The 914124-nt window shown below is 61.7% G+C and carries 834 protein-coding genes, 9 tRNA genes, 63 pseudogenes, 2 CRISPR repeat arrays and 2 riboswitches (1 of these 910 running past the window's edge); of the genes and pseudogenes, 409 read left to right on the forward strand and 497 right to left on the reverse strand.

Going from position 1 to position 914124, the window contains the following annotated elements; translation table 11 throughout:
• Positions 1 to 420: the 3' portion of a MaoC family dehydratase gene (locus tag V5B59_RS00795; RefSeq protein WP_034912642.1), read on the forward strand. 30 nt of this gene lie to the left of the window's left edge; only the last 420 of its 450 coding nucleotides appear in the window; its start codon lies off the left edge, out of view; the stop codon is at positions 418 to 420.
• A 21-nt stretch (positions 421 to 441) separates the two neighbouring features.
• Here the strand turns inward: V5B59_RS00795 and V5B59_RS00800 are convergent, their stop codons facing one another.
• Complete coding sequence (locus tag V5B59_RS00800; protein ID WP_256435954.1) at positions 442 to 576, reverse strand: hypothetical protein; 135 nt, start codon at positions 574 to 576, stop codon at positions 442 to 444.
• A 65-nt stretch (positions 577 to 641) separates the two neighbouring features.
• On the opposite strand from V5B59_RS00800, the gene V5B59_RS00805 reads away from it, so the two are divergent.
• From V5B59_RS00805 to V5B59_RS00825, 5 genes are all read left to right on the forward strand, one after another.
• A complete protein-coding gene (locus V5B59_RS00805) occupies positions 642 to 1646 on the forward strand; it encodes a cytochrome-c peroxidase (RefSeq protein WP_169069587.1) in 1005 nt (334 codons plus the stop codon).
• Positions 1647 to 2342: a DUF599 domain-containing protein gene (locus V5B59_RS00810; protein WP_169069588.1), complete on the forward strand. Its 696-nt coding sequence runs from the start codon at positions 1647 to 1649 to the stop codon at positions 2340 to 2342.
• Between the two features lie 4 nt (positions 2343 to 2346).
• Positions 2347 to 3249, forward strand: a complete 903-nt coding sequence (gene rarD / locus V5B59_RS00815) for an EamA family transporter RarD (RefSeq protein WP_169069589.1) — start codon at positions 2347 to 2349, stop codon at positions 3247 to 3249.
• 86 nt (positions 3250 to 3335) lie between these two features.
• Entirely contained in the window at positions 3336 to 3458 is a 123-nt protein-coding gene (locus V5B59_RS00820; RefSeq protein WP_256435955.1) for a hypothetical protein, read from the forward strand.
• 103 nt (positions 3459 to 3561) lie between these two features.
• Positions 3562 to 4029 carry a phasin family protein gene (locus tag V5B59_RS00825; RefSeq protein WP_169069590.1) on the forward strand — a complete coding sequence of 156 codons (468 nt, stop codon included), beginning with the start codon at positions 3562 to 3564 and terminating at the stop codon, positions 4027 to 4029.
• A gap of 96 nt (positions 4030 to 4125) precedes the next feature.
• Here the strand turns inward: V5B59_RS00825 and V5B59_RS00830 are convergent.
• Positions 4126 to 5024, reverse strand: a pseudogene (locus V5B59_RS00830) (recombination-associated protein RdgC).
• Positions 5025 to 5150: 126 nt separating this feature from the next.
• Between V5B59_RS00830 and V5B59_RS00835 the strand changes: the two are divergent.
• Genes V5B59_RS00835 through moaE form a run of 6 tightly spaced genes read left to right on the forward strand, consistent with a single transcriptional unit; the run spans position 5151 to position 10863 of the window.
• Positions 5151 to 7088: an ATP-dependent DNA helicase gene (locus V5B59_RS00835; protein WP_332351364.1), complete on the forward strand. Its 1938-nt coding sequence runs from the start codon at positions 5151 to 5153 to the stop codon at positions 7086 to 7088.
• A 5-nt stretch (positions 7089 to 7093) separates the two neighbouring features.
• Complete coding sequence (locus tag V5B59_RS00840) at positions 7094 to 8425, forward strand: hypothetical protein (RefSeq protein WP_169069592.1); 1332 nt, start codon at positions 7094 to 7096, stop codon at positions 8423 to 8425.
• On the forward strand, positions 8422 to 8949 hold the full coding sequence (mobB, locus tag V5B59_RS00845; RefSeq protein ID WP_169069593.1) for a molybdopterin-guanine dinucleotide biosynthesis protein B: 528 nt from the start codon (positions 8422 to 8424) through the stop codon (positions 8947 to 8949). Before V5B59_RS00840 ends, mobB begins: the two co-directional genes overlap by 4 nt.
• On the forward strand, positions 8936 to 10141 hold the full coding sequence (locus V5B59_RS00850; protein WP_169069594.1) for a molybdopterin molybdotransferase MoeA: 1206 nt from the start codon (positions 8936 to 8938) through the stop codon (positions 10139 to 10141). The genes mobB and V5B59_RS00850 overlap by 14 nt, the downstream gene beginning before the upstream one ends.
• Before the next feature lie 13 nt (positions 10142 to 10154).
• Positions 10155 to 10409, forward strand: coding sequence for a molybdopterin converting factor subunit 1 (gene moaD / locus V5B59_RS00855; RefSeq protein ID WP_169069595.1), 255 nt, complete (start codon positions 10155 to 10157; stop codon positions 10407 to 10409).
• Between the two features lies 1 nt (position 10410).
• Positions 10411 to 10863: a molybdopterin synthase catalytic subunit MoaE gene (gene moaE, locus V5B59_RS00860; protein ID WP_169069596.1), complete on the forward strand. Its 453-nt coding sequence runs from the start codon at positions 10411 to 10413 to the stop codon at positions 10861 to 10863.
• A gap of 311 nt (positions 10864 to 11174) precedes the next feature.
• On the opposite strand, the gene V5B59_RS00865 is transcribed toward moaE, so the two are convergent.
• From V5B59_RS00865 to V5B59_RS26025, 4 genes are all read right to left on the reverse strand, one after another.
• A complete protein-coding gene (locus tag V5B59_RS00865; protein ID WP_248594700.1) occupies positions 11175 to 11486 on the reverse strand; it encodes a hypothetical protein in 312 nt (103 codons plus the stop codon).
• A gap of 465 nt (positions 11487 to 11951) precedes the next feature.
• Positions 11952 to 12653, reverse strand: a complete 702-nt coding sequence (locus V5B59_RS00870) for a hypothetical protein (protein ID WP_332351368.1) — start codon at positions 12651 to 12653, stop codon at positions 11952 to 11954.
• Complete coding sequence (locus V5B59_RS00875) at positions 12631 to 13128, reverse strand: DNA polymerase III subunit gamma/tau C-terminal domain-containing protein (protein ID WP_332351370.1); 498 nt, start codon at positions 13126 to 13128, stop codon at positions 12631 to 12633. Before V5B59_RS00875 ends, V5B59_RS00870 begins: the two co-directional genes overlap by 23 nt.
• A gap of 128 nt (positions 13129 to 13256) precedes the next feature.
• Positions 13257 to 13421 (reverse strand): hypothetical protein, encoded by a 165-nt coding sequence (locus V5B59_RS26025; RefSeq protein ID WP_408612882.1) that lies wholly within the window; start codon positions 13419 to 13421, stop codon positions 13257 to 13259.
• On the opposite strand from V5B59_RS26025, the gene V5B59_RS26030 reads away from it, so the two are divergent.
• The 4 genes from V5B59_RS26030 to V5B59_RS00895 all read left to right on the forward strand — a co-directional run bounded on the left by V5B59_RS26030 (position 13374) and on the right by V5B59_RS00895 (position 15274).
• On the forward strand, positions 13374 to 13673 hold the full coding sequence (locus V5B59_RS26030) for a transposase zinc-binding domain-containing protein (RefSeq protein WP_408612943.1): 300 nt from the start codon (positions 13374 to 13376) through the stop codon (positions 13671 to 13673). The genes V5B59_RS26025 and V5B59_RS26030 overlap by 48 nt on opposite strands.
• Before the next feature lie 267 nt (positions 13674 to 13940).
• The gene (locus V5B59_RS00885) at positions 13941 to 14252 is read left to right on the forward strand and encodes a hypothetical protein (RefSeq protein ID WP_332351372.1); all 312 of its coding nucleotides are present in this window, start codon (positions 13941 to 13943) and stop codon (positions 14250 to 14252) included.
• A 125-nt stretch (positions 14253 to 14377) separates the two neighbouring features.
• Positions 14378 to 14785 (forward strand): transporter, encoded by a 408-nt coding sequence (locus V5B59_RS00890; protein ID WP_332351374.1) that lies wholly within the window; start codon positions 14378 to 14380, stop codon positions 14783 to 14785.
• A gap of 195 nt (positions 14786 to 14980) precedes the next feature.
• On the forward strand, positions 14981 to 15274 hold the full coding sequence (locus tag V5B59_RS00895; protein ID WP_332351376.1) for a hypothetical protein: 294 nt from the start codon (positions 14981 to 14983) through the stop codon (positions 15272 to 15274).
• A 74-nt stretch (positions 15275 to 15348) separates the two neighbouring features.
• Here the strand turns inward: V5B59_RS00895 and V5B59_RS00900 are convergent, their stop codons facing one another.
• From V5B59_RS00900 to V5B59_RS00930, 7 genes and pseudogenes are all read right to left on the reverse strand, one after another.
• The gene (locus V5B59_RS00900; protein WP_332351378.1) at positions 15349 to 15768 is read right to left on the reverse strand and encodes a hypothetical protein; all 420 of its coding nucleotides are present in this window, start codon (positions 15766 to 15768) and stop codon (positions 15349 to 15351) included.
• Entirely contained in the window at positions 15725 to 16138 is a 414-nt protein-coding gene (locus V5B59_RS00905) for a hypothetical protein (RefSeq protein WP_332351379.1), read from the reverse strand. The genes V5B59_RS00900 and V5B59_RS00905 overlap by 44 nt, the downstream gene beginning before the upstream one ends.
• The gene (locus V5B59_RS00910) at positions 16062 to 17276 is read right to left on the reverse strand and encodes a beta-propeller domain-containing protein (protein ID WP_332351381.1); all 1215 of its coding nucleotides are present in this window, start codon (positions 17274 to 17276) and stop codon (positions 16062 to 16064) included. The genes V5B59_RS00905 and V5B59_RS00910 overlap by 77 nt, the downstream gene beginning before the upstream one ends.
• A gap of 135 nt (positions 17277 to 17411) precedes the next feature.
• Entirely contained in the window at positions 17412 to 18389 is a 978-nt protein-coding gene (locus tag V5B59_RS00915; RefSeq protein ID WP_332351383.1) for a TAXI family TRAP transporter solute-binding subunit, read from the reverse strand.
• A gap of 19 nt (positions 18390 to 18408) precedes the next feature.
• Positions 18409 to 19371: pseudogene (locus V5B59_RS00920) on the reverse strand (cation:dicarboxylate symporter family transporter); the annotation flags it as partial.
• A 10-nt stretch (positions 19372 to 19381) separates the two neighbouring features.
• Entirely contained in the window at positions 19382 to 20917 is a 1536-nt protein-coding gene (locus tag V5B59_RS00925) for a DUF6399 domain-containing protein (RefSeq protein ID WP_332351228.1), read from the reverse strand.
• Positions 20918 to 21112: 195 nt separating this feature from the next.
• Positions 21113 to 21463, reverse strand: a pseudogene (locus tag V5B59_RS00930) (cation:dicarboxylate symporter family transporter); the annotation flags it as partial.
• Between the two features lie 321 nt (positions 21464 to 21784).
• Here V5B59_RS00930 and clpB point away from each other — a divergent pair.
• From clpB to V5B59_RS00945, 3 genes are all read left to right on the forward strand, one after another.
• Positions 21785 to 24364 carry an ATP-dependent chaperone ClpB gene (gene clpB / locus V5B59_RS00935; protein ID WP_169071462.1) on the forward strand — a complete coding sequence of 860 codons (2580 nt, stop codon included), beginning with the start codon at positions 21785 to 21787 and terminating at the stop codon, positions 24362 to 24364.
• A 114-nt stretch (positions 24365 to 24478) separates the two neighbouring features.
• Entirely contained in the window at positions 24479 to 24712 is a 234-nt protein-coding gene (locus tag V5B59_RS00940; RefSeq protein WP_034909171.1) for a DUF3567 family protein, read from the forward strand.
• A 182-nt stretch (positions 24713 to 24894) separates the two neighbouring features.
• Positions 24895 to 25092 (forward strand): DUF3460 family protein, encoded by a 198-nt coding sequence (locus V5B59_RS00945; RefSeq protein ID WP_034909173.1) that lies wholly within the window; start codon positions 24895 to 24897, stop codon positions 25090 to 25092.
• A gap of 122 nt (positions 25093 to 25214) precedes the next feature.
• Here the strand turns inward: V5B59_RS00945 and V5B59_RS00950 are convergent, their stop codons facing one another.
• Positions 25215 to 27905, reverse strand: a complete 2691-nt coding sequence (locus tag V5B59_RS00950) for a bifunctional acetate--CoA ligase family protein/GNAT family N-acetyltransferase (protein ID WP_034909182.1) — start codon at positions 27903 to 27905, stop codon at positions 25215 to 25217.
• Positions 27906 to 28126: 221 nt separating this feature from the next.
• Here V5B59_RS00950 and V5B59_RS00955 point away from each other — a divergent pair, with 221 nt between their 5' ends.
• Both V5B59_RS00955 and V5B59_RS00960 read left to right on the forward strand, forming a co-directional pair.
• Complete coding sequence (locus tag V5B59_RS00955) at positions 28127 to 28549, forward strand: hypothetical protein (RefSeq protein ID WP_034931510.1); 423 nt, start codon at positions 28127 to 28129, stop codon at positions 28547 to 28549.
• Entirely contained in the window at positions 28546 to 29469 is a 924-nt protein-coding gene (locus V5B59_RS00960) for a hypothetical protein (protein ID WP_332351391.1), read from the forward strand. Before V5B59_RS00955 ends, V5B59_RS00960 begins: the two co-directional genes overlap by 4 nt.
• 170 nt (positions 29470 to 29639) lie before the next feature.
• Here V5B59_RS00960 and V5B59_RS00965 read toward each other — a convergent pair whose 3' ends face one another.
• The 3 genes from V5B59_RS00965 to V5B59_RS00975 all read right to left on the reverse strand — a co-directional run bounded on the left by V5B59_RS00965 (position 29640) and on the right by V5B59_RS00975 (position 31871).
• Positions 29640 to 30101, reverse strand: a complete 462-nt coding sequence (locus tag V5B59_RS00965) for an OsmC family protein (protein WP_169071463.1) — start codon at positions 30099 to 30101, stop codon at positions 29640 to 29642.
• Positions 30102 to 30172: 71 nt separating this feature from the next.
• Complete coding sequence (gene mnmH, locus V5B59_RS00970; protein ID WP_034909174.1) at positions 30173 to 31225, reverse strand: tRNA 2-selenouridine(34) synthase MnmH; 1053 nt, start codon at positions 31223 to 31225, stop codon at positions 30173 to 30175.
• Between the two features lie 28 nt (positions 31226 to 31253).
• On the reverse strand, positions 31254 to 31871 hold the full coding sequence (locus V5B59_RS00975; RefSeq protein WP_034909176.1) for an arylesterase: 618 nt from the start codon (positions 31869 to 31871) through the stop codon (positions 31254 to 31256).
• On the opposite strand from V5B59_RS00975, the gene V5B59_RS00980 reads away from it, so the two are divergent.
• The gene (locus tag V5B59_RS00980; protein WP_034909178.1) at positions 31870 to 32556 is read left to right on the forward strand and encodes an ABC transporter ATP-binding protein; all 687 of its coding nucleotides are present in this window, start codon (positions 31870 to 31872) and stop codon (positions 32554 to 32556) included. The two genes, V5B59_RS00975 and V5B59_RS00980, sit on opposite strands and share 2 nt — an antisense overlap.
• Here the strand turns inward: V5B59_RS00980 and hpnE are convergent.
• From hpnE to hpnC, 3 genes are read right to left on the reverse strand one after another with little or no spacing between them, the layout of a single operon-like run.
• Entirely contained in the window at positions 32477 to 33838 is a 1362-nt protein-coding gene (gene hpnE, locus V5B59_RS00985; protein WP_169071464.1) for a hydroxysqualene dehydroxylase HpnE, read from the reverse strand. The genes V5B59_RS00980 and hpnE overlap by 80 nt on opposite strands.
• Entirely contained in the window at positions 33835 to 34668 is an 834-nt protein-coding gene (gene hpnD, locus V5B59_RS00990) for a presqualene diphosphate synthase HpnD (protein WP_169071465.1), read from the reverse strand. Before hpnD ends, hpnE begins: the two co-directional genes overlap by 4 nt.
• Before the next feature lie 43 nt (positions 34669 to 34711).
• Positions 34712 to 35521, reverse strand: a complete 810-nt coding sequence (hpnC, locus tag V5B59_RS00995) for a squalene synthase HpnC (protein ID WP_169071466.1) — start codon at positions 35519 to 35521, stop codon at positions 34712 to 34714.
• 175 nt (positions 35522 to 35696) lie between these two features.
• Between hpnC and V5B59_RS01000 the strand changes: the two genes are divergently transcribed.
• Both V5B59_RS01000 and V5B59_RS01005 read left to right on the forward strand, forming a co-directional pair.
• A tRNA-Leu gene (locus V5B59_RS01000) sits at positions 35697 to 35781 on the forward strand.
• Positions 35782 to 35978: 197 nt separating this feature from the next.
• Positions 35979 to 37193 carry a tyrosine-type recombinase/integrase gene (locus V5B59_RS01005; RefSeq protein WP_169071467.1) on the forward strand — a complete coding sequence of 405 codons (1215 nt, stop codon included), beginning with the start codon at positions 35979 to 35981 and terminating at the stop codon, positions 37191 to 37193.
• A 147-nt stretch (positions 37194 to 37340) separates the two neighbouring features.
• Here V5B59_RS01005 and V5B59_RS01010 read toward each other — a convergent pair whose 3' ends face one another.
• The 6 genes from V5B59_RS01010 to V5B59_RS01035 form a co-directional block, all read right to left on the reverse strand.
• Positions 37341 to 38621 (reverse strand): hypothetical protein, encoded by a 1281-nt coding sequence (locus V5B59_RS01010; RefSeq protein WP_169071468.1) that lies wholly within the window; start codon positions 38619 to 38621, stop codon positions 37341 to 37343.
• Positions 38618 to 41590 (reverse strand): type I restriction enzyme subunit R domain-containing protein, encoded by a 2973-nt coding sequence (locus V5B59_RS01015; RefSeq protein WP_332351397.1) that lies wholly within the window; start codon positions 41588 to 41590, stop codon positions 38618 to 38620. Before V5B59_RS01015 ends, V5B59_RS01010 begins: the two co-directional genes overlap by 4 nt.
• Positions 41548 to 42066: a hypothetical protein gene (locus tag V5B59_RS01020; RefSeq protein ID WP_332351399.1), complete on the reverse strand. Its 519-nt coding sequence runs from the start codon at positions 42064 to 42066 to the stop codon at positions 41548 to 41550. Before V5B59_RS01020 ends, V5B59_RS01015 begins: the two co-directional genes overlap by 43 nt.
• 17 nt (positions 42067 to 42083) lie before the next feature.
• The gene (locus V5B59_RS01025) at positions 42084 to 42452 is read right to left on the reverse strand and encodes a restriction endonuclease subunit S (RefSeq protein ID WP_169071470.1); all 369 of its coding nucleotides are present in this window, start codon (positions 42450 to 42452) and stop codon (positions 42084 to 42086) included.
• A gap of 89 nt (positions 42453 to 42541) precedes the next feature.
• On the reverse strand, positions 42542 to 43465 hold the full coding sequence (locus V5B59_RS01030) for a restriction endonuclease subunit S (RefSeq protein ID WP_332351403.1): 924 nt from the start codon (positions 43463 to 43465) through the stop codon (positions 42542 to 42544).
• Complete coding sequence (locus V5B59_RS01035) at positions 43455 to 45566, reverse strand: HsdM family class I SAM-dependent methyltransferase (protein WP_332351405.1); 2112 nt, start codon at positions 45564 to 45566, stop codon at positions 43455 to 43457. The genes V5B59_RS01030 and V5B59_RS01035 overlap by 11 nt, the downstream gene beginning before the upstream one ends.
• Before the next feature lie 177 nt (positions 45567 to 45743).
• Between V5B59_RS01035 and V5B59_RS01040 the strand changes: the two genes are divergently transcribed.
• The 13 genes from V5B59_RS01040 (at position 45744) to V5B59_RS01100 (ending at position 58124) form a co-directional block, all read left to right on the forward strand.
• Positions 45744 to 46958 (forward strand): hypothetical protein, encoded by a 1215-nt coding sequence (locus V5B59_RS01040; RefSeq protein WP_332351407.1) that lies wholly within the window; start codon positions 45744 to 45746, stop codon positions 46956 to 46958.
• 14 nt (positions 46959 to 46972) lie between these two features.
• Complete coding sequence (locus V5B59_RS01045; protein WP_332351409.1) at positions 46973 to 47779, forward strand: hypothetical protein; 807 nt, start codon at positions 46973 to 46975, stop codon at positions 47777 to 47779.
• A gap of 98 nt (positions 47780 to 47877) precedes the next feature.
• The gene (locus V5B59_RS01050; RefSeq protein WP_332351411.1) at positions 47878 to 48120 is read left to right on the forward strand and encodes a helix-turn-helix transcriptional regulator; all 243 of its coding nucleotides are present in this window, start codon (positions 47878 to 47880) and stop codon (positions 48118 to 48120) included.
• Positions 48121 to 48132: 12 nt separating this feature from the next.
• The gene (locus V5B59_RS01055) at positions 48133 to 50724 is read left to right on the forward strand and encodes a DNA-primase RepB domain-containing protein (protein ID WP_332351413.1); all 2592 of its coding nucleotides are present in this window, start codon (positions 48133 to 48135) and stop codon (positions 50722 to 50724) included.
• Positions 50721 to 51101: a hypothetical protein gene (locus tag V5B59_RS01060; RefSeq protein ID WP_332351415.1), complete on the forward strand. Its 381-nt coding sequence runs from the start codon at positions 50721 to 50723 to the stop codon at positions 51099 to 51101. The genes V5B59_RS01055 and V5B59_RS01060 overlap by 4 nt, the downstream gene beginning before the upstream one ends.
• Positions 51088 to 51210, forward strand: coding sequence for a hypothetical protein (locus V5B59_RS01065; protein WP_332351417.1), 123 nt, complete (start codon positions 51088 to 51090; stop codon positions 51208 to 51210). Before V5B59_RS01060 ends, V5B59_RS01065 begins: the two co-directional genes overlap by 14 nt.
• A gap of 103 nt (positions 51211 to 51313) precedes the next feature.
• Entirely contained in the window at positions 51314 to 52618 is a 1305-nt protein-coding gene (locus tag V5B59_RS01070) for an IS701 family transposase (RefSeq protein ID WP_332351419.1), read from the forward strand.
• Between the two features lie 33 nt (positions 52619 to 52651).
• On the forward strand, positions 52652 to 53332 hold the full coding sequence (locus V5B59_RS01075; protein WP_212761155.1) for a hypothetical protein: 681 nt from the start codon (positions 52652 to 52654) through the stop codon (positions 53330 to 53332).
• Between the two features lie 116 nt (positions 53333 to 53448).
• Positions 53449 to 54093, forward strand: coding sequence for a hypothetical protein (locus V5B59_RS01080; RefSeq protein WP_138679301.1), 645 nt, complete (start codon positions 53449 to 53451; stop codon positions 54091 to 54093).
• 156 nt (positions 54094 to 54249) lie between these two features.
• Positions 54250 to 55464: an ISAzo13 family transposase gene (locus V5B59_RS01085; RefSeq protein WP_332351424.1), complete on the forward strand. Its 1215-nt coding sequence runs from the start codon at positions 54250 to 54252 to the stop codon at positions 55462 to 55464.
• Between the two features lie 377 nt (positions 55465 to 55841).
• Positions 55842 to 56117, forward strand: coding sequence for a DUF1640 domain-containing protein (locus V5B59_RS01090; RefSeq protein ID WP_332351426.1), 276 nt, complete (start codon positions 55842 to 55844; stop codon positions 56115 to 56117).
• A 317-nt stretch (positions 56118 to 56434) separates the two neighbouring features.
• Positions 56435 to 57124 carry a DUF4338 domain-containing protein gene (locus V5B59_RS01095; protein ID WP_332351428.1) on the forward strand — a complete coding sequence of 230 codons (690 nt, stop codon included), beginning with the start codon at positions 56435 to 56437 and terminating at the stop codon, positions 57122 to 57124.
• A 229-nt stretch (positions 57125 to 57353) separates the two neighbouring features.
• On the forward strand, positions 57354 to 58124 hold the full coding sequence (locus V5B59_RS01100; protein ID WP_248594839.1) for a transposase family protein: 771 nt from the start codon (positions 57354 to 57356) through the stop codon (positions 58122 to 58124).
• Positions 58125 to 58422: 298 nt separating this feature from the next.
• On the opposite strand, the pseudogene V5B59_RS01105 reads toward V5B59_RS01100, so the two are convergent.
• The 5 genes and pseudogenes from V5B59_RS01105 to V5B59_RS01125 all read right to left on the reverse strand — a co-directional run.
• Positions 58423 to 58662, reverse strand: a pseudogene (locus tag V5B59_RS01105) (MFS transporter); the annotation flags it as partial.
• A gap of 101 nt (positions 58663 to 58763) precedes the next feature.
• The gene (locus V5B59_RS01110; protein ID WP_169070433.1) at positions 58764 to 59816 is read right to left on the reverse strand and encodes an alpha/beta hydrolase family protein; all 1053 of its coding nucleotides are present in this window, start codon (positions 59814 to 59816) and stop codon (positions 58764 to 58766) included.
• 201 nt (positions 59817 to 60017) lie between these two features.
• Entirely contained in the window at positions 60018 to 61796 is a 1779-nt protein-coding gene (locus V5B59_RS01115) for an ABC transporter ATP-binding protein (protein WP_169070432.1), read from the reverse strand.
• Positions 61797 to 62004: 208 nt separating this feature from the next.
• A complete protein-coding gene (locus tag V5B59_RS01120; protein ID WP_308240109.1) occupies positions 62005 to 62709 on the reverse strand; it encodes an NAD(P)/FAD-dependent oxidoreductase in 705 nt (234 codons plus the stop codon).
• Between the two features lie 30 nt (positions 62710 to 62739).
• Complete coding sequence (locus tag V5B59_RS01125) at positions 62740 to 63018, reverse strand: TIGR02450 family Trp-rich protein (protein WP_169070431.1); 279 nt, start codon at positions 63016 to 63018, stop codon at positions 62740 to 62742.
• 245 nt (positions 63019 to 63263) lie between these two features.
• Here V5B59_RS01125 and V5B59_RS01130 point away from each other — a divergent pair, with 245 nt between their 5' ends.
• From V5B59_RS01130 to V5B59_RS01145, 4 genes are all read left to right on the forward strand, one after another.
• Entirely contained in the window at positions 63264 to 63737 is a 474-nt protein-coding gene (locus V5B59_RS01130; RefSeq protein WP_332351435.1) for a DUF4864 domain-containing protein, read from the forward strand.
• Positions 63738 to 63913: 176 nt separating this feature from the next.
• Positions 63914 to 64150 (forward strand): hypothetical protein, encoded by a 237-nt coding sequence (locus tag V5B59_RS01135; RefSeq protein ID WP_169070429.1) that lies wholly within the window; start codon positions 63914 to 63916, stop codon positions 64148 to 64150.
• 91 nt (positions 64151 to 64241) lie between these two features.
• Positions 64242 to 64628, forward strand: coding sequence for a thiol-disulfide oxidoreductase DCC family protein (locus V5B59_RS01140; RefSeq protein WP_169070428.1), 387 nt, complete (start codon positions 64242 to 64244; stop codon positions 64626 to 64628).
• A gap of 65 nt (positions 64629 to 64693) precedes the next feature.
• On the forward strand, positions 64694 to 65197 hold the full coding sequence (locus V5B59_RS01145; RefSeq protein ID WP_169070427.1) for a CIA30 family protein: 504 nt from the start codon (positions 64694 to 64696) through the stop codon (positions 65195 to 65197).
• A gap of 241 nt (positions 65198 to 65438) precedes the next feature.
• On the opposite strand, the gene V5B59_RS01150 is transcribed toward V5B59_RS01145, so the two are convergent.
• Positions 65439 to 66674 carry an NAD(P)/FAD-dependent oxidoreductase gene (locus V5B59_RS01150; protein ID WP_169070426.1) on the reverse strand — a complete coding sequence of 412 codons (1236 nt, stop codon included), beginning with the start codon at positions 66672 to 66674 and terminating at the stop codon, positions 65439 to 65441.
• A 332-nt stretch (positions 66675 to 67006) separates the two neighbouring features.
• Here V5B59_RS01150 and V5B59_RS26035 point away from each other — a divergent pair, with 332 nt between their 5' ends.
• The gene (locus V5B59_RS26035; protein ID WP_169070425.1) at positions 67007 to 67330 is read left to right on the forward strand and encodes a hypothetical protein; all 324 of its coding nucleotides are present in this window, start codon (positions 67007 to 67009) and stop codon (positions 67328 to 67330) included.
• 33 nt (positions 67331 to 67363) lie between these two features.
• On the opposite strand, the pseudogene V5B59_RS01160 reads toward V5B59_RS26035, so the two are convergent.
• From V5B59_RS01160 to V5B59_RS01170, 3 genes and pseudogenes are all read right to left on the reverse strand, one after another.
• Positions 67364 to 67715: pseudogene (locus tag V5B59_RS01160) on the reverse strand (response regulator); the annotation flags it as partial.
• A gap of 135 nt (positions 67716 to 67850) precedes the next feature.
• Positions 67851 to 68171, reverse strand: coding sequence for a cupredoxin domain-containing protein (locus V5B59_RS01165; RefSeq protein ID WP_248594838.1), 321 nt, complete (start codon positions 68169 to 68171; stop codon positions 67851 to 67853).
• Positions 68172 to 68208: 37 nt separating this feature from the next.
• Positions 68209 to 69120: a metallophosphoesterase family protein gene (locus tag V5B59_RS01170; protein WP_169070423.1), complete on the reverse strand. Its 912-nt coding sequence runs from the start codon at positions 69118 to 69120 to the stop codon at positions 68209 to 68211.
• 192 nt (positions 69121 to 69312) lie between these two features.
• Between V5B59_RS01170 and V5B59_RS01175 the strand changes: the two genes are divergently transcribed.
• Positions 69313 to 69810, forward strand: a complete 498-nt coding sequence (locus V5B59_RS01175; protein WP_169070422.1) for a sigma-70 family RNA polymerase sigma factor — start codon at positions 69313 to 69315, stop codon at positions 69808 to 69810.
• Between the two features lies 1 nt (position 69811).
• Positions 69812 to 70594, forward strand: coding sequence for an anti-sigma factor family protein (locus V5B59_RS01180; RefSeq protein WP_169070421.1), 783 nt, complete (start codon positions 69812 to 69814; stop codon positions 70592 to 70594).
• Positions 70595 to 70629: 35 nt separating this feature from the next.
• Here the strand turns inward: V5B59_RS01180 and V5B59_RS01185 are convergent, their stop codons facing one another.
• On the reverse strand, positions 70630 to 70797 hold the full coding sequence (locus tag V5B59_RS01185; RefSeq protein ID WP_248594846.1) for a DUF3567 family protein: 168 nt from the start codon (positions 70795 to 70797) through the stop codon (positions 70630 to 70632).
• Positions 70798 to 70818: 21 nt separating this feature from the next.
• Here V5B59_RS01185 and V5B59_RS26040 point away from each other — a divergent pair.
• The 3 genes and pseudogenes from V5B59_RS26040 to V5B59_RS01195 form a co-directional block, all read left to right on the forward strand.
• A pseudogene (locus V5B59_RS26040) lies at positions 70819 to 70902 on the forward strand (ISAzo13-like element transposase-related protein); the annotation flags it as partial.
• Position 70903: 1 nt separating this feature from the next.
• Entirely contained in the window at positions 70904 to 71260 is a 357-nt protein-coding gene (locus V5B59_RS01190; protein WP_169070420.1) for a hypothetical protein, read from the forward strand.
• A 50-nt stretch (positions 71261 to 71310) separates the two neighbouring features.
• Positions 71311 to 72051, forward strand: a complete 741-nt coding sequence (locus V5B59_RS01195; RefSeq protein ID WP_169070419.1) for a hypothetical protein — start codon at positions 71311 to 71313, stop codon at positions 72049 to 72051.
• 271 nt (positions 72052 to 72322) lie between these two features.
• Here the strand turns inward: V5B59_RS01195 and V5B59_RS01200 are convergent.
• Positions 72323 to 72544: pseudogene (locus V5B59_RS01200) on the reverse strand (ISAzo13-like element transposase-related protein); the annotation flags it as partial.
• A gap of 65 nt (positions 72545 to 72609) precedes the next feature.
• Here V5B59_RS01200 and V5B59_RS01205 point away from each other — a divergent pair.
• The 7 genes from V5B59_RS01205 (at position 72610) to V5B59_RS01235 (ending at position 79532) form a co-directional block, all read left to right on the forward strand.
• Positions 72610 to 74316 carry a sensor histidine kinase gene (locus V5B59_RS01205; protein ID WP_169070418.1) on the forward strand — a complete coding sequence of 569 codons (1707 nt, stop codon included), beginning with the start codon at positions 72610 to 72612 and terminating at the stop codon, positions 74314 to 74316.
• On the forward strand, positions 74310 to 75026 hold the full coding sequence (btsR, locus tag V5B59_RS01210) for a two-component system response regulator BtsR (protein ID WP_169070417.1): 717 nt from the start codon (positions 74310 to 74312) through the stop codon (positions 75024 to 75026). Before V5B59_RS01205 ends, btsR begins: the two co-directional genes overlap by 7 nt.
• Positions 75027 to 75394: 368 nt before the next feature.
• Positions 75395 to 77458 (forward strand): carbon starvation CstA family protein, encoded by a 2064-nt coding sequence (locus V5B59_RS01215; protein WP_169070416.1) that lies wholly within the window; start codon positions 75395 to 75397, stop codon positions 77456 to 77458.
• A gap of 5 nt (positions 77459 to 77463) precedes the next feature.
• Positions 77464 to 77661, forward strand: coding sequence for a YbdD/YjiX family protein (locus V5B59_RS01220; protein ID WP_034919332.1), 198 nt, complete (start codon positions 77464 to 77466; stop codon positions 77659 to 77661).
• Positions 77662 to 77749: 88 nt separating this feature from the next.
• Positions 77750 to 78820: a CobW family GTP-binding protein gene (locus V5B59_RS01225; protein WP_034919326.1), complete on the forward strand. Its 1071-nt coding sequence runs from the start codon at positions 77750 to 77752 to the stop codon at positions 78818 to 78820.
• Positions 78821 to 78896: 76 nt separating this feature from the next.
• On the forward strand, positions 78897 to 79280 hold the full coding sequence (locus V5B59_RS01230) for a hypothetical protein (protein ID WP_211203384.1): 384 nt from the start codon (positions 78897 to 78899) through the stop codon (positions 79278 to 79280).
• A gap of 12 nt (positions 79281 to 79292) precedes the next feature.
• Positions 79293 to 79532, forward strand: coding sequence for a glycine zipper domain-containing protein (locus tag V5B59_RS01235; RefSeq protein WP_034919321.1), 240 nt, complete (start codon positions 79293 to 79295; stop codon positions 79530 to 79532).
• 61 nt (positions 79533 to 79593) lie between these two features.
• Here the strand turns inward: V5B59_RS01235 and V5B59_RS01240 are convergent, their stop codons facing one another.
• Positions 79594 to 79944, reverse strand: a complete 351-nt coding sequence (locus tag V5B59_RS01240; RefSeq protein WP_034919317.1) for a hypothetical protein — start codon at positions 79942 to 79944, stop codon at positions 79594 to 79596.
• Between the two features lie 224 nt (positions 79945 to 80168).
• Between V5B59_RS01240 and gmk the strand changes: the two genes are divergently transcribed.
• The 11 genes and pseudogenes from gmk (at position 80169) to frdD (ending at position 90486) form a co-directional block, all read left to right on the forward strand.
• On the forward strand, positions 80169 to 80777 hold the full coding sequence (gene gmk / locus V5B59_RS01245; RefSeq protein ID WP_034919314.1) for a guanylate kinase: 609 nt from the start codon (positions 80169 to 80171) through the stop codon (positions 80775 to 80777).
• 20 nt (positions 80778 to 80797) lie between these two features.
• The gene (gene rpoZ / locus V5B59_RS01250; protein WP_034919311.1) at positions 80798 to 81004 is read left to right on the forward strand and encodes a DNA-directed RNA polymerase subunit omega; all 207 of its coding nucleotides are present in this window, start codon (positions 80798 to 80800) and stop codon (positions 81002 to 81004) included.
• A 31-nt stretch (positions 81005 to 81035) separates the two neighbouring features.
• Positions 81036 to 83228 (forward strand): annotated as a pseudogene (locus tag V5B59_RS01255) (RelA/SpoT family protein); the annotation flags it as partial.
• Positions 83120 to 84496: pseudogene (locus V5B59_RS01260) on the forward strand (D-amino acid dehydrogenase); the annotation flags it as partial. The pseudogenes V5B59_RS01255 and V5B59_RS01260, both read left to right, overlap by 109 nt.
• 57 nt (positions 84497 to 84553) lie before the next feature.
• On the forward strand, positions 84554 to 85348 hold the full coding sequence (locus V5B59_RS01265; protein WP_169070413.1) for an enoyl-CoA hydratase/isomerase family protein: 795 nt from the start codon (positions 84554 to 84556) through the stop codon (positions 85346 to 85348).
• 8 nt (positions 85349 to 85356) lie between these two features.
• The gene (locus V5B59_RS01270; protein WP_169070412.1) at positions 85357 to 86145 is read left to right on the forward strand and encodes a TatD family hydrolase; all 789 of its coding nucleotides are present in this window, start codon (positions 85357 to 85359) and stop codon (positions 86143 to 86145) included.
• 143 nt (positions 86146 to 86288) lie between these two features.
• Positions 86289 to 87089: a rhodoquinone biosynthesis methyltransferase RquA gene (gene rquA, locus V5B59_RS01275; RefSeq protein WP_332351453.1), complete on the forward strand. Its 801-nt coding sequence runs from the start codon at positions 86289 to 86291 to the stop codon at positions 87087 to 87089.
• 98 nt (positions 87090 to 87187) lie between these two features.
• Positions 87188 to 88975, forward strand: coding sequence for a fumarate reductase (quinol) flavoprotein subunit (gene frdA / locus V5B59_RS01280; RefSeq protein WP_169070411.1), 1788 nt, complete (start codon positions 87188 to 87190; stop codon positions 88973 to 88975).
• The gene (locus V5B59_RS01285; protein ID WP_169070410.1) at positions 88968 to 89723 is read left to right on the forward strand and encodes a succinate dehydrogenase/fumarate reductase iron-sulfur subunit; all 756 of its coding nucleotides are present in this window, start codon (positions 88968 to 88970) and stop codon (positions 89721 to 89723) included. Before frdA ends, V5B59_RS01285 begins: the two co-directional genes overlap by 8 nt.
• Entirely contained in the window at positions 89720 to 90118 is a 399-nt protein-coding gene (locus tag V5B59_RS01290; RefSeq protein ID WP_034908637.1) for a fumarate reductase, read from the forward strand. Before V5B59_RS01285 ends, V5B59_RS01290 begins: the two co-directional genes overlap by 4 nt.
• Positions 90115 to 90486: a fumarate reductase subunit FrdD gene (gene frdD, locus V5B59_RS01295; RefSeq protein ID WP_034908635.1), complete on the forward strand. Its 372-nt coding sequence runs from the start codon at positions 90115 to 90117 to the stop codon at positions 90484 to 90486. Before V5B59_RS01290 ends, frdD begins: the two co-directional genes overlap by 4 nt.
• 92 nt (positions 90487 to 90578) lie before the next feature.
• Here the strand turns inward: frdD and V5B59_RS01300 are convergent, their stop codons facing one another.
• The 3 genes from V5B59_RS01300 to V5B59_RS01310 form a co-directional block, all read right to left on the reverse strand.
• Complete coding sequence (locus tag V5B59_RS01300) at positions 90579 to 91376, reverse strand: flagellar brake protein (protein ID WP_034908632.1); 798 nt, start codon at positions 91374 to 91376, stop codon at positions 90579 to 90581.
• Positions 91377 to 91458: 82 nt separating this feature from the next.
• Complete coding sequence (locus V5B59_RS01305; RefSeq protein ID WP_332352162.1) at positions 91459 to 91845, reverse strand: EscU/YscU/HrcU family type III secretion system export apparatus switch protein; 387 nt, start codon at positions 91843 to 91845, stop codon at positions 91459 to 91461.
• Positions 91846 to 91888: 43 nt separating this feature from the next.
• Positions 91889 to 91976, forward strand: a riboswitch (cyclic di-GMP riboswitch).
• A gap of 169 nt (positions 91977 to 92145) precedes the next feature.
• Entirely contained in the window at positions 92146 to 92334 is a 189-nt protein-coding gene (locus V5B59_RS01310; protein WP_332351458.1) for a hypothetical protein, read from the reverse strand.
• Between V5B59_RS01310 and V5B59_RS26045 the strand changes: the two are divergent.
• Positions 92263 to 92484: pseudogene (locus V5B59_RS26045) on the forward strand (matrixin family metalloprotease); the annotation flags it as partial. The gene V5B59_RS01310 and the pseudogene V5B59_RS26045 sit on opposite strands and share 72 nt — an antisense overlap.
• Before the next feature lie 102 nt (positions 92485 to 92586).
• Positions 92587 to 95493, forward strand: a complete 2907-nt coding sequence (locus tag V5B59_RS01315) for a M10 family metallopeptidase C-terminal domain-containing protein (RefSeq protein WP_332351460.1) — start codon at positions 92587 to 92589, stop codon at positions 95491 to 95493.
• Between the two features lie 54 nt (positions 95494 to 95547).
• Here V5B59_RS01315 and V5B59_RS01320 read toward each other — a convergent pair whose 3' ends face one another.
• The 3 genes from V5B59_RS01320 to V5B59_RS01330 are packed head-to-tail and all read right to left on the reverse strand — an operon-like array spanning position 95548 to position 99526.
• Positions 95548 to 96918, reverse strand: coding sequence for an HlyD family type I secretion periplasmic adaptor subunit (locus V5B59_RS01320; protein WP_169070407.1), 1371 nt, complete (start codon positions 96916 to 96918; stop codon positions 95548 to 95550).
• Positions 96891 to 99035, reverse strand: coding sequence for a peptidase domain-containing ABC transporter (locus tag V5B59_RS01325; RefSeq protein WP_169070406.1), 2145 nt, complete (start codon positions 99033 to 99035; stop codon positions 96891 to 96893). The genes V5B59_RS01320 and V5B59_RS01325 overlap by 28 nt, the downstream gene beginning before the upstream one ends.
• Positions 99035 to 99526, reverse strand: coding sequence for an ISAs1 family transposase (locus V5B59_RS01330; protein WP_169070405.1), 492 nt, complete (start codon positions 99524 to 99526; stop codon positions 99035 to 99037). Before V5B59_RS01330 ends, V5B59_RS01325 begins: the two co-directional genes overlap by 1 nt.
• A gap of 275 nt (positions 99527 to 99801) precedes the next feature.
• Here V5B59_RS01330 and V5B59_RS01335 point away from each other — a divergent pair, with 275 nt between their 5' ends.
• Together V5B59_RS01335 and V5B59_RS01340 are read left to right on the forward strand one after the other, a co-directional pair.
• Entirely contained in the window at positions 99802 to 100110 is a 309-nt protein-coding gene (locus tag V5B59_RS01335; RefSeq protein ID WP_288129804.1) for a phosphatase domain-containing protein, read from the forward strand.
• A 27-nt stretch (positions 100111 to 100137) separates the two neighbouring features.
• Positions 100138 to 101148: a hypothetical protein gene (locus V5B59_RS01340; RefSeq protein ID WP_169070403.1), complete on the forward strand. Its 1011-nt coding sequence runs from the start codon at positions 100138 to 100140 to the stop codon at positions 101146 to 101148.
• A gap of 136 nt (positions 101149 to 101284) precedes the next feature.
• Here the strand turns inward: V5B59_RS01340 and V5B59_RS01345 are convergent, their stop codons facing one another.
• Positions 101285 to 103336, reverse strand: coding sequence for an efflux transporter outer membrane subunit (locus V5B59_RS01345; RefSeq protein WP_332351466.1), 2052 nt, complete (start codon positions 103334 to 103336; stop codon positions 101285 to 101287).
• Positions 103337 to 103816: 480 nt separating this feature from the next.
• Between V5B59_RS01345 and V5B59_RS01350 the strand changes: the two genes are divergently transcribed.
• Positions 103817 to 105049, forward strand: a complete 1233-nt coding sequence (locus V5B59_RS01350; protein WP_332351468.1) for a class I SAM-dependent methyltransferase — start codon at positions 103817 to 103819, stop codon at positions 105047 to 105049.
• A gap of 157 nt (positions 105050 to 105206) precedes the next feature.
• On the opposite strand, the gene cas7g is transcribed toward V5B59_RS01350, so the two are convergent.
• Complete coding sequence (gene cas7g / locus V5B59_RS01355) at positions 105207 to 106037, reverse strand: type I-G CRISPR-associated RAMP protein Csb1/Cas7g (protein ID WP_169070437.1); 831 nt, start codon at positions 106035 to 106037, stop codon at positions 105207 to 105209.
• Between the two features lie 218 nt (positions 106038 to 106255).
• Here cas7g and V5B59_RS01360 point away from each other — a divergent pair, with 218 nt between their 5' ends.
• From V5B59_RS01360 to V5B59_RS01385, 6 genes are all read left to right on the forward strand, one after another.
• The gene (locus V5B59_RS01360; RefSeq protein WP_034916397.1) at positions 106256 to 106768 is read left to right on the forward strand and encodes a DUF1269 domain-containing protein; all 513 of its coding nucleotides are present in this window, start codon (positions 106256 to 106258) and stop codon (positions 106766 to 106768) included.
• Positions 106769 to 106932: 164 nt separating this feature from the next.
• The gene (locus tag V5B59_RS01365; RefSeq protein WP_169070400.1) at positions 106933 to 108354 is read left to right on the forward strand and encodes a glutamate-cysteine ligase family protein; all 1422 of its coding nucleotides are present in this window, start codon (positions 106933 to 106935) and stop codon (positions 108352 to 108354) included.
• Between the two features lie 7 nt (positions 108355 to 108361).
• Complete coding sequence (locus V5B59_RS01370; protein WP_034918400.1) at positions 108362 to 109411, forward strand: M14 family metallopeptidase; 1050 nt, start codon at positions 108362 to 108364, stop codon at positions 109409 to 109411.
• Between the two features lie 34 nt (positions 109412 to 109445).
• The gene (locus V5B59_RS01375; protein ID WP_034918398.1) at positions 109446 to 110429 is read left to right on the forward strand and encodes a tRNA dihydrouridine synthase; all 984 of its coding nucleotides are present in this window, start codon (positions 109446 to 109448) and stop codon (positions 110427 to 110429) included.
• A gap of 11 nt (positions 110430 to 110440) precedes the next feature.
• Positions 110441 to 111121: a tRNA (guanine(46)-N(7))-methyltransferase TrmB gene (trmB, locus tag V5B59_RS01380; protein ID WP_169070399.1), complete on the forward strand. Its 681-nt coding sequence runs from the start codon at positions 110441 to 110443 to the stop codon at positions 111119 to 111121.
• A 93-nt stretch (positions 111122 to 111214) separates the two neighbouring features.
• Positions 111215 to 111288, forward strand: a tRNA-Gly gene (locus V5B59_RS01385).
• Between the two features lie 85 nt (positions 111289 to 111373).
• Here the strand turns inward: V5B59_RS01385 and V5B59_RS01390 are convergent.
• Both V5B59_RS01390 and V5B59_RS01395 read right to left on the reverse strand, forming a co-directional pair.
• Positions 111374 to 111997, reverse strand: coding sequence for a response regulator transcription factor (locus V5B59_RS01390; RefSeq protein WP_169070398.1), 624 nt, complete (start codon positions 111995 to 111997; stop codon positions 111374 to 111376).
• Positions 111987 to 113570: a sensor histidine kinase gene (locus tag V5B59_RS01395; protein WP_332351472.1), complete on the reverse strand. Its 1584-nt coding sequence runs from the start codon at positions 113568 to 113570 to the stop codon at positions 111987 to 111989. The genes V5B59_RS01390 and V5B59_RS01395 overlap by 11 nt, the downstream gene beginning before the upstream one ends.
• A gap of 268 nt (positions 113571 to 113838) precedes the next feature.
• Between V5B59_RS01395 and V5B59_RS01400 the strand changes: the two genes are divergently transcribed.
• The 7 genes and pseudogenes from V5B59_RS01400 to V5B59_RS01430 form a co-directional block, all read left to right on the forward strand.
• On the forward strand, positions 113839 to 114714 hold the full coding sequence (locus V5B59_RS01400) for a phosphate ABC transporter substrate-binding protein (protein ID WP_169070396.1): 876 nt from the start codon (positions 113839 to 113841) through the stop codon (positions 114712 to 114714).
• A gap of 77 nt (positions 114715 to 114791) precedes the next feature.
• Entirely contained in the window at positions 114792 to 115856 is a 1065-nt protein-coding gene (locus V5B59_RS01405; RefSeq protein ID WP_332351475.1) for a PhoU domain-containing protein, read from the forward strand.
• 1 nt (position 115857) lies between these two features.
• On the forward strand, positions 115858 to 116808 hold the full coding sequence (gene pstC / locus V5B59_RS01410; RefSeq protein WP_169070394.1) for a phosphate ABC transporter permease subunit PstC: 951 nt from the start codon (positions 115858 to 115860) through the stop codon (positions 116806 to 116808).
• Between the two features lie 3 nt (positions 116809 to 116811).
• Positions 116812 to 117702 (forward strand): phosphate ABC transporter permease PstA, encoded by an 891-nt coding sequence (gene pstA / locus V5B59_RS01415; RefSeq protein ID WP_169070393.1) that lies wholly within the window; start codon positions 116812 to 116814, stop codon positions 117700 to 117702.
• Complete coding sequence (locus tag V5B59_RS01420; protein ID WP_211203382.1) at positions 117696 to 118508, forward strand: phosphate ABC transporter ATP-binding protein; 813 nt, start codon at positions 117696 to 117698, stop codon at positions 118506 to 118508. Before pstA ends, V5B59_RS01420 begins: the two co-directional genes overlap by 7 nt.
• Before the next feature lie 83 nt (positions 118509 to 118591).
• On the forward strand, positions 118592 to 119398 hold the full coding sequence (locus tag V5B59_RS01425; protein ID WP_169070392.1) for a phosphate ABC transporter ATP-binding protein: 807 nt from the start codon (positions 118592 to 118594) through the stop codon (positions 119396 to 119398).
• Positions 119399 to 119428: 30 nt separating this feature from the next.
• Positions 119429 to 120025, forward strand: a pseudogene (locus V5B59_RS01430) (DEAD/DEAH box helicase); the annotation flags it as partial.
• A 271-nt stretch (positions 120026 to 120296) separates the two neighbouring features.
• Here V5B59_RS01430 and V5B59_RS01435 read toward each other — a convergent pair.
• From V5B59_RS01435 to V5B59_RS01450, 4 genes and pseudogenes are all read right to left on the reverse strand, one after another.
• Positions 120297 to 120695, reverse strand: coding sequence for a PIN domain-containing protein (locus V5B59_RS01435; protein WP_169070391.1), 399 nt, complete (start codon positions 120693 to 120695; stop codon positions 120297 to 120299).
• A 1-nt stretch (position 120696) separates the two neighbouring features.
• Positions 120697 to 120927, reverse strand: a complete 231-nt coding sequence (locus tag V5B59_RS01440; RefSeq protein ID WP_034909459.1) for a type II toxin-antitoxin system Phd/YefM family antitoxin — start codon at positions 120925 to 120927, stop codon at positions 120697 to 120699.
• A gap of 192 nt (positions 120928 to 121119) precedes the next feature.
• Positions 121120 to 122313, reverse strand: coding sequence for an MFS transporter (locus V5B59_RS01445; RefSeq protein WP_169070390.1), 1194 nt, complete (start codon positions 122311 to 122313; stop codon positions 121120 to 121122).
• 12 nt (positions 122314 to 122325) lie between these two features.
• Positions 122326 to 122836 (reverse strand): annotated as a pseudogene (locus V5B59_RS01450) (CoA-transferase); the annotation flags it as partial.
• A gap of 545 nt (positions 122837 to 123381) precedes the next feature.
• Here V5B59_RS01450 and V5B59_RS01455 point away from each other — a divergent pair.
• Together V5B59_RS01455 and V5B59_RS01460 are read left to right on the forward strand one after the other, a co-directional pair.
• Entirely contained in the window at positions 123382 to 123939 is a 558-nt protein-coding gene (locus V5B59_RS01455; RefSeq protein ID WP_034913244.1) for a hypothetical protein, read from the forward strand.
• Between the two features lie 30 nt (positions 123940 to 123969).
• Positions 123970 to 124218: pseudogene (locus tag V5B59_RS01460) on the forward strand (hypothetical protein); the annotation flags it as partial.
• A gap of 68 nt (positions 124219 to 124286) precedes the next feature.
• Here the strand turns inward: V5B59_RS01460 and V5B59_RS01465 are convergent.
• Positions 124287 to 124844 carry a septal ring lytic transglycosylase RlpA family protein gene (locus V5B59_RS01465; RefSeq protein ID WP_169070389.1) on the reverse strand — a complete coding sequence of 186 codons (558 nt, stop codon included), beginning with the start codon at positions 124842 to 124844 and terminating at the stop codon, positions 124287 to 124289.
• 373 nt (positions 124845 to 125217) lie between these two features.
• Between V5B59_RS01465 and V5B59_RS01470 the strand changes: the two genes are divergently transcribed.
• Positions 125218 to 125946, forward strand: coding sequence for a formylglycine-generating enzyme family protein (locus tag V5B59_RS01470; RefSeq protein WP_169070388.1), 729 nt, complete (start codon positions 125218 to 125220; stop codon positions 125944 to 125946).
• Positions 125947 to 126008: 62 nt separating this feature from the next.
• Here the strand turns inward: V5B59_RS01470 and V5B59_RS01475 are convergent.
• Positions 126009 to 126287, reverse strand: a pseudogene (locus tag V5B59_RS01475) (OsmC family peroxiredoxin); the annotation flags it as partial.
• A 247-nt stretch (positions 126288 to 126534) separates the two neighbouring features.
• Here V5B59_RS01475 and V5B59_RS01480 point away from each other — a divergent pair.
• Positions 126535 to 127326, forward strand: a complete 792-nt coding sequence (locus V5B59_RS01480) for an NAD(P)-dependent oxidoreductase (RefSeq protein ID WP_169070386.1) — start codon at positions 126535 to 126537, stop codon at positions 127324 to 127326.
• Here the strand turns inward: V5B59_RS01480 and V5B59_RS01485 are convergent.
• The gene (locus tag V5B59_RS01485; protein WP_169070385.1) at positions 127299 to 127580 is read right to left on the reverse strand and encodes a hypothetical protein; all 282 of its coding nucleotides are present in this window, start codon (positions 127578 to 127580) and stop codon (positions 127299 to 127301) included. The genes V5B59_RS01480 and V5B59_RS01485 overlap by 28 nt on opposite strands.
• 499 nt (positions 127581 to 128079) lie before the next feature.
• Here V5B59_RS01485 and V5B59_RS26050 point away from each other — a divergent pair.
• Positions 128080 to 128124 (forward strand): annotated as a pseudogene (locus V5B59_RS26050) (hypothetical protein); the annotation flags it as partial.
• A 182-nt stretch (positions 128125 to 128306) separates the two neighbouring features.
• The gene (locus tag V5B59_RS01495; protein WP_169070379.1) at positions 128307 to 128633 is read left to right on the forward strand and encodes a hypothetical protein; all 327 of its coding nucleotides are present in this window, start codon (positions 128307 to 128309) and stop codon (positions 128631 to 128633) included.
• A gap of 193 nt (positions 128634 to 128826) precedes the next feature.
• On the opposite strand, the gene V5B59_RS01500 is transcribed toward V5B59_RS01495, so the two are convergent.
• A complete protein-coding gene (locus tag V5B59_RS01500; protein WP_169070384.1) occupies positions 128827 to 130299 on the reverse strand; it encodes a patatin-like phospholipase family protein in 1473 nt (490 codons plus the stop codon).
• A gap of 146 nt (positions 130300 to 130445) precedes the next feature.
• On the opposite strand from V5B59_RS01500, the gene V5B59_RS01505 reads away from it, so the two are divergent.
• Positions 130446 to 131921: a hypothetical protein gene (locus V5B59_RS01505; RefSeq protein ID WP_248594840.1), complete on the forward strand. Its 1476-nt coding sequence runs from the start codon at positions 130446 to 130448 to the stop codon at positions 131919 to 131921.
• On the opposite strand, the pseudogene V5B59_RS01510 reads toward V5B59_RS01505, so the two are convergent.
• A pseudogene (locus V5B59_RS01510) lies at positions 131832 to 132053 on the reverse strand (ISNCY-like element ISAtsp9 family transposase); the annotation flags it as partial. The gene V5B59_RS01505 and the pseudogene V5B59_RS01510 overlap by 90 nt on opposite strands.
• A 219-nt stretch (positions 132054 to 132272) precedes the next feature.
• On the opposite strand from V5B59_RS01510, the gene V5B59_RS01515 reads away from it, so the two are divergent.
• Entirely contained in the window at positions 132273 to 132869 is a 597-nt protein-coding gene (locus tag V5B59_RS01515) for a hypothetical protein (protein ID WP_169070382.1), read from the forward strand.
• Between the two features lie 87 nt (positions 132870 to 132956).
• Here the strand turns inward: V5B59_RS01515 and V5B59_RS01520 are convergent, their stop codons facing one another.
• From V5B59_RS01520 to V5B59_RS01530, 3 genes are read right to left on the reverse strand one after another with little or no spacing between them, the layout of a single operon-like run.
• A complete protein-coding gene (locus tag V5B59_RS01520) occupies positions 132957 to 133328 on the reverse strand; it encodes a hypothetical protein (RefSeq protein WP_169070381.1) in 372 nt (123 codons plus the stop codon).
• A gap of 17 nt (positions 133329 to 133345) precedes the next feature.
• Complete coding sequence (locus V5B59_RS01525) at positions 133346 to 134140, reverse strand: ISAzo13 family transposase (protein WP_332351487.1); 795 nt, start codon at positions 134138 to 134140, stop codon at positions 133346 to 133348.
• Positions 134073 to 134762, reverse strand: a complete 690-nt coding sequence (locus V5B59_RS01530) for a hypothetical protein (protein ID WP_332351489.1) — start codon at positions 134760 to 134762, stop codon at positions 134073 to 134075. The genes V5B59_RS01525 and V5B59_RS01530 overlap by 68 nt, the downstream gene beginning before the upstream one ends.
• A 518-nt stretch (positions 134763 to 135280) precedes the next feature.
• Between V5B59_RS01530 and V5B59_RS01535 the strand changes: the two are divergent.
• A pseudogene (locus V5B59_RS01535) lies at positions 135281 to 135949 on the forward strand (IS982 family transposase); the annotation flags it as partial.
• Between the two features lie 47 nt (positions 135950 to 135996).
• On the opposite strand, the gene V5B59_RS01540 reads toward V5B59_RS01535, so the two are convergent.
• From V5B59_RS01540 to V5B59_RS01560, 5 genes and pseudogenes are all read right to left on the reverse strand, one after another.
• Complete coding sequence (locus V5B59_RS01540) at positions 135997 to 137847, reverse strand: M6 family metalloprotease domain-containing protein (protein WP_169071881.1); 1851 nt, start codon at positions 137845 to 137847, stop codon at positions 135997 to 135999.
• Between the two features lie 4 nt (positions 137848 to 137851).
• Entirely contained in the window at positions 137852 to 138175 is a 324-nt protein-coding gene (locus tag V5B59_RS01545) for a hypothetical protein (RefSeq protein WP_169071880.1), read from the reverse strand.
• A 386-nt stretch (positions 138176 to 138561) separates the two neighbouring features.
• On the reverse strand, positions 138562 to 138915 hold the full coding sequence (locus V5B59_RS01550) for a tyrosine-type recombinase/integrase (RefSeq protein WP_308240196.1): 354 nt from the start codon (positions 138913 to 138915) through the stop codon (positions 138562 to 138564).
• Positions 138907 to 139017: pseudogene (locus V5B59_RS01555) on the reverse strand (group II intron maturase-specific domain-containing protein); the annotation flags it as partial. The pseudogene V5B59_RS01555 and the gene V5B59_RS01550, both read right to left, overlap by 9 nt.
• Positions 139018 to 139035: 18 nt before the next feature.
• Positions 139036 to 139323, reverse strand: a complete 288-nt coding sequence (locus V5B59_RS01560) for a hypothetical protein (protein WP_169071868.1) — start codon at positions 139321 to 139323, stop codon at positions 139036 to 139038.
• A gap of 484 nt (positions 139324 to 139807) precedes the next feature.
• Between V5B59_RS01560 and V5B59_RS01565 the strand changes: the two genes are divergently transcribed.
• A complete protein-coding gene (locus V5B59_RS01565) occupies positions 139808 to 140218 on the forward strand; it encodes a hypothetical protein (RefSeq protein WP_169071878.1) in 411 nt (136 codons plus the stop codon).
• A gap of 67 nt (positions 140219 to 140285) precedes the next feature.
• On the opposite strand, the gene acuI is transcribed toward V5B59_RS01565, so the two are convergent.
• Positions 140286 to 141269 carry an acrylyl-CoA reductase (NADPH) gene (gene acuI, locus V5B59_RS01570; RefSeq protein ID WP_169071877.1) on the reverse strand — a complete coding sequence of 328 codons (984 nt, stop codon included), beginning with the start codon at positions 141267 to 141269 and terminating at the stop codon, positions 140286 to 140288.
• 346 nt (positions 141270 to 141615) lie between these two features.
• On the opposite strand from acuI, the gene V5B59_RS01575 reads away from it, so the two are divergent.
• Positions 141616 to 142584, forward strand: coding sequence for a ParB/Srx family N-terminal domain-containing protein (locus V5B59_RS01575; RefSeq protein ID WP_169071876.1), 969 nt, complete (start codon positions 141616 to 141618; stop codon positions 142582 to 142584).
• Between the two features lie 105 nt (positions 142585 to 142689).
• Here V5B59_RS01575 and V5B59_RS01580 read toward each other — a convergent pair whose 3' ends face one another.
• Entirely contained in the window at positions 142690 to 142863 is a 174-nt protein-coding gene (locus V5B59_RS01580) for a hypothetical protein (RefSeq protein ID WP_169071875.1), read from the reverse strand.
• Here V5B59_RS01580 and V5B59_RS01585 point away from each other — a divergent pair.
• The 5 genes from V5B59_RS01585 to V5B59_RS01605 all read left to right on the forward strand — a co-directional run bounded on the left by V5B59_RS01585 (position 142862) and on the right by V5B59_RS01605 (position 147496).
• Positions 142862 to 143896, forward strand: coding sequence for a DUF4118 domain-containing protein (locus V5B59_RS01585; protein WP_169071874.1), 1035 nt, complete (start codon positions 142862 to 142864; stop codon positions 143894 to 143896). The genes V5B59_RS01580 and V5B59_RS01585 overlap by 2 nt on opposite strands.
• Positions 143863 to 144375, forward strand: a complete 513-nt coding sequence (locus V5B59_RS01590; RefSeq protein ID WP_169071873.1) for an ATP-binding protein — start codon at positions 143863 to 143865, stop codon at positions 144373 to 144375. The genes V5B59_RS01585 and V5B59_RS01590 overlap by 34 nt, the downstream gene beginning before the upstream one ends.
• On the forward strand, positions 144372 to 145061 hold the full coding sequence (locus tag V5B59_RS01595; protein ID WP_169071872.1) for a response regulator: 690 nt from the start codon (positions 144372 to 144374) through the stop codon (positions 145059 to 145061). Before V5B59_RS01590 ends, V5B59_RS01595 begins: the two co-directional genes overlap by 4 nt.
• A 17-nt stretch (positions 145062 to 145078) precedes the next feature.
• Positions 145079 to 146953: a potassium transporter Kup gene (locus tag V5B59_RS01600; protein ID WP_034919245.1), complete on the forward strand. Its 1875-nt coding sequence runs from the start codon at positions 145079 to 145081 to the stop codon at positions 146951 to 146953.
• Positions 146954 to 147016: 63 nt separating this feature from the next.
• A complete protein-coding gene (locus tag V5B59_RS01605; RefSeq protein WP_034919249.1) occupies positions 147017 to 147496 on the forward strand; it encodes a hypothetical protein in 480 nt (159 codons plus the stop codon).
• Here V5B59_RS01605 and V5B59_RS01610 read toward each other — a convergent pair.
• Complete coding sequence (locus V5B59_RS01610; RefSeq protein WP_169071871.1) at positions 147471 to 148358, reverse strand: NRDE family protein; 888 nt, start codon at positions 148356 to 148358, stop codon at positions 147471 to 147473. The genes V5B59_RS01605 and V5B59_RS01610 overlap by 26 nt on opposite strands.
• 10 nt (positions 148359 to 148368) lie before the next feature.
• Positions 148369 to 149400 carry a YgfZ/GcvT domain-containing protein gene (locus V5B59_RS01615; protein ID WP_169071870.1) on the reverse strand — a complete coding sequence of 344 codons (1032 nt, stop codon included), beginning with the start codon at positions 149398 to 149400 and terminating at the stop codon, positions 148369 to 148371.
• A gap of 180 nt (positions 149401 to 149580) precedes the next feature.
• On the opposite strand from V5B59_RS01615, the gene mltG reads away from it, so the two are divergent.
• From mltG to V5B59_RS01645, 6 genes are read left to right on the forward strand one after another with little or no spacing between them, the layout of a single operon-like run.
• Complete coding sequence (mltG, locus tag V5B59_RS01620) at positions 149581 to 150582, forward strand: endolytic transglycosylase MltG (protein WP_332351497.1); 1002 nt, start codon at positions 149581 to 149583, stop codon at positions 150580 to 150582.
• Entirely contained in the window at positions 150579 to 151214 is a 636-nt protein-coding gene (gene tmk / locus V5B59_RS01625) for a dTMP kinase (protein ID WP_169072073.1), read from the forward strand. The genes mltG and tmk overlap by 4 nt, the downstream gene beginning before the upstream one ends.
• Positions 151211 to 152251 carry a DNA polymerase III subunit delta' gene (holB, locus tag V5B59_RS01630; protein ID WP_288130348.1) on the forward strand — a complete coding sequence of 347 codons (1041 nt, stop codon included), beginning with the start codon at positions 151211 to 151213 and terminating at the stop codon, positions 152249 to 152251. Before tmk ends, holB begins: the two co-directional genes overlap by 4 nt.
• A 7-nt stretch (positions 152252 to 152258) precedes the next feature.
• Complete coding sequence (locus V5B59_RS01635) at positions 152259 to 152639, forward strand: PilZ domain-containing protein (protein WP_034918700.1); 381 nt, start codon at positions 152259 to 152261, stop codon at positions 152637 to 152639.
• Positions 152640 to 152644: 5 nt separating this feature from the next.
• Positions 152645 to 153427, forward strand: coding sequence for a TatD family hydrolase (locus tag V5B59_RS01640; protein ID WP_169072080.1), 783 nt, complete (start codon positions 152645 to 152647; stop codon positions 153425 to 153427).
• Positions 153424 to 154080 carry an ankyrin repeat domain-containing protein gene (locus V5B59_RS01645; RefSeq protein ID WP_169072075.1) on the forward strand — a complete coding sequence of 219 codons (657 nt, stop codon included), beginning with the start codon at positions 153424 to 153426 and terminating at the stop codon, positions 154078 to 154080. Before V5B59_RS01640 ends, V5B59_RS01645 begins: the two co-directional genes overlap by 4 nt.
• On the opposite strand, the gene V5B59_RS01650 is transcribed toward V5B59_RS01645, so the two are convergent.
• The 7 genes from V5B59_RS01650 to V5B59_RS01680 form a co-directional block, all read right to left on the reverse strand.
• Positions 154072 to 155322, reverse strand: a complete 1251-nt coding sequence (locus V5B59_RS01650) for a 3'-5' exonuclease family protein (protein ID WP_332351503.1) — start codon at positions 155320 to 155322, stop codon at positions 154072 to 154074. The two genes, V5B59_RS01645 and V5B59_RS01650, sit on opposite strands and share 9 nt — an antisense overlap.
• Positions 155231 to 155512 carry a 3'-5' exonuclease gene (locus V5B59_RS01655; RefSeq protein ID WP_332351505.1) on the reverse strand — a complete coding sequence of 94 codons (282 nt, stop codon included), beginning with the start codon at positions 155510 to 155512 and terminating at the stop codon, positions 155231 to 155233. The genes V5B59_RS01650 and V5B59_RS01655 overlap by 92 nt, the downstream gene beginning before the upstream one ends.
• Positions 155513 to 155543: 31 nt before the next feature.
• Positions 155544 to 156083 carry an alpha/beta fold hydrolase gene (locus tag V5B59_RS01660; protein ID WP_332351507.1) on the reverse strand — a complete coding sequence of 180 codons (540 nt, stop codon included), beginning with the start codon at positions 156081 to 156083 and terminating at the stop codon, positions 155544 to 155546.
• Positions 156084 to 156174: 91 nt separating this feature from the next.
• Entirely contained in the window at positions 156175 to 156426 is a 252-nt protein-coding gene (locus V5B59_RS01665) for an alpha/beta fold hydrolase (RefSeq protein WP_332351509.1), read from the reverse strand.
• Positions 156427 to 156432: 6 nt separating this feature from the next.
• Positions 156433 to 156867: an RNA polymerase-binding protein DksA gene (gene dksA, locus V5B59_RS01670; RefSeq protein WP_169072078.1), complete on the reverse strand. Its 435-nt coding sequence runs from the start codon at positions 156865 to 156867 to the stop codon at positions 156433 to 156435.
• Between the two features lie 360 nt (positions 156868 to 157227).
• Positions 157228 to 157304 (reverse strand) — tRNA-Val (locus tag V5B59_RS01675).
• A 208-nt stretch (positions 157305 to 157512) separates the two neighbouring features.
• On the reverse strand, positions 157513 to 157782 hold the full coding sequence (locus tag V5B59_RS01680; protein WP_169072079.1) for a hypothetical protein: 270 nt from the start codon (positions 157780 to 157782) through the stop codon (positions 157513 to 157515).
• Between the two features lie 209 nt (positions 157783 to 157991).
• Here V5B59_RS01680 and V5B59_RS01685 point away from each other — a divergent pair, with 209 nt between their 5' ends.
• Positions 157992 to 159527 carry a DUF6399 domain-containing protein gene (locus tag V5B59_RS01685; RefSeq protein WP_332351228.1) on the forward strand — a complete coding sequence of 512 codons (1536 nt, stop codon included), beginning with the start codon at positions 157992 to 157994 and terminating at the stop codon, positions 159525 to 159527.
• On the opposite strand, the gene V5B59_RS01690 is transcribed toward V5B59_RS01685, so the two are convergent.
• Positions 159524 to 160933, reverse strand: coding sequence for a hypothetical protein (locus tag V5B59_RS01690; protein ID WP_169071074.1), 1410 nt, complete (start codon positions 160931 to 160933; stop codon positions 159524 to 159526). The two genes, V5B59_RS01685 and V5B59_RS01690, sit on opposite strands and share 4 nt — an antisense overlap.
• A 364-nt stretch (positions 160934 to 161297) precedes the next feature.
• On the opposite strand from V5B59_RS01690, the gene V5B59_RS01695 reads away from it, so the two are divergent.
• A complete protein-coding gene (locus V5B59_RS01695) occupies positions 161298 to 161726 on the forward strand; it encodes a hypothetical protein (RefSeq protein WP_034909219.1) in 429 nt (142 codons plus the stop codon).
• A gap of 174 nt (positions 161727 to 161900) precedes the next feature.
• Here the strand turns inward: V5B59_RS01695 and V5B59_RS01700 are convergent, their stop codons facing one another.
• From V5B59_RS01700 to V5B59_RS01710, 3 genes are all read right to left on the reverse strand, one after another.
• Positions 161901 to 162143: a Mut7-C RNAse domain-containing protein gene (locus V5B59_RS01700; protein WP_332351514.1), complete on the reverse strand. Its 243-nt coding sequence runs from the start codon at positions 162141 to 162143 to the stop codon at positions 161901 to 161903.
• 1162 nt (positions 162144 to 163305) lie between these two features.
• The gene (locus V5B59_RS01705) at positions 163306 to 164079 is read right to left on the reverse strand and encodes a peptidoglycan-binding protein (protein WP_169071073.1); all 774 of its coding nucleotides are present in this window, start codon (positions 164077 to 164079) and stop codon (positions 163306 to 163308) included.
• A 225-nt stretch (positions 164080 to 164304) separates the two neighbouring features.
• Positions 164305 to 165030, reverse strand: a complete 726-nt coding sequence (locus V5B59_RS01710) for a YebC/PmpR family DNA-binding transcriptional regulator (RefSeq protein ID WP_169071077.1) — start codon at positions 165028 to 165030, stop codon at positions 164305 to 164307.
• Between the two features lie 136 nt (positions 165031 to 165166).
• On the opposite strand from V5B59_RS01710, the gene V5B59_RS01715 reads away from it, so the two are divergent.
• Together V5B59_RS01715 and V5B59_RS01720 are read left to right on the forward strand one after the other, a co-directional pair.
• A complete protein-coding gene (locus tag V5B59_RS01715) occupies positions 165167 to 166681 on the forward strand; it encodes a helicase HerA-like domain-containing protein (RefSeq protein WP_169071072.1) in 1515 nt (504 codons plus the stop codon).
• Between the two features lie 46 nt (positions 166682 to 166727).
• Complete coding sequence (locus tag V5B59_RS01720; protein WP_169071071.1) at positions 166728 to 168161, forward strand: HDOD domain-containing protein; 1434 nt, start codon at positions 166728 to 166730, stop codon at positions 168159 to 168161.
• A gap of 13 nt (positions 168162 to 168174) precedes the next feature.
• Here V5B59_RS01720 and V5B59_RS01725 read toward each other — a convergent pair whose 3' ends face one another.
• From V5B59_RS01725 to V5B59_RS01745, 5 genes are all read right to left on the reverse strand, one after another.
• Positions 168175 to 168681 carry a hypothetical protein gene (locus tag V5B59_RS01725; protein WP_169071070.1) on the reverse strand — a complete coding sequence of 169 codons (507 nt, stop codon included), beginning with the start codon at positions 168679 to 168681 and terminating at the stop codon, positions 168175 to 168177.
• 14 nt (positions 168682 to 168695) lie between these two features.
• Positions 168696 to 169547, reverse strand: coding sequence for a cupin domain-containing protein (locus tag V5B59_RS01730; RefSeq protein ID WP_169071069.1), 852 nt, complete (start codon positions 169545 to 169547; stop codon positions 168696 to 168698).
• Entirely contained in the window at positions 169544 to 170344 is an 801-nt protein-coding gene (locus tag V5B59_RS01735) for an RNA polymerase sigma factor (protein ID WP_288130336.1), read from the reverse strand. The genes V5B59_RS01730 and V5B59_RS01735 overlap by 4 nt, the downstream gene beginning before the upstream one ends.
• Before the next feature lie 137 nt (positions 170345 to 170481).
• Positions 170482 to 172989 (reverse strand): DEAD/DEAH box helicase, encoded by a 2508-nt coding sequence (locus V5B59_RS01740; protein WP_169071068.1) that lies wholly within the window; start codon positions 172987 to 172989, stop codon positions 170482 to 170484.
• Positions 172990 to 173035: 46 nt separating this feature from the next.
• Positions 173036 to 175351, reverse strand: a complete 2316-nt coding sequence (locus tag V5B59_RS01745) for a Tex family protein (protein WP_169071067.1) — start codon at positions 175349 to 175351, stop codon at positions 173036 to 173038.
• Between the two features lie 98 nt (positions 175352 to 175449).
• Here V5B59_RS01745 and V5B59_RS01750 point away from each other — a divergent pair, with 98 nt between their 5' ends.
• The 5 genes and pseudogenes from V5B59_RS01750 to V5B59_RS01770 all read left to right on the forward strand — a co-directional run.
• Positions 175450 to 176052: a FecR family protein gene (locus tag V5B59_RS01750; RefSeq protein WP_332351515.1), complete on the forward strand. Its 603-nt coding sequence runs from the start codon at positions 175450 to 175452 to the stop codon at positions 176050 to 176052.
• Positions 176049 to 176639 (forward strand): OmpA family protein, encoded by a 591-nt coding sequence (locus V5B59_RS01755; RefSeq protein ID WP_169071066.1) that lies wholly within the window; start codon positions 176049 to 176051, stop codon positions 176637 to 176639. The genes V5B59_RS01750 and V5B59_RS01755 overlap by 4 nt, the downstream gene beginning before the upstream one ends.
• A 28-nt stretch (positions 176640 to 176667) precedes the next feature.
• A complete protein-coding gene (locus tag V5B59_RS01760; RefSeq protein WP_169071065.1) occupies positions 176668 to 178659 on the forward strand; it encodes a CHASE2 domain-containing protein in 1992 nt (663 codons plus the stop codon).
• 228 nt (positions 178660 to 178887) lie between these two features.
• A complete protein-coding gene (locus V5B59_RS01765; protein WP_169071064.1) occupies positions 178888 to 179856 on the forward strand; it encodes a chemotaxis protein in 969 nt (322 codons plus the stop codon).
• A 36-nt stretch (positions 179857 to 179892) separates the two neighbouring features.
• Positions 179893 to 180354 (forward strand): annotated as a pseudogene (locus tag V5B59_RS01770) (chemotaxis protein CheW); the annotation flags it as partial.
• A 10-nt stretch (positions 180355 to 180364) separates the two neighbouring features.
• Here the strand turns inward: V5B59_RS01770 and V5B59_RS01775 are convergent.
• Entirely contained in the window at positions 180365 to 181900 is a 1536-nt protein-coding gene (locus V5B59_RS01775) for a DUF6399 domain-containing protein (protein ID WP_332351228.1), read from the reverse strand.
• Positions 181901 to 182101: 201 nt separating this feature from the next.
• On the opposite strand from V5B59_RS01775, the pseudogene V5B59_RS01780 reads away from it, so the two are divergent.
• The 11 genes and pseudogenes from V5B59_RS01780 to motD all read left to right on the forward strand — a co-directional run.
• Positions 182102 to 182584: pseudogene (locus V5B59_RS01780) on the forward strand (response regulator); the annotation flags it as partial.
• A gap of 32 nt (positions 182585 to 182616) precedes the next feature.
• Positions 182617 to 183006 carry a chemotaxis response regulator CheY gene (cheY, locus tag V5B59_RS01785; protein ID WP_034913447.1) on the forward strand — a complete coding sequence of 130 codons (390 nt, stop codon included), beginning with the start codon at positions 182617 to 182619 and terminating at the stop codon, positions 183004 to 183006.
• Between the two features lies 1 nt (position 183007).
• Positions 183008 to 183868 (forward strand): protein phosphatase CheZ, encoded by an 861-nt coding sequence (gene cheZ, locus V5B59_RS01790; protein ID WP_169071062.1) that lies wholly within the window; start codon positions 183008 to 183010, stop codon positions 183866 to 183868.
• 10 nt (positions 183869 to 183878) lie between these two features.
• Positions 183879 to 185789, forward strand: coding sequence for a chemotaxis protein CheA (locus V5B59_RS01795; protein ID WP_332351516.1), 1911 nt, complete (start codon positions 183879 to 183881; stop codon positions 185787 to 185789).
• Between the two features lie 170 nt (positions 185790 to 185959).
• Positions 185960 to 187099, forward strand: a complete 1140-nt coding sequence (gene flhB / locus V5B59_RS01800; protein ID WP_332351517.1) for a flagellar biosynthesis protein FlhB — start codon at positions 185960 to 185962, stop codon at positions 187097 to 187099.
• Complete coding sequence (gene flhA, locus V5B59_RS01805) at positions 187092 to 189179, forward strand: flagellar biosynthesis protein FlhA (protein WP_332351518.1); 2088 nt, start codon at positions 187092 to 187094, stop codon at positions 189177 to 189179. Before flhB ends, flhA begins: the two co-directional genes overlap by 8 nt.
• Positions 189176 to 190561 (forward strand): flagellar biosynthesis protein FlhF, encoded by a 1386-nt coding sequence (gene flhF, locus V5B59_RS01810; protein ID WP_169069425.1) that lies wholly within the window; start codon positions 189176 to 189178, stop codon positions 190559 to 190561. The genes flhA and flhF overlap by 4 nt, the downstream gene beginning before the upstream one ends.
• Complete coding sequence (locus tag V5B59_RS01815; protein WP_034912902.1) at positions 190554 to 191444, forward strand: MinD/ParA family ATP-binding protein; 891 nt, start codon at positions 190554 to 190556, stop codon at positions 191442 to 191444. Before flhF ends, V5B59_RS01815 begins: the two co-directional genes overlap by 8 nt.
• An 18-nt stretch (positions 191445 to 191462) precedes the next feature.
• Positions 191463 to 192209 (forward strand): RNA polymerase sigma factor FliA, encoded by a 747-nt coding sequence (locus V5B59_RS01820; protein ID WP_169069426.1) that lies wholly within the window; start codon positions 191463 to 191465, stop codon positions 192207 to 192209.
• Positions 192202 to 192942, forward strand: a complete 741-nt coding sequence (locus V5B59_RS01825) for a flagellar motor protein (RefSeq protein WP_169069427.1) — start codon at positions 192202 to 192204, stop codon at positions 192940 to 192942. The genes V5B59_RS01820 and V5B59_RS01825 overlap by 8 nt, the downstream gene beginning before the upstream one ends.
• A gap of 72 nt (positions 192943 to 193014) precedes the next feature.
• Positions 193015 to 193791, forward strand: coding sequence for a flagellar motor protein MotD (motD, locus tag V5B59_RS01830; RefSeq protein WP_169069428.1), 777 nt, complete (start codon positions 193015 to 193017; stop codon positions 193789 to 193791).
• A gap of 25 nt (positions 193792 to 193816) precedes the next feature.
• On the opposite strand, the gene V5B59_RS01835 is transcribed toward motD, so the two are convergent.
• Positions 193817 to 194650, reverse strand: a complete 834-nt coding sequence (locus V5B59_RS01835; protein ID WP_169069429.1) for a formylglycine-generating enzyme family protein — start codon at positions 194648 to 194650, stop codon at positions 193817 to 193819.
• A 215-nt stretch (positions 194651 to 194865) separates the two neighbouring features.
• Here V5B59_RS01835 and V5B59_RS01840 point away from each other — a divergent pair, with 215 nt between their 5' ends.
• Complete coding sequence (locus tag V5B59_RS01840) at positions 194866 to 195321, forward strand: FmdB family zinc ribbon protein (RefSeq protein WP_248594680.1); 456 nt, start codon at positions 194866 to 194868, stop codon at positions 195319 to 195321.
• Positions 195322 to 195467: 146 nt separating this feature from the next.
• Positions 195468 to 195905, forward strand: coding sequence for a bacteriohemerythrin (locus tag V5B59_RS01845; RefSeq protein WP_169069430.1), 438 nt, complete (start codon positions 195468 to 195470; stop codon positions 195903 to 195905).
• 81 nt (positions 195906 to 195986) lie between these two features.
• Here the strand turns inward: V5B59_RS01845 and V5B59_RS01850 are convergent, their stop codons facing one another.
• From V5B59_RS01850 to bufB, 11 genes are all read right to left on the reverse strand, one after another.
• Positions 195987 to 197201, reverse strand: a complete 1215-nt coding sequence (locus V5B59_RS01850; protein WP_308240056.1) for an NAD(P)/FAD-dependent oxidoreductase — start codon at positions 197199 to 197201, stop codon at positions 195987 to 195989.
• Positions 197125 to 198216 carry a DoxX family membrane protein gene (locus V5B59_RS01855; protein ID WP_248594681.1) on the reverse strand — a complete coding sequence of 364 codons (1092 nt, stop codon included), beginning with the start codon at positions 198214 to 198216 and terminating at the stop codon, positions 197125 to 197127. Before V5B59_RS01855 ends, V5B59_RS01850 begins: the two co-directional genes overlap by 77 nt.
• Positions 198213 to 199022 carry an MIP/aquaporin family protein gene (locus tag V5B59_RS01860; protein WP_169069431.1) on the reverse strand — a complete coding sequence of 270 codons (810 nt, stop codon included), beginning with the start codon at positions 199020 to 199022 and terminating at the stop codon, positions 198213 to 198215. Before V5B59_RS01860 ends, V5B59_RS01855 begins: the two co-directional genes overlap by 4 nt.
• A gap of 12 nt (positions 199023 to 199034) precedes the next feature.
• On the reverse strand, positions 199035 to 201779 hold the full coding sequence (locus V5B59_RS01865; protein WP_169069432.1) for an MGH1-like glycoside hydrolase domain-containing protein: 2745 nt from the start codon (positions 201777 to 201779) through the stop codon (positions 199035 to 199037).
• A 22-nt stretch (positions 201780 to 201801) separates the two neighbouring features.
• Positions 201802 to 203883: an amylo-alpha-1,6-glucosidase gene (locus V5B59_RS01870; RefSeq protein WP_169069433.1), complete on the reverse strand. Its 2082-nt coding sequence runs from the start codon at positions 203881 to 203883 to the stop codon at positions 201802 to 201804.
• A gap of 1 nt (position 203884) precedes the next feature.
• On the reverse strand, positions 203885 to 205369 hold the full coding sequence (locus V5B59_RS01875) for an FAD-dependent oxidoreductase (protein WP_169069434.1): 1485 nt from the start codon (positions 205367 to 205369) through the stop codon (positions 203885 to 203887).
• 96 nt (positions 205370 to 205465) lie between these two features.
• Complete coding sequence (locus tag V5B59_RS01880) at positions 205466 to 206293, reverse strand: SDR family oxidoreductase (RefSeq protein ID WP_248594682.1); 828 nt, start codon at positions 206291 to 206293, stop codon at positions 205466 to 205468.
• A 36-nt stretch (positions 206294 to 206329) separates the two neighbouring features.
• Positions 206330 to 206824, reverse strand: coding sequence for a DoxX family protein (locus V5B59_RS01885; protein WP_169069436.1), 495 nt, complete (start codon positions 206822 to 206824; stop codon positions 206330 to 206332).
• Positions 206825 to 206896: 72 nt separating this feature from the next.
• Positions 206897 to 207193 (reverse strand): BufA1 family periplasmic bufferin-type metallophore, encoded by a 297-nt coding sequence (locus V5B59_RS01890; protein ID WP_034909565.1) that lies wholly within the window; start codon positions 207191 to 207193, stop codon positions 206897 to 206899.
• A gap of 88 nt (positions 207194 to 207281) precedes the next feature.
• Positions 207282 to 208151 carry an HvfC/BufC N-terminal domain-containing protein gene (locus V5B59_RS01895; protein ID WP_169069437.1) on the reverse strand — a complete coding sequence of 290 codons (870 nt, stop codon included), beginning with the start codon at positions 208149 to 208151 and terminating at the stop codon, positions 207282 to 207284.
• A complete protein-coding gene (gene bufB, locus V5B59_RS01900) occupies positions 208135 to 209040 on the reverse strand; it encodes an MNIO family bufferin maturase (RefSeq protein WP_169069438.1) in 906 nt (301 codons plus the stop codon). Before bufB ends, V5B59_RS01895 begins: the two co-directional genes overlap by 17 nt.
• Before the next feature lie 273 nt (positions 209041 to 209313).
• On the opposite strand from bufB, the gene V5B59_RS01905 reads away from it, so the two are divergent.
• From V5B59_RS01905 to V5B59_RS01915, 3 genes are read left to right on the forward strand one after another with little or no spacing between them, the layout of a single operon-like run.
• Entirely contained in the window at positions 209314 to 210618 is a 1305-nt protein-coding gene (locus V5B59_RS01905) for a PAS domain-containing protein (RefSeq protein WP_169069439.1), read from the forward strand.
• Positions 210593 to 211297 (forward strand): response regulator transcription factor, encoded by a 705-nt coding sequence (locus V5B59_RS01910; RefSeq protein WP_169069440.1) that lies wholly within the window; start codon positions 210593 to 210595, stop codon positions 211295 to 211297. The genes V5B59_RS01905 and V5B59_RS01910 overlap by 26 nt, the downstream gene beginning before the upstream one ends.
• Positions 211298 to 212368 (forward strand): sensor histidine kinase, encoded by a 1071-nt coding sequence (locus V5B59_RS01915; protein ID WP_332351519.1) that lies wholly within the window; start codon positions 211298 to 211300, stop codon positions 212366 to 212368.
• A 16-nt stretch (positions 212369 to 212384) separates the two neighbouring features.
• On the opposite strand, the gene V5B59_RS01920 is transcribed toward V5B59_RS01915, so the two are convergent.
• Both V5B59_RS01920 and V5B59_RS01925 read right to left on the reverse strand, forming a co-directional pair.
• Positions 212385 to 213824, reverse strand: a complete 1440-nt coding sequence (locus V5B59_RS01920; protein ID WP_169069442.1) for a dihydrolipoyl dehydrogenase — start codon at positions 213822 to 213824, stop codon at positions 212385 to 212387.
• Positions 213825 to 213893: 69 nt separating this feature from the next.
• Positions 213894 to 214655, reverse strand: a pseudogene (locus V5B59_RS01925) (2Fe-2S iron-sulfur cluster-binding protein); the annotation flags it as partial.
• 95 nt (positions 214656 to 214750) lie between these two features.
• On the opposite strand from V5B59_RS01925, the gene V5B59_RS01930 reads away from it, so the two are divergent.
• Positions 214751 to 215173 carry a hypothetical protein gene (locus V5B59_RS01930; protein WP_034931510.1) on the forward strand — a complete coding sequence of 141 codons (423 nt, stop codon included), beginning with the start codon at positions 214751 to 214753 and terminating at the stop codon, positions 215171 to 215173.
• Complete coding sequence (locus V5B59_RS01935; RefSeq protein WP_332351391.1) at positions 215170 to 216093, forward strand: hypothetical protein; 924 nt, start codon at positions 215170 to 215172, stop codon at positions 216091 to 216093. The genes V5B59_RS01930 and V5B59_RS01935 overlap by 4 nt, the downstream gene beginning before the upstream one ends.
• On the opposite strand, the gene V5B59_RS01940 is transcribed toward V5B59_RS01935, so the two are convergent.
• Together V5B59_RS01940 and V5B59_RS01945 are read right to left on the reverse strand one after the other, a co-directional pair.
• Complete coding sequence (locus V5B59_RS01940; protein ID WP_308240123.1) at positions 216020 to 217471, reverse strand: pyridoxamine 5'-phosphate oxidase family protein; 1452 nt, start codon at positions 217469 to 217471, stop codon at positions 216020 to 216022. The genes V5B59_RS01935 and V5B59_RS01940 overlap by 74 nt on opposite strands.
• An 11-nt stretch (positions 217472 to 217482) precedes the next feature.
• Positions 217483 to 217614: pseudogene (locus V5B59_RS01945) on the reverse strand (glutathione S-transferase); the annotation flags it as partial.
• A 338-nt stretch (positions 217615 to 217952) separates the two neighbouring features.
• Between V5B59_RS01945 and V5B59_RS01950 the strand changes: the two are divergent.
• The 9 genes from V5B59_RS01950 to V5B59_RS01990 all read left to right on the forward strand — a co-directional run bounded on the left by V5B59_RS01950 (position 217953) and on the right by V5B59_RS01990 (position 227366).
• A complete protein-coding gene (locus V5B59_RS01950) occupies positions 217953 to 218705 on the forward strand; it encodes a methyl-accepting chemotaxis protein (RefSeq protein WP_169070557.1) in 753 nt (250 codons plus the stop codon).
• A 24-nt stretch (positions 218706 to 218729) separates the two neighbouring features.
• Positions 218730 to 220436 (forward strand): phosphate ABC transporter substrate-binding/OmpA family protein, encoded by a 1707-nt coding sequence (locus tag V5B59_RS01955; protein WP_169070558.1) that lies wholly within the window; start codon positions 218730 to 218732, stop codon positions 220434 to 220436.
• 22 nt (positions 220437 to 220458) lie between these two features.
• On the forward strand, positions 220459 to 221256 hold the full coding sequence (locus V5B59_RS01960) for an ABC transporter permease (protein ID WP_169070559.1): 798 nt from the start codon (positions 220459 to 220461) through the stop codon (positions 221254 to 221256).
• The gene (locus V5B59_RS01965; RefSeq protein ID WP_308240124.1) at positions 221253 to 222119 is read left to right on the forward strand and encodes an ABC transporter ATP-binding protein; all 867 of its coding nucleotides are present in this window, start codon (positions 221253 to 221255) and stop codon (positions 222117 to 222119) included. Before V5B59_RS01960 ends, V5B59_RS01965 begins: the two co-directional genes overlap by 4 nt.
• Positions 222120 to 222121: 2 nt before the next feature.
• Complete coding sequence (locus V5B59_RS01970) at positions 222122 to 223003, forward strand: hypothetical protein (RefSeq protein ID WP_169070560.1); 882 nt, start codon at positions 222122 to 222124, stop codon at positions 223001 to 223003.
• 63 nt (positions 223004 to 223066) lie between these two features.
• A complete protein-coding gene (locus V5B59_RS01975; protein WP_169070561.1) occupies positions 223067 to 223777 on the forward strand; it encodes a PspA/IM30 family protein in 711 nt (236 codons plus the stop codon).
• Positions 223778 to 223838: 61 nt separating this feature from the next.
• Positions 223839 to 225719, forward strand: a complete 1881-nt coding sequence (locus V5B59_RS01980; protein ID WP_169070562.1) for an ATP-binding protein — start codon at positions 223839 to 223841, stop codon at positions 225717 to 225719.
• A 10-nt stretch (positions 225720 to 225729) separates the two neighbouring features.
• A complete protein-coding gene (locus V5B59_RS01985; RefSeq protein ID WP_034914042.1) occupies positions 225730 to 226182 on the forward strand; it encodes a TerB family tellurite resistance protein in 453 nt (150 codons plus the stop codon).
• Positions 226183 to 226553: 371 nt separating this feature from the next.
• The gene (locus V5B59_RS01990) at positions 226554 to 227366 is read left to right on the forward strand and encodes a DUF1194 domain-containing protein (RefSeq protein ID WP_169070563.1); all 813 of its coding nucleotides are present in this window, start codon (positions 226554 to 226556) and stop codon (positions 227364 to 227366) included.
• Between the two features lie 76 nt (positions 227367 to 227442).
• Here V5B59_RS01990 and V5B59_RS01995 read toward each other — a convergent pair whose 3' ends face one another.
• The 3 genes from V5B59_RS01995 to V5B59_RS02005 all read right to left on the reverse strand — a co-directional run bounded on the left by V5B59_RS01995 (position 227443) and on the right by V5B59_RS02005 (position 231109).
• Positions 227443 to 228996: an acyl-CoA synthetase gene (locus tag V5B59_RS01995; protein WP_332351520.1), complete on the reverse strand. Its 1554-nt coding sequence runs from the start codon at positions 228994 to 228996 to the stop codon at positions 227443 to 227445.
• 9 nt (positions 228997 to 229005) lie between these two features.
• Complete coding sequence (locus V5B59_RS02000) at positions 229006 to 229950, reverse strand: hypothetical protein (protein WP_248594862.1); 945 nt, start codon at positions 229948 to 229950, stop codon at positions 229006 to 229008.
• 64 nt (positions 229951 to 230014) lie between these two features.
• Entirely contained in the window at positions 230015 to 231109 is a 1095-nt protein-coding gene (locus V5B59_RS02005; protein WP_169070564.1) for an FUSC family protein, read from the reverse strand.
• 266 nt (positions 231110 to 231375) lie between these two features.
• Here V5B59_RS02005 and V5B59_RS02010 point away from each other — a divergent pair, with 266 nt between their 5' ends.
• From V5B59_RS02010 to V5B59_RS02070, 13 genes are all read left to right on the forward strand, one after another.
• Positions 231376 to 232197: a DUF3313 domain-containing protein gene (locus tag V5B59_RS02010; RefSeq protein WP_169070565.1), complete on the forward strand. Its 822-nt coding sequence runs from the start codon at positions 231376 to 231378 to the stop codon at positions 232195 to 232197.
• A 156-nt stretch (positions 232198 to 232353) separates the two neighbouring features.
• The gene (gene gyrA, locus V5B59_RS02015) at positions 232354 to 234993 is read left to right on the forward strand and encodes a DNA gyrase subunit A (protein WP_332351521.1); all 2640 of its coding nucleotides are present in this window, start codon (positions 232354 to 232356) and stop codon (positions 234991 to 234993) included.
• 81 nt (positions 234994 to 235074) lie between these two features.
• On the forward strand, positions 235075 to 236154 hold the full coding sequence (pheA, locus tag V5B59_RS02020; protein WP_034915479.1) for a prephenate dehydratase: 1080 nt from the start codon (positions 235075 to 235077) through the stop codon (positions 236152 to 236154).
• A 23-nt stretch (positions 236155 to 236177) separates the two neighbouring features.
• Positions 236178 to 237266 carry a histidinol-phosphate transaminase gene (hisC, locus tag V5B59_RS02025; protein ID WP_169070566.1) on the forward strand — a complete coding sequence of 363 codons (1089 nt, stop codon included), beginning with the start codon at positions 236178 to 236180 and terminating at the stop codon, positions 237264 to 237266.
• 25 nt (positions 237267 to 237291) lie between these two features.
• A complete protein-coding gene (locus tag V5B59_RS02030) occupies positions 237292 to 238179 on the forward strand; it encodes a prephenate dehydrogenase (RefSeq protein ID WP_169070567.1) in 888 nt (295 codons plus the stop codon).
• 2 nt (positions 238180 to 238181) lie between these two features.
• Complete coding sequence (locus V5B59_RS02035; protein WP_169070575.1) at positions 238182 to 240128, forward strand: bifunctional 3-phosphoshikimate 1-carboxyvinyltransferase/cytidylate kinase; 1947 nt, start codon at positions 238182 to 238184, stop codon at positions 240126 to 240128.
• 190 nt (positions 240129 to 240318) lie between these two features.
• Positions 240319 to 242016 (forward strand): 30S ribosomal protein S1, encoded by a 1698-nt coding sequence (gene rpsA, locus V5B59_RS02040; protein WP_169070568.1) that lies wholly within the window; start codon positions 240319 to 240321, stop codon positions 242014 to 242016.
• A gap of 10 nt (positions 242017 to 242026) precedes the next feature.
• Positions 242027 to 242338 (forward strand): integration host factor subunit beta, encoded by a 312-nt coding sequence (locus V5B59_RS02045; protein WP_034915199.1) that lies wholly within the window; start codon positions 242027 to 242029, stop codon positions 242336 to 242338.
• A 131-nt stretch (positions 242339 to 242469) separates the two neighbouring features.
• Positions 242470 to 243639 (forward strand): lipopolysaccharide assembly protein LapB, encoded by a 1170-nt coding sequence (gene lapB, locus V5B59_RS02050; protein WP_211203401.1) that lies wholly within the window; start codon positions 242470 to 242472, stop codon positions 243637 to 243639.
• Positions 243640 to 243721: 82 nt separating this feature from the next.
• Positions 243722 to 244654 (forward strand): D-glycero-beta-D-manno-heptose-7-phosphate kinase, encoded by a 933-nt coding sequence (rfaE1, locus tag V5B59_RS02055; protein ID WP_169070569.1) that lies wholly within the window; start codon positions 243722 to 243724, stop codon positions 244652 to 244654.
• Positions 244655 to 244663: 9 nt separating this feature from the next.
• Entirely contained in the window at positions 244664 to 245668 is a 1005-nt protein-coding gene (rfaD, locus tag V5B59_RS02060; protein ID WP_034915197.1) for an ADP-glyceromanno-heptose 6-epimerase, read from the forward strand.
• On the forward strand, positions 245661 to 246560 hold the full coding sequence (cysM, locus tag V5B59_RS02065) for a cysteine synthase CysM (RefSeq protein ID WP_034915194.1): 900 nt from the start codon (positions 245661 to 245663) through the stop codon (positions 246558 to 246560). The genes rfaD and cysM overlap by 8 nt, the downstream gene beginning before the upstream one ends.
• 4 nt (positions 246561 to 246564) lie before the next feature.
• Positions 246565 to 247350 carry a 3'-5' exonuclease gene (locus V5B59_RS02070; protein WP_169070570.1) on the forward strand — a complete coding sequence of 262 codons (786 nt, stop codon included), beginning with the start codon at positions 246565 to 246567 and terminating at the stop codon, positions 247348 to 247350.
• 99 nt (positions 247351 to 247449) lie between these two features.
• On the opposite strand, the gene V5B59_RS02075 is transcribed toward V5B59_RS02070, so the two are convergent.
• A complete protein-coding gene (locus tag V5B59_RS02075; RefSeq protein ID WP_169070571.1) occupies positions 247450 to 248436 on the reverse strand; it encodes a DUF3616 domain-containing protein in 987 nt (328 codons plus the stop codon).
• Positions 248437 to 248752: 316 nt separating this feature from the next.
• On the opposite strand from V5B59_RS02075, the gene V5B59_RS02080 reads away from it, so the two are divergent.
• The 5 genes from V5B59_RS02080 (at position 248753) to V5B59_RS02100 (ending at position 261487) form a co-directional block, all read left to right on the forward strand.
• Positions 248753 to 249613: an amino acid ABC transporter substrate-binding protein gene (locus V5B59_RS02080; RefSeq protein WP_034914858.1), complete on the forward strand. Its 861-nt coding sequence runs from the start codon at positions 248753 to 248755 to the stop codon at positions 249611 to 249613.
• Between the two features lie 76 nt (positions 249614 to 249689).
• Positions 249690 to 254249, forward strand: a complete 4560-nt coding sequence (locus V5B59_RS02085; RefSeq protein ID WP_332351522.1) for a beta strand repeat-containing protein — start codon at positions 249690 to 249692, stop codon at positions 254247 to 254249.
• A gap of 70 nt (positions 254250 to 254319) precedes the next feature.
• Positions 254320 to 256629, forward strand: a complete 2310-nt coding sequence (locus V5B59_RS02090; RefSeq protein ID WP_169072127.1) for a CHAT domain-containing protein — start codon at positions 254320 to 254322, stop codon at positions 256627 to 256629.
• 8 nt (positions 256630 to 256637) lie between these two features.
• Positions 256638 to 259775 carry a beta strand repeat-containing protein gene (locus V5B59_RS02095; RefSeq protein ID WP_169072128.1) on the forward strand — a complete coding sequence of 1046 codons (3138 nt, stop codon included), beginning with the start codon at positions 256638 to 256640 and terminating at the stop codon, positions 259773 to 259775.
• Positions 259776 to 259789: 14 nt separating this feature from the next.
• A complete protein-coding gene (locus V5B59_RS02100) occupies positions 259790 to 261487 on the forward strand; it encodes a ShlB/FhaC/HecB family hemolysin secretion/activation protein (RefSeq protein ID WP_169072129.1) in 1698 nt (565 codons plus the stop codon).
• Positions 261488 to 261518: 31 nt separating this feature from the next.
• Here V5B59_RS02100 and V5B59_RS02105 read toward each other — a convergent pair whose 3' ends face one another.
• From V5B59_RS02105 to V5B59_RS02125, 5 genes and pseudogenes are all read right to left on the reverse strand, one after another.
• Positions 261519 to 264317, reverse strand: coding sequence for a tetratricopeptide repeat protein (locus V5B59_RS02105; RefSeq protein WP_332351523.1), 2799 nt, complete (start codon positions 264315 to 264317; stop codon positions 261519 to 261521).
• 189 nt (positions 264318 to 264506) lie between these two features.
• Entirely contained in the window at positions 264507 to 265430 is a 924-nt protein-coding gene (locus tag V5B59_RS02110; protein ID WP_332351391.1) for a hypothetical protein, read from the reverse strand.
• Positions 265427 to 265849, reverse strand: coding sequence for a hypothetical protein (locus V5B59_RS02115; RefSeq protein WP_034931510.1), 423 nt, complete (start codon positions 265847 to 265849; stop codon positions 265427 to 265429). The genes V5B59_RS02110 and V5B59_RS02115 overlap by 4 nt, the downstream gene beginning before the upstream one ends.
• A 54-nt stretch (positions 265850 to 265903) precedes the next feature.
• On the reverse strand, positions 265904 to 266779 hold the full coding sequence (locus V5B59_RS02120) for a hypothetical protein (protein WP_332351524.1): 876 nt from the start codon (positions 266777 to 266779) through the stop codon (positions 265904 to 265906).
• A 315-nt stretch (positions 266780 to 267094) separates the two neighbouring features.
• Positions 267095 to 267343, reverse strand: a pseudogene (locus tag V5B59_RS02125) (ISAzo13-like element transposase-related protein); the annotation flags it as partial.
• A gap of 201 nt (positions 267344 to 267544) precedes the next feature.
• Between V5B59_RS02125 and V5B59_RS02130 the strand changes: the two are divergent.
• On the forward strand, positions 267545 to 269080 hold the full coding sequence (locus V5B59_RS02130; RefSeq protein WP_332351228.1) for a DUF6399 domain-containing protein: 1536 nt from the start codon (positions 267545 to 267547) through the stop codon (positions 269078 to 269080).
• 166 nt (positions 269081 to 269246) lie between these two features.
• On the forward strand, positions 269247 to 270686 hold the full coding sequence (gene tnpC / locus V5B59_RS02135; RefSeq protein WP_332351525.1) for an IS66 family transposase: 1440 nt from the start codon (positions 269247 to 269249) through the stop codon (positions 270684 to 270686).
• A gap of 30 nt (positions 270687 to 270716) precedes the next feature.
• On the opposite strand, the pseudogene V5B59_RS02140 reads toward tnpC (V5B59_RS02135), so the two are convergent.
• The 12 genes and pseudogenes from V5B59_RS02140 to V5B59_RS02195 form a co-directional block, all read right to left on the reverse strand.
• Positions 270717 to 271283 (reverse strand): annotated as a pseudogene (locus V5B59_RS02140) (ISAzo13 family transposase); the annotation flags it as partial.
• 22 nt (positions 271284 to 271305) lie between these two features.
• Positions 271306 to 272259: an ISAzo13 family transposase gene (locus V5B59_RS02145; protein WP_332352159.1), complete on the reverse strand. Its 954-nt coding sequence runs from the start codon at positions 272257 to 272259 to the stop codon at positions 271306 to 271308.
• Positions 272256 to 272477, reverse strand: coding sequence for a hypothetical protein (locus tag V5B59_RS02150; RefSeq protein WP_248594609.1), 222 nt, complete (start codon positions 272475 to 272477; stop codon positions 272256 to 272258). The genes V5B59_RS02145 and V5B59_RS02150 overlap by 4 nt, the downstream gene beginning before the upstream one ends.
• A gap of 127 nt (positions 272478 to 272604) precedes the next feature.
• A pseudogene (locus V5B59_RS26460) lies at positions 272605 to 273018 on the reverse strand (ISAzo13-like element transposase-related protein); the annotation flags it as partial.
• Between the two features lie 439 nt (positions 273019 to 273457).
• Positions 273458 to 273676 (reverse strand): hypothetical protein, encoded by a 219-nt coding sequence (locus tag V5B59_RS02160; RefSeq protein WP_169072067.1) that lies wholly within the window; start codon positions 273674 to 273676, stop codon positions 273458 to 273460.
• A gap of 45 nt (positions 273677 to 273721) precedes the next feature.
• Complete coding sequence (locus V5B59_RS02165) at positions 273722 to 274627, reverse strand: transporter (RefSeq protein WP_248595094.1); 906 nt, start codon at positions 274625 to 274627, stop codon at positions 273722 to 273724.
• Positions 274628 to 274907: 280 nt separating this feature from the next.
• Positions 274908 to 275411: a hypothetical protein gene (locus V5B59_RS02170; protein ID WP_169072066.1), complete on the reverse strand. Its 504-nt coding sequence runs from the start codon at positions 275409 to 275411 to the stop codon at positions 274908 to 274910.
• 12 nt (positions 275412 to 275423) lie between these two features.
• Entirely contained in the window at positions 275424 to 276197 is a 774-nt protein-coding gene (locus tag V5B59_RS02175; protein ID WP_308240204.1) for a DUF2092 domain-containing protein, read from the reverse strand.
• A gap of 111 nt (positions 276198 to 276308) precedes the next feature.
• Positions 276309 to 278288 carry an alkyl/aryl-sulfatase gene (locus V5B59_RS02180; protein ID WP_169072065.1) on the reverse strand — a complete coding sequence of 660 codons (1980 nt, stop codon included), beginning with the start codon at positions 278286 to 278288 and terminating at the stop codon, positions 276309 to 276311.
• 71 nt (positions 278289 to 278359) lie between these two features.
• Positions 278360 to 278923, reverse strand: coding sequence for a YSC84-related protein (locus V5B59_RS02185; RefSeq protein ID WP_332351527.1), 564 nt, complete (start codon positions 278921 to 278923; stop codon positions 278360 to 278362).
• A gap of 85 nt (positions 278924 to 279008) precedes the next feature.
• A complete protein-coding gene (locus V5B59_RS02190) occupies positions 279009 to 279995 on the reverse strand; it encodes an HAD family hydrolase (RefSeq protein WP_332351528.1) in 987 nt (328 codons plus the stop codon).
• A gap of 263 nt (positions 279996 to 280258) precedes the next feature.
• Complete coding sequence (locus tag V5B59_RS02195) at positions 280259 to 281896, reverse strand: arylsulfatase (RefSeq protein ID WP_372703816.1); 1638 nt, start codon at positions 281894 to 281896, stop codon at positions 280259 to 280261.
• A 223-nt stretch (positions 281897 to 282119) separates the two neighbouring features.
• Between V5B59_RS02195 and V5B59_RS02200 the strand changes: the two genes are divergently transcribed.
• On the forward strand, positions 282120 to 283106 hold the full coding sequence (locus tag V5B59_RS02200; protein WP_169072061.1) for a LysR family transcriptional regulator: 987 nt from the start codon (positions 282120 to 282122) through the stop codon (positions 283104 to 283106).
• Positions 283107 to 283139: 33 nt separating this feature from the next.
• On the opposite strand, the gene V5B59_RS02205 is transcribed toward V5B59_RS02200, so the two are convergent.
• The 7 genes from V5B59_RS02205 to V5B59_RS02235 form a co-directional block, all read right to left on the reverse strand.
• Positions 283140 to 284012, reverse strand: a complete 873-nt coding sequence (locus V5B59_RS02205; RefSeq protein WP_169072060.1) for a bile acid:sodium symporter family protein — start codon at positions 284010 to 284012, stop codon at positions 283140 to 283142.
• A 106-nt stretch (positions 284013 to 284118) separates the two neighbouring features.
• Complete coding sequence (locus V5B59_RS02210; protein ID WP_332351529.1) at positions 284119 to 286284, reverse strand: tetratricopeptide repeat protein; 2166 nt, start codon at positions 286282 to 286284, stop codon at positions 284119 to 284121.
• Between the two features lie 442 nt (positions 286285 to 286726).
• Positions 286727 to 287680, reverse strand: coding sequence for an ISAzo13 family transposase (locus V5B59_RS02215; protein ID WP_332352159.1), 954 nt, complete (start codon positions 287678 to 287680; stop codon positions 286727 to 286729).
• A complete protein-coding gene (locus tag V5B59_RS02220) occupies positions 287677 to 287898 on the reverse strand; it encodes a hypothetical protein (protein ID WP_332351530.1) in 222 nt (73 codons plus the stop codon). Before V5B59_RS02220 ends, V5B59_RS02215 begins: the two co-directional genes overlap by 4 nt.
• Positions 287899 to 288490: 592 nt before the next feature.
• Complete coding sequence (locus tag V5B59_RS02225) at positions 288491 to 289684, reverse strand: hypothetical protein (protein WP_169071102.1); 1194 nt, start codon at positions 289682 to 289684, stop codon at positions 288491 to 288493.
• A gap of 51 nt (positions 289685 to 289735) precedes the next feature.
• A complete protein-coding gene (locus tag V5B59_RS02230) occupies positions 289736 to 290347 on the reverse strand; it encodes a hypothetical protein (RefSeq protein ID WP_169071103.1) in 612 nt (203 codons plus the stop codon).
• Between the two features lie 40 nt (positions 290348 to 290387).
• The gene (locus V5B59_RS02235) at positions 290388 to 291326 is read right to left on the reverse strand and encodes a LysR substrate-binding domain-containing protein (protein WP_169071104.1); all 939 of its coding nucleotides are present in this window, start codon (positions 291324 to 291326) and stop codon (positions 290388 to 290390) included.
• Positions 291327 to 291430: 104 nt separating this feature from the next.
• Here V5B59_RS02235 and V5B59_RS02240 point away from each other — a divergent pair, with 104 nt between their 5' ends.
• Positions 291431 to 292132, forward strand: coding sequence for a pirin family protein (locus tag V5B59_RS02240; RefSeq protein ID WP_169071111.1), 702 nt, complete (start codon positions 291431 to 291433; stop codon positions 292130 to 292132).
• A 161-nt stretch (positions 292133 to 292293) separates the two neighbouring features.
• Here the strand turns inward: V5B59_RS02240 and V5B59_RS02245 are convergent, their stop codons facing one another.
• Positions 292294 to 294213: a hypothetical protein gene (locus tag V5B59_RS02245; RefSeq protein ID WP_332351531.1), complete on the reverse strand. Its 1920-nt coding sequence runs from the start codon at positions 294211 to 294213 to the stop codon at positions 292294 to 292296.
• A 66-nt stretch (positions 294214 to 294279) separates the two neighbouring features.
• Between V5B59_RS02245 and V5B59_RS02250 the strand changes: the two genes are divergently transcribed.
• The 4 genes from V5B59_RS02250 (at position 294280) to V5B59_RS02265 (ending at position 298078) form a co-directional block, all read left to right on the forward strand.
• Entirely contained in the window at positions 294280 to 294612 is a 333-nt protein-coding gene (locus V5B59_RS02250) for a hypothetical protein (RefSeq protein WP_332351532.1), read from the forward strand.
• Between the two features lie 110 nt (positions 294613 to 294722).
• A complete protein-coding gene (locus V5B59_RS02255; RefSeq protein ID WP_034911012.1) occupies positions 294723 to 295178 on the forward strand; it encodes a peroxiredoxin in 456 nt (151 codons plus the stop codon).
• A gap of 37 nt (positions 295179 to 295215) precedes the next feature.
• Positions 295216 to 296643, forward strand: a complete 1428-nt coding sequence (locus V5B59_RS02260; RefSeq protein WP_169071105.1) for a PhoH family protein — start codon at positions 295216 to 295218, stop codon at positions 296641 to 296643.
• 112 nt (positions 296644 to 296755) lie between these two features.
• Positions 296756 to 298078 carry a transglutaminase-like domain-containing protein gene (locus V5B59_RS02265; RefSeq protein WP_169071106.1) on the forward strand — a complete coding sequence of 441 codons (1323 nt, stop codon included), beginning with the start codon at positions 296756 to 296758 and terminating at the stop codon, positions 298076 to 298078.
• Between the two features lie 13 nt (positions 298079 to 298091).
• On the opposite strand, the gene dnaB is transcribed toward V5B59_RS02265, so the two are convergent.
• The 5 genes from dnaB to rpsF form a co-directional block, all read right to left on the reverse strand.
• Positions 298092 to 299537 carry a replicative DNA helicase gene (gene dnaB, locus V5B59_RS02270; protein WP_248594958.1) on the reverse strand — a complete coding sequence of 482 codons (1446 nt, stop codon included), beginning with the start codon at positions 299535 to 299537 and terminating at the stop codon, positions 298092 to 298094.
• Positions 299538 to 299673: 136 nt separating this feature from the next.
• Positions 299674 to 300132, reverse strand: coding sequence for a 50S ribosomal protein L9 (rplI, locus tag V5B59_RS02275; RefSeq protein ID WP_169071107.1), 459 nt, complete (start codon positions 300130 to 300132; stop codon positions 299674 to 299676).
• A 15-nt stretch (positions 300133 to 300147) separates the two neighbouring features.
• Entirely contained in the window at positions 300148 to 300423 is a 276-nt protein-coding gene (rpsR, locus tag V5B59_RS02280; RefSeq protein ID WP_034923543.1) for a 30S ribosomal protein S18, read from the reverse strand.
• Entirely contained in the window at positions 300395 to 300742 is a 348-nt protein-coding gene (gene priB, locus V5B59_RS02285) for a primosomal replication protein N (RefSeq protein ID WP_308240154.1), read from the reverse strand. Before priB ends, rpsR begins: the two co-directional genes overlap by 29 nt.
• Positions 300739 to 301122, reverse strand: a complete 384-nt coding sequence (gene rpsF / locus V5B59_RS02290; RefSeq protein ID WP_034908897.1) for a 30S ribosomal protein S6 — start codon at positions 301120 to 301122, stop codon at positions 300739 to 300741. The genes priB and rpsF overlap by 4 nt, the downstream gene beginning before the upstream one ends.
• 181 nt (positions 301123 to 301303) lie before the next feature.
• Between rpsF and V5B59_RS02295 the strand changes: the two genes are divergently transcribed.
• Complete coding sequence (locus tag V5B59_RS02295; protein ID WP_169071109.1) at positions 301304 to 303232, forward strand: GGDEF domain-containing response regulator; 1929 nt, start codon at positions 301304 to 301306, stop codon at positions 303230 to 303232.
• 15 nt (positions 303233 to 303247) lie between these two features.
• Here V5B59_RS02295 and rtcR read toward each other — a convergent pair whose 3' ends face one another.
• Positions 303248 to 304837, reverse strand: coding sequence for an RNA repair transcriptional activator RtcR (gene rtcR, locus V5B59_RS02300; protein ID WP_034908895.1), 1590 nt, complete (start codon positions 304835 to 304837; stop codon positions 303248 to 303250).
• Between the two features lie 329 nt (positions 304838 to 305166).
• Between rtcR and V5B59_RS02305 the strand changes: the two genes are divergently transcribed.
• From V5B59_RS02305 to rtcA, 5 genes are all read left to right on the forward strand, one after another.
• Positions 305167 to 305237 (forward strand) — tRNA-Met (locus V5B59_RS02305).
• Positions 305238 to 305505: 268 nt separating this feature from the next.
• Positions 305506 to 306645: a slipin family protein gene (locus V5B59_RS02310; RefSeq protein WP_169071110.1), complete on the forward strand. Its 1140-nt coding sequence runs from the start codon at positions 305506 to 305508 to the stop codon at positions 306643 to 306645.
• An 83-nt stretch (positions 306646 to 306728) separates the two neighbouring features.
• Positions 306729 to 307130 (forward strand): zinc-ribbon domain containing protein, encoded by a 402-nt coding sequence (locus V5B59_RS02315; protein WP_332351533.1) that lies wholly within the window; start codon positions 306729 to 306731, stop codon positions 307128 to 307130.
• A 12-nt stretch (positions 307131 to 307142) separates the two neighbouring features.
• Positions 307143 to 308360: an RtcB family protein gene (locus V5B59_RS02320; RefSeq protein WP_332351534.1), complete on the forward strand. Its 1218-nt coding sequence runs from the start codon at positions 307143 to 307145 to the stop codon at positions 308358 to 308360.
• 71 nt (positions 308361 to 308431) lie between these two features.
• The gene (gene rtcA, locus V5B59_RS02325; RefSeq protein ID WP_332351535.1) at positions 308432 to 309457 is read left to right on the forward strand and encodes an RNA 3'-terminal phosphate cyclase; all 1026 of its coding nucleotides are present in this window, start codon (positions 308432 to 308434) and stop codon (positions 309455 to 309457) included.
• A gap of 28 nt (positions 309458 to 309485) precedes the next feature.
• Here the strand turns inward: rtcA and V5B59_RS02330 are convergent, their stop codons facing one another.
• Entirely contained in the window at positions 309486 to 310721 is a 1236-nt protein-coding gene (locus V5B59_RS02330; protein WP_332351536.1) for a phospholipase D-like domain-containing protein, read from the reverse strand.
• Between the two features lie 156 nt (positions 310722 to 310877).
• Between V5B59_RS02330 and V5B59_RS02335 the strand changes: the two genes are divergently transcribed.
• On the forward strand, positions 310878 to 311378 hold the full coding sequence (locus V5B59_RS02335) for a YbaK/EbsC family protein (protein WP_332351537.1): 501 nt from the start codon (positions 310878 to 310880) through the stop codon (positions 311376 to 311378).
• Positions 311379 to 311438: 60 nt separating this feature from the next.
• Here the strand turns inward: V5B59_RS02335 and V5B59_RS02340 are convergent, their stop codons facing one another.
• The 4 genes and pseudogenes from V5B59_RS02340 to V5B59_RS02355 form a co-directional block, all read right to left on the reverse strand.
• Entirely contained in the window at positions 311439 to 312041 is a 603-nt protein-coding gene (locus tag V5B59_RS02340; protein ID WP_332351538.1) for a hypothetical protein, read from the reverse strand.
• Positions 312038 to 313132: a PQQ-dependent sugar dehydrogenase gene (locus V5B59_RS02345; RefSeq protein ID WP_034914185.1), complete on the reverse strand. Its 1095-nt coding sequence runs from the start codon at positions 313130 to 313132 to the stop codon at positions 312038 to 312040. The genes V5B59_RS02340 and V5B59_RS02345 overlap by 4 nt, the downstream gene beginning before the upstream one ends.
• Positions 313133 to 313263: 131 nt before the next feature.
• Complete coding sequence (locus V5B59_RS02350) at positions 313264 to 314394, reverse strand: SulP family inorganic anion transporter (protein ID WP_288130165.1); 1131 nt, start codon at positions 314392 to 314394, stop codon at positions 313264 to 313266.
• 121 nt (positions 314395 to 314515) lie between these two features.
• Positions 314516 to 315196, reverse strand: a pseudogene (locus tag V5B59_RS02355) (PPK2 family polyphosphate kinase); the annotation flags it as partial.
• Positions 315197 to 315321: 125 nt separating this feature from the next.
• On the opposite strand from V5B59_RS02355, the pseudogene V5B59_RS26065 reads away from it, so the two are divergent.
• Positions 315322 to 315885: pseudogene (locus tag V5B59_RS26065) on the forward strand (IS701 family transposase); the annotation flags it as partial.
• Here V5B59_RS26065 and V5B59_RS02360 read toward each other — a convergent pair.
• Positions 315869 to 317083: an ISAzo13 family transposase gene (locus V5B59_RS02360; RefSeq protein ID WP_332351424.1), complete on the reverse strand. Its 1215-nt coding sequence runs from the start codon at positions 317081 to 317083 to the stop codon at positions 315869 to 315871. The pseudogene V5B59_RS26065 and the gene V5B59_RS02360 overlap by 17 nt on opposite strands.
• Positions 317084 to 317135: 52 nt before the next feature.
• Between V5B59_RS02360 and V5B59_RS02365 the strand changes: the two are divergent.
• Positions 317136 to 317927: pseudogene (locus V5B59_RS02365) on the forward strand (transposase); the annotation flags it as partial.
• Here the strand turns inward: V5B59_RS02365 and V5B59_RS02370 are convergent.
• Positions 317924 to 318175, reverse strand: a complete 252-nt coding sequence (locus tag V5B59_RS02370) for a hypothetical protein (RefSeq protein WP_248594793.1) — start codon at positions 318173 to 318175, stop codon at positions 317924 to 317926. The pseudogene V5B59_RS02365 and the gene V5B59_RS02370 sit on opposite strands and share 4 nt — an antisense overlap.
• Before the next feature lie 304 nt (positions 318176 to 318479).
• Between V5B59_RS02370 and V5B59_RS02375 the strand changes: the two are divergent.
• Both V5B59_RS02375 and V5B59_RS02380 read left to right on the forward strand, forming a co-directional pair.
• Positions 318480 to 318877: pseudogene (locus V5B59_RS02375) on the forward strand (adenylate/guanylate cyclase domain-containing protein); the annotation flags it as partial.
• Positions 318878 to 319196: 319 nt separating this feature from the next.
• Positions 319197 to 320024: a PEP-CTERM sorting domain-containing protein gene (locus tag V5B59_RS02380; RefSeq protein ID WP_169070100.1), complete on the forward strand. Its 828-nt coding sequence runs from the start codon at positions 319197 to 319199 to the stop codon at positions 320022 to 320024.
• Positions 320025 to 320035: 11 nt separating this feature from the next.
• Here V5B59_RS02380 and V5B59_RS02385 read toward each other — a convergent pair whose 3' ends face one another.
• From V5B59_RS02385 to V5B59_RS02425, 9 genes are all read right to left on the reverse strand, one after another.
• Positions 320036 to 320854 (reverse strand): S1C family serine protease, encoded by an 819-nt coding sequence (locus V5B59_RS02385; protein WP_169070101.1) that lies wholly within the window; start codon positions 320852 to 320854, stop codon positions 320036 to 320038.
• Complete coding sequence (locus V5B59_RS02390; protein WP_169070102.1) at positions 320851 to 321783, reverse strand: transglycosylase SLT domain-containing protein; 933 nt, start codon at positions 321781 to 321783, stop codon at positions 320851 to 320853. The genes V5B59_RS02385 and V5B59_RS02390 overlap by 4 nt, the downstream gene beginning before the upstream one ends.
• Positions 321783 to 322847 (reverse strand): NAD-dependent epimerase/dehydratase family protein, encoded by a 1065-nt coding sequence (locus tag V5B59_RS02395; protein WP_372703578.1) that lies wholly within the window; start codon positions 322845 to 322847, stop codon positions 321783 to 321785. The genes V5B59_RS02390 and V5B59_RS02395 overlap by 1 nt, the downstream gene beginning before the upstream one ends.
• On the reverse strand, positions 322835 to 324115 hold the full coding sequence (locus V5B59_RS02400; RefSeq protein ID WP_169070103.1) for a nucleotide sugar dehydrogenase: 1281 nt from the start codon (positions 324113 to 324115) through the stop codon (positions 322835 to 322837). The genes V5B59_RS02395 and V5B59_RS02400 overlap by 13 nt, the downstream gene beginning before the upstream one ends.
• A 48-nt stretch (positions 324116 to 324163) precedes the next feature.
• Complete coding sequence (gene prsT, locus V5B59_RS02405; RefSeq protein WP_169070104.1) at positions 324164 to 326947, reverse strand: XrtA/PEP-CTERM system TPR-repeat protein PrsT; 2784 nt, start codon at positions 326945 to 326947, stop codon at positions 324164 to 324166.
• A 43-nt stretch (positions 326948 to 326990) separates the two neighbouring features.
• The gene (prsR, locus tag V5B59_RS02410; protein ID WP_034911672.1) at positions 326991 to 328349 is read right to left on the reverse strand and encodes a PEP-CTERM-box response regulator transcription factor; all 1359 of its coding nucleotides are present in this window, start codon (positions 328347 to 328349) and stop codon (positions 326991 to 326993) included.
• Positions 328346 to 330457: an XrtA/PEP-CTERM system histidine kinase PrsK gene (prsK, locus tag V5B59_RS02415; protein ID WP_288130159.1), complete on the reverse strand. Its 2112-nt coding sequence runs from the start codon at positions 330455 to 330457 to the stop codon at positions 328346 to 328348. The genes prsR and prsK overlap by 4 nt, the downstream gene beginning before the upstream one ends.
• A 61-nt stretch (positions 330458 to 330518) precedes the next feature.
• Positions 330519 to 331901, reverse strand: a complete 1383-nt coding sequence (locus V5B59_RS02420; RefSeq protein ID WP_169070105.1) for a TIGR03013 family XrtA/PEP-CTERM system glycosyltransferase — start codon at positions 331899 to 331901, stop codon at positions 330519 to 330521.
• 307 nt (positions 331902 to 332208) lie between these two features.
• Positions 332209 to 334254 carry a hypothetical protein gene (locus tag V5B59_RS02425; RefSeq protein ID WP_169070106.1) on the reverse strand — a complete coding sequence of 682 codons (2046 nt, stop codon included), beginning with the start codon at positions 334252 to 334254 and terminating at the stop codon, positions 332209 to 332211.
• A 424-nt stretch (positions 334255 to 334678) separates the two neighbouring features.
• On the opposite strand from V5B59_RS02425, the gene V5B59_RS02430 reads away from it, so the two are divergent.
• Genes V5B59_RS02430 through V5B59_RS02440 form a run of 3 tightly spaced genes read left to right on the forward strand, consistent with a single transcriptional unit; the run spans position 334679 to position 336189 of the window.
• On the forward strand, positions 334679 to 335125 hold the full coding sequence (locus V5B59_RS02430) for an NfeD family protein (RefSeq protein ID WP_169070107.1): 447 nt from the start codon (positions 334679 to 334681) through the stop codon (positions 335123 to 335125).
• Positions 335122 to 335988 carry an SPFH domain-containing protein gene (locus V5B59_RS02435; RefSeq protein ID WP_169070108.1) on the forward strand — a complete coding sequence of 289 codons (867 nt, stop codon included), beginning with the start codon at positions 335122 to 335124 and terminating at the stop codon, positions 335986 to 335988. Before V5B59_RS02430 ends, V5B59_RS02435 begins: the two co-directional genes overlap by 4 nt.
• Positions 335989 to 336045: 57 nt before the next feature.
• Positions 336046 to 336189: a hypothetical protein gene (locus tag V5B59_RS02440; RefSeq protein WP_169070109.1), complete on the forward strand. Its 144-nt coding sequence runs from the start codon at positions 336046 to 336048 to the stop codon at positions 336187 to 336189.
• A gap of 59 nt (positions 336190 to 336248) precedes the next feature.
• Here V5B59_RS02440 and V5B59_RS02445 read toward each other — a convergent pair whose 3' ends face one another.
• Positions 336249 to 336701, reverse strand: a complete 453-nt coding sequence (locus V5B59_RS02445; RefSeq protein ID WP_169070110.1) for an HIT family protein — start codon at positions 336699 to 336701, stop codon at positions 336249 to 336251.
• Positions 336702 to 336790: 89 nt separating this feature from the next.
• On the opposite strand from V5B59_RS02445, the gene V5B59_RS02450 reads away from it, so the two are divergent.
• Positions 336791 to 337828 (forward strand): patatin-like phospholipase family protein, encoded by a 1038-nt coding sequence (locus V5B59_RS02450; protein WP_332351540.1) that lies wholly within the window; start codon positions 336791 to 336793, stop codon positions 337826 to 337828.
• 8 nt (positions 337829 to 337836) lie between these two features.
• Here V5B59_RS02450 and V5B59_RS02455 read toward each other — a convergent pair whose 3' ends face one another.
• Positions 337837 to 339339: an NAD(P)H-hydrate dehydratase gene (locus V5B59_RS02455; protein WP_169070111.1), complete on the reverse strand. Its 1503-nt coding sequence runs from the start codon at positions 339337 to 339339 to the stop codon at positions 337837 to 337839.
• A 202-nt stretch (positions 339340 to 339541) separates the two neighbouring features.
• On the opposite strand from V5B59_RS02455, the gene V5B59_RS02460 reads away from it, so the two are divergent.
• The 4 genes from V5B59_RS02460 to aceA all read left to right on the forward strand — a co-directional run bounded on the left by V5B59_RS02460 (position 339542) and on the right by aceA (position 347140).
• A complete protein-coding gene (locus tag V5B59_RS02460; RefSeq protein WP_332351541.1) occupies positions 339542 to 340924 on the forward strand; it encodes an erythromycin esterase family protein in 1383 nt (460 codons plus the stop codon).
• A gap of 55 nt (positions 340925 to 340979) precedes the next feature.
• Positions 340980 to 342287, forward strand: a complete 1308-nt coding sequence (locus tag V5B59_RS02465; RefSeq protein WP_308240089.1) for a DEAD/DEAH box helicase — start codon at positions 340980 to 340982, stop codon at positions 342285 to 342287.
• Positions 342190 to 345597 carry a UvrD-helicase domain-containing protein gene (locus V5B59_RS02470; RefSeq protein WP_308240091.1) on the forward strand — a complete coding sequence of 1136 codons (3408 nt, stop codon included), beginning with the start codon at positions 342190 to 342192 and terminating at the stop codon, positions 345595 to 345597. Before V5B59_RS02465 ends, V5B59_RS02470 begins: the two co-directional genes overlap by 98 nt.
• Before the next feature lie 244 nt (positions 345598 to 345841).
• On the forward strand, positions 345842 to 347140 hold the full coding sequence (aceA, locus tag V5B59_RS02475) for an isocitrate lyase (protein ID WP_169070113.1): 1299 nt from the start codon (positions 345842 to 345844) through the stop codon (positions 347138 to 347140).
• Positions 347141 to 347270: 130 nt separating this feature from the next.
• Here the strand turns inward: aceA and V5B59_RS02480 are convergent, their stop codons facing one another.
• Complete coding sequence (locus V5B59_RS02480) at positions 347271 to 347627, reverse strand: Mth938-like domain-containing protein (RefSeq protein ID WP_034908547.1); 357 nt, start codon at positions 347625 to 347627, stop codon at positions 347271 to 347273.
• 310 nt (positions 347628 to 347937) lie between these two features.
• On the opposite strand from V5B59_RS02480, the gene V5B59_RS02485 reads away from it, so the two are divergent.
• A complete protein-coding gene (locus tag V5B59_RS02485; protein WP_248594795.1) occupies positions 347938 to 349068 on the forward strand; it encodes an extracellular catalytic domain type 2 short-chain-length polyhydroxyalkanoate depolymerase in 1131 nt (376 codons plus the stop codon).
• 287 nt (positions 349069 to 349355) lie between these two features.
• Here the strand turns inward: V5B59_RS02485 and V5B59_RS02490 are convergent, their stop codons facing one another.
• From V5B59_RS02490 to V5B59_RS26070, 3 genes and pseudogenes are all read right to left on the reverse strand, one after another.
• Complete coding sequence (locus V5B59_RS02490) at positions 349356 to 349808, reverse strand: CopD family protein (protein WP_169070114.1); 453 nt, start codon at positions 349806 to 349808, stop codon at positions 349356 to 349358.
• Between the two features lie 174 nt (positions 349809 to 349982).
• Positions 349983 to 350201: a hypothetical protein gene (locus V5B59_RS02495; protein ID WP_169070099.1), complete on the reverse strand. Its 219-nt coding sequence runs from the start codon at positions 350199 to 350201 to the stop codon at positions 349983 to 349985.
• 284 nt (positions 350202 to 350485) lie between these two features.
• Positions 350486 to 350671, reverse strand: a pseudogene (locus V5B59_RS26070) (tetratricopeptide repeat protein); the annotation flags it as partial.
• On the opposite strand from V5B59_RS26070, the gene V5B59_RS02500 reads away from it, so the two are divergent.
• Positions 350618 to 350740 (forward strand): hypothetical protein, encoded by a 123-nt coding sequence (locus V5B59_RS02500; protein WP_256435966.1) that lies wholly within the window; start codon positions 350618 to 350620, stop codon positions 350738 to 350740. The pseudogene V5B59_RS26070 and the gene V5B59_RS02500 overlap by 54 nt on opposite strands.
• A gap of 48 nt (positions 350741 to 350788) precedes the next feature.
• Here V5B59_RS02500 and V5B59_RS26075 read toward each other — a convergent pair.
• The 8 genes and pseudogenes from V5B59_RS26075 to V5B59_RS02535 form a co-directional block, all read right to left on the reverse strand.
• Positions 350789 to 350977 (reverse strand): annotated as a pseudogene (locus tag V5B59_RS26075) (hypothetical protein); the annotation flags it as partial.
• Positions 350978 to 351079: 102 nt separating this feature from the next.
• Positions 351080 to 351373, reverse strand: coding sequence for a hypothetical protein (locus V5B59_RS02510; protein ID WP_169070115.1), 294 nt, complete (start codon positions 351371 to 351373; stop codon positions 351080 to 351082).
• Positions 351319 to 351690: a toll/interleukin-1 receptor domain-containing protein gene (locus V5B59_RS26080; protein WP_372703584.1), complete on the reverse strand. Its 372-nt coding sequence runs from the start codon at positions 351688 to 351690 to the stop codon at positions 351319 to 351321. Before V5B59_RS26080 ends, V5B59_RS02510 begins: the two co-directional genes overlap by 55 nt.
• Before the next feature lie 118 nt (positions 351691 to 351808).
• The gene (locus V5B59_RS02515; RefSeq protein WP_169070116.1) at positions 351809 to 352117 is read right to left on the reverse strand and encodes a helix-turn-helix domain-containing protein; all 309 of its coding nucleotides are present in this window, start codon (positions 352115 to 352117) and stop codon (positions 351809 to 351811) included.
• Between the two features lie 16 nt (positions 352118 to 352133).
• Entirely contained in the window at positions 352134 to 352430 is a 297-nt protein-coding gene (locus V5B59_RS02520; RefSeq protein ID WP_169070117.1) for a DNA-binding protein, read from the reverse strand.
• Between the two features lie 165 nt (positions 352431 to 352595).
• On the reverse strand, positions 352596 to 353000 hold the full coding sequence (locus V5B59_RS02525) for a type II toxin-antitoxin system VapC family toxin (protein WP_169070118.1): 405 nt from the start codon (positions 352998 to 353000) through the stop codon (positions 352596 to 352598).
• Positions 352997 to 353281: an AbrB/MazE/SpoVT family DNA-binding domain-containing protein gene (locus tag V5B59_RS02530; protein ID WP_169070119.1), complete on the reverse strand. Its 285-nt coding sequence runs from the start codon at positions 353279 to 353281 to the stop codon at positions 352997 to 352999. Before V5B59_RS02530 ends, V5B59_RS02525 begins: the two co-directional genes overlap by 4 nt.
• 209 nt (positions 353282 to 353490) lie before the next feature.
• Positions 353491 to 354795 carry an IS701 family transposase gene (locus tag V5B59_RS02535; protein ID WP_246149239.1) on the reverse strand — a complete coding sequence of 435 codons (1305 nt, stop codon included), beginning with the start codon at positions 354793 to 354795 and terminating at the stop codon, positions 353491 to 353493.
• Positions 354796 to 355185: 390 nt separating this feature from the next.
• On the opposite strand from V5B59_RS02535, the gene V5B59_RS02540 reads away from it, so the two are divergent.
• The gene (locus tag V5B59_RS02540) at positions 355186 to 355911 is read left to right on the forward strand and encodes an esterase/lipase family protein (protein ID WP_332351542.1); all 726 of its coding nucleotides are present in this window, start codon (positions 355186 to 355188) and stop codon (positions 355909 to 355911) included.
• Between the two features lie 61 nt (positions 355912 to 355972).
• Here V5B59_RS02540 and V5B59_RS02545 read toward each other — a convergent pair.
• Positions 355973 to 356340, reverse strand: a pseudogene (locus tag V5B59_RS02545) (IS110 family transposase); the annotation flags it as partial.
• Between the two features lie 624 nt (positions 356341 to 356964).
• Between V5B59_RS02545 and V5B59_RS02550 the strand changes: the two are divergent.
• Positions 356965 to 357213: an AbrB/MazE/SpoVT family DNA-binding domain-containing protein gene (locus tag V5B59_RS02550; protein WP_332351543.1), complete on the forward strand. Its 249-nt coding sequence runs from the start codon at positions 356965 to 356967 to the stop codon at positions 357211 to 357213.
• Positions 357214 to 357657: a PIN domain-containing protein gene (locus V5B59_RS02555; RefSeq protein WP_332351544.1), complete on the forward strand. Its 444-nt coding sequence runs from the start codon at positions 357214 to 357216 to the stop codon at positions 357655 to 357657.
• A 557-nt stretch (positions 357658 to 358214) separates the two neighbouring features.
• Here the strand turns inward: V5B59_RS02555 and V5B59_RS02560 are convergent.
• Together V5B59_RS02560 and V5B59_RS02565 are read right to left on the reverse strand one after the other, a co-directional pair.
• Positions 358215 to 359138 (reverse strand): hypothetical protein, encoded by a 924-nt coding sequence (locus V5B59_RS02560; protein ID WP_332351391.1) that lies wholly within the window; start codon positions 359136 to 359138, stop codon positions 358215 to 358217.
• Positions 359135 to 359557 carry a hypothetical protein gene (locus V5B59_RS02565; protein ID WP_034931510.1) on the reverse strand — a complete coding sequence of 141 codons (423 nt, stop codon included), beginning with the start codon at positions 359555 to 359557 and terminating at the stop codon, positions 359135 to 359137. Before V5B59_RS02565 ends, V5B59_RS02560 begins: the two co-directional genes overlap by 4 nt.
• Before the next feature lie 165 nt (positions 359558 to 359722).
• On the opposite strand from V5B59_RS02565, the gene ltrA (V5B59_RS02570) reads away from it, so the two are divergent.
• The 3 genes from ltrA (V5B59_RS02570) (at position 359723) to V5B59_RS02580 (ending at position 362585) form a co-directional block, all read left to right on the forward strand.
• A complete protein-coding gene (gene ltrA / locus V5B59_RS02570) occupies positions 359723 to 361060 on the forward strand; it encodes a group II intron reverse transcriptase/maturase (RefSeq protein ID WP_332351545.1) in 1338 nt (445 codons plus the stop codon).
• 350 nt (positions 361061 to 361410) lie between these two features.
• The gene (locus V5B59_RS02575) at positions 361411 to 362238 is read left to right on the forward strand and encodes a PEP-CTERM sorting domain-containing protein (protein ID WP_332351546.1); all 828 of its coding nucleotides are present in this window, start codon (positions 361411 to 361413) and stop codon (positions 362236 to 362238) included.
• 188 nt (positions 362239 to 362426) lie between these two features.
• Positions 362427 to 362585, forward strand: coding sequence for a hypothetical protein (locus tag V5B59_RS02580; protein ID WP_332351547.1), 159 nt, complete (start codon positions 362427 to 362429; stop codon positions 362583 to 362585).
• Positions 362586 to 362684: 99 nt separating this feature from the next.
• A CRISPR array of direct repeats spans positions 362685 to 363749; the repeat unit is 28 nt; unit sequence GGCCTATCCCCGCTGGCGCGGGGGAAAC.
• A gap of 67 nt (positions 363750 to 363816) precedes the next feature.
• Here the strand turns inward: V5B59_RS02580 and cas2e are convergent.
• From cas2e to cas3, 8 genes are all read right to left on the reverse strand, one after another.
• On the reverse strand, positions 363817 to 364113 hold the full coding sequence (cas2e, locus tag V5B59_RS02585) for a type I-E CRISPR-associated endoribonuclease Cas2e (RefSeq protein WP_332351548.1): 297 nt from the start codon (positions 364111 to 364113) through the stop codon (positions 363817 to 363819).
• On the reverse strand, positions 364085 to 364978 hold the full coding sequence (gene cas1e, locus V5B59_RS02590; RefSeq protein WP_169070658.1) for a type I-E CRISPR-associated endonuclease Cas1e: 894 nt from the start codon (positions 364976 to 364978) through the stop codon (positions 364085 to 364087). The genes cas2e and cas1e overlap by 29 nt, the downstream gene beginning before the upstream one ends.
• Positions 364972 to 365709 carry a type I-E CRISPR-associated protein Cas6/Cse3/CasE gene (gene cas6e, locus V5B59_RS02595; RefSeq protein ID WP_169070659.1) on the reverse strand — a complete coding sequence of 246 codons (738 nt, stop codon included), beginning with the start codon at positions 365707 to 365709 and terminating at the stop codon, positions 364972 to 364974. Before cas6e ends, cas1e begins: the two co-directional genes overlap by 7 nt.
• A complete protein-coding gene (cas5e, locus tag V5B59_RS02600; protein WP_169070660.1) occupies positions 365706 to 366419 on the reverse strand; it encodes a type I-E CRISPR-associated protein Cas5/CasD in 714 nt (237 codons plus the stop codon). The genes cas6e and cas5e overlap by 4 nt, the downstream gene beginning before the upstream one ends.
• A 1-nt stretch (position 366420) precedes the next feature.
• Positions 366421 to 367623, reverse strand: coding sequence for a type I-E CRISPR-associated protein Cas7/Cse4/CasC (cas7e, locus tag V5B59_RS02605; RefSeq protein ID WP_332351549.1), 1203 nt, complete (start codon positions 367621 to 367623; stop codon positions 366421 to 366423).
• Between the two features lie 21 nt (positions 367624 to 367644).
• Positions 367645 to 368232 carry a type I-E CRISPR-associated protein Cse2/CasB gene (casB, locus tag V5B59_RS02610; RefSeq protein ID WP_169070661.1) on the reverse strand — a complete coding sequence of 196 codons (588 nt, stop codon included), beginning with the start codon at positions 368230 to 368232 and terminating at the stop codon, positions 367645 to 367647.
• Positions 368229 to 369206, reverse strand: coding sequence for a hypothetical protein (locus V5B59_RS02615; RefSeq protein WP_332351550.1), 978 nt, complete (start codon positions 369204 to 369206; stop codon positions 368229 to 368231). The genes casB and V5B59_RS02615 overlap by 4 nt, the downstream gene beginning before the upstream one ends.
• Before the next feature lie 633 nt (positions 369207 to 369839).
• Positions 369840 to 372464, reverse strand: coding sequence for a CRISPR-associated helicase Cas3' (gene cas3 / locus V5B59_RS02620; protein ID WP_169070663.1), 2625 nt, complete (start codon positions 372462 to 372464; stop codon positions 369840 to 369842).
• Positions 372465 to 372864: 400 nt separating this feature from the next.
• Here cas3 and V5B59_RS02625 point away from each other — a divergent pair, with 400 nt between their 5' ends.
• A complete protein-coding gene (locus tag V5B59_RS02625) occupies positions 372865 to 375108 on the forward strand; it encodes a 6-phosphofructokinase (protein ID WP_332352163.1) in 2244 nt (747 codons plus the stop codon).
• Between the two features lie 93 nt (positions 375109 to 375201).
• Here V5B59_RS02625 and V5B59_RS02630 read toward each other — a convergent pair whose 3' ends face one another.
• On the reverse strand, positions 375202 to 377808 hold the full coding sequence (locus tag V5B59_RS02630) for a bifunctional aconitate hydratase 2/2-methylisocitrate dehydratase (RefSeq protein WP_169070665.1): 2607 nt from the start codon (positions 377806 to 377808) through the stop codon (positions 375202 to 375204).
• A gap of 147 nt (positions 377809 to 377955) precedes the next feature.
• Between V5B59_RS02630 and V5B59_RS02635 the strand changes: the two genes are divergently transcribed.
• The 4 genes from V5B59_RS02635 to ybeY all read left to right on the forward strand — a co-directional run bounded on the left by V5B59_RS02635 (position 377956) and on the right by ybeY (position 381340).
• Positions 377956 to 378312: a hypothetical protein gene (locus V5B59_RS02635; RefSeq protein WP_034913394.1), complete on the forward strand. Its 357-nt coding sequence runs from the start codon at positions 377956 to 377958 to the stop codon at positions 378310 to 378312.
• Positions 378313 to 378460: 148 nt separating this feature from the next.
• A complete protein-coding gene (gene miaB / locus V5B59_RS02640; protein ID WP_332351551.1) occupies positions 378461 to 379828 on the forward strand; it encodes a tRNA (N6-isopentenyl adenosine(37)-C2)-methylthiotransferase MiaB in 1368 nt (455 codons plus the stop codon).
• Entirely contained in the window at positions 379825 to 380874 is a 1050-nt protein-coding gene (locus V5B59_RS02645) for a PhoH family protein (RefSeq protein WP_169070667.1), read from the forward strand. The genes miaB and V5B59_RS02645 overlap by 4 nt, the downstream gene beginning before the upstream one ends.
• The gene (ybeY, locus tag V5B59_RS02650) at positions 380861 to 381340 is read left to right on the forward strand and encodes an rRNA maturation RNase YbeY (protein ID WP_034915056.1); all 480 of its coding nucleotides are present in this window, start codon (positions 380861 to 380863) and stop codon (positions 381338 to 381340) included. Before V5B59_RS02645 ends, ybeY begins: the two co-directional genes overlap by 14 nt.
• On the opposite strand, the gene V5B59_RS02655 is transcribed toward ybeY, so the two are convergent.
• On the reverse strand, positions 381307 to 382158 hold the full coding sequence (locus V5B59_RS02655) for a 23S rRNA (adenine(2030)-N(6))-methyltransferase RlmJ (protein WP_034915053.1): 852 nt from the start codon (positions 382156 to 382158) through the stop codon (positions 381307 to 381309). The two genes, ybeY and V5B59_RS02655, sit on opposite strands and share 34 nt — an antisense overlap.
• A gap of 47 nt (positions 382159 to 382205) precedes the next feature.
• Complete coding sequence (locus V5B59_RS02660) at positions 382206 to 383450, reverse strand: nitronate monooxygenase (protein WP_288132052.1); 1245 nt, start codon at positions 383448 to 383450, stop codon at positions 382206 to 382208.
• A gap of 149 nt (positions 383451 to 383599) precedes the next feature.
• Between V5B59_RS02660 and folE the strand changes: the two genes are divergently transcribed.
• From folE to V5B59_RS02675, 3 genes are all read left to right on the forward strand, one after another.
• A complete protein-coding gene (gene folE / locus V5B59_RS02665) occupies positions 383600 to 384244 on the forward strand; it encodes a GTP cyclohydrolase I FolE (protein WP_169070668.1) in 645 nt (214 codons plus the stop codon).
• A 153-nt stretch (positions 384245 to 384397) separates the two neighbouring features.
• Positions 384398 to 384637 carry a type II toxin-antitoxin system Phd/YefM family antitoxin gene (locus tag V5B59_RS02670; protein ID WP_034912855.1) on the forward strand — a complete coding sequence of 80 codons (240 nt, stop codon included), beginning with the start codon at positions 384398 to 384400 and terminating at the stop codon, positions 384635 to 384637.
• 2 nt (positions 384638 to 384639) lie between these two features.
• The gene (locus V5B59_RS02675) at positions 384640 to 385026 is read left to right on the forward strand and encodes a type II toxin-antitoxin system VapC family toxin (RefSeq protein ID WP_308240133.1); all 387 of its coding nucleotides are present in this window, start codon (positions 384640 to 384642) and stop codon (positions 385024 to 385026) included.
• Positions 385027 to 385082: 56 nt separating this feature from the next.
• Here the strand turns inward: V5B59_RS02675 and V5B59_RS02680 are convergent, their stop codons facing one another.
• The 9 genes from V5B59_RS02680 to hfq all read right to left on the reverse strand — a co-directional run bounded on the left by V5B59_RS02680 (position 385083) and on the right by hfq (position 393275).
• Entirely contained in the window at positions 385083 to 385574 is a 492-nt protein-coding gene (locus tag V5B59_RS02680) for a hypothetical protein (RefSeq protein ID WP_034912850.1), read from the reverse strand.
• Positions 385575 to 385709: 135 nt separating this feature from the next.
• Positions 385710 to 386738, reverse strand: coding sequence for a hypothetical protein (locus tag V5B59_RS02685; protein ID WP_034912848.1), 1029 nt, complete (start codon positions 386736 to 386738; stop codon positions 385710 to 385712).
• A 127-nt stretch (positions 386739 to 386865) separates the two neighbouring features.
• A complete protein-coding gene (locus V5B59_RS02690; RefSeq protein WP_034912846.1) occupies positions 386866 to 388182 on the reverse strand; it encodes an adenylosuccinate synthase in 1317 nt (438 codons plus the stop codon).
• Positions 388175 to 389353 carry an ATP phosphoribosyltransferase regulatory subunit gene (locus V5B59_RS02695; RefSeq protein ID WP_034912844.1) on the reverse strand — a complete coding sequence of 393 codons (1179 nt, stop codon included), beginning with the start codon at positions 389351 to 389353 and terminating at the stop codon, positions 388175 to 388177. The genes V5B59_RS02690 and V5B59_RS02695 overlap by 8 nt, the downstream gene beginning before the upstream one ends.
• A complete protein-coding gene (locus V5B59_RS02700) occupies positions 389350 to 389535 on the reverse strand; it encodes a DUF2065 domain-containing protein (RefSeq protein WP_034926320.1) in 186 nt (61 codons plus the stop codon). Before V5B59_RS02700 ends, V5B59_RS02695 begins: the two co-directional genes overlap by 4 nt.
• Entirely contained in the window at positions 389532 to 390422 is an 891-nt protein-coding gene (gene hflC / locus V5B59_RS02705) for a protease modulator HflC (RefSeq protein WP_169070669.1), read from the reverse strand. Before hflC ends, V5B59_RS02700 begins: the two co-directional genes overlap by 4 nt.
• The gene (gene hflK, locus V5B59_RS02710) at positions 390422 to 391690 is read right to left on the reverse strand and encodes an FtsH protease activity modulator HflK (protein ID WP_332351552.1); all 1269 of its coding nucleotides are present in this window, start codon (positions 391688 to 391690) and stop codon (positions 390422 to 390424) included. Before hflK ends, hflC begins: the two co-directional genes overlap by 1 nt.
• Before the next feature lie 20 nt (positions 391691 to 391710).
• Complete coding sequence (gene hflX, locus V5B59_RS02715; RefSeq protein WP_034912837.1) at positions 391711 to 392919, reverse strand: GTPase HflX; 1209 nt, start codon at positions 392917 to 392919, stop codon at positions 391711 to 391713.
• A gap of 116 nt (positions 392920 to 393035) precedes the next feature.
• Entirely contained in the window at positions 393036 to 393275 is a 240-nt protein-coding gene (gene hfq, locus V5B59_RS02720; protein WP_034912835.1) for an RNA chaperone Hfq, read from the reverse strand.
• 140 nt (positions 393276 to 393415) lie between these two features.
• On the opposite strand from hfq, the gene V5B59_RS02725 reads away from it, so the two are divergent.
• Positions 393416 to 393631 (forward strand): hypothetical protein, encoded by a 216-nt coding sequence (locus V5B59_RS02725; RefSeq protein WP_332351553.1) that lies wholly within the window; start codon positions 393416 to 393418, stop codon positions 393629 to 393631.
• 221 nt (positions 393632 to 393852) lie between these two features.
• Here V5B59_RS02725 and V5B59_RS02730 read toward each other — a convergent pair whose 3' ends face one another.
• Positions 393853 to 394317, reverse strand: a complete 465-nt coding sequence (locus V5B59_RS02730; RefSeq protein ID WP_169070670.1) for a hypothetical protein — start codon at positions 394315 to 394317, stop codon at positions 393853 to 393855.
• A gap of 247 nt (positions 394318 to 394564) precedes the next feature.
• Here V5B59_RS02730 and V5B59_RS02735 point away from each other — a divergent pair, with 247 nt between their 5' ends.
• The 6 genes from V5B59_RS02735 to V5B59_RS02760 all read left to right on the forward strand — a co-directional run bounded on the left by V5B59_RS02735 (position 394565) and on the right by V5B59_RS02760 (position 398762).
• Entirely contained in the window at positions 394565 to 395299 is a 735-nt protein-coding gene (locus tag V5B59_RS02735; RefSeq protein WP_034912829.1) for a c-type cytochrome, read from the forward strand.
• Between the two features lie 96 nt (positions 395300 to 395395).
• Positions 395396 to 396559 (forward strand): cytochrome D1 domain-containing protein, encoded by a 1164-nt coding sequence (locus V5B59_RS02740; RefSeq protein WP_169070671.1) that lies wholly within the window; start codon positions 395396 to 395398, stop codon positions 396557 to 396559.
• Positions 396559 to 397557 carry a siroheme decarboxylase subunit beta gene (gene ahbB, locus V5B59_RS02745; RefSeq protein WP_169070672.1) on the forward strand — a complete coding sequence of 333 codons (999 nt, stop codon included), beginning with the start codon at positions 396559 to 396561 and terminating at the stop codon, positions 397555 to 397557. Before V5B59_RS02740 ends, ahbB (V5B59_RS02745) begins: the two co-directional genes overlap by 1 nt.
• Positions 397550 to 398029 (forward strand): Lrp/AsnC family transcriptional regulator, encoded by a 480-nt coding sequence (locus V5B59_RS02750; protein ID WP_169070680.1) that lies wholly within the window; start codon positions 397550 to 397552, stop codon positions 398027 to 398029. Before ahbB (V5B59_RS02745) ends, V5B59_RS02750 begins: the two co-directional genes overlap by 8 nt.
• Positions 398026 to 398532: a siroheme decarboxylase subunit beta gene (gene ahbB / locus V5B59_RS02755; RefSeq protein WP_169070673.1), complete on the forward strand. Its 507-nt coding sequence runs from the start codon at positions 398026 to 398028 to the stop codon at positions 398530 to 398532. The genes V5B59_RS02750 and ahbB (V5B59_RS02755) overlap by 4 nt, the downstream gene beginning before the upstream one ends.
• Positions 398529 to 398762: a hypothetical protein gene (locus tag V5B59_RS02760; RefSeq protein WP_034911539.1), complete on the forward strand. Its 234-nt coding sequence runs from the start codon at positions 398529 to 398531 to the stop codon at positions 398760 to 398762. The genes ahbB (V5B59_RS02755) and V5B59_RS02760 overlap by 4 nt, the downstream gene beginning before the upstream one ends.
• A gap of 48 nt (positions 398763 to 398810) precedes the next feature.
• On the opposite strand, the gene V5B59_RS02765 is transcribed toward V5B59_RS02760, so the two are convergent.
• The gene (locus V5B59_RS02765; RefSeq protein WP_256435984.1) at positions 398811 to 398942 is read right to left on the reverse strand and encodes a hypothetical protein; all 132 of its coding nucleotides are present in this window, start codon (positions 398940 to 398942) and stop codon (positions 398811 to 398813) included.
• Between the two features lie 117 nt (positions 398943 to 399059).
• Here V5B59_RS02765 and V5B59_RS02770 point away from each other — a divergent pair, with 117 nt between their 5' ends.
• Positions 399060 to 399515, forward strand: coding sequence for a hemerythrin family protein (locus V5B59_RS02770; protein ID WP_332351554.1), 456 nt, complete (start codon positions 399060 to 399062; stop codon positions 399513 to 399515).
• 118 nt (positions 399516 to 399633) lie between these two features.
• Here the strand turns inward: V5B59_RS02770 and V5B59_RS02775 are convergent, their stop codons facing one another.
• The 5 genes from V5B59_RS02775 to V5B59_RS02795 form a co-directional block, all read right to left on the reverse strand.
• Entirely contained in the window at positions 399634 to 400038 is a 405-nt protein-coding gene (locus V5B59_RS02775; RefSeq protein WP_169070674.1) for a PEP-CTERM sorting domain-containing protein, read from the reverse strand.
• Between the two features lie 192 nt (positions 400039 to 400230).
• Positions 400231 to 400869 (reverse strand): YidB family protein, encoded by a 639-nt coding sequence (locus tag V5B59_RS02780; protein WP_169070675.1) that lies wholly within the window; start codon positions 400867 to 400869, stop codon positions 400231 to 400233.
• A gap of 52 nt (positions 400870 to 400921) precedes the next feature.
• Positions 400922 to 401242, reverse strand: coding sequence for a c-type cytochrome (locus V5B59_RS02785; RefSeq protein ID WP_169070676.1), 321 nt, complete (start codon positions 401240 to 401242; stop codon positions 400922 to 400924).
• 18 nt (positions 401243 to 401260) lie between these two features.
• A complete protein-coding gene (locus V5B59_RS02790) occupies positions 401261 to 401605 on the reverse strand; it encodes a DUF1622 domain-containing protein (RefSeq protein ID WP_034911267.1) in 345 nt (114 codons plus the stop codon).
• A gap of 83 nt (positions 401606 to 401688) precedes the next feature.
• A complete protein-coding gene (locus V5B59_RS02795) occupies positions 401689 to 402165 on the reverse strand; it encodes a phosphate ABC transporter ATP-binding protein (protein ID WP_248594894.1) in 477 nt (158 codons plus the stop codon).
• A 260-nt stretch (positions 402166 to 402425) separates the two neighbouring features.
• Here V5B59_RS02795 and V5B59_RS02800 point away from each other — a divergent pair, with 260 nt between their 5' ends.
• From V5B59_RS02800 to V5B59_RS02845, 10 genes are all read left to right on the forward strand, one after another.
• On the forward strand, positions 402426 to 402872 hold the full coding sequence (locus tag V5B59_RS02800; RefSeq protein ID WP_332351555.1) for an Arm DNA-binding domain-containing protein: 447 nt from the start codon (positions 402426 to 402428) through the stop codon (positions 402870 to 402872).
• A complete protein-coding gene (locus V5B59_RS02805; protein WP_332351556.1) occupies positions 402869 to 403771 on the forward strand; it encodes a tyrosine-type recombinase/integrase in 903 nt (300 codons plus the stop codon). Before V5B59_RS02800 ends, V5B59_RS02805 begins: the two co-directional genes overlap by 4 nt.
• Positions 403772 to 404196: 425 nt before the next feature.
• On the forward strand, positions 404197 to 405384 hold the full coding sequence (locus V5B59_RS02810) for an IS4 family transposase (RefSeq protein ID WP_332351557.1): 1188 nt from the start codon (positions 404197 to 404199) through the stop codon (positions 405382 to 405384).
• Positions 405385 to 405505: 121 nt separating this feature from the next.
• Positions 405506 to 405949, forward strand: coding sequence for a helix-turn-helix domain-containing protein (locus V5B59_RS02815; RefSeq protein WP_332351558.1), 444 nt, complete (start codon positions 405506 to 405508; stop codon positions 405947 to 405949).
• Positions 405946 to 406233, forward strand: coding sequence for a HigA family addiction module antitoxin (locus V5B59_RS02820; protein ID WP_332351559.1), 288 nt, complete (start codon positions 405946 to 405948; stop codon positions 406231 to 406233). Before V5B59_RS02815 ends, V5B59_RS02820 begins: the two co-directional genes overlap by 4 nt.
• Positions 406234 to 406379: 146 nt before the next feature.
• Positions 406380 to 407645, forward strand: a complete 1266-nt coding sequence (locus V5B59_RS02825; protein ID WP_332351560.1) for a hypothetical protein — start codon at positions 406380 to 406382, stop codon at positions 407643 to 407645.
• A 110-nt stretch (positions 407646 to 407755) separates the two neighbouring features.
• Positions 407756 to 407983 (forward strand): monooxygenase, encoded by a 228-nt coding sequence (locus V5B59_RS02830; RefSeq protein WP_332351561.1) that lies wholly within the window; start codon positions 407756 to 407758, stop codon positions 407981 to 407983.
• A complete protein-coding gene (locus V5B59_RS02835; protein WP_332351562.1) occupies positions 407980 to 408333 on the forward strand; it encodes a hypothetical protein in 354 nt (117 codons plus the stop codon). The genes V5B59_RS02830 and V5B59_RS02835 overlap by 4 nt, the downstream gene beginning before the upstream one ends.
• Positions 408334 to 408466: 133 nt before the next feature.
• Positions 408467 to 410617: an AAA family ATPase gene (locus tag V5B59_RS02840; RefSeq protein ID WP_332351563.1), complete on the forward strand. Its 2151-nt coding sequence runs from the start codon at positions 408467 to 408469 to the stop codon at positions 410615 to 410617.
• A 406-nt stretch (positions 410618 to 411023) separates the two neighbouring features.
• Complete coding sequence (locus V5B59_RS02845) at positions 411024 to 411401, forward strand: DUF5681 domain-containing protein (protein WP_332351564.1); 378 nt, start codon at positions 411024 to 411026, stop codon at positions 411399 to 411401.
• Here the strand turns inward: V5B59_RS02845 and V5B59_RS02850 are convergent.
• Positions 411355 to 412326: a transposase gene (locus tag V5B59_RS02850; protein ID WP_332351565.1), complete on the reverse strand. Its 972-nt coding sequence runs from the start codon at positions 412324 to 412326 to the stop codon at positions 411355 to 411357. The genes V5B59_RS02845 and V5B59_RS02850 overlap by 47 nt on opposite strands.
• A gap of 529 nt (positions 412327 to 412855) precedes the next feature.
• Between V5B59_RS02850 and V5B59_RS02855 the strand changes: the two genes are divergently transcribed.
• The 8 genes from V5B59_RS02855 to V5B59_RS02900 all read left to right on the forward strand — a co-directional run bounded on the left by V5B59_RS02855 (position 412856) and on the right by V5B59_RS02900 (position 421418).
• Positions 412856 to 413062: a hypothetical protein gene (locus V5B59_RS02855; protein ID WP_332351566.1), complete on the forward strand. Its 207-nt coding sequence runs from the start codon at positions 412856 to 412858 to the stop codon at positions 413060 to 413062.
• Positions 413059 to 413364 carry a hypothetical protein gene (locus V5B59_RS02860; RefSeq protein ID WP_169070270.1) on the forward strand — a complete coding sequence of 102 codons (306 nt, stop codon included), beginning with the start codon at positions 413059 to 413061 and terminating at the stop codon, positions 413362 to 413364. The genes V5B59_RS02855 and V5B59_RS02860 overlap by 4 nt, the downstream gene beginning before the upstream one ends.
• 135 nt (positions 413365 to 413499) lie before the next feature.
• Positions 413500 to 414768, forward strand: a complete 1269-nt coding sequence (locus V5B59_RS02865) for a hypothetical protein (RefSeq protein WP_169070269.1) — start codon at positions 413500 to 413502, stop codon at positions 414766 to 414768.
• Positions 414769 to 414805: 37 nt separating this feature from the next.
• Positions 414806 to 418681, forward strand: coding sequence for a DEAD/DEAH box helicase (locus tag V5B59_RS26085; protein WP_408612883.1), 3876 nt, complete (start codon positions 414806 to 414808; stop codon positions 418679 to 418681).
• Positions 418682 to 418733: 52 nt separating this feature from the next.
• Positions 418734 to 419684: a hypothetical protein gene (locus tag V5B59_RS02885; RefSeq protein ID WP_332351567.1), complete on the forward strand. Its 951-nt coding sequence runs from the start codon at positions 418734 to 418736 to the stop codon at positions 419682 to 419684.
• Positions 419685 to 420322: 638 nt separating this feature from the next.
• Complete coding sequence (locus tag V5B59_RS02890) at positions 420323 to 420757, forward strand: DUF5681 domain-containing protein (RefSeq protein WP_169070266.1); 435 nt, start codon at positions 420323 to 420325, stop codon at positions 420755 to 420757.
• Positions 420754 to 421020 carry a hypothetical protein gene (locus V5B59_RS02895; RefSeq protein WP_169070265.1) on the forward strand — a complete coding sequence of 89 codons (267 nt, stop codon included), beginning with the start codon at positions 420754 to 420756 and terminating at the stop codon, positions 421018 to 421020. The genes V5B59_RS02890 and V5B59_RS02895 overlap by 4 nt, the downstream gene beginning before the upstream one ends.
• The gene (locus V5B59_RS02900) at positions 421017 to 421418 is read left to right on the forward strand and encodes a hypothetical protein (protein WP_169070264.1); all 402 of its coding nucleotides are present in this window, start codon (positions 421017 to 421019) and stop codon (positions 421416 to 421418) included. The genes V5B59_RS02895 and V5B59_RS02900 overlap by 4 nt, the downstream gene beginning before the upstream one ends.
• 69 nt (positions 421419 to 421487) lie before the next feature.
• Here the strand turns inward: V5B59_RS02900 and V5B59_RS02905 are convergent, their stop codons facing one another.
• The 10 genes from V5B59_RS02905 to V5B59_RS02950 all read right to left on the reverse strand — a co-directional run bounded on the left by V5B59_RS02905 (position 421488) and on the right by V5B59_RS02950 (position 431912).
• Positions 421488 to 422498, reverse strand: a complete 1011-nt coding sequence (locus V5B59_RS02905) for a DnaJ domain-containing protein (protein WP_332351568.1) — start codon at positions 422496 to 422498, stop codon at positions 421488 to 421490.
• Between the two features lie 901 nt (positions 422499 to 423399).
• Positions 423400 to 423476 (reverse strand) — tRNA-Met (locus V5B59_RS02910).
• 168 nt (positions 423477 to 423644) lie between these two features.
• Positions 423645 to 424292, reverse strand: a complete 648-nt coding sequence (locus tag V5B59_RS02915) for a Druantia anti-phage system protein DruA (RefSeq protein ID WP_169070261.1) — start codon at positions 424290 to 424292, stop codon at positions 423645 to 423647.
• Between the two features lie 90 nt (positions 424293 to 424382).
• Positions 424383 to 424997, reverse strand: coding sequence for an outer membrane lipoprotein chaperone LolA (lolA, locus tag V5B59_RS02920; protein WP_034909959.1), 615 nt, complete (start codon positions 424995 to 424997; stop codon positions 424383 to 424385).
• Positions 424994 to 427582, reverse strand: a complete 2589-nt coding sequence (locus V5B59_RS02925) for a DNA translocase FtsK (RefSeq protein ID WP_169070260.1) — start codon at positions 427580 to 427582, stop codon at positions 424994 to 424996. The genes lolA and V5B59_RS02925 overlap by 4 nt, the downstream gene beginning before the upstream one ends.
• Positions 427583 to 427605: 23 nt before the next feature.
• Complete coding sequence (locus V5B59_RS02930; protein WP_211203376.1) at positions 427606 to 428316, reverse strand: Crp/Fnr family transcriptional regulator; 711 nt, start codon at positions 428314 to 428316, stop codon at positions 427606 to 427608.
• A gap of 157 nt (positions 428317 to 428473) precedes the next feature.
• A complete protein-coding gene (gene xerD / locus V5B59_RS02935; protein ID WP_034909957.1) occupies positions 428474 to 429388 on the reverse strand; it encodes a site-specific tyrosine recombinase XerD in 915 nt (304 codons plus the stop codon).
• Positions 429375 to 429809 (reverse strand): methylated-DNA--[protein]-cysteine S-methyltransferase, encoded by a 435-nt coding sequence (locus V5B59_RS02940; RefSeq protein ID WP_169070274.1) that lies wholly within the window; start codon positions 429807 to 429809, stop codon positions 429375 to 429377. The genes xerD and V5B59_RS02940 overlap by 14 nt, the downstream gene beginning before the upstream one ends.
• A 73-nt stretch (positions 429810 to 429882) precedes the next feature.
• The gene (locus tag V5B59_RS02945; RefSeq protein ID WP_169070259.1) at positions 429883 to 430455 is read right to left on the reverse strand and encodes a chalcone isomerase family protein; all 573 of its coding nucleotides are present in this window, start codon (positions 430453 to 430455) and stop codon (positions 429883 to 429885) included.
• Between the two features lie 200 nt (positions 430456 to 430655).
• The gene (locus tag V5B59_RS02950) at positions 430656 to 431912 is read right to left on the reverse strand and encodes a glutamate-5-semialdehyde dehydrogenase (RefSeq protein WP_169070258.1); all 1257 of its coding nucleotides are present in this window, start codon (positions 431910 to 431912) and stop codon (positions 430656 to 430658) included.
• Positions 431913 to 432027: 115 nt separating this feature from the next.
• Here V5B59_RS02950 and V5B59_RS02955 point away from each other — a divergent pair, with 115 nt between their 5' ends.
• Entirely contained in the window at positions 432028 to 432273 is a 246-nt protein-coding gene (locus tag V5B59_RS02955; protein ID WP_034914014.1) for a hypothetical protein, read from the forward strand.
• 20 nt (positions 432274 to 432293) lie between these two features.
• Here the strand turns inward: V5B59_RS02955 and holA are convergent, their stop codons facing one another.
• The 6 genes from holA to V5B59_RS02985 form a co-directional block, all read right to left on the reverse strand.
• Positions 432294 to 433298 (reverse strand): DNA polymerase III subunit delta, encoded by a 1005-nt coding sequence (gene holA, locus V5B59_RS02960; protein WP_034914010.1) that lies wholly within the window; start codon positions 433296 to 433298, stop codon positions 432294 to 432296.
• An 11-nt stretch (positions 433299 to 433309) separates the two neighbouring features.
• Positions 433310 to 433822 (reverse strand): LPS assembly lipoprotein LptE, encoded by a 513-nt coding sequence (lptE, locus tag V5B59_RS02965; protein WP_034913999.1) that lies wholly within the window; start codon positions 433820 to 433822, stop codon positions 433310 to 433312.
• 11 nt (positions 433823 to 433833) lie between these two features.
• On the reverse strand, positions 433834 to 436449 hold the full coding sequence (leuS, locus tag V5B59_RS02970) for a leucine--tRNA ligase (protein ID WP_169070257.1): 2616 nt from the start codon (positions 436447 to 436449) through the stop codon (positions 433834 to 433836).
• A gap of 89 nt (positions 436450 to 436538) precedes the next feature.
• Entirely contained in the window at positions 436539 to 437348 is an 810-nt protein-coding gene (locus V5B59_RS02975; RefSeq protein ID WP_034913996.1) for a hypothetical protein, read from the reverse strand.
• Positions 437349 to 437410: 62 nt separating this feature from the next.
• Positions 437411 to 438202: a hypothetical protein gene (locus V5B59_RS02980; protein ID WP_034913993.1), complete on the reverse strand. Its 792-nt coding sequence runs from the start codon at positions 438200 to 438202 to the stop codon at positions 437411 to 437413.
• On the reverse strand, positions 438199 to 438783 hold the full coding sequence (locus V5B59_RS02985) for an RNA polymerase sigma factor (RefSeq protein ID WP_169070256.1): 585 nt from the start codon (positions 438781 to 438783) through the stop codon (positions 438199 to 438201). Before V5B59_RS02985 ends, V5B59_RS02980 begins: the two co-directional genes overlap by 4 nt.
• Before the next feature lie 125 nt (positions 438784 to 438908).
• On the opposite strand from V5B59_RS02985, the gene V5B59_RS02990 reads away from it, so the two are divergent.
• Positions 438909 to 439841 (forward strand): FecR domain-containing protein, encoded by a 933-nt coding sequence (locus V5B59_RS02990; RefSeq protein ID WP_169070255.1) that lies wholly within the window; start codon positions 438909 to 438911, stop codon positions 439839 to 439841.
• 40 nt (positions 439842 to 439881) lie between these two features.
• Here V5B59_RS02990 and V5B59_RS02995 read toward each other — a convergent pair whose 3' ends face one another.
• Positions 439882 to 440229: a hypothetical protein gene (locus V5B59_RS02995; RefSeq protein WP_034912222.1), complete on the reverse strand. Its 348-nt coding sequence runs from the start codon at positions 440227 to 440229 to the stop codon at positions 439882 to 439884.
• A gap of 361 nt (positions 440230 to 440590) precedes the next feature.
• On the opposite strand from V5B59_RS02995, the gene V5B59_RS03000 reads away from it, so the two are divergent.
• Together V5B59_RS03000 and V5B59_RS03005 are read left to right on the forward strand one after the other, a co-directional pair.
• Positions 440591 to 443437, forward strand: a complete 2847-nt coding sequence (locus V5B59_RS03000; RefSeq protein ID WP_169070254.1) for a TOTE conflict system archaeo-eukaryotic primase domain-containing protein — start codon at positions 440591 to 440593, stop codon at positions 443435 to 443437.
• A 91-nt stretch (positions 443438 to 443528) separates the two neighbouring features.
• Positions 443529 to 443972 (forward strand): PilZ domain-containing protein, encoded by a 444-nt coding sequence (locus tag V5B59_RS03005; protein ID WP_034912233.1) that lies wholly within the window; start codon positions 443529 to 443531, stop codon positions 443970 to 443972.
• Positions 443973 to 443992: 20 nt separating this feature from the next.
• Here the strand turns inward: V5B59_RS03005 and V5B59_RS03010 are convergent, their stop codons facing one another.
• Positions 443993 to 444577: a TetR/AcrR family transcriptional regulator gene (locus tag V5B59_RS03010; protein WP_034912238.1), complete on the reverse strand. Its 585-nt coding sequence runs from the start codon at positions 444575 to 444577 to the stop codon at positions 443993 to 443995.
• A 224-nt stretch (positions 444578 to 444801) separates the two neighbouring features.
• Here V5B59_RS03010 and V5B59_RS03015 point away from each other — a divergent pair, with 224 nt between their 5' ends.
• From V5B59_RS03015 to V5B59_RS03045, 7 genes are all read left to right on the forward strand, one after another.
• On the forward strand, positions 444802 to 445551 hold the full coding sequence (locus tag V5B59_RS03015) for an electron transfer flavoprotein subunit beta/FixA family protein (protein WP_169070253.1): 750 nt from the start codon (positions 444802 to 444804) through the stop codon (positions 445549 to 445551).
• Positions 445552 to 445553: 2 nt separating this feature from the next.
• On the forward strand, positions 445554 to 446486 hold the full coding sequence (locus V5B59_RS03020) for an electron transfer flavoprotein subunit alpha/FixB family protein (protein ID WP_169070252.1): 933 nt from the start codon (positions 445554 to 445556) through the stop codon (positions 446484 to 446486).
• A 32-nt stretch (positions 446487 to 446518) separates the two neighbouring features.
• Positions 446519 to 447166: an energy-coupling factor ABC transporter permease gene (locus tag V5B59_RS03025; RefSeq protein WP_034914258.1), complete on the forward strand. Its 648-nt coding sequence runs from the start codon at positions 446519 to 446521 to the stop codon at positions 447164 to 447166.
• 61 nt (positions 447167 to 447227) lie between these two features.
• Positions 447228 to 448556: a hypothetical protein gene (locus tag V5B59_RS03030; RefSeq protein ID WP_169070251.1), complete on the forward strand. Its 1329-nt coding sequence runs from the start codon at positions 447228 to 447230 to the stop codon at positions 448554 to 448556.
• Between the two features lie 12 nt (positions 448557 to 448568).
• Positions 448569 to 450362 carry an acyl-CoA dehydrogenase C-terminal domain-containing protein gene (locus V5B59_RS03035; protein WP_169070250.1) on the forward strand — a complete coding sequence of 598 codons (1794 nt, stop codon included), beginning with the start codon at positions 448569 to 448571 and terminating at the stop codon, positions 450360 to 450362.
• 98 nt (positions 450363 to 450460) lie between these two features.
• Entirely contained in the window at positions 450461 to 450871 is a 411-nt protein-coding gene (locus V5B59_RS03040; protein WP_169070249.1) for an acyl-CoA thioesterase, read from the forward strand.
• Positions 450872 to 450881: 10 nt separating this feature from the next.
• Positions 450882 to 452867, forward strand: a complete 1986-nt coding sequence (locus V5B59_RS03045; protein WP_332351569.1) for an acetoacetate--CoA ligase — start codon at positions 450882 to 450884, stop codon at positions 452865 to 452867.
• Between the two features lie 93 nt (positions 452868 to 452960).
• Here V5B59_RS03045 and V5B59_RS03050 read toward each other — a convergent pair whose 3' ends face one another.
• Positions 452961 to 453188, reverse strand: coding sequence for a hypothetical protein (locus V5B59_RS03050; protein WP_169070247.1), 228 nt, complete (start codon positions 453186 to 453188; stop codon positions 452961 to 452963).
• 73 nt (positions 453189 to 453261) lie between these two features.
• Positions 453262 to 453861: a TetR/AcrR family transcriptional regulator gene (locus V5B59_RS03055; protein WP_169070246.1), complete on the reverse strand. Its 600-nt coding sequence runs from the start codon at positions 453859 to 453861 to the stop codon at positions 453262 to 453264.
• Between the two features lie 41 nt (positions 453862 to 453902).
• Between V5B59_RS03055 and V5B59_RS03060 the strand changes: the two genes are divergently transcribed.
• Both V5B59_RS03060 and V5B59_RS03065 read left to right on the forward strand, forming a co-directional pair.
• The gene (locus V5B59_RS03060; RefSeq protein ID WP_169070245.1) at positions 453903 to 454691 is read left to right on the forward strand and encodes a class II aldolase/adducin family protein; all 789 of its coding nucleotides are present in this window, start codon (positions 453903 to 453905) and stop codon (positions 454689 to 454691) included.
• A gap of 44 nt (positions 454692 to 454735) precedes the next feature.
• Positions 454736 to 455068, forward strand: a complete 333-nt coding sequence (locus V5B59_RS03065; protein WP_332351570.1) for a hypothetical protein — start codon at positions 454736 to 454738, stop codon at positions 455066 to 455068.
• On the opposite strand, the gene V5B59_RS03070 is transcribed toward V5B59_RS03065, so the two are convergent.
• Positions 455065 to 456696 (reverse strand): sensor domain-containing diguanylate cyclase, encoded by a 1632-nt coding sequence (locus V5B59_RS03070; protein ID WP_169070243.1) that lies wholly within the window; start codon positions 456694 to 456696, stop codon positions 455065 to 455067. The genes V5B59_RS03065 and V5B59_RS03070 overlap by 4 nt on opposite strands.
• 40 nt (positions 456697 to 456736) lie before the next feature.
• Positions 456737 to 457633 (reverse strand): transporter substrate-binding domain-containing protein, encoded by an 897-nt coding sequence (locus V5B59_RS03075; protein WP_288132270.1) that lies wholly within the window; start codon positions 457631 to 457633, stop codon positions 456737 to 456739.
• 325 nt (positions 457634 to 457958) lie between these two features.
• Between V5B59_RS03075 and V5B59_RS03080 the strand changes: the two genes are divergently transcribed.
• The gene (locus tag V5B59_RS03080; RefSeq protein ID WP_308240094.1) at positions 457959 to 458321 is read left to right on the forward strand and encodes a hypothetical protein; all 363 of its coding nucleotides are present in this window, start codon (positions 457959 to 457961) and stop codon (positions 458319 to 458321) included.
• Positions 458322 to 458348: 27 nt separating this feature from the next.
• On the opposite strand, the gene V5B59_RS03085 is transcribed toward V5B59_RS03080, so the two are convergent.
• Positions 458349 to 460229 carry an MFS transporter gene (locus tag V5B59_RS03085; protein WP_332351571.1) on the reverse strand — a complete coding sequence of 627 codons (1881 nt, stop codon included), beginning with the start codon at positions 460227 to 460229 and terminating at the stop codon, positions 458349 to 458351.
• Positions 460230 to 460447: 218 nt separating this feature from the next.
• Between V5B59_RS03085 and nifV the strand changes: the two genes are divergently transcribed.
• The 5 genes from nifV to nifM are packed head-to-tail and all read left to right on the forward strand — an operon-like array spanning position 460448 to position 463851.
• The gene (nifV, locus tag V5B59_RS03090; protein ID WP_169070241.1) at positions 460448 to 461692 is read left to right on the forward strand and encodes a homocitrate synthase; all 1245 of its coding nucleotides are present in this window, start codon (positions 460448 to 460450) and stop codon (positions 461690 to 461692) included.
• Positions 461682 to 462209 carry a hypothetical protein gene (locus V5B59_RS03095; protein ID WP_169070240.1) on the forward strand — a complete coding sequence of 176 codons (528 nt, stop codon included), beginning with the start codon at positions 461682 to 461684 and terminating at the stop codon, positions 462207 to 462209. Before nifV ends, V5B59_RS03095 begins: the two co-directional genes overlap by 11 nt.
• Positions 462210 to 462223: 14 nt before the next feature.
• Positions 462224 to 462538 (forward strand): nitrogenase-stabilizing/protective protein NifW, encoded by a 315-nt coding sequence (nifW, locus tag V5B59_RS03100; RefSeq protein WP_169070239.1) that lies wholly within the window; start codon positions 462224 to 462226, stop codon positions 462536 to 462538.
• A 4-nt stretch (positions 462539 to 462542) separates the two neighbouring features.
• Positions 462543 to 463001, forward strand: coding sequence for a nitrogen fixation protein NifZ (locus tag V5B59_RS03105; RefSeq protein WP_169070238.1), 459 nt, complete (start codon positions 462543 to 462545; stop codon positions 462999 to 463001).
• Complete coding sequence (gene nifM, locus V5B59_RS03110) at positions 462994 to 463851, forward strand: nitrogen fixation protein NifM (protein WP_169070237.1); 858 nt, start codon at positions 462994 to 462996, stop codon at positions 463849 to 463851. The genes V5B59_RS03105 and nifM overlap by 8 nt, the downstream gene beginning before the upstream one ends.
• Before the next feature lie 12 nt (positions 463852 to 463863).
• On the opposite strand, the gene V5B59_RS03115 is transcribed toward nifM, so the two are convergent.
• From V5B59_RS03115 to rsxG, 8 genes are read right to left on the reverse strand one after another with little or no spacing between them, the layout of a single operon-like run.
• A complete protein-coding gene (locus V5B59_RS03115; RefSeq protein ID WP_169070236.1) occupies positions 463864 to 464142 on the reverse strand; it encodes an RnfH family protein in 279 nt (92 codons plus the stop codon).
• A 14-nt stretch (positions 464143 to 464156) separates the two neighbouring features.
• The gene (locus V5B59_RS03120; protein ID WP_034918623.1) at positions 464157 to 465233 is read right to left on the reverse strand and encodes an RnfABCDGE type electron transport complex subunit D; all 1077 of its coding nucleotides are present in this window, start codon (positions 465231 to 465233) and stop codon (positions 464157 to 464159) included.
• Complete coding sequence (gene rsxC / locus V5B59_RS03125; protein WP_332351572.1) at positions 465230 to 466723, reverse strand: electron transport complex subunit RsxC; 1494 nt, start codon at positions 466721 to 466723, stop codon at positions 465230 to 465232. The genes V5B59_RS03120 and rsxC overlap by 4 nt, the downstream gene beginning before the upstream one ends.
• An 11-nt stretch (positions 466724 to 466734) precedes the next feature.
• The gene (locus tag V5B59_RS03130; protein WP_211203374.1) at positions 466735 to 467262 is read right to left on the reverse strand and encodes an RnfABCDGE type electron transport complex subunit B; all 528 of its coding nucleotides are present in this window, start codon (positions 467260 to 467262) and stop codon (positions 466735 to 466737) included.
• Between the two features lie 13 nt (positions 467263 to 467275).
• On the reverse strand, positions 467276 to 467857 hold the full coding sequence (rsxA, locus tag V5B59_RS03135) for an electron transport complex subunit RsxA (protein ID WP_169070235.1): 582 nt from the start codon (positions 467855 to 467857) through the stop codon (positions 467276 to 467278).
• Positions 467854 to 468348, reverse strand: coding sequence for a SoxR reducing system RseC family protein (locus V5B59_RS03140; RefSeq protein ID WP_169070234.1), 495 nt, complete (start codon positions 468346 to 468348; stop codon positions 467854 to 467856). Before V5B59_RS03140 ends, rsxA begins: the two co-directional genes overlap by 4 nt.
• Before the next feature lie 20 nt (positions 468349 to 468368).
• Positions 468369 to 469043, reverse strand: coding sequence for an electron transport complex subunit E (locus tag V5B59_RS03145; protein WP_169070233.1), 675 nt, complete (start codon positions 469041 to 469043; stop codon positions 468369 to 468371).
• A 1-nt stretch (position 469044) separates the two neighbouring features.
• Positions 469045 to 469644, reverse strand: a complete 600-nt coding sequence (gene rsxG / locus V5B59_RS03150) for an electron transport complex subunit RsxG (protein ID WP_332351573.1) — start codon at positions 469642 to 469644, stop codon at positions 469045 to 469047.
• A gap of 344 nt (positions 469645 to 469988) precedes the next feature.
• Between rsxG and nifL the strand changes: the two genes are divergently transcribed.
• Entirely contained in the window at positions 469989 to 471548 is a 1560-nt protein-coding gene (gene nifL / locus V5B59_RS03155; RefSeq protein ID WP_169070232.1) for a nitrogen fixation negative regulator NifL, read from the forward strand.
• Positions 471545 to 473119, forward strand: coding sequence for a nif-specific transcriptional activator NifA (gene nifA, locus V5B59_RS03160; RefSeq protein WP_169070231.1), 1575 nt, complete (start codon positions 471545 to 471547; stop codon positions 473117 to 473119). The genes nifL and nifA overlap by 4 nt, the downstream gene beginning before the upstream one ends.
• A gap of 78 nt (positions 473120 to 473197) precedes the next feature.
• Here the strand turns inward: nifA and V5B59_RS03165 are convergent, their stop codons facing one another.
• From V5B59_RS03165 to V5B59_RS03195, 7 genes are all read right to left on the reverse strand, one after another.
• Positions 473198 to 474205, reverse strand: a complete 1008-nt coding sequence (locus tag V5B59_RS03165) for an aldo/keto reductase (RefSeq protein ID WP_332352165.1) — start codon at positions 474203 to 474205, stop codon at positions 473198 to 473200.
• A gap of 61 nt (positions 474206 to 474266) precedes the next feature.
• The gene (locus V5B59_RS03170) at positions 474267 to 474818 is read right to left on the reverse strand and encodes a DUF3617 domain-containing protein (RefSeq protein WP_034910580.1); all 552 of its coding nucleotides are present in this window, start codon (positions 474816 to 474818) and stop codon (positions 474267 to 474269) included.
• Positions 474815 to 480166: a CHAT domain-containing protein gene (locus V5B59_RS03175; RefSeq protein WP_169070230.1), complete on the reverse strand. Its 5352-nt coding sequence runs from the start codon at positions 480164 to 480166 to the stop codon at positions 474815 to 474817. The genes V5B59_RS03170 and V5B59_RS03175 overlap by 4 nt, the downstream gene beginning before the upstream one ends.
• 142 nt (positions 480167 to 480308) lie before the next feature.
• Positions 480309 to 481064 carry a 5,6-dimethylbenzimidazole synthase gene (gene bluB, locus V5B59_RS03180; RefSeq protein WP_169070229.1) on the reverse strand — a complete coding sequence of 252 codons (756 nt, stop codon included), beginning with the start codon at positions 481062 to 481064 and terminating at the stop codon, positions 480309 to 480311.
• Positions 481065 to 481068: 4 nt separating this feature from the next.
• Positions 481069 to 482190, reverse strand: a complete 1122-nt coding sequence (locus V5B59_RS03185; RefSeq protein ID WP_169070228.1) for a TAXI family TRAP transporter solute-binding subunit — start codon at positions 482188 to 482190, stop codon at positions 481069 to 481071.
• A gap of 28 nt (positions 482191 to 482218) precedes the next feature.
• On the reverse strand, positions 482219 to 482632 hold the full coding sequence (locus V5B59_RS03190) for a hypothetical protein (protein WP_169070227.1): 414 nt from the start codon (positions 482630 to 482632) through the stop codon (positions 482219 to 482221).
• 78 nt (positions 482633 to 482710) lie between these two features.
• A complete protein-coding gene (locus tag V5B59_RS03195; RefSeq protein ID WP_169070226.1) occupies positions 482711 to 485716 on the reverse strand; it encodes a tubulin-like doman-containing protein in 3006 nt (1001 codons plus the stop codon).
• 208 nt (positions 485717 to 485924) lie between these two features.
• A riboswitch (cobalamin riboswitch) is annotated at positions 485925 to 486132 on the forward strand.
• 128 nt (positions 486133 to 486260) lie between these two features.
• Here V5B59_RS03195 and V5B59_RS03200 point away from each other — a divergent pair.
• The 18 genes from V5B59_RS03200 (at position 486261) to V5B59_RS03285 (ending at position 506472) form a co-directional block, all read left to right on the forward strand.
• Positions 486261 to 486938, forward strand: a complete 678-nt coding sequence (locus tag V5B59_RS03200) for an energy-coupling factor ABC transporter permease (RefSeq protein WP_169070225.1) — start codon at positions 486261 to 486263, stop codon at positions 486936 to 486938.
• A complete protein-coding gene (locus tag V5B59_RS03205) occupies positions 486935 to 487279 on the forward strand; it encodes an energy-coupling factor ABC transporter substrate-binding protein (protein WP_169070224.1) in 345 nt (114 codons plus the stop codon). The genes V5B59_RS03200 and V5B59_RS03205 overlap by 4 nt, the downstream gene beginning before the upstream one ends.
• Positions 487273 to 488013, forward strand: a complete 741-nt coding sequence (cbiQ, locus tag V5B59_RS03210; RefSeq protein ID WP_332351574.1) for a cobalt ECF transporter T component CbiQ — start codon at positions 487273 to 487275, stop codon at positions 488011 to 488013. Before V5B59_RS03205 ends, cbiQ begins: the two co-directional genes overlap by 7 nt.
• Positions 488010 to 488885 carry an energy-coupling factor ABC transporter ATP-binding protein gene (locus tag V5B59_RS03215; protein WP_169070223.1) on the forward strand — a complete coding sequence of 292 codons (876 nt, stop codon included), beginning with the start codon at positions 488010 to 488012 and terminating at the stop codon, positions 488883 to 488885. The genes cbiQ and V5B59_RS03215 overlap by 4 nt, the downstream gene beginning before the upstream one ends.
• 121 nt (positions 488886 to 489006) lie before the next feature.
• Entirely contained in the window at positions 489007 to 489798 is a 792-nt protein-coding gene (cobM, locus tag V5B59_RS03220) for a precorrin-4 C(11)-methyltransferase (protein ID WP_169070222.1), read from the forward strand.
• Positions 489791 to 490717 (forward strand): sirohydrochlorin chelatase, encoded by a 927-nt coding sequence (locus tag V5B59_RS03225; protein ID WP_169070221.1) that lies wholly within the window; start codon positions 489791 to 489793, stop codon positions 490715 to 490717. Before cobM ends, V5B59_RS03225 begins: the two co-directional genes overlap by 8 nt.
• Positions 490718 to 490736: 19 nt before the next feature.
• Positions 490737 to 491429 (forward strand): precorrin-8X methylmutase, encoded by a 693-nt coding sequence (locus V5B59_RS03230; protein WP_169070220.1) that lies wholly within the window; start codon positions 490737 to 490739, stop codon positions 491427 to 491429.
• Positions 491426 to 492592 carry a cobalt-precorrin-5B (C(1))-methyltransferase gene (locus V5B59_RS03235; protein WP_169070219.1) on the forward strand — a complete coding sequence of 389 codons (1167 nt, stop codon included), beginning with the start codon at positions 491426 to 491428 and terminating at the stop codon, positions 492590 to 492592. The genes V5B59_RS03230 and V5B59_RS03235 overlap by 4 nt, the downstream gene beginning before the upstream one ends.
• The gene (gene cbiE / locus V5B59_RS03240; RefSeq protein ID WP_169070218.1) at positions 492579 to 493871 is read left to right on the forward strand and encodes a precorrin-6y C5,15-methyltransferase (decarboxylating) subunit CbiE; all 1293 of its coding nucleotides are present in this window, start codon (positions 492579 to 492581) and stop codon (positions 493869 to 493871) included. Before V5B59_RS03235 ends, cbiE begins: the two co-directional genes overlap by 14 nt.
• A gap of 200 nt (positions 493872 to 494071) precedes the next feature.
• On the forward strand, positions 494072 to 494887 hold the full coding sequence (gene cobI / locus V5B59_RS03245; protein ID WP_169070217.1) for a precorrin-2 C(20)-methyltransferase: 816 nt from the start codon (positions 494072 to 494074) through the stop codon (positions 494885 to 494887).
• A gap of 3 nt (positions 494888 to 494890) precedes the next feature.
• On the forward strand, positions 494891 to 495634 hold the full coding sequence (locus V5B59_RS03250) for a cobalamin biosynthesis central domain-containing protein (protein ID WP_169070216.1): 744 nt from the start codon (positions 494891 to 494893) through the stop codon (positions 495632 to 495634).
• Between the two features lie 61 nt (positions 495635 to 495695).
• Positions 495696 to 496091, forward strand: coding sequence for a cobalamin biosynthesis protein (locus V5B59_RS03255; protein WP_034918979.1), 396 nt, complete (start codon positions 495696 to 495698; stop codon positions 496089 to 496091).
• Positions 496088 to 497122: a precorrin-3B C(17)-methyltransferase gene (gene cobJ / locus V5B59_RS03260; protein ID WP_169070215.1), complete on the forward strand. Its 1035-nt coding sequence runs from the start codon at positions 496088 to 496090 to the stop codon at positions 497120 to 497122. The genes V5B59_RS03255 and cobJ overlap by 4 nt, the downstream gene beginning before the upstream one ends.
• 268 nt (positions 497123 to 497390) lie before the next feature.
• On the forward strand, positions 497391 to 497951 hold the full coding sequence (locus V5B59_RS03265) for a DUF2760 domain-containing protein (RefSeq protein WP_034918967.1): 561 nt from the start codon (positions 497391 to 497393) through the stop codon (positions 497949 to 497951).
• The gene (locus tag V5B59_RS03270; RefSeq protein ID WP_034918969.1) at positions 497948 to 499795 is read left to right on the forward strand and encodes an Hsp70 family protein; all 1848 of its coding nucleotides are present in this window, start codon (positions 497948 to 497950) and stop codon (positions 499793 to 499795) included. Before V5B59_RS03265 ends, V5B59_RS03270 begins: the two co-directional genes overlap by 4 nt.
• Before the next feature lie 72 nt (positions 499796 to 499867).
• A complete protein-coding gene (locus V5B59_RS03275) occupies positions 499868 to 501250 on the forward strand; it encodes a DUF4921 family protein (RefSeq protein ID WP_248594808.1) in 1383 nt (460 codons plus the stop codon).
• Between the two features lie 225 nt (positions 501251 to 501475).
• Positions 501476 to 502588: a hypothetical protein gene (locus V5B59_RS03280; protein WP_169070180.1), complete on the forward strand. Its 1113-nt coding sequence runs from the start codon at positions 501476 to 501478 to the stop codon at positions 502586 to 502588.
• Positions 502573 to 506472, forward strand: coding sequence for a PAS domain S-box protein (locus V5B59_RS03285; RefSeq protein WP_169070214.1), 3900 nt, complete (start codon positions 502573 to 502575; stop codon positions 506470 to 506472). The genes V5B59_RS03280 and V5B59_RS03285 overlap by 16 nt, the downstream gene beginning before the upstream one ends.
• Before the next feature lie 297 nt (positions 506473 to 506769).
• Here V5B59_RS03285 and V5B59_RS03290 read toward each other — a convergent pair whose 3' ends face one another.
• The 15 genes from V5B59_RS03290 to V5B59_RS03360 all read right to left on the reverse strand — a co-directional run bounded on the left by V5B59_RS03290 (position 506770) and on the right by V5B59_RS03360 (position 528191).
• Positions 506770 to 507294 (reverse strand): hypothetical protein, encoded by a 525-nt coding sequence (locus tag V5B59_RS03290; RefSeq protein WP_169070179.1) that lies wholly within the window; start codon positions 507292 to 507294, stop codon positions 506770 to 506772.
• Positions 507295 to 507318: 24 nt separating this feature from the next.
• Positions 507319 to 509361 carry a protease Lon-related BREX system protein BrxL gene (gene brxL / locus V5B59_RS03295; RefSeq protein ID WP_169070213.1) on the reverse strand — a complete coding sequence of 681 codons (2043 nt, stop codon included), beginning with the start codon at positions 509359 to 509361 and terminating at the stop codon, positions 507319 to 507321.
• Positions 509362 to 509369: 8 nt separating this feature from the next.
• A complete protein-coding gene (pglZ, locus tag V5B59_RS03300) occupies positions 509370 to 511982 on the reverse strand; it encodes a BREX-1 system phosphatase PglZ type A (RefSeq protein WP_332351575.1) in 2613 nt (870 codons plus the stop codon).
• A gap of 96 nt (positions 511983 to 512078) precedes the next feature.
• Complete coding sequence (locus tag V5B59_RS03305; protein WP_332351576.1) at positions 512079 to 513557, reverse strand: helix-turn-helix domain-containing protein; 1479 nt, start codon at positions 513555 to 513557, stop codon at positions 512079 to 512081.
• The gene (locus V5B59_RS03310; protein ID WP_169070210.1) at positions 513550 to 513690 is read right to left on the reverse strand and encodes a hypothetical protein; all 141 of its coding nucleotides are present in this window, start codon (positions 513688 to 513690) and stop codon (positions 513550 to 513552) included. The genes V5B59_RS03305 and V5B59_RS03310 overlap by 8 nt, the downstream gene beginning before the upstream one ends.
• Positions 513687 to 514733, reverse strand: coding sequence for a PDDEXK nuclease domain-containing protein (locus tag V5B59_RS03315; RefSeq protein ID WP_169070209.1), 1047 nt, complete (start codon positions 514731 to 514733; stop codon positions 513687 to 513689). Before V5B59_RS03315 ends, V5B59_RS03310 begins: the two co-directional genes overlap by 4 nt.
• Positions 514726 to 514944, reverse strand: coding sequence for a hypothetical protein (locus tag V5B59_RS03320; protein WP_169070208.1), 219 nt, complete (start codon positions 514942 to 514944; stop codon positions 514726 to 514728). Before V5B59_RS03320 ends, V5B59_RS03315 begins: the two co-directional genes overlap by 8 nt.
• Before the next feature lie 100 nt (positions 514945 to 515044).
• Positions 515045 to 515752: a DUF1016 N-terminal domain-containing protein gene (locus V5B59_RS03325; RefSeq protein WP_248594807.1), complete on the reverse strand. Its 708-nt coding sequence runs from the start codon at positions 515750 to 515752 to the stop codon at positions 515045 to 515047.
• On the reverse strand, positions 515752 to 516498 hold the full coding sequence (locus V5B59_RS03330) for a hypothetical protein (protein ID WP_169070207.1): 747 nt from the start codon (positions 516496 to 516498) through the stop codon (positions 515752 to 515754). Before V5B59_RS03330 ends, V5B59_RS03325 begins: the two co-directional genes overlap by 1 nt.
• The gene (locus tag V5B59_RS03335; RefSeq protein ID WP_332351577.1) at positions 516495 to 517697 is read right to left on the reverse strand and encodes an AAA family ATPase; all 1203 of its coding nucleotides are present in this window, start codon (positions 517695 to 517697) and stop codon (positions 516495 to 516497) included. Before V5B59_RS03335 ends, V5B59_RS03330 begins: the two co-directional genes overlap by 4 nt.
• On the reverse strand, positions 517690 to 521223 hold the full coding sequence (gene pglX / locus V5B59_RS03340; RefSeq protein WP_332351578.1) for a BREX-1 system adenine-specific DNA-methyltransferase PglX: 3534 nt from the start codon (positions 521221 to 521223) through the stop codon (positions 517690 to 517692). The genes V5B59_RS03335 and pglX overlap by 8 nt, the downstream gene beginning before the upstream one ends.
• A 9-nt stretch (positions 521224 to 521232) precedes the next feature.
• Positions 521233 to 524847 (reverse strand): BREX system P-loop protein BrxC, encoded by a 3615-nt coding sequence (gene brxC / locus V5B59_RS03345; protein WP_169070206.1) that lies wholly within the window; start codon positions 524845 to 524847, stop codon positions 521233 to 521235.
• 25 nt (positions 524848 to 524872) lie between these two features.
• Positions 524873 to 525451 carry a DUF1788 domain-containing protein gene (locus V5B59_RS03350; protein ID WP_169070205.1) on the reverse strand — a complete coding sequence of 193 codons (579 nt, stop codon included), beginning with the start codon at positions 525449 to 525451 and terminating at the stop codon, positions 524873 to 524875.
• Complete coding sequence (locus V5B59_RS03355; RefSeq protein WP_169070204.1) at positions 525448 to 526044, reverse strand: DUF1819 family protein; 597 nt, start codon at positions 526042 to 526044, stop codon at positions 525448 to 525450. Before V5B59_RS03355 ends, V5B59_RS03350 begins: the two co-directional genes overlap by 4 nt.
• A 464-nt stretch (positions 526045 to 526508) precedes the next feature.
• Positions 526509 to 528191, reverse strand: a complete 1683-nt coding sequence (locus V5B59_RS03360; protein ID WP_332351579.1) for an AMP-binding protein — start codon at positions 528189 to 528191, stop codon at positions 526509 to 526511.
• Between the two features lie 141 nt (positions 528192 to 528332).
• Here V5B59_RS03360 and mtnA point away from each other — a divergent pair, with 141 nt between their 5' ends.
• From mtnA to V5B59_RS03375, 3 genes are read left to right on the forward strand one after another with little or no spacing between them, the layout of a single operon-like run.
• Positions 528333 to 529457 (forward strand): S-methyl-5-thioribose-1-phosphate isomerase, encoded by a 1125-nt coding sequence (gene mtnA / locus V5B59_RS03365; RefSeq protein WP_169070201.1) that lies wholly within the window; start codon positions 528333 to 528335, stop codon positions 529455 to 529457.
• A gap of 29 nt (positions 529458 to 529486) precedes the next feature.
• Positions 529487 to 530140: a class II aldolase/adducin family protein gene (locus V5B59_RS03370; RefSeq protein ID WP_169070200.1), complete on the forward strand. Its 654-nt coding sequence runs from the start codon at positions 529487 to 529489 to the stop codon at positions 530138 to 530140.
• A gap of 32 nt (positions 530141 to 530172) precedes the next feature.
• A complete protein-coding gene (locus tag V5B59_RS03375; RefSeq protein ID WP_169070199.1) occupies positions 530173 to 531792 on the forward strand; it encodes an NAD(P)/FAD-dependent oxidoreductase in 1620 nt (539 codons plus the stop codon).
• Between the two features lie 78 nt (positions 531793 to 531870).
• Here V5B59_RS03375 and V5B59_RS03380 read toward each other — a convergent pair whose 3' ends face one another.
• From V5B59_RS03380 to V5B59_RS03410, 7 genes are all read right to left on the reverse strand, one after another.
• Complete coding sequence (locus V5B59_RS03380; RefSeq protein ID WP_169070198.1) at positions 531871 to 532428, reverse strand: peroxiredoxin; 558 nt, start codon at positions 532426 to 532428, stop codon at positions 531871 to 531873.
• 4 nt (positions 532429 to 532432) lie between these two features.
• A complete protein-coding gene (locus V5B59_RS03385) occupies positions 532433 to 533089 on the reverse strand; it encodes a hypothetical protein (RefSeq protein ID WP_169070197.1) in 657 nt (218 codons plus the stop codon).
• A gap of 11 nt (positions 533090 to 533100) precedes the next feature.
• Complete coding sequence (locus V5B59_RS03390) at positions 533101 to 533976, reverse strand: DUF2092 domain-containing protein (RefSeq protein WP_169070196.1); 876 nt, start codon at positions 533974 to 533976, stop codon at positions 533101 to 533103.
• A 44-nt stretch (positions 533977 to 534020) separates the two neighbouring features.
• Positions 534021 to 534305: a hypothetical protein gene (locus tag V5B59_RS03395; RefSeq protein ID WP_169070195.1), complete on the reverse strand. Its 285-nt coding sequence runs from the start codon at positions 534303 to 534305 to the stop codon at positions 534021 to 534023.
• Between the two features lie 83 nt (positions 534306 to 534388).
• Positions 534389 to 534838 carry a hypothetical protein gene (locus tag V5B59_RS03400; RefSeq protein ID WP_332351580.1) on the reverse strand — a complete coding sequence of 150 codons (450 nt, stop codon included), beginning with the start codon at positions 534836 to 534838 and terminating at the stop codon, positions 534389 to 534391.
• 46 nt (positions 534839 to 534884) lie between these two features.
• Positions 534885 to 537347 (reverse strand): arylsulfatase, encoded by a 2463-nt coding sequence (locus V5B59_RS03405; RefSeq protein WP_248594810.1) that lies wholly within the window; start codon positions 537345 to 537347, stop codon positions 534885 to 534887.
• Positions 537348 to 537434: 87 nt separating this feature from the next.
• Positions 537435 to 538271 carry a hypothetical protein gene (locus tag V5B59_RS03410; protein WP_332351581.1) on the reverse strand — a complete coding sequence of 279 codons (837 nt, stop codon included), beginning with the start codon at positions 538269 to 538271 and terminating at the stop codon, positions 537435 to 537437.
• 244 nt (positions 538272 to 538515) lie between these two features.
• Between V5B59_RS03410 and V5B59_RS03415 the strand changes: the two genes are divergently transcribed.
• Entirely contained in the window at positions 538516 to 538818 is a 303-nt protein-coding gene (locus V5B59_RS03415; RefSeq protein ID WP_169070192.1) for a hypothetical protein, read from the forward strand.
• 42 nt (positions 538819 to 538860) lie between these two features.
• A complete protein-coding gene (cobA, locus tag V5B59_RS03420) occupies positions 538861 to 539631 on the forward strand; it encodes a uroporphyrinogen-III C-methyltransferase (RefSeq protein WP_169070191.1) in 771 nt (256 codons plus the stop codon).
• An 80-nt stretch (positions 539632 to 539711) separates the two neighbouring features.
• Here the strand turns inward: cobA and V5B59_RS03425 are convergent.
• A tRNA-Leu gene (locus V5B59_RS03425) sits at positions 539712 to 539798 on the reverse strand.
• A gap of 127 nt (positions 539799 to 539925) precedes the next feature.
• Here V5B59_RS03425 and queA point away from each other — a divergent pair.
• The 3 genes from queA to chrA are packed head-to-tail and all read left to right on the forward strand — an operon-like array spanning position 539926 to position 546579.
• A complete protein-coding gene (gene queA / locus V5B59_RS03430) occupies positions 539926 to 540966 on the forward strand; it encodes a tRNA preQ1(34) S-adenosylmethionine ribosyltransferase-isomerase QueA (protein WP_169070190.1) in 1041 nt (346 codons plus the stop codon).
• Between the two features lie 41 nt (positions 540967 to 541007).
• On the forward strand, positions 541008 to 545213 hold the full coding sequence (locus V5B59_RS03435; protein ID WP_248594803.1) for a DEAD/DEAH box helicase: 4206 nt from the start codon (positions 541008 to 541010) through the stop codon (positions 545211 to 545213).
• 1 nt (position 545214) lies between these two features.
• On the forward strand, positions 545215 to 546579 hold the full coding sequence (gene chrA, locus V5B59_RS03440; RefSeq protein ID WP_169070189.1) for a chromate efflux transporter: 1365 nt from the start codon (positions 545215 to 545217) through the stop codon (positions 546577 to 546579).
• A 49-nt stretch (positions 546580 to 546628) separates the two neighbouring features.
• Here the strand turns inward: chrA and V5B59_RS03445 are convergent, their stop codons facing one another.
• The 5 genes from V5B59_RS03445 to V5B59_RS03465 form a co-directional block, all read right to left on the reverse strand.
• On the reverse strand, positions 546629 to 547129 hold the full coding sequence (locus V5B59_RS03445; protein WP_169070188.1) for a GtrA family protein: 501 nt from the start codon (positions 547127 to 547129) through the stop codon (positions 546629 to 546631).
• Positions 547126 to 548367 (reverse strand): glycosyltransferase family 9 protein, encoded by a 1242-nt coding sequence (locus V5B59_RS03450; protein ID WP_169070187.1) that lies wholly within the window; start codon positions 548365 to 548367, stop codon positions 547126 to 547128. The genes V5B59_RS03445 and V5B59_RS03450 overlap by 4 nt, the downstream gene beginning before the upstream one ends.
• Positions 548364 to 550280: a glycosyltransferase family 39 protein gene (locus tag V5B59_RS03455; RefSeq protein WP_169070186.1), complete on the reverse strand. Its 1917-nt coding sequence runs from the start codon at positions 550278 to 550280 to the stop codon at positions 548364 to 548366. Before V5B59_RS03455 ends, V5B59_RS03450 begins: the two co-directional genes overlap by 4 nt.
• Before the next feature lie 391 nt (positions 550281 to 550671).
• Positions 550672 to 550824 (reverse strand): hypothetical protein, encoded by a 153-nt coding sequence (locus V5B59_RS03460; RefSeq protein WP_308240098.1) that lies wholly within the window; start codon positions 550822 to 550824, stop codon positions 550672 to 550674.
• A complete protein-coding gene (locus V5B59_RS03465; protein WP_332352166.1) occupies positions 550781 to 551086 on the reverse strand; it encodes an AAA family ATPase in 306 nt (101 codons plus the stop codon). Before V5B59_RS03465 ends, V5B59_RS03460 begins: the two co-directional genes overlap by 44 nt.
• 334 nt (positions 551087 to 551420) lie before the next feature.
• On the opposite strand from V5B59_RS03465, the gene V5B59_RS03470 reads away from it, so the two are divergent.
• The 4 genes from V5B59_RS03470 (at position 551421) to V5B59_RS03485 (ending at position 558396) form a co-directional block, all read left to right on the forward strand.
• A complete protein-coding gene (locus V5B59_RS03470; RefSeq protein ID WP_169070185.1) occupies positions 551421 to 553055 on the forward strand; it encodes an ABC transporter permease in 1635 nt (544 codons plus the stop codon).
• Between the two features lie 230 nt (positions 553056 to 553285).
• Positions 553286 to 556795 carry an SNF2-related protein gene (locus V5B59_RS03475; RefSeq protein WP_169070184.1) on the forward strand — a complete coding sequence of 1170 codons (3510 nt, stop codon included), beginning with the start codon at positions 553286 to 553288 and terminating at the stop codon, positions 556793 to 556795.
• Positions 556796 to 556845: 50 nt separating this feature from the next.
• Positions 556846 to 557490 carry a 3'-5' exonuclease gene (locus tag V5B59_RS03480; protein ID WP_169070183.1) on the forward strand — a complete coding sequence of 215 codons (645 nt, stop codon included), beginning with the start codon at positions 556846 to 556848 and terminating at the stop codon, positions 557488 to 557490.
• Between the two features lie 117 nt (positions 557491 to 557607).
• Positions 557608 to 558396 (forward strand): DUF2189 domain-containing protein, encoded by a 789-nt coding sequence (locus tag V5B59_RS03485; protein ID WP_169070182.1) that lies wholly within the window; start codon positions 557608 to 557610, stop codon positions 558394 to 558396.
• 388 nt (positions 558397 to 558784) lie between these two features.
• Here V5B59_RS03485 and V5B59_RS03490 read toward each other — a convergent pair whose 3' ends face one another.
• From V5B59_RS03490 to V5B59_RS03520, 7 genes are all read right to left on the reverse strand, one after another.
• On the reverse strand, positions 558785 to 558991 hold the full coding sequence (locus V5B59_RS03490; protein WP_169070181.1) for a hypothetical protein: 207 nt from the start codon (positions 558989 to 558991) through the stop codon (positions 558785 to 558787).
• Positions 558984 to 559289 carry a hypothetical protein gene (locus tag V5B59_RS03495; protein WP_332351582.1) on the reverse strand — a complete coding sequence of 102 codons (306 nt, stop codon included), beginning with the start codon at positions 559287 to 559289 and terminating at the stop codon, positions 558984 to 558986. Before V5B59_RS03495 ends, V5B59_RS03490 begins: the two co-directional genes overlap by 8 nt.
• 1064 nt (positions 559290 to 560353) lie before the next feature.
• Positions 560354 to 560554, reverse strand: a complete 201-nt coding sequence (locus tag V5B59_RS03500; RefSeq protein ID WP_332351583.1) for a hypothetical protein — start codon at positions 560552 to 560554, stop codon at positions 560354 to 560356.
• Positions 560547 to 561035, reverse strand: a complete 489-nt coding sequence (locus V5B59_RS03505; protein ID WP_332351584.1) for a type II toxin-antitoxin system VapC family toxin — start codon at positions 561033 to 561035, stop codon at positions 560547 to 560549. Before V5B59_RS03505 ends, V5B59_RS03500 begins: the two co-directional genes overlap by 8 nt.
• A gap of 127 nt (positions 561036 to 561162) precedes the next feature.
• Positions 561163 to 561432 (reverse strand): type II toxin-antitoxin system MqsA family antitoxin, encoded by a 270-nt coding sequence (locus tag V5B59_RS03510; RefSeq protein ID WP_332352167.1) that lies wholly within the window; start codon positions 561430 to 561432, stop codon positions 561163 to 561165.
• A 1-nt stretch (position 561433) separates the two neighbouring features.
• Positions 561434 to 561715 carry a DUF4258 domain-containing protein gene (locus tag V5B59_RS26090; protein ID WP_408612884.1) on the reverse strand — a complete coding sequence of 94 codons (282 nt, stop codon included), beginning with the start codon at positions 561713 to 561715 and terminating at the stop codon, positions 561434 to 561436.
• 3 nt (positions 561716 to 561718) lie between these two features.
• Positions 561719 to 561850: a hypothetical protein gene (locus V5B59_RS03520; RefSeq protein ID WP_332351585.1), complete on the reverse strand. Its 132-nt coding sequence runs from the start codon at positions 561848 to 561850 to the stop codon at positions 561719 to 561721.
• Positions 561851 to 561910: 60 nt separating this feature from the next.
• Between V5B59_RS03520 and V5B59_RS03525 the strand changes: the two are divergent.
• Positions 561911 to 562821: pseudogene (locus V5B59_RS03525) on the forward strand (tyrosine-type recombinase/integrase).
• Entirely contained in the window at positions 562818 to 563924 is a 1107-nt protein-coding gene (locus V5B59_RS03530) for an IS91 family transposase (protein ID WP_332351586.1), read from the forward strand. Before V5B59_RS03525 ends, V5B59_RS03530 begins: the two are co-directional and overlap by 4 nt.
• A 428-nt stretch (positions 563925 to 564352) precedes the next feature.
• On the opposite strand, the gene V5B59_RS03535 is transcribed toward V5B59_RS03530, so the two are convergent.
• The 6 genes from V5B59_RS03535 to V5B59_RS03560 form a co-directional block, all read right to left on the reverse strand.
• Positions 564353 to 566893 carry a polynucleotide kinase-phosphatase gene (locus V5B59_RS03535; RefSeq protein WP_332351587.1) on the reverse strand — a complete coding sequence of 847 codons (2541 nt, stop codon included), beginning with the start codon at positions 566891 to 566893 and terminating at the stop codon, positions 564353 to 564355.
• Complete coding sequence (locus tag V5B59_RS03540; protein ID WP_332351588.1) at positions 566890 to 568290, reverse strand: 3' terminal RNA ribose 2'-O-methyltransferase Hen1; 1401 nt, start codon at positions 568288 to 568290, stop codon at positions 566890 to 566892. The genes V5B59_RS03535 and V5B59_RS03540 overlap by 4 nt, the downstream gene beginning before the upstream one ends.
• A 119-nt stretch (positions 568291 to 568409) precedes the next feature.
• On the reverse strand, positions 568410 to 568739 hold the full coding sequence (locus V5B59_RS03545) for a CopG family antitoxin (RefSeq protein ID WP_332351589.1): 330 nt from the start codon (positions 568737 to 568739) through the stop codon (positions 568410 to 568412).
• Positions 568726 to 569019 (reverse strand): toxin, encoded by a 294-nt coding sequence (locus tag V5B59_RS03550; protein WP_332351590.1) that lies wholly within the window; start codon positions 569017 to 569019, stop codon positions 568726 to 568728. Before V5B59_RS03550 ends, V5B59_RS03545 begins: the two co-directional genes overlap by 14 nt.
• 121 nt (positions 569020 to 569140) lie before the next feature.
• Positions 569141 to 569380: a hypothetical protein gene (locus V5B59_RS03555; RefSeq protein ID WP_332351591.1), complete on the reverse strand. Its 240-nt coding sequence runs from the start codon at positions 569378 to 569380 to the stop codon at positions 569141 to 569143.
• The gene (locus V5B59_RS03560) at positions 569377 to 569574 is read right to left on the reverse strand and encodes a type II toxin-antitoxin system HicA family toxin (RefSeq protein ID WP_332351592.1); all 198 of its coding nucleotides are present in this window, start codon (positions 569572 to 569574) and stop codon (positions 569377 to 569379) included. Before V5B59_RS03560 ends, V5B59_RS03555 begins: the two co-directional genes overlap by 4 nt.
• Positions 569575 to 569748: 174 nt before the next feature.
• Between V5B59_RS03560 and V5B59_RS03565 the strand changes: the two genes are divergently transcribed.
• A complete protein-coding gene (locus V5B59_RS03565) occupies positions 569749 to 569997 on the forward strand; it encodes a hypothetical protein (protein WP_332351593.1) in 249 nt (82 codons plus the stop codon).
• A gap of 53 nt (positions 569998 to 570050) precedes the next feature.
• Here V5B59_RS03565 and V5B59_RS03570 read toward each other — a convergent pair whose 3' ends face one another.
• The 6 genes from V5B59_RS03570 to V5B59_RS03590 all read right to left on the reverse strand — a co-directional run bounded on the left by V5B59_RS03570 (position 570051) and on the right by V5B59_RS03590 (position 575108).
• Complete coding sequence (locus V5B59_RS03570; RefSeq protein WP_332351557.1) at positions 570051 to 571238, reverse strand: IS4 family transposase; 1188 nt, start codon at positions 571236 to 571238, stop codon at positions 570051 to 570053.
• Between the two features lie 165 nt (positions 571239 to 571403).
• Positions 571404 to 571655 (reverse strand): transposase, encoded by a 252-nt coding sequence (locus V5B59_RS26095; protein WP_408612944.1) that lies wholly within the window; start codon positions 571653 to 571655, stop codon positions 571404 to 571406.
• Positions 571656 to 571833: 178 nt separating this feature from the next.
• Positions 571834 to 572259 (reverse strand): hypothetical protein, encoded by a 426-nt coding sequence (locus tag V5B59_RS03575; RefSeq protein ID WP_332351594.1) that lies wholly within the window; start codon positions 572257 to 572259, stop codon positions 571834 to 571836.
• 728 nt (positions 572260 to 572987) lie between these two features.
• Positions 572988 to 573554, reverse strand: a complete 567-nt coding sequence (locus V5B59_RS03580) for a hypothetical protein (RefSeq protein WP_332351595.1) — start codon at positions 573552 to 573554, stop codon at positions 572988 to 572990.
• Positions 573555 to 573660: 106 nt separating this feature from the next.
• Complete coding sequence (locus V5B59_RS03585) at positions 573661 to 574452, reverse strand: hypothetical protein (RefSeq protein WP_169070978.1); 792 nt, start codon at positions 574450 to 574452, stop codon at positions 573661 to 573663.
• A gap of 95 nt (positions 574453 to 574547) precedes the next feature.
• Positions 574548 to 575108 (reverse strand): hypothetical protein, encoded by a 561-nt coding sequence (locus V5B59_RS03590; protein ID WP_169070977.1) that lies wholly within the window; start codon positions 575106 to 575108, stop codon positions 574548 to 574550.
• Positions 575109 to 575726: 618 nt separating this feature from the next.
• Here V5B59_RS03590 and V5B59_RS03595 point away from each other — a divergent pair.
• Positions 575727 to 576448 (forward strand): annotated as a pseudogene (locus tag V5B59_RS03595) (phage integrase N-terminal SAM-like domain-containing protein); the annotation flags it as partial.
• Between the two features lie 27 nt (positions 576449 to 576475).
• Here the strand turns inward: V5B59_RS03595 and truB are convergent.
• The 13 genes from truB to V5B59_RS03660 form a co-directional block, all read right to left on the reverse strand.
• Positions 576476 to 577369, reverse strand: a complete 894-nt coding sequence (gene truB, locus V5B59_RS03600) for a tRNA pseudouridine(55) synthase TruB (protein ID WP_034913272.1) — start codon at positions 577367 to 577369, stop codon at positions 576476 to 576478.
• A gap of 23 nt (positions 577370 to 577392) precedes the next feature.
• Positions 577393 to 577779: a 30S ribosome-binding factor RbfA gene (rbfA, locus tag V5B59_RS03605; RefSeq protein WP_034913270.1), complete on the reverse strand. Its 387-nt coding sequence runs from the start codon at positions 577777 to 577779 to the stop codon at positions 577393 to 577395.
• Positions 577780 to 580716, reverse strand: a complete 2937-nt coding sequence (gene infB, locus V5B59_RS03610; RefSeq protein ID WP_034913268.1) for a translation initiation factor IF-2 — start codon at positions 580714 to 580716, stop codon at positions 577780 to 577782.
• Positions 580717 to 580737: 21 nt separating this feature from the next.
• Positions 580738 to 582210 carry a transcription termination factor NusA gene (gene nusA / locus V5B59_RS03615; protein ID WP_169070975.1) on the reverse strand — a complete coding sequence of 491 codons (1473 nt, stop codon included), beginning with the start codon at positions 582208 to 582210 and terminating at the stop codon, positions 580738 to 580740.
• A 14-nt stretch (positions 582211 to 582224) separates the two neighbouring features.
• Positions 582225 to 582692, reverse strand: coding sequence for a ribosome maturation factor RimP (rimP, locus tag V5B59_RS03620; RefSeq protein WP_034919962.1), 468 nt, complete (start codon positions 582690 to 582692; stop codon positions 582225 to 582227).
• Positions 582693 to 582819: 127 nt separating this feature from the next.
• On the reverse strand, positions 582820 to 583809 hold the full coding sequence (locus V5B59_RS03625) for a pseudouridine synthase (RefSeq protein WP_169070974.1): 990 nt from the start codon (positions 583807 to 583809) through the stop codon (positions 582820 to 582822).
• Entirely contained in the window at positions 583799 to 584401 is a 603-nt protein-coding gene (gene scpB / locus V5B59_RS03630; RefSeq protein WP_169070973.1) for an SMC-Scp complex subunit ScpB, read from the reverse strand. The genes V5B59_RS03625 and scpB overlap by 11 nt, the downstream gene beginning before the upstream one ends.
• Positions 584379 to 585221, reverse strand: coding sequence for a segregation and condensation protein A (locus V5B59_RS03635; RefSeq protein ID WP_169070972.1), 843 nt, complete (start codon positions 585219 to 585221; stop codon positions 584379 to 584381). Before V5B59_RS03635 ends, scpB begins: the two co-directional genes overlap by 23 nt.
• A 219-nt stretch (positions 585222 to 585440) precedes the next feature.
• A complete protein-coding gene (locus V5B59_RS03640) occupies positions 585441 to 586643 on the reverse strand; it encodes a tryptophan--tRNA ligase (RefSeq protein WP_169070971.1) in 1203 nt (400 codons plus the stop codon).
• A gap of 17 nt (positions 586644 to 586660) precedes the next feature.
• Positions 586661 to 587308 carry a site-2 protease family protein gene (locus V5B59_RS03645; protein ID WP_169070970.1) on the reverse strand — a complete coding sequence of 216 codons (648 nt, stop codon included), beginning with the start codon at positions 587306 to 587308 and terminating at the stop codon, positions 586661 to 586663.
• A gap of 10 nt (positions 587309 to 587318) precedes the next feature.
• Entirely contained in the window at positions 587319 to 587945 is a 627-nt protein-coding gene (locus V5B59_RS03650; RefSeq protein ID WP_169070969.1) for an L-threonylcarbamoyladenylate synthase, read from the reverse strand.
• Positions 587946 to 587961: 16 nt separating this feature from the next.
• A complete protein-coding gene (locus tag V5B59_RS03655; RefSeq protein ID WP_332352168.1) occupies positions 587962 to 588798 on the reverse strand; it encodes a 3',5'-nucleoside bisphosphate phosphatase in 837 nt (278 codons plus the stop codon).
• A 150-nt stretch (positions 588799 to 588948) separates the two neighbouring features.
• Positions 588949 to 590037, reverse strand: a complete 1089-nt coding sequence (locus V5B59_RS03660; RefSeq protein ID WP_332352169.1) for a caspase family protein — start codon at positions 590035 to 590037, stop codon at positions 588949 to 588951.
• Here V5B59_RS03660 and V5B59_RS03665 point away from each other — a divergent pair.
• Positions 589981 to 590103: a hypothetical protein gene (locus V5B59_RS03665; protein WP_332351596.1), complete on the forward strand. Its 123-nt coding sequence runs from the start codon at positions 589981 to 589983 to the stop codon at positions 590101 to 590103. The genes V5B59_RS03660 and V5B59_RS03665 overlap by 57 nt on opposite strands.
• Here the strand turns inward: V5B59_RS03665 and V5B59_RS03670 are convergent.
• The 9 genes from V5B59_RS03670 to ald form a co-directional block, all read right to left on the reverse strand.
• Complete coding sequence (locus tag V5B59_RS03670; protein ID WP_332351228.1) at positions 590100 to 591635, reverse strand: DUF6399 domain-containing protein; 1536 nt, start codon at positions 591633 to 591635, stop codon at positions 590100 to 590102. The genes V5B59_RS03665 and V5B59_RS03670 overlap by 4 nt on opposite strands.
• Before the next feature lie 153 nt (positions 591636 to 591788).
• Positions 591789 to 592349: a caspase family protein gene (locus tag V5B59_RS03675; protein WP_332351597.1), complete on the reverse strand. Its 561-nt coding sequence runs from the start codon at positions 592347 to 592349 to the stop codon at positions 591789 to 591791.
• 216 nt (positions 592350 to 592565) lie between these two features.
• Complete coding sequence (locus V5B59_RS03680; protein ID WP_332351598.1) at positions 592566 to 594206, reverse strand: 3-(methylthio)propionyl-CoA ligase; 1641 nt, start codon at positions 594204 to 594206, stop codon at positions 592566 to 592568.
• Positions 594207 to 594354: 148 nt separating this feature from the next.
• Positions 594355 to 595203 (reverse strand): alpha/beta hydrolase, encoded by an 849-nt coding sequence (locus V5B59_RS03685; protein WP_169070967.1) that lies wholly within the window; start codon positions 595201 to 595203, stop codon positions 594355 to 594357.
• 1 nt (position 595204) lies between these two features.
• A complete protein-coding gene (locus V5B59_RS03690; protein ID WP_034919966.1) occupies positions 595205 to 595492 on the reverse strand; it encodes a putative quinol monooxygenase in 288 nt (95 codons plus the stop codon).
• A gap of 74 nt (positions 595493 to 595566) precedes the next feature.
• Positions 595567 to 596397 (reverse strand): oxygenase MpaB family protein, encoded by an 831-nt coding sequence (locus V5B59_RS03695; protein WP_248594936.1) that lies wholly within the window; start codon positions 596395 to 596397, stop codon positions 595567 to 595569.
• A complete protein-coding gene (locus V5B59_RS03700) occupies positions 596372 to 598180 on the reverse strand; it encodes a potassium channel family protein (protein WP_169070966.1) in 1809 nt (602 codons plus the stop codon). The genes V5B59_RS03695 and V5B59_RS03700 overlap by 26 nt, the downstream gene beginning before the upstream one ends.
• Before the next feature lie 13 nt (positions 598181 to 598193).
• On the reverse strand, positions 598194 to 598577 hold the full coding sequence (locus V5B59_RS03705) for a DUF6394 family protein (protein ID WP_034919202.1): 384 nt from the start codon (positions 598575 to 598577) through the stop codon (positions 598194 to 598196).
• A gap of 110 nt (positions 598578 to 598687) precedes the next feature.
• Positions 598688 to 599806, reverse strand: a complete 1119-nt coding sequence (gene ald / locus V5B59_RS03710; protein WP_169070965.1) for an alanine dehydrogenase — start codon at positions 599804 to 599806, stop codon at positions 598688 to 598690.
• Between the two features lie 324 nt (positions 599807 to 600130).
• Here ald and V5B59_RS03715 point away from each other — a divergent pair, with 324 nt between their 5' ends.
• From V5B59_RS03715 to V5B59_RS03750, 8 genes and pseudogenes are all read left to right on the forward strand, one after another.
• Complete coding sequence (locus V5B59_RS03715; RefSeq protein WP_169070964.1) at positions 600131 to 600781, forward strand: sigma-70 family RNA polymerase sigma factor; 651 nt, start codon at positions 600131 to 600133, stop codon at positions 600779 to 600781.
• Positions 600781 to 600978, forward strand: a complete 198-nt coding sequence (locus V5B59_RS03720; protein ID WP_248594935.1) for a zf-HC2 domain-containing protein — start codon at positions 600781 to 600783, stop codon at positions 600976 to 600978. The genes V5B59_RS03715 and V5B59_RS03720 overlap by 1 nt, the downstream gene beginning before the upstream one ends.
• Before the next feature lie 106 nt (positions 600979 to 601084).
• Positions 601085 to 601228, forward strand: a complete 144-nt coding sequence (locus tag V5B59_RS03725; RefSeq protein ID WP_169070963.1) for a hypothetical protein — start codon at positions 601085 to 601087, stop codon at positions 601226 to 601228.
• Positions 601225 to 602022: a metal ABC transporter ATP-binding protein gene (locus V5B59_RS03730; RefSeq protein WP_211203443.1), complete on the forward strand. Its 798-nt coding sequence runs from the start codon at positions 601225 to 601227 to the stop codon at positions 602020 to 602022. Before V5B59_RS03725 ends, V5B59_RS03730 begins: the two co-directional genes overlap by 4 nt.
• On the forward strand, positions 602019 to 602900 hold the full coding sequence (locus V5B59_RS03735) for a metal ABC transporter permease (RefSeq protein WP_034914801.1): 882 nt from the start codon (positions 602019 to 602021) through the stop codon (positions 602898 to 602900). Before V5B59_RS03730 ends, V5B59_RS03735 begins: the two co-directional genes overlap by 4 nt.
• Before the next feature lie 18 nt (positions 602901 to 602918).
• Positions 602919 to 603863: a metal ABC transporter substrate-binding protein gene (locus V5B59_RS03740; protein ID WP_211203442.1), complete on the forward strand. Its 945-nt coding sequence runs from the start codon at positions 602919 to 602921 to the stop codon at positions 603861 to 603863.
• A gap of 38 nt (positions 603864 to 603901) precedes the next feature.
• Positions 603902 to 604614 (forward strand): annotated as a pseudogene (locus tag V5B59_RS03745) (AzlC family ABC transporter permease).
• The gene (locus V5B59_RS03750; RefSeq protein ID WP_169070962.1) at positions 604611 to 604931 is read left to right on the forward strand and encodes an AzlD domain-containing protein; all 321 of its coding nucleotides are present in this window, start codon (positions 604611 to 604613) and stop codon (positions 604929 to 604931) included. Before V5B59_RS03745 ends, V5B59_RS03750 begins: the two are co-directional and overlap by 4 nt.
• Before the next feature lie 54 nt (positions 604932 to 604985).
• On the opposite strand, the gene V5B59_RS03755 is transcribed toward V5B59_RS03750, so the two are convergent.
• Positions 604986 to 605846 carry a pyruvate, water dikinase regulatory protein gene (locus tag V5B59_RS03755; RefSeq protein ID WP_332351599.1) on the reverse strand — a complete coding sequence of 287 codons (861 nt, stop codon included), beginning with the start codon at positions 605844 to 605846 and terminating at the stop codon, positions 604986 to 604988.
• A gap of 12 nt (positions 605847 to 605858) precedes the next feature.
• Positions 605859 to 606612 (reverse strand): annotated as a pseudogene (locus tag V5B59_RS03760) (SDR family oxidoreductase).
• 237 nt (positions 606613 to 606849) lie between these two features.
• On the opposite strand from V5B59_RS03760, the gene V5B59_RS03765 reads away from it, so the two are divergent.
• The 3 genes from V5B59_RS03765 (at position 606850) to V5B59_RS03775 (ending at position 610572) form a co-directional block, all read left to right on the forward strand.
• Entirely contained in the window at positions 606850 to 607878 is a 1029-nt protein-coding gene (locus V5B59_RS03765) for a PstS family phosphate ABC transporter substrate-binding protein (RefSeq protein WP_169070960.1), read from the forward strand.
• A gap of 134 nt (positions 607879 to 608012) precedes the next feature.
• Positions 608013 to 608351 carry a hypothetical protein gene (locus V5B59_RS03770; protein WP_034909042.1) on the forward strand — a complete coding sequence of 113 codons (339 nt, stop codon included), beginning with the start codon at positions 608013 to 608015 and terminating at the stop codon, positions 608349 to 608351.
• Positions 608352 to 608706: 355 nt separating this feature from the next.
• Positions 608707 to 610572: an AsmA-like C-terminal region-containing protein gene (locus V5B59_RS03775; RefSeq protein ID WP_169070959.1), complete on the forward strand. Its 1866-nt coding sequence runs from the start codon at positions 608707 to 608709 to the stop codon at positions 610570 to 610572.
• A 6-nt stretch (positions 610573 to 610578) separates the two neighbouring features.
• Here V5B59_RS03775 and V5B59_RS03780 read toward each other — a convergent pair whose 3' ends face one another.
• On the reverse strand, positions 610579 to 611781 hold the full coding sequence (locus V5B59_RS03780; protein ID WP_034909044.1) for an aromatic amino acid transaminase: 1203 nt from the start codon (positions 611779 to 611781) through the stop codon (positions 610579 to 610581).
• A gap of 176 nt (positions 611782 to 611957) precedes the next feature.
• Here V5B59_RS03780 and uvrB point away from each other — a divergent pair, with 176 nt between their 5' ends.
• Positions 611958 to 614033, forward strand: coding sequence for an excinuclease ABC subunit UvrB (uvrB, locus tag V5B59_RS03785; RefSeq protein ID WP_169070958.1), 2076 nt, complete (start codon positions 611958 to 611960; stop codon positions 614031 to 614033).
• A 93-nt stretch (positions 614034 to 614126) separates the two neighbouring features.
• Here the strand turns inward: uvrB and ispF are convergent, their stop codons facing one another.
• Together ispF and ispD are read right to left on the reverse strand one after the other, a co-directional pair.
• Positions 614127 to 614609: a 2-C-methyl-D-erythritol 2,4-cyclodiphosphate synthase gene (gene ispF, locus V5B59_RS03790; protein ID WP_169070957.1), complete on the reverse strand. Its 483-nt coding sequence runs from the start codon at positions 614607 to 614609 to the stop codon at positions 614127 to 614129.
• A 115-nt stretch (positions 614610 to 614724) separates the two neighbouring features.
• Positions 614725 to 615423: a 2-C-methyl-D-erythritol 4-phosphate cytidylyltransferase gene (ispD, locus tag V5B59_RS03795; RefSeq protein WP_169070956.1), complete on the reverse strand. Its 699-nt coding sequence runs from the start codon at positions 615421 to 615423 to the stop codon at positions 614725 to 614727.
• A gap of 34 nt (positions 615424 to 615457) precedes the next feature.
• Between ispD and amrB the strand changes: the two genes are divergently transcribed.
• From amrB to V5B59_RS03815, 4 genes are read left to right on the forward strand one after another with little or no spacing between them, the layout of a single operon-like run.
• A complete protein-coding gene (amrB, locus tag V5B59_RS03800; RefSeq protein WP_169070955.1) occupies positions 615458 to 616276 on the forward strand; it encodes an AmmeMemoRadiSam system protein B in 819 nt (272 codons plus the stop codon).
• Entirely contained in the window at positions 616266 to 616814 is a 549-nt protein-coding gene (gene amrA, locus V5B59_RS03805) for an AmmeMemoRadiSam system protein A (protein WP_034909293.1), read from the forward strand. Before amrB ends, amrA begins: the two co-directional genes overlap by 11 nt.
• A complete protein-coding gene (amrS, locus tag V5B59_RS03810) occupies positions 616799 to 617908 on the forward strand; it encodes an AmmeMemoRadiSam system radical SAM enzyme (RefSeq protein ID WP_138678971.1) in 1110 nt (369 codons plus the stop codon). Before amrA ends, amrS begins: the two co-directional genes overlap by 16 nt.
• Positions 617905 to 618567: a hypothetical protein gene (locus tag V5B59_RS03815; RefSeq protein ID WP_138678972.1), complete on the forward strand. Its 663-nt coding sequence runs from the start codon at positions 617905 to 617907 to the stop codon at positions 618565 to 618567. The genes amrS and V5B59_RS03815 overlap by 4 nt, the downstream gene beginning before the upstream one ends.
• A 96-nt stretch (positions 618568 to 618663) precedes the next feature.
• On the opposite strand, the gene V5B59_RS03820 is transcribed toward V5B59_RS03815, so the two are convergent.
• Positions 618664 to 621105: a sensor domain-containing diguanylate cyclase gene (locus tag V5B59_RS03820; RefSeq protein ID WP_169070954.1), complete on the reverse strand. Its 2442-nt coding sequence runs from the start codon at positions 621103 to 621105 to the stop codon at positions 618664 to 618666.
• Positions 621106 to 621264: 159 nt separating this feature from the next.
• Here V5B59_RS03820 and V5B59_RS03825 point away from each other — a divergent pair, with 159 nt between their 5' ends.
• From V5B59_RS03825 to V5B59_RS03865, 9 genes are all read left to right on the forward strand, one after another.
• On the forward strand, positions 621265 to 622233 hold the full coding sequence (locus V5B59_RS03825) for an HlyD family secretion protein (protein WP_169070953.1): 969 nt from the start codon (positions 621265 to 621267) through the stop codon (positions 622231 to 622233).
• Positions 622230 to 623156 carry an ABC transporter ATP-binding protein gene (locus V5B59_RS03830; RefSeq protein WP_169070952.1) on the forward strand — a complete coding sequence of 309 codons (927 nt, stop codon included), beginning with the start codon at positions 622230 to 622232 and terminating at the stop codon, positions 623154 to 623156. Before V5B59_RS03825 ends, V5B59_RS03830 begins: the two co-directional genes overlap by 4 nt.
• A gap of 4 nt (positions 623157 to 623160) precedes the next feature.
• Positions 623161 to 624291, forward strand: coding sequence for an ABC transporter permease (locus V5B59_RS03835; RefSeq protein ID WP_169070951.1), 1131 nt, complete (start codon positions 623161 to 623163; stop codon positions 624289 to 624291).
• A 206-nt stretch (positions 624292 to 624497) separates the two neighbouring features.
• On the forward strand, positions 624498 to 624848 hold the full coding sequence (locus V5B59_RS03840) for a hypothetical protein (protein ID WP_034909286.1): 351 nt from the start codon (positions 624498 to 624500) through the stop codon (positions 624846 to 624848).
• Between the two features lie 204 nt (positions 624849 to 625052).
• Entirely contained in the window at positions 625053 to 626015 is a 963-nt protein-coding gene (locus V5B59_RS03845) for a TolB family protein (RefSeq protein WP_169070950.1), read from the forward strand.
• A gap of 54 nt (positions 626016 to 626069) precedes the next feature.
• On the forward strand, positions 626070 to 627833 hold the full coding sequence (locus V5B59_RS03850; protein WP_169070949.1) for a dockerin type I domain-containing protein: 1764 nt from the start codon (positions 626070 to 626072) through the stop codon (positions 627831 to 627833).
• Positions 627834 to 627918: 85 nt separating this feature from the next.
• Positions 627919 to 628620 (forward strand): PEP-CTERM sorting domain-containing protein, encoded by a 702-nt coding sequence (locus V5B59_RS03855; protein ID WP_248594934.1) that lies wholly within the window; start codon positions 627919 to 627921, stop codon positions 628618 to 628620.
• Positions 628621 to 628779: 159 nt separating this feature from the next.
• The gene (locus V5B59_RS03860; RefSeq protein WP_169070948.1) at positions 628780 to 629055 is read left to right on the forward strand and encodes a GntR family transcriptional regulator; all 276 of its coding nucleotides are present in this window, start codon (positions 628780 to 628782) and stop codon (positions 629053 to 629055) included.
• A gap of 454 nt (positions 629056 to 629509) precedes the next feature.
• The gene (locus V5B59_RS03865; RefSeq protein ID WP_332351600.1) at positions 629510 to 630094 is read left to right on the forward strand and encodes a hypothetical protein; all 585 of its coding nucleotides are present in this window, start codon (positions 629510 to 629512) and stop codon (positions 630092 to 630094) included.
• Positions 630095 to 630096: 2 nt separating this feature from the next.
• Here V5B59_RS03865 and V5B59_RS03870 read toward each other — a convergent pair whose 3' ends face one another.
• Together V5B59_RS03870 and glgX are read right to left on the reverse strand one after the other, a co-directional pair.
• Positions 630097 to 631857, reverse strand: coding sequence for a DUF3459 domain-containing protein (locus tag V5B59_RS03870; RefSeq protein WP_248594937.1), 1761 nt, complete (start codon positions 631855 to 631857; stop codon positions 630097 to 630099).
• A 57-nt stretch (positions 631858 to 631914) separates the two neighbouring features.
• Positions 631915 to 634017: pseudogene (gene glgX, locus V5B59_RS03875) on the reverse strand (glycogen debranching protein GlgX); the annotation flags it as partial.
• Positions 634018 to 634176: 159 nt separating this feature from the next.
• On the opposite strand from glgX, the gene V5B59_RS03880 reads away from it, so the two are divergent.
• Complete coding sequence (locus tag V5B59_RS03880; RefSeq protein ID WP_169070946.1) at positions 634177 to 634398, forward strand: hypothetical protein; 222 nt, start codon at positions 634177 to 634179, stop codon at positions 634396 to 634398.
• Positions 634399 to 634407: 9 nt separating this feature from the next.
• On the forward strand, positions 634408 to 634962 hold the full coding sequence (locus V5B59_RS03885) for a lipocalin family protein (protein ID WP_169070945.1): 555 nt from the start codon (positions 634408 to 634410) through the stop codon (positions 634960 to 634962).
• Between the two features lie 276 nt (positions 634963 to 635238).
• Here the strand turns inward: V5B59_RS03885 and V5B59_RS03890 are convergent, their stop codons facing one another.
• From V5B59_RS03890 to V5B59_RS03925, 8 genes are all read right to left on the reverse strand, one after another.
• Complete coding sequence (locus V5B59_RS03890) at positions 635239 to 636162, reverse strand: hypothetical protein (RefSeq protein ID WP_332351391.1); 924 nt, start codon at positions 636160 to 636162, stop codon at positions 635239 to 635241.
• Positions 636159 to 636581 carry a hypothetical protein gene (locus V5B59_RS03895; RefSeq protein ID WP_034931510.1) on the reverse strand — a complete coding sequence of 141 codons (423 nt, stop codon included), beginning with the start codon at positions 636579 to 636581 and terminating at the stop codon, positions 636159 to 636161. Before V5B59_RS03895 ends, V5B59_RS03890 begins: the two co-directional genes overlap by 4 nt.
• Positions 636582 to 636663: 82 nt before the next feature.
• On the reverse strand, positions 636664 to 637623 hold the full coding sequence (locus V5B59_RS03900) for a tetratricopeptide repeat protein (protein WP_169071231.1): 960 nt from the start codon (positions 637621 to 637623) through the stop codon (positions 636664 to 636666).
• Positions 637620 to 637982, reverse strand: coding sequence for a hypothetical protein (locus tag V5B59_RS03905; protein ID WP_169071230.1), 363 nt, complete (start codon positions 637980 to 637982; stop codon positions 637620 to 637622). Before V5B59_RS03905 ends, V5B59_RS03900 begins: the two co-directional genes overlap by 4 nt.
• A 15-nt stretch (positions 637983 to 637997) precedes the next feature.
• Entirely contained in the window at positions 637998 to 638645 is a 648-nt protein-coding gene (locus V5B59_RS03910; RefSeq protein ID WP_034910309.1) for a zinc ribbon domain-containing protein, read from the reverse strand.
• 151 nt (positions 638646 to 638796) lie between these two features.
• A complete protein-coding gene (fdhD, locus tag V5B59_RS03915; RefSeq protein ID WP_034910307.1) occupies positions 638797 to 639702 on the reverse strand; it encodes a formate dehydrogenase accessory sulfurtransferase FdhD in 906 nt (301 codons plus the stop codon).
• A complete protein-coding gene (gene fdhF / locus V5B59_RS03920) occupies positions 639703 to 642480 on the reverse strand; it encodes a formate dehydrogenase subunit alpha (protein ID WP_169071229.1) in 2778 nt (925 codons plus the stop codon).
• Positions 642473 to 644173, reverse strand: a complete 1701-nt coding sequence (locus tag V5B59_RS03925; RefSeq protein ID WP_169071228.1) for an NAD(P)H-dependent oxidoreductase subunit E — start codon at positions 644171 to 644173, stop codon at positions 642473 to 642475. Before V5B59_RS03925 ends, fdhF begins: the two co-directional genes overlap by 8 nt.
• Positions 644174 to 644360: 187 nt before the next feature.
• Here V5B59_RS03925 and V5B59_RS03930 point away from each other — a divergent pair, with 187 nt between their 5' ends.
• Together V5B59_RS03930 and V5B59_RS03935 are read left to right on the forward strand one after the other, a co-directional pair.
• Positions 644361 to 645521: an ISAs1 family transposase gene (locus V5B59_RS03930; RefSeq protein WP_332351601.1), complete on the forward strand. Its 1161-nt coding sequence runs from the start codon at positions 644361 to 644363 to the stop codon at positions 645519 to 645521.
• Between the two features lie 134 nt (positions 645522 to 645655).
• Positions 645656 to 646258 (forward strand): MarC family protein, encoded by a 603-nt coding sequence (locus tag V5B59_RS03935; protein ID WP_034909841.1) that lies wholly within the window; start codon positions 645656 to 645658, stop codon positions 646256 to 646258.
• 8 nt (positions 646259 to 646266) lie between these two features.
• Here V5B59_RS03935 and V5B59_RS03940 read toward each other — a convergent pair whose 3' ends face one another.
• Genes V5B59_RS03940 through V5B59_RS03960 form a run of 5 tightly spaced genes read right to left on the reverse strand, consistent with a single transcriptional unit; the run spans position 646267 to position 652543 of the window.
• Entirely contained in the window at positions 646267 to 646818 is a 552-nt protein-coding gene (locus V5B59_RS03940) for a hypothetical protein (RefSeq protein ID WP_169071225.1), read from the reverse strand.
• Positions 646815 to 648302, reverse strand: a complete 1488-nt coding sequence (locus tag V5B59_RS03945) for a serine/threonine-protein kinase (RefSeq protein ID WP_169071224.1) — start codon at positions 648300 to 648302, stop codon at positions 646815 to 646817. The genes V5B59_RS03940 and V5B59_RS03945 overlap by 4 nt, the downstream gene beginning before the upstream one ends.
• The gene (locus V5B59_RS03950; protein WP_169071223.1) at positions 648302 to 649135 is read right to left on the reverse strand and encodes a Stp1/IreP family PP2C-type Ser/Thr phosphatase; all 834 of its coding nucleotides are present in this window, start codon (positions 649133 to 649135) and stop codon (positions 648302 to 648304) included. Before V5B59_RS03950 ends, V5B59_RS03945 begins: the two co-directional genes overlap by 1 nt.
• A 7-nt stretch (positions 649136 to 649142) precedes the next feature.
• Positions 649143 to 650396 carry a serine/threonine-protein kinase gene (locus V5B59_RS03955; protein WP_169071222.1) on the reverse strand — a complete coding sequence of 418 codons (1254 nt, stop codon included), beginning with the start codon at positions 650394 to 650396 and terminating at the stop codon, positions 649143 to 649145.
• A gap of 29 nt (positions 650397 to 650425) precedes the next feature.
• The gene (locus V5B59_RS03960) at positions 650426 to 652543 is read right to left on the reverse strand and encodes an FHA domain-containing protein (RefSeq protein WP_169071221.1); all 2118 of its coding nucleotides are present in this window, start codon (positions 652541 to 652543) and stop codon (positions 650426 to 650428) included.
• A gap of 245 nt (positions 652544 to 652788) precedes the next feature.
• Here V5B59_RS03960 and V5B59_RS03965 point away from each other — a divergent pair, with 245 nt between their 5' ends.
• The gene (locus V5B59_RS03965; RefSeq protein ID WP_288128936.1) at positions 652789 to 653271 is read left to right on the forward strand and encodes a hypothetical protein; all 483 of its coding nucleotides are present in this window, start codon (positions 652789 to 652791) and stop codon (positions 653269 to 653271) included.
• Positions 653272 to 653283: 12 nt separating this feature from the next.
• Here the strand turns inward: V5B59_RS03965 and V5B59_RS03970 are convergent, their stop codons facing one another.
• Positions 653284 to 654105, reverse strand: coding sequence for a DUF2062 domain-containing protein (locus tag V5B59_RS03970; RefSeq protein WP_332351602.1), 822 nt, complete (start codon positions 654103 to 654105; stop codon positions 653284 to 653286).
• A complete protein-coding gene (locus V5B59_RS03975; RefSeq protein ID WP_332352170.1) occupies positions 654033 to 654629 on the reverse strand; it encodes a DMT family transporter in 597 nt (198 codons plus the stop codon). The genes V5B59_RS03970 and V5B59_RS03975 overlap by 73 nt, the downstream gene beginning before the upstream one ends.
• 515 nt (positions 654630 to 655144) lie before the next feature.
• Between V5B59_RS03975 and V5B59_RS03980 the strand changes: the two genes are divergently transcribed.
• Entirely contained in the window at positions 655145 to 655795 is a 651-nt protein-coding gene (locus tag V5B59_RS03980) for a GGDEF domain-containing protein (RefSeq protein ID WP_034913429.1), read from the forward strand.
• Between the two features lie 133 nt (positions 655796 to 655928).
• Positions 655929 to 657404: a threonine synthase gene (gene thrC, locus V5B59_RS03985; RefSeq protein WP_169071233.1), complete on the forward strand. Its 1476-nt coding sequence runs from the start codon at positions 655929 to 655931 to the stop codon at positions 657402 to 657404.
• A 41-nt stretch (positions 657405 to 657445) separates the two neighbouring features.
• Here thrC and V5B59_RS03990 read toward each other — a convergent pair whose 3' ends face one another.
• Both V5B59_RS03990 and nadC read right to left on the reverse strand, forming a co-directional pair.
• Entirely contained in the window at positions 657446 to 657583 is a 138-nt protein-coding gene (locus V5B59_RS03990) for a hypothetical protein (protein ID WP_169071219.1), read from the reverse strand.
• 156 nt (positions 657584 to 657739) lie between these two features.
• On the reverse strand, positions 657740 to 658600 hold the full coding sequence (nadC, locus tag V5B59_RS03995) for a carboxylating nicotinate-nucleotide diphosphorylase (protein WP_169071218.1): 861 nt from the start codon (positions 658598 to 658600) through the stop codon (positions 657740 to 657742).
• Positions 658601 to 658659: 59 nt separating this feature from the next.
• Between nadC and V5B59_RS04000 the strand changes: the two genes are divergently transcribed.
• Positions 658660 to 660135, forward strand: coding sequence for an FMN-binding glutamate synthase family protein (locus tag V5B59_RS04000; RefSeq protein WP_332351603.1), 1476 nt, complete (start codon positions 658660 to 658662; stop codon positions 660133 to 660135).
• Between the two features lie 2 nt (positions 660136 to 660137).
• On the opposite strand, the gene recQ is transcribed toward V5B59_RS04000, so the two are convergent.
• Genes recQ through V5B59_RS04025 form a run of 5 tightly spaced genes read right to left on the reverse strand, consistent with a single transcriptional unit; the run spans position 660138 to position 664911 of the window.
• Complete coding sequence (recQ, locus tag V5B59_RS04005) at positions 660138 to 661952, reverse strand: DNA helicase RecQ (RefSeq protein ID WP_169071217.1); 1815 nt, start codon at positions 661950 to 661952, stop codon at positions 660138 to 660140.
• 34 nt (positions 661953 to 661986) lie between these two features.
• Entirely contained in the window at positions 661987 to 662718 is a 732-nt protein-coding gene (locus tag V5B59_RS04010) for a UDP-2,3-diacylglucosamine diphosphatase (RefSeq protein WP_034915291.1), read from the reverse strand.
• Positions 662719 to 662749: 31 nt separating this feature from the next.
• Positions 662750 to 663241 (reverse strand): peptidylprolyl isomerase, encoded by a 492-nt coding sequence (locus tag V5B59_RS04015; protein ID WP_034915295.1) that lies wholly within the window; start codon positions 663239 to 663241, stop codon positions 662750 to 662752.
• On the reverse strand, positions 663238 to 663804 hold the full coding sequence (locus V5B59_RS04020; protein ID WP_169071216.1) for a peptidylprolyl isomerase: 567 nt from the start codon (positions 663802 to 663804) through the stop codon (positions 663238 to 663240). Before V5B59_RS04020 ends, V5B59_RS04015 begins: the two co-directional genes overlap by 4 nt.
• A 30-nt stretch (positions 663805 to 663834) precedes the next feature.
• Positions 663835 to 664911 (reverse strand): L,D-transpeptidase Cds6 family protein, encoded by a 1077-nt coding sequence (locus tag V5B59_RS04025; RefSeq protein ID WP_034915299.1) that lies wholly within the window; start codon positions 664909 to 664911, stop codon positions 663835 to 663837.
• Between the two features lie 142 nt (positions 664912 to 665053).
• Here V5B59_RS04025 and cysS point away from each other — a divergent pair, with 142 nt between their 5' ends.
• Positions 665054 to 666439 (forward strand): cysteine--tRNA ligase, encoded by a 1386-nt coding sequence (gene cysS, locus V5B59_RS04030; RefSeq protein ID WP_288129781.1) that lies wholly within the window; start codon positions 665054 to 665056, stop codon positions 666437 to 666439.
• A gap of 11 nt (positions 666440 to 666450) precedes the next feature.
• Here cysS and V5B59_RS04035 read toward each other — a convergent pair whose 3' ends face one another.
• From V5B59_RS04035 to grpE, 4 genes are all read right to left on the reverse strand, one after another.
• Entirely contained in the window at positions 666451 to 667593 is a 1143-nt protein-coding gene (locus tag V5B59_RS04035; protein WP_169071214.1) for an ABC transporter substrate-binding protein, read from the reverse strand.
• Positions 667594 to 667760: 167 nt separating this feature from the next.
• The gene (gene dnaJ, locus V5B59_RS04040) at positions 667761 to 668882 is read right to left on the reverse strand and encodes a molecular chaperone DnaJ (RefSeq protein WP_034914591.1); all 1122 of its coding nucleotides are present in this window, start codon (positions 668880 to 668882) and stop codon (positions 667761 to 667763) included.
• Positions 668883 to 668948: 66 nt separating this feature from the next.
• Positions 668949 to 670877, reverse strand: coding sequence for a molecular chaperone DnaK (gene dnaK, locus V5B59_RS04045; RefSeq protein WP_288129776.1), 1929 nt, complete (start codon positions 670875 to 670877; stop codon positions 668949 to 668951).
• A gap of 91 nt (positions 670878 to 670968) precedes the next feature.
• Positions 670969 to 671526: a nucleotide exchange factor GrpE gene (grpE, locus tag V5B59_RS04050; RefSeq protein WP_034910138.1), complete on the reverse strand. Its 558-nt coding sequence runs from the start codon at positions 671524 to 671526 to the stop codon at positions 670969 to 670971.
• A 176-nt stretch (positions 671527 to 671702) separates the two neighbouring features.
• On the opposite strand from grpE, the gene V5B59_RS04055 reads away from it, so the two are divergent.
• Entirely contained in the window at positions 671703 to 673052 is a 1350-nt protein-coding gene (locus V5B59_RS04055; RefSeq protein ID WP_169071212.1) for a serine/threonine-protein kinase, read from the forward strand.
• Positions 673053 to 673094: 42 nt separating this feature from the next.
• On the opposite strand, the gene hslU is transcribed toward V5B59_RS04055, so the two are convergent.
• From hslU to V5B59_RS04070, 3 genes are read right to left on the reverse strand one after another with little or no spacing between them, the layout of a single operon-like run.
• The gene (hslU, locus tag V5B59_RS04060) at positions 673095 to 674426 is read right to left on the reverse strand and encodes an ATP-dependent protease ATPase subunit HslU (protein WP_288129774.1); all 1332 of its coding nucleotides are present in this window, start codon (positions 674424 to 674426) and stop codon (positions 673095 to 673097) included.
• 1 nt (position 674427) lies between these two features.
• Complete coding sequence (gene hslV / locus V5B59_RS04065; protein ID WP_034917435.1) at positions 674428 to 674964, reverse strand: ATP-dependent protease subunit HslV; 537 nt, start codon at positions 674962 to 674964, stop codon at positions 674428 to 674430.
• Between the two features lie 21 nt (positions 674965 to 674985).
• A complete protein-coding gene (locus tag V5B59_RS04070; RefSeq protein ID WP_169071211.1) occupies positions 674986 to 676182 on the reverse strand; it encodes an STAS domain-containing protein in 1197 nt (398 codons plus the stop codon).
• Positions 676183 to 676515: 333 nt separating this feature from the next.
• Between V5B59_RS04070 and eno the strand changes: the two genes are divergently transcribed.
• From eno to V5B59_RS04085, 3 genes are all read left to right on the forward strand, one after another.
• A complete protein-coding gene (gene eno, locus V5B59_RS04075; protein ID WP_248594973.1) occupies positions 676516 to 677925 on the forward strand; it encodes a phosphopyruvate hydratase in 1410 nt (469 codons plus the stop codon).
• 328 nt (positions 677926 to 678253) lie between these two features.
• Positions 678254 to 678625: an ArsR/SmtB family transcription factor gene (locus tag V5B59_RS04080; RefSeq protein WP_332351604.1), complete on the forward strand. Its 372-nt coding sequence runs from the start codon at positions 678254 to 678256 to the stop codon at positions 678623 to 678625.
• A gap of 212 nt (positions 678626 to 678837) precedes the next feature.
• The gene (locus V5B59_RS04085; RefSeq protein ID WP_246149239.1) at positions 678838 to 680142 is read left to right on the forward strand and encodes an IS701 family transposase; all 1305 of its coding nucleotides are present in this window, start codon (positions 678838 to 678840) and stop codon (positions 680140 to 680142) included.
• Positions 680143 to 680149: 7 nt separating this feature from the next.
• Here V5B59_RS04085 and V5B59_RS04090 read toward each other — a convergent pair whose 3' ends face one another.
• A complete protein-coding gene (locus tag V5B59_RS04090; RefSeq protein ID WP_288129771.1) occupies positions 680150 to 681556 on the reverse strand; it encodes a serine/threonine protein kinase in 1407 nt (468 codons plus the stop codon).
• Positions 681557 to 681574: 18 nt separating this feature from the next.
• On the reverse strand, positions 681575 to 682447 hold the full coding sequence (locus V5B59_RS04095; RefSeq protein ID WP_332352171.1) for a Tll0287-like domain-containing protein: 873 nt from the start codon (positions 682445 to 682447) through the stop codon (positions 681575 to 681577).
• 382 nt (positions 682448 to 682829) lie between these two features.
• On the opposite strand from V5B59_RS04095, the gene V5B59_RS04100 reads away from it, so the two are divergent.
• On the forward strand, positions 682830 to 683444 hold the full coding sequence (locus tag V5B59_RS04100) for a class I SAM-dependent methyltransferase (RefSeq protein WP_332351605.1): 615 nt from the start codon (positions 682830 to 682832) through the stop codon (positions 683442 to 683444).
• A 61-nt stretch (positions 683445 to 683505) separates the two neighbouring features.
• Here the strand turns inward: V5B59_RS04100 and V5B59_RS04105 are convergent, their stop codons facing one another.
• Both V5B59_RS04105 and V5B59_RS04110 read right to left on the reverse strand, forming a co-directional pair.
• Positions 683506 to 687015: an AAA family ATPase gene (locus V5B59_RS04105; RefSeq protein ID WP_332351606.1), complete on the reverse strand. Its 3510-nt coding sequence runs from the start codon at positions 687013 to 687015 to the stop codon at positions 683506 to 683508.
• Positions 687012 to 688277 carry a metallophosphoesterase family protein gene (locus V5B59_RS04110; protein ID WP_332351607.1) on the reverse strand — a complete coding sequence of 422 codons (1266 nt, stop codon included), beginning with the start codon at positions 688275 to 688277 and terminating at the stop codon, positions 687012 to 687014. The genes V5B59_RS04105 and V5B59_RS04110 overlap by 4 nt, the downstream gene beginning before the upstream one ends.
• A gap of 241 nt (positions 688278 to 688518) precedes the next feature.
• Between V5B59_RS04110 and V5B59_RS04115 the strand changes: the two genes are divergently transcribed.
• The 3 genes from V5B59_RS04115 to V5B59_RS04125 all read left to right on the forward strand — a co-directional run bounded on the left by V5B59_RS04115 (position 688519) and on the right by V5B59_RS04125 (position 692796).
• The gene (locus V5B59_RS04115; protein WP_332351608.1) at positions 688519 to 688941 is read left to right on the forward strand and encodes a hypothetical protein; all 423 of its coding nucleotides are present in this window, start codon (positions 688519 to 688521) and stop codon (positions 688939 to 688941) included.
• Positions 688942 to 689058: 117 nt separating this feature from the next.
• The gene (locus V5B59_RS04120; RefSeq protein WP_332351609.1) at positions 689059 to 691209 is read left to right on the forward strand and encodes a DUF1631 family protein; all 2151 of its coding nucleotides are present in this window, start codon (positions 689059 to 689061) and stop codon (positions 691207 to 691209) included.
• A 108-nt stretch (positions 691210 to 691317) separates the two neighbouring features.
• Positions 691318 to 692796, forward strand: a complete 1479-nt coding sequence (locus tag V5B59_RS04125; protein WP_169071684.1) for a DEAD/DEAH box helicase — start codon at positions 691318 to 691320, stop codon at positions 692794 to 692796.
• On the opposite strand, the gene V5B59_RS04130 is transcribed toward V5B59_RS04125, so the two are convergent.
• The 5 genes from V5B59_RS04130 to V5B59_RS04150 all read right to left on the reverse strand — a co-directional run bounded on the left by V5B59_RS04130 (position 692770) and on the right by V5B59_RS04150 (position 698980).
• Entirely contained in the window at positions 692770 to 693570 is an 801-nt protein-coding gene (locus V5B59_RS04130) for a PP2C family protein-serine/threonine phosphatase (RefSeq protein ID WP_034916601.1), read from the reverse strand. The two genes, V5B59_RS04125 and V5B59_RS04130, sit on opposite strands and share 27 nt — an antisense overlap.
• 160 nt (positions 693571 to 693730) lie before the next feature.
• Positions 693731 to 695101 (reverse strand): acyl-CoA synthetase, encoded by a 1371-nt coding sequence (locus V5B59_RS04135; protein ID WP_169071685.1) that lies wholly within the window; start codon positions 695099 to 695101, stop codon positions 693731 to 693733.
• 30 nt (positions 695102 to 695131) lie between these two features.
• Positions 695132 to 696385, reverse strand: a complete 1254-nt coding sequence (gene glcF / locus V5B59_RS04140) for a glycolate oxidase subunit GlcF (protein ID WP_169071686.1) — start codon at positions 696383 to 696385, stop codon at positions 695132 to 695134.
• Positions 696386 to 696398: 13 nt separating this feature from the next.
• Positions 696399 to 697466, reverse strand: a complete 1068-nt coding sequence (gene glcE, locus V5B59_RS04145) for a glycolate oxidase subunit GlcE (RefSeq protein ID WP_169071687.1) — start codon at positions 697464 to 697466, stop codon at positions 696399 to 696401.
• Entirely contained in the window at positions 697466 to 698980 is a 1515-nt protein-coding gene (locus V5B59_RS04150) for an FAD-linked oxidase C-terminal domain-containing protein (RefSeq protein WP_169071688.1), read from the reverse strand. The genes glcE and V5B59_RS04150 overlap by 1 nt, the downstream gene beginning before the upstream one ends.
• A 177-nt stretch (positions 698981 to 699157) precedes the next feature.
• Between V5B59_RS04150 and V5B59_RS04155 the strand changes: the two genes are divergently transcribed.
• Positions 699158 to 700813 carry a methyl-accepting chemotaxis protein gene (locus V5B59_RS04155; RefSeq protein WP_034919625.1) on the forward strand — a complete coding sequence of 552 codons (1656 nt, stop codon included), beginning with the start codon at positions 699158 to 699160 and terminating at the stop codon, positions 700811 to 700813.
• A 5-nt stretch (positions 700814 to 700818) separates the two neighbouring features.
• Positions 700819 to 701454, forward strand: a complete 636-nt coding sequence (locus tag V5B59_RS04160) for a DUF4824 family protein (protein WP_248595035.1) — start codon at positions 700819 to 700821, stop codon at positions 701452 to 701454.
• 62 nt (positions 701455 to 701516) lie between these two features.
• Here V5B59_RS04160 and V5B59_RS04165 read toward each other — a convergent pair whose 3' ends face one another.
• The 7 genes from V5B59_RS04165 to V5B59_RS04195 all read right to left on the reverse strand — a co-directional run bounded on the left by V5B59_RS04165 (position 701517) and on the right by V5B59_RS04195 (position 707186).
• Positions 701517 to 702725, reverse strand: a complete 1209-nt coding sequence (locus V5B59_RS04165; protein WP_169071690.1) for an MFS transporter — start codon at positions 702723 to 702725, stop codon at positions 701517 to 701519.
• A gap of 46 nt (positions 702726 to 702771) precedes the next feature.
• Complete coding sequence (locus V5B59_RS04170; RefSeq protein ID WP_034919620.1) at positions 702772 to 703023, reverse strand: YdcH family protein; 252 nt, start codon at positions 703021 to 703023, stop codon at positions 702772 to 702774.
• A gap of 79 nt (positions 703024 to 703102) precedes the next feature.
• On the reverse strand, positions 703103 to 704206 hold the full coding sequence (gene aroC, locus V5B59_RS04175; protein ID WP_169071691.1) for a chorismate synthase: 1104 nt from the start codon (positions 704204 to 704206) through the stop codon (positions 703103 to 703105).
• A gap of 236 nt (positions 704207 to 704442) precedes the next feature.
• Entirely contained in the window at positions 704443 to 705552 is a 1110-nt protein-coding gene (locus V5B59_RS04180; protein WP_034910363.1) for a nickel/cobalt efflux protein RcnA, read from the reverse strand.
• 9 nt (positions 705553 to 705561) lie between these two features.
• On the reverse strand, positions 705562 to 705831 hold the full coding sequence (locus tag V5B59_RS04185; protein WP_034910365.1) for a metal-sensing transcriptional repressor: 270 nt from the start codon (positions 705829 to 705831) through the stop codon (positions 705562 to 705564).
• A 149-nt stretch (positions 705832 to 705980) separates the two neighbouring features.
• A complete protein-coding gene (locus V5B59_RS04190; RefSeq protein WP_288130463.1) occupies positions 705981 to 706418 on the reverse strand; it encodes an amine oxidase in 438 nt (145 codons plus the stop codon).
• Between the two features lie 132 nt (positions 706419 to 706550).
• Complete coding sequence (locus V5B59_RS04195) at positions 706551 to 707186, reverse strand: DUF1345 domain-containing protein (RefSeq protein ID WP_332351610.1); 636 nt, start codon at positions 707184 to 707186, stop codon at positions 706551 to 706553.
• A gap of 619 nt (positions 707187 to 707805) precedes the next feature.
• On the opposite strand from V5B59_RS04195, the gene V5B59_RS04200 reads away from it, so the two are divergent.
• Complete coding sequence (locus tag V5B59_RS04200) at positions 707806 to 708777, forward strand: transposase (protein WP_332351565.1); 972 nt, start codon at positions 707806 to 707808, stop codon at positions 708775 to 708777.
• Between the two features lie 78 nt (positions 708778 to 708855).
• Here V5B59_RS04200 and V5B59_RS04205 read toward each other — a convergent pair whose 3' ends face one another.
• Positions 708856 to 709050, reverse strand: coding sequence for a twin transmembrane helix small protein (locus V5B59_RS04205; protein ID WP_169071783.1), 195 nt, complete (start codon positions 709048 to 709050; stop codon positions 708856 to 708858).
• 276 nt (positions 709051 to 709326) lie between these two features.
• Positions 709327 to 711492, reverse strand: coding sequence for a 3'-5' exonuclease (locus V5B59_RS04210; RefSeq protein WP_169071794.1), 2166 nt, complete (start codon positions 711490 to 711492; stop codon positions 709327 to 709329).
• A gap of 272 nt (positions 711493 to 711764) precedes the next feature.
• Here V5B59_RS04210 and V5B59_RS04215 point away from each other — a divergent pair, with 272 nt between their 5' ends.
• From V5B59_RS04215 to V5B59_RS04235, 5 genes are all read left to right on the forward strand, one after another.
• Positions 711765 to 714722: a bifunctional diguanylate cyclase/phosphodiesterase gene (locus V5B59_RS04215; protein ID WP_332351611.1), complete on the forward strand. Its 2958-nt coding sequence runs from the start codon at positions 711765 to 711767 to the stop codon at positions 714720 to 714722.
• A 710-nt stretch (positions 714723 to 715432) separates the two neighbouring features.
• On the forward strand, positions 715433 to 715993 hold the full coding sequence (locus V5B59_RS04220) for a VPLPA-CTERM sorting domain-containing protein (protein ID WP_169071785.1): 561 nt from the start codon (positions 715433 to 715435) through the stop codon (positions 715991 to 715993).
• 458 nt (positions 715994 to 716451) lie between these two features.
• Positions 716452 to 716685 (forward strand): hypothetical protein, encoded by a 234-nt coding sequence (locus V5B59_RS04225; RefSeq protein ID WP_169071786.1) that lies wholly within the window; start codon positions 716452 to 716454, stop codon positions 716683 to 716685.
• A 42-nt stretch (positions 716686 to 716727) separates the two neighbouring features.
• Complete coding sequence (locus V5B59_RS04230) at positions 716728 to 717009, forward strand: hypothetical protein (protein ID WP_332351612.1); 282 nt, start codon at positions 716728 to 716730, stop codon at positions 717007 to 717009.
• Positions 717010 to 717153: 144 nt separating this feature from the next.
• On the forward strand, positions 717154 to 717330 hold the full coding sequence (locus V5B59_RS04235; RefSeq protein ID WP_332351613.1) for a CRISPR-associated ring nuclease: 177 nt from the start codon (positions 717154 to 717156) through the stop codon (positions 717328 to 717330).
• Between the two features lie 70 nt (positions 717331 to 717400).
• Here the strand turns inward: V5B59_RS04235 and V5B59_RS04240 are convergent, their stop codons facing one another.
• On the reverse strand, positions 717401 to 717694 hold the full coding sequence (locus V5B59_RS04240; RefSeq protein ID WP_332351614.1) for a hypothetical protein: 294 nt from the start codon (positions 717692 to 717694) through the stop codon (positions 717401 to 717403).
• Between the two features lie 254 nt (positions 717695 to 717948).
• Between V5B59_RS04240 and V5B59_RS04245 the strand changes: the two genes are divergently transcribed.
• The 14 genes from V5B59_RS04245 (at position 717949) to V5B59_RS26465 (ending at position 735894) form a co-directional block, all read left to right on the forward strand.
• Positions 717949 to 718278, forward strand: coding sequence for a hypothetical protein (locus V5B59_RS04245; RefSeq protein WP_332351615.1), 330 nt, complete (start codon positions 717949 to 717951; stop codon positions 718276 to 718278).
• A gap of 222 nt (positions 718279 to 718500) precedes the next feature.
• Positions 718501 to 719121 (forward strand): hypothetical protein, encoded by a 621-nt coding sequence (locus tag V5B59_RS04250; protein ID WP_408612954.1) that lies wholly within the window; start codon positions 718501 to 718503, stop codon positions 719119 to 719121.
• Between the two features lie 5 nt (positions 719122 to 719126).
• Positions 719127 to 720215, forward strand: a complete 1089-nt coding sequence (locus tag V5B59_RS04255) for an ADP-ribosylglycohydrolase family protein (RefSeq protein ID WP_169071787.1) — start codon at positions 719127 to 719129, stop codon at positions 720213 to 720215.
• 296 nt (positions 720216 to 720511) lie between these two features.
• Positions 720512 to 721663 carry a CRISPR-associated ring nuclease Csm6 gene (gene csm6, locus V5B59_RS04260; RefSeq protein WP_169071788.1) on the forward strand — a complete coding sequence of 384 codons (1152 nt, stop codon included), beginning with the start codon at positions 720512 to 720514 and terminating at the stop codon, positions 721661 to 721663.
• Positions 721664 to 721969: 306 nt separating this feature from the next.
• Positions 721970 to 722929: a hypothetical protein gene (locus V5B59_RS04265; RefSeq protein ID WP_169071789.1), complete on the forward strand. Its 960-nt coding sequence runs from the start codon at positions 721970 to 721972 to the stop codon at positions 722927 to 722929.
• Between the two features lie 2 nt (positions 722930 to 722931).
• Positions 722932 to 725850, forward strand: a complete 2919-nt coding sequence (gene cas10, locus V5B59_RS04270; protein ID WP_169071790.1) for a type III-B CRISPR-associated protein Cas10/Cmr2 — start codon at positions 722932 to 722934, stop codon at positions 725848 to 725850.
• On the forward strand, positions 725847 to 727007 hold the full coding sequence (locus tag V5B59_RS04275; RefSeq protein WP_332351616.1) for a type III-B CRISPR module-associated Cmr3 family protein: 1161 nt from the start codon (positions 725847 to 725849) through the stop codon (positions 727005 to 727007). Before cas10 ends, V5B59_RS04275 begins: the two co-directional genes overlap by 4 nt.
• Before the next feature lie 69 nt (positions 727008 to 727076).
• Positions 727077 to 727994 carry a type III-B CRISPR module RAMP protein Cmr4 gene (gene cmr4, locus V5B59_RS04280; protein WP_034914734.1) on the forward strand — a complete coding sequence of 306 codons (918 nt, stop codon included), beginning with the start codon at positions 727077 to 727079 and terminating at the stop codon, positions 727992 to 727994.
• Complete coding sequence (gene cmr5, locus V5B59_RS04285) at positions 727991 to 728353, forward strand: type III-B CRISPR module-associated protein Cmr5 (protein WP_034914731.1); 363 nt, start codon at positions 727991 to 727993, stop codon at positions 728351 to 728353. Before cmr4 ends, cmr5 begins: the two co-directional genes overlap by 4 nt.
• A complete protein-coding gene (gene cmr6, locus V5B59_RS04290) occupies positions 728350 to 729513 on the forward strand; it encodes a type III-B CRISPR module RAMP protein Cmr6 (protein WP_169071792.1) in 1164 nt (387 codons plus the stop codon). The genes cmr5 and cmr6 overlap by 4 nt, the downstream gene beginning before the upstream one ends.
• A gap of 85 nt (positions 729514 to 729598) precedes the next feature.
• Entirely contained in the window at positions 729599 to 730771 is a 1173-nt protein-coding gene (gene csx2, locus V5B59_RS04295) for a TIGR02221 family CRISPR-associated protein (RefSeq protein ID WP_034914726.1), read from the forward strand.
• 18 nt (positions 730772 to 730789) lie between these two features.
• A complete protein-coding gene (cas6, locus tag V5B59_RS04300; RefSeq protein ID WP_169071793.1) occupies positions 730790 to 731896 on the forward strand; it encodes a CRISPR system precrRNA processing endoribonuclease RAMP protein Cas6 in 1107 nt (368 codons plus the stop codon).
• Between the two features lie 5 nt (positions 731897 to 731901).
• Positions 731902 to 735198: direct repeats of the CRISPR family, unit length 36 nt; unit sequence GTCAGTAACCAGCCCTGAAATCAAAGGGATTGAGAC.
• 106 nt (positions 735199 to 735304) lie between these two features.
• Positions 735305 to 735523, forward strand: a complete 219-nt coding sequence (locus V5B59_RS04305) for a hypothetical protein (protein ID WP_332351617.1) — start codon at positions 735305 to 735307, stop codon at positions 735521 to 735523.
• Positions 735524 to 735561: 38 nt separating this feature from the next.
• The gene (locus tag V5B59_RS26465) at positions 735562 to 735894 is read left to right on the forward strand and encodes a ParE family toxin-like protein (protein ID WP_434735627.1); all 333 of its coding nucleotides are present in this window, start codon (positions 735562 to 735564) and stop codon (positions 735892 to 735894) included.
• Here V5B59_RS26465 and V5B59_RS04310 read toward each other — a convergent pair.
• Together V5B59_RS04310 and V5B59_RS04315 are read right to left on the reverse strand one after the other, a co-directional pair.
• Entirely contained in the window at positions 735869 to 736132 is a 264-nt protein-coding gene (locus V5B59_RS04310; RefSeq protein ID WP_169070939.1) for a Txe/YoeB family addiction module toxin, read from the reverse strand. The genes V5B59_RS26465 and V5B59_RS04310 overlap by 26 nt on opposite strands.
• Positions 736129 to 736371, reverse strand: a complete 243-nt coding sequence (locus V5B59_RS04315; protein WP_034949359.1) for a type II toxin-antitoxin system Phd/YefM family antitoxin — start codon at positions 736369 to 736371, stop codon at positions 736129 to 736131. Before V5B59_RS04315 ends, V5B59_RS04310 begins: the two co-directional genes overlap by 4 nt.
• A gap of 12 nt (positions 736372 to 736383) precedes the next feature.
• Between V5B59_RS04315 and V5B59_RS04320 the strand changes: the two genes are divergently transcribed.
• A complete protein-coding gene (locus V5B59_RS04320; protein WP_169070938.1) occupies positions 736384 to 736725 on the forward strand; it encodes a hypothetical protein in 342 nt (113 codons plus the stop codon).
• A 43-nt stretch (positions 736726 to 736768) separates the two neighbouring features.
• Here V5B59_RS04320 and V5B59_RS04325 read toward each other — a convergent pair whose 3' ends face one another.
• On the reverse strand, positions 736769 to 737776 hold the full coding sequence (locus V5B59_RS04325) for a hypothetical protein (RefSeq protein WP_332351618.1): 1008 nt from the start codon (positions 737774 to 737776) through the stop codon (positions 736769 to 736771).
• A 46-nt stretch (positions 737777 to 737822) separates the two neighbouring features.
• Between V5B59_RS04325 and V5B59_RS04330 the strand changes: the two genes are divergently transcribed.
• The 3 genes and pseudogenes from V5B59_RS04330 (at position 737823) to V5B59_RS04340 (ending at position 739163) form a co-directional block, all read left to right on the forward strand.
• Positions 737823 to 738113, forward strand: a complete 291-nt coding sequence (locus tag V5B59_RS04330) for a CRISPR-associated endonuclease Cas2 (RefSeq protein WP_332351619.1) — start codon at positions 737823 to 737825, stop codon at positions 738111 to 738113.
• Positions 738114 to 738125: 12 nt separating this feature from the next.
• Positions 738126 to 738455, forward strand: a pseudogene (locus V5B59_RS04335) (CRISPR-associated endonuclease Cas1); the annotation flags it as partial.
• A 258-nt stretch (positions 738456 to 738713) separates the two neighbouring features.
• Complete coding sequence (locus tag V5B59_RS04340) at positions 738714 to 739163, forward strand: CRISPR-associated endonuclease Cas1 (protein WP_332352172.1); 450 nt, start codon at positions 738714 to 738716, stop codon at positions 739161 to 739163.
• Positions 739164 to 739188: 25 nt separating this feature from the next.
• Here V5B59_RS04340 and V5B59_RS04345 read toward each other — a convergent pair whose 3' ends face one another.
• Both V5B59_RS04345 and V5B59_RS04350 read right to left on the reverse strand, forming a co-directional pair.
• Positions 739189 to 740094 (reverse strand): S1 family peptidase, encoded by a 906-nt coding sequence (locus V5B59_RS04345; RefSeq protein ID WP_332351620.1) that lies wholly within the window; start codon positions 740092 to 740094, stop codon positions 739189 to 739191.
• Between the two features lie 138 nt (positions 740095 to 740232).
• Positions 740233 to 741063, reverse strand: coding sequence for a caspase family protein (locus V5B59_RS04350; RefSeq protein WP_034912997.1), 831 nt, complete (start codon positions 741061 to 741063; stop codon positions 740233 to 740235).
• A gap of 364 nt (positions 741064 to 741427) precedes the next feature.
• Here V5B59_RS04350 and V5B59_RS04355 point away from each other — a divergent pair, with 364 nt between their 5' ends.
• From V5B59_RS04355 to V5B59_RS04405, 11 genes are all read left to right on the forward strand, one after another.
• Complete coding sequence (locus V5B59_RS04355; RefSeq protein ID WP_308240143.1) at positions 741428 to 742315, forward strand: Vgb family protein; 888 nt, start codon at positions 741428 to 741430, stop codon at positions 742313 to 742315.
• Between the two features lie 9 nt (positions 742316 to 742324).
• Positions 742325 to 743287, forward strand: coding sequence for an endonuclease/exonuclease/phosphatase family protein (locus V5B59_RS04360; RefSeq protein ID WP_169070936.1), 963 nt, complete (start codon positions 742325 to 742327; stop codon positions 743285 to 743287).
• Between the two features lie 109 nt (positions 743288 to 743396).
• Positions 743397 to 746474 carry a sensor domain-containing protein gene (locus V5B59_RS04365; RefSeq protein WP_169070935.1) on the forward strand — a complete coding sequence of 1026 codons (3078 nt, stop codon included), beginning with the start codon at positions 743397 to 743399 and terminating at the stop codon, positions 746472 to 746474.
• Positions 746475 to 746588: 114 nt separating this feature from the next.
• On the forward strand, positions 746589 to 747782 hold the full coding sequence (gene dapC, locus V5B59_RS04370) for a succinyldiaminopimelate transaminase (RefSeq protein ID WP_034912993.1): 1194 nt from the start codon (positions 746589 to 746591) through the stop codon (positions 747780 to 747782).
• A 19-nt stretch (positions 747783 to 747801) separates the two neighbouring features.
• Complete coding sequence (dapD, locus tag V5B59_RS04375; protein ID WP_034912990.1) at positions 747802 to 748623, forward strand: 2,3,4,5-tetrahydropyridine-2,6-dicarboxylate N-succinyltransferase; 822 nt, start codon at positions 747802 to 747804, stop codon at positions 748621 to 748623.
• 37 nt (positions 748624 to 748660) lie between these two features.
• Positions 748661 to 749866 carry a PilT/PilU family type 4a pilus ATPase gene (locus V5B59_RS04380; RefSeq protein WP_169070934.1) on the forward strand — a complete coding sequence of 402 codons (1206 nt, stop codon included), beginning with the start codon at positions 748661 to 748663 and terminating at the stop codon, positions 749864 to 749866.
• Positions 749856 to 751022: a succinyl-diaminopimelate desuccinylase gene (gene dapE / locus V5B59_RS04385; RefSeq protein WP_169070933.1), complete on the forward strand. Its 1167-nt coding sequence runs from the start codon at positions 749856 to 749858 to the stop codon at positions 751020 to 751022. The genes V5B59_RS04380 and dapE overlap by 11 nt, the downstream gene beginning before the upstream one ends.
• Positions 751015 to 751908: a 50S ribosomal protein L3 N(5)-glutamine methyltransferase gene (gene prmB, locus V5B59_RS04390; RefSeq protein ID WP_169070932.1), complete on the forward strand. Its 894-nt coding sequence runs from the start codon at positions 751015 to 751017 to the stop codon at positions 751906 to 751908. The genes dapE and prmB overlap by 8 nt, the downstream gene beginning before the upstream one ends.
• A gap of 35 nt (positions 751909 to 751943) precedes the next feature.
• On the forward strand, positions 751944 to 752573 hold the full coding sequence (locus V5B59_RS04395; RefSeq protein WP_169070931.1) for a GDSL-type esterase/lipase family protein: 630 nt from the start codon (positions 751944 to 751946) through the stop codon (positions 752571 to 752573).
• A 76-nt stretch (positions 752574 to 752649) separates the two neighbouring features.
• On the forward strand, positions 752650 to 755292 hold the full coding sequence (pepN, locus tag V5B59_RS04400) for an aminopeptidase N (RefSeq protein ID WP_169070930.1): 2643 nt from the start codon (positions 752650 to 752652) through the stop codon (positions 755290 to 755292).
• A gap of 146 nt (positions 755293 to 755438) precedes the next feature.
• Positions 755439 to 755515, forward strand: a tRNA-Arg gene (locus V5B59_RS04405).
• A 770-nt stretch (positions 755516 to 756285) separates the two neighbouring features.
• Here V5B59_RS04405 and V5B59_RS04410 read toward each other — a convergent pair.
• From V5B59_RS04410 to V5B59_RS04420, 3 genes and pseudogenes are all read right to left on the reverse strand, one after another.
• Positions 756286 to 756792, reverse strand: coding sequence for an ArdC family protein (locus tag V5B59_RS04410; protein ID WP_169070929.1), 507 nt, complete (start codon positions 756790 to 756792; stop codon positions 756286 to 756288).
• Between the two features lie 210 nt (positions 756793 to 757002).
• Positions 757003 to 759174, reverse strand: a complete 2172-nt coding sequence (glgB, locus tag V5B59_RS04415; protein WP_169070928.1) for a 1,4-alpha-glucan branching protein GlgB — start codon at positions 759172 to 759174, stop codon at positions 757003 to 757005.
• Positions 759175 to 759291: 117 nt separating this feature from the next.
• Positions 759292 to 759810 (reverse strand): annotated as a pseudogene (locus tag V5B59_RS04420) (hypothetical protein); the annotation flags it as partial.
• A 469-nt stretch (positions 759811 to 760279) separates the two neighbouring features.
• On the opposite strand from V5B59_RS04420, the gene V5B59_RS04425 reads away from it, so the two are divergent.
• The 3 genes from V5B59_RS04425 to V5B59_RS04435 are packed head-to-tail and all read left to right on the forward strand — an operon-like array spanning position 760280 to position 761375.
• The gene (locus tag V5B59_RS04425) at positions 760280 to 760762 is read left to right on the forward strand and encodes a helix-turn-helix domain-containing protein (protein ID WP_248594928.1); all 483 of its coding nucleotides are present in this window, start codon (positions 760280 to 760282) and stop codon (positions 760760 to 760762) included.
• Positions 760711 to 760974 carry a FitA-like ribbon-helix-helix domain-containing protein gene (locus V5B59_RS04430; protein ID WP_169070927.1) on the forward strand — a complete coding sequence of 88 codons (264 nt, stop codon included), beginning with the start codon at positions 760711 to 760713 and terminating at the stop codon, positions 760972 to 760974. Before V5B59_RS04425 ends, V5B59_RS04430 begins: the two co-directional genes overlap by 52 nt.
• A gap of 2 nt (positions 760975 to 760976) precedes the next feature.
• On the forward strand, positions 760977 to 761375 hold the full coding sequence (locus V5B59_RS04435) for a type II toxin-antitoxin system VapC family toxin (RefSeq protein WP_169070926.1): 399 nt from the start codon (positions 760977 to 760979) through the stop codon (positions 761373 to 761375).
• On the opposite strand, the gene V5B59_RS04440 is transcribed toward V5B59_RS04435, so the two are convergent.
• The 4 genes from V5B59_RS04440 to V5B59_RS04455 form a co-directional block, all read right to left on the reverse strand.
• Entirely contained in the window at positions 761350 to 761511 is a 162-nt protein-coding gene (locus V5B59_RS04440; RefSeq protein ID WP_169070925.1) for a hypothetical protein, read from the reverse strand. The two genes, V5B59_RS04435 and V5B59_RS04440, sit on opposite strands and share 26 nt — an antisense overlap.
• Positions 761512 to 761905: 394 nt before the next feature.
• Positions 761906 to 762028 (reverse strand): hypothetical protein, encoded by a 123-nt coding sequence (locus tag V5B59_RS04445; RefSeq protein WP_256435995.1) that lies wholly within the window; start codon positions 762026 to 762028, stop codon positions 761906 to 761908.
• Positions 762029 to 762052: 24 nt separating this feature from the next.
• Positions 762053 to 762742: a hypothetical protein gene (locus V5B59_RS04450; protein WP_169070924.1), complete on the reverse strand. Its 690-nt coding sequence runs from the start codon at positions 762740 to 762742 to the stop codon at positions 762053 to 762055.
• Between the two features lie 11 nt (positions 762743 to 762753).
• Entirely contained in the window at positions 762754 to 762981 is a 228-nt protein-coding gene (locus V5B59_RS04455) for a thermonuclease family protein (RefSeq protein WP_211203434.1), read from the reverse strand.
• A 454-nt stretch (positions 762982 to 763435) separates the two neighbouring features.
• Between V5B59_RS04455 and V5B59_RS04460 the strand changes: the two genes are divergently transcribed.
• The 7 genes and pseudogenes from V5B59_RS04460 to V5B59_RS04490 all read left to right on the forward strand — a co-directional run bounded on the left by V5B59_RS04460 (position 763436) and on the right by V5B59_RS04490 (position 768397).
• Positions 763436 to 763708 (forward strand): hypothetical protein, encoded by a 273-nt coding sequence (locus V5B59_RS04460; RefSeq protein WP_332351621.1) that lies wholly within the window; start codon positions 763436 to 763438, stop codon positions 763706 to 763708.
• Between the two features lie 221 nt (positions 763709 to 763929).
• Positions 763930 to 765057 carry a tyrosine-type recombinase/integrase gene (locus V5B59_RS04465; protein ID WP_332351622.1) on the forward strand — a complete coding sequence of 376 codons (1128 nt, stop codon included), beginning with the start codon at positions 763930 to 763932 and terminating at the stop codon, positions 765055 to 765057.
• A 108-nt stretch (positions 765058 to 765165) separates the two neighbouring features.
• Positions 765166 to 765423 carry a DUF4160 domain-containing protein gene (locus tag V5B59_RS04470; RefSeq protein ID WP_034908722.1) on the forward strand — a complete coding sequence of 86 codons (258 nt, stop codon included), beginning with the start codon at positions 765166 to 765168 and terminating at the stop codon, positions 765421 to 765423.
• A gap of 5 nt (positions 765424 to 765428) precedes the next feature.
• A complete protein-coding gene (locus tag V5B59_RS04475; RefSeq protein WP_034908724.1) occupies positions 765429 to 765689 on the forward strand; it encodes a DUF2442 domain-containing protein in 261 nt (86 codons plus the stop codon).
• A gap of 41 nt (positions 765690 to 765730) precedes the next feature.
• Positions 765731 to 765916, forward strand: coding sequence for a type II toxin-antitoxin system MqsA family antitoxin (locus V5B59_RS04480; protein ID WP_169070922.1), 186 nt, complete (start codon positions 765731 to 765733; stop codon positions 765914 to 765916).
• A gap of 198 nt (positions 765917 to 766114) precedes the next feature.
• Positions 766115 to 767420: pseudogene (locus tag V5B59_RS04485) on the forward strand (ISKra4-like element ISTvi1 family transposase).
• 26 nt (positions 767421 to 767446) lie between these two features.
• Positions 767447 to 768397 (forward strand): ATP-binding protein, encoded by a 951-nt coding sequence (locus V5B59_RS04490; RefSeq protein WP_332351623.1) that lies wholly within the window; start codon positions 767447 to 767449, stop codon positions 768395 to 768397.
• A gap of 122 nt (positions 768398 to 768519) precedes the next feature.
• Here V5B59_RS04490 and V5B59_RS04495 read toward each other — a convergent pair whose 3' ends face one another.
• The 4 genes and pseudogenes from V5B59_RS04495 to V5B59_RS04510 all read right to left on the reverse strand — a co-directional run bounded on the left by V5B59_RS04495 (position 768520) and on the right by V5B59_RS04510 (position 770213).
• A complete protein-coding gene (locus tag V5B59_RS04495; protein WP_408612885.1) occupies positions 768520 to 768657 on the reverse strand; it encodes a hypothetical protein in 138 nt (45 codons plus the stop codon).
• Between the two features lie 283 nt (positions 768658 to 768940).
• Positions 768941 to 769239: pseudogene (locus tag V5B59_RS04500) on the reverse strand (UDP-glucose 6-dehydrogenase); the annotation flags it as partial.
• A 159-nt stretch (positions 769240 to 769398) separates the two neighbouring features.
• On the reverse strand, positions 769399 to 769887 hold the full coding sequence (locus tag V5B59_RS04505; protein WP_169070919.1) for a DUF3368 domain-containing protein: 489 nt from the start codon (positions 769885 to 769887) through the stop codon (positions 769399 to 769401).
• A complete protein-coding gene (locus V5B59_RS04510) occupies positions 769869 to 770213 on the reverse strand; it encodes a UPF0175 family protein (RefSeq protein ID WP_169070918.1) in 345 nt (114 codons plus the stop codon). Before V5B59_RS04510 ends, V5B59_RS04505 begins: the two co-directional genes overlap by 19 nt.
• 432 nt (positions 770214 to 770645) lie before the next feature.
• Here V5B59_RS04510 and V5B59_RS04515 point away from each other — a divergent pair, with 432 nt between their 5' ends.
• Positions 770646 to 771509 (forward strand): Rpn family recombination-promoting nuclease/putative transposase, encoded by an 864-nt coding sequence (locus tag V5B59_RS04515; RefSeq protein ID WP_332351624.1) that lies wholly within the window; start codon positions 770646 to 770648, stop codon positions 771507 to 771509.
• A gap of 334 nt (positions 771510 to 771843) precedes the next feature.
• Positions 771844 to 773031, forward strand: a complete 1188-nt coding sequence (locus V5B59_RS04520; RefSeq protein WP_332351625.1) for an ATP-binding protein — start codon at positions 771844 to 771846, stop codon at positions 773029 to 773031.
• Positions 773032 to 773354: 323 nt separating this feature from the next.
• On the opposite strand, the gene V5B59_RS04530 is transcribed toward V5B59_RS04520, so the two are convergent.
• The 3 genes and pseudogenes from V5B59_RS04530 to V5B59_RS26470 all read right to left on the reverse strand — a co-directional run.
• A complete protein-coding gene (locus V5B59_RS04530; RefSeq protein WP_211203433.1) occupies positions 773355 to 773660 on the reverse strand; it encodes a nucleotidyltransferase domain-containing protein in 306 nt (101 codons plus the stop codon).
• Positions 773638 to 774130: pseudogene (locus tag V5B59_RS04535) on the reverse strand (UDP binding domain-containing protein); the annotation flags it as partial. The pseudogene V5B59_RS04535 and the gene V5B59_RS04530, both read right to left, overlap by 23 nt.
• Positions 774131 to 774201: 71 nt before the next feature.
• Positions 774202 to 774327 (reverse strand): annotated as a pseudogene (locus V5B59_RS26470) (hypothetical protein); the annotation flags it as partial.
• Positions 774328 to 774393: 66 nt separating this feature from the next.
• Between V5B59_RS26470 and V5B59_RS04540 the strand changes: the two are divergent.
• The 5 genes from V5B59_RS04540 to V5B59_RS04560 all read left to right on the forward strand — a co-directional run bounded on the left by V5B59_RS04540 (position 774394) and on the right by V5B59_RS04560 (position 776866).
• A complete protein-coding gene (locus tag V5B59_RS04540; protein ID WP_248594932.1) occupies positions 774394 to 774726 on the forward strand; it encodes an Rpn family recombination-promoting nuclease/putative transposase in 333 nt (110 codons plus the stop codon).
• The gene (locus V5B59_RS04545) at positions 774702 to 775394 is read left to right on the forward strand and encodes an Rpn family recombination-promoting nuclease/putative transposase (protein ID WP_308240140.1); all 693 of its coding nucleotides are present in this window, start codon (positions 774702 to 774704) and stop codon (positions 775392 to 775394) included. Before V5B59_RS04540 ends, V5B59_RS04545 begins: the two co-directional genes overlap by 25 nt.
• A gap of 627 nt (positions 775395 to 776021) precedes the next feature.
• Positions 776022 to 776399: a type II toxin-antitoxin system RelE/ParE family toxin gene (locus V5B59_RS04550; RefSeq protein WP_169070913.1), complete on the forward strand. Its 378-nt coding sequence runs from the start codon at positions 776022 to 776024 to the stop codon at positions 776397 to 776399.
• The gene (locus tag V5B59_RS04555) at positions 776380 to 776715 is read left to right on the forward strand and encodes a helix-turn-helix domain-containing protein (RefSeq protein ID WP_169070912.1); all 336 of its coding nucleotides are present in this window, start codon (positions 776380 to 776382) and stop codon (positions 776713 to 776715) included. Before V5B59_RS04550 ends, V5B59_RS04555 begins: the two co-directional genes overlap by 20 nt.
• Positions 776716 to 776728: 13 nt before the next feature.
• Positions 776729 to 776866 carry a hypothetical protein gene (locus V5B59_RS04560; RefSeq protein WP_169070911.1) on the forward strand — a complete coding sequence of 46 codons (138 nt, stop codon included), beginning with the start codon at positions 776729 to 776731 and terminating at the stop codon, positions 776864 to 776866.
• 266 nt (positions 776867 to 777132) lie between these two features.
• Here V5B59_RS04560 and V5B59_RS04565 read toward each other — a convergent pair.
• From V5B59_RS04565 to V5B59_RS26100, 3 pseudogenes are all read right to left on the reverse strand, one after another.
• Positions 777133 to 777535, reverse strand: a pseudogene (locus V5B59_RS04565) (hypothetical protein); the annotation flags it as partial.
• Between the two features lie 164 nt (positions 777536 to 777699).
• Positions 777700 to 778095: pseudogene (locus tag V5B59_RS04570) on the reverse strand (UDP binding domain-containing protein); the annotation flags it as partial.
• 48 nt (positions 778096 to 778143) lie between these two features.
• Positions 778144 to 778281, reverse strand: a pseudogene (locus V5B59_RS26100) (hypothetical protein); the annotation flags it as partial.
• Between the two features lie 30 nt (positions 778282 to 778311).
• On the opposite strand from V5B59_RS26100, the gene V5B59_RS04575 reads away from it, so the two are divergent.
• A complete protein-coding gene (locus V5B59_RS04575; protein ID WP_169070910.1) occupies positions 778312 to 779286 on the forward strand; it encodes an Rpn family recombination-promoting nuclease/putative transposase in 975 nt (324 codons plus the stop codon).
• A 185-nt stretch (positions 779287 to 779471) separates the two neighbouring features.
• Here the strand turns inward: V5B59_RS04575 and V5B59_RS04580 are convergent, their stop codons facing one another.
• The 10 genes from V5B59_RS04580 to V5B59_RS04625 all read right to left on the reverse strand — a co-directional run bounded on the left by V5B59_RS04580 (position 779472) and on the right by V5B59_RS04625 (position 793085).
• On the reverse strand, positions 779472 to 780698 hold the full coding sequence (locus tag V5B59_RS04580) for a glycosyltransferase family 4 protein (RefSeq protein ID WP_169070909.1): 1227 nt from the start codon (positions 780696 to 780698) through the stop codon (positions 779472 to 779474).
• 1 nt (position 780699) lies between these two features.
• The gene (locus V5B59_RS04585; protein ID WP_332351626.1) at positions 780700 to 782166 is read right to left on the reverse strand and encodes a heparinase II/III family protein; all 1467 of its coding nucleotides are present in this window, start codon (positions 782164 to 782166) and stop codon (positions 780700 to 780702) included.
• Between the two features lie 197 nt (positions 782167 to 782363).
• Positions 782364 to 783080, reverse strand: coding sequence for a class I SAM-dependent methyltransferase (locus V5B59_RS04590; RefSeq protein ID WP_169070908.1), 717 nt, complete (start codon positions 783078 to 783080; stop codon positions 782364 to 782366).
• A 9-nt stretch (positions 783081 to 783089) separates the two neighbouring features.
• Positions 783090 to 785219, reverse strand: coding sequence for a bi-domain-containing oxidoreductase (locus V5B59_RS04595; RefSeq protein ID WP_332351627.1), 2130 nt, complete (start codon positions 785217 to 785219; stop codon positions 783090 to 783092).
• A 415-nt stretch (positions 785220 to 785634) separates the two neighbouring features.
• Positions 785635 to 786453, reverse strand: a complete 819-nt coding sequence (locus V5B59_RS04600; RefSeq protein WP_332351628.1) for a DUF2334 domain-containing protein — start codon at positions 786451 to 786453, stop codon at positions 785635 to 785637.
• 120 nt (positions 786454 to 786573) lie between these two features.
• Positions 786574 to 787071, reverse strand: a complete 498-nt coding sequence (locus V5B59_RS04605) for a CatB-related O-acetyltransferase (RefSeq protein WP_332351629.1) — start codon at positions 787069 to 787071, stop codon at positions 786574 to 786576.
• Between the two features lie 109 nt (positions 787072 to 787180).
• Positions 787181 to 788404, reverse strand: a complete 1224-nt coding sequence (locus tag V5B59_RS04610) for a hypothetical protein (protein ID WP_332351630.1) — start codon at positions 788402 to 788404, stop codon at positions 787181 to 787183.
• Positions 788394 to 789695: a lipopolysaccharide biosynthesis protein gene (locus V5B59_RS04615; protein ID WP_332351631.1), complete on the reverse strand. Its 1302-nt coding sequence runs from the start codon at positions 789693 to 789695 to the stop codon at positions 788394 to 788396. The genes V5B59_RS04610 and V5B59_RS04615 overlap by 11 nt, the downstream gene beginning before the upstream one ends.
• Before the next feature lie 362 nt (positions 789696 to 790057).
• Positions 790058 to 791653: an IS66 family transposase gene (tnpC, locus tag V5B59_RS04620; protein ID WP_332351632.1), complete on the reverse strand. Its 1596-nt coding sequence runs from the start codon at positions 791651 to 791653 to the stop codon at positions 790058 to 790060.
• A 127-nt stretch (positions 791654 to 791780) separates the two neighbouring features.
• A complete protein-coding gene (locus V5B59_RS04625; RefSeq protein ID WP_332351633.1) occupies positions 791781 to 793085 on the reverse strand; it encodes a hypothetical protein in 1305 nt (434 codons plus the stop codon).
• A gap of 111 nt (positions 793086 to 793196) precedes the next feature.
• Between V5B59_RS04625 and V5B59_RS04630 the strand changes: the two are divergent.
• Positions 793197 to 793343 (forward strand): annotated as a pseudogene (locus tag V5B59_RS04630) (ISNCY family transposase); the annotation flags it as partial.
• A gap of 142 nt (positions 793344 to 793485) precedes the next feature.
• On the opposite strand, the gene V5B59_RS04635 reads toward V5B59_RS04630, so the two are convergent.
• The 3 genes from V5B59_RS04635 to V5B59_RS04645 all read right to left on the reverse strand — a co-directional run bounded on the left by V5B59_RS04635 (position 793486) and on the right by V5B59_RS04645 (position 797665).
• On the reverse strand, positions 793486 to 794703 hold the full coding sequence (locus V5B59_RS04635; protein ID WP_332351634.1) for a glycosyltransferase family 4 protein: 1218 nt from the start codon (positions 794701 to 794703) through the stop codon (positions 793486 to 793488).
• A gap of 232 nt (positions 794704 to 794935) precedes the next feature.
• Positions 794936 to 796528: an IS66 family transposase gene (gene tnpC / locus V5B59_RS04640; protein ID WP_332351635.1), complete on the reverse strand. Its 1593-nt coding sequence runs from the start codon at positions 796526 to 796528 to the stop codon at positions 794936 to 794938.
• Between the two features lie 150 nt (positions 796529 to 796678).
• Positions 796679 to 797665: an IS5 family transposase gene (locus tag V5B59_RS04645; RefSeq protein WP_169071452.1), complete on the reverse strand. Its 987-nt coding sequence runs from the start codon at positions 797663 to 797665 to the stop codon at positions 796679 to 796681.
• A 280-nt stretch (positions 797666 to 797945) separates the two neighbouring features.
• Here V5B59_RS04645 and V5B59_RS04650 point away from each other — a divergent pair, with 280 nt between their 5' ends.
• Positions 797946 to 799022: an ISAs1 family transposase gene (locus V5B59_RS04650; RefSeq protein ID WP_169071451.1), complete on the forward strand. Its 1077-nt coding sequence runs from the start codon at positions 797946 to 797948 to the stop codon at positions 799020 to 799022.
• 138 nt (positions 799023 to 799160) lie between these two features.
• Here V5B59_RS04650 and V5B59_RS04655 read toward each other — a convergent pair whose 3' ends face one another.
• From V5B59_RS04655 to V5B59_RS04725, 15 genes are all read right to left on the reverse strand, one after another.
• On the reverse strand, positions 799161 to 799847 hold the full coding sequence (locus V5B59_RS04655) for a cytidylyltransferase domain-containing protein (protein ID WP_169071450.1): 687 nt from the start codon (positions 799845 to 799847) through the stop codon (positions 799161 to 799163).
• Positions 799844 to 800899 carry a nucleotidyltransferase family protein gene (locus tag V5B59_RS04660; RefSeq protein WP_169071449.1) on the reverse strand — a complete coding sequence of 352 codons (1056 nt, stop codon included), beginning with the start codon at positions 800897 to 800899 and terminating at the stop codon, positions 799844 to 799846. The genes V5B59_RS04655 and V5B59_RS04660 overlap by 4 nt, the downstream gene beginning before the upstream one ends.
• 14 nt (positions 800900 to 800913) lie before the next feature.
• Complete coding sequence (neuC, locus tag V5B59_RS04665) at positions 800914 to 802077, reverse strand: UDP-N-acetylglucosamine 2-epimerase (protein ID WP_169071448.1); 1164 nt, start codon at positions 802075 to 802077, stop codon at positions 800914 to 800916.
• On the reverse strand, positions 802074 to 803075 hold the full coding sequence (gene neuB, locus V5B59_RS04670; RefSeq protein ID WP_308240175.1) for an N-acetylneuraminate synthase: 1002 nt from the start codon (positions 803073 to 803075) through the stop codon (positions 802074 to 802076). The genes neuC and neuB overlap by 4 nt, the downstream gene beginning before the upstream one ends.
• A 2-nt stretch (positions 803076 to 803077) precedes the next feature.
• Entirely contained in the window at positions 803078 to 803695 is a 618-nt protein-coding gene (locus V5B59_RS04675; RefSeq protein WP_169071446.1) for an acetyltransferase, read from the reverse strand.
• The gene (locus V5B59_RS04680; protein ID WP_372703802.1) at positions 803692 to 804867 is read right to left on the reverse strand and encodes a LegC family aminotransferase; all 1176 of its coding nucleotides are present in this window, start codon (positions 804865 to 804867) and stop codon (positions 803692 to 803694) included. Before V5B59_RS04680 ends, V5B59_RS04675 begins: the two co-directional genes overlap by 4 nt.
• 10 nt (positions 804868 to 804877) lie before the next feature.
• Positions 804878 to 805882: an NAD-dependent 4,6-dehydratase LegB gene (locus V5B59_RS04685; RefSeq protein WP_169071444.1), complete on the reverse strand. Its 1005-nt coding sequence runs from the start codon at positions 805880 to 805882 to the stop codon at positions 804878 to 804880.
• Positions 805883 to 805905: 23 nt separating this feature from the next.
• The gene (locus tag V5B59_RS04690) at positions 805906 to 806049 is read right to left on the reverse strand and encodes a hypothetical protein (protein WP_332351636.1); all 144 of its coding nucleotides are present in this window, start codon (positions 806047 to 806049) and stop codon (positions 805906 to 805908) included.
• A 790-nt stretch (positions 806050 to 806839) separates the two neighbouring features.
• On the reverse strand, positions 806840 to 807442 hold the full coding sequence (locus V5B59_RS04695) for a DUF4351 domain-containing protein (RefSeq protein WP_308240173.1): 603 nt from the start codon (positions 807440 to 807442) through the stop codon (positions 806840 to 806842).
• A gap of 258 nt (positions 807443 to 807700) precedes the next feature.
• Positions 807701 to 808003 (reverse strand): DUF4351 domain-containing protein, encoded by a 303-nt coding sequence (locus V5B59_RS04700; protein WP_332351637.1) that lies wholly within the window; start codon positions 808001 to 808003, stop codon positions 807701 to 807703.
• Positions 808004 to 808138: 135 nt separating this feature from the next.
• Complete coding sequence (locus V5B59_RS04705) at positions 808139 to 808627, reverse strand: DUF3368 domain-containing protein (RefSeq protein ID WP_169071443.1); 489 nt, start codon at positions 808625 to 808627, stop codon at positions 808139 to 808141.
• A complete protein-coding gene (locus V5B59_RS04710) occupies positions 808624 to 808881 on the reverse strand; it encodes a UPF0175 family protein (protein WP_169071442.1) in 258 nt (85 codons plus the stop codon). Before V5B59_RS04710 ends, V5B59_RS04705 begins: the two co-directional genes overlap by 4 nt.
• A 229-nt stretch (positions 808882 to 809110) precedes the next feature.
• Positions 809111 to 809455 carry a type II toxin-antitoxin system VapC family toxin gene (locus tag V5B59_RS04715; RefSeq protein ID WP_169071441.1) on the reverse strand — a complete coding sequence of 115 codons (345 nt, stop codon included), beginning with the start codon at positions 809453 to 809455 and terminating at the stop codon, positions 809111 to 809113.
• The gene (locus tag V5B59_RS04720; protein WP_169071440.1) at positions 809452 to 809628 is read right to left on the reverse strand and encodes a hypothetical protein; all 177 of its coding nucleotides are present in this window, start codon (positions 809626 to 809628) and stop codon (positions 809452 to 809454) included. Before V5B59_RS04720 ends, V5B59_RS04715 begins: the two co-directional genes overlap by 4 nt.
• Positions 809622 to 809849, reverse strand: a complete 228-nt coding sequence (locus V5B59_RS04725; RefSeq protein ID WP_169071439.1) for a hypothetical protein — start codon at positions 809847 to 809849, stop codon at positions 809622 to 809624. The genes V5B59_RS04720 and V5B59_RS04725 overlap by 7 nt, the downstream gene beginning before the upstream one ends.
• A 652-nt stretch (positions 809850 to 810501) precedes the next feature.
• On the opposite strand from V5B59_RS04725, the gene V5B59_RS04735 reads away from it, so the two are divergent.
• Together V5B59_RS04735 and V5B59_RS04740 are read left to right on the forward strand one after the other, a co-directional pair.
• Positions 810502 to 810723: a hypothetical protein gene (locus tag V5B59_RS04735; RefSeq protein ID WP_332351530.1), complete on the forward strand. Its 222-nt coding sequence runs from the start codon at positions 810502 to 810504 to the stop codon at positions 810721 to 810723.
• A 23-nt stretch (positions 810724 to 810746) separates the two neighbouring features.
• Positions 810747 to 811673 carry an ISAzo13 family transposase gene (locus V5B59_RS04740; RefSeq protein ID WP_332352173.1) on the forward strand — a complete coding sequence of 309 codons (927 nt, stop codon included), beginning with the start codon at positions 810747 to 810749 and terminating at the stop codon, positions 811671 to 811673.
• A gap of 10 nt (positions 811674 to 811683) precedes the next feature.
• Here the strand turns inward: V5B59_RS04740 and V5B59_RS04745 are convergent, their stop codons facing one another.
• The 32 genes and pseudogenes from V5B59_RS04745 to V5B59_RS04900 all read right to left on the reverse strand — a co-directional run bounded on the left by V5B59_RS04745 (position 811684) and on the right by V5B59_RS04900 (position 830275).
• The gene (locus V5B59_RS04745; protein ID WP_332351638.1) at positions 811684 to 812109 is read right to left on the reverse strand and encodes a hypothetical protein; all 426 of its coding nucleotides are present in this window, start codon (positions 812107 to 812109) and stop codon (positions 811684 to 811686) included.
• A gap of 73 nt (positions 812110 to 812182) precedes the next feature.
• A complete protein-coding gene (locus V5B59_RS04750; protein ID WP_169071438.1) occupies positions 812183 to 812539 on the reverse strand; it encodes a PIN domain-containing protein in 357 nt (118 codons plus the stop codon).
• Complete coding sequence (locus V5B59_RS04755; protein WP_169071437.1) at positions 812517 to 812741, reverse strand: hypothetical protein; 225 nt, start codon at positions 812739 to 812741, stop codon at positions 812517 to 812519. The genes V5B59_RS04750 and V5B59_RS04755 overlap by 23 nt, the downstream gene beginning before the upstream one ends.
• Before the next feature lie 205 nt (positions 812742 to 812946).
• Positions 812947 to 813385, reverse strand: a pseudogene (locus V5B59_RS04760) (DUF29 domain-containing protein).
• A gap of 1041 nt (positions 813386 to 814426) precedes the next feature.
• Positions 814427 to 814801, reverse strand: a complete 375-nt coding sequence (locus V5B59_RS04765) for a DUF2442 domain-containing protein (RefSeq protein ID WP_248594997.1) — start codon at positions 814799 to 814801, stop codon at positions 814427 to 814429.
• 142 nt (positions 814802 to 814943) lie between these two features.
• Positions 814944 to 815546, reverse strand: coding sequence for a DUF4351 domain-containing protein (locus tag V5B59_RS04770; protein ID WP_332351639.1), 603 nt, complete (start codon positions 815544 to 815546; stop codon positions 814944 to 814946).
• Between the two features lie 155 nt (positions 815547 to 815701).
• Positions 815702 to 815875 (reverse strand): annotated as a pseudogene (locus V5B59_RS04775) (hypothetical protein); the annotation flags it as partial.
• Positions 815876 to 816032: 157 nt separating this feature from the next.
• A complete protein-coding gene (locus V5B59_RS04780) occupies positions 816033 to 816239 on the reverse strand; it encodes a type II toxin-antitoxin system HicB family antitoxin (RefSeq protein WP_169071435.1) in 207 nt (68 codons plus the stop codon).
• A 518-nt stretch (positions 816240 to 816757) separates the two neighbouring features.
• Positions 816758 to 816913, reverse strand: a pseudogene (locus tag V5B59_RS04785) (DUF29 family protein); the annotation flags it as partial.
• A gap of 49 nt (positions 816914 to 816962) precedes the next feature.
• Positions 816963 to 817178 (reverse strand): DUF2283 domain-containing protein, encoded by a 216-nt coding sequence (locus V5B59_RS04790; RefSeq protein ID WP_169071434.1) that lies wholly within the window; start codon positions 817176 to 817178, stop codon positions 816963 to 816965.
• Positions 817175 to 817432 (reverse strand): hypothetical protein, encoded by a 258-nt coding sequence (locus tag V5B59_RS04795; protein WP_408612886.1) that lies wholly within the window; start codon positions 817430 to 817432, stop codon positions 817175 to 817177. The genes V5B59_RS04790 and V5B59_RS04795 overlap by 4 nt, the downstream gene beginning before the upstream one ends.
• A 13-nt stretch (positions 817433 to 817445) precedes the next feature.
• Positions 817446 to 817622: pseudogene (locus tag V5B59_RS04800) on the reverse strand (GDP-mannose 4,6-dehydratase); the annotation flags it as partial.
• A gap of 51 nt (positions 817623 to 817673) precedes the next feature.
• Positions 817674 to 818008: pseudogene (locus V5B59_RS04805) on the reverse strand (helix-turn-helix domain-containing protein).
• Between the two features lie 204 nt (positions 818009 to 818212).
• Positions 818213 to 818422, reverse strand: coding sequence for a PIN domain-containing protein (locus V5B59_RS04810; protein ID WP_248594995.1), 210 nt, complete (start codon positions 818420 to 818422; stop codon positions 818213 to 818215).
• Between the two features lie 177 nt (positions 818423 to 818599).
• A complete protein-coding gene (locus V5B59_RS04815) occupies positions 818600 to 818824 on the reverse strand; it encodes a hypothetical protein (protein ID WP_169071433.1) in 225 nt (74 codons plus the stop codon).
• A gap of 326 nt (positions 818825 to 819150) precedes the next feature.
• A complete protein-coding gene (locus V5B59_RS04820) occupies positions 819151 to 819525 on the reverse strand; it encodes a DUF4351 domain-containing protein (protein ID WP_308240170.1) in 375 nt (124 codons plus the stop codon).
• Complete coding sequence (locus V5B59_RS04825; protein WP_308240169.1) at positions 819525 to 819914, reverse strand: Rpn family recombination-promoting nuclease/putative transposase; 390 nt, start codon at positions 819912 to 819914, stop codon at positions 819525 to 819527. Before V5B59_RS04825 ends, V5B59_RS04820 begins: the two co-directional genes overlap by 1 nt.
• 24 nt (positions 819915 to 819938) lie before the next feature.
• The gene (locus tag V5B59_RS04830) at positions 819939 to 820346 is read right to left on the reverse strand and encodes a hypothetical protein (RefSeq protein ID WP_169071432.1); all 408 of its coding nucleotides are present in this window, start codon (positions 820344 to 820346) and stop codon (positions 819939 to 819941) included.
• A gap of 99 nt (positions 820347 to 820445) precedes the next feature.
• Positions 820446 to 820910 (reverse strand): hypothetical protein, encoded by a 465-nt coding sequence (locus V5B59_RS04835; protein WP_169071431.1) that lies wholly within the window; start codon positions 820908 to 820910, stop codon positions 820446 to 820448.
• Between the two features lie 28 nt (positions 820911 to 820938).
• On the reverse strand, positions 820939 to 821712 hold the full coding sequence (locus V5B59_RS04840; RefSeq protein WP_169071430.1) for a DUF4351 domain-containing protein: 774 nt from the start codon (positions 821710 to 821712) through the stop codon (positions 820939 to 820941).
• Complete coding sequence (gene ltrA / locus V5B59_RS04845) at positions 821709 to 823046, reverse strand: group II intron reverse transcriptase/maturase (RefSeq protein WP_332351545.1); 1338 nt, start codon at positions 823044 to 823046, stop codon at positions 821709 to 821711. The genes V5B59_RS04840 and ltrA (V5B59_RS04845) overlap by 4 nt, the downstream gene beginning before the upstream one ends.
• Before the next feature lie 487 nt (positions 823047 to 823533).
• A pseudogene (locus tag V5B59_RS04850) lies at positions 823534 to 823845 on the reverse strand (Rpn family recombination-promoting nuclease/putative transposase); the annotation flags it as partial.
• A 54-nt stretch (positions 823846 to 823899) separates the two neighbouring features.
• Positions 823900 to 824091 carry a hypothetical protein gene (locus V5B59_RS04855; protein WP_332351640.1) on the reverse strand — a complete coding sequence of 64 codons (192 nt, stop codon included), beginning with the start codon at positions 824089 to 824091 and terminating at the stop codon, positions 823900 to 823902.
• A 104-nt stretch (positions 824092 to 824195) separates the two neighbouring features.
• On the reverse strand, positions 824196 to 824402 hold the full coding sequence (locus V5B59_RS04860; RefSeq protein WP_332351641.1) for a DUF4351 domain-containing protein: 207 nt from the start codon (positions 824400 to 824402) through the stop codon (positions 824196 to 824198).
• Complete coding sequence (locus V5B59_RS04865; RefSeq protein WP_332351642.1) at positions 824403 to 824975, reverse strand: DUF6399 domain-containing protein; 573 nt, start codon at positions 824973 to 824975, stop codon at positions 824403 to 824405.
• Positions 824930 to 825445, reverse strand: a complete 516-nt coding sequence (locus tag V5B59_RS04870; RefSeq protein ID WP_332351643.1) for a hypothetical protein — start codon at positions 825443 to 825445, stop codon at positions 824930 to 824932. Before V5B59_RS04870 ends, V5B59_RS04865 begins: the two co-directional genes overlap by 46 nt.
• 965 nt (positions 825446 to 826410) lie before the next feature.
• A pseudogene (locus V5B59_RS04875) lies at positions 826411 to 826847 on the reverse strand (DUF29 domain-containing protein).
• Between the two features lie 56 nt (positions 826848 to 826903).
• Entirely contained in the window at positions 826904 to 827857 is a 954-nt protein-coding gene (locus tag V5B59_RS04880) for an ISAzo13 family transposase (protein ID WP_332352159.1), read from the reverse strand.
• Entirely contained in the window at positions 827854 to 828075 is a 222-nt protein-coding gene (locus V5B59_RS04885; RefSeq protein WP_248594609.1) for a hypothetical protein, read from the reverse strand. Before V5B59_RS04885 ends, V5B59_RS04880 begins: the two co-directional genes overlap by 4 nt.
• Positions 828076 to 828564: 489 nt before the next feature.
• Positions 828565 to 828879 (reverse strand): hypothetical protein, encoded by a 315-nt coding sequence (locus tag V5B59_RS04890; RefSeq protein WP_332351644.1) that lies wholly within the window; start codon positions 828877 to 828879, stop codon positions 828565 to 828567.
• A gap of 748 nt (positions 828880 to 829627) precedes the next feature.
• On the reverse strand, positions 829628 to 830026 hold the full coding sequence (locus tag V5B59_RS04895; protein WP_288131468.1) for a type II toxin-antitoxin system VapC family toxin: 399 nt from the start codon (positions 830024 to 830026) through the stop codon (positions 829628 to 829630).
• A gap of 3 nt (positions 830027 to 830029) precedes the next feature.
• Positions 830030 to 830275: a FitA-like ribbon-helix-helix domain-containing protein gene (locus V5B59_RS04900; RefSeq protein WP_288131470.1), complete on the reverse strand. Its 246-nt coding sequence runs from the start codon at positions 830273 to 830275 to the stop codon at positions 830030 to 830032.
• 1217 nt (positions 830276 to 831492) lie between these two features.
• Between V5B59_RS04900 and V5B59_RS04905 the strand changes: the two genes are divergently transcribed.
• Positions 831493 to 831858, forward strand: coding sequence for a transposase (locus tag V5B59_RS04905; RefSeq protein WP_332351645.1), 366 nt, complete (start codon positions 831493 to 831495; stop codon positions 831856 to 831858).
• Positions 831859 to 831966: 108 nt separating this feature from the next.
• On the opposite strand, the pseudogene V5B59_RS04910 reads toward V5B59_RS04905, so the two are convergent.
• From V5B59_RS04910 to V5B59_RS26475, 3 pseudogenes are all read right to left on the reverse strand, one after another.
• Positions 831967 to 832797 (reverse strand): annotated as a pseudogene (locus V5B59_RS04910) (IS701 family transposase); the annotation flags it as partial.
• Positions 832798 to 832908: 111 nt separating this feature from the next.
• Positions 832909 to 833194, reverse strand: a pseudogene (locus V5B59_RS04915) (IS701 family transposase); the annotation flags it as partial.
• A 98-nt stretch (positions 833195 to 833292) separates the two neighbouring features.
• Positions 833293 to 833449: pseudogene (locus tag V5B59_RS26475) on the reverse strand (IS701 family transposase); the annotation flags it as partial.
• A gap of 295 nt (positions 833450 to 833744) precedes the next feature.
• Here V5B59_RS26475 and V5B59_RS04920 point away from each other — a divergent pair.
• The gene (locus tag V5B59_RS04920) at positions 833745 to 835421 is read left to right on the forward strand and encodes a DUF6399 domain-containing protein (RefSeq protein ID WP_332352174.1); all 1677 of its coding nucleotides are present in this window, start codon (positions 833745 to 833747) and stop codon (positions 835419 to 835421) included.
• 142 nt (positions 835422 to 835563) lie between these two features.
• Here the strand turns inward: V5B59_RS04920 and V5B59_RS04925 are convergent, their stop codons facing one another.
• The 5 genes from V5B59_RS04925 to V5B59_RS04945 form a co-directional block, all read right to left on the reverse strand.
• Positions 835564 to 836487 (reverse strand): hypothetical protein, encoded by a 924-nt coding sequence (locus V5B59_RS04925; protein ID WP_332351391.1) that lies wholly within the window; start codon positions 836485 to 836487, stop codon positions 835564 to 835566.
• Positions 836484 to 836906, reverse strand: a complete 423-nt coding sequence (locus V5B59_RS04930; protein ID WP_034931510.1) for a hypothetical protein — start codon at positions 836904 to 836906, stop codon at positions 836484 to 836486. The genes V5B59_RS04925 and V5B59_RS04930 overlap by 4 nt, the downstream gene beginning before the upstream one ends.
• A 390-nt stretch (positions 836907 to 837296) precedes the next feature.
• Positions 837297 to 837740: a hypothetical protein gene (locus V5B59_RS04935; protein WP_034918210.1), complete on the reverse strand. Its 444-nt coding sequence runs from the start codon at positions 837738 to 837740 to the stop codon at positions 837297 to 837299.
• A gap of 405 nt (positions 837741 to 838145) precedes the next feature.
• Positions 838146 to 838235 (reverse strand) — tRNA-Ser (locus tag V5B59_RS04940).
• Positions 838236 to 838545: 310 nt separating this feature from the next.
• Entirely contained in the window at positions 838546 to 839691 is a 1146-nt protein-coding gene (locus V5B59_RS04945) for a DDE transposase family protein (RefSeq protein ID WP_332352210.1), read from the reverse strand.
• Here V5B59_RS04945 and V5B59_RS04950 point away from each other — a divergent pair.
• From V5B59_RS04950 to V5B59_RS04995, 11 genes and pseudogenes are all read left to right on the forward strand, one after another.
• Positions 839632 to 840579: pseudogene (locus V5B59_RS04950) on the forward strand (IS630 family transposase); the annotation flags it as partial. The gene V5B59_RS04945 and the pseudogene V5B59_RS04950 overlap by 60 nt on opposite strands.
• Before the next feature lie 372 nt (positions 840580 to 840951).
• Positions 840952 to 842325 carry a toll/interleukin-1 receptor domain-containing protein gene (locus V5B59_RS04955; RefSeq protein WP_332351648.1) on the forward strand — a complete coding sequence of 458 codons (1374 nt, stop codon included), beginning with the start codon at positions 840952 to 840954 and terminating at the stop codon, positions 842323 to 842325.
• A 1-nt stretch (position 842326) separates the two neighbouring features.
• Complete coding sequence (locus V5B59_RS04960) at positions 842327 to 843097, forward strand: hypothetical protein (RefSeq protein WP_169072136.1); 771 nt, start codon at positions 842327 to 842329, stop codon at positions 843095 to 843097.
• Between the two features lie 170 nt (positions 843098 to 843267).
• Positions 843268 to 844194, forward strand: coding sequence for a toll/interleukin-1 receptor domain-containing protein (locus V5B59_RS04965; RefSeq protein ID WP_169072137.1), 927 nt, complete (start codon positions 843268 to 843270; stop codon positions 844192 to 844194).
• A gap of 72 nt (positions 844195 to 844266) precedes the next feature.
• Positions 844267 to 845754, forward strand: a complete 1488-nt coding sequence (locus V5B59_RS04970) for a hypothetical protein (RefSeq protein WP_332351649.1) — start codon at positions 844267 to 844269, stop codon at positions 845752 to 845754.
• Positions 845755 to 845777: 23 nt separating this feature from the next.
• A complete protein-coding gene (locus V5B59_RS04975; RefSeq protein ID WP_332351650.1) occupies positions 845778 to 846695 on the forward strand; it encodes an AAA family ATPase in 918 nt (305 codons plus the stop codon).
• A gap of 42 nt (positions 846696 to 846737) precedes the next feature.
• Entirely contained in the window at positions 846738 to 848042 is a 1305-nt protein-coding gene (locus tag V5B59_RS04980; protein WP_169072139.1) for a hypothetical protein, read from the forward strand.
• A gap of 82 nt (positions 848043 to 848124) precedes the next feature.
• Positions 848125 to 849560, forward strand: a pseudogene (locus V5B59_RS04985) (IS3 family transposase); the annotation flags it as partial.
• Between the two features lie 409 nt (positions 849561 to 849969).
• Positions 849970 to 850849 (forward strand): annotated as a pseudogene (locus tag V5B59_RS04990) (ISAzo13-like element transposase-related protein).
• 318 nt (positions 850850 to 851167) lie between these two features.
• Positions 851168 to 851386, forward strand: a pseudogene (locus tag V5B59_RS26105) (winged helix-turn-helix domain-containing protein); the annotation flags it as partial.
• Positions 851286 to 851978, forward strand: a complete 693-nt coding sequence (locus V5B59_RS04995) for an IS630 family transposase (protein ID WP_256436043.1) — start codon at positions 851286 to 851288, stop codon at positions 851976 to 851978. The pseudogene V5B59_RS26105 and the gene V5B59_RS04995, both read left to right, overlap by 101 nt.
• A 9-nt stretch (positions 851979 to 851987) precedes the next feature.
• On the opposite strand, the gene V5B59_RS05000 is transcribed toward V5B59_RS04995, so the two are convergent.
• From V5B59_RS05000 to V5B59_RS05030, 7 genes are all read right to left on the reverse strand, one after another.
• Entirely contained in the window at positions 851988 to 852302 is a 315-nt protein-coding gene (locus V5B59_RS05000) for a hypothetical protein (RefSeq protein WP_332351651.1), read from the reverse strand.
• A gap of 280 nt (positions 852303 to 852582) precedes the next feature.
• Positions 852583 to 853119 (reverse strand): hypothetical protein, encoded by a 537-nt coding sequence (locus V5B59_RS05005; protein ID WP_332351652.1) that lies wholly within the window; start codon positions 853117 to 853119, stop codon positions 852583 to 852585.
• 200 nt (positions 853120 to 853319) lie between these two features.
• Complete coding sequence (locus V5B59_RS05010; RefSeq protein ID WP_169072102.1) at positions 853320 to 854531, reverse strand: hypothetical protein; 1212 nt, start codon at positions 854529 to 854531, stop codon at positions 853320 to 853322.
• Between the two features lie 386 nt (positions 854532 to 854917).
• Complete coding sequence (gene tnpC, locus V5B59_RS05015) at positions 854918 to 856666, reverse strand: IS66 family transposase (RefSeq protein WP_332351653.1); 1749 nt, start codon at positions 856664 to 856666, stop codon at positions 854918 to 854920.
• A 331-nt stretch (positions 856667 to 856997) separates the two neighbouring features.
• Positions 856998 to 857345 carry an IS66 family insertion sequence element accessory protein TnpB gene (tnpB, locus tag V5B59_RS05020; protein ID WP_332351654.1) on the reverse strand — a complete coding sequence of 116 codons (348 nt, stop codon included), beginning with the start codon at positions 857343 to 857345 and terminating at the stop codon, positions 856998 to 857000.
• Positions 857333 to 857749, reverse strand: a complete 417-nt coding sequence (locus V5B59_RS05025; protein ID WP_332351655.1) for a hypothetical protein — start codon at positions 857747 to 857749, stop codon at positions 857333 to 857335. The genes tnpB and V5B59_RS05025 overlap by 13 nt, the downstream gene beginning before the upstream one ends.
• Before the next feature lie 22 nt (positions 857750 to 857771).
• Positions 857772 to 860348, reverse strand: coding sequence for a DEAD/DEAH box helicase family protein (locus tag V5B59_RS05030; RefSeq protein ID WP_332351656.1), 2577 nt, complete (start codon positions 860346 to 860348; stop codon positions 857772 to 857774).
• 369 nt (positions 860349 to 860717) lie between these two features.
• On the opposite strand from V5B59_RS05030, the gene tnpC (V5B59_RS05035) reads away from it, so the two are divergent.
• A complete protein-coding gene (tnpC, locus tag V5B59_RS05035) occupies positions 860718 to 862157 on the forward strand; it encodes an IS66 family transposase (protein ID WP_169072211.1) in 1440 nt (479 codons plus the stop codon).
• 25 nt (positions 862158 to 862182) lie between these two features.
• Here tnpC (V5B59_RS05035) and V5B59_RS05040 read toward each other — a convergent pair whose 3' ends face one another.
• The 4 genes from V5B59_RS05040 to V5B59_RS05055 form a co-directional block, all read right to left on the reverse strand.
• A complete protein-coding gene (locus V5B59_RS05040; RefSeq protein WP_332333099.1) occupies positions 862183 to 863268 on the reverse strand; it encodes a restriction endonuclease subunit S in 1086 nt (361 codons plus the stop codon).
• On the reverse strand, positions 863252 to 864391 hold the full coding sequence (locus V5B59_RS05045; protein WP_332333098.1) for a PDDEXK nuclease domain-containing protein: 1140 nt from the start codon (positions 864389 to 864391) through the stop codon (positions 863252 to 863254). Before V5B59_RS05045 ends, V5B59_RS05040 begins: the two co-directional genes overlap by 17 nt.
• Complete coding sequence (locus V5B59_RS05050) at positions 864388 to 866316, reverse strand: N-6 DNA methylase (protein ID WP_408612887.1); 1929 nt, start codon at positions 866314 to 866316, stop codon at positions 864388 to 864390. Before V5B59_RS05050 ends, V5B59_RS05045 begins: the two co-directional genes overlap by 4 nt.
• Positions 866317 to 866531: 215 nt before the next feature.
• Positions 866532 to 868925, reverse strand: coding sequence for a phosphoenolpyruvate carboxylase (locus V5B59_RS05055; protein WP_332333096.1), 2394 nt, complete (start codon positions 868923 to 868925; stop codon positions 866532 to 866534).
• 171 nt (positions 868926 to 869096) lie between these two features.
• On the opposite strand from V5B59_RS05055, the gene V5B59_RS05060 reads away from it, so the two are divergent.
• Together V5B59_RS05060 and V5B59_RS05065 are read left to right on the forward strand one after the other, a co-directional pair.
• The gene (locus tag V5B59_RS05060; RefSeq protein ID WP_332333095.1) at positions 869097 to 870647 is read left to right on the forward strand and encodes a wax ester/triacylglycerol synthase family O-acyltransferase; all 1551 of its coding nucleotides are present in this window, start codon (positions 869097 to 869099) and stop codon (positions 870645 to 870647) included.
• Positions 870648 to 870686: 39 nt separating this feature from the next.
• Entirely contained in the window at positions 870687 to 871646 is a 960-nt protein-coding gene (locus V5B59_RS05065; RefSeq protein WP_332333094.1) for an alpha/beta fold hydrolase, read from the forward strand.
• A 228-nt stretch (positions 871647 to 871874) separates the two neighbouring features.
• Here V5B59_RS05065 and V5B59_RS05075 read toward each other — a convergent pair whose 3' ends face one another.
• Both V5B59_RS05075 and V5B59_RS05080 read right to left on the reverse strand, forming a co-directional pair.
• Complete coding sequence (locus V5B59_RS05075) at positions 871875 to 872384, reverse strand: c-type cytochrome (RefSeq protein ID WP_332333093.1); 510 nt, start codon at positions 872382 to 872384, stop codon at positions 871875 to 871877.
• Between the two features lie 111 nt (positions 872385 to 872495).
• Complete coding sequence (locus tag V5B59_RS05080) at positions 872496 to 873710, reverse strand: ISAzo13 family transposase (RefSeq protein ID WP_332351424.1); 1215 nt, start codon at positions 873708 to 873710, stop codon at positions 872496 to 872498.
• Between the two features lie 169 nt (positions 873711 to 873879).
• Here V5B59_RS05080 and V5B59_RS05085 point away from each other — a divergent pair, with 169 nt between their 5' ends.
• Both V5B59_RS05085 and V5B59_RS05090 read left to right on the forward strand, forming a co-directional pair.
• Positions 873880 to 874383 (forward strand): hypothetical protein, encoded by a 504-nt coding sequence (locus tag V5B59_RS05085; protein WP_169069093.1) that lies wholly within the window; start codon positions 873880 to 873882, stop codon positions 874381 to 874383.
• A complete protein-coding gene (locus V5B59_RS05090; RefSeq protein ID WP_308240028.1) occupies positions 874380 to 875738 on the forward strand; it encodes a GAF domain-containing protein in 1359 nt (452 codons plus the stop codon). Before V5B59_RS05085 ends, V5B59_RS05090 begins: the two co-directional genes overlap by 4 nt.
• A gap of 270 nt (positions 875739 to 876008) precedes the next feature.
• Here the strand turns inward: V5B59_RS05090 and V5B59_RS05095 are convergent, their stop codons facing one another.
• The 8 genes from V5B59_RS05095 to V5B59_RS05130 all read right to left on the reverse strand — a co-directional run bounded on the left by V5B59_RS05095 (position 876009) and on the right by V5B59_RS05130 (position 880972).
• A complete protein-coding gene (locus V5B59_RS05095; RefSeq protein WP_332351657.1) occupies positions 876009 to 876389 on the reverse strand; it encodes a hypothetical protein in 381 nt (126 codons plus the stop codon).
• Positions 876340 to 877947: an AsmA family protein gene (locus V5B59_RS05100; protein ID WP_169069095.1), complete on the reverse strand. Its 1608-nt coding sequence runs from the start codon at positions 877945 to 877947 to the stop codon at positions 876340 to 876342. Before V5B59_RS05100 ends, V5B59_RS05095 begins: the two co-directional genes overlap by 50 nt.
• Positions 877948 to 878108: 161 nt before the next feature.
• Entirely contained in the window at positions 878109 to 878369 is a 261-nt protein-coding gene (locus V5B59_RS05105) for a hypothetical protein (RefSeq protein WP_169069096.1), read from the reverse strand.
• A 405-nt stretch (positions 878370 to 878774) separates the two neighbouring features.
• The gene (locus tag V5B59_RS05110; protein WP_308240029.1) at positions 878775 to 879146 is read right to left on the reverse strand and encodes a phospholipase D-like domain-containing protein; all 372 of its coding nucleotides are present in this window, start codon (positions 879144 to 879146) and stop codon (positions 878775 to 878777) included.
• A 154-nt stretch (positions 879147 to 879300) separates the two neighbouring features.
• Entirely contained in the window at positions 879301 to 879588 is a 288-nt protein-coding gene (locus V5B59_RS05115) for a hypothetical protein (protein ID WP_034916902.1), read from the reverse strand.
• A 167-nt stretch (positions 879589 to 879755) separates the two neighbouring features.
• Positions 879756 to 879953: a hypothetical protein gene (locus V5B59_RS05120; RefSeq protein ID WP_034916900.1), complete on the reverse strand. Its 198-nt coding sequence runs from the start codon at positions 879951 to 879953 to the stop codon at positions 879756 to 879758.
• A 129-nt stretch (positions 879954 to 880082) separates the two neighbouring features.
• Positions 880083 to 880298, reverse strand: a complete 216-nt coding sequence (locus tag V5B59_RS05125) for a glycine zipper 2TM domain-containing protein (protein ID WP_034916897.1) — start codon at positions 880296 to 880298, stop codon at positions 880083 to 880085.
• 62 nt (positions 880299 to 880360) lie between these two features.
• Positions 880361 to 880972, reverse strand: coding sequence for a hypothetical protein (locus tag V5B59_RS05130; RefSeq protein ID WP_169069097.1), 612 nt, complete (start codon positions 880970 to 880972; stop codon positions 880361 to 880363).
• Positions 880973 to 881814: 842 nt separating this feature from the next.
• Between V5B59_RS05130 and V5B59_RS05135 the strand changes: the two genes are divergently transcribed.
• A complete protein-coding gene (locus tag V5B59_RS05135) occupies positions 881815 to 882144 on the forward strand; it encodes a hypothetical protein (RefSeq protein WP_169069098.1) in 330 nt (109 codons plus the stop codon).
• A gap of 3 nt (positions 882145 to 882147) precedes the next feature.
• Here the strand turns inward: V5B59_RS05135 and V5B59_RS05140 are convergent, their stop codons facing one another.
• Positions 882148 to 883275 (reverse strand): acyltransferase family protein, encoded by a 1128-nt coding sequence (locus V5B59_RS05140; protein ID WP_332351658.1) that lies wholly within the window; start codon positions 883273 to 883275, stop codon positions 882148 to 882150.
• A gap of 131 nt (positions 883276 to 883406) precedes the next feature.
• Between V5B59_RS05140 and V5B59_RS05145 the strand changes: the two genes are divergently transcribed.
• The gene (locus V5B59_RS05145) at positions 883407 to 884636 is read left to right on the forward strand and encodes a benzoate/H(+) symporter BenE family transporter (protein WP_169069100.1); all 1230 of its coding nucleotides are present in this window, start codon (positions 883407 to 883409) and stop codon (positions 884634 to 884636) included.
• 125 nt (positions 884637 to 884761) lie between these two features.
• Here V5B59_RS05145 and V5B59_RS05150 read toward each other — a convergent pair whose 3' ends face one another.
• A complete protein-coding gene (locus V5B59_RS05150) occupies positions 884762 to 886678 on the reverse strand; it encodes an ATP-binding cassette domain-containing protein (protein ID WP_332351659.1) in 1917 nt (638 codons plus the stop codon).
• A gap of 90 nt (positions 886679 to 886768) precedes the next feature.
• Here V5B59_RS05150 and V5B59_RS05155 point away from each other — a divergent pair.
• A tRNA-Arg gene (locus tag V5B59_RS05155) sits at positions 886769 to 886840 on the forward strand.
• Positions 886841 to 887009: 169 nt separating this feature from the next.
• Here the strand turns inward: V5B59_RS05155 and pyk are convergent.
• The 23 genes and pseudogenes from pyk to V5B59_RS05270 all read right to left on the reverse strand — a co-directional run bounded on the left by pyk (position 887010) and on the right by V5B59_RS05270 (position 910815).
• A complete protein-coding gene (pyk, locus tag V5B59_RS05160) occupies positions 887010 to 888425 on the reverse strand; it encodes a pyruvate kinase (protein WP_169069101.1) in 1416 nt (471 codons plus the stop codon).
• A gap of 663 nt (positions 888426 to 889088) precedes the next feature.
• Positions 889089 to 890216: a tetratricopeptide repeat protein gene (locus tag V5B59_RS05165; RefSeq protein ID WP_169069103.1), complete on the reverse strand. Its 1128-nt coding sequence runs from the start codon at positions 890214 to 890216 to the stop codon at positions 889089 to 889091.
• A 19-nt stretch (positions 890217 to 890235) separates the two neighbouring features.
• A complete protein-coding gene (locus V5B59_RS05170) occupies positions 890236 to 891132 on the reverse strand; it encodes an ExeA family protein (protein WP_332351660.1) in 897 nt (298 codons plus the stop codon).
• Complete coding sequence (locus V5B59_RS05175; protein ID WP_308240030.1) at positions 891095 to 892870, reverse strand: secretin N-terminal domain-containing protein; 1776 nt, start codon at positions 892868 to 892870, stop codon at positions 891095 to 891097. Before V5B59_RS05175 ends, V5B59_RS05170 begins: the two co-directional genes overlap by 38 nt.
• On the reverse strand, positions 892867 to 893232 hold the full coding sequence (locus V5B59_RS05180; RefSeq protein ID WP_169069104.1) for an MSHA biogenesis protein MshK: 366 nt from the start codon (positions 893230 to 893232) through the stop codon (positions 892867 to 892869). Before V5B59_RS05180 ends, V5B59_RS05175 begins: the two co-directional genes overlap by 4 nt.
• Positions 893229 to 893987: a type II secretion system protein GspM gene (gspM, locus tag V5B59_RS05185; RefSeq protein WP_308240031.1), complete on the reverse strand. Its 759-nt coding sequence runs from the start codon at positions 893985 to 893987 to the stop codon at positions 893229 to 893231. The genes V5B59_RS05180 and gspM overlap by 4 nt, the downstream gene beginning before the upstream one ends.
• Complete coding sequence (locus V5B59_RS05190; RefSeq protein ID WP_248594629.1) at positions 893917 to 894543, reverse strand: PilN domain-containing protein; 627 nt, start codon at positions 894541 to 894543, stop codon at positions 893917 to 893919. Before V5B59_RS05190 ends, gspM begins: the two co-directional genes overlap by 71 nt.
• Before the next feature lie 86 nt (positions 894544 to 894629).
• Positions 894630 to 895592, reverse strand: coding sequence for a hypothetical protein (locus V5B59_RS05195; protein ID WP_034909605.1), 963 nt, complete (start codon positions 895590 to 895592; stop codon positions 894630 to 894632).
• Between the two features lie 91 nt (positions 895593 to 895683).
• The gene (locus V5B59_RS05200) at positions 895684 to 896091 is read right to left on the reverse strand and encodes a hypothetical protein (RefSeq protein ID WP_169069106.1); all 408 of its coding nucleotides are present in this window, start codon (positions 896089 to 896091) and stop codon (positions 895684 to 895686) included.
• On the reverse strand, positions 896088 to 896993 hold the full coding sequence (locus V5B59_RS05205) for a prepilin-type N-terminal cleavage/methylation domain-containing protein (RefSeq protein WP_332351661.1): 906 nt from the start codon (positions 896991 to 896993) through the stop codon (positions 896088 to 896090). The genes V5B59_RS05200 and V5B59_RS05205 overlap by 4 nt, the downstream gene beginning before the upstream one ends.
• Positions 896994 to 896995: 2 nt before the next feature.
• Positions 896996 to 897445, reverse strand: a complete 450-nt coding sequence (locus V5B59_RS05210; RefSeq protein WP_169069108.1) for a pilus assembly protein MshD — start codon at positions 897443 to 897445, stop codon at positions 896996 to 896998.
• Between the two features lie 287 nt (positions 897446 to 897732).
• Positions 897733 to 898686 (reverse strand): ISAzo13 family transposase, encoded by a 954-nt coding sequence (locus V5B59_RS05215; protein ID WP_332352159.1) that lies wholly within the window; start codon positions 898684 to 898686, stop codon positions 897733 to 897735.
• Positions 898683 to 898904 carry a hypothetical protein gene (locus V5B59_RS05220; protein ID WP_332351530.1) on the reverse strand — a complete coding sequence of 74 codons (222 nt, stop codon included), beginning with the start codon at positions 898902 to 898904 and terminating at the stop codon, positions 898683 to 898685. The genes V5B59_RS05215 and V5B59_RS05220 overlap by 4 nt, the downstream gene beginning before the upstream one ends.
• A gap of 184 nt (positions 898905 to 899088) precedes the next feature.
• On the reverse strand, positions 899089 to 899511 hold the full coding sequence (locus V5B59_RS05225) for a GspH/FimT family pseudopilin (RefSeq protein ID WP_288130420.1): 423 nt from the start codon (positions 899509 to 899511) through the stop codon (positions 899089 to 899091).
• Positions 899512 to 899540: 29 nt separating this feature from the next.
• Positions 899541 to 903608 carry a DUF6701 domain-containing protein gene (locus V5B59_RS05230; RefSeq protein ID WP_332351662.1) on the reverse strand — a complete coding sequence of 1356 codons (4068 nt, stop codon included), beginning with the start codon at positions 903606 to 903608 and terminating at the stop codon, positions 899541 to 899543.
• Positions 903583 to 904017, reverse strand: a complete 435-nt coding sequence (locus V5B59_RS05235) for a type II secretion system protein (protein WP_332351663.1) — start codon at positions 904015 to 904017, stop codon at positions 903583 to 903585. Before V5B59_RS05235 ends, V5B59_RS05230 begins: the two co-directional genes overlap by 26 nt.
• 22 nt (positions 904018 to 904039) lie before the next feature.
• Positions 904040 to 904519: a prepilin-type N-terminal cleavage/methylation domain-containing protein gene (locus tag V5B59_RS05240; RefSeq protein WP_034909578.1), complete on the reverse strand. Its 480-nt coding sequence runs from the start codon at positions 904517 to 904519 to the stop codon at positions 904040 to 904042.
• A gap of 88 nt (positions 904520 to 904607) precedes the next feature.
• Complete coding sequence (locus V5B59_RS05245; protein ID WP_034914470.1) at positions 904608 to 905144, reverse strand: hypothetical protein; 537 nt, start codon at positions 905142 to 905144, stop codon at positions 904608 to 904610.
• Positions 905141 to 906364 carry a type II secretion system F family protein gene (locus V5B59_RS05250; RefSeq protein ID WP_034914475.1) on the reverse strand — a complete coding sequence of 408 codons (1224 nt, stop codon included), beginning with the start codon at positions 906362 to 906364 and terminating at the stop codon, positions 905141 to 905143. Before V5B59_RS05250 ends, V5B59_RS05245 begins: the two co-directional genes overlap by 4 nt.
• A gap of 158 nt (positions 906365 to 906522) precedes the next feature.
• A pseudogene (locus V5B59_RS05255) lies at positions 906523 to 906699 on the reverse strand (IS701 family transposase); the annotation flags it as partial.
• Between the two features lie 29 nt (positions 906700 to 906728).
• The gene (locus V5B59_RS05260; RefSeq protein ID WP_332351424.1) at positions 906729 to 907943 is read right to left on the reverse strand and encodes an ISAzo13 family transposase; all 1215 of its coding nucleotides are present in this window, start codon (positions 907941 to 907943) and stop codon (positions 906729 to 906731) included.
• Between the two features lie 48 nt (positions 907944 to 907991).
• Positions 907992 to 909128, reverse strand: a pseudogene (locus tag V5B59_RS05265) (IS701 family transposase); the annotation flags it as partial.
• Positions 909129 to 909231: 103 nt separating this feature from the next.
• Positions 909232 to 910815, reverse strand: a complete 1584-nt coding sequence (locus V5B59_RS05270) for a GspE/PulE family protein (RefSeq protein ID WP_332352175.1) — start codon at positions 910813 to 910815, stop codon at positions 909232 to 909234.
• Between the two features lie 163 nt (positions 910816 to 910978).
• On the opposite strand from V5B59_RS05270, the gene modA reads away from it, so the two are divergent.
• The 3 genes from modA to V5B59_RS05285 all read left to right on the forward strand — a co-directional run bounded on the left by modA (position 910979) and on the right by V5B59_RS05285 (position 913797).
• Positions 910979 to 911764, forward strand: coding sequence for a molybdate ABC transporter substrate-binding protein (gene modA / locus V5B59_RS05275; protein WP_034914504.1), 786 nt, complete (start codon positions 910979 to 910981; stop codon positions 911762 to 911764).
• A gap of 198 nt (positions 911765 to 911962) precedes the next feature.
• On the forward strand, positions 911963 to 912637 hold the full coding sequence (gene modB / locus V5B59_RS05280) for a molybdate ABC transporter permease subunit (protein ID WP_169069903.1): 675 nt from the start codon (positions 911963 to 911965) through the stop codon (positions 912635 to 912637).
• Positions 912634 to 913797: a sulfate/molybdate ABC transporter ATP-binding protein gene (locus V5B59_RS05285; protein WP_169069904.1), complete on the forward strand. Its 1164-nt coding sequence runs from the start codon at positions 912634 to 912636 to the stop codon at positions 913795 to 913797. Before modB ends, V5B59_RS05285 begins: the two co-directional genes overlap by 4 nt.
• Positions 913798 to 914124: the final 327 nt, after the last annotated feature.

A 914124-nucleotide genomic window follows, 5' to 3' on the forward strand; every position in this document is an offset into this window, starting at 1 on the left:
GATTTGTCCGTCGGTATGAGCGCAGAAATCGCCAAGACCATTACGGATGCCGACCTCGTTTTGTTTGCCGGGGTATCGACGGACGTCAATGCGGTGCACATGGATGAAGATTTTGCAAAAACCACCATGTTTGGCGGCCGCATCGCACACGGAATGTTGTCCGCGAGCCTGATTTCAGCGGTGCTGGGCAATCGTTTACCCGGGCCTGGCACGATTTACATGAGCCAGTCCTTGCGCTTCCGCGCGCCGGTGCGTCCGGGTGAAACGGTCCATGCCAAGGTGACGGTCAAGGAGGTCATCACCGAGAAGTCGCGTGTGGTCGTCGATACCGTGTGCACCGTGGGTGACAAGGTGGTCATCGATGGCGAAGCGACGCTGATGGCGACCTCCCGCCAGAAGCGAGAAGCAGCCGGCAAGTAGTCCTACACCGCCGCCGCGTGCTCACCTGGTCGTCCAGATGTTGGTGATCGGCGCCACGGCGGCGGTATTTTCAATCGGTGCCAGCCCGAACATTGCCTGCAGGGTGCGCAAGACATGGTAATGGTTGATGGTGGTGCGGTAATTTCCAGTCTTCACTGTCGCTCCTGCCGGGTTTCGGCAGTGTTACCCCATTCGCCGTGACCAACCCAGGAGGAGACAAGATGAAACCGACATTCCTTTACCGGCTTCTCGCCGCAGCCCTCGCCGCCGCGCTGATCGGTTGTGTCGCGCTGCCGCAGGGCGGCGCAGGCTACGTCCGCTCTTCGGCTTTGCCGGCACCTCCCGACCCGGTTGACAATCCGACGACGCCGGAAAAAGCGGCGCTCGGCAAGCAGCTTTTCTTCGATCCGCGTCTCTCGGGCGACGGCAGCATGGCCTGCCAGGGTTGTCACTACCGCTCCCTCGGCTGGACCGACGCGCTGCCGCTGTCGCGCAAGGTCGGTGGCGGCATGAACACGCGCCATACGCCCAGCGTGTACAACACCGGCTACTACACCAGTTGGTATTGGGACGGCCGTGCCAGGACGCTCGAAGCTCAGGTCAATGCCGCCTGGAAGGCACAGATCGGTGCCGATCCGGCCAAAGCCGCTGCGGTGATCGCTGCGGTACCCGGCTACCAGGTTGAGTTCCGGAAAGTCTTCGGCAGCGCGCCGGACGCCGACAATATTGCCAAGGCGCTGGCCGCTTTCCTGCGTACGCTCAATAGCGGCGAGGCTCCCTGGGATCGTCATGCAGCCGGCGACCAGATGGCCGTCTCGGCCGATGCGCTGGCCGGTTACGAACTCTTCGTCGGCAAGGCGGGCTGTGCCACCTGCCACCAGCCGCCGCTCTACAGCGACAGCCAGTTCCATAACATCGGGCTTGAAGCCGGCAAGGCCAATCCCGACCCCGGCCGCTATGGGGTGACCAAGGATCCGCAAGACAGGTCAGCATTCAAGACGCCAACGCTGCGTTCGGTCGGCATTTCCGGTCCGTATTTCCACGACGGCAGCGTCGCCGACCTGGAGCAGGCCGTGCGCTACATGGCATCAGGCGGCAAGACGGATGCCAGCAAGAGTGCGCTGCTGGTTGACCGCAAACTTTCCGATCAGGAGATCCGACAACTCGTCGCTTTCCTGCATACGCTGACCAGCGAGGAACACTTCGAAGCGCCGGCGCTACCCTAAGTGTCTGGTGCACTCCACCATCTGGCGATTGCCGACTGGCTGGTGCTCTTCGTTTTTTTCTCCTGCTGGGCCGGTTACGGCTGGTTTTCCGAGCATAGCCGCTGGGCATCCGGGGGGCTGATCAGCAGCACCCGTGAATTCCGGCTGGAATGGGCTTACCGGATGCTGGCACGCGAGGTGCGGGTCACCGACTCGACACTGATCGGCAATCTGGTGAACAGCGTCACTTTCTACGCCAATACCACCATCTATATCATCGCCGGCCTGGTCGCCGCACTTGGCGCTGCCGACAAGCTGCTGAACTTCACCAGCGACCTGGCCTTGTCCGGTGCGGGCAACCGGGAACTTCTGGAGATCAAGCTGATGCTGGTACTGGCGAGTTTCGTCTACGCCTACTTCAAATTCACCTGGTCGCTGCGGCAGTTCAACCTGCTCTCGATCCTGGTTGGGGCGGCACCGCTGGGCGAGCGCGGGGATGCCGGTATCGAAAGCTATGCGCGCCGCCTGGCTGGTGCCAACAATCTTGCCGGTGACGACTTCAATCGCGGTATCCGTGCCTATTATTTCGGCCTCGCGGCCTCGGGCTGGCTGCTCAGTCCACTGCTGCTCGGCATCCTCGCGGTGCTGATTCTGCTGGTGCTCTACCGGCGCGACTACCGCTCGGCAGCACTCGGCATTCTGCGTCGGCAACGCTGAACCGGTGAATCCCCAGCGTCACCTGGTCGGCATCGCCTGCGGCCTGCTCGCCTATGGCATCTGGGGATTCTTTCCGCTGTTCTTCCGCCAGCTCGCGCATGTTTCGCCGATGGATGTGTTGAGCAACCGCGCCATCTGGGCCTGCGTATTTGTCGGCCTGCTGCTGACACTGCGCAGGCAATGGCACAAGGTCGCTGCGGTCTTCCGGAGCTGGCGGCAGTTGTTGATGCTGACGGTCGCGGCGCTGCTGATCGGCAGCAACTGGCTGGTTTTCCTGTGGGCGGTGGCCAATCGGCAGGTCGTAGCTTCCAGCCTTGGCTACTTTCTGACGCCACTGGTCAACGTCCTGCTCGGCCTGCTCGTGCTCAAGGAGCGACTGAACCGGCTGGAGTGGCTTTCGGTTGCCCTGGCTCTGGCGGCGATGGCCAACGAAATCGTCGCCATCGGTGGTCTGCCGTGGGTTTCGCTGGTCCTTGCCGGCACCTTCGGTACCTATGGCCTGGTGCGCAAGCAACTCCCGGTCGATGCCGTCTCCGGCCTGTGGCTGGAAACCTTGGCGATGTTGCCGGTTTGCGCGCTCTACGCCTTCTGGCAGGCCGGCAACGGTCATGCGGTGTTCACCGGTCACGACCTTTCTACTTCCTGGCTGTTGATCGGTGCCGGCGCGCTCACCGCGCTGCCGCTGCTGGCCTTCGCCGCTGCCGCGCAGCGACTCGACCTGGCAACCGTTGGTATGCTGATGTACATCAATCCGACGCTGCAGTTCGTCACCGCGATCTGGCTTTTCGGCGAACCGATGCGGGCCGCACAGTTGCTCAGTTTCGGGTTGATCTGGCTGGGACTGTTGGTCTTCAGCTGGAGCGCCTGGGGCAAGTACCGGAATCCGGAGCGCATCGATTTCCGTTGACATTCCCCGATCTTGAACTATTCTGGATATTGCGCTGCAACATATTTCCCGTTAAATGAGCGTGCTTCAGATGACGTGGCCGACCTATGCCAGTCGCCGGAGTGCTCAAGGAATATCGTGCAGCTACTTCTGATCAGATCAAGGCGGTGGCACAGATGATCAACATTCTCGCTGGAGGACAGCGACTGCTCGACGTGCCAGCCGAGTAATGTTGAGGAGCAAGGGTCAGCGTCTCGGCAAGAGGTGGATGTCGAATGCCGAACGAACGCTGTTTGGGTAGATTGAATCGTATGTGAAGCGGAGGAACTGAAAATGACAGACCTTTCCAAACTATTGAGCGATTGGAGCAAGGCAATCTCGAGCATGGACGTGACCAAGGGCAGCGAAGAGCTTCTGAACATCATGGCCGGCCTCAAGGTGCCGGGCGTAAACATGGACGCTCTGGTGGCGAGTCAGCGCGATAACCTCGAAGCCCTGAGCGCCTCCAACCGTGCAGCACTTGCAGGGATGAAAGCGGTCGGGGAGTGGCAAGTAAAGATCCTGCAGGAGACGATGCAGGAATTGACCGCAGCGATCAGCGGCTTGACCAAGGGTGGCTCGCCGCAGGAGATCGCGGCAGCGGAGGCCGAGTTGGCCAGGAAAGCTTTCGAGACCGCAGTCGGCGAGATGCGCGAACTTGCGGACATCGTGGGCAAGGCCAATCAGCAGGCCACCGACGCCATCGTCAAGCGAATCCCCGCGAGCCTGAACGAAATCAAGGAGGTGCTGAAGCTTTCGTAGACGATCGGAACGTCCAGGCCCTGGGCGCAGTAGCAGGGCCCTGGTTTTCAATAGGGGAATGCTGCGGTTGTGGGGAGCAGAGGCGGTCGGTTCCGCCTACGCCATTGCCGCCGCTTCTCCACCCAGCGCAGCGACCAGGTCATCGAGCAACTGCGCCACTTCTCCGGTCATCAGGGTGAAATCGATGTCGAAGCGTTCATCCTCGTTCTCGCCCTGGCCGTCCGCCTGTTCCTTGAGGATGTCCAGGAAGGCGAGGCGCTTGATCTGCAACTGGTCGTTGAGCACAAAGGAAATACGGTCGTTCCAGGTCATTGCCAGGCGGGTGACGATCTTGCCGGTGGCGATATGCTGGCGGATCTCTTCGCCTTCGAGCGTGTGATTGACGTAGCGCACGCTGGCCTTGTCGGTCGAGCGCAACTCGAGGTCCTGGTCGAGGGTGAAACCGACGGCGCTTCGCCGCTGGCCACCCAGCCGGTCATCGCCGCCGAGGGCGATTGTATCACTTTGAGCACCTTGGCCGGCAGGGCGTCGAGCGATTTCTGCAGATGTTCGAGAAACTCCTCGGCTTTTGCCGGCGAGGCGGAATCGATGACCAGCCAGCCGTTGATCGGGTCGATCCAGCCATAGGTGCTGCGGCTGCGGATGAAGGCACGCGGCAGCAGTTCGAGAGTCATTTCCTGCTGGATCTCGCGCATCTCGCGACGCCCGATGCGGCGGCCTTCAGCTTCCTCGATCTCCTTGGCCTTGTCGCTGGCGAAGCGTTTGACGATCGAGGCCGGCAGCAGTTTTTCCTCGACCCCGAGGGCGAGCAGCCACTGCTGGTTGACGGAATGGACGAGTGCGCCGCCGTCCCGCGGCGCGACCCAGCCGATGCTGCGCGGATCGGTTGCGTTGCATCCTTGCAGAGTCAGTTTGCCGAGTTGTTCTGCAAGTTGCTCGGCGTCAGCGGCCCAGTTCCTGGGCAGGCGGTAGAGGTGAAGATTTTTGAACCACATGAGCGGACCCGAAAAAATCGGCCATTATAGGCCGGAAAAGCACATTATTTGTTGCCGAGCCGCCTGGCGGGCGGGTCGGCAACACCGGCTTCTGTTAGCATTCGCGCTGCTCTTGACGATCCATCCATGACCGCTCTGCTCTCCGATGTCTTTTCCGCCGCCGGGCCGCTGGCGACCGGTGTCCCCGGTTATCGCCTGCGCCCCCAGCAGCTTGAACTGGCCGAGCGCATCGCTGCCGCGATGGCGGGCAATCAGGTGCTGATTGCCGAGGCCGGGACCGGCACGGGCAAGACCTATGCCTATCTGGTGCCAGCACTGCTTTCGGGGGGCAAGGTGATTGTGTCGACGGGCACCCGCAACCTGCAGGATCAGCTTTTCACACGCGACATCCCGACCATCCGCAAGGCGCTCAAGTCACCGGTCAAGGTGGCACTGCTCAAGGGGCGAGCCAACTACCTGTGTCATTACCACCTTGAACTTTCGCTTTCCGATGGCCGTTTCCTTTCGCGTGACGACGCCGCCTATGCGCAGCGTATCGCGCGCTTTGCCAGGAAGACCCGCAGCGGTGACAAAGCCGAGTGTGCCGGGGTTCCCGAGAATGCGACGGTGTGGGCGATGGTCACTTCCACTCGCGACAACTGCCTCGGTCAGGACTGCCCGAAGCACAAGGAGTGCTTCGTCCTCGCTGCACGCCGCGAAGCGCTGGCCGCCGACCTGGTGGTGGTCAACCATCACCTGTTCTTCGCCGACGTGATGCTCCGCGACGAAGGAACTGCCGAACTGCTTCCCGCCTGCAACACGGTGATCTTTGACGAAGCACACCAATTGCCGGAAGTTGCCAGCCTGTTCTTTGGCGACAGCATCTCGACCGCGCAGCTCCTCGAACTGACCCGCGATACGCAGCTCGAAGGTCTGGCCTCGGCGCGCGACTGCCTGGATCTGCCGAAGTGCTGTGCGCTGCTCGAAAAAGCCGCTCGCGACCTGCGGCTGGCCTTGCCAGTCGAGCCAGCGCGCTACGCGCTGCAGCAACTCGAAGCGCGCGCCGGTTTCGCCGATGGCTTGAGCGGCGTGCTTTGCGAGCTGGAAGTGCTGGCTGCATTGCTGGAGACGCAGGCACAGCGTGCCGAGGGTCTGGAAAGCTGCTGGCGGCGCGCCACCAATTTGCTGGTGCGCCTGCAGGCCTGGCAGAGTGGGGCGAACCCGGATTTCGTTCGCTGGGCAGAGACCTATAGCCACTCACTGCAGCTCAACGCGACGCCGCTGGTGATCGCCGAGATCATGCAGAAGCAGATGAGCGGCCATCCGCGCGCCTGGATCTTCACTTCGGCGACACTTGCCGTGCAGGACAGTTTTTCCCATTACTGTGCCGAGATGGGGCTCGGCGACGCCGATTCGGCGCGTTGGGAGAGTCCCTTCGACTACCCTCGACAGGCGCTGCTCTACGCACCGCGCAACCTGCCTGATCCGAACCGCCCGGAGTATGCCGAGGCGGTCGTCGAGGCCGCGTTTCCGGTACTCCAGGCGAGCGCTGGCCGGGCTTTTTTTCTGTGTACCTCGCTGCGCGCGATGCGCCGAACGCACGAGTTGCTCAGCGAGTGGCTGCAGCGCGACGGACTCGATCTGCCTTTGCTGTTGCAAGGCGAGCGCAGCAAGAACGAATTGCTCGAACGCTTTCGCAGCCTGGGCAATGCCATCCTGATCGGCAGCCAGAGTTTCTGGGAAGGGGTCGATGTGCGCGGCGAAGCGCTGTCGCTGGTGGTCATCGACAAGCTGCCGTTTGCGCCGCCGGACGACCCGGTACTTTCGGCGCGTATCGAGAAACTCCGCAACGAAGGCCGCAATCCTTTCCTGGAGTACCAGTTGCCGCGCGCAGTGATCAACGTCAAACAAGGGGCAGGTCGCCTGATTCGCGATGAAACCGACCGCGGGGTGTTGATGATCTGCGATCCGCGCCTGCTCAGCAAACCCTATGGCAAGCGTGTCTGGCGAAGCCTGCCGCCGATGAAGAGAACTCGCGAGCTCGCTGACGCTCTGGCTTTCTTTGCCCCGGCGGCGGTCGCCTGATCCGCATGACCCCCCCTCTCCAGGCTGCTGCCGATCTCTTGCCGCTGGACTGCGCTGCGGCGGCTGAACTGCTCAATCGCGGCTGCGCCTGCATCTCGGTCGATCATCGATCCTTGCAGCGCGCGCTCGAAAAAGGCAACGGAACGTTCTCGCACGCTGAACTGCTGGCGACGCGACCGCATCTGTTTTCGGACAGCATGGTTTTCGTCAGCACCGAGCATCTCGCGCGTATGGCACGGATCATCGCCTTGCTCGAACGGCTGGTGGCCTTGCCGGCGTATCGCGAACGCGTGCTCGCCTACGCGCCGCCGCTGGCGCGGCATTCGCCCGGTGCCGCCGGCGTTTTCCTGGGGTATGACTTTCACCTCGGCGCAGACGGTCCGCATCTGATCGAAGTCAATACGAACGCCGGCGGCGCGCTGCTCAACGCTCGCTTGTTGCATGCACAGCGTGCGTGCTGCGCAGCGGTGGCGCGGATGATGCCGGCGCCGATGCCGGTCGAGGAAACCTTTCTGGCGATGTTTCGCGAGGAGTGGCGGCTGGCTCGCGGTGATCACGATGCTTCACAGCGGCCGCTGGCGCGCATCGCGATTGTCGATGCGCAGCTCGATGAACAGTATCTGGCGCCCGAATTTGCACTCTTCCGGCAACTCTTCGAGGCGAATGGCATCGCTGCGCTGGTGGCCGACGTGACGGAACTGACCTTCGACGGCGAACGCCTGTGCTGCCGCGGGCAGCCCATCGACCTGGTCTACAACCGGCTGACCGATTTTGCTCTGGCCGAACCGCAGAGTGCGGCGTTGCGTGCAGCGTACTTGAGCGATGCCGTGGTGGTCACGCCGCATCCGCAGGCGCATGCGCTGTTTGCCGACAAGCGCAACCTGCAGGCTTTCGGCGACGACGACTGGCTGGCAACGATCGGCTTGCGCGAGGACGAGCGCAAGTTGCTGGCCGGTAGCATTCCGCGTACTCTGCAGGTGCGCCCTGAGCAGGCCGATGCCTTCTGGGCCGGTCGCAAGCAGTGGTTTTTCAAACCGGCCGCCGGTTACGGCGGCAAGGCGGCCTATCGCGGCGACAAGCTGACCCGGCGCGTATTTGCCGAAATCGCCAGCGGTGGCTATATCGCACAGGCGGTGGTCACCCCTTCCGAGCGGCGTCTGCTGATCGATGGCGTGCCGCACGATTTCAAGCTCGATCTGCGTAACTACGTTTATCGTGGTGCGGTTCAACTGGTGTCGGCGCGACTGTACCGTGGCCAGACGACCAATTTCCGGACCCGTGGCGGCGGCTTTGCGGCGGTTTTCCCGGTACCCTGCCCAAGCGGAAGCAAAGAATGAAACTGTTTGGTATTGCCGGCTACTCCGGCGCCGGCAAGACGACCTTGCTGGAAAAACTGCTGCCGCGAATGACCGGGATCGGGCTGCGCGTCGCTGTGCTCAAGCACGCGCACCACCATTTCGACATCGACCAGCCGGGGAAAGACTCGTTTCGCCACCGCGCGGCAGGGGCTGGCGAAGTGCTGCTGGCCAGCAGTGCGCGCTGGGTATTGATGAGCGAGTTACGCGGCGCTCCCGAGCCGACGCTCGAGGAATATGTCGCACACTTGTCGCCGTGCGACCTGGTTCTCGTCGAGGGTTTCAAGGACGAGGCGATCCCGAAGCTCGAAGTGTATCGGCCCGGCAACGGCAAGCCGCCGCTATGGCCACAGCAGCAGCACATCGTCGCTGTCGCCTCGGATGCCCTGCAATCGCTGACACTGCCGGCGCATCTGGCGCGGCTGGACCTGAACGATCCGGAAGCGATCGTCCGCTTCATCCTCGGCACTCTTCAACTGGGAGGGAAAACGCATGCTGTCCTTTGATGAGGCGCTGGCACGCTTGCTGACCAGTGCCCGGACCGTTTCAGAAGTTCGCTGCCTGCCGACGCTGGCTGCCGCCGGGCGCGTGCTGGCGCGGGCACAGCAGGCGACGGTCGATGCGCCGCTGCTCGACAACTCGGCGATGGACGGCTATGCGCTGGCCATTGCCGATGTGCCACGCTTGCCGAGCCGCCTGCCGGTTTCGCAGCGCATTCCGGCGGGCAGCGTCGGTACACCGCTGCAGCCAGGAACCGCTGCCCGGATCTTCACCGGTGCGCCGATACCGGCCGGGGCCGACGCAGTGGTGATGCAGGAGCTTTGTGAACACGCCGACGATGCGGTGCTGATCAACCATCGGCCGCAAGCGGGCGAACATATTCGCCGCGCCGGGAGCGACATTGCCGCCGGGAGCGAGATTCTCCCTGCCGGGCTGCGCCTGCGACCCCAGGATACCGCCCTGGCGGCGTCGGTGGGAATCGCCGAACTGCCGGTTTTCCGCCGCTTGCGAGTGGCCGTATTGTTTACGGGTGATGAACTGCGCATGCCCGGTGAGCCGCTGCCGCCGGGCGCGATCTACAATGCCAACCGTTTCCTGCTCACCGCCCTGCTGCAGCCATTGGGTTGCGTCGTGCGTGATCTCGGGCAGGTGCCCGACGATCTGCCGGCGACGCGCCAGGCGCTGCGCGCAGCCGCGATCGACAATGACCTGGTGCTCAGTTCGGGCGGCGTTTCCGTCGGCGAAGAGGATCACGTCAAAGCCGCCGTTGCGGCGGAGGGTCGGATCGAGATGTGGAAGATCGCCATCAAGCCCGGCAAACCCCTGGCATTTGGACAGATCGGTTCGCCCGGAAGCGAGGTGGCGTGCATCGGTTTGCCGGGAAACCCGGTTTCCTGCCTGATCACCTTCCTCATGCTGGTGCGGCCTTTTCTATTGAAAATGCAGGGCGTGCATCGAATTACCCCACCGAGCTACCGGCTGCGCGCCGATTTCGACTGGTTGCGACCCGATGCCCGGCGCGAGTTCCTGCGTGCAAGAAGCCATGCCGACGGCGGCGTGGAGATCTTCGCCAACCAGGGAGCGGCAGTCCTGAGTTCGGCGGTATGGGGCGATGGCCTGATCGATAACCCGCCGCAGCAGATGATCCGACGCGGCGACATGGTGCGCTTCCTGCCGTTTTCAGCCTTGCTGAACTGAACCTGGAGGGCGAATGATGCTGAAGATTCTGTACTTCGCGAGCGTCCGCGAGCAACTCGGACAGGGGAGCGAAGAGTTGCCGCTGCCGGCCGGGGTGGTGGATGTCGCCGGTCTGCTCGGGTTTCTCGCGCAACGGGGCGGCGCATGGGAGCACCTGGCGGAGATCAGGAACCTGCGTCAGGCGGTCAATCAGGAAATGGTCGGGCGCGATGCACCGATCGGGGCGGGGGACGAGGTCGCTTTCTTTCCGCCGGTGACCGGCGGTTGAAATGATGGTTCGCGTTCAGGAGGCTGATTTCGACGTCGGCTCAGAGCTGGCGGCGCTACGCCGGGATCGACCACAGATCGGTGCGCTAGTGTCCTTTGTCGGTGTCGTGCGAGCGGCCAGCGACGGCGCCGGGGTCTCGGAGATGACCCTCGAACATTACCCAGGAATGACCGAGAAAGCGCTTGCAGCGATGGTCGGCGAAGCCGGACGCCGCTGGAAGCTCATCGACGCGATCGTCATCCACCGCGTCGGTCGCTTGCTGCCGGGCGACCAGATCGTCCTCGTCGCGGTGGCCGGCGCGCACCGTGGTGAAGCTTTTGCCGCCTGCGAGTTCCTCATCGACTACCTGAAAACGCGTGCGCCATTCTGGAAGCGCGAAGTGACGCCGCAAGGTGCGCGCTGGGTCGCTGCGCGCGCGAGTGACGATCAGGCTGCCGAGCGCTGGCGGGATTAAGCCCGGCATGGTCCTGGAGATCTGCCGGGCTCTGCTCCAGCTTGTGTTCGATGACGCGCCGCCCCCAGGCATCGGGCGCGGCGTCGCGTACTGCACTCGGAATACCCTTGAGCTGTGTGAACTCGAAGACTTCCTTGGCCAGAGGTAGTCGGAACGGATCGAGCGCCACCGCTTCGGGCCTCGCAAGATAGCGATTGCCGTAGCGGAATCGGCCGATCTGCGTGCCATCTGGCAAGGTTTGGACGCGCAGCAACGCCGCCGGCACCGTCTCCAGGGTGCCGGGAAGCTGGAGGTAGACGTAGGCCTTTCGTTCAGAAGTCATAGTCGTCGCTCGCTTTGCGTGGCTTGCCTGCACGTGCGGGACGTCGTGCGGCTTCGAGCGCCTTGCCATGCAGGTCGGCATCGGGATCGGCGACGCCGTCCAGGGTTCGGTCCAACCCCAGGGCCCACAGCACTGTGAAGCACACTCCGACGGCCGTTCCGGGCTTGCCCAATTCCAGCGCGGTCAGCGTGTTGCGGTTGATGCCGGCCTTGTTTGCCAGATAAGCGACGGACCAACTGCGACGGATGCGCGCGATCCGAATGCGCTGGCCGAGCTGGGTCACCTGTTCGGCAACTTGCATCGGAGTCTCAAACTTGCTCATTGGAGTAGGCATTTCTCCATTAAATGCCCATAATATTAGGCGTTGGGCGTTGGCGCCACAAAATATTCGTCGTGTGCTTGGCCACCGGCCTGGGTTCTTCGGGCCAAGCACGGGTCACCGTGGCGCTTGCCTGCGGTAGCGTGCCTGCCCGAACCAGGGCCGCCTGGGTCGGGGGTGCCAAGGGGGAGCGCTTTCGGTCGGCGCGCTGGCGGCGTAGCGTTTCGGGTCGGGCCGATCCGTGGCCGCGTCGGCTTGCCACACGAGCGGGAGGTTATTGCGAGTTCCCCGTCCAACTTTTCATTCCACCGGACGCCGGTGCAGCGGCTTTGGCTCTTCGGCAACGCCTCGTCCCGGCGCCGGTAAATTCAAACGATAGATTCGTTCTCCGGAAGCCCTTAACACCCATCTGTTTATGTGTCATATTTGAGGCTATGCAAATGACACTCAGAGGAAGCGGTCGAAGGGATGGCCATGGGTCGCCGCGGTGGCCGACAAGGCCGCCGCGGCGACCCATGGTGCAAGTGGTCCCTGACCGACATGCCGATGCAACGCCGTGGCTTCGTCGCCGGTGCCTTGGATCACGGCAAAGTTCAACCCGACCAGGGCCACCTGGAGCGCCTGCGTCCAGGTCGCCGCCTTGCGATCCGCCGCGTACTGTTCCAGAAGAAGAAAGCCCGAAACCGGCTCCAGCACCACCAAACCCATCTGCGGAGGGAAGGTCTCCTCCTCACACACCGTGAGATCCCGGTGCGGCATGTCCCGCGCCAGCGCCGCGCGCTGCTCATGTGCGACAGCGACCAGCGCCTCCTCCCGGGCCGCATTTAGGCCCTGGAGGGTGCCGTAGCTGGCCCCGACGAATGCCGACAGCCCGCTCAACTCCAGAAATTGGCACACCACCCGAATTCCGGCACCGCCCTGCAGGGTGATGCTGAAGTGCGCCGCCAACACCAGTGGATGCAGCCACCGCACGCCCTCGGGGGTCTCTACCCACGCCGCCAAGGCCGCCGGGGCTGCGCCGACCGCCACCGGCTGGCACCATTCCTGCAAGGTACTGCGGGCCAGGCCGAGGTCGGCGGCCACCTGCCGTTGCGGCTGTCCCACCGCCAAGCGCGCGTTGGCCGTCTCAAGCTGCTCCGGAGATTTCATCGATTTCGATCGCTAGTTGCAGCGCTTTGCCGAAATGCTCGGCGAGCGACTGCTGCAGTTTGTCCTGCGCTGGTTTGATCAGCAGATGGCGATGCGTTGGTGAAAGACGAAGGACTATCCGTGTTTCCTCCAGATGGCGCAGCTCACAGTGCTGGCCGAGTTCGCGCGTCATGCCGCTGACCTTGAGCGCGGCCAGAATGGCGTGCCAGTCGTCGACCGGTTGAGCTGACGCGACCGACGCCAAAGGTATGGCCGCCGCCTGCGGCGTTGGCTCGACGGTGGCCGGCGGTGGCCGGCGGTGGCCGGCGGTGTTGCGGAAGCGGCGGAACGCTGGCCGGCGGACTGCGCACTGGCCGGTGCCGCGCCTGCCGCTCGCTGCAGTCTTCTTGGCAGCGAGTGCCCTCTCCGTACTGCTGATGACGGCCACGGCATAGCCGCGGCGCTCGAGGGCGCGCGTGCTACCGCCAGAGGGCATTGCGCCAACAGCTATATATGAATACAGTTGTTGCATCTCGAGTGCTCGACCCGAATCCCCATGGCTACCGCCTGCGCGCCCGCTCGCACGGCTGTCTATCGCCGTCGCCGGCCTGAACGCACCGTGCTCTATCGCACCGTGCAGACGTACCTCGCCACCTGGCTCGAATCCCCGGTGACCGTCGGCAGGGCGCTGCGGGTCCGGCGTATGTCGAGCGGGAGTTCCACCGCTATCTCGAATGCGGGATTCTCGCGCATGGCTTTGCCCGCGCTCGATGCGTCCAGTGCGGTCACGATTTTCTCATCGCCTGGTCATGCAAAGGTCGTGGTGTCTGTCCCGCTTGCAACCCCCGGCGAATGGTCGAAACCGCCGCCCCTCTGGCCGACCCTATTTTGCCGCGACTGCCAGTCCGCCAGTGGGTGCTGTCGGTTCCCAAGCGCCTGCGTGATCCCCTCGAACACGATCCGGCGATCGAGACGCTGGCGCTGGGCATTTTCCTGAGTGTCGTGGACTACGCGCACAGGTCACCGCGCGATCGCTCTTGAACGGAGCCCAAGTGCGGCGTATCCTCCGTGATCGCGTACTGCCGTGGCAGCGCGACGGTCACGCCATGCCCAGCGCCATCGATGGGGAATCCGCGTATCATGACTTGCGCGCGTGGAGCGGCCAAGGAACGGGGGGTCTGCTGTCGTGGCCACTCCCGGACCTTCGCGGCTCGTGCTTTCCTCTGCTCATTCGTCGTTAACCTGCGCACATTTTCCGCCGCATCACAGCCAAGAGTGAGACTTCAGATCTGCCGAGTAATCTATCTGGTGGCCACAGTGATACTGCCTGCCGTCGGCGGACAGTCCGTCGCCCACGCGCAGGACATCGAGCCGCGCGCCTATTCCAATGCGCCAGTCGGGGTGAACTTCCTCATCGCCGGCTATGCCTATACGCAAGGCGCCTTGCCATTCGACGCGTCACTGCCGGTCAAAACGCGCAGCTCAAGACGTCCAGCGCTTGTCCTCGCGTATGCGCGGGTGTTCGACCTATGGGGCAAGTCCGGCAAGTTCGACGCCATCGTTCCCTATACCTGGCTCTCCGGAACAGCGGATGTCGCGGGTCAGCGGTCGAGCGGGTAGGGACGGTTTCGCCGATCCGAGGTTCCGATTGTCGGTCAACCTGTTACGGCGCGCCGGCGCTGACGCTGCAGGAGTTCAAGGATTACGAGCAGGACCTGATCGTCGGCGCGAGCCTGCAGGTGTCGATGCCATCGGGCCAGTACGACTCCAGCCGGATTGTCAACATCGGCACGAACCGCTGGTTTTTCAAGCCGGAGGTCGGTATCTCCCAGGCGCTCGGTTCGTGGACGCTCGAGGCCCAGGCCGCGGTGACCTTCTTCACCGACAACAAGGATTTCGTCCGCGGCAATACCCGCTCGCAGGACCCCATCTACTCGCTGCAGGGGCACGCGATTTACGGCTTCCGCTCCGGGCATCTGGGGTTCGCTGGACGTCACTTACTTCGCCGGCGGCCGCACGACGATCAACAGCGTCCGGAGCGACGACCTCCAGCAGAACTGGCGGGTGGGCGGCACGCTGGCATTTCCCGTGGACGTCCGCAACTCCATCAAGATTTACGTCAGCAGTGGCGTATCGTCACGCACCGGCAATGATTACGACCTGATCGGGATTGCCTGGCAGTACCGCTGGGGTGCCGGGTTGTGAGCCGAGCACGCTGGGCAGGGTCGTTCTGGACAGACGGGAGAGACCCTTTATCCATCTCGTTGCCGGCGGCGTGTTCGACAAGATCGCACAGGTTCGACGAATGCCTGGCGAAAGCGCCAGTTGCACTTCGCGCGTACGCTTGGTTGACCGCTACGCACCTGCTGCTTGCCTTCCTTTTGGCGATCCTTGCCGGCGTGAGCTTCGCCCAGGAGGTCGATCCGCTGCGCGCCGTCGCTGACCGGAACGACGACATCGCGGCGCGGATCGAGCAGGCGAAGAAGGCGATCGACGAGCCGGCGAGCACGCTTGCAGACTTGCGCAAGGCAAAGACCGATCTCGAGCAGAAGATGCACTGGGTCGAACGTCGGGCCAGCGTGTACTCCCTCGGGCAGGAGTTCGCGCAGACGCCCCATCTGGGCGAGCCGACCTCGCCTTGATGGAGGCGCATAGACTCTCGTTGGTACCGTTGGATTTCCTATCCTTCGGCAAGCCTGCGCCACGCCACGCTGCGCTACCGCGTCACCTGCAACACCGCTGGCGCGAAGTTCACCCGCCGCGTCTCGACAATCCGCCTGGCGTCCACCTTTCCCTCGACGATCTCGTAGCCCATCAGCGCAAATACCCGGCCGCGCACGAACAGCGGCCGCGAATTGCCGTACCAATCGACGCACGAGGCGCGGCAGCCGTCATTGCGGTCGCTTGCCGAGGGTTGCGCGGTCAGCGTACCGAGTTCGCTCAGCAACAGGGCGTGATTGCGCAGAAAGAGCAGGGCTGCCGACGGCGTGCGCAGTTGGCGTGCGCCGGATTCGTCGCCGCCGACGATCGGCAGGCCAAGCAGGCCGTCGAACTCGCCTTCGGATTTATAGAAGAAGCCATGACTGCGCGTTTCACCCTGCGCGGCGTCCTTGCGCGTGTAGCGGCCGACGGTCACCGGTGGTAGCGGAGTCAGCCGTACGCTGCTCAGATGCAGGTCCCTGCCGTCTGCTGCCGACGACGAGGGCATTGCTGCCGAGTGCCTCGACACGGTCTACCGAGTGTGGCAACGGTAATTCGTAGACCTCACCCTGCGCATAGCGCACCGCGTACACCTGTGATTGCGTCGTCGTCTGCGGCGAGTGCCAGCCGGTACCCGCGCCGTACAGCAGATACGGGCCGATGTAGCGACTCTGCAGCACGTAGCCGCTGGCTCTCGGCAGCCGGCGGTAAGCCTGGGCGGGTGCGCTGTCACGGCCATCGGAAAAGCTGGCGAGCGGGATGCGCAGCAGCGCCAGGTCGCCGGCATTGACTTCGCCTGCCCACATGCCGTCGCCGCGGCCGTTGGCACGCAGCAGCACGTTCAGCACGCCGCCGTCGTCTTCGTGGAAAGAGAACTGGTCGATCGGGCTGCCGGCTGTCTTCAGGGCACTCGGTGCCGATCCGTCGAGCGGGATGCGGAACACCGACGAAGCCGGAGCACCACGCCCGCTCGGCCGTCGTCCAGACGAACACCGAATTCGGCGAGACGTAGAAGACGCGTCCAGGCGGCCCGAGAACGGCGGTGCTCTGGCAATCCATCTCCGGCCTGGCGAGGTCGCAGATCGAGACACTATGCAGGGCGACGCCGGCGAAGGGGTCGAGCGGCTCGTCGCTGCGGTAGATCCGCGTTGCCGGCGCGATACGCCGGAAGTCCGCCGGCAGCGCTCCAGGGCGCCAGCGGCGCATCGCCGGGAAGGCTGCCCAGGGGTCACCCCATGGGCTGAGAACGTGCGGCGAATAGACGATCAGTTTGCTGCCGATCAGCCGGCTCGCATAGTTGCGGGAAGAATAGTAGTCGTTGGAGCGCAGGTGATAGGTCGCCCGATAGGCGAGCTGTCCAGCGCGCGAAATGTCGAAGACGCCGACTTCGGTGCCACCACGCGCGTAACTGTAGCCGATGACGACGATCGTGTTGCCGGAAATCAGCATCTCGTCGTACCAGGCGCCACCTGGATCGACATCGCTGCCGAAAGCGTCGATGGCGGCGACGGGCCGCAGCTCCTGCGCGCCGATGCGGACCGTGAACAGGCGGCCACGGCGCAGAATCACCAGATGGTCGCCGTGCAACTTGACGATGCCACCTTCATCGACACCCGCATGCTGGACGTTGGTGACCGATTCGTTCTTGCCGGCGGCGGCCTCCTTGGCCACAGCCGCGGGTGCGGCGGCGGGTGCGGGGGAAGGTTGAGCGAGCTGGCCCGCGGCGCTGTTCACGGACTTGTCGGCACGCGCGCGTTGCTGCTCGTCGCGACGACGCTGTGCCTCGTCGGCCCAGCGTTTGAAGAGACCGGCAAGTTCCTGCTCGTTGGCGAAGGCGCTGAGGGTCTTGTGCGGCGCAGTCGGATTGGCGGCGGCCGTTGCCGGTGGCAGGCTCAGAGCAGTCAGCGTGACAGCGGTCAGATAGGCGACAAGGGTACGATGCATGACAGTCCTTTCGTTGAGGATACAGAACTGTAAACGGACGACACTCGGCAATGGGGTTACAACTCGGCACGGAATGCAGCGGGAAGGTTGCGAATTCCAGAACGATTGACGAGCGGGGGTTGAGCGGTCACCAGATCAATCCCCCAAGACTACGCCTCTGGTCATGGTGCTACCGTAATAACGCAAGGCTCCGGGATGGAAGGGGAGGAAGGTGTTGCGTGAGAAATTGGCCGGGATCGTCGCCGCCGCCGCGGGATGGGCCATCACAAGCTCCTCATGGTTCTTGAAGACCGCATCGACGATAGCATAAACCAGGCTATCGGGAAGAGACTTGTGAACCACGGCAAAGTTGAACAGGCCGACCGTCTGGTAATCCGCCATCAGCGACGGATAACTTCCCGCTGGAATCGTGGAAGGCGTGAGTTCCGGGATCGCCAGGCGCAAGGCAACGATCTCGTTCTTGCCGAGGCCAATGAAACGCACCAGCTTCTTGGCATCCAATTCGGCCAGGGCGGGGAATGGAGCCCCAGCCGCCGCCGCCAGAATGTCGATTTTCCCCGTCTGCAATTGCGCAGCGAGTTCATCGTAGGAACCGTATACCAGGTTCGCTTCCAGTTTGAGAACAGCCAGGAATTTCGGGATGTAGTCACCCGCTGTACCGCCGTGCGGCCCAACTCCCATACGCTTGCCAGCCATGTCTGTAAGCGAGCGAATCGCCGAGCTCTTCGCCACGGCGAAAGTGAATGGCGAGTCATACATCGGGAATAGCGCCTGCATCGAGCGGAATTGACGACCGTTGGTCCAGGTAGCGCTGCCATTCCAGCCCTCCAGCGCGACCCCCAGGGTGACGAAGCCAATTTGTGGCCAACCGGACTCCATTAGCTGGATGTTCTGGCTGGGGCCTTCGGTCGGTTGTTCGGCAACACTGATACCCAGGACACGCGTCAGAATCTTCGCCAGAGCGGCACCGTAGGCGTGGTAGGTACCGCCCGGCGATGCCGTGGCTATGGACATCGATGCTGGCCAATTGGGCTCGGCGGCCTGCGCCGACCTGGTCAGGAAACAGAGAAATACTGCGGTATACAGCAAGATGCCGATGTGGCGCGCTTTCATGTCCTTGACTCCCTGTTCATTAGCTGTGGTGCAGGCTCGCTTCTGCTTCGAGCTCAGCCTCTACGTCGCGGCTCATCATCCGTGCGAGTTGCTCTTGATCGAGTTCATGTTCCCACTTCGATACCACTACGGTGGCCACGCCATTACCGATGAGATTGGTCAGCGCACGCGCTTCCGACATGAAGCGATCGATGCCGAGTATCAGTGCCAGGCCCGCTACCGGGATGGTTGGCACCGCTGCCAAGGTTGCTGCCAGGGTAATGAATCCGCCCCCGGTAACGGCCGCAGCACCTTTTGAAGTCAGCAGCAGGACGCCGAGTATGGTGAATTCCTGTACCAGGGTGAGCTCGGTGTTGGTCGCCTGGGCAATGAAGATTGCCGCCATGGTCAGATAGATCGCAGTGCCATCGAGGTTGAATGAATAACCTGTCGGAATCACCAGTCCAACCACGCCCTTGGAACAGCCGAGTTTCTCCATTTTGGCCATCATGCGCGGCAAGACGGTTTCGGAAGACGATGTGCCGAGCACGATCAGCAACTCTTCCTTGATGTAGGCAATGAACTTGAAGATGCTGAAGCCACACCAACGGCCGATTGCACCCAGGATGAAAATGATGAACAGCAGACAGGTCAGGTAGAAACTGCCCATCAGCTTGGCCAGCGGTATCAGTGAGGAGAGGCCATACTTGCCGATGGTGAAGGCCATGGCGCCAAAAGCACCGACTGGGGCGAGCTTCATGATGAAGCCGACGACGATGAACAGGGCATGCGCGAGCTGATCGATAAAGACGACGACCGGCTTGCTTTTGGGTCCGGCGGCGGCCAGCGCAAAACCCATCAACACCGAGAACATCAGAACCTGGAGGATGTCTCCCTTGGCGAAGGCATCGACCACGGTATGCGGGATCACATTCAGCAGAAAGTCGACCGTGCTCTGTGACTTGGCACTGGTCGTATAGCTTGCGATGGCCTTGGTGTCGAGGGCTTCCCACTTAAGCCGGGACAATCTCTAACTTCAATGGGTTATGCACAACCCGGTGGCGGGACTTCCTCGGTAAGGGAAGTTCCCCCATCTGGTTGAGCAGCCAATCGAAAAGATCAGGGAAAGAGGTGCTAAACAGACGTTCGGCTGCGATAGTGCCGTCACTACGTCTCACCCCATAGTTGTGGATAACCGTTAGCGCAGCCAGGCGGCATTTCGTCAGACCTCGCCCGTTATGATACAACTGGGACAAGCGGCCATTGCGCCCTTCGACGGCGGAGGAGCTGCGATGGAACTGTCGCACCATCCATTCCCCCCATTCTAGCCAGCGCTGCAACTCACTCTCGGAGAATCCCGAATGGAACGGGTCTGCTTTCCAGGCCTCTAATGCTCGCTGCCAAGCCTCCTGATACCGTTTCCGGTGAACCCTGTTTTGCGTTTTCCGCATTTGGTAGTGCCAATAGAGTACGGGCAACAGCTTGCTCGTCAGCCATTGCCGAGTCGCTTCATCCAGAGACCAGCCCAGCAGGATTTCTTCTACCCAAAGCCACCAAAAGCTGACGTGACTCGATAAGGCGCCGATCTGGGCACGGAACTTCTTCAGGGCGGAACGGGTATCCTGGATCCCTTGTTGCGCCGCCAGAGTTTCCAGGGCCTGTGCTCGCGTTTCCAGTCCTGCCACTACGCTCTCCGCCGTCGTGCGAGTATTCTCCTCCAGGGAGAAGGGATGGATTTCCTCGGCGATTCCCAGCAACTGCTTCTGGTACTCTTGCTGCGCCTGTTCCACTTGCGCGCGGGCTTCCCAGGCACAGGCCTGTTGTGCCGCCAAAGCCGCCTTTTCCTCGGTACTGGCTCCGCGCGACGGCTGATCAAGGGCCTTCTGGGCCAGTTCGCAGCACTGATCCGCCTTGGCTTTTCGACGTCCCAAGGCCGGTGACAACCAGCGACTGAGGCCATATTGCTCGTGGAACGTATCCGCGCCCGAGGTACACTCAAAGCCTGTGACCGCTAATTTGATCAGGGCCTTCGCCCGGTCACTGATGGCGTGGTTGACTTCGATACCCAGTGCTTCCAGGCGCGGGGTCACCTGGGCAAACCAGGTATCGAAACCCCGGTCCTTCTGAATCGACTCCAGCAATAGGTAGCCCGAGGACAAATCCATCAGCACCAAGATCAGAATCTCCCCAAAGAACGTCTCATCCGCGGCCACCACCGCTTGGCGTGTCCGCGTCGGTACCGAGGCTTCACACTGTTGCTGAAACAGGGGCAACAGCGCTTCCATCCGGCTGAGTTGGGTCTGCAAGGCGCTGGGAGACACCCCCACATGGGTATGAAGGCGGATCAATTGGAAGAAATCCGACAAGGCACCCGCCCCCACATGATGTTGCAGCCCGAACGTGTACAGCACAGCAAATACCAGCAATCTCAGCCATGCCTCCCCCTCTTCGGTTTCCCAAAACCCCGATTCAGGATGTCGGTTCCTACGGGCTTGCGCTTGCAGGTGGCGATGAACACTGCTTTTCGGGCGATGAATTAATTCCCCCACTGCACGCAGGCTTCGTTTTCCCTGGTCTGTAAGTGCGGCAAAAATGACGCGGCTGGTTGTCCGTATGGCTTGAGTCGTAGAGTTTTTTTGTCATAAAACTGATGATACAGGAGATGCGGCAACCAGTTCCCATCTCCTCAGCTCCCTTCATCCTCAGACTCTATCGGTAGCATGACTGTCCCGCTTTAAGTGGGAAGCCGTGTCGAGCGTACTGACATCGGCATTCATGCCGACGCCGGGTTGTGTCAGATGCACCACCAACAAGCCGATGGCCAGCGCAAAGGTACTCACCACCTCAAAATACAGCAGGGCCTTGCCGCCTACGCGTCCGACTTTCTTCATGTCTTCCATGCCGGCGATTCCGGTCACCACGGTACAGAAGATGATCGGAGCGATGATCATCTTGATCAGCTTGATGAAGCCGTCTCCCAGAGGTTTCATGGAAGAGCCCGATTCGGGATAGAAATATCCCAACAGAACACCGCAGATGATGGCAATGATGACCTGGAAATAGAGGGACTTGTAGAGCGGTTGCTTATTTGTCATACGATTCTCCTGGTTTATGAATGCAAAAGGTTTTTTGAACCCGATATGTTCCTTTCCTGTCCGGTGGCGATCTCTGCGGCGACGATGTCATGGAGGTTCGGAGGGTGGCGCAGCGTTTGACCCTTGGTGGAGTCCATCCTTCCTTTCCAGCACAATAATGTAGCATGCATGATAAATGTGAAAAGACATTTTCCTAATCTCGCCACCCTGCTGGTCAGACTCGGCACCTTCGCGGGAGCGTTCAAGCTTTGTGGCTCCTTGAATTCACGCTGCCCGTCCCCACTTACTGGCCATGAACATACTTCAGCCGAGGATTTCAGCATGCGTTTGGATAAACTGACCACCAAGTTCCAGCAGGCGCTGGCCGACGCGCAAAGCCTTGCGGTCGGACACGACAACCAGATCATCGAGCCGCAACATCTGCTGCTGGCGCTGTTGCAGCAGGAAGACGGTTCGACTTCGTCCCTGCTGGCCCGCGCCGGGGTCAATGTGCAGGCGCTCAAGGCGGCGCTGGCGCAGGCGATCAGCCGTCTGCCAAAGGTGCAGGGGCATGGTGGTGAGGTGCAGGTCGGTCGCGATCTGACCAATCTGCTGAACCTTACCGACAAGGAAGCCCAGAAACGCGGTGACCAGTTCATCGCCTCGGAGATGTTCCTGCTTGCCCTCTGCGACGACAAGGGCGAGTGCGGTCGCCTGGCGAAACAGCACGGACTGGTCAAGCAGTCGCTGGAACAGGCGGTGGCTTCGGTGCGTGGCGGGCAGGGGGTGGATTCCCAGGAAGCCGAAGGGCAACGCCAGTCACTGAGCAAGTACTGTATCGACCTGACCGATCGCGCCCGCCAGGGCAAGCTCGACCCGGTGATCGGTCGCGATGACGAGATCCGCCGGGCCATCCAGATTCTGCAACGGCGTACCAAGAACAATCCGGTACTGATTGGCGAGCCAGGCGTTGGCAAGACCGCGATCGTCGAAGGGCTTGCGCAGCGTATCGTCAATGGTGAAGTGCCGGAAACGCTCAAGAACAAGAAGGTGCTCAGTCTCGACATGGCGGCACTGCTGGCCGGTGCCAAGTATCGCGGCGAATTCGAGGAGCGACTGAAAGCGGTGCTCAAGGAAATTGCCCAGGAAGAAGGGCGCATCATCGTTTTCATCGACGAGCTGCATACCATGGTCGGCGCCGGCAAGGCGGAAGGCGCGATCGACGCCGGCAACATGCTCAAGCCCGCGCTGGCACGTGGCGAATTGCACTGCGTTGGTGCGACGACACTCGACGAGTACCGCAAATACATCGAAAAGGATGCGGCGCTCGAACGCCGCTTCCAGAAGGTGCTGATCGACGAGCCGACGGTCGAGTCGACGATCGCCATCCTGCGCGGCCTGCGCGAAAAATACGAGCTGCACCATGGCGTCGACATCACCGATCCGGCGCTCGTCGCCGCATCCGAACTGTCGCACCGCTACATTACCGACCGTTTCCTGCCGGACAAGGCGATCGACCTGATCGACGAAGCCGCGGCGCGAATCAAGATGGAGATCGATTCCAAGCCGGAGGTGATGGACAAGCTCGACCGGCGCATGATCCAGCTCAAGATCGAGCGCGAAGCGGTGCGCAAGGAACGCGATGAAGCGTCGAAGAAGCGCATGCACCTGATCGAAGAGGAACTGCTCAAGCTCGAACGCGAGTACAACGACCTCGACGAAATCTGGAAAGCCGAAAAGGCTCAGGTGCAGGGCAGTGCGCACATCAAGGAGGAGATCGACAAGCTCAAGCTCGAACTGGCGCAACTGCAGCGCGACAACAAGTGGGACAAGGTTGCCGAAATCCAGTACGGCAAGCTGCCGCAGCTCGAGGCGCAACTGACGGTCGCCGAGAAATCGGGAGACGGTGGCCAGCACAACAAACTGTTGCGTACCGAAGTCGGCACCGAGGAAATCGCCGAGGTGGTTTCGCGTGCGACGGGAATTCCCGTCTCGAAGATGATGCAGGGCGAACGCGAGAAGCTCCTGAAAATGGAAGAGCGCCTGCACCAGCGCGTCGTCGGGCAGGACGAGGCGGTGCGTCTGGTGGCCAATGCCATCCGCCGCTCGCGTGCCGGCCTTGCGGATCCCAACCGGCCGTACGGATCGTTCCTCTTTCTCGGACCGACCGGGGTCGGCAAGACCGAACTGTGCAAGGCACTGGCCGGCTTCCTCTTCGATTCCGAGGAGCACCTGATCCGCGTCGATATGAGCGAATTCATGGAGAAGCACTCGGTGTCACGATTGATCGGTGCGCCGCCGGGTTACGTCGGCTACGAGGAGGGCGGTTATCTGACCGAAGCCGTCCGGCGCAAACCCTATTCGGTGATTCTCCTCGACGAAGTCGAAAAGGCGCACCAGGATGTCTTCAACGTTCTGCTGCAGGTTCTCGACGACGGCCGCATGACCGACGGGCACGGTCGGACCGTCGACTTCAAGAACACCGTGGTGGTGATGACTTCGAATCTCGGAAGCCAGATGATTCAACAGATGGCGGGTGACGATTACCAGTTGATCAAGCTGGCGGTGATGGGTGAAGTCAAGAGCTATTTCCGGCCCGAGTTCATCAACCGCATTGATGAAGTGGTGGTATTTCATGCGCTCGAAGAGCAGCACATCAAGTCGATCGCCAGGATTCAGCTCGCTTACCTCGAACAGCGCCTGGGGCAACTCGAGCTGAAGCTGGAAGTCGCCGACAGCGCCCTGTCAGAACTGGCGACGGCCGGTTTCGACGCGGTCTATGGTGCCCGCCCATTGAAACGTGCGATCCAGTCGCAACTGGAGGATCCCCTGGCCAAATCGATTCTCGAGGGGCGTTTTGTTGCCGGCGACACGATTCGCGTCGCTTGCGACAGTGGCATCATGCGCTTTGACACGGCTTAGAAGGATGTTGCATGGCACGAAGCTTGCTAATAGTTGTCTGTAGTATGAGCCCGCAAGGCCTGTGCAAGCAATCGGGACATTGCATCGTCTCTGTCCACCTGGAAAGGAGTACACATGAACATCGTCTATAACAGTCAGCAGTACGCAATCGTTGCTTACCCGGTGCAGCAGGGTTTCGAGCTGGTAGACAAAGCGGCCAGCCGCAGCCTTTTCGTTCAGGGTTCGGTGGCCCGGGATTTGCGCAAGGCCATAGACGATATTCCCGACAACGAGCGTGACGAAGAATCGATTGACGCGCTGCTCGACGAGTACTGCGCTGGTGCGGCGCGGCCGATCGTGGTGCACTGAATTGGTGCCAGGATGCGCTCCCGGCCATGCACTGCGATTGACTGACGCCGGGATATCCGGGGCGTCACGAACAAGCCTGAACACCCAAGGGCAGGTCCGGCCGAGCAGGGCTTTGTTTGCGAGCGTATAATTGTCGGCAGAAGCAGCTTGTCAACCAGAACTATTCTTTGGGAGGAGGCCAGATGGCCTTGTACGAATCCGATCACACCAAGTTCATGCGTGAAATGATGGCCCAGCATCCCGAATGGGCCGAGGATCAGCGCCGCGGCCGGGCGATCTGGTGGGACAGGAAGGTCGACCTGAGCGAGCAGAAGTCGCGCCGGGAGGCCAATGAACCGCATCGATCCTATCCCTACGACGTCAATTTCGACCTGCAGTAGCCGCCAGACACAGAAGCGGCCGGACGAATGTCGTCCGGCCGCTTCTTCTCGTTGGCGGGGCCGAAGGCTTTGGCTGCGCCGAGTTTGAGGCGTTGCCTGGTCCCTGGCCCCTGAAAATTTTCCTAGTTGTTCAAGGGCTTGATGACGCGTTTGACGGCCGGGTCGTCGGGGTGCGGGTGGATCGTGAAGCCAAGCCTGGTCATCAGGTTGAACATCTTGGTGTTCATCGACAGCACGTCGCCGACGATGGTACGGTAGCCTTTGACGCGTGCACAGTCGATCAACGCGCTCATCAGCTTGCGGCCGACACCGTGTTTCTGCCAGTCATCGGCAACGGCCAAAGCAAACTCGACGGATTCGCCGTCCGGGTTGGTGACATAGCGGGCGACACCGATCTGCAACTCCTTGCCATCCGCGTCGGGGAGGGTCGCCACCAGAGCCATTTCGCGGTCGTAGTCGATCTGGGTGAAGCGCACCAGCATGGTCTGCGTCAGTTCGCGGATGGTATCCATGAAACGGTAGTACTTGCTTTCGTCGGACAGGCCGATGACGAACTGCTGCTCGCGCTCGGCGTCTTCCGGGCGGATCGGTCGAATCGTCACCGTCCGGCCATCCGGGAGTTCCCATTCCTGGATCAGATGTGCCGGATAGGGGTGAATCGCCATGTGCGCATAGCGGTCGCCCGAGGGTGCGGCATAATCAATGACGATGCGCGCATCGGCAGCGATACCGCCATTCTCATCGACAATCAGCGGATTGAGATCGAGTTCCTGCAGCCAGGGAAGTTCGCAGATCATCTGTGAAACATGCAAAAGCACGTCTTCGAGCGCTTCGAGGTTGACCGCCGGCATGTTGCGAAATTCGCCGAGCAGTTTGGAAGCGCGCGTCGAAGCGATCAGATCCCGCGCCAGGAAGCGGTTGAGCGGTGGCAGGGCAACCGCCCGGTCGCTGAAGACTTCCACTTCGGTACCGCCGGCGCCGAAAGTGATGATCGGACCAAAAATCGGATCACGCGAGACTCCGATCATCAGTTCGCGGCCATTCGGGCGTGCCAGGTACGGTTCGATTGAAACACCGTTGATACGCGCCGTCGGGTGCCGCTTCTTTACCGTTTCGAGAATGTCGTGATAGGCATTGCGAGCCGCCGGGGCGTTGCTGATATTGAGCCGCACGCCGCCCACTTCGCTCTTGTGGATGATGTCCGGCGAATCGATCTTCATGGCGATCGGAAAACCGATCTGTTCGGCCAGCAGCAGCGATTCGGTCGGCGTGTGCGCGACCATGGTCTGTGCGACGGGGATGCGGAAAGCCCGCAGGATGGCCTTCGATTCCATCTCCGAGAGGACCTTGCGCCGCTCGTGCAACACTGCCTCGACCAACATCCTGGCCCCTTCGGTTTCCGGTCGGGAATGCTTCGACAAGGGTGCCGGGGTCTGCAGCAGGAGCTTCTGGTTCCAGTAATAGGTGGAGATATGGTAGTACAGCTCGACCGCCGTTTCCGGCATGCGGAACGAGGGAATACCGGATTCTTCGAGCAACATGCGCGCCTCCAAGACCTGTTCCTCGCCCATCCAGCAGGTGAGAATCGGCTTGGCGGTCAGCAGGTCGACTTCGATCACCGCCTTGGCGACTTCCATCGGCTTCGTCATGGCCTGCGGCGAGAGCATCACCAGAACGCCATCGACGGTGTCATCCTCGGCAACCGCCAGGATGGCTTCGTGATAACGCTTCGGGGTTGCATCCCCTTCGATGTCGATGGGGTTGCGTTGCGACCAGGTGGGCGGCATCTTCGAATTGAGTTTCTGGATGGTACTGGCAGACAATTCGGCGAGCGGAATCTCAAGGTCGCCGGCACGATCTGCGGCCATCGCCCCCGGTCCGCCGCCGTTGGTGATGATTGCCAGGCGCTTACCTTGCGGGCGGAATTTCGAGGCCAGCGCCTTGGCCGCATAGAACAACTGGCCGATGTTCTTGACCCGCACGACACCGGCGCGGCGCACGGCAGCCTCGAAAACGATGTCGGAGCCGCCGGGCATTCCCGAGTGCGTTTCGACTGCCGCCAGCCCGCCGGCGTGACGACCGGCCTTGAGCAGCACGATCGGCTTGATGCGCGCCGCCGAACGCAGCGCGCTCATGAAGCGGCGGGCATCCCGAATGCCTTCGACGTAGAGCAGGATGTAATGAGTGAGGTTGTCGTAGATCAGGTAATCGAGGATCTCGCCAAAATCGACATCGGCGGTGCCGCCCAGCGAGATGACGCTGGAAAATCCGACGCGGTTGCTGGTCGCCCAGTCGAGAACCGCCGAGCAGATCGCTCCCGATTGCGAGACCAGCGCGAGATTGCCGACATTGGCGTAGACATGAGCAAAAGTGGCATTCAGTCCGAGACTCGGGCGAATGATCCCCAGACAATTCGGACCCAGCAGGCGGACTCCGTAACTGCGGGCAATCTCCATCATCTTGCGCTCGAGCGCCGCTCCCGAGTGACCGGTTTCGGCAAAGCCGGAAGTGATCACGATGGCATTCTTGACACCACTGCGACCGCATTGCTCGATGATTTTCGGGACCGTTTGCGGTCTGGTGACGACGACGGCCAATTCGACGCGGGCGCTGATCTCTTCGATCGACTTGTACGCCTGCACCCCCTGGATCGATTCGTGGGCAGTGTTGATCGGGTACAGTCGTCCTTTGTAGCCGGAATCGAGAATGTTCTTGAACAGTACATTGCCGACCGAATTCTCCCGGTCGGAAGCGCCGATGACGGCAACGGACTTGGGTTCAAACAGGGTGGTGAGATAGTGATGTTCTAGCATGAGGATTTTCGCCGCTTGTTCGAGAGGCGCCATACGGGTTGATGTTGCGCTGCAACAATTTTACCACAGATGGCCTGGCAAGTCTCTAGGGAGAAGACCATAGGGTGCGAACGAAAGTGTTGGGCGAGTCCCGCTCTGATAATTGTCAGCGACGTGAGCAAACGTAAGGAAATTAGCGGAGAGTTGCGATAGAGTAGGGAACCCATCCACGGAGAGAAGCCATGCCTAAGATTTCCCACATCGAACCTTGCGATTCCAGAGACTTGGTGGCCCGTTTGGAGGCTAATCCAAAGATACTGGCGAAAGTGCTAGAGATGCTGGAGTTGGTGGAGAACGCCGAAGGGGATCTGCGTCGGGCCGATGAAGCCGAGCGCCGCGTGATAGAAATTCTCCGCGGGACGGGCCAGGAGATTCTGACGGGATGGGCCGAGCAGGTTGCTGAGGCGGTGACAGCCGAGGTGCGGGCCGCTGAGCCGGTCGTGGTACACGCGAAAAAAAAGTTCTCTGGTATACGACATACGGCTCGGTCATGGTGGAGGAGGAATGCTTTCTCCACAAAGAAACAAACCGGCTGCTTCGTCCTTTTTCAGAAGCTGCCGGTGTCCGTTGCCGGAGCCATTCTCTGCCACTGGAGCGCGCCGTGACGGACTTGGGCGCCGACCTTCCCTTTGGACAGGTTGCGGCAAAAATCAAGGAGCACTACGGTGTTGACTTGGCGGTCAGTGCGCCCCGGACGCTCACCGAACGGGTGGCCTGTGAATTAACGGAGGCAGATTGCCTGCCGGTGGCGGGCCCATCGAACACCGCGAAGAGGCTGATTGTGGAGACGGACGGCGGAATGGTGCCCCTTGTCGAGACCGTGGAGGGCGCTGCGGACGCCCGCAAGGGGAAGCGCACGCACTGGCGAGAAGCGAAGGTCTGTATCGCACAGCGGCAGGGCGAGGCCGTTCCCAAGGCCGGCGTGACGATGGAGGGTCCCCGGGAAGCGGGGGCCATCCTGAAGCGGCTGGTCGATGCGCTGGGATTTGGCCCCAAGACCCAGGTTCACTGTGTTGGCGACGGGGCGGCTTGGATAAGCAGCCAAATCGAGGAACTGTTCGGTACTCAGGGGACCTTCCTGGTCGACTTGTTCCACGTCTGCGAATATCTGACCCCAGCCAGCAAGGTCTGCGCGCCGGATTCTGCCCAGGATTGGGTGGCCTCCCAGAAGGCGCGATTCCTGCTGGGACAGGCCCGCGAGGTGGTTGCAGAGATGAAACTGCACCTCGAACCTGCATCGGTCGATGACCCGCAGGCTCCGGTGCGCGTCGCCTGGCGCTATTTCTCCAACCGACTCGACCAGTTGGACTACCCCCGCGCACTTGCGCTGAATCTGCCCGTCGGCTCTGGCGAGGTCGAGAGTTCTCATCGCTACCTCGTGCAGGCCCGCCTCAAGCGCCCAGGGGCTTGGTGGCGTGCGGACATGGCTCAAGCCATGATCAACCTGCGTGTCATGCGACATAACCAGCTGTGGGAAACCTATTGGGAAAAGCGCTGGGCGGAGCCTCTACGCAGAGCGGCTTAAAACCGAGACTCCCCGTCCAACACTTTCGTTCGCACCCAAGACCATAATCCCCTCATATTGCGAAATTTGGCACACTGGGAAGACCGCCGGAGGCAGAAGAGGGCATGGGGCGATCCGGAGCCAGCTCGGGAGGTGCTTGGCCGAAACATTGCCGGCGTGACGGCAGCAACTTAGCGAACCGGCGCTGCCAAATCGCGGTCAGCGAGTACGCTGTCGATGTGGATGTCGGATTGCAGGACACGGTACATCGGGCATTTGTTGGCAATCGCCAGCAGTTTGCCGCGTTGTTCGCCTGTCAGATCGCCGGCGAGAGTGATGGTGCGCGAGATTCGATCGATCTTGCCATGTCCGTCGACCTCGATCCGGTCGTGCATCAGTTCGACGCTGACACCGGTGAGTGGCAAGTGCTTGCGTTCGGCGTACATGCGCAGGGTGATCGAGGTACAGGCGCCGAGGCTGGCAAGCAGGAAATCGAAGGGCGCCGGGCCAGCATCGCTACCGCCCATGGCGACGGGTTCATCGGCAATCAAGCGATGCCTGCCGGCATACACCATTTGCTGGTAGGGTCCCAGCCCATTCTCGCTGACGACGATCGAATGATCGTGCGGCTTACTGTTCTTGTCCTTGGTCATGCGCTCATCTCCAGATCATCGGAAACATGATAAGGGAAGGAAGCTCCGCCCGGACAGTTTCTTTTTGCTGATTATCTGCCGCAAACCCGGCGAGCCAGGGCGTCGATGCCGGCAGGTGTCAGATCGTCGGTGCCGATCCTGAGCGGCGCACGGTATCCGGCGTAGTTCTGCTGCTGCGAGCGCTGGTACAGCGGGTCATAATGCAGTGCCAGCAGCTCGCCGACCAGTTCGCGCCAGCGCCCCTGTTGGATATGTCCTCGCCAGCGCAGCAGCGTCTCCGTGCTCTGCAGATGTCGCAAGGCTTGCAGGCGGGCAGTCAGCCAATCGGGAGCGGTCAGGAAGTAGGCATAATCACGCAACAGGAAATCGACGCGCGCGGCGAAAGACGCTTCGATGTTTACACACTCGCCGGCGCGCATGCTCTCGATCAGTGCGCTAGGGAGCTGTAGCGAACCGATCTTGCGGCTCTCCGCCTCGACATAGACCGGCCGATCCGCAAGCAGGCGCTGCAGCGCGGTGAGCAGGCGGGATTCGAACATCTTTTGCGAGGGCTGCGGGCAGTCCGGCAGGACGCCAAGCACTGAACCCTTGTGACAGGCGAGATCCTCAAGGTCGAGCACCTGTTCTCCGAGTTGCCCGATGGCCTGCAGGATGCGGCTCTTGCCGCTGCCGGTGGCCCCACAGATGACCTTCAGTTGCAGCGCCCGCGGCACTTCCGACAGACTCTCGATGACCAGTCGGCGATAGGTTTTATAGCCGCCTTCGAGTTGCTGCGCATCCCAGCCGATACGCCGCAGGACGTAGGTCATCGAGCCACTGCGCTGGCCGCCACGCCAGCACAGGATCAAGGGTCGCCAGTGCTTCGGGCGGTCGAGAAAGCGGTCGCGCAGATGCCTGGCAATGTTCTCGGAAACATGCGCAGCACCCACCCTCCGAGCTGCGAAAGGGGAGACCTGCTTGTAAAGCGTGCCCACTTCGATGCGCTGCTGGTCATCGAGTACCGGACAGTTGACCGAGCCGGGAATATGGTCCTCGGCAAACTCGGCGGGGGAACGCACGTCGATGATCTCGTCAAAGGCAGAAAAATCGCTGATTCGCTGGAGGCTGACGAGCTCATGTTTCATGCGGAGGAGGACATTCGTTGATGGCCGACTATTTTAGCAGCGGTGCGAGGCCACGCCAGACGTTGTTGAGCAACAGGGGTTGCGCTTCAGCGGTCGGATGCAGATTGTCGGCCTGGAATAGATGGGCTTCCGTTGCCACGCCCTCGAGCAGGAAGTCTACCAGCGCGGTCTTGCGGGCTTTGGCCACTTCATCGAAAGCATGATGAAACTGCAGGGCATAGGTGCCGTAGTTGGGCGGTATGCGCTGGCCGACCAGCAGCACGCGTGCGTTCTTCTTCTGGGCGCTGGCGACGATGGCGCTCAGGTTGTCGCGCAGTTGTGCCACCGGCAGGCCACGCAGGCCATCGTTGGCGCCCAGGGCAATGATCACTACCTGCGGCGAGTGCCTGGCCAGCGCCGCGTCGATGCGGGTCCGGCCACCGCTGGTGGTTTCTCCCGAGATGCTGGCATTGACGACGCTATAATCGAGCTTCCTTTCCTGCAGGCGTTTGGCGAGCAAGGCGGGCCAGGCGGCGTCCTGGCGGATGCCGTAGCCCGCCGACAGCGAATCGCCGAAGACGAGAATGGTTTGTACTGCCTGTGCTGCCGGGGCAAACAGCATCAGTCCGGCGAGCAACAGGCTGCGGTAATTTGGGATACAGGACATGGGTCGAGACGCATCGATGGTCATTGAGGTGAGTGATCTCGCCAAACGTGTGGATAACGGTGGCGAGCCGTTGACCATTCTGCACGAGATTTCGTTCGCCGTCGCCCCTGGCGAGACGGTGGCGATTATCGGGGCCTCGGGTTCCGGGAAATCCACCCTGCTGGGCCTGCTGGCCGGACTCGACCTGCCGAGCAGCGGCTCGGTGTCGCTGGCGGGCGAGGATCTCGGTGGCCTCGACGAAGATGCACGGGCGGTATTGCGCGGCCGCCTGCTGGGTTTCGTCTTTCAGACCTTCCAGTTGCTGCCGTCGCTGAACGCCATCGAAAACGTGATGCTGCCACTCGAACTCGCCGGCACAGCCAATGCCCGCACCGAGGCCGAGTACTGGTTGCAGCGGGTCGGGCTGGCGCACCGCCTGCGGCATTATCCGAAACATCTCTCCGGGGGGGAGCAGCAGCGGGTTGCCCTGGCCCGCGCCTTTGCACCGAAGCCCCGGCTGGTGCTCGCCGACGAGCCGACCGGCAATCTCGACGCCGCCACCGGTCATCAGGTCATCGAGTTGATGTTCGCGATCAATGCCGAAAGCGGCACCACGCTGATCCTCGTCACCCATGACGAAGAAATTGCGGCGCGCTGTTGTCGCCGGCTGCGGATGCACGCCGGGCAACTGGAAGAGATTCGCTGAGCAGGATTTCGCTCGCGGCTGCGACACCGCTGCGGACTGCCGCTTCAAGCGTTGCCGGATATTCGGCGCAGACATAGTCGCCCGCCAGCCAGCAGCCGGCGAGTGCGGTTCTGACGCTGGGCCGGCGCAGATTGGGGCGACAGCAGAAGGTCGCACGTTGCTCACGGATCACCTGATACCAGAGGAACGCTGGTAGCCGGCGATCGAGTGTGGCGGCGAGTTGGCGGTGCAGTGTGGCGGCCAGCGCGGCATTGTCGAGTTCCTCCCAGGCACCATGACCACTGAGAACGAAGGCCAGGACTCCGGCGGTGCCACAAAGCGCGCCGCGATCGAAAACCCACTGTCCGACCTGTGCACGAGCACGATCCTCCAGCCCGAGCATCGGCAAAGGCAGGCGTACCTGCGGTGGATAGCCACAATAGACGGTACCGATCGGCTCGAAAGCGTACTCGGCAAGCAGTTGTGCGCTGGCGATCGTTTCGGCGTGCCGGACAAGCAGCGCTGCCGCGTGTTGCGGGCCGACTGCGACGACGGCGTGGTCGAAGGACTCGCCACGGATGCCGGGGCCGACGTCAATCGCTTCGACGCGGGTCGACACGCGGATTTCCCCGCCACGCGCGCGAATGAAGTTCGCTGCGGCGGTCGGGAACAGCTGGTCGAGGTCGGCCGCCGGCAGCAGCAGATCGGTTGCCGCCCGCCCACTGCCGAGACTGTCGCGCAAGGTATGAACGAAAATCTGCGCCGAGGCCTGCGCCGGTGCGGTATTGAGCGCCGCCAGGCAGAGCGGCTCCCAGAGGTGGCGGCGCAGGCTGCCGCGCTGGTCATGGCGATCGAGCAAGTCCTTCACCGTGCAGTCTTCACCGATCCGGTATGCCGCCCCCTGCAGAAAGCGCATGAAGCGAACGGCGCTGATCTTTTCGCTCAGGCTGGCGCCGCGCGCTGCCAGCAGTCCGGCCGCCAGGTGCCATGGCGAGGGCAGGCGTGGCAGCCGCAGGTGAAAGGGAAGCGGCTGGCTGGCCGGGAAGCTCAGTTCAAGGGGCAGACGCTTGAGCAGCCGATCCGGGTCGGCGCCGACTTCCTGCATCAGGCGCAGTGTCTCGCGATAAGCGCCGACCAGGATGTGCTGCCCGTTGTCGAGCCGCTGTCCTTGCACTTCGACGCTGCGAGCACGGCCACCGAGTTGCTTCGCCGCTTCGAAGACCGTCACCCGGACGCCGGCTTTCGCCAGTTCGACGGCGGCGGACAGACCCGCCCAACCGCCGCCGATGATCGCTGCTCTCATCCACGCACCCAGGTCCGCCAGGCGATCCACAGCTTGCGCAGCGGCGTCAGCGAAGTGCGCTGGGTGAGAACCTGACAGCCATCGCGTTTGATCTCGTCAAGCAGGGTGCGATAGATCGCCGCCATCATCAGACCGGGGCGTTGTGCCCGGCGGTCAGCCCCTGGCAGTTCGTCGAGGGCCAGGACATAATAGCTCTCGGCACGTTCGATCTGGAAGTCCATCAAGCGGCGGAAGTTGTCCGAATGGCGGGCATTGAGGATGTCGGCGGCGGTCACTTCGAAACGCTGCAGATCCTCGATGGGCAGGTAAATGCGGCCCATGCGCGCATCCTCGCCGACGTCGCGGATGATATTGGTGAGCTGAAAAGCGACGCCGAGATCGTGCGCATACTTTTGTGTCTTGCGATCCTGGTAGCCGAAGATTTCTGCGGCGAGCAGACCGACGACTCCTGCGACGCGATAACAATAGAGCGACAGCGCCTTGAAATCGAGGTAGCGCGACTGTTGCAGATCCATCTCCATGCCATCGATGATTTCCTGCAACTGTTCCTCGGGTAGATGGAACTCGGCGCTCGCCGCCTGCAGTGCCTGGGTCACCGGATGCTGCGGCTGGCCGGCGCTGAGGCGGGCCAGTTCCTGTCGCCACCAGGCCAGCTTGGTCGCGGCAAGCTGCGGATCCTGGCATTCATCGACGACGTCGTCGACTTCCCGGCAGAAAGCATACAGCGCCGTGATCGCGCGCCGCTGGTTCTGCGGCAGGAAGAGAAAGCTGTAGTAGAAGCTCGAGCCACTGCGTGCGGCTTTCTGCTGGCAATATTCGTCAGGGGTCATTCGCAATCTCGGGATTTCCACAGGGCCGCCATTCTCCCACGACTTACATGCCCAGCGCGCGTCCGCCGATGCGCAGCCAGTCGCGCGCGCCGAGCATTGGGCGGTTCCGGAAGACGTCGCCGCGGACGCGCTGAATCCTCTCCAGGATGCGTAGCCCCCCCTGTACCGTCAAGCGAATCTCCCAGCCCATGCGGCCTGGCAGTTGCTGGACCAGCGGTGCGCCCTCGCTCATCAGGCGGCGCGTTCGTTCGATCTGAAAATCGAGCAGCGCTGCCCATGCCTCGCTCCAGCGCCCACCAGCGATGTCTGTTTCGGCGATGCCGAAGTATTCAAGGTCGCCAAGTGGCAGATAGATGCGCTGCTTGTTCCAGTCAATGGCGATGTCCTGCCAGAAATTGACCAGTTGCAGGGCGGAGCAGATGCAGTCCGAGCGGTGCAGGTTTGCTTCGCTGTTCCGCCCGACCAGGTGCAGCAGCAGCCGGCCCACCGGATTGGCGGAACGTCGGCAGTAGTCGAGGAGTTCCGGGTAATCCGCATAGCGCTTCTTGACGACATCCTGCGCAAAAGCGTCAAGCAGGTCGCGCAGCAACTGTACGGGCAGATGCCACTCCCTGATGATCGCCGCCAACTCCGCGAAGTCCTGCCTGGCCGGAGGTTCACCGCCCTCGATGCGGTCGAGTTCCTCCCGATACTCGGCGAGCCCCTGCAGGCGTACCGCGTCGCTGGCATCGCCTTCGTCGGCGATGTCGTCGGCGGCGCGCGCGAAACGATAGATCGCCTCGACCGGCCGACGCAGGCGTCGCGGTAGCAGCAGCGATGCAACAGGGAAGTTTTCGTAGTGGTCGACAGGCATCGGGGAGGAGCTTGGCGCAGTCCGGCTTGACCGGAATCGCGGAGAAGCTGACAGTATAGGGTTGTCGCGGTTAGAATATTGGTTTGATGCGTTGAACGGCCGAGCCGGAGGTTGCCGGCGAACGAGTGACCGACTGTGCAGCGCATGCACTCCACTCCTCTTCCGGGTTGGCAGTGCCCAGGTGGCGAAATTGGTAGACGCAGCAGGTTTAGGTCCTGCCGCCGCAAGGTGTGGGGGTTCGATTCCCTTCCTGGGCACCAAGAACAAGTCCAAAGTAGTCCGAAAAAGGCCAGAACTCCAAGCAAAAGCAAGGGTTCTGGCCTTTTTTGTGTCCACGTAACTCCCAACTGATCTATTGCAATCCGGGGGTATCTGGGGGTATTCTTGGGGGTATGCTGGAGGTGTTGATTTGAGGATACCCCCAGAAGCACCAGCCACCTGTTTGAGGATATCTTCGATGCCCCTGACTGACACCACCATCCGTAATGCCAAGCCAACTGAAAAACCGGTCCGCATTTTTGACGGCGGTGGGCTGTATGCTGAAATCAGTCCTGCCGGCGGAAAGCTATGGCGTTTGAAGTACCGCATTGACGGGAAAGAGAAGCTGCTTGCCCTGGGCATGTACCCGGACGTGGGTTTGAAAGACGCCAGGGAGCGCCGCGACGAGGCGCGCAAGCTGCTGGCGAACGGCGTAGACCCTGGCGCACACCGGAAGGCGCAAAAAGCTGCCAAAGCGGAGCGGTCGGCCAACAGCTTCGAGGTTATCTGCCGGGAGTGGCTGGAGCAGCGCAAGGACACGGTGGAGCCATCCCAGCATGTCAAGACGCTGGCGCGGATGGAGAACGATGTTTTCCCTTGGCTGGGGGCGAAGGCGATTGCCGAGATTACCTCTCCCGACGTGCTCGGGGTGCTGCGCCGAATCGACGAGCGCGGTGCGCGCTACACGGCACATCGTGTGCGCAGCGAAATCAGCCGCGCATTCCGTTACGCGATCGCCACAGGCCGCGCTGATCGCGATCCCTGCCCGGACTTGAAAGGCGCGATACCGGCTCCCAAGGCGGAGCACTTCGCGGCAATCACGACGCCGACGGAGGTTGCCGAACTGCTTCGGGCAATAGACGGTTTCCGGGGTACGTTCGTGGTCAAGAGCGCCTTGCTGCTCGCACCGCTGCTGTTCGTTCGCCCCGGCGAACTGCGCAGCGCAGAGTGGTCGGGGTTCGACCTGGACAAGGCCGAGTGGCGCTATCTGGTGACCAAGACCAAGAGCGAGCACCTTGTGCCGCTCGCGTCACAGGCGGTGGCGATCCTCCGCGAATTGCACGAACTGACCGGGAATCGGCGCTACGTTTTTCCCGGCCGCGATCCGCACAAGGCCATGAGCGAGGCAGCGATCAATGCCGCGTTACGGCGGATGGGCTACGACACCAAGACCGAAATTACCGGGCACGGATTTCGCGCGATGGCGCGAACGATCCTGCATGAGGAGTTGCACATCAAGCCCGAAGTCATCGAGCATCAGCTTGCGCATCAGGTTCCTGATGCCCTTGGCACGGCCTACAACCGGACCAAGTTTCTGAAAGAGCGCCAGACCATGATGCAGCAATGGGCGGACTACCTCGGCAAGCTGAAAGTTGGCGCCGAGGTGATTCCGTTGAACGGGCAAGCGGCTTGATCGCTTCCTGCGCTTGGGTTGACAAGCGCAGGCTGGCGAGCGGGGTTTATCGCTGGTCGGCGAAGGGGTGTAGCGGTGCGGGGTGGAAGCGGCGGGACTGACCACGTCGGTGCCGGCGGGACGGCGGTCAGGGGCTTCGGGCCCTGCTCATCCTGTGCCTTTCTTTCCGCCACGCTCGCCCGCGGCCCTGAATTCATCGTACGCCTTGTCCCAATCAATGCTCGGGAATGCAGCTTTGACCGACTCCAGAAAGTCTGGTCGGTTCAGAGTTTCAAAGGTCACATCCTTGAAGCGTTCGTTGAGTTTCATCTCCTGGATGAGGGCTTCGGCACGGGGAAACACGCGATTCAGTTCAAAATCGAGCCATCGTCGGGCGCTGTCTTCTGAAGGTTTCTCACCGAAAATTTGTCCAAGTAAGGCATCCGGCGGCGCTTGAATGACGCGCGGCAGGTAGTAATCGACGATCTGTTTGCGTGATTCGTCGAGGTGCGTCTGTAGTTCTGCCGCAACTGCTTGTTGGTGTTCCTCCAGCTTCGCGCGGAACGCAGCCAGCCGCTCGACCAAGAGGGGCTTTGCGGATTTCAGCACCACCCGTCCGTGATCCTTGGCCAGCGAGGGCGTGAAATTCTTGCGAATATCATTGAGAGCGTCTTCGAGCGGTTTGGACGAAAGTTTGCTGCCCTTTTCGATCAGTTCGAAAGTTGTTCGCAACCGGTTTTCCAGATCCTTGCTACCCCCCAGCTTCTGGATGCTTGGGGGGAGTGCAAGTCGATGGCGCTGAATGGCGGCTCCGGTGAGGCTCAATTCCACATATTGCAGATACGGCTCAAAAACACGAACCTGCCGCGCAAGATCGAAGCGGACCGGCGGTACTTCTTTCAGGGTAGTGGCGACCTTCGAGAACTGAACATCGCTTACTTCCTGCGAACCTACATCCAGAGGCAATGCCTGGATACGTCTTTTCTCTTCGGAAGTCTTGGCTTGCGCGACGGCAATGGCCTTGGCGGCAGGAGAAAGCCGAGCCAGGGCTTCTTCGATCTGTGCGCTCGACATTCGAATGGCGTTGAGCGCAGCACCGCTGGTGGACTCGGGTTCGAGGTACAAGGCTGTCGGCGTAAATATGAAGCCAACATCGTCAGCAATCACCAACGCTGTGCGCAGGCCGGGCGTGCTCCGAACGCTGATGCCGGCATCACGCAGCAGTTTCACCGCGCCAATATCTCCATAGCCCATGCGCATCGCACGCTCGTCGAAGTCGAGGCAAACGGTCAGCATTTCCGCACCAAGACGCGCGGCTGCTTCGGCCATCGCTTGCGCCGGCTTGGCCTGAATTCCCGGGCCAGCGTAGCAGACCGAGTGTTTTGCTGCGCCGATGATCTCCGCCATATCCTGAGAACTCAAGTGACCAAAAAGTGCGCCGGGACTCATGACGGCGTTTCCGACTCGGCAACGGTTGCGGGGTTCAGCGTGATCGATGTCCCGCCCGACACCACCCACTCCTCATAATCCGCCATCACCAACTCAGCCCTTTTCATCAAGGGTGGCAGCAACGCCTTGCGGTCGGGGTGCGCGAATATCTTGAGATTCAGCGCTCCGGCGTCCAACAGTTCCTTGAACTTGGTATAGCGATCTTCCCAGGGGAAATCCGTGCCGTCTTTCGCCATCGCCAGCACCATCTTGCGGTGGATGTCCTTGTTGCGTCGCCTACCTTCACCGTCGATCACCTGAAACAGCGTGATCAGGAACTTCTTCAACTTCTCGATCAACAAAAGCTTTTGCTGCTCGGTCAGTTGCAGGGCTGCCAGCAGTTCGATGGCGTCCAGCGAAGCCATCAGCCCGCCAATGGAATGGGGCAATCCGGTCTCACTCTGGGGTTTTTTCTTCTTCTGCTGCGCCTCAGGCAATTCATCGAGCCCCCAGCCGACGGCATCCTCCACCAGATCGATATCGAACACCGCACCGACGCGGTCGTCCTCGTCACTGAGCTTGGACGCCAGATGCTTGACTACCTGCTCGGCAAAGGTCGCGCGTTTTTCGTCGGCGTGCCTGGCCAACTCCGGCTTCTTGAAATCGAGGATGCCCCACAATCGTTCGCGGCTGCCCAGCCAGGCCGACCCCGCGTGGCGCAGATTGATGGCGCGCGGCTTGTCCTCCTTGGTCAGTTCATCGAGAAAATCGGAGAGGCCCGTCGCACCTTCCTTGTCCTTACCGCCGGCTTGTGCCGCCTTCCAGCTTCGCCAGTGGGCGCTGATTCCCTTGTCGTCGAAAAACAGCTTGAAGGCCTTGTCCATCTTCTCCTTCAGGTTCATCGCATCGAGGTCGGATACCGTAATGCCGCCATATTTGGCGAAGACCTTCGGCAAGTTCTTCGAGACGACGCCCGCGTGCGAAAAGTCGACCAGCAGGCAGTCGTTTTTCCACTTGCGCCAGCGATTCACCCGGCAGGCCGCCTGGAACAGCAGGACGTCATCCATGCCACGATCGATGAACAGGGTGTGCAGCGTCGGTTCGTCGAAGCCGGTAAGCAGCTTGTCCACCACCACCATGAGGGCGTTGTAGACCTTCAAGCCTTGCTTGGCGCCTTCACCCTTACGGCGAAACTCATCGATGATCGCGTCCTGATTCCTGCCGCCGTTGAGGGATGCGCAAGTCGGCTCGCCCTGCTTGTCCGTGTAGAGTAAAAGCACCGGGCAGTGTCTGATCGCCTCGGCGTGCACCACGAAACGCGGGTCCATAGCCAGCGTGTCCAGTTCGGCTCGCAGCAGTTTTTGATACGCGATCGCCGCCTTGATCGAATGCGCGGCGAACATCGCCTTCCCCTCGCCCAGGGCACGGCCGGGCGGGCGGATGGTCATCATCGTTTTGGCCACGAAGACGAGTGCGGCCTGCTTGGCGACAAATGCCTGCCGGTTCGGGTTCTGGTAAATCTCGTCGGAACTGGGCGCGCGCAGTTTGTCGCCATCCTGCAGTTTCTGCACCGATTCCGTGATCTTGTATTGCAGATGATCCTCGAAGCGGAGGACGTTCTGGATTGGGTTCAGAATCACCCGGTCGCGAATCGCCTGGGTCATCGTGTAGGCGAAATACGGTGCCCAGCGGATGTCATCGCCGGCTGCCGCCGGAGATCGCCACTCGCCGAAGCGGGCGAGGATTTCGTCCCGCGGTGTCGCGGTCAGGCCGACGATGAGATTGCGCTTGGCCCCCTCGGGCCGGAGGGTGCCCCACTCGTCGAAGATTTCGATGGTCGCGTCGTGCAGGATGCCGTTCTGGCTGCGGTGCACCTCGTCGATGACGAAGGCCACCCGCTTGGTCGCCAGCAGCTTGGCCAGCGCCGGGTCGGCCTCGGCCAGCTTCCGGATGGACGGGAATTTCTGGATGTTGACCACCACCACGCGCACCCCGCTTTGCAGGCCATCGCGCAAATCCCTGAAGGTCTCCGCTTCGGCGACGATGTTCTGCGTTGCCCGCAGGCGTGCCGCTTGTTGGGCCACGTTCTGGCGCAGTTCGGTGCGGTCGGTCAAGAGAATGCAGAGATCGAACAAGGGTGCTGCCGCCGCGCTGCGCGGGTCCGCCATGTCGGCGAGCGCCTGCGCCAGCCAGACGATGACATTCGTTTTGCCGAGCCCCGCCGCGCCTTGCAGCAAGATGGAATGCGACTCCTGCCCATTGCGGTGCAGCAGGGTCTTGCGGACGATCTCATCGGCCTTCTTCGGGTCCAGTCCGGGCAGGGACAGGGCCAGTGCCGCCCGGATGTCCACCTCGTTGATCTTCGACTTGCTTTCTTTGGCATAGAGTTCATGCACCCGGCGCATGGCCTGGTACAGCATGGCGCGCTGCGCCGGGCGCGGGCGCAGAATCTCGGTCGCGGTGGTGGTACGGCTGGGAATGTTCTGGTTGAAGAAATGAATCTCGCGGTCTACGCCGTCGGCAGGTGCGAAGAACGACGCCAGATGTTCGGCCAGTGCCACGGAGGCCGGTTTCTCGCGCATTTCCGCGGTGCGCATGAACGCTTCCACCACTTTGCCTGGCAGTGCCTCCACGAGTGCCTGCGTATCGTCTGCCTCGATGGCGTCGTCGATCTCCGGCAACAGCCATTCGATCTCCGGCAGCACCATCATCGCACCCATGTCCACGGCGCTGATATGGGTAGCTTTTTCGTACAGGCAAATCGCCTGGCGAATCTCCCAGCGCACCTTTTCGCTCAGGTCGCGGTGGCGAAATCCCGGCCAGCGGCCGCCTTCCGCCGCGTAGCGTTCGCGCGCCTCGCGCAACACGGCAATGCCGGCCTCGACGCAATCGTGGGCGATCTTCTTGCGGCCGTGGCCGGCGGCGGTCTGCCCGGTCTGGGCGGTTTTCAGTTCGGCATAGGCGAGGTACAGGCCATTGACGAAAAACACCAGGTCGGGCCGGCGACGGATGCGCTTGTTGCTGTGGGGAAATTGCCGCTCGAAAGTCGCCTCGGGATCACACGCAGGAAGTTCTTTCTGAACAGATCCGCCGCCCTGGCATCCGCCCCGGCGCGCGGCGCTTCGTTCCACAGCACGAAGGACTGGCCGGCAAACGTCAGGCTCTCGCGCAGCACGAAAGCGGCATTCGCCTTGGCGGCGATCTTGGGCAACAGCGTCTCGGTCAGAAAGGCCTGCAGAAAGGCCGCGTCGGAGTCATAGCCCTTCATCGCCCTGGCGTAGGCGGCGGCGTTGAGCGGGCAGCCGTCGCGCAGGAAGTGGAGCAGATCCCCCGGCACGATCCAGCGCATGGCGTCGATGTCGGCCGGCTTGCCGAGTATCCAGTCCAGGCCGTCCGGCTGCGGCGCAGTCAGGTAGGGAATGAAGACACCGTTCTGAAAGTCGCTTTCCTTGAAGCCATGGGCCATGCGGGGTCCTCTTGTGCTCAGGCCGTCTCGGCCGGTGGGTCGTAGGCGGAAAGGTCGATCTTGCCGGTGACCGCCTCGTGGATGATGGCTTTGCGCTGTTGCTGCAGCAGGTCGTCGAGCTGGTCGATGAGCGCGATTTGTCGGTCGATCTGCGACAGCTTGCGGTCGAGGAAGGCGGCGATTGCGTGCTGTTCGGCGAGCGGCGGTACAGAAATCAGCATTTGCCGCAAGTGCGTTGGGCCGAAATGATGAATTGTCGAGCCTTTCAGGTAGTCCTCAACCTGCCCGAGGAACGCCTTTGAAATCACGAAGAGGCGAAGATAAGCCTTGGTCAATCCAGTCTTGGGCCGCAATATGATCAAACCGGTATATGGAATCGCACCCACCGCGTCAGTGCCTGCTTCGCTAAGGAACGTTCAAAAAACAACCTGCGGAAATTCATTGCTGGACTGGAAAAACGGTGGGATTCCATTGATCAGCTTTCGCAAATTGTTTTTGAAACGTTCCTAACCATGCCAGTACTCGCACTGGCGCTGATGACGATGTCACCCAGTTTCAGCCGGAATTGCCGCCACTGGCGTTCGGCCTTCTCGGGCGCTACGTAATTGCAGCCCTCCATGGTGATCAGGCCGGGCGTGATGTTTCCGATTCTTAGCAATGGAACTCCGGCCTGCATGAAGTCGGTGGCCATGATGCCCGGTCCCTCGCGGAAAAAGACCTGGCTCTTGAACTTCGACAACGACCAATGAACCGGCAGCTTTGGCAAAGCAGGTTGCCCTGTTTGCACGCTTCGGCTTTTGGTCAGCCCGTTAGAAATCACCTCATCAAGTAGCGTCTGGCGCAGATATCGCAGCAATTCCCGTTTCTTGCCGAGAAGTTCACGGCGTTTGTCGATGCGGCTGGTTTGTATGTCGAGCCATGCGGCGATGCGGCGCTGCTCATCTACCTTCGGCAAAGGAACTGGCATACCGGCGAAAATAGGCCAATCCACCCGAGGCATCTTGGTTCCTACGACCGTATCATTGATGGCGTTGATGAAACGGTGGCTCAATAACCAATAGAGCACATATTCCGGATGAACCGAGCGTAAGGCACGGGCCACAAGAAGTTCACTTGTCCCTATCAGATCGGCCGGGGCTAATAGCGCCTTCGCCAGGTATGGTCGGAGTTTGGAGAAACAGATAGTCCCTTGCCGGATTGGCTGAGCGCTCTGATAGCCGGCAATCTCAAGGTCAATCGGTACAGCTTTTCCGGTCCAACCAGTAATGTGCTCCAGGCCCACGTATTGAGTTGCCAAGTTGGTGTGCGCTTTCGCTGCTTGACGCAAAACATCTTTCAATCGATACACGCTCCAATCTTCCGGAAATCTGCCAATAGCATCGAATCCGCTATCTTTCATTTCCCGTCCCATCGTCCCCCTCCACGCACAGATCGGCAGCAATCTCCGCTTCCAGCCGAGCCATTTCCTCTTCAACAGCGGCGATATCCTTCAGGATCTCCTTGCTCGCCCGGATGCCGCTCTGTTTCGGAAACACGCGGTTGAAGTTGATCTCGCAACCCGTCTTCCAGCCGTGCAGGCACCACGGCTCATGCACCCACCGGGCCAGGAAATCCGCGATTAACTGGTTGTTGATCGCCTCGTCCGATGAATAGGGGACGGTCTCGCTGTCCTTCTCCAGCAATCGGTCGAGCGCGATATCCACTCGGGCGCGTTCCTGGCCCTTGGATTTGACGGCCTTGGCCCTGACCGACAGCACGCCCAGGCCCTTATTTTCCGGGCCGACCCAGATGGTGCCGGTTTCGTTCTCACGACCGTAGAACTGGCCGCCGCTCACGTCGACGGTGGTCAGTTCGGCATTGCGCGCCGCTTCGTGGAACAGGGCAATCGCTTCCTTGACCGTCTTGCCGGCAAAAGGGGCGAGGTCGAGCAGTCCCGCATCGACGTTGTAGAGGGCGTCATCGGAGCGAACGACGATCTTCTTGCCCTCGATCTTCTCGGTCTTGCCGATAGCACGGCCCTCTTCATCGTGGCGCCAGAGTTCCAGTTCGACCTTGTTGTAGAGCAGCGCATCGATGGGCAGCTTGCGGCTGATCGGTCCGTCGGCGAAGTCGCGGAAGGCTTGCACGATGCGCGCGCGGTTGACTTCGTCGATTTCGCAGTTCTTCTGGTTGAGGTTCTTCCTGAGCTTGGTAAAGCAGGTTTCAGCGTTGATGAGCAGCACGAAACCCTTGCGGTTGGCCGGCTTGGCGCGATTCAGCACCCACAGGTAGGTATGGATGCCGGTGTTGAAGAATTCGTTCTTCGGTAACTGGATGATGGCTTCGACGATGTCCTGTTCCTGGATCAGCCAACGCCGGGTTTCCGATTCGCCGCCGCCGGCATCGCCGGAAAACAGTGTCGAGCCGGAATGCACGATGGTGGCGACGCCGATCTCGGACAAGTGGAACGCGGCGTGCTGAAGGAACAGCAGTTGCCCATCGGAGGTGGGCGGCATACGTTTTGGGTCGAAGCGGCCGGAGGCATCCATTTCGAGGTGCCTCTTGAAATCCTTCCAGTCCACGCCGTAGGGCGGATTGGCGACGATGGCGTCGAACTTGTCGAGCAGGAAATGATCGTTGGTGAGAGTGTTTCCCCATTCGATGCGTGCGCCCTCCCGGAAGCGCGCCTCGATGGCCGCCAGGGCGTAGAGGGCATCGTTGAGTTCCTGCCCGCGCGTGCGCACGGAAAGTTCGGGGAAGGCGTCGCGCATGGCATCTTCGGTGGCGAACAGGAAGTTGCCGCCACCGCTGGCCATGTCATAGATATCGGCGATGCCGGCGCCACCCTTGCATTCGTGGCGCAGTTCGACAATCAGTGCGGTGGCGAGGTCGATCACGTCGGAAGGCGTGTATTGCTCGCCGGCCGTTTCCGCCGAAATGTCCGCCCACTTGCGCTTGATGTGCTCCTCGATGGTGGTGATTTCGGAGTTGTCGAAGGGCGTGAGGTCTATTGAGGCCCACTTCTGGGCGAAGGGGTACAGTGGGCAGTTGTCGCGGCTGAACAGGTCGGACGCCTTGCCCTGCATGTCGAGGAACTTGGCGTGTCCCTGAGCATAGCCGATGCCCAGCAGCCGCTTGGTGTCGGGGTCGTATTGGTCGAGGTGTGCCAGCAGGCGGTTGAGAAAATTGCCCCCCGGCACCAGGCAGGTTTCGCCCAGGCCTTTGCCGTGGAGCAGCAATTCCGGGTGGTATCCCTTGTTGGCGGCCTTGGCGGAGTATTCCAGCCATTCACGGTGGGCGGCATCCTCGAAGTTGAAAGCGTGCTCGGTCTCTCTCCTGAATTCGTCGATGCGTGACTGCCGAAAACGCCGCAAACGCGATTCGAGCATCATCAGGGCGAAGAACGGCATCATGTAGGCGGGCCAGTCGCTGGCCTTGATGCCGGCGCCGCGCAGGGTGTCGGCGGTCTCCCAGATCTTGTCCGCGCAGGAGAGAAGTCCGGCTCCTATTTTCTGGGTCATGGCGTCTTCTTGATCGGGCCGGGGTCGACTCGGCAGCGCAAGGCGTCGGACTTCCCTCTAGCCATTGATTCCCCCATTTGAAGCACTTGTATTCTCGAAGTGCGGTAATGTACCGTAATGTCCGGCATAATCCAAATGCATGCACTCCGCCACGCCGTAGAGGACACGAGACACCCGATGGCCCGCCATTACTCAACCAAGGACTTCTTCCGGCAAATGCCGAACGCCCTGCTCGCGCGCTACTTCGCGACGCACGGCGTGTTGACCGATTTCGATCTCACTGCGATCAAGGAGACCAGGATCGACGCGCTGTTCGACGCGTGGATGGAGCTACCCGAAGCCGCGCGCGTGCGCCTGGAATCCGATCTGCGCGAGATATGCGACATGGCTTGTCCTGTCGGCACGCAGGCCATTCTCGACGAGGCGGAATTCCACCTCGACGACGACAAGCTGGCCAATTTTCGGGACGGGTTGATGGCGTTGCCTGGCCACCACGAACGGGCGATGACGGTATTTCTCGATCATGCGAACCTCTGGCGTGGAGCGACACGCTTTCACCATGCCGATACGCTGAGCTACTGGCGGAAACGCAAGAACCTGCCGCGAGTGGCCGCCGCCGCCGATCCGGCGAGCCTGCGGTCACTGGAGGCCGCCATTCGATGCTACTACCGCGTGAGCGAGGGGCGAGGCCGGCATTGCCGAGTCGAGCCCTATCGGCGCGGCGACCGCGACTACTTCTTTGCCTTTCCCGAGGACTACGCGCAGCAATCGGTCGAGTGGGAGGGCGACGATTTCTCGGTGCGTCCGCATCATCCGGCGTTCGAGGTGGTGTTCGTCTATCGGCGGAGCGAGGGGACACTCGATCTGTACGTGCCCGGCAACCGGAAGGCGGTGGAGCCATTGCAAGGAATCTTCGCGGAGCACATCCTCAAGTGCGAGGACCTGCCGGCTGACCCTGCCGACACGCGCGTGTATGACCTCGGCGTGCTTCGGCGGAGGGAATTCGCCTTTTCGTGGGCACCGGAGAGCGGCATCGAATCGGTTGCCGTCAGCCGTTTGCGCCTGAGTCTGCACTCGCCGAGGAATGCCAAGCTCATCGTCGAGGCCGACACGAAGCACAGGCCGGACGCGGTCTACGATCTGCTGGAGACGCTCGCACCCGTGTTCCCTGGTCACAGCTATCTGGTGACGCAGGTCGGGATTGCCGCCAGAATCAAGCCGAACACGCACTCTGCCAGCAAGCAGGTTAACTTCACGGTTTCGTTCCCGAATTCCTGCTCGCTCAAGCACGACGAAGTCGGCTTGAAACTGCGCGCGATGCTCTGGGCCTCCGGCATCGAGCCGCGGGAACCGGAAGTGCTGGTCGATGGCGAAGGTCAGACCAAGCCATGAATCCTGGCGACGTCTTGGCGACGCTGCTGGATCGGGTGGCAGCGGCTGGCGGTGGCGCCGCGTATTTCTCGGCGCAGGAACTGGCTGTGTGGCCGGTAAGCACGCTCGCCCGGATGAAGGAGATGGGGCTCTTGGTGCTCTCGACGCCCGCTGCTTCGGTTGTTTGCCCTGGCTGCGAGGAAGAATGTGCGATGCCCGTGGAGATGGCGACGACGGCGGCAGGGACGCTACGTTTTTTCGTGGTGTGCGACAGGCGCGAGGACACCGCCCACGTGCCGGTGCCACGGGTTCAACTGGAGCAGTGGCAGTGCTCACCCCGGCTGTTGGCTGACGGCGTAGCGAAGCTTGTCGGTTTGCGGCGCTCCTTGAGTGACGATGACCCCAGGCGGTTGGACTTGGGTGTGCTCAAGGGCACCCAGGCGTCGGCGCATGTCGTGCTGCACGTCGAAAGCGCGCTGTCCCTGCACCTTGCTGGGCACGTGCTGTCGCTGCCCGACGTGCTGGTTTGGACCGACAAGGGGATGACCGTCGAGCGGCGGGCGCTGGTGCGTTGCGTGGACAACGCGGTGGCCGGGGCGGGCGCCAAGGAATCGGCCGAGAAACGGCGGGAGCGCTTGGGCGCGCGGCGCAAGGAACTGATCGCATCAGGTGTGCACAATTTCAACGAGGTTCTGGCCCAAGAGGAAGGGCTTACCACCACGCGGATCAAGCAGATACTGAAAACGAAACCACAAAAACAACTGGCGGACGCCAAGGATTCGGTCAGCCTGCTCGGCCAACTGCAACTCGCTTCCCCAAGGGAGAAGAAAAGCCAGCGCTGACAAGGTCTTGCACCGCATCTGCGGGATAGCTTGCGGGATAGTACCCTTGCCCGCGCCCACTACGCGTCATGTTCAACAACGCCCCAAGGGGTATCAACATGACGCACACCATCCTGCGCCTTCCCGCTGTTCTCCGTGAGCGTGGCCGCTCGCGCAGTGCGCACTATCTGGACATTCAACAAGGCCTGTTCACGCCACCTGTGCCGATCGGCCACCGTGCAGTGGGCTGGCCGGCTGCGGAAGTCGCCGCACTCAATGCGGCGCGCATCGCCGGCAAGAGTGAAGTCGAGATTCGCGCGCTGGTCACCAAGCTCGAAGCCGCACGCAAAGCGATCTCTTGAGGAGCGGCGGCCATGACTCCCAATGTGCTGACAAATTCCGTAATCGAACCACTTGAAGCCGGCAAAGGCGGCGAAGGCGGTGATTTTCAGGTAAGCAATGCCGATTTTTTGGCGGCGGTGTTTCCTCTTCTGCCGGAAGGCGCGTTCGCGGCGGCGTGCTCAAAGAGCGGCGACCCCGGTCTGGGCGGATGGTCAGCCAGTCGTGCCGATCAGGTGGCCAGCCATCTTTCTGCCGCAAACAACAACTACGTTGCTTGTGCGAGCTTTTACCCTGGCGACGATGGTTCATTCAAAGCGCGCAAGATGCAGTTTGCCGCCTGCCATTTCTTGATGCTCGATGACTTGGGCTCCAAGGTACCGCTGGAGCGGCTGGTCGGTTTTGAATTGTCCTGGCTGATCGAGACCAGCCCTGGCAATCATCAGGGTGGGATCATCCTCGCCGAACCGCTGACCGATGGCGCGGCTGCCGTGCGACTGCTCAACGCGATGATCGACTCGGGGCTGTGCGATGCGGGCGCGACGGGGCCATTGAGTCGCTGGGCGCGGCTGCCGGTGGCGATCAATGGCAAACCCAAATATGTTGGCGAAGCCGGTGCACCCTTTCAATGTCGCCTGCTCGAATGGCGACCGGACGCCCGCTATACGCCACAAGAGATTGTGGAGCGCCTGCAATTGGAACTTGCTCCGGCCGGACGACCGAAGAAAACTGCCAGACCCTCGGCACGCGTTGCCCAGGTAGACAATATCTCGCGCAGCATCGGCAATGACGCCGACGATGTACTGACACCCAGAGCGGCGGAGAACCCTGTGGTCGCGGCACTCAAGGCGCGTGGGTTGTACAAGACGCCACTGGGCTCCGGAAAACACGACATCACTTGTCCGTGGGTTCAGGAGCATAGCGATGAACTGGATACCGGTGCCGCATATTTCGAGCCAGACGAGCTTTACCCGTTAGGTGGGTTCTGTTGCCAGCACTCGCATCGCGAGAAGTTCCACATCCGGCAGTTGCTCGAATTCCTTGGTGTGCACAATGCCGAGGCACGGCACAAGCCGACGATCCGCGTGGTGGCTGGGGACTTGCACCGGGTGGTGGATGCAGCGGAGAAAGAATTGGCAAACCGGGGGCGGCACTTTCAGGCGGGTGGTTTGATTGTGTCGGTCTCGACCGATCCGACCACTGGTGATCCGTCGATTGTTCCAACCAGCGCACTGGCTCTGACGCGGGAACTGTCTGTCGCGGCGACCTGGGAGAAATACGACGGGCGAGCGGAAGGCTGGGTGAACTGCGATCCGCCAGCGCGGCACGCGGCGATTCTTTACGACCTGCAGAACTTTCGGCGTCTACTACCCTTGTCCGGCGTCGTGCGGCAACCTTATTATCGCGAGTCGGATGGCGAACTGATAGCACAGGCCGGTTACGACAAGACCGCGCAGCGCTTCGGCGTGTTCGATGCGAAGCAGTTTGGTATCCCTGACCCGACACCGGACGCGGCACGTGCGGCGCTAGCCTCGCTGGAAGAACTGCTCACCGAGTTCCACTTCGTCGCGGCCTACGATAAAGCGGCTGCACTGTCGGCGATCTTCACCGCCGTGGTGCGTCCATCGCTGCCACACGCGCCAGGGTTTCATGTTCGAGCGCCGGTATTTGGCAGCGGCAAAACCTATCTTTGCGAACTGATCGGTGCCTTCGCCGGGCCGGGCGGCAATGCCAAAGTGAGTTATCCGACCACCTCGGAGGAAGCAACCAAGGTAATTCTGTCTTTGTTACTGACGAGCCCTGCAGTGATTGAGTTCGATGACATGGACACCGACTGGATACCCCACGGCACCATCAAGCGGATGCTGACGGCGGAGCAGATCACCGACCGGATTCTGGGCGTGAGCAAGACGGCGACGGTGAGCACGCGCACCTTGTTTCTGGGTTCGGGCAATAACGTTGGGCCTATTCGCGACCTGTTGCGGCGCGTGCTGACGATCCACATCGATCCGCGTTGTGCAACACCAGCAACGATGACCTACAAGGGCTTTCCGGTCGATAGGGTGCGTCAGCATCGGGGGGTATATGTCGCGGCGGTGCTGACCATCATTCAAGCATGGCGCAAGGCCGGGAAGCCTCGCGCGGCGGCGGACAGCATCGTCACCTACGGAGGAGCGTGGTCGGACTATTGCCGATATCCGTTGATGTGGCTGGGGCAGCCTGACCCGGCCACGGCGCTGCTGAACCAGGTGCGCCACGATCCTGATGGCGAGGCACTCAGCGGTTTGATAACCGAATGGCGTGCCGTATTTGGATCGAGCGCGACGACGGTGCGTAAAGCCGTTGAGTCGGCACTGTCCAACCAGCCCAATCTGCTTGATGCGATACGCGAATTTCCGGTGGAAGAACGCGGCGAGATCAATCGCTCGAAGTTGGGCTGGCTGTTGAAAAAGCATGCGAACCGGATTGTCGGCGGGTTTGAGTTTCAGCAAGCGGAGGCCGATGGGCGCACCGCATGGCGTGTCAGGGCGGTGAAATCACCTCCTTTAACACCTTTACCGCCTTTCACCACGCCGGTTGAGAAATCTGTCACGCCAGCGAAATCAGAAGTCGAGGTGGAGATATGAGCCCCACCGAGATCATCGAACTTGCAACCGAGGAAAGCGTGCTGCTCGCGCTCTCGCCCTCGGGCAGCATCTCGGCAAAGGGTGACCAGTCGGCCATTGACCGCTGGCTTCCCGTAATACGGCAAAGCAAGGCCGCGATCATTGCCGAATTGCAGCTTCAGTGCCGCCGCGCCAAGGTGTTGGCGATGTTGCGCGATAACCTCGGCGCCCGTTACGCCATCGAGGTGGTGAATGCAAGCACCGACCCGGTCATCGTCTCCATCGGTATCCGTAACGTCGCCACCTTCGAGATGAACATTACGCAGGCTCACTACGACGCCTTCGTGTTGCTTGAGTTGATTGAAAAACACACAGGAGATGAGCATGCAAACGCTTGAACACGACTTGCTAGGTTTGACCTGCGTGGTGACCGAAAAAGAAACGTCGGTGGCCAGTTACGAAGCGGTGCGTTACAACGCCATTAATTCTACTTTGCCACATTTCTAAAATGGTTGAAATACAGGCTATTGAGCTACATATCTAATGCTCTACCACATAAGGAGTATGACGATGAAATCGCCAAATTTATTTATTTGGGATCGGGCGTGCGGTGGCCAGCTGCTGCGAGAATCTGACCAGCCATTTTCAGTCGTTCCGGGAGTGTTTCCGCAGTAAAACGCGAAGCACGGCCGAGCAAGCTGAACAGTACTTGCGGGGCCTTTTTCAAAGCCCTCGTGCGAACCTGGAACAGATGAGCGAGACGGTGGCGGAGACCGAGTATTACAGCCTCCACCACATGTTGAGCGATGCTGCATGGGACTTTGAGAATGTGCGTCGGGAGACGGCGCGACAAGCGGACGAGTGGATCGGTGGGCCAGAGACGGGACTGTTGCTCGATGAGTCTGGGGTCCAAAAGAAGGGCGACCATTCAGCGGGCGTGGCCAGGCAGTACAACGGTCGCCTGGGTAAGGTCGAGAACTCGCAGGTTGGAGTGTATGCCGCCTTGGCACGAGGGTCGCAGGCGGCGATCATCGACTTCGAATTGTTCCTTCCAGAGCGTTGGGTTGAAGACGCCAAGCGTTGCCAGGAAGCGGGGATTCCGGAATCGGCACGGGTCTTTCGGACTAAGCCGCAGATGGCTGCCGAGATGGTCAAGCGGGCACGAGCCGCCGGGGTGCGCTTTGGCTTCATCGGTGCCGACGGCCTCTATGGCCACGCGACTTGGCTGCTGTTTGATTGGGACGATGCAGGTGAGGTATTCGCCACCGAGGTGCACAGCGACCAGCAGTTTTACTTTACCGATCCGGGAAAGGCGTGGGTACCGGCCTGGGAAGCCCGCGAATGGGCCGCGCGCCTGAAACGAAAGGAGTGGCACCCGGTGATCCTGCGCGACGGGGAGAAGGGTGAAGTGCGCGCGATGTTTGCCCATACCCGCGTGTGGATCAGTCATCCGAACAGCGCACAGGCCCGCCAATGGCATCTCCTGGCACGCCGCGATGGCAAGGAGGTGAAGTTCATGCTCTCCAACGCGGCGCCCGACACGCCACTTCGCGAGCTGGCACGCATGCAGGCACAGCGCCACTTCATCGAGCGCGCCTTCGAGAATGCGAAAGGTTGCTGTGGGATGGCCGACTACCAGGTACGCAAGTGGCGGGCTTGGTACAACCACATGGCGCTCGTCTGCGTTGCACTACTCTTTCTCGTCAAGGAGCGGCGGCAACACTCACCCTACGCCGAGTTACTGTCCTGTGCCGATGTCGTCGACATGCTCGTGGCGCAGCTCCCGGTGAAGATTCACGGTCGCGAAGACCTCGTGCGAATCATCGCCGAGCGTCATGCACGGCGACAAAGCGCCCGCGACAGCGCCTACCGAAGGCAGCCGCCAGCACCCAAAAATGCCATTAGAATCTGTTAATGTAGAATTAAGCACGGCATTCTCTCAAAGCTGGTGGTACTGGCCCACGAAGACCATACGGAGTTCGCCGACCTACTAGCGGCGCTGATCGATGAGCACCAGCCGGCGGGGATAACCGAGCGGCATCTGGTCGAAGAACTGGCGGCGATTATCTGGCGGAAGCGGCGGGTGTTGATAGCCGAAGGGGCGAATATCAATGAGGGGCTGAAAAGCGTGTTGAACAGCCCGAAGCCAGTGATATCGGCGGCGGCTCCGTTTGAACGTGGTCTGTCAGGCGAGAACACCGACCTGCGCGACCTGTTCGATACCACCCCGGAAGACAATGCCGATAGCCTGAAGAGCGCCGAAATTGATCTTGCTGCGGGGCGGAAGGCGGCGGCGATTTTACGCAAGGGGGGTGCGAATGCCTACGAGAAAGCTCGGCGTGCGCTGATTCCAGATTCCCGTGACTGGTGGGATCAACATGTCGCCGATGAGGAGTACCCGGCCACTGCTGAAGGGCTGGCCAAGTTCATTCGTGATTCACTGGAACCGATCTGCTATCGCATGATGAAGGAAGCCCAATTTACCCCAGCCATCAAGGCGCAAATCCTAGGCGAAGGGCTGCGAGCGCACCTGTTAGAGAAGCTGAACCGCTATGAAACGCATCTGGATCGCAAATTTGAGCGAACGCTGGCCATGCTCCTGAAGCTAAGACAACTCCGTACCGGCTGAAACGGAAGCGTCGTGGAACGTAGCGCAAAGCCATGCGTGGCAAGGCTTTCAGCAAGTTCAGGCAGGAATCGGGTGGCAAAATTTCTTGATGATTTCGGCAGAATCCGGGAGTAGAAATGGGCGGCATCGGCAGCGGGAGACACTGGCACTTCGGCGCGAAGTGCACCACCGAAGATTCGAGGCCGCTCGACATTCGTCGGCTACAGCAGGCCGGTGTCCTGATGTCTGGGCAGTGTTTCTGGTGGCAGTGGACGGTGAATGGTCGTGCCGTGGCCAATATTCAGGGCAGGGTGGCAGCCGATGGCGTTGTTCTCCTCTACCGACACCGCAGCGGTAATGATGAAAATTGGCAGGATGTCGAGCAGCCGGTTCGATTCGATCACACGCCCTGCACCTACGGGGGAGCGAGGCGCTGGTGGGTCTGTCCGTCCTGCGGTAGGCGCGTCGCGGTACTCTACGGACCTGGCAATCTGTTTGCCTGCCGCCAATGCTACCATCTCGTCTATGCAAGCCAGCGGGAAGCAGAGGACGATCGTGCGCGGCGGCAGGCAGAGAAGCTCAGGCGGCGTTTGGGTTGGCCGGCGGGCATTGCCAATCCCGACGGCGGGAAGCCGAAGGGGATGCACTGGCGCACATTCGAGCGGCTGACTGCGGCACACGATGTGTGTGCCGAGGCATCGCTGGCGGGTGTGACGAAATGGCTGGAGTCGATGAAAAGGAGGAAGTGTGGTGGGCGCAATGATGCGGAGGGGAAGGGCTGAATCTGTTTCGCAAAATGGCGGCAGGGTACCAAGGACGGGCACGATGCCTTGAGGGACCTTACCTAACTGGGAAGGCTTGCAAAAGAAGTAGACGTTTGGTTAGTATCTGTCCAGAAATAACTTGTACAACTTATACGAGTAGGCGACGATCTCGTCATGAGTAATGACGAGCTAGTTGAAACGATCCGTAAGAAGTTCGAGCGCGTGTCCACGGTTTTGGATGAGCGGGGGCGTCGTGTGTGGGCGTTGGCGGAAGCCGAGGCGCTCGGTTACGGCGGACAAAGCATCGTCGCTAAAGCCACGGGGCTATCGCGAATGACGCTGTATTCGGAAAAATGCGGTCATGCCCAGGACGACCCGGCGGGTTCTCGTAGACACGTCCGAAAAGCAGGGGGTGGACGCAAGAAGCTGATCGAGCACGAGCCGACATTGCTCTCGGCGCTGGAAAGATTGGTGGAACCGACCACCCGGGGAGACCCTGAGAATCCTTTACGGTGGACCTGTCTGAGTACCCGTCAACTGGCGGCGGCCCTTGAACAACAAGGCCACCGGATTGGTCGTCAGACCGTAGCGGTTTTGCTGGATAAGTTGGGCTATAGCCTTCAGGGAAATCAAAAGACCAAGGAAGGCACCGTCCATCCGGACCGGGATGCTCAATTCCGTTACATTCACGGTCGAGTCGAGGATTTCCAACGACGGGGACAGCCTGTGGTTTCAGTCGATACCAAGAAAAAGGAACTCGTCGGGGACTTCAAAAATGGAGGCCGAGAGTGGCGCCCCAAAGGAAACCCCGAACCGGTTCGCGTTCATGACTTTATCGACAAGACCCTAGGCAAAGTGAATCCCTATGGCGTCTATGATCCAACGGCAAACACCGGTTGGGTTAGCGTTGGGGTCGATCATGACACCGCCGAGTTTGCGGTGGAAACGTTACGACGGTGGTGGGAAAAGATGGGACGAATTCGTTATCCCGGGGCTACCGAACTGTTGGTGACTGCGGATGGTGGTGGCAGCAATGGGGCGAGAGTACGGTTATGGAAGGTCGCTTTACAGCGTCTGGCCGACCAAACCGGCCTATGCATCTCGATCTGCCATTTTCCACCGGGAACTAGCAAATGGAATAAGATCGAACATCGGATGTTCAGCTACATCAGTATGAATTGGCGAGGAAAGCCTCTGGTCAGCCATGAGGTCATCGTCAATTTGATTGCTGCCACCACCACACAAGCAGGCCTAAAAATTGAGGCGGAGATGGATACCAACACCTACGCGAAAGGCATACACGTGACTGATGATGAACTCGATAAAGTTCACATAGAACGCTCCGAGTTTCATGGTGAATGGAACTACACCATCCGGCCATCGGTTTGAACTTGTACAACTTATTTCTGGACAGATACTTAGCGGAATCTACGGTCACCAATCAACAGAGTAAAGATGGAAAGTGCTTGCCAACATGAGCCCTGGCGACGGCCGACGCACGCCTGACTGATGGGCTCTTTCCGGTTAGAATTCGGGCGGACATAGGGCAACATCAATCCCGTGGGGGTAGAATTGGGGGTATTGTGAGATGCATGTGCTGGTAATTTTTTTATAAACAAATTGATAGTATTGTTGTTCGATTCCCTTCCTGGCACCATCAGACAAGGCACGGCAAGTGATTCAGCGGTACGCGTGTAAATCGGCGAGTGATTCACGACTTATCCACAGCGCAGAGGAACAACCACCCACGGCGCACATTTCAAACCATGAGCACGATCACTTTCGACACCCAAGAGCTTGTCCAGGAACTACGGGCTGCCGGCATGCCCGCCGAGCAAGCCGATGCCGTGGTGCGCACCATCGTCAAGTCGCATACCGAGTTGGCGACCAAGCACAACATCGAGCGACTGGAATTGCGAATGGAGAACCGATTTGCCTTGGTGGATGCCAAGTTCGACAAGCTTACCTGGATGCTGGGCATCCTGATCGCGATCGCCTTGGCCAACTTCGCCAAGCAGTTTTTCTGCAGCCCTGACGCATGACCAGCAAAGCCCAGCCGTAGCAAGGCTTGGCGGCGAGAGGTAAAAATAACTTTTGCAAAGGGGGGCTAAACAGGCACGCGGGTTTCTGGCAGGATAAGTGTAGGACAACAGGTCTGAGCTTGAGCCGGAGGATCCGTGATGGAGGTCATGAGTACGAGGAGTTGGGTGCACTGTGGTCGCGAGTTCAGCGCCGCGGAGATTGCTGATCTGTGTGCGACAGTGGCATGGCTGCCGGGATTGCCGCGGCAGGAGTTGGCGGCAACGCTGTGCGAACATCTGGCTTGGTTCACCCTATCGGGAACACCGAAGATCCACGCTTGCCAAGAGTTCCTGGAGCGCTTGCAGACGGCCGGGTTGCTGGTACTGCCGCCCTCGCGCCAGCGGTGGAGGCGATTGACGAAGCACCGATTGACGGTCCGTTGCTGGCGCTCGGCCCGGTGCGCCTGGAGATCGTACGCGAGACGACCGGGGTGGCGCAGTGGGATGCGCTGGTGGCGCGCTGGCACCCGCTGGGTTTCCAGGGGGCGTTCGGTTACCGGCTGCGCTACTTCATCACGGCGGGCGACCGGCGGCTGGGCTGCGTCCTGCTGTCGGGCGCTGCCCGGGCGGTGGCCGTGCGCGACCGCTGGATCGGCTGGACGGCGCCGGCCCGCCGCGAGAACGTGGCGCGGGTGGTGAACAACAGCCGCTTCCTGATCTTTCCGCACGTCCGCGTACCGCATCTGGCCAGCCATGTGCTCGGGCAACTCGCGCGCCGCACACGCGCGGACTGGCTCGATCACTGGGGCTTCGAGCCTTGGTTGCTGGAGACCTTCGTCGATCCGCGTCACCATGCCGGCACCTGCTACCGTGCCGCCGGCTGGCAGTGGCTTGGGGAGACCAGCGGGCGCGGGCTGGCCCGCCCCGGCCAGTCGTATCACAGCACACCCCGCCAGGTGTGGGTCAAACCGCTGACCTCGGATTATTGCGACCGACTGTGCGCCGTGCCGGGGAGCACAAGGTCATGAGCAAACCCTGCCGTCGCCCGGCACGCGCCGCCATCCAGGAGCTGCGCTCAGAGAAGAGGCGGCAGGAGAAAGCACTGAACGCGAAACTGCGCGCGACGGGACAAGTTCCCCACTCCGCCGCTTCTTTGCCCAACCGAGGCTCGGCCTTGGCGACCGTCGACGAGGAACAGGAGGCCCGCGAGGACGCCGTGAGCAAACAGATGCGTCCCTGCGCAAAGAGCTGCCCACCTTGCTCGCCCGACGGGAACCAATTCCCGACCCGAGAGACCCCAGGAAGCGCCGGCACAAGCTGACCTCGCTGCTGCTTTACGGCTTGCTGATGTTCGTCTTTCCGTTCTCCTCCCGGCGCGAGACCCACCGCGAACTATCCCGTCCGCAGTTCATGGCCAACCTCCAACTGCTATTCCCGGAGATCGATACCCTGCCACACGCCGAGACCCTGTTTCGGCTGCTGCGCGACATCGACCTGGAGCACCTCGAACAGGCCCACATCGATCTGGTCAAGCCGATCCGGCTCCTGCTCGACGGACTCTACGCCAACGGGCCGGTGATGCAGCGCTGCCGTGGCTACCACTGGCAGTTCATGATCGTGCTCAAGAACCAGGATTTGTCCACGGTCTGGCAGGAGTTTCGCGCGCTCCACGTCCTGAAGCCGCAAGCCTTGCAGCGCTGCTGGGGACGACGCCAACAACACTTCACCTGCAACGAACTGCGGCTCTTCGATGTGCTGAGCGCGCCGGACGGTACGCTGCTGATCTTCGGCACCGCCCTGCCGCGCCGCGCCAGCGAACTGCCGCCATTCGCTGCCAGTGCCGAGGTCAGCGAACGCCGGGTACTAGCCCGGCCCGAGCCACTGGCCTTTCCGCTCCACACCCTGGTGGTCGACCGCTGGTTCGCCGAGCGCCCATCCCGTGGCGGTCCGGCGCGGAGAGAAGCTCCGGCAAGCACCAGCGTTGCATGGCAGCCCCCCGGGAGTCCAGCCACGCCGACCCCGTCCTGATCCTTTGCGCTCGATCCCCGGCGGGAGGACTGACACAAAATGGCGTCACCGCAACTGGCGCGGCTCGACTTTGAGGACTACGGATACGCTCGGCATTCCCCTGCCTTGCATTCCGCATCCTTACCCGCCCTGCCAGCGCCATGCTGAGCAGACCCGCCGCTACTCCGATATAGCCGACCAGATGGTAGCCGGTGAAGCGCCCATCGGTATCCTGCGCGATCACGAAGCCGGCGAGCGAACTCGCGGCGCCCATGGCCAGCGATTGCACCATCGAGCCGAGAATACCGCCGAACGCCCCGGCCAGCCCGCGCGCCACGAGCAGCGTGGCGTAGCTGGTCGCCAGCCCGCAGGCCAGCGTCGCCAACACAAACAGCGCAAACAGGACGAGCATCAGCCGCTTGCGTTCGAAGCGGTCGACGAAGCCGGCCGCCGGCACGCCGGAGGCACAGAAACTGTAGGAGGCGACCAGCAGGCCGAACTGCCGCGTGTCGATACCCAGCCCCTGCATCAGGAAGGGGTCGAGCGGCATCGTCACCATGAAATCGACGATGTGGCTGAACTGAACGGCGGCCAGCGTGAGCAGGAAACAGCGCTCGCGTTCGGATGAGAGAGTCGGGATCGGTGCCCCTTCAGGTGCGCTCAAGGAGCGGCGCGAGGTTCGGACTCGAAGCGAACGAGCAGATCATCGTAGCGCGCCGAACGCTTAGCGAGCACCCCGCTGGTGCCGCCCAGTACCTCCTCAAAGAAGGCCAGCGTCAGATCAACCGTCGCCGCCTTGACCAAGGGATTCAGGTCGCGCCCGCCCGTGCCGAGGCGGTCGGTGAACATGCTGTGCGAACCGTCGCGAAATGCCACGAGCGCCTTGCGCGCACTGCCGGTCGCCGCGAAAACACGCAGCCGGTCCTCGTAGCCGGAGCGATAGCCGGGAATCCGGATTTCGTCGCCCTTCGCCGTAATGTGCAGCGTCGGGATGCCGACCGGCTGCACGACGGACTCCGGGTCAGGCTCGCCGTGGAAGGGAGGCGCACTGATGATGACGGCACCGACGATTCGGCTGTCGCGGTAACTTTGCATCCCTTGCGGGCGCGCAAACACCGCCCCGGCGGCCAGCAAGGCCGTGTTGGCTCCGTAGGAATGACCGGCAGCGAGAATCCGCCCAGCATCGATCGCGCCGGCAAGCTGCAGATCGGCGAGCACCTCGTCAAGCGCGAAGCGAAGGTCGCGCACGCGGTTGACCGCCTCGGCCTCGCTTGCCGCCGATTGCAGCCGGGACACCATATCCAAAGGGTTTCCACTCCACAGGCGACTATCGCTGCCGGCGTGCTGCACGTGCAGGCTCGCATAGCCACGCGCCGCCCAGTTGGCGCCGAGATAGGAATAGCCCTCGCGCGAACCGCCCATGCCGTGCGAGAAAGCCACCATCGGCAGCGGCCCGTACCGCACCGCCGCGGGCGGCAGGTAGAGTTTGGCGAGCACCTCGCGCTGCCGGTCGCGGTCGAACCACTGGAAATAGCGGATTTCATAGTCGGCCGGCTTTGGAACCAGATCGGCCTCGACCAGCGCCGCCTGGTTGCGTACCGACCAAGACTCGACAAATCCGCCCTCGCGCCCATCCGGCGCCCCCGCGCAGGCGACGAGCAGATTCGCACATGCCGCCAGCACCAGCACGGCGGTCCAATGGATGTGCTTCATCAAAGATCGTCTCCGCGGAGGATTAATTTTTTCCAACTCCCGTCTGATCATCCAGCGCCGAGCAAGTTCAGGTTTCAAAGGAACTTAAACGCGTAGGTTGCGGCGAAGCCGGGCCGGTGCGGACGAATGTCCGCAGGCGATCCGTAGGCGATTCACCTGCCGAAGATGTTTCCGACAGTGCCAAACCTGGAGCAAGACCGATCAGTGCTGAAGTTGACCATAGAGCCGGCTGTAAAGCCCGTCGCCCTTGATCAGCTCATCGTGCATGCCTTCCTCGATGATCTGGCCGCCATCGAACACGTAGGCCCGGTCGGCTTGTTTAACCGCGCTCAGCCGATGGGCGATGATCAGGGTGGTGCGGTTCTTCAGGAACCCGCGTAGCGCCTCATGCAGTCTCGCCTCGGTTTCGGCGTCGAGCGCCGACGTGGCTTCGTCGAGGATCACTACCTGGGGGGTGGACAGCACTACCCGAGCGATCGCGAGGCGCTGGCGCTGGCCCCCGGACAGGCGCACGCCCTGGCGGCCGACGATGGTGTCGAGGCCTTTCGGCAGCTCGCGTACGGTATCGGCCAGTTGCGCCACGTGCAGGGCCTGCCAAAGCTGTTCATCGGTGATTTCGCGGCCCAGGGTCAGGTTCATGCGCACCGTTTCGTTGAACAGCGCGGGATGTTGCAGTACGGTGGCAACATGGCTGCGCACCACGTCCATTCCGATCTCGGTCATCGGCACGCCGTCGAAACTAACCGTGCCGGAGTCCGGTGGATACAGGCCGAGCAGCACCTGGACCAGGGTCGACTTGCCGCCGCCGGAAGCACCCACCAGCGCAACTTTTTCTCCCGGCCGGATTCGCAGGCTGACACCGTTCAACACGGGGGTATCGCCGTAGCTGAAGCGGACGTCTTCCACCTCGACGCCGACCGTATGCTGGCCGGCGAAAGGGTTCTTCCGGTGAGGGTAATGCGGCTCATCCTTCAATTCGAGCAGGCAGTTTATGCGGCTCAAAGCCGCCTTGGCGGCATAGAAGGCGTACTGGATGCCGAGGATTTCCTGCACCGGGCCCATCATGAACCAGAGGTAGCCGAAGACCGCCATCATCTGGCCGATGCTGAGATTGGAGTACACCACCATCAGCATGCTGATGGCGCGGAATACGTCGAAGCCGAACAGAAACACCATGAAGGACAGCCGCCCGGCCGCATCGCTCTGCCAGGAGAAAGCGGCAGCATCAGCGCGAATGCCGCGCGCCCGGTCGATCACCTTGGCAATGTAGTGGCGCTCGCGGTTGATGGCACGGATTTGCTGGATTGCATCCAGGGTTTCGGTCAGCGCCTGCTGGAACAGCTCGAAAGCGCTGTTTTCGCGCTTCTTCAGATCCTTGACACGCTTGCCCAGCACCGTGGTGAAGTAGATGACCGCCGGGTTGAGCAGCAGGATGAACAGAGCCAGCTGCCAGTGCATCCACAGCAGGACGATGGCGGTTCCGACGATGGACAGCAGCGCTACCAGGAATTTGGACACGGAAGCGCCGATCAACGTGTCAATCGCGTCGAGGTCCTTGACGAAATGGGAAGCGACAGCGCCGCTGCCCAGCGTTTCGTACTCGGACATGGCGATGCGGCTCAAACGAAGCAACATCTGCTCGCGCATGCGGAAGACCACGTCCTTGGCGATCAGGGTGAAGCTGCGGCCCTGCCATACGCCCAGGATCAGCGCCGTCAGCCGCAGTGCCAGCGTCAGAGCCAGCACCGCGCTGATATACAGCACCGGCCCCTGCCAGGCGGTGGGGAACTGGCTATTCAGCCAGAACACCAGGCGACCGGGCTGTTGCAGCAGCACTTCGTCCACCAGCAGCGGCATCAGCAGGGGAATCGGCACGCTCGCCACTGCCGCCAAGATGGCGACGATGTGCGCACTAATCAGATCCTTCTTGTGCTTGCGGACGATGCCGAGGATTGAGTGCCAGGTGTATTGCTCGGGCATGATGTGTGGACCGAAAAGGCACTAGAACGCAAAGAGCCTGATCTTTGCAGGGCATCTGCGGCTTTGCCGTGAATGATATCTGGATTATGGCCGCGTCAGTCGCGCGCTTGGCGGCCGACCGCTGCGGCACCGTGGTCGCGGAAATGCACCGCCACTCGTTCTCCCAGTTGCCTGCCACTCAGCCAAGCGCCTTCGACCTTCCCGCCATTCAGCCAGTCGCCACACAGGCCGATCCGGCCGCCGGCTTGCTGTTGTCTCGGGCAATCCAGCGTAGCGGCCCGGCATTCACGAAAGCGGCATCGAAAGGCAACTCGAGCGGCGCGGCGAAGCGCAGCATCAACGCCCAGGCGCCGTGCATGACGACATTGCCGGCGAGCGCCGCCAGACCGGGAGCCGCTTCGCGCAGAAGGGGCGCGGCCTGGGGGGCGGGCAGCGCGAGCAGCGCGGCGTCAAAGCTGCGCTCCAGCCAGCCGCGTTCGGCCGAGAGCAGATGCCAGCCATCCGGGCGGCGCTGCAGTTGCCGGATGCTCGTGTTAACCTCGAGATCCAGCTCGTCGGCGAGGAAGCGGCATGGTGCCGACATGCGCGGCAGGCCGACGAAACGTTCCAATGCGGGGTCGGGGACATGCGCCGACGGGTCACCGAGGACGTGCAGCCTGGGGTGCCAGGATACGGCGACGCCGGCGTGTTGCCAGCGGGCAACTTCGGCGCGAAAGCCAGGATCCCGGGCGGTGAAGTACTGGGCGCCGTGGTCGCACTGCCAGTCGTCGCCGCGTCGGGTGCTCATGCGCCCGGACGGGCCGCGGCTCTTGTCGAAGACGCCCACTTCGAAGCCCGCCGACTGCAGGAGCGTGGCGCAGGAGAGGCCGGCGATGCCGGCGCCAACCACGGCAGCGCGGGGCGGCGAAATCATGTTTGCTTGCTTTGTCACAGCCGACATCGCTCAGCGCCAGCCCTGCAGCCAGCGGCGGCAGTCGGTCAAGTCCCGCCAAGGCAGGGTGAAGCTGCGCCGCGAAATCACGGCCTCGATTTCGACGAGCTCGTTCCGGATGGCGGTCGGCTCGGGGTGCATGACCCGGGTGACGATGAAGTGCTTTTCCCGGTTGCGGGGGACCCGCGCCGTCCACTTGCTCAGCAGCAGCTTCCCTGGGTTGGGACCAGGAGCGGCCGGGCGTCGCTGCGCAGCGGCTCCGGCCGTCACCAGGATTGTCTCGGGCTTCATGGCGGCTTATTTGTCCTGGACAAAATCTAATTTGTATTCTATCATCTTCGCGTTTCGGTGGTAAACAATCCGATATGTGTCCACTACAAAAGCTGACACCCCAAAGGCCGTTGCTGGTGCGGTCAGCAATGGGACGGCCCGAAGATGTGCCGTGCGCCTCTGGCGCGGGCTGAAAGTCCTGGCCCGTCCGCTGCGAGGGTGGCGGCGCGTCCACCCGCCAGAAGCCACGCACGATCTGCAACCCGATGAGTTCCAACCAACGGGTGGGTTGGGTACGACGCGAGCTCGGTGGTCTCGCAGTCCTCGGACTGCTGATGCCGTTGGTTGCCGGTGCGGCCCGCCTGGGTGAGGCGGATGTTCGCGCCGTCCGCCAAGTGGTCGAGTCACGGCTCGGCGCGTTCGCCGCGGGCGACGCCAAGCGTGCCTTCTCCTATGCCTCGCCGTCCATCCGGGCCAGGTTCGGCGACGCGAGCCGCTTCATGGCCATGGTGCAGGGCAGCTACCCAATGGTGGTGCGACCGACCGCCGCTCTTTTCTTCCTGGCGCAAAAGGATCACGGGACCGAAGCGGCCAACGTGACGGTGCGCCAAGCAGTGCAACTGCGTGACCGCAAGGGTCGGCTCTGGAAGGCCACTTACCTGCTCGAGCGGCAGGCGGGCAATGTTTGGCGCATCAACGGCTGCGTGGTTGTGGCCGGCAATGCGAAGTCCTTGACCTGATGCCGTGGCGCAACGGTCCATCGACATGACAGGCGCGGCGGCGCTGCTCTGGTTCAAGCGCGATCTGCGGGTACGCGACCACGCCGTCCTGGCCGTGGCCGTGCCGCGCCGGAGGGCCAGGGCCGGTTGGTCTGATCGAGCTTGAATCGAACCACCCCAACCATCGCGAGGTCACCATGAACCTGTTCAACAAGCTTCCCGGTTTCCAGAGATCGGCGCCGGGTTCGGAGCAGCGCATCTGGCGGCGCCTGCCGGCCATCCTGCTGTGGGGTACGCTGCTACCGCTGCTGTCCGCGGGCGTGAATCGGGCGCTGGCGCCGTTCGTGTCCCTGTCAGGTAGCAACGAAAGCGCACTGCTGTTGTGGGACTACGCGATGTTCGGTGTCTCGCGCTGCACTGGTCGCTGGTGCTGACGGTGGCCCTGGGCTGCTTCATCGTCAGGGTGATGAAGGGGCCGGCTTATGTCGCCGATGCCTACCCTCTGAGTGATGGCGATGTTCCGTCATGCAAGCGATGACCCTCTATTTCGATGGCGCCTGCCCGCTCTGTGCTGCGGAAATCCACCTGCTGGCAGCGCGCAACCGACGCCAGTTGCTGCGCTTTGTCGACCTCAGTAAGCCGAATGCCGAGTTGCCTTGCACCGTGGTGTGCGCGCAAGCGATGGACAACATCCACGCCATCCTCGATGATGGAGGTACCCTGATCGGCGTGCCGGTGTTTGCCGAAGCTTATCGCCGCGCCGATCTGCCGTTGCTGGCCTGGCTGTTTTCGCGCCCCTGCCTGCGCTGGTTACTCGAGCCAGCCTACGCCCTCTTTGCCCGACACCGGGCCCGAGTCTCGGCTTTGGCGGGACCGCCCTTGTTGCGTTTGGCGCAGTGGATTTTCCGTTAGGCAGACAGGCCTGTTCAGCGCCTGCAGAGTCTGACGTCTTCTTGATTTTGCCGATCCCGATTTGAATGACTTCAGTGCTGTTCGATTTTTCCGACCCAAGGTCGGTGGCTTTGTGGAACCCGATCAACGATCGGGTGATGGGTGGGGTATCCCACAGTCAATTACGCAACGACCCAGCGGGGCATGCCCTGTTTTGCGGGCATGTGTCATTCGAGAACAACGGCGGGTTCGCCTCGGTACGCTGCCAGCCCGGTGATTTTGGCAAGAAAGAAGTCATTGCTTATCTCCTGGAAGTTTGCGGCGACGGCAAGCGTTACAAGCTGAATCTGCGCACAGACGAAGGCTTTGACGGCGTCGTTTACCAGGTGGGGTTCATCCCTCCAACTGGTCAGTGGGCGACCTGCCGTCTCGCCAGCGCCGACTTCTTGCCGAGTTGGAGAGGGCGACCGGTACCGGATGCCGCACCGCTCGATACGTCTTGTGTACGACAGATCGGCTTGATGATCGCCGACCGACAGGCGGGGCCATTTGGATTGGCCGTGCGATCGATTGCGACAGAAAGCGCCTGATTCTGCTCGAATTGCCGGGACTTGTCGCCAGGATCGTTCTGTTGGCCGTCCTGCGCCTGGCCATCCATTGCAGCCTGCCACCGGAACGGGTGCTCAAAGCCGGGACGCCGGCCGATATAGGTTGGCAATATCACGATGCCGGCATTGGAAAACCCTTTGTTGGAGATCGATGGCTTGACCCACTGCAAGCAGAGATGCGTATTGCGACAGAGCATCAGGGATAGCGGTAGGCATCGGCCGTCTAAAGCAGCCTGATTCCCCTTAGGTCGGGCAGATTTTTGAAATCGGCCAAAGACAACAGCTGCGGCAAGGCCAGCTTGTGCCAGCTCTGCCACAACCGGCCGACTGCGGCCGGCAACGAGTTGAGCACGCCGTTCGGCGCCATCTGCGACATGAACAGCTGATAAACGCCTTCCTTCGCGCCCGCCAACACCGTGCTGGCGAGCACGCTGCTGCCCGCGACCAGATAGGTCTGCAGGTCGCCGAACGCGATCAGCAGTGGCTTGGGCGCCGGCATGAACGGCTTGAGTGTGCGCCCGGCGAGCAAGTGCGCGACGTTGGCCACGGCGAGCGCACCCATGTCGATGGCGTTGTAGGCCTGCTTGCCGACGGCTTGCGGCAGCTGCGACGCGTCGCCGACGACGAAGGTGTTGTCGAAATATCGACTCTGCAGCGTCTGGTGCACGTCCGCCCAGACCTGTGGTGGCCGCGCCAGGCCCGACTCGCACAATAGCGCTGGCGGTGCCAGACCGGCCGTCCATAGCGTGAGCTCGGAGCGCAGCCGCGTGCCGTCCGTCAGGCGCACGCCTTTTGGAGATACGCTGGCAATCGTCGTGCCGGTGCGGAACTTCACCGCATACGGCTCGCACAGGCGGCGAAGATCGGCATCCAGTGCCGCCGCCAGACCGGGCAGCAGCTGGGCGCTGGCTTCGACCAGCTCGACCGACAGACTGGCATCGTCGCGGTGGCGACGCAGTATCTCGCCCAGTGCCTCGATGCCAGAGATGCCGCCGCCGGCGATGACGATGCGCAGCGGCTTGCCTTGCTGCACGAGCATGTGCAACCTGTGCTCGATCGCCAGGGCGTCGGCGACGCTGCGAAACCGCATGGCGTAGCGGTCGGCGCCCGGGGTGTGATGCGTGTTCCATAGCGCGCCCACCGCCACGATACAGGCATCGAAGCCCAGTTCACAGCCGCCGGCCGTAGCCAAGCGGCACTGCGCCGGCTGCAGTACGGTCACGCGATCCCGCAGGAAGCGGTGTCCCGCCTGCTCGACGATGGCGATGCGGTCCAGACGCAGTCCCTGGGGCGTCTTCACGCCTGACAAGATCTCGTGGATGTTTGGCAACCACTCGAAGTGTTCGCTCGGGTCGATGACCGTCACCACATGGTGGCGTGACAACTTGATCGCGGCCGTCAGGCCGGCGAAATTGCCGCCGACGATGGTGATGCGCTTGCGCTTGCGCTTTTCGGACATTGAGTTCCCTGTTGAGGCATCTGGGTCATGCGCAGTCCGGTTTACCAGGTAACGATCGGACCTGGCCCGCCGTCCGGCAAATCCCCGGGGGGAGACGCCATGGTTGCAGTCCTAAAGGGACAGGAAATTCAGCGATCTCTCGCGAAGTATCGCCGCGCTTTTCTGCCCATGTCAATCGGCAATGTCGTTCAGGAACGTAATCGGCTGCGGCCCGCGGCGGCCAGACGCCTTTTTCGGCCGCACGCTCAGGTCCATCTGATTGACCGCGGCCAGAACAAACCGGGCCAAGTGATGCTCCGGGAGCCACTCTGCTTCACACGGTCGACGCCAGCGTGCGCGTCGAAGGGACCGACCGCCAGGGCCTGGAACGGCTGTTCGCCCGTTACGCCTGGGCGCTGCTGCTCGCGCGGATCTATGAGGTCTTTCCGCTCCTCTGCCCACGCTGTGGTGGCGAGATGCGAATCATCGCCTTCATCACCGACGCCGGGGCCGTTCGCGACATCCTGACCCATCTGGGCGAACCGACATCGCCGCCACGCCTGATGCCCGCCCGTGCGCCCCCGCTATGGGAGAGGCCGGGCGCCACCCTGGCCGAGGACGAACGGCAGCCACAACCGGTGCCGGAGTACGAATTCGACCAGCGCATTACCTGGTAGGTGCCAATGCGCAAAGGTCCAGACTGAAAATTCGGGATGCGCCCGGCGCAGGATCGCCCGCACCCGGGAAACCACCTCGCGGGGGCTTGGCGACGTAGTCGTCAGCGCCGAGTTCCAGCCCGACGATGCGGTCCACCTCGTCGGCACGGGCGGTGAGGAAAATCACCGGCACGTCCGAATGCCGCCGCAGAGCGCGACAGACGTCAAAGCCGCTCATGTCCGGCAGACCGACGTCGAGAACGACCAGATCGTGCTCTCCGGCCGCCAGCCGGGTCAGCGCTTCCGCCCCGAGAATGCAGCAATCACTGGTGAAGCCGTCGGCTCGCAGAACATAGGCCAGGGTGTCGGAAATGGCGGGCTCGTCGTCGACGATGAGGATCTTCATGACCACGATGGTAGTACATTCCGCGGCCGTCGTCGTCGCCCACGGACAGCCAGCCGCGAGCGTGGACGGGAAGCCGACGTTCAGGAAACTTCCCTCTTCTGCCCTCCCGCTCGTGCGCTTGCCCGGCCTTCTTGTTCAATCAAGCACCGTGATCATCCCATTCATTTCCTCATGCCCCGATCCGCAGAACACGTCGCATAGAAATTCGACTTTGCCGACCTTGGCCGGCAGCACGCGCAGGCGCGTGGTCTTGCCCGGCACAATATCGGCGCGCACACCAAGGTCCGGCGCGTTGAATCCCATGAACACGTCTTGCGTGGTGAATTCCAGGATGACCGGCACGCCTTTCTTGAGCTGCACGTCGTGCGGGGTGAATGCAAACTTCCTGGCGGTGATCTTGATCACCTGCTCGTCCATCGCGACGGCTTGCGCGGCGACATAGGCAGCGGTCATCATTGCCGTGGCGCTCGCCACGGCAATGAGCAGTTGTGCTTCACGTTTTGTCAGTAGCATTTGCTTGCGCTTTCTTGACGACCGTGAATTCGCTGAGCGCGGTTTGCCCCGATTGGGTGTCGACGCTGACACCGCGGAAGCCCAGCCCCTTGTACGGCTCCGACGCGTCCCATGCGAGCGGCGCACGTTTGGGCACACTGCCGGCGACGGGCAACGGAAATATCAGCGATTTCGCCGCATGGTGCGCAATATGGCCGGTCATGTGGTGATGTTCCTGATGGATGTGGCCGTAGAACACCGTCAGGTTTTTGTACGGCAGCAACAGGTCGATGGCCCTGGCTCCGTCGCGCGTCGCCCAGTCCCATTGCGGATACAGAGCGAACAGCGGTCGGTGGGCAAATACGACGATGGGCGAATCGGTTTTCTGCTGCCTGAGATCGGCGGCGAGCCACTCGAGTTGCTCGCCACCCATGCTCGCGCCGGCATCGGACACGTTGTCGACGACAATGAAGTGCACGCCCTTGTGATCAAAGGTATAAGTCGTGGCGCCGAAAAATTCCCTGTACGCCGCGCTGTTGTCGAGCGCAGAATCGTGTTCGCCGGGCATGAAGCGAACGGTTTTCACCTTGAGATCGCTGGCGATCTGAGTGAATTCGGAAAGTCGCCGGCGACGTTCCGCCGGATCATCCGTCGTATGCGTGAGATCGCCGGTGAAAATGATGAAATCCGGCTGCCGTTCAAGCGCGTTGACCGTCGTGATCGCCTTCTTCAGCGTGCCCTTCGCGTCTGGATTGGGCGGACCTTCAAAGCCCCAATGGCAGTCCGACAATTGCACAAAGTAGAATTCGTCCTGCCCTGCCGCCAGCGCAAAGCCCGGCAGGCCGGACGCAAACACCACTCCACCGAGTCCCGCAAGTTTGAGAAAATCCCGTCTGTCGATCGCATTGCTCATTGCCGTCTCCTGTTTTTGGTGGATTGAGATACAGTCGCGCTTGCCACCTCCCTATAACCGGCGCGGCAACGGAAATATTCCCGGCCGGCACGGGAATAAAACGTGCACCCAATCGGTAGTATCGGCAGCACATCAATCGCCTTGGACTTGAGCTTGGAACCACAACGGCAGACGCGATTCGAGGAAACCGTGATGGCGCATTTCGACGCGGCCTATAACCTGGCACGCTGGCTCGCGCGCGACGAGCACGACGCCGAAGACGTCGTGCAGGAAGCCTGCCTGCGCGCGTACCGGTTTTTCGGAAGCTTTCACGGCGGCAACGCGCGCGCATGGCTGCTCGCCATCGTGCGCAACACGTATTACACGTGGCTTGAAAAGAATCGGGCGCAAACGCTGAACGTGCAATATAACGAGGACACGGTCGCGGCCGTCGATTACGACATGGCGACCACCGGCGACAGCGTCGAGCGCTTATTGCATGCAGAAGACACGCGGCGGTGCGTGCACCGCGCGCTCGAGCAGATCCCGGCGGAATTCCGTGAGGTGATCGTGTTGCGCGAACTCGAAGACCTGTCGTATCGCGAGATTGCCGAGATCGCTGATATCCCGCTCGGGACCGTGATGTCGCGCCTGTCACGCGCGCGCAAACTGCTGCTGCACGCTTTGCAAGAACTCGACCAGGAATCCTGATATGGACTGCGCGCGAACCCGTAATTACATGCACGGCTATCTCGACCGCGAACTCGACCCGGTCACGGCGTCCGGCATCGAAGCGCATTTGCAATCGTGCGCGGCGTGCGCGCAAGCCTACGCCTTGCAAACCTCATTGCATAAGGCGATCAAGGGACAGGCCACGTACTACACGGCGCCCGAAGCGCTCGCGGCGCGCGTACGCGCAGGATTCAGAACGACCCGTGAATCAGCCGGCAAAACGTACACCCCTCCGCACACCCCTCGCCGACAATGGTTGGCGCTCTTCGCGGCGGTTGCGGCGAGCGTGTTGATAACCTGGACTGCCGTCATTCAACTCGAAACCGGATCGCGGGATGAGCGTATCGGCAGCGAGGTCCTTGCCGGTCACGCGCGCGCGGTGCTGACGAACCATCTGGCGGAAATCGCATCCTCCGATCGGCACACCGTCAAACCCTGGCTGAGTTCGAAGCTCGATTTCTCGCCGCCGGTGACCGATCTGACCACTGCGGGATTCCCTCTCGTCGGCGCGCGTCTCGACTACCTTGACAATCGTCCGGTTGCGGCACTTGTTTACCGCCACCGCCAGCACGTGATCGATCTTTTCATCTGGCCGGACACGCAAGCGTCCGCCGCCGCCATGCAGGCATCGTCGAAGCAGGGATTCAACCTGCTGCACTGGACCCATGCAGGCATGACGTTCTGGGCGATTTCTGACCTGAATCCGGCGGCCATCAGAACTTTCGCCGAGACTTACATGGGCCTGGCAGAGGCGGCAGGCTGAAAACCAGCACTCATCGGGAGCAGAGCAGCCCCAACTCAGTGCAGGACGATCGGGCGTGCTGCACCAGCGCAGTAGGTGTCGAGGAGGGCGTCGATCGATTCTTCGTCGCGTTCATTGTCGGGAATGGCGTCGATGGCCTGGCGCAAGTCCCGTGCGACTGATCCCTGGACATAAAGGCTGCGGCTGGCCGCCTTGTCGACCAGCTCAAAACCCTGTTGTACCGGGTAAGTGACTTGGAAGGGCTCATTGAACCCGTCACAAGAGGAGACCCGGAATCGCCATTGAGATGGACTGCCAGGAGTGTGCGCAATGCTGAAGTTCATGGACGAGCGTCGGCACAGCGGTCGTGAGCATGAAGGCGGGTTTGAGGCCTTCGAGCGGGAGGTACGGCAACGCTTCAGCGAAGCGGAGCGCGAATTTGTTGGGGAAGAACTGGCGCGGTTGGACGTCAGTCTGCCGGAGATTTTCATTAGCGGAGTGCTGCACCGACGGGTCATCAGTGGCTACGGTGAATACCTGACGGCGGCTGGGCCGGTGCGCGTGCTGCGGCACCGCTACCGTGCGGTGGGGACGAACGGGCAGAGCGAATGCCCGCTGGAATGGCGTGCTGGAATAGTGGAAGGTTTCTTCACGCCGCTGGCGGCGCGGATGGGCTATGGGCGGTGACGCATCTGAGCCCGAGCGAGAGTGAAAGCTTGTTTCGCGAATTGGGCGGTATGAATCCCTCCCGCAGCAGCCTGGACCGTTTGCCGAAGGGCGTGAGCGAGAAGTGGGAACTGGGGCGCCGGGAATGGGAACCGGCCCTGCGTGCGCAGGAAGAGGAGGTCGCCGGTGCGGCGGTGCTGGCGGTATCGCTGGATGGCGTGATGGTGCCGATGAAGGACGGACAGCGCGAGGCCAAACGCGAGCAGAGCCGGCAGGAAGGCAAGCAAACCCGTGGTCCAGCGGGCTGTCGCGAGGTAGGTTGCGGGACGGTCAGCCATTACGATGGGCAAGGCGAGCGCCTGCGAACGGTGCGCTATGGTCGCATGCCGGAGTCGAAGAAGCCGACCTTGAAGCGCCAATTGGCAGCGGAAGTGGAAAACGCCTTCCGGCAGCAGCCGAACTTGCGCCTGGTCAAAGTCGCCGATGGGGCGCGCGACCACTGGGAATTCCTAGCCAAGGAACTGCCGCCGGGAATTGAAGTGGTGGATTTCTTTCACGCCGCCGAACATCTGCGGCGCGCCTTCGATTCCATCTACGGCGAGGCTTCCCCCAAGGCCAAAGCGAAGGCCGAGGAATACCGACAACGGATGCTCGATGCCGAGGACGGCGTCGGCAAAGTCATCCGGACCCTGACCTATCACCGCCGACGTAAGCTACGCTCGAGAAAGAACTACAGTACTTTCGGCGCAATCGATCGCGCATGGACTACGCCAGGCTCCGCGCCCAGAACCTACCGATTAGCTCCGGCGTGATCGAAGCCACTTGCAAGACCCTGGTCACCCAGCGCATGAAGCGATCCGGTCAACATTGGACCATCGATGGCGGTCAAGCCATCCTGACCTTTCGCGCCCTGGCTCAGAGTGAGCGCTTCGACGCTGCCTGGAAAATGGTCGCTGCCGAGTATCAGCAGGACATGGTCTTCCCCGAAAACGTGCTGCCTTTCCCGGCTCGGAGAACATCAGTGAAGCCAGACCTAATGCTACCGCGCCACATCTCGACTCTACACCCAGTCTCAACAACTACACCATGAAACTGGTCGCGCTCAATGTCCAGCGAGGCAAGTTCTTCCTCCGAGAGCTTGATTCCCGACGAGTAGGCGTTTTCGTCGAGCGCAGCCCTAATCCGCAAGCCGCTATCGGTGGTCGTGTTGCCGATCCGGTTGACCACAAGCTGCCGGCTCACTAGCGGTCGTTCGTGCCAATTGGCGGTGATGTGGCAGAACATCCGATGCTCGATCTTGTTCCATTAGAACTGTCGTTGTCACGCCAAGGTCGTAGAATCGGTAGCAGTCATTTTCGGACATTCGGACCATGCTCGAGGAAATCAATCACCTGGCGTTGATCGGCGGTCTGATGCAGCAGATGTGCGTCTATCTGGTGATTGCCTATCTGTTGAGCAAGACGCCGCTGTTCGCGCCGCTGATGCAGGTCACCGTGCGCCTGCCCGGCAAACTGGTCTGTTACTTGGTCTTTTCCGGCTTCTGCGTCATGGGCACCTATCTCGGTTTCCAGATCGAAGGCGCCATTGCCAATACCCGCGCCATCGGCGCCGTACTCGGGGGGCTTCTCGGTGGGCCGATCGTCGGACTGGCGGTCGGCCTTACAGGGGGTCTGCACCGCTATTCGCTCGGTGGTTTTACCGACACGGCCTGCGCGGTGTCGACGACTGTCGAAGGCCTGATCGGTGGCGGTCTGCACTTCTACCTGTTGCGCCGCCATCGTGCCGAGCAACTGCTCAACCCGATGATCGCGCTCGGGACGACGCTGTTCGCCGAATGGATGCAGATGCTGATCATCCTGCTGATGGCCAGACCCTTCGATCAGGCCGCCCGGCTGGTCGCGCATATCGCGCTGCCGATGACGCTGACCAACGCCCTCGGCGCGGCCCTCTTCATGCGCCTGATCCTCGACCGCCGGGAGACGCTCGAGAAGTATTCGATCGCCTTCTCGGCGAAAGCGCTGCGTATCGCCGAGCGCTCGGTCGGCGTGCTGATGCAGGGTTTCAACGAGAGCAACTGCAGCCGCATGGCGAAAGTCATTCAGGAAGAAACCGGCGTCGGCGCGGTGGCGATCACCGATTGCGAGAAGCTCCTCGGCTTCGTCGGCGTCGGCGCCGACCATCACCTGCCGGGAACGCCGATTGCCTCGCCACACACCCGGCACGCCATTGAACACAATGACGTCGTCTATGCCGACGGCGCCACCGTTCCCTATTGTTGTTCAGTCAGCAAGGACTGCAAGCTCGGCTCGTGCCTGGTCATCCCGCTGCGCGGCGAAGAGAACCGCGTCTTCGGGACGATCAAGCTCTACGAACCGAAGCGGAAGTTCTTCTCCTCGCTCAATCGCACTCTCGGCGAAGGGATCGCCCGCCTGCTCTCGAACCAGGTCCTGGCCGGCCGGATCGAGGAGCAGAAGCGGCTGCTCGCGCAATCGGAAATCAAGCTCCTGCAGGCGCAGATCAACCCGCACTTCCTGTTCAATGCGCTGAACACGCTGGCGGCGGTCATTCGCCGCGACCCGGAAGCCGCGCGACAGCTCGTGCAGTATCTGTCGACCTTCTTCCGCAAGAGCCTCAAGCGGGTCGGCAAGGAAGCCACGCTCGGCGATGAAATCGAACACGTCGATGCCTACCTGCACATCGAACTGGCGCGCTTCGCCGATCGCCTCGAGGTCGTGTTTTCCATCCCGGACGAGCTGCTGCCACTGCGTCTGCCCGCCTTTTCGCTGCAGCCGATCGTCGAGAACGCGATCAAGTACGGCATTTCGCAGATGCTCGAACCCGGCACCATCAGGGTCAGCGCCGAACGCCAGGCCGACGTGCTGACCATTATGATCGAAGACAGCGCCGGCCTGTATCGACCCCTGCCCGATGGCGACGGACTGGGAATGAACCTCGTCGATCGGCGGATCAAGATTCGCTACGGCGCGGCCTACGGCATCGAGGTGAGCTGCGAACCCGATTGCTGGACGCGCGTCGCCATCCGTTTGCCCATTGAGGAGGAGCTGGCGCCATGCTGACCGCACTGATCATCGATGACGAAGCGCCCTCGCGCGAGGAACTCAAGGCGCTGCTGGCTGCTGCCCCCGACGTCGAGGTCCTGGGCGAATGCGCCAACGCCATCGAGGGGCTGTCGGCGATCCATCGCCTCCGCCCCGACGTGGTTTTCCTCGACATCCAGATGCCGCGCCTCAGCGGTCTCGAAATGGTCGGCATGATCGACGCCTCGGCGCTGCCGCAGATCGTCTTTGTCACCGCCTACGACGAACACGCCCTGAAGGCTTTCGAGGAGCACGCCGCCGACTATCTCCTCAAACCCATCGATCCGCAGCGTCTCGCCCGCACGCTCGACTGGTTGCGCTCGGGAGTACGCCACTCCCCCAGAGCATTTCCGGGATCGACCGAAAAGCTGCGCCAGATTCCCTGTTTCGGCCGCAACCGCATCTTCCTGCTGGCGCTCGACGAAGTGGAATTCATCCACACCGACCTCGCCGGCGTGCAGGTCATCGGCAACCAGCGGCAGGGAACCACCGAACTGAGCCTCAAGATCCTGCAGGAGCGCACGTCGCTGATCCGCTGCCACCGGCAGTTCCTGGTCAACCTCGACCAGATCACCGAAATCGAATTGCTCGACAATGGCGCCGCCGAGATCATCACCCGCAGCGGCAGGCGGGTGCCGGTCAGTCGCCGGCATCTGCGCGAGATGAAGGACCGCCTGCTCATTCCGTGAGCACGCTCGAAACCGTCCGCCTTGCATCGAAGCGTGCCATTGCCCGCCCAACCCCTTGCTGCCAGCCGCGACAGTTCTGGGAACCTGCGCTTCTTCCGGGCAGGAAGAGCAGCGCCATTCACAACGCCCAGAACGCCGCTCAATCCGCGTGCCAACCGCTCGCCAGATAACACGCCGTGCGGCCTTGATCGGAGCTAGATTTCGTGGCGCACCACGTCAGGAGTCGCCATGCCAAGGTTTCACCTCCTGCCAGTGCCTGGTCAATGGGCCATTCTCAGGCTTCGACGACCGGTTTCCCGAGACGGCCACAGCGACTTTGCGAGAAGCCGTGGCAGGCCGCCATGACGCAACTCACTCCTGGAGGAATCGTGAACATCGTTTCCAAACATGCCATCTGGTGGCTCCTGACGGCGGTCGGGGTATTCTCCCTCGGCATCGTGGCGCTATCGCGGGGCGAAACCATCAACGCCTTGTGGATAGTCACCGCCGCGGTCTCCATCTATCTCGTCGCCTACCGCTATTACAGCCTGTTCATCGCCGACAGGGTCATGCAACTCGACCCGACACGGGCGACACCGGCTGTTCGCCACAACGACGGTCTCGACTACGTTCCCACCAACAAGTACATCCTGTTCGGCCATCACTTCGCGGCAATCGCCGGCGCCGGTCCGCTGGTCGGCCCGGTACTGGCGGCGCAGATGGGCTACCTGCCGGGAACGCTGTGGATCATCGTCGGCGTCGTCCTCGCCGGCGCGGTGCAGGATTTCATGGTGCTGTTCGTGTCGACACGCCGTGACGGCCGCTCGCTCGGCGATCTGATCAAGTCCGAACTGGGTTTCGTCCCCGGAATCATTGCCCTGTTCGGTACCTTCATGATCATGGTGATCATCCTCGCAGTACTCGCGCTGATTGTCGTCAAGGCGCTCGCCGAAAGCCCGTGGGGAACCTTCACCGTCGCCGCGACGATCCCGATCGCCATGTTCATGGGCGTCTATAACCGCTTCATCCGTCCCGGACGTGTTGGCGAGATCTCGATCGTCGGTTTCGTGCTGCTGATCGCGGCGATCATCGTCGGCGGGCAGGTGGCGGAGAGCGCCACCTGGGCTCCGCTGTTCACCTTCAACGGCAAACAACTGACCTGGATGCTGATCATCTATGGCTTCGTCGCTTCGGTGTTGCCGGTCTGGCTGCTGCTCGCGCCGCGCGACTACCTGTCGACCTTCCTGAAGATCGGCACCATCGTCGGTCTGGCGCTGTGCATGGTCTATGTCGCACCGAACCTGCGCATGCCGGCCGTCACCCAGTTCGTCGACGGCACCGGTCCAGCGTGGTCGGGAAGCCTGTTCCCGTTCATCTTCATCACCATTGCCTGCGGTGCGGTTTCGGGCTTCCATGCGCTGATCTCGTCGGGAACGACACCGAAACTGCTCGACAACGAGAAGAACGCGCGCATGATCGGATACGGCGGCATGCTGATGGAATCCTTCGTGGCGATCATGGCGATCGTCGCCGCTTCGGTCATCGATCCGGGCGTCTACTTCGCGATGAACAGCCCACCCGCAGTCATCGGCAAGACCGTCGAAGGCGCTGCCCAGGTGATTTCGCAGTGGGGTTTCGTGATCACCCCGGAAGTGCTGGTGCAGACCGCCAGGGACGTTGGCGAGAACAGCATCCTGTCGCGAGCCGGTGGCGCACCGACGCTGGCCGTGGGAATGGCCCAGATCTTCTCGCAGGTCTTCGGCGGGCAGACGATGATGGCCTTCTGGTATCACTTCGCGATCCTCTTCGAGGCGCTGTTCATCCTCACCGCCTGCGACGCCGGGACGCGCGCCGGACGATTCATGCTGCAGGATCTCTTGGGTACCTTCGTGCCGTCCTTCAAACAGACCAACTCCTGGCCGGCCAACCTGACCGCTACCGGCCTTTGCGTCGCCGCCTGGGGCTACATCCTCTACCAGGGGGTGGTCGATCCGCTCGGCGGCATCAACAGCCTGTGGCCGCTGTTCGGCATTTCCAACCAGATGCTGGCCGGTGTGGCGCTGATGCTGTGCACGGTGGTCCTGTTCAAGATGAAGCGGCAGAAGTACGCCTGGGTGACGATCGTTCCGGCGTGCTGGCTATTGGTGTGCACGCTGACCGCCGGTTGGGAGAAAGTCTTCCACGCCAATCCCAAGATCGGTTTCCTGGCACTCGCCGACAAGTTCCAGGCTGCGCTCGACAGGGGGGAGATCCTCGCGCCGGCGAAGAGCGTTGAGCAGATGCAGCAGATCGTCTTCAACAACCACCTCGACGCGGTGCTGGCGACCTTTTTCATCTTCGTCGTGGTCAGCATGCTGTTCTACACGATCATCGCCTGTCTGAAGGCAATGCGTGACCAGAAGGTCACGACGAGCGAAATGCCCTACCAGGCAATGCCGACCGCCAAGGCCTGAACCCCTTGTTCAACGACCTTTCCCGGTTCGGCAAGTATCTCGGGCAGGCAGCCAGATTGATGGTCGGCCTGCCCGATTACGAAACCTATGTCGCCCACATGCGCGCGACGCATCCCGAACTGCCGGTGATGAATGAAACCGACTTCTTCCGCAATCGTCAGGAAGCGCGCTACGGAGCCGGCCGTTCCGGCGGCTGCTGCTGAGCCGCCGGTGCGGCCCGCAGCATTGTTCTGCGAAGACGAGGAGCGCCGGTCGAGGCCCTTCTCTTTCGCTTCTTCTTGTCCAAGGTCCATGAATCAGCCCATCGCCGCAGCACTGCCCGTCACCCTGCTATCCGGTTTTCTCGGTGCCGGCAAGACCACCGTTCTCAATGAATTGCTCAATCGCGCCGACGGCGTGCGCTTTGCCGTCGTCGAAAACGAGTTCGGCGCCGTCAACATCGACAGCCAGCTCATCTCGCGCCAGCGCGGTGCCATCGTCGAGCTGAGCAACGGCTGCGTCTGCTGTACGGTCAACGCCGACCTGGTGCGTGGTCTGCAGGACCTCGCCGCACAACGCGCCGCGGGCGAACTGTCCTTCGACTGGATCCTCATCGAAACGACCGGGCTGGCCGACCCCGGCGCCGTCGCGCAGACCTTCTTTGCCGCGTCCGAACTGCGCGCCGACTTCCTGCTCGACGGCATCGTCGTCGTCGTCGATGCGCTGCACGCCTGGCAACAGCTCGATCAACACCCCGTCGTCCAGCGCCAGGTCGGTTTCGCCGATCGCCTGCTGCTCGCCAAGTGCGACCTCGTCGATCCGCAGGCAATTGCCGATCTGTCGGAGCGCCTGCGCCGCATCAACCCGCGAGCACCGCAGCAGGCGCTGCAGCACGGTCGCGCCACGCCGGGTTCGCTGCTCGGCATTGGCGGCTTTCATCTCGATGCCTCGCTGCTGGCCGACGGCGCCAGCCCTTCCCCTGTCCGTTTCATGCCGCTGCCGACGCAGGCGGTTCCGGCTGCCGTCCGATGGTCTCGCCGCCCGGCCGCGCATGATGACGAAATCTCGTCTTTCCTGCTCGAAGCCGGGGAAGTCGATCTCGAAAGAATCGGCACTTTCGTGCAGTCGCTGATCGACCAACTGGGCGACGATCTGCTGCGCTACAAGGGCATCCTGGCAATCCCTGGCGAGGACCGGAAGCTGATTTTTCAGGGAGTCCAGCGCGTCGCCGGCTTCGATTACGGTGAAGTCTGGGGGAGCAGGGAGATGCGCACGTCGAGAATCGTGCTGATCGGCAAACGCCTGCCGGAAGCGCGGTTACGCGACCTGTTTCTGAACGCTGCCGAGGCGGCTAAAGGCCATCCTGGCAAGGCAGAGCAGTAGCCCACGCAGAAAATTCCACTGCAAATGATCATCGCGGCGTGGTAGCCTGCAAACTCCTTGTCCTGGAGCAGAAGAAATGACGATTGGATCTGGTTTCCGTAAATTTCGCTTTGCCGCGTGCGTGACAATGGCGATGACTTGTGGTGCTGTTGGCGCAGTCGAGGTGCCGCTGGTCGATGGCACGCTCTGGATCAAGTCCTCCGAAGACGTGAAGAAGGCTTACCTAGTCGGCTTGGCCAATATGGTTCAGGTCGAGGCAGCATATAACGCAGACAATCCACTGGTTGTCGAGGGCGGTTTTTCGCCACGTGTCGCCAGAGGGATGAAGGAGCAGACTCTGGGTAGTGTGCTGGAAGCGCTGAACCAATGGTACGCGGCGCACCCCGAGCGCTTGCAGCGCCCGGTGGTCGAGACCATCTGGTTCGAAATGGTGGTGCCCGCACTACCCAAGACCAAGTAAGGGAGAAGCGAGATGGAAAAAACTGCATTGGCTGTGGCACTTGCGGCGGCGCTGGCCGCGACGGGGTGCACCAACATGAGTTCGCGCGAGCAGGGAACGATCAGCGGTGCGGCGATTGGCGCCGCTGCGGGGGCCGGTATTGCGGCAATCTCCGGTGGCAGCGGTTGGACCGGCGCAGCAGTTGGCGGGGTGATTGGCGGAACGGTCGGCAATATCAAGGGCAAACAGCAGCAGGAGCAGCGGGGCTACTGAGCCGGCGTCTGGCCTGCCGCAAAGCTCCGGGCAGCGCACTGCCGAGGAGCCAGGTCTACGCTTACTTGGTGATCGCCATGTTGCGGCCCGAGAACTGGTCAGTCAGACGCAATGCCGCATCACTGAACAGGCCGAGTGGTTTTTCAGTGCAGTAGCGATTCACGTACTGCTCGACCGTGCCGCTGGAGATGACCGATACCTGTTGGCTCTGATTGGCGTAGTTGTGACCGGTGAGAACGCCGCGCACCCAGGCGACATAGAGCGCACGTTGGTCGGCATCGTCCTTCGATGCCGACCAGGTACGGCACGACATGTCGTCAAAACCGACGATCTTGAGCGGCACGGCAGCACCGGCCAGCGATTGCACGGCCAACAGTACCGCGCTGGTCTGCATCCATTTCGATCGGGACATTCGCTTGCTCCTCGCCGGGTGGTCATCGCAAAGCCGTAATTTTCGTCGGTATCGGCGGGCTCGTCCATGCCCATGATCGCCAGGAGCGTGCCCCTGCCGTTCGGTCATTCGGCCACAGCTTCGGCAGCAGCGCCTGCACGCGTGGCAGCGCTGATGCTGGCGTCGCCTGTCGACAGCGCCGGGGGCGCGGGTACAATTGTGACTTGCACACACTGGCCGAAAACATGATTGGAGATCTCTACATTCTCACGGCGCCTTCCGGCGCAGGCAAGACGACGCTGGTGCGGTTGTTGTTGGCGAACGATTCGGACATTCGCGTGTCCATTTCTCACTGCACGCGCGCACCGCGATTGGGTGAGCGAGATGGTGTCGAGTACCATTTCGTTGGTGTGCCGGATTTTCTCGAGAAGGTTCGCAAGGGTGATTTCCTCGAATGGGCGGAGGTACATGGCAACTACTATGGTACATCAAGAAGCGGCATCGAAGCCGCCTTGCTTGCCGGTCAGGACGTGCTCCTCGAGATCGACTGGCAAGGCGCGCAGCAGGTGCGGGAACTGTTCCCGACAGCCATCAGCGTGTTCCTTCTGCCACCGTCACTCGCCGAGCTTGAGCACCGGCTTTGCGCGCGCGCGACGGATACTGCCGAAACGATCGCTCGCCGCGTCGCCGCGGCACGCGAAGAGATGCGGCATATGGTGGAATTCGACTATGTTATTATCAATGACGAGTTGCAGCGTGCGCTGCACGATCTATTGGCAGTGGTTCGCGCGACGCGGCTTCGTTACTCCGCCCAGCGTCAGCGACATTCCATCCTGTTCGCAACAATGCGCTGATTATCCAGGGAGATATTTGCATGGCACGAGTGACCGTAGACGACTGTCTATATCGTATTCCGAACCGCTTTCAGATGACCCTGGCGGCTACTTACCGTGCCCGTCAGATCACTGCCGGCGCTTCACCGCTGGTCGACGCCGGTCGGGACAAGCCGACGGTGATTGCGCTGCGTGAAATCGCTGTCGGCAGGGTCGGCCTGGAAGTTCTCAACCGCGGTCAGGCCTGACCGCAATCCCGCGGTGGCGCAGGACGAGATCATGGATCCCGTGGTTGCAGCCAGCCTGTCCGCTGCATCGCCAGTGGCTGGAAACACTTCTGAGTCGGCACTTCCCGAGGACGATCCGGCATTCCATGTCTTCATCGACAGCCTGAGCTATCTTCCGCCGGAAGAGATCGAGCGCGTACGAGAAGCGTATCTGTTCAGCGAGCACGCGCATCGTGGGCAGAAGCGCTTGTCGGGTGAACCCTACATCACCCATCCGCTGGCGGTGGCGGGCGCCATCGCTGAATGGCAAATGGATGTCGAGGGAGTGGTTGCAGCGCTCTTGCACGACGTGATGGAGGATACGTCGGTTGGCAAGAGCGAAATTGCCGAGCGTTTCGGCAAACCGGTCGCTGATCTCGTCGATGGCCTGTCGAAGCTCGACAAGATCGAGTTTCAGTCTCAAGAAGAGGCGCAGGCGGAGAATTTCCGCAAGATGCTGATGGCCATGGCGCGCGATTTGCGCGTGGTGCTGATCAAGCTCGCCGATCGTCATCACAATCTGCAGACGATGGCGGCGGTACGTGCCGACAAACGCCGCCGCATCGCTCGCGAGACGCTCGAGATTTACGCACCGATTGCCAACCGGCTCGGTCTCAACAAGCTTTTCCGCGAGTTGCAGGATCTCTCTTTCCAGCTCATCTATCCGATGCGCGCACGCGTTCTGGCGCGCGCGCTCAAGGCGGCGCGTGGTAACCGGCGCGAGCTGTTGTCGCGAATTCTCGAAGGGATCACCGGCAAGCTGCGCGAGGCCGGCGTACAGGGGCAGGTTTTCGGTCGCGAGAAGAGCCTGTATTCGATCTATCGCAAGATGCTCGACAAGCATTTGTCATTCTCGCAAGTGCTCGACGTCTACGGTTTCCGCGTGCTGGTACGCGATGTGCCCACCGCCTACCTCGCCCTCGGTGCGCTGCACGGGCTGTTCAAGCCGGTGCCGGGAAAGTTCAAGGACTATATTGCCATTCCCAAGCCCAATGGCTACCAGTCCCTGCACACCACGCTGATTGGTCCGCATGGCACCCCGTTCGAGGTGCAGATTCGCACTGAAGCGATGGAGAACGTGGCGCAGGAAGGTATTGCCTCGCACTGGCTGTACAAGGATAGCGAGGACTTCGGTGCCGATCTGCAGCAGAAAACGACCACCTGGTTTCACTCGCTGCTCGACCTGCAGAGCGCGACCGGAGATACTTCGGAGTTTTTCGAGCACGTCAAGGTCGATCTGTTTCCGCACGAGATCTACGTGTTTACGCCCAAAGGCAAGATCATCGCCTTGCCACGCGGCGCCACGGCGGTTGACCTGGCGTATGCGGTGCACACGGATATCGGGAACCACTGTGTTGCCGCGCAGATCAATTTCAAAATGCTGTCGCTGATGACCGAACTGACCAACGGCGATCGGGTCGAGATCGTCACCGCCGCCGACGCGCATCCGGACGTGGCCTGGCTGACGTCGGTCAAGACCGGCCGGGCGCGCAGCAAGATCCGCCATTACCTGAAGAGCGTCCACCATGACGAGTCGACCGCGCTCGGTGAAAAGATGCTCAATCAGGAGTTGCGGGCGCTGGGCGTGGTCGCCTCAGAGCTGCCGGTTTCCAGTTGGAAGAACGTGCTGCGCGATTCAGGAAACAAACTGATCAAGGAGGTGTACACCGACATCGGTCTGGGTTTTCGCCTCGCCGGTGTCGTCGCTCGCCGCCTGTTGGCGCGCGAGGAAACGCCGCAGCCGGTTGACCGGCCGCCCGCTTCGCTGGTGATTCGCGGCACCGAAGGCATGGCTGTTCAGTTCGCGCCCTGTTGCCAGCCGATTCCCGGTGACCCGATCATCGGCTCGATCTGGAAGGGCAAGGGTCTGGTGATCCACACGCATGATTGCCCCGCCATTCGCAAGGCGCGTAATGCCAAACCGATGAAGTGGATCGATGTCGAGTGGGAACCGGAGCCCGGCAAGCTGTTCAGCGTGCGCCTGCTGATCGTGGTGCAGAATACTCTTGGCGCCCTGGGGCGGATCGCCACCGAGATATCGACTTCCGGCACCAACATCGAGCATGTCAACATGGAAGACAAGCGTCCCGGACTGTATACGACACTGCATTTTACGGTGCAGGTGGCCAGTCGTACTTCTCTGGCGCGCCTGATGCGCAGTCTGCGGCGCATTCCCGAGGTGGTGCGCATCACGCGCGATCAGGGATTGACTGCATGAAGCTTGTCGTTTTGGGTGCCGGTGTCGTCGGAGTCACCAGCGCCTGGTATCTGGCCAAGGCAGGACACCAGGTGACGGTGCTGGATCGTCAGTCCGCTGCCGGGCTGGAAACCAGCTTCGCCAATGGTGGCCAGATTTCGGTTTCACACGCCGAACCGTGGTCGAACCCGCACGCTCCATTGCGTGCCCTGGCCTGGATGCGGCGCGAGGATGCGCCGCTGCTTTTCCGTCTGCGTTGCGATGCCGCTCTGCTTGACTGGAGTCTGCGCTTTCTGTGCGAATGCACGGCGCGGCGAACGCGCGACAATATTCGCCAGATCGTCACTCTTGCCCTCTACAGCCGTCGCCAGTTACAGGCGCTGCGTGCTGAAACCGCACTGGCCTACGATCATCTCGAACGTGGCATCCTGCACATCTATACCGACCGCCGCGAGTTTGCCAGCGCCATCGAAGCCGCTGCGGTGATGCGTGAATTTGGCTGTGAGCGACGCACCGTGAGCGTCGACGAGTGCATCGCCATCGAGCCGGCGCTGGCGTCGGCGAGGCCGCTGCTGGTCGGCGGCGATTATACGGCTGCCGACGAATCCGGCGATGCCCACCGCTTCACGCAGCAGCTTGCTGCCCTGTGTGCGGCACGCGGCGTGGTCTTTCGTTACGGAGTCGCGGTTGACCGGCTGAGTGTGGTGGCTGGTCGGGTGGCCGGAGTGATCGCCGCCGGCGAGTTGCACCAGGCCGATGTCTATGTCGCTGCGCTCGGCAGCTATACGCCCTTGTTGCTGCGTCCCCTCGGCCTGCATCTGCCGGTTTACCCGGCGAAGGGTTATTCGGCCACCGTGCCGCTGTCAGCAGATAGCATCGCACCGAGTGTCAGCATCACCGACGATGGCCACAAGATTGTCTTTTCGCGTCTTGGTCAAAGCCTGCGCATTGCCGGTACGGCTGAATTCAATGGTTACAATACCGACCTCAACGTAGTGCGCTGCCAGGCCCTGACCAAGAGGGCCGGCGAGCTTTTCCCGGCTTTGCGACCGGCCGACGAAGCCCGGTTCTGGTGTGGTCTGCGTCCGGCGACACCGTCCAATGTGCCGCTGATCGGCCGCTCGGCAATTCCCAACCTGTATCTCAACACCGGTCACGGTACGCTCGGCTGGACGATGGCCTGCGGTTCCGGCGCCGCGCTCGCCGATATCGTCAGCGGCCGTTCGCCCGAGCCGGGTTTTCGCTTCCTGCCCGAACCAGGCTTTTGCTTCCATTGAGTCCGCGAACGCGAATCGCACCATACCGCGCCACACATACCGCGCACAGGAGACCCCATGAGTACCGTGATCTACGAGTTCAGCGAGCACGTCGCCACCTTGACCCTTAACCGGCCGGGGTCGCTGAACGCGCTCAATCTGGCGATGATCGACGAGTTGCGCGCGTTGAGCGCGCGCGCCGCTTTCGATCCGGAGGTGCGCGTCGTCATACTGCGCGGCGCTGGCGATCACTTCATGGCTGGTGGTGACCTGAAATGGTTTCGTGACCAGCTCGCCTTGTCGCCGCATGAGCGGCAACGTTGCTTCGAGGAACTGATTGCCGTCGCGCATGCTTCGATCCTCACCCTCAAGGGCATGGGCAAGCCGGCAATCGCTGCCGTGCACGGCGCTGTTGCCGGCTTCGGGATGTCGCTGATGATGGCCTGCGATCTGGTGCTGGCCGCCGATAACGCCTACTTCACGCTGGCTTACAGCAATATCGCCCTGTCCCCGGATGGCGGCGCGACCTGGTCCCTGCCGCGGCAGGTCGGCCTCAAGCAGGCGATGGAGATTGCCCTGCTGGGCGACCGCTTCGACGCCACGCGGGCGAGGGAACTGGGCCTGGTCAACCGTGTCGTGCCCTGGGCGCAATTGTCGGTCGAGGCGGCGATGCTGGCGCAGCGCCTGGCCATGGGGCCGGCTGCGGCGCTGGCACGCACCAAGGCCTTGCTCAACCAGTCGCTGGGTACTGCGCTGGAGGCGCAATTGCAGGCCGAGCAGCGTGCTTTTGCCGCCTGCGGCGCCGATCCCGACTTCAACGAGGGGCTAGCCGCTTTCTTCGAGCGTCGCAAGGCATCCTACGGCCTGGGCTAGTACCATGCATGCTGATTGACACCCATTGCCACCTCGCAGCGGCTGAATTCGCGGCCGACCGGGACGAGCTGCTGGAGGCGGCGCAGCTGTCCGGGGTGGCGGCCATCGTCGTGCCGGCGGTCGACGCGGCGAGCTTTGCCGAGGTGTACGATTGTTGCACGCGTTACGCCGAATGTTCGCCGGCATACGGCATTCACCCGCTTTATGTGCAGCACGCCGGCAAAGACGATCTGAAGACCTTGCGCGAATGGCTGGTGCGAGCTTCTGATGCTCCACAGCGGCCGCTGGCAGTAGGGGAGATCGGCCTCGACTTCTTTGTTGCCGATCGGCAGATCGAGCAGCAGGAGTTCTTTTTCGTCGAACAACTGAAAATCGCCCGTGACATGGAATTGCCGGTTCTCCTGCATGTCCGCCGCGCGGTCGATCAGGTGCTCAAGAATCTGCGCCGGATCAGGGTGACCGGCGGCATCGCACACGCCTTCAATGGCAGTCGTCAACAGGCGGAAGAGTTCCTCCGGCTGGGCTTCAAACTCGGTTTCGGTGGCGCAATGACCTACAGCGGCTCGACGCGCATCCGCCAGTTGGCGGCGGCACTGCCCCTGGACGCGATCGTGCTCGAAACCGATGCACCGGACATGCCTCCGGCCTGGCTGGCCGGTGGCCGCAACACGCCAGCACAGTTGTCGCGGATCAACACAGTGCTGGCGGAGTTGCGCGGCATCGACGCGAGTGAGCTGGCGAAGGCGACAGCGTTGAACGCCATGGCCGTGCTGCCTCGGTTGCGTTCGGCTGACTGATCGGGTAGGGTACGGCCTGAGGGCTTTGGGCTGCGTAATTTCCGCGCAGGTGGGCTGCGGATTCCCGAATCCGCGGAACAGCATGCAGGAACTTATCTGCTAGGGCAGGATCTATGCAGGCACTTCGCCCAGGCTCACCGATCTTGAAAGGCATTTTGCTGAACGCAAATGTTCGCACTCTCTTATATATGAAAAATAACTTCGATGCACCCGTTTCCACCTGCGTGGCGGTCAAGAAGGTTCTGCCTGCCATCCCTCAGTACTTACAAGCCCATTATTGGTGGGCCTATGTGCATCCGCGTGCAGTGCATGTCTTCGAGCGGCAATGGCTGGTCAATCTGATTCTCTGGGGCAATTACAAGCGTCTCTGTAATGCGGTGCTGCATGATTACGGACACCAGCTTCCGGGCCGTACCTTGCAGATCGCCTGTGCCTATGGCGATCTGACGCCGCGACTGGCGGCCTGCGTGGCGCCGGGGGGTTCGCTGGAAATTGCCGACATCCTGCCAATCCAGTTGGAGAACCTCGCTGGCAAGCTGGGCCCGCAGGCGCCGATCAAGCTGCATTGCATGGATTCGGCGGCGCTCGGTTTTGCCGACGCAAGCTTTGACCGGGCCTTGCTGTTCTTCCTGCTGCATGAGCAGCCGCAGGCCGTACGCGAAAGAACGCTGGCCGAAGCGCTGCGGGTCGTCCGCCCCGGCGGTACCCTAACCATCGTAGACTATGCTCCGCCGAGCCGCTTCAACCCGCTGCGCTATTTCTGGAAGCCGGTTCTCGACCGGCTCGAACCCTTTGCCCGTGATCTCTTCAGTGAGGAAGTCACGGCCTGGTTGCCGAAAGATGGGAGCTTCGTTTCACTCGGCAAACAACGCTTCTTTGGTGGCATGTATCAGATGTTGACGCTCAAGGTTGCTGAAACAGGTAAAACATCAGCAAGCCGGTGAGTAGCTGATTCGTTGGTCCTGTCGGAGCGAGCATTTCCGACGGGGCTTTGGGAATGTGGATCGTCGCCGGCGATGCCCGGCGCGAGAAAGGAAAAAGCGTGGAGATATACAAGGCAGACGTGGTGATCGTCGGCGGCGGCGGGGCAGGTCTGCGGGCAGCGATTGCTGTGGCAGAATCTGATCCCGCACTGAGGATTGCGCTGGTTTCAAAGGTCTATCCGATGCGTAGCCACACGGTTTCTGCAGAAGGTGGCTCAGCGGGAGTCAAGCAGGCGACGGACAGCCTCGAGTATCACTTCAACGATACTGTTGGGGGTGGCGACTGGTTGTGCGAACAGGATGTGGTCGAGTACTTCGTGGCGCAATGCACCGAGGAACTGACGCAGCTCGAGCACTGGGGCTGCCCGTGGAGCCGGACCCCGGACGGCCACGTCAACGTGCGCGCGTTTGGTGGCATGAAGATCGAGCGCACCTGGTTTGCCGCCGACAAGACCGGCTTTCACATGCTGCACACCCTCTTCCAGACATCGATCAAGTACCCATCGATCAAGCGCTTCGATGAACATTTCTGCGTTGATCTGGTGGTCGAGGACGGGCGCGTGCAGGGCGTCGTGGCGATCGAGATCGCTTCGGGAGAATTCACTCTGGTCGAATGCAGGTCGGTGATCATCGCCACCGGCGGCGCCGGCCGCGTGTTCCGCGAGAACACCAACGGCGGCGTGGTCACCGGCGATGGCATGGCGCTCGCCTATCGTCACGGCGTGCCCTTGCGCGACATGGAATTCGTCCAGTATCACCCGACCTGCATGCCTGGAACCGGCTTGCTATTCACCGAGGCATGCCGCGGCGAAGGCGGCTTCCTGGTGAACAAGGATGGCTACCGCTACCTTCAGGACTACGGTCTCGGTCCGGCGGAGCCGTCGCCACGGAACAAGGCCATGGAACTCGGACCACGCGACCGTCTCAGCCAGGCTTTCTGGCATGAGCAACAAAAGGGCCGCACCATCGAAGGCAAGCACGGTTCGGTGGTGCATCTGGACCTTCGTCATCTGGGACATGCCAAGCTGCGCGAGCGACTGCCGCAGATCTGCGAACTGGCCGAACAGTTTCTTGGCGTCGATCCGGCACTTGCGCCGATACCGATTCGCCCGGCGGTGCACTACACCATGGGAGGAATCCTCGTCGACGGCCTCTGCGCCGCGCCGCTGCCGGGCCTCTATGCCGCCGGCGAATGTTCGAGCGTCGGTATCCATGGCGCCAATCGTCTGGGATCGAATTCCCTTTCCGAACTTCTCGTCTTCGGCAAGGTGGCGGGCGTCGAAGCCGCTCGCTTCGCCAGATCGGTGGTGCCGGGGAATTCGGCAAGCCTGCTCAAGCAGGCGCAGGCCGTTGAGCAGCGGGTTGTCGGCCTGAAGACGAAGAGCGGTGGGAGCGAACGTATCGCGACGCTGCGCAAGGAAATGGCGCAAACGATGGAGGACGGCTGCGGCATCTATCGCTTGGCCGAGACGATGCAGAAAACCTGTGACAAGCTCGACGAACTCAAGGCGCGTTTCAAGAATGTCAATCTCGAGGACAAGTCGAGCGTCTGGAACACCGAGTGGCTGCTGGCGATCGAGCTCGATTACCAGCTTGACGTCGCCCAGGCGATGGCGTATTCGGCGATCAACCGGCGCGAGTCGCGCGGTGCGCATCAGCGACTCGACGGTTTCGAAGCGCGCGACGATATCAACTTCCTGCAGCACTCGCAGGCACACTATGTCGCTGGTGGCGCGCCGCGCATCGACTACGGTCCTGTCAAGATCACCAAATCGAAACCGGGCACGCGTGCCTACGGTGCCGCAGGCGAGAAAGCCGAGCAGGAAAGGAAGGCATCCAATGTCTGAGAATCAGAAAGTCATCGAAATCGAGGTTCTGCGCTATCACCCGGAAAAGGACAAGGAACCGCACAAGCAGGTCTTCGAAGTCCCCTTCACCGACGACATGTCGGTATTGCAGGGCGTGCAGTACATCAAGGACTACCTCGATGGTTCGCTGAGTTTTCGCTGGTCGTGCCGGATGGCGATCTGCGGCAGCTGCGGCATGATGATCAACGGCGAACCGAGCCTGTCGTGCCAGACCTTCCTGCGCGATTTCTACCCGGCACGGGTGCGCGTCGAAGCCCTGTCGCATTTTCCGATCGAGCGCGATCTGGTGGTCAACATCGAGGGTTTCATCGAGAAACTGGAAAGTATCCAGCCCTACATCATCCCGAAGGAGCCGCGTACGCTGGCGCAGGGTGAATACCTGCAGACGCCCGAGCAACTGAATGCCTACGAGCAGTTCAGTTCGTGCATCAACTGCCTGTTGTGCTACGCTGCCTGTCCGCAGTTCGGTCTCAACTCCAGCTTCATCGGACCGGCAGCGACGGCTCTGCTGCACCGCTACAACGTCGATTCGCGCGACGGCGGCAAGGCGGAGCGCATGGAACTGGTCAACTCGGAAGAGGGCGTTTTCAATTGCACGGCGGTGGGTTATTGCTCCGAGGTGTGTCCGAAGCAGGTCGATCCAGCGAACGCTGTCAACCAGAACAAGACCAACAGTGCTGCGGATTATTTTCTGCGTTTCCTTACTCCGAAGGGAGGTGCCAAGTGAACAAGCGTCGACCCTATGTTCGCTCGATGGACGGCTGGTGGAAGAAGAATCCATTCTTCGTCGAGTACATGATTCACGAGGCGACCGCCCTCTTCGTGGCGGCCTACGCAGGGATTCTGCTGTTCGGCCTGCTGCGGCTGTCGCAGGGTGAGGCTGCCTGGAACGAATGGCTGATGGCGCTGAAAAACCCGTGGTACATCGGCTTCCACCTGCTGGCTCTGGTGGCGATCGGCTACCACACCTACACCTGGTTCAAGATCATGCCGAGGACCATGCCACCGGTGATCGTCGGCGGCCAGCGGCTCTCGGCCTGGGCAATCACCGGGAGCGGCCTCGCCGTCGCGGCGGCGGCGAGCGCTGCCCTGCTTGGTCTGGTATGGGGGATGGCACGATGAAACCTACGACACTGAAACGTTCCAACGCGCCGATCTTCTGGGCGCTGTTCGGCGCCGGCGGCATGTTGTCGGCGCTGCTCGGTCCGATGCTGGTGTTCATTACCGGCATCGCCGTGCCGCTCGGCGTTGTCCTGCCGCCAGATACGATGAGCTACCCGCACATGCTTGCTTTTGCCCAGAATTTTATCGGCAAGGGCTTCATCTTCGCGATCATCGCGCTTTTCCTGTGGCACGCCGCGCACCGGATCTATCACAGCCTGCACGATGTCGGTATTCACGCCGGCACGGGTGCCAAGCTGCTCTGCTACGGGATGGCGATGCTGGGGACGCTACTCGCCGCGTACGCATTGCTGCGGATTGGTTTCTAGTCTTTTCAGGCAAGGGGGCGGTGGCCGCTACGGAAGTTTCTCCGGATGGGGCGGCCCCGCCGCGGCAGCACAGTACGCTGCCGCGCACTTCGCTAGGCCATGCCACTCAGCCGCGCTTTGCGCTCGCGCTCGATGCGGTTGATGTAGCGTTGCAGCATGTTCATCCTTGCACCGGGCAAGGCAATGAACTGGCAGCCGACACGAACGTAGTGGGACCCACCCTTGGTGGTCAAGTCCAGTTTGTTGCGTACGCACAGACTGGCGACCAGCAGACCCTCGTCAGGCAGACTGACCTTGCAGTCGCTCATGACAGCGCCGCGCTGCAGCAGGGCGGCCAGACTTGGCGGTGCCATCAGCCCGATCCCGCCACCACTGATATCCAGCAATGATGCCTCGAGCAGGAAGGTGCTGCCATCGGCACGTTTGATCATGGCGATGCATTTGACCGGCTTGGTGATCGGTGTCGAGAGGCGAAAACACTCACGCCGCTGTAGTCTCAACAGCTTGTCGGGAAGCGCAGCGCTGAAGGCAGGTAGTCCGGCATGCTGCGTCTCCGAGAGTTTGCCGAGGGTGAACTGCACCTTCACCTTGTCGATCGCAGCGGTCAGCAGCAGTTGTTTGGCCAGCAAGGCCTGATGGTTGGTCCCGCTCTCGCGACCGCAGTCGAGAACCAGTGTGTCTGCCGCCATGTCCACCGCCAGCACCGCAGTCAGCAGGAAGGAGCGGTTGTTGTTGAAGTAGGCGCTGACCAGTGCCCTTTTCTGCATCAGAGCGCGTAGGATCGCGGCAATCTCGGCTCTAGAGTACAACAGGTATTGATCGTATTCTTTGGGCTGTTCGATTTCGAATCGGAGCGGTGCCTGTTCTGCTTGTACGTCCGTGTTTTCCATTGTCCTTCCCGGAATCGGCTGGAGCGGGCAGTTTAATGCAAAACCGCAAGCGGGGTAATGGACGACGCGGACGACACCGATCTCATGGCTTCAGAGCTGCTTCAGCTGTGGCCGGGAAGATGGGTGCTGGCGACGCTGCCTGGCCATTTTCGAGCCGGTAGAGCCAGGCCAGCAGTTCGGCTACGGCCAGATAGAGCTGCGGCGGGATGTGCTGGTCGAGATCGACCTGCATCAGCAGCGATACCAGTTCCGCTGATTCATGCACATAAACGCCATGCTCGTGCGCGCGCGCGATGATCTGCTCGGCCACCAAGCCCCGCCCTCTGGCCACCACGCGTGGTGCGGAGTCAGTCTGGCTGTAGGCGAGGGCGACGGCATTTTTCTGCGGGTTGACTGGTGCTTTGGGCATGTTCCTCCCTGTGGTGCCACGAGACCCTTCGCGATCAGGGTTTGTCGTCTTTGCCTCAATAATCGATTGACAAAACGACCGTCACGTGTATTATTCGCTACATCTTATCCAAAGGCAAACGGGGAGAAATCTCCGGACGCAAAGCCGAGGGCCCTAACCTGATCGTCAGGAAGGGTGGCCGGGTTGCATAGATTCAGCGATTTTTGCTGTTCAATTTCTGCTTGCCCTCGACCTTGCTGCCTTCTCTCATGAAGGATTGGTCGCGTGGCACTCGCATCCTGGACACAGCAGCAAATTCTCGCGCAGCTTGATTCCGGTTCTCATTGGTCCGGCAGCACAATCACCTACGCCTTCCCGACCTCATCGAGCGGTCTCTACGGTAGTCAGGAGCAGGCGGGATTTCAGGGACTGAATTCCCTCCAGCAGGCTGCCGCCACACTTGCGCTGCAGACCTGGGATGATCTCATCGTCCCGGATCTGGTCAAGGTCACGTCCGGTTCGTCGAATATCGAATTCGGGACTTCGACCACTGGTGTTGAATACGCGCATGCCTACTTCCCGACGACTGGCAGCGTGTGGTTCAGTCGTGCCTATTCCGACCTGATGAACCCCGAGGTGGGCGCGCATTCGTTTCTGGCCTACGTGCATGAGATCGGCCATGCTTTCGGGCTGGATCACATGGGCAACTACAATGGTGGAGGTTCCTGGACGCCATCGAGCTATCAGGACAGTGGTGTCTATTCGGTGATGTCCTACTTTGGTCCCAATTGGGGTTCGGGTTCGTCCAGTGGGGTGGGCCTGGTGGCCTGGGCCGACTGGGTCGGTGCGGACGGGAAGTTGTATTCGCCGCAGACGCCGATGCTCAATGACATCATGGCCATACAGAGTATGTACGGTGCCGAAACCACGACCCGCACAGATGATACGACCTACGGATTTGGCAGCACCGATTTCGGCACCCTGTCCACAATCTACAATTTCTCGGTCAACCTTCATCCGATCCTGACCATTTACGACTCCGCTGGAACCGATACGCTCAACCTGAGCGGATGGTCCACGCCGAGCCTGATCGATCTCACGCCTGGCGCCTATTCCTCATGCAACAGCATGACCTACAACATCGCCATCGCGTATACCTGCAATATCGAAAATGCGATTGGGGGCACCGGTGCCGACTCGATCACCGGCAATTCCCTGAATAATTATCTCGATGGCGGTCCCGGAACAGACTCTTTGGTTGGAGGGTCGGGCGACGACACGCTGGTGGCAGGTGCGGGCAACGATACACTCGACGGCGGGGCCGGCAATGATACGGTGGTGTTTGCCGGTGCTTTTTCGGAGTATACGTTCTCTTATACCATCAATCAGGGCTTTACCTTCTCGAGTAGCGGCTCCGGTTCGGACTTGATCAAGAATGTCGAGACCTTCGTCTTCTCGAATGTGACCAAGTCGGCCAGCGAGTTGTCGGCAGATGCGTCATCTGACCCTGATCCTGGATCCGTGCAGGTATCGATCGCCGCTGGCGCTGCTTCGATCGCCGAAGGCAATAGCGGATCCACGGCCTACGTTTTCAATGTCAGCCTCAGCAAAGCGAGCGGGACCACGCAAACCGTCGGCTGGACTCTGGACGGATCCGGTGCATCTCCGGCCAACTCTTCCGACTTTACCGGCGCCACTTCCGGTGTCGTCACCTTTCAGCCCGGCGAAACGACGAAGACGGTCCAGGTGCTCATCGTCGGGGACACCGTCGTCGAGTCTGACGAGAATTTTACCCTCAGCCTGGGCAACCCTTCATCAGGGCTGGTACTGGGTACGACAAGCGCTACGGGCACGATCCGCAACGATGACGTCACTGCCGTTCCGGACGACTATCCCATGACGACGAATACGCGCGGAGCGATTACCGTCGGGGGGGCGGCCGTGTCCGGCGTCATCGAGCAGGCGTCCGACGGCGACCTCTTCAAGGTCACCCTGAAGGCCAACAACAGCTATATCTTCAAACTGGCGCGGGTCAGCGGGAGTATCGACCCCTACCTTGAACTGTATTCCTCCAAATTGGCAGTCATTACTCAGAATGATAATGCCGGCCTGTCCACCACCGATTCACAGATCATTTATACGCCGACCGCCAGCGGAAGCTTTTACCTGGCAGCCAAGGACCATGCCCTGTCCACCGGCAGTTACCTGATCAGCGCCGCTCCCTGTTCCGGGTTGACGCTCGAGGGCGATGATACGGTCAATGTCCTTACCGGTACGGCAGGAAATGACTCCTTGTATGGTCTTGGCGGCAACGATACGCTGGAAGCCGGAATGGGCAACGACTTGCTTGACGGTGGTACTGGCACGGACCAGCTCGCCGGCGGAAAGGGCGACGACATTTACCTGGTGGATAACGTCTCCGATGTCGTTACCGAAAGCAGCGCCGCGGACGGCAAGGATCTGGTAAAAGCATCGGTATCCTGGACCCTGGGAGCCAATGTCGAAAAGCTCGAACTGACCGGGACGGCCAATCTCATGGGAACGGGCAATACGCTTGCCAACATCATCACCGGCAACAGTGGTGATAATGTCCTGAATGGTCTGGGCGGGGTCGACAGCCTGAATGGTGGTGAGGGTTCCGACCTTTACCTGTTCGGACTACCTGCCGAGCATTCGTCGGCCGAGATCGCCGATGCCGGCAGCACCGGGGTTGATGAAGTGCGTTTCGCGGCCACCAGTGCCGGTACCCTTAAGCTGTATGCCGGAGACACGGGCATCGAGCGGCTGGTGATTGGTACTGGCAGCGACGCTGTGGCGAACAGTGCGGGTACGATCGCACTCAATGTCGATGCGTCGCCGTTGAGCAACGCCATCACCATGATTGGCAATGCCGGTGCGAACATCCTGACCGGAACGGCCTTCGCTGACCAGATCGATGGCGGCAGCGGCAACGATCTCCTGAACGGCCAGGCCGGTACCGACCTGATGGATGGTGAGGAGGGTTCCGACATCTACCTGATCGGGCTCGCCGCCGCTCATACTGCAGCCGAGATTGCGGATACTGGTAGCTCCGGTATTGACGAAGTGCGTTTCGCAGCCACCACCGCCAGTACCCTGACACTGTTTGCGGGCGATACGGGTATCGAGCGGGTGGTTCTTGGCACGGGTACCGGCGTGGTGGCCTCGAGCACGGGTTCGGCAGCACTCAATGCCGATGCGTCGGCATTGGCCAACGCGATCACCATGATCGGCAATGCCGGTGCCAACGTCCTGACGGGAACGGCATTTGCTGACCGGATCGAAGGCGGAGGAGGCGCCGACCAGCTACTCGCTGGCAACGGCAACGACACGCTGTTCGGAGGCCTGGGTAACGATACCCTTACCAGCGGCGATGGTGAAGATCATTTCGTGCTCAACACGGCACCGAACGCTGCCAACAACCGGGATGTCCTCGTCGATTTCGAGTCAGGAACAGACCATATCCAACTCAGCCTGCTGGTATTCAAGGGACTGGGAAAGACGACCGGCGCTTTGGGTGAAGCGCAGTTCTGGGCGGGTGCCGATGCGGTCAAGGGCCACGATGCAGATGACCGGGTGGTCTATAACACGAGCACGGGCTCCCTGTACTACGATGCCGATGGCAGCGGCAAGGGCGCAGCAGTGGAAATCGCGGTCTTGGGTCTTGCAACTCACCCCACACTTGATCATGGCGACTTTCTTCTGATCTGAATGGGGGTCCGCATGCGCAGGGTTTGCGAAGATGGACTTTTCCGGAACACTCCTTTACGGTTCGCGGACCGACTCATCGAGTGCCTTGATCAGCGGCCATAGCAGATAGGAAATCACCGAGCGCTTGCCCACCGTGATCTCGGCGCTGATGGTCATGCCGGGAAGCAGGCGAGCGTGTTTGGGAAGCCGGTTGAGCTGGGTCGTGGTCAACCGGATACGGCCCAAATAGTAGGCCTCGCTGCCGCCAACAGCGACGTTCTCGCGACGGAAGGCGTCTTCGCTGATCGTGCGCAGTTCTCCATCCAGGGCACCGTGCAACTGGAAGGGATAGGCATCCACCTTCATGTGCACCCGGTCGCCGAGTTTGACATAACCCACATCCGCGGATTCGATCTGGACCTCGGCCTCCAGGCCCTCTCCCAGGGGAACCAGGGTGAACAAGGCTTCGGCGGCCTTGGCGACGGAACCGGCGGAGAGCTTGGCGACCTCCAGCACCACGGCGTCAGAGGGTGCGGTCAGGACCACCAACTGGTGACGTTTGTCCGCCTTCTGCAACTGCTCGTTGACCGAATCCCGCTCACGGGAGAGGGCGAGAAGTTCCTCCATGATTTTTTGTCGCCAGCCGGTCTGGAAGGACAGACGTTCGGCTTCCAGTCCAGTACGTTCCTTCTGGAGTTCCTGTTCCCGACTACGGGCCATTTGGGCGCCTCGCTCCGCTTCGAGCAGGCGATCCTGGGCGTCCAGCAGGCGGGCGCGCACCGCGTATTGCTGGGCTACCAGGGGTTCGAGCATGGCGACCATTTCCCGGAGTACCTGGACGCGGGAATTCATCGCGGTCTGGTCGCGGCGGTTGGTTTCCTGGGACGCCCGGAGGCGGGCAATATTTTCATCCAGTCGTCGCATCTGGGCGAGATAGCTGGCCTGTCGCTCGTCGGCAAGGCGGCCCTGGATCTTCTTGTCATCACTGGCCATGGCGTCGGTGGTAACGGTTTTGCCCGACAGTTCCGCTTCCAGTCTGGCACGTTCATTATCGAGGCTGCCCAGGCGGGTCCTCAACTGGGTTTCATCCGCTTCGGTAAAGGTCGGGTCGAGGGTGGCGAGTTGCTCCCCCTTTTTCACGATCTGCCCGGGCTTGACATTGATCTGCTGGATGATGGCGGTGTCCAGCGGTTGCAGGACGATATTCGGCAGAGGGGTGATCAATCTTCCCCGGGCGGTGATCACCAGGTCGATTTCCGAGAAGGTCGCCAGCAGGAGGAAGGCAAGCAGTGCCAGAGCGAGGAGGTGCAGGGTGAAACTGGCCGAGCGGGGCAGTGGCCGCCTTTCGATTTCGTCCGCATCGGGCAGGAAATCCAGGGCAGGCTGATCAACCGTCTGCCGGGACCACAGCCGGCGAATCAAAGATGGCCTGTCTGTTGGTTCCATAGGTGCTGGTAGGTTTGACAGCGAGAAAGCAGTTGTGTATGCGTACCCCAGTCCGACAAGCGGCCATTCTGCATGACCAGAACCACATCGGCATTGATCAGGGTGGACAATCGGTGGGAAATCATCATCACCGTCCTGCCCACGGCGATCCGGGACAGGTTGCGGATGAAAATGGCCTCGCTCTCCGGGTCGAGAGCACTGGCGGCTTCGTCGAGAATCAGGATGTTGGGCTTGGCCAGCAGGGAACGGGCAATCGAAAGGCGTTGTTTCTGCCCGCCACTCAGATTCGATGCGTTCTCCTCCAGCAGCGTGTCGTATCCTTGCGGCATTCGTTCGATGAATTCATCGGCCCCGGCCGCCTGGGCGGCCGCGACGATTTCCTCGATGCTGGCATCGGGCTTGGTGATGGTGAGATTGTCGCGAATGCTGCCGCGGAAAAGAAAATTCTCCTGCAGGACTACCCCGATCTGGCGGCGGAGATGAGAAAGATCGATCTCCCGGGCATCGATGCCGTCAAAGCGGACGAGGCCTTCCTGCACCGGGTAGAGTCCCTGGATCAGCTTGGTCAGGGTGGTTTTTCCTGAACCACTGCGTCCCACGACACCGACGACGGCGCCCGCCGGGATCGTGAAGCTGGTCCGGTCCAGTGCATTGACGCTGGCGCCAGGGTAGCGGAAGGTCACCTCCTCGAAGGTGATCTGTCCTTTCAGCAGGGGCCGCAGGCCGCCGGCGCCGATCCGTCCTTCCGGAGGCCGGTTCATGATTTCCGCCAGCATGCGCACGGACACGGCCGTCTGCTGATATTCGTTGATCAGGCTCACGATCTGGATCAACGGATTGATCACTCGTCCCGACAGCATCTGAAAGGCGATCAGTACCCCGACGCTCATGGTCTGATCGAAGATGCTCTGGGCACCGATGAAGACGATCACCACCGGCATCAGCTTGCCCAGGAAGTCCGTGGCCAGGTTGCCGGAAATCGCCAGTTTTCCGACTGCGAAATGGGCGTTGATGGCTTCCGCCGATAACTGGTCCCAGGCCTTGCGCTGCACCGGTTCGATGGCCAGGGCCTTGACCGTCCGCATGCCGTGGATGGTCTCCACCAGCAGCGCCTGGCGGACGCCTTCGGCACTGTTGAGCCGGTCCAGACGTTTGCGGAAAGTGGGTAGCAAAATGGTGATGATGAGGGCGATGATGAGAGCGAATCCCAGCACGATCAGCGCCAGCTTGAAGGAGTAGGTGAACAGCAGCGGCAGGAAGATCACCAGGGCCAGAGCATCCATGCCGGCAAACAGCAAACGGCCGGTGAGGAAATGGCGGATGCCTTCCAGTTGCTGCATCTGGCGGGTGACCACCCCGGCGGTGGAGAGCTCGAAAAAGTCGATCGACAGGGAGAGCAGGTGGCCGAAAGCCCGGCGGGTCACATGCATGTCGATCTTGTTGGTCGCCGCCAACAGCAGTATCTGGCGCAGATAGCCGAAGGCCGCATCGAACAGCATGGCAATGATCACCCCGGCGGTGAGCACCATCAGGGTCGATGCATTCTGGTGTACCAGCACCTTGTCGATCACTACCTGGAAGAACAGGGGTGAGGCAAGGGCCAGGACGTTCATCGCCATGCCGGCGATGAACACGTCCCGGAAGGCGGTGCGCTGCTTCAGAATTTCCGGAATGAACCAGCGCAGGCCGAAAGGCTGTTGCGCATCGAAGAGCGAATGAGCCCTTTTGAGCAGGATGACATCGCCGCCCCAGATCGCGCCAAACGCCTCTTCGGAATAAAAGGTGATCGCTACCGCACCAGCACAGGGATCGACGACCGCCACCTGTTTGCTCTCTCCCTCCTGCCGGATCCCGACCACGATCACGCCGGCACCCGTGTTGAGGCGGGCCAGCACGGGGAACACCCCTTGCTGGGCGACGAGTTTGCTCCAGGTCAGCCTGTCCGCCTTCGCCTTCATGCCGATGTCGGCGGCCATCCGCAACACCAGGGGCGCTGCCGGCTCTTCATCCGCCAGGGCGAAATCGTGGATCAGGCGTTCAGGATTGATCCTGATCCCCTGATTCTGGGCGATCGCGGCGAGGCACTGAACAACGCTGTGCGAGAATTTTTCAGTCATTACCAGGAAATTGCTGACGTGAGGCCAGAGGCCAAGGTGTCATTGAATTGTCGATAAGCTTGCATGCTGCCAGAGGCAGCGGCGACTTTACCATTTTCCACCACATAGGCCGTCACCAGGTGCAGAAGCTCATTGCTTCCTTTCTTTCCCGATCCACGCAAGGTCTTCCCATCGAAAGCAGCCACTCCGTCTACAACGCCGACCACCCCCGCGATCCACTGCCGAAACCGCTCCTCGAATCCCTTCGCATCCAGCACCCGAAAGAGATCGCCAAACGGGTCGTGCGACGGGGTGCCTCCCTTCAGAGACCACCCGAATCGTTCCCGCAAGCACTGTTGCCGATCCCGACACCAGTCCGCTACCTCCACCCAATGGTCGGCGCCACACAGGATCGCGCATAAAGCCATCACTACCATCTCCATCAAGACGTACCGCTTCGCCGGACCTCGACGGCTATCCGGCAATCCCGAAAACGTTTCTACCAGAGTCATCCGGCCACCCTCCCAAAAAGAGGAAGTAGACCCCATGGCCATTCCAAAATCAATACTTCGTCATAGAGGATAGGTAGCGAGCATTGTCAGTTGCTTACGACATTTGCGTAGGCGATTGCCCTGCTGTTTGGCCATTTGGTTGGTGATATTGTGTCTATAGTGGGTATCATATAGGCATTCTGCCACTAAACAACCACCGGCTAAAGCCGGTGGGTCTATGTTGCGGACTGAAAGTCCGGATACGCGTCGCCTAAACGACGCGTCCTAGTCAGCGAATCCTTGAGCGCGGCCTTCAGTGGCACCACCTGCCGATCGCGGACCTGAACGCACCGGGTTCCGGGTTCGAGGCGGATTGGCCCGGCGTGGCCTTGCAGTTGCACCGGTTGGTCGCCGATGGCGGCCGCGTCCTGGTCCATTGCCGAGGGGGACTGGGTCGCGCCGGGACGGTGGCGGCCTGCCTGCTGGTGGAACTCGGCGTGGCGCCGCAGGACGCGATCCGGCGAGTGCGTGCGGCTCGGCCCAATGCGATCGAAACTGCGGCGCAGGAGCGCTACATCCTGGGCTATAGGCCGAGACCGGCCTGAGCCGCCACCTGTATCGAGGCACACATCATGGACTGGTTCGAACGCATCACGGGTTTCAGGGAGGACGGCTACGACGAGACGCGCGCGCGGCTGTCGATCGTCAACGGGCGACTGCACTCGCGCAACAGCGCGCGCACCTGCGCCGTCGGGCAGTTGGAGACGCCCAGCTTGGCGGAATTGCGGCTCCGGGCGGCAGGCCTGGTCAGTGGTCAGGGGCCCACTCGCGTTTCGTGCGTAGCGGGCGATGTGCGGCGCATGCACGCCAACCGCGGCAACGCGGGTGCGCTGTTTCAGGTGGCTTCGCAGTTCAATCTGCTGGAGATGGTTTCGGAGAGGGTCACGCCGGAGCAGGGAGTGACGCGCTACGAGCAGGACGCGACCCAGGGGCCCGCCTGCGCCATCGCTGCGGGGGCCGGCACCATCTACCGCAACTACTTTGCACCGGTGGATGGGCAGTTCGGCCAGCGCGTGGATCGGCAGATCGACTGCCTGCACGACATCGGTACCGCTCTGGACAATGTGCAGGATCGGCTCTGGCAGATGCGCAACGGCTACTGCCTCACGAATGATGAGGGCCTTGCCAAGGTCGATGATCTGTTGTCATCGATGGATTCGGCGCAACTCGATGAGCTTCGAGGGCGACTGCGCATTGGCGTGCATTGGGATGTCGAGGTGACGGACGAGGGCGCCGGCCATCGGGTGTCTCAGGTCTATTGTTCAGCACTTCCGGTGAGCTATAACCGAATTCAGAGACCGGCGAACTGGGCGCGCTTTGCAACACTGATCCTCGAGGCAACCTATGAGGCCACGCTTTTGTCGGCGATGCTCAACATGCAGCAGCACGGCAGCCCGGTGGTGTACCTGACGCGTGTGGGAGGCGGCGCCTTCGGCAACAATGCGCGCTGGATCGCTGCGGCAATTCGCAGAGCCCTGTCCTCCATGCAGAATGCAGGAATCGAAGTCCGGATCGTCAGCTATTCAACGCCAGGGCAAGACATGCTGGAACTCGCAGATGAATTTGCAGCTATCACCAAGTAGAAGGCTGCGTCGGCCGGCGGCTGCGCAGGAAGAGCCGTCGCGTCTTGGAGTAAGTTCCGCCAATATAGTTACAAAATAGACGACAATGGCCGTGGTTCTCATACCACACATGAAAGCTGCCTGATCTGTAGCCCATTTAATGGAACGAACTACTAGTACCAGGGCGCCGGGAATGCGCATTGTCCAGAAGCGTGGCGTCCGTCTCCGGGGAGACCACCCGACAGCGTTGCTGATCGGCTTTCAGGGTGAGGCAATATTCTTCGGCCTCCGCCTGACTGTTGAAATTCGCGATGTACAACTGATACCAGGATTGCTGAACGCCGTCACCTTCCTCGATGCGGCCTTTGAGCTGTGGCTGGAGGCTGCGCCCTTCCATGTAAAATGGATAACGATTGTGCAGGTCACGCCAGGTTGCGTCGATCGTCGAGTGATGATAAAGACCGGCCAGTTCCACCTGCCAGAGAGTGTCCGCGCTTGCTTGCGAACCCTCGTACACCGGGATGACCGGCATGGCTTCGGTAGACAGCGGTAGCCGCCGGGTCGAACCGGCAGTGGCTTCGCCGCCGGCCGGTGCACGGCGCTCTGCCTTCAACCCGCCGCCCAGAGCCTGGAACAGGCTGATGTAACCCCGAAAAAATTCCATTCGGATCCTCTGGTAGTCGTCCAGGTAGCGGTGATAACTGCGTTGGGTTTCCAGCAAGCTCAGATAGTCGGTTCCTCCCACCGCGTAGACCCTGATGTTGATATCCCAGGCACGGCGAGCGGCCTTGCTGGCTTCCCATTGGGCGGTCAGGCGCCGTTCCGCCAGGCGAACAGAAGTCAGAGCGCTTTCCACTTCCTTCATGGCCTGGTAGACGGTGCGCGCATAGCTTTCCACCATTTCTTCGCGGACGGCTTGTGAGAACAGCTGCTCGTTCCGCTTCCTGCCACCATCGAAAATACTGACGACCAGGTTGTCCACGACATTCCAGAACAAGGTTTGGGGCTGGAACAGTTGCGACAGGGCAATGCCGCTGTAGCCGATCTGTGCCGACAGGTCCATGGGGGGGAGAATGCGCGCCCGGGCGACGTTCACGTCGGCATTCGCGGCCAGAAGCTGGGCTTCCGCCACGCGCACATCGGGCCGGCGTAGCAGCAGGGCCGAGGGCAGGCCAGGGGCCACACTCGGAATGGTCAGGGAGTCGAGTCCGTCATTGGAGAGCTTGAGTTTGCCGGGGACCGTACCCAGCAGAAACGCCATGGCGCCAATGGCGTCGAGCTTCTGCTGTTCCAGGGTGGGGATGGTTGCGCGTATGGCGAAAATTGCCGCCCGTTGCTGCTCAAGTTCGGAAAGGGTGGCGTCGCCAGCCTTGACCCGCTTCTCGATGGTGGCCAGGGTTGCGCTCAGCACTTCTTCGGTCTCGACTGCGATTCTGAGGCGATCATTGAGGGACAGGAATTCAACGTAGTGGGTAGCGAGGCTGGCCGTCAGATTCCTCTGGACGTTTTCCCGTTCATGGACGGCCCGCCAGAGCTGAAAGTTGGCGGATTCCGCCAGGGCGCTTTGCTCGCCCCAGATGTCCAGCCGCCAGTCCGCCCGGATGCTGGCCTGATAGGTGCGTTGCGAAGTTCTGTTGCTGCTCACATTCGAGACGCCGCCAGCCGGAGCCGTTCCTACCGTAACGCCACCGGGAGACTGTTGCGCAATCACCAAGGGAGCGGAAAGGCCTGGATATTTACCCGCAGCGGCCTGCTCTGCCCTGGCCTTGGCCTGGACGATACGGTTCAGCGCAATCCGGATATCCGGATTGTTGGAGAGCGCACGATCGATCAGACCCTGGAGTTCACGGTTTCCGAAGTCACTCCACCAATCCACCGGAGTTTCGGCAGGGGCTGGTTCCGGTGGGTTCGATGGACTTGCTTCCGCGGGCGGAGCGGCGGTCTGCCCTGAAGTGGACGGGGCCGTCCCGGTACTGGCCGCATCCTGGTACTGAGCGGGCAGGGAAAGATCGGGTATGCGGTAGCTGCCTGGCAGGCTGATGCAGCCAGTCAGTGCCTGTACACAAAGCAGGGTCCACAGCCCATGCCGGCCGGCAAGGTGCGACCTGTTTGAAGCTGCAAGCTTTTGATTCATTCGGTCAAAGCAGTTGGCCTGTCCAAGAGAGCTGCAATCACCGGTTCGCAGCTCCCGCCGCCACCGCCTCAGCATGCGCGTTTGATGCGCCAGGAAAGGGTTGAATTATCGCTTGTATTGTGCAAGTTTGAACGGGATTTTCGGCCTTGATCATCATTCCGGCCACCCACGCTACGCCACCACCTGCATCAGATAGGGCTGCTTGGGCGGGCGAGGTCGTCGGTGCGCCGGTCGTGGGGGCAGCGGCATGCGCTGGCGGATCTGCGTTGAGTGCGAAGTCCGCAAGGACTACGTCCAGGTTTCGGCGATGTAGCCGGATCAGTGTCACCATTGAGGCAAACCTCGATTTTTCAACGATATTCATAAAGGATTGATACAATCCGTTCATCCGATAACCTTCGCGACCAGCTTCGAGAGTCTGATCGATTGACAGAAAGAACGCACGATGATCTGGACCTCAAAATCCCCCATACCAAGGCCGGCCTGGAGCACGCCGACCCGAAGGATCTGATCGGATACTTCCGTTGGGAAGAAACTTAGGGAAGGTCCTGGCGAATGAGCGACCATCGACTCAACGTAGCCAACCGCGGTCAGGTATTTACGCCCGAGCGGATCGTGCGCCTCATGTTGGGATTGCGACAGCAACAAGGTAGAGTGCTTGAACCCTCGGCGGGCGATGGTGCGTTTTCGACGCGCATCGCGAACTGCGTCGCGATTGAGAATGACCCGGCAGTGGCTCCGGAAGGGGCTTTGGTCACAAACTTCTTCGCCTACCCCGAGACGGAGCGATTCTTCACCGTCATCGGCAATCCGCCGTATGTCCGCTATCAGGATATCGAACCGGCGACCAAGGCGCTGCTCAACGCCAAACGCTTCGACGCCCGTAGCAACCTGTACCTGTTCTTTATCGAGAAAGCGGTGCGGCACCTGAAGCCGAGAGGAGAACTGATCTTCATCGTGCCTCGCGACTTCATCAAGCTTACGGCCGCTAGACACTTAAATGCCTGGTTATACGAGCAAGGTACGATCACTCACTGGATCGAAACGGGAGATCAGAAGATATTCCAGGGTGCGGTGCCGAACTGTGCCATATTCCGCTTCGAACTCGGGAATTTCTCACGTACGACGAAATGGCAGGTTCTCGGCGACCAGGATTGGGAAGATCGCAGGTTTACCGAGATGAAAGGCCAGATCGCCTTCCTGGAAGCGGGAATGACTGTCCCCTTGTCGTCGCTGTTCGACGTAAGAGTCGGGGCTGTGTCCGGGGCCGATCCGGTCTTTGCGCATCCCGAGGGCAACGTCGAGTTCGTCTGCTCGAAGACGCGCGATACTGGAGAGACGCGCCGGATGCTCTATAACATCCAGCATCCCAGCCTGTTACCACACAAAGAGCATCTATTGGCGAGACGGGTTCGGGCCTTTGATGAGGGGAACTGGTGGAAATGGGGCCGGGCCTATCACCAATCGTCCGCGCCCAGAATCTACGTAAACAGCAAGACTCGTCGACAGCAGCCTTTTTTTGTTCATGACTGTCCTGCCTACGATGGATCGATCCTTGCTCTGTTTCCGAAGTATCCCGAGATGGATCTCGGCCGGGTAGTGGATCTGTTGAACAGCGCCGTCCCGTGGGAGCACCTCGGCTTTGTCGTGGATGGACGTTTCCTGTTTAGCCAGAGGACCCTAGAAACGGCCATGCTTCCCGCAGTGTTCCGCGAAATGCAGAAGCCGGCACTAATCAAAACCACTGCCGGTGTGACGGGGCCTGCACGTCAGCAGAAGATCGCATAGCTGTGTTACGGTCGGTGTGGGACCGTCCCTCGTGGCTTCCTTGGCTCGGGTCTGGCTTCGGCTCCGCTCAAGCCGAACATTTCCAGGATCCTTCAACGAAGCCCGCTCCGAAGAGCGGGATGAGACATCCTGAACGGGTACATCTGCGATGCCCGGATCACCCTTCAACGAAGCCCGCCCCGAAGAGCGGGATGAGACCAACATTGTCAATAAATTGATGACGAAGTTGCTCCAGGTTGTGGTCGGCCGTGAAGAGTACCGGGCTGGCGAGATCGATGTCGGCGAGCGCCCGCTTCAGGGCCTGCCGCGCATCTGCCACGGTGACTGCCAGGGGCTCGCTGCTGCCCGTTCCACGGATGGCCCAGGCGACGCTGTCGGCAACCAGTTCGCAGTCCCGGCGCAGGTCCAGACCATCCTCGATGACGGCGGCGATCCCGTAGATGCCCATGAGCGCGAGCAGCGTGCGCGCGGCCACGTCTTGGCTTTCATCTCCACCGAAGCGGTAGCGGCGCAGGCGCGACAGGCTCAATGCCCCGGACAGCTTGATCTCTTCGACCAGGACTCCTTTCGGGCTGATCGTCGGTGCGATGTTGCCGTGGTTGATCTCCGAGGGGCGCTCTGCTCCAGGTGGTGCCTTCTCTCCCTCAGGGACCAGTCGGTAAGAGGCGCCCTCGCGGATCACCCGCCCGGCATCCAGCGTAATGCCCAGTGGATCGAGGCGCCCGCCTGCCCGATGGATAGGCGTCGCATGGGTACCGTAGATCTCGACGCTCACTGCCGCCGGCCATTTCCTCTCCTGCCCCTTGTTGCCGTGCAACCCCGTCGAGTCCCAACCGCCGAACAGCAGCACGGCCGGATCGTAGCGCAGCAAGGCCGAGGCATCGGCCGGGCAGGCGGCGATGACCGCCTGCCCAATGGCGGTGTTGCGGAATGACTCACCGTTGAGAGAGGAGTCGCGCAGGATCGCGTCGTATGCCCGATGGGGTATCTGGTCGTTGGTGTCTGTCTCGCGATGTGCGGCTTGAGGGCCACCAAGCCCTGCGCAGCCAGTCGTGTCAAAAGACTAGTACGCCTGCATCAGGGAATCATCGCCTATAATGTCCCGCGAATTTCCCATCTCGTTCCCATTTTTCCATTTCCAGAGAGGGGATGTTCGTGAGTCGCTCACGCAACTTTCACATCAATCAAGCGGAAGGAGAATGCTTCATGAGCAATCTGATAGTGGTCGCCTACGACGATCCATTCCAGGCCGAGGAGGTGCGCACCAGGCTGCGCAAGTTGCAGCAGGACTACCTGATCGATCTCGAGGACGCGGTGGTCGCGGTCAAGGACGACAAGGGCAAGGTGAAGCTGCACCAGATGTTCAACCTCACCGCCAGCGGCGCGCTGAGCGGCGGCTTCTGGGGGACGCTGATCGGCCTGATTTTCATGAATCCCCTGCTCGGTCTGGCGGTCGGCGTCGGGGCGGGTGCAGTCAGCGGGGCGCTGAGCGATGTCGGGATCAACGACGACTTCATGAAGAACCTGGCGGCGACTTTCCGGAATGGCAGCTCGGTGCTCTTCGTGCTGGTACGCAAGGCGACGCCCGACAAGGTTCTCGAAGAGTTGCAGGGGACCGGCGGCAAGGTGATCAAGACTTCGCTCACCCACGAAGAGGAAGCCAAGCTGCAGGCGGTGCTTGACGCTACTACCCAGGCAGCAACCGCCGGCGAGGCCTGAGCCACCCCCGAGGGTCGCCTGAAAACAATCAGTGGCTGTCGTGGATCCCTCCGGCAAGGTGATCATCGTTTCTCCTGTAGTTCGGTTGCCAAGGACCTTAATTGAACGACGCACGTACTCTGCCTGCACACCGAGGGTCGAGGCGCATACTGAGGGAATGGCCGATGGGAAAGGAGATTGGCAACAACGGTTTCACCGCTGACGACTTTGTACGTTTCAGCCAGCGACTGGCGCTGGAGACACGGCACGCCCAGGACGCCTACGCCCGTGGCGATTTCGCCAACACCGGCCTGGTCGCAGGTTTCGAACTCGAAGCCTGGCTGATCGACGAAAACCTGTTCCCGGTGCCGCGCAATGTGTCGTTTCTGGCGCGCATGGCCAGCCCGCTGGTGGTGCCCGAGTTGTCGCGCTTCAACGTCGAACTCAACGGCACCCCGCAGCCTCTGTGCGCTACGGCGCTGTCGCTGCTGGAGAACGAACTCGTCGCTACCTGGCAGCAGTGCCTGCGCGTCGCAGCGCTTGAAGATGCGGCCCTGATCGCCATCGGCACGCTGCCGACCATCCGCGAGGCCGATCTGTCGCTGGCCAGCATGTCGCCATACAGGCGTTACGCGATGCTCAACGAGCAGATTCTACTGCTCCGTGGCGGTCGGCCACTGACGCTCGATATTGCCGGCATCGAAAACCTGTCCACGACGCACGCCGACGTGATGCTCGAAGCGGCGACCACGTCTTTCCAGGTGCATCTGCAGACGCCGGCCAGCGAAGCGGCGCGTACCTATAACGCGTCGCTGATTCTCGCTGCGCCGCTGCTGGCGCTGTCCGCCAATTCGCCGTTCCTGTTCGAGCGCGCACTCTGGCATGAAACGCGCGTGCCGCTCTTCGAGCAGGCCGTCGATTGCTGTGACCCCGGACATCCGCAGCATATGCGGGTGACTTTCGGCTCGGGCTACCTGGGTGCCGACCCGACGGCGTGTTTCGCCGAGAATCTGGCGAATTATGCGGTGCTGCTGCCGGTCGAAATACCGGGGCCGGTCGAGTCGTATGCTCACCTGCGCCTGCACAACGGCACCATCTGGCGCTGGAATCGCCTGCTCATCGGCTTTGACGACAACGAGTTGCCGCACTTGCGCGTTGAACAACGGGTGATGCCCGCCGGGCCCAGCATCATCGACATGATCGCCAATGCGGCCTTCTATTACGGCAGCGTACGCATGCTCGCGAGACAGGATCTTCCGCCCGAATCACAACTGCCTTTCGCCATCGCACAGGACAATTTCTACCGTGCCGCGCGGGACGGTTTCGACGCGCAACTGATGTGGCTCAATGGACGCCGCATGCCTGCCGGCGAGTTGCTGGAACAGGTCTTGCTGCCGCTGGCGCGCGCTGGGCTGGTGCAGCTCGATCTGGCGGCCGCCGACATCAAGCGCTACCTGGAGGTGATTTCCGGCCGCTTGCGCAGCCGCTGCAATGGTGCAGTCTGGCAGCTCGCCCATTACCGGAAACACCATGACTTCTTCCGGCTGACCGCCGATTATCTCGACCACCAGCGCCACCTCATGCCCGTGCATGAGTGGCCGATATGAGTGCTGCATGCTGACTGTCCTCGACACCCTGCCCGAACGTTTTCTTGACACCCCGGCCCGCGAACTGCACCGCATTCTGCCCGGACCGACGCTGATCCACTTGCCCGGACGCCGTCCGACGCCGCTGTTCGTCTCGGTGCTGCTGCATGGCAACGAAGACAGCGGCGTCGTCGCGCTGCAGAGTGTTCTGCGCGCCTACGCCGGACGGCGGCTGCCACGGGCACTGTCGATTCTGATCGGCAATATCAGTGCAGCGCGTGTGGGAATGCGCCGGCTCGACCAGCAACCCGACTACAATCGCGTCTGGCCAGGGGCGATTGCCCACACGGATTCGCCGGAGCACGCGGCGATGAGCGAGGTGCATCGCTTGATGCAGGCACGCGGCCTCTTCGCCAGTATCGATATTCACAACAACACCGGTCTCAATCCGCATTACTGCGTGGTCAATCAGATCGACCAGACGGTCCTGCACCTGGCCTTGCTGTTTTCCCGCACCGTCGTCTGCTTCCGCGGCCTTGCAGGGACACAGACGACGGCGTTTTCGCCACTTTGTCCGGCCCTGACCATCGAATGCGGCAAGCCCGGAATCGCCGCCAACGAGGCGCATGCTGCACGCTTCGTCGAAGCCTGCCTGCATCTCGCGCAGTTCCCGTCCCACGACGTGCACGAGCATGACATCGATCTCTACCATACGGTCGCGACGGTGCGGGTGCCGATTACGGCATCGTTCGGCTTTGGCAAGGCGTTGGCCGACATTGATTTCGATCCCCAGCTCGATCACATGAATTTCCGACAGCTCGATCCCGGTACGGTCTTCGGACGCACGCGCCTGCCTTTGCCGGTCGAGGTGCGTGACGAGGGCGGAAGCGACGTGACGGCGGAGTTCTTCGACTGCCGCGCGGGGATGATCCGTTTGCGGCGCGCGGCCATGCCGGCGATGTTGACGCTGGACGAGCGGGTCGTTCGCCAGGACTGTCTGTGTTACCTGATGGAAAGACTGCCTTTTCCCCGCCGCGAACACGCTGCCCTGGAGTTGTGCGCTAGCGTCATCGACTAGCAACCGGGCCAAGAATCAAGAATACGCATAGCACATGGGAAAACTGCTGCTGGCACCAATGGAGGGTCTGGTCGATGACGTTCTGCGTGACGTACTGACGCGTATGGCGGCCTACGATCTGGCGGTGAGCGAATTCATTCGCGTGTCGGGCAGCCTGCTGCCGATACGGGCCTTCCGCCGCATCTGTCCCGAACTCGCGCATGCCAGCCGCACGCGGGCGGGTACGCCGGTGGCCGTGCAACTGCTTGGCAGTGACCCGGCCTGTCTGGCAGAGAACGCCGCACAACTGGTCGAACTGTCGCCGGCGGGAATCGATCTCAACTTCGGTTGCCCGGCACCAACGGTCAATCGCCACGGGGGCGGCGCTTCCTTGCTCGCCGATCCCGAACGACTATTTCGCATCGCTACTGCGGTCAGGCGAGTGATCCCGCCGGCGATTCCGTTCAGCGCCAAGATGCGGCTCGGTATCCGCGATACGGCGCGGACGCTGGATTGTGCGCGGGCGCTGGCTGCGGGCGGCATCGTGTCGCTGGTGGTGCATGCACGCACCAAGGCCGAAGCGTATCGACCTCCAGCGCACTGGGAATGGGTGGCGCGCATCAGTGAGGTCGTGCAGCAGCCAGTGATCGCCAACGGCGAAGTATGGACCACCGACGACCATTGCCGCTGCTGCAAGGTCAGCGCTAGCCAGGACGTGATGATCGGGCGTGGTGCGGTCGCCGATCCTTTTCTCGCCCAGCGCATTCGTGCGCTGGCGGCCGGCGAGGTGATCGCTAGCGATCGTTCGCGCGACTGGCAGCGACTGCTACCGATGCTGGCTTCTTACTGGCAGCAGGTCTGTGCCAAGGTCTCGGCACGCCAGGCGCCGGGTCGCCTCAAGCTCTGGCTGCGGGCGCTGCGACGGAATTTCGTCGAAGCCGAGGCACTGTTCATCGCGGTTCGGTCGCTGCGCGACGTCGCTGAGGTCACGCGCGAACTGCTGCGACACGGCGTGCCGGTGCTGCCGCCGGTCGTCTAGCGGATCAATCGATGTACGGCAACTCCCGCGTTCCTGCGAGCGCCCAGAACGGCATTCATCCGCATTTGTCGATGCTGCTCGATCGCCATGCCGGCACGCCTTTTCGCAAGCCGTATGCCGACTACAATCGTGTCGCGTTCGTGGCGAGCCTGCAGCGTTTTCAGTACGCGGCACCGGGGACGCCATTGATCCTCGACTCATGCTGTGGGGTAGGGGAGAGCAGCCTGATTCTTGCCAGAGCGTTTCCGGACCATTATGTGATCGGGGTGGACCAGTCGGCAGTACGGCTGGCGCGCGGCCAGCGTGACCAACAGGGCGGTTCCGCCTGGCCATCCAACCTCGATCTGGTGCGTGCCGACGTCGTCGATTACTGGCGCTTGCTGCACACCGCGGGTATTCGGCTCGATCGTCATTACCTGCTTTATCCCAATCCGTGGCCGAAGATTGCCCACCTGAGCCGACGCTGGCATGGCCATCCGGTTTTTCCGGCCCTGCTCGGGCTCGGAGGGATGCTTGAGTGTCGGAGCAACTGGCCGGTCTACCTGGCGGAATTCTGCTTCGCGGTGCAGCAAATGACGCAACGCCCAGCGCTGATCGACCAGTACTTTCCGGATCCACCGATGACCCCCTTCGAACGCAAGTACCTGGCTTCGGGTCATCGCCTGTTCCGTACCATCATCGATCTGGCTTGAGGTCGGCATTTACGGACTGCGGGTCGAAAACCCTGGCTACGAGAGATTCCTCGTTGTGGAGATGAGCACAAGCGTCGTAGAATAGCGCTCCTGGCGGACGTCGTATAATGGTAATACCCTAGCTTCCCAAGCTAGAGCCGAGGGTTCGATTCCCTTCGTCCGCTCCATCTTGACCGCAGGTGATGGGGCCATGCACTCCGGCTGCTGGTGAAGTTTCCTGTCTGTCAACGACCGCCGGGAACGCCCGAAGAATCAGCCTTGGCCGGTGTCGCGGTTTTGCAGACTCAGTCGAACCAGATCGGCGATACTGCTGACTTCCAACTTGGCCAGCAGTCTCGCCTTGTGCACCTCGACGGTACGCGGGCTGATGTCGAGTGCGCGCGCGATTTCGCGGTTGTGCCGGCCGGCTACGACTTGTTCCATCACTTCCTTTTCGCGGGGCGTCAGGTTCGCCAACAAGCGCGCAGCTTCTTTCTGGCGATGGCGGTGCTCCTGCGACGCGCTCTGGCGACTGAAGGCCTCGTCGATCGCCCGCAGGAGCTTGTCGTGGTCGATCGGCTTCTCGAGGAAGTCGACTGCCCGCGCGCGAAACGCCTGCCGCGCCGACTCGACGTCACCGTGGCCGGTCATTACAATCGCCGGCAGCCAGCAGCCGCTCTCCAGGAGGCGCTTCTGCAGAGTCAGTCCATCCATTCCCGGCATGCGAATGTCGATCAGCAGACACCCATACCAGTCGGGGCGGCGGGCGGCAAGGAAGCTCTCGGCGTCGGCAAACAGTGCCACCGAAAAGCCCTGCAGGCCGAGCAGAAGCCCCAGTGCGTCGCGCACCGATTGGTCGTCCTCGATGATGAATACGGTATTCGGGCTAGGTACCATGAACGGCTTTTTCCTCCAGGGGAAGGACCAGTTTGAACACGCCGTGATCGGCTGCTTCGGCCCAAAGACTGCCGCCGTGCGCCTCGATGATCGCCCGGCTGATGGCGAGACCAAGGCCAAGACCGCTTGCCTTTGATGAATGAAACGCTTCGAACAACTGCTCCAGCATATCCTCCGCGACGCCGGAACCACTGTCCTCGATCGTGACACAGACACGGCCGGCGCCTTCCTGACGCGCCGAAATGCGCACCCGACGCTCACTTGGCGGACGCTCGACAGCCGCCTCCAGGGCGTTGGCAAGCAGGTTGCGCAGGACCACTTCGAACTGCAGTCGATCTGCCCAAAGCGCGCAAGGTGAAGCCGGATGGAGCAGCAGTTCGATTTCCTGCTGCTTCGCCTGCGCGGAGAAACGCGCCGCCACCGAGGACAGGATGTCGCGCAGCCAGATGCGCTCGAGTCGCGTCGTGCCGGTACGAAAGAAGTCACGCAGGCGACTGACCACATCGGCCGCACGCTGCGATTCGGCGACGATGCGATCGATCACCTCGCGCAAGCGCTCGCCGCTTTCGCCCTGGGCGAGCAACTGCTGGGACGCCCGGGTGTATGCCAGCAGGGCGGTCAGCGGCTGATGCAGTTCGTGTGACAGCGCGCCGGCCATTTCGCCGGCAGCGGCGAGGCGCAGCGTCTGTTGCAGTTCGGCGGTCAGCCGCTGCTTCTCGTCGACCACGACGCCGATGAAGAAGCCCGACAGGGCAAGGACGACGATGAGGACTTCAAGCTCGAGCAGGGTGAAGGCAGAAAGACCGAGCAGGCGGCCAGCCACGATCACGCCTGCCTGGGTCAGACTGATGGTCAGTACGGCACCTGCCAGCCCTTGCCTGGCGGCTGACCAGGCGATCGGCAGAAACAACACCGGGAAGTACTTGAACTCGGTCATCTCGCCGACGACGAAGGCCAGCGCAAGGATGCCGCCGGTACTCACCAGACTCAGCGATTCCCGGCCCAGCAGCAGCCGGCGCAAGCGGGCTCGAGCGCGCGCTTCGAGCAGCATGGCCAGCAGGGGCATGGAAATCAGGACACCGACGACGTCGCCCAGCCAGTCGTGCAGGAAAACCTCGACTGCTTCTGCTGTTGGCAGGAAGCCGGCCAGGTTCAGAGCGGCAATGAACAGCAGGCTGTTGAGCAGGGTGCCAATGACCGCGATGGTGACCCAGTCGATCAGGCCACGGCGATCGGCAAACATCCCTTTACTGCCCAGGCGCCGTCGCAGAAGCGTCGCCACCATCCAATAACCGGCGCTGAGCTGTACGGCGAGGCCGCAGGCGAGGGGCCAGGGTAGCGGCAAGTCGCGCACCCAGGCATCGGCGGCCAGAATCGCCAGCGCCAGCGGTGGCACGGCTCTGCCGCCGTGGCGCACGAGAAAAAGCAGGCCAAGCGCCGGTGCCGGGCTCCATGGCGTGACATCGAGACCGTGCAGGGGATGGATGTGACTCGCCCAGTCGAGCGCGAGATAGCCGACAAGGAGCAGCAAGGTTTCGCGCCAACCGAGCAGCAGTGTCGCCGATTTCGGCATGTGGGGAGCCGTGCGGGTTGATTGAGGCCCCATTGTGCCCGCGCCGCGGCGGTTTGGGTATGTAAAAATTCCGTAAGGGTTTCCCTTACCACTGCCCCGGATGCCTGCTAATGCGTCAGTCTATGAACGACCCGGTGCTCACCACGCTGGCAGGATCACTTACGTTGCCGCCCTAATTTTCAGCCGCGCAGAAGCCTGCAATGATGGCTGGTCCTGTCATCAGCAGGCAACGATTTCCGTTACCCACTACCACCCGGAGAAACTACAGATGACCTCTCGCTCGATGTTGCGCAAGCTTGCCGTCCTGACTCTCGGCGCGATGGCCGCCGCTGGCGCATCCGCCAGAACCGAGATCCAGAACAAGGGCTCGGACACCCTCGTCAATGCGGCCCAGTCGCTGGCCGAACAGTACGGCAAGGTCAATCCAAAGGTGGCGGTGGCGGTTTCCGGCGGCGGTTCGGGCACCGGCATTGCGGCGATGATCAACGGCACCGTCGACATCGCCAACTCCAGCCGCAAGATGTCGGAGAAAGAAATCAAGGAGGCGCAGGCGAAGGGCCGGCAGCCGGTCGAACACATCATCGGCTATGACGCGCTCGCCATCTTCGTCAACAAGAAATTCCCGGCCGACTCGATCACGGTTACCGATCTGGCCAAGATCTACGGACGCGACGGTGGCGCCAGCAAGTGGAGCGATCTCGGCATCACCATTCCGGGCTGCAAGGGCGAGATCGTCGTCGTCAGCCGACAGAACAACTCCGGTACCTACGCCTATTTCAAGGAGGCCGTGCTCGGTGAAAAGGGCAAGTTCCGTCAGGGCACGCTCGACATGCACGGCTCCAAGGACGTTGCCGACCTCGTCGAGAAGACGCCGTGTGCGATCGGCTACAGCGGCCTGGCGTACGTCACCGACCACATGAAGGCGCTGTGCGTCGCTCCGGCAGCCGGCAAACCCTGCGTCAAGCCGACCGAGCAGACCGCTTTCGACGGCACCTATCCGATCGCCCGGCCGCTGTTCATGTACACCAACGGCGAGCCGACCGGCGAGGTGAAGAAGTACATGGACTGGATCAAGAGCAACACCGGCCAGTGCATCATCGAGAAGGAAGGTTACGCACCGATCAAGAAAGTCACCTGCAAGTAAGTCGTTTGCGGCGGGCGCCGGCACGCCACCGGCACCCCGCCAAGCCCGTGTTCCTGCGCCTGAGGAAGAAGCCAGCGATGAGTCATTACGAAGAACGTCTCGAAAGAGATCTGTCCCGGATCAAGCAACAGGTCGGCCTGCTCGCCGGACTCGTCGAGAAGGCTCTCGACGATGCCGTGCACGCGCTGCTGGCTGACGACGACCGGCTTGCCTACGCCACGGTTCTCGCCGACAACCGGATCAACGCCGTCAGCAACGAACTGGATCGCATGCGCATGGCCTTCATCGGCGTGCACCTGCCGACCGGCAGTCACCTGCGCCTGATGGGCGCCGTCGTCCATGCCAATGTCGCTCTCGAGCGCATCGGCGACTATGCGGTGACGATCTGCCGCGAGGCGGTGCAGGTCCCGCGCCCGCCGCAGGGGCTACTCCAGCGTGAGATCGAGCTGATGGCCGGCGAATCGCGGCAGATGCTGAAGCAGGCCGTCGATGCCTTCCTCGAAGGCAACGCCGACAAGGCAAAGGCGACGATGGTCATCGCCGACCAGGTCGAGCGGACCTTCGACATGGCCTTCGACGACCTGATCGGTGCCGGCGGTCAATCGAGTGTCAAGGATCTGTTCGCTTTCCTGTCGGTTTTCAACGCCCTCGAACGGGTTTCCGATCAGGCCAAGAACATCTGTGAAGACACGGTTTTCGCGGTCACCGGCCAACCCAAGGGGCCAAAGTTCTTCCGTATCCTCTTTGTCGACGAGGACAACAGCCTTCTCGGCCCGATCGCCGAGGCGATTGCGCGCAAGAACTTCCCGGAGGTTGGCGAGTACCACAGTCGCGGCCGGACGGCCGGTGTCACCGATCCCCAGTCGATTGCCTTGCTGCAGGAACTGGGAATCGACCTCGGCAACCACCGGCCGCAAGCGATCCCGGCGCACCATCAGGAGTTCGCTGCCTTCCAGATCATCGTCAGCCTGCAGGGGCCGGTCAAGTCGTACGTCGAGCAGATTCCTTTCCATACCGTGGCGCTCGAGTGGGAAGTCACCCGACCCGGTAGCGTGCCGCCTGATCTGCGCATCCTCAGTCGGGAGATCGCCCTGCAGGTCAGCAATCTGATGACGGTTCTGCGTGGCGAGGAGGCCAACTGAGATGGGCACCACGACGCAGGCGCTGCGCAACCGCGCCACCGACGCCCGCATGGCCGAGGATTTCGACCGCCGTGACCCCGACTGGTACGTCGACAAGCTGCTTGCCGGCATCGTCTTCGTCTGCGGCATCTCGGCCATCCTCTTCGTGCTCGGCATCTTCTTCTTCGTCACCAAGGAAGGAATCGGCTTCGTTTTCGAGAAGATGGACTTCCGCGAGTTCTTCCTCACCCCCTACTGGTCGCCCAGCGACGCCGAGGATCCGGAGTACGGCATCCTCGCGCTGATGGCCGGCACGGCCAGCGTCACCGGCCTGGCGATGCTGGTCGCGGTGCCGTTCTCGCTCGGCGCCGCCATCTTCATCGCCGAGTTTGCCAGCGGCAAGACGCGCGAGGTGCTCAAGGTGCTGGTCGAACTGCTGGCAGCGATCCCGTCGGTGGTCTGGGGCTTCATCGGCCTGGTGATCATGAATCCGCTGCTCATCAAGTGGTTCGACATTCCGGTCGGCCTCTGCGTGCTCAACGCCGGCATCATCCTCGGCCTGATGGCGGCGCCGATCATGACGTCGATCGCCGAGGATGCCCTGAAGGCCGTTCCCGACCGCTATCGCGAGGCCGCCGAAGCGATGGGCGCGACTCGCTGGCAGGTGATCTACAAGGTGGTGCTGCCGGCGGCGAAGAACGGCCTGCTCGGCGGCGTGCTGCTCGGTGTCGGTCGTGGCTTCGGGGAAACGATGGCGGTGCTGATGGCCACCGGCCATGCGGTGAACATTCCGGACAGCATCTTCGACTCGGTGCGTGCGCTCACCGCGACGATCGCCGCCGAACTCGGTGAGGCGGTCGTCGGCGGCGAGCACTACCAGGTGCTGTTCACCATCGGCATCTTCCTCTTTCTCGTCACCTTCATCATCAATCTGAGCGCCGATCTGATCGTGCGCGGCATACGCAAGGGGTAAGCCATGGCCACCGCCAATCCAACGATGTTTCAGGCCAGCGATCTGAACCAGCACAACGAGCGCGTGCAGAGACGCTATCGGCTGCTCTTCGGGCTGATGACCCTGCTCCTCATCACGCCCGTGCTGCTCATCCTCGGCACCCTGGTGGTGAAGGGCGGCGCAGCGATCTCCTGGGAGTTCCTGCTGACTGCGCCGACCGACGGCATGCGTACCGGCGGCCTGTTTCCGGCGCTGCTCGGGACCATCTGGCTGGTGACGGTCGCGCTGCTCCTGTCCGTGCCGATCGGCATCTTCGCGGCGATCTACCTCAGCGAGTACGCCGGTGACAACTGGTTCACCCGGACAATCAACCTGGCGATCATCAATCTCGCCGGCGTTCCGTCGATCGTCCATGCCCTGTTCGGGCTCGGCGCCTTCGTCCTCTTCTTCAAGTTCGGCACCAGTATCCTGGCTGCCAGTCTGACGCTCGCGGTGATGACCATGCCGGTGGTCATCGTCGCCACGCGCGAGTCGCTGCAGGCGGTGCCGCAGGCCTTCCGCGAGGCCTGCTGGAACATGGGGGCGACGCGCTGGCAAACGATCCGCCGCGTGGTCCTGCCGAACTCGATCACCGGCATCCTTACCGGGGTCATTCTCGAGGTCTCGCGAACGGCCGGCGAAACGGCACCGATCATGTTCACCGGCGCCGTCTTCTTTACGCCGTTCCTGCCGCAAAGCGTTTTCGATCAGACGATGGCCCTGTCCCTGCACCTGTTCGTCGCGGCGACGCAGGTGCCGGAGATCGCCGAACAGGTCCCCTTCGGCATCGCGTTGGTGCTGATCGCCCTGGTCCTGACCATGAACAGCGTCTCGATCGCTTTCCGCATGTGGCTCAGGGGGAAAAAGAAATGGTGAGTTCCAGCGCAGCGGCGGTGGCCAGCGACAGCGCGGCACCGGCCGACAACTTCCCGCACAAGCTCGAGATCAGGAACCTGACCATCCGCTATGGCAACGCTGTGGCGCTGCGAGGAGTCAATCTGGCCGTCCGAGAGCACGAGATCTTCGGCATCATCGGTCCGGCCAACGCCGGCAAGACCTCACTGCTCAAGGCGATCAACCGGATGGATGTATTCACCTCGGGGATGAAGGTGGACGGCGAGATCCGTTTCAACGGTCGCGATACGAGTCGATTGAAAAACATCTATGCCCTGCGCAGCCGCATCGGCGTCGTCTTTCCGCTGCCGGTGGGTCTGCCGATGACGGTATACGACAACGTAGCCCTGTCGCCGCGGCTGCGCGGGATCAACAACAAGGCGGACCTGGACGTCATCGTGCAGCGCTGTCTGACCCGCGCGGCCCTCTGGGACGAAGTCAAGGATCGCTTGCAGGCCCTCGGCAGCCTGCTGTCGGGTGGTCAACAACAGCGTCTGACGATCGCCAGAGCGCTGTCGCAGGAACCCGATCTGTTGATGCTCGACGAGTTCTCGATCGCCGTCGATCCGGTCACCACGATGCGCATCGAGGACGTTCTCAAGGAATTGCGACAGGAAGTGACGATTCTCCTGGTCACCAATCTGGTGCAGCAAGCGCGGCGCCTCGCCGATCGAACAGCCTTCTTTCTCAACGGCGAGTGTGTCGAGGTTGGCGTCACCGAAGACCTGTTCACCGGCGAGGTAAAAGACCAGCGCACGCGCGACTACGTCGAGGGAAGATTCGGCTAGCCGGACGGCGCCGGCGGGCAAGCAGCGCACGCGCGCCGATTCCCCGCCGATTCCAGTATTTCCTACCAAGGACACGATGCAAGATGAATACCGACCAGACCGCTGCGCTCCCGCAGCCGACGCACCAGTACGCGATCGACAGCCAGGGACTGAACCTGTGGTACGGAACCTTTCAGGCGCTCTACGACGTCGATCTGCGCATTCGCCAAGGCATGATCACCTCGATGATCGGGCCTTCCGGATGCGGCAAGAGCACCTTCCTGCGCAGCGTCAACCGCATCAACGAGCGCCTCGGCTACGTTCGTATCGAGGGCAGCATCCAGGTCATGGGCGAGAACATTTACGACCCCCAGGTCGAGCTGGTGCAGGTGCGCAAACAGGTGGGGATGGTTTTTCAGCGACCGAATCCGCTACCCATTTCGATCCGTGACAATATCCTCTTCAGTCACCGCTTGCATGCCAAGGGTGGCGGCGACGTACACCAGGGCACTCCGGACGAGATCGTCGAGCAGTCGCTGCGTCAGGTGCTGCTGTGGGACAAGGTGAAGGACCAACTGAAGCGCAAGGCGACCGAACTCTCCCTGGAGGAACAGCAGAAACTCTGCATCGCGCGCCTGCTGCCGGTGAAGCCGAAGATGCTGTTGATGGACGAGCCCTGCTCGGCGCTCGATCCCAAGGGCACCGAAGCGGTCGAGGAACTGCTTTGGGAACTGCGCGGCCAGTATACGATTCTCATCGTCACCCACAACATGGCGCAGGCCAGACGCGCCAGCGAAGAGTGCGTGTTCATGCTGATGGGCAAGGTGGTCGAGCATGCGCGCACCGATGAAATGTTCGTCACCCCGGCGCACAAGGAAACCGCGGACTACATCGAAGGGCGGTACGGATAGACGATCGTGGGACCCGGCGTCTCCTTGATCATCTGTCCGGGACTGCTCGGCTCAGCGCAGGCGTTCAGCCGATTCGCGCGCCGCCTCGCAGAGGACCAGCAGGCCGGTTACGCGCCGCTGCGCAAGCTCGTGCAGCCCTACATTCTGCGGCGTCTGAAGAGCGACCGGCAGATCATCGCTGATCTGCCCGACAAAACCGAACTCAAGGCCTACTGCCCGCTGACCCGGATGCAGGCCGCCCTCTACCAGGAGTCGGTGGCGACGCTGGCGCAGCAGATCGAAACGCTCGACGGCATCCAGCGACGCGGCGTGGTGCTCGCCTTCCTGATGCGCTTCAAGCAGATCTGCAACCACCCCTCGCAATGGCTCGGTGACGGCGCCTACGCACCCGGCGACAGCGGCAAGTTCTCGCGCCTGCGTGAATTGGCCGAAGCCATCGCGGCGCGCCAGGAGAAAGTCCTGGTGTTCACCCAGTTCCAGGAGATGACCGGCCCGCTGGCGGGATTCCTGCAGGAGATCTTTGGCCGACCAGGCCTGGTGCTGCATGGCGGAACACCGGTGAAGGCGCGCCAGTCGCTGGCCGAAGCCTTCCAGCGTGAGTTTGGTCCGCCGTTCTTCCTCCTCTCGCAGTGACTACGAGAACCGCCTGCCGCGCGGACGTACCTATGTGCGCAACGGCTCGGTGGTCGTCTCGCCACGGTTGGCGATCAGAATTTTCTTGAACATCTTCTCCCCGTCGATCAAAGCGGCGAACCAGCATCAAGGCTTCGACATTGTTCTCGAAAGCCAGGTCGGCGACTCCGGATCGGGAGGTATGCGTAGAGACAATTCCTGCGGGGGAATGCCTCCTCATGGATCTCGTGCAGAGGCGTAGGAGCAGACCAGGATTGCTACGCGTTTAAGCCAACCAATTCTCAACCATAAGCCCCGGCACTCTGGAGAACTCGCGCAGGTTGTCCGTGACTAGCACAGCACGTAAAGCCACTGCCTGGGCTGCAATCCAATAATCATTGGCGCCAATGGGCATGCCCTGACGTTCCAGCGTCTCCCGAATGATGCCGTAATGACGGCTGGTTCCGGCGTCCAAGGCGACGAGTTGGAGTCCGTCCACCATGCGGGCGAGGCGTGCGGCGTTTTTCTCTCGATGCAGGCTTTTTTCCACGCCGTGCCCCAGTTCACCCAACACTACGGGCGAGAGTATGAGTTCGGACAGAGGCGTTGTTTCCAGTTTGTTGCGTATCTGTTCCACGCCCTTCATGCCTGCGATAAAAATGTTGGTGTCAAGCAGGTAGCGCATGTCAATCCCAATCCGGAGTCGGCTCCGGGAGCATGTCTGCCGGGGCTTCCAAGTCGACATCCGTATCTTCCCAGCAGGATCGGAAGACATCCGCGGCCATACGCGGGGTGTCTGGCACGATGCGCGCCACGATTTTGCCATGGCGAGTGATGGAGATTTCCTCCCCGGCTTCGACGGCGGCAAGGAGCGCGGAGAATTTTGCTTTGGCTTCGGCGACTTGGACAGTACGCATCATCAACCTTAAATTATGACCAAGTGGTCATAATACCCTTCGATGAGGCGATGTCAATCCTCGTTTGCACGGGATGTCAGAATATTCCCGTGGGCTGCCATTCCCGCCCCAGACCTGCCAGACCCCGCCCCATGCACTCGCGCGCCTGACTCGCCGGGCGCGGCAAGGCGCCAGGAGCAGGCTCGGTCGGCGTCATCCCGGCGCCTTGCCCGCTGCAGGTCGCTCGCGTCGAAGCCAGCACAGCAGCAAGCCCGCCGCCAGGAATGCGCAGGCGCCGGACAGCAAGAACGCGGCCAACGGGGAAGCCGTTTCGTAGAGCCAGCCAAACATCATCGAGGCAGGCAGCAGGAAGGCGCCTGCCGTCAGATTGAACCACCCGAAAGCCGACCCCCGGCGCGCAGCGGGGGCAATGTCTGCCACCAGCGCCTTTTCCACACCCTCGGTCGCCGCCATGAACAGGCCGTAGAACGCAAAGAGCGCGAACAGCAGCACACCGTCGTCGGCGATCAGGCCCAGGCCAACGTAGAAGAAGCCGTAGGCCACGTAGCCGCCCGCCAGCAGGCGCACGCGGCCCACTCGATCGGAGAGGGCGGACAGCGGCGTCGAGAAGATCATCGCCACTGCCGAGACGGCCGCCCAGAGCAGCGGGATCTGTGCCTCGGGAACGCCGAGTTGCCGCGCGCGCAGCAGCAGGAACATGTTGGATGAGTTGCCCAGGGTGAACAGGGCGACAACGACCAGATAGCGCTTGAAGACTGGCGGCATTCCAGCGAGACGCCAATCGAAGGAGCTGTGATCGAGCGGCTCCCGGGTCGGCGGTTCGTGAATCATCAAGGTCAGGGCAAGACACCCGACCGCCGGAATCACCGACCACAAAAAGATGTCCCTAAGCGCTACCTCCGACGCCAGCAGCAGCGCTGCCACCAGTGGACCGACCACCGCCCCCGCGTTGTCCATCGCCCGGTGTACTCCGAAGGCCAGGCCACGGTGTCCGTCGTCGACGCTGGCAGCGAGCAGTGCATCGCGCGGCGAACTGCGCAGACCCTTGCCAACACGATCTGCAAAGCGGATCGCCAGCAGCCACGGCCAACTGCTGACGAAGGCGATCAGCGGCCGTCCGAGGCCTGCCAAGCCGTAGCCGAAAACGATCCATGGCTTGGCGCGGCGGGTGCGATCGACGATCACGCCGGAAAAGAGCTTGAGCAGGCTGGCCGTCGCTTCGGCGACACCCTCGATGATTCCCATGGCGCGCGGTCCGGCCATCAGTACCGATGACAGGTAGAGCGGTACCAGTGGATAGAGCATTTCGCTCGCACCGTCGTTGACCAGGCTGATCAAGCCGATCAGCCAGACCGTGCGCGGTAGTGCACCCAGGGCCTTGAACATCAGTCCGGCTTAGGCGGCGTTGTACTGGGTGGCCAGGGTCTGCATGTGCTGGGCCGGTTCAGCCACGACCACGCAATCGACCAGAATGCCCGGAATCTTGACCTGGCGTGGCGGCAGCCCGCTGTGCTCGGCGATCCGTTCGACCTGGGCTATGACGATGCCGTTGCTGTGCCAGATTCCGGAACAGCTGGCAGATGATTCCCTGGGGCAGGTTGTACGCCTGGATGCGGTTGTCGAGTGCCAGTTTCGCCACCGTCGGCATGCGGCCCCAGTGGCCGGCCACCACCCGGCGCAACAGCCCCTCGTGGCCCAGGTGATTGAGCCCCAGGGTCTTGCCGTCGCCCTGGCCGGCGGCGGCGAACAAGGCCAGGTTCCTTGGGCTGCCGGTGGTGAGGAAGCAGTGCTCGAGTGCCGACAGCAAGGCCTCGGTGAAGCCGGTCTGGACGAAGCCGGTACTGGCCAGGGTATCGCCGTCGCGGATCAGGGCGATCGCTTCGTCGGCGGTAACGATCTTGCTGCGCATGCCTATTTCCTCCCGATCACGTTCATGATTTGATTCCGCGCTGAAGGCCTGAGCGACGGGAGTATCAGCGCGGCGGTACTTGCCGCGTCGCCGCGGTCGCCAAGCCGACCAGTACGATTGCTTGACAGCGTGAGCGTTGCTGCCGATGCCCCGACGCCCACCAACAGCAACATCAGCGCGCCGAGACGGGTCGATGAAGCTCCACCCGCGTGCTCAGGTCTACCTTGCAACAGGATACTCCCAATACCTGGCAGTCGCCCCTTCGGCGCTGTGCACCCGACTTCGAACCGGGCCCCTGGCACGACCGGATTCCCGAACCAGCGTTTGACTCGTCCATCCCCTGTTCGCGGTCGACGCCTGCAAGTGCACGCCAGGACGGACTCAATGCTGGTTGTAACTCTTCTCGGCAAACAGTGACCATGCGGGCAACTCACGCAGCTATCGGCAGTCGCGAGGCTACCTGGCAATCGGATTCGGCCCTACAATCGCGCTACTCGGAAACCTTCCGTCGTCCCCTATCGGCGGCTGACCTGACGGAGAAATCCATGAACATATTGACCCTCGACTGGCCACAAAGCGCCGGCTCACTCCTGTCTCAGGCCCGATCGGCGAGCGCTGGTGATGGCGAATTCCTTCGGCTGATCATGGCGGGAACCTGCCACGTCGATTCCTGGCTGATTGAGAACAGAGTTCTTCCCGCGTTGCGGGAGAAAGGGCTCCACATGCTTGGCTTCTCTTTGCGCATCGCGAATCGGCAGGAGCGTTCGGCCAAGCTGCTACCGCTGCCGGATGGCAGTGCCTTTGCTTGCGCCGCTGACGAATTGTGGTCGGCGCTCGAAGCGCGCGACGCATTGCACGAAATTTCCTACGTTGGGTATCGTTATGCTTCGGGCAATCACTGGCCGGATGAATTCCAGGCGACGCTGCAGTTCGCGGATGGCTTGGCCCGTCTGCTCACGCCGTCCGAGGTAGCAGGAATCTGGCGGGACGCCACCGGAGTACAACCGGCCGGCTATGCGTCAGGCGCTGTCGACCACCTGCAGGCATGGGGTTCCGAGTTGCTCGACAAGGCGTTCAGGGCGCAGGGACGGCTTGGCCTGTAGTTCCTCGTTCACGACTCGTGGGGCTTCTGCTACTTCAACAACATGGCCATCGCCTTGGAAAAACTCAGGAACGAGGGAAAGATCAGGAAAGCCCTTGTCCTCGACATCGACCTGCACTTCAGCGACGGGACGGTCGATATCCTCGACAGCAAGGGCTATTCTGGTGGCGGACGATTGCGACGACCCGCCGGGCTGCTCGGCGGCATCCTGATCCATCCTGGGGTGGTCGCCAATGACCGTGCTGTCTGTCGGTCAGTCCGGCATGACCGTTGGCGGTGATCCGCTTGCGCACCCCCCGATAGTTCACGGCCGCTTAGGCGGGAAACTCAGGACTCATACTCAGATCGTCACTTGGCTCGAACGCTGGAGGGGCGCGCGTCTGTCTTGGTGTCCTGTGCCGCGACGCCGGATTTCACACTGCCGTCCGGCATCGGGACCGAGATTGGGGCGACCTCCACCTTGGCCACGCCTTCGTCTCGCGTGATCCCGATCTTCTGCGCCGTGGACGGCGAGAGATCCACTATCCGCCCATTCACATGCGGCCCACGGTCTTGAATGGTGACGACCGCGCTCTGTCCGGTGTCGATGTTGGTGACCTTGGCGGTGGTGCCGAGCGGTAGCGTCTTGCTTGCCGCGTTGCTACCGTGCGGCCTCATTGCAGTGCCGTCCGCCATCTTTTTACCTGTAGACTTTTTCGAATAGAACGAAGCTTCACCAACTCGCTTATGGCCCGACAGATCAGGGTTGGGCCTGGCTAGCGCCTTGGCATGCCGTGACGACACCGGTTCCTGTGGTGCGGGGCTCCCTACGGCATGAGCATGGGGTGCCAACAAAATCGCGCCGACGCCGACGCTCCAGACGATCACAAACATGGCGGATCTATTGAATCGGGAGAACTTCGGCATGTTGTCAATGCTCCTTGAGGGGGTGATGGTGATTGGGCGCGCCGGACTTGACATCGATTTGCGTCACAGGCCCAGAGTCGCGTCAATCGTCTCGTCGGCAAAGGCGATGTGGTAAGCGGGCGAAGGTGTACCACATCCTCAAAAACGCCTATCTGTCGCGATACGCCAACAGCCGGATCAAACGCCATCTCGCCGGTAGAGGTAGATCGCCGCCCTTTGTTGTGGTTGGTCGAGATCGCCTTGCCTGCAAGTTCAGCATTTACGGTCACAAGGATATGGATTGAATTCGATTCATTCTGTACGGTAGCGCGCAAACAAGAAGATGGACTGCGGGTATGATCGGGCTCACCCATCCCAACGAGTACGCCTGACCATGACTACTTTTCCCGCCCCACCCCGTGCGCTGCCCGACATCGATTGGGTCGAAATCCCCGGCGGCGACTATATCTACCAGGAAGGAAAGAGCCGCTCGCTGCCGACTTTCTATATGGCACGCTACCCGGTTACCAATGTGCGCTACCAGGCCTTCATCGACGCCGGCGGCTATGACGACGAGCGCTGGTGGCAAGGAATCGAGCGCACGCAGCCACAAGAGTCGCGCTGGCCGCAGGCGACACGGCCATGCACCAGCGTCAACTGGTACGAGGCTGTGGCGTTCAGTCGTTGGCTCAGCGAGCAACTCGGCTACACCGTGCGACTGCCGAGCGAAGAGGAATGGGAACGTGCGGCCCGCGGCCGCGATGGGCGTGCCTTTCCCTGGGGCGACGATTACAGCACGGGCTACGCCAACATCAACGAGACCTGGGATAGCCCCGGCGGCCAGAAGCTCGAGCACACCACTGAGGTTGGCGCCTATCCGCAGGGCGCCTCGAAAGAAGGCGTGCTCGACCTGGCCGGCAACGTCTGGGAATGGTGTCTCAACAAGCACGACCACCCGCAGCAGGCCGAGGCCGATACCAGTGGCGACGCCCGCGTCCTGCGAGGGGGATCGTGGTATGGCAACCCCGACGCCGTGCGCAGCGCCGAACGCAACTGGAACGACCCCAGCGAGCGGGTCGATAACGCCGGTTTTCGTCTGGTGTCGTCTGGTCCAATTCGCTGACCCGCGGTTTTCTACCGATCGTCCAGCCATCCGCCGCCAATGAAAAAGGCGGTCAAGCTGACAAAACCTTCGCTCTGTTTGGACAGACGCACACTGGCCGTGGTATCCACGTTGGTAGTCGCCAATCCCGCTTTCTCACAGGCGAACGAAAACGCCATCGTGAAGCAGGCAGCGTGAGCTGCAGCAAGAATTTCCTCGGGGTTGGTGCCGGCTCGGGCATCCTCGAAGCGGCTGGCAAAACCATAGGGGTATTGGTTCAGCGCACCGGTCTCGGTGCTGATCGTGCCCAGGCCCTTCTTGCCCTGGCCTTCCCAATGAACGCTGGCGGTCTTTTCAATCATGTTCTTTCTCCTTTTTACCGGGTTTGGCAGCTGGCTTGCCAAGCAAGTCTAGCGGCGCACGGAAGCACCGTCTGTTTGCTATCGCACCGACAGCACGGGTGAGCCATGCAAACGTGCACACTGCGCAGACGCATGACTCTCGCGAGGGCCCAATACGATCCTACCCCACCGACGTACTCGCTACCGACCGGCGCCAGAGGTCTGCCAGGAACTGGTGACCAGTCCCCTGTAACCTTGAAACGAGGCCATGAAAATATCGACCACCGGAACGTGCTCCGAGTTAGAGGCCATCCTCGAGCGGCAGCGGGCGACGGGCGCCATCGAAAACATCCACATCAACCTTGCTGGACAGCAGGCAAACACGCTCCTGCACGACGGCCATGCCTGGAAGGACTTCGCCCGCCTGACGCTGGCCGGAACCCACCGCGCGGTACGCTCTGCCAGCGCTGGGGCCTCGCCAATACTAGTCCACGCCAGTTTCGCCTTCGTGCATGCCGTCGAGCATGGGGCCAAGCTGCACGAACCGCTGCGATCTTCGGTCGAGGCCATCCTCGAATGCGAAGCGCTGGTCCTGTCGAGTCAGGCACCTGCCTGTGTCGTGCGCCTCGGCTATCTGTACGGCCCGGAGAGCGATGATCTGCGCGCCTATCGCACTGCCTTTAGTCTCTGGCGGCCGTACTGGTCTGGGCCACCCGATGCACCGCAGTATCACCTCCATCAGTTCGATGCCGCCTCTGCGCTGCTCGCCGCAGCCAGACCACGAAACGTCGGAAAAATACTCTACGCTACCGATGGTGTCGCGGCTTCGTTCATGCGGCTGATGGATGCGTTTGCGAATCGCGTCGGGCGGCGAGCCCCACTGCATCTGCCATTGTGGTCGAAGCCGCTGGCCAGAGTGATCATTTGCGAAGAGCACATGCAGCAAGCCGCTCTCCCGATGCCACCTCGAACACCGACGCCGCGCGTGCCGGGATGGAAGCCGAAGTTTCCTGACTACCGGGCAGGGCTCGATCAGGTCATCGAAGCCTGGGGCAATTGAGCCGCCTTACGGCAGAGATGATATGGAGACGCCGAAAATGCAGGCAATGGCAAGCCGCTCTCGACAAGCCGATAGAGCTTTCTCAGACCCCGGTTGAACCAGGAGAGACGACTACGGAGCATTTTCTTTACACTCCAGTGCTCGTCCGAGGTCTGCTCCTGGGCTTTCTTTTCCAGAGGGGTCGGGCACTCCAGTTGATCCTGACGGCCAATGCGGACACACCAGTGCAAAGCCAGGGCCATGATCAGCAGCATCTTGTCCAGGCGATCCGCCTGTTCGAGGTGGGTCTTCTCCCATCCAAAGCCGCGCGATTTGAATCGACAGATCCGTTTGGTCCATCGACAGGAGGACCGTCTGACCGCTACTACTGGCCATCTGCAGAGATTCTCGGGCAAAAGGCTCCAACTCGCGATCACTGCGCAGCTCACCCGTCGACAGGAGGCGTCGTAGCCATTGCTGCCGCATATCCTCACGCGCCAAGTCCAGCGGCAGCATCGCCGCCAATACCGCCGTATTCGCGGCAACTTCTTGAGCACCGTCTTCCGCAACCAGGGCATCATCCCCTCCATCCCTTTCCGGATCTCGTCCGCCAACGTTCGCACTGAACCCATCTCGATCGCCTCCTCAGCGTGTCATTTGCATAGCCTCAAATAGTACATATAAACTGATGGGTGTTAAGCGCCGGCGATAAACGTCCGTCCCAAGCCCGAAACATTGGCCACTACCGGTATGCCCCACAATCGGGCGAGCCTGATGCTCACGCCGCTCGAACGGTTCGAGCGTCTGGCGGCGCTGATTCCGCCGCCGCGCCGACATCGGCATCGGTACCACGGCGTACTGGCAGCCAACGCACCGCTACGCGTACAGGTCACCGCGCTTGCCGGCGTGCCGGACAGTACGCCGCGTGCAGCAGCGACTGATCCACCTGAGCCCATCGCCACAACCGCTTCGCAGATCAACCCGCGCCCAACCCGTCGTCCATGGGGACAGAGGAAGCACCGGGAGAAGAGGAAGCACTCCTGCGTCGCGCCGCCCGCTACGTCTGGGCGCTGCTGCTCGCGCGGATCGATGAGGTCTTGCCGCTCGTCTGCCCACGCTGCGGCGGCGAGATGCGAATCATCGCCTTCCTCACCGACGCCTGCGCCGTGCGCGACATCCTGACCCATCTGGGCGAGCCGACCTCGCCGCCACGCCTGATGCCCGCCCGTGCGCCGCCGCTCTGGGAGAGGCTCGACGCTACCATGGGCGAAGACGACCCGCAGGCTCAACCGGCGCCGGAGTTCCAATTCGACCAGCGTATCGCCTAGTAGGTGCGGGAAGGAAGTAGCCATGCGCAAAGGTCCAGACTGAAGCGAGACGAGCCGTCATCGCCCGTCGTGGGACGACTCGTGCGGGGCGGGATTCGGATGACTTTTTAGAGGATCCCGGGGCCAAATTCGAGATTGACGCTGCTTGATGAAGGCTCATATATTCTCGTCGGTGCCGTTGGATTTCCTAACCTTACTTCGCGGCGGACTCCATCTTCGGCACCGCGGGGCGCGGCGAGTCAGTGACGATCCTCGCCCCGACGTCCTTCAGCAGGCGCTGGAATTCCGGCGAGTCCATGATGATCGTTCCGGCTGCGGCCCGCAGGCGATCGACGGCCTCGTCTGGCAGCACAAAGGACGTCGGTTGCTGATTCAGATAGGCGAGTTCATCCTTGTCCTTCAGTGCCGGGAATGACACGTCGATGGCGTAGATCTCGGCGTTCGGCACGCGCAGCGCGGCGGCGACCACGGGATCCTTGTTGGTGGCCATTGCCGCCGACCCGCCAATCAGGCGCAAGGTCTGCCAGCGCGCAGCCATGTCTCGCAGCAGTTCGACCGCTTCGTACGAGTAGCGGTCGATCGGCACGCCGGCCGACTTCAGCAGGATGTTCACGGTGCCGGGCGGGGCTTCGGATTCGTCCCAGTTGGTCGGCGGCGAAGAGAGTGAGTTGACGATGAAGACGATGATCCGGCGCGCGCGGTCGAGCGGCGTTGGTGCGCCAGCCTCGTGCAGGGCCTGCGAGATCTCCAGCGAGTCGAGCACCGAGCGCATGCCGACGTTGTCGGAGACACCGCCGTCCACGAGGTGCAGGTAGGGCCGGTGGACGCCGTCGCCGTAGGCCTGCATATCCTTCAGCGAGCGGATCGCCCGCGCCGCTGGCCGGGGAGGTTCCGTGGCGTTGGCGAACAGTTGCATCCAGGGGGGCAGCCGCGTATCGCAGGTGCCGCCATAGTTGTTGATCGTCACCGGCGAGAGCACCACCGGCACGGCCGACGACGCGGCAGCGGCACGCGACAGTGGCACGGCATTGAGATCCGAACAGATGACATCGAAAGTGCTCTGGTTGAAAACAAAACGCGCGCCGGTCGAGATGTCGGTGGCCGACGCCAGGATCAGCGGGCCACGGCCGCGATCCAGGTCGCCGAAGGTGGCGCCATCGAAGAGGATCTCGTCGTACAACTGGGCGGCCAGTTCGGAACGACCCCAGCCCAGCGACCACAGGGCCCCCCAGTTGCTCGGGCTGAAGGTACGGGCGATGATTTCGCCCTGCACATCGCGCTTCAGGAAGCGTTGCTCGTAGTCGGAGAACAGCTTGTCGCCGTAAAGGCCGTAGGCCAGCGCGGTGAAGCTGCCACCCGAGACGCCGGTGATGATGTCGACGGCATCGAGCAGGCGCACGGTGTTGCCGTCCGGTCCCGTCACCTCGGTACGCCGAAGGAACTCCAGGACGCCGTACGAAAAGGCAGCAGCGCGTGTGCCGCCGCCCGAGAACGCGAGGACGACCAAGTTTTCCTTGTGCATGCCATGCGCCTGGCGCGTATCGAAGCGGTAACCCGTGCGCGGGTCGGCCTTTGTAATCGGCGGGTTGATCGGGCGGCTGGCACAGCCACCGAGCGCGAGCAACAACACAGCAGCCAGCAGGAGTGGGGTACGAAACAGAGTCATCGGTTCGGGCCAGCGGATAGAGAAAGTCCGATTCTACCCCCTTCCTATTTCGCGACAATCGCCCGCTGAGCTGAACAAACCGATCACCGGTTTGCCGATTGGCCGACCGGCTTGCCTGTGCCAGGATGCGATCCATGTCGAAAACCATGCAAGCCGCTATCCACTCCTTTCTGATTGTCCTCGTCCTGTGGCTTGGTGCGTTGGCGCTCGACCGGGCCGCGGCGCAAACGGGCGGTCGCGGCGCGCCGCCACTGCTGGTGACGGCCGATGTGCTGCAGGCCAAAATCAGCGAGGCCGAAGGCAACCCCGAGCTCGACGCCAAGGGTCGCGCCGGTCTCATTGCCCTCTACCACGACGCCCTGAGCAACCTCAAGAAAATCGACGCCCACACTGCACGCACCGACACTTTCGCGGAAACCATGCGAACGGCGCCCCAGGAGACCGATCTCGTCCGCCAGCGGACCGCCGCCTTGAAGAGTGCGGATCCGCCGTCAGCGAGGCCCGACGACGCTGAACCGACAGGTGTGCAGATCGCCCGTGATCTCAAGCGAGAGGAAGCCGATCTGGCGGCGGTGCAGGCCCTGCGCGCCGACATCGAGCGGCAACTGGCCTATCAGGAAAACCGGCTGACGGCAATTCGCCAGGATCTCGCGACGGCCCAGGAGCAGCAGCGGGCGATTGCTGCCGCACTGCAGAGTGCACCCGCTGCCGACGGGCCGGAGATGCTGACCGAGGCCAGGCGCTGGAGCGCGGAAACCCGCTATGTCGCGCTGAGCACCCTGATTCAGGCGCTTGATCAGGAGCTGCTCAGCCTGCCGATGAAATGGGATCTCCTCGGCGCGACACGCGACGAGAAGACGGTCAAGATCGATCGCATCGGCCAGCGGGTCGGCACCCTGAAGGCGCTGAACAGCGCCTGGCGGGTGGAGCAGGCAAGGAAGGCAGAACGCGCAGCGGAGCGCATGCTGCAGACCGCGGCCGGTCTGGGCCCGACCCTGGCGGCCTTCGCCGAGCAGAATCTCGTACTCGCCAGAGATCTGAATGCGGTCACGCGGCCCCTCGCTACGCTGGAGAAGGAACAGGCGCTGGCGGTGCAGCTGGGCGAACGGATCCGGGCCAATCACCGGCGCGAACAGGCGGCAACGGAAATCAGCGCGCTCAGTGCGGGACTCGGCCCGCTGCTGCTCGCGCACCGGCAGGCGCTGCCGGACCTGAAGGTCTACGAACGCAAGGCGCGCGAACTCGCGCAGCGGATTGCCGAAGTCAACGTACGGCGTCTGCGCTACCTCGACGAGGCGGCGCGTGTCGCCAACGGTCCGGCAGCCGCCGCCGAACTCGCCGCCGGACTTCCGCCCGAACAGACGGATTCCCTGCACGAGACGCTGCAGGCCCTGATCGGGCAGAGGCAGGCTCTGCTGAGCCAGCAACTGGAGACCGAGGCGATGTATCTCGAACGCTTGCGCAAGCTGCGCGCCGCCGAAGGCGAGGTGCTGGAGGCCACGCGTAGCTACGACAGCTTTCTCGAAAAACACCTTAAGGATGTTGTTGTTTTCGTTCTCGATTTTCCATCTGGCACGGCCGGGGGCGACGATCTCTGCGACCTGCTCGTCGTCGATGGGTAGCGAGGTGGCGAAAGCGTTGTGGTAGAGGATCGTGCCGTCTGCGCGGGTGGTGGTGAGTTCGCACCACTGGACCGTCAGCGCCTCGTCCTGATTACGCAAGGGCACGTCGCTGACATAGCGATAGGTGTCTGTGTCAGCGGCGTTCTGAAAGTCATCTAAATTTGGCGGTTTGAAAGTCCTGGGCTTTCTTCGTCGATCTTCTTCGATGGCTTTTATCTGAAGGTCTTTTTGCCTCTTCTTCCTCGCTCTTCGGTCTTCTTCGTTCTTCGCTTTCTTTCCGTCCCTATCCGCTCATAGTGTGCTGTGCAGCGCGCTTTTGCGCCGCATTTTTAGCGGGATGAGAGGGCCGTCATGGTGCGAACAGAAGAGCGCAACTGTCTGTTTTGCCACGCATGCTTCGTCGCCGATGCGAGGAACGCGAGACACCAGAAATACTGTTCGGCGCCGGCGTGCCGGCAGGAGAGCAAGGCCGCCAGTCGGCGGGCCTGGCTGGCCAAAACGGAGAACCTGGACTACTTCCGTGGTGCCGAGAACGTCGCGCGGGTGAAGGCCTGGCGAGCGGCCCATCCGAGGTACTGGCAACGGCCGAAAGGCCAGGGAGTGGCAGCGGCAGTAGATCCGATTGCGTTACAAGATGTCTTCATGGCGCAACCGATTGAAATCACTGAAGATCCTCAAGAGGTACGGCAAGCTGTGTTACCAGATATCTTCCTCGATCAAGCGGCTGTTTTGATTGGCTTTATTGCTCACTTTACCGGCACTACGTTACAGGATGACATTGCCAGGAGTGCCCGCCGGCTGGTAGAACTGGGGAATGACATCTTGGCGGGAAGGAATGGTGATGACCATCAAGCGCGTTCTTTGTCCGGAGCGGATCCGGCAGATTCCGATTCATTTCAGTTGGCTCGACCACCGCCTGGTACGCGAGCGGCACATCGAGCGCTGTGATCCGCCAGCGGCGGCATTGTACCTGTTTCTGGTGACGGTCGCCGATGCCCAGGGGCTGAGGGGTGCAATTGGAAGTGCGACTGTGGATCAGGCCGCCTGTTGTCGTCTGGACTGCCAATAGCTGTCCCACTCCTGGTTGGCACGGCAGACACGCAGCGCCAACATGTGCTTGGCGTTTTTCAGTTTCCACCAAGCGCCAGCCCGTTTGAGACGGTCCTGGATGACGTAACGGTGTGCACTTTCGATTTCACCGGAACCTATTGGCAGCTCGGCCAGGAGCGCGTCTTGATAGTTGAACTGTCCCGGGCGATTGGTGAGATAGCGATGCGCCGCGCGCACCGGAGCGTTGTCATCGGGAACGGTGTCGTCCTCGCCGAATCGGTGCAGTTCGTCGACGACGTCCTGGAGACGGTTCTGTTTCAGCCGATCTTTCTGCGTTTCTAGCCAAGGAACGCCCACGAAATAACTTCCCGGTTTTATGCTGTTGAATTTGGCAGGATGGTGTAATTCCATGGGGGCAGTAGTGCATCGGCGACGATGCGCAGGGATGCCTTGAGATCAAGCGCCGCTTTCCGTCCGGTTTCGTAGACGCGATCGATAATATCGACGGTGACCTGAAGTCCAGTTCGAGTCTGGGTACGCTCGATCAGTTGTTTGACCAGAGGCACGCTTTCAAATACGACGCCTTCGCAAGCGCGCGTGACATGGGGGAAGACGCGGTGCTCAATCGGATTGTGCTTGGAGCAATACGGCGGGAAGTGGGCGATCCGAATTTCCAGCTTGAGCCGATTGGCAAGCGCTTGCAAGTCCTGCTGAAACAACGGCGAGCGTGAGGGGTTGCTGCCACCGCCATCGCACAGAATCAATATCTTATCGGCATTGGGATGATCGTGACGTCCGTGCAAAGACCACCAACGTTCCACGCTGTCACACGCGAACTGCGTGGTGTCATGACTCGTGCCCAGATTGACATGGGCTTTGTTCAAACCGATGTCGTACAAGCCATGCGGTACGACTTTGCCTTCGCTATAGCTGGGAAAGTCATGATCCAGCACGGCCAGGGTCTCTCGGGTGTAAAGCGTGCCGTTCCGGTAAAAATTGCCGAGCATCTCTTTCTTCTTGGTGTCCATGGAGAGTACGGGCTGACCAGCCGCCAGGTACGCGGCCTTGAGCGCTGTGATGTTTTCAAACTGCGGGTTGCGCTCAGGGTGCTGCTTGAACGACGTCTTCTTCTGCGCCTGACGGCGAACAAAGCCATGCTGCTTCAGCAAGCCAAGCCCTCGCCGCCGTGCTGGCGATAGCCCACGCTGTCTTCCCTGCGGCCGTCAGGTAGTCACAGACATGGTAGAAATCGACGAGGAAGTGGCCGTGGAGTCCGAACTGCTCACTCACTTGATCGGCAATCCATGCGGCGCCGTCGCTGACCGCATGGACCTGGGTCTTCCGCCCCAGTCCGGCCTGAACCGCCGTGCGCAATAGCGTCTCTCCGACTTGATCGGGCGGTCCCACGGTGGCGCCGAACACCGGGGTGACCGAGCCAGGCGGATGGACCAGACTCAATCGCGCTTCCTTCCAGCCCACTTGGCGGGTCTTGCGGCGGTCCACTTTCGCGCTCTGGTCGTTCGATTCGGCCATCTCCACAACGGGAATCATGCTCCCGTCGATCTCGGCGATCAGTTGCGCCACCCCGTCTCGTTCCGGGATCTGTGCCGCCGCTTTCGGGCACTCGTCGATCGTCTGAGCATGCTGCAAGACGATCGACCAGCACGTACTGGCGCACACCTCGATACCGTAATGCTCTTTCAGCTTCTGCGGAATGCGCGCCGCGGGCGCGTCCGCCCCAAAATCGACGATCGCTCGCTGCAGCGGCTCCGAGCAGCCCCGGCAGACCACCTCCGCCGAACGCGTGAATGGCCGGATCTCCGGCCCACGGGTCCCTTGCCGGAAGACCTGCTCCGCTACTTCGATCTGGCCGTACCGGGTCTGCCAATAGACGTTTTTTTTCCTTCCGCTGCACGCCCGGTTGTTGCGCCACCTCTTCTTCCTTCCGCTGCGCTTGCCGTCGCGCCCAGCCGTGCAACGCTTCGTTGCCCAGCTGCCGCAATTCCTCCGTCACCCGCCGCTCCGCCTCCGCCGCCTTCTCGACATCGCCGGCCGCGTTCTCGACCACCGCCAACAACGACTCCATCTTCGCCCGCAGCTCGGGATGATCTCGCAACCGATCTTCCAAACTCCGACTCGGCTTGAGTCGCCCCTCCATTTCCGACCATTGTTCTGACATGGGTTTCGCTCCACGTTGAAGTAACCCATGACTATTTACCTCACCTCCGGCCATTTGTCTAGTGCCGAATGCCACCGACCACCACCTCGCACCGGCGCCAGTCGCACTTCCGATTGCACCCATTTGGCCGCGCGGAGTATATCTGAACCAGGTATGCCGATACCTGCGCAGCGAGTTTCCCCGGCTACCGACCTATCAGCGGTGTGTCGAGTTGCTTCCACGCTGCGCGATCGCGCTGGCCGCCCTGTTCGAGGCGCTCACGGGCAAGTGCTCCGGAGTGTCGATTGCGGATTCGACTCCTATCTCCGTCTGCAAGAACTTGCGGATTCCTCGCCACCGGGTGTTCCAGGGCATGGCGGCGCGGGGCAAGAGTTCTACCGGCTGGTTTTTCGGTTTCCAACTCCCTTTGGTCATCAATCACTTGGGCGAACTGCTGGGCGTCAAGCTGACCCCAGGAAATGTCGATGACCGCAAGCCCTTGTGCGACTTTGCCGAGCGGCTCTTTGGCAAGCGGTATGCGGACAAGGGCTATATCGCCCAGTGACTGACCACCTTTCTCAAGGATCTCGGCATCGACTTCGTGACCCAGGTCCGGAAAAACAGGAAGCCCGTCGCCCTCGATCCCTTCGACCAGGCGATGCTACGGCAACGATCCCTCGTGGAAACCGTCATCGACGAACTGAAAAACCTCTGTCAGATCGAGCACACCCGCCATCGCTCGCCCATCCATTTCGCTGTCAATTTGCTGGCTGGCCTCATCGCCTATTGCCTGATGCCCAACAAGCCCAGACTACCGCTTCAGGACTTCCGCCGGCTCTCACCGTCCCCCAAACTTATCCGGCGGATCTACTTGAGTTCGATGTTCCAGCTACGCAGTATGCCGACGTCGGCCCGGGCGCGATCCGATACGTTCAATGTCCACGTTCCCATCATTGGTTGACCCACCATTCCGCTAAGAACACCTGACACTGCCGAGTCGAAGGTCGTAATCAGATTGTCCGCAGAACCACCAAGCTGCGGATGCAATATGACGCTCCGACCTGTAGGCGAGGTAAGGGCGACCCTTAGATCACCGATAAAGGTGTGCTGAATATTCACCCCGACCTTGATTTGGGTAACTGTGCCCGACTGCGCGATGACAATCGCACTCGAAATGCCTGCGGTCTTGTTGTCGGGAATGGTTGCCATCGGATTCTTCTGACCGGACGCCACCGAAACAACCGGCGCAGCGCCCACCTTGAACTTGATCTTTTCAGCCGGCGCAGTAATGTCCGAAATCACGAGTTGAGAATCGCGGCCGTCCCATTCTCGCGAATTGGGCACTGATGTGGCAGACAGCGCGATGCCCCCTATCGCACCGTACAGGTCGTTGCCGTCGCCGGCATTCACATCCAGTTCGAGGTCGCGGCGGCCGTCCGCCTGGAGCAAAGCGCATTGGTAGTGTTTCAAGGCGGTGCCCTGTTGCAATTCGTTCGATCCCATAATGTCGCAATGGTAGACCGCAAGGCCACTGGACGGTAAACCACGGTCAAAACCCATCCTGGTACGATTTTCAACCAAAAAATATTCGTTGGGCTTGGACGTACGGTACTTCATCACGGTATTGTAGTCACCACTGCGTGCCTCGTGGGTAGCGCTGGTAGCCAAATCGATCTCGTTATCGCACCAGCCTGCAAGGTCGCGCAGATAAGCACAAACCGGCGAGGGGCTGCGTCCGCCATCATTATGATTACCCGACCCCATCAGACAATAGCCACCTATGCCTGCGCTCTTCACGCTGTCGCCGTCGCGCTCGCCGTAATCGTACATGTCCGGAAATCGGCACAGCAGGTGGCCATTTTCGTGACAAAATGTGCCGATGGTCAAATCTGCTGGCGTGCGGCCAAGACTGGTCAGCAAATAGAGGTCGGTCCTCACCGTCCCGAAATGCAGATCAATGTGCCAGTTATGCGGCCAGAGCTCGCCACGATACTGGGTCTGACCCGCATAGAGCACGTTCAACGCATCCACGATGCCCTCATTGCGTGAATCGAACTGCGTGATATCCAACCCATCCGCCACGGCAAGCTGAAGCGCCTCCTCAACCAGCAGATTGTTGAAATAGAATTCGCGATTCCTGCTGAGCGTATAGGGGCCCACGACAATGTTGGTGTATTTAAGCTTACCTGACGACATGCGCTCAAAGTACTCTCGGGCCGAGCAAATATTGCCGTTGCGGGTGTAGTTCACCCCGTTCAACATGTCGTCCACGTCAGCACGCGACACGGTGCTCGCGACGTCCTGGAAATTCACCAGAATTGTAAGGCCCTTCACCGCGCCCGATGAAAGTGAGCGGCCCTCTAGCAGCCCCTGGTTTGGACCCAGCGTCCGTACCACTTCCGCCTCACGTTGACCGCCAGACATCGCGGCGCGGCGCAACTTGCGTGCGCTGGCGCGGGCGACAATGGTGTCCTGAGATTCCTGCAGATGCCGCACCAGCCCAGCAGGTACTGTTTCCGATAGCGGTATGCCCGTCGAGCGGAAACTTCCTGTCGATAGGCGCGCGTAACAAAATACGCCGAGCTCATCATCGTAGACGGCAGAGTAGCCGTCCATGTTCTCGTAGCGTGCGTAGTGCTCGTCGCCAAACACTTTGAGGGCGATTTCTGGACCCTTTGACTGACCGAAAGTCAGGACTTCACCGAATATTGCGCTCATTGCATTACTCCTTTTTGGGTGTAGCGCGCCCGTGCCGTTCCATTTGCAGAGTGCGCTCGTGGATTTTTTGCATCCTGACCTCGTCGGACTCCGTCACGTGTCGCTCAATGTCCGCTGGCTCTGGCGATGTTACGCCTACGCCTGTTGACTCAAACTTGCCGTTGACAACCCGTGCATAGCAAAACAAACCCAACATTTCGTCATAGATGACCGAGAACCCCTCAGGGGTTTCATAGGTGCCATAAAGTTCAGTGCCTCGCACGATGAGGTCAACATCCGGTCCATTGGCCTGAGCCAAAGACACCTTTTCGCCGAACATACCTACCATGCGAGAGGCCTCGTAAAGATTTATCTTGTTCGAGTGATCCTGACAAGTATCTAGTTGCGGCGCGCGGTTGCCTTAAAAACTGTAATCTCACTCCAAGTAACAAGTCTAGTCTTACTCAACACATTTGCAATATACTTTGGATGTAGGCAAAAACGAATGAATCGCAAGTCTCTACAAGAGCTCCTATTGTGTAGAGTCGAGATGTGAGCCGTAGGTTCGGCTTGTCTGTTTCCGTCCCTTTCGTCTGACGGTGCCCCAGTAGCCTGGCCATCGCCCCGTTTCCACATCCCGCTCATCGAACCGGACGTGCGGATATGTGGCGTTGCGAGGGCACGGCCATGATTCATCGAAGATCCAGTCCGCTGAGCGCCCCATAAATTTGTTGGTTACAGCGATCGAAGAAACGCCATCAGTGCCGGATCGTTAGCCCAACGTCGTGTTACCTTGGGGTGGTCGGTGACCTCGCATTTCAGAGTGTGGCCGCAACGATTAAGGAATCCGTGTTCTTGCGACAGACGAGCGCCAGCCAAGGCACGCAGCGCTTGGATGCTCTCCTGCCACAGCAGGTACTGGCGCTGCTTGCGTCCTTTGCCAACGATACGGACAGTGCCGGAAGTGAAATCAAGGTCACCGACCGTCCGATGGGCCGCTTCGCTGGCCCGTGCGCCCGTGTTATAGAGAAACAGCAGCAAGGCATGGTCGCGGTCGCCTTGAGATGTGCGCCGAACGTGGGAGTCGATGGCTCGATAGGCCGGACTGACTCGACCCAGGCAAAAATAGTTCGCCCAGCCGATCAGTTTCCGGTTCAGCCGCCCCACGACCACCTCGGCCTCCAGTATGGTCCGGCTGCGGTCGGTTTCCTAAATGATGTTTTCCACCATTCGTTTGACGCTTCTCGGCGAGGGCCGGGTGCCGATGTAGGCGCGCCCAGTTTTTTGGCTGTAGCACCGCTCGAAGGTGTATCCCAGGAAGTCGAACCGCTTTTGCGGTATTTGACACAGAGGTGTCTTGTCGTCGTTTACCGTCAGCTTCAGTTTCTCCATCATTCCGCGCATCGCATCCATGGCATCCTCTGCCCGGCCTTTCGCTTTGGCATGTAACGCGGTCCGCAGTTTCTGAACGCTTATCGGAGTTTGCAGGTTGCCCAATCTCGTGTCCCTTCCCGCTTCTTGCGTTGGTCTTGAACTGAGGCCCCTTTCCTCCATCGGCATTACCCGACTTCATCGGTACCACGGGCCTCTCCGCCACCCCATCTCGCCCAGCCTGTCCCTCGCGGGCGTCCGGTTGGTCTTGCGCTTGACCACGGGATGGGGCTTCCCGTGTTGCGTCTGCCTTCCTCTTCCACACATGCCGTCACCAATACCCCGGCGGAACCACAGACTGCGTTTCGCTCGCATTCGCCTGTGACATCGGCCTTCCCCGTATTCACGCCGGGTCGGCTTCCGCATCACCCTTTTCGAAGCCTGCACGGAGGCAGGATACATGCCGAGAACCGCGCTAATGGCGGGGCACGCTTCCTCATTTCTCTGCCTCGCCTCTGCTCGGTACACCGAATCGATGTCTGGTCACAAATGCTTACAAATCGCCCCAAGGAATCGTCATCGCCTGGCGCTTCCGGGCGTTATTTGATTCATGAAAACGACAACTACCTCCCTCTGCATCGTACTCGGCCTCGCGCTGGGTTGTTCAACTCCTGCTCTGGCCGATCGCGGCGACTATCGCGGCGACTATCGCGGCGATCACCGCGGCTACTACGCGCCGCCACAGCATGATCATCATCGCGGCCATCATTCGCGCGGATACGGCTGGGCTGCGCCGGCTGCCGTACTGGCAATTGCCGGCATCGCTGCCGGAGTCGCGGCCTCCAGCTACTACGCACCGCGCCAGGCGTATGTGGCACCGGCGCAGCCGGTCTATGTCGCACCGCAGCCGGTCTATGTGGAGCCGCCAAGCGCTTTCTGGAACTACTGTGGATCGCTCGGGCAGTATTACCCGAACGTTCGCCACTGTCCCGAAGGCTGGCAGCTGGTTCCGGCACGTTAAACGTCAGCGGTGCATGCGCCGATCCTCTCTGTCCGAGTAAGGGCATGCGGGGTCCTGTCGATGTAGATTATCGGCTGACATCGACGACGACCCGCCCACGTACCTTGCCGTCGAGCAATTCGCTGGCTACGGCGATGGCTTCGGAGAGACCGATTTCACGGGTCATCGCGTCGAGCCGGGCGATCTCGAGATCCTTGCCAAGACGCGCCCAGGCCTCCTTGCGCACCGCCAGCGGCGCCATGACGCTGTCGATGCCGTAGAGGGTGACGCCGCGCAGGATGAAAGGCGCCACCGTTGCCGGAAAGTCCATGCCGCCGGCCAGGCCACAAGCGGCTACCGCACCGCGATAGCGGGTGGTCGCACAGGCATTGGCGAGGGTATGGCTGCCGACGGTGTCGATGACACCGGCCCAGCGTTCCTTGCCGATCGGTTTGCCTGGCGTAGCCAGCTCCTGGCGATCGATGACTGCCGCCGCACCGAGTGCTTTCAGATGCTCGGCTTCGGCGCTGCGGCCAGTCGATGCCAGCACTCGGTAGCCGAGTTTGGCGAGCAGGGCGATGGCCACGCTACCGACTCCACCGTTGGCCCCGGTGACGAGAATTTCACCGTCCTGCGGCTGGATGCCGTGCCTCTCCAGGGCCAGCACGCAGAGCATGGCCGTGTAACCGGCGGTGCCGATGGCCATCGCCTGGCGCGCCGTGAAACTGCTCGGCAGCGCCACCAGCCATTCGCCCTTGACCCGCGCCAGCTCGGCCAGTCCGCCGCAATGCGTCTCGCCGACACCCCAGCCATTGAGGATCACCCGCTCGCCCACCGGCCAGGCCGGGTTGCTGCTTGTCGTAACCGTACCGGCAAAGTCGATTCCCGGCACCATCGGAAAGCGGCGAACGACCGGCGCCTTGCCGGTGATGGCCAGGCCATCCTTGTAGTTGAGCGTACTCCATTCGACATGCACGGTGACGTCGCCTGCCGGCAAGACGGTATCGTCGATCTGCTGGACTTGGGCCTGGTAAGCGGCGTCGTCTTTGGTGATCAGGATTCCCTTGAACATCGTGATTCTCTCCTTTGCTGAGTTGAATTGGGCCAAGCCACGACAAAGTAGCAAATAATTGCCTTCCAGGCAGGGCTTGTCGCAAGAAATCTCAAAAAGCCCACAGATTCCGAGTCGCCCGACTTTCCGGCGAGGCGACGAAGCAGGTGGAAAACGAATCGTTTACCCTGGATTGCCCCCAACAAGGCAACCCTGGTCCCCATTATCCTGCTTTGCTGGCCGTTGGTTGGCACCATTCAGAACGAGATTGACTTCGCCTGCAACGCCACCGATACTGCGTGCGGGCAGTTGCAATGCCTACAGGGATATCTTTTCTTGTACATTGGTTTAACAAAGGAGGGAAGACATGCGCGCAGTCACTATAATGCTTTCGGGATTTCTGGTACTGGGCCTCGCCGGCACCGCCGAGGCCAAGAAAGGCAAGGACGACGGGGGTGCAGCAGTCCCCGAATGCGGCAAGAACACCAAGGTCGCTCGGCTCAATGATGAGGGGATCATCACCCTCAAGGAAAAGAAGAAAAGAGGTTGCATCATCGACGTGAAAGCGCTCCATCCGACGCAGTCGGCGGTGGGAATGGACGCTGTCGAGTGCAAGGCAGCAAAGATATCGAGCAAGGCCAAGGCCGGAAAACTCGACGAGTATCTGCGCGAGGACAATCGCTGGGTTCCAATGGTGCGCGGTCCGGGCGGCATCTTCTACCTGACCGACCACCACCATCTCTCGACCGCCGTCTGGAATGCCGATATCAAGGACAAGGACAAGAAGGTCTATGCCTTCCTTCTCGCCGACTGGTCGAACATGAAGGAAGATGCTTTCTGGCAGCAGATGGTCAAACAGCACGACACCTGGCTGAAGGATCCCGCTGGCCAGGACATCACCCCCGCCCAGCTTCCCAAGAGCATCGGCAGCTTGCAGGATGACCCGCTGCGGACCCTCTCGGCCTGGGTGAGAGGAAGCTGTGGTTACGTCAAGTGCGATCCGCCCGGGGCCGCCAAGGACGAGGACGACCTGAGTTGTGCGGACAAGTTTCCGAATGTGACCTGCGCTGACGCCTACTTCCTCGAGTTCAAGTGGGGCGCCTACCTGGCCGGGGTTCCGGAGGTCAAGGATGCACTGGCGGGAGAGGCTTCCTGCTCGCAGCAAACCCCCCTGAACACCCAATGCCTCGACAATCAGTATGACAAGCTCAACAAGGCCCTGCCTGCGGCGATGCAAGCAGCGGCGGCACCTGCAGCGCAACAGGCGGTAGGCGAAGGCGCTGGCTACAATTCCGTTGTCCAGACCGGTATAGCGCAGCCCAAGCACTGCAAGTAGACGTCAATCGGAGGAGGCAAGCGAAGGGGGACAGAAGCAAAGGGCCAGGGTCACAGGTTTGCGTGCAAAGAACGAACCGACCCTGGCCGTCCGCAGTAACAGCAGTCAAGCTGATTGGTCGCTGCCGGTATCCCTTTCTGGCTTTGCAGCGGCCATGGCAATGATTCTGGTGGTGACGATCACATCGCCACGATGATCAGCAGCCGAAATGTTTACACCATTTTTACGTCCTGTTGACGACACTACAGGCATCTCCCCTTGACTCGGCAGTCCAGCCATGAAAACCCGCTCACCATCGAATTGGCAGCGCGCCCGTTATTTACTGGCTGCGGTGCTCTGCGTTCTGACGACGCTGGCTACAGTTCCGCTGCGCGAGGTGCTCGATCTTGCCAACATCGTGATGATCTTCCTGCTGACGGTGTTCGTCACCGCGGCATGGCTGGGACGCGGCCCGGCGGTAATGGCGGCGTTCCTTGGTGTGGCCTTGTTCGACTTCTTTTTCGTTCCACCACACCTTTCGTTTGCCGTGGCCGACGCACAGTATCTGGTGACCTTCGCCGTCATGCTGGCCGTCGGGCTGATCACTTCCCAACTGGCCGCCCTGCTTTCGGAGCGCACCCAAGAGGCGCAAGCGCGCGAACATGATACGCAAGCGCTCTACGATCTGGCCCGAGACCTTGGCGGCACCCTGACCGTCGACCAGGCCAGAGACATCGCACAGTGCTTTCTCGGTCGCCTCGATCTGGATGTCATCGTGCTGGTTGCCGACAACTCCCGGCCGGGCCTCCTGTTTCAGCAATATGGCGGTCGCCGCCTGAGCGAACTGGAACTGACTTTCGCACGTTCGACCTACGAACACCACACCCTGGTCGAAACCGATGCCCTCGCTGGCCTCGGCGTGGCGATCGTCTTTCTGCCCCTAGTGGCACCGACGCATATTCTCGGTGTCCTGGCACTGGCGCCGCGCAGCGATGACGTCGATAGCCTGCACTCGCAACGGCCCCTGCTGGAAGCGGTGGCATCGCTGCTGGCGATCACCCTCGAGCGTCTGCACTTCGCCGCTGCAGCGCAGCGCGGGGAAGTGCAGGTTGCGGCGGAGCAGTTGCGCACATCGATTCTGTCGTCGCTGTCGCATGACTTGCGCACCCCGTTGACGAGCCTGGTCGGACTCGCCGATACCCTGGCGAAGCCACCCCTGCCCGAAATGCCATCGAGACGGCCACCATCATTCGTGATCAGGCCCGCGCGATGCACCATCTGCTGTCGAATCTTCTTGAAATGGCCCGCCTGCAGGCGGGCAACATCCCCTTGAACAAGGAATGGCAAGCCTTCGAGGAGATTGTCGGGTCGAGCACACGCCTGCTCGCAGGACTTCTCGCCAGTCGTAAGCTTGAAATCGACTTGCCGAAGGATCTGCCGCTGCTGCACTTCGACGCCGTACTACTGGAACGAGTGCTGTGCAATTTGCTTGAAAACGCCGCCAAGTATTCCCCCGAGGGATCGCGTATCCAGTTGGTCGCGCGCACACGCGACAGCTTCCTGGAAGTCGCGGTCGGCAACGACGGCGCCGGCTTTCCCGTGGATCGACTCGACCAGGTCTTCGAGCTGTTTGCCAGGGGCGAGCAGGAGCCGGCGGTTGCCGGCACGGGCCTCGGGCTGGCGATCTGCAAGGCGATCATCATTGCCCATGCTGGCACGATTGTCGCCGAAAACCGTCCCGGCGGAGCTTGGGTGCGTTTCACTCTACCCCTCGGCACGCCGCCCGCCATGGAAGAAGAGGCTACGAGATGAGCGAGACGCAGGCGAGCGTGATCGTCGTCGAGGACGAACCGCAAATTCGCCGATTCGTATGCGAAGCCTTGCGCAGCGAGGGTTGGGCTTCGCTCGAGGCGGCTACGGCAAGACAGGGGCTAGACGAAGCCGCTCGCGGCCAGGCCGATCTGCTGATCCTCGACCTGGGCCTGCCCGACATGAATGGGATTGACTTCATCCGTGATTTGCGAGCCTGGTCACCACTGCCGATTCTCATCCTGTCGGCACGCTCGGCGGAACGTGACAAGATCTCTTCCCTCGATGCCGGTGCCGACGACTATCTTTGCAAACCCTTCGGCGTTGGCGAACTGCTCGCGCGGGCGCGTGCCCTGCTTAGACGCCATTGGCACAGCGGTGAAACCAAACCTCAACATCGCTTCGGCGACGTCGAGGTGGACCTCGCCCGCCACGTTGTCAGCAAGGGCGGCGTCGAGATTCACCTGACGCAGATCGAGTATCGCCTGCTGGCGGTGATGCTCGCCAACAGCGGCAAGGTGATGACCCATCGCCATCTGATGCAGGAAGTCTGGGGGCCGGGACATAGCGAACAGGCGCATTACCTGCGTATCTACGTCGGTCGCTTGCGCCAGAAGCTGGAGATCGACCCAGCGCAACCGCAACACATTCTGACCGAGACCGGTGTCGGCTACCGCTTTCAATCCTGAGAACCGAGGTAAGCATCATGTCTTCAACTACGGCGCAAAGCCGCCTGTCCGCGCTGTCGCTGTCTGCCCTTGGCGTCGTTTATGGCGACATCGGCACCAGCCCGCTGTATGCGCTGAAAGAGGTCTTCGGTGGCGCGCACCATCCCGTGCCGATCACGCCGGACAACGTGCTCGGGATTCTCTCGCTGATCTTCTGGTCGTTGATGATCGTCGTCAGCCTGAAGTATGTAACCTTCATCTCGCGTGCCGACAACAGGGGCGAAGGCGGCATCATGGCCCTGATGGCGCTGGCTTTGCGGCCAGCCGAGCTGGGATCGACGCAGCGCCGGATCATCGTCATTCTCGGCCTGTTCGGAGCTGCTCTGTTCTACGGTGACGGAGTCATCACGCCGGCGATTTCTGTACTCTCGGCGGTCGAGGGCCTGGAGGTGGCGACCCCTGCCTTCACGCCTTACATATTGCCGATCTCGTTGATCATCCTGATCGGACTGTTCGCAGTTCAGCGGCACGGAACCGGCACGGTAGGCAATCTTTTCGGGCCGATCATGGTGCTCTGGTTCTTGACGCTGGGCATACTCGGAATCCTCAGCATCGCCGACAACCCACAGGTGCTGCGTGCGCTGGGTCCATGGCACGCCTTCGCTTTCTTCGAGGACAACCCGATCCTCGGATTCTTTTCCCTGGGCGCTTCCGTGCTGGCACTGACCGGAGCCGAAGCGCTGTATGCGGACATGGGGCATTTCGGGCGCAGGCCGATCCAGCTCGCCTGGTTTGGCCTGGTCCTGCCAGCGCTGCTGCTCAACTACTTCGGCCAGGGCGCGCTGCTGCTGCGCGATCCGGAAGCCATCGCCAACCCCTTTTACCTGCTGGCTCCAGCTTGGCTGCTGTATCCGATGGTCGTGCTGGCCTCGGTAGCGACGGTGATTGCCTCGCAGGCGGTGATCTCCGGCGCTTTCTCGATTACCCAACAGGCCATGCAGCTCGGTTTCTCGCCGCGCATGGAGATCAGCCATACCTCGGACCAGCAGATCGGGCAAATCTACCTGCCGGCAATCAACTGGACGCTGCTGCTAGCCGTGCTTGCACTGGTCATCGGCTTTGGCAGTTCGTCGAATCTGGCCGCGGCGTATGGCATCGCCGTCACCGGCACGATGTTCATCACCAACCTGCTGGCTTTTGTCGTGGCGAGATACCTCTGGGGCTGGTCGTTCTGGCGCGCGTTTCTCGGCGCCTTGCCCTTCGCGTTCATCGATTTGGCCTTTTTCTCGGCCAACTCGGTCAAGATCGCCGATGGCGGCTGGTTCCCCCTGATTTTTGGCCTCGGCGTCTATCTGCTGCTGTCCACCTGGAAGCGCGGCCGCGATCTGCTCAATGAACGCCTGGCTGCAGATGTGATGGAGACCACGGGCTTCATCCACGGTCTTGAAGGAGTGACGCGCGTACCCGGCACGGCGGTGTTTCTCACGCACAATCCAGACAACCTTCCCCACGCCTTGCTGCACAGTCTGAAACATTACAAGGCCTTGCACCAGCGCGTCGTGCTGGTTTCGGTCAACATCCTGGACATCCCCCGTGCGGAGCCAAACCGCAGGCTGGCCGTGGTGCGCCTGCCGGGTGACTTCTGGCAGGTGAGGGTATTCTACGGTTTCATGGAGCAGCCAAACCTGCCAGACGCTCTTGCAGGATGCGCCGATTCCGGGCTCCGTTTCGACCCGATGGACACCTCGTTCTTCCTCGGGCGGGAAACGCTGATTCCACATTTGAAGTCCGACATGTGGTCCTGGCGGGCCAAGATCTTTGTCGCCATGTTCCGCAATGGGGGCAGCGCAGCAAGCTTCTTCGGTCTGCCGGCCAATCGCGTGGTCGAGTTGGGAACACAGGTCGTTCTCTAACGTTTGCGAATTTGCCCGGAGATCGCAGTATGATATCTGCCAACAAGCAGACGGACCGCCTCGATGAGCAGCAGACTGATCACCACCTGGAGCGACTATGACGGCGCCGTGCAGGAAATCCTGGATCGGTCGACCGCGACGCTACAGATTTTCGATGAAGACCTGGCGCCGCTCAGACTCGAAAGTCCTGAGCGAATTGCCGTGCTGCGTGGTTTGCTGGTGGCGCGGGAATCCCATCAGCGATTGACGATCGTCGTGCAGAAGCCGGATTTCGTCAGACAGTACAGCCCGCAGTTGATGCACCTGCTGACCGTTTATGCGCCGTCGCTGACGGTCATCCACTCACCACCCCACCTCGATAAGTTCAAGGATTCCCTGCTGATCGCCGATGGCAGGCACACGCTCATCCGTTTCCATCGCGATCATGCACGCGCCCGACTGATCCTCGATGACGTCCACGAGTGCACTCCCCATACCAAGCGCTTCGAAGAAATCGTCGCCGCCGGCGGCGAGCCACTCAGTCCGACCACGCTTGGACTGTGAGGTCTACCCCTCCCATCTCGCGAGGGATGGGTCGGGGGAGAGGGAGACGGTCATGACTTTCATGATCAAGGGCGCTGGAGAAGTCATGACCGTTAGCGCTGAAGGTTTCGCAGCGTTCGTACACTTCGCCGATTGCGCATGCGTCGGCATCGAAACTGCGCTCGATCAGCGTGGTCTGCCCGTCGCGCTGCCTGGTGAGCAGCGTCGAGGCGCGGGTGCCGTAGTTTTCGGAGCGAACGAAAACCGCCGAGAGGATGCGCTCCCATTCGAGCGGCACGCCGGTTTCGGGCAGGTGGGCATCGGGAACGATTTCCTGATCGGCGAGCAGCGCGAAGAACGGCGCCGGCGCCGGCAGTCCCGACAGGGCTGCGGCAAAGGTCGCCTTGGCGCTGGCCAGCTTCGGCCAGGGGGTGTCGATGAGATGGTTGGATAGGCCGTAGATGCCCGGTTCAAGCCAGTGCGGCTGGCCGTCGCCGCGGTTGCTGAAATAGCCGAGGTGCTGCTCATCGCCGACGAAGAGATTGAAGCCGTTGTAGTCGGCCGCCGCCGCCGCGACCTCTGCCAGGTACGCCGCCGGGCTGGCCTTGCCGATCAGGAAATCGGCCACCAGGGCGCCGCGCGAGCGCGCATCGGGGTCTTGTTTGCCGCCTTCACGGTAGTTCGTCAGGGCGGCGAAACGCCGCGCACGGCTGACGCCCAGCCAGGTGCCACCGGCTTCGAGGTCGCGCCCGGCGAGCACCTGTGGGGCTTCTGGCCAGAATGCGGCGGGCGCTGCTGGGCGGGCGAAGAACTCGTCGCGGTTGGCTGCGACGACCAGCGGATAGTCGGAGTGCACCTGCCAGGCGAGGACAATCAGACACATCGTGGGATGCTCAAGTCGTAGTGACGGGGTGACGCACGGGCTGAAGGTCAAGGTGCGGGCCACCTGCGGCGGAGAGTTCGAGGTCCCCCGCAGCGACGAAATTCTCCTGGACGATGGCCAGGGCATCATACCCATCGAGGGGTGCCGGCGCGGCATTGACGATCATGCCACAAGGATGCTGGGGGTTGGCCGGGGAATAGATGGCATCGCCAGCAGCCATCGGTGTGGCCGCGTGTGCATGATAGAGGTGGCGCTTGACCTTGCCGAGATACTGTGTGCGGGCGACGATTTCCTGACCAGGATAGCAGCCCTTGTGGAAGCTGATCGCCCCGAGCTGCTCGAAATTGGCCATTTGCGGAACGAACTCCTCTTTGGTTCGCTCGCTGATCAGCGGCACGCCGGCCTGAATATCGAGCCATTGCCAGACGGTAGTGCCGACCGGGCGGGCCTGCGACGACAATTCCTGCCATACCGCCAGGGCGGCATCGCGATCGACGAGGATCTCGAAGCGGCTTTCGTCGAGGCGGACGACGGCCCCCGCAGCGAAAACGGCAGTGCTCAAGGGCGTCGCTGGAACCGGCAGCATGGCGGTCTGCAATACCGCTTCAGCTTGCGGACCGGCGAGACCGATCAGTGCGCAAGCGCCGGACAGGTCAATGATGCTCACCTTGCTGCGTAGAATGAACATCTGCAGGCGCTTGTGGATCGCTGGCAACAGGTCGGCAGACAACTGTAACAGGTAGTCGGAGCCGATGCGGAAAAGCAGGAAGCTGGCGAGCATCCGGCCTTTGGCCGAGCACCAGGCCGAATGCTGCGCCGCGTCGCTGTTCAGATGCTTGACGTCGCTGGTCAATTGATTGTGCAGAAAAGTGGCCGCTTCAGGGCCGCTGACCTGGATCACGCCGAGATGACTCAATGGCACGACGATTGTCGTCGCCGCGGCTGCCGCCAGTTCTGCAGCGGCATCGCCGAAATCGGTGACCCAATCCTTCTCGATGCGTGCACCGGAAGTACCCAGAATTTCCTGCCAGATCGAGCTCATTGTTGCCTCATCTTCATCCAGTAGTGAGCGTACAAACCCCTGGCCTGCGGCCCTTGCCCGCATGGACTGCGATCAGAAACGCGGGAGTTCGGTTCAGGGCGGGGTGTTTCGGCTATTATAGAGCCACTCGAAGTCCATTCTCCCTGTTCCAGCCCCGCAGCCTGTCGGTTCGCCGGATTGATGCGCAAACTCCTCAGTCGCCTGTTCGTTTTAATTGCCGTTGTGTGCGCGCTGCTGAGTGCGCTGATCGCCAGCGTGCTGCTGACGCCGATCGGTCTGGAACGTGCGACGGTCGATTTCACGATCACGCCCGGTAGCAGCCTGCGTACCGCGATCCGAGAGATCGCTGCGGCCGGTGTCGAACTCGATCCCTGGGCGCTGGTCCTGCTCGCCAGGCTGCTGGGCGTCGAAGCTTCGATCAAGGCCGGCAGCTACGAAATCGCCCGCGGCGTGACACAACTGCAATTGTTGAGGAAACTGACCCATGGCGACTTCACGCAGGCGGAACTGGCATTCATCGAAGGGTGGACCTTCCGGCAAATGCGCGAGCGCCTCGATGCGCATCCGGACCTTCGCCATGAAACCACGGGTATTCCCGAAGCCGAGATCATGCGCCTGCTGGGCGCACCACAGGTGGCCGCCGAGGGACTCTTCTTTCCCGACACCTATCTTTTTGCCAAACGCAGTAGCGATGTCGAACTGCTGGCGCGTGCCTACCGCGCGATGCAGCGGCATCTGGAGCGCGAATGGTCCGCGCGGGCGGCTGCTCTGCCGTATCGTGATCCCTACCAGGCCTTGATCATGGCTTCGATCGTCGAAAAGGAGACCGGGCGCGAACAGGATCGCTCGCTGGTGGCCGCGGTGTTCGTAAACCGTTTGCGCCAGGGAATGCTCCTGCAGACCGACCCGACCGTGATCTACGGTCTGGGCGAGAATTTCGACGGCAATCTGCGCAAAAGCGACCTGCTTGCCGATACGCCCTACAATACCTACACACGTGCCGGTCTGCCGCCGACACCGATCGCCATGCCCGGCCTGGCTTCCTTGCGGGCCACACTGCATCCGGAGCTCAGCGAGGCGCTGTATTTTGTTGCCCGTGGCGATGGAACGAGCCATTTTTCACATACGCTGCCTGAACACAGGCAGGCGGTGACTCGCTATCAGAAAGGTGGCAAGCCTTGAGTCCAGGGGAGTACAAGTCGCGCGGAAAATTCATCACCTTTGAGGGCATCGACGGTGCCGGCAAGAGCAGTCATATGGCCGACGCAGTAGCCTTTCTTGCTGACCAGGGCCGGACGGTGCTGTCCACCCGTGAACCAGGAGGGACGCCGCTTGGCGAAAAACTCCGGGAACTGCTGCTGCATCAGGCGATGCACCTCGAGACGGAAGCGTTGCTGTTGTTTGCGGCTCGCCGTGAGCACCTCGAACGGGTCATCGAACCGGCCCTCGAACGCGGTGACTGGGTGATCTGCGACCGTTTCAGCGACGCTAGCTACGCCTACCAGAGCGGCGGGCGTGGCCTCGACCGGGTGAAATTCGCGCAGCTCGAACAGTGGGTGCATCCTCATCTGCAACCGGATCTGACACTGCTTTTCGATTTGCCGTCGGCCATCGCTGCTCGGCGCATCGTTGCCCAGGCGCGCGACCTCGACCGTTTCGAAAGGGAGCGTACAGATTTCCATGAGCGCGTGCGCCAGGCGTATCTGGAACGTGCAGCCGCGGCGCCACAGCGCATCCGCGTCATCGATGCGGATCAGGCCCCGGAAGTGATCCGGAAACTGATTCAGGATACGATTGCAAGACACGCCTCATGAACATGATTGAATTGCATTCCACAGTCTGGCAACAATTGTGTGCACGGCGAGCACAGTTGCCGCATGCGTTGCTGATGGCCGGCCCGCGGGGTATCGGAAAATTCGAGCTGGCCAGCGCCTTCGCCGAATCACTGCTCTGTGAAGACCTCGATGCCTCCGGTTTGGCCTGCGGCAAATGCCTGGCCTGCGGTTGGCTTGCGCAAGGCAATCACCCGGATCTGCGTCTGTTGCGGCCGAACGCGCTCGCTGCCGAGGCCGGGGCCGAGGCCGGTGAGGGCGAAGATGCGGGCAAGAAGAAGCCCAGCCAGCAGATCACGATCGATCAGGTACGGGCGCTCGATGACTTTCTGCATGTCGGTACCCACCGCCATGGTGTGCGCGTGGTGTTGCTCAACCCGGCCGAGGCCATGAATCGCTCGACCGCCAATGCTCTTCTGAAATCGCTGGAAGAACCGATCGCCTCTACCCTGTTCATTCTGGTTTGCAGTGAACCGCATCGATTGCTGCCGACCATCCGTAGCCGCTGTCAGGCGATACCCGTGCACAGCCCGGTGCGTGACCTTGCCGGACGATGGTTGCGCGATGCGGGGGTCAGCGATGCCGGAAACTGGCTGGCACTGGCTGGTGGTTCGCCGCTGCTGGCGCTTGAACTCAGCGGCAGCGGCGAGCGCGTGCTGCTCGATTCGCTGCTCGCGCAGGTCTCGCGTGGGCAGGGGCTAGACCCTTTGGCCGCCGCCACCAGCCTCGACAAGCTGGTCAAGGCCGAAAAGCGCCCGGCGCCCTTGAAGCGCGTTATCGACTGGGGGCAGAAGTGGCTGTTCGACCTCGTTTTGGCGAGCGAAGGTCTGCCAGCACGCTATTTCCTGGCGCAGAGACCGCTGCTGCAAGACCTGGCGCAAACCACCGACACCCGCAAGCTCTTGGCATTCCACAGAAAGGCGATACAATACAAGGCCCATTGCGAGCAACCCTTGAACAGCCGCCTCTTTCTCGAAGAGTTTTTTTTGAGTTACGTGCGGCTGTTCCGAACTTCCTGAGAGGGATATGGCAGAAGCAAACACCAGCAAGCCAGTTGCCCCCGCAGCACCGCGCCCGAGCGTATTGTCGCTGAACATCAACTCGAAGTCGGCGTTATACGCAGCGTACATGCCGCTCTTGCGCAACGGTGGAATCTTCATTCCGACCACCCGCAACTATGGCATGGGCGATGAGGTGTTCATGCTGTTGTCGCTGATGGAGGATCCGGCCAAACTGCCGATCGCCGGTACGGTCGTCTGGATTACCCCGGTTGGTGCGCATAACAACAAGGTCCAGGGGATTGGTGTGCACTTTAAGAACGACGAGAGTGGCATGGAGGCACGCAAACGCATCGAGGGACTGCTCGGTGGAGTGATGCAGTCCGGTCGCCCGACGCATACCGTCTGATGGGGATGCTGGTCGATTCGCACTGTCACCTCGACTTCCCGAAGTTGTCTGCCCATATCGAGCAGGTGCTCGAACTGATGCACGACAATGGCGTGGGTTGCGCCGTATGCATCGGCGTCACCCTCGAAGACCTGCCACGGGTGCTGGCGCTCGCCGAGGCCTGGCCAACGATCCTGGCGTCGGTTGGCGTGCATCCCGAGACCACCGGGGTGCGCGAACCGACGCTTGCCGAACTCGTCGAACTGGCTCGCCATCCGCGGATCATCGCCATCGGTGAGACCGGGCTGGATTACTACTGGCACAAGGATGCGCCAGAGTGGCAGCGAGAGCGTTTCCGTACGCACATTCGCGCTGCCCGCACCGCCGGCAAGCCTCTGGTGGTCCATACGCGGGAGGCGGCAGCCGATACCCTGCGAGTGATGCAGGAAGAGGGTGCCGGCGAGGCTGGCGGGGTGATGCACTGCTTCACCGAGACCTGGCAGGTCGCCGAAGCGGCGCTCGATCAGGGGTTTTACATTTCCATGTCCGGCATCGTCACCTTCAAGAATGCGCTCACGGTGCGGGAGGTGGCAGCGCGAGTGCCGCTCGACCGCCTGTTGGTGGAAACCGATTCTCCCTATCTCGCGCCGGTACCCTATCGGGGAAAGACCAACCAGCCTGGCTATGTGAAACACGTTGCCGAAGAGATGGCGAGATTGCGCGGCCTGAGCTACCAGGAGCTGGTCGACGCCACCACCAGCAATTTTTTCCGTCTGTTTCCTGATGCCCGTACGAAAGTTCCTCAATGAAAATGATTGCTTTGCTGTTTGCCTTGCTCGTCCCTGCCTGTGCTATTGCCGGAACTTATGAAGACATGGAGGAGGCGATGATCGCCGGTGACACGCCCTGGGCGATCCAGTTGATCAACCGCGGCATGGATGTCAATTCAGTCGATGCCTCCGGCAACACGCTGCTGATGCAGGCGGTTCAGCGTGGGAACATGGATTTTTTCGACTACCTGCTCAAGCATCGCGCCCGTATCAATACCCGCAACCGCAACGGCGAAACCGCGCTGAGCCTGGCGGCCTACAAGGGCAAGCTGCCGTTCGTGAAACGTCTGGTGGAAGCGGGCGCAGACGTCAACCTGTACGGCTGGCCACCGCTGATCTACGCGTCTTTCAACGGCCACGCTGCGGTGGTCGACTACCTGCTCAAGAAGGGCGCCGAGGTCAATGCAAGGACCGCGAATGGTTCGACGGCGCTGCTGTTTGCCGCACGCTTTGGGCATCTCGAGGTCGTCGAACTGCTGTTGCAGAGCAACGCCGATCCGAATCTTGCCAACGAGCGTGGCGCGACGGCCATCGACTGGGCACTGAAGACCGAGAACACCGACATCGCCGACCTCTTGCGCAAGGCCGGCGGGCGTCCCGGCAATCCGGCGGCCATCGAACGCTCAAAGTGAGAACGCTGGGCAGGGACGAACGCGCAGCTTGCCCGTCTGCAGGACCTTGTGGATGAGCCGGTAGATATCAGGGTCGAAGCGGTTGCAACTCGGGCCGTCAGCCAAGCGCGCCTGCAGGGCTTCTTCGCTATTCAGCGTGCCCAGCAGGCGCCAGCGATCGACCAGATGCAGATCCTCACGCATACCGAACTCGTCACGCTCGATCAACACCACCGGTCCCTGGTACGGCCAGACCTTGACCTTGAACTTGGCCAGCGCGCTCATCAGGCGGGCGCTGTGCAGCATCGCAGTTTCCTTGCCGATGCAGACGCCGCGGCAGTTCTTCTGCCGGAAGGCGGCGCAGGCCTCTCCTGCTGCCGTTTCTTCCAGCCCGAGCTGGCGGTGGCACAGGCGGTGTGCATCGGCGAGCGTGCGCAGGCTGCGCTGCGCCTCGCGACGAGTCGGGTACAAGCCGAACAGATCGTCGGCAAGCGCAAAATCGATGTCTTCTGCAAAAACGAGTTGCGGCCGAAAATCGCCTTGGCCGTATTGCCGTAGTTGCCAAGAACAGAGTCCATTGGCCGCTGCGTGTCTTTGCAAACCGTGGCTCGCGACCGCCGGCCCGATTTCTGGCGCCGAGCGGGCGAGTTCGATCTCGCGCAGGCGCGCGCCGAACTCGCCGGCTGCATCACGCCACCCGATTTTCCTGGTGTCGCGGATCAGTGCGGTGTCGCGCTTGTCCGGCGTGAAGTGTGCCAGAACCTGTTGGCGGAGATTGCTGCTGCGCCTGCTCAGCAGCAGGCGACCATCCTTGCCGTAAAACGCATACGCACCTGCCGCCTCGGGCAGATCGTCGATCAGCGCAGCGTCGATCTGCGGTGGCAACTCGGGGCGACCGACAATCGATGCGACCGCGCCTTGGATGGTTGCAGCGGGCAGTTGCCGATGCCAGCACTGCCACAATTCCCAGAGGACGCGCGCGTCGGCCAGCGCACGGTGACGATCGCCGCTCAGGCTGAGGCCATGGCGCGTCATCAGGGTATCGAGGTTGTGGCGGTGGTGCTCGGGAAACAGCTTGCGTGAGAGCTTGACTGTACACAGGCTGGGTGCCCGAAAATCCACCCCGAGCCGTGCGAACTCGCTTTTCAGGAAGCCGTAGTCGAAGCGCGCATTATGGGCGATGAGCAGGCGACCGCGCAGCCGGTCGAGCAGTGCCGGCGCGAGTTGCCGAAAACGTGGGGGCAGAGCAGAGCATCGCGTCATCGATGCCGGTGAGCCCGGAGATGAAAGGGGAAAGCGGCGTTTCGGGATTGACCAGGACGCTCCATTCCTGTGCGCCGTTCTCATCGACTTCGATCAGGCCGACTTCAATGATCCGGTCGTTCGCGAAATTGGCGCCGCTGGTCTCCAGGTCGACAAAAATCATCGGTTCGGGCGCGAGAACGGCATTCATCGGTCGCTATGCAGGAGCGCCCGCGGGCGGATCAGCGTTCTGCAGCTTGTGCCACGCTGGCGATCGCATCGGCGAACACCTCGGTGAGCGCCAGCGGGAAATCATGTGCCATTCCTTCGATCACCCGCATCTTGGCCCCCGGGATGTGCGCCGCCACATCGTAGCCACAGGCCACCGGAATCAGCGGATCGTCGGCACCGTGCAAGACCAGCGTTGGTGCCTGAATCGTCGCCAGCAGGGCGCGCCGATCACCACTGGCGAGAAAGGCGGCCAGTTGCCGGGTTACCCCACGCGGGTGGAAGCCGCGCACATGCTCCTCGGTGAAGACTTCCCGCAAACGCTGCGGACAACTCGGGTATTCGGGGCTGGCGACGGCCAGCTGGCGTCGGATGGCGTCTTCGATCAGCGTTTCCTTGTCGCGCGTCGGCGGCAGGGGCGCCATCAACGCCTGTGCAGCCTCGCGCGTCGGCGGCGGCAGGTCGGGATGGCTGCTGGTGGACATGATGCTGGTCAGCGACAGCGTGCGCTGCGGATAGAGTGCCGCGACGATCTGCGCGATCGCGCCGCCCATCGACGCACCCACGATATGCGCTTTTTCGATCCCAGCGCATCGAGCAGGCCGACACTGTCCGCCGCCATGTCCTCAAGCGTATAAGGCGCGGTCACGGCGTGCCGGTGCGCAGTGCCCGGCCGACGTCCGGAACGCCGGCCGCGTCGAGTTTGCTTGACAGTCCGCAATCCCGGTTGTCGAAACGGATCACGCGATAGGCACGGGCGACGAGCGCCTCACAGAGTTCGATGTTCCAGCGCCCCAATTGCGCGCCCAGCCCCATGATCAGCAGGATGACCGGCGCCGACTCGGCGCCGAAGGATTCATATTCGATCTGAAGATTGTTGGCAGTGATCTGTGGCATGGCAAATCAACCGAATCGGCGTTTCGCCAGTTCGCGCCGCTCCTGGGCTTCCAGGCAGAGGGCGGCCGTAGGCCGTGCCAGAAGCCGGGGGATGCCGATCGGCTCGCCGGTTTCCTCGCACCAGCCATAGTTGCCTTCATCAATGCGTTTCAGGGCTTCGCGGATTTTCTGGAGCAGTTTTCTTTCGCGGTCGCGAACGCGCAGCTCAAGGGTGTGTTCCTCCTCGGCGCTGGCACGATCGTTCCAGTCGGAGCTCGTTGCACTCTCCTGCAGGTGGCCAGCCGTCTTTTTCACGGCCGAGAGCAAGGTTTGCTCTTCGTCGAGCAGTCGCCGGCGGAAAAAAGCCAGTTGCCCGGCAGACATGTATTGTTCGGGTGACGCGGACAACAGCGTCGCCTCGGTTTCTCCATCAACTCGTCCGGCAGGCTTGTCCATGTTCATCACTCCTTCAGTTTCTGTTTGACCACCGATCGCGGGGAAGGGTTTGAGAACGCTCGTTCGACCTCGAATCACCCATTCGGATTGTGCGGCAGGTGGCGGTCGGTCCACCTTGCTGCTGGCTTCAGCCATTCATGTTAGCGCATCGCGCGTCGATGGCATAGCCTGGAACCGGAAAGCCGGATAGAACCTTTGGTGAGACGGTGGAGGTATTTGTGTAATGGATCAGAAGAACTGCCTGGCTATGAACGCAGGCCAACCGGAATTTGCCGATGGCTTTGGACAGTTTTTCTTGCGACAGCAAGACCGGCTTCCTTCATTCTTGCTGTTCCATCCAGCCAAACCAGTTTACCGTGGTTTAACTGGTAGGCGCGATTGGACTCGAACCAACGACCCCCACCATGTCAAGGTGGTGCTCTAACCAGCTGAGCTACGCGCCTTCATCAAAGCCAACATTGCATATGACCTCAAGGAAGCGCGCATTATACGGGGCTGGAAACTCAAGTCAAGTGACCTTAACACCGATCAGTTTATGGAGACGCCGAAAATGCGGGCAATGGCAAGCCGGTCTCGCCAAGCCGATAGAGCTTTAGTACAAAAAACTGATGGGTGTTAAGCAGGTCGTCCTTTGCCATGGCCATGGCAGTTTCAAGTGTGGTCAACCGCCAGGACTTCGAGTAGCGTCACCATGCCCTGAGCCGCGTGTTCGAGGGCCTGTACATCGTCTGTGTTGACGTCGCCGGGGGCCGAGCGCAGCCGCTGATGGATCTCGACAATCTGTTCGGCATGATGCAGCAGGCTTTCACGGATCGTATTGAGTTGCTGTACCTTGGCGGTGCTGGCCGCGCGCAGAGCCGTGATCGCTTCGTCACGCGCGGCTTCGCTATTGGCACGGTCGAGGTCGCGTTGGGCAATCATCTCGTTGATCGGCTTCCCACTTAAAGCGGGACAGTCATGCTACCGATAGAGTCTGAGGATGAAGGGAGCTGAGGAGATGGGAACTGGTTGCCGCATCTCCTGTATCATCAGTTTTATGACAAAAAAACTCTACGACTCAAGCCATACGGACAACCAGCCGCGTCATTTTTGCCGCACTTACAGACCAGGGAAAACGAAGCCTGCGTGCAGTGGGGGAATTAATTCATCGCCCGAAAAGCAGTGTTCATCGCCACCTGCAAGCGCAAGCCCGTAGGAACCGACATCCTGAATCGGGGTTTTGGGAAACCGAAGAGGGGGAGGCATGGCTGAGATTGCTGGTATTTGCTGTGCTGTACACGTTCGGGCTGCAACATCATGTGGGGGCGGGTGCCTTGTCGGATTTCTTCCAATTGATCCGCCTTCATACCCATGTGGGGGTGTCTCCCAGCGCCTTGCAGACCCAACTCAGCCGGATGGAAGCGCTGTTGCCCCTGTTTCAGCAACAGTGTGAAGCCTCGGTACCGACGCGGACACGCCAAGCGGTGGTGGCCGCGGATGAGACGTTCTTTGGGGAGATTCTGATCTTGGTGCTGATGGATTTGTCCTCGGGCTACCTATTGCTGGAGTCGATTCAGAAGGACCGGGGTTTCGATACCTGGTTTGCCCAGGTGACCCCGCGCCTGGAAGCACTGGGTATCGAAGTCAACCACGCCATCAGTGACCGGGCGAAGGCCCTGATCAAATTAGCGGTCACAGGCTTTGAGTGTACCTCGGGCGCGGATACGTTCCACGAGCAATATGGCCTCAGTCGCTGGTTGTCACCGGCCTTGGGACGTCGAAAAGCCAAGGCGGATCAGTGCTGCGAACTGGCCCAGAAGGCCCTTGATCAGCCGTCGCGCGGAGCCAGTACCGAGGAAAAGGCGGCTTTGGCGGCACAACAGGCCTGTGCCTGGGAAGCCCGCGCGCAAGTGGAACAGGCGCAGCAAGAGTACCAGAAGCAGTTGCTGGGAATCGCCGAGGAAATCCATCCCTTCTCCCTGGAGGAGAATACTCGCACGACGGCGGAGAGCGTAGTGGCAGGACTGGAAACGCGAGCACAGGCCCTGGAAACTCTGGCGGCGCAACAAGGGATCCAGGATACCCGTTCCGCCCTGAAGAAGTTCCGTGCCCAGATCGGCGCCTTATCGAGTCACGTCAGCTTTTGGTGGCTTTGGGTAGAAGAAATCCTGCTGGGCTGGTCTCTGGATGAAGCGACTCGGCAATGGCTGACGAGCAAGCTGTTGCCCGTACTCTATTGGCACTACCAAATGCGGAAAACGCAAAACAGGGTTCACCGGAAACGGTATCAGGAGGCTTGGCAGCGAGCATTAGAGGCCTGGAAAGCAGACCCGTTCCATTCGGGATTCTCCGAGAGTGAGTTGCAGCGCTGGCTAGAATGGGGGGAATGGATGGTGCGACAGTTCCATCGCAGCTCCTCCGCCGTCGAAGGGCGCAATGGCCGCTTGTCCCAGTTGTATCATAACGGGCGAGGTCTGACGAAATGCCGCCTGGCTGCGCTAACGGTTATCCACAACTATGGGGTGAGACGTAGTGACGGCACTATCGCAGCCGAACGTCTGTTTAGCACCTCTTTCCCTGATCTTTTCGATTGGCTGCTCAACCAGATGGGGGAACTTCCCTTACCGAGGAAGTCCCGCCACCGGGTTGTGCATAACCCATTGAAGTTAGAGATTGTCCCGGCTTAAGTGGGAAGCCCGTTGATCGATGTCTTCCAACAGTCGAGGAAGTTGGCACGATGTTCCAGCAGCGCATTCAGTGATTCCGCCATGGCGTTGATCTCGTCCCGCCCGCCGGGCAAGGTTGGGACGCGTGCAGTCGGGGCACCATAGGCGAGGTCGTCGAGCAGACCGGCCATCTGCCTAACCTTGCGAACGATGCGCCTGGTCAGGGTGATCACGAAGACCAGTGCGAGGGCAAGCGCGCCGTACATCGAGAGCATGCCCAGGCGGACGCTGGCCTGCGAGGATTCGGTGATGGCCTCGACGCGGGCGGCCATCATCTGGTTGGCCTGATTCACGTTGGCCGTGATCAGTGGAGCGATCTGCCTGGCGGCAGCGTCCACCTCCCTGGTCAGTGTCACGATGCTGGCGTGCTGTGCTACCAGCTGCAGGAAACCCTGCTGGTAATCGAGCAACAGGCCGGCGAGGAGCGCCTTGTCGGTCTCGGAGAGCGGTGATGCGGCGATCTGGGAGCGGAGCGTCCTGGCGATGTCCACCAACTTCGTCACGTAGGCCTCGTCGCCGCGCAGCAGGAAGTCTTTTTCCTGCCGTCGGAGCTTGTAGACGTTGGTTTCCAGATTGGGGACGTGATGGGCCCTGAGAATCGCCTCGATGCGATGTGCCGCATCCCGGAATGCTCCCATGCCGCCACCGACGTTGCCGGTCTTGAGTGCGTTTTCGGCATAGGGTTCGAAGGTTCTGGCGTAGACGGCCAACTCCGACAGCAGTTTCTGTTTCACCGCTGCCCGCAGTTCGGAGGCGTGGACGAGCTGGCGAAACTCCTGAATCAGCGTCCGAACCCGTTCCCGGTAAGCCGGATCCCTGCGCAAGGCCAGGTCCTTTTCGCTGCGACGGATCTGCAGCAGAACGGTATACAGCGGGTCGACGTAGTATTGCGCGGACAATTCCTGCAGGCGATGGACCTTCTGGCGGAAAGCTCCCTGGATGCCGGAGTTTTCATCCAGCCCGATGCTTCGCCAGGCCTCGGTGACGGCGCGAAAACTCTCCTGATAGGTGGTCAGCAGCCTCTGGAGTTGTTCGGCGGTCTGCCGGGATTGTTGATCCACCGCCGCCAGCGCGGTCACCTTTGTACGCAAGACCTGCAGGTGCTGGTCGACATCGTCGGCGAAATGCTCATGTCGCAGGATCAGAAAGTCTTTTTCTGCATCGCGTGCGGCCGCCATCTCGATCTCGATTTCGAGAGCCAGCGATTTACGGACTTCGAAGACGGTTTGCAGCTGCCGATGGTCAGCAAGCACCGATTGCAGGGTCTGGTGGTAGTGCCAGACGACGCCGATGAACAGCAGGCCGACGACAGCGAAGCCGAGCCCGATCTTCTCGCCGATCCGGAATTTGCTCCAAACCTTTTCCACATCTTGCTCCTGGCGGGTGAGAGCTGTCGTTTCTCTGGGGACGGGTGGGGGCTACACAGGCTCGTTTGCACGGGCGGTTTACCGCCGGCGTCAGCGAGCGGCTAGGCGCCGCGTGGAAAAGTATATCTGATTTGCCATTACTGCTTTATTCCTTTCGAGCGTGGCTTTGGCGCCTTGGTGGAGATTGGCGAGCGGGGATCCAGCGAGCCTGTGGTGCCGTGCTTCTCGCATAGCCGTAGCTCTCGGCAGGATTTCCCGATTGACTATCCGAGCGGAAATCCGGGATACTGGTATCGAGGCCGACGGGGCGTCGGATTTTCTGTCCTTCGTCGCCTGGCCATTTCTTGAACAGTGAGGGATTCGAATGAAGGAGACAATCACGGCCGCCTTGCTCATCCTTGCAGCGGCATCCGCGACGGCCCAGGTCTCGGTTTCGGTCGGAGGTTCGGGTGAGGTCGACGTGAAAACCGGCGGTGCCGGGGGGGTGAGCGTAAACACCGGTAATGGCACCAAGGTCAATACCGGCAAGACTTCCACCAGCACCAAAGGCAACGCCGTGTATGTGAATCCCGGCCAGAGTTCGTCCTCGATCACTCATTCACCAGGCACCACCGTCACGACCCGCAAGGGGGATGACGATGCGAGCGGTATCCGCGTGGTGAATGGCAATGTGACGATCGACGGGGTGAAGGTACCACCCTCGGCGACCCGGTGGACAGGCAAGGACGGTACCCGGTACCTCATCAAACGCTCGGGCAAGGGGAACGTCAGTGTCGAAGAGATGGATGAGTGAAACACCCACGAATCTATCGTTCCTCAGAGGCCGCGCTGCCTTGCCGCATCGCCGTGTCCAGTAACTGCCGCATACGTTGCCAGCGTGATCCTTGCCAGAAGACACGAGCGCAAGGACTGCAGAAGGTGGGTAGTGGTCCAAACGTGGATATGAGCCCCATATAGTATTTTATAATCAATATATTAGGGATTTGTATATCCACTTGAGGAACACCACCCAGAAGGTGAAATGTTGCCGGTTTGCCCGAACGGACGGCGGCAAGCATTCGATTACCTGTATCTTGTCGATCGCCAGCAAAGGCGCGTTGCACTCCAGGCAGAGGGTGAACGGGCTGAATCGCTGAACCAGGTCCAGCCGCTGGCTTTTCCCGCGCGAGACGGTGCTTAGGTGATTTCCGGGAATCAAGATCCCGAACAACTACCGCAGCGGCTTGTTTTTCTGGCCATGAGCCCGGCCTAACACCATGACTCTTGGTACGGCAATTTGCGGAAATCACCTTAAGCGAATCGCCGTGGCCAGGTAAGGCGATTTCCAGGATAAGAAACCCCGGACAAGATATCCTGCCGCACGTATCAGCATTGCTTCTTGGCGCGATGCCAGAAGGCAGAAGACGACGTGCGCATGGCAGGAGCCGTTGGGCTTCGTTCCTCAGCCCAACCTACGTTCGTTGCGTCGTGACGCCGTCGAAGCGCGGATGGTTCGCCCACCACATCCTTCTTCCTGCCACCGTTTCGCCCTTCGCTCGCCAGGGTGGCCTCGCCGCCGTAGGTTGGGCTGAGGAACGAAGCCCTGGAGCAAACTCCTGGGATCGAAGGGCTGCAAAGCCTCTCGTGTACCGCTAACCTCAGTTCGGGATAAGAAAAGTGGGTCAGATTATTTGTAAGCCATTGATTTACCAATGCGGGTTGGACTTACTAACTAAGGAGCCCCAACAGGTGTCGAAGATATCCTCACCGGCTTTCCGTGAGTCGCTGTGCGAAAGCGGTTCCGGCCTGCCGTGCCGAATGGGAGCAGTGCAGGCCGGAGCGGCGGTGTCGTCGCGCGTGCGGCGTACAGCGACCGTTGGTCTGCTCACCACGCGCAAATCCGGGTCGATGTCGCGTCGTTCTCCTAGCACGACTTTTCAGTTGGGCTGCGAACGAAGCGGCCAGGCAAGGGAATATTGCCTTTGCCAATATTGAGGAAACCGTAAGCGAGCCCAGGTTCCACCATATTCAAGGTGTAAGTCGGCTTTCCTTGGGCCGAGATCTGAAAACTGCCGTGCCGTGGCGCGGAACTCGCACTTGAAATGGCCCTCGTCGCTCGCCGAGCAGCGGGCCGACCGCGCTTCTGCGATGTATGCCTGGCAGAGGATGGCGGCAAGGACGCTGTGCACCACAAGCGAACGCGGCCTTGCTCCGGAAAGTCTTGCCGGGATCACCGTCAACAACAGCCTCCCACGACCAAGCCATCCAGGAACGATCCGCCCTGGCGGCACAGGAGACCGCGGAAGTCCAATGCAGGCAGGGGCATGAGGCCACGTTCCCGAATGCCTTTTACGGGTGGTTTGTCGACTGCTTGCGGGTGGCATGACGGTGTTTCAGTCGGTAGAGGCTCTCAGTGTGGCCCAGGTTCGCGCACCCACCACGCCGTCCGTAGTGAGACGGTGCCGTGTCTGGAAATCAAGCACGGCCTCCCTGGTATGATCGCCATAATGGCCGTCCACCCGGAGACGATAGCCGGCATCGATCAACTCGTTCTGCAGATCCACGACGGCATCGTTGCGGTCTCCAGGGCGGAGTGTCTGATTCCTGGCGGTGGGTGTGCTCTCCGCCAGCCAGATCGCTTTGGCCTTGATCAAGTAGCGTTGGCGGTCATCGAAGCCATTGAGGCCGCCATTCACTGCGCGCGTCACGGCGCGAATGTCGTCGCGGTCGGCAAATCGGTTAATATTCCGGCGTCGCCAATACGAGACCGCCGACAACAGTGCCCACGGGAATTTTTCCAGTTCCATCGGCTGCTGCTCGAAATCCGGCGCTTCGGGAACGATCTTGCGGATGTCGTCACGGGCTTCTCGATAGTTCGCCCGTCCGGTGGTCTGGATCAGGCCCCGGCCTCGATACCGGGGACCATCTCCCGGTTGCACATTCCCCAGATCCTTTCTGCCCTCGTAGGCGTTGCCGGAGGCAAACTCACGAGTCGTTCTGAAGTGGGCACTTTCGTGCGCGAGTTGGGCCATGAAATGACAAATCTGGAGCGGGGTCTCGATTCCGCCCTGAACAATGAACTGCTGGTTGTCCACGATTCCTTGCACGATCGAAGAAACCGCAGAGGCTGATAGCTCGAAAATGTCCGATGCAGTGATTTGTTCCATAGTTAATCTCCTAAAAAAACAATGAACAATTAAAATTCAGGCCGATCTCGCCACACTGGCTGTCGCCCACCCTGGCGCTTCATGTAGGCGCAAGCAGCAGAGGGAGGATCGCCTTGATGGACCGCAGATCGAATTTGCAAGGAAACAATTCGCCAGCGCCCAATACTGAACCGCCGGGGTCGCAGGGGCAAGGCTACTATACCATTTCAGACAAGCCGTGCCTGCTCAATCGTTGAGCACCACGCTGGTATAGACTTCCTGAACGTCGTCGAGGCTTTCGAGTGCGTCGATCAGCTTCTGCATGCGCAGCGATTCGTCGCTGCCGAGTTGCGTTTCGTTCTCGGCCTTCATCGTCACGCCAGCGTACTCGGACCGGAAACCGGCAGCTTCGAGCGCTTCCTTGACCGTCATGTAGTCGTTCGGCGCGGTGATCACTTCGACCGAGCCGTCATCGTTGGAGAGCACGTCGTCGGCGCCGGCTTCGATCGCCGCGTCCATCAGCGCGGCTTCGTCGGTGCCGGGGGCAAACAGCAACTGCCCGCAGTGCCTGAACTGGAAGGCAACACAACCGTCGGTGCCGAGGTTGCCGCCGTACTTGTTGAAGGCATGGCGCACGTCGGCAACGGTGCGCGTCTTGTTGTCGGTCAGGCAGTCGACGATCACCGCGGCGCCACCGATGCCGTAGCCTTCATAACGGATTTCGACGTATTCGACGCCTTCGATCTCGCCGGTTCCCTTCTTGATCGCGTTGTCGATCTTGTCCTTGGGCATGTTGACGCCCTTGCCCTTGTCGATGGCCAGACGCAGACGCGGGTTGAACGACGGATCGCCGCCGCCCATTTTGGCGGAGACGGTGATTTCCTTGGCGATCTTGGAAAAGGATGCGCTGCGCTTCTCATCCTGGCGGCCCTTGCGGTGCTGGATGTTGGCCCATTTGGAGTGTCCTGCCATGCTGACCTCTGATGATTGCTGATCGGGTCCGGCTGCTGCCGAGAGCAACAAACCCGACCGCAAATGGTTGATAATCAAGCCCCGCATTTTAGCACTTCCCGCGTTCCCTCCCTGCCACCACTTTCCGGAGTCGATCATGGTTACCCCTCTGCTCATCGCCAGACACGAAGATACCGATCTGTCCCTGCTGCCGGCCCTGGCCAACCGGCATGGCCTGATCACCGGCGCCACCGGCACCGGCAAGACGATCACCCTGCAGTTGCTCGCCGAACGTTTTTCGGCGATTGGCGTGCCGGTGTTCATGGCCGACGTCAAGGGCGATCTCTCCGGTCTGGCCGCTCCCGGCAGCCTGACGCCGAAGCTGCAGGCGCGCCTGGACGCGCTCGGCGTCACCGACTACGCGCCGGCGAAATGCCCGGTCACCTTCTGGGACGTGTTCGGCGCGGATGGACATCCGGTGCGCGCGACGGTCTCGGACATGGGACCGGTACTGCTGTCGCGGCTGCTGAACCTCAACGATACGCAGGCCGGAGTGCTGCAACTGGTATTCCGCATCGCGGACGACAACGGCCTGTTGCTGCTCGATCTCAAGGATCTACGGGCGATGATCCAGTACGTCGGCGAGAACGCCAAGACCTTTACCAGCGAATACGGCAATGTCTCGGCAGCTTCGATCGGCGCCATCCAGCGGGGCTTGCTGAACCTCGGCGAGCAGGGTGGCGAGGTCTTTTTCGGCGAGCCGATGCTCGACATTGCCGACCTGATGCAGACCGACGATGGCCGGGGAGTGGTCAATATCCTGGCCGGTGACAAGCTGATGGCCTCGCCGCGCCTCTATTCGACTTTCCTGCTCTGGTTGCTCTCCGAGCTGTTCGAGCAAATGCCGGAAGTCGGCGACCTCGACAAACCCAAGCTGGTCTTCTTTTTCGACGAGGCACATCTGCTGTTCAATGAAGCGCCCGCGGCACTACTGGAAAAGATCGAGCAGGTGGTGCGCCTGATCCGCTCGAAAGGCGTCGGCATCTATTTCGTCACGCAGAATCCGCTGGACATTCCCGATACCGTTCTCGGTCAGCTCGGCAACCGGGTTCAGCACGCGCTGCGCGCGTTCACGCCGCGAGACCAGAAAGCCGTGAAAGCTGCCGCGCAGACCTTGCGGGCGAATCCGAAGTTCGATGCCGAGACGGCGATCACTGAACTCGGAGTCGGTGAGGCGCTGCTTTCCTTCCTCGACGAGCAGGGCCGGCCAAGCGTCGTCGAGCGTGCCTTCATTCTGCCGCCGACGTCGCGAATCGGCCCGCAGACCGCCGAGGAGCGGCAGGCGGTAATCCGGAGTTCGGCGATCTACGGGCATTACGAAAATGTCGTCGACCGCGAGTCGGCTTACGAGAAGCTCAAGGGAAGCGCCGTCGCCGCGCCGCCGAAAGGCGGCACGCCTGCTGGCGAGGCGCCGCCAGCGGCGGCCGGTGGCGGCTGGCTCGATGGTCTGGGCGACCTCTTCGGCGGTGCCGGGAGTGGCCGGGGACGCGGCGATTCGGTGATCGAGACGGCGGCCAAGAGCGCCGCGCGTGCCATCGGCTCGCAGGTGGGTCGCGAGATCATTCGCGGCGTTCTCGGTTCGATCCTCGGCGGCGGCTCGCGCCGGCGCTGAGTTTTGGCAATTTTGATCCCCTGCTGACGAACGAGCGAGGCTGCAAATGGTACCCGAAGAAATGACCCTGGGCGACGCGTCGCTGATTACCGCAACCTTCCTGTTTACCGACATCGAAGGCTCGACGAGCCTGTGGGAGCGCGAGTCGGTGGCCATGCGCCTTGCCCTGCAGCGCCACAACATGCTGCTATCGTCAGCCATCGAAGGCCACGGCGGCTACGTCTTCAAGACCGTCGGCGACGCTTTCTGTGTCACTTTCGACGATGCTGCCGAAGCGCTCAGGGCTGCCTGCCAGATCCAGACCAGCGTCGCTGCCGAGAAGTGGCCGACGCGTGCCGCGCTGCGGGTGCGCGTCGCACTGCACACCGGCCCGGCGTACCTGAGTCATGGAGACTATTTCGGCACGACGGTGAACCGCGTTGCCCGCCTGCTGGCGGTGACGCACGGCGGGCAGACCCTGTTGACCTCGAAGACCGAAGTGCTGGTGCGCAATTCCCTGCCTGCCAGCAGCAGCCTGCACGATACCGGCATGCTGCGCCTGCGCGACCTGCCGCACCCGATGCATGTCTTCCAGCTCGTTCATCCGGGTCTGTCGGCGAGCCTGCTGGAAACGAGTGACGCTTCGGGTGGCAACAAACTGACGGCGGAACCTCTGGCACGCTTCCGCCCGATCGATATCTACGAGGTGCCGACCTTGCCGACGATCATCATCCAGGCAGTCAAGATGATGCAGAATCCCAATGTCGATGCCCGGGCGGTGGAACGATTGATGATCAACGACCCGGCGATCTCGGCCAAGATCCTGCGGGTCGCCAACTCGGCCTTCTTCGGTTTCTCCCGTCGTGTGGCCACCATTGCCGACGCCGTGCGCGTGCTCGGCTTCATCAATGTGCAGGGAATGCTGATCTCGGTCGGCGCATTCGATGCCTTTCGCACCGAGCGACTGAACCTGGTCGATTTCTGGAAACACTCGATCGCCACTGCCACCGCGGCACGTTTCCTCTCGTCGCGAGTGCACTGCTCGGCCGACGAGGCGTTCATGGCCGGCCTCCTGCACGACATCGGCAAGCTGATCTTCGCCGTGCAGGCCGAATCGGCTTACCGACAGGTGCTCGAACTCAAACGCGGTTCGGCCATGAGCAGTCTCGAAGCCGAGCGCACGCTGTTCGAGTTCACCCATCCCGAGGTTGGCGAAATGGTTGCCGAGCGCTGGGATCTGCCGGCAAAGTACCTCGCCGCCATCGCCCACCATCACGACCCCGCGGCAGCCGGTGACGAGCGCATGTTCTGCGCGCTGATCGGTCTCGCCGACCAGGCGGCGTACGCGTCGCTCGGCAGTCACGCGCCTGCCGAGCATGACGCCGAGCGGACGGCCTTGCTCGACGAAGTCGACCTGGGCCAAGCGCAGTGGGAAGACTGCCTGCTGCATCTGCACCAGGCGCGGGCGACCATCGGGGCATTCGTTGGTGCGATTCAGTGAGATCAGCAGCCGCTCAGCCGGCGGTCACGCCCTCGACGATCGGCGAAATCACTGACCACTCCTCGATCCCGGACAGTTGGCAGCCAAGCTGGCGGGCCATGCCCTGGGCGCCGCTGGCCATCACCGCGAAGTGGCGCCAGGCGAAGACCGGCCGCAACAGGGGTGCCAGGCGACGCATCCAGGGTTTGCTCAGTTCGACGTCCCAGCGGTACGTGAGGCGTACTGCGCCGGGGCTGGCCTCCTCGATGACCCACAGCCCGATGCCGCGCAGGTCACCGCTGGCCGCAGCTTCGAGTTCCCGCCAGGGTTCCGCGCGCCGGGTGGTCATCACGATCCGCAGCAGGTAGCCCAGGCCGCTACGCCAGAGGAAGGCATGCCGCGAACCGATCCCATCCTGGTCGCCGCTCGCGAGGCTGTTGACGCTGGCCAGGTGTGGCCACCAGGCAGGCCAGTCCACGGGGTTGATCAGCAGCTCCCAAAGGCGCTCGCGGGTCGTTTCCAGGCGCCAGCGGCTGATCATCACAAAACGCGGGCTCACCGTCCTGGTGACAGCGGCAGAACCTCGCGGCCACGGACGAAGGCCACCGCGCCCTGGTCGCTGCTCACCTCACCGTGCTCGCTGCCAGCCGGTGCGAGGTGGAACTCGCCGGCCTGGACCAGCACATCGCCGAAGAAGGCGTCACCACTCAGCATGATGCATTCCTCCTCGCCGTCGTGTGCGTGCGCCGGCAGGTGTGCCCCCGCTGCCAGGCGGAAGAAGCGCGAAATGACGTCGCCGTCGCGCCAGAGAATCTTCTGCTCGATGCCTTTGGCAATACCTTGCCAATCGCCTTCACCAGCGAAGACGGTATGGCTCGCCGGACCATCGCCCGGGATCAGGCCTCCGAGCAGCTCACCGAGGACGCTCCTGGTATGCCCGAGTGAAGTGCCACGCAAATAGGCCAGTGCGCCGGTACGGGAGGTAATGCGCGCATGCCGACTGCCCGGTGGTGAAACATGGTAGTCGCCCGCTCCCAGGTTCAGTTCGCCGAGTTGCAGGCCACCGCGCAAGACGATCCCTTCCTCGAGATGATGGTGGCGATGTACCGGCAGCATGGCTCCAGGGGCCAGCTCGATCAGTACCGATGCGCCTCGTGGACCCTCCCAGAGGGTCTTGACGCGGATGCCGGCCTTGAGCGCGCGCCAGTTCCCATCGCCGGCGCGAACGGTGAGCAGCCCGGCGTGCCGGCGAACGCTGTCGCCGATCCGGCACAGCAAGCGGCTGCGCAGGTCGGTACGCTGGCGCACAGGCAGGTCGATCGGCAGCAGCCCCTCGCAGATCAGGCGAGTCAATATGCGGGTATCGCCGTCGTCTTCAGGGGGATTGGCGAATTGTTCGGGATTCATGGCGTCACCATTGGCGAGCGAGGATCATCGGCGCCGAGCAACTGGCGCAGGCGCAGAAGAGCGCGGCGGATATGGGATTTGACCGTGCCCAGAGGAAGACACATCTGGCAGGCGATCTCTTCGTGCGAAAGATCCCGGAAAAACGCCAGCGCGAGCAGTTGCCGGGGCAGGGGATCGAGATCCTGCAGTGCGGCATGCAGGCGGTGCTGTCGCTGTACGGCCAGCAGCAGATCCTGGGGGTCATTGTCTTCCTGCAGGTCCGCAAGACGATCCTCATCCAGGGCTTCGGCCGGGTCTCTGCGGCGCAGGGCGTCGAGCGCACGGCTGCGGGCAATGGTCAGCACCCAGGCCAGGACACTGCCACGGGCCGCATCGAAACGCGGCGCCTGCCGCCAGACCTGCCAGAAGGCATCTTCGGTCACCTCTTCGGCAGTTTGCACCTGGCGGGTGATGCGCAGTGCCAGTCCGTAGACGCGTCCGGCCAGCGCCTCGTACAACTCGGCCAGCGCCTGCTCATCCTGGTGCACGATACCGGCAATGCAGGCCTGCAGACGCGCCTCGTCAGCCAGCACCCGCTGTTCTCGGGCTTGCCCTTCCGCCAGTTCAGCCTGGTCGGTCGTGGGGAGCGTTCGGGCATCGAAATCGTCGGTTTCGTTCATCTCGTGGGCTTCGGTTTCCGCGTCGGACGAATTCTGCCCGATCAGGACCACAAAGCCAAACGCCTTGGCGAGAACTTCAGAGGGCCGTCGGTTGGCAGCATCCGCGGCGCCTCCGCAGGCGGCAGGCTGGCCGGTCACGCCGGGATGCCGATGAAGGGTTGGTGTTGTGGTGACATGTCAATCATACGCACGAAGTCACGCAGCGGATGCAGGCAAGGTTCCGGCCGGCACCGCAAGCCATCGACCGCGACGTGCAAGGGTGCGTCCGCGTATCGCTATTTCCGCCCGCCAAGCAGGCCCAACAGCCCTTCGGCGAGGCGTTGTATCGTTTGTGGGTCGGGCATGGGCAGTTTGAGGTAGCGTTCTCCGGTCGCCGGATCGGTCTGTACCCAGGGTGACGCACGCTCGCCGCTTGACGCCGCAGAGAGCTCGCCGAGCAGTTGCGCGCCGGCGGCCAGCAGCGGCGCCCAGGGATCAGCGGCGCCCGGTGCGGTCGCGGTGGCCGGCGGCGCTGGCTCGCTGGCCGGGCTGCGTTCGCCAGCGGGCGGTGCTGCCGTCGCGTCGGCGGGCGTGGGAGAGAGGTATTCTGCCTCGCCGTCGGCTTCGTTCTCGGCACCTGTCGTGGCTTCGAGCGGCGAGGGGTCCGACTCTTCGACGGTGCTCTCGCTGGCTACTGCGCCGGAGACCTGCTCGACCGTTTCCATGAACTTCGACAGGCGCGTTCCCTGCAGCACGACTTCGCTTTCCCCTCCGTCGAGGACGCCGGCGAACAGGGATTGCTTGAACGCCAGCACCGAAAGCATGCCTTCCTCGATGGTTCCCTTGGCGACGAAGTTGATCACCTGCACGCCGCGCGTCTGGCCGAGCCGGTGTACGCGACCGATGCGCTGTTCAAGCACCGCGGGATTCCACGGCAGATCCATGTTCACCACCACGGCTGCCGCGTGTTGCAGATTGAGGCCGACGCCGCCGGCATCGGTGCTGAGAAACAGGCGGCAGGCGGCGTCGTGGTTGAAGCGCTCCACGAGCGCGCCACGCTTGTCACCGGGAACGCCACCGTGGAACAGGACATGTTCCCAGCTGCGCTGGCGCAGGCGGCGGATGATCAGCTCGTGGGTGCGCAGCCACTGGCTGAAGACGACCACCTTGGCCTGTGGGTCGGCGAAGATGTCGTCGAGCAGGGTCAGCAGTTCGTCGGCCTTGTAGCCGTCATCGGTTTCGTGGTCGATCAGGAAGCTGCTGTTGCACGCCATGCGCATGTTCTGGAGCGAGCAATGCATGCGCAACTGGTCCTTGTCGGAAAGGAAGCCGGTATGCCGCCAGCGCTGCACGATGCGCGCGACGACCTGGCGATTTTCCTCGTGGTGGTCGGCCTGCAGCGGGCTCATCGGCATGAACAGGGTGTTGTCGACGCGCTCGGGCAGTTGTTCGAGTACCTCCGCCTTGCGTCGCCGCAGCATGATCGGCGCCAGCGTCTCGCCGATCCGGTGCAGTTCGCGGTAGCCGATGACGCGTCCGCGTTCGTCGCGTTGCTGGTGTTCGTCGAGCAGCCGCCAGGTCGGTCCAAGCCGGTACTGATCGACAAACTGGACGATCGAGATCAATTCCTCGAGCCGGTTCTCCAGTGGCGTGCCGGTCAGCACGATCGCATAGGGGCTGTCGATGCGCTTCAGCGCGCGCGCGGCGATGGTGTTCCAGTTCTTGATCCGTTGCGCCTCGTCGACGATCACCACGTCCGGAGCCCAGGCCTGAATCAGGTCGAGGTCGCGGCTCAGCGTCTCGTAGTTGGTGATCTTGCAGAATCCGTCCTGCGCATAGCGCGCCTGGCGGACAGCGCGCAGACCGCCGATGATGGTGGCGCAGCGATCGCTGAAACGGGTGATTTCCCGTTCCCACTGATGTTTGAGCGAGGTTGGGCAGACGATCAGTACACGTTCGGCGGCAAAGTGGCGGGCAAAGATTTCGACCGCCGCGATCGCCTGTACCGTCTTGCCGAGGCCCATTTCATCGCCGATCAGGGCACGACCGGCGCGCGCAGCAAAGAGTGCGCCTGCGCGCTGATAGGGATAGAGCTCGACCTTGAGCAGCGTTTTCAGTTCGGGACTGTCGGCGCCGAGCGGATAGGCAGCGGCGAGGGTCTGCCTGCGTACCTCGCCGTCGCGGACTTCGGCGATGTACGACAGCGCGTCATCAGCACAGCGCAGATCGTGGCCGGCGGCGCGAACCTCGTCCACCCAGGCCGGCAGATCGGCAAAGTGCTCGGGTGACAGTTGCCAACCCCTGGCGGTATCGAACAGACGGTCGGCGGTCGGCTGCAGTTCAGCGGGAAAATCGCTACCGAGCCGCAGGCGGACGCGCCGCTGGCCGGCATAGTCGAGGAACAGTTCGCTGAACGATCCGCAAAAACCGCGCTCGAGTGCGCTCTTGCCGCCGCGCCTGGCGCTGATCTGGGCGAGCGTGAATTCGACATGCTTGCAGGTACCCAGATCGTTGGTCGCGAAGTCGGGACAGGAACAATGGTTGTCGCCGGCCTGCGCGCCGCGGATCGCGACCCGGTAGCGGCGACCGCTGTCGGGGTTGAACACCGAGAACTCGGAAAAAACCGGATCATCGCCCAGGTTCTCGAGTTGAAACGGCTGCTCGCGGCCGAATTGACGACGCAGCGCTCTTTGCCAGTCATCGACCGGCAGATCCTGGGGTTTGCGCTGGCGCGAGAGGCGCGGTTCGGCGGCGCTGCGGGGAGAGGTTTTACGGTCGGTGGTGTTTCCGGGTGTTCTGGTCATGGCGGGTGTGCTCGCTGGTGTTTGCGGGGAAAAAGGGTTCCGGAAGTCAGCGCTTGAGGCGGGCGAAGGCGCTGGCCATGGCACCGGTCGGCTCCGGCTGGCTGCGCTGCCGCTCCTGGGCTCTGGCCGAAGCGGGTATCCTGGCCATTTTCGGAGCGTTCGGCAAGTCGTCGGCGAGTCGCATGCTCAGAGCGATGCGCTGGCGTGGCAGGTCGACCTCGAGGACCTTGACCTTGACCACGTCGCCGGCCTTGACGACGCTGCGCGGGTCCTTGACGAAGCGGTCGGCGATCGCCGAGATATGTACCAGTCCGTCCTGATGGACACCGATGTCGACAAAGGCGCCGAAGTTGGCGACGTTGGTAACCACTCCTTCGAGGATCATTCCCGCCTGCAGATCCTTGACGGCCTCGACGCCTGCACGAAAGTTGGCGGTGCGGAACTCGGGACGCGGGTCGCGACCGGGTTTTTCGAGTTCCCTGAGGATGTCGAGGACCGTCGGCAGGCCGAACTTCTGGTCGACGAATTGCTCCGGCAACAGTGCCCTGAGCAGTTGCGAGTCGCCGATGACTTCGCCAATTCCCTTCTTGACGTTGGCGAGGATACGCTCGACGAGCGGGTAGGCTTCCGGGTGCACCGCCGAGCGGTCGAGCGGATTGTCGCTCTCATGGATGCGCAGGAAGCCGGCCGCCAGCTCGAAGGTCTTCTCGCCGAGGCGGGACACTGCCCTGAGCGCCTGCCGGTTGGGAAAGGCACCGTGTTGGTCGCGGTGGGCGACGATGTTCGCCGCCAGCGTCGGGCTGAGTCCGGAGACGCGCATCAACAGCGGTGCCGATGCGGTGTTGACGTCGACACCGACCGCGTTCACACAGTCCTCGACGACCGCATTGAGCGCCTTTGCCAGCCTGGTCTGGCTGACATCATGCTGGTACTGGCCGACACCGATCGACTTGGGATCGATCTTGACCAGTTCAGCGAGCGGATCCTGCAGGCGGCGGGCGATCGACACCGCACCGCGCAGGCTGACGTCGAGTTCCGGGAATTCCCGGGAGGCGTATTCCGAGGCCGAATAGACCGAGGCGCCGGCCTCGGAAACGACGACCTTGGCGAGCTGCAGCTCGGGTTGCTGGCGGATCAGATCGGCGACCAGACGATCGGTTTCGCGCGAGGCGGTGCCGTTGCCGATGCTGATCAGCTTGACCTGATGCTTGCGTGCCAGCACGGCCAGGGTGTGCAGTGTGCCGTTCCAGTCACGGCGAGGTTCGTGCGGGTAGACCGTGGCGGTTTCGAGCAGCTTGCCGGTGGCATCGACGACGGCGACCTTGACGCCACTGCGCAGGCCGGGGTCGAGGCCCAGCGTGGCGTGTTTGCCGGCGGGTGCGGCGAGCAGCAGGTCGTGCAGGTTGGCGGCAAAGACGCGGATCGCTTCGGCCTCGGCGCGCTCGCGCAGGGCCTTCATCAGTTCCAGTTCGAGGTGTAGAGAGGCCTTGATTCGCCAGCTCCAGCGTACCGTCTCGAGCAGCCATTGGTCGGCTGGCCGGCCCTGGTCGACGATGCCGAAGTGTCGCGCGATGCGTCCCTCGCAGGAGTTGGGCGCGCTCTGGTCAAGCTCGCCGTCAAGGACCAGCGACAGTTGCAGCATGCCCTCGTTGCGGCCGCGGAGGAGTGCCAGCGCGCGATGCGAAGGGATCGCCAGGATCGCTTCAGTGTAGGCAAAATAATCCTGGAACTTGGCCGCTTCGTTTTCCTTGCCGGCAAGGACCGTCGACTTCACGAAACCATGCGCCTCGAGATGGCTGCGCAGTTCGCCGAGAAGCCCGGCGTCCTCCGAGAACTGTTCCATGAGAATCTGTCGAGCACCGTCGAGGACACTTCTGACATCGGCAAAACCGGCTTCGGCGTTGAGGTAGTGCGCGGCTTCGGTTTCGGGTGAGCGCATCGGGTTGGCCAGCAGCACTGCGGCGAGCGGCGCGAGGCCGGCCTCGCGGGCGATTTGCGCCTTGCTGCGCCGCTTCGGTTTGTACGGCAGGTAGAGGTCTTCGAGGCCTTGCTTGGTCTCGGCGGTGTAGATTGCGGCGGCCAGTTCGGGCGTCAGTTTGCCTTGTTCCTCGATCGAGGCGAGGATGACACGGCGCCGTTCCTCCATCTCGCGAAGGTAGAGCAGGCGTTCGTCGAGCAGGCGTAACTGGATGTCGTCGAGTCCGCCGGTGACTTCCTTGCGGTAGCGTGCGATGAACGGCACCGTCGCCCCTTCGTCGAGCAGGGCAGCCGTGGCCAGTACCTGCTGGGGGCGGCAGCCGATCTCTGCGGCGATCTTCTCGGCAATTTTGTTGGCTGCGGGGTATTCTATCTGTGGGGGCATCGGCGATGACGAGTGTGTGGAATGACTGGAAAGACCGCGAACTATGCAGAAACGGCAGGCAAAACTCAAGGAAGGAGATTCTTCTGCGACCAGACGAATTGCCGCTGTGCTGTGAATCGGGGTACATTGCCAGCATCAGCCAGCCGCGTTCGGCCGGCCATGCGGCCAGTCACGAATCGAGCGGCGACGAGCAAATCTCTCACCCTGGTGCCAGCCTGCTGCATACCCCGACCACAGAGATGTTTACCATGCGAAACCATGCGCTGCTTTTCCTTTTCCTGATCCAAGCCACGATCGGCGTCGCTGCCGAGACCGGAGTCCCTGCCGGGAAGGTCAAGCGCAGCGAAGGGAATGTGACGGTCGATCGTGCCGGCCAGGTACAGATGCTCAAGGTGGGCGCGCCGGTGTACGTCGGTGACCGGATTCGCACCGCTGCCGATGGAGCGGTGGGTATCACTCTGTCCGACGATACCCTGCTCACCGCTGGACCGCGCAGCACTCTGCTGATCAACGAGTTCCAGTTCAACAGCACGACCCATGAGGGGGGGATGCTGGCGACGCTGCTCAAAGGTACGCTGAGTGTGGTGACCGGCCTGATCGGCAAGCAGGCACCAGAAAACGTGCACTTCAGGACACCGACCGTGCTGCTCGGGATTCGGGGCACCGAGTTCATTGTCGATGCGCGCGCAGAGGACGAATGAGGCCGCTGACCTGCTGGGTGTGGTTGCTCGCACTGAGCCTTGTGGCCTGTGTGCGTCTCAGCGACCGCGTCGTCTTGTTGCCGGGGCCGGATGGCCGTACGGGTGCGCTGTCGGTCACCAGTGCCGGGGGGGCTGTGGTGCTCTCTGAGCCCTACGCCAGCGTCAATGTGGTCGATGGTAAGTTGACCCCGATCCAGACCAACGCAGCCCTGGTAAGCGAAACCTATGGCCGGCTGCTGGCCATGCAACCGGCGCGACCGCGCGTTTATGTCGTGTATTTCGAGTTCGGGCAGAGTCTGCCGACCCCGGAGTCGCGGGCACTGCTGCCACGCATTCTGGCCGAGGTAACTGCCCTGCCAGCCAGCGAAGTGGTGGTCATCGGGCACGCGGATCGGGTGGGTGGCCTCGAGGCCAATGACCAGTTGTCCTTGCAGCGTGCCGGTGTGGTCCGCGATTTGCTGGTTGGCGTGGGGGTGGCGCGTGAGACGATTACCGTCATTGGTCGAGGCAAACGAGAACCGGCAATCGTTACCGCGGACAATATTCCGGAACCGCGCAACCGCCGTGTCGAATTGAAGCTGCGCTGAGTTGGCCTGGACCTTCGAGTTTCGGCTTGTGCCTCTCGATCTGCGGCAGTGGCTTGGCGTCGCGCTGCTCGGCTTTCTGCTTGCATACAGTCTGGGCTACATCGAGATCGATCCACTGCGCCGCTTCGACGCCTTCCTCTACGATTCGCGCGTGCGTTTGTTTGCACGCGGAGAGCTGGACGAGCGCATCGCCATCGTCGATATCGATGAGCGATCGCTGGCCGAACTGGGCCGCTGGCCGTGGAATCGAGCCCGTCTGGCGACCCTGATCGAGCGGATTTTCGAACAATACGGCGCACTGCTGCTGGGCCTGGACGTGATCCTGGCGGAAGCGGACGAGAGTTCCGGGCTGGCTTCTCTGGATGCGCTGGGCCGCGGGCCGCTACGCCAGAATACCGCTTTCCATGCCGCGCTGGAAGCGTTGCGGCCGGGGCTCGATTACGACGGCCGATTGGCGAAGGTTCTACAACGTTATCCGGTCATTTTAGGTTTCCATCTGTCGCGTGCGGATGTTGCGGCCAGGAGCGGCGCTTTGCCGCCGCCGCTACTGCCGGAGATGGCCGAACAGGCCGGGCAGTTTTCGCAGTGGCACGGCTACGGAGGTAACCTGCCGATACTTCAGCAAGCCGCCATGGGGGCCGGATTTCTCGGTGCGCCGGTGGACCTGGACGGGGTGACGCGGCGTGCCTGGTTGTTGGCCGCCTATGACGGGCAGGTGTACGCTGCGTTTTCGCTGGTGATGGCACAGGCGCTGCTGGGTAATCCGGCACTACAACTCCGATTTGCCGATCATGCCCCCTGGCAGTCCGGTTCCGGACCGCTCGAGGCGATCGAACTGCGGACGGCACGTGCGCCGCTACGCATCCCCGTCGCCGAGCAGGCGAGCGTCCTGCTGCCTTTCCGGGGTGGCCAGGGCAGCTTTCGCTATCATTCTGCGGCCGACGTGCTGGCGGGCCGCTTGCCGGCTGACAGTCTGCGCGGCCGCGTCGTACTGCTGGGCACCACTGCGCCGGGCCTGCTCGACCAGCGTGTGACGCCGGTGGGTCAGGCCTTTCCGGGGGTGGAGGCGCATGCCAACCTGCTTGCGGGATTGCTCGATGGTCGCCAGCTGCAATCGCCGGCCTACACGGCGACGCTCGAGGCCGGCTTGCTGGTGATCGTCGGTCTGCTGCTCGGCCTGCCCCGTCTCTCTCCGGCAGGGGCGGTCGTTCTGGCGGTGTGGATGTTGGTGCTGCTGACGATCATCAACCTGGCGGCCTGGACAGGCATGCAGCTGGTATTACCGATGGCGGCGAGCCTGCTCCTGGTGGCGATGCTGCTTGGCCTGCACCTGTTCTTCGGCTATTTTGTGGAACGTCGTGCCAAGCGGCGCCTGGCGGAGCTTTTTGGCCAGTACATTCCGCCCGAACTGGTCGATGAGATGAGCCGTGACCCCGAGCACTACACCATGGCAGGCCGTAGTGCCGAACTGACGGTGCTGTTCGCGGATGTGCGCGGCTTCACGACCCTTGCCGAGAACCTGCCACCGGACGAACTGGCGCAACTGATGAACGACTATCTGTCGGCGATGACCGATGTCATTCGTGCCTATCGGGGTACGCTGGACAAGTATATCGGCGATGCCGTGGTCGCTTTCTGGGGAGCGCCGCTGGCCGATCCACAGCATGCCAGGCATGCCGTCGAGGCCGCTCTCGCGATGCAGGCGGCGCTGTGCGGCGTCAATCAGCATTTTGCCAGCCGCGGCTGGCCAGCGTTGCAGGTGGGCATCGGCATCAACACCGGCACGATGGTGGTGGGCGACATGGGGTCCCGCCACCGGCGTGCCTACACCGTGCTCGGCGATGCGGTGAACCTGGCCTCGCGTATTCAGGGGCTGTCGGCACAGTATGCCGCAGGAGTGATCATCGGCGAGGCAACGCATCAGGCCCTTGGCGATTGGCGTTGCCGACAGCTCGGCTATACCGCGGTACGCGGTCGGTCGGCGCCGGTAGCCATTTATGAGCCGCTGGTCGAGGCGTAGGCGATTGCCTGGCAGGGGCATTGACCCGAATGGTTCATGGCCGGTGGCGAGCCGGGCCAGAATGACCAAATCGCTAAAGTCGTCGCCGTTTGTGCCGTAAAATTTTCAATCCGAGGCTTGATTGATCCGGTTTCGATCTTTTGCAGTGGGTGAGCATGACGTGGCGCCGCTTATTGGATTAAGATGTCCGGGATCAGGCGTGCTGTGCTTTACGCGAGGAAATGAGGAATGTCCGATCTACTGAAAAACATCGATGCCCGCACCAAACTGGCCGGGACCAACAAGCTGGAGATCCTGTTGTTCTCGCTCGGAACCGATGCGCGCACCGGACGATGTGAAACCTTCGGCATCAATGTCTTCAAGGTGCGCGAAGTGATGCGGACGCCGCCGATCACTTCAGCGCCGGACATGCCGTCTTCGGTCGAGGGGATGGTGAGTTTGCGAGGGGCGCTGGTGCCGGTCGTCGATCTTGCCCGTTATGCCCGTATAGATACGGAGACGCAGCGCTCGATCATGATCGTCACCGAATACGCGGGTCATACACAGGGCTTTCTTGTCGAGGGGGTGGATACCATTCTCCGTCTCGACTGGAGCCAGATGCGGGTACCGCCGGCGATGCTCATGGCCGAGATGGGTGGCCTGGTGACGGCGGTCACCGAATTGCCGGATGGTCGTCTGGTGATGATGATGGATGTCGAGAAGGTACTCTCGGAAACGACGAACTACGACGACGACATCGTTTACCGCAACATCAAGCCGATCGACAATGCCACGCTGACGGTATTCTTTGCCGATGATTCGGCGGTGGCACGCAAGCAGATTCAGCGGACTCTCGATGCGATGGGCGTGAAATTCGTCGCCGCGATCAATGGCCGCGAAGCCTGGGACGAACTGGAGAAAATGGCGGATTACGCACAGGCCTCCGGCCAGCAGGTGACCGACCTGATCAGTCTGGTATTGACCGATATCGAGATGCCGGAGATGGACGGTTACATTCTGACCAAGAAGATCAAGTCCGATCCACGCTTCGCTGGCGTGCCGGTGATCATGCATTCCTCCTTGTCCGGAATGTCGAACCAGCAACTGGGCAGATCCGTTGGCGTCGATGAGTATGTGCCAAAATTCGAACCGCAGCGCCTCTCGGAAACTTTGACGCGAAGGCTGCAAGGTACTCTTCCGGTAGCGCAGCCGAGCTGAGACTCTGAGACTGCGCAATCTTTCTGGAGCGATACAATGGATTTGGCGGATAGGAAGAACCTGCTGGAGAGCGTTGACGCACGCACCCGGCTGGCCGGTTCCAACAGGATGGAGATTCTGTTGTTCTCCCTGGGAACGCGCGAGACTTTCGGGATCAACGTTTTCAAGGTGCGCGAAGTCGGGCGGACACCGCACATTACCAAAACGCCGAACATGCCACGCGGGGTCGAAGGCCTGATTTCCCTGCGCGGCAACGTCATCCCGGTGCTGTCGCTGATTTCCTTTCTCGAGTACGAGGGTCAGCCGCACGAGTATGGCAAGACCATGATGGTCGCCGAGTACTCCAAGCGGACCCTGGGTTTCCTGGTCCATGAAGTGGATCGGATCATCCGTGTGGACTGGGAGAAGGTCAAGGCCCCCGAAAGCGTACTTTCCAGCAACCAGGGTCTGATCACGGCGGTGACCGAACTCGATGACGGCAAGCTGGTGTCGATTCTCGGCTTCCCACTTAAGCCGGGACAATCTCTAACTTCAATGGGTTATGCACAACCCGGTGGCGGGACTTCCTCGGTAAGGGAAGTTCCCCCATCTGGTTGAGCAGCCAATCGAAAAGATCAGGGAAAGAGGTGCTAAACAGACGTTCGGCTGCGATAGTGCCGTCACTACGTCTCACCCCATAGTTGTGGATAACCGTTAGCGCAGCCAGGCGGCATTTCGTCAGACCTCGCCCGTTATGATACAACTGGGACAAGCGGCCATTGCGCCCTTCGACGGCGGAGGAGCTGCGATGGAACTGTCGCACCATCCATTCCCCCCATTCTAGCCAGCGCTGCAACTCACTCTCGGAGAATCCCGAATGGAACGGGTCTGCTTTCCAGGCCTCTAATGCTCGCTGCCAAGCCTCCTGATACCGTTTCCGGTGAACCCTGTTTTGCGTTTTCCGCATTTGGTAGTGCCAATAGAGTACGGGCAACAGCTTGCTCGTCAGCCATTGCCGAGTCGCTTCATCCAGAGACCAGCCCAGCAGGATTTCTTCTACCCAAAGCCACCAAAAGCTGACGTGACTCGATAAGGCGCCGATCTGGGCACGGAACTTCTTCAGGGCGGAACGGGTATCCTGGATCCCTTGTTGCGCCGCCAGAGTTTCCAGGGCCTGTGCTCGCGTTTCCAGTCCTGCCACTACGCTCTCCGCCGTCGTGCGAGTATTCTCCTCCAGGGAGAAGGGATGGATTTCCTCGGCGATTCCCAGCAACTGCTTCTGGTACTCTTGCTGCGCCTGTTCCACTTGCGCGCGGGCTTCCCAGGCACAGGCCTGTTGTGCCGCCAAAGCCGCCTTTTCCTCGGTACTGGCTCCGCGCGACGGCTGATCAAGGGCCTTCTGGGCCAGTTCGCAGCACTGATCCGCCTTGGCTTTTCGACGTCCCAAGGCCGGTGACAACCAGCGACTGAGGCCATATTGCTCGTGGAACGTATCCGCGCCCGAGGTACACTCAAAGCCTGTGACCGCTAATTTGATCAGGGCCTTCGCCCGGTCACTGATGGCGTGGTTGACTTCGATACCCAGTGCTTCCAGGCGCGGGGTCACCTGGGCAAACCAGGTATCGAAACCCCGGTCCTTCTGAATCGACTCCAGCAATAGGTAGCCCGAGGACAAATCCATCAGCACCAAGATCAGAATCTCCCCAAAGAACGTCTCATCCGCGGCCACCACCGCTTGGCGTGTCCGCGTCGGTACCGAGGCTTCACACTGTTGCTGAAACAGGGGCAACAGCGCTTCCATCCGGCTGAGTTGGGTCTGCAAGGCGCTGGGAGACACCCCCACATGGGTATGAAGGCGGATCAATTGGAAGAAATCCGACAAGGCACCCGCCCCCACATGATGTTGCAGCCCGAACGTGTACAGCACAGCAAATACCAGCAATCTCAGCCATGCCTCCCCCTCTTCGGTTTCCCAAAACCCCGATTCAGGATGTCGGTTCCTACGGGCTTGCGCTTGCAGGTGGCGATGAACACTGCTTTTCGGGCGATGAATTAATTCCCCCACTGCACGCAGGCTTCGTTTTCCCTGGTCTGTAAGTGCGGCAAAAATGACGCGGCTGGTTGTCCGTATGGCTTGAGTCGTAGAGTTTTTTTGTCATAAAACTGATGATACAGGAGATGCGGCAACCAGTTCCCATCTCCTCAGCTCCCTTCATCCTCAGACTCTATCGGTAGCATGACTGTCCCGCTTTAAGTGGGAAGCCCGATTCTCGACGTCGAGCAGATCCTCGCCAACGCCTTCGGCGAGGCGATCATCGTCGACATCCCGCCAGCGAACGTTGATCAGGACGTCTGCATGTTTTTTGCCGATGATTCGCTGGTCGCCCGACGCAAGATCGTCGAAGTCCTCGACAAGCTCGGCGTCAAGCACAAGCATGCGACCAATGGTGCCGAGGCCTGGGGGCGACTGCAGGGAATTGCTGCGCATGCCACACAAACTGGCCGGAGCGTTCGCGACGAGCTCCGCCTGATTCTGGTCGATGCCGAAATGCCCGAGATGGACGGCTATGTCCTCACCAAGAACATCAAGAGCGACGTCCGTTTCACGGGCATCCCGGTAGTCATGCATTCGTCGTTGTCGTCGCAGGCCAATCATGCGATGGGCAAGGCCGTAGGGGTGGATGCCTACGTCGGCAAGTTCGACGCCGAAATCCTCGCCGATACCCTGCGCCCCTTGCTCGAACGCTGAGCAAACAGAAAGAAGGAATCTGGAGTTACAGAATGGCTGATCCGAAGATGAAGATTCTGGTGGTGGATGATTTCTCGACGATGCGACGCATTGTCAGGAATCTCCTCAAGGAATTGGGTTTCTCGAACGTAGACGAAGCAGAAGACGGTGCGGTGGCATTACAGAGGCTGCAGAATGGCGACTTCGAGTTTGTCGTCACCGACTGGAACATGCCAAACATGGATGGCCTGCAACTCCTCCAGTCGATTCGCAGAGCACCGGCGCTCAAGCATCTGCCGGTACTGATGATCACCGCCGAGGCGAAGAAGGAAAACATCATCGCAGCTGCACAGGCAGGGGCAAGCGGCTACATCGTCAAACCTTTCACCGCAGCCACGCTGGCCGAAAAACTACAGAAAATCTTTGACAAGATGGGTGGCTGAGATGAGCGACGCGGATAGGTCTGGGGACTCCAGGGAACTCGAAGCGCTGTTCGACAGCATTGCTGCGGGAGTGGCAGCGTCCGCAGCACCGGCGCCGCCAGCGTCTCGGGGAGCGTCGTTGATGCAGCAGTTGCGCGAGGGCGACGGGGCAGACGACAGCGACGAGTTGCAGATTCTCTTCGATTCGGTCGTCGCAGCGCAAAGCGTCGCAGCGGGCAGTCCCGAGGCCGCGGGCAGCGTTGAGCAGTGGCAGGGCCAGGACCGGGTGTTTCAGCGCATCGGCCAGATGGCCAGGCAGTTGCACGACACACTCGGGCAACTGGGTTACCACGAACTCATCGAGAATGCCGTCGCCGCCATCCCTGACACCAGAGACCGCCTCAACTATGTCGTCAACCTCACCGAGCAGGCTGCCTGCCGGGTATTGAATGCGACGGATCTGGCCAACCCCCTGCAGGAGGAACTCGAGACCGCTTCGGCCACGCTGGCGACGAAATGGGATGCCCTGTTCGCCAATCGAATGGGCGTCGAGGAATTCAAGCACCTGGCCGAGGAGACGCGTTCTTTCTTCAAGCAGGGCCTGCCTCAGAAAACCGGGGCCACGAAAGCGCAACTGCTCGAGATCATGATGGCGCAGGATTTCCAGGATCTGACCGGCCAGGTGATCAAGAAAATCATCAATGTGGCGCAGGAACTCGAGTCGCAACTGATGGGAGTGCTGATCGAGACCCTGCCCGGCGAGCGGCGCACCGACTCGGTGATGAGCCTGCTCAACGGGCCAGTGATCAATGCCGAAGGATGCAGTGACGTGGTGGCCACACAGCAGCAGGTCGACGATCTGCTCGACAGCCTGGGATTCTAGGAGATTCAGGATGAGTGATTTTGCCGGGATGGAAGACCTCCTGCAGGATTTCCTGCAGGAGGCCGGAGACCTGCTCTCGGATGTCGACAACAAACTCGTCGACCTGGAGCGGAGCCCGGATGATCGCCGTCTGCTCAACGACATTTTCCGTGGGTTTCACACCATCAAGGGCGGTGCAGGTTTTCTCAATGCCACCGAACTGGTCACCCTCTGCCACTTGACCGAAAGCCTGTTCGACAAGCTCAGAAACGCCGAGATGAAGCTGACGGCGAGTTTGATGGATACCATCATGGCAGCGACCCAGAGTGTGCGCCACATGTTTGGCGAGATCGCACAGGGTACGCAACCGCATGCGGCCCCTGGCGAACTCACTGTCGCGCTGCGAGCCATGCTCGAAGGGCGTGGCGCAAGTCAGGATGGCGGGGGAATGGCCACTCCCGTCGCTGTTGCAGACGAAGGTCCGGACTGGCACACCCTGCATGCGGCCGTGAGCGGGCAAAATGTCGCGGTGCCGGCGGTGGCAGCAAGTGGGACACCTGCGATGACGGCGAATGCGGCCGTGGCCGCAGCCGCAGCGGTGGATCTGTCCAAGCTGCAGCCGCATTTTCCACCGGAAGGGCGTCGCAGCACCGACAGGCCTGGCGCTGCGGTGAGCGGCGCCCCTTCCGGTCGCCGTGCCGACGAGAAAGCCGCTGCGCGCGAGGCGACGATTCGGGTCGATACCACGCGCCTGGATCAGGTGCTCAACCTGTCTGGCGAGATTGGTCTGACGAAGAACCGCCTGACCAGTCTGCGCGCCGATATCCTCGCCGGCAGAACCGATTCGGAAACCCTGCAGGCCCTCGATCAGGCGGTCAGCCAGCTTGATCTCCTGGTCTCGGATTTGCAGAACTCGGTAATGAAGACGCGGATGCAGCCGATTGGCCGGCTGTTCCAGAAGTACCCGCGGATTGCCCGCGATCTGGCTCGGCAATTGGGCAAGGACGTCGAGTTGGCGCTGATTGGCGAAGAGACCGAAGTCGATAAGACGATGATCGAGGACCTGGCCGATCCGCTCATTCACCTGATTCGCAATGCCGTTGATCATGGCGTCGAGAGGCCTGAAGAGCGTCTGCTGGCCGGCAAGCCGGCGAAAAGCGTGGTCCGTCTCGAAGCGCGTCAGGAGGGAGATCACATCGTCCTGATCATTGCCGATGACGGGCACGGGATCAGTCCTGAACGGATTCGCGCCAAGGCGGTCGAGAAAAACATCATCAGCGAAGAGGAAGCCAACACGCTCGATGACCGGCAAAGCCTGAACCTGATTTTTCTGCCCGGCTTCTCGACGATGGCGCAGGCATCGGCGGTATCCGGTCGTGGCGTCGGAATGGATGTCGTCAAGACCAACATCCAGAAGCTCAATGGGGCGATCGAGATCCGCTCCGAGCCTGGCAAGGGCTCGGTGTTCATCATTTCGCTGCCGCTTACGCTGGCGATCCTTCCCGTTCTGCTCGTCCTGCTCGGTGAGCAACCCTTTGCGCTGCCGCTATCGATGGTCAGGGAGATCCTGCCGATCGACCACCAGCGGATGCAGGAAGTGGGCGGCAAGGAAACCCTGGTGGTGCGCGGCGAAATCCTGCCGGTGATCGCCCTCTCGCGACTGCTTGGCTGGCCGCAGTTGCAGCAGCCCGAGTACGGGGTTTTGATGCAGACCGCCGAGCGCAGCTTCATTCTGGCGGTGGACAACTTTGCCGGCCGGGATGACGCGGTGATCAAGGCGCTGGACGACTTCCGTCCGCGCGGTGTTGCCGGGGTGACGACGCTCTCGAACGGTCAGATCGTCCTGATTCTGGACATGAAAGAACTGCTCGCCGATCTGGCCACGCATACCGACCGCGACCTGCGGAATACACCGGCGCGGGCTCTGGAGTTTTTCTCCTAGACGCCGAGGAGTTCTTGGGCAAGGGGGCTTACGGCACCCATTCTTTTGCGTCTCTGAGACAACTGTTGTTCCTGTGCAACGATCCGAGAATTGGTCTAAATAAGAGCCCTCACTCATCGCTTTTAACTCTCGTTTTTCTATAATAGCCTGGAGTACATTGGAAGCTCCAAATGGCTGAGGAAAGCGACCTCGAAAAATCCGAACCAGCGTCAGCAAGACGTCTGGAGCAGGCGCGCGAGGAGGGGCAGGTCCCTCGGTCGCGGGAGGTCGGCGCGTTCGTGATCCTGATCGTTGCCGCGACGGCGTTCTGGCTGATGGGTCCCTGGATGATGCAGCGCATGGCGGAAATTTTCCGGCGGGGTCTGCAGCTTGACCCACGCCTGGCACACGAGCCGCCGCTGATGCTGCTTCGCCTGGCAGACCTCTCGCTCGACGCCTTGCTGACTTTTGTCCCCTTGTTCGTGGCGCTGGTCGCTGCGACGCTGCTGTCGCCTTTTTTCCTCGGCAGCTGGAATTTTTCCCTGAAAGCGCTGCAGCCTGATCTGAGCCGTCTCGACCCACTCAAGGGCCTGTCTCGCCTGGTTTCCTGGACCGGGCTGGTGGAACTGATCAAGGCCGTGGCCAAAGCCTCGCTGCTTGGCGGCGTCGCGGTGTGGATTCTGTGGAGTGAGCGTGGCGACCTGCTGGCGATGTTTGCGCAGTCGATTCCGGTCAGCCTGTCGAGTGCCGGCCAATTGCTCACTTTCAGCTTTTTCGCGATCGTTGCGGCGATGTTGCTGATCGTTGTGGTCGATGTGCCATTCCAGATCTGGCAGCACCACGACAAGCTCAAGATGACTCGCGAGGAACTCAGGCAGGAAAGCAAGGAACTCGAGGGCAACCCCGAGGTCAAGGGCCGCATCCGCCAGTTGCAGCGGGAGGCGGCGCGCAAGCGGATGATGGCCGCCGTCCCGGCGGCCGACGTGATCGTCACCAACCCGACCCATTGCGCGGTTGCTCTGGCGTACAAGAGCGGCATGGCCGCACCGAAAGTTTTGGCCAAGGGGCTGGGCGAGATCGCCCTCAAAATCCGCCAGGTCGGCGCCGAAAACGCCGTACCGATCATCGAGGCGGCACCCCTGGCGCGCGCGCTCTACCGCCATGTCGATCTCGATCAGGAGATCCCGGCAACGCTGTACGCGGCGGTCGCCGAGGTGCTGGCCTATATCTATCAGTTGAGCAACTGGCGCCTGAGCGGTGGCCACTATCCGATGCCACCGCTGGCGATCACGGTTCCTGAGGAACTCATCGGGGAGGCTGCAAATGGCTGATGCGAGCCTGGTCATGCGGGATTTCGTCGCTCGTTTTGGCCAGCGGCAAATGACCGGCCCGGTGCTGATTCTGCTGATTCTGGCGATGATGGTCCTGCCGCTGCCGGCATTTGTCCTGGATCTCTTTTTCACGTTCAATATCGCCATTTCAGTGATCGTCATGCTGGTTGCCATGAGCGTGATCAAACCGCTGGATTTCTCCGTTTTCCCCACCGTACTGCTGGTCACGACCTTGTTGCGTCTGTCCCTCAACGTCGCTTCGACGCGTGTCGTTCTGCTCGAAGGCCATACCGGCCCCGGTGCTGCCGGGCAGGTCATCGAAGCCTTCGGACATTTTCTGGTCGGTGGTAATTACGCGGTCGGAATCGTCGTGTTCACGATTCTGGTGGTCATCAATTTCGTGGTGATCACCAAGGGTGCCGGACGCGTCGCGGAAGTGGCCGCACGCTTCACTCTCGATGCCATGCCGGGCAAGCAGATGGCTATCGATGCGGACCTCAATGCCGGACTGATCGCCGAAGACGAGGCACGCAAGCGGCGCGCGACGATCGCCCAGGAGGCGGACTTCTTCGGTTCGATGGACGGTGCCTCGAAGTTTGTTCGTGGTGACGCGATTGCCGGTATCCTGATCATGCTGATCAACGTGATTGGTGGCCTTTTCGTCGGGGTGCTGCAGCACAGCCTGGATATCGGCACCGCCGCCAAGACCTACACCCTGCTGGCCATTGGTGATGGACTGGTGGCCCAGATCCCGGCACTGATCATTTCGATCGCTGCCGGCATGGTGGTGACGCGTGTCGGAGACAACGAGGATGTTTCGCAGCAGTTCGTGTCGCAGCTTTTCAACAATCCGAAGCTGCTGTTTCTCGCTGCAGCAATCATCGGTCTGCTGGGCCTGATTCCCGGGATGCCCAATTTTGTCTTCCTGCTTCTGGCCAGCGCCATTGCCGCCATGGCCTGGCAACTGGAGAAGCGCGAGCACCTCGCCTTACCAGCAGAGACCATCGCTGTCGCACCGGTAGCGACGCGTGAAGCGCAGGAGGCCAGCTGGAGTGATGTCACGCCACTCGACGTTCTCGGGCTGGAAGTCGGCTATCGCCTGATTCCATTGGTCGACAAGTCACAGGACGGCGAGTTGCTGCGCAGGATCCGTGGCATCCGCAAGAAATTCGCCCAGGAAGTGGGATTTCTGGTGTCGCCGGTGCATATCCGCGACAACCTGGAACTGAAACCCAACGCTTACAAAATTCTGCTCAAAGGCGTCGAGATCGGCGAGGGCGAAGCCTTTCCGGGAAACCTGCTGGCGATCAATCCCGGTCGGGTGGCCGCGCAGGTGCCCGGTACGGTGACCAGGGATCCGGCTTTTGGCTTGCCGGCAGTGTGGATTGATCCGGCGCTGCGCGAGCAGGCACAGGCCTACGGTTACACCGTCGTCGATGCCAGCACGGTCACGGCAACGCACCTCAACCACCTGATTCTCGCGCACTCTGCCGAGCTGCTGGGGCGACAGGAGACGCAGGCGCTGCTCGATCACCTGGCGAAGGAAATGCCCAAGCTGGTCGAGGAACTGGTGCCCAAGGCACTGTCGCTCGGCGTGGTGCAGAAAGTATTGCGCAACCTGCTGGAAGAGGGAGTGCCTCTTCGCGATATGCGAACGATCATTGAAACCCTGACCGACATGGCACCGCGCTCCCAGGATTCGGAGGTGCTGACCGCGCAGGTGCGTACGGCGCTAGGCCGTTCGATCGTCCAGGAGCTGTACCCAGGGGGGGCTGAAATGCAGGTGATGTCGCTGGATCCGCAACTCGAACGTCTTCTCATGCAGGCCGTCGGTTCTGGCGGCGATGCTGCCGGCATCGAGCCGGGTCTTGCCGATACCCTGGTGCGTGAGGCTATTGCCGCTGCGCAGCGCCAGGAGGAGGTCGGCTTGCCGACGGTCCTGCTGGTTCCCGGAAACCTTCGCACGCTGTTGTCGCGCTTCCTGCGCCGCAGCATTCCCCAACTGAAGGTCCTGGCGCACGCTGAAGTGCCTGAAAACCGGGTCATCAAGGTGACCTCCATCATTGGACAGAGAGTATGAACGTCAGGAAATTCATTGCCGCAACAGCGCGCGACGCCTTGCGCAAGGTCAAGGAGACCCTCGGACCGGACGCGATCATTCTCTCCAATCGCGGGATTCCCGGAGGCGTCGAGATCATGGCGGTGGCCGCCCGCGACATGGAAATGATCGTGCCGACGCCGGAACGCGACACACCTCGCAGCAAGGAATACACGTCGGCTGCATCGCCCGCTGCATCGCCCGCTGCATCGCCCACTGCGTCGCCCGTACCGACGCCGCTTGCCGCGCGGGAACCGCCGCAGCTGCGCGCCATGCCGCCAGCACCGGGACAGCCGAATGCCCGTCCCAGCCCTCGCCCGTTACCGCCCTTGGCGGCCAGACCCTTGCCGCAGATGGCGGTGCCGCAGTCGCCACCAGCTCGCAGCGATCCGAAGCCGGAGGCGGAGGTGGTGCCGGCAGCCGTGATGGAGGAGATTCGCACGCTGCGACGGATCGTCGAGCAACAATTGGCGGGTTTCGCCTGGGGAGAATCCGCGCGTACGGAGCCGGTCAAGATGGAAATTCTTCGCCAGATGCTTGATGTCGGTTTCTCGCCGCAGGCGGCACGCGACCTGCTTGCCGATCTGCCCCGCGAACTGGAGAGCGGGCCGGCGCTGTCCTGGGTCAAGGGGGCTGCCGAGCGTGGCCTGTTGACCATCAACAGCGAGAGCGACATCGTCGACCAGGGTGGCATCTATGCGCTGGTCGGTCCCACCGGCGTCGGCAAGACCACGACCACTGCCAAGCTGGCTGCGCGCTGTGTGTTGCGACACGGTGCCAGGAAGCTTGCCCTGGTGACGACCGATGGTTACCGGATCGGTGCCCACGAACAGTTGCGAATCTATGGCCGGATTCTGGGCGTCCCGGTGCATCTTGCCAGGGATGCCAAAGACCTGCGTGCCACGCTGCGCGATCTGCAGCATACCCACATGGTACTCATCGACACCATGGGCATGAGCCAGCGCGACCGCATGGTGAGCGAACAGGTAGCCATGTTTGCGGCCAGCAATGTCCAGTCTTTGCTGCTTCTGTCGGCGACCAGCCGCGGCGATACGCTCGATGACGTCGTCCGATCCTACAGCCGGCTGGATCTGGCGGGTAGTATTCTGACCAAGGTGGATGAAGCCGCAAGTCTGGCTTCGTCGCTCGATGTGATCATCCGCAATGGTTTGCGCCTGTACTACGTTTCGAATGGGCAGCGGGTGCCGGAGGATCTGCATCTGCCGAATCGGCAGTACCTGCTGCATCGTGCTTTCAAGGATCTGCCCGAGAGTTCACCGCATCACCTGAGCGGTGTCGAACCCGGCCTGATGATGGCCACTTCCGCGGTCGGTCTGCAATCCGCCGGAGGCCAGCATGGCTGACTTTCGAGGCGATCAGGCGGCAGGCCTGCGGCGCCTCCTGCAGCGTCCGCAGTCGCGTATCGTGACCTTTGCCGCTGGCGGCATGGGAGTGGGCAAGAGCGTTCTGGTGGCCAATCTGGCGGCAGCGCTGGCCGGGCAGGGCAGGGAAGTCCTGGTTGTGGACGAGAATATCGACCACGGCATCGCTGCATCGTATGGCGCTTTTGCAGCGTATGATCTGCAACAGGTCATTGATCGGGAAAGGTCGCTTGCGGAAGTGATCCTTGCGGTGGCGCCGGGGATCCGTGTCCTGCCGGCGGCCAGGGTCGTCAAGCAGCTCGCCAGGCTGAGCGATGCCGAGCAACGCATCCTGCTCGACTGCCTGGGTGAAATCCGACCCGCTGCCGAGGTCGTTCTGGTCGACACCTCGCTTGATCATCCGCTCGGTTTCTCGCCGCTCGCTCTTGCCGCGCACGACACCGTGATCGTCGTGTCGCCGAACAGCAAGTCGATTACCGAGGCCTACGCGCTGATCAAAAAAGTCAGTCTGGGTTACTCGCGCAAGCACTTTCGCATCCTGGTGAACAAGGTACGGGCAGCCGCCGACGCGCAGGCGATCCATGACAATATCGCGCAGGTGACCAGCAGTCGCCGGCTTGCCCGTGTCGATTACGCGGGTTACGTGCCATTCGACGAGCATCTGCGGCAGGCCTCCCGCTTGTGCCAACCGGTTGCCGGCTTGTTTCCGAACTCGCCGGCAGCCAAAGCGTATCAGACCGTGGCCAATGAACTGTTGAACTGGCCAGCAGCCGAAGACGAGTTCGGAGACGGGGGGCTCGAACATTTTGTGCAACAACTGCTACACTTGAGCCACCACATCGATCCGGTCGCTATCTACGCCTGATAGCTCCTCCAATAACGCATGTATAACGCTGCTGGTCAACTCAACAAGGATCAGCTGGTCCAGCGCTTCGCTCCGCTGGTCAAGCGCATCGCCTGTCATCTGATGGCTCGGCTGCCTGCCAGTGTGCAGGTGGAAGATCTGATTCAGAACGGGATGCTCGGCCTGCTGGACGCCATTGGCCGTTTCCAGTCCGGCATGGGAGCTCAGTTCGAAGCCTATGCGGTGCAGCGCGTGCGCGGCGCGATGCTCGACGGGCTGCGCGACAATGACTGGTTGCCACGCAGCCTGCGCCGCAATTATCGGCGCATCGAGGTCGCGATTGCCCGGCTGGAACAGGAGAACGGTCGCTCGCCGACAGAAATGGAACTTGCTGATGCTCTGGGAATGGGTCTTGCCGACTACCAGAAAATGCTGCAGGAAGCCCGAGGGCATCAGCTGATTTACCTGGAGGACATGGTTTCCGAGGGTGGCGAGGAATATCTAGAAAATCATCTGGTGGACGAAGGCGCTGATCCGTCGACGATCCTGGAAAACGAGAATCTCCGTCAGACGCTGGCGCAGGCGATCGAAGGGCTGCCGGAGCGAGAAAAGCTGATGATGGCGCTCTACTATGAGCAGGATCTCAATCTGCGAGAAGTCGGAGAAGTGATGGAAGTCAGCGAGTCACGCGTGTGTCAGTTGCACAGCCAGGCGGTGATGCGCTTGCGCGCCCGTTTGTTCGGTGCCGACGGCAGGAAGCTCGGCAGAGCCGCAAGTCATGGATAGAACCAGTGTGCTCGGTCTGCTGATCGGATTGCTGGCGATCGTTGGCGGCCAGATTCTCGAGGGGGGGCATCTTGGATCGCTATCGCAACCGACAGCCTTGCTGATCGTGGTCGGTGGTACGCTGGGGGCGGTCATGTTGCAGAGTCCCTATGCCACCTTCGTGCGCGGCATTCGCATGGTGAAATGGATGTGGTACCCCCCGCAGGTCAATCATCAGCAGTTGATCCAGCAGGTCTCGAGCTGGAGTCAGGTGTCTAGGCGCGAGGGTCTGCTGGCGCTGGACGCAATCCTCAACGAGCTCAAGGACGAGTTTACTCGCAAGGGCTTGCAGCTTCTGGTGGATGGCGCAGAGCCGGAAAGACTGCGCGAGGTTCTCGAGGTCGAGATCGGTACCTATGAACAGGAGATGAAACTTTCGGCCAGGATATGGGAGGCGGCTGGCGGTTATTCGCCGACCATCGGTATTCTCGGTGCGGTGATGGGATTGATTCAGGTGATGGAGAATCTCTCCGATCCATCGAAGCTCGGTGCCGGCATTGCCGTCGCTTTCGTCGCAACGATCTATGGTGTGGGCCTGGCCAACCTGGTGTATCTGCCGATGGCCAACAAGCTCAAGGGGCACGTCAATCGTCTCATCGTGCAGCGCGAAATGCTCGTCGACGGGCTGGTGGGTATTGCCAATGGCGATAATCCACGCATCATCGAGAGTCGCTTGCGTAGCTATGTCTTCTAATGGTCATGGCGATTTGAGACACCCCGGATCATGAAAGCCATGACCGTTTCCCTCTCTAAGGGTTCATAAGCGATGGCACGGCGAAAACCTCAGGAAGAGCAGGACAATCACGACCGCTGGCTGGTGTCATACGCGGATTTCATCACCCTGCTGTTTGCCTTCTTCGTGGTGATGTACGCGCTATCCTCGGTGAATGAGGGAAAGTATCGCATTCTGAGCAATTCGATGATCAGCGCCTTTCGCAATGTTCCCGTCAACAGCGCTGGACAAACGCCGATGATTCTGCCGCCGTCAGCGCCGGTAGTACCGAAACCGAACCTGGCAAGCAAGGCGCAGGAGGTCGCCAAACAGCAACAGCGCGAGAAAATGCGTAACGTCGCCAAGGAGATTCTGGAAGTGATGGCGCCGCTGATCGAGCAGGGGAAGGTGCGCGTTCTTGAAACCAGCCGCGGCGTGAGCATAGAAATCAACGACAGCATTCTGTTTTCTCCCGGCCAGGCACTGCTGCAACCGCCACTGGTCAAAGCCATGCAGTCGATCGCCGAAGTGCTGGTCGCTGCGGATTTTCCGATCATCATCGAGGGGCATACCGACAATATCCCGATCAAGAACACGCAGTTCCCTTCGAACTGGGAACTTTCCGCCGTGCGCGCGACCACCGTCCTGCGCCTGTTCGCCGATGCCGGCGTCGCGGCGGAGCGCCTGACCGCGATCGGTTATGCCGATACGCGTCCGGTCGAGCCGAATGTACTGGCGGACGGGCGGGCGCGCAATCGCCGGGTGACGATCCAGATCGAATCCGACATTCCCGAAAAAGGCACCGAGATCACGCCGGCTGGCCGCAATTGAAGCGGCTCCAGCGAATTCAGCGAATTCAGCGAATACGCTTGCGCATCCCGACAGGATCCCGGATTTGCCCCAGGGCAATCCGGAAACCACTGCTGAGCGGCCGGTAGGCAGGTTCGATGCGGCTGCGATTGGCAGAACGCGCGTAGCGGGCAGGGTCGCTCCAGGTGCCGCCGCGCAGGACGCGCATCTTGCCGATGATCGGGCCACGCGGGTCGATCTGTGGCTCCTCCGGGTATTCGCCATACCAGTCGGCGCACCATTCCCAGACGTTGCCGTGCATCTCGTACAAGCCCCAGGGATTCGCCGGCAAGGAGGCGACGGTCACGGTGCGTTGCCGATAGAGACCTTTGTCGCCGCCGATGTAGGGGTAATTGCCATGAAAGTTGACCTGCTCGACAGTGATCTGATTGCCGAAAGAGAACGGCGTCGTCGTCGCGGCCCGGCAGGCATATTCCCATTCGGCCTCGCTCGGCAGGCGGGCGTACAGTCCTGGAAAGCGTCGGTTCAACTCGGCGATGAAACCCTGCGCATCATGCCAACTGACGTTTTCGGCCGGATTCTGCGGGTGATCCTGGAAATGGCTCGGGTTCACCGGCCAGACCGCCAGCCAGAAGGCTTGCGTGCAGGCCGTATCGGCGAGCCAGTAGCCGCTGCTCAGCGTCACCTCGTGCGGCAATTCGGAGCAGCCCCGCTCGGCCTCGTCAGCCGGTGCTCCCATCAGGAAGTGCCCCGGTGCAATCCAGCGAAACCGCTGCTGGGCATTACCGACACGCAGTACCACCGAGAGTCCGAAGCGATCTTCAACGACGTTGCTCACCCAGGGTAGCGGGATGGGCCTGGCGGGGATGATCTCTGACATGATGGGCTTTCGTGGCGGTGTGACCGGAAATTGTCTGTCGGGGCTGCCGGGCCGCGTGATGCGGCGGACAGAATCTTCAATCAGATGCTTGCCACGACTGCCGGATCGACGCCGAATGCCACCAAGTGACAAAGGTTTTTCAGTGTACCCGCCGAACGCCCTGCCGGGAAGGCCCGTGCGCGTGCCGGAGTCGAAAACAAGGGAAGTCATCATTTTTGACCTTGTTGGAACATTGGTCAAGCCTCCAGGTCAGCCATCGCAATCGTCGTATTCGTCGTATTCATCGCAAAACCCGTACAATTACGCTGAAGTACCCAAGGTACGAGGTAGGCAATCATGGGCAGGACATGAGTCTGCCGGATGCCGACATATGCGCCAAGGAACTGCAGGATCTGGCCACCAGCATAGATATCAAGAACCATCTCGGGATAATTTGGAGTATCGACATCATGCCCATCTACGAATACGCGTGTACCACCTGCGGTAAGGAGTTCGAGAAGCTGGTACGCCAGTCCTCGCCCGCGCCTGCGTGCCCAAGCTGCCACAGCGTCGACCTGCGCAAGAAATTGTCGGCGTTTTCTGCCATAACCGGATCGGGTGCCAGCGATTTTCCTGGCCCTTGTGGAAGTTGTGGCCACCCTGACGGCCCAGGCGCCTGCCATTTTCAGTGAGATCCAGTGAGAGCTTGTATCTCTCCTCTCCACTCGCGGGAGAGGGGTCGGGGATGAGGGGGAAACGGTCATGACTTTCAGGGGGTGTCTTGCAAAGTCATGACCGTTTGGCAAGCCACTTCACACCCCATTGACAAGGAAGAACCATGACTTTTCTGATGTGGCCGCCGGCACTGGAAATCGGTCACGAACAAATCGACCGCGAGCACCGCGAACTGGTCGCGCTGCTCAATCGTGCCCATGCCGCAAGCGTTGCCGGCGACCAGGCCGAAGCACTCGATGTCCTCGTGGCACTGGAGCGCTATACCGAGATCCATTTCGCCCATGAAGAAGCGCTGATGGACGAAATCGCCTATGAATTCACCGCAATCCACCGTAGCGAGCATCGCCAGTTATTCTTCGACGTCAAGAACATGATCGACGACTCCAGCTTCGGGACTATCGACGTCGCAGCCGTTTCGCAGTTCATGCAGCGCTGGCTGCTGCGGCATATCGCTGGCCCGGATCTCCACCTCGGTGAAGCGCTTGCCCGCGCCAGGCCGGTGAATCTGCTGCCGGCGAACTCGTTGGGAGTTTCCCATTAGGGTACAGCAGCAACTACTGGCGCAGGACGTGCTCGTGCCGTCGCGTAACGCCTCCGGCTGTTGAGCAGCCCGCCGGGCTTCTCAGGCCGCGCCTTGCCGTGGCAACGTGTTCGCCGCGTGCCGCTGCCCGGTCTTCTGGCTGCCAGCGCCGCCGGTAATGAGCCGCGTGCCGCTGCGATACGTGAGATAGGCCCAGAACCAGTCGAGCATGACCGAAATGCGGTTGCGCAAGCCGACCAGGAAACCGAGATGCACCGCGCCCCAGAGCCACCAGGCGAGTCCGCCGTGCAGCTTGACGAAGCCGAAGTCCGCCACCGCCGCCTTGCGCCCGATGGTGGCCAGACTGCCCAGGTGCTGGTACTGGAAAGCGGCTGGCGCCGGGCGGCCCTCGACGTGGGCGCGGATCACCTGGGCGACATAGTCGCCGCCCTGCTTGGCCGCCGGCGCCAGGCCCGGCACCGGCGCGCCGTTCCAGGCGTTGGCGAGCGCCGTGTCGCCGATGGCGAAGACGGTCGGCAGGCCGGGTACCGACAGGTCCGGCCCGACCTTGACGCGGCCGGCCGGGTCGGCGTCCGCGCCCAGCCACTTCGCCGCCGGCGAAGCGACGACACCGGCGGCCCACAAAACGGTGCGCGCAGCGATCGTCCGGCCGTTGACCATCACGCCGCTGTCGTCGATGCTCTCGACGCGGCTGTCGAGTAGAACTTCGACACCGAGCTTCTCCAGAGCCTGCCGGGTGCGTTGCGACAAGGCCTCGGCAAAGGTCGGCAGCAGGCGCGGGCCTGCTTGCACCAGGATCACCCGTGCCGCGGCGGGGTCGAAGCGGCGGAAGTCCTTTTCCATGCCAAACTTCGCCAGCTCGGCGATGGCACCGGCGAGTTCGACACCCGTCGGGCCGCCGCCGACGATGAGGAATGTCAGCAGGCTCGCTTGCTCCACCGGGTCGTCGGTCACTTCGGCCTGTTCGAAGGCCGTGAGCAGCCGCCGCCGGACGTCGGTGGCATCTTCGACGCGCTTCAGTCCGGGGGCATAGGGCGCCCAGTCGTCGCGGCCGAAGTACGAGTGTGCCGCGCCGGTGGCCAGGACCAGGTAATCGTAGGCGATGCGCTGGCCGTCCATCCGCACTTCCTGCCTGACGGGGTCGACGCGGGTCACTTCGCCGAACAGCACGCGAACATTGAAGTGCTCGCGGAACAGGCCGCGCACCGGCGTCGCGATGTCACCGGGCGACAGGCCCGAGGTAGCCACCTGATAGAGCAGGGGCTGGAACAGATGATAGTTGTGGCGGTCGATCACGGTCACCGCCACGCGCGCGCGTCAGCGCCGCAGCACACGCCAGCCCGCCGAAGCCGGCGCCAACGATCACCACGCGCGGCACGTCGTCGAGCGAGAAGGCCGGCTGACCGGCGAGCTGCGGAAAACGCCGGCGCAGCGCGCGCTCGACCAGCGCATCCAGCGACACCGGGCCCGGACCCCACAGAGCCATCAGTGCCAGCGCCATGAACCAATAGGGATAGGCTTCGACGCCCGCTCCCAGCATGCGCACGGCGGAGATGGCCAGCATCAGCAGCAGGGCGGCCGGGCGGGTGGCGCAACCGAGCGCCAACAGTGCGGCGCAAATGAGCGGCAAGGGCGACGAGAAGACGGCTGCAGAAGTGACCGGCAACAGCGCCGCGACGTCCATTGTGCCGCCGTTCGACGCGGCGATGGCAAAGCCAGCGACGGCAGCCAGGACGGCGAGTGCCAGCCACAGCCGGAGGAGCAGGGCGTACAGCGGCGCCAGCCAGCGCGTGGCGTCGGTACACAGGCCGAGCGTCGCAGCGGCAAACGGCACCGCCGTGCGCGCCAGCCCGCGGGCGAGCAGCTGATCGAGCGACAGCGCGCCGGCGCCGCGCACGACGAACCAGAACAGCAGAGCCACCCAGAAAAGGTGCGTGTCGAGCGTCTGGTAGTTGTACTGGATGACCAGCGCCAGCGCCGCCAGCGCGAGCGCGGCCAGGCGCGTCGCCAGCCCTGCCGCGAAGAGGACAGAGCCGAGCAGTTCGATGAGTACGCCGAGCCAGGCCGCGCTCACCGGGTTCAGCCACGACACCGGATACTCGTTGGCTGCCAGATAGAGTGCGTTGTCCCAGTTAGCGGCCTTGAGAACGCCGGAGACGAAGAACACCTGCGCCAGGGTGACGCGGATCAGCAAGTCGACCAGCGGGCCGGCCGACCGTTCGAGAAAACGCAAGGCGACGACCGACAGATTCACGAGACCGGGAAGCCAGGCCAGTCGGTAAGAGAGCTTCGCTGCGTGTGGGTGGGTCATGGCTCTTGATCTCCTGTGGTTTGCGCGCCGTAGCGGCAGCGGAAGATGCAGCGCTGCCCATTTTCGTGGTGCAGCTTGCAGCACAGCACGGCTGCCGCACCCTTGAGGCGCACGTAGACCGCAGCGGCGCCGAGCATACCCAGGAGCGGTGCCGTGAAGTAGATCCAGATCGCCGTCCACTGCTGCGCCGACAGGGCCGAAGCGAAGCTGCGCGCCGGATTCATGCTCATTCCCGACAGCGGTGCCTCGAGCGTGATGTACAGCGCCACCAGCGCGCCGGCGACGAGACCCGTGTAACGATTGGTGCGCGGCGAGTTGCTGACGAACAACACGGTCAACATGAGGCCGAAAGAGATCGCCGCTTCGGCAACGAAGGCGACGGCCGCACCCTGCTCACCGGGTAGCGTCGCGACGAAGTTCACCGCCGGATGCGAAAGCACGGGCGCGTGCAGCAGCAGGGCCGCGACCGCCATCCCGGTGACTCCGCCGACGAACTGAAAGAGGACGTAGAACAGCGCGTCCCAGGGCTCGATCTTGCCGAGCCGGAAGAAGGTCAGTGTCACCGCCGGGTTGAGATGGGCCCCCGAGCGCTTGCCCCACGGCGAATAGATGAGGGTGATCGCAGTGAGTCCCATGGCGATGCCGATCAGGACGCGCCGCAGCGCGGGATCGCCGATGAGCTGCGGCAGCGGCGACGCCGGGTACTCGATCAGCGCCACGACAAGGCACGCCGAGATCATGAACAGCCCGAGACCCGCCGCCTCGATGAGATACTCGGGCCAGTGCTGTCGCAGGGCATGGCGCATGCGTGCTCGCTCCTAGACCTGCGCGGCCGGTTCGGGCTGGCGTGCTTGCTGCTGCTGCCGCCAGAAGGCCGGGATATCGACGCGATACCGGCGCTCGACCAGGTTCGCCACCAGGCCTGTCCAGCCAGTCTGGTGCATCGCGCCCAGACCCTGTCCGCTGTCGCCATGGAAATACTCGTGGAAGAGCAACAGATTCTGCCAATGCGGATCGCTTTGAAACGGCGACCCGGCGGGGAAAGCCGGCAGGCGTCCGTCGGGCGTGCGGCGGAAGATGTTCACCAGCCGCTCCGAGATCAGCCTGGCGGCCTCCTTGAGCGTGATTTGCCCGCCCTCGCAGCACGGCGCCGGCACCAGGAATCTGTCACCGTAGTAGCGGTGAAACTTTTCGATGGCCTGGACGAGCACATAATTCGTCGGCATCCAGATCGGCCCGCGCCAGTTGGAGTTGCCGCCGAAAAGCCCCGAGTTGGACTCGCCCGGCACGTACTCGATGAGCGCCTGCCCGATTCCCGGCAGCGTGCCCAGGTCGCACTGCTCGGCGTGAACGCGCGAGACGCTGCGCACGCCGAAGGGCGACAGGAACTGGCGCTCGTCCAGCACCCGCTGCAAGACCGCCTTCAGTCGCGCCGGTCCGAGCAGCGACAACAGATGTTCTTCGCGGACATTGCTCTGAATCGGGCAGTGGGTCACCTTGTGCCCGTCGAAGGTCCCCCGGTAATGGCCGACCAAAGCGGCGTGGAAGCGCGGCACGTTCTTCAGCAGGCGCTGGTCGATCACCTCGACGGCGAACAGCGGAATCAGCCCGACCCACGAAAAGACGTCGATGTGCCGGCTTTGCCCGTCGGGGCACACGACGAGATCCTTGAAGAACTGGTCCTTCTCGTCCCACAAGGTCAAACCGCTCTGGTTGTAACCGGCGATCGAGTTGGCGATGGCCATGAACTGCTCGTAGCACTGGATCGCCACGTCCTCGTAGTCGTGCATTTCGGCAGCCAGTTCGAGCGCCATCACCGTCATGTTGAGCGCAAACATCGCCATCCAGCCGGTGGAATCGGCCTGTTTCAACGAATAGCCGGCGGGCAGCGGCTGCGAGCGGTCGTATACCGAAATGTTGTCGAGCCCCAGGAAGCCTCCTTCGAAAACATTGTTGCCATCGGCGTCCTTGCGGTTCAGCCACCAGGTATAGTTCATCAGCATCTTGTGGGTGACCCGCGCCAGGAAGTTGAGGTCGGCTTTGCCACGTTGCACGCGCTCGGTGCGGAAGACCTTCAGCGCCGCCATCGCCAGCACCGGCGGGTTCACGTCGCTGAACGCCCACTCGTAGGCCGGGATCTGTCCATTGGGGTGCAGATAGGTCTCCTTGAGCAGCAGTTCGATCTGATCCTTGGCAAAGTCCACGTCCACCAGGGCCAGCGCAGCGCAATGAAACGCCAGGTCCCAGGCGGCAAACCAGGGATACTCCCACTTGTCCGGCATGGAGATGACGTCGGCTGCCTTCATGTGCCGCCAGGTGCGGTTGCGACCGTGCTTGCGGTCTGCCGGTGGCGGCAGTTGGTCGCCATCCTGCCAGCGCGCCACGTCGAAGTGAAAGAACTGCTTCGACCAGATCATGCCGGCCAGCGACTGGCGCAGGATGCGGGCGTCCTCACGGCTGCAGTGCGGTTGCAGGTCCTCGTAGAAGATCGTCGCTTCGGCCGCGCGCTGGACGAAGACCACCTCCTGCTCGTCGAATGGCGCCTGCCGTTCGCCGCGTACCAGCGTCAGTTCGATGCTCACCGTCTCTCCGGCGGCCGCGGTCAGCACGTGCCGCGCGGCGAATCGGGTGCCGCTCCGGGCGGGATTCACTGCCGCCAGCTCGCCGTTGACCACGTAACGATGGAAAGCGTCCTTGACATAGGGCGGCGCATTGGGGTGCTTCCACAGACGTTCGGCGTTGCTTTCGTTTTCGGTGTAGAGCGGTTCAGCCGGTTGCCGTCCATAGAGGAAGTAGGCGCCGAGCGTCTCCTCTTCGGCGCGCACGGCCCACTGCGTGCCACTGGGCGAGGGGGCCGCGGCCAGCAGCGGTTTGCTCACCGCTTTGGGGGCGCCCCATTCGTCCACGCTGGCGCCCCATGACCAGGTGTTGCGGAACCACAGCGTCGGCAAGACGTGCAGCGTCGCTACTTGTGGTCCGCGGTTGCTGGCGATGATGCGGATGTGAATCTCCTCGGGCGCGGCCTTGGCGTAGCGCACCTCCACGTCCCAGTAGCGCTGGTCGTTGAAGACGCCGGTGTCGAGCAGATTGAAGGGTGGATCCTGGCGGCTGCGGCGGCCGTTCTCCGCCACCAGTTGCGCGTAGGGATAGGCGGCCTGTGGGTACTTGTAGAGGTAGCGCAGATAGCTGTGCGACGGTGTGGCGTCGAGGTAGAAGTAGTATTCCTTGACGTCCTCGCCGTGGTTTCCCTGGTTGCCGGTCAGTCCGAAGGCACGTTCCTTGAGAATCGGGTCTGCGCCGTTCCATAACGCAAGGGCGAAGCACAGGCGTTGTTTTTCGTCGCAAATGCCACCCATGCCGTCTTCGTTCCACCGGTAGGCGCGCGCGCGCGCCTGGTCGTGGTCCAGGTATTCCCAGGCGCTACCGCCCTCGCTGTAATCCTCGCGCACCGTTCCCCAGGCGCGCTCGGCCAGGTACGGACCCCACAGGCGCCAGTTCTCGCGTCCTTCGTGCTGAGCCTCCAGGCGTTGCCGCTCGCTATTCAAGATCTCGTTGGCTTTCATCGTCTGCTCCACAAAAAAATGACTATCCAGCTGCTTCCGTCGCTGCACTACCAATCGGCCCGGTGTTTCGCGTCGATGCTTGCGCAGCGCTTTGCCGCTGCGCCCGCGCGAGTCGCCACCAGGCCTCCAGCGCGCAGGCCACCGACCAGGCCTGCGACGGTGCGCCACGCGGTGTATGCGGCGGCGCGCCGTCGAAGATCTCGCTGACCGTGCCCAGACCGGCGTCCAGCAGATGGTCGTGCAGCGCTTCGAGGAGCTGCTGCGCGGCTGGCGCATCGCCGCGAACACGGTACTCCGCCAGGGCGTAGTGCCCCAGTAGCCAGCCCCACACCGGTCCCTGATGATAGGATCCGTCGCGCTCCCAGACGCCGCCACGGTACTGCGGCTGGAAATCGTGATGGGCCGGATCAAGCGAGCGCAGGCCGTATGAGGTGAGCAAGGCGCGGCCGACGCGCCTCACCACGACGGCCTGCGCCGCCGGGCTGAGAGGCGAATGCGGCAGGCTCACGGCAAGGATCTGGTTTGGTCGCAGCGACGCGTCGTCGCCCGCGGGGCCGTCGAGCACGTCGAACAGTCCGCCGTTGCCGGCCATGACGAAGCGCTGGAAACCGGCGCGCGCGGCGTCGGCCAGAGCGCGGTAGGGCGTCGCCGGTTCGTCCAGGCGCTCGGCAAACTCGCTCATCGAGGCCAGCGCGTTGAACCACAAGGCGTTGATCTCGACCGGCTTGCCGATGCGCGGCGTGACCACCCAATCACCGATCTTGGCGTCCATCCAGGTAAGCTGCACGCCCGCTTCGCCGGCGCGCAGGAGACCATCGCCGGCGTCCAGCCCGATGCCGTAGCGCGTGCCGCGAACATGCCAATCGACGATTTCGCGCAGTACCGGAAACACCTCGCGCAGGCCGCTGAGGTCGCCGCTCGCCTCGACATAGGCTCGCCAGGCCTCCAGGTACCAGAGAGCTGCGTCGACGGTGTTGTACTCGGCGCTGTCGCCCACGCCGGGAAAGACATTCGGCAGCATGCCGCGGTCGACGAAGCGGGCAAAGGTGCGCAGGATGCGAGCGGCAGTGTCTGCGCGACCGGTCGCCAGCGCCAGCCCCGGCAGCGCGATCATGGTGTCGCGGCCCCAGTCGCCGAACCAGGGATAGCCGGCGATGACCGACTCGCCGTCGGGCGCGCCCAGCGTCGGGCGGGCGAAGATGAAGCTGTCGGCGGCGACGATCAGTTGATCGACCCAGCCGGGAGCAGCGGCCAACTCGGGAACCTGGTCCCTGGCGCGCTGCAGACAGCTCGCGTCGCGCGCCAGAGCCCGCGCCATGGCTACCTGGAGGTCGCTGGACGCATCGGCGTCGAGGCTGGCGACGACGCCGACCCATTCGCCACCACTCAGATCCAGTGTCGCCTCGCCGACGCAAAGATGGTTGTCGCGGTCGGGCAGGCCGCGCTCGCGCTCCAGCGGCAGGTCGAAGTGCTCGCACCAGTCGTGGCGCGCGGCGATGGACCCACCGGCCGCTTTGAGGTAGAGCGTGAACCAGTTCGGATGGCGAATGCCGAGTTGCCTGTCGTCCGCTTCGATCAACGGCTCGAAGTCCCCCGGCCGGCTGCTGCCGTGGTGATCACGCGCATTGACCAGCAGAGCGACTTGCAGCGTGAGCTTGCGTTGGGCGGTCTTTCCGGACAGCATACGGAAGGCGACGTAAGTGGTGTCCGCCCCATGTTCCATCCACACGCGTTGTTCGATCGACACGTCGCCGACGGCGAAACGCCATACCGGCATGCGGCCCTGCAGGCGGAACGACTCGATATGTACGTATCCCGCCGGCGCGATGGTTCCGTCGCCCCAGCGATTGGTGAACAGCGGCGTGCGCTGTTCGCCGTCGATCAGCGTCGCATCGGCCTTGGCGAATACGAGGTAACGCCCCAGCGGTGGCTGCAGCGGCGCCACCAGCAGCCCGTGATAGCGGCGTGTGAGTGAGCCGGCGACGGTACCGGCGGCGTAAGCGCCGCGGCCGTTGGCCAGCCACCACTCGCGGCGCTCGGCCTGATCCGGTTGGCCGCAGACTTCTCGGCCAAAACGCACGACAGTGGGTAATTGGATGGTCATCTCAGCCTCCGTCGTGCGCCACGGTGAATCCGCCCGCGGCTTTCCTGCCGGCCAGGACGGTGCTGCCAAGATGGCTTGCCAGGCGCAAGCCCCAGGCATAAATGGTGAGCGCCGGGTTGGCCCGGCTGGAGCGCGGCAGCACGCTGCCATCGGCGACGTACAGGTTGCCCATGCCGTGCACCTTGCCGTGCGCATCGACGACGGAAGTCGCCGGATCGTTGCCGGTTACCAGCGTGCCACAGGCATGGGCGGTGCCCTGCAGTGGAATCGCCCTGACCAGCGCGACATAGCCCAGTCCAAGCAACTGGCGTTGCAGCGTACGCACCAGGCGCCGGTGCTCCGCCTGCGCGGCAGGCAAGCGGGCCAGGTCATAGTCGAGCAGGGGACGATCGCTGCCCTGCGCCGTGGCGACGACGCGATTGTCCGGATGCGACCCGTCTTCGGTCTGCAGGAACAGGCCATAGACCCTCTTGGCGATCGGCGCCGCCAGCCAGTCCGGCACGAAGCGGGGCATTTGGCTGCGCACGATCTCCTCGGCCAGATTGCCGCCGAGCGTCTGGACGGTACTGTGCGGCATGTCGTCGTGCAGCAGGAGCAGCGTCTTGCACAACACGTCGGTAACCGGACGGTGTGACAGCGCGAGCATGGCCGTCAGCACGTGCGCCTTGTAATTGCGGCCCACCTGGCGATAACTCGGCAGCACCTGCGCCAGACCCGTACGTTCCAGGTAGGACTGCAGCAGGCGAGGGCTGTGCAGTGTGCCGGCGGCGATCACCACCGCGGCCGCGTAATGGCGACTGCCGTCCTCGCACTCGACCCCGCTCACGCGGGTGACGTCGCCGCCGGTAGCGATGAACCCGGACACCGCTTTGCCGGTGAGTACGGTCAGGTTCGGCTTGTGGCTCACTCGCTGTAGCAGTGACGATTCGGCATCGCACTTCAGCCCGCGCACCGAGGCGAAGGCGTCGAAGTGGCGCGCTTCTTCGGGATGGGAGAGGATGTCCGCCGCCAGGCCAAGGGACATCGGCTGTCGACGCCATTGCGCATCCCGGCGCCGCAGACCGGAGACGATCTGCTGGAAGTTGGCCTCGATCCCGAACTGGCGCACGCCGAGAAGCTGCTCGGCTTCGTCATAGAACGGTGCCAGTTCCTCGTAGGGGAAAGGCCAGGCGAGGCAGGCGTGATCCGCATCGGCGGCAAATTCGTGGGCGGCGAAGCGCAACAGGGCGGCACCGTACCACTTGGTCTTGCCGCCGAGGTTGAAGTGTTCCTCGGGCACGATCGTCGCCCCATGGCGATCGAACCAGGGCTCGTCGCTGAGAAACATGCCGCGCCGCAGAACCTTGTCGGCGTCCAGGGTGCTGCCGTCCCTGGGCAGGGCCATGCCCTTTTCCAGCAGCAGCACGCGCTTGCCCGACTGCGTCAGGTGATAGGCAGCGGCACAGCCGCCGGCACCGGAGCCGATGATGATCACGTCGTAGTCCATGTCACGCCCGCCTTCAATACACAGCCGCCGGCGCAATCACCGCGGTTCTTGCGCCGCGGGTCCGCGCCTGGGTCAGGGTGCACCGTGAGTCCATGTTCACCCTCCTTCCCGGAATTCGGGATACAGGGTCATGCCGCCGTCGACATACAACGTTGCGCCGGTGACGTAGTCGGAGTGATCCGAAGCGAGCCACACGGCAGCCCTGGCGATATCGCGCGTCTCGCCGACCCGGTAGTAGGGGATGAGCTTCAGCAAGGCCGCTTCCGCCTGCGCCGTCGCCCACGCCGAGGTATTGATCGGCGTCTTGATTGCGCCCGGCGAGATGGCGTTGACGCGGATCTTCTGCATCGCCAGTTCCTGCGCCATGGTTTTCATCAGCATCGCGACACCACCCTTGCTCGCCGCATAGTTGGCGTGCCCGGCCCAGGGGATGACGTCATGGACCGACGACAGGCAGATGATCTTGCCCAACGAGCAGGACAATTGCGGCATCAGCCCGCGGCGCAGGAACTCGCGCACCGCTGCACGCGCACACAGGAACTGGCCGGTGAGATTGACGTCGATCACCTTGCGCCATTGGGTCAGGGTCATTTCGTGAAAGGGCGCGTCCTGCTGCAAGCCGGCATTGTTGACCACGATGTCGAGCGAGCCCAGCTCGGCAACGGCCTGCTGGAACATCGCCTGCACCTGCTCTTCGCTGCTGACGTCGGCTTTGATGGCGAAAGCGCGACCGCCGGTAGCGCAGATTTCATCGACCACCCGCTGGGCATTTTCATCGTCGGCGACGTAGTTCACCACCACGGCCGCGCCGGCTTCTGCCAGACCTTTGGCGATCGCTTCACCGATGCCCGAGTTGGCACCCGTCACCATGGCTCGCTGACCGTCGAGCGTCGTTTCCCGGATGTTGGTCTGATGCATCCGCATTTCGCACACTCCGCATGATTCAGTCATCACGTCACCTCAGCAGGCAAGAAATTTGCGGCGGATCAGATGATCCAGGGAGAGCTTGCCCGGACCGTGAAACAAGGTCACCAGCAGCAGCAGGCCCCAATACTGGTGATCCTTGAGGCCGACCTCGGACAGGTCGGGATACGAGATCACGGCGATGATGTTGAACACGAACAGTACCGCGGCAGACGCACGCGCGCCCAGGCCCAGCACCAGCAGCACGGGCATGAACAGTTCGACGCCGGTACCGAGGTAGGCAGCCACTTCTGGCGGCAGGCCGGGGACCGCGTATTCGTTTTCGAACAGCGCGACGGTGGACGACCAGGAAGCGATCTTGCTCAACCCCGACTGGAAGAAGACGCTGCCGATCAGCAGGCGGATGCCGAAGTCAAGGCCTGGCGCCAGCCATTCGGCGGCGCGCAGCGCGAGTTGTGCCCAGCGCACGATACGGCCGGGATGGTCGGCGGGTGCGCTGATGCCGCCGTTTCGATTCGCTACGAGATCCATTTCACTCTCCTTCAGGATGGGTCGGCGCCGCCCTGTCCGTTGCGACCGCATCGGACAGGGCGTATGCCAGTCTTACTTGCCCGCGGCGCCGCCGGGTTTGGCATGCGCGCTGGTGGTGACCGTACCGCCGGCGATCTTGTCGCAGGTTCCCTTGGGCACGTACACCCAGGCCTCCGGGTCACGGTCCACCTTGGCGGTTCCGGCGCACGAACTCTTGCTCGTGCCGCAGTCGTTCTTGCCGGCCTTGACGATGCCGGCGCACTTTTCGTTATCGCCGGCAGCAGCGATGGCCTGGCTACTTGCCGCACTGACGCCGAGAGCCAGCAGACCGGCGATTGCACTACGGATGATTTGCTCTGAGTGGTTCATTGTTGCTTCTCCTTACAGGTTGATACAGGTTGATTGAAGAGATCAGACAGGATGGCATCCCATCTGTGGTCAGTATGCAGAGCGGACTTCACGCCCTGTTCACCGAAAGATCACGTTTCTGTAAACGCGATCGTTGGCTACCTTGCCCGCGACCGGGCGGGGCCACCGACCCGATCGCAGTGCTGGTCGGGACGACGAACCCCGCCAGCGTGCTATCGCTTACCCGCTGCACCAGAAAGGCCGCGAGGTCAAAATTCGCATCGACCGCGCGCGCTGCGTCCAGCGCACCCCGAAGCGGCATGCCCTGCATCAGCGCCGCCAGCAATGCGAACTCGGGGTCGCCGACGGGCTCGATGGCCACCGCATCACCCCGACGGTGGATCAGCAGCCGCACGCCACCCGCGCTGAGGTCGACCGTCACGCTCTCCGCAGCGTCGGGCTGATTGGCCGCCCAGATGCGGTCAACCGGGAAAGGCGATGCCAGGAGCCGGCAGCTCGGGTGTAACTGGAAGTGCAGTGATGGCAGCGCGGCTTCCGCCACCGTCATCAACCGGTCGATCGCCATCGCACTGCCGTCGGCGGCATGAAACGATTCATGCCAGCTCCACTCCAGCCGCGCCACGTCGCCGAGATAGGGCAAGCCGGCCGCCGGGGGAAATTGCTCGAGAAAAGCGGCGAACTCGCCACCAAAACCATGCAGGTTACCCTGGCACGACGGATGGCACGGGATGTAGCGGTCGGCGGCGAAACGGAAGAAGTCCTCTCCCACCAGTCGCTCGATGACCGGATAGACGTCGCGGAGCGCCTCACGATAGTTGTGGACGATGTTGTTGCGGTAGATCGCCAGTCGCGCCGCCGGCGCCATGCCGTTGGCGCAGATGAATCGCTCGGCCGTGACGTCGGTCGTGTCGAACATGCCGCGCACGAAAGCAAGCTCCAGTTCACGCAGCGTGGGCATGTCTTTCTCCACGCATGCGATCGGCGGTAGCCGCCTCCTGCAACAGTACCGCCAGCGGCGGCAGGTCGGTATCCCACTCGATCAGGGTCGGCCGCGCACCGATGATCTCGACCGCCTCAGCGTAGAGCTGCCACACCGGGTCGGCGACACGGGTGCCGTGCGTATCGATGAGGAGGCCGGCGATCCGGTCGAAGCCCGCGAGGTGCATCTCGCCGACCGCTGCCGCCGGCACCGCCTTCAGGTAGCGCCGTGCGTCGAAGCCGTGATTGCAGGCGCTGACGTAAATGTTGTTGATGTCGAGCAGGATGCCGCAGCCGCTGCGAGCGGCGACTTCAGCAATGAAGTCCCACTCGTCGATCGTCGAATGCGAGTACTGCAGATAGCTGGAGACGTTCTCGACCAGGATTGGACGGCCGAGCGCCTCCTGCGCCTGGCGCACGTGCGCGCAGACCACGGCCAGGGCCTCTTCGGTATAGGGCAGCGGCAGCAGGTCATTCACGTGCCTGCCGGCAACGCTGCTCCAGCACAGATGCTCCGACACCAGTCCGGGTTCGATGCGCGCCATCAGGGTCTTCAAGGCCCGCAGATGCTCCTGATCGAGGCTGTCCGTCGTGCCCAGCGACAGCCCGACACCGTGCAGGCTGATTGGATACTCGGCGCGGATGCGCTCCAGGTAGTGCAGCGGCTGGCCGCCGCCACCGAAGTAGTTCTCGCTGTGCACTTCGAGCCAACCGATGGCCGGTAGCGTGGCGAGGATTTCGCGGTAGTGCGGCGCGCGCAGCCCGACCCCACTGCGCGCCGGAATCCCCGTGGCAAGCGGTCGGCTGCGCAGCGCGCCTGGCGCAGTAATGCGGCCATGGCTGACGACAGTTTCGGTTGTAGCAGGCATGTGCATTGTCCTCATCGAGCGGGCTGGGGTGGCAGCCGGAGTGGCCGCCGGGGTAACCCTGTCTCCCTGGTTGTTGTGCATCGTCGAAAGCAGTATGGCGGCTGAAAATCACGGATGTGTCACGCAGCGCTCAAGCTTCGGTCACATCGGCAGGTACCGACCAGCCCCAGCGATGAGAGGCCGGCAACACTCGGCAGAAACTTGAATCCATTGCGCACTTCGCCTATGGTTGAGCCTGTGAAAGCTGCGCGAAGGACGACTGGAGGACGCTTCGTGATCAACTTGCGATGGAAAATCCTGCTGCCACCCGGCCTGTTCGGCGTTCTTGCGGTGGCCTATTTGGCATGGGGCTGGCTACCGGAAGTGATGCTGCCGGGCGGGCGGACGGCTTTGGCGATGGCCGCGTTGGCGACCGCAACGGCACTCCTGGTGGTCAGCGCGATCGCCGTCGATCGACAGGTCATCAAGCCCCTGGCGGGCCTTGCCCTTGACCCTGGCGAAGCTTCCGATTCAGGTGATCTGGTCATTGCCAGTCGTTCTGCGACCGATGAAATCCAGACCGTCAAGCTCACGATCGAAGCGCTCACTGATGCCGCCGCCAGGCAGCGGCGGCATCAGTGCGCGGCCGAGCAGCGGTGCCGGGAGATAGAGGCCGCGCTGCAGTTGAGCGAAGAGCGCTACGCGCTCGCCCTGCGCGGCAGCAGCGACGGCTTGTGGGAATGGAATCTGGCGAGTGGCGAAATGCTGCTTTCGCCGCGCTGGAAGAGCATGCTCGGGTTCGCCGACAGCGACTTGCCCGACTGCCGGGAGCAGTGGCGGGAGCGCATTCATGCGGCCGATCTTGCGACGGTGGAAGCCGCCCTCCAGGCCAACCTCGAGAGCGCCGGCGAGCCCTACGAACAGCAATATCGCATGCTGCATCGGGACGGCAGTACGCGCTGGATACTGTCGCGGGGAACGGTCGTCCGTCATGCCAGTGGCAAGGCTTATCGGATGGTCGGGCTGGATACCGACATTACACGCATCAAGCGCTTTGAAACCATCCTCAACGAGATGGCGGAAGGCACAGCAGGCGCCGCCGGCGATGCCTTCTACCGCACCCTGGTGCAACATTTCGCCTGCGCGCTACAGGTCGCGTGTGCCTTCATCACCGAGTGCGCGGATTACCCGACGAGCCGCCTGCGGACGCTGGCCTTCTGGTCCGAGCACGCCTTTCTCGATGATTTCGAGTATGACCTGCCGGGTACGCCCTGCGAGACCGTTGTCAAGGAAGGGCGCGTCTGCTTCCACCCGCAGAACGTGGGAACGACTTTCCCTGTCGAAGCGGGCTATGAGGGATATCTCGGAATTCCGATCTTCGCCAGCGACGGCAGGGTCATTGGCCACCTCGCTTTTCTCGACACCAGGCCGATGGGTGACGAGATGCTGGTCGAGTCCATCTACCGCGTCTTCGCGGCGCGGGCAGGGGCCGAGATGGAAAGGGAGATGGCTCTCGAAATGCTGCAACAACAGGCGGCGAAGCACTCTGCCGGACAACCGCAAGGGAGCCAACATGGTACGACAGGTTCTGGTAGTTGAGGACGACGAGGACATTGCCCGGCTGATCAAGCTCCAGCTCAGCGAGCTGTCGTGCGCGGTGAAGACCGCCTACGACGGGATTGTCGGCCTCGCCGAAGCGGAGTCGCGGGATTATGACCTGGTGATTCTCGACCGGATGCTCCCCGGCATGGACGGACTGGAGATTTGCCGCCGCATTCGCGGCAAGAGCACCTATACGCCTATTCTGATGCTGACGGCAAAATCCACCGAGCTCGATCGCGTTCTCGGCCTCGAGATGGGCGCCGACGACTACCTCACCAAACCCTTCAGTCTGCTCGAGCTCGCGGCGCGGGTGAAAGCCATTTTTCGCCGCGTGGACCACCTTGCCCGTCCGGCCGAACAGGGCAAGGTACTTGACTCGGGGCCGCTTACCGTCGATGTGGAACGGCGGCAAGTGACTCTGGCCGGCAAGCCGGTCGATCTCACCGCCAAGGAGTTCGACCTGCTGTTGTACTTTGCCGAGCATCCGGGCCGCGTCTACAGCCGTGCCCAACTGCTCGACAAGGTATGGGGCTATAGCCACAGCGGTTACGAGCACACCGTCAATGCGCACATCAACCGCCTGCGCGCGAAAATCGAGCCGAATCCGAACCAGCCGGAGTTCATCCTGACGGTATGGGGTGTGGGCTACAAATTCCGCGACCAGAGCGCCGGCTGAATGTCCATGTTGCGGTCGCTCTACGGCAAGCTGGCGATCGCTCTCATGTTGATCTTCTTTGCCCTCGGCGCCGCTTTCATCGTGGCGACGGAGCAGATGCTCGAGGGCCGCCGCCTGCTCGAGCTGGCCGCCGATCTGGTCATTGGTGCCATCGCCTTCTCCCTGCTCGCCGCCTTGATCGTCTTCAATCTGCTGACTCGGCGCTTGCGTCTGCTGGCCGCCCAGATGGATGCGTTTCGCACCCACGGCCTGAGCCAGCCGATGCGCGGTCTGACTGCCAGGCCGGAAGGCGACGAGATCGATCGCCTGGTCATCGCATTCCAGGAAATGTCGGACCGAATTGCCTCGCAACTGCGGGCACTCGAACGTAACGACGAGCAGCGCCGGGAATTGCTCGCCAACGTGTCGCACGACCTGCGCACGCCGCTCGCGTCGATGCAGGGCTACCTGGAGATCCTGCTCCTGAAGCATGGCGCGCTGTCTCCCGACGAGGCACGCAGCTACCTCGAGATCGCTGCCAAACACAGCGACCGACTGGGCAAACTGGTGCGTGACCTGTTCGAACTCACCAAGCTCGAGGCCCACGAAGTCTGCCCGCAAGCGGAAGCCTTTCCGCTGACCGAGCTGGTGCAGGACGTCTTGCAGAAGTTCCAGCTCACAGCCGAGCAGCGTGGCCTGCGCCTCGAACATCGCTTTGCCAGCGCGGTGCCGGCGGTACGGGCCGATATCGGCATGATCGAGCGCGTCCTGGAAAACATGCTCGAGAACGCCATCCGCCACACGCCCGCCGGCGGCACGGTGCGCATCGAACTGGCCGCCGAGGCGGAGCACGTGCTGGTCAGCATCAGCGACACCGGTCGCGGCATTGCCCCCGAGGATCTGGCGCAGGTCTTCGACCGCTACTACCGCGCCGACCGTGGTGAGTTCGGCAGTGCCGGCCACGCCGGTCTGGGTCTGGCGATCACCAGGAGGATCGTCGAACTGCACGGTGGAAGCATTGCCGTGGACAGCGCCGCCGGGGTTGGCACCACCTTCCGCTTCGGCCTGCCGGCCGTGCCGTGGCACGGCTGAAACCCAGGGTCGCGGTTCACGCGCCCGGACCACAGTCCAGGCAACGCTCGACGGGCGGCGGCCCCATGCGCAAGGCGCGCTGCAGCCCGCGCAGCGCCGTTCGCAGGCCCTCTTCGATGACCGGGTGGTAGAAGGGACTGTCGAGCATCGCCTGCACGCTGTCGCCTCGCTGCACCGACCAGGCCAGCAGATGCCCCAGATGCTCCGCCGCCGGACCGAGCATTTCGGCACCCAGCAGGCGACCGCTACGGCGCTCGGCATAGAGATGCAGGGCACCGCGATTCTTCAGCATGACGCGGCTGCGGCCCTGATCTTCGAACGAGACCCCACCCACCGCGAAGTCCAGCCCCGAGTGCAGCAACTGTGCGTGGCTCTGTCCGGCGAGCATGATCTGTGGATCGGAGAACACCACCGACAACGGGGCGCGCCGCGGACGCACGCGCACGTCGGGGAAGCGGCCGGCATTGTCACCGGCGATGCGGCCTTCGTCGGCCGCCTCGTGGAGGATCTCCCGCTCATGGGTGGCGTCGCCGGCGATGAAGACGTGGCTGTCGGCGATCTGGCCGGTACCGGGATCGAACAAGGGCACACCGCGCGTGTCCAGCGGCAGGCCGCTCTGCTGCAAGCCGAGCGCCTGCAGATTGGGAGGGCGGCCGCTAGCCGCCAGTATCCACTCGTAGCGCTGTTCAGCGGCCGCATCCTCGTCACCGACGCGGACGGCGACCTCGTTGCCGACACGCTGCAGGTGCAGGTCGGACGCGCCCAGGCGCATCGGCAGTTCCTGTGCGAAGACCTTGCGCGTTGCGGACTGCAGGACGGGGTCGGTGAGCGGGCCGACGCGCTCGCTGCGGCCGTAGAGACCCACGCGCACGCCCAATCGATGCAAGGCCTGCGCCAACTCCAGGGCAATCACCCCGGTACCGAGAACGGCGACGGACTGCGGCAGCGATTGCCAGGCAAAGACATCGTCGTTGACGATCAGCCGGTCGCCGGCGGCCTCGCGCCATTCGGCCGGCACGTTCGGGTGCGAGCCGCTGGCAATGACGATGCGCCGCGCCGTTACGCGCGTGTGCTCGCCAACCTGCAGCGTGTGGCCGTCGAGAAAACGGGCGTGACCGCGCAAGCGGTGCTCTGCCGGCCAATGTTCCACCGCCTCGGTGACGAAGCCGACAAAGCGGTCGCGTTCATCGCGAACGCGCTGCATGACGGCGGCGCCATCGATGCGCAGCGAATCGACGACGACACCGAAGGCGTCGGCGTGCCTTGCCGCATGCGCGGCCTCGGCGGCGGCAATCAGCAGCTTGCTGGGCATGCAACCGACGCGCGCGCAGGTCGTCCCGTACGGCCCTCCCTCGATCACCAGGACGCTGCGGGTATGCGCCAGCGCGGCGCGGTAGGCGGACATTCCGGCGGTACCGGCGCCGATGATGGCGACATCAACTTCCAGTGTATTCATGGGCCTTCCCTTTCTCGAGTCCGTCGTTGCCGATGCCCGCTGCTGCCGGGAATCGGTATCATCCACGCGTTACAAGTCGAGCACCAGACCCGCCGCGTTGCCGGCACCTGCCGCCGGCACCGAGCAGCAAATCAGAATCTCGTCCGTTGCCAATGCGACGGCCGGCGGCGACACATAGCTGACCTGGCCTGCCAGTATCCGGGTCTTGCAGGTGCCGCACGAACCGCCCCGGCAACTGAATTCCGGCGTCAGCCCGCGCGCCTCCGCCAGCTCGAGCAGGCTGCCGCCACCCGGTTGCCAGCGTGCCTCCTTGGCTGACCGCGCAAACACGACTGCGACGGACGTTTCGGCTACCGGCAGGGCGGGCTGGTGGTTTTCCATGACCGCTTCCGTCACCCGTCGGCGCAGCGATGAAGGGCCAAACTGCTCGACGTGAATTCGCTCGTCGGCAATCTGCATTGCCCGCAGGCCGTCGTACAGGTCCTGAGCAAACGCCGCCGGGCCGCACAGGTAGAAATCGAAATCGTCGAAGGGCAGGATGGCTTTCAGCAAGGGCAGGTCGATGCGGCCCTGAACATCATAGTCGCTGCCGAGAACGGCCGTGGGTTCGGGCTGACTGAGAATGCGCACCGCCTCGACCGCACCATCGGCACGCTCGACCAGATCCTGCAGTTCGCTGTCGAAGGCGCGCTCGGCCAGGGTGCGCGACGCATGCACGAAGAATGTCCGGCGTACACGGCGGGTACGCACGCCTTCGTACACCACCTCGCGGAGCATGGCGAGCATGGGGGTGATTCCCACCCCGGCGGGTGCGAACGAAAGTGTTGGGCGAGTCCCGCTCTGATAATTGTCAGCGACGTGAGCAAACGTAAGGAAATTAGCGGAGAGTTGCGATAGAGTAGGGAACCCATCCACGGAGAGAAGCCATGCCTAAGATTTCCCACATCGAACCTTGCGATTCCAGAGACTTGGTGGCCCGTTTGGAGGCTAATCCAAAGATACTGGCGAAAGTGCTAGAGATGCTGGAGTTGGTGGAGAACGCCGAAGGGGATCTGCGTCGGGCCGATGAAGCCGAGCGCCGCGTGATAGAAATTCTCCGCGGGACGGGCCAGGAGATTCTGACGGGATGGGCCGAGCAGGTTGCTGAGGCGGTGACAGCCGAGGTGCGGGCCGCTGAGCCGGTCGTGGTACACGCGAAAAAAAAGTTCTCTGGTATACGACATACGGCTCGGTCATGGTGGAGGAGGAATGCTTTCTCCACAAAGAAACAAACCGGCTGCTTCGTCCTTTTTCAGAAGCTGCCGGTGTCCGTTGCCGGAGCCATTCTCTGCCACTGGAGCGCGCCGTGACGGACTTGGGCGCCGACCTTCCCTTTGGACAGGTTGCGGCAAAAATCAAGGAGCACTACGGTGTTGACTTGGCGGTCAGTGCGCCCCGGACGCTCACCGAACGGGTGGCCTGTGAATTAACGGAGGCAGATTGCCTGCCGGTGGCGGGCCCATCGAACACCGCGAAGAGGCTGATTGTGGAGACGGACGGCGGAATGGTGCCCCTTGTCGAGACCGTGGAGGGCGCTGCGGACGCCCGCAAGGGGAAGCGCACGCACTGGCGAGAAGCGAAGGTCTGTATCGCACAGCGGCAGGGCGAGGCCGTTCCCAAGGCCGGCGTGACGATGGAGGGTCCCCGGGAAGCGGGGGCCATCCTGAAGCGGCTGGTCGATGCGCTGGGATTTGGCCCCAAGACCCAGGTTCACTGTGTTGGCGACGGGGCGGCTTGGATAAGCAGCCAAATCGAGGAACTGTTCGGTACTCAGGGGACCTTCCTGGTCGACTTGTTCCACGTCTGCGAATATCTGACCCCAGCCAGCAAGGTCTGCGCGCCGGATTCTGCCCAGGATTGGGTGGCCTCCCAGAAGGCGCGATTCCTGCTGGGACAGGCCCGCGAGGTGGTTGCAGAGATGAAACTGCACCTCGAACCTGCATCGGTCGATGACCCGCAGGCTCCGGTGCGCGTCGCCTGGCGCTATTTCTCCAACCGACTCGACCAGTTGGACTACCCCCGCGCACTTGCGCTGAATCTGCCCGTCGGCTCTGGCGAGGTCGAGAGTTCTCATCGCTACCTCGTGCAGGCCCGCCTCAAGCGCCCAGGGGCTTGGTGGCGTGCGGACATGGCTCAAGCCATGATCAACCTGCGTGTCATGCGACATAACCAGCTGTGGGAAACCTATTGGGAAAAGCGCTGGGCGGAGCCTCTACGCAGAGCGGCTTAAAACCGAGACTCCCCGTCCAACACTTTCGTTCGCACCCCACCCCGGCCGACAGGAGGACGAGCGGGCGGCGTTCGTGCGGGTTCACGACGAAATCGCCCAGCGGCGCACGCGCCTCGATTTCATCCCCGACGGCGGTGTGCTCATGCAGGAACTGCGAAACCCGTCCTTCGCGTTTGACGCTGATGCGGTAGTAGCCATCCGACGGCGCCGCCGACAGGGTGTAGGTGCGAATGAGCGGCGCGCCGCCCGCGGCGACGGCCAGCCGGATGGGCAGGTGTTGCCCGGCCTTGTAGAGCGGCAAGCCGGCGCCGTCGGCGGCTTCGAGATGGAAGGACTTGATGGTCGAGCTTTCCTTGGTGATGCGTGCGATGCGAAAACGCCGCCACTGGTTACGCAGCGTTTGTGCCTGCTGGCGAGCCAGGGCCTCTTCCCACGATCCGGTCATCAAGGAATTGGGCGAGATTTCCTCGAGACGCCAGCGCAGCTTCAGCACGCGGTGGCGGCGCACCACCCTGTCGACCTGCAGACGCCAGAGCCGCTCAGCCCCCTGAAAACTGCTGACTTCGTCACCCGCCAGGAGCAGTTCGGTGCGACCGCTAAGCTGCAACAGATCGCCACTGGCGAAGTCGATGAACAGCAGGCCCGCCCGCGGATTGACCTGCAGATTGCCCAGGGTGTTGAAATGCAGGTTGCCGGCAAAATCGGGGATGGTCAGGACGTCGCCATCGATACGGACGAAGCCGGGCTTGCCACCGCGATGCGAGGCGTCGACCTGGCGTCTGCCTGCATTCCCTTCCGGATCCACATAGCTGGCGACGAAGAAAGTATCGGCGGCCCGGATCAGGGCATTGGCCTCTGCGTCGAGTGTCGACAGGACTTCGGTGCGAGCGCTGAAAGGCTCGGCGGGATCATCGGAAAACGTGAGGTTTCTTGCCTGGATGTATTGCGGGCAGTTGCCGAAGGCATGCTCGACCTGCAGCGTCAGCTGGCGGTCGTCGCGTGCGACTACCCTGCCATTGACGCGATTGCGGCGGCGCGTCTGCAGCTCGATGCCGAGCACGCCGATGCCGTCGCCCGGCCGCAACGCGTCGCCAGCGGGATCCCCCTGGCCGGGCAGGGCGTTGATCTGCAGGTGCCGCGCATCGGGTGACTCGGCCAGGCCGGCGCGCGCCTCGACGAGCGTCGCCCAGGGATCGCCGGCCGTGTCGACAGCGGCGATCACCAGGAACGGTAGCTGCCGGTAGAACGTGCGATGCTGCTCCGGCATGAAGTCGCGGATGACCTGGCGACCAAAGACCTCCATGTGCTCGGCGACGCCGACGCTCTGTTGCAGCTCACGTTCGCCGCGGTGCCAGGGGGACGCTGTTGCCGCGCTCATGCTTGCCAAGTCCCGTTTCCGGTGATCACGTCGACGAGTTGCGTCGGCAAATCGAGCAGTGACAGCATCAGTTGCGCGCGATGAGCATGACCGGACAAGGGGTGACGATAGAGTTTGATGGGGGTAGCGGGTGTAGCCGACATGATGATTCTCCAGAGAGTGAGGGACGAGGCGACGACGCGGGGCAGTTGCCGGGAGGCCAATACGAGCGCCAGTCACGGGTAGACATCGTCGGCGCAAAATCCTCCGAGCGGAATCGTCGTGCGGCGCAAATCACCATTCCAGTTCCTGCAATAATCCGGCAGGCCACGTTCGCCGTGGCCTGACCGCGACCGGACGATATGGCGGTATCTTCGTCGCTATAGCCTTTCGCCAGTTGGTGCATGATCTTGCCGGGTTGTTGCTTGCATTGCCGGCTTTCGTTCGTATAATCCCTGACTCTGCCGGGTCATACGACGTGGCAAGCATTCCGGGAGTTGGCATGAAGGGTTTCTTGAACCTGCTGGCGAAGGCAAAGCTGATCGAACTGTCGGAAGACGAGCGCCAGGCGGCCTCGGCAGAGGAGCCGCTGCAAGGAATTCCAATGGCCGGGACCGAGGCGCTTGCCGAGGCGCCGGAGCCGCCGCTGCACGCGCAAGCTTCCGGAGAGCCGGCAGCAGCGCCAGCCGCGAGTGCGCTGCCTTCGCTTGCGGAGGCCTGCCCGGACCTGGATGGCGATGCCCTGGAAGGGCATGCCTTCGAAGACATTTTCGCGGCGGCAGGGGTTCCTGCCTCGCCGTATCCGGCCGAAAAGCTGCTGCGTCTTCTCGACGGCCTGCGCGCCATGGATGCCGGGACCCGCAAGATGGCGGTGCTGGCGATGGATGCGGCCGACGACAACTGGCAGATCAGTGATTGCCTGAGCGACGCCGATCTCAAGATCACCGCGCTGGAAGACCACAAACGGCAGTTGTCTGCACAGCTGCAGGACCGCGAGCGGCAGTCCACCGAACTCGTCGATCAGATCAGGCAGGTGCTCGATGAGGGGACGGCTGCGATTCGCAAACAGATCGCCGAACTCGAACAGTTGCTGGAACGTGAAGTGACCCGCGCGGCGCAGGAAACGACCAGCGTCGAAGCCGGCCTGCGCGCGGCGCGGGAGTCTGCCGCGCGCGAGACGCGCCGTGTGGACGCCGAGATCGATCGCCTGCGTGAAATACCGATCACTTTCAAGGCGCCCGGCGCCGCTCACTGAACTTCCCAGCAAGGAGAACAACACATGGCTCAACTGACGCCACTGGCCAAGGGACTGATCACCGTCGTCGTTCTTGGCGTTGCCGGTTCGCTGGCCTGGAACTTCGGGCTCAAGGAGCGTTTTGCCGGTGGCGAGGCGGCGCCTGCGAAGCCGACGGCGGCCGCGCCCGCGCCCGCGCCAACGCCCGGAGCAACCACCCCCAAGTCGACGCCGCCAGCCAGGGCAGTGACGGCCGAAGACCGGAATGCGCCGCTCGGCAGCGCTGCCAACCCGCTGAAGGTCAGCCTGGTCAGTTTTCACGGCTATGCCCCGGCACTGGTGGCCAACGGCAACGACCTGAACACCCAGCCGGGTTCGATTTATGCCAAGGAGGGGGTCAATGTACGTTTCGTGATTCAGGACGACATTCCGACGCTGGCCACCATCTTCGAATCCGGCGCCGCACAGTGCGCCTGGCGGACCTCGGATTTCTGGGCGCAGGAACAGCCGAACCTGCGCAACGCCGGCCTCGATGGCAAGGCGGTGATGATCGTTGACAACACCCAGGGCGGCGATGCGGTGATCGCCCGCGATGCGGCAGTGAAAGCGGTCGAGGAACTGGCCGGTCGCTCGGTCGCGCTGCTGCAGTTCACGCCCTCACACGGCATGCTGATCGACGCCATCGACAATTCTTCACTGACCGCACGCAAGAAGGAAAGCATCAAGATGGTATTCATCAACGCCGAGGAAGGAACCGCCGGCGTGCGCGCGGCGCTCGAATCCGGCGCTGTCGACGCGGCCGTGCTGTGGGATCCGGATCTGGCACTCGCTCTGCGCAATGTCAAGGGAGCGCATGTCGTCTATTCGACCCGGACGGCGACCAACCTGATCTTTGACGTGATGGTCTGCGACGCTCGTCTGCTGGCTAGGCCGGAAGGGCAGGCGGTGGTACAGAAGTTCGTTGCCGGCTGGATGGCAGGCGTGCAGGCGGCGCGTGCCAACCCCGACAACGCCGTGGAAGCGCTGGTCAGGACGCAGGAGTTCTTCAAGTTGCTGGCCGACAAGGAAGGTAGACCGTTCGTCAAGAGCCTGTTTTCCAATCTGGTGTGGACCGGCGTCGAGGATAACGCGCGCATTCTCGGGCTGGTCGGCGGCACCAATCATTACGAACGGGTCTACAAGCGCTTCGACGAGATCTATCGCAAGGCCGGTGCGCTGGCCAATCCCAAATCACCGGTGATCGCGCCGCAGGACAGCTTCGACTATCGTTATATCAAGGCCCTGCTCGGGCAGAACCAGGCTGCGGCAGAAGCCGCCGCCAGGCCGCAAACGACATTCACCCAGGCGGCGCAGAAGGAGGCGACGCAGCAGGAGGCGATGGTGACCAAGCCGGTGACCGTTGGTTTCGCCTCGGGGAGCGCCGAGTTGACCAAGCGCGCGCAAAAGACGGTCGATACCGAGATAGTGCCGTTCATCGAGAACAACGGCAAGGCCTACTTCGAGGTCAGCGGCAATTCGGATGCTACCGGTGCCCGCGAGGTCAATCTTCGTCTGTCGGCAGCGCGCGCACGCGCGGTGGTGGACTATCTGGCGACGCAATGGGAGTTCCCGCGCGAGCGTTTCAAGATCGTCGGCAACGGCCCAGACCGGCCGCTGTGCGTCGAAGCCAACGCCGCCAATGAAGGGCTCTCGATCGAGGAATGCCGGGCGCTGAACCGGACGACGCGGGTCGCCGTTTTCGGCGGCCGCTGACCCGCATGCCCTGGCTGAGTGCATGAGCGAATTCTGGAACCCCTACGCGCCACTCGATGGCCGACAGCGGCAATGGCTCGGCGTCGGCTCGGTGCTGGCGCTGTTGCTGGTGTGGAGCCTGCTGACGGTAACTGGACTGGTCAGCTCGACCAAACTGCCGGCACCCTGGGATGTGGTCACGGCGCTGTCGTATCTGAGCTGGCACGACGGCGACAGCATGTTGTTCACCGCGACGCTGTGGTCGGTCGGCCGCTTGCTCGTCGCGGGTGTGCTGGTGATCGCCATCGGCATTCCGATCGGCATCTGCATGGGCGCCGCACCGCGCGTGAACGCTGCCCTGTCGCCCTTGGTCGATCCCTTCCGTTCGGCGCCGGTGGTCGCGCTGCTGCCGATCCTGGTGATGTGGCTGGGCATCGGCGAGACGATGAAGATCGCCTTCCTGTTCATCGGCGCCGTGGTCTATCTGATTCCGATGGTCCGTGACGCGATCCAGGCGGTGCCGCAGAGCTACTGGATCGGCGCCCGCGACCTCGGCGCGACGCCCTGGGAATGCATCCACCGGGCGGTGATTCCGATGGCCATGCCGCGCATCGCCGATGCCGTGATCGTCGCCTTTTCGGTGATGTGGACCTACATCACCGTCGCCGAATACGTCAATGCACGCCAGGGCCTCGGGCAGTTGATCCAGAATGCCCGGCGCTTCAGCGCCTGGGATCAGGTCTTTGCCGGCATCATCGTGATCATTGCGCTGGCGCTGGCAACCTATCAATTCATGGTCTGGCTGAAGCGCCGCCTGTATCCCTGGGAGACGCAGCAGTGAACGTGGCGGCCAAGCCGGCAGGGATCTCCGCAGCGGCAGCCAGACCGCTGTCGGTGGTCGTCAAGGACATCGTCCAGGAATATCCGGCGCCCGGCGGTAGCGTGACGCGAGTCATTGACCAGGTCTCGCTGAGCTTCGATCAACCAGGCATCAGTATGCTGCTCGGACCCTCGGGCTGCGGCAAGAGCACCCTGCTGCACATGCTCGGCGGGGTGCGGCCGATGGGCATCGATACGCCGACGGCGGGCAAGGTTCTGATCGACGGGGTCGAGTGCATCGGCCCGCACGACGATGCGGTGATGGTCTTTCAGCGCTACGCCAATCGGCCGGATCTGACGGTGTTCGACAACGTCGCTTTCCCGTTCCGGCTCAATCTCTGGAAAGCACGGGTACCGGAAGCCGAGTGGCGGCAGCGCGTGGCCGACATCCTCAAGGCGGTCGGACTCGCGGACAAGCTCAAGCTGCGGCCGGCGCAGCTCTCCGGCGGCCAGAACCAGCGCGTTGCGCTGGCGCGCGCACTCGTCCTGCGGCCACGCATCCTGCTGATGGACGAGCCCTTCGGGGCGCTCGACGCGCAGACGCGCGAGGAAATGCAGCAATTGTTGATCGAGTTGTATCAGTCCTGGCCGTGCCTGGTGGTCTTCGTGACGCACGATGTTACCGAGGCTCTGGTGCTCGGCGACCGCGTCATCGTCCTGTCCGCACAACCGGCGCGCGTTGCCGATGATTTCGTGATCAGCGAGGCTCGACCGCGCTCGGCCACCTGGCAGCGCTCGCGCGAGGCGCAGGCGCTCGAGGAGCGCATTCTCACGCAACTGCACCAGGCCAGTCCCGGCAGGGGACAGGTGCGGGTGACGGTGTAACCATGGCCGAGGCGAAACCCTCCTACGTCCGGGAGGTTCTGACCAGTCAGACCAATCTCTACGCCTTCCTTGGTTCGCTGGCGGTCGGAGCATTGCTCTCGATCCCCTTCGGTTTCGCGGTCGGTGCGGTGCCGCTGATCGCTTTTGCCGCCGGCGACATCCTTGCCGCGCTGCACATCCCGTCGTTGCCGACCTTTCGCGAAAAGGTCGATCGGCGCTGGCGGGCGAACGTCCGGCAGGCCTCGCGCGAGCAGTTGATGACCGAGATTCAGAAGCGCTCGGGCAAGCGTGCGCTTTCTGCGCCGACCTTGCGCATCTATCAACGCATGTACGAACGCGTGCAGTCGCTCTATCAGCGTGCCGACAGCGGCCATGGCCGTCTCGCCTGGCGTGATGTCGAGCAACTCGACGAGGTGACGCTCGAATACCTGGCACTGTGGCTGGCGCTCCTGGTCATGGATGACCGCGCCGAATCGGTCAATCTGCGCGAGGTCGAACAGCAGGTGGCGGCGCTCGACAGAGAACTCGCTGCACCCCGTCCCGGCACCGACCTGCGGCAGTTGCAGAAGGCGCGTACCGATTATCTGGCGATCATCGAGCGGCACCACCGCATGCTCAGTCGCCGGCGGGCGCTCGAGGCGGCGATGCTGTCGATGCCTGACCAGCTCGACGAGATTTATCAGACGATCATGACGCTGCCGGTGAGCGAAGACGTCGGCACGCGGCTCGAAGAGGCGATCGGCAAGCTGCGTCTACAGGAAGACATCGAGGCCGACCTCGCGAGCGATCTCGCCGAAAACTTGCCGGGCATGGCGATGCCGACCACGACGGCGGCACGGCAGCGGCGACTGGTCGCGGTGGGCGGCCGCGGCCGCGTCGGTTAATGTGAAAGTCGCGTATGCGACTCACGAATGGCCGGATAACCGGCTCACGAAAGGAAGAAAGCGATGGCTGACATCAATTTTGTCGGACGCCTGTCCAACCTCTGGTCGGGCTTTGTCTCGCTGTGGATCACCGATGTCGAAAAGCGGCATCCCGAAATCGCTTACCAGAATGCCATCGACTCGATGATCGGGAAATACGGCCAGCTGAAGAGCGCCACCGCAGCGATCATGCGCCGGCGTGAGGAGATCTCGGCGCGGCTGGAGAACGAGCGCAACGAACTCGCGGCGATCTCGGCCGACCTCAACGCCGCGCTCGCCACCAGTCAGGACGAACTCGGCATCGTCCTGATCCAGAAAAAGAACGCCCTCGAAGCCAGCATCAAGGTGCTGGAGCAGGAAATGGAACAGGCCCGCACCGACGCACAGGAGGCGAAGGATTCGCTGATTCAGATCAAGGCCGAGATTCAGAAGCTCAAGGATGAGAAGGATCGCATGCTGGCGCAGATGCACAGCGCACAGGCGCGGCTGAAAATTCAGAACCAGCTCGACGGCCTGTCGGTCGATGCCGAAGTGCGGGCGCTCGACAACGTCCGCGAACACATCAGGAACACCGTTGCCGAGGCCAAGATGGGCAGCGAACTGCGCGATTCCGATCTCGACATCAAGCTCGCGCGGCTGCGGCAGAGCAGCGGCGCGATCACCGCCCGCCAGCAGCTCGAGGAAATGAAGCGCGCGCGCAGCGTCCAGACCGATACCACCGGCAAGTCGATGTGATGCGCGATGTGATGCCCACTGCCATGCGCGACAGCAGGCGCCGCCCCGCCCGCTTCCCGGCATGAGCCCCGGCAGCGACGGCCGGCCAGCCCTGCCGGCATGGGCCGAGACGCTGCGCCAGAAATACCTGGCCGGCGAGGCCTCGGTCTTCGTTCTCTACCGCAATGTTTTCGACCGTTATCGGGTCGGCGAACGCTATTACACGCTGTTGCCCTTCCTCAGCGAAGTGCTGCTCAAGGACAACAAGCAGCACATCTACGAACTCAGCATCGATCGCGGCGTACGCGTCATTCAGGGCGGCAGCGCCGAAGAGAAGGCCGAACTCTACCGCCATCTTGAAGGCAAGGGACTCAACGGCATCTTCGAGTCGCTTGAACGGCAGATGCGCGAGCAAGGCTCCAGCGCGCTCCTGATTCCCTATGCTGGAACCCTTTTCCCGGCCGCCGAACTGCATCTGCTCTCGCTCGAGGAGCGTGGTGCCTTCACCGCCCTGCATCGCTGGTCGCTTGACGAACAATTTGCCAATCGCGACAACGTCGTCCTCCTGGTCAGCGAATCCCTGGCCGACTTGAGCCCGGCGCTGCTGACGCATCCGCGTGTGCTGGCGATCGAGCTGCCGATGCCCGATCGTGCCGACCGGCACGCGGCGATCCGGCATTACGCGCCCGGCATGCCGGTAGCCGAGGCCGAGCCGCTCGCCGAGCACACCGCCGGCCTGCGCCTGATTCAACTGGCCAGCATCGTCGCCAGCGAAGCGCCGCTGGGATTGAGCCAGGCGCAGCGGCGGACGCTGATTGCCAGCCTGCTGCAGGGTAGCCCACAGGCTGCCGAGCGCGCCGAGAAACTGGCTGCGATCACTGCCGGCATGACGCCCGCCGAAATCGGCCAGCTCGTCGATCCGACACGCGTGCTGCCCGGGAACGGCGATCCGGCAGGCGAGATGATGGCCGTGGTGCGCCAGCGCAAGCGCGAGTTGATCGAAAAAGAATGCGCCGGACTGATCGAATTCATCGAACCGCGGCATGGCCTGGAGAGCGTCGGCGGCAACGCGCAGATCAAGGGCGAATTGCTCGACATCGCGCGCCTGATCCAGGGCGGCGAGCGCGCGCGCGCGCCGATGGGACTGCTTGCAGTGGGGCCGATGGGTGCCGGCAAGACCTTCGTGATCAAGGCCTTTCTCAAGGAAGCGGGGCTATCCGGGATCGCCCTGAAAAACTTCCGCTCGAAATGGGTCGGATCGACCGAGGCCAATCTCGACCGCGTCCTGGCAACCGTCAAGGCGATGGGACCGATCGCACTGCTCATCGACGAAGGCGACCGCAGTTTCGGCCGGCAGGGTGACGACACCGACGGCGGCACCAGTTCGCGGGTCATTGCCCGTCTCAAGGAATTCATGTCCGATCCCGAGAATCGCGGCCAGGTGCTGTTCATCCTGCTGACCAACCGCCCCGACAAGCTCGATACCGACATCAAGCGCCCCGGCCGCCTCGACCGCAAGATCCCCTTCTTCTACGCCGAGACCGCGGCCGAACGTGCCGCCGTCGTCCGCGCCGTTTTCGAGCGCTACCGGGTGTCCGTCGATTTCCCGGAAGAGCACCTGCTGGCCGCCTGCGAGGGACTCGATGGCTATTCCAATGCCGACCTGGAAGCCCTTGCTCTGCTCGCTGCCGAGTTTGCCGAGCGGGCGAAGCGTGCCGATTCGCCCCTTCCTTTGCCCGCGCGAGCAGGCGCCGCGGCTACCCCGGCCGTCAGCCGGGAAGTTTTCGCGCTTGCCATCGATGACTTCATGCCACCGCAGGAAACGACCATGGTGCGCTACATGGAAATGCTCGCGGTCGCCGAAACCTCACGGCGCTCGCTGCTGCCGCAACGCTTCCGGTCCTTGTCCGCGCGCGAGGTGCAGGAACGGCTCGCCGAGTTGCGGCGTGAGATCCTCTCTTGAAGGAGTTCCTATGTTCCCCCTGCTTGAAAATGTCTCCCTCGATGCCGACCAGAGCATTGCCGCGACCCGCCTGCTGTTGCGCATCGCGCATGTCGATGGCGCCAGGACCACCGAAGAGGTGGCACTGATTCGCTGGTTCCACGATAGCGGCTGCGACGCCAGCGTCGACTGGCCGGCTTTCGATAGCCTGCAAGAGGCCGGGCCGGGTGGTGAATTCTCCTGCACCTTCGGTGCAGCGGCAGAGCGCGACCTGGTAGTCGCTACCTGTCTGATGGTCGCCTATGCCGACGGCGTGCTGACCCCCGAGGAACTGGCGGCAGTACGCGATGTGGCCGAAGAAATCGGTATGCCGTCAACGCGCGTCGATGAACTGCTGGCATTGGTCAAGGACTACATCCTGTCGCAACTGGCCAATCTGCCCGACGCCGGCTCGGTGGCGGTCGTGGCGCGCGAACTCGGCTGAAGTTCTGCGGGGTTCAAAGGAAGGCTCGGCCGACTCACGGCTGCATCCTTGCGTGAGGCGCAGGGCCGGCATGCATGCGACCTCAGGACCTTGCAGGTGGCGGGCGCAGACGCGTCCGAAATGATACGCCGAGAGGTTCCCGGGCCGACGTGTGTCGGTTTTTTTTACATCTGGTTCGCGCCATTGTGGTCAAGAAACCCGATTCATTAGCCAAGCGATTGATATATAAGGTATATAATACACGGGCACGAATTTTGCTTAAGGTATCGATGTCCGGCGCTTGTTTCGGGACATGACCCAGGCGGTACTCGATGTCACTTTGAGTGCCGTAAAGAACGAGTTTTTACATTGAGACCCCAAGGAGAAATCAAGTGAAAATCAAACAGACCATGAAAAAGATGGCAGCCTCCTGTGCTGTAGCCATGTTTGCTTTTGGCGCGCAGACCGCGCAAGCGGTTCCCGTCGATCTTGAGCTTTACCTGGCGCAGGACGTGTCGGGCAGCGTGGATGGCACGGATTTTACGCTGTCGCGCAGCGGTATCGCCAGCGCCTTCCAGAGTGCGGCGGTGATCAGCGCCATCCAGAGCGGGGCAATCGGCAAAATCGCCGTGAAACTGGTGGACTTCTCGAATGCCGTGCACTTGGCGGTCGACTGGACGGTCATTAGCGATCTGGCCAGTGCGACTGCTTTTGCCAACGCGGTTTCGCTTGCCCCACGCGGCGCGGGAGGCGGCAACGACGGGCAGAGCAACCTGATCAATACTGCGCTAGCCGACATCAACGGCAACAATTTCGAGGGAACGCGGCGTACCCTCGACATCGCATCCGAGGGTGCGCAGGACATCGACGGCTGCGCTTTCAACAATGTGGTCTGCCCGACAGTTCAGGCGGCGCGGGACAATTTCCTGACGAACGGCGGGACCACGATTAACGCGATCTGGTTGAACGACCGCGATTTCTTCGGTCTCGACGCGACCGACCTCATCAACGCCTTCCAGTATGGCAGCACGAACGTCATTGGTGGTCCCGGCTCCTTCCAGGCCTTCGCTCAGGACTTCACCGCTTTTGCTCCGGCGATCGAGAAAAAGATTGAGCGCGAGATCAGGGGTTTGCCCGAGCCTGGCATTCTGGCTCTGCTCGGCCTCAGTCTCGGTGCATTCGGATTCGCGCGTCGGCGCGCGTAAGGCAACTGATACTGCCTGACCTCGGGAACCATCACTTTGACAAAGTGGGACAGATGTCCCACTTTGTCTTTGCGACTCACTTCCATGCCAGATCGCGGCGCCGGATCTTGCCGTTGGCAGTGCGCGGCAAGCTGTCGGTGAAGAGGATCTCGCGGGGACATTTGTAGGCCGCCAGATGTTCATGGGCGTAGGCCAGCAGCGGCGCGGCGTCCAGTCCATCGGGCTCGTCGGGGTCGCGCGGCACCACGAAGGCCGCGATCACGCGGATCCCCTCGCGCACCGCCATTTCGGTCACTGCCACTTCCGCCACCGCCGGATGTTTGCTCAGGCAATGCTCCACCTCCAATGGCGACACTCGGTAGCCCATGGCATTCATCATGTCGTCGTTGCGGCCATGATAGATCAGGTAACCGTCCGCGTCGAAATGTGCCAGATCGCCACCGATGAACCACTCGCCCCGGTACACCAGTTCCTCTTCGTCCGCTCGGTTCCAGTAGCCCAGCATCAGGCCTGGATCGCTGCGATGTACCGCCAGCAGCCCGGTCTCTCCCGGCGGCAATGGCTCCTCCCCACCCTCGACCGGCAGTGCCACCACGCAGCGGCCCTGCTGTGGTTTGCCTGAACTGCCCGGCCGTACCGCTACGCTGGGCGACGAAGAGATGTAGGTCGAGCATTCGCTCATCCCCAAAGCTTCGTACAGTTCCTTGCCGGTCGTCGTCCGCCACTGTTCCAGCAAAGCGGTGCCCAGCGCCTCGCCGGCGGTCAGGCCGTGGCGCAAGCGGGAAAGATCGAACGCGCGCAGGTCGTTGTACTTCAGTATCTGCCGATACAGCCCTGGCACCGCGGCGAACAGGGTTGCCCGGAATTTCTCCATGAGCATCGGCCAGACCGTGACATCGCGAGGCCCGTTGTAGAGCACCGCGGTCGCGCCGTTGGCCCAGGGGTCGGTCAGACCGACCCCCAGCGTATAGGTCCAGTTGAACGCACCGGCGTGCAGGATCACATCATCTTGGCGGATGTCATACCAGCCCTGATACATCGGTCGCCGTCCCCAGGCCGAGCGCTGGGCGTGCAACACTCCTTTGGGCTGGCCGGTGGTGCCGGAGGTGTAAATCAGAAAGGCGGGATCGTCGGCAGCGGTATCGGCGTAATCGAGTCCCTCGTGCCGGTTTCGCAACAACGCGATGTCGCTGGAACCCAACACTTGCACGCCCGGCGGAGCCTGGATTGTCAACTCCTCCGACATGGCGACAATCCGGGCGCCGGAATCGGCCAGCAGAAAATCAGCTTCCTCCTCGGTCAGTTGCGCCGAGGACGGCAGCGGTACACAACCGGCGGCGATGGCGCCGAAGAACAGCAGTGCGTAATCGCTGGTATTGCCCATGCGGATCATCAGCCGTGCCCCTGGTTCCAGACCCAGAGCACGCAGCCCCGCCGCCATTTGTCGGACGGCTTTGTCCAGTTGCGCGTAAGTCCAGTGTTCCGCTCGTTCGGCCAGTGCCTTGGCGTCGGACACCACGACCAGTGCCACCTTGTCCGGGGTGGCCCGGGCCGCTGCCGACAGACAGTAGCGCGCCATGTTGAACCGTGCCGGCGGCAACTGGCCAGTGTAATGCCAGCGATCTCTCATCTTTCGTCTTTACTCGTGAGCCTGCGGTGGATTGCCTTTCATCCGGTACACCAGCCCGGTCTTGGTCGTTCCCAGAGACAGCCAGTCGCGACCGGTCGTTTGCAGTGCGATGAAAAACTGACGGCAGCGTTGCATGGCCTTCTCGTGCAGTTCGTCCCGGCGCCTGAACTGGGCCTGGAATGCGAACTCACCGCAGAGTGGCTTGTGCGTGCCGCGCTCGCGCCAGATCGCAATATTGGCGTCGGCGGTAACCCCGTGGCCAAAATCGAAGGTCCCGAGGTCCTGCAGGATCTCTTCGACGATTGCGCCGTTGACCAGCGCCAACTGGTCGGCGCCTGCCAGCTTCAGGGAGTCCAAAGCCGGGAACATCCGCGCCAGGCCGCTCAAGAAAGTGTGCGCACCTTCGGGTTCCTGGCTCAAGGGAAATTGCGCATTGTGTGAGAACAGCAAGCGATACGACCCGACCTGATCTTTCAACGGCAGTGTTTCCGCCTTGAACTTGATCCGATAGTGGCCGGCAATCTGCGGCCGCACGTCCAGGTCAGCCGCCGTCTGCATTTCGGGATGGCGGAATTTGAAGACGATCTCCGGTTCCCCGGCAGGAAAACCATCTTCATAGGTGACGCGCTGCCGCAGGATGAATGCATTGTTGTAAAGACGGAAGTCGGCGGTGTCAAAAAACTCCACCTCTCGCACCTGTGGCTTCAGGGCCACTCCTTTGCTAAAGAAATCAATCCCGAATTCTTTCGCCGTCCGACGGGCGAGTTCGCCGTACTCGAAGAATACTTTTGCTGCGATGAAACGATCGGGTTTCAGGATCAGCTTACACTCGAGATATTGCACCTCATCGAGCGGATGACCGTCCGAGTACTTGCCCTGTTTGATCTGGAGAAACCGCTGGTGACCCATACCATCGTCAGTTTTCGGCAGCGTGCCGTTTTCCTCGTTCGCCATATTGCGTAGTCCCTTATTGTGAAAATGCTGCTCACCCTTCGCTCGAGGGTAACTCGGTGAAGCTTTATGGTACTGCCGCACCGCTTTCTTTGCCGGCAACGCGCACCGGCCAGATTCTCGACATCAGCCAAGTGAAAAACAGGCCGACAATGCAACCGAGGAGGACCTCGATCACGCGCATCACGCCGTCTTCGACGCCGCTCTCCTTGGAATGATGAATCAATCCCGAAGCGATCACCAGCGCAGCAGTGATCGGTGCCTGACGCCACATCGCCGGTACGCGAACGACGTAGGTCGAAAGCAGGACTGTCGCCGCCATGGCCAGCGGCAGTTTCCACTGGCTCGAACTGCTGCCGACGACCAGGAACAGCAAGCCCACGGTACAGCCAAGCAAGGTATTGAAGATCCGGCCGCGGAACGTGGCCATTGCCTCGTGCATGTTCGGATCGCTCACGGCGATCATCGCGCTGATCGCCCAGATCGGATTGGTACCGACACCCAGCCGCAGCAACAGCCAAAGTGTGCCGCTCGCGATGAAGATATGCGTGGCGAAACGCACGCCAACCAGATCGGCTTGCCGTAGACGCTGCACTGCGCTCCGCAGTCGATCGAAGCCCGGCGCGCTCTGCTGGCCATTGTCTCCCGATCGCTGCCCTGCAGAAAACGCCTGGATCGCCTGTCGCATTTTGCGCCGCTCCTCGATGAGTTCGAGTTGGCGATTCTGAAAACTTTGTACGACGGTGAACAGGACGCCGGTGGACCAGGCAAAAGTCATCAAGCCCGCAATGGCGATCATGCCTTCAAGCAAATTCCAGTCGTCAGACAAATCGATACTGCTGCCCAGGGTGGTATATTCCAGGAGCGCGAAATAGAACGACGTGTCAAATCTGGGAATTGCTTCTGTGGCTACGAAGAAAGATGCCCAGACGGCGACCTCGAGCAGATGCACCAGAGTGATCAGCCAGCTGGCAAGGATGACGTTGCCGAGCCCCCAAAGGAAGGAATGCGTGCCATTCGCCCTCTGCTGCAGGGTACGGCTGATATCGAGCGTCAGGATCATGCCAAATCCATGCACGGCCATGGTCGCTGCGACCAGCGCGATCCCCCAGCTCACTTCGGTAAAAGAGGTGATGTATTCGGGAATGGGGGTATCACTCATTTGACGAGAGTTTCCACGAGTTTGATCTACAGGCGCTGTGTCAAGGTAGCGATGGGCGGGCGTACTGTGACATATTGTGAGCAAATGTGGTCTACAAATGAGCATGAGCATAGGTGAATCGGGGTGAGTTTGTCAGTCTCGCAATCAATCGGCACTTTTGTTCACTTTCTCTGGCAGTTCAACCCGGTGAGGAGCGAACCTCTGCAAAAGCACTCGTTGCAGCTTGCGCAGGGTAGAATCGTGGCCTCAATCAAGGAGACGTAACGATGACTGTTGGCAAAAGATTTGCCGCTTCAAGCGACGCGGCCGGCGCACTCCGGCTGGCCCGCAAAACAGCAGGTGGCCTTCTCGGGGTGCTGCTGCTCGCTGGCTGTGCCGACCTGATGGGGCCGAGCTCTGACGTGACGGTCAGCGATCCGCTGCGAATCACGCGCACCGGTTTCCTCACCGACTACAACCGCTTGACGACAGCGCCCGGCGGTGATGGTGCGCTGTGCTGGCGGAATCCGGATCTCGACTTCAAGCGCTACAACAAGGTGATGATCACCCGCATCCTGGTCAGCCTCAAGCCGGATCAGCAGCAGGCGGTCGATCCGACCGATCTCAAGGCGCTGGTCGATTACTTCCACGCCTCACTGGTCAAGACCCTGAAACCGCAGATGCAGGTCGTGGATCAACCAGGACCGGGGGTGATCGTGCTGCGCATCGAGATCTCCAACCTGGTGCCGACGCAGGTCGGCCGCAGCGTGGTGGGCACGGCGATTCCCTACGGCTTCGTCGCCGAGGCCGCTTCGGGTCCGGCGTCGGGCCGGCCGGCGGGTTCGACGCCGTACCTTGGCGAAACCGGCATCGAAATGCAGTTTCTCGACGGTGCCAGCAACGTCGTGCTGGCCGAATGCGCCGATACCCAGATCGGCCGCAAATATGCGGCCGACATCGATGCCGGCGCTGCCGGTGCCACCGACACCTGGATCAAGGGTTACATGAGTTCTTTCCAGAGCTGGGCATACGCGCGCGACGCATTCGACAAGTGGTCACTACAGATTGCCAACCGCTTCGCCGTCTTGCGAGGGAGCAAGGCGCAGTAGCCAGTGGCCTGCGGACATCAGTATCCATCCGACCCTTTCATTCACTCCCGATATCCCCACCTTGCCGGGTCCGGGGGAATCGCGAGCATGCTAGAATAGCGGGCTTAAACAAGACGACGACATTCCTGCCGAAGTCACGTCGCCAGCGGATAGAAGATGGAAGCTTTCGCCAAAGAAACCCTCCCGATCAGCCTCGAAGACGAGATGCGTCGATCGTATCTCGATTATGCGATGAGCGTGATTGTCGGACGCGCGCTGCCGGATGCACGCGATGGCCTCAAGCCGGTGCATCGGCGTGTGCTGTACGCCATGCACGAGTTGTCGAATGACTGGAACAAGCCGTACAAGAAATCGGCGCGGATCGTCGGCGATGTCATCGGTAAGTACCATCCGCATGGCGACACGGCGGTCTACGACACCATCGTGCGCATGGCGCAGGATTTCTCGTTGCGCTACATGCTGGTTGATGGACAGGGCAACTTCGGTTCGGTCGACGGCGACAATGCGGCTGCGATGCGTTACACCGAAGTGCGCATGGCGCGTATCGGGCACGAATTGCTCGCCGACATCGACAAGGAAACCGTCGATTTCGGACCCAACTACGACGGTTCGGAGGAAGAGCCGCTGGTCATGCCGGCGCGCATTCCGAACCTCCTGATCAACGGCTCGTCGGGGATCGCGGTCGGCATGGCGACCAACATTCCGCCACACAACCTCGGTGAAGTGATCGATGCCTGCCTCGCGCTGCTCGGCAACGCCGGGATCGGCGTCGACGAGCTGATCGATCTGCTGCCGGCACCCGACTTTCCGACCGCCGGCATCATCTACGGCCTCGCCGGGGTCCGCGAGGGCTATCGCACCGGGCGCGGGCGCGTCATCATGCGTGGCAAGGTGCACTTCGAGGAGATGGAGAAGGGCAACAATCGTCAGGCGATCATCATCGACGAACTGCCTTACCAGGTGAACAAGCGAACGCTGCTCGAACGGCTCGGCGAGCTGGTCAACGAGAAGAAGATCGACGGCATTTCCGATCTGCGCGACGAGTCCGACAAATCGGGCATGCGTGTGGTGATCGAGCTGAAGCGTGGCGAAGTGGCTGAAGTGGTGCTCAACTGCCTGTACAAGCAGACGCAACTGCAGGATACCTTCGGCATGAACATGGTCGCCCTGGTCGATGGGCAGCCGCGCCTGCTGAACCTCAAACAGATGCTCGAGTGTTTTCTCTGGCACCGGCGCGAGGTGCTGACCCGGCGGACCGTTTTCGAATTGCGCAAGGCGCGCGAGCGGGCGCACATCCAGGAAGGCCTGGCGGTGGCGCTCGACAATGTCGACGAGATCATCGCCCTGATCAAGGCTGCGCCGACGCCGGCCGATGCACGCCGCGGGCTGATGGCCAGGCACTGGACCTCGCCGACGGTCGCCGAGATGCTGCGGCGAGCGGCGATCGATGCGACCCGTCCGGAAGGGCTGGATCGCGAATTCGGCCTGGCGGAGAACGGCTACCTGCTCTCGGAAGCACAGGCACAGGCGATCCTCGAACTGCGCCTGCAGCGCCTGACCGGCCTCGAACGCGACAAGATCGTTGCCGATTACGGCGAACTGCTCGAACGCATTGCCGACCTGATGGACATCCTGGCGCGTCCCGAGCGCATCACCGAGATGATCGTCGACGAATTGACCGGCATCCGCGCCCAGTTCGCAGACAAGCGTCGCTCGCAGATCGTCACCCACACCCAGGATCTCGGGATCGAGGATTTCATCACTCCGGTCGACATGGTGGTGACGCTCTCGCATACCGGTTACATCAAGGCGCAGCCGCTTGCCGACTATCGAGCACAGCGGCGAGGTGGACGGGGAAAGCAGGCAGCAGCGATGAAGGCGGACGATTTCGTCGACCATCTGTTCGTGGCCAATACGCACGATTTCATCCTCTGCTTCACCAACCGCGGGCGTGTCTACTGGCTGAAGGTCTATGAGGTGCCGCAGGGGACGCGCAACAGCCGCGGAAAACCGATCGTCAACCTGTTTCCCTTCGAGGATGGCGAGAAAATCAGTGCCATCCTGCCGGTCAAGGAGTTCGCCGACGATCGCTACATCTTCATGTGCACCGCCAACGGCACGGTCAAGAAGACGCCGCTGTCGGATTTCTCCAACCCGCGCAAGGCCGGCATCATCGCCGTCGCCCTCGACGAGGACGATGTCCTGATCGGCGCCGAGATCACCAATGGTCTGCAGGACGTGGTGCTGGTTTCCGACGTTGGCAAAGCGGTGTGGTTCGACGAGGAAGACGTTCGCCCGATGGGGCGTACGGCGCGCGGCGTGCGCGGAATGCGGCTCGCGGACCAGCAACAGGTGCTGTCGCTGCTGGTTGCCGACAACGATCAGCAAACGGTGCTGGTGGCCACCGAGAATGGTTTTGGCAAACGCACGGCGCTCGCCGATTTCCGCCATTCCGGTCGCGGCACGCAGGGGGTCAAGGCGATTGCCGCCAGCGAACGCAACGGCAAGGTCGTTGCCGCCCGCCTGGTGCGTGACGAAGACGAAATCATGCTGATCACCACCGGTGGCGTGTTGATCCGCACGCGCGTGCGCGAGATTCGCGAACTCGGTCGCGCCACCCAGGGGGTGACGCTGATCGCGCTCGACGCTGGGGAGAAGCTCGCCGGACTGGAAAAAATCGTCGAGAGCGACGAGTACGTTGAAGGGGTCGAAGGGATTGAAGGCGTGGAACAGGTGGCCGAGGGTGAGGACACTGCAGCGGTCGAGCCTCCCGGCACTGCTCTGGATCAGGAATAGCATGTTCGGTATGTTCGAACGCGCACCTTGCCGGATGGACGGGTCACGACGCCACCTGGGGTGCGCCTGGTGAACGACGACCTGCAGAGCGAACTGGCCATCGTCCGCCAGCAGATCGATGGCCTCGACCGGCAACTGCTGGGCTTGTTGAACCAGCGTGCCCGCTACGCGCAGCAGGTGGGAGAGATCAAGGCGCGCCATGGTGAGGCCGGCTTCATTTACCGGCCGGAGCGTGAGGCGCAGGTGCTGCAGCGGATTCAGGAGATCAATTCGGGGCCGCTGTCGAACGAGAGCGTGACCTGGTTTTTCCGGGAAGTGATGTCGGCCTGCCTGTCGCTCGAACAGCCGCTGGGCATTGCCTTTCTGGGACCGCTCGGCACCTTCTCGGAGAGCGCCGCGACCAAGCATTTTGGCCACGCCGCGCGCCTGATGCCGCAGATTTCGATCGACGATGTCTTTCGCGAAGTCGAAGCCTTTCATGCCGACTACGCCGTGGTGCCGATCGAAAACTCGACCGAGGGCGCCATCGGACGCACCCTCGACCTGCTGCTGACGACGCCGCTGAAGGTCTGCGGCGAGGTGGTGCTGCGCATCCACCAGCATCTGCTGTCCAATGAGCGCTCACTTGGCGAAGTGGCCAAGGTCTATTCGCACGCCCAGTCACTGGCGCAATGTCACGAGTGGCTGAATCGCGCGCTGCCGAACGTGCAGCGTATTCCGGTAGGCAGCAACGCGCAGGCCGCGCAACTCGCCGCCGCGGAAGCGGGGACTGCCGCGATAGCCGGCCAGGCGGCTGCCGAGCGTTATCACCTGCCTGAACTCGCGAGCAACATCGAGGACGAACCAAACAACACTACCCGCTTCGTCGTCCTCGGTCGCCACGATGCCGGGCCTTCGGGGCGCGACAAGACTTCGCTGATCATGTCGGCGCAAAACCAGACCGGTGCACTCAGCCAGCTGCTGGCGCCGTTTTCCGATGCCGGTGTTTCGCTGACCCGGCTGGAATCCCGTCCGGCACGTCACACGCTGTGGGCATATGTCTTCTTCGTCGATGTCGAGGGCCATCGCGATGATACAGCGGTGCGCAGCGCACTCGCCGAGCTGGCTCGGCGTGCGCCTTATCTGAAGCTGCTGGGCTCCTACCCGGTCGCTGTCTTCTAGGCTTTTCGACGCGAGGACTGCAGATGGCAGGCTACGAGCAATCATTACCGTACATTCGGGCCATTTCGCCCTACCAGCCAGGCAAGCCGATCACCCAACTGGCGCGCGAGATGGGTCTTGCCGTCGAGCAGATCGTCAAGCTGGCCTCCAACGAGAATCCGCTCGGCATGAGTCCCAAGGCGCGCGTGGCGGTGACCGAGGCGATCGCCGGTCTGGCGCGTTATCCGGATGACTTCGCGTTGAAGCAGGCGCTGGCCGAACGCACCGGCCTGGGGAAGGAGTGCATCGTTCTCGGCAATGGCTCGAATGACGTGCTCGATATCGTTGCGCGGGTTTTTCTTGCGCCGGGGCGCTCGGCAGTCTTCGCGCAGTATGCTTTTGCCGTGTATCCTCTGGCGACGCTGGCGGCCGGTGGCGAGGGCATTGCCATCGCGGCCAGGGATTACGGTCATGATCTCGATGCCATGCGCGCGGCGATCCGGCCCGATACGCGGCTGCTCTGGATCGCCAACCCCAACAATCCAACCGGCACCTTTCTGCCGTATCCGCAGCTTCTGGCGTTTCTGCAGTCACTGCCGGCAGAGGTCGTGGTGGTGCTCGACGAAGCCTACAACGAATACCTGCCCGCCGCCGAGCGGGTCGATACGACCGCCTGGCTGGCGGCCATGCCGAACCTGGTGATCACCCGCACCTTTTCGAAGATCTATGGTCTGGCGGGTCTGCGTATCGGTTATGCGCTCTGCTCGGCCGAGATTGCCGACCTCATGAATCGCGTTCGCCAACCCTTCAACTGCAACAATCTCGCATTGGTCGCAGCGATCGCAGCGCTCGACGACCATGAGTTCGTCGCCAGCAGCTATGCGCTGAACCGTTCGGGAATGGCGCAGATCGTTGGTGGACTGAAGCGCCTGGGCTGTACCCACATTCCCTCGCACGGCAACTTCGTGACTTTCCGGGTGGCGGATGCGCTCCTGGTCAACCAGAAGCTGCTCAGACAGGGGGTCATCGTTCGCCCGATCGCCGGCTACGGGATGCCGGAATGGCTGCGTGTCACGATCGGTACCGAAAACGAAAATACCCGTTTCCTCGCCGCCCTGGAGGTGTCGCTGTGAGCAGTGCCTGCACTGGGATCTGGCGGTGAGCAGCGCGCCGCTGTTCGCCAAGGTCGTCGTCTTCGGCGTCGGCCTGATCGGGGGATCCTTCGCGCTGGCACTCAAGGCTGCCGGACAGGCCGGAGAGATCGTCGGTTTCGGGCGGCGAATCGGCTCGCTGACGCAGGCACTGGAGCTGGGTATCGTGGATCGTGCCGGTTTCAATGTCGGGCAGGAGGTTTCCAATGCCGACCTCGTGCTGATCGCCACGCCGGTCGGCAAGACCGCGGAGATCATGGCTCGCATTGCCCCCTGCCTGGGACGCCAGACGCTGGTCACCGACGCGGGCAGTACCAAGGGAAACGTCATTGCCGCAGCGCGTGTCCATTTTGCTGCCCGGCTCGGGCAATTCGTCCCCGCGCACCCCATCGCCGGCGCAGAAAACAGCGGTGCCCTGGCCGCACGCGCCGACCTCTATTGCCACAAGCAGATAGTCCTGACGCCGCTGCCGGAAAACCGCCCCGAGGACATCGCCCGCGTAGGTTCGGCCTGGGCGTGTTGTGGCGGCCTGGTCAGGGAACTGACGGCGACCGAGCATGATCGGATTTTTGCTGCCGTCAGCCATCTGCCGCACCTCCTGTCCTTTGCCCTGGTGCATGAGCTGACCCGGCGCGACAACCGGGAACTGCTGTTCGGCTTTGCCGCCAGCGGTTTTCGCGACTTCACGCGCATTGCCGCCAGCCACCCGGAAATGTGGCGCGACATCTGTCTGGCCAATCGCAGTGCCTTGCTCGATGAACTCGACCGCTACCAGGCACAGCTCGGCGAGTTGCGTGACGCGCTGCAGCGTGGCGACGGCGCCAGCCTCGAAGCGACCTTCGACATCGCCAGGAACGCTCGTCGCGAGTGGGCAGAAAGCAAGGCGAGCGAGTGAGCATCGACTATCTCGATCTGCCGCAGTTACTCGCGGCGCGCGGTACGGTACGCCTGCCGGGTTCGAAGAGCCTCTCCAACCGCTTGCTGTTGCTGGCGGCGCTGGCGGCAGGCAAGACCGAGCTTTGCGAGCTGCTGCTCTCCGACGATACCACACGCATGCTCGAAGCACTGCAAACCCTCGGCGTTGACGTCGCTCCGGGGGCGGGCAAGGCGCTCTGTATTACGGGTGTGGCGGGGGATTTCCCGGTGCGTGCGGCCGATCTGTTTCTCGGCAACGCCGGCACGGCCTTCCGACCGCTGACCGCAGCCCTGGCACTCGCCGGTGGCAATTACCGCCTGGCCGGCGTGCCACGGATGCACGAACGACCGATTGGCGATCTGGTCGATGCCCTGCGTCAGCTCGGCGCCGAGATCCGCTACCTCGCTGTGGAAGGTTTTCCTCCCCTGGCGATTCACCCGCCAAGGCCCTGCTCGCAGCATGTGGTGCGGGTGCGTGGTGACGTGTCGAGCCAGTTTCTCACCGGTCTGCTGATGGCTTTGCCGTTGCGCGGGATCGAAACGACGGTGGAAGTGGTCGGCGAGCTGATTTCCAGACCCTACATCGACATCACGCTGGCGAGCATGGCGCGCTTTGGCGTCGAGGTCCTGCGCGACGGCTGGCGGCGTTTTACCGTGCCTGCGGGCAGCGCCTATCGTTCGCCGGGAGTCGTTCAGGTCGAAGGGGATGCCTCGTCGGCGTCTTACTTTCTGGCGCTCGGCGCGATCGGCGGGGGGCCGCTGCGTGTCGAAGGGATTGGCCCGGACTCGGTCCAGGGAGATGTCCGCTTTGCCGATGCCCTGTCGGCGATGGGCGCACAGATCACCACCGGCGCCCGCTGGATCGAGGCATCAGCGCCGCCGGCAGGCAGGCTGCAAGGCATCGATCTCGATTGCAATCACATTCCCGACGCGGCAATGACGCTGGCCACCACCGCCCTGTTTGCCGAAGGGCCGACCACCTTGCGCCACATCGCCAGTTGGCGAGTCAAGGAAACCGACCGCATCGCCGCGATGGCGGCCGAACTGCGCAAGCTCGGTGCGGTCGTCGAAGAAGGCGCGGACTACATCCGCATCGATCCGCCAGTCGGCGGTCTGCAGGCAGCGACGATCGATACCTATGACGACCACCGCATGGCCATGTCCTGCTCGCTGGCGGCCCTGGGAACACCACTGCGGATCAATGACCCGGAAACGGTGGCCAAGACCTTTCCGGACTATTTCGCACGCTTCGCCGAAGTCGGCCAGACGGTTCCGGTGATCGCCATCGATGGCACCTCGGCTTCGGGCAAAGGCACCATCGCCGCGCGCGTTGCGCAGGCGCTGGGCTGGCACTACCTCGATTCCGGCGCGCTCTATCGTTTGACCGCCCTGGCCGCACAACGTGCCGGAATGGCCTGGGAAGATGAAGACTGCGTCGCGGCGATTGCTGCCGGTCTTGACGTCGAGTTCGTCGGCAATGCAATCCTCCTGTCTGGTGAGGAAGTTTCCGATGCCATCCGCAGCGAGGAGATTTCTGCCGGCGCTTCGCGAGTGGCGGCTCTGCCTGCCGTGCGCGCCGCCCTGCTGTTCCGGCAGCGGGCTTTTCGTCGACCGCCGGGCCTCGTCGCCGACGGGCGCGACATGGCCTCGGTCGTTTTCCGCGATGCGACGACCAAGGTTTTCCTCACCGCCAGCGTCGAGATGCGCGCCATGCGTCGGCATAAGCAGTTGATCGAAAAAGGAATGGCTGCTAGTATTGCAGACCTCTTGCTGGATCTGCGCGAGCGCGACGAACGGGATAGCCAACGTAGCGTTGCTCCGATGCAGCAGAGTACGGACGCGCATCTGCTCGATACCACGAACCACACCATCGAAACAGCGGTGGCACAGGTGTTGGACTGGGTCAGCAGGGGTCCGAAGAAAGGATGAAACGGCAACCGTCGTTTCCTTTGGTGTCACCAGCTCGACGCGTTGTTCCGTTGGCCCGGCAGGCAGGTACTGTCGCACCGGGTCTGTCGGTGCAGTGTCCTTGCTTCCCGTTGTGGTGCGCTTGCCAAGCCGGAACTGGTGATCGTTTTTAACTCACCCCGCATTTCTGCGGTTAGGTAACTCAACTCATATGTCAGCTAATCCCACCATGCTTGAAAGTTTTGCCGAACTCTTCGAAGAGAGCCTCGGTCGTCAGGAAATGCGTCCCGGAGAGGTCATCACCGCGGAAGTCGTGCGCATCGACCAGAACTTTGTGGTTGTCAATGCCGGTCTCAAGTCCGAGAGCTACATTGATATTGAAGAATTCCTGAGTGACAAGGGCGAACTCGAAGTCAAGGTCGGGGATTTCGTCCAGGTCGCCATCGAGCAGCTCGAAAACGGTTTCGGTGAAACCCGCCTGTCGCGCGACCGTGCCAAACGCGTCGCGGCGTGGAATGCACTCGAACAGGCCCTCAACGACGGCAGCCTGGTAACCGGCACCATCACCGGCAAGGTCAAGGGCGGACTGACGGTAATGACCAACAGCGTTCGCGCCTTCCTGCCGGGTTCGCTGGTGGACATGCGTCCGGTCAAGGACACCACCCCCTACGAAGGCAAAACCTACGAATTCAAGGTCATCAAACTCGACCGCAAGCGCAACAATGTCGTCGTTTCCCGCCGTGCCGTCCTCGAGGCCAGTGTTGGCGAAGAGCGCGATGCACTGCTGGCGGCCCTCAAGGAAGGCAGCATCGTCAAGGGTGTGGTCAAGAACATCACCGATTACGGCGCTTTCGTTGACCTGGGTGGCATCGATGGCCTGCTGCATATCACCGATCTGGCATGGCGCCGGGTTCGCCACCCATCCGAAGTGCTTGCGGTGGGTGACGAAGTGCAGGCCAAGATTCTCAAGTTCGACCAGGAAAAGAACCGGGTTTCACTCGGTCTCAAGCAGTTGGGCGAAGATCCCTGGGTCGGCATCTCGCGCCGCTACCCCCAGACCACCCGGCTTTTCGGCAAGGTCACCAACCTCACCGACTACGGCGCCTTTGTCGAGATCGAGCAGGGAATCGAGGGCCTGGTGCATGTCTCCGAGATGGACTGGACCAACAAGAACGTGCACCCGTCGAAGGTCGTTCAGCTCGGCGATGAAGTCGAAGTGATGATCCTCGAAATCGATGAGGATCGGCGTCGGATTTCCCTGGGGATGAAGCAGTGTGCTGCCAATCCGTGGGATGACTTCTCGATGAACTACAAGAAGGGCGACCGGGTCCGTGGCGCCATCAAGTCGATCACCGACTTTGGCGTCTTCATCGGTCTGCCCGGTGGTATTGACGGTCTGGTGCATCTGTCCGACCTCTCTTGGTCGCTGGCGGGTGAAGAAGCGATCCGCAACTTCAAGAAGGGCGACGAGGTAGACGCCGTGGTGCTGGCCATCGATACCGACAAGGAACGGATTTCGCTGGGTATCAAACAGCTCGATGGCGATCCCTACACCAGCTATATCGCGACTCACGACAAGAACAGCATCGCGCGTGGCGTCGTCAAGTCGGTCGATGCCCGCGGTGCGGTGGTGATTCTCGATGGCGACATCGAAGCCTATCTGCGCGCTTCGGAAGTGTCGCGGGACCGCATCGACGACCTGACCAAGGTGTACAAGGAAGGCGACAAGGTGGAAGCGATGATCATCAACGTGGATCGCAAGACACGTTCGATCAGCCTGTCGATCAAGGCCAGGGAGCAGGCCGAGCAGCAGGAGGCGATGCAGAAGTTTTCGGCTGACAGCAGCGCCAGTTCCGGCACCACGAATCTCGGGGCCTTGCTCAAAGCCAAGCTCAACAACCCGAACTAGGGTTTAGCGAATGACCAAGTCGGATTTGATCGCCCAACTGGCCGAGCGCTTCCCGCAGTTGGTCGCCAAGGATGCGGATCTGTCGGTAAAGATGATTCTCGCTGCGATGGAGGAGGCCCTGGCCCAGGGTGACCGCATCGAGATTCGCGGCTTCGGGAGTTTTTCCCTGAACTACCGGCCGCCGCGAGTGGGGCGAAATCCCAAGTCCGGCGACAAGGTCGAGGTTCCGGAAAAATGGGTTCCGCACTTCAAGGCCGGGAAGGAATTGCGGGAACGCGTCGACGGCGCTCTGGTTGATATAGACGCGGTGGACTCGATCTGAGTGCTCAGGCCGTGGCGGATGACGGGCGGTGACGAGAGTTGCCGCCCGTTTTTTTGTGGGAGGTGGATCAATGCATGCGCTGTCATGGGCTTTGCCGTGTGCGCGTTCGTCATCAAGAACCAGTCGACACCATGATTGAGTTCGAATACTGGCAGCTACTGCTTTTTCCCCTGTTCTTCGGGCTCGGCTGGGCCGCGGCACGCATCGATATCCGGCATCTCGTGCAGGAGTCGCGAACGCTGCCGCGTTCGTATTTCCAGGGACTCAACTTCCTGCTCAACGAACAGCCGGACCGTGCCATCGAGGCCTTTGTCGAGGCTGTCAAGATCGATCCCCAGACCATCGAGCTGCACTTTGCGCTGGGCAGCCTGTTCCGTCGTCGCGGCGAGACCGAACGCGCCATCCGCATGCACCAGAACCTCATCGAACGCGAGGATCTCAAGCAGGATTTGAAACTGCAGGCGCTGGCGGAACTCGGACAGGACTTTCTCAAGGCCGGATTGCTCGATCGCGCCGAAGAAATCTTTGACAAGCTGCGCGATTCGCCACTGGCCGAAGACGCGAAGCGCAACCTGCTCGAGATCTATCAGCTTGAAAAGGACTGGGGGAAAGCGATTGCGATCGCCTCGGAACTGCCCGATTACGCGTCACACAAGGAAATCGCCGAGTATCACTGCGAACTGGCTGCTGCCGAGCTGATTCGCTCGCGCTGTGATCTGGCGGTCGGCCACCTGCAGACGGCGCTGGAGCGCAACCGTAAATGCGTTCGCGCCAGCCTGCTCCAGGGCGACATCCTGCTCCAGCAGGATCAGCCGCTCGCAGCGATCGAATCCTGGCAACGCATCGAACAGCAGGATCCCACGTACCTGGCGCTGGTCGCGCAACGCCTGCTCGACGCTTTTCGCAAGCTCGATCGTCGCGACAAGGGCCTGCAACTGTTGCGCGGTTACCTTGAGCACTACCCTTCGCTGGACCTGCTCGACGTGGTTTTTCAACTGGTACTCGAGGGCGATGGGCCGGATGCGGCGTACAAGCTGGTGCGCGATGAATTGAAGCGTAATCCGACCCTGCTCGGTTTCGACAAGTTGCTGGAGGCGCGACTGCTGATTGCACCACCGGAGAGCCGCCCCGATCTCGATCTGGCCAAAGGGATCGTGCAGGGCTATACACGCCGCCTGGCCCGCTATCGATGCGATAATTGCGGCTTCAAGGCACGTCAGTTCTATTGGCGCTGTCCTGCCTGTGGCGGTTGGGAGACCTATTCGCCGAAGCGCACCGAAGAATTCGACCTCACACCTTAGGAGTTCAATTTGCCAGTCGCCATACGCGATACGGGGTGCATTCGCCTCATGAGCCGATCCCGCCGTTCCGGAAGTGGCCGCGATGCGCGTCCCTGATCTCTCGGCCGCGAGGCTGCTGATTGTCGGCGATGTGATGCTGGATCGCTACTGGTTTGGCGAGGTGACACGCATCTCGCCCGAGGCGCCGGTACCGGTGGTCAAGGTGGACCGCAGCGAAGAGCGCCCTGGTGGGGCCGCCAACGTCGCCCGCAACGTTGCTGCCCTGGGTGCGCAGGTTGCCCTGCTGTCGGTGATTGGCGACGATGAAGCCGGTCGCAGCCTGCAGAGGCTGCTGGCAGCAAGTGGCATCGATGCCAGCCTGCATCTCGACGCCGCGATCAGCACGACAGTCAAGCTGCGCGTGATTGGCCGGCAACAGCAACTGCTGCGCATCGATTTTGAGACTGCGCCCTCGCATGAGGTGTTGCGCGCCAAGCTCGTCGAATTTGCAGCGCGCCTGCCTGCATGCGACGCGGTGATCCTCTCCGATTACGGGAAGGGCGGCCTGACGCACATCGGCGAGATGATCCGATTGGCGCGCGCGGCCGGCAAGAAGGTTCTGGTCGATCCCAAGGGCGACGATTTCTCCAAGTACGCGGGTGCGACCATCGTCACGCCGAACCGCGCCGAGTTGCGCGAGGTGGTTGGTCGCTGGCACGACGACCGCGAGCTGGCGCGTAAGGCCCAGGCACTGCGAAGCGATCTGGAACTCGAAGCCTTGCTGGTGACGCGCAGCGAGGAAGGGATGTCGCTCTTCCATGCTGGCGGGGCGATCTACGAGCAGGCCGTGGCAAGAGAGGTCTTCGATGTTTCCGGTGCCGGCGACACGGTCATCGCCACCCTGGCAGTGATGCTGGCGTGCGGCGCGGCCTGGCCGGAGACCGTACGGGTGGCAAATGTTGCGGCCGGCGTCGTCGTCGGCAAGCTCGGCACCGCCGTGGTCAGTCATCACGAGCTGGCTGCGGCACTCAAGTGAGGTAAATCCATGTACACCATCGTTACCGGCGCAGCCGGCTTCATTGGTTCCAATCTCGTCAAGGGGCTCAACGAACGCGGCGTGCGCAGGATCATCGCCGTCGACAATCTGAGCCGGGCCGACAAGTTCCGCAACCTCGTCGATTGCGACATCGCCGATTACATCGACAAACAGGAATTCCTCGACCGCCTGCTGGCTGGGGACTTCGACGGCGACGTCGATGCCATTCTCCACCAGGGAGCATGTTCCGATACCCTGGAGAGCGACGGCCGCTACATGATGGAGAACAACTACCGTTACTCGCTGAGCCTCCTCGACTGGTGCCTGGACCAGGAAGTGCAACTGCTCTATGCATCGAGCGCGGCGACCTACGGTGGCGGAGGCGTTTTCCGGGAGGAAAGATCGCACGAAGCACCGCTGAATGTTTACGGTTATTCGAAGTTCCTGTTCGATCAGGTGGTCCGGCAGCGCCTTGCCGTCGCCGGTTCATTCAACTCGCAGGTCGTCGGTTTCCGCTATTTCAATGTCTATGGTCCGCGCGAATCGCACAAGGGACGCATGGCTTCGGTTGCCTTCCATCATTTTCAGCAGTTCCGCAGCCAGGGCAAGGTCAAGCTCTTCGAAGGTTGCGATGGCTATGCCGATGGCGAGCAGCGACGCGATTTCGTGCAGGTCGGCGATGTCACGCGCGTCAACCTGTTTTTTCTCGACCATCCGGAGAAGTCGGGAATCTTCAACGTCGGTACCGGCCGCGCACAGCCCTTCAACGATCTGGCGAGGGCCAGCGTCAATGCCTGTCGTGCCTTGTCCGGAGAGGCGGCACTGTCGCTCGCTGAACTGGTGCAACAGGGGCTGATCGAATACATTCCATTTCCGGTGGATCTCCAGGGCAAGTACCAGAGTTTCACCGAAGCCGACCTCAGCAGGCTACGCAAGGCGGGCTATGATGCCCCGTTTGCCAGCGTCGAGGAAGGCGTTGCAGAATACGTTAACTGGCTGAGCGAGCATGCATAAGACCCTTGAAGACTACGTCGGAGAAACACCACTGGTGCGTCTGCAACGTATACCGGGTGTCGCCAACGACACTCGCGGCAATACTCTTCTGGCCAAACTGGAAGGCAATAACCCGGCCGGTTCGGTCAAGGATCGACCGGCGCTGTCGATGATCGCGCGCGCCGAGCAGCGTGCCGACATTCAGCCCGGCGATACCCTGATCGAGGCCACTTCGGGCAATACCGGCATCGCCCTGGCCATGGCGGCGGCGGTGCGCGGCTATCGGATGATTCTGGTGATGCCGGAAAATCAGAGCATCGAACGCCGGCAGACGATGCGTGCCTTTGGTGCCGAACTGGTGCTGGTGCCCAGGGATGGCGGCATGGAACTGGCGCGCGACGTGGCCGAGAGCCTGCGCAACGAAGGACGTGGCATCATCCTCGATCAGTTCGCCAACCCGGACAACCCGTTGGCACATTACGAAGGTACCGGCCCCGAGCTGTGGCGCCAGACGGCCGGGCGAATCACCCATTTCGTGAGCAGCATGGGCACTACCGGGACGATCATGGGGGTGTCACGCTACCTCAAGGAACAGAACCCCGGCATCTGCATCGTCGGCTGCCAGCCCGAGGAGGGTTCGCAGATTCCCGGCATCCGCAAGTGGCCGGAAGCCTATCTGCCGAAGATCTTCGACCGCTCGCGTGTCGATCGCGTCGAATCGGTCGGGCAGAACGAGGCAGAAGAAATGACCCGCCGCCTGGCACGCGAAGAAGGCATTTTCGCCGGCATCTCGTCGGGTGGCGCCCTGGTCGTCGCCCTGCGGGTTGCCAGCGAAGTCGAGAACTCGACGATCGTCAGCATCGTCTGTGATCGCGGGGATCGTTATCTGTCGACCGGGGTCTTTCCCGCTTGAACGCATGAAGCCGGTTCTCGCTTTTGACATCGAGACCATCCCGGACGTCGAGGGCTTGCGCCGCCTGCATGGCCTGGACACGGCGCTTTCCGACGACGAGGTGGCGGAACTTGCCTTTCAGCAGCGCCGCGCTGCCAGCGGCAACGACTTCCTGCCGCTGCACCTGCAACGCGTCGCAGTGATCTCCTGCGCGCTCAGGGTCGGCAAGGATTTTCGCGTGTGGTCGCTGGCTGAACCCGAGCAGGGTGAAGCCGAAATCATTCAACGCTTCTTCGACGGCATCGAAAAATTCACGCCGCAGATCGTGTCCTGGAATGGCGGTGGTTTTGACCTGCCGGTGTTGCACTATCGCGGCCTGATGCACGGGGTGGTCGCGCCGCGCTATTGGGACCTCGGTGACGGCGACTACGCCGACAGCCGCGAATTCAAATGGAACAACTACATCAGCCGCTATCACACACGCCACCTGGACCTGATGGACCTGCTGGCGATGTATCAGCCACGTGCCAGCGTGCCGCTCGACGAACTGGCCAAGCTGATCGGTTTTCCCGGCAAGCTCGGCATGGATGGCAGCAAGGTGTGGGGCGCATGGCAGGCGGGCCGGAGCGCTGAAATCCGCGATTACTGTGAGACCGACGCACTCAACACCTACCTGGTTTGCGTGCGCTTTCGCCTGCTGCGCGGCGAGATTTCGTGTGCCGAATACGAGCAGGAGATTGCCTTGGTGCGAGCCGCACTGGGACAGATTGGCAAACCGCACTGGCAGGAATTCCTGGCTGCCTGGCAGTAGCGCAGCTGGTGTGATGCGATGCGCTAGTGTCGTAGCGGGGCTGCGCCTGCGAAGCCCACCTCCCACACGCCAGGATTCCCTGCGAATCCCCAAGGCTGATCAGTGGGCCGGGTCAGGCAAGGTCAAGGAAAAGCCACGAAATGATTTCTCGCCTGGCTTGGTGTCCTTGCACTGCTTGCCGTCGTCGCTGAGCACATAGATCTCGTTTTTCCCGGCTGCCGCGAAGAGCGCCTCCGGGTGCATGTCAGCGAAGTCGATCTTCTTGACCCGCTGCGGCGAATCGGCAGCCTTGCCCGACCAGATGTAGAGGGCGAAACCCTTGCCGCTTTTCTTGCCGCCAACAGGTCCGGCGACGATCGCGAAGCGGGGGGCGACGAAATCGATGCTGCGAATTCCTCGCTCGCCGAGATCGAGCGCAATCAGATCGCCGAAGACCGGCCTTGCCTTCTGGTCGATCACTGCCGCCGGATTCCTCAGCGGCAGCAGCAGCGCCTTGCCTTCCGACAGCGGATTGCGGAAGCCGATCAGGAGTTGTCCATCCGGGGTCGCGGTGAGGCCTTCGATGTTCAGGCCGCCCGGCATTTCGGGATCGATCGCCTGCTTGCTGGCCGTGCTGAGGACTGCAAACCTCGGATCGGCAGCGATGTCCTCGATGAGCCGGGTGTAGGGCGGCGTGGCCGCGCTGACCGTTGGTGAGGCAGCACTCGCAAGCACGTCGGTGGCAAAGAACTGCCGCCGCTGCGCCTTGATTTCGCCATCCTGGTTGCGGGCATGCGAGGAAATCCAGTAAATCCGGTCGCCGATGCGCGCGGCACCCTCGATGTCCGATTTCGTGGCCTTGGCCCTGGGCAAGCACTCGCCGCTGTTCCTGAGCAGCTCGACGCAAGCCACGGCTTCGGGCTTGCCGCGTTGATAGATGGTCAGGACGTGGCGATCATCGTCAGCGACGACGAAGTGCGTTTCGCCGAGCGCAACGGCAGCGGAAGCATCGCATAGGCCAAGGTAACGCGTCTCTTCTGCCTGAGCCGGGGCAGCCATCAGGAGAGAGTTCAGAAGCAGGGTGGTAATACGCATCGGGTAGTTCATCGTCGGTGATTTCCTTGAGGCACAGAGCCAAAGTATAGCCTTGTTGCGAGGCTCGGGCCGCAGGTAAGCGGGGGCAGGCCGGCGAACCTGGGAAAAACATTTTTCAAATCACCGTCGATCGATCAGAATCATGGCTTCACGGCCCCCTCATTTGGGGTGGCGATCTTCGCCATGACCGTTAATGTGAAAGTCGTGTCCGCGATTCACGAATCCTGCCCTCTCCCGCTTGCGGGAGAGGAGTCGGGGGTGAGGGAAACGGCCATGACTTCCATGATCGTAGGTGACTGGAAAAGTCATGACCGTTGGGAGGAGTTTCATGAAGCTGCATCCTTGGGTTCGGTGGGTGGCAACGGCTCTGGTCCTGGGTCTTGCCGTACCGGCGCAGGCGGCCGGGACACTCGACAAGATCCGGGCGTCAAAGACGATTGCACTCGGTTACCGCGAGAGCTCGGTACCGTTCTCTTACACTGGCGATGACAATCAGCCCTGGGGCTATTCGGTCGACCTGTGCACCAGGGTGGCGGCGGCGATCGTCAAGCAGCTTGACCTCGACGAGCTGCAGCTGCTGTGGGTGCCGGTGACGCCGGAGACGCGTATTGCCAGACTGAAGTCGGGAGCGATCGACCTCGAATGTGGTTCGACCACCACTACGCTAGCGCGCATGGAGGAAGTCGATTTCAGTCTGCTGACCTTCATCGATGGCGGATCTTACCTGTCGCGTCGGGCTGCCGGAATCAAGCGCTTCGAAGACCTGGCCGGCAAGCGGATTGCCGTCGCCGCCGGAACGACCAGCGAGCGGATGATTGCCACGGCACTGCTGGAGTACAAGGTCGCTGCCGAGCTGGTCAAGGTCAGCGATCACCAGCAGGGGATCGCGGCGATGCTGCAGGGAAAGGTCGAGGCCTATGCCTCGGATCGATCGCTGCTGATCGGACTCGCCCTCGATTCAGGCAGCCAGAATGACTGGTCGATCGGTCCCGAGACTTTTTCCTATGAGCCCTATGCCTTGATGATGCGCCGCAATGACGCGGCCTTTCGCCTGGCAGTGAACCGCGAACTCGCTCGCCTCAGTCGCAGCCGCGAGATGTACGCGATCCATGATCGCTGGTTCGGCATGCTCGGCAAACCGGGGCCGCGGCTGGAGAGTCTGTATTTCCTGAATGGTTTGCCGGAGTAGCCTGAAATAGCGTCGTGTTTCATGTTTGTCCCCGTATCGGCAAGATCGGGAACTGGTTGTGAGAATATACCTGCCCATGCCCTGCAAACCTCATTGGCAGTCCGTCGTGGCCTTGCTGGCAGCGGTCTTTTGCGCGTTGCCGGCACGGTCGGCGTCGACCATCGTCCGCGACGGGAGTATCGGGGCAGGTCCGACGCTGGCGCTGACGCCATCGGGGACGGTGACCAGAGGCGCGGTGACCTACCAGAAAATCGCCATTCCCGAAAGTTACGGACAGCGCGCAGGCGGCAATGTCTTCCATAGTTTCTCGAAGTTCGGCGTGGGGAATGGTGATGGTGCGGTGTTCACGATCAATGCCCCTGCCAGCAATGTCATTTCGCGCGTCACTGGCGGGCAGATTTCCGCGATCAATGGCTTGCTGAGCCTCGATCCAGGAGGTTCCGGCAGCGCTCCCAATGTCTTTTTCATCAACCCGGCGGGGGTGACCTTCGGTGTGGGGGCGGTCGTCGATGTGCCGGCGGCCTTGCACGTCAGCACCGCCAATTACCTGAAGTTTCCCGACGGCAATTTCCATGCCGATACCACGACCGCCAGCACCTTTTCCAGCGCCGCTCCGGAAGCTTTTGGTTTCCTCGGGACGACGCGAGCGACGATCACCGTCAATGGTGGAACTACCCTCAGACCGTCGTCGCCGTACCCGGCCAGCGTTACGGGGGGTGACCTCCGGATCGACCATGGAAACCTCGTGACTACCGGTGGCGGAGACCTCCGGGTGGTGGCGGTGGGGCAACCAGCCCAGGAAGTTTCCTTGTCCGGGAAGCTGCGGCCGGCCAATGGCAATCTCGATATCGTCAACGGCGGTACGATCCAGACCTTTGGCACTGGCGGGAGCGACGGCGGAAACATTGCCGTCAGTGCCGGAAATATCCGGGTTGATTCGGGGGACGGCGGATTTACGGGAATAAGAAGTCGAACAGAGAATGGAGCGGGAAAAGGCGGTCATCTCGACGTCGCTGCAACGAATGATATTTTGCTTACCAGCGCCGGGGTAATTGCATCGGATACCGCGACTTCCGGCAAGGCGGGCGGTGTGGAGGTGGCCGCACTTGGCAACATTGCGGTTCGCAACGGCGCGTATATCGATTCCTCCAGCTATTCTGCCGGTGATGCAGGTGCAGTGAAGGTCAGCGCCAGCAGTCTCACCATCGATGGCCCTGGTCCCTGGACCGGCATCAGCAGCGGTGCTTATGGAACGACCGGCAAGGCGGGCAGCGTGGCTGTGGCGGTCACCGGAATGCTGGAGATTCTCAACGGCGGATACCTCTATTCCTCGACCTTCTCTTCCGGCGATGCAGGTTCTCTGACGGTCGGCGCCGGCAGCCTCAGGATCGATGGCGCTGGCATCCGCAGCGGCACTTATGACAAAAGTACAGGTAACGCTGGGCACGTGGAGGTCGCCGCCAGCGGAAATATGGCCCTGGTCAACGGCGGGCTGATCGAGTCGTCCACCTGGTCATCGGGCAATGCCGGAGTGGTGGGTGTCCGTGCGGGAAGCATCACGATCGATGGGCGGGAAGGTGGCTCGACCGGGATTTTCAGTGTCGCCAGAGACGGCAGCACCGGCAAGGCTGGCCGCGTCGAAGTCGCGGCCAGTGGCAATATCGAGATTCTCAATCAAGGACTCATCACTTCCTCCACCGCATCGTCGGGTAATGCCGGTTCGGTGAAGGTCAGCACCGGCAGCCTCACGATCGAGGGGGCCGGCATTGCCAGCGGTGCTTTTGGAACGACCGGCAAGGCGGGCAGCGTCGAGATCCTTGCCCGCGATCATATTGCGATTCACAGCGGAGGAATCATCACTTCCTCTACCACATCGTCGGGAGATGCCGGTTCGGTGAAGGTCATCACCGGCAGCCTCAGCATTGATGGCCTGGGGGCCAACATCAGCAGTGCCGCTTTCGGAACGACCGGCAAGGCGGGCAGCGTGGAGGTCCTTGCCAGCGGAGATATCGGGATTCGCAACGATGGATACATCACTTCCTCTACCTCATCGTCGGGCAAGGCGGGCAGCGTGGAGGTCGCAGCCGCAGGGAAGATCGAGATTCTCAACGGCGGACAGGTCTACTCCTCTACCTACGCTTCTGGTGATGCCGGATCGGTGAAGGTCGGTGCGGGAGAGATTACCATTGACGGCCAGGGCTCGGCGAACAGTACGGGCATCAGCAGTGGTGCTTCCTCCAGCAGCACGGGCAAGGGGGGGAGCGTAAACGTGCTGGCCACTGGAAAGATCGAGCTGCTCAACGCCGGCAGCATCGATTCATCGACCTTGTCCTCGGGGGATGCTGGATTGGTGAGAATCAGCGCCAACAGTCTCACCATCGATGGCCAAGGCTCTGCGGAGACTGGCATCAGCAGCGGCGCTTATGGAACGACAGGCAGGGGGGGCAGCGTCGAGGTGGCCGCCAGCAGGAATATCTCGCTGCTCAACGCCGGTAGAATCGATTCCTCGACCTTGTCTTCGGGGGAGGCAGGTTCGGTGAAAGTCAGCACCGGCAGCCTCACCATCGCTGGCGAGGGGACGCGCATCAGCAGCGGTGCCTACGGGGTGACAGGCAAGGGGGGCAGCGTGGAAGTGCATGCCACTGAAAATCTTTTGCTGCTCAACGCCGGCAGAATCGATTCCTCGACCTTGTCTTCGGGAGATGCAGGTTCGGTGAAAGTCAGCGCCACTAGCCTCACCATTGCTGGTCAAGGGACTCGCATCAGCAGCGGCGCCTACGGAACTGCCGGCAATGGGGGCAGCGTGGAAGTCGCTGCCATTGAAAATATTTTGCTGCTCAACGCCGGCAGAATCGATTCCTCAACCTTGTCTTCGGGGGATGCAGGTTCGGTGAGAGTCAGGGCCGGCAGCCTGATCATCGATGGCCAGGGCTCGACGGCAGGCATTGGCAGTGCTGCGTATGGTTCGACAGGCAAGGGGGGGAGCGTCGATGTGGCAGTTACCGGGAATATCTCGATTCTCAACGGAGGATACATCAATACCTCGACTTTCTCTTCAGGGGATGCAGGTTCAGTGAGGGTCAGCGCCGGCAGCCTCAGCATCGATGGCCAGGGAGCAGGGGCCGGCATTGGCAGCGATCCGTATGGAGCGTCAGGCAATACGGGTAATGCCGGAAGCATTGATGTGGAGGTGGCTGGCAATATTCAGATTCTCAAGGGAGGATACATCGATGCCTCTACCTTCTCTGCTGGTGATGCAGGCTCGGTGAAGGTCAGGGCCGGCAGCCTCAGCATCGATGGTCAAGGTCTGGGGGCCGGAATCACCAGCGGTGCTTATACCGGGAGCACTGGCAGGACGGGCAACGTGGAGGTGCTGGCGACAGGAAATATGGTCATTCTCGACGGGGGTTATATCGATTCTTCCACCACATCTTCTTCTGACGCGGGAGCGGTCAAGGTGTCCGCCCGCAACCTCACGATTGATGGGCACGGGTACAAAACCGGAATTTCCAGTGATGCGGCATTCGGCAGCACCGGCAAGGCGGGCAGCGTCGATGTGCATGCGACCGGAGAGATCGCGATTCTCGGCGGAGGACGCATCGACACATCGACCCGTTCTTCCGGTCAGGCGGGTTCAGTGAAGGTCAGCGCCGCTGGACTCAGCGTTGATGGCCAGGGATTCACCCGGTCCGGAACGGGTGTCTTCAGCAACGCGGAAGTGCTTTCTGCGGGTCAGACCGGCAGCGTGCTGGTCTCTGCCAGCGACCGCATCACGCTCGCCAATGGCGGTGGGCTTTCGGTCCAGAACTTCGCGACGGTCGAGAACCCTGGCGCTCTCATCCCGACCACGCTGACCGTGAGCGCGCCGACTATCCTCCTCAAGGACGCCGAGATCACCGCCTCATCCACCGGCAATGTCGCGGCCAGCCATGTGCAGGTCGATTTCAGCCAACGCCTCTCTCTCGATACCAGCGGCATCACCACCAGCGCCAACCAGGGGAACGGCGGTTCGATCCATATCACCGGCGGCAAGGGCATGATCCTGCTGGACAACGCGCAGATCAGCACCTCCGTCCAGGGGGCTGCGGGCAACGGCGGCGACATCCATCTCCAGGCGCATACGCTGATCATGAACACCGGCTTCATCCAGGCCAATACCGCCGCCAGGAATGCTTCCGGCGGCAATGTGCAGATCGACGTGCAGGCGCTGGTGCCGAGCGGTGACACCCTGTTCATCGGCGGGCAGACACCCTACACCTTCCAGCCGGGGGTCTTCAGCTTCAATGTCATCCAGGCCGCCGCGCCGACCGGAGTGAGCGGGGTGGTCCAGATCAGCACGCCCTTGCTGGATATCTCGGGCGCGCTGACCGGATTCAACGTGCAACTGCTCGACAGCGGCGGACTGGGACACAACCCGTGTCGGATCACCGGCGGGAGTTCGCTGGTACAGAGCGGCCGCGGCGGCTTGGCGCCCTTTGCCCGCGATCTGCTCGGCCCGCTCCGGGGAGTTCATGATCAGGGGGTGCCTGGAAATGTCATGACCGTTGGTGGCCTGCTGCCATCCTTACCCGACGATCCGTCGTACTTCTCCGCATCCTGGCGGTGCGCCAATGACGGGCAGACGCCACGCTCCTGAGCACCGGGCTACCCGTCTATGGCCGGAATGGATCCTCGAATAGAATGAGACATGATACGTGGAGGGGATAATGCGGAAATGGTTCAAGCCCTTATGGCAAGGCGTCAGGTTGTGTTGGCTGCTGATGGTTGCGGCGCTTGCCCTGGCCGGCCAGGCAGTCGATAACGGCGATAGCCTCGTTGCCCAGGGCATCGCACTTCGCGAACAAGGGGATCTGCAGAAATCGATCGACCTCTTGTCTTCCGCCAGCAAGCTGGCCGTATCCCCTGGCGGCCAGGTCCGGGCGCGCGGGGAGTTGGGGATCTCCTTGCTGCAAGCCCATCGCTACGAAGAGTCCGAAGGTCTGCTGCGCGAGGCTTATGCATCATCGACGGGTGTCGAACGCGCCCATTTTGCCGTCTATCTGGGCAACCTGGCGCTCATTCGCAAGCGCAGCGAAGAAGCCAGGGGGTACTATCAGGAGGCGCTCGGCCTCGCGCCAGAAGCGATCGAGATCCAGTTCAGCGTTCGTCTCAACCTGCTCCGGATGGCTCCCGAACCAGAAAAGCTTGCGCAACTATTGCTGCTGTCACAGCAGATCGACCAGGCCGGCGGACCTCCTGGGCCGCTCGCCCGCTTCCACCTCAACCTGGGTGAACAGGCACGACTGCTGGGAATGCCGGGCTTGTCCCTGGCTTATCGGCACCTCGATCGGGCAAGGGAACTCGCCAGGGAGCAGGGCGATCGCTCTCTCGCAGTGGAAGCCCTGGATGCCCTGGCGCAGCTTTATGAAGATCATCACCGGAACCAGGATGCGCTGATCCTGACGCAACAGGCCATCGAACAGGCGCATTCCCTGGCGCCGGGAGCGGCTGCCCGCTTGCTGATCGATCTGGAATGGCGGCAGGCGCGGCTGCTCCAGGCCGGAGGCCGGGAGGCGCCGGCGCTGGCCGCGTACCAGCGCGCCGTCAGCCACCTCGAGTCGGTGCGCCAGGATATCCCCATAGAATATGAAGATGGCCGATCGTCTTTTCAGGCGACGCTCGAACCGATCTATCTGGGCTATACCGATTTGCTGCTGCGGCAGCTCGACAAGCAGCCGGCGGAGGTTCAGGCGGCGCAGTTGCCAAAGGTGCTGAATGCGCTGGAATGGATCCGGCAAGCCGAATTGCAGGATTTCCTGGGAGATCGCTGCGCGGTCGAAGCCGCGCATGGCAGCGATTCGGCACGGGTGCCACCGGGAACGGCGGTGCTCTACCCGGTCATCCTGCCTGATCGCCTGGAATTACTGCTGCAGACGTCGGGCGGCATCCAGCGGCGGAGCACGGCGATTGACGGCGCGACCCTGCGCGCCACGGCACAGACCCTGGCCGACGCCTTGCGCAACGGTCTGGAGGACTATCGGGAACCGGCACGGCAACTGAACGACTGGCTCCTCAAACCCTTTGCCGACGCCTTCGCCGCTCAACACATCGACTCGCTGGTGCTCGTCCCGGAGGGGGCCTTGCGTCTGGTGCCGATGGCCGCGCTGCATGACGGCCAGCAGTTCGTCATCGAGAAATATGCGGTTTCGATGGTCACCGGCATGACCATGACCCATACCGCCGTGCCGGCCGGGCAGATGGCGGCATCCCTGGTGGTCGGCCTCTCCGAACCCGGACCGGTGGTCGACAAGCACAGCCAGTTACTGAGTGAACAGATCCAGCAATCGGACTCGGCCGAAAAGGATCGGAGGGGGAAGGGGAGGGGGCTTGCGCGGACGATTGAACTACGTTCGATGCGCGGGCTCCGCAGTGCGGCGCCGTCGGGCCAGCCGTCGTCCCGGCAGATCGAGGATCTGCGAGCCAGTCTGACCTTGCCGGGGGTCAAGGAAGAAATCGAGGCGCTACGCGGCATCCTGCACGGGAATACCCTGCTGGATGCGCAATTCACCGTCGGCAACCTTCACCAGCAGGCCGAATCCGGCGATTACCAAATCGTCCACATCGCCTCGCACGGCGTCTTCGGCGGCAGTGCCGAAACCAGCTTCATCATGGCCTACGATGACCTGATCAGCATGAACGGGCTGCAGGGCCTGCTCCAGGCCGAGAAGCTCCAGAGCACGCCGATCGAGCTGCTGAGCCTGTCCGCCTGCGAAACCGCCGAAGGCAACGACCGCGCGCCGCTCGGCATCTCCGGCGCCGCCATCAAGGCGCGTGCCCGGAGCGTCCTCGGCACCCTGTGGCCGGTTGCAGACGAGGTAGCAAAAGCGGTCATGAAGAGTTTCTACAGCGGCATCGCCAACGCCCATCTGTCCAAGACCGAGGCCCTGCGCCGGGCACAACTCGAATGGATCCGTCACCCCGATTGGAGTCACCCCTTCTACTGGGCGCCGTTCATCATCATCGGGAACTGGCTGTGAGGAAAACCATGGCCACCCACGGTAATAAACCTCATTGGCCGCTCGTCATAGCACTGCTCGCAGCGGCCTGCTGCGCGTTGCCGGCGCAGGCGGCATCGAACATCGTCCGCGATGGCAGCATCGGGGCCGGCCCGCTGACGGCATTGACGCCTGCGGGGACGGTGACCAGGGGTTCGGTAAGCTACCAGAACATCGCCATTCCCGAGAATTACGGGCAGCGCGCGGGTGGCAATGTCTTCCATAGTTTTTCGAAATTCAGCGTGGGGAGTGGTGACGGCGCGGTGTTCACGATCAATGGCCCCGCCAGCAATGTGATTTCGCGCGTCACCGGCGGGCAGTTGTCGACGATCAGCGGCTTGCTGAAACTCGATCCGGGGAGTACCGGCAGCGCTCCCAATTTCTTTTTCATCAACCCGGCGGGAGTGACCTTCGGCGCCGGGGCGGTCATCGATGTGCCGGCGGCCTTGTACGTCAGCACCGCCAACTATCTGAAGTTTCCCGACGGCAATTTCCATGCCGATACCACGACCGCCAGCACTTTCTCCAGCGCTGCGCCGGAAGCCTTTGGTTTTCTTGGAACGACGCGGGCGAGCATTGCGGTCAATGCGGGCGCCGGAATCCTGGCCAAACCCTTGCAATCGCTGAGCCTGATCGGGGGAGATGTGCAGATCGACCAGGGGCGCATTGGCAGTCAGGGCGGCGACATTCGAATCGTTGCCTTCGGCGGCATTGCCGGAGAAGCCCGCATTGCCGGTGAATTGCCCATCGCCCGAGGCAATCTGGACATCCTCAATGGAGGGTATGTATGGGCACTGAGCGATGACGCGTACCACACCGGCAACATCTCGATCGCCACCGGTACCCTGACTGCAGATGGGGGAAGTGGCGGTGAGCAGACCGGTCTCTACTCTTATACGGAAAGTGCAAGAAATGCCGGCAGCGTCAGGATCAAGGCAAGTGGCGACATCACGCTGAAGAACGACGGGCAGGTTGACACCTCCACCTACGCCGCCGGCGCTGGTGGAGCGGCTTCCGTATCGGCGCGGAACATCACCATCGATGGTACCGGTTCCGGCCTGTTCAGCGATTCCAAACCGGAATCCAGAGGTGACGCCGGCGACATCCGGATTCTCGCCAGCGGCAAGCTCTCGATCAGCAACGCTGCAACAATCAACTCGTCGTCCTGGTCCAGCGGCCTTGCCGGAAACATCATGGTCAGTGCCGGGTCGATCGTCATCGATTCCAAGGGCTCGGGTGAAACGGGGATCCTGAGCAAGGCGGAGTTATCCGGAAACGCCGGCAACATCGACGTGCAGGCGAACGGCAGCCTTTCCGTCAAGGACCACGGGAGCAGTATCAATTCGTCCACCTGGTGGTCGGGCAATGCGGGCACGGTCAAGGTATCGGCCGGATCGATCACCCTCGATGGCCAGGGAAATGGTGTCGCTGCCATCAGTAGCGCCAGTCGTTCACTTTCAAATCCCGCAGGCCGTGCGGGCACCATCGAGGTAACGACTGCTGGCACGCTGGCGGTGCTGAATGGCGGATTGATCGACTCGTCTACCTGGTCGCTGGGCAATGCGGGCACGGTCAAGGTATCGGCCGGTACGCTCGTCATCGACGGAATGCGAGCGCGGACATCGACAGGGATCAGCAGCAACAACTATCCTTTGTCAGGGCTGACCGGAAATGCGGGCAACGCCGGCGACATCGATATCATCGTCGCCGGTTCCCTTTCGGTGCTCAACGCCGGACAGATCGATTCATCCACCTGGTCGACGGGTAATGCCGGCACGGTGAAGGTCTCTGCCGACACGATCACCGTAGATGGCGAAGGCAGCATCCGGAGTACGAGCTCGCAGCAAGTCCTGGCGCCCGTCCCCACAGGTTTGGGTGGCAACGTCCAGGTCAATGCCAGGAACACCCTGACGATCAGTAATGGTGGCGAAATTGATTCCTCGACGTACGGGTCAGGGAATGCGGGCAGCGTCCGTGTTTCCGCTGGCGACATCAGGATTTTCGGGGAAGGGACCTTGTTCGGCATCTTCAGCGCCGCCTATGGAACCCTGGAAAATCTGGCCAGATCCGGCAATGCAGGAAGCCTGGATGTGCAAGCGATGGGAAACCTGGAAATCGCTAACAGCGGGATGATCAGTTCATCCACGCTCACTTCGGGCAGCGCGGGCAAGGTCGCTGTCTCTGCCGCGAACGTAAGAATCGATGGTCAGAATTCCCCTGGCGGGAATTCCGGGATATTCAGCAGAGCGTATTACGGTTCCTCCGGACAAACCGGTCAGATTTTTCTTTCCGCCCGGGACAGTGTCTCACTCACCAGTCACGGCACGGTTTCCATTCAGAACGATGCTTCCGTGGGCAACCCTTCCGTGGTCACGCCTGGCCTCCTGACCGTGAGCGCGCCGACGATCCTCCTCAGGGACGCCGAGATCACCGCCTCATCGACCGGCAATGTCGCGGCGAGCCATGTGCAGGTCGATTTCGGCCAACGCCTCTCTCTCGATACCAGCGGCATCACCACCAGCGCCCACCAGGGCAACGGCGGTTCGATCCAGATCACCGGCGGCAAGGGCATGATCCTGCTGGACAACGCGCAGATCAGCACCTCCGTCCAGGGGGCTGCGGGCAATGGCGGCGACATCCATCTCCAGGCGCATACGCTGATCATGAACACCGGCTTCATCCAGGCCAATACCGCTGCCAGGAATGCTTCCGGCGGCAATGTGCAGGTCGACGTGCAGGCGCTGGTGCCGAGCGGTGACACCCTGTTCATCGGCGGGCAGACACCCTACACCTTCCAGCCGGGGGTGTTCAGCTTCAATGTCATCCAGGCCGCCGCGCCGACCGGAGTGAGCGGGGTGGTCCAGATCAGCACGCCCTTGCTGGATATCTCGGGCGCGCTGACCGGATTCAACGTGCAACTGCTCGACAGCGGCGGACTGGGACACAACCCGTGCCGGATCACCGGCGGGAGTTCGCTGGTACAAACCGGCCGCGGCGGCTTGGCGTCCTCTGCCCGCAACCTGCTCGGCCCGCTCCGGGGAGACACGATGGTCGTTGGCGACATGCTGCTGCCCTCGCCGGGTGATCCGCGGCTGGCCTTCGCCTCACGGGGGTGTGCCCGTTCATGACCAAGCGAAATCCTATGCGCGTCAAGACAATCCCGGTCGCACTGTTCGGGCTGCTGATGGGGCTGCCGTCAGCCGCCTTCGCGGCCGAGGCGATCGACCATCTCAACGTCCAGGAACCGACGCGTCCGGAATACCTTCCGGGCAAACCCGCTGAGGGCTTTCAATTGCCGCCGGTTTCTCCGGAGCCAACGATTCCTGCGCCGGGAGCGGCTGGCGAGTCGGTATGGATCCATAAAATCCTCTTTCGCGGCAATCGCGTCATCCCGACCAGCGAACTCGACGCGGTCGCCGCGGCGTATGCCGGCCGACCGCTCGATGCGGCCGGACTGGAAGACCTGCGGCAGAAATTGAGCCGCCATTACGTCGATCGGGGCTACATCAATTCCGGCGCCCTGCTGGGCAAGGAGGCCATCGACGGCGACACCGTCACTTTCGACATCGTCGAGGGCCGCTTGAGCGAAGTCCGCCTGCATGGCCTGGAGCGCCTGAACGAAAACTATCTCCGCCAGCGGCTCACCAGGAGCAGTGATGGCGCATTGAACGTCGACACCCTGCGTGAACGTTTCCAGTTGCTGCTCGACGATCCGCTGTTCGAACGCCTGAACGCCCGCCTGATCCCCGACACCCGCCTCGGCGAAGCGATTCTGGACGTCGAGGTGCTGCGGGCGCGCCCGTACCAGCTCGCGGCTTTCGCCAACAACTACCGTCCACCTTCGATCGGTTCCAATGCTTATGGCCTCAGCGGCTGGGTGCGAAACCTGACCGGTCAGGGCGACGTGCTCAATGGCAGCGTGCAGGACTCCACGCAGGGTGGCGCCAACGGCCGTTACAGTGTCGGCTGGCAGATGCCCTTGAACCAGACCGGCACCCGGTTTTCTTTTCAGTTCGAACATGAAGACTCGACGGTGATCGAAGACCCCTTGCAGGATCTGGATATCAAGAGCGTCCTCGACACCCGGGATTTCGGTCTCAGTCAGGTCTTTGTCGAAACGCTGCAGCACAAGCTGACCCTGGGGGTCAACCGCGTCGAAAGGAAGAACAGCACGACCCTGTTGGGGCAGCGGTTCTCGTTCATCCCGGGAGAGCCCGACGGGGTCACCCGGGTGTCGGCCTGGCGTTTCTGGCAGGAATACGCCTATCGGTCCGAAAGTCAGGTGCTGGCGCTACGTTCGACATTCACTTTGGCCCGCAACAATGCTCAGGAAATCGCCGGCCTTCCCGCAGGAACGCCGCAACCGGACAGCCACTACAATATCTGGCTTGGCCAGGCGCAATATGCGCGGCGAGTCCTGGAAAATGGCGCTCAGTTGATCCTGATCGGTAATCTTCAGCAGACCCGGGATCGGCTGTTGCCGCTTGACCGGATGTCGATCGGCGGCGTCTATACGGTGCGCGGCTATCGCGAGAACCAGATGATCCGAGACACCGGCAGCATCGTGAATGTCGAATTCGATTATCCGCTGGTGCGCAATCCGGGCAAGGGATTCAACCTGTCGCTGGTCCCGTTCTACGACTACGGCCGCGGCAAGAACCAGAGTGAAGCCGCCGATACGCTGACCTCGATGGGTCTGCTCACCCGCATGCGCTGGGAGGGCGTCAGCCTGGATTTCAGCTTCGCCAAACGCCTGAGCTATCCCAATTTTGTCCGGAGCAACGGCGGCAATCTTCAGGATAAGGGCATCAACTTTCAGCTCAATTACAATTTCTTTTGAAGCGATTTCCGGGAACCAAGAATGACTGTGATCACTGATTTCCCGCTCCCGAGCCGCGCAGGATTTGTTCGATCCTGGCCATGTCCCGATGCTGGAGTCCCTTGGCCCGAAATACCTTGAAATCCGCCAGTACGACTTCGGCGAAGGTCTTGCCTTCGGGCAGCTTGCTGTCCTTGTATTTCGTATAGATGGCCAGTGCCTGCGCAGTGTGCTTGTCGAACAGATAGCCATGCGCAAGATTGATCTGTATCCAGAGCTGCTGCGGGTCGGCTTCCAGGCCGCGACTGGCACTGGCAATGGCCTCCCGTGGCTGCCGGGCAATCAGTTCGGTCCAGGCGAGATTTCCTTCCGCTCTTGCCCAACCTGACCGGTAAGCCACCTGCTTGGGAAATTCGCGGGTCAGGCGTGCGAAGATTTCGGAGGCCTTCAGGATCAGCACCCGCGCCCCGGCCGCATCGCCACCGCTGCCGCCGAGCAGGATACCGAGATTGTTGTAGCTCTCAGCCAGGTAGCTCCGATATTCCGGCACCTCGGGATGCTCCCGGACCAGCCCTTCCTGCAGGTCCAGGGCTTTCTGGTACGCCGCGCGCGCCGCCGTCGCATCGCCGCCTTCGTTGAGCAGGAGGCCAAGGTTGTTGTAGCTCATCGCCAGCTTGTGCTGGTACTCGACTACCTCGGGATGGTCTCGCGCCAGTCGTTCCCGCAGATCCAGGGCTTTCTGATAGGCCACCCGCGCTGCCGCCGCATCGCCGCCTTCACTGAGCAGGACGCCGAGACTGCTGTAGCTCATCGCCAGGTTGTTCTGGTACTCCGGCACGCCGGGATGGTCTCGCGCCAGCCGTTCCTGGAGGTCCAGAGCTTTCTGGTACGCGGCGCGCGCCGCCGCCGCATCGCCGCCGTCGCTGAGCAGAATGCCAAGATTGTGCTCGCTCAGCGCCAGTCTGCTCTGGTACTCCGGCACCTCGGGATGGTTTCGTGCCAGCCGCTCCAGAAGGTCCAGTGCATTCTGGTACGCTACCCGCGCCGCCACCGTATCACCGCTGTCGCTGAGCAGGAGACCGAGGTTGTTGTAGCTCCTTGCCAGATAGCTCTGATGCTCCGGTACCTCGGGATGGCTGCGGGCCAGCACCGCAAAGTCGGCAATGGCCTGGCGATAAGCGGTTTCGGCATGGCGATGGTCGCCCAACAGGTTCCGGATTTTTGCTGTTCGAAAAGTGGCCGCCGCCAGTTCCGCTCGCATCTGTGGATCTTCCGCCCGTTGTCTGGCGAGATCCTGGTAGAAATTCAGCGCTTTTTCCAGGAGCTGCCGGCGCAGGGGCTCCGATCCAGGCTGGTTGAGCAGGGTTGATTCGCTGACCTGGGTAAAGAAGTGGTCCACGGCTTCGCTGGCCCGTTTGAAGTTGGCCTCGGCCTGGGCCTTCTGGAGTTTTGCTTCCTGCCACTGGACGAAACTGAACACTGCGAAGACCATGACGATGGTGAAGACGGTGGCGACCGCCAGGAAACGCAGGCGTTTATGTCGCCGTGCCCGGCGCTTGCTGAGTTCCACCAGTTCGGCCAGTTCGCCGCGCAGGGCCAGGCGGTTTTCGTAGGGGGGGAGGGTGGCCAGCAGATCGGTTTCCAGCAGCCGACCATGCCTCTGGTATTCGAGCAGCCGGTTTTCCAGGGTCTGGCGCAGGTCCACCAGTTCCTGTTCCAGGCCGCTCATCCACTGGCGGATCTGCTGGGCGAGGGCGTCGTGACGCAATTCGTACCAGTGCTGGTCGGGGTCTTCGCGGACCAGCCGGTCCCCGATCAGGCGCTGCAAGGAGTCGGCAAGCTGGGCGTCAGTGAGTTCCGGGCCGAACTGTCTGGCCCGGATGGCGATATTCTGAAGGTTCCCGAACTGGCGGGTACCCTCGGCGGTCACCAGAGCTTTGAGAATCTGGCGGGCAAGCTCGCTGCCTTCTCCATAACTCTGGACACGCTCTTCGAGAAAGCGGCCCAGGATGGTCTGCACCTGGCCCAATTCCCGGTATGCGCCGAGTGTCAGGCGGGGATGTTCCGGGGCCTCAAGCAGCGCTTTTCGATAGAGTGAATCGAACACCACCTGGAAGACCGGCAATTCCACCTCGCTGCCGCCGCCGCTCAGGTCGGCGAGGATGTGCGAAACCAGGCCCTCTTCCAGGGCAACATCGCAGACCTCACAAGGCCCGACAATCGCGGCTGCGGCGTCACTTCTGGCGAGGTGGCGAATCCATAGACGATTGTGGAACAAGTCTGGCCAGTAAGGTTCCAGTTCACTCGCCCGCGCCAGATATTCTTCCCGCAGGCCGATCACCAATCGGCAGTTCCCTTCCTGTTCCAGCCAGCCCTGCACCGCACGCGCGAAAGCCTGGCGAACACTGGCGGGCTGGAACAGGAAGAATTCCTCGAACTGATCGAACACCAGGACCAGGATCTTGCTCTTTTGCTCGACGACCGCGCGCAGCAGTGCGCCGATTTCCCATTCCGGTGCGTTCCCCAACACCCGTTGCAAGGCCCGCCGCACGGCCTCGAAGGGATCCTGCGCGGTGCGCACCGTGACGAACAATGCCTCTTCGGCAGGGATTTCGCTGCGCAGGCCACATTCGATCAGCGAAGTCTTGCCGGTACCCGATTCCCCATAAACCAGCAGCACCCGGCTATGATAGAAACGGGCGTACAAATCGTGGATTTCGTTGTCGCGCCCGAAAAACAGGCTGCGATCCCCCACGCCGTAGGCATCGAGAAACTTGAAGGGGGAACGCTGCTGCTCCGTTGCCGCACCTACCCCAGCAAACAGGGTGTCCAGGCTTTCTTGCTCATCCATCGTGGCTCCTCAGACCAGCGCTGATGGCGCGGCTGTGGTGTCGCCAAACATCTGCAACAGGATGCTCAGTTCCTCCGCCAGATTGGCGGCCCGCTCGGAATCTCCGCCGCGAAAATTTCCGCCATGCTTGCAGGCCGCGTACTCGGCCTGATGGGTGCGAACGAAAGTGTTGGACGGGGAGTCTCGGTTTTAAGCCGCTCTGCGTAGAGGCTCCGCCCAGCGCTTTTCCCAATAGGTTTCCCACAGCTGGTTATGTCGCATGACACGCAGGTTGATCATGGCTTGAGCCATGTCCGCACGCCACCAAGCCCCTGGGCGCTTGAGGCGGGCCTGCACGAGGTAGCGATGAGAACTCTCGACCTCGCCAGAGCCGACGGGCAGATTCAGCGCAAGTGCGCGGGGGTAGTCCAACTGGTCGAGTCGGTTGGAGAAATAGCGCCAGGCGACGCGCACCGGAGCCTGCGGGTCATCGACCGATGCAGGTTCGAGGTGCAGTTTCATCTCTGCAACCACCTCGCGGGCCTGTCCCAGCAGGAATCGCGCCTTCTGGGAGGCCACCCAATCCTGGGCAGAATCCGGCGCGCAGACCTTGCTGGCTGGGGTCAGATATTCGCAGACGTGGAACAAGTCGACCAGGAAGGTCCCCTGAGTACCGAACAGTTCCTCGATTTGGCTGCTTATCCAAGCCGCCCCGTCGCCAACACAGTGAACCTGGGTCTTGGGGCCAAATCCCAGCGCATCGACCAGCCGCTTCAGGATGGCCCCCGCTTCCCGGGGACCCTCCATCGTCACGCCGGCCTTGGGAACGGCCTCGCCCTGCCGCTGTGCGATACAGACCTTCGCTTCTCGCCAGTGCGTGCGCTTCCCCTTGCGGGCGTCCGCAGCGCCCTCCACGGTCTCGACAAGGGGCACCATTCCGCCGTCCGTCTCCACAATCAGCCTCTTCGCGGTGTTCGATGGGCCCGCCACCGGCAGGCAATCTGCCTCCGTTAATTCACAGGCCACCCGTTCGGTGAGCGTCCGGGGCGCACTGACCGCCAAGTCAACACCGTAGTGCTCCTTGATTTTTGCCGCAACCTGTCCAAAGGGAAGGTCGGCGCCCAAGTCCGTCACGGCGCGCTCCAGTGGCAGAGAATGGCTCCGGCAACGGACACCGGCAGCTTCTGAAAAAGGACGAAGCAGCCGGTTTGTTTCTTTGTGGAGAAAGCATTCCTCCTCCACCATGACCGAGCCGTATGTCGTATACCAGAGAACTTTTTTTTCGCGTGTACCACGACCGGCTCAGCGGCCCGCACCTCGGCTGTCACCGCCTCAGCAACCTGCTCGGCCCATCCCGTCAGAATCTCCTGGCCCGTCCCGCGGAGAATTTCTATCACGCGGCGCTCGGCTTCATCGGCCCGACGCAGATCCCCTTCGGCGTTCTCCACCAACTCCAGCATCTCTAGCACTTTCGCCAGTATCTTTGGATTAGCCTCCAAACGGGCCACCAAGTCTCTGGAATCGCAAGGTTCGATGTGGGAAATCTTAGGCATGGCTTCTCTCCGTGGATGGGTTCCCTACTCTATCGCAACTCTCCGCTAATTTCCTTACGTTTGCTCACGTCGCTGACAATTATCAGAGCGGGACTCGCCCAACACTTTCGTTCGCACCCCGGCCTGATCGGGGTTTTTCATCCCGTTGTAGAAGAAAATATCGGGTGCCTTGCCGGCCTTCGCTTCATACACCAGCAGCGGATCCAGGTTGAGATGGCGACCGCTCTCGCGATGGCTGAGGATCACGGCATGGGAATCGAGGGGGAAGGTCTGCTTGTTGCGGTCGCCTTCGAAATCGCCCGAATTGCCGATCAGCTTCATCAGGCGGTGGCGGAAGACAGGCTCGTGCCGGCGGCGTTTCTCGACGTCGATTTCGCTGATGAAGGTCAATTCATAATCCAGCAGAAACTCCAGTGCTTCCAGTACGGTTTCCAGGTGCTCCTGTGCGCGACCGCAGAGATCCTGGAATTCATGGGCGTGCATGACCTTGATCTTGTCGTGGCTGAGTCCGTTGCGCAAGGTGAGCAGTTCGCCGAGCGCCTTCACCGCCCGGCTGTCGGCCGGCGGGGGATCGAAAAAGAAGCGTCCCATTTCAGGGATCAGAACCATTTCCTGCGGTTCTGTCAGCAGCCAGCGCAGACTTTCCCGAGCCAGGTGCAGCCAGGTTCCCCAGGCGATGCGCTCGAAGCGCAGCCGGAAATCGGCGCGCAGCGCGTGCGGCGGAACGTGCCCGGTCGATTCGGCAAAGTCCCGCGCCTGGCACAGGTTCACGACTCCGAGGAAACGCGTGATGGCTTCACCGGTGCTCAACAGATAGCGCAGCCGGTTCGGGCCGGGGTCCAGGCATTCGTCGGTACGCAACCTGACGAACATGGCTGCCACGGGATACGGGAACCCGTTGATGACTTCGCGAGCATAGCGGTCTTTCATCGAAGCACCCTAGCCACAAGACGATGGTCGTGAGAATATAGGTGAGGCGCTGGGTTTCCAGCGTGCTGGCGGTACGGATGGCATCTTCCAGTTGCGAAACGCGGGTGTGCAGGTTCTGGATGGTATCACCAACGCACCAGCGGGTTTCCAGTGCGGCCCGGAAGGCACGCACGTCGTCGGCCCATCGCGAACCAAGGTGATGGTCCTGGGTTTTGTGCAATCCACGGTTGGTTGGATCAGAGTGCGGATAGCCCGAATGTCATGGTAAATACGGCGCGCCAGCCAAGTATCTGTCCAGAAATAAGTTGTACAAGTTCAAACCGATGGCCGGATGGTGTAGTTCCATTCACCATGAAACTCGGAGCGTTCTATGTGAACTTTATCGAGTTCATCATCAGTCACGTGTATGCCTTTCGCGTAGGTGTTGGTATCCATCTCCGCCTCAATTTTTAGGCCTGCTTGTGTGGTGGTGGCAGCAATCAAATTGACGATGACCTCATGGCTGACCAGAGGCTTTCCTCGCCAATTCATACTGATGTAGCTGAACATCCGATGTTCGATCTTAGGGCTTCCCACTTAAAGCGGGACAGTCATGCTACCGATAGAGTCTGAGGATGAAGGGAGCTGAGGAGATGGGAACTGGTTGCCGCATCTCCTGTATCATCAGTTTTATGACAAAAAAACTCTACGACTCAAGCCATACGGACAACCAGCCGCGTCATTTTTGCCGCACTTACAGACCAGGGAAAACGAAGCCTGCGTGCAGTGGGGGAATTAATTCATCGCCCGAAAAGCAGTGTTCATCGCCACCTGCAAGCGCAAGCCCGTAGGAACCGACATCCTGAATCGGGGTTTTGGGAAACCGAAGAGGGGGAGGCATGGCTGAGATTGCTGGTATTTGCTGTGCTGTACACGTTCGGGCTGCAACATCATGTGGGGGCGGGTGCCTTGTCGGATTTCTTCCAATTGATCCGCCTTCATACCCATGTGGGGGTGTCTCCCAGCGCCTTGCAGACCCAACTCAGCCGGATGGAAGCGCTGTTGCCCCTGTTTCAGCAACAGTGTGAAGCCTCGGTACCGACGCGGACACGCCAAGCGGTGGTGGCCGCGGATGAGACGTTCTTTGGGGAGATTCTGATCTTGGTGCTGATGGATTTGTCCTCGGGCTACCTATTGCTGGAGTCGATTCAGAAGGACCGGGGTTTCGATACCTGGTTTGCCCAGGTGACCCCGCGCCTGGAAGCACTGGGTATCGAAGTCAACCACGCCATCAGTGACCGGGCGAAGGCCCTGATCAAATTAGCGGTCACAGGCTTTGAGTGTACCTCGGGCGCGGATACGTTCCACGAGCAATATGGCCTCAGTCGCTGGTTGTCACCGGCCTTGGGACGTCGAAAAGCCAAGGCGGATCAGTGCTGCGAACTGGCCCAGAAGGCCCTTGATCAGCCGTCGCGCGGAGCCAGTACCGAGGAAAAGGCGGCTTTGGCGGCACAACAGGCCTGTGCCTGGGAAGCCCGCGCGCAAGTGGAACAGGCGCAGCAAGAGTACCAGAAGCAGTTGCTGGGAATCGCCGAGGAAATCCATCCCTTCTCCCTGGAGGAGAATACTCGCACGACGGCGGAGAGCGTAGTGGCAGGACTGGAAACGCGAGCACAGGCCCTGGAAACTCTGGCGGCGCAACAAGGGATCCAGGATACCCGTTCCGCCCTGAAGAAGTTCCGTGCCCAGATCGGCGCCTTATCGAGTCACGTCAGCTTTTGGTGGCTTTGGGTAGAAGAAATCCTGCTGGGCTGGTCTCTGGATGAAGCGACTCGGCAATGGCTGACGAGCAAGCTGTTGCCCGTACTCTATTGGCACTACCAAATGCGGAAAACGCAAAACAGGGTTCACCGGAAACGGTATCAGGAGGCTTGGCAGCGAGCATTAGAGGCCTGGAAAGCAGACCCGTTCCATTCGGGATTCTCCGAGAGTGAGTTGCAGCGCTGGCTAGAATGGGGGGAATGGATGGTGCGACAGTTCCATCGCAGCTCCTCCGCCGTCGAAGGGCGCAATGGCCGCTTGTCCCAGTTGTATCATAACGGGCGAGGTCTGACGAAATGCCGCCTGGCTGCGCTAACGGTTATCCACAACTATGGGGTGAGACGTAGTGACGGCACTATCGCAGCCGAACGTCTGTTTAGCACCTCTTTCCCTGATCTTTTCGATTGGCTGCTCAACCAGATGGGGGAACTTCCCTTACCGAGGAAGTCCCGCCACCGGGTTGTGCATAACCCATTGAAGTTAGAGATTGTCCCGGCTTAAGTGGGAAGCCGATCTTAGTAACTACTCAGGAGTCCTCCGCCAAGCGGACAGGCTGAAGCGTGGCGACGCTCAGGTACTGGAATTTTTGCTCAGAGCGAACGTCCAAGCTTTCAAGAGAACCCAGCATTGACCTCGCAATGGATAGGCTTCGTACAGGTGAGTGGGCATGGACGAGATTCCCGACCTTGAACGACTGAGTGTTGCCGAGAAGGATGATCTGATCCGCGAGCTTTGGCCCTTACGTGCGCTGGTGCGGCAGTTGAGGGGAGAAGTGGAGAAGCTGCAGGCGAAGGTGCAGGAACTGGAAGGTCGAGGGGCCAAGAATAGCCACAATTCGAGCAAACCACCGTCCTCGGATGGGCTGGCCAAGCTGCCGGCCAAGCCCCGTTCGCTGCGCAAACCGGGGCAGCACCCGAATGGCGGACAGCCGGGGCATACTGGACACACGCTCCAGAAGGTAGAAAAGCCGGATCGAGTCGTCGTGCATTTGCCCGCGGCCCACTGCCACGCGTGCCAAGGCCCCCTGGGGGAAGCGACGATGGCCGAGAGCCGGCAGGTGTTCGATCTGCCGCCGTTGCGCTTTGAGGTCACCGAGCATCAAGTTTGGGCGGTGACCTGCGCCTGCGGCGAGGTGTGCCGTGGCGAGTTCCCGGAAGGCGTTTCTTCGCCGCTCCAGTACGGGCCGGCGGCGTTGGCGGCAGCGGTGCATCTGACGCAACACCACATGATGCCGGTGCAACGCACGTCGGAGCTGATGGACGATTTCTTCGGACTGCCGATGGCCGAAGCCACGGTACTCGCCGCCTCACAGGAGGCCGGGGTCCGGCTGACGCCGACGGTGAGCACCATCGGCCAGGCCCTTCAAGTCGCCGATGTCGCGCACGCCGATGAGACCGGGCTGCGTGTCGCCGGCTCGCTGCACTGGATGCACGTCCTGGCGACCACGCTGCTGACCTGGGTCGCCTGCCATGCGAAACGCGGCAAGCAGGCGTTCGATGCCCTGGGAATTCTGCCCGGCTTCCTGGGCACCCTCATTCACGATGGCTGGAAGCCTTATCGTGACCTCCTCTGCAAGCACGGTCTGTGCAATGCCCATCACTTGCGCGAGCTGACCTACCTCTTTGAGGATCTCGGGCAAGCCTGGGCCGGCCGCATGATCGATCTCCTGCGGACGGCCTGTCATGAGGTCGGTCAGACCGGCGCGCCGCTGCCGGAATCCCGCCGGGCGTTCTTCCTGTCCCGCTACGCCGACATTCTCAGTGAAGGGGAAGCCCTCAATCCCCGGGCTCCACCCTCGGGCAAACGCGGGCGTCCCCGGCAAAGCAAGGCGACGAACCTCCTCCTGCGCTTGCGCACCTACACCGACGATGTCTGGCGCTTTGCCACGGATCCCGGCGTTCCGTTCACCAACAACCTGGCCGAGCAAGCCGTGCGCATGTCCAAGGTCAAACAGAAAGTCTCCGGCGGCTTCCGGACCAAGAAGGGGGCCGATGCCTACTGCATCATTCACTCGTATCTCGCAACCATGCACAAGCAGGGCGCCAATCTCTTCCACGCCCTGATCCTCACTTTCCAGGGCCAGCCCCCTCAGCCTCGCCTCGCTTGAGCTTCGGCGTGGTCGCCCTGAGTAGTTACCGATCTTATTCCATTTGCTAGTTCCCGGTGGAAAATGGCAGATCGAGATGCATAGGCCGGTTTGGTCGGCCAGACGCTGTAAAGCGACCTTCCATAACCGTACTCTCGCCCCATTGCTGCCACCACCATCCGCAGTCACCAACAGTTCGGTAGCCCCGGGATAACGAATTCGTCCCATCTTTTCCCACCACCGTCGTAACGTTTCCACCGCAAACTCGGCGGTGTCATGATCGACCCCAACGCTAACCCAACCGGTGTTTGCCGTTGGATCATAGACGCCATAGGGATTCACTTTGCCTAGGGTCTTGTCGATAAAGTCATGAACGCGAACCGGTTCGGGGTTTCCTTTGGGGCGCCACTCTCGGCCTCCATTTTTGAAGTCCCCGACGAGTTCCTTTTTCTTGGTATCGACTGAAACCACAGGCTGTCCCCGTCGTTGGAAATCCTCGACTCGACCGTGAATGTAACGGAATTGAGCATCCCGGTCCGGATGGACGGTGCCTTCCTTGGTCTTTTGATTTCCCTGAAGGCTATAGCCCAACTTATCCAGCAAAACCGCTACGGAACGCCCACGAAATAACTTCCCGGTTTTATGCTGTTGAATTTGGCAGGATGGTGTAATTCCATGGGGGCAGTAGTGCATCGGCGACGATGCGCAGGGATGCCTTGAGATCAAGCGCCGCTTTCCGTCCGGTTTCGTAGACGCGATCGATAATATCGACGGTGACCTGAAGTCCAGTTCGAGTCTGGGTACGCTCGATCAGTTGTTTGACCAGAGGCACGCTTTCAAATACGACGCCTTCGCAAGCGCGCGTGACATGGGGGAAGACGCGGTGCTCAATCGGATTGTGCTTGGAGCAATACGGCGGGAAGTGGGCGATCCGAATTTCCAGCTTGAGCCGATTGGCAAGCGCTTGCAAGTCCTGCTGAAACAACGGCGAGCGTGAGGGGTTGCTGCCACCGCCATCGCACAGAATCAATATCTTATCGGCATTGGGATGATCGTGACGTCCGTGCAAAGACCACCAACGTTCCACGCTGTCACACGCGAACTGCGTGGTGTCATGACTCGTGCCCAGATTGACATGGGCTTTGTTCAAACCGATGTCGTACAAGCCATGCGGTACGACTTTGCCTTCGCTATAGCTGGGAAAGTCATGATCCAGCACGGCCAGGGTCTCTCGGGTGTAAAGCGTGCCGTTCCGGTAAAAATTGCCGAGCATCTCTTTCTTCTTGGTGTCCATGGAGAGTACGGGCTGACCAGCCGCCAGGTACGCGGCCTTGAGCGCTGTGATGTTTTCAAACTGCGGGTTGCGCTCAGGGTGCTGCTTGAACGACGTCTTCTTCTGCGCCTGACGGCGAACAAAGCCATGCTGCTTCAGCAACTGGCGAACAATCCGGCAACTGACCGGGGTTCCCGTCGCGCTAATGCGCCGGGCAATCTCCGGCTGGCGCAGATGGGTCCAACGAATGGCGTGCTGCGGACAGCCCGCCGTATGCTCTCGAACGACGTCCAGAAACGTCGTCGATAATTCGGGCGTCAGGTCGAGCTTACGCTTCCGCCCACCGCCTTTTTTCGGAGCTTATCCCCCGTCGCCTCTTCCGCTATGTCCAGGTCGGCCAGTCCTTGTCGGATCGTCTTGCTATCGATCTCAAACAACTGCGCGATGTACTGCTGGCCCCCATGCCCCAACTTGTCAGACTCCACCGCCGCGTACCGGCGACGATCCTTTTCCGATAGTCGCCGATAGAATTCCTTCATGCGCCGCTCTACGTCTTCCCGGTAATAGCCCACGCTGCATTCCCTTTGCTGTTTTCAGAACAACCAAGCAAGCAAGTGGCATGCCCGAGCGCACAGTCAAAACGGGAAGTTATTTCGTAGGCGTTCCTACGGTCTGACGACCAATCCGGTGGCCTTGTTGTTCAAGGGCCGCCGCCAGTTGACGGGTACTCAGACAGGTCCACCGTAAAGGATTCTCAGGGTCTCCCCGGGTGGTCGGTTCCACCAATCTTTCCAGCGCCGAGAGCAATGTCGGCTCGTGCTCGATCAGCTTCTTGCGTCCACCCCCTGCTTTTCGGACGTGTCTACGAGAACCCGCCGGGTCGTCCTGGGCATGACCGCATTTTTCCGAATACAGCGTCATTCGCGATAGCCCCGTGGCTTTAGCGACGATGCTTTGTCCGCCGTAACCGAGCGCCTCGGCTTCCGCCAACGCCCACACACGACGCCCCCGCTCATCCAAAACCGTGGACACGCGCTCGAACTTCTTACGGATCGTTTCAACTAGCTCGTCATTACTCATGACGAGATCGTCGCCTACTCGTATAAGTTGTACAAGTTATTTCTGGACAGATACCAAGTCGACGGTGGGTAAAATGGCTGGATGGCAACTTTCGGCCAGAAGCGGACGGCGGAGATTCTTCTCCAAAGCCGACGCTGACCCTGAACAATCAACCATAACCGGTCAGTCGGCTGGAGGGATGTCAATTTCCGCTCCTGACCGAGCGGTATGCTCCGGAAAGCAGTCAGCAGGTGTAGGATGGTGTCGGTCGGGAACCGGCCAGGAAACGACCTTCATGCCAACCGTGTCGACGGTCGGCTTCTCGGCCAATGCCGCCGTTGGCCTGGGGCGTGGTGTCGGGCAGGAAAGAGTTGGTTAACTGCCGTTCAACCGCAAACGACAACGAACGGCAGCTTTCCTATCGGGCGAACGCGAACTCCCGACCCAGGTTGTGTAAACTTCAGTTGAGCGCTTCGTCCTTCCAAAACTTCGCTCCCGCCACAGCGCCACCAATCTGGAGGCCATTCTTTGTCAGCGTGTAGTACTTCGCGTGAGGAATGGCATTTCCACCGCTTTGCCCACCAATGGTCTTGCCTGCGGCGTCGGCTTCCCAGGAAAGCCCGGATGCAAAAACGTTGCTTTGGCCGAGCGGCGCAAATCCTGACTTCAAACCGGCCAAACTTGGCCGGTTCGCCGCTCCACCACCATGGGGGGGCGTGCACACCTATTTGGGAAACATGAACTGTACCTGCGCCCGAATTTGCCAGTTCGCCCCATCGTCCGGGGTAACCACGTTGTAGTAGGCCGACAGCTGCGCATTCACCGGCAATTTTCCAAGGTGGAATATCTTCCCTACGCCACCGCCCACAGGCACTGTCCACCGTTGGCTGTCCTCCGCCCTCCAGTTAGCCGTGATGATCGGAGCACTGACCACATATAAGCCCCCCGGGAAGTTGTAATTGACGAAGGGCTGGATCATCCCGTTGTTGTACGAGCCGCCCTGCTTGTCGCCGGATAGCGACCAGATGTTGTTGACTAGCGCGCCATAGACCCACGGGCTCCCCTTTTCGAGGTGCAAGACGACGACAGACGGACCGAGGCCCCAGTTCTTGTTGCCGAGTTCGTTGTCGGTGTTGGTAGGAATCTGCGCAACCGGCCCGACCCCCCAGATCCAGCTCCCGGGCTTGGCCGGCGAAACAAAGGCTGTCAGCACGGTGTCGCCGATGCCGTTGGTGCGGTCGTCACCCGGGTAAAGCCCGGGCATCGAGATCACCGGAACGATGGTGCGCGTGATGATGTTCCAGTCGTCATTGACCGAGATCGGGATGACCGGCTGGATGTTGAGGATGTTCTGCGTTTTCTTCTCAGGCCCGAAGTTGAGGTTGGTATTGTTCTGGAACGGAACGCTGATCAGGTTTCCCACCGGGTTCTGGGCTAGTTTGGCCAGTTCCTCGGCGCTCATTTCGGCATGGGCCGGCGCCAGCATGCTGAGGCTAAGCAGGGCGCAGACAACTACTCTGGCGGGGGAGAAGCCGGAAAGCGCAGCGGCCGGTCCATCCGAACAAATATTCATGGTGATTTCCTTGTCAATTGCTGTGACAGATACTTTGAAAGCGCCATTGGCATTCATCGCGGGTTCCTGTTTTGGAAGGCGAATACCGTCTTCCAGTCGTTCTTCATGCCAATAACATTCCAGCCGCGCTGGTTGGCTTCCGCCATGAGCGCGTCGCTGAAGGTGCAACTCTTTGACTGCGGCCCGTAAGCCAACTTGCGCTTGGCGTTTCTTGATTTACGAAATACTCAAAATGGCTGAGGCATTTTATTGCTCACCCCTTTGTCGCGGTCAACCCGGAAAGACAGGCAAAAACAGGATCGTCGGCGGCCCGGCTAGCGCACGCCGCGCCGAAAGCTCAGTATGGCGGATTAATTACGATATACTGACCGCCCTGAGGCTGGTACCAGGTGGTGCCACATTGCTGGTAAATGATTCCACCGTAGTTCACTGGCACGCAGTTGGGTGGTATGGTCCGGACGATAGAACCGACCACGGCGGCGGTTACCGCAACCGTCGCGGTCACTGCTGCTGCCGTCGCCACCGGGTGATAATAACCGTTGTCCCAACCGCCGCAGCATCCGCCATGGCGGTCCACATCGACGTTGACGTTCCGGTTAACGTTGACGTTCCGATTGACGTTGGTAACGCTGGTGCTGCGAACATTGGATGCACGTACATCGCGCCGGCTGTTGTCGATTTGGCGCTCGCCACCATGGGCCATGCCACCAGCGCGGGCACCGGCATGACCGCCACCGCCAAAGCCGCCGCCTCGTGCTTCGGCGATAGGTGTCATGACGAAACTGGAAAGAACAAGCGCCGCCAGCGGTGCAGCAAACAGCTTTTTGTATGATTTGCTCATGTTGGCGCTCCTTTATTTTTGATCAAGCACGCGGAGTTCAACTGCCGTGCTGCCCTTGGGCGGGGTGAATTTGAAAGTCGATGCAGAGAACGTCGGCTTGAGTTGCCACTCGATCAAGGAAATCGACTGCGGGCGTGCCTCATCGGCCCGGTTGGTAATGACCAGTTTTCGCGGCAGCTTCCTGGTACCGACAGAAATCCACACCTGCCAATCGATGTTGCCCTGACGGAAAGCGTAGTGATCGCACAGATCGTCACCGATAAAGTCCTGCCCGGCATTCATCGCCGATTCGATCTTGTCGAGTGGCGCGAGCGGCGTGCCCCAGGAAAATAGGTCGGACAGCGGCACGTCAATCCCATAGCGTTGCTCCAGGCGGTTGACAAGTTCGTCCAGCGTTCCGGAAAAAGTAGTTGTCGAATACGATTTCTGGGCCGGAGCATAGAGCGTCACAGTCGTGCCGTCATACACCAGTTCGCGCTCGTTCCGTGCACTGATCATCCGCGCACGCATTTTGTTTGGCCGGTCGGCGTACAGTACGGCAGAGGCCGAATGCTGCAATTTTTGTCCATCGGCCAGAACCCGCTCCCCGGTGAGTTCAGTGGCAACCTTGAAGCGCTTCAGGGCCTGCAGATCGCTACCCATGTCCTTGAGCGCCTGCATCGCAGCCGGATCGATGGCAACGACTGCGGCCTGGCCAACGCTTACCGGTTGAGCCGTCTGCGCATACAAGACAGACGCGGCCAAAGTAAACGCCATCAGCGCTAAAGCGGGTTTGGTCAGTGTCACTTCATTCTCCTTGTAGGTGGATGGATGGGAAGCATGGCAATCCCATCCGGTGGCCCACATGCCTTGTGATCAACGGCATGTAGCGCATCATGATTTCCTCACGTTGCCCGCTTAGGGAGTAACGATGTTGAACCAGAACTCAAAGTTGTCGAGGTAGGAAAGCAATTCGTCCAGTTTGGCTTCGCTGCCCGAGAGCTTCACGCTACCTGCTGACATTGCGCTCTTGAGTGTGGTTTGCTTGAGTACGATCTGATTGAGCGCTTCCCGAGAAAGCGTAAGGGTTGCATCTGCATCTTTCGCCTGCAAACCCGGCGTATGGTTCAAAACACCATTGACCATTTCAAGAACGTAGCGCTCTTTAACATCGGTGAAATCGAAGTTCAGAACGATCCGCTTGCCATCAGCTTTTGGTCCGTTCAGGCGCATAGCTAGGTAATCGAAGAACAGGTCAAGACTCATTGCCCGCAAGGTGTCGGGGCTAGAGGTATTCGGTGCGGGGAGTTTAGCCACACCTTCGCGTAGCTCTTTGGCACCGGTGAGATAGAAGTTGCGCCACGGCCCACTCTCAGCCTGGTACCCAAGCTGCTCAAGTGCATCTGCCTGAAGCTCCTTCGCTGCCTTGTTGGTGGGGTCGGCAAAAACCGCGTGGTTCACCACCTCCGCAACCCAGCGGTAATCGCCCTTGTCATAGTACGTCTTTGCCATCTTAAGCAACGCGTCTGTACCGCCCATCATTTCCACATAGCGTTTTGAGGATTCGACTGGCGGCAGCACGTGCAAGGTGGCTGGATTGCCGATAAACCAACCCAGGTAAAGAACATACGTAGCCTTTACGTCGTGATTCAACGATCCGTAGTAGCCGCGATTCGAGAAGCGTGTTCCAACAGCCTTAGGCAACTGGATTTGCTCGGCAATCTCGACCATCGTCTCCCCGTGGTTGGCCAGCCGCAGCGTCTGGTCATTGATGTAACGATACATATCACGCTGGAGGCTAATATGCTCGACGAGTGCCTTTTGACCCCATACCGGCCAGTGGTGCATGGAGAAGACGACCTCTGCCTTGTCGCCCCACATTCCCAGAGCTTCGTTCAGATACTTGGACCAAGCTAGCGGGTCGCGGATCTTGGCTCCTCGCAACGAGTATGTGTTGTGCAGTGTGTGGGTCGCATCTTCGGCGGCATTGATGGCCTTCTTCTCCTTGATGTAGAACAGCATCTCGGAGGGGGCTTCGGTGTTTGGTGCGAACAGGAACTCATAGGTCAGCCCGTCGATGACGCGAGTTTCGCCCGTCTTGGAAATGATTTCCGTCGGCGGAATCAGCGTGACGGTACCTGCGGAAGTCGTGGTGCCGAGGCCGGCACCTACCTGACCCGTGGTGCTTGGCGGCAGAAGATTGCCATACATGTAGCTGGCCCGACGACTCATCGCGTTTCCGGCCATCACGTTCTCGGCGACTGCAGCCTCGAGGAAGCCGACCGGCGCATAAACCTTGACCTTGCCCGCTTTGACCGAAGCCTCGTCGATTACACCGCGCACCCCGCCATAGTGGTCAACGTGGCTATGCGTATAGACAACGGCGACGACCGGCTTCTTCGGCCGATGTTGGTAGTAAAGCTCAAGCGCCCGCTTTGCGGTTTCGGTCGAGATCAGCGGATCGAAAATGGTGATGCCCGACTTGCCCTCGACGATCGTCATGTTGGAAAGATCCTGATTGCGGACCTGGTAGATGCCGGGGACCACTTCGAAGAGGCCTGAAATATTGATCAGTTGCGATTGACGCCACAGGCTTGGGTTGACGGTATCGGGAGTGGCCGAGCCTTCCTTGATGAAGTCGTATTGTTTCGGGTTCCAGACAGGATTTCCCTCTGCGCCCTTGAGCATTTCCTGAGGTAACGGCGCAATGAAACCTTTGTGCGCCAACTCGAACGACGTCTTGTCGGAGAAAGGCAATTCGTTGAGAAGTCGAGCATTCGCCACTTTGGTTGAATCAGTAGCACTCTTGGGTTGTTCTTGCGCATTTACCAATGAAATGCTTTGGGCAAGTGTGAGAGACGCGAAGAGCACCGGAAAGAGTCGATGGAATTGATGCATTTTTTTCCCTCAAATATTGATTATGGAATTGGTATTGTTGGTGCTCCGAATATGCGGACTTGCCTGTCGCCTCAGTTCAAGGCGCTGTCCCTCCAAAACTTCGTTCCGGCCACCGCGCCACCAATCTGGAGTCCATTCTTCGTCAGCGTGTAGTACTTTGCGTGAGGAATGGCATTTCCACCGCTTTGCCCACCAATGGTCTTCCCTGCGGCGCCGGCACCAATCCCGCCGCCGCCGCCAAATTCCCAACCTTTGGCGATGAATTCGTGCATCCCTTTGGTTGTCTGGAAGATGATCAGCGTTTCACTCTCCGACGCGCCAACCTGTGCCCCGATATTTGCCTGGGCCATTTCCATAAAGACGTCTTTTTTCGTCGTGCGGTCATGCACTAAACCCTTGCCGCCTGCACCACCGACCAAGAAGCTCAGACCGTAGGTGGTAAAGACAGCGTAGCCAGGGGCTTTGCTGACTTCGCCTTTGATTTTGGGCTCTGCCTTATAGAATTTCTCCAGGCTCGCCTGTGTTACGTTACGGATCTCCGCTTGCTTGCTCGCCTTGTTGTCCTGAGCGATGGCACTGCCAGTCACAAAAGACAATGAAACCGCTGCGACGGTAAATAGATGATGGAGTTTCATGGTTAATCCTTAATTATCAAGTTGGCATGCTCTGGTTTTTCTGCGGCTTCCCGCAGTTGCTGTAAGTCAATCAAAGTGCTCAGGATCAGTTGTCGAAGGCAAACACTTTTTTCCAGTCGTTCTTCATGCTGATGACGGTCCAGCCACGCTGGTTGGCTTCCGCCATGAGCGCATCGCTGAACGTGCCGATCTTCGATTCCGGTCCGTAAGCCCATTCGCGTTTGGCATCGTCGTGGTGCACCAGCATCATCAAGCGTGCGCCACTGCCGGCCTGCGTCCATTCGAGCATCTGCTGGTCGCCGTCGGAGTTGCCGAAGGCGGCAATCGGCCGGCGACCGATATGCGCGTTGATGCCGACGGGCTTGCCCGTCTTGTCGTCGATGAAGTTGATCTCCGGCAGGCGAACGAGCGTCGGCTTGCCGGAACGGACTTCCCATTGGGTCTTGATGCTGCTGCCGACGACCTGTTCGGGCGGAACGCCATAGACTTTTTCGGTCCACGGCCGCATGAATTCGATACCGCCGCCGGAAACGATGAAGGTCTTGAATCCGTTGGCGCGCAGGTAGGTCAGCACTTCTAGCATGGGCTGATAGACCATTTCCGTATAGAGCTTGCCGGTCTTGGGATGCCGGGCCGTCGCAAGCCAGTCCTTAACGGTTTTCTCGAACTCCTCGGTCGTCATGCCGGCGTGCGTGGCCATGACGATTTCCAGGAGCGCTTTTTCGCCGCCAGCCATGACGCCCTTCAGGTCGCCCTTGAGCAACGAGGCAAACGGCTCTTGCGTCTGCCATTCCGGATGCTGCGGCGCTAGCGCCTTGACGCGATCAATCGCGAAAAGCAACTGAAAATAGACCGGCTGTTCGGCCCACAGCGTGCCATCGTTATCGAAGGTGGCGATGCGTTGCGGCGCCGGCACAAAATCCGGCGAACCTGCCTTTGTAACCTTGGTGACGAAGTTGACTATGGATTGCTTGGCCTTGCCATCGTTCCAGGAGGGCAGGGGATCGGCGGCAAAGGCCGAATTCGCGAACAGCACCACTGCGAACAGTGCATTGACGAGCAGATTCCGCATGTCGATTTCCTTCGTGAATCGTAACTACTCAGGTCAAAATGTTATGCAAAAACAATTGGTTAGAAACAGGCGAACAATGGCATAAACTTGCAACCACTTGATTCTAAAGCAATCCCATTCGTCATTATGTTATTTCAATGCTCGCAACGTGTTGATTTTTAACAAGATGCAGTAGCTGAGTAGTTACCGTGAATCATGAAAATGGCGGGGCGCATCTTCAAAGATAGCCTCGCCATCGGGTGATAACTCAATTGGCGGAAACCTCAGTTTCCGCTCGGCAAGCCGATGTGGATGCCGTCCTTCATGAGTTGCTCGCGGATGTATTTGAACTTTTCGTACTTGGACAACTCGACCGGTCCGTCATAACCCTCACTTTGCAGCTTGCGTGGCGGATATTTGACATAAGTCTTCATCAGGTCTTCGATCGCCTTGCTGATGGTGACCAGGGTCCAGGTACGCTCGGTGTAGTTGTTCATGAAGATGTCGTAGCGTTCCTGCGGGTCCTGCCAGAGATCGAACACTTGGGGAACGGTGGCCACATATTTTTGCGCTCCCTTCCATCCCAGGTTGCTGTCGACTGCCAAGCCACCCGTAGGTTGCCCGTTGTCGCCACGCAGGTTGAAGACGGCCTTGTAGTTACCGACCCGTGCTGCGCCCGGTGTGAGTTCGTTCTCGGTGAAGTAGAACCATTCGTTGCGCGGCGACTTGCCGGTGCCGAAGAGTACCGGGCTGAGGTCGTAGCTGTCGAAAATGATCGGGTTGCCTTCACGGTCGTTCTGCGGGAGCTTGACCCCGGCGAGGGCGGCGAACGTGGCCATGTAGTCCAGCCCGCCGACGATCTCGTGATTCACACTCCCCGGCTTGATGTTCGGCCCGACGGCAATCGCGGGCACACGGTTGCCGCCTTCGCGCACCGTTCCCTTGGTGCCACGGAACGGGGTATATCCGGCATCGGGATAAACGTCCTGCCAGGCGCCGTTGTCCGTGGTCCAGAAGATGTAGGTGTTCTTGTCGAGGCCGAGTTGGCGGACCTTTTCGATGACACGGCCGATCCGGGTGTCGTTCTCGACGATGGAATCGGCATACTTGCTCTTTGACATCGACTTGAGCTGGAAGTCCGGGTGCGGCATGTTTGGCTGGTGCACCTTCATGAAATTGACGCTCATGAAGAACGGTTTGCTCGATTTGGCCGCCTTGTCCAGATACTCCACAGCCGCCTTCTCGACATATTCGTCGAAGTACGGAATGCCGACCACGCCCTTGTCCGGGGTGTTGACGTACTGACCGTTGATCTTGAAGTCTTCGGTCACCTTGCCGCCCGCCGTGCCGGACAATGCGCCCTTGGTGACTTGCTGGAACATGGCACGCAACTTCGGATCCATGTCGGGGAACCAGGTCGGGTCAGCGTAGGTGTAAGCATTCAGATGGTAGAGCCCGACATATTTCATTTCGTCGTAGCCCTGCGCCGTGGGCAAGGCGTAATCGGCTTCACCCAAGTGCCACTTGCCGGTGAAGAAGGTTTGGTAGCCCCCTTGCTTGAGCACGGAAGCCAGCGTCCATTCCGCCTTGGGCAGCCCGCCGCCCTGACCCTGGAAGGCCACGGTGGTCATGCCGCTGCGGTTGGGGATGCGTCCGGTCTGCACCGCAGCGCGGCCCGGCGTACAACTCGGCTGCGCATAGAACGAGTAGAAGGTCATCCCTTCCTTGGAGAGCCGATCCAGACTCGGGGTCGGCATGCCGCGCCCTGCACCACCGCCATAGGCCCCGGCGTCTCCATAGCCGAAATCGTCGGACAGAATCAGGATGATGTTGGGTTGCTTGGGCGTCTGGCTGGCTTGCGCCTGTGCCGACGAGATTCCTGCAGCCGCCAGAGCCGAAGATGCCAGCGCGATGCCGAGCATACGGACGATAGGGTGTGAACGATTCATATGTCCCCTCGCAAAATGAAGTAGTCCTACAATATTGAAACCTGCAATGGCCGCCCGGCCAGGCAGGTAACCGTTCCTGATACCGCGAGCGGCTTGCCGGATGCGGGGCGCCTTCAGGAACAGAACAGTAGCATTCTAGGAGGGATGAAAATAAAATGATAATGATGAATTTTCATTTCATGGAAACCTTTTGGTTATGATCACGCCCCGCCGTCTTCTCCATTTACGCACACTGGTCGAGCATGGCAATTTCGGCCGTGCCGCTAGTGCTCTGAGCATCTCGCAACCGGCGCTGAGCAAGAGCATCCAGGCGCTGGAGGGGGAACTGGGCGTGGCGCTCCTCGAACGGAACCGCGGGGCGATCATCCTGACGCCCTTCGGCGAGATTGTGCTGGAACGAAGCAACCAGCTGCTCACCGTGGAAGAGGATATGCGGCGCGAGATCGACCTGCTGGCCGGATGCGGCGGCGGTTCGCTCAAGGTCGCGCTCGGCCCCTATCCGAGCATCATCTCGGGCGGCCTTGCCATTGCCCGCCTGTCCGCCAGGTATCCGAAGCTCCGTGTCACGCTCCATGTCGCCGGGTGGCGCGAGGTCGCTCAGCAGGTGCTCTCCCGCACCGTAGACCTGGGCATTGCAGAAATCGGCGATCTCGCGGATGAAGGGGCGTTGACGACCGAACCGGTCGGCCGGCATCGCGGCTATCTGTTCTGCCGTACCGATCATCCGCTGATGGGGCGCGGGCCGGCATCGTGGGCCCAGGCATTGGCGTTCCCCTGGGTCGGGACACGGATACCGGCGCGCATTGCGAACCATTTCCCGGGACCGGTCGACGCCGCCGGTTCGATCGATCCGGCCAATGGCGACTTCGTGCCGGCGGTCAACCTCGATGTGTCGATGCATGTTCCCGAACTTTTGGCCAGCAGCGACGCGCTGGCCGTGGGGACGTTGAAGATGTTCGATGTCGACCTTCTGGCCGACCGGATCTCGATTCTGCCAATGACTGGCCCGCATTTTCAGGCCAACTACGGCTTCCTGTACCTGAAAAATCGCTCGCTCGCCCCCGCTACGCTGGCCTTCATGAGCGAGATCCGGGCAGTCGAAGCCGAGGTCGTCGTGCCGATGGAAGCGACAATCGCGGAACACTGCGCCCGTTCAGGTCAGCCAGGGTCACCCGGCGGCTGATCGGAAATTGGCCGTCGATGGTCCGGTGACGGCTCAAACGCTGCCGGATGAAGATCTGGCACGCTTGCGGAGCCACAGCGCAAGCGACAACAGCAACGTCAGTTGCGTGGCGAACAGGACGGCGATGAAGGTCACGACGGCCGCCTTTCCCAGAACCGAAGTTGCCGCGAGGGTGGCGACGGCGACGTTGCGTGCCGGGAATCCCCAGAGCAGCCCGTGCCGGTCCTCGGTGGAACAGGCCGGCAGTCTGAGGACAGCCCATCCCGCGGCCAGCGTCGCCAGCGTGAACAGCAGCGAGACGCCGAACAGAAGCACGAATTGCTCACGAATCGCTTCGCGCTGGTCAATGATGACCGCCCCCAGCAGTGCGATCACCGCGCCAATGGCTATCCCCTGCAGCGAACCGCGCCAGCGCGCGACCCAGCGCGGTGCGCAGTGGCGGAGCAGCATCCCGGCCAGCAACGGCAACAGCAAGCCGACGATGGCTTGCAACGCGACCTTGAGCATGGGGAGTTCCATTGCCTTGTCGCTGTCGAGGAAGAGCCAGAAGCCAAGCGAAGCGGCGACGGGCGTGACGATCGGCGCCAGCAGGTTCGACATTGCCGCTACCGTGACCGCCAGCGCCAGGTGCCCGCCGGCCAGCTGGGTGTAGAAGCCGGACATGGCTGCCACCGGCGCTGCGGCAAGCAGGATGGCACCGCCGGTCATGCCGGGTGGCAGGTCGAGCAGGCGCCCGACGAGGCCGGCGATGCCGATCAGCAACACCCATTGCGCGCAGACGATACCGGGGACGAGCACCGGGTAACGGCGAACGCGCTGAAAGTCCGCGAGACGCAGATCGGTGCCGACGATCAGCATGACGAAGACGGTCACGAACGGTATGGACGACTCGATCCAGGGGCTCATGGCGGCGGCACTCCGTGTCTGGACGATGTTGGCCTCACGATGACGCGCCCTGCGGCATCGGAGTTCGGGAAGGAAGGACAATCGGGGTCCGGAATTTGGCCATTTTTCACGGTCGACCGCGGCGAATGGCCAGCAGCAACTGTTGTGCCGCACGGTCGTCGGGGTTGAGGGCAAGCGCGCGTTCGGCGTGCGGAAGGGCGGCCTCGGGCCGTTGCTGCTGGAACTGCAGCAGCGCCAGGGCATAGGCGTAGGCGCCTTCCTGCGTGTCGAGGCGCGCTGCCTTGGCGAGCGGGGCTTCGGCGTCACGCAGACGGCCGGCCTGCATCAGGGCGAGGCCGAGGTTGTAGGCGATGCGCGGATTGTCCGGCGCGCGTCGGGCGGCCTCATGCAGTTCGCGAATGGCGGCGGGCAACTGACCGGATTCGGCGAGCAGCAGCGCCAGGCTGTAGCGCAGCTCGGCGTCGCCGGGATTGCGCTCCAGGCCGGCGCGCAGGGTGGCTTCGGCGGCGGCAGTGTCGCCCCGCGTAGCCAGGTAGCCGGCGTAAGCGTTGCGTCCGGCGCCGAAGTCGGGGTCCATGCGCAGGGCGCGCGAATAGGCTTCGCGGGCGGCGGGGTCGTCGCCCCGTTGGGCGTGGACGCCGGCCAGGTTGAGCTGGGTGGCGGGCATGTCGGCCATCGCGGCCTGGGCATCGAGATATTCCTGGTAGGCCTGGTCGAAGGCGGCCTGGTCGGCGCCGGCGAGCGTGCCGGGGGGTAGCGCGGCGAGCGCCTGGGCGGCGTTGATGCGCACGAGGCGGATCGGGTCGCGCAGACACGGGACGAGGAGCGGCGCTCGTTCGGCCGGCGGCAGCTCGGCAAGGGCGAGGACGGCATAGGCGCGGACCAGGGCATCGCTGTCGTTGAGTGCTTCGCTCAGTGCGATGCGGGCTTCAGGTTGTGCGGGGGGCAGGTGCTCGGTGGCGGTGGCGCGGACGATGGCTGGCTGTGCCGGATCGCGCAGCAGGGCGAGCAGGCCGGGCAGGGCTTCGCGGCGCCCGGCGCGGGCGGCCGCGAAGGTGGTGGCGAAGCCCGGCTCCAGGCGCCGTTCAGGGCCGTACCAGCGAGCAACGGCTTCAGCCGCCCAGGCCGGGCTCTTGTTGGCGTGGCACTGGTTGCACGCGTTGGGGGTGCCTAGCTTTTGCGAGAGGTCGGGGCGCGGGATGCGGAAGCTGTGGTCGGGGCGGGCGTGCACGACCATGTAGTTCTTTTCCGGCATGTGACAGTTCCGGCATTCGGTGCCCGGCCGACCGGCGGTGTGGTGGTGATGCGCCGGGGTGTCGTAGGCCGCTTTCCTGAGTGTCGGAAAGCGCGGGTTGCCGGCCGGGTTGTGGCATTGCACACAAACGGCGTTGCCTTCGGCCTTGAGCTTGAGGCTGTGGGCGTCGTGGCAGTCGGTGCAGCGCACGCCCTGCTGGTACATCCGGCTCTGCAGCATGGAGCCGTAAACATAGACCTCGTCGAGTTGTTGACCGTCGGGATGGTAGAGCCCGGCGCGCAGGAGTTCGGGGCGGAAGTTGTCGAGGAAATGGGCGCCGGGCTGGTCGCTGTCGGCGAGGCGTTGGCGGCGGGAATGGCAGGCGCCGCATTGGTCCACCTGGAAGCGGGAGTCGCCAGCGCGGAAATCGACGACGAGGCCATAGGCCTTTTCAGCACCTGAAGGCGCTGGCTTGCCGTCGCGTTTTGCATCCGCCCAGGCCTGGTGGGCAGCGCCTGGGCCGTGGCAGGACTGGCAGCCGACGTTGATTTCATCCCAGCGCGTGGCGTAGGTGTCGGCGGCGGCATCGTAGCCCTTGCGCAGGTTGGTGCTGTGGCATTCCGCGCACATCAGGTTCCAGTTCTGGTAGCGGCCCGTCCAGTGCATTGGGTCGCCGGTGCCGGCGCGGCTATCGGGATAGAGGTGGAACCAGCGCTGGCGGCGGGTATCCCAGGCCACCGGCAGGGCCTGCAGGCGGCCGCCGGGAAATTCGACGAGGTATTGCTGGAGCGGGTCGACGCCGAAGGTGTATTTGATTTCGTACTGACGGGAACGGCCGTTTTCGCCGGGGGCGTCGACGTAATAGCGCCCGTCGGCCCGGTGGAAGCGCCAGCGCTGCTTGCCCTGGCGCAACACGGCGTCGGCGAAGTCGCCGCGCACGCTGTCCGGGCCGACATGCGCCATGGCCTGGTCGTGGTGGGAGCCGCGCCAGCGCTCGCCGGCTTGCGCATGGCAGCCGACGCAGGTGGCGTCGGCCACGTATGCAACGGCAGGGGCTGCTCTGTGTGTTACGGCGCCACCGCTGCCGACCGCCGGTGGCGCGGGGCGCAAGATGGCGAACAGGGCAATGGCGGTGAGGGTGGCGAGCGCGAGGCCGACCAGTAGAAGCTTAGGCCGGCGTCGGCCAAGTTCGCCTTCGGGCGGCGAGCTGGCTTGGGACCGGACTCGGTCTATTTTCTTGGTACTCACTGCATGGTCTCAACCGGTACGCCGGGACCGCCAGATGGAAATAGGTGCGGGCTCCGGGAAATTATCGCGATTTGTCCGTAAATGCTTTTCACCTCACGGCGCTGCGATGAACCGGACGTCCGGGAACCTACCCGCTATTCGACACGAGTGCAACCGTGGATTCGCGAATTGCATACGCCCGCCTCGTTGATCAGTTGCTCCTTAGGAACGCCCACGAAATAACTTCCCGGTTTTATGCTGTTGAATTTGGCAGGATGGTGTAATTCCATGGGGGCAGTAGTGCATCGGCGACGATGCGCAGGGATGCCTTGAGATCAAGCGCCGCTTTCCGTCCGGTTTCGTAGACGCGATCGATAATATCGACGGTGACCTGAAGTCCAGTTCGAGTCTGGGTACGCTCGATCAGTTGTTTGACCAGAGGCACGCTTTCAAATACGACGCCTTCGCAAGCGCGCGTGACATGGGGGAAGACGCGGTGCTCAATCGGATTGTGCTTGGAGCAATACGGCGGGAAGTGGGCGATCCGAATTTCCAGCTTGAGCCGATTGGCAAGCGCTTGCAAGTCCTGCTGAAACAACGGCGAGCGTGAGGGGTTGCTGCCACCGCCATCGCACAGAATCAATATCTTATCGGCATTAGGATGATCGTGACGTCCGTGCAAAGACCACCAACGTTCCACGCTGTCACACGCGAACTGCGTGGTGTCATGACTCGTGCCCAGATTGACATGGGCTTTGTTCAAACCGATGTCGTACAAGCCATGCGGTACGACTTTGCCTTCGCTATAGCTGGGAAAGTCATGATCCAGCACGGCCAGGGTCTCTCGGGTGTAAAGCGTGCCGTTCCGGTAAAAATTGCCGAGCATCTCTTTCTTCTTGGTGTCCATGGAGAGTACGGGCTGACCAGCCGCCAGGTACGCGGCCTTGAGCGCTGTGATGTTTTCAAACTGCGGGTTGCGCTCAGGGTGCTGCTTGAACGACGTCTTCTTCTGCGCCTGACGGCGAACAAAGCCATGCTGCTTCAGCAACTGGCGAACAATCCGGCAACTGACCGGGGTTCCCGTCGCGCTAATGCGCCGGGCAATCTCCGGCTGGCGCAGATGGGTCCAACGAATGGCGTGCTGCGGACAGCCCGCCGTATGCTCTCGAACGACGTCCAGAAACGTCGTCGATAATTCGGGCGTCAGGTCGAGCTTACGCTTCCGCCCACCGCCTTTTTTCGGAGCTTATCCCCCGTCGCCTCTTCCGCTATGTCCAGGTCGGCCAGTCCTTGTCGGATCGTCTTGCGATCGATCTCAAACAACTGCGCGATGTACTGCTGGCCCCCATGCCCCAACTTGTCAGACTCCACCGCCGCGTACCGGCGACGATCCTTTTCCGATAGTCGCCGATAGAATTCCTTCATGCGCCGCTCTACGTCTTCCCGGTAATAGCCCACGCTGCATTCCCTTTGCTGTTTTCAGAACAACCAAGCAAGCAAGTGGCATGCCCGAGCGCACAGTCAAAACGGGAAGTTATTTCGTAGGCGTTCCTTAGCTCCACGTACCAGTTCTACAAAGAGTCAGCTCCAACTCGTTACCTACCGTTCGGAAACTGAGGTAAGGAAAGACAGCAGCAAGGCGATTGGGGCCGTAGCGAGGCGAGTCAGCAAGGGCCGCTCGGGGTCGCGAGCACGTATTTGCGGGAGTAGAAAGCCGCCGGTCGCCGTGAGGTGTGCCCCGACGGCAGCTTACTGCCAAACTGCTGACTGCCATTGAACGATCAGCCAACGGCGGCAAAGGCCGATAAGCCGACCGTCGACACGGTCGGCCCGAAGGTCGGCGGTGGGTCGGTGGCTACGAAATCTGAACGACTGCTTCCAGTCTGTAGCTGCCCGATAGCCCTCGCTGTCAAACGGCTCTTGCTGGCCTGTCCGAGGCAGCGTCTCTCCTCGTCCGGATCCTGCCCGGTCGCGCCAGCGCGGCCCCATAACACAACCAATCCCACTCCTGGTAGCTTTACATCTGTCGCTTCACCCGCATGGCCAGCGCGCTGACGCCCATGAAGGCAACACCCATCAGGACCAGCGAGATCGGCCAGCCCAGTGAATCGACGAAATGCTGGGTGGTGAAATAGCCGATGTAGCTCAGCATGGCGATCACCGTCGTTAGCAGCAGGGCGCGGCTTTGCAGCAGGACACAGGCGTAAAGCATCGAGGCCGTGACGGCGAAGAAAGCCGGTTCGACAGCGGTCTTGTGCACCAGATCGAAAAGGCCGGTGTAGGCCATGGCCGAACCGATCAGCGTGCCCAGCCCGGCCAGACGGTGCTGTCGCCCGCCTTTTTCCAGACCGTAGGAGGCTGACATGATCGACATGCCGGTGAGAAGCACGGCCCAGTTGGGTGTCGATGCGATGGCAAGCCGATCGAAGATGCCGGCGTTGAGCCAGCACAGGGCGATCAGGAAGGCGAACTCGGACAGGCTGCGATGGGGGGATTTCTCCAGTTCGGTCGCCACCAGAAACAGCGAGCTGCCAAGAATGATGGCGCTGAAACCCGGTGAGACGTCGAGCATGTCGAGACCGACTTGCAGGAAGGCGTATACGAACAGCAGGGCGGTAAAGGCCAGTACGGTCTGTGCATATTTGCGGAAAAGCACACCCTGATGCAGCGCCATCAGTCCGAAAACGCTGAGCGCCGCCAGGCGCCAGTTGTCGCCGCGTGGAAAGACCTCATGGATGAAGACGAACCAGCCGCTGGTCAGCATGATCACGGAGGCCAAGGCGAGCGGCAGGATCAGTTTCGGAAACTTTTTCTCGTGCAGCGCCGAGATCAGCACGATCAGCAGCGTGTAGCCAACGCCCAGCGTGACCAGGACGCGCATCACACTGCCCATCCGATTCCAGAACATGCCGATGTAGGTGCTGATGCCGGCGAGAATGAAGATCGCGCCGAGATAGGTGAACAGCGTCTTGGCGATTTCGCCGCCACTACGCCGGGCGGGCGCCGCCTGCATCAGTGACGGGTCGCGATAGGCCACGGCCACTTCATCCGGCGTGATGTCATAGGTTCGCATCAGTTCGGTGATTTTGCCGAGTGCACCGGGTTTGTCGATGACGTGCCTGACGCCGAACAGGGCGGCGACCAGCGGCCAGCCCCACCAACCGCCGCCGATGACGAACAGCAGCACCAGCAGCAGAATCAGCCAGCTCATCAAACTATGCTCCTGCCGCCGAGCGACACGCTGGCGTTTTAGTCCGCACGCTCATGGCGAAACCACCCAGCCGATGAAGCGAACCGTGTTGCCGTAGTAGGCGCCGTCGGTATTGGGCAGGCGGATGCTGCGCCCGCTTTTTACCAACTCGGCTTGCGAACGGTAGCGGGAGGAATAGAACAGGTCGGTAAAGATGCGCCCCGAATAGCCGTCCGGGCCGGCGCTAAATGCGTAGCCATCGGGTGCCAGACTCGACGAATCAACTTTCAGTCCTGCGAGATCAGGCACCTCGATCGGCGTCACCGTGGGAATCTTCGGCGCTTCGACGGTGCTTCCGGTATTCGGCGCGAGACCTGGCGGCAGGAGCAGGGCGATTTCCTTCACCGCACCGGTTCTAGGATTGAAGCGCCAGAGTCGCGGATTCTGGTAGGGCTGATTGCTGCCAATGTAATTGACCTGGACCCGGTCGCCGACGACGGCAATCTGAAGCGTGTTCTGGGCGTTGTTGTAATAGCTGTAATTGGTGGCGTACAGCACGTCATGCTGCGCCGGTGCGACCAGCAGGACCGGAATGCCGGAGATCACCAGGAACAGCACGACCAGCAACAGCGGCAAACCGAGACCGAAAGCGATGGTCGGGTTGTCGCGGAAAACATTCTTCATGTCGGGAATTCCTGTGGACTACTACTGAACTGGATGAAGCTCAAGAGCGCCTCTCTGCCAATAGCGTAGCCCGCGTCACCGGGCTTTGCAATTGCTCAAGCCACCATCGCAGTGCCCGCCCTTGGCCACCCCTTCCGCTCTTGCGCCACGCGTAACAAAACTGAAGCTGGTGTTCCCCTTGTTCGATTTGTTTGACCACCAAGCGTCCGGTATCCATGTAGGGCTGTGCCAGGCATGTCGGCAGGAAGCCAACACCCAGCCCTCGAAGCTGTGCGTCGAGCTTCGCTGGCAGGTCCGGAACGGTCATCACCTCCTGGCCGGGCAATAGTCTGACCGTCAGGCCGCCGCCGCGCTGTACGGAGTCGGCAAGCGCCACCGCGCGATACGGGCGGATGGTTTCATCGGTCAATGGTTCAGGCGCCTGTGCCAGCGGGTGGTGAGGCGATACGGCGAAGACAAAACGAACCGAACCGAGCGACTCCCGCTGTAGGTCAGCCCGGCTACCGGCCTGCACGACCACGCCCAGCGCCAGATCGGCCTGGCCCGACGCGAGCGCTTCGAGCGTGCCAGACAGCGTCTCGCTGCGCAGCTTGAGACTGGTCGGCGGTTGCAACGCAAAAAATGACTGGCAAAGCTCCATCACCGTCGCACGCACGATGATGCTATCCACCGCAATCGTGAACTGTGGCTCCCAACCGGTCGCCACCCGCTTGATGCGGTTGGCCACGGCATCGATATCGGCCAACAGTCGCGCACCCTCGCGCAGTAGTTCCTGCCCAGCTTCAGTCAAGCGGGCCTGCCGCGAGCTGCGATCAAACAGCAGGACATCCAGCGCGTCTTCGATCTGCCGCACGCGATACGTCAGTGCGCTCGGCACCATATGACCTGCACGGGCAGCCGCAGCAAAGCTGCCGGCCTTTGCAATGGTCTCAAGCATGGCCAGGGCATCGGGTGTTAACACATCGCGGGCAGTCGGCATCAGAGTGTCATCCATTCAATCATTTTGAATGATGCCATCAAATTGTCAGCACCTGCAACGATACTGAACAAGTCACAATGCACCTCATCAACAAGGAGGTTCACATGCTCACAGTTCGTAAGTCTCAGGATCGCGGTTACGCAAACCATGGTTGGCTCGAGAGCTACCATTCGTTTTCATTCGCCGGTTATCACGACCCGGCGCACATGGGCTGGGGCAACTTGCGGGTCATCAACGAGGACCGGGTGGCCCCCGGTACCGGCTTTGGCAAGCATAGCCACCGCGACATGGAAATCATCAGTTACGTTCTGTCGGGAAATCTCGCGCATCAGGACAGCATGGGCAATATCAAGGGTATTCCACCCGGCGACGTGCAGCGCATGAGTGCCGGCACCGGCGTGACGCACAGCGAGTTCAACCACGCCGAGGGCCAGACCACGCACTTTTTGCAGATCTGGATTACGCCCAACGTGACCGGCATTGCGCCGAGTTACGAGCAACGGCATATTCCGGCAGAACAAAGGCGAGGTGAGTTGTGCCTGGTGGCGTCGCCCGATGGAGCAGGAGATTCAGTCACGATTCATGCCGATGCGTATTTGTTCGCCGGCCTGTTCAACGGCACGGAATCCGCCATCCTGAACATCAACTCCGAGCGCAAGGCCTATGTCCACGTGGTACGTGGTGCAGTTGAGGTCAACGGCCAGCACTTGTCGGGTGGCGACGCCGCCCTGATCAGCGCGGAAAGTCGCATTGAAATCACGAACGGTAAAGACGCAGAAGTCCTGGTCTTCGACCTCGAAGCGTGAACATTCCCAATCAACACCTGCCAAGTAACGATCCCCCGGCAGAGCGTGCCAGCGACTCTTCGAGACCAGACCAAGCCACCGGATGCCGTGGCCCAGAATGAAATGCTGGATTCCCAGCGTTAAGCGGTCTCGGATAAGTTCTCCGAAAATTTGTGAATGTACTAGGCGCTTCTTGCCACTTTTTGCTTGCGTTTGCGCGCGGACAACAACCAGCGTTTCAACGCGATGTGGATCAGGCCGATCAGGAGCAAGGCCACGCCGAGGTAGAACAGCGTCGGCGCCCACACCTCGCGCGGCCCGGGAGGAAGCTGGGGGCCGACCAGCCAGGGTTTCAGGAAGCCGGTCAGCGCGTTGCTGATGACGAAGGGCAGACCGATGGTCGAGAGAATATAGGTCAGACGCTGGGTCTCGAGTGTACTGGCGGTGCGGATGGCGTCTTCCAGTTGCGATACGCGGGTATGCAGGTTCTTGATGGTGTCACCGACACACCAGCGGTTCTCCAGCGCGGCGCGGAAGGCGCGCACGTCGGCCCAATGGCTGCCTGGCTGGAATTGATAGCCGGCCTCGGTCAGCCGGCCACGCAGGGTGGCGAGATCACCCAGGACGGCGGCGGTGGGACGCGGTTTCCTGCCGGAGCTGCGTTCTGCAAACAGGGCGTCCAGAGCCCTCGCCACATCGCGTCCCGTGCCGAGGATCTGGAATACCCGCTCGAACTCTTCGGTAAGCTGTTGCAAGCGGAGACGTTCGGTGCGCCAGTCGTCGAATACCAGAGTGCCTTGATCGTGGAGGATGGCGAAGCCACCGTGCACTGGCAGCACGCTGAATTCATCCGGGACAGGCAGGTCCTCGACCGTGATCGCCTGCTGCTGGTCCCGGCGGGCGATGAGGGCGGCCAGATAGCGCTGCACACTGGGCAGGTCGAACAGCGCGCCCGACTGGGCGGTGTTCGGAAGCCAGCGCATCCCCAGAAAAAACTTGGTAATGCCGTCGTCACCGTCATAACGGCAGGTCTTCCGCATGCAAGCCTCGAGCGAGACCGGCGGGCCAGCATGCAAGGCGTCTTCGACGCGCAGGCGCCGTACCGGGCTGTATACCCGCCAAAGGGCACTGACGACATCCGGCCAGGCCAGCCGGCTGCCAAGACGCCCGTCCGGCAGGCGCCGAGGCGCAGCGAGCAGGGTGTAGCGGCCGTGGTCGTCCCACCAGGGTTGAGTGTACCCGGTTCCCGCGGGATAACTGGCAATCGGGCGTGCATTCTCGGTAGGACGCTGGTCTGCCCAGCGTTCGTTTTCCAGCCGTTCCAGTTCCAGCCACAGATCCTGCAGGTCGATGCCGGTCAGGGGATTGACCGACAGCACCATGTCATCACCGGCACCGGCAATGCGTGGGTCCGGGCGGTAGATGCCCATGACGGCGAAACCCTGCCGCATGGGGCTGTGGATGCGATCCAGTCGAGCGAACAATTTGCGGGTGCCGCTGGGCCAGGTTTCCACCGTGAGGTAGGCATCTACCAGCATGTCCTTGCGCGGTTCTGGACCGGCCATCGGCACCAGCAGTTGCAGACAGGTTGAGCGGGCCAGGGAACGCAGATAATTCTGTTCCTCGTTGCGCAGCAGAGCGGCGGCGCGGCGGTAGGCTTCCAGTTCCCACAGTTCCGGTACGGCATCCGGCGCAATGTCTCGCCGCAGCAGGGTGGTGGTGAACTGCAGCGCTTCGCGCCAGGCACCAGCGAAATCGTAGCTGCGGCCTTTTTCCGAAAGCAGCGGGGCGAAATGACTGTGGGACAGGGCGGAGAGCAGCGCCGCCCAGGCCGTGTGCGGGTTTTCGGCGACCATTCCCATCAATTCCCAGCGTCGTACGGCTCCGAGCCAACGCGCGACCTCGGGCTGGTCAAACGATTCTACCGGCACCCCGCTCATTACTGCGAGCCAGAACAGCAGCGCGAGCACCGAATCGGGGGAGGCGTCTTCAATCACCAGGGTGATTTCGCCCAGTCGCCGGCCCAAATCCGCATCCTTTCCCCACGCTGCCCGCCAATGTGCCGCCAGTTCTGGTGGCGGCTTCAGTACCATCTCCGTCACTGTGGAAGGGTCTGCCGCGATCCTGAAGCGCTCGGCCAGGCCCTTGTTATTCAGGCAGAAGCCGGGATGCTCGACCGCTTGTTCGCGGCTGCCCCAAGCGCCGACACCGATCAGGATTTGGTTCCGTTCCGCCCGGCGGCACAGGGGATCGGCCTGGATTTGCCGAAATGGCGCGGCAATGCTCGTTTGTTCTTGAGTGAGCCATGCATCGAAGGTCCGGAGAAAATCATGAAACAGCATGGAAACTCCGATGAGCGTTTGCAGGGATCTGCAGAAGTAGCAGGTGATCGCTTCGCGTTTGCATGTGTGTTGACTGCATTGACTTTACATAATACAAATTATACGAATATATGGCTTGTTTGCAATCAAGCTAACCCATTTTTCTGGCCATGGTATTGATCGTGATCAAAAGTAATTGATCACCGACATCAATCAATCTGCTTGACCGATGCTCCGGTTTCTCACCACAATCCAACCAACTACCAACTCTCCATACCCAAAAGCCAGCCATGATCGACCAGACCGTAGACGACTTCAGCCTGCCCGCAACCGGTGGCAAGACCTTCACTCTCTCGGCCTGCCTGGGCAGCCCGGTCGTCCTGTATTTCTACCCCAAAGACAGCACACCGGGATGTACCACCGAGGCACAGCAGTTCCGTGACCTGTACCCGCAGTTCGTCGCCGCCGGCAGCATCGTCGTCGGCGTTTCCCGGGACAGCATCAAGTCACACGAGAACTTCAAGGCGAAGCAGGATTTGCCATTCGATCTGCTTTCCGACGCCGAAGAATTGCTGTGCACCCGCTTCGCACTCATCAAGATGAAGTCGATGTACGGTAAACAGGTTCGCGGCATCGAGCGCAGCACCTTTGTCATTGACGGCAAAGGCGTGCTGCGGCGCGAATGGCGCGGTGTCAAGGTGGCCGGCCACGCGCAGGAAGTCCTCGATTTCATTGCCCGGATCTGACATGCCTCCTCACCGACCTGATCCGGGAAGCGCTCACATGGCCCGCAACACTGAATTCAGTGCCGAGCAGCGAGCTGCCGCCACGCCCGGCAAGCTTTTCGTCCTCGACACCAATGTCCTGATGCACGATCCGACCTGCATCTACCGCTTCGAGGAACACGACGTCTTCCTGCCGATGATGACCCTGGAGGAACTCGACAACCACAAGAAAGGCCTGTCGGAAATCGCCCGCAACGCTCGCCAGGTGACGCGCACGCTCGACGAGATCGTCAACAGCCTGGACGGGGCCATCGACCTGGGCATCCCGCTTCATGGACCCTCCCGCAAACTGGCCAGCGGCCGCCTTTTCCTGCAGACCGAAGCAATTGCCGGCGAGTTGCCGGCGGGATTGCCAACGGTCAAGGTCGACAACCAGATTCTGGCGGTCGTCATCGATCTGCAGCGCAGGCATCCCGAGCGCCCGGTGATCCTCGTCTCCAAGGACATCAATATGCGCATCAAGGCCCGCGTCCTCGGGCTCTCGGCGCAGGACTACTTCAACGACAAGGTACTCGAAGACACCGATCTGCTGTACACGGGAATGCGCGAACTGGCACCCGACTTCTGGGAAGCGCATGGTCAGGACGTCGAGTCCCGGAAGAAGGACGGCCGCACGCTGTACCGCCTCAAGGGGCCACTCTGCGCGCAACTGCTGGTCAACCAGTTCCTCTTCCAGGAAGGGGAAAAACCGCTCTATGCCATCGTCCGCGAAATCTCCGGCTCGACCGCCGAACTCCAGACGCTGACCGACTATACGCATACCAAGAACAATGTCTGGGGAATCACGGCGCGCAACCGCGAACAGAACTTTGCGCTCAATCTGCTGATGAATCCGGAAGTCGATTTCGTCACCCTGCTCGGCCAGGCCGGCACCGGCAAGACGCTGCTCACCCTGGCTGCCGGACTCACGCAGGTGCTCGAAGGCAGGCGCTACAGCGAAATCATCATGACCCGCGTCACCGTGCCCGTCGGCGAGGACATCGGCTTTCTGCCGGGCACCGAGGAAGAAAAGATGGGGCCGTGGATGGGCGCACTCGAAGACAACCTCGAAGTTCTCAACAAGAGCGATGACGATGCCGGCGACTGGGGCCGCGCGGCGACCCGTGACCTGATTCGCAACCGGATCAAGATCAAATCGCTCAATTTCATGCGCGGCCGCACCTTCCTCAACAAGTTCCTGATCATCGACGAAGCGCAAAACCTGACGCCAAAGCAGATGAAAACCCTGATCACCCGTGCTGGACCCGGCACCAAGGTGATCTGCCTGGGCAATATTGCGCAGATCGACACGCCCTATCTTACCGAAGGCAGTTCCGGGCTGACCTACGTCGTCGACCGCTTCAAGGGCTGGCAGCACGCCGGCCATATCACCCTGCAACGTGGCGAGCGTTCCCGTCTCGCGGACTACGCTGCGGAAGTGTTATAATTTTCTGGACGTTAACGGAGCCGTGTCTGGTGACACGGCTCAGTCGTTTTTGGCCACCGATCCATACTGCCGGCTCCGAGCGATAAGGATCCTGTGCTTACCGGAGAGTCGATTGAAACGACGCGATTTCCTTGCTGCTTCCACGCTTCTTTCACTACTGGCCCCTTCGGCGGTGCTTGCCGCCAACAAGAAGAAGGCGGCTACTCAGGATGCCGGCAAACCGGCAGCCAAGTCGACATCCAAGTCTGGCGCCAAGCCTGCCGGCAAGAGCAGCGGCAGAGACACCACCAGAACCGGCAGCAAAGCCGGCAGTGGCAGAGCCGGTAGCAAAGGCCGGCAGCACAGCTACCGACCGGTCACCGAAAGACCGCCAGCAGCCCCGCCACCCGTTGCCAGTCCACCGCCGGCAGCCGTCGAACCGCGCAATGCCATCAGCCTGCCCGATGAGCCACAGCCCAATTGGCGGACCTACGAGATTACTTCGCTGATCACGCTCAACCAGGTCAAAGGCAAGCTGCGACTATGGCTCCCGCTGGCGCAGTACAAGGACACTTTCTGGCAACGCTCGCTGGGTCATCACTGGCGAGGCAATTTCGACAGTGCCGGAATCTATCGTGATCCAGTAGCCGAAATGGAGGTGTTCTACGCCGACTGGAAAGAGGGCAGCGCGACACCGCAATTGCAGCTCGTCAGTCAGGTGGCCAAGCAGGATCGTCACTTCGACATCACCCGGCGCGGCAGCATTGCCGAACGCGGTGAAGTGCTTCGGCGCTGCCTGCATTCGAGCAATCTGGTCCCGATCGATGGACTCGTGCGCCGCACCGCCGAGCGCGCCATTGGCCGTATCAAGGATCCGGTCGCCCAGGGCAAGGCGATTTATGACTGGGTGGTCGACAACACTTCGTTTGATCCTGCGCTGAGCGGCATCGGCAAAGGGGATGTCGAGGCCATGCTCGACAGTGGCCAGTTGAGCGGCAAGAGTGCCGACATCGCCCTGCTCTTCGTTGGCCTGTGTCGATCGATCGGAATTCCCGCACGCCCGGTCTTCGGGCTGCGCGTCGATAGTTCACGGCTGTTTGCGGGTCTCGGTGCGACCGGCAACCTGCGCGCCGTGCAACATTGCCGCGCCGAATTCTACACACCGGGTTATGGCTGGATTCCGGTCGACCCCGGTGATGTGCGCAAGGCCATCCACGATGAACGCCTGGGCAACAGCGATGCGAAACTGGTCGTCCTCCGGAAGTTGCTGTTCGGTTTTTGGGAGATGAACTGGATTGCCTATAACGCCGCCCAGGATGTCAGTCTGCATGGCGCCAGTGGCGGGCCCCTGCCCTTCCTGGTCCTGCCGCAGGCGGAGGCCGCCGGTGTCCGTTTCGACAGCACCGACGTCCAGCGCTTCAGCTACACGGTCAACGCCAGCCGCGTCGAGGGCTGACGTCTGCCCGCGCTCAATACGATCCCGGCTTGGCGAAACTCTCGAAGCGCGTGTACTCGCCCAGAAAAGTCAGGCGGGTGGTACCGATCGGGCCGTTGCGCTGCTTGCCGATGATGATCTCGGCAACCCCCTTGTCGGGTGTGTCCGGGTTATACACCTCGTCGCGGTAGATGAACATGATGATGTCTGCGTCCTGTTCGATGGCACCCGATTCGCGCAGGTCGGACATCACCGGACGCTTGTTCGGCCGTTGTTCGAGCGAGCGGTTGAGTTGCGAGAGCGCCATCAGGGGAACGCCCAACTCCTTTGCCAGTCCTTTCAGCGATCGCGAAATCTCCGAGATTTCGGTCGCCCGGTTCTCGCCATGCGAAGTGGCGGACATCAATTGCAGGTAGTCGATGACGATCAGCCCGAGCTTGCCACACTGGCGATGCAGACGGCGCGCGCGCGCGCGCAGATCGATCGGGTTGAGCGCCGGCGTCTCGTCGATATAGATCGGCGCCTCGTGCATCTTGCCCAGCGCAAAGGACAGCCTCGACCACTCGTCGTCATTGAGGCGACCAGTACGGACGCGATGGGCATCGAGCCGGCCGACCGATGACAGCATGCGCATCGCAAGTTGTGTGCCAGCCATTTCCATCGAGAAAATGGCGACCGGCAGACCCACTTCGATTGCCACATGCTCGGCAATATTGAGCGCAAACGAGGTTTTTCCCATCGACGGGCGGCCGGCAACGATCAGCAGATCGCCGCCCTGCAGGCCCGAGGTCTTCGAGTCGAGATCGTGATAGCCGGTCGGCACGCCGGTGATGTCCGAAGGATTGTCGCGGTCGTGCAGCTCCTGGATGCGCTCGACCACCTGCGTCAGCAGCGGGTTGATATGCACGAAGCCGGACTGATGGCGAAAACCGCCTTCGGCAATCGCGAATACCCTTGCCTCGGCCTCGTCGAGCAGGGTTTTCGGGTCGCGACCGAGCGGGTTGAGCGCACTACCGGCGATTTCGTCACCGGCAGTCACCAGTTGCCGCAGAATCGCCCGTTCACGGACGATCTCGGCATAGCGCCGGATGTTCGCCGCCGACGGCGTGTTCGCTGCCAGTTCGCCAAGGTAGGCCAGCCCGCCGGTAGCGTCGCCCTCCCCCGCCTGGTCGAGGCTTTCAGCAACCGTCACCGCGTCGGCGGGTTTGCCACGTTCCAGGAGTTTGGAAATCTGGCGGTAAATGCGCCGGTGTTCATCGCGATAAAAATCGCTTTCGCTGATCACGTCGGCGATCTTGTCGAAGGCAGCGTTATCGAGCATCAAGCCGCCGAGAACCGATTGCTCGGCCTCCAGCGAATGCGGTGGCACGCGCAGTTCGGACAGTACCGAGTCTGTCTGCGGGCTCCGTTCTCGCCGTGCTCCGCGACTGCCGAAGCGTTGCCCGCTATCGGAACTGGGTGAATCGAAGGACTTGGCCATGGAATATCCGCAGAGGGAACAAGCAAGGCAGGAAGTGTAGCGCGGCAACTCCGGATCCGCGGTACAGACGCAAAAAAGCCTTGCCCTCGGGCAAGGCCTTTCGCCCGACGCCAGACAACGGCGCCGTATCGACCATCTACAGTTTCGGCTGTTCGACAACCACGGCAACCGTGATCGTCGCCATGACGTCGCTGTGCAGCGCCACTTCCAGTTGCGTCTCGCCAAGCACCTTGAGCGGACCTGCAGGCATGCGAATGGCCGATTTTTCGATCTCGAAACCAAGCGCTTGCAAGCCGTCGGCAACGTCAAAGTTGGTCACCGAACCAAACAGGCGACCATCGACGCCGGCCTTGCGAGCAATCCGGACGACCGCCCCGCTCAGCTTTTCCGCATACCCCTGTGCAGCCGCCAGTTTCTCGTTGGCGGCATTCTCCAGTTCGACCCGTTTGAGCTCGAACTCCTTCAGGGCGGCCGGCGTGGCGCGCTTGGCCTTGCCCGTCGGAATCAGAAAGTTGCGGGCGTAGCCATTCTTCACCTTGAGCAGATCGCCGAGGTTGCCGAGGTTGGCGACTTTTTCCATCAGAATGATTTGCATCGTCGTCTCCTCGTATTACTGGTGGTTGTCGGTGTACGGCAGCAGCGCCAGGAAGCGGGCACGCTTGATGGCCACCGACAACATCCTCTGGTAACCGGCCTTGGTACCGGTCAGCCGAGCCGGCATGATCTTGGCGTTCTCGGCGATGTACTCCTTGAACAGATCGACATCCTTGTAGTCGATCTCTTCCATTTTTTCTGCAGTGAAGCGGCAGAACTTGCGCCGCTTGAACAATCCGCTGCCACGCTTCTTGACGTTCTTGTCATCCTTCTTCTTGAAGAACCTTGCCATCTTGATTTCCTTCGACAAATTCGATCGTGGTGATATGCAGTCTTGCTTGCTTGCTGTTGCGGCTCCTGGCGGCGAGAAAACCCGTCAGTTGCAGCGTCGCGCCGGGATTGGCCGCCTGCAGCCACTGTGCCGTCGTGCCCAGGGCAATCGCCTGGATTTCGCATTCGACACGGCGGAGGCTGCCAGCTTCAAGCTGTTCCGACTGGTGTCCGATCAGACATTCCATGACCGGCACGCCGGCCGGCGTAAAACGTAGCGCCTTGCGCTCGATCAGGATTCCGCTGAGCTCGACGCGATTCAGCAGCGCCTCGACAATCAGGCAGCCGCTTGGGCGGTTTCGGCTGGTGCCGGCTCACGAACTTCCAGCAGCGACCTGGACTTCTCGTCCTTCATCATCGGCGACGGTGTGCTGACCGCACGCTTGGTCTTGATCGTCAGATGCCGAAGAATCGCGTCGTTGAATTTGAAGCCATGCTCGAGTTCGGTCAGCGTCGCGCCATCGCATTCGATGTTCATCAGAACATAATGCGCCTTGTGCAACTTCTGGATCGGATAGGCGAGCTGACGGCGTCCCCAGTCTTCGAGACGATGAATCTGCCCGGCGCGGGCAGCGATCAGCGACTTGTACCGCTCGACCATCGCCGGCACCTGCTCACTCTGATCCGGATGGACGATTAGAACGATTTCATAATGGCGCACGAACACTCCTTATGGATAAAGCCCCCCGCCATGCGAACGGTAGGGCAAGGTGGAAAAACCGCCGATTATAGCGGGCTTATGCTTTGCCAGGCAAAGTGTTTTGCCGTTTTGCAACTCGATGCTTTAGGCTGATAGACTGCACGCTGAAGGTAGAAACACCTACAACCCTCCACAGGAATACATGAGCAAGATCGAACAACTGCGGATCAGCGGCCAGCTCCCCAGCCCGAAAGGGGTGGCTTTGGCGATCATGGAGATCAGTCGTCGTGAGGATGCGACTCTTGACGAGGTGGCCAGGGTGGTACAGAGCGATCCCGCCCTTTCCAGCCGCCTGTTGCGCCTTGCCAATGCTTCAGCAAACACCGCCCGACCCGTGGTTTCGATCAGGGAGACCGTGCTGCGCCTGGGCATGGCGACCGTCCGCCAACTGGCCATGGGGTTCTCTCTGGTCGACCAGTTTCTGGAAGGGCCCTGCTCCACCTTCGACTATCCGGCTTTCTGGTCCCATTCTCTGTTCATGGCAGTGGCCAGCCAGGAGTTGGGCCGGATGACACGGACGGCTTCACCGGACGAACTGTTCGCCTGTGGTCTGCTGGCACAGATCGGCTGCCTGGCGCTGGCCACCGTCTACCCCAACGACTATGCGGCCGTGCTGACCGAGCAGAGCCGCGGTGTGGCGCTCCTGGAACTGGAGCGCAAGCGTATGGGGATAGATCACGCGGAATTCACGGCCATCATCCTCGCCGATTGCGGCATACCCAAGGCCCTTGCCGAGCCTGTCCATTACCACGAGGCACCGCAGACCTCCGGCTTTTCCGAAGGCTCCCGGCCTGACCAGCTGACCCATCTGCTCTTCCAGGCGCGACGCATGGCGGATCTCGGTCGCTCACCCGTGACCGAGCGCCATAGCAGTATTGCTGGATTGATGCTCCTGGGTGGCAAGATCGGTCTGGATGCGACGGCCATGGGCGAAGTGTTCGACCGGGTGGTTCACCTGTGGTACGAGTGGGCCGAGCTGCTGAAAGTGCCGGCCAGCCCCATCCCTTCATTCAGCGCCATGGCCAACGCCCCGGTTCCCCGCCCGGAGGAGGATTCCCAGGCGGCGCACACCAGCAAGCGGGTGTTGCTGGTAGAGGACGACCCCACGACCCGCATGATCACGGAGGGTCTGCTGTGCCACCTGCTCGGCTGCACGGTCCACACGGCCGAGAATGGCAAGGATGCTCTGGCCCTGGCCCTGGAAGTCATGCCCCAGATCATCATCACCGACTGGCTCATGCCGGTCATGGACGGGATCGAGTTCTGCCGCGCCTTGCGTGCCACCGACTGGGGCCAGTCGATGTATGTCATCATGCTGACCGGCGAGGAGACGGAAGAGAAGATCATCAATGCTTTCGAGGCGGGGGTCGACGATTACGTGACCAAGCCGGTGAATGTCCGCGCCCTGAGCGCCCGAATGCGGGCGGCCCTGCACTATGTGAAGCTGCTCGAGGCCTGGGAAAACGACCGGGCACAGCTCAAGCAGTTCGCGGCAGAACTGGCCATCAGCAACCGGCGGCTCGAACATGCCGCGATGACCGACCTGCTGACCGAGCTACCCAATCGACGGGCCGGCATGGAAGCGCTCAGCCGATTCTGGAACGGCTCCCAGCGAACGGGGCAGCCCGTGGCGGCGCTGATGATCGATGTCGATTACTTCAAGTCCATCAACGACCGCCATGGTCATGCGGTGGGGGATCGGGTATTGCAGGAGGTCGCCAAAGCCATCCAGACCGCAGCCCGCAAGGACGACATCGTCAGCCGGATCGGCGGTGAAGAGTTCCTGCTGGTATGTCACGACGCTGACCCCAAGGCTGCCCTGCTGGCTGCCGAGCGTCTGCGCAAGATGGTCAAGGCGATGAAAATCCATATCGATGACACGGAGATACAGACCTCGGTCAGTATCGGCGTGGCCAACCGGGAGAACGGCATGGACAATGAGGATGACATGCTCCGGGCCGCAGACAAAGCCCTCTACGCCGCCAAGAATGCCGGTCGGAACCGGGTCTGCCTCTTTGCCAACGGCAAGACCATCTGCGCCGCCTGCGTCAATGACAAGCACCAAGCGTGAAAGAGTCAGTCGGGATCATTTGCGATTCACTGCCGTCCAGTCGAGGCCGAAGCGCGACAGGTATTTGCGCAGCCGGTCCGCATCGTTGGCAATTTTCTTGTCCTGGCGGGATACGGCGAAAAGTTGACGTCCAGCTTCCGAGAGGCTGGCTGCTTGCCGGCAAACGGCGATTACCGCATTGAGCTGGCAGCGATCGAAGAGGTCGAGTTGCGCGGCCTGTTCGCCCAGAAGGTAGGAGACCGCATCGGCCGTCTGGCTGCCGCCCCAACTGTGGCCAAGGCGCGCGATCTCCTCTACGACCTGGGCCTCGGTGATGCGCCCCGCTTCGGCCAGGGTGGCCATGCGCGTGACCGACGCCGAGAGTTCCCGAAAATTGCCGCGCCAGGCGGCATCCGCCGAGCTGGCAAAAGCCAGGTAGCAGCGGCGGGCTTCGACATTGAAGCGAACGAGCTGAGCATGCTCACGCGCAAAACGTTCCAGCTCGAAATCGAGATTGGGTTCGATGTCCTCACGCCTTTGTGCAAGGCCCGGCAGCTCGAAGGTCCATAGGTTGATGCGCGCATACAGGTCTTCGCGGAAATGCCCCTCGGCCACCCAATGGCGCAGGTCGCGATGAGTGCCGGCGATGAGCTGGAAATCGCTCGCGACTTCCAGGTCGCCACCGAAGGGGAAGAAGCGTTTTTCCTCGATGGCCTTGAGTAGCATCGCCTGCTCGTCCAGTCCCAGTTCGCCGATCTCGTCGAGAAACAGCAAACCGCCATCGGCAGCACGCAACAGCCCGGGGCGTTCGCTCTGCGCACCCGTGAAGGCCCCCTTGACGTGGCCGAAGAGGCTGGACATGGCCGAATCGCCGCGCAAGGTTGCGCAGTTCACCTCGATGAAACGCCCCGCCAGACGCTGTTTCTGTCGCTTGAGCGCATATACGCGACGGGCGAGAAAGGATTTGCCGGCGCCGGTGGGACCGATCAGCAGCATCGGTGACTTCGAGCGTCCCGCTACCCGTTCGATCTGCTCGATCATGCGGTTGAAATGGGCGTTGCGCGTGGCAATCCCGGATTTCAGGAAGCTCACCCTGTCGTCATGATCGCGCTGAAAGCGCTGCGCAATCTTGTTGTAGCGTGACAGATCCAGATCGATGATTTCGTAACTGCCGACGGAACTCGCCACCTCCTTCCTGCGCGGCGGCGAGGTCTGTAGCAGTTGTGCCGGCAAATAGCGCGCCTCGGCCAGCAGGAACCAGCAGATCTGTGCGACATGGGTTCCTGTCGTGATGTGCAGCAGGTAATCCTCGTTCTCGGGGTCGAACGGGTAAGCGCGTGCAAAGTCGTGCAGCGTCGTGTACACCTCCTCGAAATCCCACGCATCGCGTAGCTCGATCTCCACGTGGCAGACCTCGGTTTCGGGCGATACCGACTTGATGTCCGCCTGCACGCGCTCGGCCAGTCCACGGCTGCGCGCATCGTGCAATAACTCCAGGCGATGTACGATCAGGTCTTCCTGCTGGCACAGGCCCACCGTCGGCCGCCATTTCTCCCAGCGTGTGCTGCCCTTGCCGCCGTAGTCGAGTTGCGTACCGAGAAAGCCGATGACGACGGTCCTCTTCATGTTGACTATCCTTCTGGATAAATAACGATTCGATATTCTATGAGAATCCACCCACCCCGGTTTCCACGGAAACCGAAAATCTCCTGAAAACCAAGCCAAATCAATTCTTTGAGCGCAATGCCGCGGTTATCTCGAAGGTTGGCACGGATTTCGCTATGAAAGAGTCGTCGCAACATCGCTGCAAGGCCCGCGGGCAGGGGATCAACACCCCGCCGGTGCGCAGAGACCGGATTCCGGTCTGTCGTTTCTGTGCATGCCGCCACAGCGGGAAGGCGATAACGGGCGATCTCGTCGGGAGCTCGTCGGGTTCGATTCCCGGGTCGCCCCCATTGGATAGCTCAATCGGTAGAGCAACTGACTCATCATCAGCATGTCGCGGGTTCGATTCCCGCTCCAAACTGTCTTTCCACGACAGCGTAAGCTAGCAGTACCCGTCGGTCGCGGGATGCGCAAGCCCCCGCTGCCGGTCCGGTCGGTGACTGTCCCGCACTGGCGGCACGGCGAGCCGGCGACGAAGCAGGAATGTCAGCCCTCCCCCGCGTGCCTCGGCACCAAGGGAGAAGCGCTGACTTCCGGCAAGCCGCCACTCGCTTCCCCGCGAGTGCCGGGCAATCGGCCCAGCGGATCGGCATTGACCGGCAACAGAACAACAGCAAAGGAGAATGAAGATGTTGAAGCGTTTCGTCGTGTTGAAGAGTGAACGTGCTGCCTTGCTCAGGGACGGCGATTTCGAGCGCATCCTCAGCGCTGGCCGCCACTACTTCTTCGACCCCGTGAACCGGCTCTCGCTCCAGACCTGGAAGCTCGACGCTCCCATGCTCGACATCACGCTGGTCGACTATCTGCTGCAGCACGAGCCGCAGACCGTCGCGGAAAATTTCGTCTGCATGGAACTGGGTGAAGACGAGGCAGGTTTGCGCTATGAGAACAAGGTCCTGGTCGAAGTGCTGGCGCCTGGCTCCCGACGCGTTTTCTGGAAGGGCCTGGTCGAGCAGAGACTGGAAAAAGTCGATCTGCAGCAAGGCTATGAAGTCGCACCGCAACTGGCAGCGCACTTCCTGCAGCCGAGCCTGCGGGCACACGCGGTGAGCGGCCTGGCCGGCCTGCTGATCGCGCAGGTGCCTGCCTACCACGTCGGCGTTCTGCGCGTCGACGGCAAGGTGCAGCGACTGATGTCGCCCGGCATTGAGGTATTCTGGCGCTTCAACCGCGAAGTGCTGGTCGAGCTCGTCGATATGCGTCTGCAGAACATGGAAGTGTCGGGCCAGGAAATCCTGAGCAGCGACAAGGTCGGCTTGCGCCTCAACCTTGCGGCTACCTGGCGCTATACCGACGTGCTGCTGGCGCACGAAAGGCTGGCCAAGCCGGTCGAACACCTGTATCGCGAACTGCAGTTCGGCTTGCGGGCCGCCGTGGGCACGCGATCGCTCGATGAGCTGCTGGAAAACAAGCAGATCATCGACGAAGCAGTCAGCGCGCACGTGGCGCGCAAGCTGAACGGTTTCGGGATCGAGGTGAGCAGCATCGGCGTCAAGGACATCGTTCTGCCCGGCGAGATGAAGACCATCCTCGCCAAGGTGGTCGAGGCCGAGAAGCTGGCTGAAGCGAACGTCATTCGTCGCCGTGAGGAAACCGCGGCAACACGTTCGTTGCTCAATACCGCGAAAGTGATGGAAGGCAACCCGGTCGCGCTGCGTCTGAAGGAGCTGGAAACGCTGGAACGTGTGGCGGAACGAATCGACCGCATCTCGGTGTTTGGTGGCCTGGATCAGGTGCTGAGCGGACTGGTGAACATCAAGGGCGCGTAAGTCGCTTACCCTCTCTGCGATGGCGGGAGAGGGTGAGCGGTGAAAACCCGAAAATGCGATGATCAGAAAGTGCAGGTGAAATCATGAAAAGCGGAAAACAGCGCAAGCTGGAAATCAAGAGTGCCCGGTTACGGCGTACGACGCGCATTCAGAACCACCCATCGCCACTGCCGGTTGACGTCTACTCTCCGGGCATCGTGTGGTGTGATGCGACCCGCCTGGCTCGCCGCATCAGCTACGGGGCACCTGCGTTCATCGATCGCGGTTACTACGTGGACATCGCCTTCCGGTGCAGGGATTGCGGCGTCGAGTGCGTCTGGACTGCGGCGCAGCAGAAGTGGTGGTACGAAGTTGCCCAGGGCAATGTTGAAACGCGCGCGGTACGATGCAGGTCTTGTCGTATCAAGGAACGCGAACGCAAGTCACAGGCCCGCCGTATTCAACAGGAAGGCCTGCAGAAGAAGCAGGCCACCGACCATCAGTGAAAGAAAACGGAAATGGACTATCAACTCCTCGAAGTCGAAAATGGCAAGCCGATCAAGATGTGGACGCAAGATGTTCCGGTCGAGGACGAAGCCCGCAAGCAGTTGATCGACACCGCCAGAATGCCCTTCATCTATCGGCACCTGGCGGTGATGCCGGATGTACACCTGGGCAAGGGCTCGACGATCGGCAGCGTCATCCCGACGCAGGGCGCGATCATTCCGGCTGCCGTCGGCGTCGACATCGGCTGCGGCATGATGGCCGCGTGCACGACGCTGCTGGCGGGCGATCTTCCGGACAATCTGCAAGCGCTGCGTACGGCCATCGAGCACGCCGTGCCGCACGGGCGGACGATGGGCCGGGGCCGGCGCGACGAGGGCTCATGGGATACGCCACCGGCAAGTGTCGATGCCATGTGGGCCGGTTTGATCGAAGGCTTCACACGCATCACCGACCGGCATCCATGTCTCAAGAACACCAACAACCACAAGCACCTCGGCACGCTTGGCACCGGTAACCACTTCATCGAAGTCTGCCTCGACGAAGCGGATCGCGTCTGGTTCATGCTGCATTCCGGTTCTCGCGGCGTCGGCAATGCCATCGGTAGCCACTTCATCAGACTGGCACAGAAGGACATGCAGCAGCACATCGCCAATCTGCCGAATCGTGACCTCGCCTATTTTGAGGAGGGAAGCCAGCACTTCGACGAATACGTCGAAGCCGTCGGCTGGGCGCAGGATTTTGCGCGGCGTAACCGCCTGCTGATGATGCAGAGCGTCATTGCAGCTGCGCGTGGCGTGATTGCAAAACCGTTCACCGCCAGTGTCGAGGCCGTAAACTGCCACCACAACTACGTCCAGCGCGAGACCCACTTTGGCGCGGAAGTCCTGGTCACCCGCAAGGGGGCGGTTTCGGCACAGAAAGGCGAACTCGGCATCATTCCGGGTTCGATGGGCGCCAAGAGTTTCATCGTGCGCGGCCTCGGCAACGAAGAATCTTTTTGCTCCTGCAGTCACGGCGCCGGCCGAACGATGAGCCGGAACGAAGCCCGACGCCGCTTCACCGTCGCCGACCAGGAGCGCGCCACCGCCCACGTCGAGTGCCGCAAGGACAAGGAAGTCATCGACGAGATCCCGATGGCCTACAAGGATATCGATGCGGTGATGCACGCGCAGCGCGAACTCGTCGAGGTGCTGCATACCCTGCGGCAGGTAGTTTGTGTGAAAGGATAGATGAAGTGCTCTGGCGTTCTGGATTCCTCAAGTGGCTGCTGAACCCGCATCTGATGTGATGGTGACAAAGAATGAAGACCATTGAACTCGACGGATCGCACGGAGAAGGCGGCGGGCAGATTCTGCGTACGGCGCTGACCTTGTCGATGATTACCGGAATTCCTTTTCGCATCGAGCGGATCCGCGCAAAGCGCAGCAAGCCGGGCTTGTTGCGGCAGCATCTGACGGCGGTGAATGCCGCCGCGCAGATCTGCGGCGCACAGGTACAGGGGGCGGCGCCGGGTTCGCTGGCCCTGAGCTTCGTGCCGGGCAAGATTCGTGGCGACGACTACCGCTTTGCCATTGGCACGGCCGGTAGCTGCACCCTGGTACTGCAGACCCTGTTGCCGGCGCTGTGGTTCGCCGCTGCACCGAGCACGCTGCGGATCAGCGGCGGAACCCACAATCCGGCGGCGCCGCCACTCGATTTTCTCAGCCGTAGCTGGCTGCCGCTGCTCTTGCGCATGGGTGTTGAGATGAAAATCGAGTTGCTGCGCCATGGCTTTTATCCGGCCGGCGGCGGTGAGCTGTACGCCAGCGTACGTCCAGTCCCTGCCCTGCAGTCCTTAGAGTTGCTGGAGCGTGGCGAGCTGCGCGCAGCGCGGGCTACGGCCATCGTCGCGGGGGTGTCCGTTGATGTGGCCAGACGCGAGCTGTCGGAACTGCACTTGCAGCTCGGCGGAGTGCTGGGGGAATTGCAGCAGGAAATCCGTGCCCTGTCTTCGCGCGAGGGGCCCGGGAATGCTTTACTGGTTGAGCTGCAATACCGCGAAATCACCGAACTGTTCACCGCCTTTGGCGAAAAGGGTTTGCCGGCTGAAGTGGTGGCAAGCCGCGCGGCGAAGCTCGCCCGGCATTTTCATGGCAGCACGGCAGCAGTGGACGAGCATCTGGCCGATCAGCTGGTCCTGCCGCTGGCACTGGCCGGTGCCGGAGCGTTCACCACGGTGAACGTGTCTTCTCATCTGCAGACCAATGTGGAAGTGATCGGCAAGTTCCTGCCGGTCGAGTTTGCGATCACCAGGACGGCGGGCGCGCACAGAATCGCGCTGGTCTGAGCCCGCTGGCTACCTCGAGTCTACGAGACTACAACTCCAGGAGGCGAAACTCCTGACATTCCGCGATTCGGACGACATCGCCGGGGCGCAGGCGCGTCTCTCGGATGATCCGATTGCCGTTCAGGAAGGTTCCGTTGCCGCTTTCCAGGTCTCGTATCGTGCAGTTGCCCCGGTTGAGCGTGATCCGCGCGTGCTGCCTGCTCACCAAGGCATCGCTGATGACGAAGTCGTTCTCCTTGGCGCGCCCGATGGTGGTGACGCCCTCGCGAATTTCGTGCCGCACGAGCGTGTCGATGCGCGAGATCAGTACCAGACGAAGGGATGGCTGTTGGGCCGACTCCGGCGGAGGCACCGAAAACGCCCTCAGCACCTGGGTCGCGGTACTGCCCAGCATCGGCAGCTGGTGCTCCCAGTCGTTCTCGAACACGGCATTCAGCCGTCGCAGGACGTCGGCGTCGTCGACCAAGATACTGAGTTCACGGCGGCGATCGAGGCTCTCCGTCCGCAGATTCATGCTGCCGATGACCGCCGCGGCACCGTCGACGATCGTGCACTTGGCGTGGAGCTTGTAGCGCGGGGCTGCCCGGAACTCGATATCGGTCGGCAAGCGGACGCTATGCTCTTCGTCACCAAGAACGCGGACCAGTACTCCGCTTCTGGCTTTCTCTACCAGCAGGCGGATGATCGCCGGATCTTCCACTTTGGCGTCGGCGATATGGATCGAATCCTTGGCGGTCTGCAGCAGGGTCTTCATCTTCTTGCGGCTGTTGAAAGGACTGACCAGCAAGGGCGAGTCCTGGTCAGGTTCGAAGGGCTTGCCATTCCAGTCGGCGTCAAAGAGCCTGTTGATTTCGGCGGCAATTGCCGGGTTGTAGACCTCCAGGCCAAAGTCGCGAGCGTAATGGAGATTCTCGCGCGTCGGGTTGAAAGTGAACACCAGCGCCTCCTCGTCATCGACCGTCATGGTCTTGTAGTGATAGCGGGCACGCTTGCAGTCGCCAGCAGGCTCCCTGGTCGAAATGCCGGCCTCCTTGGCGTCCTTGAGGAGCTTTCGGTTCTTCTCTTCCCACCCGCGCGCGCTGCTGGAGATCAGCACGCGGATGCGCACGCCACGCTGGCGGGCCTCGATGAGGGCTCGCTGGATGATCGGGTCGTCCATTCGGAATACGGTCAGGTTGATCGAGCGCTCTGCCCGGTCGACGGCGCGCACGATCGGGAAGAAGCTGTCGCCTGGTTGAACGATGAGCGAAATTTTGTGACCCATCACGGGATCCTGTTCGGCAGAGAGATTGTGCGGGTCAACCGAGGATAGGAAAGCCAGCGCTGCTTACCAAAGTATCGGGGAAGACGGCAGGTGCAGTCAATCTTGGTATGATGCAGGCACCGCCGGGTGCCGAAACCCGACCATCCCCCAGTACTCATGAAACCGGAAAACAGACTCCCCGATAGCGCACAAAGAGTGGCCGAACTGCTGCGGCAGATCGGCCACGGCAAGCCCGTTGTCCTGCTGCCGACGAGCGGCAGGACCTCCGCCGAAGCGGCCGCCAGCCTCGGCTGCAGCGTTGCCGAGATTGCCAAGTCGATCGTTTTCCGACGCCTCTCGGACGATGCCGCGGTAATGATCATCGCCAGCGGCGCGAACCGTGTCGACGAGCGCAAGGTCGCCGCGCTGCTCGGGCCGCTCGGCAAGGCCGACGCCAGCTTCGTGCGGCAACGCACCGGTTACGCCATCGGCGGCGTCTGTCCGGTCGGACACATCAGCGATACGCTCGTGCTGATCGACCAGGATTTGCTGCGCTTCGACAGGATCTGGGCTGCCGCCGGCCATCCGCATGCCGTCTTCGAGCTGTCACCAGGCGAACTCCTGGCGATGACCGGCGCAACGGCAGTCGAGGTCGCCCTGAGAGATCGTCATCAATGATGCGCGCTGGACCCGGCTGTACTGCTATCGCATCTGGCGTGATCGAAGTGTCGATCCCGATCATCTAAGCCTGCCGTTTCGGGCGCGCGGCGAGATTTTTTTCGTGGACTGAGCGTGGCCGCCTCCACTGTCGGCCCGCCAGCGTCGATAAAGCCATAGCACGGCTCCAGCCATCAGCAGGACGCCGCAGCCACGCGTCAGCGACGCGATCCGGCCATCCAGATGCAGTATGCCCCAGCGACCGAAGATCTCGGTCCAGTCATGATCTCCGCTACCGACCAATGGCAGTTCCTGGACGCGTGCATCGGCCATGTAGCGGGCAATATTGAAGAGATTTTCTCCCAGCCAGACCAGAGCCGTTGCCATGCCGACCGCATTGTCGGCGCGACGAAAATGCCAGGCCGCAGCAAGAGGAAAAACAAGCTGAAACAGCGTCCCGCCATAGACGGTCGCGCGCGCGCTGAAAATGCCGACCAGCGGGTGACCGGCTTCGTGCAGGGCCAGGTTGGCGCTGTCGAGCAAAGGCACCCATCCATCCTTGCCAAGCCAGTGAAAACCCAGGCAGAGCATGCAAAAAGCCAGCACGGCAAGCAGTCCGCTCAGCGAGACCGGAGCTGCAGCGGGAGCGATTTGCAAATTCTCCATCTCAACGGGAAGTTTCATGGTTTTTTCCAGGTGATGCGGTAGATGGCGCCGGCGTGATCGTCAGCAACCAGCAGCGAGCCATCGGGCAGGGTTTGCACGTCGGCCGGGCGACCCCAGGCCGACTCGTTCTGCAGCCAGCCACTGGCGAAGGTCTCGTAGGCCACGGCGCGGCCATTCTGCACGCGCACCAGACTGATGCGGTAGCCGATCTTGCGCGAACGGTTCCATGAGCCGTGTTCGGCAATGAAAATCTGTTTGCTGTACTCGGCGGGAAACATGCTGCCGGTGTAGAAGCGCATGCCGAGGCTGGCGACATGGGGGCCGAGTTTTTGCGCCGGCGGCTCGAATTCGCTGCATCTGCGTTGCGCGCCGAATTCCGGATCGGCCAGCTCGCCGCCGTGGCAGTAGGGGAAACCAAAATGCATGGCCGGGCGCGGGGCGCGATTGAGTTCGTCGGGCGGGCTATCGTCGCCCAGCCAGTCGCGGCCGTTGTCGGTGAACCACAGTACGCCGTCCACCGGGTTCCAGTCGAAGCCGACACTGTTGCGCACACCGCGGGCAAAGACCTCGCGGCCCGAGCCGTCGGCATGCATGCGCAGGATGACGGCATGGGAATCTCCGGGTGCGCAGATGTTGCACGGCGCACCGACGGGGACATAGAGCTTTCCGTCCGGCCCGAAGGCGATGAACTTCCAGCCATGATGGGTATCCTTCGGCAGAGAATCGGTGACGATGACCGGAGCCGGCGGCTGGTCGAGCCGGCGATCGATATCGTCGTAGCGCAGGATGCGATTCACTGCCGCGACATACAGTGCGCCCTTCCTCCAGGCCAGGCCGGTCGGCAATTGCAGGCCCTCGGCGATGCGCGTCACGGTGCCGGCGCGATAGGACGCATCGAAGCGCAGTGCATGCACCTTGCCGGCGCGCATCGAGCCGACATAAAGAACGCCGCCTTGGGCATCGACGCTGCCCAGTGCCATCTGGCGGGCATTGTCGACACGCGCCCAGAGTTCGATGGCAAAGCCCGGCGGCAGCTTGATGGTTTCCAGCGGCAGCGCCAACGCAATGGTGGTCCATGCCAGCAGGGTGAGGGTGAGCAGTGGTCTCATGAGGTAGCGGGTCCTTCAGGGCAAAAGTCGACGCGGGCGCCTTGCCTGTCGGGAATGCCGCTGCGCGGGCCGGCAACACGGCGACTTCCGGGGATTCTCGGTCAACTGGCCGTGCCGCGCAATCGTGGCTCCTAACGCATGCCTTTGACATCGATCATTCTCAGCGCAACGAAAAAAACGATGGCGGAAAGAACGGCGGTCGGCAAATAGGCCAGAGGCCCGGTGAGAAACAGAAGGACCAAGAGCACGAGAACGCTGGTGGCGAGCTGCGAAATCTGGCTGCGACCCCCGCCACTATTGACCATCGCCGTGTTGGTCGGGCTGCCATTGACGATAAAGGTGCCGGAGAGGCCGGCGCCCAGGTTGGCCATGCCGAGACCAACCATGTCCACGTTCTCATCGAAGTGATCGCTGTACTTGGCGGCGTAGGCGCGCGAGGTCGCCGCGCTCTGCGCGAGAATCACGACAAAGCAGGCGAAGGCGATCGGCAGCAGCTTCTGGATCAGTCGCCAGCTCCACTCGACATGCGGCAGGCCGAGCGTCGGCAGGCCGCTGGGGACTGCTCCCAGCGTCTCCAGGTGGGCACCCAGATTCAGCGCCCAACTGGCAGCGATGGCGGCCAGCACCGCGATCAGTCCGCCGGGGATTTTCTCCGAGATGCGCTTGCCGCCGATGATGACCGTCAGCACGGCAAGTGCTACAGAGAGCGCATAGGGATTGGTTTCCCCGATCAGCCGCAGGTCGTGCACGATCTGCACGAGCGGGTCGTTACCGACGCGGGGCAGACCCAGCAAACCGGAAACCTCGAGCAACGACACCTGCACGCCGACTCCGGTCAGAAAGCCGGTGAGGACGGTGCGCGAGAGAAAATCGGCGAGGAAACCGAGGCGCATCACCCGGGCAAGAAACATCAAGGCCGCTGCCATCAGTGCGAGCAGGCTGCACAGGGCGAGCCACTCGCTGGATCCTTGCACCGCCATGCCGGCCAGACCGGCGGCGACCACCGCCGCCGTTGCCGAATCAGCACCGACCGCGAGATGCCGCGACGACCCGAAAATGGCGAACAGGCTCATCGGGAGGAGAATGGTGTACAAGCCGGTGATCACCGGCGTGCCGATGATCTTGGTGTAACCCATGGCCCCCGGAATCGAGAGTGCGGCTAGGGTGAAGCCGGCCATGATGTCGCGCCCCAGCCCGGACCGGTCGACCGGGACGATACCCTGGAAGACCGGCCAGTCCTGCCCTTTGCTCACCTGATTCATCGTCTACCCCGTCTCATCCCGTTGCGGCCTACGAGCGACCATAGACCGCAGCATGCGCTGAGCTACGAAGCACATCGATCGCCAGCGATGCACTTCCCCTCGGTCAGCACATCCTGCGGATCTAGGTTTTGCCGGCCGCCTTCGGCGTCTTGCCTGCCGGTTTTGGCACCTTCTTGCCCACCGCTGCCTGCTCCTGCTCCTGCTCCTGCTTCGCCGCAGCCGCGTGATACTTCGCGGCAACTTCCTGGAGATTGACGCGCGTCAGCGGCAGTTTCAGCCCCATATCTTCCATGGTATCGACGATGATCTGCGAGATGGCGAGATTGCGAAACCACTTGTGATTGGCGGGAATAACGTACCAGGGAGCGTCCTTGGTGCTGGTCTTGCTCAGCGCCTCTTCGTAGGCTGCGATATAGTCGGGCCAGAGTTTGCGCTCGCTGTAGTCGGCTTCACTGATCTTCCAGTTGCGCGCCGGGTCATCGAGTCGCTGCTTGAAGCGCAGAAGTTGTTCCTCGGGGCTGATATGCAGGACGAACTTGATGATGCGGGTGCCGTTCTGGACAAGCATCTTTTCAAAATCATTGATCAGCGTGTAGCGTTTCGACCAAACGGCCTTTGGTACCAGATTGTGCACCCGCACGACGAGGACATCTTCGTAGTGCGAGCGGTTGAAGACCACCACTTCACCCCTGGCGGGCGTCCGCTGATGGGCACGCCAGAGGAAGTCGTGCGCCGCCTCGTCGGCACTCGGCTGCTTGAAGCCGAAAACCGAGGTGCCCTGCGGGTTCATGCCGGTGAGTACTTCTACTTTGCCACATTTCTAAAATGGTTGAAATACAGGCTATTGAGCTACATATCTAATGCTCTACCACATAAGGAGTATGACGATGAAATCGCCAAATTTATTTATTTGGGATCGGGCGTGCGGTGGCCAGCTGCTGCGAGAATCTGACCAGCCATTTTCAGTCGTTCCGGGAGTGTTTCCGCAGTAAAACGCGAAGCACGGCCGAGCAAGCTGAACAGTACTTGCGGGGCCTTTTTCAAAGCCCTCGTGCGAACCTGGAACAGATGAGCGAGACGGTGGCGGAGACCGAGTATTACAGCCTCCACCACATGTTGAGCGATGCTGCATGGGACTTTGAGAATGTGCGTCGGGAGACGGCGCGACAAGCGGACGAGTGGATCGGTGGGCCAGAGACGGGACTGTTGCTCGATGAGTCTGGGGTCCAAAAGAAGGGCGACCATTCAGCGGGCGTCGCCAGGCAGTACAACGGTCGCCTGGGTAAGGTCGAGAACTCGCAGGTTGGAGTGTATGCCGCCTTGGCACGAGGGTCGCAGGCGGCGATCATCGACTTCGAATTGTTCCTTCCAGAGCGTTGGGTTGAAGACGCCAAGCGTTGCCAGGAAGCGGGGATTCCGGAATCGGCACGGGTCTTTCGGACTAAGTATCTGTCCAGAAATAAGTTGTACAAGTTCAAACCGATGGCCGGATGGTGTAGTTCCATTCACCATGAAACTCGGAGCGTTCTATGTGAACTTTATCGAGTTCATCATCAGTCACGTGTATGCCTTTCGCGTAGGTGTTGGTATCCATCTCCGCCTCAATTTTTAGGCCTGCTTGTGTGGTGGTGGCAGCAATCAAATTGACGATGACCTCATGGCTGACCAGAGGCTTTCCTCGCCAATTCATACTGATGTAGCTGAACATCCGATGTTCGATCTTATTCCATTTGCTAGTTCCCGGTGGAAAATGGCAGATCGAGATGCATAGGCCGGTTTGGTCGGCCAGACGCTGTAAAGCGACCTTCCATAACCGTACTCTCGCCCCATTGCTGCCACCACCATCCGCAGTCACCAACAGTTCGGTAGCCCCGGGATAACGAATTCGTCCCATCTTTTCCCACCACCGTCGTAACGTTTCCACCGCAAACTCGGCGGTGTCATGATCGACCCCAACGCTAACCCAACCGGTGTTTGCCGTTGGATCATAGACGCCATAGGGATTCACTTTGCCTAGGGTCTTGTCGATAAAGTCATGAACGCGAACCGGTTCGGGGTTTCCTTTGGGGCGCCACTCTCGGCCTCCATTTTTGAAGTCCCCGACGAGTTCCTTTTTCTTGGTATCGACTGAAACCACAGGCTGTCCCCGTCGTTGGAAATCCTCGACTCGACCGTGAATGTAACGGAATTGAGCATCCCGGTCCGGATGGACGGTGCCTTCCTTGGTCTTTTGATTTCCCTGAAGGCTATAGCCCAACTTATCCAGCAAAACCGCTACGGTCTGACGACCAATCCGGTGGCCTTGTTGTTCAAGGGCCGCCGCCAGTTGACGGGTACTCAGACAGGTCCACCGTAAAGGATTCTCAGGGTCTCCCCGGGTGGTCGGTTCCACCAATCTTTCCAGCGCCGAGAGCAATGTCGGCTCGTGCTCGATCAGCTTCTTGCGTCCACCCCCTGCTTTTCGGACGTGTCTACGAGAACCCGCCGGGTCGTCCTGGGCATGACCGCATTTTTCCGAATACAGCGTCATTCGCGATAGCCCCGTGGCTTTAGCGACGATGCTTTGTCCGCCGTAACCGAGCGCCTCGGCTTCCGCCAACGCCCACACACGACGCCCCCGCTCATCCAAAACCGTGGACACGCGCTCGAACTTCTTACGGATCGTTTCAACTAGCTCGTCATTACTCATGACGAGATCGTCGCCTACTCGTATAAGTTGTACAAGTTATTTCTGGACAGATACTAAGCCGCAGATGGCTGCCGAGATGGTCAAGCGGGCACGAGCCGCCGGGGTGCGCTTTGGCTTCATCGGTGCCGACGGCCTCTATGGCCACGCGACTTGGCTGCTGTTTGATTGGGACGATGCAGGTGAGGTATTCGCCACCGAGGTGCACAGCGACCAGCAGTTTTACTTTACCGATCCGGGAAAGGCGTGGGTACCGGCCTGGGAAGCCCGCGAATGGGCCGCGCGCCTGAAACGAAAGGAGTGGCACCCGGTGATCCTGCGCGACGGGGAGAAGGGTGAAGTGCGCGCGATGTTTGCCCATACCCGCGTGTGGATCAGTCATCCGAACAGCGCACAGGCCCGCCAATGGCATCTCCTGGCACGCCGCGATGGCAAGGAGGTGAAGTTCATGCTCTCCAACGCGGCGCCCGACACGCCACTTCGCGAGCTGGCACGCATGCAGGCACAGCGCCACTTCATCGAGCGCGCCTTCGAGAATGCGAAAGGTTGCTGTGGGATGGCCGACTACCAGGTACGCAAGTGGCGGGCTTGGTACAACCACATGGCGCTCGTCTGCGTTGCACTACTCTTTCTCGTCAAGGAGCGGCGGCAACACTCACCCTACGCCGAGTTACTGTCCTGTGCCGATGTCGTCGACATGCTCGTGGCGCAGCTCCCGGTGAAGATTCACGGTCGCGAAGACCTCGTGCGAATCATCGCCGAGCGTCATGCACGGCGACAAAGCGCCCGCGACAGCGCCTACCGAAGGCAGCCGCCAGCACCCAAAAATGCCATTAGAATCTGTTAATGTAGAAGTACATGCCGGATGACGCCATCCTTGCCGGCCGCGTCGAGCGCCTGCAGAACGATCAGCAACGACTGCTTGCCGTCGGCGTAGAGCAGGCCCTGCAGCTCATCCATGCGGGCGATATTTTTCTGGATCTCCGGCAGTGCCGTTTCACTGGAAACATGTTCACCCGTTTGCGACGGATCAATGCTGGCAAGGCTGACTTTCTCGCCGGGGCTGACGAAGAATTGTTTGCGGTAGTCCATCATTGGCTACTCCTCAACAGATCATGCAATGGTGGGACAGTGTCAGGACCCTCGAAATCTCGTACCCTTGGAAGTGCAAACTAACCGAGGGGGAAAGAAGAGTGCTCGAAAATCCTGCCAGGATTGACTATAGCCCAGATACGAGGCCGATGCCATCGCGCGCTGCCATATGACCGAAGCAATGGGACGAGCTGGTCTGAAAGCGCCTTTCTGCCGTCCATGAGAGGGGTTTGGCCCCTAAATTTTGCCGATTTCCATGCGCTCGGTGGGGAAGCAGAAGGCCTCGTTGGCCAAAATGAGAATTGCTGGGCTGGAAAAGATCAAGACGATTGGCGATGCGTACATGGTCGCAGCGGGCATTCCCGAAGCACGTCCCGATCACGCCGTCGCAGCCGCGGAACTGGCTTTGCAGATGCAGACGGCGATCAAGGATTTCCCTGGGCTGGAGATCCGTATCGGTATCAATTCGGGTGCAGTAGTGGCTGGCGTGATCGGGAAGAAGCGCTTCATCTAGGCGACACGGTCAATATCGCCGCGCGCATGGAATCGCAGGGAATATCCGGCGAGATTCAGATCAGCGACGTGACGCGCGCCTTGCTGCCACCCGACTTCATCTGCAAGGATCGTGGCGAGATTGCAGTCAAGGGCAAAGGCCGGATGCGCGTCTTTCTTCTCAAAGGCCGCGCGACACGGACCAATTCATAGAGGTTCTGCGGATCATGACCAAGCCAGGCAATCCCATCGCCGCCGCAATGCCCGGCCTGGTCTCGACAATCCATAGCTCGCTGGAACTACACAGTGTCCGAGAGAGAGTGCTCAGTTCACTGTCGAGAATTTTTACATACCGGCGGCCAAGCGTTGGGCTACGCGCGACATGAACGAGAAAGTCATTGATTATTTAATCAATTGCACCTCGCAATGAGTTCTGGCCTGATTTATGCTTAGGTATTTCCTGCAGGCGCGCGACGTAGCGAGAGCGCCCGAGACAACCATAGTCTGACAACCTTTCGAGAGGAGGATGAACATGAACATGACACTCCAGCGCGCAGTGGTCGCCAGCGCAGTGCTCGCAGCATTTGGCGCGACAAGCATTGCCAATGCGGCGACCTGCCTCACTAACCCTTCTGATGTAGTTGGCAACCCTGTTTTCAACGCTACCGTTAACACATTCATCGGGCTCGGCATCAACCCGGGAACGACTTGCATCGAAAACGCGGTGTGGACGGACCCGTCCGGGTTCGGACTCGGAACCTACCTCAAGGGCGCGGAAGGATTCGGGTACGGGTATGACCCGACGACGCTCGGGGCCTACAACGGAGCGGGTTCCCTTGCCGCCAATGCCAACCAACGCGACTTCTATTGGGTACAGGACACCTCTGCCAACGCCAATCCTGGCGGAGCTGTGGGTAGCGGGCCCTCGCAAGGCATCATCTGGGATCTCGGCGGGCAGGCAAATCAGGTTGCCGTGTTCGTGTTCGTTGATCATGGACCTGTGCCTCAGGAGGTGTTGGAAAACACGGCGTGGCTCTCCAACGATCCGGACGCTACCGATGCCGGCTGGACTCAGGCCAGCCTTGTGCATGTCTATGGCGGCGGCTGGTCGGCAGACCCCGACATTGCTGACGGCTTCGTTGCGGTTTACCAGTTGCCGAGTGCAGCGACCTTCCGCTATGTATCCGTGACTTGGGGTGGGCCAGGCGCCATCCAACGAGACAACGACAACGAGATCGATGCGGTAGGGGGGCTGAACTTTGACGGTGGCGGCATCAAAGTCCCGGAACCCGGCTCGGTCGCGCTTCTCGGCCTGGGTTTAGCAGGCCTGAGCACAATCCGGCGTCGCCGATCGACCTGATCGACAAGCTTTTACTTGATCTGCGCCATCAACTCGCGCAGGAAGCGCACGGGAATGGCAAAGCTGATTCCCGAGGGCTTGCTGAGGGTCGATTCCTTGTTTTCCTTGACGAACACCATGTTGATGATGCCGATCACCTCGCCACGGTTCGTTTCATAAAGCGGGCCGCCGCTGTTACCGGGATAGGCGGTCGCGTCGAGCTGATAAATGTCGAAGCTGCCGCTCCTGATCTGCTGCACCACCCTGGCGTTGAGCTGGCGTGCATTCGCACCGGGCAGCACGATTGGGGTAATCGACGAGATGATGCCGCGGTGGGTGACTGGTGAAAGACCCAATGCGCCGCCGATCGGAAAGCCGGTGAAAGCAACTGACTCTCCTTCCCTGACCGGCTCGGAATCGTGCAGGGTGAGCGCTGGTAAAGCCTGGCCGTCAATACGCAACAAGGCCAGATCGTGTCCCTTGTCGACCAGTACCACTCTCGCCTGGCGTTGCTGGGCCGCGGTGCTGGCCGAACGGAAGACGATCACCAGCGTCTCGCCAGCAGCCAAATTGAGTTCTTCCTGAATCACGTGCGCGTTGGTCGCCACCTGACGACCATCACCGACCACAAATCCGGTACCGCGCATCACGAACTGCGGACTGCGCGTCAGTTGATGGGTGCCGACGACCACCACCGCAGGCTTCACCCGTTCGATCACCTCGGGCAGATCTGCCGAGACGGATCCAGCGACCAACAGCAAGACAGTGAACCGCACGACAGTCGTCCGCCATCCCGGAACGGTCGCCTTGCTCGCAGCACGCCCGGAGAGCAGCAAGGACAGGAATCTCATCCCTGGGCTCCCTTGCCCAGGCGGATCCGTGGCAACTCCGGAGAAGGCGTGGTGATCCTGGCGTCGTAGGGATGGTCATCGCGTTTGAAGAGGCCGATGATCCGCTGCACGTAACCGCGTGTCTCGGCGTAGGGAGGAACGCCGCGGTAACGGTTGACGGCCCCTTCACCAGCGTTATAGGCGGCTGCCACCAGGCTGACATCGCCTTCGAAATAGGCCAGCAACCACCGCAGATAGGCCAGACCGCCGCGCAGGTTCTGTTCCGGATTAAAGGGGTTCTTGACGTTGAAGCGCGCCGAGGTATCGGGAATCAGCTGCATCAGCCCCTGTGCGTTCTTGTTCGACAGGGCTGCGGTGTTGAAATTGGATTCGGTCCGAATCACCGCCAAAGCCAGCCGCGGGCTGACTCCATATTCGGGTGCCAGCTGGTGCACCAGGCCGACGACCATTTTCTGCGCTTCATTGCGCGGCAGCATTTCATCCCCGCCATCTTCGGCAGGCGGCGGAAGCAGCGGGCGCATGCACTCCGGCACCTCCGGCGTCGGGTCGCCAACAAAACGCTGCATCTTCTGTGACTGCAGATGCCCCTGCTTGGCGGCCAGGCTGAAAAAATAGGCTGCCCTGGCATCATCGCGCTCGACGCCCCGCCCGTTGGCGTACATCCACCCGAGACTGAACTGGGCTTCCGGGTCACCAAGTCGGGCAGCATCACAATATAGCTTGACCGCCCGCGCGTAATCCCTGGGCACCCCTTCGCCATGTTCATGCGCCTGCGCTTCCTTGCGCAAAGCCAGCAGCCGCTCGGCGGCCGCTTCGCTGGGAACATCCGCGGCAGCGACAGAGGTGGCGAGAAGGAATCCCAGCATTCCGCAGTGCACCAGCACGCCACGGCGCAGCAGTGCCAGACATCGAAAACAGTCAGGTTCCATCAACGGACTCCGTCGGCCACGCCAAAGCGTGACACATACCATGGGATCGCCGCCTGAACGCCCTCTGCGAGCCGGTGACTCGGGAGATAATGGAGGAGGCGCCCGGCTTTGGCAATGTCGGCCTGCGAATGGCGAACGTCGCCCGGCCGGAAATCTGCATACGCCGGCTGCATTTGCATTACCTCCGGTCGAAATGTGGAGAGTGCATCACGCAGGATCTCGAACAGGCGATTCAGCGTGGTCCGATCATCCACTGCAACATTGTAGACCTGATTCAGCGCTGCCGGGTCGGTGGTCGTCGCTGCCAGCAGGTTGGCCTGCACGGCATTGTCCACGAAGCAGAAATCACGGCTGGTCTCTCCGTCACCGTTGATGGTCACCTGCTCGCCGAGCAGCAGCGCACGCGTCCAGCGGGGAATCACCGCGGCGTAAGCGCCTTCCGGATCCTGACGGGCACCGAACACGTTGAAATAGCGCAAACCGATGGACGGAAAGGCATAACAACGTGCGAAAACCTCGGCATACAGCTCGTTCACCAGTTTGCTGACGGCATACGGCGACAAGGGCCGACCGATACGGTCTTCGACCTTGGGCAGCGCCGGATGATCACCGTAGGTCGAACTCGACGCTGCATACACGAAACGCTTGACGCCGGCATCGCGGGCCGCCACCAGCAGGTTGAGAAAGCCATCGACATTGGCTGCGTTGGTCGCCACCGGATTCGCCAGAGAGCGTGGTACCGACCCCAGCGCCGCCTGATGCAGGACGAAATCGACCGTGCGGCAGGCCTCGTGACAGGCGTCGAGGTCGCAAATGTCGGCCTCGATGAAGCGGTGACGCAGCCACTGCTCGGGCGCCACCAGCGAGCGCACCTCGTCGAGATTGCGACGATGACCGGTGGCGAAATTATCGAGGCTGATCACCGTCTGGTCGAGCTTGAGCAAGGTCTCGACCAGATGCGAGCCGATGAAGCCGGCACTGCCGGTCACCAGCCAGCGCGCCGGCTGCGCCAGCAGCCGTGCGCCGAGTACTGCCGGCAAGGCTGTGGAACTCAGAGACGCCACACGGTTACCCCTTGCGCTGCCAGCTCGGCCTCGTTGAACATGCTTTTCACATCGGCGAGGACGCCGCCCGGCTGCAGTTTGCCGACGTAGGCGGCGAGCGGCCGCGCCTTGAACTGGCGATGGGCAACCGCCGCGACAATCGCCGCAGCAGCCGGTAGCTGCTCCCAGGTCGTCAGTTCGACGCCGTATTCCTTGCGGGCCTCGTCGGCGTCGGCAACCGGTTCATGCACCAGCACCTGCGCGCCATAGGATTCGAGCTCCCGGATCACATCGATGACGCGGGAGTTGCGGAGATCCGGGCAGTCTTCCTTGAAAGTCAGTCCGAGCACGATGATTGGCGCGCCCTTGACCTGCCAGCCGTTGCGAATCAACTGCTTGATGGTCTGCTCGGCAATGAATTTTCCCATCCCGTCATTGATTCGGCGTCCAGCGTTGATCACCTCCGGGTGATAGCCGAGCATCTCCGCCTTGTGCGTCAGGTAATACGGGTCGACACCAATGCAGTGGCCGCCAACGAGGCCGGGGCGGAAAGGCAGAAAATTCCATTTGCTGCCGGCCGCTTCCAGGACCTCCAGCGTATCAATACCAATGCGATCGAAAATGATCGCCAACTCGTTCATCAAGGCGATATTCAGGTCCCGCTGCGTGTTCTCGATGACCTTGGCGGCCTCGGCCACCTTGATGCTCGAAGCCGGATAAACGCCGGCAGTGATCACGCTGCCATAGACCTCCCTGACCCGCTGCAGCGTTTCCGGGGTGTCCCCGGAAACCACCTTGACGATTTTCGTCAGCGTCCGCTCCTTGTCGCCTGGGTTGATCCGCTCCGGCGAATAACCGACAAAGAAGTCCTCTTTCCATTTCATCCCGGAAGATTTCTCGATGATCGGGATGCAGACTTCTTCGGTCGCACCGGGATAGACCGTCGATTCGAAAACCACCGTCGCACCACGCTTCAGGTTCCTGCCGACCGCCTCCGATGAACCGATCAATGGTCCGAAATCCGGTTGATGCGCCTGATCGACGGGCGTCGGGACGGCCACAATCACGAAATCCGCCTCTCTCAGGGCAGCCGCATCGGTGCCGACTTCCAGATGAATCGCCGCCTTGAGATCGGCGCTGCTCACCTCGCCGGTGGGATCGACATGCTGTCGATAGTGCGCCACCTTGTTTGCCGACAGATCGTAACCGATCGTTCGACGCTGCTTGCCGAACTCGACGGCCAGCGGTAAACCGACATAACCCAAACCCACCACAGCCACAATAGTCATCAGTTTTCCATTCTCAGATTGCTATTCGTTTTCAGCCACGCCGGCTTCCTACAGACCCTTGAGCAACTGCGCGACTTCTGCCTGCGCCGGGAACTTGTCGCCCAGCTTGGCGAGCTGATCCAGTTCGCTTCTGGCCTCGCTGTTCTTCCCGGCCTTGATCAGTGCCCTGGCGTAGTTGAGACGAATCTGCGACGCCTGTGGGGCCAGTTCCAGGGCCTTCTTGAACAGTCCCAGCGCGCGTGCGGCATCGCCCTTGTCCATCAGCAGAACCGCCAGGGTATCCAGCAGCGCCGGTTGATCGGGCGCCAGCTTGTTGGCCTTTTCGGCATACTCGATCGCCTTCGGGTCCTTGAGCTGGCCGGCGACCCAGGCCATGTTGTTGAGCACGACAGGGTTTTCCGGCTGTGCCTCGAGAAGAATGCGGTACTGTCGGGCGGCACCGGCATAGTCCTTGCGCGCGCCCGACATCTCGGCCAGATAGAGACGGAAGCGGTTGTCCTTGGCATGTTCCTTGAGCCACGTTTCAGCGAACTTGTCGGCCTCGGCAGTGTTACCGCCGGCCAGCAGTGCGGTATGCAGCTTGACCGCCAGATCGGCCGATGGAGCTTCCTTGAGACCGACACGATAGGCCGCTGCGGCCTCCACCCAGGCCTTCTTCGCCGCGTGTGCGTCACCCTCGAATAGGTAGCCGATGGCCTCCTTGGGCCTCTGCTTCTGTACTTCGCGAGCGACCTCGAGTGCTTCCTTGCTGCGACCGGCGTCGAGATCGAGGAGCATGATTCCGCGCTGTGCCTCCAGCGAATCCGGCTTGACCTGCAACGCCTTTTGCAGATTCTGCAGCGCGGCGTCCTTGTTTTTCGCCGCCACCTGAATCTCGGCCATGCGCAGATAGGGCAGGGGCGAATTGGGTTGCAAGGCAGCCATCTTGCCATAGGTAGCCAGCGCCTGATTGTAGTCCTCGGCGGCTTGCTGGGCGCGTCCGGCCGCATCCAGGATTTCCGGCCGTTCCGGTAGCGCGGCGACAGCCTCCTGGGCAGCAGAAAGCGCGCTCTTGGTCTCTTTCTTGCCCAGATACAGGCCGATCAGCGCCAGACGCGGTGCTGGGTCGGTCGGATTTGCCGTCACCGCCTTGCCGATCAGAGTCGCGATCTCTGCGGTCGTGCCACCCGCTTTTGCACGCAGTTGGGCGAGCGCCATGAACGCCTGCACATTCTTCGGATCTTTCTCGAGCACCGATTCGAAACGCTTCCTGGCGTCCTCCGGCTTCTTCTCGTTGAGATCCAGATTGGCCAGATTGGCGGCTGCCGGAAAGTAAGCCGGGTTCAGGGCCAGAGCCTTCTCGAAGCTCTTGCGGGCAGCCGCGGCATCGCGCTTGCCGAGCAGCGCCGTACCACGCAGATTGTGCGTCAGCGGGTTATCCGGCTGTTTCTTCTCGAGTACTGCGATGGCCTTGAGTGCCTGATCGAATTCGCGGCGCTGCAGGTGCGCCGCGATCAGGGCCAGATCTGCCCGGCTGCCGGTATCGGCTGCCGCCACCTGCTCGAGATCGCGGAATGCCACATCGCTGTCGCCTTTCGCCATGTTGACCATCGCCAGCGAGGTGCGCTTGGCAGGGTTTTTCGGGTCGAGTGCTGTGGCCTTGGCAAAATAGGTGCCGGCCTTGTCGACCTGCCCATTCTGCAGAAACACCTGCCCAGCCAACGCCAGCATGTTCGAATCCTTGTCGATCTTGTCGAGGACCGGTTCCAGAACGCCTAGAGCCTTGCTCGGCTGGGCATTGCGCAGGTAGCTGGCGATCAGGACGCGACGCGCGATGCTCAGTGGTGGTGTCCGCGGCAGCGCCTTGAGCAGGTAGGCCTCGGCCTGCGGGAAAGCCTGTGAGTCGTACTCGATCAGGCCCGCCAGTTGCAGGCCCAGAGGACTCTCCGGAACCACCTTGAGATGCAGGAGGATGGCGTCTCTGGCCGCCGCATAGTCCTTCTGCTGGTAAGCCAGCATGGCCCGCAGGTATTGGGTTTGCGGATGATTGGGGGCAATCTGCTTGAGCACCTCAATCTGTTTGCCGGCATCGTCGAGTTTGCCTTCCGCCAGCAGAATCCTGACGATCGCCGAATGCGCCGGCAGATAGTCCGGTTTGATTTCCAGCGCTTTCCGATAGGCATTCGTCGCTGCCGCGGCGTCGCCTTGGGCGGCAAACAGATCCCCCTTGAGTTGCCAGGCATCATACAGCCTGGGTTGTTTCTCCAGTGCCGAGTCGAGCAAGGCCAATGCACCTGGCAGGTCGCCGCGGCCTGCTTTCAGTCGTGCCTCACCGAGCAAGGCGGGGGCATGACCCGGTTGCGCCACCACCGCGGCGGCGTACGCCGCTGCAGCCTGCTCCTCCTTGCCCTGCATCAGGTAGGCCTGACCCACCGAAGTCTGCAAGTCGGCCTTTGCCTCCGGCGTGGTGAGCTGGACCTTGGCCAGTTCTTCGGTCACTTTCTCGGGCTGCCCGAGCATCAGCATGGTGCGCGCCAACAGCGGCGTCACCTGATCAGCCGGATAGTTCAAGTTCTGCGCCTTGCGCAACTCGACTTCAGCACCGGTCGGGTCGCCGCCTTCGAGCAGCGCCTTGGCAAGCAGGAAACGCGCTTCTGGAAGTTGCGGGTCCTGCTGCAAGGCATTTTTCAGCTGGATTGCGGCGGCCTTGTGGTCGTTCTTCGCCAGAAATGCCTTCGCCGAACTGAGCATGGTCTCCGGCTTCTCGCCACCGCAACCCACCAGCAGGAGAGTGGCCAGCAGTGCCGAAGCGGTGGCTTTGCGCAGCAGGTGCATCGAGTTACGAGTATTCATCAGAGTCCCCCCATGAGTTCGATCAATGTTTCCAGGAAAAACACTATTTCAGCCCGAATCTGTGCATCATGTCGTACAGGGTCGGACGGCTGACGCCGAGCAACTCGGCGGCACGAACGACGTTCCCGTCGGCGCGCGCCAGGGCGGTGATGATCACGCGTCGTTCGGCATGATCACGCGCATGCCGCAGGTCCAGCTTGATCGCTTCCTCCTGCTCCGCACCCGACAAACCGATGTCATCAGCGGTAATCTGGTTCCCATCGGCCATGATCACCGCCCGCTTGATGCAGTTCTCCAGTTCGCGCACGTTTCCCGGCCAGGGGTGCGCTTCTATCATGCGTACGGCGTCCTCGCGCAAAGTCATGTTGCTGCGATTGTTCTCGGCCGCAAACCGCCGCAGGAAGGCGTGCGCCAGCAAAGCAGCGTCGCCGGAGCGGGCGCGCAAGGGCGGAATATTCACGACGATCTCTGCCAGGCGATAGTACAAATCCTCGCGAAAACGTCCCTCATTGATCAGGAACTTGAGATTCTGGTGCGTCGCGCAGACGATTCGGACGTTGACCGGGATTTCTTGCCGCCCGCCCAGCCTTTCGATGACGCGCTCCTGCAGAAAACGCAGCAACTTGGCTTGCAGGGAGTGCGGGAGGTCACCGATCTCGTCGAGCATCAGCGTGCCGTTGTTGGCCGATTCGATCTTGCCCGGGGTTGTTTTTGCAGCCCCGGTGAAAGCCCCTTTTTCGTAACCAAAGAGTTCGCTCTCCAGCAAGTTGTCCGGAATGGCCGCGCAGTTGATGGCCACGAAGCGCTCGCGTCGCCTTGGCGACGCCTCATGCACACCGCGCGCCAGAAGTTCCTTGCCGGTGCCGCTTTCGCCAAGCAACAATACCGTTGCGTCGGTGACGCCCACTCGCTCGATGGTGCGACAGACGCGCAGCAACTCCGGGTCACGGGTGATCAGACCGGACAGCACGTCGGGTTGCTGCATCGCCAGCAGTCGCACGTTCTCCTGTTGCAGTTCATGGAGACGGTAGGCTCGCTGGATGGTGAGGCCAAGCATCTCGATCTCGAATGGTTTGGCGAAGAAGTCATAGGCACCCAGAGCAATCGCACGCAGCGCGTTGGCGCGATCGTTCTGACCGGTGAGGACGATGATCTTGGTATCCGGCGCCAGCGTCAGGATCTCTTCGAGCAACTTGAAACCTTCGGAGACGGAATCCGGGTCTGGCGGCAACCCGAGATCCATGGTCACCACCGGCGGCTGATAGCGTCGCACCAGCTGCAGCGCACTCTCACGATCATCCGCGGTGAGTGCTTCGTACTGGTCGAAAGCCCAGCGAATCTGTTTCTGCAGTGCTCGGTCGTCCTCGACGATCAACAGGTGCGGCAGCTTCTCTGTGCTCATTCTGATTCCTTCAGCAAGTCAGGGGACGCTGTGGCGTGTCCAACCTCAAACAATGGCAACAACAGGTCCACCTGCGTGCCGACATCAACAGCACTATCGACCGAAACCTTGCCGCCCAGTTCATGAATGTACTGAAAGCTTTCGTAAGCGCCAATCCCCATCCCCGTCGGCTTGGTGGTCTGGAAAGGCTTGAACAGGCGCTCGCGAACAAATTCGGGGCTCATGCCGTGCCCGCTGTCGCCTACTTCGACCAGGGCCTGTGTTCCTTGCCGGGCCAGTCTGACCCACACGCGCCCACGGTGCTCGGTGGCATCCAGTGCATTCTGCACCAGATGGCCGATCACCCGCTCAATGCGGTCTTCATGCCCGCGGGCGACCAGTCTCTCCTCGATCTTCAACTCGATATCCCGCCCCTGCCCGGATTTGGCGGTCTGAATCCGCCGCAGCACATCTGCCAGATCAATACCACGCGGACCGTCAAGCGGCGTCGCGCCTTCGCGTAATTGCATCATCAGCTTGCGCATCCGCTCGACGGAATGTTCAACGGTCATCAGCATGTCTTTCTGAAACTCCGGGTTGTCCCGATGGCGCTCGGCATTCTTGAGCATCAGCGACAACTGGGTGATGATGTTCTTGAGATCATGCACGACAAAGGCCGACATGCGGTTGAACGAGTCGAACTTCCGCACCTCGAGCAGAGCTTCACTGGCCTGCATCTGGCCGAGAAAGGCACCGGCCTGGCGAGCAGCCGTCTTCAGCAGATCATTGACCTCCCAATTGACATCGATTCTGGCGCGGGCCGTCGCCAGCACCACGAAGGCGATCAGTTCATTCCCGGTCGTCAGAGGCACCACCAGCCACGCATTCGGCACTTCGACCAGCCAGGCAGGGATCTCGAGACCATCGTAACGACGCGGCAGAGAACGATACTCTTCGAGGTTGATCACCCAGCCGCTGTCGAACAGAAAGCTGCACAAAGGGCTCCCCACATCCTCGGTCGCCGACGAGGTGGGCATGTTCCAGCACGCGGCCTGCGCAAAAAAACGACCCGATGGGTCTTTCAACCACAACGCACCACTCGGACTCTCGACCATGTCGGCCAGGCCACGCACCACATGCCGCCCCATGCTGGAGAAGCCGCCCTGTGAGGAAAGTGTCTGGGTAAAGCGCAGCCACTCCTCACGGTAGTCGTATCGGTAGCTGAAGAAATGCTTGCCCACCTGCACTCGCAGGCGCGCCCGCATCGAACCCGAAATAGTCAGTCCCGCCAACACCAGCAATGCCGCAAAGAGCAGCGCCAACTGCAATGCCCGCCCCCATTCGCCACCAAAGAAACGCACGTAATAGCCGGCAGCCGCCATGAACAGCAGATAGACGCCGACGATCAGCAGCGTTGCCGACTGCAGAGCGGCATGCTGCGACATCACCAGGCGTCTCTTCCAGTCATGGCTGCGAATCGCCGACAACGCCACCAGTGGCAAACCCAGGGCATGCGCAAAGCCGCGGATACTGAAGGCGTCTGCATCAATCCGGTTGAACAGCAGCGCGTCCGAGTACAGGTACAGGTCGAACAGGAAAACACCGCCAAGCCCGAGACACAAGGGCTTGATACTCCAGCGAAAGTCGGGAGAAACATTGCGGAACAGGCGCTCGACCAGCACCAGGCCGAAGACGCTCATCGCCAGGGATGCAAACAGAACCAGCCGTTGTGACGGCACCACGAGATCAATACCGAGTACCAGCAGGAGCTGCGAGGCGAAAGCAAGAACGAAGAGCAGCAGCGCGCAGCCGCTCAACCAGCCAAAGCGCGCCGGCGCCCGCTCGCCGTCTGTCGGTTCCGGTTTCATCAGGACGAAGAGAAAGAAATACCAGCCGCCGAAGCGCAGTACATCGGCCAACAGGCTGCCGGCGAGAAAAACCGCCGCTCCGGTCAGGGCAAAGGCCAGAGCCAACCCGCCCCATAGCGCGCTCAGGCTTACCGCCAGAAACATCGCACGACTGCGACCACCGGTGCGCCAGCCGGAAGCCAGGTAGAGCGTCAGGAAGGCCGCCAGAACTGCCGCCAGCCCGTAACTCCAGGCAGCGATCATTGCCATCTTGTTGTCCATCACCGTCGCCTGCTCTTTCGCAGCATGATCAGCGGACAGGAGGCAAGCCGCAGCACACTATTCATCGAGCGCCCTTGCCGGTCAAGACCACGCCGATGGTTTCGAAGAGAATGACCACATCAAGGAACAGACTGTGGTTCTTGACATAATACAGATCGTATTGCAGCTTCTGAACAGCATCATCGATCGTCGACCCGTAGTGGTAACTCACCTGCGCCCAGCCGGTGAGCCCTGGTTTGACGCTATGTCGTACAGCGAAAAACGGAATGTCGCGTGTCAGCTGGTCGACAAAATAGGGGCGCTCCGGACGTGGCCCAACCAGGCTCATATCCCCCGTCAACACGTTGTACAACTGCGGCAATTCGTCGATACGCAGCTTGCGCAGGATCCGACCGACGCGCGTCACACGATCATCATCGACCATCGCCCAGCGTGGCTTGCCGTCACTCTCGGCATCGTTGCGCATGCTGCGAAATTTGATGATCCTGAACAAACGACCCTCGAGACCGACCCGCTCCTGCCGATAAAAGACCGAAAACCCGTCTTCCAGGACGATCAGGATCGCTGCCAGCAGCATCACCGGCATGGCAAGCAGCAGCAGTGAGGACGCCACCACGACATCGAACAAGCGCTTGATACTCGTCCGCCGCCAGCTCTGCCGGAAGCCATCACCAAAAATCAGCCAGCCGACACGCAGGGAATCAAGACGAATCTGCCCAAGGGCACGTTCGAAATAGCTTGCCAGGTCGAGCACCCGGACACCGGACAGCTTGCAGTCCAGGAGTTCGCGCAAGGGAAGTGCGCCACCGCGGCGCTCACGCACGGCAACGATGATCTCGTCGACTCGCAGGGCATGCGCCGTGTCGGAGAGCGACCGATCCTGAGAAAGGATCACCTGGGAAGGGACGACGACCTCCATGTCGCTGCCCGACGGATAGAAGCCAACGATCTGAATATCCGGATCCGATTTACGCAGAACGCGGCCGACGTTTTCCGCTTCCTCACCAACCCCGAAAACCAGTACGCGGTGACTCAGCAAGGAACTCGATCGACTGTGCGCCAGATGCACGCGCCGCACCAGCGTTGCAAAAATGGCCGCCAGGCCGGACAGCAACATGAAACTGCGATCGACCTCGGCCACCGATAGCAGCGAAAACACTACATACGCCAGCGGAATCGCCAGGTAGAGAGACAGCACCGCGCGTGCCTGGGTCTCTTCCCTGGTGCGGCTATGAACCCGCTGATAGATACCCAGCCAGGCATTCAGGACGATCATCGTGAGCGCAAAAATCACGGCATAGAAAGCGACTCTCTCCAGTGCGAGCGGAGCGCCATGCCCGATCCACATGGCGGCAAGGATCACACACGCGACCGGGAACATCAGGTCGACGGCAACCTGGGCAAGCGTCTTCCGGTGAAACCAATGATTGAACACCTTGATCACGATAGACTCCTTGCAAGCATAAACCTGAAAACTTCTCGTTATGACCGATGCTCGGAGAGCTGCTTCACATCAGGAAAGCTCGGCAAATGTCACGAGACGAAGGCTATCACTGCAGATATGTAGAGACCGTGACCTAATGCACAAGCCGGGGACAATACCAGGGGTAACAAGCCGTGCTGTGCATGGTGAAAAGTAAGATGCTGCTTTCAAAAAACCAGATAAGCATAGGATAGAAAAAGATATTTTATAAATTGAATGGCTGATTTATGCTGGGATTATACATTGGGCGGCAACTTTCTGGGGGTTTTCAGGAATACGGGGAGGCGCGTGGAATGCCTGCAGGGGAACGCCCTTCGAGAAACAGGGCAAAGCATAACAGCAAGTAGAACAGGAAAGCAGACCTCGGCATATCCAGGACACTTGAGAACACCCCGACGACCGTACAAGCAGCCAGGGCCGCCAGCAAGTAAGGTGCGAGGACATGCGCGCGTCCGCGACCCTGCAGCAGATTGGCAAACGCCATGCCCAGCAGGCCGAGCAGCAGAAGCAGGCCAACGGCTCCCTGATCAATCAGCATCTCGAGGAACAGGCTGTCGACATGCCACGGCAGGAAGTAATGGCGACCGGCAAAAAACCAGTGCGCCATGCCGCCGGAAAAATCACCGTTGCCGAGTAGTTGATGGCCATCCGCAGCGAGAACGCTCAGATGATCCACATCGACGAAATCCGCCCCCCCCTCCAGCCGTAGCGAGAGAAATCCCGGCCACGATGCCGGCCAGCCTCGGGACCAGCCCTTGGGCGCAGTGAGGGTCACAACGAAATGCTGCCATTCATCGTCCGTACTCGGCAAGGCCAGGCCAGCCTGCGCGCAGGCCGCGGCATACAGAAGATGCTGCTGGCACAAGCCCACGCGCAGTCTCGCTGGCTGCGGCGCGTGCAGATCCATCGCCAGCGTATAAGTGCTCCCTGCAACAAGCTCCGGAACGCGTTGAAGCAGTTCGAAAGCGCCACCAGCACGTACGCTGTGGGGCGTTCGGAAAATGCGCAGATGGCTCCCCTCGCCTGCTTCGACGATCCGCAGGCGACCTGGCAGCGCACGTCCGGGAACGGTCTGTGAATAGTTTGCCGGGAAACGCCCGAGCCCTCTGCCCAGCAGCCATTCCGATGGCGCACGCAGCAGGCTCAGGCCCTCTTGCCAGTGCTGCACGCGGCCACCCAGATCGCGCTCGCCGGCCGACACCCTGCTGCCCATAAAATCCCCCAGGCACAGGACCGCGAGAACCTCAAGGATCAGTACACCGACCAGCACCCGAGTTCCCCTCCGCCGCCAAGGCTCCGGCTCGGGGACTCTGGCGGTGGCGGCAGGCCCGATGGCGCACGCCAGCCGAGATCGCCGCAACCAGGGCGCCGGCAAGCGCCAGGCGAGGACGACCAAGGACACGCCGACACCCAGATATACGGCACGAGAAAAAGTGGTCAGGCAGGCATGGCCAGCGACCACCGCCAGGCACGCAGCGACCGCCCAGCGCCATCGGGTGCGCGCGTGCACCACTGCATAGGCCGCAAACGGCACCGCCAGAGCGAGGAAAGCATCGATTGCCGCACCACCGACATGCATTTCCCAGAATAGCGCGGTGCTGCGATAAGGCGTTGAAAAATCAAGCAATCCTGGATACCCCTTACGTTCCCATACGACGGCCAGGCCGACCACGCCCAGGCCACTCGCCATCCCGGCCGCCAAGCCTTGCCCCGCCAGTACCGATCCCGCCAGCATCTGGCTCCGCAAGGCCGGTAACAAGAGCAGCACCAGAAAGAAGCTCTTGGCCGTGCGCAGACTATTCAAGGGCTCTTCATACCCCTGAAACCACCCCAGGGAAAAGCCGCCGGCATCGGCCAGTCCGTGCAGCGTTGCCCACAGGTAGGACATTGCCAGCGCGCCGATCCCGATCTTCGTCCAGCCGAAAGACTTTGTCTGCTCAGGCTCCCGGCGCGAGTCAACGGATGGACTCGCGAAGCACTGCGGCCCGGCGGACTGCTCGGTAACCGCCTGGGGTTGCGACATGCACCGTAATCGTCTGGCTGCCATGCGCGCATGGCAGCCAGCCGCCGCGCCAAGCACCAGCAAGTCGAACTCATCGATGCCGATCCATCCGGTCCACGCGGAAAAACTGGCGGCTGGCAACAGTGCCGGTAGAACGAACAGCCAGATGTCCGGGCGCCAGCAGACGGCCAGGCACCAGGCGACAAAAAGTCCGCTCAACAATGCCGGCCACAGCGGATGATGAACTGCAATACCAGCGCCGAGGAGAGTGGCCAGCGTCGCCAGCGCGCCCTGCATCAAGGTTAGCGCCAACTTCCCCCTTTCGCCGCGCGCCGGCAGGTGCTCCTCACCAGGACCGGCAGCACCCCGGCAAAGCCATTCGGACAACCCTCAGGTCCGCGCGGATCGGCGATGCGGCATCCTGTGCAACAACACGAGACTTCGCACAGTATGCGCATTCTGTCGTTTTCCTGACTGGTTGCCGAAGATTCTGTCGTTGGAACTGGATCATGTCAATCAGCAAATCCCTCGAAAGCCAGCGCGGTCGCCACACCGTTCTCTGCCAGAACGCCACCGTCTGCCGGCCGCTTGCCAGGGACTTCCCGCTGTGACTTGCCAGCAGCGGTATTATGGCGTCTAATCGATCCACATCCCGGTGCCGACGCTATGCACTTCTAGGCACTACGGCGATGTGCCGCCGCCATCCGGCGCGTGCGGGCAGATGGAGAGAGGCACTATGTTTTCGCCCGAATGGTGGCATTGGATGGTCCTCGGACTGATCCTGACGATGGCCGAAATAGCCATCCCGGCATTTTTCATGGTCTGGTTTGGCATCGCCGCAGCAGGCGTCGGCGCCATTCTGCTGGCCATGCCGGAACTCCCTGTGGCAGGTCAGATCCTGCTCTGGGCAGCGCTCTCGGCAGCGCTGGTCGGGCTCTGGTTTCGCTATCTCAAACCTCGCACCATGACCTCTGTCGGCACCTCGGCCGCCAACGTGGCCGGCGAAGTCGGCATCCTGATCACCGGGATCACCCCGGATATCCGTGCTCAGGTACGTTTTCAGAAACCGATTCTCGGTGCCGACGTCTGGGAGTGCTACGCCGATACGACGATCAGGGCGGGTGAACGGGTTCGCATCGTCGCTGTCGAAGGCAGTTACATCAAAGTGGAGCAAGCAAGATGACTGGTATGACCATATTTTCGATTGTCCTTCTCATCTTTGTTGCGGTCACCGTCGCCAATGGCGTTCGCATCGTTCCGCAAGGCGAAGAGTGGGTCGTGCAGCGCCTCGGCAAGTACCACAGCACCCTGCTGCCCGGACTGCGCTTCATCATTCCCTACATCGATATCGTCTCCTACAAGGTCACCACCAAGGACATCATTCTCGATGTCCAGGAGCAGGAGGTGATCACGCGCGACAACGCGGTGATCGTGGTCAATGCCATCGCCTTCATCAAGGTCACCGACCCGGTGAAAGCCGTCTATGGCGTCCAGGATTACTCCGAAGCGATCCGCAACATGATCATGACCACCCTGCGCTCGATCGTCGGTGAAATGGAGCTCGACCAGGCGCTGTCGTCGCGGGACACCATCAAGGCGCGTCTCAAAGCCGGCGTTGCCGACGAAGCGCTGGACTGGGGACTGACCGTCAAGTCGGTTGAAATCCAGGACATCAAACCCTCGCAGTCCATGCAGCGCGCAATGGAAATGCAGGCCTCGGCCGAGCGCGAGCGCAAGGCGATGGTCACCCGTGCCGAAGGCGAAAAGCAGTCGATGATCCTCACCGCCGAAGCACGCCTGGAATCGGCCAAGCGCGATGCCGCAGCGCAGGTGACCCTCGCCGAAGCGTCCTCACAGGCGATCACCAAGGTGAATCGTGCTTTTGGCGACAACGAACTGCCGATGCTCTACCTGCTCGGCGAGAAATACATCACCAGTCTCGGCAAGATCGCCGAGTCCGACAACGCCAAGATCGTCCTCCTGCCTGCCGACATTCAGAGCACCTTGCGCGGGCTTTTTCAACGGGTGAACAAGACCGGTCAGTGATTTCTGCCAGTCCTGTCCTTTTCCCTCAACCCTCCCCCTCACGGTAATGGAGAGGCAATGAACGCAGGCTGGATCATCTTTGGCATCTGCATCCTATTCGTTCTCGGCGCCGCACTGCCGCTCATCCGCGATCATCGCGCCGACAAGGATCCGCCCTTGCCGCGCAAGGAAACGCTGCGCGACTGGCGCAACGAAAAGTAGTGCCCCCCACCGCCAGGCCTCACGGCTTGGGCGTATCGCCGCTGACCGGCGACGCGCAGTCAATCGCTACAGGCCGCCTGCAGTTCCTGGTGAATCAGCGCGAGAACGCTTGCCTGCCGATCGTGCTGCTGTTCGGCCAGCGCCGGGAAAGCCGGCCAGCCCGGATCGACCCACTCCAGCCCGGCAAACTGGCGACTGGCCGCGTAACGGGGAATGACGTGAAAATGCACCTGGTGATCGACCATCATCAGCATCAGGTAGTTGATGCGATCGTAGCCGAAAGCCGACTGCACTGCCCTCTCGAGTTTCCCGAGCAAACCGGAGAGATCCGCCATTTCTGCAGCCGTGACCTGCGAAAATTGCGCCGCATGACGATTCAGCGACAAGACGCCGCAGCCCAGGGTTACCTGGCCAGGTCGTACCGACCACGACCAGGCAGGGGTTCTCGCGACCAGCAACTCGTCAACCCGGAACTTTGCGCGAAACCCCGCAAGCATCTGCGATCCGTCCATTGCTGGTCTCTCCTCGATTCAGAAAACCGTAAAGGTAACAGAAGTTCCGGGAATACCTGCCACGCCGTTGCCAGCGTGCCCGGCAAAATGTGTCAAAATTGTCCCGGATGCCGGTGCTGACCGGCATCCCACCCATACACGCAGAGGGAACGATCATGGCCAGATACGGTTTCGTCGCATCGGGCGGCGGTTATCGGAGCTTTTACAGCGAAGGAGTGCTGGTGTGGCTGAAGCGCAACGAAGTGCCGATCGTGCATATCGCTTCGACCAGTTCGGGAAACAATATCGTCCTCGACTATCTGCTCTGGGATTGGTGGCACGAAGAGCTGCCGCCGGTCCTGACGCGCACGGTCCGGCTCAACGTCACCGACATTTTTCATATCTTTGCCAATTTTCTCGGCTTGCGCCCGCAGTTGCTGCCCACCGGCACGCATCTGTTCACCGTCGACAAGGACAGTTGCCGCAAGTCGCTGCTGCTCGATGACAAGCGCCGCCGCGAACTGTTGGCCGAGCATCTCAAGACGCTGCGCTGGGACATCCGCGCGACCAATCTCAGCCAGCGTCGGGGATGGTTTTTCAACGTCAATGAGATCCTGACATGCATTGACGATGCCAGTCTCGATGTATTCATGGACGCTTTCCTCGCCGGCATCACTACCCTCCCCTATTTCAAGGCGATCAGCATTGATGGAGATTACTACATCGAGGGCGGCTACCTGGACAACACACCGCTGCGGACGCTGTTCGAGGATGATGAAGTCGACGAGATCATCGCCGTCGACTTCACCGATTACGACTACCATGGCGAACTCGAAAGGCTTTACCACGCGAAGCCATTGACTCTGCCGTTCAACAGCATCGACACGCACCTGCTGGTCAGCGACCTGCAACTGACGCTGCCCAACACCCGCATTTTCGCGCAGGCGACCCTGATCAACGAGATGCTCAAGGCGATGGGTACAACGAGCGCCGAGATCGGCGGCCGGCGCTATTACGCCAAGCCCTTGCACGTGCTGCGCCCGAAGGACCTGCAGAGCATGACCATTTCGCTCAAGGACAGCAGCGCCCAGAAGCGCTATTTCGAGCTCGGTCAGCAGGAGGCAGCGAGGCTGTTCAAGACGGCATAGCCGATGGCCTATCGGCCGTTCGCCACCCAGCGGTTGAAACCGGCGCGCGCGCTGTCGATGAGTTCTCCGGCGGTCAAGCCGACCGGTCCGCAGCCGCTGGCGACGCGTTCGTCGGCCGCGGCGCCGTGCAGATGCACCGCGGCCAGCAGGGCTTCGAGCGCCGGCCAGCCCTGCGCCAGAAGCGCCACGATGAAACCGCTGAGCACGTCGCCGCTGCCGGCGGTCGCGAGACCGGGATTGCCGCTGGTGTTGATGAACCAGCGGCCGGCAGGCGTGGCGATGATGCTGCCGCAGCCCTTCAGCACCACCATTGCCTGGTAACGCGCGGCGATTGCCAGCGCGGCGCCAGCACGGTCGGACTGGACGAAGGCGGTGTCGCAAGCAAGCAGGCGGGCCGCCTCGGTCGGATGTGGCGTCAGCAGCGTTGGCCCCTGGCGCGCCAGCACGGCCTGCTGCAAACGGTTTGCGCCCGCCAGCAGATTCAGCGCGTCAGCGTCGAGCACGAGCGGGATGTCGAGCAAACTGGCGCGTTCGAGCAACGTGATGGCTTCGTCGTCGCACCCCATGCCTGGACCACAGGCGAGCGCGCTGAGGCCGGCGGCGAGCAGAGCGTCCGGCTTGCGGAGCATCAGTTCCGGCTGTAACGGGTCGATCGCAGGCGCCTGTCGATCGAGCAGGCCGAGATAGACGCGCCCGCTGCCGAGCCTGAGCGCTGCGCGACCGGCCAGGAAAACGGCGCCGACCATGCTGCTCGCACCACCGAGAATGCCGGCGCTGCCATGGCTGCCTTTGTGGCTGTTTTTGGCACGCGGGTGCAGGCAATCGGCGAACAGGTCGGTGCCGATCGTCCGTGCCGTCGCTATCGCCAGCCGCTCGGCGTCGAGGTCGAGCGTGGCGACCGAGATCGAACCGCAGTAATCCGGGCCATCCGCAGTGTACAGACCCGGTTTGGCGGCGATGAAAGTGATGGTGTGACTGGCGCGAATCGTCGTGCCGCAGAGTTTTCCGGTATCGGCGTCAAGACCGCTCGGACAGTCCAGGGCGAGCAGCGGACAGCGGTCGCGTGCGGCAAGGGCATTGGCGGCCAGAACGAGTTCGCCATGGAAACCGCCGATCGGACGCTGCAGACCGATCCCGAAGAGGCCATCGATGATCAGCGCCCAGCGCTGGCCGGAGGGAATGCTCTCGAGCACGCTGCCGCCGTCGTCGATGAAGCGTCTGCAGGCGGCTGCGGCATCCTTCGGCAAACGGCCGAGTTCGCCGACAAAGACCATGCTCACGGCAAAGCGACGTTCGCGCAGGTGGCGGGCAGCGACGAAAGCGTCGCCGCCGTTGTTGCCCGGCCCGGCGAGAACCAGCAACGCCCCCCCCTGCAGGCGGCACAGCGAGGTCGCGAGGTCGGCAGCAGCCAGTCCGGCGCGCTCCATCAAGGGCTGGTGAGCAGCGACCGTTTCGATGTTGCGCAGATCGGCGGCGCGATAGAGTGCTTGGGATCGAAGGCCTGTCTTCATGATCGGATCCTAGTCCAAAGTATTGGTAATTGGTATAGACCAGTTGCACGGGTAGCGGCAAGCCCTGACACAGGCTGGGTACGGAGCATGCTCCAATTCATTCGGCGATTGACCGCGGTTGATGAGGAAAAATATACTCTCGCCAGCGGCGCTGGATGTTCTGTCCCGCACGGGTCATCCTACTCTTTACATCGCAAAATCCATGAGATCAGCTGCTCCGAGGATGTTTTTCCGTCCGCCGCCGATGAGCCGCTTGCGGCGGCTGGCCATCCAGGTTCTGTTGCTGCTCGCCTGCCAGGGACTCCTGGCGGGCGAGAGTGCGCAGCCGCCTGCATCGGCACTGGTCGCCCGGATGCGCGACAACGCTCAGGCCATCACCAACAAGGTCAGTGACTACGATCGACTGCTTGCTTCGATCGGCGATGCGAGCATCGTCCTCTTGGGCGAAGCGACGCACGGTAGTGCCGAGTTCTACGACGAACGTGCCCGCATCACGCAACGGCTGATCAATGAGAAAGGCTTCCGGGCCTTGGTTCTCGAGGCTGGCTGGGCACCGGCGACACGGCTCGACGATTTCGTCCAGGGGAGGCTGCGCGGAGCGGATGCGACGACCGCCTTGCGCGTGTTTCAGCACTTCCCGCGCTGGGTGTGGCGGAATGAACAGTTCGCCGGCTTTCTCGAATATCTCAAGGAATCGCAAGAGGATTCGCCGCCCACCAGTCCGGCCATCTCGGTATACGGAATGGATCTGTATGGCGTTCCGGAAGCGATCGACCAGGTCCTGCGCTACCTCACGACATACGATCCAGCGGCCGTCAGGCAGGCCAGACGCGACTACCGGTGCTTCGCCCCATACAGCCGGCCGCCGCTCGATCCACAGCTCTATGGACGCGATGTGGCCAACGGCAGCATGCCTTCCTGCGAGAGATCGGTGCAATCCCGTCTGAAGAAAATGCGCAAACTTGTTGGAGCAGATCCAGCGCCGGCTGCGTTTGCCGCGCTGATGAGCGCGCGCACGATCGCTGGTGCTGAAGCCTACTACCGGACGCTGTATGCACTCGGCTCCCGCGATTCCTGGAATCTGCGCGAACGCTTTCTCGCCGAGTCGCTGCGGATACTTCTCGAACGACACGGCAAGATCGTCGTCTGGGCACACAACACCCATCAGGGAGACGCGCGCGCGACCGATCAGGTGCTGGCGGGTGAGCTGTCGATCGGCCAACTGATGCGAGAACAGATGGGTGAAGAGGCGGTTTACCTGGTGGGCATCACCACTTTCAGCGGCAGTGTCCGTGCCGCTACCGGCTGGACGACTCCGGATCGGGTCAAGACGCTGAGACCGGCGATCGAAGGAAGTTGGAGCCGTCTGCTGCACGACGTCGGCTTGCCGGCGTTCGTGCTGGTTTTTCGCGGCAATGCCGATCTCATCGACGCGCTCGATCGGCAACAGCTCGACCGGGACATCGGCGTCAACTACCTGCCCGATGCGGAACTCGAGAAACACTACTGGCACTCGTCGCCAACAAAGCGCTTCGACGCATTGATCCATATCGACACGACCCGCGCCCTATTGCCTCTACCTTGAGGCTGACGAAATTGTGCACCGCTCGATGGCGATGCCGTCCAGGCCAGCGGGTATCATGCCGAACATGTGCAGCACTGCTGAAAACCCGCCGAGCCCCCTGCCCTTCCAACCCAACTGCCTGTCGATAGACCTTGAAGTCGGTCTGCGCAGCGGACGCATCCAGCAACTGGCGGCAGTACGCGGCGACACTGGCGAAACCGTCCGTTTCGATCGCGGCGACCTGGCGGCTGCGCTCGGTCACCTCGATGCACTCGCCGACGGTTGCCGCTTCCTGATTGGTCACAACTTCATTCACTTCGACCGGCCGCACCTCGCCGCGGCCGACCCTCGCCTGCGGCTGCTGGCTCTGCCGGTGATCGATACGCTGTGGCTCAATCCGCTGGCTTTCCCTCGCCACCCTTACCATCACCTCGTCAAGCATTACCAGGACGGCGGGCTCAAGCGCGGGCAGCTCAACGATCCGCTGCTCGACGCGCAACTGACGCTCGAACTGTTCCACGACCAGTATCAGGCGCTGCAGCAATGTCAGTGCGCAACACCCGAACTGATGCTCGCCTGGCACTGGCTGACGACGTTCGATCAGCGGCTTTCAGGAATCCACAGTTTTTTCACGACGCTGCGGCGCCAGCTTCGCCCCAGCGACGACGAAGCGCAGCAGGCAATCGCGCGCTTTCTCGACGGCAAGGGATGCCGGACGCAGGCCTTGCAAGTCACCGATGACGCGGCAGAGAGCCACTGGTCACTGGCTTACGCGCTCGCCTGGCTGTCCGTCGCTGGTGGCAACTCGGTGCTGCCGCCATGGGTGCGGCATCAGTTTCCCGGCGCCGGCGCACTGATCCGGCGCCTGCGCGACCTCGGCTGCGGGCAAGCCGATTGCCCCTGGTGCAGCAAGCACCATGACGCCGACAAGGAGCTGCAACGCTGGTTCGGCTTTGCCGGATTCCGGCCGGAACCGACCGGCACCGATGGGCGGCCGCTGCAGCAGAGCATCGTCGAAGCGGCGCTCTCCGGCGAACATCTGCTGGCGATCCTGCCGACCGGCACTGGCAAATCGCTGTGCTACCAGATTCCAGCGCTGTCGCGCTTCGAGAAGACCGGTGCGCTGACGGTGGTCATTTCGCCGCTGGTCGCCCTGATGGCCGACCAGGTCGCTGGACTACGGGCACGCGGCATCGATAGCTGCGTCGCCATCAACGGCCTGCTGTCGACAGGAAGCCTTCATCTGCGGCGGGCGGCGGGTGATCGCGGCGACCAACGCTTTCGGCATGGGAATCGACAAACCCGATGTTCGCCTGGTGATCCACGCCGACATTCCCGGCTCACTCGAAAACTATCTGCAGGAAGCCGGCCGCGCCGGCCGTGATCAGCAGGCGGCACGCTGCGTGCTGCTGTACACGCCGGAAGATGTCGAGCGCCAGTTCGGCATGTCGGCGCGCTCGCGGCTCAGTCGCAAGGAAATCCAGACGATTCTGCGCTCGCTGCGCCAACTCGATCGCAAGAAACGCAAGGACGGCGAGGTGATCGCCACGCCCGGCGAAATCCTCGCCGAAGACGAAAACGGCGGCTTCGAACGCGACAGCGCCACCGACGACACGCGCGTGCGCACTGCCGTGTGCTGGCTCGAGGAAGCCCGCCTGCTGACACGTGAGCAGAATCAGGTGCAGGTTTTCCCCTCGTCGTTGCGCGTCGGCTCGGTCGAGCAGGCGCGCCAGCGGCTGGCGCGCGCAGGACTGCAAGCGGAGTACCAGCGGCAGTTGCTGGCGCTGGTCGATGCGCTGATCGGCGCAGCGGCCGACGAGGGGCTATCGACCGACGAGTTGATGGGGGTCACCGGTCTGGGTCCGGAGAAGCTGCGCACCGCGCTGCACGATCTCGAACGTTTGGGGATCGCCAGCAACGACATGGCGCTGACCGCCTACCTGCAGGTCGGCGTCGAGAATCCGTCGTCGCAGCGCTTTGAAAAGGCGTCGCGACTCGAACTCGCACTGATCGACCTGTTGCGTGAACAGGCTCCTGATCTGGTGCGTGGCGAGTCGTCGCTTCTGCACCTGCGCCTGATGACTCAGCGTCTGAAGGATGACGGCCACGCCGGCGCCCTGCCGGCACGGCTGCGCCAATTGCTCACCGGCATTGCAGGTGACGGCCACAACGACGACGGCGGACTCGGGAGTATTGCTGTGCGTCGCATCGACGCCGAAATGATCTCGATCACTCTGCAGCGCGACTGGTCGGTACTCGCGAAGACTGCACAGCTACGGCGTACCGCCGCCGGCCATCTGCTCGGGCATATGATCGCCAGTCTGCCGGCCGGCGCACGCGGCGCCGACCAGCTCGCCGAAACGACACTGGGTCGGCTGCTCGCCACACTCGAAGCCGACCTGCTGCTCAAGTCGGAAGTCAGGGAGACCTCGCGGCTGCTCGACCGCGCACTGCTCTGGCTGCACGAACAGGAAGTGATTCGCCTCAACAAGGGGCTGGCAGTGTTCCGCCCGGCAATGACCATCCACCTCGAACCCGACTGGAAACGGCAGTTTCGCCAGTCCGACTTCGCTCCGCTGAAACTGCATTACGACGAACAGGTGATACAGATTCACGTCATGGCCGAGTATGTCCAGCGCGGCCTGCAGACGATGGCCGATGCGCTGCGCCTGACGGTCGATTACTTCCGCCTGCCGCGCGACGAGTTCATGCAACGCTGGCTGCCTGACCGCGAACAGGAACTGGCACGGCAGACGACACCGGAATCCTGGCGCCGGATCGTCGAGGCGCTCGCCAACCCGGTGCAGCAGGGGATCGTCACCGACGATCGTGAGAACGCCAATGTACTGGTCCTTGCTGGCCCCGGATCGGGCAAGACGCGCGTGTTGGTACACCGCATCGCCTACCTCGTTCGCGTTCGCCGCGAGAACCCGCGCGGCATTCTGGCTCTGGCGTACAACCGCCACGCCGCGGCGCAGATCCGACAACGCCTCGCTTATCTGATCGGCGATGAGGCGCATCTGGTCAACGTCCTCACCTGCGATGCGCTGGCCATGCGGCTGGTCGGTGCGAGCTTCGCCGGACGCGACCGGCGCCTCGGTGACGAAAATTTCGCGGCAGCGATCGACGACGTTCGCAGGCAGGCGATTGGCCTGCTCAAGGGAGACGAACTGCCGCCGGAGCAGGCCGACGAAGAGGCCGAGAAGCGGCGCGACCGGCTGCTCGGCAGTTTTCGCTGGATCCTCGTCGACGAGTACCAGGACATCGGGCCGCAGCAATATGAACTGATCGGCGCGCTGGCCGGGCGCAGTCTGCGCGACGAGGACACACGCCTGAATCTCTTCGCGGTCGGTGACGATGACCAGAACATCTATGCCTTCAATGGCGCCTCGGTCGAATTCATCCGTCGCTTCGAAAGCGACTATGCGGCACGCGCCGTGCATCTGGTGGACAACTACCGCGCCACGGCACATCTGATCGACGTTGCCAATCGCCTCATCGCGCCGGCGGCGAACCGCATGAAAGAGGCGCAGCCGATCCGCATTGATCGCGCGCGACGCCAGCAGCCGCCCGGCGGCGACTGGGCAAAGATCGACCCGGTCAGCAAGGGCCGTGTCCAGATCCTACCGGTCGGCAGCGATGCTCGCACCCAGGCAATGGCCGTTCTCGGCGAGTTGCAGCGTCTGGCCAGCCTGACGGTGAACTGGGACTGGGCACGCTGCGCGGTGATCGCCCGCGAATGGAAATGGCTGCAGCCAATGCGCAGCTTCTGCGAAATGCATGGCATTGCGGTGCAGATGGCGAGTGAAGCAAATGCGCAGTTCTGGCGCCAGCGCGACACACAAAGGCTGCTCACCTGGCTGCACGACGATGCACGCCGCCTGATCAACGCTCCGGCCATCACCACCTGGCTGGCCGAACTACCCGACAGTCCGGTGCACGCGCTGCTCGACGCAGCGGTGAATGAATACGGCCACGAGACCGGTGACGCCGAACTACCGCGTGAACACTTCATCGAATGGCTTGCCGAATGGGGACGCGAAGCGCGGCGCCGGCAGAGCGGCTTGCTGCTGCTGACCGCGCACCGCGCCAAGGGTCTCGAATTTGATCATGTCGCGGTGCTCGATGGGGGCTGGAAACCGCCAGAAGACCGTTGCAACGCCAGCGAAGATCCGCAAGCCGAGCGCCGGCTGTACTACGTGTCAATGACCCGCGCCCGGCAAACGCTGCTGCTGGCACGCCTCGATCGCGGTAAGCACCTCATCGACGAACTGCCGGAGTCCGCCTCGCTGTTGCGCCGTACGGCCAGCGAACTGCCGGCACCGGCAGCCGAATTGTCCTGGCGCTATCAGCAACTCCACCCCGGCGAAGTAGACCTCGGCTTTGCCGGTCGACAGTGGCCCAGCCATCCGGTCCACCGGGGAATCGCCGCGCTGACGCCCGGTGCGGTGTTGCATCTGCGGCAGGAAGACCGGCGCTGGCTACTGTACGATGCGCAAGGCACACAGGTCGGGAAACTTGCCGCAAGTTACACCCCACCAGCCGGGATGGACTGCGTCGCGGCATGCGTGGCGGCGATCCTCGTCCGCTACCGGAGCGACAGCGAGCCCGAATATCTCGACCGGATTCGCTGCGAGCAATGGGAAGTCGTCCTCCCGGAACTGGTCTTCGCGCCGGCAAGACGGCAGGCGTAGGCTGTGGGCATTTCACTCAAAACAATTTCCTTTCGCAATGCGGAAACGGGCCTGCAAGCCACTGTTTCACTAGACTAAAAAATATCTCTTATGTCTTATATAAGACTGTTGCCGACAAACGAAAAGCCATTTATACTGGCATGCCATTGGTTGCCCCCAATTGGTGCCTGGAATGCTCCCCGGACCCATTTTGGTGCATCACCATTGTCGCCACGGCACTTGATCATTTTTCGTGAGGAAGAACATGAGTACTAAAGAGCAGCAGATCGCCGAACTGGAAAAAGACTGGGCAGAAAACCCCCGCTGGAAGGGAATCAAGCGCGGCTACTCAGCCGCTGATGTCGTCCGCCTGCGTGGTTCTTTCCCGATTGAATATACCGTCGCCCGTCGCGGCGCCGAGAAGCTCTGGAATCTGGTCAATAACGAACCCTACGTCAACTGCCTGGGTGCGCTCACCGGCGGCCAGGCGATGCAGCAGGTCAAGGCCGGCATCAAGGCGATCTATCTGTCGGGCTGGCAGGTTGCCGCCGACAACAACTCCTACGCCGCGATGTACCCCGACCAGTCGCTGTATCCGGTCGATTCGGTGCCGAAGGTGGTTGAGCGCATCAACAACTCGTTCCGTCGCGCCGACGAAATCCAGTACTCCAAGGACATCAACCCCGGCGACAAGGGCTACATCGACTACTTCGCGCCGATCGTCGCTGACGCCGAGGCCGGCTTCGGTGGCGTGCTCAACGCTTTCGAACTGATGAAGGCGATGATCCGTGCCGGTGCGGCCGGTGTGCACTGGGAAGACCAGCTCGCTTCGGTCAAGAAATGCGGCCACATGGGTGGCAAGGTGCTGGTGCCGACGCAGGAAGCCGTGCAGAAACTGATCGCCGCCCGCTTTGCTGCCGACGTCTGCGGCGTGCCGACGCTGGTCATCGCCCGTACCGACGCCGAAGCCGCCGACCTGCTGACCTCCGATTGCGACGCCAACGACACGCCTTTCGTTACTGGCGAACGCACCTCGGAAGGTTTCTACAAGACGAAGAAAGGTCTCGATCAGGCGATCTCGCGCGCCGTTGCCTACGCCGAATACGCCGACCTGGTGTGGTGCGAAACCGGCACGCCGGATCTCGAATTCGCCCGCAAGTTCGCTGAAGCCGTGCGTGCCAAGCATCCCGGCAAGATGCTGGCCTACAACTGCTCGCCGTCGTTCAACTGGAAGAAGAACCTCGACGATGCGACGATTGCCAGGTTCCAGAAGGAACTCGGCGCGATGGGCTACAAGTACCAGTTCATCACCCTCGCCGGCATCCACAACATGTGGTATCACATGTTCGACCTGGCGCAGGACTACGTCGCCCGCGGCATGACCGCCTACGTCGAAAAAGTCCAGGAACCGGAATTCGCCGCTCGCGACCGTGGCTACAGCTTTGTCTCGCACCAGCAGGAAGTCGGTACCGGCTACTTCGACGAAGTCACCACCGTGATCCAGGGCGGTACCTCGTCGGTGACCGCGCTGACCGGTTCGACAGAAGAAGAGCAGTTCCACTGACGGTCATGACCGTTTCCCTCTCCCCCGACCCCTCCCCCGCGAGGGGGAGGGGAGATTCCTGAGTCGCGCACATTAAGCGATCCGGCAGAACCCGAAAGCCGCGCCTTGGCGCGGCTTTTTTGTGCCCGATTCAACAGGTCACGTGAAACAGCCCGACGGTTCCACTTTTGGACTGATTGTAGGTCCTGATCGCTTCCGGTGTCGGCTGCAGGATGACGCGGCAGTGATGATCGGCGAAGAATGCCGCCGCTTCCGGCGAGAGCTGCACGTTGCCATACTGCCCGGCGCCCAGCACCAAGGTGTCGCAGCCCTTTTCATAGACGTACTCTGCTTCGTCGCGTGAAATGGTGTGCGAGGTGCCGAAATACTGCTTCGAGAGCTTCTTCTTGCGCTTCTCCACCGCACCCGACAGGCGAATCACCACGTCGTACGCATAGATGGTGCCATCGATGCTGATGCTGCCAAATTCCGTGTGGTCGATCTTCATGAGCGTTCTCCGGGTAGCAGGGCGTTTTGTTAAAAGGTGGTCCTGAATGCCCGCCATCGTCGACGGTTTCCCTCCAGTTCCGTAACCCATTTATGGTACCTCAACCCGGTTCTCCGTCAGCAATCCGGGCATCATCGGCTTGCAGGGCCGGGTGCGCTTCTGATTCCATGACAGTCTGCATCTCGAAGCCGTCCAGGCGTCCCAACGTGATCGCATTTCTCAGATGTGACCCTGGCCTCATTTGCCCCCATTTGCCCCTCTTTGAATCACACCCGCGTAACCCATTCCAGCGGCACGGCGATCTGCTAGCATGTACTCTCCCGATGTTCATCATCGCCACCTGCTGCAACACGCCATGACCATGATCACCTCCGCTTTCCTGCGCCGCCTTGCCGTCGCCGTTCTCCTGATGCTCGGCCTGCCGACCGTCATCGCGGCACCGCCACTGCCGGGTGTCAGCGCCGAACTGCCGGCACTGGCCGCCGACCTGCGCGAACTGACGGTCTCCGGCGTTTCTTCGGGCGCTTACATGGCGGTACAGTTCCAGGTCGCGTATTCGCAACTGGTGCGTGGTGCCGGCATCATTGCCGGCGGACCGTATGACTGCGCCAAAGGTTCGATCCTGCGTGCGCTCAGCCGCTGCATGTCGCCGTCCTCCTGGGCAGAACTGCCGTCGGTCGCCGAACTGCGGGCACACGCCGAGGCACTGGCGCGCGCCGGCCACATCGATTCCCTCGAACATCTGCGCGACGACCGTGTCTGGCTGCTCTCCGGCGGCAAGGATGAGACCGTGCATACCGCAGTCGTCGAGCGGCTGGCGGCTTTCTACGCCGAGTGGCTACCGCCGGCAGCGATTCGTTTCGTCCAGGTCCCCGAAGCCACGCACGCGATGATCTCGGTCGCCGATCGCGAGGCCAATCCCTGCAGCAGCATGCAGGCGCCGTTCATCAACCGTTGTGGCAATCTCGACGCCGCCGGTGAAATGCTCGCCCAGATGCTCGGTCCACTGCAAGCGACAGACGGAACAGCGCGTGGCGAAGTCCTGAGTTTCGATCAACGGCCTTTTGTCGACGGCCAGGCGATCGATGCGGGACTCGCCGACGAGGCGTACGTCTATGTGCCGCAGGCCTGCCGCAGCACGCTCTGCCGGGTACATGTCGCTTTTCACGGCTGTCGCCAGAGCGCCACGCAGATCGGGCGACGCTTCGTCGATGGCGCCGGTTACAACGCCTGGGCAGACAACAACCGCATCATCGTGCTCTACCCGCAGACCGTACCACGCCGCGGCCTCGCCTTCGGGTCCTGGAAATGGGTATACAACCCCTTGGGCTGTTGGGACTGGTGGGGCTATTCCGGCAGTGCTTACGCGACCCGTGACGGCCTGCAGATCGCTGCCGTGCGCGCCATGCTCAAACGCCTGGCAGCGCCGCGCCAGCGTTGACGGGACCCAGGTTTGGGGCATGACCAACACCGCAAGAACGAAAACCAGGGCGCGAGCGCCGGGCTGACGCCAAGAGCCGTCAAGGCGGGACGACTCTGCGCGGCGGCCGTCGCCCGGCTCAACGTGGCCCCCAGCCTGGGCGGCGACGAAGCTCGCGTCTTCTGGAGATTTGATCCACATCAGCAGGCGGCAAGGCAGATTCCTGGCGCGTGCCGATGCGCGCGCTCCAGGAATTCCCGGTGCCGGTTCTGGCGCCGATCAAGGGCGGCGTGTGGCGCACCGTGTGCCTAGGATCGAGAAAAGACGGCGATGGCCACCGTGCACAGCGCGAGCAGCAGATTGACGCCCACCAACTGGCGTATGGAATTCAGGGTTGCCGCCGCCATTGGCCAGGCGGCCGCGTCGCAATGCAATCGCAATCCGGGATAAACGATGCCGTAGGCGAAGGCGAAAACACCGGCCATGGTCAGACCAAGACCGGCCATGAGGTGCCAGCCAAGCGGTGCCGACTGGAAGCCGGTTTGGGCAAGCATCGTGAAGCCGCTGACCAGGACCAGGGTCACGGCATAGGCGGCGACCCGGAAAAAGCGCTTGAGCGTGGCGACCCAGAGGGGCAAACGTTGTGGTGGGTCAAGAACCTGGGCGGCGGCGGGACGAAGACAGAAGTAGGCGAAAAACATTCCGCCCACCCAGGCGATGACGCCAAAGAAATGCACAAGGACCAGGACGGATCGGAACATGTCGTCGAGTCTCTATCAGAACCTGCGGGCGGCCTCTCTCCGGACGGAAGCCGCGTTGCGCGCCGGCGAGAGAGAGGAAGAGCCGCAGAGCCTAACATGGATCGGGGTCGACCGAGCGAACGAGAAAAGACCGGTCGGTCGACGGTCCGGGCGGGCGCTGGCCCCGGCACGGGCTCAGCGCCCGGCGGCGGCCAGGCGGTCGAGCAGCAGCAGGATTTCGGCGGAAAGGCTGTAGTCGAGTCCCGGCGCGTCGGCGAGCGACGCGCTGCGCTCGCCGGCGACGACGGCTTGCAGCGCGGTGACGAAGGGCGGCAGCCAGGCGGGTGGGTCGGGCAGGCCGGCGAGTTGCGCGAGCCGCGCGTTGGCGGTAGTGGTTTTAACAGCGAGCAGCAAATGAGCAATTTCGGCAGCCCACTTTCCACCGTGGGTGTCTCTCTCGCCTCCGTCGCGGCGGTAAGCGAGGTACGCGTCGCGTGCCTGAAGGTCGGCAGCTCCATCCGCGTCAGCGCGGCAGCCATTTCGCCTCCGTCGCGGCGGTAGGCGAGGTACGCGTCGCGTGCCTGAAGGTGTGCTTGGCGTGCCTCGCTGGCGCGCCTGTCGTCGTTCTCGATGTTGGCAAGAATGGCCCAGCTTGTCCACGGCTCGACGGCGTGGCCGAGGCCGCGCTTGCACTCGATCGCGCGTTCGATCTCGTAACGCGCTTCCTTACGGCGGCCGAGGCGGCGTAGCGTCTCGGCGAGATTATTGCGTGTGGCGCCTTCGCCAGCCACATCGCGTAGCGCGACAAAACGCTCAGCCGCCTGCCGGAAGTGGGTGACGCCGTCTTCGTGAAGGCCAAGGACTTTGGTGTAGAGAACGCCCAACTGATTCAAGGTCTTCGCCTGCAAGGCGACGCCATTGTCATCGTGCTGCTGTACGCTGATCGCCAGTGACTGGCGGTACGCGTCTTCGGCGGCCTCACCATTGCTGGCTTCCTGGTGGACGATCCCGATTTCATGCCAGGAGTTGGCTACCGACCCCGCTTCGCCGAGTGCCGTGAAGCGCTCGCGCGCCTCGCTCCACGCGGCGAGCGCTTCCGGGAAGCGGCGTTGCCGCAGCCGAACGGTGCCTAATTGGCTCTTGTTGACAGCGACGTCACGTTTGGCGTGCCGTTGTTCGGCGAGGGAAATCGCCTGTTCATAAGCCTGCGCCGCTTCGTCAAAGCATCCGAGGTTGGTAAGGCAGTTGGCCCGCTTCGAGCAGCACCATCAAGTTCGGCAGCTCCATCCGCGTCAGCGCGGCAGCCATTTCGCTTTTCCGGTGCTGCTCGCGGACCAGGAACCCGGCATACTGCCCATCGCCGTGGTCCAGCGCTCCGCGAGCGCCGCGCGCGCCGCCGGTTCCAGTTGCGCGGCGAGATACAGGCATAGCGCCAGGTTCAGGCTGAGATGATTGTACGCTTCGGCGGTGGCCAGCCCGCTGGCGACCAGCGCTTCGCCAAAGGCCTGCACCTCGGCCGGCTGCCAGCCGGTCATGTCCCGCAACACGCTGAGGTCGACCGCGCCATGGAAGACGCCGAGCACCAACGCGCGTTCGCGTAGCGCCGGCGGCAGCCGGCGCAGCGACAGTTTCGACGCTGGCGAGCAGCGAGTGCTCGCGTTGCCCTGGGAAGCGCCGCTCCATGGCTTTGATCAGTTCGACCAGCTGGCGAGACGAGCACCAGCACGCCCGACGAGCGGTCGATCGCGGCGCGGATCATCGATTCGAGCGGGTCGCCGCCGTGAAACGTGCGCGAGTCGATCGTCAGCGACGTGTCGAGCTCGGCCAGCGCCCTGCGCAACTGGCGGACGATGCCGTCGTCGCCGCTGCTGTGCGAGAGGAAGTAGGTCGGGGAAGATATCAGCGTCGAAGGCCTGTTGGCGGGACGAGCCTCCGGCGAGAGTCAGAGCTCGTTCAAAAAATGGTTGGCCGCACGAGCATCGCGCCCGGCGGCACATGAGTAAGACGGCCTGCGGCGAAGCTCACGCTTCGCTCAACTCCTGCGACAACTCAGGATGTTTGACGATCAGGCGCAACAGGCACAACACCGCGCCCGGCGGCGCAAAGCGTCCTTGTTCCCAGTCGCGCAGCGTCGCCACCGGGGTTCCGATGCGCTCGGCGAATGCCGCTTGCGACAGGCCGGACTGCTTCCGCGCCTGGCGGACCAGAATTTGTTCGCGCGTCGTAACCCGCCCCATCCCGTCCCTCGCCTCGGCAAGCGCCTGCCACAGGTCCGGCAGCGCTTCACCGGCATCGGCCTCGATAGCCGTCGCCACCTTGTCAACGTCCATTCCCGTACTCTCCATCTCACACCACCTTGTCGATTTCGGCGGGCAGCATGTTGCTACGTTCCGCCTTGCCATACGCCGCCACCAGCAGCACGACTTCCCGCGCACTCAGATTGAAGTAGATCACCCGCACCCCGCCAGACTTGCCAGATCCGGCACGGCTCCAGCGAACCTTGCGCGCGCCATCCGCACCAGGGATCACGTCCCCGGCGAGCGGATTCGCGGCAATCCAGTCGATGAAGTCCAGTCGCTCGTCTTCTGACCACAGCTTCGCGGCCTGTCTCTGGAATGTCGGGGTTTCGATCACCGTGCGCATGTCTTGAACTCTACGGGTTTCCCGTAGCATGTCAAGGCAGGCCTCCAGCTGCGAAGGATCAAGAGTCGATCGTCAGCGACGTATCCAGTCCTGGCCGAAGCAGCGGCGGCCAGTGATGGCGACCGCCAACGCTCCTTTGACCCACCCATCGGGCTTGCCCGGCGCTCAGCTTGCCCAGTTCTCGACCTGCAACCCCGGGATGCGCGAAAAATCCGCCGGGTTGGCCGTAATCAGCGTCGCCTGCACGGCCAGTGCGTGTGCGCCGATCAGCTTGTCCAGCGCATTGCGCGTGCGTTGCGGGTCGGCCAGGCGAACGGCGGCGTAAGCGCGCGCGGCGGCGGCATCGAAGGGCAGCACCACGAGGTCGTTGAGCACCGCGTCGAGGGCCGCACGACGCGCTGCGCCGTCGCCGCCTGCCACGATGACGCCGAATTCGAGTTCCGCCAGGCTGATCGCCGAGAGCAGCAAGTCGCCGAAATAGCACTCGCTCAAATGCCTGGCAAGCGCCGGATTCCCCTGCATGGCATGGATGCAGATGCTCGTGTCGAGCAGGTAACGCACCGCTTTCATCCCGGCTCGCCATTTCCGGCTTTGGCGGCGCCCCATGTTCCCCAATCGCGCTCAAGCTCCTCGCCCGCATCGGGACGTTGGCCATCCGGAAACCATCCCAATGCGCCCATCGCCGAAAAGCTGTCAGCCAGGCCGGTGAGCCGGCGCAACGCCGGCCGGATCAGCAAGTCCCCTCCGGGCGTCGCTTCGATCTCGACCTCCTTCACTCCCGGTGGCAATTGCAGCTCCACCGGAATGCGCACCGCTTGCGAATTCCCGCTTTTGAACACCCGTGTCCGCATTCGTCGCTCCTGTATATACCGTGCGCACATGGTACTCCTTTGCCAGGATGAGTATTCCTGCGATCGAAATTGGGGTTCCCTTTGCTCGATTCGGACGGGTCAAAGAGGAAGCTCTGCCCGTCGTGCAGCAGGCGGCCCCAGGCAGCGGGCTGTTCTCAGGGCCAGCAAAACAAGCCACTGCGGTAGTTGTTCGGAATCTTAATTCTACATTAACAGATTCTAATGGCATTTTTGGGTGCTGGCGGCTGCCTTCGGTAGGCGCTGTCGCGGGCGCTTTGTCGCCGTGCATGACGCTCGGCGATGATTCGCACGAGGTCTTCGCGACCGTGAATCTTCACCGGGAGCTGCGCCACGAGCATGTCGACGACATCGGCACAGGACAGTAACTCGGCGTAGGGTGAGTGTTGCCGCCGCTCCTTGACGAGAAAGAGTAGTGCAACGCAGACGAGCGCCATGTGGTTGTACCAAGCCCGCCACTTGCGTACCTGGTAGTCGGCCATCCCACAGCAACCTTTCGCATTCTCGAAGGCGCGCTCGATGAAGTGGCGCTGTGCCTGCATGCGTGCCAGCTCGCGAAGTGGCGTGTCGGGCGCCGCGTTGGAGAGCATGAACTTCACCTCCTTGCCATCGCGGCGTGCCAGGAGATGCCATTGGCGGGCCTGTGCGCTGTTCGGATGACTGATCCACACGCGGGTATGGGCAAACATCGCGCGCACTTCACCCTTCTCCCCGTCGCGCAGGATCACCGGGTGCCACTCCTTTCGTTTCAGGCGCGCGGCCCATTCGCGGGCTTCCCAGGCCGGTACCCACGCCTTTCCCGGATCGGTAAAGTAAAACTGCTGGTCGCTGTGCACCTCGGTGGCGAATACCTCACCTGCATCGTCCCAATCAAACAGCAGCCAAGTCGCGTGGCCATAGAGGCCGTCGGCACCGATGAAGCCAAAGCGCACCCCGGCGGCTCGTGCCCGCTTGACCATCTCGGCAGCCATCTGCGGCTTAGTCCGAAAGACCCGTGCCGATTCCGGAATCCCCGCTTCCTGGCAACGCTTGGCGTCTTCAACCCAACGCTCTGGAAGGAACAATTCGAAGTCGATGATCGCCGCCTGCGACCCTCGTGCCAAGGCGGCATACACTCCAACCTGCGAGTTCTCGACCTTACCCAGGCGACCGTTGTACTGCCTGGCCACGCCCGCTGAATGGTCGCCCTTCTTTTGGACCCCAGACTCATCGAGCAACAGTCCCGTCTCTGGCCCACCGATCCACTCGTCCGCTTGTCGCGCCGTCTCCCGACGCACATTCTCAAAGTCCCATGCAGCATCGCTCAACAGGTGGTGGAGGCTGTAATACTCGGTCTCCGCCACCGTCTCGCTCATCTGTTCCAGGTTCGCACGAGGGCTTTGAAAAAGGCCCCGCAAGTACTGTTCAGCTTGCTCGGCCGTGCTTCGCGTTTTACTGCGGAAACACTCCCGGAACGACTGAAAATGGCTGGTCAGATTCTCGCAGCAGCTGGCCACCGCACGCCCGATCCCAAATAAATAAATTTGGCGATTTCATCGTCATACTCCTTATGTGGTAGAGCATTAGATATGTAGCTCAATAGCCTGTATTTCAACCATTTTAGAAATGTGGCAAAGTAGAATTAATTCCCGGAAATCGCCTTAGGTCCGCGACAGCAATGAGTTGTGCCGCGCTCTGATTTTCAAGGTCGAGGGGCAGACTACGGTTCAGATCGACGACTGGCTCAGAGAGGCCAATGCGCTGATCTCGCTGGAACAGCGGCATCTTTCGACCGGCGACCCTCGCCAACGGCGGCGGACGGGTTTGAACGAGGAGCGGCGGCGTGCGATGATGGCAGCGCGGCGCGAGAGAGACGGCGCCGGCCGATTTTCGCGACCGGAAACCCTGTGGGAGAGAAGAACATCACGACCAAGTCATCCGCTGCCGGGGATCCCTGCGCCGACCTCGACGCCTCGGCGCCGTCGCATGCCGACGAGGCGGTCATCCTGGTGCACGGATTGTGGACGCCGGCGACGGTCTTTCTGCCGCACGCGCATTGGCTCAAGCAACGCGGCTATACGGTACGGCGTTTCGCCTACCCCAGCGTGCGCACCACGCTGTCCGACAATGCGCAGGCGCTGGAACGTTTCCTGGCGACGACCGAGGCGCCCGCGATCCATCTCGTCGGCCACAGCCTGGGCGGACTGATCATCCTCGAAATGCTGGCCAAGCTGGCAGACCCGCGCCTGTGCCGGGTGGTGCTGCTCGGCACGCCTTGCCTCGACAGCCACTGCGCGCGACGCCTGGCGGCGCTGGCGGGAATGCCGGCGCTGCTGGGCCGATCGATCATGGAAAGCCTGTCGCGCGCCCGCTTCGCGACCATCGCGCCGCAGTCGCCGGTCGAGATCGGCGTGCTGGCCGGCACGCGCAGCATCGGCCTCGGTCGTGTGGTGCTCGATCTGCCGCGTCCCAACGACGGCGTGGTGACTCTCGACGAAACCCGCTTGCCCGGCGCCGCCGACTTCATCGCGCTGCCGCTGGCGCACTCGGAAATGCTCGCCTCGCGCCGCTGCGCGGCGCAGATCGTCGCGTTCCTGGAAAGCGGCCGTTTTCTGCATGAACCGACGCCTTAATGTGCAAGAAGCCACCTGGAAGGCGAACGAAGGCCTGACCGCCAGCGGTCATGACGATGAGCTGGCGTGAAATCACCCGGAGTTCACGCAGTTTGGCCGGCGGCACGAAGGATCCACGCAGCAGACCGGCACGCGTCAGGGTCGCGAGCCACTGGGCGTCGCCGACATCGCTCTTGCACCCAGGCACCTGCCTGACGTGGCGGGCATTGACCACTTTCGCCCGGAGTAGATGCCCGTGCTTTCCAGGACCACTTCGTCGGGATTCAGCGCCGCCGCCCAAGCCGCCAGCGCCCGCCGGTCCTTTTTGAAGGCCCCCAATTGATGCTGCTCGATGCGTGTCTCGCCATCCGCTTCCTCAAGGATCGCGCATGCCGTGATCTGCGCCTGATGAACGTCAAGCCCGATAACTCGTTCTGGAGTACGAGTCAATTCAGCGGGGCACGTTAGCTTGCGGGGTCAAACCGCCAATATGTTGCGCAACCTCTTCCCACCGCTTCCCAACTCGAATCTTCTTTCATCATCCGGGGTGGCCGCAACTGCAATGACCGTTAATGTGAAAGTCGCGAGCGACTCTCAAATCTCCCCTCCCCCCTCGCGGGGGCGAAGGCGGGGTTTCGCGGAGCACTGCTCCGCGCCGCCGCAGCCGGCCCGCGATGCAGCGCGGGCCGTGGGAGGGCTCGGGGGGTGAGATGGGGAATTCGCAGAGCATGCTCTGCGCCCATCGAACGATTCCGGCGTGCAAGCCGGAATGCGCCCTGCAAGGGAGGGAAACGGTCATGACTTTCATGATCGGGGGTGCCTGGAAAAGTTATGACCGTTAGCACAACAAGGGAAGCGGCGATCTGGGGGGAGCAAGCACTCGCCGCATGCGATTTGGGGAGCGCCCGCTCCTCGGGCAGCCAGCGCTGCCAGTTGGCAAATCGGTCGGTGACCCAGCGGGCTGTCAGAGGAAAGCACACGCGCCCGAGCAGCGCTGACCATGTCGACCCGCGCCCGGGTGTGCGGTATGATTTCCCGATTTCCGGCGTGCCGGATTGATAGAGGACGGTTCTCATGGAGTTGATCAAGCTCGGCAAGAAGGGCCAGGTATCGATTCCCCGATCGATACTGAAAAAGCTCGGACTCGAAGGCGATATCGCACTGCTGGTGGACACCACCGGTGACGGCGCCATCGTGCTGCGTCCTGCGGCGGTATATCCCGTCGAAATCTACAGCGACGAGCGCATCCGCGAGTTCGACGAGTCCGACCGCATGGATCCCGCCACCGCCGCTCGGCTCGCGCGCACTATCGGGAAGAACTAGTTGCGGCTTTTCCTCGATGCCAACGTTCTCTTCTCCGCCGCCCACAACCGACAGGGCAACGCCCGTGCGCTGTTTCGCCTGGTGTCGGGGCGCGGCATCACGCTCGTCGCGTCGTCCTACGCGGTGGAAGAAGCCGTCCGCAACATCCACCTCAAATTTCCTGAGTACGCGGCGGAACTCGCCTCACTTCTCGAAGGATTGGTCCTCGGCCCCGAACCCGCACCGGCTCTGGTCAGCGCGGCCAGGGATTGCGCACTGCCGGAGAAGGACGTTCCCATCCTCGCCGCCGCAATCGCCGCCCGGGTGGACATTCTGGTGACTGGCGACCGCAGGCATTTTGGCCTGCTCTACCGCAGGTCCGTACACGATGTGCTGATCCTCACGCCTGCCGACGCGCTCAGCCGTGCGCTGGACGCTGTCTCGCCCGAAGGCTCAGGGAGGTAGTGCAGAAACAAGACCCCGCAATCGCTCAGATCCCCGCGCGAAGTGAATGGTTCAGAAACAAGGCCTGACCGTTCGCAGTAACAGCAGCAAGTCTAGCGGGTTTAAGTCCCGTCTGGGGAGTTGTCCGTACGCCCCGGTAGCATGAGGAAGCGGCGCCGTGGCGACACGGGGTCGTGAGTTTCCAACAGCAAGAGAGCAGGCCGTAACGCAAGTGAACCTATGAGTAGCCTCGTAAATTATGTGGAGGAGCCGACCCTGTGGTCAGAAGGGGAAGGCCGTTGGATGGGCGCTGGAATAACGGAAGTGGCGTCAATCGACTCCCGGGGTAGCAGGGATGGCATGTTCTTGAAGACTTACTGCCCAGTGCTGGAGGCCCGTCTGCGGAGGTGGGGAGACCACCGACTGCTGCGTATAAGGCAACGAAAGCGCAGCGGCTGCAGGCGGGAGTCGGAGGGGTTCATAGTACCGTCTGAGTTCGTGGGACAACATAACCCCGGACGAGGGAAGGGACCCTACTTTGGGGTGCGAACGAAAGTGTTGGACGGGGAGTCTCGGTTTTAAGCCGCTCTGCGTAGAGGCTCCGCCCAGCGCTTTTCCCAATAGGTTTCCCACAGCTGGTTATGTCGCATGACACGCAGGTTGATCATGGCTTGAGCCATGTCCGCACGCCACCAAGCCCCTGGGCGCTTGAGGCGGGCCTGCACGAGGTAGCGATGAGAACTCTCGACCTCGCCAGAGCCGACGGGCAGATTCAGCGCAAGTGCGCGGGGGTAGTCCAACTGGTCGAGTCGGTTGGAGAAATAGCGCCAGGCGACGCGCACCGGAGCCTGCGGGTCATCGACCGATGCAGGTTCGAGGTGCAGTTTCATCTCTGCAACCACCTCGCGGGCCTGTCCCAGCAGGAATCGCGCCTTCTGGGAGGCCACCCAATCCTGGGCAGAATCCGGCGCGCAGACCTTGCTGGCTGGGGTCAGATATTCGCAGACGTGGAACAAGTCGACCAGGAAGGTCCCCTGAGTACCGAACAGTTCCTCGATTTGGCTGCTTATCCAAGCCGCCCCGTCGCCAACACAGTGAACCTGGGTCTTGGGGCCAAATCCCAGCGCATCGACCAGCCGCTTCAGGATGGCCCCCGCTTCCCGGGGACCCTCCATCGTCACGCCGGCCTTGGGAACGGCCTCGCCCTGCCGCTGTGCGATACAGACCTTCGCTTCTCGCCAGTGCGTGCGCTTCCCCTTGCGGGCGTCCGCAGCGCCCTCCACGGTCTCGACAAGGGGCACCATTCCGCCGTCCGTCTCCACAATCAGCCTCTTCGCGGTGTTCGATGGGCCCGCCACCGGCAGGCAATCTGCCTCCGTTAATTCACAGGCCACCCGTTCGGTGAGCGTCCGGGGCGCACTGACCGCCAAGTCAACACCGTAGTGCTCCTTGATTTTTGCCGCAACCTGTCCAAAGGGAAGGTCGGCGCCCAAGTCCGTCACGGCGCGCTCCAGTGGCAGAGAATGGCTCCGGCAACGGACACCGGCAGCTTCTGAAAAAGGACGAAGCAGCCGGTTTGTTTCTTTGTGGAGAAAGCATTCCTCCTCCACCATGACCGAGCCGTATGTCGTATACCAGAGAACTTTTTTTTCGCGTGTACCACGACCGGCTCAGCGGCCCGCACCTCGGCTGTCACCGCCTCAGCAACCTGCTCGGCCCATCCCGTCAGAATCTCCTGGCCCGTCCCGCGGAGAATTTCTATCACGCGGCGCTCGGCTTCATCGGCCCGACGCAGATCCCCTTCGGCGTTCTCCACCAACTCCAGCATCTCTAGCACTTTCGCCAGTATCTTTGGATTAGCCTCCAAACGGGCCACCAAGTCTCTGGAATCGCAAGGTTCGATGTGGGAAATCTTAGGCATGGCTTCTCTCCGTGGATGGGTTCCCTACTCTATCGCAACTCTCCGCTAATTTCCTTACGTTTGCTCACGTCGCTGACAATTATCAGAGCGGGACTCGCCCAACACTTTCGTTCGCACCCCCTACTTTGTTCGTGCAACCGAAGAGCGGAGGATCGAGGGATTGCCATGTCGCTAACCACCCCGGACACGATCAGGACGCTACAGAGGAAGCTGTATGCCAAGGCCAAGCAAGAACCAGCCTATCGCTTTTACGCGCTTTACGACAAGCTCTACCGGGAAGACATCCTCAGTCATGCCTGGCGGCTTGTCCGGTCGAACCGAGGCAGTCCCGGTATGGATGGGATCAGCTTCGAGGCCATCGAGAGCGGAATCGGGGTAGAGACGTTTCTGCGGGACCTGGCCCGTGATCTGAAAGACAAGACCTACCGCGCCCAGCCGGTAAGGCGCGTCATGATTCCCAAAGCGGATGGCAGTCAGCGCCCGCTTGGGATACCGACGCTCCGCGATCGGGTCGCACAAATGGCGGTGAAACTCATCATCGAACCGATCTTTGAAGCCGACTTCTGTGAGCACTCGTACGGATTCCGGCCCAGGAGGTCGGCCCACGATGCCGTGGATGACATCGCCCACACGTTATGGGCCGGCTACACTCAAGTCATAGACGCCGATCTATCAAAGTACTTCGATAGCATTCCGCATGCCAAGCTACTGGCCGTGGTGGCCGAGCGTGTTGTCGATGGGGGGATTCTGCACCTCATCAAGCAATGGCTCAAAGCCCCGGTCATCGGCGAAGACGACAACGGAGTGAAGAAGACCGTAGGTGGTGGAAAAGCCAATCGCAAAGGCACGCCGCAGGGCGGCGTGATCTCCCCGCTCTTGGCCAACTGCTACCTGCATATTCTCGACCGAATATGGCAACGGCAGCACCTGAAGGGCAAGCTATCCGCACATCTCGTGCGTTACGCGGACGACTTTGTCATCCTGTGCCGAAAAGAGGTAGAGGAACCGCTGAAAGTGGTGCGTCATGTCCTGGACCGTCTGGACCTCAGCCTCAACGAGACGAAGACCCACATCGTGGACGCCACCCAAGCAAGCTTCAACTTCCTGGGTTTCACGATTCAGATGAGTCGAGGGGCCAAGACTGGAAAACCGTACCCGAATGTCCGGCCAGCAGACAAATCGCTGAAGAAAATCAAGGCGAGGCTGACGGAACTCACGGGCCGGAAACTGACCCCCATCCCCTTGAGAGATATCGTGGGAAACGTCAACCGCAGCCTGCGAGGCTGGGCAAACTACTTCCACTATCGAAACTCAAGTCTGGCGATGAGCAAAGTCAGATACCACGCGGAAGACCGGTTGCGAACCCATTTGATGAAGCGTCATCAGGTGAAGGACCGAGGAACTGGTTTCCGCCGGTTTCCAAGTGCTCATCTCTACGGGCGCTACGGGCTATACAAAGTTCCTACGAAGGCGGGCTGGAACTCGGCGCATGCCGTGGCGTGAAGAGCATCGGAAAGCCGTGTGCGGGAAAATCGCATGCACGGTTTGATGAGGGAGGGCAGGCGAAAGCCTGTCCTCTACTCTACCCGCCTGCAACCGCGTGCGCGACCGGCGACCCTGTGGGAGAGAAGAACATCACGACCGAGTCATCCGCTGCCGGGGACCCCGAAGCCGCCGAGTTACCCTGTCGGTTTTCTTTACAGCAACCGGTGAGCGATGCACAAGCAGTCCTGCAACAGACTGTTTCAATGCATTTGTGTGTTCCTGGCTGGGATCTTGCTTATGGTTCCAGTTCGCATTCCGCGAGCCAGCGACCTTGCCGCCGAATTGTTTCCAGCAAGAGGAGAGTGATGATGAACGCAATCTACAAATCTGCTGGCGCGGTCGCCGCCTTGCTATTGGCACCGTCAGCAGGCGCCGCGCTGATGACTTACGAGGCGGTTGGTGCCGATCCCACTGCGATTACCACCACACGCGATGCCTTCCGCGCGGCTGTCGGAGGCGGCAACGTCGCCGTGGCAAATGGTTCTTTCGGCGGTCTCCGCCGCGAGATCAACTGGGATGGCGTACCTGACACGTTCGCCGACCCCAACCTCCTGCCCGGGAACTTCTTCAATGCCAACTCACCCCGCGGAGCGGAGTTCAGCACGCCGGGGACAGGTTTCCTGGTCAGCGCCAACGCTGGCGGGGCTCCGGTGCTCTTCGGGTTCCCGAACGATTTCCAGGCTTTCAGCGCGCAACGGCTGTTTACAGCGGTCAATAGCAACATTACCGACGTGACGTTCTTTGTCCCGGGGACGGCGATCGCTGCCACGACGAGCGCATTCGCTGCGATCTTTGTCGATGTCGAAGTGGCCGGCCTGACCAAAATGGAGTTCTTCGATCCGAGCAATTCGCTGATTTTTTCGCGAAACGTCCTGGCGGGGGCCAACCAGGGTTTGAGCTTCTTGGGCGCTATTGCCGATGCCGGCGAGAAGATCGCCCGGGTCCGGCTGACCTCCGGGCTGAACACCATCACCGCCAACGGTGCGCTCGGCAACGCGTCCGACGATGTCGTCGTGATGGACGATTTCCTTTATGCCGAACCGACTGCCGTTCCGGAGCCGTCGAGTCTGGTGCTGGCCGGCCTGGGTCTGCTTTGCAGCCTGGGATGGATTCGGCGTCGCCGGCCGGAGGCCTGACTCAATACAACTGCACGTTGTTTCAGCAAACGGGTAGAGGCGGCATAGGAATTGCCAGTACGCCAAATGAATCCTTCATAACATAGGCTGAATTTGGAACTGCTGGGTGTGGCACCGATCGTCGCCCACGCAGTCGAAAAGCCCTGCCTGCAGCCGCTGCCGGCCGTTTTGCCACCCGTCTGTCCGGGGTGGTCGAGCTGTACTACGAATGCCCGCGGGCGCCCACCACCGTTCGTCTGGTCCATGTGGTGACGCCCAATGGCCGGGTTCCTATCGTGATGACCTCGCTCCTCGACATCGTCGCTTTCACCGCTGCCGCGTTTGCGGCCTTGTATTACAGCCGCTGACGGATCGACATTTTCGCCCACAAAGTGTCCAGATTGGTCCCTATCCCCCGCTGGCGCGGGGGAAACGCTCTGGCGTCCAACCCATAGCCTCGCCCACCGGGCCTATCCCCGCTGGCGCGGGGGAAACACCGCGTGTCCGGACAAGCCGCGGGAGGAGACAGGCCTATCCCCGCTGGCGCGGGGGAAACTGACTAGGAGTTTTGCTCATGCGTGCCAATAAGGGCCTATCCCCGCTGGCGCGGGGGAAACGCTGTCACGGTCGTGTGGTATAGCCATTCTCCGGGCCTATCCCCGCTGGCGCGGGGGAAACTTTGCTGATGCGCCTCCCGGTAAACAGTCAGCGGGCCTATCCCCGCTGGCGCGGGGGAAACGAGGCAAAGGACAGGTCGGGATCTCTCGATTTGGGCCTATCCCCGCTGGCGCGGGGGAAACGAAAACAGCGCTATTGGCGTGAAGATCTGCGCGGGCCTATCCCCGCTGGCGCGGGGGAAACAATGACCTTGACGCAGGCCAGCACGGTCGATACGGCCTATCCCCGCTGGCGCGGGGGAAACCCGAATACTACTTCTGCGCCTAGATCGCGCAGGGGCCTATCCCCGCTGGCGCGGGGGAAACCTTTCGTATAGGTGACTCTCCAGGTAACAAGAGGGCCTATCCCCGCTGGCGCGGGGGAAACAAGGTAATGGTGGCCAGCAGTTGGGTAGTCAGAGGCCTATCCCCGCTGGCGCGGGGGAAACCTCTCGTATAGTGGCCTCTCCAGGTAACGATAGGGCCTATCCCCGCTGGCGCGGGGGAAACCATGAGGAGCACATCCAGACCACGGTGCCGATGGGCCTATCCCCGCTGGCGCGGGGGAAACCTCCGATCAAAGCCATTGCCTCACCTATGCGTGGGCCTATCCCCGCTGGCGCGGGGGAAACACCAGAACAGCGTCTTTGACTTCCGCTACCGAGGGCCTATCCCCGCTGGCGCGGGGGAAACGAATTCCCCCTTTGAAGCGGCCTACGCCGCGAGGGCCTATCCCCGCTGGCGCGGGGGAAACAGGAGCATCGGCCCTTCCCCCGTCAGCAGCCAGGGCCTATCCCCGCTGGCGCGGGGGAAACGGCGGCCGGGGTGGCCAAGCAGGTTGCCGCCCAGGCCTATCCCCGCTGGCGCGGGGGAAACTCTTGTAGGTAACCCTATGAACCACAGGAAGAAATAATAACTTCGATTCACGTTGTTAAAAATCGTTTTATACCATTCGCCTCACCAGCCACAGGCCGTCAACCTCGACAAGTTCCTTCGGCGGCTCCCCCAGCGTCTTGATTCCGACGCCACCGGTTTCATTCAGATCCCGCCATACGACGACGACGCTACCCTGCGGTTCTGCAGAATACCAGTCCGACAAGGTGTCCCATACGCGCCCCCTGACTGCCGGGCTCATACGCGGCGAGATGTAGACGGTTGGCGCGACTTCCAGCATCACTGACGCCAGGAAGCCACGGTATCGGTATGCCACATCACGCGTCACTATGACTACCAGTGCCATCGTTTTCCTCCGTCCGTAGCACCAGCTTGATCTTGTCGATCATGCTGGCGATGACATCCTGTTTGCGAAACACGGTGGACGCCTCGCGGCGAACAAGGCGATCGATGGTGGTTTCGTCGCCATTGATGGATTTCTTTGCTGCCGTGAAGGCGATTGGAAGGGTCACCGTTTCCCTGAAGAGGTCGGCGATGTCGAGCACGAACGCCTGCCCTGAATCCTCATGGATGAAGCCGAGTTGAGGAATCGCCGCCAGCGCCTGCACGGCGATGGCTGCGGCTCCCTGCACGGCCGTGGCCGCGTGATTGATTCCCTGATTCGGCATGTCCGCCGCTCCGGGGTCGCCCCGGTCGTAGTGCCTTCCTTCCCAGGGGATGCCGTATTTTTCGGCCATCAGGCGATAGATCGCCTTGACCCTGGCACCTTCGATCCCACGCAAGGTATCCAGATCGCGGTGCGGCAGAACTTCTCCCAGACGCAGCGCGTACATGTGCCGAGCAATGCTGATGCGTCGGCGCGGGTTACCCCAAAGTTCCGCCTGACGCCTGGCCACGTCCGAGCGATCGGGCAACAACGGTGGCGCGGTGTAGGTTCGCACTCCATCCTGCCCCACTGCGGCCATCAGGGTTCCATGGCGCGCGAGCAAGCGAAGCGCATCGTGGGTGACGCTGCTTCCCGGCCCGAGCAGGATCATCGACACGGCCTGATGCGGCACCTGCAGGATGTAGGGAGTCAGCGAGTCCTTGCCAGCCATGAAATGCAGGCAGCCATCGATGACGCAGAGTTCTCCGCGCTCCAGCCAGATCAGGCCGTGCCGGTCGGCATGCGGAACACGGGCCGTTTCCAGACCGAGTCGTCCCTTCAGCATGACCCGGCGGGCCTGAGTAGCAACATGCCAAAACCGAAAGCCCGGTGCCGGCCGACCCCTCTTTCCAGCAGACGGTTGAAAGCTGGCGCGTCTCCGACCTGCAAGTGACCCTTGAAAACGACATCCGGCCCGGCGTTGTTGGTCGTTTTCCGCTTGCCGTTGTCGCTGCTTCCCGCTTTACGCAGGACACGCGTGAGCCGGAAGGAGTCGAGGTGGGCTTCAACAATCTGCGCTGCGCCATCAAGCCCAAACTGCTTCTCCAGCCAGTCTTTGTAGATGACGGTGCGCTGGGCAATGCTGCCGTTGCCAGCGATTTGTCCGGTGTCGACCGTGCCCTCCACGGCATGCAGATAGGCATCCCTCTCTCGCCCATCCTTGCCGCGCACCACCGGACGAATCCGTGCCTCGAAACCCAGACACTGCCCTGCCCGCCAGGCGTTAGGAAACGGGCGGGCATCCAGATGATTCAACCCCAGCGCCCGAGCTACGTCCGGCGGTGCGAGGCTGGCATTCATGCGCAGCATCCCCAGGTCGGCCGAGGTGTAAGCCAGCAGACCTTGCCGCCCGCCCAGATAATGGAACGGCTTTGGCGCCAGGTCGCCAAAAGCTGCGCTGAGCAAGGCATGCAAGGCATAGCCGTAATCGCCATCCGGCGACAGCAGCCGATGGCGAGTCGCCCAGGGAGCCAAGGCCGTGGGGTCCGGCTGCAGACGCAATAGCTGCAAGCTCATGTCGGCGATCCCGGCAAAGCGAAGCTGCCTTCGCGCACTGGCCGCCAACCGCCATGGACGCCGCTCCTCCAGTTGCGCTCGTCGCACAGATCCAGAGGGCGGTCGCCGGCAAGGGTGCCCTCGCCATCCGGCCACTGCATCCGCAGGTGCCTGGCCTTGTCGGGCAATTGCGCCGTTTGCAAGGCAGCGAGCACGTTCTCGGCTTCGTGCCAGCCAGCGAAGACGCGCCGGCTGGGCAGGCAGCTCTTGCGGCCAATGAAAAGCGGGCGGGCAGGATGGTCGAGGGCCTGTGCCAGATCATCAAGCGTCGGGGATTCGGCAGCAGGCTCAAGGCGCAGGGCGACGAGGACATTCAGGCTGGCGTGGTAGTCGCGGTAGCGCAGATGAGGCGACTTGTAGGACTCTGCCCCTCCGCGACGTTCCTCGGCCATTCCCCAGGTTGTCCAGCCCTTGTCATCCTTGCTCAGTTGCGCGGTCTGAAAATCGGTCAGACGCTGAATCTCACGATCCAGGCGTGCGCCCACCAGCAAACGGGCCTGTAAACGATCGTGCAATTCGCTTTCTTCCCGCCGATAGCCCAGGGCATTTGCCAACAGACCCGTGACCATGGACAGCGCGGGAAAGTCGCGAATCACACCGTAGTTGTCGATGGTCTCGCCGCCAAAGGCCATCAACGGTGCCTCCAGACGCATCAAGAGATGACGAGGCATTTCAGCACGCCCCTTGTTCGATGATTTCCTTTACCCAATCCGCCAGATGGCCCAGGTTCAGCCGCTCGGCGCCGGGGACTTGCACCTCCTGGTCAACGGCAAGAAAACGGCGTGACAAGGGCGCTCCATACGCGTCGTCCATGGCGCCGATTTCCCTGGTCAGCCGATCGATGGTCCGCTGGCGAATGGTGCCCTCCTTTCCATCGAGCGGCAGCGCATCATGGAAGGCGCCGGCCAGACTACGGGGCTGCCAGTCGCCGGCTTCAATCAGCATGAACTTGGCCCAGTCGAAAGGCGCGGTGGAGCCGCGCTTGGCGCCGGGGCTGACCGTGGCGATCAGGTGCAGCAAATGCTGTACGACCCGCCCGGCAAGAGCGCGACGCTCGGCTGGGGTGCCCGAGGCAAAGCAATCCTTGAAATCCTCGCCCTCCAGGTTCTGGACGAGTTGCGGCACATCGACCACGACATAGCCGTAGTACAGACCGGAGGCGAGTTCGGTGTCGAAGATGCCGGCCGACCCCAGTTCCCCGGCGTCCTGCAACAGATCGTCCACCACCGTGAAATAGTCGTTTTCCACCTGTGCCTGGTGGACGGTGAAAGCATGCGCGACGTAGACGGCCGCCTCGCGACTGGTCAACACGTCGGACGTCACCATGCGACCGAACAAGGCGGATTCGAGGCCACTACCGTGCTTCATGGCCTCGATATTTTTCTTTTCGTCTTTGCCCTTCAGCCATAGGGCAATCGTTTCCTTGAGCATTTTTTCGTCCACATTACCACTCGCAAGTTCGACGCACCGTTGGACGAGATAGTCGATTTCAGGCTTGCCCAGCAAGACTGCCTGGCCGGTTTTCAAAGCATCTTCCCCCTTCTTTTCCTTGCCTCCCTTGTTCAGTAGACCAGCATCCCGCATGGCTTCGGCTGCGGCCTGAGCCATGACCGCCGAAACACCGCTTTCCTGAATCCGTTTTCTGATCAATTCGAGCGTGCCACGCGAGCGAATCGCCATCGGTACGTCCAGACGAGACAGGGCGAACTGGTCTTCCACTACCCGCCAATGTCGCTTCAGGCACTGCGAAGAGATGCGGGTACGGACGGCGTTGCCCAATGGTAATCGTTTGGCAAGTCCTGCATCGTCACGATTGAGCAGTGCGGCCGGGTAGGTGTGCAGGGTATGAATCTGGATGAAACGCGGGGTCGACATGGTCAGGCTCCAGTGAGTGAATCAGTGTTTGGGTTTCTTGGCTTCGGCAGAGAAGAAACTGCCGGCGATTCTCAGGCGGATGGCTTCGGCTGCTTGTTCATCGCGCCCCTGGCTGAGGATCAAATTGCCGAGATCAAACCAGTTGGGCGACTGCCCCTCCTTGCTGGCCAGCAGTCGCAGCAAACGCGGAACGAGTTGCCGGAAAGCATCACCGCGCGCAGTCAGCAACTTGGTGACGCGCGACTCGGAAACCCCCGCCGCGCTGAGTTGCTGCCCCAGGCGCCGGCTGCCATCGTGGCCGGCCAATGCCATTCCGTGGGCAATCATCGCCCAACGACGCCAGGTATCGGCTTGCCAATTTTCGGGTGCGAGATCGGCATAGACCAGCGCACGCGACAGGGCAGCGATTTGATGGGGGCGAAACTCGGCGTCGGGGTCGAGGCGTGCCAAGGCGGCATGCTCGCCGTTGTCCAGTCCATGCGCATCGCCCTTGAAACGGGCAGCCTTGGTAATGATTCTCGCCAGTCTGGAAATCGGGCTTTCCTGCTTTGGGGATAAGTTTTCAGCAAGCGGGGGCTGCTCCGGCGGACCGGCATCATGGGTGCTCATGGAAGTTCCTTGTCAATGGATCGTTGGCGAAGGTAGTTGGCCAGGTCTGGCAGCGTCTTGGGGTTCCGCAAACCACCGTGGAATCGGGATAAGGCTGCGGTCTGAGCGCGGTAGCGCTGCTCGCCGCACTGGGGTCCGGCGGTGAATGCGTGTTTCAGGATGGCTTCGGCAGCATCGGCCATCGACAACAACCATTGCAGGCGCTCGTTGTCGGGTTGCTCGGACTCCATTTCTTCGTTCAGGGCGATGAAAAAACGGGCGTCTTCGGCTTGCTCGAATGGCGCCGCTAGCAACGAAGCTTTCTTGCTGATGCTCTCCGGAATGCCTTTTGGGTCAGCTCTGGATTTGCCGCCATCCAACAACGTCTTTATCGCGTTTCTCAGCAAGAACGCAAGTTGCCCGACTGCATGAACGCGTTCTTTGGCAGTTGTTGCGAGGTGGTTACTCTGCCCTTGAAGCATCAACTTCCGGACGGTCGGCGATAGCAGTATCCGTCGCTCGTGATAACCGTCAGTGGTACTCTGCCCACCAGCGATGGCTTGGGCGACAAGCTCCAATCGCGGTCCAGTGTCTGAATGATAAACGACCTGCGCCGGAGGCTTCTTGTAGTCGGAGCCAAACGCAAGTTCCGCCATTCGTTCGTAGCTGAATCCACTTACTGATACACCGAGAGATTTGCCCTCAGCCACATGAACCGGGGTCCATAGATCTCCCGTATATCCTTTGCGAGCCTTTGCCTCGTCTTTGTATATTCTTGGCCCCTTTGTGGTGGCCCTTAACGCAGATATCCCATCCGCGGTTTGTACCAAACGCACTCTGCGGCAGACCTCGATAAAATAAGGATCAAGCTGAGAAAACGACAACCCGCTCTCGCCATCCCAAGGCAACAGCCAAAGCAAAGCAAAACCCAAGTTTTCTTTGTAACCGATGGTAAGCACGTCCGAACGATGTTTGTCCCAAACCAACCAGAACATCTCGACGCCACCTTCTTCCAATATACCCATACGGATCGACACCCAGCCCTGGTCGGCTGGAGGAGCCACCATTCATCCGGGCAATGCCGAAATTCCCGGAGCCCGGGTAAGGTGCTTGGGTTTGCAGGCTTATCAGACTAAACGCCCAGTCGTCCTGGCCAGCCGCCCGCATACGTCCCTGCTTCAAGTCGTGGTTTTTTGAGGTCACCAGCACATCCAGGCTGTCAGGCGTAGGGCGGTCGCTCGACCAGCCATCGACATTCGCTCCCGGCACCGGCGCCTGCATGAACGCGGGTCGGTCGTGCGGCGTAATCAGGCACCAGGCTGCACCATCCGGATGTTCGGGCGTGAGATCCAGGAGAGCCTGTTTCCAGGTCGCCTCGCTATCGAAAAGCTCGCTTCGCCCGGCACGGTGCAGGGCGATCGCCGCCAGTTGCACAAGAAAGGCGTGCCAAGGGTGGCGTTGATGCGGGCGCAAGGCGGGGAAGTCCCTTATCGCGTCCTGCCCGAGCGCAACGAACAGGCCGGGCAGGCTGAAGGACCGGGGCTGCCCATCAGCGACCAGCCGGGTTCGGATCAGGGGTTCATCGAGCAGGTTATAGAGGAGGGTCACGGGCAATCTCCGGCAACGGATTATTGATCCTTGAGGCGTTCAAGCCCCAGGCGGCTGTAGCGAAAAAGGGCTTCGCCCAGTCGAAAAGTGGCGCAGTCTTGCTGGTGTGCGACTGCGGTGGGTTCGGCATCCAGCGGCAAGTCCTTGGGCAGCAGGTGGTGGCGGATGGGCAATGACTTGAGCGGTTCGCCAAAGGGGCCGGGTTGTTGCAAGTCAAAGTGCACCACCCGGTCCTGCGCGCCGAGCCGGGTGCCGACTTGAACGCCTGTGGGAAATTCCTCTTCGCCAAATTCCTTTTCCACGTTCAGCGTATGCAGATGAGCGATGGTATTTTCCGCACTGGTATCTCCTTCGAGCTTTGCCGCGAGGCTTTGCCACGCCTCGCCGAGTTCGGTCTGCAAGGCTTCAAGCCGCGCTGGATGCGTCGCTGCTTCCACCAGATAGCGGTTGTCGTCGGGGATGTTCACTTCCGGCTTGTCGGCCAGCAGGCGATGCGTCGCTTCGAGGATGCGCAGGTCGTCATACACACCGCCGCCGTTCCGGTGGCGCCCGAGCCCGTTTTTCGCGTGGTCCAACAGTGGCGCCAGGTCATTCCCTGCTGGTGTCAGAATCACAACCTGTGCGATGCGATAAGTCGCTGGGCGCTCGTTGGCGTGGCGATGCAGACGACCGACACGCTGCAGCAGCACGTCCATCGGGCAAAGGTCGGTGATCAGGAAATCGGCGTCGATGTCCAGGCTCTGTTCGAGCGTCTGCGTCCCGACAACGATCAGGGCGCCACTTGGCCGCTCCTTGCCTAGGCGCAGTTCGATCTCGGCATCGAGCAGCGGCCTGTCCTGGCGGCTGAAACGGCTGTGATGCAGCGTGACCACGCCATTCACCTGGAACAACCACGCGGGGTCGGGCACCTGTGCTTCCAATGCCGCGAGGGTGGCGATTGCGGCAGGTACGGTGTTGCGAACGATCAGCACCTTGGCTCCCTGAGCGGCAGCCGCCAGCGCCAGTTCGGCAATCTGCTCGGGGGAGTCGATGATGTCGCGCGTGCTCCAGCGCACGGGCTTGGACTGCCCTGTTCTCGCTACCCGGCGCGGGCTGTGGCTATCCGAAATCGCCGGATAAGGCACATTGCACGCAACGTCGAAAGGCATCACCGGGGGCAGCGAGGAGGTCCGGCCTTGCGGAGTCAATCGGAGATAACGGCTGCGCGCGCTGGAGCCCAGCGTCGCGGAGAGCAATACGGCATGTCCGCCGCAGTTCAGGTGTGCCTTCAGCAACTGTTCGAGCAGAACCGTCATGTAGGCATCGGAAGCGTGCACTTCATCGACCACCAGCAGGCTGCGCGCCAGGGTGGCATGGCGCAGGTGGGCATGGGGAACTTGCAGGGCGCCAAGCAGTGCCTGGTCGATGGTGCCGACGGCAACCGGAGCAGCGAGAAAACGCTTGGCGTTCTCGCCGGCCCAGCGTTGCGGGGCCGCCTGATCGTCCGGGTTGTCGGCCCACAGCACCTTGAAATCGGGCAGCGCCCTGGCTTCCTGGCCATCGGCAGCGACGTAGCCGGGCAAGGCGCGCAAGGCCAGCGGCGGATTCTCCGGCCATAGGCGATCAAGAGTGTCCTGCACGCGTTTGTAGAGTTGGCTCGCGGCGACACGTGTCGGCAGGGCAAAGTAGAGGCTATCCACTTCTCCTGCGCGAAAGAGCCGCAGATATCGCCAGAGCGCGGCCTCGGTCTTGCCGCTGCCGGTTTCCGATTCAAGGATCACCAGTGGCCCAAGACTCTCGTCGCCCATGGCTGCCTGAATGGGATGTGGAGGGAACCCTTCAAAGGTTCTGGCAAAGTCAGGCTCGGTCGCGGTGAGTCGCTCGCGCCAGTCTTCGGCGTTCAGGCCGAGGGTGGTAATCGCATCGTCCGCCAGTTTCGGTGCACTCACCGCCCTTGCCTCGCCCGGACCGGAATACTCGAAGAAGCGGGTGTCCGATCCCAGCCAGTCAGCCAGTTGGACCAGGCCGGCGAACAAATGCCCGAACGCCGATGCACCGGGCAAGTCCTCCCCGTCAGCCTCGAAAGCCAGCGGATAAAGGTATCGAGCGTAGCAACCGATTTCTTTCAGGGAAACAGCAGGATCGTACGCGTTGGGAACCGCTTTCCAGATACTTCGACTCCAGTCAGCCGGGCCATCCACCAACGGTCGGCCATGGTGGCTGATGCTTGCCACCAGCAAGCGATAGCAGGCATCCCCCCAAAGCGACATGTGCTCGACAGGTAGCAGCATCATCAGACCGTCGAGCCGGTTGTCGGGGTTGAAAAGTTTTAGTCCTTCGACCCCATGCCCGGCGTGAAGCGGCCAGTATCTCGGAATATCTCGCTTATCTTTCCAGCGCTTGGCCTGGAATCCGCTATTCGCCTTGCCAACGTCATGCAGGAAGGCCAGCACCGCCAAACGGGAAATATCCTGCGATGTGAGTTGGCGCCCTGCGCTCCTTTCCATTGCACGCCGGATCGAGCGACAATGCGCCAGGCGATGAAAGCAGGCCGCCACGTCGATCATGTGATCAATCAGAGGGTGCCACCGAAGCACGCAGCCGTCGGCACCCCGCTCCAACTTCCCGAATGCCTCGCTGTTTTTCAGGACTTGGTCATCACTCATGTCTATGCATTGCCGGATCCAGTCCTTCGACTGCTGTAATTCGGGCGGCTGGGCAGCCGCCGCTTCGGTCCGGCAAGATGACTTTGTCAAATCGTTGATCGACCGAAGGAGGGAAATGATGTTTGGATATAAGCTTAATACAGAAAAGGATTTGTTGCCAACAGTATTTGACGATTCTTGGGCGCCCCCGTCTCCAGCGGGGAATCGCGGTCTGGTGTGCCTGATGCGAGGGAGTCGCCTGGTGGCGCTAACCGCTGGCTGGTCGTGGAGTCTGGAGTCCGTTGCGCTTGACCACTTTGATTCCCACCCCGGCAAGGAACCCGGATTGACCGCTGTCGACAGGGCCACCTATACTCCTCCCGGCACCAATGACCCTCCTTTCCTTCTCGAGATTGCCCACATGAATATGAACAACAAAAGTCCCCCCCTGAGTATCGGCGTCCTCACCAGCGGCGGTGATGCCCAAGGCATGAACGCGGCAGTACGCGCAGTGGTCCGCACGGCGCTGCATCAGGGTGCCGTGGTGTACGCCATTTACGAAGGTTATCAAGGTATGGTGGACGGCGGCGAGCGCATCCGGCCACAGTTCTGGGATGATGTGGGCAGTATCCTGCATCGCGGCGGCACGATCATCGGCACGGCTCGCTGCGCAGCCTTCCGCGAACGCGCCGGGCGCCTGCGCGCCGCCCACAACCTGCTCCAGCACGGTATCGACCGGCTGGTCATCATCGGTGGTGACGGTAGCCTGAGCGGCGCGGACACCTTTCGCCGGGAATGGCCCGGACTGGTGGCGGAACTGGTGCAAAACGGACAGATCGATGAGCAGACGGCCTGCCAGCATCCGGCACTGATGATTGCCGGCCTGGTCGGATCGATTGACAATGATATGGTCGGGACCGACATGACGATCGGTGCCGACTCCGCCCTGTATCGGATCACTGAAGCGATCGACGCCATCGCCAGCACCGCCGCCAGTCATCAGCGCAGTTTCGTAGTCGAGGTCATGGGCAGACACTGTGGCTATCTGGCCTTGATGAGCGCCATCGCCGGCGGTGCCGACTACGTGCTCATCCCCGAAAATCCTCCGCCCAATGGCTGGGAGGAACAGATGTGCGGCTTGTTGCGCAACGGGCGCGCCGCTGGTCGTCGCGACAGCATTGTCGTGGTCGCCGAAGGCGCCCAGGACCGTGCCGGCAATCCCATCAGTTGCGACTATGTGCGGCAGGTTCTGGAAGAGCGACTCGGTGAGGATGCCCGGGTGACCATTCTTGGACATGTGCAGCGTGGCGGAACCCCGAGCAGCTTCGACCGCTGGATGAGCACCCTGCTCGGTCATGCCGCCGTTCAGGAGGTGCTGTCTGCAACACCGGAAAGTGAACCGCAACTGATCGGCATTCGCTGTAACCGCATTCAGCGGGTGCCCTTGATGCAGTGCGTTGAGCAGACCCGTGCCGTTGCGCAGAAGATTGCCGAACAGGAGTACTCCACGGCAATGGAATTGCGTGGCGGCAGTTTTACCGAGATGTTCGAAGTTTTCAGGGCAATTGCCGAGGCGTCACCGAGTGTCACCACGCCAAGCCAGCCCCGCCGCCTGGCGATCATTCATGCGGGCGGACTAGCGCCGGGAATGAATTCTGCCGTGCGCGCCGCGGTGCGCTTCGGCCTGGACCGCGGCCATACACTACTGGGAGTGCGTGGCAGTTTCGAGGGATTGCTTGCCGGCCGAATCGAGGAACTGACCTGGGGCGATGTTGAAGGGTGGGCCGGCCTGGGGGGTTGTGAACTGGGCACCAATCGCCATATTCCCGGCATCGAGGAACTGTACGCCGTTGCTCGTGCCATTGAAACCCATCGGATCGAAGGCCTGCTGATCATCGGCGGCTGGATGGCCTACAAGGCAGCCTATCAACTGCACAGCGAACGCGACCGCTATCCAGCCTTCAAGATCCCGATGATCTGCCTGCCGGCGACGATCGATAACAACTTGCCCGGCTCGGAACTCAGCGTTGGCGCGGATAGTGCGCTCAACGCCATTGTCACCGCTCTGGATCGCGTCAAACAATCGGCGATGGCCGCGAAGCGTTGTTTCGTGGTGGAAACCATGGGGCGCTATTGTGGCTACCTGGCGCTGATGAGCGGTCTCGCCGGTGGCGCGGAGCGCGTCTATCTGCACGAGGAAGGGGTCACGCTGAAAGACCTGCAAGCCGAGGTCGAGCGTATGGTCAAAGCCTTCCACGCTGGCCGACGGCTCTATCTGACCATCCGCAACGAGCGAGCCAACCCGCAATACACGACCGACTTCATGTGCGCGCTGTTCGAGGAGGAAGGTCGTGGCCTGTTTGATGTGCGTCGCTCTGTTTTGGGCCATTTCCAGCAAGGTGGTAACCCTTCGCCGTACGATCGCATTCTGGGGACCAGACTGGCCGCGCATTGCATCAACTTCCTGAGCGGACAACTGGCAAGCGGCTCGGCGGACGGCGCGTTCATTGGCCTCGTCGAAGGCAAGGTGACGCTCTTCCCGCTGGGCAGAATGTCTGAAATGGTCGATTGGATTCACTTTCGCCCCAAGGAACAATGGTGGCTGGAGCTTCGTCCGGTGGTCAGGGCCATGGCGCAGTCGACCCTGCAGGATAGGGAGAACTGAACGGCAAATAGGAACGGCTGGACCATCTCGTACAACGGCCCGCGCAGGCGAAGCCTGGCGGGCCGTTGAGTGGTACTACGCGACCGGGAAAGCTTACACCGTCACCGTATCCGCCACGTCACTGAACTCCTTGATCTGGTCGAAGTTCATGTAGCGATAGACGTCCGCGGCCTTGGTGTTGACCGTCTGTACCTGCTCGAGGTACTCGGCCGGCGTCGGGATTCGGCCCATCAGCGCGCAGACGGCGGCGAGTTCGGCGGATCCCAGGAAGACGTTGGTGTCGATGCCGAGACGGTTCGGGAAGTTGCGCGTCGAGGTGGACATCGCGGTACTGCCTTTCCTGATCTGCGCCTGGTTGCCCATGCACAGCGAACAGCCGGGCATTTCCATGCGCGCGCCGGACTTGCCGAGGATCGCGTAATAGCCTTCCTCGTTGAGAATCATCGCGTCCATCTTGGTCGGCGGCGCGATCCACAGCCGCGTCGGGATGTCGGTCCGGCCTTCGAGGACCTTGCCGGCAGCGCGGAAATGGCCAATGTTGGTCATGCACGAACCAATGAAGACTTCGTCGATCTTGGTACCGGAGACCGCGGAGAGCAGCTTGACGTCGTCCGGATCGTTCGGACAGGCGACCAGCGGCTCGGTGACCTCGGCCAGGTCGATCTCGATCACCGCGGCGTACTGTGCGTCGGCGTCGGCCCTGAGCAGTTCGGGGTTGGCGATCCATGCTTCCATCGCCTTGATGCGGCGACCGAGGCTGCGCGCATCCGAGTAGCCGTTGGCGATCATCCACTTCATCAGCGTGATGTTCGAACGCATATACTCGATGATCGGTTCCTTGTTCAGCGACACCGCGCAGGCCGCGGCCGAACGCTCGGCGGCGGCGTCGGAGAGTTCGAAAGCCTGCTCGACCTTGAGATCCGGCAGCCCTTCGATTTCCAGGATGCGCCCCGAGAAGATGTTCTTCTTGCCCTTCTTCTCGACCGTCAGGAGACCGGCCTGGATCGCATAGTAGGGAATCGCGTTGACCAGGTCACGCAGCGTCACGCCGCGCTGGCCGGCTTCGGCGAGCGAGCCCTTGAAGCGCACCAGCACCGATTCCGGCATGTCGAGCGGCATCACGCCGGTGGCAGCGGCGAAAGCGACCAGGCCCGAACCGGCCGGGAACGAGATACCGATCGGGAAACGCGTGTGCGAATCGCCGCCGGTGCCGACGGTGTCGGGCAGCAGCAGGCGGTTGAGCCAGGAGTGGATGACGCCGTCGCCCGGACGCAGGGCAACGCCGCCACGTGTGCTGATGAAGCTCGGCAGCTCGCGGTGCATCTTGACATCGACCAGCTTCGGATAGGCAGCAGTGTGGCAGAACGACTGCATCACCATGTCCGCCGAAAAACCGAGGCAGGCGAGATCCTTCAATTCATCGCGGGTCATCGGGCCCGTGGTGTCCTGCGAGCCGACGGTGGTCATCCGCGGTTCGCAGTAGGTGCCGGGCAGCACGCCCTTGCCTTCGGGCAGACCGCAGGCGCGTCCAACCATCTTCTGCGCCAGCGAGTAGCCCTTGCCCGGATCGGCCGGATTCTGCGGCAGGCAGAACAATGTCGATGCCGGCAGGCCGAGCGCTTCACGCGCACGCATCGTCAGGCCGCGCCCGATGATCAGCGGAATGCGGCCACCAGCGCGCACTTCGTCGAGAATCACCGGCGTCTTCAGTTGTGATTCCGCGATCACGGCACCGTTCTTCAAGGCGGTGACCTTCGATGTGGCGGCGTCGATTCTGAGTTCGATCTCGTCGCCCATGTCCATCTGGCCGACGTCGATTTCGACCGGCAGCGCACCAGCGTCTTCCATGGTGTTGAAGAAGATCGGCGCGATCTTGGAGCCCAGGCAGACGCCACCGAAACGCTTGTTCGGGACGTAGGGGATGTCTTCGCCGGTGAACCACAGCACCGAATTGGTCGCCGACTTGCGCGACGAACCGGTACCGACGACATCGCCGACATAGGCGATCAGATGGCCTTTGCTGGCAAGTGCTTCAATCTGCTTGATCGGACCGCGCTCGCCAGCCTTGTCGGGGTCGATTCCGGGACGCGGGTTCTTGAGCATCGCCAGCGCATGCAGCGGAATGTCGGGACGCGACCAGGCGTCCGGCGCCGGCGACAGGTCGTCGGTGTTGGTTTCGCCGGTGACCTTGAAGACGGTGAGTTTTTGCGCAGCCGGCACTTCGGGGCGTGAGGTGAACCATTCGGCGTCGGCCCAGCTCTGCAGCACGGACTTGGCGTTCGCATTGCCTTGCCCGGCAAGTTCCTTGACATCATGGAAAAAATCGAAGACCAGCAGTGTCTTCTTCAAGGCTGCCGCGGCGATCGTTCCGGTGGGACCGGAGAGCAGGTCGATCAGCGGCTTGACGTTGTAGCCACCCAGCATCGTGCCGAGCAGTTCGGTGGCCTTTTCCGCCGAGATCAGCGCGCAGGACTCTGCACCCTTGGCGACCCGCGCCAGGAATTCGGCCTTGACCTTGGCGGCATCATCGACGCCGGCCGGCACGCGGTAGGTGATCAACTCGACGAGAGCTGCTTCTTCGCCCTGTGGCGGGTTCTTCAGCAGTCCGATGAGTTCCTCGGTCTGCTTGGCAGTCAGCGGCAGCGGCGGAATGCCGAGCGCAGCGCGTTCGGCAACATGGGCACGATAGGATTCCAGCACAGCGACGTCCTTTCTCAGAGATTGTAACTACGGCAAAAGTGTGATTGTACTGCAAGGGGACACGCCTACGGCCCGGAACAAGCCAGGCAGCGGCGTTTTGTACAAGATCCGCTGACAGCGTGGCCTGGGCTTGTCTATAATGCGCCGATGGATCTTCCTGCAACACTCCTGTACAGCATTCTCAGCGCCATCGCCGAAGCCGCACTGGCGCCCTCCCCTGACCCGCGATTGCTGCATGAACCGATGGCCATGGCGCGGACACTACCTGAAGCGGCCAGGCAAGGGGTCTTGCAGCCACCGACCGGAGATGGTTTTCTGACCATCAGTGGCCAGCAATGGCCGCTCGCTCCGACGGCGCAGTTTCGTAATCGGCAGAACCTGCTGGTTTTGCCGATACAGATTCAGGATCCCGTCGAGGTCGTCTATCTCACCGACGCTTCCGGCGCAATCTATCGCGTCTGGATGCTGACGCCGAGCGAAGCCTCGGTGTCGCGATCGCGCTAACGGTCATGACTTTTCCAGGCGCCTCCGATCATGGAAGACATGACCGTTACCCTCTCCCCCACCCCTCTCCCGCGAGTGGAGAGGGGAGATTCGTGAGTCGCTGACGCGACTTTCACATTAACGAATCAATCAATAAAACATAGTAAACATGGCCAAAAAACTCTTCATCCGCACCTTCGGGTGCCAGATGAACGAGTACGATTCGGACAAGATGGCCGACGTGCTCGCTGCATCCGAAGACATCGTCCACACCGATACGCCCGACGACGCCGACATCATCCTCTTCAACACCTGCTCGATACGTGAGAAAGCGCAGGAGCGCGTTTTTCATGACCTCGGTCGGGTACGCCTGCTGAAACTCGCCAATCCCGATCTGGTGATCGGTGTCGGCGGCTGTGTAGCGAGCCAGGAAGGCGCGGCGATCGTCGCCCGCGCACCTTATGTGGATGTGGTTTTCGGACCGCAGACCCTGCATCGGCTGCCGCAGTTGATTGCCGACCGGCGTCGCCTGGGCAAGTCGCAGGTCGATATCTCCTTCCCGGAAATCGAGAAGTTCGACCATCTGCCGCCAGCGCGGGTCGAAGGCGCTTCGGCTTTTGTCTCGATCATGGAGGGCTGCAGCAAGTTCTGTTCGTTCTGCATCGTGCCTTACACGCGCGGCGAAGAGGTGTCGCGGCCTTTCGACGATGTCCTCACCGAAGTCGCCGGGCTGGCCGCGCAGGGCGTCCAGGAGGTGACCCTGCTCGGGCAGAATGTCAACGCCTATCGCGGCGCCATGCTGGGCAGCGGGCAGGCACTCGCCGGTGATGAGGCGGCCGACCTCGCCTTGCTGATCGAATACATCGCCGAAATTCCGGGCATCGAGCGCATTCGCTACACCACATCGCATCCCCGCGAGATGTCGGCACGGCTGATCGACGCCTATGCCCGGGTGCCAAAGCTCGTCTCGCACCTGCATCTGCCGGTGCAATCGGGATCCGATCGGGTCCTGGCGGCGATGAAGCGCGGCTACACGGCGCTCGAGTACAAGAGCCTGGTGCGCAGGCTGCGCGCTGCGCGTCCTGATCTCTCGCTGTCCTCGGACTTCATTGTCGGTTTTCCGGGCGAAACCGCCGACGATTTCGAGAAAACGATGAAACTGATCGACGAGGTCGGTTTCGACGCATCGTTCTCGTTTCTCTACAGCGCACGCCCAGGGACGCCAGCGGCCGAGCTTGCCGACGATACGCCGCAATCGCTCAAGCTCGAACGTCTGCTGCGCCTGCAGAAGCGCATCGACGAACTGGCGCAGGCGGTTTCGGCAGCGATGGTCGGCAGCGTCCAGCGGGTGCTGGTCGAAGGCGTGTCGAAGAAGGACTGCCGGGAACTGGCGGGGCGTACCGACAATAACCGCGTCGTCAATTTTGCCGGTGAGGCTGGCGGAAACACGCCCCTCCTCGACCGCTTCCTCAATGTCCGCATCACTTCCGCCATGCCGCACTCGCTGCGCGGCGAGATCGTCGGGGAAACCGCATGATCAACACACACGCTTCCGAACAGGCTGCTGCATACCACTCGCCGCCGAAAAGCCGGGCCACCGAACTGCTGCTGTCGCCAGTCAACAACAAGCAACTGGCCAATCTGTGCGGCGCCCTCGACGAGAATCTGCGCCAGATCGAGACCGCCCTCGACGTTTCGATTGCCCGCCGCGGCGAACGTTTTACACTGCGCGGCGAAGCCGGACAGCGGGCGCGCGCCTCCGAGGCGCTGCAACAATTCTATGCGCAGGCCAAGGACACCTTGTCGGTCGATGACATCCAGCTCGGCCTGATCGAACTGCTCAACCGACCGGTACGCCACATCGCGTCGGGCGGCGGCCTGGCGCCGGCGCTGCTGACCCGCAAGACCGAGCTGCACGGCCGCACACCACGCCAGATCGAATATCTGAAGCACATCCAGGAACACGACATCACCTTCGGCACCGGCCCGGCTGGTACCGGCAAAACCTATCTTGCCGTCGCTTCGGCGGTCGACGCCTTCGAACGCGAACTGGTGCAGCGCATCGTGCTCACCCGTCCGGCAGTCGAGGCCGGCGAGCGCCTCGGCTTTCTGCCGGGTGACCTTGCACAGAAGGTCGATCCCTATCTGCGACCGCTCTACGATGCGCTCTATGATCTGATGGGCTTCGAGCGTGTCGGCAAGCTGTTCGAACGCGGCGCGATCGAGATTGCACCGCTGGCCTATATGCGCGGCCGCACCCTGAACCACGCTTTCATCATTCTCGACGAGGCGCAGAACACGACGCCCGAACAGATGAAGATGTTCCTGACGCGCATCGGCATCGGCGCCAAGGCAGTGGTCACCGGCGACGTCACCCAGATCGACCTGCAGCGTGGCCAGAAGAGCGGCCTGATCGAGGCCCGCCAGATCCTCAGGGAAGTCCGCGGCATCGCCTTCACCGAGTTCCTCAAGGAAGACGTCGTGCGTCATCCGCTGGTGGCGCGCATCGTCTCGGCCTACGAAGCGCACACCGCTGCGCTGGAAGCCCACGCAGCCGCGCCGGCCGGGCATGGCGAAGCGTGAGCGGCGGCTGCAGGTCAGCGTACAGTACGCCGGTGACTGGCCGGACCTCCCCAGGAAATCGCAGGTTCGTCGCTGGGCACGTGCCGCTGCAGTCCCTTGCGGCGGTGGCGGACAGATCACCGTACGCTTTGTCGATGCCGACGAAGGCCGCAGCCTGAACCGTACCTACCGGTCCAAAGACTACGCGACCAACGTCCTGTCCTTTCCCTATCAGCAGGAACCCTCGCTCTGCGGTGATCTCGTGCTCTGTGCGCCGGTCGTTGCGATCGAGGCGAGCGCCCAGGGCAAGTCGCTCGAAGCCCATTACGCCCATCTGATCGTCCATGGCATGCTGCATCTGCAGGGCTACGACCATGAAACGGGCAAGAAGGAGGCCCGGGAAATGGAAAACCAGGAGCGCCGGGTACTGGCTGCGCTGGGATATCCAGACCCCTATCGGGCTGAATCCCGACTTTCGAGCGTGTAAGCCGCTTCCGCATCCTGCCCGAGCAGCTCGACCAGACAGGGCATCACTTCCTGCAAGGTTGCTTGCAGGGTCCATGGTGGATTGATCACGAACAGACCGCTGCCGTGCATCCCGAAGCCGTCGCTGGCTGGCGTTCTGACACGCAGTGTGACCTGCAGCCAGCAGCTTGCCGGCAGGCGCTTCAGGCGCGGCGGCAAAGCGTGCGCTTCAAGCCGGGTCAGTTGTGGATACCACAGCAGGTAGGTGCCCTCCGGAAAGCGTGACAGGCATTCTCTGAGCGAATGCACCACCCGATCATAATCGCGCCGCTCTTCGTATGACGGGTCGATGAGGACCAGCGCTCGCCGCGGCGGCGGCGGCAACAAGGCCTTGAGGGCCGCCAATCCGTCGCTTTCCTCAACGATCACGCGTTTTCCGAAAGTCGAGAAATTCTCCCGCAGACGCAGCACGTCCCGACTGTGCAGCTCGAACAGACGCGAGCGGTCCTGCACCCGCATCGTCGCCAGCGCGAAGGAAGGCGAACCCGGATAGATTTTCAGGCGGCCATCGGGATTGATTGCGCGCACCAGTCCGAGATAATCCTGCAGGGCCGACGGCAAATCCTTCCTCCCCCACAACCGTCCGATACCGTCCCGATACTCGGCCAGCTTGGCCGCATGCCCGGAATCGAGCGCGTAAGACCCCGCCCCGGCGTGCGTATCGACATACCAGAAGGCGGTGTCCTTCTTCCCGAGGTAGCGTGTCAATTGCACCAGCACCAGATGTTTGAGGACATCGGCGTGGTTGCCGGCATGGAAAGCGTGACGATAGCTCAGCATCGGTCAATCTCCCTTCGCGGTGGCGGCTGCCGCAACACCCGGCGGCACTATGCCGGCACCGCGATCTTGCCGTCGGTACTGAACTGATAATCGTGGAAGATGTGCTCTGCGCTCAGCAACTGGTAACTGCCGTCCAGCAAGCGCCTGGAAGTGTCCTTCAGACGGTACGCATAGTGGCCACAGGTCCAGCAATCAAAGTTGCGCATTTGCGTACACAGACAGGTCTTGTCGCGGACCACTATTTTTTTGACGCCGGGATTCGCTTCCACCTCACGGTTGTACGCGCTGATGTACGAACAATTGCCGGTACTGTCGAGAAGATAGCCGTAGGCCTCACAATTGGGTCGAATTCCGTCGCCGATCGCCGGACTGTTGCTCAACATGCGCATCGGGTAGCCGGTCGGGGAAATCTGGTTGACCTCGATCTGGTCTTCGCTGGCCTCGAAATAACGTTGCTTGACGTCTTCCGGCAAGCCACATTCCTTCGACACGGTAAAGCGCGTCGCCACCTGGACGGCAGCCGCACCGCTTTCGAGAAACGACACGGCATCGCTGCCGGTAAAGATCCCGCCCGCCGGAATCAGGGGAATATCGAGTTGCTCGCTCTGCAGATAGTGATGAATCTCGGCGAAGATCGTCGCCAGATCGTAATTCGCCCAGTCCATGCCGAAACCCAGGTGTCCTCCGGCCAACGGTCCTTCGACCACCACATAGTCGGGAAGTCGCTTGCAGCGGGCGGTCTTGCGCAGGAACAGCTGCAGCGCGCGCAGGGAGGAGACGATGATTCCGAGCTTGGCATCGCGGAAACGTGGATGCTCCTCGATCAGCGCGAAGGAGCCGAGGTGCAGGCCGGCGGCGAGCGTGATGCCGTCGATGCCGGCGTCGAGCGCTGCCGCCATGCGCACACGCAGCGTCTCGCGCGGGGCGTTCATGGTCAGCTTCTCCATGCAATTGACGAAAATCAGGCCCTCGCCACGCTTCGCTTCCATGGTCCTGCCGACGTGCATCTGGGTCGCCTCGGCGAGTTGCCCGAGATCGAAGCGAACCATCGATTTGTCGGTATTGGCGACGTTGAATTTGTACTGCCTGAGCTTGTCCTTGACGAACTTGGCGTTGAAGCGCCGATCGGCAACGGTATTGATCATGGCATCGGAAATATGTCCGATGCCGCCGAGTCGAGCGGCTTCGAGCGCCAGTTCGGCGGTCGAAATATCGACACCCATGCCACCGATCACGATCGGCACCAGTTCCTTGTTGCCAAACTGCAGACGGAAATCATCAACGCTCTTCATGCGTGTCCTTCCCAATGGTCATGAAACCCAAGCCCGGCATTATCGCTCATCAACGGCCTCCATGGCCCGCTGCAGCAAACGAAATCGCGATCAGCATCGCCACGCACGGCGTATGATCACCCTCCCCCCATGCACACAGGAAGCATGCCATGTCTGACTGCAGCCAACACGACCCAGCACCCGTATCCGCAAGCGAGATCGGCATCCCGCGCCAGCAGGCCTTCGACCCGGCCGCTTTCGAGCGCGCGGTCGGCGATCTGCTGACCGCCTGCGGGATTGCTCCGGACGCCACGCACATCGGGCGAACCCCACAGCGTGTCCGCGAACTCTGGCAGCGCCGCCTGCTCGGCGGTTACGACCTCGACCCGGCGACCGCGCTCGGCGACGGCTTTGCCGATCTGCGCAGCGACCTGGTGGTGGTGCGCGGCATTGCCGTGCATGGCGTCTGCCCGCACCATCTGGTGCCTTTTCGCGGCGTCGCGCATGTCGCCTACCTGCCCGGCGGTCGCCTGCACGGCTTTGGCCGCATCGCCCGCCTGGTCGACGCGATTGGTCATCGCTTCACCTACCAGGAATGGATGACCCGCGACATCGCCGACGCGCTGATGCAGCACGGCAAGGCACGAGGTGCGGCCTGCGTGGTCGAAGCCGAGCAGTTGTGTCTGCTGCTCGGTGAAGACCGGCGCGGCGACGAGCGGGTGATCACCCAGTCGTTCAGCGGAGAATTCGAGCGCTCGACGCAGTTGCGCAACGAGTTCCTGCGCGCCATCGCCGGCGGCCGCCGCAATGACTGAAGCGTCCGGACAGCCGGTCAGTGTCAACACCAGCGGCGGCGTCCATGCCGCCAGAACCACCTCTTTGAAAGATTACAAAGATCTTGTCAGAACTTTCTGGTTTGACTAGTCTGGTTTGACTAGACTAGTCAAATCAATTTCTGGAGCAAGCGCATGCAAACCGTCAGCCTGTTCGACGCCAAAACCCATCTCTCGCGCCTGATCGATCAGATCGCCACGGGCGCAGAAAACGAGATCGTGATTTCCCGCAACGGCAAGCCGGTGGCGCGCCTCGTGCCGATCCAGGAGGATGTATCCCGTCGCATCGGACTGGCGCGGGGCGAGTTCGAGGTACCCGAGAACATCGACACACACAACGCCGAAGTGGCATCGTTGTTCCTCGGCGGACAGTAATCGTGCGACTCTTGCTCGATACGCAGATTGTCCTGTGGGCGCTGACCGGGTCCGCCCGGCTGGGTGCCATGGCGCACGACCTGATCGCCGACCCGGGGAACGAAATCTATGTCAGTGCCGCTTCGATCTGGGAAATTGCCATCAAGCACGCACTTGGGCGCGGCCAAATGCCGGTGAGCGGAGCTCGTGCTGCCGAGCTGTGCGCCGCAGCCGGCTACCGGGAACTGCCAGTAGCCTGGCGGCACGCCGTCGTGGTCGAAACCCTGCCGCCGCGGCATGCCGATCCGTTCGACCGGATTCTCGTTGCACAGGCTACTGCCGAGCCCATGCGGCTGCTGTCGCGCGACGCCACCGTGGCGAGCTACGGCGCAATCGTGATGGCGGTTTGATTCGGGTACGCGGGAGCGCGGCTCAAGCCACCGTCCCGCTGACGGCAATGCCAAAACTAGCGGTCGCCAAGTCGTTCCGCGTTGCTCTTGACCTGACGTAGAATCGGCCGCAATCCTTCCTCGACGACCGCGCCAGCGCGGCCCCAGAGCTGATACCAATTCACCGCGAGACCGGTCAGGGCGCTGCAAAACGCTGCCTGGCGGGCGCTGAACTCCGCGGGGCTGCGACTGCTGGCGAGCGCCAGGGCACTGCCGGCGACTGCCGAGCTTGCCGCAGTGCTCTCGCTCACGAACTGCTGCACCTGGCTCGGGATCGCCGAGAGCATGGCGACCGCGGCCTCGATCGGCACCGTCAGCTTCTCCCTGGTCATCAGACCCATTTCGTTCCAGTCATGCGGGTCACGCCGCATGGCGCCGCGCAGCAGACCGTTGCTGCGTTCGCTGATCACCTCCAGCGAACCGACGATCAATTCGCTGCTCTGCCGCCCCAGCCGGGTCCATTGCAGGACTGGCGAAAGCAGTTGGTCACGGAGTTCCTCTTGAGTCATTCTGACGCTCCTCGGCGTATGGCGGACGTGAAAACACACGTCCAATGTCCTGGTTTGTAATGCACCCTGCTGTGGACGGCGCCAGCAAGCCGCGGCGCGGCGCACATGCCTTCGCCGCAAGCTGCCGGGCAAGCCTCAGAGATAACGCGCGGCATCGTCAAAATTGATCTTTGCCGGGGACGGCACCTCGCTGCGTGCGACGCGTGCGAGCACGAAAGCCCGCCGCACCTTCTGGGCACCCGTCAGCTCCGCGATGGCGAAATCGATCTCGGCGGCCATTTCATTGCTTGTTTTCTCGGTCACGACGTTCATCGTGGTCAGCCGCAACTGCTTCTGCTCGACGCGCAGATAGCGGCCAGGGTTTTCCAGTACCGCCTGCAGACATTCGAGTTCTGCTTCCAACGCCGTTTCGCCGCCACCTATGGCTTGCAGTTGCCGTTCGTTGTCCAGTAATTCTGCCTCCAGCCTGGCTTGCTCACCACGTGCTGCCGGCTGTGAGCCAAACATTGAACCGAGGCCCGGTCCCTGTTGCTGCAGCAGGCGCAGGCGTGCCCGGATCAGCGCACGGTTGCCCTCCAGTTCCTGTCTTTCGACGCGTTCCTCGCCGATCTCCGACAGGGCCTGTGCCAGCAGGTACTCGAAAACCTGTACCCCCACGACACGCCGCAAGCGGGATTCGTCGCGACCACAGAGATGTGCGCGATGGTCCGAGAAGCTGACGCTGGTTTGCACCACATCACGCTGCACCATCTCCCCTTGCAGCGCCATCCCGAAGGTTCGCTGCTCGTTGAACGCCATGCCGAGGACCAGGCAAGCCTCATCGAGTTCGGGGAATTTGTTGAACAGGGTGCGCAGATTGTCGGATCGCCCGAGCACCACCGGGATATCCGTCGGCGCGACAAAGAAGGCCCGCAAGGCCGGATCGGCCGACCAGATCGTCGCCGACAGGGTGTGCACGCTGGGCAGCGCCTGTACCAGGGTGCGGAGGAATTCGATGGCCGTCTCGACTGCCGGAGTCAGGCGGCGGTGGCAGGAAGGCAGCACCGCCAGACGCGGGTTGGTCAAGGTGATCGCCTTGTCGACCGCCGCTCGCACCATTTCCTCGGAGACACCATCCGGGTCGAATTGCGCCGGCCGGTTCTTGAACCAATCGAGAATGCCCATGTTCACCTCCCGCAAAGTTCTGGCTGCACCCTCTCCGCACCGACGGGAATCAGATGCTTGCCGATTCGGCTCCCGGCTTTCACGAAGATGCAGCCGGATTCCCTCGTTTGCTATCGACTGACTGCTGCTATACCGGGTTCCCCAGAGGATGTCGGCGAAGCACCGTTTCGGCACGCTCCGGTCCTGTCGAAATGATGTCGATCGGAATGTCGCAGATTTCTTCGATGCGCGCCAGATAGGCACGCGCCGCTGCCGGCAGGGCCTCCATCGTGCTGGCACCGACCGTGGACTCGGACCAGCCTGGCAAGGTCTCCAGCACGGGCTGACAGGCAGCAACCTCGTCGGCGCCCATCGGCAGCAGCTCGACGAGCTTGCCGTCCAGCCGATAAGCGGCACAGATCTTCAGCTCCGACAGGCCATCGAGAACGTCGAGCTTGGTGATGCACAGGCCGGTGACGCCGTTGATCTGGATCGAGCGCCTGAGTGCTGCCGCATCGAGCCAGCCACAACGCCGCTTGCGACCGGTGACGGTACCGACTTCACGCCCCTTCTGCGACATCTGGTGCCCTGGCTGACCGGCTGTTTCGATGTCGAGTTCACTCGGGAAGGGACCGCCGCCGACGCGTGTGCAATACGCCTTGGTGATTCCCAGCACGTAATGCAGCATCCCCGGACCGATCCCCGATCCGGCGGCGGCCTGGCCGGCAACACAGTTCGAGGAGGTGACAAAGGGATAAGTACCGTGATCGATGTCGAGCAAGGCGCCCTGGGCGCCTTCGAAGAGCAGATTGTGACCTGCCTGGTTGAGCGCATGCAGCGCTGCCGACACATCGGTGACCAGCGGCTTGATCTCTTCGGCATCAGCCATCGCCTGCGCGAATACGGCATCGAAATCGACCGCCGCGGCCCCGAGATAGCGGGTCAGGACGAAGTTGTGGTAATCGAGATTGTCCTTCAGCCGTTCGGCGAAACGGTCGGGATAGAACAGATCATAGACCCGCAGCGCCCGCCGCGCCACCTTGTCTTCATAGGCCGGGCCGATGCCCTTGCCGGTGGTACCGATGCGCAAATCCGCACACTTCGCCGCCTCGCGTGCATGATCGAGGGCCGCATGATAAGGCAGAATGATCGGACAGCCCGGACTGACCTTGAGCCGCGAACGCACGTCGATGCCGCCCGCCTCGAGTACCTTGATCTCGCTGATCAGATGATGGATGTCGAGCACGACACCGTTGCCGATGAAGCAATCGACGCCCGCACGCACGATCCCGGAGGGAACCAGGTTGAGCTTGTAGACCTGGCCGCCGACCACCAGCGTGTGCCCTGCGTTGTGGCCACCCTGGAAGCGAACGACACCCCTGGCATGATCGGTCAGCCAGTCAACGATCTTGCCTTTGCCCTCGTCGCCCCATTGCGTCCCGACGACTACCACATTCTTAGCCATTCCCGTGATCCATTCCAGTGATTGCCTCAACAAGCCATTGCCCGTCACGTTCGACCAGTTGGCGGTCGCACCGTGGCCCTTCGCTGCTCATTTCGGCCGGCAGGAGTTCGACGACGACCTCGCCCTGCGCGCGCAGCGCGGCAATCGCTGCCGCCAGTGCCGCCGTATCCGCCGCATCAGGCGCCAGAATCGCCCCGGGCTGCGTACCCTGCGTACCATTCGCCGCCAGCCGCGCCAGTTCGCGCAAATCCATCGAAAAACCGGTTGCTGGCCGCGCCCGGCCGAAAGCCCTGCCGACGCCGTCATAACGCCCACCGCGTGCGATGGCACTCGAGAAGTCCGGGCAATAGGCCGCGAAGACCACGCCGTTGTGGTAGTGGTAGCCGCGCAGATCCGCGAGATCGAATGACAGCGGCAGATCGGGCAGAGACTCCTGCAACTGCCGCAAGGTGTCCAGCGCCGCAGTGATTTCCGGCAAGGCGGGCAGCGCCCTGGCTGCCGCGGCAAGGGTCTCGACGCCGCCATAGAGGTCGGGCAGCGCCAGCAGCGCAGAACGTAGCGGTTCGTCGAGCTGGCCGCAAGGCTCGCGAAGACTCGGCACGTCCTTGGCTTGCAGCAACTGCAGCAGTGTTCCCTCGAGTTCGGCATCGATGCCGGCCGCTGCCGCCAGCGAGCGAAAAACACCAACGTGACCAAGATCGATACGCGCTGCCGGGACGCCGGCAGCGTCGAGCGCGGCGGCCATCAGGCGAATGACTTCGCGGTCGGCGGCGACGCCGGCATGGCCATACAGTTCGGCTCCCAGCTGGATCGGTTCGCGGCTCGCGGTCAGCGATGCCGGCAGGGTATGCAGCACGCTGGCGCAGTAACACAGCCGCGTCACCCCCTGGCGATTGAGCAGGTGGGCGTCGATGCGGGCAACCTGCGGCGTGATGTCGGCGCGCACGCCGAGCGTCCGTCCCGACAATTGATCGACCAGCTTGAAGGTCCGCAGCCGCAGATCGTGCCCGGAGCCGGTGAGCAGGGAATCCAGGTGTTCGAGCAGCGGTGGCATCACCAACTCGTAGCCATGCACGCGGAACAGATCCAGCAGCGTCCGGCGCAGCCGCTCGATCTGCGCAGCTTCTGACGGCAGGGCATCGGCAATATGTTCGGGCAGTAGCCAGTTCATCGGAAAATCATCAGCAGTACCAGCCCGACCAGCATCGAGGTCAGGCCGATGAAACGGATCTGCCCGTCGGAAAAGCGAATCAGACGCCGGAAGGTTTCACGCCAGGCGTTCGGCGCCACGAACGGCAGCAGCCCCTCAAGCACCAGCATCAGGGCAAAGGCAAGCAGCAGATGATCGATCATTTGCCGGCTTTGTCGCCACTCCGGCTGATGCTCTTCATGTATTTGAAGAAATCGGAGTTGGGCTCGACGACAATCAGGTCGTTCTTGCCCTTGAAGCTGTTGCGATAGGCTTCGAGGCTGCGATAGAAAGCGTAGAACTCCGGGCTGCCTTCAAAGGCTTGCGCATAAATCGCCGAGGCCCTGGCATCGCCTTCCCCCTTCATCTTCTGTGCGTCGCGATAGGCTTCGGCAACGATCACCTCGCGTTGCTTGTCGGCGTCGGCGCGAATCTTCTCGGCCTCGGCGGAACCCTGCGAACGTAATTCGTTGGCCACCCGTTTACGCTCTGCGTCCATGCGGCGATACACGGATTCGCTGACGTCACTGGGCAATTCGACACGCTTGACACGCACGTCGACGATCTGCACGCCAATCTTGCGGGCATCGAGGTCGGCCTTCTCGCGCATCTGGGCCATGATCTTGTCGCGCTCCCCCGAAACCACATCATGCACGGTGCGTTTGCCGAATTCCTCGCGCAGTCCGGCATTGACGGTCTGCGTCAGCCGCGTTTTGGCTCGCGATTCGTCACCGGCAACCGAGATGTAGTAGAGCTTGGGATCGATGATTCGCCACTTGGTGAAGGAATCCACGAGAACATTCTTTTTTTCCGAGGTGATGAAACGCTCGGGTTCGGTGCTATCCAGGGTGAGAATGCGCTTGTCGAAATAGCGCACGTTCTGGATCAGCGGCCATTTGAAGTACAGGCCCGGTTCCTCGATGACATTGCGAACTTCGCCGAGCTGAAAGATGATCGCGTATTGACGCTGATCAACCGTAAAAATGGTCGCCCCGAGCACCACCAGCACGGCCACGAAAACGGCCGCAACGATATTAATGCTTGCTTTCATCAGCGAGACTCCCGATCACGCTGCCGTAGCGTCTCACGCGAACGTGCTTCATTTTTCTCGACCACCTGTGGCGGCACCTCGTTGGAAACCACCGGCGCCGGCCTCACCGCTGCCGGCAGCTCCTGGTTGCCAGCGGCAGGCGCGGCCGCTGCAGCGGCTCCGGACGCCTGCAGCAGCTTGTCGAGCGGCAGGTACAGCAGGTTCCCCTGCCCCTTGGCATCGACCAGCACCTTGCTGGTGCTGGAATAGACCTGCTGCATGGTATCGAGATACATGCGACTGCGCGTCACTTCCGGCGCCTTGGCGTATTCCGTGTAGATCTGCCGGAAGCGGCTTGCATCTCCCTCGGAAGTGGCGATGACGCGTTTCTTGTAACCCTCTGCCTCCTCGAGCAGGCGCGCGGAGGTGCCGCGAGCTTTCGGGATGACGTCATTGGCGTAGGCCTGACCCTCGTTCTTCTGACGTTCGCGATCCTGTGATGCCTTGACCGCATCGTCGAACGCCGCCTGCACCTGCTCCGGCGGCTGTGCATTCTGCATCGTGACCTTGGAAATCAGAATGCCGGTCTTGTAACGATCGAGGATTTCCTGCATCAGTTTTGCGGCATTGACTGCGACCTGCTCGCGCCCCTCGTAGAGGACGAAATCCATCTTGTTCTTGCCGACGATTTCGCGAATCGCTGTTTCTGCGACCTGCATCACCGCATCGTCCGGATGGCGGTTGTTGAAGACATACTCGACGGGGTCATTGAGGAACCATTGCACGGCGAACTGGATGTTGATGATGTTCTCGTCGTCAGTCAGCATCAGTGCTTCCTTGAGTACCTTGTTTTTTTCGCTGCCGCGATAGCCGATCTCGACGGTGCGCACGCCGGAGATGTTGACCAGTTCATGCGCCTGGATCGGATACGGTAGTCGCCAGCGCAAACCCGGATCGGTGCTCTCCTTGTAGCGGCCGAACTCGAGCACGACGCCCCTTTGCGATGCGTCGACAATATAGAAACCGCTGGCCAGCCAGACCACCACGACCAGCGCCAGGAGCAAGCCAATGCCGCCGCCAAGGAACCTGCTGTTGAACTGGATCGGGGGACGATCGCCACCGCGATCACCGCCCTGGTTGCTGCCAGAACGCTTCCTGTCGAAAATTGCGGACAGCTTGCGATTGAGGTCGCGCCATAACTGTTCAAGGTCGGGCGGCCCCTGATTGGGCCGCTTGCCACCGCCGCCATCGTTGCCGCGATTGCCCCACTGTGGGTCATTGAGCGACATAAAAACTCCAAGGCTATAAATCATGGGGAACCATCTGAATCGAGAATCCTATCGACATTCTGCACAGTGGCAGCACCTGCTGCCCGCTCGCGGCTGTCCCGCAACTCCTGCAAATCCCGTAGGTCCTGCAAGTCCCGCGTCTTCGCCAGAGCCAGTTCGGAAAGCGCCTCGCGCAGCAGGGGTAAACCATCGCCGGAGACAGCACTAAGGCGAACGCGCGAGATTCTACCATACTCGTCACGCTCGACCGCCGGTGGCAGCCCGGTAAGATCTAGCTTGTTCTGCACCGTCAGTTGCGGCACATCGGCAGCGCCGATCTCGGCCAGCACCTTGTTGACGTCAGCGATCTGGTCGTCGCGCGCCGGACTTGCCGAATCAACCACGTGCAACAGCAGATCCGCCTCGGCCGTGGCTTCGAGCGTGGCATGGAAAGCGGCTACCAGCGAGTGCGGCAGGTCGCGGATGAAGCCAACGGTATCGGAAAGCACGATATGGCCGGCCTCGCCCAGCCACAATTTGCGTGTGGTCGTATCCAGAGTAGCGAACAACTGGTCAGCGGCAAAAACGCCGGCATGCGTCAGCGCATTGAACAGCGTCGATTTGCCGGCATTGGTGTAACCCACCAGCGAAACGTTCAGCAACTCTCCCCGGCCGCGCGCCTTGCGCTGCACGCCACGCTGGCGTTCGAGCCTGGCCAGGCGTTCCTTGAGCAGCTTGACGCGGATACCGAGCAGGCGACGGTCGGTTTCGAGCTGCGTTTCTCCTGGGCCGCGCAGGCCGATACCGCCTTTCTGCCGTTCCAGGTGGGTCCAGCCGCGCACCAGTCGTGTCGACAGGTGTTCGAGCTGAGCCAGTTCGACCTGCAGCTTGCCCTCCGAACTTTGCGCCCGCTGCGCGAAGATGTCGAGGATCAGACTGGTCCGGTCGATGACGCGGCACTGCAGCCTGCGTTCCAGGTTGCGCTCCTGGCCGGCGCTGAGTTCATGATTGAAGATCACCAGATCGGCTTGGTGCACGTTGATCTCGGCAGCCACTTCCTCGACCTTGCCCTTGCCGGCATAGGTCGCTGCATCCGGGCTGTGGCGACTCCCCTGCACGATGGCACAGACCGCAGCACCCGCCGACCGGGTCAGCAATCGGACTTCGGCAAGCTGTTCGGCAAGGTCTTCACGACCGAAGTCGAGCTGGACGATGACCGCCCGTTCTTTGGCGGCCGCGCGTTCAACCATGCCGATGATCTAGGAAAGGCTGCCGCAAGCTGCAGCCGTCAGTGAAGGGCAAAAGAAGGGGCTTGACGCAGCTATCCACAGCAGCGGCGAGCCGGTCAAGGATGTTGCAGAGTGCATCATGCCTCGCTGTCGCTGTCCTGCTGGATGGTGATCGGGCGCGACGGAACGACCGTCGAGATCGCATGCTTGTAGACCATCTGAGTCACCGAGTTCTTGAGCAGGACGACATACTGGTCGAACGAATCGACCTGACCCTGCAGCTTGATGCCGTTCACCAGGTAGATCGAAACCGGCACCCGCTCACGCCGCAGGGTGTTGAGAAACGGGTCTTGTAAGAGTTGCCCTTTGTTGGTCATCCTTCAAACTCCATCTTTAATTATGTTCTGGAGGCCCGAGGATAATTGATTTCTCTGTCGTTTGCCATATCCAGACCGAAGATGCTGCGCCAATCAGCCGCAAGAAGCATAATGTTCGCAGTCACAAAGAGGAGAGATCAATGGATTCTGGATCGCTGGCCAGTCTCGATTGGGGTGCCGTCGCGCTGGTCGCTGTCATCGCTGCAACGCTGGGCTGGGGGATGGTCTTTTTTTTACGGCAAAACCGAAAGGATCTCGACGACCTGCAGGAAGTACTCGATTCGCAGGGCGATGAGGAAGAGGACGAGAAGATTGCCAGTAAGCGAGGAAGCAATCACCACGCTACGGGTAGCTGATCCGTGCGCAAGGAACGGCTGCCAGCTAGTATGCTGCCCAAGGGGGGCTGGCGGCCAACTCAATCATCCCGAAATCCTGGCGTACCATTTCGTCCGAATTCCCGCATTCCGACTGCCCATCCCTTCACTCGCGAAGCACGTAAATGCTGTCGTCGGCGCGGCCGCACACGGCAAGGCTCGGAAATCGAAGCTTCGCTGCCGCGGCATCGGCTCTCGCGGTTTCAGTGGCCGGTGACGAAGCGGAAGGGGACGGCGACGACGGCCTTGCCGGTGTCGACGAGCACGGTGGCATCCCATTCCATGCTGCCGGTGATGCACACCGGCAGGCTGGCCGACGCGGTGAAGCGCTCACTGCCGCCCTGCCTTTCGAGGCGCGGTCGGTTGTAGCCCATATTCATGGTACTGCCGGTAAAATCGACTTCGACCTTGCGCACCTCGGTACCCTGGAAGCTGGCCTGCAACTGCAATGTCTGGAGTACCGGGATCGGTCGTGGTTCAATCGAGAACTCGAGCTGACCGCCGTCTGGCAGCGCTGCGACGCAGGCCTGCCGGTCGAGATTGCAGCCGGACAGCGGTAACGCGATGTCGGCTTTCGGATTGAGCAGTGGTGCCAGCTGGTACCCGAGGCCGCCGAGGATGGTGATTGCGAGCAGGATGGCGGCATCGAGAAACAGGTTCTTGGTCATCGGGAAGGGCATCGGTTGGTGTTTGCGGCGGCGGCACATTATCGTCTGCGCGCGCTTCCCTGGCGAACAAGGCAGCCGCCAGGCGGCGGACGAGCGATTCAGGGTAGAGGCCGGCGGCCGCTGCCAGAATATTTTACTCAGATCAAATTATCCGGCAGTGCCAGCATTCACCATCTGTGGCATATTGCCGCGGTGAACTGTTGACCGGCGGCGGTCGATACCGTTCTCAAACAGCAGGGAGTGGACAATGAACAAACGGGTTCTGGGATTTTCTCTGGCAATGCTTGCCGCGGCGCTTGCGCATGCCGAGCCGCCGGGACCCAGGGCTGCGGGCATCGAGGTCAGGAATTACCCATGGCAGGCGCCGGCAGGCGAGAAGAGCGAGGCGCTCGAGCTCAAGGGCAACAGGAAGAGTGGTGAGGAAATCTACGAGTTGTGCCGTAGCTGCCACCTGCCGTCGGCAGGCGGACTTTCCGACGGCAGCATCCCGCAGCTTGCGGGCCAGCACAGCAGTGTGCTGATCAAACAGATGGCCGACATCCGCGCCGGTGTGCGCGACAACCCGACGATGTACCCGTTTGCTGCGCTCCTGACCGATCCGCAGGAGCTGGCCGACGTCGCTGCCTACATCGAGGGGCTGTGTATTCCCGTCGAGCATGGCCGATACGAGGGGCAGGACGTCGCTCAGCAAGTGGCGACCGGCAAGGTGCTTTACGAGAAGGAGTGCCGGGCATGCCATGGGGCCAGCGGCGAAGGCTTCAGGGACAAGGCTTATCCGGTGATCGCCGGGCAGCACTACAAATATCTGCTGCGCCAGATGACCGAGATCCGCGACGGCAAGCGCCGCAACGCCAACCCGGAGATGCTCAGAATCATCAGCAAGTACGACAATGATCAACTGCTCGCCATTTCGGCCTATCAGGCGAGTCTGCTGATGCCCGGCAGGATGTGCAAGGCCAGTGCGCCGTCCAGGAAGAAATAGGCCGGCGTGCTGCGCGGGCAATGATCATCAAGCAGCGCCCTGGCGCTGCGCGGCGGAAAACATCTGAGCGCCAGCGGCGCCTCTGGAGTGATGAACATGAAAAAATTACTGACCCTGCTGTCGATTATCCTGCTCGCGGCCTGCGCCGCGCCGACTCTGCGGGGTACCGGTGACCTCGGGGTGGTCATCGAGCGCGCGCATGGGCAGATCAGCCTCGTCGATACCAGCCGGCGAGATGTCTATGCGCGCATCGGTGGCCTCGGCGACCTCTCGCACGCCTCGGTGGTCTATGCGCGCGATGGTCGCTATGCTTACGTCTTCGGGCGTGACGGCGGACTGAGCAAGGTCGATCTGCTCGAAGCACGTATCGTCAAGCGCGTGCTGCAGTCGGGCAACGCCATCGGCGGCGCGATCTCGCAGGACGGCCGCATCGTCGTCGCGCAGAATTACACGCCCGGCGGCATCAAGGCTTTTGACGCCGAAACCCTCGAACTGCTCTCCGAAGTACCTGCCGAGTATGCGCCGGGAAGTTTTTCGAAAGTCGTCGGCCTCGCCGATCTCGTCGGTCAGCGTTTCGCCTACGCGCTCTTCGATGGCGGCGAGATCTGGGTCAGCGATTTCTCCGACCCTCGGCAGCCGCAGACGCAACGCTATCCGGCGGGGCTACAGCCCTACGACGGGCTGGTGACCCCCGATGGCCGATATTACCTGGCCGGCTTGTTCGGCGAGGACGGTGTCGCCCTGCTCGACACCTGGCGGCCCGAACAGGGCACGCGGCGAATTCTCGGGAACTATGGGCGTGGCCAGGAAAAGCTGCCGGTATTCAAGATGCCGCACCTGCGCGGCTGGTCCATGGCACAGGGCAACGCCTACCTGCCGGCGATCGGCCGCCACGAGGTCTTGGTCGTTGCCGGCGGCAACTGGCAGGAAATCGCCCACATCCCGGTCAAGGGGCAACCGGTGTTCGTGATGGCGCGGCCGGATGGCCGGCAGGTGTGGGTCAATTACGCGTTTCCCGACAACGGCTGGGTCGAAGTGATCGATACGCTGAGCGGGAAAGTGGTGAAAACGCTCGCACCGGGCAAGGCTGTCCTGCACATGGAGTTCACACCGCGCGGTGAGCAGATCTGGATTTCCGCTCGCGACGACAACCGCGTACTGATCTACGATACGGCGACGTTCACGAAGCTCGGCGAACTGGACGTACAGGCGCCGAGCGGGATTTTCTTCACCAGTCGCGCCAATCGCACGGGCTTCTGATGAACAGACTCGACAACACGCTTGACGAAGCGATCAACTTTCGCCTGCTCAACGACTTTCAGCGGGATTTTCCGCTCTGTTCGGCGCCATTTGCCGAACTGGCTTCCCGGCTCAGAGTTGCCGAGGGAGCCGTGTTGCGGGCACTGGAAGCGTTGCGTCGCGAAGGCAAGATCGCGCGCGTCGGCGCCATTTTCGCTCCTAAACGCATCGGCGCCAGTACGCTGGCAGCGATGGCGGTACCGGCAGACAAACTGGCCATGGTTGCCGCGGCGGTCAACCGCTTTCCCGAGGTTAACCACAATTACGAACGCGAGCACTGCTACAACCTCTGGTTCGTCGCCACTGCCGGGTCGGAAGGGCGCCTGCAGGCGGCCCTGGGCGCGATCGAACAAATGACCGGCTGGCCGGTGTTGAAGCTGCCGCTGCTCGAGGAATACCACATCGACCTGGGTTTTGCGCTTGACGGCCAGAATGAGAGGCCGAGCAAGGTACGCGTGTGCAGTCAGCCTTTCGCTGCACCGACGCCGCTCGACGAATTCGAACGTCGTCTGGTGATGGCCCTGCAGGAAGGCTTGCCGCTGTTCATTCGGCCGTTCTCGGTGCTGGCCAGCCGGGTCGGCTGCGACGAGAACGAAGTGCTCGAACGCATCCGTCGCTGGTGCGCAGAGGGAATCATCAAGCGCTTCGGGGTGATCGTCAGGCATCACGAACTCGGCTATACGGCCAATGCGATGCTGGTGCACGACATTCCCGACGCCAGCGTCAGCGCCATCGGCGAGCGCCTGGCGTGCGAATCAGGGGTGAATCTCTGCTATCGGCGCCCGCGCGTGCCGCCGACCTGGCGCTACAACCTGTTCTGCATGATCCACGGCCAGGCACGGGCGGAAGTCGAGGCCCGCATCGCCGAGCTGCGAGCACGCCTGCAGTTGACCGATTACGCGCACGCGGTGCTGTTCTCGCTGACCCGCTTCAAGCAGTGCGGTGCCCGTTATGCGTGAAGCGGCGAGCATCGACGCGACCGATCGCGCGATCATCGACGGCCTGCAGGGCGGATTCCCGATCTGCGAACGGCCCTACGCCGAAATTGCCGAGAGGCTCGGCATCAGCGAAACGGAACTCCTCGAACGCCTGCAGCGAATGCTGACAACGCGCGTGCTGACCCGCTTCGGCCCGATGTTTCAGGTCGAGCGCATGGGCGGTGCCTTCGTTCTGGCGGCAATGCGCGTTCCTGATGCAGAGTGGCTGCGCGTCCTCGAAATCGTCAATGCCTTTCCCGAGGTAGCGCACAACTACCGCCGCGAAAGCGACCGCAACTGTGAGTTCAACATGTGGTTCGTGCTCGCCACCGAGACCGCCGACGGCATCGACACCGCGGTACGCCGGATCGAGGAGGCCAGCGGCCTGCCGGTCTTTCCCTTTCCGAAGCTGCAGGAATACTTCGTCGAAATGAAGCTGGCGGTGCGGTCGTGAGCACTCAAGCCGCCGCCATTCTCGATGCGACCGATCGCCGTCTCGTCATTGCCACCCAGAACGGCCTGCCGCTGGTCACAAGGCCATATCACCAGCTCGCCGAAGCGATCGGCATCGCACCCGAGGAAGTGATGGTGCGCCTGACCCGCCTGCTCGAGAGCGGCGTCATCCGCCGTATCGGCGCGGTGCCCAACCACTACGCAATCGGCTATACCGCCAACGGCATGAGCGTCTGGGACGTGCCGGACGAGCGTATCGACGAACTCGGCGTACGCGTCGGCGGGCTCGATTTCGTGACCCACTGCTACCACCGGCCGCGCCGGCTCCCCGAATGGCCATACAACCTGTTTGCCATGGTGCATGGCGGTTCACGCGCCGAGGTTCTGGCCAAGGTGGCGAGCATCGCCGAGATCATCGGGAGCGACTGCCGTTCGCATGATGTACTGTTTTCGACCGGCATTCTCAAGAAAACCGGCCTGAGAATGGCGGCAAGGCAAGAATGACTAACCCGCGCGGGCGCGACAAATGGGTCGTGGGGGAATTGCCTTCGCGCGCATCGCCGCGTCGCCGGCAAGCACCGCCGCCGAGTCCGCGGCTGGCCGAGCGACTGGAACGTGCAAACCGGAAGAATCTGATTGGCCGCCCGCTGACCGCGGCCTTGCGCGCCAAGGCAGGAAAGTCGGGCGGACCACCGCCGCTCGTCCTGCTCCGCTGGTCAATCAGATACTTCTGAGGCATGGTGAATCCTCCTTTCTGGATGGCAGTGCCGCGAACGAGATGACTACAGTTTGACCGGACCTTCGACGCCAGAAGTGGACAAGGTGCGCAGCCGCTGCTGCCGCGACTTGTCCATGTAAGCCTCGGCGCGCTTGAGTTGCTCGCCAAGGAGCGCATGATTCTGGCCGACAAGCAACGACCAGGAAGATATTTGCCTGACTTAAATCCAATTTCTCTCTGGAATTCTACAGGCATTCCTCCTATACTGTAGGGATAACAAAAGATACCTATCCGTTGCCAAAGGAGACCTGAAATGACAATGTACATTCCCGGCTTGCTTCCGGAAGCGCTGTTGGTCGATTTGCCGGAAGTCGACGCTCAGCATGAGGACATCTTTAACCATATCGACTCGCTCAAGACCAACTGTTTTGAGCTCAGCTACGTGCCGATCGACGAATTCGGCAAGCTCATCGATAAGTTCGCGAGGCATTTCGCCACTGAAGAACGGATAGCGGACGAGGCGGGACTGGATTTCACCGATCATGCCAGGATTCACACCGATACACTGTGCCTGCTGCACAAGGCCCTGGGTGAAGTCATCAATGGTGGGCAGGACGCGCATTCCTTCCTGCGCTACTGCGAGTACTGGTTTGAACGCCACATCAGTGAGGATGACAGGTTGTTCATCTCCGTCCTGCAATCCAGGGACTTCGATCGGTCCAGTTGCTCCTCGGCACACCGCCAGCCCTGCTTTGCCGCTCAAGCCTGATCGAGCACCTGCCATGCATCAGCGGCAGCGCCAGGATCACCAGAGAAGCCTTGCCACGTCAGCAATGATCAGCGGCTGACCAGTGAATTGCGTGTGTGATGAGTAGTACCATGACCCGTCACGGATGGGTTATGGTTTCTGCTACGATCACACGCAGGAAGACTACGGCGGCGTTGAGCCAGCTGCCATCCAGGGCGCGTCTGACTGCGATCAGCCTCTGCGCCGCCCTATCCCACCCAGCCAAAGCCAGTCCGGCCAGCGCCAGGCTGCCCGGTTCGGGAACCGTTGCGGGCGCGTCCACGGCAACCCGGAAAACCAACCACTCATCATGATTGAATCCGGGTGTGGTCGGATCCGGATCCCCATTACTACTGTACCAGACCCAGCGCGCGGCGGCGTCGATGCCTGGTCTAGCGCCCCATGGCCCACCACCGTTGGCAGGGCCAGCGGTCAGCCCGACCCATCCAAGTGACGAATTGCCACCACCGTTAGCATCAACGATCTCGTTGGTGAGCAATGTCAAGTCAGCCGCGCTCCCCGTATATGGCGCACCGGTATTACCGAGCCCGGTAGCCATCACTTGCCACTGTGGGTCGTTGCTGTAGAACTTGTAGTTGCTATTCGCCGAGGCGGTTCTGTCGTTGGCTGGATGATTCGGAGTCCTGCGCGAGCGGCAGTCGCAAGAAGCCCGGTCAAACAGCTCGCTGCGGCAAACTCAGCCGCCGAATTGCCGGGTCAGGGAGTCGACACTGGTCCGCAGTTGATCGAGGTCCGGCGCGTTGCCGTCGGGAGTGAGACGGTCGACTACTTCAGGCAGAAGCTGCGACAGACCCTCGGACGCCTCTGATTCGCTGACACCAGCCTGTTGGGCGATCTGCGACAACGCGTCGCTGCCAAAGATCTGGCCCATTGCCTCCGGCGCGATGGGAAGGTTCTGCCCGCTACCCACCCATGAACTGGCCTGCTCGGCGAAGCCAGCACGCTGGAGCTGTTCGAGCAGGCCACCCAGGCCAGGCAAGCCAATGGAACCTCCCTCGCCGCTGGCACCGCCACCGAGCACGCTACCCAGCACCGCAGCGAGTCCACCACCAGCAGTGCTGCCACCGGTACCGCCGAGAACATCGCCAATTCCACTACCTTGGCCGGAACGTCCGCCCAGCATGCTGCCGAGCAGGTCTCCGAGACCACCACCGCCCGTACCGCCAGCGTTGCCTTGGCGGTTCATCAACATCCCCAGGACGACTGGCAGGAGAGCCATCAGCAGATTGCTGTTGCCATCCTCTGTCGGCGTCTGCCGCGCTGCACCCGTCGTTTTTCCCAAAATGTCACCCAAGATGCCATCCAGTAGTCCCATGCTGCTCTCCTTGTCTTCAAACCGTTTGCTGCGCAACAGAACAGTATAACTGCTATTCGGGAAATCCCGCCTGCAACTGTTCGACGATCCAGCGCACCTCGGCCTCGCTCAGGAAGCGCCGCCAGGGAGGCATCGGCGTCCCTGGCCGACCGTTGTAGATCGTGGCAACCAGCGAATCAACCGGTTTGTCCTGCAGGGCCTGCGGTCTCAGCGAGGGTCCGAGACCGCCTTGCAGCGTCATGCCGTGGCACGAACCGCAATCCTGACGGACCAGATGCACGAGTTGCTTCTGACGTTCGGTGGACGGCGGAGCAACTTGCGCGAGCACGCCAGGCGGGCACAGCAGCAACACGAGAACAAGACAAGAGCGCATGGTTACTCCTTTGAGTTCTCATTCCCGACGCTGCCACGGCCATCGTCCACTTACTTCGAGCTCGAGCGTGAAGCTGAGGAGCGTGCGGATGGCCACAATGGCCGCGAGCACGCCGAGGTTCTCGAACGTGGGCTTGATCGCCACGGTACCGATGATGTCGGCGATTACCAGCAGCTCCAGCCCCAGCAGGATGGCGCGGCCGAGATCGGCACGCAAGCCCAGGTAAGCCTCCTCGAAAACCGCGCGCCGCACCAGACGCCGAGCGAAGGTAACGGCAGCCAGTATCGCACCGACAAGAAGCGCGGCCACGCCAGCCATCTCGACGAGACGCGCGGCGAATATGATCAGATGTTCCTGGGGCATGGACAAATAAGCAATGGGAGCAATGGGAGGAATTGGAGATTCAACCGCACGCTCGAAAGTATCGCCGGCCGTGGTAGCCGCAGTCAATCGAGAATTTCGTTCACTGGCGTTCGATACCGAGTGCGAATAACCTTGTGCGCAGGGGTGACGAACATTTCATCGGTGCGCGCATGTTCGACCACCTTGCCCATCAGCATGAACACGCACTCCTCACTGGCGTGTCGGGCCTGCGCCATGTTGTGGGTGACGATGAGAATCGTATACTGGCCGCGCAGTTCCCAAAGCAGTTCCTCGACCGCTTCGGTGCCTTTGGGATCGAGCGCCGAGCAGGGCTCGTCCATCAACAGCATCTTCGGCTTCACCGGCAGCAGGCGCGCGATGCAGAGTTTCTGCTGTTCCTCCAGGGAGAGTTCGGTCGCCTTGCGCTTCAGTTGGTCCTTCACCTTGTCCCACAGCAGCACCTGCTCGACGATCTCGTCCGGAGTGCCATGGTGTACGTCGCCGCCACCCTTGGCATGCAGCCGGTGACTGAAGAGGATGTTCCCGGCGTAACCCCGCAAAAAAGCCCAACCTTGCGAGTTAGGCTAAGTGCTTGTTTCTTTGGTGGTGATGGGTGGAATTGAACCACCGACCTATGGGTTATGAATCCCAACTTCTAGGCATTTTTCGGCGTTGAAAGGGATGTACGGAAGAATGTTAAACGTCGTAAAAACAACAATCTAGCGTAAATTGACGTTGCACGACGTTGAACGGAATTGCTATAATCTGCTTACTATGTGCTTACTGGATTCCGCTGGTAAGCAAAACCGGAGGCCATCAGATGAGCGAAAACAAGGTTCCTTTCACTGCCGGGCGAGTGTCCAAGTTTGTCTGCGAGGCAGGCAAAGCAGCGTCCTTTTTATGGGACACCGAATCGACCGGACTCGGCCTGAAGGCGTCAGCCGGCGGCAGCAAGGTCTACGTCTTGCAGAGCCGCTTGGAGTCTGGCGCATCGGTTCGGCTGACCATCGGCAGCACCAAGGCATGGACCCTTGGCGCCGCACGCGACGAGGCCCGGCGCCTGCAAGTGCTCATTGACTCAGGTAACGATCCGCGCCAAGAGAAGCGCGACCGGATAGCCGAAGCCGAGGCCAAGCGCGCCGAAGCCGATGCCAAGCGATCGAGCTGGAGCGCATCGCCGCGCCGGCAATGGAAGCCTGGCAGAAGTACATCGAAGCGCGCGCCCCGCGGTGGAGTCAAAGCCATCTCGGCGACCATGCGACCGTGAGCAAGGAAGGAGGGGAGCACCGCACCCAAGGGCGCCGACCCGGCGAGAGTGACAAGACTCTGCCGGGCATCCTGCGCCCGCTGCTGGCCCTTCCTCTGGAACAGATCGACGCTGACCGCGTGCGCGTCTGGCTGCAAGATGAATCCGCCAAGCGCCCGACCCATACCCGCCTTGCCTTCGGCCTGCTGCGCGCTTTCCTGAACTGGTGCTCAGATCGCCCCGAGTACCGCGACCAAGCACGCACCGACGCCTGCATCACGCGCATGGCCCGCGACGAACTGCCGAAGAAATCCGCCAAGGACGATTGCCTGCAACGCGAGCAACTGCCGGCATGGTTCGCCGCCGTGCGCCAGATTCAGAATCCCGTCATCGCCGCCTACCTGCAAACCGCCCTGCTGACTGGCGCGCGCCGTGAAGAGGTAGCCGGTATCCGCTGGGAAGATGTGGACTTCCAGTGGAAGGCCCTGACCATCAAGGACAAGGTTGAGGGCGAGCGCACTATCCCGCTGACGCCCTACGTCGCTTCGCTGCTGGCCGCCCTGCCCCGTCGCAATGAATGGGTGTTCAGCAGCCCCACAGCGGCATCTGGCAGGCTGCAGGAGCCGCGCATCATGCACAACAAGGCATTGACCGCTGCCGGGCTGCCAGCACTGAGCATACACGGCCTGCGCCGGTCCTTTGGTACGCTGGCCGAATGGGTGGAATGCCCCGCGGGAGTCTCTGCGCAGATCATGGGCCACAAGCCAAGCGCGACCGCGGAGAAGCATTACCGGGTTCGCCCGCTCGATCTGTTGCGCCAGTGGCACACCAAGATTGAAGGCTGGATTCTCGATCAAGCCGGTATCGAGCAACCGGCCGAAGATCGGGGGCACGGCCTGCGAGTCGTCAATGCTGTCTGACAGTTCAGGCAAGGTAGATGTGCCTGCGTTGAACTATTGCCATCTGAGGCATACAATGTATTGCCATGAGCAAGATTTCCTGCATCAAGCCGACCGATAAGCAAGCTATCGAGTGGGTGCCAAGTGCTACAGACCTTGCAGAATGGCCATATCAGCGAACCGTTGCACCAGGACATCAGGGGCGACTGGCGGTGTAACGTGAGTTGGTTTTATGCAGGGGTTCGCCTCAATGCTCTCAACGTAACGCGCCATTGTCATAATTTGATCAACGGTCAGATACCCGGTTGCACGTCGGGCAGGCTCCTGGCAAAATGCCTATCCCCTTGATACCCAGGTAAGATTTTATATGCCAAGATCTTTATGTCAATGTCGTTGACTCGTTCTCTAACTTCCTTTTTTCTCAAGCTTTTTTCATTCAGTCGCGTTTGACGGAGAAGGCTTTCTCCCGAACAGGCATCCTCAGTTTTCCCCGCCTGATCGCCTGCCTGCTCGGTGGGTACACGTCCAAAGTGCAGTCTGAACTGGACGCCTTCTTCGCCAACCTGGCGAACCGCGCCGACCTGGCACGAGAAGTCTCGGCGCAGGCCTTTGCCAAAGCCCGGAAGCAGGTGTCGGCCGCCGCCTTCTCGCTTCTCAACGATCATTTCCTCACCCTGGTCGATGCGCAGTTCGGCTTTCCTCTCTGGCACGGGCTGCGCGTCGTCGCCGGCGATGCCACGGACTTGCACCTGACCCTGTTCGGCAAGACCCGTGACGGCAAGCGCTCCGTCCGCCACAAGATCGAGGCCAAAGGCTTCGCGCTCTATCTGCCCGGGATCGAAATGACCCTGGCCGCCAGGCTCTACTCCACCGACGTCGGCGAGCGCCAGATGCTCTTCGAACACCTCGACAAACTCCGCCACAATGACCTCCTCGTGCTCGACCGCGGTTACCCAGCCTACTGGCTCTTCGCCGCCTTGTGGCAGCGAAAACTCCATTTCTGCATGCGGGTCGACAGCCTCAATTTCAACGTCATCAAGACATTCCGCCGATCCGGCCTGCTTGAGCAAATCGTCACCCTGCCAGCCCCCTGCAAACAGGACGCGCTCGATTACGAAATTGCCCGCACTCCTTGCCAGGTTCGACTCATTCGCCAGGTGTTCGGCCACAAGGTGCGCGTTCTCGTGACCTCGCTCCTCGATCTGGATGCCTACCCCGCCGCCGCCTTCGGGGCGCTCTATCACTCCCGCTGGAGAATTGAGGAAGCCTTCAAACGGCTCAAGCACCGTCTGGCCCTCGAACACCTGTCGGGCATGTCCTGGCTGGCCGCACAACAAGACTTCGGCGCAAAAATCCTCTGCGACAACCTCAATGCCCTGGCCGTCCATGCCGCCAGTGAATCCCTCGATCCCAATACCCGCGCACGCTACTTCATCAACCGCGGCGACACCTTCTCTCGCATCAAGCGCACCCTCGGACGCTGGCTCCTCCAGGGCATCAATGCTCTCGACAATGTCGCCTCCGTCTTCGACGAACTCATCAAGAACCTCGTCCAGATAAAACCAAACAGGTCATCTCCCAGAAATTTCACCAAAAAACCACATTTATCACATGCTTACAAAAACGGGGTATGACTATGTTCTGATAGGTTGAGAGCATTGGGGTTCGCCTGACTGTGGGCGTAATTTTCAAGTTGTCCGACAAGGGCGAGTGGGTGGTCATAGCGACGGTATTCGAGGGATGAGGATGGGCCAAATGCTGAAGTACGAAGATTGCGGACTGGAAAACATCTGGCTGGCGAACGGTTTCCGTTACGAGGATCTGGAGGGGGCCGGCCGCTGCCTGGAAATCGACGACATCGACGGCTTGCACCGCGCTATCGGGCATGGTCTTGTGAATTACAAGAAGCGACTGACGGGCGCCGAAATCCACTTCCTTCGCGTCGAAATGGGAATGTCTCAGAAGCGCTTGGCCGATTGCCTGGGGGTCGATGAGCAAACTGTGTCGTTATGGGAACGCAGCAAGCGCCGGCCGGCAATTGCAGCAGAGCGAATGTTGCGACTGCTGTACCTGGAACGTATGGACGGCACTACCAAAGTTGCTGAACTTATCGAACAGTGGAATGACACCGATCGCCAAGAAGAGGAAGGGCGCCGGGTGTTCGAGGACACTGAGCATGGGTGGCGGCTGGCGGCATGAGCAGGATGCATAACCCGGCACACCCCGGCGAAGTGCTGCGGGAATGGCTGCCGGAAGACATGACGGTGACGCAAGCGGCGAAGGAATTGCAGGTTTCTCGCGTGACGCTTTCCAAGGTGCTGAACGGCAAGGCTGACGTCACGGCAGGTATGGCGCTGCGTCTGTCTGCCTGGCTGGGCACGTCCGCCGATCTGTGGGTGGGGATGCAGAGCCAGTGGGATCTGTGGCAAGCCGAGCAACTGCCGAAGCCGAACATCATGCCGCTGGAAAGACTTGCCGCCTGACCGAGTATCACCGCCGCCTGACGGCTTGCAGGCAACGAGCACCACTGCCGCGCCTATCCCGAGGCCGATCACCGAGGGAGAAAACCGGGTCCCTTCACCCGGCTGGCGCGGCACCCCAAACGAAGGAGCATTTGAAGGAATGATCGATGAACGTCGTAGTTCTCATCAACGGCCGCGAGGCGATTCCGGTTCGGGCTATCCCGTTCGTAACGGGGCGGTGGATGTCTCCGGATGTGGTTGCGAGATCCTTTGCCCGTACTGATTCTTGGCGGGACATGCGGGAGGTATCTGCCTATCAGTTGCTTGGTGGCGTAATCCACGGCCCAATTTTGCCCAAGGAATGGGATGTCGTCGAAGATTTACTACAGGCACTCGAAGCCAAGCTCGATTCTCTGAGCGATAACCACACGGATACTCGCCCGATCTGGATAAGCGAATCGGTTTCTGTTTTGCCTGCCTCTGTGTTTGTTTGGAAAGACCAGTTCGAGCAGTATTTTCGCGGAGAATACTCTCCGTGGAGATTTCACAAGATTGACGAGCGCCCCGGTGACCGAGAACTGAACTTCTCGCCGATGATCACACCACCGTCGCTACGCGACGTGGTCATGGAGGGGTTCGAGGATTCGGCAGGCGATTTGCCGCAGATACCGCCGACACCCATCAATAACCGACAGTCGTTGTTGCGCCGGCGCAAGTCCGTAACCCTCGAAGAAGCTGCGGAAATGCTCACTGGAATTGAGGGATGGACCAAAGAGAATCGAGCCGCCATTGACTTGATGAGGGAGTCTATTCAACACGGCGAACTTGAGCCGGAGAACGTTCATTACTGGAACGAAGACGCTTGGACCTTTGACGGAAGCCGCGCGGTGCTCGACCAAGGCGCGACAACGGTAACGGTAGCCAACTTCGAGGCGTGGCGAGCGCGCATTTTCCCATCCACTGATTCCGGTCTGGACAGGCCGAAAGATAGCCAGCGTTCGCAAGCGGGATTCAGCCCGCCGGATGCCTTTCAGCAGGCGGTGACCGAGGGCACGCCGACGGCTGACACCCCGCCGCCGCAGGCACCGGCTGAATCGCAAGGGCAGACCGGCACCGCTCATTCTGGAACGCCGCAGAAGGCCGCGCCAGAGGTAACGCCTGTGGCACCAAAGAAAAAGGATCTCGTGGCCTGGCAGGACGTGGTGCTGGAGAACTGGCCCAAGATTGCCGAGCACAAGAAAAAGCCACCAGCAAGGGAGGTTATGAAGTGGCTCAGGAACGACGGACCACGCGATACATTCCCCGCTGAATCTCGACCTGCCCGTGACTCGCTGTGCTGGATTGACGGGGATGGAGGATCGCATACGCTCACCATCACCAGGCTCAGCACAGTGCTTGCAGAGTGGCGCAAAGCCGGCAAGATTCCTGCGTGAAAAGAAAGTTTCCTGCACGGCATCCTGCACGGCTTCCTGTTTCCTGTTCAGGAAAATGACCCTGATGTATTGATATTGAATGGCGATGCTTCTTAACCAAGGACATCGCCATGCAACAAAACCACACCGCGCCGAGCATTCGCCCGGCTGCAAAAATCACAACCGAAGCGCTTACTGCGAAGTTCGACCAGAGCGCCGAGCAGTTCGCCGCGCTGAATCAAGTCAAGGCGCAGTCAGTCCGGGCGCGCCTATGCCGCACGGGTAGTTACTTCGGAGTGGTGCCGGTCAAATTGGCAAACGGACGCCTTGCTTGGCCTGCTGTTCAGGTGGCGAAATGAAAACGCCCGCCCTTCCCGAAGAAAAGACGAGCGCCCCAGACAAGCGCGATTTTATCACGGCCAATTCGCTCAAGGCCCGACTGCAAGCCGGCGAAATCATCGGCGCAACCGACTACGACGAGAGCATCAGAGCACAGTTCTGGGCTGCAATCGCCCGTGTCCGCGACGACCTGCCTTGTGTCCGCCCGACTTGGCGCACGCTCAACGAGCGGCACATCGACGGCATTCGGACGCGGCAGAAGATGTTCCGGATTGTCCCACGCCAACGGGGAGTCATTGACGCGACGCTGGCCGGGTTGATCGCCCTGGCCGCGGTCTGCGCCGCGATGCTGATCGGTGGCCCGCTGTGAGCCGCCCGAACGAATGGGACACGGCGCACTCCATCGCCAGCCAGATCCCGAACTGCGCCGGCCGCGCGAAGCATCGGGCGATTTCGATGCTACTGGCAACGCTTCTGGACCTGCTGCGGAGTGCGGGGACGTGATGCGCGACGCCTTCGCCGAGATCGAGCGCGCCAGGTCCGCACTCTGGCACCTTGACGCCGGCACCGACCGCGATACCTGGGTAAAGACCGGAATGGCCGCCAAGGCCGCCGGGCTGGATTTCGACACCTGGCACGACTGGAGTGCGACCGCCAGCAACTATCGCAACGAGGCCGAATGCCGATCTGTCTGGCAGAGCATCACGGATGGCGCCGTCACCGCCGCTTCGCTGTTCGGCGCTGCCCGCGCTGCCGGTTGGACTGATGGCGACGAGCCGCCGACCAATCGCCCGCAATCGCACCAGGGACGACCGAAGCAACCCGAGGCACCCAAGCCCCCATTGCATGACCCGAGCGCCCTGTGGGGCGCTTGCGCCCCCGCTACGGCAGAGCACCCCTACATCATCAAAAAGCTTGGATTGACTGACGGTTTGCGCGTCTATCACGGTCCTATGACGATTGCCGGGAAACCTTGCGATGGCTCGCTGGTGCTGCCTTGCAGGACTCTGGACAGCGATCTGGCGAGCCTGCAATTCATTATCCCAGACGGGGCCAAGCTGTTTTTGCCGGAATGCAAGTTGCCCCATGATGGATGCTTAATTGTCGGTGGCCCGATCAAGCCCGAGGGCGATGTCTACATCGTGGAGGGCGTCGGGCAGGCATGGAGCGCGCACCAAGCCACGAGACAGCCCGCAGTGGTGGCTTTCGGCGTTGGCCGCATGCTGACGGTGGCCCGATCGTTGCGCGAGCGATACCCAGCCGTCAAGCTGGTGGTCGTGGCCGACTCCGGCAAGGAGAACCAATGCTCCGCCATCGCCAAGAGCATCGGTCATGCCAAATGGGTTGAAATGCCCGAGGGCAGCCCGAGCAACTACGACCTGAACGACTTCCATCAGGCGAACGACCTCAAGGCCGTGGCCAGCCTGCTGGCTGGCGCCAAGGTCCTGCCTTCGCGGTTCGGTCTGGCACAGCGCACCGCCGATCGTCTATTCGTCGGGGAGCCACCGCCCGTCAACTGGCTGGTTCGTGGAGTCTTTCCGCTTGGCGTGTGCTGTCTCATCGCATCGCCACCGAATGTCGGCAAGAGCTTTCTTTCTCTCGACATGGCCGCAAAGGTGGCCAGCTACCACGCAGAACTCGATTACTCTTTCGGGGCTGCCGTGGTCGCGCACGGACGAGCCATCTATATCTCGGCAGAAGACGACGAACCGGAGATTCACCGCCGCCTGTGGAGCCTCTGCGACGGCCGCATGCCCGAGCGCTTGCACGTGTTGTCTCTGCCGGATGTCGGCCACTTCGGCATCATCGAGGCCGATCGCACAACGAAGGAATACCGCCCTACCGAGGCATGGCGCGACCTCGTTGCGGAGATCCGCGAACTGCCCGACGTGAAGCTGATTGTACTGGACACGCTCCAGGCACTGACGTGCGGCGACACGAACACGGTAGAGGCCACGCAGCCATTGATGAACGAGGCAACCACCTTGGCATCGGAGACAGGCGCTTGCGTGCTGCTGGTGCATCACGTGGCCAAGGGGAGCACCAAGGGAATTGCTACGGCCCTCGATGCAATGGAGAGCATCCGCGGCTCAGGGGCGATTGCCGGCACAGCCCGCGCCGCCTATGTGCTGTGGCCCCCTCCTGACGGTGGCGCACAGGTTTGTGAAATTCTCGGCGAGCGATACGCCGAAGGAAAAATCGCATTCGGTATCGTGGCGAAGAAATACGGCGACGCCCGCCGCGACCGCACCGTATTCGTGCGCGACGATCGCGGCATTCTGCAGGACCGAACGCAGCAATACCTGGTTCTTTCCGGGACCGCCGACAACGAGATGCTGCGCGCCGATCTGCTGAAGGCCATCCGGGACAAGTGGCAGGAGGGGCAATCTTTTGCCGCCAGTGGCAAAGCGGATAACGGGCTGCACGCTCGCCGAACCGAATTGCCCGAGGCGTTCCACGAAAAGACGCGCGCATGGTTCGACGATATTACCGGCAAGCTGGTGGCCGATGGCAGTATCAGACGATTGGTTTACAGAGGTGGCAACCGCCTGTGCCCGCCCGACGCAACCGACGCCGTACCGAAACCCGCGCCAGAAGCGAATGACGAAAGCGTATCGACAGAAGCGGAATATGCCGAAGAGGTAACGGCATGAGCGCCCGAAATATGACGAAGAACTGCGCAGGTTTTCAAACTGCGCCGCGCAGTTCAGGCGTCTGCGCAGTTCGCGCCAAAAGAAGAATCCAGCAATGGCAAGGGTTTGCAGCCCGTTTTTATGACATTGGAACTGCGCCAATATCGAACTGCGCCAAAGCCCTGCGCAGTTTGCAAGTCATTGATTCAAAAGAAGAAAACGAACTGCGCAACTGCGCCCCCCTAAAGGGGGGTAGAGATTCCGGCGCAGTACCGGAAATCTCTTCCCCTTCGCGGGAGTCGGGGAGGGAGAAAGAACCGTCCTTCTCTGGTACGAAAAGGTATCGGTCAAGGGTAGATCGGTCAGCCTGGCGCGATTCTGTGCACTTGCCGGGCATCAACAATTGAATTAGCAGGAGAGGTTCATAATGGTTTGGAAAAAAGGTCAAAGCGGCAACCCGACCGGGAAGCCCGCCGGAGTACGGAACAAGGCGACGGTCATGGTGCAGTCCATCATGGAGCGAGGCGCAAAGGAAATCACGGAGGCGGTCGTCGGCCTGGCCAAGGAAGGCGACCTGTCGGCTGCACGGCTGGTGCTCGAACGATTGCTGCCGCCAGCGAAGGAGCGCCCGATCAGCTTGGCACTGCCGAGTACCGATACGGCTGGCGGCATCGCCGAGGCGCAGCAAGCCATCCTGCACGCTGTTGCTACCGGCGATCTGCTACCGGGAGAGCAACTGTGTTCCCAGTCAAGCTTTTTTAGGCGCATTTTGCATGCTCTGGATTCCACGGAATACCCGATTTGACTATGGCGTTCATGATCGTCAGCATCTTGTGCATGCAAGCGACCAGCGCGACTTTTTTGAGTTTTCCGTTAGCAAGCAAACGTTCATAAAAGGTCTTGATGACGGGGTTGTAACGTATGGCACTTAAGGCCGCCATGTATAAAGCGGTACGGACCGTCGCTCGACCACCCCAGGTGATGCGCTTACCCTTGTGGCGACCACTGTCCGCGTTTAATGGAGCGACTCCGACCAACTTGCCAATCTGCGCATGGGTGAGTTGGCCCAACTCAGGCAATGCCCCCATCAGACTCGCTTGCGTACACGGTCCGACCCCTTTGAAGCCTTTGAACAAAGCGAGCTTCTCGGCAAAATGCTCTTTCAGCATGCCAGCCATGCTTTTATCAACCGCCACGATCTGTCGATCCAGTATTTTGAGGACTGCCTTGATGCTCTTGTGTTGCGAACCATGGCTCAGGGCCAATCGGTTTCCTTCCGCCACGCGCATGCCAATGAGCTGGTTGTGGCGTACAAGCAAGGCTTCCAACGCCTCCTGGTTGGCATCGGGCAGTTTCATCAACAGCCGTTCCCGCTGCGCCGATTGGTGCAGTGTCCGCGCAAAGTGCGACAGGACTCGCGCATCAATGGCGTCCGTCTTGGAAAGGTATCCCATGGATTTGGCAAAGTCTCGCGCCTGCCTCGGATTGACCACCATCACCGGCAGCCCGGCCGCACAGAGTGCCGCCGCCACCTGGCGCTCGAAGCCTCCCGTGGCCTCCAATACGATCGCCCCAATCTCCTCAGAACGTGGAACGAGCTCTTTGACCAACGCCGCTATATCAGCGTCAGCATTGGCAATGCATTGGGTTTTTGATTGGTCGTCTAAAGCGATCTCCAGCGTGTCTTTGGAAACGTCAATACCCACAAACGTTGATTCAGAAGCGTTCATCTATAGCCATCCTTGCAAATACGTGGTCACGGCTTTCCGGCACGTGCCAACCAGCAACTGTTCGGTATTCAGACAAACGGCTGACAATGCACGCCAAGTGCTCTCCCACGGGCTTGATGTCCCAGAGGGGCGTCGGGCTGTGCGTCGCCTTCCGAACTCGTTTCCACCACACCTCCGTGGCACTCTACGACCTAAACCTTGGGGCTCTGCCCCAAACCCCGCACTCGCCGTGAGGCAGCGGCCGGGGATGATCAACCCCTCCCCAGCCCCTGCCTCAAGTGTACTTGGCTTACAGGATGTCAAGAGGCTTTCGCGGCATAAACGCAAGAGAAAAATACCTCTCTCGCATTTATTCCACGGTCCTCTTGACACCCTTCCAGCCATGACTTCATCTCCTCTCTTGAACGAACGAAAAACCACAAAACGAAGCATACAAGGGCGCGACGATGGCCGGTATCGTGGAAGCGCGACGCAAGGCAGTTGAAACCCACGAACTTGAACAGCGCATCAGCGCACTGGAAGGGAAAAAATGACTGCATTGCAAAAGCGAGTCAGCAAGCTCGAAGGCCCGGCCGGCGCCACCGAACAGGTCAATTTCATCATTCACTTTATTGAGCCGGGCACCATGCGGGTGACGTCACGCCTTCGGCTGATTCCTGGCGGTGGCTCTGTGAAAGTCGATGAAGACGGCAACGAGATCGAAGCGCGCATCACCGCAATGGAGGCAAAGCAATGAGCACAATCGAACGCCGGCTGAACAAGCTGGAAGAAATCAGGAACCGCAACGACGTGGGGGACGAGGTCGACAAGCTGTTCGAAAAGATGGGAACGAGCCGCGCCGCCATGCTGGCCGATTTCGGCAGCCTTTGGAAATTCCGAGACTGGCTGGTCGCGCGGAGTGCTGCGGCCGACCATCAGGCCGGAGTGCCAATAGCTGCGCACCCTCGACAGTGGCAAGGCGATTGCGCAATATCCGCAAAATGGGATGCGATTCTTGACCATGCCGATGCGCTACAGAGCGCTGCGTCTGCACCGTAGCTCGACCGGGCGGGTGTCGGCTATCGTCCAGCGACCGGCATCCTCCAGCGTTGCCCTGCCTTCAAGCCTGCGAACCCGTTGGCCAATTCAATGTAAACTGGGACGCAAGAACAGTTCACGGTCGATGGAGGCGCCATGCAGGTGTTCCGATCCATCCAGGACGACGCCCTGGTGCGCAGTATCGCCGGCGCGACAAGGCGCCTGGTCTTCGTGGCGCCGGGCGTGTCTGCTGCGGTGGGGAAGGTGCTGGAGAACCGCTTGGCACAAGCCCCTGGGCTCCAGATCATGATCGTGCTGGATGCAGACGAAGAAACCTGCCGCCTGGGCTACTGCGATGCGCCGTCGCTCGAAACGCTGAGCAGATCTGCCGCAGGACGGGGCATTCCCATCCGGCAGCAACGAGGCATCCGAATCGGACTGCTGATGGCCGATGACGAAATCCTAGTCTGGACACCCACACCTCTGATGTTCGAAGCACCTCGCGACACAGACGAGCCAAATGGTTTGCTGCTCACACAGGAAACCCTGCAGAGACTGCCCGAGGCGCTCGGTGTTGACCCTGAGCACCCGGCGGCTGACGGCGAGATTGGCGCCGAGCCCCTGCATCCCGAGGACGTCGCCGCGGTGGTCGAGGCAATCAAAGCGGTTCCGCCAGCGCCCTTCGACCTGTCCCGCCTGTCGCGCGTCTTCTCGTCCAAGTTCCAGTTCATCGAAACGGTGCTGCGCGGCGCCGAGCTGACCAAGCGTGAAATGCGACTGGACAGTCTGATCGTCAATTCGGATGCCCCCGAGGAGTTGCAACCCCTGCTGCACACGACGGTACAGCCCTTCAATACGGACGCCGACAAGGCGATCGAGGTGCCGGTACTGGTCAACGGCGAACAGGCTTTCAACAAGGCGGGCCAGCCGCTGAAGGTGCCCACCACGCAGACCGAAGTCCGTAGCTATTGGACCAAGCTGACGGACCGCTACATCGTCAACCTGCCGGGTTTTGGCAAGATCATCCGCCACTCCGACAAGGTGAAGTTTGAAGAGGGCAAGGCGGCCTTCGAGATCGTGCTCAAGGATTGGGTGAAGGGCTTTCAGGATCTGGTTAAGGGCGACCACGATCAGCGTGTGCAACGCGTGGTTACCCTCATCGAGCAGCGCATGCAACGGGCGAACGAGCGTCAGAAGCTGACACGAGACAAGATCGAAGAGTTGGTGCGAAAGGGCTTGGACAACCTGCGGGTGATCGAGCCAACCGTGAAAGTGGTCTACAAGAACATCACCGTCGAATCGACCCGTGACAAAGAGTTCCTTGAAGTCCTGCGTAAAGCCGTACCTGAACAGGAGCTTGAAGGTTGGTTTCAGATTTTCAGCGCGGCACCGATGGTGCAGACGAGTCCGGGCAGTTGCCGATGACCCGGAATTTGCGACGGCCTTGCAGGACACCGCGAGGGTGAATCCACTTGTCCGTCATTTCCTGCCGTCCGTCGTTCGCGGGGTTTACCGCTTTGATGACGGGTTTTTCGACGTTCGAGACGACCGAGGCTACCAACAGTTCGTCAACGACAAGCTGCGATTTCTGCCACCCGATCCGAGGAAAGAGATCCTAGCCAGATTCCCGGTCAGCAACGATTTCCACAGTGGGCGGCGACAGCGCACTCTGCCCACGGACTTGCTGGAATCCCCCCAGGCAACTGCGCCACGGGCTAAAGCCTTCTTCCGCAGACACCAGTATTTCCACAACGCCCTTGCCGATGACCGACTCGCCGGCGACCGCCAATTGCAGGAGGCCGCGAACTACCTGGAGATCCAGTTCGTCAAGAGGATTCTTGCACGCCTGCTGAACGAGGAAGGACTTCACGCTGTTCATCCGCAACGTCGTGTCGGGCGATACTCCCTGGACTTTGCCATCGAGGGTACCAACAAACTTGCGCTGGAGGTAGACGGATTTGCGAAGTTTCGGACCCGCCCGGAACTCGACGACTTTACGAAGCGCCAAAACTTCATCACCCAGCAGGGCTGGCGGGTATTGCGGTACACCTACGGCCAGGTGATGAAAACACCCGAGGTCACGCTGCGCGAGTTGCATGACGTGTTGAGGGCAGACCCGCAGCTTCGCCGCCTCCTGACGATTCAGCCGTACGCGGATTATCAAGCCAGCCTCTTTCCAGAAGAAGCCGGGCAAAGCGTGATCGACTTGGTGAACGATTTCTACCGCACGCAGGATTGTTTCGTGGGCACGCTGCTCACGGCGCCGCAGTTCGGCAACGTCGTGCTGGTCAGGGACAACTTCGGATTTGGCTTCCCGTTTGTCGCTGCTGCCATCAGCGCGCTGTACGAGTTTCTGGACGCAGTCGAGGGGATAGTCGAAACTGCATTCGACTTGCCAATGGTAAGGGTTTCAGGCGAGCAATTTCCGGGCGATTGGTCAGTCCCTTTTCACCCCCTCGTTGCCGTCGCAGAAGACGAGGCCGAAACAGCGCTGACACCCCTGACACTCGACAGCGGAGCGGTCAGACTTGGCGCCTCCAGCGTACTGACTCCGCCCGCGACAGCCGGCGACGTGCGTTTCCGAAGGGATCTCTCGCTCGACGCCATTCAAATGCGCCTGAGCTTCTTCACGCGGAATGTTTTCGAATACGATTCAGAAACCAAGCCGTTTCAGAACAAAGTCCTGCAACGGATCTTCAAAGGGGAGAACATTCTCGGCATCTCAGCGACCGGAAGCGGCAAGTCATTCTGCTTCTGGTTGCCCGGCCTGTTGAAGCCCGGCCTGACGCTGGTCATTGCGCCGCTTCGGTCGCTGATGCGTGACCAGCGGCTGACTTTGCTGAAGTGCGGCATCGCCTCCGCAGAGTTCATCAATTCCGACGTCGGTCAGCTAAAGCAGCAAAGCATTCTCGAAGAAGCGCGTCTGGGCCACGTCCGCCTGCTGTACATCTCGCCGGAGCGCCTCCGCATCAAGAAGTTCCTCGATCAACTCGACCGGCTGAAGGAGTTCGTCCCAGTCCATACCCTCGCCGTGGACGAGGCGCATTGCATTTCGGAGTGGGGTCACGATTTCCGTCCGTCGTACCTCAAACTTCCGCTTCTACGCGAGAGGCTTGCGCAGGACACTGCCGGGCTTCAGCTCATCGCGCTCACCGCGACCGCGGGGCAGCAGGTGCAGGCCGACATGCTCGCCATTCTACGGCTCCGCGGCGGTGAAAACGGAGATGTGGTGAAGGATGAAGTCGCCGACCGGGAGCGGTTCAGTTACCAGATTGTCGCGGCCAAGGACTTGGCGTCGAAGACCGAGGCCTATCGCAAAGTGCTGACCAGGGACGTTGCGAAAGCGCTCCGCCAAGCGACACTTCCGGCGTTGATGCGTCAGGAGAATAAGCATGGCGAGAAGTCGCTTGGAATCGTCTTCTGCATTTACGCGGATCCACACGGCCAACACTCCATCTGGGAAGGCGTGGCGCACTACCTCTCCGAGACGATGGAGATTCTAGAGCCGAACGCTCGGTTCGAACTGGACGCGTTCGGGAGCGGCGCCGTCAGGGCATTCTCCAGCAAAGCGCCGACGCTTTGCCCACACTGTCACTCCTACGCTTACACGAGCAGAGCTCAGACGAGCACGGACGATGCGGAGGATGCGGACGGGGAGGGGTCGATTGACGACACCGACAATGGCGCTGCCAAGAAGGCTGGGATCAAAGTCTGCGGCCACTGCAAGAGAGAGTTCGATGGCGCAGACGCGATCACTCCGCCTAGTTGGGACGAACTGATCAAGGCGAACCAGAACGATTTCAAGAACAGCGGATTCGACATCCTCGTCGCGACGAAGGGATTCGGCATGGGAATCGACAAGAGCAGTGTGCGCTTCGTCGTGCATACCTCGCTGTCGTCCGGCATGGAATCCTGGTACCAGGAAGTCGGGCGTGCCGGCCGCGACAACGAGCGGGCCCACATCGTCTTGCTGACCACGCCGCCCAACGAGAGGTGCCACGGGCAACTGCAACTCGACGATATCAAGCGCCCGCAATGCAACTACCGCGCCGGCTGCACGCACGGAATGGATGGGCTTTGTGACTACGGCAAGCAGCACATGTTTATCGCGAGCAGTTATCCGGGGGCGGAGTCAGATGCCTTCCGCGCGCTGAGAGTCCTTGACCAGCTCATCGTCGCGCGCAAAGCAAGTCAGGACGGCAGCGTTGTGTTGTGCTCCTCGAACAAGTCTCTCTCGCGCGACGAACTGGCGCTCTACCGGCTCACCGTCCTGGGGTTGGTGGACGATTACGTCATCACCTATGCGCGTCCTCCGAGATTTGATGTCGAGTTCACGCTGCCGGAATTGCCTGATCAGGCGGAAGCTTTGGCGCGCCTCGAAAGACAGGTGCAAAGTCGGCTGGCTGAACATCACCCGGACTTTCCCGGTTGGCAAGAACGGCGTGTTCTCAAGGAGCTTGCCCGCTGCCGACAGGAATATCGTCCCTGGGAAAGTTTTCAGCCAAAGTTGCGCAAGTTCGCCGGCTACGGTCAGCTTGTGGAACTTCTCGATGGAATTGAAGTGGTGTTCTATCGCTCGATTTACGAACACCTGTTGTTGCTGCTCGACCACACGTACAAAGACGTGGTGAAGATGCGGTACGACATGTTGTGGAACTTGCTGGAGGTCGTCAGGACCCGCGAGTGCCGTCGCAGCGCAATCTTGGGCTACTTTGGCGACAGTGTGAAAAAGTCGTATCGCTGTGGTTGCTGTGACGTCTGTGCGCCAAACCTGGAATTTCCCGAAATCCGCATTGCTCCCCCGGAGACCAGCAACGCGGAGAGGGAACTTCAGTTGAAAAAGACTCTGGAAAGCGATTCGTTCGACTTGAGCGTCCTAAACGGGCTGGTGGCCGATTTTTCCGACTATCCGACCGCGAAATATCGGCACGCCCGCGCCGTTCTGGAGGGTAATGCAAACAACCTGAACGCACTGTTTATCGCGCGCGAATTCTCTCCGCCGGAAGAGCGCGGAGCGAACTCCAGGCGACTGCTCCGTACCGCCAATCAGCGCCCGGTACCGCTGTCCGAAGTCCAGAGACTCTTGCGGTCGTCCGAGCGCCGGCTGAAACCGGACCTGCTTGCGGTCCTCAACGAAACCGATACCGCGTGCGACTCTCCGGACGGCTGGAATTTTTTGGTCAGTGAGGCTAGCAAGGCGGAGTATCGCAGAAACCAAGAGGTCGCCCGGATGCGTGAGTGCCTGCAGTTCTTTATCCTGGTCGAGGAGGCGTTCCCCGACCACACACGTTCGCTTGCGGCGAAAGCGCGCAGGTTGGAAGAGGTGTTCTATGCCTGAAATTACCAGTGTCGAAGCAATCCGGCAAAAGCTGCAGCAGTTCGACGCACAAGTGGACGGGGCCATTGCCGCCGCGCAAGCCATCAAGCGGGTCAAGAGCGATTCCGAGAAACAGCTCAAGGTTCTGGAAGAACAGTTCAACCAAGGCGAACAGGCCCTTCGCAAGGCCGACGGCATACAGCTCCAGCTTCAAGAGATCCAGGCGGAATGGGAGCGGCTGAAGCAGGAGGTGGCGATGGCGCAGACCGAAAGGAAACAGACGCGCGACCACTTGCTCACGGAACTCGATCGCATCACGCAGTCGGTCGGCAAGCGGCTGGTCGAAGCGGAGGAGCAGTTGCGCTCGACCAACCGGGCGTCGCTCGCCGAACAAGAGGAGAAACTGCAAGGCATCGAATCACGAATAGGGAAGAACGCCGACGCTGCAGAACAGGCCAACGCTTTAACGCAGAAGCGAGCAAACGATCTTGAAAAATTGCTAGCCACGCTTCGCGATGAACTCCAGAGCGATGTTGGCTCAAAACTCCAGGATGCAGAGGATCGGCTGGAGTCGCAATTCCAGGAGGTTCGCAACGGACTGGATGCGCAGTCCGCGCGTCACGAGCGTTTCCTGCAGACCGAAATCGATGCATTCAAGGATGCTGTCAAACATGACTTGGCCGAGCACGAGGGGAAGATCGATCGCCAAATCACGGAGTTCCTGAACAAGCAGAACGCGCTTATCCAGAACCTCACTCAGCAAATCGACAGTTTTCACCGTGTTTCGCGAACGCAGTCAGAGGCCATCGTCGCGACGAGGACCTCGCTCAAAGAGCTTGCGTCCGAATTCAATACGGACCGTGCGGCAACGACGCGTGAGCGGGCCACGCTTGCCGAAGACATTCGAGAACTCAAGGTGCGGGTCGAGAAAGTCGAGTTGTCGTTGTTCGATGTTGCGGAGCGACTCAAGAGCACTCTCGACAAGCTCAAGACGCTTTTTATGGTCGGCAGCAAGTTCAAGTAGCTTGTCCGCCGTGCTTGCTGGATTTCGTACGATCAGCCGCAGCGGGGACTCGGTTGCCTTCGACAACGAATCGGGTACCGTCCCCGATCTGGTGCTCCTCTCGGCGTCAGTTTGCATGGGAAGTCGATAGGGCATCGAAGACTTCGTTCAAAGCGGCGGCACTGCCGTGCAACTCCGCGGCGAGCGCCGCCTATTTTCGTCGACCACGCCATGCTCCGGCTGCCGGTTCGATAGGGACGGGTGGCGCCGAAGTGTGTATGCGGAAAGAAACCGCGTCGACCGAGAGTCAGCTTTCCGCAAAATTTTATCGGATATCGATCAATGATAGTATTTGACTATCATTAACCCCGAAAGAACGGACATGTTGCTTGGCGCTTGGGTTACGGTCATGCGGAAAGCACGACCGCTGAAGAAGTGAGCCCATGCCGGCTGCGGTTGACGAACCTGACTCTCGACTGATAACCACGACTCGATGATGATGACAAGAACTCTCGGCTCGTTTCTGGAGCACATGTCTTGGTGTCTGAAGGCAGCCGAAAAGCGGCGCCCTTCGGTGAGGCTGTAGTCGGCCGGCGCTATGGTTTCGTGAGTGTCACAGAACAAGCCTGCGTTGAAAATACACCGTCGAGGAACAAGGAATGAGCGGAACGCCCCGAACTGAAAAGCTGCGCCCTGGCTGGAAGCCCGGTCAGTCTGGCAACCCGAAGGGCCGCCCGAAGGGCCGCCGCAACCGGGTAACTATCGTTGCTCTGGCTGCGATGGAGGAAGGCGCCGACGCGATCGCGCGCAAAGTGGTGGACATGGCCAAAGAAGGCGACATGAGCGCCGCGCGGCTGGTGCTCGAACGATTGGTGCCACCGGCGAAGGAGCGCCCGATCTTCCTGGCGCTGCCGGACACGAGCACCACTGACGGTATCGCTGATGCGCAGCGGGCGATCCTGCAAGCTGTTGCTGCCGGCGATCTGCTGCCGGGAGAGGCAGCGACGATGGCCGGTATCGTGGAAGCGCGACGCAAAGCCGTTGAGACACTTGAACTGGAACAACGCATCACTGCATTGGAGATCAAGAAATGAGCACCACACTGGAACGACGCATGGCGAAACTGGAAAATGCGGCCACCCCGGACGCGAACCGCATCGACGTGATTTTCCGGCGCATCGTGTCACCCCGTGGTAACCGCGAGGTGGCTCGCGCCAACCTCGGCGACAGGGTTCTGAACCGACGCGCCGACGAGGCCGAAGACGACTTCGTGGAACGGGCGAAAGTCGAAGCGCTGGCTCGCACTGATCGCCGTCCGTGCTGCGTGATTCTGTTGCCCCAGCAAGTAATGCAATGAGCACACTCGAACGACGCTTGACCAAACTCGAAGACGCAATTCTGCCGCCCTCTGTGCAGGCGTTTTGCCTGCTGGTGGAACCGCCGACGGATGCGACCCCCGCGGCATGGGACGAGTACCGGCAGAAGGTCGAAGCAGCGAAGGAGCGAGGCGATTTCGTCGCCATCGTTTCGCCCGTCCGGCAGGGAGACAGACGGCACTACGACAAGGGGGTGACCTACTTCGCCAGTGAATTCGAGGCAGGACTGGTAGAGGCGTCAATGCTTCCGTCGGACCGTGGCAACGACAGTCTGCTGGCCGATACGGTGAAAGATGCAATGGGCAACGTGATAGGGCCAGTGTCCTGCGACAAGACGAGGGACGACGCTCCAGCAAGGTTATGGACCGCAGCGCTCTGACTCATAGATGCTGGCAAAACTTAACATTCGGAAGGGCGGGCCCGCGCCGCCCTCAATGGAATCTTTCGCTTACGCCTTCGAGCGACCCTGCAATGTCCGGATTCGTGCGAGTGGTTCAGACATTTTGTTGTCCTCAAGGAAGCGCACCGCGCTGAGTCCATAGCAGTTAAGCTGATCGAATGGCGCTCCAGCGTCAATCAGCAGATTTGCCATTCGCACATTTTTCTCGGCGGCAGCCAAATGAAGGGGAGTCCGACCTATTCCGTCAGTCACGGAAACATAGAGCGGGTTTTCCATTAGCATGGTAGCCACTCCTTGCAGATCTCCACGCCTAACTAGCCCTAAAAAATTCGAGGCGCCTGAAGTAGCAGAAAGGTTCTCAATTGCCCGATTGGCCCGTTCACGAGCCTCTGGAAAGCCAAAATCGTTCTCTACGCGCTCAATCAAGAGATGGGCGTCAACGTCTGAACCCATTACATCAACTAGCCGGTTCAGCGCCTTGGCTGGCGCCTTCTGACCCGCAAGTATGAGAGACCGGGCAAACTTGAGGATTTGCTTGTTTGTGCCGAAATAGCGTTCCAAAAACATCCGTTCCAAGTGCGAAGCTATTTCAGAACGCCGCACAAATGACTTTGTTTCAAGCATCGCGGTGACAAACGCAAACGCTAGGGATGTTGAGATTTTAGTGAGTGTCGATCGATACTCTTTGAGGTCGGGGTAGATGCTACAGGCGATCTTCCAGCGCCCCTCTAGCTCGCTCAGGGCTGACTCGAATGCTTCGGCTTGTATGTCTTTGTCATCTGCAGTGAACTGGGCCTGCTGGGATTGGGCGCGCGCCCTGTCATAGCCAGATCGAAGAGCTTTGTCACGAAGGACAGAATATGCTTGATTGATAGCGCTCATGCGCCGGTGTGCTTCCATGGCATCACCATTCCACCTATCGGGGTGATAACGCTGTGCTAGCGCGCGGTAGGCCGCGGCAATCACAACCTCCTCAGCGTCAGGAAGGACGCCAAGAATGGCGTAAAGGTCTTCACCTGCCATTAACTCACTCTTCTGGAATATGGACGAAATCAGCACGAAGCTTGCGCCTACCGGAATTGTAGAGGATGAAGGTTTGGCGTCAAATCTTTACTTTCGGCAAGTCGAGGGTATCAAGCGGTAGCATTCCTGTTTAATCGGTTTTTGGTCACAGAGAGGGAGGGGCTATCTTCATAAAGCCGAAGATACTGCGATCGCAAATGCCGAAGGCAACCCTAAGCATGAATCGTTCCTCGCATTGCAGCGCTTCACGTTCAGCCGGTAGCAGTTCATCCTGGCGCGAAAGTTGCGTAGCGCAGCCGCACAATGCTGATGGCAACAGTACGCTGCCAGCGAACAAGGGCGTTTCCGTGGCGCGGTAGGGCGATGGTATGGCCCGACGGCAGATCACCCCGCCAGCGTCGATTGTGCAAGCCCTTGACGGACTCCCGGCGGGGGGCTTGGTGAGGCAAGGGTATCCGCAGCAAGGGTGTCCATCACAGGCGCCTGACACCGGCGAGCGTTACAGCGTAACGACCGCATGACCCTACCGACCCGGCGTGTGCCGGGTTTTTCTTTGGTGCGGCGATGGTTCAGGGCAAGGTTCATGGTTTCCGGCATGGTTACAGTCACCGGCGCATGGTTGCAGCGCATGGTTCAAGCCAGTCGGCGGGGCCGGCAACGTCAACCATGTAGGTAGCCAAGCAGGTAGCCAAGCGAGTAGCCAGCGATCAGGATTAGGCGAAGGCTCAGACGGCGAGCATGGCGGAAATGCGACATATTGCAAAAAAGCAACACTGCGTTGCCGGGAGCGTTACAGCGTAACTGGCGACACCCTGCCGGCCCCGCTTTTCTTGCCCGACGTTGATCTGGATTGCTGAAATTTGCTTACCATCTGCTTACCGGAACGACGGACAACAAAAAGGCCACCTTTTGAAGTGGCCTAAGTCATTGATTTTTCTGGTGGTGATGGGTGGAATTGAACCACCGACCTATGGGTTATGAATCCATCGCTCTAACCGACTGAGCTACATCACCTCAGGGCGGCAGATTATAGGGCTGACTACGCTTGCGGTCAAGCAATAGACATTTTCAGAATTCTCATTCTGGCTGAAATGAGAACTGCTGGAACTCCTGCCAGACGGTGGACAAATCCTGGTCCTTGAGCACGATCATGAACTGCCAGTGGTGATCACGGCCACTGCATCACCGGCCCGTTGGCGTAGAGTCTGTCGAGCAGGAGCAAATACTGGGTGTGACGGGTTTCGTCCTTGCCGACGGTGCGCTGCAGGAGTTCCTCCGCCCAGAGGTATCGCCAGCGAGCTTCTGCGAGCCGTCGATGGCGATCGGATCGCAATGGTTGATCAGGTAGCGGCGAAAGCTCTTGCCGCGGATCAGCCGCTTCACCAGATCGACGTGGGCCTGTTCGATGTGGGCCAGGTCGAGGTCGCGCAGCAGCCGAAACGAGGTCAGCGGTTTGACCCATACCTGGCGGGGCGTGCTGTGATACGACTGGCTAGGGCGGGCCAGCCCACGTCTGCTGGTTACCCCAAGCAACTGCCAACCGGCGGCGAGGTAACAGGTGCCGGCATGGTGACGCGGATCGACGAAGGTCTCCAGCCGCAGGAGCTCGAAGCCCCAGTGATCGCGCCAGTCCACGCGGGCGCGGCGCGCGAGTTGCCCGAGCACATGGCTGGCCTGCGGTACACGGACGTGCGGAAAGATCAGGAAGCGGCTGAGTCCATCGGATCCACCACCGGCGCGAGGAGGGCTGAACGGACGGGCCGCGCCGGCCGCAAGGGCGGCAGTACCAGCAACCCGGCCGCCTGCAAGCGCTCCAGGAACTCTTGGCAAGCGTGGATCTTCGGTGTTCCCGATAGGGTGACCAACCGCCAAGCCTCGCTACCACTGGGCTTTGCTAGTCATGCGTCAGGGCTGGCACCGCTATTCACCAATCACGTCGGTATTGGCCGGCGGGACGAAGTGGAACAGCGACGGAGCCAGGCGCGGATTGCGCTCAAGGTGGGAAAAGTGCAGCAAGGTGGTCTGGCCGAGGCTGTCGAACAACTCCATTGCTCTGAGCTCCTTATTCGCAAAACCGAGACGGACCTTCTCGAAGCCGCTATCCTGCGCTTTGGGAATCGCCTCGATCCACTCCAGCCCGTCGTGATCGCCAGCTTCTCGCAGGGTGAAGTTCCTTTCGATCGCACTATCCCCGGCGAGCAGTGCCGCCGGTGTCCCGCCGATCGCCGTGCCGGCCTTCTTGACCGTGACCTGGCGCAGGTCCGGGTCATGGATCCAGACTTTCTCGCCATCACCCACCAGCAGCTGGCTGTAGGGCTTCTCGATCTGCCAGCGAAACTTGCCCGGGCGCGAAAACATCATGACGCCGCTAGACGCTTGCGCCTGGCGTCCGTTCTTGGCCACCACCGTCTGCGCGAAATCGGCGCGTACCGTCCGGGTCGATTCGAGGAATTGCTGCAGCTTGTCGATCGCTCCGGCGTGGGCTGCCTGGGCAGCCAGCAGGCAGGCGGTGGCGAGGAGAATGCGGCGAATCATTCCTCTTCCTTGCGGGCCAGGACTTCGCGACCGCCACGGGCATCCATGGCAGAAACCAGCCCGGCTTTTTCCATGGCTTCGATCAAGCGAGCCGAGCGATTGTAGCCGATGCGCAAGTGGCGCTGTACCAGCGAAATCGATGCGCGGCGATTCTTCAGTACCACTTCGACCGCCTGGTCATAGACCGGATCGGCTTCGCCATCGCTATCCTGGCCTTCGCCAGCGCTCGCGCCCTCGCCTTCGTCGTCCGCACTGGCACCGGCGAGAACACCTTCGACGTAATCTGGAACACCCGTTTTTTTCAGGTAGTCGACCACCCGATGCACTTCTTCGTCGGCGACAAAAGCGCCATGGACGCGTGTCGGATAACCGGTCCCGGGTGCCAGGTAGAGCATGTCGCCCTGGCCGAGCAGGGCTTCGGCACCCATCTGATCGAGGATGGTGCGTGAATCGATTTTTGATGACACCTGGAAGGAGATGCGGGTGGGTATATTGGCCTTGATCAGGCCGGTGATGACATCGACCGACGGCCGTTGCGTCGCCAGAATCAGGTGGATTCCCGAGGCGCGTGCCTTCTGCGCGAGACGGGCGATCAGTTGCTCGACGGTCTTTCCGGAAAGCATCATCAGGTCGGCGAGTTCGTCGATGACCACCACGATGAACGGCAGGCATGACAGCGGTTCGGGGGTATCCGGAGTCAGCGATACCGGGTTGGCGATCATCTCGCCGTTCTTCGCGGCATCACGGATGCGTTGATTGAAGCCGGCCAGATTGCGTACGCCCATCGCCGACATCAGCTTGTAGCGCTTGTCCATCTCGCCAACGCACCAGTTGAGAGCGTTGGCGGCATGTTTCATGTCTACCACCACCGGCGCGAGCAGGTGCGGGATGCCCTCGTAGATCGACAGTTCGAGCATCTTCGGGTCGACCAGGATCAGCCGCACCTGCTCGGGCCCGGCTTTGTAGAGCAGTGAAAGGATCATCGCGTTGATGCCGACCGATTTGCCCGATCCGGTCGTTCCGGCGACCAGTAGGTGCGGCATCCTGGCCAGGTCAACGACCAAAGGCTGGCCGCCGATATCCTTGCCCAGCGTCATCGTCAGCGGCGAGTCCATTTCCTTGTATTCCTGGCTGGAGATGATTTCCAGCAGGCGCACCATCTGTCGCTTGGGATTCGGGAGTTCGAGCGCCATCGACGACTTGCCCGGTACCGTCTCGACGACGCGCACCGAAACCAGTGACAGCGAGCGTGCCAGATCCTTGGCCAGATTGAGGATCTGGGCGCCCTTCACGCCGACTGCCGGCTCGATTTCGTAACGCGTGATGACCGGCCCGGGATAGGCGGCGGTGACCGCCACCTGCACGCCAAAATCGGCGAGTTTGCGCTCGATCAGACGGGAGGTGTATTCAAGAGTCTCCGGACTGACGCGGCTGCTCTGCAAGGGCGCCGGTTCAAGCAGATGCACGGGCGGCAGCGGGGAGGCTTCGACGGCTTCGGGGAGTGGTGGCGGATGCCCCCGGTCTGTCCGCTTCCCGCCCTTCGGCGGCGCGAGGGCTGCGGGCGTTTCGGTCAAGGTGGGAGTCGCGTCAGCGACTCGCGAATCACCTATCTCTCGCGATCGGGAGATGGGTTGAGGAAAGCGGTCATGGCTTTCATGATCAAGGGTGTCTGAAGTAGCCATGACCGTCAGGGTCGGCTCGTCGTGAGTGTGCTTGCCAGTTTCTGGCGGTAGCGGTGCAGGCGCGTCGGGCTCCTTGTTCAGGGTCGGTTCCTGGCCATGTGTGCCGGCTTTTGCCGACAGCGGGCGAGGAGGGTTGGCCAGCGCAGGACTTTCGGTCAGCACGGGTTCATGCATCTCTCCGCGCTTCTTCTCGCCCTCGACCACGGCCTCTCGCTCGCGCGCGACTTCGCGTCCGATCCGTCGATCCTGCCAGCGTTCGAACAAGCCGTGGACGCCGACGACGATCGCTTCCAGGAGTGTGCCGGCGCGTTCGGCGGCGGTAATCCACGACATCCCGGAGAAAATACTCCAGCCAAGCATCAGCAGGGCGAACAGGGTCAGCGTCGCACCGGTATAGCCCAGATAACGCACGACCAAGGCGCCGAGCTCGATGCCGATGACGCCACCGGGACCAACCGGCAATGTTGCCTTGAGGGTGTAGAAACGCAAGGTCTCGAGTCCGCTGCTGGAGACGATCAGTACCAGAAAGCCGGCCAGGGAAATGAACAGCGGACGCCGGTCGGTCGCCCGCTGGCCGTCGAGACGCCGATAACCCCACCAGACAAAGACCAGCAGCAGGACGATCCACCACCACGCCGAAAGGCCGAAGACGTAAAGCATCAAATCAGCCAGCCAGGCGCCGCTACGGCCGGCCGGGTTGCGCAGCGTTGCCGTGTGTACGGCGTGCGACCAACCGGGATCGGATCGATGGTAGCCCCACAGCGAGAGCGCCAGGAAGGTGGCGACGACGATCAGGATCAGCCAGCGCGACTCCTGCAGGAGTGCTGCAATTTTTTCCGGGAGCGGACTTGGCGCTCTGGACGGAAAGGCCATCCTGCCGGCAAATTTGTTCAGCAAAGCCATCAGTAAGTTCGGACCAAGGAAGGTTACGGTTGGGAAGCGGGGCTTGCCGGGGAAGGCAGGCGTTTTTCGAGAATGACGATCCGGCCTTCTTCGACCCGGAAGTAGCCGCGATTCTCGAGATCCTTCATGACCCGACTGACCATCTCACGCGAGGCACCGATCATCTTGGCAATATCCTGCTTGGTCAGCCGTCGCCGGATCACGTGCTCGCCGCGCTCTTCCTCGGAGAAATCGATCAGCAATTTGGCGACGCGGCCGTAGACGTCGAGCAGAGCCAGACTTTCGATGTTGCGATCGGCTTCGCGCAAACGCTGCACGAGGCTCTTCATGATATTGAGGCAGAGGTCGAAATTCTCGGCCAGGCAACGCTTGAAGTCGTTCTTGGTGATGACCAGCAATTCGCAGGTTTCGGTCGCCATGACATCGGCCGAACGCGGGCTGCCATCGATCAGCCCCATTTCACCGAAGAACTCCCCGGGGCCAAGCAGGGTCAGAATCACTTCGCGTCCTTCTTCGTCGCTGTTGAGCACCTTGGCGCCGCCGCTGATCAGCACATAGAGCGAATCGGTGCTGTCGCCGGCGCGGACGATGGTGGTCTGGCGTGGCACCCGACGATGGAAAGCGACCTTGGCGATCTGTTCGAGTTGTGCATCGGGAACTCCGGCAAAGATCGGAATGCTGTGCAGCAAAGTCAGGCTGGGTCCTCTCCGGGGTTGCTCGACGGCAGTATTCATGGGCCATTCTTTCATCAAGTGAAGTGATTTCTATCAAGGGCTTGCGCCGCGATTATAAGGCACTTCGCCAGTTTTCGAAGCAAAGTGGCGACAAAGGGTGCGATCGAAAGTATTGGGCGAGTCCCATTTCCGCTTCGATATGAGAATTGCTGGTTGATCAGCCGCGTGGATGGTGTTGGGCGTGCAGGACCTTGAGCCGTTCGCGAGCGACATGGGTGTAGATCTGCGTCGTCGAGATGTCCGAGTGGCCGAGCAGCAGTTGCACGACGCGCAGATCGGCACCATGATTGAGCAGATGTGTCGCAAAGGCGTGCCGCAGCACGTGCGGCGACAGGCGGGCAGGATCCATCCCGGCCTGCAGCGCGTAGCGCTTGATCAACTGCCAGAAAGCCTGCCGGGTCATCGCCGAGCCGCGCGCAGTCACGAATACCTCGTCGCTCTGGCGTCCTGCGAGCAGCGCCGGCCGGCCGTCGCCCAGATAGCAGCGCAGCCAGTCGCACGCTTCCTCACCGAGCGGCACCAGGCGCTCCTTGCTGCCCTTACCGAAAACGCGCAGCACGCCCATGTCGAGATGCAGTTCGTGCAACTTGAGGCCGACCAGTTCGCTGACACGCAGGCCGGTGGCGTAGAGCGTTTCGAGCATCGCCCGATCACGCTGACCGAGCGTCGTGTCGAGCAGGGGTGCGGCGAGCAGGCGCTCGACCTGGACTTCGGAGAGCACTTTCGGCAGCCGCGAGGGCTGCGCCGGCATGGCGATCTTCAGCGTCGGATCGCTGCTGCGCCGGCCCTGTGCCAGTTGGTGCCGGTAGAAGCGGCGCAGCGTCGACAGATAACGCGCCTGCGAGGAAGCGCGCAGCGTTTGCGACAGCGTCGCGACGAAACGCATCAGGATCGCTTCGTCGATGCTGCACAGGCTGCCCAGTTGCTGCTCGGCCAGCCAGTTCGCCAGTTGCAGCAGGTCGCTGCGATAGCTGTCGAGCGAACCCCTGGCGAGTCCGTCCTCCAGCCATAAGGTGTCGCAGAAGCGATCGATCTCGGCGAGATCGCCAGGATTGGCCTCAGCAGCCTTCATGCGCCAGCAGCCAGCGCTTGACGTTAAGCAGAAAACCGTCGGTCTGACGGGCAAAGCCGCCCAATCCACCGCCCGCCGCCAGAACTCGATGGCAGGGAACGACCACCGGGTAGGGATTGGCAGCGCAGGCCTGACCAACCGCTCGCGGTGCGTTGTGCAGTGCCTGTGCGATCTCGCCGTAGCTGCGGGTATGGTGCGTCGGAATGGCCGCGATCTGTTGCCAGACACGGCGCTGAAAAGGTGTGCCTGCTGGGCGCAAGGGCAAGACGAAGAGGAATTCGGCGTCCGCCAGGTAGGCGCACAACTGGCGCGCCGCTTCCGCGGCGAGCGCATTCTGCGGCGCGACCTCGTCCGTTGGCGGAAGAAAGGCGAGGTGATGAATTTCCTGCTCGTCGCAGCACACGCCGAGGCTGAACGTCATTGCGCTGATGATCGCCTGGAAGGCCGGTTCGGCCGGATCGACCCGGGTGTGCACCGCGGCGTCCTGCAGCGCCTCAGGAGACCTTGCCGAGCAGCGCCTGCTTCAGGTCATCCTGGACCGGCTTGTTGCCGAGCCAGATTTTCAGCAGCGCCTTGTAGAAATCCTCGCCGGCGATGTCCTTGCCTTTGACCTGACCATTGATGGTGAGTCGTGTGCCCGTCTCCGGCAGCCAGTCGATGAACACGCTGGTGCCGGTCTTGGGTTCTCCCGCGGCCAGCAGGGTATCGGAAAACTGTTTCAGGCGATCCTTGAGGCCCGCCATCTCAGCTTCCGAATGGTTGTTGGCGACGCCCTCCTGCAGGGCTTCGACAAACTGCTGCGCCGAGAGGTCGCGCAGCAGACTGAGCGAAATCCGCTTGCCACCCCTGGCGGCCAGCACCGCCGCGGCGTCACCGCTTTTCTCCGGCAGGTAGAGCGCCATCGCATAAACCTTGAAGACGGCCTTCTTGCGCAGGCCGGCGCCATTGACCACCAGTTCGCCAGTACCGACGCGCGTCTTGTCGTCGAACTTGACGCCGGCAACTTCAACGGCTGCCGCGAGGTGGAAGGACAGGGCGGCAAGCGCCGCCATCAGCAGGTGTTTCATGGAGTCTCCTTTTGGTTAGATGCGCTGGCGGGTCTGGTCAAGCAGGCCACGGCGTCCGCCCGCCGCCGCAGTGCAGTGTTACCGTGAAAGTCGCGTCAGCGACTCACGAATCTCCCCTCTCCACTCGCGGGAGAGTGGTCGGGGGAGAGGGAAACGGTCAGGGCTTTCATCATCCGGGGTGTCTCACAAAGCCATGACCGTTAGGCGCGCACCTCGCCGTTGCCGAGAACGATCCATTTCTGGCTGGTCAGCCCTTCCAGACCGACCGGGCCACGCGCGTGAATCTTGTCGGTCGAGATGCCGATTTCGGCACCCAGTCCGTACTCGAAGCCGTCCGCAAAACGCGTCGAGGCGTTCACCATCACCGAAGCCGAGTCGACTTCGCGCAGAAAGCGCATCGCCGAAGTGTAATTCTCGGTGATGATGGCGTCGGTGTGATGCGAACCATAGCGATTGATGTGCGCGATCGCCTCGTCGAGTCCGGCCACCACCTTGACCGAAATGATCGGCGCCAGGAACTCGCTGGCGTAATCTTCTTCGCTTGCCGCCCTCGCCTCCCTGATGCGGTCGACGGTTTCCGGACAACCGCGAATCTCGACTCCCTTCTGCGTCAGCATCGCGGCGACCGGCGGCAGCAGGCGGGCAACGACCGAACGTGCCAGCAGCAGCGACTCGGCGGTATTGCAGGTGCCATAGCGCTGCGTCTTGGCATTCTCGACGATCTGCAGCGCTTTCTCGGGGTCGGCGTCATCATCAAGGTAAACATGGCAGTTACCGTCGAGGTGCTGAATCATCGGCACACGGGACTCGGCCAGCAGGCGCGCGATCAGTCCTTTGCCGCCGCGCGGAACGATCACGTCCACGAATTCGCGCATCCTGATCAGGTGACCGACAGCGGCGCGGTCGGTGGTCTCGATCACCTGCACGGCATTGGCCGGCAGACCGGCACTGGCAAGACCTTCCTGCACCAGCGTGGCAATCGCCCGGTTACAACGGATCGCCTCGGAACCACCGCGCAGGATCGAGGCATTGCCGGACTTCAGACACAGGGCCGCGGCGTCGGCGGTGACATTCGGGCGCGCCTCGTAGATGATCCCGATCACCCCCAGCGGCACGCGCATGCGGCCGACCTGAATGCCACTCGGCCGAAACTTCAAATCACTGATTTCGCCGACCGGGTCGGGTAAAGCGGCGACCTGTTCGACACCCTCGGCCATCGCCGCAACGCTCTTTGCCGATAACGCCAGGCGATCGAGCAGGGCCGGTTCGAGGCCGGCAGCACGTGCCGCAGCCAGATCATCGTGATTGGCGGCAAGCAAGGTGTCGGACTCGCGCCGGATCGCCGTGGCAATTCGGCAGAGTGCAGTGTTCTTGGCATGGCTGTCGGCACGCGCGATCAGCCGTGATGCGGCGCGGGCATCGCTGCCGACGGTTTGCATGTACTGCTCGATGTCCATGAGACTTCTCTATTGGCAGAAGCATTGATTATAGCCACCGACTGCGCGCATGCGTCAACGGAACCACTGCAAAGGAATGCACTCTTATCGCTATCGCCATTTTCCTGCGCTAACCATGAACAAGAAACTGATACTGCCCACTGAAGTGAAAGTCTGCGCGACCTGCAGCTACTGGGATGGTGCCCGGATGGTCGATACCGAGTTGCGCCTGGTGGTCATCGGCGAGGATTGCCTGGGCGAATGCCTGGCACAGAGCAAATGCAGCTACGGGCTCAATGACGTGCGCAGGGAAACCGATGCTTGCGCCTGGGAACATCTGGCGCCGGACGCTGCCGACCCGGAAAGCGGCAACCGCCGCTGAAGCTGCAGCGCCGCGGTGTTTCAGGCGATGGCGATATGCAGACCCAGTTGCCGGAACTCGTCCCAGACATCGCCAGCAGCGATTCCCTTGATCATCCGGTCGATGCGCGCGGCGTGCACCAGTGCGGCCATGGCGCGCTCGCCGTCGATCCGCTGTAGCGCGCGTTTGATCAGCGCCTGGCGTGCGCCCCACAGCCTGGCGTCCTTGAGCAGCGCGTCCAGCGGCTGGCGTCTTGCGAGCCCCGCACTGATCTGCGCCAGCACGCGCACTTCCTCGGTCATCGCCCAGAGCACCAGGAGCGGCGCTTCGCCTTCCTGCTGCAGGCCGTCGAGGGTGCGCGCCAGGCGCGCCACATCGCCGGCGAGCATCGCTTCGCGCAGGCCGTCGAGGTCGTAACGGGCGACGTTGAGCACGGCCTCGCGAATCTGCTCCAGACTCAAGGCGCCCAGCGGGTAAAGCACGCCGAGCTTGAGAATTTCCTGATGTGCCGCCAGCAGATTGCCCTCGACCCGCTCGGCAATGAAACGCAGACCGTCGGCGCTAGCGCTTTGCTGCTGGCGGTGTAGGCGGCCGGCAAGCCATGCCGGCAGTTCGGCCAGCGTCGGCGGGAGCAGCTTGACCACTGCCCCGGCGCTGGCCAGAGCGCTGATCCAGGCAGATTTCTCGTCCCGCCAGTCGATACCGTTCATGGTCACCAGCAGCAGTGAATCCGGAGAGGGACGCGCACAATACTCCTGCAGGGCCGCAGCGCCTTCACGCCCCGGCTTGCCGGTCGGGACGCGCAGATCGATCAGCATGCGCCCACCGAACAGAGACATGCTCCCTGCCGCGTGGTAGAGATCGTTCCAGTTGAAACCGGCGATCGCGGTAAGGACTTCGCGTTCGTCGAAGCCATGTCGGCGGGCTGCGGCGCGAATGGCATCAGCCGCTTCGATGACCAGCAGGGGTTCGTCACCATAAACCAGGTAGACCGGCTGGAGGTCGCGTTCGAGATGCGCGGTGAGCTGATCGCCCTTGAGATGCATGCCCGGCAACCTTACTCGGGAGTCGCTGCAAATACCGGTTTGCTGGCCGCCAGCCGGCGCATCAACTGCTGCACCAGATCATTCTCCATATCGCGCCAGAGCAGTGTTTCTTCCTGCTGCTTGGCCAGCACATTGGAGTCGTCGTAGGTGAGATCGCGGACCAGTTCGATGTTGCTCGGTGCGACCAGGTCGCGGCCCTTGTTGTCGGTGATCCGATAGGGATACAGGTAACGCAGACGCAGTTCGCTGACGCGGCCCGTGCTCGAGACCGAGAGAATCACCCGGTCACGGGACTCGGCGCCCGGCACCAGGGTCGCCTGTGCGTCGCTCGCCGTCAGCGCCACGCGCGTCGTTCCCGAGGCGCGGATGGCGCGCTTGAGGCTGACGGCGATCACCGAATAGTCGGGCATGGCAATGAAAAGACTTTCGTAGGGCAGCGAATAAGCACCCCGCAACTGGAAGCCACAAGCGGCGAGCAATGCCAGGGCCAGGGTGAGCCCTATGGAGGGTAGCGCTGCACGCATCGGGCTCTTTCTCAGGCGACGATATTGACCAGGCGACCGGGAACCACGACCAGCTTTCTGGGTGCGGCGCCAGCCAGATGCTTGCGTGCCGTTTCACAGGCCAGCGCGGCGGATTCGATGCTCGCCCGGTCGGCACCCGCCGGCACCCGCAGGCTGCCGCGCAGTTTGCCATTGATCTGCAGTACCAGTTCGATTTCGTCCTGCACCAGCGCGTTCGCATCGGGCTTCGGAAATGCCTGGCCGGTGAGCGTGTGGCCGGGCCTCAAGGCCGCGTAGAGTGCTTCGCAGACATGCGGCACGATCGGGTTGAGCATCAGCGTCACCGCTTCGAGCGTTTCCTGCCTGAGGGCGCGCGCTGCGGCCGAACCGTCGGCGATGCGGCCATAGGCGTTGAGCAACTCCATCACTGCGGCGATAGCGGTATTGAACTGCTTGCGCCGCCCATAATCGTCGGCGACCTTGCCAATCGTCTGATGTAACTGCCGACGCAGACCCTGCAGCTCAGTAGACAAATGCGCAGCCGGGGCCGGCGCTACCGGGCCAGCCGAGACATGCTCGTAGACGATTCGCCAGAGCCGCTTGAGGAAACGGAATGCCCCTTCGACGCCGGCATCGGACCATTCCAGCGACTGGTCCGGGGGACTCGCGAACATGATGAACAGGCGCGCGGTATCGGCACCGAACTGTTCGATCAGCGCCTGTGGATCGACGCCGTTGTTCTTCGACTTCGACATCTTCTCGATGCCACCGACGATCACCGGCAACCCGTCGGCGCGCAACGTCGCGCCACTGGCACGGCCGCGTTCGTCATGCACGGCGTCGACCTCGGCGGGATTGAGCCATTGCTTCTTGCCGTGGCTGTCCTCGCGGTAGAAAGTCGGCGCAACGACCATGCCCTGTGTCAGCAGATGAGCAAAGGGCTCGCCGAGCCGGTGCTCGCCAAACAGGCCGAGGTCGCGCATCAGCTTGGTCCAGAAGCGCGAGTAGAGCAGGTGCAGGATGGCATGTTCGATGCCGCCGATGTACTGGTCGATGCCGCCCGCGCACCAGTAGGCCACGCGCTCGTCGACCATCGCGCGATCATTGTCCGGACAGCAATAGCGCAGGAAATACCACGAAGACTCGACGAAGGTATCCATGGTGTCGGTTTCGCGCTTCGCCTTGCCGCCGCATCTGGGGCAGGCCGTCTCGTAGAACTCGGGCATCCTGGCGAGCGGCGAACCGGCACCGGTAATCGTCACGTTTTCCGGCAGTACCACCGGCAGGTCCTGGTCAGGCACCGGCAGGTCGCCGCAGGCCGCACAGTGGATGATCGGGATCGGGCAGCCCCAGTAGCGCTGCCGGGAGATGCCCCAATCGCGCAGGCGAAACTGGACCTTCTTTTCGCCCAGAGCCTTGGCGGCGAGGTCGGCGGCAATCGCCTCGACGGCTGCCTTGCAATCCAGGCCGTCGTATTTGCCGGAATTGACGCAGACGCCGCGCTGCTTGTCGGCGTACCACTCCTGCCAGCCATCCAGCGAGAAGGTCTCGCCCGCCACGGCAATCACCGGTTTGATCGGCAAACCGTATTTCCTGGCAAAAGCAAAATCGCGCTCGTCGTGCGCCGGTACCGCCATCACCGCGCCGTCACCGTAGCTCATCAACACGTAGTTGCCGATCCATACCTCGATCTGTTCGCCACTCAGCGGATGCGTGACGAAAATTCCGGTCGGCAGGCCTTTCTTGTCCATCGTCGCCAGGTCCGCTTCGGCGACGCCACCCTGCTTGCATTCCTCGACGAAAGCGGCGACCTGCGGGTCGCGCGCCGCCGCGTAGGCAGCCAACGGATGCTCGGCGGCCACGGCGCAGAAGGTGACGCCCATGATCGTGTCGGCACGCGTGGTGAACACCCACAACTGGCCGGGCTGACCATCGAGTTGATAGGGAAAGGCGAAGCGCACGCCGATGCTCTTGCCGATCCAGTTCTTCTGCATCAGTCGAACCTGTTCCGGCCAGCCGTCGAGCTGGTCGAGGTCGGCCAGCAGTTCCTCGGCGTAGGCGGTGATCTTCATGTAATACATCGGAATTTCGCGCTTCTCGATCAGCGCACCCGAACGCCAGCCACGCCCATCGATCACCTGCTCGTTGGCCAGCACGGTCTGGTCGACCGGATCCCAGTTGACGGTTCCCAGTCTCTGGTAGATCAGGCCCTTCTCGTACAGGCGGGTGAACAGCCACTGCTCCCAGCGGTAGTACTCGGGCCGGCAGGTGGCGATTTCGCGCTCCCAGTCGATCGCAAAACCCAGACGCTTGAGTTGCGTCTTCATGTAGTCGATGTTGGCGTAGGTCCATTGCGCCGGCGGCACATCATTCTGGATGGCGGCGTTTTCCGCCGGCATGCCGAAGGCGTCCCAGCCCATCGGCTGCAGGACATTGTAGCCGAGCATCCGGTGAAAGCGCGCGAGTACGTCACCGATCGTGTAGTTGCGCACGTGCCCCATGTGCAGCTTGCCCGAAGGATAGGGGAACATCGACAGGCAGTAGTACTTGGGCCGACTTGCGTCCTCGATGGCGCGCGCCGCGCCGCTATGGTTCCAGAAGTCCTGGGCAGCGACTTCGACGTCCGCGGGTTGATACTTTTCCTGCATGGCTGGTAACGATCCAGAAAGTGGCTGAAGCGCGGATTATACGCATACGCGCTTTGGCTTGGCCTGGCCGCTACCGTAAAGCAATCGGCTCAGTGCCGCGGGTCGGGCGTGAAGCCACCCGGAAAGGGGTTCGGAAACGGATTCGGCGTCGGCTGCTGCCGGGGCCGCGGAATGATGCCCTGGGCGAGCAGATTGCTGTAGCTGTCGTAATGAATGGTCAGTATCTCGGATGGCTGGTCACTGGCACGGCGAAACTCGGTGTATTGCGTCGGCGCGCTGATGCGTTCGCCGTGACCGGTGCCCAGGCGACTCGGCTGACTCTCCGCCAGCTTGCCGGATGCTTCCGCACGCGCCGGCGCAGCCGCCCTGGGCGTGGCGTTCGACGTCGCGCTATCGGCAGCAGGAGCGTCGTCGCGCTCCCGCGACTGCATCGTGACCTGCGGTGGCGGCATTGGCTCGGCTTCCCGATAGACGGCGACGCCAATCACGCCGACGTTCTGCGGGCGGTCGGTACGGCCGGCGTAGCTGTCGGCAACGCTGGTGAAATAGAAGGCGGCGACATCGTCCATGCTCTTGCGCCAGCCGGAGATCTCGGCCGATTGTCGCGCCACCAGGACATAACCCGACTGCGAGGTGGCGGCAGTCTGGCCGCTGAGCGCATTGATGCCGTCCACGGAGAGCACGGTCAGGACACGACCGCTGCTCTTGTTGCGCAACATCACCGCGTAGCGGTTGCCGGGAGTCCCGACCACGTACAGGCGGCCGTGGTGGCGATAGGCCTCCAGCGTCTGACCACTGCTGCGGTCGATGATGCCGACATCGACCAGGCTGCCGGCGTCGGCGATGCTGATGCAGCCGGCCAGCGGCAGGGCAGCGAACAGAGCGGCGAGTTTTTTCATGACGATCTCCTTGAATGAGGTGATGACCTCGTAAACGCCTGCCGCCGGTAAACGGGGTCAATTCATTGACGAAAATCTTCCGGTAGCGGGTAATCCGGGTTCGCCCGACGAAACTCTTGCAATTGCCGTTCGGCTTCCCGGGTCTTGCCTTCGCGCCGCAATGCACGGATTTCATCGAGCCAGACGCTGGCGCTGCGGCCGTTTTCGGTCTTCGCCAGTGCCGGCGCCGCCGCCCGCCCGGCTGCAGGAGCGGAGTCGATACGCCTTGCCGCCTGGCTGTCGCCGATCGTGGCAGCGGGCGACGGAGCGCTGTCCAGCACTGCCGGTGCCGCTGGTACCGCGGCGGACAAGGACTTGCCCGGCGGGGCTGCGGCTAGCCCCGGTTCGGCAACGATGTCGGATTTCGATGGACGATCGCTCTCGCCAGCACTGACCGAGGGCCTTGCCAACCTGGCGCGCGTTTCGCCGGGCTGCGGAGATGGCGCGGCTGGCCTGGCCGGTTCAGGTGCGGCAGCGGAACCCGTCTGCTCGCGGACGCCATGACTCGGCGCTGCACTTCGCGCTGGCGCGGCTTCCTGCTGCAGGCTCGGTTCCGCCGGCAGACCGCCGGGCTGCCGCTCCTGCAGCAAAGCCAGGGTAATGGTCAGCAGCAGCGTCGTGGCGAGAGCCAGCGGCGTGCGCCAGCGCTGCCACCAGGCGCCGCGGCGTGCGTTCGCTGGCGGTTCGGCAAGCGCTGCCCGCGCCGCAGCGAGAATACGTTCGTCCGCAGCGCTCGACGGCTCGTCAGTCGCATACTCTCGATAGAATCGCGAGAGTTGCGGATCGCTCGGAAAATCCTGGTGCGGCTCGGTCATAACAGGTCCTGCAGCGAGTGTCTGAGTTTGGTCAGCGCATAGCGTAGCCGGCTTTTGGCCGTTTCACGGCCACTATCGGTAGCGGCGGCAATTTCCTCCAGGGTCAGCCCACCCTCTTCGGCGAGCAGAAAGACTTCGCGCTGGGCAGGCGGCAAGGCGGCCAGCGCCAGGTTGATCCGTTGTGCCGTATGCTGCCGCTCGTGCAAGGCGTGCGGCGTCTCATGGCCGGGAGCCGGCAGGCTGGCAATCAGGTCATCAAGCGCATCCGGGTCGTCAGCGTTCGTCGCCAACTGCGCCAGCACTTGCGGCGCATGCTTGCGGTAGTGATCGATCAGCCGGTGGCGCGCGATCCGGAATATCCACGTCGAGAAGCGGGCCAGTGGCTGGTAGTCGGCGCGGGCATGGACCACCTTGATCCAAGTCTCCTGATACAGATCTTCGGCCACCGCCGGGTCACCACATTGCTGCGCCAGATAGCGATAGAGCGAGCCGCGATAACGACGATAGAGCGTTGTGAACGCATCTGCATCACCCGCACGATAGGCCAGCATCAGTCGTTCGTCGCTCAAGTCTGCTTGCATTGCGGCAGTCTAGCCGTTGTGCGGACAAACGCAAGCCGGTACCGCAGCTCAGGTTGACACGGCAGGCGAACGGACTTGGCGCGATGTTAGAATTCCCCCCTTCTCGTGGTCGCAAGGAAGCATCAATGAACAGGCATCGCATCTGCACTCTTTTCGCCGTGCTCGCCGGGAGTCTGCTGCCGCAGGCAGCAAGCGCAGGACCGGCAGCCGACGCAATCGTCGACGGAGTGCTCATGCCCGCCTGGCTCGAAAGACGCGGCGTCCGGCAGGAACTGACGCCAGGGATGGTCCTGCAGAATCGGGACCGGGTGATCAGTGGCCCCGCGGCCCGGGTCAGAATTCGGCTGGGCGATGGCAGCACGGTTGGAATGGCTGCCGACAGCCAGCTCGACCTGAACGCGCTCGGCGTACGTGCGGAACAGGTATTTACGGCCGCTCTCGATGTCCAGCAAGGCGCTGTGCGCTTCAGCACCGGCGCCTTCGCCAGGTATCATCGACAACGCGCCGTCAATCTGCGCGTGGGAACGCTCACTGCAGGAATTCGCGGAACCGATGTCTGGGGCAGAGCCGATGCGCAAGGGGACCGTATCTGCCTGCTGGAGGGAAGTATTGCGGTACTGCATCCACTGGCAGAGGCACAGCAGATGGACGCAGGGCCAAGCTGCTATCTGGCTCCGAAAGGGGCAGCACCGACGCCGGTCGAAGCGATCACTGCCGGCGATCTCGCATTGCTGGCCGCACAGACCGCCCTACCGACTGCGCCGCCCCTTGCCGTGCCAACCGGCACGCTGCCGGCCGCCAGCCGCCACGCCACGCGTAGCGGCAGGTGGGCAGTCGAACTGGCCACGCTCGATAACGAAGCAGCAACCTTGTCCTTGTACGACCGCGCCCGCGCCGCCGGCTACCCGGTCCGGATCATGCCGCGAGCAACTGCCGGCAGCGGCTACGATTACACCGTTCGCCTCACGCAACTGCCGACGCAGAGCGATGCTGCCGCATTGGCGGCGCAAATTGCGCAGTCGCTGCAGATTGCCTTGCCGATCGTGGTGCATCACTGATGCACGCCTGATGCTGCTGGCCTGCTCGCAGCCATGCTTCTCAGGCAAGGTGCCGCGGACCAAAGAACACGCCGGTCCAGTTGGCCACACCCAGCCTGACGATGTTTTCAACGGCAATCATGTTCAGTTTCGAGATCCGGTTCTGGTGACGCCACAACCAGGAAACACAAGTCCTGGACCCGGTCGTCTGACGCACCACCGAGGACGTGCCCTCGGCTTCCGCGAAGTCGATGAAACGCTCCACGGCCAGGCGGTAATAGTCCGAACTGTTGCAACAGCCGGCGATGATTTCGGCTTCTCCAGCCGCACGGCGCCAAAGTTTCAGCGCAAGCTCCTCGCTAATACCCGTCTTGTGGGCGATCCACGGCAAGATTTTTGGTGCTCTCATACAAGTACTCCTGAAAAACTGGGGATGCCAGGCACTGTAAGCCGTCAACCCCGACCTCGTGAGCCGGAGTTTTGTTGCAGCGCAGCATCATTATAAGGGTTGTCCATCCGGAAAGTTAGGCTTTTCTTTCAAATTTCTCGGTCAAGCCATTAGCGGAAGCTCCTATCAATAACAACGGCCTCCTCATGGAAATATTGAACGCCTTTCCACCGGCAGGGACACCCGAACCAACGGTCAGCATCCCCTTTTTCAGCACCTCGCCAACCTTTGGATCCGACTACACGCTATCACTGCCACCCGCGGCGCGCCGTGAAGAAAGCCACAACACGATTGATCCAGGCACCCCCGATGAGGAATTGGCATGAACGCGGAAACCAGGATCTCCCAGCATTCCCCGGTCGCAGCCAAGATCGCCCTGTTCCGGTCCTTGTTCCGAGGCAGGGACGACGTTTACCTGCGCCGTTTCGAAAATCGCCAGACCGGCAAGTCCGGCTACAGCCCCGCCTGTGCCAACGAGTGGGTGACGGGAGTGTGCGACAAGCGGGCGTTCAGGTGCCAGGACTGTCCGCAGCGGCGGTTTCTGCCGGTGACTGATGCGACGATCCGCCAACATCTTGCCGGCCAGGATCCTGCTGGCCGCGAGTTCGTGATCGGCATCTACCCGATGCTGCTCGATGAGACCTGCTTTTTTCTCGCGGCCGACTTCGACCAGCGAAGCTGGCAGGAGGACGTCGGTGCCGTTCTCGAAAGCTGCCGCCAGATGGAGCTTCCCGCGGTGTTAGAACGATCCCGATCGGGCAACGGAGCTCACCTCTGGCTGTTCTTTGAGGAAGCGGTTCCGGCCGTTCTCGCCAGGAATCTCGGGGCGTACCTGCTCACCGAAACGATGCAACGACGACCAGAGATCGGCCTCGCTTCCTACGACCGCTTCTTTCCGAACCAGGACACCTTGCCCAGGGGTGGCTTCGGGAACCTGATCGCGTTGCCGCTGCAGAAGCGTCCGCGCGAACGCGGCCATAGCGTCTTTGTCGACGAACAGTTGACCCCCCATCCGGATCAATGGGCGTTTCTCTCGGCGGTGCGGAAAATCGCACGCACTGACGCAGAACGTATTGTCCGCAGAGCGGATAGCCGCGGTCAGCTGCTCGGGGTGCGCATGCCGCCGCTCGACGAGGAGGATGCGGATCGCCAGCAACCCTGGCACGCGCCGCCGTCGCGCCAGCGCTTTGCATCGCCGATTGCCGGCCCCTTGCCCGAGCGCCTGCAATTGCTACTCGGCAACGAGATCTATGTGCCCAAGGAGGCGTTGCCAGCGTCCCTGCGCAATCGCCTGCTGCGGCTGGCTGCGTTCCAGAATCCCGAGTTCTACCGCGCACAGGCAATGCGCCTGCCGACCTTTGGCAAGCCGCGGATCATCGCCTGCGCCGAGGAACATCCGCTGCATATCACGCTGCCACGCGGCTGCCTCGACGATTTGCTGGGCTTGCTCTCCGGCCTCGGCATCGAAACCCTGATCCGCGACGACCGCAATCCAGGCGTGCCGCTGGCGGTTTCTTTTCATGGCACGCTACGGCCTGCGCAGCAGCTTGCCGCAGACGCCCTGGCGGCGCACGATGATGGCGTTCTCGCGGCGACGACGGCGTTCGGCAAGACCGTCGTCGCCGCGTGGCTGATCGCCCGGCGCGGCGTCAGTACCTTGGTGCTGGTACACCGCCAGCAACTGCTCGAACAGTGGGTGGAACGTTTGTCGACCTTCCTGGAGTTGCCGGTCCAGGCCATCGGCCGCATCGGTGGCGGCCACAACAAGCCCAATGGGATCCTCGACGTGGCGCTGATCCAGAGCCTCGTCCGGCATGGCGTGGTCGATGACCGCGTCGGCGAATATGGCCATCTGGTGGTCGACGAGTGTCATCACCTGCCGGCAAGCAGCTTCGAACAGGTGGCCCGGCGGGCGAAAGGCCGCTATATACTGGGCCTGTCGGCGACGGTGACCAGGAAGGACGGTCATCATCCGATCGTCTGCATGCAATGCGGGCCGGTACGCCATCGCGTCAACGCAAAAGACGAGGCTGCCGGGCGGCCTTTTACCCACAGCGTCTGGGCGCTTCCGACGGGGTTCCGCCCGCCCCTGCCGGCAGACCCCGACCTGCGGGTCCAGTTTCACGATCTCTATGCGGCGCTGATCGCTGACGACCGCCGCAACCGCCTGATCGTTGACGACGTCACGCAGGCCGTGCGCGCGGGACGCTCGCCGCTGGTGCTGAGCGAACGCATCGCTCACCTCGAAGAGCTGGCGGCGCGACTTTCGTCCGCGGTGCGTCACCTGATCGTCCTGCGCGGTGGCATGGGCCGGAAGTCGCTGCAACAGGCGCTTGGCCAACTGGCGGCCATCCCGGAGACCGAGGAGCGCGTCGTGCTGGCCAGCGGCGGCTATGTCGGCGAGGGTTTCGACGATGCCCGTCTCGACACTTTGTTCCTGACGCTGCCGGTTTCCTGGCGTGGGACGATTGCCCAATACGCCGGCCGCCTGCATCGGCTGCACGACAGCAAGCGCGAGGTTCGCATCTACGATTATGTTGACCTCGATGCGCCCCTACTGGCGCGGATGTTCGACCGGCGATGCCGGGGCTACGAATCTCTCGGCTACCATGTCCTGCTACCAGCCAGCGCCGTGCCGGGCTGGCCATCCGATGTGCTGCTGCCGGTCGATCCGGAATGGAAACAGGATTATGCGGCCAGTGTTCGGCGGCTGGTTTGTGACGGAGTGGACGCGCCGCTGGGCAAGCGGTTCGTTCACGCCGTTGGCGCCTTCGCTGTGGAAACGCAAGGTGCGGAGTGGGCGCGCAGCGCCAGCGAAGCCTTTCTCTACCATCGGCTCGAGACGCTTCCCGAGACCACAGGAAAGTTCTCTCTCAACGTCAAATTGCCGATACCCTTTGACGGACAGGGTCGAATGGAGGTGGACCTGCTTTGTGCACAGGCGTGGGTGGTGATCGAGATCGATGGTGCGCAACACCTGTGCGACCCCGAAGCCTATCGCCGCGACCGGCGCAAGGACGCGCTCTTGCAGGAGAGCGGTTATTTCGTGCTGCGCTTCCTTGCCGAAGATGTCGGCAAGCATCTCGGCGATATCCTCGATACCATCCTGCGCACCCTGGCTCACCGGATACGCGCTGCACCGCTTGCAGCGGCCTCGCGCTGCGATTGACCGCTCCCTGTTGCGCAGATACAGTGCAGTTCGACGAAGCATTCGTTTTTCTGGCTACCGGTCGAGGTCCAAATTTCAGGAGGGCTTGCAGATGGGTGCGGCACAACTGGCCTGGCGCAGTTATCTGCGCCATCCGGCGGATATTCCGATCGAGATCAATGCCGAAGGTTTGCGTCAGGGTGCGCCGCGGCGGCTGAAGGACGTCAGCCTTGGCGGACTGGCGTGTCGTTCAGGGCACCCGTTGACCGTCGGAGCCCGGGTCGTACTCACCATCCCGATCGTCCAGCCGGCTTTCCGCGCGGCGGGTTCGGTAGTGTGGTGCCGTCGCGATGGCCGGGACTACGAAGTCGGTATTCGTTTCCAGGAAGCCGCAGATGTCTTCGCCGCGCGCATGGTCGAACAGATTTGCCAGATCGAGCACTATCGCCAGGAAGTGTTGCGCAGCGAAGGACGGGTGCTGGACGGGGAAGAGGCAGCGCTGGAATGGATCGCGCGTTACGCCGCACAGTTTCCATCGCTGGGCAGTAGCCACTGATCTTCGCACCCCGACGGGCGCTATTCCTTGCATTCCTTGACGATCAGTCCTGCGATCCAGCGCTTGAAGTCGCTCAGCCTCGGGTCGTAGCTCTCACAGGCCATCAGACTCTGTCCGAACACATAGGCGTAGAGCAGCAGGCTGCGGCTCTTCGCCTCGTCGTCGGCAAGACCGCGGGCAAGGAACAGTTTGCGGGTGGATTCCAGACGGCAGTTGTCGACTTCCTCGACCACGGCGGCGGCCTGGGCGTCCCGGCGAGCCCATTCGCGTACTGCCAGCTCGATCGAGATCCCCTTGTGGTTGCGCGTGGCGCCGTAGACCTCGATCAGGTGCAGGAGTTGCTCGTGCTCCTTGCCGGGCGTCGCCACGGTCTGTTTGTTGATGTCGCGGATGCGACCATCTCGCCAGGTCGTCAGAACGGCATTGAAGAGGTCCTGGCGGTCCTTGAAGTGCCAGTAGAAACTGCCCTTGGTGACGCCAAAGTCCTTCGCCAGAACCTCGATCCGCATGCCTTGCACGCCTTGTTCTGCGAGCACCGCGATGGCTGCTTCGACCCACTCGTTGCGGTCGAGTGCTGCCCGTGGCCGGGTACTTCTGTGCTTCATCGTCATGTGGTCCTTTCCTGAATCACGCGGCTGAGGCAATATTACTATTTCACGCTCCGCTACCGCGGGCTATGGTGTTGACAGCCATCACTCCATACGGTACCGTACGCCATCCATACGACTAGGTATGGCCTATTGTCCGGTGAGAATTCGGCAATGTCAAACGCGGCCTGCCGGGATCGCGATTGCTATCGATTACGCTGCAGTAATAAAGGAGAGAAAAATTGAAGATCCTCGTACCAGTCAAACGGGTGGTGGATTACAACGTCAAGGTGCGCGTCAAGGCGGACGCGAGCGACGTCGATCTGGCCAACGTCAAGATGTCGATGAATCCCTTCGATGAAATTGCCGTCGAAGAGGCGGTGCGCCTCAGGGAAGCCGGTATCGCCACGGAGGTGGTGGTGGTTTCAGCGGGGGTGGCCAATTGCCAGGAAACCCTGCGCACGGCGATGGCCATCGGCGCCGACCGCGGCATTCTCGTTCAGAGTGATGGGGAATTGCAGCCATTGGCCGTTGCCAAACTGCTCAAGGCGGTGTGCGCGAACGAACAGCCGCAGATGGTCCTGTGCGGCAAGCAGGCGATCGACGACGACGCCAACCAGACCGGGCAGATGCTGGCCGGTCTGATGAACTGGCCGCAAGCGACCTTTGCCTCGAAGATCGTCGTCGCTGCCGGGCAGGCAACGGTCACGCGCGAAATCGACGGCGGTCTGGAAACCGTCGAAGTGCCGCTGCCTGCCGTGCTGACGGTCGACCTGCGCCTCAACGAGCCGCGCTACGCGACCCTGCCGAACATCATGAAAGCCAAACGGAAGCCGCTCGCGACGACCAACCCGGCGGCGCTCGGCGTCGATGTCACGCCGCGCCTGAAGACACTGAAGGTCGCCGAACCACCGAAACGCACGGCGGGTATCAAGGTGGCCGATGCCGCCGATCTGGTGATGAAACTCAAGACTGAAGCAAAGGTGATCTGACCATGGCCATTCTCGTTATTGCTGAGCACGACAATACCTCGATCAAGGCGGCAACGCTCCATGCCGTCACTGCCGCGACCCGGATCGGTGGCGACATCCACCTGCTGGTCGCCGGCAGCGCCTGTGCAGCCGCAGCCGGGTCGGCGGCGCGGATCAGCGGGGTGAGCAAGGTGCTGGTCGCCGACGCTGCCGCCTACGCCGAACAGTCGCCCGAGAATCTTGCTGCGCTGGTCGTGGCTCAGGCTGCGGCCTATTCTCACCTGCTGGCTGCTGCGACCACCAGCGGCAAGAACTTCCTGCCACGCGTCGCCGCCCTGCTCGACGTGGCGCAGATCTCCGAGATCATCGCCGTCGTCTCCGCCGACACTTTCCAGCGCCCGATCTATGCCGGTAACGTCGTCGCTACCGTCCAGTCGGCCGACCCGATCAAGGTCATCAGCGTGCGTGCGACGGCTTTCGAAGCGGCTGGCGAGGAGGGCAAGGCCAGCGTCGAGAATCTCGCTGCCGGCCCCGAACTGGCCCAGAGCAGGCTCATCGGCCGCGAGTTGACCAGGTCCGAGCGTCCTGAACTCACCGCCGCCAAGGTCATCGTCTCGGGTGGTCGCGGCATGGGCAGCAACGAGAATTTCCACAAATTGCTCGAACCCCTGGCCGACAAGCTCGCTGCTGCCGTCGGTGCTTCGCGTGCTGCGGTCGATGCCGGTTATGCTCCGAATGACTATCAGGTCGGTCAGACGGGCAAGATCGTAGCGCCACAGCTCTACATCGCGGTCGGCATTTCGGGTGCCATCCAGCATCTGGCCGGAATGAAGGACAGCAAGGTGATTGTGGCCATCAACAAGGACCCTGAAGCACCGATCTTTCAGGTCGCCGATTACGGGCTGGTCGGCGACCTCTTCGAAGTCCTGCCGGCACTGCAGGCAGCCCTCGGCTGAACCTTGCCGGAGACTGAGGCTGCGCGGTCAGCATGAACCTGCCGGACGGACTGCTCGACGGTCGCTGGACCTTGCTGGCCTGGCTGCTGTTCGCCGCATTCGCCTGGCTGGCAGCGAGGCGGGCGCCGTGGCGGGTGCTGGCCGATAGTACCCGTCTGCACGCCTTTCTGGCGATGATCGTCGCGCTGACCCTGCTCTGGCATCTGCAGGCCGGGGTCAAACCCGGCCTTTCGCTGCACCTGCTTGGCGCGACGCTGTTTACCTTGTGTTTCGGATGGCCGCTGGCGTTCATCGGCCTCTGCCTGGTCCTGGCCGGGGTGAGTCTGAACGGCACCGCCGGCGGCGAGGTTTTTGCGGTCAACGCCCTGCTCATGGCAGGGGTCGGCGTGGCCGTCAGCGAGGGGCTGCACCGACTGGTCGAGCGGTTGCTGCCGCGCCACATGTTTGTCTATATCTTTTGCAAGGGCTTCTTCGCTGCGGCGCTGGCCGTCATGGCTGTGGGTGTGGTCTCGTGCCTGCTGCTGACGCTGGCCGGAGCCTATACCAGCGACTATCTGATCGATGAGTATCTCCCGTATTTTGTTCTGCTCGGCTTTTCCGAAGCCTGGTTGTCGGGAATGTTCACCACCCTGTTTACCGTCTATCGGCCGGATTTGCTGGCAGATTTTGAGGATGCGTAGTTTCCCGAAAGAAAATGACTTCTCCACGTCAATCCTCTGCACACCACGGTGCTCTTTCCTGATGGCACCGCCAATCTCCGGCTTCCGGCCGGGCCTCTTGTCGGTGATCTGCGCCCTGCTCCTGCTGCTGGCGGTGCCCGATGCACCGGCACAGCAGCGGGCAGCGGGCCCCGCAGTGGCAGCGCAGCGAGAGCCGGACCCGCGGCCGGGAATCAGACAGCGCGTGCTACCGGAAGCCTCCAGCAGCGTCCAGGCGGAAACGATGATGCCCTTGCTCCTCAGCGAAGAGCTGTCTGCTCCGCCCGCGCCGAGCGACCTTGGCCGCCAGTTGTTGCGCCTCGAACAGCGAACGATCGAGATCCTCCGTGATCCGAACACCGACCAGCAGGCGTTGAGCGAAAAGCTGGCCTGGCTCGAAGCCAATGTGGCCGAACTGAGAAGGGCAGAAGTTCGCCTCGAAGGTCTGGCGGTAGCGATCCCTGCACCTGCTGCAGCCCGTCCTGCCGCCGCTGCGGCGGCCTTGCCGGAGGCAACGCCAGGAACTGCGCCGCCGCCTGCGGCCACGCCGGCTGCTGCAGGTGCGCTCGAACAAGGGATCCTGTATGCCGGAGTCGCCGCTTTGGTGGTGGTGCTGGTCTTGCTGTTCCGTCGTCCCGCTGTGCCAGAAGTTCTTCCGGGCAGCCGGAATGCTTCGTCGACACCGGAGCAAGGCGAGTCCGCTTTGTCGAGTCCGCCAAGGGCCGCAGCCGCACCGATCGGACTGCCACGTGAGACGCGTGCGGCAAGAGCGGCGGCAGCAACACCGGCAACACCCCCCACGTCACCACCGGTAGTGCCCTCACCCGCAGCAATCCCGGTGGTGGCGCCAGCCTTGTCGATTGCGCCCGAGATTGCAGGATCGGCGCCGATACTCGAACTGGCCGAGGTCATGCTGTCCTTCGGTCGCGTCAGCAATGCCACCAAAACCCTTGAGGAATATCTCGCGGCGCAGCCACAGGAGTCCTTGCGGCCCTGGATCCGCCTGCTGCAGATTTACCAGCGCAATGGCATGCGCGATGAATTCGAGGCATTGACCTTGCGGTTGAACCGGACTTTCAATGTCGAAGTGATTCGTTGGGATGCCGACGAGGCGCGCAAGCAGCTCCATCTGGTGGCACCCGATGCGCCCCGTGAAAAGGCAAGCACGCTGGAAGATCTGCCGCACATTCGCGATCAACTCATCGCACTCTGGGGAAAGCCGGAATGTTCCGGCTATCTGGAGAAGCTGCTGCGCGACCATCGTGATGGACAGCGCAGTGGTTTCACCTTGCCGGTCGTCGAGGAAATATTGTTCCTGATCGATCTCATGGCGGCCTGCGAAGCCGCCCAGCCGTCCACACAGCAACCATAAAAGGAGAAACACATGAGTGAATATTATGCCCCGATCCGTGACATGCAGTTCGTGCTCAAGGAGCTTGCCGGACTGGAACAGGTGGCGCAATTGCCAGGTTATGAAGAAGCGTCGCCCGAACTGGTCGATGCAGTTCTCGAAGAGGCCGCCAGGTTCGCTGCGGAAATCCTGTCGCCGCTCAACTGGCCGGGAGACCAGGAAGGCGCCCACTGGCACGACAAGACGGTGACCATGCCAGCGGGTTTCAAGGATGCGTACCAGTTGTTCGCCGACAGCGGTTGGCCGGCACTGGCCTGCGAACCGGAGTGGGGAGGACAGGGACTGCCGAAGCTGGTCGCTGCCGCCGTCGCCGAGATGTGGAAATCGGCCAATCATTCCTTCTCGCTGTGTCCGCTGCTCACTGCCGGCGCCATCGAGGCACTGGTGCTCACTGGCTCCGAGCAGTTGAAGACGACCTACCTCGAAAAAATGGTCAGCGGCCAATGGGCCGGAACGATGAACCTCACCGAGCCGAGCGCCGGTTCCGACCTGGCGGCCGTGCGCACGCGTGCTGAACCGCAGGCCGACGGCAGCTTCCTGATTTTCGGGCAGAAGATTTTCATCACCTACGGTGAGCACGACATGACGGAGAACATCATCCACCTCGTGCTGGCGCGGACGCCGACCGCGCCCGAAGGCGTCAAGGGAATTTCGCTGTTCGTCGTGCCGAAGTTCATGGTCAATGAAGACGGCAGCCTCGGCGAGCGTAACGATGCCTATTGTGTATCGATCGAGCACAAGCTCGGCATTCATGCCAGCCCAACCGCGATCATGGCCTTTGGTGACCACCGCGGTGCCGTCGGCTACCTGGTCGGCGAGGAGAATCGCGGTCTCGAGTATATGTTCATCATGATGAATGCCGCGCGTTTCGGCGTCGGCCTCGAAGGCGTCGCTGCTTGCGAGCGCGCTTACCAGCGAGCGCGCGACTACGCGCGCGAGCGCGTGCAGTGCACCGATATCGGCGTACGCGGTGGTCCGAAAGTGGCGATCATCAAGCATCCCGACGTACGCCGCATGCTGATGACCATGCGCTCGCACGCCGAAGCCACGCGCGCACTGGCCTACGTAGTAGCGGCTGCACACGACACCGCGCTCCGCCATCCGGACGCCGCCGAGCGCAAGCGCAAGCAGGCTTTCGTTGATCTGATGATCCCGGTAGTCAAGGGCTGGAGCACCGAGTCCGGTGTCCGCATCGCCTCGATCGGCGTGCAGGTGCATGGCGGCATGGGGTATGTCGAAGAAACCGGTGCCGCGCAGCACCTGCGTGATGCGCAGATCTCGACGATCTACGAGGGTACCACCGGCATTCAGGCCAACGACCTGATCGGCCGCAAGATGGCACGCGAGGGAGGCGCCACCCTGAAGGCGGTGATCGAGGAGATGCGCGCACTCGACGGCGATCTCGCTAGCCAGGCGGGCAGCCACTTCGCTGCCCTGCACAGCCGCTTGACGGCGGGCATCGACGCACTGGCAGCCGCCGGCGATTGGCTGGTAGCCACCTACGGGGTCGACATTCGTGCCGCATCGGCCGGCGCGGTACCGTTCCTGAAGCTGCTCGGGATCGTTGCCGGTGGTTGGCAGATGGCGCGTGCGGCACTGATTGCGCAAGCGAAGATCGACGCCGGCGAAAGTGATCCCTTCTATGCCGCGAAGATCATCACCGCGCGCTTCTATGCCGACCACGTGCTGTCACAGGCCGCCGGCCTGGCGAGCAGCATCTCCGACGGTGCCGAAGGCGTAAACGCCTTGCCTGAAGACATGTTCTGAGAGCGCTGACCGGCGCTGACATCTTCGTGTGGTCGGCAGGGTGCGAATATCCGTGATTCGCACCCGGCATCGCCCTCCGACCCGACCAAGGAATTGCCATGACACACCCACGCAAACTCGTCCAGACCAGCCTGATTCCGATTCGCTGGGGCGATATGGACGCCTACGGCCACGTCAACAACACCATCTATTTCCGTTACATGGAGCAGGTGCGCGTCGAGTATCTCGAAAAACTCGGCTTCCGGGTGATGCCGCGCGGCTCGGCGCCGGTGATCATCAACGCCAGTTGTACCTTCCTGGTCCCGCTCAACTACCCTGGCCTCGTCGAAGTCCGGATGTTCTGCGGACATCCTGGCCGCAGCAGCGTGCCGACGCATTACGAAATCCGCCTGCAAGGAGATGACACCCTTTACGCGACCGGCGAATCCAAGATCGTCTGGATGGATGTGGCGACCGGCAAGTCGGTGCCGATTCCGGAGCACCTGCGTGCCGAACTGCCGCCGTTCTGAGGACTCGGGGATGAACCCTGCAGCTCTCTGGCGCCCGAGCGCCGAACGTATCGCGGCGGCCAGGCTGAGCGCTTTCATCGCCGCAATCCACAGCCGCTGGCAGTTCGACTGCGCGGATTATGCGAGCCTCTGGCGCTGGTCGGTGGCACAGCCCGAGGCCTTCTGGACTTCGCTATGGGAGCAATGCGGCGTGCTCGGCGAGCGCGGCCCGACGGTGCTCGAAAACGGCGAATGGATGCCCGGTGCCCACTGGTTTCCGCAAGCCCGGCTGAACTACGCGGAGAACCTGTTGCGCCACCATGCCGCCAGGCCCGACACCGACGCGCTGGTATTCTGGGGCGAGGACAAGTGCCGGCGTCGCCTCTCGCACGCCGAGCTTTACGCGCAGGTCTCGCGCTGCGCGCAAGCCTTGCAGGCCGCTGGTATCGGCCAGGGCGATCGTGTCGCCGCTTACCTGCCGAACCTGCCCGAGGCGCTGATCGCGATGCTCGCCACCACTTCGCTCGGTGCGATCTGGTCGTCGGCTTCGCCCGACTTCGGTGTCCAGGGCGTTCTCGACCGTTTCGGGCAGATCGAACCCAAGGTCCTGCTCTGCGTTGACGGCTACTGGTACAACGGCAAACCGGTCGATTGCATGGCCAAAAACGCCGAAGTCGCCGCACAGATCGCCAGCGTCGCCAGGACGGTAGTCGTCTCCTACCTCGACGATTCTCCTGCGGTAGCGGCGATCCGCAATGGCGTGCGCTACGCCGACTTCATCGCACCCTTTGCCGCCATGGACATCGAATTCGCGCCGCTGCCTTTCGCGCATCCGCTGTTCATCATGTATTCCTCGGGCACCACCGGCGTTCCCAAGTGCATCGTGCACGGTCACGGCGGCGCCCTGCTGCAACATCTCAAGGAACACCAGTTGCACGGTGACGTCAAGCAAGACGACCGCCTCTTCTATTTCACCACCTGCGGCTGGATGATGTGGAACTGGCTGGTTTCCGGCCTTGCTTCGGGCGCGACGCTGCTGCTCTACGACGGCTCCCCGTTCATTGCGGGCGCCGGCGGCCAGCCGGGAGCGATCCTCTTCGATTACGCCGACGCCGAACGCATGACACACTTCGGCACCTCGGCAAAATTCATCGATGCGCTTGCCAAGACCGGTCTCAAGCCACGCGAGACGCATCGCCTCGAAGCCCTGCGGACGATCTTCTCGACCGGCAGCCCGCTGGCTCCGGAAAGCTTCGATTACGTCTATCGTGACATCAAGGCCGACCTGTTGCTGGCGTCGATTTCCGGTGGAACCGACATCCTCTCTTGTTTCGCGCTCGGCAATCCGATTCTGCCGGTGTACCGCGGTGAGCTGCAATGCCGCGGCCTGGGAATGGCCGTCGCGGTCTTCGACGACGACGGCCAGCCGATTCCGGCCGGCCGCGGCGAGCGCGGCGAACTGGTATGCACCGCGCCTTTTCCGGCAATGCCGATCGGCTTCTGGAACGACCCCGACGGCGCCAAATACCATGCCGCGTATTTCGATCGCTTCCCGAACGTCTGGTGCCATGGCGACTTCGTCGAACTCACTGCCAACGAAGGCATGATCATCTACGGTCGCTCCGACGCCGTTCTCAACCCCGGCGGCGTGCGCATCGGCACCGCCGAGATCTATCGCCAGGTCGAGCAACTGCCGGAAGTCGTCGAATCACTGGTGATCGGCCAGGACTGGCAGCACGACGTGCGCATCGTACTGTTCGTCAAGCTGCGCGAAGGACTGCTCCTCGAAGAAACGCTGCTCGACCGCATCAAGCAGCAAATCCGCCGCAATACCACGCCGCGCCATGTTCCGGCCAAGGTTTTGCAGGTCGCCGACATCCCGCGCACCAAGAGCGGCAAGATCGTCGAACTCGCGGTGCGCAATGTCGTGCATGGCCGGCCGATAAAGAACGTCGAAGCACTGGCCAACCCCGAGGCGCTGGAGTACTTTCGCGAGCGCGTCGAACTGCAGAGCTGAAACGCGATCGGCGGTGCGCGGGCAAGCAGCTGCGGGTGATGGTTACCCTGAGCCGGAACGGGACCCTGGCGTCGCCTGCCCTCCACTGCCTGCTCATCGGCCACTCCTTCCCGACGGTTGCCACGCGTGAAAATTCAGCAGGTCCTCCCAGACCTCGCGCTCTTGGTCATGTACGGGCTGTCCCGGCGTGTCGGGCGTGGCGGGGAGCGGGTGCTCGTCGAGCAGTGTCACCAGAACTCTCGTCGCTTCGGTGATCCGCAGCGGCTCATCGAAGGAGACGACTCCCGAGGGAAAAAGGGTGGCGCGCAGGGTGTTCAGCATAACGTGTTCTCCTCAGGGTTTGACCAGACAATGGGTGAGCCAGGCATCGTGAGTCGCATACGCGGCTTTCACATTAAGCAGGAGACCGATCCTCCACCAGAGTGTTCTGATCGGCAAGCATCGCAAGCCATTCGCCTGCCTCCTTGAATGGCCGCGGCGAGCGCTCCGCCCTGCAGCGGACGTAGGCACCTTCGATGGCCGTCAGGAGCAGCCCCGCAAAGGACTGGCTACGGTCAGCATCACCGAAATCGAGGTGGCTGGCGATCAGCGCCAGCCATTCGGAAAACGTTGCACCCAGAAATGCCTGGAGCCCTTGGAGATCGGCGTCGAGATCCAGGCTGACGGTGCCCACTGCGCAACTCTGGTAGAAATCGCCCTCTTCGACGCGCCGGGCAAATGCGCTGAACAGGGCCTTCACTTTGGCGCCCGGCTGGCGCTTGCTCGCCAGGGACTGATCGATGAAAGCCATCACCCGAGTGGAATAGACGGCCAGGGCTTCCGTAGTGATCTGCAACTTTCCCTGCGGAAAGAAGTGGTAGACCGATCCCTTCGGGGAGCCACTGACGCGGACGATCTCGTTGATTCCCGCGCCGCCGAGTCCGGAACCGCGCATCAGCGTGATCGCCGCTTCGATCATTCTTTCCCGGCTGCCGAGTTGCGAATTGCCATCCATTCGTGTTGACTCTCTACCTAGACCAGTCTATATAATACAGCATGATTTCAGTGAAAGGAGCCGCCGTGAACGATACTGCCCCCGAAATCCATTCGCAGGTGAGCGAAGCGGAATGGTTACGGCGCGTGGACCTTGCTGCGTGTTATCGCCTCGTCGCCATGTTCGGATGGGATGATCTGATCTTCACCCATATCTCGGCCCGCGTGCCTGGTCCGGAACATCATTTCCTGATCAATCCGTACGGATTGATGTTCAGCGAGATCACTGCCTCCAGTCTGATCAAGGTCGATCTGCACGGCAACAAGGTAGGCGACAGCGCCTACGAGGTCAATCCGGCTGGGTTCACCATTCACAGCGCCGTTCATGCCGCCCGCGAGGATGTGCAGTGCGTGCTGCACGTGCACAGCATCAATGGCGTCGCAGTGTCGGCGCAGGCAGGGGGTGTGCTGCCCTTGTCGCAGCACTCGATATTCGTGCTTTCGTCGCTCGCCTACCACGACTACGAAGGCGTCGCTCTGGATGAAGACGAAAAGCCGCGGCTGGTACGCGACCTCGGCGACAAGCGCTTCCTCATGCTGCGCAATCACGGCTTGTTGACGGTCGGACGATCGGTAGCCGAAGCCTTTGTGGCGATGTATTTCTTCGAGGTCACCTGCATGATTCAGGTGCGTGCGATGAGCGGTGGGCAGCCACTGCGGCATATCAGCCAGCACATCGTCGACAGCGCCCAGACACAATGGGAACAGGTGACTCGCGGGGCGGGCGGGGGTCTGGCGTGGCCCGCGCTGCTGCGTAAACTCGACCGCGCCGATCCAGGTTATCGCACTTGAACACAAGGCACCGATTTCGCCTCAATCTGATAGGCGTTCTGGTCTTGGTTCTTGGTTTGACGGTTTCCGTCTGGGTCTTTCTGACCGGCACGGATGAGCGCAGCGATGTGATCGGCTACGAAATGGTCGACGGGAAAGCCTATCCAATCACCACCAGTGATTCCAAGCGCTATCGTCACGACCTGGAACGTTTTGGCGGAAAGTCGGCCGTTTTCGCCGATGATCTGGCCCGCTGGTTTACCAGTCTTTGGCATGGTAAACGCTTGGCGCTTACCCTGGCCGTGCTCACGGTTGGCATCGCCTTTGCGTGCTTTCGTGCTGCCGAGCGGATGCCGGCCGACCCAGGCGGCGAGGGCAAGAACAGTACTCAAGACTAGCCGCCGAGTACCGCCTGATTGCGTCCCTGCTCTTTGGCACGGTACATGGCCATGTCTGCGGCCGCCACCAGAATATCTGGCGCACCCTTGACTTCCGGAACGATAGACGCAACACCAACGCTGGCAGTCACGCATCCGAACCCGGACATTGCATGTGGCAATTCCAGATCCTGAAGTGCCTGGCAGACTTTCCGGGCCATGCTCAATGCCTGCTCAGCATCGGTCGCAGGCGCAATGAATACGAATTCTTCGCCCCCATAGCGCGCCACCAGATCTCCGGTACGGCATATTTTGGAAGACAAGACACTGGCCACCTGGCGCAGGCATTCGTCACCCGCCTGATGACCGTAGCGATCGTTATATGCCTTGAACCAGTCCACATCGAGCAATCCGAGAGCCAGGGGTTGACCGATGCGTGCTGCACGACTCCATTCACTTGCCAGCACTTCGTCGAAGCGGCGACGATTGGCGAGACCGGTCAAGGCATCGGTTGTGCTCAGGGCGGCCAGCTTGTTGTTGGCCTCTTCCAGTTCGAGAGTACGCTCGGAAACCTTTCCTTCCAGCATGGCATACGATTTCTGCAACTGTTCGGCCATTCGATTAAAGCCATTGGCCAGATCTTCGAGTTCGTCACCCGTGCGAACCGTAATGCGGTGGTCGAGAACTCCGCGGCCAATCAGCGTTGCGCCATCCTGCAGGGCATGGATGGGTTTGACCACCCTGCGCACCAGTGCCACGCAGGCAAACACGGTCAACAGCATGCCGATGAGCACCAGCGATCCGCTGCGAATGGCCTGGGCATACAAAGGGCGGTAGGCTTCGGCCAGTGGTTCCTCGACAAAAACGAACCAGCCAAGTTGTGGAATCGTTCCAAAGGCAGTCAAGACCGGCTCACCGTCATGATTGCGCGCTTGCGCAGATGCCTCTCCACCCTGCGCCTGGCCCTTGATCGCCGCTTGCACCTGCGGCAGTGCAGCCATGCTGGTGTTTCTCAGCACCAGGCCGATATCGGGATGAGCAATCAAGCGGCCTTCGGAGTCGACTGCATAGGCGTGGCCGGAGTCACCGACCTTGACGCGCGTGATTCCGTCGAGCAGAAATTCGAGGTCGACTTCAGCGACGGTGATCCCGGCTTCCTCTGGGCCGACGGCCATCGCTATGGTCATGTACAGACTTCCGTCGCGGAAGTAGATCGGGCTGCGGTAGGAACGGCCTGATTTGACTTGACGAAAAAATTCGGTGGTCGAAAGATCGCGCTTGCTGCCTACGATGTCTGCAGTGCGGCGGGATGTCCGTAGATATTCCTTGCCCTGATTGTCGAGCAGCAGAATTTCATGGATCGCCGCAGTACGCCGCAAGATCTGAATGTCGGCACTTCGTTGTTCCAGAGCGGAAACGCCGCGTTTTGGCATTGCCGCCACAGCGATCCTCTGTTCGATTCCAAAAAGGTATTCACCCAACCGGGTAGCTGCCGCTTCTGCTTTTTCACGCTGCAGTTTGATGACCGAAAGCTGGCTTTCCTGATAGGCAAAACTGATACCAAGCAGACCACTGAGAAGTAGCGAACCGCCGGTCAGCCCGCCAAAAATCAGGGTATATTTCCTGAAAAGGGTCGACCTTATCGGCATCGAGTAGCAGGGAATTGCGCGTCAGCGTACAGGCGGGAACTCAATCAAATGCTTTGTCGTTCGGATTCTTGTAGAGTTCGATCATCATCTCGCTGATCGGAAAGTTCAGATTGACGCCCTTCGGTGGTATCGGCGACAACAGCCATTTCCGGTAAAGCGCTTCCGCCTCCCCAGATTTCATGATCCTCGCAATTTCCTGATCCACGACCCTCTTAAAGGCAGGGTCATCCTTGCGCAGGATGCAGCCATAGGCTTCATAGGATTGAGGCCTGCCGGTCACGACCCATTCATCCGGCCGCCAGGCTTCCCGGATGGTGGCGTAGAGCAGGACATCATCCATCATGTATGCATCGGCCTGCCCGGCCTGCAGTACCGACAAGGGTGTGTCGCCGCGATCAAAGGTAGACACGATGTTGATGTGGAGGCCATGCTCGCTGTTCATCCTGCGCAACATCTTTTCGGAAGTCGAAGCCGCGAAGGTCACGACAGTCTTTCCTGCCAGATCCGGAAAATCCTTGATGCCGGAATTCTTTCGCGTCATCAGGCGTGATCCGGCGACGAAGATGGTATTGGAAAAGGCAACCATCTTTTGCCGTTCGGTGGTATTGGTCGTCGCGCCGCACGAGAGGTCGGAGACACCATTCTGGACGATCGGAAAACGGCTTTGCGTAGTAAAAGGGATCTGCTTGATCTGCAGCGCCGGCAATTTCAGCTCACGCTTCACGGCCTCGGCGATCTTCAGCGCGATGTCGTAAGAGTAACCCATGACGGTTCCATCACCAGTCATATACGTAAATGGCGATGTCGATTCATGGAAGCCGATCGCAATCGTTCTGGTATGGGCAATCTTCTGCAGTGTCCCGGATCTTTCTCCGGGAGCCGCATCGACGATGACGGGAAGGATGGTCAGCAGCACCGCAATCAGGGTATTTTTCACAGGCATCCTGCATCAAATTGTTGCGGACTTTGCGCAGACCGAGCTTGTTCCGAAACCACATGCGACCCGAATCGGCCAATGGAACCGGGATCTGCTCCGGAGCGGATGGACCACTGCCTACGCTCGGTCGTTGGTGTATCGCTTGAGCGTGAGTTGCGGAATATACCGTGTTTTTCTGCATGCGTCGCCGCAGCAGCGTCCAATGCCGACCGGGGGGTGATCACGGAACATCTCGACACCCCGGAATTGATCGAGCGGAGTTGCCTATCGTCGATGCATCGGGTTCTGAAAAGCTGCTCGGCACCCCGATTCAGGCCTACAATAAATGACCACCACCAAGGACAAATATATGGCTGGCTTTGAAGATTACGATCGAGGAACCCAAGAGATTGAACTCGAAATCGAGCGCAAGGGGATAGTTCTCGGCATCGACTGGTCGGATGAGGTGCAGGTACGCACCCTGGCCAGAGAGGCGCTCGATCACATGAAAGAAGACGTGAAGCTTGCGGCTTCGAGCCATGTGGATCGCCAACTGATGGCCAGAGTCGACCTTTTTGGCCTGGCGGCTCTGATGTTAAAAACCATGGCGGAAAGCGCCGACCAGGGCATCGAGAGTCACGGAGGCAGCGCGTGGAAAGCCTTCGCCAAGGCACTCTGGGCTGAAGCAGCACTTCGCAAGCAGCAATAAGGGACTTCGGACTTCGGCAGCGCCGGGCTACCGCCATTCGCCCCGCAAGCCGGCGACAACCTCCTGCAGGCGCTCGGGAGTTGCCGCTTCGGGGGCAACCGCCGCACCGACGACCAGCGCGATCTTCGAGAACAGGCCACGGCGCAGTGGCTTGCTCATCGCCGGTCCGTCCTTGCGGCTGAAGAAGCTGCCCCACAGACCCTGCAGCGCCATCGGAATGACCGGCACCGGCGTGCGTCCGACGATGCGCTGCACGCCTGGGCGGAATGGATAGAGCTCGCCACTATCGGTGATCCGGCCTTCCGGGAAAATGGCCACCAGTTCGCCCGCCGCAAGGGCTCTCGCCACCTCTTCGAAAGCCGCTTCCATCATCGCTGCGTCGTCCCTGGCCGGGGCAATCGGAATGGCGGACATGTGGCGAAAAACGAAATTGATGATCGGTGTGCGGTAAATGCGGTAATCCATGACGAAACGGATCGGCCGCCGGCTCGCGGCCGCGATGACGATCGGGTCCACGAAGCTGACGTGATTGCATACCAGCACGGCAGCGCCCTCCTCCGGGATGTTCTCCAGCCCATGCTGCCGCAGGCGGTACACCGAGTGCACCAGCAGCCAGGCAATGAAGCGCAGCATGAACTCGGGCACCAGGCTGTAGATGTAGACCGCCACCACCGCATTGCACAGCGCGGCAACGCCGAACAGTGCGGGAATCGAAAGCCCATCGCCGAGCAGGCCGGCGGCGGCCAGCGCGCCACAGACCATGAACAGCGCGTTCAGGATGTTGTTCGCGGCAATGATCCGCGCGCGCTGTGCAGGCGCACTGCGCAACTGGATCAGGGCATACAAGGGGACGATGAAGAACCCTCCGAACAGGCCGAGGGCAAACAGGTCGAAGAGCACCCGCCAGATATGGTGCAGGGCGAGCAGGCTGGCGAGCGGCAGCGGCGTCACGACCGGCAGCGGTGTCGGTGAAGCGAAAGCCAGGTCGATGCCGAAGAGCGTCAGACCAATCGAACCAAAAGGCACCAGACCGATTTCGACGTGCCCGGCCGACAAACGCTCGCAGAGCAGCGAACCGAAGCCGATGCCGATCGTGAATACCGCCAGCAACAAGGTCACCGAGGTCTCGTTGCCACCGAGCACGTTCTTTGCATAGGGCGGAAACTGCGCCAGAAACAGTGCGCCGTACAGCCAGAACCAGGAAATCCCGAGAATCGACAGAAAGACCGTCCGGTTCTGGCGTGCAAAGCCAATGTTGCGCCAGGTCTCGGAGAACGGATTGAGGCTGACCACCAACTCCGGGACGGGTGCCGGTGCTGCCGGGATGCCGCGGCTGCACAGGTACCCCAGTACCGCAAGCACCATTCCGGCGATGGCCACCCAGCCCGGATGCCCAGCTGTACCGGCGAGCAGGCCACCGGCCAGCGTGCCGATCAGGATGGCGACGAAAGTGCCGGCCTCGACCAGCGCGTTGCCGCCGACGAGTTCGTCTTCGCGCAGATGCTGCGGCAGGATCGCATATTTGACCGGCCCGAACAGTGTGGAATGCAGGCCAAGCAGGAACAATGCACTCAACAGCACTGCCAGGTTGTGTGTCGAGAAGCCAAGCAGGGCGACGCCCATGATGACGATTTCGAGCAGCTTCACCAGCCGCGCCAGCTTTGCCTTGTCGTACTTGTCGGCGAGTTGCCCGGCGGTAGCCGAAAACAGGAAGAACGGCAGGATGAAGATGCCGGCAGCGAGATTGGTCAACACCTCCGGCGCCAGCGTCGTCCAGTTCACCGCCTGAAAGGTGAGCAACACGATCAGGGCATTCTTGAACAGATTGTCGTTGAATGCCCCGAGAAACTGCGTAGCGAAAAAAGGAGCAAAGCGGCGGGTGTTGAGCAGAGCAAACTGGGAACTCATGCATTCTTCCTGAAGTTGGTGAAGCGAATTCTAGCGTCAAAGCTTGCAGTGGGGGGTTTCCGCAAGCCCTGGGCAAGCGATCTCCCTGTTTCCTGATTTGCCTGTTCCTACAATTTCGTCGCAAGCATGACAATTCCAGCACCCAGATTATTCGCAAGCATATAATTTATATAGTATTTAAACCTGGCAAGGAATTTGCTTTTCATTTCCTGACTGCCATGCCCCACATATCCCCAACTTACATCCTCATCAACGACACGACCCTGCGCGACGGAGAGCAATCGGCGGGAGTCGCGTTCAGTCTCGACGAAAAGATCGATATCGCCTGTCGCCTCGACGCATTGGGAGTTCCCGAGTTGGAAATCGGGATCCCCGCGATGGGCGACGCCGAGCGCGCAAGCATCCGGGCAGTCGCTTCCCTGGGACTGAATGCAGGTCTGATGGTGTGGAGCCGGATGAATCGCAAGGACATCGTGCTGGCGGCAAATCTGGGTGCGGACCTGATCGATATTTCGGTGCCCGCGTCCGATCAACACCTGCATTCGAAACTGCAGCGCGATCGCAACTGGCTTCTCACCGAGATCGGCGAGCATGTACGGCTGGCGCGCGACCTTGGTTTCGGCGTCGGAGTCGGTGCCGAAGACGCCTCGCGCGGCGATCCGGATTTGCTGGCGGCAATTGCCGAAGCCGCGCAGACCGCTGGTGCTCGGCGCATTCGCTTTGCCGACACACTGGGCGTGCTGGATCCCTTTGCGACCTTCGAGCGAATCCGCCATCTGCGTTCGCTGTGCGATCTGGAAATCGAGATGCATGCCCACGACGATCTGGGAATGGCAACGGCGAACACTCTGGCGGCCGCCCGTGCCGGTGCGACCCACCTCAACACGACGGTCAACGGCCTCGGTGAACGTTCGGGCAATGCGCCACTCGAAGAAGTCGTGCTCGGGTTGCATTTATGCCACGGCGTCGAGACCGGTATCGATCTGGCGAAATTTCCCGACATTTCGCATCGCGTCGCTGTCGCTTCCGGGCGCCCCCTGTCCTGGCAGAAGAGTATCGTTGGCGAAGGAGCGTTCACCCATGAGGCAGGAATCCATGTCGATGGTCTACTCAAGGATCCGGCCAATTACCAGGGCTTCGATCCGGTACTGGTCGGGCGCCAACATCGAGTCGTTCTCGGCAAGCATTCCGGACCACGCGCAGTACAACGGATCATGGCGGGACTCGGCCATTACTTGTCGGAGATTGCGGCAGGCACCTTGCTGGAGCGCGTACGCTCTTTCATCGTCGAGAAAAAGCGCCTGCCTTCCGAGACCGACCTGTTGACGCTGCTGGAACGTATCGAAACTTTGGAAATCGAAGCGCGCGCTGCACGTGGCTTGCCCGATGTGCTGAGCACGGCGAGTTGCCAGGTCTGTTCCGCCACTGAGATGTGCTGCAGGGAACATGGCCATGGCCAATAGACTCGAGTTGCTGGAACTCGGCAACGACGCGCTGTATTTTGACGAGCCTTGCCCGCCCGCGGTGGCCGCGCAGATCGACTCGGCAGCGCGCCACTACGGCCAGCCGATTGCCGAGCAACGGCTGCTCTACGCCTATTTTCTGGCGCCGGAACAGCTCTCGGTGCTGGTCGCCATTTACCGCTATTACTTCTATCAGCATCGACTCGAAGATGCGCTGGTGATTGCCGAAAGGGCGCTGGAGGTCAGCGCACGGCGCCTGGATCTGGTGGGCAGTTGGCGCAGCCTGGGGCCGATCGCGCTGGGCCAGGCGGCGATGCGCTCGATGGGCATGCTGCGTTTTCATCTGCTCGCGCTCAAGGGCTCGGCAGTGATTCTGCTGCGCCTCGGGAGATTGAGCGAGGCACGTCTGCGGCTGGCAAAGATTGCGGAAGTCGATACGCGCGATGCCCTTGGCGTTGTGCCCCTACTGCGGCTGATCGATCGTCAGTGCCCGCCCATCCCGGAACCACTTCACTGAAACAGGAGAAGAGCATGGCTTGCGAAATCAACAGTTTCGAAGACGATCTCGCCGACCTCAACTCGGCGGAAGAATTTCTCGACTATTTCGGCATCGACTTCGACGTGCGCGTCGTCCAGGTCAATCGCCTGCACATCCTGCAACGCTTCCACGATTACCTGGCCAGGCAGGAAGCCGGCAAGACACCGGACTATAGCGCCTACCGCGGCTGGCTGGCACGCGCCTACACCGACTTCGTCGAATCCAGCGCGCAGGCCGAAAAAGTCTTTGCGGTATTCCAGAAGGCAGAAGGCTCGTCTTTCCTGCCCCTGTCCTCGCTGAGCGACTGAGATCGTGTTGCCGCGCTGGGATTACGGCGACGCGGTACGCCTGACGCGTAACGTGCGCAACGATGGCACTTTCCCCGGCATCCAGACCGGTGAACTGCTGGTACGACGCGGCCGCATCGGGCACGTGCGCGATGTCGGCACCTTTCTGCAGAATCAGATCATTTATTCCGTGCACTTTCTTGACGAGGGTCGTCTGGTCGGCTGTCGTGAGGAAGAGTTGATCGCGGCCGATGCACCCTGGATCGAAAGCCGCTTTGAGGTGCGCCAGAAGGTCCGTGCGACACGCTCGTTGGTGATTCGCGGCGAGATCCGGGTGGCGCTCGGCAGCCGTGGCGAGATCCTGAACCTCGAACGATCCGGAACGCACGGCGTCGTCTATCACGCGCATTTCGACTGCCTGCCGGGAACTCCCCTTCTGGTACCCGAGCAGGCGCTGGGTGAATGGGAGCGCGACGATGCATGAGCCAGGCGGAGTCTACCTGTCACTCAAGCTGGCCGAACAGTTGTTCGGCAAGTCGCTGGAGTCACTCGCACCCGATGAGCGGCAGCGAGTGCACAACGTGGCGGCCAGGCAGCAGCAAATCGAAACCCTGATTCTCGGGACACCACAAGCCGCGGCCGTGCTCCTGCCCGAGGCGTCGATCGACGCCAGCCTGGCGGAAATCCGCGGCCGCTACGGCGACGACGACGAATATCACGCCGACCTCGACCGTGTCGGGCTCGACGCCCTCTCGCTGCGGCGCGCCATCGCTCGCGACATGGTCGTCGAGGCGGTTCTCGAAACGGTCGCTGCGGGTTCCGTGGCAGTCAGCGATACCGACGCCGAGATCTTCTGGCACCAGCACAGGGATCGCTTCCGCCGTACCGAAACGCGCTTGCTGCGGCACCTTCTGGTGACCATCAACGAACGGCTGCCGGGCAACGAACTTCAGGCCGCTCGTGCAAGGATCGAGTCGATCCGCGCCCGCCTGCTCAAGGAACCGCAGCGTTTCGCTGAACAAGCGCTGAAACATTCGGAATGCCCGACGGCGATCAACGGCGGACTGCTCGGCAAGGTAGCGCGCGGCCAACTCTATCCGGAACTCGAAGCCGTCGCCTTTGCCCTCGGTGCTGCGACCTTGTCCGAGGTGGTCGAAAGCCAGCTGGGTTATCACCTGATCTACTGCGAAGCGATCCATCCCGAACGACGCCTGCGTTTCGCCGAAGCCCGCAATACCATCCGCGAATACCTTGAAGGACAACAGCGCAGCCTTTGCCAGAAGGCGTGGATCAGGAACTTGCGCCGTCAATCGCTCGTCGCCAAGCCCTCCTGAGGCCGAATCCCCCTACTCGTCGTCGTCGCTGGTGCTATCCCGACGCGGCACGGTTTGTGGATCGCAGGTGATGGGGCGGTAGATCTCGACCCGGTCGCCCGGCCTGAGCGCCATATCGGGCTTGACCAGGCGGCCGAAGACGCCCACTTTCTGCGTTTCCAGATCGATCGTCGGGAATGTCTGCAGGATGCCGGACTTGACAATCGCATCGCGCACGCTCGACCCCTCCGGGACTTCGATGGTGAGCCATAACTGCTGGCCCGCTTCCGAATAGGCAACTCCGATCTGCATGTTTCTTCTCCCGCTTATTTCCCTGGTTCAAGAGCCGCGCCACGGCGATCGCGTCCGTAGATGCGCGGCTTGATATAGCTGTCGATGACCGGAGTCAAGGAGTTCATCAGCAGTACGGCGAAGGCCACGCCCTCCGGGTAGCCTGCCCAGGTGCGGATGACGTAGGTCAGCACACCGCAGCCAGTGCCGAAGACGATCTGTCCGCGCGGCGTATTGGGCGAAGTCACATAGTCGGTGGCGATGAAGAAGGCGCCGAGCATCGCTCCACCGGACAGCAGATGCGTTCCGGCGTCCAGGTAGCGCGCCGGATCGACGGCGTGCAGGAGCGCCGCCGGAACGGCGATGCCCAGCAGCATCGCTACCGGGATATGCCAGGTGATGGTGCGCAGGCAGATCATCGCCACGCCGCCGGCAACGATCAGCCAGGAGGCCGTTTCGCCGAGGCTGCCCGGCCGGCTGCCGTACCAGGCCTGCAATGGCGCCTGCAGCAGGGAGTGGGCGAGGTCGACGCCGCGCGCCATCTCGGTCTTGGCAAAGCCGAGCAGCGAAGCGCTGGCGACCGCGTCGAAGGCGGGCTGCATGCCCTTGAGGGTGATCGCCAGCGCGGCAATGGGCCCCGGCGCAGCGGCATCGAAGATCGGCAGCGGCGCGACCCAGGCGGTCATCTGCACCGGGAAGGAAATCAGCAACGCCACCCGCCCGACCATCGCCGGGTTGAAGAGGTTCTGCCCGAGGCCACCGAAGACCTGCTTGCCGAGTACCGTGGCAAACAAGCCGCCGCAGACGCCAATCCACCATGGCGCCCAGGGGGGCAGCGACAGGGCGAGCAGCCAGCCGGTCAACCATGCCGATCCGTCACCGAGCACCGTCCTGGCGTCGCGCCCCATCAGGCGCAGACAGAAGGCTTCGCCGAGTGCCGCGGCAGCCACGCTGATCATCCAGAGATAGACGGCCGGCCAGCCGTAGAGCCAGAAGCCGAACAGGGTGGCCGGCACCAGGGCGGCCATGACGATGACCATGACCCGGCGCACGCTGTTCGACGTAGCCGCGTACGGTGCCGCAACCGGCTTCTCGATCGACCCCGAACTCATGTCGTTTCCTCTTCGGGTTTCACAGTGCCGGAGCGGGCCTTGGCGGCAGTGCGCTCGGCCTTGCGGCGCGCGGCCACCTCGGCCTTTTCCCTGGCATCGCGTTCGAGACGGGCGAGGCGAGCCTCGGCCAGACGTTTGCCTGCCTCGGTACGCAGGCGGGCGCGCTCGCGCGCTGACAGCTCGCCCCTGGCGTGGCTGAAGTACTGGACCAGGGGAATGTGCGACGGACACACATAGGCACAACAGCCGCAGGAAATGCAGTCGCTGAGCGAATATCCGACGGCGCCGTCGAGGTCGCCGGCGCGGATGTGCGCGGCCATTTCCAGTGGCAGCAGACCCATCGGGCAGGCACGTGTGCAGGAGCCGCAGCGGATGCAGGGACCGGCCTCGGGAACTGCCGCCTCGGCGGCGGTGAAGGCGAGGATTCCGCTGGCCCCCTTGACCAGAGGTACGCGACCATGCAGCAGGAGGGTACCCATCATCGGGCCACCGAGAATCAGCCGTGCCGGCACTTCCTTGAGGCCGCAGTACGCCAGAAGATCGTCGACCAGGCAGCCCAGCGGCGCAAAAATATTGCCCGGCTCAGCCACCGCAGCACCGTTGATGGTGACGATTCGCTCGACCAGCGGCTGCCCGAGACGAATGGCCTTGTACACGGCAGCGCAGGTGGAGACGTTGTGCACCAGTACCCCGACCTCTGCGGCACGGGCGTCCGCTGGCACTTCCTTGCCGGTCAGGGTCTCGATCAGTTGTTTGTCCGAACCCATCGGATAACGTGCTGGCACCGGCCGAATCTTCACTTCAGGGAAAGCTGCGGCAGCCACGGCCATCGCCGCCATGGCTTCCGGCTTGTTGTCCTCGATGCCGACCAGGGCATCGCGGGCGCCAATCGCGTGCATGATGATGCGCGCGCCTTCGACCACCTGTTCCGCAAAGTCACGCATGATGCGGTCGTCGCTGGACAGATAGGGTTCGCACTCGCCGCCATTGACGATCAGTGTGTGTACGGCCAGGCGCTTGCCGAGCGCAAACTTGACCGCCGCCGGGAAGGTGGCGCCGCCGAGGCCGACGACACCGGCTGCCGCGGTGCGTCGTGCGATTTCCTCGGGCGCCAGGGCAAAGGGATCGGCGACCGGGTCGGTCTCGATCCAGCGATCCGTATCGTCGGATTCGACGGTGATCGCGGCAAGACCCAGTCCCGAGGGATGCGGGGCAGTGACTTCACCGATGGCCGTCACGCGACCGGAAACCGGGGCATGAATCGGCGCCGAAATGTGGCCCTGTGACTGCGCAAGCAACTGCCCTTTCAGAACTTTCTGCCCGACCAGGACCACTGGCCGTGCAGCCCCCCCCACATGCTGCTGCAATGGCAGGTAGACACGCGCCGGTCTCGGCAGAACGCGCAGCGGGGCGTCCGCTGCCGGCCGCTTGTGGTCGTCGGGATGGACACCCCAGCGCGGTTCCTTGAAAAAGCGTTCGATCAGTCCCATGCGGGTTTCCTTCAGGTAATGGCGGGTTTTGGCCAGATCCAGTGCGGCACGGTGACGGGTACCGGCAGCAGCCCGATGGCCTCGGTCGGGCAGCGTTCTACGCAGGCGCCACAACCCGTGCAGGCTTCGCGAATGACGTTGTGAATCTGCTTGGCAGCACCGATGATCGCGTCGGTCGGGCAGACCTTGCTGCATCTGCAGCAACCGGTGCAGATCTCCTCGGCGACGAAGGCGAGCAATGGACCGTCATCCTGTACCGCCGAGAGGTCGATCTTGATCCCGAGTCTGGCGGCAATGGCTTCGGCGACGGCGCGTCCGCCCGGCGGGCAGAGCGTCGCCGCGGCTTCGCCGCGAGCCAGAGCGGCTGCCGCCTGCGCACAACCGACGAAGCCGCACTGGCCGCATTGCGAGCCCGGCAAGAGGGCCTGCAATTCGGCTTCGAGAGGGTTTTCCTCGACCGCCAGGTAGCGTGCGGCGACGCCGAGCAGCGTACCGAGGGCGAGCCCCAGAAAGGTCAGACTCAGGACGGCAATCCACATGACGATCTCCTTGTCAACCGGTGCTGATACCGGAAAAACCCATGAACGCCATCGCCAGCAGACTGGCGACGATGAAGCCGATCGGCGGCCCCGCGAACAGACGCGGTACCGGCGCCAGCGCCAGGCGCTCGCGCAACCCGGCAAAAATCACCATCACCAGGCTGTAGCCCAGAGAAGAGGCGAAGGCGAAGAGCGTGCTTGCCAGGAAATTCATGTGGCTTTCGACCAGCAACAGGGCAACGCCGAGCACGGCGCAGTTGGTGGTGATCAGCGGCAGGTAGATGCCGAGCATCTGGAATAGCGACGGCGAAACCTTGCGGACGGTCAGTTCGGTGAACTGGACGGCACTGGCGATCACTAGAATGAAGGTCACCGTCCGCAGAAATCCGAGGCCGTAAGGCGCCAGCAGATAAGTCTGAACCGCCCAGTCGGCCATCGACGACACGGTGATCACGAAGGTCGTTGCCAGCCCCATGCCGGCGGCGGTGTCGATGCGCGTGGTGACTCCCATGAACGAGCACAGGCCGAGGAAGCGGGCCAGGATCACGTTGTTGACCAGGGCTGCGCCGATCATCATCAAGGCATACTCTTTCATGATTCGCTCTTTCCGCCATCCGATTCACCCGGCTTCGCCCGGCGCAGAAAGCGTGGCGCCAGCTCGCCGCTTGCCGACAGACGCCGGGCACCGAGGCGCGCCATCCACAAGCCGCAGGCCAGACCGGTGGCGGCGGCAAGCAGGGTGGCGAGGTCGCCGCCGAACCAGGATTGTGCAATCCCGGCGGCGGCAAGCGCCGTCGTCAGCGGCAGACCATAGGCGATCAGCGCTGCCTTGACCAGAATCCGCGGCGCGATGCCGACGACGATGCGCTCACCGACCCCGAGCCCGAGCCCGTCCTGATGGGCAATCGAAAAGCGTCTGGCCTCGTTGCGTCTGGCCAGGCTGCCGATTCCCTTGCCGCATTGTCCGGCGGAGGCGCAGCTTCCGCAGGTCGACGTCTGCTCGGGTTGCAGCCAGAGCACGCCGTCCTGTACCTCGACGACGCGGACGATACCCTCGACGGTATTGCGGTCGGAAAGCCGGATCATGGTGATTTCCTTGTTCTGGTTCAGGCGACCGCGTGCGCGCCGCTCATCTGGATCTCCTTGCCGGCACGCAGATCCAGCAGGCGCTTGACGACGACCAGGAGACCGGTCACCAGAAAACCTCCGGGCGGCAGAATCATCATCAACACACCCATATCCGCAGGCAGCAGCCGCAACTCCATGAACTTGAAAAAAGGTCCAAAAAGTAGCGAGGCATCCGCAAACAGCGTACCGGAACCGGCAATCTCGCGAACTGCGCCGATCGCGGTGAGCGCGATGGTGAACCCCAGCCCCATGCACAGGCCGTCGAGAAACGCGGGGACGATCGGCGCCTTGGCGGCAAAGGCTTCCAGACGTGCGAGCGGCAGGCAATTGGAGACGATCAGCGGGATGAACAGGCCAAGCACCTTGTAGAGCTCGTGCATCCAGGCGTTCATCGCGAGATCGACCAGTGTCACCATCGTTGCGACGATGAGGATGAACACCGGAATGCGTACTTCCTGGGTAATCGCGTTGCGAAAAGCAGCGACCAGCAGACTCGATGCCGCCATCACTGCTGCGGTCGCCAGGCCCATTCCGAAGCCATTGGTGGCGCTGGTGGTCATCGCCATCGTCGGGCACATCCCCAGCAGCATGCTGAAGACGCCGTTGTTGTCCCAGAGTCCATCCCGGACGATGTTGGTATAGGCATTCGCCATTTCAGTTCGTCTCCAGCAAGCTCGCCTTGTGGGCGGCAAAGAATTCGAGGCCACCGCGGACAGCGGCGACGACGCCGCGCGGGGTGATCGTGGCGCCGGCAAACTGATCGAACTGGCCGCCGTCCTTTTTTACCTTCCAGCGCCCGGGCAGAGGATTTTGCAGCGACAGACCGGTGAAGCGGAGAATCCAGTCGCCCTTCTTCTCCTCGATCTTGTCGCCAAGACCGGGGGTTTCATGGTGTGCCAGAGCACGCACGCCGAGCACCTGGCCATCGGCATCGACGCCCATCATCAACTTCATTTCGCCAGCGTAGCCACTGCCGTAGATCTCGTAGGCAACGCCGGTCACCCTGCCTTTCAGGCGGGCGCGATAGGCCTTGATCTCCCGCTCTTCGGCATTCTTCACGAGCACCGTGTCGATCGCCGGGTTGTTGTCGTGGCTGGCACCAGCAAGCACCTGACTCAGGGAATTCTGGCGATCCTCGAGGGCGCGCGCGGCGATGTCGTCGGTCGTGATCCTGTCGGTCACCGCCAGGACGATGCCGAAGCCCAGGCAGAAAGCGCCGAGGATGGCACCGTGAACCAGGGTTCGCGGTTTCATCGAGGACTCCTCTGGGGTGCAACGGGCGTCATTGCGGCCATGCCGGGAAGTAAGGTGTCGGGAGGGTTCATGATCATCTGGTCCATGCGTTGCCTGATGCCCCGCATATTCCGTGCCATGCTTGCTGCAAGTGCACACCAAAGCTGTGCAAGTGATCGTAAGCCCGCACCAGGATGGAAGTTTTTCTGCTGACAGCGGGCTGCGCGAGGCAGCCGAAGCCGACCCAAGCGATGTCGCAAATCCTACAAAACACGACAAGACGAGGTGAAAACCATTGCCGAATCAAGGTCGGCACGGAATCTGCTTTGTTCCGGGAGAACAGTTGATCCCGGGGATGACGCGAGATGGCGAATGAACAACTCAAGACAGCGGCCGCAAGCGCGCCGTGGATGGCGGACGCGCTCGCTCCGGGCCTCCCGCCGCAGGTGTTCCAGCACACCGTCAGCCAGGCCGACATGGCGATCTCGATCACCGACGTGCACGGCAACATTCTCTACGTGAATCCCGCGTTTACCCGCGTCACCGGTTACACAACCGACGAGGCGATCGGCAAGAACCAGTCGATCCTTTCCAACAAGACCATGCCGCCCGCACTGTACCAGTCACTGTGGCAGAAGATCTCGCAGGGCGAGGTGTGGACCGGCCGCCTGATCAATCGGCACAAGGATGGCAGCCAATATCTCGCCGAGTTGAGCATCTCCCCCATCGTCGATGCGCATGGGAAGGTTCTCAATTACCTCGGAATGCATCGCGACATCACCGAAGTCCATCGCCTGGAATACCAGGTCAGAAACCAGAAAGCCCTGATCGAGTCGGTGGTCGACGCAGCGCCGGTGGTCATCGCTCTGCTCGACGTCGATGACCGCGTCGTGCTCGACAACCACGAATACAAGAAGCTGCAGGCCGATCTGGGAATGGCGGAGCCGGCGCCGATGCTGATGTCGGCGATCCGTGCGAGTCTCGAACTCGAATCAGGAAAGGGGCGGCGCACCTCGGGCTACCTCTTTCTCGATCGCGAAGTGCGCATCGATCGTCCCGGCGGCAACACGCCGCGCTGGTTTTCGTGTTCCGGCAGTCGCGTGCGTGAGGACGACAGCACCGCCGATGCCTTCCTTGCCGGACGCCGTCGCGATTACCTGCTGCTGGTTGCGAAGGAGATTACCAGCCTGCGCGCGCAGCAGGAAAAAGTCCGTGTTGCCGCGCTGCAGGCAGTGATGGCCGATGAGGATCGCGTCCTGGCCTTGCGCGAGAGTCTCGCCGCGGCCACCTTCCGGATCGAGGGACCACTCAACATGATGGCCTCGGTGGTCGCCATGCTGGCGCGACGCAAAGGGGAAACCGACCCCATGTCGGTGGCCCTCGTGGAGGCCATCGCGGCCGGGCAGCAGGCTCTCGAAGAGCTCCGTTCGATGATTCCCGGCGAGACGCGCGAAGCGATCGGCCCGGTCAACCTCAACGAACTGCTGCGTGACGTCCTCGATCTCTCGACCAGCCACCTGCTCGCGGCCGGCATCACGGTGAGCTGGAAACCGCAGGCCATGCTGCCGGCGTTGCAGGGAGCACCGAACAAACTGCGCTCGCTGTTCAAGGCGCTGATCGACAATGCCATCGAGGCGATGAACGTGCGCGGCTGCCGCGAGCGCGAACTGACGCTGGCGAGCAAGGAGCGGCGGGGGGAAATCGAGGTGCTCATCGAAGACTCCGGGCCCGGCATCGACAACTCCCAACATCTCAAGGTCTTCGAGCCATTCCACACCACCAAGCGTGGCGGCGGACACCTGGGAACCGGTCTATCGTCGGCGCAGCAGGTGGCGGCTGACCACGGCGGCTACATCGAAATCGGACCCGCAGCAGTGCGCGGCTGCCGCGTTCGCGTTCTCCTTCCACTCCACCCGCGACCATGAGCGATACGCCTTCGTCGTTGTTGCTGCGCTCCCACTTCGAGACCCTGACGCGCGTCTCGCAGGTACTTTCCCGCTCGCTCGACTTTCATCACAGCCTGCGCGAAGTTCTGCGCACGCTGGAGATCACGGGTCACCTGAGCCGGGGAATGATCAGCGTCGTCGATCCGGGCGTCGGGGATCTTTTCGTGCACGCCGTGCATGGACTGGATTACGATGAATTCCGGTCGGTTCGCTACCAACCGGGCGAAGGTCTGGTCGGCACGATCCTCGAAGAACGCCAGACCCTGGCGCTGCCGCGCCTGGGCGACGCACCACGTTTCCTCGACCGGCTGGGTCTCTACGACCGGGAATTGCCCTTCATCGCCGTCCCGATCAGTGTCGGCGGAACGTTGCAGGGGGTGCTTGCCGTTCAGCCCGACGACCCGGATGATGGCCTGCTGCAGGAACGCGTACACTTCGTCGAAATCCTGGCCAACCTGATCGGCCAAAGTGTCCGCCTTTCGCTGGACACCGGCCACAAACCGCCCATCGAGGCACGCGACCCGTTACGCCGCAGTGCGCGCCAGCGTCCCGGTCTTGCCAACCTGGTCGGACAATCGGTGGCCATGTTGCGAATCTTCGAGCAGATCCGGATGGTCGCGAAATGGCCGACGACGGTCCTGATTCGCGGCGAGACCGGCACCGGCAAAGAGCTGGTCGCCAATGCCATTCATGACCACTCGCCGCGCGCACGCGGGCCCTACGTGCGTCTCAACTGCGCGTCGCTGCCGGAGAATCTGCTCGAATCGGAACTCTTCGGGCACGAGAAAGGCGCTTTCACCGGCGCGGTGAACTCGCGCAAGGGCCGCTTTGAAATCGCCGATGGCGGTACGCTGTTTCTCGACGAAATCGGCGAAATCTCGTCGGCCTTTCAGGCCAAGCTGCTGCGTGTACTGCAGGAAGGCGAACTGGAGCGTGTCGGTGGCGACCGGACGCTGAAGCTGGACGTGCGCCTGATCGCTGCGACGCATCGCGACCTGGAAAGCGCTGTCGATACCGGCGACTTCCGCGAGGACCTGTACTACCGCCTCAACGTCATGCCCATTTTCATTCCCCCCCTGCGCGAGCGACTCGAAGACCTGCCGAAGATCGCGAAACACCTGCTCGATCGTCTCGGCGGCATACAGCGCCGCCCGCTGCGCCTCACCGCAGGAGCACAGCGGCGACTCACGCAGCACCACTGGCCGGGCAACGTGCGTGAACTGGAAAACTGCCTGGAGCGCGCTGCCGTGATGTCGGACAGCGGCGAGATCGATGCCGACCTGATTCGTATCGACCAGTCACGCGAGCGAAGCAGTCGGCGTTCGCCGACTTCGCCAACGCCGGCCGTCCCGGCAGTTCCGAGGGCCGGCGTGCGCGAAGCCGGCGATGGCATCGAGCCGGGTGGCGAGCAAAGCGAACGCGAACGCGTGATCGCCGCGCTCGAGCAGGCCGGCTGGGTGCAGGCCCGCGCCGCCCGCCTGCTCGGCATGACGCCGCGGCAGATCGCTTACCGCGTACAGATCCTGAACATCGAAGTGAAGCAGATCTGAAGCGCAAGGCACTTCGAGAATGGATGGACGCATGCCCTTGGTGTTCGCTGCGGTCGATGCGGCTTGCGGCGCTCTTCCTCAGCGCCCCGTCATTCTCTCCAGCCGTTCGGGGTAGCGGGCGCCTTGCACCGTGATCCTGGAGGCGGCACCATCGATCTCACGCAGATCGTCGGCCGCAAGTTCGATGGCAACCGCTCCGATATTCTCGTGCAGGCGATGCAGTTTCGTCGTGCCGGGGATCGGAACAATCCACGGCTTCTGGGCCAGCAGCCAGGCAAGCGCAATCTGAGCGGGTGTCGCCTGATGCCGTTCTGCGATCCTGCCGAGCAGAGCAACCAAGGTCTGATTCGCCTTGAGAGCCTCCGGCGTGAAGCGCGGGAGGGTGCTGCGGAAATCGGAACGGTCGAAGGTCGTATTTTCGTCCATCTTGCCTGTGAGAAAGCCTCTGCCCAGCGGGCTGTACGGCACGAAGCCGATTCCGAGTTCCTCGAGGCTTGGGATCACTTCCTTCTCCGGAGCTCTCGTCCACAGCGAGTATTCGCTTTGGAGGGCGGTCACCGGCTGGACCGCGTGGGCGCGACGGATCGTTTGCACGCCTGCCTCAGAGAGGCCGAAGTACTTGACCTTTCCTTCCCGGATCAGATCCTTGACTGCACCCGCCACGTCCTCGATCGGCACGTTTGGGTCAACACGGTGCTGATAGAGCAGGTCGATGGTCTCGATCTTGAGCCGCTTGAGCGAGTTCTCGGCGGCCTGCTTGATGTGCTCCGGCCGGCTGTTCAGGCCCGGCGGACCCTTCATCCCGCGGGGGTCGAGCTCTGGACTGAGGTCGAACCCGAACTTGGTGGCGATCACCACCTGCTTGCGGAAGGGAGCGAGGGCTTCGCCAACGAGTTCTTCGTTCAAGAACGGGCCGTAAACCTCGGCGGTGTCGAAGAACGTGATGCCACGTTCGACGGCGGCCCGGAGAAGAGTGCTCATCTCCTGTTTGTCCTTGGGCGGCCCGTAGGAAAAGCTCATCCCCATGCAACCGAGGCCGAGGGCCGAAACCTCCAGATTGCTCTTTCCAAGTTTACGCTGTTGCATGCTTCCTCCTGTGAGTGTGACGCGCGTCCAGCAGATCGCGGCAAGCGGCATCGTCGGGGACCTACTTCTGCCGCTTCATCATCTCCTGAACCTTCGGATCCTTCATCATCTCGTTGATGTTCACCCCGCCGACGTTCGGCATGATCACCTCGCCAGGTTTCTGACCGGGCTTGCAGGGGCCGATCCAGCGCGCGTCGAACGACATTTTCGTTTCGCTCGTACCGTGCATCGGCGGGCTGAAGCGGGTATGCATGTCGCCTTTGTAGGAGGAGTCAAACGAGCCGATGAACACGGCATCGGTCGTTGCCGTGCTGCTCTGCACCTTGCACACGGAATGGACGGTCACCTTGTTGCCGAGCGGTGTGATGTCGATGACGCTGCAGTTCTGCTTTTCCTTCCTGGCTTGCTGTTGCATCAGGTCGTCGGTGTTCTGGTCGATGCATTGCTGAATCGCGCCCATGGCCGGCATGCCGTCCATGCGCGTGTTGATCTCCCACAGACCAGCTTTACGTTTGGGCATTTCGGCGGCCTGCACGCTGCCCACGAGGCTGGCAGCGAGCAGTGCAAACAGCAGCAGTGGGCGGGGGCGGCGATTCGTGTCCGGGCATTTCATGATCGTACCAAACCTGTCCTGATGCCTTCGATCAGACTGGTCAAAGCCCCCTTTACCGGATCGGACTCGTCACCCGCCGGCAGCATGTCGATCAGGAACTGCAGCTGATCGACCACCGCATCCTGCTCGCGGTCGCTGCCCTGACGCTTGAGCACATCGCGGTAAGCGGTGACCAGCGCGCCGAGTACTGCAGGTTGGACGATGGCTGCCTGGGTGCGCCCGTCGTAGCAGGCCCAGAGTGCGTCTATCCTGTCCGCCTCGACTTTGGCCAGTGCAGGGAAGAAATCCCGATTCTTCGCAAAGCGGCGCCGGGCGTTTTCGGTGCCGGCTTGCAGCAGTCCGGCAAGCTGGCCCACACGCGCGTCGAAGTCATCGCGCCTACCCCTGGCAGCGAGCAGAACATTGCCGTCCAGAGCCTTGAACAGCGGGTCGTAATCCCATTCGCCGGTGCGTTGATGCGCGTGTTCCGAAGCGCGCCAGTAAGCGTCTCGCATCTCGACCAAGGACTGCTCGATCTTTGTACGCTTCCCGCCCAGCAAAATGGTCTGGGCGCGGCGTTTGCAGAGCGAAGCGAGCAGCGACAGACGCTCGGCGGTCACTCCGATGTCGATCAACAGCTTCAGGCGCGTCAAGGCTCGATCCATGAAGTCGGCACCCGCAGGGTGCTTTTCCTCCTCCCTGGCCGCGAGCAAGCTGGCGCCGTGGCGCGCTTCCAGGCTGGCGAGTTGCTCCAGCGCTTGCAGGCTGACCTGCGCGTCTTCCATGACCAGTGCGGCGCGGTAGTGGCCGATCGCGCGTTCGATGTCGCCGAGTTCAGCCCAGGCGCTGGCGAGTTTTTCCCTGACGCTGGCGCACTGGAAGTCAGGGCTGCGCGCAGCGTTTTCGATTGCCTCGATCTGCTTGCGATAGTAGCCCTGCTGTTCGCTGGTCGTCGCCTGGCGCAGACGGGAACCGAGCATGTCGAGGTCGGCAACGAGATGGCTGGGGTGGACGTAGTCAGCAGTCACATCGTCGGCGCTCGCACCGGGGAACTGGTAGCGCTCGTCGCCGTAGGCCTGGTAGGCGCCCCAGGTATTGCTGTGTGGATATCGCCGGTAGGTCTCGTTACGCGCCAGTAACAGCGCGTGGCCAAAGCGTTTTCCATCCAGCATGGCGGTGTAGAACGCCTGCGCAAAGGTTTCGGCGGCATGGTCGTCGACCGCCCAACCGGCGGCGATGACGGCCTTGCAGCCCATCTCGATGAACTGTGTGGCGAGGTTGGCAGCCAGTTCGCCCCAGCGCGGCTGCGCATCGGCCTGCATGTCGCCGAGATGGCAGCAGTTGATGAAGACAAATTCCGGCACGTGCCTGAGCTTGCCCACCTGCGCCGCGGTGAGACAGGTCTTCGGCCCGAGGACCATGCCGGTCAGGCCGCTGTCCTTGTCCCGGACGACCCCATGTCCGGCCAGGTGCATGAAGCGGTAACGATCGAAGAACAGGGCTTCGAAGACCTGCTGGGCAGTGGCGCGATAGAGATCCTTGAGCACGTACTGGTTGCCGGCGAAGGCCTTGGCAACCGTCCGCGCTTCGGCCTGGGCCCCAGGCAGTTCCATCAACCCGGACTGGGTGTCTCCGACGATGAAGACGCGGTCGCCGGTCACCGTCGGCACCTTTCCCCGACCATAGGCCGACGCAAGCTGGCGCACCAATTCGATGCGCGTCGCCAGCGGGTCGTTCTGATCCTCGTCGCGCATCAGTTCCCAGGGATAGGTGGCGGCGGCCGCATCGACCGACATCATCAGGGTGCGCACTTCGGCGACGGCTTCCTTCATTCCGTTTGGAACCATGAGTTCAAACAGGGCACGCGACAGGCCGGGCTGATCCTGGGTGGCGCTGGTAATTGAAGCGATCAGGCCGTCTACTGCCTGACGCTGGTTTGGTTCGGCAGCCACTTCGTTGCGTGCCCGGTCGGTGATGATGGTGAAGCGCAAACCGCGCCTGTCTTCGCTGATCGTTACCCGATAGGTGCCCGCTTGCCCGCCGCTGGCGACGCTGCGCGCACAATAACCGCCGGCACCACTGCGCAAGCGCCCGTCAAAGTGGATCGAGTCGGCGAACGGCGCATCGGCGGCCATCTCGCGCAGCGCTTGCACCGCGGCGATGGCGCGATCCTGCACCTCTTCGTACACGATCAGGCGGCCAATGCGAAACGGGGTGCCGGTGCTGTTCAGCGCTTCGTTGCTGCGCGTCACGGCGGACAACAGGCAACGCACGCCCACCTCGACCGTGAGGCCGGTGAAACCAGTGCCGACCAGCAGGGCGCAGACCGACAGTCGCGGCGCAGCGCTGTTGTCCACTCCCTGGCGCTGCTCCTCGCTACGCACGTACTCGAGCAGGCCGTTGCTCAGTGCCTGCGTGAGTTGCCCGGGCCGGATCTCGCCGACTGGCCCCAGACCGACGACGATGGCACCGGCCGGCCTGGCATCCGGGGTCGGATTGAGGAAGACCATGGCGTCGTCAGTATGGGCAGGATAGCGGCCGAGCTTCAAGGTGCGAGACATCGAGCCAGCGAGATGGCCGTCAAGGAAGCTGGCGCTGCCGCGCAGGCCGTCGTTGGCGTAGGCGCCGATGAGGATCGGCGATTCGGCGCTGGCCAGGCTGCCATGCACGACTTCGATGCTGGCGGGTGCCTCCGTCTTCGCCGTGGGGCGCCGCCCGCGGCGGGCGCCGCCGGTGGCCGCGGCGATGACTTCGTCGACGCTCGGATACAGGGAATTGCCTTCCAGGCTGCGCGGCTGGAACACCAGTGCGCTTTCGCCACGGGCGCCTGGGGGAACGCGCGACAGTGCGCTGTGGCGGGTATCGCCGGTCTCGATCAACTCCCGGTAAGCCTCGAATGCCTTCTCATGGTTGGCCAGGTCGCCATGCACGGCGTCGGTGTACCATACTGGCACGCCCGGCGGGATGCCCGTTTTCCAGGGCACGCGGCCATCGCCCTCAGCGATGCTGCCGATCTCGACCTGGCCGTCGACGATGCGCACGGCAATCGGCGTGGACGCGTGGCCGGCAACGTAGAGAGTGCATGCCGGGTCGAGCTCGGCGGCGCGCAGTGCGGCGATGGCCTGGCGCGCATTGTCGAGAGGCTCCTTTTGCGGTGGCAACCAGGACTTGCTCTTCTTCGAATCCTGGTCCTGCCCGTACCAGGTCTGCCAGACCGCGGCATCGAAGTAATCAACCCCATCGACCGCCCGGCCGTTATCGCCCGGCCACGGCAGGAGTTCCAGCACGCCCGGGAAATCACGGACGATCTCCAGGAACTCGCGCATATCGTGTTTCCAGTCGAACCAGCGCTCGATGATCTGGATGAAGTCGTCGCGCGCCATCAGCACGGCGGCGATCGAATGTGAGCCGGCGTTGGGCGTACCGAGCTGCAGCAGGCGGCTGCCGGGAATCGTCTTGAACCTGTCCCAGCGTCCCTGCAGCGCCAGGCGGGCCACCAGGCCGCCCATCGAATGGGCGACGATGCGCAGCGGCTGGCGACGCTTCTCGGCGTCGAGCATGGCCTGGTCGAGTTCCACACCGAAGCGCCTGGCCGCGTCGGTGATCGACAGGCGCCAGTCATAGGCGAAGGGCCGCACTTCATGCCGGTCGGCCAGGTAGCGCGCCAGTGTCTCGTAGTTGCGATCCATCCAGCCGTCCGGCGTCACCCCTGGCGCATTCACCTTCAGTTTGGCCATGTCGCCCGCCCACATGCTGAACGGATCGAACCAGATGCGGTTCGTACCGATCTGGATGTGACTGCCCATGATGCCGGGCAACAGGAAGACGATGGGCGCGTCCTTCTTGCGCTTGGGCGCTATGCCACCGCGGCCGATCTCGGCCGTGGACGGGCCTGGCAGCAGTTCGAACTGGCGATCGTCGCCCTTGAGCGCAGCCAGCAGCGCCAGCGCGCTCTCGTCGCGCTCGAAGTAGCTGAAGTGGGTGACCTGCGGCCCGCGCACGGGCTTCTGGCGAATGCCCTGCACGCGGATTGCACCGCCGCTCATCGACGGCGTATTGACCACCAGGTCGGTTTCGCCGCCATAGAACACCTCCGACAGGCAGTCGCCCAGCCAGGGCAGCAGACCGTCGCCCTGGTAGTCGCCGGCCAGCACATGCAGCGGGTGTTCGATCTGCACATCCGGTGCGTTGAGCAGGCTCACCAGTGGCGAGTCGGGCATCATCGCCTCGATGCCAGGGAGGATGCGCGCATCACTGCGTGCCTTGACCACCGCCAGCAGGAACTGTTTGAGCAGACCGTAGCTTCTGGCTAGCGGCAGCATGCCGGGAATGACCAGGCCTGCTGCATCGAAGCCCTTGCCGAGCAGATTGAGCATGACGCTGGCCCAGCGATCGAGTCGGCCAGAAGCGAGCGTCGTGCCGCGCGCCGGGCAGGCGACGCGCACGAAGCGCTCGACGCGGATGCGACGCTTGCGCAGTTCCCGGTTGAGTTCGCCCAGGTGCTTGGCCTCGGCGTCGAAACCCGCACGGCCCAGGCGTGCAGCATGCGCCTGGAAGCGATCGATCTCTTCGTCGGTGAACGGCTCCAGGTCGATCCGGTTGGCGCGCGCCAGCAACTCACCGATCATGCCGCCGCGCGAATGGCTCAGCAGGTGCAGGCACGCGCCCGTCGGCAGGGTCTTGACCAGGTCCAGAGCATTGGCGATCGGGCTCTCGGTCAGGCTGCGGTGCTCGAAGGCATAGAGGCGCGCGCCATAGGTGGCAAGCAGTTGCTCGCGGTACTTGTCACTGGCCCAGAGGCTCTTGAAGCTGCCCTCCGTAGACGAGGCCGTGCCGTGCAGGAAGATCAGCGTCGGCTCGGCAGATTCGGGCAGCGCGTCGACCTTGGCGAGCGCGAAGGCGTCGGTGGCGCAGCGGTAGAGTCCGTTGCGGTCGTCGAGTTGCGCATCCTGAAAAGTGCCGGCAGCGATCAGCGCAGTGACGCCGGCGGGGCCGCTCCGGTAGATGCGCAAGCCCTTGAGCACCCAGGCACCCAGACCGTCGCGCGCAGTACCCGCGGGCAGGCGCGGCCCCGAGAGGCGCAGCAGCTGCCCGACCTCGAGCGGCCCCGCCATGCCGTCGCCGCGCCCCACTGCCGCGCCCAGGTAGCGCTCGGCGTCCGCGGCGGCGACCAGAATGCAAGTGCCGTTGGCGAGTTCGAGTTCCAGTACGGCGTCGAGCGGGAGCGCCGCCGGCACGACACGCTGCGACTCGCCACGCGACATGCCATCGAGTTCGTAGACCTCGGCAGGCCATCCGGCCAGCGGGCAGTCGTCCTTCTTGAGCGTACCGTCGACACACAGCGTGATCGGGTTCTGGTCGTTGCTCATCTCCGTCTCCTTTGCTATCGCTTCCTCTCTGGATCACCTCTGTTGCAGATCTTCGCTACGGTTGAGGCTCCATCAGTGAGTCCTGCAAGACGTTCCGTTCACGCGGTGAACCATGCTGCAACCGCCGCTGGATTGGCGGAAATCATGTCGGATAGATACCATGTTGCTGGATCCCTGCCTGCATCGCCAGCAGCTTTGCGGTCAGGGGATTCTGCCCGGTGGTGTCGGTCGCTCCCCACTGCTCGTAATGGATGAGGTCGGCGATTGGCAGGCGCGGCAACCAGCCGGCCTTCTCGAGTTCAGGTTTGTCCTGGAAATGGGAAACATAGCCGATGCACAGGTAGGCCACCGGAACGATGTGGGCGGGGATGCCGAGCACTTCCTGCAGGGCGCGTTCGTGAAAGATGCTGACCCAGCCGACGCCGACGCCTTCGGCGCGGGCGGCCAGCCATAGATTCTGCACGGCACAGACGCTGCTGAACAAATCCATGCTCGGCATGTGCGTCCGGCCGAGGACGACTGGTCCACTGCGTGTGCGGTCACAGGTCACGCAGAGATTGATCGGCGCATCGACGATGCCCTGCAGCTTCAGACGACTGTAGATATCCCGCCTGCCATCGGGGAACATCTGCGCGGCTTCGGCGTTGGCTTGCTCGAAGAGGTCATGGACCCGCTGTTTGAGCGCATCGGAACGTACGAGCTGGAAGCTCCAGGGTTGCATGAAGCCGACCGAGGGGGCGTGGTGCGCAGCCATCAGGATGCGGCCCAGCACATCGTCCGGAACCGGTTCGGGCAGAAATTGCCCACGCACATCACGCCGGCTGAAAATCGCCTGGTACACCGCCGCCCGTTCGGCGTCGGCAAAAGCATGCGCCAGTGGCGCCTTCAAATTTTCCATGGTTTTACTTGCAGAGGCCTGAAAACCGGTCCTGCGGACTGCAGTCGCTCGGGCCGGGTTTGGGAACGGAGCCGGACTGGCAGTTGGCCAGGCGCTCCTTGACTTTGTCGGAGTACTGCCAGCCTGCGGCCAGAGGCGGCAGTGCGGAGCCGGGTTGCCAGGTCAGTGACCGCCATTTGGCGTGCCCGCGGTCCCGCAACACGGCGAATTTCTCGCAGAACTGGCCAGCGAAATCCTTGATGAACTGATTCCTCTGGGGATCTGCAAAATTGGCCGTGATCAGGTAGGAATCGACGGCCAGCGAGGGAGAACCATTCTCGGCAATGTTCAGCAGCGGGTAGCTGGATTTCCTGATTTCAGCTTTCCGGTATTCCTGCAGAATTTTGTCCGAATTGGCCTGTGTCGGGTCGAATTTCAGCAGCTTGAGGTTGGCCGGGACATTTTTCTCCAGCAGGCTGAGCGGCTGTCCTCCCACCAGCACCAGCACGTCGATCTTCGGATAGGCCTGGTAATAAGCCGGATCGCTCAAGGCCATCAAGGCCGAGCGGCGTCGTTTGGTGCCTTCGTCCTCGCCCGTGGCCGTGGTGTTGATGAAGGGCTGCACGACGTTGGGACGCTCCTGGAAAAGTTTGCTGTACACATTCAGGGCGGTGAGGTAGGTGCCACTTTTCTCCATGTCCATCCAGATGGGTTTTCCCCGGATCTGATGGATGAATTCGATGGGCTCGTCCTTGCGAACCAGGAAATGGATTTCTTCCTGGTACAAGGGCATGAACACCCGCAAGTTGGCCAGCAGTTGTGCGTATTCACGGCGTGTGGCCTGCGGGACATCGCTGGCGTCACGCATCCGCACGAAGGCGGAATATACGTCCGACTGGACAATCGCCAGCGTGACGCCCCGGGTCTGGCTCATGTCTTCCACATTGGCCCAGGAACCTTTGGAGTCCTTCACTTCCAGGCTTGGATTGACGAAATCCCGCAAATTGCTGCCGATGGCGTAATAGGTACCCGTCTTGCCACCGGTGACGATGCTTTCGGCAGCGGCAGCCATCGACAACAAGGCCGCCGAAATTCCGACGAGCAGGGTTTTGATGCCAGCAGGCCGTGCGGCATGTGAATTATTCATGTCGAATACCGGGAAAGGAAAAACAGGGTCATGGCGCGGAGCGGCACAGCCCGGCACGCTCGTCGGCGGGAGAGCAATGGCCACTGACCGGGCGGGCCGGGGTTTCGGTCTGGGGTGCCGGCGGCGGTGCTGGCGCGATCACTGCTGGCGTGGCCGGTGCCTGCATCGCTGGCGGAGGCATGGGCTCGGCGCTCTTCTCGCCGGCCAGAAAGAACCATGCGGCACCCCCGCCGAGCAGCAGCATGGCCAGCAACAGCCCGGCCACGAGCAAGGTCTTCGAGCCACCGCTCTGGGGACCGGTGTCGCTGAGCAGCAGGGGTTTGCCGCATTCATTGCAGACGAAATCCAGACCGCCCGGAACTTCGACCGTGGCGCGGGCGTCGGCCGTGGCGCAGTTGCCAAAGTTCGAGCATTTGCCGGATTTGGATTTCATGCTGGCCATCGGGGAGTTCCTCCTGGTTTTTCTGGGAAGTGGAAGAAACCGGCGAATCGGTTGTTGGCCTTGCTCAACCAGGGCGCATCAGGCGACTTCGCGTTTGAGAATGGCCAGGGCACGCCGGCCGGCCTCCAGAAAGCGGCGGTAGGTTTCATCCTGGATGTTGCCGCCGCGTGCGGCCTTGATGGCTTCGACCTCGCTCAGGATGGCCCGCTGCACCTCGCTGCGGCGGTCCTGGTGCAGGTAGCCGGCACCGGCCAGCGTCGCGTCGCAGACCGACTTGATGGTGTGCAGGTTCTCCAGGTTGATGCTGTCGGCGCTGGCCGTGAAGCTCTTGCCCAGGAGGACCGGATCGTTGTCTAAGCCGTCGGCATCCTTGGTGAGCAGCAGCACTTCCTCCGCGCCGGTGGCGGGATTCCTGCCTTCATGGATGAATCCCAGAGCCTTGGCCAGCAGCACGTAAGGCAGGGCCTGCTGCTTGACCTCGGCGCTGGAGGCCACGAACAGCCGCGGCCAGGCATTGCCGTCGCCCTCGGTGTGCAGTTCGAGCCGCGCGCGCGCGCCGCCGGTTTCGATGCGGCGGCGGTATTTTTCTTCCAGGAACTTGAGCGGCTTGAGGTAGCGCAGCGGGAACAGGTTGGTGATCGAGACCAGCGTGATTTCGTTGCGCCGGCCATCCGAGTCGATGATCTCCACATCGCCGGTTTTGGCTTCGCGCAGTGCTTCCTTCAGTCCCCGGGCAAACTCGGCCTGTTCAGGCGCTCTTGGCAGGATCACGGTGAATTTGCTCACCGCCGTGGGTACCCCCACGGGAATGCCGGGCGCTGCCCGGTGGATTTCCAGCGGTTCCAGCGTGACGAAGTTGCCTGCCCGGCTGACCAGCTCGCTCACGTAGCTTTTCAACTCCTGCGGGTCGGCGCCGTAGCGGTCGCGCAACTTGTCGATGATCGACACGCCGAGCAGCCGCTCCTTGGGGTTCTGCACCAGGTTCTGGTGGGCGATGCGCGCGTTGTCCTCGCACACCGTTTCGAGCACATCGAGAAAGGTCGATTCCGTCACCCGCTGATTGAACAGGGCAAAAGTCGAATCCTGCCCAATCTTTTCGGCCAGGGCGGAACGCACCCGGCCGGTCTGCGTTTTCTGTTCGGCTTCGTCCACCACCAGCCGGCGGCTGATCTGCTTGACCTGGACGGGGTCATAAAAGCGGATCAGGTGCTGGCGCAAATCGCCTGCATCGGTATCGGAAAGGCGCGCCTGGATACCGACATCGAACTTCTTCAGGGCCTGCTGCAAGGTGTTGGCCGCCCGGTCCACTTCACCTTTCAGGTCGGTGATTTCGGCGATCACCTCGATCAGCAGCGCTTTGGCAAAGCCCCAGCCTTCGGCGCGCGTACGGTACACATACATCTCCTGCAAATGCACACCATGCGCGTCCAGCAGGCTGTCCGGCGTTCCCAGCAGGTGCTTGGAGAACAGGCCCATGCTGGACCATTTGTGTGCATTGCCGAGGACGCGCGATTGCGCTTCTTCCTCTGCGTGGCGCGCACGCGCAATGTGTTCGTCACAGGCCTTCAGACGTTCGTCCAGTTTTTCGCTCAGCGCGATCAGCAGGCGGGATACATCCCAGGCGGACTTGGCGCCGACCTTCCATTCATTGACCAGTTCCTGCTCGATCCGCACCCGGATCTCGCGCGCCATGTCCTTGCGCGCTTTCAGCTTGGTGCGGTAGAAACCGGGGACGCCCAGCGTGCGGTAGTCATCCTGATAACGCTTCTCACACAACTTGGTGAGTTCGTCCAGCCAGGTGGCGCGCTCGCGCTCGCGCACCAGCGACTTGAAGTTGGGGATGACGGCTTCCCACTCGCCAGTAAAAGACTTCCAGCGCTTGTTGGCGGCATCTTCCGGCAGGATGCCCAGCGCCAGCGTCAGATGGTCGTCGGACAGCAGCCAGCGTAGCTGCGTCTCCTTTTGCTGCACAAACTCGTGAAAATCCTGCTTGCGCGGTTCTTCGATGAAGCCGGACGCCTCCTGCCAGTGATTGAAGCGCAACTGCAGCGCCGCCTGTCGGGCAAAGCTGTAGGTCAGGTATTCACTGATCTCTTCTTCGGGAATGGCCAGCCGCTTGATGCCGAACGTCAGAAAACGCTTGGAGCGCTCTGGAATGCGCCCCTGCGCAGCGGTTTCCGGCGAGCCATCGCCATTCTCCGCGTTCTCCATGCGGTCGAGCGAGGCCCAGTTGATGTTCTTCGCGGTCACGATCTTTTGATACAGGAAGTCAGCGACGATGCCGGGCACATCCCGGTCCACATCCACCGTCAAGCCGTTCTCGTTTTCGTTGCCAAAGACGAAGCAGCCGTTGAACGGGTCGCTCAGCGTCAGCCGCTCCTTCACGCCGGTGACGTCGTAGGGTTGATAGACGCCCACCGACATGGCGTTGAGTTCGGTCAGGGCGGCAAATCCGTTGGCGTGGTAGTTGCCGGTGTCCCAGTTGGGGTTCGGGTAGGCGTCGGGCAGCAGCGCGTAGATCAGGATGCGGAAACGCTTGGAGTCGGGATACAGATCCCGCAGCTGTGCCACTGCGTCGATCACGCTGCCGCTGCCGGTGCCGCCGGCCAGGCCGAGCACGACATGGAAGGTGACTTCGGTCTGGCCGTTCTGCTGCAGCAATTTGACCTGCGATTGCAGCTGTTCGCGGTATTTGTCGGCCTTGCAGGCAAACAGGAAGCGGCCCAGCCGGCGCTTCTGGCCACCGAGCGTGGCGCCGACGATGCTGTTGAGAATGTCGCGCCACTCCTGCGGGCTGCCCAGCCAGTGCTTGAGTCCCGGATAGCTGTCGAGATTGTCGAGCCGCGAGGTGAGATTGGCATCGGTAATCAGCAACTGGCTGGCCTTGGGCAACTGCACCGAGGTGCCCAGGGTTTTCCAGCTGGGGTCGTCGATCGACATCATTTCGCTGGACGAATCGACGTACAGGTAGCCGATGCCGATGTCGGCCAGTTTGTCGCCGCGGAATTCCTGGTACAGGCTCTTTCGCAGGGCCCGGATGATTTTTCCTCCGGTGCCGCCCAGCCCGATGACGAGGTGATTCATTCCGAAAGTTCCTCGTTGCAATGAGTCGAAAGTAAAATGATCACCGATGTGCCACGCTCCGCCGTGGGCGGCATCGGCGGAGCCGGGGGATCTGCGCAGTGGGTGTCAGATGGCCGCTTGCCACAGTCTCCAGCTGCTCGGGGGAGTATATGTCCACCCATCAACTGCGGTCAATCGTGAGAAGACCCGCACTGCCAAGGCTCTGTCGTATAATTGACCCGTTTTGGGTACCTTGCCCCACGCTCGTGGGGCGGGTGAAACGGGAAGCCGGTGAATCTGAATCTTCAGACATTCCGGCGCAGCCCCCGCTGCTGTAAGCCTGACGACTCCGCAATACGCCACTGTGCTCGCGCATGGGAAGGTGCTGGAGAAGATCGACGGCAAGCCAGAAAACCGGCCCAAATCAAACGTAGTGCCGTTCCCCGGGGTAAAGGGAGGGCTATGTGGATTCGCCGACAGCAGGTTTTCTCGGCTTTTCTTCCGACCCGCAGGTACCGCTCCCCCGCCTGGCACGGCTTGCCATTGCTCGCTGTGGGAGAGAAGCATGCACATCATGGAAGGCTTTCTGCCGGTCGAACACGCCCTGGGGTGGACGCTCGCTTCGGCCCCCTGCGTGGCCTATGGCTTGTGGGTCATCAAGAAACGTATCCGCGAACATCCGGAACAGCGGATGTTGCTGGGTGTTGCCGCCGCGTTCACCTTCGTTCTCTCGGCGCTCAAATTGCCGTCGGTGACCGGCAGTTGCTCGCACCCCACCGGCACCGGGCTCGGTGCCCTTCTCTTCGGCCCGACAGCCATGGCGCCGATTGGCATGGTCGTCCTGCTCTTCCAGGCGCTGCTGCTGGCGCACGGCGGACTGACGACGCTGGGTGCCAACCTCTTTGCGATGGCCATTGTCGGTCCGTTCGCCGCTGCCGCAGTGTTTCGTGTGGCGCGCAGCATCAAACTCTCGTTTGCCACCAGTGTCTTTCTCGCCGCCAGCCTCGGCGACCTGCTGACCTACCTCACCACCTCGGTACAACTGGCCTGGGCCTTCCCTGATCCGACGGGTGGTTTTGTCGCTTCCTTTGCCAAATTCGCCAGCATCTTTGCGATCACCCAGATCCCGCTGGCGATCAGCGAAGGACTGCTGACGGTGCTGATCTTCAATGCCCTGGCGCGCTTCAACGCCAGGGAACTGCAGGATCTGCAGCTCGTCGGGAACGACGAGGTACGGGTATGAAACGCCGGCAAAACCTGTTGCTGCTGGTCGCCGTGGTCCTGCTGTCTGCGCTGCCGCTGTGGCTGGTGCAGAAACCGGCGGCGAATGCCGATCATCCCGTCGAGCTCTTTGCCGGCGCTGACAACCAGGCCAGGGATCTCATCGGCGCCATCGATCCTGATTTCCAGCCCTGGTTCCAGCCACTGATGGAGCCGGCCAGCGGTGAAATCGCCTCCCTGTTGTTCGCCTTGCAGGCGGCGCTGGGTGCCGGCTTTATCGGTTACTACCTGGGTGTCTCGGTGACCCGCGAAAAGCTGCGCCGGGAAGCGGAAGAAGCCAATGGAGCTGCACCACGGTGCTGATCGAGCAGTCGGCCTACGCCAACCGCTGGCGGCAGGTTTCACCGGCGGCGAAGGGAAGCTTTGCGCTCGCGGGCCTGATCGCCGCTTTTGCCGCCGGCACACCGATGGTCGCTGCCAGCGTGGCGGCGATTCTCGCCGCCATCACGCTGCTGGGTGCCGGTGTCGCGCCAGCGCCTTACCTGCGCGTCGCCTCGCCAGCACTGGCCTTTCTGCTTCTCGGCAGTCTGTCACTGGCGTTCTCGCTGGGCGTCGATGAGCATGGCATCACGCTGCAACTGCTCCCGAACGGCCTGAACCAGCTGGCGCAGGTATTGTCCCGTTCGTTTGCTGCGCTGACGGCGCTGCTCTTTCTCGCGTTGACCACGCCGCTTCCCGATCTGATGAACCTGTTGCGCCGACTGAAGACCCCCGAGATCGTGCTCGAAATCATGGTGCTCTGTTACCGGATGCTGTTCGTCTTCTCCGCGGCGGTGCAGGACACCTGGATCGCCCAGACGGCGCGCCTGGGCTACGCGACACCACGCCTGGCACTGCGCTCGCTGGGCGGTTTGACTGCCAATCTGACGCTGCAGGTGTGGCAACGGGCAAACGACCTGCATGTCGCGGCGCAGGCGCGCAACAACGAGGGTCCATTGCGTTTTCTTGCGCCGGTCTTTGCCCATGCCGGTCGCGACCTGGCCATCGCAATGACCGCTGGCAGTACGCTGCTTGCACTGGCGGTGGCGATGTCATGACGCGCTCGGCAGACGACCTCCTGCTCGAACTGGCGCAGGTCTGCTTCCGTTACCCCGATGGCAGCAGCGGACTGGACGACTGTTCGATCGCCGTCCGGCGGGGCAGCCGCAACGCCCTGATCGGCGCCAACGGTTCCGGCAAGACCACCCTGTTCCAGCAGTGCAACGGCTTGCTGCGACCACAATCCGGCGTTGTTTACTACGCCGGGGAAGCGGTGGATTACCGTCGCAGTGGCTTGCGCCAACTGCGCAGCAAGGTCGGCATGGTTTTCCAGAATCCGGATCGGCAACTGTTCTCGGCGAGCGTCCTCGAAGACGTTTCCTTTGGGCCACTCAACCTCGGTCTGAACGTCGCCACGGCACGCCAACGCGTCAGTGCCGCGCTGCAAGCCGTGGGCATGGCAGCGTTTGTCGACAAACCCGTACACAACCTGAGTTTCGGCCAGAAGAAGCGGGTTTGCATCGCCGGGGTTCTGGCCATGGCGCCCGAACTGTTGATCCTCGACGAACCGATGGCCGGCCTCGATCACGCCATGCAGGAAGATCTGCTGGCCGTGCTTGAGAACTTGCATGCGCGTGGCATCACCCTGCTGCTGGCGACGCACGACATCGATTTTGCCTACGCCTGGGCGGACCAGATTCACCTGATGGTTGCCGGTCGCTGTAGCGCATCGCTGCCGGCGGCGCATCTGGCGACGGCTGGCGAGGCCTTGTCGGCGGCAGGATTGCCTTTGCCCGGAGTGATCGAACTGCAGCACCGTCTGAAGAAACTCGGCGTCCTCCCGAGCGATGCCTGGCCGCGCAAGATCAGCGATCTGCTCGCTCTGCTGGGAACCCGCAGCTGCACGCCCCATTTCGAGAGGATGGTCTAACGATCATGACTTCTCTAGGCACCCTCGATCATGGAAGTCATGACCGTCTCCCTCTCCCCCGACCCCTCCCCCGCAAGTGGGGAGGGGAGATTCCTGAGTCGCTGACGCGACTTTCACATTAATGCCCGGAAAAGTCTGGTTTGTCGGCGCCGGCCCCGGCGACCCCGAGTTGATTACCGTCAAGGGCCGGCGTCTGCTCGAGGAAGCCGGCGCGGTACTGTTTGCCGGATCGCTGGTCGACCAGGCGGCGACGCGGTTCTCGCCGGCGGATTGCGAGATCCGCGATTCGAAGGACATGACTCTGGCAGAGATGACCGGCTGGCTGATCGAGCGTGCCGACCGGCACGCCGTCGTCGTTCGCCTGCAGACCGGCGATCCCGGCCTCTATGGCGCATTGATCGAGATGACGCAACCGCTGACGGCCGCCGGCATCGCCTGGGAAGTCGTTCCCGGCGTTTCCTCGGCGATGGCCGCGATGGCCGCAGCGGGCGAAACGCTGACCCTGCCGGAAGTCACGCAGACGGTGATCCTGACCCGCGTCGCCGGGCGGACGCCCATGCCGCCGGGCGAGGATCTCGAATCCCTGGCCGTGCATAAGGCGACGCTCTGCATTTACCTGTCGATCACTCTGCTGCACAAGGTGCAGGAAGCCTTGCGTGCCGCCGGCTGGGCCGAGGATGCGCCGATGCTGGTCGTGCACAAGGCGAGCTGGCCGGGCCAGGAAAAGATCATTCGCGGCACGCTCGCCGACATCAAGCAGAAATGCCAGGCCGCGAAGGTCGGCAGTCAGGCGATGATCGTCGCCAGCCCGACGCTGGGTGCTGCCGACTGGCCCGACCTGGTGCGCTCAAAACTGTACGACCCTGCTTTCACGCACCGCTTCCGCAAGGCGACCGAGACGAATCATGACTAATGAAACCACCTTCCTCCTCGTCGGCCACGGCTCGCGCAACCGCGACGGCAACAAGGAAACCCTGCATTTCGCGGCCCAGTGGCGCGAACGTCACCCCGAGTGGCGGATCGAGGTGTGCTTCATCGAGCACGCCGAAGTGCTGCTGGATGAAGGTCTCGACCGGGCTGCGCGTGGCGCGCGCAAGGTGCTGGTCATTCCCTTCATTCTCAACGCCGCCGGCCACGTCAAAATGGAATTGCCGGCGGCACTGAAGCGGGCGCGCGAGCGGCATCCACAGGTCGAATTCGCCGTCACCCGACATATCGGCATGGGTCGCGAAATCTTTGCCGTACTACAGATTCAGCTCGACCGGCTGATGAAGCAGCTGGCCGTGCCCGATCCGATGACCACCGGCGTCATCCTGCTCGGGCGCGGCTCCTCCGACATCGGCGCCAATGGCGAGCTGGCCAGGATGGCACGCTGGATATTTGAGGCCAACGAGCATGAACTGGTCGATCTCGCCTTTACCGGCGTCACCTGGCCGCGCCTCGAAACGGTGGTGCAGCGCCAGATCAGGCTGGGCATGATGCAGATTTGCATCATTCCGGTATACCTGTTTACCGGCGTGCTGATCGAGCGCATCAAGGCGCAGGTCGAGCGCCTGCAGCGGCAATATCCGCAGGTCGCTTTCGGCCTGGGCAGCCACTTCGGCTTCGACAAGGGCATCTTCGACCTGCTCGACGACAAGGTCTGCGGCGAGACCCCCGCAGGTGGCATGCTCGAATGCGATGGCTGCAAGTATCGCGAACTGGCCGAGGCCGAGCATCTGCACGAGCACGGCCATACGGCCCTGGCCGCTCCAGGCTGCGGCCATGCCCCGGTTCACGATCACCGGCACCCCCATGCACACGATCATGGTTGTGCCCATCCACACGACTGAGACTTCGGAGACTCCGGACATGACCACGGCCACCCCTACTGCCGCCAATACGATTACCGAACAGCTCACTGCCGCCGGCCGCGCCATCGAGCACGACTCCTTTGCCATCATCGACGCCGAGGTCGGGCAGCACGACTACACCGACGAACAGTGGCCACTGGTGCGCCGCATCATTCACGCCAGTGCCGACTTCGAATTCAACGGCCTGACTGCCTTTCACCCCGATGCGATACGGGCCGGTCTGGCAGCTGTCCAGAAGGGCGGCACGCCGATCGTCGCGGATGTCGAAATGATCTGCGTCGGCCTTTCGGCGCCACGCCTCAGGCACTTCGGCATGCGTACCCAGCACTACATTTCCGATCCGGAGGTCATCGAACTGGCCAGGGCCGAGGCCACGACCCGCGCCGTCCAGGCGATGCGCAAGGCGCAGCGGCTCGGCAGGCTCGACGGCGCCATCGTCGGCATCGGCAATGCCCCGACGGCACTGATCGAAGTCATCCGCCTGATCCGCGAAGAAGGAGCCAGACCAGCGCTGGTGATCGGCATGCCGGTCGGCTTTGTCTCGGCTGCCGAATCGAAAGCGCTGCTGATGACCTTGACCGATACCCCGTGGGTGGCGATCAAGGGCCGCAAGGGCGGTTCGACGCTGGTCGTCGCCAGCATGCACGCGCTGCTCGGCCTCGCCGAAGCGGCGCAGCAGAGCACCGCTTGAGCGACCTCGGGCAGGCGCTCGCTCCGGCCAGGGTCCGCAAGGGCGATGGCCGGCGCGCACGCGGCAACCGCAGCGGTTTCACTACCGGCGCCTGCGCCGCCGCCGCCGCACGCGCGGCAACGCTCGGCCTGCTCACCGGCGTGCTACCGGACAGCGTTCTCTGCCGTCTGCCGAATGGCCAGGAGCACCGCTTTGCGGTCAGCGGCGGGCGCTTCGATGGAGAGGGTGGAGAGCGGGTCGCGCATGCGGTGGTCGTCAAGGACGCCGGCGACGACCCGGATGCGACGCATGGCGCACACTTGACGGCCGCTGTCCGGCGGCTGCCGCAACGGGCCGGCGAGGTGCTTCTCCAGGGGGGTTTCGGGGTCGGCGTCGTCACCAAAGACGGCCTCGGCCTCGCCGTCGGCGGTCCAGCCATCAACCCGGTTCCGCGCCGCAACATCCGGGACAACGTCATTGCAGTCGCCGGCGAACTGCTGCTCCACGACGGTCTGGAGGTCACCATTTCCGTTCCCGGTGGCGACGCGATGGCGAAAAAGACGCTGAACGCTCGCCTTGGCATCATCGGCGGCATTTCGATTCTCGGCACTACCGGCATCGTCCGTCCCTATTCGACGGCCGCTTTCCGCGCCAGCGTCGTCCAGGCGGTCGATGTCGCGGCGAAGCAGGGTCAGACCAGGGTCGTCTTCACCACCGGCGGGCGCACCGAAAAATTCGCCATGCGCCAGTTGCCGGAACTCGACGAAGCGTGCTTCGTCCAGATGGGCGACTTCGTCAAGGCGGCTTTCCAGTCGGCGGTCAAACACCGCCTGGCTCGTGTCTATCTGGGTGCGATGGTCGGCAAGCTGACCAAGATTTGCCAGGGACTCAGCGTCACGCATGCCTGGAAGGCCGAGATCGACCGTGACATTCTCGCTGCATCGGCACAGGAAGTCGGTGCACCGCCCGATCTGGTCGAGGCGATCCGTGCCGCCGAAACGGCCCGCTTTGCTGCCGAACGCCTCGCCAACCTGGGCCTGAGCCTTGCTTTCCACCGTTCGCTGGCCGGCAAGGCCATCCGCAGCCTGAAAAGCGCTTACCCCGGCCCTTACCAGCTCAGTATTCTGGTCTGCGATTTCGAAGGACGCTTCATTTGTCGTCTGGAAGAAGATGAGCTGGCCTGAACCCTGCGCCCTGATCGGGATCCTCGATGACGGCTGGGCCGGCTTGTCCGATGCGGCGCGCCAGCGACTGGCCGTGTCCGAGCTGGTGATCGGCGCCGGCCGCACACTGGCACTGGTGCGTCCCTGGCTGTCGGCCACGGCGATGATCAGGGACATGGACGGCGCGCTCGGCGAGCTTCCCGACTGGATTCTGAGCGCCCGCGCCGCGGGCCAACGCGTCGCCGTGCTGGCCACCGGCGACCCGCTCTGTCACGGCATCGCTTCCTGGCTGAGCAGCCGAATCGGGCGTGACGACGTGGACATCCTGCCGAACGTGTCGACGCTGCAACTGGCCTTTGCCCGCTTCAAGACGCCCTGGCAGGACATCCGGATTGCCTCGTGTCACCGCGCCGATGCCGGCGAATGGTTTGTCGGCGCGACGCCTGCACACGGTCTGTATCCGCTGCTGCGGGCGATTGCCATGCACCCGCGCGTCGCGCTGTTCACCAGTCCCGAAAACAACCCGGCGCGACTGGCGAGGGCGCTGATCACGGCCGGCTATGGCGGCGAGGCGAGGATCTCGATCGCCTGCCGCCTGCAGATGCCCGACGAACGACTGTTTGCCGATCTTGCCGCAGACGAAGTCGCAGGCATGGCCTTTCCCGAACCGAACATCGTGCTCGTCGAACGGCCCGCCGGCACCGGTGGACCGGCTTTCGGTCTCGAAGACCTCGAATACCGGCAGCGATCGCCGGAGAAAGGTCTGATCACCAAGCAGGAAGCGCGTGCCCTTTCGCTCGCCAAGTTGCGCATCCAGCCAGCCGCGGTGGTCTGGGACATCGGCGCCGGTGCCGGTTCGGTCGGCCTCGAAGCGGCGAGACTGGCGCCCTTCGGTCATGTCTGGGCGATCGAAAAGAATGCCGCCGACGCTGCCAACGCGCGCGCCAATGCGGCGCTTTGGCGGATCGGCAATTACACCCTGGTCGAAGGCCGGGCACCGGCCGGGCTCGACACCTGGCCCGACCCGGACGCCGTCTTCATCGGCGGCTCGGGCGGCGAACTCGCCGCGCTGATCGAGCGGGTGCTGGCCCGTCTGAAAGCGGGTGGCCGGCTGGTGATGAACTTCGTCACGCTGGAGAATCTCGCCACCGCGACGGCGGTGCTCAGCGAACGCCATGCCGTCTGGGACCTCGTGCAACTGCAGGCCAGCCGCAGTCAGCCGATTCTCGACATGCACCGGCTGGCGGCGCAGAACCCGATCTGGGTGGTGACCGCCAGGCGGAGCGAGGACTGTGCGTGATCGATTCGACCGTGCTGGGGACTGCCCCGAGAAAGGATGTGAATCATAGTGTTGGGAGTGACCGATAGGCTCCCCTCCCCCCTCGCGGGGGAGGGGTTGGGGGAGAGGGGGGCATCCATGCCCTCGCAGAGGCCAGCAGGGCAGACTGACGGCTCTGGCCATGTACTTTCGCAAGGATTCGACCAATTAAAGGACCCTGAATGTCTGAACATACACGCTACGGCAGGCTGATCGGCGCTTCGCTCGGTCCTGGTGACCCCGGGCTGATCACCCGCCGGGCCTGGGCAGCGCTGCAATCCGGCGCCCGCTGGCTATACCCGCTGAAGAAAGCCGAGGAATCGTCGTATGCGCTGTCGATCGTCGAGCGCGGCGGTCTGACGGTGCCGGCCGATGCCGAACAGTTGCTCTTCCCGATGACCCGCGACCCCGAGATTCTCGGCCGCGCCTGGGTTTGCGCCGCCGAACGCACCGTCGAGCTGCTTGGCGAAGGGCGCGACCTGGTTTTTCTGGTCGAAGGCGATGCCTCGACCTTCGCCACCTTTGGCCACCTCGCCCGCGTCGTTCGCGAGCTGGTACCGGCCATCGAGGTCGAGACCATCCCCGGCGTGTCCTCGTTCGCCGCCGCCGCCGCCGCCGCCGACACCGTTCTCGCCGAGGAAGATGAGACCTTCGCGATCATCCCTGCCGCCTATGGCATCGAACTCATCGACCACCTGCTCGACGAATTCGACACTCTGGCGTTGTTGAAGGTGAAACCGCTGATCGATGAAATCATCGAACTGTTGGCGCGGCGCGAACTGCTCACGACCTCGGTGTTCATCGAAAAAGTCGGCTCGCCGAATGAACGTATCGTTCGCGATGTCACCAGCCTCAAGGGCGAAAAGGTCAATTACCTGTCGCTGATGCTGGTGCAGAACCCGAAACGGCTGCGCGGCGAACTGCGCCGTGGCTGCCGCCAGCGCCGGGAAACCGGCGCAGCGGCGCTGGCTGCGATCGATCCAGCCAGCAGGCCCTGAGCGATGCAGGTCGCCGTCCTGGCCATTACCCGCCACGGGGTCGCTCTGGCCGGCAGGATCGTCGCCGCACTACCCGGCGCCCGCCTGTTCGCGCCGGAGAAATTCCGCTCTGAAGCCGAAGCCGCAGCGCCAGACGCCGCCCGGTTCTACACCGGCAAGGTCGGTGATCAGATGCCGGCCTGGTTCGCCGCGGTTGACGCGATCGTCGCCATCGTCTCGCTCGGCGCCGTCGTCCGCCTGATCGCTCCGCACCTCGGCAGCAAGGAAAGCGACCCGGCGGTGATCGTCATCGACGAAGCCGCTCGGTTCGTCATCCCGGTGCTTTCCGGCCACCTCGGTGGTGCCAATGCACTGGCCGGGCACTTGGCCGGCGCGCTCGGCGCGACGCCGGTATTGACCACCGCTTCCGACGCTCGTCAGACGCTGGCCGTCGACCTGTTTGGCCGCGAACTCGGCTGGGTGTTCGAAGCGACGCATGCCGAATTGGTCCGCTGCAGTGCCGCGGTGGTCAATGATGAAGCCGTCGCACTGGTCCAGGAGGCGGGCAGCAGGGATTGGTGGGCAAACCACGCCAATGGCCGGCGGGGGCCCCTGCCGGCGAATCTGACGCTGTTCGATCAACTGGAGGACGTCGATGCCGACCGCTTCGCTGCCGTGCTGTGGATTGCGACGCGCGCGATGCCGGCTGAACTGGCCTCCCGACTGGCGGGAAAGCGGATCGTCTATCGCCCCCCTCCCGAAGCTTGAAGAGGGTTCCGGCTTCTGCCATGGAATACTCCGCGCTGGCTCCTTGCCGCAGGGCAGCGGCATGAAGGTCGCCCTCGGCATCGGTTGCGACCGTGGCACGCCGTCGGCGACGATCGCACAAGGCATCGCCGAAGCGCTGGCGGCTTGCGCTGCGACGCTGGCCGACGTGCGTGCGGTCGCCAGCATCGACCTCAAGGCCGACGAGCCCGGCCTGCTGCAGGTGGTCGAGGAAAATGGCTGGCGCTGTTCGTTTTATCCGGCAGCGGTACTCGCCGAAGTCGCGGTGCCGCATCCCTCGGAAACCGTTCGCCGCCATACCGGCACGCCGTCGGTCTCCGAAGCGGCGGCGCTGCTGGCGGCGAATGCCGAGCCGTCCTTGCTGCTGATCGAAAAACACAAGCTGCGCGGTCCCGATGGCCGCCATGTCACCGTCTCCATTGCCAGGATCCCCCAATGAACGCTCCCCTTGAAAAAACCGGCAAGATCATGCTCGTCGGCCTCGGCCCAGGCAGCAGTGAGCACCTGACCGCGCGCGCGCGCGCGGCGATTGCCGAAGCCGACACGGTCATCGGTTACGCCACCTACCTCCGTCTGGTGGCCGATCTGGTCAAGGGCAAGGAGATCATCAGGAAATCGATGACCGAAGAGATCGACCGTGCCATCGTGGCGCTGGAGCGTGCCCGCCAGGGCAGGAAGGTAGCGTTGATTTCCTCGGGCGATGCCGGCGTTTACGGGATGGCCGGGCCGACTTTCGAAGTACTGTTCCAGGCCGGCTGGACGCCGGACTCGGAGATCGAGGTCGAGATCGTTCCTGGCGCTTCGGCGCTGAATACCTGTGCGGCGCTGGTCGGCGCACCGCTGACCCACGATTTCTGTGCCATATCGCTTTCCGACCTGCTGACGCCGTGGCCGACCATCGCCCGCCGGCTCGATGCCGTCGCCTATGCCGATTTCGTCGTCGCCCTCTACAACCCCAAGAGCGGCCGCCGCACCCGGCAGATCGTCGAGGCCCGGCGTCTCTTCCTGCGCCATCGTCACCCGCAGACGCCGGTGGCCATCGTCAAATCCGGCTACCGCCCGAAGCAGAGCATCGAACTGACGACGCTCGAGCGCATGAACGAGTGCGACATCGGCATGCTGTCGACGGTGCTGATCGGCAATTCCAGGACTTTCATCCGGCACGGCCTGATGGTGACGCCGCGTGGCTACGCCAACAAGTACGCCGTCGAAGCCGGGGAAAGCATCACCCGTGCTGGCGAACAGGCTGGTCGCTCGCTGTCCACCGGCCTCGAAGGCTGGATGGCGAGCATCCAGGCCAGCGGCAAGAGCGCCGCCGAACTGGCTGTCGAATATCGCCTGCCGGAAGACTACATTGCCGCAGTGCTGGCGACCGGGATGCAGGCTCAACAAGAGGCGGAAGGTGCAGACAACGGAGTTCAAGGCGAAGGTGGGCCCTGCGGGCCTTGCGAGCTTAGGCTTCACAAATGACACTGCGACTGGCCGGCGCTACCCGAAAACCGAAAAATCGTATATATTGCACTGCAACAGGCACACCGGGAGGGTCTGCCACAGCTCGGCTTCCAGCCGTGCGGCATCCCTCGACTGGCGTTGTCTCACACCCCGGCCACGGCCAGCATGCGCAAACCAGAGCGATCGCCCCTCTTCGCAGAAGACCCGGCGCGACGCTTGCCTGCGGGCTGCGGCGGAGTCTTGAAGCCCCTTACCGAGCTGCTGCGGCAGACACCAGGACCATTTCATGAAACCAGCCAATCCTTCCCTGTTGAGCAGGATCTCCCTCGCCTTTGGCACCTTCTTCTCGATCCTTTCCGATGGCCAGTTTGCCGCGCGCGTGCAGGCGCTGCGCTTCGGAGAACAGCGCGCCGAACCTTCGGCAGCGGCGCCGGCACCCAAACCGGTCGTCGTGCCGCTCCGGGAAGCCGCTCCCGACGGCGCACTGCAACTCCTTGGCCTGCTGCAGCGCGAGGCGCGCTTCATCGACTTCATTCAGGAGGATGTCGCCGCCTATGCCGACGCCGACATCGGCGCTGCGGTACGCGTCGTGCATGAAGGCTGTCGCAAGGTGCTGCACGACAACTTCACGATCCGCCCGGTCCGCGATGAAGCCGAAGGCAGCCGGATCACGCTGCCGGCAGGCTTCGACGCAGCGGCGATTCGCGTCACCGGCAATGTCGTCGGCCAACCCCCCTTCCACGGCAGCATCACTCACCGCGGCTGGCGGGTGGTCGAAACCCGCCTGCCCAAGTTGAGCGGCAGTCATCAACTGAACATCGTTGCCCCCGCAGAGGTGGAACTATGAGCGAGCCAAAATTTTCGATCGGAATCGATCTGGGCACCACGCATTGCGCTCTCTCCTACGTCGATATCGGCGCCTGCGATGGCGAGCAGGTCGTGCAGGAGGTGCTGCAGGTGCCGCAGTTGACCGCACCCGGTTCAATCGAGGCGCTCGGCCTGCTGCCGTCATTCATTTACCTGCCGCACCCGAGCGAGCTCGCCGACGGCGATCTGGACCTGCCGTGGACCGATGAACTGGACTATGCGACCGGGGAAATGGCGCGCAGCCGCGGTGCGGCAACGCCGATCCGCCTGGTGTCGAGCGCCAAGAGCTGGCTCTGCCACGCCGGCGTCGACCGGCGCGCGGCAATCCTGCCCAACGACGCACCGCCGGAAGTGGCGCGCCTGTCGCCGCTCGAAGCCTCGCTGCGCTATCTCGGACACCTGCGCGCCGCCTGGGATGATGCGCAGCCGGAGGCCCCTTTCGTCGAGCAGGAGATCGTCGTCACGATTCCCGCCTCTTTCGACCCGGCGGCCCGCGAACTGACTGCCGAAGCGGCGCGTGCCGCCGGCTGCGAGCGCATGACCCTGCTCGAAGAACCGCAAGCGGCGCTCTATAGCTGGATTCAGCAGAGCGCCGGCGGCTGGCGCAAACAGGTACGGCCCGGCGACATCATCCTGGTCGTCGATGTCGGCGGCGGCACCAGCGACTTTTCGCTGATCGCCGTGCTCGAACGGGAAGGCAACCTCGAACTGCATCGTGTCGCCGTCGGCGAGCACATTCTGCTCGGCGGTGACAACATGGACCTGGCGCTGGCCTATGCCGTCGCCGGCAAGCTGGCCGCGCAGGGCAGCAAGCTCGACGCCTGGCAACTGCGGGCGCTGACGCACGCCTGCCGGGGTGCCAAGGAAACGCTGCTCAGCGATCCCGATCTCGCTGCCGTGCCGCTGGTGATCGCCAGCCGCGGCGCCAAGCTGATCGGCGGATCGATCCGCAGCGAACTGACGCGTGCAGAACTCACCGCAACGCTGCTCGAAGGTTTCTTCCCGCCAGCAAAGATCGCCGATCGCCCGCAGGGCCGTGGACGCGGCGGCCTGACGCAGCTCGGCCTGCCCTACGCGCAGGATGCTGCCATCACCCGTCACCTGGCCGCTTTTCTCGCCCGCCAGGTCGCCGCGACCGCCGATCTCGAGGGTTTCACCGGCGAGTTGCCCGAAGACGCGACCTTTCTGCATCCGACCGCCGTGCTCTTCAACGGCGGCGTCTTCAAGTCCGAACTGCTCGCCGAGCGCACCCTGACGACGGTCAATTCCTGGCTCACCGCCGAGGCCGCCCCGGCCGCACGCCTGCTCGAAGGCGCCGACCTCGACCTCGCCGTCGCGCGCGGTGCCGCCTATTACGGCTACGTCCGGCGCGGCCAGGGCGTGCGTATCCGTGGCGGCACGGCGCAGGCGTACTATGTCGCGGTCGAATCGGTGATGCCCGCGGTACCCGGCCTGCAGCCACCGGTGCAGGCGCTGTGCCTGGCACCGTTCGGCATGGAAGAAGGCAGCGAAGCCGCCTTGTCGGAGCTGGAATTCGGCCTGGTCGTCGGCGAGCAGGTGCGCTTTCGCTTCTTCGGCTCGTCGGTCCGCCGTCAGGACCAGGTGGGCACCCTGCTCGACGATTGGGAACCCGAAGAACTGCAGGAACTCGACGAGATCCAGACCACCCTGCCCAGCGAAGGCCGTGCCGCTGGCGAGGTGGTGCGCGTCAGGCTGCATGCGCGCATCACCGAAGCCGGCACGCTCGAACTCGAAGCCCTGCCGCACGATGGTCCGCAGCACTGGAAAGTCGAGTTCGACGTGCGCGCTGGAGCCAGCGACTGATTGCGTCACCCGTCAATTAGTATGATGTCGATCTTCCCTGAACCTCGAACTCACGCTCCGATAACGCATGACATGATGCCGGTCGCCGACTATTTGATCCGCATGCGCGATGGCACGATCAAGCAGTTCAACCCGTTTACCGGTACCGAGGTCTGGACGGTGCCGGGTCGCGGCCATCGCCCGCTCGGTGAAGACAACCATGCCGGCGCACCGCTCGATCCCGCCAGGCACGGCAAGCACTGCACCTTCTGCGAAAGCCGGCTGTTCGAGACGCCGCCGGAGAAAGCCCGTCTCGTACGCACTGCCACCGGCTGGGAAACGATCAAGGGGCTGTCGGCCGAAGAGACCGTGAATACCGATTGGGCATTCCGGCGGGTGCCGAATCTGTTCGAGATCGTTTCCTGCGATTACTGGCAAAAGAATTACGACTACACGCTGCCGGTCTCGCTGCAGTCGCGCAAGGACAACTACCTCGCGAGCGAGCGCGGCTGGCGCCATGTGCTCGACATCGTCAACACGCGGATGCGGCTTTGCGGGGCCGACGAGGCGACGGTCCGCGCCACACCGATCGAGGAGAAGATCGCGATGGCCAACGCGTTCTTCGGCGGCGGCCATGAACTCATCATCGCCAACCGCCATTTCATCGACGGCGCAACCCATGCCAATCAGCTCGCCGGTTCCGGCTCGATGACGCCCGAGGAGCACTACCAGTACTTTCGCTTCACCATCGAGGCGCTGCGCGAAATCTACCTGTCCAACCGCTACGTGCGCTACGTGGCCGTGTTCCAGAACTGGCTGAAACCGGCCGGCGCATCGTTCGATCATCTGCACAAACAACTGGTCGCCATCGACGAGCGCGGGGTCTCCAATGACATGGAGATCCGCCTGGTGCGGGCCAACCCGAACATTTACAACGAGGAGGCGGTCAATTACGCGGCCTACCGCAATCTGGTGTTCGCCGAGAACGACCATGCGATCGCCTTCGCCGGCTTCGGGCATCGGTTTCCGACGCTCGAGGTCTATTCGAAGAGCGAGCGCAGCCAGCCGTGGAACCATTCGGTCGATGAGTTGCGCGCCGTCTCGGATCTGGTGCACGCCTGCCACGCCGCGATGGGGCCGGGCATCCCGTGCAACGAGGAATGGCACTACAAACCGCCCGATGCCGATGTGCCGATGCCGTGGCGGGTGCAGATCAAGTGGCGTGTCTCCAACCCCGCCGGGTTCGAGGGCGGTACCCTGATCTACGTCAACACCATCGACCCGGAATCGCTGCGCGACAAAGTCGTGCCGCGGATCTTCGAGCTGAAAAACCAGGGCAAGATCGCGCTGATGAAAATCGCATTCGAGTGCGACTGCGTACCCAACTGCCTCAAGTACAACCCTGCAGTCCGCCTGCAGCAATCGCGCGACGGCGAGTTCCTGCCATTGTCGGGCGACGCGCGCAGCGAATCCTAGCCGGAGCGATGCTCCAGCCATCGAGACCGCCAGGGCACGGTGAAAACCACGGATACGCGCCAGATGTCGTGTGCCATCAGCTAGAATGGACGGCATCGGATTCGTAGCAGGGAGGCTTGCCAGTCCTGCGCGAGACCGCGGACTCTGGCCGCTTGCCGGCCATCAGCCGTCGCCTCGCCGGCGCGGCCCGCCATCACACTCAGGAGGCCTCAGTCATGTCGGCGCATGCCTATCTCTCACAGTTGCAACTCGCGCCCGTCGCTGTGCGCGCCAGGACGTCCGATTCCACAGCGCCTGCTCGGCCTCGGCCTGCTCGACGACCATGGGCAACTGGCCGACATCGCGCACGCCGCCGTCAACCCGCTCGCCCGCCCGCTGGTCGATGCCATCGCGGACGACGACGCCCGCCAATGGGCGGCCGCCGCGCTGCCGGCGCTCGCAGACGCGTGGATCGACGGCGACACCTTCCGCTGGCCGGTCGCCTTTGCCGCCGAGGCCTGGCGCCTGATCCAGCGGGCCGGGTCGGCAGCGCCAGCCCGGCTGATCGACGCCGCCACCGCCGTGCTCGCCCGCCATCGCCACGAGCAGGGCGACCGCGCCCAGGCCATCCTCGATCAACTGGTCCTGCCGGCGCGCCAGGCGCTCGCTGCGCAAGGCCACGCTCCGTCCCGCGACTTCTGGTCTGCCGTCCATGATGTGGCGGACCGCGCCGGCGACCCAGGGTTGCGCATGGCGAGCGTCGCGGGGCTCAAGAACCGCGCCACCTCGCCCTTCGAGCGTGGCTCGGCGCTGCTGCGGGAAGCAAGGGCCGCCCAGTCCAGCGGTGATCCCGACGGCGCCAATGGCTGCTTTGCGGAGGCGGTGGAGCTTTTCCGTTCGGCAGGTGCAGAGCGGGAAGTCGCGATTGCGCGCGGGGGTCAGGCCGACATCCTGCAGGCGCGCGGGCAGCTCGACGAGGCGCTGCGCATCCGGCGGGAAGAAGAGCTGCCGGTCTATGAAAAGCTCGGCGATGTGCGCGAGAAGTCGGTGGTGCACTTCAAGATCGCTTCATTGCGTCTGGACAGGAACGAGCAGCAGACCGAGGAAGGTTTCCTGGCCATTTTCGAGAGCCTCCGCCAGGCCTACGACATCGCCGCGCAGATGCGCATTCCCGACGGGATCTCGGCCGTCGGGCCGCTTCTTGCGCAGTTCCTGGCAATGGGGCAGGCGTTCGCGCCCGCGCTGGCGGTGCTGGCGCAAGTGGACGAAGCCTGTGCGGTGCTCGGGGACGAGGCCGGGCGGCGGCGGGCGGCTGATCTGCGGCAGCAGATCGAGGCGATGCAGTGCGGGCAGGCTTGACGGCCGCGAAGCTCGGTGGTCACGGGCGGGAAGCGGATTGGCTCGGGACGACCCGGGTGGACCGCATGAAACCTGACGCGGGCGCAGCCGCGGTCCGCGTCCGGCTTGCCGCGCGCCAACTGGCGCGGATCAGCGTGGCCGGCATGCGCGTCCTGAACGGCATCCGGATGCTCGGCTGGGCAGCGATCCTGGCGACCTTCCTGATCGCGACCGACGACGTCCAGGCTGCTCCCGATCGCCAGGCCGTTCTCGTACTGAGCTCGTACCACCTGGGTTTCGCGTGGACCGACGCCCAGGTCGAAGGAATCACGTCGGTACTCGAGGAGAGCCGCCTGCGTCCGGAGATCTTCCTGGAGTACATGGATGTCCTGCGACTGCCGGCCCCCTACGACGAGCGCGGCTTCGCAGACCATCTCGGGCGCCGCTACCGCTCGCAGCGCTTCGACCTGATCATCGCCACCGATGACGCAGCCGTTTCCTTCCTCGCCAGGAATCAGCCGTCGCTGTTCGCCGGCACGCCGGTCGTTTTCAGCGATGCGGCGGCCTTCGACGCGACAGCTTTGCCGCCGGAGATCGCGATCACGGGAGTGATCGAACGGATCGACATCCCGTCGACCCTGCAGGCGGCACAGCACCTGCGACCGAAGGCCGCGCAAGTCGTGGTGTACGCGAACCGGGCCGATTCCGGCACGGGTTTGGAGCATGCGCGCGAGGTCCTCGGCACGCTGAAGACGAACATACCGATCCGGATCAAGCACGATCTCGAGCTCGAGGAAATCGTCGCCAGCGCCGCCGCGCTGTCGGCCGAGGACATCGTCTTCGTCCTGGCCTCCGCCCATGACGCTGCGGGCAAGTGGCACAGTCCGGCGGAAGTCATCGGCCGGGTGAGCGCCGCGTCGCCGGCGCCGCTGTTCGACATCACCAGCCATCGCGTTCGCGGCGGCCTGACCCTCGGCGGCAAGGTCGAGGACGGCACCGACATCGGTCGGCTCGCGGCACGGATGGCGCTGCGCATCCTGGCGGGCGAGGACGCGCGGAGCATTCCGGTGCAACAGGCGCCGCTCGCCTACGTCTTCAACCATGGCCAAATGCAGCGCCACGGCATCGACGAGTCTGAACTTCCCGAAGGAAGCGTCGTCGTCGGCAAGCCGCCGACGCTGTACGATCAGTATCGCGGCACCGTCTGGGTGACGGCGGCCGTGCTCCTCGCCTTGAGCCTGGCCGTGCTCCTGCTAATCAACAGCATCCGCCGGCGCAAGGGCGCGGAGAGATCCTTGCGCACCTCCAACACCCTGATCAACGCCATCAGCCAGACGCAGGCCCTGTACATCGCTGGCGCCGATACCCGCGAGGTCTTCGAGCGCATGTTGTCCTCACTGCTGGAGATGACCGAAAGCGAGTACGGTTTCATCGGCGAGGTATGCCGCAACGAAGACGGCTCGCCCTTCCTGCGCACGCAGGCGATCACCAACATCGCCTGGAACGACGAAACGCGGGCATTCTACGCGACGCATGCGCCACAGGGTCTGGAGTTCCGCAACCTGAACACGCTCTTCGGCGCCGTGATGACCACCGCAAGGCCGGTGATCGCCAACGATCCCGACAACGATCCGCGGCGACACGGCCGTCCGCCCGGCCATCCCGCGCTGAACGCATTCATGGGACTGCCCTTCTTCCGTGGCGACGAGCTGGTGGGAATGGTCGGTGTCGCCAACCGCAAGGGGGGCTACGGCGAGCAACTGGCGACACAGCTCGCTCCCTTCCTGAACAACTGCGCAAGTCTCACCGAGGCCGTGCACGAAAACCGGAGACGTCGCGACGCCGAAACGGCGCTGAAGAACAACGAGGAGCGACTGCGCCTCGCCCTGGTCGCGGGGAACCTCGGCTTCTACGACCTCGACCTCGGCACCGGCGAGGCGGTGATCAGCGCCGAGTATGCCGGCATGCTGGGTTACGCAGCCGGCGAACTGGAATTGAATGCGGCGAGCTGGCTCGAGCGCGTGCACCCGGACGACCGCGACGCCGCCGGGCGGACATTGCACGAGTGCATCGCCGGCACTCGCACCGAATATCAGCTGGAGTACCGGCTGCAGACCAGGTCGGGCGAATGGCGATGGATTCAGTCGGTCGGCAGGGTGGTCGCCTGCGACGGGCAAGGGCGGCCGCTCAGGCTGCTCGGCACGCATGCCGACATCAGCACCCGCAAGCAGTCGGAGGAGATGCTGGAGCTGACCAGCCTCTCGGTGGAGCACGCGTCGGACGCCATCTTCTGGCTGGACCGGGACGGCGGTTTCGTCCATGCCAACGATCAGGCGTGCCGCTCGCTCGGCTACACGCGCGAAGAACTGTTGCGGCTGCACCTCTGGGATGTCGATCCGGACACCAGCGAAGCCGGCTGGCGCGAATCGGCGCAAGGCTCCGAACTGGCCGGCTTGCTGGGCAACGGCACGCGGCACCGGCGCAAGGACGGCAGCATCTTCCCGGTCGAAGCATCGTCGCGATCCATCGCTTTCGGCGGTCGGGTCTACGGCTTCGCCTTCGTGCGCGACGTATCCGAGCGCAGGCGCGCCGAAGAAGCGGTGCGCCAGAGCGAGGACCGCCTGCGGCAGGCGATCCGCGTCTCCGGGATCGGCATCTTCGACCACGATCACCGGGCCGACACGATCTACTGGTCGCCCGAGATGGGCGCGATATTCGGCTGGGGAGCGGATGAGCCACGGACCGTCGATGGGTTCATCGAGTTCGTCCATCCCGACGACCGCGAGATGGTGCTGGCGGCCACTCGCCTCGCCCACGACCCGAGCGGCGACGGCCAGTACGCATCCGAGTACCGGATCGTTGGCCACGCCGCTGTCGTCCGCTGGGTGCTGGCGATGGGGCAGACGTCTTTCGCTGGCGAGGGCGGCTCGCGTCAGCCACTGCGCACGGTCGGGGCCGCCCTCGAGATCACCGCCCGCAAGCAGGCCGAGGAGTCCCTCCGGCGTGCAAACGAGGATCTCGACGAGCGCGTCAGGCTGCGCACCGAAGAGCTCGCCACCTCCAACGCGCAGTTGCGGGAAACGCTGGACACCCTGCGTCGCGCCCAGGAAGAACTCATCCGCAGCGAGAAGCTGGCCTCGCTGGGTTCGCTGGTAGCCGGCGTGGCGCACGAGATGGGAACACCGCTGGGCAACAGCCTGATGGTGGCCACCACCCTGTCGGACAGGATCCGCAAGTTCTCGCAACTGACGGAGGGCGCGAGCCTGTCGCGCACGGCGCTGCGGGACTTCTTCGCCGTTGCGATGCAGGCCACCAGCCTGCTCGAGCGCAGCCTCCTGCAGGCGAACGACCTGATCGGACACTTCAAGCAGGTCGCCGTCGACCAAACCAGCGCGCAGCGCCGGCAGTTCGACCTCGCGGCGACGATCGGCGAGATCGTGGCCACACTGGAACCGCAGTACAGGAAGACCCCGCATCGCCTCCGGGTCGACATCCCGGACGGCATCGTCATGGACAGCTTCCCCGGCCCCTTGGGCCAAGTCATCACCAACCTGGCAGCCAACGCGCTCAAGCATGGCTTCGCGCAGGCCGAAGCAGGCCTCCTCGAGATCGAGGTGAGCCAGCCCCTCAACGGACGCATCACCATGACGGTCAGCGACAACGGCTGTGGAATTGCCGCCGAACACCTGCCGCGCATCTTCGATCCGTTTTTCACGACCCGCCTCGGCCAAGGCGGCAGCGGCCTCGGCCTGCACATCGTCTACAGCATCGCCACCCGGGTGCTCGGCGGCCGCATCGAGGCGCGCAGCACACCCGGCACGGGAACCACCTTTGTCCTCGAACTGCCGCTGCAGGCCCCTGACGCGCAGCCCGCAGCGGCCACATGGGGCACCGTGCCCCGCTGAGATGGTGCTCGCCCGTCGCCTGTTGCCGGTACGCGGACCGCCGCGGCGGCAGATGCCGGTCAACTGCCGCATCGCAAGCGATTGATTCGGCGTCGTGTCCGCGCAGCGCCATGCCGGCCGCTGCGAAGGCGAGCCGCCACGCCGCCGCGTCCTGCGGGCAGAGAAAGCCGGCGGCGAAGGGCGAACGTCGCGAGACCGCCGGGTTGAACTGCTGCGGCTGGAAGATCACCCCGGCGACCCCGCTGCCGTATCGCCGACGCGCGCTTGCCGACACTTCGCCCAGACGCACCCGGTTCATCACGCCCCAGGCGATTCCGCGCGCCACCCGCGGATCGCCGGCGAAGCCGGTCGACCGCGCCTCGGCGTACACCAGCCGGGCCAGCAGTTCCTCGTCGCCCGGCCGGACGGCGAGAAGCACCTCCTGTGGTGCCTGCTCCGCCACGCGTCGCAGACACGACGGCAGGTCCTCGGCAAATGCCGCGTGCGCCGCCAGCAATCCGCAGGCCAGCGCCGCCACGGCGGCTGTCGCCAATGGCCCTGCCCGTCCCCTGCCCCGCCCGCATCCTTGAACACGTCGTCGGCGCGGCCGACGTAGGTGATGTAGCCGTCGGCATCGATCAAGATCCCCCTGCTGCTGCCGTCCGCGGACAATACGCCGCGACCGACACCCTTCGACAAGTAATAGCGGCTTGATCTCCGCCAGACAAAGAAGGGAACGTCATGCTCTCGGCAGAGAGCATCCATCTCCTCGCCCCTGTTCTGGCGGGTCAAGGCGGCGCAGACCGGAATGTTGTCGAAATCAACGAACAAAGCGCTTTTCATGAACCGTCTTCCTCAAGACTCACCTCACTCAACCCCAATCGCCTTGAATACCGCATCCACCGGATCGGAATAGAAACTGGTCTGGAATTTGGCGAACAGTTCCCCCGGAACGCTGGGAATATCGCCAACACTGGACATTGGCAACAGTATCTTCTTCGCCCCGGCGTCAAACGCAAGCTGCAGGCTTTCGGCAAGATTGCGCACCTGCACCACCGTACCGCCAAGGCTCATGTCACCCATGATTGCCATCTGCGACTGAACCGGGCGGCCCAGCGCTGCCGAGCAAAGGGCAATGAAGCTGGCAAGCGTGAATGACTGCGGCGCACCCGCATTCTGCAACTCGAGCAGCTGCAGGTGGAAATCGTGTTCGCCTGGCTTGATCGATGCGCTGATGCGCGAGGAATTGGCCTTGAAATAGTCGAAGGCAACCCGCACCGGTTCGCGTGGTGCAGCACCCGACGCTGATACTTTTCCACCGCCGGCGATGGTTTGAATTTCGATACGGTAGATCCCCGGCATTTCGGACGTTCCCATGCTGATCGTGTGCAGCGCTCCCGGTGCGAGGCGGCCATCCGGAATCAGTGCGCCGCTCGATTGTTCGGGAACGGCAACAAAACGCTCCTGACTATCCTCAAGGTCGATGTAGGAGAAGTGCACGTCGTAGAACTCCATGCCGCCGATCTTCTTGAGCTGCTCCTTCACGCGCCGGCGGACTTCCAGCGCGTACTCAAGACACTTCCTCACGATCTCCTTGTGGTAATCGCCGGCGGGACAGATCAGCTTCAGCAGGCCCGACACCGTCCGGCGTACGGCGATGGTGTCGCGCTGATTCAGGTTGTTGCCGAGCTTGAACCACTTGTCGATGGCGTCGGCGAAGGTGTACTTGCGCATTTCGCGCAGGTACTCGGCCAGGTAATCGACGATCAGCCCGTACTGGTTCGTGAAAAACTCCGGGCGCATTTTCGGGATCTCCCAGCCCGGCACATAGGCGTGGAAGCGGTCAAAGAACGCCGAGTCGATCATCACCTCGGGGAAGGGTCTGAACAGGTGGCTGGTCTTGACCAGCGACTCGACCGTCTGGCCTTGCGGGAGGTTGCCGACGAAGACCATCGCCGCGTTCGCGCTGATCGCCTCGCGTCCCCGCGAGAATGATCCGCTGGCCATGAAGTCCTTCATGATCTGGACGCCGTCCTGATCCTTGAAGTTGATCCCGGCCACCTCATCGAAGGCCACCACGTCCCACAGGCCGACCAGGCCGACCTTGCGCGCCGCCATGTGGTAGAACAGGTTGGCGACCGTGGTCTGCCCACCCGAAACCAGAATGCTGTTCGGGCTGATCTCCTTGTAGAGGTGGCTCTTGCCGGTGCCGCGCGGGCCGAGTTCGCAGAAGTTGTAATTGTTCTCGACCAGCGGAATCATCCGCGCCAGCAAATGCCACTTCACGCGATCCTTGAAGCAGGAGGGCTCCATGCCCGTTGAGCGGATCAGCGCATCGATCCAGAGTGCTTCCGTGAAGGCCTTGCGCCCTTCGAACAGCCCTGGCATGTCCATGGTGGGCATCTGGATCGGTTTCAGATCGGTGACCTGGAATGGCGAGCCCTTCTGGTTCTCCTCGAATCGATACTGGAGCGTCACGATGCACCAGATGCCGCCCACCAGCAGCTTTTCGAACTGGCGAACGTAGGTATCTGAAATCTCGGCATTCCTGACCCCGAGATTGGACAGCAGCGCCTCATAGGCATCGCGCTTTTCATTGAGCCTGACCGTCACCTTGTCGATGACCTTGTAACTGCCGCTCTCGCGGATCTTCGACTTGACCTTCTCGGCTTCGTCGGGCCGAACATAGTTCTCGCTGAGAATCCGCTTTACATTGACCAGACCGGAGTCGATGGTCGCCTGATCATCGGACGCGCAGTACATCCCGAGCAGGTATTCGAGGACATAGACGGGAACATTGGCCCCTTCCTTGATCAGCTTGGTCAGATCCTTGCGCACCACCTTGCCGGCGAAATGCCGATTCAGCAGGGCATCGAGATCGGCGTCGTTCTCGGGGAGTTGTTCAGTCATGATCGGTTCTAGAAGTCGTTGGCGAAGGCCAGATCCACCTTGAGCGGAATCCGCATCACTTCGACCCTGGTCTGGGTGTCACGGGCAATCAGGAAATGGTCTTTGCTCTTGTCGTATTGACCGAACCTGATGGTCAGGATCACCGAGCGCTTGCGTTCGTCCATCAGGCCGGAACTGCTGTCGAAGGTCACCGGCTGTTCGTCGCTGATCATCGTCTCCCCGTCGCGCAGGGAGACCAGCACCGACCTTGCCAATACCCGTTCCGAAACCGGTTCCGTCTGGATGAATTCGAAGCGCTGCTTGTTCGTGACCACCTTGTTCGACGAGCCCAGCAGGCTGAATTCCACCGCGCGCGTCCTGGCCGACTGGTTTTCACTTTCGCGCAGGGTGATCACCGGGATCACGATCTCCTGCGGCATGGCGCTGCCATGCACAAAGCGGGCGCCGCCGGCAAAGTGAAAGCGGGCAGCCCCTTTCGGCACCCAGAAATCCATGCTGCCCTCACCCGCTGTCGTCCCCGCCGTGACGGCCGTATTGCCGCACCACGCCTTGCTGTTCTGGCCGATTCCTTGCCCCAGCAGGTAGCGCTTCTTCGCCCGTAACGTGCCTTCCGGCTTGTCGCCGAGTGTGGACTTGTCGGCGTCGTCGAGCGCCGATTCCTGGTAGAGAAAGCCATGATCGGCCGTGATCAGTACCAGCGACCCATTGAGGCTGTTGACGATGAAGGTGGCGAGCTGATTGAGTTCCGTCAGCGTCTGCGCCACGGCGTCGAAGGTCTGCCCCTCCGAGCCTTGCTTGTCGCCCAGCAGGTCGATCCTGTCGTGATAGACGTAGATTACACGGTGGTCGCGAACAAATTCCCGGCCCTTGTCCTTGCCCATGGCAAGCAGTTCATCGGCCTTGACGGCAACGCCCTGATATTTGGAGAGATGTGCGCTACGCTGCTCCAGCGTGGAAACCACGGCATCGTCGGCCATCACATCGAGGTTGCTGTTCTTCCTGTAGGCCAGCGTATGGTGCGGCAACAGCGACGCCATGCCGAGCGCGGTATAACTCGGCAGCACCCCGAGCATGGCTGTCAGGGCCGCCTTGAAGCGGCTCTTGCCGTTAATCTCGCGCACCAGCTCTTCCGCCGCCTCATAGCGGAACGCGTCGGAGATCACCACGAACACGCGGCGGATTCCTGCCTCCAGATGCGCCATGACGTGCTGCTCGAAGAAGTCCGGCTGATTGACCCAGGCACCGGTCTTCCAGCGTGATAGCAGCCCGTCGCTGCCCTCCAGCACCTTGCTCCAGGCAGATCCCAACTGCGGCACGAACCAACCCGAATAGGCGCTCTCGATGCGCTCGCGAAGCTCATGCAACAAGGCCCAACCCGTCGGCTCGACACCATCGGCAGCATGGTTGATCTGCCTGTAGAGTTGATCGAAGCGGAACAGCCCGGACTGGTACGCCGTCAAGCCGGCCTCGGCGTTGGCGAAACCGAATCCGGCGTTGAACTTCTCCTTCAGCTCGAAGAAGCTGGTCGCCGCTTCCAGCGCGTCGTAACACGACGCCAAGGCGCGTGTCGTCGCGCTGGAGTGCGCCAGCAGCTTGTTGGCCCAATGGCCGTCGCGACGACGGGCGATCAATTCGCGCAGGGTGTCCATGTCGGCACCGGCACCGGCGATGATGCGGTCCTTGAGGTCCTGGATGATGCGCCGCTCGACTTCCTCGAAAGTCATCGATTCCGCCAACGATTCAGCGGGCAGACCGGCAATTACCGCGCTCAGCCCCAGTTCGCGAGCCACCTTGCCGGACAAGGCGTCGTAGCTGCCGAAGTGCTGCATGTGCGACCGCCATCCGGCAACAAAGACCGAGGCATTCGCCGCGCGTGCCTTGTCGTTGAGGATGAAATGCGACAACTGCGCAGGACAGGAACCGCTGACGGTCCGCGAAAAATCCGTCACCAGGATCCGGAACAGTAGATCCCGAAGCGTCGGCGCGGCATCGCGATAGCCCATTTCCTGTTCGACCAGGACCCAGAACGAGTCCATCAGGTCATTGGCGACGATGTCGGTCCACGCCTTCGGTTCGGCATCCAGATTGGCGACGCCGTCCTGGACGAGGGCAGAGAAAAGCCGCAGCAGGATGCCGGAAAGTTCCGGTTGCTCGGCTCTTGCCAATACCGCGATCATCTTGCGGTCAAGATCCCCGGCGGCATCGTTGGGCGTAACCCAGCGCTTGAGGCGGTCGACACGATCCTTTGATTTGAGGAACTTGGCGCGCTCTTTCAGGTGTGCTCGCAGTTGCTGCGAGCTCAGGCCGAGATCCTCCAGCAGGATCGACGCATTGTCGGCGTGGAAGCTCCTGCTGCGCAGCCGGATGTCCAGCAGCCAGTCGCTGGCTGGGTCGGGAACCGGTTTGGCGCTGTAGAGGAGGAACCTGGCCCGAGGCGTCGCGCGCTCCAGTTGAAGCTTGATCGACAAGGCCGGCAGGTCGTCGAGATAGAGCAGTTCGATACCCTCGGGCAAGAGGTTCCTGACGGAGAAAGAGAACTCGCCGTCGGCATCGTGCCAGAAGACAATCGAATGGCTGGAGAACGCGGTGGTCAGTGCTTCGGTGATGCGTTGCTGGGTCATTGGATTCCCGCCGTAAAGTGCCCTGGCCGGGAATCGTCGGGGCCTACACGAGAGCGATTGTGCAACAGGCTCGTGCACAAATCGGTGTCAGTAGCCTCATTCATTACCGCATCCCTCCGGTTCAACCCGCGTTCGACCGCTGCGGTACGGTGGAGCAATCAGGCGGTATTTCTGGGTAGGACTTCTTGGTGATTCCGGCTGAGTCATTTCAACCAATCCTGCGTTCAGCGCCGGCAGTAGATAGTTCGCAGAAAACGTCGGTCGATGCTGCAACGCCAAACGCTCCATCGCCTCGCGCGTGCTGAGCGGGCCTTGCTTCAGGCATTCAAGGAAGCGTGCTACTTGTTCGGTTACTTGTTCGGTTACTTGTTCGGTTACTTGTTCGGTTACTTGTTCGGTTACTTGTACCGGGCGGATCGCTTCGGCCAGATGCACCACCACGCGCATGCGCATGCCCACTTCAATAATTTCAGGTTCAGGCAATCCCTGCGACAACGCTTCACTAAAAATTCGCCGCACTCCGCTGCCCCACTGCTCAATCAGGTTCAGTTCCCGGAACACGCGGGCGATCACATGGTTACGGATCTTGGAGATGCCCTGGCGCATGTCCTCCACCGTCATTCCAGCCAGCAGAATGCCGGGGTTTTCGATTTCGATGCGGTCATCAAAAAAGGCAACACGAATCGGCGCGCCGCGCTGCGAGTAGTCGGCATGCACCAGAGCATTGATCACGGCCTCGCGCAGCAGGGTGAGCGGAATGCTCCAAACATCTTTTCGCCGGGTGTCGGAAAAGTCAGCGCCGCGCATGGCGTGCTTTTTAAGGAACAGCATGATGCTGTCCACCGCCTGCGGCAGCGGGTCATGAAAGTCGATATGGTCAAAGATAGCCGCCTTGTCCGTGCCCACGAAGCGACCGCACTGCACCCAGGCATCGGAGAAGTGCTGGGTGCGCTGCTTGCCAAACAACAGCACCGCGCCCTTGGTCGGCACCAACCTGCCCTGATACGGCGTAAGCAGCCTGAGCGTGCGCAGCGCCTGGTCGTCCAGATCATTGATGCCCTGAAACAGTCGCTTGGCTGCTACCAAATCCAGATCGTCCAAGCCCAGGTCGGGCATGGGCAGCTCGTCAAAGGCCACACCGTCCGCTGTGCGACGCAGTTCGTCAATCAGCGCCTGATCCGCCTGCCGACTGGTCGAACCCAGTCGCACATAGACACCATGCTCCGGCCCCTCGGCCTTGAGCCAATGCGGGCGCGTGCCGCTGACAAACACCTCGACCACCAGCAAGGTCTTGCCCGCCACGGTGATCATTTCCACATTGGGCACCAGGCGCGGCGCGATGCGATCGGCAATCAGGCTACACAAGCGCTCTTCGTCATCCAAAGGGTTGGCCACGCCAAGCACCTGGTGGTCATCGGTCACGCCCACAAACAATCGTCCCCCGGCAGTATTGGCAAAGGCCACCAGGGTTTTCAGCAAGGGCTTGGGCGACGAGAGGTCGCGCTTGAATTCAAGCGTTTTGCCTTCGGGTTGAGTCAGCAGTTCCTCCAGCGTGTTGGATGGATGCTCAGGCATCACTCGCCCCTCCTTTTACAGCCTTCGCCTTCGCCAGCAGATCCCTGAACTCGCCGTCGGCATCGTGCCAGAAGACCATAGAATGACTGGAGAACGCGGCGGTGAGCCCGTCGGTGATGCGTTGCTGGCTCATGCTGGCGCGTCCTCGTCATCCGACGCTGCCTCGTCCTGCAACTCGGCCTCGATCTGCTCGATGCTGGGGAGATAGCGCGCCAGATCATCCGGCAATTGCAGCTTGTATTCCGCCATGCCAATGGGCTGCGTCATGCCGCGCAGGGCGTATTCGGCAACGATGCGATGCTGCTGCTTGCAGAGCAGCAAGCCGATGGTGGGCTGGTCGTCGGCACTCTTCAGCCGCTCATCCACCAGCGTGACGTAGAAATTGAGTTGCCCGGCGTGTTCCGGCTTGAAGGCGCCGCCCTTGAGCTCCACCACCAGGAAGCGGTGCAGGCGGTAATTGTAGAACAGCAGATCGATGTAGAAATCCTCTTCCGCCACCTCGACATGCACCTGGCGGCCGGCGAAGGCAAAGCCCTCACCCAGTTCCATCAGCAGCTTGGTGACATGGCGCACCATCGCGCCCTCGATGTCCCGTTCCAGCGCATCTTCGGACACGCCGAGAAAATCGAAGAGGTAGGGATCCTTCAGGGTTTGCTGCGCCAGTTCGGAATCCGGCCGCGGCCAGCGTTGTTCGAAGTTGGTCACTGCGTTGCCGGATCGCAAGTGCAGCGCTGTGGAAATGTGATGCCACATCACATTGCGCGACCAGCCGTGCTCGATGGCTTTGGCGAGATACCATTCACGGTCTGAGCGCGTCTTCAGCTTGTCCAGCAGGGTCACCTGGTGATACCAGGGCAATTGTGCAAGTACCTCTTGCACAAATGTCGGCTCTGGCCACGCGTCGGCGAAACTGCGCATGTAGAGCAGGTTTCGACGCGAGAAACCCTTCATGTCAGGAAACGCCGCCGTCAAGTCCCTGGCAAGCTGATCGATAACCTTCGCACCCCAGCCCTGCGCTTGCTGGCGCTCCAGGATGTCGCGACCGATCTGCCAATACAGCAAGACCAGCTCGCGATTGACGGCAAGCACAGCCCTCTGCTGGACGTTCTGGACGTGCTGCTTGATACCGGTCAGCCAGGCGGCATAATCGACTGGCAGCACGAGGACGTCACGCATTCCGGGGACCTTTCACCTCGACGGCGCGCCCGCCATCATCGTGATCCCGATCAGTGACGATGCGACCGCCAATTGAATAATGGTTCGGGATACCCAGCGACTGGTTGAGCACCTGGGCACGATGCGCAGCGACATTACCGATGGCGAGCATCTGCACCGCGCGGCGAAAGACTTCTGGATCGGTTACCGGCTCAAAGGGTGGATTGTTCATGGTGTGCTTCCAGGGCCAGCAAAAACGTGGCGAAGGCCTCCGGCGCGGCCTCGGAGATTTGCTCGAACTGCCCAATAGCCAACAACGAGGCGTCGCTCAGTCATCGCCAGCACCCCTCGGTCACCGCTTTATCTTCAGCCAGCAGATCGCCGAACTTGCCGTAGTTCACCTTCACTCCATCATCGAGATCGAGCGTGATGCGCCGATCGGCGTCGGACTGAGGCAATGGCAAGGCGCGGGAAAAGGTGGTCACCGCCTTGCCGGTACGGGCATACAGTTTTGACTTGAGTTGCAGTGCCAGCACATCACGGCTCCAGCCTTGCTCAAGGGTTTGATCGATATAAAAACCGGCTTCGGCTACGCTGCTGCACTGGGTAAAAATCAGGATGTTGTGGCCCCAGGGAATTTCCTTCAGCAACACAGAAAGCTGGCTTTCAGCCCCTGCCCAAGGGGTATCGCGTAATTTGGCAACAGCCTGTTGCCAAATTGCAGGATTGCAGTAGAAGCGAAAGAAAGCGCGGCAATACCGCAGGTTCTTGGATGAAAAGCCGCCGATCTCCGGGAAGGCTTGTCTCAAGTCGTGACTGAAGGCGTCGATGAACCCGCTTCCCCATTGGGCGTGGGATTCCCGATCAACAATTTGCGCCCCGATTTCGTAGTAGAGGGAGATCAGCTCCCCATTGGCGGCCAACGCGCCTTTCATCCGTGTCGCATGGATGCGCTGCTTGATGGCCTTGAGCCACTCCTGGTAGTCGGCCAGCGCAGCAGACGAAAGAGCTAGGGAGCTTGTGATACCCGGATTGCTCATCACTCGCCCCTCCCAGGCCGAAGGATGGCACTGGCCACCGCATGAAAGCGGTCGAAAAATGCTTTGAAACTGGGCATGGTGAGCATGTTTACCCAATCTCCTGGATTTTCGGCACACCAATTTGCTTCTTGGGCAGCAGTCTGAGGGCTTCCCATGAAGGCGTTCCACTGCTTTTTGGCAGAATTGGGCGAGTCGTCGTTTCCTGAAATGGCTTCCAATGCCGCGTGTGAATGCCTTGCCGTTTTCCCGGCGCATAACAGCCACGCTTCTGACTTCGGCTTGGGCAACATAGGCACACCAAACTCAAAAGCAACGGAAGCAAAACCATTCACCATGCTGTCCCATTTGCATTGCCACAACTGACCCGGAGCACTGCGCGTGCCGTCTGCATCGCGGAACAAAATAGCCATCACCGTGTCAGCGTGATCTTCAGCCCACTGTTGCGCCATCAGCCCCAGCTGCCGGGCATTGCTGAAATACAAACCCGTTTCAGCGGCTTGCTTTTTGCCTCGCTGCCGCTGCATGCGCGTGCTTGATTCTTTAGCCTTTTGTGCCAGCACCTTTTCAGTCACATAAACCACCGCCTCTGGCGTATCCAGCACGTTGTAGTCCAACTTGGCCGCCCACAACCGCGCCAGCCAAACGGCCATCGGCCCACGGTTGAAATCTCCATCAGAGCACTGGCCTTGCGCGTTGTTGCATGCGCCCAAGTCGCTCGCGCCTTCTCCACTGATCAACAACTTCATGCGTCACCGCGGTCGATCGCGTCTGATTCGGCCTGCTGTTCAGCACGAGCGATTGCTTCATTGCGCTCATCCAAATCAATACACTCCTGCGCAAGCAAGCGCAAATCGGTATCAACAAAGGCATCGCCTGGCCCCATGGCATTCAGCTTGTCAGCCACGCGCGGAATAGAAAAGAAACTGCGACACCTTGTTTCCCCTTGCGGGGTTTTGTAAAGAAACTGCACTGCTTTGCGCGCCACGTCATCGGGCAAATAGTTCAACAACAACGGGCTATGGGTGGTGACCAGCAATTGCTGCGGACTTTGCAGCAAGGTATCCACCAGCGTTTCCACAATTTCCTGGTTGATGCCGTTTTCCAGCTCATCCAACAGCAGCAGCGAATGATCTGCATCCGCTTGTGTCAGTACCGCCAGAATTCGCAGAAGACCATCGTTCAGGTGGAGCGCTTCGGTTTCCAGCTTTTGGCTGCCAAATTGCTCAAACACCGACAACTTCTTCCAGCCAGATCGTTGCGACGTAATCTTGAAGTCGACCAAGGCTGGGTAAAACTTTTTCAGCAGTTCCACCAGCTTGATTTTTTGTTCACCCTTGATGTTGTCCAGATAGGCCGACAGCTTTTCGCCACCTGCACCAATGTCGTGTTCGCTAACTCGGGCGCTCTTGCGTAATTTCTCAGGCGACAACAGCTCCAGCGAACGGACGCGACGCAGCGCATCACGGAACGCCAGCAAAGGCGCTGGCAATTCCGAATCTTTCAACGCCGACAGGATGGATCCCTGGTATTCAAACGCGATGTTTTGGCTCTCCTTGCCACCCAATGCAAATGTCTGAGCACTCAAGCGCAGCACGGTGGTGGTGCCATTTCCGTCATTCAGGAATGCCCTCTCGTGTGAGCAACGCAGATCAGAACGGTTCAACACGCCGATCCAAGTCAGCCCCCCCCCAGCGGTTGAAAACATCACGTTGAACGTGATGTTGCGTTCCTTGCGCAACTTGCAATTGAGGTCAGCCGCAGACCAGCCTCGCTGGTCAAGCCAGCCCTGCACATCGCCACGCATCAACTGTGACAAAAAGTCCAAGGCTTGCAACACCGTGCTCTTGCCCGCACCGTTCATGCCCACCAGACAGTTGAAATGTCCGAGTGGGATTTCCACTGCAGCAAGCGACTTGAAATTGATAACACGAACAGACCTAATCATCTGAGGCACCTCCAGTGACGATTTTCACGCTATCCAGCAGATCCCCGAACTTGCCGTAGTTCACCTTCACGCCGTCGTCCAGATCGATGCTGATGCGCATGTCGGCGTAGTGACGGAGCTTTTCGTCGTAGGCCAGCAGTTCGACGTGTTTCTTCTTCAGCGCTTCGATCTGCCTGGCGATCCTGTTGCGGGCGGCGGTGGAGGTGGCAGCGTCCCTGTCCTTTTCCAGCATCTCGATGCGCGACTGCATCTTGCCGGTGAGCGGGACGACGTACTCGGCGCGCAGGCGGGCCAGTGTGCCCTCGTGGTAGCGATGCAGATAGACCAGGGCCTGGAAGGCGCCCTGGCGGCCAGAGCTGAACAGCCAGTAGATCGGGCGCTTCTTGTAGGTTTGCAGGTGATCCTTGAAGAAGCTGGAGGCTAGGTAACGGCGGATGGTCTCGTCCGGCGTCTCATTGCCTTTGATGCCCAGGCTTTCGGCGAGCCAGGCCATGTTTTCGTCAAAAGTCGACGCTGACCAAACGGCGAGCAGGAATTCGCGGAAACGCTTGGCGGCATCGTCCTCGAACCAGAGTTCGTCGGTGACCGGGAGGATACCGTCGGCGTCGGCGGGGAAGGTTTTGTAACGGGTGGCATCGAAGCCGACGTTGCCCGCGTGGGCGTAGATCAGGCCGGGTTCGTCGAGACTGTAGCGGCCCATCATGCAGCCGATGGCGTAGGAGATCAGGCGCTGGGAGTCTGTTTTCCGGTCGGCGCGAGAGAGAGTGATTTGGTCTTCGGGAACCGCAGGGTCGATTTCATCGGAAAGGCGATAGGTCTCACTCAATAGGAGATTGTTTTCCTCCTCTAGGCTCTTCATTTCCTGCAATCGCGAAGTCGTGCGGTAATCGTATTTAGTCCAACGCTGCTCTAGCGCACGAGTTTCCTCCGCACTGAAAAGCAGTGGGTGCCCGCCAAACTCCCATGAGGTTTCATGTTCATCCCAGTCCGCTTTCGCTATTGCCACCAATTTCTTGACTGTGGCAGCAATTGCGTCTTTATCGAAGGAGACTAAGGGAATTCGGGCTAGTTCCGTACTGGTGAAGCTCATCAAGGGAGCCAGAACTTTGAGGTATTCGTGTGCAATGTTGGAGCATAAGACTCCCAACAATGGAAAAATGTCTGACTGATCCTCGCATACGACCGCTCGGCCAGTATCGTCATAGACAAACCCTTCTTCCTTGTAGCGTGCGGCGAAGCGCCCGGAACTTATTTTTGAGTAAGTAAGACCTTTCTTGAAATACGTTTCTGAATTTCGAATCGCAGAACCTTTGTGGCTCTTAATCCTGGCACCATTGTTTTGCCAGTCAACGACAATCTCGTTATTGCCATACCACTTCCTAAAGTTCCCGCCACTGTTGCAGGGATACCAGCGCTTCAGTGCCGTTTTATCGTTTCCCTTGCAGTCAAAACTAATCTTGGAAAGAGAAACTTCATGCCATAAACGTTGGAACCTTGGGTTGTCTCCAGTGGACATTCCAGAGCAAAATCGAGCAATCGAACCAATCGATTTTCCATTGAACGTGCTAAGCAATAGACGACTCGTCCAGTAGGCAACAGGAGAACCAGGGATGCGCGTGAGATCGCGCTGTGAAAACCGATCAAATTGACCCTGCCTCAACAGCAGTCCTTTCCTCTTGTCTTCCTCAGTGCCATCGACAAGACGGAAGAATGTTGGTCGGTATGCGCCATAATGGTTCGCAGATATGGAAAAGGCCGCTGTCTGTACTACCTCACCAGAGATCTCTCCAAACGCTCGCGGTCCAAACTGCGCCTCGGTCACTATGGTTTTTGTGGCAAGAATGCTTTCGCGAAACTCATCGAACGAGGACGAAAACATCCAACCTTGCATCGTAACCATGCTGTTGAAGCCAGTCGCCTTCAATAATGCGCCTCCCCTCTCTATAAACATGGCGTAAAGATCGGTTTTCGCTGTTGGATGATGCAGTTCTGCGAAGAACTTCAATGGCGCATTCATCCCCTTTGTGCCCATATACGGTGGATTCGCCACCACCGCATCGAATTTCATCGCCAGAATCTTCGCTTGCTGCACCAGCGGCACCAGATCCTGCGCCGCCGCCCTGGCAAACACATCCCCATTCTCGATGGCCTGGGCAATCCCATCTTCCAGTCCGGCCAGACCATCCTCCAGCACCTTGGGTATCTGAATCAGCGAACCGAAGGTCTTGGCATGGGCGAAGGTGCCCAGAAGCGAACCCAGCACCGTCCGGTCGATGCCGTGCGGCTTCATGTGGTCAGCGAACTCGTCGAGGTCCATGCCGGTGCTTTCCTGCAAGGACAGCACGTTCAGCTTGATCGGGCCATCCAGCAGGCGCCGGTCGTCCGCCCGTGCCTTCATCAGCAGCGCAAAGCCGGCCAGTTGCGCCGCGCGGTCGTCGATGTCGAGGCCGTAGAGGTTTTTCTCCAGGATCAGGCGCGGAATCGAGCGGGCCGGGTAGCCGCGCTCCAGATAGATGCCTTTCAGCACCGCGTAGGCTTCGACCAGGATGTGGCCCGAACCGCAGGCGGGATCGAGCACGGTGATGGTTTCGGGGTTCAGGCTGCCGCCATCTTCGTCCATGCGCGTCCTGATCAGAGCGTCCAGTTGCGTCTGCACTTCCGACGTTTGCTGGGCCGGCTCGATGTAATACGGCCACTGGCTCTTGAGACCTGAAGCGGGATTGGCCATCAGCCACAGGCGGCCGACGCTGTTCTGCACCAGGTACTGGACGATCCAGTTCGGCGTGAAAAGCTGCGTGGCGGCGGGGATGTCCTCGCTCTTCACCACCTTGCCGATCACCGCGTCCTTCTTCTCGCTGATGTAGAACTGGTACAGCCAGCCGATCACCTCGACTTCGTTCCAGTCTTCGTCGGGGATCGCTTCCACCAGCTTGGCGACGACGGAGTCGGTGCGCTCCAGGTTGCCGGGGAGCAGCAGTTCGGATTCGTCGTCGATGCGCTCGAACAGGAAGGGCATGGCTTTCGACAAGGCGTTGCACTGGGTGACCAGCAGCAGGCGGTACAGTTCGCCGTCCTGGTTGCCGGCCAGTTTCATCTCCGCCACAGTGGCGGCATTCAAGCCGGGAAGGCCCGACGACCCTGCTGCCAGCTCGGTGGCGTGGGCGATGATTTCCGGCAAGCCGCCTTCACGGCTCGACAGCACGCGGTGGCCGTGGCCGAGATAGTCGTGGATCTCCATGTAGCGCAGCGCGGCGAAGCGGTTGAACCAGGTGTAGGCGACCGCCTCGACGGTCTGCGCAAAGCCGTCCTTCTGCATCCGCCTGATCAGGCGTTCGCGCTGTTCGTGCACCTTCGCCGGCCATGCCTGACCGGCGATGACGGCGATGTCGCCCTTCCGCTCGCCGGGCGCGATGTCGAGCGTGCCGCCCTTCCCGGACAGCCCGAGGAGATGGGCGCGCGCCTCGACAGCGGCGACGAAGTCCCGCCGCGCCTGCGGTGCGTAGGTCTTGAGTCTGGCTTTGTTCATGGTTTGTTCTTACTGGATGCGGGCGCGCTGGCCGGCCTTGATGGCGGCGAGCAGCTCGGCCCTGAGTTTGCCCACGTAGCTTTCGACCTCGGCTGCGGTTTCCAGATAGATCGTCGGTGAAAGGTCTGCGGCCCGAATCACCTTCGCAGGTCTGGGTGCTGCGGTGCTGGCGCCGGTGGTCATGACCTTTTGCGTCGTCATGCTTCCGGAATCCTTCAACACCGTTGCGTGCTTCTGGCTGGCCTTCTCGATCACGACCATCGCCTCGTCGAGCAGATCGCCGGCTTGCCCCTGCAGGTACAGAATCCTGGGAATGCTGGTCAGCCCGGCGACTTGGGTCTTCAGCTCCTGCAGGGGCAGCAGTGCCCTGTTGCGCAGATCCGCACTCGCCTGAAGCTGATCGAGCGATTTCACGACCTCGGCGATCCTGGTGTCGATCGAGTGGAGGGCGCGTTCGCGCTTCTCCTGCGCTGCCGCTTCATTGGCCGCCTCAACCGTCCTGATCAGCGCTTCGATACGCGGGATCTGACCGTAAGGTGCCGGGTTGTCGCGGATCGATTCCAGTTCGGCGAGTGAGGCGGCAATCGGCGGAAGCTTCTGCAAGACTTCGCGGTTGTCGGCAAAGCTGCTCAGCGCTTCGAGCAGCTTGCGCCAGGTCGGAAGCTGGGTCTTGTAGAAGCTGACGACGTCATGGATGTCGTCGCTGGCGTCCAGCCAGTCGCTTTTCGCGCTCAGCATCGCCTCGATGAACTCGAAGGCGTCGCGGATCGCGAGCTGCTTGCCGATGCGGGTGACGGCCGTGTCGATCGCGTCCTTGCCGGGATGGTGCCTGATCGCGGCGGTCTGGACGTAGCCCTTGAGCTCGGCCTGCCAGTCGCCAAGGGCAGCGCGGTAATCCGCAACCAGCCCGTCCGCATCATCGCGGGCAATCCTGGCGAAGATTTCCTTGTAGAGATCGCGCGCCCGCTTGAGCGCGGCAGCATCCGGAACCTTCTTCTTGAGGATTGAAACCTGCTTGAAGCGAACCGATTTGGTCAGCGGGTCGACGGCGCTCTTCGGGTCGAGATCGTCGCCTTCGCGCATCAGCTTGATCTCGCCAGCCATGAACAGTCGGGCGACCAGCAGCACCACCTCCCACTCCGGCTTCCATCCCCAGGGGATGCCGGTGAAGCGATCGACGACATCGGAGAGCAGGACGCGCTCGCTGCTGGCCTTGAGGTGCAGGTAGTCGCGCAGTTCCTTGATCGCGAGGGGGTTGCCTTGTTCGCCATTCAGGCTGAGCCCCTGCTGGCCGATCGTGTCCACGGCCAGCACGGCCTTGATTTCGGCGATGGGGTCAGCCTGCCGTACCTTGAGATACGGGAGCTTGGTGTAGGTGTTGGAAATCAGATAATTGACCAGTTCGTCGAGCAGCGTGGTTGGGCTGGCGGCCTTGATCTGCGGTTTCTGGCCGAGCGCATAGCAGTCGCCGGTGACCATGAGTTCGCCCAGTTGCGCCAGGATGCGGCCACGACGCTCGCGGTTTTCGTCCTTGCGGTCCGACAGGATGCGTTTGAGCGATGCGGCAGCGATACCGGCCTTGGGACTGTCGATGTACTTTTCGATTTGCAGGTAGAGGGTCAGCTCGATGTCGAGCCGTTCGCCTTCGGCGGTCCGGATCAGCGCCCGGCCACCCGATTCCGAGCTGCGCAGAATGCATTTGGCTTCGCTGAGCAGTTCGTAGTCGTCGCCGAGCGGGGTGGCGATTTCAAGGCTGAGCGGATGGCTGGCGTTTTTCCACGGGGCGCCGTCGAGGAGGCGGTTGAATTCGTAGTCGGCCTTGGTGTCCTTGTGCCGCACCTTGGTCTGCCCGCCGAGGATGTCGTCGTAGATCAGCTCGCTGAGCAGCCGCCATTTTTCGTTGGCAGAGACGGCGACGTGGCCGATTTCGCGGGCGACATCGCGCTCTTCGTTGGTCAGGAAGAACCAGAGGTCGCCATTGCGGCTGACGAGTCGCTGCCTTTCGAGTCGGGCGAGGCTTTCCTGGATGCGGCGCTTGAGGGCCAGCTTGTCGGCGTCGATTTCATTGACGCAAAGGGTGGCGAGGTTGTCGATATTCGGTTTGACGATGTCCGGGATGTAACGGATCAGGAACATTGCCTTGAGCAGATGAACGTCGTAGGACTCGAGCGCAGCGTTGCCCGGCGCTTCGTCGATCGAGCGCTTGGCCGTGGTGTCGATGAAGCTCTCGATCGAGGGGTAGAAGTCGTAGAGCGGGACCAGCGCGTCGATTCCCCGCTCCGCATTGAGAATGGCGGCAGACTGGAAGGCGTCGAGCAGCGAACGTTCGCCTTTCGAGAGGTGCTTGCCGGTGGCGCCGACCTTGCGGATCGATTCAAAGATCTTCTGCAGCAGCGCGAACTGGTACGGGGCGAACGGGTAGCAGGCGACGAATTCCGCAGAGTCCTTGTAGCTCTTCATGGTGACCGAATTGCCGACGAAGGCGAGCTGGTTGTTGATGATGTCGCCCTTCTGTTCGAAGCGGTCGCGCAGGGCGACGTGGGCAGCTTCGGTCTTGGCGAGGAGACGTTCGCCGATCACCTCGTCGGTGTTGGAACTCGCCAGCGACAGACGGGTGTGGAAGCGCCCCTGAATCTTGGAGAAGTCTTGCGACCTGGCCTTGTTGGCTTCGCCGATGGCGGCGTCGATGTCTTCCTGACTGGTGACGATCACCCACGCGCGCCCCTGGCACAGCGTCCCCAGCTGCTCGGCGATGGTCTGCAAGGTGAGCATCAACTGCGTGTTGTTGCCGATGAACTGGCCGACTTCATCGACCAGAAAGACGATCCGGTGCCCGGCCGGCTTGCTGGCGAGGTAGTCACGGATCAGCCTGGCGAGCCCTTCGATGTTGATCCGGTAGGTGTCGCGTGCGTGGTCGAACCAGGCCGCGGCGGAGTCCTCGCTTTGCTTGAGCGCCCTGGCCAGGGCATACACCACGTCGTCACGCAGGAAATCGACGGCGTCGCGTTCGGCATTCCAGGTGGAGCCGTTCCTGTCGGCGAAGGCAGCTTTGAAGCTATCGTAGGCGTCCTTGCTGACGAGGTGGCGCTCCATTTCGGCGACGTGCGGCGCGTCGCCGCTGTAGCCGAGCTTTTCGTTGAAGACGCGCAGAAAGACCTGCAGGATGACATCGCGCTCATCCTTGCTGTCGGCCTTGGCATCAATATTGAACAGGATCACGTCGGAGCTGCCCCGCACCGCACGCTGGACATCGGCGAGCAGCATCGCGTCCTTGATCTTGTGCTCGTCGAAGAACTGCGCCGCTCGCTTGGTGCTACCGTCCTTCGGGTTGACCGCCTCGATGTTTTCCAGCAGGTAGGAGAGGATCTTGATGAAGTGCGACTTGCCGGAGCCGAAGGACCCCGAGACCCAGACGGCCATCCGCGCCGAGAGAACGGGGTCTTTCGGGTTGTCGGCGGCAGCGAGGAAGGCGTCGAAGAAGCGGCGGAAATACGCCGTCAATTGCTTGGTGACGACGTACTCGTCGAGTTCCTGCCAGATGCTCTCGGCGTCGCGCTGGTCAGCCTTGATCACACCATTGATAGGGCGGTCGATCGGCTTGGTGAAGATGTCCCTGATTTTCATTGTTGGTTGTTCCGGGAAAAGGCGTTCAGGCAACGAGACGGAAGGCCCGGTAATAGTGGTCGTCTTTCAGCCGGCTGAAGAGGCGTAAGGAATAGCCGTCGTACTGTCCGGGATAGAACATTACCAGCGGCTTGTCTTTCATGTGGGCGTGCAGCGCCGAGAGCAGTGTGTGGGTGCGCAGCATCGGATACACGGCGCCGACGTTCCAGAGAATGAGCAGGTCCAGTTCGGCAAGGTCGTGCTGGGCCACCAGCCGTTCGGCGAGCCTGTCTTCCTTGAGGACACGGCGCAGCGATTCAAGTGTCTTGGCGTCACCTTGCGTGCGTTGCATCTCGATGGCCTTGTCGAGCAGCTTGCGCTCTTCCAGCAGGCCGATCACGAGGTCGAAGAGATTGACCGCCGCGACCCGGATCGTCGGCTGATGCCTGGCCAGTGCCGGCAGGACGACCTCCTGGAGGAAAGTCCGCACGGCCATCTCGTCCTCGGGCGGGTAGTCGAAGATCCAGAAGCCGATCTCGCCGCCGGAACCGTGATTCGCCAACACGTCGGGCGAAGTCAGTTTGGGCAGTAGCTGGTTGAGCCGCTCGTTGAGGCCGTGACTCATCGAGTCATGTCCATGATGGCAAGCACTTCGGTCTCTCCGTGGCGCTTGAAGTAGCTGACGACGCCGGGGTGCAGGTGCGGCGGGGTCAGCCGCAATGTCTTGGTGGAATCGACATAGCGGCCTTCGGCGAGCACGCGGAGGATGACCTGTAGCACCTTTGCTTTGGTCGAAGCGCTGAGATTGGCAAGCTCGGGATCGCGCTGTACACATTCCGCGAGGAAGGCGTCCCAGTCTTTGGCGGGAGACAGGTTCTGCTCGAGCCGGCGAAGTTTTCCAGCGTACACGTCAAGCAGGAAGTCGGCGAGGATGCGGCTGTGCTTGACGGCTGCGGCAAACAACAGCTGCGTCGCGACCTCCTGCGAACCGGTGGCAATCAGCTTCAACCCTTCATCCTCCAGCGTCTCCAGGCGTTTGCGGATCAATTGCGCCTGGCGATGGGCCGTTGCCGGGGTCTTCTTCTGCAGCAGATTGTCGAGCTTGAGGGCAGCGAACCACTGCTCCCGGGAAGGACTGGTCAGGAGCAGACCAGCAATCCTGCGGCTTTCAGGCAGCATCAAGGAACCTGCCGAGATTTCCGCATTGTAGACTCCCATTGGATCCCCGTTCCGAAGGTCTCTCAGCCCAAGCAAGCGCACTCGGACAAGTTCTCCGACATTCCGGCCCTGTCGTTCCGCGATGGCAGCCACAGGAATGTCGAAGGGCTTTTTCAACAGCGCTTGATGATTTTTGCATATAGTCGTCTCGGCCCTTCGCTCGACGAGCTTCGAGGGCCTGCATCAGCGCGTCGTCCGGCAGGTAATCGAGCGCCAACGACCAGCGGTCGAGGTCGGAGCCGCTTTCAACGTCTTCCCAGGAAAAGAGCCGGGCTTGCGGGACATGGGCCATGGTAGCGCTCGTGAGCAAATGGAAGAGCGCTTATTCCCTCCCTCTTCCCCAACCCCTTCCACGGCCCGCGCTGCAGCCCGGGCCGGCTGCGGCGGCGCGGAGCAGTGCTCCGCGAAACCCCGCCTTCGCCCCCACGAGGGGGGAAGGGGAGCATAGTCCACCCAATATCTTCCTAGAACTCGAAATCCTCCTCGTAGTATTCGAATTCGCCGCGCGTCGTGGCCGCGCGATCCCGGTCCTGTTCGCCCCTGCGCAGGTCGACGCGGCGGATCTTGCCGGAAATGGTCTTCGGCAGCTCGCCGAATTCGAGTCGTCGCACGCGTTTGTACGGCGACAGACGGCTGCGCAGGAAAACAAAGATGTCGCGCGCCAGTTCACGCCCCGGTGCATAGCCGGCGCGCAAGGTCAGGAAAGCTTTCGGCACGGCCAGACGCAGGGGGTCGGGACTCGGCACGACGGCCGCTTCGGCAACCGCTTCGTGGTCGATCAGGACGCTCTCCAGTTCGAACGGGCTGATGCGGTAGTCGGAAGCCTTGAACACGTCGTCGGCGCGGCCGACGTAGGTGATGTAGCCGTCGGCATCGACGGAAGCGGTGTCGCCGGTGTGATAGAAGCCATCACGCATCACCTCGGCGGTCTTCTCGGGGTCGTCATCGTAGGAGATCATCAGCCCGAGCGGACGCGGCGATAGCGTCAGACAGATTTCGCCTTCATCGGAGACATGACCGTCCATGTCGACCAGGCGCACCTGGTAGCCGGGCATCGGGCGACCCATGGAACCGAGCTTGACCGCCTGTCCGGGCGAGTTGCCGACCTGGGCGGTGGTTTCGGTCTGGCCAAAACCGTCGCGCAGGGTGATTCCCCAGGCGGCCTTGACCTGGTCGATGACTTCCGGATTCAGCGGCTCGCCGGCACCGATCAGTTCGCGTACCTTGACCGGATACTTGCCGAGGTCTTCCTGGATCAGCATCCGCCACACCGTCGGCGGCGCGCAGAGGGTGGTCACCGAGCATCTGACCAGCGTTTCGAGGATCGACGCCGCGGCAAAGCGCGAGTAGTTGTAGATGAATACCGTTGCACCGGCGTTCCAGGGCGCGAAAAAGCAGCTCCAGGCGTGCTTCGCCCAGCCGGCCGAACTGATGTTCCAATGCACGTCGCCGGGCTGCAGTCCGAGCCAGTACATGGTCGACAGATGCCCGACCGGATAACTCTGCTGGCTGTGCAGCACCAGTTTGGGTTTCGAGGTCGTGCCGGAGGTGAAATAGAGCAGTTGCGGGTCGGTCGCCAGGGTCGGGCCGTCGGGTTCGAACTCGCTCGACCCCTGGTAAGCGTCTTCGAGTTGCTGCCAGCCGGCGACCGCCCCACCGACGGTGATGCGCGTGTAGTCGCCGGGCAGGCCGCTGAACTTGTCGGCGTGCGTGTGGCCGATGATCACATGCCGCACCTGGCCACGGTCGAGACGGTCGCGCAGGTCGTCGGGGGCGAGCAGCGTGGTGGCCGGCGACAACACCGCGCCGAGCTTGATCGAGGCCAGCATCGTATCCCACAGCGATACTTCGTTGCCGAGCATCATCAGAATGCGATCGCCGCGCCCGACGCCTTGCGCGCGCAGCCAGTTGGCAACCTGGTTCGAACGCTGCGACATTTCGGAGAACGACATCTTCTGCTCCGCACCGTCTTCGTTGACCACCCACAGCGCCGGGCGATCGTTGCCTGCTGCCATTACGTCGAAATAATCCAGTGCCCAGTTGAATTCAGTGAGCTGTGGCCATTGGAAATCACGGTATGCCGTCTCGTAGTCGGTGCGGTGAGTCAGAAGGAAATCGCGTGCCTGCACGAAGGCCGAATAAGACATGTTTGCTCCTCTCTTGTGGATGAAACCTCTGGATATTGCGGTCCAATATTGTAAGGGACTTGCCGGCAGAAGGGGGCGCCGGCGGACGAGGCGCAGCGATCAATCGTCGGCAGCGCGCGGCCGGCTGGTAGAATGACGGCCATGAGAGTCCATGGCAAGCCGACGCGAACGATCACCCCCGTACCCCAGGACCGCGCCGTCGACATCATCGACCAGACGCTACTGCCGCAGGCCTATCGCGTGTTGCGGCTGAACCGCCTCGAAGAAGTGGCGCAGGCGATCTGCAGCATGCAGGTCCGCGGCGCACCGCTGCTCGGGGTCACCGCCGCTTATGGGGTCGCGCTGGCGTTGTCGCCCTGTGCCGACGACGCCACGCTGCTCGCGGCGATCAGGACGCTGGGTGCGACGCGTCCGACGGCGGTCAATCTGCACTGGGCGTTGATGCGCCTGCAAGCCTGCCTGCTGCCGCTGCCGCCGTCGCTGCGTGCCGAGGCGGCATGGCTGGAAGCGGGCAGGCTCGCCGAAGAGGACGTGCAGCAATGTCGCCGCATCGGCGAGCACGGCCTGCGACTGCTGCGCGCACTCGTCGGTGTGCGCGGGCGCATCGAGATCATGACCCACTGCAACGCCGGCTGGCTGGCGACCGTCGACCACGGTACGGCGCTGGCACCGGTCTATGCCGCATTCGACCAGGGAATCGACATCCATGTCTGGGTTTCCGAAACGCGTCCGCGCAACCAGGGCCTGCTGACCGCCTGGGAACTCCGTGAGCACGGCGTGCCGCACACGCTGATCGCCGACAACGCCGCCGGTCTGCTGCTGGCGCGCGGCCGCATCGACGCGGTGATCGTCGGCGCCGACCGCGTCGCTGCCAATGGCGACGTCGCCAACAAGATCGGTACCTACCTCAAGGCACTGGCAGCGCGTGCCGCCGGCGTCCCGTTCTATGTGGCCGCACCACGGTCGACGATCGACTTTGCCTGCACGAACGGCGCCGACATCCCGATCGAGGAGCGCGCCGGCGACGAGTTGCGGCTGCTTCAGGGATGCGACGCGGCTGGCCGACCCGGCCAGGTCCGGCAGCTCGCGGCCGATGCCGCGGTCGCCAACCCGGCTTTCGACATTACCCCTGCGAGTCTGGTCAGCACCCTGATCAGCGAACGCGGCGCCTGCCCGGCAAGCAGCGACGGGCTGAGCGCCCTCTACCCGGAGGAACGGTCATGCCTTTTCGATACATCCATACATCCAGACATTCACACATCGTGAGTCACTGATGCGACTTTCACAGTAACGGCATGACTGATCTGCGCCAACAACTGATCGACAGCGCGCGCCGCATGCAGGCCGCCGGCCTGAACCGCGGTACCGCCGGCAACCTCAGCGTGCGCGTCGGGGAGGCCGGAACGGGGAATGACGGCGACTTCCTGATCACGCCGACCGGCATGGCGTACGACGAACTGGTCGCTGCAGACATCGTCCACATGCACCACGAGGGCAGTTGCCAGGGTCGCCGCCGGCCATCGTCCGAGTGGCGCTTCCACCGCGACCTCTACGCTGCCCGCGCCGACGCCGGCGCCATCCTGCACGCGCATTCGCCGTTCGCCACCAGCCTCGCCTGCCTGCGCCGCGACATCCCGCCATTCCACTACATGATCGCACGCTTTGGCGGCGACAATGTTCGCTGTGCCGCTTACGCGACCTTCGGTACACAGGCACTCTCCGACGCCGTCCTGCTGGCGATCGTGAAACGCCGCGCCTGCCTGCTCGCGAACCACGGCATGCTGGTGCTCGGCGACGATCTGCAACAGGCGATCGACCTCGGCATCGAACTCGAAACACTCTGCGAACAATACTGGCGCGCCTGCCAGCTCGGTCAACCGGTGCTGCTCGATGCCACCGAAATGGCGACGGTGCTCGACAAGTTCGCCAGCTACGGCCAGCAGCCTTGAGCGCTACTGCGGATCACGGCAAGGAACCGACCATGCTGCGGATCAGCGAAATTCGCCTTCCCATCGAGCATCCGCCGGCCGCGCTGGCTGCCGCGGTCGCCGCTCGCCTCGGCATTGCCGAGGCCGATCTCGGCGAGATCAGCGTCTTCCGGCGCAGTTGCGACGCGCGCAAGGCGAGTGCGCCGACCTTCCTCTACAGTGTCGACGTGGCGCTGCCCGACGCCGCCGCGATCCTCGAGCGATTCGCTGCCGACCGGCAGGTGCAACCGACACCGGACATGCGCTACCAATTCGTCGGGCAGGCGCCGGCGCAGCTCACGACGCGGCCGATCGTCGTCGGCTTCGGCCCGGCCGGCATCTTTGCCGCACTGATCCTGGCGCAGAGCGGATTCCGGCCGATCGTTCTCGAGCGCGGCAAGGCAGTGCGCGAACGCACCCGGGATACCTGGGGACTGTGGCGGAAGAAGCAGCTCAACCCGGAATCGAACGTGCAGTTCGGCGAAGGCGGCGCCGGCACCTTTTCCGACGGCAAGCTCTACAGCCAGATCAAGGATCCCAGGCACTACGGGCGCAAGGTGCTGATGGAATTCGTCAAGGCCGGCGCCCCGGCGGAGATTCTCTACGTCAGCAAACCGCACATCGGCACCTTCCGGCTGGTCGGCATGGTCGAACAGATGCGCCGCGAGATCGAACAGCTCGGCGGCGAAATCCGTTTTCAGCAGCGCGTCAGCGGCCTGCACATCGAACACGGCAGAGTGCGTGGCGTGACACTCGCGAGCGGCGAGGAACTGCGCGCCGAGCAGGTCATCCTGGCGCTCGGCCACAGCGCCCGCGACACCTTCGCGATGTTGCACGCTGCCGGCGTGTTCATGGAGGCCAAGCCCTTCTCGATCGGCTTGCGCATCGAACACCCGCAAGCACTGATCGACCAGGCGCGTTTCGGGCCATACGCCGGCAACCCGCTGCTCGGTGCCGCCGACTACAAGCTGGTGCATCATTGCCGCAACGGTCGCAGCGTTTACAGTTTCTGCATGTGTCCCGGCGGCACGGTGGTCGCCGCCACTTCCGAACCGAACGGCGTGGTCACCAACGGCATGAGCCAGTATTCGCGCAACGAGCGTAACGCCAACGCCGGCATCGTCGTCGGCATCACCCCGCTCGACTACCCCGGCGGACCGCTGGCTGGCATTGCACTGCAGCGGCAGCTCGAAGCGCACGCATTCGAACTCGGCGGTGGAACCTACGAGGCGCCTGGCCAGCTCGTCGGCGATTTTCTTGCTGGCCGCCCATCGACACGGCTCGGCACGGTGCTGCCCTCGTATCAGCCCGGCGTGCGTCTGACCAGTCTCGCCAGCGCCTTGCCCGACTACGCCATCGCCGCCCTGCGCGAAGCGATACCCGCCTTCGACCGCCAGATTCGCGGCTTTGCCATGCCCGACGCGGTGCTCACCGGCGTCGAGACGCGCACCTCTTCGCCGCTGCGCATCACCCGCGGCGACGATTGCCAGAGCCTGAACGTCAAGGGTCTCTATCCAGCGGGCGAAGGCGCCGGTTACGCCGGCGGCATCCTCTCGGCCGGCGTCGACGGGATCCGGGTGGCTGAAGCGGTGACGCGGGAAATGCTCGGACAGGTGGCCCGGCACAAGCAGTGAACCCGTTCGTGGTGACTGTCGGCGCCTCAGCGCGCCGCTTCGGCACGAATGGCTGCGGCAAGCGTCATCGTTCCGGCATCAATCGCCTGCATTGCGTAGCCAGGCGAGGACCTCGACGACGTTGCTGTCCGGCGGAAAGACGGGGTAGAAGACCTTTGCAATTCGTCCATCCTGCACGATCAGCGTCAGCCGCTTGAACCATTCCGTACCGGTTACGCTGAAGGTGGGCAGTCGCAGCGAGCTCTTGAGCTGCAGGCCAGTGTCACTCAGCAATTGAAACGGTAGATGCAGCCTTTCCCTGGCTTCACGCTGCACGTCGGTGCTCTGCACACTCAGGCCGAAAACGCCGGTATGCAAGGCTGTCAACTCGGCGTGGTGGTCGCGGAAACTGCAGGACTGCGGCGTGCAGCCGCGCGCACCGGGAATTCCGTCCCATCCCTCCGGCAACGGAAGTCCGGGCCGGCCGGTCATCGGATAGATGTAGATCACCCAACGCCCATCCAGCTCGTTCAAAGAAACGTTCGAACCGTCCGTGGCCGGGAGGGTCAGAGCGGGCAGAAACAGGCCTTGCAGATGCGCTGCAGCACCGTCGTCCGTAGGAACCGGAAGGTTTTCCGGCAATTCCGAGAAGTTCATGCGGTCACGGTGTCGGGACGACGCGGTAATACACGCCGTTGGCACCGAAGGCCGGCTGGAACCAGGTGTTCCCGAGCAGATAGTAGGTGGTGCCATACTTCTGGACCGGCACCGAGCCGGCGGGCAGTGCCGCGTAGTTCACCCCCATCGCGTAGGCCGCGGCAGTGTTGGCGCTGCCGGCGGCGTAGCCCGAAGAATAGGCGTTGCTGGTGGCAGCGGCGGTATTCGCCGAGGCGATCGCCGCACCGGCAGCGACACCGACGACGGCGCCGGCCGCTGCCGCACAGCCGTAGCAACCCGCTGCGGTGTAGGCGGGAACAACGACGGGCGGGTGGTACGGATAATATGGAGCGGCTGGGCGGTACGCCGGGTACGCCGGATACCCTGGCGGGTGATAGGCGGTCGCACCGTAGGGCGTGCTGTGGTAAGCCCCTTCGCCATACCTGCCGGCAGTGGTACCGCCATATCTATTGGTGTGCTCGCTGCCACCGTCAAAGGCGTGCGCTGAACTGCCGCCCCAGGCATTGGTATGCTCGGTTCCTACCCCCGCGACGTGCTCGGTGCTGCCGCCAAAGCGGTTGGCACTGCCCCAGGCGGCGGCCTCTCCGGGTAATAGCATGCTGCCGATCACCCCTGCAAGGGCAATAACGATCCTGTTCATGAGAGTGCTCCTCACTGCGACTGGGTGGACTTGGCTGGCTTAGGTTTCGCCGGCGCTTGCAGAGCCGCCGCCGCTTTGGCATCCGGGTGGGCGAAGGCTACCGACACCGCCGTGGTGGTCTTCGACGTGGCGAACGCATCCGCTGCCACGGCCGGGTCGAGCTTCCAGTTGGCAAGCTCCATCTGATGACGCAGGCGCAACGGATCGTCACGATAGACGGCGCGCAGCATGCGCGGCAGCTTGTCATCGGCGCCGATCCAGATCTGCACAAAGACTGCGTCGTTGACGTAGGCCAGCATGTCGGTGACCGTGCCGCCGACGACCTTCGACTGACCGATGTAGAAAGCGTTGGTCAGTCCCTCGGCGATGTTCCTGTAGGGGTCGGCAAGAACCACGTCGGCGAACGGAAAATAGATCGCGGCACTCTCGAATGCAGCCTTGAGTGTCGCGTCGATGGTCGGCGGTGCCGCGGCGACTGCGACGAAATTCTCCGCCGGCGAATAGGCGGTCATCGCCTTGCCATCGTAGTAGAACTCCGAAGCCGGGCCGTCGCCGATGGTGATCACCCGCAGCTTGTCTGGCCGTTGCATGAGCACTTCGGAGGTGGTCGTGTAGGCCAGCGCAGGGCCGAGGCGACTCGGTGCTTCGTAGGTGACCACGGCGGTGAACGCCATCGAACGCGCTGCCGCCAAGCGCTCGCTCATCGCCTTCAGAAGGTCGACGGCCTTGATCTCGATTACCGGCTTGGGCGCCACGGCTTTGCTTGCGGTCCTGGCCGGCTTGGCGGCTTTAGGCTTGCCCGATGGCTGCTGTGCCTGCACGCTGCCGGCCACGAGCAGACCGGCAGCGAGCAGCGCCACACGCCGGGCGAACGGGTGATGAATCATTGTCTCCTCCTTGAAAAGGCAGCAGAATGCCTGCGCAACGCTGCTTACGGGATCATTCCACATTCGAACATCTTGTTGGCGATCGGCGCCGCCACCCGATTCAGAAACTCGGTGCGCATCGCCGGATCGCTGCGCAGCAGGCCGATGACGCGCTGCTCCTCTGCCGACTTCGGCTGGCCTTTATTCATCCACAACTGCTCACAGGTCGCCGTCTGGTATTTCTGGACCACCTTGTCGGCGACCATGTCGAGGACCGGGAATTGCGCAAAGCTGAGGCCGGCGACGAAAACGGCCGGCAGGATGGCAAACCGCCAGAAATGCTTGTTCATGATTGACTCCTCATTGGTTGGTGTAAGAAGTATGACATTACTGCTTGCCTATTGCCTATTGCCTATTGCCTATTGCCTATTGCCTATTGCCTGACGCGCGTGAAATGGACATCGAACTTCTGCTGCACCACCGCCTGGTAGTAGACCCCTTTGAGGAGGTCGTTCTCCGGGTCATAACTGAGCGTGTAGGTGGATCCGTTGTAGCCACCGGCGCGCAATTCAAAAAAGAGCCTGATGGTCTTGCCGTCGCGTACGGCCTCGGCCCTCGAGAACGGCAGCGGGTTCGGGTTGGCGTAGGCGGCGTCGAGTTTACCGCCGGCATCGACACTCTTGATGGTAATCACATAGCCGCCGTCGGGCCGTACCCAGCGCCCCGGCAGGGCACCGAAAGTGGGCTCGGATGGTGGGTGCGGCGCCGTACCCTGTGCAGCAACCGGTTCAGCCAATATACTCAGGGCAAGCGCGAGGCTGGCCAGGGTGCGTACGATCGAGATCTGCATGCCTTGCCGACCCTTGAGAAAATGATTGTCCAATGATTTGCTGCGGCCGGCACTTCGGACGCCGGCCGCTTCGTTCCGGCTACTCGCTCACCTTGTTGTTGCGCATGGCCGCATCGAGTTTCTTCATGTCCTCGGGTGACAACTGCGGCCGGTCGACCTTGATCGTCAGCTTGTTGAGCTTCGCGGTCAGAGTGAACGGCGGCTTGTAGTCCGCGTCGTTCACGCCGGTCAGGGTATCGGAGCCGATGTCGAAGCTCTCGTCCCACTGCAGGATCATCGGCAGCGTCTTGGGCATCGTCCTGGTGGCGACGACCTGGCCGTCCACCTTCAGCGTGCCGGTACCGGGCCGGCCGACGCCGCTGAAGCTGTTGAAGGCCAGCGTGCCGGCACCCAGACCGTCGTACTTGAAATCGAACTCGAGCGTGTGCTTGCCGGGTGGTAGCGCCTCGGCGCCTTCCCACTTCAGGCGCTCGAGATCGACCATGTTCCATAGCCACACCGGCTTGCCCTTGAGCAGGTAGAAGCCGTAGCCACCGAAACGCCCACCCGAGGTCAGGATCATGCCCTCGGCTCCAGCGGCAGGCACCTCGATGTCGGCGGTGACGGTGTAGGAGGTGTTCAGCAGCAGCGGCGAATCCCCTTGCGGCAGGCCGACCATCGGTCGCGTGTAGACGAACTCGCTGCGCCCGGCAGTGATGTTCGGCCGTGGCGCGACGATGCGCGCCGCCACCGAAGCATCCATCGGGAAGACCTGGTGCTTCTTCGCCTCGGCGATGAACATCTGCTTCATTTCCTTGACCTTCTGCGGGTTCTTCGCAGCCAGGTCGGTGGTCTGGCTGAAGTCGCTGTTCAGGTTGAACAGTTCGAGCACCTGGTTGTTCAGGGGGTCGGGATTCGCCGGGCCGAAGGCTTCCCATGGCGCGCGATTCACCTTGGTGCTGAGAAACCAGCCGTCGTGGTACAGCGCCCACTGGCCCATCATCTCGAAATACTGGGTCTTGTGGCGCGTCGGCGCCTTGGCACTGGTCGCGTCGAACGTGTAGGCGAAGCTGGTGCCCTCGATCGGCGCCTGTCTGATGCCGTCAACCATCTCCGGCGCACGAATGCCCGCTGCCTCGAGAATGGTCGGCACGACGTCGATGACGTGCACGAACTGCTCGCGCAAGCCGCCCTTGTCCTTGATGCGCGCTGGCCACGACACCACCATGTTCTGGTTTACGCCGCCGAGCTGCGAGGCGTTCTGCTTGAACCACGAGAACGGCGTGTCGAAAGCCCAGGACCAGCCGGCCGACATGTGGTTGTAGGTTTGCTCGGTTCCCCAGACGTCGTAGAACTTCATCTGCACGTCCACGGGCAACTGGTTCAGGCCGTTGAAGAACGCGACCTCGTTCGGCGTGCCCAGCGGCCCGCCCTCGGCGCTGGTGCCGTTATCGCCGTTGATGTAGATGATCAGCGTGTTGTCGAGCTTACCAAGATCCTGGAAGGTCTGGATCACGCGGCCGATTTCATGGTCGCTGTAGGCGGCATAGGCGGCGAAGACCTCGACCTGGCGGATGAACAGCTTCTTCTCGTCGGCGCTCAGCTGATCCCATGGTTTGAGGACTTGCGACGGCCAGGGCCCGAGCTTGGTGTCCTTGGGGATCACCCCGAGCCGCTTCTGGTTCTCGAAGATGCGCTCGCGCAGCTTCTCGTAGCCGTCGTCAAAGAGGTGCATCGCCCTGATCTTTTCTACCCATTCTTGGGTCGGGTGATGCGGCGCGTGTGTGGCGCCGGGGGCGTACTTGATGAAGATCGGCTTGTCCGGCTGGATCTGGTGTACGCGTGTCATGTAGTCGATGGCATCGTCGGCCATCCCGGTGACGAGGTTCCAGCCCGGTTTGCCCTCGAAAGGATAGATCTGCGTCGTGTTGCGGAACAGGTTCGGCTGCCACTGGTTGGCGTCGCCGCCGACGAAACCGTAGAAATACTCGAAGCCCATGCCGCTGGGCCATTGGTCGAATGGCCCGACCTGGCTGGCGGCGAACGCCGGCGTGTTGTGGTTCTTGCCGAACCACGAGGTGGCGTAGCCGTTGTCGAGCAGGATGCGGCCGATCGTCGCCTTGTCCTTGCCGATGATGCTGTTGTAGCCAGGGTAGCCGGTCGACTGCTCGGAGATCACGCCGAAGCCGGCCGAGTGGTGGTTGCGCCCGGTGATCAGCGCGGCGCGCGTTGGCGAGCACAACGCCGTCGAGAACATGCGGTTGTAGCGCAGTCCTTCGTTGGCGATGCGGTCCATCGCCGGCGTCGGGATGACGCCGCCAAAGGTGCTCGGCACGCCGAAGCCGGCGTCGTCGGTGATGATCAGCAGCACGTTCGGAGCACCCTTCGGCGGCACGATGCGCGGCGCCCACCAGGGCTTGGATTGCAGGGCGTCGTCCTGGATCACGCCAGCAAATTTCGGATCGGGCGCGGGCAGCTGCTTGCCGCTGATCGAAGCCGTCGCGCTGGGTGAGCCGAGCACACCGGTAACTTGCTGGGCAAGGCCGGGGCCGGCAATCGCCATGGCCAATACAGCCAGGGCAAGCAAGGCCCATCGATGTATCCCTGTTTTCATTATCATCTCCTTGCGTTGTTGAAAATTTTCAGGTGTTTAAAAAAAGAAGGTCGCACCCACTGCCAGCCCGGTGAAGCGCGCGTCCAGGCCGCCGTGACCCTTGCCGTCAAAGTTGTAGCTGAGGTTGCGCAGGATCACTGTCACGTCACCCCAGCCGTAGCGGTAGCCGGTACCGACCAGCGCCTGCCAGGTCGTGTTTTGCGAACCGGCACCGACATCCAGGTAGTAGGGCATGAACCACCGGCCATCTTCACTGAGGCCAATCCTGCCCTTGACGCCGACAATCCCGTCCCACTTGTTGACGGAGACCGAGGCATTCAGATTATCCGGAAAAGGAAACAAGTTGTAATTCAGCGTTGTAACCAGGTTGAGGTAACGGGTGCCAGCGAATACATCGAGATGCGACGCGCCTTTGCGCCAGACACTGTGGCTGCCGGCGAGCGTCAGGACATTGGACTGGATACCCGACGAGGAGTCAAATGGTAACGCGCCTGCTGCTCCCGGTCGGTCGATGGGCTTCAGCCCCGAGTTCTGGTGGTCGAATTTCATGTAGATGTAGTCGGAAAACAGCGACCAGTCGCCTTTGCGCGCTTCGCCGGCAAGGAAAAAGGCGAAGGAGAGGTTGTGGAGGTAAGTGTCGGGAGTGCTGTGCAGCTTGCTGGTCACGCCATTGCTGATCCCGAGCGGGTTGAGCGTCGTCGTGTTATAGATCGTCGGCAGCCACACATAGGGCGTGACACTGAAGTGCCACTGCCCGTCGAAGATGTCCATCCGGGGCTGATTCTCTGCGGCGCTGCCTGGCGTGACCGCTAGCAGACCGAGTGCGCCCAGGGCACCGACGGTACATTTTCTGAAACCCTTTGCTGACGCCATGTTCACCCTCTCCATGAGAGACACGAATTTCTGCTGACCGGCAGTCTACCAGAGAGATGGCCGATGCGGCCACCGAGCGATGGTCCAACGTGGTCCGACCTCGAGCAGCGCTGGCCACCGCTCATTGACCGCTTGCCGGGCACGCGCTACATTCGCCTGGGGAGCGCTCCCCATGCTCACCGGATTGCCGGGCCACCTCAGGGAAGAAACAATAATGCCGAACCGTCAACGCCTATCAATTGTGATGCTGAGCAGCACGCTGGCCTTGCTCAGTCCGTCAGCCGCGCATGCGCAATCCTACACGAGTGACGGCGCGGTGCGCCTCGACCCAGCATTATCGCCCGAGGAGACCCATCCCGGACCCGTACTCTCGCCGGACGCGGTGCGTCCCGAGCGTGCGCTCTCCCCGCAAGAAACCGCAACCGATCCGGTGCTTTCGCCGGATGCCGTACCGCGTGAGCGGGCACTTTCGCCAGAGGCAACGAACCCGCCGCCGGTGCTCTCGCCGGACGCCGTTCGCCCTGACCCGGCCTTGCCGCCCGACTGATAGCGGACACCTCGATTAATGGTAATGATTGGAAACACCGGAATGACCCATACCCCTTCGTCAACGCCCAGCGGAACCGTGTACATCGTCGGCAGCGGTCCCGGCGACCTCGACCTGTTGACGCTGCGTGCTGCGCGGCTGATCGGCGAAGCGGATGCCATCGTCTACGACCATCTGATTGCCGATGGCGTCCTTGAACTGGCGCGTCCTGACGCAGAAAAAATCTATGCCGGCAAGGAACGTTCACGACACAGTGTGCCACAGAATGAACTCAACCAGTTGCTGGTGCGCCTGGCACGCGCGGGCAAGCAGGTCGTCCGCCTCAAAGGGGGAGACCCCTTCATTTTCGGGCGTGGCGGCGAGGAAATCGAAACGCTGGTCGAATCGGGAATTGCCTTCGAGGTGGTGCCGGGAGTGACTGCCGCCGCCGGTTGCGCCGCGTATGCCGGCATCCCGTTGACCCATCGCGAGCATGCCCAGGCCGTGGCCTTCGCGACCGGCCACCTCAAGGACGGGACGATCAATCTCGATTGGCCTTCGCTGGCGCGTCCGCGGCTGACGGTAGTCTTCTACATGGGCGTCGGCGGCCTCGCCGAAATCTGCCAGCAGATGATCGCCCACGGACTGCCCATGGACCACCCTGCGGCGGTCGTGCAGAACGGCACGACGCGGCGGCAACGCGTGCTCACCGCCGATCTGGCAACCCTGCCGGCGAAGGTCGCAGCCGCCGGCATCTCTTCTCCGGCGCTGATCATCGTCGGAACCGTGGTGCGCCTGCAGCAGAAACTCGACTGGTTCAAACCAGCACGATGAATCGACGGATCGGGCGGGAAGCGCCCGCCTACCCGCAGCGTGTTATACTTCAACACTTTGCGAGCATGTGCTGTTCTGGATGGTGCCGAGAGGGGGAATCGAACCCCCACGATGTTTCCACCGGCGGATTTTGAGTCCGCTGCGTCTACCGATTCCGCCATCTCGGCTTTGGCTCGCAACTCGCGAGCCGGAAGAGGCCCTGATTATCGCTGATTCTCCGGCAAGGAACAAGCGGACTCGACAACATTCGTTCCGCGCTGGCGCTCGCTCGACAACCCTCTGCAGACCCCACGCATGCTGACGCTCGACGATTTCGACTTCGATCTTCCCGGCGAACTGATCGCCCAGCACCCGACCGCAGAACGTACCGCCAGTCGTCTGTTGCAACTGGCCGACGGCACCATCCACGACCGCCGCTTCAGCGAGCTTCCGGGAATCGTCGATGCCGGCGATCTGCTGGTGTTCAACGATACGCGCGTGCTCCGCGCGCGCCTCTTTGGGCAGAAGGAAAGCGGCGGCCAGGTCGAGGTTCTGATCGAGCGCATCGTCGATGCTCGCCATGCCGTGGCACAAATCCGCGCCAGCAAAGCGCCGAAGGCCGGCAGCCGCATCCTCCTCGAAAACGCCATCCTGCTGAGCGTACGCGGGCGTAGCGGTGAACAGCAGGAGTTCTTCGACCTGGAATTGCTGGAACCGGCCGGCGAAAGTGATCTCTGGAGCCTGCTCGATCGCCACGGCCGCTTGCCCTTGCCGCCCTACATCACGCACGCGGCCAGCGCTGCCGACGAAGCGCGCTATCAGACGGTTTTCGCCCGCCACCCCGGCGCCGTCGCTGCGCCCACTGCCGGCCTGCACTTCGACGAGGCACTATTGACCGAACTCGCAAAGCGCGGTGCCGAGATGGCCTGGCTGACGCTGCACGTCGGTGCCGGCACCTTTCAGCCGGTGCGAGTACAGCGCATCACCGATCACCGCATGCACGCCGAATGTTTCGAGATTCCGCCGGCGACGGTCGCCGCGATTGCCCGCACGCGTGCCCGCGGCGGCCAGGTCATCGCCGTCGGGACGACCAGCCTGCGTGCGCTCGAAGCGGCTGCGCAGCACGGCGAACTGCACGCCGGCGCGGCAGAAACCGACATCTTCATCACTCCAGGCTACCGCTTTCGCGTCGTCGACCGGCTGATCACCAATTTTCACCTCCCGAAATCGACACTGCTGATGCTCGTTTCGGCTTTCGCCGGCCTGGACGCCATCCGCGGCGCGTATCGGCACGCGATCAATCGGCGCTACCGCTTCTTCAGTTATGGTGACGCCATGCTGCTGCACCGCGACTGATTCAATCCACAGGCTCGCCCTACTCTTCTGAAACCGCTGCCATGCTCAAGAACTCCTTGAACAACTCCGCCATCGAGCAACTCGACAAGCACGGACTGACTCCCGACACGCACAAGGTGGCACTGGCCTGTGCACTGTTGTGGACCGCCCGTACACAGACCGACGTACACCGCCTGCTCGGCTTGAGTGGTCTGACCACCAGTACCGGAAGAGCGTTCACCTTCAACGATGTGAAGAGCGCGGTCGAGGAACTCAAGGACAAGAAACTGCTCGTCGCAGCGGCACGCCCCACCGCCTTCCAACTCGTGGACGCTTTGCGTGCGCCGCTCTACCGGCAGTTGCTCGAGACCCGTCCAGGGAAGTGCCTACCGGGGCTGGTCGCCGAACTCGATCGTTTCGACCCCACACGATCCAGCTACTACTGGCCCAGCAGCAGTCTTCCGACGACCATTGCCTATGTGCGAGCCAAGTTCTTTTCCGGCACAGCGAGCGAAGAGCTATCGGCGATCAGGCAACTGGTCGCACGTTCGATGGACTGGAACGTCATCCTCACTCAGGCCCTCCTGCTCGGCTTCGATGGCCCCAGTTTCGAGTACATCGATCCGGTCGAACGCTCGCGGCTCGCCTGCCGGGGCGTGGCATCGATATGCTTGAACTGGGCGCCGGATTTCAACCCGATCGCGGAGTGGGCCCTTGACCAGATCAGACGGCACCCCGACCAAGTGTCCAGTGATCTGCGTCCGGCGCTTGCTGAGCTGGCGTTGCAACGCAGTGACGCCGACCTGTTGCAGCAAGCGCTGCAGGGGCTTGACAACGGCTTCGCTGCCGCTATCCGGGCCGCAGCCCTGGTCGTCGATAGCCAGTGGGCAGCCGGACAGGCCGCCTTCGAGGCAGCGCTGAAGCAGCGCAAGGGCGAAATCGGTGGCAACAAACACCTGCTGCCCGAGAGTATCAGCTGGCTCTATCCACTCGCATTGCTCGCCCAGTCGACCCCGAAGCATCTGGAACTGGCGCGCAAGTTCTGCATTGGCGAAGCCGGCCAGCGCGACCCGAGTCCATTCACCGTATGGGGGCGCTGGGTCCATGCCATCGACGTTCGTCTCGGCAAGACGCCGATCATCCATGCCGCTTTCCAGCCAGTCCGCGACCAGGAACATCGCTGGGGACTGGATTCGTTGTGGGCCATTCTGCTCTCGGCCTGGCTGGGTAGCGAGACGATCGCTGCGCCAGGTACGCAGAATGCACAGCATACGGCCAGCGGCTGGCATGAGACGATCATGGCCCTGCGGCGAAAGCTGCTGAACTGTCATCTGAAATTGCCGAGCCGCATGCTGCGTGGCGCCGAAGAGCTACTTTCCGGACGCGATCCACCAACCGGCTATTTTGTTGCCGCTGCTGGCGAGCAATGGCGCGCGATTCTCGACGCCCTGCAATCGCTCGGCGGCGAGCAGACTGCTGCCGACGCCGGCAGTGAAACGACACGCCTGCTCTGGGCCATCGAGATCGGCAAGGAGGGTCAGTTGCTCGGGATCAAACCGCTCGAACAGAAGCGCGGTCAGCGCGGCTGGGGCCGACCACGCGCGCTGAGCCTCGTGAAAATCTTCGGCAACGAACATCTGCCAGCGTGGGATGCCAAGGTGGCGCGCGCGCTGCGCCCCGAGCGCGGTTACAGCAACCGCTATCGCATCGATCTGCCAACGGCGATCGTCGCCCTGGTGGGTCATCCGTGCATCGTCCTGGAGAACGCGCCGGAGCAGTTCGTCGAACTCAGCGAATCGCAGCCGGAGCTGGAACTGGTCCGTCAGGGCGAACACTTCGTGATGCGCATCGAGCCACCGTTGCGACCCGTCGTCGAAAGCACGTACCTCTATGTCGAGGACGCTGACATGCGTCGCGAGAACGAAGCGCTGCGCCTGCTCACGCTCGTCCAGGACGGCCCGCAGCGTCTCCGGCTGGTGCGTTTTTCGGCGGCGCAGCAGCAGGCCGCGCAGCTCGTCTCGAGGCGTGTTGCCATTCCCGCCAATGCGCCGGGAGCGCAGGCAGAAGTCGAAAAGACCTTGCGTGCGCTGTCCGGACGTTTCCAGGTACACGCCGACTCGGCACAGGCCTCCCGGCAGGTCGCCAGTGATTCACGCCTGCGTGCCGAACTCTCGCCGGTCGGCGAGTACCTGGCGCTGCGCCTGGTGGTGACACCGCTGGGCCCCGACGGCCCGCGACTGCCGGCGGGCAGCGGCCGGCTTCGCCTGATGAGCGTGCTCGGAGGCGAAAGCGTCGGCACCGAACGCGACCTCCAGAGCGAGCGCCAGCATCTCGAAGCGGTACTCGACGCCCTGCCCTTCCTCGACGGCAGCGACGGCATCAGCGAGTGGCTGATCGAAGACCCCGAGCAGGCACTCGGGGCGGTCGAAACGCTGCCGACATTGGCCGCGATTGCCGCGGTTGAATGGCCCAAGGGCAAGGCCGTTCGCGTCGTCAGCGTCGATACGCGGCAGCTCGGCGTCAGCGTCAGCCGCGAGCACGACTGGTTCCGCCTCTCCGGGCAGGCGACGCTCGACGAGGGTCTGGTGCTGCAGCTCGAAACCCTGCTGACGGCGGCACGCGAAAAATCCCGCTTCGTCCCGATGGGTGACGGTGTGTATGCTGCGCTGACGCGCTCACTCAAACAAAAGCTCAGCGAACTCGCGGCGGTTATCGAAACCGACAAGCAGGGAGGCAAGGCACCGACGATCGCCGCCGCCTGGCTCGACGAGATTCTCGACGGCACCCGGCTCGACGCCGGCAAGGATTTTCGCGAGGCCATCGAGCGCCTGCGCAGCGCCCAGTCCGCCGAACCGAAACTGCCGAGCCTGCTGCAGGCCAGGCTGCGGCCCTATCAGGAAGACGGCTACCAGTGGGCGATGCGTCTGGCGACCGCCGGCATGGGCGGCTGTCTGGCCGACGACATGGGCCTGGGCAAAACGCTGCAGGCACTCGCCGTGCTGCTCGAGCGCGCCGCCGGCGGGCCGGCGCTGGTCATCGCGCCGACCTCGGTATGCGGCAACTGGTTCGCCGAAACACGTCGTTTTGCACCGACGCTCAACGCCCGCATCTACAGCGACGCCGGCGACAGCGAACGCGAGGAACTGGTCAGCCAGGCCGGGCCGCAGGATCTGCTGATCGTCTCCTACACGCTGCTGCAACTCGCGCAGGAACGCTTCGCCGGGCGCAACTGGCACACGCTGATCGCCGACGAAGCACAGGCGATCAAGAATGCAGCCGCCAAGCGCTCGCAGGCGGTGTTCGAGCTCAAGGCCGATTTTCGCCTGGCACTGACCGGAACGCCGGTGGAAAACCGCCTCGCCGACCTGTGGTCGATCATGCGTTTTGCCAATCCCGGCCTGCTCGGCACCGTCAACCGCTTCAACGAGCGCTTCGCGGGTCCGATCGAACGCAACCGCGACCGCGACGCCCAGCATGTCCTCAAGCGCCTGATCGGTCCCTTCGTGTTGCGGCGAAGCAAGGCGGAAGTGCTGCAGGAACTGCCGCCACGCATCGAGCTGATCCTGACGGTCAGCCCGGAGGCTGGCGAAGCCGCACATTACGAAGCCCTGCGCCGCGAAGCCGCAAACGAGATCAGCAGCACGCTCGACAGCACACCGGAAGCCCAGTCCCGCTTCAACATCCTCGCGCAACTGACGCGTCTGCGGCGTGCCGCCTGCGACCCGCGCCTGTGCAGCCCGGAGTTCGGAATCAGCGGCGCCAAGGTGCAGGCCTTTGGCGAACTGGCCAGCGAGCTCATCGCCAACGGTCACAAGGCGCTGGTCTTCAGCCAGTTCGTCGATTTTCTGAGCATCCTCCGCGAACCGCTCGACGCAGCCGGAATCCGCTATCAGTACCTCGACGGTGCCACCCCCGCCGCCGAGCGAACGCGCCGGGTCGCCGCATTCCAGGCCGGCGAAGGCGAACTCTTCCTGATCAGTCTCAAGGCCGGCGGCTTCGGCCTCAACCTCACCGCTGCCGACTACGTGGTGATCACCGACCCGTGGTGGAACCCGGCGGCCGAGGATCAGGCGATGGGACGTGCGCACCGCATCGGGCAGCTCAGACCCGTCACCGTTTACCGGCTGGTCACCAAGGGCACCGTTGAAGAACGTATCGTCGACCTGCACCATGAAAAACGCGCGCTCGCCGAGAGCATTCTCGCCGAAGGCGAAGCCAGTGCCCTGCCATCGACCGAAGATCTAATGGCGCTGATTCGGGGAAAATGACATGAGCCTCGCGAACCCTGCAGCCCCCCCCTCAGTCAGCTTCTGGCAGGCGTTCGCCTTCTGGCTCAAGCTGGGATGCATCAGTTTCGGCGGCCCGGCAGGACAGATTTCGATGATGCATGCGGAACTGGTGGAACGGCGCCGCTGGATTTCCGAGCGCCGCTTTCTGCACGCACTCAACTACTGCATGCTGCTCCCCGGTCCCGAAGCCCAGCAACTGGCCACCTACATCGGCTGGCTGATGCATCGCACGCGTGGCGGCATAGTCGCCGGAATCCTGTTCGTGCTGCCCTCGCTGCTGCTTCTGATCGGTCTGTCCTGGGTCTATATCGCCTTCGGCGAGACGCCGCTGGTGGCTGGTCTGTTTTACGGGATCAAGCCGGCAGTCACCGCCATTGTCATCCAGGCGGCGCACCGGATCGGATTGCGTGCCCTGAAGAACCAGTTCCTCTGGGCGATCGCGGCGGCTTCCTTCGTCGCCATCTTCGCGCTCGCTGCGCCGTTTCCCGTCATCGTCGCCGTCGCCGCGCTGCTCGGCTACATCGGCGGACGTGTCGCACCCGAGAAATTCCAGCTTGGCGGCGGCCACGGCCCGGCCGAAGCCGCGTTCGGTCCGGCCTTGATCGACGACGACACGCCGACTCCGGAGCATGCCCGCTTCGGATGGTACAGACTGATCAAGGTGGTCATCGTCGCTGCTCTTCTGTGGGCCGTCCCGATGGGCTTGCTGACTGCGACCTATGGTTGGCAGCACACGCTGACGCAGATGAGCTGGTTTTTCACCAAGGCCGCTCTGCTGACCTTCGGCGGCGCTTATGCCGTTCTTCCCTACGTCTACCAGGGGGCCGTCGAACACTACGGCTGGCTGACTGCGACCCAGATGATCGATGGCCTCGCGCTCGGCGAAACCACGCCCGGGCCGCTGATCATGGTGGTCGCTTTTGTCGGCTTCGTCGGTGGCTACCTCAAGGCCGTTTTCGGCCCGGACAGCCTGTTCCTTGCCGGCGCGGTCGCCGCCGCGCTGGTGACCTGGTTCACCTTTCTGCCCTCGTTCGTTTTTATCCTGCTCGGCGGACCGCTGGTCGAGACCACCCACAACCAGTTGAAATTCACCGCACCGCTGACCGCCATCACCGCGGCGGTGGTCGGCGTGATCCTCAATCTGGCGCTGTTCTTCGGCTACCACGTCCTCTGGCCGAAAGGTTTCACCGGCAGCTTCGACTGGATCTCCGCCCTGATCGCTCTGGCTGCCGCGGTCGCGCTGTTCCGCTACCGGCAGAATGTCATTCACGTCATCGCGGCCTGCGCCGTCGTCGGCCTGCTGCTTTCCTGGGGAATGACGAACTGCCCTTGCTCGGTCCATTGACCGTGTCGATGCTCACCCCGAAGCGGTAGATAAGGCGATAAAAACCGGGCTACTCGCCATGCTGCGGGTGCTGGCGACGCCAGCGGCGGATCAGCAGGCGCAGGCGGCCGAAGGTCCAGTGATCGTTGAGGACGAAGTTGGCGACGCTGGCAATGATGATCGCCAGTACGTTCGCCAGCAGATAATGCAGATAGCTGGCGAAGGCGTGCGTCAGCGCGAACTGCAGCGCGATGCCAAGCCAGCAGGCGATCGTGTATTGGCCGAACTGCAGAAGGATCGGGGTGTGTACATGCGCTCGCCGGTCGAGCCAGGTCCAGGCGCGGTTGAGCAGGAAATTGTTGATCGTGGCGAAGAAGATCGCAACCGCCAGCGACAGGTTGAGGCGCAGCGACGGCGGCGCGATGGCCACGAACAGGGTCTCCTGCGCGAGGTAGAGGACGGCCACGTTGACCAGCGTTCCGGACGCGCCGACAACCCCGAACTTGATGAAGCGGTGACGTAATAGACGGCCTAGCAGCGGCAGTTGCCGGAGCCTCTCGAAGCACGTCATGCCGTATCCCTGTCGGCCTGCGGATGGGCACTGGCGACGACGATGCGCGCCTCGGCGAGCACCTGCGCCGGCACTATCCGCTGCAGGCACTGGTTGTCGCCGTCGCAGGGCGAGTTGCGGTGGTTGTACGCGGTCAGGCAGGGCGAACAGGGAAGTGCGAGATGCAGGCAGCGTGCGTGCTCACCGAGTGGACCGTAGAGCAGCGGTGTCTCGGGGCCGAACAAGGCCACCGTCGGGACTGCGGTCAGCGAAGAAAACTGCGCCGGCCCGCCGTCGTTGGTGACCAGGAGCGCGGCGATCCCGAGCAGCGCGACGAGTTCGCGCACCGATTTCGTGTATCCCGTCAGGTCGATGCAGTCGGGATGCGCGACTGCTTCGGCGAGTGCTCGACCGAGCGCCTTGTCGGAGGGCAGGCCGATGATCGCCACGGCGTAGCCCTCGGCGAGCAAACCGCTGGCCACCTGCCGCCAGTTCGCCACCGGCCAGGCGCGAATCGGCAGGATGCCGCCACTCGGGTAGAGCAGCGCCAGCCGCCGTCCCACGATGCGCGGAAATTCTTCGCCGAAGCGCGTTCCGAAGGCTTCGACCTCGCCCATCCGGAATGCTGGCAGGGGCGCCGGCAGCGGTCCCTCGTCGAGGCTCTCCTTGTCGAGCGGATGGGTCTGCGACTCGATGGCCCGCGCCAGCGTCAGGAACTGCAGCGACAGGTGGCGATACGGGTTGTAGAGCACTGGCCGGTTGATGAACGAACCACGGTACAGCCCTTCCTGCGTATGGCGGTGAAAACCGACCCGCAGCGGCGCCCCGGACAGCCACGAGAGCAGGCTGCTGATGCGCGCGAAGAGTTCGCAGTCGAGCACGGCATCCGGTCGCAACTGGCGCAAGCTGCGGATCGCGGCGATGAGGGTGCGCAGCAGCCCGCCCAGCGAGCGGTCGTCGATGGCGATGACGTTCTCCGGCGGAACGCTGGCCATCAGATCGAGAACCTCGCGATTCTTGCCGAACAGCAGGACATGCAGCGAGGCTTCCGGATAACGTGCGCGCAGCAGCGCGATCATCGGTTGTGCGAGGACCAGGCTGCCCATCTCCGAGAGCAGGATCACGACGATGCGTTGCGGTGGCGATGCCGGCGGCTGCGGCGCAGCACGCCACGCGCGCAGCCGTTCGAACAGCGAGGCGAACGCGCACAGCGGCACGCCGAGGTAACGATCAATGGCGCGCTGAAGCTTGATATTCATTGTGGCAGCGGCGCCGGGCGATAGCCATAGACCACCCGCGCATAGTAGGTGGCGACGGCGACGCCGCCCTTCCTGGCGATGAGCACCTGCACCGGGCCGAGGCGCGTGGCCATGGCGGGCAGACGCGGATCTTCGAGGTTGCCGCGCCAGCCCGAGACCGCGATCAGATCGCGCCCGGCAAATGCCGAACGCGGAAACCAGAATTCGTACATCACGGCGTTTTCGTTGAAGAAGAGGTGCCGGCTGGCGGTGTCGCGGGCACCGTCGCCACGTGGATCGTAGAAAGCCATCTCGTCGGCGGTGTTGTGCTTGTCGAGGCCGACGATGGCGGGACGGCTGCCGGTTTCCCGCAGCACTGCCTCCTCGATGCCCTGCACCTGTCCGCGCAGGTCACGCCAGCCCATCTCCAGGTAGGTGTGGTGAAGGCGCAGCCCGGCCAGCCCCCAGACCGGGTAGTAGAACAGGCCATAGGCATAGACCAGCAGCAGCGCCTGCAGCAGCGGCATCCAGCCGCGGGCGAGCCATCGGTCGAGCGCGCCTTCGCCGAGCCCCGGCCGCGACATCGTCGCCGCGAGCACCGGCAGAATCGCCAGCCAGATCGGCCCGGTCCAGTGAAACTTGGTCTCCGCGCGCAGGCTCGATACCGCGAAGACGAGTAGCGGCAGCAGCGTGAAGACCTGCATGAACAGGCGTCGCCTTCCGGCCAGCAAGCTCGGTTCGTCGTTGGCCGGCACCACCTGGAAAGTGGAACTGATGCCGCCCTGTGGTCGCAACCAGCGCCACAGGGCGAGCACGCCGAGCGGCGTCAGCAGCAGGAGTGCAGAAGCCAGAAACTCCGGCAGGCTGAACTGTGGCGCCCGCGCCGCCAGCCGCCGCGACCCCTGAAAAGCGAATGAAGCCCAGTCGTGCTGGAGGTTCCAGACGATTACCGGCGAGAACACCAGCAGTGCCACGAGTACGCCACCCCAGGCCCACGCCGAGAGCAGGCTGCGGCGCGAACGCGCATCGACGAGCATGAAGACGAATGCGGACGCCGGCACCAGCACCATCGAGTATTTGGCGAGCATGCCGATGCCGATTGCCAGCCCGGCGCCGAGCCAGGCCAGCGGGCGTTCACCGAGCAGCGCGCGCTGCAGGAAGAACAGCGCAGCCGCCCAGGCAGCGGCGAGTGGCGCATCGGGCGTGATCATCACCCCGATCCCGAAGAAGAACGGCAGTGTCGCGGCCAGCAGGGCACAACGCAGGGCGTTGCCGCGCCCGGCCATGTCCTGCGCGTATGCGACGGCGAAAGCGAGCATCACCGCCCAGGCGAGCACCGCCGGCAGGCGCACGAAAAACTCGCCATCGCCGAGGGCAAAGGTTGCCGCGATCAGCCACGCGACCAGCGGCGGATGATCGAGGTAGCCGATGTCGAGATGCTGCGAATAGTTCCAGTAGTACGCCTCCTGCGGCGCCAGCTCGATCTGCCCGAGGTAGACCAGGCGCAGCACCAGCAGGTAGACCACCGCCAATGGCACCGCAACGGCAAAATCCTGCCGTCGCGTACTCGCGCCGGTCGCCGTGCCACCCAACAGCAAGGTCAATGCACCCGCCAGCGCCGCTGGCACGATCGCCACGAGAGGCGGCCACTGCGCCGCGAACAGCGAGAGCACGCCGGCGCGCAGCGGATAGGCAAGCGCGACGACGAAGCACAGCGTCGCCCAGCGGTGCGCGCAGCGGATCCCTCGCAGCACGCTGATCGCAGCCAGCAGCGCAGCGGCAAAGGCCAGCGCCTGCGCGAATTCGAGCGACACGCCAGCGCCGTGCAGGAGCGCGAAGGCCAGCATATCGGCGAGTGCAGCGGCGCCGGCAGCAAAGCGCCAGCGCCGAAGGAACGCGGGGTCGGTGTGCGCCAGTGCGGCGAGCGAACGCATGCCGCTGGTCGCGGCCTGCACATCGGCGGGAGAACCCGGCGAGAGGCGGTTTCTATGGTCTTCCAGTTGACGCTCTCTCTCGGCGGAGCAATGAGTCAGCAGCCGTGCCCTCTACTGCCAGCAGCCGTAGAGCAGCGCGATGGTCGCAATATCGTGGACCAGGCCCGGCGTTGCGAACCCTTGCAACGCAAGGCCGCGAATGTACCCAAAACTCAGGCAGAAGACAACCTCCCGATGCGCTGCAGGCGGTTCAGGATGAGACATTTGCACTCCTCGCAAACTCTTGCCACAGCTGTGCTGTAAACCGGGGCAGAATTTTCTTGCCCCGATTTAGTGATGGCGGATCGCGGGTTCGCCAATCTCTTGATCGAACACGGATACTGCCATCCGATTACGCGGCCACCGATTTCCAGCGACATTCCTGCACCAGTAGTCGCAGAAATTCCTCCGGCATCAGAGCCTCGTCCAACAGTTCCCGTTGCCGGCAGACATTGGCAAAATCACCCGCCGTCAATTGCTCCTGTGTGGTCAGGCGATTGAGCATCGGCGCCGGCAAACCTTCGGCTAGGCCAATGTCGCCCAGGGCTTCGCGGGCAAACATCGCCGCACGCTGGGGCAATGACTTCGGCATCCACGGTATTGAACAGCCGCGCAATGTTCTGCTCGGTTTCGCCGACATACTTCGACACCAGGTCGGAAGACTGTCGGACCACCAGTTCGCGGTCGAGCGCATCGGCCAGCACATGGGCGAACTCGGTCTTGCCGGTGCCGGGCGGGCCGAACAACAGACCATTGACTCCAGCCACGCCATCCTGAGCAGCGCGCTTCAGTACGGTTACCAGCCGCTGCCCGGCGGTGGCCAGATGCGGAAAGTCATCGAGCGACCAAGCCGGTGCCGGCGCAGGCTCGATCAGCAAATTGCTTAACCCGACTTGAACAGCGAATTGGCCGCATCAAGCGCTTCGGTCAAGTCCGTTCAACAGTCGACATGCTGAACTTGGTTCACCAGGGTACGGTCGACGAAAGGGTGTACGAGCGCCTATCGCAGCGAATGCATAACCGCTTCTTTCACGGTAACGCTACGGATGAGAAGAATGATACCTTCCACGCCGCTTATAATTCTCATTTACGCATAGAACCATGATCAAGCCGCGCCTCAATCCCCTGCTCGCCATCTCTGCTGCCGTCGCTGCCCTGGTTGGTTTGCCGGTGGCGAGCGTTCTGACCAATATCCTCAGCGGCGGGACCAGCGCAACCTGGTCGCATCTGGCGGCGACGGTGCTGCCGGACTACGTGGCGAATACCCTGGTGTTGTGTCTCGCTGTCGCCCTCGGAGTGATCGTCGTCGGGGTGGCCACGGCATGGCTGACGGCAATGCACGACTTTCCGGGGCGGCGTGTCTTCGAGTGGGCACTGGTATTGCCGATGGCCATGCCGGCTTATGTGCTGGCTTATGTGTATACCGACTTTCTGCAGTTTGTCGGCCCGCTGCAGAGCTTCCTGCGCGAATTCTTCGGCTGGAGCAAGGCAGACTACTGGTTTCCCGAGGTACGCAGCCTCGCCGGTGCGGTCACCATGTTTGTTTTCGTCCTCTACCCGTATGTCTATCTGCTGACGCGTACGACTTTCAGCGAGCGCGCCAGCGGCATGTTGGAAGCCTCGCGCAGCCTCGGTTTCGGCTCCTGGCGCAGCTTCTTCCGGCTCTCCCTGCCGCTGGCCAGGCCTGCGATCGTAGCCGGCGCAACCCTGGCATTGATGGAAACACTCGCCGACTACGGGACGGTTTCCTACTTCGGCGTGCAGACCTTCACTACCGGCATCTATCGTGCCTGGTTCTCTCTTGGCGATCGAATTGCGGCCGCGCAACTGGCAGCGGCGCTGCTCGCTTTTGTCATCGTGCTGCTGCTGATCGAACACGCTTCACGCGGTCGTTCGCGTTTTCACAACACCAGCGGACGCCGGCGATCGATCGCCCGTCAGCGCTTGCCGGGCTGGCGAGGCTGGCTGGCCATGGCAAGCTGCGCCGTGCCGCTGGGCATTGGCTTTCTGCTGCCTGCCTGGCTGCTGCTGCGACTGGCGCTAACCGACGTCGATGCGCAGTTCGGCGCGCATTTCGTCGCTCTGGCGCGCAACAGTTTCCTGCTCGCAGGATTGACCGCGATCATCGCCGTTGCCCTGGCGGTGCTGCTTGCCTATGGTGCGCGCCTGTCAAACGGGCTGCTGGCGCCGACACTCAATCGTCTGGTCAGCCTGGGCTACGCGGTACCGGGTTCGGTGATCGCCGTCGGTGTACTGATCCCGGTGACGCGTCTCGACCACTGGCTGGCCGGGCAATGGCAGAACTGGTTTGGCGACAACCCGGGGCTGCTGATCACCGGTGGCATCGCCGCCCTGGTCTATGCCTATCTGGTGCGCTTCCTGGCGGTCGCCCTGCAGTCGGTGGGCACCAGTCTGGCAAAAATCACCGTCAGCATGGACGACGCGGCGCGTAGCCTGGGACTCGGCCAGGCGGCGACACTGCGGCGAGTGCATCTGCCGATTCTGCGTGGCAGCCTGTTCACGGCCTGCCTGCTGGTGTTCGTCGATGTGATGAAGGAGTTGCCGGCGACGCTGGTGATGCGCCCTTTCGATTTCGATACGCTGGCGACGCAGGCCTACACGCTCGCTTCCGACGAGCGACTCGCCGAAGCGGCCAGCGTCTCGCTGGCGATTGTCGCCGTCGGCCTGCTGCCGCTGATCGCGCTGTCGCGCCAGATATCGCACGCGCGCCGCTAACGGTCATGACTTTTTCAGGCACCCCCGATCATGAAAGAAAACATGGCTCCGCCAAGCGCATAAGTTCGCTACAATCCCTGACGGGTATGAGGAGGAGCGCGAGATGGAACCTACATCGGTCATCAGCAAAGGGCTGGTCACGACCGCCACAGGCACTTGCCGATGGTCACCGGTAGGCGGGCAATGCGATGGGCGTCGTCTGTCTTCTCTGCCCCGATGATGACAGCGCAATGTTGACCCATTCGGCATTTGGACAGACCTGGTGGGGCAAGCAATGGCTCAACGCCCTGACCCAGATCGATTTCGCCAACCGCCTGCCACGTGGTCGCAGCTACGCCAAAAAGGGCGCGGTCAGGAACCTGACGGTCAGCGGTGGCACGATCCTGGCCAGCGTGCAGGGTTCGCGCATCCAGCCCTACCGGGTGACCATCACCGTGCCGCCGATCGCGGCACGCGCCGTGACCCGCCTGCTCGACCGGATTGCTGCCGACCCCGCGCTGATCGCCCAGATGCTCAATCGGCAACTCGATCCGGCAGTGCTGGCGCTGGCCAGCGAACTTGGCATCGCCGTCTTCCCGACCCGCTGGCAGGATCTCGACCTGCGCTGTTCGTGCCCGGACTGGGCGGTGCCGTGCAAGCACCTGGCGGCGGCGATCTATCTGTTGAGTCGGGAGATCGACGGCAATCCCTTCCTGGTGTTTTCCCTGCGCGGGATCGACCTCGCCGCCGCCCTCAAGTCGCGCGACATTCAGCTCGGTCAAGATGCCGGCAGCGCGCTGCCCGCCCTGAGCGAACTCCTGCCCACCGGCGACGAGCGGGTGAGCGCCGATGCCGAACTGCTCGACGGCATCGATTTCTCGCTCGTGCCGGCTCTGTCCGAACCGCTGCTGCGCGTCCTGTCGGCGCAACCGCCGTTCTTCCCGACGGGAGACTTCCGCATGCTCATGGGGCGTTTGCTGGCACGCGTCGCGAAAGCGGCCCGGCAGGCGCTCGCCGCGGCGCCAGGCGACGAGACCGGCGGACTCTCGCCCGACGACCGCCCATGCCTGGTGATCAACTCCGAGTATGCGTGCACGCTCAGCGGAGTCGCCGGGATCAGCGACTGGCCGGCGTTGTTGGCGACTCTCGCGAACCTCTCCCCAGCCCGCCTGCCCGACTTCCAGCCCGAACTCGCGGCACTGCAGCCGTTGCGATTGCTGGCCCTGCACCTGCTCGCCCGCGGCGCAGTCGTCCCGCAGATCTTCTCGCTACAGGGGCACGAGGCTGGTCTGCGCTGGCTGCCGGCGACCCTCGATCCGGCAGTACGCGAACTGATGCAGCGGGTTCAGGATGGGTTGCCGCCCGGACGGGTGCTACTGCGCCAGGGCCGCAAGACGCTTGCCCTGAGCGCCGAGGCGCAGGCGACGACGCTGTGCTCGCTGCTTCTCGATCACTTCATCCACGCGTACTGCGGGGCCGGCCAGGAGAAACCCGCCGGCGACAAAACGCTGGCGCTGTTCTTCGTCAGCGGACGCGCGCGCTACGACGGACCCGGCGAAGGGTCGATTGCCGCCGGCATCCACGCCTGGCTGGCACGCTTTCATCTTGCCCGCCGTGAGCACGCGCCGGTGCTCTGCCTCGACGAGTGTGCCGCCAGCGATGACGGTGATGCCGGTGACTTTGCGCTGGCACTGGCCGCGGAAAGCAACAATGCCCTCGAAGTGCCGGTCGCTCTGGCGACCGTACTCCGCGATCCTGCCTGGTCGCAGGCACGTTTCGGGATTCTGCAAACGGTGGCGCTGCTCGCCGAGTTCTATCCGCCGCTCAACCGCTATGTCAGTGCCGGCGCGCGCATACCGCTGCGCATTGCCGCCGACGAGCTGCCGGACCTGCTCTTCGACACCCTGCCGGTGCTGCGTCTGCTCGGCATCCGGACGCTGCTTCCGAAAGCGCTGGAGCGTCTGCTGCGGCCACGCCTGTCACTGCAGATCAAGGGTCAGGCACCGGACAGCGGCGGCTTCTTCAACGCCGATGACGTCTTCGCCTTTGACTGGCGGGTGGCGGTCGGCGAGTATCTGCTGTCGCGCGAGGAGTTCGAACGGCTGGTGCGCGAGGCGACCGGCGTGATCCGCTTCAAGGGCACTTATGTCTATCTCGACCCGGCCGAGATCGAGCGTCTGCGTGCCCGGCTCGCGCACTCCACCGAACTCCCCGGCAGCGAACTGCTGCGCGTCGCTCTCGCTGGTGAATACGCGGGCGCGCCGATCGGCCTCGATGCCGCGGCGCAGCAATTGCTGCAGCAGTTGCTGGAAGCCGGCGCGGTCGCCCTGCCGGCGGCCCTGCAGGCAAGGCTGCGCCCTTACCAGGAGCGCGGTTACGCCTGGCTCTATCGCAATGCCCGGCTCGGCTTCGGCAGCGTCATCGCCGACGACATGGGGCTCGGCAAGACCGTGCAAGTGATCGCGATGCTGCAGAAACTCAAGGAGGATGGCGCCCTGGCCGAGGCCAGAGTGCTGGTGGTGGTTCCTACCAGCCTGTTGACCAACTGGCAGAAGGAACTCGCCCGCTTCGCCCCGGAATTGAGCGTTGCCGTTTTCCACGGCAGCCGCCGCGAACTCGCGACACGTCCGGGGGAGCAGCGACCGGACCTGCTGCTCACCACTTATGGCGTCGCGCGCAGCGAGGGCGCCGCGCTGAAGTCCTTGCCCTGGCGGGTGGTCATCGTCGACGAAGCGCAGAACATCAAGAACCCGGCGACCGCCCAGACCCGGGCCGTCAAGGCCATCCCGGCGACGACCTGCATTGCCATGAGCGGCACACCGGTCGAGAACCGTCTCTCGGAATACTGGAGCATCATGGACTTCGCCAACCGCGGCTATCTTGGCAAACTGCCGCAGTTCGTCAGGGAATACGCGCTGCCGATCCAGACCGATCACGACCAGCAGGTGGTGCAGCGCTTCCGGCGTGTCACCGCCCCCTTCCTGCTGCGCCGGCTGAAGTCCGACAAGACGATCATCAGTGACCTGCCGGACAAGATCGAGCAGGATCAGTACTGCAGCCTGTCGAGGGCGCAAACCGCGCTGTACGAATCGGTGGTACAGGAAGGATTGCAGACCATTGCTGGCGAATCGGAGACCTTCCGGCGGCAGGGGCTGGTGCTGCAGATGATCCTGGCGCTGAAGCAGATCTGCAACCACCCGGCGCAGTACCTAAAACAGGGAGATGCCGACGCAGCGCTGTCGGGCAAGGCCGTACGTTTCCTCGAACTGATCGAAGACATCCACGCGAGCCTGGGCAAGGTGCTGGTGTTCACGCAGTTCCGCGAAATGGGCGAACTGCTCTGTGGCTGGCTGCGCGAACGGCAGCGACGCGAACCGCTGTTCCTGCACGGTGGCCTGACGCGCATCCGGCGCGATGCCCTGGTCGAACGTTTCCAGAACGATCGCACCGAGCGGGTGTTCATCCTCTCGCTGAAGGCCGGTGGCACCGGTCTCAACCTGACGGCGGCGGCCAACGTGATCCACTACGACCTGTGGTGGAACCCGGCGGTCGAGGCACAGGCCACCGACCGCGCTTACCGTATCGGCCAGCAACAGAATGTACAGGTGCATCGCCTGATCACCCGCGCCACTTTTGAAGAACGCATCAACGACATGATCCGCGCCAAGCGCGAACTCGCCGACCTGACCGTCGGCGCCGGCGAACAATGGATCGGCAATCTCGGCAGCGATGAACTCGAAGAACTGTTCACCCTGCATTGAGTACCAACAGGCAGAATCGAGCAGATTTTGAGGAAAGGATGGGAGGCGGTATGCGTGAACGGGTGATCATCGACTTTGAAACCACCGGACTGTCGGCGATGATGGGCGACCGGGCCACCGAGGTCGCGGCGGTGGTGATCGACGAAACGGGAATCATCGACCGTTTTCAGAGCCTGATGAACGGCGGCCGCCAGATTCCACTCTTCGTCCAGCAACTGACCGGCATCAGCAACCTGATGATCCGCCAGGCGCCCAAGGCCGAGACGGTGATGCGCCAGTTGTTCGACTTCATCGCCGGGCGTCCGCTGGTCGCCCACAATGCCTCTTTCGACCACGGCTTCCTCAGCGCCGAACTCGACCGCATCGGTGAATCCTGTCCGACCGGGCTGCTCTGTTCGATGAAAGTGGCCCGCCGCGTCTATCCGGAAGCGCCCAATCACCGCCTGGCAACATTGATCGCGCACACCCGCATCGAAGCGACCGGCCAGTACCACCGGGCGCTGGCCGATGCCGAAATGACCGCCCTGCTCTGGCTGCGCATGGAGCAGAAGTTGCAGCACGACTTCGCCCTGCCCGAGGTGCCGCTGGATCTGATGCGGCGCATCCAGACCGCGCCCTGCAAGACGCTCGACAAGTTCGTCGACAGCTTCAAGCGACGCACCTGGCCTGGCTTGAACCCTCTGACACACCCCTGAAGGACCCATCATGAACCAACCTTGTTCTCCAATATCACCAGGCAAGCTCCCCCTCGCCAAGCGCATCGCGGTCGCACCGATGTGCCAGTACTCGGCAGGGAATGGCGAAGCCAGCCGATGAACCACACACCAGACCCTACCGCGAGCCGCTTCCCGACCATCCGCCAGGTCCATGCCAGAGCCGTCTTCGGCTGGGTGCAGGCCGGCTGGCATGACTGTCGTCAGAGCGGCTTTGCCAGTCTGTTTTACGGCACGTGTTTTGCCGCCGCCGGCTGGTTGATGCAGGTGGTTTTCGAGCACGCCTCTGCACTTTTTGCAGGGCTGGCGACCGGCTTCCTGCTGTTTGGCCCTTTTCTGTCATTCGGGCTCTACGACCTGAGTCGGCGCATCGAAATCGGCGAGCCGCCACGATTGGCTCCGACCCTCGTCGCCTGGCGCCCGAATCTGGCCAACATTGGCGTGTTTGCAGCGCTGCTGGCGGTGGTCCTGCTGATCTGGGCGCGCGCGTCGATCATTGTCTTTGCGCTTTTCTTCGCCGGCGGCTTGCCCAGCTTTGCTGAAGTCGTGCGCACCGTTCTGACTTTCGAGCAAGCCGACTTTGCGATCGTCTACTTTGCCGTCGGTGGTTTCTTCGCCTGCTTCGTTTTCGCAATCAGTGTCATCGCCCTGCCCATGATGCTCGACCGCAAGACCGATGCAATCACGGCGGCGATCGCCAGTCTCTTTGCCTGCGCTCGCAACCCCGGCCCGATGCTGCTCTGGGCTGCCTGCATCGCGGTCCTTGCCGCCATCGGTTTTGCAACGCTGTTTCTCGGGCTGATTGTGACCATGCCCCTGGTGGGGCACGCGAGCTGGCATGTCTACCGCGAAGTCGTGGCCGACGAGGAGAAGACCGACCTGTGCTGAGCGCGATCGCAGCCTGACCAGGCTACTCTGACAAACTATATTTTAGATGGTCATAATCTTAGCCTTCGGGAGGGTTTGGAAGTTCAGGCTCAATAAGGACTTCAGGGCCTTGGCGTGATGAGAAGTTGGACGGGGAACCAGCAAAAACCTCCCGCTCGTGTGGCGGACCCGACGCGGCCACGGACCGGCCCGACCCGAAACGCCACGCTGCCAGCGCGCCGACCGAAAGCGCTCCCCCTTCGTACCCCCCCGACCCAGGCGGCCCTGGTTCGGGCAGGCACGCTACCGCAGGCAAGCGCCACGGTGACCCGTGCTTTGCCCGAAGAACCCCAGCCGGTGGCCAAGCACACGACGAATACTTGGTGGCGCCAACGCCCAACATTCAAATTCAGCGGTGAGCGAAGCGAGTCCGCTGCAATGCAGTGTTGGGCAAATTTGTTGGATTGGCGGGGGGAGGCACAATCTGGACGCCGGCCGCCTTCAGTCTGGCCTCGCCACGTTGTATCTCTTTGAACAGTGCGTCCAGATTATTGCCATACTTGGCGCCAATCGCATCCTTGATGCCATGGACTTCCATCATGATTTCGTCAGTCATCGTCACTTCCTCCAAGAAGTTCCTCGGGGGTGCATATGATCGGGAGGAACAATTCGAACTGTTCAAGATACACGGCGATCTTTTCCTGAATCACTGGATTGGCAATGTGACGGCAATTCCAGGTCAGAAGGAAATCAACGTGATGCAGTGTCGAAACAACAATATGGAGCGCATCCTCGATCGCCCTGGCAGGAATGATGGCTTGCTCGATAAGCGATCCGGCCAAGCGAATCATGTCTTGCGTTACCGCGAGGACGGGTATCCCCTCAAGTGCCGCAAGCCTTTTCTCCGCAGCCACCGGATCGCCAGCGGCGCACTCTTGCCAAACAGATTGAGAAACAAAAAGTTCATAGTCCGAGCGTAGCTCCCACCAAGCCAGCGTTATTTGCTTTCATAGTCCGAGCGTAGCTCCCACCAAGCCAGCGTTATTTGCTGATGGGCAGCGCCAATAATGGTCTTGCTGGGGCGTGCGGTCAGGTAGCTAATGACGGAGGTCTCAACGTAGACTTTGCGCTTCATGAAGTTGGTCCTTTTTCGGAAACCGTGGTCTGTCCCCTAAAACCTCTAAAACCTTATGCGTCTCGCGACGTAGGAATGAACGCATGTTCTCGATCAAGGACAGGATAGTCCGCTCCGTTCTGCACCGCCAACGCCGGCCAGTCTTCATCAGAAGGCCCGTCGAAATACAACGTCTCGACGCGCGTCCCAATTGCACTAGGCAAACGTATCGCACCACCAACCCAAGGCTCCGGAGAGGTTACGAGGCGCTTTATCCATCGCTCAACCCGCTCGATCGCGTCCTCGGTCTCTAGGGAGTCGCATGCCAGTAACCGACTCCTAAGCATCGGAACAAGCTCGCTGATGCGCGTCGGTCGCCCCGGGCCTAAGCACCAGGCATCAGCGATGGCCACACCGTTTGGAGCAGCTAATGAGGACGCTTCCGGAAGAGGCGCGACAGAGCGCCACTGATCCCAGGTGCTCTTCGGAATAGCCAGCGCGCCGAACCGCTTCAGCGGCCACGCTGGAGCATACTGCGCAATCGCCGATTCATCCGAGGCGTCGATTTGAGGCGTTGTCCAAAGTACGAGGTCATCAAGGTAGCTAATGTGAACGTACCCACCTGAGGCGCAACCTTCATAGCCGCAGGCATCGCAGAGCGACACTTGCACAGGGTTTACAGCCCAAGCGATCCACTCCAGCGAGTTGAACAGTTCGACGCCGTCGAAGCGGGACCTCGTCCACGTCGGACTCGTCTGTCCCGAAGAGGAAAAGTTCGGCGTCCACTTTTCCAACGCAATGGCGGAGCAGATCTTCATTCCTTCGCACACCGTCGAGCGACATCAAGACGCATAACGTTCAAATTCAGCGGTGAGCGAAGCGAGTCCGCTGGAATGCAGAGTTGGGCAACGGCTGTAACGGGGCAGAAATGTGTTTCCAGCCCTCCGCTTCGCTTTGAATTTCAGATTTTCGAATCTCTTCGGCAATGCGCCGGATGTCAAAACCAGATTCTTCGGCTAACGCCTCCTTGATCGCCCTTACCTCAACGATGATCTCGTCATTCACTTTCTTCTCCCAGCAGTTCTTCCGGTGTGCAGATGAATGGTAGCAGCAAGCCAATGCTTTCCAGATGTGCGGCGATTCGTGCCTGAATTATCGGATTGGCAATATGGCGGCAATTCCAGGTCAGCAAGAAATCCATGCCGTGGGCAGTAGCAATTGCAACATGCAAGGCATCTTCAGCGGCTTTCCTCGGGACAATGCTCAGAGCTAGCAGTGATTCCGCAATCTCAATGGCTTGGTCGTTGATAGCCAATGACGAAAACTCGCGCACTGCGTCCAATCTACGAAGGGCGGCAGTCGGGTCACCTGCCCTACATTCTCTGATAACCACATCAGACACAAAACAACGGTAAAGGTTGCGACGATCCCACCACCTCCGAGTGACCAGTTGATGAGCCGCACCAAGCAAGGAACTACTCTCTCGTGCAGAAAGATAGCTCACAATGGAGGTTTCAACATAGACCGATGGCAGTGGATTGTCCATACTTACACCTTAAAAACCGTAGTCTGTTGTTCCGCCTTTGCCGTCTCGCCAGCGCCGACTTTTCGGAAAACCGACCCTGGCCCCTTTTTCACTTCATAACGTGAAAGCTCAGGGGCGCTGCGCGGCATTATCGCGCAACGTCCCATGGAGCGCCGGGTTGGGCGTGCGCTTCTTGAAACACTGCAACCGGAACCGAGCGATCAACAGCGACAGACTTCCGAAGAGCCTTAATACGTTCGATTTCGTGGAGTGTCTGAGCCGAGAAGTACGACTCTCCGCAGTGAGGACACGACCACATGGGGATGTTCTCTATCACCAGAAGCGAAGAACCTTGTCCGGAACTGCGAGTTACCCTGCGCAGTTGCACGCCTGGACGGCCGCATGAGGCACAGAGCATTTCAGACAAGGTAGACCGTGATGACGAAGAGATTGCCGAGCGGGCCGAACTTGACGACTGCCTCGGCCTGGAGTCCGCCGACTGTGGCGCCGCGGACGACGAACTTGCGCTCGTGCGTCCTGCGGTCGCGCTGGCGCTCGACGACTTCGCTGGTGAGAAGAATGTTTTCGAGATCGAGGATCGTAAGGTTGTCATCGTCAAGTTCTTCTACAGCATGGATGGACACAACGTAGTTCAGTGAACGAACACAGTTGCGGATTCGGACGATAGTAGATTGAGCCACTCCTCAAGTGTAGCGGTTCAGCAGCGTCAGCGCCCAACGCTCAGCATCAGCGGCGGCGCGCAGCGCCGCCCGCGGCATGCTGTTGTTGGACGAAGCCGCTACGCGGAGGATGCGCGGTTGCGTCTCTGCCTTCAAAATGGAGCCTCACTCCCTCGGACGAGGGGTCTCTTTGACGAAACGTGAGGTTACCGGAAAATGGAAGGATTGTCCGCAGCAGAGAGGTTTGAGAAGAACTACCAGCAGCACCTGAAGCATCTGACGCTCCAGGGATTACAGCCCAAGACGATTGAGGCCTACGCACGCGCGATCCGGCGGGCGGGTGCGTACTTCCATCATCGGATTGACGAGCTGACCGAGGAGCAGCTGCTGGACTACTTCACGCAACTCGTGTCGTCGCACTCGTGGAGTTCGGTCAAGCTGGATCTGTACGGCTTGAAGTTCTACTACGAGCACGTCTTGCGCCGACCGTGGGTAGCGCCGGACCTGATCCGGCCGCCCAGGAGCCAGCACTTGCCGGACATCGTCACCGTCTCGGAAGCCGAACGAATCTTTCGGCAGACGCGTGTGGCGAGCTACCGGGTGTTCTTCTTCACCCTCTACAGTCTGGGCCTGCGCCTGGGCGAGGGGTTGCGGCTGCAAGTGGGGGACATCGACGCGGCGCGCGAGCGCGTGCATATTCGCGATGCCAAAGGGAACAAGGATCGCCTGGTGCCCCTGCCAAAGGCGACGCTCGCAAGCTTGCGACGCTTCTGGCAGCTCCATCGTCACCCGGTGCTTCTCTTTCCCAACCGCGCCGGCGGTTTGAAAGGCGCCGCGCTGGCCACCTCGCCGCTCGATCCAGGCGGCGTGCAGAAGGCCCTGCACAAGGTCGTCGACGCCTGCGGGGTAAAAAAAACATTACGCCTCATAGCTTGCGGCATAGCTACGCCACCCATCTCATGGAAGCCGGCGTCGATCTGATCGAGGTACAGAAGTTTCTCGGTCACCATTCGATTCTCACTACGGCCCGTTACACCCATCTGACAGACCAAACCAAGCACCACGCCATCGAACGGATCAATGGCTTGATGGACCGCTTCCCCATCGCCTGGGGGAACGTCAAATGATTCGGCTGGCTTCGGTCTTCGCCGCCTTTGAGGCGGACTTCTTGGCGCAGTACGCCAATCAAATCTCCGCGGAACCTCTTCGCGCGCTAGCGGCGATCGCGCAATGTCGTACGCAAGCGAGCGCGAAGTTCGAAGTGCAATGCACCGAATGCGACCATCAGGTGGTCATCCCGCATTCCTGTGGGCATCGCCTTTGCCCGCATTGCCAACATCACGAAAGCCAGGAATGGCTCGAACGTCAGGTCCAGAAGCGGTTGCCTGCCGAGTACTTTCTGCTGACGTTTACGCTTCCGGCAGAGTTTCGGGATCTGGCGAGAGCGCACCCCGGCGTCGTCTTTGACTTGCTGTTGCGCGCGAGTTGGGAAACCGTCCGTACGTTTGCCAAAAACGACCAGTCTTTGGAGGGCGATGCGGGGGCCATCGCGGTGCTGCATACGAACACGCGGCAACTGGACTACCACCCTCATGTCCATCTGCTGATGCCCGCCGCGGTGGTCGATCAGAGGAAGAAGTGCTGGCGAACGAAACGCCAGGGAAAATCCGGGCGGGTCTATCTGTTTCCCGAGAGAGCGCTGGCCAAGGTGTTTCGCGCGAAGGTGCTCGCTGCGATCGAGGCGCAGGGACTGGCGCTCCCGCACCACCATCCCCGAAAGTGGGTGGTACACATCAAATCGGTCGGCAGTGGGGAGCCGGCGCTGGTCTACCTGGGGCGGTACTTGTACCGAGGCGTCATCGCAGAGAAAGACATCCTCGCCTGCGAGAACGGTCAGGTCACCTTCCGCTATCGCAACGCCCGCACGGGAAGGAGTGAAAAGCGCACCGTTCCCGGTCCGCAGTTCCTTTGGTTAATTCTGCAGCATGTGCTGCCCAAGGGTTTTCATCGCGTGCGATGCTTCGGGTTTCTCCACCCAAACAGCAAGCGCCTGATCGCCTTGCTCCAGGTAGTGCTCCACGTCGTTCCTCGTTCTGTGGCGCCGCACGTCAACGACCGTGCTCCGATCTTCTGTCCGTGTTGCGGAGCGGTGATGGTGATCGTGCGCACCCGTCTGCGCCACATTTCTCCTGCCAATCCGCCGAACGACCCGTCGCCGAAGGAGGGCTAAGCAGGTAACGCGACTCTATTGGCGCTCTTTCCGGGACATCCGTTCCCTAGCGGAGGTGATCGTTTGCCGAAAAATCGGCTCCCGCAGAGCAAAACAGCCCTCTCCAGCGTCCGAAAACCACCCCAACGTCACTCCGCGCACCGACCCGCTCGCTCCCGACGCCTCGCCAGATCCCTGGCGGGGCCTGCTCCGCGAAACATATTTTCTGTACTCCTCTCCCCCGCCGCTTCCCTCCGAATCCGGGCTCGTCCAACAAACGGTTCAGATCGCGGCTTCGCTTCGCTCGCACGATCTAACCTTATTCGTTGGGCAGCCACCGCAACGGTAGATCAACAAAACAGCTTGAAGGGAGCACTGGACTCGGACGCCGTGAAGAAGTCTCCGACAACGTGCGATCGTTGGCGATCGAGGGATGAACAAGGGTGACCTCATAGACGGGGGTCCACCGGCTCACTCTCGAGGGCGAGCACGCCGAACACACACTCGTGAACGCGCCGGAGCGGCTCCTTCCGGACAAAGCGCTCCAGAGCTTCGATGCCCAGCGCGAACTCCCTGAGGGCGAGGGACCGCTTCGCGGACAGCCCGCGCGAACGCAGGCGCTCGAGGTGTTCGGGAAGCGTGTACTCCATGCCGTAGATGATCCGCAGATACTCAGGCCCGCGGCATTTCACCGCGGGTTGCGCGATGCCGCGTCGGCCCCGGGCGACGAACTCCATGGGCTTGACGACCATCCCTTCACCGCCGCGAGCCGTCAGGTCGTCCCACCAGCGAACGCCTTCAGCCTCGGATGCGGCATCCGTCACATCGACGACCTGGTGCGACGTGGCCATTAGGATCGAATCGCCGGCAAGGCTCAGCTTCGCGAGGATCTCCATGTGCCACGAGTTGCTCCGATCGATGTGAACCTTCCCCTCGCTCGCGAGCAGGTGGAACGGCGCGACTCGGAGATCTTCGAGCGATGTCACGGGCCAGCAGTACCTGCAGTAAGTGTCGACGTACTTCTCTGCGAGCTGCGCGCGATCGCGGGTGCGCTCCCTGAGCGAGCCTATGTCGACGCCCCGAGCAGCCGCGCGTTCCAACGCCGAGAAGGCCTCGCGCAGCGCCGCGCGGGAGGCAGCACCTACGGCCGCGTACTGGGTCCTGAGGAGCTCCTGTGCCTTCGCGGACCACGGCATCAGCTCGCAGTCCAGGCACAGCCAGTCGGTCGCGAGCTCGTCCCAGATACCGCCCTGGTCGGCGGCGCGGCGGATTCGATCGAGCAGCCCCCTCTCCTGCCCCAGGTCATCGAAGAACCGACGGCCCGTGCGCGTGTAGACGATGCCGTCCTCGTCCTCGACGATGCCGAACCGCCTTCGGGCGACGCCCGTGTCACGGCACACGATGATCACCGCGCGCGAACCCATGTGCTTCTCTTCGCAGATGACCTTCGGGATGCCCTCGTGTCGGTAGTAGGCGAACGCCTGCGCCGGATGCTCGAGTAGCCCTCCGTTCGGCGCGGTGTCGGACGGCGACATCGTCGGCGGCAGGTAGATGAGCCACTTCGGATTCGCCGCGAACCGGCTCATCACCTCTAGCGCGGCGATGGCGTTCTCCTCGCGAACGGTGACGGTGTGATGGAGGCGCGTCGTAACGATGCGCTTGCCGAGCACGTCCTCCATGTCGAGAACGTCGTCCTGTTCCTGCTGTGCCGTGAGGGCCGGTACCTGGAAGCCCTGCTCGAGGATCGGCTTCGCGGGCTGGCACCAGGTTCGCTCCGCCGGAACGGAGACAATCTCCTTTTCCGGGTAGCGAAGCGCGGTGAGCCGACCGCCGAACACGCACCCCGTATCGATGTTGATCGTGCTGTTGAGGCACTCGGGCTCGGGAACGGGTGTGTGCCCGTACACGACCATCGCGCGCCCTCGATACTCGGAGGCCCAGTTGTAGCGGATCGGGAGCCCGAACTCATCGGTTTCCCCGGTGGTCTCACCGAACAGGGCGAAGTCGCGAACCTTGCCGGAGCCGCGACCCTGCATCGACTCCTTCATGCCGGCGTGTGCGACCACGAGCTTGCCGTCGTCGAGCACGTAGTGCGAGACGAGGTGGTCGATGAAGTCCATCACGGTCTTCCGGAATTCCGGCGGCTCTCGTTCGAGCTGCGCGACGGATTCCGCGAGGCCGTGGGTTATCTGGACGTCTTTGCCGCGCAGCTTGCGCAGCAGCTTCATCTCGTGATTGCCGGGGACGCAGAGCGCGCTGTCGGCCTCGACCATCTTCATGACGATCCGGAGAACGCCCGGGATGTCAGGACCGCGATCGACCAGATCGCCGAGGAAGACGACCTTGCGCCCATCCGGATGCCGGGCTGCGCCGACGTCGTAGCCCAGCCGTCCAAGGAGGGTCTCGAGCTCGGAGCGGCATCCATGGATGTCGCCGATGATGTCGAAGGGGCCGTGATCGTCACGCCGGTTGTTCCAGAGCGGCTGCCGTTCGACGGTCGCCTTCTCGACGTCTTCAAGGGATGCCAGCACGAAGACGTGCCGAAACCCCTCGCGCTCGAGCCCGCGGAGCGAGCGACGCATCTGCTGGGTCTGCTGCCGGATGACGTGGGGTCCGAAATCCCGGTCGGGCCGCTCCCTGTTGCGTTCGTGGCAGATCTTCTCGGGCAGATCGAAAACGATCGCGACCGGCAAGCAGTGGTACTGGCGCGCAAGAGCCACGAGAGGCTTCCTTGCCTCTGGCTGGACGTTGGTCGCATCGACAACGGTGAGCCTGCTCGCGGCGAGTCGCTTCGCACTGATGAAGTGCAGCACCTCGAACGCATCGTTGGTCGCGGCCTGGCTGTTCTCGTCGTCGCTGACGAGCCACCGGCAGAAATCGGACGAAAGCACCTCGGTCGCCTTGAAGTGCTTCCGGGCGAAGGTCGACTTGCCTGCACCGGAAGGACCGACGAGCACGACGAGCGAGAGTTCGGGGATGGTGATCTTCATCGCGCGAACATTGCCATCTGCGTCGGTGGACCGACCGCCGCGTCCTCGGGACCCACCGCGACGAAGCGGACGCTGTACTTGAAGCGATCGGCGATCCCACGCGCCCACGCCTCGAACTCGGCTCTCGACCACTCGAAACGGTGGTCCTTGTGGCGGAAACGGCCCGCGGGCAAGTTCTCAAACTTCACGTTGTACTCGGCGTTTGGCGTCGTCACGATCACCGTGCCCGGACGCGCGAACTCGAACACGGCTCGCTCGAACGCCGCGAGTCGCGGCGGTTCCAGGTGCTCGATCACCTCGACGACCGCAGCGGCCTCGTAGCCGGTGAGCCGCCTGTCTCGATACATGAGGGAACCCTGGAAGAGCTTGATGCGCTCCCGTTGCTTCTCGGGCATCTGCTCGAGCCGGAGCCGATCGCTGGCGATCTCCAGGGCTCGATGAGACACGTCGACGCCGACGATCTCGTCGAAGGACTTCTCCTTGAGGAGCGCTCGAACGAGCTGGCCCTCGCCGCAGCCGAGGTCCAGGACCCGCTTGGCGCCGCTCTGTTTGAGAGCGGCGATCACCGTTCCGATGCGCTGCTCGTTCAGGCTGATCCGCTTCTCGATCTCCGCCTCTTCCTGGGCGTGCGCGGCCTGGAGTTCGTCGGCTGCCGGCAGCTCGTCAGCCATCAGCCGTTCGAGCGCATCGCGAGCCAGGCTGCGCTGGTGCTTCAGGTAGCGCCGCGCGATGGCCTCGCGCTCGGGATGCGTCGCCAGCCATCCCTCGCCCCGGCGAACCAGCTTGTCGACTTCGTCGTCGCCAACCCAGTAGTGCTTGTCGTCGTCCAGAACGGGAACAAGCACGTAGAGATGCGTGAGCAGATCGCAGAGCCGCTTGGTGCCCGTGATCGTTACGGTGAAATAGCGGCTCGGGCCCCAGTCGCCGTTCTTCTCATCGAGGGCGTGCTGCTGGGCGCTCACCTCGTAGCCGAGAGGCTCGAAGAGCCGCCGCAGGAATGCCTCGCCGCCGCCGCAGGGAAGAACCGAGAGGCGAGCCTTGAGCGGAAGCTCGCGGCTCGCCAGCTCGGGCCTCTCCTTGCTGCGCCCCGAGAGCGCCGTCCCGAACACCTCCGCGATCGCGACGCTGAGGAACGAGGACGCCACGTAGGGCCGATCGTTGACGTACTGCTCGAGGGTCCGTCCCTCGCCGGCAGGGCCCTTCCGACCCCGCACGAGCCCGATCGGATCGACGTCAAGGAGCAGAGCGGCGGTGCAGCGGTCCGACTCGGCCTCAGGGTAGAAGACGTGCGCCTTTCCGAAGGTGAGGCCAAACGCGTGCGCACGAAACGGGTTCTTGTGCAGCAAGTACCCGAGGTCTGTGGCCGGCGCGGTCGTGCTAGTGATCGTCAACAACATGAGTAAGCCGTATCGGTTTCATTCGGCTGCCCAACGTGAAATCTCAGGCGACGGACGCGGCTTTATGCGGCCGGTCGCCTGCAGCGCCGGGTTGGGCGCCTGTACCGAAGAGTACACCATCAGCTTGCAGATGTGCTGCGCCGCTTCGGGGACCGGCTCGCCGCTGACTTCGCGCTCGGGCCGGGGCGCTCGGTGAGACGGCCGGTGACGTACTTATGGAGAACGCTGGCGATCAGCGTTTGATACGGAACGCCTTCTTCGAGTGCCCTGACCTGAATGTCACACAGATCCCCCGACGACAGACGGATGTTCACACGGCGGTCTTTGATGGCAGTGGCACGCGCAGCCGCCTTCAACTTGGCAAGCTCTGCCTTGGTCGCGACCGAGTTAAGCTTTCCGCTGTCGAACGCAGCAAGAACTTCTTCTTCGTCGGCATCAGTCTTCGGCATCGGCTTCACCTTCGTTTAGATAGTCCCGAGTCGCTTTGCGACTGGGGATGATTGTCTTGAGGAAGAAGTAGTTTTCCTCCTCGACGAACGGCACCAAGTAAGCGTAGTTGTCCGCAGCGACGACGAGGATGCGCTGCCGCGGGTACTTCGCTTGGTTCGGATGGGCCAGGATGTCGAGCAGCCCGCCGGACTCGATTGCCACCACGACGCTCTCGAAGGAAATGCCCCGATCAGCCTTGAGCGCTTCATTCTTCTCTGTGCCCCACCGGAATGGCTTCATCGGGGCATGCTACACCGCTGTGTGCCTTTTGTCACCAGATGACGCCTGAGACTGAGACGCCCAACGTGGAGGTCACTGGCGCTGCGCGGCTTTATCGCGCAGCGTCCAGTGGACCGCAAAGTTAGGCGAAACTGAGCATTTTATTAGCGTAGTCTTTGCCTGCTGTTGTAGGAGGTAAAGCTTTACCGTCTTGTGCATACAGATCGAGGGTTTCCTCGACGATTTCACAGAGCTCCGCGAAGACCTGCTTTTCATCGCTGCCATGACAGCCTCCATAAAACAGACCAGGACAACTACCGACAAAGCACTGATCTTCATTAGACCACTCCACGATTTTCACGTAACGGGCACTTTCACTCATTTAGTTGAATCCTCTATGGCTATATTGACTGCTCTCTCTTGATAACGCAGAGCATCCGCACCAAGCTGGCCTGAAATTACAAGCGGCCTCGTCAGTTTTGGATGAACGAAGTTCCGGTGACTTCCTTTGCCACCACGGTTGACGAAACCGGCTTGTTCAAGGTCTTTTATCAGTTCTCTAATCTTCTTTGGCATCGCGTAGTTGTATAAAACAGACTGCCTAAGGCGGATAGCAGCAACGGCAAGGTAAGGAATTTAATTGGACCCTGGCCCTCATGGCGCTACGTTAGGCGAAATGCATCGCCGGAGAGGTTTATAGTGTACGTAAGGTTGGAGGTGGAGGCAACTCAGCAAGGAGGTTAGCCAGATATGAAGCCTATCAACAAACGAGAGGAAAGCCTGCGGCGCGAAGCGCTCAAGCTGCGCCATCAGTTCGCGCAGGGTGGGTGCGGTGCGTTGTCTGGGGTATTGCTGGCGGAGAGCGTGGCGGCGGTGATAGCGGCGGAGTGCCAGGCCTACCGTGACCGGCTGTATCCACCAGTGACGACCCTACGTCTGTTCATCGAGCAGGTGCGGAGCCTGTCAATAATTATGAGACACCAGGGTGTATTAATTTAGTGTCGAAGCCGAGGGGGTTGGTGGGGCAATGCTCTCAACCTATCAGAACATAGTCATACCCCGTTTTTGTAAGCATGTGATAAATGTGGTTTTTTGGTGAAATTTCTGGGAGATGACCTGTTTGGTTTTATCTGGACGAGGTTCTTGATGAGTTCGTCGAAGACGGAGGCGACATTGTCGAGAGCATTGATGCCCTGGAGGAGCCAGCGTCCGAGGGTGCGCTTGATGCGAGAGAAGGTGTCGCCGCGGTTGATGAAGTAGCGTGCGCGGGTATTGGGATCGAGGGATTCACTGGCGGCATGGACGGCCAGAGCATTGAGGTTGTCGCAGAGGATTTTTGCGCCGAAGTCTTGTTGTGCGGCCAGCCAGGACATGCCCGACAGGTGTTCGAGGGCCAGACGGTGCTTGAGCCGTTTGAAGGCTTCCTCAATTCTCCAGCGGGAGTGATAGAGCGCCCCGAAGGCGGCGGCGGGGTAGGCATCCAGATCGAGGAGCGAGGTCACGAGAACGCGCACCTTGTGGCCGAACACCTGGCGAATGAGTCGAACCTGGCAAGGAGTGCGGGCAATTTCGTAATCGAGCGCGTCCTGTTTGCAGGGGGCTGGCAGGGTGACGATTTGCTCAAGCAGGCCGGATCGGCGGAATGTCTTGATGACGTTGAAATTGAGGCTGTCGACCCGCATGCAGAAATGGAGTTTTCGCTGCCACAAGGCGGCGAAGAGCCAGTAGGCTGGGTAACCGCGGTCGAGCACGAGGAGGTCATTGTGGCGGAGTTTGTCGAGGTGTTCGAAGAGCATCTGGCGCTCGCCGACGTCGGTGGAGTAGAGCCTGGCGGCCAGGGTCATTTCGATCCCGGGCAGATAGAGCGCGAAGCCTTTGGCCTCGATCTTGTGGCGGACGGAGCGCTTGCCGTCACGGGTCTTGCCGAACAGGGTCAGGTGCAAGTCCGTGGCATCGCCGGCGACGACGCGCAGCCCGTGCCAGAGAGGAAAGCCGAACTGCGCATCGACCAGGGTGAGGAAATGATCGTTGAGAAGCGAGAAGGCGGCGGCCGACACCTGCTTCCGGGCTTTGGCAAAGGCCTGCGCCGAGACTTCTCGTGCCAGGTCGGCGCGGTTCGCCAGGTTGGCGAAGAAGGCGTCCAGTTCAGACTGCACTTTGGACGTGTACCCACCGAGCAGGCAGGCGATCAGGCGGGGAAAACTGAGGATGCCTGTTCGGGAGAAAGCCTTCTCCGTCAAACGCGACTGAATGAAAAAAGCTTGAGAAAAAAGGAAGTTAGAGAACGAGTCAACGACATTGACATAAAGATCTTGGCATATAAAATCTTACCTGGGTATCAAGGGGATAGGCATTTTGCCAGGAGCCTGCCCGACGTGCAACCGGGTATCTGACCGTTGATCAAATTATGACAATGGCGCGTTACGTTGAGAGCATTGGGTCAGCGCCTGGTTCAATTGCGCCCAGGTCCCTTGGTTACGCCACTTCTTGAAGTAGTAAAATACGACCGGCCATGGGGGAAAGTCATGAGGCAAACTCCGCCATTGACATCCGGTCTTCAGGAGATAAAAAATAGCATTGACCACCTCTCGTGTGTTCACGAGACGAGGTCTCCCCCACCCGAGCGGATGGCGTTTATTCAAGAACGGCTCTATTATTCTGTTCGTTCGTCAGATCGGAATCGTAGGTTGCTCTGCTCATATAATAGATAGATAATGGCGTGTTTAAACGGATGGAATATTTTCCCGGGTCAGACAGGCATCTCTTCCCGCCTTCCGGATGAGCCATCATTATAAATCAAGAGGTTAGGTTTTTTAACACGCTCTAACGTGAAAGTCAGGCGACGGACGCGGCTTTATGCGGCCGGCCGCCTGGAGCGCAGGGTTGCGCATGGATGCATGATTGCAAGACTTGACCCCAGGCTCTCTGTTCGATGTACGTCCACCACTCCGCAGGCCACCACTCGAACCAGAAGGGGCCAAGTTTCTTCTTCCAGAAATTGGCGAGGCTACGCTCGTGACACATGCTACTGACGAGGACGCCACCGGCAAAGCCGGCAATTGCAATGAAAGCGACTGCGGCTATGAGCCACGGTCTGTCGAACTTAAAGAGAAAGCTATTCGAGTCTTTGGCATTGGCGGCGATGAAGCCAGCAAAAACGCCAGCGACGGTGAGATAGACACCAATGTGGAACTTCGTGTAGTCGAAGAGAAGCTTTAGCTTCTCGAATTCGAACTCGTCGTCGGTCTTGGGTGCGGGCATATCTTCTCCTTGCGACCTAACGTTTGAATTTACCGGCGCCGGGACGAGGCGTTGCCGAAGAGCCAAAGCCGCTGCACCGGCGTCCGGTGGAATGAGAAGTTGGACGGGGAACCAGCAATAACCCCCCGCGCGTGTGGCAAGCCGACGTGGCCACGGACCGGCCCGACCAAAGACACCACGCCGCCAGCGCGCCGACCGAAAGCGCTCCCCCTTGGCCCCCCCGGCCCAGGCGGCCCTGGTTCGGGCGGGCACGCTACCGCAGGCAAGCGCCACGGTGACCCGTGCTTGGCCCGAAGAACCGAGGACGGCGGCCAAGCACACGACGAACCTCTTGAAGCGCCAACGCCCAACGTTTGAATTTACCGGCGCCGGGACGAGGCGTTGCCGAAGAGCCCAAGCCGCTGCACCGGCGTCCGGTGGAATGAAAAGTTGGACGGGGAACCCGCAATAACCTCCCGCTCGTGTGGCAAGCCGACGCGGCCACGGATCGGCCCGACCCGAAACGCCACGCCGCCAGTGCGCCGACCGAAAGTGCTCCCCCTTGGCACCCCCGATCCAGGCGGCCCTGGTTCGGGCGGGCACGCTACCGCAGGCAAGCGCCACGGTGACCCGTGCTTGGCCCGAAGAACCCCGGCCGGTGGCCCAGCACACGACGAACCTCTTGAAGCGCCAACGCCCAACGTGTCGTTCAGCCGCGCCCGCTGGCGGGAGTCGGCTGCAACGAAGGGTTAGAGCCCATAGCCACATCCGCATGCACCGCAACCACAAATAATCCATCCGCAGGCGACGCACTCAATGTCGATTGAGTTGTCCAGTGGATGCTTGCAGGAGTAGCAATGGGTGACGCGGTGACGCGTCAGCATACCGCGAGGCCTAACGCCTGGATTCTTCAACCCTCTCCTTTCGAAGAAGGCTCCGTGATGTATCTGCGCCCTCTCCGTATGGCTGAGGTTTTCTAGCTTTTCGCGCTCTATCTTCTGTCTTTCTCGTTCTTCCTTTTCAATTTTCTCTCGCTTTTCGTTCTCAATTCTCTTAACTAAATAAACGCGTTCCTCGTCAAGCAGCGATTTGAAGTTGACGAGCCACGCGGAATACAGGGAAATTGCCTCGTCTGAGACGCGAGAATCAGACACCGTCGCAACGTTCTTTCTCAAGATATCGCGGTTGTATAGTTCTACTTCTTGGGTTGTCTTGTTCCAAAGGACAACCAGATCGGATCCTGCTACTTGCGCGTCTGGATCATGGACAAGTAACTCAGTGCCTTTTTGGCCGACCCAAAGTGCGCTGGAATTCATGGGCTCTAACGTTTGAATTAACCGGCTGGCGCGGCTTTATCGCGCCAGTCCGGGTTGAATGAAAAGTTAGGCCAGAAAACCGTGGTCTGTCCCCGGATTCTACTCATCACTTCCCTCGGTACTTGAGCAGTGCCGCATCTCGAACCTGCTTTACGAGGTCTTCCTCGCACTTCTGTGCCCGATCCATCTTACTGATATAGGCCAAAAACACTGGATCAGTCGGAGGTTCCTTGTCGAATTTGGCAAAGATGTTGAATCCCCGGGATTTAAACAGTTGTGTGTCCTGCGCGGTCGGCGGTGAGCACTTTGCTCGAATCCATTCTGAATACGCGGAAGGAACCACTAGCAAGCGGGCCTTATCAGGTGGAGTGAGGTAATAGACGTCGTCAGAGCCAATTGAGAACATTTTCTCTATTGCAGCGGTCGTCATCTCCATGTTCTCAAGATAGCGTCGGGCTGCGCTGCGCAATTGCCGATGCCTTGCTTCCGCCTCTGGCAATGAGAGGCCAGAAAACTCCTTTGCTTCGAAGTAGGGGCGATGAATCCCGACGGCGGCATCATCCAATGCGCTCCTCGACGTACCAGCGACAAGGAGAAACACGCACGCGCTTGAACATTCTTTCGCAACGAAGGTCCCTGTGGCCGTCTCGCGGATGAACTGACCGATTCTCATTGCCTCCAGAAGGTCGCCTCCAGGCGAATCTAGCGTGAAGTACTTCGGGAAATTACCAGGTGCAGAAACGGACGCGACAATCTTGGCAAGGTCGCCTGGCACTATTTTTCCGGTCAGAAACGTCGTGTATTCGTTCCGTTTCTTGTCGTGCCTTACGTCCATACCGTAACTGAACGTCGGGGCGATCAGCATTAGCAGAAGAAGCACTGTCTTTCTGTTTAGCACAAATGGCTCCTATGCGATCTAACGTTTGAGTTCACCCGCGGACGGAAGCGGGCGCAGCCCGCTGTAGGCCGTCGGGTGCAACGAGGGGTTGGGCGTCAATGCGTCTGGCCACAGAATGAACATGCGTTGCTCGCGTCGATGACGCGAAACTGCTTGCCGCACGCTGTGCAGGTACGTAGTGCGTAACCTTCCGCGACCGCTTGGCCGACAGCAGCCGATGCACCGGAGCGACCAACAACGCGCCATTTGTCGTATGCGAAGTCGTACTCAGCAGCACTGTTGATGTGCTGGAGGGCGATGGTGTAGTGACCGGCATAGCGCATGGCGCCGGCCTGGGCACCTTTGCGAGATACAAGCATGCCGTGCACCTGAAACGTTGCTCCAACCCGGGCAGCGACGTCATCGAGTGTTGCCTTGAGCACTTTGACGTGAGCCAACTTGATGGGCTGATTGAGATGCTTGCACTCGATCAGCACCAGCTTGGGTGGTGCAGTACGGGTGTCTTCGAACGACACATCGATCTGATGGCGAATACCGGATGCGCCAACGACATGGTTGCGCAGGCCACTTCCCACAGTGAGGGAAATCGGAGGCTGAAGGATGGTACGCGCGAGTCCTGCGATGAACTCTTCGAACTCAGCATATGGATGCGTCATGACGCCCAACGTTTGAATTTACCGGCGCCGGGACGAGGCGTTGCCGAAGAGCCAAAGCCGCTGCACCGGCGTCCGGTGGAATGAAAAGTTGGACGGGGAACCCGCAATAACCTCCCGCTCGTGTGGCAAGCCGACGCGGCCACGGACCGGCCCGACCCGAAACGCCACGCCGCCAGCGCGCCGACCGAAAGCGCTTCCCCTTTGCACCCCCGGCCCAGGCGGCCCTGGTTCGGGCGGGCACGCTACCGCAGGCAAGCGCCACGGTGACCCGTGCTTGGCCCGAAGAACCGAGGACGGCGGCCCAGCACACGACGAACCTCTTGAGGCGCTAACGCCCAACGTATAGTGAACACCGATTTCGGTGCAATCTACTTTTTCGCGAGGGGTGTTCCCAGGGGGTAGTTCCAGACGCGTCAAGGTGTATACCGAGACACATTGATGTGTATACTGCGAACTCGTGAGAACAATGCTTAGATTCATAACGAATTGTTGCCCGTGAACACACCAGGAAACACACAAGGAAACACCCCAGGACCGCCGAGAGAGACACCTTCCGGTCCGGAAAACACGCCTGCCGAAACCGGAAACTCCCCCTCCCAACCCAAGCTTCTCGACCAAGTGCGTGATCAGATCCGCTTGCGCCACTACAGCATACGCACTGAAGCACAATATGTCCACTGGGTCAAGAGGTATATTCTCTTTCACCATAAGCGCCATCCCCGTGAGATGGGCGCGACTGAGGTGGAGGCGTTCCTGACCCATCTTGCCGTCGACGAGCAGGTGGCATCGGCGACGCAAAACCAGGCCTTGTCGGCGCTGTTGTTCCTTTACCGCAAGGTATTGGGCGTCGAGCTTCCGTGGCTCGACGATGTGGTGCGAGCCAAACGCTCCCAACGCTTGCCGGTAGTCCTCACTCGCGGCGAAGTTCAGCGTGTGCTGGAGCGGATGGACGGCGTTTACGGCCTGCTCGCGTGTCTCCTTTACGGCACCGGAATGCGCTTGATGGAAGTAATCTGCGCGAGCACCTGCAGCAGCGGAAGCTGCTCTTCGAGGATGATCTGCGGGTCGGCAAGGCGAGCGTCTATCTGCCGGACGCGCTGGAGCGAAAGTACCCGGGGGCAAGCACATCCTGGCCCTGGCAGTATCTGTTTGCTTCGGGAAGTTACTCGGTCGATCCGCGCAGCGGCGTTGAAAGGCGTCATCATCTGGACGAAAAGCTGCTGCAGCGCGCGATGAAGAAAGCGGTCATCGCGTCCGGCATCGACAAACCGGCCACCCCGCACACGCTGCGGCATTCCTTCGCCACCCATTTGCTCGATAGCGGCTACGACATTCGAACAGGGGTAGAGTCGCGCAGCACTTGCTCCCTACAGCGCGCCGAGCACTCGCCGCGGCTGCAGGTGTCCCGCGTCATCAAGCTCGCCGAGACCAAGCAGGCGATTCTCGGCGTAGACCCGGCATTTCCCCGGCAAACCGGCGATCGTGACCGAGTTCCCGTGCCTGAAGCGCTGCCCGGCGACATCGTCCAGGTACACTGCCGGCAGACTCTGCAGCAGGGCATCGGGCGCCAGCAAGCAGTCTCCGCGTGCTTCTTCGGCAAGCGCGGCGAGTTGATCGAGCGTCACCGCATCGGCAATCTGCAGCGGCCCGACAACAAGCCGCCGCAAGGCCGTCAGATGCGCTCCGCAAGCGAGTGCCGCGCCCAGATCCTCGGCCAGGCTGCGAATATAGGTACCCTTGCTGCAGGCGACCCGCAAGCGGCAACGATCGCCTGAAAAATCAAGCAGCAACAGTTCGTGGATCGTCACCGCGCGTGCCTCGCGCTCGACTTCGATCCCCTGGCGAGCGAGCTCGTAGAGCGGTCTGCCGTCGCGCTTGAGCGCCGAGTACATCGGTGGAATCTGGCGAATCGGACCGCGGAAATGGGTCAGTGCGGCTTCGAGTTCGGTACGCCCGAAGCTCACCGGGCTCCGCATCACGACAGTGCCGTCGGCATCGCCGGTATCGGTCCGGACACCGAACAGGAGTTGCGCTTCGTAGGTCTTGTCGGCCGCCAGCAGATCGACCGAGAACTTGGTCGCTTCACCGAAACAGAGCGGCAACAGCCCGCTGGCCATAGGATCGAGGGTGCCGGTGTGCCCGGCCTTGGCTGCCGAAAAGAGACGCCTCGCCGCCTGCAGCGCCGAATTCGAGGACATGCCGGCCGGCTTGTCCAGGAGCAGCACGCCATCGACGCGGCGCCAGCTCTTCCGAACGGTCATGACTTTTTCAGATTCAGCCCAACTCAGGCCTTGTCCGGCTCTTCACCGTGATCCGAGATGGCTACCGCCTCGCTGATCAGCTTCGATAGCTCGGCGCCACGTTCTAGCGAGTCGTCGAAAACGAAATGCAACTGCGGGATCATGTGAATGCTGATGCGCTTGCCCAGCTCGCTGCGCAGAAACCCGGAAGCCTGCTGCAGGCCGGCCTGTACCGAGTCGAGCGTGTCGCTACCCGCCATGCTGCTGAAGTACACCTTGGCATGCGCGTAGTCCGGACTCACCTCGACATCGGTAAGACTGATCATGCCGACGCGGGGATCCTTGAGCTCGCTTTGAATCACCTCGGCAAGCTCGCGGCGGATTTGTTCCGAGATCCGGTCTCGGCGTGAAAATCCCTTGTTTGCCGGCACTTAGAGACTCCTTGCCACTTCCGTGACGTCGTACGCTTCGAGTTGGTCACCTTCCTCGTAGGAACTGAAGTTCTTCAGTGAAAGACCGCATTCGAAACCGGCCCGTACTTCCCTGACGTCATCCTTGAAGCGCTTCAGCGACTCGATCTCGCCATCCCAGAGGACGATATGGTTGCGCAGCAGGCGCGCACGCGAACTGCGCTTGATGACGCCTTCGAGAACATAACAGCCGGCGATGGTGCCGATCCGGGTGGCGCGGAAGACCTGCCTGATCTCGACCAGGCCGGTGACATCTTCGCGTTTCTCGGGTGACAGCATGCCCGACAGCGCAGCTTTCACTTCATCCACCGCATCGTAGATGATGTTGTAGTAGCGAATGTCGACCCCGGCGGCTTCGGCCGCCTTGCGTGCGCCGGCGTCTGCACGCGTATTGAAGCCGATGATGACCGCCTTCGAGGCTTGCGCGAGGTGCACATCGGACTCGCTGATCGCACCCACCGCAGCGTGGATGACGTTGACCTTGACCTCGGCGGTCGAGAGCTTCTGCAAGGACTGTACCAGCGCTTCCTGAGAACCCTGCACATCGGCCTTGATGATCAGCGCCAGGACCTTGGCCTCGGCCTCGGTCATCTGATCGAGAATGCTCTCGAGGTTGGCTGCCTGCTTGGTGGCCAGCTTGACGTCGCGGTACTTGCCCTGGCGGAACAGGGCAATCTCGCGCGCCTTGCGTTCGTCAGCGAGTACCACGGCCTCCTGGCCGGCCGCGGGCACATCGGAGAGGCCGAGGATCTCGACCGGAATCGAAGGACCGGCCTCCTTGATCACCTTGCCGTTCTCGTCGAGCATCGCGCGCACCCGACCAAACACCTGACCAGCCAGCAGGATGTCGCCCTGGCGAAGCGTTCCCGAGAGAACCAGCATCGTTGCCACCGGGCCACGCCCGCGGTCGAGGCGTGCCTCGATGATCAGGCCCTTGGCTGGCGCGTCCCTGGGCGCCTTCAGTTCCAGCACTTCTGCCTGCAGCAGAACGTTTTCGAGCAATTCGTCGATACCGACACCGGTCTTTGCGGAAACCAGGACAAAAGGTGCGTCACCGCCGTACTCTTCGGGCACCACCTGTTCGGTCACCAGTTCCTGTTTCACTCGATCGGGCTGGGCACCCGGCTTGTCGATCTTGTTCACTGCCACGACAATCGGCACAGCAGCCGCCTTGGCGTGGTGAATCGCCTCCCTGGTCTGTGGCATCACGCCGTCGTCGGCAGCCACCACCAGAATGACCAGGTCGGTCGCCTTGGCACCGCGTGCGCGCATCGCCGTGAATGCCTCGTGACCCGGCGTGTCGAGGAAGGTCACCATGCCCCGGTCGGTCTGCACGTGATAGGCACCAATGTGCTGGGTGATGCCGCCCGCCTCGCCACTCGCCACACGGGTGCGACGAATGTAGTCGAGCAGCGAAGTCTTGCCGTGATCGACGTGTCCCATCACCGTCACTACCGGCGCGCGTGCTTCTTGCGGCACGTCCTTCTGCTCGATGGCGCTGTCGTCGAGGAAGGCATCGGGGTCGTCAAGCTTGGCAGCGAACGCCTTGTGACCCATCTCCTCGACGATGATCATCGCCGTCTCCTGATCCAGCACCTGGTTGATGGTCACCATCGAACCCATTTTCATCAGGGCCTTGATCACCTCGGTTGCCTTGACCGCCATCTTGTGTGCCAGGTCGGCGACGGAGATCGTCTCGGGCACATAGACCTGGTGAATCACCGGCTCGACGGGCAACTGGAAGGAATGCTGCTCATCTTCGTCACTGACGCCGCGACCGGATCGCTTGCCGTGCTTGTTGTCCCGCCAGCCCGTGCCACCAGTAGCGCCGCGTGTCTTGAGTCCGGGACGCTTGTTGGCGCCTTCGCTCTTCCATTGCCCCTTCTTGTCGGCAACCTTCTTTTCGGGCGCTTTCTTTTCGGCAACCTTCTTGTCGGCCGTCGCCGGTTTGGCGACCGGCTTGTGCAGTGTCTTGTCTTCGGCTGGCCGCTCGCTCGCGGTCTGGGCGGCAACCTGCTTGGCCACCCCGGCCGCCTTGGCCGCGACCGCCTTGTTCTCGGCATCCTGCTTCAGGCGTACGAGGTCGGCGCTGCGTTGCTGCTTGCTCTTGAACTCGGCTTCCTGACGAGCACGCAACTCGGCGTTACGCCGCTCTTCTTCGGCGCGCAGGCGCTGCTGCTCCTCGCCGATGATCGAAGCACGTGTCACCACTTTTTTGGCGCTGACCTTGGCGTCAGCCGCCACCGGCGCTTCGGTTTTCGTCGCCGCGGCCGCTGTAGCGGCAGGCAGGTCTGGCACCGGCCGGGCTTTCGCCCTGGCCGGCGATTCGGACTTCACGGCAAGAGCTGGTTCCACTTTCACTGCGACAGGCGGTGCGGATTTCTTGACTTTCGCTTCGACGACCGGTTCTCTTTTCTCGACCCTCTCGACTTTTTCGACGTTTTCGGCTTTCGCAGCGACGACCGTCTCGATTTTTTCGGTTTTCCCCTCGACGACCGGCGCAGTTCTGATCTCGGCAAGCGCTTCCACCCTGGCTTCAACGACTGCCTCGGCCGCCGCTTTCGGCAAGGCCGGTGGCAACTCGGCGCGGACTTCGGGTGCCTCCCGCTTCACGAGAACGCGCTTCTTGCGAACTTCGACCTGCACCGTATGCGATTTTCCGTGCGAATCGTGTTGCCGGATCTCGGTCGTTTCCTTGCGCGTCAGGGTAATCTTGGTCTTCGCATCCGTCTGACCATGCGCCTTGCGCAAATAATCCAGCAACCTCGACTTGTCCTGCTCGGACAGCAGGTCATCAACCTGTTTCTTGGCCACACCGGCTTTATGCAATTGTTCGAGCAGCGAACCAGCCTGCATCTTCAGCTGTATGGCAAATTGGGCAACACTCGTTTGCGCCATATGAATTCCCCTCTTTCCCGCTTACTCGAACCAGTGCGCACGCGCCGTGGTGATCAGTTGTTTGGCCCGTTGCGCATCAATGCCGGTCATCTCGGTCAGTTCGTCGACTGCCAGGTCGGCGAGATCGTCGCGCGTCTTGATGCCATTACCAGCCAGTTTTCCGGCCAGCGACTTGTCCATCCCTTCAAGGCCCAGCAGATCCTCGGCGACGTTACCGATTTTTTCCTCGGTGTCAATGGCCTCGGTGAGCAGAACGTTACGCGCCCGCTCGCGCAACTCCTGGACGGTGGCCTCGTCGAAGGATTCGATCTCGAGCATTTCGTGCAGCGGTACATAAGCCACTTCCTCGAGAGTCGAAAAGCCTTCGTCGATGAGGATGTTCGCCACATCCTCGTCGACATCGAGTTTCTCCATGAACAGCACGCGAATCGCCGCCGCCTCGGCCTCGACCAGGGTCTTCGACTCTTCCTCGGTCATCAGGTTGATCGTCCAGCCGGTCATTTCCGAAGCCAGGCGAACATTCTGGCCGCCACGGCCAATGGCGATTGCCAGGTTCTGCTCGTCGACGACCACGTCCATGCTGTGCTTGTCTTCATCGACGATGATCGAGCTGACTTCAGCCGGCGCCAGCGCGCCAACCACGAACTGTGCAGGATCAGCCGACCAGAGAACGATGTCAACTCTTTCACCGGCCAGTTCATTGGTCACCGCCGTGACTCGCGATCCACGCATGCCGACGCAGGTACCGATCGGATCGATCCGCTGATCATTGGACTTGACGGCAATCTTGGCGCGCATGCCGGGGTCACGGGCAGCAGCCTTGATTTCCAGCAGGCCATCATCGACTTCCGGGACTTCCAGCGCGAAGAGCTGAATGATGAACTCCGGAGCGGTACGCGACAGGATCAGTTGCGGACCGCGGGCGGATCGGTCGATGCGCAGCAAATATGCTTTGACACGATCACCCATGCGCAGGTTCTCGCGCGGAATCATCTGATCGCGTGGCAGCACTGCTTCCATCTTGCCGGTTTCGACAATCGCATTGCCGCGCTCCATGCGCTTGATCGTCCCGGTTACCAGATGCTCCTTGCGCGCCAGGAATTCACTCAGCACCTGTTCGCGCTCGGCGTCACGAATCTTCTGCAGAATCACCTGCTTGGCAGCCTGCGCACCAATGCGACCGAAGTCGATGGGTTCGAGAGACTCCTCCAGATAATCACCGATCTCAACCTCGGGATCCTGCTTCTGGGCTTCCGACAGCGACACCTGCTGTTCCTCGTCGAGAAAGTCTTCGTCGGCAACGACTTCCCAGCGCCGAAAAGTTTCGAAATCACCGGTTTCGCGATCAACCGCGACGCGTACATTGGCGTCGTCGTGGACGCGCTTCTTGGTAGCCGATGCCAGCGCCAACTCCAGCGCGCCGAAGACGATGTCTCTGGTCACGTTCTTTTCACGTGCCAGAACATCTACCAGCAGCAAGATTTCGCGGCTCATTTCTTCATTACCTCCTAAACCGGCTTCTCGCCCGATTTCATCGTGTCGAACTTGGGAATTACCCGTGCCTTTTCCAGATTGACCCGATCGAACTCCATTTCGCCTGTATCGGTCTGCAGACGGACCTTGCCGTCGTGCACGCCAAGCAGGACGCCACTGAAATTGCGCCGACCGTTCAAGGGCAGGCGTAACTTGAGACTGATTTCCGAACCCGCGAAACGTTCGAAGTCAGACGCTTTCTTCAGCGGTCTGTCGATCCCCGGCGAAGAAACTTCAAGACGATCATAGTCGACGTTTTCGACGGTCAGCACGCGTGACAGATGATTGCTGACCAGCGCACAGTCGTCGATATCCACGCCACGCGGCTTTTCCGGTTTGTCGATGAAGACGCGCAGAACGCGGCCACGCGGGCTACGTTCCACGTCCACCAGCTCGTAGCCGAGACCAGTCACCGTGATTTCAAGTAGTTCGTGCACATCCATGGCTGCAAATAAAAAATGGGCGAATAGCCCATCCCCGAAAATTGCCCCTGAGGGGCGAGCGGAAAACCCTTGGATTATAACGAAAATATCGGCAGGGGTAAATCAGCCTGTGATCGGAAGAGTACTCTCAAGCGGGTCGCGGCCGCCGCGGCGGGCGGCCGGATTCGGCAGTCGCCATGCCGAAGTCGGCAAGCAGCTTCTTTACCTCGGCCTCGGGAAGTTCGTAGACCTGCCCCCGCTTCAGGCTCGGCGGCAGCACAAAGGGACCGAAGCGAACACGCATCAGGCGACTGACGACGACGCCGACGGCTTCGAACATGCGCCGCACCTCACGGTTGCGACCTTCGAAAAGGGACACGCGATACCAGCGATTGGCACCCTCTCCGCCAGCTTCCTGAAAGCTTGCAAACTTCGCTGGACCGTCGTCGAGTTCGATGCCATCGAGCAGACGCCGGCGGGCATCGTCGGGCAAGTCGCCGAGGATGCGCACCGCGTACTCGCGCACCAGCTGATAACGCGGATGCATCAGTCGATTGGCGAGATCCCCCGAGGTGCTCAGGAGCAGCAGGCCACTGGTGTTGAAATCGAGACGGCCGACCGCCACCCAGCGTCCGGCCGACATCCGCGGTAGCGAGGTGAACACGCTCGGCCGATGCTCCGGGTCGTTGCGCGAAACGATCTCGCCTTCGGGCTTGTGATAGAGGATCACCCGCGGCAAGCGGTCGGAGAAGCGCAACTGCACCAGCTTGCCATTGACCTTGATCCGGTCGCCCGGACTGACCGTCTGACCGAGCTGCGCCGGTTCGCCATTGACGTGGATGCGACCGGCGGCAATCAGTGCTTCCATCTCCCGGCGCGAGCCGATGCCGCTGTTGGCCAGCAGCTTGTGCAATCGTTCCGGCTTGCCTGCAGTCTCCAGATGACGAGTGCGCCGTGCCGACTCGCCGGCGCTCGCTCCTGGTGCCGGGCGTGCTTTCCTGGCCGGGTCAGCAGACTCCAGAGGAGCTGCCGGTGGTCGTCGCTGCCCCGCTGCTAGCGATGCCGGCGCGGCTGGACGTGGCGAACGAGGAGTGGAACGAGAAAAGTCCGCGGTTGGGCGGCGTTTGTTATTGGGCATCAGCAAGTTCCAGGGTGGAATGGATTTGTTCGAGCGCCGGCAGCTCGGCGAGGGTGCGAAGACCGAGGTCGTCGAGGAATTTTTTGGTCGTCGCCAGCAGTTCCGGTCGACCGGGCGTATCGCGATGGCCAACGACCTCGACCCAGCCACGCTCTTCGAGTACCCGGATCACCTGTGTGGCAACCGTCACGCCGCGGATGTCCTCGATGTCACCACGCGTCACGGGCTGACGATAGGCGATGATGGCCAGCGTTTCCAGCACTGCCCGTGAATAGCGCGGTGGTTTTTCCGGGTGAAGCCGTTCCAGATAGGGCAGGTACTCGGCGCGCGTCCGAAAACGCCAGCCGCTCGCCACCGGCAGCAACTCGAGTGGTCGCTCGCTCCATTCGCCGCGCAACTCGTCGAGCAGTCCGCGCAGGATCTCGGCAGTGACCTGGTCGGCGAATACCTTGCGCAGGTCGTTCAGCGTCAGGGGTTCTCGAGTGCTCAGCAGCACCGCTTCCAGAACCCGTTTCACTGTCGCAACGTCGGGGGGTTTCGCGGCCGGCACTGCCGACACTGCCGGCACTTCACCGGGAGTCACTGTGGGCATCGGCCAAGCGCAGATAGATCGGAGCGAATGCTTCCACCTGCGTCATTTCAAGCAGATGTTCACGTGCCAGCTCCAGTAAAGCCAGAAAATGCACGACCAGTACCGGCGCCCCCAGCGTCGGGTCGAAGAGGTCGACGAACTCGACAAAGCCGTCGGCATCGCGCAGACGACGCAGGATCAGGGTCATGTGCTCGCGCACCGACAGTTCCTCGCGCTGCAGCAGGTGCCGGGTATGCAGTCTGGCCTGCCGCAGAATACCGCGCCAGGCGTTCTGCAAATCCAGCACCGTGACTTCCGGCAGACGTCGCAGCAGGGTCTTTTCGACCCAGACCTCGACCCAGTCGAAATCGCGCTCAGCCTGCGGCAGTTCATGGAGCGCCTGCGCGGCCAGCTTCATCTGCTCATATTCGATCAGTCGCCGCACCAGTTCGGCACGCGGGTCTTCCGCCTCTTCGCCGATGGCGGCTTTCGGTCTTGGCAGCAGCATCCGCGACTTGATCTCGATCAGCATCGCCGCCATCACCAGATAGTCGGCTGCCAGTTCGAGGTTTTGCGAGCGCATCGCTTCCACGTAAACCAGATACTGCAGGGTGAGTGGCGCCATCGGAATATCGAGCACATTCACGTTGGCCTTGCGGATCAGATACAGCAGCAGATCCAGTGGCCCCTCGAAAGCGTCGAGCATGACCGCCATCGCATCGGGAGGGATGTACAGGTCGTGCGGCATCTGCGCCAGCGGTTCGCCGTAGATTCTGGCCAGCGGACTGACCGGAGTCTCGATCGGTGCCGCTGCCACGGCGATGGTCGCGCTAGCGCTCATCGCGGATCGCCGAACTGCACCATTGCTTAATGTGAAAGTCGCGTATGCGACTCACGAATCTCCCCTCCCCCCTCGCGGGGGCGCAGGCGGGGTTTCGCGGAGCACCGCTCCGCGCCGCCGCAGCCGGCCCGCGATGCAGCGCGGGCCGTGGAAGGGGTCGGGGGAGAGGGAAACGGTCATGACTTTCATGATCGGGGGTGCCTGGAAAAGTCATGACCGTTAGCGGTAGTCCATTCCCATCGCCTGACGCACGTCGCGCATCGTTTCTCGCGCGAGATGACGCGCCTTGCTGTTGCCGTCGGCAATGATCGATCGCACCAGTTGCGGATCGTCCAGAAAAGGTTGCGCACGCTCGCGCATCGGTGCCTGCTCGCGCAAGATGGCGTCGATGACCGGCTGCTTGCAGTCCAGGCAACCGATGCCGGCGCTGCGGCAACCTTGCTGCACCCAGGCCTGACAGGCCGCGTCCGAATACACCTGATGCAATTGCCAGACCGGACATTTGTCCGGATCACCGGCATCGGTACGGCGAATCCGCGCCGGGTCGGTCGGCATGCGCCGGATTTTCTGCGTCACCGAGGTGGCGTCCTCGCGCAGCGTGATCGTGTTGCCGTAGGATTTCGACATCTTCTGGCCATCGATCCCAGGCATCCGCGAGGCCTCGGTCAGCAGCGCACCCGGCTCGACGAGAATCATCTTGCCGGTGCCTTCGAGGTAGCCACGGAGGCGCTCGCGGTCGGCGTGCGAAAGGTCATGAACCTCGTCCAGCAGCGCGTGTGCCTGCTCGATCGCCGCCTGCTCGCCCTGCTGCTGGAAACGCGTGCGCAATTCTTCATAACGGCGCGCCCGCTTCGACCCGAGCTTCCTGACCGCCTCCCTGGCCTTGTCCGCGAAACCCGGTTCGCGTCCATAGAGATGATTGAAGCGGCGCGCCACCTCACGCGAAAACTCGATGTGCGGCACCTGATCCTCGCCCACCGGCACCTTGTCGGCCCGGTAGATCAGGATGTCGGCCGACTGCAGCAAGGGATAGCCGAGAAAGCCGTAGGTCGACAGATCCTTGTTCTCGAGTTTTTCCTGCTGATCCTTGTAGGTCGGCACGCGCTCCAGCCAGCCCAGCGGCGCCATCATCGACAGCAGCAGATGCAGTTCGGCATGTTCGGGCACCTGCGACTGGATGAACAGGGTCGCCCGTGCCGGGTCAACACCGGCTGCCAGCCAGTCGATGACCATCTCCCAGGTAGCATCGACGATGCCCTGCGGGTCGTCATACTGGGTGGTCAAGGCGTGCCAGTCGGCAACGAAGAAGAGACAGGGATACTCATATTGCAGCCGCACCCAGTTCTTCAGCACGCCGTGGTAGTGGCCGAGATGCAGGCTGCCGGTCGGGCGCATCCCGGAGAGGACTCGTTCTGCGTACATGTTCTGTCTTTGGCGGTTCAGGAGGGTAATTGAAAAAGGATCTCGATCAGTGCTTCAAGCACTCGCATCACCGGTGTCAGAAGCGAACTCAGAACACCGGTGAACAGCAGCAACAACATGATCGGAAAGCCGAAGCGTTCGACTTGCGCAAAGCGCCAGGCGGCTTCTGGCGGCAGCAGGCTGACGGCAATCCGCCCGCCATCCAGTGGTGGCAGTGGAAACAGGTTGAGTACCATCAGCGCGATGTTCACCCCCATTCCGTAATGAGCCATGACCTGCATCGGCAAACTGAAAAAACTGTGCGTCTGCAGCAAGGCCAGCTTCATCAGCGCCGCCCAGAACAGCAGCATTGCGAGATTGGCCGCCGGGCCAGCTGCGGCCACCCACAACATGTCACGCTTCGGGTGATGCAGACGCCCGAAATTCACCGGTACCGGTTTTGCCCAGCCGAACAGAATGCCTCCCGTCGACAGCAGCAGGATGATCGCCGGCACCAGGATCGTCCCTACCGGATCGATATGCTTGAGCGGATTGGCCGTGATCCGCCCGGCCTGCCAGGCCGTCGGATCACCGAAATGGCGGGCTACATAACCATGGGCAGCTTCGTGCAGGGTGATCGCGAGGATTACCGGCAACGCAGCCAGGATGAAAACAGTGGGGTCCATGCCTCGTTCCTCAGTCCAAACCCACCGGCGCCAGCGCGCCGAGCCCGGCGCGCACCAGCAGCGGCAGCGCACCGGTCAGATCAACCACGGTCGTCGGCTCGATCCCGCAATAGCCACCGTCGAGGATCAATTCGATCTGGCTGTCGAGCCGTTCACGGATTTCCCAGCCTTCGGTCAGTGGATCTTCATCACCGGCGACGATCAGGGTCGAAGTCAGCAATGGCTCGCCAAGCGCTTCGAGCAAGGCCAGCGTGACCGTATGCGCCGGAATGCGCAGCCCGATGGTCTTGCGCCTGGGGTGCAGGACGCGCCGTGGCAATTCGCGGGTTCCCTCGAGAATGAAGGTATAGCTGCCCGGCGTCGTCGCCCTGAGCAAGCGGTAGCGGGCATTGTCGACACGCGCGAACTGACCGATCTGCGACAGATCGCGGCACATCAGTGTCAGGTGGTGACGGTCATCGACACCACGCAGACTGCGAATTCGTTCGACTGCGGCCTTGTCGCCGAGATGGCAACCGAGGGCGTAACTCGAGTCTGTCGGCAGTGCGATGACGCCACCCTGACGGACGACTTCGGCGGCCTTCTGCAGCAGCCTTGCCTGCGGATTATCGGGATGAATCGTGATGTACTGAGCCATGATGCCTTCCGGTCGCTCAGAACATCTGCCAGACGGGTTTCAGCCCATCCGGCAGTGGTGCCAGTTTGCCCAGATCGACATAACTCTCGCCCGGCCCGTGAAAATCGGAGCCGCGCGACGCCAGAAAATCGTACTCCCTGGCCAGGCGCCCGAAAACCTCCACATGCTCCTGCGTATGACTCCCCGACATGACCTCGATCGCCTGCCCGCCCAAGGCCTTGAAGTCGCCGAGAAAGCGCCGCATCTCGGCGCGCGACAGCTTGTAGCGCCCAGGGTGCGCCACCGCTGCAATCCCGCCGGCGCCAAGAATCCAGCGCACCGCATCGGCCAGCGTCGCCCAGCGATGATCGACATAACCCGGCCGACCAGGAACCAGGTACGACTCGAAGACGCTGCGCAGGTCCTTGCAGACGCCATTTTCAACGAGATAGCCACCAAAATGCGCGCGACTGACCAGGCTCGGGTTGGCCGCATAACGCATCGCGCCTTCGAAAGCACCAGCGATGCCGACCTTCTCGAGCGCCGCCGACATGCGCCGCGCACGCTCGATCCGGCCCGAGCGAATCGTCGCCAGACCGTCGTTCAATACCGGATCGGCGCTGTCGAAAGCGAAACCCAGGATATGAATCTGCAGCGTCTCCCACTCGATCGAGATCTCGACGCCGTTGACGAAGGCCATCCCCAGTTCTTCCGCCGCTGCCCGCGCCGGCGATAGGCCATCGAGGTCATCGTGGTCGGTGAGCGCCAGCATGTCCACACCATTCGCCGCTGCTCGACGGACCAGGTCGTCCGCAGAAAGGAGACCGTCCGAGCAGGTGGAATGACAATGGAGATCGCAGTTGAGCACGTGGATAGGCCAGTAGGGGCGGCCGGAAATCGGCAACTGCACATGATAACACAGGCAAAGGCCTGCACCCGGTCACTTGCGCCGCTCATGCAGCCCTGAATATGGCGCGTTGCCGAAGGAGCAACGAACGCCCGGTCGTAAGCGCCCTTCTGATCACTAATAGGACGGTCGCCAGCCTCCAGGATCCTTCGCCTTTTTCGCTGCCGATGGCGCAGCGTCCGGGGTCGCCAGGGCAGCGCCGGCAGCGTAGTCGGCCAGCTCGATCCGCTCGCCTCCGACCACCGCTCCGCCCTTGCGAACCAGATTTTCCATCGCCAGAAAGCCGCGCATCCTCTCGGGAGCGACCCAGGCCGTGCGGTCGAGCTGAACGCCGCTGCCCAGGTCGACGCCGCGGGCTTCGATGCGGTAACTGTCGAAAGTTCCGGCAGGCAAGGTGATCCGCTCGCGTGCGGCGACACGCAACTCGAAGCGCACATTGACCTTCGTGCCATCCGCCCGGGTGACGATGAACTGTGCCGGCCAGCGCTTGCCGAGCGCGTAGTCGTTGATGAAGAACTGGTAGGGTGTCCAGCTTGTGCCGTCAGGAGCGCGGACATTGTTGCCGAACAGGTCGCTCACCTTGCTGCCGTCGTTGTACAACACCTCGTCGCCGGCGATCCTGAGAACGGTATCCGTGCTGCGTGCGGTTTCGGTCTGGCTGACGAGATCGACGGTGCGATACGTGTAACGCTCGCCGGGGCGGAACGAAACCACCTTGCCGCTGTAGGAAGCGGCCTTGCCGTCGGCAGCGCCCGGCACGCACATTTCCGGCCCGAGCGGCGGCGGTGGCGCTGCCTGGACAGGCTTTTCGCCGCGCTCGCGCAGGACCGCGTCGAGTCGATGCTGCGCAAGCTCGGCAAACTTGCCACTCGGCCGCTGCCGGATGAAGGCCTCCAGTGGCTCGGGATCTTTCGCTTCGCGCAGGCTGTTCCAGGTCGCCAGATCGGCTTCGAACTCCTTCTGCTCGCGGCTCAGGTCGCGACCGCTGCCAGCGACGAAGGCGAAATCACCTTCCAGCGAGGTGCTCTCCCAGGGAATCTGCGCGCCCTCGGAAGCCCGTCGCACCGCCAGCCGCACGCGCTTGAAGACGTCTTCGACCGGTGCGCCCGGCACTTTCATTTCCTTCAGCAGATTCTCGGTGTACAGCCCATGCGCACCCTCCCCGTCGTCGGCGGTGTTGCCGGGTGCGGTGGCGTAGGCCAGCAGCGTGCCGGGCGGCGCGTCGAGCTGCGAGAGACCCCGGTCGTCGGTGCGGAAAGGCTTCCCACTTAAGCCGGGACAATCTCTAACTTCAATGGGTTATGCACAACCCGGTGGCGGGACTTCCTCGGTAAGGGAAGTTCCCCCATCTGGTTGAGCAGCCAATCGAAAAGATCAGGGAAAGAGGTGCTAAACAGACGTTCGGCTGCGATAGTGCCGTCACTACGTCTCACCCCATAGTTGTGGATAACCGTTAGCGCAGCCAGGCGGCATTTCGTCAGACCTCGCCCGTTATGATACAACTGGGACAAGCGGCCATTGCGCCCTTCGACGGCGGAGGAGCTGCGATGGAACTGTCGCACCATCCATTCCCCCCATTCTAGCCAGCGCTGCAACTCACTCTCGGAGAATCCCGAATGGAACGGGTCTGCTTTCCAGGCCTCTAATGCTCGCTGCCAAGCCTCCTGATACCGTTTCCGGTGAACCCTGTTTTGCGTTTTCCGCATTTGGTAGTGCCAATAGAGTACGGGCAACAGCTTGCTCGTCAGCCATTGCCGAGTCGCTTCATCCAGAGACCAGCCCAGCAGGATTTCTTCTACCCAAAGCCACCAAAAGCTGACGTGACTCGATAAGGCGCCGATCTGGGCACGGAACTTCTTCAGGGCGGAACGGGTATCCTGGATCCCTTGTTGCGCCGCCAGAGTTTCCAGGGCCTGTGCTCGCGTTTCCAGTCCTGCCACTACGCTCTCCGCCGTCGTGCGAGTATTCTCCTCCAGGGAGAAGGGATGGATTTCCTCGGCGATTCCCAGCAACTGCTTCTGGTACTCTTGCTGCGCCTGTTCCACTTGCGCGCGGGCTTCCCAGGCACAGGCCTGTTGTGCCGCCAAAGCCGCCTTTTCCTCGGTACTGGCTCCGCGCGACGGCTGATCAAGGGCCTTCTGGGCCAGTTCGCAGCACTGATCCGCCTTGGCTTTTCGACGTCCCAAGGCCGGTGACAACCAGCGACTGAGGCCATATTGCTCGTGGAACGTATCCGCGCCCGAGGTACACTCAAAGCCTGTGACCGCTAATTTGATCAGGGCCTTCGCCCGGTCACTGATGGCGTGGTTGACTTCGATACCCAGTGCTTCCAGGCGCGGGGTCACCTGGGCAAACCAGGTATCGAAACCCCGGTCCTTCTGAATCGACTCCAGCAATAGGTAGCCCGAGGACAAATCCATCAGCACCAAGATCAGAATCTCCCCAAAGAACGTCTCATCCGCGGCCACCACCGCTTGGCGTGTCCGCGTCGGTACCGAGGCTTCACACTGTTGCTGAAACAGGGGCAACAGCGCTTCCATCCGGCTGAGTTGGGTCTGCAAGGCGCTGGGAGACACCCCCACATGGGTATGAAGGCGGATCAATTGGAAGAAATCCGACAAGGCACCCGCCCCCACATGATGTTGCAGCCCGAACGTGTACAGCACAGCAAATACCAGCAATCTCAGCCATGCCTCCCCCTCTTCGGTTTCCCAAAACCCCGATTCAGGATGTCGGTTCCTACGGGCTTGCGCTTGCAGGTGGCGATGAACACTGCTTTTCGGGCGATGAATTAATTCCCCCACTGCACGCAGGCTTCGTTTTCCCTGGTCTGTAAGTGCGGCAAAAATGACGCGGCTGGTTGTCCGTATGGCTTGAGTCGTAGAGTTTTTTTGTCATAAAACTGATGATACAGGAGATGCGGCAACCAGTTCCCATCTCCTCAGCTCCCTTCATCCTCAGACTCTATCGGTAGCATGACTGTCCCGCTTTAAGTGGGAAGCCGTGCGGAAATCGCTGCCAAAGGGATTGTTGCGGCAGGCGTCGAGAATCACCAGATTGAGCGGATTGCGCGCACGCCCGAGACTTTCGAGCAAGAGGCCGACGTCGACGCCCTGCGCAGCAATATCCGACGGGCGGGTGATGCGTACATCCACCGGCAGCATGAAATTCCGCCAGTTGAGCTGGACACCATGGCCCGCGTAGTAGAAGACACCAACCGCCCGGTTGTCGCGCGCGAGCGCGTCGCCGAAGCCGCGGATGGCTTCCTGCAATTCGCGGCGCGGCGCGTCCACCTTCAGCGTCACGCGAAACCCCGCATCGCGCAGGCGTTCGGCGACCGCGCGCGCATCGCGCGCAGGGTTGACGAGCGGTGAGGCGACATAAGCGCCGTTGCCGATCACCAGGGCGATTCGTCCCGCTGCCGCTTCAGGCGCGACAGCCGAGGCGCTCAGAGGTGCAAGGAGCGCCAAACAGGTACAGAGTGCGGTGACTTTTTGGGCAGGGCGTGGTGGCTTCATGGAGTCTGCTTTCCTTACTATGAAAGTCGCGAGCGACTCTCGAATCTCCCCTCCCCCCTCGCGGGGGAGGGGTCGGGGGTGAGGGGAAACGGTCATGACTTTCATCATCGGGGGTGTCTTCTAAAGTCATGACCGTTTGGTTGATGGGCACACACATGGTCAAACGCTGTGGGACCGATTATGCCAGATGCCGCCCATCACCAACTTCCATTGCGCTCACGCCGATGGCAGACGATAGTCCTTGAACATCTCCCGCAGCTTCAGCTTGTGCAGTTTGCCGGTCGCGGTATGCGGCAGTTCGTCGACAAAGGCGACATCGTCCGGGATCCACCAGTTCGCCACCCTGCCCTGCAGGAACTCGAGCATCGCCTCGCGGGTCAGCGCCTGGCCTGGCCTCCTGACGATCACCAGCAGCGGCCTTTCCTGCCATTTGTCGTGCGCCGCGCCGATCACTGCCGCTTCGGCGACCGCCGGGTGTGCCACCGCGGCATTCTCGAGCGCGATCGACGAAATCCACTCGCCGCCGGACTTGATCACGTCCTTCGAACGGTCGGTGATCTGCAGGTAGCCATCGCTGTCGATGGTCGCGACGTCGCCGGTGTCGAAGAAACCATCGGCATCGACGATGCTGCCGCCCTCGTCCCGGTAATAGCCGCAGGTGATCCACGGACCGCGCACCAGCAGGTGGCCGGCGGCCTGGCCGTCCTGCGGCAGGCGCTTGCCCTGGTCGTCGACGATCTTCATCTCGACGCCATAGACCGCCCGCCCCTGCTTCTCCTGGATGTCCAGTCGCTGTCCAAGCGTGTAGCCCTCGTGCTTGGGCAGCAGATTGCAGACCGTTCCGACCGGTGACATCTCGGTCATTCCCCAGGCATGGACGACAAAAGCCCCGAAAGCGTTCGCGAAGGCTTCGCTCATCGTGCGCGGAGCCGATGAACCCCCAATCACGACGCGGCGCAGGCATAGTTCGTCCCTGGGCTTCAGGCCGGCGCCATCGACATACTGCAGGAGCATCAGCCAGACCGTGGGTACGCCGAGTGCCAGCGTCACCCGCTCGTCGCGCAGCAGTTCATAGACACTCTTGCCGTCGAGCGCCGGGCCGGGCATCACCAGCCGGGCGCCGCTCATGGCGCCGGCGTAGGGCATTCCCCAGGCATTGACGTGGAACATCGGGACCACCAGCAGGAGGGTTTCCGCCGCGCCGATGGCCAGGCCATCGGCCGCACAGGCGGCCCACGCGTGCAGCACCGACGAGCGATGCGAATAGAGAACGCCTTTCGGGTTGCCGGTGGTTCCGGAGGTATAGCACAGCGACGAGGCGGTGTGTTCGTCGAACTGCGGCCAGTCGTAGGCGTCGGACGCGGCGCCGAGCAGTTCCTCGTAGCAGAGCAGGCCGGGAATGTTGCATACCGGCAGGTGCGCCCGGTCGGTCATGACGACGAAACCGCGAACGCCGGGAACCGCTTTCGCCAGCTTTTCGACCAGTGGCACGAAACCGAGGTCGAAGAACAGGAACTGGTCTTCGGCATGCCTGACGATGTATTCGATCTGTTCCGGGAACAGGCGCGGGTTGATGGTGTGCAGAACCGCTCCCATCCCTGAAACGCCATAATACAACTCCATATGCCGGTAGCCATTCCACGCCAGGGTGGCAATCCGCTCGCCCGGTGCAACACCCAGCGCGGTCAGTGCGTTCGCCACCTGCCTGGAACGGCGGCTGATGTCGGCATAGGTACAACGATGCAGCGGCCCCTCGCTGGTACGCGAAACGATCTCTGCCTGTGGATGGCAACGTGCCGCGTGTTCGATCAGCGACGAAATCAACAGCGGCCGCTCCTGCATGAGTCCACTGAGCATGAGGTATTCTCCTTGTATCGGTCGAGGTTAATGTAAAAGTCGCGTCAGCGACTCACGAATCTCCCCTCCCCCCTCATGGGGGAGGGGTCGGGGGAGAGGGAAAGGTCATGACTTTCATGATCGGGGGTGCCTGGAAAAGTCATGACCGTCAAAGTGTTTGCAGCGCTGCGAGTAGTTGTTCAGTGTAGGCGCTGAAGCGATGGACATCATCGTGTGCTGCCGCCGGCAGTCGCAGCAGGCGCGCCTGCGGTGCGACGGACAACAGTTGTTCGCTATGCGTGACCGGAATCAGCCGATCCTGCTCGCCATGCACCAGCAGCAATGGAGCGCGCAACAGCGAGGCATCCTGGCAGGTCGCCAGCGGGTAACGCAACAACCAGGTCGGTAGCAGCGGATAATGCGAATGCATGAGCTGGGTCATGCTGCAATACGGCGAGACCAGGATCGTCAGGTCGGGCTGCACCTCTGCCGCCAGGCCCGCAGCCAGCCCGGTGCCGAGCGAGCGCCCGAAAATCACCTTGCGCTTGCCGGCGTATTGCGGGGCAACGGAATGCCAGGCGGCCAGCACGTCGGCGCGAAGCTGTGCCTCGCTCTCGATGCGGCCACTGCTCTTGCCGTAGCTGCGATAGTCGAACATGAACAGATCATAGTTGGCCTCCCGGTAGAATTCGACATTGCTGAACCAGGTCGCAAGATTGCCGTTGTTGCCATGCAGATAGAAAACCACTCCGCGTGGATTCGGCAGTTGCAAGTGCAGCGCCGAGAGCGTCGCGCCGGCGACCGGGATGTCGACCTCGTGCACCTCGGCAAGCGCAAAGCGGTACGTCGCCGGCAGCGGATCCGGTTGAAAGATCAGGGTTTCCTGGTAGCAGTAGATCCAGGCCAGCGCTGCCAGATAAGAACTGCCGGCCAATGCGGCGACGAGCGTCAGCGCGCGCCGCCACAGCGCGTTGATGTCGACGCCGATCTTGGCATTGCTGATGCTTCCCTCGTACATGTCAAGCGATCGGGCTGAAGCGATGGATCAGGGGAGGCTGCGCCAGCAGTTCGCCCGCCAGCGTGATTGCCTTGGCCACATGTGCGCTCGCCAGGTGAGCGTCAGCGACGGCCTGATCGGCCCACTGCTCGACGGTCACGAACTCGAGCGGATCATCCTGATTCTGGAACAGTTCGTAGCTCACGCAGCCGCTTTCCTGGCGGCTTGGGCCGAGCAAATCCTGCAATACCGATCGCAGTTCGTTCTCTCTACCGGAGCGGGCGGTAATTCGGGCCATGATTCTGATCATCGTCTCCTCCTTGTATGGGTCGTCTTGAGAAGAGGCAGCAGCAGCTCCTCACCTTTTCATGGGTCGCCGTCCACTCAGCCCAGCGGGGGCGGTCCGAGCGATTCAATGCGGTAGCCCTGCGGATAATCGGCTCGCGGAATCTGCGTGCGCAGTTTCGGACGCCGGCGGCGTGGCAGCCAGCGCAATACCCTGGCCCGCAAACGCAGCGCATGCTCGGCAGTCCATACCAGCCAGCGTGGTGCCGGCTGCAGACCAAAAGCGCTGAGCAGCGGCGGATCGAGCAGCGCGTGAATGCTGCTGCGAACGAGCGGGCGAAAAACGCCGGGAAACCAGCCGGCGAAGAGTTCGCGTGTTGCCAGCGCCACCTGCTGATTGGCACTGCTGAAGCGGAAGTTTGCCGCTTCGTAGGCGCGGCTGGCACGCTCGAAGTCGCCCAGACTGTCGGGCAGATCGCGGATCAACATCCGTTCGCCGAGGTTCCGCCAGAACCAGAACCATGCCTGTTGCTCGAATTCGGTCATGCGCCGCCAGCCGAAGCGTTGATTCCAGCGAATCGGCTCGAAGACGAAGGTCGACAGCACGTACAGGAAATCTTCGTTGGCGATCCTGAAGCGCCCATGCAGGGCATTCATGCGCGCGATGGCGCTGGCACCGCGCGGGCTGTCGAAACCGTTTTCGATGATTTCACTGATGATCAGGTCGGTATCATCGTAGCGCTTCTCGGTGCGCTTTTCGAATTCGCCGGTGGCATGCAGCAGACCGCCGATGCGCGCCGACGCAAAGGTGCGGAACAACGCGAGTTCGAGCGAGCGTGTGGTATCCCAGGGGAAGAGCAGCGTCGCCAGATGGCGAACGATCTCCTGGCAATCGCGTCGCGGGTCAGGTGCCAAGCTGCCGTTCATCATTTCCCTTTCCGTCGTTCCTGTTCGTATTTCCTTGATACGCGCCACGTTGGCAATTGGATGCACATCGTTGCATGCCACCCTCGCCGGCCGGACCGGACCGGCTCAGCAAACGCCATAACCAGCCCTGCGCATCCTGGCCGGTCAGCACGTAGCCGAGGACATTCCGATTGTCGAGAATGAGGTTCTGCGCCAGTTTGGCGGCGCGCGTCCCGGCAAACAGCAAGTGGTCGCCGGGCTGCAGGAGCATCTCGTCTGCGGGTTGTTGGTGGTCACGACCGTCGCGCAGCAGCAGCAAAGGCACCAGCGGCAGTGTCTCTGCACGCGCCGCCGGGTCTTGGCGCAAGCGGCCAAGCGCCATCGGCTTCTGCTCCATCATCAGCCACTGGTGCACCGCCGGCGCCTCGGCGGCATTCAGCCTGACTCCCCAGACCAGCGGCACGCGCCCGCCACAAAGCGCTTCGAGTTGCCCGGCGACCGCCGCCGCACGCTCGTCCGGCCAGCAGCGAAGCAGACCGAAAAAGCGGCTCAGCAAGGGCGAGGTGATCAGCGCCAGGCATTCGCGAGCGACGATCTTCGACGGCACCATCATGAAATTGGCATTGTAAGCGTCGAACAGCACCTGATTGGCCACCCGGTTCTGGCGCAGGACGACGAACAGGTCCGGATTGAGCTCCTTGGCAGTCATCGCGATCGAGAGGTTATTGGTGTCTTGGTCGCTGCCGGCGACGATTCCAACCGCAGTTTCGATCCCTGCCCGGCGCAGCGGCTCGGCCTCTGTGCCCTGACCCACGATGTGATGGACGCTGCTCGACAAGTTCGGGTCGGGGTCGATCACCGTCAGGCTCACCCCCTGCCGCTCCAGATTGCGGACCACCGCCTGCCCGAAACGACCGTAGCCGCAGATCACCCAGTCGCCGGCCGGAGGATCGTGTCGTTCAGGGAGTTCCTGACCCGGCAGGCCGGTGAGCAGATCGACGAGACGGTACCAGTTCGGGGAATGGATTGCCTGTGCCAGATAGTCGGCGAATTTCTCGAAATGATTGACTACGTAATGCGTTCCGAACGACATCATGTTGGCCTCGATCGACGGGCTCGCGACACGCGCGACGACCATCAGGCGCGGATTGATCAGGCGACTGGCGATCGCCACCGCGAGATTCGCCGCATCGTCATCGGTGATCGCCAGCACGCCGCGACAACTGCGGTGCTTGAGGCCGGCCATCAGCAACTGTTGCGGCTGCGCCGCGTCGGCACAGAGGGCAAGGATGTCGGCAGAGAAGTCTTCGAGTTCGAGTTCCTGGATGCGCGCCTCACTGCGTTCGATGGTCACCACGCGGATGCCGTCGCGGTCGAGCGCGCGCGCAATCAGCAAGCCGGTCTCGCCGCAGCCACAGAGGATATAGAAGGGTTCGCCAAGCTGCCTGACCTGGCGAACGAATCGACCGGTCAGCAACACCTGCTGAAAACCCCGGTCCTGGATCAGCGCCAGCAGGCTGATGATCGAGTACGACCAGCCGATCACCGAGAGGAAGATCACCACCGTCACCCACATCCGCTGCGCTTCGGAAAACGCGCCGGGCAGCTCGCCGAAGCCGATCGTGCTGGCGGTGTAGCTGACGAAGTAGAAAGCGTGAAAGAAGCTCATCGGTGGCGCCGGCCGCCCTTCCGCGTCGATGCCGGGAATCAGCGTCAGGCCGAGCGTAGACAGCGCATAAATGACGATCAGCACGATCAGCGGCGCCCGCATCCGCCGCAAGGCGAGGAAGAAGACGCTGGCATTCATCGTGGGATGCAGTTCAGCGACGCAGCATCACGGTTTCGGCGATCAGCAGGATCACCGAGACGACATTGGCAAAGAGCGCGCCACCGCTCAGCGAAACCACGCTGATGGTGACGTCCGGCGACATGCCTTCGCCGGTGACATGCGCCGCGACGCCCCAGACGCAGGCCGCCGCCACCAGTTGCAGGTCGGCAACCAGGCTGGTCGACAGGTGCACCGCACCGATCTGCGTGCGATCACCGAATTTCAGGACCGTGGCAATCAGGTTGACGACGATTGCGGCGAACAGCTCGTAGATATGATGGTGCTTCGGTTGGTCGATGTCGCCGATGAAGAAACCGAAGTTCAGCGTTGCAGCCAGAACGATGAAGAAACCGAAAACCACTTTCTCGAGATTCATGACCCCATCCAGGCCGGCTGCCGTTGCGCCGATAGGTTTGAGATCACGGCGACCGCCGAGGCAGATGTCGCCGAGATCTGGGAATGAGACGGCCGCGGTCTGGCTGAACCTCAGCCGGCAATCACCGACAGCGCATCATGATATTCATAGTTCAAGTCTTCGGCAACCTCGCGGCAGGTGACCTTGCCGAAGGCGACGTTGAGACCATTGCGCAGGTGTTCGTTGTCCAGCAGTGCCTGCCGCCAGCCCTTGTCGGCGATCTGCAGCGCGAAAGGCAGGGTCGCGTTGTTGAGCGCGTAGGTCGAAGTGCGCGGTACGCCGCCCGGCATGTTGGCAACGCAGTAGTGCACGACATTGCCGACCATATAGGTCGGGTCGGCATGCGTCGTGGCCTTGGCCGTCTCGCAGCAACCGCCCTGGTCGATCGCGACATCGACGATCACCGAACCCGGCTTCATGGCGTCGACCATCTGGCGGGTGACCAGCTTGGGCGCTGCGGCACCGGGAATCAGTACGCCGCCGATCACCAGATCGGCACGCAACACATGCTGCTCGACGTTGTCCCGGTTGGAAAAGACGGTGATCACGCGTGCGCCGAGCAGGCGGTCCATGCGCCGCAGCACGTCGATGTTGCGGTCGATGACCACCACCTGGGCGCCGCTGCCGACGGCGACCTGTGCCGCATTCGAGCCGACGACACCGCCGCCGAGGATGACGATTCTGGCCGACGGGACCCCGGCGACGCCGCCGAGCAGGACGCCCATGCCACCGTGCGCCTTTTCGAGGCAGTAGGCGCCGGCCTGAACCGAAAGGCGGCCAGCGACTTCCGACATCGGCGCCAGCAATGGCAGACCGCCGCCGGGCTGGGTGACGGTTTCATAGGCGATGCAGACGGCACCGCCCTTGACCAGATCGGCACACTGCGCGGGATCGGGTGCGAGATGCAGGTAGGTGTAGAGAATCTGGCCCTCGCGCAGCATCGCGCGCTCGCCAGCCTGTGGCTCCTTGACCTTGACGATCATTTCGGCACGGGCAAAGATCTCCGCAGCGCTGGGCGCGATGAGCGCACCGGCTTTCTGGTAGACCTCGTCGGTGGCGCCAATGCCTTTGCCGGCGCCGGTTTCGACGGTCACCTGATGGCCATGGGCGACCATTTCCCGAACCGATGACGGGGTCAGGCCCACACGATATTCGTGGTTCTTGATTTCTCTGGGTACGCCGATGTGCATCTCTGTCTCCTTACCAGTGGTTGCGGGCTGCTCATCTTAATATGAAAGTCGCGTCAATGACTCACGAATCCTGCCCTCCCCTTCGCGGAGGCGAAGGCGGGGTTTCGCGGAGCACTGCTCCGCGCCGCCGCAACCGGCCCGCGATGCATACTTCGGCTAACACTTTCGTTCGCACCCTCGTCCGCTTGCGTATACACTGTCAGGGTGCTGCTCGAGGCAGCCGCCCCTGCACCCTCCCTGGCGGCGCTCCCGACATGCCGATCGTTTTCCGAGAGCCATGATTCTTGCCAGACTCCCTTTCTCCTTTGCTGACGGTTCGAGCGCATGATCGCGAACGCCGGCGACAGTGCCGATCAAACACCATCACCCAGAGCCAGGAGCCGGACCTTGCCGCCGGCGGCAGCGGGCATTGCTGCTGAACTGACCGGTTTTCGGCGCGAGATGCTGCGCTTTGCGGTGCTGCAGTTGCGTGACCAGGCCAGCGCCGAGGATGCGGTGCAGGAAGCCATGCTCGCCGCCTTGCAGGGGGCCGACCGTTTCGGTGAGCGGGCCAAGCTCAGAACCTGGGTCTTTTCGATTCTCAAGAACAAGATCGTCGACATCATCCGGCGACGCATTCGCGAGCCGAGCTACCAGGAGCCCGAAGAAGAGATCGATGAAAGCGATTTCGACCCGCTGTTCACCGCCAACGGCCACTGGCAACGCGATGCCCGCCCTGCGGACTGGGGAGACCCGGAAAAATGCTTTGAGAACCAGCGTTTCTGGGCGGTCTTCGATAGCTGCCTGAACCACCTGCCGGCAGCGACTGCGCGTGTCTTCATGATGCGCGAGATGCTTGGCCTGGAGACCGGGGAGATTTGCGAGGAACTGTCGATGAGCAGCAACAACTGCTGGGTGATTCTGCACCGGGCACGCATGGGGCTGCGCTTGTGCCTCGAGCAAAAATGGTTCGCGAACGGAGATCGGGCCTGCTGATGAACTGCAAGGAAGCCATCCGGCTGATGTCGGAAGAAATGGACCGCGATCTCGCCGGCAGCGATCGCTTTGCACTGCGGCTGCACAAGCTGATCTGTGTCGGCTGCCGCAACTACCACAAGCAACTGACCTTCCTCCGGCAGGCGTGTCAGCAACCGCTGGCTGCCGACGATATCACCCCGCCACCGCCGATCTGAAACACCCGTTTCTGCAACAGTGTTGCATTTGGCGGCCGAACGCGGCAAGATTCGCGCTTCGCCACCGCCCTCGACCAGCCACTATTCCTGCCGGCACGATTCCCTGATGTCCATTCCCACCCATTCCACTCCCTTGGCTAGCATCCCGAAACTCGATCCGGTGCTCTGCAGCAGCGCCGCGACACGCCTGTTGTGGGCCATCGCTGCGCTGCTGCTGCTGTGGATGACCGTTTTCTGGGCACTCGATTGAACGCTGCCCGACCGCTTTACCCACTCTCGCCACGACCCGCCGAAGTGCAGATCTGCTTTGACAACCTGACGCTCGGCTACAACCGGCATCCAGCCGTGCACCACCTGCGCGGCGAAGTCGCTGCCGGCAGTCTGCTGGCCATCGTCGGCCCCAACGGTGCCGGCAAGTCAACGCTGCTCAAGGGTATCGCCGGCGAACTGCGACCTCTGCAGGGGCGGATCGACCGGAACGGCCTGCAGCGCCGGCAGATCGCCTACCTGACGCAACAGGCGACGCTCGATACGAGCTTCCCGATCATTGTTCATGACTTCGTGGCGATGGGTTTGTGGCGCGAAATCGGCGCTTTTTCCGGCCTCGACCGCGCGCGCCGCGCACGCATCGAAACGGCGATCGCCAGTGTCGGTCTGAGCGGACTCGAAGGGCGCCCGATTGGCTCGCTCTCTGGCGGCCAGTTGCAACGCGCGCTGTTTGCCAGGGTACTGCTCCAGGATGCGCCGCTGGTGCTGCTCGACGAACCCTACGGAGCGATCGACGCGGCCAGCGTGCGTGACCTGGCGGCGCTGGTGCGCCACTGGCACAGCGAGGGAAGAACGGTGATCGCCGTCCTGCACGATCTCGAACATGTTCGCCAGGAGTACCCGGAAACGCTGTTGCTGGCGCGTGAAGTCGTCGCGCGTGGCGACACCGTGAGCGTGCTCAGCGAAGCCAACCTCTTGCGCGCTCGCCAGCTCGCCGAAGGCCGCGGCGAAGAGGCACACGCCGCGATCTGTCACAGCGATCGGCTTGGTGCATGACCGAAACGCTCTCGTCGTTGCCACTGTTCTCGCCGTTCATCGAGTTCGGCTTCATGCGCCGGGCGCTGGCGGGTTGCCTGGCGCTGTCGCTCGGCGCGACGCCGGTTGGCGTCTTCCTGATGTTGCGCCGCATGAGTCTGGCCGGTGATGCGATGTCGCACGCGATCCTGCCGGGTGCCGCCATCGGTTACCTGATCGCCGGCCTGTCGCTACCGGCGATGACCCTCGGCGGCCTGGTCGCCGGTCTGGCAGTGGCGGTGCTGGCCGGCGGCGTGGCGCGCAATACGGTGATCAAGGAGGATGCCAGCCTGGCGACCTTCTACCTGCTCTCGCTTTCCGCCGGTGTGCTGATCATCTCGCTGCGCGGCAGCAGCGTCGATCTGCTGCATGTCCTCTTCGGCAGCGTGCTCGCGCTTGACGATGCAGCACTGTTCCTGCTCGCCGGTTTCGCTACGCTATCGGTGGTCGTGCTCGCAATCGGGCTGCGCCTGTTCGCACTCGAAGGCTGTGATCCGGCTTTCCTGGCGCGCATCAGCCGCCTCGCACCGCTTGCCCACTACGGTTTCATGATCCTGCTGGTGCTCAACTTGGTAGCTGGATTTCATGCGCTGGGTACGCTGATGGCGGTGGGAATCATGATTCTGCCAGCGGCCGCGGCACGCCTGTGGGTGTGCACGCTCGGCCCACTGCTGCTGATCGCCGTACTGGCCGCTTTTTTCGGGTCGCTGATCGGCCTGCTGCTGTCGTATTACGCCAATCTGCCGGCCGGGCCGGCCATCGTGCTGACGCTCGGCGCCATCTACCTGCTGTCGATGGTGGTCGGACCACTCGGGCCGCTGGCCAGCCACTGGCGGCCGGATTGGCATTTCGAACGCTGAACCCTGATGAGGAATCCGATGCGCGAAGCCATTCTGAGCATGCCGTACCGACTCGCCGTGATCTTACTGCTGAGTATCTCCAGCCTTGTACTGAACAGCCGGGCAGCGGCCGCCGAAGCGCTGCCGGTGGTCGTCAGCTTCAGCATCCTCGCTGATCTGACACAGCGGATCGGAGGTGACCGCGTGCAGGTGCACAGCCTGGTCGGACCCGGCGCCGATGCGCATGTCTATCAACCGACGCCTGCCGACGCCAGGACACTTTCCCGGGCCCGGCTGGTGATCGTCAATGGGCTCGGTTTCGAAGGCTGGATCGATCGCCTGATCCAGTCATCCGGCTATCGCGGCACGCTGCTCGTCGCCAGCCAGGGGATCAACGCACTGCGCCAGCCATCGGCGCATGCCGGCAAGCAGGTGGACCATCACCAGCATACCGGTGGCCTCGACCCGCATGCCTGGCAGGATCTCGCCAACGCTCGCCGCTACGTCGCCAACATCAGCGCAGCACTCGGCGATGCAGACCCGCCAAACCGCAGCATCTATCAGGCCAACGCAGCCCGCCTGGAGCAGGCGATGGCGACTCTCGACGGCGAAATCCGCGCCACCTTCAGTGCCCTGCCGGCCGACAGGCGCAAAGTCGTCAGCTCACACGACGCTTTCGCCTACTTCGGCCGCGCCTACGGGATCCACTTCATCGCCCCGGTCGGCGTCAGCACCGATGCCGAGCCGTCGGCCGGCGAGGTCGGCGCGATCATCCGGCAGATCCGCAAGGAAAAGATCAAGGCGATGTTCATCGAAAACATCGCCGACCCGCGCCTGCTCGAACGCATCAGCCATGAATCGGGTGCGCGCATCGGCGGCACGCTGTACTCCGACTCGCTGGCGAAACCCGGCAGCACGGCCGACAGCTATCTCGGCATGATGCGGCAGAACGCCAAGACGCTGGCGGCGGCACTGGCTGACTGAGTGCCTGGAAGGAAACCATGAATCGAATCGAGCCGGAAATCATCAAACGGCACGAATTCCTCTCGGGAATCCGAGATACGCTGCCGCTGCTGCTCGGGGCGCTGCCGTTCGGGCTGATTTACGGCGCCATCGCTGCCACCTCGGGTCTGTCGATGACGGCGGCAATCCTGATGTCGGCGCTGGTTTTCGCCGGTTCGTCGCAGTTCATCGCCGTCGGGCTGGTCGCCGCCCAGACTCCGGTCGCGATCATCGTGCTGACGACGCTGATCGTCAATCTGCGCCACATGCTCTACAGCGCCACCCTCCTCCCGTATCTCAAGGATCTGCCGCAACGATGGCGAATTCCGCTGGCGTTCTGGCTGACCGACGAAACCTTCGCGGTGACCGTGCACCGCTTCCAGAGGAGCGATTCTTCGCCTTGCAAGCACTGGTACCAGCTCGGCTCGTCGATCGCCATGTATCTCAACTGGCAATTCTGGTGCTTTCTCGGCCTGGTGCTCGGCAACCGCATTCCCGACGCCCAGAGCTGGGGACTCGATGTGGCGATGCCGGTGACCTTCATCGGAATGATCATCCCTTTTGTCAAAACCATTCCGGTCCTGGTCTCGTTCTCACGGCCGGGGCGGCGTCGCTGCTCACGCTGGCGATGCCCTACAAGCTCGGGATCGTCGTTTCCGCTTTCGCCGGCATCGCCTCGGGCCTGCTGGCGCAGCGCATCATCGACGCGCGCCGGGAGGAGCAGCGGCGATGAGCAGCGCTGAAGTCTGGATGCTTGTCGGGATGGGGATCGTGACCTTCGGCATCCGCTATTTTCTGTTCGCGGTGGCGGACCGGATTCGCCTGGCGCCGTGGCTCGAAGTCTCGCTCAAGTTCATCCCGCCGGCGGTGCTGACGGCGATCACCGTACCCGCCGTCTTGTTGCCGAACGACGAGTGGCAGGTTTCGTTTGCCAATCCCTACCTGGTCGCCGCGCTGCTCAGCCTGGCTGCCGGAATTCTCACGCGCAATCTGTTGGCGACGATAGCCATCGGCCTTGCGGCGTTCTTTGTGCATCGATTCTTCCTCTAGCTCGGGAAGAACCGGCTGCAAATCGCGCACATCACTGCCCGATCAGGCCGCGTGCTACTGCCCCTCGCCCGCCCGCTTGCGCAGCATCTCGATGATCATTGACGCGGTCTGCTCGATCGAGCGATGGCTGGCATCGATGATCGGCCAGCCGCGCCGGATGAACAGGCGACGCGCTTCGAGCACTTCCTTGCGCAGGCCATCGTAATCGGCGTAATCGGTATTGGCGTCGTCCTGCAGCGCCGTCAGGCGGGCTGCGCGGACCATCGCCAGCCGCACCGGATCGACGGTCAGCCCGACGATCAGCGGCTTGCTTGCACGTAAGAGCGCGAGCGGTGGCGGCGCTCCCGGCACCAGCGGCACATTGGCGGCCTTGATGCCGCGCGAGGCGAGATACATGCAGGTCGGCGTCTTGGTCGCCCGCGAAACCCCGACGATGATCACGTCGGCACCCTCGAGATCATCGCTGCCGATGCCGTCGTCGTGGGCCAGGGTGTACTTCATGGCCTCGACGCGACGGTAGTAGTCCTCGTCAAAGGCGTCGCCCGAACTGTTGTGGAACTGCACCGTGGCGCCGGAGTACTCGGCGAGCCGGCCGATCAGCGGTTCGAGGGCAAACTGGCAAGGGATGTCGAGCCGGTGACAGCCCTCCTCGAGTGCCGCGCGGACATCGCTGTGGCTGATGCTGTGCAGGACATAGCCCGGCGAACTCGCGAGTACGCCGAGGATCTCGGGAACCTGGTCGAGGCGGCGGACCATCTTCCACAGCCGGCGTTTCACCTCGAGTCCATCGAGCTGGTTGACGGCGTTGCGCGCCAGCATCTCGACCAGCTCGCCCGAGGCATGCGAGACGAGATGCAGGACGATGGTCCTGGTCTGCGCCGCCTTCGCCTTGTCCTTTCCCTTCTCCTTCGCCATCACGCCGCCCTCTCAGCGGTGGTAGCCGCCGTCGAGGCGCAGCACGCTGCCGTTGATCATGACATTCTTGAGGACATGCAAAACCAGCATCGCGAACTCGGCAGGGTCGCCGAAGCGGTGTGGAAACGGGATCTGCCTCGCCAGCCGCGAGTCGAGGTTCTTTTCCATATCGAACAGGGTCTGCGTGCCGAACAGACCAGGCGCGATGCCGACGACGCGGATACCCAGGGGACCGAGTTCGCGGGCCGCCGGCAGGATCATGCTGACGACGCCGCCCTTCGAGGCGGCGTACGCGGCCTCGCCGCTCTGTCCTTCGTAGGCCGAGACCGACGCCGTCGACAGGATGACGCCGCGCTCGCCGTTGGCCAGCGGCTGCAGGCCCGCCATGTCGGCGGCGGCGAGCCGCATCATGTTGAAGGTCGAAATCAGGTTAACCTCGACGAGCTGGCGGAAATCCTCCAGCGGCATCGGCCCATCGGCGCCGACGATCGGCTTGCAGTGGCCGCGGCCGACGCAGTGCACCAGCACGCGCGCCGCGCCATGCGCCGCGCGCGCCATGGCGATCGCCTTTTCCGCCGACAGCGCATCGGCGACGTCACAGGGAATGGCATAGCGCGCCAATCTCGTCGGCAAGTTTCTGGACGCCATCGGCGTCGATGTCGATCACCGTCACCTTGGCACCCGCCTCGGTGAGATAGCGCGCCGTTTCGGCACCCAGGCCCGATGCCGCTCCGGTGACTACCGCCGGACATGCCCACAGATCCATCACACGCTCCCAAGTTCTGCCGGCCTGTCGACCCGGCGCCAGTGCGCATTATCGGGCGATGCGTGCCGGTACGCAAACGGCTCGTCGCGCGCGCGTGTGGGCGGAGCCGCGGACAGGACGGTCGTCGTTCGCCTGGCGGTACCAGGCGGATGCAGCGACGCTCCGTCATCAATCCGTCACAAATCTGTCACATAATCTCGGTGTCGTTTCGATCAATTCTAGTCACGGAGACTTCCCATGAAGCGCGATCTGTCAGACTCAGCTGCAACTTCGTTTTTTCCCGCAGTCGCTTTTGCTGCTGCCCTGGCTTTCAGTCCGCTGGCCATTGGCGCTGCACCTGTGGTCAGGATCGACGGTTCGAGCACGGTCTATCCGATCACCGAGGCGGTTGCCCAGGATTTCCAGCGGGCCAAACTGCACGAGGTGCACGTCAATATCGGCGTTTCCGGAACCAGCGCCGGTTTCGCGAAGTTCTGCCGCGGCGAGACCGACGTCTCGAACGCCTCGAGGCCGATCCTGAAGAAGGAAATGGACGAATGCGCCAAAGCCGGCGTCCGCTTCTACGAAATGCCAATAGCCTACGATGCGCTGACCGTGGTGGTCAATCCGCAGAATACTTTCGTCAACAGTCTGAGCGTCGCCGAGCTGAGAAAACTCTGGGAACCGGGCGCGAAGGGTCGGATCAACACCTGGAAGGATCTCAACCCGGCATGGCCGGCCCAGAAGATCAATCTCTATGCCCCAGGCGCCGATTCGGGAACTTTTGAATCCTTCACCGAAGTCGTCGTTGGCGCCTCCAAGTCCAGCCGCAGCGACGTCAACACCGCCGAAGACCACGCCGTGCTGGCGCAGCGGATCGCCGACGACAAGGACGCACTGGGCTATCTGAGCCTCGACTACTACGTCGAAAACGAGAAGAAGCTGAAGGCTGTGGCGATCAGTGACGGCAAGGATGCCGTCCTGCCGACGGTCGCCAACATTCGCAACGGCAGCTATCAGCCGCTGTCGCGTCCAGTCTTCCTCTATGTCAATGAAAAATCGCTCGAAAAACCCGCGGTCAAGGATTTCATCGACTTCTGCATGAAGAATGCTGCCCGTCTGGTCGTGGAAGCGAACTATCTGCCCCTGCCGGCACGGGCATATGGCGAGAACCTCGAACGGGTCACTGCCAGGAAAGTCGGCAGCGTCTATGGCGGCGAGAACAAGGCCCGCCCGCGGCCCGAGGACATGCGCAAGTTGCTCGAAGCTTTGATGCACGGTTCCTGAGCATCGCCACCACTCCGGAGCCTCCCTCCGGAGAAAACACCCTCCCGCGACGAGGCGCCGGACAGCCTTTGGCCAATCCAGCGCCCCCGTTGCCCCTTGAACCGCTTCTGTTGCATCCTGTCACGGAGATTTGAATGTCCGCATCAGCCACACTTCCCGGCGATGACCCGATTGCCGCCGCCGCACACGAACTCAAACTCAGAAGGCTCGCCGGAAAAACTGCCGAGAAGCCGACCCGGAAAAAAGGGAAACAAACCGCAAAAACGGTTCGCTGCAAGATACGCCTGACGAAAAGCGAATTCCTCGAACTCTCCAAGCTGAAAAAGCAACTGGCGCGCAAGGGCGTCTCCGCCAGCAAGGAAGAACTCGTTCGCGCCGGTCTGCTGCTGCTCGTCCATCTCGACCGCAGCGAGCTGAAGACTGCGATCCGCGACGTCATCGCTCCGGAACCTGCGACCGGAGAAAACGAATAGCTGGCAGCGCCGGGCGGCTCCGCACATTGCTCACACTGTTGCAAAGGATCCCACTCCGCCTCGCCCACACCGGCGAGGCGGAGTGCGTTTGACTTCTGGCGTCTGGCTGGCCGTTCATTACCGCCCAGCGCCGCTGCCGGAGTGAACGGCCAGCCCGCCTGCCGGTCTGGCCAACGCTACACGCACGATTCACAAGCAGGCAATTTGTCGTGCAGGGATGGGCCAGGCCGGTTATGCTATCAAGGTGAAACCGGCAACCCACATCGTCACCGCTTTTCCCACCCGCCGACAAGGCGCACAATTCGATCTTGCCCACTGCTGAACCATTCCTTGATCCTACGGCCCTGCCAAGAAAATGGACCCTGATCTGCTCGATGCCAATCTGGTTTTCGCCAAGACACCGGCCGGTGAGGAAGCGATGCTGCAACGAACGCGGGTCGTCCAGAGAAACATCCGGATGGTCCTCATTCTCGTCGATGGCAACGCCACAGTTGCCGAGTTGTGCGAAAAGACCGGCAATGCACCGATCACCCAGAACGCGCTGCTCGAACTGGAAAACGATGGTTTCATCGAGCGACGAGTCGAGAAAAACTCGGTCTGGCGGCACGCCAAGGACTCGCCCACAGGCGTCGTGGCAACGGCCATCCGCGTAGTCTCCGAATTCTCCACCTTTGGCGAGAAGCCGCCGGCAGCGCCGGCCCAGCCACCCCTCTCGGATGCTCAGAAAAGCCGGATCATTCCATTTCCGGAAAATCGGGAAGGCCGACTTTCGCACTCCTCGGGCCTGCTCACGCCCCAGCCTTCACTGAGTGGTGGTCTGCATTCCGGCGCGGCCATACCGTTGAACCGGGAAGCCACAGCGGCGCTGCTGGAAACAGCCGACGTAGCGGTTCCGAGACCATCCCTGATGGATCGTCTGAAGGCCATCACCAGGCCCGCCACTGCTGACGACCAGCCGGATCTCAAACCGATCCGGCGTAGCCGCCCGCGTTGGTCGCTGACCTGGTCGCTGAGCCTGCTGCTGGGGGGATTGTTGCTCTGTGCCCTGCTCTTTCTTCTGGCGCTGTTCTTTCCCTACGCCAACTACCTGCCGGAAGTGGAAGCCAGCCTGGCGCAAAGCACCGGGCAGCCTGCCAAAATCGATCGCATGCATGTCAGCTTCTACCCGCGGCCGGGCATGCTGCTCGGCAATGTACGTCTCGGTGAGGGAGACGACAGGGTTCAGATCGCCGAGGTCCGGCTGCAGCCCGCACTGCTAACGCTGCGGGCAGACAAGATTCTCTTCAAGGAGGTAGAGCTGAGCGACCTCAGGCTGTCAGCGAATGCGGTCGCGAATCTGTCGCGGATGCTTGCTTCTGCCCAAAGCAAGTCAGCCCGGGCCGGCGTGCTGCGCGTCACGCTCAGGAATGCGGCATTCTCGTTCGCCGAACTGGTCATTGGCGAAATGGATGGCCAGTGCGAACTCTCTGCCGATCACCTCCTGGAATCGATCTCGCTGCGCTCGCAAGACCGCAGCCTGCAGCTGAAGCTCAACCCGGGCGAGCGCGGGGTCGCGGTTCAGATCGATGCGATCGCCTGGCGGGTAGCGCAGGGTTCGCCGTATCTGTTTGATTCCTTGAACGTGAAGGGCACAATCGAAGGAAGCGATTGGGTCATCGACAGCTTCGAGTCGCGGATTTTCGATGGCCTGGTACGCGCAGCGGTGATACTGCGTGATGGACAGCAAGCGGCCATTGCTGGTGAACTGTCGTTCGAGCGGATCAATGCCCGGAAGCTCGGCGAAGCCCTGGGAATTGGGGGGCAATTCGAAGGCGAGACCAATGGCAAGCTGAAATTCTCGGCAAACTCGGCCAGTTGGCCGGGTCTGCCTGCCGCTCTCCAGGCCAATGGAAACTTCACCATGCATCGCGGCAGACTGGGTGGCATCGATCTTCCCGAGGCGGTACGCCGGGCATCGGCTGCGCCCGCTACGCTGGGCGGCTGGACCCGTTTCGAGGAATTGTCCGGCGCCATCACGGTAACGCCAAACGCTTTCCTCTTTTCGCGCCTGCTGCTGAATGCCGGATTGATGCAGTCTAGCGGGCAGATCGAACTGAGCCGCAATCTGCAGTTGCGCGGCAGGATGGACGTTCTGATGCGCGGCCAGGCCGATCACAGCAGCCGGCTGATCCTGATCAGCGGCCCCCTCAAGTCGCCGCTGACGCAGACGGCCAAGCGCTGATCGCCGTTAAAGAACGGCCGCGATGGCGTCAGCCACGTAGTCGATGTTGTGCGTATTCAGCGCTGCCAGGCAGATTCGACCGGTGCTCACGGCGTAGATGCCGAATTCCTCGCGCATGCGGTCGACCTGCTCGACGCTCAGCCCAGTATAGGAGAACATCCCCCGCTGCCGGATGACAAAGGAGTAGTCCTGGCTGACTCCCCTGCCCCGCAGCTTGTCCACCAGGCTGATGCGCATGGCGCGGATTCGCCCGCGCATTTCTGCCAGTTCCTCTTCCCACATCTGGTGCAGTTCCGGACTGGACAATACCGCAGCAACGATGGCACCGCCATGCGTCGGCGGGCTGGAGTAGTTGGTGCGGACGATGCGCTTGATCTGTGACAGCACGCGCGCCGTTTCATCCCGGTTGGCGGTGACCACCGACAGGGCGCCGACGCGCTCTCCGTACAGCGAGAACGATTTTGAAAACGAACTCGCCACGAGGAACTGCAGGCCGGACTCGGCAAACAGCCGGAGCGCCAGTGCATCCTCTTCGAGGCCGTCGGCAAAACCCTGATAGGCGATGTCGACGAAGGCCAGGAGGCCACGTGCGCTGAGCACGTCGATGACTTGGCGCCACTGTGCTGCGTCGAGATCCGCGCCGGTCGGATTATGGCAACAGGCATGCAGAACGACGATCGAACCCGCCGGCAAGGCATTCAGTCCAGCCTGCATGGCGGCGAAATTGACGGCACGCGTCGCCGGATCGTAGTAGGGATAGGTCGCCACCGTGAAGCCTGCATTCTCGAAAAGTGCGCGATGATTTTCCCAGCTCGGATCACTGAGGTACACCGTGGCGTCGGGCAGCAGTCGCCGTAGATAGTCGGCACCGACCTTGAGCGCGCCGGTGCCGCCCAGCGCTTCGATGGTGAGCACACGCCCATCCGCGAGGAGTGCCGAGTCGGCGCCGAAAAGCAGCTTCTGTACGATCTGGTTGTAGGCGGCAAGACCGTCGATCGGCTGATAGGCACGCGGCGGCATGGCTTCCAGACGGGCCTTTTCGGCCAGCTTGACCGCAGAAAGCAGGGGAACCTTGCCGCTGCCGTCGAGGTACACGCCAACGCCGAGATTGACCTTGGTCGAGCGGGCGTCGGCGTTGAATGACTCGGTAAGGCCGAGAATGGGATCGCGTGGGGCCATTTCCACGGCAGCGAAAATCGAAGCGGTCATGCAGTTTTTCCTCAGTTGCTCAGTTGGTCAGAATGGGTCCGTTGCGCCTGGACGAAACCGGTTGTGCATGGCTGACTTCATTCACCGGAGGCGCAATCTGGTCCGCGGGACAGATTGCCCGACTGCCGTTTTCGTTCCCGGCGCCGGTCTGTCGCGAAACAACGTAGAATTCTAGCATGCCAGATCGAGCAAGTTCTCCTCAAAAGCCGCCCTTCGTCACCTTCGAGGGCAGCCCGTTTCGTCTCTACCAGCCCTTCCTGCCGGCTGGTGATCAACCGGCGGCAATTGACCAGCTGGTCGAGGGACTGCAGGATGGGCTCTCGTTCCAGACCCTGCTCGGCGTCACCGGCTCGGGCAAGACCTACACCATGGCCAACGTCATCGCGCGAACCGGCCGTCCGGCGCTGGTGCTGGCACCCAACAAGACGCTCGCTGCACAGCTCTATGCCGAATTCCGCGAGTTCTTTCCCGACAACGCGGTCGAGTATTTTGTTTCCTATTACGACTACTACCAGCCCGAGGCTTATGTTCCGGCACGCGACCTGTTCATCGAAAAGGATTCGTCGATCAACGAGCACATCGAGCAGATGCGCCTGTCCGCCACCAAGAGCCTGCTCGAACGCCGTGATTGCGTGATCGTTGCCACCGTCTCGTGCATTTATGGCCTCGGTGACCGCGACGAGTACAGCAAGATGATCCTGATCATGCGCGTCGGCGATCGCATCGGTCAGCGCGAGCTGATCAAAAGCCTTGCCGACATGCAGTACGAGCGCAATGAGACCGACTTTCACCGCGGCACCTTTCGCGTTCGCGGCGACACCATCGACGTATTCCCCGCTGAACACGCCGAACAGGCGATCCGGATCTCGCTGTTCGACGACGAGATCGAAGGCCTGCAGCTTTTCGACCCCTTGACCGGTCATCTGCAAGCCCGGCTGCTGCGCTTCACGGTTTTCCCATCGTCGCACTACGTCACCCCGCGCGAAACGGTGTTGCGGGCGATCGAGGCGATCAAGGGCGAACTCCTTGAGCGGATTGCTTTCTTCAACGCCGAAAATCGCCTGCTCGAGGCGCAGCGCATCGAGCAGCGCACCCGTTTCGACCTCGAAATGCTCGATCAGGTCGGTTTCTGCAAGGGGATCGAGAACTATTCCCGGCATCTCTCGGGACGCCAGGCCGGTGAACCCCCGCCCACCCTGATCGACTATCTGGCTGCCGATGCGCTGATGTTCATCGACGAGTCCCATGTCTCGGTTTCGCAGGTCGGCGGCATGTACAAGGGCGACCGCTCGCGCAAGGAGAACCTCGTCAATTACGGATTCCGTCTGCCGTCGGCACTCGACAACCGGCCGCTGAAGTTCGCCGAGTTCGAAGCCCTGATGCGGCAGACGATCTTCGTTTCGGCCACCCCTGCCGACTACGAAACGACACATCAGGGACAGGTTGTCGAGCAGCTCGTCCGTCCGACCGGGCTGGTCGACCCGATACTCATCGTTCGCCCCGCCTCGACCCAGGTCGACGACCTGCTGTCGGAGATCCGACTGCGCGTCGCACAGGCAGAGCGGGTGCTGGTCACCACGCTGACCAAGCGCATGGCCGAAGATCTCACCGACTACCTCAACGAACACGAGGTGCGGGTGCGTTATCTGCATTCGGATGTCGATACCGTCGAGCGCGTCGAGATCATTCGCGATCTGCGCCTCGCCCGATTCGACGTTCTGGTCGGCATCAACCTGCTGCGTGAAGGCCTGGACATTCCCGAAGTCTCGCTGGTGGCGATCCTCGACGCCGACAAGGAAGGTTTCCTACGTTCCGAGCGCTCGCTGATTCAGACCATCGGCCGCGCCGCCCGCCACCTGCATGGTACCGCCATCCTCTACGCCGACAGGGTAACCGGCTCAATGCAGCGCGCGATCGCCGAAACCGAACGACGGCGGCTCAAACAGCTCGCTTTCAACGAAGCCAATGGCATCGTTCCCAAGGGAATCAGCAAGCGCGTCATCGACATCATCGACGGGGTCTATGATACCGAGAACGCACAGCGCGACCTCAAGGCGGCGCAGCAGCAGGCCAACTACGAAGCGATGAGCGAAAAGCAACTGGCACGCGAACTGCGACGCCTGGAAAAGGAGATGCTCGAGTACGCCAGGAACCTCGAATTCGAGAAAGCCGCCGCCGCGCGCGACGAATTGTTCCGGATCCGCAAACAAGTGTTCGGGATCAGCGGTGCGGAGCCCCCGGCGCCGCCTTGACCCTCGTGACCCCTTCGATGAGTGGATGCTTAATGGGACAGGCTTGATGGGATATGGCGTAGGGGGATCGGAACCAGCCGTGCGGAGAAACCCTCAAGCCCCCCGGCAGATCAGCACCACCGCCTCGGTGGCGATGCCCTCGCCGCGGCCGACAAAGCCCAGCCGTTCGGCGGTCTTGGCCTTGACATTGACACAGCTTGCGGGCACCTGCAGGTCGGCAGCGATGTTGGCGACCATCTGCGGCAGGTGCGGCGCCATCTTCGGCTGCTCAGTGATGATCGTTGCGTCGACATTGCCGATTTGCCAGCCGGCCTGCGCCAGCAGCGCAAGCGTCGCGCGCAGCAACTGCCGGCTGTCGGCACCCCGATAGCGGGCGTCGGTATCGGGAAAGTGACGGCCGATGTCGCCCAGCGCAGCGGCGCCGAGCAGTGCGTCGGTGATCGCGTGCAGCAGCGCATCCGCGTCGGAATGGCCGAGCAGGCCGCAGGCATGCGGAATGTCGACGCCGCCGAGGATCAGCTTGCGTCCCGGAACCAGCGCGTGAATATCGCAACCTTGTCCGATGCGAACGGTCATGACTTTTCCAGACACCTTCGACCATGAAAGTCATGACCGTTTCCCTCTCCCCCGACCCCTCCCCCGCGAGGGGGGAGGGGAGATTCGTGAGTCGCTGACGCGACTTTCACATTAATCATTGACCCTCCTGCATCCTCGCCAGCAGGATCAGTTCCGCCAGTCGCAGATCGACCGGATAGGTGACCTTGAGATTGCTGGCGTCACTCTGCACCAGTTTCGGCCGGAAACCGGCGGCCTCCACGGCCGACGCTTCGTCGGTGCCGGTGCGATGTTCCGTCAGAACCCGGGTCAGCAGGCCGTAACGAAACATCTGCGGCGTCTGCGCCTGCCACAAGCCATCGCGCGGCTCGGTACCGGCCACGCGCTGCTCGGCGTCGGCGCGTTTCAGCGTGTCCGCCACCGGCACCGCGAGAAGGCCGCCGACGGGATCGCCGGCAAGTTCATCGCAAAGGGCCGTCAACATCGCCTGCGAAAGACAGGGACGCGCGGCGTCATGCACCAGCACCCAGTCTTCGTCGTCGGCAGCCGTCGCCGCAGCGTCGAGGCCATTGCGGACGCTGGCGGATCGTGTCGCACCGCCACAGAAAATGGTTTCCAGTTTATAGCCTAGACTTGTCCAATCGTGCTGTCGCCACCATTTATCTTCTGGCGACAGCACCACCCAGACCCGCTCGATGCGTGCATGGCGAGAGAGTGCCGCAAGACTGTGATAGATCAATGGTCGTCCGGCAAGCATCTGATATTGTTTGGGCGTTTCGCCGCCAAAGCGCGATCCCGAACCGGCAGCGGGGACGATTGCGTAGTAGCTTTGCATGGCGTAATTTTAACCAGTATCGAGGAGCAAGCACATGACCCATTCGACACCGCAAATCCGTCCGGCCGCAGTTGCCGGCATGTTCTACCCCGGATCCTCTTCGGCTCTGGCGCGCGACCTCCAGCAAATGCTGAGCCACACACCGCCGGCATCAGGCCTGCGCCCGAAGGCGATCATTGCCCCGCATGCCGGCTATGTCTATTCGGGTCCGGTCGCGGCCAGCGTCTATGCGCCGCTCGCGGACCTGCGCGAGAGCATTCGCCGCGTGATCCTGCTCGGACCGACCCACCGGGTCGCGGTCGATGGGCTGGCGCTGCCCTCCTCCCGCGCCTTCGCCACCCCGCTCGGCGTCGTCCAGCTCGACCAGGAAGCCATGGCCAGCATCGAACCATTGCCACAGGTCATCGTCAGCGACGCCGCACATGCCCTTGAACACTCGCTGGAAGTGCAGCTTCCTTTCCTGCAGACGGTGCTTTCCGGGTTCACGCTGCTGCCGCTCGCGGTCGGCCGCGCTTCGGCAGCAGAGGTGGCTGAAGTACTCGAATGCCTGTGGGGAGGAGACGAGACGCTGATCGTGATCAGTTCCGATCTTTCGCACTACCTGCCCTACGCGCTGGCCCGGGAAACCGACAGCAACACCGCACGCCACATCGTCGCGCTCGATGCGCACCTCGATCATCAGCAGGCGTGTGGCGCGACACCGGTCAATGGTCTGTTGCTGGCCGCACGCCGGCACGGACTGCGGGCGCAACTGCTGGACCTGCGCAATTCCGGCGACACCGCCGGCGACCGGTCGCGAGTCGTCGGCTACGGCGCCTTCAGTTTCAGCGCGGAGCCCGAACATGCCCACTGACGCCCTGGGCAGCGCTTTGCTGACGATCGCCCGCAACGCCATCGCCGAGCGTTTCGGACTGGCCGCGCAGGCCGTCAGTCCGCTCCCGGAACTTGCCGAGCCGGGAGCGACCTTTGTCACCCTCACCCAGAACGGTCAGTTGCGCGGTTGTATCGGCAGCCTCGAAGCGCAGCGGCCACTTGCCACCGACGTCGCTGAAAACGCCGTCGCCGCAGCCTTTCGTGATTCGCGCTTTGCGCCCCTGAGTCCGGCGGAGTTTGCCCGCACGCGCGTCGAAGTCTCGCTACTGACGCCGCCCGAGCCCTTCGCCGTCAGCAGCGAGGCAGACGCGCTGGCGCGTCTGCGACCCGGCATCGACGGTCTGGTCGTCCGCTATGGCAGGCGGCGCGCGACCTTCCTGCCGCAGGTCTGGGAGTCGCTCCCCGAGCCACGCCAGTTCCTGGCGCAACTGAAGCTCAAGGCCGGGCTGCCCGCCGACTTCTGGCACGAGCAGCTCGCCCTTGCACGTTATGGAGTACGAAAATGGAAAGAGAACTAGACCATTCCCCCAAAGTGCCGGAATCGGCGCATCCAGGTCGCTGGTGGCATGCCATCGAAGACGAACGCATTCAGTGCGATCTCTGTCCGCGTGACTGCAAGCTGCATGATGGGCAGCGCGGCGCCTGCTTCGTTCGTCAGAACCTCGGCGGTCAGATGGTGCTGACCACCTACGGGCGTTCGTCGGGCTTCTGCATCGACCCGATCGAAAAGAAGCCGCTCAACCACTTCTATCCCGGCTCGTCGATTCTCTCCTTCGGCACCGCCGGTTGCAATCTCGCCTGCAAATTCTGCCAGAACTGGGACATCTCGAAGTCGAAAGACATGGACCGGCTGCTCGACGCCGCCACTCCCGAGGGCATCGCCGCCGCAGCGGTCGCCTACGGCGCCCAGTCGGTGGCCTTCACCTACAATGACCCGGTGATCTTCGCCGAATACGCGATCGACACCGCGCTGGCCTGCCATGAACGCGGCGTCAGAACGGTGGCCGTCACTGCCGGCTACATCCATCCCGAACCGGCGCGCGAGTTCTACGCCGTGCTGGACGCCGCCAACGTCGATCTCAAGGCCTTTACCGACGATTTCTACTTCAAGCTCTGCGGTGGCCACCTGCAACCGGTACTCGACATCCTCGCCTACATCCATCACCAGACGAAGTGCTGGCTCGAAATCACCACCCTGCTGATTCCGGGCAAGAACGATTCCGCCGGCGAAATCCAGGCGCTCGCCGACTGGGTGGCACGCGAACTGGGGCCAGAAGTCCCGTTGCACTTCACCGCCTTCCATCCCGACTGGAAAATGAGCGACCTGCCCCCAACCCCGCCTGCGACGCTGACCCAGGCGCGGCGCATCGCCATCGACGCCGGTCTGCACTACGTGTACACCGGCAATGTGCACGACAGCGAAGGCGGTACCACCTTCTGCCCGTCTTGCCAGGCCGCGCTGATCGAGCGCGACTGGTACAACATCCGGCATTACGACCTGCCGGCCGATGGCCGCTGTCCCCACTGCGGAACCCTGATTGCCGGCCACTTCACCCGTTTCGGGAAGCCTTTCGGAGCACGTCGTGTGCCGGTGCGGCTGGAGCGGCGGTGAACGAAGCGATCAATTTTCCGGGTGATACACCGATCGCCATCCCCTCCGGACATGCTTCGCTGCAAGGCTTGCTGACCCTGCCGGCACGCTTGTCGGCACTGGTCGTGCTGACGCATGCCGGCGAGAATCCCGAGGCGCGCGACGATGCTCTCGCGGTGGTCCTCCAGCACGCCGGCATCGGCACGCTGACGCTTGATCTGCTGACGCACGCCGAAGAACGCTTCGCCGACATTCACCACAATGTCCCGCTGCTCGCCAAACGCCTGCTCGATGCGCTGGCGCTGATCAAGCAAGGAATGCTGCTGAGCGAACTGCCGACACTGCCGATCGGCCTTTGCGCCGCCGGCGATTGCTCGCCGGTGGCACTGCGCGTTGCCGCCCTGCGCGACCATGACATCTTCGCCGTCGTCTGCCGCGGTGGCCTGATCGATCTGGCCGGCATGCTCTACCTGCGCTCGCTCGCCGCACCGCTGCTCGTTCTCGTCAGCGAGGAGGACGAGCGGGTGACGGCAAGCAATCGGCGCGCCCTGCGCGAGTTGGCCTGTCGCCAGGAGCTGAAACTGCTGCCGGCCGCCTCGCCAGACTCGGCCACCGCTCTCGGGTTCGTCGCCCGCGAGACGGTGCACTGGTTCTTCCAGCACCTGCCCAAACTGGTCTGACCAGGCTACGGGTTTCCTGGTAGATCGGATTGGCCCGCAAGGCGTAACCCGACCTGCCTTGCTCAGGGTTGTCGGGTTACGCTGCGCTAACCCGACCTACGACGACTGTGCGTCAAAAAACCGGATCCGGTTTCCCCCGGCTTCCTTGGCTTGATACATTGCCGTATCCGCCCACTTGAGAATGTCGTCCCGGCTCGCTTCATGATCGCGAAACAAGGCGATGCCGATGCTCGCCGTGCATCGATGTTCAATGGTCGTGTCTGCCTTGCCTTCGTGCTTGACGGTCAGCCGGTAGGGTTCCGACAAGATGAGGCGAATCTTCTCGGCAACGATCCTGGCGTGGGCAATCGACCCGGCTTCGTCTGCATGCAAATCGCTCAACATCACGACGAACTCATCCCCGCCGAAGCGCGCCACGGTGTCCATCGCACGTATACAGGTTTTCAGTCGATCCGCCACCTCGATCAACAACAAATCGCCCACCTCATGCCCATAGGTGTCATTCACCGGCTTGAAGTTGTCGAGATCAAGGAACATCAACGCGCCATGATACCCACTGCGCTTGTTCGTAGCCATGGCCTGGCGCAGGCGGTCGTTGAGGGTCAGGCGGTTGGGAAGTTGCGTGAGCGCGTCGTAGAAAGCCAGACGATGGATTTTCTCCTCGTTTTCCTTGCGTTCGGTGACATCATGAGAAACGACGACCACGCACTTGGTGCGTCCTTCCTTGCCCCGGATGACACCGGCGCGCGATTCCATCAGCCGGATGCCGCCGTCGGCCATCAGAATGCGAAATTCGAGATGTTGTCCGATGCCGGTGGCGACGGTGTTGCAGAATGCCATCCTGACGCGTTCACGGTCGGCAGGATGGATATCTGCAAATGAGGAGGTGCCGGAAATGTCCCGCTCCCCGAACAGACGAGCGTAAGACGGACTGTTGTACAGCCGCCGCCCATCGACATCGAGAACCGCCACGAAGCCCTGAAGGTTCTCGGCGATCAGACGGAAGAACTCTTCCTGTTCGCGCAGCGCCACTTCCGCCTGTTTGCGCTCGTTGATGTTGGTGTGCGAGACCACCGCACCCTGGCCGGCCGGAGTCAAGGGGGAAACGACCATGCTGAACCATTGTCGTTGCTCCGGGGTATCGCAACGATATTCGAGGGTGAAGCTGGGCAGGCTGCCGTCGAGCACCGCTCCGATACCGTGGTAGGCCGCGATTGCTGTATCCTGCGATGGGGAATCCATGCTTGCCTGGCACACGCTCAGATAATTGACACCGACTCCGGTACGCGGCGCCGGCTTGCCGTCTTCGATGCCGTTCTCCAGAGCGAAGCATATCCAGGGTTGGTTGACCATCACGATCATTCCATCACGGTCGAGCACGGCGATTTCAGCCGGTATCGAATTCAGGATGGCATTCTTGAAGGCTTCGCTTTGCTGCAAGGCCTTTTCGCGCTCCGCCAGGATTGCCAGCAGATGATTGAAGCCGCCGATGAGCTGGCCGATTTCGTCCTCCCGGAAAATCGGCAGAGGCTGCAGGCGATCCTTGGCATCGGACGCGCTAGCCAGTTTTCTCGCGGCGGCCAGCAGCGGTGAAAGCTGGCGCTGCAACATCCACCAGATCAGGAAACCGACCAGCAGGGTCAACCCGACTGTAGTCAGCAGCACGTGTTGCTGCATGGCGTGAATCGGGGCAAAGGCCTCGGCGGTCGGCAGGATTGCCAGCATGTCCCAACCTGCGACAGGAATGCGTTTGGCCGAGGTCAGGAGTTCAACGCCGGTTGCCCCCACGTAAACAACCGGTCCCTCGAAGCCCTCGATGAATCGGTCGATGGTCGGGTTGATCCCGGGAGCGGGCAAAGTGGCCATGACCCGGCTCTTGTCGGTGGCGGTGATGATCAAGCGGTACTGCGGTGCCACCAGAACATAGCCACCAGTCTTGCCATAGTGGCTTTGGGTGATCTGGTCCACGGAATTGGGCAGACCAAGGTCCACCACCCCCGCCAACGCACCGATCACCTTGCCCTGCTGATCGCCAATCGGCACCGTCATGTTGAAGACGGCCTGCAGTTTTTTCCCCATGACCGGCCGGCCGATCGTCGACTTCCCTTCCTTGAGCGCGACGGTAACGGTGTCGATGTCCAACTCATGGACAGCGATGTGTTCAGACGACAACGGCACCGAGGCAAGCACCGTGCCATCCAGCCGAGAAGCGATGACCCCGGCGTTGAACAGATCCTGAAGGAGCGGGTGTTCTTCCAGAAAGGCCTGCAAGGCGGTCGCATTGCCGAGCATCGCCGGGCTGATTTTGCCGGCGATCAGCCCCAGGACGCGCATCCGGTAGCTCAGCTCATGATCCATTTCTCTGGCAAGCAAGGAAACCGCCGCCACCTGCTGGTCGCCCAGGACACGTTCCATATCCTGACGCAGCACCTGGCTGGCGTAGAACGCCAGCGACCAGATGCTGATCAGGAAAATGGCCAGCATAAAAAGCGTGATTCTGGTCTTGATCGATCGCCAGTGAAAGATCGTCGCGTTCATGTCCTGATTGCACAATAGCACACCCGCAGAACGCAATTTGATCGACCACTCATCACGATCGCCGTTGGAATATTGATGTTCAATAAATCATTGGCTTGTATTTTTTGCCCAACGGATGGCCGCTTCAGCTTGCGACGATTCGCCGTAGAATGTCGCCCCATGAATCCGCCAAACTATGGCATCCCGCTCGCCGCAGCGCTGCTGGCCGTTCTCACCGCCTGCGGGAACGAACGGCCGCCCTTCTTCCAGGGCTACATCGAGGGTGAATTCCTGTATCTGGCGGCGCCGCAGGCAGGCTACCTGAAATCACTCGACAGCCCCCGCGGCAGCCGCATCAAGGCCGGGCAGGTGATCTTTGCGGTCGCTGCCGACCCGGATTCGCAGACCCTGGCCGAAGCCGAAGCGCGCACCAGTTCAGCCCGTGAAAAATTGTCGAACCTCGGCGATCCCCGCCGGCCACCCGAGATCGCTGCCCTCGAGGCGCAGGTGCGTGCTGCCGAGGCGGCGCTGCGACTTGCGCAAACGCAGCTCGGTCAACAGCAGGCACTGGCGCAACGGAATTTTGTCTCGCAGGCCAGACTCGACGAAGCAAAAGCGACGCGCGACCGTGATGCCGCACAACTCGAAGCCGCCCGGCAGCAACTGGCAAGCTTCCGGATTTCGCTCGGTCGCCAGGGCGAAGTGCGCAGCGCCGCCGCCGAGGTCGAGGCAGCGGCAGCGGTGGCGGCGCAGAAACGCTGGCTGGTCGAACGTAAGGCGGTCGCCGCACCGGCCGACGGCGAGGTGGCCGATACCTACTATCAGCCTGGTGAATGGGTACCGGCCGGCGCAGCGGTCGCCAGCCTGCTGCCCGATGCTCGCCGGCGCCTGCGCTTCTACGTGCCGGAAGTGCTCATCGCCGGCATCCGACCGGGCCAGCCCGTGGAAGCGCAATGCGACGGCTGCGCCGAGGTGATCCGCGCCAGCATCGATTTCATCGCCCCAGAGGCCGAATATACGCCACCGGTGATCTACAGCCGCGGCAGCCGCGAGAAGCTCGTCTTCCGCGTCGAAGCCGTGCCGGCGCCGGAACAGGCCGCCCGCCTGCGGCCCGGACTGCCGGTAGACGTGCGCCTCGGCGGCCGATGAACGGCCTGGTCATCGACGTCGCCGGCATCAACAAACGCTTCGGCGACAAGCACGTGGTCAAGGATCTGAGCCTGCAGGTCCGCCAGGGCGAGATTTACGGCTTCCTCGGCCCCAACGGCAGCGGCAAGACGACCTCGATCCGCATGCTCTGCGGCCTGCTGACGCCGGATAGCGGTCGCGGCACCTGCCTCGGACTCGACGTCCTCCGGGAAAGCGCCGCGATCAAGCGCCAGGTGGGCTACATGACCCAGAAGTTCTCCTTGTGGGACGACCTTTCGATCGGCGAGAACCTCGATTTCGTGGCGCGCATGTTCGGCATGCGCGAGCGCCAAAAGGCCGTCGATCGATCCCTCGATGAACTCGGCCTGAGCGGCCGGCGCCAGCAGTTGGCCGGCACCCTCTCGGGCGGCTGGAAGCAGCGCCTGGCGCTCGCCGCGTGTCTGCTCCATCAACCCCGGCTGCTGCTTCTCGACGAGCCGACCGCTGGCGTCGATCCCAAGGCACGGCGCGATTTCTGGGAGGAAATCCATCGCCTTTCCACCGCCGGGATCACCATCCTGGTGTCCACTCATTACATGGACGAAGCCGAACGCTGCCACCGTCTGGCCTACATCGCCTACGGCAGCCTGTTGGCCACCGGCACAGCCAGCGAGGTCGTCGCCAGTTGCCGTCTGAACACTTGGGAAATCAGCGGCGACAGAATCCACGGCCTGGCCGAAGACCTGCGCGGCATGGCAGGTGTCGACCAGGTGGCAAGCTTCGGCGCGACGCTGCACGTCAGCGGCCAGGACGGAGCCCGCCTGCAGGCGAGCCTGCAGACGCTCTCGCAGGTCAGCGATGTGCGCATCGTCGCCGTGGCGCCGTCGCTCGAAGACGCTTTCATCCACCTCATGCAGCATGCCCAGGACCCCTTCGCCGGCTGAGCGCATGGAACATTTCTCCCGCTTCTCTTTTTCCCGCTGGGTCGGCATCCTGCTCAAGGAATTCATCCAGTTGAAGCGCGACCGGCTGACCTTCGGGATGATCGTCGGCATCCCGATCATCCAGCTCCTGCTCTTCGGATTCGCGATCAATTCCGACCCGAAACACCTGCCCACCGCCGTGGTCATGGCCGACCCCGGCCCTTTCGCACGCGCCTACGTCGCCGCCATGGCCAACAGCGACTATTTCCGGATCGTCGGCCAGGTCGACGAGCATCAGGCCAGCGAACTCCTCGACCGCAGCAAGGTGCAGTTCGTCGTCACCTTCCCGCCCGGTTTCCATCGCGATCTGGTGCGCGGCAGGAGTCCGACGCTGCTGGTCGAAGCCGACGCCACCGACCCGATGGCCACCGGCGGCGCCATCTCGGTGCTCAAGAGTCTCGGCATCGAGGTCTTCGCTCCCGACCTGCAGGGGCTGCAACGCGTGCCGACGCCGCCGGTCGAACTGCGCATCCATCGCCGCTACAACCCCGAGGGGATCACTGCCTACAATGTCGTGCCGGGGCTGCTCGGCGTCATCCTGACCATGACCATGGTCTTGATGACCGGTCTGGCGATGACCCGCGAGCGCGAACGCGGTACCTTCGAGAACCTCCTCGCGACGCCGGCCACCCCCCTCGAAGTGATGACCGGCAAGATCGTTCCGTACATCCTGATCGGTCTGCTGCAGGTGACGCTGGTCCTGCTTGCCGCGCGCTGGCTCTTCGACGTACCGATGCACGGCAGCCTGTTGCTGCTCTACGCAGTGGTGCTGCTGTTCATCTGCGCCAACCTGACGCTCGGCATCACCTTCAGCTCGATTGCCCGCAACCAGTTGCAGGCAATGCAGATGACCTTCTTTTTCTTCCTGCCATCGATGCTGCTCTCGGGCTTCATGTTTCCCTTCCGCGGCATGCCGGAATGGGCGCAGGTGATCGGCAACGTCCTGCCGCTGACGCATTTCCTGCTCCTGGTGCGCGGCATCCTGCTCAAGGGCAACGGCGTCGACATGCTCTGGGAGCAGGTCTGGCCGATCCTCGCCTTCATCGTGGTGGTCCTTGGCGTCGGGCTGAAGACCTTTCGCAGAACGCTGGACTGAGGCCCATGCGCAAAGGGCATGCGAACACGCCTTGCTTCTTGCTCCTTATTGATGGGGACAAGCACCTGCCGGCGGCCACTTAATCCTATCTGATTTAAATGGATAACAGTTTTTGGCATGGATTATGCTTGGAACAATATGGGCACGACTATTCTTGCGGTTCGGCCCGAATCGCTTCCCGTAACTACTCCTTCCGGAGGATAGAAATGAACACAGCAATCAAGAATCGTCTGTTGGCCTTGTTTCTGGCAACTGGTGTACTCACCGTGTCTCAGATCCCATCCGCCTTTGCTGCCGGTCCCTACCTGGGTGGTCCGTCCATCATCGGCCGCCACGAACCGGCAGTGTTCAATGGTGGCAATTACGCACCCAATTCTGTCGTGCGGATGGTCGTCGCCTATCCCGATAATACCCAGCACAGCCAAGTTCTTCTCGTAGGCAATGATGGTACCTTGAAATACGAGGTTCCCCTTGCTGTCGCCGGCAATTACACCCTGACCGTCCAGGATGAGAAGGGCAAGGTTCTCAAGTCGGTGATCTTCGCGGTGACCCAATAGGGATGGGTCGGCGAACCCCCTCACTTTCGAACAACCAAACTCATGAACGAGGACAGCCAAGACATGAGTGAAGATACGATAGCCAAAAAACGGCCGAGCTTGCGTGATGCCACTGTTCCCTTATTCGTCGCTGCCTGCATGGCAGGAAGTGGCCCATCCTCCGGAATGCCCCCCCAGCCTGCCGAGACATCGCTTCAGGAGTTTGTGTTCACCTCCCTTCGCCACGGCACGATGCAGATTTACAGCATGCGCGGTGATGGTACCGCCGAGCGGCGCCTGACCCAGACGAGCAGCACCGAACTGCAGCCTGTCTGGTCCCCCGACGGCAGCAAGCTTGCCTATACTTCTTACCGCAGTGGTCAGGGCGATATCTATGTGATGAACGCCGACGGTAGCGGGCAGATGCGCCTGACCAGCATGCCCGGTCTCGAGCAGCATCCCCGCTGGTCACCGGATGGCAGCAAGATCGCCTTCATGGCCGACCGCAATGGTCCCAGCGGCATCTTCGTCATGGCCGCCGACGGTAGTGGCCAGCGGGCACTGACTCCCGCCGACATGGATGCAGCCGACCCGGCCTGGTCGCCGGACGGCAAACGCATCGCGTTCATCCATGCCCAGGGCAAATCGGCCAAAATCATGATCGTGGATCTGGATAGCGGCGCAATCAGTCCTCTCACCCGGGACGGCAAAAATGAACGCAATCCGCTCTGGTCTCCCGATGGCAAGCAGGTGATGTATCTGCTTCCCGGCGGACGTACCGAAGGCGTAAACATTCAACTGGCCAGCGTCGACAGCGGCAATGTCGTGGCGCTGACCAGGAACCAGTTTCTCAACAGTCAGGCCAGTTTCTCGCCAGATGGTAGCCGCATCGTGTACCTGAGCAATGCCGATACCCAGGGTGGACCAATGAACCTGCATATCATCAACCGGGACGGGACCGGCGCCACCAATCTGACCCGTTCTGACGTGCAGGATCTCGCGCCGAGCTGGTCCGGGGATGGCCGTCATATCTACTTCATGAGCTTTCGTGACTGGCCTGGCCAGATCTACCGGATCAATCCGGACGGCACCGGTCAGCAACGCCTGACGGCCACTCAAGCCCAGGAGAGCTATCCGGTCGCACGTCCGAGTGCCAGGTATCAGGCCTCGGTCGGGCAAGCACGGTAACCCAAGAACGCTTACAAGGGGATCAACATGAAAAATCGTACCAGCAATTGCAGCATGTCCAATCTGACCCTGACTCGCCTGGCTGCAGCCCTCGCCGCATCGTGCTGGGTGCCGATCGCGCTGGCTGGCACCACCGTCTATACGCTCGACGCGCAATTCGACCAGGGTGTGCTTTCGGGGGTCAACCACGACACACCGAACAACGACCAGTTGCAGCTCAGTTCCGTCGGTACCACCTTCCCGGTCCTGTGGGTCGCCAACGCCGGCGAGGACACCCTGTCCAAGATCGATACGACAACGGGCAAAGAACTGGCTCGCTACCGAACCTTCTTCGGCAGCGGCCCATTCGCCAATCACACCGCCTTCAGTGGTCCGGCACCGTCCCGTTCGGCGGTGGACATCAACGGCAACGCCTACATCCTCAACCGGCATTTCGATGGCGGCAGACCCTCGCTGATGAAGGTGCTGGCCGAGGGCTTCATTGACCGCAACGCCAACACCACGGCCGAAACCTCCACGGATGGTGACATCAGCGGCAGTATCAGTTCCAGCGAAACCAAGGATGTCGTCGATGACAACAGCAACGGGCACTTCGACTGTGCCATCCCGCCGGGCACTTGCGAGAGCCGCGACGAGAGGGTGGCGTGGGTGACGACTTTCCCCGCCGCAGAAGCCGGCCAACTGGGGCGGGCGCTCTGCATTGGTACCGACGGCAATCTGTGGGCCGGGATGTACAACTCGGGACATTTCTACAAGATCCGGGCATCCGACGGGGTCATTCTGAGCGGACCACACTCCGTTCCCTGGAATCCCTACGGCTGTCTGGTGGACGGAGCCGGCATCCTGTGGAGCGCCTCGCTGAGTGGCAGGCTGGGCAGACTGGATACCAGCAACCCCGCTTCCGTCAGCTTCTTCGATGACAGCAGCCAGAACTACGGCATCGCCCTGGGCAACGGCAAGGTCTACCTGGGATCGCTGAGCGGATTCGGTTTCCGTGAATTCACGCCAGGCCCCAATACCTTCACCACACCCGGCGGGTCCAAAGGCTTCGCGTCCACCGGTATCTCGGTCGATGGTTCCGGCAATATCTGGACGGGCTTTTACAGTGGTGGCGGGGTCAAGAAATACAGCCCGGCCGGCGCGGAGTTGTGCTCCGGTGCGAGCCAATCCTCCACGGAGACCCGTGGCGTGATCGTGGACTCGGACAACAATGTCTGGCAGATCAACCGCCTCACCAACAGCGTATCCAAGTACCGCGGCAGCGATTGCGCTCCGCTGGGCGTCTTCCCGGTCGGCTTCGACCCCTACACTTACAGCGACGCAACCGGTTTCGCCGCGCGCAACATCACCAGTCCCACTGGTACCTGGACGGTGATCAAGGATAGCGGTGTCAGCGGCCAGGCCTGGAGCAAGGTGAGCTGGACCGAGCAGGTGCCAACGGGTGCCAGCGTGCAGGTCAGCGTGCGAGCCGACAACAACCAGGCCATTCTGCCCAACCTGGCCTACCAGCCGGTGGTGAATGGGGCGAACCCGGGTGTGAGCGGCCGCTTCATCCAGGTACAGGTGCGGCTCAACGCCAACACCGACGGCGCTTCGCCGATCCTCTTCGACCTTACTCTGAACACCTCGGATGGCGTCTGCGACGTGGATCGTGATGGCGATATCGACTCGCTTGACCTGTCGCTGATCAGCAAGGCTCGCGGCCAGACCCCGCTGCCCGGCGACCCGCGCGACGCCAATGGCGACGGCAGAATCGACCCTGCCGACGTCAAATTCTGCATTCCCAGGTGCACGCGGGCCAATTGCGCCATCAACTAATGATGAATACCAGCCCCCGGCCCTGCCAGGGGCGATTGCTATCTCGCCCATTTGAATGAAAGGAACTTCCCTCATGAAATCCTTGATGCGAAACCTCACAGCTCTTGCCCTGGTACTGGCCTCAGCCGGTGCCGCGCACGCCATCCCGCTATCCAGCCTGCTTGGCGGTGCCAGTATTACCGCTGGTGACAAGGTGTTTGATCACTGGGCCCTGAACTTCTACGGCGCCAGCGACGGCAGGACCTTCAACGCCGACAACATCGACGTCACGCCTCTCAACGATGGCGGCATGGACCCCGGTCCTGGTTTGCATTTCAGCGTGCTGAATGGCGAGTTCAACGTAACCGGCGATGGCCTTTACGCCTATCTCGATACTAGCTTCGGGTTTCGCATTTCGGTGCTCGATCCAGGCAAGTTGATCAAGGACAATTCGCTGATCTTGACCGATGGCTTTGTCACCAATCTGGGGGACAACGGTTTCTACATCCGGGAAACCATCGGTACGGCAGCGGGCCTGGATGATCTCGGCGTCAAGGAAGTCGAATTCAGTTGGCTCGATGGCACTGGATTGATCTCCAACCTGACCGATGTGGCGAATTTCACGCCTATGCAATCGATCTGGGTAACCAAGAACATCCTGGTCTGGGCGACAGGAATCGACGAGACGGCCAGTCTGCAAGGTTTCGAACAGCGCTTCTCGCAGCAGGAAGTCCCCGAGCCGGCCTCGCTCGCTTTGCTGAGCCTGGGTCTAGTCGGTCTGGGTGTCGCTCGCCGGCGCAGGAGCTGATCCCCTTGTCCCGGACGCGGCGTGCGCCAAGCGCGCGCCGCCCGTCACCAACAGAATGATCAAAAGGGCCAGCCAGGGTCGGGGTATTTTGGTAGTTTTCTCCTTTTGTCTTCTATGTTCTCTCATGCCAGAATTCTAGTCTGCCAGCGCACAACAGACATGAGCGAAATATGTCTTGATTCACTGATCGTCCGGGTGGCCCCGGATCGGGCTTTGGCCGAGCCGAGCTACCAGCAGCTTTACCGGAAACTAGCCGAGCAGATCGAGTGCGGAGCGATCGCCGATGGTCAGAGTCTGCCCTCCGAGCGGGTGCTGGCCGAAAGCTTGGGCTTGAGCCGGGCGACCGTGCGCCGGGCCTACGATGAGTTGTGCGCCCGCCGTTACATCGAAACCCTGGGCCGTGCCGGGTGGCAGCAAAGTCGCCGCCGTGCCTGACGCCCCAACTCGGCCGCCTGAAAGGGTTTACCGAGGAAATGCGGGAATTGGGCATGGTCGCATCGACGCGCCTGCTGGAGCGCGCCGTTCTCAGCAACCGCAGCATCTCCTCGATGTTTGGCCGGCCGTCTGCGGCGCCTTTCTTGCGTTTGATCCGGCTGCGACTCGGCGACGGTATCCCTCTCTCACGAGCCCAAGCTGGATTATCATGATCCGGGGTGCCGGGAAAAATTATGACCGTTAGTTGCCGCGTGCTTACGAAGCACTGTTGCAGCGTCGGGCAAATGCTGCAGCACCCCTTCGCCGGCAGCGACCAGCGCGCCGCAAACATTTCCCAGCGACAGGGCCTGTGAGACCGAGTCGGAGCGCAGCAGGGACCATACCAGACCACTACCAAAACGTCACTGGCGCCGGCAACTATAACAACGCCTACGGTTCGCCTTCAGGTGCCTTGGTGATTTCCAACTACGCCGGCCCGGCCTGGGTGCGGCGGTCAGATGGCGGCGCCTTCGATTTCCTCGGCGCCCATTTTTCTACCTGGACGTCGAACAACAACCTGGACTCGAGCAGCGCCACCGAATTGCTGATCGAGGGATTTCGCGGTAACGATCCAGCCGGCTCGCTAACGGTCATGACTTTTCCAGGCACCCCCGATCATGAAAGTCATGACCGTTTCCCTCTCCCCCGACCCCTCCCCCGCGAGGGGGAGGGGAGATTCGTGAGTCGCATACGCGACTTTCACATTAACGCTGCGTTCAGCGCTGGCGGTTACCGTCAGCTGGATGTGGATTGGCGTGCTGTGACCCGCCTGCGCTTCAGTAGCGCCAACAGCATCGTGCCGCCAGAACAGACACGCTGGTTGATGGACGATTTCAACTATCGGATTACGCCGCCAGCAACACTGCCGGAGCCGGCAACGGCGGCGCTACTATTGCCTGCGCTGTTGAGCATCCTGGCGATCCGGCGACGCCGCAAGGACCTCTGCCTCGACCAGTTGGACGAAGCACAGGCCCGAACCATTCTGCCGCACCTCGATTGACCTCAGCCGGCAGCCCGCAGCAACCACACCACCGACCATGGCGGCAATTGGCCCTGCTTGAGCGCATGCTCGGCTTCACCGGGTTCGGCCCACAGAACCACGCCTTCGGGCCGATGCAGTCCCGCTAGCGGAAGGTCGCCGTAATTGCCCAGCAGGGACAGCATCGAGTCGTCTCCGAGCGTCCAGCGGATCAATAGTCCGCGTTCGCCTGGCAGGGTAAACCGCACCGCTTCCTCATGCATTCCCGCCAGGCGGGGAGTGATTTCCCGGTGGCGAACCGCCAGCAGGCGGCGATAGAAATGCAGCCAGTCCGCGTGCGGTGAGTGATGCACGCTGTTCCAGTCCAGTTGGCAGCGCTCAAAGGTGGCCGGATGGTTGGGGTCGGGAATGCGGGCCCGCGCTTTGGGTGTACGAAATCCCGGAAGATGGGCAAAGGACTTGCGCCGGTTGATGGCGATCTTCTTGATCAGATCCGGGTTGAAATCGCAAAAATACAGGAACGGCTGTGCGGCGGCGAACTCCTCGCCCATGAACAGCGCCGGCGGCATCGGCGCCAGGAGAGTGGTCGCCACCATGGCTCCCAGCGGTCGCGGCGACACCAATTGGTGGAGACGCTCACCCAGAGCGCGGCTGCCAATGCAGGAATGATCCTGCAGGAAGGTCACGAAAGCGTTGGGCAGCAGGGAATCTGGCCCGCCAGCGGTACTCCCCCGGCTTAAACACGCGCCCAACTGGTCGAGCGGCCGATCGACAGCGGTCACGCCAGCACCGATCAGCACCTCCTGCATGGCCTGCTGAGCGGCGTCATTCCAGACCGCTTCGTAGCGGCGTGGCGCGCTGTGATCATGCCAATGGACATAGCGCGCAGCGCGCCGATCATGACCGAGCAGCAGGTGGCAATGACGGTCTCTGCCAGGTCCCTCGCGGACGGCGCGAGCCAGCGCTTCCAACAGTTCCGACTGCCCAGCCTGCTCCTGCAGCAGCGCCGCATTCAGGCGCAGGCCGTCGAAGTGGAACTCTTCCAGCCAGTACAGCGCATTGTGGATGATGAACTCGCGCACCACCGGGTTGGCCGCATCGATACTGCGGCCGGCCAGACCGGTCGCGCCGGCCGCAAAGAACGCCGGCGCGTAAAGGTGCAGATAATTGCCTTCGGGACCGAAGTAGTGACAGGCAAGGTCCAGCAATACCATCATTCCCTTGTGGTGAGCCGTCTGAATCAGATCTTTCAGTTCGTCCGGATGGCCATAGCTGGCGGCGGGCGCAAACGGCAACACGCCGTCGTAACCCCAGTTGTGTGCCCCGGCAAAAGCGGCGACCGGCAGCAACTGGATGGCGGTCACGCCCAGTTCCCGCAGGTAATCGAGCCGTTCCCGAACGGCTGCAAAGGTGCCCTGCGGGGTGAAGGTACCGACGTGCAGTTCGTAGAGGACCGCCTCTTCCCAGGGCCGGCCCCGCCAGTTGCAGTCGTTCCAGACGAACTGACCGGGGTCCAGCAACTGGCTGGGACCGTGTACGCCCTGGGGGTTGTAACGCGAAGCCGGATCCGGGAATTCTCCGACGCCGTCGATCCGGTACCGGTAGAGATCGCCCGCCCTGGCCCGATCGGTGCTCAATTCGTACCAGCCGGCTTCCCTCGCCTCCATCGGCAGAAGAACGGTGCCGCCCGGCTCTTCCAGCGACACTTCCACCCGCTCCGCCAGCGGCGCCCACAGGCGAAACCGAATCCGGCCACCTTCCAGTAGCTGTGCGCCAGCGGGCATGAAATAACGCCGCCGCAACAATGGCACCGCCACCTGGCCGGCCTGCCGCCGCTGCGTCAGCAGCACCAGCGAACGGCCCTGCACAAGATAGGACTGGTCCATGCACGGCTGGCCGGTTCCGCCCTCCGACAGGGCGGTATCCAGCACCAGCTCACTGTTCCCCTTCCACGGCAGCGTGCAGCGGATCGCCTCATAATGGCCGTTGAGCAACAGCAGAAAATCATCATCCTTGACCCATTGGCCGCGTTCGTCCTGTTCTTCCAGGGCCTCGCCGATCAGGTACACGCCGAAGCAACGGGCATAATGATGGTCCCAGTCCTCATCACTGATCTCGCTGCCCGTCGGATGCAGCCAGATGATGTCCCGGACGCCCGCGCCGCGGATGCGCTGCCCCTGGAAGAAATGTCGCCGACGTAGCGCCGGATGGGCTTTGCGCAGATCGATCAGGCGGCGGGTGAATTCGAACAGTTCACGGTTTGCGGGCAGCCAGGCCAGATCCCAGTTCACCCAGCTCAGTTCATTGTCCTGACAATAGGCATTGTTGTTGCCGCGCTGCGTCCGGCCCATTTCATCGCCGGCGAGCAGCATCGGTACGCCTTGTGAAAGCAATAGGGTTGCCAGCAGGTTGCGCCGCTGCCGCTCCCGCAGCCGCAGCACTTCCGGGTCGGCGGTGTCGCCTTCGACGCCGCAGTTCCAGCTACGGTTATGCGAGTCGCCATCGCGGTTGTCTTCGCCATTGGCGGCATTGTGCTTGTCGTTATGACTGACCAGGTCGTAGAGCGTAAAGCCGTCATGGGCGGTAATGAAGTTGATGCTGGCGTAGGGCCGGCGGCCGCTGTGCTGATACAGATCGCTGGAACCGGTCAGCCGGTGGGCCAACTGACCCATCAGTCCCCCCTCGCCCCGCCAGTAATCGCGCACCACGTCGCGGTATCTGCCATTCCACTCGGTCCAGCCGACCGGAAAGTTGCCGACCTGATAGCCGCCTTCGCCGAGGTCCCAGGGCTCGGCGATCAGCTTCACCTGCGACAGGACCGGATCCTGATGAATGATGTCCATGAATGCGCCGAGTTGATCGACTTCGTGCAGTTCCCTCGCCAGCGCCGCCGCCAGGTCGAAGCGAAAACCATCGACGTGCATCTCGATCACCCAGTAGCGCAGGCTGTCCATGATCAGTTGCAATACCCGCGGATGCATCATGTTCAGGGTATTGCCGCAGCCGGTGTAATCCATGTAGTAACGGGGATTGCCCGCGACCAGCCGATAATAGGCAGCATTGTCGATTCCACGGAAACACAGTGTCGGTCCCATGTGGTTGCCTTCGGCGGTGTGGTTGTAGACCACATCCATGATGACCTCGATGCCGGCAGCGTGCAGCGTCTTGACCAGGTGCTTGAATTCGTTGATCTCGCCGCTGGCGGAATAGCGTGGCTCGGGGGCGAAATAGCCGATCGAATTGTATCCCCAGTAATTTTTCAGGCCCTTTTCCAGCAGAAGGCGGTCGTCGATGAAGGTCTGTATTGGCAGGAACTCCACCGCCGTCACCCCCAGGCGCTTGAGGTGGTCGATGACCGGCCCCGCGCTCAGGCCGGCGTAGGTACCGCGCAATTCGGGCGGAACATGCGGATGCAGCTGGGTGAAGCCCTTGATGTGCAGCTCATAGATCACGGTTTGATGCCAGGGAACATTGGGGTGGCGGTCGCCCTCCCAGTCAAAATCCGGATCGATCACCTGACACCTGGGCATCCCGGCAGCACTGTCGCGGCGGCTGAAGCTCAAATCCTCCTGTGCGTTGCCGATGCGGTAAGCAAATTGGGCGTCGCTCCACTTGATTCCGCCAACAATGGCTTTGGCGTAGGGATCCAGCAACAGCTTGTGCGGGTTGAAGCGGTGCCCCTGCCCGGGTCGGTAAGGACCATGTACCCGGTAGCCGTACAACTGGCCGGGACGGACTTCGGGCAGATAGGCATGCCAGATTTGATCGGTTTGCTCGGGGAGTTCGATGCGCCGTTGTTCCAGCCGCCCGCTGGCGTCGAACAGGCAGAGCTCCACCTTGTCTGCGTGTTCGGAGAACAAGGCGAAATTGACTCCTGCGCCGTCCCAGGTGGCACCCAAAGGATAGGATTTTCCAGGCCAGACGGCCGTCAGCGGTTCAGACATGGGGGTTCTTTCTGTTTTACAAGATAGGCCATGGTAGGCAAATGGTTTTGACTCCTGCGCATTTTATCGCACCTGCAGTCTGCCGCGAACTGCGCTTGCACGCCGGCGATGACGGTATTCAAGTGTTCATGCAAGCTTGAAAACCGGTACGATAGCGCGATGGAAATCTGGACACGCCCCGATGGCCGCTTCTATTGCTTTGAGCTGGGCCGTGACCTGTTCGGCCTCGCCGTCATCGTCTATTACGGCGGTTATCGCCGATCGAGAGTCCGAATCGTTGCGGTCGACAGCCCCGCGAACGGAGAAAAGCTGATGGCCATGATGGCGGCACGGCGGGCGAAACACGGCTACCAGCGCGTCGACGAGTCACCCCCTGCATAGGTAATGAGCATGTGCCTTCTTCGTATCCTGCTGTTTTTCCATTCGCTTCTGTTCCTCGTGGCGTGCACCGGTGTTCCTCAAGGAATCACCCCGGTCAGCCCGTTCCAGCTCGATCGCTACCTCGGCAAGTGGTACGAGATCGCCCGCCTCGACCACTCTTTCGAACGCGGACTCAGCGATGTTTCGGCGCAGTACCGCCTGCAGCCCGACGGCAGCGTCGAAGTGATCAATTGCGGCTACAGCGCAGAAAAAGGTACCTGGAAGGAAGCCATCGGCAAGGCACGGTTCATTGGCGAACCGACGCTCGCTTCGCTGCAGGTGTCGTTCTTTGGCCCTTTCTACGGCGGCTACCATATCGCCGCACTGGATGAGCACACTTACCTCTGGTCGCTAGTCGTCGGCCCGAGCCGTGACTACCTGTGGATCCTGTCGCGCGAGCGGCGACTGCCCGCCGAAGTTCGCGAGCAGTTACTGGTAAAAGCGCGACAACTCGGTTTCGATATCAGCCGCCTGATCTGGGTTGGGCAGGATCGGACGGATGCTTGCCAATCGGCAGGGCAGTAGCCGCAGGCTCCCGATTCGCTGCCTGGGTGCCGAGTCGAGATCCTGAAGGTGTGATTCCCGGGTCAGCCAAAGGGGGCGCATGCTTCTCGGGCTCCAACCTTCTTGGTCATTTCCTGGGCGCATACAATGGCGAGGACAATAGCGAATTCAGCGTGATTTCGGCGATCACATCACCGGCTGCCGCCTGCTGTTTCAAGCGGGCGATCAGATCGACGGTACCGGCAGGGACGCACTCCTGAGGGTGCGAACGAAAGTGTTGGACGGGGAGTCTCGGTTTTAAGCCGCTCTGCGTAGAGGCTCCGCCCAGCGCTTTTCCCAATAGGTTTCCCACAGCTGGTTATGTCGCATGACACGCAGGTTGATCATGGCTTGAGCCATGTCCGCACGCCACCAAGCCCCTGGGCGCTTGAGGCGGGCCTGCACGAGGTAGCGATGAGAACTCTCGACCTCGCCAGAGCCGACGGGCAGATTCAGCGCAAGTGCGCGGGGGTAGTCCAACTGGTCGAGTCGGTTGGAGAAATAGCGCCAGGCGACGCGCACCGGAGCCTGCGGGTCATCGACCGATGCAGGTTCGAGGTGCAGTTTCATCTCTGCAACCACCTCGCGGGCCTGTCCCAGCAGGAATCGCGCCTTCTGGGAGGCCACCCAATCCTGGGCAGAATCCGGCGCGCAGACCTTGCTGGCTGGGGTCAGATATTCGCAGACGTGGAACAAGTCGACCAGGAAGGTCCCCTGAGTACCGAACAGTTCCTCGATTTGGCTGCTTATCCAAGCCGCCCCGTCGCCAACACAGTGAACCTGGGTCTTGGGGCCAAATCCCAGCGCATCGACCAGCCGCTTCAGGATGGCCCCCGCTTCCCGGGGACCCTCCATCGTCACGCCGGCCTTGGGAACGGCCTCGCCCTGCCGCTGTGCGATACAGACCTTCGCTTCTCGCCAGTGCGTGCGCTTCCCCTTGCGGGCGTCCGCAGCGCCCTCCACGGTCTCGACAAGGGGCACCATTCCGCCGTCCGTCTCCACAATCAGCCTCTTCGCGGTGTTCGATGGGCCCGCCACCGGCAGGCAATCTGCCTCCGTTAATTCACAGGCCACCCGTTCGGTGAGCGTCCGGGGCGCACTGACCGCCAAGTCAACACCGTAGTGCTCCTTGATTTTTGCCGCAACCTGTCCAAAGGGAAGGTCGGCGCCCAAGTCCGTCACGGCGCGCTCCAGTGGCAGAGAATGGCTCCGGCAACGGACACCGGCAGCTTCTGAAAAAGGACGAAGCAGCCGGTTTGTTTCTTTGTGGAGAAAGCATTCCTCCTCCACCATGACCGAGCCGTATGTCGTATACCAGAGAACTTTTTTTTCGCGTGTACCACGACCGGCTCAGCGGCCCGCACCTCGGCTGTCACCGCCTCAGCAACCTGCTCGGCCCATCCCGTCAGAATCTCCTGGCCCGTCCCGCGGAGAATTTCTATCACGCGGCGCTCGGCTTCATCGGCCCGACGCAGATCCCCTTCGGCGTTCTCCACCAACTCCAGCATCTCTAGCACTTTCGCCAGTATCTTTGGATTAGCCTCCAAACGGGCCACCAAGTCTCTGGAATCGCAAGGTTCGATGTGGGAAATCTTAGGCATGGCTTCTCTCCGTGGATGGGTTCCCTACTCTATCGCAACTCTCCGCTAATTTCCTTACGTTTGCTCACGTCGCTGACAATTATCAGAGCGGGACTCGCCCAACACTTTCGTTCGCACCCCACTCCTGAGGCTCTGTTGCTTTCCCCAAACATTGTGCAGCCTCGGGGATGCCCAGATCCGCCGCCAGTTCGATCCACTGGCGGCCCGCGCTGGGGATGCCTCTACCGTCATCGAGGGAACGGTAGTACTCGAACAAGTGCCGCGCGGCGTCTCGTTGCCCCATCTGCGCTGCCTGCTGCAGGAAGTCACGGCCTTCATCACTATCGCTGCCGAGCAGATCGCCAAGCTGGTACTTGGCATCGGCATCTCCCTGATCAGACAAGACTCTCAGCCGAACGAGATTCCTGAGCCTGGCAGCGGCAGGAACGCCTTCGCCGCCGGCACGTTCGTACCACTCGATCGCCTGCTCCTCGTCGCGTGCCACAGCCTCCCCCTTTTCCAGCAGGGAAGCCAGGCGCAACATGGCATCACGATGACCGCGCGCGGCGGCTTCTGCATACCAGCGCAGCGCCTGCTCGGTATTCCGGGGGAATCCCGGCTTGCCCTCCAGCCAGAAGTTGCCCAGGTGGTGCATCGCCGCAGCTTCGCCATTGGCCGCCTCCTGGGTGAGAAACTCCTTCTCCCAATAGGCGGCTCGATGGAAATCCCGCGCCACACCACGACCCAGCGACAACAAGCTGCTTAACTGTTTCTGCGCGTGTACCAGGCCCTGCTGAGCCGCCTTTTCCGTCCAGAGATAGGCAGCGGAATCATCCGGCTGCCCTACCAATCCGCTTTCGTAATAGCAGGCAAGCTTGAATTGCGCGTGTACATGGCCGTTCTCTGCCGATCTTCTGATCCAGCACATGGCTTGGGCAAGATCGATGACATCGAATTCGCCGTATTCATAGGCTACGCCCAGATCGTACTGGGCCTGCGGGTCATTGGCTTCGGCTGCCAGGATCAGCACCTGCAATTTCTTGTTGGAGCCTGGGAGTTTCATGATGATCGGATCTCCTGACAACGAGGTGTAGGGAGGAAGACAGCATTAACGTGCTGATAGGCATTGTTTCCCATCACCAGGGCAACGCGGCGCTCTTGCACGGGCACGGCAACGGTGCGCGCAGGGGCTGGGGAGGACTCGGCGAGCGGAGCAGGCTCGGTGGGGGGAGTGGCCGATTTCGGAAGCTTGCCGAGGGCCTCGAAAAGCCCCGGTTCGCCGGACTCGGCGTGCACGACGGGCATGCAGACGGAGAGGGACAGCACCGCCACAATCGCCCAGCGCACCAAGAGGGAGGGAAGAAGGGTGTACGGCATGTCTGGCAGATCCTTTTCGGCCGGTGCGAGGTCGAACGCCGCCAAGCGGATGCAACAGACTCAGCCGCTCGTCCTGGCACCGCATTCGGGGCAGAACTTCGCGCCCGCTGGGATCCTCGTTCCACATGCGCACACACCAGGGACGCCAAGGCGCTGGCCGCAGTCGGGGCAGAACTTCGCAGCGTGCGTTTCTGCTCCGCAGGCCGGACAGACGAGTTGCCGACCTCGCCCGACTTCGCGCTGGCTGCCGCGGCGGACACCTTCGGCAACCGCGTTCTCCGTCGCACCCTGGACCTCGCCCTGATTGCGCGCGGCCTCGATCTCTACCTCGACGTCCGGCGCGCAGTTGTAGCAGAGGCCGCTAGCGGAGTTGAAGCAACGGTCGCAGACGTAGGCGTGACACTTGCCGCAGCGGTGAAAATGCGCCTTGGCCTGCTCGATCGCGCGCCGGAATTCGCCATCGCGGGCCTCGCCGAAACCATGTTGCGCGAGTCCATCGATCGCCGAACCGACGCTGCCGAGGACTCCGCCGAAAATGCTCGCGGCCTTGCCGACCCAGCCTGAAGCCTGGCCGCTGCGATAGGGAGCGAACTCCGAGCGCCAGGTATCTGAGCAGCGCTCGCAGTAGAACTCGAACTGGAAGCCTGCATCGACACCCTGAGCGTGTGACAGGTCGTTGAAGTTTTTGGCGAACTGGATTTCGGCCATGTGTCTGTCCTCAATATGTCGGTGCTTCGGCGTTTTGCACCGTCAGTGTCGTGATTTCACACTGGAATGAGCGACCGTATATTGATCCAGCGCAATACTTGCACTGGCGGCACTGCTGGCGGCACGAGCACAAGCCTGGGAATGCATGGCGTCATGGCGCCGAATCTGCCGATTTTTCCCCGGATCGCTTGCTTCTGCCTTGTTCCCGCGGATCGAGGCCATCGTCGGCCGCTGCCTTGGCGAAATCGAGGTCGTAGACCAGCCTTTCGCCGCCGGACAGGACGATGAAGCGCTGCCCCCTGGCGCGCCCGATCAGCGTCAGTCCGGCGCGCCGGGCAAGGTCCACGCCCCAGGCCGTGAAACCCGATCGCGACACCAGGATCGGGATCTCCATCTGAACCGTCTTGATCACCATTTCGCTGGTCAGGCGTCCGGTGGTGTAGAAGATCTTGTCGCGGCCGCCGAGACCGTGGCGGTGCATGTAGCCAGCGATCTTGTCGACGGCATTGTGCCGTCCGACATCCTCCATATAGACGAGTGGGCGGTCACGCTCGCAGAGGACGCAACCGTGAATCGCGCCGGCCTTCTGGTACAGGCTCGGTTGCCGGCCAATCTGCAGGAACAGGCTCTGCAGCCATGAGCAGCGTACCTCGGCGGCAGTGTCGAGGCGGATGTCGTCGAAGCGCTCCATGATGTCGCCAAAGATCGTCCCCTGCGCGCAGCCCGAGGTGCGAATCTTGCGCTGCAGCTTCTGTTCGTAGCTCGACTCGCTGCGCGTGCGAACGACGACCACGTCAAGGTCGCCGTCATAATCCACGGCGGTGACCGCATCGTCGCCGGCAAGCATGTTCTGGTTGAGGAGAAAGCCCAGGGCCAGCAGCTCGGGGTGGTCGCCGATGGTCATCAGCGTGACCACCTCGGTACCGTTCAGATACAGGGTCAGCGGTCGCTCGACGACGACACTCAGCGCCACCGCCTGGCCGCGGTGGTCGCAGCCTTCGACCTTGCGTGTGAGTTCCGGATCGTCGGGGTCGGGCGCCAGTGCGAAGGTGCTCATTCAGGCACGCTCCAGGCGTACCGCACAGTACTTGAATTCGGGAATCTTGCCGAAGGGGTCGAGTACCGGGTTGGTCAGGCGGTTGGCGGCGGCTTCGTGGAAGCAGAATGGCAGCCACAACGATCCGGGCGCGACGGCCGGATCGGCGCGGGCCGTGGCTTCGATTGCACCGCGCCGGGTGCTCAGGCGGACACGCTCGCCGTCGGCAAGTCCCAGCCGACGCAGGTCTTCGTCACTGACGGTCACCACCGCTTCGGGTTCGAGTGCGTCGAGCGTGGCGCTGCGTCTGCTCATCGCGCCGGTATGCCAATGCTCCAGCAGGCGCCCGGTTGACAAGATCAGCGGATACTCCTCGGACGGCTGTTCGTCGGGTGGCAGCAGGGCGGCGGGAACGAAGCCGGCACGACCACTGGGCGTCGGGAAACCATTCTCGAAAACGACGTCGGCACCCGGCACGTCGTCGCCGGCGCAGGGGTAGCTCACCGAACCCTCGCGCACGAGACGCTCGCGTCTGATGTTGGCCAGCGAGGGCATCGCCATGCGCATCTCGGAATAAATCGCCGTTGGGCTGTCGTAGCGCCAGTCGAGGCCGAGCCGGCGTGCCAGCTCCTGGATGATCCACCAATCGGGCCGGGTATCGCCGGGCAAGGGCAGCGCCTGCCGACCGAGCTGCACCTGGCGATTGGTGTTGGTCACGCTGCCCTCCTTCTCCGGCCAGGCCGAAGCCGGCAGGACGACGTCGGCGTAGATTGCGGTTTCGGTGAGAAACAGGTCCTGCACCACCAGATGTTCGAGAGACGCCAGCGCTTGCCGCGCATGCCCGAGGTCCGGGTCGGACATCGCCGGATTTTCTCCAAGGATGTACATGCCGCGGATGTCGCCGGCGGCAGCGGCGTTGATGATCTCGACCACTGTCAGCCCCGGCCGTGGATCGAGAGTGGTGTTCCAGAGCTGTTCGAAACGTCGGCGATTGGCGGCCACCGAGATCGGCAGGTAGTCAGGCAGGACCATCGGGATCAGACCGGCGTCCGATGCGCCCTGGACGTTGTTCTGCCCGCGCAGCGGATGCAGACCGGTGCCGGGACGGCCGATGTGTCCGGTCATCAGCGCCAGAGCAATCAGGCAACGCGCGTTGTCGGTGCCATGCGCGTGTTGCGAAATCCCCATCCCCCAGAAGATCATCGACGCTTTCGATCGGGCGTAGAGTCGCGCCACCGCGCGGATTTCGCTGGCCATGATGCCGCAGACTGCGGCCATCGCTTCCGGGCTGAAAGCGGCAAGGTGCGTGCGCATCTCGGCAAAGCCGCTGGTATGGCGGGCGATATACGCCGGGTCGAACAAGCCCTCGTCGATGATCGTGTGCAGCAGCGCGTTGAGCAGCGCGACATCGGTCCCGGGCCGGAACTGCAGCGTCTTGTCGGCAAAGCGCGCCAGACCATGGCGGCGCGGGTCGATGACGATCAGGCGGGTGCCCTGGCGTGCGGCGCGCTTGAAGAAGGTCGATGCGACCGGGTGGTTGGATTCCGGATTGCAGCCGATCAGGATCGCCACCTCGGCGTGGTCGATCTGCATGAACGATGCCGATACCGCGCCGGAACCGACGCCTTCGATCAAGGCCGCGACCGACGAGGCATGACAGAGGCGAGTGCAGTGGTCGACATTGTTGGTGCCGAAACCAGTACGTACCAGCTTCTGGAACAGGTAGGCTTCCTCGTTGCTGCACTTGGCCGAACCAAAACCGGCGAGTGCGCCGCCACCGTGTTGCTGGCGAATCGACCGCAGCCCCGACGCGGCCCGCAGCAGCGCCTCTTCCCAGCTCGCTTCACGAAAATGTGTGCCGGGCCTGGCCGGGTCGAAAGCTGCGTCGGCGACCTTGGGCGCGTCTTCGCGGCGGATCAGGGGTTTCAGCAAGCGCTGTGGCGAGTGCACATAGTCGAAGCCGAAGCGCCCCTTGACACACAGGCGCTCCCGATTGGCCGGCCCGTTGCGGCCGCTGACGGCGATGATCCGATCCTTGCGAATCTGATAGTCGACCTGGCAGCCGACGCCACAGTAAGGACAGACGCTGGGAACGACGCGGTCGACGGTCTCGCCTGCCCCGAGCAGGCCGCTGCCATCGTCGGCAAGCATCGCTGTCGGCAGCAGTGCGCCGGTCGGGCAGGCCTGCACGCATTCACCGCAGCCGACACAGCTCGATCGGCCCATCGGGTCGTCGAGATCGAAAACGATCCTCGCCGCTGCGCCGCGACCGGCCATGCCGATCACGTCGTTGGCCTGGATGTCGCGGCAAGCCTGCAGACAGAGCTGGCAATGGATGCAGGCGTCGAGCCGCACGCTCATCGCCGGGTGGCTGCGGTCGGCGCGGGCAACTCTTGTGCGTTGCGGAAAGCGGCTGGCATGCACACCCGACTGCCCGGCCCAGTACCAGAACGCCGAGTTACGGTCGTACGCCTGCGCGCGTGGCGGCTGTTCGGTGAGCAGCAGTTCGATCACCATGCGCCGGCTTTGCCGGGCACGCTCGGAAGTGTCGCTGCGCACCTGCATCCCCTCGCTGACCTTGCGGCTGCAACTGGGGGCGAGATTTCGCTCGCCGTCGATCTCGACCATGCAGGCGCGGCAGTTGTTGCCCGGCTGATAGTCTGGCGCTGTGCGCGTACACAGGTGAGGAATCGTCGTGCCGGCACGCCGCGCTGCCTGCCAGATGGTTTCGCCGGGCAGCGCCGTCAACGGGCGGCCATCGAGAACGAAGCGAAGCTCTGCCGATCCGGTCTCAGTCATCGCCGTGGCCGGTCATCAGGTGCTGTGGCAGATAGCGCAACGCGGTAATGAGCGGATTCGGCGCCGCCTGGCCGAGGCCGCAGATCGACGCATCGCGCATCACCGTGGCCAGTTCCTTGAGCAGTTCCAGGTCCGGTTCGGGTACACAGAACAAGGCCAGCATCTTTTCGGTGCCGACCCGGCAGGGCGTGCATTGGCCGCAACTCTCGTCAGCGAAGAACTCGAGCAGCGCCTGCACCGCAGCGCGCAGGTCGTCGTGGTCGGAGAGGACGATTACTGCCGCCGAACCGATCAGGCAGCCGACCTTCTCGAGTTCGCCGAACTGCAACGGCAGATCGGCCATGCTCGCCGGCAGAATCCCTCCCGAGGCACCGCCGGGCAAGTAGGCCAGCAGTTGATGACCCTCGGCCATGCCGCCGCAGTAGTCGTCGATCAGGCGGCGCGCGCTGATTCCCGCCGGCGCCTGCTTTACCCCTGGCTCGCGCACCCGGCCAGAGACCGAGTAACTGCGCAGACCAGCAAAACCCTCACTGCCCAGCGCAGCGAAGCGGGCGCCTCCGCCGGCGACAATTCCCGGTACCAGCGCCAGCGTCTCGACGTTGTTGACCAAGGTTGGTCGCCCGAAAAGTCCGGCCTCGGCGACGTAGGGCGGACGCTGTCTCGGGTAGCCGCGTTTGCCCTCGATCGACTCGAGCAGCGCCGACTCCTCGCCGCAGATATAGGCGCCGGCGCCGCGGCGTAATTCGATGAAGCCCGCTTCGACAAGTTTCAGCCGTTCGAGCAAGGCGATCTCGCGGGTCAGTATGGCGTGCGCGGCAGGGTATTCGTCGCGCAGGTAGATCCAGCAACGGGCAGCGCCAATGCAACTGGCCGCCAGCAGCAGCCCTTCGAGGAACTGGTGTGGCTGCTGTTCCAGGATCAGGCGGTCCTTGAAAGTTCCCGGTTCGCCCTCATCGGCGTTGCAGACCAGGTAGCGTGGTGCCGGCGCCTTGCTGACCAGTCGCCATTTTCGAGCGCTCGGAAAGCCGGCGCCGCCCATCCCGCGCAGCCCCGCCACTTCGACTTCGTCAAGTAGCGTTTCGGTCGGCAACACGCCGTTGCGCAGCGCCTGCAGCTGCTGGTAGCCGCCGCGTGCGCGGTAGGCGTCGAAACTCTCGCTGGCGACCGGGAGCGGTGTCAGGACCGCGGCCTCGATCAGGGCGAGCACCTCTGCAGTGCTCGCCCGATCGGCATGGCGCTTGCCGACCTGGACCACGGGTGCGAGGTCGCAGCGACCCATGCAGGGTGCCCGGAGAACCCTGGCACGCACCGGCGGGAGCAACTCGCGCAGCGACGCCGTCAATTGCAGCGCACCCTGCAGTCGGCAAGCGAGGCCGTCGCAAACCCGGACCGCAAGCGCCGGCGCTGGATCGCCATCGTCACAAAGATCGAAGTGAGCGTAGAAAGTGGCCGTCTCATAGACTTCGGCGACGCCAATCCGCAGCAGATCGGCCAGCGCCAGGAGGTCTCCCGAGCGCAGGCAGGCGTGCTCGTCCTGCAATCGATGCAGATGTTCCAGCAACAGGTCGCGGCGCAGGGGCAAGTCGGCGAGAAGCTTCGCGACGGCGTCACGCCGTCCGGCATCGACCCGTCGGCCCTGGCGCTGCCCATACCCCTTGCGCCGCCCTGCGACGGGCTCTTCGATGTTGTGCATGCCCTTCCTTCCCGATTTGAAGTAGCGATGCTAACAAATCGGCAGCGGAATGGGCGAACTCAGGGCAATCGCTTACGCAGATGTCGTACGCAGCTGAGAATATTCTTTTACTATCATGCATTTATGCCATAGTATTGATTTGCAAATAGCAATGGGGTCTACTCTCTCCTTTTCGGAGGGCGGTTTGATGACGCTTGTAGAAACGTTTTCGGGATTGCCGGACAAACGTCGAGGTCCGGCCAAGCGCTACGTCTTGATGGAAACGGTGGTGATGGCGGTTTGCGCGACTCTGTGTGGCGCCGACAACTGGGCGGAGGTCGCAGACTGGTGTCGGGATCGACAAGAGTGGTTGCGGGAGCAATTTGGTTGGGCTCTGAAGGGAGGGACGCCCTCCCATGACACGTTTGGCGATATCTTTCGGGTGCTGGATGGGAGCGTATTTGAGGAGCGCTTTCGGCAATGGGTCGCGGGATTGGTCGGTGTCGTGGAAGGAGTGGTCGCTTTCGACGGGAAGACCTTGCGTGGTTCGGGGAAGAAAGGAAGCAATGAACTCCTCCATAGGGTGACGGCCTACGCGGTAGGAAGTGGCCTTTGTCTGGCGCAGGAGGGAACTTGCGGCAAGGGACACGAGTTGGCGGGGCTCAAGAACTTGCTTGAGGTACTCATATTAAAAGGATGTATTGCCACAACAGATGCTCTGGGTTGCCAAACCGAGGTGGCGGAGAAGATCGTCGACCGGGGTGGGGATTACGTCCTGCAGGTCAAAGACAACCAGAAGAACTTGGCCGAAGCGATTCGGGAGTTTTTTGAGGAGGGCAACCAGGCCGGCTTTGGTCGCCTGAACGTTCAGCGTTTTGAGGAAATCGAGAAGGATCACGGCCGGATCGAGACACGCCGCTACACGTGGATCCATGACGTCTCCTGGATGGACAAGCCGATGCGCCAGGCGTGGAAGAAACTCGGGGGTGTGGGCATGATCGAGTCGGTGCGGGAAATCGGCAATACCGTCCATACCGAGCATCGTTACGCCATTGGTTCCAGCGGCGTCCAGACCGTCGCCATGTTCGCCAATGCGTCTCGCAACCATTGGGGCATCGAGAACGGTTTGCACTGGACACTCGATGTGGTCTTCCGCGAGGATCACTGCCGTGCCCGCAAAGGTCACTCAGCGCGGAACTTCTCCGTTCTGCGCAAGTTCGACTTGGCGACCTTGCGCAAGGATGAGGATTCGAAGATGGGTTTGCGCCGCCGACGCGTTCACGCCGACCGGCATCAGGATTACCGCGAATCCTTGATCAGTCTCGCTTTCTCGGCGACGGCGAGCGAAGACATCATGCTATCCGTGTAAGCGATTGCCCTGTGGGCGAACTGGCGCAGGCCTGCTATTCTGCGCGGATGCGCAGCCGTGCTGATGCAGTCCTGCCGATTTCACCCCCCCCATCCACTGCTGCCAGCGGCGTGCTCCACGGGAACTCCTGAGTCATGAATTACACCTTTGCCTCGGCCACGATCCTGCTGATTCTGATCACCGACCCGATCGGCAACATCCCGATCTTTGCCAATGCGCTCCGACACGTGGCGCCGGAACGTCGATCACGGGTGATTCTGCGTGAGGTATTGATTGCCTTCATTCTGCTGCTGACCTTCATGTTCATCGGTGAGGGTTTTCTGCGGCTGATGAACTTGAGCGAGCTGTCGCTGCAGATCGGCGGCGGCGTGATCCTGTTTCTGATTGCGCTGCGCATGATTTTTCCACCACCCAGTGCGGACACCCCCGACCCCGCGGGTGAACCGCTGATCGTGCCTCTGGCCATTCCGGCGATTGCCGGGCCCTCGGCGCTGGCCACCGTCCTGTTGCTGGTCTCGCAGGCGCCCGACCGGCGCATGGAATGGATCGGCGCACTGAGCATCACCATGGCGATCAGCGCCATCATCCTGGTGCTCGCCGAACGCATTCAGCGCGTCGCCGGCGATCGTTTCGTGGTGGCGCTGGAGCGTCTGATGGGACTGGTGCTGGTGGCGATGTCGATTGAAATGATGTTGCGGGGAATCAAGACCTTCGCGCTGCAACTCGGACGCGCCTGAGCCGCCGGCTAGGGCCGGATGACCACCAGACTCGCGCTGCGCTGGAAGCGCAATGTGCTACTCGAAAAAGCGACTTCCAGGGAATAGGCACCGGCTGGGGCCGCTGCCGGTATACCGATGAAGGCATCGAGCTGCCACTTTCCGGGTCTGATCTCGAAGCGACGCGAAACATCTTCGAAAACCGTATTGCCCTTGAAGAGGATGCGACGGGAAAGGTCCCCCACCACCACTTCCGCAGTGCGTATCGGACACATCGAATAGATCATGCGGTGATTGAACTCTTCCCCAGCGGTGACACGAGAGGGCAGGACCTCGTTCAAGTCGATGTCGATATAGGGACGTTGCAGCCTGGCGCAGTTGCGTTCCTTCCAGACGACATCGGCAGGGCTGACGAGCTTTTCACCGGGCTGGCGCGTGCCTTTCTCCATACGCGAGAACCAGGACTGAATGGCGCCGACCGGGGAGGAACCCTGACCGGTGGCACAGGCGACCAGCAGGAGCGTGCCGAAACTGAGCAGCAGAGCGCGCAACCGCGAGGTGGTTCGGAAGGCATTGATCATTTTCGTATGGTCCATCCGCCCGCCGAACCGGAATCGTCACGCTTGACGACCGGCGGGTTTGGGTCGCTGCGGACGCTGGGCTGTGGAGAAGGCGCTTCCCTTACCCTCGACTTGACTGCGACCTTTTCTCCCGAACCAGAACTGGCTCGTTCGCGACTGACGGGCGCGGGACCAGCAACAGGACCTGCTAGCGGCGCCGGGATCGAAGAAGGCGGGACCTCTGCCGGACTGCCCGGAGCAGCCGGGACGGATAGTGGGGCACTCGCCGGCAGCACTGGATCGCGCAGCGTTGGTGCGCTCAGGGCGGCAGCTGGGGACTCGCCACGCGGCGGCGAAGCCGCAGGCGTTACAGCCACCGGGGGTTTCTGCGCCAGCTCGCCAGACACCTCGGCCGGTGTCACTGGACTCTTCTTGCTGCTGCTCCACCAAGCCAGAGCACCCAGCACCAACAGCGCAACAAACAGGGCCACGATGCCTGGGTACTTTTTCCAGAGCACCTGCCCTGGCGATGCGCGTATGCTTCCCTTGGCGGCATCGGCCGAGATCCGAGCCAGCGCTGGCTCCGCGACGCCGGCAGTTCTGCCGGCGTCTGCGGCGGCGGAAGTGGCATCCTGCGGGGTGAACAGGCGCGTCGTGGGAACCAGACGGGGCAGCGTGTCGGGCATCGGAACGTCATTGAACAGCGCTCCCTCCAGCGCCCGGCGAAACGCGCCGGCATCCGGGAAGCGCTGCGCCGGATCCTTGGCCAGCGCTTGCGACAGGATGCCCTCAAGCACTACCGGCACGCCGCCGGCAAACTGGCGCAGTGGCGGCGGCGGCTCCTCGAGCTGCGCCTTCATGATTTCAAAGTCGGTCCCCTTCGAGAACGGGACACGCCCGGTCAGCAGTTCGAAAAGAACCACGGCCAGCGAGTACAGATCCGAGCGGGCGTCCACATCCCTGCCCTGAACCTGTTCGGGCGACATGTACTCGAGCGTTCCGATCAGATGACCGCTACGCGTCAGGCGCATCTTCTCGAGGATTCGTGCAATGCCGAAATCCATCAACTTCAGCGACCCGTCCACTGCCACCATCATGTTCGCGGGCTTGATGTCGCGGTGTACCACGCCGGCACGGTGCGCGTGCTCAAGACCACTCAGTGCGGCGATTGCGTAGCGTATCGCTTCCTCCCAGGGTAACGCGCCGCGTCGGGCGACGAGTTGGTCCAGCGTTTCGCCGGCGACAAATTCCATGACCATGTAGTACTGGTCAGCATGACGGAAAAACCGATAGACGCCGGCGATGTTCGGGTGATTGAGGCGGGCCAGAGCCACCGCCTCGGTTCGAAAACGTTCAAGGATATCCGCGCGCGCAGCAAATTCCGGGCGCAGTGACTTGATCGCGACATCTCGCTCAAGCATCGTGTCGCGGCCCTTGAAGACCTCGCCCATACCCCCTTCGCCAATCTTGGCGACGAGTTCGAAATCACCGATGAGATTGCCCATTACCTGCCCTCCGCCGGGTCCAGGATCATCTCACGCGTCACCGGTATCGGCCTCTCCTCGGCCTCGGGAGGCCGAACGGCAATGACGCCGACGGAAATGTTGTCGCTGCCGCCCCGCTCGCGCGCCAGTTCGATCAGCCGCCGACAGGCATCCTGTGGGTCGCACGCTTCCACCACCTCGGCAATCTCGCGCGCTTCGACACTGTCGTACAGGCCATCCGAGCAGAGTACGAAGGTGTCGCCAAGCTGTGGCGGGTCGCCGCCCTCGGCTGTAACACGCAGATCCGGATGCGTCCCCAGAGATCGCAACAGGATATTGCGCTCGGGGTGGTAGCGTGCTTGTTCGGCCGTGATCAGCCCTTCGTTCACCATCTGTTCCACGAGGGTGTCATCCTTGGTCAATTGCGTGAGCTGGCCATCCGAGCAACGGTAGAGCCGGCTGTCACCCACATGCCCAAAGCACATGCGCCGACCGATCAAGGCCAGCACCGTTGCCGTGGTTCCCATCCCCGAGAGTGCTCGATCGGCCTCGGCGTAGCGAAAGATCGCGGCATTTGCCTCGAGTAGCGCCTGCTCGATGGCACGCAGAGGGTCGTCATCATGGCTTGCGAAATATCGACGGCAGATCGTTTCCACCGCAACCCTGCTCGCCACCTCGCCGCCATTGTGCCCACCCATGCCATCTGCCACTACCGCCAGCACACCCCGCCTCCTGAGTTCCTCGGGGTCGCCCGGAGAAACGAAAGCGATCGAATCCTGGTTGCTGGTTCGCACGCAACCGATGTCCGTGGCCATGCAGGTCTCGATGGTATAGTACACAGGCGCTTCACTCATCGACGAATCACTGTCGCCCTTTCGGTCGGAGCTGCCAGGCCAGAAACTCGTTACCGCTCTGGCGAACCTCGAACTCCACTCGCTCATCTTCATGTCCTTCTCGCTTGAGCATCAATGCGACATGGGCCCCTACCGGATACGGCTTCTCGAACACCCTTGCCGTCGTGCCAAGCAGTTTGCCTTCTTCGTAGATATCTGCAGGCCCGTCGATCGTTCCAATACGCACCACCCGCAGCGCGGCACCCGGCAAGCCGGCGGGCGCCGCATGCTCCAGGCTTGACCTGGGTGGAGCGTCCACCGCGGTTTCCGGCCGCATCTTCCAGAAGAACCCGACAAACAGCACGCCAGCAAGCAAAAACCCGGCGCCGATCAGAGGCCAGTTTCCCCGCCAGGTCGACCACCCGCCTGATCGAAATCCACGCTCCGCCGCCGGAGTCAGCGCCGGCGGCGATTGCCCGATCTGCCCGAGATCGTCGAGCAGTTCGCGGGCGTCATGATAACGTTCGGCCGCATCGCTGCGCAGGCAGCGCCCGATGATGCGCTGCAGATCCGCGGACAGCGGGGAGGCCAGAGTCGGAGTACGGTACTCTGCGCGGCTAATGCGTTCACAGAGCACACCCACCGAATCGGCGGCGAACGGCATGTTGGCGGTCAGCATTTCGTAGAACAGGACGCCCAGCGACCAGACATCTGCCCGTGCATCCGCAGACTTGCCCCGGATCTGTTCGGGAGCCAGGTAATCCATCGTGCCGACACAACCGCCGACCATCGTCAGGCGCTTGCTGCCGGGATCCTTGGCAATTCCAAAGTCCAGCAGCTTGACCTGTCCACTCGAACTGAGCTTGATGTTCGAGGACTTGATGTCCCGATGGAGAATGCCGCGTCCGTGCAGATAGGCAATGGCTTCGACTACGGCACGAAAGACAGTCAGCGCTTCGGATGCCGGCATGCCGCCACGAGCGCGCTGTATCCGATCATGGAGGGTAATGCCATCAACATACTCCATGATGATGCAGGGACGTCCATCGAACTCGACGAAATCATAGAGTTCGGCAATGTGCGGATGGTGCAGCCCGGCCTGGATGCGCGCTTCGTTGATGAAGCGCTCGGCCAGACCTGGTCCCGGTTCGGCACCCGAGAGAATCTTGACTGCAACGACGCGCCCGATCCTGGAATGTATCGCGCGGTACACTTCGCCCATGCCCCCGGCACCAAGCGATTCGAGCAGACGATATTCGCCGATCGCTGCGTTGGCGAGCATGGTATGGGCCGCCGACACCGGAGGCAAAACTACTGGAGCACGGCCTTGACTTCCATCAGTTCCTTGGCGAACTTGATGGGTACCGCAAAGGTGATGGTCGGATTGCCGGCGTAGAAGAGACCGATTACCCGCCCACGATCGTCGAAGACTGGCCCGCCGCTGTTACCGGGTCCGGTGGCGTTGGCCGTCAGTTGATAGGAATCCGAGGCACTGTAGTAATCGTCTTTGCCGCCGCTGGTCGTGGTCACCGTACCACGTATGACCTTGCCGATGGCCCCTGGGGTGACGGTCGGCACCGGAATGTCCACAATATTCATTCCGCCTGGGTCGAGTATGTCTTTCGATTTGCCGGCGAAGAATACCTTGGGCGAGACCCCGGGATAGCCCAGCACGGTGATCGTATCGCCCGGCCTGACCTCCTCGTAGCTCGACTCGGGTGCGAGTACGGTCGGTTTGACTGCTGCCGGCGTGTCCACCTTGATCAAGGCCACGTCATGCTCGTCCGAGACGCGGGCGAGTTTGGCGGGAATGCGCAGCTTGTTGTTGGCGAAAGTCACTTCCAGCCGGTCATGTCGTCCGGCAACGGGTTTCTGCTCGCCGAGAGGCGTCTGCGACCAGACGCTTCTCTCGGGATACCAGCGGTGCTGTGGAACATTTTCGACGGCGATTAGTTGCTTCTTCTGGTTCAATTCGAGTCGCACTCCTGCTGGTAACACCTGGTAGGCTTTCCAGGGCGCAGCTACATGGCGATTGGTCAGGATGAACCCGTTCTCGGTGACGGCGAATCCCGAACCAGAGTGGCTGCCGCCAATCGGCGCAGCGTTTTTCTGCGCCTGTGGCGTCAACACAGGCTCCAGATCCCCCTTGTTCGTCCGCACATAGGCCGGCTTCCCCTCCCAGGATTGGTGATACAGCGGTTGCCCAGAAGCCAGGTCGATCAGCTTCCAGTTCACCTCGATGTACACCGTAGACCCCGAATACGCAGCAGCAATTTCCTTCGGCGTCATTACATTCTGCATCGCCTTGACCGTCGACGCAGTCGCTTCCGATTGCGATTTGGCCGCCTGAACCTGCGATGTCGTGGCCTCGATCTTCTTGTCCGTTTCCCTGCCCATGAAGACGAACACACCAGCCACCACTGCCACCAGAGCCAGCAACGCCGCAACGATGTTGACCATGGACTTGCGCGACTCCACCCTGGTCTCGGTAATCAGCCTTTCCACCGTTTCCTTGCCTACCCCGCGCGTGCCTGCCATGGTCGCGGAGGGCGCGGCTGTTTCGCTGCCGGCTGCAGCCGCCAGCGGGGCCACCGTCGCCTCACGGGTCTGCGCCGGCGGCGCCTGGCGCGGGTCGAACTGACGCGTCGCCCGGAGGGCGTCGGCAGGCGGCGGATCCAGTTGGAACGAAAGCTCGGGCCCTCCCGCTCCGAACTGGATGAGGTCATTATGGTGCAAGGCGACACTGTCGCGGATGCGCGCGCCATTGACAAACACGCCATTGCGACTGTTGAGATCGACCAGCGTGAAGCCCTTCTGCTGGGAATCGCGCTCGATCTTCGCATGATTGCGGCTTACCGTATCGTCACGCTCGGCGTCGTAGGACACACTGGCTGCAGGGTCGCGACCAAAGCTGATCTCCGTGGTTTGTGCGACCGGAAAAGTGACCTCCTGGTTCGCCTTCGAGCCGGTCAGGTGTCTGAGCACGACGCGTTGCGGTCGTACATCGGCATTCGCCGCCGGCCCCAGGGAAATCTCGCGGGTAGGTGCCGCCTGCCTCAGATCGATCTGGCGCGTCGCCTTCGCAGTGAGTGCCGGTGGCGGATCCATCTGGAAGCTGAATTCCGGGCCCCCGGCACCAAGCTGCACGACGTCCCCATGATGCAGCGCCGTGTTGCCGGTGATCCTCGACTGGTTGACGAAAACACCATTGCGGCTGCCGAGGTCGGTGAGGATGAAGACCGTGCTCTGTGCGGGGTCACGAGTGATCCTGGCATGGTTGCGGCTGACGGCATCGTCACGTTCCATGTCATAGGCAACGGTCGATGCGGCATCTCGTCCGAGCGATATTTCCGGCACTTGATCGAGGGGAAAGCTGATCTCCTGATTTGCTTTGGAGCCCGAAAGGTGCTTGATGACGATACGTTCCATCCGACCATCCTTCCTGTGAGTGCCACCCGATTGTATTGACTACCGATACATCACCCTGTGTGCCAGTCTACCCCAAGGCTCATCAACCTTCAATTCAATCCTGCGACATCGATGGCAGAGTTCCTGGAAACGCCTACAAACGACGTTATAATGTTATTTAAAACGTACGTTTAGACTGATCTGTAGGCTCCAGTCCCGATTGTTTCACAAGCTCTGGGCGGCGATTAGCGCTCGATGAAAGGAAGATGAATATGTGCAAAAGAACATCCTTCTGTGGCTGGCGGAGCAGCGTGTTCCTGGCTGTGGCGGTCAGCACCTCTGCCTGTTACGTGGTGCCGGCGGCAGGGCCCGATGGCACGGCTCAGTACAGATCTTACCCCTTGCCACCCGCAGGAACGCCGCTGCCACCGCCTGCAGGCGCCACGCCAGCGACGCTCACGGTCAGGCTCTATCCAAACAATGAACTGGCGACCCCCACCGGTGTCGTCAGCGGCAGCGTCACCAACATGATGACCGGCAAGGGCCGCTTCGTGGTCAACTATCTTGGCGAGGTACTGAGCGGAGAAGCGACGCGCATATCGAACGATGAAAAGCGCGGCGTTGCGAGCGCCTTCAGTTCTGGCGGCATGTACATGTCCTGTGAGTATCAGATGAACACGCCGCATCAGGGTGCCGGAACTTGTTCGTTCGCCAACGGTGCCAAATACCAGATGCACATCGGCAACTGAGCAGTCCGGCGGTCAGCGCTTCCAGGATCCGGATCTACGGCGCCGCCTGGCGTTGGCCAGGTACAGGCGCCAGGCGACCTGGGTCGCCAGATAGCCCAGGACCGCGAGAATGATGGCGAGAGCGACCAGTCCCGCTGCCAATGGTTTGCCGACGGCGAACATCCAGAGCCACACCTCCTCAGCCCAGCCGGTGATGGCGGTGATCCTGAACTCCGGCGGAACGATGAAGCCGGTAGAGTCGCCGGTCAGCAGACGGCCAAGCTGGTAGGCCAGCAGGTAGAGCGGGATGATGGTCAATGGGTTGCTGTACAGCGTGACCAATAACGCCAGTGGCAGATTGACGCGCAGGATCAGCGCGCCGATTGCCGCTCCGATCATTTGCAGCGGCCCCGGAATCAGCCCGCAGAACAGTCCGACCGCCACCGCGCCGGCTGCCGAGTGGCGATTGAGATGCCACAAGCGCGGATGCAGCAGAGATGCCTGAAACGGTCGCAAGTAGAGGTTGCGGTGAATGACCTCGCGCTCAGGGAGATATTTTTGTAGAAAGCGGCGCACGGCGATCATTATCCCAGCATCGAGATCAGGCGCGCGCCGGCCAGCGCAGCACCCCGGTCGCCAGCGTGGTCCCAGCACGACGACCACGCCGCCGACGAGCATGCCGGCGTCGAGCCTCTCGCCGAAGAACAGGCTGCCCCAGAGGACGCCGAAGAGCGGGATCAGGAAGGTCACGGTCACCGCGCGCGAGGCGCCGACGTTGGCAATCAGGCGGAAGAACAGCAGAAAGGCGAGCGCGGTGCAGCCGACGCCGAGAACGATCGCCGCCGACCACGCCATCCGCCGGGCTGCACGCTCGGCCAGAACCACAGGCGAAAGGGCAGCAGGATGATGGCGGCGACGATCTGCGATCCGGCAGCACTGACCAGCGCCGGAACGCCGCCGAGCAGGCGCCGGGTCAGGTTGGCGGCAAAGCCATAGGACAGCGTCGCCAGCAGCATGGCGACGATCGCCCAGCCGCTGCCGCCGGGCTTGAAATCGGCCTGATCGGCGGCGAGCAAGAGCACGCCGGCGAAACCGACGGCCAGACCGGCCGCGCGCGAAGCGCCGAGGCGCTCGTGCAACCAGAGGGCGCCGATCATCGCGGTGAAGATCGGCACCGTGGCATTGAGTATCGACGCCAGACCCGCGGTGATCGACAGCATCGCCCAGGCAATCAGCACGAATGGCAGCGCCGAACCGAAAACGCCCATCACCGCGATGCCGAAGGCGTGCTCGCGCAGCGCCCCGCCCTGCCGGCGCAGGATCAGCAGGGGCGCCAGACACCCCGCGGCGATCGCGACGCGCAGCCAGATCAGCGGCAGCGGACCAAAGCCGGCGCGGCGTAGCGCATGAACAGGAAGGAGCCACCCCAGAGCGCGGCGAGAAGAATCAGATCACTCAGATCGCGTAGTCGCATCGGGCCTCTCCTCCTTGGCAAGGCTGGATCCCTGTGCTTGCAAACCACACATCGGTTGACATTTCGAAACCTCACTCTCGGGAACGGACTCCATGGTAAATGCCCTCCCAAGGCCGAACGATACCCCAGGTAGACAAGAACGGGACAGAATCCACAGTGATCCGTGCACACGGCTGAGACGAGATGCAAAGTCGTGAACACGACTTGCTTGTCAAATTTCGCTAATGGATACAAGACGCCACTAGTGATTCGTGAAAAAAATCTCAAGATTTCGAGCAGACATCCGTTTCTGAGGGTACTACCCACCCTCACCGGCAGCGCGACGGAGCCAGTAAAATGTTCAAGCATGACCACTTAGCCATTATGCATTCTTCCCGGCGCGTCTCCCGCCGTTTGCACCGGCGCCCTGCCCTTCATGCCATGCCGTCGGCACAGCCGTCCGATTTCCTGCAGGCAGCGGTCGGCCGTGCGCAACACACGCACATTCACCGTTTCGCTACGCACCAACGGGAAGCTGCCGCACTGGCACTGCTGGCCGCCGAACTGCGCATCGGCGACCTCGAGAGGGCCTTGAGCGAAGCGCGAGCGGCAGCCCATACCGACGCGCTGACCGGCGCACTCAACCGTCACGGCTTTGCTGAAGCCTACCAACGCGAAGCGGCGCGCGCACACCGCAAGCACAGCCCCCTGGCACTGGCGCTGATCGATCTCGATGACTTCAAGCGATTGAACGATGCCCTCGGACACCAGGTGGGCGACGAGGCACTGGTTCATCTGGTCAAGGTTCTGCGCACAGCGCTACGCCCATCAGACATCCTCTGTCGCTTTGGTGGCGAGGAGTTTGTCCTGCTGCTGCCCGAAACGGCACTGAGCCAGGCGGCAACCGCAATTTCCCGTTTTCAGCGACAACTTGCCGCGCAGGCCATCCCGGGCAAGGACATCGTCCTGACCTTCAGTGCCGGCGTCGTCGTGCAGGAAAATGGCGAATCGCTCGAACACTCGATTCTGCGTGCCGACGCAGCGACCTACGCGGCCAAGCGGGCAGGCAAGAATTGCGTCGTCACGGGCTGAGCTTTCCCTGCGCACAGGCATACCGGAAACACGGCTCCGCACCGGCGTCAGGGGAGAGCCTGGCATGGTAGACTGCTCGCCAGTCGCCATCAATCCTCCATACCCCATCCGCCTCTTCCTTACGGTCATCGCCATGCGCTATATCTCGACTCGCGGTCACACCGCCAGTTCACCGAATTCATCAGCTCACACATTTACCGAGATCCTGCTCGGCGGGCTGGCGCCAGACGGCGGCCTCTACCTGCCGGAGGCTTACCCGCAGATCGGCCGTGATGAACTTGAGCAATGGCGGGGTCTGTCGTACGCCGATCTGGCCTACGCCGTACTCTCCAGATTCATTGACGATATCCCCGCAGCCGATCTGCAAGCCTTGCTGGCCAGGACCTACACCGCCGAGGTTTACTGCAACGGTCGCGTCAGAGCACAGGCGAGCGAGATCACCCCCTTGCTCTGGCTCGAACCACCGGATCCCGCGCGCGGCGAAGGCGGACTGGCGATCCTCGAACTATCCAACGGCCCGACCCTGGCTTTCAAGGACATGGCCATGCAGTTGCTCGGCAATCTTTTCGAGTACGTACTGGCCAGGCAGGGCGAGGAAATCAACATCCTCGGCGCCACCTCGGGCGATACCGGTTCATCGGCCGAATACGCGATGCGCGGCAAACAGGGTGTGCAGGTGTTCATGCTCTCGCCGCACGAGCGGATGAGCGCTTTCCAGCGGGCGCAGATGTATTCTCTACACGATGCGAACATCCATAACATCGCGGTACGTGGCATGTTCGATGATGCCCAGGACATCGTCAAGGCGGTGTCCAATGATCATGCCTTCAAGGCAAAGTACAAGATCGGAGCGGTCAACTCGATCAACTGGGCACGGGTTGCCGCGCAGATCGTCTACTACTTCAAGGGGTACTTCGCAGCGACTGCCGGCGGCAACGCCCGACAGGTCGACTTTGCGGTACCTTCAGGCAACTTCGGCAATATCTGCGCTGGCCACATCGCGCGCATGATGGGTCTGCCGATCGGCCGACTGGTTCTGGCGACCAACGAGAATGACGTGCTCGACGAATTTTTCCGGAGTGGCGTCTACCGCCCACGCGCGGCAGCCGAGACCTGCGCCACGTCGAGTCCGTCGATGGACATCTCGAAGGCGTCCAACTTCGAACGCTTTGTCTTCGATCTCGTTGGCCGCGATCCGGCCATGGTTCGCGAGTTGTGGTCAGCGGTCGATGCGGGTCGCAGCTTTGACCTGTCCGGAACGTCGTTCTTTGCCCGATTGCCGGAATTCGGCTTTGTTTCCGGGAAAAGCTCGCACGCCGATCGTCTGGCAACGATCCGCCGAACCTTCGACAGGTATGGCCTGATGATCGATACGCACACTGCTGACGGGCTCAAGGTCGGCAGCGAGTGGCGAACACCGGAGATACCGATGATCGTCCTCGAGACAGCCTTGCCGGTCAAATTCGAGGAAACCCTGGTTGAGGCCCTTGGCCGGAAACCCGAACGGCCAGCCAGCCTGCAGGGGATCGAAAACCTGCCCCAACGGGTTGCGGTCATGGACGTCAGTGTTGATGCAGTGAGAAGCTTCATAGCGCAGCACCTGCGCTGATTCTGGGCAGCCCGGCCGAAGCGGGATGGAGAAACCGCGTTCTAGAGATAGATCACGGCCGGAAAAACGGCGACGGCGAGCACCAGGATCAGCCATTCGAGATTATGCCGCGCCAGGAATCCCGTGAAGTGCATGATCAGAATCGAAATTGCCAACACGTAAAACAGCGCAAACAGCATCGGACCACCCCCCCTTGTTGCGCAGAACCAACGGCCAGCCGGCTTTGCATCGCTCGGGCCAAATTTTATATGACCGCCTTGCTCACCGTTCCGGTCGGCGATCGCGCTGCCGGACGGCAACCCTACAGCAAAGCCGCACGCTGTGTTGGCGAACGCCTACAGCACCTGAAAACGCATCGACAGATCAAGGGCGCGAACATCCTTGGTCAGGCTGCCAATCGAAATGCGGTCTACTCCGGTCTCGGCGATGGCACGCACGCTATCCAGGCTGACGTTGCCCGACGCTTCGAGAACGGCACGACCGGCGGCAATCGCTACGGCCTCACGCATCTCGTCAAGCCCCATGTTGTCGAGCAGAATCATTTCCGCACCGGCATCGAGTGCCTGCCCCAACTCGGCCAGGGTTTCGACTTCGATCTGAACGAACTGGCAACGACCTGCCGCGCTCTCGGCGATCCGTTGCGCGGCAGCCAGGGCGGCGGCGATGCTGCCGGCGGCAAGAATGTGGTTTTCCTTGATCAGAATCCCGTCATAGAGGCCAAGGCGGTGATTGCCACCACCACCGCATCTGACCGCGTACTTTTGTGCCAGGCGCAGACCGGGAATCGTTTTGCGCGTATCAACCACCTGCGCCCGCGTACCGGCAACCAGATCAGCGTATTGCCTGGCTTTGCTGGCAACCCCGGAAAGCAGCTGCAGGAAGTTGAGCGCACTGCGTTCGCCGGTGAGCAGGGCGCGCGCCGGTCCCTCGATTTCGCAAAGCAGTTGATCCGGGTTGATGCGTTGGCCATCCTCCGCCTTCCAGACGATGGCGATCGCCGCATCGAGCCGGGTGAAGCAGCGTTCGAACCAGGCGGTCCCACAAAGAATGGCGTTTTCACGAGCAATCACGGTGGCGCGCCGGATTTCGCCGGCGGGAACCAGTTGTGCGGTAAGGTCGCCGCTCCCGACATCCTCGCTGAGCGCGGCCGCGACGTTGCGCTCGATTTCCGTATCCAGCATGGCTGCAAAGGTCATGACAATTCCCGTACACTAAGAGCTGACTTGACCAATTCTACCACCGAAGGGAGACACATATGCTTGACCTGCTGCTTGTTGGCCTGGGGGTGATGCTTGCCCTTGCATTCGCCGGCGGCCTGGTTTACCTCTATGTACAGGACGTCACGCAGGAAAAGCATGCCGTGTTGCGGAATTTTCCGCTGGTCGGTCATTTGCGCTACTTTTTCGAGACTCTCGGCGAATACTTCCGGCAGTATTTTTTTCTCGGCGACCGAGACGAGATGCCCTTCGACCGGGCGACTCGCAGCTGGGTCTACCGCATGGCCAAGAATGAAGGTGGCATTATCGGCTTCGGCTCGACCTACCGGATCCATACGCCCGGCGCTCTGGTTTTCGTCAATGCTCCGTTCCCCGTCCTCGATGAGGAGCAACAGGCAACACCAGCGCTGGTGATTGGTGAAGGCCATTGTCGGACCCCTTTCGTCGGCCGCTCGCTGGTGAACATCAGTGCCATGAGTTTTGGCGCCATCTCCCAACCTGCCGTACGCGCGCTGTCTCATGGCGCAGCGGCGGCCGGCTGCTGGCTGGACACCGGTGAGGGGGGGCTTTCTCCCTATCACCTGGAAGGCGGTTGCGACATCATCTTTCAGATCGGTACGGCCAAGTACGGCGTTCGGGATGGCAACGGCGAGCTGTCCGACGAGCGCCTGCGCGAACTCGCCGCACAAGCGAGCGTACGGGCTTTCGAGATCAAGCTTTCGCAGGGAGCCAAGCCGGGCAAGGGCGGGGTTCTGCCGGGCAACAAGGTGACGCCCGAGATCGCACGCATCCGCGGCATCGCCGAAGGACGCGATTCACTGAGCCCGAACCGCCACCGCGACATCGCCAACATCGACGAACTGCTCGACCGGGTCGAACATGTCCGGGCCATCACCGGCAAGCCAGTGGGTGTCAAGACCGCCATCGGAGGTGATCGCTTCATCCAGGAACTCACGGCAGCGGTCGCGCAGCGTGGTCTGCAGGCAGCACCCGACTTTCTGACCATAGACGGCGGCGAGGGCGGCAGTGGTGCCGCACCGCAGGCGCTGGCCGATCACATGGCGATGTCGATTGACGAAGCCCTGCCACTGGTTGCCGACGCACTGCTGGCCAGCGGCCTCAAGGAACGGATTCGGATCATCGCTGCCGGCCAACTGGTGACGCCGGCGCGCGTCGCCTGGGCGCTGGCGACGGGCGCCGATTTCGTCAATACCGCGCGTGGCTTCATGTTCTCGCTGGGCTGCATCCAGGCCCTGCGCTGCCACACCAATACTTGTCCGACCGGCGTCACCACGCACGATCCGCGCCTGCAGCGCGGCCTGGTCGTCGAGGACAAAGCGACGCGGGTGGCGTCCTACTGCCGGAACATGAACAGGGAAATCGAAATGATCGCTCACTCCTGCGGCCTGCGCCATGCCCGCGAACTGCACCGCGAGCATGTACGCATCGTGCAGCCTTCCGGACAGAGCGTCGCACTCGACAGACTCTATCCCTATCCGGCGACGTCGCCCTGAAATCAGTCAGCCGCCGCGACGATGGCCAGCAGGTCTTCGCCGTAGCGGTCGGCCTTGGCAAGGCCGATCCCCGGTACGGCGAGCAGCGCCTGCACAGAGTCGGGCAGCAGCGCAGCGATCTCGTAGAGCGCGCGATCATGCAGGATCACGTAAGCGGGCACACCCTGTTCGCGCGCTCTCTCGCTGCGCCAGGTCCGCAGCCTGGCCAGCAGTGGCGAATCCTTGGCTCGCTGCGGCGAGCTGCCTGGCACGACCTTGCTCCGGGCTGGCTTGCCCTTTGGCCGATCCGAACGCCGTCGCAGCTTGAGGCTGATTTCCCCCTTGAGAATCGGCCGTGCGCTGTCCGTCAGCTTCAGCGCCCCGTAGGCCGCAGCGTCGGCTTCGAGCACCCCAGCGGCGAGCAACTGCCGAAATACCGAGCGCCAGCCCATGTCGTCCATCTCCGCTCCGACGCCGAAAGTCGGCAGGCGGTCGTGACCGAACTGCCTGACCTTGTCGGTAAGCTTGCCACGCAGGATGTCGATCAGATGCCCGGCACCAAAACGCTGGCCGGTTCGCAAGGCTGCGGACAGTGCTTTCTGTGCAGCCACCGTACCGTCCCAGAGCAGCGGCGGGTCAAGGCAGACATCGCAGTTGCCGCAGGGCGCTGCGGCCTCGCCAAAATAGTTGAGCAGGAGGACGCGACGGCACTGTCCCGATTCGCAGTAGGCGAGCATGCTCTCGAGCTTCTGCCTTTCGACGCGCTTCTGCTCGAGCGGTGCCGACGACTCCTCGATCATTTGCCGGTGGATGACCACATCATTCAATCCGTAGGTCATCCACGCCTGCGACGGATCACCGTCGCGCCCGGCGCGCCCGGTTTCCTGGTAATACGCTTCGAGGCTCTTGGGCAGGTCGAGATGGGCGACGAAGCGCACATCGGGCTTGTCGATTCCCATCCCGAAAGCGATGGTGGCCACCATCACCAGCCCATCCTCGCGCAGAAAGCGCTGCTGGTGACGCTGCCGGTCGCCAGCGGTCAGTCCGGCATGGTACGGCAGGGCAGTCACTCCCTGCGCATTCAGCCAGACGGCGGTTTCATCCACCTTGCGGCGCGAAAGACAATAGACGATGCCGGCCGCACCATGGTGCGCACCGAGAAAGCTCAGCAACTGCCTGCGCGGGTTGTCACGCTCGACGATCGTGTAACGGATGTTTGGCCGATCGAAACTTGCGACGAACAAGCTCGCTTCCTCGAGGTTCAGGCGGGTGATGATTTCCTGCCGGGTCAGCTGGTCGGCAGTCGCCGTCAGGGCGATTCGCGGTACCCCAGGGAAGCGCTGGTGCAGCTGTGAGAGCTGAATGTACTCCGGGCGAAAATCGTGTCCCCATTGTGAAACACAATGCGCCTCGTCAATCGCAAAGAGTGCGAGTTGCCGGCGCGCGACGAGTTGTTCGAGCAGGCCGATGAAACGCTCGCTGAGCAGCCGTTCCGGTGCCACATAGATCAGATCCAGCCCGTCGTCCAGCAATCGGCGCTCGGTATCGACCGCCGACCGGAAATCCATCGACGAGTTCAGGAAAGCCGCGCGCACACCCGCCAAGCGCAGGGCATCCACCTGGTCCTGCATCAGCGCGATCAGCGGCGAGACGACCACCCCAACGCCCTGGCGCAGCAGTGCCGGGATCTGATAGCAGAGCGACTTGCCGCCGCCGGTCGGCATCAGCACCAGTGCGTCACCGCCAGCGACGAGCTGGTCGACGATTTCCTCCTGCTGACCACGAAACGACGGGTAGCCGAAAACCCGGCGCAGGATGTCGACCGCGGGCTTGCTCATGGCCTGCGTGCGCCGTGGTAACGACCGAAGGGAATCAGATCCAGCGCTCCCGGTACAGTTCCCGGCCATCCCAGCAAAGAAACTCGCCTTGCGTCTCCTGCCAGTTCGCCAGGACCCAGCGCTCGACGTGAATGCCGTCGACCAGGTGGGCATGCGTCGCCGGACGATGTGTGTGACCGTGGATCAGCGTGGCATAGCCATGCGCACGCAGGAAATCGTCAGTCGCACCGGCATTGACGTCCATCAGGTAGTCCGCCTTGTCGCGCTTGGCAGATTCGCTTTTCTGGCGAGCCGCGATGGCCATCGCCTTGCGCTCCGGCAGGGATTTGCCCAGAAAGGTGGCCTGCCAGTCGGGCCGACGCGCCAGCGCACGAAATGCCTGGTAGTCGTGATCGTCGGTGCACAAGGCATCGCCATGCGACAGGACGAACTGCCATGCCGGCAGCGACAGGACATAAGGATCCGGCAGCAGCCGGGCGCCACTGCGGGCGGCGAAGTGGTCTCCGAGCAGAAAATCGCGGTTGCCATGCATCACCGACACGCGAACACCGGCTGCCGCCAGCGCGTGCAGTGCATCGACGATGTCAGCGGCAAAAGAATCCTCCGGATCTTCGAGGCAGTCGTCACCTGGCCAGGCTTCGAACAGATCGCCGAGAATGAACAATTGCTCGGCGGCACGCGCACGGCCACCGAGAAAATCCAGAAAAATGCGGGTGACACCCGGCGCCTGCGGCGCCAGATGCAGATCGGAAATGAACAGGATCACTACGGGGATGAATCGTGAACTGGTGCGGTCATCAGCAGACCTCGGCACGCTCGATCAGTACATCTTCGACGGGCACATCGCCATGCCCGCCGGAAAAACCCGTTTTGACTGCCTTGATCCGATCGACCACATCGCGACCCTCAACCACCTTGCCGAACACGCAATAGCCCCAACCCTGGGCATTAGGCGCACGGTAATTGAGAAAATCGTTGTTTACCAGATTGATGAAGAACTGTGCGGTGGCCGAGTGCGGTTCCGAGGTACGCGCCATGGCAACCGTGTAGGCATCATTCTTGAGCCCGTTGCTGGCTTCATTTCGGATCGGATCCTTGCAGGCCTTCTGTTTCATGCCCGGCGCGAAGCCACCGCCCTGCACCATGAAGCCGGGAATCACGCGATGGAAAACGGTGTTGTCATAATGACCGGCCTCGACGTAGTCGAGGAAGTTTCTGGCTGACAAGGGCGCTTTTTCGGCGTCCACTTCGATGGCGATGACGCCAAAATTGGTATGCAGCTTGATCATGGCTTTCCTTTCTCGGGAATGATCTTGACCGACTGGATGATGACCGGTTCAAGGGGAACGTCCTGGTGCATCGAGCGGTTTCCGGTCGCCACCCTGGCGATCTTGTCCACCACCTCCATGCCTTGTGTGACCTTGCCAAAAACCGTATAGCCCCAGCCATCGCTCGCGGGATAGTTGAGTGCGGCATTGTCGCGGTGATTGATGAAGAACTGTGAACTCGCCGAATGCGGATCCGCGGTACGGGCCATGGCGATCGTTCCCCGATCGTTTTTCAGGCCATTCTTTCCTTCGTTCTCCACCTTCCTGGCCGCCGACTTCTGTTGCAGGTCAACGGTAAAACCACCGCCCTGGATCATGAAGCCGGGAATGACGCGATGGAAAACCGTGCCGTTGTAGAACCCCTCATTGACGTACTGGACAAAGTTCTGGACAGTTTTTGGTGCCTTTTCGGAATCGAGTTCAATCACGATCCGGCCCATGCTGGTCTGCATGTCGACGCTGGGTGTAGCCAAAGCCGCCACCGACAGCAAGCCACCGGCAATCAGGGCAAGTTTCCTGTACATCAGAGAATTCCTCCAGGTAAATAATGATCTTCAGCCGATGCGTTCCTGCTGAATCAGCCACCTACCCCTGGATTTGACCAGGACGATGGTCTTGGTCACGGTGGATTTCAGGTAGGGCGAACTGTAATGCTGTCGGAGCCTCACCGTTGCCTTATCGTCGGCAAACGAGACCTTGATGTCCTCGATTTCAACCTGTAGCCTGCCGGGCTTGTTCATCGGTCGGGTACGCTCGATTTCCCATGCCTTGCGGGGAATCCCTCTGGGCGTACGAAAATCCGCTGCATAGTAAGCGAGATAGGCCTTGGCATCCTTGCGTGACCAAGCGTTGGCCCAAGCTTGCAGGGCCTTCGTCACCGCCTCCTCGTCGCCGGCAGCCGCCGCGGCCATCCTCGGCACCTCGACCCGGGCCGCCGCTGCTTGCTGTGCCGACTGGTCAGCCGCCGTCGCAGCGGCGAGTGGAGCGATGCCCTGGCCCGCGGACACGACGGCAGCCGCCGTGCTGGCAGCCGGGGCTGAGGCAACAGGCATGGCAGCCAGCTCGGTACCGCTCATCCGGCTGCTGGTCTCGCCAGCCGGCCGCATTGCCACCCCCGGGCTGCTTGTCGAGGGCTTGTTGAGTTCCCGAAGCCTGGCCAGCTTGGATTGTGTCACCCTCCTCGACGGATCGAACTGCAGCGCCTTGTCATAAGCCTGAGCGGCGAGCCTGGCGTAGACATCACCGAGGTTGTCGTAGGCAGTGGTGTAGCCCGGATGAATCCGGATGGCCATCTCGAGTGCCGTACGCGCCTTGTCGTACTGTTTCTGCTGAGCATACAGAACCGCCAGGTTGTTGTAGGGCTCGGGCAATTCCGGATAGTCCTCGGTCAGCTTGCTGAAGACGGCAATTGCTTCCGGCGGCTTGCCCATCTCGGTGAGGAGCAGGCCCTTGAGGAATCGCCCCTGGGCGTCCGCGGGTTTGCTCGCCAGGTAGGCATCGACCTTTTCGAGCGCCTGTGACTTCTGCCCCTGACGCATGAGCCGCTGTGCATCCGACAGCGTGTCGGCAGTGGCAAAGAATCCGGCGCAGCCCAGAAGGAGGCCGACGATCAGGGCTGAGGAAGTGGGCATAGACGTCGGGAGGTTCGAGTGCATGGTTATGGTATACTTGCCCACACGGCGGTTAGGTGTCACTAAACCGATCGATTCTAACAAGAAGTGCGTCCAAACCAAAGTCCTCTGCGTGCGTCCTTTGCGGAGCGCTACCGTGAGCCTGAAAATGCTGAAGATCTACAACTCGCTGACCAGAGAAAAGCAGGACTTCATTCCGATCACGCCCGGCTGCGTCCGCATGTACGTCTGTGGAATGACCGTCTATGACTACTGCCACCTCGGCCATGCACGTGTTCTGGTCGTTTTCGACATGGTGCAGCGCTGGCTGCGAGCGAGTGGGCTACGGGTGTGCTACGTCCGCAACATCACCGATATTGATGACAAAATCATCAAGCGGGCGCTGGCCAACCAGGAAAGCATCGGCCAACTGACGGATCGCTTCATCGGCTTCATGGATGAAGACGCAGCGGCACTGGGCGTGGAAAAACCCGATCATGAACCCCGGGCAACCCGATATATTCCTCAGATGCTCGACCTGATCGAGCGATTGGAGAAAAACGGGCTGGCTTACCAGGCGGCCGCTGGTGACGTGAATTTCTCGGTCCGCAAATTTCCTGGCTACGGCAAGCTGTCGGGCAAGTCCGTTGACGATCTACGCGCTGGGGAACGCGTCGAGCTTGATTCTGGCAAGGACGACCCGCTTGATTTCGTGCTCTGGAAACATGCCAGGGAAGGGGAACCTTTCTGGCCATCGCCCTGGGGCAATGGTCGCCCCGGCTGGCACATCGAGTGCTCCGCGATGAGTTCGGAACTGCTCGGCAAACATTTCGACATTCACGGCGGCGGGCAGGATCTGCAGTTTCCCCATCATGAAAACGAGATCGCGCAGTCCGAGGGCGCACATCGCTGCCCTTTCGTAAACTACTGGATGCATAACGGTTTCGTTCGTGTCGATGACGAAAAAATGTCGAAGTCGCTCGGCAATTTTTTCACGATCCGGGAAATCCTCAAGCAATACGATCCCGAAGTGCTGCGTTTCTTCATCCTGCGTGCGCACTACCGCAGCCCACTCAACTATTCTGATGCCCATCTCGATGATGCCCGGCAAGCGCTGAGCCGGCTGTATACCGCAATCAAGGCGGCGCAGCCCGCAGTCGAAGTGGCCGCAGTGGACTGGCATGAGCGGCATGCGATTCGCTTCTGCCAGGCAATGAACGACGACTTCAATACCCCCGAAGCGTGTGCAATTTTGTTTGACCTGGCAAGCGAGGTGAACCGCAGCAAGTCCGTGGAACTGGCCAGCCAGTTGCGAGGGCTGGCAGGCCTGCTGGGCCTGCTCAAGCGTGACCCACAGGTATTTTTGCAGGGGACGCCGGCGAACGACGCAGAGATCTCCGCAACCGCCATCGAAACGCTGATCGCCGACCGGCTGGCAGCGAAGAAACGCAAGGACTACTCCGAAGCAGACAGAATCCGAAGCGGACTCCTGGCCGCGGGAGTGGTCCTCGAGGATGACGCCAAGGGAACCAACTGGCGGCGTGCCTGATCGCTGATGGATTAACGAAGAACCCGGCCACTGTTGCCAATGACCGTCAGATCGACAAAGTGGGAACCCAACCTCTCATTGGCCGAATAGCTGACGCGATAGCCCCCCAGGTCGTGGTTCTGCATGCCTTCCAGGCTGGCAAGCAGCTTGTCGCGGCTCAGGTCCTTGCCCGCTTTGCGAATCGCATCGATCAGCACTTTCGCCATGGCGTAGGCTTCGACGCCGTAGTAGGAGAATTTTCCATTCTGGCCGAGCAGCTTCTGGTATTCGCGCACCAGCGGCGTGGTGTCGTTCCAGGGATAGGGCATGACCTGTGAAATGCCGATGCCGCGCGCCTCGTCGCCAAGCTCCTGCACCAGCAGGTCCGCTCCGACCGGCGAAAGGGTCATGAACTGCGGCTTCTGACCGGTTTTCCTCATCGCGCGAACGAAGGCTGCAGTCGGCTTGTACAGGGTCACCATGATTACTGCTTGCGGGTTCACCTGGGCGATGGTCTGCACCGCCTGGCTGACCTCGACCGAGTTACGCTCCACCGTGGCCACCGCTAATGGAGCCTGGTTGTGCTTCCTGAGCGCCGTGATGACACCATCGAGGCCGGATTTGCCGAAACCATCGTTCTGGTACAACACAGCGATGTTCCTGAAGCCGAGAGAGACCAGTTGATTGACGATCGCTTCGGTTTCGTTCGCGTAACTCGCCCGCACATTGAACATGTAGCGATTTTTCGGGTTGTCCCTGGGCGACTGACGGATCGAGTCGGCACCGGAAATCGCTCCGACCAGCGGCACTTTGGCAACGCCAAAGACCTCATTCATGGCCGCTGTCGTTGGACTCGAACCATACGACGCAAGCAAGGCAAAAACCTTCTCCTGGTTGATCAAGGTGCGGGTATTGGCTACCGCACGTTCCGTTTCATAGCCGTCATCGAGTGCGCGCAACTCCAGCCTTCTTCCATGAATCCCACCGGCGTCGTTGATCTGGCGAAAATAGGCGTTGATGACCATCTTCATGTCCAGTCCGTACGCCCCGTTAGGGCCGGAAAACGGCGCAGTCATGCCGATCAGAACGCTGTTGTCGGTGACACCCACCTCAGCGGCAAACACACAGCCGAACCAACTCAAGAAACCAAACAGTAGCGCTCTGGCGATCCTCATGCCATCTCCTTCAGGTAGTGCGTGTGCCGCGACCGTTTACCGATCGCCGGCTCGCGCTAGCCCAGGATGGCGCAGCAAGCTGACACCCTCCTTACACGAAGCGACTCCGTGCTGAATAATGTGTCGCCTGGCACTGCGCTGCGCCGAGGGCGCAGCGACGACAGATCTCAGGTGGCAGCGAAGAAATCGCGCACGCGATCCATCCAGGATTTGGCGCGCGGGTTGTGGTGGGCGGAGTTCTCGCGGCTGGACTCCTCAAGCTCGCGCAACAACTCCTTCTGACGTTCGGTGAGATGCACCGGGGTTTCCACGACCACATGACAGAGCAGGTCACCGTGGGTGTTGCTACGCACGCCCTTGATGCCTTTTCCACGCAAGCGAAAGATTTTTCCGGATTGTGTCTCCGCAGGAACCCGGATCTTTGCCGCTCCATCGAGTGTCGGAATATCGATTTCTCCCCCCAGGGCCGCGGTGGTAAAACTGATCGGCATCTCGCAGTGCAGGTCGTTCTGTTCACGCTGAAAGACAGGATGCGTCTTGAGATGAATCTGCACGTAAAGATCCCCGGAAGGTCCGCCATTGATGCCGTGCTCGCCTTCGCCCGAGAGACGAATCCGGTCACCCTCATCAACACCCGCCGGAATCTTCACCGCCAGACTTTTGTGCTGCTTGACCCGACCCGCGCCGTGACACGGAACACATGGCTCGGCAACAAAGCGCCCGGTTCCGTGACATTTCGGACAGGTCTGCTGAATCGAGAAGAACCCCTGCTGCAGGCGAACCTGACCGCTTCCCTGACAGGTCGGACAGGTCTTTGGCTGCGTACCGGCCTTGGCACCACTGCCATGGCAGGCGTCGCAAACCTCCATCGTCGGAATGCGAATCTTGGTTTCCGTGCCAAAGGCCGCCTGCTCGAGGGAAATTTCAAGGTTGTAGCGCAGATCGGCACCACGGTAGACATTGGAACGTCCACCGCCGCGACGACCACCGAAAATCTCATCAAAGATGCCGCCGAAGGCTTCGGAGAATCCCCCTGCCCCTGCGGCGCCCATGCCGGCCTGTGGATCGATGCCGGCGTGACCGTACTGGTCGTAGGCCGAGCGCTTCTCCGGGTCGGAGAGAATTTCGTAGGCTTCCTTGACTTCCTTGAAGTGCTCCTCGGCCTTGGGGTTGTCCGGATTGCGATCCGGATGATGCTTCATCGCCAGCTTGCGGTAAGCCTTCTTGATTTCTTCATCGGAGGCGTCGCGATTGACGCCGAGAATGTCGTATAAGTCGCGTTTTGCCATCGGTATCTGAACAATTGGAGGGGCGGAGCGAGGCGCGATTATACGCCTCGCCTGGCAGGCAGAGGCCTACTTCTTGTCTTTGACTTCGGTGAACTCGGCATCGACGACGTCGCCGTCATCCTTCTTCGTTTCGCCAGCAGTCCCTGCGGCATGCTCGGTACCCCCCGCGTGCTCCTGTTGTTTGGCGTACATCTTCTCACCCAACTTCTGCGCGGCTGTCCCGAGCGCCTCGTTCTTCGCCTTGATGGTGTCGAGGTCGTTGCCACGAATGGCCTCCTCGGCTTCCTGCATCGCCCTTTCGATGAGATGTTTCTCGCTGTCGGAGAGTTCCTTGCCATATTCGGCAAGAGACTTCTTGACGGTGTGGATCATGCCATCGCACTGGTTGCGGGCTTCCGCCAGTTCATGCGCCTTCCGGTCCTCTTCGGCGTGCAGCTCGGCGTCCTGGACCATGCGCTGTACTTCCGCCTCGCTGAGGCCGGAAGACGCCTGAATCTTGATCTTGTTCTCCTTGCCAGTGGCCTTGTCCTTGGCGGAAACATGCAGAATTCCATTCGCGTCAATGTCGAAGGTGACTTCGATCTGTGGCATGCCACGCGGCGCCGGCGGGATATCGGAGAGATTGAACTGTCCAAGGCTCTTGTTACCGCTGGCCATTTCGCGCTCACCCTGCAGGACGTGAATGGTGACTGCAGACTGGTTGTCGTCCGCCGTCGAGAAAACCTGTGTCGCCTTGGTCGGGATGGTGGTGTTCTTCTTGATCAGTTTGGTCATCACCCCACCCAGCGTCTCGATACCCAGCGACAATGGCGTCACATCGAGGAGCAGAACGTCCTTGACCTCGCCTTGCAGAACGCCACCCTGGATCGCTGCCCCAACGGCAACCGCTTCGTCCGGATTGACGTCCCGGCGTGGTTCGCGACCGAAGAACTCCTTCACCCTTTGCTGCACCTTGGGCATCCGGGACTGGCCACCGACGAGAATGACGTCGTCGATGTCGCCGATCTTGCAGCCGGCATCCTTCAACGCAATGCGGCAGGGCTCGATGGTCCGCTCGATGAGATCGTCGACCAGCGCTTCGAACCTGGAGCGTGTGATCTTCAGCGTCAGGTGCTTGGGCCCGGAGGCGTCCGCGGTGATGTACGGCAGATTGATTTCGTTTTGCTGCCCGGACGAAAGCTCGATCTTGGCTTTTTCAGCAGCATCCTTGAGGCGTTGCAGGGCCAGCACGTCGGCCTTCAGGTTGACACCCGATTCCTTCTTGAACTCATCGATGATATGGTCGATCAGACGCTGGTCAAAGTCTTCGCCACCGAGGAAGGTGTCGCCGTTGGTGGACAGCACCTCGAACTGGTGCTCGCCTTCGACCGCTGCGATTTCGATGATCGAGATGTCGAAAGTACCGCCGCCGAGGTCATAGACCGCGATCTTCTTGTCACCCTGTTTCTTGTCCATGCCGAAGGCCAGGGCCGCTGCCGTCGGTTCGTTGATGATGCGTTTGACTTCCAGACCGGCGATCCGCCCGGCATCCTTGGTCGCCTGGCGCTGGCTATCGTTGAAATAGGCCGGCACGGTGATCACCGCCTCGGTGACCTCCTCGCCCAGGTAATCCTCGGCGGTCTTCTTCATCTTGCGCAGCACTTCGGCGGAAACCTGCGGCGGGGCAATCTTCTTGCCGCGCACCTCGACCCAGGCGTCACCATTGTCCGCCCTGAGAATCTTGAACGGCATCAGGGAGATATCCTTCTGCACTTCCTTCTCTTCAAAGCGGCGACCAATCAGCCGCTTGATCGCGTACAGAGTGTTTTTCGGATTGGTCACGGCCTGACGCTTGGCCGGCGCTCCGCAGAGAATTTCACCATCTTCCGCATAAGCGACCGTTGATGGTGTGGTACGCGCACCTTCAGAGTTCTCGATCACTTTCGGTTTGCCGTTTTCCATGACAGCAACGCAGGAGTTGGTCGTTCCGAGATCAATGCCGATGATCTTGCCCATATCAGAATCCTTTCAATATTGTTTTTCAAAAACATTCGCCAAAACCGGAATGTCTGGTGATACGCTGCAGTTGGGGATTATCGTGACGATTTCAAGCGCCTGCCCTGGCGACGACGACCAGCGCCGGGCGCAGCACGCGGTCAGCCAGCAGGTAGCCCTTCTGCAGTACGCTGACGACGGTGTTTGGCTCCTGTGTCGATTCGACGACGCTGATCGCCTGGTGTCGATGCGGATCGAACTTCTCGCCAAGCGGATCGACTTCCGTCAGTGCCGATTTTTCGAAAGCGGCGACCAGTTGCTTGAGGGTCAGTTCGGTACCGGACCGAAGGCTCTCGACGCTGGCTGTTTCGGTCGCCAGTGCAGCTTCGAGGCTGTCCTTCACGGCCAGCAGTTCCCGAGCAAAACGGTCAACAGCGAACTTCGCAGCCTTGCTAATGTCTTCCTGGGCACGACGGCGCACATTCTCGGTTTCAGCTTTGGCGCGTAGCCACGCATCGTGGTACTCCTCTGCCTGCAGTTGCGCTTGCCTGAGAGTTTCTTCGAGACTGGGCGTGCCGCCTGCAGGCGCGGCTTCCGATGGGAAGGCAACGATTTCCGGTGTTTCGGTAGCAGCAGTGGTCTCTTCGGGTACTTTGTCGTTCGTTTGCATAGATGTTGATCTCCCTAAAACGGAAAGGAGTTTGGGGCGAGTTCTTCGATTTCAAGCTTTTTTTACCTTGGTCGTGCCGGGCAGCGAGGCAAATCATGCATAATTTTTCATGTACAAGACGATTCTGCTGCTAGCATTTCAATTCCCGATGGTCGTCGATAGGGTGTGGTTCTGGCATGTTGGAGAAGATCGGCAAGTATGAAATCATTCGCTCCCTGGGCAAGGGTGCGACTGCTGTCGTCTATTTGGCTCGAGATCCGGACCTGGGCAGCCAGGTCGCAATCAAGCTGATCCGCTTCGGTGAAGAAAATGCAGCCATGTCGCGACGTCTGCGCAAGCTTTTCCAGACCGAGGATGCGATCGGCCGTCGTTTGAATCACCCGAACATCGTCAAGATCCACGACGCCGTGGTGGAACCCGAACAGGCGTATCTGGTGATGGAGTTCATTGATGGCACCGCGCTCGACAAATATTGTGCAATCAATCGCCTACTGCCGATGCACCGCGTCATCGGCATCATCTTCAAGTGCTGCCTGGCCCTCGATTACGCCTTCCGCCAGGGCGTCGTGCATCGCGATATCAAACCGGCCAATATCCTGCTGGATGCCGACGATAATCCGAAAATCACCGATTTCGGTTTGGGGCTCAATCTCCTCAAGGATATGGGCAAGGACTCGACTTTCGTCATGGGCGTCGGCTCACCAGCCTACATGTCCCCTGAGCAGGTCAAGAACTATCCGCTCAATCACAAGACCGACCTCTATTCGCTTGGTGTCCTGCTATTCCAGTTGCTGACCGGGCGACTACCATTTCGCGCCAACAATCCCGCAACGCTGGTCTACAAGATCATCAACATGGACTCGCCTTCGGTATGCGCACTCAACCCGACTTTGCCGGCAGGCCTTGATCCGATCATCAAGAAGGCACTCGAGAAGGACCTGTACAGCCGCTACCGCAATGGTGCCGAGTTTGCCAAGGATCTTTCCTCGGTACGCTACCAGATGCTCGAAGAAGATCAGATGCAGCAAGATCTGACACACTTCGAAAAGTTGCGCAAAGTGGAGTTCTTCACCGAGTTCGAGGATATCGAGTTGTGGGAAGTGCTGCGCATCAGTGTCTGGCGAGAACTGTCGGAAAAAGTCACGCTCATCCGTGAAGGTGAAAACCATCGCAAGTTTGGCGTGGTGGTTGACGGCTTTGTCGAGATCTCCACAAATGGACGGGTGATCTGTCGGCTCGGCGCAAGCGAGGTGGTTGGAGAAATGGCATTCCTGCACCCGACCGACCCCCGGCGTCACGCCACGGTGGTGACCTTGGAGCCGACCCTGTTCCTGGAGATCAATAGCGCAGCGCTGGACTTGAGTTCTGACGAAGTACGGGAACGCTTCAACAAGGTCCTGCTGAGCAAGCTGCTCGGCCGCTTGCGCGAAGCCAACAAAGTGCTGGCCAAGCTCGGTCAGACCGCTGTGCAGGGCAGCTCTTCGGCTTACGCTGCAGGCCTGATGCCGCCCCTGGAGTTGCTTTGATGCCGGTCCTGGTGGTAGTGAAGTAAGCGGCAGAGCTGCGGGCTAGAGAACGTAGCGCGACAGATCCTCGTTCTGCGCCAGTTCGGCAAGCCGGCTGTCCACATAGGCTGCATCGATGGCAACGCTCTCCAGGCTTCCCTCGCCGGCGGAGAACGACACCTCTTCGAGCAGCCGTTCCATGACCGTATACAGTCGTCGAGCACCGATGTTCTCGGTACGCTCATTGACCGACCAGGCAATCTCGGCCAGGCGCTTGATCCCGTCCGCGGCAAAGTCGAGGGTCACCCCTTCGGTTGCCAGCAGTGCCTGGTATTGCATGGTCAGGCATGCGTCAGTCTGCGTCAGAATGCACTCGAAGTCGGCGACCGACAAGGAATCCAGTTCCACCCGGATCGGCAGGCGACCCTGCAGTTCAGGAATCAGGTCCGAGGGTTTCGCCAGGTGGAAAGCACCGCTGGCAATAAACAGGATATGATCGGTCCGGATCATCCCGTACTTGGTCGATACCGTGGTACCTTCGACGAGCGGCAGCAGGTCGCGTTGCACCCCCTGACGCGAAACGTCCACACCGTGCGTGTCGCTGCGAGAGGCGATCTTGTCGATTTCATCGAGAAAGACGATGCCGTTCTGCTCGACATTACGGACGGCATCGTGTTTGACATCCTCATCATTGACCAGCTTCGCGGCTTCCTCCTCGATCAGCAACCTGCGTGCCTCGAAGATCTTCAGCTTGCGCGATTTCTTGCGGCCCCCACCCATGTTCTGAAACATGCCCTGAATCTGCGAGGTCAGCTCCTCCATTCCCGGGGGTGCGAAGATTTCGGCCTGCATCAACGGAGCGGCGACATCCACCTCGATCTCCTTGTGGTCCAGTTCGCCCTCGCGCAGTTTCTTGCGAAATTTCTGCCGAGTCGCACTGTCTTCCGTCGATTGCGCATCGTTGAAGAAATTGCCGCGTGCCGGCGGCAACAGGGCGTCGAGAATGCGGTCTTCGGCAGCGTCTTCGGCACGTATACGAACGCCCGTCATTGCCTGTTCACGAGCACTCTTGACGGCAATCTCGACGAGGTCACGGATAATCGTTTCGACATCGCGGCCCACGTAACCGACCTCGGTAAACTTGGTGGCCTCGATCTTGATGAACGGCGCGTTGGCCAGACGTGCCAGCCGGCGCGCGATTTCGGTCTTGCCAACACCAGTGGGTCCGATCATCAGGATATTCTTCGGCGTGATCTCCTGGCGCAGCGGCTCGGCGACCTGCGCGCGCCGCCAGCGGTTGCGCAGCGCAATCGCCACGGCCTTCTTGGCCTTGCCCTGACCAACGATATGTTTGTCCAGTTCGTGAACAATTTTCTGCGGAGTCATCGACGACATATTATTCGAGCACCTCGATGGTGAAGTTCTGATTGGTATAGATGCACAGATCGCTGGCGATCTGCAAGGACTTGCGGACCACCTCGGCCGGATCGAGTTCGCTGTTTTCTACCAGTGCGCGTGCCGCCGCTTGCGCATAAGCCCCCCCCGAGCCAATGGCGACGATGCCATACTCCGGTTCGAGCACATCACCATTGCCGGTGATGATCAGTGAATTCTCCTGATCAGCGACCGCCAGCATGGCCTCCAGCCGACGCAGGGCACGGTCGCTGCGCCAGTCCTTGGCGAGTTCAACTGCCGAGCGGAGCAGATTGCCCTGGTGCTTGTCCAGTTTGGCTTCGAAACGTTCAAACAGGGTAAAGGCATCCGCCGTCCCACCCGCAAACCCGGCGAGAATCCGCCCCTGATGGATGCGCCGAACCTTGCGGGCAGTGGCCTTGATGACGATATTGCCCAGGGTTACCTGGCCGTCTCCACCCATGGCAATGCGCTTGCCGCGGCGAACGGACAGGATCGTCGTGCCGTGGTACTGGTCCATACAAAACTCCTGTTGGTGGTTCTAGTTTCTGGCGAGAACGATTTCCGCCACGGCTTTCAGCCCGACGACGCGGAACAGTTCGGCAAGCAGGTAATGGGGATGACGGAAAATGATCTGCCGGCCCTTCCGCTTGACCATGGTCAGGATGTTGAGCAAGGCGCCGGCACTCAGGAAGTCCATACGCGTCACGGCAGCGCAATCGATCAGCACCGGATCGTTGGCTTCAGCGTACGCCGGCAAGTCAGTGAAACGGGAAGCCTTGACATCGCCCTTGATGACATACGCCTCGGTCACCAACTGATCGGCGACGGCCAGCACCAGTGGCGGCGGTTCGGCCTCCATCACCCGTCTGGGCTCCCAGGAGGGTGGGGAAATCTCGAAGGTCACTGCATAGTTGACCGCCAGATCCTCGAAAGCCTCCAACTGCCCGCGCAACTGACATACCTCGAGCTTCAGCAGCCAACAGGCCTGGTTTTCTGTTCGACCGGGCATGATCAGGGGGTCAAGCAGGGCCGCGAGGTGATCACGACCCAGCAACTCGATCTCGCGCCGATCCTTGTGCGCCTGCTGCAGCAGATCCAGAAGCCACTGGCAACCGGCAGCATCCAGTCTACGCAGCTTGGACAAATCGAGACGAAGACGCGGGTTCCTCGCGAGAGCCTGGCGTACCGCCGTAAATCCGGCATCGTTATCACCGGTCAACTCACCCTTGAACAACACCGACCCAACCACTTTGGCGTGTACCGGCGCGGCGACAGCGGTATCGCGCCAGCCTGGCGGCGATTTCTCGAAAGACTGTGCGTAGTCGATTCCCAGCGCCTCAAAAGGGGCTTTCTGGCCAGTCAGCCGGAAGAGGTCGAAAAGCATCAGCCATAAGCGCTCGCCCGGGCCGGAACGGTAGGAGCGGGTCGAGTTCTCGAGCAGCGAGCGCACCGCACTGTCCTGGCCATTGGCAAAGAGCATGGCCGCCTCTTCAGCCTCGGCGTCTACCGGATCAATCTCAACCTCGATCGGAATATCATGCGCGTGCTCACTGAACACAAACTCGCTGAGATCCAGAGGCTGCCCTTCGATCTTGGAAACCGGAGTGGCAAAGGGGAGGTCAGCCCGCAACAGGCCGACTGGCGCGGCGGCGGCCGGCTTATCATCCGGCGCCTGACCCAGGGCTTCGCCCCGCTCGTCGCGGGCGCGGGGAGCGGCGGCTGGCCGGGCAACCATTTTCTTTTCCGGTGGCTGCTTCTTGAAAAACGAAAAAACCATTTGGCGAGAGGGACTGCGGTTGAATTCGTGAATCCGCGATGAGTTTACCTTGTAACACATCGTCCAGCACACTGCAATTTCCTTCCGGAGTCCATTCATGCTGGATGCCTGTGTTTCGCTGAAGATCTTCTCTGTGACACACAAGTGACCGATTCTCCACGCTTTATCTGGATGGACGAATTGACCCTGATTTCGTTGTCAGGCATTGCACCTTGTCATCTGAATTCGGTATGATCACCGGGAGAAATTTCCCTCGATCTTTCCACCGAACCACTCCTACGGAGCTCCATCATGGCAAAAGCCAACAAAGTCAAGAAAGCAGAAAAGGCCGAGAAGGCCGAGAACGTCGAACAGCCCGAGCAAGCCGAGGCAGCGTCTGACGTCACCCCTGAATTCGTCAAGATCACCAAGGTCGTCGGTCGACAGATCCTTGACTCGCGCGGCAACCCGACCGTCGAGGTCGACATCACGCTCGACAACGGATTCATGGCCCGCTCCGCAGTCCCATCAGGTGCGTCGACCGGGGAATTCGAAGCCTGCGAACTGCGTGATGGCGACAAGAACGCTTATCTCGGTAAAGGCGTGTTGAAGGCGGTCGAAGCCGTCAACACCAAGATTGCCAAACTGCTCAAGGGCAAGAACCCTCTCGACCAGCGCGCACTCGACGAGGCAATGATCGCTCTCGATGGCACGCCCAACAAGTCGAACCTGGGAGCGAACGCGATCCTCGGCGCTTCGATGGCGATCACGCTGGCTGGTGCCCATGTCAGCAAGCTGCCGCTCTGGAAATACATCGGCAAGATCCACAAGAATCGCGACTTCACCTTGCCGACACCGATGGCCAACATCATCAACGGTGGCAAGCACGCCGACAACCTGATCGACTTCCAGGAGTTCATGATCATGCCGGTGGGTGCGCCGACTTTCTCGGAAGGGCTGCGCTGGATCACCGAGGTTTTCCATGCACTGAAGTCGATCCTCAAGAAGGGCGGGCATGTCACAGCCGTTGGTGATGAAGGCGGCTTTGCACCCAACCTCACCAACGACGAATCGCTCGAAGTCATCATGCAGGCGATCGTTGCGGCCGGCTACAAGCCCGGCAAGCAGATCAGCATTGCCCTCGACTGCGCATCTTCCGAACTTTTCGACGAAGGTGGCCGCCAGGGCTACAAGTTCTGGAAGTCGAATCCCGACAAGCTGTTCACCGACGACGAGATGATTGCCGTCTACAGCGAATGGTGCAAGAAATACCCGATCGTCTCGATCGAAGATGGTCTCGACCAGAGCGACTGGGAAGGCTATGTCAAACTGACCAAGGCGCTCGGTGACAAGGTGCAGATCGTCGGCGACGACTTCTTCGTCACCAATCCGGTACGTCTCAAGCAGGGCATCGACATGAAGGCAGCCAACGCGATCCTCATCAAGGTCAACCAGATCGGCACCGTCACCGAGACGCTCGACGCCATCAAGATGGCCCAGAAAGCCGGTTATGGCGTCATCTCGTCGCATCGTTCCGGTGAAACCGAAGACTCTTTCATCGCCGACCTGGCCGTCGGTACCGGCGCCGGGCAGATCAAGACCGGCTCGCTGTCGCGTACCGACCGTATCTGCAAATACAACCAGTTGCTGCGTATCGAGGAGCAACTCGGCAACAAGGCCGTCTACAAGGGTCTGAAATCGATCAAGGGTGCCGGCTTCTAGGCTAACGGTCATGACTTTTCCAGACACCCCCGATCATGAAAGTCATGACCGTTTCCCTCTCCCCCGACCCCTCCCCCGCGAGGGGGGAGGGGAGATTCCTGAGTCGCATACGCGACTTTCACATTAAGCAGCCGCAGCTTGAGAAGGGCATCGCCGTGGCGATGCCCTTTTTTCATCCCGCCAGCAAGCTGACGATTCGCGCATCGCAATGGACTTCAGCTTGCGAAACATTTCCATAATGCTAGAATGCTAGAAGCAAGTGAAACTCCGGTTCACCTGCTCGGTAAAAAACCCGGATGATGGTCGCAAACCCGATAGGACCAAGGCAATGCCCAGGCTGGCTGCAAATGCTTTACGAGATCGGCAATATTTCGGTATTGTGGGAACGATGACCAATACCGATGCCGTCACCGCGCTGGCCGCACTGGCACAAGACAGTCGCCTCGCCATTTTCCGGCTGCTGGTGCAGAGTGCGCCGGCGGGCCTGACCGTCGGCCTGATTGCCGAGCAACTGCAATTACCGGCACCCACCCTTTCCTTCCACCTCAAGACCCTGACCCATGCCGGTCTGGTCAACACCACACAGGAAGGCCGTTTCGTTCGCTGTCATGCCGCGCTGGACAGAATCGACGCCCTGCTCGGTTTCCTGACCGACAACTGCTGTGGAGGACATCCCGAAATCTGCAAACCGCAGCCCTGACGGTGATGACTCTTCCAGGCACCGCCGATCATGAAAGTCATGACTCATGGCAGGATTCGTGAGTCGCTGACACGACTTCCACATTAATTCTACTTTGCCACATTTCTAAAATGGTTGAAATACAGGCTATTGAGCTACATATCTAATGCTCTACCACATAAGGAGTATGACGATGAAATCGCCAAATTTATTTATTTGGGATCGGGCGTGCGGTGGCCAGCTGCTGCGAGAATCTGACCAGCCATTTTCAGTCGTTCCGGGAGTGTTTCCGCAGTAAAACGCGAAGCACGGCCGAGCAAGCTGAACAGTACTTGCGGGGCCTTTTTCAAAGCCCTCGTGCGAACCTGGAACAGATGAGCGAGACGGTGGCGGAGACCGAGTATTACAGCCTCCACCACCTGTTGAGCGATGCTGCATGGGACTTTGAGAATGTGCGTCGGGAGACGGCGCGACAAGCGGACGAGTGGATCGGTGGGCCAGAGACGGGACTGTTGCTCGATGAGTCTGGGGTCCAAAAGAAGGGCGACCATTCAGCGGGCGTGGCCAGGCAGTACAACGGTCGCCTGGGTAAGGTCGAGAACTCGCAGGTTGGAGTGTATGCCGCCTTGGCACGAGGGTCGCAGGCGGCGATCATCGACTTCGAATTGTTCCTTCCAGAGCGTTGGGTTGAAGACGCCAAGCGTTGCCAGGAAGCGGGGATTCCGGAATCGGCACGGGTCTTTCGGACTAAGCCGCAGATGGCTGCCGAGATGGTCAAGCGGGCACGAGCCGCCGGGGTGCGCTTTGGCTTCATCGGTGCCGACGGCCTCTATGGCCACGCGACTTGGCTGCTGTTTGATTGGGACGATGCAGGTGAGGTATTCGCCACCGAGGTGCACAGCGACCAGCAGTTTTACTTTACCGATCCGGGAAAGGCGTGGGTACCGGCCTGGGAAGCCCGCGAATGGGCCGCGCGCCTGAAACGAAAGGAGTGGCACCCGGTGATCCTGCGCGACGGGGAGAAGGGTGAAGTGCGCGCGATGTTTGCCCATACCCGCGTGTGGATCAGTCATCCGAACAGCGCACAGGCCCGCCAATGGCATCTCCTGGCACGCCGCGATGGCAAGGAGGTGAAGTTCATGCTCTCCAACGCGGCGCCCGACACGCCACTTCGCGAGCTGGCACGCATGCAGGCACAGCGCCACTTCATCGAGCGCGCCTTCGAGAATGCGAAAGGTTGCTGTGGGATGGCCGACTACCAGGTACGCAAGTGGCGGGCTTGGTACAACCACATGGCGCTCGTCTGCGTTGCACTACTCTTTCTCGTCAAGGAGCGGCGGCAACACTCACCCTACGCCGAGTTACTGTCCTGTGCCGATGTCGTCGACATGCTCGTGGCGCAGCTCCCGGTGAAGATTCACGGTCGCGAAGACCTCGTGCGAATCATCGCCGAGCGTCATGCACGGCGACAAAGCGCCCGCGACAGCGCCTACCGAAGGCAGCCGCCAGCACCCAAAAATGCCATTAGAATCTGTTAATGTAGAATTAACCGAGACCCTTGAGAAAGGCGGCACGCTCGGGCTCGGAGTCGATCTGCTCGGAAAGCTTGCGGTAGAGTTCCTGCACGTCGCCGGAATCGTTCATTGCGCGCTTGATGAGCACACGGGCGAGCGGCCCGACGTACTGTGCGAGGCGTTTCTCGGCCGCGGCAAGGGTCGCAGGATCGAAAACCGCAGCCGGTTTTGCGGAAGGCGGCTCGGGCAAACTGGTCGACGTTGGCGGCATCGATGCAGGCATGGCCTTGTTCAAGCGCTCGATACGCTTCAGGAAATCGGCACGTTCGACGCCTTCGGGAATGTTTTCGGCAAGCCTGGAGTAGAACTCCTCGACGCTCTTGGCCTGCTCCATCCCCTTGCGCACCAGGTGCTTGGCGAGTGGACCGATCGACCGGATCAGCGAGGACTCGATCTCGGCCAGCGCCCCTACGGGCAGCGGCAACGGCATCGACGCACCCAGAGTGCTCGTGTCAATGCTGCCAATGCTGTCATTTCTGACGACAACGCCGGGTACCGGCGCGGGTGGCAGCATGCTGTCGGCGCTGCTGCCGGGAGGCCTGGCCACCGGCTTGCTCTTGACGAAAGCCGCCAACAACGCATTGGTGAATTCGCGTGCACTCTGAAAGCGTTCGTCCGGTTTCTTTGCCAGCGCACGTTTCAGCAGGGCGTCGAAAACCGGTGGTAGTGAGGACACGATTGCCGATGGCCGTGCAGGCTCGATGTGCATGACTTTGTACATGACCGTGACCGGCGTATCGGCGAGAAACGGCCCGCACCCGGTCAGCATTTCGTAGAGGATGACTCCGGCCGACCACAGGTCGGCGCGGCAATCCGAAGGCAAGCCCAGCAGTTGCTCTGGAGCAATGTGCGTCGGCGTACCGATCACCGTGCCCACTTGCGTGAGCGACGAACTCTCGATCCTGGCGACCCCGAAGTCCATGACCTTGATCTTCATCCCGCTCAGGACCATCACGTTGGTCGGCTTGATGTCCCGGTGCACGACGCCCTGCCGGTGCGAATAGTCGAGTGCTGCGAGCAGTTGTTTCATCACCTCGAAAACGTCGATCAGTTCGAAGCGACCGCGCTCGCGCAGGCAATGTCGCAAGGACTGCCCCTGCACGTACTCCATGACGATGAATGCCCCTTTTTCGTCCTCTCCGTATTCGTATACCCCGACGATCCCCGGATGCTGCAGCCTTCCTCCGGCCTGCGCCTCGTGCTTGAAGCGTGCCACAGCGGCCTCCGATTCAACATTGGCCAGGTACTCGGCAAGAATCGTCTTGATCGCCACCGAGCGTTTGATGACCGGGTCGAAACCCTCGTAAACCGTGCCCATCGCGCCCTTGCCGAGTTCGCGACGGATCTCGTACTTGCCGATATGTTCAGGGATGGTCATGGCGTGGGTGCTCCGCTCTCAGCTCTCGATCAGCTGGATTGCCTTTTGCAGGCTGCGGCGCATGCGATTGAAGGAGTTCGCCAGAACGTCGATCTCGTCCCCCGTGTGTGCCGGGAATTCGGGCACCGCGAAATCACCGGTGGAGATTCTGTCGGCGGCCTCCGACATGCTCGAAATGGGCCTGATGATCAGCAAGGACAACATGATGTTCAGCACCACGAAAGTGGCAAGAAAAATACCGCCGAGCGAGAGCATGAAGGTGTTGAAGGTGCGCTGTGCATTGGCCAGCGGAACGGACATCGGCACCGAGACCACCTGCGCGCCGACCGTCTCCATGTGCTTCCAGCCGAAACCATTGTTCACCCCGTAGATCCTGATCATCGATGCCGGTGCCGCAGCGGGAACACTGTGGCAGGCAAGGCACGCCGGGTCGGTAATGGTGATCGGCCGCGCCAGGTAGAGCATGCGGCCGGCTGGCGTTTCCCGCTCGCCGGCAAACTCCCTGGTATTGCCGTCAGCGCGAAATTTTTGTACCAGGTCACTCTCCCAATCGAGCGCGCGGTCGCGTGGGTTGGTGGGATTGAGCGTGGCCTCCTTGTAGGTGAAGTCCGGATACTTCGTGGCCAGATTGCTGAACACCTCGGTGGCAGCATAGGCAGGTACCGTCTGCGGCAGGAAAGTCTGTTCCATCTGGGTCTCGAGAAGCGGCTTCACCTGCTTGACCGTATAGCTGCGCACCGAGAGCGCCGACTCCATCATCAGGCCGGCATTGCGCAGCGTCTCCTGCTTGGCATTCTCGTTGAGCAGGCGGTGCGACACGTACGCCGACATGGCCATCCCGGCGCCAAAGACCAGCAATAGTACCAGGTTGAATTTCAGTCGCAGACCCATGAGCACGGCCCCCTGCAAGGATGAGGATGAAATACGTAACGGCATCGCCGGAAGTGTATGTGGCGCGGCCAACGATGAAGGATAGAAAATCCAAGGCCACCGGCAAGAGTATATGTTCCGCCATCAACTGCGGTCAAATCGACCCTTGGCTGGCGAAGAAAACCGGCAGGATTCCTTGCCGCACCAGGGAAAAACGATGAGCGGAACAAGGAATGCATCCCGTTGCCCGCCTTGCCTCAACGGATTCTGGTCTATCATGAAGTCTGCAAACCCGGCGATATGCCAGGGCACAGCACAAGCTGAAGGAATGTTACGCCCCTGCGCCTCGCTGCGGTAAGCGGCTGGCAACGGGTCTCGCCAGCACCCCGAGGGAGTGAGTACCATGATGAATTTTGACGACAAAGCAAAGACTTGGGACTCTGATCCGGTCAAAGAGGAGCGGACGCTCGCCGTCGCCATAGCGCTGCGCCAGCGGGTGCCGCTGGCGCATGACTGGCATGCGCTCGAATACGGCTGTGGAACCGGACAATTGAGTTTCGCCCTGCAAGCCGATCTGGGCCGGGTCACGCTGGCCGACAGCTCGCCCGGCATGTTGGCGGTGTTGCAAGAGAAGATCATCGCTGCCGGGCTTTCGCATCTGCATCCGCTGGCCCTCGATCTGATGACGGATCCGCCACCTGCCGAGCGCTACGACCTGATCTATACCCTGATGACCCTGCACCACGTCACCGACACGCACCGGCTGCTAAAAGTTTTTCATGGCCTGCTGCGGCCGGGCGGCTGGCTGGGAATCGCCGACCTGGACCAGGAAGACGGTTCGTTTCACGGCCCCGGCTTCACCGGGCACATGGGCTTCGATCGGGACGCACTGCGGTCGCAACTGGCGGATGCAGGGTTCGCCAGGGTGGATTTCTCCACCTGCTTTCTGATGAAAAAAGCGACCGATCAGGGGGTACGGGAATACCCCCTGTTCCTGGCGGTCGCCACCCGGCCGTAGCGAGAGCGCTCGCGCGCACACCGCTTCCGGTCCAGAAGTGCTTCCATTTTCTCGGGCTATCTCACGATGACAGTGCGTGCGAACTGTAGGCCCCACCACCAATCGCCACTTCGGCAACTTCGAGAAGATGCTCATGGTGCGTCAGAAACAGCACCTGTGTCCGCCTGGAGAGTTCAGCGAGCACCTGGAAGGTCGCTGCTGACGCCGCATCGTCGAACTGGATCAGGATGTCATCGATGATCACCGGCAGGGGTTCACCGTTGTCGAGATGGCCTTCGATGGCGGCCAGGCGCAAGGCCAGAAAGAGCTGATCGCGGCGCCCGGTACTCAACTGTTCCATCGTCAGTCGTTCGCCATCGGCGCGAACGGCCTTGAGAATCTGCCTCTCTTCTTCGTAATCGATCACGACACCGGAAAAGCGGCCGGCGGTGATCGCGGCAAATCGCCTGGACGCCTGTGCGATGAGCGGTCCCTGGTTGCGCTTCTGGTAGGTATCGATGACCTGTACGAGGACTGCCGACGCAATTCGTGATGCCGCATAGTCGGCACTGAGTTCGGCAATCCTTGCGGCGTGCTGAGCCGTTTTCTGCTGTGCGTCGGCCGCCGTGGCGGATCCATCCATGGCATCGAATACCTGCCGGGCGGCAAGGTATTCCTCGTGGCGTTTCTGTACCTTGGCTGCCATCTCCTCATTTTGCTGCAAATTCTGCTCGAGCGCGGCCGCGATGGCATCCGGATCCTGCGCTTCGGCTTGTTGCAGCGCTTCGGGCAAAGGCAATCCGGCCGATTGCACCAGCCGCGTTTCGATGTCGCGAATTTCGCTGGCAAGCGCCGACCGTCGCATGCTTTGCTCCTCGACCAGTTCGAGACTTTCGAGGGTGATGCAAGCCGCCTGGAGCAGGAGCCTCTCGATGATTGCGGTGGCATCGGCGGCAGTCTGCCGAGCTTCGTCTACCGCGGCCTGGTCATCTGCAAGCTGTTTCGTGAGCGTGGACCTGGTCTCCTGCAATGATCGGCTTGAGCGGAGTTCGCGGTACAACTCGCCCGCCAGAAGCTCATGGGTTCGCCCGTCCGCAGCGATGGGGGCACCGCGAACCCGTTGCCAGGTCCCGGCTAGTCGGGTTTCATAGTCGCTGATCCGGATTCTGGCCTCGCGCTGCTCACGTCCCGCCAGATTCAAGGCAGCGTGCGCCTCTTCAAGTGCAGCAAACTGTTCGAGTCTGGCCGTTGCCTCCTCTGCACTCGCATCGGGCTCCAGACGAATGGCCAGCATGGCTTCGCGCCACTGCGTCCACCAGTCGTCAGCTTTCTCCCGGCTCCTGGATTCAGCGGTCTCGGCATGTCTGCTTGCGACTTCGGCCGTGGCCCGGGCAGATTTCTTCAGTGCTCGCTGCGTCATCTGATCGGCGTGCTGCTTGGCAATGGCACGCGCTCGCGCCAGGATTTCCGACAGCCGTTCCGTGGCTGCAGGTGGAGGCAATTTCATCGCTTGGAAGATTGCAGTGATCCGGGTGCAGATCTCCTGTGCCAACTTGCTGCGCTGCTGCGCCTCTTGCTGTTTGAGCTGGATGGCATCGAACTTTTGCAGAAAGGCGTCCCGCTTGGCGATCCATTGTCCTGCCTCGGCGATCGAGACGGCCGGCATACCGTGGCCAGCGAGCAATTCGGCCCAACGCTGCCTGATCGCCGCCTGGTTTTTCGCGATTTCTTCCGCGCGGCCCCGCTCCAGGCCGAGAGCATTTTCCATCTGCGATTTGCGAACACGAAACTCGGCATAACGGGTAGCCCGCTCGGCATCGGCAAACAGCCCGTCGGCAGCATCGTCGGCGTTGCTGACGGCATGCTCATAGCGTTCCGCGGATGGCGGTGGATCCGCCGCTATCGATTCGCCTGCTGCCGGCATGAAGCGTCGGCGAATGCCCAGCCAGAGTTCGTTTCGTTTGGCCCGCTCCACCGATACCGCTTCCTTGGTCGGCACATCACCGCGAATCTGCATGCCCTCGATCTGGCCTCGCAGGGCCGCGAGGTCGTCTTCGATCTTTTCAATCGCTTCCCGGATGGAACGTGCCTGGCGGCGCAATTCCTCATCTTCGGTCTTGAAACGCTGGACTTCTGCCTCCAGCGGCACGGTCCACTTCGCGACGGCATCGGCCGATGGCATCTTCAAGGCGCCGGCTTCGGCGTTCAGCTTGACGGTCGCTGCCACCGCATCGCGTTCGAGCTGCTGCGCTTGCGCTTGTGGATCGCCGTGGTCGGCAATCGAATCGAGATAGGGGCCGAGGCCGGCGTCGGCACCGTCTGTACCCAGACTGAGCAACTCGGCGTCCAGTTGCGCGATCGCGAGCTGCTTTTCGCCGAGTGCCTTGAGGTCGGAAGCATGCCTTGCCTTGATCGTCGCGCCAGTAGTAATCAGGCTGCGAATCCTGGCTGCCTGGATGGGATTCGGGATCCATTGCAGGGCTTCGTCGGGCCTTGCATCACCCGCGATCTGCTTGAGTACGGAAGCAAAGGCGGCTTGCGCTGTGGCAATGGCGGCGGTGGCCGTGGCTGACTTGACGCCCGCTTCGCGGTAGGCCGTCGTGGCGTGATGAATGGCCTCGATCGACTCGGCATCGGCGAGAACGGCATCGTTGACTTGAATCGCGGCCAATTCGCCTTGCCGCTGTGCAAGTCGCAGGCTGGCCGTCCGTTCGGCGGTGACGGCTGCATTTCTTTTCGTGACGGCGGCTATTCGCTCCGCGGCGGCGGATGGCGGAAGCGGCGGAATACCGGCCAGCTCGGCCAAGCGCTGCTGTGCCAATCCAAGTGCGGCGACATCCGGAAGAATGGCCGCCAACCGTTCCAATCGACGTGCTTCCTTTTGTAGTCGAAGCTGATCCGCCCTGGCTGCTTCGTATGCCTTGCTGGCGAGTTCCATGGTCGTTCTCGCAGCCGTCCACTCGGTTGGACGTACGGCAGCGTCTTTCGCCTGCTTCCGGGCTTCTTCGTAATCGGCCAGCGTTCTGTAGACGACCGAAGTGGATGCGCGTGGCTTGAACAGGGTTTCGGCTTCGCGATCGAGCCTGGCACGCAAGCTGCGAATCGAAGAGAGCCCGGCTCCGGCTTCAAAGAGACTTTCGCCGGCATCGCCCCTGCCCTGCGCCAGCGCTACGCCACCCCGCAACAAGGCTGCGTGGTCGAGGCTGAACATGGCCAGAAAAAGCCCCTCGCTCAGGCCGCCAAGCCAGTCGCGCAGGCGTTCGTCGGGAACCGAATCCGCGAGTTCGTTCCCCGTTGCCGGATCGTACTTGAGCAGGGTATTGATCCGGCCTTTCCGGCGCATGACGGCCAGACGTTCGCCGGAACGTGCGCTCAGAATGAGCCCGATCCGAATCTTTTTCGATTCGTGGAGGAAGGTATCCGGAGAAACATTGGGAATCCCGAACAAGGCACCGTTGATGGCCCGCCAAAGGGTGGTTTTCCCGGCTTCGTTGGGCCCACAAATGATATGAAAATCAGAGGGTCCGCTCAGTCGCAACTGCTGATTGCTGAAATGGCCGTAGGCCTTGAGGTCGATCTGCTCGATCTTCATTCGTCGTCCTCGGCGGCGATTGCTGCGAGCAGTCGTTCCTTGGCACTCGCCAGGGCTTCGGCCAGGGCAGTGGTGGAATCGAGCGCCCAAATGCTGTCGGATGCACGCAGCTCTGGCGGGATTTTCTGCCCGAGATCCCCGAGCACGGATGCGGCAAGTGCGTTGAGCGCTTTCGGGTCCTCCTCCAGCGCGGAAATACTGCGGATCAGGAGCCCGATCGGATCGTCACGTTCTTTGAGCCGGGGCAGATCGAGCGGCGCAGTGACCTGGATCCGGATTTTTTCCAGCCAGGCATTGCCCGACGAAGCTTCGCCAATCGATGCCGCGAGTTGCGCCCGAATGGCTTCGCGGTGCGAAACGATGGCGTGATGCAGCGAGCCGCGGCCTGCCAGCGTCAGGCGAAGCGCAAGGATCCGGTCGTCCGCTGCGGCTTGCGCGTTGCGTACCTCGGATTGCACGGCGGCATGCAGATCGTCCTCGCTGCTGAGGCCGGAAATGTCGATGAGCAGGTGTTGCCAGCGGGCAAGGTCGGTGGGAACGAATTCGACGCTCTGGATTCCGACGCCCGCTTCTGCATCGACGACCATGCAGCCCTTGGCGCCCGTTTCGCGCGCATGCCGACCCTGGGTATTGCCTGGAAAGACGATCCAGGGGGAATCGCGGACGATTTCGCGCTTGTGGACGTGGCCAAGTGCCCAGTAGTCATAGCCTTTGTCAGTCAGGCGATCAGCGGTGGTTGGAGCGTAGGGCTGATGGCCTTCGCGGCCGGACAAGGCGGTGTGCAGAACACCGATGTTCAACAATCCGGCAAGCGCTGTGGGATAAGTTGCGGCAAGGTCGCTGCTCACCGCCTCGGTCGCGAAACTTTGCCCATGAATCGCGACGCCCAGCGATTCGATGATCTGTGTCGCTGGAGTTTTGGCTGGGAAGCTGTAGACCTTCTGTGGCAGCGGTACCGACTTCGTCAGCTTGCTGAGCGCATCGTGATTGCCATAGGTCAGAAAAACGCGAATGTCGGCGTCGGTGAGACGGCGCAACTGGGACGCGAAGTACAAGCCGGTGTTAAAGTCCGGCCAGTCGCCGTCGAAGATGTCGCCGGCAATCAGGACGAAGTCGACCGAGCGTTCGAGAGCCAGGTCGACGAGCCTGGCGAACGCTCGGCGGGTGGCCCGGCGCATTTCGTTTGCCGGCGCCCCCGCGTACACCTCCAGGCCACGCAGCGGGCTATCGAGGTGAATGTCAGCACAATGAATGAAGCGCATTTGCCCTCCCATGCAAGTGGCGGATCCGTTCAGCGACCCTCATGCCGCTGCGGGTGCAGCCGCAGGCCAGGCAGCCGACGTCAGGATCCACAAAATTGACGATTGACCACGGTTGTTGGGGAAGCATATACTCGCCTAGGCATGCTTGAATTTCCTTTTGCTGCTCTGGATCAGAAAATATTGCTGTATTGTTGAACTCTACAGGAGGGTGAGACAAAGGGCAGTGAGCAGTGTAAAGCATATGAGTCTATCCCCAATCCTTCTTCAAGCCAGCGAACCCGGGCGTAAGCTCCTGATCATCAGCTCGCTGCTGCTCGCGCTGATCGGCTGCGATGCCGTCCAGCAGAAGCTCGGCCTCGAGGCTCCGGCAGCCAAGCTGGCCCGCAACGAGGCCGAGGGGAAAGCGGTCGGCGGAGCCTGCCGGCAATCGGGACGCGCCATCGAAGACTGCTACTCCATTTATGCGTGGCTGCCGAAATCCGCGATCTACGAAGGCTGGCGTGACATGGACATCTACATGCGCGAGAACAAGCTGCAGACTGTCGAGCCGCAACTGCCGCCACCGCAGCCTCCTGGCACCAAGAAAAAGAAGCCGGCGGCGCCGCTCGCCGAGGAGACGGCAGCAGAAGCCCCGGTCGACCAGAAGGCAGCCGCAAAACATTAGCAAGGAAGGGAAACGGTCATGACTTTCATGATCGGGGGTGTCTCAAATCGCCATGACCGTTAGGTGCGAAGTACAATATACGAATCGAGACCCCTACCCTCGCCTGGCCTGCCATGAATGTCTGATCGAAGCCGTCTGCCGCAAACACCGAAAACAAGCGAAGATCGCTTCGATATTCTGTGCGCCAGCAAGGATCTCTTTCAGCACCGGCTCACCGACATCATCCGGCAGTGCGGGATGCGCATGCCGACGGTGCTCGAGGCCTTCAGCCAGGAAATCGGCACAGCGCATGACGAGTTGGCCGCAGCATCGGGCCTGGAAGAGGACACCGATCAGCGCTCCGACTTTACGGCCTCGCGCCTGACCTTGATGGGCGACGAGGACCTCGAACTCGACATCCGCATTCGCAGCCTTGCCGTTCGCTTGCGTGAGGCTGGCGGTCACAACCTGTGGCGCAGCCAGTTGCGCTACATGACCTTGCTCTCCCGGCCATCGATGAGCGAGGCCGCCAATCCGGTAGGACCGGAAGTAATCTGCCTGGGCCTGTGGGCGATCTGCAGACACGCCGGCGGCGATCTCGAACCAACGCTGGCGCTGCTCGACCGACTCGAACAGGGCCTCTGCCAACAGATCCCCGGACTCTACGGCGGCGATCTCGAACCAACGCTGGCGCTGCTCGACCGACTCGAACAGGGCCTCTGCCAACAGATCCCCGGACTCTATCGAGAAATCGACGGTCTGCTGGCAAGCCACGGCATCGGGCCAGCGCCAGGACAGAACACATCGGTCACGACCGAACTCAGATCGGGCCGGGCGCAAGCCGGCGAAAACCAGCCGGCGATCGCCAACGCCCTGTCTACCCTGCAACAGGCGGTCAGTCAGCAACTCGAAACGGATCAGCCGGCGGATCCACTGCAGTTGAGTTACCGCGGAGCGAGATCGGCGAATCCTGCTCTCGATGCCGCTACGCGGATCATGCTCGACCATTTGTTCGACCGCCTGACGGCGATCGAGAACCGCTCAGCGGCCGCAAGCCCTGACGACGCAGTCGCGGAATCACCGCCGCGTACGCCACTGAGCGCTCTGAAGGCGAAGGATCTCGACCTGCCCCTGGGCAAACGCGAAGCGGTCACCCTCGATACCCTGGCGCTGATTTTCGAGGCCATCTTCGACTCCACCGAGTTACCCAAGGCCATCAAGGCCGCGATCGGACGATTGCAGATGCCGCTGATCAAACTGGCGATCATCGATCCCTCGCTGTTCTCCAACGACCAGCATCCTGCGCGCTCGCTGATCAATCGCATGGCCCGGGCAGCTCTTGGGCTGCCGCAGGAGTCAGAGCATCCGCTCTGCCAACGAATCGGCCGGCTGACCGTTATCGCCCGCCAGACGCTCGAACAGAATGGCTCGCTCGATCCCCAATTGGCCGAACTCGACATGCTGATCAGGGCGCGAGATCAGGCGGTTCGGCAGGCCGCCGAACCGCATGTACAACTGCTGCTTGAGCACGAAAACCGGCAATACTCGACGCGGCTCGCCGACAACTGGCTGCGCGTCAGCCGGGCGCGAACCCGCTCGCCGGAAATTGCATCGTTTCTTGAACAGTACTGGTTGCGGGTCATGATCGCCGCCGCCGCGGATGGCGGCATCCAGGGCGAACGCTGGCAACAGGACAGCAACACTGCCGATGAGCTGATCTGGAGCGTTCTGCCGAAGCCGACCGCCGAGGAACGTAAACGCCTTGCCGGCCTGGCCTCGTCACTGCTCGTGCGAATCGGCGCCGGGCTCGATTCGATCGGCGTCAGCGCCGCCGAGAGAAGGCCTTTTCTCAACACCCTGTTCGACCTGCAGACCAGCGCCTTGCGCCGCCAGGCACTGGCAGCAGCGCCCGCGGTCGAGCGCCAGGTACAGGCCAGCAACCCGACCGCCGAAACCGGCTTTCTCGAGCGCAACGGGCGACAGCTCCGTTTTCTGCCAGTGCCGGCGGGCAGCAAGACGCCCCAGAGGGCACCCGCTGGCGAATCGCTAGTGGGCGAATGGCTGCGATTCCTGGTTTCGCCGCAGGAATCCTTGTGCGGCCTTTGCTGCTGGCAAAGCCCGGCCTCGGGTATGGTTCTGTTGTTCAACCCGGAATGGGACTACGCGGTCGCCATGCCACAAGCTACACTGGAGCAACAGCTACGCTCGGGCCATGCTCGGATCGTTTCGCGTATCGCCGTTTTCGACGCGGCCGCAGAGTGCGCACTCAAGCGCCTCGAGCAGCGCTGACTTCCCGCCGGAACCCGCAGCGCAAGCCGAGCCGGCGCAGCCTCCCAATCGATGTATAATTCATATTTCATGCAATTGATTTTTTAACTGATTTTAAAGGTTTCGCGGATGCGTTTTGATGAACTCGGCCTGGCGCCTGATCTCCTGAGAGCCCTTGCCGACCAGGGCTACACCGAGCCAACGCCGATCCAGGCACAAGCGATACCGATCATTCTTGCGGGTCGCGACCTGATGGGTGGGGCACAGACGGGTACCGGCAAAACGGCCGCTTTCACGCTGCCGCTGCTCCAGCGTATTCTTGCCTTCGCCAGCCCGAGTCCGTCGCCCGCGCGCCACCCGGTACGGGTGTTGATGCTGGCGCCAACTCGCGAACTCGCGATCCAGGTGTACGAGTCGGTAAAAACCTACAGCAAGCATGTGCCGATCCGGAGTTCTTGCGTTTTCGGTGGCGTCGACATCAAGCCGCAGATTGCCGAGATCCGCTGCGGGGTCGAGGTGCTGGTGGCCACCCCCGGCCGTCTTCTCGATCTCTTCGAGCAAAAATGCCTGAATTTCGCAAGCGTGCAGGCGCTCGTGCTCGACGAGGCGGATCGTATGCTCGACATGGGCTTCGTCCCCGACGTCACGCGCATCATCAACCTGCTGCCCAGGCAGCGGCAGAGCCTGCTGTTCTCGGCGACGTTCTCGGAAGAGATCAAGAAACTGGCCGACGGCATGCTGCAGTCGCCGGTGCTGGTCGAAGTGGCCAAACGCAACACCGTGTCGGAGACGATCACCCACCGCGTCCACCCGGTGGCTGCCGAGGCCAAGCGTGCGCTGCTGGTCAAACTCCTGAAGTCGGCCGATTTCAATCAGGTGCTGGTGTTCACCCGCACCAAGATCGAAACCAACCGGCTCGCCCGCGAACTGCAAAAGGCCGGGATTGCCGCCGACTCGATCCATGGCGACAAGAGCCAGCAGGAGCGCCTGAAAGCGCTCGAAGCCTTCAAGGACGGTTCGGTACTGGTACTGGTCGCCACCGACGTCGCCGCGCGCGGCCTCGACATTGACGAACTGCCGCACGTCATCAATTTTGAACTGCCGCGCACACCCGAAGACTATATCCACCGCATCGGCCGTACGGGCCGTGCGGGCAAGCCGGGGACGGCGATTTCACTGGTTTCGGCAAGTGAAGTCCAGTATCTGGTCGAGATCGAAAAGCTGATCCGGATTCAGGTCGAGCAGGTTCTGGTCGCCGGCTTCGAACCCGAATACGACTATACCTACCCCCCCGGCAACAAACGCAGCCATCACCGACGCCTCCCGGCGCCGCCGCTCTTCGCCCCACTGGCGGCGCCACCGCCGGCGACTCCGCGCAGCGAGCGCATGGCGGGCCGCAGTGCGCAGAGAGAAGGAGCGAAAAGAACCGGCAGCGGACATTTCCCGAACCTCGCCGCAGATGGTTTTGATTTCAGCAAACCTTACGAACCGCAGCCAGTTGCGGCAGCGGTCGGTAACGACGCCGAGCGCCCACTGCGGCACACGGAAAACCCGCACAAACCACGCCGCCTGGTCGCGGCGCTACTTGGCGGCCTGGGGCGGAAGTAGCAGACCAGCAGTCGGTTCGGCAAGCGGTGCTTCAAGCAGTTTCAGGATGGTGATCGAGATGTTGTCGCCGTCCTTGTTGCCAAGCGCCCGTGCCCGGCCGATCAGCAACTCGGAAGCCTCGCGTGCCGTCGCCGAGCCATTGATCACCCACCCCAGTTCCTGATCGCTGAAATAGGCCCAGAGACCATCCGAACAAAGCAGAAAGGTGTCCCCTGCCTGCAGGCCCTCGGCTTCGCCAAAAGCGATCTTGGGTTTTTCGACGCCCCCCAGCGAAGTCAACAGAATGTTCCGGTTGGGATGCACCAGGGCCTGTTCAGGCGTGATTCTGCCCTGCACCACCAATTGCCCGACGTAGGAATGATCGGTACTGCGAAAGAGCAGGCTGTCGCCACGAAAATGGTAAATCCTGCTGTCACCGCAATGCGCCCAGCTCGCCTTGCCCGGCTGCAACAGCAGCAGCACGACGGTGCTGTGCGGATCCTTCTCGTTGATGAAACGCGATGCCTTGATCAGCATATGTGCTTCATTGATGATCGATTCCAGCAGCACGCGCGCCGATTCGGTGCGCGCTGAAAAACCATCCAGATTGTTGCGCGCGGTGTGGATCACCTGCCGGGCAGCAATGACCCCCCCGGTATGGCCACCCATGCCGTCCGCCACCACCGCCAGGGTCACACCACCGCCTCGGGGATGTGGCAGGATCGCCGCCCGGTCCTGCTGCTCGCGGCGATCCCCCTGATGCTGGGCGACACAGGCGTCAATCGTGATCGGCATCGAATGAGCCTCCCGGCGGTCGCTGCATGACCTTCAATCGAGCTGCCTGTTCAGGCACTTCGCTCATTCCATCTCCTCAAGACAAGCTCTTGCAGGCCTTGCTGCCGCCCCTGGCCAGCGGCCCCAGGGCATGGCAGAGCGGCGACGAATTCTATCGCTTTCAGCCATGCATGGGTTGACCGCCAGGGTGGAACGGTTCCTCGGCACGCCCCTGGTACCAGAAATTGCCATCTGCATCGATCTTCGCCAGTTCACCGGTCAGGACCCAGCCCTCGGCGATGAACTTCCTGGCCGTCGCTTCGGGATTCTGCCAATACCCGAGCATGACCAATGGATCGTCTTCACCATTGCACTGCCGATGTACGGCGAGTTCACCGAGTTCGCCCGGTGGCAGGACCTGGCCCTGGTGATCGACGATCGCCAGCCGATGCCCAGGGTACGGGCGGCCCATCGCACCCGGCTTCACTGGCCAGCGCGAAGCGCAGTTGCCGAGCATATCGCCCATCTCGGTCTGCCCGAAGATTTCGTTGATCGTCACCCCGAGCTTCTCCCTGGCCCAGTGAGAAACCGCTGCAGCAACCGGTCCGCCAGCGCTGACCAGCGTGCGCAAGTCGAGATCGTAAATCGACCTCGGGTCGGGTACCGCCTCCATCATCCTCTGCAAGTCGCAGGGAGAGAGCGAGCTGTTGCGTATACCGTACTTCTCGATCAGGGCAAACGCCCGCACGGCGTCGAAACGTCCCGGGTAAGCGAGCAGTGGCATCCCGAAGTGCCAGGTCGACAACAAACCATCGCCAAGACCCGCAGTGCTCGCCCAGTCGGCAGACGACCAGAATAGGTCACGCGGCTGCGGAAAGAAGTCATGCGAGCAGACATAGCCGCTGAGCCTGCCGAGCAGCGTACGATGTGCCAGCAGCATCCCCTTCGGTCTGGCGGTGCTGCCGCTTCCATAGAGGATCATCGCCGGATCATTGGCGGCGGTCGCCAGCGGCGTGTAGCGTGGCGAAGCATGTTCGAGCACTTCCTCCCAGCGCCTGAGATCCTTGCCGGCCGCAGCGCCGACGCCGAGCAGATGCTGCAGTTGCGGCAGCTTGTCGCGCAGTTGCCGCAACGTCGGCAGCGTCGTCGCATCGACGATGGCCAGGTGCGCACCCGCGTCGCCGAGACGGTATGCGAGTGCATCCGGCGTGCACAGCGGCGACAGGGGGACGGCCAGCGCGCCCATCTGATAGATCGCGACATGCGCAATGGCCGCCTCCGGACACTGCGGCAGGATCAGCGCCACCCGGTCGCCAGGCAGCGTGCCGAGTGCCGCAAGTACGTTGGAAAGGCGATTGGCTTCGCGCTGAATGTCCCAGAAGGTATGCGCCGAAGAGAAACCGCTCGCGTCCTCGTAGTACAGCGCGAAGCGGCTGCGGTCCTCGGCCCAGCGGCCGCAGACGTCGACGCCGATGTTGAAGCGCTCGGGAAGCTGCCAGCGGAAACTCCTGCACAAGGCATCGTAACTGCTGGCCTGACGGTCGATGAACATCGCTCTTTGTACGTGTGTGGTCTGTACGCTTCAGGAAGCGGCGCGCAAACGCTCGTCGATCAGTTCGATCCAGTGCTGCACCGGCAGCGTGCTGCCGCTTTGCAGATGCATCTGGCAGCCGACATTGGCCGTGACCAGCAGATCCGGCGAACCGGCATGGAGCGCCGCCAGCTTATGGTCTCGCAACTGCCTGGCGAGAACCGGCTGCGTAATCGAATAGGTGCCCGCAGAACCGCAGCACAGGTGCGCATCGGCGACCGGCGAAAGCTGGTAGCCAGCGGCAGTCAACAGCGCTTCGACGACCCCGCGAATCTTCTGTGCATGCTGCAGGGTGCAGGGCGAGTGAAAGGCCACCCGCTCGCCGACACCGACACTGGCTGCGCGCAGCAACTCGAGCAGGCGAGGCTGCTCGGCGGCGAGCACCTCGGAGACATCACGCGTCATCGCCGCAATCCTGGCCGCCTTGTCGGCGTAGGCCGGGTCGTGTTTGAGCAGTGCAGCGTACTCGCGCACATGCCCGCCACAACCCGATGCGGTCATCACGAATCCCTCGACGCGCCCACTCTCGAGTTCTGGCCACCAGGCATCGATGACACGCCGCATGTCGTCGAGGGCTTGTTCCTGGGCATCGATGTGGTAGCGCAAGGCACCGCAACAGGCGGCTCCTGCCACCTCGATCAATTCGATGCCGAGCCGGTCGAGGACGCGTGCGGTCGCCGCATTGGTATTGGGCGCCAGCGTCGGCTGCATGCAACCGGCCAGCGCAACCATCCGGCGCGCGTGTGCAGCCGGCCGTGGCCAGGCACCGATGCGAGCGCCAGCAGGCATCGGCACCTTTTCGGCGAGCATGTCTGGCAGCAGCGGCCGCAGCAGTTGGCCGATGCGAACCGCCGGCTTGAATATCCAGCGGCGCGGCAGCGCTTCGCGAAGCAGCGAACGCGTCGCCCGCGCAGCCAGCGAACGCGGCACGCGCTGCTCCATGACGGCGCGTCCGATCTCGTACAGGCGGTGGTAGTTGACCCCCGATGGGCAGGTGCTCTCGCAGGCCCGGCAGGTCAGACAACGATCGAGGTGGAGCTGCGTCCTTGCGGTCACCGGCTGCCCTTCGAGCATCTCCTTGATCAGATAGATGCGGCCGCGTGGCCCGTCGAGCTCGTCCCCGAGCAACTGGAAAGTGGGACAGGTGGCATTGCAGAAGCCGCAGTGCACGCAGCTACGCAGAATCGCGTCCGCCTCACGCCCGGCCGGCGTGTCCTTGATGAAATCGGCCAGATGGGTTTGCATGCTTGGCGAACTTTCAGAAATCCGGGTACATTCGGCCGGGGTTGAAGACCCCCTGCGGGTCGAAGGCGTGCTTGAGATTGCGGTGAATTTGCGCCAGCGGCGCGGGCAAGGGCTGGAAAACACCGACCGCGGCCTTCAAGGCGTCATCACCCCGGAACAGCGTTGCGTGCCCACCGGCTTTTGCCGCTGCCGAACGTAGCGCACGCGCGTCGCCGGCACGCAGCCAGCGCTGCGCGCCGCCCCATTCGATCAGCGTCGCTCCGAACCCCTGCGGCGGCGCCACCGACGGGAGCGAGAGACGCCACAGCGGCGCGTCGCCGGCAAAAAAGGCGTGCGTCTGCTCGCGCAGTGATCGCCAATAGGCTTCCGCCTCGGCAGCATCCATTAACTCACCGGCGAGCAGGCGCTCTGCGGCAGCGACCGCCGCCACGGCACCCGACAGGCGCAGCGTCAGAATCCCGTCGTGCCAGGCAGACGCCGAAATCGGCAAGGGTCGCCCGCCCCACTGATTGAGTTTCTGCAGCGCGGTCGCCTCGTCGATCGCAAAACGCAGGCTCCTCTCGGCCACCGGCAGCGGCAGCACCTTCAACGACACCTCGAGCAGCACGCCGAGCGTTCCCAGGCTGCCGGCCAGCAGCCGCGAGACATCGTAACCGGCGACATTCTTCATCACCTGGCCGCCGAAGGAGAGCACCTCACCCAGGCCATTCAACAGCTTGACGCCGAGAACGAAATCACGGACGGCACCGACCGCCTGCCGGCGCGGACCCGACAGACCGCTGGCGAGCATGCCGCCGACGGTTGCAGTCGGCGCGAAATGCGGCGGCTCGAAAGCCAGCCATTGTCCCTTTTCGGCGAGCGTTGCGGTCAATTCGACGAGCGGCGTGCCGGCGCGCGCGCTGACCACCAGTTCGGTCGGTTCGTAAGCGACGATCCCTCGATAGGCGCCGACGTCGAGCCTCTCGCCTTGTTCCCGTCCACCGTAAAAGGTCTTGCTGCCGCCACCACGAATCGCCAGCTGGCCAGCACTGCCGGCAGCGTCGTTGATGCGCGCTGTCCAGTTTTCGATCCAGGGATCCATCACTGCCTCGAAGAGTTCATCGAGTTCATTGAATTCTGCTCGCCGCCGCCGCGCGCCAGCGTGTATTCCCGGCAGCGTGCCAGCGTCGGCACGCCCTTGCCGGGATTGAGCAGGCCATGCTCGTCGAAAGCCGCCTTGAGGCGATGGAAAGCGCCGATCTCGGCGAGCGTGAACTGCTCGGCCATGAGATCGATTTTCTCGATGCCCACCCCATGTTCACCGGTGATGGTGCCACCGAAATGTACCGACAGTTCGAGGATCTCGGCACCAAAGGCTGTCGCCCGCTCGAGTTCTCCCGGCTGGTTGGCGTCGTACATGATCAGCGGGTGCAGATTGCCGTCGCCGGCGTGAAAGACGTTGGCACAACGCAGCGAGTATTTCCCGGAAAGAGCGGCGATCGCTTCGAGCATATCGGCCAGATGCTTCCTCGGAATCGTGCCATCCATGCACAGATAGTCGGGGGTCAGGCGACCGACCGCCGGAAACGCCGCCTTGCGCCCGGCCCAGAACTTGAGCCGCTCGGCTTCATTCTGCGAGACGCGAATCCCGGCAGCACCGCTCTTTTCGAGCACCGCCGTCATCCGCCCGATTTCCTCGGCGACTTCTTCGGGCGTGCCGTCCGACTCGCAGAGCAGGATCGCTTCGGCATCCATGTCGTAACCGGCGTTGGCGTAGGGTTCGACAGCCAGAATGGCTCTCCTGTCCATCATTTCGAGGCCGGCCGGAATGATGCCGGCGGCAATGATGCTGGCGACCGCGTCGCCAGCCCGGCGCACGTCGGCGAACGAGGCGATCACCACCTGTGCCAGTTCGGGCTTGGGGGTCAGCTTGACGGTGACCTCGGTGATCAGCGCCAGCAGACCTTCCGAACCGTTGAGCAGCGCCAGCAGGTCGTAACCAGGCGCATCGAGGGCCGCGTTGCCGAACTCGACGATTTCGCCTTCAATGCTCAGGCCGCGCACGCGCAGCACATTATGGACGGTCAGTCCATATTTCAGACAATGCACGCCCCCCGAGTTCTCGGCGACATTGCCACCGATCGTGCAGGCGATCTGCGACGAGGGGTCGGGGGCATAATAGAGACCGTAGGGCGCCGCTGCCTCGGACACCGCCAGATTGCGCACACCGGGCTGGACCACCGCAGTCCGCGACACGGGGTCGACGCTGATGATCTTCTTGAGCTTGGCGAGCGCGACCAGCACGCCGTCCGCATGCGGTGTGGCGCCACCCGACAGACCCGTGGCGGCACCCCGCGCCACCACCGGCGCGCGCAGTTCATGACAGATCCGGAGAATCGCCTGCACCTGCGCTTCGTCCTCCGGCAACGTGACCAGCAGCGGCAACTGCCGAAAAGCGGTGAGACCATCGCAATCATATGGCCGCAGGTCTTCTTCCTCGAACAGCAGCGCCTGTGCCGGCAGCACCTCGCGCAGGCGCTGGATCAGCAGCGACCGGTCAACGGTGAACGGTCGATCGGCGGTAGAGTCCTGCAAGGTAGTCACCGGCATGCGCATCCTGCCTCCTCGGATCATTGATGACCTCAGAATACACGAAAGCGCTGCCGATGCAATCTCGCAATGCAACACTTTCCCCGCCTCTGGCGCACTGCACCTGAAAAACGCTTGTCAAAGGCCTGCAAGCGTGATGACATTGCGGCCCGATCAGCCATTTCCAACGGAAACAGGGTCTGCATGCACAATTTCACGATCAAGGCCCGAGTCCTGATACTCGGTCTGATTGCCGTCGGCAGCATGGTCATCGCCAGCGGCGTCGGTATTTTCGAGTTATCCCGCTTCAACACCCAGCTACGGGCTGACCTGGTCGACATACGCCAGGGCATCGGAACCCTGATCGACATCCAGACCGCCGCAGTCGCATTCAAGACGCAGGTGCAGGAATGGAAAAACATTCTCATCCGCGGTAACCAGGAACAGGAATTTTCCCGATATGAAAAGGCGTTCCTGGAGAGAGAAAAGGTCGTTCAGGAGCGGCTGAAAACCACGCTCGACGCACTCAAGAGCAATCCGGCGAAGGCAGGGCTGATCGCCGATCTCGACAAGCTCATCCAGGATCACGCGACCCTCGGCGCCACCTACAAGGCGGCGCTCGGCAGTTTTGACAAGAGCGATCCGGAGGCTGGCAAGAAAGTCGATGTCGCGGTCAAGGGCCGGGACAGAGCGACCACGGAAGGCATCGCCAAGGTGGTGGCCACTTTCGAAAAAAGCGAAATCGATCATCTTGAGCATCAGTTGATCGCCTCGGAAGCGTCGCTGGCATCCGCACGCAAGCTGCTGATCGCATTGATGGCAATCGCCTTCATCCTGTCCGGCGCGGTGGTGGTAGTCACGGTGCGACAGATCTCGGGGCAGATGGCCAGTGTCCAGGAAACCACCGCAGAGATCAGGGAAACGCTTGACCTCAGCCGCCGTATCCCGATTTCCGGAAAGAGCGAGATGGCGCAGGTGGCATCGAGTGTGAATTCGCTGCTCGACGAGTTTCAGGCAGTGGTCAGGCGCATGCGGGACACCGGCGACCATGTCGCTGGCGCTTCCGTTGCACTGGCACAGTCGGTCGGGCATCTGGCAGCGGCAACCGGGCAACAGAACGATGCCACGTCATCGATCGCGGCGACAGTGGAAGAGATGTCGGTCAGCATCACCCATGTCGCCGATTCCTCTGCCACCGCCCAGGAAATCGCGCGGCAGTCCCTGGCTACGGCCGTGAGCGGTGGGCAGGTGATCGAGAAGACCGTCTGCGACATGGTGGCCATGGCCGAGACCGTGCAGAGTGCCTCGCACACCCTGGAAGGACTGGGAAAGCGTACGGACCAGATCGGCAGCACTACCGACGTGATCAAGGAAATTGCCGATCAGACCAACCTGCTGGCGCTCAATGCCGCCATTGAAGCCGCTCGGGCTGGCGAGCAGGGACGCGGTTTCGCGGTCGTGGCCGACGAAGTGCGCAAACTTGCGGAGCGGACAACGACCGCAACGAAGGAGATTTCCGTGGTCATTGGCGCGATCCAGGAAGAGACACAGCGCGCATTGGCCGATATGCGGCAGGTGGTGGGGCAGGTGAACAGCAATGCCGAAGGGGCTCGTCAGGCAGGCAAATCCATCGTCCAGATTCGCGATGGAGCGATCCGCGTCGTTGACGTTTCGTCGGACATCGCCAACGCGCTCAAGGAGCAAAGCGCTGCCAGCGAGCTGATTGCCCAGCAGGTCGAAAGGATCGCGTCGATGAGCGAGGAAAATACGGCTGCAACGGGCGAAGCGACAGGCGCCTCGGCGGAAATGAAGCGCCTGGCGACCGAGATGCACGAGTTGGTCGGTCGTTTCCAGGTCTAATGGTCATGGCTGTAGCAGGCACCCCTGATCATCAAAGCCATTCGAGGTACAGCGTCTGGCGGGAGCCCGTCGCCGACCAGGTGCCGGTGAAGTGCCGCCGTCCATCCGCCGGCGCGACGGTCGCCGACGGTGGTTGGCCACAGGCCGTGGCCAGAAGCACGCAGACCAGCACCGATGGACGCCAGCAAGGGCTGGCAGATGCGCTTTGCAGACCATGCATTCGGGTATCTCCTGCAAACATTCTCTCATACCGTGACGGCCTGGCTCTCGAAGAAGCGCATGCCAGCCGCCTCTTCGCCATTGACGCCGGCCTCGACAGCGACGCCTTACGCGCCCGCTACCCCGACCGCAGCCGCCACCTGATCCTGCGCGGCACGGTACGACCGATCGTTCGCCAGCACGACGAACAGCACCATCTGGCAGGCTACCTCGACAAAATCACCATCGGCCAGATCAATGTGCCCTTTGCGCTGCGTCCGCTGCTCGAACCGCTGCGCGACATTGGCCGCCCGGCACCCGCTGAACGGACGCCCCGCTACCAGGTGCAGATCGTCATCGGCCAGCGCCTCGAACCGTGGATCGAGAGTCTGTCGTCCTTGCCAGCCGATTCCCGAACCTCGCCAAGTCTCCCGGCACCCTGACGCCGCCGCCGATGATTTCGCCCGACGTGGAACAGCCGATCGTCCGCGCTTGCGACCAGACATCACGGGCAAGACCGGCCATGGTTTTGCCGAACGGATAGCAAGGAGCTTTTCTCGCCGACCTCGTCGAGATCGCTCCTTTTCACCCAGAACAACACGCAGAACAGGCCGGCGGCAGCAAACGCCGAACTCAAGGTATAGGTCAGCCCGGCACCCAGGCGCTCCCAGGTCCAGCCGCTGAGCAGACTGCCGAGCAGGCCGCCGGCACCAAAAGAGATGCTCGAATACAGCGCTTGGCCGCGCGCCTGGCAGCGTCCGGGAAACCAGCGATTGACCGCGGCAATCGCTGCAGCATGATAGGCTCCGAAGGTCAGCCCGTGCAGGATCTGCGCGAGGACGACCACCAACAGCCATTCGACGCCCCAGCCGATCATCAGGAAACGCAGCACCGCCGCAGCAAAACTGATGAGCAGAATGACCCGCAGGCCCAGGCGGTGCAGCACGGCCGCCATGCAAAGGAAAACACCGATTTCGGCCAGTACGCCGAGCGACCACAGGCAACCGACCAGGAACTTGCTGTAGTGATGAGCGGCGAGGTGGATCGAGTAGAACACGTAGAGCGCGCCGTGCGCCGCCGACATCAGAAAGCACGCGGCAAACAGTGCCCGAACACGCGCCTGGCGGAGGATCGTGGCCACCGGTACCGGCGCGTCTGCCGATCCGTGCGATGCCACCTCGGGAACCAGGAGCGCGTAGACCAGAATGCCGACCAGCGTGCCGATGATCACCCACAGCAGCATCGACAAGGAGGTGCTGTCCAGCAGCGCACCGGTTCCCATGACCGCGACAATGAAGCCGACCGATCCCCATACGCGGATGCGGCTGTAACGGCCCGGCTCGTCGCGCAGATGGTCGAAAGTCACGGTTTCGACCAGTGGCAGCGCGGCACTCCAGAAGAAGGCCAGGACCGCCATGGCAACGAGCATCGCCGCGAAGCTGTGCACGGCAAAAAAGGCCGAAAACCCGAGCAGGCTGAGCAGGGCCGCAAGACGGACGATTCGCACCCGCTGCCCCAGACGATCCGCGAGTGCGCCCCAGAGATACGGCGCGCACAGGCGCATCAGCTGCATTTGCGACATCAGCAGGCCGATGTCCCAGGCCGAAAAAGACAGCGACTGGAGATAGAGCCCGAAATACGGCGAAAACGCGCCGATGAAGGCGAAATAGAAAAAGTAGTAGCCGGAAAGACGCCAATAGGGAAGATCATGCATCCGGCAATTCTACCGGATGCATTCGACGACACCGGCTTGGATCGGATCAGTCGCCGTTCTTGTGCGCGACCAGCATTCGGTACATCTGGTCCTTGAGCCAAACACGGTGCTTCTTCATGTTCTCGATCGTGAAATCGTCAACCGGCAGGTCTTCTTCTTCTAGCCGCTCGACTTCTCTGGTCAGTTGATGGTACTCGTCATACAGGTGGCCAAACTGCTCGCTCGCGTTTTTCAGCGAGTGGATGTAATCCAAATACTCGGGAAACTCATGGTGAAGGTCGTGGTGCTCAACTTGCATGATCATCGCCCCTGGCTAGTCCCGGCCCGCCCCATGCGCGACCGGACAACGAGATTATACCCATTGCCAGGTCTGCCCGTCACCCCAACGGATGCGCCGGAATCACGGGGGTCGCGCAGACCACATCGGCGCACTGGGCGCGATGCCGCAGGGCCTGATCGATCAACACCAGAGCCAGCATGGCCTCGGCAATCGGCGTCGCGCGGATGCCCACGCAGGGGTCGTGTCGGCCATGCGTTGCCACCACCGCCGGCTGGCCATCGAGAGTCACCGAGCGACGCGGCAGACGAATGCTCGAGGTCGGCTTGATTGCCAGATGGACGACCAGATCCTGGCCGCTGGAGATACCGCCGAGAACGCCGCCGGCATGGTTGCCGAGAAAGCCCTGCGGCGTCATCTCGTCACCATGTTCGCTGCCCTTCTGGGACACGCTGGCAAAACCGGCGCCAATCTCGACCCCCTTGACCGCATTGATGCCCATCATCGCGTAGGCGATCTCGGCATCGAGCCGACCATAGACGGGTTCCCCCCAGCCCGGGGGAACACCGGTTGCCGTGACCGTGATCTTCGCTCCCACCGAATCGCCGGATTTGCGCAACAGATCCATGTAGTCCTCGAGCTGCGGGACGATGGCCGCGTTCGGGGCGAAAAAGGGATTGCCATCGATCTCGGCAATGGCGACAAAGGGAATCTCGATCGGACCGAGCTGGCTCATCCAGCCGCGGATGCGGACACCGTAACGCTCCGCCAGCCACTTGCGGGCGATCGCTCCGGCGGCAACGCGAACCGCCGTCTCGCGCGCCGAGGAGCGACCGCCGCCACGATGGTCGCGAAAGCCGTACTTCTGCGTGTACACATAGTCGGCGTGTCCCGGACGGAAGGTCTCGGCAAGGTTGCCGTAGTCCTTGCTGCGCTGATCCTGATTGCGGATCAGAAGGGCAATCGGCGCGCCCGTGCTCCGACCGGCGAAAACTCCCGACAGAATCTCTACGGTATCGGGCTCGCGCCGCTGCGTCACATGCCGCGAAGTTCCCGGCTTGCGGCGATCGAGTTCGGCCTGAATGTCGGCCTCGCTGATCGAAAGTCCCGGCGGGCAGCCATCGACCACGCAGCCGATCGCCGGCCCGTGTGACTCACCAAATGAAGTCACGGCAAACAGGGTGCCGATGGTGTTACCGGACATGGCGGCCTCTTGAGCGTTAAAATGGAACAGCAGCAGTCTACCATAGCGCTACCCACCCTCTTCGAGCTCGTCCTGATGACCGCCAAGCCGACACATCCTGACCGACCCCATGCCAAAGCCACCCCGAAAAGGGCTACGCCGCAGCCCGTTGCCGGCAAGGCCCTGCCCCAACCACAGACCCGCTGGCAAAGAACGGCGCGTTATAACTGGGACAAGGGTGGCAGCCGAGGGGGCCGCTAGGGTAGAGCGTGCAGTCCTTGATAACCGACATAGAAGCCGACCAGCAGGATCAGCATACCCGAGAAGTAGGGTGCTTTGCGGGCAAACTCCCCGAAGCCGCTCCAGCGCGTGGAAATTTGTTTCACGCTCAAGGCCGCCAGGGCGCCTGACGCCACCATCGTCAGTGCCAAGCCGATGCTGAAGCACAGAACCAGGGCCGCCCCGAGTGCGACCTCTTTCAGTTGCAGGCACAGCAACAGCACGGTGATCGAGGCGGGACAAGGAATCAGCCCGCCGGTCAGGCCAAAGACGATGATCTGGCCGGTCGTCACTTCCCGGTTGGCGAAGCGGCGGCGAATGTCGTTGGCGTGGGCCAGTTCGTGCGGGTCCTGATAGCCCGGTGCGGAGACATCCAATCCCTCGTAGTCCTGGATCGTATGCTGATGGTGGTCGTGCTCGACGTACTCGACATCATAGTCGTGGCTGTGTTGCGCGTGCCCCAGGCGAAGCCGGGCGACGAATTCGTGCGGCTCCGGAATCTCCTGCTCGGACTCGACGAAGCCGTCGCGCTGCACGAAGGTGAAGGCCTGGCGACTGCCGTCGGCGCGTTCCGTCTCGACCCTCACCTGGTCGGCTGCCCAGACCTGACCGTGCCGGCTCTCGGTGAACAACCGGAAGCGCGGCGGCACACCCTCTTCAAACACTTCCAGCCGAACGACCCCGTGGCCGGTATCGATGTACCGGCTCTCGTCATGATGGTGGTCGTGTTCATGGTCGTGCGCCGCGTGCTGTTGCCGCCAGGTCCGCCACATCATCCACAGCGCAACGCCGACGATGAGTACGGCGGACGCCACCTGGAAGTAGGATTCGGTCACCTCGGCATTCCAGTGACGCCCGAAGTACAGGCCCGCCATCGCCACCGCCCACACCACGGCGGTATGAGAAATCGTTGCCGACAGCCCGAGCAGAACGGCTTGGGTAAGCGTGCCGCGAATCGCGACGATGAAGGCCGCCATCATGGTCTTGGAATGGCCGGGTTCGAGACCATGCAGCGCCCCGAGCAAGATGGCGCTGGGAACGAACAGCCAGGCATTGCCCTGCTGCAGCAGCGCAGAAAACTCGGTCACGGGGTTTCCTTACAGGTACTTGGTAATGGCTTTGAACTCGCGGATGGTGTCGTCGGCGCTTTGGCTGCCTTCGCGTACCGCGTGTTCAAGGCAATGGTCGATGTGGTCATGAACCAGGGTTTTCTTGGCACTGCCGATCGCGCTCTCGACCGCCTGGAGCTGTTGTGCAATGTCCAGGCAGCTACGCTCCCCTTCGAGCATGCCGATGATGCTCCTGAGGTGGCCTTCGGCCCGCTTGAGCCGCTTGATGATTTCGGGGTGTGAGGTGTGTGTCGTCATGGCTCTATATCCTATCCTGGGGGACAGGATAACACATCCGGTGACGTTTCTGCGCTTTATTCAGGCTAGCCCAGGTGCGTCAATCATGATTATGACAATAAAAAACCCCCAGGTAACAGCCTGGGGGTTCGAGTCAGCCGATGGAGGGCTTACTTGCTGACCGGCGCCGGCGCCTCGGTCTTGCTTGCCACTTTGGCTTCGGTCTTGGTGTCGGTCTTGACCACCTTCTTCTGAGCTTGCTTCGGAGTCTGGGCTGCGTGCTCTACGCCTGTGGCCGTGCCGGCAGCGGCCATCGTCGGGTGGGCAATCTTGACGGCTTCAGCCTTTACCGGCTCAACGGCTTTCGGCGCCTCGACCTTCTTGTCTGCAGCCGCCGGGGCCGTCGTCGGGTGGGCAATCTTGACGGCTTCAGCCTTTACCGGCTCAACGGCCTTCGGTGCTTCGACTTTCTTGTCTGCAGCCGCCGAGGCCGTCACTTTGGTCGCCGGAACGGCGGCGGGGGTGGCAGCGGCAGGCGCGCTCCCCTGCGCAAAGGAAGTGGAAGCGACGCCAGCGGCAAGCATCAGAGCGATCAGGGTCTTGTTCATTTTGCATCTCCTTGAGTGGTTTGGTTTTCGGGTACTGCGATAGTGCAGCGCCTTGTGCCGAATAACGCCCGCAGCAAGCAGGAGATGTCATGAGCAGTGTAAGACCGTGTATCGCTCTGTGACCTGGGGGTTTCAGAGCAGCCCGGAAGCGATATTGATGGTCAGCGCCAACAGCGTGGTATTGAAGAAGTAAGCCAGGACGCAGTGCACCAGACCGGTTCGCCGCATGGACCGGCTGCAGAAGCTGATATCGGCGGTTTGTCCGGAAGTGCCGATGATGCAGGAAAAATACAGGAAGTCCGCGTAATCGGGCGAATGCGTGCCAGGAAAATCCAATCCGCCGGGATTGCCTCGCATTTCAGCGGCGTAATAGTCATGCGCGTAGTGCAGCGCAAACATGACCTGCGTAAAGGCCCAGCAGGACACCAGCGTCAGCACCGCCAGCGACTCGTGCACATAGCGCAGCGTTCCTTCGGATTTCCGGGCGACGCCGAGCTGGACGATAATCGCACCGAGGCCGATGATCGCCGCGCTGACCACCAGGGCCAGCACCACGATTCGCCCTTCATCCTGCTGCAGCGCCCGGATGCGTATCTTTTCGTGCGTCGACTGGAACATCATGTGTGCCGCAAACAGAAAATAGAGGCAGACGCCGACATTCCAGCCGATGATCCAGCGGGTGATGTCCGGCAACGCAAGTCCCTGCGGCAGCAGGCATGGGGTCAGCAAACCGATCAGCGTGCACACGCAAAGTCTCGGCCGTGCCATGACCACTCGCAGCAGCTTGGGCCGTACTGGGGGAGAGGAAAGGTTGTCCACCATGCGCCGATTTTACCTTGAACCGGGTAGGCCGACGGCGTACGCTCTCGGCAATGCTCAGCCTAACGGTCATGGCTTTGTGAGACACCCCGGATGATCAAAGCCCTGACCGTTTCCCTCTCCCCCGACCCCTTGTATGCTTCGTTTTGTGGTTTTTCGTTCGTTCAAGAGAGGAGATGAAGTCATGGCTGGAAGGGTGTCAAGAGGACCGTGGAATAAATGCGAGAGAGGTATTTTTCTCTTGCGTTTATGCCGCGAAAGCCTCTTGACATCCTGTAAGCCAAGTACACTTGAGGCAGGGGCTGGGGAGGGGTTGATCATCCCCGGCCGCTGCCTCACGGCGAGTGCGGGGTTTGGGGCAGAGCCCCAAGGTTTAGGTCGTAGAGTGCCACGGAGGTGTGGTGGAAACGAGTTCGGAAGGCGACGCACAGCCCGACGCCCCTCTGGGACATCAAGCCCGTGGGAGAGCACTTGGCGTGCATTGTCAGCCGTTTGTCTGAATACCGAACAGTTGCTGGTTGGCACGTGCCGGAAAGCCGTGACCACGTATTTGCAAGGATGGCTATAGATGAACGCTTCTGAATCAACGTTTGTGGGTATTGACGTTTCCAAAGACACGCTGGAGATCGCTTTAGACGACCAATCAAAAACCCAATGCATTGCCAATGCTGACGCTGATATAGCGGCGTTGGTCAAAGAGCTCGTTCCACGTTCTGAGGAGATTGGGGCGATCGTATTGGAGGCCACGGGAGGCTTCGAGCGCCAGGTGGCGGCGGCACTCTGTGCGGCCGGGCTGCCGGTGATGGTGGTCAATCCGAGGCAGGCGCGAGACTTTGCCAAATCCATGGGATACCTTTCCAAGACGGACGCCATTGATGCGCGAGTCCTGTCGCACTTTGCGCGGACACTGCACCAATCGGCGCAGCGGGAACGGCTGTTGATGAAACTGCCCGATGCCAACCAGGAGGCGTTGGAAGCCTTGCTTGTACGCCACAACCAGCTCATTGGCATGCGCGTGGCGGAAGGAAACCGATTGGCCCTGAGCCATGGTTCGCAACACAAGAGCATCAAGGCAGTCCTCAAAATACTGGATCGACAGATCGTGGCGGTTGATAAAAGCATGGCTGGCATGCTGAAAGAGCATTTTGCCGAGAAGCTCGCTTTGTTCAAAGGCTTCAAAGGGGTCGGACCGTGTACGCAAGCGAGTCTGATGGGGGCATTGCCTGAGTTGGGCCAACTCACCCATGCGCAGATTGGCAAGTTGGTCGGAGTCGCTCCATTAAACGCGGACAGTGGTCGCCACAAGGGTAAGCGCATCACCTGGGGTGGTCGAGCGACGGTCCGTACCGCTTTATACATGGCGGCCTTAAGTGCCATACGTTACAACCCCGTCATCAAGACCTTTTATGAACGTTTGCTTGCTAACGGAAAACTCAAAAAAGTCGCGCTGGTCGCTTGCATGCACAAGATGCTGACGATCATGAACGCCATAGTCAAATCGGGTATTCCGTGGAATCCAGAGCATGCAAAATGCGCCTAAAAAAGCTTGACTGGGAACACAGTTGCTCTCCCGCAAGTGGAGCGGGGAGATTCGTGAGTCGCTGACGCGACTTTTACATTAAGGCCCGGCGAAGTACAGCGCGACCAACAGCAGGAGCAGCGTCAGCCCCTGAAAACCGACCCGCATGATCATGTAGCGGGTACTATGAGTCCGGTCGTACTCTCCACCACGTTCCATGGAGTAGAAACCGAGGATCAAGGATACGGCCGTGGCAGCCATGGCCAGAAAAATCAGGATGGTGAGCAGTTTCATCGCGTTTCTCCTTTCTTTTGACTGAACCGCGACGGGTTATCGCGTCAGTAGTGGCAGCAGTCTCTGCCTTGAAACATTGCATTCACCAAGAAGGATAGGAAACGCGAACAGGAAATGCAAAGCCACATCCGAACGATCATGACTTTTCCAGGCACCCCCGAGCATGAAAGTCATGGCCGTTTCTCTCTCCCGCTTGCGGGCGAGGGCAGGATTCGTGAGTCGCTGGCGCGACTTTCACATTACAGTGCCGCTGGCTACGGCAGCCGCAGTCAGCCCTCAGTATTTGACACGCGCAAAGTAGGTTTTCTCGGCAGCCTCAAGCGCTTGCCGCAACGTCACGATCCCCATCTGGGCGAGCAAGGGCAGCATCTTCAGGAACACTTCGCCGGTGGCGCAGGCGTCGCCGAGTCCGCTGTGGCGGCCGTCGATGGCGATTCCCAGGCGTTCGGCGATGCTGTCGAGCTGGTGTGAGTCCTGGTTGGGATGCAGCACGCCCGAGAGCAGCAAGGTATCGAGTACCGGCTGGCTGAAAACCACACCGGTACGCGCTTCCTTCAGTTGCAGGAAGCGCATGTCGAAAGCCGCATTGTGCGCGACGAGTACGGTGTCGTTGCAGAAATCATGGAAGGCCGGTAGAACCACGTCGATGTTCGGCTGCCCACGCAGCATGTCGTCGGTGAGGCCATGAATGCGGGTTCCTTCGGGTCGCACGAAACGCTCCGGATCCACCAACTGGTCGAAAATCTCGAGACGCAACAGACGCCCGTTGACAATGCGCACCGCGCCGATCTGAATGATTTCGTCGCCGGCCGCAGGCTCGAGGCCGGTGGTCTCGGTATCAAAAACGGTGTAGCTGAGATCTGCTAGCGGCCGGTCGAGATCGACACTCTGATCGCTATAATGGAACAGGTCGAAGTCGTAATACTCCGGGCGCGCATCACCGTCATCGACCACCTCTCCAGTCGCCATGTTCTCCGGGGAGGCCACCGGCAGGACAAAACGGAAAAAAGCCCGATGCGCAGCCTTTTCACGCTCATACCAGATCTCGCCGCCATGGCGATCAATGACATCACGCAGCGACAATGGCGAACTCTCCCGTTCCACCTGCATGGCATCGGTTTCCCAGGTGTAGAAAGTCTCCGATGACATCGCGTGCCCGGCCCAGATGAGGTCCAGATAGGCCAGTTTGCCAAATGGGAGAAGCCGGAAGCGTAATTCCTTGATCTGATAATGTTCGATCAGGCGTGCTGCCAGGAAACAGATCGAGAACACCAGCGAGAAGCTCTCGGCTCGCAGCCACAAGGCTTCGTCAACTTCCTCGGTCTTGCTCGGCAGTTTCAATTGTTCCTCGATGCGACGCTGGGCGGCAGCGATGATGTCGATCCCCAGCACATCTTCGAGCGGCCAGCGGGTTTTCAGGGAATCAGCAAACTCGCTCATGGTCTGATCGAGACGCTGGCTCATGCGCAGCACCTCATCGCTGATGATGCCGACGAAGCGTTCACGTATCTCCGCTTCCATGTCCGGATAGTCCGTCAGGTTGCCGACGGCGACGCGGATATTGGCCAGACTGCCACGGCTGCCATCGGTCAGCGACTGCAGCACCTGATCCCGGCGGGATTCCTGCTCCAGGCTGCGCGTAATGTTCTCGACGGTGAGCACATAGCCGCTCATCACCCGCTGTCGGGAATCCTCTCTGGCAGACAATACGGGCACCATCTGGACACGCAGGAGTTGCCCGCCACGCGCCGTGGTAATGAAGTTGGCAATTGCTGCAGCGGCGCTCTTGTGCAGACGCTGACGAACCACCTCGAGCGCGTGGTCGATCTGATTCCGTTCGAGGATCGAGAAGATCGAACGGCCCAGGCCAATCAGCGCACCGCCCGTTCCGGCTGTGCTTCCCTGTGCCAGGGCCCGGAACTGGAGTCGGGCACGGCTGTTGTAGAGCAGGATGCGGCCATCCAGGTTGCAGACCACCACCGCTTGCGCCAGCTCGGACATCAGCGCCGCCAGACGGTTCTTCTCCTCCTCCACCGAGGATTTGGCGGCGGCGATCTGGGCATCGACATCGTCCATCAGACCATCGCGCTGTTGCGCCAGGTCATTGATCGCCAGCGCCAGCAACTGGACTTCCGGCGGCCCTTCCGGCGCAACCCTGAAATTGCGGTTCGCCGACAGCATCAGGCGCAGGTTCTCGGCCATCTTGAGCAAGCCCTGGACATACTGGCGAAACAGGCGGTGGATGACCAGCAAACCGACCACGAAGCCGAAGGTGGTCATCATCGCGCCGAGAGACAGGTGCGGCATGATCAACTGGATGAGCAGCGCTTGTTCGGCGGCTTGCGCACTCGCCCAGATCAGCAGCGCCGTAATCACGAAGGGGCCGGTCATCAGCAGACCGAGAATGACGACCGCAAGAAGGAAACGGGTGCGCGAGTTCATCGAGTCCAGCGAGTTCATATGCTGAACCTGTTCGATGATTGCGGGTACTCTGACATTGATGATCTCCCTTGCCTAGCCTTATTTATTCTACCGCTTATCATCATTTCGATTGACTGCGGCTACCTTGGCCAGCAATACTTGCGAACGTAACGCTACATTTCCCATCCTGCAATGCATCATGCAAACGCCAACCACACGCTGATCGACCTGCACCAGGGGCTGGCAACAGGGGTCGGTACTCGGCTGTCACAGTGATGGCGGCGCAAAGCATGATGTCCATCCTGCTAGAGGGTCTGTTGCAGAATCATCTGCTGATCGGTGGCGTGGCGATTCTTGTCTTGTTGGTGCTGAACATCAGAACCAGACAGTACCTGACGAAAGAGCGCGCGACACATCTCGTTGAGCTTGCCGAGCGCAAGCGGGCGGAGGCAGCGCTACGGGAGAGCGAAGTGCGGTTTCGTACCGCCATCGAAAGCATCCCTTTCGATGTTTTCATCATCGATACCAAGAATCGCTATGTTCTGCAAAACTCCACCTGTCGAAAGAATTGGGGAGATGTGATTGGAAAACATCCTGAAGAAGTCACCGATGATGCGCAACAGTTGGCCCTTTGGAAGAGCAACAATTGCAGAGCCTTTGCCGGGGAGATCATCGAAGGAGACGTGCTTCTCACTGTCGGCGGCGAAAAGAGATACATCCGTAACATCGTCGCTCCCATTAAGGACGGGGACGTAACACGGGCCATCCTGGGGCTGAACATCGACATCACCGAGCGCAAGCGGGCGGAGGCCGCCTTGCAGGAGAGCAGGGAATACTATCGTCTCCTGGTCGAGAATCAGACGGACTTGGTAGTCAAGGTGGATCCCGAAAACCGCTTTTTGTTCGTCAGCCCATCCTATTGCCAGGTCTTTGGCAAGACCGAAACGGAACTGCTGGGCAAGACCTTCATGCCGCTGGTGCACGAGGACGACCTGGAATCAACGGCCAGGGCCATGGAGGATCTGTATCGGCCACCCTACCAGGATTATCACGAGCAACGCGCCCTGACCGCAGCGGGCTGGCGCTGGTTCGGCTGGTCCGACAAGGCAGTGCGGGATGAAACGGGCCAGGTGGTGGCGATCGTCGGCGTGGGAAGGGACATCACCGAGCACAAGCAGGTGCAGAATGCACTGCAGAACAGCGAAGAGCGATTGCGCCAGGCCGTCCGTGCTTCCCAGATCGGCATCTTCGATCATGACCACTTCACCGACACCATCTACTGGTCTCCGGAGCAACGGCAGATCCACGGCTGGGGGATGGATGAACCGGTGACCCTGCAGGCGTTTATCGATAGCGTACATCCCGAGGATGGTGAGCTCATCGCAGCGGCTGTCCGGCGCGCCCATGACCCGGCCGGGGATGGCTTGTACGACGTTGAGCATCGGATCATCCGCCCGAATGGCGAGATCCGGTGGCTGGTCACACGCTCGCAGACGTTTTTCGCAGGCGATGGTGAGGCACGTCACAAGGTACGGACGGTAGGGGCCGACCTGGACATCACCGAGCGCAAGCTCGCTGAGCAGTTGCTGTTGCAGGAAAAGGAACGTGCCCAGGTCACCCTGCACTCGATTGGCGATGCGGTGATCACTACCGACGCCAACGGCATGGTCGAGTATCTCAACCCGATTGCCGAGAAACTGACCGGCTGGCCGGTGGAGGATGCCGCTGGTCAACCCCTGGCGAGGGTATTCTGCATTGCCAACGAAGAGACCGGCGAGCTCGTATCGGACCCGGTAGCTCGCTGTATCCAGGAAGGCCGCATCATCGGGCTGGCGAACCATACCTGTCTGCTCAGTCGATCCGGGCAGGAATATGCGATCCAGGATTCTGCCGCGCCGATCCGTGCTCCCACGGGAGAGGTATTCGGCGCCGTGCTGGTGTTCAGCGACATCACCGAGACGCGCCAACTGACCCGGCAGATCACTCATGAAGCGACGCACGACACCCTCACCGGGCTGGTTAACCGGCGTGAGTTCGAAAAACGGCTGGACCGTGCACTCGCCAGTGCCAAACAATACGGCGCCCATCATGCCCTCTGTTATCTCGACCTGGATCAGTTCAAGATCGTCAATGACACGGCCGGTCATGCTGCAGGGGATGAACTGCTCAAACAGATCAAAGGCGTTCTGACCAGGGTGTTTCGCGAGCGTGATACCCTGGCCAGGCTGGGTGGCGACGAGTTCGGCCTGCTGCTCGACAACTGCCCCCTGGAGAAGGCCTGTAAGATCGCCGAAGACCTCGTCGCAGCCATCCACGATTACCGATTTGCCTGGGCAGGGCGCAGCTTCCAGATCGGAGTGAGCATCGGGCTGGCGCCCATCACGGCCAGCGTCGAAAACACCGCCCAGCTCTTGAGTCAAGCGGATGTTGCCTGCTACACGGCCAAGGAGCGTGGGCGCAACCAGGTGCATGTGTACCAGACCGAGGACAGCGAATCCGCCCAGCGTCACGGCGAAATACTGCGTGCCGCCGGGCTGTGGGATGCGCTGGAGCAGGAGCGATTCTGCCTGTATTGTCAGCCCATCGTCTCCCTGACAGGGGACGGCGACACGTCGACACACTTTGAACTTCTGCTCCGGATGCGCGATGACGACGGCAAACTGGTGGCACCAGCGGCTTTTATCCCGGCGGCGGAACGTTACGGTCTGATGGGAGCGATCGACCGTTGGGTCATCCGGACCGCCTTTCGCCACTACTCGGAAACGCTCAGCACCTCGGCTGCGGAAATGTCCATTAACCTGTCCGGAAACTCGCTGAACGATCATACCCTGCTGGATTTCGTGCTGGCCCAGTTTTCCGAATTCTCGCTGCCACCCGGGCGGGTTTGTTTTGAGATTACCGAGACTGCGGCGATCTATAACCTCAGTCAGGCCATCGAGTTCATGGCGGCGATCAAGCAGCACGGCGGCCGCCTGGCGCTCGATGACTTCGGCAGCGGGCTATCGTCTTTCCGATACCTGAAAACCCTTCCTGTGGATTATTTGAAGATCGACGGCAGCTTTGTCAGCAACATGGTGGAGGATTCCATCGACCACGCCATGGTGGCGGCGATCAACCAGGTCGGTCACCTGATGGGTATCCAGACGATTGCCGAGCATGTCCATAGTCAGGCGATTGTCGAGCAACTCCGGACGCTGGGGGTGGATTATGTGCAGGGCTATGCGGTGGGGCGCCCGCTGCCCTGGCATTGATCCAGCCCTCGGCGAGATGGCCGTGCCGTCCCAGCCACTGGCGGCAGCCTGGCAGCCGGACTCTTCCTCTTCGCTCCGAAGCCGATGATGCAAGGCTTCGGCGATGGCCTCGTGTTGATTCGTGTTGATTATTCTTCGAGCGATCAATTTCTCAGTGTGCAATTTGTTAGGCAAGATTCACGACGAACTGCCAGCGAGCTGCATGAGCGGCGTCTCCAGCAACCGCACCTGTGAAATCGGTCTGACGGCGGAAAGCGGGCGGACCTATCGTTCTGTCGCCTACCTGCTGGAGGAGTGCAGCCGAACACAAACCATGGGAGCGTGTTAAACCGCCTGGAATCATGAAGCTTCGCGGTGACTGGTGTCGACTTTTTTTACACTTGCCGGATCGATAGCCCGTAAAACAGCAGCCGGAACCGCGAAATTCCCCTCGAGCGATTATAAAAACCCATAAGTTTCCGAGGCTTACGATGTATTGTCGATTTCTGGCTTGCTATTTGCTTTGGTAATTTTGTCTATATAGACAAACACTATCGACGGGAGACGAGAAAATGTCCAATCATGACAACAGTTTTCGGAGCGTGCTGGCCGCTTGTGGATTGGTGGCAGCGCTGGGTTCAGGTGCCGCGGCCGCCGGACCTTGCAGTCCCACATATGGACCCATCTACAAGGACATAGACCAACCACCGGCACTCACACCAACCCCCTTCGTGTCACATCACATTGTTGGCGGGCCCGTTCTCGCCGACGACTTCATTCCGACAGCCAGTGGCAAGATTGAATGCGTTGAGTGGTATGGCAGCCGTGCGACGAGCGACCAATGGGAACTCACGCTGCACCTGAACAACGATGCAAATCCAGCAGCGCCGGATGTCAACCCGGCGTTGACGGGTGGATTCAAGATCTTCGTACAAAGCGCTGGCGTGGATCCGGATGGGGATGGAATCTTCCTGTACTGGGCAGCTTTCAAGGATCCGCTGTGGGTTGTCGAAAAGGATCAGCAATACTGGTTCAGTGCGGCCAACCTTGATGACCACTGGACTTGGGCAGCGAGCGATGGCATCCCGGAGGTGGGTAACCAGAACCAGTGGGCCGTCCAGTCCGTCGGCACCAACCCTTGCCCGGATGGCGGCCCCCATTGCGGTCAGTGGAATCCTCTCACCGGTACCAACTTCGCTTTCGCGATCTACGTGCCCGAACCGGCTTCGGCTCTGCTGCTGAGCTTGGGCCTCGGGGCGTTGGGCCTCACCCGTCGGCGGCGCGAGACGTAGGAGTCGGACCGGCCCACACAGCACGCGCTTCCTGAACGGACCCGCTGGGGTCCGTTCATTTCGGTGCTTCGACTGGCTGTGGGCATTGAAGGCGATGATCGAAGCAGCGACGCACCTTGGTAGTTCTGTTTCATCAGAGGCCATCAAGCCGGGGACCGGGGTGTGAGTGTCACCAACATCGTGCCAGAGTTCCAAGGTGTATCACTTTTACGTCGGTCACCACAAAAAACTCGCTCAGCTTCAAATCGGAGTTGACAACGCCCCCAGGAAGTGGAGAACAATAGCGTAACTGTACATCGTGTTAGATCGCAAAGTTAAAGTTGTTTATGATGGTTGCCGGCATAGGGCTCGTGCCGGTCAGCATAAAAATCGCTGCAATAACCAGGCCAGGTCGGCAGTTGCCAACGGATCAACTGGGCAACCGCTGCCTGAGACACTCTCCTCAAGGAGTGAAGAACATGAATATCCCGGATGATCCCACCCTTCGTTTCCTTCCCGGTCTTGGCGGTCACTTCTCCAAGCCGGATTTCTCGGATACGGAATTCCTTCGCCAGCAAGTTGCCGAAATCGAAGCGTATGTAGAGCGCTTTCCATCGGACGAGCGGGAACTCCGTGCACTGGCATGGATCGAGGCCAATGCCAGTCAATATCGCCAACAGTGGCAAATACAGACGCTCAAATCGCGCTTATAGCCATATTGACTCTCGGCTCCTTGCATTCCCCTCCTCTCACTCATGCCCCACAGCAGCGAAAACCCCAACGACTATCCCCGTCGCATTCTCGTCGCCGTCACCGGCCTGTCGCCGCAGATCGTCACCGAGACGCTCTACGCGCTCGCCGTCGCGCCATCGGGAACCGCTTTCGTGCCCACCGAGATCCACCTGATCACCACCCGCAGCGGCGCCGAAAAAGCGAGCCTGCGCTGCTCTCGGAGACACCGGGCTGGTTCCACCACCTCTGTCGCGACTACGCGCTGCCGAGTATCCGATTTCCGCCGACACCATCCACGTCCTTGAAGACGCCGACGGCCGGCCGCTCGACGACATCCGCTCGCCCGAAGACAACCGCCGCGCCGCCGACGGCATCACCGCCCTGATTCGCGAGTTCACCGCCGACCCGACTGCGCGCTGCATGTCTCGATCGCCGGCGGCCGCAAGACGATGGGCTTCTTTCTCGGCTACGCGCTGTCGCTCTACGGCCGCCCGCAGGACAAGCTCTCGCACGTCCTGGTCTCGGCGCCCTTCGAGTCGAGCCTCGGCTTCTACTACCCGACGCCATCGAGCCACGTCCTCGAACTGCCTGGCGGGCGCCTCGTCGACAGCGCCAGGCGCAGGTGACGCTCGCCGAACTGCCCTTCGTCAGCCTGCGCCACGGCCTGCCCGAAGCGCTGCTGACCGGTCGCGCCAGCTACAACGAGACCGTCGAAGCCGCCCGCCGCGCGCTGGCCCCGCCGAACTGCAGATCGACCTCGCTCGCGCCGCGTCCTGGCCGCCGGCAAAGTCTTTTCCTGCCGCCGGCCGAACTCGCGCTGCTCAGCGTCTTCGCCCGGCGCGCGCTGCGCGGCGAAGCCGCCACTGGCCGGCACCGGCCAAGGAAGTGCCCGATGGCGACTGGAAAAGGCGCTATCTCGTCGAACTGCGCTGGATCGCCGGCCCGCTCGGCGATCTCGACAAAACCGAGACGCGCCCTGCGCCATGGCATGGACGGCAGCTACTTCTCGGCCCACCTCTCGAAGCTCAAGAAAATTCTCAAGCGCGAACTCGGCCCCGCTGCCGCGCCCTACCTGATCAGCGACGGCGGCAGCCGGCCGCGCCGCTACCGGCTCGCCTGCCGGCGGCGGTCTGGTATGGCGGTCAGCTACGACAGGCACCCTCGGCAGGCGACCCCATTCCACCAGCATCGCTGCCCGGCAACCAGCGCCGATCGACGTGACCATTCCCACCCGGAGCATGACCATGAGCACCCTCATCAGCTTTCTCGGCAAAGGCCGCGCCGACCGCAAGACCGGCTACCGGACGCCAACTACCGCTTCGACGCCGGCTTTGCACGCAGCGTGCCGTTCTTCGGCACTGGCGCTGACCGATTACCTCAAACCCGATCGCCTGGTCCTCGTCGGCACCGCCGGCAGCATGTGGGACGTCTTCTTCGAGCGCGCGGGCGCCGACGACGACGCCATGCTGCGAACTGATGGCGCCGTCGAGGCCGGGCAGGTCGACGATCGCCTGCTCGACCTGCCGCGCCTGCAACTCGCTGCGCACTCGGCATCCCGGTCGACTGCCTGCTGATCCCCTACGCGCGCGACGCCGCCGAACAGGCCGAGATCCTGCGCCGCCTGGCCAGTGTCGTGCAGCCCGGCGAACACCTCTCGATCGACGTCACGCACGGCTTTCGCCACCTGCCGATGCTGGCGCTGGTGGCGGCGCGCTACCTCGGCCGCGTCGTCGGCGTCAAGGTCGAGGAACTCTATTACGGCGCCCTCGAAATGACCGCCGGACGGCGAAACGCCGGTGCTGCGCCTCGGCGGCCTGCTGGCGATGCTCGACTGGGTCGACGCGCTCGCCACCTACGACAAGGACGGCGATTACGGCGTCTTCGCGCCGCTGCTCGCCGCCGACGGCATGGAAAAGGGTCGCGCCGAGCTGCTGGCGCGCGCCGCCTATTTCGAACGTACCAGCAACCCGGTGCGCGCACGCGAAACGCTGAGCAGCGTCTTTCCCTCGGTCGAAGCGCATGCCGGCGCCCTCGGCGGTCTCTTCGCCGAAACGCTCAGGAAACGCATCGACTGGTTTCGCGGACCCAAGCGCGACGACTGGGAACTCTCGCTCGCCGACGCCTACCGCGAGCGCGGCGACTACCTGCGGGCCGCCACCTTCCTGTACGAAGCTTTCATCACGCGCGCCTGTTTCGAGCGGCCCGGCAATCCCAATGACTTCAATGACTTCAAAAAGCGGAAGGATGCCTACGCCGTCGCAAGAAGCGAAAAGCCCGCGGTGGCGCAGCTCGAATACCTGCGCAACGGCCTCGCGCACGGCGTCCGCCCGCGCAACGACCAGGTCGTACGCACGCTCGACGACGAAAACGAACTGCGCGCCGCACTGAAAACGCTGCGCAAGCATCTTTTCCCCTGACGGTCATGATCAGCCCCGATACCGCGCTACGCCATGCCGCCGTCGGCTGCCTGCTCGGCACCGCCGTCGGCGATGCACTGGGACTGGCCGGCGAAGGACTGTCGAAGCGGCGGCTGGCCCGCATCTATCCGGACAGCACGCGCTACCACCTGCTCTTCGGTCGCGGCCTGTGTTCCGACGATACCGAGCACGCCTGCATGACGGCGCAGGCCTTGCTGACCGCCAGCGCCAGCCACCCCGACCACGCCGCCCGAGTCTTCGCCGGCGATCTCGCCCGGCGGCTGCGCTTCTGGCTGCTGGGGCTGCCGGCCGGCGTCGGGCTGGCCACCGGCCGCGCCATCATCAAGCTCTGGCTCGGCTGGTCGGCCGAGACCGCCGGCGTGTATTCCGCAGGCAATGGACCGGCCATGCGCGCACCGATCATCGGCATCTTCGCGGGCAACGATTCGCCGTACCTGCGCCAACTGATCCGGGCCTCGACCCGCATCACGCACACCGACCCGCTTGCCGAGCAAGGCGCCCTGGCGGTGGCTCTGGCCGCTCAGCGCGCGACCAGAGCCGATCCCCCCGCCGCGCTGCGGGTGGGGGAGGAACTGGCGACAGCTCTTGCCCCCGAGGGGCGCGAACTGGCCGCGCTGATCCGCCGTGCGGCGCAAAGCGTGCACCAGGGCGAGACGACGCCGGCCTTCGCCGCCCACATCGGCTGCGGCCAGGGCGTCAGCGGTTACATGCTGCACAGCGTGCCGGTGGCGCTGCATGCCTGGCTGTCGCATCCCGAGGAGATGCAGGCAGCGCTCACGGCCGCGATCGTCTGCGGCGGCGACACCGACAGCGTGGCCGCCATCGTCGGCGCCCTGGTCGGCGCCCGCATCGGCCCCGACAGGTTCCCCGCGCATTTGCTCGATGGCCTCGTCGAATGGCCGCGCACGCTCCAGTGGCTCACCCTGCTCGGCGAACGACTCGCCCGGACTCGCACGCCGCAAGCCCTGGCCACACCGCTCGCGCTGAACCTTCCCGGCCTGCTGCTGCGCAATGTCTTCTTCTTTGCGCTGGTCCTGATGCACGGCCTGCGCCGCCTGCTGCCACCGTATTGAGCCGCAGGGGCGGGGATCGGCCTTGCACGGTTTTATCGGGCCAGTCCGGGTGACAAGCCAGTACCATGATCATTACCGAGGAGAACACTTGGGACCAAAGAGTAGCGGTGTTGGAAACGCATTTTCGGGGCATCCACCGTAAGGCCACCTTACAGCGCTGCTGATTCCTGGAATCCACCGACTTGAAGTCTGATCGCCACAAACCGGCCAGCCTGACCACCGCAAGCTTGTCATCCGTCCCTGCCGGAGAAAAACAGGGACAATGACCGACTGTCCCTACCCGCTCAGACAAGACGATGCCCAACGCCCGAGAAAACCCCCACGAATATCCTCGCCGCATCCTGATCGCCGTCACCGGCCTGTCGCCGCAGATCGTCACCGAGACCCTTTACGCCCTGGCCGTCTCGCCCACGGCGAGCGCGTTCATCCCCACCGAAATCCACCTGATCAGCACGCGCAGCGGCGCCGAAAAAGCCCGCCTGGCGCTGCTTTCGGAGGAACCGGGCTGGTTCCACCGTCTCAGCCGCGACTACGCGCTGCCGCCGATTCATTTCAGCGCCGACACCATCCACGTTCTCGAAGACGTCAACGGCAAGCCGCTCGAAGACATCCGCTCGCCGGAAGACAACCGCCGCGCCGCCGACGGCATCACCGGCATCATCCGCGAGTTCACCGCCGACCCGGATTGCGCGCTCCATGTCTCGATCGCCGGCGGCCGCAAGACGATGGGCTTCTTCCTCGGCTATGCGCTGTCGCTCTACGGCCGCCCGCAGGACAAGCTGTCGCATGTCCTGGTTTCCGAGCCCTTCGAAGCCAGCCTCAGCTTCTACTACCCGACGCCGGCCAGCCACGTTCTCGAAATGCCCGGCGGCCGCCTCGTCGATAGCGCACAAGCGCGGATCACGCTCGCCGAACTGCCCTTCGTCAGCCTGCGTCACGGCCTGCCCGAAGCGCTGCTCACCGGCCGCGCGAGCTACAACGAAACCGTCGAAGCGGCGCGCCACGCCCTGGCGCCGGCAGAACTGCAGATCGACCTGGCGGCGCGGCGCATCCGCGCCGCTGGCAAGACCTTCCCGCTGCCGCCGGCCGAATTCGCGCTGCTCAGCGTCTTCGCCCGGCGAGCGCTACGCGGCGAAGCGCCGTTGCCGGCGCCGGCGAAGGAAAGCCCTGACGCGGACTGGAAGAATCGCTACCTCGTCGAGCTGCGCTCGATCGCCAGGCCGCTGGGCGACCTCGACGGCACCGCACATGCGCTTCGCAACGGCATGGACGGCGGCTATTTCTCGACGCATCTGTCGAAACTCAATAAGATTCTCCGGCGCGAACTCGGCCCCGCCGCCGGACCTTACCTGATCAGCGACGGTGGCCGCCGGCCGCGCCGCTATAGCCTCGGTCTGCGGCCGAGCGCGATCCGCTACGACATCCCCGAAACGGCGGTACGAGGGTGAGCGCACTGCCTGCCAGTGCCACGAGCCCTGATCCGATGCGCCGGCGGATGGCAATCGGCAACCGACAAGCTTGCCACTGCTCAATGTGTCCGCAATAACCGTTATGCTGTCGCGGACTCCAGCTAATGGCCGTCCCCCAGGTCTGCATCCGACCCATCATCCGGAACCGATGAGGAAAAAGTAATGACAAGAACTCCCCTCGCGTACAACCTCAGCTTCGCGACGCCCGCCTTCGTCGGCGATGCCGCACAGCAGGCGCAGTGGCGCACACCACCGATCAAGGCACTGATTCGCCAGTGGTGGCGAATGGTCAAGGCACCGCAAGTCCATTTCAATATCGATGGGCTACGTACCAGGGAGGACACGCTCTTCGGTAGCGCCTCCGACGAAAATAACGTTCCATCACATCAGTCCCTGTTGCGCCTCCGACTGTCGACATGGGATGGTGGAAAATTGACTTCATGGCCCACCGGGGAGCTTAAGGAAAAACATCCCGAGGTCGGTTTCCCTGTCGGCGCCGAACTCTATCTGGGCTTCGGCCCTCTTGCCTACGACAAAGCAACCAAAGGAACCGCCTTGGGAACAAACGGCGGCAACAAGCGCACTGCCATAGACGACAAATCTGCGGTGGCCCTTCGCCTGCTGTTCCCCGACGAGCATACGACGGATCTACAGAATACGCTGCAACTCGCTGCCTGGTTTGGGACACTTGGCTCGCGCGCCCGCAACGGCTGGGGCTCCTTGCAGATCGCACATCAGCACCTGAAACCGTTGACTCGCCAGAATCTTGAACGCATCGGCATCACCCGACCGCTGCAGGAATGCCTGACAATGGACTGGCCACACGCCATTGGCGAAAGCCGCGGCGCCCCGCTCGTATGGAAAACACGTGTCGAGGGCAGTTGGCGGCAAGTCATGAAGGAACTGGCGCGGATCAAGATCGCTTTCCGAACCCAACCCGCTCTGTCACTAAAGGGTGTCGTCGCTGGAGCCTTTTCGAAGCGACATCTACTTGCCTACCCGATCACTCACCATGCCGTCGCTGGAACCTCATGGGGTGGTCAGGGCCGGCTCGCCAACCAAGTCCGTTTCAAGGTATTGCGGGAAGAGGAACAACTGGTTGGCGTCATCGTTCATGTGCCGTGCTCTCTGCCGGAAGAAATGGCACGCAATCTCCCTGCATACACCCGCGCAAACCTTGATCAGCAAGATGTATGGGAAGCCGTCCACACCGTTCTCGACAACAACGCCAACAGGCTCGTCTGATTATGACCCAATCCATCCACTCACTCTGGAAAAAGAAACTCGCCGCCTGGCTGCACGACCCGGCGGAGAAGGCGCTGGTCCTGATGCGCGACGACGTCGGCCATGAGCATGGTTCAGTGAAAACCTTGCGGGAACGGCTTGGCATCAACGACGCCGATTTCGACAGGCGCGCCGACCGGTTCGCAGCAGCCGCCGACCGGCCGCAATGGCCCTGCGAACCCGGCCGGATGCGCCCGGCGTGGGCCAACGTCCGCTTCGCCAATCAGCCGCTGCTGATTCATCCCCTCTCCGGCGAAGAAATCGACCTCGGCAGTCTCGACGACATCGCGGCGAAGCACATCCGCACGGTCAGCCTCGACCACTTCAGCGATCTGATCGAACGTGACGCGCACGGCGAACCCGATCTGCGGCTGACCTATCTCGCCTTCTGGCGCTTCGGCCCGGAGCCTGCCCTCGTCGCGCCGGAAATCGGCGATCTCTGGCGCGTCCTGCCCGCCGACACCCGCGTCCCCGATCACTCGATCTGGTCGCATCTGGACACTGTATCGGCGCTGGCCGGCGCGCTCACCGACGATGCACCGGCCCTGCTCAGCATGAGCTTCGGCCCCGTGCAGGGCTTCATCGCCCAGGCCCGTTCGACCTCCGATCTGTGGGCGGGATCGCACCTGCTCTCGTCGCTGGTATGGGAAGGTCTCAAGGTCATCTGCGCAGCGCTCGGGCCTGACGCCATCGCCTTCCCCAGCCTGCGCGGTGTCGCCGCGGTCGACCGCTGGCTGCTCGAAGTCGCCGACGCCGACGGCCGCGGCGAACAGTGGCGCCAGCGCTTCACCACCATCGACGCGGAGTGGCTGCAGCGCACCACTGACGCCAACCCGCTGTTCGCCGCAACGCTGCCCAACAAGTTCATGGCCATCGTACCGGCACGCCAGGCCGAGCAACTCGCGCGGCAGGTCGTTGAAGCGGTCCGGGACGCGGCACGCGCCTGGGCCGCAGAAGCGGCGCAGCACGTCCTTGATGACCGTGACCAGGGGCAGCACTGGCAGGAGCAACTCGACAGCCAACTCGCCGGTTTTCCCGAAGCGCAGTGGGCCATCGCCGAGTGGCCGACCGGCAGCGACCGCGACCGCCTGCCCGATGCCGATCGGCTACGGCAGGCGCTGGCTGGCTACGGCACCGACAGCCTGTTCGGAGAAGAAGTCTGGAAAGTGCTCAACCGCGAAGTCAGGATCGACGGCGCCGAATTTTTCAAACCCAACGCCGGCATTGTCTATCCCGCCGTGCATGAACTGGCCGAACGCAGCCTCGCCGCTGCCAAGAGCCTGCGTCCCTTTGCACCGCTGCCACAGCACGGCCACCGCTGCACGCTGTGCGGCGAACGCGAATGGCTCACCGAAACGGCCGCGCAACTGCATGTCCCGGCCGGCGAGCGTCGCGAGACGCCCTGGCTGCGCAAGGCACAGGCCGGCCGGTTCGGCATCCGCAAGGGCGAACATCTATGCGGCGTATGCACGCTCAAGCGCCTGTGGCCGACGCTGTTCGTCGAAGGTCTGGGCGAATTGCTGGATGAGAGACCGGCGCGTTTCGTGATCAGCACGCACACCATGGCGCTGGCGACTTCGCTCGACCGCCTGGTCGAGAATTACAAACCGGAATCGCTCGCAGGGCTCAGCGCGCTATCGCGAAAGTTCGCCCTCCTCGACTATCCGCCAGTGGCGCTTCCGAACGCGCTGCACAGGCGCCTGTCCTCGCTCCGGCCAGCCACGGTCGTGGACATCGTCAAGCGCCTGCCTTCTGCCCTCGACGAAGCGCGCAACGAAGACGCCGAAGAGCGCCTCGCGGCAGGCATCGCCGAACTGCTCGGTGCCAGACCCGAAACCTACTACGCGCTGATCCAGATGGACGGCGACCACATGGGTGCCTGGCTTGCCGGCAATGACCCCGACTACCAGTGCCGCTTCCCGGCGACCTGGCACCCGCAGGTCCGCGCGTCGCTTGATCGCTTCCGCGGTGACCCGGCGGTCGCCGCCTATCTGGACTCGTCGCGGCCCGCCTCCCCGGCCCGCCACGCCGCCATTTCCGCGGCGCTCAACGACTTCTCGACGCACGTCGCCCGACACATCGTCGAAAACGTCTGCAAGGGCAAGCTGCTCTACGCCGGCGGCGACGATGTCCTGGCCATGCTCTCGGTCGACGACCTGATGCCGGCGATGCTCCTGCTGCGCGCCGCCTGGAGCGGCAGCGGCGACTTGCGCGGCTTGCCCGGCCACATCGACGTCAGGGGACTGCAACTGGCCAAGGGCTACGCCCGCCTCAAGGGCCGCCTGATGCCGATGATGGGCAGCCGTGCCAGCGCCAGCATTGGCGCCGTGGTCGCCCACCACCAGGCGCCACTGTCGGCCGTACTACGCGAGTTGCGCCGTGCCGAAGCAGTAGCCAAGGCGCATGGCCGCAACGCTTTCTGCCTGCGGGTCATCAAGCGCGGGGGTGGCGAAGTGGGCGTCACCAGCCGCTTCTGGGAAATGCCGCGCGCCGTCGGGGCAACACCCGCGGCACCACTGCTCGCCGACACGGCGTTGGGACTGCTGCTGCGCTTTGCCGAAACGCTGGCGCAGCCCGAGATGTCGCGACGTGCTGTTTACAACACCCTCGAATGGCTTTCCGGCCTGCCGGAACGTGGCGGCAAGGACATGAGCGAAGAAGCCTGGCGACACCTGCTCGCCAGCAATCTCGCCTGGCAGATCGAAAGGCAGGGCGGAGTGGTGCAGCACGCCAGGGAGTTCGTCGACCTGGCGTGCCGCGAAAGCGCCAAGCCGGCCGAGACGATCCGCGTCCTCGGCGATCTACTGGTCACCGCCGAATTCTTCGCCCGCAACGGCCGTGCCTTCGGCCGAGCCGCCGCACAAGCAGGAGCACCTCGATGAGCACCTACCATTTCGTTCAGCCGCTCGACGTGCTGATGATCCGCGGCAACAAGTCCTTCGGTGGCGACGGCCAGCACGGCGAGGCCGTCATGCCGCCCTGGCCGTCGCTGTTTGCCGGTGCCTTCCGCTCGGCGCTGCTCGGCAAGGATGCCGGCCAACTCGCGAGCTTCGCGCATGCTGGCGACCGACTGGCCGGCGACCTGGGTGCGGTGCTCGGCAGCCGTGACGAGCCGGGCAGTTTTGCCATCAACTGGCTGTCACTCGCGATTCTCGGCGCCGAGGCCGGCGTGCCGCTCGCGATCGTACCGCTGCCGGCTGACCTCGTTGCCTTCGACGCCCCCCGCGTCGCGCCGCTGGTTTCGCTCCAGCCGACCAGTCCGCCGGCCGGCAGCATGGCGAGCGGCGGGCTGCCACTCGTCGCCCACCTGCGTATCGCCAGGCAGGCCAAGCCGCAGGCCGGCCGCTGGCTCGACGCCGCCGGACTGGCTGCGTATCTGCGCGGCGAACTGCCGGCGCGCACGCTGAGCAGCGCGGATCTCTTCAAACGCGAAACCCGGCTGGGCATCGCTCTCGACAGCGGCTCTCGCACAGCCGCCGACGGCGCGCTCTATACCAGCGAAGCGATCGCCCTCGACAGTTCGGTCGGCTTTCTCGTCGGCTGCGAGGGAGACGGTGGCCAGTTGGCGAAAACAGGTCACCTGCGACTCGGTGGCGACGGCAAGGGCGCACGCTACCGCGCAATTGCCTTCACCGCACCCGTCGTGCCCCGGCACGCAATCACCGCCCGCCGCTGCTTCCGGATCATCCTCGCAACACCTGGCGTATTCGCCGGCGGCTGGCTGCCCGAACGGGTCACACGCTGCGGCGCCGGGGACTACCGCCTGGAAGGCGAGGGTTTCTCGGCGCGTCTCGCCTGCGCCGCCGTCCCGCGCTTCGACACCATCTCCGGCTGGGATCTCGCCCGGCAGCAGCCCAAGACCGCCCAGCGCGTGGCGCCCGCCGGCAGCGTGTACTGGTTCGACGACTTGGCCGGCGATGTCGGCAAGCTTGCCGAATGGGTGGCAAGCGGGCTGTGGGGCGATAATCCTGACCGACAACGCCGCGCGGAAGGTTTCAACCGCGCCTGGCTCGGACTTTGGAGGAGAAATACATCGTGACTGTTTCACTCCCGAGTCACCGATTCAATGCCACCGCTGCAACCTGATCCCCGACGAAAGGTCACCTCCATGTTCGAAGCCCAGCAACTCGTTTTCTACTCCTGCGTCAGCCCCGTTCACATGGGCGCCGGCCAGGCGATCGGTGTCATCGACAATCCGATTCAGCGCGAAGTCCATACCGGCCACCCCCTGATCGCCGGCTCTGGCCTCAAGGGCGCGGTGAGGCACCACTTCACGCGCACCTGGAAGGACAGCGAGCTGATCAGCCGCCTGTTCGGTCCCGAGCGCAACGCATCCGACCATGCCGGCGCGATCGCTTTCACCGATGCCACGCTGGTCACCTTCCCGGTGCGTTCGCTGCGCAACGCCTTCGTCCATGCCACCTGCCCGAGCGCCCTGGCTCGCCTCAAGCGGATCGCCGGAAGCACTGCGACATGGGTCGTGCCGACCGTCACCGAGGGGAGCGCACAGCTTGCCAGTGCGGCCATGCTGACCGACAAACGCCTGCTGCTCGAAGTGTTCGATTTCGCCGGCACAGCAGACATCAAGGTCACCGCCATCGCCGACTGGCTGGCCGCGAACGCCCTGCCACCCGGCGACGAACATGAATTCTTCCGCGACAAGCTGAAGAATGACCTCGTCGTCCTTTCCGACACCGATTTCGGACACTTCGTCCGCAACGCGACCGTCGTCGAGGCGCACGTCAGAATCGACGACGAGACCGGTACGGCGGCCGACCGCGCGCTGTTCTACACCGAGAACCTGCCGCCCGAATCGCTGCTCGCCGGTCTGCTGCTCGCCAGCGTCGAGCGCCGCAAAGGTCCCGGCAAGGACAACCTTTACGACGCCGAGCGCGTGCTCGCCAGCGTGCTCCATGACCAAGGGGAGCGCCGCGGGCTGCAAAACCACCTGCTACAGGTCGGCGGCGACGCCACCAGCGGCCGCGGCCTGATCGTCGTCCATGCCGCCGCGGGAGACCGCGCATGAGTACCCTCGACCAGCGACGCGCGCAATACGCCTGGGAGCGTGCGAACCGCAACACCAGGGTCGACGGCTATCGCGAGATGGTCAAAGGCGCTCCCGCACTGGTGATGGGCAACGGGCTGATGGCCACGCTGGCCTACTACCGCTCGCGCAGCGGCAGCAACGAGCGCGCCGCCCAATTGGTCCTTGACGACGTGCTGAGTTGGCTGGCTAGGCGGCAGATCGTACCCGCCGATTTCGCATCGGCGATGGATGCCTTTTTCAACGCTGGGGCGCAGGACGTGATGCGCGCCACCGACGAAACGCTGGCGATGCTCCGCTGGCTGCGCCAGTTCGCTGACGCCGTGGAGGGCGCACGATGAACGTCGCCGCCGTACCCAAGTATGTCCGGGATAGCGCCGCCGGCTTTCGCAATTGCCCGCCCGGCCATCGCTTCAACCTCTATTTCGAAATCTGGCAGGAGGGCAACTGGCTGATCACCAAGACCGGCAAGGCCGACGCCTTGCGCGCTTGTCTCGCCCTGGGCGACGCAGCGCTGGTTTTGCAAGCGCTGCGCGCGCGCCAGAAAGCCCTCGCGGAAGCCCTGCCCGAAGAACAACGCCAGATCATCGACGCCGTGTCGACCTCCCCTTTCGCCACCGGACTCGGTCTCGAACACCCGGTCGATAACGGCTTCTCCTTCCTCTCGCCCTACGGCCTGCCCTACCTCGCCGGCAGCGGCGTCAAGGGCGTGCTGCGGCAGGCGGCGAACGAACTTCACGACGACGGCGACACAGCGATCACGCAACCGTTGATCGATGCGTTGTTCGGCCAGGAGTTGCAGGGCGCCGATGCGCGGCGCGGCGCCCTGACCTGCTGGGATGTCTTTCCGCAGCCGTTCGGCGACAACCTTGTCGTCGAGATCATGACACCCCACTTCGGCGACTACTACCAGAACAGGGGCACACCACACGATGCCGGCAAACCCAATCCGATTCCTTTTCTGGCCGTTCCCGCGCGCTCCGCATTCCGCTTCGTCGTGACCTGCGATCCCGCGCGCCTGCCGGCAGATGCCCCCGACTGGAAGAGCATCCTCGACCGCATCATCGAACACGCCTTCGCCTGGCTGGGTTTCGGCGCCAAGACCGCCGTCGGCTACGGCGCGCTGGCCGAAGACCCGGCGGCAGCGGACGAGCGCCGGCGGGTGGAGGATCAAAAGCGTCAGCAGGCGGCAGCGGCAGCCGAGGCCGAGCGCCGCGCGCAACTCTCACCCGCGGACCAGGAACTGGAAGCCGCCCGTGGCAGCACCGCTGTCCTGCGTAGCGCTCTCGAGAGTGCCCAGGCAAAGGGAAAATACCAGCCCGGCTCGCCGATCGACCAGGAACGACTGAAGCTCTTTCAGCAGGCGATCACATGGCACGCTCCGATCGCGCGCCGCGAAGCCGCCGCCCTGTTGCGAGAGGTCATCAAATGGACCGGCTGGCCGGGCAACAAGGAACGCAAGCAGCAGTTCCAGAGCTGGCTGTCGGAGCTGGAATCATGACCTGCGCACGGCAAGGCTGCCTGGCTGATTACCAACGAACAAACCTCTGGATCCCCCCCCACGACGAGCCAACCGGAGCATGAACATGACCACCCTCATCAGCTTTCTCGGCAAGGGCGACCCGCGCAAGGGCTACCGCACGGCCACCTACCGCTTCAATGCCGACGTCGCCTACACCGAGACCTTCTTCGGACTAGCGCTGACCAAATTCTTGAAACCCGATCGCCTGATCGTGCTTGGCACGCCGAGCAGCATGTGGGAAATCTTCTTCGACCGCGAGGGTGTCGAGGGCGACGCCATGCTGCCCCTGATTGACGCCGTCGCCGCCGGAAAGGTCGATGATCACCTCCTCGAACGGCCGCGCCAGCAACTGGCCGATAAGCTCGGCATCCGCGTCGACTGCCTGCTGATCCGTTATGCCTGTGACGAGGCTGAGCAAGCCGACATCCTGCGTCGCCTGGCGGCCGTCCTGCAGCCCGGCGAGCACTTGTGGATCGATGTCACGCACGGTTTTCGCCACTTGCCGATGCTCGCCCTGGTGGCCGCACGCTACCTGGCAAGAGTCGTTCGCGTCGAAGTCGAAGAAATCTATTACGGCGCGCTGGAGATGACGCCTCCCGCCCCCGGCAGCGAAACGCCGGTGCTCAAACTCCGTGGCCTGCTGTCCATGCTCGACTGGGTCGATGCACTGGCTACCTACGACAAGGACGGCGACTACGGCGTCTTCGCGCCGCTGCTGGTCAAGGACGGGATGGACGAGCGTCGTGCAGAGTGGCTGGCCACCGCTGCCTATTCCGAACGTACGAGCAATACGAAATTCGCAGGGGAAATGCTCCGCAAAGTGTTTGATTCGATCGAGACCCACGACGGGCCGCTCGGCGGACTGTTCCGCGAGACGCTGAAGGAGCGCATCGGCTGGTTTCGCGAGCTAAAATCCTATGATCGGGAACTTTCGCTCGCCGACGCCTACTTCAAACGGAGCGACTATCTCCGGGCTGCCACCTTCCTGTACGAGTCATTCGTCACTCGTGCCTGCTACATCGAGAAATGCGGTGACACCGATGCTCAGGAACGCGATAAAGTCTACGACAGAGCCAGAAAGCAGACACCGGCGGTCGGAAAACTCAAGAACCTGCGCAACGCGCTCGCGCACGGCGTCCGGTCGCATGGCGAGCGGGCAGACGAGAGCGCCAGAACAATCGCCAACGAAATCAGCCTGCGCAAGGTTCTCAAAGACTTACGCAACAAGCTCTTCTAGCCGACGAGACAGACCCGTATGGAACTCGAACCGTCAGCCACCCGCCGATCCGATCAGCAACCCTGGCATCCACAAGGCCTCAGCGCTGCGCACCTGCCGAGCCGTGTGACTTCCTTCCCGGTCGCCCGCTACCGCTTCGAGTTTAAGGTGCGGCAGACCATCCGCCTGCCTGACTACGCCGGATCGATGTTGCGCGGCGCCTTCGGCCACGCCCTGCGCCAGCTTGCCTGCATGACCCGGCAGAAGGAGTGTGCCGGCTGTCCGCTGCTCGCCACCTGCCCGTATCCGGCGATCTTCGCCCCGCCCGCTCCCCCGGCGCACCGCCTGCAGAAGTTCTCACAGATTCCCGCCCCCTACATCATCGAGCCGTCGGACTGGGGAAGTCGAGTACTGGTGGCGGGCGAGACCCTGATTTTTCATCAGGTGCTGATCGGGCGGGCGTTGCAGGAACTGCCGCTGATCCTCCTCACCTGGCGGCGCGCCCTCGCGCGCGGCATCGGTGCGGGTGACGGTACGGCGGATCTCGTCCGCGTCGTGCATTGCAGTGAGCGCGGCGATCAGGAAATTCATCGCCCCGAAGTCGGCACGATTGCGACGCATGACCAGGGGATTGCGCTGGTCGGCAAATCCGACGATTCGCCGACGAGCACAGCCACACTCCGGTTTGAAACCCCTCTGCGCCTACAGCAGAACGGCCGTGCCCTGCCACCGGACAGACTACAGGCACGAACACTGCTGATGGCACTGGCGCGGCGCGCCAACCTGCTCGCCGAGTTCTATTCACCGAGTGCTCTGATCGACGACTTCGCGACACTCAGCGCCACCTGCGCCGACATCCGCGAGGACAAGAACCTCCGTTGGCTCGACTGGACCCGCTACTCGTCGCGACAGCAGCAGAAGATGAGCCTCGGCGGGGTAGTCGGAACCTGGCGGCTCGAAGGTCCGCTCGCGCCTTTCGCCCCGTTCCTGCAACTCGGAAAATGGCTGCATGTCGGCAAGGAAACCGTGTTTGGACTGGGGCGATACACGCTCACCGACGGCCTGCCGGGAGACATCTCGGCAGGTCCATTGAGAACTTGCGAACACCCCTGCCAACTCGTTGAAAAACAAGCTACAATCACCTAGGTGCAGTCAGTAACCAGCCCTGAAATCAAAGGGATTGAGACCTCCTCTAATTGAGGAAGCCGACAACCTGCTCCCTGTCAGTAACCAGCCCTGAAATCAAAGGGATTGAGACTCCTCTAATTGAGGAAGCCTGCAGCCTGCGCCTGTCAGTAACCAGCCCTGAAATCAAAGGGATTGAGACCGCCTCTTCGAGTTGATTAGGGCGGCAACCTGCGTCAGTAACCAGCCCTGAAATCAAAGGGATTGAGACCTCGTTAGATTTTCAAATTTCTCAAACGGTTTTTGTCAGTAACCAGCCCTGAAATCAAAGGGATTGAGACAAGGGCATCTAAAGCATCCAATGACCGTTGATCGTCAGTAACCAGCCCTGAAATCAAAGGGATTGAGACGGCGTTTCCGGCGTGGCTTCCGGCGTGGCTTCGTCAGTAACCAGCCCTGAAATCAAAGGGATTGAGACGATCGTATTTGCCGTAACGTGGTCGTGATCATTGTCAGTAACCAGCCCTGAAATCAAAGGGATTGAGACTTTCTCGGCTTCGGCGCAAATCTGCGCCGTGCGTCAGTAACCAGCCCTGAAATCAAAGGGATTGAGACGTAGGCAGCAGCCTTGATATAGACGGTGCCGTCTGTCAGTAACCAGCCCTGAAATCAAAGGGATTGAGACGCCCCTGCCGCCGCTAATACTTTGTCCAGTTCGTCAGTAACCAGCCCTGAAATCAAAGGGATTGAGACCAGTTGCCGGCCATTGGTATAGAGCCGCAAGCCGTCAGTAACCAGCCCTGAAATCAAAGGGATTGAGACGCAACAGCGGCTTCTTTTACACGTTCCCGCGCCGGTCAGTAACCAGCCCTGAAATCAAAGGGATTGAGACTTTTTTCGCCGTTATACGCTTCCAGGAATACGTTCGTCAGTAACCAGCCCTGAAATCAAAGGGATTGAGACGGCTCCTAAGTGGTTGTCGGAAGGACCGGCAACCGTCAGTAACCAGCCCTGAAATCAAAGGGATTGAGACCCGGCAACGGCTTCAACTACAGCGTTACCAGCGGTCAGTAACCAGCCCTGAAATCAAAGGGATTGAGACAGCGACCATAATGACGTCAGCGTAGTCGAGCTGATGTCAGTAACCAGCCCTGAAATCAAAGGGATTGAGACACGCGGAAAAGCCTCGATCGATATTCTCCAATATGTCAGTAACCAGCCCTGAAATCAAAGGGATTGAGACGCAGGCAATCTCATAATCTAAGAATGTAGTGAGGTCAGTAACCAGCCCTGAAATCAAAGGGATTGAGACAACGTCGACGGCTAACCCTGCGGTCGACCTCGTTCGTCAGTAACCAGCCCTGAAATCAAAGGGATTGAGACCCGATCATGTGGAAAACCTGCTGCCTATAGTCGGTCAGTAACCAGCCCTGAAATCAAAGGGATTGAGACTCGCACTTCCACTCAAGCGTTACGTAATCCTCTGTCAGTAACCAGCCCTGAAATCAAAGGGATTGAGACGTTTTCATTTTGGACTCCTCGTCGTCTTGATCAGTCAGTAACCAGCCCTGAAATCAAAGGGATTGAGACGGCACCGGGATTTTCAATTCCGCTTGAAAAACTGTCAGTAACCAGCCCTGAAATCAAAGGGATTGAGACGTTCGGTTTATGCTCATTTCAAATTGCCTCGCGGTCAGTAACCAGCCCTGAAATCAAAGGGATTGAGACACTTCCGATGCTTCACACCAGATGCCATTCGACCGTCAGTAACCAGCCCTGAAATCAAAGGGATTGAGACCGCGCATTTCACGCAATCGAGCTGCACCAGGGAGTCAGTAACCAGCCCTGAAATCAAAGGGATTGAGACTAGCTCTTGATGATGGAAGAATCCCGCTCATCGTTGTCAGTAACCAGCCCTGAAATCAAAGGGATTGAGACACCCCCGTCGCAGTGAAGTCAACACTGTTGTATGTCAGTAACCAGCCCTGAAATCAAAGGGATTGAGACTTAGGCCACAGCGGCAGCGCGAGCAGCTTCCATTTGTCAGTAACCAGCCCTGAAATCAAAGGGATTGAGACTATCGCCCTCTTCGCACTTCCACTCAAGTGTGAGTCAGTAACCAGCCCTGAAATCAAAGGGATTGAGACTTGGCGCCCTCCTTGAATTCCTGGCTGCGCGGCGTGTCAGTAACCAGCCCTGAAATCAAAGGGATTGAGACAGTCCAAAAACCACGCGCGTACTCTGTACTGGGGTCAGTAACCAGCCCTGAAATCAAAGGGATTGAGACGAGTATGCTAACACGACAGCACGTAAAGATGTGGTCAGTAACCAGCCCTGAAATCAAAGGGATTGAGACGCCACGCTTACGAGGATTTCTTGCACATTCTGTCAGTAACCAGCCCTGAAATCAAAGGGATTGAGACCTGCGCGTACTGCCGCAGCCAGGGACTTTGCTGGTCAGTAACCAGCCCTGAAATCAAAGGGATTGAGACAGAGTCCGGCAGCTTGGCGGGCTGTCGGACGGGTCAGTAACCAGCCCTGAAATCAAAGGGATTGAGACTCTTTCTCAGCGGCGAGCATGAGATTTAGCCGGGGTCAGTAACCAGCCCTGAAATCAAAGGGATTGAGACTTCAAGACCGTCGTACCTGCCGCCAGGGTGATGTCAGTAACCAGCCCTGAAATCAAAGGGATTGAGACCCACGACTCGGGCGATTTCGCCCATGCCGTAGGGTCAGTAACCAGCCCTGAAATCAAAGGGATTGAGACTTTCGACATCTCGATTCGCGCATCCGCCATGTCAGTAACCAGCCCTGAAATCAAAGGGATTGAGACAATCGTCTCTGGATTGGTAACGCATCCTGCGCGTCAGTAACCAGCCCTGAAATCAAAGGGATTGAGACCATCCCGTCGCTGAACAGTGCGCGCATGATTTGTCAGTAACCAGCCCTGAAATCAAAGGGATTGAGACATCGAGTTCAGCGCGTGAAGCAGCATAACTGGCCGTCAGTAACCAGCCCTGAAATCAAAGGGATTGAGACACCATACGGTGCACATACTTACCCCAGGGGGTAGCAGGTCAGTAACCAGCCCTGAAATCAAAGGGATTGAGACCGACGTTTTTGACTTGATATTTCTTGCTCATTTCGTCAGTAACCAGCCCTGAAATCAAAGGGATTGAGACTAAGAAGCTAAGAACTCTTAGCTTCTATTTGTACGTCAGTAACCAGCCCTGAAATCAAAGGGATTGAGACCCGGCTGTCGCTGGGCTTTCGTTCTCCAGTTACGCGTCAGTAACCAGCCCTGAAATCAAAGGGATTGAGACTTCGCACCAGAACTCCAGTTCGTTGTCGCCAACGAGCGCCATGAGGGTCAGATCCCTTTTCTTCTTCTTTCAACATATAGATGTGAAATAGGAGACGAAAAGTACCATGACTAGCTTGCTTGAGAAAGCCTTTGAGATTGCCTCAAAGCTCCCGACTTTGGAGCAAAACATTCTTGCCCGGATGATTCTTGACGAGATCAAATCGGAAAAGAGGTGGGATGAGCTTTTTTCTGAGTCGGAAGACATCTTGGCTCAGTTGGCCGCCGAAGCTTTGCGGGAAGAAGATCAAGGCAAGACAACAGAACTAGATCCGAACAAGCTGTGATATCAAGAGCCACTCCAAAGTTTTTGAAATGCTTTCGAGTGTTGCCACGAGACATTCAAGCTAAAGCCAAGGAAGCCTATACATTATTTCGTGACGATCCGTGGTATCCAAGTTTGAATTTCAAGAGGGTCCATTCGAGTCTCCCCGTTTACTCCGTGCGAATCACCAAAGATTACAGAGCAGTCGGTATTCTGGGCGGTGAAAAAATTGTGTGGTTCTGGGCAGGAAGTCATGCGCAGTATGACGGCTTACTGAAGCAGATGAAGAATGAACATTCGGCGCACTCAGGGGAAAGCTCGGGGGACCACACTCACCGGCCCCTTGGAACGTGCGCCTGGGCCACTCTTATTCATAGTGCGTCCACATCCTGAGCACGCGAACGACGCGTTCTTTGACGAAAACCTCATGGATCAGGCGATGCTGGATATTGATGCGCCGAGAATAGGCACCCGCAAGATCACCAACCAGCTTCTCGTAGGACGGCGGATTCTGGAATGGATCGTTGGCAAGTACTGCAAGCAGCTCTTGGGCTTTTGATTTCAGGCCTGCCGCGGCCAGCTTCTTCGCATCTTTCTCTGCATGCCTGGAAAAAACGACCTGCCAACTCACCAGTCGAGCCTCGTGGCGCTTTCGCCAAGAGGCTCGGCCATGCCTTCTTTGATGGACTCGCGCATGCCGGGTACGGAGAGCAGATACAGCGTTTCCTGGACGGCCTGCCAATCCTCCGCCGAGAGGAGAACTGCACTGCTGCGCTTGCCAGCGATGTGGATCGGCTGATGGGACTCTGCGGCCTGATCAATGAGGCGGTACAGATTGGCTCGGGCTTCGCTCGCGGTGAGTGTGATCATGGTTGATCTCCAATGAGAACGCCATGGTACGTATTTACGTACGCTACGTCAATCCGTGCGAACGGGCTCGGACAGGCCGACCATCTGCTGACGCCGCATCCCTTGTATGGTGAATTGGGAAGGACCGAAGCGGACCGGCGGACGGCGTATCGGGAGTGGTTCGACCGGGAACTGAACGCCAAGACGGTCGACGACATCCGCCTGGCGCTGGATCAGGGCCAGCCTCTGGGGGATTCCCGGTTTCTCGACAGCATCGAGAAGGCGACCGGACAGCGGCGCGAAGCCCGACCGCGTGGCCGGCCGAAAAAGCCGGCAGTGGTCGTACCAGAGGCGAGAGAGCAGGAGCCGTTGTAGCTTGATTGAAATCTGCAGATCAAGCTTGCCCCTTTGTTGCTTTCTATTGCCGAGTCGCTTCATCCAGAGACCAGCCCAGCAGGATTTCTTCTACCCAAAGCCACCAAAAGCTGACGTGACTCGATAAGGCGCCGATCTGGGCACGGAACTTCTTCAGGGCGGAACGGGTATCCTGGATCCCTTGTTGCGCCGCCAGAGTTTCCAGGGCCTGTGCTCGCGTTTCCAGTCCTGCCACTACGCTCTCCGCCGTCGTGCGAGTATTCTCCTCCAGGGAGAAGGGATGGATTTCCTCGGCGATTCCCAGCAACTGCTTCTGGTACTCTTGCTGCGCCTGTTCCACTTGCGCGCGGGCTTCCCAGGCACAGGCCTGTTGTGCCGCCAAAGCCGCCTTTTCCTCGGTACTGGCTCCGCGCGACGGCTGATCAAGGGCCTTCTGGGCCAGTTCGCAGCACTGATCCGCCTTGGCTTTTCGACGTCCCAAGGCCGGTGACAACCAGCGACTGAGGCCATATTGCTCGTGGAACGTATCCGCGCCCGAGGTACACTCAAAGCCTGTGACCGCTAATTTGATCAGGGCCTTCGCCCGGTCACTGATGGCGTGGTTGACTTCGATACCCAGTGCTTCCAGGCGCGGGGTCACCTGGGCAAACCAGGTATCGAAACCCCGGTCCTTCTGAATCGACTCCAGCAATAGGTAGCCCGAGGACAAATCCATCAGCACCAAGATCAGAATCTCCCCAAAGAACGTCTCATCCGCGGCCACCACCGCTTGGCGTGTCCGCGTCGGTACCGAGGCTTCACACTGTTGCTGAAACAGGGGCAACAGCGCTTCCATCCGGCTGAGTTGGGTCTGCAAGGCGCTGGGAGACACCCCCACATGGGTATGAAGGCGGATCAATTGGAAGAAATCCGACAAGGCACCCGCCCCCACATGATGTTGCAGCCCGAACGTGTACAGCACAGCAAATACCAGCAATCTCAGCCATGCCTCCCCCTCTTCGGTTTCCCAAAACCCCGATTCAGGATGTCGGTTCCTACGGGCTTTCGGCAAGCTTGCCGGACCTGACAGGAGTGCCGGATCGCCCTATCGTGGCGCCATGAGTGATGCGGCGCGAACGCTGTACCTGGTCTGCTACGACGTGTGCGAGCCGAAGCGGCTGCGGCGGGTGCACAAGTATCCTGATCGGCTACAAGGTCGGCGGCCAGAAATCGTTCTTCGAGTGCTGGCTGACCGCGGCCGAACTGCGCGAGGTGCGCAGACACGCTGGCCGAACTGCTCGATCTCAGAAGAAGACCGCGCGCACATCTTCCAGCTCGATCCGCGCATGCCGCGCGACTGCTGGGCCGGGCGACGGCAGCCGGTGACCGATGTTTTCCTGATCGTTTGACAAGGAGAAACGATGACCAGCCTGTATGTTGACCGCCGCGGCGTGACGCTCAAGGCCGACGGCGAGGCGCTGGTGTTCTACGAGAACGGCGAGCGCATCGGCACCGTGCCGCTGGCGCCGCTGTCGCGGGTCTTCATGCGCGGCGACGTGACGCTGTCTTCGGCGCTGCTCGGCAAGCTCGGCGAGCGCGGCATCGGCGTCGTCGTTCTCTCCGGGCGCAAGGCGGTGCCGACGATGCTGCTCGGCCGTCCGCACAATGACGCCGCGCGGCGCGTGGCGCAGTACCGGCTGTCGCTCGACGCCGACTTCTGCCTGCGCTTTTCGCGGGCCATCGTCGAAGCCAAGCTGCGCGCGCAGGCGGGCTTCCTCGCCGAGCGCCGCGACAGCGAAGCCGCGCTCGCGCTATCTGCTGACGCTGTCCCTGCAAGCGACTGGCGAGCAGCATCGCGGCGGTCGATCAGCAGGGCTCGACGGCTTCGCTGCGCGGCCTCGAAGGCGCCGGCGCGGCGGCCTACTTCGAGGGCTTCGCCGACCTGCTGCCCGACCGCCTGAAGTTTCAGTGGCCGCAACCGCCGGCCGCCGCGCGATCCGGTGAACGCGATGCTCTCGCTCGGCTACACGCTGCTGCACGCCGAGGCGGTGCTGGCGCTGTACGGCGCCGGGCTCGATCCCTTCGTCGGTTTCTATCATGCGCTCGACTTCGGCCGCGAGTCGCTGGCCTGCGACCTCGTCGAGCCGCTGCGCGTCGAGGTCGATCAGCACGCGCTGATGCTCTTTCGCTCGGAGAAGCTGCGCCCGAGGATTTTTCACAGACCGAGAGCGGCTGCCTGCTCGGCAAGGCGGGACGCGCGCGCTTCTACGCCGAGTGGGAGCCGCTGGCCGGGCGCCTGCGCAAGCTGCTCGCCGAGAGCGTGTCCGACGTGGCGAGCGCGATCGTCGCAGGCGGGGGCGGTCGATGCGCCGTGCTCGCCAGCGATCGATGCACGCTGCTGCCGGCATCGCGGAGGCCGACACGATACGCTCGCCGAAGGCGACGACGATGACTTCTGAACGGTTTGCTGGCCTTCGTGATCGGCTACGACATCAGCAATCCGCGCCGCCTGCTGCGCGTCCATCGCGAGATGTGCAAGCACGCGGCGCCGCTCGAGTACAGCATTTTCCTGCTGGTCGGCAGCGACGCCGACAAGGATCGCTGCCTGGACGAGATCGCCGAGCTGATCAAGCCGCCGACGACGACGTGCGCTGCTACCCGCTGCCGGCGCGCGGCTTTCAGGGCCGCATCGGGCGCGCCAGCCTGCCGGCGGGAATCGTCTGGACCGGGCTGCCGGCGGCGATCGCGCGCCGGCGCCAGAGCGATGGGGAACAGCGGCTTGCCGAGCAGCACGCGGGCGCTGGCTTCGGGGACCGAAATACAGTCGCCGTATTGCACAGGCTCGCGGTCTCTGGCCCTGACCTGCACTTGCGAGACCACGCCGACCAGTCGGCCTTCGCTATCCAGCAGCGGCCCGCCCGAGGAGCCGGGACGGCAATAGTTATTCGACACCAGCACGCTCTCGCGACCGCGGTCTACGCGCATGCGGAACTGCCCTTCCGACCAGATGATGCTGCTCGACCCGCCGGGATGTCCCATCGTGTGCACAGTGTCCCCTGGTCGCAGCGAGTCCGAACTGCCCCAGGTGAGGCTGTCGTTGCCGGCGCCGGGAGCGAACAGCAGACATGCGTCTTCGCCGTCCAGGCGTGCGTATTTTTCCACTTTCGTCGCTTGCTGCGAACGGTCTGTTGCTGTTTCGCCAGCTTGCGATCGTATGCAGCGCGCTGATCGGCATTGCGCAGCGTTTCGTAGGCCACAACGCAGCAGCGAAAGCTCGTCCGCCTGACCCTGCAAGGCCAGCTCCCGAGCCCGGAAAATGGCGTCGATCTCTTCGCTGCCGGCATCCGGCGCCACGCCGAGAACGGTGTACAGCGTATTGGCGGTCGTCATGCGCGAAATGGATCGGTGACCTGGGAGCAAGCCGAGCCTATCACAGAAAGAAATGCGGCCGCTTCGCGCGGCCGGGCTTCACCCCCCCATCGCCCACCCCCTGCGGGGGGCGGGCAGAAAGCGGCCGGGCGAAGACGATCAGGTGAATACCTTCTCGTTGATCGACGCTGGCGTGCCTTCAAGCTGTGGCGTCTGGCTCGTGTTCTTCGCCTTGACGGCCGGCGTAACGATCGAATCGAGCCTGCCGCGGGTGACGTTGGGGTAGGTCGCGCGCAGTGCCTTGCAGAAGCAGTAGGTGAAGAAGCCCCGAATCCCTCCATCGATCGGTCCCTCGCCGGATAGCTGATTGTCACGGCAACCGGCCCACAGTACGTGGTTGAGACCAGGCACGACTACCGCGTCCCGCGCGGCGGCCCCCCGACCCATGAGGCGCCTGAGGTCGGCCCTGGGATTGGCGTCCCGGAAGAAGCTCTGTTCGAGCGGCGGATCGACGTAGCGTACCGTGAAGTTTGCCAGTTCCCGGGTCGCCGTGCCGGAGTGGCAGGAATCCAGGATCACATCGAGATTGGCGCCCGCCGCAAGACCGGTAATCGCCTGCCGCAGTACGTCGTCGGTGATCATGCCAGCGCTCGCGAAGTCATGTGGGCAGATGGTCTCGTCCATGTGGTCCACCGACTCTTCCGAACTGGGATCGGGAATCTGGGAGCCATGCCCGGAGTAATAGAACACCAGCACATCTTTCGCCTTTGCGCCCGTGATCAGCCATTTCAGCCCGCTGAGGATATTGGCCCGCGTCGCATTCGCATTGGTCAGGATGCGCATGCTCGCCGGTACCGCCGGAACGATTCCGAGCACATGCAGGGTATTTGCCATGTCTCGCGCATCGGCTACACACCCCCTCAGGTCGGGGCCTCCGGCTCCGACCGGTGCATAGTCGTTAATTCCCACGATCAGTGCTTTCTTTGCCATTTCTGACTCCTTTCTCATCAACGTCAGTTGCCGGAAACGCCTGTCCTTTCCTCGGCTGCATAGCTCCAGATTGACCGGCACTTGCATGAGTCGAGGCAGGCAATTCATTTAATTCAATATAGACGGCCGCCCGAGAAAAGCGAGAAGTTTTTCGATTGACCGCGTTTGCCGTGCTCAGTGATACTCTCTGGCGTAGCACTGCATTTCCTATCTTTCGTGTGCAAGTCATGCCTGCAGCGTCCCTGCTCCTGGCTTGCACGCTGCGGGGACGACGATGATGATCTGGATGAATCACCTGGGACGATGGCTGTCCTGTCTTGTTTGGTCCTGTCTTGTTTTCGCTGCCGGCGCGGAGGCTGCGGAGGTGCGCTACTTCGAGCTGCCGCGCGGAGCACGGCCACACGACGTGGCGCCCGACCCGAAACCAGGCGGCCCGGTCTGGTACACGGCGCAAGGGCAAGGCGCGCTTGGCAGGGTCGACCCGACGAACGGCAAGGTCGAACAGATCGGACTGGGGGAAGGCTCGTCCCCGCACGGGGTGATCGTTGGTCCTGACGGTGCGCCCTGGGTCACTGACAGCGGACTGAATGCCATCGTGCGCGTCGACCCGGCGACTCGGGAAATCAGGCGCTGGCCGTTGCCAGGCTCGGCCTACGCCAACCTCAACACCGCGACTTTCGACCAATCCGGCCGCCTGTGGTTCACTGGCCAGTCGGGGTACTACGGCCGGCTGGACCCGACGACAGGAAAGGTGGACCTGTGGAAGTCGCCACGCGGCAGTGGGCCCTACGGCATCACGACCACGCCATCAGGCGAGGTCTACTATGCCTCGCTCGCCGGCAACCATATCGCACGCATCGACCTCGCGAGTGGTGAGGCGAAGCCCATCGACCCGCCGACGCCGAACCAGGGAGCGCGGCGCGTATGGAGCGATGCGAGCGGACGTATCTGGGTCAGCGAATGGAACAGCGGCAAGGTCAGCGCGTACGACCCTGCCAGCAAGTCCTGGAAAGCCTGGAAGCTACCTGGCGCCTCAGCACGTGCCTATTCGGTGTGGGTGGACGAGCGCGACAAGGTCTGGCTGACCGACTTCACGGCCAATGCCATCGTGCGTTTCGATCCCCAGAGCGAAACTTTCGAGAGTTTCCCGAGCAGCGCACGCGGCGCAAACGTACGCCAGATGTCAGGCCGCGCCGGCGAGGCCTGGGGAGCCGAATCGGGCGCAGACCGGCTGGTGGTCGTCCGGTATTGATCGCACTCTGTGAAACGATCCACCGTCTCGCGCGTGGGATTGCTCGAAGCCTGCAGCGTGCTTCTGGCGACAGCGACGTTCACCGGATTTCTCGGACGACTGTGGTGGATTTTTGAACTGAGCGCCCATTTCCGTGTTCAACTGGCGGTCGCTCTGTTCACTCTGGCCGGGCTCTGGGCATGGCAAGGGCGCTGGCGGACAACGGCCATTTGCACTGCCTGTGCGACCATCAACGGAGTGTTGCTGCTGTGGCTGCTCTGCCCCACCGGAGAGGTAGCGGCGGCCGGCGCGCGCTTGCAGCTCGTCAGCATCAATGTTCACACCGCCAACCAGCGCAGCGACCTGCTGCTGGACTTCCTGCGCCACGCCGATGCGGACGTGGTCCTGCTGATGGAAGTGGATGATCGCTGGATGGACAGGCTTGCGCCACTGGCCGGCGAGTATCCGCATCGCATTGCGAACGCACGCGATGACAATTTCGGCATCGCACTCTTCAGCCGCACAGCTCTGACCAGGGCAAGCATCGTCGAGCTTGGTCACGCCGGCGTTCCCTCGATCACTGCGACGGTCCGATTCGACGGCCGTGACATCCTGCTGCTCGGTACCCATCCGCTACCGCCTGTCACTTCGCAATACGCCGAGCTGCGGAATGATCAACTCCGGGAAATCGCGGCCTTTGTCCGCAGGCAAACCTCGCCGGTCATCGTCATCGGGGATCTCAACACGACTCCGTGGAGTCCGTTCTTTGCTGATTTGCTTGCTGATGGTCGCCTCAGGAACACCTCCGAGGGACGTGGCCTTTTCGCTTCGTGGCCCGACTGGATGCCGCTGGCGCGAATTCCTCTCGATCACTGCCTGGTGACGGAGCCAATCCGCGTGGTGGACAAGCGACTGGGACCGGAAGTCGGCAGCGATCACCTGCCTGTCATCGTGTGGATTCAGATCAATGCAGAGCAATGGGACCGTCATTGACCCTGCGAACCACTTTTGTCCGCGGGGACAAGCGTGTATCGTGTTGGCACTCGCTTGGGTCCGGAGGACTGCGCAGTATTTGATGACTGTTCAGCAGGAAAGGGGGCGCTTGGCAAGGCAACCAGAGGTGACCGTGAAACGGCGCATGTCGCCGCCGCATGCTGCTGTCGAGGGACCGGCGGGCGAAGCGGCGAACCGCTCCATGGAAGAACTCGTGCACACGCTCCAGGTGCAACGGGTTGAACTGGAAATCCAGAATGACGAGTTGCGGCGGACACAGCTCGCTCTCGAGGAATCCCGCGACCGCTACCTTGATCTCTATGAGTTCGCACCGGTCGCCTATCTCACCCTTGCCAGCAGCGGCCAGATCGCCGAGACCAACCTCACCACCGCCGCCCTGCTGGGGGTGGAACGTCAACAACTGCTCGGACAGCACTTCACGGGCCTGGTCGCCAGCGACGATCGAGAGCGCTGGCAGCGACTGTTCAGAGGGCTGACCCGGACCGACGCTGCACAGAATGCCGAATTGGCGCTGATGCGCGGCAACGGCACCGTTTTCCATGCGCTGGTGAACTGCCGCCGTGTGGCCACCGAACAGAGGGACCCGGTGGTGCGCCTCACGCTGACCGACATCAGCGAACACCAACAGATCGAGGATGCCCGCCACTTCCTGCTGGAGTGCGGCAATCGGCACGCCAGCGAGGACTTTTTCAAATCGCTGGCACAATACCTCGCGCAAAGCCTGCAAATGGATTACGTCTGCATCGATCGCCTCGAAGGCGACAGTCTGCACGCCCACACGCTGGCGGTGTATGCCGATGGCGCCTTCGAAGACAACGTGTCCTATGCGCTGCAAGATACGCCCTGCGGCGATGTCGTCGGCAATCTGGTCTGTTGCTTTCCGGAGAAGGTCCGCGAACGCTTTCCCTGCGATGAGGTGCTGCAGACGATGGGCGCCGAGAGCTATGTGGGAACCACGCTGTGGAGTTTCGATGGCAAACCGATCGGCCTGATCGCGATCATCGGCCGCAAACCCCTGGCCAACCGTCGCCTGGCCGAATCGCTGCTGCAACTGGTAGCACCGCGCGCCGCCGGCGAACTGGTGCGCAGGCGTGCCGAAATGGCTCTGCGCGAGAGTGAGGAACGCTTGTTCGAGTTGTTTGACGAGGCGCCGCTTCCCTATCAGTCGCTCGACATCGCCGGCAACATTCTGATGGTGAACCAGGCCTGGCTCAGCCTGATCGGACGTAACCGGGAAGAGGTGATCGGGCATTTCATCGGGGAATTCATCAGCGATGCCTCGCTGGCAACGCTGAGCCTGGAATTTCCACAATTCAAGGACCGTGGCCGCGTCGATGCTCCCGAGTTCGACTTCGTTCGCCCGGACGGGAGCCGGCGAAGGGTGCTGATCAACGGGCGTATCGCTCGTGATCAGGCAGGCAACTTCCTGCGCACGCACTGTATCCTGACCGACATCACCGAACGCAAACACGCTGAACAGCAGCTTCGTGTCGCCGCTGCAGCCTTCGAGGCGCAGGAGGGCATGATGGTCACCGATGCCGATAGCGTGATCCTGCGGGTCAACGTAGCTTTCACCGAAATCACCGGCTATTCTGCCGCGGAAGCAGTCGGTCAGACGCCACGCCTGCTCCGCTCGGACCGCCACGATGCCGCCTTTTATGAAGCGATGTGGGACAGCATCCGGAGTAAGGGGGCATGGCACGGAGAAATCTGGAACCGACACAAGTGCGGCGAGGTGCATCCCGAATGGATGACCATCACTGCAGTGAAAGGGGCTGACGGCGAGGTCAGTCACTACGTCAGCACCCTGACCGACATTACGCAGAGCAAGGCGGCGGCGGACGAGATTGCTCATCTCGCCTTCTACGACACCCTCACCGGGCTGCCCAACCGGCGGCTCCTGCTCGATCGACTGCAACGGGCCACCGCAACCAGTCAGCACAGCCGGCGTCAGGGAGCGCTCCTGTTCATCGATCTGGACAACTTCAAGACCCTCAACGACACCCTCGGTCACGATATGGGTGACTTGCTGCTGCAACAGGTTGCCCAGCGACTTGCCGCCTGCGTCCGCGAGGGCGACAGCATGGCTCGCCTCGGCGGCGACGAGTTCGTCGTCGTGCTGGAGAACCTGGACCGGAGTGCCCGCACCGCCGCCTTGGCGGCCAAGAAGGTTGGCGAGAAAATCCTCGACTACCTGAACCAACCCTACCAGCTTGCCGGTTGCGAGCATCACAGCACCCCGAGCATCGGCATCACGCTGTTTCGTGGGCACCGGGAAGGCGTCGATGAACTGTTGAAACAGGCCGACCTGGCCATGTACCAGGCCAAGGCCTCGGGCCGCAATACCCTGCGTTTCTTCGATCCGGAGATGCAGGCGGGGGTTGCGGCGCGTGCCGCTCTCGAAGCGGATTTGCGCCAGGGCATTCGCCAGCAGCAGTTCCTGCTCCACTACCAGCCGCAGGTGGACGGCCAGGGTCGCCTGACGGGTGCCGAAGCCTTGCTGCGCTGGCAGCATCCCGCACGCGGTCTCGTCCCTCCCGCAGAGTTCATCGGGCTGGCCGAGGATACCGGCCTGATCGTTCCCCTCGGCCAATGGGTGCTGGCAACGGCCTGCGCCCAGTTGGTCGCCTGGGCCGCACGACCGTCGATGGCCCACCTCAAGCTGGTCGTCAATGTCAGTGCTCGCCAGTTCCAGCACCCGGACTTCGTGCCACAGGTGCTGGCGATGCTCGAGGAGAGCGGTGCCGACCCGCGGCGGCTCAAGCTGGAACTCACCGAGAGCCTGCTGTTGAACGATGGCGAGGAAATCATCGCCAAGATGGCTGCACTGAAGGCTTGCGGGGTGAGTCTCTCGCTCGATGACTTCGGTACCGGCTATGCCGCCTTGTCTTATCTCAAGCGCTTGCCGCTCGACGAATTGAAGATCGACCAGTGTTTCGTCCGGGATTTGCTGACCGACGTCAGCGACGCCGCCATCGCCCGTACCATCATCGCCCTGGCGCAGAGCCTGGGTTTGCGGGTCATCGCCGAGGGCGTGGAAACCGAGGTGCAGCGGGATCTCCTCGCCGGCTATGGCTGTCGCGCCTTCCAGGGTTACTTCTTCGGCCGACCCGGACCCGCAGCGGGGCTGTTCGCAGAAAACGGTGATCCTGAAATCCTCGGATGACGCAGGTGGAAGCAGATACAACACCGTTCATTCGCACCGTTTGCGGCACGCTTCCTTTCACCGTCGGTCGATGCCCCTTATAATCAGGCGTCCCGCCATGAGTCGTTCGAGCCCGTGAATCCCCACCTCAGCAAGCTGCAACCTTATCCCTTCGAGAAGTTGCGACAGCTTTTTGCCGGCATCACGCCAAACCCGCAGTACCGCGAGATCAGGCTGTCGATTGGCGAGCCACAGCACGCGACACCGGCGTTCATCAGGAACGCCCTGAGCGCCGGACTGGGCGGTCTGGCCAGTTATCCGAGCACGCTCGGCAGCAGCGAATTGCGCAACAGCATTGCTGCCTGGCTGCAGCGCCGCTATGGCCTGCAGGGGATCGACCCGGAAACCCAGGTGATCCCGGTCAATGGCTCACGCGAAGCCCTGTTTGCCTTTACCCAGACGATTGTCGATGCGTCGCGAGGCAACACGCCGCTGGTCGTCAGCCCCAACCCCTTCTACCAGATTTACGAGGGTGCCGCGTATCTCGCCGGTGCCGAGCCGCGCTTCCTGAATACCCTGCCGGGCAACGATTACGCGTTCGATTTCGCAGCGCTGAGCGAGGCCGAATGGCAGCGGGTGCAACTCTTCTTTGTCTGCTCACCGGGCAATCCTACCGGCAAGGTGCTCAGCCTCGATGACTGGAAACAGCTGTTTGCCCTCGCCGACCGGTACGGCTTCGTGATCGCCTCGGACGAATGCTACTCGGAGATTTATTTTGACGAGGCGAGGCCGCCACTCGGCTGCCTGCAGGCCGCCAGCCTGCTCGGTCGCGGTTTCGAGCGCCTGGTGATGTTCTCCAGCCTGTCCAAACGATCCAATGTTCCCGGCATGCGTTCGGGCTTCGTCGCCGGCGACGCCACTACCCTCGAGTCTTTCCTGCTCTATCGCACCTATCATGGCAGTGCGATGAGTCCGGCCATACAGGCGGCGAGCGTCGCGGCCTGGAACGACGAGGCACATGTGGTCGAAAATCGCCGCCAATACACGGAAAAGTTTGCGGCGGTGACGCCACTTCTCACTGAGGTATTGACCACGGCAATGCCCGACGCCGGTTTCTACCTGTGGGCCAGGGTACCGTGCAGCGACAGCGATTTCGCCCGCGCGCTGCTCGCCGACTATAATGTCGTTCTGCTGCCTGGAAGCTACCTGGCGCGTACTGCCCAGGGAGTCAATCCAGGCGCCGGCTACCTGCGGATCGCACTCGTCGCGCCGCTCGCCGACTGCGTCGAGGCCGCCGAGCGTATCCGTTCATTCATTGCAACATTGTAAAACTCTAGGGAAGGCAGTCATGCAGGCAATCCAGAAGATCATCGATGAGGCGTGGGAAAACCGCAGTTCGCTGCAACCCGGCCAAGCCCCGGCAGCCATCGTCGAAGCCGTGGCAAGCGTCATCGACCAGCTCGACCAAGGCACCCTGCGCGTCGCCGAAAAGATTGCTGGCGACTGGGTCACCCACCAATGGATCAAGAAAGCCGTGCTGCTTTCGTTCCGATTGCAGGAAAACACGCTGCTCGATGGCGGCGCGATGCGCTATTTCGACAAGGTACCGAACAAGTTCGCCAGTTATGACAGCGATCAGTTCGCGCGTGGCGGTTTTCGCGTCGTTCCACCGGCAACGGCCCGCCGTGGCGCCTTCATCGGCAAGAACGTGGTGCTCATGCCCTCGTACGTCAACATCGGTGCGTATGTCGATGAAGGCACGATGGTCGATACCTGGGCAACGGTCGGTTCCTGTGCCCAGATCGGCAAGAACGTGCACCTCTCGGGTGGGGTCGGTATCGGCGGTGTGCTGGAGCCGCTGCAGGCCAACCCGACGATCATCGAGGACAACTGCTTCATCGGAGCCCGCTCGGAAGTCGTCGAGGGAGTCATCATCGGCGAAGGTTCGGTGATCTCGATGGGCGTTTATCTGGGCCAGTCCACCAAGATCTATGACCGCGAAACCGGTTCGGTGAGCTATGGCTGCGTGCCGCCGGGGTCGGTCGTGGTGGCCGGCAATCTGCCCGCCAGGGACGGCGGCTACAGCCTCTACTGTGCGGTCATCGTCAAGAAGGTCGACGCGGGCACCCGCGCCAAGACCAGCATCAATGATCTGCTGCGCGGCGACTGACCGCTCCCCCACCGATTCCTGATCCGGCGGCCAGCGGATGATTCTCGACAAACTCTTTCAGGTGATGGCTGATCGGCGCGCCTCGGATATCTTCATCTGCGCAGGCGCACCGATCCACATCAAGATCCAGGGTGCTACCGTACCGGTCAATCAGCAGGTCATGGCGCCGGAGATGATCGAGAAGATCGCCACCGAACTGCTGAGTCCGGAACAGGCAGCAAGATTTGAAGAGACGAGGGAGATGAACCTCTCCTTCGGCATCGCCAAGCTTGGCAATTTCCGGATCAACCTGTTCCGGCAGCGCGGCTCGATCTCGATCGTCGTTCGTTACGTGGTCGGCAATATCCCGGCGCTCGATACCCTGGGGCTGCCGCCGGTGCTGGCCGACCTGGTCATGGAAAGGCGCGGCCTGGTGCTGATCGTCGGCTCGACGGGTTCGGGAAAATCAACCACCCTGGCGTCGATGCTCGACCATCGGAACGGCACTTGCACGGGTCACATTCTCACCATCGAGGATCCGATCGAATATCTGTTCAAGCACAAAAAGTCGCTGGTCAACCAGCGCGAAATCGGCATGGATACTCTCGGCTGGGAGAATGCCTTGAAGAACGCCATGCGGCAGGCCCCCGACTGCATCCTGATCGGCGAAATCCGGGACAAGGAAACCATGCAGGCGGCAATGGCCTACTCACAGACTGGCCACCTCTGCCTCGGCACGCTGCATGCCAACAACAGCTATCACGCCCTCAACCGGATCATCAACTTTTTCCCCAGCGATAGCCGGGGCGCGCTGTACATGGACCTCTCGGTCAGCTTGAAGGCCATCATTTCGCAGCGTCTGGTCAAAAGAAAAGATGGTCTGCAGACGCCGGCGGTCGAAGTATTGCTCAACAGTTATCACGTGCAGGAACTGATCGAGCACGGCAACATCCCTGCCCTCAAGGAAGCGATGGAACAGAGTCTCGCACCAGGATCACAAACCTTCGAGCAGGATCTCGTCCGGCTGTATCGCAGCGACGTGATTACACTGCAGGAAGCGCTGCTCAATGCCGACTCACCAACCAATCTGTCATGGCTGATCAACAACTTCGAAGCTACCGGCGGATCGGGAAGCGAAGAAAAGCTGCACGAAGCGACTTTCGACCTCGCTGGTACCAACCCCTGCAGCCCGTCGTACAAGGAGTTTACGCTCAGCCTTGACGAAGCCGAGAGCGGACCCCAGGAAGCACGAGATGGCAGATGACGGCAACGGGGCAGCGACTCGCGACGCCACGGTGGTGCTGGCCGAGCAACTGATCGCTCGACGCTCGATTACTCCCGAAGACGCCGGTTGCCTGCAGATCATCGCCAACCGCCTCGAAACCATCGGCTTCCACTGCGAGTTCATCAATCGCGGCAGCGTCAGCAACCTCTGGGCGCGCCGCGGCGATAGCCGCCCATTGCTCTGTCTGGCCGGCCACACCGACGTCGTCCCGAGCGGACCCCTGGAACAATGGCACAGCGACCCGTTCCAGCCCGTGCAGAGAGACGGCCTGCTGTATGGACGCGGCGCCGCCGACATGAAGGCTTCGCTGGCCGCTTTCGTGACGGCTGCCGAGGCTTTCGTCGCCGACTGTCCGGCACATCGCGGCTCGCTCGCCCTGTTGCTGACTTCGGATGAGGAAGGCGACGCCATCGACGGCACCGTCGTCGTCACCGATGCGCTGCGCCAGCGTGGCGAGTTGATCGACTATTGCATCATCGGCGAACCAACAGCGCTCCATCATCTCGGCGACATGGTCAAGAATGGCCGGCGTGGCTCGCTCTCGGGAAAACTGACCGTCAAAGGCGTGCAGGGCCACATTGCCTACCCGCATCTGGCGAAAAACCCGATCCATCTGGCAGCACCGGCGATTGCCGAACTGGCGGGAACCACCTGGGACGACGGCAACGAGTTTTTTCCGCCGACCACCTGGCAGGTCTCGAACATCCACGCCGGTACCGGCGTCAGCAATGTCATTCCCGGCAGCGTCGAGATCGACTTCAACTTCCGCTTCGGAACCGCCAGCACTCCGCAACAATTGCAGACCCGCCTGTGCGCGCTGCTCGACCGGCATGGCCTGGACCACGACATCGTCTGGACGCTGGCGGCCAGGCCCTTTCTCACCGGCCGTGGCGCCTTGATCGACGCCGCACTGCTGGCGATTCGTGCGGAAACCGGCCATGCCGCCGAGCTGTCGACCAGCGGCGGCACCTCGGACGGCCGCTTCATCGCCGAAATCTGTCCGCAGGTGCTCGAAATTGGCCCGGTCAATGCCACCATTCACCAGGTCAACGAATGCGTCGAGGTCGCCGCCCTGCCGCAACTCGCCGCGATCTATCGGCGGATGATCGAAGAGTTGTTACCCGCCGATGTTTGACCAGGCCCAGACCGAGCTGTCGACGCTGCGCGATCTGCTGCGCTTCGCGGTCAGCCGCTTCAACGAGGCGAAACTGTTTTTCGGGCACGGTGCCGACAACGCCTGGGACGAAGCCGCCTATCTGCTGCTGCACAGCCTGCACCTGCCACTGGAGCGGCTCGAACCCTTTCTCGACGCGACACTGACCAGCGACGAACGGGCCGCCGTGCTGCGGGTCATCGACCGCCGCATCCGGGAGCGGCTGCCGGTCGCCTACCTGACCAACGAGGCCTGGCTGGGCGAATATCGTTTTTATGTGGACCAACGGGTGATCGTTCCGCGTTCGTTCATCGCCGAGCTGCTGCGCGAGCAACTGACGCCCTGGATCGACGATGCCCACGCAGTGACTGCCGTTCTCGACCTCTGTACCGGATCGGCCTGTCTCGCGATCCTCGCGGCGCACGCTTTCCCGGCCGCCCGCATCGACGCCGTCGACATCTCGCCGGAGGCACTCGCGGTGGCGCGGCGCAACGTCGACGACTACGATCTCGCAGCGCAGATTCGGCTCGTCGAAGGGGATCTCTTCGCCGGCCTCAGGAGCAAGCGCTACGACCTGATCATCGCCAATCCGCCCTACGTCAATGCTGCGTCGATGGCGACCCTTCCCGAGGAATATCGACGCGAGCCCGAACTGGCGCTGGCCAGTGGTCCGGATGGACTCGACCTGACGCGTGCAATCCTCGCTGGCGCGCGCCAGCATCTGCGGCCAAACGGTCTGCTGGTCGTCGAGATCGGCCACAATCGCGATGCCCTGGAAGCCGCTTTTCCGGCGACGCCCTTCACCTGGCTCGACACCAGCGCTGGCGATCAGTATGTCTTCCTGCTGCATCGCGACGAGCTGCCATGATCCGAAGATCGCGATATCTGCCCGATTGACAGGCCATGAATCGCCTCCGCCTGCTGCTGTTCACCATTCTCCTCCTCGCCGGCTGCCACGACTCGGCGCGGCTGGCGTCGCTGCCGCCAGGCAGCCAGATCCTCGCCTTCGGCGACAGCATCACCTTCGGTAGTGGCGCCGCTCCGGGCGAAGACTATCCGGCTCGGCTCGCAGCGATCAGCGGCTGGCAGGTCCATAACGCCGGTATCCCGGGCGACACGGCAAACGCTGCCCAGGCGAGAATTCGCGAGGCGATTGCCCAGACCCGGCCAGCGCTGGTGATCGTCGAAATCGGCGGCAACGACTTTCTCCAAAGGCGCCCGGAAACCGCCGTCAAGGACGATCTGCGCGCCATCGTCGGCGCCGTCAGGCAGTCCGGCAGCCAGGTCGTTCTGGTCGCCGTGCCCAGGCTCTCGCTGCTCGGCGCGGCAACCGGCAGGCTACCCGATTCGGCGATCTACGCCGAACTGGCCAAAGAAGAAAAACTGCCGCTGGTCGAAGGCGTTCTCGCCGCCATTCTCTCTGACCCGACGCTGAAGGCCGACCCCATTCACCCCAACGCCGGCGGCTACCGCAAACTCGCGGACGGCATAGCCGAGCAACTGCGCCGAACCGGCCTGCTGAAGAAGCCCTGACCCAGTGCACCCGCCGGCGCCTTGACCGATCGTCGTCGCCAGACGGGCACGACCGGCAGAAAGACATGGATACTTGATGAAGACCGAAACCCCGCAGATCATCCATCGCCAGGATTACACACCACCACCCTTCCTGGTCGATCGTGTGGACCTCGACGTGCAGTTCCACGCCGACGCTGTCCTGGTCCATAGCCACCTGCAATTGCGGCGCAATCCGGTGGCGGCGCCCGGGCAGCCGCTGCAACTCGACGGCCATGGACTGGCAACACTCTCGGTTTCCGTCGATGGACAGCCGCTCGGCGCAAACGACTACACCTGCACCGACTCGGCGCTGACCATCGACAACCCGCCGGATGCGCTGCTGTTGAGCACGCTGACGCGTATCGACCCCGACCACAATACCAGCCTCTCCGGACTCTTTCGCTCGAAGGATGGCTACTTCACGCAGTGCGAGGCACAGGGTTTTCGCAGAATCACCTGGTTCCCGGACCGCCCGGACATCATGTCGCGCTATACCGTCACCCTGCACGCCGACAAGGCGAGCCTGCCGGTGCTGCTGGCGAACGGCAACCCGGTCGGCAGCGGTGACGAAGGACACGATCGCCACTGGGCAAAGTGGGAAGACCCTTTTGCCAAACCCTGCTATCTGTTCGCGCTGGTCGCCGCCCGCCTCGAAGTGCTGCGCGACCGTTTCACCACCGGCAGCGGGCGCAGCGTGCAACTGGCGGTGTATGTCGAGCCCGGCAAGCTCGACCAGTGCGCGCACGCGATGGACGCCCTGCAACGCGCGATGCGCTGGGACGAGGAAGTCTTCGGACTCGAATGCGACCTCGATCACTACATGATCGTCGCCGTCGGCGACTTCAACATGGGCGCGATGGAAAACAAGGGCCTGAACATTTTCAACACCAAGTACGTTCTTGCCCGTAGCGACACCGCCACCGATGGCGATTACCAGAACATCGACCGTGTCGTCGCGCACGAGTACTTCCACAACTGGACCGGCAATCGCGTGACCTGTCGGGACTGGTTTCAGCTCTCGCTCAAGGAAGGTCTGACCGTCTTCCGTGACCAGGAATTCGGCGCCGACATGCACAGCCGCGCGGTCACCCGCATCCGCGACGTCCGCGCCCTGCGCGCCGCGCAGTTTCCCGAAGACGCCGGCCCGATGGCGCATCCGGTACGCCCCGACTCGTACATCGAGATCAACAATTTCTACACCAGCACCGTCTATGAAAAAGGCGCCGAAGTGGTGCGCATGCTCCAGACGCTGCTCGGCAGGCCAGCCTTCCGGCGCGGCATGGACCTCTACTTCGAACGCCATGACGGTCAGGCAGTGACCTGCGATGACTTCGTCGCTGCCATGGCCGATGCCTCGGGAGTCGACCTCTCGCAGTTCAAGCGCTGGTACGACCACGCGGGTACGCCGCGGCTGCGCGCCAGCGGCAGTCATGACCCGACATCGCGGTGCTACCAGTTGACGCTGTCACAGTCGCGGCCAGGCGCCGATGCAGCCGGCGAGCCTTTCCACATCCCGGTGGCGATCGGCCTCAACGGTCCGGATGGCACCGACCTGCCGCTGCGGCTGCTCGGAGAAGGCGATTGTGCCGAGCGAGGCCGAACGACGCGCGTTCTCTCCCTGACAGCGAGCGAACAGCAGTTCGTCTTCGAAGATCTGCCGGTCGCCCCGATCCCTTCGCTGTTGCGCGATTTCTCGGCGCCGGTGATTCTCGATTACGACTGGCGCAATGCAGATCTGAGTCACCTCCTCGCCCACGACAGCGACCCCTTCAGTCGCTGGGAGGCCGGACAACGTCTGGCCAGTCGGCTGATCCTGGCAGCCGCAGAAGACCTGGCCGCTGGCCGACCGGCACACTGGCCGCAGAGCTTCGCTGCGGCCGCCGCACAGGTTCTCGGGCAAGCCTCGGCAGACCCGGCTTTCGCTGCCGAAGTCCTGACGCTGCCCGGCGAAGCGACGCTCGCCGAAGAAGCCGCGACCGTCGACCCGGATGCCCTGCACGCGGCCCGCAACGGTCTGCGCCGCTTTCTTGCCGAACGGCTCGACAGCGAATGGCTCCGGTGCTACACCTCTCTGGCGCCGCACGGAGCCTACCAGCCGACACCCGCCGCCGCCGGCAGGCGCGCGCTGCGCAACCTTTGCCTGGGCTATCTCAACGAACTCGATGATCCCCAGATGCGAACCCTGGCACTGCATCAGTTCGCGTCAGCCGACAACATGAGCGACCAGTTCGCCGCCCTCGGCACGCTCGCTCAACAGGACTGCAGCGAACGCACCGAGGTGCTTGCCGCATTCTACGAGCGCTGGCAGGACGAAGCGCTGGTGGTGGACAAGTGGCTGTCGGTGCAGGCGTCGAGCCGGCTACCCGGAACGCTGGCAGCAGTGCAGCGCCTGCTGAGCCACCCCGCTTTCGACCTGCACAATCCGAACAAGGTCTACGCGCTGATCAACACCTTCGGCAACAACCATGTACGTTTTCATGCTGCCGACGGCAGCGGATACCACTTCCTCGCTGCGCAGATCGGCCGGCTCGACGCCATCAACCCGCAGGTAGCCGCGCGCCTGACACGGCGCTTCGATCGCTGGCGCAGGTTTGACGAGACCCGGCAAGGACACGCACGCTCGGCGCTCGAAAGCCTGCGAGCGATCGATGGACTGTCATCAGATGTCCTCGAGATCGTCGGGCGAGCACTGGACTGAGCATGGATCCAGTCTCGCGAGGCATTGCGGCTGATCCCGGCCGACACGGCCAAGGCGGAACATCGGCCCTATTGGCAACGGCAATGCAAATAGTGCTTGAGTGAGGCGAATCGGCTGGGTATAATCTCGCCCTCAAACAAGGCAAGGCGCCCGTAGCTCAGCTGGATAGAGTACTTGGCTACGAACCAAGGGGTCGGGCGTTCGAATCGCTCCGGGCGTGCCAATAGAATCAAGCGATTAGGCCAATCTTCGGATTGGCCTTTTTGCTTTGTTGGGAATTTGTCACAACATTTGTCCCAACAAATGCATGGGCTGGGTACTGCCAGCATCCCCAGCCCAAACCGTGTGGCTACTTCTGAACCGAGACCCTCGTCTCGAACCGCCCCTTCTGCCGATAGGCATCAAGATTGACGCCCTGCAGCTCAGGCACCCGCTTGTAGTCGACGTTGCCAGGCAGCGCATGAAGTCGTCCCAGGCCTGCTGTATCCGCTTCCAGCGAGCGGGGTCCGCCGCCACCTCCAGCAAGAGGCCCTCCTGCTGCTCACCGTCAAAGACGTACAGATGCGCCATAGCCGCCTTCGATACCATCAACTGGTGTTCGTCGTAGTGTGCGGGTATCTGGGCCTTCCAGAGGGTGGAAGTGCATCCCCTGACCGGGCACTTGATCTCGACGATCAACTCGCCGTCGAAGGTCAGCCCGTCGAGATTATCGACCGCATCAATGTCGCCAAACAGTCTTGTGGTGATTGCGGGAAGCCCCGCCGGTCACCGGCAGAGCCCGCCCGGCGCCCTGGGGCGCAGGGACAGATCGCGTATCGGTGAAGAGATTGCCCAATACGTAAGCAGCACCGACGGGACATCAGCGCAGCCGGGAAATTCGGGAGGTTTCCATAGGCTTTTTCGACGATCTATCCACAGAATTTGTGGATGAGCCGGCTCTCCACAGCCTGTCCTCAGCTTTGTCCACAGAATTGCCCACAGCGTCTGTACGCTTCAGGCAGCGAGCGGCATGGCGTCGGCCAGGGTGATCAGCCCGGCGTGTTCAAGCAGATAGTCGGCTGCCTTCTGGGCTTGCGCGGAAGCGGTGAACACCGCGCGCTTGTCGCGCTTGAGGACTTCCAGCCAACTGGCGATGTAGTTCGCGTGCTGCACCTGACCTTCAAGCCGGCAGTGCGCGGCCAGGAAGGCCGCGCCCATCTCGGCGATCCGCTCTTCCATCGCGTACGCCGATTCGCCAAAGCGCTTGCCGAGCTTCCTGCCGAGGCGAGAGGCGTGGCCCGTCCAGTGGCAGAGCTCATGGAGTGCCGTGCTGTAGTAGTTCGCCTGGTCCCTGAAGGAAGAACGGAGCGGCAGGTAGATGAGATCGTTGGGTGGCGAGTAGAAGGCCCGGAAGCCGCCGTTGCGAATCTCGGCGCCGGAACACTCGATGATCCGCTCGGCGACCTCGGAAGGTTCCCAGGCGGGTCCCGTGTCCGGCGCTGCCCGGTATTCGTTGGGCAAGCCATCGACCTGGGATTGACTGGCGTCGCTGACACCGACAGATTGAGAAGCGGAGCCACCTCGATGCCATTGCCGGCAACCGCCGGCAATGGCATCGAGTCACAAGCAAACATGGCCCCCCATGGTGAAGTCGTCGTGCGCGCGTGGCTCCCGGAGCCAGTCACACGCGCTTTCTCCGAGTTTACGTTCCGCAGTAGTCCTCGCGCAGCATCAGGCGCTCAGCGCCAGGACAATGCCGGCAAGCGGCGGCACCGTAATGGACAATGAATACGGGCGGTTCATCCACGGCACTTCCTCGGCGACGAGTGGCCCATCGCCATTGCCCAAATCGCCACCGCCGTAGAAATGCGAATCCGAGTTGAGGATTTCTCGATAGCTGCCCGGTTGCGGCACGCCAATGCGGTAATCCATACGCGGGACGGGAGTGAAGTTGACGATCACCACCACGAATTCGTCGTCAGTCTTGCGGACAAAGCTCAGGATCGACTGTTGGTAATCGTGGCAATCGATCCACTCGAATCCCTGCCACTCGAACTCGTTTCCATGCAGGGCGGACGAGCCGCGATACAGGTGGTTGAGATCCTTCACCAGGGTTTGCATCCCGGCATGCAAAGGAAAGTCGAGGACATACCAATCGAGAACCCCCGCGCTGTTCCACTCGAGACCTTGACCGAACTCGGTGCCCATGAACAGGAGCTTCTTGCCCGGATGAGTGAACATGTAGGTGTAGAGCAGTCTGAGATTGGCGAAACGCTGCCATTCGTCGCCGGGCATGCGGTTGAGCATCGAGCCCTTGCCATGCACCACTTCGTCATGCGAGAAAGGCAGCATGAAGTTCTCTGAAAACGCATACAGCATGCTGAAGGTGAGCAGGTCATGATGGTACTGGCGGTAGATCGGTTCCTGTCCCATGTAGCGCAGGGTATCGTTCATCCAGCCCATATTCCACTTGATGTCGAAGCCCAGTCCGCCAATGTAGGTGGGGCGCGTCACCTGCGGCCAGGACGTCGATTCCTCGGCGATGATCAGCGTGCCGGGAGCTTCCGTGTGGGTTGTGGCGTTGAGTTGGCGAAGGAACTCGATCGCTTCGATGTTCTCCCTGCCGCCGTACTGATTGGGCACCCATTCGGTGCGCGAATAATCGAGATAGAGCATGGAAGCGACGGCATCCACCCGCAAACCGTCGATATGGAACTCGTCAAGCCAATAAATGGCGCTGGAAATCAGGAAGTTCTTCACCTCGTTGCGGCCGAAATTGAAGATCAGCGTCGACCAGTCCAGGTGTTCGCCCTTGCGTGGATCCTCATGCTCGTAGAGCGCCGTGCCGTCGAACCGCGCCAGCGCATGGGCATCCTTGGGGAAATGGGCGGGAACCCAGTCGAGAAGCACGCCAATATCGTTCTGATGGCAGAGATCGACGAAGTAGCGAAAGTCGTCCGGTGTGCCGAAACGGCTGGTCGGCGCGAAATAGCCGGTGACCTGGTAGCCCCACGACTGATCGAACGGATGCTCGGTGACCGGCAGGAGTTCAATATGAGTGAAGCCCATCCGGGTTACATATTCGACCAGTTGTCTCGCCAACTCTCGGTAGTTGAGGAATTCCCCTTCGTACCCACGCTGCCAGGAGCCGAGATGGACCTCATAGGTAGACATCGGCGCATGCTGCCAGTCGGCCGCGGCGCGCCGCTCCATCCAGGTGGTGTCCTGCCAGACGTAAGTGGAGCGAGGAGCGACAATCGATGCATTTCCTGGCCGCATCTCGAAGCGTCGGCCGTAGGGGTCGGATTTGGTGAGCACCTCGCCGCTGTTCCGGTTCCTGATCTCGAAGCGGTAGAAGATACCGGGGGTGATGTCGGGAATGAACAGCTCCCATACCCCGCTCCCCGGACGCACGCGCATCGCGTGGCGACGACCGTCCCAGTGATTGAAGTCACCCAGGACGCTCACACGCTCGGCGTTGGGTGCCCAGATGGCGAACAGGATGCCAGCGACGCCGTCAATCTCATGTTCGTTTGCCCCGAGGAAATTATAGGCGTGACTGTGCCTGCCTTCACCGAACAGATGCAGATCGAAATCCGTTATCTGCGGCAGGTAGCTATAAGGATCGTGGGCAATATGGTCGTGATGCCAGGTATCGCGCCAGATCAGGCGATAGTGTTCCGGAAGGTTCTTGCCGGAACCCCGCCACTCGAAAAAGTCGGAATCCGGAATACGTTCCAGCGGCAAATTGCCTTCGGCGATGAAAACTTCCGTCGCGTGCGGGATGTAGGCCCGTACCACAACGCCTTCACCGCAAGGATGCCTTCCCAGCACCGAAAACGGATCGTGGTGGCGAGCCTCGGCGATTCGGATCATTTCGTCATTCAACTTGGCTTCTATCATAATTATTCCTTCCCTTGCTCAGGGTAAATCGGTTGTGAAATGCGCAAGACGTCACCGGTTTTGACTATCGTTCCAGCTCACCCGCATGTTCCTGCAGCAGAGCCGCATTGAGGCGCAAGCCAAGTAGCCGATGGAATCGTAGCCCCAGTAGTTTCTCAGCCCTCGGTCCAGTAGATGGCGGTCGTCGACGAAACCGGGATCGATCACCTGGCACTTGAACATGCCGGGCGCGCTGTCGCGGCGGCTGAAGCTCAAATCCTCGCGGGGGCTGCCGATGCGGTAACCGAACTGGGCATCGCTCCACTCGACGGTGCCGACAATCGCTTTGGCGTAGGCATCCAGCAGCAGCTTGTGCGGATTGAAGCGGTGTCCCTCCTCAGGCCGATAAGGACCATGGACCCGGTAGCCGTACAACTGGCCCGGACGCACTTCAGGCAGGTAGGCATGCCAGTTTTGGTCGGTTTGCTCGCCCAGCTCGATGCGCTGTTGTTCCTGTCGTCCGCTGCCGTCCAATAGACACAACTCGACCTTGTCGGCGTGCTCGGCGAACAAGGCGAAATTGACCCCCTCTCCGTCCCAGGTAGCGCCCAGGGGATATGATTTGCCGGGCCAGACGGCTGTCAGCGCTTCAGGCATGCAACTCTGCTCATCAAAACCATACCTCAAGCGCTGGTACTTCACGCAAGGGCCATCGCTGCAACAACATGCAGGCAAGTCCTTGGCCAGCACACTGAGCAGGTTCAACGCGAGTGCACTGCACCCTCAACACCAAGTCAAGTACCATTGCCCCTGCCCGTGAGCCGACGCCAGCCCGATCGCCCAAGCGCTGATCGGAGCCAGTTCCCGGTCCGTCGACTCCGACGCGCGGGGTGGTTCTGCCCAGCAGACTGGTAGGATTGCGGGCCAGCCGAATGACCTGCTCGCTGCCGACGCGACACAGCGAAGACCAAGCCACTCATGCCAGTGTTGAGATTGTAGCAGCGTACGACGCAACTGTCCAAGCGGGCGCCTCCTCGATGTAGGGAACAAGTAATCTGTCCGGTTTATGTTGCTGCCAAGGAGGAGCGAGACGAGACGGACGGAGTTGCTACCGGAGATCAGGAAGATGCGGTTTGAAGAAGCGTATGGAGGCTGGGAAGCGGGTCGGCTGACGCAGGCGGAAGCGTCGAGTCTGCTGGGGGTTTGCGAGCGGACGTTCCGACGGTACCTGATGCGGTACGAAGCGGATGGCCTGGAAGGTTTGCTAGATCGGCGCCTGGAACAGGTTTCGCATCGGAAGGCGCCGGTAGACGAAGTGATGGATCTGCTGTCGACGTACCGGCGGCGACACGAAGGCTGGAATGCGAAGCACTTTTACGCGTGGTATCGGAAGCGAGTAAGCAGGAACGGAGGGGGGCCGGTCATGCCTCCTGCACCGGCTCGCCGCCAGACAGCGTCGCAGTCAACTCGAAGCCTGACGGACTGCCCTGCCGCGTTTCGCCTGCAGCTCCTCACTGATGCTAAACTACAGTCATTTCGATGTCACTGGAGAACCCTATGCCGACCCTCACCTTGCGCGATGTGCCTGCCGATCTGCACCAGTGGTTGAAGGAACAGGCGGGGGCCCACCGCCGTTCGCTCAACCAGGAGGTCATCAGTCAACTCGATGCGTTGCGAAGCCTTCCTGCCAGCCGGTCTGATGCCGACCTGCGGCTGGCCCGTATCCGCGCGATTGCCACGCGCAGCGCTCGCCTGCCTGTGCTCGATGAGCGCCCCGAGGCCGAGATCCTCGGGCTGGGAGCGGACGGACTGCCGCGCTGAAGATGGTCGTCGACAGCTCGGCATTGGTCGCCATCCTGCTGGGGGAGCCGGAAGGCGACGCGTTGGCTCTCGCGCTCGCCGGCGCGGAAATGCCGGTGATCTGTGCACCCAACTGGCTGGAGGCGATGATGGTGATCTCAGCCCGGCTCGGCTGCCCGGGTGTGCAGGCGTTGGGCGAACTGCTCGACGCCGCGGAAGTGCAGGTCGAACCCGCCGACGCCGAATTGGTGCAAACAGCCTTCGACGCCTGGCAACGCTTCGGCAAGTGGCACCATCCGGCCGGGTTGAACTTCGGCGATTGTTTCGCCTATGCCTTGACCAGCCGCCGGGGTGATGTGCTGCTTTTCAAGGGCCATGATTTTTCGCAAACGGACGTCATGCCGGTTCCTGGTCAGCAATGAACATCATCATTTCTGCGCTGCGCGGGCCAATGAGGAACAGCACCGTGTGGGTGGTGACCAAAGCCCACAGCCACAGCAGCAGGCCGGATTCCTTCCACGGCGTAACTTGGCGTCCGCCGCCAGCGCTAGCCCACACGCCGCACAGTTCTCCGGTCGGTGCTCGCAAGTAGCGGTGACCGTCAGTTTCTGGGTACGGCCAAAGCCCTGACTGCCGGCTTGCCGGCCTTCTTCTTTGCCGCCTGCGGCGCTGAGGGGGACTTCTCTTCCGATTGGGCCGTCTCTTCCGTGATCTCCCGGTTTCCGTCTCCCCTTCATCCGCTTCTACCGGGTCGGTCTCGCTTGGCGAATCCCGGCCCACCTCCGCGTCGCTGGCTCTCTCCCAAGGGGCCAGGCTCGTGGGCGGGCGCGAGCTGTTGTCCGGGTTTTGGTTCAGCCGATCATGTCACTCTTTGACGTCGTCCAGCAGACGCTTCGGCACCTCCAGCAATCGCTCCGCCGGCAGCTTCTTCAGCCACTCGTCGTTCATTTTTTCAGCCAGTTTCACTACCAGCCTGCGCCAGAGCGACAATGCTCGCCTTCTTGTCGTCCGGCAGTGCAGCGATCACCACGCCGACCGCTTCGTCAATCGTCACCGGCCATTGCTTCTGAGGCATCACCGCTCGCCCTTCCGCCACAGCCTACCATGCAGGCAATGCGACCCGGCAAACAGACGACAGCCCCTCCTCTTCCGGCAATTCCATCGACTTGGCAAGGTGGTTCATGTCCTTCATTATTTTGCAAGTGTCTATCAGATCCAGTCCAGAGGCACCTACTGCGATCGCGGCCCCGACAACTGGAATCGCTTTCCCGGACAAGGTCGACGCGCTGCGAACAGCACCCCTAGAAAGCCTCGCGGTAGCGCGCCCCAATATGTCATGCGCCACGCGTCGCATCTCCTCGTGCCGGTTCTCATACCACTGTGCCCATGCTGTCGCTTTGATCATTTCTGCCTGAAGAGCACTGGTGTGTGCGATGAGAGTGTTTACGGCTTCCACCAGGATCAGGGTACGATGCGCCAAGTTCTTTTTCTGCAATACCACGCGATCATTCTCGGATAGCAGTTCCTGATTCCGGGATACGAGGTGCTCATTCTGAGATCTCAGTTCTCGCGTAGCCGCAACGGCGCGCCTTGCGACCTCGGTTGGGCTATTCTGGAGCACTCCGACACCCACCGTCGCTCGTGCGATGCTTTCCAGAAATCCGTAGGCTTTCGCATGCACGCTGTCATTGGTCAGCGTTAAGAGATTGAGCGTCACCAGACTCAGCAAGGCAACGGCAACGGCGATTGCCTTTGACTTCTTCCTGACCGCGCTGAAGGTACTATCCATTTTATTCCTCCTTACCGCATACCACGCCGCCAGTCCCAGGGCAGTACCGGGTGACCATCTGCCCACAGGCCGGTACGCTTCGCTCGCACCTCCTGTTCGGCGCACTCGTACCGGCCAGCATCCTGCGGTGACTGATCCTTCGCGTATTTCTGGTACCACCAGGCGAGCCCGACCGTGAGCTGTGCGAGCCCGGCGTCAAGCGTCTTGGAGCACGTCGGACAGTCGGAAGGTTGCACCATCACCTTGCCAATGTGACAGCGACCTTCAACAAGCTGACATGGCCGGCCTTTCTTGACGCGTTGAGGCTGGTGCCCTGTGCTGCGATGCTATCGCATCGTCCCATTCAGATCGCAGAATAACGCAGATGGGGGCAATCGGCCCCTCCCCCTGCGCCTAACTCCTTGCCGTGCCGCGCCAATAGATAGGGCGTTGTGCGTCACCTGTTGGCGAGTAAGGCAACTGCCCGAAGGCAGTTCCAATCAAACAGTCCGGGACTCGCGCCCCAACGGCCTGATCGCCCCATTGCAGTTCTGAACCAGCTAGGACATTCCAGAAGCTGTTGGATGGGAGCACGATCATAATTGTTTCACCACCAAATGTGCTCCCGCTTCAGAGTTGCCGGCTAGGCGAGTAGATTGACATTCCCAGCCGAATGGCGGCTTGCGGCCGATCGCTCCAGGTCAGGCTCGGCGATTGAGAAAAGTCGCCAGCGTCAATGCTGGCATGGTGGCCGGCGGCGATTGTGGTCAGTGCTCAGGATTGGACGAAGAATCGATCGGCGAGCATGGCGGAAATGAGGCATGTTGCAGAAAAGAGACAGAGCGTTACCGGAAGCATTACAGCGTGACTGTCGACACCCTACCGACTTGGTTTCCCTTGCCTGACGTTGATCTGGATTGCTGGATTTTGCTTACGCAAACGACTGGAAACAAAAAAGCCACCTTTGAAAGTGGCCTAAGTGCTTGATTTTATTTTGCTCCCCGACCTGGGCTCGAACCAGGGACCTACGGATTAACAGTCCGTGATTCAATTCAGACATGCGGATTAACATACCTTAATAAACCTATACACAGCAACATGTTACGGCTATACTCACCTTAATGGGGTTACACCAAAAAGCACCGTTTTTGATGGCAAATGTAACCCCGGCGTAACCCCAGCACAGAACGAACGCATAAGGTGATGTCATGGATGATGCGGCAAGATTCCAGTTCAACAAGGAGAGAATCCTTGCGCTGCCTACACCTGCGACCGGCACGCGCGCAACGTATTACGACACCAAGACAACAGGCCTGCAGCTACGTGTAACCCCGGCTGGCGTGAAAACCTTCTCCATGTACCGGCGAACCAAGGGCGGCGGGCCGGAACGGGTAACCCTGGGGCGCTTCCCCGCGATGACGGTGGAGCAAGCGCGCAAGGCTGCCGCTACGGTCAATGCCGAGATCGAGCACGGGGCGAACCCTGCCGAAGTGAAACGCACCTTCAAGGCTGAGCCGACGTTGACCGAATTCTTCGCCGAGTACGGCACCCGGCACGGTGAAAAGAAGCTGTCATGGCGCGACGATCAGCAACGATTCAGGTACTACCTGCAGAAGCCACTGGGCGACAAGAAGCTGACGACAATCACGCGAGCCGATGTTGCCAGAGTCGTTTCTGGCGCCGAGAAGGCAGGCAAGGCGGCGGCGACGGTGCGCCAGATCCGGGCGCTGGCATCGGGGCTGTTCGCCAAGGCGATCGAGTGGGGTTATCTCGACGCGAACCCGGCGCATGGCGTCAAGGTGGCCGGGCGAGTCGTGACCCGTGACCGATTCCTGCAACCCGACGAACTGCCACGATTCTTCGCGGCGCTGGCCGAAGAACCGAGCATCGCCATGCGTGACTTCATCCTGCTGGCGCTGCTGACCGGTGCGCGGCGGGCGAATGTTTGCGCGATGCACTGGCGCGAGATCGACCTGGCGGCAGGAAACTGGCGGCTGCCGGTGACGAAGAACGGTACTCCCCAAACGGTGACACTCTGCCCGGAAGCGGTGGAGATCCTGAAGGCGCGCCAAGAAGCGACTGCTGGCGGCTTCGTGTTCCCTGGCATCGGCGCAACGGGGCACATGGTGGAACCGAAGAAGGGCATTATCCGGATCATGGAGCGGGCCGGCATTCCCTACGGGCGCAACGAGGCGGACGGCGTGACCCTGCACGACCTGCGGCGCACCCTGGGAAGCTGGCAGGCGCGTACAGGCGCATCACTGGCCGATCATCGGCAAGAGCCTGAACCACAAGAGCCAGCAGGCAACGGCGATCTATGCCCGGCTGGACCTTGACCCGGTGCGGGCCGCAGTGAATACCGCGACGGCTGCCATGCTGGAGGCTGGCGGCCTGAAGTCCGGTGCAGATGTGGTGCAGATAAAGAAGCGCGGAACGGTGTAGCCATGCCTGAGATTTCACGATTTTTCGGCATCGTCATTTACATGAACTGGCGAGAGCATCCGCCAATGCATTTTCACGCGGTCTATGGCGAGCACGAAGCCTTGATGACCTTGGACGGCAAGCTGTACGCCGGTTCGTTGCCCGGACGGGCGCTGTCAATGGTGCGCGAATGGCTGGCGCTGCACCGGAAAGAAATTGAAGCCGACTGGGAGCTTGCCATGCTGCGCAAGCCGCTGAATCCGATTGATCCACTGGAGTAACCCTCATGATTCTGCACACCACGGAAGTAACCCCGCTGTCGGGCTATCGCCTGCTCCTGCGCTTCAACAATGGCGCGGCGGGAGAAGTCGATTTATCGAACGAGCTTGACGGCGAAGTGTTCGAGCCGCTGCGCGATCCGGTGCTGTTCGCCACGGCAAGCCAACATCCGGTCATGCGCACGGCGGCATGGTCAAACGGCGCAGACCTTGCACCCGAATTCCTGCTGGACCTGATGCGCGTGCAGCAAGGCGACCGGGCCGCGTGACCGGAGAAAGCCGAACATGGTCACGAGGAAAATCCCATGAGATGCCCTGCCGGCACGGTGAACCCCGACCTGGCGCTGTGACTGTTCCACTTGAGCGCGACGGCATGACGATCGTTTTCCGCGAAGTCCCGGCGCTGGTGTGCGAGAACTGCGGCGAAGCCTTCCATGACGAGGCCGTTACTGCTGCCTTGCTGAAGCAAGCCGAACAGGCGGCGGTGGCCGCGTGACCTGAGAAAACCTGAGTTTTGCTGCGCCTAGATCGGCCAATCGAAAACCGGGTTCCCTTGCCCGGCTGGCGCGGCATCCTGAACCAAGGGCGAAGCGTGAAAGGGGCGCTTGAACGGGTGTGATTCAAAGTGATGCGCGGCATACAATTCCCCTCTGGATGTCCGTCATGATGAACCTGAGGAGCCAACTATGCCCCCCTGCCAGAACAAGACCTTGCCTTTTTACAGCGGCTCAACGATCACCCGGTGCTACGTGCCCGTTTTGAAAGCTTGCTCGGGGTGGTGGAGGATGCGGGCGGCGACTTGGAAAAAGCGGACGCAGCCGAGCGCCGGGTGATTGAAGAAGTCAGACAAATGGGCAATGAGGGGTTAACGGCGTGGGCGCAGAGCGGGATCGCGCGCAGCGCAGCGCTGGCGCAATCGGCGGGTCGAAGCGGGGGTAAAAAAACTTTACTGGCACACGACCTTCGGCGACATCACGGTAGAGGAGCCCTTACGGCGTGTGGGGAGGCGAAGCGACGGCCCTTCAGTGAACGCGCAGGGGTGGATTGCCGGGGGACTTCACTGGCCCTGCAGCGGGTGTTGGCCGATTTTGGGGCTGACGTGCCATTTGGACAGGTGCCAGACAAGCTAAGAGAGCACTATGGAATCGCGATGCCAGTTAGTACGATCCAACGGATCACCGAACCTCACGCGCAAGCCATCTACGAACAAGAGGCGGCGCGAGAGGGGGTCGACGGGAGCGAAAAACGCCCGAACTTTCATTGGTGAAATCGACGGTTCGATGGTCCCGGTGGTGGAAGTCTCACCCGATGCGCAGGACAAACGCCAAGGCAAGACCTTGCTCTGGAAGGAGGTCCGGTGGTGTCTGGTGCATCCCGTGGGCAGCGCGACCCCGGTGTTTGGTGGGCATTTTGCCGGTGGCGTCGAAGAAAGCGGGCGGCAGTGGGCGCGTTGCGCGGCGAAAGCCGGGTTTGGTCCCGCCAGCCACCTTCATGCGGTGGGGGACGGTGCGACCTGGATGGCGTCGCAATTAGACGCTCGCTTCGGCACGCAAGGTGCTTTTCTCGTGGATTTCTTTCATCTTTGTGAGTCCCTCGGCGCGGCGTCCAAGGTGTGCGCCGCCCAGGATCCGAAGGCGTGGATGGAAAAGCAAAAAGGCCGCTTCCAGGCGAATCAGGTCGATGCCGTCCTCGAAGCGCTGGCGCCATTCGTCGAAACAGACCGCGACGACCACCCCGTCACGGCGTGTGACCGCTATATCCGTAATCGCCTGTCCCAATTGGACTACCCAGGGGCGATACAGCGCGGTCTGCCGATCGGCTCGGGGGAAATCGAAAGCGCCCATCGTTATGTCATTCAGGAACGACTTAAGCTTCCCGGCGCCTGGTGGGCACCCAGAAATGTCGAAGCCATGCTGGCCCTACGGATCAACCGCGCCAACCGGGAATGGGCGGGAATGGGCCGCTTATTGGCAGGGTGTCGAAAATTGCAAGCCGCATAACCAGAGCATTTCGCTGGCGCATCACTTTGAATCACACCCAAGTGCATCGCGCCCCCGGGTTGTTTCCGGTACTGCGCGGATTGATCGACCGCGCTCGGCGAGCAGGTCGCACAACCGGTCAATATCTGCTGCTGGGGTCCGCGTCGCCTGATCTGCTCAAGCAGTCAGGCGAAAGCCTGGCCGGCCGCATCAGCTATCTTGAGCTGGCGCCTTTCAGCGTACTGGAAACACCCAACCTGCCAACCGATGAACTCTGGCTACGCGGTGGGTTTCCGGACAGCCTGCTCGCGGCCAATGCAGCCCGCAGCCTGCGATGGCGCCAGGATTTCATCCGCACCTATCTGGAGCGCGATATTCCACAGTTCGGGCCTCGCATCGCCGCCGAAACCCTGCGTCGCTTCTGGGGCATGTTGGCCCATCATCAGGGCGGCCTGCTCAACATTGCCCAATTCGCGCGCAACCTGGGCGTAGACGCCAAGACCGCCGCGGCCTATCTCGACCTGTTGGCGGACTTGTACCTCGTGCGCCGTCTGCCCGCCTGGCATGCCAACCTGGGCAAGCGTCTGGTCAAATCGCCCAAGGTATATGTGCGCGACAGCGGCCTGGTCCATGCCCTGCTAGCCATCCCCGAGAAGGAAACCCTGCTGGCACATCCGGTGGTCGGGCAAAGCTGGGAATGCATGGTCATGGAAAACCTGCTCATCGCCGCTGCCGGCAAGGCACAAGGTTACTTCTATCGCACCAGCGGCGGTGCCGAAATCGACTTGCTGCTGGCCTGGCCGGACAACAGCCTATGGGCGGTCGAAATCAAGCGCAGCCTCAATCCAAAAGTCGAACGAGGCTTTCATGCCGCCTGTGAAGACCTGGCCCCCGCGCGCAAGTTCGTCGTCTATCCCGGCCAGGAACGCTATCGAATGGCCCACGACATCCAGGCCATCTCACTGCTCGAACTGGCAACCCAAGTTGCCGAAGGCTGACTACAGCACCGGCAGGGCCACGCCGCTCCGATTACCGATACCCACCCTCATGGCGAGGAGGCGCAGCCGACGTGGCAATCCAGTGCCGCAAGCTCGGACAGCTCAGCTGCTACCGCCGCCCTCTACCTTTCCAGCGCCACCTCCCGAGGCGCCTCCCCTCGCCCGATGGCGTGATACTCGATCCCAAGGCTGTGGACCAGGGCGGGGTCGAAGAGGTTGCGGCCGTCGAAGATCAGCGGCTGCTTGAGCAGCGCCCGCATCTGCTCGAAGTCCGGGCTCTTGAACTCGCGCCACTCGGTGACGAATCTCCCCTCCCCCCTCGCGGGGGCGAAGGCGGGGTTTCGCGGAGCACTGCTCCGCGCCGCCGCAGCCAGCCCGCGATGCAGCGCGGGCCGTGGGAGGGGTCGGGGGGTGAGATGGGGAATTCGCAGAGCATGCTCTGCGCCCATCGAACGATTCCGGCGTGCAAGCCGGAATGCGCCCTGCAAGGGAGGGAAACGGTCATGACTTCCATGATCGGGGTGCCTGGAAAAGTCATGACCGTTCGGCGCTGCGCGTATCCATCCGCAGCAGCTTGTCGCGGTTGCGCGAAAACGGCGCGTAGATCGCCCGCATCAGCAGCCTGGCGCGCTCGTCGTCCGCTCCGATGATGATCCGGTCGGGGCGCATGAAGTCCTCGACCGCGGCACCTTCCTGGAGAAACTCCGGGTTGCTGACGACGGCAAAGTCCACGCGGACCCCCGTTCCGCCAGCACCTCCTGCACCGCCGCACGCACCCGGTCGGCGGTGCCGACCGGCACCGTGCTCTTGTCGACGATCACCTGGTAGTCGGGACAGCGGCGTGCTTGAGGCGAACGTCGTAGTAGTCGTTGCGGTTGTCGATGCCGACAACCGTGTCACCGCGATGAAGGAGGCGACGCCCAGGGACCGCGAGCGCGGACGGAAAGCCTGACTGCATCCTCCCACCCGCCACCACATGTAAACGATGAAACGTTACTGGGCTACTCACCCACTCGGGTCAGCACCATCCGGATCACTTCGGCGGAAATACGGAAGTCGGACTGGTGCAAGGCGCTGAACACGTCGCGGGCGGAAGCGACGAGTCCTCGGGTCTTGGCCATGCCGATGACCGCGGCCGTACCGGCTACCTGGAGGCCCATTTCCAGCGCGCTTGCCCGCCCGGCCCGCTCATCCATCAGCACCAGCGACTCGCCGGCATGACCCATGGCAACACGGATGCAGGCGGCTTCTCCCTCGTCTAGGTCCGGCAACGGCAAATCACCAACCGGTTGCGACCACACACGCAACCAGCCCGTCGCCATCGCCTCCCGGATCGCCTGCTCGCCGGGGAAGCCGCTGCCTGAAAGCACCTCATTCCTGACTTCCTCGGGCATCCATACTTCGCCAAACAACGCGGCCAGCCATGGCAAACCATCCACCAGCGACAAACCGATCAGCGGACTCGCGTCAGTCAGGACGATGCGAGCCATTGATCCAGGGTATCCAGGTCGCTGACGGCCTCCTGAGCATCCAGTTGGATGACCGCGATGCCGAGCCGTGAAACATGGGCGGCGAAGTGCGACATCGTCATCCCGGCCAGGCGCGCCGAGCGGGCCAGCGACAGATGTCCTTCACGGAACAACACTGTCGCCAAAGCCGCCTTGACGCCCGGCGCCGCCAGCGCGCCATCCTCGTTCAGGCCCACTATCAGCGCATCCGGCCGATCACGATTCATGACGAGCACCATGTCTTCATGGGCCTTGCGCAACGCATCGGTCGGGTTGTTCTTCAAGCTACTCACATTCACCACTTGCATTCCTATCTCCTATAGGAATAAATCGTGCCAGATTATAGCAGCCAGCCCGGCGATGACTGACGCGGCTGCGCGGTAGCGCGCACGCTGACCCGGATTCCTTCGTTCTCTTGCGCCAGTCAATCGGTCGTTCCACATCGCCTGCGGGACTCGCACGACGGTCTGAGAGCGGGAGCGTCCTGGCCCCACGGGCCGACGCGATGTTTGCGCAATAGTGCGGACGGTATCCTACAATTTGAGAATTGCTGGAGTCTTGAAGTCACTTCATTCGCTGGCGAATAACAGCGTATCCCCCTGGCGCAACACGTCAGCCAGATTGCGAGTGCTGGTGGTCAGTTGAGTACACCGGTCCGAATTTTCTCTTGTTTCCGAGTGGCGACGTCAGTCCTGACAGTGGTAGGATGAAAAGCTTCAGCGAGTTGGCGGAGATCGCACATGACAGCGTTGAATAGCCCGCACGACCACTTCGAACACAAGAGCTACGTCGAGTCGCGAATCGGCCTGGACCTCCTGCGTTACCGGGTACGGATCTGGGAACAATGGATGAACGCCGGGAATTCCGGCCGCTTGCCGGTGATCGTGCCGGTCGTGGTCTATCACGGCACGGCGACCTGGCGCGTCAGCCGGCAATTCGCCGATGAGGTGGAAGATGCTCCGGCCCTGCGCGCCTATGTGCCGGCGTGTGTCTATCACCTGATCGACTTGAGCGGATACCGGGACGACGAGCTGCAGGGCGCGGTCATGCTGCATACGGCGCTGCTGACCCTGAAGTACATTTTCCGGAACGAATTGCGCGAACGGCTGCCGGAAATTCTGGGACTGCTGCGGGACCTCGCGCAGAGCTCGATGGGGTTGGACTATGTCCGTACGCTTTTACGGTACCTGGCACAGGCGGCGAGCATCGACCGCTTGAGCGGTGACCAGTTACGCCAGGTCGTGACAGAAACTTTGAGTGGTGGAGGTGAACTGATGCTGACGATTGCCGAACAATGGGAACAACAGGCGATGGAGAGAGGGATCGAAAAAGGGATCGAAAAAGGGATCGAGAAAGGGATCGAGAAAGGGATCGAGAAAGGGATCGAAAGGGGAATTGAAAAGGGAATCGAGAAGGGAATCGAGAAGGGAATCGAGCAAGGCGAAGCACGGCTGCTGAAGCAGTTGTTGACCTGGCGCTTCGGAGCCTTACCGGCCTGGGTCGAGAGCCAGCTCGCAGGCGCTGCACCGGAGCGCCTGGAGGCGTGGGCGAAGCGCGTGCTCGACGCACAGACCCTGGACGCCGTGTTCGTCGAACGATCCTGAACACCCCCCTGCTGCGACGGGCCGACCGCGTTCCTGTCCGCGGCGGCCCGAATGGATCACGCCAACGGGGCTATAGGGTAAACAGTAACCCCTGCGAATGAACAGAAGGTCGTCTCCATACGCGAGGGTCTCATCGTCGTGATGGGTGTGTATTCTGCCATCAATGGGCGCTGCATTTTCGGAAATCACCTTACTCTGACGAGAGTTAGGTATACCGTCACCTTTTTTCGTCATCACCATTTTTCACCGAAATAACCTTGCAGATTGATGATGACGTTGATAATATGACAGAATGTATCGTCACAGAATCCTATCCGAACGGCTGCAAAGGCTCGTGGAAGCCTTTCCGGTCGTCGTCCTCAGTGGTGCCCGCCAGGTAGGCAAGACCACGCTGCTCCGCCACCTTTTTCCCAAGGTTGACTACGTGGTGTTCGACGCCAGCCTGGATGTCGAAAATGCGCGGCGGGAGCCCGATCTTTTTCTGCGCAACCATCCCGCACCGGTCATCCTGGATGAAATCCAGTATGCGCCCGAAGTAGTAGCAGCCATCAAGCGTCACGTCGACCGTGACCCCCATCGCGTGGGTCAATATCTGGTGACCGGATCGCAGCAGTGGCAGGTTCTACGTTCCGTTTCGGAAAGCCTGGCCGGACGTGCAGCCTTCCTGGATCTCTATGGTTTCTCCCTGCAGGAAATCGCCAATTCAGATACCGGCTGGTTAAGCCGCTGGCTGGAAACGCCGGATGCCTTCTTCGACTGGAGCCGCCAGGCTGCACTCCACGAAACCAATCTGCCGTTATGGCTCTGGCGGGGAAGCCTGCCCCGCGCAATCGAAATGAACGAAGACCTGATACCGGACTTCTGGGCCGGCTACCACCGCACATATGTCGAGCGAGATGCCAGACTGGCCGGTGGCATCGAAGACTGGCAGGACTTTGGCCGCTTCGTTCGTCTGATGGGCGCGCTAACCGCCCAGGAAATCAACTATAGCCAGTTAGGCCGGGAAATCGGGATGACCCCGCAAACCGCCCGGCGTTGGCTGGGCATCATGGAAGGCACGTATCAGTGGTTTTCCCTCCCGGCCTTCTCGGGAAACCCCGCCAAGCGAGTCTCCTTGCGCCCCAAAGGACACCTCGCCGACACCGGGCTGGCCTGCCACCATGCGCAAATTTCCTCTCCCCGGGCCTTGACCGCCCACCCCCTGTTCGGCGCCTTGTTCGAAACGGCCATGGTCGGTGAACTGATCAAACAAGCGTCCCGGCTACCTACCCACCCAACATTTCACCACTGGCGCGCCGCCGGCGGGGCCGAGATCGACATCCTCCTGGAACGCGACGGCATGCTCTATCCCATTGAGATCAAACTCACCGCCAACCCAAACCGGCACATGGCAAAAGGTATCGAAGCCTTCCAGGCCGCACATGCCCATTTGAACTGTGGCCCAGGCGCACTCCTCTGCCCCGTGGAACAAACGCGCTGGGTCAGTGAAAACGTATTGGCAATACCGTGGAACCTGATTTGAGGTGATTTCCGCAAATGGCCGTACCAAGAGTCATGGTGTTAGGCCGGGCTCATGGCCAGAAAAACAAGCCGCTGCGGTAGTTGTTCGGGATCTTGATTCCCGGAAATCACCTGAGACGATGGAACGAGGCATTCAGAAAGGGATCAAGCAAGGGCCATGCCAACGCAGTGCAGCCAGGCAACGCGCATGGGCCGCGTTGTAGGCCAGGTCGGGCCGGGTTTCCGGCATCCTTCAGACGCGCGAGGGCCGAGCGCTTCAGGCCTGCAACCTCACGTGCATCCGGCGGCTCCTTTGCCAGCGGCTTGCCTGGCCCGCAGAGATTCTCAAGCTGCGACGAGGTCATGCTCATCTCCGATCAGCCATAGCTTGGGCTGCGCCAGCACCCGCGTCACGAAGGCATTGCCTTCGCCAACCCGACGAGCCAGTTCCGCAGGCGAATAAACCGTAGGGCTTACGGGTCGGCCAAGCTTCCCCGCCACCGCTTCCAGCGTCCCGAACAAGTCTGCGTAAGTCAGGCTGTCGCTTATCACCATCAAGTCGATGTCGCTCGCCGCGGTGTCGCTATTCTTCGCCACCGACCCGAACACGAAAGCAGCTTCAATCCGATCAGCCAGCGCTGCCAGCGCCAACTTCCCGGGGCACCTCCCCTCGACCGATGGCGTGATACTCGAGCCCCAGGCTGCGGACCAGGGCCGGGTCGAAGAAGTTGCGGCCGTCGAAGATCAGCCCTGGCAGGTCGCCGAACACCCGCCGCGCTTCGTCCATCGCCACCGGGGTCGTACGCCCGGATCGCCGCGCCACGGCGCAGCAGCTCGTGCACACACCCGACTCGGCGCTTCGCGCATCTCGTCGGTATCCGGCTTGAAGGCCAGGCCCCAGAGGGCGAAGCTTCGCCCCTGCAGATCCTCGCCGAAGCCGGCGACTACCTTGTAGACCAGCACCCGCCTCTGGCTATCGTTTGCCGCCTCGACCGCCGTCAGCGCGCGCAGGTCGATATCCATATCGTGGCCTCGTGGCCGTTGCGAACCAGCGCCTTGACATCCTTGGGAAAGCGCGATCCGCCGTAGCCGGTGCCGGCGAAGAGAAAGTGCGTGCCGATGCCGTGGCGCACTCATCGGGCGGCATGCCGACGCCTCTGAACTGCAGCGCCCCGTGATGCACCGCGACGACGAGGTCGGTGGTGAACTGCAACCGGCCATCCGCGGAATTGCGCTGGACCATCTGTTCCAGATCCGGCTCATGGATCAGGATGCCGCCATTGTTGAGGATCTCGATCTTGCGCTCATCGACATCGATTCAGAGTGGCGACGTCAGTCCTGACAGTGGTAGGATGAAGCTTCAGCGAGTTGGCGGAGATCGCACATGACAGCGTTGAACAGCCCGCACGACCGGTTTTTCAAGGCGGTGTTCGGGCGCACCGAGGTGGCGGCGGAGTTCCTGGAACGTTATCTGCCGGCGGCGGCAGGACAGGCCCTGGACTGGAAGACCTTGCGCACGGCCAAGGATTCGTTTCTCGACCCGGAACTTGCGCTGCATCCCGCGGACCTGCTGTACGCGGTCGATCTCTGCGGCGGCGGAACCGGCTATGTGCACGTGCTGTTCGAACACAAGAGCTACGTCGCAAGAGCTACGTCGAGGCGCGAATCGGCCTGGACCTCCTGCGCTACCGCGTGCGGATCTGGGAACAATGGCTGAACGCCCGGAATTCCGGTCGCCTGCCCGTTGTCGTACCGGTCGTGGTCTATCACGGCACGGCGACTTGGCGCGTCAGCCGGCAATTCGCCGATGAGGTAGAAGACGCTCCGGCCCTGCGCGCCTATGTGCCGGCGTGTGTCTATCACCTGATCGACTTGAGCGGATACCGGGACGACGAGTTGCAGGGCGCAGTCATGCTGCATACGGCGCTGCTGACCCTGAAGTACATTTTCCGGAACGAATTGCGCGAACGGCTGCCGGAAATTCTGGGACTGCTGCGGGACCTCGCGCAGAGCTCGATGGGGTTGGACTATGTCCGTACGCTTCTACGCTACCTGGCGCAGGCGGCGAGCATTGACCGCTTGAGCGGTGACGAGTTGCGCCAGGCAGTGACGCAAACTTTGAGTGGTGGAGATGAACTGATGCTGACGATTGCCGAGCAATGGGAACAGCAGGCGATGGAGAGAGGGATCGAAAGGGGAATCGAGAAGGGAATCGAGCAAGGCGAAGCACGGCTGCTGAAGCAGTTGTTGACCTGGCGCTTCGGAGCCTTGCCGGCCTGGGTCGAGAGCCAGCTCGCAGGCGCTGCACCGGAGCGCCTGGAGGCGTGGGCGAAGCGCGTGCTCGACGCACAGACCCTGGACGCCGTGTTCGTCGAACGATCCTGAACCCCCCCCTTCTGCGACGGGCCGACCGCGTTCCTGTCCGCGGCGGCCCGAATGGATCACGCCAACTGGGCTATGGGGTAACCAGTGACCCTTGCGAATTCGGTGACAGTACACACTCCATTGCAAGCTCGGACAGCTCACACGCCGCCGCCCTCACCCCTCCAGCGCCACCTCCGCAACAACAACCCGCGGGTAATCGATCACACCCCCCGCTGGCACGACGGGCTGGGGTGGCTTGAAGCAGCCTCTGGGCAGCGCTTGGCTGGCACGGGATTTATCGATGACCGACCCCAACCCGAACTCCCCAGGTTACGCTGTAGCGATCTGAACTCGCGGGACGATTAAGATGCTGTCCCTTGTTTCACAGGATCCGGCTCGTGGATCGGCACGCTTGCAGAAAAAACTGACCGTGAGGTGGCGATCCTCTCGGTCACCTCGACCGCGAGCAACAATCCGCCGACTGTCGGCCAGAAGCCCCCAGAGATACATATATTGTCCCCGAATTACCTGGGAATTCGCCTTGGTGCATGTGACTGTTGCAGATGTGTCGTAAAACATTTGTTTGGCGACACATGCCTTGAACTTGCTGCACTTGTAAATTTACCTGAACAGGTATAAATTGCCATCATGGCTGATGAAGAAAAACCGCTCGAATGGATTGCGAGTAGCTACAAGGATTTGATGGCGTTGCCGCCCGATGTGCGTCGGCGTTTCGGTTACGCCTTGTCGCTGGCGCAGATGGGCGACCAGGACGACGCAGCCAAGGTGCTCAAGGGCTTCGGTGGTGCCGGCGTGCTGGAGGTCGTCGAAGACGATGCTGGCGGCACCTATCGAGCGGTCTACACGGTCAAGTTTGCGGAGGCAATGTTCGTCCTGCACTGCTTCCAGAAGAAGAGCAAGAGCGGGATCGCCACGCCGAAAGCAGACATGGACATCATCCGCGCTCGGCTGAAGGTGGCCGAGACATTGGCAAAGGAGCTACGAAATGCAGAAACGAATCATTGAAGGCGTCGAGGTTCAACGCAGCTCGGGCAACGTTTTCGCCGACCTCGGACTGCCCGACGCCGAGAAACTGAAAATCAAGACCGGTCTGGTGGTTGAGATCAGGAAGGCTGTGCGCGCCCTTGGACTGACGCAACAAGCGGCGGCTAAGCGCATGGGCATCCCGCAACCGAAGGTGTCGGGCATGATGCGCGGCGACTTCACCAACCTGTCCGAGCGCAAGCTAATGGACTGCTTGAACCGCCTCGGCTACGACATCGAAATCAAGGTGCGGCCGGCGGCCGAGCCGATCGGGCATCTGACGCTTGCAACCGCCTGACCGGAGCCCGCTGATGGCAGCCCGCATAACCGATGAAGAATGGGACAAGCTATCCCCGGAGAACTTGGAAGAGATACAGGAAACGCTGTCACGGTCGACAGCGCTTTACCCGGACAGCCTGTGCCATGACGGCTTGGGCGGTAACGAATGATCGACTGGTGGATTGTCGTATCGACGAAGGCGAGGAATACGCCCGACCACCCCAACGCCAGGTCGTACACCCATGAAGAAGTCATGCAGGCAATACAGGAACGCATCGACCGGGCGCGAGACAAGCCACGTTGATCGGCTGACGGAAATTTCTGGGGTTCCGGCTTACAACCCCGTGATGCAACCTGAGTGTGCAGGGTGGTCCGCGGCTTCTTCAGGCTGGCGTATCAGGAGGAACACGCATGCTGTCACCGTGTTACCCCCCCCCAGTCGGGCGGCCACCTTGCCACAAGCTTCGATCAGGTCGGCTACGAGCCGCTCGTCCACGTTCAGATCGCCTTCGTACTCGCCCAGATTGCGGATTGCATGGCATTTGGCCAGCACACGCCAAACCTCCGGGCCCAGACCCAAGGTGTGCGGCAGCACCTGAAACACGATGTAGCGGTTGCCGGCCCGGTAGCCATGCCAGCGCAGTGCAGCCAGGCACAACGCATGGGCGGAGTTGTAGGCCAGGTCGAAGCGGCTTTCCAGCGAATTGGCCGGGTTTCCAGCATCCTTCAGACGAGCGAGGGCCGAGCGCTTCAAGCCCGCAACCTCCGCGTGCATCCGGCTGCTCTTTCGCCAGCGGCTTGCCTGGCCCGCACAGATTCTCAAGCGGCGACGAGGTCATGCTCATCCCCGATCAGCCATAGCTTGGGCTGCGCCAGCACCCGCGTCACGAAGGCATGGCCTTCGCCAACCCGACGAGCCAGTTCCGCAGGCGAATGAACTGGGGAATACGGTGACAGTATTCTCAGTTGCAGGCTCGGACAGCCCAGCCCCTGCCGCCGCCCTCTACCCCTCCAGCGCCACCCCCCGACGCGCCCCCTGATGCGCCTCCCCTCGCCCGATGGCGAAATACTCGAGCCCCAGGCTGCGGACCAGGGCCGGGTCGAAGAGGTTGCGGCCGTCGAAGATCAGCGGCTGCTTGAGCAGCGCCCGCATCTGCTCGAAGTCCGGGCTCTTGAACTCGCGCCACTCGGTGGCGATCAGCAGTGCATCGGCATCGCGCAGCGCGTCCGCCTGCTGGCTGGCGAAGCTCAGCCCCGGCAGGTCCCAACACCCGCCGCGCTTCGTTCATCGCCACCGGGTCGTACGCCCGGATCGCCGCGCCGCGGCGCAGCAGTTCGTGCACGATCACCCGACTCGGCGCTTCGCGCAGGTCGCGTCGGTGTCCGGCTGGAACTGGAGATCGGCCGAACCGTCCTCGTCGGGCGGCGTGCCGACGCCGATGAACTGCGGCGTCCCGTGATGCACCGCGACGACGTCGGTGGTGAATTGCAGCCGGCCATCGGCAGCATTGCGCTCGACCCTCTGTTCCAGACCGAATTTTCTCTTGTTTCCAAGTGGCGACGTCAGACCTGACAGTGGTAGGATGAAGCTTCAGCGAGTTGGCGGAGGTCGCACATGACAGCGTTGAACAGCCCGCACGACCGCTTTTTCAAGGCGGTGTTCGGGCGCACCGAGGTGGCGGCGGAGTTCCTGGAACGTTATCTGCCGGCGGCAGCAGGACAGGCCCTGGACTGGAAGACCTTGCGCACGGCAAGGGATTCGTTTCTCGATCCGGAACTTGCGCTGCATCCCGCGGACTTGCTGTACACCGTCGATCTCTGCGGCGGCGGAACCGGCTATGTGCACGTGCTGTTCGAACACAAGAGCTACGTCGAGTCGCGAATCGGCCTGGACCTCCTGCGTTACCGGGTACGGATCTGGGAACAATGGATGAACGCCGGGAATTCCGGCCGCTTGCCGGTGATCGTGCCGGTCGTGGTCTATCACGGCACGGCGACCTGGCGTGTCAGCCGGCAATTCGCCGATGAGGTGGAAGATGCTCCGGCCCTGCGCGCCTATGTGCCGGCGTGTGTCTATCACCTGATCGACTTGAGCGGATACCGGGACGACGAGCTGCAGGGCGCGGTCATGCTGCATACGGCGCTGCTGACCCTGAAGTACATTTTCCGGAACGAATTGCGCGAACGGTTGCCGGAAATTCTGGGACTGCTGCGGGACCTCGCGCAGAGCTCGATGGGGTTGGACTATGTCCGTACGCTTTTACGGTACCTGGCGCAGGCGGCGAGCATCGACCGCTTGAGCGGTGACCAGTTACGCCAGGTCGTGACAGAAACTTTGAGTGGTGGAGGTGAACTGATGCTGACGATTGCCGAGCAATGGGAACAACAGGCGATGGAGAGAGGGATCGAGAAGGGAATCGAGCAAGGCGAAGCACGGCTGCTGAAGCAGTTGTTGACCTGGCGCTTCGGGGCCTTGCCGGCCTGGGTCGAGAGCCAGCTCGCAGGCGCTGAACCGGAGCGCCTGGAGGCGTGGGCGAAGCGCGTGCTCGACGCACAGACCCTGGACGCCGTGTTCGTCGAACGATCCTGAACAACACCCCCTGCTGCGACGGGCCGACCGCGTTCCTGTCCGCGGCGGCCCGAATGGATCGCTCCAACGGGGCTATGGAACGTTCAAAAAAACAACCTGCGGAAATTCATTGCTGGATTGGAAAATCGGTAGCCTTGGGCCTGCCAACCCACCGGCTTCGGGGCCTTCGTGAGCGTCAAGGCCCCTCACCGCCCCAACTGCATAACCACCCCCAGCATCCTTTTCGCCATAGCCGTTCGGTCGTATTTCTTTGCGGCTTCCAGACACTGGGCGCGATAGCGCTCATACGTAGGACGATCCTGCTGCAGTAACCGCAGGTGTTGCACCAGTGCAGCCGTGTTTTCCGGTTCGAACACGATGCCCACGCCCTCGTCCCGCACGATGTCCGCAGACTCCCCTGCCACCCCGTGCAGCACCGGCAAGCCCATACCCATGCACTCGAACAACTTGGAAGGAATCACCGTCGTGAAAAGCTCGGTCTTTCTGAGGTGGATAACCGACACATCGAGCAACGACCAATAGCGCGCCACCTGCTCCTTGGGCACTGAATCGATGAAGGTCACATTGTCCAGATCCCGCCGCGCCGCTTCGTCTTTGAGTGCCTGCTTGCGCGCGCCATCCCCCAGGAAAATGAAGTGGTACGAAGCGTCATCCGGGTGAGCGCGCAGCATCTCGGCCGCGTCCAGCAGGGTTTCCAAATGGTGCGCCAAACCGTGAGTACCCACATAACCGGCGACGAACTTGCCTGCCAAACCCAGTTCCCGCAGCAGTTCAGCGTCCTTGGGCATAGGCTTGAATCGGGACATATCCACGCCGTTGGTCACCACTTCAATTTTCTCGCCGTCCACACCGCGAGAGATCAACGTTCTCTTGAACGAATGCGTCACCGAAACGATCCGGGCCGCCTTCCGATAAAGGAACAACTCCAAACGCTCCAGCGCCCGGATAGCGGCGGATTCCTTCATCGCGCCCACCGCCTTGATCGACTCTGGCCACAGGTCACGCAACTCGAACACAAACGGAATCCACTTCAAACGGCTCACCACATAGGCCGCGCACACGGTAAAGAACTGCGGCGAGGTTCCTATCACCACGTCCACACCACGAACGAATAGCGCCGCCAAAGTGGCTGACACCATGAAACTCTGGTAATCCAGAATCCGCTTCACAAAGCCGTCATTCGCGGTGATGTAAGACCACACACGAATCACCCGAATGCCCGCCATCTCCTCGATTTGCCATATCCGGTTGCGATAGCCATCAAACACCTTGCCCTTGGGAAAGTTAGGCGCACAGGTGATCACCGTTACTTGATTGCCAGCGCGCACCCACTCGCGACAATGTTCGAAAGTACGCGAAGCAGGGGCATTCACCTCCGGCGGAAAGTTATCCGTCAGAAACAGAATGTGCATATCACTTCCATGAGAAATCCATCGCCACATCAGCACCTTCGAATTGAATTTCTACGCACTGACTGGGTACGGTGACCCCGAACTCCGGGTGCCACGTAGCGGGGACCACTCGGGCAACACCGCCCGCGACAGACCAGTTCACAATCTGCCCAGCGGACAAGATGAATTGCCCTGCCTGACCTTGCCCGGTTACCTGAACAGTGGGGTGCAGATAGTAGCGAGCCACCGCCACGCGGAACCCACCCTCTATGTAATCGCTCACCTGCAAAGAGTGTTCCGCCAGCCACCAGCGCCGGCGGTGAATTGGCTTGCCCTTCAAACGCCGATAGCCATCGTGAGCACAGATCACTTTCAATCCTTGGTCTTCATCCGTGATCGCCAGCCCGAAAGGTCTCGCCCGCTGGGCCACACGGAAACCGCCCCACACCTCGCTGGAGTCCGCGCCATCCACTTCAACCGTGCTATGCGCAGCCGTCCCGCGCTGGCGCAGACGTTCCGCGCCAAGCCCATACTGCGACGTCCCCGAATTGACCACCACGCGCTGGCCAAATAGCGAAAGCTCAAAAGAAAGCGTATTGGCATGAGCATGGCCCGGCAAGTAATCTGGTCCAATTCGGGCCACATCCAACAAAGCTGCCGCATTGCCCTGTTGCAGCCGTACGTAACCGGAATCGGCAAGGTGCACGCATCGCCCCTTTGTCGCCATCACGCTTGGAACGATACCCAGCCGCTCTGAATAAGCAGCAAGTGCCGCGAAATCTGCCGCAATACCCAGAGCCGCATCGTTGAAGAAAGAAATCCCGCCATCCGGATGAATCATCTGTTGAAGCCAATACAACATCCGACCCGCCACTTCCCGCCAGTGAGCAACCACCGCATCCGGCACCTGCCCCGGCCAGACGTGGGCCGCGTTCAACAGATCCAGCACGTCCTCAAGAATGATCGCGTGGTACATCGGGCTGAGCTCGAAATGACCGCCGTCCGGCAGCACCTGTTCCGGCACCTCCCGAGCCAGAATTCTCAGACCCCGCGCCAACCATTCGGCGGCTTCGTCACCTGCAAAAAAAAGGCCCGCAAACACGAGGGCCTTGGCGTTCACAAACAGGTGGTTACCCAACAAATGCCACTCGATATGTCGTCGCAGCCAGCGCGCCTGCACGGCCAGGCTATCTACCCAGGCCAGTTCCAGCACATTTCCTGCAAGCCACCACTTGATCCAGTTCACGATCCGCAACGAACTCGGGTAGGGCTCCCAGCCGTTACCCACTCCCGGTGGATTCTCCGCCACCCAACGCGCCAACAGCGCCCGATGCCAGGCAGTGCGCTCAGCCGCAGCGACCCCATTCAGATCGTCAAAGTAATGCAGATTGTAGAGCCACAGCTTTTCCCTTGCCGGATGATTCCAATCCACAGCATTCCGCACCTGGCCAATCACAGCCAAAAAGCGGAACGCATCAGCCGCCAGCATGGAAGCGGGCCGTTCAACCGTAGTGGCCCACTGACCTGCCACCAGACTAGGCGAGGGCGCAGCCCTCAGATCAGGCTTTGCCGGGTTCACGCGATGCCAGAGCCGGCCGGTGATCTGCACTGGGCGCAGGTGACGAAGGGTATGGAAATAACGTGCCGGGTTCATTGTCAACAAAAGAGAAGTTCAAACCAGAGGCACTAAACCATCTTGCGTAAAGTACCGACCAGCAAAATCCGGAACGGTGCCAAGAGGCTTGTCGAATTCACAAGGCGCTCATACAGAGCACCAGCCAAGTAAGTAGGCCAAGTCATGCGCAAGTATTCAGGCCGACCTTCGATACGCTCAATGCGTTCAACGGTGAAGCCGGCTTCGGCAGCAAGCCGCGACACGTCGCCTTTCGTATTGGTGCGATATCGCGTTGGAAACGTATCCGCCTCGGCGCGCCCACGTAGCCTGTTCACAAATTGATGAAAACCGTGCGGTGTCAGGCGTGCGATGGTCGGCATGTAATGCCATTTGTTCGGGGTTTTGAACAAGAGCACACCGCCTGGCTTCAATACACGCGAAACCTCCTTGTAAACCGACAATGGGTCATCGAGATGCTCGAATACATTGTCGGAAAACACCACGTCGAACACCTCGTCCTCGTAGGGAATTCCACGAGCATCAGAAACCCGTCCTTCATGCAGCATGGGGTTATCCACCACCCGTGGATCCAAATCCACACCACAGACCTTTTGTGCCAAACCCTTGAAATTCATCTGCGCAACGATGCCCGCCCCTGCACCAAGATCCAAGACGACCGAATCCGGTTTGATGTGGGCTATGATCCGCTCGCGGAACATAGCGTCATCCCAGTTCTTCGCATAAGCCGAATACCAGCTACTGTCGATCCACTCTACCACGCTCCCCATGATAATTCCTCAGCAACCAGCAAGTTCGATGGAAACCCGACTTGACTCGATAATTTCAGAGAACGGGATGGGCGCCAATCCGCCCTCAGAAATTGCTTTCACAAACGCCGCAGCGCAGGCTTTCTGGCCCTTGTCCTGGTGCCACAGATTCATATCCTTGAAGCCCGGCCACACATAGCCCTTCAGCCTCCGGAAGTTATCCATCTGTAACACCCTTCCGGCGGCAAACACCTCCAGGCGCTCTTTCGGGAAGGCCTTACAACCATTGGCGAAGTAATGCACGGTGCCGATGGAACCATCAGCAAACCGAAGCTGCAGTGTGACGGTATCGCCATTGGGCGAATCCATCGCTAACCGGGAATATGCAACGATCGAGCTCCCCACCAGAAAACGCAGCAGATCAATGAAATGACACGCCTCACCTATGATGCGTCCGCCACCGATTTCACTATCCTGCGTCCAGTGATCTGCGGGAATTGCGCCGGCATTTACCGTCATCACCAGCGACTTCGGTCCGCTAACCCCGGCCAGCAGCGACTTCATCTTCTGCACGTGCGGCGCAAAACGGCGGTTGAAGCCGACCATGACCAACGGCGCCCTGCCCTGATTTTCCAGCCGCGCATGCGTCGCCTCGATCTCATCTAGCTCTTCCAAGGTCAGGCACATCGGCTTTTCAACAAAGACCTGCTTGCCCGCGGCCAGCGCCTGCAGCACGAACCCCGCGTGGCTGTTGTGTCGGGTGGTGATCACCAGGGCATCCACTTTCGGGTCAGCAAACACGCTGGCCGTATCCGTGGTGGTCTCGGCAAAACCATACTTCCTGGCGGCATGCACCCCACTTACCCCGGTGCTGGAGGCTACCGAAGCCAGAAAAGCTCCCGCTTCCTTGAAGGCCGGGATCAATACCCCGGTGGCGTAGTTTCCGGAACCGACAAACGACACAGCCGGCTGCTTACCTGTCCCCGTCAGCGACCTCTCGGACACCAGACGAACGGTCGATTCCCGCATCACCGCGTCAGGCTTCTCCATACGCGTCGGATATTCCAGCAAGATGCCCATCGACGGTTCGCTGCCGCCCACCACCGCGTACGCCGCTTCAGTCTGATCCAGCTTGAAACGGTGCGAGATCAGCGGCTGCACATCCAACCGGCCGTCGGCCAGCATGTCCAGCACCGCCTCGAAGTTTCGCTGCTCGGTCCAGCGCACAAAGCCAACCGGGTAGTCCTGCCCCTTCTCCTCGTAGTTCGGGTCATAGCGGCCGGGGCCATAAGAAGCAGATACCTGGAAGGTCAACTCCTTCTTGAAGAAGTCGTCGCGGGACAACTCAAGTCCGGTGACTCCCACCAGCACGATGCGCCCACGCTTGCGGCACATCAGAGCCGCCTGATGAATCGGCTCGCTGCTCTTGGTGGCCGCCGTCACCAAGACTGCATCGACCCCGCGCCCACGTGAAAACCGCTCGGCAGCCTGCACCACATCTTCCGCGGCACCGAGGTTCACGACCTCCGCACCGAATGACCTGGCCAACGCCAGTCTCCCCGGATCAAAATCAATCCCCAGGACCCGGCAGCCGTTGGCCCGCAACAACTGCACCGCAATCTGCCCGATCAAGCCCAGACCCGTCACCACCACCACCTCACCGAGGGTCGGCTGAACCAGCCGAATGCCCTGCAAGGCAATCGCGCCAAGCACTGTAAACGCCGCCGCCTCGTCGGTCACGGCATCCGGTATCCGTGCGCACAAATTCAGCGGCACGCTCACCACCTCGGCGTGCTTGCCATTGGACGCGACCCGATCCCCGATGGCAAAGCCTGCAGCGCCCTTGCCGACCTCCACCACCTCGCCTACATTGCAATACCCCAGCGGCAATGGCTGCTCCAGTTTGTTGCGCACGGCATCCAGCGTCGGCATCAGCCCGTCTGTCTTGACTTTGTCCAGCACCATGCGCACCTTATCCGGCTGCTGGCGGGCCTTTTCGATAGGATTCCCCTTACCGAAATCGACCATCATCCGCTCCGTGCCGGCGGAGATCAGAGAACGGCTCGTGCGGATCAACAACTGACTGTTGCTCGCGCGCGGAGAAGGTACCTCCGCCACTTCAGTACTACCGCTCTTGAGATTTTGGAGAATCTGTTTCATATTATGTCAGGTCTATACACTCGCGGTCGCCCACAGCGGCCGGAGGTGCTCCAGCGACGCGAAAAAGATTTTGAAAGAAATACAAGGAAGAGTTGTCATAGCCAGGAAATCGTGGAGTCGCCGCGCGCAGCTTGCACTTGGTTCTAGCGCAAGCCGCGGTTGGCGTAGCCCAGTAGCACCTTGGCACGCTCCACCTCGCGTACCGACGCCGCTCTCGGTCGCGCAATTCGTCAACATCGCCCGCTCATCGGCCCTCGAGACCAAGGCAGCCCGCTTCGCTTTCCCGGCGGTGATCATTCCCGTCAAGAGTTGTAGGAGAATCATAACCATTCACGCATAGTTTGCAGCTCTATCGAAGGATAATAACTACTAGATTCCAGAATTAATCAAAATAACATCGCCGCCCGCTCCAGCATTACTCATTGCGCTTTCTCGGCACGATATCGCTCATCAGAACAAAATCTGCATTGTCACCAGCCGCATAGTCAACAAAACGCGCCAGCATATCGCGCTTAGTCCCATTGTCACGGAGGTCCCAGTAGTGAGTATTCACCACCATCGGATGCGTGTATTTCTTACACAGATCAAACATCCCCTTTAGATACTCATACGACGCCATCCGACACGCATTGAGCTCGTTATGTTTAGCATACTCCAAGACAGCGGGGTAAGGGTACCCATAGATTCCGCGATATAGCCACCGAAGTAAGTAGTTGACCACACACTGCCTATTTAACTCACGATCAATTCTTAAACCGATGATGCCTGACAAATTCATTCCTGCCGATATCACCGCCTTAATGCCGTTTTTATAAATTATATTGCTTGGCGGGACAAACCAAGAAATATCCGAGTTCGTCAGCCGCTGAAGGTGCTGTCGCGCTTCTAGCAGTTTGTTGGGCAAGGTGCTTTGGAGCTCACGCCACTGCATTTCAGCTAGTCTACGTCCGTCGTCGAAGCGGTACTCGTGAGTGACGCCATGCAGCAGTACTTCAATACGTCCAGTATTAATGCCGCTGGATAGAAAAGATACCAAGTCTTTGTTGTCGGCTACGTCATAGTAACTCCCCGAATCGATACCAGATGACTCGGGACAATCCCCGTTGTAGCCGCTCACCCAGGGCACAACACCCACTGAAATTGGAATGCTTTCAAGTCCCTTATATGCCTTACAGAAGGAGTCTACGTCTGTAAAAAAATTAGTGTCATCATCTCGTATGGCAACCTTAACCATAACTCACTCCGATGCCGGTTAGTCAAAGCAGTCAAAGAAAGGCATTGGTACACTACTAGCTGTTCTAATAGATTAGGAACATTGCGCAATTATTCCAAGCATCTGCGTCGATATAAATTCTCACTCACCACTCTTGGAACAAGCCATAAGTAGCGCCAGTGGATCGTCAAATAGCCCACCAAGTTCCGCGATCGTTTCGTCCGGATAGTCCCACCACCTCGTCATATTGAGTTGTTCCCGAACCTCTTCTGCAAACCTAAATCGCACATGTCGAGCTGGTACGCCCGCGACGATTTCATAGCATTCGACATCCTTTGTTACTACACTACCCATTCCAACCACTGCCCCATTTCCAATTCTTACACCTTGCCTTATATGCGCTCCATAGCCAATCCACACGTCGCTACCTATTATCGTTTTTTTTGGGGAGCTCCTCTTGTGGTTTGCAAACTGAGCCGGAATGCTGCGCTGACCTTCGTAAAATGCAGGAGACGTAGACACCCAGTCTACTGGATGCTCACCGCCCCCGATACTAACAAAGTTAGCTATCGAAACAAAAGCGCCAATATCACAATTGCTTATCTCGCAATCGTAGCCACAATACGAATGCTTGTTCATCACCACGTTACAAAGGTTGCTTCCCGACTGAATTCGAGAGGTGCTGTGGATGCAGCAATCCTGTACTGAATGCAAACGAGCCTTCTTAAAGAGCCTTGCAAATAAGCGTCTAACCATCTCTTACCCCAAATAGCTGTGACAAATTGTCTTCCTTTACAACCTTACACTCATCCGAAAAAAGCAACCTAATTGGAATTTCAGGCACATCTATTAGCGCCGAGACGGCCTCTCTCGACGTATAATACGCCGTCGAATAAAGGCTCAAACCCAACGATTCTGCTGGTTCCCAACCATTACTATGGTCCCATTTGACAGCATGACTTTCCTTAACATACAAAGGCAAGCTTCTAGTATTGTTTGGGTGCTGCCTGTAAAACAAGCGCACACCGCTAGCTTGGCATATTCTGGCGAGCGCCTGTAAAACCCGCTTTTCTACGGGAGCAATTATGGCGCTGGACTTCGTAAGTTGCGAATAAAAAATGACCGCTTTCGGTGTTACCTGACTCTGAGCGTTGTCGCTGTTCCGTTTTGTAGCGAAGTCGTAAATCTCAATCTTCTTAATGTCATTTAGCGAGGAATAATAATCAGCCTGACGTTGATCAAACACCTTTAACTCGTCCGTAAAAATAAATGGAGAGTACGTTCCAATGCCATGCAAATAAGTCACAACAGTTTTCTTGCAGCAATTAACTCTGTTCACAATCATGCTAAGAGGATCGACGTCGTCCATGTTCAAGAGTACCTCAAAATGGAGATTTTGCAAATACTTGTTAAGCTTAATCGCGGCATCTAGTTCAAAAGCGAACTCATCGTATTTACGACGTCGGACAATGATCGTCGCCAATCTCCTTAAGCTGTATGGATTGCCGCAGAATTCTATATCCCTTGACGGATCGTTATCGGTAAGCAACCCATAAATATATCGCAATTGCCTCTTCATGGACAACGGAAAAGGGAATATCAGCACCAGGTGCCGTTCGTCCTTTCTTAACGCATGAAAAGATTCGTACTCCACCTCAACATAGGTCTTAACTACGTACCGATATTCATTTGCGTGTTTAGCGCCAAGCAGTATAAAAAGCCGGTGAGCACAGTATTTCGCAATGGCCCTAACTATCTCTCGATGCGAAAGCTTCCGATTCTTGAGCTCTCGTTCCAGATCTGCTGCGGCAATTGGAACATCGGCATCGACCCTTTCATGGTGGGACCTGCATTTTAGCACATAGAAATTAACCGCTGCCTTTTTATAGTCGCTTAGATCGACACTGAGACCACCCAAGCCCCGGCCGAGGGCTTCGGCGGTACGATAATACCACGCAAAATCAGATTTCACTTTGAAACCTCATATAAAACCCGATACCTAGCATTGTCCGAATGCATAAGAGCAGGAACTGTGAAAGCGCATACACCCCAACCATATATTCTATTGACAGGGTTCTAGCAGCCAAAACTAGCCCTACCACATTAAAAACTACGGCGGCAACTGTAGATACCGCCGTATATTGGGTTGCGCGTTCCATGTAGTATAGCACATACTGGAACATTGAGTCGCAAAACTGGCAAAATACGGCAGCAAATAGTAGTAATATCAACTTATCATTTAACGCGTACCTGCTATCGAAGATTATACTGAAGATTTTTGCTGACATAGCGTACATTATGATAACTATCAAGAAGAAAGCGGCCACATAACCAAAGAAAAACGGCAACAGAGTCCTTATTTGCATCTTGCAGCCTAATTTCTTGTATAACGATTCTTGAAATGAATACAAAAGGGCGTACGAAACAACGTTAGCCATATATGGGATGTAGTTACTAGCGGCCAGCATTGCCGCCGACTCTGCGCCAAGCTGTTTCCCTATGAATACCAACGTAAAACCGTATAACCCCCAACTTGCGATAGTGTGCGGTGCAATCTTGGCGCCATACGACAATAGATCAATGATACTTTTTCTTGAAACGAAATTCAGATTTATATGTGTGCGGTGCACGGCAAGGACGTATAGGAGCGCGGCTGCGAGAGCCAACAAGTATGACGCCAAATATCCGGTCATACCGCCGTCGATCCATACAACGAACGTCATTATCGACGCAGCTTGGACAGCAACCTGAATAATTGTCAAACGCGCAAATGCAGGATACTCTCCGGTAACTCTAAGAATCTTGAGCGCAGAAATGACGATTGGCGAAATTGCTACAGTTATTATGGAAATGTACCTATCGCGCGGCCTTAAATTAGTTGTGAAGTAGTTATATAGTAAGTCTGAAAGGAAGTAGCTAAACAGGACAAATATTGAAGATGCCAACAATAGAAGCACATATCCATTTGTCAGAAGGGAGCCATAGTCCGCCTTTGAATGAGATGCTCTTTTGGCTAGAGCCTCATCGGTGCCGAATATCACAAACAATATACACAAGTTGCCAATATATAAAACTTGGCTAGCCTTGCCAAAATCTTCAACGCTCAGCGACGCGATAACAAATGGCATCAACAAAAATATGCTGGCCTTCTGCAGAAGAATTAGTATGCCATAACCAAAAATGTTTCGTAATAATATCATGGTAGTGTTGGTGCAATAGGCGTTCGTATAGTAATGACCCGCGGGTGCGGCAGGGCGTGGCATCTGAGAAGGCTGGCATGGCAATGCGAGGTAACCGGGAGACTGGCGAGGTGGGCCTCAAGCAGCGATATCGTGGAGGAACTGGTTGGAGTACGACGGCGCGTTGGTCAATGTCAATGGCGGCCAAAAACCGCGGAAATCTGGCGTCGCCAAAAACTCGGGCACGCAAATTGCGTTCCTGGAGCCGGGTCAAGGGCGGGCGACAGCCCGGCGCAGCATACCCTTGACGCGGCGGAGGGACGGATACGCTGGGGCATGGCTGTAAGCGCGGCATTTCCGCGCTTACAGCCATGTTGACCTGCGCTTTTCTCCGCCAGATTTCCGCGGTGTAACCGTTTAGCCCCCCCGACGACCACTACCAAAAATCAGGCAGCAGCCGGTAGCAGGGGCGCTGCGTTGCCTTTACGCCGCTCGGCGACCACCTTGGCCAGGTAGGGCCAGGGCAAGATGTGGCGACGCCGGCAGGTGTCGATGACACTGGCCAACAGGGCAAAGGCACGGGTACCCTGCTCGGTACGGGTGCCTTGGCTGATGAGCCGGGCGATGACCCAGTGCCGCAAGGCCCGTTCGGCCTCGTTGTTGGTGAACGGCAGATAGGGATGGGCGACGACGATCCAGACCGCCTCCCAGTCGTAGAGAAATTCGCGCGCCAGCGCACGGGTTTTCTCATGAGCCGAATCCCGGTGCTCTTCGCATAGCCGACGGAAGGCGTCCAAGCGGTCGCGGAAGCGAGGCGTGAGATCGACCGGAGGGCCTTCACGTGCCTGGTAAATCGCAGTGATCAGGTCGCTGAGCAGGCCGTGGGTGGCCTCTCCAAAGGCCCGCGCCTCGGTGCTCAGGCTTTCTTTGAGTCCCTCGGCCTTGCGCAACAGGTGCGCCCAACAGCGCAGCCGCTTCTGGAATCGGCGATAGACGCAGTAGCCATCGCTCATCAGCCAGCCGACAAACCCCTCGCCTAGGACGTTCGCCAGAATCTCCTTGCTGCGGTAGCCAATGAAGTACAGGCAGATCGTCGGCGTGATGATCACCCACAGCCATAGTAACTGGCCCCATTCCTTCCACGGCGTTTCATCGGCATAGGCCAGCACTTCCTGCTGCAGTTCTTCCACCCACTGCGCTTCGATCGGCTCGACCGCCCGACCGGCTTCATGAATACACTGGTTGATCGTGCTGGTGGAGAGCGCGATGCCCAGCCAGTCCCGCAAAAATTCTTGCGTCCGCCGCCGCGACAGGTGCATACGGTGCGATAGGCACACCAGCAGGCTCACTAACAGCGGTCCGACGAGATGCCATTCGCTCAGTCCTACGGTCCACCCGGGTTCGGCGGGACAGCGGCCGGGCTCGCTGCGGTTGACATGCCCACAGTGGCCACAGCTTATCTCACCGTAGACATGCTTGTCGTGGCGTACCCGTAAGCCACGTAGCCCCGCACTCGGCTCGGCCTCGATATCCAGGACATACAAGCCGTTGCACGCGATGAACCCGGCCGGATCCAGCGCCTCATCGCAGCCCGCGCAGAATTCCGGCGCGTGGATCACGGTGTCGCTCACCGGCAAACTCACCTGCCGGCTATGGCCCGCTGCCCCCGGACGCCGACCGGCTTTCTTGGGCTTCCCGGCCGTCGCACTCAAAGGCTTCTTCCCCTCAGCCGGTGCCCCGACGCCGTTCGGCTCTGCATTCGCCGCCGCGTTCGCGGCGCTGCCGCTGCCCTGCGCTTCGGGATCAACCGCACCATCTGCCTCCCCGGCCGCTTCCGAATCCTCATCCCCAGAGTTTGTGCTGTGCCACGGAGGGTCACTGCGGGGTGGCCGAGAACTGGTCTGGGAGTTCGCCTTGAGCCGCTCCCGCGCCTCTTTCAAATCCCACAGCAACTTCACCAGCAAGCCATCTTTCTGCTTCGCCGGTAACGCCATCAGCTTCTGCTCATCCCACTGCTGAAGATCAAAGTCGCTCAGGTACACTCACTTGCCTCACGAACACGATTACCCGCTCACTGGTGAGATACCATAGCCAAACCATCCCTCGCTTGCAACCACTGCAGCATAGTTGGTATATGTCGTAGGGGGCTAAACGGTTACCGATTCTCTATTAGCGATGACCAAATACGCCTCTTACTCCATTGTTGTTATGGCTATTTTGGTTTGCTAGCAATAAGGAAAAAAAGAACACGAAGTAGCCATTAAACAAAATCGTCGCCGATAGGGAATGCAACATGACTATTATTGCCAGGTTTCTTTGGAAGTTGCTTCCGCGCAAAAAGTACTTAACTACCAGTAAAAAGAACAGAACCATTGGAACGACACCATACACCACTCCAAGCCCAAACATGCCAGACAAGTACGTTGAACCATCCGACTGGATCTCCATATAATTGTATAACCAGGGCATTAGGAAGGCGTTTCGTCTCATAAACTCATCTACGCCTACATTCAAGCCAAAAATCTTCTCAGCCAGGCTCATATGATAAAATACAGCCGGCGAATTGGCCAGTCTAACATTTGTGGCCACATCGGTACTTAGGAGTTTCTCTATCGCTGGATCAAACAAGGCGGTATACTGGGTTGCCATAAGCACGGCAACGAACAGCACCGTCACAACTACAAAAGTAGCATAGCCGGCATCTTTACGCCTGCTCATCGTCATATTACTAAGCAACAATGCCCCGGCGATTACAATTCCGTACGTCGATCCGCTTACTAGTATTCCACAAATCAGTATCGCCGCAACCTTGGCTTCCCTTTTTACCAACGCCAGCGCGATCCCAGGCAATATAAATGCGGCGTACATTTGTGGCTCGGTAAAAAATCCTGAGGCTCTACTTGCCGCGATCCATAGGCCCTGTTCTTGCTCTGCTGTTGTTGTTGGAAACAACTGAATAGGAGCCAACAGATCGCCCGTCGCGGCCATGTAAACTCCTTGAACCATCACCACCCACGACGCAACAAGGCACAATACCCTATATTTCTTGTAGAATTCATCGATGTTTAGTCTTGAAGAGAACGCAACAACACACAACGATAGCAGCACGCCCATAAAGTAGTAATTCTTGTTCGCTGTAAATAAATCTCTTAAGGCTATGGATTTAACAAGAAGTATTATATATATTGACAGCACGAACAGCAAGAACAGTTTATCGGTCTTAAGTACTAGATTTTGTCTTAGCGTGAATAGCGCAACGACAACGCCGACCACATAACCCATATTTGCGAACCCCATTAGACGATATTGGGAGAGCAATAGGTAAACCGCGAGTGTTACCGATATCGCGCTAGAAGTACGCGCTGTGACGCCCGAGACTATCATAAAGCCTGTCCTTTCGGCAAAGCTACTATTTTCCCCAGCAGTTCTCATGTCAAACCCACGCAAGGCGGCTGTTGGCGTAGGTTGGCGCACGAGGATTGGCAGACTTGGGCGATGAAGATTGAGGGAAACTACGGCTGTTCTGAAAATAATCCTGGTAAACAGTGTGTTATGGTGTTAACCTCGAACTTGATCGAAGTATTGATGATTTTCAGGTTCGAGAAGGTTCGAGATGCATTCCGGGCTTTACCGGACGGGCGCAAGCGAAGCAACGCCCGGCTCTATGAGATGGAGGATGCGGCCCTGTCGGCCTTCGCCGTGTTTTTCTCGCAAAGTCCGTCCTTCCTCGATAAGCGGTCCTCAAAAAGTCTTCCGACATTCCAGCAGCGATTCGAGGAGAAATTCCGCCCTGTGATTGTCGGAGAACTTATCCGAGACCGCTTATTAGAGTTGCTATTAGCGGACCAACCCCAATAAAGATATGCCAACTTGATCACCTGTTGGCAATTGCAACCGCAAAACAGTCGTTGTACAGTCTTAAGACTGATCCTTCGCTAAAGCGACGGCAGTATAGCTTCACGTCCTTGCTTTCGCAATTTTTGTCTACTGCCTGTAATAGCTTATCAATTATCTCCTTGGTATTGTTAACGTCATTAATTAAAGTAACACAATCGCTCTCTTCAAGCATGGATGCTATTTCCATTTTGCCGTTGATCAACACCGGCACCCCGTAGGCAAGAGCCTCTATGACAGACATACCAAACCCCTCTACCTTGCTAAGCAAGACGACCAAGGAGGCTCGTAAGTAATACTGATTAAGATTGGCCCGTGGAACATGGCCATGGAATTCCACAACTCCCTTCAGCAGATCGTTAGTCTTGTATATGTCGACAGATGCGTCGCATACTTCGCCGCAAAAAACAAACCGAAACCGATCGCCTATCCGATCTCTATGCTCAACAACTGCCTGCAATAACGCAGCTTGGTTCTTTTGCTTGCTTATGTTACCAACGTACAATATCGTGTGTCTATTGCCCTTTACTTTGTTGGTTTTTGCCGAACAAAACTCGTCTCTCAAGAAGTTGGGGATTACGTGGATTCTGTTTGCCACACTAGGTCCACAATACTTAACCACAATCTCCTTCGTCGCGTTAGTCAACACCGTTAATTGTGCTTTTTTTGACTGAACAAATTCGCCTAAAAAGCGTTTCTCCCACTCTTTGGTCATTAGACTCGCTTTGCTATGCTCCGAAAATGAATTTAGCCCATGAAGCGTTACGACAACCCCCTTATCGGAATTGTTGGCTGCTTCCCAAGCGGGATACAAGTTAGGACTACAGCCGTGAATGTGAATGACATCGGCCAGCGCAATATAGGTGTTTATGTAATCCTGAGCATAATACGCATAACATACTCTGAGGACTTCTCTGGATATGGATCTTGTTTTCAAAATAAACTTAAGCGCACTCCACGTCGCCCATAGCTTACGTGATCGCACTAATATCGTTACTATTCTGTTTCCTAGGTACTTGACACCACAAAATGCGAACGTAGTGTAATTTCCGCTGTAAGAATAAAATGTGACATCAGAGCGTTTCGACATGGCCATTAGGATATCTTGAACAACGTAGCCATAACCAGTCTTATTTCGGCTTAAGTCCTTTAAGCTATCGTTTGTTGCATAGTTTGCAATGCTTAGGACTTTCAGCATACTCGATCTCCTCAGAAACAAAGTTGCTTATGTTGGCCACTTTATGCCTAGCGGCGTTGGCGTATTCGTTCGTACAAAATCCCGGGAACTTAAAACCAAACGTAACACCGCCCACTCGGGAACCGCTGATTAACGCACCTTTCCGACAGACGCGGGGCCGCGAAGCCATCCGCGGCAATCCCAGACCTGACTGGTTATGACTCGAACATGCGTTATGTAAAGATTCACCCCCCTACGCAGTTGCCGGGATGGCAGGGAGCGCGGGAAGTTCGAGGCCCTTGCGGGCAGCCTCGATGACGGTGCCGAGATAGCGCCAGGCGCATGCCTCGCGGCGGCGGCAGGTTTCGATGACGCTGGCCAAGAGAGCAAAGGCGCGGGACCCTTCTTCGGAGCGGGTGCCGTGGCTGAGGTAGCGCGCAATCACCCAGTGTCGCAGCGCCTGTTCGGCGGCGTTGTTCGTCAGCGGCAGATGGGGCTCGTTGACCGGGCGCAGGATGACCTTCCAGTCGTACAGGAATTCGCGGGCGACGCTGCCCAGCACCTTGTGGTCATCCGCCTGGTGCGCCTCGCACTGTTGCCGTAGCCGCTCGATGGCCGCGGCGTAGCGAATCCGCAGTCCTTCCAACGGCGGGTCGATTCGCGCCGCGTAAATGGCGGCCATCCAGGTCTTCATCAGCCCTTCCATCTCCTTTCCGACCTCCGCCACCCGAGCATCACTCGATTCGGCCAGTCCCCGCAGCTTGCGCATCAGGTGCGCCCAGCAGCGCAGGCGGTTCTCCCAAGCGCGGTAGACTCGGTAGCCATCACTGATGAGGCGGCCATCAAAACCGTCTTGCAGGGCGTTTTGCAGAATTTCCGCCGTGCGGTAGCCGATGAAGAACACCACGGTGTGGGTCGTGACCAGCGCCCAGAGCCAGAGGCATTGGGCGCGTTCCCGCCACGACGTTTCATCGACGAACCATTCCGCGGCCTGCCTGACTTCGGTGACCAGGGCGTCTTCCAGCGGGTAGCTGGCGCGCCCTGCTTCGCGGATCGTCTCATCGATCACGCCGATGCTCAGCAGCAGGCCGAACAGCTCCCTCAGTAGTTCGCGAATGCGCCGCCGGGAGAGGTGCATCCGCAGCGCCAGGAAAACGATCATCCCGGCCAACTGCGGACCCACCAGGCGCCATTCGCCCAGTCCCACCCGATCCCACAGGCTGTCGGCTGGCGCGCGCCACGGCAGCGCACGGGTGGTATGCCCGCAGGGGCAGCTCACTTCGAGCATCTGGTGACGCGTGACCCGGAAGATCAACCCGATCTGACCGTCGACGGGGGGCGCAATATTGACCTCATCCCAGGCCGTGTAGGCCTGCGACGGGGTATCCGTCGCCAACGCCAGACCACAAGCCGCGCAGCACGCCGGCCGGTGCTCGCACGTGTCGGTCACCGTGAGCTGCTGGGTGCGGCCATGACCCTGACTGCCGGGCTGCTTGCCGGCCTTTCGGTCCGACGCCTTCGGCGGTAAGGGCGGCGGCACGTCTCGCGGGACGGTTTCTTCCGTCGAATCCGCTGGGTCCATCGCCTCCGTCGCCGCTTCCGGGACTTTCGCCGGGGGCCTCTTCGCAGGCATCCCTTCGTCCTCTTCCTCGCCCGCGCCGGGTTTCTCCCAAGGCGCCTGGCTGGTCGGGGGCCGCGAGCTGTTGGCCGGGTTCTGATTCAGACGATCCTGCAATTCCTGGACGTCATCCAGCAGGCGGATAGACACGTCCAGCAATCGCTCCGCTGGCAGCTTCTTCAGCCACTCGGCGTCCATTTGCAGAAGGTCGTGCTTGCGGAGGTGCATTGCGTCGGTTCGTTGTGGAGTAACCACATTATGACATACAAATTACTGCTGGGGAGATTTTTTGGGGGGGGGGTGAATCTTTACTGCGTTATGGTCTTGTCGGTGAGGTTCTCTACCTTTTTCAACACCGTTCGTGGCCTCCTTCGTTCATCAGGGCGCAACTTGGCCGTTGAGCGCCAACAGCCGCCGCTTGACGATCATCAGGTTGGCCAGGCCAAACAGGGTGTGCAGTTGCGCCGTGTTCTTGGCCAAGCCTTTGTAACGCACCTTCCGGAAGTGGAACAGGTTCTTGACGATGTGGAACGGGTGTTCCACCTTGGACCGAATGCTGGCCTTTACGGATTCCAGCTTGCGCCGGAGCTGACCCAGCACACTGTCTTCCGGCACGGCCTTGAGCTTGCCGCGCTTCATAGCTACCTGCCAGTCAATGTCCCGCTCCTTCAGTTCTTCCCGCTTCTCGACGCCGGTATAGCCCGCATCCAGATACACCGTCTTCTCGCCGCCGTGCAGTACCTGTGCGGTCTGCGTCACATCCCCGACGTTCGCCGCCGTGCCCACCACCGTGTGCACCAATCCGCTTTCGGCATCGACACCAATATGAGCCTTCATGCCAAAGTACCACTGGTTACCCTTCTTGGTCTGGCGCATCTCCGGGTCGCGCGCCTTGGCTTCATTCTTCACCGACGGCGGTGCGGCAATAATCGTCGCGTCCGCAATCGTCCCTTCCCGCATCATCAGCCCCGCGGCAGACAGCTTGCCGTTGATCGCCTCGAACAGTTTCTTCGTCAGTTCATGTTTCTCCAGCAGGTGCCGGAACTGCAGCAGCGTCGTCGCATCCGGTGCGGATTCCCGCGACAGGTCGATCCTGACAAACGCCCGCAACGCTTGGCTGTCGGTGATCGCATCCTCGACTCCCTCATCCGACAGGCCGTACCATTGCTGCGCCAGATACACCCGCAACATCCGCTCCAGACCCACCGGCGGGCGACCCCGCCTCCCCTTCGGGTAGTGCGGCGCGATCACCTCAAGTACCTCCGCCCTCGGGGTTACCTTCTCCATTTCGGAAAGGAACACCTCCCGATGCGTCGTCCGCTTTTTGCCTTCAAACTCCACCTGGGAAAAACTGATCTGCTTCATCTCGCTACCCGACGTACGCTGGAATGCCAATATTATACCATGTGGATATGCTGCGATTAAATCAGCAGTTCCCTTGATGACATCGGCATGAGGGCACTTATCAAGCAGGGCCTCCGCACTCGGATAGCATAGTCAATTTCGTCATATCTTGAAAAGCAGAAATCGTTGCCAGCCATGAATTTATGCCAATAGCTTGCAAACCCGCGCAAGATCGGGTCTAGTCTCGTCTTTTGGACGAGCGAAATGACTCTGACGAAGGGGGCAAGCCTGTTTCAGGGAAGTGGACGACCCGCGCAAACCCAGCAATGGAACGCTGCATGACTTCCAAGAAGTTCTCGTGATTGCTATCGCAGCCGTGCTCTCCGATTGTGACACCATCGAAGACATCGCCCATTGGGGACGGGAGAAGGAAGATTGGTTGCGTCAGTTCCTGGTGCTGCGGAACGGTGTGGCCTCCGAGGAAACGTTTCTGCGCATCTTCCGAGCCCTCGACCCGAAGCAATTTGAGGCGGCGTTCCGCCGTTGGGTGGCTGGGGTGGTCGGTACCCTGAAAGGCGGCCTGGGGGTCGATGGCAAAACGGTACGCGGGTCGGGTAGTGGCGGCGAGAGCGCCATTATGGTCAGCGCCTTCGCGACGGAACTGGGCGTCGTCCTCGGCCAGGAAAAAGTCGCCAGCAAGAGTAATGAGATCACCGCCATCCCGGAACTGCTCAAGGCACTGTATATCAACGGGTTGCTCGTTACCATCGACGCCATGGGGTGCCAGCGGAACATCGCCCGTCAGATCACCGACCAGGGCGGCGACTACCTGCTGGCGGTCAAAGGCAACCAACCGACGCTGCTGGACGCCATCGAGACGGAATTCATTGACCAGTACCAATCGGACGACGTCGACCGCCACCACCAGGTCCACCCGTCCCATGGTCGGATCGTCGCTCAAATCGCCACGGTGCTGCCCGCGCAAGGGATCGTTGATCTGGCCGATTGGCCCGAATGCAAGAAGATCGCTCGGGTCGACTCCCTGCGTAAGGTCGGTGACCACGAGTCGAAGCTTGAGCGGCGCTACTACATCAGCTCTCGTGAATTGACGGCCGAACAACTCGCTGCAGCGGCTCGGGGCCACTGGGGCATCGAGGACCGCCTTCACTGGGTGCTCGATGTCAGCTTTGGCGAGGATGCCAGCACCGTACGCAAGGACAACGCCCCACAGAACCTCTCCCTCCTGAAGAAAATCGTTCTCAACCTGATTCGTCTGGATACCGCCGACAAGACCAAGACCAGCCTGCGGCTGAAGCGCAAGCGCGCCGCTTGGAAGGACGGCGTCCGGGTGAGGATACTGGGCTTCACCTTGAAATGACATCCGAGTGCGGAAGCCCTGACTTATCAAGGCAGGTTTTCTGTCCAAATAAACGGGGCTACCTCTGTCGCTCCGGGCTCAAACACTAACACCAACATGTTTGCGTCAACACCCGCTTAAGCGCCTAATAAAGGTATGTCAGATCCTGTCGAGCATATTCTCCGCCAGCAGCCAGTCCCAGTCCGAGTCGATATCCAGCGCCTCGCGCTTATCTTCGATCACAAGCGGAACCGTCTCGCTTCCGAGGAAACTGGAATTGGCTCTCAAATAACCAGGTGTCGCAAGGTATACCTCACCATTGACAACATAGGCTGGTGGAAGATCCTGAGACCTTGTTGGCTGATCGACCCCATGTACGAACGGATATATGGCATCGCCAGCGACGCGATAGCACCACATCGGATGAGACTCCGCTGGCGAAAACGCGACGACAGGCCTCTCTGCATATTTCTTGAATAGTTGGATCGCTGCCTGAATCGTTTGGGTCTTGCGAAAGGGCGATGTCGGCTGTAACAGTAATAGACCATCCAGCTGACCGTTTTCTTTCTCGTACCAGTCGAGCGCGTGCATGCACACGACGATTGATGTAGCAGTATCCGTCGACAATTCGGCCGGTCTAAGCCAGGGCACGAGGGCACCAGCGGCACGCGCCACATCCGCGATTACCAGGCTGTCGGTTGAAACCAGAATATCGAGGATTTCCGGTATACCTTGGGCAGCCTCGATACTCCAGTTGATCAACGGCTTGCCGCCCAGTTCCCGAATGTTCTTGTTCGGCACCCGTTTGGATCCGCCTCGGGCAGGAACCAGCGCCAGGATTCTCATGCCACCCCTCCAGATCTTTGCGCGGTTTCATAGTCACTCGGCCGGCCCACGTCCAACCAGGGTTCGTGCATGGGATAGGCCACGGTGCGTTTTTCCCTGGCTTGCAGGCGCTCGAACAAGGTGGGCATGTCGCAGGGTTCGTTGACGCCGAGCACGTCGAGGGCTTCCGGGGCCAGAACGTAGACGCCGGCGTTGATGTGACTTCTGGCGATGGGCTTTTCCTCGAAGCCGATGATGTCGACGCCCCGGGTCTGCACGACGCCGAAGGGGTGTTGCCATTCATGTACCCGCACCGCCATCGTGGCCGCCGCCTCCTGGCGAATGTGAAAATCAAGCAGTTCACCGTAGTGGATGTCCGTCAGCACATCGCCATTGGTGACGACGAAGGGCGCTTCGGGCTTCTTCGGCATCAGACCGAGGGCGCCGGCGGTGCCGAGGGGCGATTGTTCCCGCAGATATTCGATGCGCGCGTTCAGGCGCTCGCCGTCGCCGAAGTGCTCTTCGATCATGTGACCCAGGTAGTGCACCGCCAGGAGGAAGTGGCTGAAGCCGTCGGCCATGGCGCGCTTGATGATATGTTCCAGCATGGGCTTGCCGCCCACGGGAAGCATGGGTTTGGGACAGTTTCTCGTGTGCGGGCGCAGCCGGGTGCCCTTGCCACCGGCCATGATCACCATCAGGTTGGGCCGCGCCTGAGGGGCGTTGATTTCATCCCATAGGTGCAGGCCGATGACGTGATGCTGTTCGTCTACCACGGGAATCTGCTGAATCTTGTTGGCCACCATTAGTTGCATGACGGTTTCGCGCCCCATTGCCGGTGGGACGACGAAGGCGTTGCGATGGATGACCGTGGTGATTCGACTGTTCAGATCCAAGCCTCGCAGCAGGCCCCGGCGAATGTCGCCATCGGAAATAGTGCCTTCCAGTTCGCCCGACTCGGCGACGACCAGGACGATCTTGATCGCCACCTGATCCAGATTGCGAATGGCGTCCTGAATGGTGGCGGTGGTCGGCAGGAGGGCGCGGCGCCAGATTTTTTCGTCGGTGTTCACGTGGTGTCCGTTTTTCAGCCAATGGTTAGGTCGTGGAAACGCTTCTTCACCAGATGGTCGAGCGGGGCGCTTTTCAGAACCTCCACCACCCGCTCGCTAGCGCCCCCTGAACCGTACGGATTCTCCACGCTGGCGAGGCTTTCCTGGAACTCCGGATTGTAGAGCGTAGCCAGAGCGCGGGCGATGTCCTGGCGCTCCGGTTCGCAATGGATGACGCTGGCCGCCCGCAGTCGGCCTCGCTGCCGGTCGCCGATGTCGATGGTTCCCTTACGAAAGGTGGGAACTTCGATGAGGCCACTGGAAGAGTTCCCAACCACGCCATCGACCTGAGCCATGCAGGATAGATAGCGCAGTTGGCCCAGGGAAGTGTAGGCGCGGGCGTTGTCATGGGCGGCGACGAAGCCATGCACCATCTGAATCAACTCACGGCCGGCAGTGTCGGCGTTGGGGAGGGTGAAAAGGAGGCGGGTGTCGCGCAAGGGTTCGAGCGCCGCCAGGAGCTCGGCCATTTGATCGGCTGCCGTGCCGTTCTCGAGGGTGGCCGGATGGAAGGTGATCAGGAGGCTTTTCTCGCCCAGGCGGCAATCGAGGGTTTGCTCTAGGGTGGTACGATCCAGGAGCTTGAGGCGGCAGATGTTGTCGAGGCCCAGTCCGCCCACCAGATGCACCCGTTCCGGCGCTTCGCCCAACTGGATAACGCGGCCGCGATATTCCTCGGCGGCGACGAAATGCAGGTGCGACATCTTGGTGATAGCGTGGCGCAGCGCTTCGTCGAAGGCGCCCTCGGTCTTCTCGCCGCCGTGCAGGTGGGCCACTGGAATGCGGGCCACCAGGGCGGCGGCGACAGCAGTGAAAATTTCAAACCGGTCGCCCAGGATGACCAGCAGGTCGGGACGCAGGTCGTTCAGGGCGTCCGCCATACCGATCATGCCCAGCCCCATGGATTTGGCGATGCCGACCGGGGTGTCGGAACTGACCAGCATTTCCACCTTGCGGTCGACGCGAAAGCCGTCTTCCTCGATTTGGCGGTAGGTCAGGCCGAATTCCGGGGACAGATGCATGCCGGTGGCGATGATCTGCAATTCGAGCTCGGTATCGTCCCGGATCAAGTGCATGATCCACGCGAGCAGGCCGTATTCCGCCCGCGTCCCGGTTACCACGCAGATTTTCCGGGTCATAGCTCGATCATCTCGTCGGCCTGGAAATCGCGGCGGGCTATGCGGCTGACAACTCTGTCCCATTGCATGGGGGAGATCCCGGTACCCGGCCGCTTGGCGGCGAGGTTTTCCTCGGAGAAGACTTCTCCCGCCCGGATCGAGCGCGCGGCCACCAGGGACTTTCTGGCCACCGGGCGGTTCCTGGCCTCGCTGGGGGTCAGGCGCTTGATCCCATTGCCCAGGGCCGTCTCGATGTTACGGATTGCCGTGACCATCGCCTTGAGTTCATCCGGTTCGAGGCTGGCCTTATGGTCTGGCCCAGGCATGTTGCGGTCGAGGGTGAAGTGTTTTTCGATGACCCGCGCGCCCAGGGCCGTAGCCGCGATGGCCACTTCGATGCCGGGGGTGTGGTCAGAGTAGCCCACCGCCACCCCAAAGGTCTGGCCAATGCTTTGCATGGCGCGCAGGTTGACCTCCTCCATGGGGGTGGGATATTCAGTGGTGCAATGCAACACAGTGAGCCTGGAGCGCGGCGTGCCGGCCTGTTCCAGGGCGTCGATGGCCGCTTCGATGTCGCCCAGGGTGGCCATGCCGGTGGATAGGATGATTTCCCGCCCGTAGCGGCCCATGTTGCGCAGATAAGGAAGGTTGGTGATTTCGCCGGACGGGATCTTGAATTTGTGCTGCCCCAAGCTGGCCAGAAAATCGACGCTTTCGTTGTCGAAGCCGGTGGAAAAGAAGCCGATACCACGCGCGCCGCAGTGGGCAATGAGTTCGTGATGGGCCTCGGGCGAGAGTTCCAGGCTGCGCAGCATTTCATGCTGGGTTTCGCCGCCGCCGCTGTTGCGAGTCTGATAATCGGCCTTGCGCGCCGCTGCGGTGACCAAGCGGTCGGCCTTGAAGGTCTGAAACTTGACCAGATCGGCCCCAGCTTCCGCCGCCGCGTCAATCAATCGCTTGGCCAGACCCATGTCACCGTTATGGTTGACGCCGGCTTCGGCGATGATAAGAATGGGTATGTTCATCTGATGATCCGAGATTGGGCGGGGTGGTTTTTCCGCACAGCCAGCCCCATGCCGACCAAGCAACGTTCGCCCAGCGCGACGCCTTCCCGCAACACGCTGCCACTGCCAACGAAACTGCCCGCGCCGACCCGCGCGCCGCCATTCACCAAGGCGCCGGTGGAGATGTGGCAATGGTCCTCGACCACGGCGTCATGCTCGACCAGCGCCCGGCTGTTGAGGATGCAATTGCGGCCGACACGGGCGCAGGCGTTGACGATGGCGCCGTGCATGACGATGCTGCCCGGCCCCAGACTGGCGTGTCGGGAGACATGCCCACGCGGGGACACCACGACCGGCAGGGTGTAGCCCAGACGTTCGAGCAGGGAGAAAAGCCGGATGCGAGGTTCCGGCGATTGGATCTGGCCCAGGGTGATCAGGGCGTTGTGGCAGCGTTCGCGCAGGGCCGGCAGTTCGGCGTCGCCGCCCAAGATTGGATAGCCCAGCACGGCCCCGCCGACTTCATCGGGCATGCCCACCAGTCCGGCAATGGCGTAGCGGCCTTCCTTTTCGATTACGTCGATGCAGGCGCGGGCATGGCCGCCAGCGCCCACCAAGAGGATTGCGGGCTGGTTCATGCGCGGAAGTCCGCCAGTTTTGCGCTGCTGGGCACGTTGATGAGGCGAGCGGCCAGGGATTTGGCGCAGGCGAGGTTCATGGCGGGACAGTCCCGGTAGGGGCGCAGCCGGCTCATCAGGGTCCAGGCCGGCCGGGTCATCAGGCCTGCGTCGTTGCTGGCCTGGAGGATGGCTTGCTGCCGATCCGCCAGTTCCGGGGCAAGCACCAGAGTTTGCAGCCAGTAATTGCTGCGACAACCTTCAGGTTCCTGGAACAGCGTGACCCCGGAGAGTGGGGCGAAGGCTTCCTGGTAGCGCTGGAACAGGCGGCGCTTGGCTTCTAGGAAAGCGGGCAGTTGTTCCAGTTGGGCACACCCCAGGGCGGCGTTGATGTTGGGCAGGCGGTAGTTGTAGCCGATCTGATCATGCTCGAAGGCCCAGTGATGCGGCAGTTTGGCGGTGGTGGTGATGTGTTTGGCGACGCTGGCGAGTCCCGGGTCGTTGGTGAGGATCGCGCCGCCGCCGCCGGTGGTGATGGTCTTGTTGCCGTTGAAACTAAGGGTTCCAAAGCGGCCGAAAGTGCCCGTATGGCGGCCGTGGTAGTCACTGCCCAGGGATTCCGCCGCATCCTCCACCAACGCCAGGTTGAAGTCGCGGGCAACGGCAAGCAAGCCGTCCAGATCTGCGGGATGGCCGAAGGTGTGCATGGGGACCAGTGCGCGGATGACCCGGCCGCTGGCGAGGTGGATGCACTGGCCGTCGCGTTGTTCGCTGACGACCTGGAGATGTGCGCGCAATTTGGTGGCGTCGAGGCCCAGCGTGCGTTCTTCGCTGTCCACGAAGTGGCAGGTGGCGCCGCAATACGCCACGGCATTGGCGGTGGCGACGAAGGTCAGGGCGGGAATCAGGACTTCGTCGCCGGCTTCGACGCCGGCCAGTTTCAGGGCGATGTGCAGGGCGGCGGTTCCGTTGACTACGGCCACGGCATGTCTTGCCCCGGTGAAGGCTGCCAGATCGGCCTCGAAGCGATCGACGAATTTGCCAACGGAGGAAACAAAGGTACTGTCCAGGCATTCCTTCAGATAGGCCCATTCGTTCCCGGCAAAACACGGTTCGTGCAGGGCCACCGGGCCTGAACCTGCCACTTGGCGGATGGCTTCGACGACCTTTTCGACGAAAGTGGAAGTGTCCACGGTCGCACTCTCAGAGGTTGTAGATGTCGGCCTTGTAGCCGCGCAGGTTCTCGGGCTCGGTGAACCATGCTGCGGTTTCCGCCAGGCCCCGTTTGAAGCCTTGGCGCCCGCCATAGGCGGGTTCCCAGCCGAACAGATCCCGGGCCTTGGAGTTAGCGGCCCAAAGCCGTTCCACCTCGGACTTCTCCGGACGCAGCCGCGCCTCGTCGGTGACGATTTCGATCTCGGTATTCATGGCCTCGGCGATGAGGCGGGCGGTATCGCCAATCGTGATTTCGAAATTGCTGCCGAAGTTGACCACCTCGCCCAATCCCCGGTCGGAATTCAGAGCGGCGATGAAGCCGGCCACGGTGTCTTTCACGAAATTGAAATCGCGAGTGGGGGAGACCGCGCCTAGCTTGATCTGGCGTTTGCCATTGGCGATCTGGGTGATGATGGTGGGGATCACCGCGCGGGCCGACTGGCGCGGGCCGTAGGTGTTGAAGGGGCGGGCGATGATCACCGGCAGGCCGAAAGCGGCATAGAAGGAATAGGCCAACTGGTCAGCGGCGATCTTGGTGGCTGAATAGGGCGACTGCCCTTGCAGGGGATGTTCCTCAGTGATGGGCACGAAGCGCGCCGTGCCGTAAACCTCGCTGGTGGAGGTATGGATTACCCTTTCCACATCCAACTCGCGCGCCGCCTGCAGCACGTTGAGGGTGCCCTTGACGTTGGTGTCGACGTAGGTGTCGGGGGAATGGTAAGAGTAGGGTATGGCGATGAGTGCGGCCAGATGCAACACAGCATCGCAGCCCTTCATCGCCTCCTTCACGCCGTGTGGGTCGCGGATATCGCCGGCGAATACATCCAGTTCGTCGCGGATTTCCTTCGGCGCACGGTCCAGCCAGCCCCAGGAGTTGAAGGAGTTGTAGAGTACGAAGGGGCGTACTTTGTGGCCTTGATATAGGAGCGCTTCTGTCAGGTGCGAGCCAATGAACCCATCGGCTCCAGTTATCAGAATGCGTTTGTTCTTCATTGTTTCAACTCATTTTAAGTGATTTAGGAGCTCGCCAGAAGTGCGCTAACTTCTTCCTGTAGTCGTTGCTCCAATTCGTCCTGCAGCCGCATCGGCCGGTCGATGACGCTGAACAAGTCGATGATGCTCTGTTTCTCCGAGTTCCGTTCGTAGAGCAGCTCGGCCAACTACCACTTGACAGCGTACCATTGTTCGGGGTCACTGCTGGTGCTGGGTGTGAACAGGTGATCCGCATTGAGCAGGGCAAACGCATCCGTGCCTTCAACGAGAGCTTCAGTCTGACGCACGTAATTCAGGAACCTGACGATTGAAAGGCAGATGTCGACAGTACAGCCGAACTGTTGATAAGCGAACTCGCTGGGCTTCCAGTTCTCGCTCTCGTCTGCGAGCACGGCCAGGCTGGCGATTGGTCGGCGGTAGCCGGTCGTAGAGGCAATAGTTGTCGGGGGAACAGCCGCCCTGCAAAGTCCGCATCCTGCGGCCCCTGCACTTCGACGTGGACATGAACCCATTGTTTGCCCCCGTCCCGAGTACCGACATGAGAAATAGAAGGTTCAGAGCAGCGCCTACTCAATAACTTCAGCTGACCTTGGTCATGGCGCGAGGCCGCGCTGTCAACAATTGGGGCGGCGCCAGGAAGCCCTCATTCCCGCGCAAGCGCGAACGCGCTTCCTATAACCCATTTCCATACCGCCATGCCTGCAAGAACAAGCCGATAAACCAGGCAACTTCTCGCTTGTGCGGGAATGACGGCCAGTGTCACCCTCGCCAGCCAGGAATTCACACGCTCTCGGTCCTCACCGGCAAAGTACATGGGCGCGCCCCGGTGATACGGCGGCGAACTGGACGAACTGGACGACGAACTGCCGACCGCTGTATGGCCCGCCGGGTGGCAATGACGAAGTCGTGAGGGGGTGTCCTGCGACATCGCAACCGGTTGGGGTGTGCTGTCCCTTGCTACGGTCGGCGCGGATCGAAGACTTCGTCCAGGGACTCGGCATCGAGCACCTTGATCGCCCATTCTTCCAGCTGATCGATCGTGGCGGTGTTCAGGCGGACCTGGACGGCATCGGGGAGCGTGCCAAAGTGACGCGCGAGCTGGCGCTTCAGGAGGGCAGCCTCGCCTTCCTGGCGGCCTTCCTGGCGGCCTTTCTCGATTCCGAAGCGTTCTGCAGAGGTGACGTAGGGCATGCGGACATTCCTTTCCAGTGTGTAGACTTCGTGCAGCAGCCGTTGCTCCAGGTCTGTCGTCAGCCGCATCAGCCAGTCGATGACCCCGAACAGATCGATGATGCGCTGCTTGTCCCAGTTGCGTTCGTAGAGCAGCTTGGCCAGCCGCCATTTTGCCGCATAGCGCTGTTCCGGGTCACCCTTGGTGCGCCGGGTAAGAAGGTGAGCCGCGGTGACCAGTGCGAAGGGGTTGGGGTCTTCAAGCAGGGATTCGGTCTGGTTGGCGTAGTCGAGGAGCTTGACCACGGGAAAGCGGATGCCGACCTCGCAGCCGAACAGTTGATAGCCAAACCCGTTCGGCTTCCAGTTTTCACGTTCGTCGGCCAGCACGGCCAGGCTGGCAACCGGACGGCGGTAGCGGTCGTAGAGGCGGTAGTTGTAGGTGAACAGGCGCTCGGGGAAGTCGGCATCCGGCTGGCCCTGGACTTCGACGTGGATGTAGACCCATTGAGAATAGCCAACGGGCGCTGCGCCGCATGATCATGGTGCGCGGTTGCCTATGACGCGATGCGCAGCTTATTGCGCCCTGCGACAGACAACCGGGCTCAACCACCGGAACCGACCCTGTTTGTCCGGTGGGTCAAGCGCTCAGTGATCCTTGAAGCCCTCTTCCAGCGTGGTGGCGTCAAGGATGTTTTCGGCCCATTGCTCCAGTTGTTCGACGGTGGCGGCCTGCAGCCGAGCCCGTGTCTCCGCGCTGGGCGGGCCGAAGCGGCGGGTGAGTTGGCGTTCGAGGAGGGCAGACTCCCCTTGCCGCATGCCTTGTTGCATGCCTTGCTGCATGCCTTTCTCAATGCCGATACGTTCTACCGAGGTGATGTAGGGCATGGTTCGGTTCCTCTCCAGTTGTTCGAGGTCTTGCCAGAGTTGATTTTGCAGGTCTTTGGGCACTTGCATCATCCAGTCCAGGCCTGCAGGCCCCACCAGCCGCAGCACCAACGGGCACCGGCAGGGCCGCAGCCACGTCCCGCGGCAGCGGACAGATGCCTACATGCAGTTCTCCAACAAAGGGGGCCACTGGGTCGTTCAGTTCGATCCGGGTATCTCGCCCAGGTGCAGGGCAACCCGACCAATCAATCCTGCATTGTAGTGGATGCCTTGGTGTCGCATCGCTTGCGCGGCTTCATGGAATGAAGGGATCAGGCCAACCGACTTGGCTTTGGCAAGCACACCGAGCGTGCCTGTCACGTTCAACCCAAGATACTCGGCAACGCGGCGTCCCAGGCGCTCGTCGATGATCACTCTGTGCGCGGAGTATTTCATCGCCAGAATGATGGTTTGCTTTTCTCCACGATCCAGTTCGAGGAGGACGGGTAATCCTGATGTGGCTTCATCTACTACGGGGATGACCCAATCCAGTGATCTCAAAGCGGGAACCAGTATTCGTCCGCCTTCAGCGCATTCGCCGATGACCGATTCCGCGACGTACACCGTGGCGAATAACTGCGGCAAGAGATTCAACTGGCCGATGCTGGCAAGTGCAATAAACGGCGTGGTGTTGGAAAAAACGATCACAGCAAGGAAATCTCTCTGAGAAAGTCGTCATCGTTGTCTTCCAACAGGTTTGCGCCACCTGTCTGCATGGCTTTCAAGAGGAAATGGGCGCGCGGAATGCCAAGCCAGTTTGCTGCCATGCCAGACGACAAGCGACCCTCGCGAAACAAGGCTATCGCGGCTTCCTCCTTGACCAAGTCGGCGAATTGGTCTGCGTCCAGGTGCAACCCCAACAAGATTTCCCGTGGGCACTCTATTTCAATGGTACTTTGCATAGCAATCCGCCTCCGAAAGGTCCTCGCATGCCTGCGGGCAAAAACGGGGACAGTATATGAAATACCTTGAGAGAAGAGTCACCCCCGGGAACCCCAGCTGGGCTGGGCTATGTTGCCTGCAGCCTGCCTCAACCCAGCACGCACGGATTCCTGCCGTGCAGATCGATGGTGAGTCGCGTATGCCGACCGCCACGGGGCTGGTGGCGGCTTGACGCGGCGTTCAAACGGGTCAACTGGAAATGAGAGTGGCGTCGTGCGTCAGTACCGTGGCGATGATCAGTCGGTCTTGGGGATCGCGATGGAGTTCGGGAAGCTGAACGGCAGTGCGGGCGATGCGTGCGGTGATCGGCAACAGCGTGATGCCCGAACCATCGGGGGCTTTCTCGAACCATGCCTCTTCGGCACATGGCAGGTCGATTCGGCCATGATGTGCCAACCCGGCGACTGCAAAGCAGGAAATGGCAGAAACACCGACCGGCTCAGCACTTTCAATACGCGCGGTCCAGGCCAATTGGAGACGTATCTGATCCTCATTGATCCACCAGAGCCAGATGTGGGTGTCGAGAACGATCATCGAGGCAAGTCCCAATCGCTTTCGGGAAGGCTGCCGAGAATATCGCCATTGATTTGAACTCGGCCGGCAATGTGCGGGTGGAGGCGCCGACCAACCGTAACGGGTTCATCGGCGGCGAGGACAATGATCTCGACGCGGCGATTATTGCAGGCATCGGGCAGTTCAATCAGCACATGCTTGCCGCATAGCGCTGTTCCGGTTCACCCTTGGTGCGCCGGGTAAAAAGGTGGGCGGCGGTGACCAGAGCGAAGGGATTGGGGTCTTCGAGCAGGGATTCGGTCTGGTTGGCGGAATCCAGGAGCTTGACCGTGGGAAAGCGGATGCCGATCTCGCAGCCGAACAGTTGATAGCCAAACCCGTTCGGCTTCCAGTTTTCACGTTCGTCGGCCAGCACGGCCAGACTGGCAACCGGACGGCGGTAGCGGTCGTAGAGCCGGTAGTTGTAGGTGAACAGGCGCCCGGGGAAGTCGGCATCATGCTGGCCCTGGACTTCGACGTGGATGTAGACCCATTGAGAATAGCCAACGGGCGCTGCGCCGCATGATCATGGTGCGCGGTTGCCTATGGCGCGATGCGCAGCTTATTGCGCCCTGCGACAGACAACCGGGCTCAACCACCGGAACCGACCCTGCTTGTCCGGTGGGTCAAGCGCTCAGTGATCCTTGAAAACCTCTTCCAGCGTGGTGGCGTCAAGGATGCGTTGCTTGTCCCAGTTCCGTTCGTACAGCAGTTTGGCTAGCCGCCATTTTGCCGCAAGCCTTTGCCGGTCGTCGCCTTTGGTTTGCTGGGTGAGCAGATGAGCGGCAGTAACCAGAGCGAAAGGGTTGGGGTCGACCAGCAGGGCTTGGGTTTGCGGCTGGTAGTCGAGTAGCTTTACGGTGGGGAATTCGAGGTAGTGCCGGCAACCGAAGAGTTCATAGGAACGCCTACGAAATAACTTCCCGTTTTGACTGTGCGCTCGGGCATGCCACTTGCTTGCTTGGTTGTTCTGAAAACAGCAAAGGGAATGCAGCGTGGGCTATTACCGGGAAGACGTAGAGCGGCGAATGAAGGAATTCTATCGGCGACTATCGGAAAAGGATCGTCGCCGGTACGCGGCGGTGGAGTCTGACAAGTTAGGGCATGGGGGCCAGCAGTACATCGCGCAGTTGTTTGAGATCGATCGCAAGACGATCCGACAAGGACTGGCCGACCTGGACATAGCGGAAGAGGCGACGGGGGATAAGCTCCGAAAAAAGGCGGTGGGCGGAAGCGTAAGCTCGACCTGACGCCCGAATTATCGACGACGTTTCTGGACGTCGTTCGAGAGCATACGGCGGGCTGTCCGCAGCACGCCATTCGTTGGACCCATCTGCGCCAGCCGGAGATTGCCCGGCGCATTAGCGCGACGGGAACCCCGGTCAGTTGCCGGATTGTTCGCCAGTTGCTGAAGCAGCATGGCTTTGTTCGCCGTCAGGCGCAGAAGAAGACGTCGTTCAAGCAGCACCCTGAGCGCAACCCGCAGTTTGAAAACATCACAGCGCTCAAGGCCGCGTACCTGGCGGCTGGTCAGCCCGTACTCTCCATGGACACCAAGAAGAAAGAGATGCTCGGCAATTTTTACCGGAACGGCACGCTTTACACCCGAGAGACCCTGGCCGTGCTGGATCATGACTTTCCCAGCTATAGCGAAGGCAAAGTCGTACCGCATGGCTTGTACGACATCGGTTTGAACAAAGCCCATGTCAATCTGGGCACGAGTCATGACACCACGCAGTTCGCGTGTGACAGCGTGGAACGTTGGTGGTCTTTGCACGGACGTCACGATCATCCCAATGCCGATAAGATATTGATTCTGTGCGATGGCGGTGGCAGCAACCCCTCACGCTCGCCGTTGTTTCAGCAGGACTTGCAAGCGCTTGCCAATCGGCTCAAGCTGGAAATTCGGATCGCCCACTTCCCGCCGTATTGCTCCAAGCACAATCCGATTGAGCACCGCGTCTTCCCCCATGTCACGCGCGCTTGCGAAGGCGTCGTATTTGAAAGCGTGCCTCTGGTCAAACAACTGATCGAGCGTACCCAGACTCGAACTGGACTTCAGGTCACCGTCGATATTATCGATCGCGTCTACGAAACCGGACGGAAAGCGGCGCTTGATCTCAAGGCATCCCTGCGCATCGTCGCCGATGCACTACTGCCCCCATGGAATTACACCATCCTGCCAAATTCAACAGCATAAAACCGGGAAGTTATTTCGTGGGCGTTCCATAGCCATACGTTTGCGGCTTCCAGTGTGGGCGGTCGTCCGCAAGCACGGCGAGGCTGGCGATAGGGCGCCGGTATTTGTCGTAGAGGCGGTAGTTATACGTGAATAGACGTTCGGCGAAGTCGCCGGCTCGGTCGCCCTGCACTTCGATGTGGATGTACACCCAGTGTTCGCCGCCGTCGTGGGTGGCGACCTGGACGAGTTTGTCGAGGAGCCGCTTGCCGAGTTCGGCATCTTTGACAATCTGGGCGAGTTCCTGATCAAAGGTGTAGCCGCGGTTCCAGTCGATCTGCCGATGTGCGTCGGGAAAGTAGAATGCGATGAACTCTGGAAAGTAGCGCGTGACGGCGTCTTTCCAGGGGGTGTCGTAGTCGTCGTTGGCGACGGTGGTTTCGGGGGGCGGGTTCAAGGTGAAGGCGTCATGTCGAGATCAGGGCACAGTATAAGAAATACCTCTCGAAGAGGAGTCAACCTGGGGAAACCTAAGCTGGCTGCGGCAACATGGCCTGCAGGCCCCACCAGCCGCAGCACCAACGGGCACCAGTCAGGGCATCCCAGTGGCTGATCTGATAGCGTTCGCCCACGTACATGGCTTGCAGCGTGACATCGGCGGTTATCGGTACGACTTCGCAACGGCGCAAGAGTATCTGGCCCAGTCGATTGGCCGCAGGCCGGTCTATCCGGTGCTTGCTCAGCAATACACTCAAGAACTCGTTGATGACCTGGACGCTGATCACCGGCCGGCGCCGGAGGATCTCAAAGCAGCGCTGGCGCTTGTCGGAGTCTTCGTCCAACGAGTAAACGGCAATATTGGTATCAGCGAAGAACCTTGCGGTCATAGCACTCGTCCCGATGGTATTGTCCCGACCAAGCGCACGCGTGCTTCTCAAATTCCACCCAATCTGCCGCCTCGTCGCCCTCGGCGAACTCAGCCGTCCGGTGTTTCGACTTCAGGTAACCCACAAAGTCGAGCACTTGACGCACCTCAGCTTCGGGAAGGCTACGCACTTGCTCGAAAACCAGTTCTGCCACGCTGTTCATGTGACCTACCTCACCATGCACTTTTCTTGAGTTTAACCACTTCCGTCGGGTTCTTCAGCCCAGCAGCTTTGAGCATGCCGAGTGGCGGCGTTGACGAAGTCTCCGAAGCCCTGCTGCGCGCCACACCGCCGCTGATACTGCGCAAGCCTTTGCCCGCCTGGTGACGCGACGGCGCCAGGGGATCGGCTACTCGCGATGCGTGTCTTCAGGCATCCGGTAGCCAGTCATCATTGAGGACTTCTTCTTCCATCGCCCACGGACAGGCGTCGGGAAAGCCATCGAGGCCGGTTTCCCCAACCGCCTGAGCAACCGCCTTGGCCCACACCATCTCAAGCCATCGCGTTTCCTGCAGCTTGGGGGTGATGCTTGGGGCGTCACTCAGTCCATAGGCAATCTCCTTGCGCTGCGCGACGATGGTCTTTTCCCAACTGGCTCCCCCGCCGCTCCGGCTGATATCGCCACTGGAGCAGATGAGCCAGTAGAACCGACATCCGGCTCGCCAGTTCGCGCTGTTCGCTCTTACCCACGTCCTCAATTTCCTCCGCGATGTGGTCGCGGTCTAGCAGCTCGAACCGCCCGGCACGAAGGAGGCTGGCCTGCTCGTTTGCCCATGCCACGACATCGGCTTCGTAACTGGTGCTCATATCGAGCTCCCTCCACAATGACCTGTAAGTCGATTCTACCCGAAGCTCCGGTTTCGAGAGCAGAAGGTCGGTTGGCATCACCGTAGTTTTGCTGCAGGTTGGAGAGAGCAGGCAAGGCCTTGTGAGGGCTGCCCAGTCAGCCGCGAGACAGGTCGACGGCCTTGGCCCGGCGCACCGGGACGCGTTCTGTGCGGCGTGCTGCCGATCTCCGGCACGGTGCGTGGCGAGCGAACAGAAGGGGTTCAGGCACGCTACCGCCCTGCCGGAATGCCTGAGCATTCAGCGAAATGGGTTGCCGATGGGGTCTGCGGCGGGTGGACTGGCAGCCGGCTGCCCGGTTCTGGTAGCCAGGCCTTTGCCAGAAGCGGCGAGTATACCGCACCGACCTTTGGGCGAACCATCCCATGTTGCCACGCTGTCGTCAGGCGGAGTAGGCACGATTTCCTCATCCGGTGCTTCTGCCACCTGTTTGGCGGGCCATCGAATCGCCGTCCACGTCGAACCCTGGGGAGCTGGCTTTCATGGAAGCTCCAGGTTGATCATCGTCAGCGCTGCCGCCAGAAACCGTCGTTCAGGCGGATGATCCCGCCGTTGCGCGCGGTCCAGTCGAGGCGCCTGGCCATGCGCGCGGTTTGCCGGGTCACCAACCCGCTTGGCCTGGGATGATGGGGCGATGACCTCGCCGGCCTCGGCCTGGCAGAGACGATGCCAACTTCGTCGGGAATCCAAGGGACAGGAGATGAAATACCTCCCGAAGAAGCGTCAACCGGGAAACCTCCGCTGGCCGCGGCAACCTTGCCTGCATGCCCCACCAGCCGCAGCACCAACGGGAATGCCTCTCTCCTCGACGTGTCGTCGTAGTTTGCTTCATGCCGCTGGCGCACTGCTTTCCTGCCGTAGCTACTGAAGGTTCCCGCCGCGCTGCCAAGCAACTGGCGCACCAGCCAATGCAACACGAGGGGTTGGGAAATCGCGTGATGCTCAAGTACATCACGCAGCAGGACGACATGGACCGCGCCTTGGTTGGCCTTGTCCGAGGCCTCAGGCCACTGCAGTCCTGTTGCAGTTCTCGTACAGTCGTGCCGGCGAGAGTTCCAGGCCGTTCGGCCAGCATAAGGCACCCATATCGACAAACAGGAGCTTGAAGAAATTCTCATCGCGCAGCGCTTCTATCAGCGTTCCGTGGCGTTGTAACAAACTTGTACCGTCCAAAATCCCTTCTTTATTGTCAGAGAAGACAAGTGCAACTTGATAGTTGCCAAGATAGCGTGCCGTAATCACCCGTTTCCATACCGCCATGCCTGCAAGAACAAGCTGATAAACCAGGCAAGTTCTCGCTTGTGCGGGAATGACGACCAGTGTCACCCTCGCCAGGCAGGAATTCACACGCTCTCGGTCCTCACCGGCAAAGTACATGGGCGCGCCCGGTGATACGGCGGCGAACTGGACGAACTGGATGACGAACTGCCAACCGCTGTATGGCGCGCCGGTGGCAATGACGAAGTCGTGAGGGGGTGTCCTGCGACATCGCAACCGGTTGGGGTGTGCTGCCCCCTTGCTACTGTGGGCGCTGATCGAAGACTTCGTCCACGGACTCGGCATCGAGCACCTTGATCGCCCATTCTTCCAGCTGATCGATCGTGGCGGTGTTCAGGCGGACCTGGACGGCATCGGGGAGCGTGCCAAAGCGACGCGCGAGCAGGCGCTTCACGAGGGCAGCCTCGCCTTCCTGGCGGCCTTCCTGGCGGCCTTTCTCGACTCCGAAGCGTTCTGCAGAGGTGACGTAAGGCATGATGACCTTCCTTTCCAGTGTGTAGACTTCCTGCAGCAGCCGTTGCTCCAGGTCTGTCGGCAGCCGCATCAGCCAGTCGATGACCCCGAACAGATCGATGATGCGCTGCTTGTCCCAGTTGCGTTCGTAGAGCAGCTTGGCCAGCCGCCATTTTGCCGCATAGCGCTGTTCCGGGTCCCCCTTGGTGCGCCGGGTAAGAAGGTGAGCCGCGGTGACCAGTGCGAAGGGGTTGGGGTCTTCAAGCAGGGATTCGGTCTGGTTGGCGTAGTCGAGGAGCTTGACCACGGGAAAGCGGATGCCGACCTCGCAGCCGAACAGTGGATAGCCAAACCCGTTCGGCTTCCAGTTTTCACGTTCGTCGGCCAGCACGGCCAGGCTGGCAACCGGACGACGGTAGCGGTCGTAGAGGCGGTAGTTGTAGGTAAACAGGCGCTCGGGAAAGTCGGCATCGTGCTGACCCTGGACTTCGACGTGGATGTGAACCCTTTGCTCACGATGTGCCAGTCGATGGCGTCGTAATTGTGGATGACGATGTTCCGAAATCCGACCGCTTTTTTCATCCGGCTGGAGGGCATTCTTCCGTCACCCTGACCAGGCAGCGGTGCAGAGATTCGAGCTTCTGTTCGATCACCTGTCGATCCATGCACGCCTCCGTTCGGCCAATATGCGGCCGCGATACAGCGCGAAATCCGCGTCATCAGTAAGATTGCCGGCGCAGCAGTTCTGCGTAGCGTTACCGTGAAAGTCGCGTCAGCGACTCACGAATCTCCCCTCTCCACTCGCGGGAGAGGGGTTGGGGGAGAGGGAAACGGTCAGGGCTTTCATCATCCGGGGTGTCTCACCAAGCCATGACCGTTAGGCATGAGCAGGAACGCTGAACATTGTTATCAAGGGATGCGAGGGAGCGGAAAGCGGGAACTCGGACAAATAAAGTGCTGTCGCTTCTGTCAAATTTGCAATCGCCTCCTCGATTGTTTCACCTTGGCTTGTCGTCCCCGTTTCAGGATTGAGGGCTACATACCCGCCCTCTTCGGCGGATGTAAGAACGGCAGTGAGTTCCATGGTCTTGGTCCTCCGGCTAATAAAGGGACATATGGGAAAAAACGGGGACAGTATAGTAAATACCTTCCAGCGCAGGGCCCACTCACCAACCTCAGCTGACCTCGGTCATGGCGCGAGGTGTCGGGGGCTGTCGAGAATTGGGGCTGCGCCAGGAAGCTCTCGTTCCCACATGCTCACGGAGCGGTCCGTCGCCGTGAGCATATCGAAGTTGTGCGCCAGCCAATGATCCTGAGTACAAGAGCACGCCTGCGGCTGGTGCATTCCTGCCTTGCTGACGGTTGATCAATTGCCGTGCAGCCGTACCGCTGCTGGTACTGCGCAAGCCGCTCTCCGCCTGGTGAGGTAACGGCGCCGGGGAGCGGTTGGGCGCGATGCGTGTCTTCAGGCTCCGGTAGCCAGGCATCACTGAGGACTTCTTTTTCCATCGGTCAGGGACAGGGGTTGGGAAGGCCATCGAGGCCGGTTTCGCCAAGCGCTTGAGCCACTCATTGGGCTCATTCGCCCGATGAATCGGGCTCCTACAGGATGCTGGCGTGGCTCGGTGGTCCATGGGCTATCTCATGGCGCGGCGCGAGGACGGTCTTTTCCCAACTGGCTCCCCGCCGTTCCGGCTGATATCGCCACTTGAGCAGATATGCCAGAAGAAGCGACAGCCGGCTCGCAGGTTCGCGCTGTTCGCTCTCGCCACCACGGCGGCGGTGCGGGCTGTCGTGAGTTGGGGGGTCAAGCTGCTTCCAGTTCCCGGAAGGGCATCTTGCTCAGAATTAATCGGCTGATATCCGCGTGCTTGCTGGCATGTTGGACATCAATGCCAACCAGCCCGCCGTTTTCGTCAAAATCAAGCACAACGCCATCCGCAACCTCATCGCTGTCTTTGCTTGGGTTTTCGTTCAGGTGAATGTACAGCGAATCCGTTTCTGGATCATAAGAGAGTCTCATGGCTTGAATCTCCTGCCGGGGAATGCGTTGTGAAGGGTAGCACCGTCTTCCAAGGTCACCACCCGCAGATACCTGCCCAGCTCCGGAGCGAATATCCAGTGGCGGATTCGCTGGTCCTCGGGCTGGACTTCCTTGCGCACGGGGTGGTCCAGCGCTTCTTTGCACCATTCGAGGCGAAGGTATGAACGTTTTATCAACACGTCGTTCCGGAAATATTCCGTCATGGGGTGTTGGGTGGTCGGGGAATCTGGCATACAGCGTTGCCGCCTACTCGTAGTAGTCCATGGCCTTGTCGCCATGCTTCTTGATGAGTTCGTCGTGCTCGGCGGATTTGAGGTCTTCGCGGACTACTTCGACGACGAGTTCGTCAAAGCTGATTGTGGGGGTCCAGCCGAGTTTGGCTTTGGCGGGCTCGCCGAGCAGGGTTTCGACTTCGGTGTGCCTCATTAAAGGGACACCCAGGGAACGATCATTGGCAATCTGGAAACCATGGTTCTACTCGAGTGCGGCCAGCGCTAGCTCGGGTGCCTTGTCCAACACTTTGAACAAGGCCTTTGCCGCACCGGCCGGGGAGCGTTTGCCTTGTTCCCAATTGCGGATGGTCTCGACAGAAACATCAATACGCCGCGCAAACTCGACCTGGCTGAGACCAAGGCGCGTTCTGACCCTGCGTGCGTACCGGCCGCATCCAGCCTGGCTTCGGATTCATCCGCCGCGCGCTGTGCAGCGATGCTCTCTTCAGTCGTAGCGTCCACACGTGCCGGGTCGATACGCCCAAGTGTCAGCCCACCTGCAGAGGCGGCATCAATCGTCACTCGAACTGTTTTCATGGAGCGATAAGGGGGACAGTATAGGAAATACCTCCCGAAGAGGAGTCAACCTGGCAACCTCAGCTGGCCCCAGCAACATGGTCTGCAGGCCTCACCAGCCGCAGTACCAACGGGCCCCGGTCAGGGCCACAGCCACGTCCAGGTGGGTAAGGCTGGCGATACGTGATCGTGAGAGGCTTGACAAGAAGCGTCAGCACTCGGCACTCAGCCATGCAAGAACGGATTGGCCACCGTCAACCTTCCCTCGAACACTTGTCCATCCTGCATGTCCTCGGAATAAAGGGTGTCGCAGCCGGCGGTCAGGGCTGCAGCCACGATCAGGGCATCCCAGTGGCTGATCTGATAGCGTTCGCCCACGTACATGGCTTGCAGGGTGACCTCGGCGGTTATCGGTACGACTTCGCAACGGTGCAAGAGTATCTGGCCCAGTCGATTGGCGGCAGGCCGGTCTATCCGGCGCTTGCTCAGAGCAATACACTCAGGAACTCGTTGACGACCTGGACGCTGATCACCGGCCGGCGCCGGAGGATCTCAAAGCAGCGCTGGCGCTTGTCGGAGTCTTCGTCCAACGAGTAAACGGCAATATTGGTATCAGCGAAGAACCTTGCGGTCATAGCACTCGTCCCGATGGTATTGTCCCGACCAGGCGCACGCGTGCTTCTCAAATTCCACCCAATCTGCCGCCTCGTCGCCCTCGGCGAACTCAGCCGTCCGGTGTTTCGACTTCAGGTAACCCACAAAGTCGAGCACTTCACGCACCTCAGCTTCGGGAAGGCTACGCACTTGCTCGAAAACCAGTTCTGCCACGCTGTTCATGTGACCTACCTCACCATGCACTTTTCTTGAGTTTAACCACTTCCTTCGGGTTCTTCAGCCCAGCAGCTTTGAGCATGCCGAGTTTTTGGCGGCGGCGTTGACGAAGTCTCTGTGAATATTGTACGCCGGTGGCGATGACGAAGCCTTTGGGCTGGATTGTCGGTCCTCACCGGCAAAATACACAGGCGCGCCCCGGTCATACGGCGGCGAACTTGACGAACTGGACGACGAACTGCCGACCGCTGTATGGCGCGCCGGTGGCAATGACGAAGTCGTGAGGGGGTGTCCTGCGACATCGCAACCGGTTGGGGTGTGCTGCCCCCTTGCTACTGTGGGCGCTGATCGAAGACTTCGTCCACGGACTCGGCATCGAGCACCTTGATCGCCCATTCTTCCAACTGATCGACATCGGCGGTGGTCAGCCGAACCTGGACTGCATCGGGGAGCGCGCCAAAGCGACGCGCGAGCAGGCGCTTCAGGAGGGCAGCCTCGCCTTCCTGTCGGCCTTCCTGTCGGCCTTCCTGTCGGCCTTCCTGTCGGCCTTCCTGTCGGCCTTCCTGTCGGCCTTCCTGTCGGCCTTCCTGTCGGCCTTTCTCGATTCCGAAGCGTTCTGCAGAGGTAATGTAGGGCATGCGGACCTTCCTTTCCAGTGTGTAGACTTCGTGCAGCAGCCGTTGCTCCAGGTCTGTCGGCAGCCGCATCAGCCAGTCAATGACCCCGAACAGATCGATGATGCGCTGCTTGTCCCAGTTGCGTTCGTAGAGCGGTCGTAGAGGCGGTAGTTGTAGGTGAACAGGCGCTCGGGGAAGTCGGCATCCGGCTGGCCCTGGACTTCGACGTGGATGTAAACCCATTGCTCACCTCCGTCCCGCGTCGCGATCTGCACCAGGCAGTCAACCAGGCGCTTGCCGAGCTGCGCGTCCTGCACCACCTGGGCGAGTTCCTGCTCCAGGAAAATGTGCGGCTGCTGCCAGTCGATCTCGGCGTGGGCTCGGGGGAAGTAGAAGGCCATGAACTCCGGGAAATAGCGCATCAGCGCGTCTTTCCACGGGGTGTCGTAGTCGTCGCTGGGTAGGGTCGGTTTTTCCATCGGTCTGTGCTTGGCGGAGATGGGTCACGCCTCGTCGCGGAAGAACCGCCGGGCCGCTTCCATGGCGACCGGGTCGCGGGCGGTGGCGGTCACTCCGGCAGCGAAGAGTTCGTTGAGCAGCGTCCGACTCGGCGCTTCGCCCATGCCCTCGGTGTTCGGCCTGAAAGCCTGTGCCCAGATAGCAAAATGGCACCCGTTTGGGGTCGCTTCGGCGAGGTTGGCGCGTTCGTTGATGAAGCTGAACCGCGTCGCGCGCATCGCGTCTAGCGCGGGTTGGATCCGGTCCGCGGCTTGCAGTCCGGCGATTGGCAGCCGGTCTCCCGGCTGGGCCCGACGGGGGTCGTACCCGGCGTCCGACGGCGCGCGCGCGGGCACGCTACCGCCATGCCGGAATGCGCTGGCATTCAGCAGATTGCTCGTCTTTTCTTCCATGCCCAGCGGCCGTGACGGCGCGGTTCATTTCGCAAGGGCTCGTAGTGGGCCGCCCTTGCGGGAAACCGCCGCTCGCGCACGATCAGCGGTCGCGATGGTTCAACGCCAGGCCGCACGGCGAGCGCGCCGACGTGCGACTGCCCCGGATGATCCCAGCGCCCGGGCCGGTCGCGTGTGAATTGGTTCACGGTTGCCGCGGCCCAGCACTGCAATACCCAGGGTCCGCGTACTGCGGCAGCACGTGGTTGCCGTGCGATGGACGCGACCACGACCACTCGCTCGCCCGCGCCGATCGTCTGCCTGGACCATCAAGCCCAGCGGCACCTTTCGTGCTTCGCCGATCAGTGCCTCGATAATGGCGACCTGCACGGGAACGACACCATGCGCAGCCCGCAAGGTGCTGCGCACCAGCTTCGGATGCGCGCTGCTTTCACGGCCCATCTGGTTCCCGATTCTGCGCACGGCCAGCCAGCGGTCGGCCAAGCCGAGCAGACGCCGGATCTCGGCCCGGTCTTGATGGTTGATGAGGGCGCCACGTTCTTCGCCGGGTGCGCGAAAGATCAAGGCAGCTTGCTACTGGCTGGCCCGCCGCTCAATCTTCCCGGAACACGTCCTCGAGCGTGGTGGCGTCGAGGATTTCGAGCGCCCACGCCTCCAGTTGCTCGGTCGTCGCATCCAAGAGCCGTTGGCGCGCCCAGTCCGGTAGCGGCCCGAAACGGCGCTCGAACTGCTTCTGCAGCAACGTGCTCTCGCCTTCGAGGCGACCTTCGAGGCGACCTTCGAGGCGACCTTCGAGGCGACCCTCGCGCAGCCCGTCTTCTTTCCACTGCCGTGTCCAGCTGTCTACCGTTTCCGCCAGCATGGTGTCGATCTCCTGTAGTTCGTTAACTTCCGCGATCGCCTGGCCGGGCATCAGCCGGCGAAGTACGACCCGGTTGATCCATACGACCAGCGCCCGGCGCAGGCTGTCGTACTGCGGACCCTGCAGCCGCTGATGAAGCCGCGCGACAGCTCGACGGATGTCGGCGGGCGCGCCACTCTGCTCGATCCGGATGATGCCGCCGACCGTGTTCGACTCGTCGGCCAGTTGCGCTTCCTCGACGCTCGCTTCTTCGAGCAGAAAGTAGCGGTTCATCGGTCGATAGCACTTCAGGCTGCCGGGTAGTTCGTCGATCAGTTCGCCGACGTCGCGGGCGGCGCCCCACGGATCACGGCCATTGTAGATGACCAACGGGAAAACCGCCGGCAGTTTCTCACCGCGGCCCACTTCGCCCTTGCGGTAGAGTAGAGGACAGGCTTTCGCCTGCCCTCCCTCATCAAACCGTGCATGCGATTTTCCCGCACACGGCTTTCCGATGCTCTTCACGCCACGGCATGCGCCGAGTTCCAGCCCGCCTTCGTAGGAACTTTGTATAGCCCGTAGCGCCCGTAGAGATGAGCACTTGGAAACCGGCGGAAACCAGTTCCTCGGTCCTTCACCTGATGACGCTTCATCAAATGGGTTCGCAACCGGTCTTCCGCGTGGTATCTGACTTTGCTCATCGCCAGACTTGAGTTTCGATAGTGGAAGTAGTTTGCCCAGCCTCGCAGGCTGCGGTTGACGTTTCCCACGATATCTCTCAAGGGGATGGGGGTCAGTTTCCGGCCCGTGAGTTCCGTCAGCCTCGCCTTGATTTTCTTCAGCGATTTGTCTGCTGGCCGGACATTCGGGTACGGTTTTCCAGTCTTGGCCCCTCGACTCATCTGAATCGTGAAACCCAGGAAGTTGAAGCTTGCTTGGGTGGCGTCCACGATGTGGGTCTTCGTCTCGTTGAGGCTGAGGTCCAGACGGTCCAGGACATGACGCACCACTTTCAGCGGTTCCTCTACCTCTTTTCGGCACAGGATGACAAAGTCGTCCGCGTAACGCACGAGATGTGCGGATAGCTTGCCCTTCAGGTGCTGCCGTTGCCATATTCGGTCGAGAATATGCAGGTAGCAGTTGGCCAAGAGCGGGGAGATCACGCCGCCCTGCGGCGTGCCTTTGCGATTGGCTTTTCCACCACCTACGGTCTTCTTCACTCCGTTGTCGTCTTCGCCGATGACCGGGGCTTTGAGCCATTGCTTGATGAGGTGCAGAATCCCCCCATCGACAACACGCTCGGCCACCACGGCCAGTAGCTTGGCATGCGGAATGCTATCGAAGTACTTTGATAGATCGGCGTCTATGACTTGAGTGTAGCCGGCCCATAACGTGTGGGCGATGTCATCCACGGCATCGTGGGCCGACCTCCTGGGCCGGAATCCGTACGAGTGCTCACAGAAGTCGGCTTCAAAGATCGGTTCGATGATGAGTTTCACCGCCATTTGTGCGACCCGATCGCGGAGCGTCGGTATCCCAAGCGGGCGCTGACTGCCATCCGCTTTGGGAATCATGACGCGCCTTACCGGCTGGGCGCGGTAGGTCTTGTCTTTCAGATCACGGGCCAGGTCCCGCAGAAACGTCTCTACCCCGATTCCGCTCTCGATGGCCTCGAAGCTGATCCCATCCATACCGGGACTGCCTCGGTTCGACCGGACAAGCCGCCAGGCATGACTGAGGATGTCTTCCCGGTAGAGCTTGTCGTAAAGCGCGTAAAAGCGATAGGCTGGTTCTTGCTTGGCCTTGGCATACAGCTTCCTCTGTAGCGTCCTGATCGTGTCCGGGGTGGTTAGCGACATGGCAATCCCTCGATCCTCCGCTCTTCGGTTGCACGAACAAAGTAGGGTCCCTTCCCTCGTCCGGGGTTATGTTGTCCCACGAACTCAGACGGTACTATGAACCCCTCCGACTCCCGCCTGCAGCCGCTGCGCTTTCGTTGCCTTATACGCAGCAGTCGGTGGTCTCCCCACCTCCGCAGACGGGCCTCCAGCACTGGGCAGTAAGTCTTCAAGAACATGCCATCCCTGCTACCCCGGGAGTCGATTGACGCCACTTCCGTTATTCCAGCGCCCATCCAACGGCCTTCCCCTTCTGACCACAGGGTCGGCTCCTCCACATAATTTACGAGGCTACTCATAGGTTCACTTGCGTTACGGCCTGCTCTCTTGCTGTTGGAAACTCACGACCCCGTGTCGCCACGGCGCCGCTTCCTCATGCTACCGGGGCGTACGGACAACTCCCCAGACGGGACTTAAACCCGCTAGACTTGCTGCTGTTACTGCGAACGATCAGGTCCTGATACAGCAGGCCGGTATAGACGAGTATCCGGAGGGCCATCCAGGGGTCGACGGCACTCTGGAATTCGAGCAGCAGGTAGATGTACAGCCAGCCGTCGCGCCGCCGAATCCGCCAGATCACATCGTCTTCGCGTTCACGAAGGTCGTCCGTGACGTAACTGCCCCCCGACTTCTCGAGCGTCGAGAAGTCGAGTTCTTCGACCCAGTCTTCGCCGACGAAGCCGCGCAGCAGGTCTTCAACGACGACGGCGTGCGAGAAGATCAGCTTGTAGCCGGTATCCGGGGTGGAGTCGGTAGCCATGTGCGATGGGTGTCCGGTGGAACGGGCTGCCCGGAGCCCCGTACCCACAGCTCGTCAGACAGCCGCGGGATTGGCCCGGCAGGGCATCGAGAGAATCTCCGGGCTGCGGTTGCCGATGAGGTACATCACCGTGGTGACGGCGTTGCATACCCACAGCCACCACGACAGGCCATTTTTCCCGCCACAGTGTCTCGTCCAGATGCAGCCGAATGGCTGTCCGTCGGACGCGAGCCGTTGAATGATCATGGTGCGCGATTGCCGATGGTGCAATGCGCCGCGTATTGCGCCCTACGACAGACAAGCGTGCTCGACAACCGGAAGCGACGCGGCTTAAGCGGTTGGGCAAGGGATCAGTGGTCCTTGAAGACATCTTCCAGCATGGTGGTGTCCAGGATGTTTTCGGCCCATTGTTCCAGTTGTTCGACGGTGGCGGCCTTCAGCCGAGCCAGTGTCTCCGCGCTGGGCGGGCCGAAGCGGCGGGTGAGTTGGCGTTCGAGGAGGGCAGACTCCCCTTCCCGCATGCCTTGCTGCATGCCTTGCTGTGTGGGGCTACCCACTTAAGCCGGGACAGATTGCAATTTCAATGGGTTACGCACGACCCGTTGGCGGGCTTTCCGAGGCATGGGAAGTTCCCCCATCTGGCTGACCAGCCAGTCGAAAAGATCAGGGAACGATGTACCAAACAAGCGTGCGGCCGCCGTAGTTCCGTCATGGCGTCTCAACCCATAGTGGTGGATGACCGTCAAAGCCTTCAGACGCCTTTCCGTCCACCCACGCCCGTTATGGTACATCTGGGAAAGGCAACCATTGCGCCCCTCAACGGCGGATGAACTACGATGGAATTGGCGCACCATCCATTCTCCCCAAGTAAGCCAGCGTTGCAGCTCACGATCGGACAACGCGACGTGGAATGGGTTGGCTTCCCAGGCCTGCACTGCCTTCTGCCATGTCTGCCGGTAACGTTTCCGGTGAACTTGGTTTGGGGTCTTGTCCATCTGATGATGCCAATACAGCACGGGTAACAGGGGGTCCGTCAGCCACTGCTGGGTGGCTGGGTCCACTGCCCATTGGGTCAGGATTTCCGCTACCCAAAGCCACCAAAAACGGATGTGGCTGGATAAGCCATCCATCTGGGCGCGAAACTTCCGCAGGGCAGAACGGGGGTCCAAGATGCCCTGTTGCGCCGACCAAAAGCCGGAGACAACCACCGGCTGAGGCCATATTGTTCATGAAACGTATCCGCGCCCGAAGCACACTCAAAGCCTACGACCGCCAGTTTGATCAGCGCCTTGGCCCGATCACTGATCGCATGGCCCACCTGAATCCCCCGCGCTTCCAACCGGGGGGCCGCTTGAGCAAACCACGTATCAAAGCTGCGGTTGTCCTGTAGAGTTTCCAGCAGCAGATAGCCGGAGGACAAATCCATCAAGATCAGGATCAGCATCTCCCCAAAGAAAGTCTCATCCGCCGCCAATACAGCTTTTTGTGTCGGCGCAGGGGCAGAGGCTTCGCAGATCTGCGGGAAGGCGGGCAATAGCTCTTCCATCTGACGGAGTTGCGTCCGCAAAGCTCCGGGAGATACGCCCACGTGGGTATCCATGCGGATCAGCCTGAAAAAATCCGATCAGGCATCCGCCCCCACATGGGGCCGCAACCCGAACGAGTACAGCATGGCAAACACCAGCAATCTCTGCCAGGCAACTCCAGCCTCGGTTTCCCACAATCCCGATTCAGGGGGCCGGTTCCTGCGAAACTGTGCCTTCAGGTGTCGGTGGACGCTGCTTTTCGTGTGGCCAACCACCTTCCCCAATGCGCGCAGGCTTTGCTTGGCAGCGATCCCAGCAACAATCGCGCGGCTGGCCGCCCGTATGGCTTGAGTGGTGGCGTTTTTTTGTCATGGTCGGAAGGATACAGGGATACAGCAACCAGTTTCTACCGCCTCCTTCCTCTGAATACGGCAACATCACTGTCCCGGCTTAAGTGGGTAGCCGAATGAACCGTATCTAGCCTGGGCGTCCGACTTCACTCGCAGTTGGACGGCGCTGCCCCGGTGTTGCGTTTGTTTCGGGTGTTGCTGTTGACCTTGCTGTTGCTTCTGCGGGGGAGAAACTCCTGTGAGGCGTAGTGGAACAGCCTCTGCGGCGCGATCAAGTCCAGGCGCCTGGCAATGTGCGCTGTTTGCCGGGTCAGCGACCCGCTTGGCCTGGATGACGGGGCAATGACCTCGCCGGCCTTGGCCTCGGCCCGGTTGGCGGTCACGGCGGCGACGATGTCAACTTCGTCGAAGGCGATTTCCAGGACGAGTTTCTCTCAAAAACTGCCAGACAAAACAGGTGGATTCCTCCCGCGTGCTCACGAAGCGCTCCCTCGCCATGAGCGTGTCGAAGTCGTGCGCCAGCCAATGCTCCTGACCACGAAAGCACGCCTGCGGCTGGTGCATTCCTGCCTTGCCGGCGGTTGATCCATTGCCCTGCTGCGCGCCACACCGCCGCTGGTACTGTGCAAGCCTTTGTCCGCCTGGTGGCGCGACGGCGCCAGGGGATCGGCTACTCGCGATGCGTGTCTTCAGGCATCCGGTAGCCAGGCATCATTGAGGACTTCTTCTTCCATCGCCCACGGACAGGCGTCGGGAAAGCCATCGAGGCCGGTTTCCCCAACCGCCTGAGCAACCGCCTTGGCCCACAACATTTCAAGCCATCGCGTTTCCTGCACCTTGGGGTGATGCTTGGGGCGTCACTCAGTCCATAGGCAATCTCCTTGCGCTGCGCGAGGATGGTCTTTTCCCAACTGGCTCCCCGCCGCTCCGGCTGATATCGCCACTGGAGCAGATGGGCCAGTAGAACCGACATGCGGCTCGCCAGTTCGCGCTGTTCGCTCTTGCCCACGTCTTCAATTTCCTCCGCGATGTGGTCGCGGTCTAGCAGCTCGAACCGCCCGGCACGAAGGAGGCTGGCCTGCTCGTTTGCCCATGCCACGACATCGGCTTCGTAACTGGTGCTCATATCGGGATCCCTCCACAATGACCTGTAAGGAACGCCCACGAAATAACTTCCCGGTTTTATGCTGTTGAATTTGGCAGGATGGTGTAATTCCATGGGGGCAGTAGTGCATCGGCGACGATGCGCAGGGATGCCTTGAGATCAAGCGCCGCTTTCCGTCCGGTTTCGTAGACGCGATCGATAATATCGACGGTGACCTGAAGTCCAGTTCGAGTCTGGGTACGCTCGATCAGTTGTTTGACCAGAGGCACGCTTTCAAATACGACGCCTTCGCAAGCGCGCGTGACATGGGGGAAGACGCGGTGCTCAATCGGATTGTGCTTGGAGCAATACGGCGGGAAGTGGGCGATCCGAATTTCCAGCTTGAGCCGATTGGCAAGCGCTTGCAAGTCCTGCTGAAACAACGGCGAGCGTGAGGGGTTGCTGCCACCGCCATCGCACAGAATCAATATCTTATCGGCATTGGGATGATCGTGACGTCCGTGCAAAGACCACCAACGTTCCACGCTGTCACACGCGAACTGCGTGGTGTCATGACTCGTGCCCAGATTGACATGGGCTTTGTTCAAACCGATGTCGTACAAGCCATGCGGTACGACTTTGCCTTCGCTATAGCTGGGAAAGTCATGATCCAGCACGGCCAGGGTCTCTCGGGTGTAAAGCGTGCCGTTCCGGTAAAAATTGCCGAGCATCTCTTTCTTCTTGGTGTCCATGGAGAGTACGGGCTGACCAGCCGCCAGGTACGCGGCCTTGAGCGCTGTGATGTTTTCAAACTGCGGGTTGCGCTCAGGGTGCTGCTTGAACGACGTCTTCTTCTGCGCCTGACGGCGAACAAAGCCATGCTGCTTCAGCAACTGGCGAACAATCCGGCAACTGACCGGGGTTCCCGTCGCGCTAATGCGCCGGGCAATCTCCGGCTGGCGCAGATGGGTCCAACGAATGGCGTGCTGCGGACAGCCCGCCGTATGCTCTCGAACGACGTCCAGAAACGTCGTCGATAATTCGGGCGTCAGGTCGAGCTTACGCTTCCGCCCACCGCCTTTTTTCGGAGCTTATCCCCCGTCGCCTCTTCCGCTATGTCCAGGTCGGCCAGTCCTTGTCGGATCGTCTTGCTATCGATCTCAAACAACTGCGCGATGTACTGCTGGCCCCCATGCCCCAACTTGTCAGACTCCACCGCCGCGTACCGGCGACGATCCTTTTCCGATAGTCGCCGATAGAATTCCTTCATTCGCCGCTCTACGTCTTCCCGGTAATAGCCCACGCTGCATTCCCTTTGCTGTTTTCAGAACAACCAAGCAAGCAAGTGGCATGCCCGAGCGCACAGTCAAAACGGGAAGTTATTTCGTAGGCGTTCCTTAGGGTGAGAAAGCGGGTGGCCTCCATGATCCCCGGATTTTGGATCAAGACATTGGTCGCTTGACGGATCGGTCGTTCTTCGGTCATCAGTGTTTCGCGGTCCGCTGCCGATCAAAGCCTCGGCGCGATAGCGAGCACCGTTGCGCGCTGCCGCCCCGTTGAAGCGATTGGCGTCCCTTTGTCTTGGTCCTCACCGGCAAAGCGCACGGGAGTGCCCCGGCTATACGGCGGCGAACTTGACAAACCGGGCGACGAACTGACCGACCAACTGCCGACCGCTGTATGGCGCGCCGGTGGCAATGACGAAGTCGTGAGGGGGTGTCCTGCGACATCGCAACCGGTTGGGGTGTGCTGTCCCTTGCTACTGTGGGCGCTGATCGAAGACTTCGTCCAGGGACTCGGCATCGAGTACGATGTGGACGTACACCCAGTGTTCGCCGCCGTCGTGGGTGGCGACCTGGACGAGTTTGTCGAGGAGACGCTTGCCGAGCTCGGCATCTTTGACGATCTGGGCGAGTTCCTGGTCAAGGAAGGTATAGCCGCGGTTCCAGTCGATCTGCCGATGCGCGTCGGGAAAGTAGAACGCGATGAACTCTGGAAAGTAGCGCGTGACGGCGTCTTTCCAGGGGGTGTCGTAGTCGTCGTTGGCGACGGTGGTTTCGGGGGGCGGGTTCAAGGTGAAGGCGTCATGTCGAGATAAGGGGACAGTATAATTCCGCCCAATCTTCCGCCTCGTCGCCCTCGGCGAACTCAGCCGTCCGGTGTTAGGAACATTTCAATAAAAGGGGTAACTACTCAGGTACTGCATCTTGTTAAAAATCAACACGTTGCGAATATTGAAATAGCATAATGACGAATGGGACTGATTTAGAATCAAGTGGTTGCAAATTTATGCCATTGTTTTCATGTTTCTAACCAATTGTTTTTACATAACAATTTTACCTGAGTAGTTACTAAAAGGGACAGCATATGAAATACCTTGAGAGAAGAGTCACCTCGGGAGCCTCCGCTGGGCTGGGTTATGTTGCCTGCAACCTGCGCAAGCCCCAGCCGAGCACGTGCGCATTCCTGCTGTGCGGCTCGATGGTGATTCGCGTTTGCCGACCGCCACCGTGGCTGCTGGCGGATTGACGCGGCGTTCACGGGTCAAGATCCGGTTGGCCTGGAGGATACGTCGGGCTTGTCCTGGCACGCGGCGCGCAGAGACTCTTGAGCCAAGGCGGTCTTCGACAACCTCAATGCGCCCGCCGCGCCGACCAAGGGACATGGCTGCTGGATCAGGCGTTTGTGGCTGAAAATGTAGTCCGAGATCGTCGGCAGACGCACCGACCACGCTCTGGCACTTCTCCATTCGCCAGTCGTCCGCTTTCGTCGGCGACGGGGGAACACTTTCGGCAAATCGTTCAATACGTCGCGCATCGCTGCTAGGGAAGCAGGCTTTCATCAATCTCGCCAGCAAGGGTGATGAGCCGCTTGTCGACGGTTAGCACCCGGCAACCGTGCCGACGCGCCAGAATGACGTAGAGCAGGTCGTAGACCGGGTGGCTGTAGCGAATGGCGGCGGACAAGGCTTCGGTGGCGAGCGCCTCGTCCGCTTCGAAAGCGTCCACCAAGCCGACGGCCTCGGCGTAGCGAGCCAAGGCCGTGTCTTTGCTCAGATCGCCGCAACGGACGTATTTCCAGAGCGTGTTCGCAATTTCACTATGAAAAAGAGAGGGCGCGATGACCAGTCGGCCTTGTCCAAGTTTTTCGATCAGGGCCGGCGCAAGATCAGTGCGCAAAATGATATTGGCAGCCGCGGAGGCGTCCAGGACGATGCGCATGGGCTAACGGTCCCGGTCTTCGCGGAGCAGTCGTTCGGGCGGGAAGGAAAGCGTCCGGATGCCGGTAGTCGCGATGTCGAGGCTGATTTTTTCCAGAATCTGTTGCCGGCGCCCGCTATCGGTGCTCTCCGTTGCCCTGCGAAGCGCGATCAGCGCCTCCTGCGCCAAGCTCCGGTGCGACTGTTCAGCGCGAAAAGCCAGCGCTTGGTACAGGTCGTCTGGCAGATTGCGAATTTGCAGGGAGGGCATGATCAGGTTCCGCGAACGAGTAATGTTTCATTGTAGTGCATGCATTGTGGTGAAGACAATCTTTCTTCAGCCTTTTCCAACGGTCGAAAGAGGACAGTATGGGTATTCCCCGGAGGCTACCAACGACCGGAAAAGGGACGCTGGCCTCGGAAGCTCTCCTTGGTCCGCCGACATGCTCGGCACGATCGGGAGCTTCTTGCGTGCGTCTGGCGGTAGGGTCGCCAAGCGCGCCGAGCACTCCGCGTAACCGGCAGCGCGCCTCGTAGGTCGCTGCAAACAGCGTCTTCGATGAGCTTCCTGCCTCAGGATCCCAGTTACCCGGAGCCGGCCTGGGCTCCGGCGTTCCTGCCCCACGGGGGAAGGGAAGGTGCGCCACCACACCGCCGTTTTCGCGGTGTCTCGAGCAGAGACCTTTCACCAGCTCGTCTCCTTGCTACCAGCCTGCTTGATGGTGCAGTCCACTCCGCGACGGTTTCGACCTGCATGATGTCGATCTGCTGCAGTTCCTTGACTTCAGGTATCTCCTGGCGGGGCATCCATCGTCGAAGGACGAGGCCATTGATGCCGACCACGAAAATACGTCTGAGGCTGGCGAATTCCGGGCCTGGCAGGCGGTTGATCCATCCCTGCCGCGAAGGGCATTGCTCGGGGGCAAGCTGGAATCCTGTTCGTAGAACCAATGGCTTTCGAAAACAATCCGAGGAGGAAGATGGATGGCCGTTTGCCGGCAATGACGGCGGGTAGGAACTCAGCAGATCTCTGCGGAAGAAAGAGGAACAACCGAAACGCCTCTGACCTCTTCTCTCTGGCGTCTTGCTGTAGGTTGAGGCGGGCAATGCCTTGTGAGGGCCTGCCCAGTCAACCGTGAGACAGGTCGACGGCCTTGGCCCGGCGCGCCGGGAAGCTTTCTGTGCGGCGTGTTGCCGATCTCCGGCACGGCGAGTGCGAGCAATCAGAAGGGGTCAGGCACGCTACCGCCCTGCCGGAATACCTGAGCATTCAGCAAAACCGGGTTGCCGTGGGGTCTGCGGCAGGTGGGCTGGCAGCCGACTGCCCGGTTCTGGTAGCCAGGCCTTTGCCAGAAGCGGCAAGTATACCGCGCCGACCTTTAGGCGGACCATCCCATGTTGCCACGCCTTAACACCCATCAGTTTATGTGTAATATTTCAGGCTATGCAAATGACACGCTTCGCGCCTGGCTGCCGGCGGGCGCGTAGGTGTGGCTGTCGGCCGACCGGTTTTACGGTACGGTCGAGTGGCTGCAGTATGTCCAGGCGGCGGGATGGCAGTATCGGATTCGGCTCAAAGGCCACTTCCTGGTCGATACCGGTCAGGGCGATCTGACCACCACGGGAGAGCTGGCGGAAAGGGTTCGCGAGCGCTACCTGCCCACCGTCACCCTCTTTGCCCAAGCCGTACCGACCGCCATCGGCATTCTGCAGGAGTCCGGGCACCCGGAACCCTGGATCATTGCCATGGACTGTCCGCCGACGCGGGCCCGGGTACTCGACTATGGGGCGCGCTGGGGGATCGAACCGATGTTCTCCGATTTCAAATCGCGCGGCTTTGGATTGGAGAACTGAAGTTTAGACATACGTCTCTCCCGCCGGCCGGGATTTTCCAGGTGGCGAGCGATGACGGAGATGACAACGGAAGGCCTCGATGCCGCGGTGGACGCAAGGCAAGAGGCCTCAGCACTGCAACCGCTGATCCTGACCGGGTAAAGGCATCGCGAAATGACCGGACTTCGGGTCATAGGCGTCGCGCACGCGAAGTCCGATAAAATTGATTCGCAGCCATTGGGCAAAGAGCCCCGCCGTGATGACCATTCCCTTGCGCCAAGGAGCGACTTCCATCAGGGGAAAGAACTCCCCGAGCTGCAAGGCCAGGAGTTGTGTCAACGCATACGCCATGGAACGAGTCTGCATCCACAGTTCGAGGGCTTGCTTCGACTGTTGCCACAAATTGCAGGCCCCCCACCACCGCTTCAGATTGTGGAACAGGGCTTCAATTCCCCAACGCTGGGCATAGATCTCCACCACTTGGCAGGCCCACCGGTTGATCTCCGTCGCCAGAATCAGGCGTGTGCGCGACCAAGTATTGTCCGACTGAAGCATCTCGCACCACACCGCCCGCACCGGCAGTCCCCTCAGAAATCTCGCCACGGCAAGGACCGAGCGTAGCCGGACTGTCTGGACCTTGCCGTACAAAGGCAATTCCATCACGGTCGCCGGCAGGGCCTCGAGCATGGCCGCATCAATCCGCTGACCATACTTGCGTTTCGGTCCGCGACGTTTTGGCTCCGCCTCTGGCGGCAGATACCAGGCCGTATCCCGCCGTACCTGTCCGATGATTCGCACGCCCTGCGCGATCAAAGGCAGAATCAGGCTCCGGCGCATGAACCAGGCATCCATCAGCAAGCGCACCTCCTTGACGTGCCCCCTGACCGAATCGATCAACTGACGTGCTACCCAGAGTTTGCCGCGTTGGCCCGATTCTTCGAGCAGCCATGAGCGAATCGGCACCGTCAGGCGGGTCTTCCCCCCGTAGCTGTTTAAGTGCTTGAAAACATTAGTACCGTTACATGCCTACAAATGAGCTAAGTGCTTGAAATTATTAGAGCGAGGGGGGAAGATCCGTCAGGGCAGAGCCCAGACGCACCCAGAGCACCAGAGCCAAGGTGACCCAGCACTGACTGTTCACAAAGGTCGGACGATTGGCCTTGCGGCTGTGGTCATGCTTGATGCGGATGCCCGGTCCTGCCTCCGCGCAGCGGAGCACCAGAGAATCATCGACGACCAGAGTGATCAGTGCGGCCGGGAGCACCCATAGCACAAGTTTCAGCAGACGAATGGACAAGTCGGCGGCCGGTACCGTGGCCCGCTCGATGAGCTTGTAATAAGTCGTCCAGTGCGCCCTCTCGGCGAATATAGAGCCGATAGCTGACTAGCAGACACTGACGGAGGCATATCCCGTGTCAGAACCCGCAGTGAAAGTCCGTTTCTTAATTATCGGCTCTATAGTCCCGATGGCGCGGGTGACCCACCCTTCCGGGTTGAGCAGGCAGCCGATCAGGAGTTCGACGAAAGTACGACGCGAACGGGGTGGGACAGCCTCCAGGAGGAACGAGATCCATTGAGAGAGCAGCAAGCAAACGTTGGCGGCAAGTGACATGAGGAAATCTCCGAGATCGAAAATGATCCCTCATTGACCCTTGGCCATCTCAAATCTTCTTGCGATGCCGAAGGGATTTTCGCGGGCCTTGATCATCATTCCGGCCAAAACCGTCCGTTGCGCTTGATGAAAGTCCTGCGAGAGAGTGGCAGAACCCTCGAAATTTTGTACCCTTGGAAGTGCGAACTAACCGAGGGAGAAGGAATATGCTCAAAGGTCCTGCCGGGATGGACTGTAACCCAGACACAAGGAGAGTGCCCCTGCGCGCGGCACGGGCGTCGATGGATGGTTGGTTGTGATACGTCGCTCGCGCCTGGAGCGGGCGGAGCAGCTTGGGGCGGCCACCGTTCGCCTGGCGGCGGGGCAGACGCAACGGCAGGTGGCCGCCGAACTCGGCGTGGCACGCAGTACCCTGCAGGATTGGCGCAAGCCGGAGGCGGTCGGCGCGGCTCCCGCGGTCCTGGCGGCGTGGATGGAGACGCCGGAGGGCGTACGGTGGCTGCATCAACTGGTGTTGGCGGCGCATTTCAGCATCACCCTGCAGGGCGCTGCCGGCATTCGGGTGGTGTGCCAATTCCTTGAGTTGAGCGGGCTGTCGGCCTTCGTCGGCGCCAGCTACGGCACCCAGCAAGGCCTCAATGCGGCGCTGGAGGAGGCGCTGGTCGCCGTCGCGGAGGAGCAGCGCGCGGCGCTGGCGCGGGGCATGCCGCATCGGGATCTCACGGTGTGTGAGGATGAGACTTTCCATCCACAGATGGGTCTGGTGGCGCTGGAGCCGGTGTCGGGCTTTCTTCTTCTGGAGCAGTACGCGGCGGATCGTCAGGCGGCGACCTGGACGCAGGCGCTCCAGGAAGCCCTGGTCGGCTTGGATGTCGCCGTGATTCAGGGCACCAGCGACGAGGCCGGGGCGTTGCATCGGCATGTCGAGGTGGACCTGGGTGTGCATCATTCGCCGGACCTCTTCCATGGTCAGCACGAGGTATCGAAGGCCACCAGCCTACACCTGGCCCGCCAGGTCCGGCAGGCCGCTGCGACCGTGACCGCCGCCCAGACGCGCTGGGCGGTTGAGCGGGCGGCCCAGCAGGCATACGAAGACCAGTCGCCACGTCCCTGCGGTCGCCCGCCCGCGTTCGCCGCCCGCATCCGCGCCGCCGTGAGCGAGGTGGTGCAGGCCGAAATCGCGCATGCCGAGGCGCAGGCGCGTCAGTGCGAAGCCCGGGAACTGGTGCGTGAACTGGGCATCGGGTATCACCCGTATGACCTGGAGTGTGGACAGGCACAACCCGTCGAACAGGTCGCGCAGCGCCTCAACGACGTCTGGACGCGGCTCGGGCGCCTCGCCGCAGCCGCTGAGCTGCCGACGCGCGCCCGTGAACGCCTGGCCAAAGCGCAACGTTTGACCACCCAACTGCTGGCCACCATTCCCTTTTTCTTCGCCACCCTGCAGGTGCAGGTCGAGGCCCTCGCGCTGCCCCTCGACCTGGAGCGCGCCCTCGTCGAAGAACTGATTCCTGCTCTGTATCTGGAGCGCGTCGCCGAGCGCAGCACCCTCGCCGAGCCGCGTCACCGACTACGCGCGCTGAGCCGCCAGTTGCTCGAACCGCTGCGTCACGGCGCGCATCCGATCCAGGCCTTACCGTCCACCGAGATCGCGCGCCTGGAACAGGTGGCCGGCGAATGCGCCGATCGCTTCCAGCGCAGCAGTTCCGGGGTGGAGGGCCGTAACGGACAACTGGCCCTGCATCACCAGGGCCGCCATCGCCTGAGCGACCGCAAGCTCGCGGCGCTCACCGCCGTGCACAACTATCACATCCGTCGCGCCGACGGCACAACCGCCGCCGAGCGCTTTTTTAGCCGTGCCCACGAAACATTGTTCACGCAGGCGCTCCAGCGCATGCCGTTGCCCCCACGACCCGCGCGACGACGACTTCGACCGCCCAAGCCGCCCTATCTGATGCCGCTGGCGGCGTAGGGGGTGGCCGGAACGATGATCAAGGCCAAGCCACCGAGGTGGGTGGCCTGCAAGTTTGTCGCTGAAACGTTGTCTGGAAGAACTTGCAACTCAACGGGTCGAGACGGGTGCGAACGAAAGTGTTGGACGGGGAGTCTCGGTTTTAAGCCGCTCTGCGTAGAGGCTCCGCCCAGCGCTTTTCCCAATAGGTTTCCCACAGCTGGTTATGTCGCATGACACGCAGGTTGATCATGGCTTGAGCCATGTCCGCACGCCACCAAGCCCCTGGGCGCTTGAGGCGGGCCTGCACGAGGTAGCGATGAGAACTCTCGACCTCGCCAGAGCCGACGGGCAGATTCAGCGCAAGTGCGCGGGGGTAGTCCAACTGGTCGAGTCGGTTGGAGAAATAGCGCCAGGCGACGCGCACCGGAGCCTGCGGGTCATCGACCGATGCAGGTTCGAGGTGCAGTTTCATCTCTGCAACCACCTCGCGGGCCTGTCCCAGCAGGAATCGCGCCTTCTGGGAGGCCACCCAATCCTGGGCAGAATCCGGCGCGCAGACCTTGCTGGCTGGGGTCAGATATTCGCAGACGTGGAACAAGTCGACCAGGAAGGTCCCCTGAGTACCGAACAGTTCCTCGATTTGGCTGCTTATCCAAGCCGCCCCGTCGCCAACACAGTGAACCTGGGTCTTGGGGCCAAATCCCAGCGCATCGACCAGCCGCTTCAGGATGGCCCCCGCTTCCCGGGGACCCTCCATCGTCACGCCGGCCTTGGGAACGGCCTCGCCCTGCCGCTGTGCGATACAGACCTTCGCTTCTCGCCAGTGCGTGCGCTTCCCCTTGCGGGCGTCCGCAGCGCCCTCCACGGTCTCGACAAGGGGCACCATTCCGCCGTCCGTCTCCACAATCAGCCTCTTCGCGGTGTTCGATGGGCCCGCCACCGGCAGGCAATCTGCCTCCGTTAATTCACAGGCCACCCGTTCGGTGAGCGTCCGGGGCGCACTGACCGCCAAGTCAACACCGTAGTGCTCCTTGATTTTTGCCGCAACCTGTCCAAAGGGAAGGTCGGCGCCCAAGTCCGTCACGGCGCGCTCCAGTGGCAGAGAATGGCTCCGGCAACGGACACCGGCAGCTTCTGAAAAAGGACGAAGCAGCCGGTTTGTTTCTTTGTGGAGAAAGCATTCCTCCTCCACCATGACCGAGCCGTATGTCGTATACCAGAGAACTTTTTTTTCGCGTGTACCACGACCGGCTCAGCGGCCCGCACCTCGGCTGTCACCGCCTCAGCAACCTGCTCGGCCCATCCCGTCAGAATCTCCTGGCCCGTCCCGCGGAGAATTTCTATCACGCGGCGCTCGGCTTCATCGGCCCGACGCAGATCCCCTTCGGCGTTCTCCACCAACTCCAGCATCTCTAGCACTTTCGCCAGTATCTTTGGATTAGCCTCCAAACGGGCCACCAAGTCTCTGGAATCGCAAGGTTCGATGTGGGAAATCTTAGGCATGGCTTCTCTCCGTGGATGGGTTCCCTACTCTATCGCAACTCTCCGCTAATTTCCTTACGTTTGCTCACGTCGCTGACAATTATCAGAGCGGGACTCGCCCAACACTTTCGTTCGCACCCGGTCGAGACACGGCTACCCCACCGCCAGTCACGCTGCTCTGCTATTCTATGGTTCTGTGCGTTTCAGCTTCAGCAGACGCTCGCCACTTTCACCCTACGCTGCGTCTCACCGAGGAGACATCTCGCGATGGCGTACCTCACGAAACCAAAGCATACGCCATCGCGAAACCCGCCAAGACCACTCAAATGTTGGTCGGGCTTTTCAAAGTCGGGCAGCACAACGTCAAGTGCGTAGAAGCGGTATCCACACACCTGCGCCACGGCAAACATTCTACCTCTTCCGTCCCTCTCGCCCTGGCTGCTGCGGGGACTTTTTGAACATCTCGTAGTGGCGCTTCAGCCTGTCGACGTAGGTCTTGTCTTGGATCATTTGCTCGAACGCAGCGAGGAAGTCTCGTGCGTGTGAGGACTGCGGGTTCAGCGGATCCAGGGTCGGACGCTGCCACTCATGGGCATTTTCCGTTCCCCGAGACCACTTTCGATAGAAGGCGGCTTGTTCCCATCCGTAGCTGATTGTCGCCCAGACCTTGTCGGCGCTCTTTCGCCCGACGACCTTGATGATCACCCGTCGGCAGTCGCAATCGTCGTCGGTACAATAGAATTCGAGAAAACCATACTCGTCAGCGGGGACAGGATTTCCAGGAGGAACGGTGAGCACCCGCATTTCCTCAAACGCGAGATCGCCAAATCTTTCGAAAAACGCCAGCATTGTCATGGCCCATCCTCATCGACTCTTGTCTGACTATGCTACAACACAAGCGCTGGTTTGGTCGGATTCGCGAGCGACACAGGTGCACCATCAATGACTGCCCTTGGCTATCTGCCTCTTGTCAAAAAGCACATGGTTTGTGTTGGCATACCCCACAAAACCAAAGCATACGCCATCGCAAAACCCGCCAAGACCACTCGAAAACTCAAGCAAAACCAATAGCTTGAAAATTCCGTACCAAATTCGCGAAGTCAGGAGGTTTCGAGAGAAACGCCCCGTAAGACGCCAAATTACGCCAGAAATGACATTTGTGGGGTAGGCGAAGTCAGGAGGTTTACACGAAAAACCCCGCAAAACAAGGCGTTGAGCGGGGTGTTCGTTTTTGGCTCAGACAGTTTGCGTCTGGTATCCTGGCGGAGAGAGCGGGATTCGAACCCGCGGTGGGTGTTATCCCACACACGCTTTCCAGGCGTGCGACTTAGACCACTCATCCATCTCTCCGGAAGGAGGGCATTCTAACAGAAGGTTTGCTAAACACCAAAACTGCAGCAATTCTCCCAGCCCTGACGCATGACCCTGCCCAAGCATGACCCTGCCCAATCGAGGCTGTTTGCCGGCAACGCCCACTTTCGCCGCCGGGGCGGTCAAATTGCGGGTAGCGGGCGGCAGAGTGGCGCTTGCGGCGCGGGTGGGGTGGTCAATCAGGAGGCGGTCGAGAGGTGGTTGGAGGTCCGGTCGTGTGGTCAGGCGAGCGTTTCCCGGCGCGGAGTGCGCCGCGCTGGGGAAGAGGTCTTGGTAGGCTCGGGCAAGGTCACTCGAGTTGCAGCAGGAACGGCTCGGCGAGGAGCACACGCATCCGCGCAGGATCGAGCCAGGGGGCGGCGCAGGAGCTTCGGATGAAGCGAATAGCGCCGCGCACACCGAGTTCTTGATACAGGCTGCGTAACTGCCGAGTGAAACGTGCCAGGGTATTGAACCCATGCGCCAGGCGCATGAGGAGGTGATAGCCCCTCATGGCATTCCAGTCCAGGGCAAAGGCATGCTCATAGTGGTAGCCCTGGCGTTTTTCAACGAGGAAGCCCGCTTCAATGCCCCAGCGGTAGCGGGCGCCGAGGTTGCAGCGCGCATGGACCTTCTCGCGGCTGAGCGGCTGGCTGGAGAGCCAGGCATGGAGCGACGTTTCGGTCACCGTCCTGGCCCGTTCATCGACCCGCTCCCAGATCTCCTCACAGACCACCACGTGCAGCGGGAGGCGGTGTCGCCCGTTCGGACCCAAGGCGTAGTCGAGGTCGTTGACCCAGATGAAGTGCTGTTGGCGTTTTCCCCAGTTCTGCTGGAAGCCCTGTGGCTTCCGGGCATGGAGCGTGTGGAACTCCTGCCAGACGGTGAACAAATCCTGGTCCTTGAGCACGATCATGAACGGCCAGTGGAGGTCACGGCAGCGCTGCATCACCGGCCCGTTGGCGTAGAGGCCATCGAGCAGGAGCCGGATCGGCAGACGTGGGAACCAGATCTTGAGCCGGTCGCTCAAGCGCACAAAGCCGCGCAGTTCGCAATCCTGCTTTTGCGCTTCGGTATCGCCCAGCGCGTGTTCGAGGAACTCGCTGAGCAGCGGGATGACCAGGCCGTTGTGAAAGACCAGGCTGGCCTCCAGGACGTAGACGAAGTACTGGAGGTGGCGGGTTTCCTCTTTGCCTACGGTCCGCTGCAGGAGTTCCTCCGCCCAGAGGGGGTCGCCGGCGAGCTTTTGCGAGCCGTCGATGGCGATCGGATAGCCGTGGTGGATCAGGTAACGGCGAAAGCTCTTGCCGCGGATCCGGCGCTTCACCAGCTCGAGGTGGGCCTGCTCGAGGTGGGCCAGGTCGATGTCGCGCAGCAGCCGAAACAGCGTGTCGACAAGTGCATCGACAAGGCATTGGCGGCGGGCGTGGCCGCTGGGCTCAAGGACGCCTACCATCGCCCGCATGCACCCGAGATTACTGAAGAGGCGAAGGCCTGGGTGGTCAGCGTGGCCTGTACGAAGCCCAAAGATCATGGACTGGCAGCCGAGTTGTGGTCCATTTCGGCGCTGGCCAAGTTTGTCTCCGAGCATGCCGAAGGGGCCGGGTATCCACGCTTGGCGCAAGCCGGCAAGAGTACCGTCTGGCGGATCCTGAACGAATACCAGATCAAGCCGCACAAGATTCGCTATTACCTGGAGCGACGCGACCCGGAGTTCGACCGCAAGAGGCAGGAAGTGTTGATGATCTATCGCGAGGTCTCCCTTTACCGTGAGGGCGCCGTTCATGATGGGCGCCCGAATCCCATCTACACGGTCAGCGTTGACGAAAAGCCCGGAGTTCAGGCGCTTGGCCTGACCGCCCCCGACTTGCCCCCAACGCCGGGAAAAGCGACGACGGTGGAGCGTGACTACGAGTACGTCCGTCACGGCACCGTCTTCATGCTGGCCGGCATTGATCTCCACTCTGGCCATATCTTTGCCCATACCGAGGATCGACACCGTAGCGTCGAGTTCATCGAGCTGCTGAAAGACATTGACGCCTACTATCCCCCCGAAGCGATCATTCGTGTCGTCCTCGACAACCATTTGGCGCATATCTCGAAGGAGACCATGGCCTTCCTCGCGACGCGTCCCGGACGATTCGAGTATGTTCATACGCCCAAGCATGGATCCTGGCTCAATCTCATCGAGTGTGCATTCTCCAAAATGGCGCGCACCTTCCTCCGCCACATCCGTGTCGCATCCGTCGATGAACTCAAGTCCCATATCCTCAAAGGCATCGACGAAATGAATCAGGCGCCCGTTGTCTTTCGGTGGAAGAAGTTCGACATGGGGATCGTCTGATATGTATCTTTTTTGGCGGAACGTTTTACTAATTCTCGTGTTTCCCAACACAGCGGGAATTGACATCGGGGCGTCAAGCCACTGGGTGGCGGTACCCAAGCGTGAGTGGGAAGACACGGTACGCGAGTTCGGCCCAATGACCGACGACCTGAACCGCCCTGGCCGACTGGCTGCTGCAGAGAGTCTGACCGCGTCGCTTGCCACAGTGACGGAGACGGAGACTGGGCCAATCGCGGCGACCGCAGTGCAAATCACCGCCCCCGGCGCGTCGTCCGGCAGCAAGAAGGAAGCAGACGGGGGATGACTTTTCATGGGTTTCTGGGATCCAATCCGAGATTGACGCCCCTTGATGAAGGCTCATATACTCTTTTGATGGCGCCGTTGGATTTCCTATCCTTGGGGTCCAGCTTCCGGTTGGCCAGAGTAATTGACACAAGCTCGAAGCGGATCACTTACACGGCGGGAGGCAAGGTGCTCTATATTCTTTCAACGGACGATGCGAAAACCCGCGCCGACGAGATTGCGGGCGAACTCGCTAAGGCATACCCAGACCTCCAGGTGCTACAGTGCGGGGAGGTAGAGGCCCCGCCGCTTCTGACCGCGCAGAGTTGGCCGCGCTGGGACGATCTGCTGGTCGTCGTCTTCGGCGCCGGACCGCTGCCGGCGCCACTGCAGGGAACGCTAAGTCAGGAGGTGTCGGCGGCCAGCACCGAACGGCGCGACGCACGCATCCTGCCGATCTCGACTTTGCCCGATCTCAGGGTACCGCCGGCGCCGCTCGATGCCATCAAGGCCCTGCCGTGTCTGCATGATCGGAACACCGATGTGAGGGACGTCGTGCGCCGGGTTGGTGTCCTGCTCGGGCTTTGGCTGCGCGGTTCCGGCAAGAAGTTCTTCGTGTCGTACCGGGAGAGCGATGGGCGGGAGGTGGCAAAGCAACTGGTCGAGTACCTGACGCGCCACGGCTACCCTGCCTGGCTGGACGCAGAGCGCCTCGATGGGGGGCAAATCGTTCAGCAGGAGATCGAAAAGCACGTCGCGGGCGCGGACATGGTGCTGTTGCTCGACACCCCGCAGGTCACGGACTCCAAATGGATCAAGAAGGAAATCGACGCGGCGATTCATGGTTTCGTGCCGATCTTCCCGCTGGTGCTGCGCCCTGCCGCAGGCGAGCTCAGAAAACCGGGTTCGTCGTTCTTGGCCTTGCGGGAGCTCTATTGCCACGAACTCGAGGTCACGCTTGGCAACGACGCCATGTGCGTTTCCTTGTCTCAAGAGGATTTGAACCAGGTACTGGTGGCGATTGAGCAGCGCCTGCTGCAAATCGTCCGCAACCGCATGAAACTGCCGTCGCATGCCCGTGAGGCCTTCGAGCGAGTGCACTTTTCCTGGAGCACGCTCGACCAGCATCGCCAAATGTATGAGTCGACCAGAAAGGAATCCAGGTTTTCGCAAACCCGGATGCTGGCCCACTGTTCGGTCGACGGCCCCACCTTCCACCGCTCGGTCAAGGCCTTCCAGAGCTACCATCCGGCCGCGGCACCGGCGGGCGGCTCTGCCGGCACGGCCCCGCCGCCACGGGCTTACAACTTCAAGCTGTTCCTCTATGACGAACCTGTTCCGGAGCCGAATCTGGAGGAGATTGCCGAGCATTTGCGTCTCGATGAAGACCCCCTGCTGCGGCTCGTCGACCTGACCGAACTCACCCTCCACCTTGAAACCTTCCGCAGACCGCAGGCGGCATGACATGACCGCATCCAGACTTGTCGACATCAACCTTTCCGGTCTGCGGATCGGACTGTCGGGCGCCGTGCCGGACCAGGCCGAGTGGGGCGCGCGCGCCCTCGACTGGGAAATCCTGAAGTTCGTCTCGACTTTTGCCGATGCGGTCTTTCGCTACGGAGGCCGGCTGGTTCACGGCTGCCATCCCAGCTTCACGCCCCGCATTCTGGGTCTTGCCGAACCGTACAAAGGGACACGCAGCTCCCCGCTAGTCACCTTCGTGATGTCCGAGCTGTGGTCCGGCGAACACCTCGGCAGTCAGCTCCGCCAGGAGCGGTATCAGGGGCTCGTCGAGCTGATCGAGGTCGATCGGGTGGTGCCGCCTGGCGCGAGCGGCGACAGCGCCAGTGATTCCCTGGTCAGAAACGCCAGCCTGACGGCGATGCGCCAACGGCTGATAGCCGAGATGGACGTGCTGGCCGTCATCGGCGGCAAGCGCTGGGCGGGCACCGCGCTGCGCCCGGGCACCCTGGAGGAACTCGAACTCGCGCTGGCGAGAAAGATCCCGACCTTTCTGCTCGGTGGTTTTGGCGGCATGGCCGAGGAGCTTGCCCGGCGCACCGGCGGAGAAAGCGATTCGCACGAGCATTTCGCCCACGGACTCGATCCCGAAACCAGCCGCTACCTGCTCAGCACCGCCAACGCCGCCACGGCAAGCGCGCTGATCATCAACACGTGTCAACGGCTGCAAGACGAAGGAAAATTCATGCCTCCTCTCACGCAAGCGACGGAGTAAGGTGATTTCCGCAAAACGCCGTACCAAGAGTCATGGCGTTAGGCCGGGATCAGGACCAGAAAAACAAGCTGCTGCGGTTAGTTGTTCGGGATCTTTATTTCCCGGAAATCGCCTAAATTTCCAACGCCCACCAGTACCACCCCATCGGCAACTCATGGGAGGGAAGACCGATGACCCAGCACGCCGTATTTCTCAGTTACAACAGCGTTGACAAAGCCGCGGTCACCGAGATCGCGCATCGCCTCCGCGCCTGCGCCATCGAACCCTGGTTCGACGAGTGGCACGTCGCGGCCGGGGACAAGTGGCAACCGGTGATCGAGAAAGCCCTGACCGAAGCGCGTGCCTCGGTCGTCTTCATTGGCCCGAGCGGAGTTGGTCCGTGGCAGGACGAAGAAATGCGCGTCGCCATCGAGCGGCGTGTCCGCGAGCCCGGCTACCGGCTCGTACCCGTGCTCTTGCCTGGTGTCACGCGGAGTACCCATGGCGTATTGCCCCCATTCCTCGCCAACATCCGACCGGTCGAATTTCAAAGTGGCTTCGACGAGGAGCCAGCGCTCCGAACCCTGATTGCAGGGATCGGAGGCAAGCCGCCGGGCCCGCCAATCGCCCCAGCCATCGCAGCGTCCAGCGTCACGCCCGACCGGAAGCCGCCGCCGCGGGCAACCAGGGACTCGTACCTGCCCTCACGCGCCGGGTCCCGCACCGAGTCCCGCGTCTACGAACTGACCGTTCATTTCGAGCGCGGTGAGGATACCCTCGATACGCGCTATTACCTGCCGGGCAGCGACGCCATTGCCTCGGCGAGCCGCCCCTGGAGCACCTTCGAGGCACCGCTCGGCTCCATCGCCACAGCGCTCGACACGCAGCCAGTGGCATCCCTTCAGGACCTGATCGATCGGCACGCGGGCGAGTGGGGAGCTTTCCTGTTCGATCTCTTGTTCGGGTCGGCAAAGCAATGGGAGGACGTGTTGCGCACCCTCTTCCACCAACCGCTGCCGGCAACGCGCCCCAACCCGCCATGGGCGCCCGTGCGACTGCGTATCGTCGCCCGCGACGAACCGCTGCTGCTCGGCCTTCCCTGGCGGCTCACGGCCTAGCGCAACACGCGGCTCGTCGATCGCGACTGGGAGTTCAGCACCGGCAGCGCCATCGATCCGCGGGAGAATCTGGTGACTCCGGCGCCGGCCAGCGTGCTGATCGTCGCTCCGCAAGCCCGATCCGATGGCGCAGCACCGGACCCCACCCACGTGCAGGCCATTGTCGATGTGTTGCAGAAGGTCTGGCCGAGCCGCCGGCAACCCCCCGAGTACCTGCGCATCGTGCGCACGCGCAACGAGCTGGACAACGCGTTGCGCGGCATGCAGCCGCACCTGGTCTACGTCTACGGTCACGGCGCCGGCACCGCCGAACGACCCGGCCTGCTGCTCGATGGTGCCGACGGTCCCGAGCTGCTGCCTCTCGTGCAGCTCGCCGCGTCGGTCCGGAAAACCTCACGACGACCGGCAGTCATCTGCCTCAATGTCAGCGGGCTGGCGACCCAGGTGCTTACGCCGCTCGCCGGGCTGGTGCCCTTGCTGATCTGGCGCCGCCTGCCAAACTGCGAAGCGGACGCCACCGGCGTGGCGGCCGCCTGGCTCCGCTGCTGGCTGCAAGACGGCGACGACCCGCTCACCGCGCTGCAGCAGGCGAGCAGCGAGCGGCCGCTCGCGGAAGCCGTCGCTTTCGCGGCACACGGTGATTACCGGCTCTGGAACACCGAAACCCATGCCGCAGCGGCGGTGCAAGGCGTTCCGCTCCTGACGCTCGACCGCGACGAGGCCAAGGGCATGGCGGCGAAGCATTTCCGAGAGTTCCTTCGCAGCGACAGCTTGCGGGTCATGGCGCTGGTCGCCCATGCGGCCCCTGGTAACATGCTGCGCGCGCTGCCCGACCAACTGCAGCACTATCTCGAACTCGAGGCTTTCGAGTACTCCGAAAGCAACTGGCTGCGGCTGAGCTTTCCCGTCGCGCGGGGTGAGAATCCCGACCCCGTCTTGCGGAGCGAGGAACTGCGGCGCAACCTGGAGCAGGAGCTCACGCTGCAGTTGCAGAGCGACGGCAGCGAAGCGGTCCGGCACCTCCTGCGCCGGCATGCGCCCAACGTCAAAGGCACCGCAAAGCGCGGCGTGCTGTGGCTCAACTGGGGGCTTTTCGGTCACGGGACGGATTGCCAGCCACCGCTGACGCTCCCCCAGTTGAGCGACTGGCTGCGCTTTTCGAGCGAGTTCCTCGCTGCCCACTGCCCCGATGACCTGCGCATCGTTTGCTTCCTGTCGATCGAACTCGAAGCCAGCAAACACGCAAGACTCGCCACGGCATTTCGAAAGGAGCTCTGGCAGCCGTGGTGTGCCAGTCCACGTTTTCGCATCGACCATCTGCCGGCGCTCGGGCACGTGGACGAAGGACACTTGTTCACATACCTGGGCGACGAGCGGTCGGGTTGCCCCACGCTCCTTCGGCAGGAGGTCGCTCAACGGCTGATCAAGGCAACGGATGGCGACTTCGGGCAGGTGGTGGCGCTGATCGATCTGGCGCAGAAGGGCTCCTGGTATGATCTGCTCGGCAAGTTGCGGCGAGAGCAGGGCGTGGAGCAGCCTGTCGATGACGAACCTCTCTGATTCCCGACTTTTCCGGCATGGCGATGACCCCCTTTGAACTCCTTGTCCCCGACGACCGCACTCCGGCCCGGCGCGAGGCGCTGGCGCAACGGCGCCTGCCCGAGACGCTGTCCAGCCTGCGCGCCGCGGCGCCGCATTTTCAACCCGACCCGGAACTGGTGGACGCGGTCAATGTCGCGCTGGCCGTCGGCGCGCCGCTGCTGCTGACCGGCGAGCCGGGCACCGGCAAGACACAGGTCGCCTACTACCTGGCGTGGTATTTCGCGATCGAAGAGCAGGTCTTCCCGCTCTTCGTGCGCAGCACGACGACCGCCGAGGACCTGCTCTACCGCTTCGACGCCGTTGCCTACCTGCACGCGGCGAACGCCCCGCAGCAAGGTGGCAAGCCGCTCGAGCGCGCGAGTTTCGTCGAACGCGGTCCGCTGTGGAAAACCTACGACGCCGAGACACCTTCGCTCGTCCTGATCGACGAGATCGACAAGGCGCCGCGGGATTTCCCGAACGATCTGCTGAACGTCCTCGCGCAGCACCAGTTTCACGTTCCCGAAAGCGGGCGGACGGTTGGCCGGCAGGGACCGCCGCCGATCGTGCTGATCACCAGCAACAGCGAGCGTCGCCTGCCCGAGCCGTTTCTCCGGCGCTGCATCTTCCATCACATCAAGTTCTCCCCGGAACTCGTGCGTCGGGCCGTCGATGCGCGCTTCGGCGACTTCCCGAATCTGCCCGAAGTGGTCCGCGAGGCCGCCATCGAACGTTTTTTTGAGCTGCGCAGCCGCGACATCCGCAAGCCACCGGCCACTGCCGAGTTGCTCGTCTGGCTGACGGTGCTGTCGGCGCGCGGCGTGGTGAGCGAAGGTGAACTGCGCGATTGCCGGCTCGTCGACCTGCCGGCCTTGTCGGCGCTGATCAAGGACCGGGACGACCTGCAGGTGTTGCGGTGACGGTTCTCGAGAATGGTCGAGACCCGGCGTAGCAGCGCCGGCATGACCGATCCGCTCTCTCTCGAGGCCTTGCTGGAGGCCCTGCGGCAAGCCGGCCTGCCGATCGGGATCACCGAGGCGATTCGCTTGCAGCGGGTATTCGCCCTGCGGCCGGGATCAGCCGACGACAGGCGGTTGAAATCGATCCTGCGGGCCATTCTGGTCAAGGGGGACGAAGACGACGCCGTCTTCGATCGCGTCGTGGAGGCCTGGCTGGCAGGCGCTGCAAGCGAGGTCGAGGCGCGTGCACAGCGGCCGTTCGAACCCGTTCGACGGCCGGCAAGACGGCCCTGGCAACCGCCGGCCGGCGGTTCCAGCAAGCCTGAGACTCAGACCAGGAAGAAAGCTTGGCCCTACGCCCTGGTCGGCGCGCTGATCCTGCTTTGCGTCCTCGTTGCTTATCGGATCGATCCCTCGCCGCCCACCTCGCCGGCCGAAAACCCTGCCCAGCTAACGACTGACCAAACCTCCAAACCCTCGACACCAACGCTTGCGCCCGCCGACCTTCGCCGGCAGCGGTTCACCAGTTGGACCCCTACCCTCACCGTCACTCCCGCCAATCCGCTATGGACCGGTGGCCTGCCGCTCGCGCTTGGGGGACTGGCGGCCGCGGCTGCCGGCGGCGTCTGGCTGACCCTCGGGCGCCGTCGCTGGCTGCCCGAGCCGGCGCCCGCGCCGATACGCAAGGGCCCGCCACGGGTCTTCCTGCCGCCGGCAGATCTCGCCGGCGCGCAGTTGCTCGACGCGCGCCAACAGGAAGCGCTGGTCTGGGGTATCGGCCGTTTCATCGCCGACGAACCGACGCGCCGCCTCGACATGGCCGCCACCGTCAAGGCGACTGCCGCCGGCGGCGGAATCCCCGCGCTGCGTTTCGAGCGCGCCGTCTATCAGCGCGAAGTCTGGCTGTGGGTTGACGAGACGGCCGACGACCCCGCGCTCGCGCGACTCGCCGACGAGGTCGAAACGGCGCTCATGGCGCACGGCTTGCCGGTCGAACGGGCGGCCTTTCGCGGCATCCCCGACCGACTGGTCACCGCCGCCGGCGCGGTCTTTGCGCCGCGCGAGATCGACGAGCGCCGCGACGTCGCCCTCGTCGCGGTACTCACCGACGGTCGCGTGCTCTGCCGCCAGTACGAAGCCGGCGACCGGCGGGTGCGCATCGATGCGCTGTTGCGCAACCTGTCGCACTGGCCGCGCCTGGCCTTCGTCGATTTTTCGGTGTCCGCTAGCGAGCTGGCGACGATACTCGCGCCGCACGACATCCCTCCGTGTCAATATGGCCTGAGACACCTACCCCTCACGAATTAGAGTAGAAAGGTAGGACTGAATCATGGCCAATACGAAAGAAGACACGATGAGCACACCCAACGCCTTGGCGCTGGAGGACCCGTTGGAAGGAGCCCGAAGGGCGACTGGAAACGGGTCCTCCAGCGCGCCGCCGCCGAACCCGGAAGTCGCGGCTACGGCGAAACGGCGCCAGTTTTCCAGTAGCGAGAAGCAGCGCATCCTGGCCGAGGCCGACGGCTGCACGGAAGCCGGTGAGATTGGCGCGCTGCTGCGTCGTGAAGGTATTTATTCCTCGCACTTGAACACCTGGCGCAAGCAGCGGCAGGCCGCCGAGCAGGCCGCGCTGACGCCGCAAAAGCGCGGGCGCAAAGCCGACCCGGCTCTCCAAGAGGCCCGGAAAATCACCACACTCACCCAAGAGATTGAGCGCCTGCGCCATAAGCTGGCGCAGGCCCGTACCATCATCGACGTCCAAAAAAAAGTTTGCGCCTTGTTGGGGCTGCCGACGGACGAGACGCTGCAAGAGTTATTCTGATGAACGCCGTCCATGTCTTGGCTCCGGCCGTCGGGCTGGCCTGTGCCTGCGCCGTCATGGACATCCCGCGTAGCGGGGTCTACCGCGAGGACGCCCGACGACGTCAAGTGGTGTTCGGCCCGATGGCGCCAGCGCCCCGTCCGCCGGCACCGCTGGCTCTTTCCGAACCCGAGCGGCAAGCCCTACGGGGGGTCCTGGTGAGCGAGCGCTTTGCCGATTGCGCACCCGCCACCATCTATGCCACCCTGCTGGACGAGGGGATCTATCTCGGATCGGTCAGTACCATGTACCGTCTGCTGGCCAGCGACGGGCCGTGCCGCGAGCGACGCAACCAGCTCACCCATCCCGCCTACGCCAAGCCAGAACTCCTGGCCACCCAGCCCAACGAGGTGTGGAGCTGGGACATCACCAAGTTGAAGGGGCCGGCCAAGTGCACCGGCTTTCACCTCTACGTGATCCTCGATATTTTCAGTCGCTATGTCGTTGGCTGGATGATCGCCCCCAGGGAAACCGCCGAATTGGCAGAGCAGTTGATCGCCGACACTTCCGCCAAACAGGACATCGCGCCCGGCACACTCACTCTCCACGCCGACCGCGGGGCCAGTATGCGCAGCAAGCCCGTCGCCTCCCTGCTGGAGGATCTCCGCATCACCAAGAGCCACAGCCGGCCCTATGTCTCTGACGACAATCCCTACTCCGAGGCCCAGTTCAAGACCTTGAAGTACCGTCCCGAATTCCCCGAGCGCTTCGGTTGTATCGAAGATGCCCGCATCCACTGCCAGCAGTTCTTTGCGTGGTACAACACCGCCCATCGCCATTCGGGGATCGGTTTCATGACCCCAGAGACCGTCCACTACGGCCGTGCCCAGGCTCTCTACGAGCTGCGCGCAGATACCCTCAACGCCGCTTTCCTACTCCATCCCGAGCGCTTCAAAGGCACTCTCCCTCAGCCACCTAAACTCCCAACCGCAGCTTGGATCAACCCTCCAAAACCCCAAGCAGCCCCACCAACCCCCTCGGCTTCGACACTAAATTCAGACTTCCTGATCTCGCCGGAAACGTTGTTGGCACTTTTGTGGCTCTTGAATCACGGTCTTGCTGGCGTTGATGGCAGTTTTTGTGCCATTTCAATTCCTGGCAAATGCCCCAAAGCCCCGCCCGGATCAGGAAGTCTGAAATTAGGTGATTTCCGAAAATGCAGCGCCCGTTAATGGCAGAATACAGACCCATCACGACGATGAGACCTCACGTATGGACACGACCTTCTCTTCTGCGAACAATCCGTCCCTGGACGCATCTCATATTGATGACCTGAAGCAGGCAGCGGCGAAGATGCTGGGTGCGCAGCGGCGGTCGTTCGAAGCGGCGATGGCCGTCAAATATTGCCGGGGCAGTGCTCGGCAAGCAGAGGTGATGTTTGGTTGGAGTCGCCAGACGATCGAACTAGGGCTTCATGAGCGGCGCAGCGGAGTGATCTGCCTAGGTGCGCAAGAAGCCTTCTGCGGAAACAAGTTGTGGGAGGAGAAGCATCCTGAGGTAGCGGATGCCCTGTGGGCCTTGGCGGCGTCGCACTCCCAACAGGATCCGACCTTCCGCACCACGCTTTCGTATACTCGACTGACGGCGGCGGAAGCGCTGAAGCAGTTGCAAGGGCTGGGCTTCGCGGAAGAAGTTCTGCCATCGCCGAGCACGATGGCGGAGGTGCTCAATCGCAACGGCTACCGGCTGCGCCCGGTGCTCAAAGCGAAACCCCAAAAAAATTCCAGAGACCGATGCCCTCTTCGCCAACCTCCATGAAAAGGACAGACAAGCCAGAGAGGGAGGCCAAACCAAGCGATTGAGCATGGACTGCAAGGCGACCGTGAACATCGGTGACTATTCCCGCGGCGGGAAGACCCGGGGTGACCACCAGGCCGCCGACCACGATATGGGCTGTCAGGAAAAGTACACGCCATTTGGCTTGGTCGACGAGGACGGCGGGCAACTGGATCTGGCCTTTGGCAGTTCCGCGAAGACCAGCGACTTCATCGCCGACTCCCTGTACGACGTGCCCGTCTGGGGACACTGTCTTGCCAACGGCAACGTTTTGCCCAGCGGTCACGCCGTCACCCGGTGGGCATCGCGCGGGTCGGCGCGCCGGTCGGCGGCGCCTGTGCCTCTCTCACGGGGTGAGTTTGTCGCTGTCCCCGCGTCCAACACTGCGGTCGAGAGGGACGGCCCGAAGCTGCGCTTCGGGTTCCCTCCGCGCCTTCGGCGCTCCGGCCGCCCCTCACCTCCACGTTATTCCAAGTAGCTTTCAAGATGAGACGAACTATGGCATGCTTGAATCTGTCGACATCGACGGAGGCATCGCATGGCCAGACCGAGGCGGGTAGATACGGAATTGGTGGCCAAAGCGCAGGAGCTGGCGCTGCAGGCCAATACCCTCGAAGATTTGCGCTGCGCGCAGGCGGTGCTGATGCCGGCGCTGCTGGGGACCACGCTGGAGCAGACGGCTGCCGTGCTGGGCGTGGGTCGGGCAACGGTGGCGCGATACCAGTCGCGGCTGCGAGATCGCGTCGCGCGGCCGGCCACTGCAGCGCCTCAGTGGGGTGGCCGGCGCCATGCAGCCATGAGCCTGGAGGAGGAAAAGTCGTTCCTTGAGCCATGGCGGCAACGGTCTGCCCAAGGCGGCGTGTTGGTTGTCTCCCCAATCCGCGCAGCGCTGGCGCAGCGATTGGGGCATCCGATTGCGCCTTCGGTGGTGTACCGCATGCTCGCTCGCCACGGCTGGCGCAAGGGAGCTCCGGACACCCGACACCCCAAGAACGACCCTTCTGTCCAGGAGGACTGGAAAAAAACTTCCTGGCGAGCTGGCAGCCTTGCTGAAGCCGCAGGATGTTCGCGGCCGAAAGGTGCGGCTGATGTTCCAGGACGAGGCCCGCTTCGGCCGCATGGTGCGCATCCGGCGCTGCTGGGCTCCGAAACCGGCACGCCCGATGGTCGGCAACGGCTACGAGCGCGAGTTCTTGTACGTCTACGGCGCCGTCAGCTCGCTGCAGGGACAGTTCGACTGGATGATCACCCACATCATGAACACCACCCACATGAGCGAGTTCCTCGCCCAAGTCAGCTCGGCTCATCGGCGAGACTTCATCGTCATGGTGGTGGACGGAGCGAGTTCGCACAAGGCACATGACCTGGTGGTGCCGGAGAACATGCGGCTGCTTCGACTGCCGCCGTACTCGCCGGAGCTGAACCCGCAGGAGCATGTCTGGGACGAGTTACGAGAGAAAGAATTCCCCAATCGAGTATTCAATGATCTTGAATCGGTTCGCCGGCAGCTTGAGGACGGTCTGCCGAGGTTGGCAGCAAATAGAGCTAGCATCCGGAGCCTCACTGCCTGGCCTTGGATTGTTAGTATCAACTTGAACGCGCACTAGAATTAGGCGTCACGGTGCAGTAGCTACGGACGCCAGCATCATGCCCAAATAGACTGTGCCAGCGAATACTCCAGCGTCGTAGACAAGCTTCATAAATAGTGCTGTATTCCAACGCCTTCTGTCGGCCAAGTCGGCAATGTGCAACTCCTTTGGGGCATTGTCTGCTATTTGGAGGGCGTTCGCGTTACCTTCAACTTGCATTGCATTCAGTTTGGCGGAGCCAATGATTTCCAGGATTGTTCGGCGAAGAAGGTTGAGCTTGTTGCGATAGCGCTCGGTAGCTTGGCGCTCGCTGCGAGCGATATTTCTGCAGGCGAATGACACTGATAGCAATGCTAGGGCATTTGCGAAGTGGGCGCATGCAACCAACGCTTGAGATCCGCTGGCCGCCAACTCTGATACGGCCAACAAGACTAGTCCCAAGAATATGCAGAATCCAACGAAGAGCCAAAGGCGTTTATCCTCAAGCGCACCAAGGTGCCGCCAAGACACTTCGAATTCCGTTCGCAAGTACTCAAGTGACTCGCTCCGCTCGTTCCGCTCATGTTCTTGCATAACTGCCTTCGCTCTGTATTTACACAATAAGTAGATTGCTCGAAACTGATCAATCGCTCGATGATCGGTGCCGTCTCACTATCACCGTGCCGAATTGTACAAAAACCCCAAAAGCGACCGCGGCAAGTACCGAGCGAGCAGCCCAGAGGCAACCGATCAAGAGGGCCCCGAGTGATGTGGCAGAAGACAATTTCATGCATGCATGATCACTACCAAGAACCGTCGAGAAGACTGCGAGTAGAGCGCGCTGATCGACGGTGCCAAAGCCAGTGCAATCCAAGCCTTGCGAATCCAGCAGGAGTCTGGACGGATGGAGGTCTGATAGCAGCAGAACAAGAAATGCTGCCTGCGCAGCGAGAGCGGCCGCCAGCGCAACGAACGCTGCAAGCATTAGCGGTAGCACGAGAAGGATGAGCTGCGAGGAATGTACGTCTGGCAAGGCAAGGCGAATCGAAATTGGCTGCGCAAGAAACTGTGGTCTGACGCGAACTAACTCCGATTCACGATCGGCGAAGTAGAGCCAAAACCAAAAGGCGCAGAGCCCGAGAAAGAGTAAGTTCATTGCACAAAGTAATGCGGTCTCCATCAAAAGTCCCAACCTGGTGACTACTGGCAAAAAGTCTGGCCGGGGCAGAACTTGCAACATGATAAGCATCAGGAACGCACCGAGCGCTAATTTGTGGCTAGATCGCGCCTCCTTTACGGCGGGCTGACACTTGTCGATAGCAACAAATACACTGAGCGCGATGCCTTTGATCCTAGCTCTGCAACTTGAATTTGATGTAGTCACCGTCTTTGCTCTCGTACTGCACTCCACCAATTGGACGCGAGGCGTAGCGCGGCGTAATTTTCATAGGTAAATCCGGTAGTTCCTGCATCTGCTGTCCCGTACTTTGCGAGGTAGCCGAGGTGAAGTTCCTTTAGCGACAGAAATGCGACGGGCTTCTCGTCAATGAGAACTGCCGATATCCATGTTGCCGGGTTGAGAAGGCGAACGCGCTCTCGCCAACTGCCTTCACTGTACTCATTCTTGTCCGTGGGGTTTCGGGATTCAATCAGTGTTTGCAGGTCGGCACAGGACATATTCGAGGCCTCAGCCACGAAGAAGAAATTTGGTTTTCCAGCCCGCTTAAGTTCGCGGGCGAATGCAAGGGGGTAAAGCGAAATGCCATCCGTCGGGAGCAAGCCCGTTTCCTCTTTCAACTCGCGCCACATTCCGTTTTCGATTCCGCGAATCAGCCATCTCAAGTCTGCGACGCCGTTGTCGGCATCGTTCCAAAGTAGGTCCTGCCATGTAGTAACTCCGGAGGCGCCGCAGTGCCACCCCTTCTCCATAACTGCCATACGCGTCCCTTCCTGGCGGTTTGGGAGGTCCCCGGGGCGGCCTCGAAATCGAAGGAGGGGAAAGCCGAATTGATCAATTAGAACTAGCGCGGCCCCAAGAGTGTTGGCCAGACAACTTTGTGGTCGTAGCGCGCCGAGCCGGCCTGCGACCGTTTCGGATGCCCGTAGGGTGAGATGGGTCCCCGGTCGAGACCTGTCCGGCCAGATGTTAGTTGTGAGCTGATCGAGATAGTTTGCCCGTTCGAGGTCTATGGCTTCATGCGTGAGCGACGCTACGCGAATGGTGTCATCAATCTCGAACTCGGAGAGTTGCGGCTGTAACAACCCATAGTTGACGGGAAAGCGCGAGAAGTTTGGGTTGGTCTTCTTCTTATTCTCTGGGGTTGGCAGAACTAGGCGTCGAAGATTTTGAGGCTCAGCTGCGACAGACCGCATGTGGGCTTGCATGTCAGCATCGGGCGTCCAATACGGCGCCTGTTCGCCAACTCCGCGCGTGCGCACAGTGTTTGGCAATCTAGCGGTGTCACAAGGCGTGAACAGGTGAAAGACTTCGCCGGAATACCAGAACGAGGGATCGTCGCAGTAGAGAGGCTCATTCGGGTAGAACCGACGGAGCTTTGCTTCTTCTTCTCCGTAGGCAGTTGGCCAGTTCATAATGCGATCTCCGGTTCTGAAGAGTGACGCCTAACGAATAGCGTTTATCTGCCGCGCCGAGCCGGTCGAGTTCAACTGCAGACGTATCCGCGGCAGATAAACCTCGTTGGACTAAAGCGCCTTGGCGGCAGCAGTTATGGGGATTGTAAGCATTCCGCGCCTTGGGTCAAGTCGCAGCCTTTTCGAGACATTTTCGATGTGTCGATTTTCCGTGTCCTTTCGGCAACGCTGCGAAACCCCGGTCGCGCGGGCCTCAGCCGCGCGGCGGCTGATCCGCGGTGACCGCCACGGGTGGCGCGCGGCCCCGCGGCCGTGCGCAGGCAAGCTCCAGCGGCAACCCGGCGTTCGCTTCCGTTCGGAACGTTGGAGATCGTTGCGCTGCCGGGTTAGTCCGGCGGAGGTTCGGTACTCTCCGCCTCGGCGTGTGCGAGGGCTTCGCTATAGTTCCAGGGCATCCAGGCCGCCGGATCGAGCGCCACCTGGCCCGAGTGGCGCAGCAGGGAAACGAGGTAGTGGAACGGCTCGATCTTGTGGAGTTCGGCGGTATGGATCAGGGTCATGAACAGATCACCGACGCGCGCGCCGTTCAACGTGCGATAGAAGAGCGCGTTCTTCCGATGCAGAATGGCCTTTTTGAGTATACGTTCGGTGATGTTGTTGTCGAGTGGGGCGCCCGGCACGCGCAGGAACAGGGTCAGCTTCTCCCAGTGGTTCTGCATGTACGCGATCGCCTGGCCGAGTCCTGAGTGGGGCTCCACGGTGTGCTCCGCGAACTGCTTGGCCATCCAGTCTTGCAGCGCCTTCATCCGTGGGCCGCTTTCCTTCTGGTGAAGGAGCAGGCGCTCGGCGGGCGAGAGCCCCTGCTGCTTGGCCTGCGCGTCGGTGTGGAAGACGGCGCGCAGCGTGTGCAGGACAAAGGCCACTTCTTCCGGAAAGGCCTCGACCACATCGACGTAATTGCGTCGCGCATGCGGGATGCACGAGGCGGACAGCGTGGAATGATCGCCCGGCCGGTTGCGCGTCGAGGCATCGGACATGTGGATCGGCGGATCGGTCACTTCCCGCAGATCGAGCACTTCGGCAAGGTGTTCGCCGGCATGACAGGGCCCGGTCTTGAACAAGGCGATCAAACCATTTGGCGTCTCGGCAACGACACCGGAAGTGAACACGCCGGTGCGATCGGCGGACGCGCCGGCGGGCAGCGCTTCGGCGCGTGCCTCTTGCGTCAGGGTCAGGATGCGCATCGCCGTATCATCGTTGTACACCACGGTTCCTTGGGCTGCCTGCCGTGCCAGTTCGTCGAAGACCGGCATGAGGGGCGCGGCGGCGGCGGCCACGACTTCCCATTGCGTGCCGACCGGCATCGGGATGGCCAAACCCTGTTCCAGCCGCTCGATGCGGTGGAACGGCAGACCGCAGCCGTATTTGAGGAGCGCGATCATCGCCGCGGCGCTGTCGTCGTACTTTGCCTTGCCGACGCCTGGCGGGGGGTCGGCGGTAAACACGGTGCCACACAAGCCGCAACGCAGCCGTTCGAGTTCGTAGACCTCCGCAAGCAGCGGCGCTACGCCGGTGATGCGAACCAGGACCGCGGGCTCTCCTCGTTGCCCATACACCCGACCGGTACACCCGTCGACGGGACACGGATCGCCGTGCCGTAACGTCGCATGCGGTACGGCAATATGCGGCGCTCGCGGATAATCGGCCGCCCCGTTCCTTCCGTGCCCGGGGCGCTTCTTCTTGGGCTCGGCTACCCCGGATTCCGGGGAGGTGGTGTCCGAAGGAGCCTGGCCGGCGGCTTGTTCGTCGCCGCCTTCCGCCGATGGACGGGTCGGCGTGTCCGCTGGCGGCGTTTCGCCCTTCTTCCCTTCCCCGAGCACATGGGCCGTGCGCTCGGTCGGCGCGCCGAAGAGAATCCGCCGTAGGCGTGCCAGCGTGGTTTCCTTCGTCTCGAGTTCGGCGGTGAGCCGCGCGAGGGTGTCCACCGCTGCCTTCAGGGTCGCCTGTTCGGTCTCGGTCAGCGGTCTGGTTCCGCTATGCTCGACGATGGCCTCGATCTCCTGCACCGGGATGACCATCCGCTGCGGCGGGTTGTGTGCAGGCCGCTTCCGGTGGGATGCCCGCTGCCGGCTCATGGCCGTACGCCAACGAGCTGGCCGAAGTCCCCCCGCAGCCGCTTCCGGCAACGGTTCGAGCGATGGCGGGGGGCCTTGCGGCCACTGACCGCGGCTGCGCGGAGGCTCGCAACCTCCTCGGCGCGGAACTCCCGTCTGCCGTACCCCCAGCTTTGCGAACTCACCAACTGCATTCTCAGTCCTCCAGCAGTGACCCTTTCTACCCAAGGTATTCTGCCAAAGACCAGCGACGATGTCTAGTCCTTTCGCGAAAGGTCGTTTTCGGTATCCCCGTTGCGGTGGGTGACGACCGGCTTTCGGAAGTTCTGCTTGCGGGCTGCGCTCTCGCAGGTCAGACGACCGCTCGCCATTCCGGGATTCCGCCGGCCGCGGCGTAGTCGCCTCCCGAGAGCAGGACCGCCAGCGCGTGCGGGGCGAGGAGCTTCCCTGGTGACTCCTGCGGCCAGAAGCGGTAGTGCCCCTGCGACAGCCGCTTTTGACAGAGCCAGAAGCCTTGCCCGTCATAGACCAGGAGTTTGACCGCCGTGCGCCGGCGATTGCAGAAAACGAACACGCCGCCGCTGAACGGGTCTTGGGCCAGTTTCTGCCGCACACGTCGGGCGAGACCGTCGATGCCGCAACGAAAATCCGCGGGCTCGGCAGCTACCCAGACACGCAGGCGCGCGTTCAGCGCGAGCATGGCTGGACCTGCCAGAGGCTACACGCGACCTCGGCCATGTGGCTGCTGGCCGCTTGTGGCAGTTCGATGCGCAGCGCGCGGCCCGCTCGGTCGGTGAGAACCAGGACGCACACAGGTGGCGCCAGCGGCAGGCCGAGATCGAGTTCGACGAAGCTCGATGACACGGGCGCGCTGCGCGCGTCTTCGGCGGCGTTCCTGGCGGTCAGGCGGTGCTTCAGGCTCTTGTAGTCGAGCTTCAGGGCGACGGCAACCTTGGCGATGCCGTACCGCTCGGCGAGTTCGGTCGCTTGCGACCACAGCTCCTCCGGAATGCGAGAACTGCGGCGGCGGGTGCTCCGCCACTGGGCAAGCGCCGCGGCGGTTTCGGCCAGTGGCGGGGCGGTTGCAGGTAAAGACGTTGACATTGGTAGGCCTTTCTAACGGTCGTTACGGGCCTACCAAGGTACCAGGCCAGCGCTGGAATTTCACGCAGCATTGCCGAAAGGACACGATTTTCCAGCGTCCAAAATATACCCTAAGCTGCATCAGGTCGGACACAGTCCCGAACTTGATGAGCTGCGGGCCAACATATTCAGCGAAGATGGCGAACTCCTGAACCGCCGGCGGGTAGGTGAAAAAGCAGTTGAGGAAATGGTAGCTCTTCACGAAGCGGGCCAGTAGAGTGACGAACGCCTTGCGCTCTTCCCAGTCGGTGAGCTTCGCCTGAAAGCGCGTCCGCAGAGCGTTCACCTGGAATTGCACCCGCGCATCCGTCCCGTTCTGGAGCAGGGCGAGCAGGTCGCCAGCGTCCTTCTGGGTGAAGACGCCCGCGGCGAGAATCTCCGCGTACAGGTTCGGGCAGGTCTCTTGATCCGGTTCCTCCGGCTCGAACGGCGTGCCCTTCCGATACTTCGCGAAGGCTTTGAGGATTTGCTTCGCGTTGTTGGTGAAGTCCACGACCACCACAACCTTCTTGCGGGGGTGGCAGCGGTTTAGCCGCGAAACCGTCTGCACGGCATTGCGCTCGAGCACCGGCTTGTCCAGGAACATACCCGCGAGCAGGGGCTGGTCGAAGCCGGTCTGAAATTTGTTCGCCACCACCATGAGCCGGTAGTCGTCACCCTCGAAGCGGTCTTCGATCAGCTCACCGGTCTGCAACTCATTCACGGCGTGTTCACTGATGGCCGCGTTCGTCTGCGGGTGCACGAAGTCCGAGAAGGCATAGAGCACCTTGTAGTCGGCGCCGCGCTCCTTGAGCTTCTCCCTGATAATGTTGAAATACCGTAGCCCGGCCACCCGTGACGAGGCGACGATCATGGCCTTGGCGCGTCCACCGATGAGTGGCTTCACGTCCTTCTCAAAGAGGCGCAACATCACCTCGGCCTTGTACTGAATCAGCCCGTCGTCCTGAAAGGCCAGGTTCTGAAGCGCCTTGGACACGACGCCCTTGGGGTAGAGCTTCTCCTCGTCCAGGTTCGGGACTGTGGGGCAATGCAGGTGGTAGAGCGTCTTGTAGGAGATGATGCTCGCCGCCACGTCGACGATGTAGCCCTCGGCGATGGCCTCCGCCTCGGTGTAGCTGTCGAACGGCTTGCCGAACATCGACACGGTGGCCGGCGCCGGTGTCGCGGTAAAGGCAACGAACAACTGGTTCAGGTCATGCTCGCGGATGACCTTGGCAATCTGCTCTTCAGGGTCGTCTTCGGGGGCGTCGTCGTCCGGCTCGCCTTCCTTGCGGAATGGCAGGCGGATGGCCGCGCCCATCTGGCCCTCCTGTGAGCGGTGGGCTTCATCAATCAGGAAGGCCACCCGCAGTTTCTTCAACTCCGGGTTCCTCTGAATCTCCTCGAGCACCCAGGCAAACTTCTGCTGCGTGGTGACGATGATGGATTTCCGTTCCTTGAGGAAGCGCGGCAGGTCGTCGGCCTTCTTCGCAATGCCCACCACATCCTTGAGGTGGGTGAACTTGTCGATGTCCTCGCGGATGTTCGTGTCGAGCGATTTCCGGTCCGTGAGGATGAAGGTGATGTCCACCAGCTTCTCGTTCGTGCCGGGCTTGAAGAGGCTGTGGAGGCGGTCGGCCAGCCAGCAGATGGAGAGCGTCTTGCCACTGCCAGCGGAATGATCGGCCAGATACTTCCTGCCGATGTCGCCCGCCGTGGCGAAGTGGGCGGTGATGTCCTCCGCCACGCGCCGCACCAAGCGGCTTTGGTGATAGCGCGGGAAGAGGGTGGCGGCTGGGCGCGCCGGTTTGTCGTCCTCGACATCCCGCTCGGGCACGCGGATGAGGAAGAACGACAGCGCCTCCAGCAAGTGCTCCTGCGAGAGCACCTCGCGGTAGAGGAACTCGACCGGATATTCGTCGGCATGCGTCGGGGTGTTGGTCAGCCCCATGTTGTGCCAGCGGAAGTTCTCTTCCTTGCGCGGGTCTGTGGCAGCCATCGCGTCGCTGGTGTCGGCCGCGAGGTAGAGGAAGGGATGCTGGAAGATCTTGTGCCTGTGGTCGCGCCGGGTGAACTGCGCCACCGCGTCGTGCACGTTCTGGTTGGCCTCGTGCTTCAGTTCCAGCGCCACAATGGGCAGGCCGTTGAGATAGAAGACGAAATCAATCTCCTGATGCGCGTCGCCGAAGTAGAAGTGCGGGCGGAAGGTGAAGCGGTTCTCGGCGTATTTCGCGGCGGCGGCGCTCGCCGCTGAGCGGGGTTTGGGATAGAACAGCCGGAACTCCAGTCCGCGCACCGGCAAGCCCTGCCGAAACAGCATCCACAGCGGCGTGTGCTCGAGCTCCTTGCGCAGCGCCTTGAAGACTTCCTCACGTGCGTCCGTGCCGTAATCGTCTTCCAGCTTCTTTAGCGTGTCGGCCTGACTGGCTTTGAGAAAGGCCCAGAGCTGGTCTTCCGCGATGAAATGCTCGCTGTCCGTGATGTCGGACTGCTCCAGCACGCCATACTGGTGCTCGCGGACGAGGTACTCCGCGACGTGCTGCTGAAACGTCAGCTCCGGGGCCTTCTTCTTTTTAGCCATGGGCTTTGACCCGGTTGAGGTCCGCCTCGGTGATCCGCCGCTGGCCGGTGACGCATTCGTGGATCAGGGACTTGCGGTAGGCGGTAAGGGTGGCGATTTGAGTTTCGATGGCAGCTTTTACAGCGTTACATTCCTTGGTCCGTCGCTCGATTTCGGCACATATCTCTTTCTGCTCGTCCCTCGGAGGTATTACGACTCGAAGTCGTTTCAACTCGGACGAGTAACTACTCAGGAGTCCTCCGCCAAGCGGACAGGCTGAAGCGTGGCGACGCTCAGGTACTGGAATTTTTGCTCAGAGCGAACGTCCAAGCTTTCAAGAGAACCCAGCATTGACCTCGCAATGGATAGGCTTCGTACAGGTGAGTGGGCATGGACGAGATTCCCGACCTTGAACGACTGAGTGTTGCCGAGAAGGATGATCTGATCCGCGAGCTTTGGCCCTTACGTGCGCTGGTGCGGCAGTTGAGGGGAGAAGTGGAGAAGCTGCAGGCGAAGGTGCAGGAACTGGAAGGTCGAGGGGCCAAGAATAGCCACAATTCGAGCAAACCACCGTCCTCGGATGGGCTGGCCAAGCTGCCGGCCAAGCCCCGTTCGCTGCGCAAACCGGGGCAGCACCCGAATGGCGGACAGCCGGGGCATACTGGACACACGCTCCAGAAGGTAGAAAAGCCGGATCGAGTCGTCGTGCATTTGCCCGCGGCCCACTGCCACGCGTGCCAAGGCCCCCTGGGGGAAGCGACGATGGCCGAGAGCCGGCAGGTGTTCGATCTGCCGCCGTTGCGCTTTGAGGTCACCGAGCATCAAGTTTGGGCGGCGACCTGCGCCTGCGGCGAGGTGTGCCGTGGCGAGTTCCCGGAAGGCGTTTCTTCGCCGGTCCAGTACGGGCCGGCGGCGTTGGCGGCAGCGGTGCATCTGACGCAACACCACATGATGCCGGTGCAACGCACGTCGGAGCTGATGGACGATTTCTTCGGACTGCCGATGGCCGAAGCCACGGTACTCGCCGCCTCACAGGAGGCCGGGGTCCGGCTGACGCCGACGGTGAGCACCATCGGCCAGGCCCTTCAAGTCGCCGATGTCGCGCACGCCGATGAGACCGGGCTGCGTGTCGCCGGCTCGCTGCACTGGATGCACGTCCTGGCGACCACGCTGCTGACCTGGGTCGCCTGCCATGCGAAACGCGGCAAGCAGGCGTTCGATGCCCTGGGAATTCTGCCCGGCTTCCTGGGCACCCTCATTCACGATGGCTGGAAGCCTTATCGTGACCTCCTCTGCAAGCACGGTCTGTGCAATGCCCATCACTTGCGCGAGCTGACCTACCTCTTTGAGGATCTCGGGCAAGCCTGGGCCGGCCGCATGATCGATCTCCTGCGGACGGCCTGTCATGAGGTCGGTCAGACCGGCGCGCCGCTGCCGGAATCCCGCCGGGCGTTCTTCCTGTCCCGCTACGCCGACATTCTCAGTGAAGGGGAAGCCCTCAATCCCCGGGCTCCACCCTCGGGCAAACGCGGGCGTCCCCGGCAAAGCAAGGCGACGAACCTCCTCCTGCGCTTGCGCACCTACACCGACGATGTCTGGCGCTTTGCCACGGATCCCGGCGTTCCGTTCACCAACAACCTGGCCGAGCAAGCCGTGCGCATGTCCAAGGTCAAACAGAAAGTCTCCGGCGGCTTCCGGACCAAGAAGGGGGCCGATGCCTACTGCATCATTCACTCGTATCTCGCAACCATGCACAAGCAGGGCGCCAATCTCTTCCACGCCCTGATCCTCACTTTCCAGGGCCAGCCCCCTCAGCCTCGCCTCGCTTGAGCTTCGGCGTGGTCGCCCTGAGTAGTTACTCGGACGAGTTGAAAGTCTTGTTAACTTTGTCCTTCGCACCGGAGAAAAACCCAGCGTCCTTCAAGATGCCCAAGTAACTACGCAGGAAGAAAGGATCCATGTGCCGACCGCAGCGGATGCGAAGCAGAAACGAGACGTGGGCAACCTCGCCTTCCATGTCGAAAAAGGCCGTCTTCCCGACATGGTATTGGCTGCCGTTCCGCCAATTGAAAAGCAGGTCTCCTCGCCACAAGTAATCGGCTCTCGTTAGCTCGGCAGGGTCAATGTAGTATTCGTCTTCAAGATCGAGGTTGCCGTCGATGGTGAGGTTGCTGACGGTTAGAATGCGCACGCCGTCCCCAACAGATTGGCCTTTCTCCAGTTGTAGCGTGATACCGTAGTTGACCTCGCACGCATAGCGTATTTGCTTTACGTCCCAATGCGCGGGAATGACACCAATGGATTCGATGCCAGAATCTTTGAGTGGCAGGCCAAGCCGTAACCCCTCGGACAAAACTTGATGCACGGCGGACTTGCGGATTTCGTCGAGGGTTTCGAGTTGGCGGCGTTTGGCGGCTACGGCAGCGTCAATCGCCGCGCAACTCGCATCCAGATAGGCTGCGATGCGTTGTTGCTCCGGCAGCGGCGGGAGAGGGAAGTTGAACTGCGACAGTTGGGTGGGCCAACTGACACGCGGCATTTTTGCACCGTAGGCGAGCGCGTTACATCGTTCGATAAACCACCGCGACCCAAGGCAGTAAAACAGGAAGCAACTCGCTATCCGCTGTGGTTTGAACGCCAGAATTTCCCCCGTGCATTTGCCATCAAACTCGGCTTCCCAATATTTTTCCAAGTAGGGGCGCAGCTTTCCAAAGAGCACGTCCCCTTTCTTGAACAGCGTGACAGCGCTACCAACCTCAAGTGTGTTCCTACGGCTTAGGATTCGGCCCGAACCTGATTCCAAGTCCTCAAGTTCGAGGTAATCCTCTTCTGCACTAGACTCATCCGTCTTCTCGTTGCGCAGCGTTACGATATCTTTGAACCGGTCGAACTTCCATCCGGCGGGCAAAGTGTCGAGGAAGCGGTCATGGGCGTCGTTCATCTCCCCCCTCCATTTCCCCGCGCACCACATCCGCGAGTTGCTTTGCGGTGGGCAATTTCCCTTTCAATTCCCCCGGCAGTTTCGACTGCAATGCATAGGCGGCGACGCCGATGGGATTGGTTTTGCTGCGTAGTGCATATTCCACCTCTACATCATCTTTCGCCGCGCAGAGGATGATGCCGATGGAGGGCTGGTCGTCGGGGCCGCGTTCCTTGTCGTTGAGCAGGTTGAGGTAGAAATCCATCTTCCCCGCGTGCTCTGGCTCGAAAGCGCCGACCTTCAGTTCAAAAGCGACGAGCGCCTTGAGGAAGCGGTGGTAGAAGAGCAGGTCGATGAAATACTCCTTTTCGCCCAGCGCCAGCCGGTATTGGCGTCCGACGAAGCAGAAGCCGTAGCCGAGTTCGAGCAGGAAGGCTTGCAGGCGCGAGACCAGGCGGTCTTCCAGCTCCCGCTCCTTAACGGTCCGTTTCAGGCCGAGGAACTCCAGGTTATAGGAACTCTTGAGCATCTCATCCGCCTGCTCGGCGAGGTATTCCGGCATGGCAAGCGGAAAGTTGTGGGTCTTCTTCTCGGTCACCGCCCGTTCGTAGGCGCCGGCCTTGATCTGATTGAGCAAGACATTGCGCGACCAGCCGAATTGCGCGGTAGCGCGAAGGTAGTAGATGCGGGCGGCGGGATCGGTGAGTTTTGCCATGACATTTGCGTGATGTCCCCACGGCACCGTCGCCACCATTTCTCTCACAAGCTGTGAGAGATTTTCGTGGGCAGGCACGGTTTTCTTTTCCTTGCTCAATTCTTTCACAAGCTGTGCGAGAAATTCAGGAGCGGTGTGTGTGCGGTAAAATTGCAGCATCCGCCACACATTTTGCACGGAAAAGCCGGTCGTTCCCGGAAATGCCGTCTGGAGATCCTTGGCCACCAGCTCAACGACCGATTCGCCCCAGCCCAGCACCTGCTGTTTGTCGACGATCCCGCGCCCGATATCCCAGTAAAGCATGATCAGTTCGTGATTGACCTTCCTTGCCGCAGAAATGCGGGCGTTCGCGACGCGCGCCTTGAGTGCTTCGATGAACTGCCGGTAATCGGCATCGCTCGTCAGGTTGGTATCCGACGGTATTTTCATTTAGCGAGTCCCTCCAGCATCTTCTCGGCCTCCTTCTCCAGCCGCCAGAACTCCGCCAGCAAGTCCTTCGCGGGCGTCGGCGGCTGGTAGCGGTAGAAGTATTTGTTCGGCAGGATTTCGTAACCGAGGACGGTCTTGCCGTCCTTCTTGGTCTCCTCCCAGCGGATGATTGGCTTGGCGATTTCGCGCTTCAGGAAGGCCGCGATGTCCTCGCCATGCGGGATGTACTCGTCGTCCTGCACATAGCGCCGGTGCGTCCATTCGACGGCGAGGGTCTCGTCGGCGCCGGCCATGGCTTCCTTGAACTTTCTGGCGGCGTTGTCTTCGCTCTTGACGGTGAACCCGACGGTCTTCTCCTGGCCATCAGTCTTTACCCGCACGCGAAAGCTCAGGTCGCTCTCGTGGAAGTCCTGTTCCTTCTTCACGTTCGCGGCGGTGAACGCCTTCTCGTAAGGCTCGGTGACGATGGCGGGCTGGTCGTGCTCATCGGTCTGCCAGAAGACGACGCTGACCTTGTGGTAGGCGAAGTCCTCGCGTGGAAAGACTTTGACCTGCTCGTCGGCGTAACCCTTGGCCCAGCCGTCGCGGTAGCGCTCTTCGATCCAGGCGCGATGGGCGTCCGTGATGCGGTGGCGCTTGTTGCCGAAGGACTTCGGCTCCTTCTCGAACTGCTGCCGGGCGTCGATGAGCATCACGCGGCCGTAGTGACTGGCGGGCTTGTCGTTGCGCAGCAGCCAGACGTAGGTGAAGATGCCCGTGTTGTAGAAAAGCTGATCAGGCAGCATGACAATCGCGTCGAGCCAGTCGTTCTCCAGAATCCAGCGGCGGATTTCGCTCTCGCCCGAGCCGCAATCGCCATTGGAAAGGGGCGAGCCATTGAAGATGACGGCGATGCGGCTGCCGCCTGTCTCGGGCGGGGCCATCTTGGCGAGCATGGTTTGTAGGAAGAGCAACGCGCCGTCATTCACGCGTGGCATGCCGGCCTGGTAGCGGGTCTTTGCCAGCTTGCGGGCTTCTTTCTCGTAACCATCCTTGCCACCCCAGGTGACGCCGAAGGGTGGGTTGCTCAGCATCCGGTGGAAGCGCCATTTGGTCTCCGGCCACTGGTCGCCCGACTCTCGGCTGTACGGCTCGTGCGGGATGAGCGAGTTACCGAGGTAGACGGTGGCCTGCCGGTCGTTCTTGATCAGGAGGTCGGCCTGACAGACGGCGTAGTTGGTGGGAGAAAGCTCCTGCCCGTGAACGGTAACGTATTTCTCCACGCGTGCCTTTTCGTCCGGCGTGTCGGCGCGCTCCAGCAGGTGCTCTTTCGCCACGGACAACATGCCGCCGGTGCCGCTGGCGGGATCGTAGATCGACAGATGCTTGTCCGGGATGGGAATATCGAGCAACTCGACCATCAACCGGATGACCTCGCGCGGCGTGAAGTGTTCCCCGGCCTCCTCGCCGCTCTGTTCGGAGAATCGCCGCAGCAATTCCTCGTAGATGTAGCCCATTTCCAGGCCGGAGAGCTGGTCGGGGCCGAGGGGGAGCTCCTTGTACTGGTTGAGGATCGGCGCCAGCCGGTTATTCTTCACCATCAAGCCGATCGTGGCGCGGTAATTGAAGTGCTCGATGATGTCATCAATATTCTGCGAGAAGCCGTTGATGTAGGCGCGGAAGTTCTCCTCCAGCAGCGCGTGGTCTTCCTCATAGACCGAGCGGAGTGTCCAGTCGGTGGTATTGGAGAACGGGCACTGCCGGGGATTCAGCTCCAGATCCTTGACCAGCCTGGCGAGTTCTTTCCCGGTGAGCTGGGGTCGATTCTTCAGCACCTCGGCGGACTTCTTCTCTCGCCAGTCAATCAGTACGCATTCCAGACGGCGAATGACGATGATCGGCAGGATGACGCTCTGGTATTCGTAGGATTTGAACTTGCCGCGCAAGCGCTCGGCGGATTTCCAGATGTCGGAAGCAAGATTGTCGAGCTTGGGTTTGTTAAGCGAGAGAGCCATCAAGAACTTGTACCTATGGTTGAAAGTCTGGGCGCCATGGGCTCGTGCCGTTAGCCCCGGATCGCCAACCGGACTTCTTTGGGGGCGGCCTGCTCGCGCTGGTGAACCTGGTCGACGGGACCGCGGGGCGGGCGCCGCGCCGCCCGCTAGCCGGTATTGCGCAGCCCGGCTGCAACGCCGTTGATCGAGATGTGTATGCCGCGCTGCACACGTTCCATGGCTGCCGCGTCGGCTGGTGTGCTGTTGCGGTAGCGTCGCATCAGCTCGACCTGCAGGTGGTTGAGCGGGTCGATGTACGAGAAGCGGTGCTCGATCGAGCGCGCCAGCGAGGGATTCGACGACAGGCGCTGCTCCTCGCCGGTAATCAGGGCGAGTGCACTCTGCGTGCGTCGCCATTCGGCCTCGATCAAGCCGAAAATGTGCTCGCCGAGTGCGTCGTCCTCGACCAGTTCGACGTATCGTCGGGCGATGCCGAGGTCGGTCTTGGCGAGGACCATGTCCAGATTCGACAGCAGTGTGGTGAAGAAAGGCCACTGCGCGTGCATTTTCCGCAGCAGCGCCAGGCGGGCATCATGTTCACCATCCTGGCCGCCGAGGTAGGCGTCGACCGCCGACCCGAAGCCGCACCAGCCCGGCAGGGCGACCCGGCACTGTCCCCAGCTGAAGCCCCAGGGAATCGCCCGCAGGTGCTCGATGGCGTTGCTTGCCTTGCGGGCGGCGGGGCGGGAGCCGATGTTCAGCTCAGCGATTTCGCGGATCGGCGTGGCGCTGAAGAAGTAGTCGGCGAAGCCGGGTGTTTCGTACACGAGCTGTCGATAAGCCGCCATGCTGGCCACGCTCAGAGCCTCGGCGGCGGCCAGAAAGCGCGCCGGTGCCCGCCGGGTCGGCGGTAGCAGGGTCGTTTCCAGCGTTGCTGCGACCAGTGTTTCGAGGTTGCGGTGGCCGATCTCCGGGTTGGCGTACTTGGAGGCGATCACCTCGCCCTGCTCGGTGAGGCGGATCTGGCCATTCACCGTTCCCGGCGGCTGCGCCATGATCGCCTGGTAGCTTGGTCCGCCGCCGCGTCCGACCGTCCCGCCACGGCCATGGAAGAGGCGCAGCGTCACGCCCTGCGACTGGTGGAGCCCGGCAAACAGGGCGGCCAGCGAGGTCTCGGCCTTGTAGAGCTCCCAGGTGCTGGTAAAGGTTCCGCCGTCCTTGTTGCTGTCCGAGTAGCCGAGCATCACTTCCTGCTCGCCGCCCGAGGCCCCGATCATCTTGGCGATGCCGGCGGTGGCGTAGAAGCTGCGCATGATCGCCGTTGCACGGCGCAGATCGTTGATCGTCTCAAACAGCGGCACGACGATGAGTTCACTCTGCGCTCCCTCGCGCAGCGTGCCGCGCAGCAGCCCGGTTTCCTTGAAGAGCAGGAGGACCTCGAGCAGGTCGCTGACTTCCTCGGTGTGCGAGATGATGTATTGGCGGATGGCGTGGTCGCCGAACGCCTGCCGCAAGCTCGCAGCAGCCTCGAAGATCGCCAGTTCGCCGCTGGCCAGGGCGCTGTAGTCGCCGCCGCGCACGCGCAGCGGTCGGGCATCGTCGAGCAGTCGCAGCAGCAGGGCGCAGCGGGCCGGTTCAGCCAGACCGCCGTAGTTTTCCTCCAGTCGGGCGACGCGCAGCAGTTCGGCGAGCACGGCCTCGTGCTGGTCGGAGCTCTGCCGCAGGTCGACCGTCGCCAGGTGGAAGCCGAAGACCTCGACCGCCCGGATCAGCGGCGCCAGCCGGAGGGCGATCAGGGGATCGGCGTGATGGAAGAAGGGCGCCAGTTGCTCGCCGGGGAGCGCTTCCTCAAGCGCGCGGTAGAGGCGCGGGATCTCGCGCAGGAAAGTGGCGTCGTAATACTGGAGAGCGTTCTCGATCTCGTCGGCGACCGTCAGCCGGGCCAGGCGCAACATTCGCGTCTGCCAGATCTGCGTCACCCTGGCCTTGATCAGCGCCTCGTTGTCGGCCAGTTCGCGCGCGCCGAGCAGGGTTTCGCGGCATTCTACCAGTTCAGCGATGGTCCGTTCGGCAGCGAGGATGCTCTGCCGCTGGACCTCGGTGGGATGCGCCGTGAGGACGGGTGAGATGTGCGCCGAACGCAGGCTGCGGCCGATTTGTTCGGGTGATACGCTGGCCGCTGTCAGTCGCCGCAGGCTCAGTGCCAGCGATCCTTCCTGCAGGTGCCCGGTGCGCTCATGAAGCCGGCGGCGGCGAACGTGCTGCCGGTCCTCGGCGATGTTGGCCAGGTGCGAGAAGTAGCTGAAGGCACGGATGACGCTGACCGTCTGGTCGTTCGATAAGCTACGCAGCAGTTCATCGAGTGCCTGCCCGGCCTCATTGTCGCTTTTCAGGCGGTAAGCAATCGACAGCTGCCGCACACGTTCGACCAGCTCGTACGCGTCTGGGCCATCCTGTTCACGGATGACCTCGCCGAGGATACGCCCGAGCAGGCGGATGTCTTCGATCAGGGGGCGGTTCTTGTCGTCGGCGGCGGAAGCGGGGTTGGAGTGGCGGGTCATGGCAGCGGGAGGGACGGGTGATGGTCGCGGCATGGTATCAGGTTCACGCCGCACGAGCGCTCTCGCTGGCGGCGAGACCGCGCTCCCTTCCCTAATCTGACCGGGCCCGCTACAGTCGCGCCTTGGTACCGCCAGCAAGCGCACGCTGGCGGCAGCAACGGGGGTGGGTGAATGAAGAACATGAGTGGGCTGGACGGTTTGTTTCTACACCTCGAAACGTCGGCGACGCCGATGCACGTGGCCGCGCTGTACCTGATCGAGCCGGCGGCCGACCGCGACCGGGATGCGGACTTCGCCGGCGAGATCGGGCGACAGCTGATGCCGCGGCTGGCGCTGGCGCCTTTCTTTCGCGCCCGGCTGGCGCCGATGCCGCTGCAGTTTGCCAACCCGGTGTGGATTGACGGCGGCGTACCGGATTTTTCCTATCACCTGCGCCGCATTGTCCTGCCGGCAGCGGCCACTTTCGCCGATCTCGAGGCCTGTGTCAGCGGCCTGCACGCGACCCCTCTCGATCGTCGATATCCCTTGTGGGAGCTGGCGATCATCGAGGGCCTGGCGAGCGGCGAGATCGGCCTGTATCTGAAGATCCACCATGCGGCGCTCGACGGTGTCTCCGGCATGGCGCTGGCCGGTGCCCTGTTCGATGCCACCGCCGAGCTGGCAAAGGTGCCCGCAGACTGGCGGCAACAGGTGGGCGAAGGCGAAGCCCCCGGTCTCGGGCAGCGGCTTGCTGCGGCTTTTCGCCATACCGCTACCCAGTATGTGAAACTGGCGCGTCACCTGCCGGCGGGGCTGCAGTTGCTGACCGGGATGCTCAGGTCTGCCGGCCAGGGAAGTGCGCCCGGCATGGGGCAGAACCTGTCGTTTGGTCCAAAGACGCCGCTCAACGTGCCAATCAGCGCTGCGCGTGGCTTTGCTGCGCTGTCGCTGTCGCTGGTCGGGGTCAAGGAGATTGCCCGGCGGCACGGGGCGACGGTCAACGATGTCGTGCTCGCCCTCTGCAGTGGCGCCCTGCGTCGCTACCTGCAGGCGCAGGGCGGGCTGCCGCGCAAGTCGCTGATTGCCACCATGCCGGTGTCGCTGCGCGAGGCGGGGAACACCGAAACGACCATCCAGGCGACGCTGACGCTGGTCCGGCTGGCGACGCACCTGGCCGATCCGCTGCGGCGACTGCACGCGGTGCGTGCCGCGGCCGGCGCGGCCAAGGCCTTGACGACGCGTGCGCGGTCGATCATCCCGACCGATTTTCCATCGCTCGGGGTACCCTGGATCGTCGGCGGGCTGGCGGCGTTGTATGGCCGTTCAGGCCTGGCGAAGGCCCTGCCACCGCTGGCCAACCTGGCGATTTCGAACGTGCCCGGGCCGCGACAGCCGCTCTACATCGCCGGTGGCCGGATCCGTGCCTGTTGGCCCCTGAGTATCGTCGAGCACGGTCTGGGCCTCAACATCACGGTGTTCAGCTACTGCGATGCGCTCGATTTCGGCCTGACCGTCGCCAGCGATGCCGTTCCGGACGTCGCCGCGCTGGCACAGGCGCTGCACACCGCTTATGCCGAACTCGAGCAACTGCCGGCGACGGCAGCGGCCAGCGAGGCGGCAAAGATGCATGGCCCAGGGAAATCGGTGGTGCGGCAGCCGGCGGCAGAAGCGAGTACAGTACCCGCCAGGGCAGGTCATCCTGACTACCTGTATCCCGACCCGCGTCGCCGGGCCCGGTATTGAGCGGCAAGGCTGCCGCGCTGGCGACGAGACGTGGGCGCCTTGGGCACTGAGCCGGCGCCGCCCGAAGGCGAGGCGATGGTGCGCGCCAATGGGATCAACCTCTGCTACCAGAGCCTGGGTGATCCTGGTGCACCGGTGATCCTGCTGATCATGGGGCTGGGCATGCAGCTCATCGCCTGGCCCGACGCGTTCTGCGCCAGCCTGGTCGAGCGGGGCTTTCGCGTGATCCGTTTCGACAACCGTGACGTCGGCCATTCGACACATGTGGTCTGGGGACAGCGGCCGAGGGTGCTGCTCGCGGTCGCGCGCGGCGTGCTGGGCCTGCCGGTTCGTTCGCCGTATCGCCTGAGTGACATGGCGGACGATGCCATTGGCTTGCTCGACGCGCTGCAGGTCGAACGTGCGCATGTCGTCGGCGCCTCGATGGGCGGCATGATTGGCCAGTGCATGGCGGCGCGTCATCCGGCGCGCCTGCTGAGCCTGACCTCGATCATGTCTGGCAGCGGCAACTGGCGTGTCGCCTGCGGCCGGCCGGCCGTCCTGCGACAGATCCTGCGCAGGCCAGCGCGGCCGGATGATCCGGCGAGTCAGGTCGATCACCTGATGCGACTGTTTGGCGTCATCGGCAGTCCAGGCTTTTCGACCGACCAGGCGGAACTGCGCCGCCAACTCGAGCGCGGCGTTGGTCGCGCGCTTTACCCGGTTGGACCGTACCAGCAGTTGCTGGCGATCGTCGCTGCCGGTGATCGGCGTCGTGAACTGGCCAGGATCCGCGTGCCGACTCTGGTTATCCACGGCGCCGACGACCCGCTGCTGCCGGTCGCGGCGGGCCGGGAAACCGCGAGGTACATTGCCGGTGCCCGGCTGCAGGTCATCCAGGGCATGGGACACGACCTGCCTCCGGGGGTGCAGGCGTTGCTGCTGGAGGGAATCGTCAGTCACTGCCGGGGAGCCGACAAGGCTGGCGCTGCCGGTGCCCGCGCCGAACAGGAGGCGTGATTCGGCGGCTTCCTGAACCGCGGCTTGTGCTTGCTGCTGAGTCGGGCCGGCCGCTGGGTGAGCACCACGCCCAGATCCTTAACCGGGATGTGCAGGCTGCCGCTTCGGCCGCCGCAGTAACCGTCGACGCGACCCAGCTCTTCCGCCATCAGGCGGCGCGGCTCGGCGCCCCGGGCGATGGGGGCGATTTCGGTGCCTGTTGCATGCTCAGTTCTCCTTGCGTTTCGCTTAGCGGCTGGCCTGCTTGCCGGGCGGCAGGTTCTTGGGCACGAACTCGACATAGGGTGTGGCCACCGGCTGGCCGGGGGCGACGGCCACAGGCGCGGGGTCACCGGCGGGGCCGAGGAAACGTATGTAGCGGTACAGGGCGAGCAGGTCCTTGTCCGACATTTCGCGCAGGTTGAACCAGGGCATGGGCGGACGCATGGGCTGGCGAGCTCTGGCGATCCATTGGGCCTCGCTCATCTTGTCCATGTAGAGGCGCAGGTTGACCGGGTAGCTAGTGCCCCACGGCCCCTGGAATCCCACGTCGGCACCGGTGAGCCAAAGGTTTTCCGGCACCTTGCCCTCGTTTTGCATGTAGCCGGGCGTGTGACAGTCATTGCAGCCGGCTACCTGCGCCAGGTATTTGCCGCGCTCGATGAGGAGCGCGTCGTTGCCGGAAGCTGCCGACGCTGGTGTCAGAGAGATGATGGAGAGGGATGACAGGACCGCGAGGGCGAGAGCGAAAGCTTGCATGGTTGATGACCTCCGATGAGAATAATAGGGGATGGCACGTGCAATACGAAGACTAGGCTCCCGCGGCGAAGCGTGTTGCTAAGTATCTGTCCAGAAATAAGTTGTACAAGTTCAAACCGATGGCCGGATGGTGTAGTTCCATTCACCATGAAACTCGGAGCGTTCTATGTGAACTTTATCGAGTTCATCATCAGTCACGTGTATGCCTTTCGCGTAGGTGTTGGTATCCATCTCCGCCTCAATTTTTAGGCCTGCTTGTGTGGTGGTGGCAGCAATCAAATTGACGATGACCTCATGGCTGACCAGAGGCTTTCCTCGCCAATTCATACTGATGTAGCTGAACATCCGATGTTCGATCTTATTCCATTTGCTAGTTCCCGGTGGAAAATGGCAGATCGAGATGCATAGGCCGGTTTGGTCGGCCAGACGCTGTAAAGCGACCTTCCATAACCGTACTCTCGCCCCATTGCTGCCACCACCATCCGCAGTCACCAACAGTTCGGTAGCCCCGGGATAACGAATTCGTCCCATCTTTTCCCACCACCGTCGTAACGTTTCCACCGCAAACTCGGCGGTGTCATGATCGACCCCAACGCTAACCCAACCGGTGTTTGCCGTTGGATCATAGACGCCATAGGGATTCACTTTGCCTAGGGTCTTGTCGATAAAGTCATGAACGCGAACCGGTTCGGGGTTTCCTTTGGGGCGCCACTCTCGGCCTCCATTTTTGAAGTCCCCGACGAGTTCCTTTTTCTTGGTATCGACTGAAACCACAGGCTGTCCCCGTCGTTGGAAATCCTCGACTCGACCGTGAATGTAACGGAATTGAGCATCCCGGTCCGGATGGACGGTGCCTTCCTTGGTCTTTTGATTTCCCTGAAGGCTATAGCCCAACTTATCCAGCAAAACCGCTACGGTCTGACGACCAATCCGGTGGCCTTGTTGTTCAAGGGCCGCCGCCAGTTGACGGGTACTCAGACAGGTCCACCGTAAAGGATTCTCAGGGTCTCCCCGGGTGGTCGGTTCCACCAATCTTTCCAGCGCCGAGAGCAATGTCGGCTCGTGCTCGATCAGCTTCTTGCGTCCACCCCCTGCTTTTCGGACGTGTCTACGAGAACCCGCCGGGTCGTCCTGGGCATGACCGCATTTTTCCGAATACAGCGTCATTCGCGATAGCCCCGTGGCTTTAGCGACGATGCTTTGTCCGCCGTAACCGAGCGCCTCGGCTTCCGCCAACGCCCACACACGACGCCCCCGCTCATCCAAAACCGTGGACACGCGCTCGAACTTCTTACGGATCGTTTCAACTAGCTCGTCATTACTCATGACGAGATCGTCGCCTACTCGTATAAGTTGTACAAGTTATTTCTGGACAGATACTAAGTGTTTCATACCGAATTGCTAATAATTTACTAAAGGGCGCCGGAACGTGGGCGCGAGGTAAGCTTGTAGAATCCCCCCACATTCCCGATCGAGACATTTGGTTGTTGCCGCCATGCTCCAAACGAAAGCCACCTCCCCTCTTCTGGGTGCCGCGCAAGCCGCGTTTCTTGGCGGCCCGGTGGCGATCAACTTGGCGTCACACGACGCTGCCCTGGTACCCTCCATCGCCCGGGCCTTCGGCTGCCGCGTGTCGGCCGACCGGCTGGAAGTGGTGGTGTTTCTCTCGCAACCGCGTTCCCGGCGCATCCTGGACGATCTGGCGGCGGGCGCGCCCATCGCCGCCGTCTTCAGCAGGCCCGCCACCCACGTGACCCTCCAGCTCAAGGCCGCTGGCGCGCGCATCCAGCGGCTGACGGAAGGCGACCGGGAGATCATGCTGGCCTGCGGCGCCGCGTTCATCGCCGAGATCATGGCCCTGGGCTATTCGGAAAACTTTTCCCGGGCGCTGATGGCGCCGGCCGGGGACGATGCGGTGGGCGTGGCCTTCACCCCCGAGGCGGTGTTCGAGCAGACCCCCGGACCCAAAGCGGGCATGCGTTTGGAGCCCAAGCCGTGACACCACCCACCCTGCGCTCGCTGCGGCGCTGCTTCGAGGGCGCGGTGCCCGCCACCATCGCCACCTGCGCGGCGGACGGCATGCCCAACGTGGCCAAACTCTCACACGTGCACTTCGTGGACGACGAGCATGTGGCCCTGTCCTACCAGTTCTTCAACAAGACCCGGGAAAACATCCTCCTTAACCACCTCGCCACGGTGGAGGTGGTGGACCCGGTAAGCGCCGCCCACTACTGCCTCCAGGTTGAATACCTGCGTACCGAGACCGCGGGGCCCCTGTTCGCCTACATGAAGGCCCGGCTGGCGGCCATCGCCTCCCACTCGGGCATGAGCAAGGTGTTCCGCCTGCTGGGTTCCGACATCTACCGGGTACTGGAAGTGGTGGCGGTGAGTGGCAACGTGGACGCGGACACCCCTCCGCGCGCCAACCTGCTCTCTGGCCTGCGCGCCTGCCAGGCCGTTCTCGCCGGTTGCGCCGATCTCGCCCGCCTGCTCGACACGCTGCTGGAAGGCCTGGAACGGCACTGGGACATCTGCCATTCCATGCTGCTCATGGCGGACCCGGACGGCAAACGGCTCTACACCGTGGCCAGCCGGGGCTATGCGGAGTCCGGTGTGGGCTCCGAGGTGTACATGGGCGAGGGCATCGTTGGCGTCGCCGCCGGGGAGCGCACACCCATCCGCATCGGGTATGCGGTACAGGAATACCGTTACAGCCATGCCACCCGGGAACGTTTCGCCGCCAGCGTCGATGGCTACGCCCTGGAAACCGAGATTCCCTTCCCAGGTCTGGCGGAAGCGGGTAGCCAGTTGGCCGTGCCCCTGCTGCTAGGCGGTCGCCTGTTGGGAGTGCTGTTGGTGGAAAGCGCTGAGGAACAGCGCTTCACCTTTGAGGACGAAGACGCCTTGGTGGTACTGTCAGGTCAATTGGTCATGTGCATCGACTACCTGTCCCGCAGCGCGGATCTGCCCTTGGAACCGGCCGCACCTGCCTCCAGCAGCCCACCCACTGCGGCGTCTCAGGGCGCACCTGTGCTTATCCGCCATTTTCCCGCCGACCACAGCGTGTTCGTGGACAACGACTACCTGATCAAGGGCGTGGCCGGCGCCATCATCTGGAAGTTGCTGCGGGAACACATGGTCGCAGGCCGCTCCGAGTTCACCAACCGGGAACTGCGCCTGGATACCACACTTGGTCTTCCGGATATCACCGACAACCTGGACGCCCGTCTGATCCTGCTGCAACGCCGGCTCGCCGAACGTTGTTCGTTTATCGCCATCGAGAAAACCGGGCGCGGTCGCTTCCGCCTCAACGTGAGCCGGCCGCTGCAACTGAGCGTGGCTGCGCCCCACTGACGTATTGCCGGAGTTCCTCGGCCGATCCTGCTGTTCGTTGCATCGCCCCGCTTCATGCGTCATCTCGGCTTGATACATGCGATAACCATTGTCCGTTAACTGGCCGTATCGAGAATCGAGAAAAAATGACCAACACCCCGATACATGCAATCGACGAGATCACGATCCCCCTCCCCGCAACCGGCTTGTCGCTGTTCTTCACTGCCGGGATCGCTGCGCGGGCCTGGGAATAACGGGTCTGAAATTGGAGGGTCGAGCCGGAAGCGCTGATTACCGCTTTCCGGCACGTGGCGCAAAATCGCTCGACTGCACGCGCGCATCCGACTTGGCCTGGTTGATGAGCAAGGCACAGTCGCTGTCCTTGTCGTCGCCAAAGTCGAGCAGCGGTATCAGTACTCCCACACCTGAGGTCACCGCACCCAATGCCACCGCGAGAGCGCCGCGCGCAATCACGCCGCCCATTTCAGGTCGTAGCGTCGGGCTTTTGAACGTGCCCGTGATCGCGATGGGGCCGCGCAGCGATGCCAGACTGAAGCCCTTCGACTGGGACACCAATCTGAGGTTGAGCGATTCGTCGGTGAAGTCTACGTTGCCGCTACCGCTAATGTTTGGGTGTATCGAGCACCAGATCCTGAACGCTGAAAACGCCATCAATCGCTTTGAAATTGCCCACCATGCAGCGAATCGGAACCTGCCTGTCGCCACCGAGCATGACCAGGAGCGAATTGGCCATGTCCAGGTTCGACAGCCTGAGAACCAACTCCCCGACCGACCCACCATCCATGATCAAAGCGGTTTCGCCGTTGGCCGAGGCGAGCATTTGTGCTACCGAGTTGCCGTGGCCAGCCAGTCTGGCACGCCCCCCCAGCGTGCCGGTATTGGCGTCAGCCAGCCTGAAAGTCGGGAACAACTGGTCCAGGTGCAGACCTTTCGCGGTGGTGTCTACATGTATCGCGATCGGCAGGTGGCGTCCGTCCATTTCGATGCGCGACACCAGATTTCCGCCAGCGATGCCGAAATCCAGCGGTGCGAGCTTCAGCACACCGTCGTTTACAGTGAGATGCGCATTCATCTTGTTGAGCAGCATGTTCTCGGTCAGGATCTTCTCGCCACGGAAATGCACATCCGCGTTGGCCGCGTTCAGCTTTTCCAGACTGAACGGCTCGGCCGGCAGCACCTTGTCGCTGAGTGGCGGGGTCCGGCTCGGCTGCGTACCGCGCTCAGCTCCGATGAAGCCGCCGAGGTCTCTCATCAGCAATTGTTTTGAGACCAGGTCGGCGCTGATCATTTGCGGCCGCTGACCCCGATCAACCGTGAAATTTCCCCCCAGATCGCTTTGCCCCACCGTCCCCTTGAAGCGGCGAAAAGTCCACACGTCGCCATCATGATTCAGAAATCCGGCGAACTTGTACGCTGGTGTCGGCGGAAATGGCACACCGATGATCGGAAAGAGTAACGCCAGGTCGCTACCTTCAAGCTTGAAGTTCAGTTCCTCGCCCTTGAGATGCAGAGGATCGAGCAAGCTGCCCTCAATACTGGCCCTGGTGGTTCCCAGCGTCGCATTGGCCCGGATCGGGTAGGGATTATCGGCGCTGCGCAGACTCAGCAGCCCGCCACCGCGCGCGTGCAGCGTTGTCGGCAGGCCCTTGAAGCGGCCTTTGCCCGCCACTTCCAGCCTGAGTTGTGGATCATCCTTGCCGTCTTCCAGCGTTCTGATGTCAAGCGCCATCTCGGTATGGTGGTTGCGATCCCGATAGATCACGCTGCCGTGATCGATGGTCAGCAAGCCGATGGTCGGAACATCGACGGACTTGTTCTTGTCCTGCGCGTCGAAGACCCAGTTGGGCACGCCATCCTGATTCACCTCAAGCAGCACGTGCGGCTCGGACAACGCGACTTCGGGAAATTCCAGCCTGCCGCTCAGAAGCTTGAAGAGGTCGATCGTGAACTCCAGGCGCTTGATCTCGGCCATCGCGGGGTCGGGGCTCCACGCGGCATTTCCGAAGACCACGTTGTTGGCAACGATGCGCGGCCGCCACGAAAGATGCACGCTCAGATCGCCGTTGACGGCGACGCTTCTGCCAGTGCCGCTACTGATCCGGCGCGCAATCGGCTCACGCAAGCCGTTCCAGTCGACAAGCAGGACGATCAGCACCAGCAGTGCGAGAAAAACGCCAGCCGTCCATTTGAGCGAACGCGTCAGGGTCATGGCGGTGCAGGAGGAAAGGTGGGTGATGTTTCCAGGAGGAGCCTGCTCAAAGGCCGGCCCGGCGCGACCAGTGCGCGCCAGATGCAGCCAGCAAAAAATTACCCAGGATGGCCTGCCGTCCGCCCGTTACGCGGCCTGCCGGTTCCTCGCCGCGCAACGGCTCAGGCCATCTGCCAGCGATCCCTTGCCGCCAGGTTGGTCGAGGCAGCTGGCCCCGAGGAGACGGCCGCAGCGGGCGAGATGCTCGGGAACGACGCGCGCAAGTGCCCGACTGCCGACTGCCAGTATTCAGGCGACTCAATCACCGCACATTCGGCGGTCGCGTCGCGCAGCGCTTTTCTCCACAGGCGATGGGCGGCATGGTCGGGAGTTCCGGTCTTGCCGGCCAACCAGGCCAGTATCTGGGGGTACATTGGTTTCATTGCATGCTCCTTCGTTAGGCATCGTGAAGCGCCTTGCCATCGCTATCTCGATCGAGCTCGCGAATCGTGTGCTTCAACAGTCAATATGGACAATACGCTCGTGAGCCGAAACCGTCGGTACGCCAGCGCACAGCGCCATCTCGTTGTCGCCGAAAGCGTCAGTACATGCCTGCTTGCCGTCAGTTGGCTGCCGGTGACGGAAAAATTCCCGGAACGTCGAGGACGTCCCGGGCCAAGCGGTGCGGGCGTTCATGAACCAAGGAGGGAGGAAATGAACACCTTCATGGAATTTACGTCATCTCGCCACGACCCTCCGTACGCTGCCGTACACAAGCTGCGCTGCTCTTTCCTGTTGGCGCCGGCCGCGCACGACGAACTTTCGACCGCCATGCATGACGGCAACGCCTACAGCAAACGCTGCCAGAGACTGGCTCCCCACTCCTTGAAGCGGAGCATCGGCGATCTCCGTTCCCAGGTGGCCTGGTCGATGGCGACCGACGCGTCGAGGTCCTTGGCGAACATGGCCTGCATTTGCTGGCCAAACTCACGCCCCAGCACCACCACGTTGATCTCGTCGTTGTCGAGAAAGCTTCGCCAATCGAGGTTGCTCGAGCCGACGCACGACCATAGGCCGTCGATGAGCGCGGTCTTCGAATGGAGAAGCGCCCCCTGTCGCTCGTAGATCCTGACACCCGCCTTCAGCAAGGCGAGATAGTGCGAGCGTCCGGCGTGAAACACGACTTCGGAGTCGAAGTGGCTCGGCAAGATCAGCTTCACATCACTGTGCCTTTGCCGACAGGGGGTTGATCGGATTGAACTCGAGCACCGCGATGCCCCCGTCCGTCAGCCGCTCGAAGAAGACCTTCGGAGTGTTCAAGGCACCAACGCTGTCATACCGGCATGCCGCCGAGAGAGCCCGCGCCGTCGAGGATCAGCGGGCGGGAGCCGGAGCGGCCGGGACGACCACCACCGTACCCCCGCCCGTCTTGCCGCGGTCACCCGTGGCCCCCGTATCACCCGTGCTGCCGGTCGATCCTGTCGATCCGGTGGCGCCAGTCGATCCGGTGGCGCCAGTCGATCCGGTCGATCCCGTGGCACCCGGCGGGCCTGCTGGCCCGGGAACGGCTACCACGGCTGCCGGTGTCACGACCGTCGCTCTCTCGCACGCGCTGACACCGAGGGCGAGTACTACCGCAGAAAATACTATCGAATAGTTCATGAGAATTCCTCTTGATTGATTGATTGATTGATTGTTGGATGACGACGACTGCCCAGATGCAGGCGTTCGCCACGACCCCGGAGCCTGTGTGGCGCGAATCGCCGCGTACACCCCCGCCGGCTCGCCGGTGAATCTTCGGCCGGTCGTTCCGGGCCGGAACGGACGCGCTATTTCTTGTCGCCCTTGGCTGCGTCCTGGATACTGTTACCGACTTTTTCCACTTGCTGCCCGACCTTCTCTGCGGCCTTGTCAACCTCTTTGCCGGCCTTCTCTGCGGGACCTTCCTGCTTTTGACAGCCGGCAAGTCCGACAAGCAAGGCGCCGACGAGTAGTGCGGCTCTGCTGGTCTTTCCAGATTTCCCCATGGCAACTCTCTCCTGATGGTCCCTTGGCCGGCGACGAAAGCAAACCTGTCGGTCACTCTCGCAGGCGGATCAGGGTGCGACGGCAGCGCGACGACCGGAAACATCAGGCACGGCGCCCGTCAATAATTTCTAGTGCTTGACTTCGTGGCCGATGACGCCGCCAACGGCTGCACCACCAACGGTACCGACTGCGCTGCCGCCCGTCAGGACGGCACCGCCGACAGCTCCAACACCGGCCCCGACAGCGGTGTTCCTGTCCTGTGCCGACATCCCTGAACACCCTCCCAGACCGAGCAGCACGGCTGCGGCAACTGCGGTGAAGGCAAATCTCTGCTTCGTTCTCATGGCATTACCTCATTGTCAAACATTGTGTTTTCGGTGCATCGTGTCTGCTCGAGTGCCGGATGCTACTTGCCCGCGTGCGCCTTCGCCTGGACCAGGCAATCGTCCTTGGCCGCGCCGGCCTTGGCGTCGCACTTCTCCTTGGCCACCGCGTACTGCGCGTCGACCTTGTCCGCCGTGGCGTCCTTGCGGGCCTCGGTCGTCTTGGCGCTGGCCGTGCTGCGTGCATCGGCAGTCTTGACGTTGGCTGTGACGTTCGCATCCGTCGTCTTCATCTGCGCCTTGGCGTCGGCTTTCGCGGTCGTCTGCGCCGCCTTGGCTTCCTTCACGCAAACATCCTTGGCGTTGCCGGCCAGGTCGTCGCATTTTTCATTGGCCACGCCATAGTCGGCCTCCGCTTTGGCGACGCGCGCCTCATAGCGGGTTTTCGGCGTCGGTTTGTAGCTGGCTTCGAGTTCGGCCGATGCGACCTTCTGAGCGCCCTTGGCCTCGGCGACGCAGATATCCTTGGCGTTCGCGGACAACGAGGCACACGCCAGCTTGGCCGCCTTGTAGTCGGCCGAGATCTTGTCCTTGCCGGCGGTGTAATCGGTCTTCGTCATGCCTTCGGCCATGGCACCGGCACTGAAACCGAGACTGATCGCCAGTGCGATCGCGTTGATGTTGAGTCTGTTCATTTTCTTTCCTTCGTTTGATGAGCTTCGGAATGATGCCGCGGCAAACCACGCCGCGGTTTTCTTCGTCGCCAGGAGCGCGTTGCGCGCAGGCTCTGTGCATTGCCTGCGACGAACAAGGGACGCCACATGTTGGTTCGGAAGGCTCAGCGTAGAGGCAACTGCCGGCACCGTCTGTCCGCTGCCGCACACAAGCGGCTGCCCAGGCACATCTGTGCGCTGCAGTACAGACCGCCGCAGGTGCAAGCGCGGCGCACCAGTTGCGCGGCCCGACCCTCGTCGGCTCGCTGCTGCGAACGACGCGCAGGCGGCGCTGGCTATCAGCGCCGGTGATCATCGGCTTGTCGCGATTGACGATCACCGGCAGTTCGGGCTTGTTGAGCTTGAGTCGAGTTCGGCCGCCGGCGTTGCCCCATCAAGCGCCAGCAGCAGCGAACCCTTGCTGACCGCAGCCCCGTCCTGGAAGTGGATCGAGGCGGTTCGACCGGGTGCCTCCGGACGCAGAACGATCGACTCGTTCGAGCGCAGCGGACCGACTGCGGTGGCATCGAGGGTCAGTTCGGCTGCGCGTACGCGTGCCGATTCGACGCGCAGCGGCTGCCCTCCTCCCGGCGGACCGGCAGGCGCAAGCGGCGCCCGATCGGCCGGCAGCCGTTCCCGCTGGCGGCGCCATCAGCGCAGCAGGCGGCTTTCTGCGAAAAATTTGGCAAACCATGGTGCTTTCCAGGTTTAATACTGACCGGCGCAGTGATACAGTGAAACGGTCAGTGATCGTAGATTGATTCGATTGTTTGACCGCCAGCCCGGATTTTATGCCTCGCGGTCACTTGTACAGGACTTGGACAATGAGGATTCCATCTGAATTATTACCGCCCATCGGCAATCTCGGCAAGGAGGTCGACAGGAAGTCCGAGCCAGTGGAGCCAGTGGAGTCTGCGGCCAGACTCGCCGACGAGCTGGCGGCCTCGCCGCAAGGACAGCCACCACCGAGTAAAAAGGGTGGACGCCCAGAGTCCCCGAAGGCGGTCGGCCCTGACGATGAGAGCAAGCCCGAACCGGTAGAGCGCAGACACGCCGACCGTCGTTCGAAGGACCAGCCAATCCTGCTCGACACGCGCACGAACCGGGGCCGGCGGCGCGCGCCGGGCGAAGCTCATATCAACATCAAGGTTTGAGCGCTATTTCATCCGAGTGCGGAAACTCTGGTAGGCGCGGGAAGCCGTGGAAATAAGATCAAGAAAAAAGGCACGATATCGCCCGACCTGTCGCTCCGTGGGATACGAGAGTGCAAAACAAGTCAAGAAAACTAACACACCCAATAGAGTCACGGAATATGCACTGTGTTTCTGTAAATGCATGTTCGCGGCAATGAAGTACAAGAGCGGAGCATGAAATAGATAAAGGCTGAACGTGGAACCCGCGAGATATCGAATGGACGACGAAATCCAGACCGGGGGGTGTAGTCCCTCCATTGCAGGCTTTACCGTCACAATTGCGGTCGCGAACAAGATCCCCAACAGTATGTCTGCTGGTAGCTTGGGAAGGTCACCCAGGAACAATGTATGGCCACCCAGTGTCCAGTATCGACTATGGCTGCCGCCAAAGATCGCGTCGTTCAACGACTGAAGGACCGAATGGCCAAAGGTCGTCATGTAGAGAGCGATGCCCAAGCCAGAAATTGCGAACAACACGCAGGCGCTGCTCCTGTGTAAATGCGTTTTCTGGTCGAGTCGATAGGCTACCACTCCCAACAACCAGACTGGCATCGTGAAAATGATTCGTGGTCCCGCAGCGAGGCAGGCCAAGAGAATGACAATTTGTCGAGAATAACCGCTTAGCAAGGTGTAGGCGCCAAACACCACGTAGTACCAAAACTCAAAGGCCAGTGACCAAAACGGCCCATTCGATAGCGGCGCGGTTGTCAAATTCCAGCTTTCCTGGAGATTTGCCAGATTAATCAGGATGCGCAAGACAACATGGTCTGCAACGATTTCACGATACAGATCCGGAGCTGCTTGCCGGCCGAAGTGATCCAGTAGCGGCGTAATGAAAAGCGCAGGAAGAATTACTGAATACAAGCGGCCGAGTCGGGCTGAGACGTAGATCTTTAGATCTCGCTCCCGAGAATCCAAAACATAGGCGATCACGAAGCCTGAAATGACAAAGAAAGCGATTACTGCTTCTCGGCCCCAAGGGACAGGAGAAAAAGACGAGTTGAATGTTTGACCAGTAAGGTGATGTAGAAGCACCGTCATGGCAGCGGTGAAACGTAATGTATCCAGAAACAGCGACGTGGTTTGATGCATAATGTGGCGACCTCTTAGACTGGGGAAGGACAGGAAACTGAACGCCAGGTCCAGGAGTATCACCGGCGACCGCAGCCACAGTCAATCGAGAATCGGGCGGCATTCGCCATCACCCACCTTGTCGAGAAAGCATGCGACTGTTCGACGACTTTTCCCCCGCGGCGCTGATTGCCGGTTTTGTCGCTGTGCTGGTCGGCTTCACCAGTTCGGCGGTGATCGTTTTCCAGGCTGCCCAGACGCTGCAGGCGACGGCCGCCGAGATCGCTTCCTGGATGTGTGCCCTGGGCCTGGGAATGGGCCTGACCAGCATCACCCTCTCGCTACGCTACCGGGTGCCGGTGCTGACCGCCTGGTCGACGCCCGGCGCGGCAATGCTGATCACCAGTGCAGCAGGCATCTCGATGCCTGAGGCGATCGGCGCCTTTCTGGTTTCGGCGACGCTGATCACCCTCTCGGGTTTCAGCGGTTATTTCGAAAGGATGCTCGACCGCATCCCGATCTCGATTGCCTCCGGCATGCTGGGCGGCGTCCTGCTGCGCTTCGGTCTCGATGCCTTCATCGCCATGCAGAACCAGTTCGCGCTGGTCTTGCCGATGTTCTGTGCGTATCTGCTCTGCCGCCGGCTGCTCCCCCGCTACGCCATCGTCGTCACCCTCTTGCTCGGCATCGGCATCGCTGCCGCGCAGGGGCTGCTGCAGGTCCAGGCACTGCACCTCGAACTGGCCACACCAGTGTTCACCACCCCGCAATTCTCATGGCGGGCGCTGATCGGTGTCGCGCTGCCCTTGTACGTGGTCACCATGGCCTCGCAGAATGTTCCGGGAGTCGCCGTCATCCGCGCTTCCGGCTACCAGTTGCCGATTTCACCGCTGATCGGCTGGACCGGCGCGGCCAATCTGCTGCTTGCCCCGTTCGGCGGTTTTGCATTGAACCTGGCAGCAATCACCGCGGCCATCTGCATGGGCCGTGAAGCGCACCCGGATGCCGACAAGCGCTACGTCGCCGCCATCGCCGCCGGGGTTTTCTACCTGCTGATCGGACTCTTCGGAGCCACGGTCGGTGCGCTTTTCCTGGCCTTTCCGAAGGAGTTGGTTCTGGCGATCGCCGGTTTCGCGCTGCTCGGCACGATCGGCAGCGCGCTCGCCAGCGCACTCGCCCAGGAAGCCGAACGCGAGCCGGCCTTGCTGACCTTCCTGGTTACTGCCTCGGGCGTCGTGCTGGCCGGCATCGGTTCCGCCTTCTGGGGGCTGCTGACCGGTCTCGCAGCGCTGTTGGTCCTGCAGGCAAGTCCGGCACGACGGCAGCGGCTGTACGCACAGCAGCCGAAGGAGCCGCCGGCAGGCAGCAAACTCGACCAATAGGAGTTAATGTAAAAGTCGCGTACGCGACTCACGAATCTCCCCTCCCCCCTCGCGGGGGAGGGGTCGGGGGAGAGGGAAACGGTCATGACTTTCATGATCGGGGGTGCCTGGAAAAGTAATGACCGTTAGCTCTCGAGGGCTTCCCAGCGATCGAGCAGGGCCAGGAGTTGCTCATCGATTTCGCGCAAGCGCGCCGACAGCTCTCGTGCTGCCTGCAGCGGTGCCTGATACAGAGCGGGGTCGGCCAGTCGTTCGCCGATCCGCTTCTGCTCGGCCTCAAGGGCGGCGATGCGTTGCGGTAGTTCGGCGAGTTCCTTGGCCTCCTTCCACGACAGTTTGCTGGCGCTGGCCTTCGGCTGGCTCGGCCTGGCGATCTCGGCCGGTCGCAGATCGCCGCGTTTGCTGATGCTCTCCATCGTGGATGATTCTTCCCGGCGGCGAGCGGCCTGATAATCGGCCCAGTCCTGATAACCGCCGGCGTACTCGCGCCAGATGCCGTTGCCCTCGGCAGCGATGGTCTGGGTCACGACGTTGTCGATGAAGGCACGATCGTGGCTGACCAGAAACAAGGTGCCCGTGTAGTCCTGGAGCAGTTCTTCGAGCAGTTCGAGAGTCTCGATGTCGAGGTCGTTGGTCGGCTCGTCGAGCACCAGCACGTTCGCCGGCCGCGCGAACAGACGCGCCAGCAGCAGCCGGTTGCGCTCGCCACCGGACAGCGAACTGACCTGCGAGCGTGCGCGCTGCGGCGCAAACAGGAAGTCACCGAGATAGCTGATCACGTGTTTGCGCTGATTGGCGATCTCCACGAAATCCGACCCCGGCGAGATCACGTCGATCAGTGTCGCCTGTTCATCGAGCTGACTGCGGAACTGGTCGAAATAAGCCACCTGCACTTTCGTCCCGAGCTCCACCTTGCCGGTATCGGGGAGCAACTCACCGAGAATCAGGCGCAGCAGCGTCGTCTTGCCGGCGCCATTCGGGCCGATGATGCCGATCTTGTCACCGCGCTGCACGCGACAGGAGAAATCGCGTACCACCACCTGCTCGCCAAAACACTTGCCGGCGTGCTCGAGCGCCGCCACCAGTTTGCCGCTGCGGTCACCGGCATCGAGCACCAACTCGACCTTGCCCTGGCGCTCGCGCCTTGCCAGACGTTCGCGGCGCAGTCGCTCGAGGCGTAGCACCCGCCCTTCGTTGCGGGTGCGACGGGCCTTGATGCCCTGCCTGATCCACACTTCCTCCTGCGCGAGAAACTTGTCCGCGCGTGCATTGTTCAGCGCCTCGTCGTGCAGCATCGCCTCCTTGCGTGTCTGATACTCGCTGAAACTGCCCGGGCAGGAAAGCAGGCGGCCACGGTCGAGTTCGACGATGCGGGTTGCAACCCGTTCGAGAAAACGACGGTCATGGGTGATGAACACCAGCGTGACGCCCGAGGAAACCAGCATCTCCTCGAGCCATTCGATGGCGCCGACATCGAGATGGTTGGTCGGCTCGTCCAGCAGCAACAGCTCAGGGGAAACGGCCAATGCCTGCGCCAGCGCCAGGCGTTTTTTCTGACCGCCGGAAAGCGTTCCGACCAGGGCGTCGGCGTCGAGCGAGAAGCGCTGGATGACGCGCTCGGCCTGCGCCTCGAATGACCACGCGTGCCGCGCCTCCAGTTCCGTCTGCAGCGCCTGCATACGTTCCAGCAGCTGTTCATGGTCTGCCGCAGGCTCGCCCAGGGCGTGCGAGACCGCATGGTACTCGGCAAGCAGCGCGGATAACTCGCCCATGCCGGCAACGACGGCGGCAAAGACCGTCAAATCGGCGTCGAAGGGCGGCTCCTGCGGAACATAGCCGATCCGCAGGCCCGGTTGCAGCCACACCTTGCCGTCGTCGAGCGCCCCACAACCAGCGAGTGCGCTCAACAGCGAGGACTTGCCGGTACCGTTACGGCCAATCAGCGCAACCCGTTCGCCAGCGTCGAGCTGGAAATCCGCATGCTCAAGGAGTGGCACGTGGCCAAAGGCAAGGGAGGCGTCGGAGAGAATCAGGTACGGCATGAGCGCGCTTCCTTGTCCTGGGGGATGGTCTGAGCAAATGCTGCGGCAAGTTGGCGTAATTCGGGGTCAGCGGCTACAATACGCCCCCGACTCCTCGTAGCACAATGGATAGTGCACACGCCTCCTAAGCGTGGGATACAGGTCCGATTCCTGTCGAGGGGACGCGAGAGGCATTCAAGGCTGTCCAGCATGGTCGATCAAACCCGGTAAAAACGAGCGCGGATTGTACCTAGTACCTGGCAGAAAATGCCATTTTACCTTTCGCCGTGGGGTCAGGCTGTTCGGGTTTGTGGATATGCGCGATCTGCGGCCAGCCACCCGCCCCGCTTCCTCACACCCGAACGATACGCACGCTGTCGGTGCTGCCGGCACGCGGTCCGGCCGAGCCGAATACCAGTGCCACGAGATCGCCGTCGCGCACGATGCCAGCAGCGCGCGCAGCGGCAATCGAGAGTCGCAGTTGCTCGCCACGGTCGGCATTTTCGGCGATCAGCAGCGGCTGCACACCCCACACCAGCGAGAGGCCACCAAGTACTGGCGTGCTGTGTGAAATGCCGGCAATCGGGACCGTCGGCCGGAATGCCGCAACGCGATGGGCGGTATCCCCGCTGCGCGTTGGGCAGAGGATCGCGGCCACGCTGAGGTCTTCCGCTGCTTGCACCGCAGCGTGCGCCACCGCCCAAGCGACGCGGTCGGAGTCGGCACCGACACTGGCGGCGGGATCGACGCGCTGGCGCGGCCAGCCCTCGGCCGACTCGGCCACTTCACTCATCATGCGCACGGCTTCGTTCGGAAACAGGCCGACGGCGGTTTCTTCCGAGAGCATCAAGGCGTCGGTGCCATCGAGCACCGCGTTGGCCACGTCGTTCACTTCGGCACGCGTCGGTAACGGTGAGCGGGTCATCGACTCGAGCATCTGGGTGGCGGTGATCACCGGTTTGCCCGCCAGGTTGCAGAGACGGATGATTTCCTTCTGGAGCAAGGGCACTCGCCGCGCCGGCATCTGGATGCCGAGGTCGCCACGCGCGACCATCACCGCGTCGGCAGCGTTGATGATGCCAGCGAGGTTGTCAACCGCCATCGCCGTTTCGATCTTGGGCACCAGCGCCGGCCGCAGGCCACGCTTGGGGAACATGCTGCGCACCCGTTCGACGTCTTCGGCCCGGCGCACGAACGAGAGTCCGACAAAGTCGACCTTGGCGGCAATCGCCATCTCGAGTGAGCGTGCATCGCGCTCTGTAAACGGCTCGACGTGGCCCTCGGCACGCGGCAGGTGCATGCCCTTGCGTGAGCGCAGCATGCCACCGCGAACGACTTCGGTGCGCACGTCGTTGCCGATCGATTTGAGCACGCGCAGGACGATCTCACCGTCGGCGAGGTAGATGTCATCACCGTGACGCGCCCAATGCGCCAGGTCGGGCAGGGTCGTGGCGACATGCCGGGCATCCCCCTTGCCGTCGTCGCTGCCACTGAGCATGAATTCCTGACCGGCCACGAGTTCTACCGCATCGCCGAGCACCACACCGCTACGAATTTTCGGGCCAGGCAGGTCGACCAGCACCCCGACGCTGCGCCCGAGGATCTGCGCCAGCTCACGCACCTGACGAGCGTTCTTGCTGTGCGTTTGCATGTCGGCATGCGCAGCGTTGAGTCGCACCACGTCGACGCCGGCTTCCAGCAGTTGCCGCATGGCCTCCGGCGAGGCGGTGGCCGGGCCGACAGTAGCCACAATCTTGGTTCGACGCATCAGGGACTCCTCAATCCTTTGCAAAAAACGCGATTCTTCCGCATGCCAAGGCATGAGATCTTGATCCAGCGCAAGTATTGCCGCGATGCCCGGAGAAGCACCCAGGCCGATCTACAACGGGATTCAGGGGAGAGAGGCTGTTTCGCCTTTTGGACCTTGAGGACCCGGAGATCCCGCTGCTCCCTTGGGGCCAGCCGGTCCCTGGGCGCCTTTGGCACCTGGCGCTCCCTGCGGTCCTGGATCGCCCTTGGGGCCCGCTGGACCCGGATCGCCCTTGGGTCCGGCTGGCCCCGGCTTGCCCTGCGGCCCCGCTTCTCCTCGTGGCCCCGCTTCTCCTCGCGGCCCCGCTTCTCCTCGCGGCCCCGCTTCTCCTCGCGGCCCGACAGGCCCTTCCTTCAGGCTGAGTTGTGCGAACTGCTCCTCCAATGCAGCGACGCGATCCTGCAACAACTGCAATGGATCAACGGCTGGCGTCAGCGACTTCTTTGTGTCCGCCTTGGCAGACTTTTTCTTTTTTGACAATGTGGGTCTCCTCTCGTAATCCGTGTGCGCGGAGTCACGCGACAAATTTACACTCCGGGCGTAGTAATACGCGCAAAGAATAAGCCAGTCAATGGACCTATGAGTTTGCACAGTGTCGTGAGCCGCTGCCGCAAATTCACATTAACGCAATTTTTGCTCCACCCATGCGGTCAGTTCTGCGCTCAAGGTTCCGGCAGCCTTGGCCATGTGCAGGGCATCACGCGCCTCGCTGGAACGTCCATCGGCCTCCCATGCCAGACCCAGACCCAGCCACCAGCGCCCATCGCCGGGCGCCACCCGGGTTGCTGCCTGATAATGTTCGGCCGCTTCCTTGTTCCGCCCGAGTCGTTGCAGGAGGTGCGCCGTGAATCCTTGATAATCCGCGTTGTTTCCCGCCGCTGGCAAGGAATGATCCAGCGTTTTCCACGCACCGGAGAGATCCCCGCGATCGAGTTGCAGGCGGGCCAGAGTCATCGCCCAGCCGATCTGCTCCGGCTGCCCCAGCAACCCTTCCTGCAATACCTGCACCGCTTCATCCAGCCGTCTGGCTTCCAGCAAGAGCCTGACCAGTACCTGCCGAGAGGCTACATGAGAACCGTCCTGCCGCAAGGCGTTACGCAAGCCTTCCAGAGCTTCGGCAACCGCTCCCTGGTTGAGTGAGGCAATGGCCTTGCGGTACTCGGTCTCGGGACGATCCGCTGACGAACCAAGGGCATCGCTCCTCTCGATGAGCGGCATCCTGGCCGATCGGTTCTCCCCCTGCGGCGGTGGTGCAGTCAGGGGCTGCTCGATTGCGGCAAGCTTGCTGCGGTCACCGGCGAATCGGTTCTCCACTACCGAAGAAGCAGTGGCAGGCTTCACTTCACTTTGCGGCTGCGGTAGTGATCCCACGGAGTCAGCGGACATCCGTGGGCCACCATCCATCGCCGCCAATCCTGCGGGAAGCGCTGCTTCGGCTGGCAGGCTTTTCAGAGGCTCGGCCGCGAGTTGCGCAAGGGGTGGCGGAGAAGCGGCCGTCAACACGGCCGGAGCGAGTGCAAGTGGTGGCACACCGGACAGGGCAGAGTGCGCGGTCTCCTGCCGTATCTCCCAGTAAAGGAAGGCAGAGCCGCCGGCCAGAAATGTCAGCACCAGCATCCCCAGGACCATCGGCAGACGTGAAGCCTGCGGCTTCGGCAGAGGACGCACTGCATTCGGCAAGGGGTTACCAACACCCTGGGCCGCCCTGCGCGCATCAAGATCCTGCAGCATCTGGTTGAGCAGACTCATTGACATCCCATCGACATGATTATCCCCAAAACCACCCGACGCGGCGAGTGCCCTCGGTATCCCTGCGTGCCAGCCTGATGTGACGCACCTTGACCAGTTGCCGACCTTCGCCAAAAACCGACAGCAATGACTTGTGCGCCAGGATGTTGATCAAGCGTGGCGTTCCGCCACTGGCCCGATACAGTGCCCGCACTGCTGCCGAGGTGAACAGGCCATCGCCCCGGTAACCGGCGACTCGCAAGCGGTGCGCAACATAGTCCCCGATCTCGCTGTTCTTCAGACCACCCAAACGGTAGTGAAAAGCAATGCGCTGGAGCAGTTGTCGCACTTCCGGACGGCGCAGCTTTTCATCGAGTTCCGGTTGACCGAAGAGAGCGATCTGCAACAGCTTGCATTTTTCGGTCTCCAGGTTGGACAGCAGGCGCAGGGCTTCCAGCGTTTCGACCGGCATCGCCTGTGCTTCGTCGATGCAGACGACAACGCGTTTTTTCGTTTGCGCATGCGCAAGCAGCAGATGGTTGATCCGCCGCATCAGATGATACGGATCCAGGCCAGTGGCGTCATCGATGCCCAACTCCTCGGCCAGCGCCAGGAACAGGGTATCTGGCGCCAGATTGGGATTGGGCAGATAGGCACTCACCCAGCCATCGTCCAGCGTCTGCAACAGCCGACGACAGAGCAAGGTCTTGCCGGTACCGACTTCGCCAGTGATCTTGACGAAACCCTCCCCGGCATTCAGCGCCAGCAGCAGGGTATTGAGCCCTTCCTGATGATACTGGACGGAATAGGCAAAGCTGGTGTCCGGAGTGATCCCGAAGGGCAGCTCGGTGAAGCCGAAATGATTCAGATACAAAGCCGGCTCCGCAGCGACGACACCATTACCGACCCACTTGCGGCCGGGCAAGGCGCGGATCAAGTTGCTGGATTCGACCCTGAGTTTCGATCAGATCATCTTTCCAGCTCGAGTCGTTGCGGATGATGGTTGGCTTGATGAGGATGACCAGTTCGCGCTTCCTGAGATGGCTGTCACGCGTTCCAAACAACAATCCCCAGGTCGAAGAGGCCGTCGTACCGGGAAAGCCGTTGGCATCCGAGGCCTGCTCCTGCTTCATCAGACCACCGATGGCAACGATATTGCCGTCCTGCACCCGCACCACACTATCGGTTTCATTGACTGCGCTGTTGGCCAGCGGCAGCGTAAATACGCCCAAGGTGCCGAGGTCGATCACTTTCTGCTTCTCCTTCACCAGGCTGATCGACGGGTGGACATGCAGGACGATATTGTTTTCGTCATCAATCTGCGGCGTCACATCCAGGGCAATGCCCGAGAAGAAAGGCTGCAGGGTAATATTCGGCGTGGTGACATTACTGTTTCCGGTCGAGGTGACCGTAGAACTCACGTTGGTGACAAAGAACTCGTCGATGCCGACCTTGAGCACCGCTTTCTGGTTGTTGATGCTGGCAATTCGCGGGCTCGACAACACCTGAACATTGCCCTGGGTTTCCAGGAAATTCAGTAGTGCCGCGAAGTTGGCGCTCTGAAAGGCCAGTCCGAAAAAGCCATTTCCCAGCCTGGTCGCGGCAGCAATCCCGCCGGCCCCGGGCACCACACCCACCCCATTGCCGAGTATCGCACCCGCTCCGCTCTGCGCCACATTCGACGCATCGAATCCGGCTCTGTTGGTCGTGTTCAGAACCGTTCCCGGCTGAACCGCACCATAGGCAAAACGGTTGCTGCTGCCACCAAAGTGGTTCCAGTTGACACCGGCCTGGAACTCTTCATTCAACTCCACCTCGATGATCTTGGCTTCCAGCATCACCTGCCGCTCAACGATCAGCTGGGTAATACGCAAGAAGTTCTCGACCGATCGCAGATCCGCGGGAAAGGCCTTGACCAGAACCACTCCGGAACCCGGACTGACAATCACCGCACGTCCGTCCTGAGAACCGACGATGCTGGTCAGCGCATGGGTCAGATCATGCCAGAAATCGCTGGTCTGTGTCGTCGAGATGTGGCTGCTCGGGGGCGTCGAGCCCGATCCCGTCCCGGTTGTGCCTGCAGGCATGGCGGGGACAGGACTGGCGCTGGCCGGATAGGCGGTACCCGTATTCGGCGGCTGATTGGCGACCGCCGAGTTCGAAATCACCCGCAAGTCGGACTGCCCCTGACGTTTCCCGGCCAGATAGTTGATCCGGAAGATACGCGTCTGGATGGTGTTGGGCTGAATATAGATGCGTGTTCCCTGGAACTTGAACTCGTAACCATACAGCTCCCGCAGCGTCTCCAGCGCTTCACGCACCGTAACGTTTTTCAGACGTACGGTCACGTTGCCGGTCACTTCTGGCGACACCAGCATGCTGTAAGGCGTGTTGCTCACCAGCGCCATGAATACCTGACTGGCTGGCGCATTGCTGAGGGCCAGATCAAAACGCGGCTCAACGCTTTTCGCCGAATCGGGAAGTTCCAGCTGCAAAGGCGGCAGCATGGCCTGACTCAGCGCATCGTCCACACCCTTCGAGCGAGCGCCGACAGCGTTCTGCATTTCCTGGCCGATTCGGTCGAAGGTGCTGGTTACAGGCGCTTTCTGATGGCTGGCGCAACCGGCAAGAAGCAGGGCGATTGGCATGGCCAGCAGAATCAATCCGGACTTCACGGTCTGTTCCCACTCTGCGCCTTGGCAGCAGGCGTGGTGACTCTGGTCTTTTCGATGCCCGGTGTCAGGAACAAGCGTTCGATCCCTGCAGGCCCCTCGAGAACGGCTTCCCACTCGGTCAGCTTGATCAGGCGACGCTCGCCGTACTTCTGGCCCAGCCTGATCTGCTGCCCCCCGATCAAGGCGATCGGTTTGCCCTGCTCCGGAATCATCACCGACTGCAGTACCTGGCTGTTCATTACCTCTGCATCCGGCGTGTCTGCAGACAGGGCCGGCGGAGGACGTGTTGGATCCGACAGCGCCTGCGCCCGCACAGGAAGCACCACCAGCAGCGAGGTCAGCAGGACAATGAGGCGATTCATACGATGAGCCATGCCCGATCCAGACTCAATGTGAATACGGTCAGCGTCAGCACCAACCGGGGGTGCCGGTCGGCAGAAAGAGTAAGCTTGCTCCACAGCAGTTTCCGCTTGGTCTGCTCCAGCCGCTCAAGATACGCCGCCAATTCCAGATAACTGCCCTCCAGTCTGATTTCAACGCCATGCTTGAAGAGACCCGCATGGATCGGCTTGCCTGCCGACTTTGCCGCTTCGCTTTCCTCGGCGCCGACCTTCTTGTCCAGCAATGGGGCAACCGGCAGTGTTTTCAGGCTGAGCAGATGCAAGCCGGTCCTGCGCCCGATCATGTCTTCCAGCAATCCGGACATGTGCTGCGCCGGCACCAGCGAACTTTCCATGGTTTCGAGGCGACCGGCAATTTTTCCCAATTGTCTTTTGAGATCGTCGACTTCGGCACGGACGATCTCGTCCGGGTTCTGTGCAGGCGATTGCAATGCCGCCATCTGCGCCTGCAGGCTGGACAATTGCGCACGCTGTTCGGTGATATTGCGATCAGCCAGTTGCGAACGCTGCAGCGCTGGCTCGATGAGCAGGCTGTAAGCAATCAGAACCATTCCACCAAGCACGGCTACTGCAATCAGCCAACGCTCGCGCAATTGCAGCGCATCATAGCGGGCAGCCAGTTTCAACCATTGTTCCTTCATGGATTCACCGTTTCGTACCTGCTTCAACATTCCCAGCATTCCCAACGTTTTCCGAGCGAAGAATGAACTCGACATAACGCGGCAATTTTGGAACGGATCGGGATGGTACTTCCGCAGCCGGGTTTTTTTCAGCCACACCGATCACACCCGCTTGCTCCGGCACCTGCTCCTCGGGATCAACGCCCCGCATTTCCAGCGCGGCAAAGCGGCGCCCCTGAAATACTGGCTCGCTACGCAAACGCTGTACATAAGCCGGCAACTTCTCGGGATCAAGCAGGCGTCCCTGAATCTCGATTTCCCCGCTTCCCGTCACCCGAAATCCCGTGAGCCATAAATCGGTCTGCGATTGCCGTGCGAATCCGGTCATGAAACCGGAAAATCCCTCGGTATTGCCCAGCATGCCTGAATCCAGCACCTCGATGACCTCCTCGGAAGCCGCCAGCATGGTTTTCGTTCTTTCCCGTTCGGCAATCAGTCCCGGCGAGACCTGTCGCTGCGCAAACAGTCTGGTCAGCGCCGTCAGTTTCTCCTGTTCCTCGGCCAGATGCTTTTGTAACGCCGAGGCTGTTTCTGACTTGCGGCTGGCCTCCGCGCGTACCCATAGCGAAAGCGTCGTCATCAGCATCAGCAAGACCAGAGTGCAAATCCCGAGATTGCGCGCTGTGGCCAGTTCGTGACGGGGTCGCAAGCGCGCTTCGTAGAGGTTGATTTGCTGACTCACGTCGATCCCTCTGCGGTGCGCAACGCTGCACCAATTGCCAGAAAATTCTTTGCCTGGTACTGGAGGTTCTTCAGTTCCGGCACTGCCGGGAAATCCAGCACCGACGAGAGATCCATCTCCTTGACCGGTGCATAGATGTTATCTCCCAGTTCGGTGACAAGATTCTCGACCTGCGGATAACTCGCCAGAATCACCTTGGAAATGGGAATCTGACTGTACTGCCGATCAAAATTGTCGAGGCTGCGCTGTAATTCAAGTACCAGGCGCTCCTGCACGCGCGCCCGTTGATCTGCATCACTCCCGTTCAACTGCACTGAATTCATTTCGCCACGCCGCACGGCAAGCAATTCCCCATGAAAAGTCAGCGTCAGCATCATGCCGGTTTCGTCGATGCGGAGAAACGCCAGCCCCCGGTTCTCGTCTTCCAGCAAGGCCGCCACATTACGTTGCGCCAACTCGGGAATATCCAGCGCATCCAGCGCTATCCTGGCTTCCTCAAACACCGCGACACGTGCACGCACTGCCTGCTCGGCGGCGGAGACCGCCAGAACGCTCGCCGCCCGCCCTTGCGGCAAGCCCGCTCTCGGAATATCGAGCACCTCGATGCAGGCGGTATCGACCGGATAACTCACCATTTCCTTGAGCACCCAGCGCAAGGCCTCCTTGCGTTCCTCTGCGGGTACGGGCGGTGCGTCGAGCTGCGAGACGGTGTATTCGCCTTCACCCATCAAGGTCGTACAAACATAGGATTTCAGTTGCCGCGCCACACGCAGATGCTGCAAAGCTTCGCGTACGCCGCCATGGTCAAGAGCGAAACTGTCGAGCAGCCTGACTTCCGGACGGCCATTCGGGTCGCGCAGCACATGCGCAAGCGTCACCCAGCCGCCTTGCGGAATGATGGCCAGCCAGCCTGGCTTGCGTCGTGTGAAGAGAAACGGAAGAATCCTCTTGCCCTGCATATGAGTTCGTTGAAATATACCGACTAAGCCGCTCAATGACAATGAATTTTCGATGAAGCAAACTCCCGATCAATCCCCATTGAATGAAAAGTCACTCGATGAAGGCCTGAATCTGTCTTTCGGTATACGCGGCATTGCCCACAGCACCACCCGCCGAGGCGGTGGATGTCACCCAGAATATCGTCCGGTTGCTTACGCCTTCCGTGTAAGTATTCGAGGTACAAGTCACCAATACCGTGAAGCCGTCGGTAAACGCCGGTTGACCTGACGGGCACGCGTTGCTGCTGATGATCGCTCCTGCCGCCCATTGCACTCCACCTTTGGCCGCCCAGTACGCGCGTGAACCCTGAACATCCTGTGCGGAAGTGAACTGCTGAGTGTTCGAAAAAGTAAGCATGAAAGCACCCAGCGCCGCCAGTACCACGAGCAGAAAAATCGCCGAGACGATGGCGAAACCGCCCTGCGCGAACCGTGCTGAACGGGTTCGCTGTCTGTTCATGGCGTATTGTCCACATGCGCCTGGTGATACAGATGGATGGTTTCACCTGATGCCACATCAGTGATCCCCAAAGACATCGAGACAATACCGAAGCGGCTCAGTCCGGTACTGACGCCCGGCGGATCATAGCTGAGACTGCAGGTGCCAAGATTGGTCGCCAATACTGCAGCAGTAGCCCCAGCCACCATCGCCGCACAGTTCGCCGCTGGTGTCCATGCCGCACTCAGAACACGCGTATGCCGGGTCAGTGATCCCCCATCACATCGGAAAGAGACTACGTGCGAACCGGCAGGGATCACCTGGAATCGGCCTCCCGGCGATTCGCTCGGCAATTGCTTGCGGCCGAAGGGCGCTGCCGCTCCAACAGTGACAAAGCTGATCGCGGTGGTGTTCGGGGTTCCGCCAGGCTCGGCCACCCCCGCCACCTGAATGGCGTTGATGCCGGTATACGCATTGCCGCTGGAACTGCCATCGTTGAACACCACCACGACATCGCCCGCAGCAATCCGGCTGTCGGCGGGCAAGGTGCTGTTCAGCCAGAGCATCTCGAATCGGTCGTCCACCGTAGTGAAATCAAGCGGATCGCCATTCCCGGTCGTACCGTCGACCACGGCGCGATAACGCGCGCCGATCTTGGTCGGAATGAATTCAATGCACAATCCGGACCCGTCTGTTGAGGTTCGCACGCTATTCGGCAAGGCCAGCCGGAGATCACGGGCCATTCGTCGTACCGCCGTATCAGCAATATCGGTCAGACCGGCACGGCGCTCGGCATCCAGGTAGCCATCGACCGGAGTCCGGATGAACACCGCCACCATACCGGCAATAATGCCCGTGATGACGATCACCACAATCGCCTCGATCAGCGTGAAGCCACGGTTTCTGGTGAGCAGGCAATACATGCTCAGAAACCTGCGGCGCGATAGCCGAAAAGCGTGATTTCCTGCCCACCGCCCGTCACCGTAACCGCGACCCTTTGCATGGCAATACCGCTGACGTTCACGGCGGTCACGGCCACGGTTGCCGAAAGACTCGCGAGAGCAGGGATCGACGTCGAACCGAGCGTATGCACACCACTGATGACGGCTGTTGCAGGCACACCGTCAAAGCAGCTGTAATCTGCCACACCGACATACAGGGCGCGGTTCGAGCAGGTGTTCATATCCGTTTCCGGCAGAGTCGCCGTCGCATTCCTGGATAGCACTTCTTCGAGAATCGCTTCGGCCATGGCCACGGCTTGCTTGCGCAGCATGGGATCGGCACTCGCTCGAGTAGTCGAATTCATCACCGTGAGAATGCCGAAGATCCCGACGTTGATGATGATGATGAACAGGATCAGCTCGATCAGCGTCAAACCACGTTGACTGGAGGGGTGTGAATGAAAGTGTTGGGAGGGTCCGATGTGCTCCCCTCCCCCCTGGCGGGGGAGGGGTTGGGGGAGAGGGGGCGTCCCTGCCCTCGCAGAGGCCAGCAGAGCAGACTGACGGCTCTGGCCATGTGCTTTCGCAAGGATTCGACGAATTCGTGTGCAACCATGGCCCCCTCTCCCCCAACCCCTCCCCCGCGAGGGGGGAGGGGTGATCACCCATGCCAACGCCTCTCCATAGAACAAAGGAACGCCCACGAAATAACTTCCCGGTTTTATGCTGTTGAATTTGGCAGGATGGTGTAATTCCATGGGGGCAGTAGTGCATCGGCGACGATGCGCAGGGATGCCTTGAGATCAAGCGCCGCTTTCCGTCCGGTTTCGTAGACGCGATCGATAATATCGACGGTGACCTGAAGTCCAGTTCGAGTCTGGGTACGCTCGATCAGTTGTTTGACCAGAGGCACGCTTTCAAATACGACGCCTTCGCAAGCGCGCGTGACATGGGGGAAGACGCGGTGCTCAATCGGATTGTGCTTGGAGCAATACGGCGGGAAGTGGGCGATCCGAATTTCCAGCTTGAGCCGATTGGCAAGCGCTTGCAAGTCCTGCTGAAACAACGGCGAGCGTGAGGGGTTGCTGCCACCGCCATCGCACAGAATCAATATCTTATCGGCATTGGGATGATCGTGACGTCCGTGCAAAGACCACCAACGTTCCACGCTGTCACACGCGAACTGCGTGGTGTCATGACTCGTGCCCAGATTGACATGGGCTTTGTTCAAACCGATGTCGTACAAGCCATGCGGTACGACTTTGCCTTCGCTATAGCTGGGAAAGTCATGATCCAGCACGGCCAGGGTCTCTCGGGTGTAAAGCGTGCCGTTCCGGTAAAAATTGCCGAGCATCTCTTTCTTCTTGGTGTCCATGGAGAGTACGGGCTGACCAGCCGCCAGGTACGCGGCCTTGAGCGCTGTGATGTTTTCAAACTGCGGGTTGCGCTCAGGGTGCTGCTTGAACGACGTCTTCTTCTGCGCCTGACGGCGAACAAAGCCATGCTGCTTCAGCAACTGGCGAACAATCCGGCAACTGACCGGGGTTCCCGTCGCGCTAATGCGCCGGGCAATCTCCGGCTGGCGCAGATGGGTCCAACGAATGGCGTGCTGCGGACAGCCCGCCGTATGCTCTCGAACGACGTCCAGAAACGTCGTCGATAATTCGGGCGTCAGGTCGAGCTTACGCTTCCGCCCACCGCCTTTTTTCGGAGCTTATCCCCCGTCGCCTCTTCCGCTATGTCCAGGTCGGCCAGTCCTTGTCGGATCGTCTTGCGATCGATCTCAAACAACTGCGCGATGTACTGCTGGCCCCCATGCCCTAACTTGTCAGACTCCACCGCCGCGTACCGGCGACGATCCTTTTCCGATAGTCGCCGATAGAATTCCTTCATTCGCCGCTCTACGTCTTCCCGGTAATAGCCCACGCTGCATTCCCTTTGCTGTTTTCAGAACAACCAAGCAAGCAAGTGGCATGCCCGAGCGCACAGTCAAAACGGGAAGTTATTTCGTAGGCGTTCCAAAGTACTTCGACCAACACTTTCATTCGCACCCTGACCGGAGCGCTGCCAGGCGGCTTTAGTCAACATGACCGGTCATATGATCGATGGTCAGTGTGCCGGCCGTGCCGGCCACGGTGATGGTCACATTGCTCGCCTGATCAGTATCGCCCAGGCTGCGAAACTGCAAGGCCGCAACCGACGAAGACAGGCCTACGCCAGCACGCGGCGTATTGGGCAAGGCCAGTGGGGTATCGCAAACATTCGAGTCGGCCGCGGCAGCGATCGTCAAGCCCACACCGGTCGCTCCGAGTGCCACACAAACCGTGCGCCGCTGCGCCACGGCCGTCTTCTGCGCGTAACGCAGCAGGGATTTCGTTTCATCGTAAAATCCTCGCGATTCAAAGACGTTCCGGTCAAGAAAACGCGGCAATGCGGCAACGGCCAGAATTCCGACGAGGATCAGCACGGTAATCAGCTCGATCAGGGTAAAGCCACGCATTCTCATCTTCTCATGGCCATCAAACGGGATCAAAAGCCTTCTCGCAGATAGATCTGCCGGTTGGTGCTGGTGTTGTAAATGCCAAAGGTCGCTCGCGCCACGGCATCGCGATCGAAGGCCGCGCCGCACCATTTGCCGCGCAGGTAGGTCGCTGACCTTGCCGTTCCGGCCGGATACGTTGGCGCCCAGGCCGGACACATGGCCAGCGCAGGATCGAGACGCAACACCACGTCTACGCTGCCCGCAGCATTCGGTGCCGCGAGTCGAACCGTTCCGGCGCCGCCGCTGAAGGTGCCCAGCGTGATCGAGCCCGCCGGCAGAGTGGTGCCGTTGACCGAGCCCTGATAGTTGCCGATGCCGACGTTGGCCGTGCTCAGCGCCGTACAGCCATCGAGCGCATTCCGGAGGAAAGCTGAGCCGTTCCAGTACTGCGTTTCGTAGGGCAAGGAAAGATCATTACGCTCCGAACCGTAGGCATTGCCCAGCCACAGGCGGCCGTAACGCAACGGTGTACTCGCCGTTTGAACCGCGCTGGCGGTAACCATGGTGACCCCGTCGCTATCGCGGGGTTGGGCAAACAGCGTGATGCTGGTTTCACCGGTCAGTGCGCTGGGGCGGCTGATCTGGTGTTTGGCACTGACCGAGGCGACGCCCTGGTTCCAGGTGCCGCTCGGAGCCGTAGCACTGCCTGAGAGCGTTGAGCCGGCGGGCAAGGCGGGACTCGTGGTGAAGGCAAAATTACTCCAGGTGGAGAGTCCCAGTTTGGCGAACGAGCCAGTGTAATTCTGTGTGGTGGTATTGGCAGAATTCTGCGCGGTCAGGGTGAAGGGGGTCGTGAAGCCATCCTGCCCGAAATAGGTGAAGGTGCCGCAGCCAGCGCTTGGCGGGCTGGCGGTAATCGCAAAATGGTCAGGATAAAAACGCCCGACCTTGCCACTGGCGATGCCGGTCGTATCGCCAGCACCGAGATAATTGCCATCGCCAATGCTGGGCGTCAGGGTGATGATTCCTGCTTCGCCCCAGTTCAGGGTGGTGTTGCTGGCCGAGCCATTGTTAAAGCTGCCAAAAGCAGCAGGGTTGCCGAGCGCCGGGTTGTTGGTCAGATCGACCAGACCACTGGCCAGTGCGCGGCTGAGCATGACCGATTCAGGCGTGCTTTCCTTGCCGAAATTCCTGCTGATGCACGCTGCTGGAATATCGATCAGCCGCGTATAGGTGGACAGGCCCGCGGCGCATGCGGCATTGACCGCGCTCACCGTGACCGAGAAATTTTCTCCCGCTCTGACAAACGCGCCTCCTGAAGCGTCGGCAGCGCCCGGATTGGCCGTGTTTGGAGCGGCAGTCTGCCTGATATCGGTCAGCACAAAGGCATAGGGCTTGACCACAAACCCCGATCCGCCCGTACCTTTCACCGTCCCGGATAGAGTTGCACCAGCCGCCGTCGCCGTGGCCGAAATACCGATCTTCCCGACATCGAGGAAATTGAAGGAACCCAGGCTGGCATTGCCGTTGGCATCGAAGGACAAATTGATCGACGTGCCACCACTACCGATGGCCGAGCCTCCGACCGACAACAGGTTACCGCTGCTGCATGCCGCCGGATTGATGCACTGGTACGTGAATGTCACCGGATGCGGTGAGGTAAACGCCGCTTCGCAGCTCTTGGTCGAGGTATTCGTCTTGACCGCCCGTAACCAGTACGGAGCGGAGTTCACCCCTGCAATCTGATCGGGTACGGTCGCTTCCAGCGCATCACTAGCCGTCGAGAAGATGAACCCGGCCGTATTGAAGATCGTCGCACAACTGTTGGCGGCCACGCAGTTGATGCCATCAGGACAACATTTGCGGGGATTTGTGGCAGGCGTCTGCTCGCCGGAGAGGGTGACCGTCACCCCGGTTCCGTTCACTGCAGCCGGGTAGCTCAAGGTTGCACCACCAATGCCGGTCGAATCAAAAACCACCGGACTGAGAAGCGTGCCGGCCGAAGTCGCCAGATTCGCCGTTTTGCCATTCACGGCTCCCTGGCGATTGCTGCAGGGGCTGCTGGCGTCGGCACAGGCCGTTACGATCACCGATGTCGGCAAACAGGCAATGCTGGAGGTCGGCAGCGACAATTCATAGTGATCCACCGTCGCCGCGCAGGCATGGACCAGATCGGCAAGCGCTTCGATTTCCAAGGGTGTGAGTGCGCGGTTGTAGAGGCGAATCTCGTCCATGTAACCGTTGGCCGTATTGGCCGTGTAGCCGGCTGGGATGCCATTGATTTTCGTCATGTGCTGCGCGCCGAAATACAGGCTTGCCATGTTGCCGAGAACACCGTTGCTTGCCGTCACCGAACTGGCCACCGGGCTGGTATCCCCATCGAGGTAAATGTACAGCCTGTTGGCCGGAAGATCCCAGGTTACCGCGATGTGATGCCAGACATTGGCTGCAAAATTGTAGGCCACCGAACTCGCCCTGGAATCGGTATCGGAGGTATCTTCGAGGGCAAAGCGCAAGCTGCCGGAACCATCCTTGATCAGAAAGAAGTGCTTGTCCAGGACAGGATTTCCCAGATCGTTCGAGGCATCGAAAAGTATGCGCGAGTTCCTGTCGTTCCAGGCCGTATTGCTGCGATACCAGAAGGCAATGGTACCGGCGTTACCGATATTGTTCACGTCGATGGCTGTATTAATGCCAATCGCGGTGGTACCCGACGGGATGCTGGCCGCGCCACAGGTCCCGGGACTACCGGGAATGGCCGCGCCGCTGCCGGGCGGGTTGCCGGTGGTCGTCGCCGTCCCGAGTGGCGAGGCATTGCGGCCATTACCGCTGGCATCGGTAAAGCTGTTTGCCCCAGCCGTTTCGTCCAACTGGTAATAGGCGTAAGGATTCGGGAGTAAGACGTAAGTATCGGTCGCCGTATTGTTGGCAAGATTGAAGTCGCCACCCGTACCCGATACGGTTGCCGTATTGGCCAGCACCCCGTTGGCACTGGCTGCCACATTAACATGGATCACCAGAGGCGTCGCTGCAGCCCCGGCAGCCAGCGCACCTGTATTCGTGCAGGTCAGCACTTGCGCAGCCACTGAACAGGACCATCCGGCACCCGATAGCGAAGCGTAGGTCAGGCCCGTCGGCAAGGTATCGACGATGCTCAGCGGCCCTGGCTCCGACAGGGAGCCGACGTTGGTCACGGTGATGGTGTAGCTGGCGGTTCCGCTCGGCACCAGCGGGCCGCTGCGGCTCATGGCCAGGGTGAGGTCGCGCAGAGAGGGTTTCAAGGCCATCAGGTGGCCGACCCCGGTATCGGCATTGCCCGCAGCAACGGCCTGCGTGGCCCCCGTGGCGCCGGTGGCTGCCCACGGCACCGTCGCCATCTGGAGTGTCGTACCGATCACGTTCGCCGCCGCCGGCGCCCGGACATCGAGGCGCTCGGTAATGCCGGCAATGCCCGTGGGATTGGCAAAGCTGCTCCCCGAAAGGTAGCTGATCGACGAAACGATCATGGTATTGGCGACTGTCGTCGTAATCGAGGTCGTGCCATGCGTCAGACCGCTGGCAGTCAAGCGCTGACTCCAGACGTCGATCGGGCTGGATGAGGTATCCACACCCGAGAAGGCAAGGATGCCGCCGACCGCGCTGCCGCCCTGATTGAGATAGTTATTGACGAAAGTCCAGGTGTAGCTGTTGGGCTCCGAAGTACCAGCAATCCGGTAGTAGGTCAGCAGGGTCATGCCCTGCGGCAAGGTCGAAAGACCGCCACTGGGCTGATTCGTCGAGGTCATCAGGTTCCAGCCGGGCGGCGGTGTCCACACGACCCCCTGCGACACGCCGGGAGGATTTTGCTGCTGCGGCCGCGCCGCAATGGAAGCGATCAGCGCCATCCCGGGAGTGACGCCGGCCGGTTTGGGAATGACCAGTGCCCCTGCCGTGCCATCGGTCGGGATGGCCGGATTCAGTCCGCTGCTTGCGCCGACATAGACAATCGCGGCTTCGGTGGAGCGGGCACAGAACCACATCAGCAGCGCGAGCAACGCGCAGATTGCCGAACACAGATCGCTCCGCTGCGTATCCTGTCTGGAATCCTGCCTAGTTACCCGCACCCGCGACCACATACGTCGCAGTCCAGCCTGAGGCACAGGGAGATCCTTTGCCCATATTCAGCGTGCAGGTAACCGGAGTCCCGTTGGTCGTGCTCGCTGCGGTATCCGCAGTGAGGTAGTACGCTGAAGTGCTGCAAGCGGTGCCCAGGGTCATCGGAGGGTGCATCAGCCCGCCCACGTCCGAGCATTTGGTCATCTTGACGCACTTGCCGGCAGTCGCGACGTTGCCAATGACCGAGCAGCCAGCGTAATTGATCGAATCTGCAGAGGCCAGCCCACCGCTGACTCCCTTGACCGCGGCCGTCTGCGCATCGTCGGTCAAATCGACGAACTTCGGCAAGGCCGTCGCCGCCAGGATGCCGAGAATGACGATCACCACCACCAGTTCAATCAATGTAAAGCCACGCTGCATTTGTTTCATGGTTTTTCTCCTTGGTAAATTATCAACAGCCTGCCGTATTCAGAACAATGACCGGAGCCAGAGCCGCCGTTGCTGCCGTATAACTGATGCGGCAGGTCGCCGGGGTCGTTGCACCGTTGATCGTGATCGTCAGAGGCGGCCCAAGGGCAACCGTGACGCCATCATTGACCGTATCGATCTGGGTGGCGGCGATGATGCCCGCCAAGGTCGCCGCCGGATAACGATTGACCATCGTGATGGCGGTGCCATCCATGTTCGCGGTTCCTGCCGTTGCCGTACAGGTGGCGCCGACCGCCACTCCCCCGGCCAGATCCAGCTCGCAACGGGATCTGGCCAGCGCCGCCGCTGAACGGACACTGCCGAACAAGGCTTGTGCCTTGGCAATGCGCGCATCCTGCTGGGCATTGATGAAGCGCGGCAGCGCCACCGCCGCCAGAATGCCGATGATGGTGATCACGATGATGAGTTCGATCAGGGTAAAACCTTGTGCTGTACGCCGCATAGTCTACGCTCCCAGAAGAGCCACAGAGACAGAAAGATACGCCTCATGGCTGATGACGGCACAAATCGCCGATTTCTTTACCATTATTTCAACTTCCACCCAAAACCCATCGGCAGTCTGCAGCCGCTGCCAATCGCAGGCCAGCGCCGCTCGCCATTCTTTCCGACACCCGTGTCACGCGCCAGCTCAAGACATCGCAGCGACCCCCGTCGTCAACCGCAGGAACACGCAGATGCCCGGTATGGCGTGGCCGATACATCAGCTGGCGACGGTCACGGTCAAAACACCACGCCCCAGCAGGCAAATCCCGGCTTTCGGCGGCCGAACACTCGCCGCGATACCCTGCCGGATCGGAACCCAGCCAGCGCACGGGGTTGATCCCCACCCATGCGGCCATTTCACCTTCCCGCTGCTGCATCAGCGCCTCACCCACGGCCAGTTGCATTCCGGTCCGCATGTTGCGGATGGTCAGCTCGACCGCCTGCCTTTCCGCCCGTTCATTGGCATCGTGCAAGGCCGACAACAGGCCGATGGCCAACAAGCCGATCACCACCAACAGCACGGCCCACTCGAACCGGTGCGAAGTGGCATAGTAGCCGGGACGCCGGATCTCTTGCGAAATCATCGTTTGATGGCCACCTTGCCCAAGTCCCACATCGGCAGGAAGATGCCCAACGCCAGGATCAGCACCATGATGCCGAGCATGACGATCAGAATCGGTTCGATCTGCTGGCTCAGCGTTTTGAGTTCGTATTCGACTTCCTGCCGGTACATGTCACCAATCTCGTCCATCATGTCATCGACAGCCCCCGACTCTTCCCCCACAGCCACCATCTGCAGCACGACGGGGGTAAAAATGCCGGAGCTGATGGACGCGCGCAACAGGCTTTCGCCACGTTCTATATTCTCGCGCATGCCCTCGATGCAACGCGAGATGTAATGGTTATCGACCGTTTGCGCCGAATTCGATAAGGCCTGCATGACCGGAACACCGCTGCGCATCCCCAGCGAAAAACTGCGGGCGAAGCGGGAAAGCGCTGCCTTGTGCAGGATTTTCCCGGCAATCGGAAATTTCAGGGACATTCGGTCCCAGTCGTAACGCCCACGGCTTGTTCCCCGCCAGAAGTTAAAGGCTATTCCGCAAGCGATGACGCCAAGCAGCAAGGATGGCCAGTAAGCCACCATGAAGTCGGAAAAGCCGAGCAATACCCGGGTCAGCATCGGCAGTTCGGCCCCAAAACCGGCGAAGACCTTGGCAAAGGCAGGAATCACGAAAAGATTGACGATGACCAATGCCATCACCATAACCAGCACCACAAAGCTTGGGTAGCGCAGCGCCGATTTCACCTGCTCGCGCATGTAGCGCTCGAACTCGAGGTGCTCGAACAGGCGGAAGAATATTTCGTCGAGCAGACCGGTCGCTTCACCGACACGAACCATCGACAGGTAGAACGACGAAAAAACGCGCGGATGCCGGGCCAGGGTCTGTGACAACTCCCGCCCGCCTTCCAGGCTCTCGCGAACCTCGCCAATGACACGCTTCATCTCGGGATTGATCGCTGCCTCCTGCAGACCGCTCAAGGAACGCATGATCGGCACCCCCGATTTGAGCAGCCGGTGCATCTGTCGGCTGAAGAGCAACAGGTCGATATGCGAGATTTTTTGCCTGAACAGCGTGACGTTCCGGTGGGAAGCCGGTGAGGTCGCCCGGGTTTCCTTGATCTCGACCGGCGTCAACCCCTGTCCGCGCAGAAAATCAACGATAGCACCACTATTCGCCCCTTCAAGCGATCCCTCGACGAGATCTCCGCCAGCGTTACGTCCTTTGTAAGCGAAGTTCGGCATCCTCAATCTTCAAACTGATTGCTGATGCGCATGGCTTCTTCGATGGTCGTGCGACCTTTCACCACCAGCCGCAGAGCATCGCGGCGCAGCGTTTCGCCGGCCATCTGCCGGCGTGCCGCCTGAACAAAACTGCCCGCATCGTCGATGTTAATTCTACATTAACAGATTCTAATGGCATTTTTGGGTGCTGGCGGCTGCCTTCGGTAGGCGCTGTCGCGGGCGCTTTGTCGCCGTGCATGACGCTCGGCGATGATTCGCACGAGGTCTTCGCGACCGTGAATCTTCACCGGGAGCTGCGCCACGAGCATGTCGACGACATCGGCACAGGACAGTAAGTATCTGTCCAGAAATAAGTTGTACAAGTTCAAACCGATGGCCGGATGGTGTAGTTCCATTCACCATGAAACTCGGAGCGTTCTATGTGAACTTTATCGAGTTCATCATCAGTCACGTGTATGCCTTTCGCGTAGGTGTTGGTATCCATCTCCGCCTCAATTTTTAGGCCTGCTTGTGTGGTGGTGGCAGCAATCAAATTGACGATGACCTCATGGCTGACCAGAGGCTTTCCTCGCCAATTCATACTGATGTAGCTGAACATCCGATGTTCGATCTTATTCCATTTGCTAGTTCCCGGTGGAAAATGGCAGATCGAGATGCATAGGCCGGTTTGGTCGGCCAGACGCTGTAAAGCGACCTTCCATAACCGTACTCTCGCCCCATTGCTGCCACCACCATCCGCAGTCACCAACAGTTCGGTAGCCCCGGGATAACGAATTCGTCCCATCTTTTCCCACCACCGTCGTAACGTTTCCACCGCAAACTCGGCGGTGTCATGATCGACCCCAACGCTAACCCAACCGGTGTTTGCCGTTGGATCATAGACGCCATAGGGATTCACTTTGCCTAGGGTCTTGTCGATAAAGTCATGAACGCGAACCGGTTCGGGGTTTCCTTTGGGGCGCCACTCTCGGCCTCCATTTTTGAAGTCCCCGACGAGTTCCTTTTTCTTGGTATCGACTGAAACCACAGGCTGTCCCCGTCGTTGGAAATCCTCGACTCGACCGTGAATGTAACGGAATTGAGCATCCCGGTCCGGATGGACGGTGCCTTCCTTGGTCTTTTGATTTCCCTGAAGGCTATAGCCCAACTTATCCAGCAAAACCGCTACGGTCTGACGACCAATCCGGTGGCCTTGTTGTTCAAGGGCCGCCGCCAGTTGACGGGTACTCAGACAGGTCCACCGTAAAGGATTCTCAGGGTCTCCCCGGGTGGTCGGTTCCACCAATCTTTCCAGCGCCGAGAGCAATGTCGGCTCGTGCTCGATCAGCTTCTTGCGTCCACCCCCTGCTTTTCGGACGTGTCTACGAGAACCCGCCGGGTCGTCCTGGGCATGACCGCATTTTTCCGAATACAGCGTCATTCGCGATAGCCCCGTGGCTTTAGCGACGATGCTTTGTCCGCCGTAACCGAGCGCCTCGGCTTCCGCCAACGCCCACACACGACGCCCCCGCTCATCCAAAACCGTGGACACGCGCTCGAACTTCTTACGGATCGTTTCAACTAGCTCGTCATTACTCATGACGAGATCGTCGCCTACTCGTATAAGTTGTACAAGTTATTTCTGGACAGATACTAACTCGGCGTAGGGTGAGTGTTGCCGCCGCTCCTTGACGAGAAAGAGTAGTGCAACGCAGACGAGCGCCATGTGGTTGTACCAAGCCCGCCACTTGCGTACCTGGTAGTCGGCCATCCCACAGCAACCTTTCGCATTCTCGAAGGCGCGCTCGATGAAGTGGCGCTGTGCCTGCATGCGTGCCAGCTCGCGAAGTGGCGTGTCGGGCGCCGCGTTGGAGAGCATGAACTTCACCTCCTTGCCATCGCGGCGTGCCAGGAGATGCCATTGGCGGGCCTGTGCGCTGTTCGGATGACTGATCCACACGCGGGTATGGGCAAACATCGCGCGCACTTCACCCTTCTCCCCGTCGCGCAGGATCACCGGGTGCCACTCCTTTCGTTTCAGGCGCGCGGCCCATTCGCGGGCTTCCCAGGCCGGTACCCACGCCTTTCCCGGATCGGTAAAGTAAAACTGCTGGTCGCTGTGCACCTCGGTGGCGAATACCTCACCTGCATCGTCCCAATCAAACAGCAGCCAAGTCGCGTGGCCATAGAGGCCGTCGGCACCGATGAAGCCAAAGCGCACCCCGGCGGCTCGTGCCCGCTTGACCATCTCGGCAGCCATCTGCGGCTTAGTCCGAAAGACCCGTGCCGATTCCGGAATCCCCGCTTCCTGGCAACGCTTGGCGTCTTCAACCCAACGCTCTGGAAGGAACAATTCGAAGTCGATGATCGCCGCCTGCGACCCTCGTGCCAAGGCGGCATACACTCCAACCTGCGAGTTCTCGACCTTACCCAGGCGACCGTTGTACTGCCTGGCCACGCCCGCTGAATGGTCGCCCTTCTTTTGGACCCCAGACTCATCGAGCAACAGTCCCGTCTCTGGCCCACCGATCCACTCGTCCGCTTGTCGCGCCGTCTCCCGACGCACATTCTCAAAGTCCCATGCAGCATCGCTCAACATGTGGTGGAGGCTGTAATACTCGGTCTCCGCCACCGTCTCGCTCATCTGTTCCAGGTTCGCACGAGGGCTTTGAAAAAGGCCCCGCAAGTACTGTTCAGCTTGCTCGGCCGTGCTTCGCGTTTTACTGCGGAAACACTCCCGGAACGACTGAAAATGGCTGGTCAGATTCTCGCAGCAGCTGGCCACCGCACGCCCGATCCCAAATAAATAAATTTGGCGATTTCATCGTCATACTCCTTATGTGGTAGAGCATTAGATATGTAGCTCAATAGCCTGTATTTCAACCATTTTAGAAATGTGGCAAAGTAGAATTAATGGCTTCGACAATTTCGTTGGTCATTTCGAGCATCTCGTAAACCCCGGTACGCCCCTGGTAGCCTGTTCCGGCGCAATGCACGCAGCCCTTCCCCTGCAGGAAGCGGTGCTGGTCGACCGTGTCAGCCAACTCGTAGCGCAGCCATTCGTGTTCCTGTGGCGATGGAGGATGTGATTCGGCGCAGTTTCCGCAGGTCACCCGTACCAGTCGCTGCGCCAGCACCAGCTGCAACGACAACGCGACCATGTAACGAGGAACGCCCATGTCGAGCAATCGAATGGGTGTCGATATGACGTCGTTGGTGTGCAGGGTCGACAGCACCATGTGGCCCGTAATGGCCGCTCGCATGCCGATTTCAGCCGTGGTCTGATCGCGCATTTCGCCTACCAGAACGATGTCCGGATCTTGCCGCAGTGCAGAACGCAACACGCGCTCGAAGGTCAGATCGATCTTCTCGTGCACCTGCACCTGATTGATGCCGGGGAGCCGGTATTCCACCGGGTCTTCCACCGTGATGATCTTTTTCTCGGTGGTATTGAGTTCGGACAGCGCAGCATAGAGCGTCGTCGTCTTGCCGCTTCCGGTCGGACCGGTGACCAGCACCATGCCACTTGGACGACGTATCGCATGGCGCAGACGCTCGAGCGTGCGTGGCGGCATGTTCAGCCGATCCAGCCCGAGCAGACCGGTGTTCTGGTTCAGCAGGCGCATCACGACCGATTCGCCATACTGCGTCGGCATGGTCGAAATCCGCACGTCGATCTGGTTACTGCGCACCTTGATGGCAAAACGACCGTCCTGCGGCAAGCGCTTTTCCGAGATGTCGAGTCCGGACATCAATTTGAGACGCAGAGAGAGGGCCGGGGCGATCTTGGTATCGGCCTCCATCTGCACCTGCAAGACGCCGTCGATGCGGAAACGAACGCGCAGCGACCGCTCCTGCGGCTCGATATGGATATCCGAAGCGCGCGAACGAATGGCTTCTTCAAACACGGTTTGCAGCAATTTGACGACGGGTGCTTCCTCGGCACCCGTCGCCGTTCCGAGCAAGCCGCCAAATTCGACCGGCACATCTTCCAGGTCGGCGGTCAGTTCCCTGGCCAGGCCGCTGATTTCTTCGGTGCGCCTATAGACGCGATCGACCAGCGCCAGCAAATGACCCTCGGCAACTACCACCAGGTCGATTTCGCGACGCAGCAGACGCAAGATTTCGTCATACGCCTGCAGGTCGGTGGGATCAACGAATCCAACCCGCAGTCGGCCACGCACCTCGTCGAGCACCACCGCGCGAAAACGCCTCGCCTGCGCCTCGGGCAGCAGATTGACCAGTTCAGGGCGTGGATTGAAGTGTCTGAGATCGACGTAGGGAACGCGCAATTGTTTTGCAAGCGCCTGCGAAATCGCCTCTTCGGTGACAAATGAACTGTCTACGACGATGCGGCCCAGCTTGCGTCCGCTGCGTTTTTGCTCATCGAGCGCGAACTTGAGCTGTTCATCGGTGAGCAGGCCTTGCTGAATGAGCAGATCGCCGAGGCGAATCTTTTCCGGGCGAGCCATGGCAAGTTCCAGTTGTCTTGAGGCAATCATGCTAATCGTCCGATTCTACCTGATTGGCTGGCCAAGGCGACAATCGAAGCAGCGAAGCGAAACGGATCGCCGCGGGGCCGGCAATCCCGGCAGGCTATAATTGTCCTCTCCGTTGACGTTTGCCAGGGCGGTCATGCTAATTTTTCGCGTCGGTGTCTGTCTGTTGCTGCTGGCTGGGCTAGCGGTGGCGAATGCCGCCGGTGCTCCACCGATTGCTGCCGCTGCCGATCTCAAGTTCGCACTTGCAGAGATCGCCGAGCACTTCGAGAAGGCGACGGGGCGCACGGTGAAGCTTTCTTTCGGTTCCTCGGGACACTTTGCTCACCAGCTTGAGCAAGGCGCTCCCTTCGAGTTGTTTCTCTCTGCCGACGAGAACCTGGTTTTCCGGCTTGCCGACCAAGGACTGACGCTGGATCGTGGCGCCTTGTATGCCATCGGCCGCCTGGTGCTGTTCGTCCCGCACGGATCAACCCTGCAGGCGGATGCCACCTTGAATGATCTGAGGGCGGCATTGGCCGACGGCCGCGTCAAGCGCTTTGCCATTGCCAATCCGGAGCACGCCCCCTACGGTCGCGCGGCGCGCGCGGTGCTGCAACAGGCAGGGCTGTGGTCGGCAATCGAGCCGAAGCTGGTGTTGGGCGAAAACGCCGCGCAGGCCATGCAGTTCGCCGCCTCGGGTTCGAGTCAGGGAGGCTTGCTGCCGCTGTCTCTTTCCAGGGCACCGGCAATCGCCAAATCGGGGACCTTCACGCTGATTCCCGGCGAATGGCACGCGCGCGAACCGTTGCGCCAGCGCCTGGTGCGGATGAAGTCCGCCGGCGATACCGCGCGTGCCTTCCACGATTACCTTCAGCAACCTGCCGCCCGCGCCATCTTCGTTCGCTACGGCTTCGTGCTGCCGGGCGAAGCGCCGCGCTAACGGTCATGACTTTTCCAGGCGCCTCCGATCATGAAAGTCATGACCGTTTCCCTCTCCCCCAACCCCTCCCCCGCAAGGGGGGAGGGGAGATTCGTGAGTCGCATACGCGACTTTCACATTAACGGTCATGACTTTTCCAGGCACCCCCGATCATGACATGAAAGTCATGCGTGCGTCGCTGACGCGACATCCACATTGATGGACGCTACCGCGATCGTTCTGTCGGCCAGACTGGCCTTGCTGACCTTGCTGCTGCTGCTGCCTCCAGCGATTCTTGCCGCCCACTGGCTGGCGGTGACCCCGCGCAAGAGCAAGGCCTGGATCGAGGGCCTGCTGGCACTGCCGCTGGTACTGCCGCCGACGGTGATCGGCTACTACCTGCTGGTGGCGATGGGCAGCCAATCGCCACCGGGACGCTGGTTCGAGGCGCTCGCCGGCCATCCCCTGGCCTTCAGTTTCAGCGGGCTGGTGGTGGCTTCGGTGATCTTCAACATTCCCTTTGCCGTGCAGCCGATCCAGCGCGCCTTCGAAGCCATTGCGCCGGACATCCGCGAAGCCGCGCAATGTTGCGGACTGACTTTCTGGCAGGCTTTCCGCAGGATAGAACTGCCGTTGGCCTGGCCCGGCATTCTCTCGGCATCGGTGATGACCTTTGCCCACACCCTCGGCGAATTCGGCGTGGTGCTGATGGTAGGCGGCAACATCCCCGGTGAAACCCGAACCGTCGCGATCTCGATCTACGACAAGGTGCAATCCTTCGACCACGCTTCGGCGGGAGCGATGTCGCTGTTGCTCCTGCTGATTTCGCTGCTCACCATCTCGGTCAGCTACGGACTGGCCGGACGCCTGTCCAGGCGGCGCCGCGCGACGTGACCCTCAGCGTGCAACTGCGCCACGGCAGTCCACCCCTCGATTTTGCCGCCGAGATTCCCGACGGCTGCATCACGGCTCTGGTGGGCCCTTCCGGCAGCGGCAAGACCTCGATCCTGCGCGCCATTGCCGGCCTGTTGTCCGTCAGGCAGGCACGCGTGGCGCTGGGGATGGAGGTCTGGGCCGAAGGAGAAAAGCACCGACCGACGCGCGAACGGTCGATCGGCTTCGTTTCCCAGCATTACGGTCTGTTTCCGCACCTGACGGTACAGGGAAATGTCGAGACTGCACTCCTCCATCTGCCGGTCGGCGCCCGTCGGGAACGAGCGTGGCATTGCCTTGCCCTCGCCCATATCGAAGGTCTCGACCAGCGCTATCCCGACGAGCTTTCCGGTGGCCAGAAGCAGCGCGTGGCACTGGCGCGGGCGATTGCCCGCCAGCCGCAGGTGCTGCTGCTCGACGAGCCCTTCTCCGCCGTTGATCGCAGTACGCGCAAGCGCCTCTATATGGAATTGCTGCGCCTGCATGAGCAACTCGGTGCGACGGTGCTGCTGGTGACCCATGATCTCGACGAAGCCGCTCAACTGGCCTCGCACCTGATCCTCCTACGGCATGGGCGACTGGTGCAAGCCGGTGCCACTTCCGAGGTGTTGACGCGCCCTGCGACCGAGGAAGCAGCACGCCTCCTCGACATCCCCAATATCTTCACTGCCCGGGTGGACAATGCAGCCAGTGGGCGCAGGCTGTTGCTGCGTTGGGGACCACATGCCCTGCGTGTCACCGGCCCGCTGCCGGTGGGCATCAACAGCGATCTGCGCTGGGCCGTCTTGCCGAACAACGTGCTGCTCGTCCGCCCGGACAAGCCCTGGGGCAGTCACCTCGAGAACCCGCTGCAGGTCGTGATCGAGGAAGTCATCGAAATGGGCGCCGAAGCCATCGTCCGGCTGCAAGCGCAAGGCCTGCCGGAGGCGCGCCTGCAGATGCGCCTGCCGGTCCGCGCCGTCCATCGCTACGGGGTTGCGGTCGGCCGGGAAGTGACGGTTTCGCTGCGGGCAGGCGACATCGTGCCGCTGCGCCCAGGGCCGGCATCCGAACAGATGAACGATGCATCGAGCGCCCCCCGGTCTAACGGTCATGACTTTTTCAGGCACTCCCGATCATGAAAGTCATGACCGTTTCCCTCTCCCCCGCCCCCTTGTATGCTTCGTTTTGTGGTTTTTCGTTCGTTCAAGAGAGGAGATGAAGTCATGGCTGGAAGGGTGTCAAGAGGACCGTGGAATAAATGCGAGAGAGGTATTTTTCTCTTGCGTTTATGCCGCGAAAGCCTCTTGACATCCTGTAAGCCAAGTACACTTGAGGCAGGGGCTGGGGAGGGGTTGATCATCCCCGGCCGCTGCCTCACGGCGAGTGCGGGGTTTGGGGCAGAGCCCCAAGGTTTAGGTCGTAGAGTGCCACGGAGGTGTGGTGGAAACGAGTTCGGAAGGCGACGC

Origin of the sequence: Candidatus Accumulibacter contiguus (assembly GCF_036625285.1) — a bacterium.
Lineage (GTDB): Bacteria > Pseudomonadota > Gammaproteobacteria > Burkholderiales > Rhodocyclaceae > Accumulibacter > Accumulibacter contiguus.

Excerpts from the sequence above, each read along its gene's own strand:
- V5B59_RS00805 (WP_169069587.1), top strand. The coding sequence starts at position 642 with ATGAAACCGACATTCCTTTACCGGCTTCTCGCCGCAGCCCTCGCCGCC.
- V5B59_RS00820 (WP_256435955.1), top strand. The coding sequence starts at position 3,336 with ATGCCAGTCGCCGGAGTGCTCAAGGAATATCGTGCAGCTACTTCTGAT.
- V5B59_RS00825 (WP_169069590.1), top strand. The coding sequence starts at position 3,562 with ATGACAGACCTTTCCAAACTATTGAGCGATTGGAGCAAGGCAATCTCG.
- V5B59_RS00835 (WP_332351364.1), top strand. The coding sequence starts at position 5,151 with ATGACCGCTCTGCTCTCCGATGTCTTTTCCGCCGCCGGGCCGCTGGCG.
- V5B59_RS00840 (WP_169069592.1), top strand. The coding sequence starts at position 7,094 with ATGACCCCCCCTCTCCAGGCTGCTGCCGATCTCTTGCCGCTGGACTGC.
- mobB (WP_169069593.1), top strand. The coding sequence starts at position 8,422 with ATGAAACTGTTTGGTATTGCCGGCTACTCCGGCGCCGGCAAGACGACC.
- V5B59_RS00850 (WP_169069594.1), top strand. The coding sequence starts at position 8,936 with ATGCTGTCCTTTGATGAGGCGCTGGCACGCTTGCTGACCAGTGCCCGG.
- moaD (WP_169069595.1), top strand. The coding sequence starts at position 10,155 with ATGATGCTGAAGATTCTGTACTTCGCGAGCGTCCGCGAGCAACTCGGA.
- moaE (WP_169069596.1), top strand. The coding sequence starts at position 10,411 with ATGATGGTTCGCGTTCAGGAGGCTGATTTCGACGTCGGCTCAGAGCTG.
- V5B59_RS00865 (WP_248594700.1), bottom strand. The coding sequence starts at position 11,486 with ATGCAAGTTGCCGAACAGGTGACCCAGCTCGGCCAGCGCATTCGGATC.
- V5B59_RS00870 (WP_332351368.1), bottom strand. The coding sequence starts at position 12,653 with ATGAAATCTCCGGAGCAGCTTGAGACGGCCAACGCGCGCTTGGCGGTG.
- V5B59_RS00875 (WP_332351370.1), bottom strand. The coding sequence starts at position 13,128 with ATGCCCTCTGGCGGTAGCACGCGCGCCCTCGAGCGCCGCGGCTATGCC.
- V5B59_RS00890 (WP_332351374.1), top strand. The coding sequence starts at position 14,378 with ATGCCATCGGGCCAGTACGACTCCAGCCGGATTGTCAACATCGGCACG.
- V5B59_RS00905 (WP_332351379.1), bottom strand. The coding sequence starts at position 16,138 with ATGTGGGCAGGCGAAGTCAATGCCGGCGACCTGGCGCTGCTGCGCATC.
- V5B59_RS00910 (WP_332351381.1), bottom strand. The coding sequence starts at position 17,276 with ATGCATCGTACCCTTGTCGCCTATCTGACCGCTGTCACGCTGACTGCT.
- V5B59_RS00915 (WP_332351383.1), bottom strand. The coding sequence starts at position 18,389 with ATGAAAGCGCGCCACATCGGCATCTTGCTGTATACCGCAGTATTTCTC.
- clpB (WP_169071462.1), top strand. The coding sequence starts at position 21,785 with ATGCGTTTGGATAAACTGACCACCAAGTTCCAGCAGGCGCTGGCCGAC.
- V5B59_RS00940 (WP_034909171.1), top strand. The coding sequence starts at position 24,479 with ATGAACATCGTCTATAACAGTCAGCAGTACGCAATCGTTGCTTACCCG.
- V5B59_RS00945 (WP_034909173.1), top strand. The coding sequence starts at position 24,895 with ATGGCCTTGTACGAATCCGATCACACCAAGTTCATGCGTGAAATGATG.
- V5B59_RS00950 (WP_034909182.1), bottom strand. The coding sequence starts at position 27,905 with ATGCTAGAACATCACTATCTCACCACCCTGTTTGAACCCAAGTCCGTT.
- V5B59_RS00955 (WP_034931510.1), top strand. The coding sequence starts at position 28,127 with ATGCCTAAGATTTCCCACATCGAACCTTGCGATTCCAGAGACTTGGTG.
- V5B59_RS00965 (WP_169071463.1), bottom strand. The coding sequence starts at position 30,101 with ATGACCAAGGACAAGAACAGTAAGCCGCACGATCATTCGATCGTCGTC.
- mnmH (WP_034909174.1), bottom strand. The coding sequence starts at position 31,225 with ATGAAACATGAGCTCGTCAGCCTCCAGCGAATCAGCGATTTTTCTGCC.
- V5B59_RS00980 (WP_034909178.1), top strand. The coding sequence starts at position 31,870 with ATGGGTCGAGACGCATCGATGGTCATTGAGGTGAGTGATCTCGCCAAA.
- V5B59_RS00975 (WP_034909176.1), bottom strand. The coding sequence starts at position 31,871 with ATGTCCTGTATCCCAAATTACCGCAGCCTGTTGCTCGCCGGACTGATG.
- hpnE (WP_169071464.1), bottom strand. The coding sequence starts at position 33,838 with ATGAGAGCAGCGATCATCGGCGGCGGTTGGGCGGGTCTGTCCGCCGCC.
- hpnD (WP_169071465.1), bottom strand. The coding sequence starts at position 34,668 with ATGACCCCTGACGAATATTGCCAGCAGAAAGCCGCACGCAGTGGCTCG.
- hpnC (WP_169071466.1), bottom strand. The coding sequence starts at position 35,521 with ATGCCTGTCGACCACTACGAAAACTTCCCTGTTGCATCGCTGCTGCTA.
- V5B59_RS01005 (WP_169071467.1), top strand. The coding sequence starts at position 35,979 with ATGCCCCTGACTGACACCACCATCCGTAATGCCAAGCCAACTGAAAAA.
- V5B59_RS01010 (WP_169071468.1), bottom strand. The coding sequence starts at position 38,621 with ATGAGTCCCGGCGCACTTTTTGGTCACTTGAGTTCTCAGGATATGGCG.
- V5B59_RS01020 (WP_332351399.1), bottom strand. The coding sequence starts at position 42,066 with ATGGCCCATGGCTTCAAGGAAAGCGACTTTCAGAACGGTGTCTTCATT.
- V5B59_RS01030 (WP_332351403.1), bottom strand. The coding sequence starts at position 43,465 with ATGAAAGATAGCGGATTCGATGCTATTGGCAGATTTCCGGAAGATTGG.
- V5B59_RS01035 (WP_332351405.1), bottom strand. The coding sequence starts at position 45,566 with ATGACCCAGAAAATAGGAGCCGGACTTCTCTCCTGCGCGGACAAGATC.
- V5B59_RS01040 (WP_332351407.1), top strand. The coding sequence starts at position 45,744 with ATGGCCCGCCATTACTCAACCAAGGACTTCTTCCGGCAAATGCCGAAC.
- V5B59_RS01050 (WP_332351411.1), top strand. The coding sequence starts at position 47,878 with ATGACGCACACCATCCTGCGCCTTCCCGCTGTTCTCCGTGAGCGTGGC.
- V5B59_RS01055 (WP_332351413.1), top strand. The coding sequence starts at position 48,133 with ATGACTCCCAATGTGCTGACAAATTCCGTAATCGAACCACTTGAAGCC.
- V5B59_RS01060 (WP_332351415.1), top strand. The coding sequence starts at position 50,721 with ATGAGCCCCACCGAGATCATCGAACTTGCAACCGAGGAAAGCGTGCTG.
- V5B59_RS01065 (WP_332351417.1), top strand. The coding sequence starts at position 51,088 with ATGCAAACGCTTGAACACGACTTGCTAGGTTTGACCTGCGTGGTGACC.
- V5B59_RS01080 (WP_138679301.1), top strand. The coding sequence starts at position 53,449 with ATGGGCGGCATCGGCAGCGGGAGACACTGGCACTTCGGCGCGAAGTGC.
- V5B59_RS01085 (WP_332351424.1), top strand. The coding sequence starts at position 54,250 with ATGAGTAATGACGAGCTAGTTGAAACGATCCGTAAGAAGTTCGAGCGC.
- V5B59_RS01090 (WP_332351426.1), top strand. The coding sequence starts at position 55,842 with ATGAGCACGATCACTTTCGACACCCAAGAGCTTGTCCAGGAACTACGG.
- V5B59_RS01110 (WP_169070433.1), bottom strand. The coding sequence starts at position 59,816 with ATGAAGCACATCCATTGGACCGCCGTGCTGGTGCTGGCGGCATGTGCG.
- V5B59_RS01115 (WP_169070432.1), bottom strand. The coding sequence starts at position 61,796 with ATGCCCGAGCAATACACCTGGCACTCAATCCTCGGCATCGTCCGCAAG.
- V5B59_RS01120 (WP_308240109.1), bottom strand. The coding sequence starts at position 62,709 with ATGATTTCGCCGCCCCGCGCTGCCGTGGTTGGCGCCGGCATCGCCGGC.
- V5B59_RS01125 (WP_169070431.1), bottom strand. The coding sequence starts at position 63,018 with ATGAAGCCCGAGACAATCCTGGTGACGGCCGGAGCCGCTGCGCAGCGA.
- V5B59_RS01130 (WP_332351435.1), top strand. The coding sequence starts at position 63,264 with ATGAGTTCCAACCAACGGGTGGGTTGGGTACGACGCGAGCTCGGTGGT.
- V5B59_RS01135 (WP_169070429.1), top strand. The coding sequence starts at position 63,914 with ATGAACCTGTTCAACAAGCTTCCCGGTTTCCAGAGATCGGCGCCGGGT.
- V5B59_RS01140 (WP_169070428.1), top strand. The coding sequence starts at position 64,242 with ATGCAAGCGATGACCCTCTATTTCGATGGCGCCTGCCCGCTCTGTGCT.
- V5B59_RS01145 (WP_169070427.1), top strand. The coding sequence starts at position 64,694 with ATGACTTCAGTGCTGTTCGATTTTTCCGACCCAAGGTCGGTGGCTTTG.
- V5B59_RS01150 (WP_169070426.1), bottom strand. The coding sequence starts at position 66,674 with ATGTCCGAAAAGCGCAAGCGCAAGCGCATCACCATCGTCGGCGGCAAT.
- V5B59_RS01165 (WP_248594838.1), bottom strand. The coding sequence starts at position 68,171 with ATGATGACCGCTGCCTATGTCGCCGCGCAAGCCGTCGCGATGGACGAG.
- V5B59_RS01170 (WP_169070423.1), bottom strand. The coding sequence starts at position 69,120 with ATGAGCAATGCGATCGACAGACGGGATTTTCTCAAACTTGCGGGACTC.
- V5B59_RS01175 (WP_169070422.1), top strand. The coding sequence starts at position 69,313 with ATGGCGCATTTCGACGCGGCCTATAACCTGGCACGCTGGCTCGCGCGC.
- V5B59_RS01180 (WP_169070421.1), top strand. The coding sequence starts at position 69,812 with ATGGACTGCGCGCGAACCCGTAATTACATGCACGGCTATCTCGACCGC.
- V5B59_RS01190 (WP_169070420.1), top strand. The coding sequence starts at position 70,904 with ATGCTGAAGTTCATGGACGAGCGTCGGCACAGCGGTCGTGAGCATGAA.
- V5B59_RS01195 (WP_169070419.1), top strand. The coding sequence starts at position 71,311 with ATGAATCCCTCCCGCAGCAGCCTGGACCGTTTGCCGAAGGGCGTGAGC.
- V5B59_RS01205 (WP_169070418.1), top strand. The coding sequence starts at position 72,610 with ATGCTCGAGGAAATCAATCACCTGGCGTTGATCGGCGGTCTGATGCAG.
- btsR (WP_169070417.1), top strand. The coding sequence starts at position 74,310 with ATGCTGACCGCACTGATCATCGATGACGAAGCGCCCTCGCGCGAGGAA.
- V5B59_RS01225 (WP_034919326.1), top strand. The coding sequence starts at position 77,750 with ATGAATCAGCCCATCGCCGCAGCACTGCCCGTCACCCTGCTATCCGGT.
- V5B59_RS01230 (WP_211203384.1), top strand. The coding sequence starts at position 78,897 with ATGACGATTGGATCTGGTTTCCGTAAATTTCGCTTTGCCGCGTGCGTG.
- V5B59_RS01235 (WP_034919321.1), top strand. The coding sequence starts at position 79,293 with ATGGAAAAAACTGCATTGGCTGTGGCACTTGCGGCGGCGCTGGCCGCG.
- V5B59_RS01240 (WP_034919317.1), bottom strand. The coding sequence starts at position 79,944 with ATGTCCCGATCGAAATGGATGCAGACCAGCGCGGTACTGTTGGCCGTG.
- gmk (WP_034919314.1), top strand. The coding sequence starts at position 80,169 with ATGATTGGAGATCTCTACATTCTCACGGCGCCTTCCGGCGCAGGCAAG.
- rpoZ (WP_034919311.1), top strand. The coding sequence starts at position 80,798 with ATGGCACGAGTGACCGTAGACGACTGTCTATATCGTATTCCGAACCGC.
- V5B59_RS01265 (WP_169070413.1), top strand. The coding sequence starts at position 84,554 with ATGAGTACCGTGATCTACGAGTTCAGCGAGCACGTCGCCACCTTGACC.
- V5B59_RS01270 (WP_169070412.1), top strand. The coding sequence starts at position 85,357 with ATGCTGATTGACACCCATTGCCACCTCGCAGCGGCTGAATTCGCGGCC.
- V5B59_RS01285 (WP_169070410.1), top strand. The coding sequence starts at position 88,968 with ATGTCTGAGAATCAGAAAGTCATCGAAATCGAGGTTCTGCGCTATCAC.
- frdD (WP_034908635.1), top strand. The coding sequence starts at position 90,115 with ATGAAACCTACGACACTGAAACGTTCCAACGCGCCGATCTTCTGGGCG.
- V5B59_RS01300 (WP_034908632.1), bottom strand. The coding sequence starts at position 91,376 with ATGGAAAACACGGACGTACAAGCAGAACAGGCACCGCTCCGATTCGAA.
- V5B59_RS01310 (WP_332351458.1), bottom strand. The coding sequence starts at position 92,334 with ATGCGCGTATTCAACACCAGTGGTCGAAGTCCCGAATTCGATATTCGA.
- V5B59_RS01320 (WP_169070407.1), bottom strand. The coding sequence starts at position 96,918 with ATGGAACCAACAGACAGGCCATCTTTGATTCGCCGGCTGTGGTCCCGG.
- V5B59_RS01325 (WP_169070406.1), bottom strand. The coding sequence starts at position 99,035 with ATGACTGAAAAATTCTCGCACAGCGTTGTTCAGTGCCTCGCCGCGATC.
- V5B59_RS01330 (WP_169070405.1), bottom strand. The coding sequence starts at position 99,526 with ATGACTCTGGTAGAAACGTTTTCGGGATTGCCGGATAGCCGTCGAGGT.
- V5B59_RS01340 (WP_169070403.1), top strand. The coding sequence starts at position 100,138 with ATGGACTGGTTCGAACGCATCACGGGTTTCAGGGAGGACGGCTACGAC.
- V5B59_RS01345 (WP_332351466.1), bottom strand. The coding sequence starts at position 103,336 with ATGCTGAGGCGGTGGCGGCGGGAGCTGCGAACCGGTGATTGCAGCTCT.
- V5B59_RS01350 (WP_332351468.1), top strand. The coding sequence starts at position 103,817 with ATGAGCGACCATCGACTCAACGTAGCCAACCGCGGTCAGGTATTTACG.
- V5B59_RS01360 (WP_034916397.1), top strand. The coding sequence starts at position 106,256 with ATGAGCAATCTGATAGTGGTCGCCTACGACGATCCATTCCAGGCCGAG.
- V5B59_RS01365 (WP_169070400.1), top strand. The coding sequence starts at position 106,933 with ATGGGAAAGGAGATTGGCAACAACGGTTTCACCGCTGACGACTTTGTA.
- V5B59_RS01370 (WP_034918400.1), top strand. The coding sequence starts at position 108,362 with ATGCTGACTGTCCTCGACACCCTGCCCGAACGTTTTCTTGACACCCCG.
- V5B59_RS01375 (WP_034918398.1), top strand. The coding sequence starts at position 109,446 with ATGGGAAAACTGCTGCTGGCACCAATGGAGGGTCTGGTCGATGACGTT.
- trmB (WP_169070399.1), top strand. The coding sequence starts at position 110,441 with ATGTACGGCAACTCCCGCGTTCCTGCGAGCGCCCAGAACGGCATTCAT.
- V5B59_RS01390 (WP_169070398.1), bottom strand. The coding sequence starts at position 111,997 with ATGGTACCTAGCCCGAATACCGTATTCATCATCGAGGACGACCAATCG.
- V5B59_RS01395 (WP_332351472.1), bottom strand. The coding sequence starts at position 113,570 with ATGCCGAAATCGGCGACACTGCTGCTCGGTTGGCGCGAAACCTTGCTG.
- V5B59_RS01400 (WP_169070396.1), top strand. The coding sequence starts at position 113,839 with ATGACCTCTCGCTCGATGTTGCGCAAGCTTGCCGTCCTGACTCTCGGC.
- V5B59_RS01405 (WP_332351475.1), top strand. The coding sequence starts at position 114,792 with ATGAGTCATTACGAAGAACGTCTCGAAAGAGATCTGTCCCGGATCAAG.
- pstC (WP_169070394.1), top strand. The coding sequence starts at position 115,858 with ATGGGCACCACGACGCAGGCGCTGCGCAACCGCGCCACCGACGCCCGC.
- pstA (WP_169070393.1), top strand. The coding sequence starts at position 116,812 with ATGGCCACCGCCAATCCAACGATGTTTCAGGCCAGCGATCTGAACCAG.
- V5B59_RS01420 (WP_211203382.1), top strand. The coding sequence starts at position 117,696 with ATGGTGAGTTCCAGCGCAGCGGCGGTGGCCAGCGACAGCGCGGCACCG.
- V5B59_RS01425 (WP_169070392.1), top strand. The coding sequence starts at position 118,592 with ATGAATACCGACCAGACCGCTGCGCTCCCGCAGCCGACGCACCAGTAC.
- V5B59_RS01435 (WP_169070391.1), bottom strand. The coding sequence starts at position 120,695 with ATGCGCTACCTGCTTGACACCAACATTTTTATCGCAGGCATGAAGGGC.
- V5B59_RS01440 (WP_034909459.1), bottom strand. The coding sequence starts at position 120,927 with ATGCGTACTGTCCAAGTCGCCGAAGCCAAAGCAAAATTCTCCGCGCTC.
- V5B59_RS01445 (WP_169070390.1), bottom strand. The coding sequence starts at position 122,313 with ATGTTCAAGGCCCTGGGTGCACTACCGCGCACGGTCTGGCTGATCGGC.
- V5B59_RS01455 (WP_034913244.1), top strand. The coding sequence starts at position 123,382 with ATGAACATATTGACCCTCGACTGGCCACAAAGCGCCGGCTCACTCCTG.
- V5B59_RS01465 (WP_169070389.1), bottom strand. The coding sequence starts at position 124,844 with ATGCCGAAGTTCTCCCGATTCAATAGATCCGCCATGTTTGTGATCGTC.
- V5B59_RS01470 (WP_169070388.1), top strand. The coding sequence starts at position 125,218 with ATGACTACTTTTCCCGCCCCACCCCGTGCGCTGCCCGACATCGATTGG.
- V5B59_RS01480 (WP_169070386.1), top strand. The coding sequence starts at position 126,535 with ATGAAAATATCGACCACCGGAACGTGCTCCGAGTTAGAGGCCATCCTC.
- V5B59_RS01485 (WP_169070385.1), bottom strand. The coding sequence starts at position 127,580 with ATGCTGCTGATCATGGCCCTGGCTTTGCACTGGTGTGTCCGCATTGGC.
- V5B59_RS01495 (WP_169070379.1), top strand. The coding sequence starts at position 128,307 with ATGGGGACAGAGGAAGCACCGGGAGAAGAGGAAGCACTCCTGCGTCGC.
- V5B59_RS01500 (WP_169070384.1), bottom strand. The coding sequence starts at position 130,299 with ATGACTCTGTTTCGTACCCCACTCCTGCTGGCTGCTGTGTTGTTGCTC.
- V5B59_RS01505 (WP_248594840.1), top strand. The coding sequence starts at position 130,446 with ATGCAAGCCGCTATCCACTCCTTTCTGATTGTCCTCGTCCTGTGGCTT.
- V5B59_RS01515 (WP_169070382.1), top strand. The coding sequence starts at position 132,273 with ATGGTGCGAACAGAAGAGCGCAACTGTCTGTTTTGCCACGCATGCTTC.
- V5B59_RS01540 (WP_169071881.1), bottom strand. The coding sequence starts at position 137,847 with ATGAGCGCAATATTCGGTGAAGTCCTGACTTTCGGTCAGTCAAAGGGT.
- V5B59_RS01545 (WP_169071880.1), bottom strand. The coding sequence starts at position 138,175 with ATGGTAGGTATGTTCGGCGAAAAGGTGTCTTTGGCTCAGGCCAATGGA.
- V5B59_RS01565 (WP_169071878.1), top strand. The coding sequence starts at position 139,808 with ATGAAAACGACAACTACCTCCCTCTGCATCGTACTCGGCCTCGCGCTG.
- acuI (WP_169071877.1), bottom strand. The coding sequence starts at position 141,269 with ATGTTCAAGGGAATCCTGATCACCAAAGACGACGCCGCTTACCAGGCC.
- V5B59_RS01575 (WP_169071876.1), top strand. The coding sequence starts at position 141,616 with ATGCGCGCAGTCACTATAATGCTTTCGGGATTTCTGGTACTGGGCCTC.
- V5B59_RS01585 (WP_169071874.1), top strand. The coding sequence starts at position 142,862 with ATGAAAACCCGCTCACCATCGAATTGGCAGCGCGCCCGTTATTTACTG.
- V5B59_RS01580 (WP_169071875.1), bottom strand. The coding sequence starts at position 142,863 with ATGGCTGGACTGCCGAGTCAAGGGGAGATGCCTGTAGTGTCGTCAACA.
- V5B59_RS01590 (WP_169071873.1), top strand. The coding sequence starts at position 143,863 with ATGGCCCGCCTGCAGGCGGGCAACATCCCCTTGAACAAGGAATGGCAA.
- V5B59_RS01595 (WP_169071872.1), top strand. The coding sequence starts at position 144,372 with ATGAGCGAGACGCAGGCGAGCGTGATCGTCGTCGAGGACGAACCGCAA.
- V5B59_RS01600 (WP_034919245.1), top strand. The coding sequence starts at position 145,079 with ATGTCTTCAACTACGGCGCAAAGCCGCCTGTCCGCGCTGTCGCTGTCT.
- V5B59_RS01605 (WP_034919249.1), top strand. The coding sequence starts at position 147,017 with ATGAGCAGCAGACTGATCACCACCTGGAGCGACTATGACGGCGCCGTG.
- V5B59_RS01610 (WP_169071871.1), bottom strand. The coding sequence starts at position 148,358 with ATGTGTCTGATTGTCCTCGCCTGGCAGGTGCACTCCGACTATCCGCTG.
- V5B59_RS01615 (WP_169071870.1), bottom strand. The coding sequence starts at position 149,400 with ATGAGCTCGATCTGGCAGGAAATTCTGGGTACTTCCGGTGCACGCATC.
- mltG (WP_332351497.1), top strand. The coding sequence starts at position 149,581 with ATGCGCAAACTCCTCAGTCGCCTGTTCGTTTTAATTGCCGTTGTGTGC.
- holB (WP_288130348.1), top strand. The coding sequence starts at position 151,211 with ATGAACATGATTGAATTGCATTCCACAGTCTGGCAACAATTGTGTGCA.
- V5B59_RS01635 (WP_034918700.1), top strand. The coding sequence starts at position 152,259 with ATGGCAGAAGCAAACACCAGCAAGCCAGTTGCCCCCGCAGCACCGCGC.
- V5B59_RS01640 (WP_169072080.1), top strand. The coding sequence starts at position 152,645 with ATGCTGGTCGATTCGCACTGTCACCTCGACTTCCCGAAGTTGTCTGCC.
- V5B59_RS01645 (WP_169072075.1), top strand. The coding sequence starts at position 153,424 with ATGAAAATGATTGCTTTGCTGTTTGCCTTGCTCGTCCCTGCCTGTGCT.
- V5B59_RS01650 (WP_332351503.1), bottom strand. The coding sequence starts at position 155,322 with ATGACGCGATGCTCTGCTCTGCCCCCACGTTTTCGGCAACTCGCGCCG.
- V5B59_RS01655 (WP_332351505.1), bottom strand. The coding sequence starts at position 155,512 with ATGAATGCCGTTCTCGCGCCCGAACCGATGATTTTTGTCGACCTGGAG.
- V5B59_RS01660 (WP_332351507.1), bottom strand. The coding sequence starts at position 156,083 with ATGGGCGGCGCGATCGCGCAGATCGTCGCGGCACTCTATCCGCAGCGC.
- V5B59_RS01665 (WP_332351509.1), bottom strand. The coding sequence starts at position 156,426 with ATGCCACAGATCACTGCCAACAATCTTCAGATCGAATATGAATCCTTC.
- dksA (WP_169072078.1), bottom strand. The coding sequence starts at position 156,867 with ATGAACATGGACAAGCCTGCCGGACGAGTTGATGGAGAAACCGAGGCG.
- V5B59_RS01680 (WP_169072079.1), bottom strand. The coding sequence starts at position 157,782 with ATGATTGCCCAACGCGACCTCGACCGTGCCAATAGCGAAGCCGCGCGT.
- V5B59_RS01695 (WP_034909219.1), top strand. The coding sequence starts at position 161,298 with ATGAAGGAGACAATCACGGCCGCCTTGCTCATCCTTGCAGCGGCATCC.
- V5B59_RS01705 (WP_169071073.1), bottom strand. The coding sequence starts at position 164,079 with ATGGAACAAATCACTGCATCGGACATTTTCGAGCTATCAGCCTCTGCG.
- V5B59_RS01710 (WP_169071077.1), bottom strand. The coding sequence starts at position 165,030 with ATGGCAGGACACTCCAAATGGGCCAACATCCAGCACCGCAAGGGCCGC.
- V5B59_RS01715 (WP_169071072.1), top strand. The coding sequence starts at position 165,167 with ATGGTTACCCCTCTGCTCATCGCCAGACACGAAGATACCGATCTGTCC.
- V5B59_RS01720 (WP_169071071.1), top strand. The coding sequence starts at position 166,728 with ATGGTACCCGAAGAAATGACCCTGGGCGACGCGTCGCTGATTACCGCA.
- V5B59_RS01725 (WP_169071070.1), bottom strand. The coding sequence starts at position 168,681 with ATGATCAGCCGCTGGCGCCTGGAAACGACCCGCGAGCGCCTTTGGGAG.
- V5B59_RS01730 (WP_169071069.1), bottom strand. The coding sequence starts at position 169,547 with ATGAATCCCGAACAATTCGCCAATCCCCCTGAAGACGACGGCGATACC.
- V5B59_RS01740 (WP_169071068.1), bottom strand. The coding sequence starts at position 172,989 with ATGACCAGAACACCCGGAAACACCACCGACCGTAAAACCTCTCCCCGC.
- V5B59_RS01745 (WP_169071067.1), bottom strand. The coding sequence starts at position 175,351 with ATGCCCCCACAGATAGAATACCCCGCAGCCAACAAAATTGCCGAGAAG.
- V5B59_RS01755 (WP_169071066.1), top strand. The coding sequence starts at position 176,049 with ATGAGGCCGCTGACCTGCTGGGTGTGGTTGCTCGCACTGAGCCTTGTG.
- V5B59_RS01765 (WP_169071064.1), top strand. The coding sequence starts at position 178,888 with ATGTCCGATCTACTGAAAAACATCGATGCCCGCACCAAACTGGCCGGG.
- cheY (WP_034913447.1), top strand. The coding sequence starts at position 182,617 with ATGGCTGATCCGAAGATGAAGATTCTGGTGGTGGATGATTTCTCGACG.
- cheZ (WP_169071062.1), top strand. The coding sequence starts at position 183,008 with ATGAGCGACGCGGATAGGTCTGGGGACTCCAGGGAACTCGAAGCGCTG.
- V5B59_RS01795 (WP_332351516.1), top strand. The coding sequence starts at position 183,879 with ATGAGTGATTTTGCCGGGATGGAAGACCTCCTGCAGGATTTCCTGCAG.
- flhB (WP_332351517.1), top strand. The coding sequence starts at position 185,960 with ATGGCTGAGGAAAGCGACCTCGAAAAATCCGAACCAGCGTCAGCAAGA.
- flhA (WP_332351518.1), top strand. The coding sequence starts at position 187,092 with ATGGCTGATGCGAGCCTGGTCATGCGGGATTTCGTCGCTCGTTTTGGC.
- flhF (WP_169069425.1), top strand. The coding sequence starts at position 189,176 with ATGAACGTCAGGAAATTCATTGCCGCAACAGCGCGCGACGCCTTGCGC.
- V5B59_RS01815 (WP_034912902.1), top strand. The coding sequence starts at position 190,554 with ATGGCTGACTTTCGAGGCGATCAGGCGGCAGGCCTGCGGCGCCTCCTG.
- V5B59_RS01820 (WP_169069426.1), top strand. The coding sequence starts at position 191,463 with ATGTATAACGCTGCTGGTCAACTCAACAAGGATCAGCTGGTCCAGCGC.
- V5B59_RS01825 (WP_169069427.1), top strand. The coding sequence starts at position 192,202 with ATGGATAGAACCAGTGTGCTCGGTCTGCTGATCGGATTGCTGGCGATC.
- motD (WP_169069428.1), top strand. The coding sequence starts at position 193,015 with ATGGCACGGCGAAAACCTCAGGAAGAGCAGGACAATCACGACCGCTGG.
- V5B59_RS01835 (WP_169069429.1), bottom strand. The coding sequence starts at position 194,650 with ATGTCAGAGATCATCCCCGCCAGGCCCATCCCGCTACCCTGGGTGAGC.
- V5B59_RS01845 (WP_169069430.1), top strand. The coding sequence starts at position 195,468 with ATGACTTTTCTGATGTGGCCGCCGGCACTGGAAATCGGTCACGAACAA.
- V5B59_RS01855 (WP_248594681.1), bottom strand. The coding sequence starts at position 198,216 with ATGACCCACCCACACGCAGCGAAGCTCTCTTACCGACTGGCCTGGCTT.
- V5B59_RS01860 (WP_169069431.1), bottom strand. The coding sequence starts at position 199,022 with ATGCGCCATGCCCTGCGACAGCACTGGCCCGAGTATCTCATCGAGGCG.
- V5B59_RS01865 (WP_169069432.1), bottom strand. The coding sequence starts at position 201,779 with ATGAAAGCCAACGAGATCTTGAATAGCGAGCGGCAACGCCTGGAGGCT.
- V5B59_RS01870 (WP_169069433.1), bottom strand. The coding sequence starts at position 203,883 with ATGACCATCCAATTACCCACTGTCGTGCGTTTTGGCCGAGAAGTCTGC.
- V5B59_RS01875 (WP_169069434.1), bottom strand. The coding sequence starts at position 205,369 with ATGGACTACGACGTGATCATCATCGGCTCCGGTGCCGGCGGCTGTGCC.
- V5B59_RS01880 (WP_248594682.1), bottom strand. The coding sequence starts at position 206,293 with ATGCGGATGCATCAGACCAACATCCGGGAAACGACGCTCGACGGTCAG.
- V5B59_RS01885 (WP_169069436.1), bottom strand. The coding sequence starts at position 206,824 with ATGGATCTCGTAGCGAATCGAAACGGCGGCATCAGCGCACCCGCCGAC.
- V5B59_RS01890 (WP_034909565.1), bottom strand. The coding sequence starts at position 207,193 with ATGAACCACTCAGAGCAAATCATCCGTAGTGCAATCGCCGGTCTGCTG.
- V5B59_RS01895 (WP_169069437.1), bottom strand. The coding sequence starts at position 208,151 with ATGCCCACGCTGCGTGAACTGGAGCTTGCTTTCGTGCGCGGCATGTTC.
- bufB (WP_169069438.1), bottom strand. The coding sequence starts at position 209,040 with ATGCCTGCTACAACCGAAACTGTCGTCAGCCATGGCCGCATTACTGCG.
- V5B59_RS01910 (WP_169069440.1), top strand. The coding sequence starts at position 210,593 with ATGGTACGACAGGTTCTGGTAGTTGAGGACGACGAGGACATTGCCCGG.
- V5B59_RS01915 (WP_332351519.1), top strand. The coding sequence starts at position 211,298 with ATGTCCATGTTGCGGTCGCTCTACGGCAAGCTGGCGATCGCTCTCATG.
- V5B59_RS01920 (WP_169069442.1), bottom strand. The coding sequence starts at position 213,824 with ATGAATACACTGGAAGTTGATGTCGCCATCATCGGCGCCGGTACCGCC.
- V5B59_RS01930 (WP_034931510.1), top strand. The coding sequence starts at position 214,751 with ATGCCTAAGATTTCCCACATCGAACCTTGCGATTCCAGAGACTTGGTG.
- V5B59_RS01940 (WP_308240123.1), bottom strand. The coding sequence starts at position 217,471 with ATGAGCGCGGCAACAGCGTCCCCCTGGCACCGCGGCGAACGTGAGCTG.
- V5B59_RS01950 (WP_169070557.1), top strand. The coding sequence starts at position 217,953 with ATGAAGGGTTTCTTGAACCTGCTGGCGAAGGCAAAGCTGATCGAACTG.
- V5B59_RS01955 (WP_169070558.1), top strand. The coding sequence starts at position 218,730 with ATGGCTCAACTGACGCCACTGGCCAAGGGACTGATCACCGTCGTCGTT.
- V5B59_RS01960 (WP_169070559.1), top strand. The coding sequence starts at position 220,459 with ATGAGCGAATTCTGGAACCCCTACGCGCCACTCGATGGCCGACAGCGG.
- V5B59_RS01970 (WP_169070560.1), top strand. The coding sequence starts at position 222,122 with ATGGCCGAGGCGAAACCCTCCTACGTCCGGGAGGTTCTGACCAGTCAG.
- V5B59_RS01975 (WP_169070561.1), top strand. The coding sequence starts at position 223,067 with ATGGCTGACATCAATTTTGTCGGACGCCTGTCCAACCTCTGGTCGGGC.
- V5B59_RS01980 (WP_169070562.1), top strand. The coding sequence starts at position 223,839 with ATGAGCCCCGGCAGCGACGGCCGGCCAGCCCTGCCGGCATGGGCCGAG.
- V5B59_RS01985 (WP_034914042.1), top strand. The coding sequence starts at position 225,730 with ATGTTCCCCCTGCTTGAAAATGTCTCCCTCGATGCCGACCAGAGCATT.
- V5B59_RS01995 (WP_332351520.1), bottom strand. The coding sequence starts at position 228,996 with ATGAGAGATCGCTGGCATTACACTGGCCAGTTGCCGCCGGCACGGTTC.
- V5B59_RS02000 (WP_248594862.1), bottom strand. The coding sequence starts at position 229,950 with ATGGCGAACGAGGAAAACGGCACGCTGCCGAAAACTGACGATGGTATG.
- V5B59_RS02005 (WP_169070564.1), bottom strand. The coding sequence starts at position 231,109 with ATGAGTGATACCCCCATTCCCGAATACATCACCTCTTTTACCGAAGTG.
- V5B59_RS02010 (WP_169070565.1), top strand. The coding sequence starts at position 231,376 with ATGACTGTTGGCAAAAGATTTGCCGCTTCAAGCGACGCGGCCGGCGCA.
- gyrA (WP_332351521.1), top strand. The coding sequence starts at position 232,354 with ATGGAAGCTTTCGCCAAAGAAACCCTCCCGATCAGCCTCGAAGACGAG.
- hisC (WP_169070566.1), top strand. The coding sequence starts at position 236,178 with ATGGCAGGCTACGAGCAATCATTACCGTACATTCGGGCCATTTCGCCC.
- rpsA (WP_169070568.1), top strand. The coding sequence starts at position 240,319 with ATGTCAGCTAATCCCACCATGCTTGAAAGTTTTGCCGAACTCTTCGAA.
- V5B59_RS02045 (WP_034915199.1), top strand. The coding sequence starts at position 242,027 with ATGACCAAGTCGGATTTGATCGCCCAACTGGCCGAGCGCTTCCCGCAG.
- lapB (WP_211203401.1), top strand. The coding sequence starts at position 242,470 with ATGATTGAGTTCGAATACTGGCAGCTACTGCTTTTTCCCCTGTTCTTC.
- rfaE1 (WP_169070569.1), top strand. The coding sequence starts at position 243,722 with ATGCGCGTCCCTGATCTCTCGGCCGCGAGGCTGCTGATTGTCGGCGAT.
- rfaD (WP_034915197.1), top strand. The coding sequence starts at position 244,664 with ATGTACACCATCGTTACCGGCGCAGCCGGCTTCATTGGTTCCAATCTC.
- cysM (WP_034915194.1), top strand. The coding sequence starts at position 245,661 with ATGCATAAGACCCTTGAAGACTACGTCGGAGAAACACCACTGGTGCGT.
- V5B59_RS02070 (WP_169070570.1), top strand. The coding sequence starts at position 246,565 with ATGAAGCCGGTTCTCGCTTTTGACATCGAGACCATCCCGGACGTCGAG.
- V5B59_RS02075 (WP_169070571.1), bottom strand. The coding sequence starts at position 248,436 with ATGAACTACCCGATGCGTATTACCACCCTGCTTCTGAACTCTCTCCTG.
- V5B59_RS02080 (WP_034914858.1), top strand. The coding sequence starts at position 248,753 with ATGAAGCTGCATCCTTGGGTTCGGTGGGTGGCAACGGCTCTGGTCCTG.
- V5B59_RS02085 (WP_332351522.1), top strand. The coding sequence starts at position 249,690 with ATGCCCTGCAAACCTCATTGGCAGTCCGTCGTGGCCTTGCTGGCAGCG.
- V5B59_RS02090 (WP_169072127.1), top strand. The coding sequence starts at position 254,320 with ATGCGGAAATGGTTCAAGCCCTTATGGCAAGGCGTCAGGTTGTGTTGG.
- V5B59_RS02095 (WP_169072128.1), top strand. The coding sequence starts at position 256,638 with ATGGCCACCCACGGTAATAAACCTCATTGGCCGCTCGTCATAGCACTG.
- V5B59_RS02100 (WP_169072129.1), top strand. The coding sequence starts at position 259,790 with ATGCGCGTCAAGACAATCCCGGTCGCACTGTTCGGGCTGCTGATGGGG.
- V5B59_RS02105 (WP_332351523.1), bottom strand. The coding sequence starts at position 264,317 with ATGGATGAGCAAGAAAGCCTGGACACCCTGTTTGCTGGGGTAGGTGCG.
- V5B59_RS02115 (WP_034931510.1), bottom strand. The coding sequence starts at position 265,849 with ATGCCTAAGATTTCCCACATCGAACCTTGCGATTCCAGAGACTTGGTG.
- V5B59_RS02120 (WP_332351524.1), bottom strand. The coding sequence starts at position 266,779 with ATGAAAGACCGCTATGCTCGCGAAGTCATCAACGGGTTCCCGTATCCC.
- tnpC (WP_332351525.1), top strand. The coding sequence starts at position 269,247 with ATGGACGAGATTCCCGACCTTGAACGACTGAGTGTTGCCGAGAAGGAT.
- V5B59_RS02150 (WP_248594609.1), bottom strand. The coding sequence starts at position 272,477 with ATGAAGGAATTCTATCGGCGACTATCGGAAAAGGATCGTCGCCGGTAC.
- V5B59_RS02165 (WP_248595094.1), bottom strand. The coding sequence starts at position 274,627 with ATGAATGCCAATGGCGCTTTCAAAGTATCTGTCACAGCAATTGACAAG.
- V5B59_RS02170 (WP_169072066.1), bottom strand. The coding sequence starts at position 275,411 with ATGAGCAAATCATACAAAAAGCTGTTTGCTGCACCGCTGGCGGCGCTT.
- V5B59_RS02180 (WP_169072065.1), bottom strand. The coding sequence starts at position 278,288 with ATGCATCAATTCCATCGACTCTTTCCGGTGCTCTTCGCGTCTCTCACA.
- V5B59_RS02185 (WP_332351527.1), bottom strand. The coding sequence starts at position 278,923 with ATGAAACTCCATCATCTATTTACCGTCGCAGCGGTTTCATTGTCTTTT.
- V5B59_RS02190 (WP_332351528.1), bottom strand. The coding sequence starts at position 279,995 with ATGCGGAATCTGCTCGTCAATGCACTGTTCGCAGTGGTGCTGTTCGCG.
- V5B59_RS02195 (WP_372703816.1), bottom strand. The coding sequence starts at position 281,896 with ATGCTCGGCATCGCGCTGGCATCTTCGGCTCTGGCGGCTGCAGGAATC.
- V5B59_RS02200 (WP_169072061.1), top strand. The coding sequence starts at position 282,120 with ATGATCACGCCCCGCCGTCTTCTCCATTTACGCACACTGGTCGAGCAT.
- V5B59_RS02205 (WP_169072060.1), bottom strand. The coding sequence starts at position 284,012 with ATGAGCCCCTGGATCGAGTCGTCCATACCGTTCGTGACCGTCTTCGTC.
- V5B59_RS02220 (WP_332351530.1), bottom strand. The coding sequence starts at position 287,898 with ATGAAGGAATTCTATCGGCGACTATCGGAAAAGGATCGTCGCCGGTAC.
- V5B59_RS02225 (WP_169071102.1), bottom strand. The coding sequence starts at position 289,684 with ATGAGCTGGCTGATTCTGCTGCTGGTGCTGCTGTTCGTCATCGGCGGC.
- V5B59_RS02230 (WP_169071103.1), bottom strand. The coding sequence starts at position 290,347 with ATGAAGAATGTTTTCCGCGACAACCCGACCATCGCTTTCGGTCTCGGT.
- V5B59_RS02235 (WP_169071104.1), bottom strand. The coding sequence starts at position 291,326 with ATGCCGACTGCCCGCGATGTGTTAACACCCGATGCCCTGGCCATGCTT.
- V5B59_RS02240 (WP_169071111.1), top strand. The coding sequence starts at position 291,431 with ATGCTCACAGTTCGTAAGTCTCAGGATCGCGGTTACGCAAACCATGGT.
- V5B59_RS02250 (WP_332351532.1), top strand. The coding sequence starts at position 294,280 with ATGCTCGACCGCTTGTTCGCGGCTGCCCCAAGCGCCGACACCGATCAG.
- V5B59_RS02255 (WP_034911012.1), top strand. The coding sequence starts at position 294,723 with ATGATCGACCAGACCGTAGACGACTTCAGCCTGCCCGCAACCGGTGGC.
- V5B59_RS02260 (WP_169071105.1), top strand. The coding sequence starts at position 295,216 with ATGGCCCGCAACACTGAATTCAGTGCCGAGCAGCGAGCTGCCGCCACG.
- dnaB (WP_248594958.1), bottom strand. The coding sequence starts at position 299,537 with ATGGCCAAGTCCTTCGATTCACCCAGTTCCGATAGCGGGCAACGCTTC.
- rplI (WP_169071107.1), bottom strand. The coding sequence starts at position 300,132 with ATGCAAATCATTCTGATGGAAAAAGTCGCCAACCTCGGCAACCTCGGC.
- rpsR (WP_034923543.1), bottom strand. The coding sequence starts at position 300,423 with ATGGCAAGGTTCTTCAAGAAGAAGGATGACAAGAACGTCAAGAAGCGT.
- V5B59_RS02295 (WP_169071109.1), top strand. The coding sequence starts at position 301,304 with ATGAGCAAGATCGAACAACTGCGGATCAGCGGCCAGCTCCCCAGCCCG.
- rtcR (WP_034908895.1), bottom strand. The coding sequence starts at position 304,837 with ATGAAGAGGACCGTCGTCATCGGCTTTCTCGGTACGCAACTCGACTAC.
- V5B59_RS02310 (WP_169071110.1), top strand. The coding sequence starts at position 305,506 with ATGTTGAAGCGTTTCGTCGTGTTGAAGAGTGAACGTGCTGCCTTGCTC.
- V5B59_RS02315 (WP_332351533.1), top strand. The coding sequence starts at position 306,729 with ATGAAAAGCGGAAAACAGCGCAAGCTGGAAATCAAGAGTGCCCGGTTA.
- V5B59_RS02320 (WP_332351534.1), top strand. The coding sequence starts at position 307,143 with ATGGACTATCAACTCCTCGAAGTCGAAAATGGCAAGCCGATCAAGATG.
- rtcA (WP_332351535.1), top strand. The coding sequence starts at position 308,432 with ATGAAGACCATTGAACTCGACGGATCGCACGGAGAAGGCGGCGGGCAG.
- V5B59_RS02330 (WP_332351536.1), bottom strand. The coding sequence starts at position 310,721 with ATGGGTCACAAAATTTCGCTCATCGTTCAACCAGGCGACAGCTTCTTC.
- V5B59_RS02335 (WP_332351537.1), top strand. The coding sequence starts at position 310,878 with ATGAAACCGGAAAACAGACTCCCCGATAGCGCACAAAGAGTGGCCGAA.
- V5B59_RS02340 (WP_332351538.1), bottom strand. The coding sequence starts at position 312,041 with ATGAAACTTCCCGTTGAGATGGAGAATTTGCAAATCGCTCCCGCTGCA.
- V5B59_RS02345 (WP_034914185.1), bottom strand. The coding sequence starts at position 313,132 with ATGAGACCACTGCTCACCCTCACCCTGCTGGCATGGACCACCATTGCG.
- V5B59_RS02350 (WP_288130165.1), bottom strand. The coding sequence starts at position 314,394 with ATGAATCAGGTGAGCAAAGGGCAGGACTGGCCGGTCTTCCAGGGTATC.
- V5B59_RS02360 (WP_332351424.1), bottom strand. The coding sequence starts at position 317,083 with ATGAGTAATGACGAGCTAGTTGAAACGATCCGTAAGAAGTTCGAGCGC.
- V5B59_RS02370 (WP_248594793.1), bottom strand. The coding sequence starts at position 318,175 with ATGATGGACTACCGCAAACAATTCTTCGTCAGCCCCGGCGAGAAAGTC.
- V5B59_RS02380 (WP_169070100.1), top strand. The coding sequence starts at position 319,197 with ATGAACATGACACTCCAGCGCGCAGTGGTCGCCAGCGCAGTGCTCGCA.
- V5B59_RS02385 (WP_169070101.1), bottom strand. The coding sequence starts at position 320,854 with ATGAGATTCCTGTCCTTGCTGCTCTCCGGGCGTGCTGCGAGCAAGGCG.
- V5B59_RS02390 (WP_169070102.1), bottom strand. The coding sequence starts at position 321,783 with ATGGAACCTGACTGTTTTCGATGTCTGGCACTGCTGCGCCGTGGCGTG.
- V5B59_RS02400 (WP_169070103.1), bottom strand. The coding sequence starts at position 324,115 with ATGACTATTGTGGCTGTGGTGGGTTTGGGTTATGTCGGTTTACCGCTG.
- prsT (WP_169070104.1), bottom strand. The coding sequence starts at position 326,947 with ATGAATACTCGTAACTCGATGCACCTGCTGCGCAAAGCCACCGCTTCG.
- prsR (WP_034911672.1), bottom strand. The coding sequence starts at position 328,349 with ATGAGCACAGAGAAGCTGCCGCACCTGTTGATCGTCGAGGACGACCGA.
- prsK (WP_288130159.1), bottom strand. The coding sequence starts at position 330,457 with ATGGACAACAAGATGGCAATGATCGCTGCCTGGAGTTACGGGCTGGCG.
- V5B59_RS02430 (WP_169070107.1), top strand. The coding sequence starts at position 334,679 with ATGTTTTCGCCCGAATGGTGGCATTGGATGGTCCTCGGACTGATCCTG.
- V5B59_RS02435 (WP_169070108.1), top strand. The coding sequence starts at position 335,122 with ATGACTGGTATGACCATATTTTCGATTGTCCTTCTCATCTTTGTTGCG.
- V5B59_RS02440 (WP_169070109.1), top strand. The coding sequence starts at position 336,046 with ATGAACGCAGGCTGGATCATCTTTGGCATCTGCATCCTATTCGTTCTC.
- V5B59_RS02445 (WP_169070110.1), bottom strand. The coding sequence starts at position 336,701 with ATGGACGGATCGCAGATGCTTGCGGGGTTTCGCGCAAAGTTCCGGGTT.
- V5B59_RS02455 (WP_169070111.1), bottom strand. The coding sequence starts at position 339,339 with ATGAAGACAGGCCTTCGATCCCAAGCACTCTATCGCGCCGCCGATCTG.
- V5B59_RS02460 (WP_332351541.1), top strand. The coding sequence starts at position 339,542 with ATGAGATCAGCTGCTCCGAGGATGTTTTTCCGTCCGCCGCCGATGAGC.
- V5B59_RS02465 (WP_308240089.1), top strand. The coding sequence starts at position 340,980 with ATGCCGAACATGTGCAGCACTGCTGAAAACCCGCCGAGCCCCCTGCCC.
- V5B59_RS02470 (WP_308240091.1), top strand. The coding sequence starts at position 342,190 with ATGGGAATCGACAAACCCGATGTTCGCCTGGTGATCCACGCCGACATT.
- aceA (WP_169070113.1), top strand. The coding sequence starts at position 345,842 with ATGAGTACTAAAGAGCAGCAGATCGCCGAACTGGAAAAAGACTGGGCA.
- V5B59_RS02480 (WP_034908547.1), bottom strand. The coding sequence starts at position 347,627 with ATGAAGATCGACCACACGGAATTTGGCAGCATCAGCATCGATGGCACC.
- V5B59_RS02485 (WP_248594795.1), top strand. The coding sequence starts at position 347,938 with ATGTACTCTCCCGATGTTCATCATCGCCACCTGCTGCAACACGCCATG.
- V5B59_RS02490 (WP_169070114.1), bottom strand. The coding sequence starts at position 349,808 with ATGTTCCGATCCGTCCTGGTCCTTGTGCATTTCTTTGGCGTCATCGCC.
- V5B59_RS02515 (WP_169070116.1), bottom strand. The coding sequence starts at position 352,117 with ATGGACGTTGACAAGGTGGCGACGGCTATCGAGGCCGATGCCGGTGAA.
- V5B59_RS02520 (WP_169070117.1), bottom strand. The coding sequence starts at position 352,430 with ATGCGCACGGTGATCGAAACCCCGACATTCCAGAGACAGGCCGCGAAG.
- V5B59_RS02525 (WP_169070118.1), bottom strand. The coding sequence starts at position 353,000 with ATGAAAGCGGTGCGTTACCTGCTCGACACGAGCATCTGCATCCATGCC.
- V5B59_RS02530 (WP_169070119.1), bottom strand. The coding sequence starts at position 353,281 with ATGCGGACACGGGTGTTCAAAAGCGGGAATTCGCAAGCGGTGCGCATT.
- V5B59_RS02550 (WP_332351543.1), top strand. The coding sequence starts at position 356,965 with ATGGAGTTGATCAAGCTCGGCAAGAAGGGCCAGGTATCGATTCCCCGA.
- V5B59_RS02565 (WP_034931510.1), bottom strand. The coding sequence starts at position 359,557 with ATGCCTAAGATTTCCCACATCGAACCTTGCGATTCCAGAGACTTGGTG.
- ltrA (WP_332351545.1), top strand. The coding sequence starts at position 359,723 with ATGTCGCTAACCACCCCGGACACGATCAGGACGCTACAGAGGAAGCTG.
- V5B59_RS02575 (WP_332351546.1), top strand. The coding sequence starts at position 361,411 with ATGAACGCAATCTACAAATCTGCTGGCGCGGTCGCCGCCTTGCTATTG.
- cas2e (WP_332351548.1), bottom strand. The coding sequence starts at position 364,113 with ATGGCACTGGTAGTCATAGTGACGCGTGATGTGGCATACCGATACCGT.
- cas1e (WP_169070658.1), bottom strand. The coding sequence starts at position 364,978 with ATGCTGAAGGGACGACTCGGTCTGGAAACGGCCCGTGTTCCGCATGCC.
- cas6e (WP_169070659.1), bottom strand. The coding sequence starts at position 365,709 with ATGAGCTTGCAGCTATTGCGTCTGCAGCCGGACCCCACGGCCTTGGCT.
- cas5e (WP_169070660.1), bottom strand. The coding sequence starts at position 366,419 with ATGCCTCGTCATCTCTTGATGCGTCTGGAGGCACCGTTGATGGCCTTT.
- cas7e (WP_332351549.1), bottom strand. The coding sequence starts at position 367,623 with ATGTCGACCCCGCGTTTCATCCAGATTCATACCCTGCACACCTACCCG.
- casB (WP_169070661.1), bottom strand. The coding sequence starts at position 368,232 with ATGAGCACCCATGATGCCGGTCCGCCGGAGCAGCCCCCGCTTGCTGAA.
- V5B59_RS02615 (WP_332351550.1), bottom strand. The coding sequence starts at position 369,206 with ATGTTCTGGTTGGTTTGGGACAAACATCGTTCGGACGTGCTTACCATC.
- cas3 (WP_169070663.1), bottom strand. The coding sequence starts at position 372,464 with ATGAGTGATGACCAAGTCCTGAAAAACAGCGAGGCATTCGGGAAGTTG.
- V5B59_RS02625 (WP_332352163.1), top strand. The coding sequence starts at position 372,865 with ATGAATATGAACAACAAAAGTCCCCCCCTGAGTATCGGCGTCCTCACC.
- V5B59_RS02635 (WP_034913394.1), top strand. The coding sequence starts at position 377,956 with ATGGATCTTCCTGCAACACTCCTGTACAGCATTCTCAGCGCCATCGCC.
- miaB (WP_332351551.1), top strand. The coding sequence starts at position 378,461 with ATGGCCAAAAAACTCTTCATCCGCACCTTCGGGTGCCAGATGAACGAG.
- V5B59_RS02645 (WP_169070667.1), top strand. The coding sequence starts at position 379,825 with ATGATCAACACACACGCTTCCGAACAGGCTGCTGCATACCACTCGCCG.
- ybeY (WP_034915056.1), top strand. The coding sequence starts at position 380,861 with ATGGCGAAGCGTGAGCGGCGGCTGCAGGTCAGCGTACAGTACGCCGGT.
- V5B59_RS02655 (WP_034915053.1), bottom strand. The coding sequence starts at position 382,158 with ATGCTGAGCTATCGTCACGCTTTCCATGCCGGCAACCACGCCGATGTC.
- V5B59_RS02660 (WP_288132052.1), bottom strand. The coding sequence starts at position 383,450 with ATGAAGAGCGTTGATGATTTCCGTCTGCAGTTTGGCAACAAGGAACTG.
- folE (WP_169070668.1), top strand. The coding sequence starts at position 383,600 with ATGTCTGACTGCAGCCAACACGACCCAGCACCCGTATCCGCAAGCGAG.
- V5B59_RS02670 (WP_034912855.1), top strand. The coding sequence starts at position 384,398 with ATGCAAACCGTCAGCCTGTTCGACGCCAAAACCCATCTCTCGCGCCTG.
- V5B59_RS02680 (WP_034912850.1), bottom strand. The coding sequence starts at position 385,574 with ATGACTCAAGAGGAACTCCGTGACCAACTGCTTTCGCCAGTCCTGCAA.
- V5B59_RS02685 (WP_034912848.1), bottom strand. The coding sequence starts at position 386,738 with ATGGGCATTCTCGATTGGTTCAAGAACCGGCCGGCGCAATTCGACCCG.
- V5B59_RS02690 (WP_034912846.1), bottom strand. The coding sequence starts at position 388,182 with ATGGCTAAGAATGTGGTAGTCGTCGGGACGCAATGGGGCGACGAGGGC.
- V5B59_RS02695 (WP_034912844.1), bottom strand. The coding sequence starts at position 389,353 with ATGAACTGGCTACTGCCCGAACATATTGCCGATGCCCTGCCGTCAGAA.
- V5B59_RS02700 (WP_034926320.1), bottom strand. The coding sequence starts at position 389,535 with ATGATCGATCATCTGCTGCTTGCCTTTGCCCTGATGCTGGTGCTTGAG.
- hflC (WP_169070669.1), bottom strand. The coding sequence starts at position 390,422 with ATGAAAGCAAGCATTAATATCGTTGCGGCCGTTTTCGTGGCCGTGCTG.
- hflK (WP_332351552.1), bottom strand. The coding sequence starts at position 391,690 with ATGTCGCTCAATGACCCACAGTGGGGCAATCGCGGCAACGATGGCGGC.
- hflX (WP_034912837.1), bottom strand. The coding sequence starts at position 392,919 with ATGGTTGAACGCGCGGCCGCCAAAGAACGGGCGGTCATCGTCCAGCTC.
- hfq (WP_034912835.1), bottom strand. The coding sequence starts at position 393,275 with ATGACCAACAAAGGGCAACTCTTACAAGACCCGTTTCTCAACACCCTG.
- V5B59_RS02725 (WP_332351553.1), top strand. The coding sequence starts at position 393,416 with ATGGATTCTGGATCGCTGGCCAGTCTCGATTGGGGTGCCGTCGCGCTG.
- V5B59_RS02730 (WP_169070670.1), bottom strand. The coding sequence starts at position 394,317 with ATGACCAAGAACCTGTTTCTCGATGCCGCCATCCTGCTCGCAATCACC.
- V5B59_RS02735 (WP_034912829.1), top strand. The coding sequence starts at position 394,565 with ATGAACAAACGGGTTCTGGGATTTTCTCTGGCAATGCTTGCCGCGGCG.
- V5B59_RS02740 (WP_169070671.1), top strand. The coding sequence starts at position 395,396 with ATGAAAAAATTACTGACCCTGCTGTCGATTATCCTGCTCGCGGCCTGC.
- ahbB (WP_169070672.1), top strand. The coding sequence starts at position 396,559 with ATGAACAGACTCGACAACACGCTTGACGAAGCGATCAACTTTCGCCTG.
- V5B59_RS02750 (WP_169070680.1), top strand. The coding sequence starts at position 397,550 with ATGCGTGAAGCGGCGAGCATCGACGCGACCGATCGCGCGATCATCGAC.
- V5B59_RS02760 (WP_034911539.1), top strand. The coding sequence starts at position 398,529 with ATGACTAACCCGCGCGGGCGCGACAAATGGGTCGTGGGGGAATTGCCT.
- V5B59_RS02770 (WP_332351554.1), top strand. The coding sequence starts at position 399,060 with ATGACAATGTACATTCCCGGCTTGCTTCCGGAAGCGCTGTTGGTCGAT.
- V5B59_RS02780 (WP_169070675.1), bottom strand. The coding sequence starts at position 400,869 with ATGGGACTACTGGATGGCATCTTGGGTGACATTTTGGGAAAAACGACG.
- V5B59_RS02785 (WP_169070676.1), bottom strand. The coding sequence starts at position 401,242 with ATGCGCTCTTGTCTTGTTCTCGTGTTGCTGCTGTGCCCGCCTGGCGTG.
- V5B59_RS02790 (WP_034911267.1), bottom strand. The coding sequence starts at position 401,605 with ATGCCCCAGGAACATCTGATCATATTCGCCGCGCGTCTCGTCGAGATG.
- V5B59_RS02800 (WP_332351555.1), top strand. The coding sequence starts at position 402,426 with ATGAGCGAAAACAAGGTTCCTTTCACTGCCGGGCGAGTGTCCAAGTTT.
- V5B59_RS02815 (WP_332351558.1), top strand. The coding sequence starts at position 405,506 with ATGCTGAAGTACGAAGATTGCGGACTGGAAAACATCTGGCTGGCGAAC.
- V5B59_RS02820 (WP_332351559.1), top strand. The coding sequence starts at position 405,946 with ATGAGCAGGATGCATAACCCGGCACACCCCGGCGAAGTGCTGCGGGAA.
- V5B59_RS02825 (WP_332351560.1), top strand. The coding sequence starts at position 406,380 with ATGAACGTCGTAGTTCTCATCAACGGCCGCGAGGCGATTCCGGTTCGG.
- V5B59_RS02830 (WP_332351561.1), top strand. The coding sequence starts at position 407,756 with ATGCAACAAAACCACACCGCGCCGAGCATTCGCCCGGCTGCAAAAATC.
- V5B59_RS02835 (WP_332351562.1), top strand. The coding sequence starts at position 407,980 with ATGAAAACGCCCGCCCTTCCCGAAGAAAAGACGAGCGCCCCAGACAAG.
- V5B59_RS02840 (WP_332351563.1), top strand. The coding sequence starts at position 408,467 with ATGCGCGACGCCTTCGCCGAGATCGAGCGCGCCAGGTCCGCACTCTGG.
- V5B59_RS02845 (WP_332351564.1), top strand. The coding sequence starts at position 411,024 with ATGGTTTGGAAAAAAGGTCAAAGCGGCAACCCGACCGGGAAGCCCGCC.
- V5B59_RS02850 (WP_332351565.1), bottom strand. The coding sequence starts at position 412,326 with ATGAACGCTTCTGAATCAACGTTTGTGGGTATTGACGTTTCCAAAGAC.
- V5B59_RS02855 (WP_332351566.1), top strand. The coding sequence starts at position 412,856 with ATGACTGCATTGCAAAAGCGAGTCAGCAAGCTCGAAGGCCCGGCCGGC.
- V5B59_RS02860 (WP_169070270.1), top strand. The coding sequence starts at position 413,059 with ATGAGCACAATCGAACGCCGGCTGAACAAGCTGGAAGAAATCAGGAAC.
- V5B59_RS02865 (WP_169070269.1), top strand. The coding sequence starts at position 413,500 with ATGCAGGTGTTCCGATCCATCCAGGACGACGCCCTGGTGCGCAGTATC.
- V5B59_RS02890 (WP_169070266.1), top strand. The coding sequence starts at position 420,323 with ATGAGCGGAACGCCCCGAACTGAAAAGCTGCGCCCTGGCTGGAAGCCC.
- V5B59_RS02895 (WP_169070265.1), top strand. The coding sequence starts at position 420,754 with ATGAGCACCACACTGGAACGACGCATGGCGAAACTGGAAAATGCGGCC.
- V5B59_RS02900 (WP_169070264.1), top strand. The coding sequence starts at position 421,017 with ATGAGCACACTCGAACGACGCTTGACCAAACTCGAAGACGCAATTCTG.
- lolA (WP_034909959.1), bottom strand. The coding sequence starts at position 424,997 with ATGATTCGCCGCATTCTCCTCGCCACCGCCTGCCTGCTGGCTGCCCAG.
- V5B59_RS02925 (WP_169070260.1), bottom strand. The coding sequence starts at position 427,582 with ATGGCTTTGCTGAACAAATTTGCCGGCAGGATGGCCTTTCCGTCCAGA.
- V5B59_RS02930 (WP_211203376.1), bottom strand. The coding sequence starts at position 428,316 with ATGAATACTGCCGTCGAGCAACCCCGGAGAGGACCCAGCCTGACTTTG.
- xerD (WP_034909957.1), bottom strand. The coding sequence starts at position 429,388 with ATGAAGGCTGCTGAGGCCAATCCTGGCGATCTCGCCGAGATCGATCGC.
- V5B59_RS02940 (WP_169070274.1), bottom strand. The coding sequence starts at position 429,809 with ATGACGTTCAGCCTCGGCGTGTGCTGCGACGAGCAGGAAATTCATCAC.
- V5B59_RS02945 (WP_169070259.1), bottom strand. The coding sequence starts at position 430,455 with ATGAAACACCTGCTGATGGCGGCGCTTGCCGCCCTGTCCTTCCACCTC.
- V5B59_RS02950 (WP_169070258.1), bottom strand. The coding sequence starts at position 431,912 with ATGGACATCGAGCAGTACATGCAAACCGTCGGCAGCGATGCCCGCGCC.
- V5B59_RS02955 (WP_034914014.1), top strand. The coding sequence starts at position 432,028 with ATGAACAAGAAACTGATACTGCCCACTGAAGTGAAAGTCTGCGCGACC.
- holA (WP_034914010.1), bottom strand. The coding sequence starts at position 433,298 with ATGCATCTCAAGGGCGATCAGCTCACCGCGCATCTCGAACGCGACCTC.
- lptE (WP_034913999.1), bottom strand. The coding sequence starts at position 433,822 with ATGCGTGCAGCGCTACCCTCCATAGGGCTCACCCTGGCCCTGGCATTG.
- leuS (WP_169070257.1), bottom strand. The coding sequence starts at position 436,449 with ATGCAGGAAAAGTATCAACCCGCGGACGTCGAAGTCGCTGCCCAGGAC.
- V5B59_RS02975 (WP_034913996.1), bottom strand. The coding sequence starts at position 437,348 with ATGAAAAAACTCGCCGCTCTGTTCGCTGCCCTGCCGCTGGCCGGCTGC.
- V5B59_RS02980 (WP_034913993.1), bottom strand. The coding sequence starts at position 438,202 with ATGACCGAGCCGCACCAGGATTTTCCGAGCGATCCGCAACTCTCGCGA.
- V5B59_RS02985 (WP_169070256.1), bottom strand. The coding sequence starts at position 438,783 with ATGCAAGCAGACTTGAGCGACGAACGACTGATGCTGGCCTATCGTGCG.
- V5B59_RS02990 (WP_169070255.1), top strand. The coding sequence starts at position 438,909 with ATGAACAGGCATCGCATCTGCACTCTTTTCGCCGTGCTCGCCGGGAGT.
- V5B59_RS02995 (WP_034912222.1), bottom strand. The coding sequence starts at position 440,229 with ATGAGAGCACCAAAAATCTTGCCGTGGATCGCCCACAAGACGGGTATT.
- V5B59_RS03000 (WP_169070254.1), top strand. The coding sequence starts at position 440,591 with ATGAACGCGGAAACCAGGATCTCCCAGCATTCCCCGGTCGCAGCCAAG.
- V5B59_RS03005 (WP_034912233.1), top strand. The coding sequence starts at position 443,529 with ATGGGTGCGGCACAACTGGCCTGGCGCAGTTATCTGCGCCATCCGGCG.
- V5B59_RS03010 (WP_034912238.1), bottom strand. The coding sequence starts at position 444,577 with ATGAAGCACAGAAGTACCCGGCCACGGGCAGCACTCGACCGCAACGAG.
- V5B59_RS03020 (WP_169070252.1), top strand. The coding sequence starts at position 445,554 with ATGGCCATTCTCGTTATTGCTGAGCACGACAATACCTCGATCAAGGCG.
- V5B59_RS03025 (WP_034914258.1), top strand. The coding sequence starts at position 446,519 with ATGAACCTGCCGGACGGACTGCTCGACGGTCGCTGGACCTTGCTGGCC.
- V5B59_RS03030 (WP_169070251.1), top strand. The coding sequence starts at position 447,228 with ATGGCACCGCCAATCTCCGGCTTCCGGCCGGGCCTCTTGTCGGTGATC.
- V5B59_RS03035 (WP_169070250.1), top strand. The coding sequence starts at position 448,569 with ATGAGTGAATATTATGCCCCGATCCGTGACATGCAGTTCGTGCTCAAG.
- V5B59_RS03040 (WP_169070249.1), top strand. The coding sequence starts at position 450,461 with ATGACACACCCACGCAAACTCGTCCAGACCAGCCTGATTCCGATTCGC.
- V5B59_RS03045 (WP_332351569.1), top strand. The coding sequence starts at position 450,882 with ATGAACCCTGCAGCTCTCTGGCGCCCGAGCGCCGAACGTATCGCGGCG.
- V5B59_RS03050 (WP_169070247.1), bottom strand. The coding sequence starts at position 453,188 with ATGCTGAACACCCTGCGCGCCACCCTTTTTCCCTCGGGAGTCGTCTCC.
- V5B59_RS03055 (WP_169070246.1), bottom strand. The coding sequence starts at position 453,861 with ATGGATGGCAATTCGCAACTCGGCAGCCGGGAAAGAATGATCGAAGCG.
- V5B59_RS03060 (WP_169070245.1), top strand. The coding sequence starts at position 453,903 with ATGATTTCAGTGAAAGGAGCCGCCGTGAACGATACTGCCCCCGAAATC.
- V5B59_RS03070 (WP_169070243.1), bottom strand. The coding sequence starts at position 456,696 with ATGCCGATAAGGTCGACCCTTTTCAGGAAATATACCCTGATTTTTGGC.
- V5B59_RS03080 (WP_308240094.1), top strand. The coding sequence starts at position 457,959 with ATGACCACCACCAAGGACAAATATATGGCTGGCTTTGAAGATTACGAT.
- V5B59_RS03085 (WP_332351571.1), bottom strand. The coding sequence starts at position 460,229 with ATGAGTTCCCAGTTTGCTCTGCTCAACACCCGCCGCTTTGCTCCTTTT.
- nifV (WP_169070241.1), top strand. The coding sequence starts at position 460,448 with ATGCCCCACATATCCCCAACTTACATCCTCATCAACGACACGACCCTG.
- V5B59_RS03095 (WP_169070240.1), top strand. The coding sequence starts at position 461,682 with ATGGCCAATAGACTCGAGTTGCTGGAACTCGGCAACGACGCGCTGTAT.
- nifW (WP_169070239.1), top strand. The coding sequence starts at position 462,224 with ATGGCTTGCGAAATCAACAGTTTCGAAGACGATCTCGCCGACCTCAAC.
- nifM (WP_169070237.1), top strand. The coding sequence starts at position 462,994 with ATGCATGAGCCAGGCGGAGTCTACCTGTCACTCAAGCTGGCCGAACAG.
- V5B59_RS03115 (WP_169070236.1), bottom strand. The coding sequence starts at position 464,142 with ATGCAGATCGGAGTTGCCTATTCGGAAGCGGGCCAGCAGTTATGGCTC.
- V5B59_RS03120 (WP_034918623.1), bottom strand. The coding sequence starts at position 465,233 with ATGAGTTCGGGGTCGATCGAGAAGCCGGTTGCGGCACCGTACGCGGCT.
- rsxC (WP_332351572.1), bottom strand. The coding sequence starts at position 466,723 with ATGGGACTGATCGAACGCTTTTTCAAGGAACCGCGCTGGGGTGTCCAT.
- V5B59_RS03130 (WP_211203374.1), bottom strand. The coding sequence starts at position 467,262 with ATGTGGATTGCCGTCCTGAGTCTGACCTTTCTGGGGCTCGCCCTCGGT.
- rsxA (WP_169070235.1), bottom strand. The coding sequence starts at position 467,857 with ATGAAAGAGTATGCCTTGATGATGATCGGCGCAGCCCTGGTCAACAAC.
- V5B59_RS03140 (WP_169070234.1), bottom strand. The coding sequence starts at position 468,348 with ATGATCCGGCTTTCCGACCGCAATACCGTCGAGGGTATCGTCCGCGTC.
- V5B59_RS03145 (WP_169070233.1), bottom strand. The coding sequence starts at position 469,043 with ATGGCGAATGCCTATACCAACATCGTCCGGGATGGACTCTGGGACAAC.
- rsxG (WP_332351573.1), bottom strand. The coding sequence starts at position 469,644 with ATGAAACCGCGAACCCTGGTTCACGGTGCCATCCTCGGCGCTTTCTGC.
- nifL (WP_169070232.1), top strand. The coding sequence starts at position 469,989 with ATGGCGAATGAACAACTCAAGACAGCGGCCGCAAGCGCGCCGTGGATG.
- nifA (WP_169070231.1), top strand. The coding sequence starts at position 471,545 with ATGAGCGATACGCCTTCGTCGTTGTTGCTGCGCTCCCACTTCGAGACC.
- V5B59_RS03165 (WP_332352165.1), bottom strand. The coding sequence starts at position 474,205 with ATGCAACAGCGTAAACTTGGAAAGAGCAATCTGGAGGTTTCGGCCCTC.
- V5B59_RS03170 (WP_034910580.1), bottom strand. The coding sequence starts at position 474,818 with ATGAAATGCCCGGACACGAATCGCCGCCCCCGCCCACTGCTGCTGTTT.
- V5B59_RS03175 (WP_169070230.1), bottom strand. The coding sequence starts at position 480,166 with ATGAGCAACGACCAGAACCCGATCACGCTGTGTGTCGACGGTACGCTC.
- bluB (WP_169070229.1), bottom strand. The coding sequence starts at position 481,064 with ATGGAAAATTTGAAGGCGCCACTGGCGCATGCTTTTGCCGACGCCGAA.
- V5B59_RS03185 (WP_169070228.1), bottom strand. The coding sequence starts at position 482,190 with ATGAATAATTCACATGCCGCACGGCCTGCTGGCATCAAAACCCTGCTC.
- V5B59_RS03190 (WP_169070227.1), bottom strand. The coding sequence starts at position 482,632 with ATGGCCAGCATGAAATCCAAATCCGGCAAATGCTCGAACTTTGGCAAC.
- V5B59_RS03195 (WP_169070226.1), bottom strand. The coding sequence starts at position 485,716 with ATGAATCACCTCGTCATCGGGCTGGGCGGCACCGGAGGAAAAATCATC.
- V5B59_RS03200 (WP_169070225.1), top strand. The coding sequence starts at position 486,261 with ATGCACATCATGGAAGGCTTTCTGCCGGTCGAACACGCCCTGGGGTGG.
- V5B59_RS03205 (WP_169070224.1), top strand. The coding sequence starts at position 486,935 with ATGAAACGCCGGCAAAACCTGTTGCTGCTGGTCGCCGTGGTCCTGCTG.
- V5B59_RS03215 (WP_169070223.1), top strand. The coding sequence starts at position 488,010 with ATGACGCGCTCGGCAGACGACCTCCTGCTCGAACTGGCGCAGGTCTGC.
- cobM (WP_169070222.1), top strand. The coding sequence starts at position 489,007 with ATGCCCGGAAAAGTCTGGTTTGTCGGCGCCGGCCCCGGCGACCCCGAG.
- V5B59_RS03225 (WP_169070221.1), top strand. The coding sequence starts at position 489,791 with ATGACTAATGAAACCACCTTCCTCCTCGTCGGCCACGGCTCGCGCAAC.
- V5B59_RS03230 (WP_169070220.1), top strand. The coding sequence starts at position 490,737 with ATGACCACGGCCACCCCTACTGCCGCCAATACGATTACCGAACAGCTC.
- cbiE (WP_169070218.1), top strand. The coding sequence starts at position 492,579 with ATGAGCTGGCCTGAACCCTGCGCCCTGATCGGGATCCTCGATGACGGC.
- cobI (WP_169070217.1), top strand. The coding sequence starts at position 494,072 with ATGTCTGAACATACACGCTACGGCAGGCTGATCGGCGCTTCGCTCGGT.
- V5B59_RS03250 (WP_169070216.1), top strand. The coding sequence starts at position 494,891 with ATGCAGGTCGCCGTCCTGGCCATTACCCGCCACGGGGTCGCTCTGGCC.
- V5B59_RS03255 (WP_034918979.1), top strand. The coding sequence starts at position 495,696 with ATGAAGGTCGCCCTCGGCATCGGTTGCGACCGTGGCACGCCGTCGGCG.
- cobJ (WP_169070215.1), top strand. The coding sequence starts at position 496,088 with ATGAACGCTCCCCTTGAAAAAACCGGCAAGATCATGCTCGTCGGCCTC.
- V5B59_RS03265 (WP_034918967.1), top strand. The coding sequence starts at position 497,391 with ATGAAACCAGCCAATCCTTCCCTGTTGAGCAGGATCTCCCTCGCCTTT.
- V5B59_RS03270 (WP_034918969.1), top strand. The coding sequence starts at position 497,948 with ATGAGCGAGCCAAAATTTTCGATCGGAATCGATCTGGGCACCACGCAT.
- V5B59_RS03275 (WP_248594808.1), top strand. The coding sequence starts at position 499,868 with ATGATGCCGGTCGCCGACTATTTGATCCGCATGCGCGATGGCACGATC.
- V5B59_RS03280 (WP_169070180.1), top strand. The coding sequence starts at position 501,476 with ATGCCTATCTCTCACAGTTGCAACTCGCGCCCGTCGCTGTGCGCGCCA.
- V5B59_RS03290 (WP_169070179.1), bottom strand. The coding sequence starts at position 507,294 with ATGAAAAGCGCTTTGTTCGTTGATTTCGACAACATTCCGGTCTGCGCC.
- brxL (WP_169070213.1), bottom strand. The coding sequence starts at position 509,361 with ATGACTGAACAACTCCCCGAGAACGACGCCGATCTCGATGCCCTGCTG.
- pglZ (WP_332351575.1), bottom strand. The coding sequence starts at position 511,982 with ATGACCCAGCAACGCATCACCGAAGCACTGACCACCGCGTTCTCCAGC.
- V5B59_RS03305 (WP_332351576.1), bottom strand. The coding sequence starts at position 513,557 with ATGCCTGAGCATCCATCCAACACGCTGGAGGAACTGCTGACTCAACCC.
- V5B59_RS03310 (WP_169070210.1), bottom strand. The coding sequence starts at position 513,690 with ATGAGCCAGCAACGCATCACCGACGGGCTCACCGCCGCGTTCTCCAGT.
- V5B59_RS03315 (WP_169070209.1), bottom strand. The coding sequence starts at position 514,733 with ATGCGTGACGTCCTCGTGCTGCCAGTCGATTATGCCGCCTGGCTGACC.
- V5B59_RS03320 (WP_169070208.1), bottom strand. The coding sequence starts at position 514,944 with ATGAACAATCCACCCTTTGAGCCGGTAACCGATCCAGAAGTCTTTCGC.
- V5B59_RS03325 (WP_248594807.1), bottom strand. The coding sequence starts at position 515,752 with ATGAGCAATCCGGGTATCACAAGCTCCCTAGCTCTTTCGTCTGCTGCG.
- V5B59_RS03330 (WP_169070207.1), bottom strand. The coding sequence starts at position 516,498 with ATGAAGTTGTTGATCAGTGGAGAAGGCGCGAGCGACTTGGGCGCATGC.
- V5B59_RS03335 (WP_332351577.1), bottom strand. The coding sequence starts at position 517,697 with ATGATTAGGTCTGTTCGTGTTATCAATTTCAAGTCGCTTGCTGCAGTG.
- pglX (WP_332351578.1), bottom strand. The coding sequence starts at position 521,223 with ATGAACAAAGCCAGACTCAAGACCTACGCACCGCAGGCGCGGCGGGAC.
- brxC (WP_169070206.1), bottom strand. The coding sequence starts at position 524,847 with ATGAAAATCAGGGACATCTTCACCAAGCCGATCGACCGCCCTATCAAT.
- V5B59_RS03350 (WP_169070205.1), bottom strand. The coding sequence starts at position 525,451 with ATGAGTCACGGCCTCAACGAGCGGCTCAACCAGCTACTGCCCAAACTG.
- V5B59_RS03355 (WP_169070204.1), bottom strand. The coding sequence starts at position 526,044 with ATGGGAGTCTACAATGCGGAAATCTCGGCAGGTTCCTTGATGCTGCCT.
- V5B59_RS03360 (WP_332351579.1), bottom strand. The coding sequence starts at position 528,191 with ATGTCTTATTCGGCCTTCGTGCAGGCACGCGATTTCCTTCTGACTCAC.
- mtnA (WP_169070201.1), top strand. The coding sequence starts at position 528,333 with ATGAGAGTCCATGGCAAGCCGACGCGAACGATCACCCCCGTACCCCAG.
- V5B59_RS03370 (WP_169070200.1), top strand. The coding sequence starts at position 529,487 with ATGACTGATCTGCGCCAACAACTGATCGACAGCGCGCGCCGCATGCAG.
- V5B59_RS03375 (WP_169070199.1), top strand. The coding sequence starts at position 530,173 with ATGCTGCGGATCAGCGAAATTCGCCTTCCCATCGAGCATCCGCCGGCC.
- V5B59_RS03380 (WP_169070198.1), bottom strand. The coding sequence starts at position 532,428 with ATGAACTTCTCGGAATTGCCGGAAAACCTTCCGGTTCCTACGGACGAC.
- V5B59_RS03385 (WP_169070197.1), bottom strand. The coding sequence starts at position 533,089 with ATGAACAGGATCGTTATTGCCCTTGCAGGGGTGATCGGCAGCATGCTA.
- V5B59_RS03390 (WP_169070196.1), bottom strand. The coding sequence starts at position 533,976 with ATGATTCATCACCCGTTCGCCCGGCGTGTGGCGCTGCTCGCTGCCGGT.
- V5B59_RS03395 (WP_169070195.1), bottom strand. The coding sequence starts at position 534,305 with ATGAACAAGCATTTCTGGCGGTTTGCCATCCTGCCGGCCGTTTTCGTC.
- V5B59_RS03405 (WP_248594810.1), bottom strand. The coding sequence starts at position 537,347 with ATGGCGATTGCCGGCCCCGGCCTTGCCCAGCAAGTTACCGGTGTGCTC.
- V5B59_RS03410 (WP_332351581.1), bottom strand. The coding sequence starts at position 538,271 with ATGGCGTCAGCAAAGGGTTTCAGAAAATGTACCGTCGGTGCCCTGGGC.
- V5B59_RS03415 (WP_169070192.1), top strand. The coding sequence starts at position 538,516 with ATGCTGAGCAGCACGCTGGCCTTGCTCAGTCCGTCAGCCGCGCATGCG.
- cobA (WP_169070191.1), top strand. The coding sequence starts at position 538,861 with ATGACCCATACCCCTTCGTCAACGCCCAGCGGAACCGTGTACATCGTC.
- queA (WP_169070190.1), top strand. The coding sequence starts at position 539,926 with ATGCTGACGCTCGACGATTTCGACTTCGATCTTCCCGGCGAACTGATC.
- V5B59_RS03435 (WP_248594803.1), top strand. The coding sequence starts at position 541,008 with ATGCTCAAGAACTCCTTGAACAACTCCGCCATCGAGCAACTCGACAAG.
- chrA (WP_169070189.1), top strand. The coding sequence starts at position 545,215 with ATGAGCCTCGCGAACCCTGCAGCCCCCCCCTCAGTCAGCTTCTGGCAG.
- V5B59_RS03445 (WP_169070188.1), bottom strand. The coding sequence starts at position 547,129 with ATGACGTGCTTCGAGAGGCTCCGGCAACTGCCGCTGCTAGGCCGTCTA.
- V5B59_RS03450 (WP_169070187.1), bottom strand. The coding sequence starts at position 548,367 with ATGAATATCAAGCTTCAGCGCGCCATTGATCGTTACCTCGGCGTGCCG.
- V5B59_RS03455 (WP_169070186.1), bottom strand. The coding sequence starts at position 550,280 with ATGCGTTCGCTCGCCGCACTGGCGCACACCGACCCCGCGTTCCTTCGG.
- V5B59_RS03460 (WP_308240098.1), bottom strand. The coding sequence starts at position 550,824 with ATGCTCAATCGCCTGACCACACAGGAGCAATTGACGGCGGGTGATTTT.
- V5B59_RS03470 (WP_169070185.1), top strand. The coding sequence starts at position 551,421 with ATGATCAAGCCGCGCCTCAATCCCCTGCTCGCCATCTCTGCTGCCGTC.
- V5B59_RS03475 (WP_169070184.1), top strand. The coding sequence starts at position 553,286 with ATGTTGACCCATTCGGCATTTGGACAGACCTGGTGGGGCAAGCAATGG.
- V5B59_RS03480 (WP_169070183.1), top strand. The coding sequence starts at position 556,846 with ATGCGTGAACGGGTGATCATCGACTTTGAAACCACCGGACTGTCGGCG.
- V5B59_RS03485 (WP_169070182.1), top strand. The coding sequence starts at position 557,608 with ATGAACCACACACCAGACCCTACCGCGAGCCGCTTCCCGACCATCCGC.
- V5B59_RS03490 (WP_169070181.1), bottom strand. The coding sequence starts at position 558,991 with ATGACTGACGAAATCATGATGGAAGTCCATGGCATCAAGGATGCGATT.
- V5B59_RS03505 (WP_332351584.1), bottom strand. The coding sequence starts at position 561,035 with ATGGACAATCCACTGCCATCGGTCTATGTTGAAACCTCCATTGTGAGC.
- V5B59_RS03510 (WP_332352167.1), bottom strand. The coding sequence starts at position 561,432 with ATGCTCTGTGCCTCATGCGGCCGTCCAGGCGTGCAACTGCGCAGGGTA.
- V5B59_RS03530 (WP_332351586.1), top strand. The coding sequence starts at position 562,818 with ATGATTCGGCTGGCTTCGGTCTTCGCCGCCTTTGAGGCGGACTTCTTG.
- V5B59_RS03535 (WP_332351587.1), bottom strand. The coding sequence starts at position 566,893 with ATGAAGATCACCATCCCCGAACTCTCGCTCGTCGTGCTCGTCGGTCCT.
- V5B59_RS03540 (WP_332351588.1), bottom strand. The coding sequence starts at position 568,290 with ATGTTGTTGACGATCACTAGCACGACCGCGCCGGCCACAGACCTCGGG.
- V5B59_RS03545 (WP_332351589.1), bottom strand. The coding sequence starts at position 568,739 with ATGCCGAAGACTGATGCCGACGAAGAAGAAGTTCTTGCTGCGTTCGAC.
- V5B59_RS03550 (WP_332351590.1), bottom strand. The coding sequence starts at position 569,019 with ATGAAGCCATTCCGGTGGGGCACAGAGAAGAATGAAGCGCTCAAGGCT.
- V5B59_RS03555 (WP_332351591.1), bottom strand. The coding sequence starts at position 569,380 with ATGAGTGAAAGTGCCCGTTACGTGAAAATCGTGGAGTGGTCTAATGAA.
- V5B59_RS03560 (WP_332351592.1), bottom strand. The coding sequence starts at position 569,574 with ATGCCAAAGAAGATTAGAGAACTGATAAAAGACCTTGAACAAGCCGGT.
- V5B59_RS03565 (WP_332351593.1), top strand. The coding sequence starts at position 569,749 with ATGAAGCCTATCAACAAACGAGAGGAAAGCCTGCGGCGCGAAGCGCTC.
- V5B59_RS03575 (WP_332351594.1), bottom strand. The coding sequence starts at position 572,259 with ATGCCCGCACCCAAGACCGACGACGAGTTCGAATTCGAGAAGCTAAAG.
- V5B59_RS03580 (WP_332351595.1), bottom strand. The coding sequence starts at position 573,554 with ATGAATTCCAGCGCACTTTGGGTCGGCCAAAAAGGCACTGAGTTACTT.
- V5B59_RS03590 (WP_169070977.1), bottom strand. The coding sequence starts at position 575,108 with ATGACGCATCCATATGCTGAGTTCGAAGAGTTCATCGCAGGACTCGCG.
- truB (WP_034913272.1), bottom strand. The coding sequence starts at position 577,369 with ATGACCGTTCGGAAGAGCTGGCGCCGCGTCGATGGCGTGCTGCTCCTG.
- infB (WP_034913268.1), bottom strand. The coding sequence starts at position 580,716 with ATGGCGCAAACGAGTGTTGCCCAATTTGCCATACAGCTGAAGATGCAG.
- nusA (WP_169070975.1), bottom strand. The coding sequence starts at position 582,210 with ATGAGCCGCGAAATCTTGCTGCTGGTAGATGTTCTGGCACGTGAAAAG.
- rimP (WP_034919962.1), bottom strand. The coding sequence starts at position 582,692 with ATGGATGTGCACGAACTACTTGAAATCACGGTGACTGGTCTCGGCTAC.
- V5B59_RS03625 (WP_169070974.1), bottom strand. The coding sequence starts at position 583,809 with ATGCCCAATAACAAACGCCGCCCAACCGCGGACTTTTCTCGTTCCACT.
- scpB (WP_169070973.1), bottom strand. The coding sequence starts at position 584,401 with ATGCCCACAGTGACTCCCGGTGAAGTGCCGGCAGTGTCGGCAGTGCCG.
- V5B59_RS03635 (WP_169070972.1), bottom strand. The coding sequence starts at position 585,221 with ATGAGCGCTAGCGCGACCATCGCCGTGGCAGCGGCACCGATCGAGACT.
- V5B59_RS03640 (WP_169070971.1), bottom strand. The coding sequence starts at position 586,643 with ATGTACGCAGAACGAGTCCTCTCCGGGATGCGCCCGACCGGCAGCCTG.
- V5B59_RS03645 (WP_169070970.1), bottom strand. The coding sequence starts at position 587,308 with ATGGACCCCACTGTTTTCATCCTGGCTGCGTTGCCGGTAATCCTCGCG.
- V5B59_RS03650 (WP_169070969.1), bottom strand. The coding sequence starts at position 587,945 with ATGGCTCAGTACATCACGATTCATCCCGATAATCCGCAGGCAAGGCTG.
- V5B59_RS03665 (WP_332351596.1), top strand. The coding sequence starts at position 589,981 with ATGCGCACCCTCCCCGTCGTCGGCGGTGTTGCCGGGTGCGGTGGCGTA.
- V5B59_RS03675 (WP_332351597.1), bottom strand. The coding sequence starts at position 592,349 with ATGAAGCCACCACGCCCTGCCCAAAAAGTCACCGCACTCTGTACCTGT.
- V5B59_RS03680 (WP_332351598.1), bottom strand. The coding sequence starts at position 594,206 with ATGCTCAGTGGACTCATGCAGGAGCGGCCGCTGTTGATTTCGTCGCTG.
- V5B59_RS03685 (WP_169070967.1), bottom strand. The coding sequence starts at position 595,203 with ATGTACGAGGGAAGCATCAGCAATGCCAAGATCGGCGTCGACATCAAC.
- V5B59_RS03690 (WP_034919966.1), bottom strand. The coding sequence starts at position 595,492 with ATGATCAGAATCATGGCCCGAATTACCGCCCGCTCCGGTAGAGAGAAC.
- V5B59_RS03695 (WP_248594936.1), bottom strand. The coding sequence starts at position 596,397 with ATGATGAACGGCAGCTTGGCACCTGACCCGCGACGCGATTGCCAGGAG.
- V5B59_RS03700 (WP_169070966.1), bottom strand. The coding sequence starts at position 598,180 with ATGAATGCCAGCGTCTTCTTCCTCGCCTTGCGGCGGATGCGGGCGCCG.
- V5B59_RS03705 (WP_034919202.1), bottom strand. The coding sequence starts at position 598,577 with ATGAATCTCGAGAAAGTGGTTTTCGGTTTCTTCATCGTTCTGGCTGCA.
- ald (WP_169070965.1), bottom strand. The coding sequence starts at position 599,806 with ATGCACATCGGCGTACCCAGAGAAATCAAGAACCACGAATATCGTGTG.
- V5B59_RS03715 (WP_169070964.1), top strand. The coding sequence starts at position 600,131 with ATGATCGCGAACGCCGGCGACAGTGCCGATCAAACACCATCACCCAGA.
- V5B59_RS03720 (WP_248594935.1), top strand. The coding sequence starts at position 600,781 with ATGAACTGCAAGGAAGCCATCCGGCTGATGTCGGAAGAAATGGACCGC.
- V5B59_RS03725 (WP_169070963.1), top strand. The coding sequence starts at position 601,085 with ATGTCCATTCCCACCCATTCCACTCCCTTGGCTAGCATCCCGAAACTC.
- V5B59_RS03735 (WP_034914801.1), top strand. The coding sequence starts at position 602,019 with ATGACCGAAACGCTCTCGTCGTTGCCACTGTTCTCGCCGTTCATCGAG.
- V5B59_RS03740 (WP_211203442.1), top strand. The coding sequence starts at position 602,919 with ATGCGCGAAGCCATTCTGAGCATGCCGTACCGACTCGCCGTGATCTTA.
- V5B59_RS03750 (WP_169070962.1), top strand. The coding sequence starts at position 604,611 with ATGAGCAGCGCTGAAGTCTGGATGCTTGTCGGGATGGGGATCGTGACC.
- V5B59_RS03755 (WP_332351599.1), bottom strand. The coding sequence starts at position 605,846 with ATGGCGAAGGAGAAGGGAAAGGACAAGGCGAAGGCGGCGCAGACCAGG.
- V5B59_RS03765 (WP_169070960.1), top strand. The coding sequence starts at position 606,850 with ATGAAGCGCGATCTGTCAGACTCAGCTGCAACTTCGTTTTTTCCCGCA.
- V5B59_RS03770 (WP_034909042.1), top strand. The coding sequence starts at position 608,013 with ATGTCCGCATCAGCCACACTTCCCGGCGATGACCCGATTGCCGCCGCC.
- V5B59_RS03775 (WP_169070959.1), top strand. The coding sequence starts at position 608,707 with ATGGACCCTGATCTGCTCGATGCCAATCTGGTTTTCGCCAAGACACCG.
- V5B59_RS03780 (WP_034909044.1), bottom strand. The coding sequence starts at position 611,781 with ATGACCGCTTCGATTTTCGCTGCCGTGGAAATGGCCCCACGCGATCCC.
- uvrB (WP_169070958.1), top strand. The coding sequence starts at position 611,958 with ATGCCAGATCGAGCAAGTTCTCCTCAAAAGCCGCCCTTCGTCACCTTC.
- ispF (WP_169070957.1), bottom strand. The coding sequence starts at position 614,609 with ATGACCGTTCGCATCGGACAAGGTTGCGATATTCACGCGCTGGTTCCG.
- ispD (WP_169070956.1), bottom strand. The coding sequence starts at position 615,423 with ATGCAAAGCTACTACGCAATCGTCCCCGCTGCCGGTTCGGGATCGCGC.
- amrB (WP_169070955.1), top strand. The coding sequence starts at position 615,458 with ATGACCCATTCGACACCGCAAATCCGTCCGGCCGCAGTTGCCGGCATG.
- amrA (WP_034909293.1), top strand. The coding sequence starts at position 616,266 with ATGCCCACTGACGCCCTGGGCAGCGCTTTGCTGACGATCGCCCGCAAC.
- amrS (WP_138678971.1), top strand. The coding sequence starts at position 616,799 with ATGGAAAGAGAACTAGACCATTCCCCCAAAGTGCCGGAATCGGCGCAT.
- V5B59_RS03820 (WP_169070954.1), bottom strand. The coding sequence starts at position 621,105 with ATGAACGCGACGATCTTTCACTGGCGATCGATCAAGACCAGAATCACG.
- V5B59_RS03825 (WP_169070953.1), top strand. The coding sequence starts at position 621,265 with ATGAATCCGCCAAACTATGGCATCCCGCTCGCCGCAGCGCTGCTGGCC.
- V5B59_RS03830 (WP_169070952.1), top strand. The coding sequence starts at position 622,230 with ATGAACGGCCTGGTCATCGACGTCGCCGGCATCAACAAACGCTTCGGC.
- V5B59_RS03835 (WP_169070951.1), top strand. The coding sequence starts at position 623,161 with ATGGAACATTTCTCCCGCTTCTCTTTTTCCCGCTGGGTCGGCATCCTG.
- V5B59_RS03840 (WP_034909286.1), top strand. The coding sequence starts at position 624,498 with ATGAACACAGCAATCAAGAATCGTCTGTTGGCCTTGTTTCTGGCAACT.
- V5B59_RS03850 (WP_169070949.1), top strand. The coding sequence starts at position 626,070 with ATGTCCAATCTGACCCTGACTCGCCTGGCTGCAGCCCTCGCCGCATCG.
- V5B59_RS03855 (WP_248594934.1), top strand. The coding sequence starts at position 627,919 with ATGCGAAACCTCACAGCTCTTGCCCTGGTACTGGCCTCAGCCGGTGCC.
- V5B59_RS03860 (WP_169070948.1), top strand. The coding sequence starts at position 628,780 with ATGAGCGAAATATGTCTTGATTCACTGATCGTCCGGGTGGCCCCGGAT.
- V5B59_RS03870 (WP_248594937.1), bottom strand. The coding sequence starts at position 631,857 with ATGCCCGCTGGCGCACAGCTACTGGAAGGTGGCCGGATTCGGTTTCGC.
- V5B59_RS03880 (WP_169070946.1), top strand. The coding sequence starts at position 634,177 with ATGGAAATCTGGACACGCCCCGATGGCCGCTTCTATTGCTTTGAGCTG.
- V5B59_RS03885 (WP_169070945.1), top strand. The coding sequence starts at position 634,408 with ATGTGCCTTCTTCGTATCCTGCTGTTTTTCCATTCGCTTCTGTTCCTC.
- V5B59_RS03895 (WP_034931510.1), bottom strand. The coding sequence starts at position 636,581 with ATGCCTAAGATTTCCCACATCGAACCTTGCGATTCCAGAGACTTGGTG.
- V5B59_RS03900 (WP_169071231.1), bottom strand. The coding sequence starts at position 637,623 with ATGAAACTCCCAGGCTCCAACAAGAAATTGCAGGTGCTGATCCTGGCA.
- V5B59_RS03910 (WP_034910309.1), bottom strand. The coding sequence starts at position 638,645 with ATGGCCGAAATCCAGTTCGCCAAAAACTTCAACGACCTGTCACACGCT.
- fdhD (WP_034910307.1), bottom strand. The coding sequence starts at position 639,702 with ATGAGCACCTTCGCACTGGCGCCCGACCCCGACGATCCGGAACTCACA.
- fdhF (WP_169071229.1), bottom strand. The coding sequence starts at position 642,480 with ATGACTGAGACCGGATCGGCAGAGCTTCGCTTCGTTCTCGATGGCCGC.
- V5B59_RS03925 (WP_169071228.1), bottom strand. The coding sequence starts at position 644,173 with ATGCACAACATCGAAGAGCCCGTCGCAGGGCGGCGCAAGGGGTATGGG.
- V5B59_RS03930 (WP_332351601.1), top strand. The coding sequence starts at position 644,361 with ATGACGCTTGTAGAAACGTTTTCGGGATTGCCGGACAAACGTCGAGGT.
- V5B59_RS03935 (WP_034909841.1), top strand. The coding sequence starts at position 645,656 with ATGAATTACACCTTTGCCTCGGCCACGATCCTGCTGATTCTGATCACC.
- V5B59_RS03940 (WP_169071225.1), bottom strand. The coding sequence starts at position 646,818 with ATGATCAATGCCTTCCGAACCACCTCGCGGTTGCGCGCTCTGCTGCTC.
- V5B59_RS03945 (WP_169071224.1), bottom strand. The coding sequence starts at position 648,302 with ATGGGCAATCTCATCGGTGATTTCGAACTCGTCGCCAAGATTGGCGAA.
- V5B59_RS03950 (WP_169071223.1), bottom strand. The coding sequence starts at position 649,135 with ATGAGTGAAGCGCCTGTGTACTATACCATCGAGACCTGCATGGCCACG.
- V5B59_RS03955 (WP_169071222.1), bottom strand. The coding sequence starts at position 650,396 with ATGCTCGCCAACGCAGCGATCGGCGAATATCGTCTGCTCGAATCGCTT.
- V5B59_RS03960 (WP_169071221.1), bottom strand. The coding sequence starts at position 652,543 with ATGGAACGTATCGTCATCAAGCACCTTTCGGGCTCCAAAGCAAATCAG.
- V5B59_RS03965 (WP_288128936.1), top strand. The coding sequence starts at position 652,789 with ATGAATATGTGCAAAAGAACATCCTTCTGTGGCTGGCGGAGCAGCGTG.
- V5B59_RS03970 (WP_332351602.1), bottom strand. The coding sequence starts at position 654,105 with ATGGCGTGGTCGGCGGCGATCGTTCTCGGCGTCGGCTGCACCGCGCTC.
- V5B59_RS03980 (WP_034913429.1), top strand. The coding sequence starts at position 655,145 with ATGCCGTCGGCACAGCCGTCCGATTTCCTGCAGGCAGCGGTCGGCCGT.
- thrC (WP_169071233.1), top strand. The coding sequence starts at position 655,929 with ATGCGCTATATCTCGACTCGCGGTCACACCGCCAGTTCACCGAATTCA.
- V5B59_RS03990 (WP_169071219.1), bottom strand. The coding sequence starts at position 657,583 with ATGCTGTTTGCGCTGTTTTACGTGTTGGCAATTTCGATTCTGATCATG.
- nadC (WP_169071218.1), bottom strand. The coding sequence starts at position 658,600 with ATGACCTTTGCAGCCATGCTGGATACGGAAATCGAGCGCAACGTCGCG.
- V5B59_RS04000 (WP_332351603.1), top strand. The coding sequence starts at position 658,660 with ATGCTTGACCTGCTGCTTGTTGGCCTGGGGGTGATGCTTGCCCTTGCA.
- recQ (WP_169071217.1), bottom strand. The coding sequence starts at position 661,952 with ATGAGCAAGCCCGCGGTCGACATCCTGCGCCGGGTTTTCGGCTACCCG.
- V5B59_RS04015 (WP_034915295.1), bottom strand. The coding sequence starts at position 663,241 with ATGATCAAGCTGCATACCAATTTTGGCGTCATCGCCATCGAAGTGGAC.
- V5B59_RS04020 (WP_169071216.1), bottom strand. The coding sequence starts at position 663,804 with ATGTACAGGAAACTTGCCCTGATTGCCGGTGGCTTGCTGTCGGTGGCG.
- V5B59_RS04025 (WP_034915299.1), bottom strand. The coding sequence starts at position 664,911 with ATGCCCACTTCCTCAGCCCTGATCGTCGGCCTCCTTCTGGGCTGCGCC.
- V5B59_RS04035 (WP_169071214.1), bottom strand. The coding sequence starts at position 667,593 with ATGAGGATCGCCAGAGCGCTACTGTTTGGTTTCTTGAGTTGGTTCGGC.
- dnaJ (WP_034914591.1), bottom strand. The coding sequence starts at position 668,882 with ATGGCAAAACGCGACTTATACGACATTCTCGGCGTCAATCGCGACGCC.
- dnaK (WP_288129776.1), bottom strand. The coding sequence starts at position 670,877 with ATGGGCAAGATCATCGGCATTGATCTCGGAACGACCAACTCCTGCGTT.
- grpE (WP_034910138.1), bottom strand. The coding sequence starts at position 671,526 with ATGCAAACGAACGACAAAGTACCCGAAGAGACCACTGCTGCTACCGAA.
- V5B59_RS04055 (WP_169071212.1), top strand. The coding sequence starts at position 671,703 with ATGTTGGAGAAGATCGGCAAGTATGAAATCATTCGCTCCCTGGGCAAG.
- hslU (WP_288129774.1), bottom strand. The coding sequence starts at position 674,426 with ATGTCGTCGATGACTCCGCAGAAAATTGTTCACGAACTGGACAAACAT.
- hslV (WP_034917435.1), bottom strand. The coding sequence starts at position 674,964 with ATGGACCAGTACCACGGCACGACGATCCTGTCCGTTCGCCGCGGCAAG.
- V5B59_RS04070 (WP_169071211.1), bottom strand. The coding sequence starts at position 676,182 with ATGGTTGCCCGGCCAGCCGCCGCTCCCCGCGCCCGCGACGAGCGGGGC.
- eno (WP_248594973.1), top strand. The coding sequence starts at position 676,516 with ATGGCAAAAGCCAACAAAGTCAAGAAAGCAGAAAAGGCCGAGAAGGCC.
- V5B59_RS04080 (WP_332351604.1), top strand. The coding sequence starts at position 678,254 with ATGCCCAGGCTGGCTGCAAATGCTTTACGAGATCGGCAATATTTCGGT.
- V5B59_RS04090 (WP_288129771.1), bottom strand. The coding sequence starts at position 681,556 with ATGACCATCCCTGAACATATCGGCAAGTACGAGATCCGTCGCGAACTC.
- V5B59_RS04095 (WP_332352171.1), bottom strand. The coding sequence starts at position 682,447 with ATGGGTCTGCGACTGAAATTCAACCTGGTACTATTGCTGGTCTTTGGC.
- V5B59_RS04100 (WP_332351605.1), top strand. The coding sequence starts at position 682,830 with ATGATGAATTTTGACGACAAAGCAAAGACTTGGGACTCTGATCCGGTC.
- V5B59_RS04105 (WP_332351606.1), bottom strand. The coding sequence starts at position 687,015 with ATGAAGATCGAGCAGATCGACCTCAAGGCCTACGGCCATTTCAGCAAT.
- V5B59_RS04110 (WP_332351607.1), bottom strand. The coding sequence starts at position 688,277 with ATGCGCTTCATTCATTGTGCTGACATTCACCTCGATAGCCCGCTGCGT.
- V5B59_RS04115 (WP_332351608.1), top strand. The coding sequence starts at position 688,519 with ATGAGTCTATCCCCAATCCTTCTTCAAGCCAGCGAACCCGGGCGTAAG.
- V5B59_RS04120 (WP_332351609.1), top strand. The coding sequence starts at position 689,059 with ATGTCTGATCGAAGCCGTCTGCCGCAAACACCGAAAACAAGCGAAGAT.
- V5B59_RS04125 (WP_169071684.1), top strand. The coding sequence starts at position 691,318 with ATGCGTTTTGATGAACTCGGCCTGGCGCCTGATCTCCTGAGAGCCCTT.
- V5B59_RS04130 (WP_034916601.1), bottom strand. The coding sequence starts at position 693,570 with ATGCCGATCACGATTGACGCCTGTGTCGCCCAGCATCAGGGGGATCGC.
- V5B59_RS04135 (WP_169071685.1), bottom strand. The coding sequence starts at position 695,101 with ATGTTCATCGACCGTCAGGCCAGCAGTTACGATGCCTTGTGCAGGAGT.
- glcF (WP_169071686.1), bottom strand. The coding sequence starts at position 696,385 with ATGCAAACCCATCTGGCCGATTTCATCAAGGACACGCCGGCCGGGCGT.
- glcE (WP_169071687.1), bottom strand. The coding sequence starts at position 697,466 with ATGGATCCCTGGATCGAAAACTGGACAGCGCGCATCAACGACGCTGCC.
- V5B59_RS04150 (WP_169071688.1), bottom strand. The coding sequence starts at position 698,980 with ATGCGCATGCCGGTGACTACCTTGCAGGACTCTACCGCCGATCGACCG.
- V5B59_RS04155 (WP_034919625.1), top strand. The coding sequence starts at position 699,158 with ATGCACAATTTCACGATCAAGGCCCGAGTCCTGATACTCGGTCTGATT.
- V5B59_RS04160 (WP_248595035.1), top strand. The coding sequence starts at position 700,819 with ATGGCTGTAGCAGGCACCCCTGATCATCAAAGCCATTCGAGGTACAGC.
- V5B59_RS04165 (WP_169071690.1), bottom strand. The coding sequence starts at position 702,725 with ATGCATGATCTTCCCTATTGGCGTCTTTCCGGCTACTACTTTTTCTAT.
- V5B59_RS04170 (WP_034919620.1), bottom strand. The coding sequence starts at position 703,023 with ATGCAAGTTGAGCACCACGACCTTCACCATGAGTTTCCCGAGTATTTG.
- aroC (WP_169071691.1), bottom strand. The coding sequence starts at position 704,206 with ATGTCCGGTAACACCATCGGCACCCTGTTTGCCGTGACTTCATTTGGT.
- V5B59_RS04185 (WP_034910365.1), bottom strand. The coding sequence starts at position 705,831 with ATGACGACACACACCTCACACCCCGAAATCATCAAGCGGCTCAAGCGG.
- V5B59_RS04190 (WP_288130463.1), bottom strand. The coding sequence starts at position 706,418 with ATGAACAAGACCCTGATCGCTCTGATGCTTGCCGCTGGCGTCGCTTCC.
- V5B59_RS04195 (WP_332351610.1), bottom strand. The coding sequence starts at position 707,186 with ATGGCACGGCCGAGACTTTGCGTGTGCACGCTGATCGGTTTGCTGACC.
- V5B59_RS04200 (WP_332351565.1), top strand. The coding sequence starts at position 707,806 with ATGAACGCTTCTGAATCAACGTTTGTGGGTATTGACGTTTCCAAAGAC.
- V5B59_RS04205 (WP_169071783.1), bottom strand. The coding sequence starts at position 709,050 with ATGAAACTGCTCACCATCCTGATTTTTCTGGCCATGGCTGCCACGGCC.
- V5B59_RS04210 (WP_169071794.1), bottom strand. The coding sequence starts at position 711,492 with ATGAACTCGCGCACCCGTTTCCTTCTTGCGGTCGTCATTCTCGGTCTG.
- V5B59_RS04215 (WP_332351611.1), top strand. The coding sequence starts at position 711,765 with ATGTCCATCCTGCTAGAGGGTCTGTTGCAGAATCATCTGCTGATCGGT.
- V5B59_RS04225 (WP_169071786.1), top strand. The coding sequence starts at position 716,452 with ATGAATATCCCGGATGATCCCACCCTTCGTTTCCTTCCCGGTCTTGGC.
- V5B59_RS04230 (WP_332351612.1), top strand. The coding sequence starts at position 716,728 with ATGCCCCACAGCAGCGAAAACCCCAACGACTATCCCCGTCGCATTCTC.
- V5B59_RS04235 (WP_332351613.1), top strand. The coding sequence starts at position 717,154 with ATGGGCTTCTTTCTCGGCTACGCGCTGTCGCTCTACGGCCGCCCGCAG.
- V5B59_RS04240 (WP_332351614.1), bottom strand. The coding sequence starts at position 717,694 with ATGCCATGGCGCAGGGCGCGTCTCGGTTTTGTCGAGATCGCCGAGCGG.
- V5B59_RS04245 (WP_332351615.1), top strand. The coding sequence starts at position 717,949 with ATGAGCACCCTCATCAGCTTTCTCGGCAAAGGCCGCGCCGACCGCAAG.
- V5B59_RS04255 (WP_169071787.1), top strand. The coding sequence starts at position 719,127 with ATGATCAGCCCCGATACCGCGCTACGCCATGCCGCCGTCGGCTGCCTG.
- csm6 (WP_169071788.1), top strand. The coding sequence starts at position 720,512 with ATGCCCAACGCCCGAGAAAACCCCCACGAATATCCTCGCCGCATCCTG.
- V5B59_RS04265 (WP_169071789.1), top strand. The coding sequence starts at position 721,970 with ATGGTCAAGGCACCGCAAGTCCATTTCAATATCGATGGGCTACGTACC.
- cas10 (WP_169071790.1), top strand. The coding sequence starts at position 722,932 with ATGACCCAATCCATCCACTCACTCTGGAAAAAGAAACTCGCCGCCTGG.
- V5B59_RS04275 (WP_332351616.1), top strand. The coding sequence starts at position 725,847 with ATGAGCACCTACCATTTCGTTCAGCCGCTCGACGTGCTGATGATCCGC.
- cmr4 (WP_034914734.1), top strand. The coding sequence starts at position 727,077 with ATGTTCGAAGCCCAGCAACTCGTTTTCTACTCCTGCGTCAGCCCCGTT.
- cmr5 (WP_034914731.1), top strand. The coding sequence starts at position 727,991 with ATGAGTACCCTCGACCAGCGACGCGCGCAATACGCCTGGGAGCGTGCG.
- cmr6 (WP_169071792.1), top strand. The coding sequence starts at position 728,350 with ATGAACGTCGCCGCCGTACCCAAGTATGTCCGGGATAGCGCCGCCGGC.
- csx2 (WP_034914726.1), top strand. The coding sequence starts at position 729,599 with ATGACCACCCTCATCAGCTTTCTCGGCAAGGGCGACCCGCGCAAGGGC.
- cas6 (WP_169071793.1), top strand. The coding sequence starts at position 730,790 with ATGGAACTCGAACCGTCAGCCACCCGCCGATCCGATCAGCAACCCTGG.
- V5B59_RS04305 (WP_332351617.1), top strand. The coding sequence starts at position 735,305 with ATGACTAGCTTGCTTGAGAAAGCCTTTGAGATTGCCTCAAAGCTCCCG.
- V5B59_RS04315 (WP_034949359.1), bottom strand. The coding sequence starts at position 736,371 with ATGATCACACTCACCGCGAGCGAAGCCCGAGCCAATCTGTACCGCCTC.
- V5B59_RS04320 (WP_169070938.1), top strand. The coding sequence starts at position 736,384 with ATGAGAACGCCATGGTACGTATTTACGTACGCTACGTCAATCCGTGCG.
- V5B59_RS04330 (WP_332351619.1), top strand. The coding sequence starts at position 737,823 with ATGAGTGATGCGGCGCGAACGCTGTACCTGGTCTGCTACGACGTGTGC.
- V5B59_RS04340 (WP_332352172.1), top strand. The coding sequence starts at position 738,714 with ATGCTCTCGCTCGGCTACACGCTGCTGCACGCCGAGGCGGTGCTGGCG.
- V5B59_RS04345 (WP_332351620.1), bottom strand. The coding sequence starts at position 740,094 with ATGACGACCGCCAATACGCTGTACACCGTTCTCGGCGTGGCGCCGGAT.
- V5B59_RS04350 (WP_034912997.1), bottom strand. The coding sequence starts at position 741,063 with ATGGCAAAGAAAGCACTGATCGTGGGAATTAACGACTATGCACCGGTC.
- dapD (WP_034912990.1), top strand. The coding sequence starts at position 747,802 with ATGCAGGCAATCCAGAAGATCATCGATGAGGCGTGGGAAAACCGCAGT.
- V5B59_RS04380 (WP_169070934.1), top strand. The coding sequence starts at position 748,661 with ATGATTCTCGACAAACTCTTTCAGGTGATGGCTGATCGGCGCGCCTCG.
- dapE (WP_169070933.1), top strand. The coding sequence starts at position 749,856 with ATGGCAGATGACGGCAACGGGGCAGCGACTCGCGACGCCACGGTGGTG.
- prmB (WP_169070932.1), top strand. The coding sequence starts at position 751,015 with ATGTTTGACCAGGCCCAGACCGAGCTGTCGACGCTGCGCGATCTGCTG.
- V5B59_RS04395 (WP_169070931.1), top strand. The coding sequence starts at position 751,944 with ATGAATCGCCTCCGCCTGCTGCTGTTCACCATTCTCCTCCTCGCCGGC.
- pepN (WP_169070930.1), top strand. The coding sequence starts at position 752,650 with ATGAAGACCGAAACCCCGCAGATCATCCATCGCCAGGATTACACACCA.
- glgB (WP_169070928.1), bottom strand. The coding sequence starts at position 759,174 with ATGATAGAAGCCAAGTTGAATGACGAAATGATCCGAATCGCCGAGGCT.
- V5B59_RS04425 (WP_248594928.1), top strand. The coding sequence starts at position 760,280 with ATGCGGTTTGAAGAAGCGTATGGAGGCTGGGAAGCGGGTCGGCTGACG.
- V5B59_RS04430 (WP_169070927.1), top strand. The coding sequence starts at position 760,711 with ATGCCGACCCTCACCTTGCGCGATGTGCCTGCCGATCTGCACCAGTGG.
- V5B59_RS04435 (WP_169070926.1), top strand. The coding sequence starts at position 760,977 with ATGGTCGTCGACAGCTCGGCATTGGTCGCCATCCTGCTGGGGGAGCCG.
- V5B59_RS04445 (WP_256435995.1), bottom strand. The coding sequence starts at position 762,028 with ATGCCTCAGAAGCAATGGCCGGTGACGATTGACGAAGCGGTCGGCGTG.
- V5B59_RS04450 (WP_169070924.1), bottom strand. The coding sequence starts at position 762,742 with ATGGATAGTACCTTCAGCGCGGTCAGGAAGAAGTCAAAGGCAATCGCC.
- V5B59_RS04455 (WP_211203434.1), bottom strand. The coding sequence starts at position 762,981 with ATGGTGCAACCTTCCGACTGTCCGACGTGCTCCAAGACGCTTGACGCC.
- V5B59_RS04465 (WP_332351622.1), top strand. The coding sequence starts at position 763,930 with ATGGATGATGCGGCAAGATTCCAGTTCAACAAGGAGAGAATCCTTGCG.
- V5B59_RS04470 (WP_034908722.1), top strand. The coding sequence starts at position 765,166 with ATGCCTGAGATTTCACGATTTTTCGGCATCGTCATTTACATGAACTGG.
- V5B59_RS04475 (WP_034908724.1), top strand. The coding sequence starts at position 765,429 with ATGATTCTGCACACCACGGAAGTAACCCCGCTGTCGGGCTATCGCCTG.
- V5B59_RS04480 (WP_169070922.1), top strand. The coding sequence starts at position 765,731 with ATGCCCTGCCGGCACGGTGAACCCCGACCTGGCGCTGTGACTGTTCCA.
- V5B59_RS04495 (WP_408612885.1), bottom strand. The coding sequence starts at position 768,657 with ATGCGGGCGCTGCTCAAGCAGCCGCTGATCTTCGACGGCCGCAACCTC.
- V5B59_RS04505 (WP_169070919.1), bottom strand. The coding sequence starts at position 769,887 with ATGGCTCGCATCGTCCTGACTGACGCGAGTCCGCTGATCGGTTTGTCG.
- V5B59_RS04510 (WP_169070918.1), bottom strand. The coding sequence starts at position 770,213 with ATGCAAGTGGTGAATGTGAGTAGCTTGAAGAACAACCCGACCGATGCG.
- V5B59_RS04515 (WP_332351624.1), top strand. The coding sequence starts at position 770,646 with ATGACAGCGTTGAATAGCCCGCACGACCACTTCGAACACAAGAGCTAC.
- V5B59_RS04540 (WP_248594932.1), top strand. The coding sequence starts at position 774,394 with ATGACAGCGTTGAACAGCCCGCACGACCGGTTTTTCAAGGCGGTGTTC.
- V5B59_RS04550 (WP_169070913.1), top strand. The coding sequence starts at position 776,022 with ATGGCTGATGAAGAAAAACCGCTCGAATGGATTGCGAGTAGCTACAAG.
- V5B59_RS04555 (WP_169070912.1), top strand. The coding sequence starts at position 776,380 with ATGCAGAAACGAATCATTGAAGGCGTCGAGGTTCAACGCAGCTCGGGC.
- V5B59_RS04560 (WP_169070911.1), top strand. The coding sequence starts at position 776,729 with ATGGCAGCCCGCATAACCGATGAAGAATGGGACAAGCTATCCCCGGAG.
- V5B59_RS04575 (WP_169070910.1), top strand. The coding sequence starts at position 778,312 with ATGACAGCGTTGAACAGCCCGCACGACCGCTTTTTCAAGGCGGTGTTC.
- V5B59_RS04580 (WP_169070909.1), bottom strand. The coding sequence starts at position 780,698 with ATGCACATTCTGTTTCTGACGGATAACTTTCCGCCGGAGGTGAATGCC.
- V5B59_RS04585 (WP_332351626.1), bottom strand. The coding sequence starts at position 782,166 with ATGCTGGCGGCTGATGCGTTCCGCTTTTTGGCTGTGATTGGCCAGGTG.
- V5B59_RS04590 (WP_169070908.1), bottom strand. The coding sequence starts at position 783,080 with ATGGGGAGCGTGGTAGAGTGGATCGACAGTAGCTGGTATTCGGCTTAT.
- V5B59_RS04595 (WP_332351627.1), bottom strand. The coding sequence starts at position 785,219 with ATGAAACAGATTCTCCAAAATCTCAAGAGCGGTAGTACTGAAGTGGCG.
- V5B59_RS04600 (WP_332351628.1), bottom strand. The coding sequence starts at position 786,453 with ATGGTTAAGGTTGCCATACGAGATGATGACACTAATTTTTTTACAGAC.
- V5B59_RS04605 (WP_332351629.1), bottom strand. The coding sequence starts at position 787,071 with ATGAACAAGCATTCGTATTGTGGCTACGATTGCGAGATAAGCAATTGT.
- V5B59_RS04615 (WP_332351631.1), bottom strand. The coding sequence starts at position 789,695 with ATGCCACGCCCTGCCGCACCCGCGGGTCATTACTATACGAACGCCTAT.
- V5B59_RS04635 (WP_332351634.1), bottom strand. The coding sequence starts at position 794,703 with ATGCTGAAAGTCCTAAGCATTGCAAACTATGCAACAAACGATAGCTTA.
- tnpC (WP_332351635.1), bottom strand. The coding sequence starts at position 796,528 with ATGCACCTCCGCAAGCACGACCTTCTGCAAATGGACGCCGAGTGGCTG.
- V5B59_RS04645 (WP_169071452.1), bottom strand. The coding sequence starts at position 797,665 with ATGAAGCAGATCAGTTTTTCCCAGGTGGAGTTTGAAGGCAAAAAGCGG.
- V5B59_RS04655 (WP_169071450.1), bottom strand. The coding sequence starts at position 799,847 with ATGAGAATCCTGGCGCTGGTTCCTGCCCGAGGCGGATCCAAACGGGTG.
- neuC (WP_169071448.1), bottom strand. The coding sequence starts at position 802,077 with ATGACCCGGAAAATCTGCGTGGTAACCGGGACGCGGGCGGAATACGGC.
- V5B59_RS04675 (WP_169071446.1), bottom strand. The coding sequence starts at position 803,695 with ATGAACCAGCCCGCAATCCTCTTGGTGGGCGCTGGCGGCCATGCCCGC.
- V5B59_RS04685 (WP_169071444.1), bottom strand. The coding sequence starts at position 805,882 with ATGAAGAACAAACGCATTCTGATAACTGGAGCCGATGGGTTCATTGGC.
- V5B59_RS04710 (WP_169071442.1), bottom strand. The coding sequence starts at position 808,881 with ATGCAAAGTACCATTGAAATAGAGTGCCCACGGGAAATCTTGTTGGGG.
- V5B59_RS04715 (WP_169071441.1), bottom strand. The coding sequence starts at position 809,455 with ATGATCGTTCTCGACACCCACATCTGGCTCTGGTGGATCAATGAGGAT.
- V5B59_RS04735 (WP_332351530.1), top strand. The coding sequence starts at position 810,502 with ATGAAGGAATTCTATCGGCGACTATCGGAAAAGGATCGTCGCCGGTAC.
- V5B59_RS04750 (WP_169071438.1), bottom strand. The coding sequence starts at position 812,539 with ATGACCGCAAGGTTCTTCGCTGATACCAATATTGCCGTTTACTCGTTG.
- V5B59_RS04755 (WP_169071437.1), bottom strand. The coding sequence starts at position 812,741 with ATGAACAGCGTGGCAGAACTGGTTTTCGAGCAAGTGCGTAGCCTTCCC.
- V5B59_RS04765 (WP_248594997.1), bottom strand. The coding sequence starts at position 814,801 with ATGTACTTTGCCGGTGAGGACCGAGAGCGTGTGAATTCCTGCCTGGCG.
- V5B59_RS04780 (WP_169071435.1), bottom strand. The coding sequence starts at position 816,239 with ATGGAACTCACTGCCGTTCTTACATCCGCCGAAGAGGGCGGGTATGTA.
- V5B59_RS04790 (WP_169071434.1), bottom strand. The coding sequence starts at position 817,178 with ATGAGACTCTCTTATGATCCAGAAACGGATTCGCTGTACATTCACCTG.
- V5B59_RS04795 (WP_408612886.1), bottom strand. The coding sequence starts at position 817,432 with ATGCCAGATTCCCCGACCACCCAACACCCCATGACGGAATATTTCCGG.
- V5B59_RS04815 (WP_169071433.1), bottom strand. The coding sequence starts at position 818,824 with ATGAACAGCGTGGCAGAACTGGTTTTCGAGCAAGTGCGTAGCCTTCCC.
- V5B59_RS04820 (WP_308240170.1), bottom strand. The coding sequence starts at position 819,525 with ATGCGGCTGCCGACAGACCTGGAGCAACGGCTGCTGCACGAAGTCTAC.
- V5B59_RS04825 (WP_308240169.1), bottom strand. The coding sequence starts at position 819,914 with ATGGAAAAACCGACCCTACCCAGCGACGACTACGACACCCCGTGGAAA.
- V5B59_RS04830 (WP_169071432.1), bottom strand. The coding sequence starts at position 820,346 with ATGGAAGAAAAGACGAGCAATCTGCTGAATGCCAGCGCATTCCGGCAT.
- ltrA (WP_332351545.1), bottom strand. The coding sequence starts at position 823,046 with ATGTCGCTAACCACCCCGGACACGATCAGGACGCTACAGAGGAAGCTG.
- V5B59_RS04855 (WP_332351640.1), bottom strand. The coding sequence starts at position 824,091 with ATGATCATTCAACGGCTCGCGTCCGACGGACAGCCATTCGGCTGCATC.
- V5B59_RS04865 (WP_332351642.1), bottom strand. The coding sequence starts at position 824,975 with ATGGATGGCTTATCCAGCCACATCCGTTTTTGGTGGCTTTGGGTAGCG.
- V5B59_RS04870 (WP_332351643.1), bottom strand. The coding sequence starts at position 825,445 with ATGGATACCCACGTGGGCGTATCTCCCGGAGCTTTGCGGACGCAACTC.
- V5B59_RS04885 (WP_248594609.1), bottom strand. The coding sequence starts at position 828,075 with ATGAAGGAATTCTATCGGCGACTATCGGAAAAGGATCGTCGCCGGTAC.
- V5B59_RS04895 (WP_288131468.1), bottom strand. The coding sequence starts at position 830,026 with ATGCGCATCGTCCTGGACGCCTCCGCGGCTGCCAATATCATTTTGCGC.
- V5B59_RS04900 (WP_288131470.1), bottom strand. The coding sequence starts at position 830,275 with ATGCCCTCCCTGCAAATTCGCAATCTGCCAGACGACCTGTACCAAGCG.
- V5B59_RS04930 (WP_034931510.1), bottom strand. The coding sequence starts at position 836,906 with ATGCCTAAGATTTCCCACATCGAACCTTGCGATTCCAGAGACTTGGTG.
- V5B59_RS04935 (WP_034918210.1), bottom strand. The coding sequence starts at position 837,740 with ATGACAATGCTGGCGTTTTTCGAAAGATTTGGCGATCTCGCGTTTGAG.
- V5B59_RS04945 (WP_332352210.1), bottom strand. The coding sequence starts at position 839,691 with ATGGTAGGCGTCCTTGAGCCCAGCGGCCACGCCCGCCGCCAATGCCTT.
- V5B59_RS04955 (WP_332351648.1), top strand. The coding sequence starts at position 840,952 with ATGGCGCCGTTGGATTTCCTATCCTTGGGGTCCAGCTTCCGGTTGGCC.
- V5B59_RS04960 (WP_169072136.1), top strand. The coding sequence starts at position 842,327 with ATGACCGCATCCAGACTTGTCGACATCAACCTTTCCGGTCTGCGGATC.
- V5B59_RS04965 (WP_169072137.1), top strand. The coding sequence starts at position 843,268 with ATGACCCAGCACGCCGTATTTCTCAGTTACAACAGCGTTGACAAAGCC.
- V5B59_RS04975 (WP_332351650.1), top strand. The coding sequence starts at position 845,778 with ATGACCCCCTTTGAACTCCTTGTCCCCGACGACCGCACTCCGGCCCGG.
- V5B59_RS04980 (WP_169072139.1), top strand. The coding sequence starts at position 846,738 with ATGACCGATCCGCTCTCTCTCGAGGCCTTGCTGGAGGCCCTGCGGCAA.
- V5B59_RS05005 (WP_332351652.1), bottom strand. The coding sequence starts at position 853,119 with ATGGAGACCGCATTACTTTGTGCAATGAACTTACTCTTTCTCGGGCTC.
- V5B59_RS05010 (WP_169072102.1), bottom strand. The coding sequence starts at position 854,531 with ATGAACTGGCCAACTGCCTACGGAGAAGAAGAAGCAAAGCTCCGTCGG.
- tnpC (WP_332351653.1), bottom strand. The coding sequence starts at position 856,666 with ATGAGCCGGCAGCGGGCATCCCACCGGAAGCGGCCTGCACACAACCCG.
- tnpB (WP_332351654.1), bottom strand. The coding sequence starts at position 857,345 with ATGCTCGCGCTGAACGCGCGCCTGCGTGTCTGGGTAGCTGCCGAGCCC.
- V5B59_RS05025 (WP_332351655.1), bottom strand. The coding sequence starts at position 857,749 with ATGTCAACGTCTTTACCTGCAACCGCCCCGCCACTGGCCGAAACCGCC.
- V5B59_RS05030 (WP_332351656.1), bottom strand. The coding sequence starts at position 860,348 with ATGGCTAAAAAGAAGAAGGCCCCGGAGCTGACGTTTCAGCAGCACGTC.
- tnpC (WP_169072211.1), top strand. The coding sequence starts at position 860,718 with ATGGACGAGATTCCCGACCTTGAACGACTGAGTGTTGCCGAGAAGGAT.
- V5B59_RS05040 (WP_332333099.1), bottom strand. The coding sequence starts at position 863,268 with ATGAACGACGCCCATGACCGCTTCCTCGACACTTTGCCCGCCGGATGG.
- V5B59_RS05045 (WP_332333098.1), bottom strand. The coding sequence starts at position 864,391 with ATGAAAATACCGTCGGATACCAACCTGACGAGCGATGCCGATTACCGG.
- V5B59_RS05055 (WP_332333096.1), bottom strand. The coding sequence starts at position 868,925 with ATGACCCGCCACTCCAACCCCGCTTCCGCCGCCGACGACAAGAACCGC.
- V5B59_RS05060 (WP_332333095.1), top strand. The coding sequence starts at position 869,097 with ATGAAGAACATGAGTGGGCTGGACGGTTTGTTTCTACACCTCGAAACG.
- V5B59_RS05075 (WP_332333093.1), bottom strand. The coding sequence starts at position 872,384 with ATGCAAGCTTTCGCTCTCGCCCTCGCGGTCCTGTCATCCCTCTCCATC.
- V5B59_RS05080 (WP_332351424.1), bottom strand. The coding sequence starts at position 873,710 with ATGAGTAATGACGAGCTAGTTGAAACGATCCGTAAGAAGTTCGAGCGC.
- V5B59_RS05085 (WP_169069093.1), top strand. The coding sequence starts at position 873,880 with ATGCTCCAAACGAAAGCCACCTCCCCTCTTCTGGGTGCCGCGCAAGCC.
- V5B59_RS05095 (WP_332351657.1), bottom strand. The coding sequence starts at position 876,389 with ATGGCGTTTTCAGCGTTCAGGATCTGGTGCTCGATACACCCAAACATT.
- V5B59_RS05100 (WP_169069095.1), bottom strand. The coding sequence starts at position 877,947 with ATGACCCTGACGCGTTCGCTCAAATGGACGGCTGGCGTTTTTCTCGCA.
- V5B59_RS05105 (WP_169069096.1), bottom strand. The coding sequence starts at position 878,369 with ATGAAACCAATGTACCCCCAGATACTGGCCTGGTTGGCCGGCAAGACC.
- V5B59_RS05115 (WP_034916902.1), bottom strand. The coding sequence starts at position 879,588 with ATGAACTATTCGATAGTATTTTCTGCGGTAGTACTCGCCCTCGGTGTC.
- V5B59_RS05120 (WP_034916900.1), bottom strand. The coding sequence starts at position 879,953 with ATGGGGAAATCTGGAAAGACCAGCAGAGCCGCACTACTCGTCGGCGCC.
- V5B59_RS05125 (WP_034916897.1), bottom strand. The coding sequence starts at position 880,298 with ATGAGAACGAAGCAGAGATTTGCCTTCACCGCAGTTGCCGCAGCCGTG.
- V5B59_RS05130 (WP_169069097.1), bottom strand. The coding sequence starts at position 880,972 with ATGAACAGACTCAACATCAACGCGATCGCACTGGCGATCAGTCTCGGT.
- V5B59_RS05135 (WP_169069098.1), top strand. The coding sequence starts at position 881,815 with ATGAGGATTCCATCTGAATTATTACCGCCCATCGGCAATCTCGGCAAG.
- V5B59_RS05140 (WP_332351658.1), bottom strand. The coding sequence starts at position 883,275 with ATGCATCAAACCACGTCGCTGTTTCTGGATACATTACGTTTCACCGCT.
- V5B59_RS05145 (WP_169069100.1), top strand. The coding sequence starts at position 883,407 with ATGCGACTGTTCGACGACTTTTCCCCCGCGGCGCTGATTGCCGGTTTT.
- V5B59_RS05150 (WP_332351659.1), bottom strand. The coding sequence starts at position 886,678 with ATGCCGTACCTGATTCTCTCCGACGCCTCCCTTGCCTTTGGCCACGTG.
- pyk (WP_169069101.1), bottom strand. The coding sequence starts at position 888,425 with ATGCGTCGAACCAAGATTGTGGCTACTGTCGGCCCGGCCACCGCCTCG.
- V5B59_RS05165 (WP_169069103.1), bottom strand. The coding sequence starts at position 890,216 with ATGAGTCTGCTCAACCAGATGCTGCAGGATCTTGATGCGCGCAGGGCG.
- V5B59_RS05180 (WP_169069104.1), bottom strand. The coding sequence starts at position 893,232 with ATGAATCGCCTCATTGTCCTGCTGACCTCGCTGCTGGTGGTGCTTCCT.
- gspM (WP_308240031.1), bottom strand. The coding sequence starts at position 893,987 with ATGTCGAGTTCATTCTTCGCTCGGAAAACGTTGGGAATGCTGGGAATG.
- V5B59_RS05195 (WP_034909605.1), bottom strand. The coding sequence starts at position 895,592 with ATGCAGGGCAAGAGGATTCTTCCGTTTCTCTTCACACGACGCAAGCCA.
- V5B59_RS05200 (WP_169069106.1), bottom strand. The coding sequence starts at position 896,091 with ATGAACAGACAGCGAACCCGTTCAGCACGGTTCGCGCAGGGCGGTTTC.
- V5B59_RS05205 (WP_332351661.1), bottom strand. The coding sequence starts at position 896,993 with ATGTATTGCCTGCTCACCAGAAACCGTGGCTTCACGCTGATCGAGGCG.
- V5B59_RS05220 (WP_332351530.1), bottom strand. The coding sequence starts at position 898,904 with ATGAAGGAATTCTATCGGCGACTATCGGAAAAGGATCGTCGCCGGTAC.
- V5B59_RS05225 (WP_288130420.1), bottom strand. The coding sequence starts at position 899,511 with ATGCGTGGCTTTACCCTGATCGAGCTGATTACCGTGCTGATCCTCGTC.
- V5B59_RS05230 (WP_332351662.1), bottom strand. The coding sequence starts at position 903,608 with ATGTGGTCGCGGGTGCGGGTAACTAGGCAGGATTCCAGACAGGATACG.
- V5B59_RS05235 (WP_332351663.1), bottom strand. The coding sequence starts at position 904,017 with ATGAAACAAATGCAGCGTGGCTTTACATTGATTGAACTGGTGGTGGTG.
- V5B59_RS05240 (WP_034909578.1), bottom strand. The coding sequence starts at position 904,519 with ATGCGGCGTACAGCACAAGGTTTTACCCTGATCGAACTCATCATCGTG.
- V5B59_RS05245 (WP_034914470.1), bottom strand. The coding sequence starts at position 905,144 with ATGATTTCGCAAGAGATCCGGCGTCCCGGCTACTATGCCACTTCGCAC.
- V5B59_RS05250 (WP_034914475.1), bottom strand. The coding sequence starts at position 906,364 with ATGCCGAACTTCGCTTACAAAGGACGTAACGCTGGCGGAGATCTCGTC.
- V5B59_RS05260 (WP_332351424.1), bottom strand. The coding sequence starts at position 907,943 with ATGAGTAATGACGAGCTAGTTGAAACGATCCGTAAGAAGTTCGAGCGC.
- V5B59_RS05270 (WP_332352175.1), bottom strand. The coding sequence starts at position 910,815 with ATGGCTCGCCCGGAAAAGATTCGCCTCGGCGATCTGCTCATTCAGCAA.
- modA (WP_034914504.1), top strand. The coding sequence starts at position 910,979 with ATGCTAATTTTTCGCGTCGGTGTCTGTCTGTTGCTGCTGGCTGGGCTA.
- modB (WP_169069903.1), top strand. The coding sequence starts at position 911,963 with ATGGACGCTACCGCGATCGTTCTGTCGGCCAGACTGGCCTTGCTGACC.